A 767,067-nucleotide genomic window follows, 5' to 3' on the forward strand; every position below is an offset into this window, starting at 1 on the left:
GCGTGGGGGAGCCCCGGTACCAGCCCGCCGGCGCGTCCTTCTCGATCGGCGGCACCTCCACGGTGCCGTCGGCCTCCTGCCCGAGGGACATCACCGGGGCGGAGACGCCGAGCGACGGGATCGCCAGCTCCACGGGCTCCGAACGGGACATGGGCGCGGCGGTTCCCGGGCCGGGCGACGCGGGGGCGGAGGCGCCCACGCCCGGACCGGGCGGGGACGCGGGGGCGGGCGCGCGGGTGCCGAGGAGGATCAGACCGACGCCGAGGGCGATCAGGACGGCCAGGAAGCACATGCCGGCGCGGGCCTGCCGCCGACGGAGCGCTTTGCGCCGGAGACCGGCCGGGGCCGCGGGCCGGCCGGCCTTCGCCGGGCCGGGGGATACGGGGTGTCGCATGGTCGGTGCCCCTTTCCGGTGCGGGGTGCGCGTGTGCGCGCTGTCTGTCATGGGGCGGACGCCGGACGCCTGTGCCCGGGCCGGGGCCCGCCGCGCGTGTCCGCGGGACGGCCCGCCGTGTGGCGTACGCCCTGGCCGGGGGCGTGCCGGGTGTTCGTGTGCGGCCCGGTGGTTGCCCCACTGGGCTGTGCCCCCGGTCCTGCGTGACGGTTTGCCGTGTGGCGTGGCCGGGGTGTACGCCCTGGCCGGGGTGTGCCGGATGCTCGTGTGTGGCCTGGTGGTCCTCCTGCCGGGCCGTGGCCCCGGCTCTGTGTGACGGTTTGCCGTGTGGCGTGGGCCGGGGCGTATGCCCTGGTCGGGGCGTACCGGATGCTCGTGTGCGGCCCGGTGGTTGCCCCACTGGGTTGCGCCCCCGGCTCTGCGTGACGGTTTGCCGTGTGGCGTGGCCGGGGTGTACGCCCTGGCCGGGGTGTGCCGGATGCTCGTGTACGGCCCGGTGGTCCTCCTGCCAGGCCGTGGGCCCGGTCCTGCGTGACGGTTCGCCGTGTGGCCTGGCCGGGGTGTACGCCCTGGCCGGGGCGTACTGGACGCTCGTGTACGGCCCGGTGGTTGCCCCACTGGGTTGCGCCCCCGGCCCTGCGCGACGGTTCGCCGTGTCGCGTGGGCCGGGACGTACGCCGGGTCGGGCGGACCGGCACCCGCGTACAGGCCGGTGGGGCGTCGTGCCCGCGCGGGCCCTCGTCCTCACCGTAGGGGCCCTGGCTCGTCCGCCGTATCGGCCGACCGGTCCACCGGCCGGGGGAATCGCCCGTGAGCGCCCGGCCCCCTTCCCCTCGGGCCGCGTGTCCTCGGTAGGCCGGGCGGAGCCGCGCCGGGCCGCCTGTCCACCCGTCGGAGGAGGGAGGTCGGACCCCCGCGCGACCGGTCGGCCGATCCCGGGAGCGCCCGGCTCCGGTCAGCCTGGGAACACCACCCGGCAACGCGGCCACCCGGTCACGCCTTCGCCGGACGACCGGGCTCCGGCCGTCAGGTGGTGGCGGCCCGGGGGAGGCCCGGTGCATGCCTTCCGTGGTGGGTCGGTGGAATCCCGGCCGTGCCACGACGGCGGTCCGGCGGAGGCCGTCGCCATCTTGCGGCGGCCCCCCTCGGAGGCTTCGGTTCACGCCCCCGGCGGCGGTGGCCCGGCGGAAGCCCCGTTCGCGGCCTCCGCGGAAGGCCCGTGGAATCCCGGCCGCCCCGCGTCGGCCGCCCCGCACAGGCGGTCCGGCGGAAGCCCGGGCTCACGCCGCTCCCGGGCGCCCTGCGGAAACCCGGCCCACGCGCCGCGACAGCCCGCGGAAGCAAGCCCCCTTCGACACAAGACCCGCGGAAAGAGGTCCGATCATGAACCCGCTCACCAGGACCGGTGCCAGGACCGGCACCCCCGCACCGTCCACCCCCGACCACCAGGTCGTTTCGCCCGCCCCCGCCCCGCCCGCGGACACCTCGGAGGCCGACCTCGCCTCCCTCATGGAGCACGCCTTCACTCAGGCCCCCATCGCCATGGCCCTCTACGACCGCGACTGCCGTCAGCTCAGGGCCAACGACGAGATGGCGTACGTCTCGGGCCGTCCGGAGGACGAGACCCGCGGCCGGCTCCTCACGGAGCTGTTGCCCGACCCGCCGCTGAACGAGCTGGCCCGCCTGGGCCCCCGGGTGCTGCGCAGCGGGCGGCCGGCCCGGGCCGACCTCCGTGCGACCGTACCCGGCGAGCAACGGGAACGGGCGTGGACGACCTTCCTCACCCCCGTCAAGGACGACGCCGGGCGGACCCACGGCCTGGCGGCCGCCGCGCTCGACACCACCCGGGAGTACCTGGCGAGACGCCGGCTGTCCCTGGTCAACGAGGCCACCGCCCGCATCGGTACGACTCTGGACCTCACCCGCACCGCCCAGGAACTCACGGACGTCACCTGCGGCCGGTTCGCCGACGCGGTCACCGTCGACCTGCTCGCCTCCGTACTCACCGACGCGCGGTCCGAGGGGGAGGCCCCCACCGAGCTGCGCCGCGTCGCGCGATGCGCGACGCACGGCACGCCCCCCGCGCCGTGCCCGGCGAACGGAACCATCCCCCTGGCCCCCCGCTCGCTGCCCGCCCGCGTGCTGGCCTCCGGCCGGGCCGCCCGGTTCCATCTCGACGGCCGCGCCGGGCCCTGCCGGTGGTCGGCCGGCGCGCTCACCTTCGACGAGTGCGCGCGCGGCGACGGCATCCACTCCGTCCTCGCGGTGCCCCTCAAGGCGCGCGGCCAGGTGCTGGGCCTCGCCCAGTTCGCCCGGGGCCGGTCGAGCGGGCCCTTCGACGAGGACGACGTCCTGGTCGCCGAGGACATCACCGCCAGGGCCGCCACCTGCATCGACAACGCCCGCCGCTACACCCGCGAACGCGCCGTCGCCGTCACCCTCCAGCACAGCCTGCTCCCCGCCCGCCCGGCCGCCCAGAACGCCGTCGACGTGGCCTCCCGTTACCTCCCCGCCTGCACCGAGGCGGGCGTGGGCGGCGACTGGTTCGACGTCATCCCCCTGTCCGGCACCCGGGTCGCCCTCGTCGTGGGCGACGTGGTCGGGCACGGCCTGTACGCCTCCGCCACCATGGGCCGGCTCCGCACGGCCGTACGCACCCTCGCCGACCTCGACATGCCGCCCGACGAGCTCCTCACCCACCTCGACGACCTCGTCCTGCAGAACCAGCGCGAACAGCACGACCCGGGTGTGCCGGGCCCCTTCGACGAGCTCTGCGCCACCTGCCTCTACGTCGTCTACGACTCCCTCACCCGGCGCTGCGTCATGGCCTCGGCGGGCCACCCCGCGCCCGTTCTCCTCGCCCCCGACGGCACCGCCGGATTCCTGGACCTCCCGCACGGGCCGCCCCTCGGTCTCGGGGGCCTGCCGTTCGAGTCGTGCGAGGTCCCGTTGCCCGAGGGCAGCGTCCTCGCCCTCTACACCGACGGGCTCGTCGAATCGGCCGACCACGACATCCGGCACGGCGGCGACCGGCTGCTGCGCGCCATGACCGGGGCCGCCGGTTCCCTGGAGGAGACGTGCGACACCGTTCTCGACGCCCTGCTCCCCGAGAAGCCCGGCGACGACGTCGCCCTGCTCCTCGCCCGCACCCGCGCGCTGCCCGCTGACCGCACCCGCGCCTGGGACCTCGCCTCCGCCCCGTCCGCCGTCGCCGACGCCCGCACCCTGGCGACGCGTCAGCTCACCGCCTGGGGCCTGGCGGACCTCGCCTTCACCACCGAACTGGTCGTCAGCGAACTCGTCACCAACGCCATCCGCTACGGCGCCGGGCCCGTCCGGCTGCGGCTGATCCACGACACCCGCCTGATCTGCGAGGTCTCCGACGCCGGCCACACCGCGCCCCGCCTCCGCCGGGCCCGCACCTACGACGAGGGCGGCCGCGGCCTCTTCCTCGTCGCCCAGCTCACCGACCGCTGGGGCACCCGGTACACCTCCGACGGCAAGACCATCTGGGCCGAACAGCTCCCCACCGCCTGACGAGCCGTGGTCACACCCGTGGCCGACCCGTACGCCCGCCCGACGCGACGACACCGCAGGAGGTGCCCGCCATGACCGAATCCCCGCTCACCCGCGACAACCGGGCACGGCCGCGCCGCGACGGCCCGTACGAGCCCGCGCCGCTCACGGCCGACGACGGCGTGACCCTCTCTCTCCGGCAACTCGAATACCTGGTCGTCACCCTCGGCGAAGGCCGTCTGACACGCGCCGCCCGGCGGCTGCGCGTGACGGAACCGACCGTCTCCCACCAGCTCAAGGCCCTGGAGCGGGCCGTGGGTACCCCGCTGCTGGTGCGCGGGCCCGACGGCGTACGCCCCACGCCCGCCGGCGAGGCACTGCTGCCGCACGCCCGGACCGCCCTGCGCGGCGCCCACCGGGCACGCGCCGCGGCGCTGGCCGTGGGGGCCGCCCGCGAGGCGCCCCTGCGCGTGGCCACCCTGCCCTCGCTCCTGCCCGGTCTCCTGCCCGCCCTGCGGGAATGGTCGCTCGCGCGGCCCGGCACCGGCCTCGCCGTCAGCCTGTGCGAGAGCGGGCGGCTGCTCCAGGACCGCGTCACCTCGGGGGCCGCCGACCTCGCCGTGGGCCCGCGCCCGCCCGGCTGGCACGGCGACGTACGGCCCTTCGGTACCGAGGACCTCGTCGTGGTCTGCCCGGCGGACCACCCGCTGCGCGGCGGTTCCGCGCCCGTGCGGGACCTCCTCGGCGACCGGTGGATCCGCTACCCGGAGGACGGCCGGAGCCCGCTCGACCTCCTCACCGACGCGCCCGGGACCGATCCGCCCCCGCACCGGCCGTTCCTGGAGGTGCCCACCGCCGACGCCGCGATCGCGCTCGCCGCGGACGGCGCCGGGCTCACCGCCGTCCCCTCCGGTGCCGTCCCGCCCCGGCTGCGCCCCCAGGTCATCCGGCCCCTGCCGGGCGTGTCCCGTGAGATCACGCTGTTCACCGCCCCGGACAACCCGGAGGGCACGGCCGGGCACTGCGCCGAACTGTGCCGCCACGCCGCTTTCCGCGCACCGCCGGACGGGCCCGCGGCCACGGCGTACGACGGCGTTCCGCGACATCGCGTGCCGCTGCCGGCGGAGACGCCGTACGACGACGCCGGCCCGGCGGCCGGGCGCGCGTCGCTCACCTGACCGGAAGCCCCGCCCGGCGGCCGCGGCGGCGCGCCCGGTCCACACCGTGTCCACCGACCGGCCGGTCGCCGGGTCCCCCCTCCGGTCCACCACCGGCGGGACCGGGCGCGCGGCCGGGGCTCCCTACGGTCGGAGAGGGGGAAACGCGGGGGCCCGTCACCACCTCGACAACGAAGGAGAGCCGCCGTGCGCCCGGCCGGGAACGCGGCGGACCCGTCCGCACCGGAGCGCCGTGCCACGCACCCCGCCCCGACGCGACCGCGGCACACAGGGGATCGCTCATGACCATGCTGAAGTCCGCACGAGGCCGGCTGGCACTGACCGTCTGCTGCCTGGCCGTCCTCATGGTCGGCCTCGACAGCACGGCGCTGAACGTCGCCCTGCCCGCCATGCGCGAGGAGCTGGGCGCCTCCATCGCCGGGTTGCAGTGGGTGGTCGACGCCTACAACCTCGTCGTGGCCGCGCTGATGCTGCTCGCGGGGTCGGTGGGCGACCGTACGGGCCGGCGGCGCACCCTCCGGGCGGGGGTGGCCGCCTTCGTCGTCGGCTCGGTGCTCTGCGCCCTCGCCCCAGGACTGGACACGCTCATCGGCTCCCGGGTGGTGCAGGCCCTCGGCGGCGCGGTGATCGCGCCCGTCTCCCTGTCGGTGATCACCCATACGTTCCCGGACGCGGCGGAGCGCAGCCGGGCGATCGGCATGTGGAGCGGTACGTTCGGCATCGGCCTGGCCGTCGGCCCACTGGTCGGCGGAGTGCTGGTGGCGGCCGAGGGGTGGCGCTCGATCTTCTGGATCAACGTGCCCGTCGGGCTCGCCGTGCTGGCGCTCTCCGCCCGTCACCTGCCGGAGTCCCGGACCCCCACGCCCCGGCGGACCGACCCGTTCGGCCAGCTCCTGGTCATCGCCCTCCTCGGCTGTCTGACCTACGCCGTCATCGAGGCCCCGCACCGGGGCCCGGCCTCCCCGGTCGTCCTCGGGTGCCTGGCCGTCGCGATCGCCTCGCTGACCGTGCTGATCCCGTACGAGCGCAGGCGGGACGAGCCCCTGATCGAGCTCGGGTTCTTCCGCAGCGTCCCCTTCTCCGGGTCCGTGGCCATCTCCCTGGCCGCCTTCGCCGCGCTCGGCGGGTTCCTCTTCCTCAGCACGCTCTACCTCCAGGGCGTACGAGGGCTGTCCGCCCTGTCCGCGGGGCTGTGGATGCTGCCGATGCCGGTGATGACGGTGCTCCTCGCCCCCGTGGCGGGCCGGCTGGTGGCCCGTTACGGCCCGCGGCTCCCGCTGGTGCTCGCCGGGCTGGCGACGGTGCTCAGCGGGCTGTCGTTCACCGTCCTCCACGCCGGCTCGTCCGTCGCGCTCCTCCTCCTCGCGTACGGGCTGTTCGGCGCGGGCGTCGGCCTGGTCGACGTCCCCGCGACCGGGCTCGCGGTCGAGGGCATGCCACGGGCCCGGGCCGGGGTCGCCTCGGCGATCAGCACGGCGAGCTGCCGGGTCGGCGTGTCCCTGGGGGTGGCGGTGATGGGCGCGGTCCTGTCGGCGGGCCTGGGCCACGCGCCGGGCACCGGCGACGCGGCCCGCTTCATGGACGCGACCCGGCCGGCGTGGTGGATCGTCACCGGCTGCGGGGCCTTCGTCGCGATCCTGGGCGTACTGGTCACGGGGGCCCGCGCCCGGGGCACGGCCCGCGCGGCGGCCGAGCGGGAGGCGCCGGCCGGCCCCGGGACGGCCGGCGCGGGGTCCGGCGCGCGCGGCGGAATTCCGGGAAATCGTCTTCGGAATACCGTGCGGCCTGCCGGAATAGAAACTCTGCATACCGTGAAAGAAAATCCCTTGCCCTCCCGGAAAATGTGAGACAAGGCGCATGGGTGGTCCTTTACCTCGCCTTTGTTCTTACCTCAAGGGGGCGTGCGGCAACCTGAATTCACGGACCGAAGCGGAACCGTAAACTCCGAAACTCGAAAGGGTTCAGGTGAACGCGTATGTCGAAATTCAGCGTGACAATGGCACCCGGTAGGAAGCGGATACTCCTCACGGGCGTCGCCGCCGCCGTCATGGTCGGCGCGGCCGCCCTGCCCGCGGCGGCGGCCGACGAGCCGACCGAGCAGCAGCTCATGGCCGACTGTGCCAGCGGCACCGGCAAGTGCACCTTCAACAACCCCGTCGTCGACAAGGCGTACCTCGGCAACTACCACCAGGTCTCGGACAGCCTCTACAACTGCAGCACGTCCGACGCCACTCAGGGGCTGAACTGGTCGGACAGCGTGGGGTCGTCGGACACTTTCGAGGTCTCCGTCACCGCGGGCGGCAAGATCGCGGGCATCGTGGACACCAGCGTCACCGCGAAGTACGGGCACACCTGGCAGGTCCAGCACTCGGACGGCGGCAGCCTGGGCATGACCGTCAAGCCGGGCGAGGTCGGCTGGATCTCCCGGGCCCAGGCGATGCGCCAGGTCTCCGGCAGATGGCAGACCCACTACGACAACCCGCACTGGGGCCACTACTACTGGTTCTGGGACGACACCATCACCAGCCCCGCGCCCAACGACACCGACGGCGTCAAGAACGCCGTGGTCGTCAAGACCCGCCCCATGACGGCCGACGAGAAGGCGTCGTGCGCCTCCCGGAACGCGAAGGTCTTCACCTCCACCACGAAGGTCGAGAAGACGGCACCCGAGGCGCCGCGGCACGGTCACGGTAACTCCGGGCCGGTCGCGGGGGACAACGGGACGCCGGCGGTGAACGAGGAGAAGAAGGCGGGTTCGTGAAGGGTAGGTGACGGGGTTCGGAATGTCCTCAAGCGCCGGACGGGCTGAAATCAGCCCGTCCGGCGCTTGAGGACAATTCGGGAAGGGGCGGGGTGGGGAAAAGCCCCGCTCAGGCCCCGCCCCCACCCACCCCTCCCCGCGCGACCTCCACGACCCGGCCCGCGTCGTGCGCCACCCCGGTGAGCCACGCCTCGGTGTCGGCGATCAGCAGCACCGCCGCGCCGTCCCCCTCCCGCGCCCGCTCCACGGCGTGGCGCAGCGGCCCCGACTCCGGCGCCGGATACCGGCCCGGCGGCTCACCGGACACCGCCGCCGCCCCCGCCGAGCGGACGACGTGCGTGGCGCGCAGGCAGTCGGCCGCCACCCGCTCGGCCAGGTCCGCCAGCAGCGCGATCGCCTCCGGCGGCAGCGGTGCGCCCCCGCGGTCCCGGCGGGCCGTGAGCAGCAGTTCGCCGCCGCTCACGGTGTGGTGGCCGGGCTGCATGGCGGTCTCCCAGGGCGGGACCGTCGTCTCCCGCCCCGCGCGCTCCGTCCGGTACTGGGTGTGGGCCGCCTGGGCCAGTCGCATCGCGGCGCGGGCCTGCCGCAGCGGATCCGTACCCCGGTCGTGCGCGACGCCGTGGCACAGCCGGAACGTCACCGTTCCGCACGCCTCCGCGCCCCGGGCCATGAACTCCACGACGGAGCGCCGCAGCTCTCCCCCCGCCCCCCGGGGCCAGGCCAGCAGGCTCGCCGCCGCGCCGAGGGAGCCGCCGATCACGACGTCCATGAGCCGCACGGCGGGCAGGTGCCGGTCCGGGGGCAGGACCTGGACGAAGAGCAGCACGAGGACGAGCGTCAGCGCCGCCTGCGTCCAGGCGGAGCCCAGCACGGGTCCCACGGCGAAGCCCACCAGGAACACCACGGGCGCGGTGGCGATGTAGAAGGCGGGCGTGTCGCCGACCACGACGAGCATCAGCGTCGCGAGCACGGCGGCGACGGCCACGCCCAGGAACGCGGGCGGCAGGGCGCCCCGGGTGTCCGCGGCCGAGGTCCGCAGCAGGCTGAGGACCGCGAGCAGCACCCAGAAGCCGTGCGGCAGTCCCAGGACCCCGACGATCAGTCGCGCGCCGGCCAGGGCGAGCGCGATGCGGAGGGCGTTCTGCAGGAGGACCGAACGCGGCGTCAGATGCAGGCGCAGCCGCCGCCACCACCGTACGGGGGCGCGCAGCGTGGCGTACGGGAACGGGCCGCCGGGCCGCCGCCACCGGCTGTCGAGCGGCGCCCCGAACGCGATCCGGGCGCCCTCGCCCGCCAGCACCGCGCCCGCGGCCGCCGCCTGGACGACCGAGTCCTGCCGCAGCCGCACGGCCGAGACCCCGGCCAGCCGCCGGGCCCGCTCGGCGCGGAAGGCGCCCAGGGCCGTGTGCAGGGAGTCGTCGCCCGGCCCCGGGGACCCCGAGCGCAGGGTCCGCCCGGCCTCCCGCAACGCCCCCGCGGTGGACTCCAGCAGCCGGGTGGCGTCGGGATCCGGCCCCCGCGCCCCGGCCACCAGCCGGTCCAGCTGCGCGCGCACGTGCCGTACGGCCGAACGGACGTCGTAGCAGGCGCGGTCGCGCAGCGAGGCCGAGGTGGGCCGCTCCGCGGCGGCCACCCGGGACAGCAGCGTCGCCCGCAGCGCCCGGCCGGCCTCCTCCCCGCACCGTCGTGCCCCGGCCCGGTCCGTGCCGTCGCCCAAGCCGGCCATCAGACGGCCGGTGGCGGAGCAGTAGCCGGCCACGGCTTCCACCGCGTCGGCGAGGAGCAGCCGGTACGGAACCGGCTGCTCCGTTTGCCACAGGAGCAGGTCCACCAGGACGGTGAGCAGGATTCCGACGGTGAGCCCGCCGAGCCGTTCGCCCAGCGTCCCGGGGGCGTAGGGCGGGAAGCAGGGGAGCACGTAGTACAGCTGGAAGGCGGCGGCCAGCCCGCCCAGGCGCGGGCCGCCGACCCCCAGGAACGAGGTCGTGAAGCCCACCACGAACATGCCGAGGGCGGCGCTCCAGGAATGCGCGGCGAGCAGGGTTCCGGCGGTGACCAGGGCCAAACCGGCCGGCAGCGCCGCCAGGAACGTACGGGTCCGCTCCGGCGCCGCCCCCGGCACCTGGGCGAACAGGCACAGGGGCACTGAGCCGAACAGGGCGTAGAGGGCCATGTCGGGCGCGTCGAAGCCGTACCGCAGAGCGTAGAAGCCGGTGAGTCCGGCGATGGTGGACCAGGTGGCCCGCCGGAGGTGCTCCGCCCCCTGCTCCTGCCGCAGCAGCCATCGGACCGGCCCGCTCATGTCCACGGCTCCCGGTCCGTTCCGGTCGCCCGGGGGCCCGGCGGCCCGGACGGGCGCCGCCCGGCGGGCGGCGCTGGGGGACGGATCATGCTTGTCAATCTAGGCGGACGGCCCGCCCCCGCAACCGGAACCGACGGCCCGCGACGTCAGCCCGCCGCGGCCCGTACGAGCCTCAGGTACCGGTCCCAGTCCCAGTGCGGCCCCGGGTCGGTGTGGTCCGTGCCCGGCACCTCGGAGTGGGCGACGATGTGCGTCCGGTCCACCGGGATCGAGTGCCGGGCGCAGATGTCGGCGGCCAGCCGGGCCGACGCCGCGTACATCGCGTCCGTGAAGTCACCCGGCCGGTCCACGTAGCCCTCGTGCTCGATCCCGACGCTGCGTTCGTTGAACTTCCGGTTCCCGGAGTGGAAGGCCACGTCCAGCTCGCGGACGGTCTGCGCGATGTGCCCGTCCTTACGGACGACGTAGTGCGCGGCGGCCTCGTGCAGGGGGTCGCGGAAGACCCGCAGGGCGTCGCCGTAGCTGCCCTCCACGACGTGGACGACTATCCGGTCGACGGTGTAGTCGGCCGGCCGGTCCGCCCACCGCCAGTTCGCGGAGGAGGCGCCGACCCATTCGGCGCCGGGGTGATCGAGGGCGCCGTCGGTGCGGGGGCGCTCGCGGTGGTTGGCGCGCCGCCACCATCGTTCGAGGGGGTCTTGTGCGGCGTATCCGGCCGTGGCCAGGGCCGCGGTGCCGCCCAGGAGGAGGGTCCGTCTGGTGAGGCGGCGCGGTTGCTGGTGTTCGGGTTCCACGATTGCCCCCGGGGTTGCCGTGCGTGTGCTCCTTCCTGATCGAAAACGCGTGCGGTGGCCCGGCGGTTCCGGACGGTTCCTCCCCGGCCCCGCCCTTCCCGAATGTCCTCAGGCCCCGAATCTCCGGACCCGATCGCCGGGACAGTGTTCGACCGGCCCGAGCTCGGTGGCTGGCTCGCGCGCCCGGACGACTTCGACGCCCTGGTGTGGTGGCGGTTCGACCGGGCAATCCGGTCCATGGTCCACGTGTACGAGCTTGCGGAGTGGGCGCGCGAGCACCGCAAGCTTCTGGTGTTCGCGGAGGGCGTCGGCGGCGGGACCCGGCTCGACAGCTGTGGGCCCTGTGCCGATGGGACCGGCAAGGGCCCGACCCGGCCGGGCCGCCGCCCCCCCCGGTGGCGGCGGCCCGGTCCCGGCTCAGCGCAGCCGGGTCGCGGCGTACGCCTCGATGGCGGCCCGCTGGTACGCGGCCAGGCCCGGCGCGATCGACTCGTATGCCGCGTGCCAGTGCTCGTTCTCCACGCAGGTACGCCCGATCGCGCGGTACTCCTCGGCGGTGGCCGCCCGGATCCGGGCCAGGGTCCGGTACTGGGTGTCGATCTCGGCCTGCACCTCGTCGGCGTCAGCGGGCAGCCCGGTGGCCAGCAGTTCGGCCAGCCGGACCATCTGCGCCGTGCGCTCGCGCTCGTCGGCCTCGATCTCGGCCTCGCTCAACGCCGCGGTGTGCCGCTCGACGGCCTCGACCAGTTCCGGGAAGTCGTGCAGGACCTTCATGCACCGGGCGGGCCCGATGCCCTCGAACAGATTCTCCGGCCGGCTGATGCTGATCATGTCTGTGCCGTCCTTCCTGGACTGCTCCAGTTCGGCGATCGTGCGGGCGACGGTGCCGGCCAGGGCGTCCAGCCGGGCGCGCTCGGCGAGCAGCCGACGGTGGTGGCCCCGCAGGGCCTCCAGCTCGTCGACCTGCGCGGCCAGGATCCGGCCGATCTCAGGCAGCCCCAGGCCCAGCGCCCGCAGCACGAGGACCTGCTGCAACCGCAGCAACTGGCGCTCCTCGTAATAACGGTGGCCGTTGGCCCCGACCCGGGCCGGCGGCAGCAGGCCGATATCGTCGTAGTGCCGCAGCGTCCGGGCCGTCACACCCGACATCCGGGCGACCTCCGCGATCGGCCAGGCCATCGCCGCCTCCCCCACACGTGCTCCACCGGGCCGGAACTTCCGGCCCTGCTCAGGACGTTAGAGCCTTCCGCTACGGCAGCTTCAAGCCCGGCGCCGGCACCGGACAAGGCCCCGCGCGGCGGCGCCCCCGCCGTCACTCCCCGTCCGGCCCCGCCACCCCCACCAGACCCGGCTCCCCGAACACCCACCGCAACCACAGCGACGACTCCACATCCCAATACGGCACCGCCGCCACCCCACCCCCCACCCGCACCCCGAACCCCTGCGTCGCGACGATCGCCCGCAGCGTCATGTGCACGCCCGCGAAGTCCCCCGCCGCCCGACGCCAGTCGGGAAAGACGGAGCCGTCGTGCGCAAGCGGATAGCGGCGGACGAAGGCCGCCCACGCCGCCGCGCCGTCGATCTCCAGGACCTCCGCCGCGGGGTCGGCCCGTAGTTCCCACGTGTGCCAGGGCCGGGGGTGGAGGCTGGAGCCCTGGTCGAGGTACGTGCGCCACATGCCCGGGCCGTCGCGCCGCGCCGTCGAGGTGTAGAGCCCCAGATGGAACGGCTTGGTGCTGGGCGGCCCCGGGTCGCTGCCGGGCGCGCGGAACGCCTCGCGCCGTGGGACGGGCCGGCGGGCCGGGGCCAGTTCGTGCGGGGCGGTGCCGATCCAGTGCTGGCGCGCCCGGTCCAGCGGGCCCCGGACGATGCCCGGCTCCTCGCGCGCGAGGAGCCGCAGCAGCAGGCACTCGTCGGCGGCCGCGTCCGCCTCGGTCGGATCGACGACGGCCGGGCCCCCGGCCAGGGCCGTCATCTCGGGCTCGGTCCACAGCGGCATGACGGAGGTGAAGTGGCGCAGCAGGGCGCCGGCTCCGGCGGCCGGGTCCGCCGCCGCGTCGAGCCGGGTCACGCGCAGGCGCAGCAGCCGGGCGGGGGTGGGGCGCACGTCGGGACTCCTTCCCCGGCGGCGCCCCCGTGCAACGTGCCGCCGCTCCGGCGGCGGATCAGCAGGTGATGGGCACTTCCTGGCCGAAGCCGTTGGCGGAGGCGGTCGGCGGCTCGTATCCCGGCGGGAAGACGACCTTGAAGTACATCCAGCCGCGGTAGTTGCCCGGGCTGCACCGCACGGCGGCGTTGTTCTGCCCGGAGGCGGTGTTCGTCTGCGTCCTCAGCGCCGATTGGTTGACGAGTTGTCCGTTCTTGTAGAGGGCGGCGCGTGTGGTGATCTCGGGTACGGGTGCCGTGCACGAGACGGTCACGACGACGTTCACCGTGCCGGGCACATGGGTGGAGTTGTGCGGGCGCTGCACCTGGCCCTCACATCGGATCACCGCCGAGGCGTCCGCGTCCGAGCCCGCCTTGCCGGCTTCCGCGCGGCCCTGGGTGGCCCCCTGACCGGCGGGCACGGTGGCCGGAGCGGACGGGTCGGTCGCGGTGCCGCCCGCCGCGGCGGGGGACGTCCCGCCGAGGAGCGTGAGGACCGCCGCGGCCGCCGCGGCGGCCGTCATCCTCCGTACACGCATGTCTTCTCCTTCGTGGCCAGGTATGGACCCATCGAAAAGGAGATCCTACGAAAGGTAATCGATTCGCTACTTATAGTGAAATATGTTCGAGTGGGAAATTCGGCCAGCCTTGGAGGGGGGTGCGGGGCGCGTTTCTTTCCGGCCTGACGGAGCGTTATCAGCCACTCGCGCCACACCGGTCGCGTGGAGCACCGCGCTGCCGCCCTCCTCGGCGGCTCGGGCTCGAAACGCTCGAAACATAGGCCATCGCGGCAAACCGGGCGTGATTATTGCCCCTCATGGCCCTAGCCCTTCCCGGAAGTCCGGGGTAGGCCGCGCGAACCGGCCTCCATGTGATGGCGCAAACACAACGGTGCCTTCCCGGCCGCCTCGACCAACATCATTAAGCGCTGATTCACTTGCGCGGCGGGAGCTCCTTGGTCCGATCGGGCTATTTCAGGGGCTCCTTCTTGACGCATGCGCCCAGACGGAAGGGACCGGGATGTCGACCGCAGCGCACCGGCAGCAGCCGCAGCAGCCCGAACAGCACACGGGCAGGGGACAGCTCAGCCTGGGGATCGCCGCCGCACGGAACCTGGCGACCACCACCAAGAGCGTCCCGCAGATGCAGGGCGTCAGCTCCCGCTGGCTGCTGCGCATGCTGCCCTGGCTGGAAGTGAAGGGCGGCGCCTACCGGGTCAACCGCCGCCTGACGTACGAGGTCGGCGACGGCCGGATCACCTTCGTCCAGGAGGGCGCCGCCGTCCGCGTCGTCCCCGCCGAGCTCGGCGAACTGCCGCCGCTGCGCGGCTTCGACGACGACGCCGCGCTGCGCGCGCTGGCCGAGCGGTGCCGGCAGCACGAGTACGAGCCCGGCCAGGTGATCGCCGAACAGGGCGAGGCTATCGACCACGTCTACCTGATCGCGCGCGGCAAGGTCGAGAAGACCGGCACCGGCGAGTACGGCGACCGGACCCGGCGCGGCGTCCTGGCCGACGGCGCGTTCTTCGGCGACCGGGCGGTGACCCAGGAGCCCGGCGAGTGGGAGTTCACGGCGCGCGCCATGACGGCCTGCACCGTCCTGGCCCTGCCCCGGACCGCCTACGAGGAGGTCGCGGCCCGGGACGAGGCGCTGCGGGCGCACGTCCGCCGGCACCGGGCCGACAAGGCGCGGCCCCGGAACAAGAAGGGCGAGGCGAACATCGCCCTCGCCTCCGGCCACACCGGGGAGCCCGTACTCCCCGGCACCTTCGTCGACTACGAACTCGCCCCCCGCGAGTACGAACTGAGCGTGGCCCAGACGATCCTCCGGGTGCACAGCCGGGTCGCCGATCTCTACAACGACCCGATGGACCAGGTCGAGCAGCAGCTGCGGCTGACCATCGAGGCGCTGCGCGAGCGCCAGGAGTCCGAGCTCGTCAACAACCCCGAGTTCGGCCTGCTGCACAACGCCGACCACGGCCAGCGCATCTCCACCCACTCCGGCCCGCCCACCCCCGACGACATGGACGAGCTGCTGAGCATGCGGCGGGGGACCCGGGCCTTCTTCGCCCACCCCCGGGCCGTCTCCGCCCTCGCCCGCGAGTGCAACAAGCGGGGCCTGAACTTCGACAGCGCCGACGTGGGCGGCCACCCGGTCCCCGCCTGGCGCGGCGTGCCGATCCTGCCCTGCGGGAAGATCCCCGTCTCGGACGCCGGCACGTCCGCCATCCTCGCCATGCGCCTGGGCGAGGACGAGCAGGGCGTGGTCGGCCTGCGGCAGACCGGGATACCCGACGAGTACGAGCCCGGCCTGAACGTCCGGTTCATGGGCATCAACGACCAGGCCCACATCTCCTACCTGGTCAGCACCTACTACTCGGCGGCGGTCCTCGTGCCCGACGCGCTCGGCGTCCTCGAGAACGTCGAGGTCTTCCACACCCCGTCCTGACGGGCCCGGCCCTCCTGGAGTGGAGAGAGGAACCTGTGTCATCGCTGTCCCGGCTCACCGCGCCCACGGCCCCGCACGAGGTGGCGCGGCTCGTGGCCACGCTGCTCGCCCGTCACGAGGGCGGCCGCGCCGCCGCACCGGCGGCGCTCCCCGGCACCGTCACCCGCCGGGCGGGCGCGGCCCTGCCCACCGGGCCCACGGGGCTGGGCACTTCCGCCGCCCGCGTCGGCGCGCGGAAGGCCGCCCGCGAGGCGGCCGGGCGACGGGAGGACGTACCGGCCGGTGACACCGCCGCCGGCCCGGGGGAGCACGGCTCCGGTGTCCCGCCGCTCTACTGCCCGCCCGCGCTCCGGGACGACCCGGCGCTCGCCCGGGAGGTCAACGACCGGCTGGTGGAGTGGGCCGACGAGACCGGCATCTACGCCGGACGCCTCGACCGCGTCCGCGCGGCCGACTTCGGGCGTCTGATGACGCTCGCCCACCCCGACGCCGACGACCCCGACCGCCTGCTCGCGGCCGGGAAGTGCGCCCTGGCCGAATGGGCCACGGACGACTACTACTGCGACGACGAGACCGTGGGCTCCAGGACCGAACTCCTCGGCTCCCAGCTCGGCCTCGCCTACGCGGCCCTCGACCCCGCCCACCTCCCCGCCCGTTACGCCCCCGCCATGGAGCGGGAGATGCGCGCCGACCCCGTACGGGTCGCCCTGCGCTCGGCCCTCGCCCACCTGGAGCGTCACGCGGAGCCGTCCCAGGTGGCCCGGCTGCGGCACGAGGTCGCCGTCCTCTTCGTCGGCTACGGCCAGGAGGGCTCCTGGCGGACCCGGGGCCATATGCCCAGCGTCCACGAGTACCTGGCCCACCGTCAGATCAACAGCTTCCTCCCCTGCATCGCCCTGTCCGACGTGGTCGGCGGCTACGCCCTGAGCGCCACCGAGTACGCCGACCCGCGGGTGCGCCGCGCCGTGACGACGGCGGCCACCGCCGCCACGCTCGTCAACGACCTGTACTCGATGACGAAGGAGCACGACTCCTCGGGCGTGGAGTTCAACCTCCCCACCGTCGTCGCCGCGGCGGAACGGTGCTCACCGCGCGAGGCCGTGGAGCGGAGCGCGGAGATCCACGACGAGCTGGTGCGCGCCTTCGAGCGGCAGGCCGCTGCCCTCGTCCTCACCGGCTCGCCCCAGCTGCGCCGGTTCCTCGCGGGGGTGTGGGCCTGGCTCGGCGGCAACCGCGAATGGCACAGCGGCAGCTCCCGCTACAACGGCGGCTGAGCCCGCCCCCGGCACCACACACATCCCCCTGCACGCATGCTGTAAGGAGCACCCCATGACGACCACGCCCGCCCCCGTCCTGCGCACGGCCTACCAGAAGTCCGTAGCGGAGTACTGGAACAACGAGAAGGACCCGGTCAACCTCCGCCTGGGCGACGTCGACGGCCTCTACCACCACCACTACGGGCTCGGCGACTACGACCCCGCCGTCCTGGAGGGCCCCGCGGAGACCCGCGACGCGCGCATCGTCGAGGAGCTGCACCGGCTGGAGTCGGCACAGGCCGACGTCCTCCTCGACCACCTGGGTCCCATCGCCGCCGACCAGCGCCTGCTGGACGCCGGCTGCGGCCGGGGCGGCACCAGCATCATGGCCAATGCGCGCTTCGGCTGCCAGGTCGACGGCCTCTCCATCTCCCGCTCCCAGGTCGACTTCGCCAACGAGCAGGCCCGCAAGCGCGGGGTGGACGACAAGGTCCGCTACCACTTCGGCAACATGCTCGGCACCGGCCTCCCCACCGGGGCCTTCCAGGGCATCTGGAACAACGAGTCCACCATGTACGTGGACCTGCACGAGCTCTTCGCCGAGCACGCCCGCCAGCTGACGTACGGCGGCCGCTACGTGACCATCACGGGCTGCTCCAACGACGTGACGGGCCTGCGCTCCAAGGCGGTCAGCCGGATCGACGAGCACTACACGTGCAACATCCACCCGCGCAGCGCCTACTTCAAGGCCATGGCCGCCAACGGCCTCGTGCCCATCAACGTCGTCGACCTCACGGCCGCCACGATCCCGTACTGGGAGCTGCGCGCTCAGTCCTCCCTCGCCACCGGCGTCGAGGACCCCTTCCTGACCGCCTACAAGGAAGGCAGCTTCCACTACCTCCTCATCGCCGCCGACCGCATCTGATCAGGGCCGCCCACCCGGCCGGCGCGGGCGCCGTCACCAGGCCGGGACCTTCGTCAGCACGTCCTGCAAGGTCGCGTCGGCGACACCCGCGTCGGCGGCGGCCGACGGCGTGTCCTTCCCGGCCACGTCGTCGATGATCTTGGAGATGTCCTTGAGCAGCTTGTCCAGCAACCGCCTGACCTCGGTGACGGGGTCCGGGGCCGTGGGCGCCGCCTTGGGACGGGCCGTCGCCACGTCGTCCAGCAGCCGCTCGGCCGACGCGTCGAGCCGCTGCCGGAGCGAGGCGAGCGCCGCCGCGTCCGGGGACCCGGACCGCGCTTCCCCGGTGATGCGGGAGACCAGCGCCCGTATCTCGGCCAGCGCGTCCGGCGCCCCGTTCCGCTGAGCGGCGGCGGCCCGGGTCCCCGGACGCGCGGGCGTCCCGGCCGGGGCGGGGCCCGCCGCACCCAGGACGAGCGAGCCGCACGCCGCGGCGGTGACGGCGGCGGTGAGCCAGGGGGCGGTGCGCATGACGGTGTGCCTTTCCGTTCGGCGGACTGCCGGAGCAGCTTTTCCGTTCACCATGGGCCGACCCGCCGTCCCCCACCACTCGGCGTCACGGCCGGCGCCGTCGCGGCCCTGTCCGGCGCGCGACGGGTCGCGGGGCGGGGCACCGCGCCCCGGCGGCCCGGGACTTCCCGGCCGCCGGCTCCGCACCCGGCTCCGGCCCCCGGGGCCGAACGAGTGAGCCCGTCACCCGGCCGGGGGCGGACGGCGGGCCGTGCCGGCGGCCCTCGCCGGCGTCCTGCGGGAACCGTCGTCATGAACAGTCGGCCGGCAGGTTCGCGGCCGTGCCGGGGAACCCCGGAGACGATCTTCACATCCTGATGTTCACGACACGTACGCACGGCCACCGGGCCGTGCGCCGTTCCCTGGGGGGATCACATGTTCGCGTTCGACAGACGTACCGTGGCCGCCGCGCTGACCGCCGCCGCCCTCGCCGCGGCCGGTCTCACGGCCACCGCGACCCCGGCCGCAGACCGGCCACGACGGCGTCGACGGCCCGCAGACCGGCCCGCTCCAGGAGGCGCTTCTCGTTGGTGATCCACTCGCCCCGGGCCGCCAGCACCGCGTGCGCCGTCTCCATGGCGGCGCAGGCCAGCGCGCCCGCGACCTCGGCCGCCTGGCCGCGCCGGGCGTACGCGCCCCCGGCGTAGCCCAGGGTCATCGCCGCCCGGTCCCGCCACACGGCCGGCGCCGCCTCGCGCAGGGCCCGCGGATATCCGGGGCGCGGCAGGGTGCCGCGCAGCACCTGGTTGAGGGTGAGCTCGGCGACCAGCAGATAGCTGGGGATGCCCGCGAGGTGGAACATCAGGGGCTCCCAGCGGAAGCGACCCCGCCGGGCCTCCGCCAGCTCGTGGTCGACCACGTCCAGGTCGCGGTAGTGGACGTCGACCCGGCGGCCGTCGACCGTGAGCCAGGCCCCGCCGTTGAAGACGCCGCCGCCCCAGTCGCCGATCCCGGAGACCTCGCCCTCCCAGCCGACGGCGCGAAGGTCGGCCGGGCGGAAGTCCCCCCGGTAGTACACGGCGAGGTCCCAGTCGCTGTCGGGGGAGTGGGTGCCCTGGGCGCGCGAGCCGCCGAGGGTGACGGCGCGCACGGCGGGCAGGGCCGCGAGCCGGTCGGCGACACGGTCGAGGAAGAGAGCGTCGGTCATGGGGATCCGATCGTACGAAGTGGACGGCGGGCGGCGCGGGCACAGCGGACGGACGCCGGAGCGGGGGCTCGGACGGCGCCGTGGGGCCGGTGTGCCGGGTGTCGTCACTTCATGGCGCAGACCGTACCGTGCCCGCACCACCTGCCGAAACGGGTTTTCCACCGCGTGCTACCGGCCGGTAGCCTCGCTAGCGGGCCGGCTCGGACGGCTCGTACCGCGCTCCGCGGCGGTGCTCGCGGGCCCCGGTCGCCGTACCCCCGGGGGGTGGCGATTTCCGTTCGGCCATTTCCGTAGTATTGCGGCGCAGATCAGGGCCCGGGGGCGGAACCCCCGGAGCGCTTCGTCCCTCCTCGGGGGCGGAACATACGGTCATGTCCTTCGGGGCAGAGGAATGTCCGGAGCGACGTGATGACGCAGGCCAGCAGCGGGACCTATCAAGCGCAGGGGTATGTACGCGCACGCCGTGCCAAGAGATGGACGCTCGTCGTGGTGTCCATAGCCGTGGTCGGTCTGATAACCGCCGGCGTGCTCAATTACCTCAAGATCGGGCCGTTCTCGGACAAGGGCAAGCCGGTCAGCTTCGGTCAGGACCAGGCTTCCGGCAAGAACGGCGGCCAGGCGGGCGGAGCGGACGGCGCGCCGGCCCCGGACTCGAAGGTCCTGATGCCCACCGGGCCCGCCGCCGACTTCAAGAATTCCGACACCCTCGGGGACGGCACGCAGATCGCCGTCACCACGCTGGAGGGCAAGAAGTCCGGCTTCACGGGCAAGGTGTGGGTCTGGGCGCCCAAGGAATACAAGGACCCGAAGTTCGACAAGCACGGCTTCCCGGTCCTGATCGCCCTGCCCGGCGGCCCCGGTTTCCCGAACAACTACTGGATGGGCACCAACCTCAAGCTCCAGTCGTCCATCTCCAAGTGGTACGCCGAGGGCAAGAGCAAGCCGTTCCTGCTGGCCATGCCGGTCCTCAACCCCAAGAACAACGGAACGTACTGGGACGGCAGCGACATCCCGGGGCAGCCGAAGATGGGCACCTGGCTGACCGAGGACATCCCGGACCTGATGAAGGCCAATTTCCGCACGATCAAGTCGCGGGACGGCTGGGCGTTCATGGGCTCCTCCTCCGGCGGATTCGCCGGTATGAAGGCAGTGCTGAAGCACCCGGACAAGTTCAAGGCCGCGATCGCCTCCGGCCCGGACTTCTACCCCGACTCCCCGCTGTGGAAGGGCCACCCCAAGGAGCGGGACGAGAACGACCCCAAGCTCCTGGCGAAGGACCTGATCGCACGCAAGGGGCCCGAGGTGTACATCGCGTTCCAGTACGGCACGCGGGAGGACCCCATCACCATCAGCGGGGTCAAGAACTTCGTGGCGCAGTACGGGAACGGGCCGGTGCACACCATGGTCAAGGAGATTCCCGGCGGTAAGCACGATGCGGCGACGTATGTCCCGAGCATGGGGCAGGGACCGATCCAGTTCATCAGCGAGCAGCTGTCGGACCCGATTCCGGCGTCCTGACGGAGGGTTTCTCCCCACCCCGCCCCTTCCCGAATGTCCTCAATCGCCGGACGGGCTGATTTTCAGCCCGTCCGGCGATTGAGGACCGGGGTCCGGGGCGGAGCCCCGTTCGGGAAGGGGCGGGGTGGGGAAAAAGCCCCGCGCAGCGGCACCCCCACCGGCACACCCCCACCCCGCCACGCGGTCTACGCACGCCGACCTCCCCCCGGATACCCTCGGACCGGCGCCGGCGCCACCGATCCGGCGGGACGGAGGGCAATGACCCGCGCTCTGATCATCGGCGGCGGCATCGCCGGCCCCGTCGCCGCCATGGCCCTGCGCCGCGTCGGCATCGACGTGGTCGTCCACGAGGCTTATCCGGGCGGCGCCGACCACCTCGGGGCGTTCCTCGTCCTCTTCGCCAACGGGCTTGCCGCCCTGCGGGCCATCGACGCCGAACGGCCCGTGCGCGAGCGGTCGTTCCCCGCCGACACCGTGGAGTTCATCGCCGACACCGGGGAGCCGCTCGGCACACAGCCCATCGCCGGCTCGTGGGACCCGGGCCTCAGCCCGCGCACCGTCCAGCGCTCCGTCCTCTACCGCACCCTGCACGACGAGGCCGCCCGCCGCGGCGTCCGCGTGGCGTACGGCAAGCGCCTCGTCGACGCCACGACCGGCCCGCGCGGCACCGTCGTCGCGTACTTCGCGGACGGCTCCCGCGCCGAGGGCGACCTGCTGATCGGCGCCGACGGCATCCATTCCGCCACCCGCGGCGTCCTCGACCCCCAGGCGCCCCCGCCGCGCTACACCGGCTACGCGAGCGTGTGCGGCCGCACCCGTGCCACCGTCCACCCGGCGCCGCCCCGCACCTACCGGATGATCTTCGGCAAGCGGGCGTTCTTCGGCTGTACGACCTCGCCGGACGGCACCACCCACTGGTTCGCCAACATCCGCGGCCCCGAACTGCCCCGCGCGGAGCTCGCCGCCGCCACGCCCGACCGGTGGCGCCGGCACGCCGCCGAGGCCCTCGCCGGGGACCGGACCCCGGCCGCCGCCATCGTCGCCGCCACCGGTGACGCCGTCATCGGCATGAACACCTATGACATGCCCACCACCCGCGTCTGGCACGACAGCCACACCGTCCTGGTGGGCGACGCGGTGCACGCCACCGCGCCCAACGCCGCCCAGGGCGCGTCGATCGCCATCGAGGACGGGGTGGTACTCGCCCGCTGCCTGCGCGACCTGCCCGGCCCCGAGCCCGCGTTCCGCGCCTACGAACGGCTGCGGCGCGAGCGGGTCGAGCGGGTCGTGGCCCTGTCCGCGGGCCTGGCGGGCCGTGCCCGGCCGGGCCCCGGCGAGGAGCGGGGCGGGGAGAGCCGGCAAGCGGAGGCCCCGGAGGCGAACGGCCCGGAAGCAGCCGGCCCGGATACGGCCGGACACCGGGCCACCGGCCCCACTACCCCGGACCCCGAAGGCGCCGGCGACTGGCTGCACGGCTACCGCGTCGACTGGGACGCCCCCGTCGGCTGACTTGCCGCGCCCGCCCCCTGCGGCAGACTGGAGGCATGCCGGAGCTGCCGGAGGTCGAGGCCCTCGCCGGTTTCCTGGCCGAGCGCGCCGTCGGCCGTACCGTCGAGCGCGTGCTCCCGCTGGCCGTGAGCGTCCTCAAGACCTACGACCCGCCGCTCGACGCGATCGAAGGACGTGCCGTGACCGCCGCGCGCCGCCACGGCAAGTTCCTGGACCTCGCCACCGACGACGGCCCGCACCTGGTGTTCCACCTGGCCCGGGCCGGCTGGCTGCGCTGGCACGACCGGCTCCCGGACGCCCCGCCCCGCCCCGGCAAGGGGCCGCTCGCGCTGCGCCTGCGGCTGACCGGCGGCGCGGGTTTCGACCTCACCGAGGCGGGCACGCAGAAGCGGCTCGCCGTCTACTGCGTCCACCGCCCGGACGACGTGCCGGGCATCGCGCGGCTGGGCCCGGACCCCCTCGCGCCCGAGTTCACCTTCGACGCCTTCGCCGCGCTGCTGGCCGGGGAACGCCGGCGGATCAAGGGCGTGCTGCGCGACCAGAGCGTGCTCGCGGGCATCGGCAACGCCTACTCCGACGAGATCCTGCACGCCGCCCGGACGTCCCCCTTCAAACCGGCCGCGAACCTGACGCCGCAGGAGACCGCCGTCCTGTACGAAGCGGTCGGCGCGACCCTGCGCGGCGCCGTGGAGCGGGCGCGTGGCCACGCCGCCGGGGAGCTGAAGGCCGAGAAGAAGAGCGGCCTGCGGGTGCATGGCCGCACCGGGCAGCCCTGTCCGGTCTGCGGCGACACCGTCCGGGAGGTGTCCTACCGGGACTCTTCCCTCCAGTACTGCCCCACCTGCCAGACGGGCGGGAAGCCGCTCGCGGACCGGAGACTGTCCCGCCTCCTCAAGTGAGCGGCCCCCAGGGCGCGGCGGGCCCTCAGCCCTGCCGGTCCTCGGCCCCGGCCAGCCCCGAGTGGCGGTAGGAGTACGCGAAGTACACCACCAGGCCGACCACGAACCACACGGCGAACCGCAGCCACGTCTGCCAGGCCAGATAGGTGATCAGCCAGATCGACGCGGCCACCCCGATCGCGGGCACCAGCGGTACCGCCGGGCAGCGGAAGGCGCGCGGCAGCTCCGGCCGCCGGTAGCGCAGGATGATCACGGCGGTGCACACCACCGCGAAGGCCAGCAGGATGCCGATGTTGGTCAGCTCCGCCGCCTCGCCGATCGGGATGAAGCCCGCGATCGCCGCGGACGCGAAGCCGACGATCCAGGTCACCCGCGTCGGCACATGGCGGGTCGGGTGGGTCTTGGCGAACCAGTGCGGCAGCAGCCCGTCACGGCTCATCGAGAACCACACCCGGGTGACCCCGAGCATGAAGGTGAACATCACCGTGAGGATGCCGATGATCGCGCCCACCGCGATGACGTCCGCGAGCCCGCCCAGGCCCACCGACTTGAAGGCCGTGGAGAAGCCGCTCTCCTTGTCGATGTCCTTGTAGTTCTGCATGCCGGTCAGCACCAGGCAGGCCAGTACGTAGAGCACCATCGAGATCGCCAGCGAGTACAGGATGGCCCTGGGCATGTGCCGCTGCGCGTCCTTGGACTCCTCGGCCGCCGTCGACATCGCGTCGTAGCCGAAGACCGCGAAGAACACCGTGGCCGCGCCCGTGAACGCGCCGCTCACCCCGAAGGGGAAGAACGGCTCGTAGTTGGCCGATTTCACATGGAAGAAGCCCACCACGACCACGACCGCCACCACGAGCACCTTGAGGATCACGACGACGGTCTCGAAGCGGGCCGCGTTCTTGATGCCGAGCGTCAGCAGATAGGCGATCAGCAGGCACAGCACCGCCGCGAACAGGTCGACCCGGTGCCCGTCGCCGGTGCCCGGGGCGCCCAGCATCCAGTCCGGCAGCTCGGCGTTCATCTCGTTGAGCAGGAAGTTGATGTACCCCGAGATGCCGATCGCCACCACCGCCACGATCGCGGTGTACTCCAGCAGCAGGTCCCAGCCGATGAACCAGCCGGCCAGTTCACCGAGGACCACATAGCCGTAGGTGTAGGCGGACCCGGCGCGCGGGATCATGCCCGCGAACTCCGCGTACGAGAAGGCGGCCGCCGCGCTCGCGACGCCCGCGATCAGGAAGGAGATCAGCACCGCGGGGCCCGCCGTGCCATTGGCGATGGTGCCCGCGAGGCTGAAGATGCCCGCGCCGATGATGCCGCCCACCCCGATCGCGGTGAGCTGCCACAGCCCGAGCGTCCGGGTCAGCCGTTCGTCCGCATCGCCCTCCTCGATCGTCTCGATCGGTTTGCGGCGCAGTACGCCCTCACCCGCCCGGAGCCCGGCCATCTGGTGTCCTCTCGTCGACCCTGACGGCCGGTCATCATGGCGGAGCGGGGGCGACGACGGAAGCCGCCGCCCCGCGCGGGGGCCCCTGGTTCAGCCGATGGCGGGCGCCGCGTCCCGGCGGCCGGTCCCCCAGTCGGACGGAGCGTCACCGACGGTGAAGTCCAGGCGCCGGTCCTCCGTCAGCTGCTCCGTCGTCAGGAACGTACGCCCGTAGGGGGAACCGTCCAGCCGGGCCGACCGGATGTAGCGGTCGGTGGCCGAGGTGCCCGGCGCCGTCACCGTGAACCCGCCGTTCGGGTACCAGTCCCGGTCCAGCCGCAGATCGACCCGTTCGAACACGGGGGTGCTCAGCCCCCAGACGTCCCCGCCCGGCTGCACCGGGTAGACCCCGATCGCGGAGAAGATCATCCAGGCGGACATGGTGCCCAGGTCGTCGTTGCCGGTCATACCGGTCGGCCCGTCGGTGAAGAGGGTCAGGGCCGCGTGCACCACGTCCGTGGTCCGCCACGGCCGGCCGGTCGAGAGGTAGGTGTACGGGGCGATGAGGTCCGGCTCGTTCTGCGGGTTGTACTTGTCGGCGTTGTAGTAGTCGTACGGGCCGTGCACCCACACCTCGCGGGCGGTCCGCGCCGGGTCCTTCAGCAGCCGGTCGTAGGCGAAGAAGGAGTCGAGCCGGCGGTTGGCCGCCTCCCGGCCGCCGATCAGCTCCACCATCCCGGGCAGGTCCTGCGGCACCAGCCACTGGTACTGCCAGGCCGTGCCCTCGTGGAAGCCGACGCTCTTCGCCGGGTCGGCCGGGCCGGCGAAGGAGCCGTCGGCGCCCCGGGCCCGGAAGAAGCCGGTGCTCGCGTCGTACAGCTTGCGGTAGTTCCGCGACCGTGCGGCGTAGCGGGCCGCGTCCGCGCGGTGGCCCAGGCCCTCGGCCATCTCCGCCAGTACCGCGTCGGCGAGCGCGTACTCCAGCGTCGCCGAGGCGCCCTGGTGGAAGTCGGAGTCACCCGGCTTCCGCTTGGGCCGGTCCGGCAGGTAGGGGACGTAACCGTCCCTGATGTACTCGGCGTTGCCCTCCCGGCCGACGCCGGGGTTGCCGGGCGCGGGCACGCCGTCCGCGTTCCTCCGCAGGACCCGGTACGCCTCCTCCTCGTGCCCCTTCAGCAGCCCGTGCTGGTAGGCGGTGGTGAGGTACGGGGTCACCGGGTCGCCCGTCATGATGTTCGTCTCGACCGTCCCGTAGCCCCACTTGGGCAGCCAGCCGCCGTCGGCGTCGACCCGCAGCACCGACAGCGCCATGTCCCGCGCCTCGTCCGGCGCGAGCAGCGCCAGCAGCTGCGCCTGGGTGCGGTAGGTGTCCCACAGCGACCAGTTCTGGTAGTAGGTGAAGCCGTCGGCGCGGTGCGTCCGCTGGTCCCAGCCGGTGTAGCGGCCGTCGGCGTCGCTGCCGATGTTGGGTGCGAGGAAGGCGCGGTAGAGCGAGGAGTAGAAGGTGCGGCGCAGCGTCCGGTCGCCGCCCCGGGCCCGTACGCCGGCCAGGCGGGCCGCCCAGGCCGCGCGCGCCGCCCGCTCCGTGCGGTCGAAGCCGTCGTCCTCCGCGCGCAGGTTGCCCGCCGCGCCCGCCGCGTCGACGTAGCTGATCGCGGTGGTCGCCTCGACGGCGCGGTCCCGGGTGGTGTCGAAGCGCACCCAGGCGCCGTTGCGGCCGGTGCCGGTGGACGTCCTGGAGCCCGTGGTGACCTTGTCGTCCTTCCAGGTGCCGTAGGCGGTGAACGGGCGGTCGAAGCGCGTCAGTGTGTGCACGGTGTACGGGCGGGTGTCCTGGCAGAAGCCGCGGCCGGTGATCGTCGAGCGGACGGTGCGGGAGTCCACGACCTCGACGGAGGTGCTGACCGTCCGGTGCAGCGACTGCCCGGTGTTCAGGAGCACATTGGCCTTGTCGGTGGCCGGGAAGGTGTAGCGCTGGTGGCCGGTGCGCGGGCCCGCCGTCAGCTCGGCGGTGACGCCGCCGTAGGAGGACATCCTGACGCGGTAGTAGCCGGGGCGGGCCACCTCGTCGGCGTGGCTGAAATCCGCCGCGTACCGCGCGTTGTCGGTCTGCTTCACCTCGCCCGTGGTGGGCAGCACGGGCAGGTCGCCGCCGATGCGGCAGCCGACGCCCGACAGGTGCACGGTGCCGAAGCCCCGGATGCGGCGGTCCTTGTAGTCGTAGCCGGTGCTGTGCCCGGTGTCGGGGGAGAGCTGCACCATGCCGAAGGGCACGGTGGCGCCGGGGAAGGTGTTGCCCTCGTTCTGGGTGCCGATGAAGGGGTTCACCAGGTCCGTGAGGTCCTCGGCCGCGGCGGTGGCCGGCGGCGGTGGTACGAGCGCGGTGCCGCCCAGCATCGCCGCGAGGGCGAGCGCGACGGCGCCGACGCGCGATCGCGGGTGTCCGGTCCATCTCATCGTCCACGCCCCTCGTATGACGCGTCATCCGATACTGACATCGTTGTCAGCGCCGAGGGTATCGAGAGGGGGACGCCCTGTCATGATGCCCCGCTCGCCAGGTGTGGCGACGGGAGTCCCGGGACTCCCTCGGCCCGGCCCGGCGCCGACCGGCCGGCGCCGGGCTGTGGCCGGGCTCACCGCGGCCGGGCGCGGCGGTTTCCCGGGCCTGTGGGAGGCTGCCGGGGGCCCGCCTCCCGCGGCCGCCCGCCGGACGACGGCAGCACCGGAACGGAACCCCTCGCCCATGCGCCTCAGCGAACTCGCCTCGGTCGGTCCCTTCTTCGCCCTGCGGACCGAGGAGGACTCCGCCGGCGCCTCGGGCTGTCTCCCGCTGGGCGAGGAGGCCGTGCGGGCCCGGGTGGGCACCGTGGCGGAACGGCTGGGGACGGCGGACCGGCGGGTCGCCGCGTCCGTCGCCTACCAGGGCATCGCGGGGCGGCTGCTCTCCGTCGCCCTCGGCTCCGCCACCCTGACCGGGAGGGTCCCCGACCTCTCGTCCGGGCGGCTCGGCTGGCACCCCGGCCGGACGGCCCCGGAGGACCTGTGGCTGCCCCGTCCCGAGGCGCTGCCGCCCTCGGACGACGTCGCGGCGCAGATCCGCGAACAGGTCCTGCACGGCCCCCTCGCCCTCCTGCACGCGGCCACCCGTGCGGTCGTCCCGGTCTCCGGCCGGCTGCTGTGGGGAAACGCCTCGTCCTCGCTGGCCGGTTCGCTGCGGGTGCTGCACGCGTGGTGCCTCGCACAGGGCCGGCCGGAGGCGGCGGCCCGCGCGCTGGCCCTGGCCGAGGGGGTCCTGGACGACCCGGTGCTGCGCGGCACCGGCGCCCTGAGCGCCCGGGGCCCGGGTGCCCCGTCCTTCGTCCGGACCACCTGCTGTCTGTACTACCGGGTGGCGCCGGGCGGCATGTGCGGCGACTGCGTGCTGCGGCACGCGCCCCGGGCCCGCTGAGGAGCCGGCGCGGGCGGCCACTCGCGGGTGGAGAGGACGCCCAGCACATATGCCTTGGCCACGAGCGCCGTACGGTTCGGCACCCGCCAGCGCCGGGTGAGCCTGGTCAAGTGGTAGTTGACGCCGTCGACCGTCAGGCCCACGGCCTTGCCGATGGCGGCGGTCGTGGCCCCGGCCGCGGCCAGCGCCAGGATGTGCCCCTCCACGACGCTGACCTCCGCCGTGGGCTCGGCCTGGCGGGGCACGGTCTCGGACCGTACGCGCAGCACGGCCAGCAGCATCGGGCTGGCCGGGAACGCGTCGCCGACCGGGTCGACGAGCAGCTCGCCCTCCCGCTCGACCCCGTCCGTGCCCACCAGCCAGCGCACCTCGATCGGGTGCCGGGGCCGGCGGCCCAGCCGCAGCGCCTCGATGTGCCGGTCGAGCCGGCCGGGCGCCCGGGGCCGGAAGAGCTCGTGGAGGTTGCGGCCGCGCAGCCGGACGGGGGCCGTGCCCCACTCCGCGGCCATGGCCGGGTTGGCGACCGTGACCTCGCCGTCCGCCCGGCAGACCGCGATCGGGGTCGGGATCCGGTCGAGCAGCAGCAGGAAATGGTTGCGCCAGCTGATGAACTCTTCACTGCCCACGCTCGTACCGGCCCCTCGCTCGTACCCGTGCCCGTCCAAGGGCCCGTCCAGTTGCTTGCCCGTCGGGCCGCGCGGGGGAGCGTCACGCCCCCAACCACTGCACAATCGTGCAGTTACGCGGACGATCGACGACGGCGGCGCGCGGAGCTGTCCGGGCTCCGCGCGCACCGGCTTGGCCAGGGCCCTTCGCTCCGTGAGCACGGACGGGCCGGGCGGGCGCGCCCTCGCCGCGGACCCCCGGAAGGGGCCCGGCCGGGCCCCGCCGGACAAGCCCTCAGAGCGCGAGCACGGCCGACTCCCGGGTGGCGTAGATGTCCCGGAGCCGGACCGACAGGGCCTCGTACGCGGCGTCGGCCCGGGCACCCAGGGCGCCGGGGTCGACCGGCTCGTCGCGCAGAACGCTCGCCGCGGCCATCGTCAGCGCCTTCTCCGCGGCGTCGGTCGGCGCCCGGACCTCGTCCGCCAGGATGAAGCCGATCTGGGACCGCAGGGCGTCGAGAGCGGTGTCCGTCGCGGCGGACGCGTCCAGCATCGGTTGCCGGTAGGTCTCCGGTGGCTCCGCCGGGTCCTCCCGCAGGCGCGACCGGTAGTGCCGCCTCGCCGAGACGAAGGCGTGGAGGGAGGTCACGGCCTCCCGCAGCAGGGTGTTCACCTCGACGAGCTGGGTCAGCTCGAACGTCTCCCGGCGTTCGGCGACCGACTTGTACCGGTCGGCGGCCCTGGCCCGCGCCTCCCGCCGGGCCTGGGAACGGTTGTTGATGAAGCCCATCGTCAGCACCGTGGTCTGGCCGATCAGGATCGACGCGACGGTCATGAACCATCCCCAGCCCCCCGAAACCATGCCAGCAGTTTAGGTATCCGGCACGGACCGGAGAAGCGTCGGCCGCGCCCCTCCGGGGCACTGCGGTCCGGCTCCGCGCCCGCCACGGCCCGGTGCGCGCCCCTGACACGCCACCATCACCGCCGGGCCGGATACGGGACGACCGCCGGCCTCGCACGCCCACCCGCGGGGAGTTTCCGGGGTCTGACGGCGGGTGACCTCCGGGGCGCCGGGCTCGCTGCCCGCCTGCCCGCCGTCGTCCTACTCGCCGTCGTCCAGGCGGAAACCCACCCTCAGCCCCACCTGGTAATGGCCGATCCGGCCGTCGACGAGGTGTCCTCTGATCTGTCCGACCTCGAACCAATCGAGGCAGCGCAAGGTCTGGGAGGCCCGCGCGATCCCGTTGCGGATGGCCTCGTCCACGCTGTTCGGGGACGAGCCGACGATCTCGGTCACGCGGTAGGTGTGGTCGGACATGCCTCTCCCTCGGTCGGGCCCCTGGGCGGAGCTCGCGGGCCCCGTCCCACCGTGCCCCAGGTCACCGCCGGGCGCGAGGCGAGAACCGCCGCCTCAGGCCGGGGGCCGCTCCTCCGCGCGGGCCTTCAGAGCGGCGTTGAGCGAGCGGAAGTCCGTCCTCGTGTCGCGGATCCTGCGGTCCAGGAGAGGGACGAGGAGGCCCCTGAAGATCTCGCTCTGGACGAGCCTGGTGCCTCCGGCCACGGGGGTGAGGAGGAAGCGGTGCACTCCGTCGAAGAGGCCCGGCACCGGGAGCCGGCCGAGCCAGCGGAGCTCCCGGCCCGGCTCGGCGGCCAGCACCCTGGGCCGGAACGTCATCGGGCGGCCGCGCGCGGGGAACATCCTCAGCGTGAGGGTCCGGCCGGTGGCCACCCTTCCTTCGGCCTCCCGGATGAAGGGGTTCCAATCGGGGTAGCGACGCAGGTCGGTGAGGACCGACCAGACCTCCATGGGCTCCGCCCGGATCTCGGTCTCCTCGGAAATCTCGCGCATGCGCGCACCGTATCGCCGCACTAGGGCCGGTGCGGTGGACCCACCTCGAACGTGTCGGCCACGGGGACCGGCGGTTCCGCGGCCGGGGCGAGGCCGCCGGCAAGGTCGCGCTCACCGCCCGGGGCGGGCCGGACCGCCGTGCCCGCGGAGTACACCGCGAGGAGCCTGCCCCCGTCGTCGACCACGGGAATGGCCTTCGGGATGACGCTGCCCCCGCCGGTCAGCCTCAGGACGAGCACGCCGTCCCGGTGCTCCAGCAGGAGCCTTCCGGACTCCTCGGGCACCGCCGCGCCCTCCGGCGCACCGCCTGCCGTGACATCGGCCGTGACATCGGCCGTGACACCGGTCGTGACACCAGCCGTGCCGCCGGGCACGCCGTCCGTCGCGCCGCCCTCAGGGTCCGTCATGCCGCACGCCTCCTCGCTGCCGGGCAGCCGCAGGCTACCCACGGCACCCGGCCACGACACCCCTGCCTCCCGGGCGCCGCCGTGTCATCTCGCGGCACCCGGCGGCCCCATGGTGCCCACGGTGCCCCGCGCGACCGCCGTCACGGCACCACCGTCACCGGCCAGCGCCCCGCCTTCACCAGCCGCACCGCCACCGAGCCGATGATGCGGTGCCCCGCCCGCTCCGAGGCGCCGACGACCACCGCGTCCGCCTTCAGTTCGTCGGACGCCCGGACCAGGCCCGCGTAGGGGTCGCCGCGGAAGGTGTGGAACTCCCAGCGCACCGCGAAGATGCCCCGCAGCCGCTCCGTCGTGGCCCGGATCTCCGCCAGCAGCTCCTCGGCGACCTCCTCAGTCGCCTCCACGACGGGCGCGCCCAGGGCGGCGCCGCCGGCCAGCACCGGCTGGACGTACACCACGGCCAGCAGGGCGTTCTGACGCCGGGCCAGACCGGCCGCGTAGGCGGCGGCGCGCCAGGAGGTGTCCGAGCCGTCGACACCGGTGACGATCACTTTCGGGCCGTCGGTGCCCCGCTCGAAGCCCGTCGGCAGGCCGTCGTTCTTTCCCCGGTCCGTTTCCTCGTTCACACGGGCAGGCTAACCGGCACGGACAGGGACAGCGCGAAGCGCCCCGCCTCGTCCGTCCACCACCGGCTCAGCTCGAAGCCGGCCGCCGCCAGTTCCGCCCGCACCCCCTCCCGGCGGAACTTCGCCGAGATCTCCGTGCGCAGCTCCTCGCCCGCCGCGAAGTGCACCGCCAGGTCGAGGGCGGGAACCTTCGCGACGAGGGCGGTACGGGCCCGCAGCCGCATCTCGATCCACTCTCGTTCCGTGTCCCAGAGGGCGACGTGGTCGAAGTCGGCCGGGTCGAAGTCGGCCTCCAGCTCACGGTTGATCACGGCCAGCACGTTCTTGTTGAAGGCGGCGGTGACCCCCGCCGCGTCGTCGTAGGCGGCGACGAGCGTCCGCTCGTCCTTGACCAGGTCGGTGCCCAGCAGCAGGGCGTCGCCCGGGGCCAGCTCGGCGCGGACGGCGGCGAGGAAGACCGCCCGCTCGGCGGGGCGCAGATTGCCGATGGTGCCCCCGAGGAAGGCGAGCAGCCGCGGCCCGGGCGTGCCGGGCAGCGTCAGCCCGTACTGGAAGTCGGCGACGAGCGCGTGCACGGTCAGCGCCGGGTGCTCGGCCAGCAGCGTCCGGGCGGCCCCGGTCAGGGCGCTCTCGCTGACGTCGACCGGGACGTAGTGGTCCAGGGCGGTCAGCGCGCCGATCAGGTGCCGGGTCTTGTCGGACGAGCCGGAGCCCAGCTCCACGAGCGTACGGGCGCCGGTGGCCGCGGCGATCTCACCGGCGCGGGCCACCAGGATCTCCCGCTCGGCCCGCGTCGGGTAGTACTCCGGCAGCAGGGTGATCTCGTCGAACAGCTCGCTGCCCCGGGCGTCGTAGAACCACTTCGGGGGGAGCTCCTTGGGCGAGCGGGTCAGCCCGGTGGCGACGTCCGCGCGCAGCGCGGCGGCGGTCGCGTCGAGGGGAAGGGTGCGGGTCAGGGCGAACGGGCTCACGAAACGGGCTCCTTGAGCGAAGGAAGCGAGGAGAGCGGGGAGAGCGGGACGACGGCGAGCTCGGTGCGGGTGGCGGTGAGCAGCGTCCGGTCCGGTGCCTCCGTCCAGCGCGGATCGTCGTCGTAGGGCTCGGACGCGACGGCCGTCCGGCCGTCCGCCACCAGGTACCAGAGGCTGTCGCCCCACGCGGTCGCGATGATCGAGGCGCCGTCGGTGAGCAGCAGGTTGAGCCGCGAGCCGGGCGCGGCCGAGGCCAGTGCCGCGACGGTGGCCGCGAGCGCCCGGCCCGCCGGCTCGCCGCCGCGCAGCCGCCGCTCCACCAGCGCCCAGACGAACGCGGAGTCGCACCGCGCGGCCAGCCGCAGCAGGTCGGCGCGCGGCAGCAGCGCGGTGAGCGGGGCGACGGAGTCCGGCCAGCCGGTCAGCGCTCCGTTGTGGCTGAAGAGCCACGGCCCGCCCGCGAACGGGGCCGCCGCAGCCTCGCCATCGGCACTCGCCTCGGTGGCGTCCCGCACCGCCGCGAGCAGCGCCCCGGTGCGGACGACGCGCGCGAGGTCGGCGAAGGACGGGTCGGCCCAGATGGGCCCGGCCCGCCGGTAGCGGGCCGGGACGGGGTCCTCCGGGGCGTACCAGCCGACCCCGAAACCGTCGGCGTTGACCGTGCCGTGGCGCTGCCGGCGCGGCGCCCACGACTGGCGGAACAGCGCGTGCGGTGGCTCCACCACGGTGGCGCCGAGGGGCTCCGGGTGCCCCAGCACCGCGAGGTGGCGGCACATCAGGACGGCTCCGCGTCGCGCGCCGTGCGGAAGCCGGCGAAGATCTGCCGGCGGACCGGCAGGTCCCAGTTGCGGAACGTCCCCCGGCAGGCCACCGGGTCCACGGCGAAGGAACCGCCGCGCAGCACCTTGTGGGCCTCGCCGAAGAACACCTCCGAGTACTCCCGGTAGGGAAAGGCCCGGAAGCCCGGGTAGGGCAGGAAGTCGCTGGACGTCCACTCCCACACGTCGCCGATCAGCTGGCGCACCCCCAGCGGGGAGGCGCCGGCGGCGTACGCCCCCACCGGTGCGGGCCGCAGGTGCCGCTGGCCGAGGTTGGCGAGGCCGGGCGCGGGGTCCGCGTCGCCCCACGGATAGCGCCGGGAGCGGCCGGAGCCGGGGTCGTGGCGGGCCGCCTTCTCCCACTCCGCCTCGGTGGGCAGCCGGCGCCCCGCCCACGCCGCGTACGCCGCCGCCTCGTACCAGCTCACGTGCAGCACCGGCTCATCCAGGGGCACGGGCTCCTCGACGCCGAACCGCCGCCGGACCCACCCCGTCCCCTCCCGCCGCCAGAACAGCGGCGCGGCGAGGCCGTGGCGGCGCACCTGCTCCAGGCCGGCCGGGAGCCACCAGCGGTCGTCGGCGTAGCCGCCGTCCTCGATGAAGCGCAGGTACGCGCCGTTGCTGACCGGCAGCGTGTCGAGGAAGTAGGCGGGCACGAAGCGGGTGTGCGCGGGCCGTTCGTTGTCCAGCGCCCAGGGCTCGGCCGAGGTGCCCATCGTGAACGGCCCGCCCTCGACGCGGACCTCCGCGGGGAGCGAGGCGGTGTCCGGCGCGGCCATCGGCGGCTCCGGCGCGGACAGCACCGCGGGGCCCCGGCGCAGCTGATGGGTGATCAGCATGGTCTCGTCGTGCTGCTGCTCGTGCTGGGCGATCATGCCGAAGGCGAACCCCGCCGCCAGCAGCGGCGTCCCGGACAGCGGCACTCTCTCCAGGACGTCCAGGACCCGGTCCCGTACGTCCGCCACATAGCCCCGCGCCTCCGCGGGAGCCAGCAGCGGCAGCCGGGGGCGCTCGGCGCGCGGGTGCTCGAACGCGTCGTAGACGGAATCGATCTCGGGCCGCAGCGCCTCGCGCCCGCCCACGGCGCGCAGCAGCCACTGCTCCTCCTGATTGCCGATGTGCGCGAGGTCCCAGACCAGCGGTGACATCAGGGGGGAGTGCTGGGCGGTCAGCTCGGGCCCGTCCACACAGCCGGTGAGCGAGTGGGTGCGCGCACGGGCGGTACGGAGGGCTTCCGCGGCCCGCCGCCGGAGGGCCGCGGGGTCGGGCTCGGGCTCGGGGACGGTCATACGGGGCGCTCCTTGCCGAGGCGCTGCTTGCCGAGGATGTGGTCCAGGAGGTCGTCGGCGGGGCACCGGGCGCGGTCGACGTAGCGGGCGGTGAAGTCGTCGACGGCGGCCAGGACGCGGGGCGGCACCTCCATCCGGGACAGCGCCTCCCGGGCGGCGGCGAAGCAGCCGACCGCCGCGGTGTGCAGCTCCGGGTCGGACAGGCCGTGCCGGGCGGCGTTCCGCCACAGCGGGTTGTCCGGCGGGGGCTGCGCGCCCGCGGTGTCCGCGAGGGCCTTCACCGCGCGGTAGGCCGTCTCGGACGCCACGGGGTCGTCGAACAGCGCGGCCGTCACGGCGAGCGGCACCAGCCAGCCGTCCTCCCCGGGCTGTGCGTCGATCATGCGCAGCTCCAGGTGGCCGCGCGGGCGCACGGGCGGGAACAGCGTGGTCAGGTGGTAGGCCACATCGTCCGCGGTGGGCCGCCGGGGCCGCCCGGTGCGCGCCCAGCGGCGCAGGTCCAGGCCCTCCGGGGCGTCCCACGGCCGGTCGCCGGACTGCACGCACATCACCGGCGCGTCCAGGACGTACCCCGCCCAGGCCGCCCGGAGGTCGGGGAGCTCCGGCGGGGCCAGGGCGCGCCCGGGGTCCACAGCGGTGTAGGCGGCCTGCCGGGTGGAGCGCCAGCCGGTCGGGCGGCCCAGGTGCAGCGGGGAATTGGCGAACGCGGCGACCAGGACCGCGCCCAGCAGGTGCGCGAGCCGCCAACGCCGCCCGAAGCCGAGCGGGCCGGGCTCCTCGAACCCGGCATCGACGCACACCTGGACGGACGCCGTGCGGCACATGATGGTGCGCCCCGCGCCGTTGCGCCGGTCGTAGAAGGCTTCCATGGCCTCGTAGCGGGGGGTCCGCAGGACGCGCCGCGGTGGGTGCCAGGGGTCCTGGCCGTAGCCGGCGAGGACCAGCCCGAGGTCGCGGAGCGCGGGGCGGGCGGCGTCGAGATCGGCGGAGACCTCCGCCGCGCAGGCGGCGAGGGAGGGCGCGGGCCGGGAGCTGAACTCCAGCTGGCCGCCCGGCTCGACAGTGATCAGGGACCGCAGCGGCAGGTCACGCAGGCGGTCGGCGGCCGCCGCCAGAACGGGCGGGGGGACCGGGCGGGCGGGATCGTGCAGATCGTGGACGAGCCATTCCAGCTCCACGCCGAGGAGCCTGGGCGGGCCCGTCTTGAAACAGATGCCGCGCACGAGCGCGTTCACCTCCGCCTCGTCCACGAACGCGGCGGGGCCCGCGCTGCCGGACTCGGTGTCCGCCATGGTCCGTACCTCCCGTCCATCGCCGCCGGCGGAACCTCACCGGTTCCGCTGAACACCACGGGTGGAGCCGGGCCTCAGGCTTCCCTGGCGCTCAACCGGCCTCAAGGGCACCTCGTCATTGTGACCAGCCCTTGACCCGCACGCCAGAGGAGGGCGTACGGTCGCGAAAGTGACCGGATCCGAGGTGCCCGCCGACATCCACCATCCCGAGACCTATGCCCACGGCGTGCCCTACGCACGCTTCCGGGATTTACGGGAGCGCAGCCCGGTCCACTGGACGGAGGAGCCGGCCGTCGGCCCCTGGCCCGCCGGCCCGGGCTACTGGGCCGTCCTCCGGCACGCCGACGTCAAGTACGTGCTGCGCACCCCCGAGATCTTCTCCTCGCACCTGGGCGCCACCCAGATATCCGACCCGGACACCCCCGAGGACCTTGGATTCGTCCGGTCGATGATGCTCAACCAGGACCCGCCCGCCCACGCGCGGCTGCGCCGCATCGTCGCCGCCGCCTTCACCCCGCGGGCCGTCCGGGAGCTGGAGGCCGTCATCGGGGCCCGGGCCCGCGCCCTCGTCGACGGCGTCGCCCCCCTGGGCGCAGCGGACTTCGCGGAGCTCGCCGCGGACCTGCCCGTGTGGACCCTCGCGCACGTCATGGGCGTGCCGGAGCAGGACCGGCGGCTGCTCTACGACTGGTCCAACCGCGTCATCGGCTACCAGGACCCCGACCACGCCGGGTCGGCGACCGCCGATCCCGGGACGCTCAGCCCGAGGGGCCGCGCCGCCCTCGCCCACCGGCCCGCCACGCTCGTCCGCCCCGACGGCAGCATGATCAGCCCGCGTTCGCGGGAGGCCCTCGGCGACATGTTCGCCTATGCGCACTCACTGGCCGACGAGCCCCGTCCCGGCAGCGTGATGGCGCACATGCGGGAGGCCGGCCTGACCCGCGACGAGTTCGAGACGATGTTCTTCCTCCTCGCGGTGGCCGGCAACGAGACCCTGCGCAACGGCATCCCGGGCGGTCTGCTGACCCTCCTGGACCACCCCGCTCAGTACGAGCTGTTCCGCACCCGCCCGGAGCTCACCGCGACGGCGGTGGAGGAGATCCTCCGCTACTGGCCGCCGGTCATGGACTTCCGGCGCACCGCCACCCGCGACACGGAGCTCGCCGGGTCGCTGATCCGGCGCGGCGAGAAGGTCGTCGTCTTCCACGCCTCCGCCAATCGCGACGAGCGCGTCTTCCCCGACCCCGACCGCTTCGACATCACCCGCACGCCCAACGACCACGTCAGCTTCGGCTTCGGCCCGCACGTCTGCCTGGGCGCCCACCTCGCGCGGGTCCAGCTGCGGGCCGTCCTGCGGGCCGCCACGGACCGGCTGCCCGGCCTGGAGCGCGCGGGCGAGCCGGTCCGGCTGGCGTCCAACTTCCAGAACGGCCTCAAACACCTGCCCGTCAGATGGCGAACAGGTTCGTAAAGGCGTCGCTGGCATCGCCCACGGCATGGCCGAAGGGGGAGTTGAAGTCCCAGATGAGGAAGAGGAGGAAGGCGATCAGGGCGCTGTAGAGGCCCGCCAGGAGCAGCTCGCGCGGTGACCGCCCGATCTGCAGGGTGAAGATCAGCCCCACCGCCACCAGCGCCCCGGCGACCAGCCCGAACCACACCACGCCGGGCATGGTGGGGTCGGAGTTCTCGCCCCGGGCGGTGCGCGCGGCGTCCGCCGCGCCGACCTGGTCCAGGATCGGCTGGTACGACTGGCCCTCGTGGTCGTTGCGCGGCTCGTAGGACGTGACGTCCTCCCGGATCTTGGCCAGCAACTGCGCGCTGCGGTCGGTCAGTCCGCCGTGCTTGAGCATGACCGGCCACTCCTTGTGGACCACGTAGCTCACATAGGCGTCGATGTCCTCCCGCACCTTGTCCCGGGCGGCCGGCGCGTACACCTGTACCCGCTCGTGGATCTCGTGCAGCGCCTGGGCTTCGGCGCGGACCTCGTCCTGGGCGCCGTTGCGCGCCTCCCAGACGCCGGCGATGGCCAGGCCGAGGACGATGGCGTAGACCACGCCGATCATCATCGTCATGTACTCGATGACGTCGGGGGTCTCGCTCGGATCGACCTCCTCGCCGAGCCTGCGGTGCCGCAGCAGGGTGATGGTCAGGACGACCGCGCACGCGGCGGCCATCGCGAGGGCCAGGACCAGCCACTCGGACAAGGGAAAACCTCCGGGGTGAGGAATGTCTGCGGGTACGGGTGGGGCGGTCAGCCCCGGCGCCCGCCACCGCCGCCGCGCGGCCGCAGCAGAGCGGCCGAGAGCACGGCCGGAGCGGTGAGCACCAGGGTGAAGGTCACCAGCGAGACGCCGCTTTCAGGGCTCTTGGACACCGACTGGTGGTACGCGCGGGGCGCGATGTGCGACGACGGTGTGCTCGCCGGGGTGGGCGCCGGATCCGGCGCGGGGGCCGGGGGCGTCGTCACGTCACCGCCGCGCGCGACCAGGGGCCGGGGCGGCGGGGGCGGTACGGGCGCGGGCCGCCCGGCGGTACGGGTGCGGGCGAGGGAGCGGGCGAGGGCGGGGTGGGCGGCGCGATCCGCACGGCCGGCGGGCGGGGGCGCGGCGCGGGACAGCCGCCGATGACGGCCGCGCTCCCGCCGGCCCGCGCGTCGACCGTCACACACCCCGGGTCGTCCCGGAGCACCACGGACGCGCCGTCACCCGTGGTGACGGTCACCCTGCCGAAATGCCGTTGCCCGGAGGCCCGTTCGCGGTCCGAAGGGCCCTCGATCACGATGGTGGGGGCGGAGGCGCCGGCCCGGGGCCGGGCCTGAGGACCGGCGAGGCCGGGCGGGCCGGGCCGCCCGGCGGGGAAGAACGTTCCGCCAATCCAGACGCCTCCCACGCCTGCCGTGCCCCCTGGGTCTCTCCCGTCACCGTCCGCTTGCGCCGGTGCGGCCGCGGCTGCCGCCAGCACGGCCACGAAGGCCACGATTCCCGTCCGCCCCGCGCATACCCATCCACTCACGACAGAGATCTTGGTGGTCGGCAAGGCTTCCGCTGTGCTTTCGCGCCTCAATCCCTCCGATGGGATGAAGAACTGTGTGCGTTATGTGTGGAACATCCTCGACAAGAGGGGTGTACCGGGATGGAACACCGAGGTCCGGAACCTTGGCGCTCCATCCCGGCACACCTCACAAACCGTCATATTCGGGCGTCCTGCGGCCCGGAGAAGTCGCCGTGCCGTCCCGCTCCCGCCGCGAAGCGCGCCACTCCCTCACCCGCCGCCTTCAACGACGCCGTTCCGTAACCGAGTTCGACCGCCATCGCGTCCGTCTCCGGCAGGCCCTCCTGGTCCAGCAGGGCGGCCCGGTCGCCGCGCAGGCAGTCCTGCGGGAACCGGGCGATCTCCGCGGCCAGTTCCTCCGCCGCCCGGCGCGACTCCCCGGGCGGGACCAGGCGGTCGACGAGACCGATGGCGTGGGCCTCCCGCGCCGGCACCGGGCGCCCGGTGAGGATCAGGTCCATGGCCCGGCCCGCCCCGATCAGCCGGGGCAGCCGGACCGTACCGCCGTCGATCAGCGGCACGCCCCAGCGGCGGCAGAAGACGCCGAACACCGCGTCCTCCTCGGCCACGCGCAGATCGCACCACAGCGCCAGCTCCAGCCCGCCCGCCACCGCGTGGCCGCTCACCGCCGCGACGACCGGCTTCGACAGGCGGAGCCGGGTCGGGCCCATCGGCCCGTCGCCGCCGGGCGCGACCCGGTTGGCGCGGTCGGTGCCGAACGCCTTGAGGTCGGCGCCCGCGCAGAAGGTCCCGCCCTCGCCCCACAGCACCGCCACCCGGGCGCCGTCGTCGGCCTCGAACTCCCGGAAGGCGTCGGCGAGCGCGGCCGCCGCCGGGCCGTCGACGGCGTTGCGGACCTCGGGCCGGGCGAGGATCACCGTGGTGACCGGCCCGGCCCCGGCCACCCGGACGCCGGCGGTCACCGCGCGTCCTTGGCCCGCGCGCGCTCCAGGATCGCGCCGAGGTCCGCGCCGGGCGGCAGGGTGCCGAAGGCGTTGCCCCAGTCCGCGTCCAGCCGGGAGGCGCAGAACGCGTCCGCGACGGCCGGGGTGCCGTGGCGGACGAGCAGGCTGCCCTGGAGGACGAGCGTGAGCTGCTCGGCGACGCGGCGGGCGAGGAGCTGCGCGCGGCCGGGGTCGGCGAGCTCGCCGAGGAGCCGGCGCAGGCGCGCGACCGCGGCGTCGAGCCGGGCGTCCGCGCCGGCGGCCGCCTCGACCTCGGCGAAGTAGGCCGCGAGGGCGGCGGGTTCCCGGCCGAGCGCCCGCAGCACGTCCAGCGCGGCGACGTTGCCCGAGCCCTCCCAGATCGACAGCAGCGGAGCCTCGCGGTACAGCCGGGGCATGCCCGACTCCTCGACGTAGCCGTTGCCGCCCAGGCATTCGAGGGCCTCCGCGGCGTGCGCGCTGCCGCGCTTGCACACCCAGTACTTCCCGGCGGCGAGCGCGAGCCGGCGCAGCGCGGCCTCCCCGGCGTCGCCCGCCTCGGACCGGTCGAGCGCCGCCGCCAGCCGCATCGCCAGCACCGTCGCCGCCTCGGACTCGACGGCGAGGTCCGCCAGGACGTTGCGCATCAGCGGCTGGTCGATCAGCTCGGCGCCGAACGCCCGCCGGTGCGCGGTGTGGTGCAGCGCCTGCCGCAGCCCCGCCCGCATCCCGGCCGCCGAACCGATCACACAGTCGAGGCGGGTCATGTTGACCATCTCGACGATCGTCCGCACCCCGCGCCCCGGCTCGCCCACCCGCCAGGCCACGGCCCCCTCGTACTCGACCTCGGCCGAGGCGTTGGAGCGGTTGCCGAGCTTGTCCTTCAGGCGCTGGATCCGCAGGGCGTTGCGTGTGCCGTCGGGCAGCACCCGGGGCATCAGGAAGCAGGTCAGGCCCTCCGGGGCCTGTGCCAGCACCAGGAAGACGTCGCTCATCGGCGCCGACGTGAACCACTTGTGACCGGTGATCACATACGAGCCGTCGGCGGACGGGACGGCCGTCGTGGTGTTGGCCCGGACGTCCGAGCCGCCCTGCTTCTCCGTCATCGACATGCCGGCGATCAGCCCCCGCTTGCCCAGCGGCGGCCGCAGCCCGAAGTCGTACGAGCGGGCGGCCAGCAGCGGTTCGTAGACCGCGGCCAGCGCGGGCTCGGCGCGCAGCGCGGGCACGGCGGCGTAGGTCATGGAGACGGGACAGCCGTGGCCGGGCTCGGCCTGCGCCCAGACGTAGAACTTCGCCGCGCGCGCCAGGTGCGCGCCGGGGCCGCCCTCCGCCCAGGGGGCGGCGTGCTGGCCGCTCTCCACGGCGACGGTCATCAGCTGGTGCCAGGAGGGGTGGAACTCCACCTCGTCGACGCGGTGGCCGTAGCGGTCGTGGGTGTGCGCCACCGGCGGGTGGGCCTCGGCCGTCCGGGCCCACTCCTGCACCTCGGCCGACCCCGCCCGCGCGCCCAGCTCGCGCACCTCGGCCTCGGCCCCTGCGGCGCCGTCGCGCCGCAGGGCTTCCAGCAGGGCGGGGTCGTCGGCCGTGGTGAAGCCGGTCAGGGGCGGGGCCTGGTTGAGGACTTCGTGCGTGGCGCTCATGGGACGGCCTCCGGGCGTTTCGGAAGGGCGGTGACGGGCGGTGACGGACGGCGGGCACGAGAGGTATTACAGTTTTATGATGCGTGATCGGAGGCTGTAATGAACAGTGTCTCGCCGGATCCGGGCGACGACGGCGGGGCGCCCGCGGGAGACGACGGGGGAGCACCCCTGGCCCTGCGGCCGCTGACCGCGCGCTCGGTCGTGCTCTCCACCCTGCTCGGCCACCACCCGCCCGCGCTCCCGGCCCGCGCCCTCGTCCGCGTCGGCGAGCTCTTCGGCACCGGCGAAGGGGCGGTCCGCACGGCACTGACCCGGATGGTCGCCGCCGGTGACCTGGAACAGCGCGACGGCGCGTACCGCCTCACCGAGCGGCTCCTGGCCCGCCAGGCCCGGCAGGACGACAGCCGCGCCCCCCGCACCCGCCCCTGGGACGGCGGCTGGGAGATCGCCGTCGTCACCACCGACCGCCGCCCCGCCGCCGAGCGGGCCGCCCTCCGCCAGGCGATGGCGGCCCTCCGCCTCGCCGAGCTCCGCGAGGGCTGCTGGCTGCGCCCGGCCAATCTCGTCCGCGACCGGCCCGCCGTCGTCACCGAGCAGTGCGCGCTGCTCACCGGCGCCGCGCCGGAGGGGGGCCCGGCGGGGCTCGCCGCCACGCTGTGGGACCTGGACGCCTGGGCGCTACGGGCCCGCGCGCTGGAGTCGGCGCTGCGCCGGGAGCGCGGCGAGGGCCTGGCCCGGCGGTTCACCGTCTCGGCGGCCGTCCTGCGCCATCTGCTGGCGGACCCGGTGCTGCCGGCCGCGCTGCTCCCGGCGGACTGGCCGGGGGACCGGCTGCGGCGGCACTACGAGGACTTCGACCGGGAGTTCCGGGAACTCCTGCTGCGGCACATCGGCGGATAGCCCGCGCGGGTCACCGGCGCGCCGCGCCGCCCGGCTCGTCCAGGTGCGGGGCCGACAGGTGCAGCACCTCGTAGCGCTCGGTCGCGTCCTCGGCACCCTCGTCCTGTGGCACGGCCCGCTCCCACAGGATCAGCCGCATCAGCTGCCAGTGGCGTGGATCGACGGCCAGCGCGGCCGTGTGCACGCCGTCCCGCGCGGCGAGTTCGCGCAGCAGCCGGGTCTCCTCCGCGACCAGCGCGGCCAGGTCGTCCGGCTCCGCGCCGGCCGGGACCGGGGTCAGCCGCCGGGAGGCGGCGGCGGGCGTCCGGCCGCGGGCCGGTCCCGCCTCCGTCGCCACGCCCGTCCAGTGGTGCACGGCGGGCCGGCCGAAGTCGCCGATGATCCCCTGGAAGCCGCCACCGCCGACGAGGAAGCGGCTCATCGCGTCCGTGTCCCGCCACAGGTAGACGGGCGCGTACTGGTTGACGGGGGAGCCGCCGACGCCGCGCTCCCGGATCACATACGCCTTCAGGCCCAGTCCGGGGAGGTCGTCGAGGAGGTGGCCGCGGGTGGCGACACGGGTGCGGATGATCCCCATGTCGTAGTCGGCGGGGAGGGTGATCTCGTACTGCATGGCGTACATGGCGCGGAGGTCCTTGCGGGTCGGGGCTGCGGGAGCTTTTCGGGCCGGGCGGCGTTCTTCAGGAGGTGTGCGCGGCGGCGTACTCGGCGTCGGTGACGGCGTCGCGGATGTCGGCCTCGGTGCCGTCCTCGTCCGCCTCCTGGACGACGAGGTGGGTCATGGGCGTCGTGGCGGTGCCCCCGTGCCAGTGCCACTCCCCGGGCTCGATCCGGACGGTGTCGCCCGCGCGGACCGGCTCCGCCGCGCCCCCGCGCCGCTGCACCAGCCCCGTGCCCTCGGTGATGTGCAGGACCTGACCGAGCGGGTGGCGGTGCCAGTGCGTACGGGCGCCGGGAGCGAAGCTCACGCTGCTGAACCGGAAGCGGGACGGGGGGACGGGGGCGGCCAGTTCGTCGATCCGGACGGCCCCGGTGACCAGCTCGGACGGTGCGGCGACGGCGCCCGGACGACTGCGGATGATCTTCATGCCCGCACTGTACATACCAGTAGGTACAAAATCCAGCGGCGGCAGCCGCCGGGGCAGCCGCCCGCCCGGCGCACCCCGCTCGCGCCACCGACCGCCCCGTACGAGGCTGGGCGCATGATCAGCGGACGAGCCGTCCCCGCAGCGACGGCCGCGCTGGCGGCGGTGCTCACCTGCCTGACCCCGCCCGCCCTCGCGGTCCCCCGCCCCGCGGCCCCACCCCGTACCGCCTCCGCCTGGCTGCCCTACTGGGAGCCCGGCGCCTACCGCGACGCGCTCGCCCACGCCGACCGGCTGCACACCGTCAGCCCCTTCTGGTACGAGGCCACCGCCGCCGACCGGCTCACCGCGCACCCCGGCGCCGCCGACCGCACCGTCGTCGACGGGCTGCGCGCGGCCGGGATCAAGGTCGTGCCCACCGTCACCGAAAGCCTCGACGCCGAGGCCATGGCCCGTCTGATGGGCGACCCGGAGACCCGCGCCGCCCACGTCGACACCCTGGTGCGGCTCACCACCGACCACGCCTACGACGGCCTCGACCTCGACTACGAGCGGATGAACGAGGGCGCCCGCACCCCGGGCCTCGTGGAGCGCGTCCGCACCGGCTTCAACTCCCTGGTCACGGAGGTGTGCGCCCGGCTGCACGCCCTGCGGAAGGAGTGCGTGGCCGCCGTCTTCCCCCGCACCGCCGCCGCGGCGCGCGACGAGGGCCCGGTCTTCGACTACGCCCACCTCGGCCGCACCCTCGACCACCTGCGGATCATGGGCTACAACCTGCACAACGCCCTCGGCGAGCCCGGCCCGCTCTCCAGCCCCGCCTGGTACGACGAGATCCTCGGCTACGCCACCGCGCGGGTGCCCGCCCGCCGGATCGAGATGGGCATCCCCGCCTACGGCTGGGACCACCGCGTCGGCGACCCTGCCCGCGCCACCCACCGCACCACCCGCGAGGCCGAGGCCCTGCGCCGCCGCGTCGGCGCGCCCTACGCCCTGGACCCCGTCTCCCGGACCCCGCACTTCACCTACGCCGAGGACGGCCGGCAGCGCGAGGTCTGGTACCAGGACGCCCGGGGCGTCGCCGCCCACCTGCCCGTCCTGCGGAAGTACGGGGTGACGGGGACCGCGCTGTGGGCCCTGGACTTCGAGGACCCCGGGCTGTGGCCGGTCCTCGCCGGCGAAGGCTCCGAGCGCGGCCCCTCCGCCCGGCCGCGACCGGCGAATATGAGCGGTCGGTGACAGTTCGGGTGTCCGGAGGCCCCCTCGGCGCACGCGTGTGCCGAGGGGAACGATACTTGTCCGCATGTCACGCGTGCTGCTGATCGAGGACGACCGGGCCGTACGGGAAGCCGTGCTCCTCACGCTGCGCCGCCGCGGCCACGAGGTCGAGGGCGCGGCCACCGGCGAGGCCGGGCTCTCCGCCATGGAGACCTTCCGCCCCGACCTGGTCCTGCTCGACCTGATGCTGCCCGACAAGAGCGGCTTCGAGGTGTGCCGGCGCATCCGCGCCACCCAGCAGATCCCGATCATCATGCTCACCGCCCGCGGCGACGACATAGACGTCGTCCTCGGCCTGGAGGCGGGCGCCGACGACTACATCGTCAAGCCCGCCCGCGGCGAGGTCCTCGAAGCCCGCATCCGCGCCGTCCTGCGCCGCGCCGCCCCGGGCGACGGCGGCCCCGACCCCGCCGCGAGCCAGCCCGTGGAGACCCACGGCGACCTGTCCGTCGACCGCAAGGGCCTGCTCGTCGCCAAGCACGGCCAGGACCTGCCGCTCGCCCCGTCCGAGATGAAGCTGCTGCTGTACCTGTCGGCCACCCCGGGCCGGGTCTTCAGCCGCCAGCAGCTCCTGGAACACGTGTGGGAGCACAGCTACCACGGTGACGCCCGCCTGGTCGACGCCTGTGTGATGCGCCTGCGCACCAAGGTCGAGGACTCCACCCGGTCGCCGAAGTACATCCAGACCGTGCGCGGCTTCGGCTACCGCTTCGGACCCCTGTGAAGCGGCCGGAATTCCGCAGGCCCGCGTTCCCGCGCCGGGACTTCCGGCGCCCCGAGTTCCGCCGCCCGTCGCTGCGCGCCCTCGCCTCCGGCCTGCGGGCCCGCCTGGTCGTCGCCTTCCTGCTGGTCGCCGCGCTCAGCGCGCTCACCACGGCCGCGCTGACCTTCCGCGAGGCCCGCACGGCGATCCTCAAGCGCACCCAGGACACCGCCGTGGCCGCCCTGCGCTCCCAGGTCAACTCGCAGATCCCCGACTACGCCTTCCCGCCCACCCAGCAGAAGCTCCTGGAGCTCTCGCACGGGCTCACCCGGGCCGGCGAGGCCCAGCACTGGATCATCCACGTCCGCTACGAGGACCACCCCATGGTCCCCGCCAAGGACGCGAGGATGGCCATTCCGCAAGGGCTCCAGAAGAAGGTCCGCAACGGCGTCGCGGCGTTCCAGCGCATGGACATCGACGGCGACGCCTGGCTCGCCATCGGCCTCCCCGTCACCTACGCGGACGACGGCCGCCCCTCCGGTCTGGAGGTCTACGCCCAGATGCCGCTCCGCGAGGACGAGATCAACGTACGGGCGCTGGTCCAGGCCGCGCAGAGCGGCGCCGTCCCCGGCGTGGCGCTGGCCGCCGTGCCCGCCCTGATCGCCGCGCGCGGAGTGCTCCGGCCCGTCCGCGAGCTGCGCCGCGCCACCCGCAAGATCGCCGCCGGCGAACTGGACACCCGGCTCAAGGTCACCGGCCGCGACGAGCTCGCCGACCTCTCGCGCACCTTCAACGACATGGCCGAGGCCCTGGAGGAGAACGTCGCCGAGCTGCGCCGCATGGAGGCCAACTCCCGCCGTTTCGCCGCCGACGTCTCCCACGAGCTGCGCACCCCGCTGGCCGCGATGACCGCCGTCGTCGACGTCCTCGACGACGACGTCGCCTCGCTCGACCCCGACACCGCCTACGCGGTCCGCCTCATCAGCGAGGAGACCGGGAAGCTCGCCCGGATGGTCGAGGACCTGATGGAGATCTCCCGCTTCGACGCGGGCGCCGCCGCGCTCCACCTGGACGAGGTCGACGTCGCCGAGACCGTCCGCAAGACCCTCCAGGCACGCGGCTGGCAGGACGACGTCGCCGTCGACCTGCCCGAGGACGTCCGCGCCCGGCTCGACCCGCGCCGCATCGACGTCGTGGTCGCCAACCTCGTGGGCAACGCCCTCAAGCACGGCGGCGCGCCCGTGGCCGTCGCCGTGCGGGTCGCCGAGGGGGAGACCCCGGAGGCCGGCGAACGGCTGCTGATCGAGATCGCGGACCGCGGCCGGGGCATCGACCCCGAGGTGCTCCCGCACGTCTTCGAGCGCTTCTTCAAGGCGGACTCCGCCCGCGCCCGCTCCGAGGGCAGCGGCCTCGGACTCGCGATCACCCTGGAGAACGTACGCCTGCACGACGGCACCGTACGGGCCGCCAACCGCCCCGAAGGGGGCGCGGTGTTCACGGTGGACCTGCCGCTGCGCCACTGCGGAGGTGAGGAAGGATGAGGGCGGGACGCACGGCCCCGGCCGCGCTGCTGCTGGCCGCGACGCTCGCGGGGTGCGGCGTCACCTCCACGGACGTCATCGACGTGGGGCAGCCCGCGAGCGGCGCCAAGCGGCCCGGCGCGGTCCAGGAGAAGGGGGCCAGGATCTATCTGATGTCCCCGACCGGGGTGAAGTCGGTGCCCCGCGAGGCCAAGACCAAGCTCGGCGCCGAGGACGCCGTCGCCCTGCTCCTCAACGGTCCGGAGGAGTACGAGCGCGTCCGCGGCCTGTACTCCGACCTGCCCAGGATGCGGGCCGACCAGGTGCACGTCACCACCGGCACCCTGCGGGTGAGCGTCCAGATGCCCTTCAACGTGCTGCGGCTGAGCCCGGTCGCGCGGAGCCAGTTCGTGTGCACGGCGGCGGACAACGAGACGCCGCGCGGGCGCCAGGTCCACGATGTGAAGGTGGAGCTCAGCGGCGGCGGCTACGTCATCTCCGACCTGGTCTGCGACAGCAACAACGCCTTCCCCGCGGGCAAGCTGCCCACCCCTCAGGTCGCCGGCACGAACCGCTGACGGCGGTCCGCGCGCGCCTCCTCGCCGTGGGGACGGGCCGTCAGGTCCGCGGGAAGCTGAAGGTGTAGCCCTCCTGCTTCAGCCAGGGCAGCAGCCGTTCCAGCGCCTCGACGGTCTGCTTGCGCGACCCCCCGGCGTCGTGCACCAGGACCGTCGGCCCCTTGCCGATCTGGCGCTTGACGGTGTCGACGATCTTGTCGACGCCCGGGTGCTCGAAGTCCTTGGTGTCGACGTTCCAGCCGAGGGGACGCATGCCGTTCTCGGCGGCGATCCTGCGGCTGTCCGGGGTGAAGGCGCCACCGGGGGCGCGGTAGTAGCGGACCGGCGCGCCGCCCGACGCCTCCTCGATCAGCTTCTTGGCGTCGAGGATCTCCTTCGACTGGTACTCGACGGACTTCTTGTCCATCTTCGTGTCGTGCGACATGGAGTGGTCGCAGAGCCGGTGGCCCCCGGCGACGACCTGCTTCACGAGGTCGGGGTGCTTGGCCGCGTTGGGGCCGATCATGCAGAACGTCGCCTTGACGTCGTACCGCTTCAGCAGCTCCAGGACCTTGGGGGTCCAGGTGGGGTCGGGGCCGTCGTCCACGGTGAGGTTGACGGTCTTGCCGGGGTCCTCGGAGAGGTGCTCGATCTCCTGGCTCACCTGCCTGGTGGGCGCGGGCCGCTCCGCCGCCGGGGCGCGGTCCCCGGAGTCGCGGTCCTGGACCGCCACGGCGAGCGTGCCTCCGGCTATCGCGAGGACCGCCACCGTCGCGGCGATCCGGTTCCTCTGCTTCTTCGGCAGCGCCATGACGTCGCCCCGCCCTCCCTGTAGGTGCTTGTTGCACCTAGTAGGAGGGGTGGAACAGGGGGAACGGATCCCGCTGTTACCGATTGCTCATGAACCCGGCACGTGACGCGCTCATGACGCCGGGATTCCGCGCCCCCGGCCGCCGCAGGGCCCGTGAGCGCCCGTCAGGCCGCCCGCCCGCGCCGTCCCGTGGGCGGGACCCGGGTCCCGCCCGGAGGCTTCCTCACCCCCCAAGGGTGAGCGAGGGCGCCGGTCAGGGCTGGAGGCCGCCCAGCCGTCCTTCGAGGAGGACGAGCAGTTCCGCGAGGGTCTCCGCGAGCCGGTCCCGGTGCTCCTCGCCGAGCCCTTCCAGGAGCGTGCTCTCGTAGCCGAGCTGATGGGGGATCAGCCGGTCGATGAGGCCGGTGCCCTCCTCGGTGAGGGAGAGATGGGCCACCCGCCGGTCGCGCTCGTCGGCGCGCCGGGCGACGAGACCCCGGTCCTCCAGGACGCGCAGCCGCTTGGTGACGGCCGCCCCGGACGCGAACGTCTCCCGGGAGATCTGTCCCGGGGTCAGCTCCCGCCCGGTGCGCCGCAGGGTGCCGAGGATGTCGAACTCCGCCCGCGTCAGGCCCTCCCGCACCAGCGGGGCATCCGTCGCCTGCTGGAGCAGCGCCGCGCAGCGGTTGAGCCGGCCGATCACGGCCATCGGCGCGGTGTCGAGTCCCGGGTGGACCTGCTGCCACTGGCGCAGCACGCGCGCGACGACGTCCTCGGTCACGGTCTCTGGTCCTTTCCCTGGGGCTCCGGTGAAGTGAAGATTCTGCCCTCCCGACCGCGGCCTTCCGTAAGGAGGCCCCTCCACCGCGCGTCCCGGCGTCAGGCGGCGGCCGGCGCGAGCCGGTGGACGAGCGCGGCCAGCGCCCGGTGCCCGTCGCGCTCGGCGAGCCGTACGCGCTCCGCGGGCAGGGTGCGCTGCCACCACTCGCCGGCCGCGACGTCCGCCGCCTCCCGCAGCTCGACGAGCGCGGTCGCGAGCCGGTCGCGGGCCCGGCCCGCCTCGTGAGCGGAGTGCGGGGCGTCCAGCAGGGCGAGGGCCGCCGCCCGCGCCTCGGACAGCCGGCCCAGCGCGGCGTCGGTACGGTCCGTCGCGCGCCGGTTGGTGACCAGCACGCAGACGAGCAGCCCGACCGCCGCGCCGATGAGCGTATCGGTCCAGCGGTCGCCGATCAGCTCCCGGGCCGGGCGGGCGCCGCCGAATTCGGTCAGCAGCAGGGCCATGGGGGTGACGCACACGCTCGCGAGCCAGTAGTTGCGGACGATGGACGCCTCGGCGCCGATCAGCAGGACGACGACGAGCAGCACCATCGCCGGGTGCCCGGTCCGGACGGCCGGCGGGAGCAGGGCGAAGAGGAGCAGCCCGAGGAGGTTGCCGAGCACCCGCTGGAGCGCGCGCTGCCAGGACAGCGCGGTGTTCGCCTGGAAGACGGCGGCGGCGGTGACCACGGCCCAGTACGGGTGGCCGGCGCCCAGCGCCGACGCGGCCCACCCGGCCGCCGCGGCCCCGGCCGTGACCCGGACGGCGACGGGCGCCGAAGGCGAGCGGAACCAGCGGCGTGCGGGCCGGGCGTCAGGGGCGGCCGGGGCGGACCCGGTCCCTCCGGCACCGGGCGCGTGGGCCGCCCGGGAGCTCCCGCGGGGTGCGGCCGTCCGGGCGGGCTCCGCCGCCGGGACGCCCCCGGCGGGTACGGAACCGTCGCTTCCCGCGGTCGGCCGCAGGCCGTCCGGCAGGGGCCGGCCCGCGCGGAGGTCGCGGGCCCAGGACTCGTGGCGCCGTGCGGCGGCGGGGCCGTCCGCCCCCTCCCGGGCCGTGGCCGATTCCGCGCGCAGCAGCAGCGCCTCCAGCCCCGCGAGCGGATGGCCGCCCGTCCGTGTGTGCGCGAGCCCCCGCCGGGCCGTGTGCAGCGCGGCCGTCGCCGCGTGCCGGGCCCTCGGTACGCCGTCGCCCTCCGCCGCTCCGTCCGCGCGGAGCAGCCGGGCCGTGGCCTCCAGCGCGCGGGCGGCGACGACGCGCTCGGGACCGTACGGCCGGACGAGCGCCGGGGCCATGCACACCAGCCAGGCGAACGCGCCGCACGCGAGCACCAGTCCGAGGTGGAGCGGCACCTGCCCGAGCCGCTGCGGGGCGAAGCACGCGCCCGCCGTGACGAAGGTGAGGACGATGTTCCCCGGCGGCCCGATCCGCGACGCGTCGCACAACGCCCGCTGGGCCCCCGCCAGCAGCGCCGCCACCAGCACCAGCACGGCGGCGGAGCCGGTCAGGGACGCGGCCGTCAGCGCCACGCCGACGCCGGCCGCCATGCCGAGCACCAGCACGGCGAGCGCCCTGGCCCGGGCGGCGTACGGCAGGGCGTGGCCGTAGAGCGCGCACAGGGCCCCGGCGGAGGCGTAGAGGGCGAGGTCGGGGCGGCCGGCGGCGAGCAGCCCGCCGTTCCCCGCGGCCATCGCCGTGGCCGCGCTGAAAGCGGGCTTGTACCAGATGTCACCGGGGCGGTTCAGCCGCATCGTGCCGCGCAGGGGCAGCAGGCGGGCGCGCGTTCCGGGGGAGGTGAGCTGTAGGGACACTCCAACACATTAACAAGTGTTTTACTCAGAAAATAAATCCAGGGCGCGGGCCCGGCAGTCCACCGGGGAGCCCCACGCGGACCGCAGGGCCCGCGCCTTCCCGATCCACAGCGACAGGTCGTACTCCGAGGTGTAACCGATCGCCCCGTGCGACTGCAGCGCCGCGCGGGCCGCCGCGTACGCCGCGTCGCAGGCCGAGGACTTCGCCGCGGCGACCTCCGCCGCCGCCGTCGGCGCGCCCGCCGCCAGGGCGACGGCCGCTCCGTGGACCAGCGGCCGGGCGAACTCCAGCCCCGTACGGATGTCCGCGAGCCGGTGCTTGACCGCCTGGAACGCGCCGACGGGCGAACCGAACTGCGTCCGCGTCCCCACGTACGCCACCGTCCGCTCCAGCAGCGCGGCCCCGACCCCGAGCGCCTGCGCCGCGCAGGCGAACGCGGCCCAGTCGGCGGCGTGCGCGGCGGCGGCCCGCACGGCGGCCCGGCAGCGGGAGCTCCGCCCGGGGGCGGGCCGGGCGAGCCGCCGAGCGGGGTCGACGGAGGGCTGGACGGGACCGTGCCGCCGGCGAGGAAGAGCCGGGGCGGGAGAGCGGGGGAGCCGTCCGGCGCCCCCGCGCGCACCACGAACACCCCGTCGCACACCTCCGGGTCCAGCGCGTACGGCCCGCCGCCCGGCGGCGCCAGCGTCACCCGCGCCTCGCCCGCGCACACCCGGGGCAGCCACCGCCGCGCCGGGCCCGGCTCCCCGGCGTCGGCCAGCTGCGACAGCAGCGCGGCCACCGCCGCCGTCTCGACCACCGGGCCCGGCACCGCGTGCCGCCCCAGCTCCTCGTAGGCCACGGCCAGCTCCACCGGCAGCCGTCCCGCCCCGCCGAAGGACTCCGGCACGGCCAGGCCGAGGACGCCCGCCTCCGCGAGCCGCCCCCACAGCGCGAGCCCCGGCCCGTACTCGCCCCGCGCCCAGGCCCGTACGACCTCCGGCGTACCGGCCGCCGTGAGCATGCGGTCCAGGACGCGCCCGAACGCGACCTGCTCATCGTCCAGCAGGAACCTCACCGGTCGCCCCTCCCGCCCCGCGTCCCCTTCGGCAGCCCCAGCACCCGCTCCGCCACGAGGTCCCGCTGGATCTCGTTCGTCCCCGCGTACAGCGGCCCCGCCAGCGCGAACGTGTACCCGTCCGCCCAGCGCCCGCCCGCCGGCGCGTCGTCCGCCGAGTCGGCGAGCTCGCCGTACGGGCCGAGGAGGTCGAGGGCCGTCTCGTGCAGGGCGAGGTCCAGCTCGGACCAGAAGAGCTTGGTCATGCTGGGCTCCGCGCCGAGCGCGTCCCCGGCCGCGAGCCGCGCCGCGACCCCGTACCCGTACAGCTGGTACGCGCGGGCCCGGACCGCGACATCGGCGACCCGGTCCCGCAGCGCCGTGTCGGCCGGGTCCGCCGTCGCCCGCCACAGCGCGACCAGCCGCCGGGCGGCGGCCAGGAACCGCCCCGGACTGCGCAGGGTCAGCCCGCGCTCGTCCGCCGCCGTGCTCATGGCCACCCGCCAGCCCTGCCCGGGCTCGCCGAGCACATCGGCGTCCGGCACGAAGACGTCGTCGAGGAAGAGCTCCGCGAAGGCCGGCTTGCCGTCGAGGCGGCCGATGGGCCGTACGGTCACGCCGGGCGCGCCGAGCGGGAACATCGCGTACGTCAGCCCGTGGTGCGGCGGGCGGCCCGGGTCCGCGTGGCTGCGGAAGAGGCCGAACGCCCGGTCCGCGAACGCCGCCCGCGAGGACCACGTCTTCTGCCCGCGCAGCAGCCAGCCGCCCCGGGCGGGCACCGCGACCGACCGTAAGGAGGCGAGGTCCGATCCGGCCTCCGGCTCCGACCACGCCTGCGCCCACACCGTCGCGCCGCTCGCCATCGGCGGCAGCAGCCGGGCGCGCTGCTCCTCGGTGCCGTGGGCGAACAGGGCGGGCGCGAGCAGGCAGACGCCGTTCTGCGAGACCCGGGCGGGCGCCCCGGCGGCGTGGTACTCCTCCTCGAAGACCAGCCACTCCAGCAGCGAGCGCCCGCGGCCGCCGTACTCCCGCGGCCAGGTGACCGCCGACCAGCGGTCCGCGGCGAGCGTCCGCTCCCAGGCCCGGTGCTCGGCGAACCCCTCCCGGGTCTCCAGCGAGCGCGGCGGCACCGGCGGCACGTGCGCGGCCAGCCACGCGCGGGCCTCGGCGCGGAAGGCGTCCTCCTCCGGGGTGAGGGCCAGGTCCATCAGCCGCCGCGCTCCTTCATCGCCCGGACGTCCATGCCGCCGAGCGGGTCCGCGGCGGTCTCCGCGTTGTGCGCGTGCGCCAGGTGGTGCAGGGCGAAGGCGGAGTCGAGCCCGCTGTGCAGCCCCTGGAGGTCCTCGGCCTGGTTGACGGCCCGCTTCGCCAGGGCCAGCCCCATCCGGGGCATCTCCGCGACCCGGGCGGCCAGTTCGGCCGTACGGGCCGCGAGCCGGCCGCGCGGCACCACCAGGTTGACCATCCCGAGCTCATGGGCGCGCCCCGCGGTCATCCGGTCCCCGGTGAAGAGCAGCTCCTTGGCGACGCGCGGCGGCAGCACCCACGGATGGGCGAAGTACTCGACGCCGGGGACGCCCATCCGGACGACCGGGTCGGCGAAGAACGCGTCCTCGCTCGCCACGATCAGGTCGCACACCCACGCCAGCATCAACCCGCCCGCCACACAGGCCCCCTGGACGGAGGCGATCATCGGCTTGGGCAGCTCGCGCCAGCGCCGGCACATGCCCAGATACACCTCGGACTCGCGCGCGAACCGGCTCTCCGCGCCCGCCTTGTCCGAGTGGTCCCACCACAGGCCCGCCCGGCGCGGGTGCGGCAGATGGGCGTCGCGCCCCGGCGTGCCGATGTCGTGGCCCGCCGAGAAGTGGTCGCCCGCCCCGGCGAGCACGACGACCTTGACGCCGTCGTCGGCCGCCGCCGCGCCGAAGGCGTCGTCCAGGGCGTAGGTCATCGCGGAGTTCTGGGCGTTGCGGTACTCCGGCCGGCCCATGACGACGGTCGCGACCGGGCCGCTGCGCTCGTAGCGCACTGCCGGGGCGTCCGGCGCGGACGGGGGCATGACCCTCCTTCCCTAACAAGTGTTAGGTAGGTTAACGTACGGGCATGAGCAGCGTCGAGGAGTTCGACGACCGGTCAACCGCCCTGGGCGCGGGGGTCGTTGCCGGACCGCCGCCCTGTCCCGCCGGGCATGAACTCCTGGCCGGCCGCACCGCCGTCATCACCGCCGCCGCGGGCACCGGCATCGGCGGCGCCACCGCCCGGCGCTTCCTCGAAGAAGGCGCCCGGGTCGTCCTCGGCGACTCCCACGCACGCCGCCTCCGGGTCTGCGTCGCCGCCCTCAGCGACGAGTTCGGCAGCCGCCAGGTCGCCGGACTGCCCTGCGACGTCACCGACGAGACCCAGGTCGGAGCCCTCTTCGACCTCGCCGAGGAGCGGCACGGCACCCTCGACGTCATCGTCAACAACGCCGGGCTCGGCGGCACCGCCGAGCTCACCGAGATGACCGACGAACAGTGGGACGCGGTCGTCGACACCACGCTCAAGGGCACCTTCCGCTGCACCCGCGCCGCCCTGCGCAGGCTGCGGGCGAGCGGCACCGGAGGCGTCGTCGTCAACAACGCCTCCGTCCTCGGCTGGCGCGCCCAGCGCGGCCAGGCGCACTACGCCGCGGCCAAGGCCGGCGTCATGGCGCTCACCCGGTGCGCGGCCGTGGAGGCGGCCGAACACGGCGTACGCGTCAACGCCGTCGCCCCCAGCCTCGCCGTCCACCCGCACCTGGCCAAGGTCACCACCCCCGAACTCCTCGCCGAACTCACCGCGCGGGAGGCGTCCGGACGGTCCGCCGAACCCTGGGAGATCGCCAACGTCATCGTCTTCCTCGCCAGCGGCTACTCCTCCTACATGACGGGCGAGACGCTCTCCGTCAGCAGCCAGCGCGCGTGATCGCGGATGCCTCCGCCCGGTCGGGACATGGCCGACAATGGCCGGGTGCCGACGAACAGCAAGACCGCGACCCCCGCCCCCGCGCGGCGCCGTGAACTCCTCGCCACCGCCGCCGAGGTGTTCGCCGCCCAGGGCTACAACGCCACCACCGTCCGCAGGATCGCCGACGAGGCCGGACTCCTCGCCGGAAGCCTCTATTACCACTTCGACTCCAAGGAGTCGATGCTCGACGAGATCCTCTCGGCCTTCCTCGACGAACTGTGGGCCGGCTACGACGCCGTGCTGGCCGCCGGCCGCGGCCCCCGCGAGACCCTCGAAGCCCTCGTCACCGAGTCCTTCCGGGAGATCGACCGGCACCGGCCCGCCGTCGCCATCTACCAGAAGGAGTCCCGGCACCTCGCCGCGCAGCCCCGCTTCGCCTATCTCGCCGAATCCCAGCGGAAGTTCGAGAAGCTGTGGCTCGGCACGCTGGAGCGCGGTGTGGCCGGCGGGGACTTCCGCGCCGACCTCGACGTCCGGCTCACCTACCGCTTCGTCCGCGACACCGTCTGGGTCGCCGCGTCCTGGTACCGGCCGGGAGGCCGGCACCGCCCCGAGGAGATCGCCCGCCAGTACCTGTCGATGGTCCTGGACGGCATCGCCGTCCGGACCTGACCGAAGGAGGAGCCGTGGCCGTGCCCGAGGCGTACATCGTCGGAGCCGTCCGCACCCCCGTGGGCCGGCGCGGCGGCGGACTCGCCGCCGCCCACCCCGCCGACCTCGGCGCCCATGCGCTGCGGGCCCTGATGGACCGAACGGGCGTGGACCCGGCCGCCGTCGAGGACGTCGTGTTCGGCTGCCTCGACACCGTGGGCCCCCAGGCGGGCGACATCGCCCGTACGAGCTGGCTGGCGGCGGGCCTGCCCGAGGAGGTGCCCGGCGTCACGGTCGACCGGCAGTGCGGCTCGGGACAGCAGGCCGTCCACTTCGCCGCCCAGGGCGTCCTCTCCGGCACCCAGGACCTGGTCGTCGCGGGCGGCACCCAGAACATGTCGCAGGTCCCCCTCGCCTACGCCACCCGCCGGGCCACCGAGCCGCTCGGGCTCACCGACGGCCCGTTCGCCGGTTCGGCGGGCTGGCGGGCGCGGTACGGGGACCGGCCCGTCAGCCAGTTCCTCGGCGCCGAGCTGATCGCCGAGAAGTGGGGCATCCCGCGCACCGCCATGGAGGAGTTCGCGCTCCGCTCCCACCGGCGGGCCGTGCGCGCCGCCGACGAGGGCCGCTTCGACCGCGAACTCGTCCCCTACGGCCCGGTGACGGCCGACGAAGGGCCCCGCCGGGACACCTCCCTGGCGAGGATGGCCGCCCTCCCACCGCTCGCCGAGGGCGGCCGGCTCACCGCGGCACTCTCCTCCCAGATATCCGACGGCGCCGCCGCCCTGCTCCTCGCGAGCGACCGCGCCCTGCGCGACCACGGACTCACCCCCCGCGCCCGCGTCCACCACCTCTCCGTCCGCGGGGACGACCCCCTCCGGATGCTCACCGCGCCCATCCCGGCCACGGCCCTCGCCCTGAAGAAGACCGGCCTGACCATCGACGACATCGACCTCGTGGAGATCAACGAGGCGTTCGCCCCGGTCGTCCTCGCCTGGCTGAAGGACACGGGCGCGGACCCGGAGAGGACCAACGTCAACGGCGGCGCGCTCGCGCTGGGACACCCGCTGGGTGCCTCGGGGGCGAAGCTGATGACGACACTGCTGCACGAGCTGGAACGGACGGGCGGGCGGTACGGTCTCCAGACCATGTGCGAGGGCGGCGGCCAGGCGAACGTCACGATCATCGAACGGCTGTAGGCGACGGTTCCCCCTCGCGGCGGAAAGGACGGCAGGGGGAACTACACCCCCAGCGCCCCCATCAGCATCGGGAACGACGCCACCAGCTCCCGCTCCCAGTACGGCCATGTGTGCGTCCCCGTGGACGCGCACACCGTCGCCGGGATCCGGAGCTCCGCGAGCCGTCCCCGGAGCTCCTGGTTCATCCCGTGGATCGCCCGCTCGACGCCGTCGTCCGTGCCGTGCGCCGCCGGATCCGTGCAGCGCGACGCCGGCGGTGGCGGGTCGCCCCACTTCCAGCCCGGCCCCGTCCTCGTCCCGTCGCCGTAGGAGAGGTACAGCGGGGTGCCGGCGAGCCTCGCGGCCTGGTACAGGGGGCTGTTGCGCTGCCAGATCGCCCGCTGGCGCACGTCGCCCGGGTCCTGGGTGTCGAAGGGGTACCCGGGCTCGCCCCACACCCGCTTCCAGTCCGTGAGGCACACCAGGCCGCCGGCCTTGACCGCGTCGGGGCCGTCGAATCCGCCGTCGCGCGACTTGTACAGGAGGTTGACGGCACCGCTGTAGGACGCGGCGGCCCGGAACTCGCCGGGGCGGTCGGCGGCGAACTTCAGGGCGCCCAGGCCGCCCATGGACAGACCCGCGACGGCGGCCCGCCGGGCGTCCGCCCGGTACTTCCGTGCCAGCAGCGGCCGCAGCTCGTCCAGAAGATACGTCTCCCACTTCGGGGCGCCGCCCCGGCCGTGGTTCCACCAGTCGCTGTAGGCGCTGCACCCGCTGGTCTCCGGCATGACGACGATCGCGTCCCGGCCGGCGACGAGCTCCTCGATATGGGTGTTGGCCGTCCAGTCCCGGTGGTCGCCGCCCCCGCCGTGCAGCAGCCACAGCGTGGGCCAGGTGCGCGTGGTGTCCGGGGACCAGCCGCGGGGCAGCAGCAGCCGCACCCATTTGGTACGGGCCGGCCCGTCGATCTCCGGGGACCGGACCGCCACATCGCGCGTGCGGTCGTCGATCCGCACCTCCCGCACCACCTGTGCCGGGTTCTCCGCCGGGGCCTCGGCCCCGGCGGGCGGTGCGCCGACGGCCGTCAGCAGCAGGGCGAGCACGGCGAGTGCCCAGCCGGTCCGCGTCCCGCCCCCGTTCCCTCTCCGCGAAGCCTCGTGCACCATGCGACCGCCCTTCACATCGGTGATGGCGGGCATATTACGGTGACGGAGTGACGACCTATGTGGCGCTGTTGCGCGGTATCAATGTCGGCGGAAAGCAGCGCGTCCCCATGGAGACGCTGCGCGAGATGCTGACCGGCCTGGGGTGCGGATCGGTACGGACGCACCTCAACAGCGGCAACGCCGTCTTCACCCACCCGGACGCCGATGCGGAGGGCCTGGCCGCCGGCCTGGAGCGGGTGATCACGCGGGAGCTCGGGCTGACCGTGAGCTGCCTCGTCCGCACCGAGGGTGAACTGCGCCGGGTGATTGACGGAAATCCGTTCGCCGGGAAGGAGGTCGACCCGGCGCGCTTCCTGGTGACCTTCCTCTCCGGCCCCGTCGACCCGGCCGCCGTCGCGGGCATCGACCCGGCGGCGTACGCGCCCGAGGAGTTCGCCCTGGGGGAGGGGGTGCTCTATCTGCACTGCGCCCTGGGCATCCGGGACTCCAAGCTGGCGAAGAGGCTGACGGAGCGACGGCTGGGAGTGGTGGGCACCGCGCGCAACTGGAACACCGTCACCAAGCTGGCCGCGATGGCCCGGGGCTGACCGCCCGGACAGCCGTGCGGACGCTCCGCTTAGCATGCGGACATGAAACTCCGTCTCCCCCGCCGGCGGCGCGGGCGGCTGGTGGCCGCCCTGGCCGCCGGTGCCGTGCTCGCCGGAGCCGGCACCTGGACAGCGGCATCGGCCTCCGGCGGCGGCGCGCCCGTGCACCGCGAGGACCGGTTCCTGACGATGCCCGAGGAGCCGGGCGGCAAGGGCACGGTGCGGATCGACACGTCCTTCTACACCTCCGGCGGCGACGGCCGCAGGCCCGCCGTCCTACTCGCACACGGCTTCGGCGGCAGCAAGGACGACCTGCGCGCGCAGGCCGAGGACCTGGCGCGCGACGGCTACGCCGTACTGACCTGGTCCGCGCGCGGCTTCGGGCGCTCCACCGGCAGGATCGGTCTCAACGACCCCGACCGCGAGGTCGCCGACGCCCGGCGGCTGATCGACTGGCTGGCCGCCCGCCCGGAGGTCCGCCTGGACAAGGCAGGCGACCCCAGGGTGGGCATCGCGGGCGCCTCGTACGGCGGCGCGGTCGCCCTGCTGGCCGCCGGCCACGACAAGCGGGTGGACGCCATAGCCCCGCAGATCACCTACTGGAACCTCGCCGACTCGCTGTTCCCCTCCGGCGTCTTCAAGAGCCTGTGGTCGGGCATCTTCTTCACCACCGGTTCGGGCGGCGGCGCGGCCGGAGCGCTCGGCGGCGGCAAACAGACCGCGCCCCCGGCCGGCAAACCCGGCTGCGGCCGGTTCGAGGCGACGCTCTGCGCGATGTACGAGCGGGTGGCCGTCGCCGGGGCCCCGGACGCCGCCGCGCGCGAGCTGCTGGAGCGCCGCAGCCCCTCGGCCGTCGCCGGGGCGGTCAAGGTGCCCACGCTCCTGGTGCAGGGACAGGCCGACTCGCTCTTCCCCCTCGACCAGTCCGACGCCGCGGCCCGGGCCGTCGGGCGCAATGGCGCGCCCGTCTCCGTCGACTGGATCGCGGGCGGCCACGACGGCGGCGTCGGCGCCGAGGCCGGCCGGGTCGAGGGCCGCGTGAAATCGTGGTTCGACCGCTATCTCAAGGACGACGAGGGCACGGACACCGGCCCGGCGTTCCGCGTCAGCAGGACCGGCGGCATCGACACCACCGACGGCAAGGCCCGGCTGCGCGGTGCGAGCGGGGACGCCTACCCGGGGCTGCGCGGCGACACCCGGACGGTCGGCCTGACCGGCCGCCCGCAGACCTTCGGCAACCCGGCGGGCGGCACTCCGCCCGCGATCTCGTCGGTCCCCGGCCTGGGCGGGGTCGCCCAGCTGTCGGGGCTGGGCCTGGGCGTGTCCCTGGACTTCCCCGGGCAGCACGCCCGCTTCGACTCCGCGCCGCTGACCGAGGGCGTCCGGGTGACCGGAGCGCCCACGGTGAAGGTCGAGGTCGCCTCCGACAGCGGGGAAGCCGTCCTCTTCGCCAAGGTCTACGACGTCGGCCCGGACGGCCGGCAGGTGCTGCCCGGCCAGCTGGTCGCCCCGGTCCGCGTCGACGGCGCCCGCGACGGCAGAACCGTCGAACTCCGGCTCCCCGCCGTCGACCACGTCTTCGAGTCCGGCCACCGGATGCGGCTCGTCCTCTCCGCCACCGACCTCGGCTACGCCTCACCGGTCAGACCGGCCACGTACACCGTCGCGCTCGCGGGCGAGGGCCTGAGCGTGCCGACCGCGCCCGGTGTGCGGACCGCCTCGGCCGCGCTGCCCTGGTGGACATGGGGACTTCCGCTCGGCGGCGCGGCCGTCGCGGCGGCGGTGCTGCTGACCGGCCGCCGCCGCCCGGGCGCCGCCGCGCCCGACCCGGCCCTCGCCGAGGTGCCGTTGCAGATCACCGGCCTCAGCAAGCGGTACGCCAAGTCGGCCGACCGGTACGCGGTACGGGAGCTGTCGTTCCGGGTGGAGCGCGGCCAGGTCCTGGGCCTGCTCGGCCCGAACGGCGCGGGCAAGACGACCACCCTGCGCATGCTCATGGGCCTCATCCGCCCCGACGCCGGCGAGGTGCGGGTCTTCGGCCACGCGATCCGGCCGGGCGCCCCGGTGCTCTCCCGGGTCGGGGCGTTCGTGGAGGGCGCGGGCTTCCTGCCCCACCTGTCCGGGCGGGCCAACCTCGACCTGTACTGGCAGGCGACCGGCCGGCCCGCCGAGGACGCGCGGCTCGACGAGGCCCTGGAGATCGCGGGGCTCGGCTCCGCCCTGGAGCGGGCCGTACGGACGTACTCCCAGGGGATGCGGCAGCGGCTGGCGATCGCGCAGGCGATGCTGGGCCTGCCGGACCTGCTGATCCTGGACGAACCGACCAACGGACTCGACCCGCCGCAGATCCGCGAGATGCGCGAGGTGATGATCCGTTACGCGGCGGCCGGCCGCACCGTCATCGTCTCCAGCCATCTGCTCTCCGAGGTCGAGCAGTCCTGTACGCACCTCGTCGTGATGGACCGCGGGCGGCTCGTGACCGCCGGGCCCGTCGCGGACATCGTCGGCTCCGGCGACACCCTGCTGGTCGGCGTCGAGGGCGAGCTGCCGGACCCGGTCGTCGCGAAGGTGGCGGCGCTCCCCGGTATCGCCTCCGCCGTCCGCGGCGAGGACGGGCTGCTGGTCCGGCTCGACGGCATGAGCGCCCCCGCGCTGCTGGTGGAGCTGGTCCGGCTGGAGGTCCCGGTGGCGCGCATGGGTCCGCACCGCCGTCTGGAGGACGCCTTCCTGACCCTGATCGGAGGCCCGTCATGAGCGCGGCGACGCAGGCGGAACAGGCGGCGCCGGCCCCGGAGTCCGCGCCCGGCTACCGCGCCCGGCACACGCTGCCGCTGCGCGTGGAGGCGATGCGGCAGCTGCGCCGCCGCCGCACCCTCGTGGTCGGGGCGGTGCTCGCGGTACTGCCGTTCGTGCTGATCGCGGCCTTCGCGATCGGCGGCGACCGGAGCGGCCGGGACAACCGGATCACCCTGATCGACACGGCGACGGCCTCGGGCGCGAACTTCGCCGCCACCTGCCTGTTCGTCTCCGCGGGCTTCCTGCTGGTGGTGCCGGTGGCGCTGTTCTGCGGCGACACGGTGGCGTCCGAGGCGGGCTGGTCGTCGCTGCGCTATCTGCTCGCGGCGCCCGTGCCGCGCGCCCGCCTGCTGGCGAGCAAACTGACCGTGGCGCTGGCGTTCAGCGCCGCCGCGATGGTCCTGCTGCCCGTGGTGGCCCTGGCGGCGGGCACGGCCGCGTACGGGTGGGGGCCGCTGCAGATCCCCACCGGCGGGGCGCTGCCGGCCGGCACGGCCACCGCGCGGCTCGCGGTCGTCGTCGGGTACGTCTTCGTCGGCCAGCTGGTGACGGCCGGTCTGGCGTTCTGGCTGTCGACGGTCACGGACGCCCCGCTGGGCGCGGTCGGCGGCGCGGTGGGCCTGACCATCGTGGGCAACGTCCTGGACGCGGTCACGGCCCTCGGGGACTGGCGCGACGTGCTGCCCGCGCACTGGCAGTACGCGTGGGCGGACGCGCTCCAGCCGCACCTGGAGTGGGGCGGCATGATCAAGGGCGTGGCGGTGTCGGCGGGCTACGCGCTGGTGCTGTTCGCGCTGGCGTTCCGGCACTTCCGGAACAAGGACATCGTGTCCTGACCGGGGCGCACCGCCCGCATGGGCCACCCGGGCCCCTCCGGCCACCGCCGGAGGGGCCCGTACGCGTCTTCAGGACACCTCCGGCAGGCCGGCCAGCGTCGCGTACGCCCCGGCCATGACGCGCCCGACCAGCTCGGCGCACGACGGCAGGTCGTCGATCAGGCCGGCCACCTGACCCGAGGCCATCACCCCGGCGTCCGTACGGCCGTCCACCATGGCCGCCTTCAGGAGCATCGGCGTGTTCGCGGCCAGCAGGACCTGGCTCCAGGTCAGCCCCTTGCCCCGGCGGAGGGCCAGACCGTCCCGCACCAGCCGCCCCGGGCCCAGGCCGGCCGTCCGGCCGAACACCGCCGCGTGCCGCAGCGCCCGTACGAGCGTGGCGGCGCGGCCCGAGCGTTCGAGCGCGGTGACGAACGGGGTCCGCAGCACCCGGTGCGGGAGCCCGTCGACCTTCGTCGTCACGGTGACGTCCTCGACCGCCGCCGCCAGATAGGCGGCCTTCACCGCCGCCGGGACCGTGCTCTCGGCCGTCAGCAGGAAACGGGTGCCCATCGCCACCCCGGCCGCGCCGTACGCGAGCGCCGCCACCAGCCCGCGCCCGTCGTGGAACCCGCCCGCGGCGACGACCGGGACACCGACCGCGTCCACCACCTGGGGCAGCAGCACCGACGTCGCCACCCGGCCGGTGTGGCCGCCGCCCTCGCCGCCCTGGACCAGCACGGCGTCCGCGCCCCACGCCACGACCTTCTCGGCGTGCCGCCGCGCGCCCACGGACGGCACGACGACGACACCGGCGTCCTTGAGCCGGGCGATCAGGTCACGGGAGGGCGCGAGGGCGAACGAGGCGACCCGCACCCCCTCCTCGACGAGGATGTCCACCCGCTCGGCCGCGTCGCCCGCGTCCGCGCGCAGGTTCACCCCGAACGGCCGGTCCGTGCGCGACCGCACCTCCCGGACCGCCGAGCGCAGCCGGCCGGGCGTCATGGTCGCGGAACCCAGGATGCCGAGCGCCCCCGCGTTCGCGACCGCGGAGACCAGGCGCGGCCCGGCCACCCAGCCCATGCCGGTCTGCACGATCGGGTACCGGACGCCGACGAGGTCGGTGAGGGCCGTCCTCACGCCCGTACCTCCCGCTCGCGCAGACCGGCCGGGTCGATCACGTCCCGGATCAGCCGCAGCTCCCCGTCCGTCGGGGTACGGGTGCGCGGCACGCCGGCGGGGACGTCGAGCGGGAAGCCCGTCGCCGCGCGCAGCTCCTCGGCGGTCACCCCGGGGTGCAGGGAACGGACCCGCATCGTGCGGTCCGGCGTCTCGAAGTCGAGGACGGCCAGATCGGTGACGACGCGCGGGACGCGGTGGAAGCGGGTGACGGACGGGCCGGCGGCCGCCGCGCGGTCGTGGCCGACGCCGCACACCATGTCGACCCGCTCGACCAGCACCCGGGGCGAGTGCCGGGGGATCCAGTAGCTCGTGGGGTGGTTGACGCTGTTGCCGGGCGCCCCGCGCACACCGAGCAGCTGCCGCGCCGGCCGCTCCGCGCCCCCGATGCGGGAGATGTTCTGGTTGCCGTACCGGTCGAGCTGGCTCGCGCCCATCATCACGTGCCGCCGGCCGCCCGCGACCATCGCGAGATGTCGGCGGAACGGCAGCCACCCCTCGACCACGGCCGCCTTCGCGCCCAGCGCGGGGGTGTCGGCGATCAGCAGCGCCTCGCCGTCCGTGAGCAGCAGCTCGGGCGAGAACGTCAGCCGGGCCAGCCGCGCGCCGACCGTCGGCAGCACGCCCATCGGGCTCGCCAGGATCTCCCCGTCGCCGCGCCACGCCTCCGCGCAGGCCACCGCGCACACCTCGGCCCGGGTCGCGCTCATGCCGCCTCCCCGGTGAAGCCGGCGACGGCCGCGCGGTAGGCGGCCTCGTCGCCGGAGAGGAAGCGGCCCGTGAACTCCCGCCAGGCCGCCGGGTCCGCGGCGGCCTCGGCGTACGCGGCCTGGAACGCCTCGTCACGGTCGTAGTCGGGCGCGCAGGAGGTGAAGTGCGCGCCGCCCGGCGCCTCGACGACGCCGTTGACGCACGCGCGGTGCACCAGCAGCGTCTGCGGCCCGCCCGCCGACGCGAACTCCGCGCTGTCGACGACGCGTTCGCACGAGACGTACGCCTCCCGCGCGGCCTCGCAGAAGAGGTCGTCGAAGTACGGGTCCGGGCCCAGGTACTGGGCGTTGCCCCGGGCGTCGGCCCGGTTGAGGTGCACCAGCGCGGCGTCCAGGGTCAGCGCGGGCACGGCGACGAGCTCCTCGCCGTCCTCGTACGGCGAGACGACCGTACGCAGCTCCGGGCGGGCCGTCAGCACGTCGGAGCCGAGACCGGCGCGGATCGGCAGGAACGGCAGCCGGTGGGCGGCGGCGGTCAGCCCCCACATGAACATCGCCTCGTCCAGTTCGGTCAGTTCGAGCTCGCCGCGCTGGCGGGCGGCCCGGAAGTGCGGTTCCAGGGGGATGGAGTCCAAGGTGGTGAAGGCGGCGACGAGCCTGCGTATCCGGCCCGCCGCGACCAGCAGGCCCACGTCGGGGCCACCGTAGGAGACCACGGTCAGGTCGGTCGTGTCCGAGCGGAGCAGGGCCCGCACCAGGGCCATGGGTTTACGCCGGGAGCCCCAGCCGCCGATGCCGATCGTCATGCCGCTCTCCAGGTGCGAGACGGCCTCGTCCGCGGTCATCCGTTTGTCGGCGGTCATGGGAGGTCCTCCTCGGCGGGTTCGGCGGGCTTGTCGGGTTTCGCCGCGGTGCCCGGCGCGAAGGTCTCGCGGAGCCGGTCGGCGACGCCGCCGAGGTTCGCCTCGAAGGTGAAGCCCTGCTCGTAGCGGTAGGAGCGGTGCACGTCGACGGGGTCGATGCCGTTGAGGGCGGCCTTGGCCAGCCGCAGCAGCGAGCCGTCCTTCGCCGCGATCTCCCGTGCCAGCGCCAGGGCCGCCGCGGGCAGTTCGCCGCGCGGCACCACCCGCCACACGGAGCCGTACCCGTGCAGCTCCCGCGCGGTGACCGTGCGCGAGGTGTAGTACAGGGCGCGCATCAGGTGCCGCGGCACGAGCCGGGACAGGTGGGTGGCGGCGCCCAGCGCGCCCCGGTCCAGCTCGGGCAGGCCGAAGACGGCGTCGTCGGAGGCGACGACGGCGTCGGCGTTCCCCGCCAGGCCCACGCCGCCGCCCAGGCAGAAGCCGTGCACGGCGGCGACCACCGGCACCTGGCAGTCGTAGACGGCCGAGAAGGCCGCCGCGCAACCGTGGTTGGCGCCGAGCAGGGCCGTGTGGCCGGGGGCGCGCCGGATCTCCTTGAGGTCGACCCCGGCGTTGAAGCCGCGCCCGGCGGCGGCCAGCACGACGCAGCGGACCCCGCCGTCCGCGCCCGCGCCGCGGACGGCGTCGGCGAGGTCGTACCAGCCCCGCACGGGAAGGGCGTTGACGGGCGGGAAGTCCACGGTGACGACGGCGACGCCGGGTTCGGGGCGGGAGGTGGAGACACCCATCAGTGGATCAGCTACCTTTCCACCAAACGTTTGTTAGGTGCGACGGTAGCAGCGGACCGGTCCCCACGGGAGGTGCCCGGATGGCCACAGCACACCGCCCCCACGGCCCGGGCGAGCGGGTCGTGCTCGTCACCGGCGGGACGCGCGGCGTCGGCGCGGGCATCGCCCGGGCCTTCCTGAACACCGGCGCGCACGTCGTCGTCTGCGCCCGCAGACCGCCCGGACGGCCGGTCGCGGCCGGCGGCCGCACCGCCCGCTTCCTCCCCGCCGACCTGAGGGAACCGGCCGCCGTGGACGGCCTCCTCGCCACCGTCGAGGAGACGTACGGGCGGCTGGACGTGCTGGTCAACAACGCGGGCGGGACGCCGTACCGGCCGCTGGACGCGGCGGGCGCCGCGAGCCACGCGAAGGTCCTCGCCCTCAACCTCACCGCCCCGCTCACCGTCTCCCTCGCCGCCTACGGGCTGCTGCGCGCGGCGCCGGCCGGCGGCTGCGTCCTGATGGTCGGCAGCGTGAGCGGCCGCCGCCCCTCGCCCGGCACCGCCGCCTACGGCGCCGCCAAGGCCGGCCTCGCACACCTCGCCCGCAGCATGGCCGTCGAATGGGCCCCGGCCGTCAGGGTGAACACCCTCGTCCTCGGCATGGTGCGCACCGAGTCCGCCCACCTCCACTACGGGGACGCGGACGGCGTCGCCGCCGTCGCCCGGACCGTACCGGCGGGCCGCCTCGCCGAACCCGACGAGATCGGCGCCGCGGCCGTCTTCCTCGCCTCCGCGGAGGCCGCCTACATCACCGGGGCCGGCCTGCTCGTCCACGGCGGAGGGGAGCGCCCCGCGTTCCTCGCCGCCGCCCGAACCCACCACGAGGAGTGAAGAGATGACCGGAATCCACGCCGGGCGCGTCGCCGCCGTCACCGGCGCCGGCCGCGGCCTCGGCAGGGCCCACGCCCTCGCGCTCGCCGCCGCGGGGGCGAAGGTCGTCGTCAACGACCTCGGTGTGGAGCCGGGAGGCGAAGGCGGCTCGCCGGGGCCCGCGCGCCACGTCGCCGAGGAGATCACCGCACGCGGCGGGCAGGCCGTCGCGCACGGCGGCGACATCACCACCAGCGAGGGCGCGGCCTCCCTCGTCGCCACCGCCCTGGACACGTACGGGCGGCTCGACGCGCTCGTCTGCAACGCCGGATTCCTGCGCGACCGGATGCTCGTCAACCTCGGCGAGGACGACTGGGACGCCGTCGTCCGCGTCCACCTCAGGGGCCACTTCCTGCCCCTGCGGCACGCCGCCGCCCACTGGCGCGCCGAGGCCAAGGCGGGCCGCCCGGCGGCCGCCCGGGTCGTCCACACCACCTCCGGCGCGGGCCTGCTGGGCAGCGTCGGCCAGGCGAACTACACCGCCGCCAAGGCCGGGATCACCGGCCTCACGCTCGTCGCCGCGGCCGAACTCGCCCGCTACGGCGTCCAGGTCAACGCCGTCGCCCCGGCCGCCCGCACCCGGATGACGGAACGGGTCTTCGCCGGGACGATGGCGCCCCCGGAACACGGTTTCGACGCGATGGCCCCGGAGAACGTGTCGCCCCTGGTGGTCTGGCTCGCGTCGGAGGCTTCGGCCGGGGTGAACGGCCGTGTCTTCGAGGCCGCGGGGGGCCGCGTCACGGTCATGGAGGGCTGGAGCCCCGGCCCCACCGTGGAGAAGGCGGGGCGGTGGGAGACGAGCGAGGTGGGGGAGGCGGTACGGGGGTTACTGAAGGCGGCACGGCCACCGGAGCGCGTGTACGGGGCCGACGGCTGACGCCGAACAGCCGGATACGCGGCCGCGCCCTCCCGCCCGTACGAGAGCCTGCCCGTGCGCCGGCGCACGGGCAGGGGCGAGCGAGGGGGAACCGCCCGTCGCAGAGGCGTCACGCGCGAGCGATCCGCAGCGTGACGATCTCGAACGGCCGCAGCGCCAGGGACACGCGCCCGTCCTCGGCGGCCACCGTGCCCAAGGGCCGCTCCAGCAGGTCGCACACGGACACCGCCCCCGGGGCGAACCCCGGTGTGAGGACCGCCCGGGCCCGGCCGCCGAGCGACTCGTACAGCCGGACGACCACGTCGCCGCCGCCGTCGTCGGCCAGCTTCACCGCCGAGACCACGACGGCGTCGTCGTCGACGCGCACCAGCGGCGCGACGGCGGCGGAGCCCGCCACCCGCCGCTCCGGCAGATTGATCCGGTACCCCTCCCGCACCGCGTCCCCCACGGACGCGTTCGGCACCAGCGCGTACCGGAAGCGGTGCACCCCCTGGTCGGTGTGCGGGTCCGGGAAGCGCGGGGCGCGCAGGAGCGACAGCCGGACCGTCGTCGTGGTGCCGGCGGCGCCCGAGGCCGCGTCCCGGACCGTGCGCGTCACGTCGTAGCCGTACGTGGAGTCGTTCACGACGGCCACGCCCCAGCCGGGCTCCTCCAGGTGGACGAACCGGTGCGCGCACGCCTCGAACTTCGCGGCGTCCCAGCTGGTGTTGGTGTGCGTGGGACGGTAGAGATGGCCGAACTGGGTCTCGGCCGCCGTGCGATCGGCGTGCAGATCGAGCGGGAACGCGGCCTTGAGGAACTTCTCCGTCTCGTGCCAGTCGACCACGGTCGTAACGTCCAGCCGCCGCGCGCCCGCCGGGAGCGAGATCAGCTGCTCGACGCGCGAGGACCCGAAGGCCCGGACCACCCGTACGGCGCCCTCGTCCGTGAGCTCCAGGGACGCCACGTCCGTCAGGTCCGTCACCGTGTTCCGGTAGAACAGATCGACGTCCCAGGCGTCCCACATGTTCGGGAAGTCCTGGTGCAGTTGCAGCAGATTGGCCGCCGCGCCCGGCGCGACCGTCTCCCGCTCCGCCTCGCGGTCGTACACGGAGACCACCAGCCCCCGGCCGTCGACCTCGGCCCGCAGCGGCCCGTTGTCGAGGACGAAGCCGCCGCCCTCGCGCGGACCGGCCGTGACCGGCTCGGCCGCCCGGTCCGCCACCGGGCACGCGGCGTGCGCCGGGGCGCCGCCCCGCCCGTGCGGCGCCGCGTTGAACAGCAGCGTCCCACCGCCCGCGCCGTCGCCGGCCAGCGCCGCCAGTGCCCCGCCGACGATCTCCTCCAGCTCCGCCGCCACCGCCGCGTACGTCGCCGCCGCCTCACGGTGCACCCAGGCGATGGACGTACCCGGCAGGATGTCGTGGAACTGGTGCAGCAGCACCGTCTTCCAGATCCGGTCCAGCCGCTCGTACGGATAAGCGAACCCGGCCCGCACCGCCGCCGTCGCCGCCCACAGCTCCGCCTCCCGCAGCAGGTGCTCCGCGCGGCGGTTGCCCTGCTTGGTCCGGGCCTGGCTGGTCAGCGTCGCCCGGTGCAGCTCCAGATACAGCTCGCCCACCCAGACCGGCGCCTGCGCGTACTCCGCGTGCGCCTTCTCGAAGAACGCCGACGGCTTCTCGAAGATGACCCTCGCCGACCCCTCCAGATCCGCCAGCCGCTTCGCCCGCGCCAGCATCTCGCGCGTCGTCCCGCCCCCGCCGTCACCCCAGCCGGTCGGCGCGAGCGACCGGGTGGCACCGCCCTTCTCCTGGAAGTTGCGGACCGCGTGCGCCACCTCCTCACCCGACAGCCGAGAGTTGTAGGTGTCGATCGGCGGGAAGTGCGTGAACACCCGGGTGCCGTCCAGACCCTCCCACCAGAACGTGTGGTGCGGAAACTTATTCGTCCGGCTCCACGAGATCTTCTGCGTCAGGAACCACTTGGCCCCCGCCAGCCTCACCAGCTGGGGCAGCGCGGCCGAATAGCCGAAGGTGTCCGGCAGCCAGACCTCCTCCGTCTCGATCCCGAACTCCTCCAGGAAGAATCTCTTCCCGTGCACGAACTGCCGTGCCAGCGCCTCCGACCCGGGCATATTGGTGTCGGACTCCACCCACATGCCGCCCACGGGGACGAACCGGCCCTCCGCGACGGCCTTCTTCACCCGCGCGTAGACCTCCGGCCGGTGCTCTTTGATCCACGCGAACTGCTGCGCCTGCGACATGGCGTAGACGAACTCCGGCTCGTCCTCCAGCAACGCCGTCATGTTCGCGGTCGTACGGGCCACCTTGCGCACCGTCTCGCGCAGCGGCCACAGCCACGCCGAGTCGATGTGCGCGTGCCCCACGGCGCTGATCCGGTGGGCGGAGGCGTGCGCGGGCGCGGCGAGGGCGGGCGCGAGCTCCTCGCGCGCCCGCGCCGCCGTGCCCCCCACGTCCTGAAGGTCGACGGCGTCGAGCGCCCGCTCCACCGCCCGCAGGATCTCCCAGCGGCGCGGCGAGTCCAGGGACAGCTCGGCCATCAGCTCACCCAGCACCTCCAGGTCCTGCACCAGCTCCCACACCGTCCGGTCGAGGACGGCCAGGTCCATCCGGGCCAGCCGGTAGCGCGGTGCCCGGTCCGCCGTCTCCCGGTCGCCCAGCTCCGTCGGCCGGAACGGCACATAGTCCAGGATCACCGGGTTCGCCGACGCCTCGATGTGCAGCAGCACCTCCTCGCCGCCCGCGACCGTGCCGCCGGGCCCCCCGATCCGCACCCACTGGTTACGGGGGTTGAGGCCCTTCACGGGCGAGCCGTCCGGCCGGTAGACGAGCCCCTCGCACTGGAAGCCCGGCATGTTCTCGTCGAAGCCCAGGTCGAGCAGCGCCTCGACCGTCCGGCCCGCCCACTCCCGGGGCACCCGCCCGGCCACCGTGAACCAGCTCGTGCCCCACGGCGGCCCCCACTCCGCGCCGACCTCGGTGGGCGTCCGGGCGGCGGCCAGGCCCTCCGCCACGGGCACGGGCTCGCCCGGCGCGTGCCACACGGAGACGGCCAGCGGCACGGACTCCGGATACACGGCGGGCCGGATGCGCTCCTCCAGCACACGCTTCAGACGGGCTTCGGTCAGGGCGCGGTCGTTGTGCATGAGGTCGGTGTCCTAACGCAGAGGGTCTACCGGGGACTGCCGGCGGAAGGTGACGGACGCGGGCTCCGAGGAGGCGTACAGCTCGTCCACGGCGCGCACCTCGACGCGCGTGGCCGCCTCACCGGCCGTGCGGCGCAGGGCCGCGACGTAGTAGGCATGCCCACAGGTGCCCCCGAGAAAGCGACGGCCGCCGTCCGGCAGGACCTGGTGCAGCGCGTAATGGCGTACGGGCCCGGGGGAGCGGGCGGGCGCCGTCCAGGCCAGGCGCAGCGCCACCGTGCCGTCGGCGTTCGGCTGTGACGCGGTGACGGCGGGCGCGCCCGGCGCACCGGGCGGGGGAGGGGCGGCGTCGCGCACCGCGAGCCCGCCCAGCCGCCAGCGGACCGTGCCGCCGTCCGGCGCGCCGAGCCGTACGCCCAGGGCGAGGAGAGTCCCACCGGCCGGGCCGCGCAGGGCGCGGCCGACGGGCACGGTCACCGTCGTCCAGCCGCCCCCGCCCGTCCGGAAGGCGCCGGCGGGCAGGTGCAGACGCCGCGGCGGGCCGCCCCGCGCGCCGCCCGCCTCTACCGCCAGCTCCACCCGCACGGCCGCCGAGCCGTCGTCCGTCCGGTGGGTGATCTCCACGACCGTCGCGGGGGACAGCGGGAGCCGTGCCGGGAACAGCTCCACCGTCGCCGGCGCGCCGAGCCCGCCGGTCACCAGGAGACTGCCGCCGCCCCGCCAGGCGTCGGCGAAGTCGAAGCCCACGGCGGGTCGGGGCCCGGCGGTACGGACGTGCCAGCGGCGGCCGGGCAGCCGGTCCTGGAGGCCCAGGTGGTTCCAGGCGCCGTCCGACAGCCGGACCCCGCCCTCGTACCAGCCGAGCCCGTGGCCGGTGTTGAAGCTCGTGGCGAAGGGCAGCGAGGTGAGCGTGGAGCGGTCCGCCACGGACGCCGCCGGAGGGCGCCAGGGGCCGCTGTCCGGGGCGGCCGGGTCCAGGGCCCGCCCCGACCAGAAGCGGTCGTCACGCGCGTGGAAGTCCGCCGGGGCCCGGCCGCCGGCGGGCAGGCTCCGCCACGTCCACTCCGGGCGGTAGAAGCCGTACGAGGTGACGTGCGGGCCGCCCGCCGGGACGACCGCGTCCCAGTCGACCCGGGTGTCCCAGCCGTGCGCCTCGACGTCGACACCGGCCCACAGCTCGTACCGGCCGCGCTTCAGTTCCTCCGCCAGCCGCCCCGACCCGGCGAGCCCGTCCCGGTCCCAGCCGAAGTTGAGGAACATCGAGTCGGACGCCTCGAAGAAGGGGGAGTTGTGCTCGTCGAGCCGGTTCTGCCAGGAGACGTCGCCGGAGATGGCCATCGCGTCGTACCAGGTGACCCGCAGCCCCTTGCCGCGCGCCCGCAGGTAGCCGACGAAGTCACGGGTGTCCGCGCCCAGCCGGGCGTCGCCGCCGCCGGTCTCGGCGTTGAGGAACCACCCGTCGAAGCCGTACGCCCGGGCGACCCGGATCAGCTGGTCGGCGAGCGGGAACCCGCCGTCCGGGCCGCGCCGCACCAGATCCCGCGTCCAGCGCAGCTGCCCGCCGTACGCGACCGGCGGCAGGAACACCGTCCCCAGTACGGGCACGCCGTTACGGTGCGCGGCGTCCACGACGGGCGCGTTGGGGGCGAGGATCAGCCCCTCGCCCGAGGAGCCGCCCCAGAAGACCAGCTCGTCGAGGTAGGCCCAGTGGGACAGGGCGTAGAAGTCGGCGGTGTCCGAGCCCTGCGCGGGGTTGCCCGAGGTCGGGGCGAAGGAGACGAGCGCGCTGACACGCGCCTGCCCGGCCCGCGCGGTGGCGTTGACCGGCGGCGGCGTGAAGCGGGCGGCGAGCGGCACGGTGGAGCGGTTGAACGGCAGGTCGGCGTCGCCCTCGGGAGTCCAGGCGCGCAGACTCCGCCGGACGACCCCGGGCCCGGGGGTGCCGTCCGGGAGGCTGTCGGGGTACCAGTAGGAGGCGTAGGGCTGGAGCCCGGGGGAGGGTTCGGGGGCCGCTGCGAGGGCACGGCGGGGCAGGGCGGCCAGGGCGGCGGCGCCGAGGAGGACGGTGCGTCTGGAGGGAGTGATGCGCTCATGCATGGGGGGCTCCTGAAACTGGTCCGGGCGACGATGGGGCTCCGCTTGGGCTTTCCCGCCGGGCCGAGCGAATTCCAGCCCGTCCGGCGTTTGAGGACACCGCGCGTCAGCGCGGAAGGGGGCCCGGGGGCGGAGCCCCCGGATACGGGTAGGGGCGGGTAGGGGAAAGCCCCCCCGCAGGGGCCGCCTACCCCACCGCATCCACCGACACGACGGAGTCGACCCCCCGCGCCGCCAGCCACCCGACGTCCCCCACCCGTGAAGCCGGCACCACCGCGGGACGAACACCCCGCGCGGCCACCCGCATCCACGCCTCGAAGAACGCCCCGCCAGGCGCGCACACCGACCGCGACGCCGCCGCGTCCCCCGCGTCCCCCACGTCCAGCACCAGCGCCGTACGCCGGCGCTCCGGCTCCCGCCCGCCCTCGTGCCATTCGCGCACCGCGCGGGCGACCGCCTCCCCGGCGGGTTTGATCCGGCGGTCGTTGGTGAACAGCCCCAGGCCGTATTCCAGTTCGGGGAAGTCGGCGAGTGCCCGGTCCACGTCGTGCGAGCACCACCAGGTGATCCCCCACACGCCGGTGCAGTCCAGCGCGTGGGCGAGCGTCGCCCGGGTGAAGGCGGCGGCCCCCTCGGGCGCGATGTGCGGGGCCGGCGCCCCGACCTCCTGGAGCCACACGGGCCGGTCCGGGTCCTCGGCCCATGCCTTGGACAGCTCGATGAGGTAGGCGGCGTGCCGCTCGGTCGCGGCGCCCGTGGGCCCGTACCGCTGCGCGGTGCCGTTGAAGACCCAGGAGTGCACGGCGGTCATGGCGCCGAGCCGGGCGGAGTGGGCGGGCGTGAAGGGGTGGGTGTCGTCGTACCAGGCGGCGTCGTAGGAGGCGTGCAGGTGGGCCCGGCCGGGCGCCGCCCTGTCGCAGGCGTCGAGCATCCGCCGCAGCCAGCGCCCGGCCTGGTCGGGCCGGATCCGGTCGGGGTCGGGGTGCGGGTCGCCGGAGAACTGGTCGACCTCGTTGCCGACCGTCATCCCGAGGAAGTGCGGCCGGTCGGCGAGCGCCGAGGCCAGGGCGGTGAGGTACGCCTCCTGGGCGTCGACGACGGCGGGGTCGGTGAACATGTTGCGGCGGTGCCAGGTCGTGGTCCAGGAGGGGACGAAGTCGAAGCTCGACAGATGGCCCTGCAGGCCGTCGACGGACACGTCGAGCCCGCGCTCGCCGGCCGCGTCGACCAGGGCGACCAGCTGTTCGACGGCGCGCGGGCGGATGAGCGTGCGGTTGGGCTGGAAGAGCGGCCACAGTGGGAAGACGCGGATGTGGTCGAGGCCGAGGGCGGTGAGGGAGTCGAGGTCGGCGCGGATGTCGTCGAGGTCGAAGTCGAGCCAGTGGTGGAACCAGCCGCGGGTGGGCGTGTAGTTGACGCCGAAGCGCATGCGGTATGCCGTCCCTTCGGGCGGGGTGCGGTGGCCGGTCAGCCCTTGACGGCGCCCTCGCCGACGCCGCGGAAGAAGTACCGCTGGAGGCAGGCGAACATCACGAGGAGCGGGGCGACCGCGATGACGGTCCCGGCGGCGACCAGCCGGGGGTTCTGCTGGAACGTGCCGTGCAGGAAGTTCAGGCCCACGGTCAGCGTGAAGCGGTCGGAGTCCGAGAGCACGATCAGGGGCCACAGGAAGTCGTCCCAGGCCCCCATGAACGCGAAGATCGCGACGGCGGCCAGCGTGCCCCGTACCGCCGGCAGGGCGATCCGGGTGAACCGCTGCCACACGTTCGCCCCGTCGATGACGGCCGCCTCCTCCACCTCGTACGGGAGGTTCGCGAAGGCGTTGCGCATCAGGAGCACGTTGAGCGCCCCGACCGCCCCGGGCAGGACCACGGCGGTGAGAGTGTTGTTCAGCCGGAGGTCGCGCATCATGGTGAACTGCGCGATGACGATGGACTCCAGGGGCACGAGCAGCGCCGCCACGAAGGCGAGGCCGGCCGCCTTCCGGCCGCGGAAGCGCAGCCGGGCGAGGGCGTAGCCGGCCATGGAGGCGCCGACGAGGTTGGTGGCGACACCTGCGACGGCGACCTTCAGCGAGTTCAGGGCGTAGTCCCAGACGGGGACGATGTCGGCGACGCCCGTGTAGTTGTCCAGGGTGGGGTGCTCGGGCAGGAAGCCGGGCGGGTAGGTGTAGATGTCCTCGGTGGTGGCCTTCAGCGAGGTCGACAGCTGCCACAGGAACGGGCCGACGGAGACGGCCAGCACGGCGAGCATCAGCAGATAGCGCAGGACCTTCTCCCCGACGGACGTCCGGGTCACTCCTCGGCCTCCTTACGGTCGGCGCGCAGCACCAGCAGCATCAGCAGCAGGGCGAGGACGAAGACGGCGAGGGAAAGGGCGGAGGCGTAGCCGACGCGCCCGTCGAGCCCGGTGCCGGTGCGCTGGACGAGCATGACGAGCGTGGTGTCCTGGCCGGCCGGGCCGCCGGTGGGCCCGGCCAGCAGATAGACCTCGGAGAAGACCTTGAACGCGGCCACCGACGACAGCGCGCCGACCAGCACCATCGTGGGGCGCAGGGCCGGCACGGTGACGCTCGCGAAGCGGCGCAGGGGGCCGGCCCCGTCGACGGCCGCGGCTTCGTGGAGCTCACGGGGGACGTTCGCCAGCGCCGCCAGATAGATGATCATGTAGTAGCCGAGGCCCCGCCACACCGTCAGCGCCATCGCGCTCAGCAGCAGGAGCCACTGGTCGCCGAGGAAGGCGACCGGACCGGCCCCCAGGAACCGCAGGATGCCGTTGACCAGTCCGCGGTCGTCCAGCAGCCACCCCCAGATCAGCGACACCACCACGACGGAGGCCACGACCGGGGTGTAGAACGCGGACCGGAAGAACGTGACTCCCGGCAGCTTCTTGTGCACCAGGAGCGCGAGCAGCAGCGGCAGCAGCACGGTGAGGGGCACGACCGCCACCACGTACAGGACGCTGTTGCGCAGGGCCACCCAGAACTGTTCGTCGTCCAGCATGTCCCGGAAGTTCCGCAGCCCGACCCAGGTGCCGGGGGTGAGCGTACGGGCGTCGGTGAACGCCTTGTGGACCGTGCTCAGGAAGGGGTAGAGGACGAAGGCGGCGATCACCCCGAGGCCGGGCAGCAGGAAGAGCCAGGGGCTGGCGGCCCGGTGCGTACGGACGCGGCCCACGCCGGCCGGCCGCCGCTCCGGGGTGCGCCCGGCGGCGCGCCGCACGCTCAGCTCCGCCCGAGGAGCTTGTCGCTCTGCCGGACGGCGTCGTCGAGGGCCTCCTTCGGCGATTTCTTCCCCTGGAGCGCCTTGGCGACCTCGTTCTTGAGCACGACCTTCATCTCGTCGCTCATCACCACGGGCGTGTAGTTGACCGCACCCTTGAGCATCCTCGCCGAGGCCACCCGGACCCGGCCCTCGTCGGTGCCGTCGTCCTTCGTCCAGTACGGGTCGTCCAGCGAGCCCTTGGTGCTGGGGAAGACGGCGACCTGGTGGGCGAACGCCTCCTGGTTCCGGCGGTCCGTGACGAAGTGCGCGAAGGCGACGGCGGCGGCCTTGTGCTTGCCGCGGGCGTTGACGGCCAGCCCCATCACGTACATGTTCGGCCTGCCGTTGTTGTTCGGGGCGTCGGTGATGCCGAGATCTCCGTACAGGCCCGGTGCGTTCTTCCTGAACGTCGCCATGTCGTGGGCGCTGCCCGGATTCATGGCGACCTTCTGCTCAAGGAATTTCTGCCCCGATCTCTCGGGTGTGTTGGTGAGCGCCTGCGCGTCGAGGGCGCCGCTGTCGTAGAGCTCCTTGTAACGGGTCAGCAGTTCGACGCCTTTGGGCTCGTTGTACGTGAAGCGGGTGGCGTCCTCGTTCATCAGCCGCACGCCGTAGCGGCCGAAGTCCTCGATCGAGGGGGTGCCGGCGAGCGTCGCCGTGCGCCCGCCGGACTTCCCGGCCATGGTGCGGGCGGCGGCGAACAGTTCGGCGTAGCTCTTCGGCGGCTTCTCGGGATCGAGCCCGGCCTGCCGGAACAGGGACTTGTTGTAGAAGAGCGGACCGGTGTTGAGGTACCAGGGGAAGGCGTACGCACCGTCCAGGCCGGGCAGCGTGTTGCCCTGCCAGGACTCCGTCGTGTATTCGCCCTTGAAGCGGGCCGCGGCCCTCTCCTTGTCCAGATTCATCAGGAGCCCGGCCTTCGCCAGTGGATAGGACAGGTCGGGCGAGACATTGACGACGTCGGGGAGGGTGCCCGCGCCGGCGTCCGCGCTGAGCTTCTCCGCGTAGTTCTCGGCCGGCTGGTCCAGCCACTTGACCTTGACGTCCGGATTCTGTTTCTCGAAATCACGCACCAGGCCGTCGAAATAGCCCTTGAAGTTGCTGCGCAGATTCCAGGTCTGGAAGGTGATGCTCCCCTCGGCCTTGCCGTCCGCGCCGCCTCCGCCGTCCTCCCCACCGGAACCGCAGGCGCTGAGCAGGAGAACGGAGGCGAGAAGCGGGGCGGTGAACACCGCGGCGCTGCGGGAGGGGGGCATGGCCGGTGAACTCCTTCGGTCGGACCGGGGAGATGAGGGCGAGCGCAACAAAAACTGCACCCGGGCCGCCGTGAAGTCAATACTTCCTTCGCACACTAATGCGCTTTAGTCTGCCGCGAGTCGGCATACCGTAAGGCGTGTCGATCCGTCACGCGCCCGGTACCGCGCCGGCGCCCCGGCGCGGTCCGGCTCGCGCCCGGGTCGCCCGACAACCTACGGAGGGCCATGCGCCGGACGCCGCCCCGCAGGCCGACCATGAAGGACATCGCCCGCCGCGCGGGGGTCTCGGAGAGCGCGGTGTCCTTCGCACTCAACGGCCGGCCGGGCGTCTCGGAGGCGACCCGCGCGCGGGTGCGGCGGGTCGCCGAACAACTCGGCTGGCAGCCCAGCACCGCGGCCCGCGCCCTGTCCGGGGAGGGCGCGGCCACCGTCGGCCTGGTCCTCGCCCGGCCCGCCCGCACGCTGGGCGTCGAGTCGTTCTTCCTCCAGCTCGTCTCCGGTGTCCAGGAGGTCCTCGCCGTGCGCCGGCTCGGCCTGCTCCTCCAACTGGTGGAGGACGTCGACGCCGAGTGCGAGGTGCACCGCCGCTGGTGGGCCGAGCGCCGTGTGGACGGGCTCCTCGTCGTCGACCCGCGCGCCGGCGACCCCCGTCCGGCGCTGCTGGACGGGCTCGGCCTGCCCGCTGTGGTGATCGGTGCCCTCGACGGCCCGGAGCCTCCCGGCGCGCCGGGTTCACCCCACGGCGTGATCTCCAACCTCTGGGCCGACGACACCGGGGCGATGGCCTCCCTCGTCGGCCACCTCCATGAGCTGGGGCACCGGCGCATCACCCATGTCGCCGGCCTCCCCGAACTCGTCCACACCCGGCGCCGCACGGCCTGTCTGCGCGCCGAGGCGGTCCGGCGCGGCCTGCCGGACGTCACCTCCGTGACCACCGACTACTCCGACGCACAAGGAGCCGAGGCCACCCGCCGCCTGCTGGCCGGGGAACGGCCGCCCACCGCGATCGTCTACGACAACGACGTGATGGCCGTGGCGGGCCTGGCCGTGGCGGCGGAGCGCGGCGTGCCCGTCCCGGGCCGGCTGTCGATCGTCGCCTGGGACGACTCGGTGCTCTGCCGCAGCACCCACCCGGCGCTGACCTCGCTGACCCGCGACACGGCCGCCTTCGGCAGGCGGGCGGCGGAGCTGCTCACGGCCCTGCTGGACGGCGCCCCGCCGTGCCGCGTCCAGGCGCCGACGCCCCGGCTGGCCCGCCGGGAGTCGACGGGCCGGGCGCCCGCCTGAAAGGGTCTCCGCCGGGGTGACCGCCCGTAAGGTCTCCGGCGAGGAGCCGTACCGCCCGTGGCGCACAAGGGCGGGGATGCCGTACCGCCCGTCCGGCGCGCAAGGGCGGGGGCAAGCCCCTCTGGCATACGAGTACCCCTGTCCCCGGCTCTTACCGACCGCTTAGTATGCGACGCACCGGATCGCGGCACACCCCACCACGGAGGCCCCATGAAGGCATGGCGAGTGCACCGAACAGGCGAACCCCGCACGGTGATGCGCCTGGAGGACGCCCCGGAACCCACGCCCGCCCCCGGTCAGCTCCTCGTCCGCGTCCGGGCCGCGAACGTCAACTTCCCCGACGCGCTGCTGTGCAGAGGCCACTACCAGGTCCGCCCACCCCTGCCGTTCACCCCGGGCGTCGAGATCTGCGCCGAGGTCCTCGCGCTCGGCGAGGGCGCCGAAGGCACCGTGGGCGACCGGATCCTCGCGCAACCGGCCCTTCCCGCGGGAGGTTTCGCCGAACGCGCGGTCGTCGACGCCCGGAGCGCCCTGCCCGTCCCCGGCTCCCTGGACGACGCCGAGGCCGCCGCCCTGCACATCGGTCATCAGACCGGCTGGTTCGGCCTGCACCGCCGCGCGCGCCTGCGCGCGGGCGAGACCCTCCTCGTCCACGCGGCGGCGGGCGGCGTCGGCAGCGCGGCCGTCCAGCTCGGCAAGGCCGCCGGGGCCACCGTCATCGGCGTCGTCGGGGGCCCGGACAAGGCGCGCACCGCCCGGGCACTGGGCTGCGACCTGGTGCTGGACCGCCGTGCCGACGACGTCGTCGCGGCGGTGAAGGAGGCGACCGGCGGCCGCGGGGCGGACGTCGTCTACGACCCGGTCGGCGGCGACGCGTTCGCGTGGTCCACCAAGTGCGTGGCCTTCGAGGGCCGTATCGTGGTCGTCGGCTTCGCCAGCGGCACCGTTCCGCAAGCCGCCCTCAACCACGCCCTGGTGAAGAACTACACCATCCTGGGCCTGCACTGGGGCCTCTATCAGACGAAGGACCCGGCCGCCGTCCGCGCCTGCCACGACGAGCTGACGCGCCTCGCCGACCGGGGCGCGGTCCGCCCGCTGGTGAGCGAGCGGGTGCCGCTGGAGGCCGCCGCCGACGCCGTCCAGCGCGTCGCCGACGGCACCACGACCGGCCGGATCGTCGTCGTCCCCGCCGAGGAGGCGCCCTGATGAGCCCCACCGACCCCGGCCCCGCGGCCTCCGCCGACCGGGAGGCCGTGGACGCCGCCGGGCTGCGCGCCCGTACCGCCGCGCTGCTCGCCGCCCACGACCCCGCCACCACACCGCGCCCGGACTTCCTGCGGGCCCGCTTCGACGCCGGGCTCGCCTGGGTCCACTTCCCCGAGGGCCTCGGCGGGCTGGGAGCGCCGCGCGCCCTCCAGGCCGTCGTCGACGCCGGACTGGCCGCGGCCGGCGCCCCCGGGAACGACCCCCGCCGCATCGGCATCGGCCTCGGCATGGCCGCGCCCACCCTCCTCCAGTACGGCACCGAGGAGCAGAAGCGCCGCTTCCTGCGCCCGTTGTGGACCGGCGAGGAGGTGTGGTGCCAGCTCTTCAGCGAACCGGGCGCCGGCTCCGACCTGGCCGCCCTCGCCACCAGGGCGGTGCGCGACGGGGACGGCTGGCGGGTCGACGGCCAGAAGGTGTGGACCTCCGGCGCCCACCTCGCCCGCTGGGCGATCCTCCTCGCCCGTACGGACCCCACGGTGCCCAAGCACGCGGGCCTGACCTACTTCGTCTGCGACATGACCGACCCGGGCGTCGAGGTGCGGCCGCTGCGCCAGATCACCGGCGAGGCCGAGTTCAACGAGGTGTTCCTGACCGGTGTCCGCATCCCCGACGCCCACCGCCTCGGCGCCGTCGGCGAGGGCTGGAAGGTCGCGCGGACCACCCTCATGAACGAGCGCGTCGCCATCGGCGGCAGCGGCGCGCCCGGGGAAGCGGGGGAAGGGGGCATGCTCGGGCTCGTCACCGGCACCTGGCGCGGCCGCCCCGAACTGCGCACCCACGACCTCCACCAGAGGCTGCTGAGGCTGTGGGTGGAGGCGGAGGCGGCCCGGCTCACCGGCGAGCGCCTGCGCCAGCAGCTGCGGCGCGGCCGCCCCGGGCCGGAGGGCTCCGGCCTGAAGCTGTCCTTCGCCCGCCTCAACCAGGAACTCAGCGGCCTGGAGGTCGAGCTGCTGGCCGAGGACGGCCTGGCGTACGGCGACTGGACCATGACCCGGCCCGAGGTCGTCGACTTCACGGGCCGCGACGCCGGCTACCGCTATCTGCGGGCCAAGGGCAACTCCATCGAGGGCGGCACCTCGGAAGTGCTGCTCAACATCGTCGCCGAGCGCGTACTGGGTCTGCCGCCCGAGCCCCGCACCGACAAGGACCTCCCGTGGAAGGACCTGCCCCGATGACCCCGCAGCCCTCGGCCGCCCTGTCCGCCACCGCGCCGCCGGACCTGCTGTACTCCGAGGCGGAGGAGGACCTGCGCACCGCCGTCCGCTCCCTCCTCACCCACCGGGGCGCCCCCACCACGGTGCTCGCCGGGGCCGAGAGCGGCCGGCCGTACGACGCGGAGCTCTGGCGGTCCCTGGCCGCCGGCATCGGAACGGCCGGGCTGCTCGTGCCCGACAAGCTCGGCGGGCAGGGCGCGACCGCCCGCGAGACGGCCGTCGTCCTGGAGGAGCTGGGACGCGCCGTCGCCCCCGTGCCCCAGCTCACCAGCGCGGTCCTGGCCGTCACCGCGCTCCTCGGCTGCGACACCGGTGACGCCGAGGTGGCCGCGCCGCTCGCCGCCCTCGCCGAGGGCCGCCGGGTGGGCGCTCTGGCGGTCCCCCTGACCACCCCGCCGGGCGGTCGGCCGGCGGCGACCGTACGGGCCGCGGCCGGGCGGCGGCCGCTGCTCAGCGGCGAGATCACCGCCGTCGCGGGCGCCGCCGGCGCGGACCTCCTGCTCGTCCCCGCCGACACCGGGCTGTACGCGGTGGACACCGGTGCGGAAGGCGTCCGGATCACCCCGGTGACCTCGCTGGACCTCACCCGGCCGCTCGCCCGCGTCACCCTCGCCGAGGCCCCCGGCAGCCTGCTCGCCGGGCCCGGCCGGGCCCGTGACGCCGTGGACGCCGCGCTGCTCACGGGGGCCGGACTGCTCGCCTCGGAGCAGCTCGGGGTCGCGGAGTGGTGTCTGGAGGAGACCGTGCGCTATACGGGCGAGCGCAGGCAGTTCGGCCGCCCCGTCGGCTCGTTCCAGGCGCTCAAGCACCGGCTGGCGGCCCTGTGGCTGGAGGTCGCGTCCGCGCGCGCCGTGGCCCGGAACGCGGCCGACGCGCTCGCCACCGGCTCACCGGACACGGCGGTCGCGGTCGCCGTGGCGCAGTCCTACTGCGGCGAGGTCGCGGTGCGGGCCGCGCAGGAGTGCGTACAGCTCCATGGCGGCATCGGCATGACCTGGGAGCACCCGGCCCACCTCTACCTCAAACGCGCCAAGAGCGCCGAGCTCGCGCTCGGCACCCCGGGGCGCCACCGTGCGGCCCTGGCCCGGCTGGTGGACCTGCCGGGGCCGCCGGACTGACGCCGTTTCCCGCGTTCCGCCTCAGGGGCGGGCGCCGGCCCCGGCCGGCTCCCGCCCGGGCGCGGCGGCCCCCGTCCCGGAGGCCACCGTCACCGACCGCGGCGCGGCCGTGCGCCGCACCGTCGCGACGGCGACGCCGGCCAGGACGAGCAGACCGCCGCCGACGGCGCTCGGCGCGGGGACGTTCCCGAGCAGGGCCGCGTCCAGCGCGAGCGCGGCGACCGGCACCGCGTACAGCACGAGCGAGGCCGTGGAGGCGGTCGTCGCGCGCAGGGTGCGCGACCAGGTCCAGAAGGCCGTCGCGGTACAGCCGAGGCCCAGCCAGAGGACCGCCGCGGTGCGGTGGCCGTCGGCCGCCGCGATCTGCCCGACGGCGCCGGGGGCCACGGCCAGCAGGGGCAGCAGGCCGAAGAGGCTGCCGTAGAAGACGCATTCGGCGCCCGAGTACTTCTTCAGCAGCGGCTTCTGCAGCGCGAAGGACGTGGCCTGGGTAGCGGCGGCGGCGAGGACCATGAGCGCGCCCATGAGGGAGCCGCTGCCGCCTCCCGTGGTGACCGCGACCAGCAGCGCGCCGGAGAGGGCGACGCCCAGTCCGGCCAGCCCGCGCCGGCCGGGCCGGTCACCGAGGAAGGCCATGCCCAGGACGGTGGTGAAGACCGGTGAGGCGGCGATCAGCATCGCCGCGGTGCCCGCGTCCACGCTCTCCTCGCCCGCGCACAGCAGCACCTGGTAGGCCGTCATACCGGTGAGGCCGAACGCCGCCATGCGCAGGGCGTCGGCGCGCCGCAGCCGACCGATCTTCCCGAGCGCGAGGAAGGGCAGGAGCAGCACCACGGTGATGGTGATCCGCAGCAGGGCGATCGCGGCGGGGGAGTAGTCCGGCAGTGCGATCTGGATCGCGGTGAAGGCGGATCCCCACAGCACCGCCGTGGCGGCCATGGGAAGCCAAGGGGTCGCCGCACGCTGTGCCATGGGAAAACACCACCAGCTCGGTCGGGAAGGACTGAGCTGTCAAATTAACAATGGCCGATCTATAAGGCAAATAATGAATTCTATTTCCTTCCCAAAGGAAGTCTTTTAGGTACTGGTCAGTGCCTGCGCACCAGGGGGAACGGCAGCGTCTCGCGGATCGACAGGCCCGTCAGGAACATCACCAGCCGGTCCACCCCCACGCCGAGCCCGCCCGTCGGCGGCATCGCGTACTCCAGGGCCCGCAGGAAGTCCTCGTCCAGCTCCATCGCCTCCGGGTCGCCGCCCGCCGCCAGCAGCGACTGCGCGGTCAGCCGGCGCCGCTGCTCGATGGGGTCGATCAGCTCCGAGTACGCCGTCCCCAGCTCCGTGCCGAAGGCCACCAGGTCCCAGCGCTCGGCCAGCCGCGGATCCGCGCGGTGCGGGCGGGTCAGCGGCGAGACGTCGGTGGGGAAGTCCTTGTAGAAGACGGGCAGCTCCGTCCGCTCCTCGACCAGCCGCTCGTACATCTCCAGCACGATGTCCCCGCGCCCGTGCTCCGGCTTGTGCGGCACCCCGGCCGCGTCGCAGAGCCCGCGCAGCGTGGCCACCGGCGTGTCCGCGTCGACCTCCTCGCCGAGCGCCTCCGAGAGCGCCCCGTAGACGGTCTTCACCGGCCACGGACCCGAGATGTCGTGCTCGACCCGCCTGCCCCCGGCGTCCGTCCGCAGCGCCACCGCCGAGCCGTGCGCGGCGACGGCCGCCCCCTGGATCAGCTCACGGGTGAGGTCGAGCATCACGTCGTAGTCCGCGAACGCCTGATACGCCTCCAGCATCGTGAATTCGGGATTGTGCTTGTACGAGACGCCCTCGTTGCGGAAGGTGCGGCCCATTTCGAAGACCTTTTCCATACCGCCCACGCACAGCCTTTTCAGATACAGCTCGGGCGCGATCCGCAGATACAGGTCGAGGTCGTAGGCGTTGATGTGGGTGGTGAAGGGCCGGGCGTTCGCACCGCCGTGGATCTGCTGGAGCATCGGCGTCTCGACCTCCAGATAGCCCCGGTCGAGCAGCCCCTGCCGCAGCGCCTGCACGGCGGCGCTCCGGGCCCGTACGGTCTGCCGGGCCTCCGGCGAGACCGCCAGGTCCACATAGCGCATCCGCACCCGCGCCTCGGGGTCGGCCAGGCCCCGGCGCTTGTCCGGCAGCGGGCGCAGACACTTGGCGATCATCCGGCTACGGGTCACGAAGACGGTCGTCTCGCCGTGGTCGGTGGTGCCCACCTCGCCCTCGGCCTCGATGTGGTCGCCGAGGTCGACGTGGGCGGCGAAGGCCCGGAGGCACTCCGCCCCCGAGTCGTGGCGGGTGAAGGTCAGCTGGAGGTCGCCCGACCAGTCGCGCAGCACCGCGAAGGCGACGCCGCCGTGGTTGCGCACCAGCAGCACCCGGCCGGCCACCGTCACCCGCTCGCCCGTACGGGCCGAGGGCGGCAGCCCCGGGTGCGCGGCCCGCACGGAGGCGAGCGCGTGCGTGCGGCGGGCGTCCACCGGATACGGGTCGACCCCCGCGGCCCGCAGCCGCTCCAGCTTGTTCCGCCGCACCCGCACCTGCTCGGGCAGGCCCGCGAGCTCGTCCCGCTCCGCGGCCTCCCCGGTGTCGGCGAGACCGAGCTCGGACAGCGACGGCAGGCCCGCCGTCGACGCGGGCGGGACCATGCCCCGGGGCCGCCGGCCCCGGCGCCACAGCGTGCCCAGGCTCGGCACCGAGACGAAGCCCTCCGCGATGCCCGCCGCCAGACCGATCCGGGCCAGCGCGCCGGTGTCCGCGTAGCAGAGGAACCGCGGGTGCCACTCGGGGTTGTACTTGACGTTCGAGCGGTAGAGCGCCTCCAGCTGCCACCACTTGGAGAAGAACAGCAGCAGCCGGCGCCACAGCCGCAGCACCGGCCCCGCGCCGATCCGGGCGCCCTCCTCGAACGCGGAACGGAACACCGCGAAGTTCAGCGAGACCCGCTTGACACCGAACCGGCCCGCCTGCGCGCACAGCTGCGCGACCATGAACTCCATGACGCCGTTGGGCGCGGCCCGGTCCCGGCGCATCACGTCCAGCGACACCCCGTCGCGCCCCCAGGGCACGAACGACAGCAGCGCGATCATCCTGCCCTCGCTGTCGAACGCCTCGACCAGCAGGCAGTCGCCGTCCGCCGGGTCGCCCAGCCGGCCCAGCGCCATCGAGAAGCCCCGCTCGGTCTCGGTGTCCCGCCAGGCGTCGGCGCGGTGGATGACCTCGCCCATCTCCTCGTCCGAGAGCGCCGAGTGGCGCCGGATCCGGGTGGTCGCGCCCGTCCGCTCCACCCGGTTGACGGCCTGCCGGGTCACCCGCATCTCCCGGCCGCCGAGGTCGAACGCGGGCACCTGGAGGATCGCCTCGTCGCCCAGTTGCAGCGCGCTCAGACCCGAGCGCGCGTACGCCTTGGCCCCGGTCTCACCGGCCCCCATCACGGCCGGCTGCCAGCCGTAGCGGCCCGCGAGCGCGAGCCACGCGTCGATCGCCGGAGTCCACGCCTCCGGGTCGCCCAGGGGGTCGCCGGACGCCAGCGCGACCCCGGCCTCGACGCGGTAGGTGACGGCGGCCTTCCCACTGGGGGAGAACACGACGGCCTTGTCGCGGCGGGTCGCGAAGTAGCCCAGCGAGTCCTGGCTGCCGTAGCGGCCGAGGAGGGCGCGGATGCGTGGCTCCTCGTCGTCGTGCAGCGCCGCCTCCAGCCGCTGCGAGCGGAAGAGCGCCATGGCGGCGTTGAGCAGCGCGAGCGCGCCGAACAGACCGAGCAGGAAGTACAGCCAGTGCGGCGGGTGCCCGTCGAAGTGCCGGCCGCTGACCAGGCCGCCGCACACCTTGTTGGCGACGAACAGCAGCCGGTTGCCGCCGCCGGGCTCCAGCGAGCCCGGGAACAGCGACACCAGCCCCCAGCCCAGCAGCACGGCGGCGCCGAGACCGGCCGCCAGCACCAGCAGCGCCCGCAGGAACGCCCCGCGCCGCGACGCCGCGTAGAACTCCCGCCGGGCCAGGACCAGCAGCGTCATCGCGGCCAGGCACAGCACCAGCGAGGGGATCGTGTCCCAGTAGCCCACGGCCAGCAGCAGCACGTCGGCGATCAGGAGCAGGGTCAGATAGCCCAGGACGAACCAGAGCGTGACCCGCTTGCGGGCCGCCATCGCCGCCGCCAGGAGCAGCAGGAAGACGGCGTAGGCGAGGTTGGGCGCCGTCGGGACGGTCAGTGTGTCGAGCGTGCGGGTCAGCGGCCGCACCGCGCGCCGCAGCGGGGGGATCAGGGACGTGACCGCGCAGAACAGGCCCAGCAGGGCGAAGAAGATCGCGAAGCCGTTGGGCACCCGGTGCAGCAGCCGGTGCCAGGCGGACCCCCGGTCGTCGGGGCCCTCCCGGCGGTCCCGCGCGCGCTCCGCCGCGGCGGGCCGGCCCGTGGCGTCCTGCGCGTCCGGGGCTGTACGGCTCATTGGGCCAGCCTAGGCAAGACGGGCCTGGCCTGCCCGCCGAGCGCGGCGGGGTCACCTTCTCTCGGACGAGGCGTCCGTGACCGGCGGGACGACGTGCGTCGGCGTCGGCGGCTCGCCGCGGCGGACCGCGCCGGGGGCCCGGGGCGTGGCCCGGCGCCGCCGGCGCACGGAGGAACTCAGCTGCCAGGGCACACTGGTGACCATCACCCCGGGCAGGAACAGCAGCCGCCCCTTCAGCCACAGCGCCGACTGGTTGTGCAGGAAGTTCTCCCACCAGCGCCCCACGACGTACTCGGGGACGAACACGCTGACGACGTCGCGCGGGCTGTCGCGGTGGAGCGCGCGCACATACGCCACCACCGGACGGGTCACCTCGCGGTACGGGGACTCCAGGGTCTTGAGCGGCACCTCGATCCCGTACGCGTCCCACCGCTCCCGCAGCGCCCGGGCCTCCTCCGGGTCGACCGCCACCGTGAGGGCCTCCAGCTCGTCGGGCCGGGTGGCCCTGGCGTAGGCCAGCGCCCGCAGCGTCGGCTTGTGCACCTTGGACACCAGCACGACGGCACGGACCCGCGACGGCAGGGCACTCGCCTCGGCGGCGTCGGTGACGGCGAGTTCGGCGGCGGTGTTGTCGTAGTGCCGCCGGATACCGCGCATCATCAGCCACAGCAGCACCGCGGCGATCACCGCGAGGTACGCGCCCTGGGTGAACTTCGTCAGCAGCACGATGACCAGGACCAGGCCGGTGACCACGGCCCCCACCGCGTTGATCACCCGCGCGGTGTGGATCCGGCGGCGCGCCGCCGGTGTGGCCTCCTCCCGGAGCATGCCGTTCCAGTGCCGGACCATGCCCGTCTGGGAGAGGGTGAAGGAGGTGAAGACACCGAGGATGTAGAGGTGGATGAGGCTGGTGACCGACGCGTCGTAGGCCCACAGCAGGGCGGCGGCGACCAGGGCCAGGGCCAGGATGCCGTTGGAGAACGCGAGCCGGTCGCCCCGTGTGTGCAGCTGGTGCGGCAGATAGCGGTGCTGCGCCAGGATGGACGCCAGCAGCGGGAAGCCGTTGAACGCGGTGTTCGCGGCCAGGATCAGCACCAGCGCGGTGGCCGCCTGGATGTAGAAGAAGCCGAAGCCGTCCGAGCCGCCGAAGACGGCGGCGGCGAGCTGCGCGATGACCGTGCGCTGCGGGACCGTGCGGCAGTCGCCCTCGAAACCCGTCAGCCGGCAGGTGTCGGCGGTGATCCGCACATCGGAGATCATCGCCAGCGCGGTGATCCCGGAGAACATCAGCACCGCGATCAGCCCCATCGCGGCCATCGTGGCGGCGGCGTTGCGGGACTTGGGCTTGCGGAACGCGGGCACGCCGTTGGAGATGGCCTCCACCCCCGTCAGCGCCGTACAGCCGCTGGAGAACGCCCGGAGCACGAGCAGCAGCAGGGCCAGGCCCGCCAGATCGGTGTCGCCCGGGTCCGGGACGATGCCGTAGCGGGCGGACTCCGCCACCGGCGCGTCGCCCACGAGCCAGCGGATCAGCCCGGTCGCGCAGAGCACCGCGATACCGGTGACGAAGAGATAGGTGGGGGCGGCGAAGGCCCGGCCGGACTCGCGCAGTCCGCGCAGGTTCACCGTCGCCAGCAACGCCACGAATCCCACCGCGAGGGCCGTGCGGTGCTCGTTCCAGGAGGGAAAGGCGGAGATGATGTTGTCCACGCCGGACGCGACGGAGACCGCCACCGTCATCACATAGTCGACCAGCAGGGACGCGGCCACGACCAGCCCCGCCGACGCGCCCAGATTGGTCGACACCACCTCGTACGAGCCGCCGCCGGACGGATACGCGTGGACGACCTGCCGGTAGGACAGCACCACGACGGCCATCAGCCCCACGACCGCCACCGCCACCCAGGTGGTGAAGTGGAGATAGGCGAGGCCGCCGAGGGTGAGCACCAGCAGGATCTCCTGCGTGGCGTAGGCGACGGACGACAGCGGGTCGGAGGCGAAGATGGGCAGCGCCAGCCGTTTCGGCAGCAGCGTCTCCTGCAGGCCCTCGCTGGGCAGGGCCCTGCCTACGACCAAGCGCTTGACCGCGTCCATGAATCTCGCCACGACCGTGAGCGTAGAGCGGCATTCCCGATTCAGGAGCCGTCAAGAGATACGAAAGTAAGGGAAAGCAGCCGAACCAGTGAATTCATACCCGAATGGAGTACAGCCGCCTTCGTGGATATCAGGCCGCAATGGGACAGACTGGCGACAACCGCGCCGCCCGGAAGGTGCCGTCTGGAAGGTTCGCCATGGCTGTCTCGATCTCCGTGGTCCTACTGCTGCTGATTCTGGCGGTGGTGTTCCTCCGCAACGGCGGGCTGAAGGCGTCACACGCCTTGGTCTGCGTCCTGCTCGGATTCTTCCTCGCGAGCACGAGCGTCGCCCCGACCATCTACGACGGCATCAACGCCACCACGCGCATCGTCGGCGGTGTGAAGCCCTGACCCCGCGGTTCCCTCCGGCCGGCCTCGCCGACAGGAGGGCACCACGGACGTCAGGACACCGGGGTGCCTACCCGCGGCCGATCTCGACGTCCTCCAGGACGCCGAGCGCGTCCGGCACGAGGATGGCCGCGGAGTAGTAGGCGCTCACCAGGTAGGACGAGACGGCCTGCTCGCTGATGCCCATGAAACGCACATTGAGGCTCGGCTGGTACTCGTCCGGGATGCCGGTCTGGTGCAGGCCCACCACGCCCTGGTTCTCCTCGCCCGTCCGCATGGCGAGGATCGAGCTCGTCCCCGACTCGGTCACCGGGATCTTGTTGCAGGGCAGCAGCGGCACCCCGCGCCAGGACCGCACGGGGGTTCCCAGGACATCGACGGCCTGCGGGTAGAGGCCCCGGCTCGTGCACTCCCGGCCGAACGCCGCGATGGTGCGCGGGTGGGCGAGCAGATACTGCGTCTTGCGCCGCCGGGCCAGCAGCTCGTCCAGGTCGTCCGGGGTGGGCGGGCCCGAGCGGGTGTGGATGCGCTGGCCGAGGTCGGCGTTGTGGAGCAGGCCGAACTCGCGGTTGTTGACGATCTCGTGCTCCTGGCGCTCACGGAGCGCCTCGACGGTCAGCCGGAGCTGCTGCTCCAGCTGGCTCATCGGCTCGTTGTAGAGGTCGGAGACGCGGGTGTGGACCCGCAGCACCGTCTGGGCGACGCTCAATTCATATTCGCGCGGCGCCAGTTCGTAGTCGACGAACGTGCCCGGGATCGCCGGCTCGCCCGTGTGCCCGGAGGTCACCGCGATGTCGGCCTCACCGCGCCGGTTCAGCGGCGGATGGGTCCGGGAGGCGAAGCCCGCGACGTGCGCCCGCAGCGCCTCGGAGCGGTCGGCGAGCTCCTGGAACGCCTGCAGGGGGAGCGCGAGCACGGTGCAGCGAGTCACCGCCCGCACCGTGAACGGCCAGGTGGCGTCCGGCTCCAGCGGCACCTTCTCACCGAAGTAGTCGCCGTCGGCCAGCACACCGAGCACGGTCTCGTCGCCGTACTTGCCCGGGCCGGTGCGGTTGAGCTTGCCATGGGCGATCAGGAAGACATGATCGGCCGGGGCGCCCGCCTCGACGAGCGTGTCGCCCGCCGCGTACTCCCGCTGGACGAAGGCGTCCGCCAGCGCCTCCAGCGCGGCACCGTCCTCGAACCCCCGCAGGAGCGGCAGCTCGCCCAGCTCCGGTGGGATGACCCGCACCTCGGTGCCGGTCGAGATGAACTCGACCCGGCCGTCGCCGACGGTGTAGGTCAGTCGCCTGTTCACCCGGTAAGTGCCCGCGGACACCTGCACCCACGGCAGCACGCGCAGCAGCCAGCGGGAGGAGATCCCCTGCATCTGTGGTACGGACTTCGTCGTGGTGGCGAGCTGCCGTGCGGCGGCTGTGCCCAGGCTGAGCTGGGACTGGCCCGTCTCCCCGGCGTGATCGGGCTCCACTGACGTGGTCATAGCTGGTCATCACCCATCTGTTGCGTTTTCCGGCGCGAAATGTGCGGTGCTTGTGCGGTGCTTTTCGGATGGGGACACCCGGGGGTTCGGTGCCCCATGGGTCAGTGCCCGACCTCGACGTTCTCGAGAATTCCCAGCGCGTCGGGGACCAGGACGGCCGCGGAGTAGTAGGCGCTCACGAGATAGGAGATGATGGCCTGCTCACTGATTCCCATGAACCGTACGGAAAGCCCGGGACGGTACTCGTCGGGAATTCCCGTACGGTGCAGGCCGACCACTCCCTGCGCGTCCTCTCCCGTCCGCATCACCATGATGGAGCTGACGCCGTTGTCGGTGACCGGGATCTTGTTGCAGGGGAAGATGGGCACGCCTCGCCAGGCGGGCACGGAATGGCCGCCGATCTGCGCGGGGTCGGGATAGATGCCCCGGCTGTTGAACTCACGGGCGATCGCCGCGATCGCGCGGGGATGCGCCAGCAGGAAGCCGGGGTCCTTCCACACGGTGGCCAGCAGCTCGTCGAGGTCGTCGGGGGTGGGCGGGCCCGAGCGGGTGTGGATGCGCTGCTTGAGGTCGGCGTTGTGGAGCAGGCCGAACTCGCGGTTGTTCACCAGGTCGTGCTCCTGGCGCTCGCGGAGCGCCTCGATCGTCAGCCGGAGTTGCTGCTCGACCTGGTTCATCGGCTCGTTGTAGAGATCGGCCACGCGGGTGTGCACCCGCAGCACCGTCTGCGCCACGCTCAGCCCGAACTCGCGGGGCGCGAGCTCGTAGTCGGCGAAGACGCCGGGCAGGGACGGCTCTCCGGCGTGGCCGGAGGCGACGTCGATGGCGGCTTCCCCGTATTCGTTCTGCGGGCGGGCCGTGGTGGTACGGAACGCCGCCACATGGGAGCGCAGCCCCTCCGAACGCTCCAGGAGCGCCTCGAACTCCTGGCGGGGCAGCGTCAGCACCGTACAGGCCGTGACGGCCTTGACGGTGAAGTCCCACTCGCTCGCCTCGGGCGCCGCGAGCGCCCGGTCGCCGAAATAGCCGCCGTCGCCCAGCACCCCGAGCACGGCCGGATCGCCGTACTCCCCCTCGCGCTCCTTGTGGACCTTGCCGTGGGCGATCAGGACGACCTGATCGGCCGGCTGGCCGGCTTCCACCAGCACCTCGCCGGGCCGGAACTCGCGCTGGGTGAAGCGGCCCGCCAGCTCCTCCAGCACCGCCGGGTCCGAGAAGCCGCGCAGCAGCGGCAGCTCGCCCAGCTCCGCCGGGATGACCCGCACCTCCGTGCCGGTGGAGACGAACTCTACCCGGCCGTCGCCCAGTGTGTGTGTCAGCCGCCGGTTGACCCGGTACGTACCTCCGGGGACATGGACCCACGACAGGAGACGCAGCAGCCACCGTGAGGTGATGCCCTGCATCTGGGGTACGGACTTTGTCGTGGTCGCCAGATTCCGTGCGGCCGCGGTGCCCAGGCTCAGGGAGCCGGGCCCGTTATTACTGTCGGCGTCGGTGCCGGTCTCCACTGACGTCGTCATATTCGAATTCCCACCCATCGATTGGGGAACTGCCCATTGCGGGCCCCGTCGGTTGATTTCCGCTTGCGCAACCTCGAAGCTAGCAGCGGGATTTGACCGACGCAGTCACTCGAAGGGGTGGATTGATCGACGATGTTAAGTTCGGATAAAAATCCCGATGCCGTTCGCGACGGGTCGTTCCGCACCGCCCGACGGGTGGTTCCGCACGGCGGTCCGGCCGTTGTCGGGGTCGCGCGTGACCATCGTGCTCGACCCTCCGCCGTCGAGGTTCAGGGCGTCGTCGGCCCCGAGTTCCCGCATGACGTCGGCCAGTTCCGCGATGGTCAGCCCGGTGCGGTAGTCGGCGGCGCCGTCCAGCGCCAGCAGATAGAAGACGCGCCCGCCGCCGCCCGAGCCCGCCGCGGAGCGGACGGCCGACGTGACGCCGTCCAGCCCCGCCAGAGGCTGCCCACCGCGCAGCACCGGGAATCCACCGACCGCGAAGCGCAGTGCGCCGGGCCTGTCGGAATCGAGGTGCTCCTTGACGCGCACCGTGTCGCCCACGCGAAGCCTGCGCAGCTCGCGCGCCCCCGCCTCGCGCCCTACGAGCACCACCGAGCCGGACGCGATCGTTCCGCGCCCCGGGCGCTCCGACACGGAGGCCACCCGCTCGCGCCGCACGGTCACCTCGAAGGCGTCACCGCTGCACGGCGCGCTCCGGTCGGTGTCCGTCCCGCAGACGGCGCGCAGCCGTGAGGTGCCGCCCCACGCGGGCGTGTACGCGCCGATGCCGCCGACCGGCAGTGCGTACTGGTTCAGCCCGCGCAGCGTCAGCTTGCGGCCCGCGGCGGTCACCGTGCCGTCCAGGGTGAGCCGGTCCAGCCGGGCCCTGCGGTCCGTGCCGACGCCGATGACGTCGCGGGTCGTGACGCCCGACGGCATCGCGGGCCCGAAGCGCTGGCCGTTCGGCACCGCCGCGCCGAGCCGGCGGCCGCCGGCGACGGACGGGCCCACGGGCGCGCCGGTCGCGTCCACGCCGGGGTGCTGGGTCTCGGTGATGTTGAAGAAGTCCCCGTTGATACCGCCGACCGCGCCGCGCTGTGCCGTCATCCGGGAGACCGTCGACCGCGCGGCCACCGTGCCCGGGTACAGCAGGTCCATCGAGACCCCCGCCGCGTCCAGACTCGCCGTCAGGAGATGGCCGTACGCCGGGCCGTGCGAGGCGGCCAGCGAGAACTCCTGATACGTCACGCCCGGCGCCACCGGTGCCGGGGCGCCCAGCCGCAGGGTCGTCCGCGGCTTCGTGTCGGCCCAGGCGGTCCCCCCGCCGACCAGCGAGGTCCATGCCATCAGAATCGCGAGTACCGCGCGCACGCGGCTGCTACGTCTCTTCACAGTCACCCCAGAGGTCCCGTCAACTCTGGCACGGCACAAAAGAGTTCACCATGCCCCGAAAGAACGACAGGGAACGTACCGACGTCGACGCGGGCAACTCTTGTCGCGTCCCTGCCCATCAGCCCGTCGGGCCCGGATACTCACGGACATCAGCCCCCGCGGACCGCCGGCTGCCGCACACCGCCGCACACCGACCCGGGAGACGCCATGAACCCCGCCACGTCCGTCCGCACACGCCGCGCCGCCGTCGTCACCCTCGGAGCCGCCCTCGCGGGTGTGTTCACGGGACCCGCCCTGGCCGCACCCGCCACCCGGGCCGGGGCGCAGGCGGCCCGGAGGCCCGCACGGCCGCCGCTGGGCCGCGCCCACGCGCACAACGACTACGCGCACCCGCACCCGCTCACCGACGCGCTCTCCCACGGATTCGGCAGCGTCGAGGCGGACATCTGGCTGGTCGGCGGAAAGCTCCTGGTCGCCCACGACGCCTCCGGGCTCGACCCCTCCCGCACCCTCGAATCCCTCTACCTCGAACCGCTGCTGCGCCGGGTGAGAGCCGGGCGCGGCCGCGTCTACGAGGGGTACGACCTGTCCCTGCAACTGCTCATCGACATCAAGACCGCGGGCGACCCCACCTACCGGGAGCTCGCCCGGCACCTGCGGCGCTACCGGTCGATGCTCAGCACTTGCGTCGGCGGGCGGGTGAGCCGCGGCGCGGTGACCGCGGTCGTCTCCGGCGACCGGGGCGCACGGGTGCCCATGGCGACCGAGAGGGTGCGCCGCGCCTTCTACGACGCCCGGCTCGCCGACCTCGGCACCGGCGTGCCGGCCTCCTTCGCCCCGCTCGTCAGTGACAACTGGAGCACCAAGTTCGGCTGGCAGGGGGTCGGCCCGATGCCCGGGACGGAGCGGGCCGAGCTGCTGCGGATCGTGTCCTCGGCGCACGCCGAGGGCCGTCGGGTGCGGTTCTGGGCCACCCCCGACCAGCCCGGTCCGGCGCGCGAGGCGGTCTGGCGCGAGCTCCTCACGGCCGGCGTGGACCACCTCAACACCGACGACCTGGCGGGGCTCGAGGCGTTCCTCCGCGCGGCCGGCTGAGCGCCCTGCGTACGGTTCGACAACCACCGTCGGATCGTAGGGTGATGGGACAAACCGGTCGTGGGAGCCACGCGGTGACGGCCCGGCGTTTTCGCCCGGTCGCGCGACCGGGCGCACCGGTGGACGCCGGGGCCGGGCACGCCGTCCGGCGGGCGGTGGAATGTCATGATCCGGAGCGGAAGATGTGGCGGTACCGTCATCGCGCGGTGGCGGAGGTGCGGACGCGGGGAGCCTGGACCGTATGACCGAATCCCCTGGTCCACCCGGTCCACCTGGCCCGCCCGGTCCACCCGGACCGCCCTACGGCCCGCCGCCCCCGCCGCCGGGCGGTTTCGGTCCCGGGCAGCCGCCCTGGGACCCCGGGCGACCGCCCGGCGGAGAGGGCGGTGGGCGGCGGATCGCCGTCGCCGTGGTCGTGCTGGTGGTCATCGCGGCGCTCGCGCTGGGCGCCGTGCTGTTCATCAGGGACGGCGCCGGCGAGAAGCGGGACGGGCCGGGCGGGAGAAACCCGTCCGGGGCTCCGTCACCGTCCTTCGCCCTGCCCAGCGGTCTGCCCTCGGGGCTGCCGACGGCCCTGCCCAGCGTCCTGCCCACGACCCTGCCCACCAAGCTGCCCACGAGTCTGCCGTCGGGCTTCCCGACGAGCTGGCCCAGCGGCTTCCCCACCGAACTGCTGCCGAGGCTCCCCGACAGCAAGCCCGTCGTGACCGCCGGCCGGGCGCCGGGCCCCGGTCACTGAGCGGGCACGGCCTGGATGTCGAGCTCGATCCTGATCGTCGCGCCGATCATGGCGATCCCGCGCTGCAGCATGGAGCGCCAGTCCAGGGTGAAGTCCTCCCGGTGCAGCTCGGTCGAAGCCGAGCAGGCGGTACGGGTCTCGCCCATGACACCGGTGCCGATGCCCAGGTACCGGGTGTCGAGGGAGACGTTCCGGCTGACGCCGTGCAGGTTGAGCACTCCCTGGACGGTCCACCGCGAACCGCCCCGGTGGACGAAGCGCTCGCTGGTGAACTGCATGTGGGGGAACTTCGCCACGTTCAGGAACCCCGCGGAGCACAGGTGCGCGTCGCGCTGGGCGACACCGGTGTCGATGCTCGCGGTCTCGATGACCACGTCGAGCCGGGAGTCCTCCATGCGCTCGCCGATCCACAGGGAGCCCTCGAAGCGGTTGAACCGGCCGTGGACCTCGGCGAGCCCGATGTGCCGGGCGATGAAGCGCACGGCCGTGTGGTCGGGATCGACGCGCCACGCGCCCGGCGAGGGCATGGAGGGGGTCGGCGCCGGCTCCAGGGCCATCGGGTCGAGGGCCGTCCGTACGCCGTCCGTGGACTCGAACGTGCGGCGTACGGGCGTGAACCCCTCGGCGGTCACGGCGACGCTGTACTCGCCCGGCGCCACGGTCGCCGCGAAGCGGCCGTGAGGGTCCGTCTGGCCGTGCACGACCTCCTGGCCGTGGACGTCCCGGACGGACACCTCGGCTCTGTGCAGGGGGAGACGCACCGGGTCGAGGACGACACAGTCGAGGGCCCCCGCGCCGTACGGGATCGGGGCGTTCTCCCGGAGAGGGGAACGCTTGTAACGGCGCAGCAGGGCGAAAGCCATCCCAAAGGACCTTTCCGTGACCAGAAGGTGATTGAAGACTAGATCACCATATTTTGTCACTGATAGGCAAAACGCTCCCGATCGCCTTGGAAAGCCAGATATCTCGACCGTGTCGCCTTCGGTTTCACGTGCTCCGGTTTACGCGTGGTGCTCCGTAAGGAGCTCGGCGAGGGCCGTCGCGGGATCGTGCGCGCAGGGACCCGCCGGCAGCCAGTGGCCGCCCTCCCGGCGGTAGGGCCACCAGCGGCCGTCCGGCCCGTAGCGCAGCTGCGCCCCGGTGCCGACGACCGTCCACCGGTTGCGCGTCGCCCTCAGCCGGGGCGCCGGGCCCTCCTCCCACGCGGCGGCCAGTTGGGCCCCCGCGCGCGCCAGTGCCTCGGGCTCCGGCGCCCATTCCTCCTCCAGGACGGCCAGCGCGGCCGGTCCGCCGCACTCCCAGGCCCGTACGGCCCTCGTCAGCGCGGCGCCGTCGCGGCCCGAACCGGCCGCGAGCCTGGCGGCGACCCGGCCGGGCGGACGCGCCGCGGCGAGCCGGACCGCGTCCTGGGACACGGTCAGACCCGCCGCCACGGGCGTCCGTTCGTGCCCCGGTGCCAGGGCCTCCGCGAGCAGTCGCCGGGCGCGGGCCGCGGCGTCCGCGGCGAGGAACTCCAGCGCCTCGATGTCGAGCCCGGGCGGGGGCGGGGTGTCGGCGGCGAGCGCGAGGGGCCGGCCGGGGGCGTCCACCGGCGGCGGATCGGGCAGGGCGCGAGGGCCCGTGCCCGCCGCGAAGGCGTCCAGGGCGGAAACCCCCGGCGGCGTCTCGACGGCCTGTTCGGGGGCGTGGGAGGCGCTGCGCGCCTGCACGTCGTCCAGCAGCTCGCGCTCCCCGCGTCCACGCATGAGCAGCAGCACGAAGGGGTCCTCGTCGAGGAGCCTGGCCACTTGATGGCACAGCGCCACCGTGTGTGTGCAGTGGTCCCATGCCTCGCAGCCGCACTCCGGCTCCAGGTCGCCGATGCCGGGCAGCAGCTCGACCCCCGCCGCGAGCGCGTCCTCGGCCAGATGCGCCGGTATGTCGTGGTCGAGCAGCGCGGCGATGTGTCCGGCCCGCTCGGCCACCAGGTCCAGCAGCCGGTCCCACTCGGCGGCGGAGAACTGCTGGACCGTCACATCGGAGCGGTACGCGGTCCCGTCGCGGTCCCGTACGAGCGCCGTGATCCGGCCGGGCCGGACGGACACCGCGCCCACCGCGCCCGCGCGCGCGTGGCTGCGCCCCGCCTTCACCTGTCTGCCGTCCAGCGCCGTGTCCTCCAGCGCCTTGAGCCACGCGCGCCCCCACCAGCTCCGGGCGAAGGCGCGCCCGGGCTCGGGCGGCAGGGCCGCGAAGATCCGTTCCACGCTGTCGTGCCCGGTCATCGTCCGGCCCCCCTCAGTGCGACGAGCTCGGCGAGCTCGGCGTCGGTCAGTTCGGTCACGGCCGCCTCCGCGGAGCCCAGCACGGCGTCCGCCAGGGCCTGCTTGCGGGTGAGCATCTCCGCGATCCGGTCCTCGATCGTGCCCTCGGTGACCAGGCGGTGGACCTGCACGGGCTGCGTCTGGCCGATGCGGTAGGCGCGGTCGGTGGCCTGCGCCTCGACGGCGGGGTTCCACCAGCGGTCGAAGTGCACCACGTGCCCGGCCCGGGTGAGGTTCAGGCCCGTGCCGGCCGCCTTGAGGGACAGCAGGAAGACCGGGACCTCGCCGTCCTGGAAGCGCCGCACCATCTCCTCGCGCCGGGGCACCGGCGTGCCGCCGTGCAGGAACTGCGCCGCGACGCCCCGGTCCGCCAGGTGCCGCTCCAGCAACCGGGCCATCTGCACGTACTGCGTGAACACCAGCACGCTCGCGCCCTCCGCGAGGATGGTGTCCAGCAGTTCGTCGAGCAGCTCGACCTTGCCCGAACGGCCCGCGATCCGGGGGCTGCCGGGCTCCTTCAGGTATTGCGAGGGGTGGTTGCAGATCTGCTTCAGCCCGGTGAGGAGCTTGACGATCAGCCCCCGCCGCTCGATGCCGTCCGCCCCCTCGACCTCGGCGAGGATCTCCCGCACCACGGCCTCGTACAGACCCGCCTGCTCCTTGGTGAGCGCGACCGCGCGGTCCGTCTCGGTCTTCGGCGGCAGCTCGGGGGCGATCCCGGGGTCGGACTTGCGGCGGCGCAGCAGGAACGGCCGCACGAGGGCCGCCAGGCGCTCGGCGGCGGCCGGGTCGGCACCGCCCTCGACGGCCTCGGCGTAGCGCCTGCGGAAGGCGCCCAGGGAGCCGAGGAGCCCGGGCGTCGTCCAGTCGAGGATCGCCCACAGCTCGGAGAGGTTGTTCTCCACCGGCGTGCCGGTGAGCGCGACCCGCGCCTTCGCGCCGATGTCCCGCAGCCGCTTGGCGGTGTCCGAGTACGGGTTCTTGACGTGCTGCGCCTCGTCCGCGACGACCATGCCCCAGCCGGTGGCGGACAGCCGTTCCGGGTCGAGCCGCATCGTTCCGTAGGTGGTGAGGACGAACTCGCCGTCGGCCAGGCCGTCCAGGGTCCGGCCGGGGCCGTGGAAGCGGCGTACGGGCGTCCCGGGCGCGAACTTCTCGATCTCGCGCTGCCAGTTGCCCATGAGGGAGGTCGGGCACACCACCAGGGTGGGTCCGGCCGCCTCGGGGAGCGTCGCGCGGTGCAGGTGGAGGGCGATGAGGGTGACGGTCTTGCCGAGGCCCATGTCGTCGGCCAGGCAGCCGCCGAGGCCGAGCGAGGTCATCCGGTGGAGCCAGGCCAGACCGCGCAGTTGGTAGTCGCGCAGGGTGGCGGCGAGCGCGGTGGGTTGGGCGAGCGGCTCCCCGCCCGCGTCCGGGTCGGCGATGCGGTCCCGCAGGGCCGCCAGCCAGCCGGTCGCCGCCACCTCGACGGTCTCGTCGCCGTCGCCGGCCTCCCGGGCGGGCGCGCGGCCCGTGAGGGCGGCGCCGAGCGCCTCGACCGGTGTGAGCGCGCGGTCCCGCCGGCCGAGGGCGCGGCGGACGGACTCGGGGTCGACGAGCACCCATTGGTCGCGCAGGCGCACGGCCGGCCGGCTGGCCTCCGCGAGCAGGTCCAGCTCCTCCTTCGTCAGTTCCTGGTCGCCGACGGCGAACCGCCAGCTGAAGGTGAGCAGGGCGTCCGCCGACAGCAGGGAGGGCATCCCGGAACGGTCCTTGCCGAACGCCTTACGGTCGTCGCCGTCGCCGTCGCCGTCGCCGTCGCCGTCGGTGTCGGGCGGGCCGACGACGGCGCGCGCGGTGAGCTCGCGCGCCATGTCCTTGGGCCAGTGCACCTGGACGCCGGTGGCGTCCAGCGCCGCCGAGGCGGCCCCGAGCAGCTCGCCGACCTCCTCGTCGGCGAGGTCGACGGCGTCGGGCGCGGCGGCGGACAGCAGCGGGGTGAGCGCGGGCCAGGCGTGCGCGGCGCGGCGCAGGGCGAGCAGCGCGTTCATCCGCGCGCCCCGGCCGAGCGCGGCCGCCACCGGGGAGGCCCCGGACCAGACCTCGGAGGCGTCGGCGACGAGCGCGGGGTCGGTGAGGCTGTGCAGCTGGAGCACGGCCCGGAAGCGCGGCGCCGCCTCCTCGCCGAGCCCCAGGACCTCGACCCGGAGCGAGAGGCGCACGCCCGCGTCGTGCCCGGCGGCGATGCTGTCGGCCCAGGTGCGCCGGGCGGGCGTCCGCTGCGGCTCGGGTGCGGCGAAGGCGGGTTCGCCCGTGGCCAGCGCCGCGGCGGGGGAGCGGGGCAGGCCGTCGGCGACCGCGTCCAGGAAGGAGCGGACGAGCCGCTCCGGATCGGGCAGCAGCAGCGGACCGGTGCCGGGCAGGGGCACGGCGTGCGCGGCGGGCGGCATGGCGGCGGCCAGTTCCCGCACCCGGGCCAGGTCCTCGGGGGCGAGCGGTCCGACGCGCCAGGCGTCGTGGTCGGTCGCCGTCAGACCGGGCAGCAGGCGGCCACGCGCGGCCAGTTGCAGGGCGAGCACCGCGGCGGCTCCCCAGAAGGCCGCCGCCTCGTCGGCGCGCGCGGCCCGCGCGCGGGTGAGCACGGGCACGGCCTCGCGTACGGGCAGCACCAGGGCCCGTACGTCCATGGTGCCGACGCCGGTCCCGTCGGCGACGGCGACGGTCAGGTCCTCGGCGGTGCCGGGTCCGGCGGGCGGGTCGCCGCCGGGGCGGTAGAAGGCCACCCGCCCCGTCCGGGCGGGGTCGCCGGGGAGGAAGACCGCGGAACTGCGGGCGAGCAGGGAGATCTCGGAGGGTGTTGCGGCAGAGGGCGGTGTCACAGAGCTGCGCACTCCTCAAATTTGACTAGTGGAGCCAGGAGCGGCCGAGGATACAGGATGAGCATCCCGGAGGGGGGTATTCCGGGAGTGAGGCGCGACACACGTCCTGAGGGGGGTGTAGCCAGCCCCCCTGAGCCGGCAGGGGCAGACCCCCCAGGGATCCGGGTGGTGCCGCCATGGCTGTCCCCTGCCCCCGATCCGTACGTTCTGTGAGGTCAGCCCGTTGCCCGACCCTCCGGAGACGTCATGCCCCAGGCCACCGCCCCACCCGCCGAACGCGTCGCGGGCAGTGACTTCGCCCCGCTGCTGCGCCAGGTCAGGGAACAGGGCCTGCTCGAACGCCGCCGCGGTTGGTACGCGCTCACCATCGTCGCCAACCTGCTCGCGCTCGCCGCCACGGCCGCCGCGATCGCGCTCGTCGGCGACTCCTGGTGGACCCTGGCGCTGGCCGTTCCCGCGGCGGTGTTCTGCGCCAGGGCCTGCTTCGTCGGCCACGACGGCGGACACTCCCAGATAGCCGCCACCCGGCGGGGCAACCGCCTGATCGGCCTGCTCCACGCCGATCTGCTGCTCGGCATGAGCTACGGCTGGTGGAACGACAAGCACAACCGCCACCACGCCAACCCCAACCACGTGGACAAGGACCCGGACGTCGGGGTCGGCGCGCTCGTATGGACACAGCGACAGGCCGCGCAGCGCGAAGGGGCCTTCGTCCGCTGGCTCACCCGCAATCAGGCCCGGCTCTTCTTCCCCATGCTCCTTCTCGAAGGTCTCAACCTGAAGGTTTCGGGCGTCCGCGACCTCAAAAGGCAAGAGGCACCGGAACGCCGGGTGGAGGCGACGCTGATGGCCCTCCACTGGGCGGGCTACGCGACCCTCCTCCTGTCGTCGATGTCCCTCGGTAAGGCGGTCGCCTTCGCGCTCCTGCACCACGCGCTCTTCGGCCTGCACCTCGGTGCCGTCTTCGCCCCCAACCACAAGGGCATGGAGATGCCCGACCCGGACGGCGAGCGCTGGGGACACCTCCGCCGTCAGGTCCTCACCTCGCGCAACGTACGCGGGGGCCCGCTGACGGACTGGTTCCTCGGCGGGCTGAACTACCAGATCGAGCACCACCTCTTCCCCAGCATGCCCCGCCCCCACCTGCGCCTCGCCAGGCCCCTGGTGCGCGAGCACTGCCGCGTGACCGGACTGCCGTACGCGGAGACCGGCCTCGTGGACTCCTACCGTCAGGCGCTGCGCCACATGCACGAGGTGGGCGCCCCGCTGCGCGCGGACCGCGCCCTCACCGGCCGGTGAAGGCCGGGGCCAGGGCGGCCCGCATCGAGAGCGACGGGCTGCCGGAACCGTCCGCCGGCACGGTCCACAGATCGGATCCGTAGTCGCCCGGCAGGGAGTAGACGAGGGTCCTCCCGTCCCGCCAGACCGCCTGATCATCGACGCTCCGCCGCTCGGCCGTGGCCGTCTCCCGCAGCGTGCGCAGGTCCAGTACGTACAGCCGCCAGGGTGCGTCCGAGGACGCGCCCTCCACGCGTTTCTTGTAGGCGACCCGCGTCCCGTCGGGCGACAGCGACGGGCACTCGACGTTGGGGTGCAGCGTCCGCAAGGTCCGGGCGGCGCGGTCACCTTGGACGAGGTACGTCCGTCCGCCGGTCGCGGCCGTGGCGTAGAAACGGTTGTCGTCGGCGAAGGTCACACCCCAGATGTTGAGGTCCGCCGGCCTCCGCGGCCTGCCGTCGAGGAGGAAGCGGTAGTCCTCCAGCGTCCGGTCCGATCGGCCGGTGCGGAGGTCGAGCACCGATGTACGCGTCGAGAACGCCGCGCCCGCGTACGAGTCGCCGCTGACGAACACGGTCCAGGCGGCGCTGCGGCCGCTGGGCGAGACGCGGGCGCGGGACGGCACGCCCGCCAGGTCGTAGCGACGCAGCTCGCGCAGGCGCGAGTCGAGGATCACGGCGCGGTAGGCGTCGCGGAGCCCGCCGCGCACCGCCTGCAGACAGACGCCGGTGCCGCCGGCCGTGTGGAAGCGCAGACAGCGGACCCCGGACGAGGTGCGCGGGCCCGTGGGGTCCCCGGCCGGGACCGACGCGATCTCGTCGCGGTGCGGGCCCCAGGCCATGTTCCGGAAGACGCCGACCCCCGGCGCGTCCAGAGTGACCTCACCGGAGCGCACAAGCGGCCCGCCGGCCTGGGCGCGGTCCTTCTCCCCCGCCCGCCCGGCGGCGTGCAAGGTGGCGCCCAGGGCGACACCGCCGAGGACGAGGACCGCGACCAGGAGGATCAGAACGCGGCTCTTACGGTTCATACGGCTCTTACGGTTCAACGGAAGGACTCCGGTGGGGGTTCTCGGCGGGCACGGGGCGCAGCAGAAGCGCGCCGGCGGCGGTGGACACGAGGAGACCGGCGGCCGCCGCGCCCAGCGCCGTACGGTCGCCCCAGACGGTCCAGGCCGTCCCGAAGGCGATCGAGCAGACGAAGCGGGCCGCGGCCTGGCCCGTCTGCACCACGGCCAGACCGGTGCCCCGTACCGCGCTCGGCACGGCGTCGGCGGTCGCGGCGGCCAGGACGCCGTCGGTGGCCGCGTAGAAGCCGCCGTGGAGCGCGAGCACGAGGCAGCAGAGCGTGGCGGACTCGCCGAGCGGGGCGACGAGCAGGCCGTACGCCGCGAGGAGCGCGAGATGGCCGCAGAGGAAGAGCCTCCGCCGGCCCACGCGGTCCGCGAGCATGCCCAGCGGGACGGCCAGCAGGAGGAAGGCGGAGGCCGTCCCCAGGGGCAGCAAGGGGAACCACGCCTCCGACAGGTCCAGGCGCCGTTGCAGGGTGAGGTAGAGGAAGGAGTCGCTGACCGTGGTCAGGCCCAGCAGCACGGCGCAGCCGGTCAGCCGGCGGACGGCGGGGCTCCGCAGCACGGCGCGCAGCGGCGGCCCGCCCTCCCCGGGCGCGGGGGCCGGGGACGCGGCGGCCCGGCCCGGTACGAACAGCAGGAGGACGAGGACGCCCAGGGCGGCCACGCAGCCGCTGACGGTGAAGACGGCGTCGTAGCCGCCGGCGGCGACCCGAAGGATCGCGAAGGCCACGAGCGGGCCGAGGAGCGCCCCCGCCGTGTCCATCGCCCGGTGCACCCCGAACGCCCGTCCTCGCGCACCGGGTTCGCAGGCGAGCGAGATCATCGCGTCGCGCGGCGCCGTGCGCAGCCCCTTGCCGGTGCGGTCGGCGGCCAGCACCGCGCCGATCAGCGGCATGCCGTGCGCGACGAGCAGCAGGGGCTTGCAGAGGGCCGACAGCCCGTAGCCGGCCAGGGCGACGGCCTTGGGTCCGCCGCCCCGGTCGGAGAGTCTGCCGCCCACGAGGCGTACGAGCGCGCTGACACCGTTGTAGACGCCGTCCAGAAGGCCGAAGCCGAGCGGGGAGAGGCCGAGCTCGGCGACGAGGTAGAGCGGCAGGACGGCGGTCACCATCTCCGAGGAGACGTCGGTGACCAGGCTGACGGTCCCCAGGGCGAGAACCGCCCCGGGGACCGCGGCGGCCCGCCGGCCGGGGAGGGGCCGCCGGCCGGCGGTGTCGGGGTGGTCCGGGGTCCGGTCCGGAACGGTGCGGCTGTCCGCGACGTACACGGTCAGCTGGTCCAGATGCCGGTGATGTCCTTGGCGTTCGCGGCCTGTCCGGCGTGCGTGGTGCCGTACATGTCCTCGAGGGTGCGCAGCACGTCGTAGTGGTTGTAGGTCGACGCCGACGTGGTGCCCGCCTTGACGGGCTGGCCGTAGAGGACGGTCGGGATGCGGTTGCCGCTCAGCCTGTTGTCCTCGTCGAAGGTGATGAGGAGCAGGCTGTTGTGCGACTTGGCCCAGTCGGCGTAGCCCTTGAGGTTGTTCTTCAGCCAGGTGTCCCCGGTCTGCACCGAGCAGTCGTGCATGTCGCTGCAGAGGTTCGGGACGACGAAGGAGACCGTCGGGAGCTCGGCGTAGTCGGTGGGGAAGGCGCTCATCGTGTGCGCGGTGTCGGTGGGCACGTTCCCGAAGCCGAACCACGGGTTGTGCTTCTGCGCGTACTTGCCGCTCTTGCACACGGTCGAGCCCTCGCCCGGCAGGGACTCGTTGTAGCTGCCCCAGGTCTTGCCGGCGGCGACGAGCTCGGAGGCGAGGTTGGCTTCGTCGCTGAACCCGGGCGTGACACAGCTGTCGTCGGTGACGCCCTGGGTGTCGCCCGAGAAGAGCGCGTAGTAGTTCGGCTGGCTGGGGTGCGTCTCGGCGTACGAGCCGGTCAGGTTGGCGCCCCCGGAGGCCAGGGAGTTGATGTACGGGGCGCTGGAGGTACCGATGACCTGACCGTACGCGTGGTTCTCGAAGACGACGACCACGACGTGGTCGGGCGTGGGCACGGCCGCCGCGGCCGAGGACTCGGAGGCCCACAGGCCCACGGACGTGGCGGCGAGCGCGAGGGACGCGGTCAGGGCGCCCAGATGGCGACGACGGGGGCGACGAGGTCTGTGGGGGTGGCGCGCTGCGGCGGACACGGATCCTCCGTACAGGGGGAGCGGGATGGGGGCAGGGGGTGGGTGCCTGCGGCTTCGAGGGAAATGTAGGACCGGCAGAATGGCATGTACACGCCTTTCGGGTGACGGAACGGGGAACAGTGGTCGAGCGGAACATGAGCGTCCGAGGGGCCGGGCGTCAGGCCCCCGGCAGGCCGAGCAGGGACCGGGCCACGCGCTGCGGTGACTCGTCGTGCTCGCGGGCGAGCGCTATGACGGCCCGGCAGGCGAGCTCGTTCACGCCGAAACAGAGGGCCTCCGGCGACACCCACCGGGACACCTCGGCGCACCGCTCGTGGTCGTCCTCGGCGCATGCCGCCACATAGGTGGCGGCCGCCTCGAAGAGATTGCGCTGCCGTCCCGCGGGCGGTGGTGGCGAAGGGACGTGCCAGGCATTCTCGAAACGCCTGCGGAGCTTGTCGAACACGCGGATCACCTGCCCCGTGAAGTGTTTGCCGTACGGTCGTTCAAGTGTGCCCTTCGCCCGTAGAGTTGAACCTCCGACGAACGAAAGGGAGACCGTGCGGTGAAACGCTTCGACTGGCTCAGGGAGATTCAGCGGCTCGACCCCGAGAAGGACTTCCTGCGGATCTATCAGATCACAGCGACCCTGGAATTCCCCTGGGACGTGACACGGGCATTGGAGCTCGCCCTTTACAGGACTTACGCCGTGCCCAGCATCGGCCGCCTCCTCGGCGAGACCGGCGAGTTCGTCGACCGTACGCAGAAGCGCTACGACGACACCACGCTGCTGCTCGACGCGGTCGTCGAGCACGGCTTCGCCAGTGAGACCGGCCGCTCGGCGATCCGCCGTATCAACCAGATGCACCGCAGCTATGACATCAGCAACGACGATATGCGCTACGTCCTGTGCACCTTTGTCGCGATCCCCGGAAGGTGGCTCGACCGCTACGGCTGGCGAAGGGTTTCCGAGCACGAGCGGCGGGCCATGGCGGCGTACTACCGGACTCTCGGCCGGCATATGGGCATCCAGGACATTCCCGAGACCTATGACGACTTCGGCCGCTGCCTCGACGAGTACGAGGACGCCCACTTCGGGTGGGACGAGAGCGGGCGGGCCGTCTCGGACGCCACTTTGGACCTGATGGCCTCCTGGTATCCGGCGCCGCTGGCTCCACTTGTCCGTGGCGCGAGCAAGGCGCTTCTGGACGACCCGCTGCTGCGCGCGTTCCGCTACGAGAGCCCGCACCCCGCCGCCCGCGCCCTGGTCCATGGCGCGCTGCGCGCCAGGGCCAAGGCCGTGCGACTCCTCCCGCCGAGGCGCACCCCGCACCACGCCCGTCAGAACCCCGAGATCAAGGGCTATCCGAACGGATACGACGTCGCCGAACTCGGCACTTTCCACGGCTCCTCGGCGCCCAAGCGGCTGGGGGCGTGTCCGGTGCCCCACGGGAAGTGATGCTTCCCCTCATATGCTGACCGGCCCGCATGCCGACGCCCTGGCCGCGGTATCGGACGCGGCCGGGGCGTCAGGCGCCGTCCGGACCCGGTGACATCTCGGCGATCACCAGGAACCGCGCGTCCTCGTCCACGTACGACACCATCCGCCACCCGCTCCTCCCCAGGAACGGCCCGAGGTTCTCCTCCGCCCGTTCGTCGTCCGCGGTGATCTGCCGCCCGTGCCGCGCGGCGAGCGCCGCCCGCCCCACGGGGTGGAAGAGCGCGAGGCGGCCGCCGGGGCGGGCCACCCGTGCCAGCTCCCGGAAACCCGCCTCCGCGTCGGCGAGATGGGAGATGAGACCGGCGGCGAAGACGGCGTCGACCGAGCCGTCCCGGAGCGGCAGACGTGTGACGTCCGCCAGGAGGAGCCGTCCTTCGCGCTCCCGGCCGGCCCGTACGGCGGCCCGCAGCATCGCCGGCGTGAGGTCCGCGCCCAGGACGGTCCCGCGCGGGCCCACCGCGCCGCGCAGCGCCGGCAGCGCCCGGCCCGTGCCGCACCCCGCGTCCAGGACGGCGTCGCCGGGGCGCAGGCCGAGGTCGGCGACGGCCGCCCCGTAGGCGGGCCCGTCGTCGGGGAACCGGGCATCCCAGCCGTCGGCCCGTGCGGTGAAGAACTCCTTCACCCGGGTGGGGTCGTCGCTCACGTCGTAGCTCCTTCGTCGAGGCGGAATCGCCTGTCCTGTCCGGTCCGTCCGGCTACGGGATGAGCCGTCGTGACCTTGTCCGCGCCGTGTTCCCATCTTGCGTCAACTGGCCAACAGGGGAGTGCTGGCGGAGCGGGCGGGTTGCCGACGGCGCGCCGGTGGGCGAGGCTGGCACGGCAGCCACGGGGAAGAGCGGAACGGGGAGGCGGGACATGGCACTCAGCAAGGAACTCGACTGGATGCTCGACGACCTGACCGAGCGCGTCGAGAACATACGCCACGCGTTGGTGCTGTCCAACGACGGCCTGGTGACGGGCTCGAGCACCTCCCTCGAGAGGGAGGACGCCGAGCACCTCGCGGCGGTCGCGTCCGGGCTGCACAGCCTCGCGAAGGGCACCGGGCGGCAGTTCAGGGCGGGCGGGGTACGCCAGACGATGGTCGAATTCGACGAAGGCGTGCTGTTCGTGACGGCGGCGGGGGGCGGGAGCTGCCTGTGCGTCCTCGGCGGGCCGGGCGCGGACATCGGCCAGGTCGCCTACGAGATGACGCTGCTGGTCAACCGCGTCGGCGAACACCTGGGCATCGAGATCCGGCAGCAGGGGGACGCCGACGGCACGGGGCAGGCCCCCGGCCGCCGACGCTGACGGGAGTTATCCACAGGGCTGACGCGCTGTCGCACCCCGACGCTATCTTCGTCACTGTCGGTGACCGAAGTGAGGGCGGGGAGGCTGTCATGACAGTGCGGGAGCATCAGAAACGAGGGGCGGCGTCGACCGCCGTCCCGTTCGCGAGGGCCGCGCGGGAGCTGGAGCTCAAGCCGCGCGAGTTCGAGCTGGCCGTTCAGCTGGGGCTCGTGCGGACCGTCACCGCGGGGCCGGGCGGTCGGCACCCCCGGGTCGCGCGGGAGGAGATCGACCGGCATCTGGCGGGCCCGGGGTTCCCGGAGGCCCTGCGCACCCGGCTGTGGGTGGTGGGCACGTCCGAGGGCGCCGAACTCATGGGCATCAGCACGGCGCGGTTCGGACGCCTGGCCAGGGCGGGCTGCTTCGCCCCCGTCCGCTTCTACGTCAACCGTTATCGCGCCGTGGTCTGGCACTATCTGGCAGCCGACCTCGTGGAATTCGCCGACGTCAGCCCCGAGCTCCTCACCGGTCGCACGCCGCCGGCCCTGCGCGACGCCCTGGAGCAGCGCGAGGACCGCCGGGCCCGCGGCTGGCGCGCCCGGCGGCTCGACCAGCTCCTGGCCCGGACCGACGACCCATGGGAGCGGGCGGCGGTCACCGCGTCGGTGCTCGGCCCGGAGCAGCTGGCCGACGCGGTGCCGGATCCGTGCGAACGGGCCCGGGTGAGCGAGCTGAGGCCGGAGCTGTCCGCCGTGCGCGCGGACACCGGGGCCGTCCGCGCGGTGGTCGACCGGGTGACCCTGGCGGCGGACCCCGACGAGATCGCCTGGTACCGGCGGCAGCTCACCGCCGCGCTGGCGCGGGCCCGCGCCGCCCGGCCGCTGCCCCGGCCGGAAGGTCATCCGGAAGCCGTGCCGGCCAGGGAAGGGCCCCCGGCCCAGGAGGCGCGGCCGGAGGCGGCGCCGGTCGGGGCGACGGTGGGGTGGCGCGCGCTGTGGGGGCGGCTGCGGGGCCGGGCGTGACGTACCGTCGGCGCGCGGGCCGACGCCCGCTCACGGCATCTTGCGGAAGAGCCCTTCCTGCATCACCGAGACCAGCAGCCGTCCCTCGCGGTCGAAGATCTGGCCGCGGGCCAGACCCCTGGCGCCCGTCGCGATCGGGGACTCCTGCTGGTAGAGGAACCACCGGTCGGCGTGGAGGGGCCGGTGGAACCACATCGCGTGGTCCAGGGAGGCCATGTCGAAGCCGCGCTGCCCCCACAGCGGCTCGACGGGGATGCGCACCGCGTCCAGGAGCGTCATGTCGCTCGCGTAGGTGAGGGCACAGGTATGCACGAGCGGGTCGTCCCCGAGGGGCCCGAGCGCGCGCATCCACACCGCACTGCGCGGCTCCGCGCCGGCCAGCTCCCGCGCGGTCCAGCGCAGCCGGTCCACGTACCGGATGTCGAAGGCCAGCCTGCGCTCCATGTGCCGGAGCGCGCTCGGCAGCTCGCCGCCGAGATGTTCGCGGATCTCGTCGGCGAGTTTGGGCAGCTCCTCGGGGCCCGGCACCTCGGGCGCCGCCACCTGGTGCTCGAACCCCGGCTCGCTCTGATGGAAGGAGGCGGTGAGGTTGAAGATCGTGCGTCCCTGCTGGACGGCCACCACCCGCCGCGTGGTGAAGGACCGTCCGTCGCGCACCCGCTCCACCTGGTACACGATGGGCACCCCGGGCCGGCCGGGGCGCAGGAAGTACGCGTGGAGCGAGTGCACGGGGCGGTCGCCCTCGGTGGTCCGCCCGGCCGCGACCAGCGCCTGCCCGGCCACCTGCCCGCCGAAGACGCGCTGCAGCGACTCGTCCGGGCTGCGGCCCCGGAAGATGTTCAGGTCGATCCGCTCCAGGTCGAGCAGACCCACCAGCCGGTCGGTGGCACTGGTCATCGGCACTCCTTCACCGCTCGAGGACACCGCGCGGGCGGTGTCTCGGAGGCTACAGCTGGCCGACGTCCATGACGCGGACCACCGCGCGGCCTTCCTCGTCGGAGGCCGCGAGGTCCACCTCGGCGGAGATGCCCCAGTCGTGGTCGCCGTTCGGGTCGGCGAAGGTCTGCCGGACGCGCCACAGGCCGTCCTCCGGCTTCTCCTCGATCCGCAGCAGCTTCGGGCCCCGGGCGTCCGGGCCGGTGCCCAGCTCCTCGTACTCGTCCCAGTAGGCGTCCATGGCCTCGCCCCAGCGGTCCTCGTCCCAGCCGGACTCGGCGTCCATCTCGCCGAGCTCGCCGACCTTGTCGAGGGCGGCCAGCTCGACCCGGCGGAACAGCGTGTTGCGCACCAGCACCCGGAAGGCACGGGCGTTGGCGGTGACGGGCTTGACCTGGTCGGCCCGCTCCTGGGCCTGCTCCGCCGTCTCCTCCTCCGGATTGGCCAGCTGCTCCCACTCGTCCAGCAGGCTGGAGTCGACCTGGCGCACCATCTCGCCCAGCCAGGCGATCAGGTCCTCGAAGTCGTCGGACTTGAGGTCGTCGGGCACGGTGTGGTCCAGCGCCTTGAACGCGCCGGCGAGGTAGCGCAGCACGATGCCCTCGGTCCGTGCGAGGTCGTAGTGGGAGGTGAACTCCGTGAACGTCATCGCGCGCTCGTACATGTCGCGGATGACCGACTTCGGCGACAGCGGGTGGTCGCCGACCCAGGGGTGGCTCCTGCGGTAGACGTCGTAGGCGTGGGACAGCACCTCGTCCAGCGGCTTGGGGTAGGTGACGTCCATGAGCCGCTCCATGCGGTCCTCGTACTCGACGCCGTCCGCCTTCATCGCCGCCACGGCCTCGCCGCGCGCCTTGTTCTGCTGCGCGGCCAGGATCTGCCGGGGGTCGTCGAGCGTCGACTCGACGACGGAGACCATGTCCAGGGCGTAGGACGGCGACTCCGGGTCGAGGAGCTCGAAGGCGGCGAGCGCGAAGGTCGACAGCGGCTGGTTGAGGGCGAAGTCCGACTGCAGGTCCACCGTCAGGCGGATGATCCGGCCCTCGGCGTCGGGCTCGTCGAGCCGCTCGACCACCCCGCCGTCCAGCAGCGAGCGGTAGATGGCGATCGCGCGGCGGATGTGCCGCAGCTGGTTGCGGCGCGGCTCGTGGTTGTCCTCCAGCAGCCGGCGCATCGCCTGGAAGGCGTCGCCGGGCCGTGCGATGACGGCCAGCAGCATCGCGTGCGTGACCCGGAAGCGGGAGGTGAGCTGCTCCGGCTCGGAGGCGATGAGCTTCTCGAAGGTGTTCTCGCCCCAGTTGACGAAGCCCTCGGGGGCCTTCTTACGGACCACCTTGCGCCGCTTCTTGGGGTCGTCGCCCGCCTTGGCCAGCGCCTTCTCGTTCTCCACGACGTGCTCGGGAGCCTGGGCGACGACGAATCCGGCCGTGTCGAAGCCCGCCCGGCCGGCCCGGCCCGCGATCTGGTGGAACTCCCGGGCCCGCAGCGTGCGCACCCGCTGGCCGTCGTACTTCGTGAGCGCGGTGAACAGCACCGTGCGGATCGGCACGTTGACGCCGACGCCCAGCGTGTCCGTCCCGCAGATGACCTTCAGCAGACCGGCCTGCGCCAGCCGCTCCACCAGGCGCCGGTACTTGGGCAGCATGCCCGCGTGGTGCACCCCGATGCCGTGCCGTACGTAGCGCGAGAGGTTCCGGCCGAACTTCGTGGTGAAGCGGAAATTGCCGATCAGCTTGGCGATCTCGTCCTTCTCCTCGCGCGAGCACATATTGATGCTCATGAGCGCCTGCGCCCGCTCCACGGCGGCCGCCTGGGTGAAGTGCACGATGTACACCGGTGCCTGCTGCGTCTGCAGCAGCTCGGTCAGGGTCTCGGTGAGCGGCGTCGCGCGGTATTCGTAGGACAGCGGGACCGGTCGCGTCGCGGAGCGGACCACGGTGGTGGGTCGGCCGGTGCGCCGTGTGAGGTCCTCCTCGAAGCGGGAGACGTCACCCAGCGTCGCGGACATCAGGATGAACTGGGCCTGCGGCAGCTCGAGCAACGGGATCTGCCACGCCCAGCCCCGGTCCGGCTCCGCGTAGAAATGGAACTCGTCCATCACGACCTGGCCGATGTCGGCGTCCTTGCCGTCCCGAAGCGCGATGGAGGCGAGGACCTCGGCCGTGCAGCAGATCACGGGGGCGTCGGCGTTGACCGACGCGTCGCCCGTGAGCATGCCGACGTTCTCCGTGCCGAAGATCTTGCACAGGTCGAAGAACTTCTCCGAGACCAGCGCCTTGATGGGCGCGGTGTAGAAGGTCACCTGGTCATTGGCCAGCGCCGTGAAGTGCGCGCCGGCCGCGACGAGGCTCTTGCCCGACCCCGTCGGCGTCGACAGGATCACGTTCGCTCCGGAGACGACCTCGATCAGTGCCTCCTCCTGCGCGGGGTACAACGAGATACCCCGCTCCTCGGCCCAGGTCGAGAAAGCTTCGAAAAGGGCATCGGGGTCGGCATGGCTCGGCATCTGATCGATAAGGGTCACGCCTCCATACTGCCTGGCCCATGGCCGGATCAGAGAACCGGGCGGCGGATCGATGATCATCGGAGGCTACGCTGAGTCGCCGACCCGATGTCAGGAAAACAGGACTTCGGCCTACAAAAGGGGTGGAATCGGAATGATGGGACCGGCGCACTCGCTCTCGGGCGCTGCGGCCTGGCTGGGGGTGGGATCGGCGGTCGCGGCGGCCGGGCACCCGATGCCCTGGCCGGTGCTCATCGTCGGCGCCCTGATCTGCGCTGGCGCGGCACTCGCGCCCGACCTCGACCACAAGTCCGCCACCATATCGAGAGCGTTCGGCCCGATCTCACGCGGCCTCTGCGAGATCATCGACAAGCTGTCGCACTCCGTCTACAAGGCCACCCGGGGCCACGGCGACCCCCGCCGCAACGGCGGTCACCGCACCCTCACCCACACCTGGCTCTGGGCGGTGCTCATCGGCACGGGCGCCTCGGTCCTCGCCATGACCGGCGGTCGCTGGGCCGTGCTCGGCATCCTCTTCGTCCACCTGGTGCTCGCCGTCGAGGGGCTCCTGTGGCGCATGGCCCGGACCTCCAGCGACGTCCTCGTATGGCTCCTCGGCGCCACCAGCGCCTGGATACTCGCCGGCGTCCTCAACGAACCGGGCAACGGTGCCGACTGGCTCTTCACCGGGCCCGGCCAGGAGTACATGTGGCTCGGCCTGCCCATCGTCCTCGGCGCCCTCGTGCACGACATCGGGGACGCGCTCACGGTCTCCGGATGCCCGATCCTCTGGCCGATACCCATAGGCCGCAAGCGCTGGTATCCCATCGGACCGCCGAAGGCCATGCGCTTCCGGGCGGGCAGCTGGGTGGAGCTGAAGGTCCTCATGCCGGTCTTCGTCCTGCTCGGCGGCGTGGGCGGTCTCGGGGCCCTGGGAGTGATCTGACCTCTCCGGGCCCCGGCCCGGCGACCGCCGGCCCCGGCTACCGATGCCAGGAGCGCCACAGCGACGCGTACGCGCCGTCCGCCGCGACCAGCTCGTCATGGCTGCCCAGCTCCGTGATCCGGCCGTCCTCCGCCACCGCGATCACATCGGCGTCGTGCGCGGTGTGCAGCCGGTGCGCGATCGCCACGACCGTCCGGCCCTCCAGCACACGCGCCAGCGAACGCTCCAGGTGCCGGGCCGCACGGGGATCCAGCAGCGACGTCGCCTCGTCCAGCACCAGCGTGTGAGGATCGGCGAGGACGAGCCGGGCCAGCGCCACCTGCTGCGCCTGGGCCGGGGTCAGCGCGACCCCGCCCGAGCCGACCTCCGTGTCCAGGTCGCCCTCCAGCGCCCGCGCCCAGCCGTCCGCGTCCACCGCCGCGAGCGCCTCCCACAGTTCACCGTCATCGGCGGTCGCGCGGGCGAGCCGAAGATTGTCGCGCAACGAGCCCACGAAGACGTGGTGCTCCTGGTTGACCAGCGCCACGTGCCGGCGCACGCTCTCCGCGGGCATCCGGGCCAGCTCCGCGCCGCCGAGCGTCACACTGCCCGTGCGCGGCGCGTAGATCCCCGCCAGCAGCCGGCCCAGGGTCGACTTGCCCGCGCCGGACGGCCCCACCAGCGCGACCCGGCTGCCCGGCGGGACCTCCAGCGACACACCGTGGAGCACATCGCTGCCCTCCCGGTAGCCGAAGCGCACCTCGTCCGCCCGCACCGCCCGGCCCCGGGGCACCACGCCCTCGTCCGCGCCGTCGGGCTCGATCTCGCGGACCCCCACCAGCCGGGCCAGCGACACCTGGGCGACCTGGAGCTCGTCGTACCAGCGCAGGATCAGCCCGATCGGATCGATCAGCATCTGCGCGAAGAGCGCCCCGGTCGTCAGCTGACCGACCGAGACCCAGCCCTGGAGTACGAAGATCCCACCGATGATCAGCACCGAGCCGAAGACCAGCGAGTGCGTCACATTGATCACCGGGAACAGCACCGAGCGCAGCCACAGTGTGTAACGCTCCCACTGGGTCCACTCCGCCACCCGCCGGTCGGAGAGCGCCACCCGGCGCTCACCCAGCCGGTGCGCCTCGATCGTCCGCCCCGCGTCCACGGTCTCCGTGAGCGAGGCCGCCACCGCGGCGTACCCTGCGGCCTCCGACCGATAGGCGGCGGGCGCCCGCCGGAAGTACCAGCGGCAGCCGACGACGAGCACCGGGAGCGCGACCAGCACGCACAGCGCCAGCGGCGGGGCGGTCACCGTGAGCGCGCCGAGCAGCAGTCCGGCCCACACGAAACCGATCGCCAGCTGCGGCACGGCCTCGCGCATGGCCTCGGCCAGCCGGTCGATGTCGGTGGTGATGCGGGACAGCAGGTCGCCCGTGCCCGCCCGCTCCAGGACACCCGGCGGAAGGGCCACCGACCGCACGAGGAAGTCCTCCCGCAGATCCGCCAGCATCTCCTCGCCGAGCACCGCCCCGCGCAGTCGCACCATCCGGACGAACACCGTCTGCACACCCAGGGCGACGGCGAACAGCGAGATCATCAGCCCCAGGCGGAGGTCCTCCTTCCCCGAGGAGAGGTCCTCGACCAGACCGCCCAGCAGGTACGGGCCGACCATGGAGGCCGTCACCGCGATCGCGTTCACCGTCACCAACAGGACGAACGCCGTGCGGTGCCTGCGGAGCATCCCCCGCACATAGCTCCGTACGGTGACGGGAGCGGCGACGGGCAGGATGGTCGCCGACTCCGGTGCCGCCGGGTCGTACGCCGGAGGCGCGACGCCGATCATGCCGACTCCTCGATCTGTTCGGTCTTCTCCAGGCGGGTGAGCTCCGTGTCGAGCGTCGCCCCCATTCCCTCACCGGCCCCGTCCGACACCGGCCCGGCGTTCTCGTCCTCGGTCTCGCGCGTGACCACCGCGCGGTAGGCGGAGACGTCACGCAGCAGCTCGCGGTGTGTGCCCACGGCCGCCACCCGGCCCTCCTGGGTGAACACCACGCGATCGGCCCGGTCCAGCAGCAGCGGGCTGGAGGAGAACACCACCGTCGTGCGGCCCTCCCGCAGAGCCTTCAGACCATCGGCGATCCGGGCCTCCGTGTGCGAGTCGACCGCGGAGGTCGGCTCGTCCAGCACCAGCACCTCGGGGTCGGTGATCAGCGACCGGGCCAGCGCCAGCCGCTGACGCTGCCCTCCGGACAGTGACCGGCCCCGCTCGGTGATCGCGGTCCGCAACGGGTCACCGGAGTCGTCCGCCGACGCCTGCGCCAGCGCGGCCAGCACATCGCCGCACTGCGCCGTCTTCAGCGCGGCGTCCGCCCTGACGGCGCCCGAGGACGGCACGTCGAGCAGCTCGGCGAGCGTCCCCGACAGCAGTACGGGGTCCTTGTCCTGGACGAGCACGGCCGCACGGGCCGCCGCCAGCGGCAGCTCGTCCAGCGCCACACCGCCCAGCAGCGCCGACGGCGCCTCCGTCGTACCGGCCGCGTGCCCGCCCAGCCGCTCGGCGAGCCGGCCCGCGGCGTCCGGATCGCCGCAGACCACCGCGGTCAGCCGGCCCGCCGGGGCGAGCAGCCCGCTCGCCGGGTCGCGGAGATCGCCCGACAGTTCCTCACCGGCCCGCGGGTTTTCCCCGACCGGCGCCTCGCGCCGCAGCGCCAGCACCCGCGCGGCGCGAGCCGCGGACGGCCGGGAGAAGGAGTACGCCATCGCGATCTCCTCGAACTGGCGCAGGGGGAACAGCAGGAACGTCACCATGCCGTAGACCGTGACCAGCTCACCCACCCCGATCCGGCCGTCCCGGACCAGCCCGACCCCGTACCAGACGACCGCGATCAGCAGCAGCCCCGGCAGCAGCACCTGCACCGCCGCGATCAGCGCCCACATCCGGGCGCTGTGCACGGCGGCCTTGCGGACCTCCTGGGAGGCGCGGCGGTAGCGGGTCAGGAACAGCTCCTCGCCGCCGATGCCCCTCAGCACGCGCAGACCGGCCACGGTGTCGGAAGCCAACTCGGTCGCCCGGCCCGCCTTCTCGCGCTGGTCGTCGGCGCGCTTCGTCGCGTGCGGCAGCAACGGGAGCACGGCCAGGACCAGCACCGGAACCCCGACGGCCGTGACCGCGCCCAGCGCCGGCTGGTAGATCACCAGTGCCACGCACACCGCCACCGTCGTCAGCGCGGCGGAGACGAACCGTGAGAACGCCTCGACGAACCAGCCGATCTTCTCGACGTCACCCGTCGACACCGCGACGACCTCACCGGCGGCGACCCTCCGCGTGAGCGTGGCCCCCAACTCGGCCGTCCGCCGGGCCAGCAGCTGCTGCACCCGGGCGGCGGCCGTGATCCAGTTGGTGACGGCCGCGCGGTGCAGCATCGTGTCGCCCAGCGCGATGAGCACGCCCAGCAGCACCATCAGCCCACCCGCCGGCGCCAGTCGGCCACCGGACCGGTCGGCCACGGCCTGCACGGCGAGGCCCAGCACCACCGGCAACAACGCCACCGCGGCCATGTGCACGACGCCCCACAGCATGGCCTTGACCTGACCCGCCACCTGCTTCCGCCCGAGCCAGAGCAGGAGCCGCGGCCCGGACCGGACGTCGGGCCGACCGGGATCGGTGTACGGAAGATCGCGAATCTGCATGACATCCCAGGGGGTCGGGGCGCGAAGACGGGCCTGTGCAAGGCTTGCGCCAAAGGAACACGGCGTTCAACTGGTTTTCCTCCCCGCCCCGGATACGGCCAAAGGCACACTGGCGTACAGCAGTACGAAGCGCTTCGCTCCTGCCCCATGAGACGACTGCTTCTCGCACTGTGCGCCGCGGCCGCCGGCCTGTCGCTGGGCATAGGCCCCGCCACGGCCGCGACGCCGCCCACGGAGTTCGGCACCGACTGGCACGATCCGGTCACCGCGGGCCCATCGGTGCCCACCCCGGACACCACCTCGTGCAAAGTCACCGTCGCCGACACCGAGTTCCGCGACTACACCCCCTATCAGGGGACGTACCTCCCGCCCAAGGCATGCGGCGACCGCTGGAACAAGGTCGTCCTGCGCCTCGAAGGCGCCGTCGCCGGGCGGCAGTACGACCGCCTCGGCTATCTGCGGATCGGCGGGGTGGAGGTCCTGCGCACTTCCACCCCCGAACCCTCGCCGGAGGGCATCACCTGGAACGTCGAGAAGGACGTCACCCGCTACGCCGCCACGCTGCGCGACCGGCAGCCCGTCGAGATGCTCATCGGCAATGTCGTGAACGAAACCTACACGGGCGTGATCAAGGTCAAGGCGACGCTGACGTTCTACGCCGCCGAGGGCCGGGTGGAGCCCGCCCGTACCCCGGACAAGGTCCTCACCCTGGACGGGGCGCACCAGGTGGGCACGGCCTACGAAGGGCAGCTGACCACGCCGCGCAACAGCGAGCGGATCGTGGCCGAGGTGTACGCGACCGGCTCGGGGGGTGGCTGCGAGGAGTTCTGGTACCTCACCGTTCCGGACGCCGCGCCGTATTCCTGCAAGGCCAAGGACGGCCCTTACCGTGAGGTGCAGGTCTCGGTGGACGGCCGGCTCGCGGGAATCGCCGCCCCCTTCCCGACCGTGTGGACGGGCGGTTGGTCGAACCCGTTCCTCTGGTACGTCGTCCCCGGTCCGCGCGCCTTCGACGTGCGGCCGGTGGAGTACGACCTCACGCCCTTCGCGGGGCGGTTGAACGACGGCGAGCCGCACCGGATCGCGATATCCGTGGCCGGGGTGCCCGAGGGGCAGAGCGGCTGGAGCACGCCCACGAATGTCCTGGTCTGGCAGGACGCCGGATCGTCGCGGGTCACCGGAGCCCTTACCGCCCACCGGGCGGGGGAGCCGGCGGGCACGGCGACCCATGAACCGGGCGCCGAGCACCGGTTGCGGGCCGAGGGCCGCCACTCGCTCTCGGTCTCGGGGTACCTCGACACCTCGCACGGCCGGGTCACCACGACCGTCGACCGGAACGTCGCCAACACCTCCACGCACCGCTGGACGGAAGGCGAGTCGACGGACGCGCTGCAAGCACGCTGGAACGACGACGAGACCGTCGTGACCGGCGGCCGGGGCCCGGCGACGGTCACCCGCACCCACCGCACGTACACCATGGACGGTGAGATCACCGGCGCGACGGGCGCGCGGCTGCGTACCGTGATGACGATGGGCGACCGCGCGGACAGCGTCACCACGCGTGACGGCAAGCGGATCGACTGGTCACGCCTGGACGACACGTACGCCGGGGACGCCGCCTACAACCAGAACGTGCCACGGGAGCAACGGCACGCGACCGGCGTCTCGCGCGAGCGCTATCGGCTGTACGGGCCCGGCGCCTGCTACGACCGGACCCTCGCCACTGCCCAGGGAGAGCTGACGGAGGACCGGCGGCGCTGCTGAGTCCATGATCCGGGCGGGCTCGCGGCCGGGTGGTCGCGGGCCCGTCCGGTGTCTTCCTCGCCGCCGCGCCTCAGCAGCGGTGGTCAGGGCCTCGCATGAGCTCGGTGAGCAGGCTGCCGAGCGTCTCCCGCTGCTCCGCGGAGAGCGGCGCCAGTATGTCCTCGACCGCGGCCCGCCGTGCCTCCCGTAGCTCCCGCAGGGTGGCGCGGCCCTCCTCGGTGAGCTCGATGCGGATCACGCGGCGGTTGGTGGGATCCGGGGCTCGGCGCACCGAGCCGTTCGCCTCCAGGGCGTCGACCAGCGTGGTGACCGCCCGTGGCACCACCTCGAGGCGCTGGGCGAGATCGGCCATCCGGGGCGGCTCGTCGTACTGCGCCACCGTGCGCAGCAGCCGGGACTGGGCGGGCGTGATGCCGACCGGGTCCAGATAGCGCTTCTGGGCGCGGTGGAGCCGGCGCGTGAGGCGCAGCAGCTGTTCGGCCAGCTGCCCGGACGGGTCGGAGACGGTCATGATCAGAGATTACCAGGACGGAGTGCATTGTGAGTATAGGTAACAGTGAGCTATGCTCGGTACGTCATCGTTCCTCGGCCCTTCCGCCGCCCTCCCGTTCGTTCCTCTCCGCACTCCCTCTCTCTCCGCGCCCGGCGCCCACGGCGCTCCGCGCTCAGGGAAACAGCACTCCGCGATCAGAGAACTAGGAGCCCATGCGTCACGACGAACCCGACTGGACACCCCCGCCCGCCGACCCGGAGCAGCCCGCGCAGGTGCGCCGTATCCTCCGGCTCTTCCGTCCCTACCGCGGCAGACTCGCCCTCGTCGGCCTGCTCGTCGCCGCTTCCTCGCTCGTCTCGGTGGCCTCGCCCTTCCTCCTGCGCGAGGTCCTCGACGTCGCCATTCCGCAGGGTCGCACGGGCCTGCTGAGCCTGCTGGCGATCGGCATGATCGCCGCGGCCGTCGTCAACAGCGTCTTCGGGGTCCTCCAGACCCTCGTCTCCACCACGGTCGGCCAGCGCGTGATGCACGACCTGCGCACCGCGGTCTACGACCGCCTCCAGCGCATGCCGCTCGCCTTCTTCACCCGCACCCGCACCGGCGAGGTGCAGTCCCGCATCGCCAATGACATCGGCGGCATGCAGGCCACCGTGACCTCCACCGCGACCTCGCTGGTCTCCAACCTCACCAGCGTGGTCGCCACGATCGTCGCGATGCTCGCTCTGGACTGGCGGCTCACGGCCGTCTCCCTGCTCCTGCTCCCGGTGTTCGTCTGGATCAGCCGTCGCGTGGGCCGTGAGCGTAAGCGGATCACGTCCCAGCGGCAGAAGCAGATGGCGGCCATGGCCGCGATGGTCACCGAGTCCCTCTCGGTGAGCGGGATCCTGCTCGGCCGCACGATGGGGCGCTCGGACTCCCTGACGCAGGCATTCGGCAAGGAGTCCGAGCGGCTCGTCGGCCTCGAAGTGCGTTCCAGCATGGCCGGGCGCTGGCGGATGTCCACCATCGGCATCGTGATGGCCGCCATGCCCGCCGTCATCTACTGGGCGGCGGGAATCGCCCTGCGGGCCGGCGGGCCCGCCATATCGCTCGGCACGCTCGTCGCCTTCGTCTCCCTTCAGCAGGGCCTCTTCCGCCCCGCGGTGAGCCTGCTCTCCACGGGCGTGCAGATGCAGACCTCGCTCGCCCTGTTCCAGCGCATCTTCGAATACCTCGATCTGCCGGTGGACATCGCCGAGCCCGACCGCCCGGTGCGGCTGGAGAAGGTGCGTGGCGACGTCCGCTTCGAGCGCGTCACGTTCTCCTACGACCCGGAGGCCCAGGCGGCCGGCCGGGTGGGCGCGACGCTCAGCGGCATCGACCTCGCCGTCCCGGCCGGCGGCAGCCTGGCCGTCGTCGGCCCGACCGGCTCCGGCAAGAGCACTCTCAGTTATCTGGTGCCACGCCTCTACGACGTCACCGGCGGCCGCGTCCTGCTCGACGGGGTCGACGTCCGCGAACTCGACTTCGACACGCTCGCCCGCGCCGTCGGAGTGGTCTCGCAGGAGACCTATCTCTTCCATGCCTCGGTGGCCGACAACCTCCGGTTCGCCAAGCCGGACGCGACCGACGAGGAACTCGTCGCCGCGGCCCGTGCGGCGCAGATCCACGACCACATCGCGTCCCTCCCCGAGGGCTACGACACCCTGGTCGGCGAGCGGGGCTACCGCTTCTCCGGCGGCGAGAAACAGCGCCTCGCCATCGCGCGGACGATCCTGCGCGACCCACCCGTCCTCATCCTGGACGAGGCGACCAGTGCCCTGGACACCCGAACCGAACATGCCGTGCAGGAGGCCATAGACGCGCTCTCCGCGGGGCGGACGACGATCACGATCGCCCACCGGCTCTCCACGGTCCGCGACGCCGATCAGATCGTCGTCCTCGACCGCGGCCGTGTCGCCGAGCGCGGGACCCATCAGGAACTCCTCACCGACGACGGGCATTACGCCGCGCTCGTGCGCCGTGACGCGCGCCTGACGGCCGACGTCTGACGGCTCTCCCGAGGGCTCAGAGAGAGCCCAGATCGACGGCTTCGGCCATGACCCGATAACCCGCGTCATTGGGGTGCTTGAAGTCGCCGCTGTCATAGGCGGGCGCCAGCACCTCGGGGTCGTCGGCCGAGACGAGCGCGGCGGCGAAGTCGGCCACCGCGTCGTACTCCCCGGAGGTGCGGATCCACTGATTGAGCGCGACGCGCTTCGCCTCGGCCCGCGGGGTGTGGTACTCCGAACCCTTGAAAGGAAGGATGGTCGCCCCGATGACCTTGATGCCGCGGTCGTGAGCCCTCCGGATCAGCGACCGGTAGCCGGCGATCAACTCCTCCACGGTGACCTGCGGGTTGGGCTTATAGGTCTCCAGATCCACCTCGCTGAACCCGATGTCGTTGAGACCCCCGAAGACGATCACGGAGCGGACGCCGGGCTTGTCGAGCACATCGCGCTCGAACCGGCTCAGAGCCCGGTCGCCGTACCACGTGGAGTCGTTCAGCATGAGGTTGCCGCCGATGCCCGAGTTGAGGACCGCCCACCGTTCCCCGGTCGCGGCGAGCCGCTCGGCGAGGGCGTCCGGGTAGCGGTGGTCGGCGTCCACCGCGGAGCCGAAGCCGTCCGTGATCGAGTCTCCGAACGCCACCACCGTGCCCCGCAGTGGCTCCCCGCCCGACAGCTCGACGTCGGAGAGGTAGTACCAGGAATGGGTGCGCTCGTCGAAGCTCCCGCCCCGGGTGTCGGCCGTCCGGTCGCCCGCCGCCCGGTAGCTGGTCGCATACGCCTGGGAGTGGAAGGTCGACGGCCCGGTCGGGCCGTCGAAGAAGAGCGTCACCGCCACGGAGCCGAGGAGCTCGGTGTGAAGCTCCGTAGCGTCGCTGACCGCCTCGCCCCCGGCAGGGATCGTCACCGATGCCAGACCGGAGAAGGTCAGCCCCCTGGCCGTTCCGGGGCGGAGCGCGGCTCCCTCTCCCGCCAGGGCGAGGCTCGCGGCGGCCACGGTCAGCGGCTGCTCGCCGAAACGATTCGACAAGCGGAGCCGGGCGCTGGTGCCCCCACCGGCGACACGCACGATCTGGCGGACGGACTGCTGGGCGAAGCCCGTCTCGGACCAGTTCTCCTCGAACCCGGAGCTCGGCCGCTGCATCGGGACCGACCATCCGGCCGACCAGGACGTCGCCGCGTCCGCCGCACGACGCTCCTCCGTGCCGGGAGCCACTGCCGGAGCCTTTTCCTGAACTGTCATGATCTCGCCTTTTCCTTGCGTGGGATCAACCGCTGAGGAAGAGACTGCCGCCCGTCGGGCGGGCCACCCAGACCCGTGTGCTGCGTACGCACCTCGTGCGTACCACTGGCAGGGTCACCCTGAGACAACCGGACTCGGACGGGTGTGCGGGGTGGACGGTGAGGGGATCCAGAGGATCATGACGCGATCCACATACCCACCCACCGACGGTGCCCCCACCGCGCCACCGGCGGGAACGCCATCACCCGCTTCCCGCTCCTCCATACGACAGCTCGCGGCGGCGTCCGTCGGCAACGCCGCCGAGTGGTACGACTGGTACGTCTACTCCTTCCTCGCCGTCTACTTCGCCGACCGGGTCTTCCCCAAGGGCTCCGGCAACTCCCTCGTCCCTCTCCTCTCGACCTTCGCCGTCTTCGCGGTCGGCTTCTTCATGCGGCCGGTCGGCGGCCTGCTGATGGGCTCGATCGCCGACCGGCGCGGCCGCCGCGCCGCCCTTACGGTCACGATCCTGCTCATGGGAGGCGGCAGCCTGCTGGTGGCACTCACGCCCACCTACGCCTCCGTCGGCGTACTCGCCCCCGTCGTCCTCGTCGTCGCCCGCCTGATCCAGGGCCTGTCGGTCGGGGGCGAGTTCGCGGCCTCGACGACGTTCCTCGTGGAGTCGGCCGGCCCCGGCCGCCGGGGGCTGTTCTCCAGTTTCCAGTACGTGTCCACCACCGTCGGGCAGTTGCTCGCCTCCGGCATCGCCGCGCTTCTTGCCCGTCTGCTCACCGAGGGGCAGATGGGCGACTGGGGCTGGCGGGTGCCCTTCCTCATCGGCGCGCTCCTCAGCCTGGTCGGCTTCTGGATCCGCCAGGGCGCCCAGGAGACACGGGAAGCGACGCGCGACACGGACCCGGAGCGCCCCGCCCTCTTCGAAGCGCTGCGCCGCCACCCCCGCGAGTCCCTCCTCATCTGCGGCATCACCGCGGGAGGCACTCTCGCCTACTACACCTGGACCACGTACCTGCCGACCTATGCCCAGGTGAACGCCGGTTTCGACAAGGGCGACGCGCTGATCGCGAGCACCCTCTCCCTGGCGTTCTTCGCCGCCCTCCAGCCACTCGGCGGGCTGCTGTCCGACAGGGTGGGGCGACGGCCCCTGCTGATCGGCTTCGCGCTGGGGTTCGCCATCCTGGCGGTGCCCCTGCTGCACGCGATCACCAGTGCGTTCCTCTCCCTGCTGCTCGTGCAGTGCGCGGGGATGGTGTTGCTCACCGGCTATACCTCGATCGCCGCGGCGGTGAACGCCGAGGTCTTCCCGGCGCGGGTCAGGGCGGCCGGGATCGGCTTCCCCTACTCCCTCACCGTCGCGCTGTTCGGAGGGACCGCGCCTTACCTGGGCACCTGGTTCAAGCAGTCCGGCCACCCCGGGGCCTTCCCCTGGTATGTCGCCGGGCTCTGCCTGGTCTCCGCCTGTGTGTACGCGATCCTTCCGGAGACGGCGAAGCGGCCCCTGGACCGGTAGGGCGGTCCGCTACGGGGAGTCCCCCTCGGACCCCGGCCCCCGAACGCCGGACGGGCCGGATTCCGCAGCCCGTCCGGCGCTCGGGGCAGCTCGGGACACTCCGCTACGGTCCGGTCCCCGGCTCCTGGCCTCGGTCCTTCGCGAACTCCGTACGGATCGCCTCCGTATGCGCCCCGAGCTCCGGCACGGCTCCCATCAGCGCCTCCCGCCCGGCCACCGACACCGGCGGCAGCAACCCCCGTAACGGGCCTACGGGCGAGGAGAACTCACGCCAGCGGTCCCGGGCCCGCAGCTGCGGATGATCGGCGAACTCCGCGACCGTCCGCAGCCTCGCGTTGGCGATGCCCGCGCCGTCCAGCAGGGCGACGACTCCGTCCGCCGTGTGCCGGGCGAAGTGCTTCTCCACGACGGCGGTCAGCTCGTCGTCGTGAGCGCGCCGGGCCGGATTGTCCGCGAAGCGGGCGTCGCGGACCAGGGCGGGTTCGCGCAGCACCCGCTCGCACAGCGCCACCCACTCCCGGTCGTTCTGGACGCTCAGGAAGACCCGCGCACCGTCGCCGCAGCCGTAGTGCCCGTACGGCGAGATGGTCGGGTGCCGGGCGCCGCTGCGGGTGAGCGGGGCGCCGCCGTGGGCCTGGGCGAAGTACGGCTGCCCCATCCACTCCGCGAGCGCGTCGAGGAGGGAGACGGACAGCGCGGTCCCCTCCCCGGTGCGCTCGCGCTCGTACAGGGCGGTGAGGATGCCGGAGTAGGTGTACATGCCTCCGGCGATGTCGGCGACGGAGATGCCCGGCCGGGCGGGGGAATCGGGGCTTCCGGTGATGGAGAGCAGCCCGGTCTCGCACTGGACCAAGAGGTCGTACGCCTTCTTGTCGCGGTACGGGCCGGTCGGGCCGTAGCCCGTGATGTCGCAGGTGATCAGGCGCGGATGGCGGTCGCGCAGCACCTGGCTGCCGAGGCCGAGGCGGTCGGTCGCGCCAGGGCCGAGGTTCTGGACGAAGACATCGGCGCGGGCGAGGATCCGGTCGAGCAGGGCGAGGTCCGCCCCGGCTCTGAGATCGAGGGCCACGCTCTCCTTGCCCCGGTTCACCCAGACGAAATAGGCGGACATCCCCTTCACCCTGCGGTCGTACTCCCGGGCGAAGTCCCCCTGGCCGGGCCGTTCGATCTTGATCACTCGTGCGCCGAGGTCTGCCAGCTGACGGGTGGCGAAGGGCGCGGCGACGGCCTGTTCGAGGGCGACGACGGTGATGTCACGCAGTGGCGGTTCCAACTCGATTCCTCCCATTGGTGTGATCGTATGACCGTGGCTGTGGACAGTCGAGTACCGCCGGGCGCCTTCCTGTCTACGCTCGCGTTCATGGAGATCAGGGGGAGAACCGTCATCGGAGCGGCCCGCGGCCGGCCTTCATCGCGACGGCCGCAGGCGGTAGGAGTAGCTGTAGGGACGGTCGGCGGGCAGCCGATAGCCGTCCAGCGGGGGAGCGCCCCAGGAGTCGTTGCCGCCCACGCCCATCTGCCGGTGGTTGACGGCCAGCACGATCTCCTGGCGTGCCGTCATCTCATGGGGATGCCTGAGCCCTTCGAGGTCGAAGGGGGCCCAGCGCAGCGCGCTGATCTCCAGCGGACCCGCGTCCCCGCCCGGCTCGGCCAGTACGGTCAGCCCGATGCCGTCCGAGCGGGTGAGGGAGGCGTGGCGGACGTCCGTGACGTCGCCGGCCTGCTGCGGGCGCGCGTACGGCATGGGGGGCGCGTCCAGCGAAGCGCGATAGCGGCTGATGAACGCACTCGTGCGCCGGTCCCGGTAGTTCTCGTGCGGCCCCCGTCCGTACCAGGTGAGCGTCCGGAAGTCCGCCGGCACGGTCAGCAGGACGCCCACCAGAGGGAGTTCGGGGAGCCCGTCACCGGGAGTGAGCGTGTGCCGGACGAGGATCTCGTCATCGCCGCGCACGGTGAGGAGGGTCTCCCAGAGCGAGGCGGCCGGGGCGGTGGGCAGCGTGGCGGTGATACCGAGGGCGACCTCGGAGCGAGTGAGCCGGGTGACCTCGGTGCCGGTGACCGCTCGGTGCGCCCCGGCGTCCCGCCAGGTGCGCAGGGCGACTTGGGTGCCACGGCCGATGTCATTGTCGGTCGGTGCGCGCCAGAAGTTGGGGACCGGACCGCCCGTCAGCAGCTCGTGGCCCCTGTGGCGATAGGTGGTCAGGACACCGGTCGCCCGGTCGAGGGAAAGATGCAGTTCAGGACCGGTCACCGTGATGGAGTGGGAGGTCTGCGTGATCTCCAGCGCCGACGTCGGCGCTGGATTGCGAGCGGGGACCGCCGCCGGGGCGCGCCAGGGCAGTGCGAGCTGCTCGCGGGCGACGACATGACCCGCCTCCGCCCAAGGTGTGGCGTCCCGGAGGACGAAGGACACGTTCAGCCAGTACTCCGCGCCGGGCTCCGGCTTCTCCGGCGGTTCCAGCGGGAGTTCCACCGTCGCCGTCCCGCCCGCTTCGGCCGGTGGCGCGGCGAGGGCACCCTGCTGGACGGTTTCGCCGTCGCGGGTGACCTCCCACCGCAGTGCGTACGCTCCGAGGCTGGTGAAGAGGTGCTTGTTGGTGATCCGGACGGCCCCTTCGGCGAGGTCCGTGGCCGTGATGCGCAGGGGTTGGTAGACCTTCTTCACCTCGTGCAGAGCGGGGTGGGGGCGCCGGTCGGCGTCGACGAGTCCGTTGCAGCAGAAGTTGCCGTCCGAGCGGGCGCCGGGGCTCCAGCATCCGCCGTAGGAGAGGAAGCCGCCCTCGGGGCCTCCGGGCACCGGGAGGCGGATGGCCTGGTCGGCGAAGTCCCAGATGAACCCGCCGTGGAGACGGGGGTGGGCGTCGATGACGTCCCAGTACTCCTGGAGGTTGCCGGTGCTGTTGCCCATGGAATGCGCGTACTCGCACAGGACGAAGGGTTTTGTGTCGTCCGAGGCGGCGTGGGCCTCGACCTCCGCCGGTGTGGCGTACATCCGCGAGGTGACGTCCGCGACCTCGTTCATGCCCTCGTAGTGCACCGGCCTGGACGGATCCCGGCCGTGCACCCAGTCGGCCATCCTCTCGAAGGCGGTGCCCCGGCCGGCTTCGTTGCCCAGCGACCAGATCACGACGCTCGGGTGGTTCTTGTCCCGCTCCACGAGACTGCGGACCCGGTCCAGGCAGGCGGCGGTCCACTCGGGCAGGCTCGCCGGCAAGGTGTCCCGGACGGCGTGCGTCTCCAGATTGGCCTCGTCGACCACGTAGAGGCCGTATTCGTCGCACAGCTCCAGCCAGCGCGGATGGTTGGGGTAGTGCGAGGTGCGGACGGCGTTGATGTTGTGCCGCTTCATGATCAGGATGTCTTCGACCATCCGGTGCTCGGGGACCGCCTGCCCGTGGTCGGGGTCGCATTCATGCCGGTTGACGCCGCGGAGTACCAGCGGCCTGCCGTTGAGGGTGAGTGTCCCGGGCCCGAAGGCGAGAGCGCGGAAGCCGACCCGGGTGCGATGGACGTCGAGAGGCTCGCCGTGCGGGTCGAGCAGCTCGACGACCAGGGTGTGCAGACAGGGCTCCTCGGCGGACCACAGGGCGGGCGCCGTGACCCTTTCCACGAGTTCGACGGTCGCCTCCCCGGAGTCGTCGAAGCGGGCGGCTCCGGTCGAGGAGAGGACCTGTTCACCAAGGGTGCCGTGGAGCGTGGCCCGTACGTGGTACCCGGCGTCCGGGGCCAGGGCCGTGTCGGAGCGCAGGGCCACGGTCACGCGGAGGTCGGCGTCACGGAAGGCGTCGTCCAGGTCGGTCCGTACGAACAGGTCGTGCACACGCACCGGTGGGGTGGAGTAGAGGAACACCTCGCGGAAGATCCCGGACAGGTCGATCTGGTCCTGGTCTTCCAGCCAGCTTCCCTTGCACCAGCGGTAGACCTCGACGGCCAGGCTGTTGTCCGCCCCCGGGCCGGAGTGCAGACAGGAGGTGATGTCGAACTCGGCGGGGGCGTAGCTGTCCTCGCTGTAGCCGACCCGCTCACCGTTCACCCATACGAAGAACGCGGACTTCACGCCCTGGAAGGAGATCAGGGTCCGTCGGCCGGCCCAGGTGCCGGGGACGGTGAAGGTGCGGCGGTAGGAGCCGACCGGGTTGAAGACGGTGGGGGCCCGAGGGGGAGCGGGCTGCTCGTAGCCGGTCCAGGGGTAGGGGACATTGAGGTAGACGGGTTCCGGGTAGCCCTGTGTCTCCCAGTTGCCGGGCACGGTGATGTGCGCCCAGCCGGTGTCGTCGAAGTCGGGGGCGTGGAAGTCGATGGGCCGTTCGGCGGGGTTCCTGGACCAGGCGAACCGCCAGGCACCGTCCAGCGAGAGGCGGTAAGGAGAGTCCGAGGGCCCGGCGGTGAGCGCGGCTCGAGTGTCGGCGAGGGGAACGAGCGGGGTCCGGGCGGGTTCCCGGTTCTCCTGGAAGAGCTCGGGGGAGGCGTCGGTGACGAGGGAGGAGCGAGGGTCCGGTCGTCGTGCGCGCATACGTCGGCTCCGGATGAGCGATACGCGAAGGAACAGGAAACGCCAGGATCGAACAGAACTCTTCTCCGCCACAAGCCCCACGAGCGGCGTGCCTCAGACGGACCGTGGATCTTCTGCCAGGAGGATCACTTCCAGGGTGCGCGGGCCGTGGACGCCCTCGACCCGGTCCAGCTCGATGTCGCTGGTCGCCGACGGGCCGGAGATCCAGGTGAGCGGCCGGGCAGCGGCCGGCGCCAGCCGCTCCAGGGCCTGCGGCACCGAATCCACTACCTGGTCCACCGTCCGCACCACGCACAGATGGTGGTCCGGGACGAGGGTGAGGGCGCGGCGGCCCTGCCCCGGGCCTCCGCCCAGCACCAGGGTGCCGGTCTCGGCGATCGCCAGGGCGCAGCCCGTGACGACGCTGTCCACCTCGTCCAGCTCATGCGCCGTCAGTACGGGGGCGTCCGAAAGAATGTCCACCGCGGCGTCCGCGAGCCATTCGCCGGGCAGCCCGGCGGGGGCGACGACCCGGCGGGCGCCTCGTTCCGCCAGCAGCCGGGCGAGCAGTGCGGACAGGTCGGTGGCGGTCACGCGGTGGACGAGGGCCCGGTAGTCCGCGAGGTTCTCGGCGAGGAGGTCCAGGGACTCCGAGGTGGTCCGCTCGCCGTGGGTCCGCAGATAGTCGCGCACCACCGGACGGTCCTCCGGGCGCTCGTCCCGAGGCACGTCGGTCAGGGCTCGGCGTACCCGCCCCAGGATCCGCTCCCTGCTGGTGCCGCCGTTCACGCGGTGCCTCCACGGGTGCGGGCCCACCAGTCGCGGAACGACTCGGCGGGGACGGCGGGCAGCTCGCGGGTGTCCGTCCAGGCGCGGCCCGGACCCGGGAGCCGCCGCGGCCGGAGCCGTCGGCTCCGGGAGAGGATCCATTGGCCACGGCGGAGTGCGCCGGGATGGTCGAAGGTCCAGCGTGCCGCCCGCATCGCGGCCCGTTCGGCGGTGTGCCGCTTCGCCGGCTTGATGGTCGTGCGCGTGCCGCGGATCGTCACCTCACCGCCCTCCACCACCCGCTCCCGCAGGTGGACGAGCACCTCCGGGATGTCGATGGCGACGGGACAGACCTCGAAGCAGGCACCGCACAGCGAGGACGCGTACGGAAGCGACTCCTCCAGCGGGGAGGCGAGCCCGCGCAGCTGGGGGGTGAGGATCGCCCCGATCGGCCCGGGGTACGGCGAGCCGTACGCGTGGCCCCCGGCCCGCTCGTACACGGGGCAGACGTTGAGGCAGGCCGAGCAGCGGATGCAGCGCAGGGCCTGGCGGCCGACCTCGTCGGCGAGGGTGTCGGTGCGGCCGTTGTCGAGCAGCACCAGATGGAACACCCGGGGCCCGTCGCCGTCGGCGGTGCCCGTCCACATCGAGGTGTACGGGTTCATCCGCTCGGCCGTCGAGGAGCGCGGCAGCAACTGGAGGAAGACCTCCAGGTCCCGCCAGGTCGGCACGGTCTTCTCGATACCGACGACGGAGATCAGCGTCTCGGGGAGCGTCAGGCACATACGGCCGTTGCCCTCGGACTCGACCACGACGAGCGTGCCCGTCTCGGCGACCATGAAGTTGGCTCCGGACAGCCCGACCTTGGCGCGCAGGAACTTCTCCCGCAGGTGCCGTCGTGCCGCTTCGGCGAGTTCGGCCGGCCGGTCCGTCAGTCCTTCGGGGGCCGGGCGACCCCAGCTCGCCATCCGGTCCCGGAAGATGTCACGGATCTCGCCGCGGTTGCGGTGGATGGCCGGGACCAGGATGTGGGAAGGGAGGTCGTCGCCGAGTTGCACGATCAGTTCGGCCAGATCGGTCTCGTACGCCCGGATACCGGCCTCCGCCAGGGCCTCATTGAGCCCGATCTCCTGCGTGGCCATGGACTTGACCTTGACCACCTCGCGCTCGCCGGTGGCGCGTACGAGGTCGGTGACGATGCGGTTCGCCTCGGCGGCGTCGGCGGCCCAGTGGACCGTGCCGCCGGCCCGTGTCACGGCCTCCTCCAGCCGTACGAGGTGGTGGTCGAGGTGGCGCAGGGTGCGGTCCTTGATGGCGGCGCCGGCCTGTCGCAGCCGCGCCCAGTCGTCCAGTTCGGCGACCGCCCGGGCGCGCTTGGCACGGATGGTGTGCGTCGCATGGCGGAGATTGGCGCGCAGGCGGTCGTCGCGGGTGGCGGTTTCGGCGGCCCGGGGGAAGGCGGGCATACCGAGATAGGCGGCGCCACCGCTGTGGGGGACCCCTGTTCCGTCCCGGCTCATCGGACGGAGTCCTTGGTGCCGGCGAGGATCTCGGCGATGTGCACGGGCCGCACGGGTGAGCCCTCCCGGGCGAGGACGCCGCCGATGTGCATCAGACAGGAGTTGTCGACCGTGCAGACGACCTCGGCGCCGGTCCGGGCGACGGCCCGGCACTTGTCGGAGCCCATCGCGGCGGAGACGGCGGGGTTCTTCACGGCGAAGGTGCCGCCGAAGCCGCAGCACTCCTCCGCTCCGTCCAGCTCCCGCAGTTCCAGCCCCTCGACATGTTCCAGCAGCCGCCGGGGCCGGTCGCCGAGGCCCAGCATCCGTAGCCCGTGACAAGTGGGGTGGTAGGTGACCGTATGAGGGAAGTACGCGCCGACATCCGTCACGCCCAGCACGTCGACGAGGAACTCGGTGAGTTCGTAGGTCTTGGGCACGGCGCCCGCGGCGGCCTCGGACAGCTCGGTGCCCCGTCCCTCCGCCTCGGCCCCGGCCCCGATCCTGGGGTAGTTGTCCCGGACCATGGCGGCGCAGGAACCGGACGGGGTGACGACGTAGTCGTGATCGCGGAAGGCGGCCGCGTACCGGCGGACGAGCGGCTCGGTCTCGTGCCGGTAGCCCGTGTTGAACATCGGCTGACCGCAGCAGCTCTGTGCCGTGGGGAAGTCGACCCGGACGCCGAGCCGTTCCAGCAGGGACACGACGGCGCGGCCCGTGCGGGGATAGAGCGAGTCGTTGACGCAGGTGACGAACAGGCCCACGCGCATGACTCCTCCTCACGGCCGTCCGCCGACGCGCCCGTAGTGATCATCCGCGCCTCATACTGCCGCAGCGACCGGCGGCTGGGAAGGACCGGTGGCGGGTCGGGTGCCGGCGGGGGTGTCCAGGAGCGTCCTGATCTCGCGTACCGCCCCGCGGCCCGCCCTGTTCGCCCCGATGGTGCTCGCCGAGGGCCCGTAGCCGACCAGGTGGACGCGAGGGTCGCGGACGGCTCGTGTGCCCTCGACGCGGATGCCGCCGCCGGGCTCGCGCAGCCTCAGGGGGGCCAGGTGGTCGATCACGGCCCGGAAGCCGGTGGCCCAGAGGATGACGTCGGCGGTCACCGAGGTGCCGTCGGCCCATGCCACCCCGTCCGGGGTGAGGCGGTCGAACATCGGTCGGCGGACGAGCACACCCGCCGCGCGGGCCCGCTCCATGGCCGCCGTCATCGGCAGCCCGGTCACGGACACCACGCTCTGGGGCGGCAACCCCTGGCGCACGCGTTCCTCCACGAGGGCCACCGCGTTCCGCCCCCGGTCCTCGTCGAAGGGGCCCTCGCGGAAGGCGGGCGGCCGACGGGCGACCCAGGTCGTCTCCGCCCCCGCCTCGGCGATCTCCATCAAGTGCTGTACGCCGGAGGTGCCGCCGCCCACGACGACCACGCGCTGTCCGGCGAACTCCCAGGGGCCCGGGTAGTTCGCGGTGTGGAGCTGGCGGCCGCGGAAGATCTCCTGGCCGGGGTAGCGTGGCCAGAAGGGGCGGTCCCAGGTGCCGGTGGCGTTGATCAGGGCACGGGCCGACCACACGCCCTCGGAGGTCTCGACCCGTAGCCGGCCCCCGTCGCCCTCGCGCACGGCGCGTACCCCCACCGGGCGGCGTACGCGCAGGTCGAAGGCGCGTTCGTACTCCGCGAAGTACGTGCTGATCACCTCGGAGGAGGGCCGCGCGTCATCGGCCCCGGTCAGCTCCATACCGGGCAAGGCGTGCATGCCGTGCACCTTGCCGTAGGTGAGCGAGGGCCAGCGGAACTGCCAGGCCCCGCCCGGTGCCGGCGCGTGGTCCAGGACGACGAAGTCCCGGTCGGGTTCGTACCCCGCCCGGCGCAGGTGGTAGGCGCTGGACAGGCCCGCCTGCCCGGCGCCGATCACCACGACGTCCACCTCGCGCTCACGCACCACAGCGTTGTTCATATTTCTACTAACTCGACGGAGGGGAGATCTCTTCCCGAGGGTCCGAAGGGCGCGAGGAGCCCCGGGACCGTCTGCCGCCCGGATCCGACCGGGCGCCGCATGTGGTTGCGCGCAGGCATAGGGATCCGGCCATGGGCGCTCGCGCTCCTACGGGAGCCGCGGCGTGCCCTTACGCGCCGGGCGCACGTGTGGGCAGCCGCAACCGGAAGCCGTGCGCCGCCGTCTCATAGCAACGCATCATCACCGCATCGGGGGAGTTGACAAATGGTCATGCTCATCTTCCGACTGTTAGCAGAGGCCGTCGCGGGCAGCGTGGTGACCTGGATCCTCTCGCATCTGGGGGACCTCGGCACCTTCGTGGGTCTGCTGGGGAGCGGCGGACTGCTCGGCGGCACGATCTTCTTCGACAAGGCCCAGGCCGGACTGGCTCGTTTCGGTGCCGCTGTCGTCGTGTTCGTCGCACCGTTCTTCGGCGCCAACGCGTACGAGCGCCACGAGGGAAAGCCCATCGCGGCGGTCGTCGCCGAGGAGCCACGCACCGGTACCACGTGGGGCAAGACCGGCGGTTCCGTGCTCGACAAGATCACCTCCAACGACGACAAGCCCCCGGCCTGCCCCGGCGGCGGCACTTCGCCGGGCTGTGGCGGGACCGCCCCCACCGCACCGTCCGCCGTCTCGACCCGTAGCCCGTCCCCAGGGCCGGGCGGCACGCCGAGCCGGAGTCCCAGCGCCCCGCCGAGCCCGACCGTGCCCCGAAGCCCGTCACCCACCGCACCCCCGTCCCCCAGCTCCGGCACCACGAACGGCATGACGGGCGGTACGACGAACGGTACGACGAACGGCATGACGGGCGGCACCGAAGGGGGCGGCCGGACGCCGTCGCCCACGGCCCGGCGCACGTCGCCCCCGCCCGTTCCGAACCCGAACCCGGACCCCGCCCCGAACGGTGACCGGAACAGTCCGGCTGGCCCGCCCGGCGGCCCCGGCGCCGTGCCCGACCGGGCCCGGAGCGGGGTGCCGACGCCCTGAGAATCCGTGCGGCGTTACGGTGAGGAAATGGCTGACACCTTCACCACCCGCACGCTCAGCGTTCCGACGGGCTCCGTCGAGACCGTGTACGACCTGACGGACGCGTGCTCCGCATTCCTCCAGGAGGCCGCCCGGGGGCGCGACGGACTGCTGAACGTCTTCACGCCCCACGCGACCGCCGGCCTGGCCGTGATCGAGACCGGTGCCGGCAGCGATGACGACCTCCTGGCCGCCCTCCACGACCTCCTCCCGGCCGACGACCGCTGGCGCCACCGCCACGGCACCCCCGGCCACGGCCGGGACCATGTGCTCCCTGCCCTGGTGCCACCGCACGCCACGCTCCCGGTGATCGGGGGCGAACTGGCGCTGGGGACATGGCAGTCGGTCGTCCTGGTCGATACGAACGTGGACAACCCCGACCGCCACGTCCGGCTTTCCTTCCTCGGCTGAGGGAGCGGCGAAGCCGGCGAGGAAAACCCAAGAGCCGACGGGATCGCAAAAAACGCCCCTATGGGAGCACTCCCATAGGGGCATCGTCCGGTTACTCGGACATGCATTCGCCCATAGGGGCGGCCGTCAGTCCTGCTGCGCCGAATCCGGCAGCTGACGGAGTTTGACGTCCGATCGGGTCTTCGTCTTGAAGGCCCAGTCCAGCATCTTCACGGCGTCCGGATAGCGCTGCGCGGGGTCGTTGAGGATGACGCCCACGACGGTCCGGCCGTCCCGCTGGGCGGCGAAGACCAGGCAGGGGCCGGCCGCGGTGCCGGTGCCCGTCTTGATGCCGAGCGCGCCCTTGTAGGAGCCCAGCAGCTTGTTCGTGTTGTCCCAGTAGTACGTGCGGTTGACGTTCGCGGCCTTCTGCTGGGTCGACGTCGTCCTCACGACCGTGCGGAAGGTGCTGTTCGACAGCGCGTGACCGGCGAGCCTGGCCGAATCCCGCGGCGAGGTGTAGTTGGCGCCCTTCGCCGATATGCCGTCGAAGGAGTCGTACCTGGTGTTCTTCATGCCCAGATCGGCGGCCTTCTTGTTCATCTTGGAGATGAACGAGGCGGTGCGGGCCGATTCGCTGTTGCCCGTGCCGAAGGTGTCGGCGAGTGCGTAAGCGGCGTCGCACCCGGAGGGCAGCATCAGGCCGTACAGCAGCTGCCGCACGGTCATCTTGTCGCCGGTCCGCAGGTCGGCGGTGCTCGCCCCGTTCCGCGTCACGTAGTCGCGGTAGGACTGCTTGACGGTGACCTTCTTGTCGAGGTCCACACCCCGGGTGTCCAGGACGACCGTCGCGGTCATGATCTTGGTGGTGCTGGCCATCTGCCGCCGGGTGTCGGCGTCCTTGGCCCACAGCTGGCGGTTCTTGCCGCTGTCGAGCAGGAACGCGCCCTTCGCGGCCACCGCCGGGCCGCTCGCGGCCTCCGCGGACGTCGCGGGGAGTGCGACGGCGACCGCCGCGGTCGAGGCGATCAGGGCCGCGCCCCACCGGCGGGCCGGTCTTCCCTCACATCGCTCCATCTATGCCTCTGTTTCTCGAGTGCCGGTTCTCGCGTGTCGAGTCGAGCGAGCAGATGATCGCACCAACGCTTTCGCCAGGAGAAACCGGGATCCGCTCGAACGCCTCCCGAGCCCCGCGAGTTGACCCGCTTCGCGCCGAATTCCTTCCGGGCGAGGAGCGGAGACGGGCGCACGCACCCGGAGAAAGGGGATACCGGAGGCCCTCGGCGGACGGGCCACGGAGGCGCGCCGCACGTCGGAGGGGCGCGGGCCCGCATGCCGTACCGCGCGACCCCGGCCACCGGCGCCGTGGCAATTCGATCCGCTGCCCATGGGCGTTCCATCGGGATCGGAAATGACCGGGGAGTGCCAAGTAATGAAGGAACGCGTTTCCGGTGAATAGGGGAGGTGCTCACGCGCCCCAGGATGCGGACGGAAACCCGCCCGATGGCCAGGGCCCCGTCACGAACTACGCTGAGCCGCCCGCCCCACCGCGTCCACGAGCGGCACCATCCGGTACGGAACCCGTTCGCGCAATACGACCTCGGTGCGCGTACGCACCACTCCGGGAAGCTGTACGAGCAGCTGGATCACGTCCTCCAAGTGCCCGGCGTCCCGCGCGACGACGCGCGCCATCATGTCGCCGCCCCCGGTGATGGAGAACGCCTCGATGATCTCGGGGACCTCGGCCAGGGAGGTCGCCACCGGGTCGAGGTGCCCCTGGGTGACCTCGATATGGACGAAGGCCAGCACGGGGTGGCCGAGCGCGGCGGGGGAGAGGCGCGGTCCCGTCCCCGTGATCACCCCGTCCCGCTCCAGCCGGTCCAGGCGGGCCTGGAGCGTGCCGCGCGCGATGCCCAGCAGCCGTGCGTACTCGCGCACGCTGGTGCGTGGCTGCTCCAGCAGCAACCGGAGGATCTTCGAGTCCAAAGCGTCCACAGCCATGCGCCGACGGCCTCCTCATGGTCGGGATTCCCGGCCGGTCAATGTACCAATGGCTCATCCCGTCGGCCTGGAGAGCCTCTCGGCGCCCGTTCGGAGGGGTGACGGGACCACGCCATACGGACCGGCGGCCGGACGAGGGCGCCATTGGTCCTCCTCCGGCCGGAAACCTGGCCTCAAGGCTGTGCCATTGGCCCAGCGGAATTCGCCTCTCTTGAGCCAACAGCCGATGAGATGTTGTGATGGAGCAGTCGATGGCGCCGCGGATGATCCCGTGGCGCCTTTTTTATGCCGGAATGTAGAAGGGGCGGCAGCTCTGAAGAGAATGTTCGTGGCACCGGACCCGGGCCGGGTCAGACTGCGCACCGCCGCCCGCGCCGTCCTGGGCGTGGGCTTCGCGGTCACCGTCGTGGAGCTGTCCGGCCTGCCACTGCCCGCCACCGTCGCGGGCGGCCTGGCGGCGCTGCTCGCCATGTTCACCGTCGGCGACCCGACCGCGCGGCGCCAGGTGGTCACCACCGCCCTGCTGCCCGTCGTCGGCTTCCCCGTGCTCGCGCTGGCCGCCGCCCTGCACGGCATGCCGCTGCTCCGCGACGCGGCCTTCCTCGCGGTGGTCTTCGCCGGGGTCTACGCCCGGCGCTGGGGTGCGCGCGGACAGGCCCTCGGGATCTTCGGCTTCATGATGTTCTTCGCCACGCAGTTCCTGCACGCCGTCCCCGCGCAGCTGCCCCAGCTGTACGTGGCCGTGCTGCTGTCCCTCGCCGCGTGCGGGCTCGTCCGCTTCGGCGTCTGGTGCTTCGAACGCCGCACCCCGCCGCCCGCGGGCCCCGCCCCGCTCGCGGCCCGCGGCCTGGCACGCCCCACGACGCGCCTGGCGTTCCAGAACACCTTCGCCTGCGCCCTCGCCCTCGGCGTCGGCCAGCTCGTCTCCGACGAGCGCTGGTACTGGGCCGTCGGCACCGCCTGGTGGATCTTCGTCAACACCGCCTCGCGCGGCGAGACCCTCGTGCGCGGCTTCCGCCGGGTCGTCGGCACGCTGGCCGGCATCGTCGTCGGCCTGCTGGTCGCGGTGCCGCTGCACGGCGCGCCGGGGCCCACCGCCCTCCTCGTCGCCGTCTGCGTCTTCGGGATCTTCTACACGGCCGCGCCCTCGTACAGCTGGATGATGTTCTTCGTGACCGTCATGGCCGGTCTGCTCTACGGGCTCCTCGGCGTGCTCCACCCCGGCCTGCTCGCCCTGCGCTTCGAGCAGACCCTCGTGGGGGCCGCCGGCGCGGCGCTCGCCGTCGCCCTCGTCCTGCCCGTCACCACCCACGCCGCCACCGACGCCTGGATCCAGCGCGCTCTGCTGGCCGTGCGGCACTGCACGGCGGAGGCCGCCCGGCGGCTGGCCGGCGACGAGTCCGCCGACCCCGCCCCGCACGTCGCCGAGCTGGAACTCCTCCTCGGCAAGGTCCGCGTATCCCTCGCGCCCCTCCTGCACCCGCTCAGCCCCCTGCGCGTCCGTAAGGAGCGCGCCCGGCAGGTCATGCTGCACCTCGACGACTGCGCCCGGCAGGCGCGCGGCCTGGCGGCCGTCGCGGCCGACCCGGACGCCTCGCACGACGCCCGGCTCACCGCCGCCTGCCAGCGGGTCGAGACGGCGCTCCACGGGCTGGTCGCGCCCGGCGGCCAGCAGGTGCCCCCGGCCGCCGCCCTCGACGCCGTCCCGCACCACCACCCCGGTGCCGAGCGCGCGCTCGCCCATCTGCGCGAGCTCGAAGAGGCGCTCTCCTCGCTCGCCGAGCCGCTGCGCGGCAACCCGCGCGGAGTGTTCGCCGAAGCCTGACGCGCCCGTCGTCCTCGAACGGCCTCCGCACGCTCCTCCGGGACCGTTCCGGCACCTCCGTGCCGGACGGTCCCGGAGCCCGTTCCGGACACCGGCATCTTCCTGACACGGCCCTGACCTCGCTCTGTCGGTACCTGCGTGTAGCGTCGGAGACACACGTGGTCCGAGGGGAGGGCGGCATGGTGATCAGCAGCGCACGGCCGAGGCGCCGGGGAAGCCTCGCGTACATCGGTTCGTTCACGGAGACGGGCGGCCCCGGCCTGACCGTCGCCGAGGTCGACCCCGACACCGGCGGCCTGACCCCGGTGCACTCCACCGACGCGGTCGTGAACCCGTCGTTCCTCACCCTCTCGCCCGGCGCCGACGTGCTCTACGCGGTGAGCGAGACCGACGAAGGCGCCGTCGCGGCCTTCTCCCTCGCCGACCCCGTACGGCCCGAGCCGCTCGGCGCGCCCGTCCCCGTGCGCGGCGACGGCCCCACCCACCTCGTGTTCACCGGCACCCATGTGTTCACCGCCAACTACGGTTCGGGCAGTGTGAGCGCCCTGCCGGTCCGTACGGGCGGCGCCCTGGGCGCGCCCGCGACGGTCCTCCCGCACCGGGGCGGCGGGCCGGTCGCCGACCGCCAGGAGGCCCCGCACGCGCACGCCGTCGTGCCCGACCCCTCCGGCCGCTGGCTCCTCGCCGTCGACCTCGGTACGGACTCGGTGTGGATCCACGCCCTGGACCCGGTGTCCGGCCTGCCCCGCCCGCACCACGAGACGCCGTTCCGACCGGGCACGGGCCCCCGGCACCTCGTCTTCCACCCGCGCGGCGACCGCGCCTACGTGCTCAACGAGCTGGAGTCGACGGTCGTGGTGTGCCGCTGGGACGCGGCGAAGGGGACCCTGGAGCCACTGGGCGAGACCCGCGTCGTGCCGCCGGACGCCGGGGTCGTGAACTATCCGTCGGCGCCCGTGGTCGCGCCTGACGGACGCTTCCTGTGGGTCGCCAATCGCGGCCACGACAGCATCACCACCCTCGCCCTCGACGCGTCGGGCGAGGGCCTCGAACTCCGCTCCGCGGTCGGCTGCGGAGGCCGGTGGCCCCGGGATCTGACGCTCCATCCGTCGGGACGCCATCTGTACGCGGCCAACGAGCGCTCCGGCGACGTCGCGTGGTTCACCGTCGATCCCGCCACCGGCATACCGCGGCCCGGCGGCACGCTTCCGGTGGCCGCCGCGTCCTGCGTGATCTTCGCCTGAGACGGCGGGGGCTCCGACCGGCCGGAGCCGGTTCCGGGGTCCTCCCGGCGCCTCACCCTCAAGCTGAAGTTCAGGGTGAGACCGCGAGAGGTCCCGAGCGCGTGCGACCGGCCCGTCAGGCGTGTCGACCCGCCCCCGGACGCGCCGGAGGGGCCCCCGCCGGGCGGGAGCCCCTCTCCGGACGCCTTACGGGCCGCGGGGCCCGTCGGGCGGTTACGGCTCGTGCGCGGTGTGCGGCGCCGCTCAGCGGCCCGGTACGCCCTGCGGCGACGGCTGGGGCGTGATGCCCAGGACGCTCGCGTACTTCGCCAGGGCCAGCTTGCCGATCGCCGGGTAGGCGCCCAGCGGCTCGGCCGCGGCGCAGGAGATCTCGCGCGCGGCCTCGGCGGCGAGACCCTCGGCCACCTCGGGGCCGATCAGACACGGCGCGAGCGCCAGCTGCCGGGAGCCGGCGCCGCGCAGCTGCTCGGCGGCGCGGGCGACGGCGCCCTCCTCGTCCAGCGCGGCGGCCAGCACGGGCACGGCCAGTCGGGCGGAGAGCAGCATTCCGGTGATGCCGGCGGCCTGCACGGCCTCCTCGCCGCCCACCGTCGCCAGGATGATCCCGTCGGCGGCGGTTGCAACTGTGAACAGTCGGGCGCGGTCGGCGCGGGCCAGCCCGGCCTCCGAGAGGCGCACGTGCAGCGCCTCGGCGAGCAGCGGGTGCGGGCCGAGCGTGTCGGTGAGCTCGGTGACGGAGCCGCTGTTCATGACCGACTGGCGTATCCGCCGGAGGAGCGCGTTGTCGGGTCCGGCGAGCAGCGGCACGGTGATGGCGGTGGGCCAGCGGTCCCAGGAGTCGGCGGCGTCCGCCGCGGAGCCGGAGGCTTCGGCTTCGCGCGCGCGAGCGGCGCGCTGGGCGGCCGCGTGCGCGAGGACGGACTCCAGCGACGGATAGCCGCCGCTGTCGCCCTGCGCGTCCACGTAGCCGATCCGGGCGTCGATGCCGGGGAGTTCGGAGCGGGCGATGCTCAGAATCTCCTCGGCCAGGCCGCGGGTGGCGGGCTCGGGCGTCCCCGGCACGGCGAGGACCAGCGGAGGCGCACCCACCGGCGCGGCCGCTGGCTCCGGTCGCCGATGCCGTCCGGGCTGACGGGGACGCGGCATTCGTACGGGCAGGCCAGGCGCGGGCCCTGTGGGGGAGCTCATGGCGCCGCATGTTAGTCGTTCATCGCACCGGACCGTTCGGGTGGGTCCGTCCCGGTCTTGTCTGTCCGGATTTATTCGCCCGCGCATACGACGAATGAAGGAGTGTTCAGCAAATGATACGTAGCATCGCGGGGTCGGTCGGCACCCGGAGACTGTCCGTCACCAACGCTCCCGCCACGGCCGACGCGCCGTCCAGCGGCTCGCCCGCAGCCTCGACCGGCCGCGCATGAGGTAGTTGCTTTTGCAATTCTTCGTGCACGGGTACGAGCAGGGGATCGCCCATCCGGAACAATCCGCCGACGAGTGCCACTTCGCACGTCGCACCCGCCTCTTCCGCCACCCCGCCCGGTGGTGCCCCGGCCCCGGGATCCGGCCCCGTCCGGCCGGAAATCACCCGACCGGAAATGTGGGGGGTGTCGTATATTTCGGGCACCGCGCCGGAGGGCGGGCAGGCCGCCGCGGCCGCTCCGGCGATGTGCCAGGCGGCCTCGCGGAGGACGGCGGCGGCGACCGGGTCGGTCGCCGCGCACGCGGCGACCTCGGGGGCGAAGGCGGCGAGCACGGCGGGACGATCCGCCCGTGGGTACAGCAGGCCGGGCAGCCGCTCCGGGGGGCCGAACACGGCGCGCAGCCGGTCCAGCAGCGCCTTCGACCCGCCGGCCCGGCCGTCGTGCGCCCGCATGGCCGCTTCCAGCCCGGCGCGCCCGATCCAGGCACCGCCGCCGCAGTCGCCGAGCAGGTGCCCCCAGCCGTCCGCGCGCCGCCAGCCGCCCTCGGGCGTCAGATCGGTGCCCAGGGCGACCATGCCCGTACCGGCGGCCACGACGACACCCGGACGCTGTCCCAGGGCTCCCACGTACGCGGTGACCGCGTCCGAGGCCAGGGCCAGCCGCCGGGTGCCGAGCGCCTCGCGCAGGGCCGCGGGAAGGACTGCGCGGAGATCGTCCCCGAGCGCGGCCATCCCGGCCGCGCCCACGCAGACGGCCTCACAGCGCCCGCCGCCCGCGTCGGCGGCCCCGCCGGGCGCCCGTTCGAGCAGCTCCCGGGCGGCGGGCAGCACCTGCTCCAGGAGGCTCCGGGCGTCGATGCCGGACGGGCCGACGACGGCGGGTACGGAGGAGGACCAGCGCAGCGAAGGGCCCCCGCCGTCGGCGGGGGCCAGGGCGACCCGGATGCCCGAGCCGCCGGAGTCGACACCCAGGACAAGGCCGGAAGGCCGTGCCGTCGGAGTCATCGGAGCGGTCGTCTCCGCGGGACCTGGCGCGACGGCGTCCCGGACGTCCGCGACGGCGCCGCGCGGCGGGTCACGGAAGCCGCCAGTCCACCGGAGCCGCCCCTTGCCGGGCCAGCAGCTCATTGGCCCGGCTGAACGGCCGGGAGCCGAAGAAACCGCGGTCGGCCGACATGGGGGAGGGGTGCGCGGACTCCACGGACGGCACCTGGCCGAGCAGCGGACGCAGATTACGGGCGTCACGGCCCCACAGGATCGCCACCATCGGGTCGCCCCGGGCGACCAGCGCCCGGATCGCCTGCTCGGTGACCTCCTCCCAGCCCTTGCCGCGGTGCGCCGCCGGCTTGCGCGGGGCCGTGGTCAGCGCGCGGTTGAGGAGCAGCACGCCCTGACGCGTCCACGGGGTCAGATCCCCGTTCGAGGGCCGCGGCAGCCCCAGGTCCGTGTGCATCTCGCGGTATATGTTCTCCAGACTGCCCGGCAGCGGCCGTACCTCCGGCGCGACCGAGAAGCTCAGCCCCACGGCATGACCCGGTGTCGGGTACGGGTCCTGACCGACGATCAGCACTCTCACTTCGTCGAAGGGCTGCTGGAAGGCCCGCAGCACATTCGCGCCCGAGGGCAGGTACGTACGGCCCGCGGCGATCTCGGCGCGCAGGAAGTCACCCATCGCGGCGATCCGCCCGGCCACCGGCTCCAGCGCCTTGGCCCAGCCCGGTTCGACGATCTCATTCAACGGTCGTGCAGCCACGGGCGTCACCCTACTGGCTCAGTCCGTTCCCGTACGAACGCGCTTCCCGCCACTGTCCGTGCGAACCCCGCCGCGGTACGGCCCCGCGCTGTTCCGCCGTCCCCCGGACGAGTGATCGGCCCGCCCGCGCGGAGGCGGGCCGGGCGCCTCCGGGGACCGTCGGCCGGTGCTCCCCGGAAGCGCGTAAGGGCAGGTCAGAAGGCCCTGCCGTACTGCTTCGGCGTCCGCTTGGCGGCACCCAGCGCGTCGGCGGCGCGGTGCGCCCAGTGCGGGTCGCGCAGCAGCTCGCGGCCGAGCAGGACCGCGTCGGCCTCGCCCGAGGCGATGATCTTCTCGGCCTGCTCGGGCTCGGTGATCAGCCCCACCGCGGCGGCCGGGAGTCCGGCCTCGTCCTTCACCCGGCTCGCGAACGGCACCTGGTAGCCGGGGCCGACCGGGATGGCCGCGTCACCGACGAGCCCGCCGGTGGAGACGTCGAGCAGGTCCACGCCGTGGGCCCGCAGTTCGCGGGCCAGGGCCACGGTCTGGTCGGCCGTCCAGCCCTCGCGCCCGTCGTCGGCGTTCTCCGACAGCCAGTCGGTGGCCGAGACGCGGAAGAGGACCGGCAGGTCCTCCGGCCACACCGCGCGCACGGCGTCGACGACCTCCAGGGCGAACCGGACGCGGTTCTCGAAGGAGCCGCCGTACGCGTCGGTGCGCCGGTTGCTGTGCGGGGAGAGGAATTCGTGGATGAGGTAGCCGTGCGCGCCGTGCACCTCGACGACCTCGAAGCCCGCGGCCAGGGCGCGCCGGGCGGCGTCCCCGAACTGTCCCACGATCTCCTGGATCTGCTCCACCGTCAGCTCGGCGGGCGTGGGGTGACGGTCGTCGAAGGGGACGGCGCTCGGGGCGAGCGTCGGCCACGCCTCGTCGGCGTCGGCGTACCCGCTGCCGTGCCAGGGGCGCTTCGTCGACGCCTTACGGCCGGCGTGCGCTATCTGGATGCCGGGAACCGTGCCCCGCTCCTTGAGGAAGGCGGTGATCCGGCGCAGCGCCTCGGCCTGGGTGTCGTTCCAGATGCCCAGGTCTCCGGGGCTGATCCGGCCCTCGGGGCTGACGGCCGTCGCCTCCAGCAGGATCAGTCCGGCGCCGCCGGTGGCGCGGGCGGCGTAGTGGGCGAAGTGCCAGTCCCGCGCCACGCCCGCGTTCGGTCCGAACGCGTCCGCGGAGTACTGGCACATGGGTGCCATCCAGACGCGGTTGGGGAAGGTCAGTGACCGAAGGGAGTAAGGCTCGAAGAGTGCGCTCACGCTCACAACAGACTCCAAATGCGCTACACGGATGGGGCAACGGGCGCGGTGTCCGCCGCTGGGCGTCGACCACGGTTCGTACGATACCCATCGTAGTACGCCAGATGTCAAACTACGAGGATCCTCGTACAATGGGTTTCTCGCCCGGCACCGACGGCGAGTAACGACCGAGCCCGAAGGAGCAGCCGTGCGGACACAGCCCCGGCCCCCGTCGACCGGCCGCTCCCTGGAGCACCCCGACCGTGACCTGATCCGCCTCGAGGACGTGCTGCACGCGCTCTCCGACCCCATGCGCCTGCGGATCGTGTGCACGCTCGCGGGTTCCGAGGCCGAGCAGAGCTGTTCCGTCTTCGACCTCCCGGTGAGCAAGTCCACGACCACGCACCACTTCCGGGTGCTCCGCGAGAGCGGTGTGATCAGCCAGATCTACCGGGGGACCGCCAAGATGAACGCGCTGCGCCGCGACGACCTGGAGGAGCTCTTCCCCGGGCTGCTCGGCAGCGTCCTCGCCGCGGCCGACCGCCAGGCGGCGCGCCGGGAGACCGCCGCGCGATAGGCGTCCACGGCCCCGTCGCCGCCCGTCCGGACCGTGCGCCTCAGCCCCGCGCGCCGTGGGCGGCGGCCAGCAGGCCCTCCCAGTCCGGGATCTTCACCGGACCCCGGCCCAGGCTCCGCCCGAGCGCGGCCTCCGCCGCCTCGATCCCCAGCCAGCCCGGCCACTCGACGGGCTCCCGGCCCGCCGCCCGCAGCGCGGCGCGCGCGTCCGCCGCCGGACGCCGCGCCAGCAGCGCCCCCGCGTCCTCGAGCAGCGACGCCACGGTCTCCTTGGCGCACGAGCGATTGGTCCCGATCACCCCGGTCGGCCCGCGCTTGATCCACCCCGCCACGTACTCGCCCGGCGACGGCGTACCGTCCCGCAGCACCCTTCCCCGGTCGTGCGGGACCGTCCCGCTGCCCTCGTCGAACGGCAGCCCCGCGATCGGCACCCCGCGATAGCCCACCGACCGCAGCACCAGCCCCGCCTCGATCTCCTCGAACCGCCCCGTGCCCGTCACCCCGCCCCGCCCGTCCGGAACGGTCCGCTCGAAGCGCACCGCGCGCACCGCCTCCTCGCCGAGCAGCGCCACCGGGCGCAGGAAGAACCGCAGTCGGATGCGGCGCGCCCGGCCGAGCGCCGGCCGCTCCGCCCAGCCGCGCAGCACCTCGACGTTGCGCCGGACGGCCGACGGCAGCCCGGACGGATCGGCCCACCCCGCGTCCAGCGCCGCCTCCTCGGGCCGTACGAGCGTCTCGGCGCCCGGCAGCGCCCCCAGTTCGCGCAGCTCCTTCGTGGTGAACCGGGCCTGGGACGGGCCGCGCCGGCCCACCATGTGGACGTCCGTGACCCGGCTGTCGCCGAGCGCGGCCAGGGCCGCGTGCGGTACGTCGGTGTGCCGCAGTTCCGCGGCGCCGCGCGCCAGCACCCGGGCCACGTCGACCGCCACATTGCCCACCCCGATGACGACCGCCGAGCGCGCGCCGAGCACGAAGCCGCCCGGGGCGGCGTCCGGATGGGCGCTGTACCAGGAGACGAACTCGGTGGCGGAGAAGCTCCCGGGCAGGTCCTCGCCGGGGATCCCGAGCCGCCGGTCGGTCGCGGCCCCGACGCAGTAGACCACCGCGTGGTAGAGGTCCAGCAGCCGCCGGGGCGCCAGCTCGTGCGGGCCGTCGCCCACCGCGACATTGCCGAGGAAGGTGATGCCCGGGTGCTCCAGCGTGGTGCGCAGGGTGTTCTGCAGCGACTTGATCTTCTCGTGGTCGGGCGCGACGCCGTAGCGCACCAGGCCGTACGGGCACGGCAGGCGGTCCAGGACGTCCACCGTCACCCCGGGGACCGTCCGCTGCTGGACGAGGGCCTGTGCGGCGTAGACCCCGCTCGGTCCCGATCCCACGACTGCGACGCGAAGCACGCCGGGCCCCTTCCCGCGGCCGGGCCGCAGACGTCCCGCAGAGACGTCCAGGATGGCACCGGGGGAGAGGATGCGGGAGAGGCACAGGAGACCGGCGGCGGCCGGAAAGCGGCGGACCGGCCCCGGGCACCGAGCCGGACGCACCGCTTCCGGCCGCTTCCGGCCGAGGAATCCCGAGGCCGTGACGGGTGGATTCCGGGGCGCTTAATTGACGGGCGCGCCCTCACCCGCGCGTGTTAACGTGAGGATCGTTCGTGTTCGACCGGATTTTTGAGCGAGTGGGGAGGTGAGGTTGATGACCGTGCTGATGACCGCTGCCATGTGCGGCGCCCGGACCATCCTCACGTCCCGGGCCCCGGTCTGACCGCTTCCCGATCCGTCCGCGCGACGAGCCTTCCGCTCGGCGCGGTGGTCGCCTCCGTGTGCTGACCGGGCCCCTTCCCGCAAGGGCCCTCCGATTGTTCCGCAGTCCTCTTCTCCTTTCGGTCCTCCGTCTGTCCTCCTGGCGGACCGAGAGCACCGGGCCCTTCGGGAACGACTCCTACCGATCCCAAGAAACGGATAGTCATCCCGTCATGAACACTCGCACCGACTGGATCACCCGCACCGAGACCGACGCCGACGTCCCCGCGATCCGCGCCGTGGTCCTCGCCGCGTTCGACACCCCCCAGGAGGCCGATCTCGTCGACGCCCTGCGCGCCGACGCCTCCTGGATCCCGGACCTCTCCGTGGTCACCCTGACCCCGGACGGCACCGTCGTCGGCCATGCGCTGCTGACCCGCTGTCACATCGGCGACGCCCCGGCCCTCTGCCTGGCCCCCGTCGCCGTGCTCCCGGAACACCAGAAGACCGGCGCCGGCGCCGCGGCCGTACGCGCCGCGCTCGACGCCGCCAGGGTCATGGGCGAGCACGCCGTCACCGTGCTCGGACACCCCGGCTACTACCCGAAGTTCGGCTTCACCCGCGCCTCCGCGCACGGGATCCGTCCCCCCTTCGACGTCCCGGACGAGGCCATGATGGTCCTCGGCCTCGACGGGGGCCGGCCGCTGCCCGGCGGCACCATCCGCTACGCGGCCCCGTTCGGCGTCTAGGCCGGGCGGCCGGTCCCGCGCCGCGCCGGGGCGTCGAAGCCCTCGCGCGGCGCGGGACCGGGCGGCACGCCCAGCCCCCAGTCCAGCCCGTACCGCCGGAACAGCTCGGCGCGCAGCGGCTCGACGGGCATCGGCGCCCCCGGCAGCAGGACGGCCACGACCGTGCCCATCAACAGGGCGCGCAGCAGCCGGTAGTCGGTGTCCGGGTCGGCCGAGCCGTAGCGCTCCATGGTGTCGCGCAGCAGGTGGGCGAGGCGCTGCTGCTCCGGGCACCGCATGAAGCCCTCCTCCTGGAGAATGCCCGCCATGTGCGTGCGCATCAGCAACGGGCGTTCGCGGGCCAGGCCGAGGACCACATCTATCGACCTCGCCAGCCGCTCCCCGCCGTCCACGGCGCACGGCGGGCGCTCCAGCTCCGCGGCCAGTTCCAGGTGCATCAGCCGGTGCACGGCGGACTGGAGTAACTGCCGTTTGCCGGGGAAGTAGTACGACACCAGGCCGCGCGCCGCGCCCGCCCGGTCCGCGATGTCGGCGAGCGTCGTCGCCTCATAGCCGCGCTCGGCCACGAGTTCGACGGTGGCTTCGAGCAGCCGCTCGCGGGAGCGGCGCCGCAACTCCTCGTTGACGGACGCGCTGCGGGGAGACATGTCCAACTCCTGGGTTGACTGGCTCCGAGCCAACTATACTCAGCGTGTCTCCGGTTCTCCTCGCCGCCGCCGTGCAGGCAGGGATCCGGTGCGTCCGCTGATCGGGCGCCGCGGGGGAGCGCCCGATCAGCGGACGATTCACGGATCAGCGCCACTGCCGCGCTCGTGGACGGATGAGCACGGACCGGCCGTACGCACGGCACCCACCGTTGCACCGCACGGCACGCACAGGCCCTCACCAGGCACGATGCCGGGCGGGGTCTTTCGTATGTGCCTCAGCGGACCCGACCGCGCGGCTTGAGCGGCACCGGCGGCAACTCGGGTGCCCGCAGCCGGACTCCGTCGTACCCATGGACGCTGCCGAAGCGGTCGCCGGTCATCCACGCCTCACGGGCCTGTGCGATCTCCTCCCCCGTACGGCCGATGAAGTTCCACCACATCACGATCTCTTCCTCGAAGGGCTCGCCTCCCAGCAGCATCAGACCGGCGTCCGACTCGGCCCGCAACGGCAGTTCGGTGCGGCCGCACCCGAGGTAGAGCATGGAACCCGGCAGGACCGGCACACCGTCGACGCGGGCCTCACCCGACATGGAGAGCACGGCGTACTCGAAGTCGGGGTGGAGCGGCAGGCTCGCCGTCGCGCCCCGGGCGAGTGTCAGATCCGCTCCGACGATCGGGGTGTACGCGGTGCCGGGCGAGAGCGCGCCGTCGAGTTCACCGAGAACGACGGTCGCGGTCAGTCCGGTCGCGGTGACCACCGGCAGGTTCGGGTGATGCTCGAAGTGCGGATCCACGTTCCGGTGGGCTTCGGGGAGAGCGACCCAGAGCTGAGCGCCGTGCAGGTAGCGGGCGTGCGGCCGCGGACTCTCCTCGGAATGGGAAATGGCCCGGCCGGACGTCATCAGGCCGAGCTCTCGCGGCCGGATGGTCCGGAGGCTTCCGAGGCTGTCACGGTGCAGTACTTCACCCTCGTGCAGCCAGCTGACGGTCTGTAGCCCCATGTGGGGGTGCGGCGGCACCTGCATGCCGGGTTCGTCAGCGATGTCGTCGGGACCGTAGTGATCGATGAAGGCCCAGCCGCCCACCATGCGACGGCCCAGGTTCGGGAGCAGCCGGCGCACCCGGGTCGATTCGCCGAGCCGTACGTGGCGTGGGCTGAGCAGTTCGTGCACCGGCTCGCCGGGAACGAATCCACGGCCGCCGCAGACGGAGAGTGTGGCCTGACGATCAAGGTTGCTCATGATGACAACGTATCCGCCCCGACTGCTCGGCGTCGCGGGAGCACCGGCGATGCCGGTGAACGGGTCCTCGGCTCCGCCGCCGCGTAGGACGCCCCTCAGGGTGCGGACCTCATGGTCGTCCCCTCTCTCCTTCAAGGTCTGGGAGGCCGGGACAACCGCGAAGTGGATCAGGAACACCAGAGGGTATTCAACCGTCCGTACCGGACCGTGGGGCACTGGAGCGAACCGAGAGTTTGTCCAGGGGCGTGTCGGGGGATGAGGAGAGCCTTGCGGGCGATGGGTACGGAAGACTGGTCTCATGGCGGTTCGGGTCCGCGTGCCCGGCATGGCCGGGGTGAGCAGGAGGAGCTCGACATGCCCGTCGCAGACGCCGAGGTGGCGGTGCTCATCGTCGGCGGTGGGCCGGTCGGGCTCACCGCCCGAGCGTTGCTGGAACGCTGGGGTGTGCGGTCCCTGCTGGTGGAGAAGCACCACGAGCTGTCACCGTTTCCCCGGGCCCGGCTGGTCAACGTGCGCTCGATGGAGATCTTCCGCGGGCTCGGGCTCGCCGCCGGGATCACGGCAGGCGCGTTCGCGCCGGAGTACGGCCGCATCCGCTTCCGCGACGCGCTGTGCGACCGCGACTTCGCCGCAGCGGCGATGGCCGGGGTCCACGCGCCCGTACCCGAGAGCCCTGTGACCGGCGTGGTCACCTCACAGGACCGGCTGGAACCCATCCTGCTCGCCGCGGCGGACACGCAGGTGCGGTTCGGGGCCGAGCTCGTCGACCTGGCCGAGGAGTCCGACGGCGTCGTGGCCTCGCTCGTCGACCACCGGCGCGGTGACGAGACCCGCGTACGTGCCCGTTACGTACTCGCCGCCGACGGCGCGAACTCAACCGTCCGGCAACGGCTGGGAATCGATACCTCCGGCCCGGGAGCGATGGGAAACTTCACCACCGTCGTGTTCGACGCCGATCTCAGCCGCTGGTGCGCCGACCGGCCGGCCGGGGTCTACTTCACCGCGCACGGATCGTTCACCCCGCTCTACCCCGAAGGAGGCTGGGCCTGGTTCGGTCCCACACCCGAAAACGCCGCGCGCGCCGACTGGCCCGGCCTCGTCTCACGTGCCCTCGGCCCCGGCGTCGACGTACGGGCCGACGTGGTGCGGGTCCAGCACTGGGTGATGAACGCGTCCGTCGCCGAACGCTTCCGTCAGGGCCGGATCCTGCTGGCCGGCGATGCCGCGCACGCGGTCCCCATCGTCGGAGGTCTGGGCATGAACACCGGCATCGCCGATGCGCACAACCTGTGCTGGAAACTGGCGGGCGTTCTCCACGGGTGGGCCGCGCCCGGCCTGCTGGACACCTACGAGGCGGAACGGCACCCCGTCGCCCTCCGGACTCTCCGCCAAGCGGTGGCCAACGCCCAGCTCGCGCTCCAGGTGCAAAACCGGCGCCGCGAGCAACTGCGATCCGGTGAGGCGGTGCCTTCCCAGGTCGAACCACCCTGGTCGGAACAGTACTTCGCCCAGCTCGGTCTCGTACTCGGCGCTGCCTACCGCTCCGGTGCCGTCCTCACCGATGACAGCACCTCACTCGAACCATCGGGCACGGACGAGGACACGGGCACCGACTACGTCCCCACCGCGGAGCCGGGCCACCGCATGCCACACCTCTGGCTCACGCGCGACCGCTCCACCCTCGACGCCTTCGGTGAATGGTTCACCCTCCTCACCCCGGACCGCACCGGCTGGGCGCGATGTGCCACCGCACCGTGGCCGCTACGCATCGATACCCTCCCCGGCGAACACGCCGTCCGCTGCGGCCTCGGCCCGCGCGGAGCGCTGCTCATCCGGCCCGACGGCCACATCGGCGCCCGCTGGCCCGACCGCCCACCGAGCGATGCCGCCCTCCCGGACGCCCTCGCCTCCCTCACCCGCTCGACGCCTTCTTGACAGCCCGGCATGGCGGAGGAGTGCCGGTGTGCTGCCTCGGCGCCCGGGCGCGGGGTGGACTGGGCCGGGCCGCTCCTGTGGTCCTGGGAGCTGAAGGAATGGGATACGTCACCGCTCTGGGTGAGGGGGGCGAAGGTCCGGCGGTCGAGGGCCGGGTGTCCTGGTTCTGTCACCCGGGCAGCTGTGCCGAGTTACTCGCCGTCCCGGCGGACTCGCTGGGGCCAGGAGGCCCGCTCCAACGGAACGGAGTTCTTCAAGGGGGCGCGGCGCGACGACCTGGTGTACGCGTGCTCCGGCCGGCCGTCGGCGCACGTCGTACGCCCCTGGAGCGGGCGTCGGCGGCTGCCCTTGGGCGAGGCGGGACTTGTCGCTTCACCCGTCTGAGCTCAGCCACACGAACAGGACGCCCAGCAGCGTGAAGCTCCCCGTGACAGCGATGCCGAAGAGCTGGCCGAACAGGGGTGACCAGGCTCCGCCGCGACCCATGACCGTGGCGGAACGGGCCGGGTTGCCGGGTCGGTACCGGACGGTCACCGCCTGGCCCTGGGCCATGAGCAAGGTGTCTTCCTCGAACTCGATGTACTGGCCTTCGAGCGTGGTGAAGCCGTAGACGTGGTGCCAGTTGCTGCCGCCGTCGCTGCTTTCGGTCGAGTACCGGCGTACGCAGCGGCCCTCGACGGCTGTCCCGCTCACCACCGAACGCAGGCGGCTGACGAGGCGCCAGGTGAGGAATCCGCAGAAGGTGCCGAAGGCCGCCAGGATCAGCAGGCCCGTCCAGAGCATGGTCATCCCGGCAGAGTACGCAGTGGCCTCCGCCCGGGAACGCGGCGCCTCCAGGGTGAGGAGGGCGGCCCGGTCCCGGGCGTCTTACGGCCGGGCAGGGCCGCCCTCCGTCGGCAAGCCGCCGGTGCTCCGCGTGTCCTATGCCCCGCGTGCGTACGAGCTGTCCATCGCCGCCGCCAGCCGCAGATACGGAGCCGCGTCCTCCGAGCGGTTCTGGCGTTCCAGGCTGCGGCCCAGCAGCAGGTAGGCGTAGGTCTCCGCCGGGGCGTGGGTGATCACGCGGCGGGCCTCCGCCTCGGCCCGCCGGAGCTGGGCGGAGTGGTAGTAGGAGCGCGCGAGCAGCAGCCGGGCCGCGACGTGGGCCGGCTCCGCGTCCACGATCGGGGCCAGGATGCGGGCGGCCTCGGTGTAGTCCCTGGCCTCGAAGAAGAGGTGGGCGCGCGCGTACTCGTCCGCCAGCGGGTGCGGCGTGGCCGGCGGCTCGGCGGTGGGCGAGAACGGGGTGAAGTCGGTCATGAACGGCTCCTTTCACCCACCCCAACATGAATGAAGCTTGAACTATTTCCCTTGGTTCCGATCGGAGCGGGGGCCCGCGCCGCCGCGCCCCTCCGGCGTGGCCGCGTACATCCCCGCCGACACCGCCACCAGCGCCCCGCCCAGCAGCCACCCGCCCACCACGTCCGACAGCCAGTGCACCCCCAGGTACACCCGGGTGAAGCCCACCCCGGCCACCGACACCACGGAGGCCGCCACCGCGCCCCGCACCCACCGCGGGCCGGCGCCGTGCAACCACAGCAGCCACACCAGCAGCCCGCAGGCCACCGTCGCGCTCAGGGCGTGACCCGACGGGAACGCCTGGTAGTGCGCCGTGGCCACCGGATCCGGCCACGACGGCCGGTCGCGGCCGACCGCCGCCTTCAGCCCTTGCTGGAGGGCGGTGCCGAGCAGCGACGTGGCCGCGATCCAGACCGCCAGTACCCATTCCCGCCGCCGCACCAGCCAGAGCGCCGCCGCGGCGAGCGCCGCCCGCATCGCCCAGGGGTCCCACGGCCAGTCCGACAGGACGCGCATGGCACGGGTCCATCCCCGGTGTCCCGTGGCCACCGGGTGCAGTCCGTCCGCCACCTTTCCGTCCAGCGTCAGCAGCGGTGCCCAACCGATGCTCACCAGCACCAGGAGCACCACGAACAGAGCGCCCAGGACGATGCCGAACCGCAGCGGCGCCGTGGGGCGGTACGGACGGAGGCCGGTCCGGGGCGGGAGGGAAACGTGTGGCGGAGGACGCATGGTCAGATCGTCGCCGATCGGGCCCCGGTGACACCAGACTCCGGCGGCCGCCCTCAGCCGAGCGCGCTGAGCCCCGGCACGAAGGTCACTAGCAGGGGGACCACCGGCACCAGCGCCGCCACGGCCGTGAGCCGCAGCCGCCGCGCCGCCGTCAGCCGGGGCACGGGCGCCAGCAGCCGGTGCACCCGGTCGGGCACCTCGGAGAGCCGGGTCGGACAGGGCCCGAACACCCCGCGGTCCTCGTTGAGTTCGACCAGCGCCAGCGCGGTGTTGAGCCTGCCGAAGCGGCGCGAGGCCGCGTCGTCCGCGGCCAGCTCCACCAGGTGGTGCACCTGGTCGCGGAAGGCCGCGAACACGGGCACCTGCGGGAAGCCGTTTGCCAGCGCGCCCGAGGAGTGCAGCAGCCAGTCGTGCCGGGCCCGCGCGTGTCCCTGCTCATGGGCCAGCACGGCGTCCAGCCGCTCACCCTTGAGCCGCCGCAGCGCACCAGTGGTGATCACGACCTGGGGAGCGGCACCGCCCAGCGACCACGCGTCGGGCCGCTCGCCCTCCAGCACCACCAGCCGCTCCGCGTCCCTGCCCTCACCGGGCAACCGGGGGGAGCGTACGACCAGCTCCGCGCGCCGCCGTCGGCGCTGGGCCCGCGCCCCCCTGACCTCCCGGGTGAGCATCGCCGCGGTCCACACCGCCCCGCACGCGAGAGCGACGGCCAGCGGTGCCGCCCACGAGGCGTAGACGGTCAGGGAGTACGCCTCCACCACCGCGTGCGGCGCGACCGCGAAGACATGGCCGCGCACGGCCTCCCAGGCCGCGGCCGCGCTCAGCGACATCGCGAGCGCGCAGCACAGCAGCACGGCCGCCACCACGCACTGCCACACCCACAGGGCCACGACGGGTTCGCGGTCGGGCCAGTCGGCACGGGTCAGCAGGCGCGGCGCCATTGCCGCGACCAGTCCGGCGAGGACCAGCAAGGCGAGCGGGACCATCATGGCCGCAGCCTATGAGGGCCGGGCCGCCCACGGGTACGTCCCGTGCGCGAAGTGACGCACGCCACGGCCGTGCGACGCCTCCATGGCCCGGATCCGGACACCCGTACGCCCCGGAACCAGACACCCACATGCTCTGGATCCGGACACCCTCATGCCCTGGATCCAGAGGCGTCCCCGTCACATCGTCAGCAGCATCGCCAGCATGCCGATGCCCATGGACAGCCGGCAGGCGTTGGTCAGGTTCGGCCGGCCCGGCCAGGTGACCTCACCGGACGTCGCGGCGACCACCGGCACCAGCACCGCCACCGTGCGGACCACGTACACCGCGAAATACACCAGCAGCAGGCCCGTCAGCAGCGGCGTACCGGCCGGCTCATGGCCCGCCCCCGCGTGCCCCGCGTGGCCGGCCATGGGGGCGCCCGCCATCGCCAGCGCCATGTAGACCATCGCAAACGCGCCCACCGCGTGGTGCAGGTGATTCGGCTCCGTGCGGCCCCGCGCCGCCACCAGGAGCGATCGGAACCCGGCCGCGCCGAAGACCGCGGCGAACAGCGGCGCTCCCCATGGACGGGTGTCCAGCACGGCGGTCGGAACGGCCATCGCGGCCATGCCGAGCCCCATCAGCGCGTCCCCGCCGGTGGCCCGGCCGCCCTCCGGCTCCGCGTCCGTCCGTATCCGGGCCAGGCAGTACGCACCCGTCGCGGCGCACAGCGCCACCAGCAACCAGCCGACCAGCGGCGGTCCTTGCACGGCACACCTCCCCGGACGCGCGGACCCGCCCGGACGCGCAGACCCACCCCCGGAGAATTCCCGTTCCCGCGCGCGGCACGGGAGCGCACGGGCGCATTGGGGGAGCACGGGACGCTGAAGCGTGCGCCCGCGCATTCGCCGTACGCGGGTGAAGAGGGGCGGGTGTCGGCCCGGTCCTTCGCGCATCTGGAGCCCGTCCAGAACCCGTCACGAGGACCGGACGCCCTCCCGTCGACCCGGACCTCCGGGGCGCCACAGGGGTGGGAGACGCCGGTGGGCCGCCAATAGGGGCAGGAGCGCAGGTCCGGCCCCACGCCGGATCCACCGCCTGATCGTGACTTCCCGTGAGCCGACGGCAGGTATCGGCAAGGTTGGTGCGCGGTTGTCAACGACCGGCGCAGTTTGGGCGATTTCTGTAAACGCCGCAGCTCGGCCAGGGTTTTCGAGGCGCGGGAAATTCTAGAACTCTGATGTGTGCTCGTTTCGTTCTGCGCGGGGCGAGGCGTCCGTCGCCGAAAAGTCGTTAACACGTGAACGGATCGAGGTCTTCTCGGCGACCCGATGGTTACGGTGTGTGATGGCCCTGCGATGCCTCGCATGCTTCGGTGACCCGGCGTCAACGCCTGCGCCGGCTTACGGATCGCCCGCGCCGCCCGCGCCCCGCTCCCACCGGAAAACGGACACCGCGCCCGACTGAAGATCGCAAAACGTCACGAGGTGTTACCGAGAAGGGTTCGCCGGTCACTTCGGCGAGTTCGATCAGTAGGGAATTCGGTCAATACCGTAACTTGACGCAGCCGAATTGATCATTCCGGGATGGAATGCTTTGTTCCCGATCGAAGAGGTGCCATGCTTGACAGATGCATCAAGGATCGGTCTCACTCGGGTGAGACCGACGGGGGAATCGTCGTGACGCGCTTATCGGGCTTCGTCAGCCCGGTCGGCGAGTGGTTGATTGTCGCCCTATTTCACAGGGAATCCCAGGGCTGGAAGATGACGTGAAATACCGGGGGAATATCAGTGAAGTTCAACGTGCTCGGTGCTCTGGAGATGGTGACCGACGACGGGCGGTCCCTGGAGCTGAACACCTCGAAGACGGGACAGGTGATCGCGCTGCTTCTTGTGCGGTGCCGGGAGACGGTCGGTTCCGACACGCTCCTCGAAGAGCTGTGGGGGCAGCGGTTACCGCGCAGCGCCCGCACCACGCTGCAGACGTACGTGTACCACGCGCGGCAGATGTTCGACCGGGAGCTGTCCGGGCAGGCGGGGCATGAGGTGCTCGTGACCCGGCCGCCCGGGTACGCCATCCTGGCCGACGAGGAGTGCGTCGACACCAAGCGCTTCGAGCGCCTCGTCAGGGAAGGCAAGGTGCTGCTCGACGCGGGCCGCCCCGAGGACGCGATGGCCCGGTTGGACGAGGCCCTGGCGATGTGGCGTGGCCCCGCCTTCTCCGGAATGACATTGGGCAGGGTGCTCAGCGCGCACCTGACGCACCTGTGCGAGGTGCGGATCCGGGCGATCAACCTGCGTATCGAGGTGCTGCGCCGGCTCGGCTTCTACCAGGAGCTGGTGCCCGAGCTCAGCTCGCTGGTCGCGTTCCACCCGCTCAACGAGCACTTTCACGCCCAGCTGATCGAGGCCCTGTACAAGACCGGGCGGCGGGCCGACGCCCTTCAGGCGTACCAGCAGCTGCGCACCGTCCTGGACCGGGAGCTCGGCGTCGAACCGGCGCCGGAGATCCGGCGGCTGCAGTACGAGGTGCTGAACCACGGCCGGTACGAAGAGGAACGGCCCGCGCGGGGTGTCGCTCCGCGCGACCGCTTCGACGAGCCCTGGCATCTTCGCGCCAAGGCCGGCTAGATCCCGGGCCGCCGGACGGATCGCGGACCGTCCCCCGGTGCCCGGGCCCGACAGACCCGGGCACCGGGTCGCGTATCCGCCCCGGCCCGGGTGAACCGGGCCACCGGAGTGCGCGATGAACCCACCGAGCGCGCCGCGTCCGTAGCGGTTCATCGGCCAGGAGTCGTGTCGGTCATCCTGGGGCCTCTCCCGATTCCGTGCTCAGACCGCCAGGTACTGGGCCGCGTAGGAGTCGGCCGCGGGCTGGAACCGGAGCGCGATGTGGCTGGCGGCGGAGTTGACGTCCCGCCACATCCGTTGCAGCGGACTGGTCTCGGCCTGTCCCGAGGTGCCCGCCGCGTGGAAGAGCCGGTTCACCGAAGTGACGAGGAGGTCGACGGCGTAGGAGCAGTCGCGCAAGTTGCGCGCCACCTCGAGGCGAGCGGCTGCCGCGCCCTTGTCGCCGATCAGCGAGGCACGTTCGAGAAGGAGTGCCGCGGCGTCGATGTCGGCCGCGCAGCGGGCCAGCGTGGCGTGCACCGACGTCCGGTCGATCTGCGGCGCGCCGGGGCGCGACGCGGCCGCCCCGATCTTCTCGGCGAGATACGCCGACCAGGCGGCGAGCGCCCCGCGCGCGGCGCCGAGCACCGGAGTCGCGAAGGAAAGGCCGTTGACCGCCTCAAGCGGCACCGAGTGGCAGGGCGCGGCCGAGTCCACGGCGCGCCCGGTGAACAGGTCCTGGCGGTCGAAGCACCGGGCGTCGGGGACGAGGACGTCCTCGACCGTGACGGTGTTGCTGCCGGTGGCCCGCATGCCGATGTTGAACCAGGTGTCGGTGACGGAGAACTGCGCCCTGGGCACCGCGAACACCTTGGCCGAGGACCGCTCCGCGCCGGAGTCGGTGGCGCACACCAGCGCCCAGTGGGAGGAGTCCACCGCGCTGATGTAGGGCCACCGGCCGCTCACTCGCCAACCGCCCGGCACCTTGCGCGCCCGGCCCGCCGGCACCAGGGACCCGACCACGACGGCGTCCGGACCGTCCGCCCACACCTCGCGGAAGCCGTCCGCGGGCAGGAACGCGGCCATCCGCGAGAGGTTGGCCATCAGTGAGGCGCACCAGGCGGTGGCCGCGCACTCCTGGCCGATCTCGGCCACCGCCGGGGTCAGTTCGCGGAACGTGCCGGCGTGCCCGCCGCATTCGAGGGGCACGAAGTGCCGGGGAAATCCGGCGTCGACGAGGGCCTGGGCCACGTCCGGGTCGAGCCTGCGCGCGGCTTCCGCCGCGACCGCGCGCTCGGCGGCGAGGGCGGCGACACCGGCGGCCGCCGGAGCCGCCCCGGCTGTGGTCGCGGATGGTGCGGTGGTGGCGGTGCGGGGCGGGGATTGGTCCAGCATCCCGGTACCTCACTGGTCTCCGTGGCAGCCCACGGCTCGGCTCGGTTGGGGCGTTCCAGACACTCGTCCGTCGCCGTCCAAGTCGACTTGATACCGGCTGGAAGAGCCGGGGTTCAGCCCAGTGACCAGCGCAGGAGGTCATCGAGACCGGCCTTGACGCCCTGGGCGCCCATCCCGCGCACCCGCCGTTGATGGTCCATCAAGAGGGCGGAGAGCGGTGCGAGGAGCGCGTCGGCGAGGAAGCGCACATCCGTCCCCGGCGGCCTCGCCTGCGTGAGCAACGTGACCAGGTGCATGTGATGGACCGCGTACGGGCCGCTGCGGTAGCGGGCCCCGGGAGCGCTGGCCTCGGCCGCGAGGACCAGCTCGAACTGCGCGGCGCCCCGGTCGGCGAGGGCGTGCAGGAACGCCCGGATGCGCGCGGTGGGTTCGGCCCCCGGCCCCAGCGGTGGCGGCCCGGCCATGAACTCCCTCTGGAAGTCGCGCTCGTGCTCGTCGAGGAGGGCGAAGACCAGGCCCGCCCGGTCGCCGAAGCGGCGGTAGATGGTGCCCACGCCGATCCCGGCCTCGCCCGCGACCAGGTCGACGGTGAGCTCCCGCACGCCGTGCCGGGCCACGATGCGGGTCGCGGCGTCGAGGATTCTGCGGCGATTGCGGGCGGCGTCGGCGCGCTCGGGGGCGGTCTTTCCGGCCAGCGGCAGCGGTGTCGGCGGTTCCGGCGCGCCGGACGAGGGCGGCGGGGCCGGGCGGCGGCTGTCCACTGTGGTTCCTCACTTCCTGCCGGGAGGGCGGTCGGGGCGGTCCACGTGGCCTCCTCGGAACCGACCGGGAGGGGCGCTCTGAACCCGCTTGTAATCGGAGTGCGCTCCGGTTACTGTCTGACCCCGTACGCTAGCACGCTCCAACTCCCCTTGATCACAAGGGGGTTCGGTAGGAAAAGGCCGGTCGCCGCAGTACGCGCGCGGCGCCTGACCTGCCCGACTCACACCACACGCGCCCCTGGCCAAGCCCGCGCAGGACAACGAGGCAGGAATCCGTGATGAGCCTGAACGTCGCCGTCATCTACTACTCCGCGACCGGGAACGTGCACCGGATAGCCCAGGCGATCGCCGAGGGAGCGGGCAAGGGCGGCGCGGAGGTGCGCCTGCGCCGGGTCGCCGAACTCGCGCCGGACAGCGCGATCGACGCCAACCCCGCCTGGCGGGCGCACATCGACGCCACCACCGACGTCGAGCTCGCCACGCTCGACGACCTGACCTGGGCCCACGGCGTCGCCTTCGGCACCCCGACGCGGTTCGGGAACGTCTCCGCGCAGCTCAAGCAGTTCCTGGACACCACCGGCGGGCTGTGGGCCTCCGGTGAGCTCGCGGACAAGACGGCCACCGGCTTCACCAGCGCCGCCAACGCCCACGGCGGCAACGAGTCCACGCTGCTCGCCCTGTACAACACCATGCACCACTGGGGAGCGATCACCGTCCCGCCCGGCTACACCGACGCCAGCGTCTATCCCGCGGGCGGCAATCCCTACGGCACCTCCCACGCCTCGCAGGGCGGCGGCCCCTCACCGGAGGTGCTCGCCGCGGCCCGGTTCCAGGGCCTGCGCCTGGCCCGGATCACCGCCCGGATCGCCGGCGACGGCGGGGCCTGAACCGCCGCACGGCACCGCGGGAGCAGGCCCGGACGCCACAGCGGCGTACGACCGCACCGAGCCTTCGGACCGCGCCAAGCCTTTGAACCGCGCCAAGCCTTTGAACCGCACCGAGCCTTCGAGCCGTCTTCGAGTCGGCCCGGAGAGTGTCGCAAGGGACGGACCGCCCATGCGACGGGCCGGCCGCGAAGGACACGACCGAGCAGGCATCCAGGCAGCACAGGGGGAGAGCGACAGCCATGGCAGACCGCCCCGACGCACAGCGATTACCCCGAGCCGCGCAGCCGGCGGGTGAACACCCGCACCGGCACGAGGTGCTCTGGGACACCGACTTCGGTGAGGGCTTCGCCACCAGCGGGCCCGGTGCGCGCTGGTACTACTCCGCGACCGGCCCCTACGTCGGGGACGACGGGGTGGTCACCACCGGTGCGCACGGCCTGCGGGTCGACTCCGGCGGCGTCGGCGAGAACGGCACGCCCGCGTTCGTCCGCACCCTCGCCCAGGAGCAGGAGAACGGCCACGGGCTGCCCGGCCTGCTCGACCACGTCAAATGGCTCGCCTACATCAAGCACGAGTCCTCCACCGGGCTCCCCGGCTTCGACGCGCCACCCGAAGGGGAGCTGGTCTTCGAGGCCCACGTGGCCGGCCGTACGTACGGCACGGAGGGCCATCCCTTCGGCGAGGCCGTCACCGATCCCGAGGACGACCTGCGCCTCGCCTCGACCGCGGTCAACGCCTTCGACCCGGAGACGCTCCTGGTCGTCGACTTCTTCCTGACCAACTCCCGGATCTACGCCTTCTACGAGCGGTTGCCGTTCGCCCGCCGGCAGCTGGGCGACTACGCCTCGTTCTCCTACGCGATCCCCGTCGCCCGGCGCTCGCCCGATCAGCAGCACCGCCTCGCGCTGCACTACGACCGGTCCGCGGGCCGGGTGCGCTGGGTGGCCGACGGCGAGGAGGTCTTCCGGATGGAGCGGCTCGGCCATCGCCTCTCCTCCGCGCGGCACCTCGTCCTGGACCACGGGGGCGAGGAGACGGACATCGCGCCACGCCAGCTCAACGGCGGCATGGGCATGTTCAGCCTCCTCGACGGCGCGCGCACGGGACAGGCCGGAGCCGCCCTGGTGCGGCTGTCCGGCGCGGAGGACTTCTACTTCGCCCCGGCCGTGGGACAGCCGCGGCCGCAGACGTTCCTGGACGACAAGAGCGCGCAGTCCAGCCGGCTCTTCGGTCAGGGCGCGAGCCTCACCGTGGCCCGCTACACCGTCCGGAGGGGGCACGACAGGTGAACCACCGCGACGCCGAGCCGCCCGTCCCGGCGGCGGCCGGGCTGACCGGGACCTGGCGCCTTGTCTCGTACGTCGACGTGGACGAGGCGGGCAACGTCAGCGAGGGACCGCTCGGCCCCGCCCCCGAGGGGCTCCTCATCTACCACGAGCAGGGGCACATGGCGGTGAGCATGATGCGCACCGGTGCCCCCGAGGCCGCCGGGCCGGGGGAGCGGGCCGGGGGAGCGGCCCCGGCCCGGCGACCCGAGACGTTCATGGGATACGCGGGGCGGTGGCGCCTCGCCGACGAGCGCACCGTGGTGCACCACGTCGCGGTCAGCGCCCACAGCCACCAAGTGGGCCGGGAACTCGTCCGCGAGCTGGAGCGGGACGGCGACCGGATCGTCCTGCACGGCACAGCGGTGATCGGCGGGCGGCCGCAGCGGCGGCGGCTCTGCTGGGAACGGGTGCGCGGGTGAGCCCGTCCCGCGCACCTCGCACCGAAGGGCGGACGGGGTGATCCGACCCCGCACCGCCCGGGACCGGACGACGCCGGACCCGCACGACAGCACACCACGGGCAATGTCCATCGTTCTTCAACGCAAAGGAAACTCCGCCATGAAGGCTCTGATCGCTTCCTCCTACGGCCCGGTCGACCAGCTGACCGTCACCGATGTGACCAAGCCGGTGCCCGAGGCCGGGCAGGTTCTGATCAAGGTGCGGGCCGCGAGCCTGAACGCCCTCGACATCCGCCTCACGACGGGCGAGTTCCGCGAGCAGATGCCCGTGGAGCACCCCTTCCACCTCGGGCTCGATGCCGCGGGGACGGTGGAGGCCGTGGGCGAGGGCGTGACCCGCTTCAAGGCGGGCGACGAGGTCGTGGCCTTCACCTACCCGTTCTTCGGCACCGTCGCCGAATACGCGCTGGCCGCCGAAGGCCCGAACCTGGTGCACCGCCCGCAGTCCCTGTCGCCGGAGACCGCCGCGGCCCTTCCCCAGGTGGCCATGACCGCCGCCGCCGTGCACGACGCGGCCCAGCTCAAATCCGGCCAGAGCGCGCTGGTGATCGGCGCGGCCGGCGGTGTCGGCTCCTTCCTGGTGCAGCTCGCCACCCGGTCCGGGGCCCAGGTGCTCGCCACCGGCAAGCCCGAGGACGAGGCGTACCTGCGCGGCCTGGGGGTCGTCGAGGTGATCGACTACACCAGCAAGGACGTCACCGAGGAAGCGCGCCGCCTGCACCCCGACGGCGTGGACGTGGTGATCGACATGATCAACGCCGGGCCCGGGCTCGCCGCCACCGCGGCCGCGGCCAAGCCCGGTGGCCTCCTCGTCTCCACGCTGGGCGGAGCCCCGGCGTTCGAGCGCGGGGTCACGGCGGCCTACGTGGGCGTGGAGCAGGGCGTCGGACAGCTCGAGAGCCTCGTCCGGAGCGTCGCCGAGCGGCAGCTGGACGTGCACGTGGACACCTTCCCGTTCGCCCGGGCCGTCGAGGCGGCCCAGCAGTTCGCCGGTCCCCACTCCCGCGGCAAGCTCGTCATCACCTTCTGAACCCACCGCCGCCCGCGGCCCCGGCGAGCCGCGGGCGGCACGCCGTACGAAGCGACCCCACCGAGGTGACTGCCGTGGCCTACGACTACGACCCCGAGCTCGCTCCCTGGGCTCCGCGCCTTGCCCCGGTCGACTACACGGACCCGGTCGCCGCCCGGGCCGCGGTCCGGGCCATCGCCGGGCGCCGGCCGGCCTACCGGCCCCTCGGCGCCATCGAAGTGTTCGACACCTCAGCCCCGGGCCCCGACGGCGCCCCACCCGTGCCACTGCGCGTCTACCGGCCCGCCGCTCGGGGCACGCGGCCCGGCCCCGGACTGCTGTACCTGCACTGGGGCGGCTTCGTCTGCGGCGACCTGGACGCCATGCACCCCACGTGTCTGCGCCTGGCGGACCGGACCGGCGCCGTCGTGGTCGCGGCGGACTACCGCCTCGCCCCCGAGCACCCCTTCCCCGCCGGCCTCGAGGACGCCTACGCCGCCCTGCGCTGGACGGCGGAGAACGCGGCCCGGCTCGGCGTGGACCGGAACCGGCTCGGGATCGGCGGCGAGAGCGCCGGGGGAGGGCTGGCCGCCGCGGTCGCCCTGCTGGCCCGCGACCGCGGCGGACCGCCCCTGCGCCTGCAGTGCCTGATGTGGCCGGAGCTCGACGACCGCCTCGACACGGTCTCGGCCCGCGCGTTCACCGACACACCCAAATGGAACAGGGCCTGCGCACAGGCGAGTTGGGGATACTACCTGGGGTCGCGCCATCGCCCCGGCGCCGACGGGGTGCCTCCGTACGCCGCACCCGCGCGAGCGGCGGACCTGTCCGGACTGCCGCCCGCGTACGTCTGCGCCTGCGAGTACGACCCGGGGCGCGACGAGGCCATCACCTACGCCCACCGGCTCATCCAGGCGGGGGTGCGCACCGAGATCGGCTACTGGCCGGGGACGTTCCACGCCTCGGTCTCGGTCGCCGACGCGGCCGTGAGCCGGAAGATGCTCGCGGACCAGACCGACGCGCTCGTCCGCGGCCTGGGCGGCACACCGCAGCGCACACCGCACGCCGACACCGAGGGAAGGAAGCGCACGTGAGTCATGGCGCAGCAGAGAAGGTGATATGGGACGCCGACTTCGCCGGCGGGTTCACCGCGACGGGACCGGACGCCCGCTGGTGGCACTACGCGCAGCAGTCCTACGTCGGCGACGACGGCCGTGTGACGACCTCGGGGCAGGGCCTGCGCGTGGTGTCCGGCGGCGTCAACCCGGCCACGGGGGAGCCCGCCTTCGTGCGCAGCCTGGGACAGGACCACACCAACGGCGCCGGGCTGCCCGGCGAGATCGACCACGTCAAATGGCTGTCCTACGCCAATGTGCGCGCTGCCGGCGGGACACCCGGATTCGACGCGGTCCGCGGGCAGGTGCTCCACTTCGACACGGTGTTCTCAGGGCGCACCTACGGCACGGCCGCACACCCCTTCGGCGGGGCGGTCGCCGACCCGGACAGCGATCTGAGACTGGCGTCGGCGGCAGCCCCCATCGTGGACTTCGAGAGTTTCGTCGGCGTCGAGTTCTTCCTCACCAACACCAAGGTGTACGCCTGCTACGAACGGCTGCCCTTCGGCCGCGAAATGCTCGGCGACTACGCGGCGTTCCTCTACGCCGTCCCGGTCGCCGACCGCGCACCCGAGGACGTGCACCACTGCCGGGTCTCCTACGACCGCGCCGCCGGAACGGTGCGTTACCTCCTGGAGGGCGAGGAGGTCTTCCGGGTGGACCGACTCGGACACCGCCTGGCCGGCAGCGCGCACCTGGTACTTGAGCACGGGGGTGAGGACACGTCGGCGGAACCGCGCCAATTCGCCGCCGGTGTGGGCCTGTTCACCGTTCTGGACGGAGCGCTGCCGGGCCGCGGGGACTCCTCCGGTCTGGTCCGCCTTACGCCCCGGCCGGAGCAGTACTACAGCACACTGGAGGGGCCGCCCGTCCCGCAGACCTTCGTGGACCCCGACAGCGCGGGGAGCAGCCGGCTCTTCGGACAGGGCGCCGAGGTGACGGTGGCCTCGTGCACGGTCTCCGTGTCCGAGGCGGTCACCGGCTGAGGCCCTCCGGCAAGCCCACGCGAGCGGGGCCCGCGGTACGCGGGCCCCGCCCGTGCGTCCGGGGACGCTCAGGACTTGTCCGGAAGTTCGACGGACTGCGCGTGGCGGAAGAAGTCCGTGGGGTCGAACCGCGCCTTGGCCCGCTGCAGCCTGCGGTAGTTCTCCTTGTAGTACAGGGCGTGCCAGGGTACCCCGGACCGGTTGAACCGCGGGTCCTTGATGTCGGTGTCCGGTGAGTTGATGTAGCAGCCGTCGGTCTGCTCGTTGGGCACCGGGTAGCCGCCGGTCGAGGCGAAGGCGCCGTGGTAGATGTCGCGCAGCCAGCCCATGTGCTGCTCGTCCTCGCGGGGGTCGTGCCAGTAGTTCTCGAAGAGGGCGAGGAACGCCGAGTCGCGGTGCACGGAGGCGGTGGCGTGCGGATCGACGGCGTTGATCCGGCCGCCGGCCACCCCGGTGAGCTGGAGCGTGGCGTTGGGGTTGATGTAGTCGTCCCGGGTCATCTGCTCGTAGAGCGTGCCTATCTGGGCATCGGTGAAGCCCTTGCGCATGTACGCGGTCTTCACGCCGCTGCGCATGGCGGGGCTGGTCATCAGCGTGGGGTTGCTGGTGCCGATCAGCTCGGTCGCGTCCAGCCAGGACAGCTTCTGCGCCGGCGGGACGGCGGCCTTCGTACCCTGTGTGATCGCCACGAGGTAGCTGGTCAGCAGCTCCTCGGCGTGCGGGATCCCGGCGTCGATCTGGGTCAGGATGTTGATGGACTGCGACGACTTGTGCTGGAGGAACACCACTCCGGTCAGCGAGGTGTACGGCGAGTCCGGGGCCTTGTTCTGCTCGTGCCAGGTGCCGAAGTTGCGCACCAGGCGGGTGAAGCCGGTCCGGTCGAGGTCGGCCCAGGGGACCGGGACGACGCTCAGGAGCACCTCCTTGGGCGGGCGCGGGAGCTGCTCGGCCGGGTTGGCATCGTGCCTGCCCGGAGAGCGGAACCAGTAGCGCGTGACGATGCCGAAGTTGCCGCCACCGCCGCCGGTGACCGCCCACCACAGGTCGTGGTGCGGGTCGTCGGGGTTGCGGGACGCGGTGATCCGGCGGGCCCGGCGGTCACGGCCGACGACCACCATCTCCACCGCCTCCAAGTGGTCCACCACATAGCCGAACTTGCGGGACAGCAGCCCGTATCCGCCACCGCTGGCGTGCCCGCCGATGCCGACGCCGGGGCACACCCCGCCCGGCAGCGTCACCCCCCAGCCCTTGAACAGCCACTCGTAGATCCGGCCCAGCTGGGCACCGCCCTCGACGGCGAAGGCCCGGCGCCGTTCGCAGTAGTAGACGTCGTACATCAGCGACAGGTCGATGATGACTTCGGCCTCGGGGTGGTAGACGAACGGGGCGTAGCTGTGGCCGCCGCCGCGCACGGAGATCCGCTGCCCGGCCCGGGCGGCCCGGTCCACGGCGTGCAGGACCTGGTCGGAGTTGCCGACCACCTGGACGCACTGGGGCGTGGCCACCCAGCGTTTGTCGTTGCCGGTGACGAGCTCGGGATAGCGGGGGTCGTCCGGTGTGACCCGTACCGCACGGAAGGGCGCGGCGATGCTCTGTACGGGCTCGAAGTCGACCGTGACGGCCTCGGGCAGGGAACTCCGGCTGTGCTCCGCTGGTTGCTCGTTCTTGGTGATGTCCATGGATTCCTTCTCGTTTTACTCATCGCTTGCCTGATGGAGCTGCCGGGTCCGTGGAACGGCCGGGATGGTCCGGGGCCTCGTAGTCCGAGAGGTCGACACGGCGGGTGCGGCGCCAGTACTCCTGTGCCGTGAAAGGCCAGTTCTGCGCCGAGCGCCCTTTCTCGTTGGTGAACCAGTTGCTCACCTTCGACCACCCCCAGGCCCGCTCCGAGTTGGCCCGGTCGACCCAGGCGTTGTACGCGTCGTGAACATCCCTCTTCACGTCCAGGGACCGCCGTCCGGTCTCCATGAGCAGCCGAACGGCATCGAGAAGGTAGGTCACTCCGCACTCGGAGAAGTAGAAAATACTGCCTCCCTGCCCGGAGAGGTTGGTGTTCGGGCCATAAAGGCAGAAGAGATTGGGAAATCCTGGAACTGCCAGGCCGAGGTATGCGCGGGCGTCCCCGTCCCATGTTTCGTGCAGATCCGCACCGCCGATACCGGTGACGCGCATCGGAGCCAGAAATTGGGAAGCGGCAAATCCGGTTCCATAAATGAGGACATCGATCTCGTGCAGAACACCGTCCGCGGTGCGTACGCCGCTTTCGGTGATTTCCGAGATGCTTTCGGTGACCAGCGTGACATTTTCCCGCCGCAGCGTCCGCAGCCACATCCCGTTGTCCCGCAGCACTCGCTTGGCCCCCACCGGATACCGCGGGAGCACCAGCGGAAGCAGTTCGGGCGCGTCGGCCAGCTGGGCCCGGAGGTGCCGCGTGAGCGTGGCGCGCAACTCGTCGTTGGTCGCGGAGACGGCGCGCTCGGTGGGCGGGTGGTCCGGGTCCACGATCCAGCCCTCGAGCACACCCCGAAGGCCCGGCGCGAAGAGCCAGAAGCGGTGCCAGGCCGCGTAGTAGGGGATGTGCTCGTACAGCCAGGCGGTGCTCGGCGGCACCGCGTCGTGGTAGTGCGGGGTGGGGCGCAGCCACGGCGGCGTGCGCTGGAACACCGTCAACGCCCCCGCGGTCCCGGCCACTTCCGGAATGAACTGGTACGCGCTGGCGCCCGTGCCGATGACGGCCACCCGGCGCCCGGCGAGCGGTACGTCATGGTCCCAGCCGGCGGAGTGGAACGCCGGGCCGGCGAACCGCTCCCGGCCGGGGATGTCCGGCAGTTTGGGCCGGTTCAGCTGCCCGACGGCGCTCACGAGCACCTCGCTCCGCACGCTGCGCGGCCCGTCCGGGCCGCACAGCCGCAGTCGCCAGTGGGCGTGCTCGTCGTCCCACCGCGCCTCACGCACCTCGGTGCCGAACCGGATGTGCTCGTACAGTCCGTACTCCTTGGCGAACTCCTGGAAGTACTGGAGGAGTTGGTCCTGCGTGCAGAAGTGATCCGGCCAGTCGGAGCGGTTGGCGAACGGGTAGCTGTACAGATGGCTGGGGACGTCGACCCGGCAGCCCGGGTACCGGTTCTCCAGCCAGGTGCCGCCGACGTCGTCGTTCTTCTCGTAGATGGTGAACGGCACGCCCGCCTGGGCCAGCCGGTATCCCGCGAGCAGCCCGCTCATCCCGGCACCGATGATCGACACCCGCACGGCACCGGCGCGGTGCCGCCCGGGCTCCTCGCCGGCCGGTCCGGCGAGGTCCCGTGCCCGCCAGCGCGGAGCCCTCGGGTCCTGGCCGGGAAGGACGATCTCCTCGGCGAGCAGGGGCAGCACGTCCTCGGTGTCGCCGCCCATGGCCCAGCCGCTGATCCGGCGCAGCGTCTCCCGGTCGGGCGGGGGCGGGGGCACACTGCCGGCCTCCCGGTAGCGGACGAGCGCGCCGAACGCGGTCTCCCGTGCCGCGGCCCGCTGTTCGGCGGAGAGACCGCCCTGCGGGGCGAAGAGCCAGCCGGCGGCCCGCAGGTCCTCGCGCAGCACGGACAGATCGCCCGTGAGGTGCGCCACGGTCATCAGCAGAGCGGGCACCTCGGCGCTCTCCAGGTGGGCCCGCAGGGCGTCGTCATCGGCGGTGATCGGCCTCAGCGGCCCTTGGAACGACATGGGACGACGCCTTTCGTGACGGGAGGTGGGACCGGGCGGTGCGCTGCCCGGCGGGCGTGGGGCACGGCTCATGGACCGGGTCGGACCGGGCCGGTGCTCATGGGGTCGGCCCCCGGGGTGTGTCGCTCCGGGCGAGGTCCGCATCGCACAGGGAGCCGAACCCCCGGTCGACATAGACGGCGGGGCGGCCGCCGGGTTCCGGCAGGGCCACGTGCTCCGCCTCGCCGAGGATGATCACATGGTCCCCCGCGCCGACCCGCCGCCGCACCGCGCACTCCACGACCGCGAGCGCCCCGGCCACCACGGTGCCCCCGTGCGGAGTGGGCACGAAGCCGCCGCCGGCGAACTTGTCCGGGCTCTTGCCGGCGAACCTCCGGGCGAGCTCGGTGTGTTCGTGCTCGTCCCGGAGCATGCTGACGGCGAACTGCGGACTCCGAGCGAAGACCGGGTAGCAGCGCGCCGACGTGGCCAGGCAGACCAGGAGCAGCGGCGGGTCCAGTGAGAGCGAGCAGAGCGAACTCGCGGTGAAGCCGTGCGGCCTGCCCTGCTGGTCGTGCGCGGTGACGATGGCGACCCCGGAGGGGAAGCGGGCCATCGCGCCGCGGAACAGGGCGGGGTCCAGGCCCGTGCCCCCGCCGTCCTCGACCGAGGGCGCACGGGCTCCGGGCGCCGACCGGGCGTCCGCCCTGGGCTGTGCCGTCACGGCGTCGCCTCGCGGTGCGTGAAGCCGGACAGCGAGACCGTGTACTGCCGGGTGTCGCGGCGGTAGTCCATGCAGTACGTGGTCGGGTACCAGCCGGAGACGGCCCACGCCTTGGGCCGGTTGACCGGCGCGCAGCCGCCCGCGCGCCCGTGCGCGAGCCCCTCGATCCACGACTTGGCGATCATGGGCTCGTAGAAGGTGATCCGGCTGTCGTACGCGCCGTACATGAACGTCTGAGTGAACGGCTTGCCGTGCATCTCCGGCGAGTCCATGTCCATCAGATGGTTGCCCATCTGCGGCACCACGGCGCCCATGTCCATGTACCGGTCCGGCATGTACCGCTCCGGCACCGGCTTGCGTGCGGTCTTGAGGTCGTCGCAGTTCATGAGGCCGGCGCACGGACCGGTGCGGATACGGCGCACGGCCGCCTCGTCCTGCATATAGAAGTGGAAGTCGAAATGCGGGACGCTGTACGCCTCCGGCGGGTGGCCGTGCGGATCCCAGGTCAACTGCGCCCAGGTGAAGGGGCCCCCGACGTGTCCGCGGAACCCCTCGGGAAGGTCCAGGGCCATCGCGACCTCGTCCACGCACTCCGTGGCCCGGTCCACCGTGCCGTCGCCGTTCACGTCGTAGCAGATCTTGCCGTCGCCCTCCTTGGGCAGGTTCCGCAGGGCGGCGGCGGAGAAGGTGTAGCCGAGGGTGAGCGGGCGGGAGCCGCGGCGCTGCGAGTAGACGCGGATGGTGCCGTCGCCCAGGCGCTGGGGTGTGCCGTACTCGGTCTTGACACGGCCGTGGGCCGCCGGGGTCGCGGCGGACCGCGAGTCGTCCGCGCGGCCGGTGTCCGCCGCCGCCCAGGCGCCGAGCAGGGCGGCGGCCGCGAGGGCGGCCGTGACGGCGCGGCGCGCGCGCCGGCCGCGGGTGGCCGAGCTGGACTGTCGAAGGGGTGCGGTCTGCACGGGCGAGGTCCTTTCCGGACGGGGGAGGTGGGGCGGGTCGAGCGGTGTGTGCCGTCAGCGCTACGGGGTGCGGCCCGTCACGCCAGGCAGGTGGGCAGGCGGCCTCCGTTGAACATGACCATCTCGCCGAATGCGGCCACCGGGTCTACGCCCTGCGCCGGCCCACCAGGGCCCGCCGGGCCGGGCAGTTCGGCACGGGCGACATGCAGATTGCCGACGATGCGCTCCGCGTCGAGCAGGTGGTCGAACTCCGTCCGGCGCACGCTCCTCGCCGTCTCCAGAGGGCTGAGGCCCCGCGCCGCGCCCTCCGCGGCCAGACCCTGGATCCAGCGCAGATAGCGGGCGTTGTCGTCGAGGACCTCGGGGCCGGTGACCGGCCCGTGCCCGGACACCACGGTCCGCGGCCGCAGCCCGCGCAGCCGCTCGATCGCCCGTAGCGTCCCGGCGACCGTGCCGAACAGACAGAACGGCGCGGCCCCGGAGAACACCACGTCCCCGGCGAAGAGCACCCGCTCGTCCGGCAGCCACACCACCACGTCACCGTCGGTGTGCGCCGGGCCCACGTGCAACAGCTCCACCCGCCGCTCGCCGAGGTGCAGCGTGAGAGGGTCGCGGAAGGTCAGGGTGGGCAGCGTGAGGCGCACATCGCCCCACTCCACGTGCGGCCACAGGCCGGTGAGGGCGAGCCCGGTGGCCGCCATCTCGGTGCGCGTGGACTCGTGCGCGAGGACCGTGGCCACGGGCCCGAAGACCTGGTTGCCGAAGGTGTGATCACCGTGGTGGTGGGTGTTGACCAGGGTCCGGGCCGGGCCGGGCCGGAGCCCGTCCACGGCATCGCGCAGCCGCTCGGCGCGCCGCACGGTCGCCAGCGTGTCCACCACGAGGGCGCCCTGCGGCCCGATGAGCACCCCGGAGTTGCTCACGCACCAGCCCCCGGGCGGCTGTTCGTAGACGTACACCTGCTCGGCCACCTCGACCAGGCGCGCGCCGTCGGCCCCGGGCGGCGCGGCGGTCACCGCGTCCCCTCGCGAGGCGGGCTGCCCGGCGCCAGCGCCGCGGCCCTGGCGCCCGCGTAGGCCGCCGCGTGGCCGAGCGTGGTGCGGCTGTTGGCGCCCAGCGCCTCGCGCAGGTACGCCCGCGCCTCCGCGAGGGTGCGGCCCTCGCCGAGCACCTTGGGGACGGCGGCCGGGTCGACCGCGACGGTGTGCCGGGCGACGGCCACACCGCCGCCCGCCCCGTCCGGCGTGAACTCCCAGGCCCCGCTGTGCCCCAGCAGCAGGGCGGGCGGCACCAGCTGTTTGTAGACGATCGACGTGTCCGGGAAGCAGAGCCGCACGGACCGCGTCGTGTGCGCGCTGCCGTCCGCGGTCACCGTCTCCATCTCCATGTCCTGCACCCCGGGCGGGTCCTCGCGCAGCCGCACCCGGCGCACGTGCGGCAGCCGCTGCGGCCAGGCGTCGGCGCGGTCCACGAACGCGTAGGCGTCCGCCGCCGCGCCGGACAGCTCCAGGCTGTCGGTGAACGAGAAGACCAGCTCATCCATCGGATAGGGAAGCTCGGCGATCCGCGCGAGGGCGGCCAGCTCCCGTTCGCTGTTGCGGTTCACCCCCTCGGTGACCCACGCGGCCGCCTCCTGGCCGGGCGCGGTGAAGTCGTGGACGAGACTCACCATGGTCCTGCCGTCCCGCTGCGGGGCGAACCGCCACTGGCCGCCCATCGAGGCGAACGGTGGCCGGCTGTGCTCCTGGCGGAACGTCACGGTGCGCCCCCGCGGATCCAGCGTGCGCCGCGAGACCCAGTCCTTGACCTCGCCGTTGACCAGGGCCCACAGATGGAAGCGCTCGTTGGTGTCGTCCCGCTCCAGATGCCGGACGTGCAGGGTGGGCTCGAAGATCACCGGCCATCGGGTCACATCGGCCACCAGCTCGTACACGGTGTCCGCGGGGGCCGCGACGACGCGTGTGTGCAGGGTGTGGTGCTCTCGTAGCTCAGTCATGGTCGAGGGCCTTCCGGGTCGGCGGGTCGGTCGGTGCGCGCCGCACGTCGGTTCACCCGGTCTTCGCGGCGGAGCCGTTGACCAGGTCGAGTACGTCGCGAGGGCTGGTGAGCAGCGGGATCGCGTCGTCCGGCACCGGCACGCCGAACTCGTTCTCGATGCGCACGGCGGCCTCCATCAGGGCGAGGGAGTCGTAGCCGAGCTCCTGGAAGGGCCGGTCGTGCACGTCCTCGCCCGCGGGCCAGTCCTCGCTCGCACCCCCGCACGCGGCCAGGATGCGGTGCAGGTCGTCCAGGGTCATGGTGGTGGCGTTCGGCATGGTCGACTCCTTGCTGTCAGTGGTGGGACGGCGCACGTGCGGATGAGGGTCAGACGGATGCCTCGCGGACCACCACGGCCGAGTTGAAGCCCCATCGGCCGCGGGCGAGGACCAGGGCGCAGGCGACACGTGCCTCCCGCGGGCCTTTGGTCACCAGGTCGATCCCGTAGTCGGCCGGGACGTCGGCACTGGCCCCGGAGGCCGGGATCACACCGTCCCGGATGGTGAGGAGCGCGGTGGCGACGTCCAGCGGCCCGCCCCCCGCGTAGAGCCGCCCGGTGAGCGCCTTGGGCGCGGTCACGGGCACCCGGCGCGCCCCGAACAACTCCCGGATCGCCGTGGCCTCGGCGCGGTCCAGATCGCGGACGCCGGCCGCGTCCGCGAACACCACGTCCACGTCCTTCGGCGTCAGCCCGGCCTGGGCCAGGGCCTGTTCGGCCGCCCGGCGCAGTCCGGGCGGCCGCCCGGGACGTGCGGGCCGCTCCCCTCGGAAGCCCGCCGGGGCGGGGTCGAAGGTCGAGGCGTACCCGGCGATCTCCCCGTACACCCGGCTCGCCCCGCGGGCCCGGGCCGCCACGGGGTCCTCCACCACCAGGATCGCCCCGCCCTCGCCCGGCACATAGCCGCAGGCCGCCGCGTCGAACGGCAGGTAGGCGCGCTCCGGGTCGGTGGCGTGGCTTATCCGCCCGCTGGACAGGTGGGAGAGCCACCCCCATGGGTCGAACGCGGAGTCCACGCCCCCGGTGACCACCAGGGGAGTGCCGCGCCGGACGGTGCGCCGGGCGTGTCCGAGGGCGTCGAGGCCGCCGGCCTGCTCGGCCACCAGGGCGCTGCTGGGTCCGCGCATGCCGTTGCGGATGGAGATCTGGCCGGTGTTGACCGCGTAGAACCAGGCGAAGGACTCGTACACGCTGACCGCCTGGGGGCCGACGCTCCACAGCTTCTTGAACTCCCGGTGGGTGAACTCGAAGCCTCCGCATCCGTTGGAGGTCACCACGCCCATGTCGTAGTCCGTGGTCCCCGACGGGTCCACGCCCGCGTCGGCGATCGCCCAGTCCGCGGCGGCCAGGGCGAGCCGGGTGGAGACGTCGGTCTGCGGAAGGAGGCGGCTCGGCAGATGCGCGGAGGCGTCGAAGCCCTCGATCTGACCCGCCAGCCGGGCCGGATAGCGGGACGTGTCGAAACGGGTGATCGGTACGACGCCCGAGCGGCCCGCGAGGACCGCCTCCCAGTATTGCTCCAGGCCGAGGCCGTTGGGCGCGGCGACGCCGATGCCGGTCACATACACCGGGCCGGTGCCCGGGTGCGGGTTCGTACCGGGGCCGGGCTCCCGCGCGGCGGCCGGCGAGTGGCCGGCGCCCGGCGCGCGCACCGCACCGACGGCACTCATGAGACCTCCTGGGGGCTGCGAAGGACCATCGCGCTCTGGAATCCGCCGAAGCCGCTGCCCACGGTGAGGACGGTGTTCACCCGGTGCTCACGAGCGGTGACCGGTACGTAGTCCAGGTCGCACTCCGGGTCGCTGGTGTGCAGATTGGCCGTGGGCGGAACCACGTTGTGCTCGATGGCGAGCAGCGATGCCGCGATCTCCACCGAGCCGATGGCGCCGAGCGAGTGACCCACCATCGACTTGATCGAGCTGACCGGGGTCTCGTAGGCGTGCTGCCCGAGACTGCGCTTGAACGCGGCGGTCTCGTGGCGGTCGTTCTGCTTGGTCCCCGAGCCGTGCGCGTTGATGTAGTCCACGGCCGTCACATCGACCCTCGACTCGTCGAGGGCGACCCGGATCGCCTCGGCCATCTCCCGGCCGTCCGGCTTGAGTCCGGTCATGTGGAACGCGTTGGAACGCGTCGCGTATCCGGTGACCTCTGCGTAGATGTGCGCGCCACGGCGCCGGGCGCTGTCGTACTCCTCAAGGACGAACATGGCCGCGCCCTCGGCGAGCACGAAGCCGTTGCGGGAGCCGTCGAAGGGGCGCGAAGCCTGCTCCGGGGCGTCGTTGCGCGGCGTGGTCGCCTTGATGGCGTCGAAGCAGGCCACCACGATCGGGGTGATCGGCGTGTCGGAGGCCCCGGCCACCATCACATCGGCGCTGCCCTCGCGGATCAGCTGCACGGCGTGGCCGACCGAATCGATCCCCGAGGTGCAGCCGTTGGAGATCATCGCCACCGGGCCCTCGGCGCCCACCGTCCACGCGATCTCGGCCGCCATCACACTCGGCACCAGGTAGTCGAACATGTGCGGAGAGAGCCTCGCGGGGTCCATCTCCCAGTCGCGGCCCCGGTCGGAGAGGGCCAGGTACTCGCGTTCAAGGCTCGTGGCGGCCGCGACCGCGCTGCCCAGACCGACACCGACGCGGTACGGGTCCAGGCCGCCGAGCTCCAGCCCGCTGTCCCTGACGGCCTCTTTGGCGCAGACCACCGCGAACTGGGTGGCCCGGTCCATGCGGTCGGTCTCCGAAGCCGTGAGTCCCTCGATGACCGGGTCGAAGTCGGCCTCGGCGGCGATCTGCGAGCGGTAGGGCGAAGGGTCGAAGAACGTGATCCTGCGGGTGGCGGTGCGGCCACTGGTCAGCGTGGACCAGAACTCCTTCGCGCCCTTGCCTCCGGGAGCCCGGATGCCGATACCGGTGATCACGACACGGCGCGTCATCGGGGGCCGTCCACGGCCGTCGGCGCGGTTGAACTGAGCATTTCAGTGCGTTCCTTTGCAGTCGTGTGGGGCAGGGGAACGGGCGGCGCGGCCGACGGGTGCCGGCGCGCGGCGAACGGGCGGCGCGGAGCCACCCGACGGGGTGGCTCGGGCATGGGCGAGCGCGGCCGGTGTCCGGTTCGTCTTCTCCGGCCGCTCCCGCTCCACCGACGCTTCGTCACGGCCCGTTCCCGACCCGGGTCGCGGACTGACGGGATCAGTAGTTGCCGAGCCCGCCACAGACGTTCAGGGCCTGGGCGGTCACCGCGTTGGCGCCTTCGCCGACCAGGTAGTCGATCATCGCGGCGACCTCGCCGGCCTCCACGTACCGGCCGATCGGCGCGCGGGCGCTGATCCGGCGGTGGGCCTCCTCCACGTCCACGCCCCAGATCGCCGCGTAGTGCTCACGCACGCCCTCCGCCATCGGCGTCTCGACGAAGCCCGGGCAGACCGCGTTGACCGTGATGCCGGTCTTGGCGAGCTCCAGACCGAGCGCCTTGGAGAAGCCGACGACGCCGTGCTTGGACGCCGAGTACGGGGCGGCGTGGATCACGCCCTGCTTGCCACCGGTGGACGCGATGTTGATGATCCGGCCCCAGCCCTTGTCCCGCAGGCCGCCGCGCGTCAACACCTGCTTGGTGACGAGGAAGACGCTGGTCAGGTTGGTGGCGATCACGTCGTACCAGAGCTCGTCCTCGATCTCGGCGGTGATCCCGCCGCCGGGCCGGCCGGCGTTGTTGACCAGGATGTCGATGGGGCCGAAGCGCTCGACGGCCGCGTCCACGAGGGCGTGGATCTGCTCCGGCACCCGCACGTCGCAGGACCGCCCGTCCACATCGAGACCCAGGTCACGAAGCTGCTTGACGGTCGCCGCCACGGCGTCCTCGCGCCGCGAGCAGATATAGACGCTGATGCCCTGCCGGCCCAGGCCCTTGGCGATCTCTAGGCCCATGCCGCTGGTCGCTCCGGTGACCAGTGCCACTCGCCGGGTGCGTTCCGCCATGGTCGGTCCTCTCGGGTTCCGCCGGGACAGCCCGGGCGTTTCGCCCAGGCCGCGAACTGCGCTCCACGCTGGCCGGAGGTGCTCGAACCCGGATCCAAGTGGACTGGAAGCCCGGGCTCACCGGAGCGGGCCGGTACCCGTGACGGGGCGGCCAGGGGCCGGGAGCCGCCTCGAGCGGACTTCGAGGGGACTTGGACGGGCAGGCCGGACGGTGGCGGGGCCGACGACAGTGAAGGGTCGCCCGGCACCGTCCACCGAAGGGGCTTCAGCCATGACGAGCAGGCGCAGCGGCAGCGAACCCGACGAGCGTTTGCTGTACGTGGAGGTCCAGCAGTTCTACGCGCGGCAGATGCAGTCACTCGACGCGCGCAAACTGGAGGAGTACGCGGAGACGTTCACCGAGGACGGCGAGTTCTCCCACACGCCGGGCCGCGAACCGTCCCGGACCCGTGCGGGCATCACCGCGGACCTGCACGACTTCCACAAGCGGTACGAGGGCGACCCGGTACAGCGGCGCCACTGGTTCAACATGATCGACCTGGATCCGCAGGGCGACGGCAGCGTCCACGCCACGTTCTATGTGCTCGTGGTGACCACCAGGCCCGGGGTACGCGAGCCCGAGGTCGCCCCGAGCTGCCTGGTGCACGACGTGCTGGTACGCGAGAACGGCGAACTGCGCAACCGCTCCCGGCGGGTGGAGCACGACCAGTTCCTCATCTGAGAAACCCCGGGGCACACGCCGGCGGGCGGGCCGTGGTCAGCGATCGATGTGCGACATGTCCGGGTACCGCTCGCCGTGCACCGCGCCCGGCGGGACGGCCGACTCCAGAGCAGAGAGCGTCCGCTCGGACAACTCCACATCCGTGGCGGCCACGTTCTGTTCCAGGTAGCTCAGCCGTTTGGTGCCCGGAATCGGCACGATGTCCTCGCCCTGAGCGAGCAGCCAGGCCAGGGAGAGCTGGGCCGGGCTGAGCCCGGCCTCGTTCGAGATCTCCCGGATCCTGGCCACGAGACGTTCGTTGTGCTCGGCGTTCTCACTGGTGAAGCGGGGCGCCGCCCGGCGGAAGTCGCCGTCGGCCAGTTCGGAAGCGGGCGGCAGGGCACCGCCGAGCAGGCCCCGGCTGATCGGGGCGTAGGCGACCAGGGAGGTGCCGAGTTCCCGGGCCGCGGGCAGCACGCTCTCCTCGACGTCCCGGCTGAACAGCGAGAACTCGCTCTGCAACGCGGAGATCGGATGCACCGAGCAGGCCCGGCGCAGGGTCCGCGCACTCACCTCGGACAGCCCGAGCCAGCGCACCTTCCCGGCCCGCACCAGCTCGGCCATCGCCCCGACGGTCTCCTCGATGGGCACCTGGGGGTCGCGGCGGTGCAGGTAGTACAGGTCGATGTGGTCCACGCCGAGCCTGGCCAGGGACGCGTCGCAGGCGGCGCGCACATACTCCGGGCTGCCGTTGATGCCACGCCCCGCGGGGTTCCCGGCGCGGACCACACCGAACTTGGTGGCGAGCAGCACACGGTCGCGACGGTCCGCGACGGCACGCCCGACCAGGCGCTCGTTCTCCCCGATCCCGTACATGTCGGCGGTGTCCAGCAGATTCACCCCGAGGTCGAGGGCACGGTGAATGACCGCGATCGACTCGGACTCCCGGGCACTGCCGTAGAACTCGGACATGCCCATGCAGCCGAGTCCGAGCGGGAAGACCTCGGGTCCCTCACGACCGATGCGGCGGAGCTTCATACGGATTCCTTCCGTTGCCTGGCGCCGGGGGCGGGGCGAGACGAGGGTCGGCCTCTCACCGGGGCCTCGCGCTCACCTCTGTGTGCCGGTCGGAACGTGCCGACGGGTCGCCGTACAGGGAGGCCCGGGCGGCGGCGCACGGGCCGACGACACCGGACGGGCCGGTGGAGCCGTTATCCGGCGTCCTCGACCAGTTCCTCGAGGGAAGAACCCTCCGGCACGCCCTGACCCACGTCCCAGTGCTCGGCGAGGCGGCCGTCCTCGATCCGCCAGATGTCCACCACCACCGAGGGCTGCGCGTCCGGCGCGGCCCTGGCCACGCTGTGCGTCCAGACCTGGTCGCCCTCGGCCACCATGCGCCGCACCGTCAGCGAGAATCCGGGCACGGCGGCCGCGACGGCCGAGAACGTCTCGACGGTTCGGTCGCGGCCGGCGCCGACGCCGTGGTGGTGGTTGACGAAGCCCTCGGTGAGCAGCAGGCGGGCCCGGTCGAAGTCCTTGTCGTTGTAGAACAGCCGGATGTACTCGGCCACGAGGTCCTTGTTCGCCTGCAGGGACTTCGCTAATGAGTTCGCTGAGTTCATTCCCTCACCCTCGCACGAACGACCGGGCCCCACTAGGCGTTCCGCCCAGGTGCGGCCGAACAAAAGACCCCTCTTCCTGTTTCTGCAGGTCGGAGAGGCCCGAGGAGGTGGAACCCAGGAGATTCGGATGCCTGGGTCCCGGGCGGTGACGCTCAGATCCCCGGGCGGTAGCGCATCGGATGGTCCCCCGGAACCTCGACCACCGCGATCCGCACCCCGTCCGGATCCGCGATCCACATCTCGATCAGCCCCCAGGGCTTGCGCTCCGGCGGCTCCAGGATCTCGACGCCCTGCCGGGCCAGCTCCTCGTGGGCGGCCGTCGCGTCCGCGACCTGCAACCACAGTGCCAGGCCGGGCGCCGGGGGCGTCTCGGAGCGCCCGGAGACCTCCAGGAATCCGCCGCCCAGGAAATAGACGGTGCCGCGCTCCGGGCCCGTGCCGAACTCGCGGTAGACCGCGAGGCCCAGCGTCCCCCCGTAGAAGGCCCGGGAGCGCTCGGGATCGGTGGGCCGGAGGAGCACCCTGCTGCTGAGTACGTGCGCCATGACGGCGACTGTACGCACCAACGGTCGGGTTAGTGTTCATACGAGTCGAAACGTATGGAGAGGAACCTACGGGTGACCATGGAAACCGCCGGCAGCCGTGCTGCCGAGCCGACCTTCCGCACCGCTACCACCGCCGATGTGCCCGAACTCGTGGCGCTCGTCGAATCGGCCTACCGGGGTGACGACAGCCGGGTGGGGTGGACGACCGAGGCGGACCTGCTGGACGGCCAGCGGACCGACCCCGACGGCGTCCTGGCCGTGGTGACCGACGCGAACAGCCGACTGCTCGTGGTCGAGCTCGACGGCGCCCTGGTCGCCTGCTGTCAGCTCGAACACCGGGGGGACCACGCCTACTTCGGGATGTTCGCGGTCCGTCCCACGATGCAGGGCGCCGGCCTCGGCAAGGTGATCATCGCGGAGGCCGAGCGGCTCGTCCGCGCCGAGTGGGGCGTCGGCGAGATGCACATGACGGTCATACGGCAGCGCGACGACCTGATCGCCTGGTACGAGCGCCGTGGCTACCGGCGCACCGGGAAGATGAGCCCCTTCCCCTACGGCGACGAGCGCTTCGGGGTGCCGCAGCGCGACGACCTCGAGTTCGAGCTGCTGGTCAAGGAGCTGCCGTAAACGGTGCGGCGACCGCCGTGAGCCGTAAGGCGTGAGCGGTACCCCATGGGTAAGGGGCTCCGGCCATGGCCGGAGCCCCTTACCCATGCTCCCTGAGCGTCTGCCCGGGGCTCACAGCCTGCCGGCCTCCACCAGCCGTCGCAGGAACCGCCGGGTGCGCTCCTCCCGCGGATCGCCGAAGACCTCGGCCGCCGTCCCGCGCTCCAGCACCACCCCGCCGTCCAGGAAACAGACCTGGTCGGCGACGTCCCGGGCGAAGCCCATCTCATGGGTGGCCAGGACCATGGTCATGCCCTCCTCCTTGAGGTCGCGCACGACGCCCAGCACCTCTCCGACGAGCTCCGGATCGAGGGCCGCGGTGATCTCGTCGAGCAGCAGCAGCCGGGGACGGCCCGCCAGCGCCCGTACGATCGCGACCCGCTGCTGCTGGCCGCCGCTCAGCCGGTCCGGGTACTCGCCCGCCTTGCCGCCCAGGCCCAGCCGCTCCAGCAGCTCCCGGGCCCGCTCCTCCGCCCGCGCGCGCGGCTCCCCGTGCACCCGGCGCGGCGCGAGGGTGATGTTGTCGAGCACCGTCATGTGCGGGAAGAGGTTGTACGCCTGGAACACGACCCCGATCCGGCGGCGCACCGCGTCCGGGTCCACCCGGGGGTCGGTGATCTCCTCGCCGTCGAGGAAGATCGCGCCGTCGTCGACCTCCTCCAGCAGGTTCGCGCAGCGCAGCAGCGTCGATTTGCCGGATCCGGAGGCGCCGATGAGCGCCGTGACGGTGTGCGGTGCGACCTCCAGGTCGACGTCGCGCAGGACGACGGTCCGCCCGAAGGTCTTGCGGACCGCCTCCAGCCGCAGCACGGGCGTCGGGCCGGCCTGCCCCGGCACGCTCCCGGAGCCGTTCGGCTCCGGCGTCGGCACCGGCTCCGGGCCGGCCTGCCCCGGCGCGCCCTCGCCCTTGCGGTCGCTGGTCATACGATCCCTCCCTGGGCCCGGCGGCGGTCCATCCGCGCCGTGACCCAGTCGGTGAACCGGGTCGACGGGATGGTGAGGGCGACGAAGATGAGCCCGGCGACCACGTACGGCGTGTAGTTGAAGCTCTTGCTCGCGACGATCTGCGCCGCGTACACGGCGTCGACCGCGCCCGCGATCGAGACGAGGCCGGTGTCCTTCTGGAGCGAGACCAGGTCGTTGAGGAGCGGCGGCACGACCCGTCGCACGGCCTGCGGCAGGACGACGAAGCGCAGGGTCTGCCGGCCGTTGAGGCCCAGGGAGCGCGCGGCGGCCCGCTGGCTGGGATGGACGGACTCGATGCCGGCCCGGAAGACCTCCGCGACGTACGCCGAGTAGGTGAGGACCAGCGCCGTCCCGCCCAGCAGCACCGGGTCGGTGGTGACGCCCTGCAGCCGCAGGGCCGGGATGCCGAAGACCACCATGAGCAGGCAGATCACCAGTGGCAGGCCGCGGAAGAAGTCGGTGTAGGCGGTGGCCAGCGCGCGCAGCGGGAAGAACACCGGGCCCCGCAGCGTGCGGGCCACGGCGATCAGCATGCCGAGGATCAGTACGGCCGCCCCGCAGATGACGAGGAGCCGCAGGTTGAGCCACAGGCCGTCGAGGACCTTGGGCAGCGCCTCGCGGGCGTAGTGGGCGCTGAAGAACGTCTCCCGGGTGCGGGGCCAGCCGGGGGAGTTGACGACGGCGAGGAACAGCACGACGCCGGTGACCAGGGTGCTGAGGGCGGCCACCGCCGTGGCCCGGCGTGCCCGTGTGCGTCTGAAGCGTTCGCGCTCCAGCCGCCGCGCCGACGGTACGTAGTGGTCCTCGTGGGCCGTGGCGCCGGAGGCGGGTGCGGTGTCCCCTGCCGACCGGGCCGTCACTTCAGCACCGGGGCGTCGACGGCTTCGGAGAGCCACTTCTTCTCCAGCTTCGCCAGCGTGCCGTCCTTGCGCAGGGAGTCGACGGCGGCGCTGACGCAGCCGGTGAGTCGGCTGCCCTTGTCCAGGACGAGCCCGAACTGTTCGGCCTTGCCGCCCCCGGCCTCGAACCGGCCGACGATCTTCGCGTCCGTGACCTCGGCCGACGTGATGTAGAAGGCGGTGGGCAGGTCCACGACGATCGCGTCGACCTGGCCGTTCTTCAGGGCGGTCTTGGCGAAGTCGTTCTTCTGGAAGACGGCCGGCGCCTTGCCGGGCTTGATGACGTCGTTGACGACGTCGAGGCTGGTGGTGCCGACCTGCGCCCCCAGCTTCACCCCCTTGAGCCCCTCGGCCGTGGTGGCCTTGGCGGCGGGGGAGTCCTTGAGGGCGACGACGGCCTGCCGTACGTCGTAGTAGCCGGAGGAGAAGTCGACGGCCCGGCGGCGCTCGTCGCTGATGGAGATCTGGTTGACGTCGAAGTCGAACTTCTTCGCGCCGGGCGCGACGGCGCTGTTGAAGGGCACGGTCTGCCACACCACGTCGGTCCTGGCGTAGCCGAGCCGGTCGGCCACGGCGTAGGCGACGGCGGACTCGAAGCCCTTGCCGCTCGTCGGGTCGTCGTCCCGGAACCAGGGGGCGTAGGCGGGCTTGTCGGTGCCCACGGTGAGCTTTCCGGCGGTCTCGGTGGCCAGCCTGCCCTTGGCGCAGGCGGCGGCTTCGGCGGACGGCCCGGCGGGTGACTTCGCGGCGTCGGTGTCGTCCTGCGGGGCACAGCCGACGGCGGCCGTGAGCAGGACGGCGAGGCCGACCGCGAACGGGGCGGCGCGGCGCGTGGCGCGGCGGTGCGGGAGCGGATCGGCGTGGTGTACGCGCTGGTTGGCGACGGGCATGGCGGGAGACTGGCAGTGCCCACGGTGGTCTGTCCAGGTCAGGCCATGATCCGTCCGAATAGCGGAAGACTGTTGCCGATTCATGAACAAGGCGCGTTCCGGACCGGGCCCCGGGAATGAGCCGGGAGCGATAGGAATCTGGCCGGAAACCGCCTATGGCTGACCTAGGGCGCTGTCCGGTACCTGTGTGGCTAGTGGGGCGAAAATGCATGTTTGAGGCGATCGATGCATCCAGGAGCAGGAAAAAACGCGGCCCGACCGGGGGGTCGGCAGGATAATTTGTCGCTCCCCCTCTTGAGGTGGAGAACCGCACACGGATACGGTGTCTTAACGCCAAGTTCTCCTGAGGAGGGGTAGCCATGACGGAAATTCTTGCGTCGACGGCGATAGCGACCGAGGAATCGACCACCGCGCGGGTAGTCGATCACCCGGCCTGGAGGGTGCTCAAGGACGCTGTCGAGACGATCCGGCCGTGGCAGTCCCCCGACGGATCCATCGACCTCGAAGCGGAGGGCGCACCCCCGGGCGACGCCGTCCGCGCGGAGATCGGCCGCGTCGTCGCGGCCGTCGAGGAGCTCTCACCCCTCCTGCCCCACGACGCGGCCTATCACACGGCCCTCGTCGCGGACCTGCGCCGCTGGGCCGACGCCGGCTTCGGCGTCCCGGACTTCCTCGACTCGCTGCTGGTCTTCCACCCCGCCGCGCACCGCGCCGACGGCCTCCAGCACCTCGTCGTCTTCCCGATGTACACGCAGAACGGCAACCCCGACCGCAATCTCGAAGCGGTCGTGCTGCGCGTCGTGTGGCCGGAGTGGCTCGCCGAGCTGGAGCGCACCCGCTTCGACAACCCCCTCTTCCTCAGCATCACCTTCGAGGACTTCACCGCGGGCTACGACACCCACTCCGCGGTCCTCTTCCCGGAGACCATCGCCGTGCGCGAGGCCCCCGAGCGCTTCACCTGGGGCGCCATCTTCTGCGACCGCGAGGGCGCCCGCTTCCGCCGCGTCACCGAGGCGGCCGTCGCCGCCCTCAGCCTGGAGCTGCCCGCCGACATCGCGGAGATGGTCGGCGACCAGCACCGCTGCCAGCAGGCGTTCGCCCTGTGGGACATGGTCCACGACCGCACCCACAGCCACGGCGACCTGCCCTTCGACCCCTTCATGATCAAGCAGCGGCAGCCGTTCTGGATGTACGGCCTGGAGGAGCTGCGCTGCGACCTCACCGCCTTCAAGGAGGCCGTGAAGCTGGAGGCCGACGGCTACGGCCAGGGCCGGGACGCCCAGTACGCCATCCTCTTCGACCGGATGTTCCGCTTCCCGGTCAGCGGCGAGCGCGTGCGCAACTACGACGGCCTCGGCGGCCAGCTGCTCTTCGCCTACCTCCACCAGCACGACGTCGTACGCTGGACGGACAACACCCTCCACATCGACTGGGACCGGGCCCCGCAGGTCACCAACCAGCTGTGCGCCGAGATCGAGAAGCTCTACCGCGACGGCATCGACCGCCCCAAGCTCGTCCACTGGCTCGCCGCCTACGAGCTCGTCTCGACCTACCTCGCCCCGCACCCCGGCTCCGTGTGGGCCAAGGGCCCCGACGCCCTCGACCTCACCCTGCCGCCCCGCAAGCTCGTCGACGACGTGCTTCCGGACGAGTTCCCGCTCAGCATGTTCTTCGAGGCCCTTGCCAAGAAGCTGCGCACTGTGATCGCCTCGACCAAGGGGATCACCGCCGCGGATGTCGAGCAGGTGGCCGCGTGAGCGAGCGCGAGAAAGAGGCGACGAAGATGAGCATTCCGACGAACGGCGGCCGCCTGGACGGCGCCGTGGTGGCAGTGGCGGGAGCGGCCGGCCCGGCCGGCCGCGCGGCCCTGCTGCGCCTGGCCGAGGCCGGTGCCACGGTCGTCGCCGCCGACGCCGACCCCGCCCGCCTCGCGGAGGCCGTGGACGCCGCCCGCTACGCCCACGGCGGCGCCACCGTCACCGGCGACACCGTGGACCTCCTGGACCTCGACGCCACCCGGGCCTGGGCGGACCGCACGGAGAAGGAGTTCGGCCGCATCGACGGCCTCGTGCACCTGGTGGGCGGCTGGCGCGGCTCGTCGACCTTCGCCGAGACCGACCTCGCCGACTGGGAGCTGCTGGAGAAGCTGCTCATCCGGACGGTGCAGCACACCTCGCTCGCCTTCGAGGGCGCCCTCCAGCGCGCCGGCAACGGCCGCTATCTCCTGATCAGCGCCGCGGGCGCCGGCAAGCCCACCGCGGGCAACGCCGCCTACGCCGCCTCCAAGGCCGCCGCCGAGGCATGGACGCTCGCGCTCGCCGACTCCTTCCGCAAGGCGGGGGGCGAGGAGGGCCCGAAGGCGGCCGCTGCCATCCTGGTGATCAAGGCGCTGGTGCACGACGCCATGCGCGCCGAGCGCCCGACCGCGAAATTCGCGGGCTTCACGGACGTCAAGGACCTGGCCGAGGCCATCGTCGGCGTCTGGGATATGCCCGCCCAGGAAGTGAACGGAACCCGTCAGTGGCTGACTCCGCAACCGTGACCCCGGCACCCTCCTCGGGGGCGACCGACGCGATACGCCGGCACGACCCCGAGCTGCGCGGCTTCGCCAGCGACAACTACGCGGGCGCCCACCCCGAGATCCTCGCGGCGCTCGCCCTCGCCAACGGCGGTCACCAGGTCGCCTACGGCGAGGACGACTACACCGCCCATCTCCAGGACGTGATGCGCGCCCACTTCGGGCCGGCCGCCGAGGCGTTCCCGGTCTTCAACGGCACCGGTGCCAACGTGGTCGCGCTCCAGGCGGCCACCGAGCGCTGGGGCGCGGTGGTCTGCGCCGGCTCCGCGCACATCCACGTCGACGAGTGCGGGGCGCCCGAGCGGGTCGGCGGCCTCAAGCTGCTGACCGTGCCGACCGAGCACGGCAAGCTCACCCCCGAGCTCATCGACCGCGAGGCATGGGGCTGGGACGACGAGCACCGCGCGCAGCCGCAGGTCGTCTCGATCACCCAGACCACCGAGCTGGGCACCTGCTACACCCCCGAGGAGATCCGGGAGATCTGCGACCACGCCCACGAGCGCGGGATGAAGGTCCACCTGGACGGCGCGCGGATCGCCAACGCGGCGGCCACCCTCGGCGTCCCGCTGCGCGCCTTCACCACCGACGCGGGCGTGGACCTGCTCTCCTTCGGCGGCACGAAGAACGGCATGGTCTTCGGCGAGTGCGTCGTCGTGCTCAACCCGGACGCCGTGCGGGCGATGAAGCACCTGCGCAAGATGTCGATGCAGCTCGCCTCCAAGATGCGCTTCGTCTCCGCGCAGTTCGAGGCCCTGCTCACCGGCGACCTGTGGCTGCGCAGCGCCACGCACGCCAACGCCATGGCCACCCGGCTGGCCGAGGCCGTGCGGCCCGTCGAAGGCGTCGAGGTCCTGCACCCCGTGCAGTCCAACGCCGTCTTCGCCCGGCTCCCGCGCGACGTCGGCGAACGCCTGCAGAAGCGGTACCGCTTCTACTTCTGGGACGAGGCGGCCGGCGACGTCCGCTGGATGTGCTCCTTCGACACCACCGAGGGCGACGTGGACGCCTTCGCCGCGGCGGTCGCGGAGGAGATGGGCAAGCGGTAGCGCACCCGGGAAGACGCGCGCGCCCGGCCGTGGGCCCACAGGCTCACGGCCGGGCGCGATCGTTTCCGCTAGCGGCGGTCCAGGACCGCGGCCTCGGCCGGGGTCGGCGCCGTACCGCCCAGGTGGGCCGGGATCCACCAGGTGTCGGACGCGTCCTTGGGACGGACCGGATAGGCCCGCTGGGCGGCCTCCAGCAGCTCCTGGACGCGCCCGCGCACCCGCTCGGTCACCGTGTCCGCGTGCTCGGCCGGATCGGCGGCCAGCGGCTCGCCCACCCGCATCGTGATCGGGATGTGGTGACGGCCCAGGTTCCGCTTGTGCCCCTTGGTCCACAGCCGCTGGGTGCCCCACAGCGCCATCGGGAGCAGCGGCACCCCCGCCTCCTGCGCCAGCCGGGCCGCGCCCGACTTGAAGTTCTTCAGCGTGAAGGACTGCGAGATCGTCGCCTCCGGGAAGACCCCGATGATCTCACCCGAGCGGAGCGCCGACAGCGCGTGCTTGTAGGCGTCCATGCCGGCCGCGCGGTCGACGGGGATGTGCTTCATCGCCCGCATCAGCGGACCCGACACCTTGTGCCGGAACACGGACTCCTTCGCCATGAAGCGCACCAGCCGCTTGGCGGGCCGGGCGGCCAGGCCGCAGAAGACGAAGTCCAGGTACCCGATGTGGTTGCTCACCAGGACCGCCCCGCCGCGCTGCGGAACGTGCTCGGTGCCCTGGATGTCGAAGCGCAGGTCCAGCGCCTTGAACATGGTGCGGGCGGTACCGATCACCGGGGGGTAGACGAGCTCTGCCATATCGGACAATCCTCTGGGCCTGGGGAGGGGGCTCCCGGCTGAAGTTACGCGGCCGTAGGTTGTCGGCCCGTGCCGAATCGTGCCTGATCGTCCGGGTCAGGGACCAGCGAGGGCCCCTCGCGGGCCGGGAGATTCTCATCACGTCGGTCCGTCGTCCGGTTACCGCCGAAGGTACACCGCGTCCCCCGGGGACAGCCCCCGGAAGGCACCGGGCGGAAATTTTCGCGCCCCCGGCGGTGCTGCAATCGGCGGAACCCTGCGGGCCCGGCCCGTACGGCGGACCACACGAGGACAACGACGGCGGAGGGAAGAACGTGCCGGGGCGGGACGAAGGGGTGCGGCTCGACGCCGCCGACATCGGCGCGGAGCTGGGTGAGCGGGCCACGCTCGTCCAGTTCTCCAGCGCCTTCTGCCAGCCGTGCCGGGCGACCCGGCGCACCCTCGCGGAGGTCGCCGCCATGGTCGAGGGCGTCGCCCACGTCGAGATCGACGCGGAGGCCCGCCTCGGGCTCGTCCGCGCCCTGCGGATCGCCGCCACCCCCACCACGCTCGTCCTCGACGCGCACGGCCGCGTCGTGCGCCGGGCCGCCGGCCGGCCGAGAAAGGCCGATGTCATCGCGGCCCTCGGCGAAGCGCTGTGATCGCCGTGATCCGTCTCCCATGTGCCCGGCGGCACTTGACGCTGCGCGCCTCGAATCGTCAGTGTGACGTTATGTGGCCTGGACCGCTTCTCCACGGACGCGTTCCGTACGGACGCGCGCACATCGATCTGCTGCGGACCGCGAGCGCGCGCTGTCCGGGTCGGTGACCTCCTCGCGCTCGTCACGCTCCCGCTTCGACAGCACCTCCGGTCCGACCTCCAGCAGAAGGACAGCTCCATGACGGTCACGCCCGCCCTCGCCACCCCCGAACTGCTGCGCTCCGTCTTCCGCCGGCACGCCGCCGGCGTCGCCGTGATCACGGCGCGGGGCACGCGTCCGGTCGGTTTCACCGCGACCTCCCTCACCTCCGTCGCCGCCGAACCCCCGCTGGTCTCCTTCGGGGTGGGCACCGGCTCCTCCAGCTGGCCCGTGCTGGCCGAGGCGGAGCACGTCGGCGTGCACATACTCGGCGAGCACCAGAAGGAGCTGGCCGGCACCTTCGCGCGCAGCGGCGCCGACCGGTTCGCCCCGCCCACCCGCTGGCGGGACGGTCCCGAGGGAGTGCCGCTGCTCGACGGCGTCCTGGCCTGGATGGTGTGCCGCGTCGTGGCCAAGGTGCCCGCCGGCGACCACCGTCTGGTGCTCGCCGAGGTCGTCGCGGGCGACCCCGGCGGCGCGGGCCGTCCGCTCGTCTACTACCAGGGGCGCTTCAACGGTCTGCGGGACTGAGACGTCCCTGATCCCCGCGTTGGGCAGATCACAGCCGACCGCCCTTGCGCTCCGGTGACACGCTCGATGTACTGACGAGTAACATTCCGCTCGGGGCGCAGGCCGGTCCGACCGGAATCCGCCCCACAAGGCGCCTATGCTGCCTGCACAAGGCAGCTACGAAGAGACGATGCAGTAGGAGAGCCGGCGTGAGCTTGAGGATCGTTGTCTGTGTGAAGTACGTGCCCGACGCCACCGGCGACCGGCACTTCGCCGAGGACCTGACCGTCGACCGTGACGACGTGGACGGCCTGCTCTCGGAGCTCGACGAGTACGCCGTCGAGCAGGCGCTGCAGATCGCCGACGAGGCGGACGACGCGGAGATCACCGTGCTGACCGTAGGCCCCGAGGACGCCAAGGACGCGCTGCGCAAGGCGCTCTCCATGGGTGCCCACAAGGCCGTCCACGTCGAGGACGACGACCTGCACGGCACCGACGCGCTGGGCACCTCGCTGGTGCTGGCCAAGGCCGTCGAGCACGTCGGCTACGACCTGGTCATCTCCGGCATGGCCTCCACCGACGGCGGCATGGGCGTGGTCCCGGCCATGCTCGCCGAGCGCCTGGGCGTCCCGCAGGTGACCCTGCTGTCCGAGGTGGCCGTGGCCGACGGCAAGGTGACCGGCCGCCGTGACGGCGACGCCGCGAGCGAGCAGCTCGAGGCGTCCCTCCCGGCCGTCGTGTCCGTCACCGACCAGTCCGGCGAGGCCCGTTACCCGTCCTTCAAGGGCATCATGGCGGCCAAGAAGAAGCCGGTCGAGTCCCTGGACCTCTCCGACCTCGGCCTGGAGGCCGAAGAGGTCGGTCTGGAGGGCGCCTGGACGAAGGTCGACGAGGCCAACGAGCGCCCGGCCCGCACGGCCGGCACCGTCGTCAAGGACGAGGGCGAGGGCGGCAAGCAGCTCGCCGAGTTCCTCGCGGGCCAGAAGTTCATCTAGCGGCCGGTCCGGGGGAGGGCCCGCCCGCCCCCGGAGCGCACCGCGGCTGAGCTTCCGTCAGCCCGTAAGAACGCCGTCACCCGCCCTAATTTTCCGCTCAGGAGTGCAATCCCATGGCTGAAGTCCTCGTCTACGTCGACCACGTGGACGGCGCCGTCCGCAAGCCCACCCTCGAACTGCTCACCCTCGCCCGCCGCATCGGCGAGCCCGTCGCCGTGCACCTGGGTGCCGGCGCGGACGCCGCCGCCGCGACGCTGGCCGAGTACGGCGCGGTGAAGGTCCTCACCGCCGACGCCGCCGAGTTCGCCGACTACCTGGTCGTGCCGAAGGTCGACGCGCTGCAGGCCGCGTTCGAGGCCGTCTCCCCGGTCGCCGTGCTCGTCCCGTCCTCCGCGGAGGGCAAGGAGATCGCGGCCCGTCTCGCGGTCCGCATCGGCTCCGGCATCATCACCGACGCCGTCGACCTGGAGGCCGGTGCCGAGGGCCCGGTGGCCACGCAGTCCGTCTTCGCGGCCTCGTACTCCACCAAGTCCCGCGTCACCAAGGGCACGCCGGTCATCACCGTCAAGCCCAACTCCGCCGCCCCGGAGGCCGCCCCGGCCGCCGGTACGGTCGAGCAGCTCGCCGTCTCCTTCGGGAGCGCGTCGACCGGCACCAAGGTCGTCTCCCGCACCCCGCGCGAGTCCACCGGCCGTCCGGAGCTGACCGAGGCCGCGATCGTGGTCTCCGGCGGCCGCGGCGTCAACGGTGCCGAGAACTTCTCCCTCATCGAGGGCCTGGCCGACTCGCTCGGCGCGGCCGTCGGCGCCTCGCGCGCCGCCGTCGACGCCGGTTGGTACCCGCACACCAACCAGGTCGGCCAGACCGGCAAGTCGGTCTCGCCGCAGCTGTACATCGCGGCGGGCATCTCCGGTGCGATCCAGCACCGCGCCGGCATGCAGACGTCGAAGACGATCGTCGCCATCAACAAGGACGCCGAGGCCCCGATCTTCGACCTGGTCGACTACGGCGTGGTCGGCGACCTCTTCGAGGTCGTCCCGCAGCTGACCGAGGAGGTCAAGTCCCGCAAGGGCTGACCCCGCTCACCCCTGGGCCCCCGTACGCGCGCGTACGGGGGCCCAGGGCGTTCCCGGGCCCGTATCCCTCCGGCCCGGCGCCCGGATCCCGTGCGCCCCGGGGCTGTTGACCTTCCGCCCCGGCCGTCGATAGCTTCGCGGGACGGACAGTCGGTTCCGTTCAGCGGAAGTACGGAGGCGTGCCATGGGGCAGCAGCGGACGGTCGCGACCACTCTCACGCGCGCGGTGACGGAACGGATCGGCGCCTCCCTCGCGGGCGTCGACGCCGAGCTCGCGCGCCGCTACCCGGGCGATCCGGGCACCCGCCAGCCCGTCCACACCGTCTACGTACCCGCCGACGCCCTCACCGCGGACACCCCGCGCTCCTGGGGCGACCAGGCCCTCGCCGCCCTCGACGCGCACGCCCCCGACGCAGGCGCGTTCGCCGCCGTCCTCGGCATACCCGACGACCTCGCCGGGCCCGTCCACGCGCGCGTACGGGCCAAGCTGGAGCGCGAGCCCGTGGAGGACCTGCGGATCGACTTCGAGGACGGCTACGGGCCACGGCCCGACGACGAGGAGGACGCCGCGGCCGGGCGGGCCGCCGAGCTGGTGGCCCGGGCGTGCGCCGACGGCACCGCCACCCCGTACGTGGGCATCCGGATGAAGTGCCTGGAGGCCGCCGTCCGCGAGCGGGGCGTCCGCACCCTCGACGTCTTCCTCACCGCCCTGATGGACGCGGGCGGCCTGCCCGGCGGACTCGTCCTCACCCTCCCCAAGGTGAGCTACGCCGAGCAGGTCGCGGCGATGGCCCGGCTGGCCGAGGAGTTCGAGAAGGCCCGCGGCCTGGAGAGCGGTCGCCTCCGGTTCGAGATACAGATCGAGACCACCCAGGCGGTGCTCGGCGCCGACGGCCGCGCCACCGTGGCCCGCATGATCGACGCGGCCGAAGGGCGCGTCACCTCCCTGCACTACGGCACCTTCGACTACAGCGCCGCCTGCGGGGTCGGCGCCGCCCAGCAGTCCCTCGCCCACCCGGCGGCCGACCACGCGAAGGCCGTGATGCAGGTCGCCGCCGCCGGCACCGGCGTCCGGCTCTCCGACGGCTCGACCAACGTCCTGCCCGTCGGCCCGACGCCGCGGGTGCACGACGCCTGGCGGCTTCACCACCGGCTCGTACGGCGCTCGCTGGAGCGCGCCTACTACCAGGGCTGGGACATGCACCCGGGCCATCTGCCGACGCGGTACGCGGCGGTGTACGCCTTCTACCGGGAGGGGCTGGAGGCCACCGCCGCGCGGCTCGCCGCGTACGTCGCCCGCTCCGGTGGCGAGGTGCTGGACGAACCCGCCACCGCCCGGGCGCTCAGCGGCCATCTGCTGCGCGGCCTGGACTGCGGGGCCGTCGACGCGGCGGAGGTCGCCGGGCTCACCGGGCTCTCCCGCGCGGACCTCGACCGGCTGGCGGGGCGGGCCGGGTAGCGGGCGGTCAGCTCTCGGCGGGCGGGAGTTCGCCCGAGCCGCGCACGACGAGACGGGTCGGCAGCTGCACCCGCCGGGGCGCTTCCGGCACCCCGTCCAGGCGGCGGAAGAGCCGCTCCGCCGCCGTGCGGCCCAGCCGGGCCGCGTCCTGGGCGACGACGGTGACGCCGGGGGAGAGCAGATCGGCGAGCTCGAAGTCGTCGAAGCCGACGAGCGCGACCGGGCGCTCGGCCCGGGCGAGGACGCGCACCACCGTGACCGTCACCCGGTTGTTGCCCGCGAACAGGGCCGTGACCGGCCGGGGCCCGCCGAGCATCCGCTCCGCCTCCCACCGGACGCGCTCCGGGGCGGTCGCGCCCAGCGACACCCAGGCGTCGTCCACGGGCAGCCCGGCTTCGGCCATGGCCGCGCGGTAGCCGCGCAGCCGCTCGGTGGCGGTGTGGATGTGCGGCTGGTCGCCGAGGAACCCGATCCGGCGGTGGCCGTGGGCGAGGAGATGGGCGACGCCCTCGCGGGCGCCCCCGAAGCTGTCGGAGAGCACGACGTCGGCGTCTATCAGGCCGGCCGGGCGGTCCACGAAGACGGTGGCGATGCCCGCGGCCATCTCCGGCTCGAGGTAACGGTGGTCGCTGCCCGCGGGGATCACGATCAGGCCGTCGACCCGGCGGGCGCAGAACGCCAGCGCCAGCTCGCGCTCGCGCTCGGCGTCCTCGGCGCTGGAACCGTTGATGAGCAGCGCCCCGTGGGCCCGGGCCACCTCCTCGACGGCGCGGTTGAGCGGCGCGTAGAAGGGGTCGGCGAGGTCTTCCAGGACGAGCCCGATGGAGGCGGTCCGGCCCTTGCGCAGGATGCGCGCGCTGTCGTTGCGGCGGAAACCGAGCGCGGTGATCGCGTCCCGCACGCGCCGCTCGGTGTCCGGGGTGACGCCCGCCTCGCCGTTCACCACCCGCGAGACGGTCTTCAGCCCCACCCCGGCGCGCGCGGCCACGTCCTTCATGGTCGGACGGGTGCCGTAGCGCTGCTGAGGACTGATCTCGACCACGGTGCATCTTCCTTCGCGCGGGACGCCGGGAGTACGGGGTGACGTCGAGCATAGAGCCTGGACAACGTTGTCAACTCTGGGGAGACTGACGACCTCACACCATCCCGCACGCCGTGGACCAGGAGAGATCGCCTCCATGCCCGTCTCTGAGCCCGCCGAGACCGCCTCCGGCCCCGCCCCCGGCGCCGCGTCCCCGCCCCCCGGCCTCGTCGCGGCCCTCGACATCGGCGGAACCAAGATCGCCGGCGCGCTGGTGGACGCCCGGGGCGAACTGCTCGTCCGGGCGCAGCGGCCGACGCCCGCCCGGGAGGACGGCGCGACCGTGATGGACGCGGTGGCCGGGGTCCTGGAGACGCTCGCGGCGTCGGACGACTGGGCGCGGGTGCGCGCGGTGGGCATCGGCAGCGCCGGGCCCGTGGACGCCTCGCGGGGCACCGTCAGCCCGGTCAACGTCCCCGGCTGGCGGGGCTATCCGCTCGTGGCGGAGGTGGCGCGGCGGGTCGCCGGACGCCCCGTCACGCTGGTCGGCGACGGTGTCGCGATGACCGCCGCCGAGCACTGGCAGGGCGCCGCGCGGGGCCGGGCCAACGCGCTGTGCATGGTGGTGTCCACCGGGGTCGGCGGCGGCCTCGTCCTCGGCGGCCGGCTGCACACCGGACCCACCGGCAACGCGGGGCATATCGGCCACATCAGCGTCGACCTCGACGGGGACACCTGCCCGTGCGGGGCACGCGGCTGCGTCGAACGCATCGCCAGCGGCCCCAACATCGCGCGCCGGGCGCTCGACGCCGGCTGGCGCCCCGGCCCCGACGGCGACCGGAGCGCCGCGGCCGTCGCGGCGGCCGCACGCGGAGGGGACGCGGTGGCCCTCGCCTCCTTCGAGCGGGCCGCGCAGGCCCTCGCCGCGGGCATCGCCGCGACGGCGACGCTGGTGGAGATCGAGGTGGCCGTCATAGGGGGTGGCGTGGCGGGGGCGGGCGAGATCCTCTTCGCGCCGCTCCGCGCGCGGCTGCGCGACTACGCGACACTGTCCTTCGCGGCGGGCGTCGAGGTGCTGCCCGCCCGGCTCGGCGCCGACGCGGGCCTGGTGGGCGCCGCCGCCGCGGCGGCCCAGGACATAGGGCTCTGGCAGGTGCCCGAGGCACCCTGAGCGGCGCTCCGGTCGTAGGGCGGGCCCGACGGCGGCGGTACGGCCCGCTGGACGCCGCCGACCTGTCGGCCCGTCACGGCCCCCGCGCCCCGGTCACCCCTCGGGCGGCACCCCGCCCCGGGCGGGACGGCGTACGCACCGGTCGGCGCGGCCGGGAGCGCGCCGGGCGAGCCCCGCACGGGGGCGCGGAGGCGGATACCGGCCGCCGGCGGGCGTCCGGGAGCCCCACCGTGCGTCATGCCGCTCGTACGCGTTTCCGTGGCAAGGTGTTCCGGGCACGTCACAGGGGCCTACGGAGAAGGGGGAACCGTGATCGTCTGGCTGAACGGCGCGTTCGGTGCGGGGAAGACCAGCACGGCGAGGGAGCTGACGGAGCTGGTCCCGGGCAGCACCCTGTACGACCCCGAGGTGATAGGCGGGGCGCTGGGCCACCTCCTGCCGCCGAAGAGACTGGGCGAGGTCGGTGACTACCAGGACCTGCCGAGCTGGCGCCGGCTGGTCGTGGACGCGGCCGCCGCGGTGCTCGCGGAGGTCGGCGGGGTGCTCGTGGTCCCCATGACCCTGCTGCGGCAGGAGTACCGCGACGAGATCTTCGGTGGGCTGGCCGCGCGGCGCATCCCGGTCCGGCATCTGCTGCTGGAGACCGACGAAACGATCCTGCGCGCCCGTATCGAAGGCCGCGAGGACTTCCCGGACGACCCCGAACGCACCGAGTCCGTCCGGCGGTGGTGCCGTGACCACATCGGCCCCTACCGGGCCGCCCTGCCCTGGCTCCGGTCCGACGCCTTCGCCCTAGACACCGGTGCGCTGACCCCCCGGGAGGCCGCCGAACGGGTGGCCGACGCGCTGCGCACCGGCGCCGCCGGCATCTGCGCGATCGTCCAGACCCCCGAGCCCAGGGCCGAGACCCTGGCCGCCGGGGTGCTGCTCTTCGACGAGGAGGACCGGGTGCTCCTCGTCGACCCCACCTACAAACCCGGCTGGGAGTTCCCCGGCGGGGTCGTGGAACCGGGCGAGGCGCCCGCCCGCGCCGGCGTGCGGGAGGTCGCCGAGGAGTTAGGCGTCGAACTGCCCTCCGTGCCCCGGCTGCTCGTCGTCGACTGGGAGCCGCCGAACCCGCCCGGTTTCGGCGGGATGCGGTTCCTCTTCGACGGCGGCCGGCTCCCGGGCGCGGACGGGGACCGGCTCCTGCTGCCCGGTTCGGAACTGCGCGGCTGGCGCTTCGTCACCGAGGACGAGGCCGCCGCGCTGCTGCCGCCCGTCCGTCTGAACAGGCTCCGGTGGGCGCTGCGCGCCCGCGAACAGGGCCGCCCGCTCAATCTCGAGGCGGGCGTGCCCGTCGGCTGACGGCCGGTCCGGCCGGCGTCAGTTCCGGCTGTCCGCGTAGTGGGTGAGGAAGAGGGCCTCGGCGAGCGAGAGCCGCTCCAGCTCCTCCGGCGAGACGCTCTCGTTCACCGCGTGGATCTGGGCCTCCGGCTCGCTCAGGCCGATCAGGAGGATCTCCGCCTCGGGGTAGAGGGCGTCCAGCGTGTTGCACAGCGGGATCGAACCGCCCATGCCGGAGACCTGCATCTCCTGGCCCGGGTACGCGACGCGCATGGCCTCGGCCATCGACGCGTACGCCGGGCTGGCGGTGTCGGCGCGGAACGCCTGGCCCTGGCCGACCTGTTCCACGGCCACCCGCGCGCCCCACGGCGCGGCCGACTCCAGGTGCGCCGTCAGCAGCTTCGTCGCCTCGGTCGCGCACGTGCCCGGCGGCACCCGCAGGCTGACGAGCGCCCGGGCGCCCGCGTGCACGGCCGGGGTGGCGCCGACGACCGGCGGGCAGTCGATGCCCAGCACGGTGACGGCCGGGCGCGCCCACAGGCGGTCGGCGACGGTGCCCGAGCCGATCAGGCCCACCCCTTCGAGGACCTTGGCGTCCTTGCGGAACTCCTCCTCCGGGTACTGCAACCCCTCCCAGCTCGCGTCCGACGGCAGGCCGTCCACCACGGTGGTGCCGTCCTCCGCGCGCAGCGAGTCGAGGATGCGGATCAGCGCGGCCAGCGCGTCCGGGGCCGCCCCGCCGAACTGGCCGGAGTGCAGATTGCCCGCCAGCGTGTCCACCTGGACGCGGACCAGCGTCATGCCGCGCAGCGTCGCCGTCACGGTCGGCAGGCCCACCCGGAAGTTGCCCGCGTCGCCGATGACGATGGCGTCGGCGGCCAGCAGCTCGGGGTGCTGCTGCGCGTAGCGCTCCAGGCCGCCGGTGCCCTGCTCCTCCGAGCCCTCCACGATGACCTTCAGGTTGACGGGGACGCCACCGTGCTCCTTCAGCGCCCGGACGGCGGTGAGGTGCATGATTAGGCCGCCCTTGCAGTCGGCGGCCCCCCGGCCATACCAGCGGCCGTCGCGCTCGGTCAGCTCGAACGGCGGCGACAGCCAGGCGGCCTCGTCCAGCGGGGGCTGCACGTCGTAGTGCGCGTAGAGCAGCACCGTGGGGGCGCCTGCCGGGCCCGGCAGGAAGCCGTAGACGGACTGCGTGCCGTCCGGGGTGTCCAGGAGCGCCACATCCGTGAAGCCCTCGGCGCGCAGCGCCCGGACCACCCAGTCCGCCGCGGCCTCGCACTCGCTGCGGGGGAACTGCGCCTCGTCCGCGACCGACGCGAAGGCCACGAGCTCCGCCAGCTCCGCCCTGGCGCGGGACTGCAGGGCGGCGACGGTCTCCGCGAGCGCGGTCGGCGTGGCGGGCGAGGACGGTTCCATGGGAACGCTCCTTGGGGGCGAGGCGTTATATCCGTACGTACGGGCGATTGTCTGCTGATCCTCCCATGGTTCGCCGCGCGGCTCCTCCGTAGGTCCCCGCCGCCGGGCCCTCGTGGCGCGCGGCCACGGGCTTCCCACGGCGGGCGGCGGGAGCCGGGGGCCTTAGGATGCGGGCGGTAGCCCTAGCCGGTGATCGAGCGGGAGTAGAAGCACAGGTGAGCAGCGACAACGCAGCCCAGGACGCGGAGCGGGACGCGACCGGGGGTCAGGAACCGGTGTGGGACGTCGTGGTGGTGGGGGCGGGGCCCGCAGGGGCGTCGGCCGCCCACGCGGCGGCGTCCGCGGGCCGCCGGGTGCTCCTCCTGGAGAAGGCGGAACTGCCGCGCTACAAGACATGCGGCGGCGGCATCATCGGCCCCTCGCGGGACTCCCTGCCGCCCGGCTTCGAACTTCCCCTGCGCGACCGGGTGCACGCCGTCACCTTCTCGCTCAACGGGAAGCTGACGCGCACCCGCCGCTCCAAGCGGATGCTCTTCGGTCTCATCGACCGCCCCGAGTTCGACGCCGCGCTCGTCGACTCCGCGCGGGCCGCCGGCGCCGAGGTGCGCACGGGCGTCACGGTCTCCCGGGTCGAGCAGCACGGCCCCGCCGTGCCCGACCGGCGCACCGTCGCCGTCGTGCTCGGTGACGGCACGACCGTCCTCGCCCGCGCCGTCGTCGGCGCCGACGGCAGCGCCGGGCGCATAGGAGCCCACGTCGGCGTCAAGCTCGACCAGGTCGACCTCGGCCTGGAGGCCGAGATCCCGGTCCCGCGGACCGTCGCCGAGGACTGGGCCGGCCGGGTGCTCATCGACTGGGGCCCGATCCCGGGCAGTTACGGCTGGGTCTTCCCCAAGGGCGACACCCTCACCGTGGGCGTGATCTCGGCCCGTGGCGACGGCGCGGCCACCAAGCGCTATCTGGAGGACTTCATCGCCCGGCTCGGCCTGGCCGGCTTCGAGCCCAGCATCTCCTCCGGCCACCTCACCCGCTGCCGTTCGGACGACTCGCCGCTGTCGCGCGGCCGGGTCATCGTGTGCGGTGACGCCGCCGGCCTGCTGGAGCCGTGGACCCGCGAGGGCATCTCCTTCGCCCTGCGCTCGGGCCGGCTGGCGGGGGAGTGGGCCGCCCGCATCGGCGAGGCGCAGGACGCCGTCGACGCCCGCCGGCAGGCGCTCAACTACGCCTTCGCCATCAAGGCGGGCCTCGGCGTGGAGATGGGCGTCGGCCGGCGCATGCTCGCCTTCTACCAGCGCCGCCCCGGCCTGATACACGCCGCGCTCACCGGCTTCCGGCCGGCGTGGCAGGTCTTCGCGAAGATCACCCGGGGGACGACGACGCTCGCCGAGGTCGTCCGCACACACTCCATGGCGCGGCGGGTGCTGTCCTCGATGGACCGCTGACAGGAGGACCCCGGCGCGCGGGCGGGTGGCTGCTCCCGGGGGAGCGGCCACGGCCGCCACGTGCGATGGACGCCCCGCGCCCGCCCTGCCCCCCCGACGTGGCCGCCATGGGTCGCGACGGGCGGGTGCCGCGGGCGCGGGCGGACGGCGCGGGTCCGCCGTGGGACGCGTACGTCTTCGAGGTGATCCGCTCCGGGCGGGAGCCTCCCCGGTGCCCTCCCGGCCGGACCCGTCGCGGAGCTTCCCGGTACTTCCCGGAGCTTCTCGGACGGAGGGGCTTCCGGACTTCCGGCCCGAGCCCCGTCCCGGCCCTCTCCGGGCCGGGCCGGACCCCCGGCCGCACCCGCCCCGCTCAGAAAAGGGCTTCCGGTCCGGCCGGCTCCGGCGGGCGGACGGTCGCGGTGACGGCCGCCCCAGGGTCCGAGGCCCGCAGCGCCCACCCCGCCAGCTGCCGGGTGTCGACCAGCAGCAGCCGGCCGTCCGCCGCGTCCAGATACAGATCGGGCCCGGCGACCGCGGCGACCCGTCCCGATATCGCGCACCCGGGGGAGAGCTCCACCAGGCCGTGGCCGGGCCGGAGCCGGTCGAGGTGGAACTCCTCGTCGTGGTGGACCGGCGCGAACGCCCGGACCGCCGGCGACTCCGGCAGACCGGCGAGCCCGAGGGCCCGCCCGTGGAGCTCCGCCAGCTCGGCCGTCCGCAGCTCGCGCGTCGGCAGCGGGTGCCGGGCGGCGCGCTTGGCGGCGTACGGGAAGCGGTCGGGGACCGCGAGGGCCGCCCCGAGCACGGCCTCCGCCCGGCGGGCCGCCATCAGCGGGCCGCGCCCGAGCAGCGCGTAGGACAGCGCGGCCTGCTCCCGCAGCCGGGCCCCCTCGCGCTCCGCCGCCGTGATCCCGACCTTGATCAGGCCGGGGGCGAACCACGCCAGATAGACGTCGTAAGGGCGAGGGTCGTCGGCGATCGTGTCGGCGGCCACGGAGTGCGCCCGGTCCAGCCGCGCGCACTCGGCGCACTGGGACGAGACGGCCGTGGCCGTCAGCGCGGCACCGACCGGGCACGGGGTGTGCCGACCGCCCCTGCGGACGCCGAGACAGCGCCGGGCGTCCCCGGAGGCGAAGGCCAGCGGCCGGCCCGCCGGCAGCGCGGAGGCGCGCCCGCCGTGCACCGGGTGCAGCCAGGCCAGCTCGGGCCCCGTGGGCCGCCAGCGCACCCCGGCGCACCGCCAGTCGTCGCCTCCCGCGCGCATACCGCCCGCCCCTTCCGTTTCCCGGCCCCGCGAGCCGCCCGGCCCGCCGGACGCCCCCTGCCGTGCAGTGTGTCAGTCACTACTGACAACGGCCGCCGGATCCTCTCACCGGCCCGCGGCCCGCACCACGTTCCGGGTGCCGTAGGCGATCACCGCGGCCATGGCGGCGAGGCCCGCGACCGTGGTCAGGGCGGTGGGCAGGGAGAACCACTCCGTGAGGAAGCCGATCGCCGGGGGCCCGAGCAGCATGCCTCCGTAGCCGAACGTGGAGGCCAGCGCGACGCCGCTCGGTCCGGCGAGCTCGCCCGCCCGCCCGATCGCCACCGGGAAGATGTTGGCCAGGCCGAATCCGGTGATCGCGAAGCCCAGGACCGCCATCCAGACCGTCGGGGCGAGGGATCCGAGCAGCATGCCCGCCGCCGCCGTCGCACCGCCCGCGACCAGCGCCCTCGTCTGGCCCAGCCGTTCGAGGAGGGCGGTGCCCGACAGCCGGCCCACGGTCATGGCGAGCGCGAAGACGGAGTAGCCGACGGCCGCGAGGCCCGCCCTCGCGCCGAGGTCCTGCTGGAGGTGGAGCGCGCCCCAGTCGGCGAGCGCGCCCTCCCCGTAGGAGTCGCACAGGGCGATCAGGCCCAGGACCACGACCAGGCCGCGCCGGCGGCCGGCCGGCTTCGCCCCGGGCTTCGCCGCCGGGGTCACCCGGTCGACCACGGGCGCCGGGCGGGAGAGCAGCGCGCGCCCGGCGAGCACGCTGACGACCAGTCCGAAGCCGGTCAGGAGGAGCAGGTGACGGGTGGCGGACAGCTGTCCGGCGATCAGCGCGCCGAGTCCCGCGCCGAGCATTCCGCCGAGGCTGTACGCGGCGTGGAAGCCGGGCATGACCGGCCTGCGCAGCGCCGCGACGAGGTCGACGGCGGCGCTGTTCATGGCGACGTTGAGCCCGCCGTAGGCGGCGCCGAAGACGAGCAGGACGAGGCCGAGTGCGAGCGCCGAGTGGGTGAGCGGCGGCAGGGCGATGCCCAGGCACATCAGCACGCCGGCGGCGACGGTGACGGGATGGCTGCCGAAGCGCCGGCACAGCCGGCCGGTCACCGCCATGGTGGCCACGGCGCCCGCCGACACGCCGAGCAGGGCGAGGCCGAGGTCCCCGGCGGAGGCGCCGGTCTGCTCCTTGATCGCGGGGATACGGACCACCCAGCCGGCGAAGAGGAAGCCGTCGAGGGCGAAGAAGAGGGTGAGGGCGGTGCGGAGGCGGCGGAGGTCTGGATCGGTGGGTATTCGGCCGGATCGGCTCGAAATGGCTGTCCGTATTTTGTTTAGCGTCGGCACAAAGTCAGAATAGGGGGGTGACCCAGACTCGGACAACACGTTTGGAACGGGGCCGTGGCGCGCTCGGCCCGGCACTGGAGCTCGTCCACACCGGACGCGCCCCCACCCGTGCCGTGCTCACCGCCGAGCTCGGCGTGACCCGCGCCACCGCCGGCGCCGTCGCGGCCGAGCTGGAGGCCCTCGGGCTGATCGAGGTCGACGCGCGCCCCGCCGCCGCGGCCGGCTCCCAGGGCAGGCCCTCGCACCGGCTCTCCCTCGCCCCGGACGGCCCGGTCGTCCTCGCCGCGCAGATCCACGCCGACGGCTTCCGCGCCGCCCTCGTCGGGCTCGGCGGCCGCATGGTCGCCACCGCCCCCGGCTGTATGACCGTACCCGCCGACCCCGCGCACATCATCGACGCCGTGGTCGAGGCCGGGGCGGGGCTGCTGCGCGAGACGGGCCGCCGCTGTCTGGGCGCGGGCCTCGCCGTCCCCTCGGCCGTCGCCGAACCGGAGGGCACCGCCCTCAACCCCCTGCACCTCTCCTGGCCCGCCGGGGCGCCGGTCCGCGAGCTGTTCACCGAGGCGCTCGCCAAGGCGGACGTGCCCGGTCCGGGCGGCGCCCCCGCCCTCGGCGTCACCGGCAACGACGTCAATCTGGCAGCCCTCGCCGAGCACCGGCACGGTGCCGGGCGCGGCGCCCGGCACCTGCTGTGCGTCGCCACCGGGCACCGGGGCGTCGGTGGCGCGCTGGTCCTCGACGGCCGGCTGCACAGCGGCAGCTCCGGTCTCGCCCTGGAGGTGGGCCACCTCACCGTCAACCCCGCGGGCCTGCCCTGTCACTGCGGCAGCCGGGGCTGCCTGGACGTCGAGGCCGATCCGCTGGCCTTCCTGACCGCCGCCGGCCGTGACCCCGGCCCCGAGGTCTCCCTGCTCCAGCAGTCCCGCGACCTGCTCCGCACGGAGTACGCGGACCCGGCCGTGCGCGCCGCCGCCGAGCTGGTCGTCGACCGGCTGGGCCTCGGCCTCGCGGGTCTGGTCAACATCCTCAACCCGGACCGCATCATCCTCGGCGGTCTGCACCGCGAACTGCTGGAGGCGGACCCCGAACGCCTGCGCGCGGTCGTCGCCGACCGCAGCCTGTGGGGCCGCAGCGGCAGCGTGCCCATCCTGTCCTGCACCCTCGACCACAACAGCCTCATCGGTGCGGCCGAGGCGGCGTGGCAGCCGGTCCTGGACGACCCCCTGGCGGCACTCGGCTGACCGGGCCGCCCGGTACGCCGCCGGTGGGATCGACGAGGACGACCACCGGCTCCGGAAGGGCCGTCCTGACGGGTACCGGCGCCGGAGCGGCCGTCCTGGAGGAGGACTCCGGAGCTCACACGGGAGGAACGAGAGTGAAATAGCGGTCGAGCGCGCGCCGATCGCCCGTGACGTCGAGCCGCTCCGCGGGGATCCGCCGCCACAGGAACAGCAGCAGGTCCGAGGCGGTGCCCGCCGCCTCGACGTCGCGGGGCCCGGCGCCGTCGGCGGTCCGGACGTCGTCCCCGTCGAAGGACACGGTCCACTCGCCGGGACCGTCGGTCCGCCGGAAGCCGAACCGCTCGCCCTTGCCCGCGGGTACGCTCCGCCAGGTCCGCCGGGCGGGCGCGAACACCTCGAAGTTGTGGCCGATGGCGTCCGCGGCGAAGTCCGCCTCCAGCGGCCGGGCCGCGCCGAGCGCGTCCTCGGCGTCCCAGCGGTGCACCGCCGCCTCGACGGCCTGCACCCGCCGCCAGAATCCGACCGTCCGTTCTCCGGACCACGTCCATGCCCGGTCGTCCGGCTCCCGGTCGCGCAGCACCGACTCCAGGGCGGCCGCTCCGGCCGCGAACCAGTCGAACAGGCTTGGGGGAACCGGGCCGTGGTGGGGCGCGTGCTCCGGCCGCGGCCAGCCGTCGGTGTCCGCGGGGAGGCCGAGGAAGGCGCGGTCGGAAGGGTCCGGCGGGCCGTGGGGCCGCCGCGTCACGATATGGGCCACGGCCCGGTGGACGCTGCCGAGATGCACGACCAGGTCGGCCACCGACCAGCCGGGGCAGGAGGGGACCGGAGTCGCTCCGTCCGAGTCGGCCGACCGCCGTGCCGCCGCCTCGAACGCCAGGACTTCACGGTGGAGTACGGAGAGGTGGTCCACGTCCTCACTCTGCCACGGGTGCCGCCTGAGGGGGGCCGTTCGGCCGGGCCTCCTGGTCGAACAGCCCTCCTCAGGCGGCCGGCTCGTGGGGCGCGGGCGTGTGCCGGGCGTGCGGTGGGACCCGTCCACGTACCGGACGTGGCGGAGCACCAGGGGCACCAGGGGCGCCGGGGCCCGGCCCGCCCGGCGGGCGGCGCGTCCGACGGGCGTCGCGCGCCGTCGCGGCCGCCAGAGGCCGCTCCCGCGAGGGTGGGTGGGGTGTACGCCTTGCCCGGCTCAGCCGGGGACGGGGGAGCGGTCGCCGAGCGACGCCGTCCGGAGGGCCGCCGCGGGCGCCTCGAAGACGGACTCGTCCAGCGCGGGCAACCGGCTTACGGCCTGTTCGAACGTGACGGCGGCGCGGTCGGTCTGCGTCCGCCGGGCCGCGGGCGTACCGGGCACGGCGAGCGTGAACCACACGACCTTGCCGCCGTCGTGCCGCTCCTGCACGCCCCAGCTCGCGCTGACGGCGGCGATCAGGGCCAGGCCGCGGCCGTGCGTGCTGCCGGTGTCGGCGTCCCCGACGCGCGGCAGCCGGGGGTCGTGGTCCCGCACCGAGACCGTGAGCTGGTCCAGGACGAGGTCGATCTCGACGGTGCAGCGCTTGTCGGGCTCCGCGTGCCGGTGGACGTTGGTGAGGAGCTCGGTGACACCGAGTGCGGCGGTGTCGATGAGGGGATCGAGATGCCAGTAACGAAGCTGCGCAGATACGATTCTGCGGACCTGGCCGATCCGCGGCGGCAGAGCCTGGAGCTCTACGGTGCAGTGCTTGTTCGGTCGACTGATCACGGCTGCGACTCCCTGAAGAAGTAGGGCTAGCCTGATGCAGATAGGCGTTCCGGCACGCGCCGGGTCCGGTCCAACGGCGGTGGCGGCTGAGCCGGTCGGCGGAACACTGATCCGGAGTGTAATCGCCGCTCTACCCTCGGTGATGCCGATATGGGTCAAGGGTCGGTTCTCACCGCCACATGCGCAACTCCTGCGGCTTCAGCCCCGCGCATCGCCGTCGCGCGCCGAGCGGACCGCGTCCAGGAACCGCCGGACCGCCGACGGCCCCGGCTCCTCGGCCGCACCGTCCCGGCCGCCCAGGGTGAGGACGTAGCGCGTGCCGTTCACCCGCGCCCGCGCCCGGTCCCGGGCGGCGAACCACGGCTTGCTCGCGTGGACCGCGTCCAGGGGGGCGCTGTCGATCTCCCGGCCGTAGCTCGTCAGGAGCTCCAGCCTGCCGTCCTTGATCTTCACCTGACCGGCCCTGGTGAGAGAGCGCAGGGCCCGCTCGATCCGCACCCCGGTCGCGTTGAACTCCGGCTCCGCCACGGCAACCGCCTCCCCGGCCGAATCGTGTGCCTCGTGGGCAGTCTGCCTGTGAGGCGGCTCACGCACCAGTGCCCATTTATGATCGAAACGTCCGAGTGCTCCCACCTGGGCCCGGACGGACTGTGTGAGGAGCGTCGTGAACAGCACCGTGCGCCCGGGCGGCTCCGCCACCCCCACCGTCGACATCGACCGCAGCGACACCGCCCACCGGGCCTGGCTGGCCGAGGCGGTCCGCAAGGTGCAGGCCGACGCCAACCGTTCGGCCGACACCCACCTGCTGCGCTTCCCCCTGCCCCAGGAGTGGGGCATCGATCTCTATCTCAAAGACGAGTCCACCCACCCCACCGGCAGCCTCAAGCACCGCCTCGCCCGCTCGCTGTTCCTCCACGGCCTGTGCAACGGCTGGATCCGCCCCGACGCGCCCGTCGTGGAGGCGTCCAGCGGTTCCACCGCCGTCTCCGAGGCGTACTTCGCCGCCCTGATCGGCGTGCCCTTCGTCGCCGTCATGCCCCGCACCACCAGCCGGGAGAAGTGCCGGCTCATCCAGGCGCAGGGCGCCCGCTGCCACTTCGTCGACGACCCCCGGACGATGTACGCCGAGGCGGCCGCCCTCGCCGAGCGGACCGGCGGCCACTACATGGACCAGTTCACCTACGCCGAACGGGCCACGGACTGGCGTGGCAACAACAACATCGCCGAGTCGATCTACCAGCAGCTGCGCCTCGAACGCCACCCGGTGCCCGCCTGGATCGTCGCCACCGCCGGCACCGGGGGCACCTCGGCGACCCTCGCCCGCTATGTGCGCTACATGCAGCACGACACCGGCATCTGTGTCGCCGACCCCGAGAACTCCTGCTTCTTCGACGGCTGGCGGGACCACGACCCCTCCGCCACGAGCGAGCGCGGCTCCCGCATCGAGGGCATCGGCCGGCCGCGCATGGAGCCCAGCTTCGTGGCCGGCGCGATCGACCGGATGATGAAGGTGCCCGACGCCGCGAGCGTCGCGGCCGTACGCGCGCTGGACGCGGCCATCGGCCGTAAGGCGGGCGGTTCCACCGGGACCGGGCTCTGGAGCGCACTGAAGATCGTCGCCGAACTCGCCGACCGGGGCCGCCAGGGCAGCGTGGTCACCCTCGTCTGCGACCCCGGCGAGCGCTACCTCGACACGTACTACTCCGATGCCTGGCTCGCCGAGCAGGGCATGGACATCGCGCCGTACACCGCGGCCATCACGACCTTCCTGGCGACCGGCCACTGGCCCTGCTGACGGACCTTCCCTGTCGTACGCCCGCCCGGTCATCCGGCACCCGGCCGGTGGCCGGGGCCGTGCCGTCCCCGGCCCTAGAGCTCCGCCGTCTCGCCGAAGCCGTCCGCCACCACCAGCTCCGGCAGCCGCTCCGCGATCTCCCGGCGCGCCACCGGCGGCAGCCCCGCGTCCGTCACCAGGGCGTCCACCTCGTCGAGCGAGGCGAAGGAACTCAGCGCCACCGTCCCCCATTTGGTGTGGTCCGCGAGGACCACGACCCGCCGCGCCGCCCGGACGAAGTTCCGGTTGGTCTCGGCCTCCGCCAGGTTCGGGGTCGACAGACCCGCCTCGGTGGAGATCCCGTGCACACCGATGAACAGCACGTCGAAGTGGAGGGAGCGGATCGCGGCGTCCGCGACCGGCCCGACCAGCGTGTCCGAGGGCGTCCGCACCCCGCCCGTGAGCACCACCGTCGCCGCGCCCGGCCGGGCCGCGGGCCCCGTGGGCGTCACGGCCCGCTGCGCCGAGTGGAACACGTCGGCGGCCCGCACCGAGTTGGTCACCACCGTCAGGTCCGGGACGTCGACCAGCCGGCGCGCCAGCGCGAACACCGTCGTACCGCCGGCCAGCGCGATCGCACCGCCCTGCGCGGCCATCCCCGCCGCCGCCCGCGCGATGTCCTCCTTCGCCGCCAGCTCCAGGGCGGACTTGGCCTCGAAACCCGGCTCGTGGGCCGTCGCCTCCGCGACCGGCACCGCGCCGCCGTGCACCTTCTCCACCACGCCCTGCCTGGCCAGCGCGTCCAGATCCCGGCGGACCGTCATGTCCGAGACGTTCAGCCTGCGCGTCAGCTCGTTGACCCGCACGCCCCCGCGCCGCCGGACCTCGTCGAGGATCAGGGCGCGCCGCTGCTCCGCGAGGAGGTTCTGGTGGTCGCTCACCCGGGCCGTCCTTTCCGGTCAGCCGTCGACAGCCGTGCTCGCTCATCTTCCCACGTACGTAAGGCAACTGATCGGCTTCGCTCAACTCTCATCACGATTACGCCTCGTTCGCCGTGGACGCGCATTGTCAGTGCCTCCTGGGACGATTCTTGAAGTGAGGTACCACACCGGGATCGGGGGACGCGGTGGAAGCAAGGGAACAGCCGGCCACGGCACAAGAAGCGACACAAGAAGCGACACAGGAATCACCGGGGCTCGCCCTCGAACTGCTCGTGCACGGCGTGGGCGGCGCCACCCCGGAAGGCATGCTGGGCGATCCGCGCACCGAGCGCGTCACCGGCGACGACGTCGCGGGCATCTACCGCCGCACCGACGACCTCGACGCCGAGACCCGCCCGCGCGAGCCGCGCGACGGACCCGTCCGCGAGGCGTACGTCTGGTCCAACCTCACCTCGGGGAACGGCTCGCGCGCCCTGTGGCTCGTGCTGCTGCCCTTCATGGTCGTCAACCTCGCGCACTGGATGCGCCCCGCCGCCGAGGCCCGCACCCGCACCGCGCGGGCCTACGGCGTGCTGGTCCGCCTCGTCGCCCTCAGCCTCACCGTCCTGCTCACCGCCGCGATCTGCGAGGTCACCCTCGACCTGACGGCCTGGCAGTGCGCGGGCACCCGCGCGTGCTCCTCGGGCAAGTCGTGGCTCGGCTTCATGGCCTCCGCCAGGGACGGCTGGTGGAGCCGGCCCGGCCGCCGGCTCGCCCTGGCCGCCACCGTGCCCGCCGTCCTCACCGGCCTGCTGTGGTTCCTCTCCCACCGCTCCTGGAGCGCCTACGAGACCCAGCCGCCGCCCGGCCCCGCCCCCGACGACGGCGAGCCCCGCACGGGCGGCCGCCCGGCCCTGTGCCTGCACGGCTTCTGGTACGGGCGGCGGATCGTCGCCCGCCTCCGCGCCGCGCACACCGCCGCGGCCCTGCTGACCGTCGCCGCCGTCCTCACCCAGGCCGCCACCCGCCAGGACCGCGCGCCCGGTGGCAGCACCGCCCTGGACGCCACCGGCTGGGCCCTCGTCGTCGCGCTCACGGCCGCCGCCGTGTTCACGCTCTTCACCGTGTGCCGCCGGGGCCGCCACGAGAGCACCCCCGACGGGAGGGCCGACCGCGCCGCCGTCCGGGCGCTGCCCGTCGTGGCCCTCGTCCTGCTGGTCCTCGCCGCCGTCCACGCCGCCTGGAGCCGCCCCCGCTGGGCCTCCGCCGGAATGCTCCCCGGCGACCGCCTCTTCGGCGCCATCGGCCTCGCCCAGATCCTCCTGCTCGTCCTCCTCGCGGTCGCCGCCCGCCGCCTGCACCGCGCCGAGCCCGTCGAGCGGGCCCCGCTGGCCGGGCTCGCCGGCCCCGTCGTCGCCACGCTCGCCTGCGCCCTCGGCGGCCTCATGTCCGCCGGCGTCGCCCAGCGGGCCGCGGACTGGCTCGACGGCCGCGCCACCCCCGGCATGGGCGACGGCCCGATCCCCGGCCCCCCGGTCGTCCTGTCCTGGCAGGCGTCCGCCATACCCCCGCTGCTCGCCGCCCTGCTCCTGCTCGCCCTCCACCTCGCCCTGCGAGCCGTCCGAGCCCGCCGCGAGCTGCTCCGCACCGTCCCCGGCGACTACCCCGGCGAGGAGCCCGACCGGGCCCGTACGAGCGCCGTCGCCGGTGCCGTCGCCCGCGCCGGGCTCACCGACTCCGCCCCCTGGGTCGCCGGTGCCGCGGCCGGCCTCAGCCTCCTCCTGGGCGGCGGCGCGCTCGCCGGTGCCTGGGCCACCGGCGACGTACCCGGCCGCGCCGCCCGCGGCACGCCCGACGCCGTCGAGAGCTGCGCGCAGACCGCCCAGGCGCTCGGCTCCTGGTGCGTCGGCCTCGGCTTCGTCCTCCTGCTCACCTGGGGCCGGCGCGCCTACCGCGACCCCGCCGCGCGCCGCACCGTCGGCATCCTCTGGGACGTCGGCACCTTCTGGCCGCGCGCCGCCCACCCCTTCGCCCCGCCCTGCTACGCCGAGCGCGCCGTCCCCGACCTCACCTGGCGGATGCGGACCTGGACGGAGCGCACGGGCGGCCGGCTCGTCATCTCCGGGCACTCCCAGGGCAGCGTCCTCGCGGCCGCCGCCGTCTGGCAGCTCGACCGTGCGACCCGCGCCCGCGTGGCCCTCCTCACCCACGGCTCGCCCCTGGAGCGCCTCTACGGGCGCTGGTTCCCCGCCTACTTCGGCCCCGCGCAACTCACGGCGCTGCACCGCGACATACGGTGCTGGCGCAACCTGTGGCGCCGCACCGACCCCATCGGCGGCCCCATCCGCCTCCCCCCGGGCGGGGCCGACGACGACACCCGGCGCGTCGACCGGGGCCCGCTCAAGGACCCGCTGGTCTACGGGCGCACACCCGAACACCCGCTGCCCGCGCCCATCCTCTGCCACTCCCACTACCAGGCCGACCCGGCCTTCGCCGAGGAGCGCGCGGCGCTGCTGGCCGAGCTCGACGCCTGGGTGCCCGCTCAGGGCAGCTCGGGCAGGTCCTCCGGGTAGAGCAGCGTCAGCTCGTCCGTGCTGGGGGCGGACAGCTGCGCCACCCGGCCCGCGTGGCGCTCGACCATCGACTCGAAGGTCTGCCGGGCCGTCCGGCCGTTGCCGAAGGCCGGGCCCTTGGGGATCTCCGTGAAGTACTTCAGCAGGGCGTCCCCGGCGCCCTCGCCGAGCCGGTACTCCTGGTCGACCGCCTGCTGCTCCACGATCCGCAGCAGCTCGTCCGGCGCGTAGTCGGTGAAGGTGATGGTCCGTGAGAAGCGGGAGGCGACACCGGGGTTGACGGTCAGGAAGCGCTGCATCTCCGCGGTGTAGCCGGCGACGATCACCACGACCGCGTCCCGGTGGTCCTCCATCAGCTTCACCAGCGTGTCGATGGCCTCCCGGCCGAAGTCCCGCCCGGAGTCCTCCGGCGACAGGGCGTACGCCTCGTCGATGAAGAGGACGCCGCCGCGCGCCCGGTCGAACGCCTCCTGGGTGCGGATGGCCGTCGACCCGATGTGCTCGCCCACCAGGTCCACCCGGGAGACCTCCACCAGGTGCCCGCTCTCCAGCACCCCGAGCGAGGCGAGGACCTCGCCGTAGAGCCGCGCCACCGTGGTCTTGCCGGTGCCGGGGGAGCCGGTGAAGACCAGGTGCCGGCGTACGGAGGCCGCCTTGAGCCCGGCCTCCTGCCGGCGCCGCCCGACCTCGATCATGTCCGTGAGCGCCCGCACCTCGCGCTTGACGCTCTCCAGGCCCACCAGGGCGTCCAGCTCCCCGAGCACCGTCGCCGCCGGGCGCCCCGCCTCGGGGGCGGCCGGCCCGGCGTCGTCGGGGGAGCGCTGCAACGGCACCCCGACCGACAGCACCGACGCCGGCGGAGCCAGCGGCACCGCCTCCACCACCGGGGCGCCGACGGCCCGCCCCCGGGACAGCGCGGCCCCGGCGGTCGCGATCACGCCCTCGTCGCTCGTGCAGCCCTCGCTGACGGTGCCGGCCTCGGCGAACTCGTACCCCCCGCGCGCGCACCGCTCCGTGCGGCACCCGCTCAGTGTCGAACGGCACCCGTCGATGACGTGGAAGCCGTAGCCGCCGCTGCCCGTCACCCGGCAGTCGTGGAAGGTGCCCCGGCCGCCCGCCGACACATAGAAGCCCGCCTCGGCGGGCGAACTGACCGTGCAGCGCTCGACAGTGGGGTCCGCGCCCTTCGTGACGATGACGCCCGTGGACGTGGCGTCGATGGTGCAGTCCGTCATCGCGCCCCCGCTGCCGTGGTCACGGAACCACGCGCCCGTACCGGCCTGCCGGATCCGGCAGTCGTCGAGGCGGGCCGTGGCGCCGTCGCTCACCGACACGGCGGTGTTGCGGACCTGCGCGAGATCGCTGTCGACCACCTCGACGGCGGACCCCCGGTCCAGCACGAACAGGGCGTCCGGCACGTCACGCACCCGGCAGGCGCCCAGCACGGCGGTCGCGCCGTCGCTCACCCAGACGGCCGGGTAGTCACCCGTGCTCTCGTGGATGTCGCACCGGTCGGCCTCCACACGGGTGCCCGGATCCCATACGGACAGGCCGTTGCGCCCGAAGCGGCGCACCGCCGAGCGCGTCATCGACAGCACCGAACGGGAGCGCAGGTCCACCCCGTTCTCCGGGACGTCGTGGATCTCGCAGTCCACCAGGGAGAGGACCGCGTCGGTGTCCAGCGTCACGCCGTCGCCCGAGCTGCGGTGCACCTGGCAGTCGGTCAGGTGCCCGGCCGCGCGGGCGGTCACCTGCACCCCGGTGCCCCTGATCTCGTAGACCTCGCAGCCGATCGCCTCCAGGGCGCTGCCCTCGCCGGTCATGGACAGCCCGGCGCCCGAGGCGTGGTGCACCCGGCAGCGCTCCAGCCGGGGGTGGGCGCCGCCACGGACGGAGACCCCCGACTGGCCGGCGGCCACCACCTCGCAGTCCTCGAAGAAGCCGCCCGCGCCGTCCAGCACGCTGATCCCGATGCCGCCGGGGTTGTCGACCGTGCAGCGGCGCACCGTGGGCCGGGAGCCGCCGCGCACCTCGATGCCCGCCGCGGAGCGGGTGGTGATCCGCAGATCCGCCAGCTCCGGTGCCCCGTCCTCGACGAGCAGCGCGGGCGCCGCGGCGTCCTGCCCCTCGATGTGGAGGTCCAGCAGCGCCGCCGACGCCCGGAGGGTCAGGGCGACGCCCTCCGTCGGGGCGATGCGCACCGAGCCGCGCGTGCCCTCGGTGCCGCGCAGCGTGATGGCGCGCGTGACCACCAGATTCTCCCGGTAGGTGCCCGGCGCGACGGACAGGACGTCCCCGTCCGCCGACGCCTCCAGGGCCGAGGCCAGGGAGTCGTACTCCCCCGTGCGCCGTCGCCACCGCGACGTACCGCTGTGCGTCACCTGGACCGAGCCCTGTGCCATGGTGCTGCTCTGCCCCCACCTCGTGCGTGCGTTCACCGGCACGGTACGTACCGGCCGGACCACCGTAGCGCGCGCGGGCCACGGGAGTTGACCGGTCAGCTTCCCGCGTCCGCGCGACCCCAGGTATGGGCGGCCTGTCGCCAGGAGCGGTCCCAGTCGGCGTACCGCCGTCGGGTGAGCCGCCAGACGGCCGCCCTGCGGCACCCCTCGACCAGCCCGGCGGCGCCCGCGCCCGCGCCGACGCCGGCGAGGACCGCGTGGACCGCGGCGGTGCCCCGGTCCATGGGGCGGCCCGCGACCCGCCCCCGGTCGTCCGTCCACAGCCGGAAGCGGTGGCCGGGGTCGGCGGCGTCGCGGACGGCGACCACGCCGGAGAGCCGCTCGCCCTCCGGGCCCGGCCAGCGGGCGATCACCCGCAGGTGTCCCTCGCGCTCGGTCGCGGTCTCGCGGTCCGTCCCGGCGGGCCGGGTCCGCAGGGTGCGCAGCGCCGTGGCGGTCACGAGATGGCGGTGCCGCTGCTGCTCGCGGACCGTCTCCCGCAGCGCCTTGTGCGCGAGCGTCCCCGTCGCCCAGCCGGTCGCCGTGCCGGCCAGCAGCATCAGCGCCACGGCGGCCAGCCCGATCCATGCCTCCAGGGCATCGGTCCGGCGGCGCAGCGGATTGCGCCGCCACCGCCATGCCCACCTTGTCGCGCGCACCACGCTCACCCCCTTCCGCGTTCCGTAGATACCTCACACAGGGCATCGCATGCGGATGAAGGCGGCGGAGAGAGCAAAATCACCCCCTCCGGATGCCGTTCGCGGCGGCACGTTGACGGATGGCGTGCGGTGCGGGGCGACAGGGACGTCAGAAACGGAAGGGGGCGATGTGGAGAGGCGAGGGGGAGCGGGCCTCAGCCGGCCGACGCGAGGATCTCGACGGGGTCGCCCACCCGCAGCACCCCGGTGTGCTCGGGGATGAGGTTCATGCCGAACACCGCGCCGTTGCCGATCAGGTGGTGCCGGACGAGCGTGCGCAGCGGCTCCTTGCCCCGTACGGCCGTCAGCTGGTCGGTCGTGGTGACGACGCAGCGCTTGCTGGGCTTGACGGCACGGAAGACGACCTCGCCGATCCGGAGGCGCCGCCAGCCGTCCTCGGCCCAGGGCTCGGTGCCCGCGATCACCACGTTCGGCCGGAAGCGGTTCATGGGCAGCGGGCCCTCCTCGGCGTGGTCGCCCGTGGCGATCAGGGAGTTGAGGGCGTCCAGCGAGCCGAGCGTGGCGGCCAGCAGTGGAAAGCCGTCGGCGAAGCTGACCGTCTCGCCCGGCCGGGAGTAGTCGGGGTCGATCCCGCGCCGGACGGCGGGGTCGTCCATGTGCAGCAGCCGGGCCGGGCACTCCAGGAAGTCGCTCACCCACGCGTCCGCCGCGGCCCCGGCGGGCACCGCCTCGATCTTGTCCCGGAACACCTGGACCGTGACCGTGCCGCCCCGCTCGTGGAGGCCGGGCACGGGGACGTCGATCGGCTCGGCGCCCGGCGCGCGGAGCCGGACCCCGCCGCCCGCGGCCGGTCGCGCCGAGGCCAACGCGAGTCGCGGCCGCTGACGTTGGGTGATCTGCGCGCCGCTCTCGTCGGTGACCAGCCACCGCCGGTCCCCGGCGAGCCCCCATGGCTCCACGGCGGCCTCGGCGGGCGCGCACCCGGCCATGGACTTGACGGGGTAGTAGTGGATCGAGGTCAGCGCTGGCGTGGACATGCTGTCATCCTGCCATCGAGCCCCGTGGGCCGGATGATGATTCTCCCCTCGTCCGCCCCGGCCCCCCGGCACCTGGCGTCGCCCGGCCGCCCGGCCGGGTCGGCCGGGGTCAGTAGCCGCCCTGCTGCGGCGGGTACGGGCGGTTGTACGGGTCCTCGTACTGCTGCGCCGGGGCGGGGCGGGGCGCGACGGGCCGCATCGCGTCGTAGCCGGCCGGGCCGGCGGGACCACCGGCCGCCGGGCGCTGCTGCTGGTACTGCTGGGGGCCCGGGTAGCGCGGCGCCTGCTGCGGGATGTAGGGCGCGGGGGCCTGCTGGAGACCGGCGGGCTGCGGGCCGTTCGCGGCCGGATAGCCGTACTGCTGGCCGGAGGCCGCGTAGCCGCTCTGCGGCGCCTGCGGCTGCGCGGCGGCCGACGGGCCGGACGGCAGCGCGGGCAGGGCGGGCAGCTGGCTCCCGCCGTCGTACGGCGACGACACCCGGATGGGTGCGATCTGCGGGGTGCCCCGCTCCGCGACAAGGCTGTCGTAGATGGGGGTGTCCGGGAACGACGGCGCGGCGTAGTAGCCACCGCCGTAGGTGCTGCGGGGGGAGGTCATAGCGCATAAGTTAAGCCCTTTCCCCGGCCCGGTCTACGCCGAGGTCGCCGCAACCCCTTTCTGACCTGCAAAGACGCAGGTCAGGACAGAAACGACAGGTAGGGACACATCCATACGAGCGGGTGATCCGGTCACCGATTTTCGGCGTGTCGCACGACCTGTTCGCACCTTTTCCTACGATCCGCCCGCCGGTGGTCCGGGGCCGGCCTGGCACCCCGTCAGGTGGCGCCGGAGGCGCCCGGCGCGCGGGCCGCCGCCACCGGGGCGGACCGGATGTCGGCCGGCCCCGGTCGGGGGCGCCCGGGGGTGCGGGCGCGGTCGGATCAGGCGGTGCGCTCCTCGTCGCGCTCCCCGCTCCACCGGGTGTGGAACGAGCCCTCGCGGTCGACCCGCCGGTAGGTGTGCGCGCCGAAGAAGTCGCGCTGCCCCTGGGTCAGGGCGGCGGGCAGCCGCTCGGCGCGCAGCGCGTCGTAGTAGGCGAGGGCGGCGGAGAAGCCGGGCGTGGGCACGCCGTGGGCGACGGCGGTGGTGACGACCGAGCGCCAGGCGTCCTGGGCCCGGCCGACCTCCTCGGCGAAGCCCTTGTCGGCCAGCAGGGTGGGCAGTGCCGGGTCGGCGGCGAAGGCGCTGCGGATGCGGTCCAGGAAGGCCGCCCGGATGATGCAGCCGCCCCGCCAGATGGCGGCCATCGCGCCGAGGTCGATGTCCCAGCCGTACTCGGCGCTCGCGGCGGCGATCATGTTCCAGCCCTGCGCGTACGAGACGACCTTCGACGCGTACAGCGCCTCCTCGACCCGCGCCGCGAACGCCTCCGCCTCGTCGGCGGAGAGGAACTCGCGCCGCGGCCCGGGCAGTTCCCGGGCGGCGGCGCGGAGGTCGCGGTGGCCGGAGACCGAGCGGGCGAACACGGCCTCGGCGATGCCGGACACCGGGGTCCCGAGGTCCAGCGCGGTCTGCACCGTCCACCGGCCGGTGCCCTTCTGCTCGGCCTCGTCGGCCACCACGTCCACGAAGGGGCGCCCGGTGGCGGCGTCGGTGTGGGCGAGCACCTCCGCGGTGATCTCGATGAGGTACGAGTCCAGGCGCCCGGCGTTCCAGCCGCGGAAGGTCTCGGCGATCCGGGCCGGCGTGAACCCGGCCACGTTCCGCAGCAGGTCGTACGCCTCCGCGATGAGCTGCATATCGGCGTACTCGATGCCGTTGTGCACCATCTTGACGAAGTGTCCGGCGGCGTCGGGGCCGACGTGGACGCAGCAGGGGGCGCCGTCCTCGGCCTTGGCGGCGATGGACTCCAGGAGCGGGCCGAGGGCTTTGTAGGACTCCTCCGATCCGCCGGGCATGATGGCGGGTCCGTTGAGGGCGCCTTCCTCGCCGCCGGAGATGCCGGTGCCGACGAAGTGGATGCCCTTTTCGCGGAGTGCCTTCTCGCGGCGTCGGGTGTCGGCGAAGTGGGCGTTGCCGCCGTCGATGATCATGTCGCCCTCGTCGAGGAGGGGTGCGAACTCGTCGATGACGGCGTCGGTGGGGTCGCCGGCCTTGACCATGATGATGAGCCGTCTGGGCTTCTCCAGGGCGGCGACGAAGTCCTCGGCGCTCTCGGCGGGGACGAAGTTCCCTTCGCGGCCGTGCTCCTCGACGAGGGCGGTGGTCTTGGCGTAGGTGCGGTTGTGGACGGCGACGGTGTGGCCGTGGCGGGCGAAGTTCCGGGCGAGGTTGCTGCCCATGACGGCGAGTCCGGTGACGCCGATCTGCGCGGTGGCCTTGGGGGAGGGGGTGCTGGGCATTGCGGGGATCCACTCCTGTCACGTGCGTCGGTGAGGCTGTGCGTAAGGCTTGTGCGAGGCGGCAACGCCGGAGGGCAACTGGATCTTCCCGCCGGGGCCGCCGGGTGTCGCCTGATCATCGTGGCACGGTCGTGGGGAGGTGACCGGGAATGCGCCGAGATGGCCTCGATCTTGTCACTTTCGCTCCTGGCGGAGATCTTCGCGCTCGGGCTCCGATTGTGCGATTCGGACAAGTGGGGGCGCTGGGTGTGTGGTCACCGGATCGGAGCGCCGGGGGCGGGCGAGGCAAGAGAGGCGCGATCTTACGGTCGCGTGATCTTGGCGCTTACGGGCGGTCCGTGGCGCTTTCAATGGCTCAAGGGTCGAGCGTCATCAGGTCGAGATCGCCTTGACCGCTGTGGTGAGCGTGGCGACCAGTGTGAGGGTGGCCGCGAAGGCGACGGCCGCGCGGGTCAGCGCCTGGGCGTAGGTGGCCTGATCGCGGCGGGCCAGGTAGTCGGCCGCGGCCGAGACCAGGACGGCCAGAAGGTGGCCAGGGCGCACCCGATGAAGATCAAGGTCGTCCGGACGGACACGGTGGTGCTCCTTTGCGGCAGGGGCGGCAACAAGCTGGGCGGCCAACCTGCCGCATAGCGCGTTCAACGGTGTTCGAGGCGCGGAAAGATGAACACTCGTGAACGTTGCCTCACGCCACGGGGGAACTTCCAAGGCCGGGTAGTTAACGTTTCCGCAGGTCACGCAAGCGTGGGCGGAGCCGGTCCTGGGGGACCCCTACCTGTGGTGCGCCACCTTCAGCGCCGGCGCCCCGCACGACCTGGTCGCTGCCTTCGCCTCCTCCCTCGCCTCGTCGGCTCCCGTCCTACGGCGCACGCTGCCTGAGAGCACCGAGGGACAGCTCACCGTCACCCCGATCAGTTGATCTCTTGCCGTCCTGCTCGAACCGGATCACCGCGCGGACGGTCCGGTGCCGCCAGTCCTGAGCCTGTTCGACGTTGGTGCCGTCGGCCTCGGTCCGCTTCAGCCGGTAGACGCCGGTGGCGAGTTCGCGGTGAGACACCTTGACGGTGCCCTCGGCGGGGTCCTGGCCGGTTCCGCGGTGGGCTACGGCCGGGCTCAGCCCGAGCACGGTGACGGAGGGGAGCGCGCCGACGCCGAGGCGGGCGGTGGACTTGTGGAGGAAGGGCCACGGAGGACCTCCCGGAAGATTGACGCGTCAACCACTGCCTCATGGGCTCGATAGTTGATGCGTCACCTAAATGCCGGAAAGGGCCCGACGGAGCGTCGTCGCTCCGCCGGGCCACGTTGTCCACCCTGCTCGCTACGCGGCGGGACCGAGCTTCTTCCACGGCTTGCCGCCGTTGGACTCGGCCTGCCCGGGGGCGACGGTGGTGTACCACTGGGCGTACCAGTACCAGCCGTCGTGCTTCACGAACGCGGCCGTCGAGGCCGACGGGTCGCCGTTCACGATGCGGGTCTCCCGGGTTGTCGTGCCGTTGGCGACCTCGACGTCGTGGTCGCCGACGGCCGAGCGGAGTTTGAACAGCCCGTTGTGCCTGGGGCCACCGGGTGCCCCCTCAGCGCCGTTGTCGGCGATCGGGACGAGCTTCCACTTCTGCTCGGCGCGTCCGTCGCAGCCGACCGAGGCGACGTCCTGGCGGGAGTCGGCCGCGGTCATGCAGCGGTCGCCGCTGCCGACCGTGTAGAGGCCGTCTCCGGCCGGACGGATCCGCCAGTACTGGTTGGGGTTCGACTCGCCGAGCTCCACCAGGTGGACGCGGGACTGGTCGGGGTTGTTGTCGATCATCATCGGCCCGCCCGAGGGACTGTCGCCGTACTCGAACATCCAGCCCTTGTCCCCCTTGTCGTACATCCGCCAGAGTCGTCCACCGTCGGGCCGGTAGACCTGGCCCTTCGTGTAGTCGGCCGCCTGGCAGCGGTCCCCGGAGGCGGGGGCCGGCGGATCGACGACGTCGACCTCGCGGCGCTGGTCGCCCGTGCTGCCGAACTCCTTGTCCCCGACCTTGAAGGTGACGTTCGCGGGGCCGGTGACGGGCAGGTAGTACTTGAGGTCGATGTCCCGGTACTTGCCCGGCGGCAGGTCCTCGCAGTAGCCGAGCTTGAGTGTGAGCCGGTGGAAGTCGCCCTTCAGGCCACCGGCGTTGGGGCCGGTGTGCCCGGGGGTGAGTCCCTTGATCTCCTTGTAGTCGTTGTCCTTGACGACCGGAGGTGTCGAGGTCGGGATGTCGAACGAGATCTCCGTCCCGCGGCCGAGGGGCACCTTGCTGTCGTTGGTGATGCGCAGCTTGGGCTGGACCGGGTAGAAGTCGTCCTTCCCGGTGGGGAAGTCGACCAGCTCCGCCTTGACGTCGATCACCTCCCTCGGCTGCGCCCGTCCACCGGCCTTGGCGTTGCCGTACGCGCCCGCGCCCTTGAAGGCGTTGTCCAGGCGCGTGGTGAGGTCGTAGCCCATGCCCCACTCGCCGCCCGGGCGCTTGGTGTAGTCGCCGGCGAGCTCCCAGACCATCGCGCCGCCGATGTCCTTGTCCGCGATGTACTTCGCCTTGGCGTCGACGGATCGCTCGTTCTCGGTGGAGAGGAAGACCTTCTTGGCGTCGTTCCACAGCCAGGGTGCTTCGAGGGCGTCCGAGTACTTCTCGGCGTAGGTGCCGGTCGGCTTCCCGTCCTTCACCCCGTAGGACCCCAGATATCCCGGCGTGACGCCGTCCTGGAGGTTCTTGGTGTGCCACAGCGGGTTGGAGCCGGCGCCGACCTCGTTGCCGTCCTCGGTGTCGTGCCAGACGTTGTCGATCCCGGTCGCGCCCAGACCGCAGGACTGCGCGTTGGCGGGCCCCCGGCCCCCGGTGCCTTGCGGGCACTTGGACTGGTCCGGCATCGCCGCGGTCCCCCACAGCCCGTCCGAACCGCCCTGCACATCGCGCCAGCCCCGGGAGTAGTACGGGATGCCGAGGTTGATGCGGCCGGGCGGGAGCGCGCCGCGGTAGTAGTGGTAGGCCCAGTCGGTGTTGAAGTAGCCGTGCTTCTGGAAGTCCTTGGTGTCGGCCTTCCCGTCGTCGTAGATGCCGGCGTCGGCCAGCTCGTTGTCCTTCCCGTCGTCGTACAGCGGTGCCTGCGGGCCGACGAACTTGTTCCACGAACCGTGCAGGTCGTACGTCATGACGTTGACGAAGTCCTGGTACTGGAGCGACTGTCCGGCGTCGAGCCCGCGCAGCAGGTAGCCGGACGAGGATCCGGCGGAGGTGAGCAGGTAGTAGCGCCCCTTGTCCGCGCCGGCCTTGTCCAGCTTCTCGCGCAGGGTCTTCATCAGTGCGTTGTAGCCCTGCTGGAGGCCCTTGCGGCGGGGGTTGGAGACGTCCCAGTCCTTCGGGTTTCCCGTGTTGGGCAGGGCGGTCGGGTACTCGTAGTCGATGTCGACGCCGTTGAAACCGTACCGGTTCAGGAATTCGGTCACGGAGTCGGCGAACGTGTCGATGCCCGCCTGGTTCACCGAGCCGTCACCGTTGGTGGTCATGGTGTAGAAGTTCCGCGTGTCCGCCCAGCCGCCGACGGAGATCAGCGTCTTCACGGCCGGGTGCTTCTTCTTGTAGGTGTTGAGCAGATTGAAGTGCCCCTTGTACGGCAGCGACGGGTCCATGGCGTTCTTCGCGCCGTCCCAGGTCATGCCGGTGGCCGGGTTCTTGGCGTCGCCCGGGTCGCCGATGGAGATCCGGTCGTCGTCGACGCGGGCGAAGGCGTAGTTGATGTGGCTCACCTTCGACCAGGGGATGTTGGAGGCCAGGTACTTGGGGTCCCCGTTCGTCCCGGCGCGCCATCCGGTGAAGTACCCGACCATGCGCCGGGTGCGGTCCTTGCCGACCCACTCGCGGCCCGATCCGTCGTAGACGTCGCAGTAGCGGGTGGACACGCCCTTGGTCGGGGTCATGCCTTCGGGACGGCAGTCTCCGGAGGAGGCGGGTTTGGCGCCCCGGTCGTCGGCGGAGTCGTCGAAGGGGTCGCCGGCGTCGCCGGACCGGGATTTGTCCTCAGACGACGGCGTGTCGAGCACCCACTTCTGTGCTTCGCTCCCGTTGCAGCCCCAGAGCTGCAGCTGCCGTCCGTCGTCGGGTACGGAGCCGGGGACGTCCAGGCACAGGTCGGCGTTGACGTTCTTCAGCTCGTGGGCGTCGGTGCGGGTCCACTTCTGGGCCTCGCTGTCGTTGCAGCCCCACAGCTGCACCTTGGTGCCGTAGTCCTTGCCCGAGTGGTCCGCGTCCAGGCACAGGCCGAGCGCCCGGACCGTGCCGTCGCCGGGCAGGGTCCAGTCCTGGGCCTCGCCGCCGTTGCAGTCCTGGAGCCGGACCGGGGTGCCGTAGTCGCGCGCACCGTCCTTCACGTCGAGACACCTGCCCGTCAGGCCCTCGAACTGGCCGGAGGAGATCTCCTTGGGCGGACGGCGCACGCTGTCCGGAATGCGGGTGACGTCGTCCCCCGCGGAGAAGATCGACTGCCGTAGGTCGCCCCAATCGTCGTCGATCATTCCGGAGGTGTCGTAGTCGTCGTCCACCGTGCCCGGGTTCACCTTCATGGTGACGTAGGCGCCGTCCTTGATGAAGACCGTCATCAAGGGCGACGGCGGCGGGTGCTGACCCGATGGGTCCTGCCACCGTACGACTCCGGGAGCGGGCGCGGAGAACGCCGCCTGGAGCCCCTCGGAGAATCCGACACGCTTCAGGACCGACCAGTTGTCGGCGATCTTCTTCGGGCCGTTGATCAGCTTGTCCCCGGTCCCGTCGATGTCGATGCCGACCAGGGCGTACTGGTCCCCCTTGAAGAAGTAGGCGTTGTTCCCCTCGACGGCGACCGCGGTGTCTATCCCGTCCGCGAAGACGGTGCCGCGGAGCGGGCGGAACGTGTCGGCGATCTTCATCGGGCCGGTGGCGACGGTGCCGCCCAGGAGCCCCTGCCCCGCGGCCTCCTTGTCGAGCGACAGGCGGAGGTACTGGTCACCGCTGAAGAGGAGCAGGTCGTTGGGGTGACCGGGGAGCCGGATCGCGGCGTCGATGCCGTTGACGAACACCGTCCCCCGCAGCGCGGGAACGTCCTGGGAGATGCTCCGCGCCGCGTTCGGCCCCCCGGACAGGCCCCACGAGGGGCTTCTCTTGCCGCCGATCGTCACGGTCTTATGACTCAGCCGCTGGTAGTTCGGGCCGTTGAAGAGCAGGACGTCGGCGTAGTCGTTGACGGAGATGGCCGCCTGGACGGGCTTGCTTGTCATCGAACACTGCCCGGAAGAGGATTCCGTCGACCGGGCGGCCGGGGGAGGGAAGCGGACACAGCCGCGCTTCAGGATCGCGAGGCGGAGCCGGTTGTCCTCGCGCAAAGGGTCGGTCAGCTCGGCGAAACGATGGGGATCGTCGGCATTGGCATTGGACACCAGGGTGCTGTTGGGGGCCCATGCGTTGATGGCACTCTCGTCGGCCGCCGTCAGGACATCTTGAGGTCTCCCTTCGGCGTCTCGCCGCACTCCATCGAGTGTTCGGATGACCCTGGTCCTGATGGCGTAATCGCGGAGGCCCTCCGCGATCACCACGGCCATCACCATCACCGCTCCCCTCGCTTCCCTGACCTCTCCCTGGCGGGGGGTGGGCGCGGTACGGAAATCGGTGATGGCCCGGTTGATGTTGGCCTGGTTGACCAGCGGCCAGGTGCTCCGCGTGCCGCCGGTGTCCCCCATCTCGTATCGCCCTGTCCGGTCGCGCAGGTCTTGGTAGTTGCTGGTGTATGCGAGCTGCCTCGCTTGACCTCGTTGTCTGCGGGCGAAGTCCTCAAGCCACGTTCTTTGCGCCGGGGTGAACCGATCATTGAGATACCAGACGTTCCGTTCGCCGTCCCTCACCACGTAGAAGCCCACGATGTACGCGTCTTCCGGCCGGAAGATCACACCGATATCCGTAGTGGTGTCACCTTCCGGCCTGTCCCCCGTATAGAGGGCGAGAACGCTCTCCGCCCCCAGCTCCTGGCCGCCCACATTCGGCCGGGTGACCCGGTACCTGTCCCGGTACGGCGCCGAGTAGCGCTCCGTCAGACGCGTCATCAGGGCCTGGTACGCGGCGCTTCTTTCGTCCTGCGCGGCAGCCGGCGGCGCTTGGAGGAGGCCGGCGGTCAACGCGAGGACCACCAGGGCTACCACTATGCCTGCCCAGCCGGCAGGCCCACGCCCCCGTCTTCGCCCGCATTCCACTGCATCGGTCATCATCTGTCTCGCTCTCCCGCACGGTCGTTCCGACGGCAGTGGTCGTCCCCGCGCGCAGACGGCCGCCGCCATCGCCAAGTCTGCTGATGCGGATCAAGGGGAGATAAACGGCGGATGGATCGTCGCAGCGGAGCGGCCCCGGGCGGCAGCGGGCTCAGCCACCCACGGCTCCCAGCCCCCTCCCCGCCGCCTCCACGTCCGCGCCCCCGCCCGCTGCGCTACCGCCCGCGCGCGGGCGGTCCAGAAGATGGGCCCCAGGGCGCCCAGGTGGTGGGCGACCGGGCCCAGGGTGACGACGCCGCTGCCGGCCGCCGGCCAGGCCGTCCGCGGCTGGGAGGAGTCGGCGGTAGACGGAGGACGCCATCTCGCGGTCGCCGAGTTCGACGGCGAGGACGGCGGCCAGGCCGAGGCGGACCTCGGAGGCATGGCCGCGGGCGTGGATGGGGCGGGAGTTCCGTGAAACGCCGATGCCTCAAAAGACCAGAGAGGCCATCCTTCTGACATTCAAGATCTACCGTCACCTGATGCCGGCATCGATCGGCCGAGCAGCCCGAATCCTCAACGAAGGGCTGTAACCTGATCTCTTTCGGCCGGTCCGTATTGCGTTCAACTTCCGGCTGTCCGCGCTAGAAGGAAGAAGTAATTCTGTGGTCGTCACTTCCTACGCTCAAATCCCGGCCCTCCTGGTCGATTTCGCGCCAGAGGCGGCGAGCTTGATTGAGGAGGAGGCCGATATGCCCCTCCACGAGGCGGTTCGTGACGACGATTTCGCGCTCGGCTACTTCAATCTCATCGGAAATGTGCTGTCCTCCCCTCTTCTGATGCCGCAGCTGCGTGCGGAAGATCCGGATCGTGATCTCGTGGCGCGCTGCCTCGCCTTCGTCGAGAAGCTGATGGAGAGCCCGGAGGACGGGGTTCGATCGGCTGCGCACTTCCAGTGCTTGGAGCCGCTTCTCGATGCGGATGGTCTCCTGAAGACAGCGCTTCCGTTCATGAGGGAGCGAACGAGGGAAGAGGCCGCGAAAATGGTGCGGTTCTACGCCGTCGAAGTGGACGACGATACGCGTAGGCAGCTGGGGCTGTAGCCCTGCTGCATTCCGGTGAAAAAGAGGGGCAGGAGCCGTCGAACTGCTCCTGCCCCTCAGCGCGTTCAGGGCCCGAGGGCCCCGTACCTCAGGTCGTCCGCAACGCCAGGAAGAAGTCCAGCTTGTCCTCCAGCCGCGACAAGCCGCGCCCTGTCAGTTGCTCGATTCCGCTCGTGGCGCGGACGGTGCACGTCGGAGCTCCTCGGGGGTGTGGGGGCGCGTGAGGAGCGGAGTAACCCGCAGTACGCAACCGCACCACCGTCCTGAGCGGACAGTCAACAGCAAGACCGGTTTTCGCGGCCGGTGGCCGGGAATCGTCGGTGCGGTGGGGTGCCTGGGGACACTGCACCCCGTGGTCCTACGATTTGGTACGCGAGCCCATCAGACGTCTCTCCCGGCGCAGGCCCACCTCCTCAGGGCAGGGGAACCGGCCGGTTCCCCAGCAGAACGCTCCTTCGTCGGTACGGGGGTGCACGAGGCTGTCTGCCGCAGTTGATCGGAGGGGGTTCCTTGCCTGCTGCGAAAGCCAGCAAGCGGTCCGCGGCCCGCGCAGTGGCATCCATGGCTGTTCCCGGTCAAGGCGGAGAAGCTCATACGGGTGTCTTCGGCTGCTTCGAGCAGGGCCCGTCAGGCCGACTCTCTCCCGATCGTCTGCTGAAGGTGCTGCATCGGGCGGGCATTCTGCCCGACGATCCGCGGATCACCGAGACCCTCGCAGAGCTGGAGCGCGCCCGTCCTGCCGTATCGCCGGCCGAGCCGTGGCTACTGGCCGTGGAGGAGTTCGCCGCCGTCACCCGGCGCAACCGCGGCATCATCGAGCGGGCGGCCCGCGGGGAACTCGCGGTTCCGGACTTCCCCGCGCTGGTGGGCGACCTCCAGCGGATCTACCAGGAGGTCTGCGCCGAGCGGAGCGGCGCCGTCGCCACGTACATCCCCCAGCTCGCGCGCGTCGAGGCGGACCAGTTCGCGATCTCGGTATGCACGGTGGACGGGCAGCGCTTCTCCATCGGCGACGCCGAGGTGAATTTCTGCCTGCAGTCGGTGTCCAAGCCCGTCAGTTACTGCCTCACCCTGGAAGAGCACGGACCCGACACCGTCCACCGTCATGTGGGACGGGAGCCCAGTGGCCAGGGCTTCAACGAGCTGACCTTCAACAAGGCGGGGCTGCCGCACAATCCGATGATAAATGCCGGGGCCATCATGAGCTGTGCGCTCATCCAGCCCGGCCTGGACGCGGCCGACCGCTTCGACTACGTGGCCGACACCTGGAAGCGGCTCGCCGGCGGGAGCGGCGTCGGTTTCAACAACTCCGTGTACTTGTCCGAGCGCAACACCGCGGACCGCAACTTCGCGCTGGGCTACTCGATGCGGGAACGCGGCGCCTTCCCGCCCGGCACCGACCTGATGGCCACCCTGGAGTTCTACTTCCAATGCTGTTCGATCGAGGTCGACGCGCGGCAGCTGGCCGTCGTGGCGGCCTCCCTGGCCAACGCCGGGGTGTCCCCGCTGACGGGGGACTCCGTATTCTCCGCCCAGACGGTGCGCCACTGCCTTTCGCTGATGTCCTCATGCGGCATGTACGACTTCTCCGGCGAGTTCGCCTTCACCATCGGCCTGCCCGCGAAGAGCGGAGTCTCCGGCGCTCTGATGCTGGTGGTGCCCCAGCTGATGGGTATCGCCATCTGGTCGCCCCGGCTGGACGCCCAGGGGAATTCGGTGCGGGGAATCGAGGTCTGCCGACGCCTGGTCGACAGCTACAACGTCCACACTTATGACCTGCTCACCGGCACCGGTGCCGAGACCGGCAAACGCGACCCCCGTCTCAGGTGTCATCAGAGAGCCATCGAAGGCATCGTGGGGTTGTGCCTCGCCGCCAGCCAGGGCGACCTCAACGAAATCCGCCGCCTGGCCGCCTGCGACATCCCCCTCGGCGCCGCCGACTACGACGGCCGTACCGCCCTGCACCTTGCGGCAGCCGAGGGGCACCGGGACACCGTGGAGTTCCTCCTTTCCATGGGGGTCGACCCGAGACCGGTGGACCGCTGGGGTGGAACGCCTCTGGACGACGCCAATCGGTCCGGACACCAGTGGCTGGCCCGGCTTCTCGCCGATGCCGCTGACAGCTTTCCTCGCCCTTGATATCGGCTCCTCCTCATGCCCCCGGCCTCCGCTCCTGCGGGAACTCGCCGGAGGCGACCCCGTGGGTCCCGTCTCTGCGCCAAGGCCAAGTCCGGCAAGCCCCTTCGCCGGGCCCGGCGGTCGGCAGACGACCGGCGATCGGCACGGTCAGCGCAGGGAGCGGATCGCCGGGCTCGCGGCGACCAGGCCGGCGCACCCCAGGACGGCGCCGCCACAGACCAGGAACAGCGTCGTCGTACCGTAGGGGAGCAGGACGCCGGCGACCACGTAGGAGAACGGGTCGAGCGCCACCGTGGCCAGCACTACGAGGCTCATCACCCGGCCCAGCAGTCGCTCGGGCACTCGCTCCTGCAGAGCGGCCACGACGACCACTCCGAGAAACGCCGACCCGACGCCGATGAGTGACACGACCGCTGTTGCGGCCATGACATGAGTGACGGCGGAGAGTCCGGCCATGCCCGCGCCGATCGCCGCGACCCCGCCGACCACGGTCCAGCCGCGCCGGGCGGGCGGCCGCCACCCGGCCACCAGTGAGCCGGCCAGTGAGCCGGCACCGAAACCGGAGAGCACGACGCCCAGAGATCCCGCGCCACCGAGGCGTTGATCGGCGAGCACCGCGCCGCCCACGAGCACGGGGCCCACGACCGCGATGTTGATCAGGGCGATGGCCGCCAGCATCCCTCGCACCAGCGGTTCGTGCCAGGCGTATCCCAAGCCCGCGCCGAGGGCGCGCGCACTGCTGAGCCGCTCACCGTCGACGGCGCCCGGACCGGCGTCGTCCCCGGCACCTTCGCCGCGTCGTACCACGCGGATGAGCGTGCTGAGGGCGACGGCGGCCAACGCTGCCATCGCCGCGATCCCACCGAGCGTCGCGGCGAAGCCGACCGCGGCGATGACCCCGGCGGCCACCGCCGGGCCGACCAGATCGCCCCCCGACTCCGCGCCCTGCACCAGTGCGTTGACCCGGGCGAGCTTCTCGGTCGGCACGACGGCGGGCAGCAACGCCAGGGCCGCCGGGAAGTACGCGGCGTCGGCGGCGCCGAGCATCCCGGAGAGCAGCGCGACCGTCGTCACCGATGGCGAGGTGAACGTGACCAGGGCGCCGAGAGCGAGCAGGACGGCGACCCGGAGCCAGGCGGCACCGGCCGCGACACGGCCGGGAGCGAGGCGGTCGACCAGTACTCCCGCGGGAAGCAGGAGCGCCGCTCGCGGCAGCGCCACGGCCACAAGAACGAACCCTGTGGCGATCCCGGGTTCCGCCAGCTCGAGCACGAAGAGCGTGAGCCATATCAGGAACAGCGCATCGACCACGGCCGCCAGCCCTTGGCCCACGATCAGGCGGCGCAGGTGCGGGTCGCCGAGCGGTTCGCGCGGGAGGGAACGGGCAGTCGGCTCCGTCGTCATCGCCGGCTCCCCGGGGCGCCGAGGATCTGCCCGCGGCCGACGCCTCCTGGGTCCGGAACGGCGGCGTGATACGCGACATGCTCACCCCGCCGATGCCGATGCCGATGCCGATACCTAACGTCGTCCGGTGACCGCGCCCGCCACACCGTCGTCCGCAGCCCCTGGCGGCGGCGTTTCGCGCAGCGGTCGCGCCCGGTCGCACCGAGACGGACATGACCGCATCGCTCACTGATCGACAACATGAGCACCTCCGCTCGCGGACTCCGGTGGGACGGGCTGCCCGGCCGGAGGAGACCGGAGCCGCGGCGCCCTTCCTCACCAGTGATCGGGCTGCGTACCTCCCAGGAGCCGTACCGCGCGCCACTAGGCGATGTGCGTGCCCCCGTCGACCGTCAGGGTGGTGCCGGTGATGTAGGACGCCGCGTCGGAAACGAGGAAGACCAGAGCCGCAGCGAGCTCCTCGGGCTGCCCGATGCGGCCTGAAAGCACCCGCGGCATCATCGCCTCGAGGTAGCCCTCGGCGTAGCCGTCGGTCATCGCGGAGGTGAAGAGGCCCGGCGCGAGGGCGTTCACGCGGATGCCCTTGCCGGGGGTCCACTGCTGGGCCAGATCGCGGGTGAGCCCGAGGAGCCCGGCCTTCGACGCCGAGTAGGCGGCCTGCGGCAGCCCGCCCGTGACCAGCGCGAGGATGCTCGAGACATTGACGATGGCACTGCCGGGCCGCATCACCGCGCCCGCGGCCTGGGCCATCCAGTAGGAGCCGTTGAGATTGATGTCGACGACCTCGCGGAACTGCTCCGGTGTCTCCTCCGTCGCGGGTCGTTCACCGCTGATCCCCGCGTTGTTGACAAGAATGTCCACCCGCCCGAACGCGTGCACGGCCGCGTCGATCAGCGCGCGGCAGTCCTCCGGCTCGGCGACGTCGGTACGCACGGCGACGGCCCGGCGGCCGAGCTTCTCGACGGCCGTGCGTACGGCCTCCAGCCTCTCGGTGCGCCGCGCCCCGAGCACGACATCGGCGCCGGCCTCGGCTACCGCGGTGGCGAAGGCGACACCCAGCCCGGAGGAGGCGCCGGTGATCACGGCGACGCGACCGTCGAGCCGGAAGCGATCGAGGACGCTCATGGCCGCCTGACCTTGGGGAACCATGGCGGTCACTGGTGTTCGGCGATGTAGCTCACCACGTCGCCGACGGTCCTCAACTCCGCGACCCGGTCGTCGGGGATCCTCACCTCGAACCTGTCCTCGACCGCCACGGTGATCTCCACCATCAACAGGGAGTCGATGTCGAGATCGTCGGTGAAGGACTTCTCGGCGGTCACCTCGGCGGAGCCGACGCCGGTGACCTCTTCGACGATCTTGGCAATGGCGTGGAGAGTGTCGGTGTCGTTCGGCACGGGTTCCTCCTCCTTGGGACGGGACCGGCGTGGGTCGGTCATGTCCGTCGGTCATCGGTCGGTGCGGCGGACCTCGGTGGGGACGTCAGAGCCCGAGGCGCCGTCGGTAGGTGAGCAGGGTGCGCAGGAAGCCGTCCATCTGTTCCTCGGTGTGGCCCGCGTGCGGGAACAAGCGCAGCAGCGCCTGGTTACGTGAGACGGCCGGGTAGGAGAAGACGGGTACGAGGTAGCCGTCCTCGATGAACCACTCCCGCATCTGCAGGGCGGCGGCGTCGTTCCCGATCGGCACCGAGAGCATGTACGACTCGGTCGGCGTCGTCGGCGTGCCGGCCTCGTGCATCTGCCGCCGAAGGCGGGCGGCATGCGCCAGGTAGTCGTCGACGATCCCCGGATCGGCGGCGAGGACGTCGATCGTGCGCTTGGCGGTGTAAGCGGTGGGTGGCTGGATGGCGGCCGTGAACATCGAGGTGCCGGAGAGCAGTTCGAAGGCGTCGATGGCCACCGCCGGCCCGGCGATCGCGCCGCCTTCCAGACCGATGGCTTTCGACAGTGACACCATGACGAAGTCGGCCCGCTCCCGGATCGCGGCCGTCTCCCGGGCGTACGGACGGTTCTCGGGCCCGTACACCATGAACCCGTTCGCGTCGTCGATCATGCTGATGGCGCCGTGCCGGTCGCACTCATCGAGAATCTCCACGATCGGCCCCATGGTGCCGTCGGCCGAATAGATGCTCTCGGCGATCACCACGGTCTTGCGGGCCCGGACCCGGCCCAGGACGCGCGCCAGGTCGGAGGCGTCGTTATGCCGGAACGCGTGGACCTTGCGGCCGTAGCCGAGTCCCTCGAGGCCCTTCCAGATACTCCAGTGGACGTCACGGTCGACGACGAAGACGGTGTCGTGATTACGCACCTCGATCCCGGTGTCGAAGTGCGCGGAGTTGCTCATGGCGTGAACGAACCCGATGTTGGCCAGGAGCCCCGTGGCGAAGCTGATGGCTCGCTCCTTGCCGGTGTGGCGGGCGATCGTCTCCTCCAGCACCTGGTGCGGGCGGCAGATCCCCTGGGTCATCCTGGATCCGCTGGTGCTCAAGCCGTGGGCGAGCGCCCCCTCCGCGAAATGGCGGCGTACCGGGATGTGGCGCTCCAGATCGAGGAAGCTGATACTGGCGAAGTTCACCAGCTCGCGGCCGTCGCGGACGATGGTCGGCCCGACGGGACCGTCCACCACCGGCGGGCGGTATGCCGTGTCGTGAGTGTTCGCCTCGACGAAAGCGGCGAAGGCCCACGGGGCCAGGCGGTCCACGGACGGTGCGGGGGCGCGGGACGCGGTCATGGTGAGATGTCTCCTCCACGATGGGCGTGGGGCGGTAAGGGCTCCAGAGCTGCGGCGAGGTGGCCGAGCGAGGCCGTTCCGGCCAGTTCGTCCGACGCGATCCCGGTGAAGCCGGACTCGTGAAGCAGCGCCAGCAGACGAGGGACGGCGACCAGGGTGACTCCGTGGTCGGCGAGGCAACGGTTCATGTCCACGGCATCAGGGCTGTAGAAGGAGCCGGCCGACAGACCGCCGGGTTCGACAGCGACCACGGCGGCGGCCAGAGCCCGTTCGGCGCCCGTCATGGGCGGGCGCGACGGGACCCGCGGGGTTCCCGTGCCACCGGCGGCGGTGCGGGAGCGGTCGGGCGGACGGCCGGATCCGAGGCCGACCGGGAACAGGACGTAGCGGCCCGGGGCCACGACACCGGGCACTTCACCGAGGTGGTCCAGGACGTGGCGGTGCAAGTCACCGGGGGTGACATCAGGGGCGACGCGGGCGTGCGCGACGAGTCGCGGTCCGCCGCCTTCCCCTACGGCGCCCCCGCCGGGCGCCACCGTCACGTCGAGCACTCCGGGATGGCCGTGCAACACGTCTTCGACCTTGGTCAAGCACACCCATCCCTGCGGGGCGCGCCACCACCCGGAGGCGGCCGGTGTGCGCGAGTGTGCCGGAACCGGGCACTCGGCACCGTCGGCGAGCGCGCGCAGGAGACCACACAAACGGACGGGCAATGCCACGGCCTGCCCGGCGTCGAGCAGGTGATCCCCGACGGTGACATCGAGGGTGACGACCCCCGCGTCGCGGCTGAGGTCGACATAGAGCGTGTCGCAGGGCTCGTCGGGCGAGCTGCTGATCCAGGTGGCGGGCCCGTCCGGCGGAGCGTCCCGCGCGGGGACCAGGTAGTCGCGCGGCCACGAGTAGCAGTTGTACTCGATGGTGGGTACGGTCACGACACCGCGGCGACGGTCCATGCGCGCCTGGGCGGCGACCAGCTCCGCGGGGCGCCACTGACCGTGCCGGTAGGCCGCGGTGGAGGCGGCGGCGACCGAGGCGACCACCTCGCCGAACGCCGCGCCCGGGCGGAGATCGATCTGTACCGGAACCGTCAGGGCCCGGACGCCGACGCTGTTCCGAAGAGCGGCCCTGGCCCGGTTGGAGACCACCACCGAAGCGAGGAACCGGTGTTCGCCGGTGCGGGTGGCGACGTCGTGGGCCAGCGCGGCGAGCACGACGACCTCCGGGCTGACCCGATGCCGCCGGGCGACGCGGTCGAGGTCGTCGTACGCGCCCACCGAGCGGTGCTGGAGGCGGTGACGCCCGTCGCCGCTGCCGGTCCCGCCGAACGGGGCCAGTACGCCGGTCGGGTTGCTCGCGAGACGCATGAGCCATTCACGCTCCGCCGCGCAGGCGCGTGCCCGGGGCTGGGCGGCGACCGTGTCGAGCGGGTGCGTGGCCGCCTCCGCCGGCGCGTCGTCGCCGCGCAGCCGATCGTGCAGTTGGCTGATCAGTACCGCCAGCCCCCATCCGTCGATCACGACGTGGTGGGCGGCCAGCAGGACCGCACGCGGCTTTCCCGCCTCGAGCAGCACCCTGGCCCGCCAGGGCGGATCTCGCTCGGGATCGATCGGGCGGGCGGCCAGCGCCGCTGTGGCGGCCTCCAGGGTGTCGGCATCGGCGGCCGGAACGTCGACGCAGTCGACCGGCAGCGGAGCCCAGCCCGCACGGTGGACGTGTTGTACCGGGCGGAGCGGGTCGACAGTGGTGCGCAGCGCCTCATGGCGGGCGGTGAGGGACGCGAGCGCCACGAGGACATCGGCGACGGTCGCCGGGGGCGGGACGTGGCAGTGGTCGGCGAGCGGCGTCGGGTTCACCCGCCGTGGTGAGGGAATGGTGCGCTCGAACCAGTGCCACTGCTGGACCCAGGTCAGCGGCCCGCTGCGGGTGACGGTGGCCGGGCTCGGGGGCGGTTCCTGAAGGTGATTCACGGCCGGGACCTCATACCGCTCGGACCACGAGAGCGGCATTGTGGCCGCCGAAGCCGAACGAGTTGCTGAGAGCGATCCGCATACGCTCGTGGTGCTGCGCCCGGTGCGGCACGAAGTTGATGTCCGGGGCGATCGGCTCGTCGCAGTTGATCGTCGGCGGGACGTCACCCGTACGGAGGGCCTGGATCGACGCCACGAGCTCGACCGCTCCGGCGGCACCGATCATGTGCCCGGTCATCGACTTGGTGGAGCTGACCGGGATCCGGGTGACACGATCGCCCAGCACCTTGCGCAGGACGGCCGCCTCGACGGCGTCGTTCAGCAGTGTTCCGGTGCCGTGCGCGTTGACGTAGTCCACGTCCGCCCCCGATATCCCCGCGTCGCGCAGCGCCGCCTCGACGGCGAGGCACGCGCCCCGTCCCTCCGGGTGCGGGGCGGTCCAGTGATGAGCGTCGGAACTCGCTCCGTATCCCGTGAGTTCGGCGAGGGGCGCCGCCCCTCGCCTGTCGGCCACCTCGGCGGCCTCCAGCACCACCACGGCGGCTCCCTCGCTCATCACGAACCCGTCGCGATGCGCGTCGAACGGCCGGCATGCCGCAGCCGGATCGTCATTGCGCCTGGACAGCGCGCGGGCGTTGCCGCTGCCCGCGAGGTCGACAGCGGTCACACAGGCGTCGGCGCCGCCGGCGAGGACGATGTCGGCCTCCCCATTGCCGATCATGCGCATCCCCGCACCCACCGCGTCCGCGCCACTGGCGCACGCCGTGCTCTGGGCCCGGCTGGGCCCCTGTGTGCCGAGACGCATACTGATCTCGCCGGCAGCGCTGTCCATGGCGGTCGTGACCTGGGTGAACGGGCCGATACCCCGTGGCCCCTTGTCGCGCAGCGTGTTCGCGGCGCGGTAGATCGACCCCACCGGGCCGTAGCCACTGCCGATGATCACGGCGACCCGCGGCGCCAGGCGGTCGTCCACGACGAGTCCGGCGTGCTCGCAAGCCTCCAGCGCCGCGGCGAGGGCGTACTGTGCGTACGGGTCGGCGCGGCGACTGACCGTCGGGGGCATATAGCGGCCGGGTGCGAATCCGCGGACCTGGCCGCCGATCCGGACTCCGAGACCGGTCACGTCGATCGCGTCCACGGTGTCGATGCCGCTGCGCCCGGCGAGCATCGCCGTCCATGTCTCGTCGACACTGTGGCCCAGTGGCGTCACCGCCCCGTACCCGGTGACCATCACCTGGCGTCGGACCCGGCTGCGCCCTGCGTCACCTCGCTCTCTCGCGTCCGTCGCTTCTGTCACTGGGGAACCACCCCGGCGTCGCGGAGGGCCGGGAGGACGTCGTCGGGGGCGACCGGCACCATGAGCACGGCGGTGCCTCCCCGGGCGCAGAAGCGGCGCGCGGCGAGAATCTCATCGGTCAGCGCGGCCTTGTCGCGCAGTACGCGACAGTGGATGTCCGCCCCGTCCACCACGGGCGGCGGCGCGCCCGGGCGGGTGAAGGGGTGGCGTTCGGCGTCGAGGCCGAGGCGGGCACGTTGGGCGTCCAGCCAGCCGTAGCCGCCGTTGCACAACACCACGTACAGAACGCCGCCGTGGGCCGGAGCGGTGACGGCGATGTCCGCGCGGGCCGCGAGGAACGCTCCGTCCCCGATGAACGCGGTGACCTCATGGCCCGGGGCGGCCCGTTTGACCCCGATGGCCGCGGCCGCCCCGAAGCCCAAGGGCGTTTGCTCCGACGGCACGATGGACCCGCCACCGACGCGGAAGGGGAAGCCGTAGGACCACATGTCCTGCAGCCCGTTCTCCTGGACCAGCACGCGGGGCTCGCCGGCGGTGGCGTCGAGCGCGGCGAGCAGCTCGGCGATGCGGATCCCCGGAAGCGCCGCCGCGCGGGCCAATTCCGCTTCCGCCTCGGACGACATGGCCGCACGGGCGACGGCGATCCTGTTCGCCCACACCTCGGTCGCCTCCGGGTGCTCGGCCTCGCCGTCCTCATCCAGCGCCCGCGACCAGCCGAGCACGGCCTGCCGGGCGTCGCCGAGCACCCGGGGGCCCGCGAACTCGGCCGACAGCCCGGCTGGATCCAGGTTGACCTGCACCACCTCGACCGAAGGCCATGACGTTCCGCCTTCGACGACCGTCTCCTCGAGCCGCCCGGCGAGCGACACCACCAGGTCGCAGGATGACCACAGCTCACGGGCGGGGGCCGCGGCGTAGAGACCCGCCACGCCGCAGAACCGCGGGTGGTGCTCGTCGACGGCCCCGCGGCCGGACGCGGTGGTGAAGAGCGCCGCGCCGAGGCGTTCGGCGAAGCGCTCGACCACACCGTCGTTGTTGCGGTGCCGCATTCCGCCGCCCACCAGCACCACCGGACGCCGGCTCGCGCGGATCGCCGCCAGTGCCGGACCGGGCGTCACGGGAACGGACTCGAGGACCAGTGGTTCGGGCAGTGTCGGCCGGGGGCCGGTGACGAGGATCTCCGCCGTGCGGACGTCATCGGGTATCTCCAGGTACACGGGTCCGGGCGGTGGCCCCACGGCTCGGGTCAGCGCCGTCACCGTCGCGGGGACGACCCGGTCCGGATGCCCCACCCGGTGCGCCCACCGCACGAGAGGCGCTGTCACGGCGACCTGGTCGAGTTCCTGGAATCCGCCGCTGCCCCGGCGCCGTTCGGGCACGCCGGCGGCGAGCACGAGGACGGGCGCACCGGACTCCCGCGCCTCGAGCAGCCCCGTGGCCGCATGCGTGACAGCCGGTCCTTTGCCCAGTGCGCATACGGCGAGCCGGCCTGACTGCAGTGCGTAACCGGTCGCCATGTACATCGCGTTGCGCTGGTCACGGCACGGCACAAGGTCCAGGCCGGCGGCGTCGAGGGCGCGAAGCAATTCCAGATCGTCTCCGGGCAGCCCGAAGCAGGTGTCCACTTCGTTCGCCACCAGCACGTCGACGATCGCGGACCACGCGTCGGCGTACCGTTTGCTCACCTGGGTCACTTCCCACCCACCGAGACGGGGGCGGCCGCCGGGAGATTCCGCGCCACGGCCTGCGACATGAGCAGGGGCTCGGCGTGCCGCTCGCCGCCGTAGGAGAGGTAGTTCGCCCGCATCCCGAATCCGCCGAACGGGCGGTTGCCGTCCTCGGCGTCGAGCAGTGTGTGGTTGACACAGGTTCGGTGACGCTTGGCTAGAACTTTCACCGTCTCCGGATCGTTTCCGTAGACCATCGCTCCCAGCGCGTGTTCGCTGAAGTAGGGGCTTGCCAACCGTTCACGCAACCGCATCGCACCGGGATAGGCCACGACGTTGAACACCGGGGCGAACATCTCGTCAAGGGGGATCTTGTCGTCGAAGTCCCACAGCAGGATGGTCGGCTCGATCCTGCGGGACGGCAGGTCGATGCGTCCACCGTGCCGGATGTGACGCGCATGACGCACCAGGTAGTCCGAGCAATTCACCAGCGCCGAGTCGTAGAAGATCGGGCCGTAGTCGACAGCAGGGTCGCTGTTCTGCCCGAAGCGCAGTGAATTCAGTTCCGTGGACAGCAGGTCGATGAATTCCTCGGTGCGGCCCTGGGGCGTGAACACGACGTCGGGACCGAAACAGTCCTGGCCCGAGTTGTAGAGCCGGATGTTTGTGACGTCATGCGCGGCGCGCGTAAGATCGGCATCGGGTGCGATCACGAAGGGGTTGATGCCGCGACCGAAGAAGAGGAAGAGCTGGTCTTCCGTCAGCCCTTCGCGGATGGTCTCGGCATTGGAGTAATTGCCGGTGAAGGCGATGAGGTCCGCCTCGCGTACCGGTCCCGTCACGAACTTACGCTGGCTGAGTTCGAAAATCTTGATGGGTAAGCCGTGCACCGGCGCCAGCAGGGCGTGCAAGCGTCGCGTCTGACTTTTGATCTCGGAGGACGGCCGAAAGGCGATTTCGCCGCTGTAAAGGGACGCCACGAGCAGGTAGAGCGCGTAGGAATAGAGCGGGATGTTGGAGGGCATGAAGACCGCGGCCCGGGGCACGCGGCCGGGCCGGACCCGGCGGATCTCCTCCTCCGCTCCGTCGAGGGTGGCGAGGAACGACCGCAGCTCCGCGTCGGCGGTCCGGTGGGGCGAGATCTCGGTGAGAATCCTCAGCACCGCGTCTTCGTTGTCGGCCACGTACCGGCGCACCGCGCGCAGTGCGTCGACACGGTCGGCGAAGGGGATGCCGTACTCGGTCGCACTGACGGTCGGGCCGGACGCGGTCGCGTCGGTGGTCGTGTGGTGCGAGGCGGACAGCGAGGTCATGGCGATCTTCTCCAGAACGGCCAGGTTGGGCTTTCCCGTGCTCGTGAGAGGCAACGCGGGAAGCACGACGATGTGGTCGGGCTGCTCGTAGCGGGCGAGCGCGGAGCGCAGCACCCGTTTCCAGTGCGCAGGCTCGTGATCGTCCGGGTCCGCGATGACGAACACCAGACGGCAGCCCAGACGCTCGTCGGGGACGGCGACGACCTCCGTCCGCGCGCCGGCCGACTCGGCCCGCTCGGCGAGGTGGTCGGGATAGAGCGTGTGGCCGTCACGGTGCACGGCGTGCTTGCGCCCGACCGGGAAGACGCGGCCGGCGCCGTCGAGCAGGCCGATGTCGCCGGTGCGGTGAACGGGACCCGAAACCGGAACGATCTCACCGTCATCGCCCAGATGGCCGGTCATCAGGCCGTCGCTGCGCACGACGAGTTCACCGAGCCGGCCGTGGGGAAGCGGCCTGCCGTGGTCGTCGTGGACTTCGACGACCACGCCGGGCAGCGGCGTGCCGCACCCGACCGGGTCGGCATGGTTCGCCAGCGCGATGTTTCCCACCTCGGTGGCTCCGTAGCCGTCGAGCAGGCGCCGGCCTGTGCGGGCGTGGAACCGGGCCGCCAGGTCGCGCCCCAGCGGCGCGCCGCCCACGCACCAGGCGCGTACCGTCTCCAGCGCGTTCGCGAGAGCGGGACGACGGTCGAGCAGGTTGAGCAGGCCGTAATAGGTCGACGGGGCCCCGTCCACGACGGAGAGGCTGTGGCCCGCGCCGACCGCGAGCGCACGGTCCAGGCGCGTGGCCGGCCCGTAGACCATGAGCGTGCCTCCGCCCAGCCACCAGCAGAGCACCAAGGACAGGCCGTATTGGTGGGAGTACGGCAGGACGGGCAGGAAGACGTCGTCAGGCCGGTACCCCATTCGTTCCGCACTGAGTGCGAGGTTGTCCAGGATCGAGCGACCGGAGCGGACGATGCCCTTGGGGCTGCCCGTCGTACCCGACGACCACGAGATCGCGGCGTCCTGGCGCCGTGCCCAGGCCGCGACATCGGGCACGGCCGCCGTGTCCGAAGCGGGCCGAGGTGCCGCGGTGTCGCCCGTACCGCCGCTGATTTCGAGCACCACGCGCGCCCGGGAGCGGATCCGCGATCTCTGCGGCGGGGTGGACCGGTGATCGGCCAGGACCACCGAGGCGTCGAGGTGAATGAGCGCGAGCAGATCGACGACCCATTCCGGGGAATTGGCCCCGCTCATCATCACTCGCGAACCGGGTTTGACGCCGCGGTGTGCAAGAAGTTCGGTGGCACCGAATACGCGGGCCGCGATTTCGGCTGTCTCCCAGATGTGTCCCTCGGGCGAGATCAAGCGCCTGAAAACGGGCAACTCGCGCTCCTTAACGCCAGGGGATGTATTCAGCTTCCTGGACGTACACGCTTGTAAAGCCACGATCCCGTGAGAGCGGCTACTTCTGTTCAATAAGATACATCTTAGGTGACTATCCCATGCCGGTGGACCGGTGTCGAGTACCACAACGACACTCCGTGGCGAGTGTGGGGTTGTCGAGTATGTGGTGACGGAAGAGGTATGTGACGACTGGACAGTTCTGATCGGTGAATTCGGGGCGGAGCCGAGGCCGCGGATGCGTGGGCGGCGCGCCGCTGGGGAGAAAGGTCCGTTGTCGACGTTTACCCCGTGACGCGGCGAGCCCCGTCGGCTTCCCGCAAACGAGGACGGGAACCGTGCCGGTCTGGCATCCTCGGAGGTCATGGGGGTGCTGCCAGGAGGCATGGGCACGGTCGGTCTCGCCTTCGTGGCGGTGTCGGCGTTCACAGGGGCGCTGTTCGCGGGGTCCTGTCTGCTGCCCGGCCGGGTCCAGGAGGGTGCGGACCTGCCGGACGGGAGCAGGGAGCGGTACCGGCTCAACGGACTCCCGCTGTTCGGCATCGTCCTCGTCGTGGTCGTGGTGCTGGGGGCGGTGGTTCCCGGCGCGCTCGCCTCCGTCGCGGACCACGCGGATGCCCTGTTCGTGGCGGCGAACGTACTGGCGTTCGCCGGTTCCGGTGCCCTGTACGCGGCCGGACGCCGCCGGCAGGGCCGGGAGGGGCGGCGTACGGTGCGGGGGGCCGCGCGCGACTGGTTTCTGGGTATGGAGCTCAACCCGAAGCTGGCCGGGGTCGATCTGAAGCTGTTCTCCTACCGGCCGTCGCTGATCGGCCTGTTCCTGGTCAACGTGGCGTTCGCGGCGGCCCGGTACACCGAGCGCGGTGAACTCGGCGGACGGATGCTCCTGTACCAGCTGATGTGCCTGCTGTACGTCGCGAACTACTTCCAGTTCGAGCACGGCATGGTGCACACCTGGGACATCAAGGCGGAGCGGTTCGGCTGGATGCTGGTGTGGGGCGACTACGTCCTGGTGCCCTTCTTCTACAGCCTGCCGGGGCGGTATCTGCGCGGGCTCGACGCCCCGCTGCCCTGGTGGCTGGCCACCCTCTCGGTCGTCCTGTTCACGGCCGGGTTCTGGATGTTCCGCGGGGCCAACGTCCAGAAGCACCGTTTCAAGGAGGACTGCCGCACGACCGTCCGGGGGCGCCCGGCCCGGGCGCTCGGCGGCCGACTGCTGGTCTCCGGTTTCTGGGGCGTCGGCCGCAAGCTCAACTACACCGGCGAGTTGATGGTCTACACGGGATGGACGGTCCTGTGCGGTGCCTCGTCACCCGTGCCCTACACGGTCCTGGCCTTCCTGGCGGTGCTGCTGGTGCACCGGGCGCGGCGCGACGACAGGCGGTGCGCGGAGAAGTACGGGCGCCTGTGGACGGCCTACTGCCGCATCGCGACGTTCCGCATGGTCCCGTTCGACACCCTCGGCCACGGCCGCCGCACCCGCCGGGGCCCGGTGTCGCGCGAGGACCGGGCCGTGCTCGGCTTCCTCGGCTTCTCACTGGTGCTGGCCTTCACCCTGGAGCTCTACTTCGTGGTGTGCCGGAGCACCGTCCGCCAGCACACGGACGTCTTCGCGCGGTTGTTCCGTTTGTACGGGATGGGGGACAGCACCTACTACGGCCGCGGCGATACCGCTCTCCCCTTTGCGCTGGAGACGATCAACATCGGTATCACCCAGGGGCTGAACGTCCTGCTCGTCGTGGCGATCCTGCGCGGCCTGCCCTGGCGGTACCCGTTGCAGCTGGCGGTCTCCTCGTACGTGGCCTATTCGGTGGTGCTGTACTTCTGGCACGCGCATGTCGGCGGCTACCCGGCCATGCCGGAGCACAGCCCGTCGGCGTTCCTCGTCTTCTACGCCCCGAACCTGCCTTGGCTGCTGGGCAATCTGTGGCTGGCCCGCTCGGCGTTCACGGCCCTCACCGCCCGGCTGCGGACCGCTCCCGCGGCTCCCGCGCCCGGCGGAGCGCGACGGTCCCGGCACACGCCCCATGAGCTTCCGCGCATCCCCGAGGGACAGGTGTCGACTCCCGCCCGGCAGGAGAACCTCCCGTAAGACCCCTTTGTGCCGTGTATGCCTTTACGGGCCGTCAGGAGTGGGGGAAGACGTTGCCGAACCTTTGTGTACGGGCGGTTGCCGGGCCGCTTGTCCGGGGGCGGAACCGGGGTGCCTCCCGGTGAGCGCCGACAGCTCGCCGGCGCCCCCGCCCCGGCTCACCGGCGGCGGTCTTCCCTGGATCGGACACGCCGTGCCGTTCTCCCGCGATCCGGTCGCGTTCCTGACCGGAGCGCGCGAACGGGCGGGTGACGCCTTCTCGTTCACGTTGCTCGGCCGGCCGACGGCCTTCCTGTGCGGCCGCGCGGCTCACGAGGCCGTCTTCCGCGCGGACGAGCAGGTGCTCAGCCCCCGCGCGGCCTACCGCTTCATGACCCCGGTCTTCGGCCCGGGCGTCGCCTACGACGCCGAACCCGCGGAGATGGAGCGGCAGATCGGCCACCTGCTGCCCGCCCTCACCTCACGAGCCCTGGCCGCCCACGCGTGCGTCATGGAGGAGGTGGCGGAAGCCCACGTCCGGGGCTGGGGCGAGAGCGGAGAGCGGGACCTGATGGAGACGATGAACGAGCTCACCGTCTCCATCTCCACCCGCTGTCTGCTGGGCGTGGAGGTCAGTCGACGTCTGGGCCCCGAACTGCCCGGACTCTTCCGTGACCTGGAGTCGGGCGTCCGGCTCGCCGGACTGCTCAGCCCTTCCGTGCCGCTGCCGGCGTTCCGCCGGCGGGACCGGGCGCGCGCCGCCCTCGGCCGGGTGCTCGGCGAGGTGATCTCCGCCCGCCGCGCCGCCCGCCCCGCGGACGAAGGGCCGCAGGACATGCTCGCCACCCTGCTGTCCGCCCGGAGCTCGACGGGCGAAGCGCTCGCCGACGAAACCGTCATCGGCCTGCTCATCGGCATGATCTTCGCCGGACAGCACACCAGCGCGGTCCTGGCCGCCTGGACCGGCGTCCTGCTCCTGAACCACCCCGAGCACATCCCGGCCCTCCTGTGCGAGCAGGAGCGGGCCATGGAGGGGCACAAGGCCGTCACGGCGGCCCTGCTGCGCCGCATGGAACACCTGGAACACTGCGTGCGCGAGGCCGAACGGCTCCATCCGCCCTTGGTCCTGCTGATCCGCCGGGCCCTGCGGGACTTCGACCACGCCGGCCGCCGCATCCCCGCCGGAACCCTGGTGATGATCTCGCCCGCGGTCTCGCACCGCCTCCCGGACGTCTTCCGGGACCCCGACCGCTTCGACCCCGGCCGGTATGCTCCGGGCCGCGAGGAACACACGGTGCCGTACGCCCTCATCGGCTTCGGCGGAGGAAAGCACCGCTGCGTGGGCCTGGCCTTCGCCTACCAGCAAGTGAAGATCATCTGGAGTGTGCTGCTGCGCGGCTTCGAGCTGCGCCTCGGACGGCCGGGCCCCTGTGTGCCCGACTACTCCACTTTCGTGCCCGGTCCACGCACCCCCTGCCCGATCCGCTACCGAAGGCGCACTCCGCCGCACGGCCCCGGGAGCGGGGCGGGACAGCCATGAGCCTCCACGCGCGTGCCCGCGAGGCACACCGTCGTGCCCGCGACCGACTGCTCGAAGAGCAGCGCGGCGACGGTTCGTGGGAGGGGGAGATGGTGTGGAACACGATGATCCTCTCGCAGTACGTCATCGTCTCCCGCATCGTCGGCCGTCCGCCGGACGAGGACGACCGGCGGGCCATGATCCGCCACTACGCCGTCACCGTCACCCCGGAGGGCGGGTGGGGCCTGCACCCCGCGTCGGGGCCCTCGGTGTACTGCACCGCACTCGCCTACGTCGCCCTGCGGCTGCTCGGGACGGAGCCCGGGGAGCCACTGTGCGCGCGGGCCTCGGCCTGGACGCGGGAGCAGCCCGGAGGCATCGCCGCCATCGCCACCTGGGGCAGGTTCTGGCTGGCCCTGCTCGGCCTCTACGACTACCGCGCCATCAATCCCGTACCCCCCGAGACGTTCCTGCTGCCGACCTGGGCACCGGTCCACCCGGACCGCCTCTACTGCCACACCCGTTCCATCTACCAGGCCATGGCCTTCCTCTACGGTTCCCGCTTCACCGCCGATCTCGGCCCGCTCGGTGGGCGACTGCGCCGCGAGCTCTTCGGCAGTGACACCGTCCCGCGGGGCGCGAAGGCGTCCGGCCCCGACATCCATGTGCCGCCCGGGGCACTGCTGCGCGGCCTGTTCGCGCTCACGGAACGGTACGAGCGCCACCCCGCCGCCCGGCTGCGCCGACGGGCCCTGGACCGCTGCCTGCGCCGGGTCGAACACGAGCAGCGGGTGACGGACGACCTGGCACTGTCCCCCGTCAACGGATTGCTCAACGTGCTGGTGCTGCACGCCCGTTACCCCGGAGAACCGGCAGCGGCCAAGGCCCTGGACGCCCAGTCGTACTGGCGCTGGAGCGACGACCGCGAAGGCATCCGCTTCGCCGGAGCCCGCTCGCACACCTGGGATACCGCTTTCGCCGTCGAGGCCCTGCTCGCCGACCCGGGCGCCCGCGACGGGAACGCGGCGGCGGCGCTGCGCGGCGCCGCCGCGTTCCTGCGGCGGTCGCAGATCACCGAGGAGATCCCCGACCGGGCGATCACCGGCCGGTCGTCCGCGCTGGGCGGCTGGTGCTTCTCCGAAGGCGGTCACCGCTGGCCGGTCGGCGACTGCACGGCCGAGGCCCTCGTGGCACTGTTGCACGCCCGCCCCCACCTCCCGCCGGCCGAGAGGATCACCGATGACGCGGTCCGCCGCGCGGTCGTCTTCCTGCTGGAACGCCAGAACCGCGACGGCGGGTTCGGCTCCTACGAGGCACGCCGTGGCTCCCGACGCCTGGAGGCGATCAATCCGGCGGAGATGTTCACCCGCTGTGTCGTCGAGGACTCCTACGTCGAGTGCACCGCCTCCGCGCTGCTGGCACTGGCCGCCCTGCCGCCCGACGACCCCGCACTGCCGCGCGGGACCCTCGCCCGCGCCCGTACCCGGGCCGTCGCATTCCTGATGCGCAGCCAGCTGCCCGACGGGGACTGGCCCGCCTCCTGGGGCATCAACCGGATCTACGGCACCTGGTTCGCCGTCCGGGGCCTGCGCGCCGCCGGCCTGCCCCGCACCCACCCCGCGCTCCGCCGCGCCGCCCACTGGCTGCGCGCCGTGCAACGACCGGACGGCGGCTGGGGCGAGCATCACCGCGGCTGCGTCGAGAACCGCTACGCCGAGGGCCACGAGAGCCGGCCGGTCTCCACGGCCTGGGCGCTGCTCGCTCTCAGGGACATCGCCGAGGACGACGACGCCGTCCTGAGAGGGATCCGCTGGCTGTGCGACCACCAGGCGCCGGACGGGACGTGGACCCCGGCCCGGGTCAACGGCGTGTTCTTCGGCACCGCCATGCTCGACTACCGGCTGTACGTACGCTACTTCCCCCTCTGGGCGCTGGGCCGCCGGCCGGTGGCACCGGGGGCGGGGCCCGCCGCATCGTCCGTGCCCGGCAGTTGAGCACCCGCTCGGTGAAGGAACGGTCTGCCATGCCTCACCTGCTCCGCGGAGCCGAGAAGTTCGTCGCCCGGCGGCGATGGTTGCTGACGGTGCCACTCCTGCTCCCGGCGTCCAAGGTCTTCAGCGCCCTCCAGGCCGTGCGGCGCACCCTGCGCAGGACCCTGTGGGGGGCCAGGCTGCACGAGACGCGCGTGCGCCGGCTCCAGGCCGCCGTGCTCGCATGGCGCGCGGGCGCGCGGGACCGGCCGCTGTGCACCGCCCGCCGGGAGTGGCAGTCCGTGTCGACCCCGCGCACCGGCTCGTACAAGCGCGCCGCCCACCGGGTGACGGTGAACCTCCCCGACGTCCTGGAGGTGGACACCGCGCGCGGGATCGTACGGGTCGGGCCGGGCGTGACGATGGGCCGGCTCACCGCCCTCCTCAACTCGCGCGGCTGGACGCTGCCGGTCGTCCCGGAGCTGGAGAGCCTGACCGCGGGAGGGCTGCTGCTCGGCTACGGGGTGGAGACCTCCTCGCACCGCCACGGGCTGTTCTCCGACAACGTGACCTCCTGCGAGGTGGTGCTGGGTACCGCCGAGCGGGTGCGCGCCTCGGCCACGGAGCACGCCGACCTCTTCCACGCCCTGCCCTGGAGCCGGGGGGCGCTGGGCTTCGTGACCTCCATGGAACTGCGGATCGTCACGGCGCCGCCCTGGGTACGTCTCGATTACCTTCCGGTGAGCGGGCTCTCCGGCCTGTGCCGGAGACTCGCCGATCTGGCCGGTGACCCCCGAGGACCGCGATTCGTCGAGGGATTCGTCTTCTCGCCCGACGAAGGGGTCATCGTGGTCGGGGACTTCGCCGAGCGGCCCGTACGGGGAGCGACGAACCGGATGGGCCGCTGGCACAAGCCCTGGTTCCACGAGCACGCCCGTAAACACCTGGACACCGGCTCACGCACGGAGTACGTGCCGCTGCGGCAGTACTACCACCGCCACAGCCGGAGCCTCTTCTGGGCCGCCGAACTCCTCGTCCCGTTCGGCAACCACCCGGCCTTCCGCCGCACCCTCGGCTGGCTGATGCGCCCGAGCATCGCCTTCCTCAAACTCACCGAGACCGAAGGACTGCGGCGCGACTACCAGGAACAGGTCGTCACCCAGGAGGCGCTGGTCCCCATCCACCGCCTGGCCGAGGCGGTCGCCGTACTCCAGGAGGTGTTCGAGGTGGACAAGGTGTGGATCTGCCCGGCCAGGCTGAGGCGGACCGACCCGCCGGGCCTCGCCGGACCGCGGGGCCCCGCCGGGGAGGAGCTCTTCGCCGACGTCGGCGTCTTCTACTCCGTGCCCGCCCCGGTGCGGCGGGGCGACCCGTGGGACAGGCGCTCGGCCACCCGGCGCTTCGAGGGCTGGGTCCGCGACAACGGCGGATTCCTCGCCCCGTACGCCCTCTCCGAACAGACCCGCCAGGAGTACCGGGAGATGTTCGACTGCACGCTCTACGACCGGGTGCGCCGTGCCTACGGCGCCGAGGGCGTCTTCATGGACGCCTACGACAAGACCGCACCGAGCTGACCGCATGGTCCGCCCACAGGACGCCGTCAGCGGGATGCCGCGCGCACTGGTGATCTCGGGCAGCATGGGAGCGGGGCATGACGGCGCCGGGCGGGAACTCGTCCGCCGCCTGCGGGAGCGCGGGGTCGAAGTCGTCCTCCGGGACTTCCTGGACGCCCTGCCACGCCCGTACCGGACCCCGCTGAGGGACGGCTACGCGTTCACCGTCCGGCACGTCCCCGCGGTATACGGCCGGCTGGCACGTGCCGAGGAGCATGACTCCGTCGTCCGGAGGGGGACGCTGCGCATGTGCCGCACGGCCGGCCGCCGGGTGGCACGGTGGGCGGCCGGATCCGACGTCGCCGTCACCACCTTTCCGCTCGCGTCGCAGACCCTGGGCATGCTCCGGCAGGACGGCGTGCCGGCCCCGCGCGTGGTCTGCTGCCTGACCGACCCGGCGCCGAACAGGCTGTGGCTGCATCCTGGCGTCGATGTGTACCTGACGGTATGTCAAGTCACGGTGAACGAGGCGGCGGAGCGCTACGGGGTCGCCATGGCGGTCGGTGGCCCGCTGGTGGCCTCCGCGTTCCGCTCACCCGTGCCCGAGGTCGAACGCCGCGCTCTGCGCACCGAGTTGGGGGTTCCGCCGGGCCGCCGCATGGTGCTGCTGGTGGCCGGTGCGCTGGGGGTCGGCGACCTGCCGGCGAGCGCCGCGGCGGTGCGGGCGGCCCCCGGCTGCGTCGCGGTCGCCTTGTGCGGCCGCAACGAGCGCCTGCGGCGGAAGGTGGCGGCTCTGCGGGGTGTGGTGGCGCTCGGCTGGCGCGACGACATGCCCCGCCTGATGGCCGCGGCCGACGTCCTGGTCCACAACGCGGGGGGCCTGTCGCTGACCGAGGCGCTGGTCGCGGGCCTGCCGGCGGTCAGTTACCGGGCGCTGTCAGGGCACGGCCGGAGCAACGCCGCCACCCTCGCCCGCGCCGGACTCGCCCCCTGGCCCCGCACCCCCCGGGAGCTGGCCGATGCCCTGGAACGGCAGGCGTCACGAGGCCGGGTGTTCCTGCCGCCGGTGCCCGCCGGACAGGAGACGGCCGATGTGGTCGCGACGCTGGCGCGGCAGGGCCGGCGGACATGAAGCCGCCGCATGCCCCCGGCGGCTGGACGCGTACCGTCACGGCCCGGCCCGTGCTGACACTGCTCCTCGCCCTGCTCGTCACCGCGTTCGCGGTCGTCGCCGGCAGCGGGGTGACCGACCGGATGAAAAGCGGCGGCCGCGACGACCCGGGCTCGGAGTCCACCTACGCGAGCGAGGCCCTCGACAGGTACTTCCCCGAGGCGAGGCCGAATCTCCTGCTGCTCGTGGACAGCGGCCGCGGGAACGGGGTGGACGACCCCGCGGTCGCCGCCGAGGCCGGGCGGCTCGCCGCCCGGCTGGCCACGGAGCCGGGGATCGTGGGCGTGACCTCGTACTGGGCGGACGACCGGCCCGCCCTGCGCTCCGCCGACGGGCGCGAGGCGCTGATCGCCGCCCGCGTCACCGGGGACGACCGCCGGCAGGGCGTGACCTACGACCGGATCGCTCCCCACTACCGTGGTTCCCACGGCCCGGTGGAGGTCGGACTCGGCGGCGCGGCCGCGGTCGACGACGAGCTGCGGGCCGTCATCGCGGAGGACCTGCTGCGGGCGGAGACGACAGCCCTGCCCGTCACGCTGGTGCTGCTGATCGTCGTCTTCGGCAGCGCGGTGGCCGCGCTGCTGCCGCTGGCCGTCGGCATCGCCGCCGTCCTGGGCACCGACGCGGTGCTGCGCGGCATCACGGAGTTCACCGACGTCTCGGTCTTCGCCCAGAACCTGACGACCGCGCTCGGCCTCGGACTGGCCGTCGACTACGCCCTGTTCATCGTCCGGCGGTTCCGCGAGGAACTGGCGTCGGGGCGTGCCCCCCGCCGGGCCGTCGCCGTCACGCTGCGGACGGCCGGCCGGACCGTGCTGTTCTCGGCGCTCACGGTGGCCGTGTCGCTCTCCGCGCTGCTGCTCTTCCCGCAGTATTTCCTGCGCTCCTTCGCATACGCCGGGATCTCCGTCGTGCTGCTGGCCGCCGCGGCCGCGCTGGCGGTGCTGCCCGCCGCCCTGGTGCTGCTGGGAGACCGCGTCAACGTCTGGGACCTGCGGCGGCTGTTCCGGTGCGGCCGGGGCGCGGGGGCCGGGCGGCGCTCCGGCGGCCGCGGGGGCCGGTTCGTGGCGGCCCGTACGGTGACGCGGCGAGCGCCGCTGTTCGCCGTCGCCACCACGGTGGGCCTGGTTCTGCTCGGAATCCCCTTCCTGCGCGTTGAGTTCGGCTACTCGGACGACCGCCAGCTGCCGCGGACATCCGCCTCACGCGCGGTGCAACAACACCTCCGGGACGGTTTCCCGGGGACGCCCGGCGGAGCCCTCCTGGTGTACGCGGAGGGCGGCCCGTCCCGGAGCGCACTCGCGGCGTACACCCGGATCCTGTCCGCACTGCCGGGTGTGGCACGGGTGGACGGGCCGGTGCCCGGCCGGGACGGCCGGGTCTGTCTGAGCGTGGTGCCCGAGGGCGAGGCGGCCGGGCCGGCCGTCCAGCGGCTGGTGCACGACATCCGTGCGCGGCGGCCGCCGTTCAAGGTGTCGGTGGGAGGCATGGCCGCCGAACTGGCCGACTCCAAGGAATCCGTCGCCCGGGTGCTGCCCCGGGCCGGACCGGTCGTCGTGCTGACCACGCTGATCCTGCTCTTCCTGCTCACCGGCAGCGTGCTGATCCCCTTTCTGGCGGTGCTGCTCAACGCGCTCGGCCTCACGGCGATGCTCGGTGCGATCGTCTGGGTCTTCCAGGAGGGCCACCTGGCCGGAACGCTCGGCTTCACCGCGACCGGGGCCGTCGACACCACACTGCCGGTGCTGATGTTCTGCGTCGCCTTCGGCCTGTCCATGGACTACGGCATCTTCCTGCTCTCCCGCATCACGGAGGAACACGACCGCACCGGTGACCACGAAGACGCCATCATCCAGGGCCTGTCCCGCACCGGCGGTCTCATCATGGCGGCGGCCCTCGTCCTGGCGGTCGTCATGGTGGCCATCGGCACCTCGCGGGTGACCGGCATCAAGGTGCTCGGCCTCGGGCTCGCGCTGGCTGTGCTGACCGACGCGCTGGTGGTACGCGCGCTGCTGGTCCCCGCCGTGCTCCGCCTGACCGGACGGGCCACCTGGTGGGCGCCCGCTCCGCTGCGCCGCCTCTCCGTCCGGTGCGGTCCGCGCGAGGACGGTCCGGCCCCCGGTGGGTGATGCCCGCGAGGAAGCGCGGACTCGCCCGCCATCAGGGCCCCATGACCGCCAGGGCCCGCAGCCTCCCGCGCGGCGGAGGGGGCGTTCCGACGGTGGGACCGGCCAGCCAGACCAGCCAGTCGGCGAGCTCGGTCAGCCGGTGCAGCAAGGTGACGGAGCCGTCCGAGGGGCAGGGGCCGGCGCGGGCGAGTTCCGTCAGCGCGCGGGCCGTCACATGCGCGACGACGTCGCAGAACGCGCTGCGTCGTTCGTCCCGCATGCCCAACAAGCCAAGAACGAGGCCGCGTTGACGGGTGTCGTGCTGCCAGAGACCGAAGGCCGCCCGGCGTAGGAGCAGGGACGCCGGGTCGTTTCCCGTCAGGGCGCGGTGGAGCGCTGCGCCGAGCCGCTCGGCGGGCCAGGCGCGCGCGGTCCGTTCGGCGGCGTAGGCGGTGAGGTCCGGGCTCCGGCGGGCCAGGCACTCGCCGTCCAGGAGGGCGAGGGTCATGCCCAGGGCGGCGAGCGGGTGCCCGTGTCCGACCGCGTCGCCGACCAGGGCGCAGCATCCCCGGCCGTAGAACGAGCGCTTGCGGAAGAAGGCGGCAGCCCACTGGACCCTGCCGACGGCCACGGCCTCGGAGAAGGCCGGACGCAGGCCGTCGGGGAGCGCCGGCGCGTAGCCGTGTTTCAGATAGCCGCGGATTCCGGAGGGGCCGGGGCAGGGGAGGGGGACGTCGAGGCAGAGGCGGACGGTGTCCGGTGCCACCCGGTAGGCCAGCACCGGGCCCGGTCCGCCGAGGAAGACATGTCCGTATCCGTCGTGCGGCAACCGGGCGTCGTGGAGCAGCAGCCCGGCGATGCGGGACAGCGGCGCGGGCGCCGGCTCGCCGGGGCGCAGCAGACGGCGCACCGTGGAAGCGCGGCCGTCCGCGCCGACGATCAGCCCGGCGCGTATCTCCTCCCGGGCGGTACGGGCCAGCCCGTCCGCGCTGACGGCGACGACCCGGTCGCCCCGGCGGAGCACGACACCGGGGGCGGCGCGGGCCGCGCGCAGCAGCAGCGCGGCGAGGACGTGGTGGTACATGCTCACGGCGGTGCCGTCCGGATATGGGCAGGGCAATGGGGGGTGCCCGTCTCCGGCGTGCAGCTGGAAGCCGCGATTCGCGGTGAACTCCCGGTTGTCCGTGCCGATTCCGGCCCGGTGGAGTGCGGCCACTCCGGCCGGATGGAGCCATTCCCCGGCCAGCCGCCGGGTAGAGGCCGGGGAGGGCTCGACGACCAGGACCTCGGCGCCCCGCCGTGCGAAGGCCAGCGCCGTCATGCAGCCCGCCGGCCCCGCCCCCGCGACCAGCACGTCCACGGTCCGCACGATACCCCCCTGAATGCCCTCCTCGGCCACTTCTGCTCACGCTGCGGGGCCGCTAAACTACAATGTGTGCATGTAGTCGCATATTCATGACACTCGGGAACGAGCGCGTGAATGGGGCTGGACGGGGGGCGGATGATCCTTGTCACGGGCGCCACCGGGCATTTGGGGGCCAATCTGGTGCGTGCGCTGCTGGCCGAGGGCCGTGAGGTGCGCGTGCTGCTCAAGGGTGTGGCGGGGCCCGCCCTCGACGGCCTCGCGGTGCACCGGGTGCCGGGCGATCTGCGCGACCCGCGGGCGGTGGAGCATGCCGTCACCGGCTGCGAGGAGGTCTACCACTGTGCCGCTCGCGTCTCGACGGGCAACGGCCGGAAGCGCGAGATCTACGACATCAACGTGCTGGGCACCCACCATGTGCTGGCCGCCGCCCGGCGGGCGGGCGTCCGGCGGGTCGTGGTCACCGGGTCGTTGAGCGCGACCGGCTGGCGACACGGTGTCCCGAGCACCGAGGAGGAGCTCTTCTACCCGTTCGGCGAGCACACCCCGTACACCGTCAGCAAGGTGCTGATGGAGCACGAGTGCGCCAAGGCCGCGGCGCGGGGACTCGATGTCGTCGTCGCGACGTCCACCGCGATCATCGGGCCCCATGACTACCGGCCGTCCCGGATGGGCCGACTGCTGCTGGACTTCTCGAACGGGCGGCTGCTCGCCTATGTCCCGGGTGGATTCGAGTTCGTCTCCGTCACGGACCTCGTCGCGGGACACCTGCTGGCGATGCGCCGCGGAGCCGCCGGCCGCAAATACCAGTTCTCCACCCGCTACCACACGGTGGACGAGATGCTCGACCTCTACGCCGAGGTCAGCGGCCGCCCCCGGCCGCGGCTGCGCGTGCCGTCCGCGGTGATGGCGGGCATCGCCAGGGTCACCGCGCCCGTGGTGTCCCTGCTGGCCCCGCGCCACGAGCCCAGGCTGACCCCGGCGGCGGTGGGCTTCCTCCGCTCCCGGCGACGCGCCGACTGCTCCCGGGCCGTCAAGGAGCTGGGCTACCGGCCGACGAGCGTGGCCCGGGCCGTGGAGGAGGCGTACGCCTGCTTCGCCCGGCGCGGGCTGATCGACGTCCGCCACGGGGCCGTGCCGTCCCGGCGCCGCGTCCGGACGCCCGCACGCCCCCCGGCGGGGCGGTCATGAGCGGCCCGCCCGGTTTCGGACAGGCGCGGGGCAGGCGCCAGAAGGTCCTGGCCGCGGGCCTGGACCCGGACCACTGGTACCCCGTCGAGTACGAGCGGGCCCTGCTCCCGGGAAAGACCCTGGCCACCTCCTTCTGGGACCGTCCGATCGTGGTCTGGCGCGGTCGGGACGGCTCGCTGCACGCGCTCGAGGACCGCTGTGCGCACCGCCAGCTGCGGCTGTCGGCGGGCGTGGTCGACGGCTGCCACCTCACCTGCGAATACCACGGCTGGACCTACGGCGGGGACGGCCGCGTGGTGCACTACGCCCACGACCTCTTCGGCCGCGCCGAACCCGAAGTGCGCGTGCGGACCTACCCGGTGACGACCCGCCACGGCCTGATCTGGGTCTTCCCCGGCGACCCCGCCCGCGCGGGCGAGCGCCGCATCCCCGGTATCCCCGAGCTGACCGGCCCCCGCCCCTGGCCCCGGATGAACATCTCCTTCGTCTGGCGCGCCCACCACTCCATGATCATCGACAATACGAGCGACTTCACCCACGCCTATCTGCACCGTAAGTACCGGCCGTTCTGGGACGCGAAGCTGACCCACCACGGCGTGACGGACACCGGCGACGTCGAGATCTCCTACGACGCCTTCATCGGCGGAGGCCGCTTCGTCCGGCACTTCGTCAACCGCAGGCGGGCCGACACCACGTCCATCGACATCACCTACCACTACCCCTACCAGTGCTCGAATACCGGCGGCTACATCAAGCACTGGCTCTTCCTGCTCCCCATGGACCGGCGGACGACCCGGGTCTTCTTCGTCTTCTACTTCAACGCCGACGGAATCCAGATCCCCGGCACGGCCCTGACCGTCCCGTACCGGCTGACCGCCACCCTGATGCGTGCGGTCAGCACTTTCACCGCGCGCCCCACGCTGTCCCAGGACGGGGCCGCGGTGGAGGGCGAACAGCAGGGATACGAAAAGCACTTCGCCACTCCGACAGTGGAACTCAACCCGGCTGTCAGGCTCTGCCAGGACCTCACCATCCGCAAATGGGGGGAGTATCTCGCGCGGGACGCACGGACCCGACGACACCCCGGCGCCCAGGCGACGTCTGATTGAACCTGTTTCGTGCGCCCAGTGGGGCAGGGGGTGACACCGTGACGTAGCGGTGTCGGATTCGCGCCCGGGCTCCGGTGAGCGAGGGCTCCGGGCGTGTGGTCATGGCCAGGTCAGGGCCTCTTCGCCACGGGGAGCCCGCACCGTCGGCGCCGGGTCGAAATATCACTTTGTGTTACCCTTAGACGTTTGGACGGCTGTGACGGGCGGCGACTCCGTCCGTGGGTTCCCCTTGTCCGCCGGCCGCTCGTTCCTGCCGTGCCTTCCTCGGTACGTTCCTCATGCGGAAGGCTCTTCATGAACCACCCGGACCGCCCCGACACCTCGCACGGCGACCCCGCCCGGCCGGAGCCCCCCACCCCGACGGCGTCCTCGGCCGCCTTCGCCGACATGGGTCTGCCGGCCGAGGTGCTGCGTACGCTCGCCGAGCTCGGTGTGCGCGAGCCCTTCCCGATCCAGGCGGCCACGCTGCCCAGCGCCCTCGCGGGACGCGACGTCCTGGGGCGCGGGCGCACGGGATCGGGCAAGACGCTTGCCTTCGGCCTGCCGCTGCTCGCACGGACGGCCGGGCGGCGCGCGGAGCCGAAGCAGCCCCTCGCCCTGGTCCTGGTGCCCACCCGGGAGCTGGCCCAGCAGGTCACCGAGGCGCTCGCGCCGTATGCCGACGCGCTCCGGCTGCGGATGGCCACGGTCGTCGGCGGCGTGTCGATAGGCCGGCAGGCCGCGGCGCTGCGCGACGGCGTCGAGGTCGTCGTCGCCACCCCCGGCCGCCTGCACGACCTCATCGAGCGCAGGGCCTGCCGCCTGGGACGCGTACGGATCACCGTCCTCGACGAGGCCGACCAGATGTGCGACATGGGCTTTCTGCCGCAGGTCACCGAGGTCCTCGACCAGGTGCACGCCGACGGCCAGCGGATGCTGTTCTCGGCCACCCTGGACCGCGACGTCGACCAGCTGGTCCACCGCTACCTCCACGACCCCGTCGTCCACTCGGTCGACCCGTCCGCGGGCGCGGTCACGACGATGGACCACCATGTGCTGGTCGTCCACGGCCCCGACCGGTACGCCGTCACCACGGAGATAGCCGCCCGCGACGGCCGCGTACTGCTGTTCCTGGACACCAAGCACGCGGTCGACCTGCTCACCCGGCACCTGCGGGCCAACGGAGTGCACGCCGCGGCCCTGCACAGCGGCAAGTCCCAGCCGCAGCGCACGCGGACCCTTGCGCAGTTCAAGAACGGCCAGGTCACCGTCCTGGTGGCGACCAACGTCGCGGCCCGCGGTCTGCACGTCGACGACCTCGATCTCGTGGTCAACGTCGACCCACCCACCGATCCCAAGGACTATCTGCACCGCGCGGGCCGCACCGCCCGGGCCGGCCGGTCCGGCATCGTCGTCACGCTGGTGCTGTCGGCCCAGCGCCGTGAGATGAGCCGGCTGACGGCCGAGGCCGGTGTGGAGCCGACGGTCACCAAGGTGCGCTCGGGTGAGGCGGAGCTGAGCCGGATCACCGGGGCCAAGGCACCCTCCGGCACTCCGCTCGACGGCGGGCCCGCCGCACCCCGGGCCAAGAACACCAACGCCCCCTTCCGCGGCCTGGGCACCAGCAAGGACGCCTCCCGGGGCACCGGCGGCAAGTCCCGCAAGGCGAGCGAGGCCCGCAAGCTCGCCGAGGCCCGCCAAGCGGCCCGGGTGCGGCGCGGCGGCTGAGAGCCACCGCCCCTCCGCCTGACGCGGGAGACGCCCCTCACGACCGGCGGCCCGCCCCGGGCCGCTCGGCCGCTTCCCTCCCCGGTCGCTCCGTACTCAGTGCGGGAGCCGGCGGTACGCGTCGACGTAGTTGCGCAGCAGGGCCCGGTGAGTGCCGTTGACGATCGCGCCGAGCAGGGGCTGGGCGCTGAGAAGGGCGCCGAGACCCTTCTTCTTGACGCTCTTCGAGAGCTCCGCCTTCCTGTCCTCGGTGACGTACCGCTCGAACGCGGACGGGTCCATTCCGGCGAGTTCCGCCAGCCTGTCGTCGTCCGGGACGCCGAAGACGAGATCCGACAGGCTCAGCGCCGCCTCAGGCGCGACCTTGTAGAAGTTGAGGACACGCTTGCGCCACTCCTCACGGCGGGCATGGCTCTGGGTGTAGGACTGGCGGAGCGCGACGACGCGGTCACTGACGGGCCCTGTGCCGGGTGTGGCCAGGATGGCTTTGACGAGCCTGTCGCCGTCGGTGACGACGGAGCAGTCGGGGGCGAACACCCTGTTGTCCTTGTCCTCGCCGCGCAATTTCCCGAGAGACTGCGCCAGGGCCTCTCCTTCCTGGTCACCCGTGCCGAAGGTGACGCCGTCCTCCAGACGGGTGAGGCCGTCCAGGAGCTTGACGAACGTGTTGGGCTCCGGGAAGTAGACGGTCCTGGGGTCGGCCTTCGCCATCGCGACGCGGACGTCCCGGTCCATCGCGGTGGCGATGTCCACGCGCGGATCGTCCCCCTCGGGGAGGCGGTAGCCCCCGCTGAAGAGGTCGGGCCACTTCTCCTCCTCCAGCCGGTTCGCCGCCGCGTCGAACAGCGGCTTGCCCTCGGGAGTCCTGAGCGAGATCACATCGGCGTCGCCGGTGTGGAAGTAGACCCGCTCGCATCCCTTGTCACCGGCGTACAGCGCCTTCGCGAACTCCTGCGCCCGGTCGCTCCCGGCGATGGCCTGCCGTATGGCGCCGTAGGGGATGGTCTTCTGATCGCCGAGACTCGTCTTGCCCTGGGGTGCGCACCAGAGGAAGGAAAGGACGGCGACCGGGAAATCGGCCTTCTCCCGCTGCCAGGCGCCGGCGAAGTCGTCGATGATCCGACGCTGCCTTGCGACGCGTTCCGCGCGCTTGGCGTCGCTCTCGCCGTAGGGGTAGCCCTCGTTGAGCCCGATGACGAGCGCGCACCCCTGCCGGGTCGCGGTGGCCTCGTCGCGGTAGCGGCGGGCCAGGGTGAGCAGCTTCCGGTGGTCGTCGACCTTGGCCGGGACCATGGCGACGAAGCCCACGTCTCCCTTGACGGGCCGGGGACTGCCGACCGCCTGTCCCGCGTACATGTCGGTGATCGGTTCCCAGGGTGTCCTGCCGGTGGCCGTGGTCTTGGGCCGGACCCGGTTGACGATCACCCCGGCCTGCTTCCGCTGCTCCTCGGGCAGGCTGTCGGGGTTCGTCCACCGGGGCCGGGAGGTCTCGACCGGATTGCCCGGGCTGCGATGGCACGCCCGCTGCTCTACCAGGTAGCCCTGCTCCAGGCGGGCGGCGCCGATCCTGCCCAGGTGTTCCCGCACGCCGAACGAGGCGGCCGGGTCGACGGTGCCCAGGAAATTCGCCAGCGACTTGAGCGAGGAGACGTCGCGCCGGTAGACGAAGCCGCTCGCGCCCGTGAAGAGGCGGTGGGGGATCCGTTTGCGGGGCACGGCCAGGTGGTGCACGCGCTCCACCCTCGTCAGTGCGACGTAGGCGATGCGATGCCGGAACCCGAGGTCGCGGGCGATGGCGACCTCGGTGACCCCGCGCACGCGCGTGCGCTGCTGCCAGGTGGCGGCGGCGCCGCGCAGGGCGGCGAGTCCGTCGGCGTCCCGTCGCCCGGCACGTACGACCGCGCGGGCGTGGTGCTCGAAGGCCACCCGCTCGGCCCGTACTTCGGCCGGGGAGGGCGAGGTCCTACGGCCCTTGTGCCGCTCCACCACGCCGTCGATCCACTCCAGGGCCACGTCGCTGCCGTGGGTGCGGATCTCCTCCCAGTTCACGCCGCGCAGCACGACCAGCCCCTGCTCCGTCTCCGCGACCGGGAGCGGGTAGAGGTACCTCAGGGACAGCTCGCTGAGCGTCGCCCTGTGGAACATCTCGCGCTCCTGGTGGGTCTCGGACTTCCCGGTGCCGCGCACGTCCACCGGGTTCGGGTCCGCCATGCTGACCTCGTAGCCGGTGCCGTACCTCTCGCGGAAGAGCCGCTCGGTCTCGGCCAGCGCCGCCTGCCGGACCCTGGCGCGTTCGTCGGCGTCGTGACCCGTGTCGTCCATGGTGCCGGCCAAGGCGTGGGCGGCGTGGATCAGCTCGTGCGCGAGGGTCACCTCGGGGGCCGTGGCGACGTCGTCGGAGAGCAGGAGCACCCGGGGGTGGAAGGACACGATCGAGTACACGCCCCGGCCGTTGTAGAGCGGTCCCTTGAGCCTGGAGTTCAGCGACCACTGGGCGGGGGAACCGTCGGTGGCCTGCGTGATGATGACATTGATCCCCGCGAGGTCCCGCTGCTTCGGCGTTCGACCGCTCTTCCGGGACTTGCCGTGGCGGCACAGGACCCGTGTGCTGATGCCCGCGTCCCAGTCCTCCGGCCCGCCGTAGGTGCCGTCCGGGTCGGGCAGCGGCTGGGCGTTGCCGAGGAACTCGACGAGGCGCTTGCCCGCCTCGGAGGACTCGATCCGCCGGAGCAGGAAGTCGATCTCCGCTACGTAGTCCTCGTCGTCCAGTTCGAGGTCGGGCTCGGGGTGGGAGGTGGCGTCGCGTACGTCGAGCACGTCCGGGTCGGAGCACACGGCGATGCCGGGCCGTACCACGGTGACGGGGAGCGGCTTGCCGCCGAGCCAGGCGATCTCGACGGAGGACTCCGCGGCCGCCTGGACCGGCTGCGGTGGTGTCAGACGGGCAGGGTCGAGCCCTGTGAGGCGACGCATGACGGGGGGTGATTCCTTTCGGGGGATCTGCGGGGAAAAAAAGGAGGAGGGAGTCAGTCCGAGACGACCAGCACGGCCCGTGCCTGCTGCCGGGTGTCGGTGGTCAGGACCAGGGAGGCGGCGTCGCCGGCCGCCGTCGGCGCGGTGTACCGCAGGGAGACCTTCTCGACGGCGGGCAGCAGGTTCGGCAGCCCCGCCGTCGGCGAGCCCGTCGCGGGCAGCAGCGGGGCGAGCGCCTCCGCGAGCGTGATGCCTTCCTGGGCGGTCCAGGTCGCGGTCCAGCTCGTCGCGTCCGGATCCTTGTCCGCCACGAGGTCCAGCTCCATCAGCGACGACTGCGGGCCGCCGAGGAGGAGGGAGCCGGTGGCCTCGATGTCGGAGGGGCCGTCCCCGGTGCTGATCCGCGCCGTGAGGTGGGCGCGCGCCCGCAGCCCGGCGGGCAGCGGGAACTCGGCGGATCCGGCCGCGGCGAACAGCCGTCCGGAGGGTGTGGGGACGACCTCGAAGCACAGCTCCCGCAACGTCAGCTCCGCCAGGGAGGCGGGCAGGCCGCTGCCCATGGCCTGCTCGGTCCAGGCACTGATGTCGCGGAAGGCGATGCGGTCCGCCTCCACGGTGAGCCCCCAGCCCAGGGCGCTCCTGACGGCCTTCACCCCGATCCGGGTCCCGCCCACGACGAGCGTGCCCGCCAGGGCGACCTCGAGCGCCCGGTCCCCGCCGCCGGACACCAGGACCGTCTGGTCCTCGATCCGCACGCCCGCTGTCTCCAGGGGGCTCAGGAGCTCTCCCGCGACGACGAAGGCGCCTTCCCGGAGGTCGCACAGGAAGGAGAGCCGTCCCAGGCCGTTCTTGCCGATGTCGGGGGCGGTGTGCTCGAAGAGGCCGGCCCCGTCGGTGAGTTCGCCGTGCGCCGTCAAGGCGGGCAGGTCGACCGTGACGGCGCTCTCCAGCCCGCCCACGGACAGGTGCGCGCTCAGCTCGACCGACAGCCCTCCCAAGCCGTTCTGCCGGGCGGCGGAGTCCAGGGCGATCCGCGCACGGACCTGGCTGAGCGTCACACCCGCCAACAGCCGCCACTCCTGCGCCAGGTCGACTTCGAGTTCTCCGGTCACCCGCCCGTCCCCGGGGGCGTACGAGACGGTGACCTCGCGGAGCGCGGGCAGCGCCGAGGCGAGGAGCCCCTGCCACTCCGCGGGGAAGTGGTCGGTGACGGCGTCCGCGCCCGTGCAGCCCGGCAGATCCGCCATGTGCCGCAAGGACGGCAGGGTGAGCCCGCCGGGGAAGCGGGCGGACACCGTGAGCGCGCCCTCGTGCACGGAGGCGAGGAACAGCACCGGCTCATCGAGGCCGGGCAGCTCCCACCGGGCTCCCGCGACGGCGGGCGTCCGTTCCCGCTCCGACTCCGCGTCCGCACGGGGGGTGGCGTCGATGACGACGACGGGCGACCCTGCCCCCAGGGCCTGAAGCGGACTCAGGTCGTGCGCGGGGAAGGGCTCGGAGAGCCGCCACTTCGGGGCGTCCACGACCAGGACGAACCCCACCACCGCCCTGCCCGAGGTGTCGGCCAGGAACTCCGCCACGGCCGGGCACGGCTCCGGCCCCAGGGCCGGCACGGCGCAGCGCCCTCGTACCGTCATGCTCTCCGAGGTGAATTCCGCGTCCGGGAAATCAAGTTCGGCGGAGCCGAAGTACGTGGAGAAAGCGCCACGGACCGTGGGGTCGGTGAAGTCCTCGGCCTTGAGCCGCAGACTTCCGTTCCGTGCCCTCTCGGTTATTTCCTCAACGGACAATGGCATTGCCGAATCCCGTCCTCGATGTTCTGCGATCATTTACGGCCGTCGGGAGATCAGGCGTAGAGCTCTTCACTGATCCTGATGACGGCGGGGCCGTTGCCGGGGTCGGCCACGGGCGGCTGCGGGCGGGCGAACGCCGGCACGGGGGCAAGGCCGTCGTGGGCCGCGACGATGCGCCTGGCCCTTTCGGCCTGCTCGGGGTCGAGTTCCTGACGGACGTGGGGCTCGGCCGTCCTGCGATCCGCGAGAAAGCCGTCCGGCTCGTAAGAGAAACGATCGAAGTGCTCCCTGGTGAGGAACCTCATGATCGTGTCCTTGGTTTTATCGGGGAGGGGAGCCCTGAACATCCCGTCCCCCTCGGGTCGCCGCCAGCCCTTTTTCCAGATGCCCGCGGCCTGGTCTTCTTTCGCCAACGGGCCGTAAGTGGGGCGCGCGGCGAATGCGAGCTCCTCGGCCAGTCGGCGTTCGCTGATGTCGAACAGCTCCATACGCTGTGCGCGTATGTGCTGCGCTCGCGCGGCTTCGACGGCGTCGAGGGGGTTGGTCAGATGGCGGTCGACCGCTTCGATGCTCCGCAGTTGTCCGGGGGTGTTGCGCAGGACCTTCTGGCCTGTTCCGGTGTCGGTCGTGGTGCCGAACAGCCACTCCAGAGCGATGGGGTTGCCCTGGGTCACGATCTCTTCGAGCGGGCTGGTGTCGAACGCGAGAACGCCGTTGAGGAGTCCCGCCACGTAGGGCCGCTCCTTCTCGTTCATCTCCATCGATCCGGCGACGATGTGGGCCGCGTGGATCAGTTCATGGCCGAGGACGATCTCGGGTGCCAGGACGACCCTGTCCTGAACGGCGGCGAAACGTGGATTGAACTCGATGTACGAGAAGTAGCCGAGGCCGCTGCGGGCGGTGGGTGTCTCGTCGGTGAGGGCGCGGGTGTCCGCGGAGAGCCTGGCCCCTCGGGACAGAATCACCGCCGAGACGCTCGCCGGGGAATTCCCTGACTCGTACCGAGCGATGAACGCGGATTCGCCGAACCCGTCGGGGCCGGGCAGCGGAGTGGCCTGCCCGAAGAAGTCCACCAGGCGCTTCCCGGAGGGAACGGCCTCCAACCGGGTCAGGAGGTCGTCCACATGGTCCAGGAACCCCTGGTCGAGAGGGTCTGCCGGGTGCGACCGCATGGCGGTGCGGTCCACGGAAGTGACGGCGATTCCCGGGCGGAGTTCCACGGCCGGGCAGGAACCCCGCGTGCCCATCGTGATCCGCATGCGCGCGGGGGGCGTCCCGGGGGTGGAGGGGTGAGTCACTGGGTGCTCCGAATACGAGGAGGTGGTCGGTCAGCCGCGGTGGGTGTCCGCGAGCGGGGCGGGCGTCGCTCCGGACGGCGCCGTGGCGAATACGGCCCGCACGGTTCCGGCGTCCGCGGCGACGACGACACCGCCGTCCCCCGCCATGAGGTCGAGCCTGGTGACCTCGGGCAGGAGGTTCCGTACGGAACCGTCCACTGTCCCTCCGAGCCATTCGACGAGATCCGTCACGGACGCCGCGGCGTCGCCCTGCCAGGAGGCCCGCACCCGGCCTCCCGCCTGCGCCTGGAGCTCCAGAACCATGGGTTCGGCCGCCGGCAGGTCGATGGACAGCGTGGCCTCCAGGTGCCCGGTGCCCGGGCCGGTGCCACTGGCGGCGCTGATCAGGAGGGCTGTCTTGCGGCTGCCGAGGGAGAACAGGCTGTCGGCGGAGAACTCGAGGGAACCATCGGCCCTCCGGGCCACGGACAGGTCGTCGAGGACGACGCCCCGCAGGAATTCCGGCACTGTCACACCCATGTGCTCCGACAGCCAGTCGGCGACCGGAGCGAAGTCCACATGGCGCACCGAGCCGGCAAGTTCCCACCGGCCGTCCGTCGTACGGGCGGCGACGGCGCGGATCCGGGCGGATCCGATAGCCAGTTCGCCGTGGATCCGTACATCCGGAGCTCCGCTCCGGTGGCCGGCTATTTCGAGGGCGGCGTTCTCCAGGACGAAGCCCGAACCGGATGCCGCGGGTGCCGCATAGCCGAGGGCGAGGGCGTAGCTTCCCTCCCGCAGATCGGCCCTGACCGTGGCATGGGCGACGGGAAGGCTCTCCAGACCGCTCCCGGAGGCGAATTCGGCCGGTGTGCCGGTGTCCGGGAAGGGGCCGGCGGCCTCGGCCACCACCTCCAGCTCCGGAACCGTGATGGTCCCGCCGAGGGTGTAGCCGTGCACACCGATACCGGCGCGCAGAGCGGCCCGGGTCCGCACGGGGCCGCCCTCGGGGAAGGTCAGGGTGAACTCCGCCTCGACGGCGGTGAGCTCCGCCGTGCCCGGGATCACCGCCACGTGATCGGCCAGGCCCACCCGCGACCAGACGCTGCACAGCCGCCTTCGGTCGGTATCGGCGACCACCTGGATCTGCCGTATCCGAGGAGCGGCGACGGGTATCTCCGCCGGAAGGGCGAAATCGGCACCCGAGCCGAACGGCAGCTGAGCGAGATCGGCGAGGGTGGACAGGGAAATTCCCTCTCCCGGAGTCAGCGACGCGGTGACCGTCGACGCCCCGGAAGCGGCGACGTCGAACTCCCACTGCTGATGGCCTGCGCCGATTCCCGGCATGCGGACCACGCAGCGGGGCGCGACGGCCGAGCCCCCGTCCTCGGACAGAGCGAGGGTGAGGACGGCATGCAGCCGTCCCGCCTTCCACACGGTGCCCAGGAAGCCCAGGTCGAGGTCGAGATCACCCAGCCGGAACCGCCAGTCCGGCAGTTGCGCGTCCAGTACGACGGCGCTCACGTCCGCCCCCTGGGCGTCGCCGAGGAAGCGCAGGGTGCAGGGCAGGTCGGCACCGTGGCCGGCCAGTGCCAGCCGGCCGGTGACGGTCAGCGCTTCGAGGTCCACCTCAGGGTCGTGGACGGTCAGCGCGTCCGTGAAGAGATAGTCGTCGAAGAGCTCCAGAGCGCTCTCGTGCGCCAACTGCTGTGGAGTGAGCGTCAGTTCTCCCTTCGCGCCGGTGAGGATCGTCCGGACCTGCGCCATCGACAGGGACACCACTTCGCCTTTCGCTGCTGCGTACTTTTCCGTGCCGTGCGCGGCCGTCAACGGGCCCACTGGGGGACGACCGGAGTCACCTCTGCCGGAGTGCCGAACGGATGGCTGGGGCCGGTCTGGCCCTGATCCGGCCAGAACTCCTTCTCACCGCGCCACCCTCGGGGAGCGGTGAACTTCCGGGAGCCGGGGGTCCAGGGTGCTTCTTCGAGTTTCGTCCAATAGCCGACGAGCCCGGTCCAGCGTGCCGCTTCGTCTTCGAACGGGTTGTACCGGAACCCCCTGTCGAATCCCGGAAATCCTTTGCGCCGGTCCCGCTCATGCTTGATGAAGTCCCTTGCCGAGGACCATGCGTGCTGCTTGACCGGGAGACGCCCGTCGGGCCGTTCGGAGAAGGTGAAGCGCAGAGTGATGTCCACCTGGTACGCCTCCAGGATCCGTTGCGGAGGGATGTGCCACGGCGCGTCCCACTCGGTGGCTTCCTTCACCAGTTTCCGGGCCCGACCCCCGACGTGGCGAATCCGTCCGGGATCGAGCACATTGCCTTCCATGCTGATCAAGTACTTGGTCGGCTTGATCACGTACAGCCACTTCTTCAAGTAGGTGCCGTCCCGGTCCTCGGCCAGTTCCCGCGCTATCTTCCGCAGTTTGGAGAGCTCCGCTTCGCTGCTGTACCCCTTCTTCCCGAGCTCCAGGACGGTCAGTCCGGCATTGAGGTCGGTTTCCTTCATCGTCTTCAGCAGATCGCCGAGCTCCCAGCGGACGAACATCTTTATGGCGGTGTCGGCGTCCCGCGCCACGCTGACGAATCCGCTCTTCTTGTCGAAATTCTTCCAGTCCGCGAGGTGGCCCGGGATGTCGTAGTACGTGTCCCAGCCGGTGAACCCGTTCTTGAATATCTCTTCCGGGCCCCGGCCGTCGATCCGGTACACCCAGTCCGGCACCCTCTTCGGCACGTACGGAAAAATGGGGAGCAGCTTCTTCTGACTGCCGTTCGGCATCTGTGATCCTGATTCGGGAAGAAGGTGGGGTCAGCCGGGGAGGCCCGGCGGCGAGGGCTGGGGACCGGCGGTCCATGAATCGACGGAGGTGAAGGCGAACCGGTCCTTCTCCGCCGCCTCGTCGGCGGACGCCGATTCCTCCGACGGGCCCGACAACAGCACCGCGGCGCTGGCGTGTCCGGTGGCCGGGCCGTCCTCCGAGGCGGCCGGAGTGTGCTCCCGCACGAGGGTGTACCGGTGGTTCCCCTCCGGCCCCCAGGGCCACCCGTAGGCGCCGTCGCCCGATGGGTGACCGAGCACGAGCAGCTGTCCCCGGGGTGCGAGGGGATGACCTGTGGGCCCGTCCGTGACACCGGCCGGGAACGCCTCCGCTTGAAGGCCGGCCGCGACGGAGCCCGGCACATCGCCGAGGAAGACGACGCGCAACGAACCGTAAACCAGCAGGAGGACGCTCCCGTTCGCGTCCGCGTCGGACGATCCCGTATGGCCGGTGGAGTTCGCCGCGAGCACATAGAGCCGCATTCCGGCGAAGGAGACGACCGGCGCGCCCAGCCCCCGGAAGGACGGGGGAAAGGTGCGCGCGTTGTTGCCGACCAGCCACCGGTGGAGTTCCGCTCCGCCCTGGAGGCCGGAGTACTGCCGCAGGTCTCCGCCGCAGGAGACCTGCCCGATCTCCAGCCCCTGGGTCACCGGGAGCAAGGCGTTGCAGTGGGAGGAGTCAGGGTGCGTGAGGAACACGTGATCGATGCGCGTGCGCCCGGCGAGGGCCCGCCGCACGGTGGCGCGCATCTTCTCGGTGGTCTCCTGTGCCCCGCGGGAATTCCCGCAGTCGATCATCACGGTCGGCGGTGCACCGGCACGCCGATCGCCCGCTTCCGGGAAGGTGATGACGGCGCAGGTCGTGTCCTTGGTGTCCGTGAGCACGATCCGGCCCGGCTGACGGGCAGGAATTCCGTCCGTCAGTGGCCCGTGGTGGGGGCTCAAGTTGTTCTCCTTCGGGGGCATGCGGTCGGGGCGCATGGTCGAGGCGGGGCCGGGGTGCTCGGGCGGGGCAGGAGGTGAGCAGGCCCCTGCGCAGGGCGCACCGGGCATGGCGTGTGCCGCGCCGTGCCCGGCTGCCCGTGGTCAGCTGGTGACCGGTGTCATCCGGACAGGAGAGGGAAGAAGTACGCATCGGTGGAGCCGCCGCCGCTCCCCTGCTGCCAGATCGTGTACCGCTGTCCCTTGCGCAGCGGGACAGTGGCCGAGGAACCCAAGACGTCCGGGGCGCTTCCGTAGTCGATCGTTGCGGCGGCCACGGTCTCGAAGCTTCCGCCGGATTCGATGTCGACGTAGACGGTCCTGGTGGCGTGGTGCCCGACGGTATAGATCCACAGGAGCAACAGGCCGTTGGACGGCGCCTGACGGACCGTTTTGTCGAAGGCGCCGGTCAGCTTGTCCGGGGTACCGAAGAGTGAGTTGAGGTCGGCGCGATCAGCGGAGAACTTGCCGCTGATCCAGAGGTCACCGTTGGCCATACCGCTGAAGTTCGTCGAGCCCACGAGCGCCTTCTCGGTCACGGCGAGCTTCTTCGCCTGGACGTCGTCCGCGGCGAGCTTCTTGGCCTGGGCGTCGTCCACGACGAGCTTCTTGGCCAGAACCTCGTCCCGTGCCTGGACCTTCTGTGCGGTGAGCGAGCCCGTCACGGTGACCTCCGCCTCGACGGAAAGGTTCTTCTTCGCGACCACGGCATTGTTCACGGTGAGCGTGCCGTCTTTTCCGTGCAGGTCCCCGAAGAGGTGGCTCTCCTTTTCCACCTTCACGGCTCCGTCGATGGTGAGGAACGGGTTTCCGAGGTAGTTCTCCTCGCCGTTCGCGGTGATCTTGGCGACCGTCAGATGGGGGAAGACGGGCTCCGCGACGGCGACGGCCGTCGAGAGGTGGTGCGTGATCGTCTCACCGGAGCGCTTCAGTGCCACCCGGACCTGGAAGTGGGTGTCGCGGGTGAGGCCGGTGACGGGGAACCGCCACTTGTCCTGGTCATGGAGCGGCCCCGCGTGCCGACCGTCGAAGTAGATGTCGCAGACGGCGTCGGACGGCGCGGTCCAGGTGAGGACGGCCTTCCGGCCCGGCGTGAGCAGGGTGACGGGGGCGGAGCCGGGGTTGTCGTCGACGTCGGCCTCGCGGAGGACGAGGTCGCCGACCACGTCGGCCGTGAGGGCCTCGGCCGGGGGGTACTTGGCGAGCGGGAGGGTGACCTGGTTGGTCTCCCAGGTCAGGCCGTTGTCGACGCTCACGGTCTCCCGGACGCGCAGCAGGGCGGTGCCCGCGAGGCCGTTGGCCTTGAAGTCCTTGAGGCGCAGGAGGAGCCCGTGCGTGGTGAGGGAGACGGACTCGCCGCTGACGGGGCGGACGGTGAGCGGCGTGCCACCGGCGGTGAAGGCCGCCATGTCGTCCTGGGGCAGGGTGAGGAGGACCCCGCTCTCGATCTCGTCGACGGTCCACTGGTCGGCCGGTTCGACGGTGGGGACGACGCGGTGGCCCGCGGGCACGAGGTCCTGGGCGAGGTCGCCGGTGGGGAGCACGAGGAGGATCTGCTTGCACAGGACGGCCTCGGTGCCCGAGTTGGACACGACGATGTCGATATGGGCCGGCCGGTCGGTGGCCAGGGGAGCCGGGACGGTGGCCAGGCCGTAGGTCAGGCGGCTGGTGCCGCCGGTGTTGGCGTTCATGGTGGCGTTTCCTCGGATGCTTGCGGGAGTTACTCGGACGTGGCGGCGTCGGCCGGCGGGAGCGGGTCGCGGGAAGTGAGCAGACCGGAGCGGAGCACGGGGGCCCGGTCGTGCCAGCGCGGAGTGGTGCTCGCGGCCGAGGTGGCGAAGTGGGCCCAGGAGCCGTCGACGGCACGCTCCGCCCATGTCCACGTCCGGTCGTCGACGGTGCGCACCGGCAGTGCGACGGTGTCCTGCGGAAGGACGGCCGCCGGGGTGAGCAGCGGCCCGGTGCGCAGGACGGTGCGCATGCGGCCGAGCGGTCCGTCGGTGAAGCGGTGGGGGATCTCCAGTGCCGTGGTGGGCAGCAGGCCGGTGGTGGCGTGCACGGGGGCGTGCGGGTCGACGAGCAGGGTCAGGTGCCGGGGCGCTCCGGCCGTGACACGCAGGTGGGTGCCGTCGCCGATGGCGGCGAGGCGCGGATGCGCGTCGGCCGGCGCGACCACGGTGCGCAGTACGTCGGGTTCGGTGTCGGCGAAGTAGCCCACCAGGCCGTCGCCGATGCGCAGCCGCTCGCCCAGGCGCACCGGCCAGGAATAGCCGGTGAACTCCGGGTGCGGCGGGTCGTGGTCGAAGATGTGCTGCCAGCCGGGGTCGGTGGGCGGCGGTCCGTCCAGGTCCAGGTGGAGGCGGCAGCGGACGAGGGCCAGCGGGCGCCCGGCGAGCGCGGCCGAGGCGGCGCCCGCGGTGGGCACGATGTCCACCAGGGAGGTCTCCAGGAGATCCATCGCGGCGGGCAGCGGGCTGCCGTCCGTACCGGTGCCCTGGAACCAGGTGATGAGCGTGTGCAGGTGGGGGAAGGCGGTGCGCAGGGCGTCGAGGCCGGCGGGGGCGGCGCCGGGCAGCGGTGTCCACACGGCTTCCCGGACCGGCCGGCCGATGCGGTACGCCCAGCGCAGCAGGCCGAGGGCGGTGCCGTCGGGCGCGTACGCCGTGAGCGAGCCGTCCACCAGGTTGGGGACGATCCATCCGGCGAGCGGACTGCCGTCGTCCAGGTGGGTGGCCTGGTGTGTGTCGCGGGCGGCGTCCATGAGCTCCAGGCCGAGACGCGCGGCCTGCGGCAGGCGCGGCGGCAGCTGGACGACGTGCTCCGGGGTCGTCGCCAGGGCCTCGGGGAGGTGCTGCGGGCGCAGCGCCTCGGCCACCACCGGGTGCCGGAGGCCGCTCGCCCCGCCGGTGCCCGCCGGGGAGATGACGTCCAGGGCGCGCCCGAAGGAGTCCACCAGGGTCAGCCTGAGGAAGCGGAACTGGCCCGCGCGCAGCTGCTGGAAGCCGGAGTCCGGCCAACCCTCGAAGGGCACGGGCAGGGGGCCCGGGTCGGGGCTGGTGCGGTAGGCGTCACCGATCAGCTCCGCGAGCTCCGGCGGTGCGCCCAGGGGCGGGACGCCCTGGCCGGGGTCCTGGCCGATGAGCATGTCGCGCAGCCCCGCCAGCGAGCCGGACAGCACGTCCCCGCGAACCACCCGCTCCGCCAGCGCGTCGCAGTGCGGGGAGAGCCCGGGGTCGTCGGGTGCGTACTGCCGGAGCCGGTCGGCCAGGCTCCGCGGCAGGTGGTCGCTGAGCAGCGTCCGGCCGGTGTAGGTGCGCGCGGCCCCGGGGCGGGGCTCCGGGCAGGAGTAGTGGTTGCCGTCGAACTCCCACTGGTCGTGGGGGAGGGGGTGGTACTCGATCTCCCAGAGCAGGTGGAGGGGGTGCCACGGCTGTTCCCACGGGTCGTTGCCGAAGGCCGGGGCGGTGCCGGTGCGCGGAGTCGCCGCGGGCGCCGTGTCCGGCCGGCTGTCCGCCGGGCGCGGCCGCGCGGCCGGGTTCGCCGGGTCGAGCAGGAACGCCTCGCGCAGCAGGGCGCGGGTGGAGCCCGGCATGGCCGTGTGCTCGCCGGCGCCGAGGTCGAGCGTGTTGCACGCGAGATCGGCCCGGTCGGCGGTGACCTCGGCGGAGCCGTCGGCGAGGTGTACGGCCGTCACGGTCCGGTCGCCGAACCGGCAGTGCAGCGTCGTGTCGTCCGAGACGGGCAGGGAGCCGGCGCCCTGCAGGACGACGGCGGGGTCCAGGGCCCGCTGGAAGGGGGCCGGGGCCACGCGCTTGAGGTCCCAGCCGGTGGGCAGGCCGTGCGCCCGGGCGTACCGGCCGATCGATTCCGCCAGTTGCGCGGGTGTGTCTCCGCCGGGGAGGGCGGCCCGCAGGCGGTCGACCTCCGGCCGGCCGGCGCGTACGCGTGCCGCGAGGCTGCCCTCGCGCCCGGCGTCGAGCTCCTGCGTCAGCTGCTGGTGGTGGTAGCCGCGCGGCAGTACGGGCAGGCCCTGGAGGCGCCACATGCCGTACAGCCTCCGGCGCAGCCCGGCCAGTTCGCGCTCCGCCCGGTCGTAGGCGTGCTGCGCGGCGTTCAGGGCGGCCTCGACGGACCGGGCGCGGCGCTCGTCCTCGGGGGAGGCGGCCTTCTCCGAGGTGCCGGGCGGTACCGCGTGCCAGGCGTACGAGGTCGTGCCCTCGCCGAAGCCGGCGCCGAGCAGGCTGTCGGCGAGGTGGTGCGTGTTGTCCGGCTCGTCCGCGCGGGCGAGGGTGTTGCTCTGGAGCTGGTCGAGCAGTGCGGGCGCGAGGATGAGGGACGGGTCGGTGGCCGCCTTGCCGGCGGTCAGGGCGGTGAGCGCGGAGCGGGCGCTGTCGGCGACGGCCACCGTCGGGTCGGGCCGCCGCTCGCCGGAGGGGTCGTAGTGGGGCGACACGCTGTGGACGCGGCCGGTGTAGACGGTACGGGCCCCCGGCGGCGGGGTGCTGTCCGCCCGCCAGCCCAGGGAGTCCTCCAGCGCCTCGCGTACCCGCGGGTCGGCGAGGGGGTCGTCGGAGCCCGCCGCGTGCCAGCCGATGACCTGGTAGCCCAGGCGGTCGAACCGGCGGGGCAACTGCGCCAGGGGGTCGTGGAAGGAGAAGACGTCCTGGCAGTGCGGCTGGAACGCGGCGAACGCCAGGGTCCCCGGGCCGGTCGCGGTCAGGAAGGTGGGCTGCTCCGCCGCGGATTCCGACCACCGCGCGGCCTCGGTGTGGCGCCCGATCCTGGTCGGTGTGACGTGGCCCCGGCCGGGGCGCAGGTAGGGCGCGGTGCCCGTGCGCTTGTCCAGGAAGTCGCTCTCGACGACCCACGCGGCGGTGGCGTACTCGTCCGCGGCCGCGTAGGCGTGCCGGACGACCAGCCAGCGGTTCGGCGCGGGCGGAAGCGTGACCTCGCCGCCGGGCACGGTCGCCCGGCGCAGTGCCGCCGGAAGCTCCCAGTGCAGGTACACGCCGTCGTTGCCCGCCTCCTGGGAGAACTCCGCGTCCGTGCTCGCGTAGGGCGACGGCTCCGGGGAGCGGTGGACGCCGAGCAGGTGGTAGTTGGGCTTCCAGCGGAGGAAGGAGTCCCGGCCGCGCACCTGGTCGTTGACGACCAGGGCCCGGAGCCTTACGGGGACCAGGAGGTCGGTGTTCATCGGGTGGTTCCTTCGAAGGAGAGGGTCAGCTGCTCGGGCGCGCGCACCAGCTGCACGGCGAACTCGGCGGGGGAGAGCGCGGATCCGGGCTTGACGTCCTCGGCGAGGCGGGCCGCGAGTCCGCCGATGTTCAGCACCCGTGCCCCGGCGGGGGTGGTGACGGTCAGGGCCGGGTCGGTGCCGACGGGCACCGAGCGCTCCAGCGGCCGGCCGACCTCGCCGGGGGCCAGGCTGCGCAGTGCCACGTTCCCCTGGTCGTCCACGCCGAAGTGCAGCCCCTGGCGCGGTTCGCTGATCGTCAGGTGGTCGGGCATCCTCTCGAAGAGCATCAGCAGGACGTCGGCGCCCAGGGCCTCGCGGCGGATCACCTCGACCGGGACGGTCCCGGACGCGGTGCGGGCTTCGACGCGCAGCGTCGGCCAGCCCGGGACGAGGGCCGAGCGCAGCAGCAGACCGGCCGCGGGCACGGGCCCCTGACCGTCGAGCAGGTCGTCCAGTTCGGCATCGGTCGTGGCGTCGGCGCCGGGGTGCCGGTCCAGGCTGCGCGCCCCGTCGAGCAGGGCGTCGAGCCAGCCGCGGTCGACGTGGAACAGGCGCAGGCTCTCGGGCGGGAGCATCCGCTGGTCCGGTACGAGGCAGTCGAACGGCACTCCGCTGAGCGTGCGCAGCCCGGCCAGCCAGGCCGCCGTCTCCCGCGCGTCCGAGGACGTCGGCCGCGGGGCGGCGGAGCGCCGCGGCGGGGCGGCACGGTACGCGGTGGGAGCGGCGCGTACGGTCCGGGGGCGCGGCTCCTCGCCCTCGGGGACACCGAAGGTCGCGGCCAGCGCGGCGAGCTCGCCGCCGCGCAGCAGCTCCTCGAACTGCTCGCGCGGCGTCGGGGTGGCCGCACGGGCGGCCGTGCGGGGGGCCGGGCCCGCGGACGGGGCGCTGTGGAAGAGCTGCCGGCGGTACGTCGCGTACTGGCGGTCGGTCGCCCGGCGCAGCCGGCCCTGGTGGCGCAGGCGGACCAGGGTCGTGGCGAAGCCGGGGTCGGCCAGGGCCAGGGCGCGGCCCGTGTTCCAGGCGCAGGCGTAGCCGGTGGCGAAGGTGCCGGTGCGCGGTTCGTGGAGCAACAGGCCGTCGGCGTCGGGGAAGTGACCGTCCGCCGGCCGGGGCAGCCCGGGAGCGACGCGGGGGAGGAACGGTCCGCTGTACCACGCGAGGGCGCGCTCGCCGGACTCGGTGATGTGGGTCAGCGGGACCATGCCCTGCTCCAGCAGGGTGCCCAGCTCGTCCGGCAGCCCCGCGGCGGGGGCCGGGCGCAGCGGGGCGGCGGAGTGCTCGCCGTTCCCCGGGGCGAAGCGTCCGGCCAGCCGGCCGAAGCCGTCCCCGGATTCGGGGCAGGAGGTGAACGTCCAGCTGTGCAGGGACACCAGGCGTACGGGCTTGCCGTCGGCCCGCACTCCGGGGGGCGTGTGGCCCTCCAGCGAGACCAGGTGGGCCACGTACCGGCCCTGGGCCGGGCCGGGGAACCGGGCGGTGGTGATGACCGCGTGCGCGTCCCGGCCCGGCCGGCCGTCCCGGCCTTCGACGGGTGCGGCGTCCTCGCCGCCCGTGCGGACGTGGGCGAGGAAGGCGAGGTCGGGCAGTTCTGGCAGCAACTGGGCCAGCAGGTCCCGCGGTACGTCGATGACCTGGCAGGGGGTGTCGAGCAGGGCGGGGTCGACGGCGTCCCGGTCCAGGGCGGGCCCGGATACCGCGGCGGCGCCGTCGAGGAGTGCGCGTACGGTCAGTGAGGCGGTGGTGCCCAGTGCGTTGGGGTCACCGGGCAGCTCGCCCTCGCCGAACAGCAGCAGCGCCAGCCAGGGGGCACGGGTGGGGTTCCGGACGCCGCCGGTGAAGGGCTCGCGCTCCCACGGCAGGGCAGCCGGGTTGAGCGTGATGTGCGGGAGCAGGCTGTGGAAGGGGCCCTGGCTGTGCGCGGCCGGGTACACGGCGTGCACCCATGAGGGGTCGAGACGGAACTGCGCGGCCCGTACGTCGACGATCTGTTCCACCGGGTCGAGCCGGGCGCCCGGCAGGTCCTCGGCGGGGAGCCGCTGGTCGACGGTGATCCGGTAACGGCCGGCCTCGATGCCGGGCAGCAGGTGGTCGTGGAAGGTGACGGGGGTGTCGTCCGCCGGTGCGGACTGCTCGGTCGGGTGCGTGGTCATGAGGTCCTCACGAGTGGGCGAGTCGCAGGGGCGGGGAGGAGAAGGCCGCTTCGCGGGCGTAGCGGTCGAGCTCCGGGGCGGCGTCGAGCGCGTAACCGGCGGCGGCCAGGGCGTCGAGCGCGGCCTTTCGCAGCGCGGTCTGCTCGGGTGTGCCGACCCGCAGCGCACCGGTGCCGGCGTGCTCCTCCGGTTCCCCGCGGACCCCGGCGGGGGCCGCGCCCGGGTCGAGCGGCAGGACTCCTCCGGGCACCAGCGGCTCGTGGTCGAAGCGGCCGCTCCGGCTGGACGTGGCCGCTTCGGGCAGCCGCGGGGCCGGTACGGCGATACGCGCTCCGCTGACCAGGCCGTGGACCATGGGGTCCGCGCCGAGCGCGTCGCCGGCCTTTCCGGCGCCCCACAGCGCGGCCGGCTGCGGCGTGCGCTGCGTGGTGACCGTCCAGTCCCGCCGGCGGTCGGCGGGCAGCGGTCGCCAGTGGCCGTCCCGGGTCTCCTCCTCGACCGTGACCGAGAGCGTGACGTCGAGGCCGGTCTTGGCCATCGGACGGATATGGACCTCGGCGGGGTCGCCCCCCGTCTTGTCTACTCCGTTGACCTTCACCGTGGAGGCGGGGAAGGCGTTGCCGACGGTGAAGGCGAAGCCGTCGGCGGTGGCGGTCCACGTGCCGGACCCGCTGCCGTCCGGTTCGGTCCGGCGCGCCGCGGCGGCGTGGTCGGGGTGGAGCCCGTCGACGGGGGTGAGCGTCAGCGGGTGCTGAGGCAGCAGTGTGCGGAACCGTTCCCAGCCGATGGACGCGGGTCCGGCCTTGGGCTCGCCGAAGTCGATCGGGATGGAGATGCCGAGCACCTTCACATGCGCGGTGCCGCCGAACGGCGGGCCCCACACCGACAGCCGCGCGCCCAGCGACGCCTCGCCGCTCCAGCCGAACAGCAGCCACACCTGGGCGGTGACCTCCGCCCACACGTCCACCTCGTAGTGGAACGGTGCCCACTCGACCAGGGCGTCGAAGCCGACGTCGATCCGGGCCTTGGCCCACGAGCTGTCGTACCGCAGGTCCAGGCGGCCGCCGGCCATGACGGCGGAGGGGGTCAGCGCGAAGTAGCTGGTGCCCTTCACCGTCAGCTCGGAGCCGGAGGTCCAGTCGACGCCGACCGGGTCCGCCCGCGGGTAGTGGGCGGGCGGGGCGTAGCGCGGGTGGTAGCCGCCGATGGTGAAGACGAAGTCGCCGGGGTGCTCGCTGCCGCCGAACCACAGGCGCAGCGCCGCCCCGCCGGTCAGGTGCACGGACCGGTCGAGCAGGAAGCTGTCCGGGGCGAGGCGGGCGTCGACGGCGAGCATGTCGGCGGAGCGCCGGTAGACCGCGGAGATGTCCAGCTCGACGCCGGCGTACGGCTCGCCCAGCTTCTTCTCCGGGTCGGGGAACTGGGCCTTGGCCGAGCCGAGCAGCCCCACCACCAGGTCGTCCGGGCCGAACTCGGCGAAGGCCAGGGCCTTGCAGTGGACGATCTCGAAGATGTCCGCGTTCAGGCCGAGGGCCAGCCAGGTGCTGCCCTCGTGCGGGGTGACCCAGGCCGGAGCGCCGTCGGTCCCCTCGGTCAGCTCCTTGAGCACGTCCAGCGGCTCGGGCGGCGTGCCCTCGCCCGCCCCGGCGAGCCCGCGCAGCAGGGGGAATCCGGCGACCTGGTCGACGGCGGGCACGCGCAGGCTGCTGTGGTAACCGAAACCCGCCTTCACCGCGGTGACCCTGAAGGCGGGAGGACCTCCGAACGCGGCCCCCAGCTCCGCGTACAGGAACATCGACTGCGTTCCGCTCTTGAGGTGCTCGTAAGCGCCGATCGCCCCGAAGCTGGCACTCGGAGTCTTGATCAGGGCGCTGCCCTCGATCAGCCGGTCGTAGGGCGAGTCGGCGGCGACCGGCTTGTTCACGAACGCGCCGGATATCTCCAGCGGCGGCTTACGGAAGGACAGGCTCAGCCCGTCGAGCCGGCCGGAGGGCGTGAAGTCCTTGCCGTCCAGGGCAATGCCCAGCCCCAGCCCGTCCACGCCCAGTTCCAGGGGGCCGGCGTGCACCGTGGCGTCGCAGAGGAGCCAGATCTTCTCGTCCTGGTAGCTCGCACCCAGGCGGCGCAGGTACAGCGGGCCGAAGGAACGGTCGAGGGTGACCCACGCGGCGGCCGGAGCGCCGGGCGCGGCCGGTGGAGCCGCCGCTGCCCGGACGTCCGGCGCGGTCGGTGCCGCCCATGTTCCCGCGACCGGCGCGGCGTTGAGCGGCTTCGGCGCGGGGGCTTCGTTCTCGTGGTCCTCGGCGGGCTTCGCGCCGGCGAGGCGGAACATCAGAGGGGCGCGCTTCTCGCCTCCCCACTCGTAGTCCAGGGCCACCAGGGCGCGCCCGCGGGTCTCCTCGGGAAACCTCGGGTGGGTGCCGTCCAGGTGGGAGATCTGTTCGTTGAGTGCTTTCACCTGATCGGCGGTGAGGGCGGCGGAGGCGATGACGGCTTTCACGCCGGTGATACCGAGGTCGTGGTCAGGGGAGATGCGGTCGCCGACCAGGGGGAGGTCGCTGAGTTTGGCGGCGAGTCGCGCATCGACGAGCAGGGCGAACAAGAGGCACCTTCCGGGCCGGGAACGGGAAATCGGAGGGGAGTCGAAAGGGAGATTGCCGCGCGCTCGGGAAAACCGGCAGGTTTCTCGTCCCGGGTCAGGAGCCGTGCGGCGCCGGGCCGATTTCCTCGGCGAGTTCGGCACTGATGGGCCCGGTCCGCCTCATCGGCCCCGCGCCCTCTCCACAAGTGCCGTAACGAACAGAGGCGCTGTCGATTCCCTCCTCGATATGTCTTCCGTTGGTTGCAATTGTGTTCAAGGATCAACCGAATTGTTTTGTTCAATGATTGACAGAACTGTCGGCGATCGACTGCGCGCAAAGCGGGCGATGTGGCAACCGCCTTAAATCTATGCGCACACCCGATGCGTAAGCCAACTGACGGTGTGTGGTGTGCTTCACATTCGCTCGCTGCCGCCGAGATGTCGCCGAAATCCACCTGACGAGTTTCCTGAGTCGTCGTCAATACGGCTCTGTCGGCGAGCGAGGGCGTCCGCGTGATCGCCGACGGGCCCGGAGATTTCCGTATGCGGGGGAGTCGGGGGCTCAATTCGCTTATTAGCGCCAGAAGTTGACGGCGCGCCACGTCACGGCATGGAGGTGCCCGCGCGGGCGCTCGGCGTCAGGCGGGTGCGGGTCGCGGTGCGGGTCGCGGTGCGGAGCGGTCAGGCGGCCGGTGCGGGCCGGGGCGTGCCCGGCCGTCATCCCCGGAAAACTCGTCCGCCCCTGCTACATCACCCGTCACGGGCATCAGGCACCATGGAGGCATGAGCGTAGTGAAGATCAATGCCCTCACGGTCCCCGCCGATCAGCGCGAGCTCCTGGAGCAGCGGTTCGCGGCACGGGCCGGCCTCGTGGAGGGCGCGGACGGATTCGAGTGGTTCGAGTTGCTGCGGCCCGTGGACGGGACGGACGACTACTTCGTCTACACCCGCTGGCGCAGCGAAGAGGACTACCAGAACTGGTTCAACGGCACGATGCGGCAGGGGCACCAGGGCGGCGGCGACGGTGAGCGGCCGAAGCCGGCGGCCACGGGCTCGCGCCTGATGGCCTTCGAGGTCGTCCAGCACTCGGCGCCCGGCGCCGGCTGACGACCGGGGCCCACCGGCCCGGTCGTCGTTCTGTGAGGGGGCGCGGCGCGCCCCCTCACGCCGGTCGGCCCCGTGCTCACAGCCAGCCCAGTCGCGCCGCCTTCAGTCCCGCCTCGAAACGGCTGCGGGCACCGAGGCGCTCCATCAGGGAGGCCATCGTGCGGCGGGCGGTCCGCGGTGAGACGTGGAGCTGTCTGGCGGCCGACTCGTCCGTGTGCCCCTGGGCGATGCAGGTGAGCAGAGCGCGCTCGTGGTCGGACAGGGGGTCGGGGTCCCCGGCACCGCCGGGACCCAGCGGAGCGGCCCGTTCCCAGGTCTGCTCGAAGAGGGCGAGGAGCGGGGCCAGCAGGGCCGGGCCGGACAGGCACAGCGCACCCCGGCGGGTGTCCTCGGGATCGAGGGGTATCAGCGCCGTCGCCCCGTCGACCAGCACCATCCGCGGCGGCAGGCTCGCCGTGGTGCGGAATTCGCCGCGCTGTTCGGTCAGCCACCGCGCGTAGCCCAGCGTCGCGGCGTCCCCGCGGACCCCTTCCAGGCCGATCACCCGCACCGCCACCCCGCGCCCCAGGGCCTGCCCGTCGTGGTGCCGTGCCGCTCGCAGGGCCGCCGCCGACTGGGCGCCCCCGGGCATGAACGTCAGCACCTCGCGGACCGCGTCGCGGGCCAGCTCCTGGAGCCGTCGCTGCACCGCGTCCACGCCCTCCAGCCGCTCGACGCCGCCGCCGGAGGAGACCCGGGCCCCCGCCCCGGCGAACATACGGAGGAACGACGCCTGGCTGTCGGCCATCTGCCGCTGCCGCTCGATCAGTTCGGCGTGCTGACGGGCCAGCAGCCGCTGGAGGCCCGTCGCGGGCTCCACCGCCAGGAAGCGGCCGGGCGCCTCGAACGACTCCTGGACCAGCCGGAGCTCGAACAGCTTGTCCAGACAGGCGCGTACGCGGTCGGGGGTGGTCGCCAGGCGGGCCGCGATCTCCTCGACCCCCAGGGCGGGGGACTCCAGCATCTCGCGGTAGACCGCCTCGTCCACCGTCTCCAGACCGAGTGCCACCAACATGCGCGTCCCTCCTCCTTGCACCGAGCACCCCCGTGCCGGTCAGTCTGGGCGGCGCCGGTCAACAGCGGGTCAACACGCGTTGATGCCCGCCCGGCGGCCCCTCCGCGGCGCCCGGCGAAACGTGGCACAAACCGGCCTGGACGGTTTGGACCGGCCCGGAACGCTTCCCCGGACCGGGGCGGCCGACCAGGATGGTGACCACCGGGACGGCGCGGAAGCGCCGGCCACCCGACCGGCCCCGGCGCTTGGAGCCGGCCGGCTCCAGCGGCTCCGCCGGCCCCCGAAGCCAGGCCGGCCCGATCAGACGAGGCGTCCTCCATGGCACTCCGCACCAGCGTTCCCGGCAGACCGGCAGTCCCGGCCACCGCCGCCCGGAGGGCCCCGGCCCCCGGGCCGGTGCGAGCGCTGTGATCTGGGACTGACGCGCCTCCGACCATGCGACTGACCGTCATCACCCTGACCGCCACCGGCACCGCCGCCCGTCAGGCGCCCGACGGGGCGCAGGTGGCCGACGTGCTGTGGGTCGCGGCGGCCGCCGAGGACCGCCTGGAGCACATCAGCGTCCGCTCCGCCCCCGGCCGCATCCACCTGGGGATCTTCACCACGGCACCCCCCGAGGCGGTCGCCGGGGCCGTGGCCCTGGGCATCTGCCGGCGCGCGCTGGCCATGTCGCCGCTCCTGCGCGACTGGAGCGTCCACGCCGTCCGCCCCGCGTAGCACCGCTACCCCGCACCCGTGTCACCCCGATCGACCCCACCCGGAGACCCCCCATGCCCGAACAGCGGCAGCCGGCCCGTACGGCCCGGCCCCGGCACCAACCGACGTGCAGTCCGACCTCTTACGCGACCGACCGCCCGCACCGTGCCACGGGCGGCGACCGGTGAACCTCCACTGGTCCGTCGGGCCCGGCCGGCCCGCCACCCTCGTGGCCCCCCACCAGCCCGGAACCGAGGAGGCCCTCGCCTGGCTGGCCGCCGCGCACGACGCGCTCCGCGCCGGCCTGCGGGAACACGGCGCCGTGTACATACGCGGCCTGCCCGTGCACAGCGCCGAGACGTTCGCGCAGGTCCGGGACGTCCTTCTACCGCAGCACAGCACCCACCGGGAGACCGCCACACCCCGCGGCGACCTCGGCCACGACGCCCGCACCACCACGAACCCGCCCGCCGGCCAGTCGATCCGGACGCACAACGAGAACAGCTACGCCCTCACCTTCCCCGGGCTGCTCCTCTTCGGCTGCCTGACCGCCCCCGAGCAGGGCGGGGCCACCCCCGTCGCCGACTGCCGGAGCGTGCTGCGCTACCTCCCCTCGCACCTGGTCGACCGGATGCGGACGTACGGCTGGCTGCTCACCCGCACCTACTCCGACCGCCTCTCGGCGAACTGGCGGTCCGCATTCGGCACCGACTCCCCGGCCGAGGTCGAGCGCTACTGCGCCGAGAACCTCATCGCCTGCGACTGGCGCGCCGACGGCGGCCTCCGCACCCGCAGGCTGCGCCCCGGCGTCGTCCGGCACCCGGAGACCGGCGAGGAGGTGTGGTTCAACCACATGGCGTTCTGGAACGAATGGTCGCTGGACGAGAAGGCCCGCGAGATCCTCGTCGACGAGCTCGGCCACGCGGGACTGCCCTTCCACACGGGCTTCGGCGACGGCCTCCCCCTCACCCGGGGCGAGCTCTACACCATCAGCGCCGCCTACGAGGCGGCCACGGTCCGCCGCGCCTGGGAACCGGGCGACCTGATGCTCGTCGACAACATCCGCAGCGCGCACGGCCGCGACCCCTTCCGCGGCGACCGCCGGATCATGGTCGCCACGGGCGCCCCCGTGGCGCTCGCCGACTGCCGGCCCGCCGTCGAGCCCGCCGCCGCGCCCTTCCCGGCGCCGACGAGGATGGCGGCCTGACCGTGCGGAACGAACACCGGGGACGGGCCCGCCGGACGCGTCATGCCTCCGGCGGCCCCGAGGGCCCGCGCAGCGCCCGGTACAGCTCCTCGGCCCGCGCCAGGTGCGCGGCGGCCTCCGCCTCCTCGCGCACCGCCCGCAGGGCCTCCCCGAGGGCCTGGTGACCGTGCGCCGTCAGCAGGGGCTCCTGGGCCAGCCGGGCACCGGCCAGCGCGTCCCGCGCGGTCCCGAGCGCGCCCTCGGCGTCGCCCGTCGCCAGGAGCGCCTCGGAGAGCCGGAACAGACACTCCGTCTCGTTACGGGCGTGGCCGCTGTGCCGGGCGCGTTCCAGCACCCGGCGGTACAGCCGGGCGGCCTCCGCGTGACCGCCGCCGCGCAGGACGCTCTCCGCCTCCGTCATCAGCATCCTGATGAGCCACTTCTCGTCCTCGCTCCGGGTGAAGACGCCCGACAGCTCCCGGCACTGCGCACCGATCCGGGCCAGGTCCATCCGCCGGTCCGGGTCCTCGACCTCTATCTGGAGCAGGAGGGTGCGCCGCCGCGCGACCAGCTCCCGGTCGCCGCTGACCTCCGCCACGGCCACCGACCGCTCCGCGTAGGCACGGGCCGCCGCGTAGTTCCCGAACTGGAGCTCCAGGTGGGCGAGCATCGCCAGGGTGAACAGCGCCAGCAGGAAGGGGCGCGGGCCGCCGCCCGGCGCGGGGGCGTCCCCGAAGATCTCCAGGACCTTCAGCAGATGCGCCCGCGAACGGTGCAGGGAGTCGGGGGAGGAGTGCTTCTGGAGCACCACCCCCGCCGCGTAGTAGGCGGTGCCCGCGATGTCGCCGCCGCAGTGTTCCACGGCGGCCGGCACCAGGGCGGTCGCGGCCTGCGCGAACGAGCCGAGCGGCACGATGTCCTCGAAGCAGGGCACGAGCGTGACGGTGTCCACGGCCAGCGCCACCGCGTCGGCGTCACCGCTCGCGGCCGCCTGCTCGACGACCGCGACGACCGTGGGCAGCGCGCTCCGCATCCACAGCATCGCCTCGCGCCCGGTGCCCACGTCCGCCCCCGCCGACCGCCGGGGGTGGATGTCGGCGGTCAGCGGACCGGCCAGCGGCTGCGAGGCCCGCACCGCGGCCACGACGCTGGCGCATATGTAGTCGGCCGCGCGGCGCACCACGGCACGGCGCTCCCGCTCGGTCAGCTCCGCCCGCGCCTTCGCCCGCGCGTACGCGCCCACCAGGTCGTGGAAGTGGTAGCGGCCCGGCGCGCGGGTCTCCAGGAGCACGGCGTCGACCAGCGCCTCCAGCACCGTCTCCGCGTCCTGCTCCGGCAGGTCGAGAACGGCGGCCGCGCCCTTGACGTCGAACTCCGCGTAGTGCGGGATCGACAGCGCCATGAACGCGCGGGCCTGCCGGGGCGGCAGCTGGGACGTCGACAGCTCGAAGACCGCCTCGACCGTCAGCTCCCCCACCCGGAGCTCCCCGAGCAGCCGGGCCTGGTCCGACACGCGCTCCAGCAGCGTGGCGACGCTCCACGCCGGCCGCGCCGCCAGCCGGGCACCGGCCGCGCGCAGCGCCAGCGGCAGATGCCCGCAGGCCGCCGCCAGCGCCGCGACGGCCTCCGGCTCCTCGTCGACCCGCCGGGCCCCGGCGACCTTGCCGATCAGCTCCACGGCGTCCTCGGGACCCAGGCCCACCAGCGGCACGGTGAGGGTGGCGGGCATCGCCGCCAGGGCCCGCGCCGTGATCAGCACGGCGCACCGGGCCGCGCCCGGCAGCAGCGGTTCGACCTGCGCCACGCTGGTGGCGTTGTCGAGCACGACCAGCACCGCCCGCCGCGACAACAGGGTGCGGAACAGCGCCGAGCGGTCGGCGAGCGACGCGGGGAAGCGCTCGTGCGGAACGCCCAGCGCCGCCAGGAACCCCGTCAGGACCCCGGCCGGGTCGCACGGCGCCCCGTCGGGGCCGCGCAGGTTCGCGTACAGCTGACCGTCCGGGTAGGCGGCGGCGACGGTGTGCGCGGTGCGCAGGGCCAGGGTGGTCTTGCCGACCCCGCCCATTCCCGTGATGACCGCGGCGGCGTGCTCGGCGCCCCCGGTGAGCGCCGGGACCAGCGCCGACATCTGCTCCTGGCGGCCGGTGAAGTCGTAGGGCGCGGGCGGCAGCTGAGCCGGCGTCGAGGGCTCCCGGACGTCCGGCCGCACCGGGCCGGCCCCCGCCGGGACCGCCTCGCCCGCCGGGGAGGGCGCGCCGAGGAACGCCTGGTCCTCCGCCAGGATCGCGGCGTGCAGCTCCCGCAGGGCGGGACCCGCGTCGATGCCCAGCTCGTCCGCGAGCACCCGGCGGGCGTCCTCGAAGGCCAGCAGCGCCTCGGCGCCGCGCCCGGAGCGGTAGAGGGCCAGCATCAGCGCGCCGTGCAGCCGCTCCCGGTACGGGTACGCCTCCAGCGCGCGCAGGATGTCCGGTACGAGCTCCGCGCTGCGCCCGCACTCCAGCAGCAGCTCCAGGCGGTGTTCCACCGCGGACGCCCGCTGCTCGGTGAGCGCCCGGCGGTGGTCCTCGGCGGCGGGTCCGGGCAGTCCGGCGAGGGCGGGCCCCCGCCACATCCCGAGCGCCTCCTCCAGGGCGGCCGCGGCGGCCGCGGGGTCGCCGTCCCTGGCCCGGCGTCTGGCCCGGGCGGTGAGCACGCCGAACCGCAGCGCGTCGACGCTCTCCTCGGGGAGCCGCAGCACATAGCCGTCGTCGGTCGTCCCGATCACCGCGGAGGCACGTTCACCGGCCGCCCCGGCCCCGGGGTCCGCGCGGTCGATGCGGGTCCGCAGCCGGTGCACGTAGTTGACGACCACGCGCCGGGCGGAGGACGGCGGGTCGTCGTGGTAGAGCCCGTCGATCAACTCGTCGGTGGTCACCAGGCTTCCCGCGCGCAGCGCCAGGGCCGCCAGCACGGCCTGCGGCCCCGGCGCGCCGGGGCGGACGGCCGTCCCCCGGGCCGGGACGAACTGGACGGGGCCGAGCAGAAGGATGTGAGCCGACTGGTGCGACGCGGACAATTGTGACGTCTCCCCCTGTCCCGACGGATCCCGGACGATCATATGCTCCCGACCCCGTACGGCCGGTGGCCGGTCGGCGCCCGCCGGGTGCCGTGACGGGGCGGGGCACGCCCCGGCCGGGGCCCGGCGGCACGCAGGGGTACGTCCCGGACGTACGGCGCGGCGCCCGACCCCTCGGCCCCGCCGCACCGGGGCCCGCGGGCATGGCCACGGAGGGGAGAGCCCGCCCGGCCCCCGGCACGGGCCCGCGCCGCGGTCCCTCAGCCGTCGAAGCTGGCGAAGTACGAGGCGGCCATGTCCTCCTGGCCGTGGCCCTGCTCGGCGGCCCGGCGGAAGCGCTCGGCGCCCGCGGCCGTCACGTCCATGCGCACTCCGGCCTGTTCACCCGCCGCGACGATCAGCCGGGCGTCCTTCTCGGCCGTGGTGGTCGCGAAGCTCGGCGGGGTGAGGCCGCCCTCCAGGATCAGCCGCGACTTGGCCCGCAGATAGCCCATGTCCAGCGGGCCGCCCTCGACGGCGCCCAGGAAGCCGGCCGGGTCCACGCCGAGGCCCTTGGCGAGCGCCAGCGCCTCGGCGGTGCCGTGGGTGACGGTGAGCACCCAGCTGTTGACAACGAGCTTGAGCCGGGTCGCGGCACCGCCGGCCGCCTCGTCGGCCACCCAGACCGTACGCCCGCCGATCGCGTCGAACACGGGGGAGAGGATGTCGCGAACCCCCTCGGGCCCGGCGGCCAGGACGGTGAGCTTCCCCTCCTCGGCCGGTCGCTTCGTCCCCAGGACGGGCGCGTCGACGAGGACGAGGCCGTGTGCGCCGGCGAAACCGGCGAGCGCGGCGAACCCGTCGAGGCCCGCGGTGGTCGACTGCACCCACACCGCACCGGCCCGCAGTCCGGACGCGGCCTCCCGCATCACGTCCAGGGCGGCCGGCCCGTCGTACAGCATGGTCAGCACGACGTCCGCGCCCCGTACGGCCTCGGCGGGCGACCCGGCGACGCGCACACCGTCGGCGGTGAGCGGTGCGGCCTTCCCGGGACTGCGGTTCCAGGCGCGCACGTCCAGGCCGGCGCGAGCGAGGTTGCGGGCGAGGGGGAAGCCCATGATGCCGGTGCCGAGGACGGCTACCGAAAGGGTGTTGTCTGACATGCCCCGAAGGTAGGTGCTGGAGCGGGCTCCAGGTCAAGGGCGTGCCGGGCGCACCCGCCGGCTCGGGGAGCCCGCGCCCACGACCCCGGCGGGCCGGGCCCGCCGGGGTCGCCGTCAGCCGTCCGGGGCGGTGCTCAGCCCCTCAGCTGGCCGTCGAACAGCGCCCAGCCCGACCATCCGCCGCTGACGGAGGTCTGCGAGCGGTGGTACGGGTAGCCGCCGCTGTTGACGCCGAAGAGTTCGATCCGGCCGTCGGCGTTGGTCTCGGCCGCCACCTGGCTCAGGGCGCCGTCGAACTGCGCCCAGGGTCCCCAGGAGCCGCCGAAAGAGTTCTGCGAGCGGTGGTAGATCGCGTCACCGCTGTTGGTCCCGAAGATCTCCAGCCGTCCATCGGCGTTGCGGGCGGCGGCGATGGAGGTCAGCTGGCCGTCGAACTGCTCCCACGCCGACCACGCGCCGCCGGGGGACGTCTGCCAGCGGTGGTAGATGTAGCCGCCGCTGTTGACGCCGAACAGCTCCACCCGGCCGTCCGCGTTGGTCTCGGCCGCCACCTGCGTCAGGCCGCCGTCGAGCTGTGCCCATGCCGACCAGCCGCCGCCGGGGTAGGTCTGCCAGCGGTGGTAGACGGCCCCGGCGCCGTTGGCCCCGAAGATCTCCAGCCGGCCGTCGGCGTTGCGCGCCGCGGCGATGGAGGTCAGGGCACCGTCGAACTGCTCCCAGCCCGACCAGCCGCCGCCGGGGGAGGTCTGCCAGCGATGGTAGATGCCCCCGCCGGCGTTGACGCCGAACAGCTCCACGCGCCCGTCGGCGTTGGTCTCGGAGGCGACGGCGCGCAGGGCGCCGTCGAACTGTGCCCAGGGTCCCCAGGTGCCGCCGATGGAGTTCTGCGAGCGGTGGTAGATCGCGTCACCGCTGTTGGTCCCGAACAGCTCCAGCCGCCCGTCGACGCCGCGTGCCGCGGCGATCGACGAACCGTAGGAGACGGCGGCCCGGGAGTTCGCGGCGGCCGGCCCCGGCAGGGCGAGCCCCGGCACGGCGGCCAGGAGCGCCCCCACCGCGACGGCCGCCAGCGCGCGGCTCACACGGCTCGTACGGGCCGGACCGCGGGGACCGTCCCCGCGGCTCGTACGGGTGAGGGACCGTCGTGGCCGGCCCTCGCTCGTGAAGGTGCGACCCGGCCCTGGTGAGCCGGGCGTCCGTCCTATGTGTCTGAATCTCTCGCGCAGTCGGTTCCGCATTGCGCACGTCCCCTTCCGGTCCGGAAACGGAATCCATGGGCCCGGGGTGTCGTCGACATCCCGGTCTTCGCGCTGCGGTGGCGGATCGGACGGCGGCCCGCCCAGGTGCCGGAGCACTGGCGCGAGCCGTTCCGTATCGGTGCGGGACACGTCCGCCACTGCGACTTCGCCCCGCACCGTACACGGCCCCGCCGCACGGCACACCCCGGCTTTCGGCCGTGCCGCGCCTGCCGCCCGCGCCCGGACGGGCGGGCCGGAGGGCCGGTGGAAGTCCTTCTCCACCGGCCCTCCGCGCGGGACCCGCCGGGCCCTCAGCCCCGGGCGACCAGGCTCGCGGGCCGCAGGTCCGTCCAGTTGGCGTCCACGTAGGCGGTGCAGCCCTCGCGGGAGTCCTCGCCGTGCGCGACGGTCCAGCCGTCGGGGACCTCGGCGAACGCGGGCCAGAGGGAGTGCTGGTTCTCGGCGTTGACGAGGACGTGGTAGCGGGCGTCGTCGTCCTCGAAGGGGTTGGTGGCGGCCATGGCTGTGGTGCTCCTTCGTTTTTCGTGGGTCGGGTTCTGCTGGGGGACCAGGAGAGGGCGCCGGACGGTTCAGCCCGTGCGCGCGGCCGTCACGCCGTCACCGGCCTCGGCCTCCAGCCGCGCCCGTACGTCCCGTTCCGCGCGCCGCAGGAGAAGCGAGTCGCGGATCTCGCCGGAACGTATGGCGAGGGTGGAGAGGAGGGTGGAGGTGATGCCGTGGGTGTGTTCGGTGGTGCCGCCCTGGATGTAGATGCCGGCGTGGATGCGGTCGGTGGTCATGATCCGGTGGTCGCGGTCTACGCGGAGGCGGTCGTTGTCGTCGGTGAGGAATTCGGTGGCGAGGTCGCCGAAGAGTTCGCGGGGGTCGGTGGGCTGGTAGCCGGTGGCGAGTACTACGGCGTCGCAGTCGAGGGTGTAGGTCTCGTCGCCGGTCAGTGGGCGGATGACGGCGCGGGCGCCGCCGGGGATGTCTTCGACGGCGGTGAGGCGGGTGGTGTTGAGGATGCGCAGTCGTTGGTGGCCGTGGACTTTTTCCTGGTAGGTGGTGCGGTAGAGGTGTTCGATGAGGTCGCCGTCGACGACGGAGTAGTTGGTGTTGGCGTGGTAGGTGAGCAGGGTTCGTTTGAGGTCTTCGGGGGCGTCGTAGAAGTGGTCCACGGCGGTGGGGTCGAAGATGCGGTTGGCGAAGGGGCTGTCGTCGGCGGGGCTGTAGCCGTAGCGGGAGAAGACCGCGCAGACCTCGGAGTCGGGGAAGGTGCGGTGCAGGTATTCGGCGGTCTCCGCGGCGGACTGCCCGGCACCCACCACCACGAAGCGACGGTGCGGACGGACCGTCAATTCGGGTGCGTGGAACAGCAGATCACGGTTGTGCCAGACGCGCTCGCCGGTGCGGATGCCCTCCGGCAGCCGGGGGCGCAGCCCGGTGCCGACGACGACGTTACGGGTCCGCAGGACGCGGTCGCCGGACGGTCCGGACACCGCGCGCGTGACGACCTCGACGCTGTCGACCCGCCCGCCGGACTCCACCGCCCGTACGGCCGTGGCCGTGTGGCCGTACGCCACCCGGTCGGTGAACCGTGCGGCGCACCACTCGAAGTAGTCGTGGAACTCGATCCGGGTGGGGTAGAAGGTCTTCTGGTTGATGAAGTCCGCGAGCCGGCCGCGCTCCTGGAGGTAGTGGAGGAAGGAGAACCGGCTGCCGGGGTCCCGCATGGTGACCAGGTCCTTGAGGAACGACACCTGCATGGTGGCGCCTTCGAGCAGCATCCCCCGGTGCCAGCCGAAGCGCTCCTGGCGCTCCACGAACGCGGCGCGTATCGCGCCGTCGGGGTCGCCCTGGCCGTGTTCCCGGGCGGCTATGGCCAGGGCGAGGTTGGCCGGTCCGAAGCCGATGCCGACCAGGTCGTGGGGCGCGGCGGCCCCTTCGGGTGCGGTGTGCGCGTGCCGTGCCGGCATGCTCGTTCCCTTCTCTGTGCTGCCCGGTGTGAGGAGAGTGACCGGAGGAACCCGCGGGACGCCCACGGTGCTCCGGGTGTGTGTCAGTGGCCGAGGATCCCCGGCAGGGCGGCGACGAAGGCGTCCGCCTCGGCGTCGCCCAGCGTCAGCGCCGGGGCCAGCCGCAGGGTGTCGGCGCCGGTGGCGTTCACGAGGAAGCCGGCGTCCTGCGCCGAGGCCCGGACCCGTGCGGCGACGGGCTCGGTGAGCACCACGCCGAGCAGCAGCCCCGCTCCCCGGACCCGGCCCACCAAGGGGTGCCGCAGTTCCTCGACGCCCCGCCGCAGCCGTTCGCCCATCCGCTTGACGTGGTCCAGCAGCCCTTCGGCGGCGATCGTCTCCAGCACGGCGAGCCCGGCCGCGCACGCGACGGGGTTGCCGCCGAACGTCGACCCGTGCTGTCCCGGCGTCAGGAGACCGGCCGCCGCGCCGAAGGCGAGCGTCGCGCCGATCGGCATCCCGCCACCCAGCCCCTTGGCCAGCGTCACCACGTCCGGATCGACGCCGGTGTCGGCCTGGTGCGCGAACCAGTGGCCGGTGCGCCCGACGCCGGTCTGGACCTCGTCGAGGACCAGCAGTGCGCCGGCGGCGCGGGTGATCTCGCGGGCCGCCCGCAGATACCCCTCGGGGGCCGGCAGCACGCCCGCCTCACCCTGTACGGGCTCGACGAACACCGCCGCGGTGTCCTCGGTGACCGCCGCCCGGAGGGCCGCCGCATCGCCGAACGGTATGTGCGAGACCCCGCCGGGCAGCGGCCGGAACGGGTCCCGCTTGGCGGGCTGCCCGGTCAGTGCCAGCGCTCCCATGGTCCGGCCGTGGAAGCCGCCCTCGGTGGCCACCATGTGCGGCCGGCCGGTCCTTCGGGCGATCTTGAAGGCCGCCTCGACCGCCTCCGCACCGGAGTTGGCGAAATAGACCCGGCCCTTCCGCCCGGCCAGGGACAGCAGGCGCTCGGCCAGCCGGACCGGCGGCTCGGAGACGAACAGGTTCGACACGTGCCCCAGCCGGCCGACCTGGCGGCCCACCGCCTCGACCACCGCCGGGTGGGCGTGCCCGAGGGAGTTCACCGCGATCCCGCCGGTGAGGTCCGTGTACGCCCTGCCGTCGGCGTCCCACACCGTGCTGCCCTCGCCCCGGACGAGCGCCAGCGGCGGGGTGCCGTAGTTGTCCATCATCACCGCGCGCCAGCGGTCCGTCAGCTCCGCGCCGCCGCCCGTCACGCCCGTGCGCGCGGCCCCGTCCCCCGTCATGACGCGTTCCTCTCGTCGGCCGGTGCGTCGGGCACCACCGTGGTTCCGGTGTTCCCGTCCGTGAACACTTCGAGCAGCAGGGTGTGCGGCACCCGCCCGTCGAGGACCTGCGCCGAGCGCACGCCCTCCCGTACGGCTCGCAGACAGCCCTCCATCTTGGGCACCATCCCGTCGGCCAGCCCCGGCAGCAGCTCCGCCAGCTCGCTCGCGGTCAGCCGCTCGACGACCTCCTCGCTGTGCGGCCAGTCCACGTAGAGCCCCGCGACGTCGGTGAGCACCACGAGCTTCTCCGCGCCGAGGGCGACCGCGAGCGCGGACGCCGCCAGGTCGGCGTTGACGTTGTAGACCTCGCCGTCGCCGCCCCGGGCTATCGGCGAGACCACCGGGATCCGGCCGTCGTCGAGCAGCGTCCGCACGGCGTCGGGGTCCACCCGGACGACGTCGCCGACCAGGCCGATGTCCACCGGCTCGCCGTCGACCAAGGCCGGGCGCCGCACGGCCGTCATGGTGTGCGCGTCCTCGCCGGTCATGCCGACCGCGTACGGTCCGTGCGCGTTGATCAGCCCGACCAGCTCCCGCTGCACCTGACCCGCCAGCACCATCCGTACGACGTCCATGGTCTCGGGCGTGGTGACCCGCAGTCCGGCCGTGAAGCGCACCTCCAGCCGCAGCCGTTCCAGCAGCGCGCTGATCTGCGGGCCGCCGCCGTGCACGACCACCGGGCGCAGCCCCGCCCGCCGGAGCGCGACCACGTCCTGGGCGAACGCCTCCTTGAGCTTCCCGTCCACCATGGCGTTGCCGCCGAACTTGACGACGACGGTCCGGCCCCGGTGGCGGCGGAGCCACGGCAGGGCCTCGATGCCGGTCCCGGTGGGCGTGCGGGAGGGCTTCCCGCCCCGGGGGTCGGAGGCCGTCACGGTGCCACGCCGTTCTTCGGCAGGCCCAGGCCCTCGGGCAGGCCCAGGGCGACGTTCATGCTCTGCACCGCGCCGCCGGCGGTGCCCTTGGTGAGGTTGTCTATCGCGCTGACCGCCACCAGCCGTCCGGCGTCCGCGTCCAGGGTGACCTGCACCTGCGCCGAGTTGGAGCCGAGCACGGCGGCGGTCGACGGCCACTGGCCCGGCGGCAGGAGCCGGACGAACGGCTCGTCGGCGTAGGCCGCTTCGTGGACGGCGCGGATGCGCTCCTCGGTCACCCCCGGCCGTACCCGCGCCGAGCACGTGGCCAGGATGCCGCGCGCCATGGGCACCAGGGTGGGGGTGAACGACACGGTCACCGGCTCCCCGGCCACGGCGGAGAGGTTCTGCGTCAGCTCCGGGGTGTGCCGGTGGACCCCGCCGACCCCGTACGAGCTCACCGAGCCCATGACCTCCGAGCCGAGCAGGTGCGGCTTGACCGAGCGGCCGGCCCCGGACGTGCCGCTGGCCGCGACGACCACCGCCTCGGGTTCCACCAGCCCCGCCGCGAACGCGGGATACAGCGCGAGCGTCACGGCGGTGGGGTAGCAGCCCGGTACGGCCACCCGCGAGGCGCCCTTCAACGCCGCGCGGGCACCCGGGAGTTCCGGCAGGCCGTACGGCCAGGAGCCGGCGTGGGGCGTGCCGTAGAAACGCTCCCAGTCGGCGGCCCGGCGCAGCCGGAAGTCCGCGCCGCAGTCCATGACCAGGGTGCCCTCGCCCAGTTGGCCGGCGAGTGCCGCGGACTGCCCGTGGGGGAGGGCCAGGAAGACGACGTCGTGTCCGCTCAGCGACTCCGCCGAGGTCTCCGCCAGCACCCTTTCCGCCTGTCCGGCCAGGTGGGGCTGCACCTCCCCGAGGGGGCGGCCCGCGCTTGTGTGGGCGCTCACCACGCCGAGCTCCACCTCGGGGTGGTCGGCCAGCAGCCGCAGGATCTCACCCCCGGCGTAGCCACTCGCGCCCGCTACAGCCACCCGCAAGGTCATATCTGTCCCTTTTCGCGTTCTTTTTGGGCATTCCAGGGCGTACCGGCTGCCGCTGGAAGTTAGCTTAGCCTAGCCTAAGTTCCGGGGTGAGGGTGTGGATGTCCGGGCTCTTCCGCGGTCGGACGTGCGCCGCCCAGGGGTACCGGCCGGCACTCCGACTGCGCGGCGCGGCACCCCACTTGACGGGGGGCGGAGGAGCTTTCACCAGGATTTCAGGGGCGTTCGTACACACTGGGCCGGGGTGGGCCGGTCCTGCTCCGCGTCTTTCGTTCAGGGTGCGGTCGCACCATCAGCCCAGGAGTTCCGGTGTCAGTGGAAGTCACGCTCAGCCTCACCCCGAAGGAGGCGTCGTCGGGCGTCATCCGTTCCGTGGACCTGCCGTCGGGGCCGGTCATGGTCCGCGTACCGCCGCTGCCCGGCGGCGGTCTCGTCAGGATCCTCACGGCCCACGGCGAGGTACGGATACGCGTCACGGTGTCGGCCGGCCCCGGGCGCCGGACGCCGATGCTCCTCGGCCTCGCCGTCCTCGTGGCGGTCGTCGGAGGTCTGGTGGTCCTGAACGACCACGACGGCCGCTCCTCCTCCGCCGGCGCCCCGGCCGCGTCGGCCACTCCTTTCCGGCCGGACGGGACGGGAGCGCCGACCCCCTCCGTACCGCCCGCGCCCGCCGCCGGTGTCCCGGCGATCCCTTCCGTGCCGTCCCTCGCGCCCCCGCCCAGCCCGCACGACTCGGGCACCTGCCTCGACGGCGAGGCGCCTCCCCGGTCGGCGACCGCGGTGAGCGTGGACCCGTTCCATGTGGTCGGCTGCTCCTCCTCCCGGGCGCACTACCGGGTGATCAGGACCTTCCACGGCACCGAGGACCTGGACATGTGCAAGGGCGTCGAGGACACCCAGTACTCCTATTCGAGCAGCAGCAGCCGGGGCGGAAGGACCCTCTGGCGAGTCGTCTACTGCCTGGTCGGGCTGGGCTCGTACGCGAGGTGACGGGCGGACCGGACGCGTCTCCCGCGCGCGGGCGCCCGGCGGCCCGGGGTCCGTCCGCCGGTTGTGCGCCGGGTGTGCGCTGGTGTGCTCCGGGGCACCGCCGGAGCCTGGTGAGGATCGGGTGGAGTGCGGGACCCGAGTGGGTAGGTTCCGGCTGGAGCCCGATCCGAGCCTGAAGGGGGAGGAGCACATTGGCGAGAGAACAGGGGAGCAACGAAACGGGTGAGGACGCCGGGGGACACGCCCGGCGCCGCTTCCTGACACTGGCCGCGGGGGCCTCGGCAGGAGCCCTCACCGGCATCCCGTACGCCCACGCCGGACCCCGGCGCGACGCACAGCCCACCGACTTCCCGTTCACCCTCGGCGTGGCGTCGGGGGACCCGCTGCCCGACTCCGTCGTCCTCTGGACCCGGCTGGCCCCCCGCCCCTTCGAACCCGGCGGCGGCCTCCCGCCCGCCGGGACGGTCCAGGTCCACTGGGAGATCGCCGAGGACGAGGGCTTCCGGCGCACCGGGCGCACCGGCCTCGCCCTCGCGGAGGCCGCGAACGGATACAGCGTGCACGCCGACGTCCGCGGCCTGCGCCCCGGACGCGACTACTGGTACCGGTTCCGCGCCGGGGCCTGGACCAGCCCCGTCGGCCGCACCCGGACGGCACCGGCCGCGGACGCCACGCCGTCCCGCCTCAGAATCGGGCTGGCCTCGTGCCAGCAGTACGACGAAGGCTATTTCACCGCCCACGCCCACCTGGCCCGGGAAGAGCTCGACGCCGTGTTCTTCGTCGGCGACTACATCTACGAGAACGCCATCGACCCGCAGGCCGGCGACCGCGGACTGCCCGCCGGCAGCCGATTGCCCGAGGTCTTCGGCCATGAGACGGTCACCCTGGAGGACTACCGCCTGCGCTACGCCCTGGCCAAGTCCGACCCCGACCTCCAGGCCGCCCACGCCGCCCACCCCTGGTGCGTCACCTGGGACGACCACGAGGTCTCCAACAACTACGCGGCCGAGATCCCGCAGGCCGGCGAGGACGCCGCCCGGTTCCCCCGCCGCAGGGCCGCCGCCTACCAGGCGTACTGGGAGAACATGCCGCTGCGCCGGGACCGGATGCCGCAGGGGCGGGCCATGGACCTGTACCGGCGGCTGAGCTTCGGGCGCCTGGCGCAGTTCGACGTGCTGGACACCCGGCAGTACCGCTCGGACCAGGCGTACGGCGACGGCTGGCAGTATCCGGGCCCCGCCTCGCAGGACCCCGCGCGCACCCTCACCGGTGACCGGCAGGAACGCTGGCTGCTGGACGGCTTCCGGGCTTCGACGGCGACGTGGAACGTCCTGTCGCAGCAGGTCGCCTTCTCCCGGCGCAGGCTCACCGCCATCGGACCCTCACGGCTCTCCATGGACGCCTGGGACGGCTATCCCGCCTCCCGGCAGCGCGTTCTCGACGGCGCCCGGGCGGCGGGCGTCGGCAATCTGGTGGTGTTCTCCGGCGACTCCCACATCCACCTCGCCATGGACATCAAGAAGGACTTCGACGACCCCCGCTCGGCCGTCCTGGGCGTCGAGATCCTGGGCACCTCCATCTCCAGCGGCGGCGACGGAATGGCCAAGCCCGAGGACTGGGCGTCGCTCCTGGCCGCCAACCCCCATATGTCCTACTACGCCAAACGCCGCGGATACGTCGTGGTCACCCTCACCCCGACCCACGCCCGCGCCGACTACCGCACCTTGCCCTACGTCACCCGCCCCGGCGCCCCGGTGGCCACCGAGACCTCCCTCGTCACCGAGGCGGGAAAACCGGGCTTCCACCCGGCGTGACACCCCTTCCGGCAGTCCCGCGAGGGCGACCGGTGAGTCACCCCGTGACGTCCACGGCCGCCCTCGCCCGCCCGGCCGCCGGTCCCGCCTCCTGGGTGTCGATCAGCTCGTCCCAGTACTCCCGGGTCCACTCGCACGCCGCGCGTACGGACTGACAGGGGGTGGGGCGGCGCGCCCTTCCGGCCCCTCCCGTAAATGGATGGCGCGACGTCGTGACACAGCGGGATGATCCGAGGGTCCGGGGCCGGCGTGAACCCTGCGATCGCGCTCCAACCGCCCAGCGAGGGAGTCGTGATGGCCATTGCCGCCTCCGAGCCTGAAGTCCGTGTACCGGCCGGGGTGCTGCGCGGCACCCGGGAAGCGGGGGTGGCGGTCTTCCGCGGCATCCCGTTCGCCGAGCCGCCGGTCGGCGCGCTGCGGCTCGCCGCGCCGTACCCGGCGCGGGGATGGGACGGGGTGCGGCCGGCGGTCTCGTACGGGCCGCCGCCCCCTCAGGGCGCGCACTTCGGCATGGACGCGCTGGCGCGGGAGACGCCGGGCGACGGCTGGCTGACGGTCAACGTCTGGTCGCCCGAACCCGGCCCGGACGCCCGGCTGCCGGTGATGGTGTGGATCCAGGGCGGCGCCTACACGATCGGGATGTCCTCCCTCCCCGAGTACGACGGCGGGCGCCTCGCGGGTGACGGCGGTGTCGTCGTGGTGACGTTCAACTACCGTGTGGGTCTGGAGGGTTTCGGGCAGATCGAGGGGGCGCCCGCCAACCGGGGGCTGCTCGACCAGGTCGCCGCCCTGACGTGGGTGCGGGAGAACGTCCGGGCCTTCGGCGGCGACCCGGACCGCGTCACGGTCTTCGGCCAGTCCTCGGGCGCCGGGTCCGTCGCCGCGCTGCTGGCGATGCCGCGCGCGGCCGGGCTCTTCGACCGGGCCGTCGTGCAGAGTGCGCAGGGCACGTTCTTCTCGCCCCCGCTCGCCGCCGACATCGCCACCGCCTGCGCCGCCGAGCTGGGACTGCGGCCCACGGCGGGCGAGCTGGCCGCGGTGGCCCCGGCCCGGCTGTCCGCCGCCGGTGACGCGGTCGGCGCCACGATGGGCCGCCGGGCGGAGCGCTGGGGGCGGGCCGCGCACGGATCGATCCTGTACGCGCCGGTCGTCGACGGCGACATCCTGCCGGTCACCCCCTGGCAGGCCCTGGCCCGAGGCGCCGCCCGGGAGGTCGCGCTCCTCGTCGGCCACACGCGTGACGAACAGCGGCTGCTCACCGCGCTCGACGGCCTGCTCGGCCAGGTGACGCCGGAGCGGGCGGCGGCCGCCCTGGACGCGTTCGCGCCCGGCCGGGACGGCGCACGCCGCTACCGCGAGGGATTCCCGGACGCGGGCCCGGACGGGCTGTACGAACTGGTCCGCTCCGACTGGCTGTTCCGTATGCCGAGCCTCCGTCTCGCCGAGGCCCGGATCGCCGCAGGCGGCCGCGCCCACGTCTACGAACTGACCTGGTCCGCCCCGGGCATGGGCGGTGTCCTCGGCGCCTGCCACGGCCTCGACGTACCGCTGGTCTTCGGCAACCTGGAGCGGGGCCGGCCCGCCGCGCTGATCGGCGAGGATCCTTCCCCGGAGGCGGAGGCGCTGTCCGCGCGCATGCGCGCCGCGTGGACCGCCTTCGCCGCCCATGGCGACCCCGGCTGGCCCGCGTACGACACCGGCCGGCGCCTCGTCCGGCTCTTCGACACCGAACCGGCCGTCACCGCCTACCCGGAGGAGACCTCCCGCCTCATCTGGCAGGACCACGCCCTCACCGCTCTGCCGCTGACCGGCCCCTAGCCTCCGGTCGCCGGCCCGAGCACCCGCCCCCTCCGGCCACCGGCCGGAGGGGGCTTTCCGTCGGACGGGGGCGGACGGCCCGCCACGGGCCCCGAGGGGTCCGGCCCCCGGACAACTCCCGGCCCGACAGCCGGTATGAGCATTCGTCAAACTTCTGCGGTCGCGAGAAGGAACTGCTGCGCACCGCGCACGGCCCGGTCTCCCAGGGCGACCTCGACGACCGCGTGGCCGCCGCCACGCCCCGCGTCTTCCTCCACCAGCTGCGCGTCACGGGCGAGACCGCGGCGGAACTGCACTGCACGACCTTCGACGGCGCGCCGCTCCGCCCGGCCGAGACCGCCGCGCTGGAGGACGGCGTCCGGGAGCTGACCGGCCGCCGCTGCCGCGTGGAGCACCGCGCCCACATCGCCATCGGGAAGTCCGGGAAGCACGCCTGGCTCGCCGAGGACCTCCGACCCACCGGACGGGGAGAACCATGACCGCACAGTCCCACGTGTCCGCCGGAGACCTCGCCGCCCTCCTGGGCGACCGGCTCCACACCGAGGTGGTGGAGCACTTCACCGGGAAGACCGGCGGCCCGCCGGAGTACGTCGGGCGACAGGTCACGGAATGCCTGCGCTACCTCTACTCGTCTCCCGCCACCGCGAGGAGCTCAGCGGGCTGTTCCTGCCGGTCGAGCAGGACATCGACGAGATCTGGCACTACCTCATCCTCCAGACCCGCGAGTACCGCGAGCTGTGCGAGGAACGGCTGCCGGGCGGCTTCTTCGTCCACCACCGCAGCATCGGCTACGAGGACTACCAGAAGGAGCCCGGCCGTGAGCGGGCGATCGAGGAGGCGCTGCGCTGGATCCCGCTCTACTGTGCCGCGTTCGGCCCGTTCGACGAGGGCGCGCTGACGCACTGGACGATCGTCCGCTTCCTCCACCGGCAGCTGGACATGCCGCTGGAGGAGATCTCCGCGCTCGAACCGCTGAGGGTCTCCTGACCCGCCGTCCCCGCGCCTTCGCCCCGCCTCCGCGGGCCCCGGCGCGGTCCGGGCCGCCGGCACTCCTGGACGCACCGGGGAAGGAACCATGAGCGCCCGTACCGGCCGGCCGGCCACGCACCACGGCACCGGGCCCGCGAAGCCCCCGAGCAGAAGCGGATCCTGACCGTCCTGGTGATCTCCCAGGTGCTCAGCGGCGCCGGTCTCGCGGCCGGCATCACCGTCGGGGCGCTGCTCGCGGAGGAGATGCTGGGCTCGACCGGGCTCGCGGGCGTGCCCGGTGCCCTGTTCACGGCCGGAGGCGCGCTGGGCGCCGCGGCCGTCGGCCGGCTCTGCCGGCGCCGGGGCCGCCGGCCCGGCCTGGCCCTGGGCTACGCCGTCGGCGCGCTCGGCAGCCTCGGGGTCGTGGTGGCCGCCGTCGCCGGCAGCGTGCCGCTGTTGTTCCTCTCCCTGCTCGTCTACGGGGCCGGCACCTCGACCGGCCTGCTGGCCCGGTACGCGGGCGCGGATCTCGCCTCTCCCGAGCGCCGGGGCCGGGCCGTGAGCACGGTGCTCTTCGCCACCACGCTCGGCGCCGTCGTGGGCCCCGTGCTGGTGAGCGCCACGGGGGACGTCGCGCACGGGTGGGGCATGCCCCGGCTCGCGGGCCCGTTCCTGCTGGCCGTGGCCGCCTTCACGGCCGCCGCGGCGCCGGACCCCGGCGCCCGGGAGGAGGCCGGGGCCGCCACCCCGCCCGGCCGCACCGATACACGCGGTCTGGCCACCGGTACGGCGGTCATGGTCCTCACCCAGCTCGTCATGATCGCGATCATGACCATGACGCCCGTGCACATGCGGGCGCACGGGCACGGCACCCAGGCGGCCGGGGGAGCGGTCCTCGCCCTCGCGATCGTGCCCGTCCCGGCCCTCTCCACCCGCGAGAGCTGACGCGGGGTACGGGAGCCCGCCCGTACCCCGCGCCCGGCCCGGCTCGCTCAGTCGTCCAGGCCGTAGCGCTGCCGCGCCTCCCGCACCGTCTCCGGTTTCACCTCGCCGCGCCGGGCGAGGGTCGCCAGCGCCGTGGCCACGATCGACTGCGGGTCCACACCGAAGTAACGGCGCGCCGCCTCACGGGTGTCGGACAGGCCGTAGCCGTCCGTGCCGATGGAGGTCCAGTCCTGCTCCACCCACTGGGCGATCTGGTCCGGGACCGCGCGCATCCAGTCGCTGACGGCCAGCACCGGGCCCGGCGCGCCGTGCAGCGCCTGGGTCACGTACGGCACCCGGTCCTCGCCGCGGAGCCGCGCCGCGTCACAGGACAGGGCGTCGCGGCGCAGCTCGGTCCAGGAGGGCGCGGACCAGACGTCGGCGGCCACGCCCCAGTCCTCCGCCAGCAACCGCTGGGCCTCGACGATCCAGTGGACGGCGGTGCCGGAGGCCAGGAGCTGGAGACGCGGGGCGTCGGCGGGCGCCTCGGCGGCCTCCCGGTAGCGATAGAGCCCCTTGAGGATGCCCTCCGCCACGCCCTCCGGCATGGCGGGCTGCACCTTGGGCTCGTTGTAGACCGTCAGGTAGTAGAAGACGTCCTCGGCGTCGGGCCCGTACATCCGGCGCAGGCCCTCGCGGACGATGACCGAGACCTCGTAGGCGAACGCCGGGTCGTACGAGACCGCCGCCGGGTTGGTGGAGGCGATCAGGTGCGAGTGGCCGTCGGCGTGCTGGAGGCCCTCACCGGTCATGGTGGTGCGGCCGGCGGTGGCGCCGATCACGAAGCCGCGGCCGAGCTGGTCGCCCAGCGCCCAGAACTGGTCGGCGGTGCGCTGCCACCCGAACATCGAGTAGAAGATGTAGAACGGGATCATCGGCTCGCCGTGCGTGGCGTAGCTGGTCGCGGCGGCCGTGAAGTCGGCCAGCGAACCCGCCTCGGTGATGCCCTCGTTGAGGATCTGACCGTCCTTGGCCTCCTTGTAGTACAGGAGCTGGTCGCGGTCGACGGGGTCGTAGGTCTGGCCGACCGGGGAGTACAGGCCCGCCGAGGGGAACAGCGACTCCATGCCGAAGGTGCGGGCCTCGTCGGGGACGATGGGCACCCAGCGCCGGCCGGTCTCCTTCTCCCGCATCAGGTCCTTCACCAGCCGGACGAAGGCCATGGTTGTGGCGATCTCCTGGCGGCCGGAGCCCTGCTGGAGCGCCTCGAAGGGCTTCGCCGACGGCTCCGGCAGCGGCCGTGCGACGACCTTGCGGGCCGGTGCGGGGCCGCCGAGCGCCGCGCGGCGCTCGCGCAGATAGCGCACCTCGGGGGAGTTCTCGCCGGGGTGGGCGTAAGGCACCTGCTCGCCGGACAGCGCGGAGTCCGGGACGGGCAGGTCGAGCAGGTCCCGCATGGCGCGGAACTCCTTGCCCGTCAGCTTCTTCATCTGGTGGTTGGCGTTGCGGGACTCGAAGCCGGGGCCCAGCGTGTAGCCCTTGACGGTCTGCACCAGGATGACGGTCGGGGCGCCCCGGTGCTCCACGGCGGCCCGGTAGGCGGCGTGGACCTTGCGCGGCTCGTGGCCGGCCCGGGAGGTCCGGAAGAGCTCCAGGAGGGCGGCGTCGCTCAGCCCGGCGCCGAGGGCGCGCAGCGTGGGGTCGTTCCCGAAGAAGTGACCGCGGACGTACTCGGCGTCACGGGTGGCGTACGTCTGGAACTGGGCGTCCGGCACCTCGCGCAGCCGGCGGACCAGGGCGCCCGTGCCGTCCTGCGCGAAGAGCCCGTCCCAGGCCGTGCCCCACAGCGACTTGACGACGTTCCACCCGGCGGCGCGGAACTGGGCCTCCAGCTCCTGCACGATCTTGAAGTTGGGGCGGACCGGGCCGTCCAGGCGCTGGAGGTTGCAGTTGATGACGAACGTCAGATTGTCCAGCCCCTCGCGGCCCGCGAGGGCGAGGGCGGCGGTCGACTCCGGCTCGTCCATCTCGCCGTCGCCGAGGAAGGCCCAGACGCGGGAGTGCGAGGTGTCCTTGATGCCCCGGTGCTCCAGGTAGCGGTTGAACCGCGCCTGGTAGATCGCCGAGAGCGGGCCCAGGCCCATGGAGACGGTGGGGAACTCCCACAGCCAGGGCAGCCGGCGCGGGTGCGGGTAGGAGGGCAGGCCGTCGCCCGCGGTCTCCTGCCGGAAGCGGTCCAGTTGGCCCTCGGTGAGCCGGCCTTCCAGGAAGGCGCGGGCGTAGATTCCGGGGGAGGCGTGGCCCTGGATGTAGAGCTGGTCGCCCGAGCCGTCGGCCTCCTTGCCCCGGAAGAAGTGCTGGAAGCCCGTCTCGTACAGCCACGCGGCGGAGGCGAAGGTCGCCATGTGGCCGCCCAGTCCGGCGCGCTGGTTGCCGCGGGTGACCATGGCGGCGGCGTTCCAGCGGTTCCAGGCGGTGATCCGGGCTTCCATCTCCTCGTCACCCGGGTAGGCGGGCTCGGAGGAGGTCGGGATGGTGTTGAGGTAAAGAGTCTCCAGCAGTGGCGGAAGGTCCAGTTCCGTCCGCTCGGCGTGCTCGTTGACACGACGCAGCAGATACGAGGCCCGGTGCCGCCCGCCGAACCGTACGGCGGAGTCCAGGGACTCCTGCCATTCGGCGACCTCAGTCGGGTCGTTGTCGGGCAGTTGGTCGAGCTGGGACATGGGTGATCCCCTTTCGCGTTCCCGGGCGAGGGGCCGGGGTCGCAGGTCTCTGCGGCCCCGGCGGTGACGATGCGCGACCAGGTATGCGGGTGGACCGGCCGCCGGGCTGTGCTTGCCCGTAGAACCCTCGATTCCGGAACGTGGAACGAGGCTTCCGTTCACCGACGCTAGAAGGAACAAGTTGTTGGAGTCAACATCTAGCAAACAGAAATGAACGATGATCGATCATTTCTGGCCGGTGCCCGGACAGCGCCCCTCAGCTGGCCGCCCGCTTCAGGATGGCTTCGTAAACGCCCGGGTCATTGGCCGTTACCTCGGGAAAGCCCGTGCCGTACTTGCCGTGCCAGCGCGCCGCGACGCCGGGATTGGCGTGATCCGACCCATCCGAAAGGTACAGATGCGGGCTGCACTTGACGCCATGCTCCTTGGCGCACCGGAAGTCACGGGTGATCACCCGGCGCGCCCGCCCGTCGTCGAGGCCCTCGGCTATCGCGCCCGCGTCCACGCCCTCGGTCTCCTCGGCGACGGCCACCACGACGGCGCGCGCGCCGATGGAGCGGCTCTCGGCCCAGAAGGCCCGGCGCAGCGCCAGGTCCAGCCGCTCGGACGCCTCCAGTCCCTGCTCCTTCGCGAGCTGGACCGCCTCCAGGGCGGGCAGCGAGGAGGAGGGGAACTTCCAGTCCGGGGCCCGCCACAGCTGCCAGCCGGCCTCGGGTTCGATGTGCGCGACCCCGCCGACCTCGGAGTCCGTACCGGGCCGGGGGCTCGGCCCGTTGTTGAACAGCTCCAGCGGGAACGCCCGGTGGTCGAACCGGACCCGCTCCTCCAGTCCGAGCCGGCGGCGCGTGGTGTGCAGCCGGTGCATCGCCACGTGTGCGAACGAGCACCAGATGTCGCTGAAGAGGGTGATGACCCCGGGGCGGGTCTCGGTCTGTGGTGCCGGTGTGGTGGTCATGAGGCTCCGATCGGTTGAGGGGCGTAGCCCAGGATGTGGAGTTGCAGCAGGCGTCCGACGTCCGGGTCACGGCGGCGGAACGCCTCGATGATGGGTTCGTGGTCGCGGGCGTTCTCGTGCAGCCCGGTGCGCACCCGGGTCAGCGAGAGGTGCGTCCACAGCTCGACGGCCAGGGACTCCCAGCTGGGGAGCAGGACGGCGTTGCCGGCGGCCCGCAGGATCTCGCGGTGGAACGCCACACCGTGCCGGACCTGCGCGTCGACGTCCTCGGCGGCCGCCGCCCGGCGCATCCCCTCGGTGTGCTCCTCCAGCCGGGAGGGGTCCTCGGCCAGCCGGGGGAGGGACAGCTCCGCGGCCAGCCGTTCCAGGGCCGCGCGCACGGGGTAGACCTGACAAAGTCGTCGCGGACTCAGATCGCCGACACGCGTCCCGCGATGCGGTGAGGACTCGACCAGCCGCATCGCCTGGAGATCGCGCAGCGCCTCCCGGACGGGCGCCTGGCTGACGCCCAGTTCCGTCGCGAGGCGGCGCTCCACAATGCGCTGACCTGCTTGCCAGCGGCCTCGCACCAGGTTGTCCAGCATGATCCGCCGGACCTGCTCGCTCAAGGGTGTACGGGTCAAGTTCCCAGTGGATTCAGCGTTGTTGTGCGGTGCCTCGCCGTTCATGGGTGATTGTCTCCCCGCAGAAATTCTGCTTGAGCGATGATCGATCGTCGGTTAACGTACGTCAATAGATGGCCTCCGCACACAAGTTCGGCCACTTCTGACGTTCCGCCGGACCGCACCGACCTCGACGACAGCCGGACGGCCGCCCCGGATCTCACCCGGGCGGCACCGGTCACGACCCGGACAGCATCGGCAGGTGTCCGGCCGCACTCCCGTACGTACGAGAACACAACGTTCCGCTCCAACGAACCGCCGTGGATCTCCGGGTGTCATCCCTCCGGACCCGGCGGTGTGTCCCCTTCCCCTCGCGCGAGCCCACAGGCTCCCGCGCCACCGACTGCCGGCCCCACCGTGCCGCAGCCGACAAGGAGATCACGTGACCGAGCAGCTTCTCGACCTCACCCAGCACGAGATCCAGGCCTTGAAGACCCGTTACAACCTGGCCGACGCCCACACCCACCAGCAGCAGTCCGTGGGCCAGCGGCAGATCGTCTCGGCGCTGCCCGACCTGTGGTACGAGGCGGAGGCGACCCGTCAGGCGGACCTGGAGGACCGGTTCAAGGAGGTCTTCTTCCGGCTGCACGGCCAGAACAGCGTCCGGGCCGACACCACCATGCTCTCCTACGCGGCCTCCATATCGACCCTGGTCGCGGGCATGTACCTCAGACAGCGCGAGATCAGCGTGAGCCTCGTCGAGCCGTGCTTCGACAATCTCCCGGACGTCCTCCACAACGTCGGCGTGCGCCCCGTGCCCATCCCCGAGGACGCGCTGCACGACGCCGACCGTATCTACGACCGTCTCGTCGAGACCGTCAAGACGGACGCGCTCTTCCTCGTCGACCCCAACAACCCCACCGGCTTCAGCCTGCTCAGCCATGGCCGCAAGGGCTTCGAGGAGGTCATCCGCTTCTGCGTCGACCACCACAAGCTCTTCGTCGTCGACCTCTGCTTCGCCGCCTTCGCCCTCGCCGACCCGCGGTTCGGCCGCTTCGACCTCTACGAGCTCCTGGACGGCTCCGGCGTCAGCTACATCGCCCTGGAGGACACCGGCAAGACCTGGCCGCTCCAGGACGCCAAGTGCGCCCTGCTCACCTGCAGCAGGGACCTGTACGAGGACGTCTACAACATCCACACCAGCGTTCTGCTCGACGTCTCCCCGTTCGTCCTCAACTTCCTCGCCCGGTACGTCGAGGACTCCATCGAGGACGGCATGGCCTCGGTGCGCGATGTGATCACCCGCAACCGCGAGGCCGCGCAGAAGGCCCTCGCCGGCAGCCTGCTGGAGCACATCGACCCGGCCGTCAACGTCAGCGTGGCGTGGTTCCGGATCACCGACGAGAACGTCAAGGCGACCGAGCTCCAGGCGCACCTCGCGCAGTACGAGGTCTATGTGCTGCCCGGCACCTACTTCTTCTGGAGCGAGCCGGAGCGCGGCGAGCACTACGTCCGCGTCGCCCTGGCCCGTGACCCCGGCGACTTCCGCGCCTCGGTGCAGCGCCTGCGCGAGGGAGTCGACAGCTATGGCGCCTGAGGTCCATCTGGACGCCTCCTTGTTCATGGGCATGCACACCGCCGACCCTTCCTTACGCGCCGCCGCCACCGCGTTCTTCGCCACCCACCTGGAGCGGCCGGTGGTGATGACGTACGAGGAGGTGGGGCGCTGCGACGACTACGTCTGGCGGTTCCCGCGCGAGGTGCAGGACGCCTATTACCCCTTCATGGACGTACTCCATTCCCTGATGCCCATCCGGCGCCGCGCCTACGACGCCGACGTCCTCGCCGCCCTGCCGGGCCTCCCCGAGCGGGCGCCCGGCAGCACGGAGGACCTCCGTCCGCGTGACCGGCTGCTGCTGGCCTCGGTCGTCGCCGCCGGTGGTGAACTCGTCACCCTCAACCCCCGGCTCACCGCCCTGACCGGCCTCGGACTGCCCGTGCGGACGCCCGGCCCGGCCGCGGCGCGCGGCGTCTTCCCCGCCGACCTGGACAAGCTCTACGAGCAGTCCCTGGTGCTGGAGGCCGACCATGCCGAACTCTGAGCGCGCGGCGGCCGAATGGCGCCTCAAGGCGCTGCGCGGCACCGTCGTCCCCATGGTCACCCCCGTCGACGAGGACCGGCGCGTGAGCGCTCCCGACGTCGCCCGGCTGGTCGCCTCCCTGCACGGCCGGGTCACCGGCTACATGCCCGCGCTGAGCACCGGCGAGGGCTGGCACCTGACGACCGCCCAGTGGACGGACGTCGTCCGGCTGACCGTGGAGCACGCGGGCGGCGCGCCCGTCCTGGCCGGTGTGGAGCTGCCCGGGATCGACGAGATCGTGGCCCGAGCGGAGCTCGCGGCCGGGCTCGGCGCGGACGCCGTCGTCGTGCCCCCACCGTGGTCCGACGAGGGCGGCACCGCCGCCATCGGCTTCGTGGAGCACTACACCACCGTCGTCGAGCGCAGTCCGCTGCCCGTGGTCGTCTACCACGAGAACGTGGTCTCCAAGGCCCCGCTCGACCTCGACGCCCTCCTGGAGGTGTGCGCCCTGCCGGGCATCGTCGGCGTCAAGGAGTCCAGCGGCTCCGCGGAGTTCACCCGCAAGCTGCTCGACGGCGGGCCCGCCGTCCCGGTCCTCCAGGGCTGGGAGCACCTGCTCTCCGCCGTGCCCGGTGTACAGGGCTTCGTCGGACCGCTGGCCAACCTCGACCCCGAGGCGTGCGACGAAGCGCTCTCCGCCGCCGGGCCGGACACCCAGGGCCGGGTGGACGCCCTGTCCGAGCGGTACCGGCTGCTGGCGGACGACTGGTACCTGCACGTCAAGGAGGAACTGGTCCGCCGAGGCACCATCGGCACCCCTCTCGCCGTCAACTGAAGGCGCCCGTACGGGGCCGGCGCCCCCGGCCCCGTACTCCCATCGTCCGCACGTACCCGCCCTGGAGTCCCCATGGCCACCACGACGGCCACTACGGCCGGCAGCCGCCTGTTCGTCCTCAACCGCACGATCCCCAGCCCCGAGGAGCTGCGCGAACTCCACGAGCTGGAGGAGCGCCTCATCGCGGGCCGCGCCCGGGAGATCGAGGCGGAAGCCCCCGTCATGGCCGACCGCGCGGCCCTCGGCCGCCATATGAAGGCGCTGCTGGAGGCGGAGAAGAACGATCCGCCGGAGTTCGAGCGCGTCATGGCCGAGGACCTCGACCGCGAGCAGTTCAAGGAGGTCGTCGCGCAGTTCGCCGTGGACGGCCTGACCGAATCGGAATCCTTCCTGCCGATCGTCTGGCGGCTGCCGAAGAAGGCCAAGATGGCCGTCTTCCGCGTGCTGGTCGACGAGTTCGGCTGCGGCAACCTCGACCAGGCCCACTTCAACATCTACCGCGACCTGATGACCGAACTGGGCATGTCCCTGGACGTCGACGACTACCTCGCCCGGACGAACGAGGAGACGTACGCCTACGTCAACACCTTCTTCTGGGCCGCCGCCAGGGCGCCCCGGCCCGAGTACTTCCTGGGCTGCCTGTGCTACCTGGAGTCCAGCATCCTCTACGCCTTCCAGTGCTTCGCGAACGCCGCGACGCGCCTGGAGCTGGCCGGCGCCCGCTACTACACCGAGCACCTGCACATCGACAACTTCCACGCCAAGGAACTCCAGGTGGCCATCCGGGAGTTCGACGCCGAGGCGGACCTGCACCCGGTCAAGGTGTGGACCGGCTTCAAGCTCGCCAGCGAGGTCATCGGCGGAGCCACCGAGGCGGCCGTCGCCTCCGCGCTGAAGGCGGGCTCGCATGGCTGAGGCATCCGGCGCGCCCGGAGCGCAGCGACCGTACTCCGTGGAGCAGATCAGCGACGACCGCATCCGGGTGCGCGTCGGCGACCGCGAGTTCGAGGCCGACGCGTTCTGCCCGCACCGCAAGGGACACATGGTCCACGGCTATGTCAACGCGGCCCGGCTGCGGATCACCTGCCCCCTGCACCACTCCAGCTACTCCCTGGAGACGGGGGAGGCCATCACCGGCCCCACCGCCACCCCGATGTGCGTACGGGAGACCACCCCCGCCACCGGCTGACGGCACACCCCGTACGGCACACCCCGTACGGCACCCGCACCCGGCGCCCGGCGAACCTCCGGCCGCGCCGGGCGCCCCGGTCGCGCCCCGGGTCAGTGGGACAGGTGCGCCGGTGTGTGGGTGAGCTCCTCGATGTCGACGCCCGCCTTCTCCAGCAGCTGCGCCGCGAGGTCGTGCAGCGCCCGCGCCGCCGCCACCTCCTCGCCGACCCGCTGCTGACCGGGGTCGTCCGGGTGGCGGCTGGTGACCCCGTGGGCCTTGAGCTCCGTGCCGTCGTGCATCCGCAGCACCGCCGCCGCCTGGGTCAGCGGCCCGGCCTCACGGAACTCCATGTCGACAGTGCACCTGACGATCGTCTCCATGGCGATCACACCTCCAGCGATTCACGGCTCCGCCCGGCGGGCGGAGCCGGGCCCGTCCCGTCCCGCGCCGCCGCGCCGGAGCAGCGCGACGACCTCCTCGTCCGTCGTCTGGGAGAAGTCCTGGTACCACTCGCCGACCGCGAGGAACACGGCCGGCGTCGTGAGGCAGACCAGCTCGTCCACCTCCGCGCGGAGCGCCTCGGCCGCGTCCGGGGCGGACACCGGAACGGCCAGCACCACCCGGGCGGCCCCATGGGCCCGTGCCACCTCGCAGGCGGCCGAGGCCGTCGCGCCCGTCGCCACCCCGTCGTCGACCACGACGGCCGTCCGGCCGTCCAGGGCGACCCGCGGCCGCCCGCCGCGGAAGGTCTCCGCCTGCCGCGCGAGCCTGGCCTCCTCGTGCGCCTGGATCTCGGCGAGGTCGTCCTCGCCGACCCGGCTCACCCGCATGATGTCGCCGTTGAGGACGCGCACACCGCCCTCGCCGACGGCGCCGAAGCCGACCTCCTCGTGGAGCGGCACGCCGAGCTTGCGCACCAGGATCACGTCCAGCGGGGCGCCGAGCGCGCGGGCGACCTCGTAGGCCACCGGGACCCCGCCACGGGGCAGCCCCAGGACGACGGGGGACTCGGCCCGGAGCGGCGCCAGCCGGTCGGCCAGGCGGCGGCCGGCGTCCACGCGGTCGCGGAATCTCATGGTCCACCTCTGCCATACCTGCGATACATCCAATATGGCCAGATTCAGGCGGATAGTCCACGCGGGGGCCTTACGGGCGCCCCCCGGAGTAGGGGTCAGAGAGCCGCCCGCACCCGTGCCGCGACCCGCTCCGCCTCCTCCTCCGACGCGTACCGCGTCCGCGGCCAGAAGAACCCCCGCAGCCCGTCCTTGCGGTTGCGCGGCACGACGTGCACATGGAAATGCGGCACGGACTGGCTGACCCTGTTGTTGGCGGCCACGAACGACCCCGCCGCGCCCATCCCGCGCTCCACCGCGCCCGCGATCCGCCGCACCCGGGTGAAGAACGGCCCCACCTCCGCCTCCGGCAGATCGGTCAGCGTCTCGGCGTGCCGCCGCGGCACGACCAGCACATGCCCGGGAAACAGCGGCCGGGCGTCCAGGAAGGCCACCGCCGTGTCGTCCTCGAAGACCCGGTGACCGGCGGCCCCGCCCGCCACGATCGCGCAGAAGACACAACCCGTGTCGCCCATGACCTCGCACCCCCGCTGGTGGCGTACCCGCTGTCCCGGCGCAAGGATCATGCCATGGCCCTGCTCGTCGGCACCTCGGGATGGCAGTACAAGGACTGGCGTGGCGCCCTCTACCCCGACGGCTGCCCCCAGCGGCTGTGGCTGGAGGAGTACGCCCGGCACTTCGCCACCGTCGAGAACAACGCCGCCTTCTACCGGCTGCCCGAGCACGGGACCTTCGCCGACTGGCGCGACCGTACCCCGCCGGGGTTCGTCATGGCCGTCAAGGCCAGCCGCTACCTCACCCACATCAAGCGCCTCCGCGACCCGCGGGAGCCGGTGGAACGGCTGATGCGGCACGCCGCCGGCCTCGGCGACCGGCTCGGCCCCGTCCTCCTCCAGCTGCCACCCACGCTGCACGCCGACCCCACGGCCCTGGACACCGCGCTCGGCTGCTTCCCCGCCGGCACCCGGGTCGCCGTCGAACCCCGCCACGACTCCTGGTGGACGGACGAGACCCGCGCCGTGCTGGAGGCCCGCGGCGCCGCCCTCTGCTGGGCCGACCACGACTCCCGGCCGGTGACCCCGCTGTGGCGGACCGCCGACTGGGGGTACGTACGGTTCCACTGCGGCCGGGCCGAACCGTGGCCGCGCTACGGGCGCCGCGCCCTCGACAGCTGGGCCCACCGGATCGCCGACCACTGGCCCGACCGGTCCGACGCCTACGCCTACTTCAACAACGACCCCGGCGGCGCCGCCGTCCACGACGCCACCGCCTTCGCACGGGCCGTGGAACGGCTCGGACGCACCGTGAGCCGCACCCCTTCCGCCCAGGCCCGGACCACGGCCCCCGCCGGCCGCCCGCCGCCATGACCACGACGCCGGACGGGGAACGGGACCGGGGGCCACGACGTCTCAGCCAGTGTGGCCCGAACGCGTACGGCCTCCGGGGGCGCCGTACGCGCGGGGAAGGGGGGGCGTTCGGCATGACGGAGGAGCCGCGGCACCGGTTACTGGCCGGACGGTACCGCCTGATCGACGAACTGGGCAGCGGGGGCATGGGCGTCGTCTGGCGCGCCCGCGACGAGCTGCTCGGCCGGGAGGTCGCGGCGAAGGAGGTCCAGGCGCCGGCCCACCTGAGGGAGCAGGACGTACGGATCCTGTACGCCCGGCTGAACCAGGAGGCCCGGGCCGCCGCGCGGATCAACCACCCGAACGTCATCACCGTCCACGACGTCGTCGAGGAGGACGGCCGCCCGTGGATCGTCATGGAGCTCGTGCGCGGCCGCTCGCTCGCCGAGATCCTCCAGCGCGACGGAGTGCTCGACCCCCGGGCGGCGGCCAGGATCGGCGCGATGGTCCTCCAGGCCCTGCGCAGCGCCCACGCCGCGGGCATCCTGCACCGCGACGTCAAACCGGCGAACGTCCTGGTCGAGCCGGGCGGCCGGGCGGTCCTCACCGACTTCGGCATCGCCCTGATCGAGGGTTCCCACACCCTCACCCGCACCGGCGACCTGGTGGGCTCGCCGGACTTCCTCGCGCCTGAGCGCGCGCGGGGCGAGCGCCCCGGCGCCCCGTCCGACCTGTGGTCGCTGGGCGCGACCCTCTACGCGGTGATCGAGGGCCGGTCGCCGTTCCGCCGGACGACCGCGCTCGGCACCCTCCAGGCCGTGGTCCAGGACGACCTGCCGCCGCCGAGGCTCGCGGGCCCCCTCACCCCGCTCCTCGAAGGGCTGCTGCGCAAGGACCCGAGGGAGCGGATGGGCTCGGTGGAGGCCCAGCGGCTGCTCGACGCCGTCGCGGCCGGGCACATGACCACCCGGGCCGACCGGACCGGGGCCGGGCCGGTCGTCCGGTACGTACCGACGGCCGTCGGTACGCCCGCCCCGGCGCCCGTCCCCGCCCTGGACCCGGCGCCCACGCCGGGCGCCACACCCGGCCCCGTACCGCCACCGGCGCCCGTCCCCTACCCCGTGCACACGCCCTTCCCCGCGCCCACACCCGTGCGCGCGGCGGGCGTCGTCCTTCCCGTGGTCGTCCCCGATCCGGCCGCGCCGAACCGGCGCCGCCTGGTGGCGCTCTTCCTCGGTTCGCTGCTGGCCCTGCTGCTCATCGGGGGAGGGGCCGTGGCGGTGCTGGCCGCCCGGGGCTCGGAGGACCCGGGACGCACCGGCGGCACCACCTCCGGATCCACTCCCGCGCCGTCGAAGGGCGCCGGGGCGCCGGACGGTTCCGGTGCGTCGGACCGGCCGACCCCCGACCCGTCCACACCGGCGGCCGGGAGCACGGGATACACCTGCGGGAAGGGCGGCTGGCTGGAGTCCTGCCCGCCGGGGTGATCTTCAGGGGCAGCCGGCGCGGGGCGCGGGAGACAAGCGCCGACGTAGCACGAGTACGCCAGGAACGACCACAGACATCGGGGGAGCACGCATGCGAATGGTGACCGTCCGGACCGTCTCTCTCGTCACGGTGACCGCCCTGCTCGGGGGCATCGGCGCGGCGGGGTGCACGAAACAGCAGAGGGTCAAGGCCGTGGAGCTCGTCCTGGAGGCCGCGGGGACGATAGGCGTCGACCCGTTCCTGAAACATCCGGACGTCGATGTCAAGGGCGTCAACTCCCCGTCGCACGGCGGCGGCACGGTAGCGGTGGACGACCGAGGCGCGTTCGGCGGCACGCGCGGCACCACCCACTGCGACAAGAGCCTGCTGATCAAGGGGATCACCCAGGACCCGGCCAAGGCCAGGGCGTGGGCCGGGGTACACAACATCGACCCGAGCCGGATCTCCGCCTACATCAACGGCCTGACCGAGGTCAATCTGGAGTACGACACCCTGGTCAAGAACCACAACTACCAGGGCGACGGACAGATCAGGGGGTATCTGTCGGTGCTTCAGAAGGGCGTGGTGGTGCTCAACGACCCGCTCACGGGACCGGCCGTCAAATGCAACTGCGGGAATCCGCTCCTGTCCCCCGACCGCGCGGTCGACCTCAAGTCGGTGACGTACAAGGGGGAGCGCTGGCAGACCTTCACCAGTGTGGAGATCACGGTCATCGCACCGAGGCCCAAGGAGAAGGGGCCGGTCAAGAAGGTCCAGCTCGTCGATCCCTTCGAGAGCGGCAAGGCGTTCGACCGCACGGTCGGGACCGACGGCGAGAAGGACTCCAAGGAATTCGCGTGGGAGCCGCCGCCCCGGCCCGTCCCCTCGAAGGAGCCCACGGTCATCGTGCCGCCCGGCGTCTCGGCGGGGCCGTCGTCGCCCGGCTCGGCCGGGCCCGGTTCCGCCGGGCCGGGTTCCAGCGGCCCCGGTTCCGGCGGCCCTGGTTCCAGCGGTCCCGGGTCGTCCGGACCGTCCAAGGGAGGCGAGTCCTCCACGGACCCGTTCCCGCCGGGGCAGGGTGCCTCGGCCTCGCCGGGACGGCCGTCCGGGGAGCCGAAGCCGCCGTCCGGCGGGTCGAAGCAGCGCCCTGAGGATCCCAAGAACCCTTCCGGCGGGGCGAAGCAGCCGTCCGGGAACGCGCAGCAGCCCTCCGGCGGGTCCAAGCAGCCCCCGTCGGACCCGCCCAAACAGCCTTCGGTGGACCCGCCCAAGCAGCACCAGGCCGACCCGCCCAAGCAACCGCCCGCGGAGCCCAAGCAACCGCCCACGGGACCCAAGCAGCCTCAGACCGAGCCCAAGCAACCCCAGCCCGAGCCGAAACAGCCCCAGACCGAGCCGAAGCAACCGGCGCAACCCAAGCAGCCCCCCGCCGGACCCCAGCAGCCCCCCGCCGAGCAGAAGCCCGCTCCCGACGGGCCCAAGCAGCCCACCGGGTCCTCGTAAGGGCGCGGTAACCGGGAGATCCGGGATATTCCGTCGCCAGGGTACGTTGGGACCCTGCAAGCACGGGACCGTTCACAGGGGTGGAGTATGGCGATGCAGAAGGGCACCAACGTCCGGATTCCGGCGGCCGCGGTGCGCGTCGAGCTGGGCTGGCGCACGGGCTCCGGGATACCGGACGTGGACGCCTCCGCGCTGCTGCTGTCCGCGGGCAAGGTCCGCTCGGACGCGGACTTCGTCTTCTACAACCAGGCGGTGCACTCCTCCGGTGCCGTGCGCCACGAGGGCAAGCGCCCGGCGGGCGACTCGGTGACGGACGCGCTCTCGGTGAACCTCGCCGCGGTGGAGCCCTCGATCGAGACCGTGGTCCTCGCGGCCTCCGCGGACGGCGGCACCTTCGGCCAGGTGCCCGGCCTGCACATCCGGGTGCTCGACGCGGCGTCCGGCGCGGAGCTCGCCCGCTTCGACAGCTCGGACGCCACGGTCGAGACCGCCTACGTCCTCGGTGAGCTCTACCGCCGTCAGGGCGAGTGGAAGTTCCGGGCCGTCGGCCAGGGTTACAGCAGCGGTCTGGAGGGTCTCGCCACCGACTTCGGCATCACGGTCGACGAGCCGCAGCAGGCGGCGCCCGCCGCCCCCGCGCCGGCCCCCGCGCAGGAGCGGCCGAGGACGCCCGCCCGGCGCCGGTGCCGCCGGCGCCCGCCGCGCCGCCCGCGCCCCAGCCCGTACGCCTGACGAAGGTCACGCTCACCAAGGAGGCGCCGGCGGTCTCCCTCACCAAGCAGGGCGGCACCTCCGGCGCGCTGCGCGTCAACCTCAACTGGCAGGTGCAGAAGCAGTTCAAGGGCTGGGGCCAGCGGCTGGGCAAGGCCATGGCCATGCACTCCGACCTCGACCTCGACCTCGGTGCCCTGTTCGAGTTGCGGGACGGCAGCAAGGGCGTGGTCCAGGCGCTCGGGAACTCCTTCGGCTCCCTCCACCAGCCGCCCTTCATCCACCTCGACGGCGACGACCGGACCGGATCGGTGGCGTCCGGCGAGAACCTCACCGTCAACCTCGACCACATCGCCGACTTCCGGCGCATCCTCGTCTTCGTGACGATCTACGAGGGCGCCCGGAGCTTCGCCAACCTCAACGCCACCGTCACCCTCCAGCCGCAGCACGGCGCCCCCATCGACTTCTCGCTCGACGAGTGCACCGTGCCCTCCAACGTCTGCGCGCTGGCGCTGATCACCAACAACGGCGGCGACCTCGTCGTCCAGCGCGAGGCCCGCTATCTGGTGCCCGACCGGGGCGTCAGCCCGCAGCGCACGCTGGACCGCGCCTACGGCTGGGGCATGAACTGGACGCCCGGCCGGAAGTGACCCCGGCGGGGCCCGCACCGGGCCCCGTCAGGGCGCGGCCTCCGGGCGGGCGTACGTCCGCCCCTTCCAGGCCGCGCCCCGGCCCCGGTGGTGCTGCACCGCGGAGTCCACGGTCATCAGCAGATACAGCAGGGCCGTGAGCGGCAGCAGCGGCGCCAGCGCGAGCGGCTGCCGGTAATAACGCAGCATCGGGACGTACGTGCCCGCCATCACCGCCCACGCCACGGCCCCCGCGACCAGCGGGGTCCCGTCGCCGGTCAGCGCGCCGGCCACCACGGCCGCCGGCGGCACCAGATACACCACCGCCAGACCGGCGACGGTGCCCGCCAGCAGGAACGGGTTGTGCCGCAGCTGGGTGTAGGCGCTGCGCGAGACCATCCGCCACAGCTGGCCGAGGCGCGGATACGGCCGGACGCTGTCCACCCGGTCGGCGAGGCCCAGCCAGATCCGGCCGCCCGCCCGCCGCACCGCCCGGGCGGTGGAGACGTCGTCGATCACCGCGTGCCGGACGCTGTCCGGGACCCCGGCCCGCTCCGCCGCCTCCCACCGCAGCAGTACGCACCCGCCGGCCGCCGCCGTGGTCCGCGCGCCGGGCCGGTTGATCCGGCGGAACGGATAGAGCTGGGCGAAGAAATAGACGAACGCCGGGACGATCAGCCGCTCCCAGGCCGTCGACACCCGCAGCCGGGCCATCTGCGACACCAGGTCCAGACCGCCCGAGGAGGCCGCCGCCACCAGCTCCCGCAGGCTGTCCGGGGCGTGCGCGATGTCCGCGTCGGTCAGCAGCAGGTACTCGGCGTCCGTACGGGCGCGGGCGAGCGCCATGCCGTGCCGCACGGCCCACAGCTTGCCCGTCCAGCCGGGCGGCGGCTCGCCGGGGGAGTCCACGGTCAGTGCCAGCCCGCCGTGCTCCCGGCCGAGGGCGCGGGCCACCTCGCCGGTCCCGTCCACGCTGCCGTCGTCGACGAGGAAGACCTCCGCCCGCCCCGGATAGTCCTGCGCGAGGAGCGAGGGCAGGCTCGACGGCAGCACCCCGGCCTCGTCACGGGCAGGGACCACGACCGCCACCGGAGGCCATTGCTCCGGGTCGGTGCGCTCCGGCAGCCGCACGTCCGTGCGCCAGAAGAAGCCCTGGCACAGCAGCAGCCACAGCCACGCGGCCAGTGAAGCGAAGGTGATCCACGTCAGCACGCTCACCCCTCGCAGTCTGCCGCACACGAGGACGCTCGCGCGGGTGATCGACGCTCATCCATTAAAGTGACCGGGTGAAGATCGCGCTCATCGACTCCGGTATCGGCCTCCTGGCTGCCGCGGCGACCGTCCACCGGCTCCGCCCCGACGCCGATCTCGTCCTGTCCGGCGACCCCGCCAGCATGCCCTGGGGCCCCCGCACCCCCGAGGACCTCACCGCGCACGCGCTGGCCTGCGCCCGCGCCGCCGCCGCGCACCGCCCCGACGCCCTGATCGTCGCCTGCAACACCGCCTCCGTGCACGCCCTGGCCGCCATACGCGCCGAGCTGGAGCCGGAGCTGCCGGTCATCGGGACCGTACCGGCGATCAAGCCCGCCGCGGCCGCCGGCGGCCCGGTGGCGATCTGGGCCACCCCCGCGACCACCGGCAGCCCGTACCAGCGCGGCCTGATCCGCGACTTCGCGGCCGGCGTCGAGGTGACCGAGGTGCCCTGCCCCGGCCTCGCCGACGCCGTGGAGCGCGCCGACTCGGCCGCCATCGACGCCGCCGTGGCGGCGGCCGCCGCCCTCACCCCGGCCGGCACGCGCGCCCTCGTCCTGGGGTGCACCCACTACGAACTGGTCGACGACCGCATCCGCGCGGCCGTTCAGCCGAGGCTCGGCCCCGACGCGCCCGAGCTCGTCCTGCACGGCTCGGCCCCGGCCGTCGCCGCCCAGGCCCTGCGCCGCGCCGGTACCGCGCCCGACCCCGACGCCGCGCCGACAGGACGGCTGACCGTGCTGCTCAGCGGGCGCGAGGGGGCCCTGCAGCCGGCCGCGCTCGCCTACCGCGAGGGCCGTTCGCTCGTCGAGGCCGCGGCGGCTCGTTCCTGACACCCGATCCGGTTCCGTGCGAGCCGGGCCGCGCATCACCCCTGCCACGGGGGCGGAAGATGAGTAGGCTGCCTCATATGAGGGACCACTCCAAGGGCCCGCGGGGCCACGAGGGCGACGAGAATCCGGACACGGTCGGTACCCCTTCCCCGGCCGACGGCGTGGGTGATCTCGTGGTCTGGACCGGCCGGGCCACCAACCGGATCCAGTGGTTGCTGGCCGTTGCCGGCGCCGCCTGCCTGGCGCTGGGCGTCGAGCTGGCCGTCGACAGCGCGTGGACCTCAGGTCTGGCCCCTCTCGTCATGGCGGTCGTCGGCTGCGTCGCGGCCGGGCTCCTGATGCTCTACGGCACCCTCGCGTTCGTCCATGTGGCGGTACGGGTCGACACCGAGGCGCTGGAGGTCCGCTGCGGCCACATCGGCGTGCCGCGGACCCGTATCCCGCTCGCCCATGTCGTCGGCGCCGATTTCGCCCCGCGCGTCACCCCGCGCCAGTGGGGAGGCTGGGGCTACCGCTGGCGTCCCGAGAAGGGCACCGCCGTGGTGGTGCGGCGCGGCGAGGGCTTCGTGCTCCGGCTCGGCGACGGCCGGTCCTTCACCGTCACCGTGGACGACGCGGAAGCCGCCGTTCAGGTGATCCGCAGGGGGCTGCGCCTGGCGGCGGGCCGCCAGGCCGCCGCCTGACCGCCGCCCGCCACCGGCTCGTGGCCGGAAGCGATCACCGAGGCCGCTAGGCTCGGCACATGCCCACCCCGCACTTCATCCGTGAGATCCGCGAGTCCATCGGCAACCAGCTCCTCTGGATGCCCGGCGTCAGTGCCATCGTCCTCGACGACCAGGACCGGATCCTCCTCGGCCGCCGCTCGGACAGCGGCGAGTGGTCGATCATCGGCGGTATCCCCGAGCCGGGCGAACAGCCCGCCACGGCGATCGTGCGCGAGGTGTACGAGGAGACCGCCGTCCACTGCGTCCCTGAGCGGGTCCTGCTCGTCGAGGCGCTGGAGCGCGTCACCTACCCCAACGGCGACGTCTGCCAGTTCATGGACGTCTGCTTCCTGTGCCGCGCGGTGGGCGGCGAGGCGCGCGTCAACGACGACGAGTCCCTGGAGGTGGGCTGGTTCGAGGCGGACGCCCTGCCGGCCATGGAGAACTTCGCCGTGAGCCGTATCAAGCAGGCCACGGAGGGCGGCCCGACCTGGTTCGAGGGCATGGGAGGGAAATGAGCCCGGCGGCTCACTCCGGGCTCAGGGACCGCCAGATCCGGTCCGGGAGGACCCGCGCGGCCTCGGCCAGATCGACGTCGTAGGTACTGGACAGCCAGCGGCGCGCGGTCTCGGCGACCGGGCCGATGACCAGCGCCTCGATCAGCGGCTCGGGGGCCGGCGCGATCTCGCCGGCCTCGATCCGCGGCCGCATCCACGCGACGAGGCCCTCCAGCGCGGTCGCCTTGGCCTCGCGGATCCGGTCGGCGTGGGCGGCCAGATAGCCCGAGTAGGCCGACGCGTGGAGGAACAGCGCGGCGTCCGGCCGCTCCTCGGTGAAGCGCAGATACGCCCGCACGACCGCCCGGACCCCGGTGCGGGCGGTACGGGTACGGGTCAGGGCGGAGGTCAGCTCCTCGAAGAGCTCCTCCATACACCTGGTGTACAGGGCGGCGGCGAGACCGTCGAAGCTGCCGAAGTGGTGGTAGAGACTGCCGAGGCTGACGCCACTGGCGGCGGTGACCGCGTTCACCGTGAACCCCTGCTGCCCCGACGCGGCGTACACCTGGAGCGCGGTGGTCAGGAGGCGGTCGGCGGTGGCCTCGCCGCGCTGCTGCTTAGGCGACACGGTTCGGCTCCGGCGACGTCATGGCGAACAGCCTAACGGACCCGGAAGCAGAAAAAATCATGGGAATGGCCCGGTGTACCGGAGGCCGCGGCACCGGTCCGGTCCGCCGGGCGGCCCCCGCGCGTACGGCCCGCCCCTCCGGACTCGGCGTGCCCTCAGGTACGTGGGCGGCCGCTCCGGCGCGCGGACGGCCTGGCCACCGGCCGGACCACGAGGCCGGCGACGGGCCGGAGCTCATGTGCCGCCGCGCCCGGCGTACGGGCGGGTGGCCGGGCCGTTGCCCGTCGCCCGCCGGGAGCCCCCGTACGAAGGGCCGTCGCGGTCGTACGTCCGGTCGGCGGCGAGCACCGCGCGGGCCGGCTAGCCCTGGCCCGGGTCGGCCTCCGGACCGCTCGCCGGGGTCTTCGCGGCGCGGCGGCCGCGCAGCAGCTCCAGCGCGAGCGGCAGCAGGGAGAGCAGCACGATGGCGGCGACGATCGGCAGGAGGTAGCGGTCGACGTTCGGTACCGCCGAGCCCAGGGCGTACCCCCCGAGGATCAGGCCGACCGTCCAGACCAGACCGCCGGCCGTCTGCCAGAGCGCGAAGGTGCGCGGCGGCACGCCCAGGGCGCCCGCCAGGGGGTTGAGAACGGTGCGGACCACCGGGACGAAGCGCGCCAGCACGATCGCGCGGGCGTGACCGTAGCGCCCGAGGAGTTCCTCGGCCCGCGCGGCGCCCTCGTGCAGCCTGCGGTTGCGCGACCGGGTGAGCAGGGCCCGGCCGCCGCGGCGCCCGAGGACGTAACCGCACTGCGCGCCGACCAGCGCGCCCACCGCCGCGGCGGCCAGGACCTGGGTCAGGTCCAGCCGGGGCCCGGAGTGCGCGCCCGCCCTCGACAGCAGGCCGGCGGTGAACAGCAGCGAGTCCCCGGGCAGGAAGAAGCCGATCAGCAGACCGGTCTCGGCGAAGAGCACCACGGCGATGCCCAGCGCGCCGAAGGCCGCCAGCAGGGAGGAGGCGTCGAGGAGATTGACCGCCAGAGCGGTGGTGGGCTGTGTGAGCACGGGTGTGTGGCCTCCCAGGTGACCGTCGTCGGACCGAGATGCGGAGCGTTCGGATGCGTTAACGACGACGGGCGGGGTACGGGTGCGTGCCGGTGGTGCGGGCGGGGTTTTTCCCCACCCCGCCCCTTCCCATAACTGGGGGCAAGCCCCCAGACCCCCTTCCGCGCTCCGCGCGGTGTCCTCAATCGCCGGACGGGCTGATTTTCAGCCCGTCCGGCGATTGAGGACATTCGGGAAGGGGCGGGTAGGGGAAAGCCACCGGCACCCTACGGGCACATACCGCTCGCCCGCGCGATGGCATCCACCTCACGCCGGTCCCGTTCGCGCCCATCCCCCTCGTACGGCCCCGCCTCACCGATCCCCCCGCCCACAACCACCCGCATCCCGTGCGGACCGAGATACCCCGCCAACTTCTCCAGCACCCGGCCGAACTCGGGTGTGAACAGCTCCTTCTCGCGCGCGCTGAACGGAAGGTCGACACCGGTGTCACGGTGCACGATCGCCTCGTTGAGCCCCTGGAGGATCCGCAGCAGGAGGGCGTACGACTCCGGGTCGAGGCTCGTGTGGAGCTCGGCCATGCAGAGCGCGAGCCGCCGGGTGCGCTCCAGGAAGTTCTGGTCGTTCATGCGGCCATCGTCGCGAAGTCCTCCTGCCATGGGAGGGGCTTTTGCGATGTTCATGGCGCGGGCGATGTGAAGAATGGATTCAGCCTATGGTTTTACCCTGCGGATTCACCGGTCCGAGGGAACGGCGCTGCCGCCGCCCACGGCGTCCGGCCGGCCGAGGAGACGGTTCGCGCCCCCGGACCACACCCGAGTTGACGGTCCGGCATGTGCCGGAGGCAAGCCGCAGTCAAGGGAAATGCCCTCTTCCGCTCCCTATCCGGCAAGTGTTGCGCTTTGCTAAAGTGTCTGCCGAGATCCTGCCGAGCGCAGCCGGGGGGCGCCCACGATGGACCGCGAGAGCATATGACCGTCTGCTCGCCCACATAGGCGCCCACAAGCCCTTCCTTGCCGGGTAATTGACGGAATCTGCACGGAAATCGGGCTGGGCGCGCCGTAATCCGAAGTGCCCTGGCCCCTGCACGGGCCGACTGCGGGGACGCGCATGAGAACTCTTCGGGCGGTCCGCGAGTCTCCTCTCGCATTGCGATTGCTATTCATCAATCAGTTTGGAGTGGACATTGGTTTCTATCTCCTGATCCCTTTTCTGGCGTCCTATCTGGGGAACGACCTCGGCCTGTCCGCGGCCCTGGTCGGACTGGTCCTCAGCGTGCGGAACCTCAGCCAGCAGGGCCTGTTCGTCGTCGGCGGCACCGCGGCCGACCGCTTCGGCGCCCGCCTGGTGATCATCGTCGGCTGTGCCCTGCGGACCGCGGCGTTCGCCCTCCTCGCCTTCGGGGACCGCCATGCCCTGCTGCTCACCGCCTCCGTGCTCTGCGGTGTCGCCGGCGCGCTGTTCTACCCGGCCGTGCGCACCCATGTCGCCCATGAGTCGGGCGACCGCGCCGCCGAGGTGTTCGCACTGCTCAACGTCTTCTCCACCAGCGGCTCGCTGGTCGGCCTGCTGCTCGGGGGCCTGCTGCTCCTGACCGACTTCCGGCTCTGGGCGCTGGCGGGGGCCGCCGTCTTCACCGCGCTGACCGTCGCCCAGGCCGTCGCGCTCCCGCCGCGCGGGGCGCCCGGCGCCCGGGGGAGAGTGCTCGGGGGCTGGCGCGAATGCCTCGGCAACCGCCGCTTCCTGTGCTTCTGCGCCGCCACCGGCAGCCTGTTCATCCTGGAGAACCAGCTCTACGTCCTGCTTCCGCAAGGCGCCCGGAAGGCGTCCGGCTGGGGCGGTTCGGCGAGCGTGCTCCTGGCCTCCGGGGCGCTGGCCACCCTGCTCTTCCAGTTCCGGATCACCCGGACCCTGGAACGGCGCGGGGGCGGCGCCCGCTGGGTGGCCGCCGGAATCGCCCTGATGGGCCTCGGCTTCGTACCGCCCCTGCTGGTCTGCGACGCGGCGCCACCGGAGGACGGCACGGCCCTCGCCGGTCTGCTGGTGATGACCGGAGGGGCGCTGCTGCTGTACTTCGGCGGCATGGTCGCCTACCCGTCGGTCATGGAGCTCGTCCCGCGCTTCGGACGCGCCCGGCTGACCGGCACCTACTTCGGGCTCTTCTCCGTGTTCTCGGGGGCGACGGCCGCCCTCGGCAATGCGGTCGTCGGCTGGGCCATGGACCTCGGCGACCGTACCCGGCGCCCCTGGCTGCCCTGGCTGACCTGCCTGTTCCTCGGCCTGGTCTCGGCGGCGGCCGTGGCCTGGCTGCACCGGGCCCGCGCGCTGCCCGGCCGTGCCACCGCCGCCGGCCGGCGGGCCGACGGCGCCGGGACCCCCGGAACGGCACGGCTCCCCGGGCAGGCGGCCGCCCCGGACGACGTGCCGGAGAGCCCGCCGCGCTGAGCGCGCGGGTGCCCCGGTCCGGTGCGGCCCCGGTCCGGTGCGGCCCCGGTCCGGTGCGGCCCCGGTCCGGCGCGGGCCCGTCTTGCGCCGCCCGCCGGACCGCTGCAAGGTCGAGGCATCGAGCATGAGGAGGGACACCCATGCCCATCGCCACGGTGAACCCGGCGACCGGTGAGACGCTGAAGACCTACCAGGAGCTGGCACCGGAGGAGATCGAGTACTGCCTGGCCACCGCCGCCGCGGCGTTCCGGCACCACCGCACCACCGGCTTCCCCGAACGGGCCCGGCTCCTCGGGCTCGCCGCCGACCTCCTCGACCACGACCGGGACACCGTCGCCCGGCTCATGACCACCGAGATGGGCAAACCCCTCGCCGCCGCCCGCGCGGAGGCCGCCAAGTGCGCGAAGGCCATGCGCTGGTACGCCGGGCACGCCGAGGAACTGCTCGCCGACGAGCACCCCGACCCCGCCGAGGTGACGGACTCCGGCGCCGCGCGCGCCCGGGTGCGCTACCGCCCGCTGGGCGTGGTCCTGGCCGTCATGCCGTGGAACTTCCCGCTCTGGCAGGTCGTCCGCTTCGCCGCGCCCGCGCTCATGGCGGGCAACGTCGGGCTGCTCAAGCACGCCTCCAACGTGCCGCAGACCGCGCTCTTCCTGGAGGACCTCTTCCGCCGCGCCGGCTTCCCCGCCGGGTGCTTCCAGACCCTGCTGGTCGGCTCCCGGGCCGTCGAGGGGATCCTGCGTGACCGGCGGGTCGCCGCCGCCACGCTCACCGGCAGCGAACCCGCCGGCCGCGCGGTCGCCGCGGTCGCCGCCGACGAGATCAAGAAGACTGTCCTGGAGCTCGGCGGCAGCGACCCGTACGTGGTGCTGTCTTCCGCCGACGTCGACCGGGCCGCGCGGACCGCCGTGACCGCCCGGGTGCAGAACAACGGCCAGTCCTGCATCGCGGCCAAGCGCTTCATCGTGCACACCGACGTCTACGACGCCTTCGCCGAGCGGTTCGCGGCCGGGATGGCGGCGCTGACCGTCGGCGACCCGATGGCCGAGTCGACCGACGTCGGTCCGCTGGCCAGCGAACAGGGCCGCGCCGACCTGGAGGAGCTCGTCGACGACGCCGTGGGCCGGGGCGCGACCGCCCTGTGCGGCGGGCGCCGGCCCAAGGAGCTCCCCCGGGGCTGGTTCTACGAGCCGACCGTCCTCGTCGGGGTCACCCCCGAGATGCGCATCCACCACGAGGAGGCGTTCGGACCGGTCGCCACGCTGTACCGGGTGCGGGACCTGGACGAGGCCGTGGAGCTGGCCAACGACACCCCCTTCGGCCTCAGCTCGAACGTCTGGACGCGGGACGAGGCCGAGCAGGAGCGCTTCGCCCGGGACATCGAGGCGGGCGGGGTCTTCTTCAACGGCATGACGGCGTCGCACCCCGCGCTGCCCTTCGGCGGGGTGAAGCGCTCGGGGTACGGGCGGGAGCTGTCGGGGCACGGGATCCGCGAGTTCTGCAACATCACGACCGTGTGGCACGGCGCGGAGCCGGACGGGGAGTGACGAGGGCTCGTGCCCGTTCGGGCGGTCCCGCACCTCTTGCGACGACTCCGGCCACCGCCGGTTCGGCGGCCCGCTCCTCCGGCGACTCGTCCCCGCCGGGCCCGTGCCCATGTCATGTCTCCGCTGCGCGGGGCTTTTCCCCACCTCGCCCCTTCCCGCTGCATCCGATGTGCGGCTCCGCCGCGTGGCGGGGCAAGCCCCCGGACCCCCTTCCGCGCTCCGCGCGGTGTCCTCAAACTCCCCCGGCTACCGCTGGGAGGTGCCCCCGGACGGACTGAACTTCCCCGCCCCGCAGGTCGGCACATGACCCGTTCGGCCCAACTGGCCGTGGGCCGAACGGGGTAGATGAATGACGCGGGCAACCGGCCGGCCCACGGCCCGTGCACCGTAAGACGCATCACGCGCGGGGGGCGAAATGACCACACCCACACCGATCCGCCTGCTGCGGAGCACCGATCTGCTGGACCTCACCTTCACGTTCCCCGGGCTGCGGTTCGCCGACGGCCTGGGGCCCAGACGGCTGGTCCGCGCGAATCCGCAGGCCGACGGGCTGCTCGTCGTCACCTTCGGGCCGCAGCACGTCCTGGAGCGGGCCTTCGACGAAGAGCGGCCCACCGAGCCGCGGGACCTGCCCGTCGAGTCGCTCATCAGCGGCCGGAGCGTGCTCGTCTTCGAGGTCGGCCCGCAGGACTCGATCGATTACGGCGAGGCCGGCCTGCTCGACGCCATGCGGCGGCTGCGGCTCCGCGTCGTCGACGCCGCCCGCGAGCCGGACGCCCCGGCCGTCACCTCCATCCGGTTCCCCGGGCCGGACGGCGGCCCGGCCGACGGCGCCGACGACACCGCCAGGGCCTTCGCGCTCGTACGCCTGCTGCGCACCACCGCCGAACTCACCGCCCGCTACGGCCTGGACACCACCCTCGCCGCCGCGGCGGCCGCCGGCGCCGTGCTCACGACCGACGGGCCGGACACCCCCGACACCGCCCCCGCGGGCCCGCAGGACCCGCTCGCCGACCCCGCACACCCCCGCACCGGCATCGAGCTGCCCTACCGCCTCTTCCTGTCGCCCACCCAGAAGGCCCGCTGGAACCACCGCGGCGAGATCCCCGAACCCGCGCCGGGCGAACGCGTCGAGCTCTGGCACACCCGCACCGACGGCCGCACGGCCCGCGCCGTCTGGAACCGCGACCGGGACCCCGAGCCCGGACCGCCGCCGCCCTTCCCGGCCTCGATCTCCCCGGCCCAGCGCACCGCCCTCGTCGACCTGACCTCCGGCGAGGGCCTGCGCACACCCGAGGGAAAGCCCTACGTCCCGGTGCCCGTCACGGTCGACAACCTCATGCTGTCGGCCGTCGGAGGCTGGCTCGACAGCCTGGGCACCTGGCCCGTCCGGCCCGCCGGCACCACCCTCTCCGAGTGGCGGCACCGGGCGTCGATGGGCCGCGACCACTACGTACGCCTGATGTTCTCGGGCCGGCTGTGCCCCTTCGGCCACCGCGCCGACCTCGTCCTGGTCACCGAGCGGAAGTTCACCGACCCGCGCGCCGCCTTCCTCCTCCAGCGGCTGTTCATCGTCGTCCGCGAGCCCGTACGGACGTACGAGCCGGGGCGCCCCCTCCCGGCCGACCCGGGCGACCCCACCAGCGACCTGACGAACGTCCTGTTCCCCTTCATCACCGTGCGCCTCGACACTCTCGTCACCCCGAACCTCAGCAACCGGCCGGCCACCCCCGAGGACTGCGACTTCGTCCCCGCCACCGCGACCGAGAGCCCCTTCCTGTTCAAGGCCACCGCCGTCGACCACGCCCGCCGCGTCGTCGAGTTCCGCACCCCGCTGCTCTTCCTCACCGAGAACCGCGCCACGGGGGACCTCCTCCACGACGTCGTCCAGCGGTACAACGGCCTGTCCAGCCTGCCGACGGCGGAGGCCGGCGCGCCCGCCGACCCGCCCGCCGAGGCCAGCGCCGCCCTCCTCGGCCAGTCCGTGGCACTCGCACCCGGCGCCGGCCCCGACGACACCAGCCTCGACATCGCCCACATGGTCTGGCGGGTGGCCGCGCCGCCCGGCCTGGCCCAGCAGGACCCGGCCCGGCCGGGCGACTCCCACTTCCTCCCGCAGCTGTACTGGGCGACCGCCACCGTGCCCGCCGTCAGCCGGCTCGGCGGCGGCGACACCACCGTCGCCGTCGCCTACGCCAAGCGCTACGCCCTCTCCGGCTTCAGGAAGGCCACCGAGGCCGGCCGCCCCGGCAACGCCGGCGAGGTCTTCCTCGGACTGCTCCCGCGGAACCCCCTGAAGATGGACTTCCAAGGCCACTCCGACCGCTCCGGCGGCCTCGTGGCCCCCAGCTTCGACGTGGCCGGCCTCTCCCGTACGACCGGGCCGGTCTCCGGCGCGGGGGCCGACGCCCTGGAGAAGATCGCGAACGGGGACTTCCACCCGGACGACTTCTTCCGGGCCCTCGACGCCAACCTGCTCGGCATCGTCCCCCTGGCCCAGCTGATCAAGACCGCCAGACTCGACGAGGCACTCAAGGTCCCCCGGTTCTTCACCGAGACCGTCAGCGCCGTCACCGGATTCCTGTCCGACCTCCGCCGCGTCCGCGACCAGATCCAGCGCGAGGCCGACCGCTATCCGGCGGTCGCGCGGCGCGTCGCGGACACCGCGCAGGCCCTGGTCAAGACCGTCGTCGACTTCTTCGCCCAGCGCCTCGCCGGGCACACCGAGCCCCTCACCATGCGCGACGTCGACGCGGCCTTCGACGCCTTCTCCGCGGCCCTCACCGAGCTGTTCGGCGCGTTGCCGCCCGACGCCGACCCCGGCGTCCGGGCCCTCCTCGTCCGGGTCCGGGAGCAGGTCGCCACCTGGACCACCGGCGCCGGGCAGGTCCTGTCCCTGCGCCGGGCCGTCGAGAAGGCCGCGGACGGCGTCAAGCTCCCCGAGACGGTCAACGCCCGGCTGGAGTGGAACCCCGGCATCCAGCCCTGGGGCCCGGGCACCGCACCCGTCTTCGTACCCGACCCGGTCAAGGGCCGCTTCTCGCTCGTCGTGGACCTCCGTGGCTCGCTCCGCCCCGACCTCGCCGCCGGCGCGGACATCACCTGCACCCTGGAGGAGTTCAAGCTCGCCCTCGTACCGGGCTTCGAGGCCATGGAGCTCGAGTTCACCCGCATCCGCTTCACCGCCCGCGCCGGGAAGAAGCCCGACATCGAGGTGGTGTTCCGGGGCGTCAGGTTCACCGGCCCGCTGACCTTCGTCGAGACGCTGCGGAAACTCATCCCCGTCGACGGCTTCAGCGACCCGCCGGGCATCCAGGTCACCCCCGGCGGCATCGTCGCCTCGTACGGACTGCCGCTGCCCAACCTCGCCATCGGCGTGTTCAGCCTGGAGAACCTGCGCCTGGACGCCTCCCTCGACCTGCCGTTCGTCGGCAGGGCCCTGGAGGTCCGCTTCTCCTTCTGCACCCGCCAGGCCCCCTTCCGGCTGACCGTCTCCATGCTCGGCGGCGGCGGCTTCTTCGGCATCACCGTGACACCGAAGCGGGTGGCCGTCCTGGAGGCGGCGCTGGAGTTCGGGGCCGCGCTGTCGATGAACTTCGGAGTCGCCTCCGGCAGCCTGTCGGTGATGGCCGGCATCTACTTCCGGCTGGAGATCGACACCGGCGAATCCCGGCTCACCGGCTATTTCCGCGCCCGCGGCGAGGTCGACGTCCTCGGCATCGTCTCCGCCTCCATCGAGCTCTATCTCGAACTGACCTGGGACTTCGGCACCCACACCGTCTTCGGCCGGGCCCGGATCACGATCAGCATCCACATCGGCTTCTGGTCGCAGTCGGTCACGATCGAGTGCGAGAAGCGGTTCGTGGGCTCCGGTGCCACCACCACCGCCCTCGGGGGCCCGGCCGAGGACGCCGTCCGGCCCCCCACCTTCGCCGAGATGATGGCGCCCTACACCGACCCCGCCACCGGCGCCCGGCGCGACCCCGTCGACGAGTACTGCACCGCCTTCGCGGAAGTGAGCTGAACCATGCCCGAGACGATCCGGTGGACCGTCCTGCCCGACGGGGTGACCGCCGACGGCAAACTCCGGCTGACCGTGCTGGTCAGCCCCCGCCTGACCGGAGGTACGGAACTCCGCGCCTTCGGCGGCTTCGTGGACTGGCCGGTGACCCTGGCGCGCTACGTACCGGCTCTCCAGGTGGAGTTCAAGCCGCCGACGGGCGCGAGCACCACCGTGCCCACCGCCCCGCAGCCCGGCCGTTTCCCCCCACCCGACAGCACCGTCTGGAAGGCCCTCTTCCCCCCGGCCACCAAGGTGCGCGACCCCACCTCCGCCACGGCCACGGCCCTCGCCCGGGGGATGCCGCCGACCCTGCGCTCGTTCCCCGGCCAGGCGGTGCACCAGCAGATCGACACGCTGTACGAGACGGCCGTGACGACGACCGCGTACCACCGGGCCTTCCCGGGCGGCGGATCGAACGGTAACGGTGGGTCGAACGGTAACGGCGGATCGGACGGTAATGGCGGACCGGGCCGGAAGGGCGCGGCCGACGCGAACGGCGGGCCGTCCGGCAGCAGCGGTCCGCAGGCCGGCGGCGGGCCGACGGACGACGCGTCGGCGGCCGGCGGACCGGAAGGCCGGGGCGCGACGACCCGGCCCGCGGCCCCCGAAGCACCCGCCGCCCCACCCACCTGGGACCACCCCGGCCTCGACGACCTCCTCACCCCCCTCACCAAGCCCATCCGGACCCTCGCGAAGGCCGTGGGCAAGAGCTACCCCCAGCTCGACGACCTCATCGAGGGCCGGACCGGCGGCGGCATCCCCGCCGCCCCCGAGAACCCCTACCGCCCCAAGCACATGAGGCGGGACGAGGAGCTCTATCGGCGCGGCGGCCCCATGCTCTACTTCGCCGAGCTCTACCGCTTCTACGACCGCCCCGCCGCACCCCCGGCGCCGGGCGCCCCGGACGCCCCGCCCGCCCCTCCCGAGCGGCCGGACCTCGACTTCCACGGCGCCTGCTCGCTCCTCGCCGACTACCCCGAGCTGCTCCGCCGCTTCGGCCTCGCCGTCGACCTGCTCGTCACCCCGCCGCCCGGCGCCCTCGACCAGTGGCAGGCGCGCGTCGTCTTCACCGCCGCCCAGGGCGGGCTCAACAACGACGAGAGCCTGCGCCCGTGGACGAAGCTGCGCCACGTCCCGGGCCAGCGCTTCGAGCCGTACGCGGAGGACGACGGCACGTACGGCCGCCGCACCCTGGCGCTCGGCGCCCCGGACGTGCGCGTCACCGACCTCGACGTCGACGGCGCGGCGATCAAGTACGTCGAGTTCGCCCGCGTCGTCGAACAGACCCTCGCCGGGATCAGCGACCCCGAGGGCTCCACCGCCCCCGACAGCACCGCGCCGCCCGCCCTCCACGGCGCCGGTCTCACCGTTCTCCGCGAGGCCCACGACGCGGCGCTCGCCCGCCAGATGGAGGACGACGCCCGGCACGTGGCCGGCGTCGACGCAGGCGGCGCCGCGCTGCCCGCCGCCGTCCTGGACGCCTCCCACCTGCTCCGCGGCTACCGCGTCGACGTGGGGCTCGTCGACGACGCCACCGGCCGTGTCACCGCCTGGCGCCCGCTGTGCGCCCGTACCGGCGCCTATGCCGTCAGACGGGCCGGTCAGCCCCCGGTCGTCCTGGCGGTGGGCCCCGACGAGGGGCACGTCAAGGCGAGCGCCGTCACCGAGGACAAGCTCAAGCCCGACGAGCTCTATGTGCACCAGGCCCTGTTCGGCTACCACGGCTGGTCCCTGGCCGCCCCGCCGCCGGGCCTGACCCTCGGTGCCGACAACCGGCCCCAGGCCCCCGCCCCGGAGATCGACCCCGCCTTCCCGCTGGACACCAGGTTCCGGCCCACCCCCGGCACCCTGCCGGCCCTGCGCTACGGGCGTACGTACCGGCTGCGCGCCCGGCTGGTCGACCTGGCCGGCAACAGCCTGGGGCCGGCGGCGCAGATCGCCGACGTACGGGCCACGGCACCGGTCACGTACGGCCGCTGGGAGCCGGTGCCGCCCCCGGCGCTCGTACCGAAGTGGCCCTTCTTGGAGGGCGAGTCGGAACCCCGCATGGTGATCCGCTCGACCGTCGACGACGACGGCGGGCCGATGACGCCGGACGCCTGGGCGCGCGACCGGAACGGCAAGGTCCCCGACCACGAGAAGGAGTCGGCCGTCGACGGCCTGGACCGGCGCTACCGCTCCTTCGACGAACGGCACCTCTCACCGCCGAAGTCCTCGCTCCAAGCGGCCGAGCAGCACGGCGCGTACGACGACGTCTTCGGGCCCGGGAAGCCCGACGCCGTGCGCCGCCGCTTCTTCTCCGCGGCGCGCCGCGAGGCGGGCAGCTACCTCGACACCGTGGTCCGGCTCGCGGAGAACCCCGAGGTCACCCATGACCTCAAGGCGTTCGGCCAGATCCGCGTCGCCAAACACAACGTACGGGACACCGAACCGCTCACCGAGCTCCCCGTCGCCCGGGGCGACGGCCTGAAGCCGGGGGAGTACGTCCTGCACACCGCGGACCAACTGCTGCTGCCCTACCTGCCCGACGTCCTGGCGCGCGGCGTGTCCCTGCGCGGGCTACCCGGCGCCGACCCCAACGAGACGTACGAGTTCCCCGGCCCCTGGCCGCAGGCCAAACCGCTCCGGCTGAAGATCGTGGAGGGGGACGGGCCACCCCGGTGGGGAGGGCCGTTCAACCGGGAGCTCACCGTCTTCCTGCCCAAGGCCGAGTTCGCGACCGTCCGGGTGAGCTGCCGCCTCGCCCCCGCCGACCTCGAACTCTTCCGCAACTGGCAGCTGCTCACCGCCTCCGCGCTGTGGAACGACCCGGTCACGCTGCCGCAGCAGAAGAAGGACGAGCTGACGGCCGCCTCCGCCGACGGTGAGAACTGGATGCTCACCCCCTGGACGGAGCTCACCCTGGTGCACGCCGTGGAGAAGCCCCTGGAGCCGCCCAAGCTGGGCGAGCTCCGTTTCGTCCGCGCCGCCGAGGACACCTTCGCCGGACTCCGCGGCGAGGTGCGGTCGCACTCCCGCAGCACCGGTCAGGTCGACATCGACGCCACCTGGACCGAATGGTCCGACGACGTCCTGGAGGCGGCGCCCCAGCGCGTCACCGGTCACGCGCACGTCGGGACGACCACCGTGGGACGGGGGCAGGACACCCTTCCGCTGCGGGACATCCGGCACGAGTTCCGTGATACCCGGCACCGCAACGTCACCTACACCCCCACCGCCACCACCCGTTTCCGCGAGTACTTCCACCCGGTGCTCACCGCACAGCCCGCGCTGATCACCCGCAAGGGCCCGGACAGCACGGGGGAGTCCGGCCGGGGCTGGCCCGTCCTCAGCTCACGGCGGCCCGAACCGCCCGTAGTGCGCCACCTCGTGCCCACCTTCCGCTGGGAGCGCTCCGTCGACCACGCGGCGCACCGCGTCACCCGGGTACGCCGCCACGCGGGCTTCCGCGTCTATCTGGACCGCCCCTGGTTCTCCTCCGGCGACGACGAACTCCTCGCCGTCGTCCTCGACCCGGGCCGGGTCACCGACCCCAAGCTGCCGGACGAGATGGTCAGCCTGTGCGGTGTCGACCCGGTCTGGGCCGACCCGACCACACTGCCCCGGCTCACCGCCGAGATGTTCCCGGGCGCCGCGCTCACGGTCGCCGACGTGGTCACGGCGGAGACGGTCGCCGGCACGACCGCGGCGGTGAAGGTCGTGGCGTACGAGCCGGCCTTTGACGAGCGGCAACGGCTGTGGTTCTGCGACGTCGACGTGGACCTCGGCGCCGGCCCCACCGCCACGGCCTACTTCCCGTACCTGCGGCTGGCCCTCGCCCGCTACCAGCCGTACTCCGTCGCCCCGCTCCACCTCTCCAAGATCGTCACGGCGGAGTTCGCCCAGCTGATGCCCGACCGCGAGATCGCCGCGTCCATGACGACCGACGGCCGGATCCACCTCGACCTCGGCGGTCCCGCAGCCCTCGACGCCGTCGGCAGGCGCGTCGGCCCCGGCCGGCCGGGCATGGCGGCGAGCCGCCGGATCGTCGCCTCGGTGCAGAGCCGCGGCCTCACCGCGGGCGAGCTGGACTGGGTGACCACCGACTCCGTCACCGAACTCACCTGCGTCCCGCGCGGCACCGGCTTCGCCTGGACCGGCGACCTCACCCCACCGCCACCGCACCTGCCCCAGCTGTCCCGCTACCGGCTGCTCGTCGAGGAGTACGAGACGTACCTGACCGACCCGGCGACGGCCACGGGGACGGTGACGGCGGGCGGCACCGCCCTGCCGGTGAACCGGCGGCTGATCCACGCGGACTACTTCGGGCTGACGACGACGCTGCTGGGGAGGATCGTGCTGGAGGAGTGAGAAGCCGGGGGCGAGGCTGCCGAGGGGCGATGCTGCCGGGGACGGGACGGGGACGAGGTCACCAGGGCCAGGGGACGACGCCGCCGGGTCAGCGCCCCCAGCGCAGCCCGGCGGTCTCCACCGGCGCGTCCCACAGCCGGAGCAGCTCCTCGTCCACCTGGCACAGCGTCACTGAGGCCCCGGCCATGTCGAGGGAGGTCACATAGTTCCCGACGAGGGTCCGGGCGACCGGGACCCCGCGCTCCCGCAGCACACGGTGCACTTCGGCCGTGAACCCGTACAGCTCCAGCAGCGGCGTCCCGCCCGCGCCGTTCACCAGGGCCAACACCGGACCGGTGGGCCGCAGGTCGGAGAGGACGGCGTCGACGGCGTAGTCCGCGATCTCGCCGGACGTCATCATGGCGCGCCGCTCCCGGCCCGGCTCACCGTGGATGCCGACGCCCAGCTCCAGCTCCCCGGCGGGCAGATCGAAGGTCGGGCTGCCCTTGGCGGGCGTCGTACAGGCGGCGAGCGCCACGCCGAAGCTGCGCGACGACTCGTTCACCCGCCGCGCGAGGGCCTCCACCCGCTCCAGGGGCGCGCCCTCCTCGGCCGCGGCGCCCGCGATCTTCTCCACGAAGAGGGTGGCGCCGGTGCCCCGGCGGCCGGCCGTGTAGAGGCTGTCGGTGACGGCCACGTCGTCGTTGACGAGCACGCTGGCGATCCGGATGCCCTCGTCCTCGGCCAGCTCGGCGGCCATGTTGAAGTTGAGGACGTCACCGGTGTAGTTCTTCACGATGAAGAGCACCCCCTTGCCGCTGTCGACCGCGGCGGCGGCGCGCACCATCTGATCGGGCACGGGCGAGGTGAACACCTCCCCGGGGCAGGCGGCGTCCAGCATCCCGGCCCCCACGAACCCGGCGTGCAACGGCTCGTGCCCCGACCCACCCCCGGACACCAGCCCCACCTTCCCCGCCACAGGCGCGTCCCGCCGCACCACGACCCGCCCCTCGACGTCGACGGTCAGCTCGGGATGGGCGACGGCCATGCCCCGCAGGGCGTCGGTGACGACGGTCTCGGGGACGTTGATGAGCATCTTCACGGCAGGCTCCTTCGGTGACGGACGGTTAGGCTGTGAAGGGAATGGTTGATCTTGGCGGGCTCTGGCGGTCGGTAGCGGTCTGTGGCGGTACTGATGTCGACTTTACTGACGGATTGTCAGCTGAAGTGTGGATTACTCAGGGTGATGACCCTAGGGTACTGAGGCTGGTGCTCTGAGGAACTCCGGTGCCTCAAGAGTCGAGCCCCATCAGCTGGAAACCGCCTCGACTGCGGTCCGAGCGGACGCGGTGGTCTGACGGGGGAGGTGGCGCTTCGTCGGCTGAGGGCGCGCCCGGCTGCTCAGGCGGCAGAAGCGCGGGCAGGTCGCTGTTGCGGGCGATGGACCCCGAAAACGGTCGCGGTGGACCCGACGACCGCCACCACGTGCAGGTGCCCGAGCATGAGATGCCCTGCTGCCTCCGCCGCGGACGGCGTCGACGGGGACTGCAACGGCCGGGGCACACACCCGGCCGGCATCGTGGGGGTGAAACGTACGTCGCGGCGAAAGAGCCCCAGTACGGAACCCCACGTCCGGCGCCCGCCTCACGTGCCGGGCGCCCCCGTCCCCCACCGCGGAAGCATGGTCTCGCAGGCCCCCCGCTGGCCGCGCGCACGGCCTGAACGGGAGAACGGCAAGCCCGCGTGCCAAAGGGCATGAACGTGAAGCATGCCTCCTTGTTCTGGTCTCCGGTACTTCCGGAATAGCCTTGGCATTTGTGGACGGGCACGGCCGTGTTGGATCCGTTCCTCCCGACGTCGCGGGGGTCGATCTCCGAGCTGTCCACGGTGAGGGACCATGTCGGGCCGCCGCCCATGAAGAATCCGTCCGTGGCGGCGACACCGTTGACCGTCAGGCCGTTGGTCACCACGGGAGTGCCGAAGATGCGCACGATGCCACGGTTCGCGGTCAGAGTGTCCTTGCTCTCCAGAGCCCCATGGACGGTCAAGCTCGCGGCGCTGACCTTCGATCCCGGCTTGCTCGCCGTGATCGAACCTGCCGCCAGCGACGATGTGGTGGCGGAGCCGGTCGCGGTCACGGCGCCGGCGACCGTGCACGTCTGCCGGGCATCGAGCCGCCCGGTCACGGTGACGGCTCCGGTACAGGTGACGCCCGCCGGAACGGTGAGACCACCAGCGTCATCGAAGGTGTCCACACGCAGGCCGGGCAGGGTCGGGTCCTCGACGGTCACGGTGAGCGTGTCGAAGCGTTCGATGCCGCCCGCGACAGTCCGCACGACGAACGAGGCGTCACGGGTCACTCCGCCCGTCAAGTGGGGAAAGGTGATCGGCGTTCCGTCCGGGTGCTCGTCGGAGTACAGCGTGTGCTGCGCTGTCGGCCCCTCCCGGCGCAGCAGGACCCGGGTGCCGGACTTGACGAGCGTCACGGGCCTGGTATCGGCCTCGGCCGAGGCCCACAGGTTGACCGGAGGTGTCTGCTCCGCCGGTTCCTCGGCCGCGCCGGGACCGCTGCGGGCGCGTGAATCCCGGCCGGCGAGGGGGGCGACCTTGCCGATGGGCAACTCCGACGTACGTTCCGCTTCCGTGTCGGCCGTTCCACTGCTCTCGGTGATCACCAGCCAGGCTATGCCCTCCTCCCGGCTGACCTTGATGCCGTTCAGCTCAATGGTGAGACTCGCGGTCGGCACGTCGTCCCGGCCGTGCTCGGACGGCGGGAACACGGCAGTGCCGTGCTGGGGAACGGCGACCAGGACATTCTCCTGGACCGCGACGACGGACCAGGTGTGCGGACTTGCGATGGTGGTGATGCCCACACCTGGCGCGGTCAGGTCGTTGCCCCCGGACCCGACCGGCAGGTTGATCGTGATGCGGCCGCATCGGACCGGGTCAGGGCGGGGGTTGGATACGACCAACTGCACCCGTGTCAGCAGCAGTTCCCCGACGGGTGGGGGGCTGGGGTGCGGCTCATGCGGGGTCGTCAGGCATGCGTAGGTGAGCAGCGGTGCGGGCGGTGTCGTGTGCGTCATGGCGGAAGTCCTCCCGGTCAGGGGGTTTGCGGTGGTGCGCACCAGGTGTCGGTCAGTCAGATGCCGAGCCGGACTGGATGTACCGCAAGGGGACCTCCGCGCCCAGCGCCATGGCCTCCGACACCGTCGTACGCACCGTGTGGTACTCCCACGGCTTCCACGAGACCGGGATCTCCGCGGGCCGGTCGTCCGCGGATCCGGACAGAATTCCCACCGCCCGGTTGAGCAGGATGTCCGGGCGCAGAAGGAATCCTTCGGCTTGGAGGACCCTCCCCCATGGGAAGGAGATGACCGCCCATGCGCCTTTGCCGTCACCCGAGTTGAGTTCGTTGCCACCCAATACCCATGTGTTCCGCAGATCGGGACCCCCGTTGAGGATCAGTATCCGCACGCCGCTGTCGGGCCCGGCTTGCCGTTGACCGGTGGCGCTTCGAGGACCTGTTCGTTGTGTCCGAATCGTTTGCTGCGTGCCCAGCCCTCCGCGAGCTTGGCGAAGTCGAACGGTTCGTCCGGGGTGTAGGCGTTGGGCACGGGCGGTAGTTTCCCGATGTCCTCCAGGAGCTGTTTTCCCAGGGGCTTCTGCTTGAGCGAGTCGATCAGGCGCATCACGTAGCCGATGAAGCCGTCCTGGCCGGGGTGGTCCCCGCTGGCCCACGGAAGGCGTGGCGCGACGAGGAGTTTCCGGCCCAGCGCGCGCTCGTGCTCTTCCATCGCGCCGGCGAGAAGCCCCCACTCATAACCGAAATCCACCGAGCGCAAGGGGGAGACGGCGATCCCGGGCTCTATCTCGGTCGCGCGCAGCACCCGACGCACTCCCCCGAAGTCCAGCTCCTTCGACGAGGCCAACACGACAGGTCCACGCGCTGCGACGACATCCATACCTGACCTGCTCCTCGACGGAAGACCAAAAAAAGGGGGGAGAGCGCACGCTGCGTCCGTCGGCGGCTTCGGCCACGAACGGTTTGCCGAAGGCGAAGGTATAGGACGGTCCGGGCACGTCATGGGCACGTCCGGCCAGGTGGCCGAAGACTCACCATCCTCGGGGTAAAGCGTCCTGTTCAGAGGGTCGGCGCCCGCGCCGGCACGCCTATCGGCGCAGCCGAGTACCCATGACAACTCTCGTTGAAAACTTCTCCGGTGGCACCAAGTGCCGCTGGTAGAGGCCGGTTGTGTCCTCGGAAGTGGTGTACGGGTTCCTCACCAAAGTGCACCCGACAGTCTGCCCTTGCACGCGCTCACCTAGTGAGCTGGCCGTGAGTCTCGGCATCACCACGTGAGTTGTTTTCCGTCCCAGGGCTGCCGTCGGTGATGATTTCGGAGCGGTTCGGCGGTCTGCTGCACCTATAGGTGGGAGCAGGCTGATCCCGCTTGTGCTCTCGGTGGACGCCGTCGCCGGGAGGCTGGGGGTCAATCGGATGACGGGTGGGTTCGTCCCGCTGGTCGTACCGCAGATCACCAGAGTGCCGCCCGGTTTGAGCGACCTGAGTGAGCGGGAACAGGTGGCGGCGCCGACGGAATCGACGACGGCATCGACCCGGTGCGGCAGCCGTGTATCCGTCTCGAAGGCGCCCTCGGCCCCGGCTCGACCGCCCGCTTGAGCTTGCCCTTGTAGCGGCTGGTGGCGAAGACCCGCAGTCCGGCCGCCGCGGCCAACACGATGGCCGCGGCGGCCACGCCACGGCCTGTGCCCTGTGCCGGGACGGACTGGCCGGACGTACGCCCGCCGGAGTCGAAGCCGAGGATCATCGGCAGTGCTTCCTCGGTCGATATACGGGCCGGGTTCCCCTGATGAAATGCCGGTGAGTCGGCACCGGGGCTGTGGTGCGCAACGTCGAGATCACATGAACCCGGCCGGCGGCTCCTGGCTGAACCGTATCGAGGTCCGGTTCACCGTCCTGCGCTGCTTCACCCCCGGCGGCACCGGCCACGCCGAACACGAAACCGCCATGCCGACGACCGGTGTCTACGTGCCGTCGCCGGCAGGGCGGACATTGCCTGCGGCACCAGGGGCGCCCGGCGGGTCGCATAGCGGGAGGGTGATCACGCCGTTGGGGCCGGCATGGGGCCGGGGAGGGATTGCCGGATCAGGGGTGGGCACGGCTGGTGCCGTCCCCTCCGGTCAGGAGGTCTTCTGCAACAGCCAGGCGTTCGGCGTGAAGGAGGAGTTGACGAAGACCACGCAGCCGCCGCTGTAGTAGGTCTGGACCTTGGTCCAGCCCTTCGGCGGTTGCGCGCTGGCGCAGGCGTTGACCTGGGTGCCGACGGGGAGGCCGTCCAGTTGCTTGATCATCTTGATGTTCGAGCCGCTCATCACGCGGCACGAGGCGCTGGTGCCCCAGTTCACGTCGACCCAGCCGTCCGGGGTCATCGAGTCGGCGCACACCGTGCGGGTCTCGCCCGGCGACGCCTGGGCCGGGCTCGCGGCGACGGAGGCGACGAGTGTCGCGCCGAGAAGTGCCAGACCCGCGGTGCGGAGTCGTCTCATGGGGTGTCTCCCAAACGTGAAGAGTGCACTGATGCGCTGATGAGGGATCAGTGTTGGCCACGGGCATTCAATGGCCTGTGTGAAGGGATTGAGGAGAGTGTTTTCGGCCATGAGCGCCGCGAAGGGTCTTCTCAAGGCTTTGAGGAAGCCTGCGCTTCGGGGGTGCAGGTGGGGTAGGCGCGCAGGACTTCAGCAAGTCTCCAGGCGTGCAGGTCCGAGTGCGGCCGCAGCATCTTCGCGATCAAGGCACCGGTGAGCATGCCCCCGGCGGCGGGTCCTCCCGGGCCGCAGTCGGCGGGGAAGGCCGGGGGCAGCGGGGAGAGCCCGTGGGGGGCGGGGCCCGTGAAGTTCCCGGGCGGCGGGGCGAAGGAATGCACGTCGGCCGGGTGGACCAACCGGCCGGGGCATATGGCCCAACCGTGGAGCGGCGGTCGTGTCGGGTGGCGCCGGGCGTGCTGGGCTGGTGGTGCGGTCTGCAACTCCGGTCCTCTTGTCCGCCCGGTCCGTCCCCTTGTCCCCGCGCCGTCCGGGCAGCCGTCGACCGGTTCCTGTGGTGCTCGGCCGCCAGGCGCGATGCGACAAGAACCGGGGCTCGGCGGCCGGCGGGTCGCCGGGCGCGATCCGAGAAGGTTGCCATGACAGCTGACGAGAACACGGCTACGCCACCGCGGCAGGACGAGGAAGGGCCCGGCGCGCAGGTGTGGCTGGTGGACGAGGATCTGGCTCCCGCGTGGCTCATCGCGCGTGAGGACGGCACGTCGTTCGTGGAGTGGAAGGTCGACGGAGCGGACCGCTTCCAGCTGGTGCGCCTGCGCGACGACGGCAGCGCCCGGGTCGTCGACGAGCAGACCGTCCTCACCGAGCTGGTCCTGCCGGCCGGCACGGAGCCCCCGGGCATCGGCGACTACGTGCTGGTCGCCACCTCCGGCGGCGAGCGGCTGGCGAACTCGGTGCTGGGCACCGGCGATCCGGAGGCCAAGGCCGACCTCGACGACTACGTGCGGAACGTGTGGAAGCGGTTCAAACAGGTCGCCCCGCAGGAGGAGCGGCCGAAGACGCCCACGGGGGAGAAGAAGGTCGAGACCGTCAAGGGCGTCAAGCGCGTCACCCAGCCGTTCACGATGTCCAAGAAGCCCGAGGACATCCTGACCTCCGGGAAGGACGCCGACCGGATCTGGCCCGGCTCCGTCGTCCAGTCGCAGGGCATCGTCAAGGACGGCAGCCTGCTGTTCTGCTCGATCGAACCCGAGGAACGCGCCGAACTGCCGATCGTGATCAGCGCCATCGGCTCGGGCCCCTCGGTCAAGGTCCCCGCCCCTGCCTACGACAACGTCCTGGACGCGATCAAGAAGACCGTCACGGGCAAGAAGAACACCTCGCCGAACATCTACTTCCGCAGGACCGAGGCATACAGCAGCATGGAGGCCTCGCTGTCGCTCGGGCTGTCCGGTACCTACGGCGGGTTCGCCGGGAAGCTCAATGTCGAGGCCAACCGCAAGGAGACCCACAACACCCTGGTGGTCTACCTGTGCGAGCAGGCATACAGTGCCACCGCCTCGTGGGACAGCGTCAACAGCCTGTTCAGCGACAAGCTCACCAACAATCGCCTCGCCCACCTGATCAATAATCGGTACATCGGGACCGAGAACCCGCCCGTGATGATCGCCAGCGTCGTCTACGGCCGCATCCTGCTGTTCACCATGACCTCCAGCGCCTCCGAGACCGAGATCAACGCCGCTCTGTCCGCCAGCTACAACGGATGGGGCGCCACCATCGACACGGACGTCAAGAAGCACTATAAAAACATCCTCAACACCTCCGAAGTTCAAGTCCTCTCCCAGGGCGGAGACCCATCGATCATCAAGTCCCTCCTCGGCGACGGAAAACTCACCGACTACTTCGGCACGCCGCACAACATGGAGGAGTACTCGATCATCGGCTATGTCGTGAAGGAACTGGACAGCACCCCCGCGACCATGTCCGAGACCGCCAACTACAACAAGGAAGCGTGGGGCGGCGGTGACAAGATCCTCCTCACCATCGACGACTACCGCAGAGACGGCACCTCCCACAAGAAGTTCACCGTCAACCTCGAAGGCAAGGACCGCACAGCGACCGGCCCCGCCCCCGTCACCGCCTTCCTGCCCTACCCGCCGACCAAGTCCAACGGCTACACCGCAGTGCTCTTCCGCCTGCCCGGAGAATCAAGCGGTGCAGGCGTGAACTTGCCCAACATCAAGACCAAAGACTGGTTCACCGACGGCAAACTCACCACCGATGCCACGGTGAAACTCCTCGGTGTCCGTGGTCAAAACGAAGAGTTCCACTACAAGGCCGAGCTCCAGGCATAAAGACAAAGGCCCAGACGCCGATCCCGGCCGCAGCCTGTCGAACTCGCTGACCACCTTGCCGACCGCCCACCCGACCTGCCCCGGAGTCGGAAGCTCCAGTGGTCTCTGCCCGACGGCGACTTCATCGCCCAGGCGAGCCTGGCCGAGACGACGCACACGGCCGCGGTGTTCGCCGCCGAGCGGACCGCGGACGACCTGGGCCCGCTGCCCTTCGGTATGGCCTGGTTCGACCTGTTCGAACTTGAGGGGCTGAGGAGTTCCTGGAGCCCGACCAGCGATGACCGGCCGCCACTGAGCACCGGCCAGGCCGCCCCGACCGTGGCCCGGCAACGGGGCATCGGCGCCGATGTCGGTGCCGCTCGTCATGACGGTCTTCCGCCCACCGGAACGGAGCCGGGCCGACGGTGAGGACGCGCGCCTGGGCGCCCTGAGGGGCTCCGGTGCCTCAGGAGTCGAGCCCTGGAGGGCGAAGGCCCGCATGGCACGGCTACCCGTTTCGGGGTGGAGCGGGGTGGTGTAACTGTGTTGATTTCTCCGGGAGTCGTTGCCGATGTTTTCGGAAGGCGTTGGGCGCGAGCAGACTGATTGGCATCGGCTGATTTGCGTTCGTCGAGGTGTTTGAATGTGACGCCTTGTCGACGTCGGGGTCGTGTGGCGCCGACCCTACGGCCCCCTTCCAAAGGGCACTTCAGCGTGGTAGTGCCCCCGATGAAACCGGCCAGGTCTCGCCAGGCCGGATCCTGCGGACGCCGGCGCACCGATCCACGCATACCCTCATGGAGCTCGCGAACACAGCGAATCAGAACGGCGTGAACCGTCCACCCCATGGCAAGTCCGGCCAAGGAAGAGTGATTCATGACGACGCACGCGTCCGCAGCCTCCCGGCAAGTGCAGTTCCCGATCATCGAATCGTTCACCCAGAACACCGTCACCAATCCGCACTGGAAGCTGCTGGGCAGCGCGCAGCTGAACGGCGGCAGCCTGGAACTCACCCCCAATACCGCCGCGCAGGCCGGGACGGCCTTCCTCGACCAGCCGTTCTCCTCATCGCTCGGCGTCACGATCGACTTCGACTACTCCTGCGAGGGCGGCAGCGGTGTCGGATTCGGAGACGGGTTCAGCGTCTATCTGATCGACGGGGAGCAGACGACAGGCCCCGGCGGCAGGGGCGGGGCGCTCGGCTACTCCTTCACGAAGTCCGGGCCGGACACGATCGTCACCCCGGGGGTCACGGCCGGGTACGTGGGCGTCGGCTTCGACAACTTCGGGAACTTCGCCACGGCACTCGCCGGTACGGAGGGCCCGGGCCGGCTTCCCGACACCGCCGGGGTACGCGGCTCCGGCAGCCTGCGGGAAGGGTTCCGCTGGCTCACCGGTGTCCAGGTGCCCGGCGGGTTCCGCGGGTCGTGGGAGGCCGGTGCCCACATCCAGGTGTCCGTCATCGACGGCCGGCTGACCGTACGGCATGCCGACAAGGCCAACCCGAACGGCAGCCTGCTGATCGACGACTTCGACCTCGCCAGCGCTCCCGGGCAGACGCGGATGCCCGAGACGTTCAAACTCGGCTTCGCGGCGGGTACGGGCGGTGCCACCGCGGCCCACCGGATCAGGAACCTCAAGGTCGCCCTGCCCGTGAACATGCCGCTGGAGATGAGCGGCCCGCAGACGGCGAAGTCGGGCGACCGGGTCACCTACGGCATCAGCGTCGAGAACCTGGGCCCCAACGACGCCCCGGACGCCCTGGTGGAGGCCACCGTCCCGGCGGAACTCACCGACCTGGAACTGATCTGCCAGGGCGAGAACGGCGCCGTCTGCGGAACCGGCTCGGTACGGGAGGGCCTCCGCCTGCCGATCGACCTGCCCAAGGGCAGCAAGGCGATGGTCAGCCTGAGCGGCACCATCGACCACCGCTACGAGGGCCGCCTGACGTGTACGAGTCTGATCAAGTCGCCGACGCGCGCCAACACCGCCGAAAGGTACTCCGGCTCGGTCACCACCGACGTCGAACTGCCCCGCGTGAGCGTCGAATACGTACCGAACCTCCCGGGGTGGCCCCAGGGCTACCCCGAGGACGCGAAGGGGTGGGTCATCAGCTACGACTTCACCTTGGCCGCCAACGAGGAGCGGGTGGTGAAGTGGGAGGTCTCCTACACCGTGCCGCCGGGAACCCGCGTCAATCCGACAGAGACATACTGGTTCACGGTGACCAAGGACGGCAGCGACGGCAACGTCACCCTCACCTCCCCTGACGAGGGACACAGCATCGAACCCGGCACCCCCCTCGCCTTCCGCGTGCAGATGCTCTACCGGAACCAGACCGAGGCCGGCGACGGCAAGCTGGGCAACGTCCGCGCCATCGAGGTGACCTCGCCGTAAGGCCCGACCGCACCGTGATTTCGCCCAGAGCGGCACGAACGCAGGGCAGACCGCTGCTTCCCAGGAAGCAGCGGTCTTGTCGTAACCGGTCGCCAGGCTCTGTAACCATTTCGGAGTTTATCCTCCACCGGGGTCCTGGGCAGGTATGGCCGGAATGCGCCGGGCGCACCATCCACGCTGTTGAGGCGCGCGAGCCGATGGGTAAGCACCGGTGCACCACCGGCTGCCCGAGCCGCGTACAGGGCCACGTCCCGCTGTCCGTCATGGATCCCTTCGGGCGACCAGCGGGCCGGGCAGACGAAGGCCACCACCCGAGACACCGCCATAGGAACGCCGTCATGAACGCCCCGACCGGAAGAGCGATTCGTATGCCGCACGCTTACTACTGCGCCAAATGCAAGAACGAGCAGACCGACCCCCGTGACGCCGAACGCCTCGCCGACATCCTCGGGTTACCCCTGTGGTTACCCAAGGACAAGGCCGATTCATTCGGATTCCCCGACGGCGCCCTGGCGTGCCAACGAGCCATTGACGAAGCCGATTGCGTCATCTGCCAACCGCCGATCGGCCGTGACTGCGCCTGGGAACTCGGTTACGCCGCGGGCACCGGGAAGAAGATCTACGTCATCGGGCCTCTGCCGGAGGACGACTGGATGACCAAAATCGACATCCACTACGTGGACCCGGCCGCCTTGGCACCCCGCTCCCGGCGGCCCCGTGCCGACGGCGGGCCGGTCGGTGTCCCGGCCTTTGCGGAACAGGATCGAATGCAGGACCGAATATGGGACCGGATAGGCGGCGGCGCCGCATCGCTCCGGCGGCCCGGGCCGCCCAGCCACGCGTCCACCAGGGTGGCGGCGATCGACTGCGGCACCAACTCGCTCCGGCTCATCGTGGCCGACCTGCCCTCGGCGGAGCGCGGCCCGGCCGCGCGGATGGTCGAGGTGGTGGAACGATTCGACATCATCCGCTTGGGGCAGGACGTCGGTCGCACCGGGAGACTCGCGAGGAAGGCCGTCGACCGAGCGCGTGCGGTCCTCGCCGACTACGCGGCGCTGATCACCGCGTTCGATGTCGAGCGCGTTCGGATGTGCGCCACCTGGGTCTCGCGCGGCTCCGCCGACGGCGAGGAGTTTCTCGCCCTGGTGCGCGACACACTCGGCCTGACGAGCGAGGTGCTGTCCGGCGGGCAAGAAGCTCATCTGGCCTTCGAGGGAGTCATCCGCGGCCTGGCCGGTGGGATCGAGGCCCCGTACCTGATGGCCGACATCGGCGGCGGCTCGACCCAGTTCGCCCTCGGAACCTCGGACGTCGAGCATGCCGTCTCCGCCGACCTCGGGTGCGTACGGATCACGGAACACCATCTGCGCACCGATCCGCCGACACCACAGCAGATCGCCGCGGCCGAAGAGGCCATCGGGGCCGAGCTCGACAAGGCGCTGGAAGCATTGCCGGGGACGCGGGACGCCGCCCTGATCGGGGTCTCCGAAGCCGTCACCACCGTGGCGGCGATCGCCTGGGCAGGGGCGTTCTCCCCGGCCGGACACCGCCCCGGATGCCTGACCTACCACGAGGTGGACCGAGTGGTGACCGAACTGCTGGCGACCACGGCGGCGCAGCGGTCCCGGATCCCCGGCATGCACCCGGACATGGTGGACGTGATCGTCGCGAGTGCACTGGTGGTACGCGCCACGATGAAGCACACCGGCAAGGAAACGATGGTCGTCAGCCGGCACGGACTCCTGCACGGCATCGCCTGGTCGCTCGGTGACCGGCCGCCGCACACCGCTTCCCCCTCGGCTGCCGCGATCGACAACGGGAAGGTACGGTCGTGAACCTCATCGTCGGCATGACCGGCGCATCGGGTGCCGTCATCGGCGTGCGCACCCTGCAGGCATTGCGGGCCCTGGACGTGGAGACCCACCTCGTGCTCACCCGGTGGGGGCGTGCGCTGGTGGAGTACGAGACCGATTACACCGTGCGGGATCTGCACGCGATGGCCGGCCATGTCCACGGCCACGGAGACCAGGCGGCCGCGATAGCCAGCGGGTCCTATCCGACCGACGGGATGATCATCGCCCCGTGCAGCATGAAGACACTGGCCGCGATCCGGGCGGGGTACGCCGAAGACCTCGTCGTACGAGCGGCCGATGTCACGCTCAAGGAGCGAAGGAAACTCGTCCTCGTCCCCCGTGAGGCGCCACTGAACGAGATCCACCTGGAGAACATGCTGGCCCTGGCCCGCATGGGTGCCCTGATCCTCCCGCCGATGCCGGCCTTCTACAACCACCCCGAGACCATCGACGACATCGTCATGCACCTCGTGGCCCGCATCCTCGACCACTTCGGTCTCGAACTCCCGGCCGCCTTCCGCTGGAAGGGCGGGCTCAGCAGACCCCGGGTCGAGCTCGCGACGGACCCGGCCCCGGAAGCACACACGGATGCGCACGCGTAGGGGAGTCCTCTCGCAGGCGTTTGAGGACCGGGAAGACATGCGCGACATCGGTACGCAGACGCCCCGCTGTCGCCCCGCACCGTCGGGGCCCACCCGCCCGTGAGGTCAGAACTGCGGGTGGAGGTAGAAGGTCTCGTTGATGGCGGGGGTGCCGTTGGGGTTGGTCTGGTAGGGCCACTGGACGACCCAGGTGCCGTCGCCGGTTCCGTTGCCGCGGATGTCGGCGAAGCGGTGGGTGGCGTTGTCGCGCAGCAGGGTGAGGTTCGGGAAGCGCGGCTCGGGGTGTTCGAGCGTGGAGTTCTGGGTGTCGCGCGCGTAGCCGCCCGGGATCGAGGCTCGCGCCGTCGAACAGGTGGCGCACCCGGGGGTCGAGGTGGCCGAGGGTGCCCAGGCCGCTGGCCACCACCAGCAGCCGGCCTCCGGGGCGCAGGACGGGGCCGAACGCGCGCAGGACGGCGTGGGTGGCGGTATTGGACACATCGATGAACTCGTCGGCGCGCTCGGCCTGGGACTCGTCCGGCAGCAGGCGGGCGACGGCGTTGGAGATCACCACGTCGACGCCGCCGTACCGGCCCCGCAGTTCGCCGGCGAGCCGGCCGATGGCGTCGGTGTCGGTGACGTCCAGGACCCGCCCGAGCACCTGGGCACGGGTGCCGGGCAGCCGCCCCACCTCCCGGGCGGCATCGGTGACGCGCCGCTGGTCGCGTCCGGTGAGCAGGACCAGGTCGCCTGCCGCCGTCCGGGCCGCGAGCCCTTCGGTGAGAGCCCGGCCGAGCCCCTGGTTGGCGCCGGTGACGAGGGCGATGCGGGAAGCCTTCTTCATGCCTTCAACGCTAGGAACGCCCACTCCATGCGTCCAACGAAAGTTACGCATGGGTGGTATGCGTTGACGTCATGGACTTCACGGAGGTGTCCCTGACCGCGCTGCGAGTGTTCCGCGCGGTGGCCGAGCACGGCACCTTCACCGCCGCCGCGGCAGCACTGGGCTACACGCAGTCGGCGGTGTCCCGGCAGATCGCCTCGATCGAGCGGGCCGCGGGCACGGAACTGCTGGAGCGGCGGCGTGACGGCGTGCGGCTCACGCCGGCCGGGCGGCTCGTCATGCGCCGCGCGACGGTCGTGCTCGACGAGATCGGGCAGGCCGCCCGCGAGCTGTCCGGCCTGCCCGAACCCGGTGGCACCGTGCGCCTGGGCTGGGTCCCCAGCGCCGGTACCACCCTGGTCCCGCGGGCCCTTGCCGCGCTGCGGCGCAGCGACCCGGGCGTGCGCGTCATCAGCCGCGAAGGCGGCACCCCGGCGCTGGTGCGCGCCCTGCGGGCGGGCAGCATCGATCTCGCCCTGCCGGCCTCGGCGCCGCCGTTTCGCGCACCGGACGCCGAGTCGCCCCCGCTGGCGCTGCAGACGCTCACCGAACGCGCCCTCTGTCTGGCCGTGCCCGCGGCGCACCCGCCGGCCCGCGGGGATTTCGTCGATGTGGCCGACCTGCGCGGACAGCGGTGGATCGCCGGTTCGGCATCCGGTGCGGACGGGCTCATGGGGGTGTGGCCGGGCCTGGACGAGCGGCCCGAGATCGTCCACACGGCCCGGGACTGGCCGGCGAGACTGCATCTCGTCGCCGCCGGTTGCGGGCTGACCACCGTGCCCTCGGCCATGGCCGCCGCCGCGCCGCCCGGCGTGCGCGTCCTGCCGGTACGCGGTGGACCGCAGGAACTGCGGCGCCTGCTCCTGGCCCGGCTTCCCCGGCCGCCGACCGAACCCGTCGTCCGCCTCGCGGCCGCCCTGCGCACCGCGGTCCTCGGCACCGACACCGTCCCCGGTCCGTGACGCACGGCCGCCGCCCGGGCGACCGGGCCGGCACCACGCCGGGGGCCGGCCACACGGCCGTTCCCCTCGCCACGGAGGAGGACGCGCCACGGAGGAGGACGTGCCAGGAAGAGGGCGCGCCCGGAACCGGACCTCCCAGTGGTGGCCCGGCAGGGAGACGCGCACGGACCCGGCCGAAACGTGTATGGATATCGCCTGGACACCACTCCCTCCGGAGGACGGGGCCCAGTATTGGGGACGAGGGCGCCGGTGGCGGTCTCCGTCCGGCGCGGCGGCGCGGTGCCCGCCCGCGGGGGAGCGTGCCCCGGTGGCGGCCCGGCGGCGTTAAAGGATGGATTGTCCACAGGTAAGATCCAGGCCAGCGCACGCCGGGGGACGACGTGCCGAGCGCCCGGCGGGAAAACGGGGGTCGGCCCGCCGTATGGCATGCGCGCCTGAAGGCGTCAATGGGGTGGGGCGGAAAGATGGTCACCGGGGACACCGGGCTGCGGTTCGCGCTGCTCGGGCGGCTGCGCGCGTGGCGTGGCGACAGGGAGCTGGAGCTCGGCTCCCCGCAACAGCAGGCGTTCCTCGCGGTGTTGCTGCTGCGCGAGGAGCGGGCCGCCTCGGTGGCCGACGTCGTGGAGGCCCTGTGGGGCGAGAACCCGCCGCCCCGCGCCGTGGGGACCCTGCGGACGTACGTCTCGCGGCTGCGCAAGCTGCTGGAGCCGGAGCGGGCCGCGGGCGAGTCCCCTCAGGTCCTGGTGTCCGTCCCCGACGGCTATGTGCTGCACGTGCCGCGCGAGGCCGTGGACCTCGCCCGGTTCGAGGACCACGTCGCCTCGGCGGGCCGGGCCCGGGCGGCCGGGCAGCTCGCGGAGGCCCGCGCCCGGCTGCGCCTCGCGCTGGAGCCCTGGCAGGACGACCCCCTGCCGGGCGTCCCCGGCGCGGCCATGGACGCGCACCGCGCCCGGCTCGCCGACCAGCGCCTGACGGCCCTCGAAGCCCGCCTGGAGCTCGACCTGGAGCTGGACGGCCCGCGGTCGGTCCTCACGGAGCTCACCGACCTGGCCGCACGCCATCCCCTGCGCGAACGGCTGCGCGCCCTCCAGATGCGGGCGCTGCACCATGACGGCCGGTCCGCCGAAGCGCTCGCCGTCTACGACGAGACCCGCCTGCTGCTGAGCGAGGAGCTCGGACTCGAACCCGGCCCCGACCTCGCCGGAGCACGGGATCTGCTCATGCCGCCGGACGTCACCGGCGGCACCGGGCTCCCGGACCCGGTCGCGCCGCCGCTGCCCGCCCAGCTCCCGGGCGACCTCGCCGACTTCACCGGCCGCGCCACGCTCGTGGCGGACCTGTGCGCGCTGCTGACGTCCGAACGCCCCGGGGCCGCGGCCATGGTGGCGGTCTCCGGAGCCGGCGGAGTGGGCAAGAGCGCCCTCGCCGTACACGTCGCGCACCGGGTGCGGGAGACCTTCCCGGACGGACAGCTCTACACGGACCTCCAGGGCGTCGGCGGCCACCCGGCCGACCCGGCCACCGTGCTGGGCTCGTTCCTGCGGGCGCTGGGCGTGGACGCCGTCGCGATACCCGAGGGGCTGGCGGAACGCTCCGCACTCTTCCGCACCCGGCTGGACGGGCGCCGCGTGCTCATCCTCCTCGACAACGCCCACGGCCCCGAGCAGGTGCGGCCCTTCCTGCCCGGTCCGCCCTCGTGCGCCGTCCTGGTCACCAGCCGCGCCAAGCCCGCGGGGCCGGTCTCCGCACGCCTGGTCGACCTCGGCGTCATGACCCCGGACGAGGCACTCGAACTCCTGGGCAAGGTCATGGGCCGGGCCCGCGTCGCCGCCGAGGCGGACGACGCGGCCCGGCTGGTGTCGGCCTGCGGCCACCTGCCGCTGGCCGTGCGGATCGTGGCGGCCCGGCTGGCCACGCGCCCCGCGTGGCCGCTCGGCGCGCTGCACGGCCGGCTCGCCGACGAGAAGCACCGCCTGGCGGAACTGCGCGTAGCCGACCTGACCGTCGAGGCCGCCTTCGCGCTCGGCCACGCCCAGCTCAGGCCGGACCAGCAGCGTGCCTTCCGGCTGCTCGCCCTGCCCGACGGCCCGCACGTCTCCTCCGCCGCCGCGGCCGCGGTCCTGGACCTGCCCGAGCCGCAGGCCGAGGCGCTGTGCGAGTCCCTGGTCGACGTCAGCCTGCTGGAGTCGCCCACCCCGGGCCGCTACCGCTACCACGACCTGCTCCGCCTCTACGCGCGTGAACGCGCGAGCGCGGAGGAGTCCCCGGAGGGGCGGGCCGCCGCCCTGCGCCGCCTGCTGGAGTTCCTGATGTCCACGGTGCGGGCCTCGTACCCCGGCGCCCTCGACAGGGCCGAACGCCTGGGGATGACCGCGACGGTCCCGGGACTGACGTTCGCCACGGCCGAGGACGCCGGCGCCTGGCTGGCCGAGGAGGCGCCCTGCCTGTTCGCGGCGGTGCGCCAGGCGGCCAAGGCCCCCGACGGCACCCTCGCCCCGGCGGCCGACCTGCTGCTCATGACGGAGGAGCTGCTGGAACGCGGGCGCCCCGGGCCGGAGTTCGAGCAGGCGGCCGAGGAAGTGGTCGCCGCGGCGCTCCGCCTGGGCGACCGGCGCAGCGCGGGCCGTGCCTACCTGGCCCTCGGTCACGGTCACTACTACGCGGCCCGCCTCCGCGAACTGGTCGTGGTCTACCGCCAGGCGGTGGCGGCGAGCCGCGCGGTCGGCGACGCGCTCGTCATGGCCGACGCCCTGGTGCTGCTGGCCCGCTGCTTGTACCACCTGCGCCGCCACGACGAGACCCACGCCCTCCTCACCGAGGCATTGGCGGTCTTCCGGGCGCACGCCGACCGGCTCGGCGAGGCGAACGCCCTCGGCGCGCGCTGCCGGGTGCGCCAGGCGGCGGGCGAGACGGCCCCGGCGGTCGCGGACGCGGAGGAGGCCCTGGTGCTCCATCAAGGTCTGGGCAACGGCCGCCGGATGGGGTTCGCACTGTACGAACTGGGCGTCGTCCTCGGCGCCGCCGGACGGACCGCCGAGTCCGCCGCACGCCTCACCGAGGCGCTGGCCTTCTTCGGAGCTCGCCGCAACCGGCTGTGGGAAGGGCTCACCCTCTCCCGGCTCGCGGAGAACCGGCTTGCCACCGGCCGCGCCGAGGAGGCCGCCCGGCTGGCCCGGACCGCGGTCGCGACGCTGGAGGAGGTCAGGAACGACCGCGGCCGCGCCCACGCCCTGGCCGCGCTCGGCTCCGCCCTCGGCCGCATCGGGGACCACGACGGCGCCCGCGCGCACCGGCGCGCCGCGCACGAGATCTGCGCCCGCCTGGGCATGCCGGAGGCCGACGGCCTCCTCGCCCTGCTCGGCGACGAGCCCGGGCGCCGGGACGGGCCCGGACCGGCACCGATCCCCTGACGGGAGCGGCGGCTCCTCGCGTGCCGAACCCGGCACGCGGAACCGGCGCCACGGGCGATCCGTCCTCCGTGACGTCCCGTCAAAAGGTCCTCACGCCCCGCGGTCCTCACGTCGCTCGGAGACACCCCATGCCCCTCACCGCCCCTCCCGGCCACTCCTCCGACGGCGGATCCGGGCGAACCGCCGCCCACCGGTTCACCGTTCTCGGTCCCCTTCGCGTGTACGACGGATCGGCCGAACTGCCCGTCGGCGCACCCCGGTTGCAGGCGGTGCTCACGGTCCTGCTGCTGCGGGCGCGCACCCCTGTGTCCGCCCGCGAACTGATCGCCACGGTCTGGGGCGACGAGGCCCCGGCCGGCGCGCTGGGGTCGTTGCGCACCCATGTCTTCACCCTGCGCCGGCTGCTGGAGCCAGGCCGGGCACCTCGCGCCGCCGCGCGCACGCTGCTGACCACGGACGACGGCTACATCCTGCGCGTCGCCCCGGAGGACGTCGACCTGACGGTCTTCGAGCTCCGTACGGCCGAGGCACGCCGGGACCGGGCGGCCGGCCGGCCCGAACGGGCCCGGTCCCTGCTCGTCTCCGCGCTGGACCTGTGGCGCGGCAGACCGCTCGCCGGCGTGCCCGGGCCGTACGCCGACGCCCAGCGCACCCGGCTGGAGGAGCTGCGCCTGGCGGCCGTCGAGGCCCGCTGGGAGGCCGAGATCGCGCTGGGCGGGTACGACAACGCGCTCGGTCCGCTGCGCGCGCTGGCCGTCGAGCACCCGTGGCGCGAGCGGGTCCACGAGCTGCTGATGACGGCTCTGCACCGCGCCGGACGGCAGGCGGACGCACTCGACGTCCACGCGCGCGTCCGCCGTGCGCTCGCCGAGGAGCTGGGCACCCGCCCGGGTCCCGGCCTGGACCGGCTCCAGCAGCGGATCCTCACCGCCGGACCCGGGCGGCGGGCGGGCGGCCCGACCGGGTTCCGGGTTCCGGGCGGGTTCGACGGACCGGCCCAGTTGCCCCAGGACACCGCCGACTTCACCGGCCGTGACGACGAGGCCGACCGGCTGTGCACCGCGCTGGGGAGCAGCCGGATCGTCGCCCTCAGCGCGGTCAGCGGGATGGGCGGCATCGGCAAGACCGCGCTCGCCGTCCACGTGGCCCACCGGATGCGCCACCGCTTCCCGGACGGGCAGCTCTACGCGGACCTGAGGGGGACCGACCCCCGGCCCGCGGAGCCCATGGAAGTGCTGGGCCGCTTCCTGCGCGTCCTGGGCGTGCGCGCCGGTCACCTCCCGGCGCTGCCCGGGGAGCGGGCCGCCCTCTACCGTTCCATGCTGGCCACCCGGCGGGTGCTCGTCCTGCTGGACAACGCCCGCGACCTGGCCCAGGTCCGCGACCTGCTGCCCGGCGCACCCGGCAGCGCCGTCCTGCTGACCAGCCGGTCCCGGCTCGCCGGGTTGACCGGGGCCACCCTGGTCGACCTGCGGCCCCTGACCCCGGCTGAGGCCCTGGACCTGCTGACCCGGATCGTCGGCGAACGACGCGTGTCCGCCGAGCCGGAGGCCGCCGCCGAGGTGCTCGACGCCTGCGGCCGGCTGCCGCTCGCCCTCCGCATCGTGGCGTCCCGGCTGGCCGTCCGGCCCGACCAGACCCTCGTGGAGACCGCCGCGCTGCTGGCGGACGAGCGGCGCCGCCTCGGCACGTTCACGGCGGAGGACGCCGCCGTGGAGACGACCTTCCGGCTCGGCATGGAACTGCTCGACGCCGAACGCGCCCGCGCCTTCCGGCTGCTGGCCCTGCCCGAGGTGCCCGAGGTGAGCGTGGCCGCCGCCGCGGCGCTGCTCGCCCGGCCGGAGCGGGAGGCCGAGGAGCTGTGCGAGTCGCTGGTCGACCTGAGCCTGCTGGAGTCGGTCGCCCCCGGCCGCTACCGCTACCACGCCCTGCTCCGGCTCTTCGCCCGGCAGACCGCGGTCGCCGACGTACCGGATCACGAACGGACCGCCGCGCTCGCCCGCCTGCTGGAGTTCGCCCTCGCCACCGCCCTCGACGCCCACCGGGCGGCGCTGCCCGACGACCTCTTCCCCGGGCACGCGGCGCCGCTGCGCTCCACGGGCCTGGTCTTCACCGGCCCGCGGGAGGCCAACGCCTGGCTGCTCGACGAACAGTCGTCACTCCTGGGACTCATCGAACAGGCCGCGGACGACGCCTCCCTGTCGCTGACCGTCTGCGCGGACCTGCTGCTGGCCACGGACCCGCTCGGCCGCCTCGGCGCGCAGCCCTACGGCATCGAGCGCGCCGCCCGGACCCTGGCCGGGGCCGCGCGCGCCGCCGGCCACCGCACCGCGGAAGCACGCGCCCTGTACATGCTGGGCAGCTCCGTGCAGCACCGCTTCGCCATGCGGCTCGGCGCCCCCGCCCTGGACCGGGCCGTCGAGCTGTGCCGGGCGGCCGGGGACCGTACGCTGCTCGCCCACGTCCTGATAACACGGGGCGGGGGCGCGCTGGCCCTGCGCGACTTCACCGCCGCGCACGCCATGCTGAGCGAGGCGCTGACCCACTGCAGGGCCCTGGCCAGCCGCGGCACCGAGGCGTACGCGCTCGGCTTCCTCGGCCTGGCCCTGCTGGCCACCGGCCGGGCCGAGGAAGGGCTGGCGCACTGCCGCGAGGCCGTCGCCGTCACCCGGGCGACCGGTGACGTCGCGGGCCAGGCCAACGCGCTGCACAACCTCGCCCAGGTCTGCCTGCGGACCGGGCGGACGTCCGAGACCTTCGACAGCCTGCACGAGAGCCTGCGCCTGTGGCGGCAGACGGGCTCCCGCTTCCGTGAGGGCCTGCTGCTCGGCGCGATCGCCGAGGCCCACAACCTCTCGGGACAACCCGTGGCGGCCGCCGACCACGCCGCGCGGGCCCGGGACATCGCCGAAGCGCGCGGCGACGCGGGCATCCTCGCCCGCGCCCTCGCCCAGCTCGGCCACGCCCACCGGGCCCAGGGCGACGCCGACCGGGCCCGGGAGCACTACCACCGTGCGGAGAGCGTCTTCCGCGAGCTCGGCCTGCCCGACGCGGACGACGTCGCACGGCACCTCCGGGAGCCCTGACCGTGGCGCGCCGGGCCGGAGGCCGTTTTTCCCCCCCGGCCGGGAGGGAGCCGAGCGGACGTTGACCGCTCGTCAAACAGGCGTTGATCATTTCTTGAACACCCGTTCCTAGCCTCATCGAGACAAACACCCGGGCGGATCGCGTCCGGGAGCATTCGATGAGCGAGGAACCGGCCCATGCAGGCAATATCCAAGAAGTCGTCCATATGGGGCGCCGTCGCCCTGGCCGCGTTCGGCGTCGCCAGCCTGCCCGCGACGGCGCAGGCGGCCGCACAGGCCGGCCCGCTCGTCGGACTCGCCGGCAAGTGCCTGGACGTGCGCGGCGGCGTCCGTGACAACGGCACCCCGGTGCAGCTCTACGGCTGCAACGGCACGGAGTCCCAGCAGTGGATGTACGTCGAGCAGCCCGGTGAGATCGGCGCCACGATGACCGCGTTCGGCAAGTGTCTGGACGTGGCGTCCAGCGGCACCGCCGACGGCACCCCCGTCCAGCTGTGGGACTGCAACGGCACGGGCGCCCAGAAGTGGGTGCGCTACCAGGGTGACGTCCTGGTCAACCCGCAGTCCAACAAGTGCCTGGACGTGCGCGGCGGCAACACCAACGACGGCACCCCGGTCCAGCTCTACAGCTGCAACTACACCGCGTCCCAGGTGTGGAAGTTCTCCGACGGCGGCCAGAACCCGAACCCGAACCCGGACACCAAGTCGCTGCAGCGCCAGGTCTTCGACCTCGTCAACGACTACCGCGCGCAGCACGGCAAGGCGCGGCTCCAGTACGACCCGGTCGTCGAGCGCGCCGCCCAGGACGAGGCCGACGAGCAGGCCCGGCGCCAGCAGCAGGGCCACTACATCGGGACGATGGACTCGCTCCGCAAGTACGGCTACCCGCGCCCGTTCAGCGAGACCGCCGAGAACGCGGCGGGCGCCCGCGGCTTCTGGAAGGACGCCCCGTCGGTGGTCGACGCCTGGATCAAGGAGCCGCTGCACGAGCAGAATATCCTGGGCGACCAGCACAAGTACACCGGCGTCGGCGTGACGATCGACGCGAACGGCAACTACTGGTGGGCGCAGGACTTCGTCGGCTGACCGAGCCCCGACGGCCCGCCCGCTCCCGTACGACCACCTCCGGGAGGCCGCTACCGCTGCGGGCGGGCGGCGGGGAGGGCGGGGAGCGCCCCGCTCCGCCCCCGGCCCGAGTGCCTCCCGGTCGGGCATGCCCCGGAACTCCGGCATCCTGGTTCTTTCCTACCAGGAGGCATTGGATCCGTGGAATTCCGGCTGCTCGGCACGGTGGCCATCGGCACCGAGACCGGCGACGTCCCGCTCGGCCCCGCCAAACGGCGCAGCCTGCTCGCCGCCCTGCTGCTGAGGCCTAACTACCCGCTCTCGGTCGAGCGGCTGACGGCGGCGCTCTGGGACCATGAGCCACCGCTCCACGCGCGCGGGGTCATCCAGGGCCATGTGTCCAGGCTGCGGACCTTGCTCACGGCCGCCGGGGCCGGGACGCACGGGGTCGGGCTGATCACCCAGGGCGCGGGCTACGTCCTGCGGATGCCGGAGACGCTGCTGGACGCGCACCGCTTCGAGGAGCTGGTGGCCCTGGCCCGGGAGCAGTGCGCCCCGGCCGACGCCGTGGCCACGTACCAGGAGGCGCCGTCGGACGTGAGCGGGACATCAGCCGGACGTGAGCGGCGCGTCAGCGGGCCGGGCAAGGATGAGCGGATCGCGGGAACGTACCGCGAGATCCACGTCTCCACCCGGGGAGCCCCGTCATGCGCACGTCCCGCATTCCCACCACGGCAGCGGTCGCCGCGGTCGCCACCGCCGCACTGGCCCTGACCATGACCGTCGTCGGCACCGCCCTGGCGGCCACCGACGGCGATGGCGGCGCGGACGGGGCGGCGCCCCGCTCGACGGCCGCCTTCCAGGCCGCCGCCAAGCCGAAGGCCGGCGAGTCGCGCCCCGACAAGCCCCGGCCGAAGGCCGGCCAGTCGCGTCCTGAGCACCCCAGCAGCACCGAGGTTCCCCTGCCGAACCCCAGCGCCTTGCTCCGGGCCGGCCGCACACCGCGGTCGGTCCGGAGCCGCACGGGCCCGCTCGCTCAGCCGAGGTCGCTGCGGTACCAGTTCCAGCTGGTGGAGTTCTCGTTGTCCCAGACCTTCACCGGCCGGGAGACCGCGTCGTCACGACCCGCGAAGGTGTGCAGCGCGACCTCGTTCTTCCCGTCCTTCTCCTGACCCTTGTTGTAGAGGACGCCCAGGTCGGCCTTGCCGTCGCCGTCGAAGTCACCGGCCACCAGCTTGCTGCGGTCGGCGTTCCAGCTGCCGGTCGTGGTGTCGTTGTTGTCCCACGCGCGCTTCGGCCCGGCGATGCCGTCGGTGCGGCCGTAGGCGATGTGGAAGGCGGTGCGGTTGCTTCCGGACTTGTCCTTGCCCTCGTCGTAGAGGATGCCGAGGTCGGCCTTGCCGTCGCCGTTGAAGTCGCCCGCGACCGGCTTGCTGCGCTCCCAGTTCCAGGACCCGGTGGTCCGGTCGTTGTTGTCCCAGACGCGCTTCGGCCGGGTGATGGCATCGGTGGTGCCGTAGCCGATGTGGAAGGCGGTGCGGAAGTCTCCGGTGTCGTCCTTGCCCTCGTTGTACAGGATGCCGAGGTCGGCCTTGCCGTCGCCGTTGAAGTCTCCGGCGACGGGCTTGCTGCGTTCCCAGTTCCAGGACCCGGTGGTGCGGTCGTTGTTGTCCCAGACGCGCTTCGGGCCCCGGATCCCGCCGTCGTACGAGTACATGATGTGGAAGGCCGTGTGGTTCATGTTGTCGTCGCCCTGGCCCTCGTTGTAGAGGATGCCGAGGTCGGCCTTGCCGTCGCCGTTGAAGTCGCCCGCGACCGGCTTGCTGCGCTCCCAGGTCCAGCTGCCCGTGGTCCGGTCGTTGTTGTCCCAGACCTTGGCCGGGGCCTTGAACGACTTGCCGTCGCTGAGGAACTCGTACAGCGAGGTGCGGAAGTCACCGGTGTCGTCCCGGCCGTCGTTGTACAGGACCGCGACGTCCGTCTTCCCGTCGCCGTTGAAGTCCCCGACGGTCATCTTGCTGCGGTCGGCGTTCCAGCTCCCGGCGGAGGCCGCTTCGTTGTCCCACACCTTGACGGGCGCGTCGAAGCCATGACCGTTGCTGGTGAACTTGTACAGCGAGGTCATGTTCTTGCCCGCGTCGGACCTGCCGTTGTTGTAGAGGACGGCGATGTCGGCCTTGCCGTCGCCGTCGAAGTCGCCGGTGGTGGTGCTGGGGACAGCCTTGTTGGCGACGAAGAAGCCGGACGCGGCGGACATCGGGCCGTCCTTGCCGGCCGCGTTCTTGGCCCGGACGGTCAGGGTGTGCGGGCCGTCCGCCAGTTCGGTGGTGTCCAGGGACGCGGCGTACTGGGTGCCGGGGGTGGCGACGGACTCCACCAGCCGGCCGTCGACGTAGAACTCCATGCCGGTGGGGGTGCCGACGCTCTCGGACGCCGAGGCGGTGAGGGAGACCTGACCGTCCAGGATCGCCTGGTCCGCCGGGCCGGTCACCTTGGCCTCGGCCGGACCGGCGCCGGTGTCCTCGGCGCCCGGCTCGGGAGTGACGGGCCCGTCGACTATGTTGTCGTAACGGTACGCACCGTAGCCGTCGGTGGGGTGGCCCGAGAGCCAGGAGTCGTTGAGGTTCCCCACATAGCGCTGGGTGACCACTCTGCGGCCGCTCTCGGAGTAGTAGTAGAACGTCCGGGCCGACTTGTCGATCCAGCCGGCGAAGATGATGACGTGGCTCTGCGTGTTGTTGAGGATGTCGCCGGGTTTGAGGTCGGACGTGCTGATCCGGGTCGTGACATCGCGCAGGGACCAGGTGTTGCGGCTCTGCTTGAGCATCCAGGCCATGGAGACGTAGCCCGAGCAGTCCTGGCGGTACCAGCCGCCCGTCGCCTCGTCCTTGTACCAGCTGTAGGGCGAGTTGAGTCCGTTCTCGCTGTACGGAACCTTGTTGGCGGCCCAGTCTCTCGCCCGGTCCAGCACCTGTTGCCGTGTGACGCGGCTTCCCGCGGCGGCGCCGTGGCCGAGGGTGCCTGTCGAGACCACCGGCATCCCGTCGGACTGCCGGGATTCGGCGTGTGCCGTCCCGGTGGCAAGGGCGGCCGAGGCGATCGCGGTCACGAGGATCAGGGACGCGCCACGGCGGGCGGATTCCTTCAGAAGCATGGGTGTCTCCAGACACGTCGAAGCGAGGAACAACGCAGGTGACGAGAAGCCCCCGCGGGCAGGGGGCGTACTTCGCGGCCGCACAGGCGGTGCGGTGCCGCGTGGTGAGTGCCCGCATCACCTTGACGAAGCGCGTCGCGAAGATGTGACGGTGGAGACGGAATTTCTTTTGAGTTGTTCCGGAGAAACCGAAGCCCCGCCGCGCTGTCGCACGGCGGGGGCTGGTGGGGTGGAGGCGACGGACGGCAGGGGGTTACGCGCCCGCCATGTGTCAGGCCAGGTCGCTGCGGTACCACCGCCAGGAGCTGAACGTACGGCTGCCCCAGGACTCGGCCGGCGGGGAGACGGCCTCGGCGCGGCCGGCGAAGGTGAACAGCTTGACCTCGCCCTTGCCTTCGGGGGTCTCGCCGCTGTTGTAGAGGACGCCCAGGTCGGCCTTGCCGTCGCCGTCGAAGTCACCGGCGGTCGGCTTGGCGGAGTCGGCGTTCCAACTGCCGGTGGTGCGGTCGTTGTTGTCCCACGCGCGCTTGGGGGCGTTGACGCCGTCGGCGCGGCCGTAGGCGATGTGGAAGGCGGTGCGGTTGCTTCCGGTCTTGTCCTTGCCTTCGTCGTAGAGGATGCCGAGGTCGGCTTTGCCGTCGCCGTTGAAGTCTCCGGCGACGGGCTTGCTGCGTTCCCAGTTCCAGGATCCGGTGGTGCGGTCGTTGTTGTCCCAGACGCGCTTCGGCCCGGCGATGCCGTCGGCGCGGCCGTAGCCGATGTGGAAGGCGGTCCGGAAGTCGCCGGTGCTGTCCTTGCCCTCGTTGTAGAGGATGCCGAGGTCGGCTTTGCCGTCGCCGTTGAAGTCCCCGGCGACCGGCTTGCTGCTCTGCCAGTTCCAGGACCCGGTGGTGCGGTCATTGTTGTCCCACGCCCGCTTGGGCTCCCGGATCCCGTCGGCCGTGGCGTAGGCGATGTGGAAGGCGGTGCGGAAGTCTCCGGTGTCGTCCCTTCCCTCGTTGTAGAGGATGCCGACGTCGGCCTTGCCGTCGCCGTTGAAGTCGCCCGCGACCGGCTTGGACCGCTTCCAGTCCCATGACCGGGTGCTCCGCCACCGCTTCACCGGCTTGTCGAAGCCGGAGCCGTGGCTGGTGAAGGTCCACAGCGCGGTGCGGTTGTTCCCGGCCTCGTCCCGGCCCTCGTTGTAGAGGACGCCGATGTCCGTCCTGCCGTCGCCGTTGAAGTCCCCAGCGGTGACCTTGGAATCGGCCCAGTCCCAGGAGCCGGAACCGGCCTCCAGGTTGTCCCACACCTTCACCGGCGTGGCGAACGAGCCCTGGCCCGTGCTGAGCAGGGTCCACAGCGCGGTGTGGTTGTTGTCGCCCTCCCGGTCGTAGCCGTAGAGGATCGCGACGTCGGCCTTGCCGTCGCCGTCGAAGTCGCCGGTGGTACGGCCGGCCGTGCCCCGGTTGGCGACGAAGAAGGAGACGCCCGAGGACATCGGCCCGGTCCGGCCGGCGTCGTTGACCGCGCGGGCGGTCACGGTGTGCGGCCCCTCCGCCAGGGTCGTGGTGTCCAGGCTCACGCTGTACGAGGGCCCGGCCCCGGAAGCCGTACCGGCGGCGTCGCCGTCCACGAAGAAGGCGGCACCGGCCGGCTTCCCCGCCTCCTCGCTCACCGACGCGGACAGCGTGACCGTACCGCTGAGGACGCCGCGGTCCTCCGGGCCCGTGACGCGGGTGACGGGCGGGGTGGCGCGCGGGTACGGGTCGACGCCGTCGTCGACCAGGCCCTTCTCGCGGGCGCAGCTGCCCCACTGGCTCGCCCCGGAACCCCGGAGGATCCTTTCCGCGACGGTGATCTGCTCCTTCTTGGACGCCTTGTGCGGGTACTCGGCGAACTCCCGTCCGTTGTAGGCGTCCCAGGTGGGCTTCATGATCTGGAGGCCGCCGTAGTACGGGCCGTCGGGGTTGACGACGGTCCAGTCGCCCGAGCTCTCGCACTGGGCCATCCGCTCCCACATCGCCAGGGAGGCGGCGGAGGCGGGAGAGGCGGAGGTGAGAAGCGCGGCGGGGGCGAGGGAGGAGAGGAGGGCGGCGGCGAGGGCGAGACGCACGGCGCCGCGGGGTCTTTCGGGCATGGAGGACGTCCTGTGGAGGAGAGGAGGGCGTACCGCACCGCGCAGGCGGTGCGGTGCCGCATGGTGAGTGCCTGCTCCCACACTGACGAAGCGTGTCGCGAAGATGTGACGGCGGAGACGAAACCGGTCCGGGCCGGGCTGGGTCGCTCCGGCGGAACCGAAGCCTCCGCCACGCTGCGCGATGCTCGGTCATGCCTCCCGGGGGGGGCTGCGGCTCCGGTACGGGGCTCCGTTCTTCCGCCCCGGGGCTCGACCCGCACGGCTTCCGCGTGTCATGCTCCACCCCCGGATTGTGACGGCGGCATGAACACTGTCGTACAAGATCACTTCCGGGTGTGGCGCCCTTGCGCGCGGACGGCTCGCCGGGAGGCTCCGGGCGGGCGCGCCGCCGGGGCCTCCGCTTGCCTTGGCGTCACCCCCGTGATTTCAGGGCGGAGGCGGTCGGCGGGGGACTCCGGAAGGCCGTGCGCCGAACCGCGCCCGGGGTGTGCGGTGCCTCGAACCGGGTCGTATCAAGGTCAGTTGATGGCGTGACTCCTCTGTGGCAGGGTCGGGCCGAGATGCCAAGGGGGAGGGCACGGGACATGACGTTTCACAATTCCTTCGGCCTGTCCGCCGAGCGGCGCCACGCCGATTCTCATGGGTACACGTCTCCGGGGCGGGCGGGAATTTCGTAGCCGGATCCCGCGGCGGGCGGTCTCCGTCCGCCGGTCCGTGCTGCCTTCATTCCTGTCGCGTTCCGGTCCTCTGTCGGAAATATGCGAGAAATTCAATGAAATCCCTCGGGAGTGCCATGACGGCACCTCATTCGGCCCGCGTCCCGGGAAAGCGGGATGGATCCACCGTAGTGCTGGCACAGGTCAGTGACCTGTTCCTGGCCGATTCACCAAGAGTCGACGGCGTGGTGGAGGGTCATGTCCGAAAACTGGCCGGACTTGAAACCCCGCTTCCGCCGATCGTGGTCCAGCGCCACACGATGCGCGTCATCGACGGAATGCACCGGTTACTCGCGGCCAAGCGCCGCGGTGCCGAACGGCTGCCGGTCCAGTTCTTCGACGGGAGCGACGAGGAGGCATTCCTCCTCGCCGTCAGGCTGAATGCCCAGCACGGCCTGCCGCTGTCACGGGCCGACCGGCGGGCGGCGGCGTCGCGATTCATCGCGTCCCACCCCGAGTGGTCCGACCGGCGGGTGGCCGCGACGACGGGCCTCTCGGCCGCCACCGTCGGGTCGATCCGGAAGCGTTCAACTGACGAAACCGCGCAGTTGACCGCCAGAACCGGCCGTGACGGCAAGGCGCGCCCGCTCAGACCGGCCGAAGGGCGGCTCCGCGCGGCCGAGCTGATCAAGGAACGGCCGGAGAGCTCGCTCCGGCAGATCGCGGCGGCCGCCGGGGTGGCCCCGGCGACCGTCCGGGACGTACGCGAACGGCTGCGCCAGGGGCGGGACCCCGTCCCGGACAAGCTCCGGAACCTCGACGGCGCGGACCGCCGCCCCTCCGCGACCGCCGGGCCGGCCACGCGGACCCGGTCCGCCACGGGCGTCCGGGCCGCCGCCGTGACGGATCCCGGCGGGACGAACCCTCTCCCGGACGGGCCGTCCACCGCGGTGGACAGCCTGCGGCGGGATCCTTCCTTGCGCTTCTCCGAAGCGGGGCGGGAACTCCTGCGCCTCCTGACGGTCAACGCCATGCCCCGCGAGTCGTGGGAACAGCTGGCGGCCGCCGTCCCCGCGCACCGCCGTGACGTCTGCGCGAGTCTGGCGCGTGAACACGCCAGACGGTGGGCCGCGTTCTCCGATCTGCTGGCGCGGGAAGCGGAGTCGGCGGCCTGACCCGGCCCGATTCGGTGCCCGTCCCCGGCACCCGGCGATCGCGTGGTTCCGCATAGCACCGGACGACGCATTTGTCACTACCATTTTTTCTACTTGATCATCTTTCCTTGACATGTTTTCCGCTCTTCTGAACGATGGCTCAGTCAATTCGAGTTGATCATGAGTCAGGCGACCGGAAACGGACGGAGATACGCGGTGACGAGACTGCTTGTCGGAAACGACTTCGGTGAAGAGTTGCGCAAACGTCCGGGTGCCGGCTGGTGGGTACAGCGACTGGTCTGGTTCGCCCAGGACGGCGACATACTCGTCCTGCCGGTACGGCCCGAAGAGGATTACCTGCGGTACGTCACCTCGATGACCGGAACCCGGCTCTCCTCGCTGAAAGTGATAATTCCGCCGCCCGGCCATCTCGGGGCGGAGATGCTGACGTCCGACCGGCTTCGCGACAAGGAATTCCTCGACGAACTGGGCGAGGCCGTCGCCGGTGCCGCCGTCGACAGCGTCCTCGCGCTGTTTCCCGATGCCGCGATCGCCTCCCTGGCCGAGGCGCTGGGCCTCGAGAACCGGATGCCGGGGTACGCGTTCGTCAGCCAGGGCGGCGGGGCCATCGTCAACAGCAAGGCGTTCTTCCGCGCCGTGGCGGCGGGCGCCGGAGCGCCGATACCGGAAGGCACGGTCTGCCCCACCCCGCAGGCGGCCGAGGAGGCCGTGCTCAAGCTGCTGGCGGCGGGCCATGTCGCGATCCTCAAGCACGAGTTCCTCTCCAGCGGCAAGGGCAACGAGATCCTCAGCCCCTACGACGGCGTCCGGCCGATCGGGGCCCGGAGCGCGACCGTCGTGACCGACCGGGCCGCTGTCCACGCGTACCTCGCGGAGCGGTGGGACGCGCTCTCGGGCGACGGCCGCAACCAGGTGGTGGTCGAGCGCTACTTCCCCGACAGCGCCGCCGCGTTCGCGGAATTCCTCATCACGGACGAAGGCATCGAGTTCGGCGGGCAGGGCGACATGCTGTCCGAGCCCTTCGCGATCGCCCAGATCATCCCCGCCCCGGCACTGACGCCGGATCAGGCACAGCGGCTCGTGGCGGCGGGGCGGCTGCTGTGCGAGCCCCTGCACGCGATGGGCTACCGGGGCAGGCTCAGCGCGGACGGCATCGTCACACCCGACGGCGACGTCCTGTTCACCGAGTACAACGGCCGGGTCACCGGATCCACCCATGTCTACGCCGTGATCGGCGAGCAGGTCGTCGGCGCCGACTACGCCCGCGACCGGGTCCTGTTCGAACACCTGTGGCCGGAGGGCTGGACCGCACCGTCCTTCGCCGCGGTCGTGGCCCGGATCTCCGGCGCCGGTCTGGCCTACGACCCGGCGACCCGCACCGGCGTCGTCCTCGCCAGCGCCTTCAACCGCCCCGACGACGCCCTCCACTGCTGTGTGGTCGCCGAGTCCCTGGCGGCGGCCCAGGAGATCCGGCTCCGGCTCGAGCCGCTCTTCACCGGCGACTGACCCATGTCGGCCGGCACGCACCCCACCCACGTACCCCTGGAAAGGTTCCGATGTCGCTGAACAGCTACGACGAGTGGTCCCCGCTCAAGGAGGTCATCGTCGGATCGGCGCAGAACTACACCTCCCACGAACGGGAGCTGTCCTTCGACCTGTTCTTCCACGAGAACATCACCCAGGACAACGTCTCCCGCTCCGAGTGGTACTACCCCCGGGTGGGCCCCTCGCCGGAGGGGGCGCCCCGGGCGGCCCGCTCGCCGATCAAGCAGCGGTACGTCGAGGAGCTCAACGAGGACGTCGAAGGCATCGCCGAGGTCCTGGAGTCGCTGTCCGTGAAGGTCCACCGGCCCATGTCGGTGCAGGACGCCGCCGAGGTGCGCACCCCGGCGTGGTCGGCCGGGGTCGTCCCGCCGCTCAACGTCAGGGACAACACCCTCATCCTGGGTGACGAGATCATCGAAACCCCGCCGATGATCCGCTCCCGGTACTTCGAGACCCAGTTCCTCACCCCGGTCTTCGCCGACTACTTCCGCCGGGGCGCCCGCTGGACGGTGATGCCCCGCCCCCTGATGACGGACGCCTCCTTCGACCTCTCGTACGCGCGCACCGCCACCGCGGGCGGGCCCGTCGAGCCGATCGGCGAACCCCGGCCGTCGCCGTACGACGTCGGACACGAGATGATGTTCGACGGCGCCCAGTGCCTGCGCCTGGGCAAGGACCTGGTGGTCAACATCTCCACCGCCAACCACGCGCTCGCGGTGGACTGGCTGGAGCGCCACCTCGAAGGGCGGTTCCGCGTCCACCGGGTGCACCGCCTGAGCGACAGCCACATCGACAGCATGGTGCTCGCCCTGCGCCCCGGGACCCTGCTGGTCCGGTCCAAGGAGGTCGCGGAGTACCTGCCCGAGCCGCTGCGCTCCTGGGACCTGATCGTCCCGCCCGAGGCCACGTCGAACAACTTCCCCCGGTACGAGGACGACGACCTGATCCTCACCAGCCGCTACATCGACCTGAACGTGCTGTCGGTCGGCCCCGACACCGTTCTGGTGAACGAGGCGTGCCCGGAGCTGATGCGCACCCTGGAGAGCCGGGGCTTCACCGTCGTCCCCGTCCGCCACCGCCACCGCCGGCTGTTCGGCGGCGGCTTCCACTGCTTCACCCTGGACACCGTCCGCGAGGGATCCGGCCCCGAGGACTACTTCGGCGGCTGACCGGGGGACGGCAAGCCGTGCGGGCGCGGTCCCCGCACGGCGCAGGGGCCTCCCCGACACCGCACCCCCCGCCCGCTCACCCAGTGGAGTCGCAGTGATTCATGACCTGCTGCCGGAGGCGACCCCACGCCCCGGCACACCGGGCGGCCCGCAGCCCGACGGCCGTCCGGCGGCACCCGTCCCCCGGATCACCGCCGTCGCGACGGCCGTTCCGCCCGACTCGTACGCACAGCGAGAGGTCCTCGACCTCTTCGGCATCGACGACCCCCGCATCAGATCGCTCTTCCTCAACAGCGCCATCGAACGCCGCCACCTCACCCTCCCGCCACGGGCCCCCGGCGGCACCTGGCACTTCGAGACCCAGGGCGAACTGCTGCGCAAACACGCCACCGGCGCCGTCGACCTGGGCGGTCGCGCCGTCCTCGCCGCCCTGCGGGAGGCGGGAGCGGAGCCCGCGGACATCGGCTACCTGTGCTGTGTGTCCTCCACCGGGTTCCTGACCCCGGGGCTGAGCGCCCTGCTGGTCAAGGAACTGGGGCTGCGCCCCGAGACCTCCCGCCTCGACGTCGTAGGCATGGGGTGCAACGCCGGGCTCAACGCCCTGACCGCGGTGACCGGGTGGGCGAGCGCCAACCCGGGACGACTGGCGGTGATGGTCTGCGCCGAGGTCTGCTCCGCCGCGTACGTCTTCGACGGCACGATGCGCACCGCCGTCGTCAACAGCCTCTTCGGCGACGGTGCCGCCGCGGTCACCGTCGTCGCGGACGAGCACGGCGACACAGCGCGGGACGCGCGGCCGGGGGCGGCCGGCACCGCCCCCGCCGTGCTGAAGTACGCGAGCTGCGTCATCCCCGAGGCCGTGGCCGCCATGCGCTACGAATGGGACGACGACCAGGGCAAGTTCAGCTTCTTCCTGGACCGTGACATCCCCTACGTCGTCGGCGCGCACGCCGAGCGGCCCGTCGCCCGGCTCCTTGAAGGAACGGGCCTACGCCGCTCCGACATCGCCCACTGGCTGGTGCACTCCGGCGGCAAGAAAGTCATCGACTCGGTGCGCGTCAACCTCGGACTCACCCGGCACGACGTGCGGCACACCGTCGGTGTGCTGCGCGACCACGGAAACCTCTCCAGCGGCTCCTTCCTGTTCTCGTACGAGCGCCTGCTCGCCGAGGGCGTCGTCAGCCGCGGCGAGTACGGGGTGCTCATGACGATGGGGCCGGGCTCGACCATCGAGACGGCGCTGCTCCGCTGGTAGTCCCCCCACCCCGACCCACGCGAGAACAGGAGAGCGAAGTGACCGTTCCACACGAGGCCCCGGAGGCACCGGGGCCCGCAGCAGCCGTCGGTGCCACGGTCGACCTGGAGGTCGACGTCACCGGCCCGCTCCCCGGGGCCGCGGCCGCGCTGCACAAGGCGTGCGACGTCGCGGAGGACGGCGGCCCCGGCACGGTGCTGACGCTGTGGCTGTCCGCCGGAGCCGCGGGCGGCGCCGACTGGCCCGGTGACACCGGCATCCATGACGTGAACCGGTGGGAACGGGCGGTGCGCCGGCTGGAGGGCACCCGGGCGGCCACCGTGGCCGTCGCCGCGGGAGCCACCGGCGGCCCTGCCCTCGACCTGCTCCTGGCGGCCGACCACCGGATCGCCGACCGGACGCTGCGCCTCTCGCTCCCCGGGCACGGTGGCCTGCTGTGGCCGGGCATGTCCGCCCACCGCCTGGCCCACCAGCTGGGCGCGGCCCGGGCCCGCCGGCTCGTCCTCACCGACGCCGCGATTCCCGCCGGCCACGCGCTGGACCTGGCGCTGGTCGACGAGGTCGTGGACGACACGAGGGCCGCGGTGGACGCGGCGGTCGCCCGGCTCTCCGGGGTGCCGGGCAGTGAACTGGCGCTGCGGCGCCGGCTGCTGGCGGAGGCGGTGACGACCGGCTACGAGGAGGCGCTGGGATCCCACCTCGCCGCCTGCGACCGGGAACTGCGCAGGATACGGGGAACCTCGGAGGCGCGGGCATGAGCGAGGACCGTACCCCCACCGCCCCCCGCACGGTGGCGACGGACGAGGACACGAGCGGCCTCGCCCCGCGCGTTGACCGCTGGGAGGCCGCGCGGCCCCCGCTGGGCCGCACCGTGCGGGAGGACGCCGAGGCACTGGCACAGCACATCTCCGAGGCCGAGGACCTCCTCGCCGCCCTCCCTCCCCGCCCCGAGCGCGACCGGACCCAGCGACAGGACGCCGCACGCCTGGCCGACGGCGGCCGCCGGCTGCGCGACCGCTTTCTCCGCCTGCACGCCGAGAGCGTCTACGACACCTTGACGGACGGGCGCACCCGGCACCCGCGGGTGGACGAACTCGTCTACGCGGCGGCCGAGGCGTTCCCCGGTCTCGTGCCGACGCGCGCGCGGATCGCCGCGGAACTGCGCCACATCCAGGCCCACAAGGAAGGGCGGGAGATCGACCAGGGCATCTTCTTCCGCGCGCTGCTCCGGTCCCCGAAGGCCGGCGCGCACCTCGTCGACAGCATGCTGCTGCCGACCCGGCGCGCCCTGGACCTGCTGCCGGGATTCCGCCGGGACGGCAGGGCCGACCTGGGAACCGTGCTGATCGAGCGGCGCGGGGCAGCGGCCCATGTGACCGTCAACAACCAGAGCTGCCTCAACGCCGAGGACAACCGCCTGATGGCGGACCTGGAGACGGCCGTCGACCTGGCACTGCTCGACGACGGCGTCCGGGTCGGAGTGCTGCGCGGCGGCGTCATGGACCACCCTCGCCACCGCGGCCGCCGGGTGTTCAGCGCGGGCATCAACCTGCGTCACCTGCGCGAGGGCCGGATCTCCTTCGTGGACTTCCTGCTCGGCCGGGAGCTGGGCCTGCTCAACAAGCTGGCCAAGGGCGTCATCCCCGACCCGGACCCGGACGCTTTCCCCGACCGGACCGTGCAGAAGCCCTGGATCGGGGTCGTGGACTCGTTCGCCATCGGCGGCGGTACGCAGATCCTCCTCGTGCTCGACCGGGTCATCGCGGCCGAGGACGCCTACTTCAGCCTGCCGGCGGCGCAGGAGGGCATCGTGCCGGGCACGGGCAACCTCCGGCTCGGCAGGCTCACCGGAAGCCGGCCGGCCCGCAGGATCATCCTGGGCGGGCACCGGATCGCCGCGACCGACCCGGACGCCGGTTTCCTGTGCGACCAGGTCGTGCCCACCGCCGGACTCGACGCGGCCGTCGAGGCGAGCGTACGGGAGCTGGACAGCCCGGCGGTGGTGGCCAACCGCAGGATGCTCGGACTCGCCGAGGAGCCGGCCGACGCCTTCCGGGCGTACCTGGCCGAGTTCTCGCTGGTGCAGGCGTACCGCTCGTACAGCGAAGACGTGCTGGAGAAGGTCGGCAGGGCGTGGGCACGGCCGGGAGCCTCCGGATGAGCGCGGCACCCGGGGGAGCGGGGCGGCACGAAGAGGCGCCCGGGCGGGGCGCGGTGCGGTTCACGCGGGACGAACTGCACGGTTCGCTGGCCGACCCCGTCCTCGGCACGATCGGTTTCCTCAACGAGGTCATGGCCCGGTACCCGGAGGCGATCTCCTTCGCTCCCGGAGCGCCCCACCTCACCCATCTCGGCGACTTCGACCTCGCCCGGCACGTCGAGAGCTACCTGGCGTACGCCGCCGAGCGGCGCGGTCTGTCCCCGGACCGGGCGCGGCACCTGCTGTACGAGTACGGCCCGAGCCGCGGCCTGATCAACGACCTGGTGGCGCGGGCGCTCGACCTCGACCAGGGCCTCGGGATCTCCCCGGACGCGGTCGTGGTCACCGTGGGCGCCCAGGAGGCGATGCTGCTGACCCTGCGCGCCCTCTGCAGGCCCGGCCGGGACCTCGTCGCCGTCGTCCAGCCGTGCTTCGTCGGCATCACCGGAGCCGCCCGGCTGCTGGACATCGACCTCGTGGCCGTCGACGAGACCGCCGACGGGATCGACCTCGACGGGCTGCGGACGGCCTGCCGGGCCGCCCGCGCCGACGGCCGGCGCGTCCGTGCCCTCTACGTGGCCCCGGACTTCGCCAACCCCTCCGGCACCGTCCTGGACCTGGCCACCCGCAGGCGGCTGCTCGACTTCGCCGCCCGCGAGGACCTGCTGCTCCTGGAGGACAACGCCTACGGGTTCACGGCCGCGCCGGGCTCCGGGCTGCCCGGCCTCAAGGCCCTGGACGAGGACGCCCGGGTGGTCCTGCTGGGCACCTTCGCCAAGGTGTGCCTGCCCGGCGCCCGGGTCGGATTCGCGGTGGCCGATCAGACGGTGTGCACGGCGGACGGCTCGCGGCGGCTGCTCGCCGACGAACTGGCGGCCCTCAAGAACATGGTCACCGTCAACACCTCGCCCATCAGCCAGGCCGTCATCGGCGGGATGCTGCTGGAGAACGGCGGTTCGCTGGCCGCGCTCGGCCGGGACAGGGCGACGCTCTACCAGCGCAACCTCGGCCTGCTGCTCGCGGCTCTGGACCGCCATCTCCCCCCGGGCGCCGGGCGCCCGGCGGGCGTGAGCTGGAACCGGCCCGCGGGCGGGTTCTTCGTCCGCATGCGGTTGCCGATCCCCGCCGACACCGCCCTGCTGGACGAGTGCGCCTCCCGGTACGGCGTGCTGTGGACCCCGATGGACCAGTTCTACCTGGACGGCTCCGGCGCCGACGAGCTGCGGCTCTCGTGCAGTTACCTCGACCCGGAGCAGATCGGGGAAGGCGTCGCCCGGCTGGCGCGGTTCCTGCGCGAGGTCTGCCCGTAAGGCCGCCGACCGGGCGAGCCGGGCCCCGCCGACCGCACGGCCGGCGGGGCCCGTCACCGGCTCAGCCGGCCTCCTGGTAGACCCGGGGCACTCCGGCGCCGATCCCCGCGACCACCTCGTACGGGATCATGCCCGCCGCCCTCGCCAGCTCCTCGGCCGTGGGCTCCCCCTCGTCACCGGGGCCGAAGACGAGCACCTCGTCCCCCGCCGACGCGTCGTCACCGGACAGGTCCACGACGAACTGGTCCATTCCCACCCGGCCCGCGATGCCCCGGCGTTTCCCCGCGGCCAGCACCGCGCCCGTGCCCGCGGCCCGCCGCGGAATTCCTTCGAAATAGCCTGCGGGGACGAGTCCGAGGGTCGTTTCCCGCTGCGTCCGGTATTCCAGCCCGTAGCCGACGCCCTGCCCGGCCGGAACCCTTTTCACCGAGGAGAAGAACGCGGCGAGCGTCATGACGGGCCGCAATCCGAGCTCCCGCGCGGATCCCGCCTCGGCCGACGGGGACAGGCCGTACGCCGGAATTCCCACACGGATCAGGTCGGACGGCAGGCCGGGTGCCAGGAACAGGGCCGAGGAATTCGCCAGATGGCGCACCTCGGGGCGTACCCCGGCCTGCTCGGCGTGGTGCACCGCGTCGCGGAAGACAGCGGCCTGGGCCGCCACGGAAGGGTGGCCGACCTCGTCGGCCACCGCCAGGTGGGACCACAGCCCGACGATGTCGATCAGCCCCTCGGACTGTGCCTCCAGCGCGGCCGCCACCAGCCCCGGCCACTCCTGAGGGGGGCACCCGTTGCGGCCCAGGCCGCTGTCGGCCTTCAGGTGCACCCGGGCCCGCAGGCCCGCCCGGGCGGCCGCCCGGCGCAGCTCCGCCAGGTCCCAGAAGCCGCTCACCGACACGTCTACGCGCGCCCGGACCGCTTCCTCGAACGGGCCGCCGGGGGTCCACAGCCAGGCCAGGACGCGGCCGCCCACGCCCGCGCGCCGCAGCGCGAGCGCCTCTTCGGGCACCGCGGTGCCGAGCCAGCCGGCCCCTGCCTCCAGCGCCGCCCGCGCGCACCGCACGAGCCCGTGCCCGTAGGCGTTGGATTTGACCACGACCATGAGCTCGGCGCCGTTCGCCCGCTGAGCCAGCAGACGCACATTGCCGCGCAGCGCGTCCAGGTCGATCCGTGCCTCGATACGCGCCCGAATTCCACTGCGAAGCCGCGGTCCGCTAAAAGTGAATTCACTCGCCGTCATATTCGTGGGATTCATGGGACTTGTTATAGCAGCGCGGCCCGACCGCGTCGATCGGTCGCCGAATTCCTCGCCGCATTCCCCGGGCGGGATGCGCGGAGCGTTCAAGAAGCCTGGTGTTCGAGAAGCGGCGGAACCTTGCCGCCCCACCGGGGTCCCCGTAGGCTGACCCGCCTTATGCGTGATTTACCCGCCCTGGATCCAGGGACCCCGAACACCCGGTCACCCGCGGGTTATCTGCGGTGGATCGCCGGTCTGCACCGCGGACCGCTTCTGCTGGGCATGGGCTACGGCATCCTCTGCATGCTGGCGCCCGCGCTGATGCCGGCCGCGATCGGCGAGGCCATCGACGCCGGTGTCGGCGCCCGCGACCAGGGAGCGCTGCTGCGGTGGGGCGCGGTCGTGCTGCTGCTCGGCGTGGTCCAGGCCGTCGCCGGCATCCTGCAGGACCGGAGCGGCGTGGCGGCCTCGCTCGGCGCTGCCTACCGCACACTGCAACTCGTCACCCGCCAGGCGACGCGCCTGGGCGCCGCACTGCCCAAGCGCCTGTCGACGGGCGACGTCGTCAGCGCCGGAGTGAACGACGTCGTCCAGATCGGCGGCGCCCTGGAGGCGACGGGGCGCGCCGCGGGTGCCGTCGCGACGATCGTCGTGGTCACCGCGATCATGCTGGCCTCCTCCTGGCAGCTGGGTCTGGTCGTCCTCGTCGGCGTGCCGCTCATGGCCCTCGCCGCATCCCTGCTCATCCGGCCGCTGCACCGGAGGCAGGGGAGCGTGCGCGCCCAGCAGGGGGAGCTGAACTCCCATGCCGTCGACGTCGTCAGCGGCCTGCGGGTACTGCGCGGCATCGGAGGGGAGAAGGCTTTCGAGAAGCGCTATCACGCGGAGTCCCAGCGGGTACGGCGGGCCGCCGCCCGGGTCGCCCGCGTCGAGGCGCTCCTCGGCGGGGCCAAGGTCCTGCTGCCCGGCCTGCTGGTGGTGGTCGTCGTCCGGCTGGGCGCGCAGCACGTCCTCGCCGGCCGCATCACCGCCGGTGAACTGGTCGCCTTCTACGGCTACGCCGTCTTCCTGGCCACCCCGCTGCGGCGGCTGACCGACGCCGTCGACCGGTTCATCAGGGGGCACGTCGCGGCCCGGCAGGTCGTCCGCTTCCTCACCCTGGAGCCGGAGGCGGCCCCTGTCACCGGGCGGGCCCGCCCGCACGAGCCGGCCGCCCTCGCCGACCCCGTCTCCGGAGTGGTCGCGGCACCGGGGCGGTTCACCGCCGTCGTCTGCGCGTCCCCCGCCGACGCCGACGCGCTCGCCGACCGGCTCGGCGGCTACACGCCGTCCACGGTCACCTACGGGGGCGTCCCGCTCCACGAGCTGCCCCTGGACGAGGTGCGGCGCCGCGTCCTCGTGACCGACAACGACGCGAGGCTGTTCTCCGGCTCCCTGCGCACCGTCCTCGACCCGGCCGGGCGCGCCGGGGACGCGGGCGAGGTGTGGGACCGCGCCCTCGACGCCGCGTCGGCACGCGACATCCTCGAAGGGCTGCCCGGCGGCCTGGACGGGGTGGTCGTCGGAGCCGGCACCGAGTTCTCCGGCGGCCAGCGGCAGCGGCTGCGCCTGGTCCGCGCCCTGATCAGCGACCCGGAGGTACTCATCCTGGTCGACCCCACCAGCGCGGTCGACGCCCACACCGAAGCCCGCATCGCCCAGCGGCTGCACACCGCCCGGGGGGGCCGGGCCACCCTGGTGCTCACCACCAGCCCGCTCCTCCTCGACCGCGCGGACCACGTCCTCCACGTCGACGCGGGCGAGGTCGTGGCGGCCGGGACGCACGACGACCTGCTCGCGGACCCCCGGTACCGGTCCGTCGTCACACGAGAGGAAGAAGCGGCGTGACACTCCTGCCGATCGCATCGGCGAAGGAAGTACGCTCCTACGCACGGCACCTGACACTGCGCCATCCCGCCCGGCTGGCGGGCGTGCTGGTGCTGCACGGGCTCGCGGCCGTCTCCGGTCTGGTGGCCCCGCAGCTGCTGGGCGGGGTCATCGAGGACGCCGGGCACGGCGTCGACCGCGCGGGGCGCACCGCGCTGCTGATCCTCCTGTTCGTCGTCGTCCAGTCCGCCCTCGTCGCCACCGCCGCGTACGCCTCCGCCACCCTGGGGGAGAAGGTCCTCGCCGCACTGCGCGAGGAGTTCGTCGGCAACGTGCTCGCCCTGCCCCTGGCCACGGTGGAACGGGCGGGCACCGGCGACCTGGTCACCCGCACCACCCGCGATGTGGACGTGCTCGCGCGCACGGTGCGCCAGGCGGTCCCGGACACCCTCATCGCCTCGGTGACGATCCTCATCACCCTGGGCGCCCTGGTCATGACGAGCCCCCTGCTCGTCCTGCCCTGCCTGATCGCGGTGCCTTCCCTGTGGCCGGCGACGCGCTGGTACCTCGCCCGCGCCCGGGAGGGATACCTGCGCGAGAACGCCACGTACTCGCGGATCACCGAGTCGCTCACCGAGACCGTCGACGGAGCTCGCACCGTCGAGGCGCTCCGGCTGGCCCGCCGGCGGCTCGACCGGGCCGACGCCGACATCACGGAGGCGTACCGGGCCGCCCGGTACACGCTCCGGCTGCGCACGGTCTTCCTGCCGGTCTCGGACGTCTCCTATGTGCTGCCCGTCGTCGCCACCCTCGTCGTCGGCGGCCTGTTCCACCTCCACGGCCACGCCACACTCGCCGAGGTCACCGTCGCCACGCTGTACGTGCAGCAGTTGCTCGGCCCGGTCGACCAGTTGCTCTTCTGGACGGGGGAGATCCAGGTGGGCGGCGCCTCCCTGGCCCGCCTCCTCGGCGTGGACCGCCGACGGCACACGGCCGGCCCCGGCCCGGGGCCCGGCACCGCGACCCCCGCCGAGCCCGGAAGCCTCACCGTGCGGTCGGTGCGCTATGCCTACCGCCCCGGCCGGGACGTCCTGCACGGCATCGACCTCGACATAAGCCCCGGCGAACGGCTGGCCGTCGTCGGCCCGTCGGGAGCGGGGAAGTCCACCCTGGGCCGGCTGCTCGCCGGCATCCACACCCCCCACAGCGGATCCGTGTCCTTGGCGGGCACGTCCCTGGCCGACCTGGCGCCCGGCGAGCTGCGCCACCACGTCGCGCTGGTCACCCAGGAGCACCATGTCTTCCGCGGCACGCTGCGCGACAACCTCCTCATCGCCAAGGCGGACGCGGACGACGCCGAGCTGACGGCCGCGCTGAAGACGGTCGGCGCCACGCGCTGGGCGGCGGAGCTCGGACTCGACGCCCGGATCGGATCGGGCGCGCACCCGCTCTCTCCCGCCCAGGCCCAGCAACTGTCCCTGGCTCGACTGTTGCTGACGAATCCTCATACACTCGTTCTCGACGAGGCCACCTCGCTGATCCCGCCCGGGGCGGCCCGGCAGCTGGAGCGCTCGCTGGCCGCGGTCCTCGAAGGCCGCACCGTCATCGCCATCGCCCACCGGCTGCACACCGCCCATGACGCCGACCGCATCGTCGTCATGGAGGACGGACGCATCAGCGAGATCGGCCCGCACGACGCACTGGTCCGCCAGGGCGGCGTGTACGCGGGCCTGTGGAACTCCTGGCACGGCCGCGTCACCCAAGGGTGAGCCGCGCCCCGACCGGGCGTACGCACCAGGACCTTCCTCCACCTCCATGTCGGCACCCGCGCACCGGCGGGCGCCGGCCTCCACCACACCTCCACGGGGAGCCCACGCATGTCTGTGAATTCCGTACGCGAGAACGACCGGGTCTACGAGCGTTTCCAGCTCATCGTCAACGGCCCCGCCCTGTTCAACGCCGTTGTGACCGCCCTCGAACTCGACGTCTTCAAGCTGCTGTCCGACCACCCCGGCTCGGACTTCGACAGCATCCGGGAGTCCACCCGGGTCCCCGCGCACCAGCTGCGCGTCCTCCTGCACGCGCTGTGTTCCACCGAACTCGTGGACAAGCGGGACGGCGGCTACACCAACTCCTCCGTGGCCCAGGAGCTGCTGGCCGGCGACGGCCCTGACAGCTGGCGCCACATCCTCCTGGGCTGGCAGAAGATCTACTACCCGGCGTTCGCCCAGATGACGCCCGCCCTGCGCGCCGGCACCAACACGGCGCTGGCCACGCACCCCGGTGACGAGCCCACCCTCTACCAGCGGCTCGCCCACGACCCGGAGCTGGAGAAGGTCCTGCACGCGTCCATGGGCGCGTTCACCCTCCAGTCCGTCCCCGGCCTCCTCGACAACGCGGACCTCTCCACCGTCCGGCACCTGCTGGACGTCGGCGGCGGCGACGGAACGACCGCCAAGCAGCTCGTGGAACTCCACCCGAACCTGCGGGTCACGGTCTTCGACATGCCGAGCGTGACGGAGATCGCCGGCAGCGACGTCCCCGAAGCGCTCGCCGGACGACTGGCACTGCACCCCGGCGACCTCTTCGCGGACGCCTTCCCGCAGGACGCCGACGCCATCCTCTTCAGCCACCTCCTGGAGGTCTTCTCCGAGGAGCAGATCCGGCGGCTGCTGGCCAAGGCGTACGACGCCCTGCCGTCCGGCGGCAGGATATTCCTGTACGGATTCGACGCCGCGGACCAGGAGCGGCGCGGCACCTTCGCCGCCCGCCTCTCCCTCTACCTCAACGTCCTCGCCACCGGCCAGGGCATGGCCTACCCGGCCGGCGACTACGCGAACTGGCTGGAGCGGACCGGGTTCAGCGGCGTCGAGACGTACACCGACCTGCCGTACGACCACGCCCTCGTCACCGGAACCAAGAAGTGACGTACGCCGAACCCCTGCCCACCGTACGGACCCACCCCTTCGACCCGCCTCCCGGCCTGGCGCCGGAGCACGGCACGAGCCCGGTGCGCAGGCTCGCCTATCCCGACGGACACATCGGCTGGCTCGTCACCGGCCACCGGCTCACGCGCACCGTGCTCGCCGATCCCCGCTTCAGCGCACGGGCCGAGTTCAAGCGGGCCCCCGCGCCCCGGCCGGGGGTGGAACCTTTCATCGGCGGGCCCGCCCTCCCCGGCTGGTTCGTGGACATGGATCCCCCGGACCACAGCAGGTTCCGGCGCCTGCTGGTCCGCCACTTCACCCGCCGCAGGACCGAAGCCCTCAGACCGAGGATCGAGGAGATCACCGCACAGCGTCTGGACGCCATGGTGGAGGCCGGGCCACCGGCCGATCTGGTGGAGTCCTTCGCCCTCCCCATCCCCACCCTGACGATCTGTGAACTGCTGGGCATCCCCTATGCGGAGAGGGCGGAATTCCAGCGTAACAGCACCGCCCTCTTCAGCCTGAGGAGCACGGCCGAACAGTCCGCGACGGCCCTGAAGTCCCTCGACGCCCTGCTCCTGGACCTCATCCGGCACAAGCGCCGGCGCCCCGCCGACGACCTGCTGAGCGAGCTGTCCGACAGCGACCTGACGGAGGAGGAGGCCGTCGGCGTGGGTGTCCTGCTGCTCACGGCCGGACACGAGACGGTCGCGAGCATGCTCGGACTCGGCACGTTCGCCCTCCTGAGCCACCCGGCCCAACTGGACGCCGTGCGCCAGGGACGCGTGGACATGAGCGACGCCGTCGAGGAACTGCTCCGGTACCTCACGATCTTCCAGTTCGGGGTGCCGCGCACCGCGCTCGTCGACGTCGAGGTGGAAGGACGGCTGATCAGGGCCGGGGAGAGCGTCACGCTCTGCCTGCCCGCGGCCAACCGCGACCCGGACCGCTTCGACAGGCCGGACGAACTGGACGTCTCCCGGGCACCCGGTGGGCACCTCGCCTTCGGCCACGGCATGCACCAGTGCATCGGTCAGCACCTGGCCCGGGTCGAGATGCAGGTGGCGTACGCGGCCCTCGTCCGCCGCTTCCCCCGGCTGCGCCTCGCGGTTCCCGCCCACGACGTCCCGCTCGGCACCGACATGGGGTTCTACGGTGTCCACAGCCTGCCCGTGGCCTGGTAGCGAGCACGGGGAGCGGAAGAGGAGAAGACCTCGCCCGCCCCGCACACAACGGTGCGGGGCGGGCGAGGTCTTCGGTACGGGCCGCGGGACGGGAGCCGAGCCGGCCCCCGCGTGTACGGGCGCCCGTCGCCGTCACCTCAGGACAGGGGCCGGACCGCCAGCTCGACGACCGCCGACGCCCCCGCCGGATGGACCGCCACGGTGTCCAGGCCGGCCTCGTCGGCCAGTGCGCCGATCTCGGTCACCGCACGCTCACGTGCCCCCGAGCCGAAGTACGCGGCCATGTGCAGATCCGCCTCGGTGTCCGGTGACACCCCGTCCGGCCCGATCTTCTCGATCACGAAGACCCGGCCGCCGGGTCCGACCGCCTCGGCGCACCGCCGCAGGATGACCAGGGACTCGGCGTCCCCCCAGTTGTGGAGCACGGCCGACAACACACAGGCGCCGCCGTCGACCGGGAGCCTCTCGAAGAAGTTCCCCACGACGAACTCCGCGCGGTCGGCCAAGCCCGCCGCGTCCAGCGCGGCCCGCGCCGCCTGCCCGACCTCGGGCAGGTCGACGACGGTGCCGCGCAGCCGGGGGTGTCCCCGCAGCAGTGCCGTCAGCAGCGCGCCGTTGCCGCCGCCCACGTCGGCGACCCGGCCGAGCGCGCCCCAGTCGTAGGCGGCCGTGATCGCGGCCGCCTCGGCCGTGATGGCCAGGCCCATGCGGTGGTTGAAGGCACCGGCCCGGGACGGGTCGGCGAGGGTGTCCTCCCAGAAACCGCGGCCGTAGTGCGCGTCGAACGCGGGCCGTGCGGTGCGGACGGTGTGCAGGAAGCGCACGAAGGACAGGTCGGCCCGGCCCTCGGCGCCGTTCATGTCCAGCCGGGGCCGCAGACCTCCGGGGTGGTCCTCACGGAGCTCCGCGCCGAGTGCGGTGAGCCCGTAGCCCCGCTCGCCGTCCTCGTACAGCACACCGACCGCGCGGAGATGGCGCAGCAGCCTGCCGAGAGTGTCGGGGTCGGCCGCGACCTCGTCGGCCAGCGCGGCGGCCGTGCGCGGCCCGGCGGTGAGGTGATCGGCGATCCGCAGGGTCGCGGCCACCCGGATCGCGAGGGGCGTGGCCAGGCCGGCCAGCTCGGCCAGACTCGGATTCTGCTGCCGGTGCTGTGTCATGCGTGCTCCGTAAAGCGTGAAGAGGTACATGGCGGAGGGAACGGCGAGGGGAGCGGCGAATGCCCGTGTGTCGCCGGGGACACCGCGGCGGTGACCGGGCGGCGGCCACCGAGGCCGGGGTCACCGTGAGCTGACGCGTGTTCCGCGGCGGTGAAACGCTAACAGCCGGAGATCGTCAGGTCATCCGATCAATTCGCTCGATCCGGCGGGTGCACACAGGCCGTCCGCCGCGTACCGGGTCACCGGGTGGAGAGCTTGTGGACGGTGGTGTCCTCGGGGTTCAGCCGCCGTCCGTCCGCGGACAGTACTTCCAGCGTGCGCAGGCGATGTCCCTGCTCGCGGTCGACCAGCTGTGAGTGCGGTTCGCCGGGAGCGAAGAAGTTCTGTTCGCCCCACTGCCGCAGCGCCACGATGACGGGGAAGAGTGCCTCGCCCTTCGGGGTCAGCACGTATTCGCGGTAGGCGCTGCCGTCCGAGGCGGGGACGGATTCGAGGACGCCGCCCGCGACCAGGGTGCGCAGCCGTGCCGTGAGGATGTTCTTCGCCACGCCGAGGCTGCGCTGGAACTCCCCGAAGCGCCGGCTTCCGTCGAAGGCGTCCCGCACGATCAGCAGGGACCACCAGTCACCGATCGCGTCCACCGACCGGGCGACGGGGCATTCGCTGTCGTCGAAGCGCGTCCTGCTCACCATGTCGCCATCCCTCACTTCCGTAACGGTTGCAACATGCTACCAAGAGGGTTAGCGTCGCCCCTGGTAGCAAGATGAAACCAGAGTGCAGGGGAGTGCTGATGGACTGCGTCGGTGAGGCCGTGACGCGGCGGAACGGGGACCGGAGCGAGGAGGACCCCGCGTCCGCCCTCTCCCGTGGCGTCGTCATGCTGTTCGCCGTCGCCTGCGGGGCCGCGGTGGCCAATGTCTACTTCTCCCAGCCGCTCCTGGTGACCATGGGGCACGACCTCGCCATGAGCCCGGCGCTCATCGGCAGCGTGGTCACCCTCACGCACGTCGGGTACGGGCTGGGACTCTTCCTCCTCGTGCCGCTGGGCGACGTGACCGACCGCAGACGGCTCGTCGTCGTCCAGCTGCTGCTCCTGGTGGTGGCGCTCACCGTGGTGGCCACCGCCCGCACGGCGGCGGTCCTGCTCGCGGGCATGGCCGCGACGGGGCTCCTCGCCGTCGTCACGCAGACGCTGATGGCCTTCGCGGCCTCGCTGGCCCCGCCCGCCGGGCGCGGCCGGGTCGTCGGTCTGGTCACCAGCGGCGTGGTCACCGGAATCCTGCTCGCCCGCACCGTGTCCGGCCTCATGGCCGACCTCGCGGGCTGGCGCTCCGTCTACCTCGCCTCGGCGTCACTCACCGCCCTGCTCGCCCTGGTCCTGTACCGGGTGCTGCCCCGCCGTGCCGACGCTCCGCCGGCGCCCCTGCGCTACGGACAGCTCCTGCGCTCCACGGTCACCCTGTTCGCGCGGGAACGGCTCCTGCGGCTCCGGGCCCTGTTCGGCCTGCTGGTCTTCGCCGCTTTCAGCACCCTGTGGAGCAGCGTCGCACTGCCGCTCAGCGAGGCCCCGTACTTCCTGCCGCACAGCGCGATCGGGGCGCTGGGACTGATCGGCGTCGCCGGCGCCCTGGCCGCGACCGTGGCGGGCCGCCTGAACGACCGCGGGCTCTCCCGGCGGACCACCGGCATCGCCCTGACCCTGCTCGCCGCCTCGTGGGTGCCCCTGGCCTTCACCCGGAGCTCGCTCTGGGCCCTGGCCGCCGGGGTGATCCTTCTGGACCTCGCCGTGCAGGCGGTCCACGTCACCAACCAGACCCTGATCTACGCACTGCACCCGGCCGCGGGCGGCCGGCTGATCGGCGGATACATGGTCTTCTACTCGATCGGCAGCGCCACCGGTGCCCTCGCCGCGACCTCTCTCTATACGGCGGCCGGCTGGGGCGCCGTATGCGCGCTGGGCGCCGCGTTCAGCTGCCTCGGGCTCGTGCTGTGGGTGTTCGCGCGGGACGGCGCCCCGGACCCCGCCACCGGCACGGAACACTGACTTTATCGACAGAGCGCAATAAATCGGTCAAACGGTTGATACGTATAGTGTGGCTGGTGTTTTCGCGAATAAATAAGCTCGCCGCGCGGCGTGGGCCTCGGGCGATCCTGTGGGCCACGGCGGGCGTGGTGACCCTCGGATTCCTGATCACGCTGGAGATCGTCGCGCGTCGCTACGCCGGTGTGCCGGGGCCGCTGACCAACCAAGCGAGAGAGGTGATATTCGCGCCCAAGCCGGGGCCGCTGTACGGCGGTATGGCGTTGATGATGGTGGTGCTCACCTGGCGGCAGCGGTTCATCGCGGCCGGTGCGGCGATCGGCATCGACATCGTCTTCGTGCTGGTGCGATGGGCGGCCGACGCCGAGGTGCCCGAGGGCCAGTACTTCGGCAACGGCGCGCTGTGGGTGATGCTGGGCTGCGCCGTCATCGCCCTCACACGCCGCACCGGCAAGGAACGCGTCCTGCTGCTGAAGGGCGTCGGCCTGGGCCTGCTGCTGGTGGCCGGCCGCAAAGCAGGCGACACCTGGCTGCTCATCACGTCGAAGACCCGCCCGATGGTGCTCGACCAGTACGTGGCGACCGCCGACCACGCGCTGGGCAACCCGTCCTGGGCGGCGGGCCGGATCCTCGAGGCTGTCGGCCCGGTCGGCACCCATGTCCTCGACCTGGTCTACGCACAGCTCGCGGTGGCCGCGGTCGTCGTCGCCCTGTACCAGCTGCGCAACGTGGCGGCCGAGCGCCGCTTCCCGCGCCATCACCTGGTGCGCACCTTCCTGGTGATCGGCCTCCTCGGCCCGGGCATCTACATGATCTTCCCGGTGGTCGGACCGATCTTCGCCTTCGGTCCGGGCACCTCCGGCACCGGCGGCCTGCAATGGGCGGTGGCCGACCTGTGGCCGCACACGCCGCCGCCGATCTCCCTCCCGCACCCGGTGCCGTACGACGGCATCACCCCGCGCAACTGCATGCCCAGCCTGCACACGGCGTGGGCGACCGCGATCTTCATCCACTCCCGCAAGGGCCCGCGCCTCCTGCGGTTCGCGGGGGCGTTCTGGCTGGTCGCCACGCTCAGCGCGACGCTGGGATTCGGATACCACTACGGCGTGGACCTCGTCGCCGGTGTGGTGTTCTCGCTCACGATCGAGGCGGCGCTGCGCTCGTTCGACCGCGGCTGGGACCGGTCGGGAATCCGGCTGGTCGCCTACGGCGTGATGGTCTTCGCCGCGCTCCTGGTGTCGTACCGCTTTCTGCCGGTGCGGATGGCCGAGCACCCGTGGCTTGCCGGGCCGCTTCTCATCCTGGCCCTGGCCTCGGTGATCTACGGCTACGTGCGGACCACCAGGGCGTGGGAGCCGAAGACGGCGCCGGTACGGAAGACGGAACCGCAACCCGAACTGGTGTGAGCCGGCACTTCGAGACCCTCGACGGGCCACGAACGTGCCTTTCCCCGACGGCGGAACACACCGTCGGGGAAAGGCGGCCGAGCAGTGCCGGAGGCACCCGGCAGCGAAATCCTGCCGCGCCTACGCGGGATACCAGGCGCCGTTGTACCACACCTCGTTGGCCCCGTCGTTGTGGTGATCCATGTTGAAGTCTTCGGGGTAGTTCTTGACGTGGTTGTTCGGGTAGGTCCAGATGCCGGCGGACTCGTCGCAGACGTAGTCCCAGTGGCAGATGGTCTTGACCGGGATGTTCCCGAAGTTCTTGTCGGCGCCGGCCAGTGGAGCACCGATGATCCCGCCGAACGGCACGGCCCCGCCATTGGCGCCGGGAGGGCCCTGGCGCTTGGGGTCCGCGATGAGAACGGCGTTGACGTTGTCGAACGACCGCCAGTTCTCGGAAACCCAGATGTGCACCACCGCGGCGCCCAGGGAATACCCGCCCATCTTGACGTGCTGGCCCGGGCACGCGGCGCGCTGGTCACGGACCAGGCGGTTCAGCTCGTTGACACCCGCCCGGGCGCTCGCGCCGTTGGGAATCTGGGTGGGGTATCCGACGTGCTGCTGGATGTTGCCGTAGAACCCGTCGTTGTTCCACGAACTTCCCGTACCACCGACGACGATCGTGTACGTGCCCTCGCACGGAGCCGGAACCGCCGCTTGCGCGGTGGAACCCTGCGCCAGCGAAAGCCCCGATCCCAGCAGAAGAGCGGTCAACGCGGCCGCTGTCCTTCTTCTTCGCATTCGATCTCCCCATGTAGTCGGCCCACGCGTTGACCTTCCGGTGCGGTACGCGCCGGCCGAGGTCGCCGCACGACAGTGGCAGCGGCCGATGAAATTCCCATGAAGACCCGCGAGGCCCCACGGCACTCAGGCCAGGGGCGGGCCGCCGACGGGCGCCCACGGTGACCAGTCGCCGCTGGGCGCGAGCTGATAACGGCCGCTCAGCGGGCCGGCCGGGGACCCGGCGATGATCTCGATACGCCCGTCGGCGTTGGTGCCGAACCCGGACCCGGACGCGCCGGGGCCGAAACTCTCCCACGCGGACCAGCCGGAGCCGTTCTCCCAGCGGTGCGCCGTGCTGGTGCGGCCGGTGGCGAAGACCTCCATCCTGCCGTCGGCGTTACGGCCGACGCGGACCCGTGCGTCCGGCGGCCCGCCGAAGGCGCGCCACACGGACCACTCGCCCGAGGGCCCGGCCTGGACCCTCCGCGACAGGCCCGCCGCTCCGCCGGCCACCAGGTCCAGCGCGCCGTCCGGCCGTCTGTTGAGAGCCAGGTGCACAAGGCCGGGCACGGTGCCGAACTCCTCGAAGCCGGTCGGCCAGCCACCGCTGGGCACGCCCTGCCCGCGCCGGTACACCCTGTCGTCCGCCGCGGCGATCACCTCAATCCGGCCGCTCGCGTCACGGCCGGTGGCGAGCACCGAGTCGGCGGGGCCACCGAAGGGCTCCCACCCGGCCCAGGGCCCGCCCGGCGCGGTCTGCCAGCGGTGGTGGACGCCCGTCGGCCCGCTGGCGAACAGCTCCAGCCTGCCGTCGGCGTTCTGCGCCACGGTCAGGTCGTGTGCGGCGGTGCCGAAGTTCTCCCAGTCCCGCCATACGTTCGGCGACACCTGCGCCCTGTGGTCCACCCGGCCCTCGCCGGCGGCGAACACCTCGATCCGCCCGTCGAGGTCGCGCGCCGCGGACAGCGTCGCCGACCTCGGCCCCCCGAACGGATACCAGTCGGACCACGACCCGCTGGGCGTGGTCTGGTACCGCCCCCACACCTGGTCCGGCCCACCGGCGAACGCCTCCTGCCGTCCGTCGGCGCCGGAGACGATCACCACCCGGTCGCCGGGGTCCGAAGCGGCCTCGACCGCGTACTGCCGGCTGCCCGCGCCGAAGTCGAGACCGGCCAGCCACACCCCGCGCTGTCCCCATCCGGCGTGGCTGATCCACCACCGTCCCCCGGCCTCGACCACCTCGGCGGCGTGGCTGAACACATGTCCGCAGAGCTGGCCGGGGGAGAAGCGCAACGGATCCGGGCCGCAGAACACATCGGTGCCGGCGTACCCGCCACGGGGCCCGAGGAACAGATGCCAGGTGCCGCCCTCGAACACCACGAACGGCGACTCGGTGTTACCCGCGCCGCGCCCGCTCGCGGGGTCGGTGAACGCGATCGACCGGTCGCTCCAGTGCGTGAGGTCGGTGCTGGTGCGGTAGGCCACCACGTGGTTCCCGCCGCCGGGATCGGCGGTCGCGGTGTAGTACATGACCCATCGGTCGCCGACGCGGGCCACCATGGGGTCCCGGGCCTCGTAGCCGTCACGGAACAGCGGCCCGCCCGGCCGGCGGGTCCAGGTGTACAGGTCGGTGGAGGTGGCGAGGTTGATCGCGGCCTTCGAGCCGTCGGGCCCGCCGCCCGCGTAGAACATGTAGTACGTCGACCCGTCCTTGATGACGTGCGGCGCCCACAGATGGGTCTCACCGTAGCCGCGGTCCGCGTACAGCGCGGGCGGGCGCTTCGTCCACGGCCCGTTCGGGCTCGGCGCGGTGGCGTGGGCGAAGGTGTTCTCGTCCTTGTCGTCCGAGGGTTCGGCGTGCGTGATGCCGAACAGGTGCCAGGTGCCTCGGTCGTCTTGTACGAACGTGTGGTCGTTGAGGTACCAGGGACCCGCTTCGCCCACGCTCGGGTCATAGACCTGTACGAACGGTGTGGCCCCGACCTGCCCGGAAGCCGCCGCGGCGACCGCCGGCACCGCGGCGGCGGGCAGTGCCGCTCCGGCCGCGGGCAGTGCCGCTCCGGCCAGGAACAGGAGGGTGAGCACGGCCCACAAGGCTCTGGAATCGCGCATGATTCATCCGTTTCCGGTCGACCGCTACCGGCCGACATGCCGGAAGCGGGGTCTTCCCCGGCCGCCACGGCCGGGGAAGACCCCGCCTCGGAGCGGCTGAGCGGGCTTGGCGAAGTCCGGTGCGGTTCGGCAGCACCCGAAGGGGCGCGGGGAACTGCGCGACCGGCCACGACGCACCCGCAGACGGCGCACCGGACTTTGAGCGGAGCGCTTAGTTCATCGCGGGTCCGGAATCGTTCAGCCAGGCCCACTCGGACCAGGTGGAGAATCCGGTCTGCCACCGGTGGTAGACGCCGGCCCGGCTGGTGCCGAACACCTCGATGCGCCCGTCGGCGTTGTTGCTCGTACCGATCTCGGTGCCGCCGTCGCCGAATTTCTCCCACTCGGAGTACGGCGCGTTCGGGCGCGTCTGCCAGCTGTGGCTCGCGGTGGTGGCGCTGATCGCGAACACCTCGACCCGGCCGTCGACCGACCGCGAGGTCGTCAGCTCGGCGTTGGCGACCCCGCCGGTGCCCGCCCATTCCGACCACGAGGCCGGGCCGGTCTGCCAGCGGTGGAACACCCCATTGGCGTTGGAGGCGAACACCTCCAGCCTGCCGTCCTGGTTGTAGCTGGCGGTGACGTCGTGTCCGCCGCCACCGAAGTCATCCCATGCCGACCAGCCGCCGTTGACGGCGGACTGGTACAGATGCCCGAAGGCCGAGTCCGACATCGCGAACACCTCGAGCCGTCCGTCGGGTGCGTTCTCCATGGCGAGGCGCGAGTTGGCGGGGCCGCCGTTGGTGCCTTCCCAGCCGGCCCAGCCTCCGCTGGGTGCGGTCTGCCATCTGTGGAAGACGCCGTTGGGGTTGGAGGCGAACACTTCGATGCGGCCGTCCGCGTTGCTACCTGCCGCGAGTCGGTATCCGCCGCCGCCGAAGTTCTCCCAGCCGGACCAGCTGCCGCTGGGTGCGGTCTGCCAGATGTGGTCGAAGGTGGTGTCGGAGAGTGCGAAGAGTTCGAGTCGGCCGTCGGCGTTGGTGGCCACGGCGAGTTGTGCGTTGCGCGGGCCGCCTTCGCGGCGCCACTGCGACCAGGCGCCGTTCGCGGCGGTCTGCCAGGAGTGGTAGACGCCGTCGGCCCCGGCCGCGAATGCCTCCAGCCTGCCGTCGGCGGACCGTCCGGACACCACCCGACCCGAGGCGTACGGGTGTTTGGGACCGCTGCTCATTCCGGACCACAGCGCGTTGGCGATGACCATCGCGTCGCCCGCCTCGATCGCGTACAGCCCGCGCAGGTCCTCCCTCGGTTGCTGAACGTGCCAGCACACCTCGCCGACCGCCTCGTTGTTCCAGGAGCCGCCCGGATACAGCTGTTCCATCCGGTTGAGGAAGGCGTTGGTGGCGTAGGCCGGGTTCAGGCGCTCGTCCCGGGAGCCCCACCAGTCCTGCTGCTGGAACAGCCCGAGGCTGGTGTGGTCGACGGCCTGGGAGTAGTTGTTGATGCTGGTCTCCACGATGACCGTGGCGATGGCGATCGTCGCGGCCTTCTGGTTGAGACCCCGGTCCTTCACCGCCTGTGTGACCATGCGGGCGCAGGACACCTTGTAGGCGTTCATGTAGCCGGCCATCTTCGCGTGCAGCTGCGGGTTGAGCTGGTCGGCCATGATGCCGTCGGTGGCCGACGGGCCGGCCGGGTCACAGGGCACGGTCGGAATGGCCAGTCCCCGGGGACCGGCGAAATAGTGGGAGACGCCGGACCGGTCGTCGCCCGGGCGTGGCACGGGCGCGTTGTCGGCGAGGGCGGCCGGCGCGGTCATCCCGATGACCGACGCCCATATGGCGGCCGCGAAGGCCAGTCCGGTGAACACACGGTGTGAACCATGTCTTGGCATGAGGTGACTTTCTGCTGTGAAGTGGGATGCGCGGCGGTCAGCCGACCTTCGGACCTGCGGAATTTCCCACCCAGCCCCATACGGACCAGGTGGAGAATCCGGTCTGCCAGCGGTGGAAGACGCCGTTGGGGTTGGTGGCGAACACTTCGATGCGCCCGTCGGCGTTATGGCCGGCGGTGATTTCGGTACCGCCGTCGCCGAATTTCTCCCAGGACGAGAAGGGCGCGTTCGGGTCGGTCTGCCAGATATGGGCGGCGGTACTGCCGTTGACCGCGAACACCTCGACCCGGCCGTCGACCGAGCGTTCCGACGCCAGCTGGGAATTCGCCGGGCCGCCCGTCCCCTCCCAGGCGGACCAGGTGGAGAATCCGGTCTGCCAGCGGTGGAAGACGCCGTTGGGGTTGGAGGCGAAGACCTCCAGCCGTCCGTCGGTGTCGTGGTTGACGGTCAGGCCGTGTCCGCCGCCGCCGAAGTCCTCCCATGCCGACCAGCCGCCGTTGACGGTGGACTGGTACAGGTGCCCGAACGCGGAGTCCGACATCGCGAACACCTCGAGCCGCCCGTCGGCGGAAGTCTCCATCGCCAGCCGGGAATTCGCCGGGCCGCCGTTGGTGCCTTCCCAGCCGGCCCAGCCTCCGCTGGGTGCGGTCTGCCATCTGTGGAAGACGCCGTTGGGGTTGGAGGCGAACACTTCGATGCGGCCGTCCGCGTTGGTGCCCGCCGCGAGTCGGTATCCGCCGCCGCCGAAGTTCTCCCAGCCGGACCAGGCGCCGTTCGGCGCGGTCTGCCAGATGTGGTCGAAGGTGGTGTCGGAGAGTGCGAAGAGTTCGAGTCGGCCGTCGGCGTTGGTGGCCACGGCGAGTTGTGCGTTGCGCGGGCCGCCTTCGCGGCGCCAGTCCGACCAGGCGCCGTTCGCGGCGGTCTGCCAGGAGTGGTAGACGCCGTCGGCCCCGGCCGCGAATGCCTCCAGCCTGCCGTCGGCGGACCGTCCGGACACCACCCGACCCGAGGCGTACGGGTGCGGCCGGGCCGCCTGCTCCTCGATGATGTTGTTGTACCGGAGTGCCTTGTAGTCGCCGTTGGGGTGACCGTCGAGCATGGCGTCGTTGATGTTCGCGCGGAAGTGCCCCGGCGGCTCCACACCGCTGGCGCCCCCGCCGAAGCTGTAGTAGGAGAATCCGCCGCGTTCGTCCTCCCACTTCTGGAAGATCAGGGTGTGGTCGTAGAACGAATTCAGAATGTCCCCCGCCCGCAGCTCGTCCCGCCCGATTTCATGGGAAAAGCGGGGCAGTCCCTGGGTGTTGGGATTGGCGTCGAGATGCCACGCCATGGAGACATAGCCGGAACAGTCGGTGCGGTAGTCGAAGTCGCCACCGGGGCCGGGTGCGGATCCGTGCTGGTTGTAAGGGGGATGCTGCTCCACCCAGTACTGCGCGCGCCAGATCACCTCGCTACGGGTGATCCGGCCGCCACGGTCGGACGAGTCGGCGGATTTCGCGAAGGCGGGCGTGGCCACGGAAAGCGTGACCACACCCGCTATCAGCGAAAGGAAAAGTCTGCCGAACAATGATCTGAAAGGCGTCACGAGTACCTCTCCGTTCGTCGGCGGCCGACGATAGAGAGGGCGGATGAAACAGTGATGAAACCGGTGTGCCGGAGCGGCCCGCGGCCGGGGCTCGGCGGATTCGTTTACCGATCGCGCGAAAAGGGTTGGGCTGTGCAGCTCATCCGCCCGCCCTTTCATCGGCGTACAGCCTGGGGCCTGACGTAGGGGGAGGGGCGACCCGGGCCCGTGGGCGGACCGGTGCGGCCGGTCCGCGAGCCGCGGTGCCGCCACCCGGCCGCCGCCCGCCGGCCGTGTCCCGCTCACCGGCGGATGCGAAGATCACGCCGTGGACCCTACGCACACGCACCAAGAATCCGCCCGGCCGCCCGGCGCCCCGGTGCGCGCCGGTATTCCCGAGCACGGGCGGATCCCCAAGTACTACGCGGTCAAGGCGCGGGTCGCCGTCCTCCTCGACGAGCTGGGGGAGGGGGGCCTGCTGCCCACCGAGCGCGAGCTGGCCGCGCGCTTCGAGGTGTCGCGGGAGACCGTGCGGCAGGCCCTGCGGGAGCTGTTGCTGGAAGGGCGGCTGCGCCGGATGGGGCGCGGGACGGTGGTCGCCGGGCCCAAGCTGGAGCAGCCGCTGTCCCTGGCCAGTTACACCGAGGGCGTACGCCGCCAGGGCCGGCGCCCGGGGCGCGACCTCATCGGGCTGGACCGGCTCTCCTGTCCGGCCGCGCTCGCCCCCGACCTCGGCGTGGCGGCGGGGGACCCCGTGTGGCACCTGGAGCGGGTGCTGCTCGCCGACGATGAACGGGTGGGGCTGGAGAGTACGTACGTGGCGGTCGAGCGGGCGCCGGCGCTGGACACGGAGTTCGAGCCGGACTCGTCCTTCTACGCGTATCTGCGCGATCGCCTCGGCATCGGCTTCGGGGACGCCGACGAACGGCTCGAGACCGTTCTCGCCACCCCGCGCGAGGCACTGCTGATCGGCACGCCGCCCGCCCTGCCGATGCTGCTGATCCACCGGGTGTCCCGGGACACGGAGGGAGAGCCGCTGGAGCGCGTGCGCTCCCTCTACCGGGGGGACAGGTTCTCCTTCACCGCGCACCTGCGCGGCGAGGGCTGAGCCCACATCGCGCACGTCGAGAGGCGGTCGCCTCGGCCTCATTGTCACGAGAAGATAACGGGTCTAGTCCAGGATTGGCGGCTCGTTCGCCGCCGGTTCGTCGTCCGGCCGCTTTCGCGTCACCCCGTTTGACGAGTGTTCGACTCATGCGAGTCATAGTCGTCGGAGCGGGCGTGCTGGGAACCATGCACGCCTGGCAAGCGGTCCAACGCGGCCACGAGGTCGTGCACATCGAGCGTGAGCGGGAGGCCAGAGGCGCGTCCGTCCGCAATTTCGGGCTGATCTGGGTCAGCGGCCGGGCCGCGGGCGAGGAACTGGGGACGGCCCTGCGGGCCCGGACCCTGTGGGAGGAGATCGCGGCCGCCGTACCGGGCCTCGGCTTCCGCGCCAACGGCTCCCTGACCACCGTCACCACCGAGGCGGAACTGGCCGTCGCCCGCGCCGCGCTGGCCGCGCCCGACGCGGCCGCCCGCGGCTTCCGCCTCCTCACCCCCGCCGAGGTCCGGAAGGCCAACCCCGCCCTGCGCGGCGAGCTCCTCGGCGCCCTGGCCTGCGACCGCGACGCCGCCGTCGAGCCGCGCACGGCCCAGCGCGCCCTGAAGGACGCCCTGCACCGCTCCGGCCGGTACACCTTCCTCGGCGGACGCGAGGTCCGGGAGGTCGTCGGGGACCGTGCCGTCCGCGACGACCACGGCGACGTCCACGGCGGCGACGCGGTCGTCCTGTGCACCGGCGCCTGGCTGGGCGGCCTCGTCCGCGAACTCGCCCCCGCCCTCCCCGTACGCCGGGTACGGCTCCAGATGATGCAGACCGCGCCGCTGGACGGGCAGCTCACCACCTCCGTCGCCGACGCCGACAGCTTCCGCTACTACCCCGCCTACCGCGGCACCGCCCTCGACGCCATGGCCGCCGGCCAGGCGCAGCCCCCGATCGCGGCCGAGCACAAGATGCAGCTGCTGATGGTCCAGCGCGCGGACGGCGGCCTGACGATCGGCGACACCCACGAATACGCCGAACCCTTCGCCTTCGACGTCGACGAGGACCCGTACCGGCACCTCACCACCGTCGCCGAGGCACTGCTCGGCCGGCCCCTGCCGCAGATCCGCCGGCGCTGGGCCGGGGTGTACGCGCAGTGCCTGGACACCACCCGCGTCGTCCACCGCGAGCGGCTGCGCGCCGACGTATGGCTGGTGACCGGCCCCGGAGGCCGTGGCATGACCTGCTCCCCGGCGATAGCCGAGACGACCGCCGACGAACTGGGCTGGTGACCCGCATGACCGAGAAGATCACTCTCGTCGCCCTGGACATGGCCGGTACCACCGTCAGCGACGACGGCCTGGTCGAGCGGGCCTTCGGCGCCGCGGCCACGGCCCTGGGCGCCGAGCCGGGCACGCCCCGCCACGACCGGCAACTCGCCCACGTGCGTGCCACGATGGGCGAATCCAAGATCTCCGTCTTCCGGCACCTGTCCGGCGGCGACGAGGAGCGGGCACGCCGCGCCAACGCGGAATTCGAGTCCGCGTACGGCCGCCTGGTGGCCGACGGCCACTGCGAGGCCGTGCCGGGCGCCCGTGCAGCGATCGAAAGGCTGCGCGCCGACGGCCGCACCGTCGTCCTCACCACCGGCTTCGCCCGCGTCACCCAGGACACCATCCTCCGCGCCCTCGGCTGGCAGGACCTGGCCGACCTCACCCTGTGCCCCGCCGACGCGGGCGGCCGTGGACGCCCGTACCCCGACATGGTGCTCACCGCCCTGCTGCGCACCCGGGCCGCCGACTCCGTACGGCAGATCGCGGTGGCGGGCGACACCTCCTCCGACATCCGCTCCGGCACCGCCGCCGGGGCGGCCGTGGTGGCCGGCGTCCTGACCGGCGCCCACGACGAGGCCACGCTCCGCGCCTCCGGCGCCACCCACGTCCTCGGCTCCGTGGCCGACCTCCCGGAGCTGCTCACCCGGCTGGAGGACGGCCGTTGACCACCGGCATCCGCTTCGACGGCGTATCGGTCGCCTACGGCGGCGACGTCGTCCTCGACTCGCTCGACCTCACCGTCGAACCCGGCGAGGTCATGGCGCTCCTCGGTCCCTCCGGCTCGGGCAAGACCACCGCCCTGCGCGCCGTCGCCGGCTTCGTCCGACCGGTCTCCGGCCGGGTGTTCATCGGGGACCGGGACGTCACCGACCTGCCGCCCCACCGGCGCGGCGTCGGCATGGTGGTCCAGCAGTACGCGCTCTTCCCCCACATGAGGGTCGACGCCAACGTCGCCTTCGGCCTCAAGGCGCGCAGGGCGCCGAAGGACGGGATCGCCGCCCGCGTCGCCGAGGCGCTGGAGATGACCGGCATGTCCGCGTACGCCCGGCGCTACCCGCGCGAGCTCTCCGGCGGACAGCAGCAGCGCGTCGCCATCGCCCGCGCCCTGGCCGTCCGGCCGGGCGTGCTCCTCCTGGACGAACCGCTGTCCGCCCTGGACGCGCGCCTGCGCTCGGACATGCTCGCCGAGCTCGCCCGCCTGCACCGCGACCTGCCGGACGTCAGCATGCTGTACGTCACGCACGACCAGATGGAGGCGCTCACCCTCGCCGACCGCATCGCGCTGATGGACCGTTCCCGTCTCCAGGACTGCGGCACGCCCCAGGACCTCTACCGGCGGCCGCGCACCGAGTTCACCGCCTCGTTCGTCGGCACGGCGAATCTGCTGCCGGTGACGGTCACGGGAGACGGCGTACGGTTCGCCGGCGCCGTGCTGGACGTGCCGGCCGGCACCGCCGCCCCGGGCGCACCGGCCACGCTGTGCGTACGCCCGCACGCCATCGGGCTCGGGGAGGGGCCGAACGCCCTGCGCGGGAAGGTCACGGAGGCGCAGTGGCGCGGAGCCACGCACCGCCTGTGCGTCGACGTCGCGGGCCACCGGGTGACCGCCGACGTCGGCGAACCGCACGGGACGCCGCCGCTCGGCACCGAGGTCACGCTGCACTTCGCCGCGCGGGACGCGGTGCTGCTCCCGGCGGCCGCCGCCGGGGCGGGCGGAGGTGCCGCCCATGGCTGACGTGCGACTGCCGTTCCCACGGGTGGCGGCGCCCGCCCGTCCGCGCCGGTTCCCCGGCTGGGTCCTGGTCCTCCCGCCCGTCGCCGCCCTCGGCGTCGTCTTCCTCCACCCCCTCGCGCTCGTCCTGTGGCAGTCGGTGTCGCCGGACGGCGGCGGGCACTCGTTCGCCGCGTACGGCGAGGTGTTCGCCCAGGCCGCCTTCCGGGACGCCTTGCGCAACACCGTGCTGATCGCCGCCGGCGCCACCGCCGGTTCGCTGGCCCTGGGCTTCGCCCTCGCCCTGGTCATCGCGTTCGTACCGCTCCCGGGCGGCAAGGCGCTCGCGCGGTTCATCGACGTCTTCCTGTCCTTCCCCTCCTTCCTCATCACCCTCGCGCTCCTCTTCGTCTACGGCACCGCGGGCATCGCCAACGGCCTGTGGACCGGCACGACCGGGGCGGCGGCCGGCCCGTTCGACTTCCTCCACACCCCCTGGGGCGTACTGCTCGCGGAGATCACCTACTTCACGCCGTTCGTGATGCGGCCGCTGCTCGCCGCCTTCGCGCAGATCGATCCCGCACAGCTGGACGTCGCGGCCTCGCTCGGCGCCCGGGTCCCGCGGATCGTCCGGCAGGTGATCCTGCCCGAGGCCCTCCCCTCGCTGGCGGCGGGCGGCTCGCTGGTCCTGGTCATGTGCCTCAACGAATTCGGCATCGTCCTGTTCACCGGCGCCAAGGGCGTGACGACCCTGCCCGTCCTCGTCTACGGCAAGGCGATCCTCGACGGCGACTACACCGGCGCCTGCGTGGTCGCCGTTGTCGACATCGCCCTCTCCCTGGCGCTGTACGGGCTCTACCGGACGCTCACCCACCGCCTGGACGGAGCCCGCCGTGCTCGTGCATAGCCGACGCGCCCGCCGGGCCGTCCACGCCGTCTTCCTCGCCCTCTTCCTGCCCGTCTTCGCCCTGCCGTTCCTCGTCGTCGCCGCCGCTTCCCTGGCCACCCGGTGGAGCGGGATCCTGCCCGCCGGCGTGACCCTGGACCACTACCGGGCCGCCACCGGCGGGGACGCGATCGACGCCCTGACCACCAGCCTGCTGACCGCGCTCGCCGCCTCGGCCCTCGCCCTCGTCACCGGCACCTGGGCGGCACTGGCGGCCAAGGGATCACGCGCCCGCCGGGTGGTCGGCCTGCTGTTCATGCTGCCGGTCGCCGTGCCGTCCGTAGTGGTCGGGCTCTCCCTCCTGGTCGCCTTCTCCCGGCCGCCGCTCCTGCTCAACGGCACCTCCACGATCGTCGTCCTGGCCCACGCGGTCCTCGTGACCTCCTTCGCCCACCAGGCCGTCTCGGCGGCCCTGGACCGTCTCGACCCCGCCTACGAACAGGCCGCCGCGAGCCTGGGCGCCGGCCCCGTGCGCGTGCTGCTGCGGGTGCGGCTGCCCCTGCTCCTGCCGTCGCTCTCGGCGGCCGCGGGGCTGTGCTTCGCCCTCTCCATGGGCGAACTGAGCGCCACGATCATGCTGTACCCGCCCGACTGGGTGCCCCTGCCCGTCAAGGTCTTCGCCGCCACCGACCGCGGCGCGCTCTTCTCCGGCGCCGCGCTCGCCGTCGTCCTCATGGTCACCACGTTCCTCGTGCTCCTCGCGGTCTCCCGGATCCGCACCCGGGCCGTACACCGATGAACAACCCCCCGAACCCCAGGGAGCCCGTCATGCCCCGTACCCGCTCGATGCTTCCCCTGGCCGCCCTGCTCGTCCTGCCGCTCACCGCGTGCGGCGGGACGGCGGGCGCCGAGGCGAAGGAGATCACCGTCTACAGCGCCGACGGCCTCCGGGCCGAGGACGGCTCCGGCTTCTACGACAAGGTCTTCAAGGACTTCGAGAAGGAGACCGGCATCAAGGTCCGCTACGTCGAGGGCGGCTCCGGCGAGGTCGTGCAGCGCCTGGCCCGCGAGAAGTCGAACACCAAGGCCGACGTCGTCGTCACCCTGCCGCCGTTCATCCAGCAGGCCGGGGGCAAGGACCTGCTGGCCGCCTACCGGCCCCAGGGCTCCGACAAGGTCGCCGACGGCGCCAAGGACCCCTCCGGCAGGTGGACGGCGATCGCCGGCAACTACTTCTGCTTCGTCTACAACACCAAGGAGCTCCACAGCGCACCGCCCAAGACCTGGAAGGACCTGCTCGACGCCCGCTACAAGGGCAAGCTGCAGTACTCCACCCCCGGCGTGGCGGGCGACGGCACGGCCGTCCTCATCAAGGCCATGCACGACCTCGGCGGCAAGGAACCCGCCCTGGCCTACCTCAAGGAGCTGCAGAAGAACAATGTCGGCCCCTCCAAGTCCACCGGCCAGCTCGCCCCCAAGGTCGACAAGGGCGAGCTCCTCGTGGCCAACGGGGACGTGCAGATGAATTTCGCCAATATGAAATCGATGCCGAACCAGGGCATCTTCTTCCCGGCGGGCGACGACGGAAAGCCCAGCACGTTCGCCCTCCCGTACGCCGCCGGCCTCGTCGAGGCCGCCCCGCACGCGGAGAACGCCAAGAAATTCCTCGACTACCTCCTGACCGAGCGCGTGCAGCGCGAGGTCTCGGCCGTGGGCGGTGGCTTCGCCTCCCGCACCGACGTCAAGGCGACCGACGCCAATGCCACCGCGCTCGCCGGCATCATGCGCGGGGTGGAGGTCTTCCAGCCCGACTGGGCCGACCTCGACAAGCACCTCCCTTCCTATGTCGAGGGGTGGAAGAAGGCCACCGGCAGCTGACCCGGCCGGCCGGTAAAAGCGGCGACGCAATGCGCATGGGCGCTCACGCCGTGTCGTCCGGCGGCCGGTCCCGTGTGAGGCGCCCCATGCGGCGTGGGTCACTTACGAAGGTGTTTAGTGGGCGGGCCGCCGGAATTCCGGGGGTGGGCGGGATTCCGGATGGTGCTCGATGAATGGGGTTAGTAGGTCACAGTGATTGCCAGGGCTTTTGCCGGCCGCTAACAATTACGGGGTCGCTGGGCGCCGTCGACCGAGAAACGGCGCTTCGTTATTGCGCCGCTTCAGGGCCGGGCGACATCCCGCGATCGGAAGGTTCAGCTCACTCATGCGCTCCACCATCTCCGCCTATACCCGTCTGCCCAAGATTCACAAGTTCTCCGTCGCCGGCATCGCCGCGACCGGTGCCGCCGTCGTCGCGGTCGCCGTCGCCCCGCAGGCTTTCGCCGCCGACGCGCACACCGCTCCCGCGCCGACGGCCGCGGTGCAGCCGGTGGCGTACGCCGGGAACCTCGGCGAGACGCAGCAGGCCGAGCTGGACAAGCACGCCGACGCCGCCGCCCAGGCCGGTTCGGCCGCCGCCGCGAAGCGGACGGCCGACGAGGAGCGTACGGAGAAGCAGGCCGCCAACCGCTCCACCGAGCGCAAGGCCCTCACCCCCAAGCCCGCCGCCCCGGAGAAGAAGGCGTACGCCGACAACCTCGAGGGCTGGATCAGCGAGTCGCTGGACATCCTGCGCGCCAAGGGCATCCAGGCTTCGTACGAGGGCATCAAGCGCAATGTGATGCGTGAGTCGACCGGTAACCCGCGTGCGATCAACGACTGGGACGTCAACGCCGTGAACGGCGTCCCGTCGAAGGGTCTGCTCCAGATGATCGACCCGACGTTCAAGGCGTACCACGTCGAGGGCACCTCCTGGGACATCTACGACCCGGTCGCCAACATCACCGCCGCGTGCAACTACGCCGCCGACAAGTACGGCTCGATGGACAACGTCAACTCCGCGTACTGATCAGTACGGATCTCCGCACCACCACACTCCGCCGAGGGCGGTGGCACCCCTGTACCGAGGGGCGCCACCGCCCTCGGCGCATGTCCGGGGCCCCCGTGACCCGGGAGGAATGGAAGGGGCAGGATGAGGTAGCCGGTAAGCAAGGACGTTCGAACACTGGAGGGACGCGATGTCACGGAACACCCTGCGCGGGACGGCCACCACCGCGGCGTTAGCGGCGACGGTGGCGGCCACCGCGGTCATCGGCGGCGGGCCGGCCGCCTCGGCCGCCCCGCCGACCCCGACGTGCCAGGTGAAAGACCTGCGGGCCGCACTGTCCGACAAGGGAGGACACCAGAACGGCATGTCCCACGAAGGCACCGTACTGGTGCTGACCAACACCTCCGGCCGCACCTGCGCACTGCGCGGCTACCCCGGCCTGCAGCTGGAGGACGCCGGTCACCGGGCCCTCGACACGAGCACCTCATGGGGAAGCACCTACTTCGTCCCCGACCCCGGCAAGAGCACCCTCTCCCTGCGGCCCGGAGGCACCGCCGAGGCCGCCCTGGCATGGGCGCACGCCGACGCCCCCAGGCTGGTGCGGGCCGCCTACCTGCGCGTCACGCCTCCGGCGTCCCGCGACCACCTGACGATCCCGTTCGAGAAGACGGTGACCGAGGGTCGTCTCTCCGTCACCGCCCTCGCGCACAGCATCAACGTGTCCTGACGCCCGCGACGACGCGGCCGGCCGCCGCCGGCCGCCCCGGGCCTCCGGGGGGTCAGCCCCTCAGCGGCCCCTCGCAGGTGAAGTCGGCCGTCCCCGCGGGGCGGTCCGACCAGACACCCACCTCGCCGAAGGAACAGTTCATATCGGCGAAGTTGTTCGTGCCCTTCTTCGCGCGGTCGAGGATGAAGTAGTCGACCGTCCCGGACATGTCCTTGAAGACCAGGTCGGGGCTGCCCGGGTCGCTCAGATTGGCGGTGATGCGGCCCGTGCAGGTGAAGCGGGGGCGCTCCGGAGCCCCGTCGGTACCGCACTCGGGCGTGATGCCGGTCGTCGCCGTGAAGGAGGCGCGGACCGCGGCCGGGTCGCCGGCGTCCAGCCCGCCGACGGGCGTGAACGACGTGTCCGGCACGTACAGGTCCTTGACCTTGGCGATCTGCCGGTCGAGGAAGGCGTCGTACGCGCGCTGCAGACCGGTGTCCCGGCCGAGCCGGTCGCGCCAGGCGTCGAAGCCGGCGACGTCGTCGGCGCGGAGACGGCCGTACATCTCCTTGAGGAGCGCGGGGCGCTCCGTCCACAGGAACTCGAAGAACGTGCCGGCGTACGAATAGAACCGGAAGCCGTCCCGGTCGTACTCCGCGTGCAGCAGCTCGTACACGCTCATGCGCGGCTTGGTGCCGCCCGCCGTGTCGTTGATGACGCTCTGGACCAGGGACTTGCGGACCTTTATGCCCTCGCCCCGGGTGGCGCCGTCGAAGAACTCGGCCGTGCCCTCGTCCATCGCGGTGGTGCGGTCGCCCTGGTACCACGGGCCCTCGCCGAAGAGGCCGGGGACGGCCCAGCGGCCGTTGAGGTAGTGCGTGTACTCGTGCCGGAACAGCTCTTCCAGCGTGAGCGTGGAGTCCTGCGGGACCCGCCGCTCGTACGTGTAGAAGGTGGCGCCGTTCTCGATGTAGACGCCGCCGTTGTTGGTGCCCATGCCGGTCAGCAGCGGGTGGTAGACCTCGTAGTCGGCGCGGGAGGCGTACAGCACGATGTTGAGCGCCGTGTTGGTGTCGCCCGCCAGCGGCCGCTCGGTGCCCAGGACCCGGTGGAACTGCGCCTTGACCTGTTTGCTCGCGTAATAGAGGCGGTCGACGGTGGCGCGCGGCAGGGCCGTGCGGACCTTGATACCGCCGTTGTCGTACGTGTAGGTGGACGGGAAGATGCGGCGCTCGATGTCGGCCTTGCACACCCCGTACTGCTTGCAGGCGTCGAATTCGTTGAGCCAGGTGACGACCTTGGCCCATGGTTCGCTGCCCTCGCCGAAGTTGGCCGCGGTGGTGGTCAGCAGCCCGCCGAGGCCGGCGGTGATCTCGCTCCTGAGCGCGTCTATCTGGCCCATCCGCCCGTACTCGGCGACGCCGTCGCGGACCACCCAGGCGTTGGGCGTGCCCTTGAGGTGGGTGTGACCGGCGAACGCCTTGAAGGCCGCGCGGTAGGCGGGATCGGCGGCGACGGCGTCCCGGAAGGCGGTGTCGTGGTTGCCCGGGTAGATGCCCAGGTAGTTGAGGGAGAGCGCGGCCAGTGCGGCGCCGGCCCAGGAGGCGTCCTTGGCGGTGTCGGGGTGCGCGGCGTCCATGGTGGTCAGGACGCGCTGGACGAGCGGCAGTTGGTGCTGCCGCAGGCCGGGGGAGCCGGCCGCGTAGAGGGCCTCGCGCAGCGTCTCGGCATTGGTGCGGGTGATGTCGAAGGTGTGCGCGGCCGAGCCGAACGAGGCCACCGCGCGGCGGATCGCCTCCACGGTCCGCGCGTCGCCCAGGTCGATCTCGTCGTGCGAGAAGTCGTGGTAGGCCGCGGCATGGAGGTAGGTGAACATCTCCAGGAGGTGGCCGCCGTTCCCGCCGTCGTGGCCGGCGGACAGCCGCTCGGCGCGCCGGGAGACGGCCTGGACGTGCGCCGTCGACATGACGGGGACGAGCCGCTGGTCCCAGGTCCAGATGAGGGTGCGCAGACAGCCGTCGGCGGTGACGGCCGGGTCGGCGAGGAAGTCGGCGAACTGCTCGGGTCCGAGCCGGGTGACGCCGTCGAGGGTGCAGGGCACGGCGGTGCCGCGGACGGTGGCCCGGGGCGGGGCGGCCGTGGGTTCGGGCCGGGCGGTGAGCGCGCCGGGGACGCGGCCGTCCTTGAGGCCGCCGGGGGCGGCGGGGGTGACGAGGGCCGGCCTGGGGGCGTTCGCGAGGCGGGTGACCTCGTCGAAGGGGTTGGGCGTGGGGGTGTCCGCCCGTACGGCCGCCCGGGGCGCCGTCGCGGACGAGGGGGCCGGTGAGGGGGAGTTCGCGAATCCGGGCTGGACGGCGGTGGCGCAGAGCGTCACGGCCGTCGCGGCGGTGAGAAGGGATCTGCGCACGGTTCTGGAGTGGGACACCGATGACTCCTGTGTGGGAGGCGATGTGGGATGCGCACGCGGAAGGGGGGTGCGGCGTGCGTCGACGACGTCGGCGCGCGGGCCCGACGGCCGTCCTGCGAGCGGTGCGTGAGGGGCCGGTGCGGCGCCATGTCATGTGTAACGTAGTAATGTGAAATGTTACTGACAACCCCTCAGTAGCCCCCAGTTGAACGGGAGGCGAAGTGGGAGTAGCCCTCCGGATGGCGTGAACGCGCGCGTCACTGACGAGAGTTCGGAGGTGTCAGCCGGTCCGTTGCCCACCTGTGTCCGAGGGGGAGTCCCGTGCAGGAACCCGCAGTTGCCGCGATCCGTACGGTCAGTCATGACCTGCCGGTCTCGGCCGAGTTCACGACCTTCATGGCGAACGGCTGGGCGGCCACGCCGCTGCCCGCCGACATCCGGCTGCCGGTGGCGGACCTCGCCGCGGTGCGCCGCGCGAAGCTGTCGGCGCGCTTTCCCGGCGAGCGGCTGATCGTGCCCGCGGGCGAGTTCAAGGTCCGCTCCAACGACTGCGACCATCGCTTCCGCCCGCACAGCGCCTACGCCTGGCTGACCGGGCTCACCGGCGAGGAGCAGGCCGGCCATGCGCTGGTCATGGAGCCCGACGGCCCGCACCGGCACGAGGCGGTGCTGTACGTACGCCCGCGCTCGCCGCGCTCCGGCGAGGCGTTCTACCGGGACCGCCGCCACGGCGAGTTCTGGGTCGGCCGCCGCCCCGACCTCGCCGAGGCGGAGCGCATGACCGGCATCCGCTGCGTGCACCGGGAGGAGTGCGACCGCCTGCCGCCGGGCCGCGACGCGTCGGACGACGCCGCACTCGCCGCCGTCCTGAGCGAGCTGCGCCTCGTCAAGGACGCCTGGGAGGTCGGGCAGCTGCAACTGGCCGTGGACCACACCGCCGCCGGATTCGAGGACGTCGTACGGGCGCTGCCCCGCGCGCTCGCCCACCCGCGCGGCGAGCGGTGGATCGAGGGCGTCTTCGGCTTGCGGGCCCGCGCGGAGGGCAACGGAACCGGCTACGAGACCATCGCGGCGTCCGGCGCGCACGCGTGCGTCCTGCACTGGATACGCAACGACGGCCGGCTCGACCCCCGCGAACTCCTCCTGCTGGACGCCGGAGTGGAGACGGGCACCCTCTACACCGCCGACATCACCCGCACCCTGCCGCTGTCGGGGCGCTTCTCGCCCGTCCAGCGGCAGGTCTACGAACTCGTCCTCGCCGCACAGGACGCGGGCATGGCCGCCCTCAAGCCGGGGGCGAGCTTCCGCGACTTCCACCGGGCCGGCATGCGGGTCATCGCCGAGGGGCTCGCCGAGTGGGGCGTGCTCAAGAGCGCCGAGGGCGACCTCCACCGCCGGTACACCCTGTGCAGCAGCGGCCACATGCTCGGCCTGGACGTCCACGACTGCGCCCAGGCGCGGGCCGACGCCTATCTCGACGGCGTCCTGGAGGAGGGGCAGGTGCTCACCGTCGAGCCCGGGCTCTACCTCCAGCCCGACGACGAGACGCTGCCGGCCGAACTGCGCGGCATCGGCGTGCGGATCGAGGACGACCTGGTCGTCACCGCCGACGGGGCCCGGCTGATGTCGTACGTGCTGCCCCGTACGCCCGACGCGATCGAGGCGTGGATGGGTGAGCTCCTGGAGAAGTAGGGCATGTGCTCAACCACCGGGTGTGTACCGGCCCTTGGCAGCGGGAGTGCAATGTGAAATATTACTGACGTGCTCATGAGCAACGACACCTCGGACGTCATCGTCGTCGGAGCGGGTGTGGTCGGCGCGGCCTGCGCCTACTACGCGGCCCGCGACGGGCTCTCCGTCACCGTGGTCGACCGCGGCCCCGTCGCGGGCGGGACCACGGGTGCCGGCGAGGGAAACCTCCTGGTGTCCGACAAGGAACCCGGCCCCGAGCTCGAACTGGCCCTGCTCTCCACGCGCTTGTGGCGCGAGCTGGCCCGGGAGCTCCCGGCCCCGATCGAGTACGAGGCCAAAGGCGGACTCGTCGTCGCGTCCGACGCCCCCGCCCTGGCCGCGCTGCGGAAGTTCGCCGCCGCGCAGGCCGGGGCGGGCGTCACGGCCGGGGAGATCCCGGCCGACCGGCTGCACGACGTGGAACCGCACCTGTCCCCCGGCCTCGGAGGCGGCTTCCGCTACCCGCAGGACGCCCAGGTCCAGCCCGCGCTCGCCGCCGCCCACCTGCTGCGCGCCTCCGGCGCCCGGGTGCGCACCGGCGAGGAGGTCACCGCCGTCCTCACCGGTGCGAACGGCCGGGTGCGGGGCGTCCGTACGGCGGCCGGGGAGCTGTACGCCCCCTCCGTCGTCAACGCCGCCGGCACCTGGGGCGGCGAGGTGGCCCGGCTCGCCGGCGGACACCTGCCCGTGCTGCCCCGCCGCGGCTTCGTGCTCGTCACCGAACCGCTGCCGCGCGTGGTGCGGCACAAGGTCTACGCGGCCGACTACGTCGCCGACGTGGCCAGCGGCTCGGCGGCGCTCCAGACCTCCGCGGTGGTCGAGGGCACCCCGGCGGGCCCGGTCCTCATCGGCGCCAGCCGCGAACGGGTCGGCTACGACCGCACGTTGTCGGTGGAGGTGCTCCGGCGCCTCGCCGCCCAGGCCACCGCCCTGTTCCCGGTGCTCGCCGGAGTGCGGGCCATGCGCACGTACGCCGGATTCCGCCCGTACCTGCCCGACCACCTGCCCGCCATCGGCCCCGACCCGCGCGTCCCCGGGCTGCTGCACGCCTGCGGCCACGAGGGCGCGGGGATCGGGCTCGCCCCCGCCACCGGCCTGGCCCTCGCCCGGCTGCTCGCGGGTGCCGAGCCCCCGCTCGACCTCGGCCCCTTCGGCCCCGGCCGGTTCGCCCCGGCCGGCTGAACCCCCGTCCCCGTCCGCCCGCGTTCCCCGATGAGGAGGCCCGCACGTGGCCCGTACCCCCGCCGACCTGGTCAGGGCGGAGCCCGGCCCGCCCTTCGAGATCACCTTCGACGGCCGTACGGTCACCGCCCTGCCCGGCCAGTCCGTCGCCGCGGCCCTGTGGGCCGCGGGCATCCTCGCCTGGCGCACCACCCGGCACGGCGGCCGCCCGCGAGGCGCCTTCTGCGGCATCGGGCAGTGCTACGACTGCCTCGCCACCGTCAACGGCGAACCCAACCGCCGGGCCTGCCTGGTGCCCGCCCGGCCCGGGGACGCGATCACCACCCAGGAAGGACACGGCCATGCCGGGCTCGCCGTCTGAACCGTACGACCTCGTCGTGATCGGCGCGGGCCCGGCCGGTCTCGCCGGGGCCGCCACCGCCGCCCGGCTCGGCCTGTCCGTCGCGGTCCTGGACGCCGCGGCCCAGGTGGGCGGCCAGTACTTCCGCCACCCCGCCCCGGGCCTGGGCGCCGCGCGCCCGCAGGCCGTGCACCACAACTGGGCCGCCTTCACCGGGCTGCGCCGCCGCTTCGCGGCGAGCGGGGCCACGTACTTGGCCGGGCACCACGTGTGGACGGTCACGCGGGAGGACGAGGCGGCGTGGAGCGTGCACGCGCTGGCCGGCGAGGACGGCGGTACGGGCACCGGCGGCGGTACCCGTACCGACGGCAGCCGTGCCGCCACCGGCTCCGGTACCGGCGGTGGCGGGACCGCGGCCGGCCGCGGCGGCCACGAGGACGGCCGGGCCGTCGGCGCCGACCGCGATCGCGGCGGCTCGGACGCCGACGCCGATCGTGAAGGCCGTACCGGCTCGGACGCCGACGGCGAGTGTGAAGGCAGTACTGGAGCGGGCACCGACGGCGAGCGTGAAGGCCGTACCGGGGCGGGCACCGACGGCGAGCGTGAAGGCCGTACCGGGGCGGGCATCGCTGGCTTCCGTGAGCGTCCCGTACGCCTGCGCTGCCGTGCCGTGCTCCTCGCCACCGGTGCCTCCGAGCGGCAACTCCCCTTCCCCGGCTGGACCCTGCCCGGCGTCGTCGGCGCCGGCGGCGCCCAGGCCATGCTGAAATCCGGGCTCGTCCTGCCCGGACGGCGGATCGTCGTCGCGGGCAGCGGCCCCCTCCTCCTCGCCGTCGCCTCCTCGCTCGCCGCCGCCGGCGCCCGCGTCCCCGCCGTCGCGGAGGCGTCCGGATACCTCGGCTACGCCCGCCGGCCGCGCGCCCTCGCGGCCAACCCCCGCAAGCTCCTCGAAGCCGCCGTCCACGGCACGGCACTCCTGCGCCACCGCATACCCCTGCACACCCGCAGTGCGGTCACCCGAGTGCACGGCACCGACCGCGTCGAAGCCGTCACCCTCTCCCGGCTCGACCGCGACTGGCGGCCCGTGTCCGGCACGGGCCGCCGCATCGCCTGCGACGCCCTGGCCGTGGGCCACGGGCTCGCGCCGCAGACCGAACTGGCCACCGGCCTCGGCTGTGCCACCCGCCGCACGCCCGACGGCACCCACGCCCTCGTCCTGGACGGCCTTCAGGAGACCTCGGTACCCGGTCTGTGGGCCGCCGGGGAGACCGGCGGGACCGGCGGCTGGGAACTCGCCCGCGTGGAGGGCGAGCTGGCGGGCATCGCGGTGGCCGCCCGGCTGCGTGCCCGCCCCGCTCTCACCCGCGGCCGGCGCGTACGGGACCTGGCCGGGCGCCGCGACCGCATGCGCGCCTTCGCCCACGCCATGGCCGCCGCCCACGCACCCGGCCCCGGCTGGACCGCCTGGCTCGACGACGACACGGACGTCTGCCGCTGTGAGGAGGTGACCGCCGGGAGCATCCGCGAGGCCGTCACCGCCCTCGGCGCCCGGGACTCCCGGACCGTCAAGCTCTTCACCCGGGCCGGTATGGGCTGGTGCCAGGGCCGGATGTGCGGCGCGGCCGTGGCCTGCCTCGCGGCGTCCGGTACGGCGCGGGGGACCGTACCGGACGCCGCCGAACGCAGGCCGCTCGCCGTGCCCGTACCGCTGGGATCCCTCGCCGCCGGGCCCGAGGAACCCGGGGACGGCTGAACCACCGCCCCACCCACGGCTCTCACCCCCTACACCACAGCACGCCATGGAAAGGACACCGGCATGACCGCCTCCTCCTGGACCCCCGACCGCCCCTGGCGCGGCATCATGGTCGCCACCGCCCTCCCGCTGCGCGCGGACCTCTCCGTCGACCACGACGCCTACGCCGAACACGTCCGGTGGCTCCTCGACAACGGCTGCGACGGAGTCGTGCCCAACGGCTCCCTGGGCGAGTACCAGACCCTCACCGCGCAGGAGCGCGACCGCGTGATGCGCACCGCCGTCGAGGCCGCCGGGGACGGGGCCCGAGTGATGCCCGGCGTCGCCGCGTACGGCGTCGCCGAGGCACGCCACTGGGCCGAGCGGGCCGCCGAGGCGGGCTGCGGTTCCGTCCTGCTGCTGCCGCCCAACGCCTACCGCGCCGACGAGCGGGCCGTACGCGCCCACTACGCCGAGGTCGCCCGGGCCGGGGTGCCCGTCGTCGCCTACAACAACCCCGTCGACACCAAGGTCGACCTGACCCCCGCCCTGCTGGCCCGGCTGCACGCCGAGGGCGCCGTCGTCGCCGTCAAGGAGTACAGCGGCGACGTCCGGCGCGCTTACGAGATCGCGGAAGTCGCCCCCGAGCTCGACCTGCTGATCGGCGCCGACGACGTCCTGCTCGAACTCGCGCTCGCCGGGGCGGTCGGCTGGACAGCGGGCTATCCCAACGCCTTCCCGGCCACCTGCGCCGAGCTCTACCACGCCGCCGTAGCCGGTGACACGGACACGGCGCTGCCCCTCTACCGCTCGCTGCACCCGCTCCTGCGCTGGGACTCCAGGACCGAGTTCGTGCAGGCCATCAAGGTCTCCATGGACATCGTCGGCCGCCACGGCGGCCCCACCCGGCCGCCGCGCCTCCCGCTCACGGGCGAGGCCGAGGCCGCGGTGCGCGCCGCCACGGAGAAGGCCGTCGCCGCCGGGCACCACTGACCCCGCTCCTCCGCTCCCGCTGGCGGAAGGCCGAAAGGCCGGAAGAGCCGGAGAGCCGGAAGCACCGGACAAGGAAAGGACATCCGTGCGCACCCGTCATGTCTTCCATGCCGTCGACTCGCACACCGAGGGCATGCCCACGCGCGTCATCACCGGTGGCGTCGGCGTGATCCCCGGCGCCACCATGGCCGAGCGCCGTCTGCACTTCATCGAGCACATGGACCACCTGCGGACGCTCCTGATGTACGAGCCGCGCGGTCATGCCTCGATGAGCGGCGCGATCCTCCAGCCCCCGACCCGGCCCGACGCCGACTACGGGGTCCTCTACATCGAGGTCTCCGGGGTGCTGCCGATGTGCGGGCACGGCACCATCGGGGTCGCGACCGTGCTCGTCGAGACCGGCATGGTGCCGGTCAGCGAACCGGTGACCACCGTGCGCCTCGACACCCCGTCCGGTCTGATCACCGTCGACGTCCAGGTCGAGGACGGGGCCGCCAAGGCCGCCACGCTCACCAACGTGCCCTCCTTCTGCGTCGGCCTCGACCTCAAGGCCGACGTCCCCGGCCACGGGACGGTCACCTACGACCTCGCCTTCGGCGGCAACTTCTACGCCTTCGTCGAACTCGACGCCCTGGGGCTGCCCTTCGACCCGGCCCGCAAGGACGACCTGCTCGCCGCCGGGCTCGCCGTCATGGCGGCGGTCAACGCCTCGCCGGACCGGCCCGTCCACCCCGAAAACCCCGGGATCAGCGGCCTCAAGCACGTCTACCTGGCCGCCCCCGGCTCGGACGCCCGCCGCTCCCGGCACGCCATGGCCATCCACCCCGGCTGGTTCGACCGTTCCCCCTGCGGCACGGGCACCTCCGCCCGGATGGCGCAGCTGCACGCCCGGGGCGCGCTCCCGCAGGGCCGCGACTTCGTCAACGAGTCCTTCATCGGCACCCGGTTCACCGGCCGCCTGGTGGGGGAGACGCGGGTCGGCGGAGTGCCGGCGGTCGTGCCCGCCATCACCGGACGCGCCTGGATCACCGGTACCGCCCAGTACTTCCTCGACCCGGACGACCCCTTCCCCGGAGGTTTCCTCCTGTGACCGCCGCCCCGACCTCCGTCGTCTCGCACAACCCGGCCGACCCCTCCGAGGTCGTCTCCGACGTGCCCGCGGCCGGCGCCTCCGCCGCCGGGGCCGTCGAGCGGGCCCGCGCCGCCCAGCCCGGCTGGTCGGAGGCGGGCGCCGCCGTCCGTTCCACCGCGCTCTCCGCCGTCGGCGCCGCGATCGAGGCCGCGTCCGGCGAACTCGCCGCCCTCGCCGTGCGCGAGGTGGGCAAGCCCCTCACCGAGGCGCGCGCCGAGGTGGCCCGCGCGGCCGCGATCTGGCGCTACTACGCCCAGGCGCCCTACGAGCCCACCGGCGCCGTCCACGAGCCGGCCGGCGGGCCCGGCCTGCTGCTGACCCGGCGCCGCCCGCACGGCGTCGCCGGTCTGATCACACCCTGGAACTTCCCCTTCGCCATCCCGTCCTGGAAGGCCGCGCCCGCGCTCGCCGTCGGGAACACGGTCGTCCTCAAACCCGCCCCCGAAGCCACCGCGTGCGCCCTGCGCCTCGCCGAGCTCGTCCGCCGGGCCGTGCCCGAAGCGGTGTTCACGGTCGTGCCCGGCGGGGCGCCCGAGGGCGGCACCGTCCTCGCGACCGCCGACGCCGTCTCCTTCACCGGCTCCACCGCCGTCGGCGGCCTCGTCACCCGCGCCGCCACCGCCCGGGGCGTCCCCGTACAGGCCGAGACGGGCGGGCTCAACGCCGCGATCGTCCTGCCCGACGCCGACATCGAACGGGCCGCCGCCCACATCGCCTCGGCGATCGCCGGATACGCCGGGCAGAAGTGCACCGCGACCAGCCGGGTGATCGCCGTCGGCGCGGCCCTGGGCCCGCTGCGCGAGGCGCTCTCCGAGGCCCTGCGCGCCCTGCCCGTGGGCGACCCGGCCGACCCGGCCACCGTGTGCGGCCCCCTCGTCTCGGGCCGGGCCAGGGACCGGTTCGACCGCGTCCTGCCCGGCGCCTCCGTCCTCGCGGCCGGGCACGTCCCGGAAGGCCCCGGCTGGTACGCGGCCCCCACCGTGGTGGAGAAGGTGCCGGCCGGTCACCCGCTGCTCACCGAGGAGGTCTTCGCCCCCGTCGCCGCCCTGCTGTCCGCGGACGACCTGCCGCACGCCGTGCGGATCGCCAACTCCGTTCCGTACGGCCTGGTCACCTCCGTCCACACCGCCGGACTCGAAGCGGCCCTGCACGGTCTCGACCGCCTCGACACGGGCATGATCCGCGTCAACGCCCCTTCCACGGGAGTCGACTTCCACCTGCCGTTCGGCGGCACCAAGGCGTCCGGTCACGGCCCGCGCGAACAGGGCCGGGCGGCGCTGGACTTCTACGCCTCCAGCCGGACCTACACTCTGACTCCCTGAGAAAGATGTGACATTGTACGCTCGTTGGTCCGTCCAGGTACGGACCAGCCGGGGAGCGCGGTTGCGCACGTACCGCGGACGCGGCTGCCGGACCTCGGCCGCCGCACCGGCGACGAAGGGACACGGGACACCATGGGCCACCTCAAGCAGCGCACCCTCATCACCGCCACCGAGCGGCTGCGCGACCAGGTCGCCCACGCCCTGCGGGCCGCGCTCATCTCCGGCGAACTCCGCCCCGGCGAGGTCTACTCCGCGCCGCAGCTCGCGGAGGACTTCGGCATCTCCGCGACCCCGGTGCGCGAGGCCATGCTCGACCTCGCCCGCGAGGGCCTGGTCGAGCCGGTCCGCAACAAGGGCTTCAGGGTCACCGAGGTCAACGAGCGCGACCTGGACCAGTACACCGAGATCCGCACGCTGATCGAGGTCCCCACGACCGGCCTGGTCACCCGTACCGCCGCCCGGGCGGACCTCGAAGCGCTCCGCCCGGTCGCCGAGGAGATCGTGCGCGCCGCCCGCGACCACGACCTCATCGGCTATCTGGAGGCCGACCGGCGGTTCCACCTCACCATGCTGGCGCTCTCCGGCAACGAACGCCTCGTCGAGACCGTCGGCGACCTGCGCAAGCGCTCACGCCTGTACGGGCTGACCGCGCTCGACCGGCGCGGCGAACTCATCCCCTCCGCCGAGGAACACCTGGAGATCCTGGACCTGATGCTCGCCGGCGACGCCGAGGGCGCCGAGCGGAGCATGGCACGGCACCTCGGCCATGTCCGCTCCCTCTGGGCGAAGGGCGCCGACTCCGCCGGCTGACGGAGGGCCGGGGGGAAAGACTCAGCGGGCGAGGGCGTCCAGGTGCCGGTGGAGCAACTGGTGACCTTCAAACCCCGGGTGCAGCCCGTCGAGGAGCAGATCCGCCCTGTCGCGGAGCGGCTCCCACATGTCGAGGAAGTCGACGAGGTTCGCTTCGCACCAGGCCCGCACGGACTCACGGAGGGCCAGGGCCCGTTCCCGGGTGAAGCGCAGCCCGCCGTAGTCGCGGGTGCGCTCCTCGTCGAGCCACGCGGGGCCCGCGACGACGAGCCGCGCGTTGTGCCGCAGGGCCGTGACGGCGAGCGAGTCGAGACCGTCCACGACGTGCGGAGGCTCGTCGGTGACGGCCCGGGGAGCGCCGACGGGCACGGCGGAGTCGTTGACGCCCGCGGCGACGAGGAGGGTGTCCGGCAGCCGGGGAGCCAGCAGCGCGGGAGTCTGCTCGCTCACCTCGGCCAGGGTGCTGCCCGGGACGGCCAGGTTGAAGACCCGGTGGTCCGCCTCGTTCCCGGCGATGTGGGAGGCCGCCAGGCGGGCCGCCCAGCCGCCCCGCGGGTCACAGCGCCCGTAGGCGATGCTGTCGCCCACGATCACGATGCGCGCCGCCGGGCGCAGCGGCTTCGCGTCCAGATAGGCCCAGGCGCTCTCCCCGGAGGAGAGGCGCACCCGCCGGCGGGCGTAGTCGTCGACCTCGTAGGCGTCGGCCGCGGCGAGCTCCCGGTCGGTGAGGTGCAGGACGGCGCCCTCGACCGCGGCGCCGATCCGGCGCTCCAGGGTCAGATGGACGTCGAGGCCGCTGGCGGCGATCACGGCGGGGTCGGTGATCGGCTGGGGCCTGGTCGTGTGACCGGCCAGCGACGCCGGGGTGCTGGGCACGGCCCGGCCGAAGAGAGCGGTCTGGACCCGCTCGTCCCGCAGTGTGCCGAAGGAGAACAGGAGGTGGGGGCGCGACTCGGACACGAGGAGCTGTATCGCCTTTCGCAAGGATGATCGGATCTTGGTCGGACCACCCTAGACGGCCGGCCCCCGGCCTCCCGGACCGGCTCTTCCGCACGGCCGCGCGGGGACCGGCCCCGCCCGCCCCGTACGGTCAGGCCGCGCCTTGCCGGAGGTGCTGGAGCCGGGCCTCGAAGTTGCTGTGGGCCGACTTCCGTGCGGGAGGCGTGGCGGGCGCGGTGTGCGGGGGCGGGGTCCCGGGCTGGTGGGGGGCGTGCGACGGCATGGGCGGGGCGCCCGGCGGGGGGACGGCCGGTACGGACCGTGCCTGGTGTTCCGCGGCGAGCACCGCCATCAGGTCGTCCCGGAACCCGAGCCCCGCCGCGTAGTCGTCCGCGCGGAACTCGGCACGGCGGTGCAGCCAGGCGATGAGCACCGGGGCGGCGACGAGGGGCAGCACGAGCCACCACATCGACTCCTGGAAGGCCAGCACCCAGATGAACTGCAGGAGCAGCAGGCCGAGACAGCCCCCGCAGGCCACGTTCGCCTTGCTCCTCGACCGCAGGAGGCCCGCCAGCCCGGCCAGGATCCACCGCCAGACCGTCCGGGCCGGAAGCGCGTACCAGTCGGCGAGCATGCCGGCCCAGGTGTGGCCGCCCACGTGGTGACCCAGTTCGTGGGCGAGCACCGCCGCCAGCCGGGAGTTGGGCAAGCGGTCCATCGCGTGCCGGGTGACCGCGACGATGTGGCCGGCCGCGGCGGTCGCGTTCAGCTCCGCGCGTTCCTGCACCCACAGCTCGTAGGTGCCCTGACTCACCCCGGCCCGGCGGGTCACCTCCTCCCACACCGCGCCGAGACGTTCGGCCTCCGCCGGAGTGGGCCGCCGCATCCCCAGCAGGTGCCGCGCGATGGCCGCTTCCGCGGGACGGTGGAAGACCAGCGGTCCGGACAGCAGCCACGCGGCGGCCATCACCAGCCCGAGCGTGGCGTCGACGAGCGAGAACGCGAAGGAGACGACGGAGAGGCTGATCAGCGCCACGGGCAGGGACATCACCAGTTGAGCGAGGGAGGCGCCGTCCACCCCGCGCTGATGCGCCTTCAGGTGCTTGCGCCCCGACTGCAGGGCCAGGTCGTCGTGGCGTGCGCCGCCGTCCGGCGGCGAGGGGGCCGGGTCCTGGTACGGCGGTGGGGGAGCGGCGGGGACGCTCGTCCCGGGCGCCCCGTCAGGGCGGGAAGGCCCGGCCTCGGGGCGGACGGGCGGCGGCCGGTCGAACCCCGTACCCGCCGGTGCGCCGCCCGGATACATGGGCGTCGGCGCCTCGCCCGGGTGGACCGGCGGTGCTTCGACGTCGGGGTAGGGCGGCGGTGCGGCGCCGTCCGGGTACGGGGGTGGCCCACCGGCGTCCGGGTACGCGGGAGGCGTCACTTCATCCGGGTACGGGGGCGCCGCCGTCTCGCCGGGATACGCGGGCGCCGTCCCCGGGCCCGGGTAGGACGACGGCGCCGCCTCCTCGGAGTACGCGGGCGATGCTCCGGCTCCCGGATACATGGGTGGTGTGACTTCGTCCGGATATCCAGGCGCTTGCTCGACCGGGTGAACGGGTGTGCCCTCGCCGGGGTGTGAGGGTGGCCTTTCCGCCGCCGGGTACGCGGGCGGGACTCTGGCCCCTGGGTAGGCGGGTGGCGTGGCCTCGTCCGGGTGTGCGGGGGCTTGCTCGGCGGGGTGAACGGATGCTCCCTCGCCCGGGTGCGAGGGCGGCCTTTCCGCCGCCGGGTACGCGGGCGGGACTCTGGCCCCTGGGTAGGCGGGTGGCGTGGCCTCGTCCGGGTGTGCGGGGGCTTGCTCGGCGGGGTGAACGGATGCTCCCTCGCCCGGGTGCGAGGGCGGCCTTTCCGCCGCCGGGTACGCGGGCGGTGCTCCGGCTCCCGGGTACGCGGGTGGCGTCACCTCACCCGGGTACCCGGGAGCTTCCCCCGCCGGGTGCACGGGCGCCCCCTCGCCCGGGTACACGGGCGGGCCGGCGGCGCCGGTCGCGTACCCGTGCCGGGGATCCCCGCCCGGGTACGGCGGCGGAGGCAGCGGTTCGGACGTCGCCGGGTACGGCGGCGGCTCCGCCGGTAAGGGCGCCGGAAGCGGTGCCGAGGCAGGCGGGGGCTGATGGTTCTGGTCGGGCATGGGCGTACGTCTCCTGGGTGAGTGTCCGTCGTGGTGGGGCGGCGGCCGGTCAGCCGACCAGGAGCGCGCCCGGCAGCAGCACCATCGCCGCCGTGAAGCCGGCCATGCCCGCGCGCAGCCAGCGGTACTTGTGGGCGACGATCCGGCTGTTCTCCGTGAGCGCCGTGAGGAGCGCGGCCACGGGAGCGCGCTCCGTCTCCCGCAGGGCCTCCTCCAGCGCCGTCGGCCCGTGGCGCGCGGCGCCGTGGATGTCGGCGAAGTGGGTGAGGGGCAGGCCCGGCCGCCACACGTGCGACCGGTAGCGCGGGATCACCGTCATCAGCAGCGAGAGCAGCGAGCCGACGAAGCAGACCGCGCCGGCCCACCACATCACCTGGCCGAACGCGGAGAGGGCACCCGGCTGCCAGCCCCGTACGGCGAGCACCCCGACCAGCGCGGACGCGGCCATGCCCTGCGCCGCCACCAGCACGGAGCCCTTGGTGTCGGCCCGTGCCGCCTCCTGGCGCAGGTCGGTGAGGAGGCGTTCCGCCACGGGCGGCGCGGAACGCGCGGAACGCGCGGCCCGTGCCGGGGTGACGGGTTCCGGAGTGCCGGCGGTCACTGACCGGCGGGCGGGGTCGAGGTCCGGTACCCGAAGACGGGCCCCGCGGCCGGGGGAGCCGTACCGTTCACCGGGGCCCGGGGCGGCGCGGCCGGCGGGGCCGGGGCGTCCACCGGCGCCCGCGGCGGGGCGTCCGCCGGCACGATGACGTCGTCACCCGGCTCCGCGGGGCCTCCGGCCACCTCCTCCCGTGCCGCGCCCTCGACCGGCGGTACGCCCACCGTGCCCTCGACCGGCGGTACGCCGTCCGGCGCCGAGAGCGGGAGCTTGGCGCTGAGGACCTCCCTGATCACGTTCGCCGCCAGCCTGCGCGGCTCGTCCAGCTGGTGCTCCTCCAGACCGCCCGGCCCCCCGCCGAGCGCCTGCAGCGCGACCTGGAGCTGGCTCTGCATGGCCCGCAGCTGGTCCTCGCGGAGGTTCTGCATGACCAGACGCGCGTCCTCGGGGTGCCGCGCGAGCTGGAAGGCCATCGCCGACGGCCCGCCGCGCTCCAGGTAGTACGTGTAGTACTGGATCTTCTTCGCCTCGATCTCCTGCAACTCCAGCTCCTGCCGGCCCTGGACCATCCGCCGCTCGTGGCCCAGGTTCTGGGCCCGCAGCTCGACGCGGTGCTGGTGCTCGCTCTGGGCGACCGCCCGCTCCGCCGCCAGTTCGTCCTCCCGCATGAGCAGGGCGTGCTGGGGATCGAGCTTCCGCCGCGCGAACTCGATGTCGCGCAGCTCCCGCTCGTGTGCCAGGGCCGCCTCGTCCCGGCGGATCTGGATGCCGCACCGGACGTGCAGTCCGGCGACCGCGCCCAGCGGCCCGGCGGCGGCGAGCGCCCGCTGCGCCGCCTGCTCCGCCGCCGCGCTGTCCTCCATCGCGTACCCGCGCAGCACCGGGCGCACGGCGTCGTCGACGAGCCGCTGCACCATGCCGGGCACATCGCGTTCCCCGCTGGCGACGAAGGCCGCGGGCGTGAGGACCTGCCAGCTGCAGTTCATCGACACCTCGAAGAGGAAGGCGTCATTGCTGCCGGGCAGCGCGAGGACGGCGGCGGCCTCGTGCAGCCCCATGTCCACCTCGTACACGCTGGTCCAGCGACGGGTGGCCAGCTCGGTGCGGCTCGGGCGGTTCGGCGGCAGATAGGCGTCGAGGCCGCCCTGCGCGGTGGTGAAGACGAGGGCGTAGTCGATGCGCGTGGTGCGCAGCGGCTTGAAGCGCGACAGCTCCTGGATCGTGACGACCGGGTCGACGAGCTGCGTGTGGCGGTTGGCGTCCTGCTGCCACTGGGGCTGCTGGCTCATCATGGTGTTGCTGCTCCTTGGGACGGTTCGGTGCGGCGGGGAGCCGTGGAGATCACCGGGTGAGGACGGGACGGGCCCGCGCGACCGGGTCGGCGGCTGTGCGCCGGACCCGGCGGGCGCGGGGATCGGGCTGCGTCACGGCACGGGACAGGGCGCCGGAGCGGTCGGCGGGAACAGGGTTCCGCGCAGCCGGAGGGCCACGGCGAGCGGCTCGGGGCCCGCGCCGTCCCGCAGGTTCTCCAGCAGGTAGGTGAGCCGCTTCGCGTCCTCGACCGACACGGCCAGGAGGGGAAGCAGCTCCGCGAGGGCGCGTTCGGCGTCCGGGTCGCGGCCGGCGGCCCGGACCCAGCGGCGCATGGCCTCCAGGCCGGACCCGGAGCACACCGGGTCGTTCAGGACGCTCCGCCACAGCGCGGCGAGCGACTGCCGGAGCAGCCCGCCGGGGGTGCCGGCCGCCGCCTCCGCACGGGCGAAGAGGTCGAGGAGAAGGGGGCGGCCGGTGCCGTCGGCGCCGTCCGTGGGGCCGCAGGCGTGGACGACCGTACGCAGGACGAGGTCCCGGGCCGTGCCACCGCGCGTCAGGGGAACGAGCGCGGGCCACAGTTCGGCGGCGGCGGCGCCGGCCGCGCAGGCGCCCGCGTCCTGCCCGGCGGCGAGCAGCAGGGTGGCCGCGGACTGGGCGAGCTCGTCGAGTTCGTCCGGCCAGGAACGGCGTGCCTGGGCGCTCCTCCCGTCCAGGGCGCGTGCCGCCTCCAGCAGCGCTTCGACGGCCTCCCGGGGGAAGGCGTCCCCGATCAGGGCGTACGTGCGCACCGCCGCCCGGCGCAGCCGGTGGTCGGGCGTCGTGCACCAGCCCCGCAGGATGCGCGGCACATGCGGCGCGCCCAAGTGGTGTGCGAGGGCGAGCGCGTTGGCCGCGGCCAGCCTGGCGCGCAGCCGCCGCTCGACGGCCCACGGCCGGATGAGCAGTGCCATCGTCGAGGGCAGGTCGGTCCGCGCCAGCACGGCCGCCGTGGAGGCGGCCCGGGTGCGGACGACGGGACGCGGGTCGTCGGCCAGCCGGCGCAGCCAGGCGACGAGGGCGGGGCGGGCCGACGGGTGGCCGGTCCAGACCTCGCGGAGCAGGGTGATGGCCGTGAGCGGGTCGCGGAACTGCACTTTCGTCTGGAGCACCGGCCCCCATTCGGTCTCCTCGGCCTCCTGGTAACGGTCGGCGCGGGCGTGCTCGACGCGCTGGGCGCTGGAGGTGCCGAAGACGGGGATGCGGGTGGGTTCCCCCGGGTTCTCGATGTGCTGGAGGAAGCCGAAGAGGACGTCGCTGAGCTCGGCCGTGAGCGGGTAGGGGGCCTCGTCGAAGGTGGCGAGGGCGATCAGGAACGCCTTGTCGTGGAGGGAGTGCTCCGTGCTGTCGAACCACTCCCGCACCTGCTGCTCGGCGGCGTAGTGGCCGAAGCCGGCGAGCTCCGCCAGGGAGAGGGCGCCGCGGGCGTGGTCGGCGATCCGGTCGGCGAAGCGGGCCAGTTCCGCGACGGGCCTGCGGTGCCCGAGTACCGACCGCACCTCGGGCAGCGCGAGGAGGTCGTCGGCGTGGTGCCCGGCCAGATCCTTGTGGCGCAGATGGCCGCGGATCAGCGCGGCGGGCTCCGGGGGCCGCCACGGTACGTGCCCGTCGTCGCCGTGGACGACCGGGTGCGGTCCGACCACGATGACCAGATGGCCGTCGAGCGTGTGCAGTCTCTCGCTCAGGGCGCGTAAGTGGTGCTCGCGCAGCGGGCGTTCGGCGGTGGTGGGGAAGTCGGCGACGAGATGCCCGCACCGCTCGCGTAACTCCCCGGCGAGGCGCCCGGGGGAGAGGGCCGGGTCCAGGGCGCGGTAACCGGTCGAGCCCACGGCGCGCAGCAGCATGAGGGCCGCGGCCTGCCGGCCGGTCGTCGCGGGGCCGGACAGGACGGTCACGCGACGCAGCCTGAGCCTGGTGAGCGCGAGGTCGAACGGGCTGCCGGGCTCCCACTCGCCGCAGGTCGCGTCGGCGTGGGACGCCGGGTCGGCGGAGGCGGCGTCCTCGGCGTGCGGTGGGAAGACGAAGTGCCCGGCCAGCGTCTCCACCTCCGCGACGGGGATCTCGCCGGACCGCTCCTCGCCGTCCCCGCCCAGGTGGTACTCGACCTTGCTGCCGCCGAGGATCACATCGCCGGTCACCTGGCCGCCGCTGACCCCGTGCTGGTCGCCGCCGACGAGCGAGCCGCCCAGCTGCGCGGCGCGGCCGAGCACGATGGCCGGGCTGTGGCGGTAGAGGTCCTGACGGGAGTCCCAGGCGTATTCGAATTCGGTGTCGGCTTCGGCGTGCGGGTCGTCCGGGTCCGGGGCGTGGCCCGGGCCGGGGTCCGGCTCGGCGGGTGCCTCCGGGCCGGCCGGAGCGCCTTGTGCCCGGTCGGGTCCGCCCACCGGTCCGCCCATCGGCCCGCCGGCCGGTTCGGCCCCCGGAGCGGGGTGCTCGTGAGGTGCGTTCACGACCGGCCCCCGTTCTCGTCCCGGCCGTTTCCGCCCTGTCCGTTCCGGCTCCGGGCGCCGTCGCCGCGGCCGTCGCCGGTACGGCCGTCGGCCGCCTGCTTCGTGACGGATCCGCCGAGCACGACATCGCCGTTCACCGTGCCGCCGCTCACCCCGTGCTGATCGCCGCCGACCACCGAGCCGTGGATCACCGGGGCGCCGTGGAAGTGGAAGACCGCGCCGGCGGGCCGCTCCTGCGGCGGTGCCTCGGGCCGGGGCGGCGCCTGGGCCCGGTGGCCGCCGGACGGGGCGGCCGCCGGACGCTCCCACCCGGCGGCCTCGCGCGACCCGCCGTCCGCCGCTCCCTCCGGGGCCGGGGACCCTTCGCCCTGGTGGAGCCAGGCGGACAGCACACCGTCCTTGACCGTCACGTCCGTTCGCCGGAACAGCTCCGGCCGGACGCCGCGGTGGCCGTGCCGGACGACCCCTTCGTACACCGGAGTGCTCACGGCGAGGACGCAGTGCGCGTCCGTCCGGGCGGCGAGGGCGTCGCGCAAGGCGTCGGAGTCCAGCAGCCGGAACGCCTGGTTGAGGTCGTGTCCGACCAGTCCGCCGGTGGTGCCCGCCTGAGGGTCGTGGGCGACCTCGCCGGCGGCGAGCACCATCCGCAGCCGCATCTGGGCGCTGCCCGAGGCCAGCCGGTTGTGGTCGTGGAGGAGTTCGGGCGTGACCGTGAGGAGCGCGCGCAGGACCGCGGTCTTGGCCACGTCCCCGCTGAGGAGCACGATCAGACCGTCCCCCCGGTCCTCGCGGTACTGCTGGGTGGCCTCGACACCGGCTGTCACCAGGGTCTGGTCGACGACCGTGTTCAGGGTGCGCCGGAGCACCGCCTGCACCACGTCGTCGCGGCGGCTGAACCGCTCGATGTCGAGGAGGAGGATGGTCCGGTTGACAGGCTCGCGCATGGCCGCCTTCCGCTGGAGACGTGGGCCGTCACGGCCCTTCGGGACACCGAAAAGATGCCACCGATACGGAGTTTGAGGCGACGGAACCTAGCACATTCCCATTGTGACCACGTACACACAGCGACCTGGTACCGTGCCCGGCCCGGGGCCGGGACAACCGGAGTCTCCATCACCGGTTTTCCCGGGGCACCATCTTCCGCAGCACGTCCGGGCGTACGACCACCAGGCCCCGGCGGCTGGTGCGTACGATCCCCCGCTCCCGCAGCCCCTTCAGCAGCCGGGCGACGGCTTCCCGGGAGGCGCCCACCGAGCCGGCCAGCTCGCTCTGGGTGAGGCCGGGCGTCAGCTCCACGCCCTCGGCCGAGTCCTCGCCATGACTGTCGATCAGCTCCAGCAGCAGCAGGGCCAGCCGTTCCTGTACGTTCAGCGCCGCGTACTGCACGCGGCGGCGGTCGCTGTCGCGCATCCGGTCCGAGGTCAGCGCCAGCAGCTTCCGTGAGATGCCGGGCCGTTCCGCCAGGAGGCCGCTGAACCGGCCGGCGTCCACGGCGACGGCCTCGACCCGCTTCAGCGCCGTCACCGTCGCACCGCGCGGCCGTCCGCTGAGCACGGCGCCCTCCCCGACGATGTCGCCGGGTCCGCGCAGGGCCAGCAGTGCTTCGTAGCCGTTGGCGGCGGCCGAGGTCACCTTCGTCCAGCCGGAGAGCAGGATCAGCACGTGCGCGGTGGGCTCGTGCTCCCGCAGGAGCACCTGCCGCGCCGGGAAGACGAGGGGCGTCCCGCTCTCGAAGAGCGCCTGCCGGTCCTCGGCCTCCAGCCGGACCACGAACGGAACCCCGTCCTCGAACCTCATCCGCCGTCTCTCCCGCCTGCTCGGCCGCGCCGGACACGCGGCACCTCGGGGAGACAGCCTCCACGCGGGCGGGGCAGGAGGCAACGCTTCTCGTGCCGCACCACTCCGCCGGGCATCGGCGGCATCTTCTTCGAAGAGGTGAACAAAAGCCTCCACAGGGCGGTTCGGAGAGGCGGGCCCGTCATTAAAACTAGAAGTTCCTTCTAGAAAAAGACTTCAGTTCGGATGGGTGGTCGGGCACACTTGGCCGAAGCGCGCCCCCGCGGACGGGACCTGGAACGGCCTGGACCGGGCGGGCGCGCGCGAAGGGGCGGCGGATCCACGGGGGGACTCGCCGCCCCTTGTCATGGGTGGTGTCCGGGGGTGTCTTCCGCCCGGCCGTCGCGCGGGGCGCACCCGTCGTCGTGCGGAGGGCCGTCAGCTCTCGGGCGTGAGGTCCAGGGACCGGATGAGCTGGGTCAGCTCGTCGCGGAAGAGCTTGTCCGGGTTCGTGGTCTGGGTGTGCAGATGGCCGTAGATCTCCAGGGTCACCAGGCCGTGCAGATGGCCCCAGATGCGCAGGGCCAGCGCCACGCCGGCGGGAGGAAGACCGGGGAAGGCCGGGCGGACCTTGTCGAGGAGCGCGGGGTCGAAGTCGGACCACTGGAAGTCGCTGTCCGCGTAGAGGCGCTCGGCGCGCGGCCAGGCGGCCGCCGCGAGGGCGGTCAGGCTCGCGCAGACCCGGTGCGCGGCGTCCGGGGCGGCGCCGCCCTCGGGGGCCTGGTAGCCGGGCACGGGGTCGCCGTAGATGAGGCGGAAACCCTCGGGATTGGCCAGTGCCCAGCCCCGGAAGGCGTGCGCCCACACCCGGATCCGGTCGGCGGGGGCGGCCGCGGGGTCGGTGTCCCCGGCGGCGTCGGCGAGCGAGGTGTACACGTCGTCGATGAGCGTGGTGACCAGCTCGTCGCGGGTGGCGAAGTAGCCGTAGATGGCGTTGGCGGTCATGCCCATCTCGCGGGCGATGGCGCGCAGTGTGATCGCACCGGGGCCGCCCGAGGCCATCAGCCCCAGCGCCACGCTCTTGATCTCGGCGGTCGTCTCGGCCCGCAGCCGTGCGCGCCGCCCTGTGGTCCCGGTACCTGTCACTCCGTCACTCTACAGCGTCACTTTATTGGTGGTTGTGAGAAAACTTCACGGCGTATAGTTTCTTCACAGAGCGCAGACGGGCGGCGGGGAGCCGCCCGCAGCCGCCGGAACAGCAAGGGGAGAGCCATGCACATCGGAGTGATCGGCGCCACCGGCACCATCGGCAGCAGGGTCGTCACGGAAGCACTTGACCGGGGGCACCGCGTCACGGCGCTCACCCGCGACCCCTCGAAGATCGACGAGAGCCGCCCGGGCGTCACCTGGGCCGGCGTCGACGTCCTCGACGCCGCGAGCATCGCCGCCGTCCTGCCCGGCCTGGACGTACTGATCAGCGGATTCCAGCCGGGCAACGCGGCCAAGGACCTCGCGGACACCCTGGAGCGCTCCATAGCCGACCCCACGGTCCACACCACGGCCGCCCGGGCGCTGCTCAAAGCCCTGGACGGGCACCCCAGGACCCGGCTGATCGTGATCGGCGGGGCCGGCAGCCTGGAGACGGCGCCCGGAGTGGTGCTGGCCGACGACGAGGACCGGCTGTACGAGACCCTCGACCGCGTCGGACTGCCCCGGGAGTACGCGGCCGCGGTCCGCGGAGCCCGGGACGGCCTGAACGTCCTGCGCACCTCGAACCGGCTGTGGACCTACTTCAGCCCCGCCGAGGACATCGCACCCGGCGAACGCACCGGCCGCTTCCGCATCGGCGGCGACCAAGCGGTCCGGGACGCCGCCGGACTCAGCCGCGTCTCCGCGGAGGACGCCGCCGTGGCCCTGATCGACGAGGTGGAACTGCCCCGCTTCGTCCAGCGGCGCTTCACGATCGGATACTGAACCCGCGCGCGGGGCGGGCGACGAGGCGCCGGGAGGCCGCGGCCGCCCGCTGTCCGGGGCGTCCCGGCGCGGCGGCCCCGGGGGCGGCCCTTGGCCGGGACGCCCGCGGGCGCACGGGACACCCGCGGCCTATCCTGGCGTCGAGGGGTGCGGGCCACCCGGCCGGGACCCCGCCCGGGAGGTGCCATGGGCGTCACCAGATGGTTCTTCGAACCCGGCCACACCGGCGCCGAATTCCGCGCCAGACACATGATGGTCACCTATGTGCGCGGGCAGCTGAAGAACGTGCGCGGCTCGCTGGAGGCCGATCCCGACGACCCGGAGAACGCCCGGGTGGAGGCGGTGATCGACGCCACCCAGGTGTACACCGGCGAGGAACACCGCGACGCGCACCTCCGTAGCGCGGACTTCTTCGACTGCGAGAACCACCCGCTGTGGACCTTCACGGGAACGCGCGTCCACCAGGCGAGCGCGACCGAGTTCGAGGTCACCGGCGATCTCACCATCCGGGGAGTGACCCGCCCCGTGACGTTCGACGTCACGTATCTGGGGCAGTGGGACACCCCTTGGTGGGAGGACGGCCGCGACGCGGGCCCCCGGCGCAGGGCCGGGTTCACCGCCACGACCCGCATCGACCGCCAGGACTTCGGGGTGAGCTGGAACGACGTGGTCGACCGGGGAGGCGTCGTCGTCAGTGACATGATCGACGTCACGGTGGACGTCGAGGCCGTCCTGGACGTCGACGGCGCCTCCGCGCCGCGCGCGAGTTAGGCCCTCCCCGGAGCGCGAGCCTTCGGCAAGCCGCGAACGGCTCTGCCCGGCGGTACCGGTGGACCGGACGGCCGGTTCAGTCGGCGGGGAAGAACACCTTGACGATGCCCGTTTCGATCGGGTGAACCTTGCAGTGGTAGCGGAAGTCGCCCGGGGTGGAGAACGTCCGCCCGCACGTCGCCCGTGGGTCGCTCAACGCCGCCGGCCGAGCCACTGCCGGGGTGTGTGCCGTGGCGGCCGGGCCACGATGTCACCGCCGGTGGACCGGCCGCTCAGTACCACGCGCAGTCGCACCGGAGCCTCCGGGCCGGTGACCGGGCGGACCTTGACGTCACCGCGGCTGTACGTGACGTCGTCGGCGTCGACCACGATCCCCGGTCCGGTCACCAGCCTCAGATTTCCGCCGACGCGCAGGTCGACGTCGACGTACAGGGTGCCGGAGCGCGTCGCCCGCCCGGCGCTGCCCGCGGCGGTCCCGGCGCGAGGGCCGGTGGTCAGGTGTGCGCGCCGAGCGAGGCCGTGGTGATGACTTCGTCCAGGACGTCCCGGGAGCGGACCAGATCCGTGATCATCCGGTCGATGCGTTCCCGCTCCGTGGTGAGCTCGGTGACCAGCTGCGGGGTGGCGTTCTCGGAAGGACCGCCGTCCGCGTCCCGCATGCAGGGCAGCAGCACCGCGATCTTCTTGCTGTTGAGCCCCGCGGCGTACAGTGCCTGCACACGGATGACCCGGTCGACCGCCCACTCGCCGTACCGCCGTTGGCCACCGGGGGTACGCTCCGCCCTCAGCAGCCCCTGCGCCTCGTAATAGCGCAACGAACGCTCGCTCACCCCGCTGCGCCGCGCCAGCTCACCGATCCGCATTCCCCACCTCGCACGCCATGACGGGACTTGAACCTGACACCAGTGTCAACTCCTACCGTACCGGCATGACGAACACCGCAGACCTCTCCCGCCTCTTCGAACCCACCCGCCTCGGCCCCCTTTCGCTGCCCAACCGCCTGGTCATGGCACCGCTGACCCGCAACCGTGCCGGTGCCGACGGCGTCCCGCAGCCGATCATGGCCACCTACTACGCCCAGCGCGCCTCCGCGGGCCTGATCATCGCCGAGGCCGCCACCCCGAACGCCGTCGGGCAGACCTACCCCAACATCCCCGCGATCCACGACGAGAAGCACGTGGCCGGGTGGCGGCAGGTCACCGACGCGGTACGGGCCGAGGGCGGCCGGATGTTCCTGCAACTCCAGCACGGCGGCCGGGTCGGCCACCCCGACAACAGCGGGCTGACCCCCCTCGCCCCCTCGCCGGTCCCGCTCCCGGAGACCATCCACACCCCCACCGGGCGCAAGGAATCCGTCGTGCCCAGGGAGATGACCCTCGACGACATCCGCTCCACCGTGGCCGACTTCGCCACCGCCGCACGCAACGCCGTCGACGCCGGCTTCTCCGGAGTGGAGGTGCACGCCGCCAACGGCCACCTCCTGCACCAGTTCATGGCCCGGAACACCAACCGCCGCACCGACGGCTACGGGGGCTCGGTCGCCGGCCGCATCCGGTTCGCCGTCGAGGTGGTCCAGGCCGTCGCCGAGGCCGTCGGCCCCGACCGCGTGGGCCTGCGGATCTCCCCGGGAGTCACCGTCAACGGCATCGACGAGGGCGACACCGAGGCCCTCTACCCGGCCCTCGTCGACGCGCTCGCGGACGCGGGACTGGCCTATCTGCACTTCGTCTTCGCCGACCCGGACCAGCCCCTCTTCCAGCGCATCCGGGCGGCCTGGCCGGGCACGCTGATGGCCAACCCGGCGCTGGGCTGGGGCGGCCCCCTGCCCGCCGACGGCGGCAGGCACGCGGGCGAGCGGCTGCTGGCCGCGGGAGCCGACCTGATCTCCCTGGGCCGGGCGTTCCTGGCCAACCCCGACCTGGTCGAGCGCCTGCGCGTCGGCGCACCGCTCAACCAGGTGCGCGACCGGCACATGATGTATGTGGGAGGGGAGACCGGATACACCGACTACCCCACGCTGGCCACCACACGGCGGCCGGCCGGGACGCCCGAGCTCCTCGCCGCGTGACGTCCGCCGCCGGCCGTTCGCGGGCGCTGACGGGCCCCACCGGCTTCGGCGACCGCGGCGGTGTCCCGGCGGGAGGGGCGGACTTCACGGATCCGCCCTTCCTCGACCCGGCTCGTCCGCGGTACCGGGAACGCGACCGGGTCGGCACGGCTCAGCCCCCGGCCGGCGCGAAGGCCCGTGACTCGACCCGGGGCAGCACGAGCGCCCCGGCCGTGACCAGGGCGAGGCCGAGGACCTCGGGGACCAGCCACCAGCCGGTACGGATCGCCTCCCCGAACACGAGGACGCCCAGCGAGACGCTCACCAGCGCGTCCCCCAGGATCAGGGCGGGCTGCGAGGCCAGGAGCGGCCCGGACTCCATCGCGTTCGACAGCAGGAACAGCGACCCCGCCCCCACGGCCCCGAAGGCGTACGTCTGCCAGCAGGTGAAGAAGGCGCCGGCGCCGTACCGGTCGAAGACGCCGACGGCGGAGTTCATCAGGGCCGCGGTCAGCGCGTACCCGATCGCGGCCGCGGTGGCGAAGAGCGCCGCACGCGCCTTGCCCCGGGGACGGGACAGCGCGGCGAGGACGCACAGCGCGGTCACCCCGACGGTGACCGCCAGCGCGATCCCCCACTTCTGCCAGGTGACGTCCATCCGTTCACCGGCGGGGGCCGCCGCCACGAGCGCCATGGCGACGCCCGCCGTGACCGAGACGATCGCCGCCCAGCCGTGGAAGGGCAGCCGGCGCCGGAAGACCACGCTCGCGATCACGATCGCGAAGACGAGTTCGGTGACGACGATCGGCTGCACCAGGGCCAGCGAACCGGCCGCCAGTGCCAGGGCCTGGAAGACGGCCGCGCACACCACCGCCGCGATGCCGCCCAGCCAGACCGGGTGACGCACCAGGTCGAGCATCAGCCGCGGGCTGAACGCGTCCGCCGAGGGCACCTTCCGCGCCGCCACCCGCTGGAGCACCACGGCCGAGGCGTTGCTCAGCGCGGCCAGGACGGCGAACAGCACTGCCACCACATCTCTCCCTCCGCCGGCCGGAGGCCACGACGATGGCAGCAGCACCGCCCGCACCGCACTCGCCCTGCCGGAGAACGGCGGCCGATCACACGACCGGCCGCCCCGCGCCGCGTCCGGGCCCCTTGCCGGGTGTGCGCCACCGCCGGCCGTCCGCATCGCGGAACCCGGCCGACGAGCCCTCCTGTGCGGTGTCCGGTTCCCTCCTAGGATGTTCTGTGAAGAGCGTGAAGAATCCCCAGCGCACGCCATGCGTCTCTGTCACGTCCGGTGAGGGGAAAACATGCGCTCGTCGAAGACGGTCCTCGCTCTCGGTGCCGCGGCTCTGGCCGTGGCGGGGGGTATGACGACCCCCGCCGCGGCAGCCGCGGCTCCCTCCGTGAACGCCAACGGGAAGGCCATGACCTGGACTCTGCTCGCGGACGGCCCCAGCGGAACGGTGCAGGTGGGCGGTGGTCCGCTGAGCAACGCCTACCAGGGCGACACCGCCACGACCACGGCCCTGCCCCTGCTCTGCCTGAGAATCGACGGCCGCCCCGCCCCCGCGGGCATCACACCCGGCTTCTACGCGGGCTGGGCCCGGGGCACGGTCGCTGCCACCGGCCCGATCCGCGGCACCCGCCTGACCGGTCGCGCGGTCGCCGACGCGGTCTGTGCCAACAACTTCGGCGCGGGCTGGCGCATGGCCGAGTTCCACGACGGCAAGTACGGTCCCGACCTCCAGAACTCGGGCGGCTGGAGCTTCTGGGCCTACGGCGACGTGCCCCTCGGCACCCGCTTCTGGACGGCCATCGACGACCAGCCGGCCAACCCCTGGAACTGAGACCGCCGCACTCCCGCGCCCCGGCGGGCCGGGCGGCGGCGAACGCGGCGCAGGCTCGGTCCGCCGGGGCGCGGAGGACGCCGTTGACGAGGACGCTCAGGCCGCGACGAGCTCGCCGAGCCGCCTGCGCTCCGGAACGCCGAGTTCCTCGAAGACCGCGAGGGCGGCGCGCCAGTGCGGAAGCGCTGCCTCCGGGCCGTGCAGGGCCTGTTGCGTCAGCCCGTACACATACAGGGACCTGGCCATGACGAGCCGCTGGCCGTGCCGGCGCGCCAGCTCCAGCGCCCGCCCGGCGTAGCGGACCGCGCGCGGCCGGTCGCCCAGGTCGAGATGGGCGTGGGCGATGCCGGCGAAGGCGCGGGTCCGGGACAGGAGCAGCCCGGTCGCCCGGATCCTGCCCAGGGCCTGGCGGCCGTAGTGCAGGGCCCGGGCGGGCCGGCCGTCGGCCCGGTACGCCTCGATCAGGCTGGTGAGCACCCTCACCTCGCCGTAGCCGAAGTGGAGCTCGCGGGCCAGGCTCAGGGCGCGGTGGTAGTCGGTGAGCGCCGCCGTGGTGTCCCCGGTGCACCGCCGGACCGTGGCGAGGGCCTCCAGGGCCGCCGCCTCGTGGACCCTCTCCCCGGTCCAGCGGCTGAGGCTGATCGCCTGACCGGCGTCGGTGGCGGCCTGTTCGTAGTCGCCCGCGTCGCAGCGGGTGCCGGAGAGATGCGACAGGGCGTTGTTCTCCAGATGCGGGTTCCCTAGCCGCCGGGCCAGCTCAAGGCACTCCGAGAACGCCGCCAGCGCGGCGGCGAGGTCGCCCTGGAACCACGCCACGATGCCGGTGCCGGACAGCGCCTGGCACAGCGTGGCGCCGTTGCCCGTGCGCCGGCTGAGGGCGAGCGCCTGCTCCTGTCTGCGGAGCCCGAGGCCCGGCCGGGCCGACAGCAGCTCGGCGACCCCGATGTGGTGCAGCGTCAGCGCCTGCGCGTCGACGTCGCCCGCCCGCCGGGCCAGCGACAGGGCCTCCTCCTGATAGCGGATGCTGTGCCCGGGACGGCCCAGGTGGACATTGGCCAGCCCGAGGCTGAAGAGGCTGCCGGCCTGCCCGGAGACGTCACCGGTCCGGCGGCTGATCGCCAGCGACCGGCTGTGGCACCGGTCGGCCTCCTCGTAGCCGCTCAGCAGGAAGTGGATGTCGCCCAGCAGGCCGAGTACGGACGCCTCGGCGCGCTCGTTCCCCGCCCGGCGGGCCGCGACCAGGGCGGCGTCGCACACCGCGAGCCCCTCGGCGCCGTGCCCCCGGGACGTGAAGTAGCCGCGCAGGGCGTCCGCGAGGCGCCAGGCGTGGTCGAGGCGGCCCAGGTCGAGCGCCCGGCGCGCGGAGGCCACCAGGCTGGGCAGCTCGCCGTCCAGCCAGTCCAGCGCCTCCGCCTCGTCCCTCGGCCCCGGGCACCCGGTGCCCGGGGCGGGCGGGTGCGACGGTCCGCGGGGCCGGGGGTGGAGGAGCGCCGTGGCGGCGCGAGCGGTCGTCAGATAGAAGTCGAAGAGCCGGGCGCGTGCCGCGGGCGCGCCCGCGTCGCCCTCGGCCCGCGCGGCGGCGTACTCCCCGAGCAGGTCGTGCACCCGGTAGCGGCCACCGCCGCCGGCGGACACCAGGTTCGCGGAGACCAGCGTGTCCAGCAGCGGCGCCGCCCCGGCGGGGGAGCGGTCCATCAGCACCCCGGCCGCCGGACCGGCGAAGTCCGGGCCCGGCAGCAGGCTCAGCCGCGCGAAGAGGGTCGCCGCGGGCTCCGACAGCCTCCGGTACGAGAGGTCGAAGGCCGCCCGCACCGCCGCTCCCTCGTCACCCGGGGAAACGAGCTGGGCCAGCCGGCCGCGTGAGCGCAGGACGTCGACGTAGCGGGCCACCGGCGTCCGCGGCAGGGCGTCGACGTTCGCCGCGGCGATCCGCAGCGCCAGGGGGAGCCACGCGCACTCGGCCGCCAGTGCCCGTACGGCCCCGGGCTCCGCGTCCGCCCGGGCCGGCCCGAGCAGGCCGGTGAGCAGGGCCACCGACTCCTCGTCGGTCATCGTGGTGAGCCGGATCCGGTGGCCGCCCTCGATGGCGGCCAGCCCGCGCAGGTCGTCCCGGCTCGTCACGATCACCGCGCAGCCCGGGCCGCCGGGGAGCAGCGGCCGCACCTGGCGCGGCTCGGCGGCGTCGTCGAGCAGCACCAGCACCCGCCGGTCGGCGAGCAGGCTCCGGTAGAGGCCGGCCCGCTCCTCCTCGTCGGCGGGGACCTGATGGGCCGGCAGCCCCAGCGCCCGCAGGCACCGGCCCAGGGCCACGGCCGGGGCCAGCGGGGCCGCGCGGCAGTGGCCCTGGAGGTTGACGTAGAGCTGGCCGTCGGGGAAGCGGGCCCGGACCGCGTGGGCGACGTGCAGGGCGAGCGTCGTCTTGCCCACGCCGGGCTGGCCGGTGACGATGCCCACGGGCATGGCCTCGCCGGCCCCGCCGGGGGAGCCCCGCCGCCCGTGTGCCGGCGAGGTCAGGAGCCGCGTCAGGGTACGGACCGGGCCGGTTCTGCCGACGAAGCAGCGCGGCGCCGGGGGAAGCTGGCAGGGCGTCACCTCCCAGGGGCCGCGCTGGGCTCTCGGCCCGCCGGCCTCCGCCCGGCCGGGAGCCGCGTTCCCGGTGAGGATCAGCTGGTGCACACGGTCCACGTGCTCGCCGGGGTCGATGCCCATCTCGTCGCGGAACAGCCCGCGCACCCGCCGGTACGCCGCCAGCGCCTCGCCCGTACGGCCCGACCGGGTCAGGGCGAGCATGAGAGCGGCCCACAGCCGCTCGCGCAAGGGGTGCTCCCGCGTCAGGGCGTCGAGCTCCCCGACGATCTCGGCGTGCCGGCCGAGCCGCAGCTCGACCTCGGCCCGCCGCTCCAGGGCGTGCAGCCGCTCGTCCGTCAGCCGGGTGGCCGCGCCGCGCTGGAGCGACTCGGACGGTACGTCGAGCAGCGCCGGCCCCTGCCACAGCGCGAGCGCCTCGCTGAGCAGGGCGGACTCCTCCACCGCGGCACCCGTCGTATGGGCGGCGCGGGCCCGCTCCAGCAGCTCGTGGAAGGCCGTCACGTCCAGTTGGCGCGGGGTGATCTCCAGCGCGTAGCCGTTCGGCCGGGTCCGTACGAGCGGGGCGCCGTCCGGACCCTCGCCGAGGACACGGCGCAGACGCATGGTGTAGACGTGAACCGTGTTGCGCGCCGAGGGAGGCGGGTTCTCGCCCCACAGCCGGTCGACAAGGGTGTCGAAGGGGACGGTCCGGTTGGCTCCGAGGAGCAGGGTGGCGAGAAGGACACGCAGCTTTCCGGCCGTGAGCGGCACGGGTGTCGTTCCCCGGAACACCTCCATGTGTCCCAGCAGGCGGTAGCGCAACTCCGTCACCACCGCGCCACCCCCCTCCACGACGTCGCGTACGAGGTGTCGGAAGCACAGTAAGTCCGGTTCGCGCGCAGGGGACAGCGCTGTTCGAGCCAGGCGGCCGGGCACCGACCGTACGGGCCCGGCCGGTACGGATCCGGTCTACCGCCACGGGCAGCGCGGGAGTCCCGGGTAAGGGTCCTGGTCGGTCCACAGGTGGTCGGCCGGAATGCTGCCCCAGCCGAGGACGGAGGGGATCTGCACGGTCTCCTGGCCCTGGGTGTAGTACCAGACGCTGTTGCCGCCCGGGTGCGGGTCGCCGAGCGTCCAGCACACGAACCAGCTGGTGGTGGTCTTGAGGAGGCCGGTCACGGGGGCGAGGAAGGCGGCCCGGCCGTAGAGCTGCCCGGGAGCGTTCTCGCAGTACAGGTCCTTGGTGAAGAAGTTGCCGAGGGTATCCGCGTGAAGGCTGTTCTCCCGCAGGTAGCAGGTGCGCGCGGGGCCGGCCGGGGCGGTGCCCGAGCCCGCGCCCGCCGCCGGGGTGACCGACAGCGCGGCCGCAGCGAGGGCGGCGGCCACCGCCCCGGCCCGGCGCCCCGCCGGCCTCATCGGTGGCCCCTCTCCACGGCCTTCATGGACGGCACGCACGGCGGCAGGCCGGGGAACGGGTCGACCGTGGTGGTCAGCCGGTACGCGGGGACGTACCCCCAGCCCTTGCGCATCGGCCAGTTGAGGATGCGGTCGCCCTGCGTGTAGTACCAGACGCGGTTCTGGCCGGCGTGCAGCTCGCCGGTCTCCCAGCACACGAACCAGCTCAGGGTGGTGACGAGCTTGCCGACCACCGTGGCGTAGTTCTCGGGCTTCGCGTACACATCGGCGACGACGTTCTCGCAGTACAGGTCCGTGGTGAAGGTCTTGCCCGCGTAGTCGGTGTGGGAGACCCCGGTCCTGATCTGGCAGATGCCCCGCGGGCCGGGTACGCCGGGAGCGGCGGCCGCCCCGGGCGCCGCCCCGGCCAGCGCCGCGACGGTGACGACGCACATGGCGAGGGCCGTCCGGCCCCGCCGGCCGGGCCCGGTCGCTGTCGGTTTCACGCGCTTCCTCCTTCCCCGGTCGGGTCCGGTCACGCCCACCGGCACTTGGGCACCCCGGGCGCCGGGTGACCGTCCGCGTACAGCAGATGGCCGGGCAGATAACCCCAGCCCTTCGCACCCGGCCGGTCGACGATCACATTGCCCTGTGTGTAGTAGTAGAACTCGTTTCCGCCCGGCGGCGGATCGCCGGTCTTCCAGCAGACGACCCAGCTCCGGGTGGTCAGCAGCATCGACACCACCGGGCTCGTCGGATACGTCTGCAGGCGCAGTTCGCTCGGGGAGTTGTCGCACACCACGTCGTGGTCGAACCACATGCCCGTCCAGTCGATGTGCTCGACGCCCTCGCGCGTCACGCACGGCGCGCTCGCCGCGCGCGGCTCACCCGAAGCCGGGGGCGCGGCGCACAGGATCGTCACCGCGGCCGCCACGGCGGCCGCCGTCCAGGTCCGGGTCCCGCGCACGGGCGTCACCCCCACTCCTCCCGCCCCTCCGGGCGTCACACGGGCCCGGCGAGGGCCCGGCCCAGTGTGGCCCGGGCGGCTGACATCCCTCTGACGGCCTTGTCAGCCGCGTGTCAGATGGCCGTGTAAGGATCCGGACACGGGCAGCGAGCCGCAGGTCTGGGGGGCGTCGACGGATGGTTTTCTCTGGAACGCAAGCCGACGGGTCCCGGAACCGGCCAGTGGTGTCCCCACCCGCCCCACCGGCCGCCCGCGACCATCCATTACGCAGCTACCTCTCCTATCTCGCGGGTGAGGACGTCCCGGGCACCGGCTGGGTCTACACCGTCACGTCCCGCTCCCTCCTGGAGGACGTCTTCGCCAGCGTCTCCCTCAAACGCGAGCTGGAACGCGACCCCCACTCCACGGCGGCGGACCACCCCTATGTGGTCGGCCGGGTCGCGGTCGCCTCCGCCCGGGACAACGCCCGCGCCCTGGAGGCCGCCGCCGAGGCCGCACCCGCCTGGGCCGCCGTCCCCCTGGACCGCCGCATGGAGCTGGGCGCCGCCTTCCGCCGGCAACTCATCCGGCACCAGGACGAGTTCCTCCGGCTGCTGACCGCCGAGGCGCACCCCCTGAAGCTGGCGCGCTGGGAGCTGAGCTGCCTGCTGGCGGTCTACGGCGAGGAGAGCGGCGACTGGTACCGCCGGCAGATGCACACCGAGTTCCGGCACGCCGGCAGACGGCTGATCGTGCGCCGCGTCCCCGACGGCGTCGTCTGCCTCAACCCGCCGCAGAACGCCCCGGCCCCCAGTGCCGCCCTCGCCGTGCTGGCGCTCATGGCGGGCAACTCCGTCGTCGTACGGGCGCCGCGCAGCATCGCGCTCAGCACGATGTACGTCATGCGCGAGCTCGTCGCCCCGCTCCTGGAGGACATGGGCGCCCCGCCGGGCACGCTCGGGGTCGTCTGCGGCAACCCCGGGTCGACGCTCGACCTCTGGGTCGACAGCCCGCTGGTCGACGACATCTTCTACATCGGCGGCTGCGAGGAGGGCCTACGCCTCCAGCGGAGATGCGTCGACAAGGGCAAGAAGCCCATCCTGGAGCTGGCCGGCAACGACACCGTCACCGTCTGGAAGGACGCCGACCTCGACCTGGCCGCCCGGGCCGCCTGCGAGGCGTTCTACGGCTCCGGGCAGATCTGCATGGCGCCCAACCGCGTCCTGGTCCACGAGGCCGTCGCGGGCGAACTGACCCGGCGCATCGTCCGCGAAGCCGCCCGGATCCGGCCGGGATACCCCGAGGACGAGGGGGTGCTGCTCTCCCCGGTACGGCGCAGCGAGCGGTTCTTCGCCCTGCTCGACCAGGCCCGGACCGCCGGTGCCGAACTCGTGTGCGGCGGCCACCGCACCGAGCTGGACGGCACGCGCTCGGACACCGGGGTCTTCCTGGAGCCGACCGTGCTGCGCGTCGACGGGCTGGCGGCCGCCCGGCGCGTCGACGCGGTGCAGCAGGAGACGTTCTTCCCGCTGCTCCCCGTCGTCTCCGTCGGGCCGGGCGACGACGGCCCGCTCCTCGACGAGACGCTGGCGTTCGTCGACGCGGGCGCGCACGGACTGCGCAACTCCCTCTGGACCCGCTCGGACGAAGTCGTCGACGCCTTCCTGCGCGGGGTCCGCAACGGCGGGCTGCTCAAGGTCAACGACTCCCACATCGGCTTCCTGCCCTACCTGCCCAGCCACGGCGGCACCGGCCTGACCGGCGGCGTCTTCGGCGAGGCCAACTATCCGATGCTCAAGACCTCGCACCTGCAAGGGGTCAGCGTCAGCGCCGGATCCGACCCGCGGCGCGCCGCCTTCGGCGACCTGTGGGGCGGCTGAGCGGCGCACGCTCCGGTACGGCGCCCTCCCCGGCGGCCCGTATCACAGCGGCCCGTACGGCGACGGCCCGTACGGCTGTGGCGCGTACGGAGCCGGGCCGTACGGAGGAGCCGGCCCGTACGGAAGAGGCCCACCCTCCTGTCCCGAAGGGAACCCGCCAGTGACCGAAGCCCACTCCCGGACCCCCACCCCCACCCCCGGCGAAGCGCAGGCACAGGGCCCGCCCCACGCCGGAACCGAGCAGGACGTCCTCCGCCTCTACCGCGCCCACCTCAGCAAGGGCAGGGCCACCCTGGCCGAACTCTTCGGCGGCCATATGGAGGTGGCCTCCGAAGGGGCCTGGCTGCGCACCGCCGACGGCGCGAACTTCCTCAACTGCGGCGGCTACGGCGTCTTCATCACCGGCGCCCGCCACCCCCTGGTGACGGAGGCGGTGCGGCGCCAGCTGGATACGCACCCCACGGCCACCCGCATCCTGCTGGAGCCGACGGTGGCCCACGCCGCCGAGGCCCTGGTCTCGGTGACCCCGGCCGGGCTGGACCGCGTGCACTTCAGCCTCTCCGGCGCCGAGGCCGTGGAGACCGCGCTCAAGCTGGCCCGCGCCGGAGGGCGCAGGCGGACGGTGGCCATGACCGGCGGCTACCACGGCAAGACCCTCGGCGCGTTGTCGGCGACGGCCAAGGAGGTCTACCAGGCGCCCTTCCGGCCCCTGCTCGCCGATGTCGCGCACGTGCCCTACGGCGACGCCGACGCCCTGGCGAAGGAGCTGGCCGGGCACCCCGGCGAGGTGTGCGTCCTCGTCGAGCCGGTACAGGGGGAAGGCGGCGTGGTGGTCCCGCCGGACGGCTATCTGCGCCGCGTCGAGTCGCTGGTGCGGGAGTACGGCGGGCTGCTGGTCCTCGACGAGGTGCAGACCGGTCTGGGCCGCCTCGGGCACTGGTGGGGCGCCGACGCCGAGGGCGTCAGGCCCGACATCCTGCTGGCCGGCAAGGCCCTGGGCGGCGGCGTCGTCCCGGTCTCGGCGACCGTCGCCACCCGCGAGACCTTCCGGCCCTTCGACAAGGACCCCTACATCCACACCTCCACCTTCTCGGGCCAGCCGGTGCTCATGGCCGCCGTCCAGGGCGTCATCCGGGCCATCCGGGAGGAGGACCTGATCACCCGGGCGAGGGAGCTCGGCGCACGCCTCCTGCCGGGGATCAAGGAGGTCGTCGGGGCGACCCTGGGCGACGGGCTCGCGGTGGAGGTACGCGGCCGTGGACTCCTCATCGGCGTCGAGCTCGCCGAGCCCGGCCTCGCCGGCGAACTGCTCATGGAGCTCTTCAACCGGCGGGTCATCGCCAATCACTCCATGATCGGCAGCTCGGTCGTACGGTTCACCCCGCCCGCCACGCTCACCGACCGCGAGGCGGACTTCCTGCTGGACTCCCTCGACCGGGCGTGCCGCGCCCTGCGCTCGGGCGCGACGACGATGCCGGAAGGGAGACGCTGACATGCGGCGCGTGGAACTGGAGGCGACGGTACGCGGCGAGAAGGCCCGGGAGGTCTTCGACGCCCTGCTCGCCTGGGAGCGCTACCCCGAACTCGCGCCCCACGTAAGGGCGACGACCGTGCACCGCAGCGTGCCCGGCGAGGGCGGCAGCTCCAGCTGGGAGCTCTACTTCCGCAGCGGGCTGCTGTCCTGGTCGGAGGAGGAGTCCTTCGACCCCGGCGCGCTGCGGATCGGGTTCGAGCAGACGCACGGGGACTTCGACGAGTTCCGCGGCACATGGCAGCTGCGGCAGGACGCCGGCGACGTCCATGTGCGCTTCGACGCCGAGTTCGACTTCGGCATCCCGAGCATGGAGGGGATCCTCGACCCGATCGCGGAGCGTGTCATCAAGGAGACGGTCGCCTGGGCGGTGACCGGTCTCTTCCCCGACGTCACGCACCAGGAACGGCTGTCGCCGCGGCCACCGGAGAGGAACGATTCCGCAGTGCCGGCTCCGGACGAGAACGCCGAGAACACCCCCGAGGGATGAGTCATGGACCAGGCAAACCCGTTCGACACCCCCACCACCGCCAAACTGCACCGCTCGGAATACCTCGTCGGCTTCGCCGTCACCACCGGCCTGATCATCGCGCACGCGGGCGAGATCCGCTGGGGACCGGCCGTCGCGCTGTTCCTCTACATCGACCTCGTCGGCTACATCCCCGGCGCGATCGCCTACCGCCGCAGCCCCGACAAGGAGATCTCCAAGGTCTACTACGTCCTCTACAACACCATGCACAGCCTGGTCACACAGGGCGCGGTCGCCGCCCTGTGGATCTGGCTGATCGGCCCCGAGTGGGCGCTGCTGCTGCTTCCCTGGCACCTCTTCGGCGACCGCGGGCTGTTCGGCAACTTCTACAAACCCTTCGGCATGCACTTCGAGCCCGTACCCGAGCCCGGTTACCGCGAGCTGCTCGCGGGGCTGCGGGGGCCGCTCCTGGCCCGCGCCGTCCCCCAGCACGGCAAGAAGGACGGGAAGGGGCGGCGACCGCGGCCGACGGTCGGCGCCAACCCGTGACCCCGTCCCCCTTCCGTACGGGCGGCCGGCCGCGCCGCCCGCCCCCCGACCACCCCGGAAAGGACGCCGGATGCGTGACGAGGCGCTGTACGAAGCACTCAGGGACATCCTGGCCGGAAAGCTGCACGTGGACCCGGACCTCATCACCTACGACGCCACCCCCGAGGAGATCGAGCTCGACTCGCTCGCGCTCGTCGAGCTGTCCCTCGTCCTGGAGACGGAGTTCGGCATCCGGATCAGCGAGGACGACCTCGCCGGGGCCCCGACCGTCGGAGCCGTCGTCCGCCTGATGGCGGCACAGGGCGCCGCCGTCGCGCCGCCGGGATCCGCCGCGGACTCCGACCGGTAGCCCCGCGCCCGCCCTTGCGGTCAGGGGTGCAGGGCGGCCCAGGTGTTGGGGCCCACGAACCCGTCGGCGGTCAGCCCGACCGACTGCTGGAAGTCCTTGACGGCGGCCAGCGTCGCCTCGCCGAAGATCTTGTCGGGGACGACGTTCCGGTAGCCGTAGACCTTGTTGAGGACGCACTGCGCGTGCCCCACCGCGTCGTTGGCATGCCCCTTGCCGAGCTCCGGGTGGGTGCCGGTGTAGGGGCAGAGGCGCCACTCGCCGTTCACACCGTTGCGCACCTGCTCCCGGGCGGCGGCCGCAGGCACGGCGCGCGCGGTGTCACCGGGCCCGAGGAGCGGAGCGAGTGACAGCACGCTGCCGAGCAGGGCCGCCGAGACGAGTGCGTGACGTCGTCCTGATGCCATGACGGGAACTCCCGGACTGTGGGGACGGTGGGGTGAAGGGGGCCCGCTGAGGGCCCGCGGTCCGAAGGTCAGACCCAGGAGCACCGGGGGAGGCCCGGGTACGGGTGCCGTGGCGTCTGCACGACCCGGGCGGGGACGACGCCCCACGCCTTGAGCCCGGGCTGGGTCACCACCTCGTCCCCCTGCGTGTAATACCAGACCCTGGTCTGGCCCGGCGGGGCCTCACCCTCCGTCCAGCACACGAACCAGCTCGGCGACAGCTTGAGCCTGCCGGTGACCGGCGCGTTGAAGGCGGACCGCCCGAGGACGTCCGCGCCGAGGTTGTCGCAGAACAGGTCCAGCGTGAAGACGTTGCCCAGGTTGTCCTGGTGCCGCTGGTTCCGCGGCCCGCACGTGGCCGTGGCGTCCTGCCCGCCGGTGCTCTCCGCCACCACGGCGGGGGAGCCGGCGGCGAGGAGCCCCAGGGACAGCGCGGCCGCCGGCCACGCCCGCCGGCTTCCGGTCCTCGTACGCATCTCAACCCCCGGGAGCCGTCGACGCCTTCGACCAGCTGCACCGCGCCAGCCCCGGGACGGGGTGCCTCGTCACCTGGAGCTCGGCCGCCGGGAGGTAACCCCAGCCCTTGGTGCGCTTGTTGCCGGACACGGTGTCGGCCTGCGTGTAGTACCAGATGTCACTGCCCTGCTGGGGGGTGCCGGGCTTCCAGCACACGAACCAGCTCGGCGAGAAGGCCATCCGCCCGTTGACCGGGCTCTGGGTCGTGGACTGGACCCGGGTGTTGACGAGGTTGTGCGGGCACACCACGTCCCCGAGGAAGTTCATCGGGGTCCAGTCCGTGTGCCGTACGTCGGGCCTGACCTGGCACTCGGCGGCGGGCGCGGACGCGCCGGAGGCCGGGGAGGAGGGCGGCGCGACCGGCAGCACCGCGCCTCCCGCGACGGCGGCGACGACCACGGCCCGGCGTACCCCGCGGCCCGGCACGCGGCTTCGGTGTCCTTCGCGTCTGACGGCCATGTCCGCTCCCGGTGAATCGGCGACCCATGAACGGCTGCCGGGCGCCGCCCGGCCGGACCGATACTGGCAGGGCGGTGTGAAGCCCGCCTGACATCCCGCTGACGGGCCTTCGCCCGCCCGGCGGCGGCCGCCCGGCGGGCGTCGTCACCGCAGGGACCGCTCCGCCAGCAGCCCCTGGACCTCGGTCCGTTCGGCCGCGCCCAGCCGTTCGTACGTGGCGAGCGCCTCCCGCCAGCACGCCCGTGCCCGGTCCTCCTGCCCGACCGGCCCGAGCGCGTGGCCCAGCAGTGTCAGGACGTGGGCGCTCCGCAGGTCGTCGCCCAGGTCGCGGAGGACGGTCAGGGCGAGCTCGGCGTGCCGGGCCGCCGCGGCGGGGTCGCCGGTCGCGAGGTGCGCCACGGTGAGGCGCCAGGCGGTCATGCCCTCCCACCAGCGCTGCCGGCCGGCCTGGAAGACCGCGAGCGCGTCGGTGAGGCTCCGCACGGCCTCGGCCGGGCGACCGCTCTCGGTGAGGGCGATGCCGTAGGCGTAGAGGGCGTTGGCCCGCCGCCAGGACGGGCCCGCGGCCTCGTAGCGGGCGAGCGCCCGCTCGGCGAGGTCCGCCGCGAGACCGGGGCGGCCCATGTCCAGGTACGCGCGGGAGAGGTTGCTCAGCGCGCTGGCCTCGCCCGGCAGGTTCCGGTCGGCGCGGAACGCGCGGAGCGCGGTCGCCAGGTGGCCCGCCGCCTCCTCGGGGCGCTTCCGCCAGGTGGCGAGGGAGCCGCGGAGGTTCGCCGCCTGGCAGAAGGCCAGCGGGTCCGCCGTGGCGTCCCCCAGGAGTACGGCCCGCCGGGCGTGCTCCTCGGCCTGGGCGAACCGCGCGGTCAGGCCGTGGTGGTACGCCAGGATCGTGTGCGCGCGGCCCTCGGCCCGGCGGTCGCGGGCCTCCCGCGCGGCGGCCAGGACGGCGTCGGCCACCTGGCCGAACAGCCTTCGCCCCATGCCGTTCTCGGCCAGGTCCTTCACCACGAACAGCAGGTCGACGGAGCGCCGCAGACCGTCGCCGGACGCCTGCTGCCGGACACAGGCCAGGAGACAGGAGACCTCGGTGAGGAGCCAGTCGGTCGCCGAACGGCTGTCGGGGAAGGAGAGCCCGGGCGCCGGGACCGGTTCCAGGTGGGCACCGAGCCGGTCGCCCGGCCGGTCGAGGGCGTAACCGCCCGCGGCCGTCGCCAGGTAGAAGTCGAGGAGCCGGGACATGGCGGCGTCGAGCCCGGAGCGCGGCTCCTCGCGTTCGGCCCGGGCGCGCGCGTAGAGGCGTACGAGGTCGTGGAGGCGGTAGCGGCCCGGTGCGGCGGATTCCAGGAGCGAGGTGTCGACGAGGGACTCCAGGACGTCCTCGGCGTCGTCGGTGCCGAGGTCCAGGAGGGCGGCCGCGGCGGGGAGGGAGAGGTCGGGCCCGTCCGGCAGGCCGAGGAGCCGGAAGGCGCGGGCCTGGCCCGGTTCGAGGTGGTGGTAGCCCAGGTCGAAGGTGGCCTCGATGGCGAGGTCGCCGGCTTGGAGCTCGTCGAGGCGGCGGCGCTCGTCGGCGAGCCTGCGGGCGAGGTGGGCGACGGTCCACGTGGCGCGGGCGGCCAGCCGGGCGGCGGCGATGCGGATGGCCAGCGGCAGGAAGCCGCAGGCGGCGACGGTGCCGAGGGCCGCCTCGCGCTCCACGCCCGCCCGCTCGGCGCCGACGATGTCGGTGAAGAGGGCGAGCGCCTCGTCCGGGTTCATCACGTCCAGGTCCAGGAGGCGCACGTTCTCCAGGTCGAACAGCCGGGCGCGGCTGGTGACGATCGCCGCGCACCTCTCCGCCCCGGGCAGCAGGGGGCGGACCTGGGCGGCGTCGCGGGCGTTGTCGAGGAGGACGAGCACGCGCCGGTCCGCGAGGAAGGAGCGGTAGAGGGCCGCGCGCTCCTCCGTGTTCCCCGGGATCGAGGAGTCGGCCGCGCCCAGGGCGCGCAGGAACGCGCCGAGCACCGCGTCGGGCTCCGCCGGGCCCGGCCCGGCGCCCTGGAGGTCGACGTAGAGCTGGCCGTCCGGGAAGTGGTGCCGGACGGCGTGGGCCACGTGGACGGCCAGGCTGGTCTTGCCGACGCCGCCGATCCCGGCGACGGCCGAGACCGCGGGCGCGCCGCCGCGGGCCTCGGTCACCTGCGACCGGAGCGCGGCCGCCAGGGCCGCGCGGCCGGTGAAGTGGGCGACGGGCGCGGGCAGCTGGGCGGGCCGTACGAACAGGTGGCCGCCCTGTGCGGGGTCCGGTACGGCGGCGAGGTCGGTGTCGGCTTGGAGGATGCGTTGCTGGAGTTCGGAGAGTTCGGGGCAGGGGTCGACGCCGAGTTCGTCGGCGAGGAGGCGGCGGGTGTCGGCGTAGACGGCGAGGGCTTCGGCTTGGCGGCCGCTGCGGTAGAGGGCGAGCATGAGGAGTTCGCGGAGGCGTTCGCGGAGGGGGTGGGCGGCGGTGAGGGCGGTGAGTTCGGCGACGGCTTCGGCGTGGGCGCCGACTTCGAGGTCGAGGTCGAGGCGGGTTTCGAGGAGGGTGAGGCGCCATTCTTCGAGGCGTGTGCGCTGGGTTTCGGCGAAGGGGCCGGGGAGTCCGGCGAGGGGTTCGCCGTCCCAGAGGTCGAGGGCTTCGTTGATGAGTTCGCGGGCGCGGGTGCGGTCGCCGGTGGTGCGGGCTTTTTCGGCGTGGGTGGCGAGGTGTTCGGCGCGGTCGGTGTCGAGGCAGCCGTGGCCGGTGCGTATGGCGTAGCCGCCGGATTCGCTGATGAGGGTGTCGGCGTCGGGGCCGAAGGCTTTGCGTAGTCGTGAGGCGTAGGTGCGCAGTGCCGCGAGGGCGGCGTGGGGTGGTTCGTCGCCCCAGAGGGCGTCCACCAGCTCGGGTGCGGTGGCGGTGCGTCCGCCGCGCAGCAGCAGCGCGGCCAGGAGTGCGCGCTGCTGGGGCGAACCGGTGTGGAGGAGCTCCCCACCGCGCCGGGCCCGCACGGGCCCGAGCACGGAGAACAGGAGCGGCGGCCGTACGGGGGCGGCCGCCGGCGCGGCGCGGCCGGGGGCGTCGGGTGCGGTGTTGGTCACGAGTGGTTCCAGGGGTGGGGGACGGGTCCGGTCCGGGCCGGTCGCCGCTCCGGCGTAACCGGCGGCGGCCGGACCGGCTCACGTCCCCCGATCCTGTACCGTCCGGAGGGCTCCCGTCCGGTCCATTCCCGGTCATCTCGTGAGGTCGTGCGCCGTGTTCGCGGTGTGCTTCACCGGGCGCCCGTGGTCAGGCCGGCCTCGCCTCGATGAGCTGGAAGACGTTCGGCGGCGGCATGGGGGTGATGGCGTCGAGCCGGAACCCGCCGGCCGCGCACAGCCCGGCGAAGTCCGCCGCGGTGCGCTCCCTGCCGCCGACGTTCACGAGCATGTTGAGGTCGCTGAGGTAGGTCAGGTCGGGGGCCTCCGGGGACACGGTGGCCGGCAGGACCGGCTCGATGATCAGCAGGGTGCCGTCGGCCGGCACGACCTTCCTGATGTGCCGGAGGATGGTCGCGCACCGCTCGTCGTCCCAGTCGTGGATGACGCTCTTCAGCATGTAGAGGTCACCGCCCGCGGGGGCCGAGGCGAAGAAGTCGCCGGTCTCCAGGGCGGTCCGGTCGGTGAGGCCCTCGCGGGCGAACCGCGCGGCGGCCTGGGCGAGCCCCTCGGCGGTGTCGTGGACGACGCCCCGGGTGCCGGGGTACGCGCGCAGGACGGCGGCGAGCAGGGTGCCGTCGCCGCCGCCCACGTCGACGACGGTGCCGAAGCGGCCGAAGTCGTAGTGGCCGGGGAGGGCCTCGGCGAGGAGCCGGGTGGCCTGGCTCATCGCCGTGTTGAACTCGGCGGACAGCTCGGGGTGGGCCCTGAGGTGGCCGAAGAAGTCGGTGCCGAAGACCGCGTCGAAGGAGGTCCGCCCGGTCCGTACGCTCTCCTCCAGGAGGTCCCAGCCGCGCAGCATCGCGGGGTCGGTGAACATCCGGGCCATGGCGAGCATGGTGCCCGGGGTGCCGGAGCGCAGCAGGTCGCCCGCCGCGGTCGTGGTGAAGGTGCCGGGGGCCGTCTCGTCCAGCAGCCGTAGCCCCGCCAGCGCCCGCAGCAGCCGGTGGGTGGCCTGTGGATGGGTGCCGAGGTCCTGGGCGAGGCCCTCGGCCGTCCGCTCGCCCGCCCCGATCCGGTCGAAGACCTCCAGCCGGACCGCGGTCCTCAGCAGCTGAGTGCCCATCTGCCCGAAGGCCAGCCGCGCGACCGTGCCGCGCTCCTGCCAGCCCGCCGTCACGCGCTCCTCGCCGCTTCCCGCCCCGGTCATGTGCGACCCCTTTCGTCGTGGCGCCGTCCGGCGCCCCGCCACCTGCGCCCGGCATGCCGGAGGCCGGCGGGATGCGGCCGCCTCCGTATGGTTAGGTAAGCCTAAGTTGATGGTCGCCCCGGTGGCAATGGCCCGTGCGGCGAGCCAGCCGGGCGTGGGGGGTCGGGGACGGGAGTGAGCGGGAATCAGGGGGCGCGGCGGTGGGCCCGCCGGCCACCGGTTGTTCCCTTCCCCTCACTCCCCGCACCCCTTCCCGGGCACAAGCGGAAGCTTGTACGGCACACGTGACAGGGCTTCGCGCCCGCGCTTCCTCGCCTACTTGATCGGAAAACGGAAGCGTGTGCGAAGATTCCGTCCCCCGGTCCGTCCGGACCGGGTGACAAGGGGAAACATCGTGAAACAAACGACGTCAAGAACCGCCGTGGGGGCGGTACTGACGATGGCCGTCTCGGCCGTGCTCCTGCCCGTGTCGACCGCGAACGCGGTGCCGGCCCCGCGCGCCGCGGACAGCGCGACGACCAAGACCTTCGCCTCTCTCGCCGACGCCCTCCTGGCCAAGCGCACGGCGGCGCTCCTGGACGGCCGGTCGGCGCGGTCCAAGCAGACGAACCCGGGGAACATACGCCTCTCGGCCGCGCTGGCGCGGACGGAGGACAGCGGGCTCTCCACGCTCCGGACCCGCAAGGCGCGCCTCGCGTCCCTGGGCGAGGCGTACACCTCCGGTGACACCCAGGTGTCGGTGGACATGACCAGCGTCAAGGGCGGCCGGGCCACGGTCCGGGTCACCGAGGTCACCACCCTCACCTACAAGAAGATCCGCGGTGACGAGCCGTCGACGACCGGCTTCCGGGCCCACCACGAGCTGAACTTCACCAGCTCGTCCAAGGGTAAGTGGGAGCTCACCGGCATCCGTCCCACGGACTCCGGCCCCAGCCCCATCAACGAGCCCCGCACCGCGGTGGCGACGGCGAACACCGGTGGCGGTCTCGACGGGACCCCCGCCGCCACGTCGTGGCCCGCGCGGCCGCAGCCGAAGACCCGCGGCACCGCCGGCTACAACTACGCGGCCATGGCGGCCTACGCGGAGAAGTACTGGCGGAACTACAACCCCGCGTACCGGAAGTTCAACAGCGAGGGCGGTGACTGCACCAACTTCATCAGCCAGGCGCTGCGGGCCGGCGGCTGGAAGAACGACTCGGGCTCGGCGACGGACTACCGCAACTGGTGGTACGACGGCACCGCCCAGACGACCTCCTGGGTCGGCGCCAACGAGTGGGCGTGGTTCACGCTCTCCTCCAAGCGGGCGGTCAACCTGGCCAACGTCTACCAGATGGATGTCGGCGACATCCTGCAGATGGACTTCGACGGGGACGGGTCCAAGGACCACTCCATGATGACCACGTACCGGAGCCGGGCCGGCGTCCCGTACCTGACGTACCACTCGACCAACACCTACCGGAAGTCGGTCGCGAGCATCATCGCGTCCAACCCGGGGGCGGTCTACTTCGCCTACCGCACCTGACGGTCCGGCGGGGATGAGCACGCCGCCCGGCCGACGCCGGGCGGCGCGTGAGCACCTGCCGTCGAGGTGCCACGCCGCAGGGCCCCGCCTCCGGGCGGGGCCCTGCGCGTTTCCCGGAGCCGGGCACCCCGATTGACCTTGGATTTCCGGTCTTGATTGCACCATGAGGAAAGTCTTTGGTTTCACCTAAAGTTGTGGTCACAAGGCGGCGAACGCGCCGTGGAACGAGGGGAACAGCGCCATGACCGGCGAGAACACCGAGAACGTCCGTAAGCCCGACTTCGCCGCGGTGCTCACCCGGGCCTCGGAGGCCGAGACCACCAGTGACCCCAGCAGCGTGATGACCCTGCTGGCCGACTCCGACACCACCGGCGGCCTGCTGACGAGCTACCGGTCGACGTTCGCCGAAGGGGCCGTCGGCGCCCCCGGGCACTTCCACACCCGCGCCGCCGAGCTCTTCTTCGTCATCGACGGCTCGCTGCGCGTCCTGGTGGACGAGGAGGTCGTCGTCCTGAACGCCGGCGACTCCCTCGTCGTCCCGCCGCACACCCCGCACGCCTTCGCGGCGGCCCCCGGCCGCACGGCCGACGTGCTGTTCGTCTTCACGCCCGGCATGGCGCGCTTCGACTACCTGCGGCTGCTGGGCCGGGTGATGCGGGGCGAGGCGAGCCCGCAGGAGATCAAGGACTCGTCCGAGCGCTTCGACAACCACTACGTGGACAGCCCCGCCTGGCGCGCGGAGCTCGGCGCCTAGGGGCGTCGCGCCCCCGGCCGCCCCGTTCGGGTGACGGGTCCGGGGGTCCCGGAGCCGCCGGTCGTCCCGGAAGGGAGGCCGGCGGCTCTTCCGTGTGCCCGGCGGAACGCGGGTCCGCCCTGGTGGCGGGCGTTCCGGACGCGCGGCCGGGGAGCGAGGAGGGGCGTATCGGGTCCATTGCAATGAACCCTCTTATCTCCGACACTCGGGACATCTCTTCGGCTTGATCTCAACCATGGTCGAGGTTTTAGCGTTGAGGCAAGGCCCGAGGACGACGGAGGAACCCCGATGGATATGGAAGTCACCGCCTGGACATCGCTGCACAGCGCGATGAACGCCCAGCAGGACCGGCGGCCGTTCTCCCGGGCGACGCTGCGCCGCATCGCCGCCTTCGCCCGCCCGCACCGGCGGCGCCTCGGCCAGTTCCTGCTGCTCAGCGTGGTCATGGCACTCCTCGCCGTGGCGACCCCGGTGCTGGCCGGCCGGGTCGTCGACGCGATCGTGCGGGGCGACGACGCCGGCACGGTCACGAGACTCGCCCTCCTCATCGCCCTGATCGCCGTCGCCGAGGCGGCGCTGGGGCTGCTCACCCGCTGGCTCTCCGCCACCCTCGGTGAGGGCCTCATCCTCGACCTGCGCACGGCGGTCTTCGACCACGTGCAGCGGATGCCGGTCGCCTTCTTCACCCGCACCCGCACCGGGGCGCTCGTCAGCCGCCTCAACAACGACGTCATCGGCGCCCAGCGGGCCTTCAGCAACACCCTCTCCGGCGTCGCCGCCAACCTGGTCACCCTGCTGCTGACGCTCGGCGTGATGCTCACCATCTCCTGGCAGATCACCCTCCTCGCCCTCGTCCTGCTGCCCGTGTTCGTCGTCCCCGCCCGCCGCATGGGCTCCCGGATGGCCGGGCTCCAGCGTGAGGCGGCCCGCCACAACGCCGCCATGGGCACCCAGATGACCGAGCGCTTCTCCGCCCCCGGCGCCACCCTCGTCAAGCTCTTCGGCCGGCCCGCCGACGAGTCCGCCGAGTTCGCCGCCCGCGCCCGCAAGGTGCGGGACATCGGCGTCCGCACCGCCATGGCCCAGTCCGCGTTCATCACGGCCCTCACCCTCGTCTCCGCCCTGGCCCTGGCGCTCGTCTACGGACTCGGCGGCTTCTACGCCCTGCGCGGCAGCCTCGAACCCGGCGCCGTCGTCTCCCTCGCCCTGCTCCTCACCCGCCTCTACGCCCCGCTGACCGCCCTCGCCGGCGCCCGCGTCGAGGTGATGAGCGCCCTGGTCAGCTTCGAGCGGGTCTTCGAGATCCTCGACCTGGAGCCGCTGATCGCCGAGAAGCCGGACGCCCGCCGGGTGCCGGACGGGCCCGTGTCCGTCGAGTTCGACGGTGTCCGCTTCGCCTACCCGTCCGCCGACAAGGTCTCCCTCGCCTCCCTGGAGGACGTCGCCACCCTGGACACCCGCGGCGGCACCGAGGTCCTGCACGACGTCTCCTTCCGCGCCGAACCCGGCCAGATGGTGGCCCTCGTCGGCTCCTCCGGAGCAGGCAAGTCGACCATGGCCCAGCTGCTGCCGCGCCTCTACGACGCCGACGCCGGATCCGTACGCCTCGGCGGCGTCGACGTACGGGACCTGACGGCCGAGTCCCTGCGCGACACCCTCGGCATGGTCACCCAGGACGGCCACCTCTTCCACGACACGGTCCGCGCCAACCTGCTCCTGGCCCGCCCCGAGGCCACCGAGGACGAGATCTGGGCAGCCCTCCGGCGGGCCCGTCTGGAGGGCCTGGTGGCCTCCCTGCCCGACGGCCTGGACACGGTCGTCGGCGAGCGCGGCTACCGGCTCTCCGGCGGCGAACGGCAGCGGCTCACCATCGCCCGCCTCCTGCTGGCCCGCCAGCGCGTCGTCATCCTCGACGAGGCCACCGCCCACCTCGACTCCACCTCCGAGGCCGCCGTCCAGGAGGCCCTGGGCGAGGCACTGGAGGGACGCACCGCCGTGGTCATCGCCCACCGCCTGTCCACCGTCCGGGCCGCCGACCTCATCCTGGTCGTCGAGGACGGGCGCGTCGTCGAACGCGGCACCCACGCCGCACTCCTCGCCGCGCGCGGCCGCTACGAGGAGCTGTACCGCACCCAGTTCCAGCGGGCCGAGACCGAGCAGGTGGCGGAGACGGAGACGCCCCGCTGACCTCCGCCGCGCGCACCCGGGGCGGGGTCCCGGGGGAGGCCCCCCGCCTCCTCCGGGACCCCGCCCGTCTACCCTTGCCCACGACGGCGCGTACCCCTTCGGGGCCGCGACCCTTTTCATCACAGGGAGATGTGACGCTGTGCTGCGCACCATGTTCAAGTCCAAGATCCACCGAGCCACGGTGACCCAGGCCGACCTGCACTACGTCGGCTCGGTGACCGTCGACGCCGACCTCATGGAGGCGGCCGACCTGCTGCCCGGCGAGCTGGTCCACATCGTCGACATCGACAACGGCGCCCGCCTGGAGACCTATGTCATCGAGGGCGAGCGCGGCTCGGGCGTGATCGGCATCAATGGCGCCGCCGCCCACCTCGTCCACCCCGGCGACCTCGTCATCCTCATCAGCTACGCCCAGGTCGACGACGCCGAGGCCCGCGGCCTGGTCCCCAAGGTCGTGCACGTGGACGCGGACAACCGGATCGTCGCCCTGGGCGCGGACGCCTCGGCCCCCGTGCCCGGCACGGACACGGAGCGCAGCCCGCACGCGCGCGTGGCGGCCCCGCTCGGCTGAGGCCGGGCGGCACGCCCCGCCGCGCTCGGCGACCCAGCGGTCGCCCCGGCCCCGGCCGCCGTCCCCGCGTCCCGCGGGATCTCGAAGCATGTGAACGGATTGAGCTCGCGGTGCGGTTCTCACCCGAACCACTCGTCCCGCACCCACAACGGCTCATGCGGTCGCGCGTTACCCAGGGCGGCACACCGCCTCGACGACGACCGGGGGAACATGGCCGACCGCCACCAAGAGCACGGATGGATCCGTCTGGGCACCGAGATCGTGCACGAAGGGCCGCACCTCACCGTCCACCGCGACCGGGTCGTCCAGCCGCACGGCGTGGAAGGGACGTACGACCACGTCGAGATCGCGGACGGCGCCCGGATCGTCATGGTCGACGGCCGGCGCCGGGTGGCCTTCGTCGAGGACGCCTGCTACCCGCTGGGGACCCGGCTGCTCCATGTTCCCGGCGGAGGGATCGGGAAGGGCGAGGACCCCCTGGACGCGGCGCGGCGGGAGTGCGAGGAGGAGACGGGCTGGTGCCCGCGCGACCTCCGGCACCTGACCGCGTTCCACCCGCTCCCGTCGCGGACCCCGGCCGTCGTGCACCTCTACCTCGCCACGGGCCTCTTCCGGGGCGCCGTGCGACGCGACCCGACCGAGGCGGGCATGACGTTGCGGTGGGTGCCCTTCGAGGCGGCCGTGGACGCCGTCCGCTCGGGGGAGATCTCGGAGGCGGCGAGCGTCATCGGCGTCCTGCTGGCGGAGCGCGCTCTCACGCCGTGACGCGTGCGGGTCCGGCTCCATGGGCGCGGCGGCGCGGGTCTTCCGGCCGCCCGCGCCGCGTCCCGGGCTCCGGTCCGCCCTCTCGGCTACGCCTCGTCCCGCGGCCGGCCCGCGCGCCGGGCGACGAGCGCCTCCAGCCCGTCCAGGACGCGCTGGAGGCCGAACTCCAGCGCCCGGTCCCGCTCCCCGGGCGCGGCCGCGGCGGCCAGGGCCGCGCCGAGTGCCGGATAGCGCTCACCGTGCTCGTCCACCAGCCGGCCCAGGACGGTGGCCAGTCGCCGCTCGGGACCGCCGGCCCGGCCGGCCGCGCGGGACTGCTGGGCGATCCCGCGGACATGGCTGGTGAGCAGGACGACGGCGTCCATCCGCTCGCCGCCGGAGAGGCCGGTGCCGTCCAGGGCCGACAGGGCCCGCTCCATCCAGTCGAGCTCCCGGGGACCCATGACCCGCACACCGGTCGTGGCGTCGAGCAGCCACGGATGCTCCTGAAACACCGTCACCAGCCGGTGCGACCAGGCGCTGAGCCGGTCCCGCCAGTGGCCCCGCTCCGGGTCCTCGGCCGGCGCCTCGCCGATCGCGGTGTCCACCATCAGCGCGACGAGTTCGGCCCTGCCCGGCACGTACCGGTAGAGCGACATCTTCGTGAACCCGATCTGCTCCGCGAGGCGCTGCATGGACAGCGCGGCGAGCCCCTCCGCGTCGGCGATCCCGACGGCGGCGCGGGCGATCCGGTCGAGGCTCAGGGCGGGCTTGGGGCCGCGCCGGGGCCTGGCCGGGGGTTCCCAGAGGATCCGTACCGTCCCGGCCCACTCGTCCCGCTCGTCGCCCATCGTCACCACTCCCGCGTCCGCGCCTGCCAGGCCCTGAAACCGTGTCGACCGTACACAACAAGGAACGGCGTCCCCGGGCACAGCCGGCCGGCCTCGGCCTCGGGACAGGCGCCGACGGACCGCACTCCCGGGCGCGAAGCCGCTCCGATGCCCGGCGCCGATCGGCGGGACCGGGATCGCGCCCGCCCGGCGGCTCGTACCGCCGCACCCCGGGGACGCGGTCCGGCGGCCACCCGATGTGCGCGGGGACCGGCCTTCGCGTGCGGGACGGCCGCCCCCTGACGACGCCACCGCCGGCCGCCCGTTCCCCGACGCGGTCAGGTCCTCCGCGCCGCCCCGTCGAGGAAGTCGAGTACGAGCGGTCCCGCGAGGGCGCGGAACTCCTCGAAGTAGGCGTGCCTCGCCCCGGGGATCAGCTCCAGCCGGGCACCCGGGACGCGGCCCGCGAGCAAGGGCGCGTTCGCCGTGGGGTTGAGGACGTCGTCGCCGCCGTGCAGCACCAGCGTGGGGGAGCGGATGCCGGGCAGCGCGTCCCACGCGTCGTGCCGGCGGCTCGCGGCCAGGTGCCGGCGCCGGGCGAGGGCGGACATGCCGGGGTCGCCCAGGGTACGGAAGGGGCCGGGGTGGGCCGCGAGCCACGCCGGGGTGTACATCGTCTCCAGCAGGGCCCGCCGCGCCCGGGCCGGATCCGGGTGGGCCAGCGACCGGACCACGTCCTCGCCGCGCTCGACGCCGTACCGGCCGCCGGGCGACGTGCAGCCGAGGACCAGCGTGCGGACCCGCCGCGGGTGGAGCGCGGCCACCCACTGGGCGACCCGTCCGCCCATGGAGGTGCCGTAGACGTCCGCCCGCTCGATGCCGAGCTCGTCGAGCACGGCGATCACGTCCGCCGCGAAGTCCCGGGTGCCGACGGGATCCGTGGCCTCGTCGCTCCCGCCGGTGCCCCGGTAGTCGAGCGTGAGGGTGCTGCGCGCGACGTGGAAGTCCTCGCGGACCCCGTCCCACCAGCGATGGCTGTTGGCCTGACCGGCCAGCAGGACGAGCGGGTCCCCGGCGCCACGGAGCTGGTAGGCGATGCGGACCCCGTCCGGGGTCCTGGCGTACGGCACGGTGGGCGTCCTTCCCGGGCGGAGCGGGCCCGCGCCCGCCGACCGGACAACAGGACGGACGCCCCCGTTCTTCCCGGGGGCGCCGGGCCGCATCCGGGCCCGCCCCGGGGGGCAGGGATGGAAACGCCGCCGCGAGGCCCGGAGGGCGGCGGGAACCCATGTCGGGAAGGCCGGGCCCGTACGGGAGGTACCTCCGGTGGGAACGGACCGGCACGCGCAGGCGATGACGTACACGGACGCCGACGCGGTGCGGCACTACGAGAAGGCGCTGGACCACCTGCTCTTCTTCCGCGAGGAGGTGGGCGAGGAGGCCGGCGCGGCCGTCCGCGCCTCCCCGCGCTCGGTCATGGCCAACGTCCTCACGGCCTACCTCGGCCTGCTCGGGACGGAGGAGAACGACGCGGCCGGGGCCCGCGAGTCCTTCGGCGGGTTCCTCCGTGACACCGACCTCGCCGGCGTGACCCCGCGCGAGCGGATGCACGTCGCGGCGGCGTCCTCCTGGCTGGCGGGCGATCTCCACCGGGCCGGCCGGGTCCTCGGCGAGATCGGCGTGGCGCATCCGCGCGACGCGCTGGCCCTGGCCGTCGGCCATCAGATCGACTTCTTCACCGGCAGCGCCGAACTGCTGCGCGACCGCGTCGGCGGGACGCTGTCCGCCTGGGACGAGGACGACCCGCACTACGGACACCTCCTCGGCATGTACGCCTTCGGCCTGGAGGAGGCCGGCCATTACGGCCGGTCCGAGGAAGTGGGACTGGAGGCCGTCGAGCGCAACGCGCGCGACGTGTGGGGCATCCACGCCGTGGTGCACTCCTACGAGATGCAGGGCCGCTTCGCGGACGGCATCCGCTATCTGGACGACCGGACGGGCGACTGGTCCGAGGGCAACTACCTGCGCGTGCACAACTGGTGGCACTACGCCCTCTACCTGCTGGAGACGGGCCGCACGGACCGGGCGCTGGAGATCCACGACGCCGCCCTGCACCACGAGGGATCCGCCGGTCTGGCGATGGAGCTGCTGGACGCCTCGGCCCTGCTGTGGCGGCTGCACCTGGCCGACGCCGGTACCGGCGGCCGCTGGGCGGCGCTCGCCGACGCCTGGGCGGGGCGGCGGGACGGCGCCTACTACGTCTTCAACGACGTCCACGCCGTCATGGCCTACGTCGGCGCCGACCGGCTCCCCGACGCCGAGCGCCTCGTCCGGGACCGGGAGGCGTGGCTCCGGTCCCGCACCGGCCCGGAGGTGTCCAACGCGGCGATGACCGCCGAGGCCGGACTCCCGGTGATCCGCGCGCTCCTCGCGTACGGGCGGGGCCGGTACGGCGAGGCGGTGGACCTCCTGCTTCCGGTCCGGTACCGCCTGCACACCTTCGGCGGCAGCCACGCCCAGCGGGACGCGGTCCAGCGGACCCTGCTGGAGGCCGCCCTGCGCGCCGACCGGGCCGGCGTGGCCCGCACCCTGCTGAGCGAGCGCACCGGCCTGCGCCCGGTGAGCCCGTACAACTGGCGGGCCCACGCCCGGCTCGCCGACCGCCTGGGCGACCCGGACCGGGCGGCCGCGGCCCGCCGCCGGGCCGCCGCGCAGGCGTCGGCGGCCCCGGGGAGGTCCGGGAGCTGAGATCATCGACGTATGTCTGATCGCATCATCGCCGCCTGTGACGGGGCTTCGAAGGGCAACCCAGGGCCCGCGGCCTGGGCCTGGGTCATAGCCGACCCGCACGGAACCCCCGAGCGCTGGGAGGCGGGCCCGCTGGGCCGGGCCACGAACAACGTCGCGGAGCTCACGGCGCTGGAGCGGCTGCTCGGCGCCACCGACCCGGCCGTGCCCCTGGAGGTGCGGATGGACTCGCAGTACGCCATGAACGCCGTGACCAAATGGCTGCCCGGCTGGAAGCGGAACGGCTGGAAGACGGCGGCCGGCAAGCCCGTCGCCAACCAGGAACTGGTCGTCCGCATCGACGCCCTGCTCACCGGCCGCGCGGTGGAGTTCCGCTACGTACCGGCGCACCAGGCGGACGGCGACCACCTGAACGCCATCGCCGACCAGGCCGCCAGCGACGCCGCCGTCGCCCAGCAGCCCGCGGGCACCTCCCACGGGGCCGCCGGCCTCCCCGTCCCGGCGGCGCGCACCGAGGCCCCGAAGGGCGGGCGGTCCGGCGCGCCGAGGAGCGGGCAGCCCTCGGCGGCCAGGGGCTCGCGCACGTCCAAGACCCTCCGCGCGAAGTTCGCCGGCCGGTGCGTGTGCGGCCGCTCGTACGCGGCCGGGGAGTCCATCAGCAAGAACGCGAAGGGCTGGGGGCACCCGGAGTGCCGCGAGAAGGCGGAGGCGTGAGCGGCGTGCGGCCGGTGCCCGGCGCGTAGCGGGGCGGACGCGCGTGGGCCGGGGGCGGGCGCCCCCGGCCGGGCCCCGGGGCGCGTGCCCCCGGGGCCGCCTTCCCCCGGGCCCCCGCTCCTCCCCGGCGGCCCGTGAATGGCCGGACCCCGACGGCCGGTGGCCGGTAAGCGGCTGTGTTCATCGTCTTGTCCGCATATGGTCCGGCCCTGGGGGCCGCAGCGGTCGGCACGCCGTCCACGGGGAGGGGAAGCCCATGCACGACGAGATCCATGACTACATCGTGGTGGGGGCGGGCTCGGCCGGCTGCGTACTGGCCGCCAGGCTGACCGAGGACCCCGGTATCCGGGTCCTGCTGGTGGAGGCCGGGCCGCCCGACGACGCCCCGGAGATCCACATCCCGGCGGCGATGGTGAAGCTGTTCCGGACCAAGTACGACTGGGACTACGAGACGGAGCCCGAGCCGGGCCTGGACGGCCGCCGCGCCTACCTCCCGCGCGGCCGGATGCTCGGCGGCTCGTCCTCCATGAACGCGATGATCTACATCCGCGGCAACCGCCGGGACTACGACGCCTGGTCCGCCGCCGGGGCCAAGGGCTGGAGCTGGGACGAGGTCCTCCGGTGCTTCCTGCGCGCGGAGGACCACCACGCCGGCGCCGCCGGCCTGCACGCGGCCGGCGGCCCGCTGACCGTCAGCCGGGGCCGCTCCCGCAACCCGCTCATGACGGCGTACGTGGAAGCCGCGCGCGAGGCGGGCCACCGGTTCAACCCGGACTTCAACGGCCCCGAGCAGGACGGCGTCGGCTACTACGACGTCACCCAGCGGAACGGCCTGCGGTGCAGCACCGCCGACGCCTACCTGCGCCCCGCCCTGGAACGGCCGAACCTGACGGTGCTCGCCGGGGTCCAGTGCACCCGGCTGGTCTTCTCGGGCGAACGGGTCGTCGGCGTCGAGGCCGAACGGTACGGGGAGCCGGTCGTACTGCGCGCCGAGCGGGAGGTCGTCCTCGCGGCGGGCGCCTACAACTCACCGCAGCTGCTGATGCTCTCCGGCATAGGCGTCGCCCCGGAGCTCGCGGCCCTCGGCATCACGCCCCGGGTGGACCTCCCCGTCGGTGAGAACCTCCAGGACCACCCGAACCTGCCCCTCGTCCACCTCACCGACACCGAGTCGCTGATGACCGCGGAGTCCCCGGAGAACCTCGCGCTGCTGGAGTCCGAGGGCCGCGGGCCGCTCACCTCGAACGCGGGGGAGGCGGGCGGCTTCCTCCGTACCCGCGACGGGCTGGACGCGCCCGACATCCAGCTCCACGCGATGCCGGCGATGTACGTCGAGGAGGGCCTCGGCACCCCCACCGCCCATGCCTTCAGCCACGGCGCCGTCCTGCTGGAGCCCACCAGCAGGGGCAAGGTCACCCTCCGGTCCACGATGCCCAGCGCCAAGCCGCGCATCACGCACAACTACCTCACCACGGAGGAGGACCGCGCCACGGCGGTACGCGCCCTGCGGATCCTGCTCGACATCGCGGACCGGCCCGCCCTGCGGGCACACCGGCGCGCCGACCACCTCGTACCGCGCTCGGACGGCGAACGCGACCTCCTCGACCACGCCCGGCGCCACCTCCACTCGCTCTACCACCCGGCGGGCACCTGCGCCATCGGCACCGTGGTCGACCACGAACTGCGGGTGCTCGGGGTGGGCGGCCTGCGGGTCGTGGACGCCTCGGTCATGCCGACGCTCGTACGGGGCAACACCAACGCGCCCACCATCATGATCGCGGAGAAGGCGGCGGAGCTGATCCGCGGCGTCACCGGCGCCCCGGCCGGGCACTGACCCGCGGCCCGGCCACGGTCCGCCGACGGGTAAGCGGGGCCCGGACCGCTCCGCGGCCCGTCGGCGGCACAATCGGCGTATGTACGTTCTCGAACTGCTGGAAGCCGCCTCCCTGCTGGCGCCCGACGACGCCTCCGCGGGGGACGCCCTGACCGCGGACGACGTCTGGGACTACCTCGCCCACGACCAGTGGGAGACGGCGCTCCGGCTGCTGGAGGAACTCGGCGGCGCCGGTCCGCTGCCGGTGGGCTTCTGGGAGTCGATGACGGAGGCCGCCCGCGAGCTCCGGATGGAGCGGGGCGCGGCCTGGTGCGGGTGGCGAGCGGCCGAGGCCCGGAGCGGCATCATCCGGGCCGAGCTCGTGCTCCGGCCCGCCGCCGGGACGGGGAGGCGCCTCCCTCTGCCGGGGGCCGGCGTCCTGAAGCCGATGTGGAACATAGGCAACCGCGCGCCCGACGGCGGGCCCGCCCTGAACATCGCCGCCCTCTGGGTGGAGGACACCCCGGAACTGCCACCCGGGGGAACGGCCGTCGTACGGCTCCTGCCGCTGATCCCCTCGCGATGGCGGCACCTGGCTCCGGGCGATGTCCTCACCATGCACGAGTTCACCCCGGTCGCGGGCACCGCGACCGTCCTGGAGACCAGGCCACCCGCGGAGCCGGCCGGGGTCGTCCCGGCGTGACGGGCCGGCCCCCTCGCCCCAGGGGGGCCAGGTACACCCAGGAGCGGTACCTGGCCCCATTCTCCCGGCCGGCACCGGACGGAAAGGTGGTGGGTGCCGCCGCGACCGGCGGCGAGACCTTGAGCCACGGAGCCCTGAGATGACCACGCAACGCGTCCTTTCCCCCTTCGAGACCGGATACTTCAGCGCGTCGGCGCGGTTCGGGAGCGTCCCGGTCGCCGGGATGCCCCTCTTCGTCGGGTCGGTCGTACGCGGCACCGTGGACGCCGGTCCGCTGCGGCGCGTCCTGGCCGAACTGGCGGCCGTGCATCCGTTGCTGCGCTGCCGGGTGGTGGCGGGCGGCGGCGACGGGGCCCTGGCGTTCCGGGTCCGGCCGGACTTCCGGCCGGAGCTCGACGTCGCCGACGGCGGTGACGAGGCGTACCTCCGGCTGGTCAACTCCCCGCAGGACTGGGCGGCCGGGCTGTTCCGGGCATGCCTGCTGCGCGACGGCCCGTCGAGCCGGGTGGTGCTGGTGATCCACCACGGGATCGCCGACGGCCGGTCCGCGTTCGCGCTGCTCGACGAGATGTGGCGGCGCTACACCGCGCTGGCCGCCGGCACCGGCCTGCCCGCTCCGGTCGAGCACCGGCTGCCGGACGCGGTGGACACCGGACTCGCCCCCGTCGTGACCGACGCCGAGGTCACCGAGCTCCTCGACCTGATGGCCGGGGCCGCTTCCGGCGGACCGGCGCCCGCGACGCTGCGACCGGATGCCGACGGCGCGGCCGACGACCCGCTGGGCCGCTTCGCCCTGGACCGCGTCGAGCTCGACGCCGGGACCACCGGGGCGCTCGCCGCCACCGCCCGCGCGCACGGCCTGACCGTGGGCGCCCTGCTGTGCGGGGCGGCGCTCGCCGCGGTCCGGGCGCTGCTGGAGCCTGCGGTCGGCGCGCTGTCGATGGTCTGCGGCAACGCCGCGGACCTGCGTTCCTCGCTCCGGCCCGAGCTGCCCGCGAGCACCGTGCTCAACTGCGCCTCCGGGCTCGGCACGCTGCTGGCGGTGGACGCCGGCGCCGACCCCTTCGCGCTCGCCCGGGAGGTCTCCGCCGACGTCCGCGCCGCCCTGGCCCGGCGCGACCCCGCGCGCTTCCTGCTCGCCGCGCAGCGGGTCCGCGGTGAGGCGGAGGCGGCGGCGCTCCGCGCCCGGCCGACGATCGCCGTGTCCAACGTCGGCCGGATTCCCCGCCACCCGACGCCCGTGGGGCTGAGCGTCGTCCGCGACGAGGGGTACGCGATGGCGGCGGGGATGCCGCCGAAGCTGACCGCGTTCACCTATGACGGGCGGCTGACCGTACAGGTCGAGTACGACACCGCCGTGTACGGCAGGGCGCGGATGGGGCGGCTGGGCCGGGACCTGGAGGCGGCACTGCGGCAGGTCGCGCGCACCCCGGCACCGGCCGCCACGGGCCTGTGCGACACGGCCGCCTGAGGGCGGCGGGTTCCCGCGCGGGAGTCCTCTTACGGCCGCCCGGCTCCGAGGCGGTGGCGGATGGCCTGGACGAGTTCGTCGACGTCCGGGTTCTTGAGCATGCTGTAGTGATCCGCCCGCAGATCGATCACGGTGGGGGTGCGGGCGGGGGCTCTCGGACCCGGCGCCGGGGGTTCGCCCGGGCCGGTGTTGCCCGGCCCGCGGGCGTAGGGGCAGGCCGCCCGGCATCCCGGGGTCATGAGCCGACGGCCCCTTACGGGCCCCACTTCCCTCCCACCCGCCGCGGGGTCGTGGTGGCCGGAAATCCGGTACCCGGGTGCGGGAGGCCGGCGCATGGGCCGGAATTCAAATTTCCGCATTTCATTGATCGAATGCCCAGGAGTGGATCTCCATCATCAACTGATCTTCACGGCAAGGAAGTTGAGGAATATCTGGGTCGTTCCAGGATCTTGACTTGGTGTTCCGACTCGGCTCATGATGGGCCCGCGCAAAGGCGCCAGGAGTCACAAGCGGGTGCTTGAGTCCCTCGCGGCATGGAGTCGCGAGGTTTATGACGGGGAACATCCCATTACGCATTCGCGTGCGCAATCACGTATGGCGCGTAGCGGCCTTATGAAGATCACCTCCCCTTCATATCTCTTGACGTCTGGAGGAAATGGAGGGTCAATGCCGGTGCAACCGACCTATCCCGGCGTCTACATCGAAGAACTTCCCAGCAGCGTCCGTACCATCACGGCGGTCACCACGTCCGTGGCCGCCTTCCTCGGGCACACCCGCCGGGGTCCGGTCAACCGTCCGGTCACCCTCACCAGCTTCGCGGACTACGAGCGCCGGTTCGGCGGTCTGGCCTCGGAGAGCGCGGTCAGCTACGCCGTCCAGCAGTTCTTCCTCAACGGAGGATCGGTCGCGGTCGTGGTGCGGGTGGGTGCCGCGGGAACGGGCGAGTCCGCCGCTGTGACGCTGGTGTCCAGCGAGACCGAGACGGCCGCCGCGGCACTGGGACTTGCCGCCAAGGAGCCCGGAAAATGGGGTTCCGAGCTGCGCGTCGCCGTCGACTACGACACGCAGAAGCCCAAGGACACGTTCAATCTGCACGTCTTCGACAGCTCCGGCGGAGCGCGGGAGTCCTTCACCGGGGTCTCCATGGACCCGGCCCACCCCCGCTACGTCAAGGCCCTGGTGGACTCCGCCTCGTCCCTGGTCCAGGTGGCCTCGGTGGCGGGCCGCGGCCGGCCCGATCCCGTCGGCACGGTCTCCAAGCCGTTCGGGGCACAGCTTCCCGACCTGGCCGTGGCGGTCGACGTCAGGATCGGCGCCGTCAAGCACACCTTCAAGATCTACGACGCGGAGGCCGACGGCAAGGAGCAGCCGAAGAACGTGGCCCAGCTCGCCCTCCTGCTGGAGCGGAAACTGCGGGCGCTGCCCGACGCCCCGGGCAAGCGCGCCTTCGCGGGCACCCGGGTCACCGCCTTCGGGCAGCGGCTCCAGGTCGTCGCGGGCTCCCTCGACAAGGACGACGTGGTCAGCTTCACCGGTGACGCCGCGGGCCCGCTCGGCCTGCAGGACTTCGCCCGGCCGCCGGTCTTCGAGCTCAAGGACGGTAAGGACGCGAGCCCGCCGGGGCCGGTCGACCTCATCGGCAGCGAGGCCGGGAAGACCGGCATCAACGCCCTGCGCGACGTCCAGGACGTCAACCTCCTGCTGCTGCCCGAGGTCGCCGCCTACCCCAACCCGGACGACGCCGCCACCGTTCTGTCCGCGGCCGCCGCGCTGTGCCAGGAGAAGCGGATGTTCCTGGTCGCCGACGCACCCGCCGCCTGGCGGAGCCTGGACGCCGCACGGGCGGGGCTTTCGACCTTCGAGTCCGTCCCCGGCACCCACGCCGCCCTGTACTTCCCGCACCTGGAGATGGTCGACCTGGTCACCGGGCGGCTGCGGGCCTTCCCGCCCTCGGGCGCCATCGCCGGGATCATGGCCCGCACGGACAGCGAGCGCGGCGTGTGGAAGGCGCCGGCCGGCACCGAGTCCCGGCTCTACGGGGTGCGGGCGCTCACCGTCCCGATGACCGACCGGGAGAACGGGCTGCTCAACCCCGTGGGGCTCAACTGCCTCCGCTCGTTCCCCGTCGTCGGCCCCGTGGTCTGGGGCGCGCGGACGCTGGCCGGCGCCGACGTCCTCGCCTCCCAGTGGAAGTACGTGCCGGTCAGGCGGCTGGCGCTGATGCTCGAGGAGAGCCTCTACCGCGGCACCAAATGGGTCGTCTTCGAACCCAACGACGAGCGCCTGTGGGCGCAGATCCGGCTCAACGTCGGCGCGTTCATGCACACGCTCTTCCAACAGGGCGCGTTCCAGGGCACCGCCGCGCGTGAGGCGTACTTCGTCAAGTGCGACAAGGACACCACCACGCAGGACGACATCAACCGCGGCGTGGTGAACGTCGTGGTCGGATTCGCGCCGCTCAAGCCCGCGGAGTTCGTGATCGTCAAGATCGAGCAGATGGCCGGACAGATCGAGGTATAGGAGCTCCATGGCCGAGTTCACGGTCAACGCGCAGCGGTTCGACCCGTACAAGAACTTCAAGTTCCTGGTCGTCTGGGACGGGCGCGTCGTCGCAGGCGTCAGCAAGATCAGTCCACTCAAGCGCACCACCGAGGTGGTCAAGCACCGCAACGGCGGAGACGCCAGCTCCCCGCGCAAGTCGCCGGGGCGCACCGAGTTCGAGGCCGTCACGCTGGAGCGCGGCGTCACCCACGACACCGAGTTCGACCGCTGGGCGAACAAGGTGTGGATGGTCGGCGCCGGCCGCGGCTCCGAGGTCTCCTTGGCCGACTTCCGCAAGGACATCGTCATCCAGGTGCTCAACGAGGCGGGCCAGGTCGCGGTCTCCCACAAGCTCTACCGCGCCTGGATCAGCGAGTACCAGATCGTCGGGGAACTGGACGCCAACGCCAACGCGGTGGCGATCCAGAGCCTCAAGCTCGAATGCGAGGGCTGGGAGCGGGACTACGAGGTCCCGGAGCCCGAGGAGCCCTCGTACCAGCAGCCGGCCTAGGCCGGTCACGGATGGAACACCTGGAGGCCGGGGTGCTGCTCGCCGCGTGGGAGGCGGGCCTCGCGTCCGACGACGGCGGGCGCGCCCTCCTCCTGCACGGCCTCGCCCGCCCCGGCACCGGAGCCGGGGAACTGCTCTCGGTTCCGGTGGGGCGGCGCGACGCCGAGCTGTTCGCCGTCCGGCGGGCGCTGTTCGGCACGGAGCTGGAGGTGCGCGCCGACTGCGCCCGGTGCGGGGAGGAGATGGAGTTCTCGTTCGACGCGGCGGGGCTGGGCGCGGCCGGACCGGCCGCACCGGGGGCTCCCCTCCGCGTCGCAGAGGGGGAGTGGACGGTCGAGTTCAGACTGCCCGGCCCCGCCGACCTCGCCGCCGTCGCGACCGTACCGGCCGACCGGGCCGGCGCGGCCCTGCTGGCCCGGTGCGTCGTCCGGGCCGAACGCGGCGGGCGGCCCGTCGCGGACCCGGACCTGCCCGAGCCCGTACGACGACGGATCGCCGCCGCCTCGGAAGCGGCCGACCCACTGGCCGACGTCACGCTCAACGTCGCCTGCCCGGCCTGCGGGCAGGCCACCCGGGCCGAACTCGACATCGCCTCCTACCTGTGGGCCGAGCTCGACGCCTGGGCCCGCGACACCCTCCTGGACGTCCACCTGCTCGCCACCGCGTACGGCTGGAGCGAACCGGAGATCCTGGCGCTCAGCCCGCTGCGGCGCCGCTACTACCTGGAGCTGTGTGCGGATGCCTGACTTCTTCGACCGCCTCCTGGCCCGCCACGCGCCCACCCGCGCGGGCACGCCCGCCGACGTGCCCCGGCTGCGCCCCCGCCTGCCGGGACCCTTCGAACGGGCCGGGACGACGGAGCCCGGCACGCCCGGCCCGCCCGGGGAACCCGCACCGGCACCCCCGCCCGCCCGTACCTCCGGGACACCGCCCGTACCGGCGCCGCTCCGCCCGGCCGCGACCACCGCCGCCGCGCCGCCCCGCGCGGCGGCACCGGCCCGGGAACACCCCGCCGCGTCGGCGGTACGCCTCGTACCCGCGCGCCCGCTCCTCGTCGCCCCACCGCTGCCACCGGCCACCACCGCCCCCGCGGAGAGCGACCGGGCGCCGCGGCGGCGCCTCGCCGACGCACGGCCCGGAGCCGTCGGACGGTCCGCCGGACCCACCGCGCGGCCTCCTGCCCCGAACGCCTCCCGGACCGCCGCCCGGGCTCCGCCGCCCCGCCCGCGCCCGCCGTCCGCCCCAGGCCGCCGCAGCGCCCCGCCGCGAGCGCGGCCCCCGGTGACCGCCGCCGCCGGCAGCCGGCCGAGCGGGTCGTCCACGTCAGCATCGGCCGCCTGGAGGTCACGGCGGCCGAACGGCGGCAGGACCCGCCGGCACCGGGCGGGCGCGCCGGCACCGGGCGCGGCGGACGCCCGGAGCCCGTGATGACGCTCGACCGGTACCTCGGCGGCGCGAAGGGACAGGGCGCATGAGCAACTCACTGGCCGTCGCCACCGTCACCGAAGCGCTGCGCCTGCTCCTCGCGAACTCCGTCGCCCTCGACGTCCCGTTCGCCGTCGACGTCGCCGCCGTCAAACCGCCCGCCCAGACCCCGGCCCAGCCCACGATCACCGTCTTCCTCTACCAGGCCACCCCCAACGCGGCGCTGCGCAACCGCGACACCCCCACCCGCACGGGCGACGGCACCCTGCTCACCAGACCGGCCGCAGCCCTCGACCTGCACTACCTGATCAGCTTCTACGGCGACGAGCGCGAACTCGTCGCCCAGCGGCTGCTCGGCTCCGTCGTCCGCACCCTGCACGAACTGCCCACCCTGCCCAAGGAACTGATCGACGAGGCGGCCGCCGCACCGTTCCTGACCGGCAGCGACCTCGCGGCGGCACCCCAGCGGGTGCGCTTCACGCCCTCGCAGATGGACGTGGACGACGCCTCGAAGCTCTGGTCCATGCTCTTCCAGACGCCCTACGCGCTGTCCCTCACCTACCAGGGCACCGCCGTCCTCATCGACGGCCGGCAGGAGCCCGTCGCCGGGAAACCCGTGCTGCGCCGCACCGTGCGGGCCGTACCCACCCGGCAGCCCCTCATCGACCGGCTGCTCTCCCGCCCCGCCGGCTCGCCGCCCGGCACCGAACCGGTGGAGGGCCCGGTGCCGGCGGGCAACGAACTGGTCCTGCGCGGCACGGGACTCCGCGCCGACCGGGTCGCGGCCCGGCTCGGCGGCCGCGACCTGCCGCTCGACGCGGGCCGGGTGCGCGACGACGAAGCCGTCGTCCGGGTGCCCGCCGACCTGCCGCCCGGTACCCACCAGGTGCAGCTCCTCCAGGCCGTGAACCTCGGCCTCCCGGCCACCCCGCACTGGGGCCTGGAGTCCAACGCCGTCACGTTCGCCCGCCGCCCCGGCCTCGCGGGTCCCGTCCGGGTGGAGGGCCGTACGGGCCACGACAGCGTGTCCGCCGTCCTCGTCCTCGACCTGGACATGCCGCTCCGCGACGACCAACGGGTGCTGCTCCTGCTGGACGAGCGGCAGCCGCCCCCGGGCAGACCGGCCGCCGGATACCAGTTCCGCGCGCCGTTCCCGCTCGGCCAGCGGCCCGACCCCAAGCGGCTGAGGATCGCCGTCGCCAAGGTGCGGCCGGCCGTCTACCTGGTGCGGGTGCAGGTCGACGGGGTGCAGAGCGCGCTGACCTTCTCCGCCGAGGGCGTCTTCGACGGCCCCCTGGCCGACCTCGACGAGACGCGCTGACGGGGGCCGGGGCCGTGACGGTACGGGGGGACGGGACGAGGTGGCGGACGGTATGACCGAGCGGCACGGCGTGGACCAGCGGGCGCTCGCCGCCGCCGTGGAGGCGGTGCTGCGGCGGCTGGACGCCCACGCGTCCGCGCCCCCGGCCACCGGGGGCCGCGAGGCCGCGGCCGGGCGCGGCGCCGCGGCCACCCCTCCCGCCGGGCCCGGGCCCTCGCCCGAGGCAGCCGAGCCCGGGCCCCGGCCCTCCGCTGAGGCCGCCGGGCCCGGAGCCGAGCCCTCCGCTGAGGTCGTCGAGCCCGGCATCCAGCCTTCGCCCGAGGCCGTCGAGCCCGAGCTCCAGCCTTCCCCAGAGGCCACCGAGCCCTCGCCCGACATCCGGATCCCTTCCGCCGACGCCCTGAGCGTCCTCGTCTCCTGCCTCGGCCTCACCCCCTTCGAACGCGACGTGCTGGTACTCGCCACCGCCGCCGAGACCGACCCGACCACCGGCCCCCGGTGCGCCGCCGCCTGCGGCGACCCGGCCCGCCCCCACCCCACGTTCGCCCTCGCGCTGGCGGCCCTCGACGCACCGCACTGGAGCGCGCTGACCCCCGTCGGGGCCCTGCGCCGCTGGCGGCTGGTCGAGCTCGACGACGAGACCTCGCCGACGACCTCGCGGCTACGGGTGGACGAGCGCGTCCTGCACTTCCTGGTCGGCGTCCCCTACCTGGACGTACGCCTGCACGGCCTGCTCAGGCACCGCACCCCGCGCCGGGAGCCGCTGCCCCCCGGCCACCAGGACGCCGCCGAGAGCATCGCCCGCGCCTGGTCCGGAGCCGGGCTGGACGGGCCGCCGCACGCCGAACTCGTCGGCGCCGACCACGACACTCGCTGGGACATCGCCGCCACCGCCGCCGACCGCGCCGGCCTGGCCCTGTACACCGCGGCCGCGGACGACCTGCCCACCGAACCCGCCGAACGGGACCGGCTCGCCCGGCTCTGGCAGCGCGAGGCCGTCCTGCTCCCCGCGGCCCTGCTGATCGAGGGCGGCGACCGTACGGGCGAACGCCGAGGCGCGGCCGAGGCGTTCCTCGCCGAGCTGCCCGTACCCGTCATCCTCTCCAGCGACGAACCCCTGCCCGGCGCCACGGCCCGGCGGGAACGCGTCACCGCCGAACCCCTCACCCCGGAGGAGCAGCTCCGGCTGTGGAAGGGCGCGCTGGAGGGGGTCGAGGGCGTCCGGGAACAGGACGTGCGCGATCTCGTCGCCCAGTTCTCGCTTCCCGCGCACGTCATCCGCTCGGCGGGCGCGGCGGTCCGCCGGGCGCCCGAGGGCGACGCCAAACGGCTGGCGTGGCGGGCGGGCCTGGCCGAGGCCCGGATGTCCCTGGACGAGCTCGGCCGCCGGATCGAACCCCGGGCGGGCTGGGCGGACCTGGTACTCGCCGACCGCCAGCGCGAGGCGCTGCGGGAAGCCGTCGCCCATGTGCGGCGGCGCGCCACCGTCTACCAGGAGTGGGGCTTCGAAGCGGTGCTCCGGCGCGGCCTCGGGGTGACCGCCCTGTTCGCCGGCGGCTCGGGCACGGGCAAGACGCTCGCCGCCGAGGTCGTCGCGGGCGAACTGGGCGTCGACCTGTTCGTCATCGACCTCTCCCAGATCGTCAGCAAGTACATCGGCGAGACCGAGAAGAACCTGCGCAGGGTCTTCGACGCCGCCGAACGCGGCGGCGCGCTGCTGCTCTTCGACGAGGCCGACGCGCTGTTCGGCAAGCGCAGCGAGGTCAAGGACAGCCACGACCGCTACGCCAACCTGGAGGTCAGCTATCTGCTGATGCGCATGGAGGCGTACCGGGGGCTGGCCGTCCTGACCACCAACATGAAGACGGCCCTGGACCAGGCGTTTATGCGCCGGATCCGCTTCATCGTCGACTTCCCCTTCCCCGGGGCCCCGGAGCGGGCCGAGATCTGGCGCCGCGTCATCCCCAAGCAGACCCCGAGCGAGGCCCTCGACCCGGAGCGGCTGGCCCAGCTCACCGTGGCCGGCGGCTCCATCAGGAACATCGCGCTGTCGGCGGCGTTCCTCGCCGCCGACGAGGGAAGCCCGCTGCGGATGCGGCACATGCTGGCCGCCGCCCGCACGGAGTACGTGAAGCTGGAGCGCTCGCTGACCCCCTCGGAGGTACGCGGATGGGTGTGACGGATCCGGGGCGCGTCGACGTCGAGATCGGCGAACTCGTCCTGCACGGCTTCGAACACGTCGACCGGGACCTCCTCGCCGACGCCTTCCGGCGTGAACTCCACCGGCTGGTACGGGACCGGGGCGTCCCCCTGGCCGGAGACACGGGAATCACCCTGGACCTCGTCCGGGGCCTGCCGCCGCTGCCCGGTACGGCCTCACCGCACCGGCTGGGCACGGCGCTGGCCCGGGCGGTGCACGCCGGCCTGGCGGGGCGGGGCGACACGGGGGAGCCCGGCCGCGGTTCCGGTTCCGGCACCGGGGGGCGAGACGCATGAGCCGGTTGCAGACGTCGTCGGCGGATCAGCGGCCGGCGGGCAAGGCCGAGCGGCAGCGCGGGCGCGAGGCCCGCGCGCCCAGGGCCCGTACCCCGGAACCCAAAGAGATCATCACCGGCGCCGGCCAGCCGCTCGACCTCGGGCTCCGCCGTGAACTGGAGGAACGCCTCGGCCACGACTTCAGCCGGGTGCGCGTCCACACCGACCCGGACGCGGCGCTGCTCACCGACCTGCTGGGCGCGGACGCCGTCACCGTGGGGGAGGACGTGTTCTTCGCCGAGGGCAGGTTCCGCCCCGGGACGGAGGACGGCCGGCGGCTGGTCGCCCACGAACTGCTGCACACGGTCCAGGCGCCGCACCCGCTGGGCGCGTTGAAGGCCGGCCGCGACCTGGGCGCGGTCAGCATGCCGCAGGACGCGGTGGAACGACAGGCCGAGGACGGCGCCCGCTCGGACCTGCCGCGCCCCGGGGTGACGCGGAACGCCACCCCGGGCTGGCTGCGCTACGCCCGGGTGAGCGCCGACCGCTTCCGTACGGAACTCCTGGACCCGGCCACGCTGGTGGACCGCCTCACGGCGGGCATCGTCCGCTCGCTGCGCGGCGACCCGACGGACGCGACCGGCCGGGTACGGCAGCAGCTGACCCGCTTCGCCCCGGAGCTGAAGGAGTCGGTCCTGGACCGCCTCACCCTCCGCCTGCCGTCCTCGGACCACGAGCGGCTGCTGGAACTGGTGGAACGGAGCGAGCGCGGCCCGGCGGAGGCGGACGCGGGGACGGTGCCGGGGCCGGTGGCGGAACCGTCGCGTGATCCCGGCGGGGAGGCGGAGGGCGGGCCCGGCACCCCGCCGAAGGGGCAGGAGGGCGAGGCGGGCGGGGGCGCCCCGAAGCCGGGGGAGAAAGATCCCGAAGGGGAGGCCCCCGGGGCGAAGGGCTCCGCGGGGAAGGACGGGGAAACGCCGGAGGGGAAGGGCGAGGAACCGGGCAAGGAATCGCAGGAGGGGAAGGGCGAGGAGCAGGACAAGGAATCACCGGAGGAGAAGGGCAAGGAGCCGGGCGAGGAATCGGAGCGGACGAAGGAGAAGCCGCCTCCCACCGAGGAAAAGGAGCCCGGAGCCGAGCCCGGGAAGCCCGAGGCTGGCGGACAACCGGAGCGAGCCGCCGCGGAGACCGGTGCCGTGGCCGCCGTCGTCGGAGCCGCGCCGGGCGCGGCCTCCCCGGGCGGCGCGGCCGCGCAGGCCCTGGGCGCCCCGGAGCAACAGCGGAAGGCGCTGCGGAACGGCCCCGCCGCGGGCGCGCGTCCGGCCGTCGTCGGCGCGCGCGTCGACCAGCAGCCCGGCCCCGCCCGGCCCGAGCGCGTGGACAGGCGGGCGGAGGCCGAGGACAGCCCGCTGGGCCGGCACGGCCTCCTCGGCGGGAAGGAGGGCAAGGGCGAGCAGGCGGACGAGCCGCTGGGCCTGGCACCGGGGGCCGACAAGGAGGTCGAGGTCCCGAAGGACGAAGGGCCGGAGACCACCGGGCCGATCGGGCCGGAGCTGCGTCCGGACGACTACCTCCCGGACACCGACCTCGACGTCTCGTCCGTGCCGACCGCCGACCACCTCGACCCCGCCGCCGAAGGCACGGCGGTACAGGAAGCGCCCTCCTTCCCCGCGCCGCCGAAGACCAAGGCGGACGAGATCCTGCGGCAACGGGAACAGGAAGAGGGCGAGGCCGCCGCCGAGGAGCCGTCCCGGCCGCCCGCCGCCCCGCGGGCCGTGGACGGACCGCCCGCTCCGGCAGCGACCGAGGCGCCGGCTCCGCCCGGCGCCGGGAGGGAGCCGGAGAGCGACACCGCGCCGGAGCCCCGGTCGGACGAGCCGGTCGAGCGGGAGATCGGCCCCGATCCGGCAGCCGCGCAGGCCGAGGCCGGTCGCCCGGATCCGGGAGCGGACCGGGAGGAGGCGCCCGAGCCCTCGTACGCCGGGGCGTCCGGACGGCCGGACCTCGCGCAGGGCATGGGGACCGGGCCCGAGGCCGACCGCGGGCGGCCCGCCGCGGCCACCGCGGAGCGAGCGTATCCGGTAACAGGCGCGGGCCCCGGGGCCCCAGGGACCACCGGGACCCCCGGGCCCGAGGGAACCGAGGCGACCGGCCCCCTCGGTTCCCCGGGGCCGGTCGCCGAGCAGACCGACGCCCCTGGCGGCCTGGGCGCTTCCGGGGCACAGTCGGCCCCGGACGCGTCGATGGAGAAGGGCGGCGGAGCCTGCGCGGCCGTCCGGCAGCCCACCACCGAGGGGGAGAAACCCGAAGGCGGCGGGGGCGGTTGCGAGGGCGGCGGCGCGGCCGCGGGGGGCAAGGAGGAGGCGCCGGAGCAACAGCCCGCTCCTCCCGACGTCTCCGGCCAGGACCCGCAGAGCGCCCTCGCCACGGCCGGTACGCTCCCGCCCGACCGGATGGCGGCCACACTCGACGGCGTCGACGGGGCCGTGGACCGCTCGGTGGGCGAGCAGCACGCCGCCCTGGAGGCCGACGCCCCGACCGCGCAACGCCCTTCGGGCGCCCCGGGCACCCTCTCCGGTACGCCGGAGGAAGCGGCCCCCGCGCAGCAGGTCACCGAACACGTGGAGCGGGAGGGCGCGGAGAGCGGCAAGGAGCAGAAGAAGGCCGAGGGCGAGAAGGCCGGGGGGCCGAACCCGGCGGCCGACGTTCCCCGCCCGGCCGTCTCGGACGACCAGGCGAACCAGGTGAGCGCCCAGGACGTCCAGAACGTGCAGAACGCGGTGGGGGAGGCACCCGTCACCGACGCGTCCCTCAACCGCACGGTCAAGGCGCCGAAGGTGCAGTTGAGCGGGGAGAGCGACCCCGGGCGCACCGACAGGCAGGCCGGGAATCTCAAGACCTCCTCGGCGAAGATCCTCGGTGTCGGCCGCGAGGACGCGGCCAAGCCGATGGGCGAGGACCGGATCTACCCGGACGTGCCCGGAGAGACGCTCCGGGGCGATGTGCCCGGGAGCGCCGGCGGCGCGGGCGGGCGGCGCCGGGCCGGTGCGGTCGCCGCCACCGGGCCGGGCGTGGCGGCCGTCGCCCAGCAGGAGCGGGGCCCGCAGATCCAGGCCGCGGTCGGTCAGGGCCAGGGCCGTATGGGCCAGGAACAGGCCCGGCACAAGCAGTCCGAGGCCGAGGAACGGCGCAGCAGCCAGGAGGCGCGGGACCGCGCCGTCGCGGAGAACGCCGAGGCCCAGGCGGGCGAACGCGGCCAGGCCGCCGAGCAGGTGCGCGCCGAGCGGACGCAGTGGCAGGCGGAGCAGGACCAGGAGATCACCCGGGCCGACACCGACGCGGTGAAGGAACACGGCGAGAAGAACAAGGAGATCGACACCAAGCGCACCGACACGGACAAGGACGTCGGCAAGCGCCAGGACGAGGACAACAAGAAGATCCAGGACAACCGGAAGGAGGCGGAGGAGAAGGCCCGTAAGGAGAAGGAGCGGAAGAAGGAGGAGTCCTCGGGCTGGTGGGGCTGGGTCAAGTCCAAGGTGAAGGCGGCGTTCGACGCGCTGCTGAGCGCGATCACCGGGATCTTCGACTTCTTCCGCAAGATCGTCAACGGGATCATCGACAAGTTCCGGGAGTTCGCCAACTGGGCGATCGAGCAGGCCAGGAAGCTGGCCGTCGAGCTCATCAAGAAGCTCGCGGACGCGCTGATCGCCATCGGCGACGTGCTGCTGGCGGCCTTCCCCGGGCTGCGGGACAAGTTCCGGAACAAGATCCGGCAGTGGCGTGACCAGGCGATCGCCAAGGTCAACGAGTGGGCGGACAAGCTCAAGGCGGCCGTCAACAAACTCCTCGACCTGCTGGCCGCCGGCCTGAACGCGCTGCTCGGCCTGCTGGAGAAGGTCCTCAAGGCGGTGGTCGACCAGGTCCGCGAATCGGTGCTGGCCGCGATCGAGTTCGCGCGGAACGCGATAGCGATGCTGGGCGAGCTCGCGGAGCTGGTCGTGGATGTCGCGGCCGACCCCGGCGGCTGGGTGGTCAAGCTGGGCAGGTCGGCCAAGGAGGGAATCCAGAACCACCTCTGGGGCGCCGTGAAGAGGGCGGTGAAGGGCTGGTTCAACGAAAAGGTCGAATCGGTCCTGGGGCTGGGCAAGAAGGTCGTCGATGTGCTGCTCAAGGGCTGCTACACGATGGCCGAGATCGGTCGGATGGCCTGGGAGGCGCTGATCGAGTCACTGCCCGGGATCATCATCTCGATGGTCGTCGAGAGGGTCATTTCGATGATCACCTTCCCGGCCGGTGCGGCGATCATCGAGATCGTCCGGGGCGCGATCGCGGTCTGGGGCACCATCAACAAGATCATCGCGGCGTTCGGCAAGTTCTTCAGGTTCCTCAAGGCGGTCAAGAGCGGTGCCGCGGCATGCCTGTTCGCCGAGGCGCTCGCGTCCGGCGTGGTCGTGCTCCTCGAACTCATCACCAACTACCTGCTCGCGCGGCTGAAGTCGGCGGCCAAGTCCGTCGGCACCCGGCTCAAGGCGATAGCCCAGAAGATCATGGAAGGGCTGGCCAAGGCGGCGAAGGGCCCCCGGCTGGCGGCGGGCGGGGCGATCAACCGGCTCAAGGACGGGTTGAACCGCGGGGCCCAGGCGCTCGGTCTTACCCCACGGCCCGGGGCGAAGCCGGGCCCGCGCCCCGGACCGGCCCCCGGCAGACCCTCAGGCAAGGCGACACCCCCCAAGGGCAGACCGGCCACCTCCAAACCGGCCCGCCCCGGCCCCTCCATGGGAGCGCGCGCACTGACCGGCGTGAAGACGACGGTCAAGAACTCCGTGCGGAAGGTCACCGGTGCCGTCCGCGCCCTCGGCGGCAAGCTGAGGAACAGCAAGCTGGGCAACGTCCTCGTCAAGGGCGCGCAGAAGCTGCGGGAGGGCTACGGAAAGCTGCGCGACAAGGCCCGCGAGCGGTGGGCCAAGTGGCAGAAGGCGCGGCAGGAGCGCGCCGCCCACGAGAACTCGCCGGCGGGCAAGGCGGCTCGTCTCGCCAAGATCGTCGCTCGTATCAGGCCGAAACTGGCCAAGCTCCTGCGTCGTGGCCTGCCGGGCGCCGCCCTGCGCGGGGTGCTGTGGGGAATGCGGCAGTGGTACGGACTGAGCGGTCTGGTGGCCTCGGCCGGCCGCCAGTTCGCGGTGACCGCGACCTTGAACCCGGAGCAACAGGCGGGCAGTGGCTTCCGGCTGACGGGCGAAGACCTGCGCAAACTCGTCCATGAGGTGGCCAAGGAGATCCTTGATCGGCAGGAGATCAAGGACGCGGCGCAGCGGCTGCGGCTGACGAAGGCCAGGGGCGGCAAGGGGCATCCACTGGAAACCACGGGCGCGCAGGACATTCCGGCGACGGTCCGTTACCTGCGGGAGCGGGGGAACTCCTTGGACGTCTCCAGGCCCGACGGGGGGACGCTCGAGGTCGGACCCCATGTCTCGAGGTGGGGGACGGTCGACTCCTACAGGGTCGGCAGTGACCATGCCGTGGTGAAGGAGCAGCAGAAGGCGGGGCAGCTCAACCAGATCACTCTGGGAGTCGGTACCTATCCGGAGATCGCCGCCTCGCTGCAGGCCACCGGGCTCAGTGACAAGCGTGTGGCGAGTGTGCTGCGTGCCTTCCATAAGACGGGCCGCTTCCCCGGATCACTGACAGCGGAGCAGGAAGCGATGTTCCGGAATCTCCACTGGCTCATGTTCGTACGGGAGTCGGTGCGGAACCCCGCCAACCTGGGCTTCGCCGCCATGACCCTCGACCTGGTGCACCGTGGTCCCGGCCAGGGCGGCCTCACCGTCCACGAGGCGTTCGCCCAGCACGAGAACACCGGACGCCAGGGCGGACGCGGATCGTTCCCCATGTCGATGGTGAACGCCGTGCGTGCGACACGTGGAGTCGAGGCCGAGGAGGCCGGGCTGCCCACGGGGAAGACCCATCAGGGCGGCACCCGTGCCGAGCGGGCGGAGTTACGGAAGAGGGAAGTGGAGATGGCGGAGCAGTGGGCACTGGCTGTGACGGGGGGCCAGGGCGTGCTCGGTGAGACGGCAGAGGAAGCGATCAGTGCGGGTCGTAAGCTGATCAGCGACTTCATGCTGAAGTTCCACGGGCTGCACGAGAACGAACGGGGAATTTGACCGATGGTGAGCTTCGAAAAGCGGCTGGTACTCGGTCCGGAGGTCAGCCGGGACGACGTGGAAGACCTGGCTTGGAACCTCGACTGGAACATTTACGAAATGGGAGAGGAGGAAGCCGGAGCCTGCGTCGACATCTGGCGGACCGACGATGGCGGGACCGAGATCCACCGTGTCGAGGACCGGCCCATCGGCCTGACGTACCTCACCTTGCGGGGGTCCGCGGTGGCTGTGGTGGAGCGGCGGATCCGGGAATCCCTGAGCGTGTGGTCGCGGTCCGACGCGCTCGCCGCACTGTGTGACGCGGTTGGCCGGGACGAGCGGTTGCGGAGCCTGTACGGGCTCGCCCTCGTCGTCGACGAGCTGGACGGCGCCGTCCTGGAAGAATTCCGGACGGCCGCTTCCGACCCCGATCCGGGAATCCGTCAAGCGGTGGTGGTGGCAGCCGGGTACCGGCCGGATCCCGCCCTTGTGGAATTGGTAACGCAATTGCGTGACAGTGACCCGGTTCCTCATGTCCGGGAGAACGCGGACATTCTTCTGGAGGGAATCCGCCTGCATGGCGGTGAATAACGTATGAGCATGCGATTCTCGCGAAGGGGGGAGAGCACATGACCCGCTACCCCGACCTCCCCAAACCCATCCGCTCCGGCATAGTCATCGTCGACCCCCAACGCGGCACCCCCCGCGGCATCATCGTCCTCCAGTTCAACCCCGACTCCCTGGAACGCTCCCTCGCCCCCCAGGCCGCCGGCGCGGAAGGCGCCGGCGACCGCACCGAGGCGTTACGGCTCAAGGGCCCCGCCGCCGAGACCTGGAAGTTCACGGCGGAGATCGACGCCACCGATCAGATGGAGCTGCCGGTTCCGCAGGGGATCCAGCCGCAGCTCGCCGCGCTGGAGACGCTGTTGCACCCGCCCAGCGCGCTCCTGAGGCGCAATCAGGCGCTCGCCGCACTCGGTACGTTGGAACTCACGCCGATCGAGGCCCCGCTGACGCTGTTCACCTGGGGAAAGAACCGGGTGCTGCCCGTACGGATCACCGAGCTCACCATCACCGAGGAGGCGTTCGACGTCGAGCTCAACCCGATCCGGGCCTCGGTCGGGATCGGGCTGAGGGTGCTGACCGTCAACGATCTGCCCACCGGGCACCGGGGCGCGGAGCTGCACCTCGCGCACCTCGCACAGAAGGAACAGCTCATCGGGCCCGCCGCCGGCGGGAACCGCAGCGCCCTCGGGCTCGGGAACGGAGGGGGTTTCTGATGGCCACCGACGGATACGGCGCCGACATCCCGGACGGCTTACCCGCCCCCTCCGCCTACCCCCGCTCCAGCCGCTACCACGACGTCCCCGTCGCCGTGCACACCGAGCCCGACGGCCGGCAGACCCCGTACCTCAGGCGGCGCCTGCTGCCCGACCCCGCCCGGCTGGGCACCCTCACCGAGCACACCGTCAGCGTCGGCGACCGGCCGGACCTGCTCGCGTACCACTACCTCGGCAGCGCCGAGCAGTGGTGGCAGATCGCCGACGCCAACCCCGTCACCGACCCCAGGGAGCTGACGGGAACCCCGGGCCGCAGACTGCGGATCGCGCTCCCGGAGGGCGTACCCGGAGCCGCGAATGGCTGACGCCCCGGTCACCACCGGACCGATCCGGCTGACCCTGATGATGGGGCCCCGGATCCCCGTGCCCGTGCCGCAGCCCGTCACCGACGCCCTGCTGTCCGCCCAGGTCACCGTGGCCAGCGGACAGCGCAGCGGGTTCCAGCTGGCGTTCGACCTGTCGAAGAACGGGCTGATCAACACCGCCCTGCTGCCCGGCGGGTTCTTCGACCCCGAGATCAGGGTCGTGCTCGTCGTCACCGTCCAGGGCACCCCCACCGTCCTCATGGACGGCGTCCTCATCCGGCAGGAGGTCGGCATCAGCAACCAGCCCGGCCAGTCCACCCTCACCGTCACCGGCGAGGACCTGACCGTGCTGATGGACCTGGACGACCGGACCGGCGAGGACTACCCCGCGATGTCGCCCGCCGGCCGGGTCGCCGTGATGCTCACCCGCTACGCCCAGTACGGCATCACCCCGCTGGTCGTCCCCGAGGTGATCCCGCAGGTGTCCCTGCCCACGCACCGGGTGGAGGCCCAGAACGGGACCGACCTCGCCTACATCAGCGAGCTGGCGAAAGCCAACGGATACGTGTTCTACCTCGACCCGGGGCCCGTCCCCGGTATGAGCCGGGCCTACTGGGGACCGGAGGTACGGCTCGGCCTGCCCCAGCGCGCGCTCAACGTGAACATGGACGCCCTGTCCAACGTCGACCAGCTCACCTTCGCCTTCGACGGCACCGCCCGAGAGGAGCCGAGGGCGCGGGTGCAGCTCCCCACCACCAAGATCTCGACCCTGCTGCCCATCCCCGAGGTGAGCATCCTGCGACCCCCGCTGGCCCTCAAGCCCGCACCCGCGCTGAAGAAGACGACGGTCAAGGACGCGGCGAAGAAGGAGCCCGGATCGGCCCTGGCCGAGACCCTCGCCAAGGCCATGGAGTCCGCCGACGCGGTCTCCGGCTCCGGGCAGCTCGACGTCGTCCGCTACGGCCAGGTCCTGCGCCCCCGCGAACTCGTGGGCGTACGCGGCGCGGGGATCACCTACGACGGCCTGTACTTCGTCAAGAGCGTCACCCACAACCTCCAACGAGGCGCCTACACCCAGAACTTCACCCTCGCCCGCGAGGGCCTGATCTCCCGCACGCCCGTCGTACGCCCGTAAAGCCCCCGGAACAGGAGCACAGGAGCAGACGCATGGCCACTGAACCCACCCGCTACCTCGGCAAGTACCGGGGCACCGTGGTGAACAACACCGATCCGGAGCGGCGCGGACGCATCACGGCGCTGGTGACGGACGTCCTCGGCAAGACGCCGTCCAACTGGGCCATGCCCTGCTTCCCGGTGGCCGGCCGGGGGATGGGGCACTACGCCGTGCCCCCGGTCGGGTCCGGGGTGTGGATGGAGTTCGAGCAGGGCAACCCCAGCGACCCCATCTGGTCCGGCTGCTGGTACGGCCACGAGAGCGAACTGCCCCCGCAGGCGCTCACCGGCCTCCCCGCCGCGCCCAACCACGTCCTGCGGACGACGCTGGGCCGGCGGACGCTGGTCCTCTCCGACGACCCGGTCACCGGCATCACCCTCAGGTCCGAGACCGGCGCCTCCATCGTGATCAACGACTCCGGGATCGAGATCGACAACGGCCAGGGAGCGAAGATCACGCTCATCGGCCCGACCGTGACCATCAACCAGGACGCCCTGAGCGTGACCTGAGAGAGGAGGGTTCCCTTGTCCGGAAATCTCTTGCACGTCAACGCGACGGTGACCTGCCCGCACGGGGCACGCGCCACCATCCTGCCCGCGCAGGTCAGGGTGGTCGTCGGCGGGAACTTCGCCGCCTCCGTGGCGGACCTGGACACCGTCGGCGGCTGCCCGTTCTTCCTGGCCAACACCCCGCATCCCTGCGTGACGATCCGCTGGGTGGCGCCCTCCACCCGGATCAGGATCAACGGCTCGCCGGCCGTCCTGCGCTCCTCCACGGGCCTGTGCCTGGCCCCCGACCAGGCGCCGCAAGGGCCGCCCAACGTGTCCGTGGTCCAGCAGCGGGTGGTGGGCCGGTGAACGGGCCGCGCGGGAACCAGGGTCCGACGGCGCCCGCCTCCGGGCCGCGCCGGACCGACATCGCCTTCCCGTTCCGGATCGGCACCCGGGGCCGTACCGCGGACGCCGGCTACGACGACCACGTCCGCGACATGATCGAGCAACTGCTGTTCACCAGCCCCGGCGAGCGCGTGATGCGCCCCGACTTCGGCTGCGGGCTGCTCGACCTGGTCTTCGCCCCGAACAGCCCCGAACTGGCCGCCGCGCTCCAGCTCACCGTGCAGGCGGCCCTCCAACGCTGGCTCGGCGACGTGATCGAGGTGGAGTCGCTCGACGTGGTGAGCGAGGAGAACGTGGTGCGGGTGCACCTGGTCTACGTGGTGCGCCGGACCGGCTCGCACCGCGTCGAAGAGTTCGAAGGACGGGGAGCGGCGTGACAGGCGGGACAACGGCGCAGAACTGCGCCACGGAACGCAGACGGGACGACGTCCGGGCCGCGGAGCTGAACGGCGTCGACGAGATCGAGGTGAGCGACGACGGCCGCACCCTCACCGTCACCTTCCTCGGCAAGGCACCCTCACCGGGCCGTATGGGCCCGGGGAACATACGGATCGACGGCGGCCGACGCGTCACCGGCATCCGCGCCACCGCGGTCACCGTGGAGGTGACGGCGGACCCCGAGCTCGACGACCGCATGCTGGTCACCCTCGACAAGGCCGGCGACACCTCCCCCTACACCCTGGCGGTCGTCGAGACCGACGCGTACGGGCGACCGGGCGAGGAGCCGTACCGCGGCTTCGACCCCCGCTACCACCGGGCCGGGTTCGCCTTCGGCCCGTCCTGCCCCACCCCCTTCGACTGCCGGGACCAGGAACCCTGCCCGCCGCGGCCGCGGCCGCACCCGGTCATCGACTACACCGCACGCGACTACGAGACCCTGCGGCGCCTCGCCCTGGACCGGATGACGCTCACCACCCCCGACTGGACCGAGCGGCACGTCCCGGACCTCGGAGTGACGCTCGTCGAGCTCCTCGCCCACACCGCCGACCAGATCGGCTACCAGCAGGACGCGGTGGCCACCGAGGCGTACCTCGACACCGCCCGCCGCCGGGTCTCCGTACGCCGCCACGTCCGGCTCGTCGACTACCCCATGCACGACGGCTGCAACGCCCGCGCGTTCGTGGCCCTGGAGGTGGACACCGCCCTGACGCTCGCGTCCGGCACCTTCCGGTTCGCCGCCGTGGACGTCAGCGCCCTCACCCCGCAGGAACGACCGGACCTGGGCACCGTGGTCCCCGACGAGGAACTGGACGCCCTCGCCGAGACCGCCCTCGTGGAGGTCTTCGAACCGCTCGACCGGTGCGACCTCGACCTGCGCCCCGCACACAACGCCGTCCGCCTGTGGACCTGGGGCGACGAGGACTGCTACCTGCCCGAGGGGGCGACCGGGGCCACCCTGCGCGACGAATGGGTGTGCGGGGACGGGAGCGCGCCGGAAGGAGAAGGGGACGGTGACGAGGACCGCGAGCGGGTCCTCGCGCTGTGCCCCGGCGACGTGCTCCTGATCGAGGAGGTCCTCGGCCCGCGCACCGGCGCCCCCGCCGACGCCGACCCCGCCCACCGCCAGGCCGTCCGGCTCACCTCGGTCACCCCCCTCGTCGACGAGCTGTACGACCAGCCCGTCGTCGAGGTGACCTGGGCCCCGGCCGACGCCCTCACCTTCCCGGTGTGCCTCTCCGGCCGGGCCGGCACCGACTGCGCGCCGCTCACCGACGTCAGCCTGGTCCGGGCGAACGTCGTCCTCGTCGACCACGGCCGTTCGCTCACCCACTGCTACGGGGAACCGGAGCGCGTCACGGTCCCGCCCGCCCCCGTCACCGTCCCCGGCTGCGAGCCACCGGAGTTCGGCTGCGGCGACCGGGCGGAGACCACCGGATCCGCCGCCGCCGTCCACGACCTGCTCGACCGGGCCCGGGACGGGTACCAGCTGGAGCCCGGCCAGGTACGCGAGCTCCACCGCCTGGTGGGCGAGCCCGCCGTGGCCCGCGCCGGACTCGACGTCCACCTGGTCCCCGGCGCCGACGGCGAGGAACGGGTGGTGCCGCCCGGCGCCGACGCGCAGGCCGCCGCCCTGGAGACCCTCCTCGCCCAGACGTCCTACCCGGGGCTCCCGGCGCGCTTCCGGCCCTTACTGCTCCAAGCACCCGTCACCCAGGCCGCCCCCTACCCCGCCCCCGAGCAGGTCGCCGCGAGCCAGGCCGACCTGCTCGCCACCCTCCCCGAGCGGCTGCGCCTCCGCCTGGAGGAGCTCTGGGCGCAGGTCCACGACGGCGAGAACCCGACACCGGACCAGGTGGCCGAGCTGACCGTCGTGTTCGGCGCCGCCACCCTGGAACGGTTCCACCTCGCCGAACGGCCCGCCGAGGCCCTGCGCGAGCTCATCGCCCGCCGCGGACGGCTGCTCGCGGGCAAACTGCGCCGCCTCTCGGTGCTCGTGGCCCGGGCCCGCGCCGGCGGTGTCCTCGACCCGCGCGTCACCTGGGAGATCCTGCACGACTGGGGAGCCGCGTACGCCGACGGCCTCGACCCGGCCGACCCCCGGCTCGCGGGCCCCGCCACCGGGACCGGCCAGGACCCCCGGACGGCCCTGCCCGCCGTCGTCGTCACCGAGGAGCGGGCCGAAGACCCGGAGGAGGAGCCGGCGGACCGGGCGCCCACCTGGCTGCCCCGCCGGGACCTCCTCTCCAGCGGCCGCCGGGACCGGCACTTCGTCGGCGAGCTGGAGGACGACGGAAGGCTCGCCCTGCGCTTCGGCGACGGCCGCCACGGCGCCGCCCCACCGCCCGGCGCCACCCTGGAGCTCTCCTACCGGACCGGCAACGGCCCCACCGGCAACGTCGGCGCCGAGGCCATCAACCACCTCCTCCTGTGCCGCGCCGGATCCCCCGGCGTCACCCGGGTGCGCAACCCGCTCGCCGCCGCCGGCGGCACCGCCCCCGAGTCCCTGGACGACGTACGCCGGCTCGCGCCCCTGGCACCGCGGCGGACCCGGCTGCGCGCCGTCACCGCCGACGACTACGCCGAACTGGCCGCCCGTGTCCCCGGGGTGCAGCGCGCCGCCGCCGACATCCGCTGGACGGGCACCACACAGGAGGTGCAGGTGGCCGTCGACCCGCTCGGCACGGCCGCCCCGGACGCCGTCCTCCTGGCGGCCGTCGGCCATGTCCTCGACGGCTACCGGCGGATCGGCCACGACGTCGTGGTGCACCCCGCCCGCCTGGTCCCGCTCGACATCTCCCTCACCGTGTGCGCCGCCCCCGGCTTCCAGCGCGGACACGTCCTCGCCGAGCTGCGCCGCGTGCTCGGCACCCGCACCCTCGCCGACGGACGGCGCGGCTTCTTCCACCCCGACGCCCTCACCTTCGGCGAACCCGTCCGCGTCAGCCGCCTGGTCGCCGCGGCCGCCGCCGTACCCGGCGTCGTGAGCGTCCACGCCACCCGGCTGCGCCGGCTCCACCACCACGACGACGGCGAGCTGGAGGCCGGGCTGCTGCGGCTCGGGCCGCTGGAGATCGCCCAATGCGACAACGACCCCGACTGGCCGGAGAACGGCCGACTCGGCATCGAGATCGGAGGCGGCCGATGAGCGGCCGATGCGACTGCGGCTGCCGGGGCACCGCGACGGCGACACCCACCGAGGTGACCAACCCGCCCGGCCTCACCGCCGTCCGCCACCGGGTGGGCACCTACGGGGAGTTCCTCTCCTCCATGCTCGCCAGGCTCTCCGGACCCGCCTACCCGGCGCTGCGCGACCTGACCGTACGCACCCCCGAAGACCCGGCGATCGCCCTGCTCGACGCCTGGGCGGTCCTCGGCGACCTGCTCACCTTCTACTCCGAGCGGATCGCCAACGAGGGCTATCTGCGCACCGCCACGGAGGACGGCTCCCTCGCCCTGCTCGGCCGGCTCGTCGGCCACCGGCCCCGCCCCGGCGTGGCCGCCGACACCGTCCTCGCCTACGCCCTCGACCGGGACCCGAACCCCGGCCGGGAGACACCCGTGCTCATCCCGCGCGGCGCCCGCAGCCAGAGCGTGCCGGGGCCGGGGGAGGAGCCGCAGTCGTTCGAGACGGCGGAGGAGCTGACCGCCCGCTGGTCGTGGAACGAGCTCCCGGTGCTGCGCCGCCGCCCCTACCAGGTGACGCCCCGGCTCCTGGCCGAGCGCACGGAGCTGTTCGTCGCGGGCACCGCCAACAACGTCAAGCCCGGCGATCAGCTGCTGTTCGTCTTCAGCGCCGAGCCGTCCGCCCGGGACAGACGCTTCCTGCGCACCGTCCCCCACGTCCGCCTCGACCGCGAGAACGACCTCACCGAGATCGGCCTCCCCACCGCCGCCCAGCCCTCCCTGAAGGGGCTGCGCGAGGAGCTGGAGAAGTGGATCTCCTCGTCGGAGAAGGAGCCGACCACCCCGCCTCGCCCCCAGAACAGCCGCCTCGTCGACCGGTTCCAGGAGGACGTCCTCACCCCCCTGTACAAGGCCCTGGACAGCCTCAAGACCGTGTCCGCGTTCGCCGACCGGCTGTCCCGCGACGGGCAGCGCGTCCGCGAGGCCGCCGATCTCGCCCGCCCGTATCCACGGGTCGCCGCCTGGTTCGACGCCCTGGCCGGGAAGTTCACCGCACTCGTCGGACAGGCCCGGGCCCTGGAACCCCCGCAGCCCGCCGAGGGCAAGCCGAAACCGCCCCCGGTCCCCGGCGGCGCGCACGAGCCGCTGTTCGACGGACTCCGCCTCGGGGACGACCCCACGAAGGAACCCGGCGTGCGGGAGAACGCCCCGGCGGCGCCCGCCCACCCGGCCTTCCGCGGCCTGGGCGCCCTGCTCCCCGCGCTGCGCACCGCGCCCGTACGCCCCCCGGTCGACGCCCGCCACCTCGCCCGGGACCCCGAGCGCGTCTACGCCCCCGGCTCCGACACCGGCGCCCAGCTGCTGGCCGCGCTCGACGCCCGGATCCACGAGGGACTGCACGACGCCTGGCGGAAGGCGGACCTGACGGCGCCGCTCGCGCTCGGCGCGGTGCAGGTCATGAGGGTCACGGCGACACCGTTCGGGGCGACCGCGCCCATGCCCGTCAAGCCGAACGGCGGGATCGACTACGACGACTGGCGGCTCTCCGGCCTCGCCTCGCTCGGCACCACGGTCACCTACGACAAGGACGCCACCATCCCCGCGCAGATCGCCTTCGCCTACGCGGTGGCCAGCTCCACGACGTCGGCCAAGGAGCTCGTACTCCCCACCGACCGGGAACTGCCCCCCAAGGACGTCGAGGGCGTCGGGCCGGGAACGGTCCGGGTGCACACCACGTTCCCGCCCCCCGAACCGGGCCCCGGCGCGGCCGCCCCGGCGGATCCCCCGGACCCGCAGCGGCTCGGCGTCACCGCCGACCTGCTGCCCAAGCTCCCCAAGGCCACCGTCTTCGTCTCCCGGCCCGGCAAGGACAAGAAGGTGCGGGTGACCGTCACAAACGGCACGGACCCCGACGTGGTCTTCCTCCTGGGCCCCGACGAGACCTCGCCGAAGCAGATTCTCGGCAAGCTCGACGTCACCGCCCGCCGCAGCACCCCGGCCGACAAGCCCGCCACCGTCGAGGTCGTCATCAACACCCAGCTCGAGGTCACCGACCGGAACAGACTGGCCCTCGACGCCGTGTACGACGGCATCGCCCCGGGCAGCTGGATAGCCGTCGAACGCCCCCGGAAGGGCAGCCCCGGGCAGATCCCCGGCAGCAAGGAGTTCGCCCACGTCGTCACCCGGGTCGCCGACGTCCGCGTCATCTCCCGCGCCGCCTTCGGCATCACCGGGAAGGTCACCGAACTCACGCTCCAGGACGACTGGCTCGATGACTTCGACACCAACCTCGCCCACATCAGGGACACCACCGTTTTCGCCCGGGGCGACACCCTCCGCCTCGCCGAGGAGACCGTCACCGAGGACGTCCAGGGCAACAAGATCGAACTCGCCGGGCTCCACGACGGACTGGCACCCGGCCGCCTGCTGGTGTTCAGCGGCGAGCGCACCGACATTCCCGGCACCACCGGGGTCATCGGCACCGAACTCGCCATGGTCGCCGAGGTCCGGCAGAGCGTCGACCCCGCGCTGCCCGGCGACGCCGTGCACACCACCCTCGTCCTCACCTCGAACCTCGCCTTCCGCTACCGCCGCGAGAGCCTGCGCATCCACGGCAACGTCGCCCGGGCCACCCACGGCGCCACCCGCGACGAGCCGATCGGCAGTGGCGACGCGAGCAGGGCCAACCAGACGTTCACCCTCTGGCAGTCCCCGCTCACCTGGCTCGCCGCCGGCAATCCGCTGGGCGCCGAGAGCACCCTGGAGGTCCGGGTGGACGGCGTGCGCTGGCACGAGGTCGACAGCCTCGCCGGACGCGGCCCGCTGGAGCGGGTGTTCGTCACCGGCAGCACCGGATCCGCCGACGGCCGGACCACCCTCACCTTCGGCGACGGCGTGCACGGCTCGCGCCTGCCCACCGGACACGAGAACGTCCGCGCCCGCTACCGCATCGGCGTCGGCAGGACCGCCAACGTCAAGGCCGGCCGCATCACCCAGCCGACCACCCGGCCCCTCGGCGTCACCGCCGTCGTCAACCCGCTGCCCGCCACCGGCGGCGCCGACCCGGACGGCCCCCGCCTCGCCCGCCGCAACATCCCCCTGGCCGTCACCGCCCTCGACCGGCTCGTCTCCGTACCCGACTACGAGGACTTCGCCCGCTCCCGGGCCGGCATCGGCAGGGCCGCCGCCCGGGAGATCTTCGACGGCACCCGGCGCACCGTCCACCTCACCGTCGCCGGTGTCGACGACATCGCGCTCACCGACGACTCCGACATCGTGCGCACCCTGCGCACCTCCCTCGCCGCCCACGGCGACCCCCGGGTGCCGGTCACCGTGGCCGTACGCGAACTGGTGCTCCTCATCGTCGCGGCCAACGTCAAAGTGCACCCCGACCACACCTGGGACCTCGTCGAACCCGCCCTGCGCCGGGCGCTGCTCGCCCGGCTCGGCTATCCCGCGCGCGAGCTCGGCACGCCCGCCCACCTGTCGGAGGTGCTGGCCACGGCACAGTCCGTACCGGGCGTGGAGTACGTGGACGTCGATGTGTTCACCGGCGTCCCCGGCAGCCTCACCCCGCAGGGCCTGGAGGAGCTCCCCGGCAAGCTGAAGCGCCCGCAGCCGGTGGTCGGCGCCCGGCTCGCCGCGTACGAGGAGGACCGCTACACCGTCTCGCCGCCGGGCCGGGAGACCACCGAGACCCTCACCGAGGTCGCCGCCAGGAACGGCGTCACCGTCGCCGAACTGCTGCGCCTCAACCCCGACATCACCGACACCCGCCCGCTGCGGAAGGGGCGCGTGGTCCTCGTCTTCCGCGGCATCCGCCCGGCGCAGTTGGCGCTGCTCTCCCCGGACGTGCCGGACACACTGATCCTTAAGGAGGCACGGGCGTGAACCGTGACCCCGACGGCCTGCTGGCACTGCTCCCGCAGTGGCACCAACTGCGCGACGCCGAGGCCGGGGAGCCGCTGCGGGCCCTGCTCGCCGTGCTCGCCGAGCAGGTCGACCTGGTGCGCTCGGGAGTGGAACAGGGCTACGAGGACTGGTTCGTCGAGACCTGCGCCGACTGGGCCGTGCCCTACCTCGGCGACCTCGTCGGCTACCGGATCCTGCCCGGCTACGAGGAGGTGCTCACCACCGGCCTGTCCCCGGGCGGCCCCGGCGGCGGCACGGCCGAGTCGCGGCGGCGCCTCGCCGCCCGGCTGGCCCCCCGCCGCGACGTCGCGGACACCGTCGCCAACCGGCGGCGCAAGGGCACCCTGGCACTGCTGGAGGAACTCTCGGCGTCGGTCGCCGAATGGCCCGCCAGGGCGGTCGAGTTCGCCCGGCTGCTCGGCGCCCACCAGCCGGTGCGCCTGTTCGGGGCGGGCGAGGCGGCGGCGGCCGCGACCCGGCTGACCCGGGGCCGGCTGCTCGACCTCCGCGACGGCGCCGCCCTGGACCTGCTCGGCGGCGCCTTCGACCCGGCCGCGCACGGCGTCGACGTACGGCGGGCCGCCTCCGCCCGCCGGCAGGGCGGGTACGGCCCGGCGGGCGTCGGCCTGTTCGTCTGGCGGCTCAAGCCCTACCCGGTGACCCACGCGCCCGCCTACTGCATCGACCGCGCCCGCAACCTCTACACCTTCTCCATCCTCGGCAGCGACAGCCCCCTGGTGGCCCGGCCCGAGCCGGAGCCCTCGGCCTCGCACCTGGCCACCATGGACAACGTCCCCGCGTTCATCCGCCGCAGACAGCTCGCCGACCGGCTCACCGACCACTACGGCCCCGGCCGCTCCTTCACCGTCTGGCGGGACGACGAGGAGGAACCCGTACCGCCCGCCGAGATCGTCGTCGCCGACCTGTCCGACTGGACCTACCGGGCCCGGCGCGGCCAGGTCGTCCTCGACCCCGAGCTCGGCCGCATCGCCTTCGGCACCCGCTGCGCGCCCCGGCACGGGGTCTGGGTCAGCTACCACTACGCGTTCGCCGACGACACCGGCGGCGGGGAGTATCCGCGGGAACGCGACACCCCGCCCCGGGCCGCCGTCTACCAGGTCGGGCCGGACCGGCCCTTCGAGCGCATCATGGACGCCTACGAGCAGTGGCGCGCCGACGGCGGCGCTGAAGCCGTCATCGAGCTCACCCACAGCGGCGCCCACCAGGAGCAGCTGGACTTCGACCTGTCCCCCGGGGAGCGGCTGGAGGTGCGCGCCGCCGAGGGCGCGCGCCCGGTCATCCGGCTGCTCGACTGGTACAGCAACCGGCCCGACGCCCTCAACATCCACGGCAACCCCGGTGACGGGCCCGGGCCGCGCGTCGTCCTGGACGGGCTTCTCGTCACCGGCCGGGGCATCAGCGTGACCGGCCCGGTCGGCTCCGTCGTCCTCCGGCACTGCACCCTGGTGCCCGGCTGGTCGCTGGAGCCGCGCTGCGAACCGCACTCGCCGCAGGAGCCCAGCCTGGTCATGGAGTGCACCACCGCCTGTGTGCAGATCGAGCGCAGCGTCCTCGGCACCATCGAGGTCGTCGGCGACGAGGCCGGCACCGACCCACTGGAGATCCACATCGCCGACAGCGTTCTGGACGCCACCGGCTCCGGCCGCGAGGCCCTGTCCGGGCCCGAGTGCCGCCTCGCCCACGCCGTGCTGCGCGCCCACCGCACCACGGTGATCGGCGAGGTCCATGTGCACGCCGTCGAGCTCGCCGAGGACAGTATCTTCACCGGCCGCGTCCACACCGCCCGGCGCGGCACCGGCTGCGTGCGCTTCTGCTACGTGCCGCCGGGCTCGCGCACCCCGCGCCGCTACCACTGCCAGCCGGACGAGGTGCGCGCCGCGGTCCGGGAGCGGGCCGCGAAGGGCGAGATCCCGTGGGAGGACGTCCCGGGGCTCCAGGACGCCGAGTCGGCCCGCGTACGGCCGGTGTTCACCAGCGTCCGCTACGGCACCCCGGCCTACGGCCAACTGGCCGACGGCTGCGCCCCGGAGATCGCCCGAGGGGCCGAGGACGGCTCCGAACTCGGCGCCTTCCACGAGCTCTTCCAGCCCCAGCGCGAGGACAGCCTGCGCGCCCGCCTGGAGGAGTTCTCACCGGCCGGCACCGACGCGGGGATCATCCACGTCACCTGACCCCGCGTCATCCGGCCCCGCGCCATCCGGCCCCGCGTCACCCGGCGCCACGCCGCCCGTACCGCCCGCCTCCGGCCCGGTCCCGGCCCGGCGAAGTCCCTCGCCCGACGGCCGGCCACGCATTCCGCGCTATTCGAGGGGAACGAACCCATGCACGCAGACCTCTCCCGCCTCACCTTCCGGCCCGCCCAGCACTACTCCGGCGTGCTCGCCCAGCAGGGCCGGGTCCAGCTCGACGCCGACGCCAACGAGCAGGCGGCGATCACCCGGCACCAGGCCCGCACCCTGACCGCCGACCTGATAGGGCAGCACGGCGGCCCGTACGGCGCCGTCGGCTTCCGCATCGAGTTCCGGCCGGGCGGCAACAAGCCCGACGACCTGGCCGTCCACGGCGGGCGGTACTACGTGGACGGCATCCTGTGCGACGCCGACCGCCCGGCGCCCGGGACACCGGCCGAGCACGAGCCCACCGCCCGGGCAAAGGCCCCGGCCGCCCCCGAAGGGCCGGAGGCCGGGGCCGACGGGGAGCCGGACCCGCTCGCCGGCACCATCTGGACGTACTGGGACCAGCCCGACGCCTACCGCGACGCGGAGAACCCGGCCGACCGGCTGCCCGCCCAGTCGCCCTATCTCGTCTACCTCAAGGTGTGGGAGCGGACGGTCACCGCCGCCGAGGACCCCGCGATCCGCGAGGTCGCCCTCGGCGCCGCCCTGCCGGACACGGCGGCCAGGATCAAGACCGTCTGGCAGGTACTGCCCCTGACCGGCACCGACCTCGGCGCCCCGGAGAACCCGACGCCCGACCAGCTGCGCACGGCCTTCCGCGCCTGGGCCGACAAGCAGCGTGCCCCGGCCGCCGCGGCCGCGTTCCGCACCGAACGCCCGGAGCGCACCGACGAGGACCCCTGTGTGATCCCGCCCGACTCCCGCTACCGGGGCCCGGAGAACCAGCTGTACCGCGTGGAGATCCACACCGGTGGGACGGCCGGGACAGCCGGGACGGCCACCTTCAAGTGGTCGCGGGAGAACGGCTCCGTCGTCTTCCCGGTGACCGCGCTCGACGGCACCTGGGTGGAGCTCGCCACGCTCGGCCAGGACGACAAGCTCGATCTGAACGCGGGGGACCGGGTGGAGCTCGCCGACTCCGCCTACACCAGCCGCGGCGAACCCGCCGGCCTGCTGAGGGTGGAGGAGGTCGACCTGCCCGGCCGCCGGGTGCGGCTGGACGCCGAACCGGGCCGGGGCACCGGCAGGCTGCCCGGCCTGCACCCCTTCCTCCGCCGCTGGGACCACCGCGCCCCCGGCGGCGGCCGGAGCACCGCCGAGCAGCACGGCGACGGTGCCCTCAAGCTGACGGAGGGTGCGTGGACCGACCTGGAGGACGGCGTCCAGATCTGGTTCGAGCCCGGCGGCCGCTACCGGCCGGGTGACTACTGGACCGTCCCCGCGCGCACCGTCACCGGCACGGTGGAGTGGCCCGCCACGCCGGACGCCCGGCCGCTGCTCCAGAACCCGGCGGGCATCGAGGTGCACTACGCCCCGCTGGCCTGGGTGGTGGGCGGCAAGGCGGCGCAGACCGACCTGCGGTACGTCTTCAGGCCGCTGGCCGGGCCGGTCGAGCCCGCCCCGCAGCAGTGACCGCCGGAGAGGGGGCGCCCGCCTCCCCCGAAGAGGCCGGCTGATGTTCCGTCGTGCCCACGCCGCAGGGCCGGGGCCGGCGGCCTCGACGGGCTCCCGGCCCCGGCCCTGCGGCGGGGAATCGGTACGGCGCCTTCCGCGGCCGCCCGCTCGTCACGGACGCGCGGGCTCGGCCTCCATGACGGCCGCCGCCGGCCGCTCCGTCCGCCATGCGGCCGGAGCCTTGGGGCGGCGTACGAGCGCCACCGCGACGAGGCCGCCGAGCACGCCGAGCGCGCCGGAGACCAGGAAGGTCTGCTGCAGCCCGGTCGCGAAGGCGTCGTGCACCAGACGCCCGGCCGCGGCCCGCTCCGCCGGTCCGGCGTGGGCGATGACGGCGCCCGCCTGACCGCCCGCGAGGGCGTCGGCCGTCGCGGCGGGATCGGCCACGGCACCCTTCCCGTGGTCCCGGAGCGCGCCGGTCATCCCCGCGTGGAAGACGACCCCCAGCACGGCGATGCCCAGGGCGTTCCCCAGCTGGCGCGCGGTGTTCACGGCGCCACTGGCCATGCCGCCGCGCTCGGGCGCGACCGAGGCCAGCGCCGCGGACGCCAGCATGGGGGTGGCGAGTCCGACGCCGACGCCGGTTACGGCGAGCCCCGGCACCAGGACGGTCCAGCTCGAATCCGCGTCGATCGTCGCCTGGAGGAACGCGCCCGCGCCGATCAGCAGCAGACCCGGACCGACCGTCCAGCGCGGCGAGGCGCCGTGCAGGAAGCGCCCCGACAGCGACGCGACGAGGAACGCGGCCAGGCTCATGGGCAGACACGTGAGACCGGCAGTGACGGGCCCCATGCCGCGTACGGACTGGAGCCACAGCGAGGTGTAGGCCAGGTAGGAGAACGCGGCGACGGACAGCAGCACCGCGGCGACCATCAGCCCGGAGAACGACCCCTGGCGGAACAGCGAGAGGTCCAGCAGCGGCTCCCGCCGGCGCTTCTCGATCAGCAGGAACGCGAGCAGCGCCACCGCGGCGAGACCGAAGAGCCCCAGGGTGGTGGCCGAGCCCCAGCCGTTGTCGCTGCCCTTGATCAGCGCGTAGGTCGCGGCACCCGCCGCGACGGTGAAGGCCGCCATGCCGGGCAGGTCGACGCCCCGGGACCGCCGGGCGGGCGGCACGGCGACGAAGCGCAGGGTCATCACGATGGCGAGCACGCTGATCGGCAGGTTCACGAAGAAGATCCACCGCCAGTCCAGGTGCTCGGTCAGCAGACCGCCCAGGACCGGCCCGGCCGCCGACGCCGCGCCGCTGACGGCACCCCAGGCGCCGAACGCCACCCCGCGGTCCCTGCCCTGGTAGATGCTGCTGATCAGTGCCGTCGTCGTGGCCAGCATCGCGGCCCCGCCGATGCCCTGCACACCACGGAAGGCGATCAGGGCCGCCGGGCCCGTCGCCAGGCCGCAGGCCAGCGAGGCGAGCGCGAACAGCACCAGGCCCACGACGTACACCTGGCGGTGGCCGACCCGGTCGGCCAGCGAACCCACGCCCAGCAGCAGCGCGGCGAGCGCCAGCGCGTAGACGTCCATCACCCACTGGAGGTCCGCGAAGGAGGTGCGCAGGCTCTCGGCCATGTCGGGCAGCGCCACCACGACGATCGTGACGTCCACCAGCAGCATGAACGTTCCCAGGCACACCGCTACGAGCGGCAGCCACTTACGCATCCGAACCTCCAGAGGTCTGTCACGAACGAGGCCGGAAGCGCGACGGGCTCCCCGGGTACCACCCGGGGAGCCGCGCTTCCGACCAGGTCGAAGTTCGCATCGGACGGGCGGTTTCCGGAAACTGGAGAGGTCTGGCTGACGGAATCCGACGCACATTCCGTATGAGATGCTCGAAAACATGAACGACCATGGATTCGATCTCCTCGACCGGCAGCTCGTCCAGGCCCTGATGATCGACGGCCGGGCCGCTTTCAGCCGCCTCGCCGCCGTCCTGGAGACCACGGACCAGACCGTGATCCGCCGGTACCGCCGGCTCCGCGGGGCGGGGCTGCTCCGGGTGCTCGGCCTCCCGGTGGGCGACCGGGTCGGCATGCACGAGTCCCGGCTGCGCATCCAGTGCGTCCCGGGCTCGGCCGTGGCCATCGCCGAGGCGCTGGCCCACCGCCCCGACACCGGCTGGGTGAAGATCCTCGCCGGTGGCGCCGAGGTCGGGTGCATGGTGAGCTCCCGCACCTCGGAGGACCACGAGGCCCTCCTGCTCCAGAAACTGCCCGGCACCCGGCAGGTCACGGGGGTCTCGGCGCAGAGCCTCCTCCACCGGTACAGCGGCAGTCCCGGCCACTGGCTGGGCCCGGCCGAGCTCGGCGAGGAACAGATCCAGGCCCTGGTGCTGCCGCCGGTGAACTGCGAGGACACCGTCCGGCTCGACGACTTCGACCACGCGATGCTGGCCGTACTCGCGCGGGACGGCCGGGCGGGCTACCCCGAACTCGCCAAGGCGACCGGCCGGTCGGAGTCCACGGTGCGCCGCCGCCTGGAGTATCTGCGGGGGGCCGGGGCGCTCACCTTCGAGGTCGAGATCCTCCCCGTCCACCTGGGCTACCGGACGGAGGCCGCGCTCGCCGTGACCGTGGCCCCCAGCCTCCTGGCCGAGGTCGGCCGCGCACTCGCCGACCACCCCCAGGTCCCCTTCGTCGCGGCCATGACCGGCGCCAGCAACCTCGCCGCGTCGGTGCTCTGCAAGGACCAGCACGCCTTGTACAGGTACATCACGGAAGAGATCGGCGCGCTGACGTCCGTGCACCAGCTGGAGGTCGTCCCGGTGCTCCGCCACGTCAAGCGGGCGGGGCTGCTCAGCGACGGCAGCCGGCTCTTCGACCCGCCGCGCTGAGGCGCGGGCCCGGGGCGGCCGCGCTCACTTCACGGCGGCGCTCTCCAGTACGGCGTCGACCGTGCGCCGCTCGCCGGGCCCGGCCGGCTGGGCGATGCCCAGCAGGAAGGCGGAGCGGCTGTCGTCCACCTTGACGACGGTCATCCTGAGATGGCCGACGCCGCCTTTGCCGTCGTCCAGCCGCAGCACCACCGTGTGCGCCGGACGGCCGCTCACCTCCGTGGCCCGGGACTCCTCCTGCACAGACCGCCCGTCCGGTGCGAAGAACACCGCGTTCGACCGGGCCGCCCGCTCCGCCCGGGGCTTCAGCGCCTCCTCCGGGATGGCCCCGGCCCGCCCGGCGAGGACGGTGCTCCCTCCCTCGCGGTCGTCGCCCGACGTGCCGACGGACGAGGTGAAGGCGCCGATCAGCTTGTCCCGATCGCTGTGCTCCCACCCCTCGGGTATCGCGTACGACAGCCCGGCCGCGTCGTCCGACACCCGGGGCCGGCCGGCCAGCGGGTCCCCGTCGCCACGCGTCAGCCACCACGCGCCGCCCCCGCCCACCGCGAGCACCAGCGCCGCGACGGAACCGGCCACCACCGCCCGACGCCCACGCGGCGCCCGGCCGGGGAGCGGGGCCGGGCCGGGAGGGGCCGTGGGGAAGGGCGGATACCGCGGCGGGTCGATGAGAGGGGGAGTCGTCATGCCCCCAGCATCGCCGTCCCGTCCGGCCGGGCCCTGAGTGCTCGTACTCAGCCGGGTACTCAGATCCACCGCCCCGGCGCGCTGTTCCCGGTGGCGGTCCTCGTCTTCCCCGTGTGCCGGTCCGCGTCGGCCTCGTAGGACGGCCCCTCGCCCCGGCCGACGCCGGCCCGGGCCTTGGGGAAGGGCCTTCGGCTCCTGCGGTGGCCTCACGGGCTCCCGTCGACGTCCCGGGTCACCGCCAGCAGCGCCATGTCGTCGGTGATACGGCCACCGGTGTGCCGGCTGACATCGGTGAGGAGGGCGTCGAGAAGCGCGTCCGGGCCCGGGAACTCACGCCCGGTCAGCCCGGCGACGGGGTCGTAGAACACACCGGCGCGGTCGCGCGCCTCCGTGAGGCCGTCGGTGTACAGCAGGAGGGTCGACCCCGGGGGGAACGGCACCGTGTCGGTCCGGTCCTCGTCGGCGCCCAGCAGCCCCGCGAGCCCCAGCGGAAGGGACGGCTCCGACGGCTCCACGCAGCGCACCCGGCCTCCGTGCAACAGCAACGGCGCCGGGTGGCCGCGGTTGACCAGCCGCAGTTCGTCACCGGAGCGCGGGATCTCGGCCAGGGCCCCGGTGACGAACCCCTCGGTCCGCTCCAGCCCCGGCCGTCGGTCCGCCTCCCGCCGCAGCCCCCGCTCCAGCCTGGCCGCGACCCCCACGAGCGTGGGCTCGTCGTCGGCGGCCTCCCGGAACACCCCGAGCGCCACGTCCACCGCCTTGACCGCGCCCATGCCCTTGCCCCGGACGTCGCCCACCAGGCAGCGCACCCCGTACGGGGTGTCCTGCACGCCGTAGAGGTCCCCGCCGATCTGCGCGTCCTTCGCCGCCGCCTCGTACCGCACCGCGATCCGGCAGGAGCCGACCGAGGCCGGCGGCCGTGGCAGCACGGCGCTCTGGACGGCGAGCGCGATCCTGCGCGCGGACTGCAGCCGTACGTCGCTGTAGTACATGAGGCGGTTGACGACGACGGCGAAGGCCGAGACGGTCGCGACCGCCGCGAGCTCGCTCCGCCCACCCGAGTCCCCTATGAAGCCGAAGTGGGTGAGGAGCAGGTAATCGGTGACACAGGCGGCGATGCCCGACAGGATCGTCGCCCGCAGTGACAGCAGCGCGGCGGCGGTCATCGGGGCGGCCGTGTAGAACGCCTCCGCGCTGAAGTGCGGAGAGGTGTGATAGTCGAGGAGGGCGCCCCCGGCCAGTATGAGGACGGGCAGCCAGCACAGGTGACGCAGGGACCATCGCCGCACGGCGGTACGCCCCGCACTCGGTGCCCTCACGCCAGCTCCCGCTCTTCCGTGCCGTACAAGCCGGACAACACGGTCAAGCATCTCCGGGCCGGAATGCGCCTGCCAGTCATGGGGCGGCTGTATGGGTACGGCCCGAACGGCCGCCTCCGCCGGTGCGGCACCGGTCCGCGCCCGTCCCGCGTACCGGAAGCCCGCTCCGGGGCAGGCGGAGGGAGCACGTCCCGACGCGCCGGTGAAGGGGAGGCGTCATGTCCGACCACAAGACGGCGCCCGCGTCCGACGGCCTCGCCGATGCCATGGCGACCCCGAGGCCACCCGTGCCGGGCTCACGCCGAGGTGACCTCGTCGCCCTTTCGCGCGACCTCCGCCGCCGACCTCCGCCACGGCTGTGGTCCTCCGCGCGGACCGGTCCGCCCCCGGCCGTGCGCGCACCCGGCCGTGCGCGCACTCGTCACAGGGTGCGCGCACGGTGACGCGCTACGGGCGGTTCCTCCCGCGCATGGACTTATGGATGATCTTCCATTCGCGGGTCTTCTCCGCCCTCAGCCGGGCGTCCGTGCGGGAGGCCATCCAGGCCGCCTCCCGCTGGAGCTTGTGCCACGAGGCCAGCCGCCGCTCGGGCAGCTCGCCCTCCTCGACCGCCGCCAGCACCGCGCAGCCCGGCTCCGCCTCGTGGTGGCAGTCGTGGAAACGGCACCGGTCGGCCAGCTCCCCGATCTCCGAGAAGACCTGGGACAGGCCGTCCTCGGCGTCGTAGAGGCCGACACCGCGCAGCCCCGGGGTGTCGATGATCAGACCGCCGTCCGGCAGGACCAGCAGCTGGCGGTGGACGGTGGTGTGCCGGCCGCGCCCGTCCGCCGCCCGGATCTCCTGGGTGGCCATGAGGCCGGCCCCGGCGAGGGCGTTGACCAGCGTCGACTTGCCCGCACCGGACCTGCCGAGCACGACGGCCGTCCGGCCGGGCGGGATCCGTACGTCCGCGAGGCCCTCGCCGGTCGTCGACGAGACCGCCCGGACCGTCGCCCCCGGCGCGGCGGCCGCCACCTCGGAGAGATCCACCGAGGCGAGGTCGGCCTTGGTGACCAGCACCACCGGCTGGGCACCGCTCTCCCAGGCCAGGGCCAGGAAACGCTCGATCCGGCCCAGGTCGACGCCGGGCACGGCCGGTTCCGCGATGTAGACGACGTCGACGTTGGCGGCCAGCACCTGGCCGTGCGAGACGCCCGGGGTGACACCGGCCCGCACGATCGCGGACCTGCGCGGCAGCACCTCCTGGAGCTCGCCCCGGAGGGCCACCCAGTCGCCCACGCAGGGGAGTGCGACCGGGTCGGCCGCGGCGGCCCGCTTGAGCGCGCCGCTGTGGACCACGCGTGTCTCGCCGTCGGCGGTGAGCACGTCGCACGTGCCACGGTCGACGCGCGTGACGCGCGCGGGAAGGTGATCCGGCTTCAGGGACGCGGCGAAGCCGTCGTCCCAGCCGAGAACGGAAAGGTCGGGAAAGACAGAAGCCAACGGAGTGGCGCCCTTCGGGAAGGCGGGCGACCCCCGGAGCGAAGGCTCAGGCGGGTGCCCGGGAAGACAGGACTCGGGGCAGGCCCGTCACAGCGACGTTCTTCATGGGGCCCTCCAAGGTTGTCCGCCCGCGCTCTCCGCGGCTCTTGATCCCACGCTATCCGGGCCGTCCCGGCGCGCGCGAACGATTTTCCGGCGGGCCGGCGACGCGGTCGGCGCGCCCGCGACCGGGGAAGCCCCGGTGGTCGCGGGGGCGGGGGTGTCACCCGGGAGAGCCTCCCGCGCGCCGGTCCGTCCCCCCGGTCTCAGGGGAGGAGTACGAGGCGGTACTCGGCGGCCCGCCGGTCGGTCGGGGTGAAGCCCAGGGCGCGCAGCGCCTCGACGAGCGCGTCGTCGCGGGAGTCCGCGTACGCCTCGGCAGCGCCGACCCCGGGGTGCCCGGTGCCCACCCTGTCCACCACCGCGGCGAGGAGCTCCGTGAGCCCGGCGGCCGTCCCCTCCTCCTCGCGGTCATGCGCCAGGACCGCCGTACCGTCCTCGATCTCCACGTCGAACAGGGCATCCTCCAGCCCGAGCCGGAAGGCGGCACCGTCCGGGGCGGGCAGCTCCCGCACCGCGCTTCCGGTACCGGCGGGCCGCGCGGCGGGCAGGGCGAGCCGCCACCAGCGGTAGATCTCCTCGCCTTCGGCGGCGCCCAGCTCGGCCACGGCCGGCGCGGGCATCTCGCCCGTCTCCGCGACCCACCGCAGCACCGTGCCGCCGGCCTTCCGCGCGACCCGCGCCGCCTCCCGCATCAGCGGTACCCATGTGTCGTCGGTGGCCTCCGGCAGTGCGACGATCCTCAGCGCGCTGTCCTCGGCGCCCAGGTCGAGCAGCGCGACCGAGCCGACGGCCGCGTCCCCGTCGCGGGCCACGACGACCGCCAGCGTGCGGTCGTCATCGGGCCAGTGACCGCCGGAGGCCGTGGCACGGTCATAAAAAGTCTCGATAACGGAATCCATGCCTCCAATCTCTCACGCGCCTCGAACATGCGTTCAGTTCAACACTCCGTCCGAGCGGTCGAGGCTCCGACAATTACTTGACTGTCTTAAATATTGGTGTTTACATCAAAGTGATTGCTTGAGGGCATCAAGCAACCCCCGTCCAGCCCCACAACCGCGATCGAGGCTCCCGTGCACCACCCCGCCCCCGAGCAGCCCGCTCACGCCGTCGCCCGCCTCCGCGCCACCTTCCGCACCGGCCGCACCAAGCCCACCGACTGGCGCACGGCCCAGCTGCGCGGCCTGCGCGCGATGCTCACCGAACACGACACGGAGCTCACCGCCGCCCTCCACGCGGACCTGGGCAAGAGCGCGTACGAGGCGTACCGCACCGAGATCGACTTCACGATCCGCGAGATCGACCACACCCTCGACCACCTCGACGCCTGGCTGCGCCCCGAGCCGGCCCCGGTCCCTCCGCACCTCGGCGAGGCCACGGCCTGGACGCAGTACGACCCGCTGGGCGTCGTGCTGGTCATCGCCCCCTGGAACTACCCCGCGCAACTGCTGCTCGCCCCCATGGTGGGAGCGCTCGCCTCCGGCAACGCGGTCGTCGCGAAGCCCAGCGAGCTGGCGCCCGCCACCTCCGCCGTCCTCGCCCGCCTCCTGCCCCGCTACCTCGACACCGACGCGGTGGCCGTCGTCGAAGGAGGCGTCCCCGAGACCACGGCCCTGCTCGCGGAGCGCTTCGACCACATCTTCTACACCGGGAACGGCACTGTCGGCCGTATCGTCATGGCCGCCGCCGCCCGCCATCTCACCCCGGTCACCCTGGAGCTGGGCGGCAAGTCACCGGTGTTCGTCGACCGTGACGCCGACCCGGCGACCGTCGCGGAGCGGCTCGTGGCCGGCAAGTTCCTCAACGCCGGCCAGACATGTGTCGCGCCCGACTACGTCCTCACCGACCCGGAGACGGCCCGCGCGCTGGAACCCGCCCTGACGCGGGCCGTCGAGAAGCTGTACGGAGCCACCCCGGAGACGTCCGACGCCTACGGCCGGATCGTCAACGAGCGCCACTTCGACCGGCTGACCGGCCTGCTCGGTTCCGGCCGCGTCGTGGTCGGCGGCGGCAGCGACCGCGCCACGAAGTACATCGCCCCGACCGTCCTGGCCGATGTGGCCCCCGAGTCGCCGGTGATGCAGGAGGAGATCTTCGGCCCCATCCTTCCCCTCGTCACCGTCGCCGGTCTGGACGAGGCCATCGCCTTCATCAACGACCGCGACAAGCCGCTGGCGCTGTACGCCTTCACCGGCTCCGGGACGACGCGGCGGCGCCTGGCCGCCGAAACCTCCTCCGGCGGCCTCGGGTTCGGCCTGCCGCTCGCTCACCTCACGGTCTCCGACCTGCCGTTCGGCGGCGTCGGTGAGAGCGGTATGGGCAACTACCACGGCCGCTACTCGATCGAGACGTTCAGCCACCGGAAGGCCGTGCTGGAGAAGCCGCTCGTCTGAGGGGGAGTACCCGTCCGGCGGGCCCGTCCCGTTCGCCCGCCCGGGGCCGGGCGGGCGAACGGGCTGCCGCGAGCGCGGCGGGGCCTCGGACCGGGATCAGCAGCCGGAGGTCCAGGTGTGTGAGCCGCCCTGGTCGTTCGCGCCCGCGTTGTAGCCGACCTCCTGGCCGGGGGCCAGACAGAGGGTGACGCGTCCCAGCAGCTTGCGGCCCTCGTAGACCTTCACATGGTCCTTGACGCCCGGCCCGGAGACGCCGTGGTTCGCCCAGGCGGAGTCGTGCTTGAACATGTCGCCCTCCCACCAGTGGTCGTCGCCGCTGTGCTCGATCTTCATGCCGTCGAAGTTCGCGTCGGTCCAGACGCAGAAGTAGCCGCTGCGGCAGTCCGCCGCCTGGGCGGCGGCCGACGTGGCCAGGACGGCGCCCGTGGAGATCAGGGTGGCCGCGAGGAAAGCGGTGAGGCGCTTCATGGTCATGATTCTCCCGTTGGTGGTGGGTTGTCGAGAGGGGATGTGGCTTCGGAGAGGGCGTGCGCGCGCAGCCGCCGCCAGTCGGCGATCTCGGCGCTGTGCCGGGCCCGGACCTCGGCGAGGTCGCGGTGGGTGTGCTCGGCCTCGGGCCGGAGGTTGTTGACGATCACGGAGGCCCGGAACCAGCGGCGCTGGTCGCCGTAGAGCCGCCGCTGGGCCGCGGCCAGGCAGCCGTCGGTGTGGGCGCGTACGGCGTAGCCCGTGGGCAGGACGACGGAGAGCTCCGCCCGGCCGGTGCCGAAGAGCGCGTCGTCCACCCGCCGTTGCTCGGCCGCCGGTGACGGGGTCCGGCCCGGGCGGGGCGGGGTGAGGCCCTGCCGTGTGAGGCAGCCGTCGGTCAGGCGCTGGGTGGCGGCCTTGAGCACGTCGTCCGGGGCGGGCCGGGGAGCCGGCTCCGCGCATCCGGTCAGGAGGCAGCCGGCCATGAGCCCGGCCAGGAGGAGGCTCGCCGGACGCGGAGCGGAGGGCGGCGGCCCGGCTGTTCGTGTGCGATGGCGCATGTGCGGAGGGTTCTCCGGGGGGGCAGTGATCGGTCTGTGCACGGCGACTCTCCCCACGGATCGCGGAGCCATGCGCCCTATCACCCGTAAAGGTGACTATAGGGACCGGTTCGACGGTCGTGGACGCACCGCCCCTGTCCGGTACGGCACTTGACCCCGGTCCGGCCCTGTACACGTCACGCGCGCGGTGGTGGCATGGACGCCGCGCGACGGTTTTCTACGGTACGGAAGAAGCCCGGGGGAAGGACGAAAGAACGCAATAACGGAACGGTCGAAGAGCGATGGAAAGGGGTCACCCTTGTTCACTCCCGCCCTGATCGCCGGAACCGCCGCGGCCCTGTTCGCCGCCGCGCTGTCACCCGCTCGGTCCGTCCCCGGCGACACCCCTCCGCCGGGCAGCGTCCTCATCGAAGTGGCGGTGGTCAACGGGTACTGCTCCTCCATGTTCGATTCGGTGGCGATGGCACCAGGCAACATCGGATTCACCTTGTCCGCAGGCGGCTTCGGCTCCCGGGTGGGCGTCGGCTCGAAACCGGACGAAGCCCGCAGGAACTGCCAGGTCTTCCTGAGGGTGAAAGCGCCGAAGGACTATACGTACGCCATCGCCGGCACGGACTACGAAGGCTCCGCTTCCCTGGCGAAGGGGGCCAGAGGGTATGTGAGGGTCGCGAACTACTTCCAGGGCCGGCCGTCGGTGAACTCCCGGACGCACTCCTTCGTCGGCCCGTTCCAGGAAGGGTGGTCGGAGGCCGACATCTTCCCTTCCGAGAGCCTCGACTACTCCCCGTGCGGTGAGGAGCGCTCCCTCGTCCTCAACCTGGCGACAGGGGTGGAGGCCGGCACCTCGGACCCCTCGACGACCAGCAGTTCCGTCACGTACGGGCCTTACCTGCCGCCGGACAGCGCGCAGACCGTCTACCACCTCGCCTGGAAGCGCTGCCCGGCGACCTGAGGCACGGCCGTTCCGGCCGCACCGCGTTCACGCGGAAGCCGTGCGCGGCCGGTGCGCGGCCAGCCGGTCCTTCGCGTACGCCACGGCGTCGGCCAGCGGGAACAGCCGGGCCTCGGCCGCCCCGACGGGCCCCCGTGCCACCGGGCGTTCCGCCTCGAAGGCCGCGCCCAGCTCGGCGAACCCCTCCTCGCTGGTGTCGGTGTCGCGCACGGTGGTCCACCGGCGGCCCCGGGGCGTCATGACCGCGAAGGAGCTCTCGGCCTGCGGCGGTTCCGGAACCCTGTACTCCGCCAGATGGAACGCTGTGCACGAGGCGAAGCCCGCACCGAGGAGGAGGACCCGTGCCCCGGCCTCCTCCAGCCGGGCGAGCGGGCTGCGTTCGCCCAGTCGGCAGTCCGGCGCGTGACCGTCCAGCAAGGCGTTGGCGCGTGGGCCCACGGCCGCGAAGGAGGTCTGCGGATGGGCGCTGCGGAGCGCTCCCGGCCAGGTGCGGACGGTCTCCGGGACGATCCCGACGCCGAAGCTGGGAGTGGTGCGCGGATCGTAGGCCGGCATGGACGCGCGGATGTCCGCCCACCACGCCTCGGGCACGGGCGGGTTGCCCCAGCCCGAGGGATCCGAGTTGTCGCCGGAGTGCGTGGGCACGACCAGCGTCCCCTCCTCGCCCAGCACGTCCAGCAGTGCCAGGACGACGGCGGGGGCGCCGCCGCACACCCAGCCGAGCGCGCTGAGCGAGGTGTGCACCAGGAGCGTCTCACCAGGACGTACGCCCAGAGCCCGCAGTTCGGCGGCGAGCGATTCGCGCGTACACAACGGACCGTTCACAGGAATCGTCGACATAACGGCCGATTGTGCCGGAGCCCGTCCTCACATACCACCGCGTTTCCCGGCAGCACCTTTTGGCCCACCCGCCCCGCCGCCACCGGGAGCGCGTCCATCAGGTTCCTCCACTGCGATGCGTTATACGATCATCACTTTACGTTCGGGGTGGGCGAGGGGTGGACATGACGACGGGCGTGGGCACGGGCGCGGGGGGATCGGCGTGGAAAAGGGCACAGGAAGCCCGGCGCCACGAACGTGAGTTGCGCGAACAGCTCAAGGTCGCCCAATGGGAGGTCCGCAACTGGGAAGCGGCCAGTGAAGGCGAGCGCAAGGTCGCCGCGAAGTTGCACATCCTCACCCGGCGCGGCTGGCGCCTGCTCCTCGACCGGCGCTGGCCCGGCACCCGCGCGGCCAACGTCGACATGCTGCTCGTCGGCCCCGGTGGTGTCTTCGTCATCGACGTCAAGAACTGGCGACACGCCCCCGAGGTCGGCGACGGGCACCTCACGGCCGGCGGCCGTACGTACGACCGCGAGATCGGCAAGCTCCTCAAGGTGACCCGGCTCGCGGAGGACGCCGTCGGCGCGCGGAACCTCTCACCCGTGGCCGTCCAGGCCCTCATGGTCTTCGCGGGCCGGTCCCTGGACACCGCCCTGGGAGCCGTGCGACTGCTGGGAGAACGTGAGGTGACCCCGGCGCTCATCGCCGGCCGGACCCGGTTGCGCCCCTCCGAGGTGAAAGCCGTCGCCGACCACCTGGAGCGCGCGTTCCCCGCCTACGAGGACACCTCGGCCCGCACCCGGTCCGACACCTCGGCCCGCACTCGGTCCGCGGCCCCGGCGGCCCCTGCCGCACCCGGGCCCGAGGACGCGCTCTTCGACGTCGAGGGCATACGGAAGGCGGCCCTGGAAGCCGCCCGCAGCGCCCCGATCGAACAGTGGATGACATTCCTCCACCCCGACCAGCTGGCCCTCGTCCGCCGCAACTGGTCCGGCCCGGCACGCGTCAGCGGCCCGGCGGGGACGGGCAAGACGGTCGTCGCCCTGCACCGCGCCGCCCACCTCGCCCAGCGCACGTCCGGCCGGATCCTCTATGTGACCTTCGCCAACAACCTGCCCCGTGTGCAGAGGACGTTCCTCAAGGCGATGGCCCCGGCGGCCGCCGACCGGGTCGACTTCCGCAGCCTCCACGCCTGGGCCGGCCAGTTCCTCCGCGACAGAGGCGTCGTGACCCGGCTGGACCGCGCCAAGGCCGTCGACGCGTTCAGCCGCGCCTGGCAGAGCCATGGTCGCCACACGGTCCTCGAAAGCCTGGACCCGGCGCCCGGATACTGGCAGGAGGAGATCGACTACGTCATCAAGGGACGGGGGATCACGGCCTTCGAACAGTACGCCCCGCCCCTGCGACGCGAACGCCGGCGCACCAACCTGCGCAGGTCCCACCGCGAGGCCGTGTGGGCGCTGTACGAGGAGTACGAGCGCAACCGCACCGCGAAGGGCGTGCACGACTTCAACGACATCCTCACCCTCGCGCTCGACGAGGCCCTCGCACACCCCGGCGCCACCCCTTACACCTCCGTCATCGTCGACGAGGTGCAGGACCTCACCTTCGTCGGCGTGCGCCTGCTCCACGCCCTCGTCGGCGACGCGGCCAACGGCCTGCTGCTCGTCGGGGACGGACAGCAGGCCGTCTACCCCGGCGGCTTCCGCCTCTCCGACGCGGGCATCGACGTCCGGGGCCGTGGCCAGCTGCTGCGCAAGAACTACCGCAACGCGAAGGAGATCCTCGACGCCGCTCTCGCCGTCGTCGCCGACGACACCTTCGACGACATCGACGGGACCCCCACGGCGGGGCGCCGCGACGTCGACCTCACCTACGGCGACGGCGGCCGGGTCACCCGGCTCACCGTGCCGACCCGCGCCGAGCACGACGAGGCGCTCCTCACGGCCCTGCGCGCCCTGGGCCCCCGGGCATGGCCCGACTCGGCGGTTCTCTGCCGCACCGGATCCGAGCGGGACCGCTACCGGCGCCTGCTCACCCGGGCCGGCATACCCGCGGTCACCCTGGAGCAGTACGACGGCCACCCCGTGCCCGGCGTGAAGCTGGGCAGCTACCACCGGGCCAAGGGACTGGAGTTCAAGCACGTGTACCTGCCCGACCACGACACCCCGGCCGCCGTGCCGGGCGACGGCGCCGACGACGGTGTCGCCCGCGAACGCCGCGAACTCCACCGCAGCCAGCTCTTCGTCGCCATGACCCGGGCCAGGGACACCTTGTGGCTGGGCTCGTTCAGCCGCCCGTGAGGAACGACGAGGCCGTCGGCCGCCACACGTTCCCGCCCCGGCCGGCCGGGCGCCGAGTCGCCCTCCGGTCGCCTCCCCGGGCGGGTCACGGTCCGGCGGGCAGGGCCTCCAGTGCCTTGAGCCGTACCGTGAACGCCAGCCGCTGCCCGGCCGGCGCCGTGCACCGCACCACGGCGGTGCCGTCCACCGCGATGAGGGCGGGGGCCTGCCAGTCGGACGGGGGCGCGCCGCTCTCGGAGCCGAAGGCGTCGGTGACCCGGGTCGCCGCCGCCCAGGGCGTGACGACCGCCGCCGCGGACTTGCCGAAACCCTGTTCGACGATCCATCGGGCGCCTCCGCCACGGGAGTCGGTGGCGGCGACCTCGGCCGTGAGGACCGTGGAGCCCGGCGCGAGGGGCACCGCGCAGAGGTCGACGGAGCCGCCCGCCACGGCGACCCCCGTCGCCTGTGACTCCCGTTCCGCCGCCTGGACGCGGCCGGTTCCCGTGTCGTACGCGAAGATCCAGTCCTTGCCGCCCCGCCACTGCGTCAGCCCGTCGTCCGTCGTGGAGACGGCGCCGCCGACGAACGACACGAAAGGGGCCTGCTGGGGCAGCGTCCAGGGGATCGGCCCCGGGGCGGCGGCCGGCTTCGTCTTCCTGCCGCCGATGATCCGCACCGGGTGCGGCAGCGTCTCGCCCGACAGCACGAACACCGACTTCGCATCGGGACTGGGCCAGAAGTCGCAGTTCACAAAGGTGTAGTTGCTCTCCGACGGGCCGCCGCCGGCGCGGTTGAGCGAGCTGTCGACGATGACGCACGGACACTGGGTGGTGTCGCTGTTGCCGGTGTCGAGGGTCGAGCTCTCCAGCACCAGACTGGTCAGGCTCGCGGTCATCACCGCGGCCTGCCACCTCCGGTCCTTGGGCTCCGCCCGGGCGACGTCCTCCGAACTGATGCCGATGCCGACGCCGTGGAAGAACCCGAAGGACGCCTGGGACGTCAGCAGCACGGGAACGATCGAGCGCTGCGTGCCGATGTACCAGTCCCGGGCGAACACACCGACCACGTCCGTGGCCACGAAGTCGTACTGCGCGCCGCGGACCTGGAGACGTTTGACGTTCACCAGCGCGGTGTTGCCGCTGAGCTGGAGCCCTAGCCGGTCGGCCACGATCTCGACGTGCTCGAACTCGGCGAGGTAGGAGTTGTCGCGGAAGCGGATGCCGTCCCGCGCGGCCGTCACCTTCACCCGGTCGAGCACGGCGTTCAGGCCCAGCTGGCCGTGGATGCCCGCGCCGCGCGGCGACTGGAAGCCCAGCCGCCGCACCACCGGTGAGGAGTAGGCGGGGATCTTGTCGAAGTGGTGGAGCAGATAGACCAGGTCGGCCCCGGCCCCCGGCGGCCGGCCCCGCCAGCTGTAGCCGACGGTGAAGACGTCGACGTCCCGGTCGAAGTTGACGAGCAGCAAGGTGTCCCGGTTGCTCGCGTCGTCGGTGGGGAACTTCGCGGTCGGTGCGGTGAACGCCGCCGTCCGGGTCGCCTTCGAGGAGAAACGGATGGAGTCGATCCGGCCGGGGAACGCCTGGTGCTCGGGGTGGTACTCGGGCCAGCTGTACGAGCTGTAGAGGCCGAGGTAGACGCCTTCCTCCAGGGCCTGCTGCAACGGCCCGGCCGCGGGCCGCTCGGCCACCGCCGTGGTGGTGCCCGGCGCCCCGGCGAAGAGCCGGAGCCGGGCGCCGTCGTACGTCAGCGCGAGATGCGTGGTGACACCCACGGGCACGGCCCCGTCCAGGCGCGCCGTCACGTCCCGTCCGCCGATGCGGGCGGTGGCCGAGACCGCGAGCCCCCCGGCACCGGTGTCCACCAAGTACACCCCGAACGCCTGGTGCTCGGGGTCGCGCGCGGTGCGCCGCCCCGAGCTGGTGAGGACCGCCATGGTCCCCGCCGGCGTCCCGTCGACCCGCACGGTGCACTCGACGGAGAACGCGGCCAGCCCGTCGACGTCGAGCGCCGGGCTGTCACGGAAGTCGAGGGTGTTGCTGCGCCCCCGGGCCAGCACCCCGGCCTTGCCGGGCCCCGACAGCAGGGCGTCGCCGGTGGGCAGGTGACCGACCTCCGCGGGGCAGACGCACAGGGCGGGGCCGTGGTGGCCGGTGAGGAACCGGATCACGCTGCTCTCCCGGCTCTCCCCGAGCATCTCGATGCCCGGGAAGCCACTGACCAGCAGGGGCCGGCTCAGGTTGTAGTAGCCGGCCGGGAAGTACACGGTGCCGGTGCCCGTGGCGGGGGCCAGGGAGTCCATCGCGGCGGTGATGGCGGCCCAGTCGTCCGTCAGGCCGTCGCCCTTGGCGCCGAAGTCCTTCACATCCGCGAAGCCGTGGTGCGGAGCCACGGTGAGTGCTCCCCGGGCGTCACAGGTGCCGACGACCCACGCCCCGGGGTCCGGCGCGGTCCGCCGCACGGGCCGCGCCGACGCGTCGACGACGACGGCGCGGGCGAGCCCGGCCCCGAGCCCCGCCGTCGCCGCGGGCACCACCTCGGAGGCGGCGAAATAGGTCACCCGGGACCCCGCGGCGGCCGGCCGGGCGGCGACGCCCGCCACGGTCGTACCGGCGAGGAGCGCGCCGGGGGTCGCCTTCGTCAACTTCCCCGGATCGGCGGGATCCCCGGCCGGACAGAGGACGTCACCCGCGGCGACGTCCACCGCGACCGCTGCTGTGGCCATCGCCTGCTCCTGCCCTCGCGCGCACCCGTCGGCCGGACCCGGCCGCCCCGGGCCGGTGCCGGGGCCCGCGGGCCGCACGACGGCCCTTCTCAAGGCGATCCCCGGCTCCCGCCCGATTACTCGGGAATCCACCCGAGTGAGTGGCCGCCACGCAAACCCCGGGTCACTCCCATGGCCCGGGCCTGCCGTCGCGCTCGTCACCCGGCAGGACTCACGCCGGGACTCAGGCGCTGACCACCTCCCGCACCGCCGCGAGGAACTCCTCCGTGCGCGGGTGCGTGGGATGCGCCGGGCGGGCCAGATAGACCGTGGCGGCGGGCGCGTCGCCGACCGGGACGAAGCGCACCCCCGGGTGGCCGTGGCTCTCCGCCGTGCCCGCGGCGCCGACGCCGAACGCGCCGCCCGTGGCGATGAGGTTCAGCCACTCGTCGACGTTGCGCACCTCGACCGTCCGGGCCGGGCGCCGCGCCGGGGGCCAGAGATCCACCGAGGCGGTGCCGGTGTCCGGCCACAGGGCCAGCGGAAGGGCCGGGCCGGAGGTGAGCTCCGCCAGCCGCACCCGGTCGCGGGAGGCCAGCGGATGGTCGTCGGGCAGGGCGGCGACCCGGTCCTCGGTGTAGAGGGCCTCGGTGCGGATGCGCGGGTCGGCGGGGACGGTACGGAGCACCGCCACGTCGGTGTCACCGGTCGCCAGACCCGCGGTGCTGTTGTCCTGCCGGACGACTTCGAGCGGTGCGTGCGGGTGTGCCCGTCGCCATGTGCGCAGCAGCGGTACGGTCTGCTGCCCGAGGACCGCGCAGGTGTAGCCGAGCCGCAGCGGCCGGTCGACGGCCCGGGTGTCGGCGAGCGCCGCGTCGAGGTGGGCGAGGATGGCCCGCCCGTGCCCGAGGAGGGTCGTGCCGGCCGGGGTGAGCTCCAGATGCCGGGAGGAGCGGTCGACCAGCCGGACCCCCACGCGCGATTCCAACTGCGCGAGCGTGCGCGAGAGGGCGGGCTGCGTCATGTGCAGCAGACCGGCCGCGGCGGTGACGGTGCCCGCCTCGGCGATGGCGGCGAGGGCCTTGAGGTGACGCAGCTCCACATCCATGCGTGGGAAGCATAGTCGCTGCCCGGAAGGCATTTCCGGGCGCGGCGCGCGATCCGTAGCGTCGGATGCGCCGGGTGGTTCGCCCGGCTTCCCTCCCCGGGGCACTCCCCGGGGGCGCCCCGGCGTCACCGGGGCGTTCTCCAGACATCGGATGGTGAGTGGTGAGGATTCTTCTGGTCGGCGCGGCCGGCACGCTGGGCTCCGCGGTACGCGAGGCGCTCGCGGAGCGCGGGCACGAGGTGATCGGCGTGGGCCGCACGGGTGGCGACCTGGTCTGCGACGTCACCGACCCGGAGGCCGTCGCCCGGCTGTACGCACAGGCCGGTCCGCTGGACGCGGTGGCCGTCGCGGCGGGCGACGCCGTGTTCAAGCCGCTGGCCGAGCTGGCCTCGGAGGACTTCGTGGCGACGTTCCGCGGCAAGGCGCTCGGCCAGCTCGAACTGGTCCGCCAGGGCGCCCGGCACATTGCCGCCACCGGCTCGTTCACCCTGGTCAGCGGGGTCCTCACGGAGGAGCCGATCGTGGCCGGGGCAGCCGCGTCCGCGGCCAACGGCGCGGTGGAGGCGTTCGTACGGGCCGCCGCGATCGAGCTGCCGCCGCAGCGGATCAACGCGGTGAGCCCGACCGTGGCGGAGGAGTCCCTGGCCGCCTACGGGCCCTTCTTCGCCGGCATGGAGCCCGTTCCGGCGGCCCGTGTCGCGACGGCGTACGTCCGCTCGGTCGAGGGGGCGCAGACGGGGCAGGTGTACCGGGTGCGCTAGGCCGGGGCCGGAGGGTCACGCCGGCCAGGGGCCCGACCGGGATCCGTCGGAGCCGGTGCGGCGGCGGACGGCCCGAAGCCGGTACGACCGGCGACGCCGGGCCGGGCACGCACCGGCTCGGCGCGGCCGTCCCGCCGGGGCGGCTCCGGGCACGCAGGGCCCCGTCCCCTCCGGTCCGGCGCGGCCGTGCGCGAAGACGGGCCCCGTCCCGCCGAGTGGCGGCCGCGACCACCCTCCAGCGAGCCGCGCACCCGGCGGCCGTGCCACGGCGCCGTTCACCCGTTCCTCCCCGGGAGCCTCACCGACCGCCGCGCCTACGACCTGACCTCGCGGATGGCCCGCGTTAGCGTGGGACCTCGGCGGCGCCGCCGGCCCGCGCGGCCGTGAGGACCGCGTCATGGAGGGCCTGAAGGCCCGCGGGCGGCACGGGAACGGGGCTGCCGGTCAGGGTGTACCACTCCTCGGCGCCGGTGTACTGCACGCGGACGTCCGCGCGGCCGTCGCCGCGGCACGTGGTGACGATCGTGAGATCGCCCGTGACGACGCCGACCTCGTCGGTCATCACCCCGCCCGGGCCCGCCGTCACCTTGTCCTGGTACTGCTCGGGTCTCTGTGTCATGAGTTGCACGTACCCAACATCGTGCCGAGCATCTTCTTCTCCTCGTCGGTGACGGTCAGACCGTAAGTGTCCTTCACCGAGGTCCAGGCGCGGCCGTAGACGCACCAGGCGCTCTTGGCCGGGGGCTGCCACTGGTCCGGGCCCTGGTCGCCCTTGCTGCGGTTCGAGGCGGCGGAGGCGGCCAGCAGCTGCGGGTGCGTCAGGTCGTTCGCGAACTGCTTGCGCTTCTCAGTGGTCCACGAGTCCGCACCCGAACGCCACGCGTTGGCCAGGGGGACCATGTGGTCGATGTCGGCCTGCGAGGCCGAGGTGAGCGTCTTGTCGTCGTACAGGCTGTGCCAGGTGCCGGAGACCGCGCGGCACTGGTCGTCCCGCTTCACGCCTTGGCCGTCGCGTTCCAGGACGGTCTCGCGGGTGTCGCAGCGGTCTCCCTGCTGGGCCCAGTGCGGGAAGGCGTTGCGGCTGTAACCGGTCATCGGCCGCGACTTGGCCACCGTCAGCTTCCCCAGCATCTTCCGGGCCTGCTCCGCCGACGGCAGCCCGGGCAGCACGTCCTTGCCGCTGCCCTTGCCGTTGCTCTTGTCGGTGCCCTTGCCGCCGCCCTTACCGCCGGTCGCGGGGGCGGACGACGCCGCCCGGTCGGGGGAGGACCGCTCGTCCGCCTGCTTTCCGCACCCGGAGAGCGCGATGCCGGCCGCGCACACCCCCGCCACCAGTCCGGTCAGTCGTCGCTGAGACCATGTCACCAAGGGTCCGCCCCCCACTCATCGCTGTTTCGACCATAAAGGGGCCGCATGTCCTGACGGAAGAGGATATCCCGGATATGATCATGCTCTTTGGTCGCTCATGTGAACGAGACCAGGGCGAGCGCCGTCGCCGCCAGGGCCGCGTACACCGCGGCCGCCACCCGCAGGCCGAAGCGCAGCAAGGTGTGTTCGGAGACGCCGGAGCTCTTCGCGCGGTCACCCGCCACCGCCAGGATGAGCATGATCATCGGCAGTGATGTGAAGACGGCGTGGCCCGCCGCGCTGTTCTGTAGGGCCGCGAACCACGCGTCGAGTCCCGCACCGGCCGGGGCGAGACGCTCCTGGAGCGGCATCATCAGCGCGTTGCCGCCGACGTTCGACCCGGTGAGGAAACCGCTGAGCATCCCGAGCGCGGGCGCGACCAGCGCGATGACCGGCGACGGCGATCCGGCGACGGCCGAGCCCAGTTCACCGATCATGCCGCTGTCCGCCATCAGCCGGCCGAGGGCGACGAACCCGGCCAGGGCGAGCAGCGGCCGGCCGACCCGGGTCAGCGCGGCACGGGCGTCCGGGCCGTTCGGGCGCCCCCGGTCCAGCACCAGGGCGGCGGCGAGCAACGGCAGGCACGGCGAGGACAGCAGCGCGAAGCTCGCGTTGCCCGCGTGCAGTTCCAAGGGCGGCACGCCGAGGGCCTTGGCCACGCGGGTGAGGACGATCCCGCCGAGGACGAGGCCGTACGCGCGCAGGACGGCGGCCGGCGGCAGCAGCCGGCCACCTGACCCGGCGCCTGCCCCGGCCCCCGGCCCGGCGCCGGCCCGGGACCGCCGGACGGCGCAGATCACCAGCCCGACGGCCGTGGTGGACAACCCGGCCAGCACGCCCGCCGGCTGGACCACGCCCGCCCGGTCGAACGCCAGCAGCCCGAGCGAGAGCACGGCGCCCGCGGCCGCGGCCATGACGGCCGTACGGAACCGGCGCCGCGGCCGGGTCAGCAACGCCGCCCACACGGTCACCAGCGGGAACACCAGGGAGCTGGTGACCGCGGTGGCGGTGCCCATGGCGGCCGTCTCCCGCCCGGTCAGCGCGGCGCCGATGACGGTGGCGAGGCCGAGGGTGCCCCACGGCATGATGTTCATACCGAGCATGGCCTGCCGCAGCGCGGTCGGAGCCGGTGCCAGAGCGAGCAGCACGGGCACGGTGACCAGCAGCGACACCCCGAAGCCGGTGAGCGCCTCCACGGTGGGGGCGATGCCCGCCACCACCAGCGCGATCGTCGCGGGTCCCGGCAGCGGCAGTCCGCGCACCCACTCCTGGAGCGAGCGGTGCACCTCCCTGCGGGTGAGCACCTGGCTCAGATAGACGCCGGGCAGCATCACCGCGGCGGCGTTGAGTACCAGCAGCCCGGCCCCTCCGGCGCCCTCCGCCAGCACGTCGCCCGGCAGTGCGAACTCCGGCAGCCACCAGATCAGCACCGCCGCGAGGGCGGTGCCCGCGACCGCCGCCCAGTGCGCCGGCCGGCGCAACCCCGTGATCATTCCCAGCACCATGACGAGCGGGGAAACCGCTATCGCCCACACCATCGTCCGAGCCGCCTTTCGTCTCTCGCCGTACGTTCGTGGCACAGCCTCGCGGCGAAGGCCATCGGCGATCTTGAACGAAAGTCGCGGGGGCGGGACGGCGCCCGGGGGAGCCGTCGCGGGCGCCGCTCAGGGACGGGCGGCGCGGATCGCCCCCGGCGTGACCCCGAAGTACCGCTTGCAGACGCGCGTCAGATGGGCCTGGTCGGAGAACCCCGTGGCGGCCGCCACGTCGGCGGGCCGCCCCCCGGCCAGGAGCAGGCGGCGGGCGCGGTTGGCGCGCAGCCGCAGCAGGTACGCGTGCGGCGGCAGCCCGTAGGCCCGGCGGAACGCGGCGATGAGGGACGCCCGCGGCATGTCCGCGACGGCGCTCAGCTCGGCGACGGTGACGGGTTCCGTCCAGCGGTCGTGCAGCATCTGCCGGGCCAGATCCGGGCCGCGGCGCGCGTCCCGCGGCGTCCCGGGGGAGGCGGCCCGGCCGGTACGGGCGTGCCGGCGCAGCACCGCGCCCAGGCCGTCGAGCAGCAGGGACTCGGCGGTGAGCGGGTCCCCGGCGCGCTCCTGCCGCCGGTGGACGCGGCGCAGCCGGGCGAACAGTTCGGCGTCCCGTACGGCTGTCTCCGGGAACCAGACGCCGTCGGTGCCCAGGTGCTCGCGGGCCAGTTCGTCGACCATCGCCGTGTCGAAGTAGAACATCCGGTAGCGCCAGCCGGACTCCTCGGCGGCGAATCCGGTGTGCACCTGTCCGGGGTTGATGACGACCAGTTGCCCGGCCGGTACCACCACCGTGCCGCCGGCCATGTGCAGCCCCTCGGCGCCCTGTTCGATGACGCCGAGCGAGAGCTGCTCATGGCTGTGCCGGTCGAAGGCGAAGCGCTCGAAGCGGGCGGTCAGGAGCTCGACCTGGGGGCTGCCCGCCGCGGTCCACAGCCGTGCGTGCTCGCCTCGCGCTTCCATCGGCGCATGCTCGCAGACGGGCGCCTCCCGGCCTATGGCCGGGCTCACAGCCCCGGCCGGCCGGGGCCGGTGCCCCGCGCCCTCCGGGGCGGGGTCCGCCCGCGCCGGGCCGCACGCGTCTGTGCCGAGGCCGGGTCACCCCTGGCCGAGTCGCGCCCGCAGTTCCTCGTTCTGCCGCTCCAGTTCGGCCATGCGCGCGCGGATCGGCTCCAGCGCCGCGTCGAGTTCGGGCTCGGAGAAGCGCGGGGTGATGTGCTGGGAGCAGTTCCAGCTGACCGCCTCGACCTGGACGGTCATCAGGCGCTCGAGCTTGCCGTCGGTGCGTCTGCCGACCAGGCGGCGCGTCAGTTCGGCGTCCTCGTCGAGGGGGAGCGTCCGGGCGCGGCCGAAGAGCTTGAGGCGCGCCTTGTGCGGATAGTCCATGAAGAAGAGGGCCACGCGCCCGTCGGCCCGCACATTGCCCGTGGTGATGTACTGCCGGTTGCCGCGCACGTCGGCGTAGGCCAGCGTCCGCCCGTCCAGGACGTGGACGAAGCCGGGCGGGCCGCCGCGGAACTGTACGTAGGGCCAGCCGGTCTCGCTGACGCTGGCCAGGTAGAAGCCGTCGCGCGAGCCGATGAACGACGCCTCGGCGGGGCCCAGCGGGTCGGCGTCGTCGGGCCGGGCGAGGCCGCGCACGCCTACTGAGGCGCTGCCGTTCTCCTCCTGCGCCCGGCGCACGCTGTCCGTGTACGCGAGCTGTGCGTAGCGTCCCATCAGCGCTCCCCGTCCGCTCCGCCGGGCTCCTCCTCCGGAGGGGCGGCCGGCACAGCGGGCGCGGCGTCCAGGATCGAGGCGAGCAGCCCCGGGAAGCGCCGGTCCAGCTCCTCCCGGCGCACCTTGCTGACCCGGGTGTTGCCCTTCAGGTGCGTCTCCAGCAGCCCCGTCTCGCGCAGGGTCCGCAGGTGGTGGGAGACGGTCGACCGCTTGACCGGGACGTCGAGCTCGCCGCAGGCCGCGGTGCCCTGACGGCTGAGCAGGCGCACGATCTGCAGCCTCACCGGGTCCGCCAGAGCCTGCAGCACCGTGCCGATCTCCACCTCGGCCAGGTCCGGTTGGGGCAGTCGGGCCTGATCCAACGTTCGCATCTCGCCTCCACGCTTGTTCGATGCAGCTCGACATCTACGATACACATCGAACATGCATTACGATGCGCATCGAAATAGATGACGTCCATTGAAATGCGGGTGTACTCATGACACGAACCGTGCAGGCCACCGACGCGCAGCCGGGACCCTGGCGGGGGCATGCCGCCGTGCTGGCGCTGGGAACCTTCGCCGTCGGCACGGACGCCTTCGTCATCGCGGGCCTGCTCCCCGAGATCAGCGACTCCCTCGACGTCTCCGTGGGCGCGGCCGGCCAGCTGGTGAGCGTCTTCTCCCTGGCGTACGCCCTGTTGTCGCCCGTCCTCGCGACTCTGACCTCCCGGTGGTCCCGGCGCAGCGTGCTGATCCTCGCGCTCCTGGTGTTCGCCGTCGGCAACGTCGTCACCGCGCTCGCGCCCGACTACACGCTGGTGCTGATCTCCCGTGTCATCGCGGCGGCCGGTGCCGCGATGTTCACCCCGAACGCGGGCGCGACCGCCGCCACGCTCGCGGGCCCCGAACAGCGGGGGAGGGCCATCGCGATCGTGACCGTCGGCCTGACCGCCTCGCTCGCCCTGGGCGCGCCGCTGGGCACCGCGATCGGTGACGCGCTGGGCTGGCAGGCGACCATGTGGTTCGTCACCGCGCTCGCCCTCCTCGTCGCCCCCGTGATCGCCCTGCGGCTGCCCGAGGTCTCCGTCGGCGCCCGCGCCGGGCTGCGTCAGCGGCTCGCCCCGCTCACGGACCGCAGGGTCGTCGGCGTGCTGGCCTGCACCCTCATCGCGTTCATCGGTGTCTACCTCCCCTACACCTACATCAGCGCCGTCTTCGAGCCCGCCACCGGAGGGAACTCCGGCCGGGTGGCGATCCTGCTGCTGGTGTTCGGCCTGGCCGGTACGGCCGGCAACCTCACCGCGGGCCGGCTGGCCGACCGCAAGGGTCCCCGCAAGGTGGTCATCGGGGCGACCCTGCTGCTGACCGTCGTGTTCGGGCTCATGGCCGTCGCCCACTCCTCGTACGCCCTGGCCGTGGTCCTGTCGGCCGTCAGCGGCATCGGGTCCTGGTCGGTCACCGCCCCGCAGCAGCAGCGCATCATCGCCTTCGCCGCCCCGGGCACCGAACCGCTGGTCGTCTCCCTCAACGCGGCCGTGATGTATCTGGCGATCTCGCTGTCGAGCGTGCTCGGCGCGGGCATCCTCGGCCCCGGTGGTCCCGCCCACCTCGCCTGGACCGGCGCGGCCTTCACGGTCGCCGCGGCCCTGATCACCGTGCTGACCGGGCGCTTCGAGAGCGGTACGAGCACCGCCGCCGCGGCCGCGCCCCGGGTCGGCGCCCAGGAGTCGCCCGCCAAATAGCGGAATCCGCCCGCGGTTCCCGGGGATCCGGACGCCGCCGCCGTCCGCCCGCACCCGGGCGGGCGGACGGCGGTGCGTGGTACCGGCCGCCGGATCTCCCGGATCATATTTCCGGCATTCATGCGCGGGTGGCCGCAACCGGCCACCCCTCTGGACGCCAAATATTCTTCACGGGAAAATAGTTGACGCACGATAATACCGTTGGTTACGTTGCGAGAGCGGATGCCGGGTCAGTTCTTCAGATAGGCACGTCTGTCATCGGCCGGCACCTGCGGTGCGGGCGATTCCCGGAAGGTGCGAATGGACACCCGAGAGACGGCGAAAAAGAGTCCCTGGATCCAGAACCTCACCCCTTGTAAGGCCCCCTCGGTCCGGCTGATCTGCCTTCCCTACGCGGGCGCCTCGGCCACGGCCTACAACGCGCTGTCGGCCGCGTTCCCGGATTCCGTGGAGGTGCTCTCCGCGCAGTACCCCGGGCGCCCGGGAAACCGCGAGGAACCACTGATCGCGGATGTCGGCGAGCTCGCCGACAGGGTGGCCGAAGAGCTCGCCCCATGGCTCGGCCCGCCGGTGGCCGTCTTCGGCCACAGCTTCGGCTCCGTGGTCGCGTTCGAGGTCACCCGGCGGCTGGAGGCGGCGGGGAACGGGCCGTCACGCCTCGTCGTCTCCGGCAGACGGTCCCCCTCGGACGGCCTCGGGGCGTACGCGCCGGGCAGCGACGCCGAGATCGTCGCCGAGCTCAAGGAGCTCGGCGGAATCCCCGCCAAGCTGTTCACCAGGCCGAAATTCCTCAAACCCGTCCTGGACGTGGTGAAGAACGACTACCGCGCGAACTCCGGCTATCTCGCCGACCCGGCGGCGAAGGTCGCGTGCCCCGTGTCCTTCCTGCTCGCCGAAGCCGACCCCTATGTCGCGGGCGGTGGCGAACAGGGCTGGCGACGGCACACCTCGGCGGGGTTCCACGTCATGGAATTCCCGGGCGGCCACTTCTTCCTGAACGACCATGTGACGGCCGTCGCCGAAAAGATCACCGAAACCCTCGGGGAAGACATCAACTGATCGCCGGAACAGGAGCGGACACGGTGGAGGAAGAACCCGGGCTGACAGGATGGACGGGCCGGCCGGCCGAAGGTACGGAGGATCTTTCCACCGCCCCTTCGCCGTACGGCCGGAACGACGACGAAGACCTCGCTCTCCGTATCTACGAATACGTCCTCGCGCATCACTCGGTCACCGTCCCGGAAATCGCCACGGCCCTCGGCACGCCCGGCCCGGCGATCGCGTGGATCATGCAGACCCTGCGTCGGCTCAGGCTCGTCCGGTACTGCGCGGAGCAGCGGACCTTCACGGCCGTCGACCCGGACTCCGCCCAGGTCGAACTCGTCCTTCCGCTGGAAGCGGCGATCTACGAGAAGCGGCGCGAGCTCGCCCTGGTGCACCGGCGGCTCGGCCGCTTCGCGAACGCGTACAAGCGGCACCTGCGCGCCCAGCAGCGGGGCGAGCTGGTGGTGACCCTGGAGAACCCGCGCGAGCTCTGGCTCAGACTCGCCGACTCCCTCCGCCGGGGCCACGGGGAGATCCTGACGATGTGGCCGGTGAACGGCTGCCGCACGGGCCTGCTGGACGACACCCGGTCCCTGACCCTCGAAGCGGTGCAGCGCGGGGTGCGGGTCCGCGCCCTCTACCCCCACACGGCCCGCTCCCACCCCAGCTTCCGCGCCAACCTCCAGCGGAACCGGGACACGGGGGCCGAGGTGCGGACCTCGGACGAGGTGTCCCGCTTCGTCGTCATCGTCGACCACGAGGTGGTGTTCCTGCCCGCGGCCTCCGGCGAGGGCCCCACCGCCCTGGTCACCGCCATGTACGAACCGGTGATCGTGGAGCTGCTGCGCGGCATGTACGAGAACATCTGGCAGTCCGCGTGCTCCTTCGACGGTGCCACCGCCCCCGAATCGGCCCTCGACAACGTCAAGGGCTCGATCCTGAAGATGCTCGCCGCCGGCCTCAAGGACGAGGTGATCGCCCGCAGGGTCGGCACCTCCACCCGGACCCTCAGGCGCTACATCGCCGCCATCATGGAGGAGCTGGACGCCGAGAGCCGCTTCCAGGCCGGGGTGGCGGCAGCCCATGCCGGCCTGGTCAGCGGCGCGGCCGGGCTCCGCTGACCCGCCCGTGGCGGCACCCGGCGCCGGCCGGGGCCGCGCCGCCGCACCTCTCCGGCACCCCGATCGCCGCCGCCATGACCAGCCCCTTCTTGTGCGTGACGGAGACGTCGACGGCGCCGATGCCGCACTCGCGGGCCCGCCGCGCGGCCGCCCCCGACAGCCGCACCTCGGGGGCGCCGCCCGCCGTGCGCAGCACGGCCACCTGACGGAAGGTCACCCCCGCGCCGACGCCCGTACCGAGGACCTTGAGGACGGCCTCCTTCGCGGCGAAGCGCCCGGTGAGGAACTCCCGGGTGCGGCCCTCCCCCAGGCCCTCGGCGAGCGCCAGCTCGTCGGCGTCGTAGACGAAGGCACGGAACCAGGGCCGGCCCAGCAGACCGCTCAGCTCGTCCTCGGTGAGTACGTCGATGCCGATCCACACGGCCCGCTCCTGATTCTGTGTCAGCCCCGGGTCAGCGGAGGAAGGTTCCCTTGGCGACGCCCTGGAAGACCGCGAGGCGCTGGATGTGACCGGTCCCCTCCATGAACTCGAAGGCACGCGCGTCGCGGTACGCCTTGTGCAGCCACGGGTCCCGCAGGAGGGCGGCCGGACCGAGCAGCTCGGCCGCGGCGAGCGTGGCGCGTTCGGCCAGCTCGGCGGCGCGGGTCTTGACCCCGGCGACGCGGTCGGCCCGTACCTCCCCGGCGTCGATCGCCGACGCGACGGCGTAGTTGTGCCACCGGGCGGCGTCGAGCAGGTCCTGGAGGCCGTCCAGGCGGCGCCGGGCGGCCCCGGCGAGGGCCGGCCGCTCCGCGCGGACGTGGTCCAGGACCGCGCGGGTCAGGCCCAGGGCCGTGCCCGCGAGCACCGGACGGAAGCGCTGGAGGGTGCGGATGGCCCCGACGAGCCCCCGGCGGCTGGGCTTGAGCGTGTCGTACCCGAGGATCCGCTCCCGCTCCACCCGCACGCCGTCGAGGGTGATCGCGGAGATCCGGGCGCCGCGCAGACCGACGGTCGGGATCGGCTCGGCCCGGAAGCCGGGGTCCGCCGTGTCGACGAGCACGGCCTCGATGCCCAGCGGCCCCGGCGCCCGGCGGCAGAAGACGACGCCCAGTTGCGCGAACGCGGCGTTGCCCACGTACCGCTTGGCGCCGTCGAGCCGGAAGCCGTCGCCGTCCGGGGTGAGCGTGGTCTCCAGTTCGGCGGCCGCCGAGCCCTTGCCGGGCTCGGTCAGGCCGAAGAACGTCCAGGTGGGCTCGGGGCCCGCCAGCCGCTGGTAGTAGGCGTGCCGCTGCTTGTCGTCACCGAGCGCGCCGACCGCGACACCCGACATCAGCGGCCCCGGGCAGGCCAGCATGAACCCGGCGTCCCCGTAGCTCAGCTCCTCGATGGTGAGGGTGTGCTCCAGGCACGAACCCATGTCGTACGTGTACGGGCCGACGCGGAGCGGCGACGACAGGTACTCCACGGGAACGGTGCAGCCGCGCATCAGGGCGACGGCGGGAAGGTGGAGCAGGCGGTCGATGGCCGTGGGGTCCCGGTCGATCTCCATGCCGGCGTCCCGCAGCCCGGTGGCCGCCTCCCTGACGTGGTCGCGCAGCAGCACCGCGCGCTCGGGCAGTCGCTCACTCATGGCCGGCCTCCGCCTCCGGGTCCTCCGGGCACAGATAGGTGTCGCCGAGCAGTTCGGTCAGATGGAGCAGGGCACCGGGCCCCTCGGCCGTGAAACCGAAGGCGCCGTACAGCTTGAGGGCGGTCCGCCCGGCGGCCACCAGCTCCCGGTGGACGCGGTGGTGGCGGTCGGCGGTGGGCCGGGGCAGCCGCAGCACGTCCCGGGCCTGGGCCAGCGCCAGCGCCACATCGGCGACGGCACCCCGGACGAGCTGCCTGCCCAGCAGCGGGGCCCCCTCGGACTCCCGCCGGTCGAGGCGGGAGACGGCGGCGTCGAGCACGTCCCGCAGCGTCCGCCGGTGCAGTTCCAGCAGCGCCTCGCGGAAGGCGCCGAGCGCCTCCTCGTCGCTCGCCCGCGGACCGTGCCGGGCGGCGAGCGTCCCGGAACCATCCGGGACCGGGTCGCCGTCGCCGAGCCGCCGCACGGAGGCGACGGCCCAGCCGGTACGGGACACCACCACGCCCCCCGGCACGGCCCGCTCGTGGCAGGCGTCCAGCGCGGCGGCGAACGCGGCGAGCCGGTCCGCCGCGGTGACCGGGGCCGCGCCGTCCTGGACCGTCATCGTCCCTCCTCTCCGGCGGCCGGCCCGGCGGCCGCGCGCAGTACGGCGATATGGGTGTCCCCGGTCCGTGGCTCGGTGTCGCACAGCACCACGGTGGAGTGGTCGGCGCGCCAGGTGTGCCAGTTCCGCGCCAGGGCCAGCCAGACGCCGGTGCAGTAGGTGTCCGGGTCGGCGTGGAAGACCGCCGTGGCGGCCTCGTCCAGGGCGGCCCGGTCCACCCGGGCCCCGGCGACCAGCAGTGTGCCGGCCGGGTCCGCGGCGGTCAGCTCGCGCAGTCGCCGGGCGGGCCCCCGCGCGGCCGCGACGGTCTCCACGCCGGTGAGGCGCGGCCCCCCGTCCGTGCCGAGGGCGAGGACCACACCGGAGTCGACGAGCCCGTGGTCGTGCACCAGGGGGAAGCGGGTGGGCAGAGTGGTCTGTTCGAGTACGGCGAGGACCGCCCGTTCGCTGCGGCGGCCCCGCTGGAACGCCGAGACGGCGCGCAGGGCCGTGAACGGCGCGGCCAGCCCTTGCTGGTGGATGCCGAAATTGACGGACCCGCCGCCGAGCAGGTGGTCCAGATGGGGGGCGACGGCGGTGAAGGGGGTGACGTCGGGCAGGGCGTGGGCCACGACCACCAGGTCGGGCTCGAAGTCGCGGATGCCGTCGGCGCCGGCCAGCAGCTCCACGAGGTCCTGGTGGCGGACGTGGGGAGCCTCCCGGAGCAGGGCCTCGTCCACGTCGAGGCCGAAGGGCCCGACCAGGTCGCGGTAGTAGGACAGGGTCGCGGGGGAGTCGTCGAAGGGCCTGCGGGGTGGTGAGACCACCGCCGACGCGGCGAGGAGGGTCGGCATGGGAGGGTGCCTCACACCCCGCTCGGGGCCTGCTGCGAGAGCACGTAGTCGGTGAGCGTGCCGACCGACTTGAAGTCGTCCATGTCGAGGCTCTCCGGGTCGACGGAGATGTCGATGGCGTCCTCCAGGGCCATCAGCATCTCCAGCACCGAGGTGGAGTCCAGGTGCAGGTCCTCGAAGAGGCGCACGTCCTCGGTGAGCCCGGAGACGGGGCGCTCCAGCACCTCGGCGAGCGCCGACTCGACGGCGGTGACCACGTGGTGACGTTCCATGTCCTTCTCTCCTCAGGGTGGGTGGTGGTGGGGGGAAAATGGGGTCAGCGCCCGCCGAAGGGCACGGCGTGCTGCCGGGCGAGCAGGTCCTCGCCGCGGTCCCGCTCGCGGACCAGATGGGCGGCGCCGTCGTGGACGAGCACCTCCGCCGGGAAGCCGTGGCTGAGGAACAGCCCGGGGGAGGCGGTGGGCCCGTAGGCGCCGGAGCGCTCCACACCGATCAGGTCGCCGGGCTCCACCCGGGGCAGCCGCACCTTCTTGCCGATGACGTCGTTCGGGGTGCACAGCGGTCCGGTGACCGTGTAGGTGTGCGCGGCCTCCTCGCCGTAGCGGCTCAGGGACCGGATGGGGAAGTTGCGTTTGACGAAGCTGCCGATGCCCACCGCGGCCATGTGGTGGTTGGTGCCCCCGTCGGCGACCACGAACTCCTCGCCCATGGACTCCTTGACGTACAGCGCCCGCACCACGTAGGTGCCGCAGGTCGCGGCCAGATAGCGACCGAGCTCGTTGATGAGGCGGCAGCCCGGGTGGGCCCGGAGGAAGGGCTCGACGGCGTCGTTGATCCCCGCGACCGCCGTCCCGACGTCGAGGTCCTTCTCGTTGTCGAAGTAGGCGACCCCGAAGCCGCCGCCGAAGTCCACGGTGTCCAGCTCGATGCCGAGCGTCCCGGCCAGCTCGGACGACAGGGCGAGGATCTCCCGGGTGTTGTGGACGATGTCGTCGGCGTTCAGGAACCGGGTGCCCATGTAGGCGTGGAAGCCGCGCACCCGTACCCGGCGCAGCCCGGCGATCACGTTCCCCGAGCGGCGCAGGAGGTCCGCGTCGATGCCGAACTGCCGGGGCTTGCCGCTCATGGCCAGCCCGGAGCCCTTGGTGTGGAAGTCGGGGTTGACGCGCAGGAGGACGGGCAGGTCGTCGACGCCCCGGTCGGCGGCGATCCGCTCCAGCTCCGCGACCTCGTCGAGGGACTCGCACACGATCGCGTACAGACCGGCGGCGACACATGCCTTAAGTTCGGTCCGGGTCTTGCCGGGGCCGAGGAAGATGACGTCCGCCGGGGCGACGCCGGCCCGCTGGACCGTCATGAGCTCCACCATGGAGGAGATCTCGGCGCCCGCGCCGAGCGAGGCGAGGTAGCCGCAGACGCCGATGTTGGGGTTGGCCTTGAGGGAGTAGAAGAGGTCGACGGCCGGGTGCAGCCGCTGTCTCAGGTGGGAGTAGACGTCGTGCAGCACACCGGCGTCGTAGACGAACAGCGGGGTGCCGAACCGCTCGGCGAGCTCGGTGACCGGTATCCCCTGGACATGGAACGCGCTGCTCATGGCGTCCTTTCGGTCGTGTCGAAGCGGCTGAGCGCGGTGGTCACGCGCCGGTCCAGGGCGGCCAGGCCCGCCCGGTCGGCGGCGAACAGCACGGCGTACAGCCGGCCGTCGAAGGGCGTGGGGGGCTCGCCCCCGCCCGGCGTGGGCGCCTGGGCGTTGACGGTGCCGAAGCAGGTGACGACGAGCCCGTCGCGCCCCCGGGGCGGCTCGGCCAGCGGGCCGAGCGCCTCGGTCAGCGCCGGGAAGCCGACGGGCCCGGCCGGGCGCAGCGGGTAGTGCTTGGCCAGGGCCGCGCCGTCGCCCCTGCCGAAGAGCTCGGTGACCCGGCCCTGGTAACTGGACATGTTCAGCCGGGCGTTGATCTCCAGTACCGGGTAGACCAGGCCGTCCGCGCCCAGCAGCGCGTCCACGCCCACGATCCCGAAGAACCCGTCCGCGAACAGCCGCTTGCCCAGCAGTTCGGCGGCGACGGCGAGCTCGTCCCGCTGCGCGGCGGTCAGGTCGGCGGGCATGACATGGCCGAGGTGCACGCCCCCGGCGGTGAGCGCCTCCTTGACGAAGTCGAGCCGCACCCGCCCATGGCGGTCGACGGTGAACTGGTAGTTCAGGTCGAAGCGCTTGGGCAGGAACGCCTCGACGACGACGTGCAGCGCGTCGTCCCCGGTCCGCCGGACCCTGCGGTCGACCATCCGCAGCAGCCGGTCGGCCTTCTTCCGGCTGTCGAGGACGACCAGTCCTCTGCCGGAGACGCCGTAGGCGTCCTTGACGATGACCGGCCCGCCCTCGCGCAGCCCCTCCTCGAGCGCGTGCCGCAGCTCGCCCGCGGTCTCGCAGCAGAAGCCGGGGATGGTACGCAGCCCCAGCTCCTCGGTGGCGCGCCGGCTGTAGATCTTGCTGTTGACACGCTCGTAGGTGAGGGCGTCGGGCACCGCCGGGCGCAGCCCGGTGAGTTCGGCGATGCGCTGTTCCCGGTCCGAGGCGCCCATGGGCATCAGCCGGGCGCCGTCCCGCGCGAGCCCGCGCAGACGGTCCAGGAGCTCCGGCGAGTCCAGCACCGCGGCGGCGGTGCCCCCGTCGGCGGCGGGCGCCCGGGTGACCAGCTCGGCGGGCGCGCCGAGGCCGGTCCGCTCCGCGTAGCGCCGGTAGTGCGCGTCCAGGGGGCGGTCGAGCAGCAGATGGTCGCCGGGCTCGGCCAGCAGGGCCCCCAGCTCCTCCATGCGCTGCACGGTGGCCGCCGTGGCGGAACCGCGTACCGCCGGGAGACCGGTGTACCCGCGCGCCCAGCGGTTCTCGACCTCGAAGTTGCACAGCCAGACGAACCGGGCGTCCCGGTCGCCGGTGAGCGCTTCCTTGAGGTCCTTGGTGGAGGAAAGCCCCTCGGCGGAGGGGCCTTCCCCGGTGTGTGAGAGGCCGGACACCCGCCTCACCCCTCCCTGTGAGTGATCACCATGGCGCCGAAGGTGGCGCCGAGGCCCACGGACACCAGGACGTAGTGCCTGCCGGGGACCAGCCGGCCCCGGTCGCGCAGCGTCGTGTAGTTCACGAAGACGTCCGCGGCGTAGGTGTGGCTGTAGTGGGGCACGTTGTCGAGGAAGAACTTCCCGGGGTCGGCCCCCATCTCCTTGATCGTCTGCCGCCACGACACCAGGTTCACGTTGTGCGGGATCACCAGGTCGATGTCGTCGAAGGACAGCTCCGCGCGGGCCACCGCCTCGTAGATCACATCGCCGAGCACGGTGCCGTAGATCTGCCCGAAGCCCTGGGTCTGCTCCCGGGTCATGTCCAGACCCGCGGCGAACTCGCCGAGGGTGCGCGTGGTGAAGGAGCGCACCTCGTCCCCGGTGCCGCCCACGGTGACGAGACAGGCCGCCGCCGCGTCGGCCATGATCGCGCTGTGCGGGATCAGCTGGACCTTGGGGGAGTACGCCCGCTCGCCGGTGACCATCAGCGCGTACGCGCCGGGCGGGGCCTCCGCCCGCAGCAGCTCGCCCACCAGGTCGACGGCGCCCAGGCTGCTGACGCACGCCTGCTGGGTCAGGGCGAACGCCTCGGCGTCGCGCAGGCCGAGCTCCTCGCGGATCACCTGCGCGGCGTCGATGTGCGGGGGAGTGACGGCCTGCATGGTGTGCGCGTAGACGACGTACGCGACACGGCGTCCCTCGGGCAGCGCCTTCAGGGCCCGCCGGGCCGAGTGGAGCACCAGGTCGAACAGCCCGGTGTCCGGGTCGAAGCGCAGCCGGTCCAGTCCGTAGATCTTGCGGAAGACACCGACCTCGGCGCGCCGGAGCCCCAGGTCCCCGGCGACGTCGTCGATCCGCACGCTGCGCTCGGGGAGGAAGGACTCGATCCGTTCCAGCGTCGTGGTGGCGGTCATCCGCGCCTCACCCGCCGACGTGCTCGGCGCGCACGAGCCAGCTCCGGGAGACCCCGCGCCGGTCGCGCGGCTGCACCTCGTACGGCCAGCGGCCCTCTCCGGCGCCGGGCTCGCCGGGCTCCTTCAGGTCCCGGACCTTCCAGCCCGCGGCCGAGAGGAACTCCTCCGGCTCGTCCGTGCCGAACAGCCAGGGCGTCCCGTCCTCCTTCAGGCCCTTGAGGAACGTCTGCGAGAACGGGCTGCGCAGCAGCGCCTTGCTCACGAAGTCGACCGCCAGCCAGCTGCCCGGCGCGGAGGCCGCGCCGAGGGCCCGCAGCAGCCCGGCGGACTGTTCCCGGGTGAGGAAGAACATCAGTCCCTCGGCGACCCAGAGCGTGGGGCGGGACGGGTCGAACCCGGCCCGGGTCAGAGCGGGCAGCCAGTCCTCCGCCAGGTCGGCCCTGACCTCCCTGCGGTCCGTCGTCGCCGTGGCGTCCAGCCGGGCGAGCCGGGCGCGCTTCTCGTCGACGAGCGCGGCGTGGTCCAGCTCGTACACCGTGGTGCCGGCGGGCCAGGGGAGGCGGAACGCGCGGGTGTCCATGCCGGCCGCGACGAGGACGACCTGCTCGACGGCGTTCTCGCGCAGCACGGTGCCGATGCCGTCGTCGAAGTACTTGGTACGGATCGCGATGAAGGGGAGCAGCCCGCCGCCGCCGTACTTGTCGAGCAGCTCGAACCCGCGCGGAGCCGCGAGGTCCCGGGCGAACGGGTCCCGGAACATCGCGTCGTCCCGCTCGGACTCCACGGCGCGGGCGGCCGCCGTCCACTGGGCCGTATAGGAAACAGCTTCCATGGTCGCTACCTCCGGAAGAAGTCAGACCGTGGCGAAGAACGCCTTTTCGATGGCGGAGAGGGTCTGGAAGTCCTGGATGTCGATGGTGTCGAAATCGATCTCGACACCGCTGGCGCCCTCGATCGCGTAGACGAGTTCGACGAAGGAGAGCGAGTCGACGAGCCTGCTCTCGATCAGGTTCTCGTCCGGGGACAGGGTGTCGCGTTCCGGGTGCCGGTTCAGGATCCAGGCACGGACGTCTTCGATTCCTGTCGAAGCCATTTCCACTCCTCGGTTGTCCGGTCCGCGGCCGTCCGACCGGTGTCGGTCGCGCCGTCGGGTGCTTCGGTTCGTCGCAGGGGGGATTCCGGCACGGGCCCGGAATAGGCGATCGCGATGGCACAGGGGTCGTCGTGCGAAATGCTCACGTCGATGTACTCGACGAGGGCGGCCCGCGCCAGCCGGGCGGCTCGGCCGCCCAGTTCCACCACGGGCCAGCCGCCGTCCGCCCTGAGGATTTCGATGTCCTGCCACGGCAGGGTCTGCCCCGCCGCCCGGAAGAGCTTGAAGACCGCTTCCTTCGCGGCCAGCCGGCCGGCGATTCCCGGGATGTCCAGGCCGGCGTCCGTGCGGGAGAGCGCGAGTTCCGCGCCGGAGAGCATCCGGGACAGCACCGGCCGGCCGCCGGCGGCCAGCAGGCCGCGGACCCTTCCGTAAGGGACCAGGTCGATGCCGACTCGTCCCCGCTCCATGTCAGGAGACCTGCGCGGACGCCCGGCGGACGGTCTCGAGGGCGCCTCGGGCGTCGTCGCCGTGCTGCTCCAGCAGTACCGCGAGCCAGCGTTCGAGACCGAACGCGACACAGCTGGTGTGGACGAACCCGTCGTCCTTCGCGTGCCGGATGGAGCACCGTTCGCCGAAGAAGTTGCGGTGGTTGTTCACCGAGGCGATCGCCAGGTCGCCGGCCTGGAACTCGTACTTCACCGGGCTGACCTTCGCCAGCAGCGCGCGTGCCCCGCCCTTCTCGAAGAACGGGTCGGTCGCCGGCACCTTCGTAAGCTTCAGCGACAGGGCGTCGGCGAACGCCAGAATGCGTTCGGTGAACCGTGCGAGGACGTCCTGCGCGTACTCGGGGGTGCCCAGCGCCACGATCTCCCGCATCTGGAAGCTCAGCAGCCGCCGCAGGCCGCTGAAGTGGTCCTCGTGCCGGAAGCAGCGGTTGACCAGGGTGACCGAGGTGTCCTCGGTGAGGTGGGCGTCCTCGAAGTAGAGGAAGGCGCCGTAGCAGGTGGCGTGCGACAGGCCGATCCGCGCGTCCTTGAGATCGCCCCGCGCGAACCGGCCCCCGGAGGGCTTGCGGGACCCTTCCAGGTCCAGCGCGGCGCCGGCGAAGACCAGGTGCGGGAAGTTCGTGTAGACGTCGAACTTCTCCAGGTCGTGCAGCGGGTAGACGGGCGGCGGCAGAATCTCGCGCGCGCCCGACGCCCGCCCCCAGCCGGAGAACGTCCGGTCCAGCTCCAGGAGGAGGTCGGTCTGATCGGGGGAGAGGATGACCACGGCGTCCGTGGCACCGCCGCCGGGGGTTCGGGTGAAACCGGTGTCCTGCTGCGGGACGACTGTCATCGGATGATTCCCGTCTTCTCCAGGTACTTGGCGGTCTTGCGGAAGACGCTCCGCTCGAACTCGGCGCGGGCGGGCGACGCCAGCAGCTCCGTGCGCAGTTCCTGCGGTTTCTCGATTCCGGCGTCGCGGTACACCTGTGGGTTGTACAGCGTCTCGAAGCTGTAGGTCATATAGCGCCTGACGTACGCCGCTATGTCGTTCAGCTCCTGCTCCGTGGACGTCCGCCGCACCTCGGCGAACAGGACGGAGACCAGCTCCCGGCCGAAGGCGATGTGCCGGGACTCGTCCTGGTGGTGAATGCGGTTGATGGCCCGGATCGTGTCGTCCAGCCGCTCGTCCAGCGCCATCCTGGAGTTGAAGTGGTCGACCAGCTCCTCGAAGACGAGAATGCGGGTGAACACCAGCAGGCTCTCCACCTCGGCCCGCGGCGCCTCGGCGGTGATGCCGCCCGGCTGCCGGTATATCTTGCCGTAGCGGAGGCAGAACTCCGCGAAGAACCACATGTGTTCGTTCTCCTCACCGATGAAGTGGTGGAAGAACTCGGAAGGGGTCTCGAAGCCCTTGGTGTGGATCCTTCTGGTCACATCGATGAGCAGTTCGCGGATGCCGTGCACATTGAGGCTGTAGAAATTGAGGCTCTCGTACCGCGACAACGCGTGGAGCTGCTCCCCGGTCAGCCGCTCGGTCGCGGTCGTGCCATGGGTCGTGGTGAGTTCCGGGCTCATCCACCACATGTCCTCGGGGAGGCTGTCCGGCCACTCGAAAAGCTTGTAGGGGTTGTAGTAATCCTCGACCGACTTCGAGCTCAGCCGGTCGAGGATACCCAGGAAGCGATCGTTCCGGTCGATTAGGGTGCTGACCACGCTTACTCCCTCACATCGCCTGATGTCCTGCGCGTTGAAGACGATATGGAGAATTGCGTGCATGGGGCAATGACCGGAAGTGGACTGTCCGGGACCGGTCAGCTTCCCGGGGCCGGTCGGCTTCCGTGGCCCCGGGGTCCGCGCGCTCCCTAGCCCTGGGTGCCGTTCTGGTCGACGGGGTACAGGCCGAGCCTGCCCTCGGGGTCGGCCGGGTCCGCGCCCTTGACGTCGCCGACGTAGAGGTTGATGAGCGCCTTGTAGCGGTCGAGGGAGGCGCGGTCGCCCATGAACGCGCCGAGGCCGAGCGGGTTCATGTTCGGGTAGTCGAAGACGCCCTTGCGGCCGGCCGGGGTGGCGACGTCGGTACGGGCGCTCCAGCCGTAGGAGGTCTCCTGGTACTGCTTCGACAGGATCCAGCTCATGTACAGCTTGGCGGCGGCCTTGTGCGGCGCGTCCTTGAGGATGGCGCCGGTCTGCGGCCACGCGACCCAGGGCGACTTCTCCGGGATGCTCGTCGTCGACAGGCCGCTGGAGCTGCCCGAGCTGCCGAAGTTCGCCACGTAGCCGTCCTTGCCGACCTGGGCGGAGGCGTCGGCGGTGCCGCGGACGAACTTGGGGTTCTGGGCGAGGAGCTTCTCCAGGTAGCCGGTGCCGTACTTGTCGGTGAGCTGCTTGAAGTAGTACAGGACGGCGTCGTCGTCGTTCGGGTAGGTGAAGACGAGCTTGTTCTTGAACTCGGGCTTCAGGAAGTCCTGGGCCTCGACGGGCGCGTTGCCGCCGAGCGTGGTGGCGGTGACGTCGGCGAAGCCGATGAAGAACAGGCCGGAGTAGTAGCCGTCCTTGTCCTTGATCTTGTCGTAGACCTTGTTCCAGCCGACCGGCTTGTACTTCTCCAGCGCGCCTTCCTTCTTCCAGCGCGGGAAGTCGTCGAGGGTCTGGAGGTGGACGACGTCGGCCACGACCTTGTGCGCGGCTATCTGGTTGTCCAGGCGCGCGTCGTGGTTCTTGCTGAAGTCGACGACGGTGTCGACCTTCATCTTGGGGAACCGCTTGACGAACGCGTTCTTGAGGTAGTCGGCCTGGCCGGGCTTGTCGCCGCCGGCGTAGACGACCAGGCGGCCGCCCTCGGCGACCGCGTCCTCGTACAGCTTCTGGAGCTGTTCCTCCTCGCTCGCCGACGCGTGACGGGCGGAGGGGGTGGCGGCGGCGACGGTGGCTCCGCTCGCGGCGAGGACGCCGAGGGCGATGGCCGCGGCCCATGCCTTTCGGGGGGACTTCACGACGACTCCTTATGGGGGGACGGGGTGTCCTTGAACCTTCAAGAACTTTCCCGAGGGCCCACTGTAGGGGCAGTTCATTGAATGTTCAAGGAATGGTCTCCGTGCCCGGCCCCCACAAGGGTTTCGGGAGGTGTCCGGCCCGTCATGGGGCGCCGCGCCGTCGTGTGCCCTCGGCGTTCCGGCCGGCCCGCGAGCCCGTCGCCGCGGCCGGGCCGTGATCCGGTGGCCGGGGCCGCTCAGTCGCGGATGCCGTGCACCTGCTCGTGCGTGTGCGACTGGATGTCCTTGATCGCGGTGTCCAGCAGCTGGTCGGACAGCCTGTTCAGGGCGCGGGCGGCCGCGAGCTCGTCGCCGATGTCCGGTACGTTCGCGTCGGCGGGGTGACAGCGCGCCGTGCCCTCACCGACCATCGGGCCCGGCGCCCTGCCGGTGAGCCGGGCCTCGGCGGTGACCGTGTGGTCGTGCTCCTTGATGCTGATCTCGACGAGCCATGCCTTGCTGCCGCTCATGGGACGAACCTCCTTGTGCGCCACGGGCCCCGCACCACGCTGACACGGGGAGGCCCGGGGTGCACGCCGGGAGCCGCCCGCCCGGAGGCGTCCGGAACGCGGCGGCCGGCGGTCGTCACCGGTCACCCCGTCCCCGGTCCGACGGCCGGGCGCACGTGACGCCGGTCTGCCGCGGCCGGGACGGACAGGGCGCGCCCCGGGCGTCGGCGCGAGCGCGCTGCCGGCCGGGGCGGCCCCGGAACCGGGCACGCCGGCGCGGGCCGCGAGGTGACAGGTGTCACGTGAGTGGTTCTCGGGGGCGACACCACCCCGAGGCCAGGATGAAGCCATGCGAAAAGGCACCGAAACAGGCACGGAGGCGGGCATGGACATAGGCATCGCCCTGCCGCAGTACGGCACCCACGCGCGCGTCGACGCGATCGCGGGGTTCGCCCGGGACGCGGAAGCCGCCGGATTCGACTCGCTCTGGGTGGGGGACCGGTCCCTGACGCCCGTGGAACCGAGCGACCTCTACCCGGGACACACGCCCGAGAACCCGTACCCGCCCGAGTACAAGACGTTCCTGGACCCCGTCACCGTGCTGACGGTGGCCGCCGCGGCCACGAGCCGGGCCCGGCTGGGCACCAGCACCCTCAACGCCCCCTGGTACCCGCCGCTGCTGCTCGCCCGGACCCTCACCTCGCTGGACCTGGTGAGCGGCGGCAGGCTGGACGTGGGCCTCGGCATCGGGTGGCTCCGCGACGAGTACACGGCGGTCAATGCCGAGTTCGGCAAGCGGGGCGCGCGGCTGGACGAGATCCTCGACATCCTCAAGGGCATGTGGACGCACGAGGAGTTCGCGCACGAGGGGCCGCACTGGACCATCCCGCGCTCGTACGTCGGCCTGCGCCCCGTCCAGCGCCCTCACCCTCCCGTCTACCTCGGCGGGTTCAGCCCGGCCGCCATGCGCCGTGTCGGCCGGAGCGCCGACGGCTGGGTCGGCGTCGTCCTGCCGCCCGAGGCCCTCGCCGGGCTGTGGGGCATGGCCCGGAGGGCTGCCGAGGAGGCGGGCCGCGACCCGGACGGGCTGCGGCGGATCCTGCGGCACAACCCGCGCCCGGGCGCCACGCGCGAGGAGATCGCCACGGTCCTGGCCGGGGTACGGGCCTCCGGCGCGGAGGGCTGCTTCATCGACCTCCAGCAGTGCGTGCGGGAGCCGGACGAGGCGCTGGAGCTCGGGATCGGGGTGCTCGACCGCCTCCGGGCGGGCTGACTCCCGGCAGGACGGCGGTGCGGGGGTGTGGTCTTCCGCCGCCGAGGACTCCGCGTCGCCCTGTTCCCCGTCCCGGCCGTGGCCTCGGCTGTCGCGGGGGCCGGGTCGTACGGCGACTCGTGCGGCGATTCGTACGGCGGCCCGTGCGGTCGGAGCCGGTGCGTATGGTGTCGCGGTACGCCGCCGGCCCGTCTCCGGCTCACCACCGGCGGCCGGTGGTCGGTTCGCGGATCGTCTCCGGGCCGGGTGGCTGCCGGATCCCCCTGGGCCAGGGGCGTGCACCCCATGGGCCGGACGGGTGGCCGGCAGCCCCGGCGTCATCGACGTCAGGCGGTGGCGGGCTCGCCGCCGCCGGTGGGTCCGGCCGTGGTGGCCGGCTCGTTCCGTGCGGCGGGCTCGTCGTCCGGTGCGGCGTAGAAGACGGACGTGCCCTGCTTGGTGCGTCGGGCCTGACCCTTGGCGACCAGTCCCTCCACGGTCGTCCGCACCACCGTGGGCTTGATGGTGCGGTCGGGGCGGGCCTCGGCGACGGCCGCGGCGATCTCGGCCGCCGAACGCGGCTCCGACTGCCGGCCGAGCACCTCACGGACGAGGCTGACCAGCGTGGGCCCCGCCGCCTTCGCGTCGGCCTTGTCGGTCTTCACCGCCGACCTGGTCTCCGTCGGCTCGGTCTTCACCGGCTCGGCCTTCACCACTCCGGTCTTCACCGGCTCGGTGTCCGCCGTCACTGCCGTGCTCTTGGCGCTGTTCTTCCCGGACTTGGCGGCCGTGGTCTTGGCGGCGGCCCTCTTCAGAGTGGTCGCCTTGGTGGCAGGTACCTTGGTGGCGGGCACCTTGGCGGTGGTCGTCTTCCGCCCTCTGGCCTGCTTGGGCTCGGCCTCGGCCGACCTGGGCTTGGGCAACGCGGCCTTCCCGCTCGGCTCCTGAGACACCGGAGCGGCCGCGTTCTCCTCACCCAGGGCCTGCTGCACGCCGACCAGCAAGGTGTGGTCGCGCCGCAGTGCGCGCAACCGCTCCTCCAGCGCCGTCACTTCGGCGCCGATGCGTTCCTGCTCCTTGGTGTTGTGTTCGAGGTCCGCAGCCACCTTGAAGGCGTACTGCTCCTTGATCCCATCGGGTTCCAGCTGAGCATCCGGCACGAACCGCTCCCTCTCTTCGGCGCACGGCGGGGTGCTGACGGCGCGTAGGAGCATCGTCCAGCATGTTCCTCTGCGTGCGTGACGTATTGCCGACTGTGGGGGAGATCATGCAAGGAACCCGCCGCGTCGACAAGCGGGGCACGCAAGGGATCGGCCGCATCCCGCACTTGGGGCGGCGCCCCCGCCCACGGCCGGGGGCGCGGTGTGCCGACGTGCGCCTTACCGCTTGCGGTTGTACTTCCTGACGAGCACTCCGTTGTCGAACACGCGCACCGAGTCGAGCTCGAATTCGGTGACCGCGAAGTCCGAGCCGAACATCGGCATGCCCGAACCGTAGATCTGCGGATAGGTCTTGATGACGAGCTCGTCGACCTCGTCCAGCAGTTCGCCCGCGAGTCGCGAACCGCCGCAGAGCCAGATGCCCAGGTCGCCGTCCTCGGCCTTCAGCTCCCGGATGCTCTCGACCAGGTCACCGGAGAGGAGTGTGACGTTCGGGTCGGGTGACTCCTTGACGGTACGCGACGCGACGTACTCGCGGAGGTGTCCGTACGGGCTGGTGACGCCGGTGTCCAGGGCGAGCTGGTAGCTGCCGCGGCCCTGGACGACGGTGTCGAACCGGCGGTTCGCCAGGCCCTCGGCGCCGACGACCGCGCGGCCCCCGGCCGAGATGGTCTCCGGGTAGTCCGCCTTGAGGAAGTCGATGAACTCCTCGTTCACGAACTTGTACATGGACGACGCGTCACCACTGGGGTCGCCGATGAAGCCGTCGATCGAGCAGGCGACGAAGTAGGTGAGCTGGCGCAAGGTGGCCCTCGGTTTCTTCAGGGGATGCGGGTCTCAGGTGTGCGGGTGATCGTGGCGGGGACGCCCCTCCGGTCAACCACTTCGCATATAGTGCTTCAGTTGTAGTGGTTACGCAAGCCCCTTCCATGGAAATCACCGAAACCGGAGGAGATACGGATGGCCAGGAACCCTGAACGCCGGACGGCCCTTGTCGACGCGGCCATCGAGGTACTGGCGCGCGAGGGGGCGCGTGGCCTTACCTTCCGCGCCGTCGATACCCAGGCGGGCGTCCCCGTCGGCACGGCGTCCAACTACTTCGCCAGCAGGGACGACCTGTTCACCCAGGCGGGCAGCCGCATCCACGTGCGGATGGCCCCCGACCCCGCACAGGTCGGCGAGGCCATGCGCCCCGCCCCCGACCACGAGCTGGTCGTCGAACTGATGCGATGGCTGGTACGCCGTATGACCGCCGAACGCACCGGATACCTGGCCATGCTGGAACTCCGCCTGGAGGCCACCCGCCGCCCCGCCCTCCAGGCCGAACTCGATCGCGCCGTGCGCACCGCACTCGACGAGAACATCCGCTTCCACCTGGACAACGGCCTCCCCGGCGACGCGGACACCGTGCTCGTCCTCTACCTCGCCATGACCGGCCTGTTGGTGGAGCACTTCACGCTGCCCGGGGTGCTCTCCGGCACGGAGCTCGACGCGCTCGTGGAGAAGGTGGTCACGCGCGTGCTGCCGCCGCGGTGAGGACCCGGGGGAGCGGCATGCGCGGTCCCGCGGCCACGTCGCCCGTGACACCCCCGTGAGAAGATCCTTTCGCGCCATGGGCGCCGGTGCCGATCGTGGAAGGTGACGATGTACGCGATATCCCTGGGCGACGGGGCCGAGCTGTGCCCGCTCGAACCGTGGCAGGCCGAGGAGTTCCTGGCCCATGTGGACCGGGGCCGGGAGTTCATCGGGCGGTACAACGGGCTGCCCGACGCCGTCACGGACCTGGAGTCCGCCGGTGCGTTTCTCCGGACGTACGCCGAACGGGCCGCGGCCGACACCGGGCGGCTCCACGGCATCCGGGCCGACGGCACGCTGGTCGGCGCGGTCCTCTTCCGGAGGCTGGACGTCGCGCAGGGCATCGCCGAGGCGGGCTGCTGGCTGGAGCCCTCGGCGGTGGGCAGGGGGCTGGTGACCCGGGCCGTGCGCGCGATCATCGACTGGGCCGTCGAGGAACGCGGCATCCACCGCGTGGAGTGGTGGGTCTCGGCGGGGAACGAGCCCAGCATCGCCGTCGCCCGGCGGCTCGGGATGACGAAGGACGGCGTGCTGCGGGAGAGCTACCTGTACCGGGGGAAGCGGCACGACGAGGAGATCTGGTCGGTACTCGCGCCGGACTGGCGGGCGGCCGCACGGGAATCCTGAGACCGGCCGCGGCACCGGCGCCCCATGTGGTCGGCTGGTGCCGTGGAAGCGATATGGACAAGTGTCGTAGCCGTCGGGGGCACGCTCCTGGGCGCCGTGGTCACCCAGCTCTTCCAGCGCCACGCGTCCCGGCGCGGTGAGTCGTTCGCACGCTCCGAGGCGCTCCGGCAGGAGCGCATGGCCACGTTCAGCGCGTTCGCCGCGGCGGCCGAGGAATACCGCCACGGCCAGGCGGACCGCTGGTACCGCATGCGCCAGGACCCGGACGGGCAGGACTTCGTCAGGGCCCGCGACGAGGCCCACCGTCTCCGCACCGCGACGCGGCAGGCCGGCTACCGGATCAGGCTGCTCACCGACGACCCGGAGGTGATCCTCGCGGCCGAGCGGGCCTACGCGTGCACACGGGACGTGTCGACCGCGCGGGACCAGGCGGGGCGGGACGCACTGGACACCCGGGCGCGGGAGGCCATCGAGACGTTCGTGGCCCGCGCCTCGCCCCTGATCCACCGCACCGGTGCGTGACGAGGAACCAGACGTACGGGCGAGCCCCGCCGGTGACGCGGGCTCCGCCGGCCAGTGCGCGGCCCTCCGATAACGATTGGGCCGGAAAGGCCGGCGTCCGCGAGAATGCCCGGCATGACCCAGAAGTCCCCGGCCGTGCTCGTCGACGAGCTGCTCGCCGCCGTCGACCCGATGCCCCACCCCCGCCGCCTGCGCCACACGGCCCTCCGCGCCCGGGAACTGAGCGCCAGTGGGGAGCTCGCCCCGGTGGTGGCCGAGCTGGCGCGGCGCGGGGCGTACGGGCGGGGGCTCGCGGCGCTCGCCGCCGAGGCCGGCCACGACTTCGGCTGGCTCGAGGCCCGCCTGACGGACCCCGACTCGCTCGTCCGGCACCACGCCGTCTCCGCCGTCCGGCAGGGGCACATACCGGACGCCGCCGTCAGGGCGGCGATGGACGACGCCCCGGGCGCCGTACGGCGCGAGCTGGCACGCGCCGTCGTCGCCGGCCGGCGCACCGCCCTCGCCGAGAGCCTCGTACGGTCCGTCCGCGACCGCTGGGGCGACACGGAGGCGGCCAGGCTGCTGCCCGGCTGCGGGGCCGACACCGTCGCGGAGCTGCTGCCCGCCCTCTTCCACTCCGTCACCGGCTGGACCGGCCTCGCCCGCCATCACTCCGCCGCGATCCTCGACGAGGCCGAACGCCAGCTCACCGCGATGCCCGAGACCTCGCGGTCCGGATGGTGGAGGGCGAACGCGGCGAGCGTGGCGGCCGCGACCGAAGCGGAACCCCTGCGCGTCCTCGACCTGCTGGAACGGCTCTGCCACGAGGAACCGCCCGGCCGGGTCCAGGACCGGCTCGGCCGGCCGGCGGCCGCGGCACCGGGCCGCGTCATCCGGCTGCTGCTCGCCCCCGGTCGCGGCACGGCGCACCCGCCCCGGCTCCGCACCCCGGTGCTGCGCAGGCTCGTGCACCACGACCCGCCCGAACTCACCGAGCTCGCCCGCGCGCTGCGCCACGACCAGCGCGCGCTGGCACACCTGCTGGGCCGGATGGCCCCCTCCCGGCGCGCCGCCTGCTACGACGCCGCCATGGTGGGCCGCGCCACCGGTCACTCCGTCCTCTCCGACGAACTCCTCGAAGCGCTGCCCCGCGCCCGGCGCGAGGCCGAGGCGCGGCGGATGGCCGCCCAGGCCCGCGAACACGGCGGCTCCTGGCAGCGCGTCCTCGGCTGCGTCGCGTTCCTGCCGGTGGCGGAGGCACGCCCCGAGCTGCTCGCCGCGACCCGCCGCTCCGCGCCCGAGGACCGGGCGTACGCGTACCAGCTGCTCCTGCGCAACGCCGCGCGCACGCGCGAGCCGGCCGCCGTCACCGAACTCCTCGCGGAGGGCCTGGGCCGGCTGCGCAACGAGCAGGACCCGGTGCGCTCCCCGGCACTCACCACGCTCGCCGGCTTCCACCCCGCGCTGTTCACCCGCGAGGCCGCACCCCACCTCGAACGCATGGCGACGGACGCCCTCGAGGCCCGCGACCTGTCCTGGGGCGGCGCCTCCGCCCTCGGCAACCTGGCGCGGTCCCTGCTGCGCGCCTACGCGGGCACCGACGAGACGGAGCTGACGGACTGGGCCCTGCGCACCCTCACCAGACTTCCCGGCAACGGCCGCCCCGGGCTGGACGGGCTGCGGCGCGGGCAGGAGCGCGCGATCCTCGACGCGCTGCTCCCCTCCGTCGAAGCGGCCGCCGCGAGGGCCGATCACGCGCCGCTGCTCGACCTGGCCCGCGCGCTCGGCCGGCGCGCCCACGCCGTCCCCGAGCTCCAGGACCTCCTCGGGCGGGCGATCCGGCACGGCGCCGACGGCACGGCGACCCAGGCCGTGTGGCTGTGGCTGGACGACCCGCGGACCCGTGACGAACGCGTCCCCGAACTCCTCGCCCTCGACGTGTCGTTCGCCACGCATCCGCTCGTCCTCCGCGTGCTCAGCGAACGCCGCACCGACCTGCTGGACGTCGTGCTGGGCGACACCCCGCCGTACGGCCGGTTCCTGACCGCCGGCAGCCACTGGCTGCCGCTCGTGGGACCCGCCATGGCGGGCTGGACACCGCGCCAGCAGGCCGCCGCGGCCCGGCTGCTGGCCCGTGCCGCACAGGACACCTCCCTCGCGGTCCACCAGCGCGTGGGCGTCCTCCGGGGAGCCGCCTGGATCCCCGGACACGGCACCGAGCTCCTGCGGCGGTACGCCGACAGCGCGGAGGTGCCGCTGGCCGAGGCCGCCCTCGCCGGGCTGGCGTACACGGAGCGCCCGGACGAGCACCTGACGACACTGCTCGCCCACGCCGGCGGCGACCGCGCGAGGGCCGCGATCTATGCCGCGACCCGCGTCAGCCGCTTCGTCGCACCCTCCCGCCTGGCCGTCGCGCTGCGCGGACTCCTGCTCGCCGACGGCGGAGTGAAGGTGACCAGCCGCAAGGAGGCGGCCCGCCTCGCGGCCGCCGCGCTGCCCGTGCGGGAGGCGGCCGCGCTGCTCGCCGAGGCGTGCGCGCACCCGGGCCAGCACCACGACGTCCAGGCGGCCTGTGTGGCCGTCACCACGGACCTGCTGGACCACCCGGAGGCGTGGGCCGTGCTGGAGGCCGCCGTGACCGGGCGGCGCGAACTGCGGCTCGCGGTGCTCGGCACTGTCCCCTTCCACCTGCACGAGCGGCACCGTCCGCGCTACGCCGGGCTGATCCACGCCATGTGCCGCACGGACGACCCCGAGGTCGCGGAGGCCGCGTACGCCGCGCTCGAAGGGTGGTCGCGCTGGGTGCCGGAGGCCGCCGGCACGCTCGCGGCCGTCGTCACCGACCTGGACGACCGGACCGGCTGGCGGACCGCTGCCACCGCCCTGTGCCGCGTCGTCACCACGGGCCCGTCCGACACCCCCGACGTCACTCCGCTGCTCCGCGCGCTCGGCACCCTGATCGCCGCCGACGCGGACGGCGGGACCCCCGACGCGGAACCCGGCCGGGACCGCCCCGCCCGCCGACGTGTCCGGCACATCGTCGCCCATCTGCTCCAGGGCGGTCACGGGAACCGGCGGCTCACCCTGCCCGTCACCCGCTCCGTCATCGACCTCCTCGGCACCTCGCCGGACTTCGTCGCCGACGCGGTGCAACTGGCCGCGCGGAACCTCGACCTGGACGCGGCACCGGAGCCGCTGGAGGCGGAGCTCACCCGGCTGGCCGGGCTCCACGAGGGCAGGCCCACCCTGGCCACCCGTACCGCCGGGGCGCTCGACCAGCGGCTGCGCGCCTCCCGGGACGGCGACGACCGCGCCTTCGGGCACGCCGCCCGCGTCCTCTCCCAGGACGGAGGCCACGCCACCGGGCTGTTCGCCGCCACCCTCACCGCCGCCGGCGGCCGCCGCACCGACTGGGCGGACCACTGGCGCGAGAGGCTGCGCGCGCTGCGCCGTCACCCGCACCCCGACGTCCGGGACGCCGCCCTCGCCCTGGCCACCGCGGTGGAGTGACGGCCCGTTCCGAGGGGGAGGCGGCCGGAGCCGCCGCCCCCTCGGGGAGCCGTCAAGGCACCAGATTGATCGTGTAGTTCGTGAAACCATTGACGTCGAACTCGCGGTATCCCACGTTTCGGGTGGGTGGGTCACACCTGTTGAGACACCATTCGAAGGCGTTGTTCGTGACACAGGTGACGATCGGCCCCGCCCACACCGCGCCGTCGAGGGCCTCGGCGTGGAAGTACCAGAAGCGGTTGACCGCCGAGACGTTCGAGCCGTCCACAGCCACGGTGTCGCCCACCTGGAGGTTCCACCAGCCGCGCTTCAGCCAGCCTTCCGGGCAGTTCGGGAAGCGCTTGATGTAGGTCACCGAGACGAGCGTGCGGTAGCTGTTGCGGAAGAACAGTGTCATCGGATCTCCCCCTCAGCTCTCGGTCGGCGTGAGCCGGAAGCTCGGGCCCGCGCTCTCCTGCGGCGCGTGCTCCTCGGTCACCAGGAGCCCCGGCCGGTGGCGGACGACGCCCTCGCCCTCGGTCTCCACGGCCTCTTCGGCCGTGACGGGTGCGGCGGCGGCCTGGACGGCGTTCGCCACCTCGGGATCCAGATCGGTGCGGGCGTCCACGCCCGCACCGTCCGCTGGTTGATCAGTCATGCTGCCCCCTCCTGTGTTCCGCGCCGCCCGGGCCGAGCGGTCCGGGGCCCCACGAATTTGAATACTGAGAGTAATCAAATAGCCGCATGAGGTGACAGGGCGTGTGGTGGTGCGGTCGTCGCACAACCCTGCGAAAGGCGAGCGCCCCGCGCTCGGACCGGACGCGAGCCCTTCCGAGGCGGCTCGCGCTCCCGCAGGGAGTGTGCGAGAGGGCGCGCGAGGTTGTACGAGGGGTGCCGTCGGTGACGCCCGGTGGAAGACGCTCCGTGACGCGCCACTCCTTAGGGAGGGCAGAATCCTTCCTTCTCTGCGCCGAACGGGTGGGTGGGCGGATCGGCGCCGCCCCGACGGGCATGCCAGAGGCCCAAGGCACTCGCGAGGTATGAGAGGTCGAGATGAAACGCTTCCGACTCCCCGTCCTGGTAGTCGCTCTGGTGTTCACCGTCGGGGCGATCGCCGCCTCGGCGTGGGTCCACGGCACCGAGGCCCCGGCCCCCTCGGGGGCGGGCACCGGGACCGTCCACTCCCAGGTCTCCGTCGCCTCGGGAAGGTCCTTCGCCCTCGTCGTGAACTGCTCGGCCGGTCAGGACCCGGCGCGGGGAGCCGACGCCCCCGGAACCGGGCCACGGCGCTTCGTCACCACCGGCCCCCCGTCCGTGACCACCAACTGGAGCATGTCCAGCACGGACGTCAGCACCTCCCGGCGGGACGTGAGAGCTGTGGCCATCTGCGCCACTCCTTGAGGAAGAGGCCGGGCGGGCGCCCGAGACGCCGGTGCCGGGCCGGGAACCGCCTCGACACGGTCGCCGGCGGGCCCACCGGGACGCGGACGTACCCGTCCGGTCCGGTCAAGGCATGGGCATGAACGCCCCGTTCGGGTGGTCATCGCCATCGCCACGGCCGCCGGTCCGCCGTCGCCCGGTCCGCCCGCGCTCCGGCTCCGGCGCACGCCCGTAGCCACTCGTGCGCCCTGTACGCGGCACTGTGCACTACGGACCTCACGGTCGCGATGCGTACGATTCGGACGTGATCGTCTACGCCCCGGCAGTACTGTTCCTCGTTCTCTTCGCCATCGGCGTCCTACGCGACCGACGGCGCTTCAGCAACGCCGTCTACCTCGGACTCGCCGTCATATCCCTGTTCTTCGTCCTGCTGCGGCTGGCCGGCACCGCCGACGGGCACGGGCGCACCCTCCTGACGTGGCTCATCGCCGCGCTGCTCCTGATCCCCTTCCTCGGCGCCCTGGTCCTGCCGCTCTTCCTCCTGGCCAACGGCGTCAAGATGATCCGCAAGGAGGGCCGCCGCCCGGCGAACCTCCTCTCCTTCCTCTGCGGTCTGGGCATCCTCGGGGTCATCGGCCTGCTCTTCGCCGCGGCGGCCACCCGCTCGCCCGCCCTCGCCGCCGTGGCCGGCACCACCCTGCTCATCGTCGGCTATGTGTCGTTCCTGTTCTTCTGCTTCATCGGCTACGCGTTTCTCTACGGCCGGCTCCAGCCGCGCCGCGACGTCGACTTCGTGGTGGTGCTCGGCTCCGGACTGATCGGCGGCGAACGCGTCCCGCCGCTGCTCGCCAGCCGCCTGGAGCGCGGTCGCAAGGTGTACGAGGCGCAGGCCGCACGCGGCAACCCGCCCGTCCTCCTCACCTCCGGCGGCCAGGGCCCCGACGAGCGGCTCCCCGAGTCCCACGCGATGGCCGGCTACCTCACCGAGCGCGGCTTCCCCGCTGAGCACGTGCGCCGCGAGGACCGCTCCCGCACTACGGAGGAGAACCTCGAATACAGCAGGGCCATCATGGCGGAGGCCCGGGCCGACTACTCCTGTGTGATCGTCACCAATAACTTCCACGCCTTCCGGGCCGCCCTGACGGCACGCAAGACCGGTGTCAACGGCCAGGTCGTGGGCTCGCCGACGGCCGCGTACTTCTGGCCGAGCGCGACCATCCGCGAGTTCGTCGCGGTCTTCCTCCAGCACAAACTGGTCAACTTCACCGTCTGCGGGCTGCTCGCCCTCATGGGCCTGCTGGCCTGGCTGATCGCCTGAGCCGTCACCGACCGGCCGACCGTCCGTCCGTCCGGCCCCGCCGGGGGCGCCCGCCCCGCCCGCGAGCGAAGATCATCTGTCCCCGGTCCGAGGCGCTCCGGCGGTTACCGGCCATGCGGCCACCCGGGTGTGCGGGGCCGAAACGGACGTGGGAGAGGATGACTTCTCGCGCCGGAACACCTCCGTGGCCAGGCGCGATCACGATCCGTGGGACAGGCAGGTACAAGGTGACGAATCATTACTTCGGGCTTCCGGCGGCGTACGGCGCCGTCGCCAGGCTCTCCGCGACGGCAGGGGGACACCGATGAACCGGGATCTGACACTGCACGACATCATCGTCGCCGGCATCGGGCTGGCCGCGGGCCTGGCCCTGGCCCTCGTGCTGCGGGTGGTCCTGCGCTGGCTCGGGGTGCGGGCCGCGAGAACCCGGTGGGGCGGGGACGACATCATCGTCGACGTGCTGCGCACGCTCGCCCCCTGGTCCGCGGTGGCGGGCGGCGTGGGGGCGGCGGCCGCGGCCCTCCCGCTGACCCGTCAGGTCGGAAGCATCGTCAGCCAGGTGCTGACGACGGTGGTCATCCTGATCGCGACGATTACCGCCGCCCGGGTGATCAGCGGTCTCGCGCGGACCGTGGCGCAGTCCAGGTCCGGCGTCGCCGGGTCGGCCACGATATTCGTCAACATCACGCGCATCCTGGTGCTGGCGATGGGCTTCCTCATCGTCCTGGAGACCCTGGGCATATCCATCGCCCCGCTGCTCACCGCCCTCGGCGTGGGCGGTCTGGCCATCGCCCTGGCCCTGAAGGACACCCTGGCCAACCTCTTCGCGGGCGTCCACATCCTCGTCTCGAAGACGGTGCAGCCCGGTGACTACATACGCCTCAGCAGCGGTGAGGAGGGCTACGTCCGCGACATCAACTGGCGCAACACGGTGGTGGAGGAGCTCTCCAACAACCTGGTCATCGTCCCGAACGCCAAGCTCGCCGGCACGAACATGACCAACTTCAGCCGGCCCGAGCAGAAGCTGTCCGTCACGGTGCAGGTGGGCGTCGCCTACGACAGCGACCTGGACCAGGTGGAACGGATCACCAACGAGGAGGTCCAGAACGTGATGCGGGACATCACCGGCGCCGTACCCGACCATGAGCCGGCCGTCCGCTTCCACACCTTCGGGGACTCCCGGATCGGCTTCACGGTGGTGCTCGGCGTCGGGGAGTACAGCGACAAGTACCGCATCAAGCACGAGTTCATCAAGCGCCTGCACCGGCGGTACCGCGCCGAGGGCATCAAGATCCCGTCCCCGGCCCGGACCGTCTCCCTCCAGCAGAGCCCCGACCCCACGATCCCGCACCCCCGCCCGTCCCTCGACGCCGAACCGGACCGCGTCGCCACCACGGGCTGATACCGCGCACCCGACAGTGCCGGGCATCCGACAGTGCCGGGCACAGGATGTCGGGTCCCGAGGGGCGGGTCCCTTCTAGCGTGAGTGACCGGAAGGGAAGGAGCCCGGGATGCTGGAGCGGCTCAACCAGGCCATGGGCCACATCGAGCGCCACCTCGCCGAACGGATCGAGGTGGCCGATCTGGCGCGGATCGCGGTGACGTCGGAATACCACTTCCGGCGGCTGTTCTCCGCGCTGGCGGGGATGCCGCTGTCGGAGTACGTCCGGCGCAGGCGGCTCACGGTCGCCGGTGCCGAGGTACTGGCCGGGGAGCGGACGCTGCTGGAGGTCGCGGTGCGGTACGGCTACACGTCGGGGGAGGCGTTCGCGCGTGCGTTCCGCGCCATGCACGGCGTCGGCCCCGGCGAGGCCAGACGGTCCGGCGCCACGCTCCGGTGCCAGTCCCGGTTGTCCTTCCGCCTCACCGTCGAAGGGAGCAGTGACATGCGGTACCGGGTCGTGGAGAAGGAGGAGTTCCGTGTGGTCGGGAGGAAGGCACGCGTCCCCCTCGTGCACGAGGGGGTCAACCCGGCCATCGCCGGCTTCATCCGGGGCATCGGCCAGGAGACCCTGCGCCGCCTGCACAGCCTGTCCGATCAGGAGCCGGAGGGGATCGTGGGGGTGAGCGACAACCTCGACCCGAGCCGCGCGGAGGGAACCGAACTCGACTACTACCACGGTGTGGTGACCCGGGCCCCCGCGCCCGAGGACATGGACGAGCTCACCGTACCGGCCGGTACATGGGCCGTGTTCGAGAGCTCCGGGCCGTTCCCGCAGGCGCTCCAGCACATGTGGCGGGACGTGTTCACCCAGTGGTTCCCGTCCAACCCCTACCGGAGCCGCCCCGGGCCCGAGATCCTGCGGGTCAGGCTGGAGCAGGACGCGGCACGGGCCGACGCGGAGCTCTGGATACCGGTGGAGCGGTCGGCGGTCTGAGCCACAGTGTGCGGCGGCCCCCGGGTCGCCGCACGGCCGAGCATCAGGGACCGCGTCAGATGTTTGGCCCGGCCGAAGGTGGTCTGGAGAAGGCCCGGCGGAGCTGCCACGCTGGTGCCAGGCCGACGAGAGGGGTTGCCCGTGACGGGCGGATCGCTGGTAGTGGCAGGCTCCGGCATCAAGGGCATAGCGCACCTGACGCAGGAAGCCGTCGGCTGGATCAAGCAGGCCGACCATGTCGTGTATTGCGTGTCCGACCCTGTGACGGACGTGTGGATCCGAAAGCACAGCAAGTCCTCCGACGACCTGTACCGGCTGTACGGAAACGACAAGCCCCGTATCCAGACCTACCGCGAGATGTCCGACGCGATGGTGGAGCCGGTCCGCGGTGGCATGAACGTGTGCGGCGTCTTCTACGGGCACCCGGGGGTCTTCGTCCACCCTGGGCACGCGGCGATCCGCACCGTTCGTGAAGAGGGGTATCCGGCGATGATGCTGCCCGGCGTCTCCGCGCTGGACTGTCTCTTCGCCGATCTCGGTGTGGACCCCTCCAGGCGGGGCTGCCAGGAGCTGGAAGCCACCGACATGCTGTTGCGCGACCGGCCTCTTCTGGTGGACTCCCATGTCGTGGTGTGGCAGGCCGGGTGCGTCGGCGACCTCGGGTTCAACTTCGCCGGCTTCACCAACAGGCATCTGGGCGTGCTGGCCGAGTACCTCGACCGGTTCTATCCGCCGGATCACCCGATCACCCACTACCAGGCGTCCCAGTATCCGGTCTGTTCGCCTCACATCCGCACCTTGCCTGTGCGGGAGCTGCGGCAGGAGCCGCTGACCGGCATCTCCACCTTGTATCTTCCGCCCGTCGGCCCACGGCCGGTCAATCAGCAGATGGCCGAGAGGCTGGGGCTGGGCGGTCGGTTCTCGGACACCACGTCCGCCGAGCCGGCTGCCGACGACGAGCCTCCCCCGAGCAGGAGGGGAGCGATCGACCGTTACGTGCCGACCCGCTACCCCAGTCCGCTGGCCGACTACCTGACCGAGCTGGCAACCGATCCGGTCCGTCTCGCCGAGTTCATGCGTGATCCCGAAGCCGCCTCCGGACAGCGGACCGCGCTGAGTGACGACGAACGCTCCGCGCTCCTCAGCCGGATCGGCGTAGTGATCCGCAGGGCGATGAAGGACACGACTGCCCTATGACTCTCCGGCGGCCCGAAGGGCGGCCGGAGGGGGCCTCACGGCGCTCCGTGGTCCGTAGCAAGCCGTCACGAAGGAGGAAGACATGCCCACACGCGAAGTGACCGAACCACAGGAATCCCAGGCGCCCGACCTGCGGTACGCGGTCATGGACGTCACTCGGCAGGCGTCCACCGACACTTCCACCCTGCTGGTGGAGGGTTCCGTCGTCGAAGTCGCCGAAGTCGAAGTCGTCGAAGAAGCCGGCTAGCACTGCTGGGCGCGGACTGCGCTCCGCGCCATCCATATAACGACCGGCGGAGGCGGCTACGGCCACCTCCGCCGTCTCTACGGCCCTGCCTGCCTTTCGGTCGCCTCTGCCAGGGACGGCCGGTCCGGGCGGGCGGCTTGTTCCCGCAGGGTCTCGACCTGTGCGGTGAGGTCTTCGATGCGGCGGTGGAGGGCCTGGATGCAGACGAGGGCGACGCCGTTGGTGTCGGTGGCGGAGATGGTGACGTTGTTGTCGCCGAGGCCGAAGGCCGCGTGCCAGTCCTGTGCCATCGGGCCGAGGTGCCGGACGTCCGGCGGGTCCCAGTGGTAGCGCCAGGTGCTGACCGGCAGCCGGAGGACTTCCTCCAGGACCTTATGGCCGTTGACGGCCTTGGCGGGGCCGGTCGTGGCCGCGGTGGCGGCAGAGGCCAGACCCGCCGGGCCGGCGAGGACCTGCGCACGGGTCAGGGGATCACGGCGTGCCGCCCGCGCTGCGCGGGCGGCACGCCACCAGGTGGCGATCAACGGTCCCAGCGCACCGGGGTCACGTCGGTCTTCGCATTGCGATCTGAGAGACCGCCCAGCAGGCTGCTCAGCAGTCCGGTGACGATGTTCAGGATCTGGGGGGATGCCTGCTCGGCGATCGGGGTGAGGGGGGCCGTGCTGCTGCCTCCGGCCCGGGTTACGTCGGCCTGGGTGACGGGAGTGGCACGACGGTCGGGGCTGACTGATGTCATGGGCTTCTCCTATGAAGAAGGATCCGGCCCTGCACGGTCTGCCCACGGTGACCGCGGAACAAGGCATTCCGACCTGCCGTCACCCGGACGAGTGCAAGCCCCGCGACGGCTGACGGGCGACGTGTCCATGGAAGTCCTGCCGATCCCGCGACAACGCGTCCTCAGTCAGGCGACAGAAGGAAGCAGCGCCGGGAAAGGTCAAGCCGAGCACCGAAAACGCGCCGCCGTCCCTTCCGGGGCCGGCCCGGCAGGAGACCTGCTCCGGGTGGAGGACGTACGTGCCGGAGCCAGTGGCGGCAGCCGGATCTCTCAGTCGTCGGGGGTGGTGTTGAGAGCACCGCATGACCAGCAGTCCCACTCGCCGGGCAGCTCGTAGTGCGTTGTCGTCCAGAAGCCCTTGGGGCGGCCTTTGACGATGTTGGTCTCCCCGCACCGCCAGCATGTGAACTCGAAGTCCTCCACCTGTTCAGGATGCCGTCAGGAGGGCTCGGGCGGGGTGGGCGTTTCAGCCGATTACAGGCCGGCCCGGGACGGATGTCGCGCCCGGCAGAGCCGCTGACCGGCCCGGCGGGGAGGCGTTCCAGGAACGGGGGTCGGCGAACGCAGGACTCTGGGCCGCCGCCCTGATGGTTCGGGCGTTACCGGCGGCTTCCGGTGGTTATCGGCCCTGGCGTACTTTGCCGCCGCCGATCAGCGACGCCTTCACCGGACGCGCCGGGCCCGCGGGCGCCGCGAGGAAGCTTCGCCCTGGTCCCGGCCCGCTGCCCACGCGCGTCCAAAGAGGAAACCGCCTTGATCCGGTTCGGAGCACCATGCCTTACAGGGGCATTCCGGGACGGAGCAGTCTTCGGGCCATTGTGTGGTGCCCGGTGCAGGTAGGGCCTTCGCGATCCGGCCAAGCCCGCGACAGGCGCCGCCCCCACCACCGTTACCGAACTAGCGTCCTTTTATCGCCGGTTCGACCAGGACCGGCACGGCAGCGGAAGGGAACTCCTATGCGTACAGCGAAAGCCCTGTCCGTGGTGGTGGCCGGCCTGGCGACGGCCACTGTTCTGAGTCTGGGCACCTCCGCCTCGGCGGTGACGCCGGCCTCCCCGGGCGACGCGAGCCCTTCGGCCGGGCACGTGAGCGTGGACGGACACCGTGTGGTGAGGGGGACCACGATCGGGGAGTGGGGCAGGACGACGGACGGCGAGCTGTACTCCTTCACCTACAAGGCCGGTGAGACCAGGCCCGCGGCGCCTGCCGCCCCGGCGGCGAGATGTTCGGTGTACATCTCCGACGTCGCCTTCCACGGGGCCGGAGCCGGGGCGTGGTTCCAGTGGGAGACCTCGCAGGCGTGCAGCGGGTCGTTCGGCTCCCAGAAGCTGCAGACACAGATGTGGCGCAGCTCGTGGAGCGGGCCGCGCGGGTACAACAACTGGCACGGCACGGACGCGACCTCGAACAACTTCATCGACTTCGGCTGGTCGTCGGACTGCAACGACGGGGGCGGCACCTACACCTACTACCCTGTGATGCAGGGCTACGCCAGCGGTATCGGCTGGGGCCCCACGACCCGCTCCAACAACGATCTTCGCAAGGGATGCGGCACCAGGGCTCCGAATCCGTAGGAGAGTCGCATGACCGAACACCCCCCTCGGCGGTACTCACCTGAAGGCACACCCCTGGGGCGCACCGCGGACGACGTCCGGCCCGGCAACGACTACTCCACCGAAACCCCGCGGGCCCGCAGGCTGTGGTGGCGCGTCAGGGACGTACTGCGCCGACCGGTGAAGAACAGCGAACAGCACCACTGACCCGCGAACATGGACAGGCCCTCCCGCAGGAACACCCTGCGGGAGGATCCGCTTTCGCTCCTCGACGAACGGTCGGAGGGCGAGGCCGGCACTGACCGTCCCGTAGAGGTCGCGCCACTCACGCGGTTCCTTCGCGACGCCCGGCCCCGGGCCGCTGTTGCCGGGGCCGGGCTCAGCCGCCGAGCTTCGTCGGCGCGGGGAGGCCGCCACCGCCGAGCTTGGCCGGGTCGGGCAGCTGGGCGGCGTCGCCCGTCCGCGAGAAGGTGTCCTTCCTGCCGCCCGCCCAGGAGACGACCAGCGTCCTGCCGTCCGAGCGCTCGACCTTGCCGGACGCGCGGTCCGTGTTGCCGTCGGCGCAGGTGAGCGTGAACGCCACGGGCTTCTTGTCCACGCCCACGGTGCCGGTGCAGGCGCGCTTGCCGCCGTCGGCGTAGAGGGCGGCCTTGCCCTGGTACACGGACAGGCCCACGGGGCCGTCGCCGGATCGCGCGGCGTAGACGCCGTCGAACGAGCTCCCGCCCTTGCCGTCCAGGGCACTGTCCCGTGCCGTCGACGAGGAGGCGGACGGCGCGCCGGCCTCCTTCTTCCCGCCGTCCTTGTCGCCGCCGCTGCCGCAACCGGTCATCAGCACAGCGGCGACCAGCGCCGCCCCCGTGAACTGTGCTGTTCTGCGCACGATTTCCTCCGTGACGTCCAGTGGGACAAGTGACTCAGAAGCTAACACCGGCCCTCCCACCACGGCGTGCCGTGCGGCGCACGGTTACGTGGTCGCTACATCTTCAGCCGTGTCCCCAGGCGCGCCGCAGGGCACGGAGGAGGGGCGACGCGACGGCGCGCCGCCCCTCCTCCGTGCCTCCGGTCCCGTGTGTCAGATCACCAGCGCCGCCATGGGCCAGCGCCGTACCCGGTAAGGCGCCCACCAGACGTGGTCGCCGACCTCGATCGCGAGCTCCTCCTGGAGGAGGTCGGCCAGCACCGCCCGCGGCACGGCGGTGACCGGCGCGCCGTCCGCCAGGGAGGCGATCGCCCGCTGATAGCCGGCGTCGTCGATCGTGAACCGCCGTAACTGCCTGCGGCGGCGGTCCCGGACCTGGAGGAAGCCGGGCCCCCTGCGGTAGGCGCACTTGCACAGGTAGAAGCTGTCGTGCCATTTCCCCAGGGCGCCTTCGGCGTCCGCGGGCCCGGACAGGGCCTCCGGAGGGTGGAGATGGCCCAACGGGATCCAGGAGTCCGGGTCGTCGGCGATACGCGCCCGCCAGTCCACCGCGACGGCCAGTCCGGTGAGCGCACCGATCAGACTCAGCGCGCGGACCGCCCAGGCGGGATCCGTCGCTCCGGTCAGATCTACCGGCCGGGGGAGGGCCACCCGCCGGGCACCGGCGTCGAAGAGCGCGTTCGCGCCGTCGACGACCGGCCCGCCGGGCACCTCCAAGGTGCCCAGCTCCATGCCGGCGACCCGGCACACCGAACGATCGTGGTCACGCCAGGCGGCCACCGCGAACGCGGCGGCGGGCGCGGTCTCGGCGCTCGTGGTCATCGTCCTCCTCCGGGCCGTTCTCCGGGCCGTCGGCCGCCCGCCGTCACGCGGGCGCCGACTGCAGCCGCGCCGCGAGGTCCGTGGCCTGGCGGGCGTCGTTCTCCTTGAGGTAGCCGAGGCGCAGCAGCTCCTGGTTGACCGAGGCCGGTGCCACGTGCACGTACTGGCCGCCGTCCTCGTAGACCAGGCCCAGGCCGCGCCAGTGCCGCAGGATCTCCCGCACCCGGGCCTCGTCCGGCCCGTCGGGGGAGGCCGGGGCCCGGTCGCCGGCCCCGGCCCGCAGCTTGCGCGTGGCGGCGGTGACGGTGTGCGGCTGGTCGAGCAGACGGAACAGCGCCGCCTCCCCGGGGTCGGTCAGCTCCAGCACGGTCCAGTCGAAGGCGCGCCGCCTGCTGACGAGTACGATCCGGTCACCGAGGTCGCAGTGGGTCAGCCGGCTGCCCGCGTAGGCGTGCTGCCAGGCGACGATGGCCGCGTTGAGCCGCTCGACGACCTCGTCGGCGATGCCGCGGGGCGGCACCTCGAAGATGTACGCCAGGTCGAACATCTCCGCTTCGGGCAGGTCGTAGATGAACCGGTACTGCTGGGCCGGCCGGAGGTCGGAGAAGCCGAGGCCGGGGTTGTTGAAGTAAGGGCTGAACCGTTCGATGGCGATCCGGGCGGACTGACTCGCGGGCGGGTTGAGGTGTTCCAGGGCGGGCATCTGCGCCACGGCGTCGTCGTAGTCGTCGGCCTCCTCGCCGGGGAAGCCGTGCAGGTAGTTCCAGGCGACGGTGAGACCGGCCGTGGCGGCGTCGCGCAGCATACGGACGTTCTGGCAGCCGGTGACGCCCTTGTCCATCAGGGCCAGCACCTTGCTGTCGAGGTTCTCGATGCCGGGCTGGACGTAGACGACCCCCGCCTCGGCGAGAGTCCGCAGCTGGCTGAGGCGCATATTGGACTTGATCTCGTACTGGAGCCTGAGGTCGTAGCCGCTCTCCCTCAGCCGGGGGAGCAGCGACTTCAGGTAGTTCATGTCGAGGATGTTGTCGACCACGTACATGTCCAGGACACGGTGTCTGCGGGCCAGTTCCACGATCTCCTCGAAGAACACGGCCGGGTTCTTGCTGCGGAACTGCATGGAGGACCCGTTCAGACCGCAGAACGTGCAGTGGTGCTTCTCCCCCCACCAGCAGCCGCGCGCCCCTTCCACGACGAGCTTGGGCTCGACCCAGGAACGGGCCCCGGAGGACGCGAGCCGCTCGAAGTACCCGGTGTAGTCGGGCGGCAGGATCGCGGCCGGCGGCAGTGGCCGCGTGCTCATGGGATTCGCGACGGAACGCCCCTGTTCGTCCCGCCGGCAGAGCCCCGGCACCTCGGTGGGTACCTCCTTACGGGCGATCGCGGTCAGCAGGGCCGGGAACGACTCCTCCGCCTCACCCCGGACCACGTAGTCGACGAAGGCGAAGTTGCGGTGGATCGCCTCGCCCTGCTTGCCGTCGCAGTTCGCCCCGCCCAGGACGGTGACGATGCCGGGGGCCAGCCTTTTGACGTGCCGCGCGGCCGCCAGCGCGGCGGCGTTCTGCTGGAACGTGGAGGTGAACCCGACGACGTCCGGCGCCAGGTCCACGATGCGCCGGGCGACGTCCAGGACGAACTCCTCGGCCATGGTGTGCAGCAGCAGGGCCTGCTCCCCACGGGCATCGGAGAGGTTCTCGCGCGTCGCCTCGGTGAACTCCTCGACGCGCCATTCGCGGTCGCCGTACAGGGCCGAGGAGAACACCCAGTCGCCGCACCCGAGAAAGTACGAGGCGAGGGAGTAGTACTCGTAGTCGCGAAGTGTGAATTCGGTACGCCTGGTCACCCAGTCGACATAGTCGATGTTGGCGTGCATCACTTCGGCGTGGGCGTCCGGCACACGCTCGTCGACACTGCGTTTGAGGATTCCGAGGGCCAGCGACGGGAGGTCGATGGAGGCCCACGGCATGTTCACCAGGAGTATGTGCACGATCGACCTCTTTCACGGGTCGCCGGTGATCCGGGAGGCGTGCGGTGGCGTGGCGGTACGGCGGCGAGGGCGCGAGGGCGGGACGGCCGGGCGGAGGGCCGGCAAGGCGGAGGGGCGGGCCAGGGGTTTCCCTGACCCGCCCCGGACCGGGCTACTCCCGAACCGCGGGAATGGGAATGTCGATGAGGCGCATACCGGTCTGGTACTCGCCGTCCTCGGCCTCCTCGAGTGGATCGTTGTGGATGATGTCCTTCTCCATGTCGTCCCCTTTCGCACGGTGGGCTGAGGATGGCCGGCGGATCCGGCCCAGTCCGTAGGGTGCGCCCCCGCCCAGGCTTTTTGAAGGGGTGTCACATGCGGAGCGGGTGTGAAGAACGGAGTACCGGAGTCCGTCTGGGCCGGGCCCGGCCCGGGCGCCGGGCCGGCTTCCGGCCCGTCCCGTCAGTCGAGCGAGAGCCACATCATGACGTCGTCGCGGTAGTCGCCGTCGCGCAGGCGCAGGCCGCCGGGCACCCGGCCGACCTCCTTGAAGCCGTGGCGCGCGTAGAAGTCCTCCAGGCCCATGCCGCCGCGCACCTCCAGCCGTAGCGCCTCCAGACCGAGCGAGCGGGCGAACGCGACCGTCTCCGTCAGCAGCGCCCCGCCCGTGCCGGTGCCCTGGAGCGACGGGTGGACCATGACCAGGACCACCATGGCCCAATGCCGCATCTTGAAGTCGGAGTTCAGCTTGAGGAACGTGGTGCCGACCAGCCGCCCGTCCGCGCCTCCTTCGTAGACACCCAGCATCCGCTGCTCGCCGGCGCCCACCACCCCGGCGACGCGCGCGGTGGCCGCGCGGACGGCCTCGGGGGCGACCGGGGTGACGAATCCGACGGAGCCACCCGCCTCGGAGACCTCGAACCACAGCCGGAAGAACGCCTCGCGGGCCTCGGGGGTGAGCTGGGGGTCACGGAGAAAGGTAAGTGCCATGCGCGTGATGCAAGCATTACGGGCCCGGCGCACGCAACCGCGAGGACCGACGGGGCGGAGCGCGGGCCCGGGAAGCGGGTTTCCCGCCTCGCGCGGCGCGGCGCGGACCGGCCGTCCCCGCCGTGTCAGCCGTTCGGCCCCTGCGCGGCGAGTGCCCGCAGCGCCCCGGCGAGTTGTTCCGGGGCGAGCGGCGGTACGGGCAGGGGGCGGGCGGCCTCGGTCCGCAGGCCGTCCAGGAACAGGAGCAGGTGGCGCCGCCAGGCGCCCGGGGCGACGGTCTCGGACGCGGGCACGACCCGGCCGAGGGCGGCCAGTGCGAAGAGCAGGTCCTCCACGACGACGTCACCGCGCAGCGTGCCCTGGTTCTGGGCGCGCCGGATCAGCAGGGAGACCGTCTCGTGGTGGTGGGCCTTGAGCGCCTCGAGGGAGGGGATGCCCTGGATCCCGGTGGTCATCAGGTCGTTGGCGCCCCGGTCCGCCGCCAGGCCCGCGAAGATGTACTCGAGGTAGTGGACCAGACCCTCCCAGGCGTCCGCGGCGTGCCGCGCGTCCTCGCCCCGGCGCAGGGTGCCGGTCAGCCCTTCGCCGAAGACCGCCTCGATGAGCGCGCCCCGGGTGGGGAAGTGCCGGTAGAGGGTGGCGTTGCCGACGCCGGCGCGGCGGGCGATGTCGTCCAGCGGGGCGTCCACGCCCTGCTCGGCGAAGAGCTGCCGGGCGGCCGAGACGAGCAGCTCGCGGTTGCGCCGGGCGTCCCGGCGCACGGGAGCCGGACGTCCGTTCCCGGTCGGTGACCCGCTGCTCCGTGTGCCGCTGCCGCTCACTGTCGTCCCCGCCCCTGTGCCGTGTCCGGTGCCGTGCCCGCTGTGGTGAACAGCACCCTAGCAAGAAAACGTGGACCACTCCCCGTTTCGTTGCTAGCGTTCCGGACGTCAAACGGGGAGTGCTCCCCGTTTGACGGGCCGTGGCCCGTCCCGGGTCACGACCGGACGACGAAAGGGCGACAACCCATGTCCACCATGCCCGCGTTCGCGGCCCTCGCCCCGGCCGGTACGGACTTCACCACCGACCCGTACCCCGTCTACGCCCACCTCCGGGAGAAGGGCTCGGTGCACCGCGTGGCCACCGAGGGCGCCGGGGACATCTGGGTGATCCTGGGGTACGACGAGGTACGGGCCGCGCTCACCGACGAGCGGCTGAGCAACGACGTACGTCACTCCTCCCGCTGGGCGGACGACGGCGGTCACGCGATCGGTCGCAACATGCTCCAGACCGACCCGCCCCACCACACCCGGCTGCGCAGGCTGGTCGCCGGGGAGTTCACCGCGCGCCGCATCGAGGCCCTGCGGCCCCGCGTGCGACAGCTGGCCGACGAGCTCCTGGACGCCGTCGCGCCGCTGGGCGCCGCCGACCTCGTCGAGTCCTTCGCGCGACCGCTGCCCATAGCGGTCATCTGCGAGCTCCTCGGCGTCCCCGCGGAGGACCGCGAGGCGTTCCACGAGTGGTCCCAGGACATGATCTTCCCGGCCACCCCGGAGGCCGGGGCCGCCGCGGCCGGGGCGATGACCGGATACCTCACCGGCCTCCTCGACGCCAAGGACCGGTCACCCGGCGACGACCTGCTCAGCGCGCTCGTCGGGGCACGGGACACCGATGACGGTCGGCTCTCCCCGGACGAGCTCCTCGGCATGGCGTTCCTGCTGCTCGTCGCGGGCCACGAGACGACCGTCAACCTCCTGGCCAACGGGACGTACGCCCTGCTCACCCACCCCGGACAGCTCGCCGCCCTGCGCGCCGAACCGGCGCTGCTCGACGGTGCGATCGAGGAGATGCTGCGGTACGAGGGCCCGGTGACGTCCGCGGCGTACCGCTGGGCCACCGAGCCCGTGGAGCTCGGCGGCGTGACCGTCCCGGCCGGCGAGGCCGTGCTGATCCTGCTGGGGTCGGCCTCCCGGGACCCGGGCCGCTTCGCCGAACCGGACCGCTTCGACATCCGCCGCCCCCGCCCCGGCGGTGGGCACCTCGCCTTCGGCCATGGCGTTCACCACTGCCTGGGCGCCCCGCTGGCCCGCCTGGAGGCGGCGGTCGCCTTCCCCGCCCTCCTCGACCGCTTCCCCGACCTCGCGCTCGCCGTGGCCCCGGAGGAAGTGCCCTGGCGCCCGGGGCTGATCCGGGGAATCTCCCGCCTTCCGGTCCGCTACGGCCCGCACGTCTGAGCGCCGGCGGCCCGGCCGGGGAGCGTGCCCTCGCACGCGGGGTGACGCATCGTCACGTGAGGAGGCTCGGCGCGCCCGTCTGTGGGCCGGCGTCGGCGCGGAGGTGGGCCAGGAGCGCGTCCCCGCTCTCGTACGGGCGCTCGTCCGGGAGCAGCCGCCCGGCCGCCTCCAGGTCGCCGTCCGCCACCAGGGCGCGCATCTCCCGGGCGAACGGGGTCACGTCCGTGATGGACACGGTCCACTCGTCGGCGTAGCGGCGCGACGCCTCGCCCGCGAGGCCGAGCTGGAGGGAGCGGTGGGGGAGCGCCCGCAGGCGCAGATCGCGCTCGGGGTCCCACTGCACCCTGGCGGGCGCGGACTTCAGGGCGCGCTTCCAGGCGTCGTGGTCCGTGTGCACGGTGCGGTCGTAGTGGGAGAGACAGGCGTTGCCGAGCGCCCAGTCGAAGCCGGCGCGGTCGATCTCGACGGCCAGCACGCACTCCTGGTCGGCCTTGGTGGCCCATCCGCAGCGGTACATCATCCACAGGAAGGACGGCTTGATCCACGTCATGCGGTCGCGCTTCCACGCGGCCGGGAAGCGGCCGTCGCGGGCGGCGGGGAGGCCGAGGCGGGGCGAGTACGCCTGGTAGACGGTGATCGTGGTGGGGGTGTGGGTCGCGCGGATACGGCGGTGGGGCTCTTGCATGCGGGTGAGTATCGGCGGTACGGGCGAGCGGGGGAAAGCGAATTACGGGGGTGGGTGAAGACGCCGTCCCCGGTGTCGGCCGGCTCGGGCGCTCCCCTGCCGGGGGCCGGAGGCCGTCCTCCGGACAGGCCCGGAAGCCCCACCGAACGGGTGAATGCGAGGGACTCATCGGGCAACGGGCTTTACCTGCGATCGGCCCGTCCCCCTGAATCGGAGGCGAAGGGCGGTGCACACGGCAGGGGCGTTCCGGCCCCCGCGGGCCCGCCCTCACGACCCCGCCAGGAGGCGACGAGTATGGACGCGCACCACGAGAGCCGAGGCCACCGCCCCACCTTCCTCGGCCGCTCCGTCCGCCGCAGACGTTCCGGCGTTCCGGCGGCCGCGCTTCTCGCGCTCGCGACGGCGGCCGCACTGCTGGGGACGTACGGGGCGGCGGTCCCCGCCTCCGCCGCGCCGGTGCCCGCGGCGGACCTGTGCCCGATGGGCAACCTCTGCCTCTACACCAGTGGTATCGGCGTCCCCGAGCCGCTCCAGATCCGTCAGTGCCAGAGCCGGAAGTTCGACGCGCCGTTCCGGGCCCGGAAGGTGGAGAACAACACCCGGGTGAACGCGAAGGTGTCGACGGGCGGAGGCGAGACCGTCACGGTGGAGCCCGGCCAGGCCGTCAACTTCGCCCCGGACCTGCGGATCGCCACGGCGGGGACGCCCTGCTGAGACACACTGCCGAAAGAGAGGGTGTGGGTGACGGGTGCCGTCGGCGCCCGTCACCCGCCGGGCGCACCGGGACCCGTACCCGGGCAGTGGTGGGACCGGCCCGGAAGTCGGCTCAGCAGCACTGCCAGGTGAACATCGCCGCCTCGAATCGGCGTTCGGCGAGGTCCTCGGGGCGTATGAGCCAGTAGAGGGCACCGCAGTCGCCCCACATCATGTCCGCGTCGTCGTCGCTGTCGAACTGGGCCAGCAGGGTCCAGCCGCGGGCCTCCTCCGCCAGGCGAGGGTCGTCCCAGGCCGTACCGCCGCCGAGGACGCCATGGGCGACCTCGGTCTCGACCGGGTTCTGCACGGGGTCGGCGTGCCCGCCGATGCGGTGGGCGGCGCCCTCGCCCGCCTCGCCGAGGGCGTCCAGGAACTCCTCCCCGTACACGGGGTGGTCGCTGCCCGTGCCGGCGAAGACCTCCTCGATCAGCGGGTGGTACGGATCGGGGGCCGTCTCCTCCAGCCGGGCCGTGAGCGGCACCACGGGGTAAGGGTCGAGCCCCTGGGGCGTGGCCCGCTCCACCGTGGGCGTGCCGGCCGGGGTGTAGAGCACGCGCGCTCCGGCCCAGCTCTCCCGGTCGTCGGGCAGGACGAGCGCGTCGCCGTCGTCGATCTGGCCGTCGAAGTAGAAGAACGACAGCGTGCCGTCGTCGGGCAGGGGGATGTCCAGGGCGTTGACAGGCAGCGCGGCGCAGTCCACGGCGGCGACGAAGGCCAGCGGGCCGTTCCCCTCCCACGTCGGCCATTCGACGTCGGCCGGGAGCTCCGGGGCCCCGCCCAGCCGGCCCACCACGGTCTCCCGGCCCTCCGCCGCCATGAGGCCCACGGTCGGCCGCAGCAGGCCGATCCAGCGCTCGGCCGTCTCGGCGGGGAGGAGCTCGCGGGCGAGGGCGCGCAGGGGAGTGGTGGCGGGGCCGGCGGCCTCGGAGTGCGTTGTCCGGTTCATGGTCCGAATCATGCACGCCACCACTGACATTCCCGCTCCACCGGTCCTCCAGAGGCCACCGGCAGGCGTGGAGGCCGCGCGGCACGCCGTTCCCCAAGCTGCTGAGGCGTCAATTCCGGTCATCTCCGCCGCCTCGTGGGAGCGGTCGCCGAGGCCGTGGCGGCGAGCAGCCGTCCGGACGGATCAACTGGCCGGGGAGCGAGGGGCGGACGCCGGGGACACCCGGAGAGCCGCGTCCCCGACATCCGGCGCCGGCCCTAGCCCGGCGCTGTTGTCATCGAGTGCGTCGGCCTGTTGTCATCGGGAGAGCCGGGACCCTGGTGAAGGATACGGCGCGATGGATGTAGTGTGCATTTGGTCGACCTTCGGGGAGGGTGTGAGCTGTGACTGATCAGCGTGTGGTGATCGTGACGGGTGGGGGCACGGGGATCGGTGCCGCCACGGCCCGGCTGTTGCGTGCGGCCGGACATCAGGTGGTCGTCTCGGGTCGCAGGCCCGAGCCGCTGGAGCGCGTGGCGGAGGAGACCGGGGCCCTGGCCCACCCCTCGGACGCCGCCGACCCCGATGCCGTCCAGGAACTCGTCGACGCCACCCTCGCCGCCTACGGCCGCATCGACGGCCTGGTGCTCAACGCCGGGATCGCCCGCCCCGGCACGGTCGGGGACCTGGCGCTCGAGGACTGGGAGGCGGTGATGCGGACCAATGTCACCGGCCCGTTCCTGCTCCAGCGCGCCGCGCTGCCGCACCTCTTGGAGTCCCGCGGCTCCGTCGTCGCCGTCGCCTCCGTCTCGGCGCTGCGCAACGGCCCCGCCAACGCCGCCTACGCCACCTCGAAGGCCGCGCTCCTCCAGCTGTGCCGCTCCCTGGCGGTGGACTACGGTTCCCGTGGCCTGCGGGCGAACATCGTGTGCCCCAGCTGGGTCCGTACGGACATGGCCGAAGGGCGCATGGAGCGCTTCGCCCGGGAAGCGGGCCTGGGCGAGGGCGGCGCGGACGCCGCCTACGAGGCGGCCACCCGCCTGCTCCCGGCCGGCCGGCCGGGACGGCCGGAGGAGGTGGCCGAGGCGATCGCGTGGCTGCTGTCGCCCGCGGCCTCGTTCGTCAACGGCGCGACGCTGACCGTGGACGGCGGCGTCACGGCCGTGGACCCGGGGATGGCGGCGTTCACCTTCCGCGTCGAGCCCCGGGAACCGGCGGAGGGCTGACCCGCCCGCCGTCCCCTTTCCCCTGCTTCCCTCATGCTGTCGACTCCCGTTCCCAGGTGCGCCCACCCCTCGCGGCCCCTCGGGAACGGGCGGTTCCGTCGCGGTCCTGATCCCCTCCTGACCGTGTCGGGACCTTCCCCCGTGCCAGGGGTGGCTCTTCCCCCTGGAGCCTCCTCCTGGCCGGGGGCCCTGTTCGTCCGGCACCGTCGCCCACGCCCGTGATCTCCCGGGCCGTGTGACGGTCGCCGCGCGGGCTCCGGTGAGTAGGGTCCGGCCATGGCATACACATTTCAGGTGACCGTCGATTCCGCGACCCCGCACGCTCTCGCCGACTGGTGGGCCGACGCGCTGGGCTGGGAAGTGGAGCCGAGCGACGAGGCGTTCATCCGCCGGATGGTCGCCGAGGGCCGGGCGGGCGAGGACGACACCACCACCCACCGTGGGACGCTGGTGTGGAAGGCCGGTGCGGCGATCCGCCATCCGGAAGGGCTGGAGCGCGCGCCGCGTGTCCTCTTCCAGCGGGTGCCGGAGCCCAAGACGGTCAAGAACCGGGTCCACCTCGACGTGCGTACCGGCTCCGACGACTTCCGGGCCGTCGTCGAACGGCTGCTCGCCAAGGGCGCCACGTTCCTGCACGAGGGCAGGCAAGGGCCCTACGCCTGGACCACCCTCGCCGACCCGGAGGGCAATGAACTCTGCGTGTCCGAATAGGCCGTGGTCGAGTCCCGTGCTCTTCCACGGAGCCCAGGACGAGGTACCGAGGACGGCGCGACGTGCTCCGCGCCGGCCGCACCCGGGAAGGGCGCGGCCGGCGACGGCGCGGGGCGAAGGCGCCCGCCCGGGTGGTGCCCGGATGGTGCCCGGGTGGTCAGCGTGACCGCGGAGCCCGTGCCGCCCGCGGGGACTTCACGCCCTCCGGTGAAAGGGCGAAGGAGGCGGGCGGAGTGGCGTTCCCGGCGTTGTCGTAGCCGACGGCGCAGTACGTCCACGGGCCGTCGGCGGCCTTCAAGGACGCGGGAATGCCCAGGTAGTCGCGGTAGCCCGCGCTGTCGGCGCAGTCCGTCGCGGCGCGCGGACCGTACTTCACCTTGTAGCCGGTGATCTCCCACGGCGCGTACACCGGGTAGACCCAGTACGAGGCGTCCTCGCCCTCGCCGAAGAGCCGGCTGTCGATGGCCGGGGCGACGGTGGGCGCGGTGTTGTCGACGCGGGCGTACGCGTACGCGGGGTGTGCGAGGGAGGTCGCCCAGGCGGCACCCTTGAGCGTGGCGTCGGGGCCCGCCGCCACGCACAGGACGTAGAGATTGTCCTTCCTCGGCAGGACTTCCTTGTGGTCCAGGCCCGCGCCGGTCAGCCGCCGGGGCTTGTCGTAGCCTTCGGGACTGGTGCAGTCGACGACGCCGAAGGGCCCGCTCTTGACGGCGACATGGGTCCGGCCCCCGGTCGCCGCAGGGGCGACGTGGGCGTCCCAGCGGGCCGGGCCGGTGGCGGTCTCGCTCCGGGTGTGCAGGCCGCCGCCGGTGACCTTCGGCTGTTCGCCCCGGTCCAGTCGGCAGCCCTTCTTGCGCAGTTGGAGCCCCTTCCCGTCGAGGCAGGACGCGACGGCGTCGACGGGGGTGACGTAGGCGGCGTCGTCCCCGGGCACGATCAGGCCCTCGTTCCCGCCCTCGCAGGGGCGGCCGGGGCCGCAGCCGAGGTAGCCGGGGGTGGCGATGGTGTTGAGCATCCCGACGAGCCGGTCCGGGTCCGCGGCGGTGGTGACGGCGCCGCCGGACGAGCCGCCGCTGATGCCGAGGCAGTCGGTGCGGGTGGCGCCCTTCCACAGCCAGGTGTTCTCGTGCAGGGCGACGCCCGAGGCGGTGGCCTCGCACGTGGACAGGCGCAGGAACCGCCGGCCGGGCTCGACGCCGTCGGTCGGGGCGTGGGCGGCGCGCAGGGCGGTGCCGGGCGCGGGGCGCTCCGTGGCGAGGGTCCGCGGGGTCACGTCCAGGGCGGCGAGGTCCCGGTAGGTGGCCGAGAGCTGGAGCACCGATACGTCGATGTCCTTCATCGTCGCGTAGACGACGCGCTCGACGGGGAACGCCTTGTGCTCCGCGACGTTGTCGTGGAAGAAGGCGGGGGTGTAGCTCCAGTCGGCCGGCGCGGCCTTGCCGATGACGACGTCGTTGGTGCCCATGGCGTCGTCGACGCAGTGCCCGTTGCTCAGGACGAGGGCCTTGGCGCCGGGGTCCGGTTTGCCGGTCGCGTGGACGAGCGTGGCGGTGCAGGTCGTGCCGCCACCGCCGACCAGGCGTCCGGAGGCCCGGGACCGTTTCCCGTCGGGGGAAGCGGCGTCGAGCAGCGGCGCGGGCTCCGCGGCGGTCGCGGCGGGGGAGACCGAGGCGCCCGCCGGGTGCGGCGGTGGTGCCGCGTGTGCCGGAGCGGCTCCCCATATCAGCCCCGTGGCGACGCACCCCGACGCGCACGCCGCCAAGGCGGTGCGCACCCGGGTCCGGACGGCACTGTTCACAGCGCATCCCTCCGTTTCGGTGAATTCGTGGGTGTGCACGCGTGGTTCACGGGCGGTGCACGCCCCGACCCTGGCAGAAGCCCGGAGGGGCGGCGAGGCTACCGATCTTGTTCCGGACGATCACATTCGGTGACGGCCGGAGGGTGAGGGTGCGGCAGGGGTGTGGTCGTGCGGCCGGCGGGTGACGCTGCGTCGTGCGAGGGCCGGTGCGGGGCTCGTCGGAGAGCTCGTTTGAGAGCCTTCAATGTCGTCCTGAAACAGCTCCTTCGCCTACGAGAGTGAGGCGAAGTGATGTCGGAGTCATGGAAAGGGCGGTGGGTTATCGATGGGTGCGCCGTCCCCGCTCGTCCGGCCGTCCGCCCGGCCGTTCATCGGGAAAGCGGCAGACATTTCCCCCTCTCTTCAGAGAATTGCTCCTTAAGGTGCCGAACGGATGGGCCTGAGGATGTACGCCGTTCCGCGGGGTATGCAGCCACTCCGCCGACGGCGTGGCCCCCCGCGGCCCCCGCCGGGTACGTCACCCGCGGGCCCCGGGCGAGGCCGCGCGCACCGACAGGTGGGAGACACCATGAAGACCGTGCTCATCTCCGGCGCCAGCGTCGCCGGACTCACCGCCGCCCACTGGCTGCGGAGCAAGGGGTACGCGCCCACCGTCGTCGAGTGCGCCCCCGCACTGCGCCCGGGCGGCCACGCGCTCGACGTCCGTGGCGTCGCGCTCGACGTCCTCGACCGGATGGGCCTGCTGGAGGAGGCCCGGCGCGTACGCACCCGGATGCGCGGGACGACCATGCTCGACGCCGAGGGCAACGAGCTCTGGCGCTCTCCCGGGACACGCCTCGGCGGCGACCGGTCCGGTGGCGGCGACATCGCGCTGCTCCGTGACGACCTCACACGGCTGCTGTACGGGCCGACCCGCGACGACGTCGAGTACGTCTTCGGCGACTCCCTCAGCGCCTTGGGGCAGGACAGGGAGGGGGTCCATGTCTCGTTCGAGCGCGGACGGCCCCGTACGTTCGACCTCGTCGTCGGAGCGGACGGCCTCCACTCCGAGGTGCGGCGGCTGGCCTTCGGCGCGGAGCGGCGGTTCGTCCGTCACCTGGGCCGTCACCTCGCGGTCTTCAGCGCCGACAACTTCCTGGGCCTGGACGACTGGCAGGTGTGGATGCGCGACGAGACCGCGCGCTACTGCCTCTACCCGGCCCGCGACAACACCGAGACGCGCGCCACGCTCGGCTTCGCCTCGGGACCCCTCGACCACGACCACCGTGCCGTCGAGGACCAGAAGTCGCTGGTCGCCGAACGGCTCTGCCACCTGCGCTGGGAGACGCCGAAGCTGCTGGCCGCGATGCGAACGGCGCCGGACTTCTACTTCGACGCGATGGCCCGGGTCCGTATGCGGACCTGGTCGGCCGGCCGGGTGGTGCTGATCGGGGACGCGGGCCACTGCCCTTCGTCGATGTCCGGCCAGGGTGCCGGCCCGGCGCTGGTCGGCGCCTACGTACTGGCCGACGAACTCGGCAGGGCGGGGGACGACCACCGCGCCGCGCTGACCCGCTACGAGGCGCGGATGCGCACCTATGCCGAGCCCGACCGGGCCCCCACGACGGCGGATCCCGCCGGGTCGGCCCCGGAGGAGCCCCTCGAACGGGCCGGGAACGCGATCGCGCTGGACGCGTGAGCGGCGGCAGGGCGCCACGCGGGCAGCCGATTCCGGGAGGCGCCCGGAGGGCGACGCCCGGCCCCGGCGCGTCCGGCGCCCCTCGCGGGCCCCGCCCGGACGACGCCCGGGTCAAGGCCGGTACGACCTGCGCCACTCCACCTCCTCGGGCGTCGTCGGGGGGGTGATGCTGTACACGTCACCGATCCGCAGACCGTCCGGGGTGAGGAACTCCTCGCGGGCGCCGATGACGCTGAGGGACACCAGCGAATCGGGTTGCCAATACGTGCGGTAGTTCGGCGAGTTCGCCGGGTCAGGGATCTCCAGCAAGGGCGCGCCGCGCCGCGCCAGCAGCCTCCGCAACTTCTCGAACCGCAGCCTTCGGTCGAACCGCCCGTACCGGTCCCGGATCGACTGGTCGACGGTCTTCCCGCCGGCCCGCGCCAGCCGGTGCACCTGCAAGGTGAAGTGGTGGCCCGCCCAAGGGAGGTCGGCGGAAGCACGGCTCCAGAAGAACTCCACCATGCCGTAGTCGCGCCACATCTGGTACTCGCCGGGGGAGTTCTCGGCGAATTCCCTTCCCAGGGCCTCGTCGACCCGGTCGGGCGGGTCCGTCGGCCTCGCCCCGAGAACGGTTCCGGAGGCCACGACGTCCATGTAGAACGCGAGGGAATAGGGGGTCAATTATTTATTCCTTGAGCATGGACGTATAGGTGTGGACGTATACGCGGAGCGGCCGCGGCGGTGCACGCTACCCGAGCCGAGGGCGGGCACCAAGCGGGTTCCGGCCGCCGCCGGACCCGGCGCCCGGTCGGCCCGGCGGATACTCGGCGGATAGACGGCAGGTAGACGGCATCACCCACCGGCGCCTCTGCGGTGGATATTCGTATCCCGCCGCAACAGATGAAAGCGGAAGGCGATTGCGACCGCGGCGGAAGGGAAATTCCCCGGCACGCCCGCCCGCGCTGGGCAGTGGCCCTGAGAGCGGAATCCGGCGGGCGCCACGAAAGGACCTGCCGTGCCTCGTTCCCCCGCTCGCGCGATCGTCCGTCTCCTCGCCGTGCTGTCGCTGGTGGCCCTCCCGGCGGGGCCCGCCGTCGCCGCAGCCGCGCCTGTGTCCCGGCCCGCGGCCGTCGTCGACGTGATGATCAAGGATTTCGCGTTCGACCCCTCATCGGTGACCGTCCACCCCGGAGACACGGTTCGCTGGATCAACAAGGGCGGCACCGACCACACCTCGACGTCCGACACGGGTCTGTGGGACTCCCTTCGCATCGCTCCCGGCGAGAGTTTCCGCCGGACCTTCGGAACGGCCGGAACCTTCCCGTACCACTGCGCCATCCACCCTTCGATGAAGGGCACCGTCACGGTGCGGTAGAGACTCCGTCGGCGACGGAGTTCCTCCGGAGGTACGCGGAGAGGCGGGCCGCGGACACCGGGCGGATCCACGGCGCCCGGGCGGACGGCCTGCTCGCCGGGGGAGTCCTCTTCCGCCGCCGGCGGCCCGGCGATCTTCCCTCCCGCGGCCGCCCCGGCGGCCCTCCGGCGCCCCGGGCGGCACCCCCCGGAGCGCCGAAACGGCATGGGGTTAGCATATGAGCGCCAGCTAGCTCGAAAGTTAAGCGCCGCCTAGCTCGAAAGATAAACCTGTGACTGTCAATGACGACTCGTTCACGAACTGGAAGAACCGCGAGGAGATCGCGGAGTCGATGATCCCGATAGTCGGGAAGCTGCACCGGGAGCGGGACGTCACGATCCTGCTGCACAGCCGCTCCCTGGTGAACAAGTCGGTGGTCAGCATCCTGAAGACCCACCGCTTCGCCCGCCAGATCGCCGGTGAGGAGCTCTCGGTCACCGAGACGCTGCCGTTCCTGCAGGCCCTCACCACCCTCGATCTCGGTCCCTCCCAGATCGACATCGGCATGCTGGCCGCGACGTACAAGGCCGACGACCGCGGTCTCTCGGTGGCGGACTTCACCGCCGAGGCCGTGGCCGGCGCCACGGGCGCCGACAAGATCGAGTGCCGTGAGCCGCGCGACGTCGTCCTCTACGGGTTCGGCCGCATCGGCCGCCTCGTCGCCCGGCTGCTGATCGAGAAGTCCGGCTCCGGCAACGGCCTGCGGCTGCGCGCCATCGTCGTCCGCCCGGGCGGCGGCCGGGCCGCCGAGGATCTCGTGAAGCGCGCCTCCCTGCTGCGCCGCGACTCCATCCACGGCCAGTTCCAGGGCACGATCACCGTGGACGAGACGGACAGCACGATCACCGCCAACGGCAACGAGATCAAGGTGATCTACGCCAACGACCCCTCGGAGGTCGACTACACGGCGTACGGCATCAAGAACGCCATCCTCATCGACAACACCGGCAAGTGGCGCGACCGCGCCGGTCTGTCGAAGCACCTGCGCCCCGGTATCGACAAGGTCGTCCTCACCGCCCCGGGCAAGGGCGACGTGCCCAACATCGTGCACGGCGTCAACCACGACATGATCAAGCCGGACGAGCAGATCCTGTCCTGCGCCTCCTGCACCACCAACGCGATCGTCCCGCCGCTGAAGGCGATGGCGGACGAGTACGGCGTGCTGCGCGGCCATGTGGAGACCGTCCACTCGTTCACCAACGACCAGAACCTGCTGGACAACTACCACAGCTCCGACCGTCGCGGGCGCTCGGCGCCGCTCAACATGGTCATCACCGAGACGGGCGCCGCCTCCGCCGTCGCCAAGGCGCTGCCCGAGCTCAAGGCGCCGATCACCGGCAGCTCGATCCGCGTCCCGGTACCGGACGTCTCGATCGCGATCCTCAGCCTGCGGCTCGGGCGCGAGACCGACCGCGAGGAGGTCCTCGACTACCTCCGCAACGTCTCCCTGACCTCGCCGCTCAAGCGCCAGATCGACTTCACCACCGCCCCCGACGCGGTGTCGAGCGACTTCATCGGCTCGCGCCACGCCTCGATCGTCGACGCCGGCGCCACCAAGGTCGACGGCGACAACGCCATCCTGTACCTCTGGTACGACAACGAGTTCGGCTACTCCTGCCAGGTCATCCGCGTCGTCCAGCACGTCTCCGGGGTGGAGTACCCGACCTACCCGGCCCCGGTGGCCTGACCCGCGGGACCGTCCGGCCGGCGTGCCGACGCACCGGCACGCCGGTCGGACGGGCAGGACAGCGGTGACCGGCCTTTCCCTCGATTCCGGTGCCGCCCCGCCGGCCCCGCCCGCCACGGCCGGCTCCGGCGTACTCGTTCCGCCGGGATTCACCGCCCGCCCCCTTGCTCTCCCACGGCCGTCACCCCTGTACTGAGCACAGGCCGCGCGGACGCACCGCGCGGCGGCGAAGGGACAGGCGTGATGGATGCCGAAGAGCCCATGAGCGAGACCCCCGAGGTCTACCTCCCTCCCGCCCTGATCGAGCTGGGGGAGTTCACGGACGTGACCCTGGGCCACGGGTGGGTCATCGAGGACCGCCAGGACGACATGGCCTGGTGACGGCGCACACGGCCGGGACTTCGGCCGGCGGGACCTGGTTCGCGGTCCTGCCCGACACCGAGGCGGGCGGGGCCGCGGCGCTCCTGCTGCGCCGGGAGGCCCGCGAGGAGGTCCCGCACGCCTCCGGGCGCCCCTGGCTCCTGGGCCGCTGGGCACCCGGCGACATGACCGTCGTCCACGCGGGCCCGGTGCGGATCGCGGCCGCCGGACCCGGTGCGGCCGCCCTCGTCCGCCACTCCGGGGCCCTCGGCGGGCTCCGGGCCCCCGCCGATCTGGCCCGGCTCGCGGCCCGCCTGCCGGGCGCCCTCCACCTGCTCTGCTCGACGGCGGGCCGGGTCATGGCACAGGGGACCCTGGCGCACACCCGAAGGATCTTCCACTGCCGCCTCGCCGGCTGCCAGGTCGCCGCCGACCGGGCCGACGTCCTGGCCACCGCCCTCGGCGCACCGGTCGACGAAGCCGCCCTGGCCCTTCGGCTGCTGTCCCCGTCCCCGCCCCACCCGCTCGGCGGCCTCCCCCTCTGGCGGGGCGTGCACGCGGTCCCGGGCGACCACCTCCTGCTCCTCGACGAGCGCGGTGCCGCCACGACCGTACGCCGCTGGCGCCCGCCGCTCCCCGAACTGCCCTTGGACCGGACCGCCGACGCCGTACGCGACGCCCTGACCGCCGCCGTCGCCGCGCGCACCCACGACGGCGGCACCGTCGGCGCCGACCTCTCCGGCGGCATGGACTCCACCAGCCTGTGCTTCCTCGCCGACCGCGGCCCGGCCCACCTGCTCACCTACCGCCAGGACTCCGTCGACCCGGCACACGACGACGCCCTCTGGGCCCGCGTCGCCGTGGCCGCGCTGCCCTCCGCCGGACACCTGGAGACCGGGGCCGACGGGGCGCCGGCCGCGTTCGCGGGGCTGACCGCGCCCGACGCCGACCCCGAGGAGCCGTTCCGCTGGGTGCGTTCCCAGGCCCGCCTGGCCGACCTGGCACGGCGCATGGCGGAGGCGGGGGCACGCCTGCACCTCACGGGCGACGGAGGCGACGAGCTCTTCGGCGCCATGCCCTCCGCCCTGCACAGCCTGGCCCGCGTCCGGCCCGTCACGGCCCTGCGCCGGCTGCGGAGCCACCGCGCCCTGCGCCGCTGGCCCCTGACGGCCTCCCTGCGGGCCATGGCCGACACCTCGGACTACCCCCGCTGGCTCGCCTCCCACGGCGGACCGCTCCTCGGCCCCCTGCCCTCGCCCACCGTCCCGTCCCTGTGGTGGGGGCCGCCGCCACGACTGCCCCGGTGGGTGACACCGCAGGCCACGGCACTCGTCCGGGAGAGCCTCGCCCGCACGGCCGCGGAGCGCCCGGACCCGCTGGCGCCCTCGCGCGTCCAGCACGAGCACCTGCACTACGCCCAGGTCTGCGGGCGGGCGGTGCGGCTGGCGGACCGGCTCACGGCGCTGTACGGGGTGCGCCTGGCGGCCCCGTACCTGGACGACCACGTCATCGAGGCCGCCCTGTCCGCACGGCTGGAACTCCACGCGCCCGCCGACCGCTACAAGCCCGTCCTGGCCCGCGCGATGGCGGGCATCGTCCCGGCCCCGCTGCTCGGCCGCACGACCAAGGCGGTGTTCGGCGCCGACTCCTACGTGGGGCTGGACCGCCACCGGGCCGAGCTGCTGGACCTGTGCGCCGATGACTCGGCGCTGGCGTGCCGGGGCCTCGTGGACCCGGCCGCGCTGCGCGCCGCCCTCGTCGCGCCGCACCGCGACACGGCCTCCATCCGGCCCCTCGACCCGACGCTGGCAGCCGAGCGGTGGCTGCGCGCCACGACCGCCGGAGGACCCCGATGAGCCAGTCCGTGACGCTCCACCGTCCCGAGCACGTGCCGTGGCGGCGGCGCCTCAAGGCCAGGCTGGCCGTGGCCGCCGCCCGCCCCCTCCTCGGACTCGCCCCCGCCCGGCTCCGAAGGCTGTGCGCGTTCCTGCGCCGGGGCGCCGCGCCCGCGGGCTACGAACAGGCGCTCGCCGCCCGTACCGCGGTCGTCGCCGTCAGCGTCCGCTGCGCCGGCCAGGGCTGCCTCCAGCGCTCCCTGGCCACCGCCGTCCTCTGCCGTCTCGAAGGCGCCTGGCCCACCTGGTGCGCGGGTGTCCGCACCCGGCCCTTCCGGGGCCACGCCTGGGTCGAGGCCGACGGCCGCCCGGTCGGCGAACCGTACCCGCCGGGCTACTTCGTCCCCATGGTCAAGGTGCCGCCCCTGGAACGGCAGCGGTCCGGGGAGCATCCCGGCCCAGGGTGAGCGGCCGGCGCGGAGACCCGTCCTCCCGGGGACCCTGCCGGTAGCCGGTAGCCGGTAGCCGGTAGCCGGTAGCCGGTAGCCGGTAGCCGGTAGCCGGTAGCCGTCAGCCGGTAGCCGTCAGCCGGCGGGCGTGAGGAGCCGGAGCCCGTGCCGTGCGACAGGGACCCGCCCGGTCGGTTCGACGCCGAAGGCCCCGAACCCACCCCGGCGGGCGTCACACGTGCTTCCGCAGGTGCGCCGTGACCTGCGCGCCCGTCTCCGGCGACAGCCGTCCCTCCGGCACGTCGAAGCCCAGCTCCCGGGCGAGCACGGCGGCACGGAGGTCGAAGGCGGCCTCCGTGAGATGGGCCAGGGTGTCCACCGCGGCGCGCGTCCGGCGCAGGGCGACGGCGAGGACGCCCGCCGCGACCAGCGGCGCCGGCCACCACCAGACGGCGGGCAGCACGCCGAGCACGCCCCAGCCCGCCAGCGTGACCGCCGTGTCGAGCTCCGTGCGCGCGGCCCGCAGCGCGTTCTGCTCGGACTCCGTCAGCACCAGCCACAGCCGCGGCCACGCGAACACGACGTCCAGCCGGTACCAGGCCCAGACGCGGGCGCCGACCACGCCCAGCCGGTCGCCCGCCCAGGTGGGATGGGCCGGGGGCCCCAGCGCGACGGCGTTGCGCCGGGCCGCCAGCGCGTCGATCCGGGCCCGGACCTCGGCGGGCGGCCGCGCCCCCGCGCCCTCCAGCGCGGCCCGGTAGGCCAGGTCGGCCGCCTGCCAGCGCGCGGCACGGGCCGCCGTCAGCCGCCGCGCCGCCCACCGCAGACCGTACGGCCAGGGCTCGGACCACAGCCGCCCGAGCGCCGCGGCGACACCCCGGGCGGTCAGTCCGGCGGCGGCCGACAGCACGGGAAGGACCGCGAGAACGAGCACCCACGAGGAGGCGCGGCCGTCGAGAGGACCGCCGACGGCCGGCAGGTCGGCCAGCCGGCCGACGTCCGCCCAGTGCGCGTGGCCCAGCCGGTGGGCCGCCACCGCGCCCGCCACGTAGAGCAGCCCCGGCAGGACCAGCACGGCCACCCACCGCTCCACGTACTTGCGGCCCAGCTCCGCCAGCACCGTGTTCATCCCGTTTCCCCGGCCCTTCGCCCGCGCGCGGTCAGCCGAACCGCAGCGGCCGGCCGTGGAGGGCGCAGACCGGGAGGTCCTCGCCCGGACGTGGCTGTTCCGCCCGGCGGCAGGCGCCGGCCGGGCAGCGGTAGCGGCCGAGCGCCACATGCCCGGCGCGGTCGCCGCCGGGCAGGGGCACCAGACCGGCCCCCGCGCCGCCGCCCGGCGCGGCACGGGTCGCCGAGGACTCCAGCAGGCGCAGCAGCCCGAGGGCCCGCAGCCGGTCGGTCACCGGCTCCCCGCGCCGCGCCGCCGCCAGGACCTCCTCCAGGCGGCCCCCGTCGCCGGTCTCCTCGGCGACCGCCCGCAGCTCGGGGAGTTCCCGGCACAGCACGCCCAGCAGCTCCGCGCTCTCCACAATCCGCCCCCTCGGCACAGAAGTTGATGGAGCATCATGGCATGCGGGGGAGACGGCACGAGACCGCGGGGGCGGACGATGCGTGACGACGACGGATGGACGGGGCCGGACTGGGCCGAGACCGAGCGGCTCACCGCCCGCCTGGAGGAACGGCTCGGCGCCTTCTGGAACGAGGGGGACCGGGCGGCGGTGACGGAACCGGCCGCCCTGGCCGAGGCCACCGCGCTGCGTACGGGCGTCCTCCGCGTCCCCGACGGGCCGGCCGGGGCCGGCCGGCCCCTCTACGTCCTCGACCGGTCCGGCCTGTACGCCGTCGCCTGCCTGCACTACGCCCGCTGCGTGGCCCTGGGCCCGGGCACCGAGGAGGCCCTGCCCGACGCGCGACTGACGTTCGGGCTGTTCGCCCTGGTCACCCGGTTCGCGCCCGAGGAGGTGCCCGAGGACATACGGGAGACCGTCGTCGCGATGGACGTGCCCGACGCCCGGGACCTGGTCACCGTCTGGGGGCACGCCCTGGAGTCGTTCCACCGCTGGCAGGCCACGGGTGACGGCGAGGCGCTGGAGGCCGCGATCGACTCGTGGCGCGGGATCCGGACCGTCCTGCCCCCGTCCCACCCCGTCCGCCCGATGCTGCTCGCGAACCTGTGCGGCGCGCTGCGGAACCGCTGCGCGACGCTCGGCGACGGCGCGGATCTGGAGGAGGCCGTCGACGCCGGACGGCAGGCCGTGCGGCTCGCGCCCGCCGACGACCCGGACCGCGCGCTGTACCTCTCCAACCTCTCCGCCGCGCTGTTCATGCGCTCCGGCGCCCACCGCGACCCGGCGGACCTGGACGACGCCGTCACCCACGGAACGGAATCCGTACGGGTCGCACGGGAGCCGCAGGCCCTCTTCCACTCCAACGCGGGCACGGCCCTCCTGAGCCGGTACGAGCGGGACGCCGCCGTACCGGACCTGGAGGCCGCCGTCGAAGCCTTCCGGCACGCCGAACGCCGGTCCGCGCCGGACGATCCCCTGCGGGCGATGTACCTGACGAACCTCGGGCTCGCGCTGGACCAGCGGTTCCTCCGCCTCGGGGACCCGGCCGACCTCGACGCCGCCGTGGCCGCCGCGACGCGCGCGGTGGCGGCCTGCCCGCCCGGCCACCCGGAACACCGCAGGTGCCTGGCGAACCTCAGCGGCGTCCTGCGCTCCAAGGCCGGGCACTCCGGGGCGGCGCCCGACCTGGACGCCGCCGTGGAAGCGGGGCGGCGCGCCTTGTCCGGCGCCCCCGCGGGCGCCGCGGACCCGCACCGGGAACTCTTCCTGGGAGTCCTGGCGAAGGCGCTGAGCCTGAGGTTCACCCACCTGGGGAAGCCCGCCGACATCGACGAGGCGGTGGACCTGTTCCGGCGGGCCGGGTCCGGCCTCGGCGCTCACGACGCGTTCACGGCCGTACGTGGCTACGACCTGGGCGTCGCCCTGCTGACCCGCTTCCGCCGCACCGGCGATCCCGCCGACGCCGACGCCGCGGTCGAGGCCGCCCGGCGCAGCGTCCGCGCCACCCCGGCCGCACTGCCGGACCGAGGTGTTCCGCTCAGTCTGCTGGGCGAGGCCCTGCTGGAGCGCGCCCGGTGGACCCGCTCGCCCTCCGACGAGGAGGAGGCGGCCGGCGCCCTGGAGGAGGCCCGCGGGCTCCTCGCCGGCCACCACCCCGCCGCCCTGCGGAAATGCCTGTCCGAGCTGGGCCACGCCCGCACACGCCGCTTCGACCGCACCGAGTCCCTCGCCGACCTGGACGCGGCGCTCGACGCCTTCCGCGACGCGGTACGGCAGGGCCCCGACGACCCGGAACGGGCCGTCGACGAATCCCACATCGGCGGCCTCACCCTGAAACGGTTCGCGCTCACCGGCGACCAGGAGGACCTCGCCGAGGCGCTGGACCGGCACCGGCGCGCGGTCCGGTCCCTGGCGGGGGGCGACGGCGACCGGCACGGGCCACAGGTGCTGTTCAACCTCGGCCGCGCGCTCCAGGCCGGGTACGAGCGGAACGGCGACCTCGCCCTGCTGGACGAGGCCGTACAGCGGCTGGAGGAGGCCGTACGGTTCCCCCACGGGTCCGGCCCGGACCACGCGATGCGCCTGTCCAACCTCGGCGCGGCCCTGCGCGTCCGCGCCGAACGCCTGGGCACCGACGCCGATCTGGACCGGGCCGTCGAACTCAGCCGGCGGGCGGTCGGGTCCCTGCCCGCGGACCACCCGGAGCGCGCCACCTACCTCTCCAACCTCAGCACCACCCTGCTCGCCCGCTATGTCCACTCCGGGGCCCAGGAGGACCTGGAGGACTCGGTACGGGCGAGCAGACAGGCCGTCGAGGCCACCCCCGTCACCGATACGACCGAGCGCGCCGTCCACCTCTCCAACCTGGGCATCGCCCTGCGCAGGAGGTACGAGTGGTCGGGCGCGCTCACCGACCTCGACGAGGCGATCGAAGCGGCCGGCGCCGCCGTCCGAGGGCTGCCCGCCGGGCATGTGACCGGCCACCTGCTCCTCACCAACCTCTCCACGGCCCTCGCCGACCGCTACGAGCGGACCGGGGACCCCGCCCACCTCGACGAGGCGATCGAGGCGGCCCGCGCCGCCGTCCGGGCCGTACCCGAAGGCCATCCGTCCCGCGCCGTCCATCTGTCCAACCTCGGAGACTCGCTGCGCCGGCGGTACGGGAGCGCGGGGCGGCGGGCCGACGCGGACGAGGCCGTCGCATCCCTGCGGCAGGCCGTGGCCGCCTGCCCCGAGGGCCATCCGTCCCGCGCCGTGTGCCTGTCCAACCTCTGCGCCGCCCTCCTCGCCCGCCGGGGCGACACCGGCCCGGCCGCCGACGCCGAGGAGGCGGCCGGCGCGGCGCGGGCCGCCGTCCGCGCCGCGCCCGACGGCCATCCGCAGCGCGCCAGGTACCTGTCCAACCTCGGTGCGGCACTCCTGGTCCGCGCGTCGCTGGGCGGGGGCCACGGCGACGTCGAGACGGCGTTCGACCTGTTCCGCCAGGCCACGGGCATCACCACCGCCCCGGCCCCCGTACGGTTCCGCGCCGCGCGCACCTGGGGCAGGGCGGCCGCGGCCCTGCGGGACTGGCCGGAGGCGCTGGACGCCCACCGGGCCGCCGTCGCCGAACTGCCCCTGCTCGCCTGGCACGGCCTGGACCGGCGGGACCGGCTCGACGCGCTCGGCCGCGTGGCGGGCCTGGCCGGAGACGCCGCCGCCGTGGCCCTGAACGCCGGCCGCCCGCAGGAGGCCCTGCAACTGCTGGAACAGGGCCGCGGCGTACTCCTGGCACAGGCCCTCGACGCCCGCGACGACATGACGGAGTTACGGGAACGGGCGCCGGACCTGGCCGCCCGTATCCGCGAGGTACGGGCCCTGCTGGACGCCGACACCTCCGCACCGGACCCGGCGGCGGAACCCGCCCGGCTCGTCCGGGAGCAGCGGGCGGCGGCGGAACGCCACCGCGGACTGGCCCGCGAGATGGACGAACTGGTGCGCCGGGCCCGGGAACTGCCCGGGCTGGAGGACTTCCTGCGGCCGCCCTCCGCCGGACGGCTGCGGGAGGCTGCCGCGAACGGGCCGGTCGTGGTCGTCAACACCAGCGCCCTGCGCTGTGACGCGCTCGTCGTCACCCGCGACGGGCCGCGCGCGGTGCCGCTGCCGGAACTCGTCCTGGAGGGCCCCGGCGGTCTGGAGGAGCGGGCCGCGTCCCTCCTCGACGCGCTCGCCTCGGCCGGCCGCTCACCGGCGGGCGCCTGGCGGGCCCAGCGGACGCTGGTGCGTACCCTGGGCTGGCTCTGGGACGCCGTGGCGGCGCCGGTCCTGGCCGGGCTGGGACCGGGGGACGGCGCCCCGGGGAGCACGGGGGACCGGCTGCCCCGGCTGTGGTGGTGCCCCACGGGCCCGCTGTCCCTGCTGCCGCTGCACGCGGCCGGGCACTACGGCCCCGGGGACGGGCCCGGCGGGGGCGGCGAGGCGGGAGACGGGCCGCCGAGGGCCCTGCCGGACCGGTACGTGTGCTCGTACACGACCACGCTGCGCGCCCTCGCCGCGCAGACCGCGACCGGTGGCCGGGGCGGCGCGGGGTCCGGTACGAGCGGGTCCGGACGCCCGGCCGGTGCCGAGAGGGCGCGTGACGCCCATGAGCGCGGCCGGATGCTCGCCGTCGACCAGTCCCGCACACCCGGCCTGCCCCCGCTGCCCCACGCCCGGGCCGAAGTGCGGCTGCTGTCCGGCCGGGTGGCGCGGACCACGATCCTGGCGGGGCGCCGCGCCTCCCGCGCGGCGGTGCTCGACGCGCTGCCCGCCCACTCCTTCCTGCACTTCTCGGGCCACGGCGGCCAGAACCCCGAGGACCCGGCAGGCGGCGCCCTGTACTGCCACGACCACGAGCGGTCCGGCCCGCTGACGGTCGCGGACATCTCACGGCTGCGCCTGGACCACGCACGGCTGGCGTTCCTGTCGGCGTGCGAGACCGCCCGGGGCGCGGCCGGGCTGCCCGACGAGGCGGTCCACCTGGCGGGAGCCCTGCAACTGGCGGGGTTCACCCATGTGGTGGCCGCCCAGTGGGTGGTCGACGACGAGGCCGCGCTGCGGGCGGCGGAGGACTTCTACGCGGGGCTCACCACACCCCGGGCCCCCGGCGACCTCGATCCGGACCGGGCCGCCAGGGCCCTGCACGGCGCCGTCCGAAGGCTGCGGGACTGGGACGACGACCCGCTGTGGTGGGCGGCCTACGTCCACACCGGGCCGTGAGGGCGGCGGAGGGCGGCCGGCGCGTTCGCGCGGGACCCCACGTACCTGCGAAGGTATCCGCCATGAACACCGATTCGAGCGGTCCGGCCCGCCACCACGACCGGGGCGGGTGGCTGGTGCGGTTCACCGACCGCATCGCGGTGGTCTGCCCGCGGTGCGGCGGCCGCGCGCTCGTCGTGCCCAGGCCCGGCCTCGCCACGCCCAAGTACTTCAGCGAGCTCCTCTTCCAGCCGCGCCGGCTGGCCTGCGCGGGATGCGGCGCCGTCGACGGCTGGGAAGCCGGGACGCGCGGCGCCGGACTGGTCGGTGCGGCCCCGGGCGGTACCGAGGACCCGTTCTTCCGGCGCCCGCTGTGGCTGCAGACGCGCTGCGCCGGGCACGTCCTGTGGGCCTACAACACGCGCCACGTCGACGAGCTGGCCGCCTACACCGCCGCCCGGCTGCGCGAGCGGGGCGGCGCGAGCCCGACGATGGCGATGTTCCCCCGGCTGCCGGCCTGGATGAAGAGGGCCGAGAACCGGGCGAAGGTCCTCGCCGGCCTGGAGGCCCTCCGCGATCTGGACCGGCGGTCGGCCGCGGCGGACCGGTCCGCGTCCGCGCACGAACGCGGCGACCGCCCGAGGCAGTACGGCGCTCTGTACTTCCGGGGCGGGTCCTATTAGCGGGTCCTATTAGAAGGTTCTGTCGGCGGGGCCGGGCGCACCCGCCCGGTCAGCCGTCCCCCGCCGCCCCGTTCCGCCGCAGCCCCTGGAGGACCTTCCCCTCCGTACTGAGGTACCCGTGCGCGTAGTCGAAGCGAGGGGCGCCCGAGAAGGTGAGGTAGAGCCATTTGAAGTTCTCGGCGAAGACGTACGCGGGGCAGTGGTCGCCCTTCGTCATGGGCCGCGCGGTGACGTCGGTGACGACGGTGTAGCCGTCCCGCACGCGGTGGTACTCCCTGAGGTTCCGGAAGTAGCGCCAGGCCGTCGTGCGGTAGTACGGGTCGCCGGTGGTCCAGTACAGCTGGAAGGCGCAGTTCGCGTACTCGGGGCGCAACGCGTTGCCCGTCCCCACGGCCTCCAGCCGCCGGTAGTCGATCTCCTCCGGGATGACGTCGTACTTGTCGAGGACCGCCGTCCACGATTTGTAGTAGTCCGCCGCCAGTTCGTCGTCACCGCCCACCGGCAGCACGGCCACGGACAGCGCGGACTGCCGCGTGCCGATCAGGGCCCCGGTGCGGAAGTCGACGTGCTTGAACCAGAGCAGCCCGTCGACCCACTCCACCTGGTGCCTCTTGAGCGCGGCGGCGAACATACGGAACCAGTCCCGGCACTCCTCGTCGCGGAACATCTCCCAGGCGCCCCACAGATATTCGTAGAACGAGTCCGCAGGGGGGTCCACGGCGATGCCCGCCCGGTCGGCCCACTGACCGCTCTCGACGTTGATGCGGGAGGCGAGCAGATCGATCGACGAGCGCCGTTCGACGACGGCGCGCAGGGCGCGCTTGGCGGCCCGCTCGTACCGGGCGTCGCCGGTGAGCCGGGACAGGGTGCCGAACTCCAGGATGTGGGTGCCGACCTCGGCCAGCGGCAGCGTGGCGCCCGAGACCCGCCCCGTACGCAGGTTGACGTACCGGTAGGGCATGCCGGTGCGGGACGAGGTGAAGGCGGGCAGCAGCCGGTCCGCCAGGTCCGCGCAGCGGTCGAGCAGCGCCTTCTCGCCGGTCGCGAGATAGCCCGACAGGAGGCCCCCGACCAGCCGGATCGTGGTCTCGAAGACCTGGAAGTCGGCGTCGACGTCGAAGCGGAGGCGGCTCTTGATCCAGGACACGCAGCGGTCGACCTCGGTGTCGAGCTCCATGAGGTGCAGGGTGTCGAGCGCCTCGACGATCGACAGGCCCACCGGGTGGCCCTTGGCGAAGAACTCGCGGTGGCGGCCCGAGACCGGAAGCACCTCGTCGTGGCCCCACGCGAGCCGTTTGTAACCCTCCCACGCGTGGACGAACTCCTCCCGGATCTCGTCCGCCTTCTCCCGGTCCGGGAGGAGCGCCCTCGGTCGTACGGGGGCCGCCCGGGCGGGGAGCACGGCCCGGGCCCGCCCGCCCGCCACGGCCGGCGCGTCCGCCGTGGCGGGGCGGGCGCCGCCGAGTCCGCCGCTCACGGTGAGTCCGCCCGTGGCGGCGAGCACGTACAGCAGGCGCCGACGGGTCGTGCGCGCGGGGAACGAGTCGTACGTCATGACGGGCAAGGCCCTCCTGGCCACCGGTTCGCCCCCCGACACTGATCGCAGTATGCGTCGGACCGGCCGCTCCGGTCGGAAGGCGCGACGGCGGATTGTCATACCGGCGACCGGCCCCGTCACCGCTCACCGGGGCGGTACACCCGGGCTCGCGCCCACCGGGCGTCACACGGCGGGGGCCTCGAGGACCAGCCGGATCTCGGTGTTGCGGTAGCCGGCCCGTTCGAAGGCGGCGGCCATCGGCGTGTTCACCGTGTCCGTGGTGGCGGTGACGCGCCGGGCGCCGTTGCCGTGATGGATGCGGGTGATCTCGGCGAGTATCTCGTCGATGTACCCCCGGCCGCGCAGCTCGGGCACCACGCCGAGGTAGCCGACGTTGGGGTGGTACGGCGTGCGGGACGGTACCGCCATTCCGGCGAGCGCGCCGTCAGGGGTGTGGGCGAGGCGCCACCATGCACGCTTTCCCGGGCAGCCGAGGTAGAAGGCCATGTCCTCGCGGGCCTGCCGGTCCGCGTCCATGGTGGCGAGCTCGCGCCGGGTGGCGACGTCGAGGCTGCCGGCGGCGATGCGCCGGAACACCTCCACGAACCGCTCGTCGTCCGGCTCGGGTGAGAAGACGAGCCGTCCGGTGGGCTCCGGCACACCCGCCTCGGGCGTCCATTCGTAGCGGAGCCGTTCGACCTCCTCCGTGAGCCCCGCCCGCCGCGCGGCTGCCGTGCGCCATGTCACGGCGGCCACGGTGGCGGGATCCTCCCGCCAGTCGCCCGGCAGCGAGATCTCGTACCGGGGCGTCCCGGTGGCGCCGTTCCCGGCGAAGGACCGGTGCCCGGCGTCCAGGAGCCCGGCGGCGAGCCCGGCCCGGTCGCCCACCGAGGGCCGGACGTGCAGGCAGTCCAGCGTGATCGGGTGCGCGCTGTCGCTCCTTCCCCACCACAGGGCGCGTGCCAGGATCTCCCCGTCCTCCTCGGCCAGCCACGTCCACTCGGCGCGGAACCGGCGGTCCGCCCACTCGGCGCGGAAGCGGTCCTCGGGGATCCGGCCGACGGGATCGCCGGCCGGGTACGCGGCGACGCGGTCCATGTCGGCGTCGGTCATGGGACGGAACAGCACTCTGCCTCCGGAAGGTGTGGTCGGTCCGGGCGATGATCACACCTCGCGCCGTGCGCGGCCACCGGTTTCCGGGCGAGCCGGGAGGCGGCACGCGCGCGGCCCTGCTTTCGCGCGCCGGGTGATGCCACGGACCCGGCGCGAGCGGAGGAGCGGCCGCCGGGCCGTGGCGCGCACCCCCGGCTCTCCCCGGCTACCCGGGGCAGCTGAGCCGTGCCGGCATTCTCGCGCTGATCAGGTAAGCGGTCTCACGCTCCCGCGCACAGCCGGAGTTGTAGTACGAGACATGGCCGTTCACCTCGGTGACCAGCAGCCGGCTGCCGGCGATCCGCTGGTGCAGACGGCGGGCCCCGGGCAGCGGAGTGGCCGGATCGTGGGTGTTGGCGGCGATGAGGATCGGTGGCGCGCCGCGCACCGGGGCCGGCTGCCACGGGTTGGTCGCCTCGACGGGCCAGTCCGCGCAGGAAGCGGACATGACCCAGCCCTCCACGGCCGCGCCGGTGCGCGGCGCGACCCTGCGGGCCAGGTCCAGGCGGGCGGCCGCGTCGGCGTAGCCGGTGAACTGCGGCGGGAAGTCCAGGCAGGACACGGCGGTGTACGGGCTGTCCTGAGCACCGACGTAACCGCCGCCCCGGAGGAGCCCGGAGGCGTCGTTCCGCCGGTCCGCGGCGGCCAGCTCCGCGGCCAGGTTCACCCAGGCGTTCGTACCGGTGGCGTCCTCGATCAGGCGTACGCGCAGGAGTTGGACGGGCAGGGTCATCCGGATGCGGTCGCCGTCGACCGCGGCGCCCTCCCCTCCGCCGGGCGCCGGGATCGGCGTGCGGTCGGCGCGGGCCACGACGCGGTCGTACACCGCCCCCACGTCCTCGCCGTGCAGGGCGCACGCGGCGTCCTCCGCGCACCACGCGGCGAACCGGCCGAACTCCTCCTCCATGGCCGCCGCTTCCTCCCGCAGGAAGCGGGTGGGCCCCGACGAATGGTCCATGGGGCCGTCCAGGACCATGGCCCGGACCCGGTGCGGGAACAGCCGGGCGTAGGTCGCGCCGAGATGGGAGCCGTAGGACACGCCGAGGTAGTTGAGGCGCTCCTCGCCCAGCGCGGCCCGGAAGACGTCCATGTCGCGGGCGACCGAGACGGTGTCGACGTTCCGCACGAGAGCGCCGTACCGGGCCAGGCACCGCTCGCCCCGGGCCCGGCTGCTCCGTCTCATCTCCTCGTAGCCGAGGGTGCTCCCGGGGAAGACCACCTGGCCGGGGTCCAGCACCGGGCCGCACTCCAGGGCCCGGCTGCCACCGGTGCCCCGCGGGTCGAGGCTGACGATGTCGAAGCGGTCCCGCAGCGGCCCGGGGAACAACAGGTCAGCCTGCCCGTAGGCGAGCATCGTCGCCCCTTGGCCGCCCGGGCCACCGGGGTTGAACAGCAGGGAGCCGACGCGGTGCGCCCGGTCGCGCGCCGGGACCCGGGCGACCCTGACGTCGATCTGCTCCCCGGTCGTCCGCTTCCAGTCCAGCGGGACGCGGATCGTGCCGCACTGCGCCGAAGGATTCTCCGCGCACGGTTTCCAGGCCACCGGTAACTCCGGGGAGGAAGCGGGCGTGGGGGCCGCGTGGGCCGCGGGGGCGAGCGTGGCCGTCAGCAGGGTGAGGGTGCTCAGTACGATGTGGCGCCGTCGCGTCACGCGTGGTCCGCGGCGGCGAGAGTTCTCGATCTTCATGGGCCCATCCCAGCCCCCGGGTTGTCACGAGGGCAAGCGGGAATCGCCCCCCCGGGCCGCGCCTTCGGGGCGCGGTGTATCCGTGCGCCGGGCTTCAGGTGCCGCTCCGTCAGGGCCGGGCGGCCACGCGGTCACCCGGACGGTCGCGGAAATGCCCTTGGATAGGGTGTGTGCATGTCACGCATGCGTACCACTGTTCTCACCGTCGCCTTGGGCACCCTCGCCCTCACCTCCTGTTCCTCCGGCTCCGAGGAGGAGGCCGCCAAGCCCATCACGACCCAGCTGGGACAGGGGGAACTCACCCAGGCGGTACCGGGCCAGGGCGAGCTGATCCCCGGCTTCGCGCCGTACCACGCCAAGGACGTGATATCGAAGGCCGAGTACTGCGCGCGCGAGGACAAGTCCCCCAAGGGCTGGGTGCGGGGCAGCGAGGGCTCGTACCTGTACAACGGGTCGACCACGAACATGATGGAGGTGTCCATCTGCCTCTACGACACCGCCGAGCACGCGGAGAGCGCCTACAAGGAGTGGAAGGGCAAGGAGCCGGACAAGGAGCAGGCCCCCAAGAAGGCGGTGGGGGACGAGACCGCCCTCGTCGTCAACCCCGGGCTCAGCGAGAGCAGCGTCTACGGCTTCACCCGGTCCGGCGTCGTCACCATCCGGGTGAAGGTCGACGGCGCCGGGGGCGACACGACCGGCACCCGGGACATGCTCGCCACCACGCTGAAGCGACTGCAGCAGGTCCAGGACGGGAAGCGGGCCACGGCCACCGCCGCCGAGGAGGCGAAGGCCGCGAAGTAGCGGCGCGGGGCGCCGGGCCCGGCGGTATCCGTCGGCGGGGCCGGGACGGACGTCCGCCCGGTCACTCCAGGCAATTCCGGTCCCCGCCCGCCGGCCGCACCGCCGTGCCGGCGCCTCGCTCCGCCGGCCGGGCGCCGGTCTCCGCCCGCGTCCGGGCCCGGTAATGGCGGGCGAGGGCGAGGAGGAAGTGTGTCTCGGCGGTGAGGGTGCCGGGCGGCGTGGGGTGCGGGGCCTCCGGGCGGGCCGTCGGCGGGCGGCCGGCGAGCTTGGCGTGGCGTGCGTGCACCAGCACGCGGGCGAGCGCGAGGGCGGCGCATTCGGTGCAACCGGCCCCGGCCCCGGAGGGCGTACCGGCGGGGGAGTGACGGCAGATCTCGTCCGGCGCGTCCGTTGTGCCGGGCGGCGTGTGGGGGTGGAGCGCCAGGATGGCGTCGTGGGTCTCGATGATCTTGCGATAGGCGAGGAGGTGGTAGGGGAGCGGCGGGTTGAGGATTTCCAGGAGGCGCGAGCGGGGCGTGGTGAAGGCGACATGGGGAGCGGCTTCGATGAGGTCGCGCCACAAGGGATGAAGACGCCAGATCGTGGTGACGTCGGTGAGCGTCTGACGGGTGGTGGCCAAGGTGGGCGTGAGGAGAGCGGTGGCCCGCAGGATGGCGTGGAAGGCCATGAGGAACGGGAGATAGGGCAGCGGCGCCTCGGTGCCGGTCAGGAGATGGGCGAGGTGGCCCGTCCAGAACAGTCCGGCGAAGGCCGTGCCGGTGCCGAACGTGGTGAGGCCGATCTTCAGGGAGCGGCTGTCCGCCTGTCTGCCGTAGCGCCAGCACAGATGGGCGCACGAGATGTTCGCGGCGAGATGGCTGGCGATCATCACCAGCCAGTAGGAGGTGGAGGGCACGGGGGGCCCGCTGTGCGGGATCGTGTGCTCCTGGTGGGGCGGCGCGGCCAGGTCGAGGACGACGAGGGTGGCGAGGACGGCGCCGGTGGCGAGGGACAGGCGGTTGCGGAGCCGGCGGCTTCCGGTGGTGGCGGTGACGAAGTAGAGGACGGCCCCGGCGGAGAGGACTCCGGAGAGGTTCCGGATGAGGGCGGTGGTGTGGACGGAGCCGGTGACCCGCTGCGCGACGTGCGCCGCCTCCGGCAGATTGAGGGTCATGGCCACGGCGGCGGTGGCGACCGCGAGCCACAATCCGCTGCGCTCGGGGGAGCGCAGAGAGGCGCCGGCGCGCAGGGCGACGGCGAGCCAGAGCAGGCCGGTGCCGACGTACTGGAGCTCTTGGCCCGCGGTGGCGAGATCAGCGGACATCGGTGACCGGTGCTCCCAGGGCGGCGCCGAGACGTCCCAGGACGCCCTGCGGCGTACCGGTTTCGGGCAGGGTGGAGGCGCGGATACGGAGGAGGGTGGCGAGCATTTCGGCTTCTTGTTCCTGGCGGGTGGTGTAGCTGGCGCGGCCGAGGAGCCGCTGGATCAGCTGGGGGCTGAGGTCGGGCAGCAGCGCCTGCACGCCGCTGTTCTCACCGGCCGTCGTGGTGGCCGGCGCGCTCTCCTCCATCGTCCCCGTGGTGGCGGATCTGGCTCCGTCGGCGGTCGGGGCTCTCGTCGAGCCCGTACTCGTGGGCACGCCCGGCGGCGGGGTGGTGGGGCGGATCCCGTGATGGTCGAACAGCATGTGCCCGATCTCGTGGAGGATGATGTGTTCCTGGTGGATCTGGGTGGTGCGCTGCTCGTAGAAGATGTGGTCGTCCGTGGGGGTCGCCAGCCAGAGCCCGCAGATGTTGCCGCCCGCGGCCTGGTCGGGCAGGGCGTGCAGATGGAGGGGGCGGCCGCGGGTCCGGGAGAGCTCCCGGCACAGGGCGTCGATGGAGAACGGGCGCGGCAACGTCAGCTGGTCCAGCACCGCTTGGCACCGCCGGTGCAGCTGGGTGTACTTGGTAATCATGTATCTCCCATAGCCTGCCGTGGAGGGAAGAAACGACCGTGCACCCCCGTACTTCGACCGTGCGGTGACCGTGGACCTCCGCGCGGTACCGGCCCCGCCCGCCCCGCGACCCCGGCGAAGCCGTGGACGCGGGCGGACGGGGCCGGTACCGGAGCCAGGACCCCGTCCCCCGGGTGTTCAGTCCCCAGGGCGCGGAACGGCGTGGTCCGGGTCGTCGATGTTCGACAGGTTCTGCAGTTTGCGGGCTTCGGTGACCATGGTGAGGAGGGCGTCGAGGCTGGCGGAGGAGAGTCCTTCGGCCCGGAGGGCGAGGTTGCGGATCTTGGTGTCGCGGAGTGCGGTGGCGAGGGCGAGCTGGGTGTTGACGCGTTCGCAGACTTCGTCGCTGAGGAAGTATTCGAGTGGGACGCCGAAGAACTGGGCGAGGGTGTCGAGCTGTTCGAGTGTCACGTTGCGTTTTTTGCCGGTGGCGAGTTCCCAGAGGTAGGTGGCGGAGATGGCGCCGCCGGTGCTCTCGCGGATCTCTTTGGCCAGCCGGGCGTATCCGGGGCGGGTGCGCTCGTCGGGGTAGAGGGTCTCGATCAGCTGTCTCAGCCGCCGCTCCAGTTGCAGCAGCAGCGGCCTGTCGACCTCACCGCGTGCCGATTCGGTACTGCTCATCCGTTGTCCTTCCCCACGGAGATGGAACCCACCGCGGCCGTCCGCCGGGACACCCAGAATTCTAACTCCGGCTGCCAAGCCCCATCCTCGTGAACCGGTCACCGCGGGTCCAGGGCCGGGTCCGCCACGCCGGACAGGGCTCCGGAGGCCGGCGGCGGGCGGGTCCTGACGGGCAGTCGCCACCCGGTGAGTGATCGCTGCCCGTGGATGTGATCCCCTGTGCTCGGCTCCGCCGCCGGAGCGGAGGGTTCGGGGGAGAGGTTCCGTTGCGTCAGGTTCGGAGAAGGTCGTCCAGCGGTGCGTGGGCGCTCGTCGCGGTGTGTGCGCCGGCCCTGGCCGGCTGCGGAGGCGGCGCCGCGGAGCCGCACGAGAAGGCTCCTCCGGCGAGCGCGCCGCACGGGCGACAGGAGCCCGGTCCGGACCGGGCTCTCGGTGCCGAAGAGGTGCTGAAGGCGCTGCCGGAGCTACGGAGCCTGCCCGTGGGCTGGACGACGGGCATCGAGCGGCCGGCGGTCCGGGAGATACCCGAGGAGAAGTGGTGCCGGGAGGACGGCGGCCCCCGGGACTGCTACGCGTTCAGGATTTCGGGCCGGGTGCAGTACAAGGCCCCGGGCGACTCCGGCTCCGTGTACATCTCGCTGCTCTCGTACCCCGACCGGCGGGTCGCCGCCACCGCCTTCAAGAACTGGTCCGCCGCCGGTAAGGACGACCGCGCGATGTCCATGCCGACCGTCGGCGACGAGAGCGCGACCGTCGCCCGTCCCCGCGCCCCGTACGCGACGGCCAGCACCGAGACGGCGGTACGGGTGGGCACCGTGGTCGCGCACCTGATCTATCAGGACACGGAGAAGAACGAGGACCACCCGCGCGTGCTGCTGGCGCTGGCCCGCATGCAGGCGCAGCGCCTGTCCCAGGCGGAACAGGGCCGGGTGCCGGACGCCGCCGTCACACCCGGATGAGGCCGGCCCCCGCCCCGCCGGGCCGGCCGCCGCGTCTCAGGAGGCCGGCCGGGAACCGGACGAGGCGGCGAGCATGATCTCCCTGACCCGGTCCACGTACTTGGGCACACCCGCCGCGGCCTCCGGCGTGTCCGGCATGTTGACCACCAGATCGGCCCGGTCGGGGAACCAGTTGACCCACAGCGACACCCCCCGGGCGCTGTCGGGGCCGGTCAGCACGGTCGCGTCCGCGCGCGGGTAGTCACGGGCGCCCGGCGCGGACCGCCCGTCCAGATAGGACACCATGGGCGGGATGGACGGGACGTCGCCGCCCAGCAGTTCAACCGCCCGGTACAGCGGTACGTCGTACCCCGCGCGGGCGCGCTGGAAGCCCTGCTGCGCGACGCCGACCGCGTCGGCCAGGGCGGCCCCGGAGGGCAGCCGGAACCGCAGCGGTACGAAGTTGACCAGCCAGCCGTGCACCGGCAGCAGCCGGGGGTGGGCCCTCGTCGACACGACGGTGAGCACCCGGTAGACGTCGTCGCCCGTGAACTCCCGTTGCGCGAGGGCCAGCGCGGCGAAGGCCCCCGCGCCGAACCCGCCGCCGTGCCGGGCGCAGTAGGCGCGGAAGGCGTGTGCTTCCGCGCCGGTGAGGACCGGGTAGTGGACCCGGGTGCCGGGCAGCAGTTCGTCGGTGTCGTTGCCCAGCCCGACGGGGAAGCCGGGGAAGCCGCCGTCCTCCGCGGCCAGGAACTCCGACCACGCGGCGAGCTCCGGCGCGTCCGCCGTCAGCGACGCCGAGCCGGCCCGCTCGCGGAGGTTGTACTCCAGATAGCCCGGCACCGGCCCGAGCCCGGCCGGGGCGCCGCCGAGGGCCGCCCGGTACCGGGTGCGGATCTCCTCGAACAGCAGCGCCAGGGAGTGCCCGTCGGTGTAGGCGTGATCGATCGCGAAGTACACCGTGGACGCCGTGTCCCGCCGGATCACCCCGGCCAGCATCCCGAGCCGGCCCACCGCGGTCCGCTCGTCGATCCGCCGGTGCAGGTGGGCGCGCAGCTCACCCGGGTCCGTGAACTCCCCGACGCGCGACGGACGCACCGTCAGCGAATCGGGTGGCAGCCGGAAGCCGGGCAGGTCCTCGGCGTCCGGCTCGTACCAGGCGTGGAACGCCTCGTGCCGCCGCACCAGCCCCCGCCACGCGTCGGCGAGCGCGTCGAGGTCGGCCCGGCCGGGCAGGTCGAACGTCATGCCGACCCAGGGCGACTGCCGTCGCCCGCTCGCCCGGTGGGCGGCCGCCAACCGCAGGTGGACCTGCTGGAAGTGCGACGCGGGCACGTCGTGCGGCACGGGCGCCCGGTCGGTGGTCAGCTCGAACTCGACCACTTCGCCCGGCTCGGGCCGCCAGTCGAGGATCTGGGTCATACGCACGGTGGGGTCTCCTCCTCCATCGGTCCGCCGCTAGACGGGCGTGGGTACGGCCTCGGCGCGGCGTCCGTCCGCGACGTGGGCGGCGGCCCGCGCGACGGCCGTGACGAAGCGTCCGACATTGGCGCGCGCCACGGGCGTGTCGGGGAAGCGTGCCGACAGGTGCACGCCGCGTTCACCTCGGGTCAGCCACACATACACCTCGGGCCGGGCGTGGATCCGGCTGCGCAGCATGGTGTCGTCGGGCCGCGGCGGGGTGCCCGCCACCCGGCGCGCGTCGAGATAGGACACGACGAACCGGGGGTGGAGCTCCCCGCGCAGCATCCGGTTGACGTGCGGCAGCGAACTGCCCGGCCCCGGCCCGCGGCGGCGCAGTTCGGCGGCGGCGAGGGCGACGGTGTCGGCGAAGGCCGCCCCGGGCGCCGTGGGGATCCGGACCGGGTGCAGCCCGACGATCCAGCCCGGCACCGCCCGCCAGCGGTCGGGCCTGGCGTTGGCCAGGCTGACGACCGACAGGTGCCGCCCGCCCGCGACCTCCGCGGCGGCGAGGGCGAGACAGGCCAGCAGTCCCGCGGCGGTGGTGCCGCCGGCCGCGCTCGACGCGGCGGCGAACCTGGTGGTCGCCGGCCCGTCGAGCAGCCGGCGGTAGGCGCTGCACTGCGCGAGCGGCTCCTCGGACGTGCCGAGCGGCAGGGGGAAGGCGGGCGTCCGGCCGCGGCCGTGGCGCAGCAGGGCCCGCCAGCGCTCGGTGTGCTCGGGGCCCGGCGGCGGCCGCTCGGCGAGGCGCCGCTCCTCGGCCCCGAAGTCCAGGAAGGTCGGCCCGGTCACGGGCCCGGCGCCGCCCGCCAGGACGGTGCGGACCTGCCCCGGGATCATGGCGAGCGTGTAGGCGTCCACGACGCCGTGGTCCGCGCCCGCGAACACCGTCACGCCCGTCGCGCCCTCGACCGTCGCGAAGACCGTCTGCGGCCAGCCCAGCGGGCCGGCGCCCCGGTCGAAGAGCGCCTCGATCTGCCGCCGGACCGAGGCGCCGTCGGCGAAGACGCCGACGTCCTCCCTGCGCAGCGCGACCGCGCTCGCGGGCAGCGTGCGCCGCACACAGCCGCCGTCGACCGGCACCAGCCTGCTGCGCAGGTGTTCGTGACCGCGCAGCCAGGCCGTCAGCGCGGACCCCACCAGGTGCGGACCGACCCGGCCCACGCCGAACGACACCCCGATCCACGCCGGATCCACGTGCCGCGCTCCCCGCGCGGCCGCGGCACGTACATGGTGCTCGTGGACGAGCGCGGGCGCCCGCGGGTCGTCCGCCCAGGCCGGGACCGCGGCGGCGGGGGTCCAGAACGTCAGCCGGCCGGCGGGAACCGCACTGTCGCCCAATTCCTTGAATTCCAACGTCTCACCGATCGGGAAAAGTACGACGGCGGTCTCGGACCACAATCACGGGTGCTCTCCTTATGACGCCTCGGTGCGGCCGGCCGAAGCTATACGGATGCGATGAAAGAAAGATGAAGCGGATGGTGTTCGCTGGTCACACCGGCCTGCGGGCCACCCTGGGAAACACGCCTCTTGTTGCCCTCCCGGCACGCTGATAACGTCGGCCCCCGTCATTCATTCCGCACCGCGCGATTCAACGCGCGGCCGACGGGGGGCAATTCATGAACACACGGGAAGAGAGCGAATCCTCCCGGGCCGTGGGCGATACCGGATCGGCCATGGACTATGCCGCGCTGCGCTGTGACCCGGAATACGCCGAGTTGAACCGCGCCCTGCTCGGCATGGTCCCCGCCGGCTCCGCGCCCGCCGTCCTCGACCTGGGGTGCGGGGACGGGGCCGTCAGCGAGCAACTGCTGCTGCGCGACCCGTCGATGTCCCTGGTCGGCGCCGATCCCGAGCCGTCCCTGCTCGACGCGGCACGGGCCCGGCTGGGCGACCGGGCCCGCTTCGTCGAGGCCGACGCGGCCTCCGTCGCCCGGCTGTTCCCGCCGGGCTCCTTCGACACGGTCGTCCTGGCCAACTGCGTCCACCTCGTCCCGGACCTCGGCGAGGCGCTCGACGCGATCGGACAGGTGCTCGCCGCCGGCGGACGCCTGGTGTTCAACTCGGCCTTCTACTCGGGCGCGGAGACCGCCGCCGACCTGCCCTTGTACGCCGAGCTCGTCAGCACGGCCCGCGACGCCGCCCGGAAGCGCGGGCTCCCCCCGGCCCGGACGGCCGCCGGTCGGCCCCCGGGGCTGCGCAGGACCGCCGGGGACTACGAGGCCGCCCTCACCACGGCCGGTTTCACCGGCGTGGACACCGTCGAGCGGGAGTTCACCCTCGGCCCGCGCTTTCTCGCCGCACTGTGCTCCACCCCGATGTTCGCCACCGCCGCCCTGCCCGGGATCGACCGCGAGTCCGCCGCCGAACTGCTCACCGAGACGCTGGAAAAACTACACGAACGCGCCCCGTTCACGATCGCGCGGCGCTGCGTGTATTTCTCCGCCATCCGGCCATGAGAGCATCACGAAAGGAATTCCGCATGACCGAGGCAATGAACGTGGTCACCCGGGCCATCATCGATATCCGGCCCGACCTCGGGGAATCCGGGGAGGTCATCACCCGCGACGCGGCCATATTCTACGCCGCGGACCCCGACCAGCCGGTGCTGGGACTCGACTCCATGGAGGCGCTGGAGCTGATCGCCGTGCTGGAGCGGGAATTCGGGATCCAGCTGGCGGACACCGACATCAGGATCACCGACCTCCACACGGTCGGGGACGTGGTCGACGCGATGTCGGGCACACCGTGACGACCGGGACGGCGCGCCACCGCGTGCTGGTCACCGGCATCGGCGTCGAATCGTGCGCGGGCGGCACCCCGGACGAGCTGTGGTCGGCCCTGTCCGAGGGCCGGCCCGCGATCTCGGCCCTGGACCTCGAGGAACCGCTGCCGTGCCAGGTCGGCGGCGTGGTCGAGGGGTTCGACCCCCGGGAGCACATGTCCGCCCAGCAGGTCCGCCGCACCTCGCGCTTCCAGCAGCTGCTGTTCGCCGCCGCGATGAAGGCGCGGGCGGACGCGGGGCTGCGCACGCCGCCGGGAGCGCTCTACGTCGGCACCGGCGGCGGCGGGCTCGACGAGACCGCGCAGCTCGTGACCGTACTCCGCCGGGACGGATGGTCGCGGATGAACCGGCTCGGCCTGCTCCGCCTGCTGCCCAACCAGGCCGCCGGACTCGTCGCCCGGGAACTGGGCGTCACCGGCCCGGTGCTCACCCTCTCGACCGCCTGCGCCTCCTCGACGGACGCCATCGGGGCCGGAATGCGCGCGGTACGGGACGGCACCGCCGACGTGGTCCTCGTCGGCGGGGTGGACAGCTGGCTGGACCTGCCGTGCCTGGCGTCGTTCTGCCTGCTGGACGCCCTCTCCCGGCGACCCGCGGCGGAGGCGGCCGAGGCGTCCCGGCCGTTCGACCGCGACCGCGACGGCATGGTGCCGGCCGAAGGCGCCGCCGTGCTCGTGCTGGAATCCGAGCGGTCCGCGCTGCGCCGCGGCGCGACCGTGTACGGCGAGGTGCTCGGCGCCGCGTCCACCTGCGACGCCGACCACCCCCTGGCGCCCCGGGCGGACGGCCGGATCGCCGCCAGGACGATCGAACTGGCCTGCGCCGACGCCGGCCTCGGCACCGACGCCGTGGACCTGGTCAGCGCCCACGGGACGTCGACATCGCTCAACGACCTGGCCGAGACCGCCGCCATGAAGCTCGCCTTCGGCCCGCACGCCCGGAACGTGGCGATCACGGCGCCCAAGTCGGTCATCGGTCACGCCTGCGGGGCGTGCGGGGTGCTGGAGAGCGTCGGCGTGCTGCTCGCCATGCGCGACAAATACGTGCCCCCCACCGCGAACCTGGCGAACCCCGGCCCCGGCTGCGACCTCGACTACACCCCGGTCGTCGGGCGGCCCGCCACGATCGAGGTCGCCGTCAAGCAGAACTTCGGCTTCGGCGGCCAGAACTCGGCGGTGGTGTTCGGCGCCGCCTGACCGCGTCACCGGGCGGGCCCGGCACCCCCCGGCCCGGTCGGCTCACGGGGAGCACGGGGAGCACGGGGCGCCCGGTAGGTGCGGGCGAGGTGCTCCTGGAGGCGTGCGTGGCGGAACTGGTAGACCGCGCCGGCCTGGCGCAGCACGCCCCGCTGGTAGGCGTCCTCCAGGAAGGCGACGGTGGCCCAGGGCAGCCGGCCGGTCAGCGGCAGCCAGATCCGGGCGAAGACCAGCCACTGGCCCCAGGCGGTCAGGCCGAGCACATAGCCGAGGGCACCGCCGAGCCCGCTGATGACGCCGAGCTTGAGCGACGACCTGAGGTTCCAGACGAACGGGCCCACGAGCATCGACATGGGCCGGATCGCCAGCCAGGAGCCGACGCCGACCAGGAGCCCGAAGACGACCGCCCAGACGGCGAACTGGGCGACGGACGTCCGGCGGTTGGTGCGCAGCAGACTGACCGGGTTGACGGCGGACCGGATGTCGAGCGGGGTCTGGAGGAGGACCAGGAGCGCGAGCGCGGGGCCGGCCCCGACCGCGAACACGACCCCGAAGAGCAGACCGTCGTCGAGAGCGATCCGCAGGGCCGTCGGAAGGCCGAAGCCGCGCAGGAAGCCGGTGATCACTCCGTGGATGAAGCCGTAGCCGTAGCCGAAGACGAGCCCGAACAGCGATCCGAACAGGAACCGGGTGGCGGCTCCCCGCCCGATCTTCCCCGCCCCCGCCCTCCTGAACACCCGCACGCCCACGTTGGACGGTGGCACCGCGGTGTCCTTGGCCGCGACCAGGAACCAGTACGCGATCCCGAGGGTGACCCCGGCGAGGAGCCCCACCACCAGCCCGTCGGCGACCTGGAAGCCGAGCGCGTCGAAGAGGGTGCCGACGAGCCCGTCGACGAACCCGATGGTCAGACAGATCACCATCGCGAGCACCAGTGTGCGCGTGGAGCGCCGCAGCCCCGAGCCGAACCGCCACCACTCCAGGTTGGGGGTGTCGAGCCGGGACAGGTGGTGGGCGAGGTAGCCGAGCCAGTACCGGGCGCGTTCCGGGTCGAGGTCCCGGCGCGACCCGCCCGCCGGAAGGGGCTCCGGCCGGGAGCGGTAGGCGGCGGCGACGAAGTTGTCGAGGAGGTGGTCCTCCAGCTCCTCGGGGCCCGTGAACCGCCCGCTGTCCAGGAGCGAGGCCGGGTCGCGGCCCGGGGTGTCGCTGTAGACGGCGCGCGCGAGCGTGACCATCAGCGGGGTGGTCAGCACCGCGGCGAGATGGGCGCCGCCGGGGCCGTGCGGCCGCTCGCCCAGCTCGCTCAGCACGGGGTCCCACGCGGTCGTCGCGGGGTCCCCGCCGCGGGCCTTGCGCGTGGTGCGCGGCAGATAGTCGGTCAGATCGCCCAGCGTGAGATCGCTGAGATCCACCGCGGCCGCGGAGGTGAGCACATCGGTCTCCGCCACCGCGGCCGCGTACTCCGCCGGACGGCTCGTCAGCAGCAGGGGCAGCGTGGTGGCGTTGAGCGCCTCCAGCGCGGGCCGGTTCAGCCCGCCGGCGATCTCGTCGAAACCGTCCAGCACCGGGAGGATCCGGCCGCTCTCGACCAGCGCGGCGGCCAGGCTCGGCCCGCCGGGCCCCGGCGCGGCGAGACCGGGGTGATCACGGGTCAGCTGTGCGGTCAGCCAGTCCCGGAAGGTGAGGGCGGTCGGGTCCCAGGCGCCGATGGTGAAGATCACCGGTACGGGCTCGGCGCGCGCCCTCGACTTCAGATAGTCCAGGACGAACCGCATGGTGAGGATCGTCTTCCCGGAACCGGGCCGGCCCAGCACCACCAGCCGCCCGGACGGTATCCGCCGGTACACGCAAGCGATCTCGTCCAGCCGGCCGCCGAGATCCAGCGGGCCGTGCGTGCCCCCGGCGGGCAGCCGCCGGATGTTGGCCCAGTGATCGGTGAGCTCCTCGGGAGCCGGCCGCCAGCGCACCGGCAGCGGGTACGGATCGTGCACCTGCCGCTGCTCCTCCTCGCGCTGCCAGCGGGCGGCCACCGCGTGGGCGAGTTGCCCGGCGACGTCCGCCAGGGCGTCGTGCCACACCGAGGGCGGCTGCCCCGGAGCCGGTTCGACACGGTCCGCGGGCTCGTCCGGCAGGCCCGCCGGCTCGTCCGGCGGGTCCGCGGGCCCCGCCCGGCGGACGGCGGCCGCGAGCAGTTCCTCGCGCTCGGCCGGTTTCAGCCCGAGCGCGTCGGCCAGCAACCGCACCGTGGTCACCCGGGGGTCGGCGCGCTCGCCGGTCTCCAACCCGCGAATGGTGCGCACCCCCACCCCGGCGCGCTCCGCCAAGGTCTCCTGGGTCATTTCCGCGTTGTGCCGCAGCCGCCGTAACAGCGTGCTGAACTCACTGGCCACAGGTCCCGGCCTCCCGCTCGGATATGTTGTTTTCCCAGGTGGGGAATCTAGCGTGGCCACCGGCCGGATACGGCCGGTCCCCCTGGCCTGTCCGTTTCCGGGCGTCGGGACCAGCCTCGACGGCATCCGCCGCAGGAAGCGGCAAGGAGCCAGGGGAGCCACGATGCCGATCACCGCAACCGCCGGCCGGCCGGCCGTCGCCACGCTCAGGGATCAGGAGCGCGAGGTCCTCTACGCGGTCGGATGCGGCCTGCGGGACGACGAGATCGCCGCCGCGCTCGCCATCCCCGAGGACGCGGTGGCCGGACACCTCGCCCGGATCCTCGTCACACTCGGGCTGCGGGACCGCGCCGCCCTCATCGTCCACGCCTTCGACTGCGGTCTGGTCGCCCCCGGCCGGGGCCCCCGCAGACGGACGGCGGGGCCGGTGCCACCGGTGGCCCGCCACGTACCCGGACCGCGGATACGGATCTCGGCGCTCGGCCCCCTGCGGGCATGGTGCGACGGACAGCCCCTGGACCTGGGGCACCTGCGCCAGCAGGCCGTGCTGACGGCGCTCGCGCTGTGCCCCGGCCGGACGGTCAGCCGGCAGGAGCTGCTCGACGGGGTGTGGGGCGAGGAGCCGCCGAACACCAACGTGGTGCCGGTGTACATCTACCGGCTGCGCAAGATCCTGCGCGGGGGAGAGGGCCCGGACTCGGCGATCGAGCGCGATCAGTGCGGCTACCGGCTGCGCCCCGGCTCGGTCACCGTGGACGTGGCGCGGATGGAGGAGCTGGTCGGCGCGGCCGGCGCGGCCGAGCGGGCGGGCGAGCTGGCCGAGGCGGTCCGGGTCTGCGCGCAGGCGCTGGAACTCTTCCGCGGCGAGCCCCTGGCCGGCCAGCCGGGGCCGTTCGCCGAACTGGAGCGGCTGCGGCTCACCGAGCGCCGGATCGTCCTCGTGCAGCGGAAGCTCGACTGGCAGTTGCGGCTGGGCCGGCACTCCGAAGTGATCGACGAGCTGTCCGCCCTGACGGTGGCACAGCCCCTCAACGAACCGGTCGCCGCGATGCTGATGCGCGCGCTGTACCTCAGCGGCCGGCAGGCGGACGCGCTGACGGTGTTCGACCGCACCCGCCACCGGCTGGCCGAGGACCTGGGGGTCCTGCCGGGCCGGATGCTGCGGCGGACGCACAGCATGATCCTGCGCGGGGACGAGGCCCGCCTCGACCTCACCGGAACCGCGCGGTGACGGGAGCGGCACGGCGCACGCCCGGCGAGGAGCTGCTGCTGGCGAGGGTCTCGGCGGCGGCCGGCCGCGAGCGTCTCGGCAAGCGGTGCGCCACCTACGCGGGAGCCGCGCACACGGCGTACGCGATGACCCGCTGGCCCCGGGCGATCCGCGATCTGCTGGCCTTCGCCGGGTGCGGCGGACGCCATGGGGCGAAAGGGCACGAGGACGCGCGGCTGGACCTGTACGAGCACGGGATGACGATCGCCGTGAAGGGACGGATCCACGTCGTCCGCTACGACTCCACCGCCGTGTTCCCGGCGGGCCCCGCGAGCCGGTACGCCTCCGCCTGCACGCTCACCGACGTCCACGGGGCGCGGGTTCTGCTGCACGGCGGCCCCGGGCAGGAGGACACGGCGGAGTGGTGGTCCGAGATCCGGCGGGGCGTCACCCGTGCCCAGCTGTCCACGGCGCTGGCCGCACTGGGCCGGGGCGAGCGCCTGACCTTCGGCGACGTCTGGCTGACCCGGGAGGACCTCGGATACGGGGAGATCTGTGTGCGCTGGCAGCAGATCCGGCGCGTCCGGTTCCGGGAGGGAGCCGTGGAGCTCGACGTCGACGGGACCTGGCACGGACTGGGCTCCGGGGCGTCCGAGATCCCGAACCCCTTCGTCCTCCGCGCGCTCGTCGAGAGCCTCGGGCCGGAGGGCGCGCGCTGACCCCCGGAGTGTCCGGAACGGGCCGTTCAGGAGGGGCGTTTCATCGCGATGTCAACGGCCGTGCCTAACGTCGGAGCGTTTCCCGGCGGCTGCCCGCCGTCTCCACTCGAGGAAGAGAAGAAGCGATGACCCTGGTCAGCAGATGGAAGAAGGCGGCCTTCGCCGCCGGCGCGGCGGCGGCCATGGTGGCCGCCACGGCCGTCGTACCCACCGTCGCCCACGCCGATCCGGCGCGTCACTACTACGTGGAGCTCGGCGGCACGGGCGCGGCGGCGCCCTCGCCCGACTGCACCCGCAGCTATGGATTCGCCAACAAGCATCTCAACGGGGGCATTCCGGTCCCGGTCTGTTACCCGGCGAGCGCCGGACCCTGGCTCAACGGCCAGAACTCCCCGGACCTGAGCGCACCGAGCTTCGACGCCAGCGTGCAAGCGGGGTACCAGAACCTGCTGGCCGCCGCGGAGGCCACCCACCGCAAGGACCCGGGCGCCCGCCTCACCATCGTCGGCTACTCACAGGGTGCGCAGGCGGCCGACCAGGTGCTCCAGAAGATCGCCTCCGGCGGGACCGGCATACCCCGCTCCCAGGTGAACGGCATGCTCTACTCCGACCCGATGCAGCCGGGCACCGGCATCTGGGCCAAGCTGCCCAAGGGCTGGAGCGCCCTCGGGTTCACCTCACCCGGCGCCGGCCCGGCGAAGTTCGACGGCGTCCCGGTGCAGCGCTTCTGCATCCGCACCGACGGCGTCTGCGACGCGACCTCGCTGGCGTCCGTCGGCGGCTTCCTGGTCCAGCACCCCAAGTACGGGCAGGAAGGCGACATCATGACGAAGACCATCGGCAACGACGGCGGTGAGGGAGTCGTCTGGTACGACTCCTGACCACCCCTCGCACGGCCGTGGAACGAACGGGCGACTCGGGGGAGTGCCCGGAGCCGGTGGTCCACCGACCCCGGGCGCCGGCTCGTACCGCGGCGTGAGCGGGCCCCGGAGCGCACACCACCGCGATGCCGTTGGCGAATCCGGGGCCTGCGCACTTCGCCCCGCCGGTTATCCGGCGGGGCGAAGTGCTGCCAGGTGGGAGATCCGGGTGCGGGCTCGGGGCCGGTCTGCTGTCCAGGTGTCGATGCGGGCGAGGTTGATCGCGGCGGCGGTGAGCTGGTGCTGTAGCCGGGTCTTCGCGAGTCCGTGGTAGCGGCATTTTCGCAGGCCAACGGTTTGGACGGCTTGGGAGATGGTGCCCTCGACGCCGGCGCGGGCCGCGTAGCGTTCTCTCCAGGCGGGTGTGTTCTGGATGGCGCGCGCGTGCTGGATGGCTTCGTGTTCGGGCCGGGGCCGCAGGGTGATCTCCCGGCGCATGGCGGCGGTCGAGCTGACGCACTCAGCGCGGACGCGGCAGGGACGGCAGTCGGTCGCGGAGAACTTCACCCGGACCACCGGGGTGCCACGGTGGGATAGCGCTTCGCGCCACTGACCAGTGGTGATGCCATTCGGACACGTTACGGTCCTGTGGCCCCAGTCCACGGCGAAGGCTTCCTGCGTGTAGGCGCCGGCCGCCTGGGCGGTGGTGTTGCCCGTGACCGGACCGGTCAGAGTGACGCCGTACCGCTGGAGAGCGGTGACGATGCGGGAACCGTCGAGATAGCCCGTGTCGAGCAGGTGCTCGTCGGGCAGCAGGTCCCGGGCCGCGAGGCCGTCGTGAATCGTGTCGGTCGCCTTGATGTCGGGGACGGTGGAGTCGGTGGTCAGCACGTGGGTGAGCAGGTTCGGGGTGTCCGGCGTGCAGGTCTCGGTGAGATGGACCTTGAACCCGTCCCACTTGATGTCGCGCTTGATGCTGTAGCGGACCTCGGTGTCATAGGGGCTGACCAGGCGCTTCGCGCCCGGCGGGCAGTCTTTTGGGTAGCGCCATCGCACCTGCCCCTCCGCGTCGAGCCAGTACTGCTGCACCCACGCCTCACGCAGGATGCGCACTGAGGGCAGTTCACGCAGCCAGGCCGGGGAAGAGGGAGCGAACACGTCGTGCAGCAGCCGCATTCCGTCGGCACCGCTCTGTTCGGCGAGCTCGGCCCGCTTGCCGCGGCCCTGCGGCAGCCAGTAGTCCTCGGCGCGCGAGGCATACCGCTCGAACCAGGCAGGCTCGGCGTGATCGGTCAGCCAGGCAGGAGCCGCAGCCGCCCGCGCGTTGAGCGCCGCCCTCAGAGTTTCGATGACGAACTCCAGCCGGTTCAGCGACCGGATAGAGGCCAGCACATGCGTGGAATCGGTGCGGGCCCGCCCGCCCGACCGCAGCAGACCCGCCGCGCGGGCCGCGTCCAGGACCCGGTCGAAGATCAGCTGTCCTGCCTCGGCCGCGACCAGCCGGCCGCGGAACTCACTCAGCACCGAGTAGTCGAAACCCGGGTCGGTCAGCTCCATGTTCAGCGCGTATTTCCAGTCGATACGCGCCCGCACTGCCTGCGCGGCTTGCCGGTCCGCAAGCCCCTCGGCGAACTGAAGTACCGAGACCAGCGCCAGACGGCCCGGTGACCAGGCCGGCTTACCCCGCGAGGGAAACAGGTCGGCGAACTGCTCGTCGGTGAACAGCACACCCAGCTCGTCCCGGACACGGATCGCCAGACTCCCCTTCGGGAAAGCCGCCCGAGCCACCCGGACCGTCTCCGCCGGAACATCACCCGGCGCCCCCGGCTGCATCGACATCGACACCCTCCCCACGCAAAACGTCGGTCTCCAAGACCACAACCAGATCTTGGAGACCGACGTCACGCACAGAGCACCCCGGATTCGCCAACGGCATCGCCACAACGGCTCCGGGGCCCGCAGGCGTTTCCGGCGCCCGGGGTCAAGTGATGTGTTCCGGACAGGCCGTCGAGTCGGCGCGCCCCTGTGAGCGAAGGGGAGAGCGGTCGTACGGCGCGGTGCGCCCGGCCCGCTCTCCCCGGTCTTGCGGCGGCTCCCGCCTGCGAAGATCATTAACTCGGACGCCCCGCCCCGCACTCCGGTGAAAAGCGGCTCAAAAGCGTCTAAATAGCGTGTTTACCAGCTATTCCGTCGGGGATTGATCTCTCGCTCTCAAGATTGCTCAACACGGCGTCGCCGCCACAACAGCACCGTTCCGGCCGCGACGTCCCAGCCACCGAGACAGGAGCCCGACGCATGCTGCCCGCCATGCCCAGCCCCGACCGCGAACGCTTCCTCGCCGAACCGCGCGTCGGCGTCCTGGGAGTCACCGACCCCCGGGGCGGCGACCGCGCACCCCTGATCGTGCCGGTGTGGTACGACTACGAGCCCGGCGGCGACGTGATCGTCCAGATGGGCCGCGAGACCATCAAGGCGCGGCTCCTGCGTGCCGCCGGCCGGTTCAGCCTCTGCGCGCAGGACGAGGGCCGGCCGTACCGCTACGTCAGCGTCGAGGGCCCCGTCACGGCGATCCAGGACCCGGTCGACCCGGCGCTGCGCGAGGCGATGGCCCGCCGCTACCTGGACCCCGAGGAGGCGACCGGCTACCTGGAGGCGACCGCCGGCCAGCTCCAGGACGACATCGTCTTCCGCATGCGCCCGCAGCACTGGCGCAGCGCGGACTTCGCCGCGTTCGCGGCGGACTTCACCGAAGCGGGCACGGGCCGGGGCGGCGCCGGCTGAGCACCGGCACACCACTCGCACCGCCGCACCGCACCTCGCGCGCACCTCGCGCCGAAGCCATACAAGCAAGAAGGACTCGATGAACGACACCGACGTTTCGTCACAACTGCTGTTACCCCGTTCCCCGGCCACGTCCGGCGCGCCCGTGCCCGGATACCCCCGGGAGAGCCTCATCCCCGAGCTGTTCGAGGCGCAGGCCGCGGCGCGGCCCCACGCACCGGCGGCCCGGCACGGGGAACGCACCGTGACCTACGGGCAGCTCGACGCCCACGCCGACGCCCTGGCGGCGCGCCTGCTCGCACGCGGCGTGCGACCGGGCGACCTCATCGGTGTGTGCGGCAGCCGCTCGCTGGAGGCGCTGGTGGCGCTGCTGGGCATACTCAAGGCCGGCTGCGCGTACGTACCGCTCGACGACGACCTCCCGCCCGCCCGGCTGCGGGCCATGGCCGAGGACGCGGGGCTGAGCGCCGCCGTCACCCTGCCGGGCAGCACGCGTCCCGTGCGAGGTCTACGCGCGTCAGTCGAGGTCGGCTCCCTCGACCGCCCCGCGCCCGCCGCCGACGCCACGGACCGCGCCCGCGCCCGTACCGGCTCGGCCGGCGACTGCGCCTACGTGGTCTTCACCTCCGGCACCACCGGCCGCCCGAAGCCCGTCGCGATACCGCACCGGGGCGTGGTGCGCCTCGTGCTGTCCGAACCCGAGCTGCCCCCGCCCGGCCCCGGCGACGGCGTGCTGCACGCCTACGGGCTGTCCTCCGACGCCTCGACGATCGAGATCTGGGGCGCCCTGCTCACCGGGGCCTGCCTGGTCATCGCCGACCGGGAGGAACTGCTCTCACCCCTCGCCCTGGAGAACCTCTTCCGCGAGCGGGACGTCACCGTGGCGTACCTGACGACGAGCGTCTTCCACCTGGTCGCCCGCACCCGCCCCGAGGCACTGGCCACGCTCCGGTTCGCCTCCGCCGGCGGAGAGGCGATGGACCCCCGGCTGGCGAACGCCGTCCTCGCGGCCTGCCCGGACACCACGGTGGTCAACTTCTACGGCCCGACCGAGAACTCCGTCGTCTCCACCGCCCATGTGCTGACCCCGCTGCCCGAGGACGCCGCACAGGTCTCCCTGGGCCGCCCCTTCGGCGCCTCCACCTGCCACGTCCTGCGGGCCGACGGCTCGGCCGCCGGGCCGGGCGAGGAGGGCGAGCTGTACGTCGGCGGCGACGGACTGGCCCTGGGCTACCTCGGCGACCCCGGGCTGACCGGCGAGCGCTTCGTCCTGCTGCCCGACGTGGAGCCGGACGGACCGCTGTACCGGACGGGCGACCGGGTCGTACGCACCCCCGACGGCCTGCTGGAGTACCGCGGGCGCCTCGACCGCCAGGTCAAACTGCGCGGCGCGCGCGTCGAACTCGACGAGGTGGAGACCCGGTTACGGGCACACGCCGAGGTCGGCGAAGCCGTCGTCGAGGTCGAGTCGGGCGCCCTGACCGCCTATGTCACGGCCGCCCGGCCCGGGAGCCCGCTGCCGCTGCCCGACCTGCGCGCGTACTGCGCGCAGTGGCTGCCCCCGCAGGCGGTCCCGGTCCTGGTGCCCATGGACCACTTCCCCGTCACCAGCGGAGGCAAGGTCGACCGCGCCCGCCTGAAGTCCATGGCACCGCGCCGCCCCGACCGGGACGACACGCCGGACACCGACGTCGTCGCGGCCGACGCGACGGAGCCGGACGAGCCGAAGATAGAGGGCCTGCTCGACGTCCTCACCGAGGTGTGGCAGCGCGTGCTGCGCGTACGCCCCGCGCCCGAGGACGACTTCTTCCTCCTCGGCGGCGACTCCCTGCTCGCCTCCGAGGCCGTCACCCGCACCCTCGCCGTGCTCAGCCTCGACGCCTCCCTGGGCTCCACCCTCATCAGGGCCCTGCTGGCCGCGCCCACCCTGGAGGGCTTCACCGCCGCCGTGCGCGAGGCCCGGAGCGGCTTCGGCGCCGCGGCGGACGGGGCACCGCACACCGACTTCGCGCGCGAGACCGAGCTCGGCTTCGCCCTCCCGCCCGCCGAAGGCCCGGCACCGCGCCCGCACGCCCCCGAGCACGTCCTGCTCACCGGCGCCTCCGGCTTCGTCGGAGTGTTCCTGCTGCACCGCCTGCTGCGCGCGACGACCGCCCGCGTCCACTGCCCTGTACGGGCGACGGGCCCGGCACACGCCACCCGGCGGGTGCGCACCGCCCTCGCCCGCTACGGACTGCACCTCGACGAGGCCGAGTGGGAGCGCGTGGAGTGCTTCCCCGGCGACCTGACCCAGCCGGGGCTCGGACTGCCGGCGGGACACGCCGCCGAACTCGCCCGCACACTGGACCTGGTCGTGCACAACGGCGCCCGCGTCAACTTCCTCTACCCCTACGAGCAGCTGCGCCCGGCCAACGTCGACGGCACCCGCGAGGTCATCCGCATCGCGGCACCCCGCCGCGTCCCCGTGCACTTCGTCTCGACCGTCGCCGTCGTCGCCGGATTCGGCACCGCCGGGGTGCCCGAGGTGGCCGAGGACCTGCCGCTCGCCCACGCCGACGAGCTCACCATGGGCTACGCGGAGAGCAAGTGGGTCGCCGAAGGAGTGCTCCGGAGCGCCGCCGAACAGGGCCTGCCCGTCGCGGTGTACCGGCCGTACGAGGTGACCGGCGACCGCACGCACGGCGCCTGCAACACCGAGACGGCCATCTGCTCGCTGTTCAAGACGATCGCCGAGACGGGCCTGGCCCCCGGCATCGAGCTGCCGATGGACTTCGTCCCCGTCGACCACCTCGCCGAGTCCCTGGTGCACATCGCCACGCACCGGCCGGCCGACGGCCGGGTCTACCACCTCACCAACCCCCGGCCCGCGATGCTGACGGACGTCCTCGACCGGATGCGCGCCGCGGGCTTCGCCCTGCGCACCCTGCCGTACGACCGGTGGGTCGGCGAGCTGGTGCGCTACGTCGCCGAGAACCCGACGAGCGCCACGGCGCCGTTCGTGTCCCTGTGCGTCGACCGCAGCCGCAACGCCGACATGTCCGTCAAGGAGATGTACCTCAAGGGCACCTTCCCGGTCCTGGGCCGGCACAACGCCGAGGAGGCCCTGGCGGACAGCGGACTGCACTGCCCGCCCGTGGACGCAGCGCTCCTGGACCGGTACCTGGAGTACTTCTTCGCCTCCGGCTACCTCGCACGTCCCCCGCACGCACCGGGCGACCCGACGCCGCACGCCGCCGAGGCGGGATCGGAGCACACCGCATGAACCCGTCACCGCCGCCCGCCGAGGCCCTGATCCCGGTCCCGGAGGTCGAACCCGGCGCCGCGGGCCCGCCGTGCGCCTACGCCCGCCTGCGCACCGAACAGCCCGTCGTCAAGGCACTGCTCCCCAACGGCGAGACGGGCTGGCTGATCAGCCGCTACGACGACGTGCGCGCCGCGTTCGCCGACCCCCGGTTCGTCCGCCCGCTCCTGTCGGCCTGGCCGCCCAGGGAGGGGGAGGACGCCCCGCCGCCGTGCCTGCCGACCTTCCTGGAGATGACCGGCGCGCACCACGAGCGCGTACGCCGCACCGTCCTGCCGATGTTCGGCCGGCGCCGGCTGGAGTTCATGGAGCCCCGGATCCGGGCGATGGCCGGGGAGCTCATCGACGCCATGGTGGCCGGCGCCGAGAACGGCACCGCGGACCTCGTCGCCGCCTACGCCGACCCGCTGCCGCTGCGAGTGCTGTGCGAGACCACCGGCCTTCCCTACGAGGACCGCGAGATCTACCTGCCGCACACCCTCGCCCTCCTGGGCGCGGCCGGGCTCACGCTGGAGGAGGTCCTCGCGGCCCTGTACGCCCTGCAGGACTACGCCGAGGAGCTCATCTCCCGCAAGGAGAAGGACACCGACGGCGAGGACTACATCCGGCTGCTGCTCGCCGAGGCCCGCCGCCCGGGCAGCGAGCTGACCCGCGAAGACGTCGTCAGCTTCGTCGTCACCATGCTCATGGCCGGCTACAAGACCAACATCCAGCACACCGCCAACGCCCTGCTCGCCCTGCTCACCCACCCCGAGCAGCTGCGCGGGCTGCGCGAGGCGCCCGAGGGGATCGGCACCGCGGTCGACGAGCTGCTGCGGTACGTCCCGCTGATGAACGCGATCAACATCCTGGTCGCGAAGGAGGACCTCACCCTGCACGGGCAGCACATCCGCGCCGGGGACGCGGTCGTCCCGGTGCCGGCGTCCGCCAACCGCGACCCGGAGGCGTTCGCCGACCCCGACCGCCTCGACCTGACCCGGACCCCCAACGCGCACGTCGCGTTCGGGCACGGCCCGCACGCCTGCACGGGCGGGCACCTGACCCGTATGCAGCTCGCCCTCACCATCGAAGTGCTCCTCGAACGGCTTCCCGGCATCGAGCTCGCCGTCCCGGCGGAGTCCCTCACCTGGGACGAGTCCACCCCGCTGCGCGCACCGGCCCGGCTGCCCGTGCGCTGGTGACGCCCCGCTCCGCCGACGCGCCCCGCACGACGACCCGAGAAGTGTTCACCAGAGAGGAACGCACCCCGTGACCGCACCCGAAGCACCCGCTGCCGAGGAAACCCCGCTCGAGGAGCCGCTCCCGCACTACCCCTTCAGCACCCGGGGCGACCGGCTCGCCCCCGAACTCGCCGAGCTGCGCGGCCGCTGCCCCGTGGCCCGGGTCAGCACCAACTCCGGCGACCAGGCGTGGCTCGTCACCGGCTACGAGCTGACCCAGCACGTGCTGCGCGACCGGGCCTTCGCCCGCTCCGTACTGGCCGAGGCGGACAGCCCGGGCCAGGACGCCCCGATCCTGGCGCCCGAACTGCTCGACGCCATGAACCACCTGCAGCGGGCCGGGCTGCGCGACGAGGTGCTCCAGGCCCTCGGCCGCAACCAGCCCGGGCTGCCCGCCGACTGGGTCGAGGACATCACCCGCCAGGGCCTGGACGCCATGGTCCGCGAAGGCGGCCCCGGCGACCTCCAGCACCACTTCGCGGAGTGGGTCGCGGGCCAGGTCATGTGCCGGCTCCTCGGCCTGCCCTTCGAGGACCACGCCTGGCTCGCCGTACGGGCCGACCTCGACCTGACCATGGTCACCCCCACCCACGAGGAACTCGCCCGCAACTGGGAGGAGATCCGCGTGTACATGCACGAGCACATGACGGCCCGCCGCCCGGGGGAGCCGCGCGGCCTGGCGGACCGTCTCGCCGACCTCAACGCCGCGCACCAGGGGCTGACGGACCGGCAGCTGTCGAACATCGTGTCCGTCCTCTTCGTCAGCGGCTACGAGGACTTCGCGAGCTTCCTGGGCGTCGCGGCCTTCAACCTCCTCCAGCGCCCCGACGTCATGAGCGCGGTCCGCGCCCGCCCCGAGACGATGCCGCAGTGCGTGGAGGAGCTGCTGCGGTGCAGCGTCGTCCTGGGCAACGCGATCCCCCGCTTCGTCACCCGCGACGCACGGCTCGGGGACGCGGAGGTGAAGGAGGGCGAGATGGTCCTGCTCTCCCTGGACGCGGTCAACTTCGACCCCGCCGCGTTCTCCGACGCGGAGGACTTCGACCCCACCCGTTCCCCCAACCCGCACCTCCGCTTCGGCTACGGCCGGCACCACTGCCCCGGCGCCCACCTGGTCCGCCGCCAGTCCGACGCGGCCTTCCGCGTCCTCCTCGACCGGCTGCCCGGCATCCGGCTCGCCGTGCCGCCGGCGGAGGTCCCCTGGCACCCCGACCGCATGGCCATCATGGCGGCCAGGATCCCCGTGACCTGGTGAGTCCCGCGGGGGAGCCCGGCCGGGGCAGGGGAGGCACGCGCCGCACGGCACCGTGACCGCCGCCGCCCCGGGCCTTCCGGCTCCCCCCTTCCCCGGCAGGTGCGGTTCAGCGGCACAGGGCGGTGTCCACGATGCCGTCGAGACGCCCCCTGACCGCCTTGTCGGTCCGCCGGCTGGTCACGGCGACATCGGCGGCGCGCCCTCGATGGCGGCGCCGCCTCGGGTCTCGTACCCCGGGATGCTGCCGCCGTGACCCCAGGCGACACCGCCGCACGACAGCGGCGTGCTCACGAGCCCCGGTCCGTAACGCGCGCCGGGCCCGAAGTACCCGGCCGGGACGGTGGTGCGCATCCGGTCGAGCCGGGCCTCGGGGAGGAGGTCGCCGGCCGGCAGCGCGGTGCGGAACCGGTTGAGGCCGGAGCCGGTGGAGACCATCTGACCGGCCGCCCAGCCCCAGGAGGGGGCCACCTCCTCGGCGAAGGAGCGGCCGGTGACCTTCTGGACGATCAGGCCGGCCAGTACGTAGTTCGTGTTGCTGTACTTCCAGCCCTTCCCGGGGTCGAATTCGGCCTTGTGCCGCAGAGCGGTGCCGACGAGCCCGCCAGGGGCGTAGTACCGCGCGTCCGCCAGGTGCGTGACGTAGACGAAACCTCTGCCACGCCTGCTCACGCGCCACGGAACTCCTACGGGATCGCCGGACACCGGCGGCCGGTGCCGGGACCAGCTTTCCCGGCCGCGGCCGGCCGGGACATCCCGCTACCCACCCGACCCGGGGTAGGGCCGGCCCCCCGTCGCGCCCGGCCGTGACGGGTCTCCCGGTTCCGGCGTTCCGGCAGGGGTGGCGGCCAGCCGCAGGGCCCGGTCGCGGTCGCGGGCGTCGAGAGCGTCGACGAGGGCGGCCTGGCGGTCGTGCCGGGTACGGAGCGCTTCGGGACCGGGATCCGCGGGTCCGGCGGCGGCCAGCAGGCCGGCGTACAGCGAACGCAGCAGCGCGCTGGGGCTGAGGGCGGCGAGGCGGGTGCGCAGCCGCCGGTCGGCGTCCGCGAAGGCGACCGGGTCGGCGGCGTCGGCCGCCTCGGCCAGGACGGCCAGGTGCCGCCGCAACTCGGCGATGTCCGCGGGGGACGCGTGCCACAGGGCGTCCTCGACGAGCAGGGGGTCGAGGGCGTCGCGGATGCGCAGGGCCTCGTGGGGGTCCCGCTCGTCCAGGCCCCGGGCCCAGGTGTCCAGCCCTCCGGCGGGCGGTGGTTGGGCGGCGAAGAGCCCCCCGCCGGGGCCGGGGCGCACGGTGACCAGGCCGCGCGCCTGGAGGAGGCGCAGGGCCTCGTTGAAGGTGCCGACGGACACCCCGCACGCGGTGCGCAGTTCGTCCTTGGTGCCGAGGCGGGTGCCCGGTTCGGTACGGGTGACGCGCTCGGCGATGCGCTCGGCGGCCATCTCGGCGCGGGAGGGCGAGGAAGGCCGTTCCCAGTCGTCGCGGCGCAGAGCGGGGGGCTCGGCACCGTCACGCGCGTGGCCCACGTCGCGCCCACCCGTGCGGTGGTCTGCGGTTCCCACAGTGCCTCCCAGCCTTCCGACGCTCCCGCCGGAATTGATTATGACGAATAGCATCGCACCTCTTGACGTCTTTCGTAAACCACATGCATGATCACCGTAATCATCATGATGATTAGAGGGGAGCGCGATGAACGAGCAGGACTTCCGCGACGCGATGGCCGGGGTCTGCGCCCCGGTGACCGTCGTGACGGCCACCGAGGACGGGATCCCGTACGGGGTGACGGTCAGCGCCTTCACCTCCCTGTCGCTCCGCCCGGCGATGGTCTCCGTGGCGCTGGACCGTTCCTCCGACGTGCTCGCGCGCATCCTCGCGACCGGGCGGTTCGGTGTGAACGTGCTCGGCCGCGACCAGGACGACCTGGCCAGAACCTTCGCCCGCCGGGTGCCCGACCGCTTCGCCGCGGCGGGGGCCCCATGGCGCCACGACCACGGGCTGCCACGGCTGACCGGCGCCCCGGGCTGGCTCGTGTGCCGGCTCCGCTCGGCGGTCGAGGGCGGCGACCACCTGCTGCTCCTCGGCGACGTCGCCCACGTCCGCACGGCCGAGGCCGCACCCCTCGTCTACAGCAACCGCACCTTCGGTACCCACTCCGCGTTCGCGCGCTGAAACCCGGCCGGGAGGCCCACGTGACCACCACGCATTCCCACCCCGCACCGTCCGTCGTCCCGCCCGCCCCGGGCCCGGCCCCGACCCGCGCCGAGCTCGTGGCCCGGGCGGAGGCGCTGCGGCCGCTGCTGCGGGAACACGCCGCCCGGATCGACGCGGACCGGCGGGTGACCGACGAAGTGATCGACGCGCTGACGCGGGCCGGACTCTTCAAACTGACCGTGCCGCGTCGTTTCGGCGGCTATGAGAGCGATGTGCGCACCCTGCTCGACGTGACGGCCGCGGTAGCCGAGGGCGACGGCTCGACGGGCTGGGTGACCGCCGTGGTCAATATGTGCAACTGGCTGGCCGCCCTCTTCCCCGAGCAGGCGCAGGAGGAGATCTTCGGCGCCGACCCCGACGCCCGGGTCACCGGGGTGTTCAGCCCGACCGCCACCAGCCGCAAGGTCGACGGAGGCTGGCGGATGACCGGCCGCTGGTACTACAACTCGGGCTCCTCGCACTCCTCGTGGGCGGTCCTGGGCATGCCTGTCACCAGCGAGGACGGCGAAGTGACCGACCAGGCGATGGTCCTGGTGCCGCGGTCCGACCTCGCGCTGGAGGACACCTGGTTCGTCGCCGGACTGCGCGGCACCGCCAGCGACTGCCTGATCGCCGAGGACGTCTTCGTGCCCGAGCACCGGGTGATGTCCGTCCCGGCCGCCATCGAAGGCGACATCCCCGCCGACCACGGCCCCACCGGCCTGTTCCGCACGGCGTTCTCCCCGCTGCTGGCGGTGGGCCTCGCCGGTCCCCAGCTCGGGATGGGACGCGCCGCGCTGGAACTCGTCACCGAGAAGGCCGTGACCAAGCCGATCTCGTACACGTACTACGAGACCCAGGCGGACTCGGTCGGCGTCCAGTTGCAGGTCGCCGAGGCCGCTATGAAGGTCGACACCGCCCATCTGCACGCCCACCGGGCCGCCGCCGACCTCGACACGGCCGCGGCTCTGGGCGCCGACCTCGACCTGCTGACCAGGGCGCGGGTGCGCGCCGACACCGGATACGCCATCGACAACCTCCTGTCCGCCATCGGCACCCTGCTCAACGTGCACGGCGCCGGATCCTTCGCGGACACCAACGCGCTGCAGCGGATATGGCGCGACGCGAGCGTGGCCGGCCGGCACGCGGCCTCCACGCCCGCCGTGGGCATGGAGATCTACGGGAAGCTGCTGCTCGGGGTCGAGGAGCGGATCACCCCGTTCGTCTGACCCGCGCACGGGGGGTGAAGGCTCCTACGCGATTCGTCGTACCGGGGCGGGGGCCGTCCCGATCGATCGCGGAACGGGCGTGACGTCCCCCCGCGCCGCGTCGTTGAGGTGAGTGGGTGCACGAACCCCGTGTGCCGGTGCCCCGGAGGCAGGGGCTTCCAGGCATCGGCGCACGGGGACAGCCTCATTCCGGGCCCGGTTCCACGAGGGCCGCGCGGCCCCATGGGAAGGCCCGGCGAACCGGCTGCCTATGCTTCGGTAGTGACTGAAGTGAACATGAAGAAGCCGCAGAGCGGAACCGTCGAGCGGGGTATGTATCTCCTGTTCACGCTCGTCGTGGTGGTGCTCGGATGGATCATCGCCGCGGCCAACACCGGCATCGCGTACCTCACCCTGGGCATGGACTGGATCCCGATATCGACCGGCGTCCTGGGGTGCTTCGTCCTCGCGATCGTCCTGCGCTTCCTCCACTGCGCGTGGTGGCTCGCCGCCCTCTCTCTCGTGCCCGCGCTGTTCGTGCTCGTGGGGTCGGTGCAGTACGCCCCCGAGGCCGCGCTCGACAACCGAGGCGTCCGTGAGAACGTCCTCATCACCGACGACCGCGCGGGCGACGGCAACGCGCACCACCGCTTCGTCCTCACCGGCCGCTCGGGCAAGCTTGAGGAGACCCTGAACCACGACGGCGACTTCCCCAAGTGGAAGGTGGGCGACCGGGTCGAGGTCGTCAGCGACCCGAAGGGCGTCGTCCCGCTGGAAGCGGCCTCCGACATCGACCCGGACTCGGAGTTCGACACGCTCGTCATGGGCGTCGTCGGCTGGACCGGGATCACCCTGCTCGCCGGCCGCCGCGGATTCGTACGGCGCGCCGCGGGCCGGCGCCCGGTGCTCGACGCGGCCTGAGCCGGATGCGCGCCGCCCGGTGCGGGGCGACCACGGAGGGGACGCGGGCCGGTCCGTAGGCAGGCGCCGGGAGGTGCCCGTGGCGGCCTGTCCGCCGCGCCTCCTCGACGTCCTGCGCGGCCGCCCCGAACACGTACTGCTCCTGTACGCGGCCGACACGGCCACGGCGGTCGCCGCGGCGGCGATCCTGTCCAATTACTCCGGACGCTGTCCGCGCCGGTGTGCGCACGCCCCGTCCGGCCCGGCCCGCCGCGCGACCGGGGTGACGCGGATCTACGCTGATGCCGTTGCCTCGGCCCTGGGACGACAGGAGACCACACCGTGAAGCCGCCCCTCGTCCGGCTGTACCAGGTCTGCGTGGCGGCTGCCGCCGCCGGTGCGCTCCTCGCCCCGGTCGCCACGGGCCCCGCGTACGGGGCCGCCGCCCCGGCGCGCTCCGCCCCGGCGGTCTCCTCCCCGGACACCGGCAAGGGCTTCGCGCGGCTCTCCCCGGCCGTCGCGGCCGAGCTGGACACGGCCGTGCGCCGGACCATGCGCGAGGCGCGGGTGCCCGGCGTCGTCGTGGGGCTGTGGGCTCCCGGCAAGGGCAGCTACGTGAGGGCCTTCGGTGTGGCGGACAAGGCGACCGGTGCGCCCATGAGACCCGATCTCCGTATGCGCATCGGCAGTGAGACCAAGACGTTCACGGTCACCGCCCTCCTCCGGCTGGTCGACAAGGGAAGGGTCGGCCTGGACGACACCATCGGCACGTACGTCACCGGTGTTCCGAACGGGGACCGCATCACCCTGCGTCAACTGGCCGGCATGCGCAGCGGCCTCTTCAACTACAGCGAGGACGCGGCCTTCGACAAGGCGCTCTTCGCGCACCCCAGGCGCCCCTTCACCCCACGCCGGCTGCTCGGCTATTCCTTCGGGCACCCGGTGCGGTTCGCGCCGGGGGCGAAGTTCGAGTACTGCAACACCAATCTGATCCTGCTCGGCCTGGTGGTGGAGAAGGTCACCGGCCGTCCGGTCCGCGAGGTCATCGAGCAGGACGTCCTGAAACCCGCCGGACTGCGTCATACGCTCTTCCCGGCCGGGGCGGAGTTCCCCCGGCCCCACCCGCACGGCTACACCGAGGAACCGGCCACGGGCAGGATCGTGGACGCGACCGACTGGAACCCCTCCTGGGCCTGGGCCGCGGGAGCGATGATCTCCGACAGGAGCGACCTGCGCAGCTGGGCCCGCACCCTCGCCACCGGCGCACTGCTGTCGCCCGCCACCCAGGCCGAGCGCCTGAAGACCCTGCCGACGGGCATCCCCGACGCCGGCTACGGTCTCGGCGTCTTCGACGTCAACGGCTGGATCGGGCACAACGGTTCGCTGCCCGGGTACGAGAGCCTGGCCGTCTACCTTCCCGAGGCGCGGGCGACCATGGTCGTCCTCCTCAACACCGACGTCCTGCACGCCGGCCAGGAGCCCAGCACCCTTTTCGGCCAGGCGGTCACCCGCATCGTGAGCCCCGGACACGTGTACCCCGGCCACAAGCTGTCCGCGACCCCGAGCGGCTGAGGGTGAGGGCGGCGCTCAGGCCGTCGGCGCCTCGCCGGTGCTCGTCATGCCCCCCTGCGCGGTGAGAGGGCCGGGGGCCGCCTTCGCCCCGTCTCCGGTGCTGTCGCTTGCCTTGACGGTGCCGGCGTGTCTCCGGCGCCGGGTGAGCGTGAGGAGCGAGGCGGCCGAGAGGAGGGTGAGGGCCGCTTGGTAGAGGGCGACGGGCCAGAGCCGGCCGCCGCCGGCGGTGCTGAGGGCCTGAGCGGTGGCGGGGGCGGTACCGCCGAAGGCGAGGCTGGCGAGTTGCTGCGCGAGGCTGATGCCGGTGTAGCGGATGCGGGTGGGGAAGGCGTCGAGGAGGAGGGCGGCGATGACGGTGTAGGTCATGGCGCTGGCGGCCTCGAGGGCGGCGATCCCGGCGGTGATCCACCAGAGGGAGTGGGTGTGGAGGCAGTAGAGGTTGAAGGGGATCGCGGCGAGGTAGAGGGCCAGCCCCAGCGCGCAGATCCGGGCGGGGCCGTACCGGTGGGCGGCCAGGGCGGTGAGGGGCTGGAGGAGGCAGCGGCCGGCGGCGGAGCAGAGGATGACGGTCAGGACGGTGTCACGGGGGAAGCCGAGATGGACGGTGGCCCAGGACAGGACGAAGGTGCCGGCCAGGTAGGTGCCCGCGATGGGGATGGCGCAGGCGCCGGCGCACAGGGCGAGGGTACGGCGGTACCGGCGGAGGGTCTCGGTCAGCGGGGCGGCGGCGGTGCCCTGGGGGGTGGCGCTCAGGTGGCGGTACTGGGGGGACTCGGCGACGCGCAGGCGGATGAGGAGGCCGGTGGTGGTGAAGGCGGCGGCGAGGAGGAAGGGGACGCGCCAGCCCCAGGTGAGGAACTGCTCGTCGGCCAGGCGGGAGAAGGGGAGGAAGACGGCGGTGGAGAGGAGGGAGGCGACGGGGGTGCCCTGCTGGATGTAGGCCGTGAAGAGGGTGCGGTGTTCGCGGGGCGCGTGTTCGCCCGCGAGGAGGACGGCTCCGCCCCACTCCCCGCCGACGGCGATGCCCTGGAGGAGACGTAGCGCGCACAGCAGCAGGGGGGCGACGACACCCGCGGCGTGGTAAGTGGGCAGGAGACCGATGCCGGTGGTGGTGGCGCCCATGAGGGTCAGGCTGGTGACGAGGCTGCGCTTGCGGCCGTAGCGGTCGCCGAGGTGGCCGAAGAGCGCGGCGCCCACGGGGCGGCCGAGGAAGCCGACCCAGAAGGTGGCGAAGGAGGCGAGCACTCCACCGCCGGGTGTGGCCTGAGGGAAGAACAGCTGGGGGAAGACCAGGCTGGAGGCGGTGGTGAAGACGAAGAAGTCGTACCACTCGACGGCGGTTCCCAGCAGACCGGAGAGCCCGGCGCGGTGGGCCTGGGTGAGGCGGCTGCGGTCGGTGCCGGTGCCGGCGGCGGGGTGGGGATGAGTGGTGTCGGACATGGTTCTCCAGAGGGCCATCGGACGGGAAGGCGGAACACGGGGTCAAGGGCACGGGGCCGGGGGTCAGGGCGGGTGGCGGGGCGAGGTGCCGGGGGGCGGTCCGGGCACGCCCGGCCGCCCGCCTGTCCCGGCCCCTGCCGCGGGTCCGCCGAGGCCGCTGTCCGTCGTGTGCCGACATGCCGTCACCGGTCCGCCCTGCGGGCCTGCTCCGTTCGCGTTCTCGGTCCGGCTCCCGGCGTCGGCTCGGCCCGGCCTACCGCCCGGGGCCGTGCCCGGTCCTGCCTCGGACCGGGTTCCGGTGATGGGGTGTGTGCCGGTCCACGCGCACGGGTGCCCCGGGGGCGGGACCGGACCGTGCGCTCTTGCCGGGCGGGTGCGGGTGTGGATACGGGCGCGGGGACGGCGACGGGTCGGGGGTGTGGCGTGGGGCATCGTGCTCCGTCGCCCGTGGGTGCACCAGGGTTCCTTCATGGCGTTTTCCCGCCCCGCTGTCGTGCCGTCCGTCGTCCGAGGGCCGCCCCGCTCCACGGGGTGGCTGTTCGGGCCCGTTCAGCGGTTCCCGTGATCGTGGTGCTGTCCGCCATCCGTCCTATCATCCGCTACAGCGGATGCCTTGACGGGTTTGGGTCCGCTGAGTAACGTTCCGGATGCTTCGGCCACTTGGCCTGCGCGGGCGACGCCGTCGTCTGCGCACACACTCACGCGGCTGGTACGGGGGCGCAGCCGCGTGAGTGTGGTGGCGTGGGGTGCCCGCGTGTTCCGTGCGGCGCCCGCGCCATTGGCGCGAGGGGCCGGGGTGAGGTGCGGGCGTCCGTCTTCCGCCGGGGCTCCGGCGACGGGGTCCGCCCTGATGTGCCTTCAGCCGCTTCCTCTCCCGCCCCTTTTGTGGCCGCTTGATCCACCTTACGTACCACTCGGCCGCCGGGTCCTTCGGAGGGTGGCGGGCCCGCGCCCGTACCCGCCGTGTGCGGTCGCCGTGGTGCGTTCAGTGCCGGATGGGGATGTCCTGCTGTGTCTTCTGCCGCCGCCCGGCCGCCCGGACGCGCGAACCGGACGCTGAAGGTCCTTTCCCGGTCGGCGTACGGGGCGAACGCCTCGGCCGGCGCCTGCTCGCCGCCTTCACCTCTTCGTGCCCGCCGTCGCGGGCCCGGGCCGCCGTGTCCGTCCGCGCCGTATTCCGTGGCTCCCACCCTCCTTCTGTCGCGCTCGCGGCCCCGGCGACCCTCTTCCTTCGGCCATTCACCCACTCCAGAGGCGAACAATTGACCGAAAGTCATTCTGTGTGCGGGGTTTGGCGACCGTTCCCTCGGCGTGGCAACCCTGGCCCGGGCGAGGGCGTCTGGGTCAGTGGTAGCGCCCACAACGGAGCGAGCCACAACGAATCACCCCTCATCCGCCGTCCCCGCTCTGCATGCGGAACCGGCACCTCCTGTACCGAGGAGGAGTAATCAGCCAGATCGCCAAGATCCTCTTTACCTGTCAACTAGGCGCCCTAGACTGCCGGTTGGCAGGCAACTCAAGGGGTTCAGATGACACCCGGGCCCCGGGACGCCGCCTGGGGAGCCCACACGCCCACACGCCCTCCCGTGGCCGGATCCCCCACCCCCCACCCCCCACACCTTCGACGCACCCGTACCGCATCTCCGACAGCCCGGCCCCGGACCTTGGAACCCCCCACCCCCATCCGTAGCGCCCCCGGCCCATAAGCCCCTGTACACCCCCTCCCGTGCCGTACTCCGTTCGACCCGTGACAGGTAAGTCCCCCCGCGGGCGCACCCTCCCTTCGGGGGGTGGCCCGACCGCCCTCCGTGCCGTAGGGCCGACAGGTGAAGGACGACAGATGCAAGGTCTGCGTGGCGTCTACCGGACGCTCGAATCGCAGGTCGCGCGGCAGGCGCCGCCGGACCTGGGCCCGGTGTGCGAGCTGTCCGGGCCCGGGCTGCTGGAAGCCGACGAGCGGGACGTGGCCCGGCTGCTGCTCCTGGCGGCCGTGGGCTCGCACGCCGGGGGCGGGCCGTCGGCCACCGCCGGCCTCCTGGCGGTCTCCCGCCGGTACGAGGAGCGGTCCTTCCTCTGTACGGGCCGCAGTCTGCCCCGTGCCGGCGAGCTGATCGGGCTTCTGGACGCCGCGGTCGCCGCCCGTTCGTCGCGGATGCTGGCCGAGGTCGCCGACCACCTCGGCCAGGGCTGGCCGGGCTACCCCGACTCCGTCCTCCCCGCGGCCCTGGCCGCGTTGGCCGCCCGCCTGGACCCCGGCGCCGCCCCCGGGGGCGGCACCGTCACCTCCCGCACGGACGCGGGGACCGGGGGCGACCCCGGCGCGACTCCCGTCCCCGGCGCGCCAGGTGCCCGTGCGGGCATCCGCGCCGGCTCCGCCGGGGAGTTCGCCGTGACCCCGTTCACCTGCCGGGACGCGGGTCTGCGGCATGCCGCCGCCGGCCGTGCCGCCCAGGCCGCGGCCCTGCTGCGGCAGTCGGCGGAGCGTTACCGGGCCACCGCCTACCGCGCGGACGCGGCCTGGCTGTTCACGGACGTCGTCCTCGCCGAGCTGATGGCCGGCCGGATCCGTGCGGCCGCCGCGGTGGGAGAGGAGCAGCGCCGTTACGTGGAGGAGGTGTTCACCACCCTGCCTCCGGCGACGGGCCCCGGCGGCGGCGCCCCGGCCCTCACCCGGCCCCCGGGCCTGCGGCCCAAGGCGCTCGGCCCCGAGGAACACGAGATGCTGCTGCGTTACCTGCGCATCAGCCAGTTCCTGATCGAGGCGTGCCGGCACCGCTCCCCGGACGACTTCGCCGCCGCCCTGGACCTGCTCTCCTTCGGCTGGACCGGATTCGCCGAATCCCCCTACCCGCGCGTCCTGCGGCACCTCGCCGACCGCTACGCCGCCCCCGGCGCCCCCTGGGACGTGCACCTCACCGCCCAGGTCCTGTGGCACCGGATGCTGCGCAGCAGCCGGGTGGCCGTCACCTCCGCGCATCTGGTCGCCACCGCCGTCGCCCTGCGCGCCCGCCTCGGGCGGGCGGGCCTGCCGGTCCAGGCGGACGTCGCCCTGCTGGACGCGGCCGTCGTGCACGCCCGCTCGTACGGCACCGGGGCCACGGTGGAGTGGATCACCCGCTACGTCGCCGAGCTGCGTCCGCGCATCCCCGAACTGTTACGCGCCGCGATCACCTACCTCCAAGCGCCGACCCCTCAGGAGGCCGCCCGCCTCCTGGCCTCCTACACCGCCCTGCGCGCGGCCTGCGCCGCCCCCGACCTGCTGTTCGCCGCCGACCTGAGCTCCGGCGGCCCGCTGGGCCCCGCCGGCCCGGTGCGTCCCGCCGCGGCCCCGCACCGTATGGAGGTCGCCTTCTACGGGAGCCTGCTGTCGGTGGAGGGGATCACCGTCCACCCCGTCACCCCGCCGCCGTTGCAGCAACTGCTGTGGGTTCTGGGGGAGCAGTTCACCCGGGCGGGGGAGCGGGGTGAGGAGGTGCCGTTCCTGTCGGCCGCCGCGTTGGCCGAGCGCACCGGGCGCACCCCCGCCGCGCTCGCGCAGACCGTGCGGCGGTTCCGCGCCGTGTGCCAGGAGAGGTTCACCGAGGCCACCGCCCGTCCGATCGGCCCCGAGGCCGTCATCCAGGGCCGCCCCGGCTACCGCCTCAACCCCGACGGCGTGGAACTCTTCCGCCCCCCACCGGCCCCCGTGTCCTCCTCGGCCCCCGCCTCCTTCACCCCCAAGGCGCCGGCCGTACCCCCCACTTCTTTCACGCCCTCCGGACCTGCCGCGTCTCCCACGGCCGCGGCACCTCACGCGTCCGTGGCGCCGCCGACGGCTCCCCTCGCCGAGCCGTCCTCGGCGCTCGCGGCGCCCCGTGCACCCGCACCGCCCCCGGCGTCCCGCACGGCCCGTACTCCCTGGGCGTCCTCGGCGTCCCGGGTGCCCTCCGCGCCCTTGACGCCCTCGACCACCCCGCCCCCGCTTCCCCACCCGCCTCCTCTTCCCCGATCTCGTCCTCAACCTCCCACCGGATCCGGCCCCGCCCCGAGTACCAGGAGCCTGTTGTGAGCACGGAAACCACCTCATGGGCATACAGCGGAAAACGCTATCGTATGTACCGATTTCAACCGGATGTCGAGCGTGATCTGCGCGCGCTGAACGAGTCCGACAACTGGCACGTCTTCCTCGCCTGGGTGCACGACGCCCTGTGGATCGCCGCCTGCATAGCCCTGTGCGTCTACGGCACCTACTGGACCTACCCGATCGCCGTCCTGATCATCGGGGCCCGCCAGCGCGGTCTGTCCACGATCCTCCACGACTGCGCGCACGGCGTGGGAGTGAAGAACCGCCGCCTGCAGATGTTCGCGGGCACGGTTCTCACCGCCTACCCCATCTTCCAGCAGCACTACGCCTACAAGGTCTCCCACGTCTACACCCACCACCCCAAGCTCGGCAGCCCGGACGCCGATCCCGACCTGCGGTTCTTCATCGAGCAGGGCGCGTACCGGCAGGACTCCACCGCGGCGTACGTCCGCCGTGTGGTGATCGTCCCGCTGCTGGGCTCCCAGACCTGGGCCTACCTCCGCTACCTCGTCCGCAACCGCTACCGCGTCCTCAAGGGCGAGGACCGGCGCACCGAGGCCACCTCGCCCGTGCAGCGCCGTAAGCGCGCCGCGGACCGCATCGGCTTCTGGCTGTTCTGGGCCGCCGTCGTCGCCCTCGCCTGGTACGGGGGCTGGCTGCTGGGGCTGCTGCTGTTCTGGGTGATCCCTTACCTCACCAGCTTCCAGATCCTGGGCTGGTACATCGAGTTGTCCGAGCACACCCCGCTCGTACGGGACTCCAACATCGACCTGCACATGACGCGCAACCGCAAGAGCCGCACCTGGGAGAGGTTCCTCACCGGCATCCACAACGACCACTACCACCTCGAACACCACCTCGACCCGCGCACCCCCTTCTGGAAGCTGCCCGAGGCCCACAAGATCCGTATGCGCGACGCCGGTTACGCCGCCGCCGACGCCGAGGTGGGCGGTCTGTTCACCCGCGGGCCGCAGAACCAGCCCAGCGCCATCAGCGCCATCATCCGTTCCATGACCCCCGCCGGTCCCAAGAACCCCGGCCCGGCCCCCACTTCCTCCGGTTCCGCCGGCAGCACCCACCCCCAGGAGACCCACGATGCCGCAGCATGACGACGCCACCACCCCCGGCACCACCGGTGCGGATTCCGGGACGGCCCCCACGCTCTCCCCGAAGGTCTTCACCCGGCCCGAGACCGCGGCCGTCCACGGCGGCTTCGCCGCCCGCATGGGCCTCAACCCGCCGATGGTCACCCCGATCTTCCAGACCGCCGCCTACGAACTGCCCTCCACCGCCGCCGCGGCGGGCATCTTCGACCTCGTGACCGACGGTCAGGCGTACACCCGGCTGAACAACCCCACCTGCGACGTCCTCGAAGAGCGCATGGCCGCCGTCGACGGCGCCGTCGCCGGGCTCGCCACCGCCTCCGGGCAGGCCGCCACCGCACTGGCCCTGCTCAACCTCGCCCAGGCCGGCGACAACATCGTCTCCTCCAACGAGCTCTACGGCGGCACCTGGAACCTGCTGGCCAACACCTTCGCCCGGTTCGGCATCGAGACCCGCTTCGTCAGCCCCGAGGACCCCGCGAACTTCGCTGCCGCCACCGACGACCGCACCCGCGCCTACTTCGGCGAGACGCTGCCCAACCCCCGCCTGCGGCTGTTCCCGGTGGAGGAGGTCGCCCAGCTCGCCGAGGCCCACGGCGTCCCCCTGGTGCTGGACAACACCATGCTCCCGCACGTCCTGCGCCCCATCGAGCACGGCGCCCACATACTCGTCTACTCCGCCACCAAGTACATCGGCGGCCACGGCTCCAGCATCGGCGGCCTCATCCTGGACGCCGGCACCTTCGACTGGGAACGCCACGCCGCCCGCCACCCGCTGATGACCACCCCCGACGCCGCCCACGGCGGTGTGGTGTGGACGCGGACCGGCAAGGAGCTCGGCGGCGGGCTGGGCCGCAGCGGCTACCTCCTCAAGGCCCGCGAGACCCTCATGCGCGACCTGGGCCCCTGCCTGAGCCCCTTCAACGCCTTCCTCCTCCTCCAGGGCCTGGAGACCCTCCCGTTGCGCATGCGCGTCCACGGCGAGAACTCCGCCCGCGTCGCGGCCTACCTCCAGAGCCACCCCCTGGTCGAGCAGGTCCGCCACCCCAGCCTCACCGAGGGCGCCGAGGCCGACCGCGTCCGCCGCTACCTGGGCGGCAACACCGGCCCCCTGCTGCAGTTCGAGCTCAAGGGCGGCCAGCAGGCCGGCAGCCGCTTCATCGAGGCCCTGCGCCTCGTCTCCCACGTCACCAACATCGGCGACGTCCGCTCCATGGCCACCCACCCCGCCTCCACCACCCACGCCCAGCTCCCCGAGGCCGACCTCGCCGCCGCCGGCGTCACCCAGGGCTCGATCCGCCTGTCCGTCGGCGTCGAGCACATCGACGACATCCTGGCCGACCTCGGCCAGGCCCTGGACGCCATATGAGCACCCCTCACACCGACCTCCACACCGGCGCCACGGGCGCCGCGCCGAGCGGTACGGGCCCGGCGGCCCGTACCGCCCCCGGCGGCCGGTCCGGTGCCCGGCCCGCCCGCAAGCCGCTGGTGGCGCTGGCCTGCGTCACCGAGACCTTCGACGGCGTCCCGTACGCCGCCGTCCGCCAGGCGTACGTCTCGGCGCTCGAGGACGTCGCCGGCTGTGCCGTGGCCCTGATCCAGGGCCCGGCCCCCTGGCTGCCGGACGTCCTGGACCGCTTCGACGCCGTCGTCCTGGGCGGCCACGAGTCCAACGTCGACCCCCGCCACTACGGCGCCCCGCCCGCCCCCGGCCCGCGCGTCGCCGAACGCGACACCCTGGCCCTCGACCTGCTGCCCAGGGCCGTCGACGCCGGGCTGCCCGTCCTGGGCATCTGCCGGGGCCTCCAGGAACTCAACGTGGCCTACGGCGGCACCCTGCGCGATCTGTCCGGCACCGCGCTGGGCGACGCCCACCGCGAGGACCTCACCCTGCCCCGCGACGCCCAGTACCTGCCCCGCCACCCGGTCACCCTGACCCCGGACGGCCTCCTGCACCGGCTGACCGGACACCCCACCGTCACCGTCAACTCCCTGCACCAGCAGGCCATCGACCGCCTCGCCCCCCGCCTGCGCACCGAGGCGGCCACCGCCGACGGCGTCATCGAGGCCGTATCCGTCACCGGCGCGGACGCCTTCGCACTCGCCGTCCAGTGGCACCCCGAGTGGTACGCCGCCTCCGACTCCGTATCCAAGAGCCTCTTCACCGCCTTCGGCGGCGCCGCGGCCCGGCGAGCGGAGGCACGCGCATGACCACCACCGTCCCCCGGCACGCCCGTACCCTCACCCTCTTCGACGACCCCGCCCGCCCGCTGCGGCTGGCGGGCGGGGCCACCCTCACCCATGTGCCCGTCGCCTACGAGCGCTACGGCCCCGCGCCCGCCGACGCCGAGGGCACCGTCTTCGTCTGCCACGCCCTGACCGGCGACTCCCACGTCGCCCGGCACGACGACACCGACGCCCCCGGCTGGTGGGACGCGATGGTCGGCCCCCGGCGGCCCCTGGACACCGATCGCTACCACGTCATCTGCGCCAACGTCCTGGGCGGCTGCTCCGGCACGGCCGGCCCCGCCCCCGCCACCCCGCCGGCGCCCGCCGCCTTCCCCGTTCCCTTCCCGGCGGTCACCGTCGCCGACATGGTCACGGTCCACCGCGAGCTCCTGCACCGCCTGGGCATCGGCCGTCTCCACGCCGTCGTCGGCGGCTCGCTGGGCGGCATGCAGGCCCTCGAATGGCTCCTGCGTCACCCTGCCGACGCCGACCGCTACGCTCTGATCGCCACCGCCGCGCGGCTCAGCGCCGACAACCTCGCCTACAACGCCATCGGCCGGGCCGCGATCCGCTCCGACCCCCGTTACGAAGACGGTCGTTACGACCCCCGGACACCCCCCGACACCGGGCTGGGCGTCGCCCGCATGATCGGCCACCTCACCTATATGTCCGCGCCGTCCCTCCAGGGGAAGTTCGCCCGCCGCCTCTCCCCGCCCACCGCCGGCGGCGGGGACACCGGGCGCCCCACCGCGCCCGCGCACGGCCCGTTCGCCGTGGAGCGGTACCTGGAGTACCAGGGGGAGAAGCTCGCCGCCCGTTTCGATGCCAACAGCTATCTCTATCTGACCGCCGCGATGGACGCGTTCGACGCGTTCTCCACCCCCTACGACCCCACCGCGCTGGCCGGCGCCGACGTCCACCTCTTCAGCTTCGGCTCCGACCGGCTCTTCGGCTTCGACCACAGCCGCCACATCGCCGCCCGGCTGGCGGAGGCGGGGGTGGCCTGCGGTCACTTCCATGAGGAGACCGCGCTCGCCGGGCACGACGCCTTCCTCATGGACGTGCCCCCGTACCTCCGGGCCGTCGGCCGGTGGCTCACCGCGCCCGTACCCACCGCCGCCGGCGCGCCCGCGGGCGGCCGGGGAGCGGCACGCCCGGCTGTCCTGACCCCCGCATCCCACGGTTTTCGAAGGTCTCAGGAGTCCCCATGACCCCCACGCCCTCCCGCCCCCGCGTCCCGGCCGCCCCCGGCGGGGGTGGGCGGCTGCGCGCCGTCGGCCGCTATCTGCTCCCCGACCGGCCCTCCCGGCGCCTGACCCAGCTGCTGCTGGGCCTGGTCCTGTACGGGGTGAGCGACGCGATGGTGATCCTCTCCGGCCTCGGCGTGGAGCCGTGGGACGCCCTGAGCCAGGGCCTGACCCGTACTGTGGGCCTGAGCATCGGGATCTGGACCAACCTCATCGGCGCCGCCGTGCTGCTGCTGTGGATCCCCCTGCGGCTGCGCCCCGGCCTGGGCACGGTGTGCAACGTCCTGCTGGTGGGCACGTCCATGGACGCCGTGCTGACCTGGGCGAGCACCCCCGACTCCCTGTGGGCGCGGTGGGCGTTGCTGCTGGGCGGCGTCCTCCTCAACGGAGTGGCGACCGGCGCCTACATCGGCGCGAATCTCGGCCCCGGCCCGCGTGACGGGCTGATGACCGGATGGGCTGCCCGGGGCCACTCCATCCGCGGGGTGCGCTGGGTCATCGAGCTGACGGTCCTGGTCATCGGCTTCGCCCTGGGCGCCACGCTGGGCGTGGGCACGGTGATCTACGCGCTGGCCATCGGCCCGCTGGCGCAGGTGTTCATCCCGATGCTGGAGGTGAAGTCCCCGCCGGCCGTATCCGGTGCCGGCGCCGGTACCCCGGCCAAGCCCACCGCCTCCGGGTCGGGGGTGGTCCAGTAATCCCTTCCCTCGGAACCGCGGTGAGGGGCGGTGCGGACGCGGGTGACATGTGCGCGCTGCCCCGCTGAAGCCGGGGACAACGCGGGCACCGGACACCGACGCCCGGCCGGGCCGAGGCCTTCGGTGGTCGTCAGCTGCCGATGGTGGCGAGTGCCGGGCGGAAGGAGAAGAGGGCGCCGCCGACAGGCTGTGGAACCGTCCATGTGTAGCCGTTGAGCCTGCTCCACCAGACCTGATCCTGGCCAGATCCCTTCCACGCCTGGAAGGTGCTGCCGTCGCTGACGCTGAACCTCCCGCGCGCGGAACCCCCCGACGCGTGGGCGCCCGGCGTGACGAGTCCCTGTACCCCGGCCGCCGCGCCCAGGCGCAGCACCCGGCGGCGGCCGGGTAACGCGTGTGTCTCCGGCTCTCTTATCGTGCCCCCTCAGCTCATGAACCCCGTCGACCCGCGCCCATACGGACGCGGGCACGCCGACTATGCCGAGAGATCCCGGAGGAAAGCCGGCCTCCGGCCGACTCGGCCACACGGGTGAGAGGGCCGTCCGTGCCTTTCGGGCGAGGCCGGATCAGCCCGCGGCAGCGGATGCCTCGCCCGTCGGCGGCCGGACCGACCGCTCCCGCCCCGCTCGGCCGGGTCACGGGAAAATCACCAGGTGCGGCGCTCCCCGGCCTCCGCACCGGGCGGTCGCGCGACCACCCTGGACGGGACCGCATGACGGCCGGACGCACGCGGCGACGCCATGGAAGCGGCGGCGATGCGCGCGCCGCCGCGCGGCCTCAACGGCCTCGTACCTGTTCCGCTTCCTGACGACCGACCGCCGCGCCGCCGCGTGTTCGGCGGGAAGTCGCGCTTGGGCACGTGCTCGCTTTGCGCCGGTTGCGGGGCTTCGGCCGGAAGCGGGGTCACGACAGAGGGCCGGGCCGGTGGGTCGTCTGCGCCGCCTCGCCCCGGGTCGGCGGGTTGTCCCAGTCAAGGCCGCTTGCCAGGGGCCCATAGGGCCACGAGAACCGCTCCCGCCATGGTGATGGCGGCGAGTACGACCGACGCCTGGGTGATGCCGTGGATGAGAGCCGCCTTGGTGAAGTCGACGAGCGGCTGGGCGGACGGGCCGACGCGGTGGGCGAACTCCTGGGTGGCTGCGAGAGAATCCGACACGGGACCGCGCTCCTGCCTGGTGAGTCCTGGCAGAAGGGGCTTGATGCGGGACATGTAGCCGGCGGCGAGTACGCTGCCCGCCACTGCCACGCCGAACGCGGCACCGACTTCCCGCGCGGCGTCGTTGACGGCGGCGGCGACCCCCTGCTTCTCGAGGGGGGTGTCGGCGACAATCGCCGCGGTCGTCGGTGCCATGCACAATCCCAGGCCGACACTCATCACCAGCAGTGGCCACAGCACGGTGAGGTAGTCGCTGTGGATGCCCTGGAGTCCGATCCCGAACAGACCCGCGGCGAGGATGGCCAGCCCGGCGACTGTCACCAGGCGCATGCCGAACCGGTCGGTGAGCCGAGGCGACACGAGCGAGATCACAATCATCGGACCGCCCAGCGGCGTGATGGCGAACGCCGAAACCAGCGGGGCGTAACCGAGGACGAGCTGCAAGTGCTGGACGAGCAACAGAAACGCGCCGAACATCGCCGCGAAGGTGACCGTGATGGCGAACGTCGCGCTGCCGAAACCGCGTCGGGCCAGCAGCCGGACATCGAGCAGTGGCTGCCGCAGTCGCAGTTCGACTGCGGAAAAGCCCGCCATCGCCGCGATACCGCCGCCGAACGAGCCGATGACCACAGGATTCAGCCAGCCGCGGATCGGCACTTCGGTGGCGCCATAAACGATCAAACCGATACCGGCCACCACCAAAGCCGACCCGATGGGATCCAACGCGGGTCGCCGCTCTGCCCGCGACTCCGGGATGGTGAAGGCCAGACCGAGCAGCACCGCACCTGCCGCCGCCATGCCGATGAAAACCGACAGCCATGACCAGTATTTGAGGAGCAGGCCGGCTCCGACCATTCCCGCCGCCCCGCCCACCGCGACGGAAGCGGCCCAGATCCCGACAGCCCGGCCCCTCAGCGACGGCGGGAAGTCCGCCGTCAGAAGCGACAGGGTCGAGGGCATGACCAGCGCGGCACCGGCACCGGCCACCGCCCGGCTGGCGATCAGGGTGACGGGATCGTGCACCAGCAACGGGAACGCCGTGGCCAGGACGAACACCAGTAGTCCGACGATCAGTGTGCCGCGGCGGCCGTAGCGGTCGCCGAGCGCGCCCGCAGGCAGCACCAGGCAGGCCAGCGTCAGCGTGTAGCCGTCGACGACCCAGGTCAGCTGTACCTCGTCGGCACCGGTGTCGGCAGCGATGCTCGGCAGCACGGTGTACAAGGAGGCCAACGACCCCATCACCAACGTCACAGCCGTGCAAGCCACCACCAGCGTCCACCGTTGCGACAGCCGCGCCTTCATGTCGTCGGGAAGTTGGGTCGAATCCATGGAAGCCTCCGGACAGGAATGCTTGCTCGGGATCAGGGCGTGCGTGGGGTGATGGGCATCACCGCGAGAGAGCCGGTTCCCGGGATCGGTACAGGAGTGCACCCCCGATCGCCATGATCCAGAACAGGACCGCGCCGTAGGTGAACATGGCGCTGCCGAACGACGAAGGGGAGAACAGACCACTGGTGATGAACAGCATGGAGATGCTGTTCCAGCCGATCGTGACCGTGGCCGCGATCACCGCACCCCAATGCGTCAGGCGGATCGGGAGAACGGGGTCAGCGCGGTTGGCGAACATCAGCGCAATGAACGCCAGTCCGAGCGACATGGAGGTGACGGTGGCGAACGCGTTGGTCAGGAGCCAGAGGGTCTCGACTGTGCCGAGTTCCCATGGGTCGGCGCCGTAGCCGGGGTAGCCGCGACCCAGCTGACCGATGACCAGGAAGGTCACGCCGGTGATGATCCCGGACCCCATCGACGCGGCGGCGAAGCCGGTCAGCGTCAGGCCCGGCAGCGTCAGTCGGCCGGCCCGTTGCAGGTACACGGTGGCGAACACGAGCAGGATGAATGTGGTTGCCGCGATCTGGACGAACCACAGCCATGCCTGCCATTCCGCGCAGTAGTTCTTCAGGGCGTAGTCGAGTTGCTCTCGGCCGCTGCCACCGCTGTCGGGCCACGGAAGTTTCCCGAACGAGCAGGACATGGCGAAGGAGATCAACGGGGTGAACGAGGCGAAGGCCGCCCAACGGAGGTACCGGACGTGGTTCGTCTGGAGTCGGGACGGCTGCCGGGGGAGTTTGTCAGTGGACATGAGGAGCTCCTTGACAGTTGGTGGAGGGTTCGGGATCCGGTGGCGGTGCGGTGAGGGACGGTCCTGATGCCCGGGTGCGCAGTGCGCTCAGGGCCACCCGCGGCGCGAGGAGTGTGACGGGCGGGTGGACCATGTTCAGGACGTTCAGGAACGCGGCCTGGGCGCGGGCGTCGTGGGTGCCCGCGGCGAGGACCCGGTCGAGATAGCGGCCCAGGGCCCGCTGGTGGGGCGAGGGCGGCCCGCCGGTGGTGTGGGGGAAGCGGAGGTCGGCTGTGGTGGCCAGCAGCCACGGTGTGTCGTGCAGGTGCTTTTGCCTGTGGTGGAAGCGGCGTGTGCTCGCTCCGGACGCGAGGCAGGAGCGAAGGAGCCGGGCGCTGCGTGCGGCCACGGTCATGCCTTGTGCGTAGACGGGGTTGAAGGCGCAGGCGGCGTCGCCCAGGACCAGGAGGTTGCCCGGGAAGTGTCGCGCCCGGTCGAGGTGGCGGCGCCGGTTGGCGGTGGAGTGGCTGCGCACCACACCGCTGAGCGGTGTGCCCCCGGCGAGTGCGTCGGCGATGGCCGGGGTGGCCAGGGTGCGGGCGAAGGGCAGGAAGGCGTCTTCGTGGGAGGGGGGCCGGTCGGTGCCGGCCCCGCTGAGGCTGACGATCCACCGGTCGTCCTCGACGGGGGCGAGGACACCGCCCCGGGTGACGGCGGGGCCTGAGGGCAGGGCGTAGAGGGCACGCCAGCCGCGTGGGCCCGCGGGCAGGCGGTAGAGGCGTGTGGCGTAGCCGATGTGCGCGTCGACGGTCGTCTCGGGCACGGGCGGGCAGCCCAGTCCGGTGAGCCAGTTCGGAAGACGGGAGCCGCGTCCGGAGGCGTCCACGACGAGGGCGGCGGGGACGGCGGTGCCCTGGCCGGTGTCGAGGTCGTGCACGACGACCGCGCTCACATGGCGTTCGTCGCCGGTGAGGCTGTGGACCCGGTGGCGTTCCAGCAGCCGTACACGGGGGTTGTCCAGCACGTGTTCACGGATGACGGCTTCGATCAGGGGGCGGCTTGCGCCCACGACGCGCAGGTTGGAGGGGAAGCGGGTGCCCCATCCGTGGGGGGTGGCGATGGCGAGGTCGGCGCAGACGTCGATGCGCAGGCCACCGCGGCGGCACAGCTCGGCGGTGAAGCCCGGCAGGAGCGCTTCGACCGTGCGCAGGCCCTGGGCGAAGAGCGCGTGGACGTGTCCGTCCTGCGGTACGCCGGATCGGCGGTCAGGGGTGCCGGGGATGCGGTCGCCGTCGAGGAGGGTCACCTGGTGGCGGCGGGCCAGGACATGGGCGGCGAGCAGTCCCGCGATGCCGGCGCCGACGACCACCGCGTCGGTGCGGTCGCCGGCGGGGCGGGGCGGGATGGTCCGGGGCGTCGTCATCCCGGCCAGATCCAGCCCGGGGTGTCGGCGGGGACCGCTCCGGTGCCCAGTAGGGGGACCGCGCCGACCAGTGCGGTGTAGACGAGCATGACCACGTTGGCGAGGCCGATGCCGGCGAGGATCCGCAGCGTCGACCGGGCCCGGGGGGCGAGGTGTTCGGAGCCGCGGAAGATGTGCACGGTGGTCCCCCGGCGCTGGGAGATCCACACCATGAACGTCTCGGGTGAGCACAGCAGACACGCGCCGAGGACGATGTTGATCAGGGGCATCTGGTACCAGTGGCCACCGAACAGCGACAGTTCGTGGAGGGCGCGGGGGTAGGCGTAGGCCCCCGTCAGCGGGACGAAGAATCCCTCGACGACGATGTCCGAGACCACGCCGGTCAGGAAGAACACCGGCAGCATGCGGCGCACGCTCCAGTGGGGGAAGCGTCTGGTGACGTGGTTCAGGCAGACCAGCTGCATTCCCACCCACAGGACGATCAGCGGGAACATGAACATCTGCGCGGCGAAGAACGTCTCGATGTGCAGCTCAGGCCGGGGGGTGTGCCAGCCGGGGAGGTACGGGCCCCAGCTGACGACGTTGAGGGCGTAGCGGTTGGCGATCGGGGAGGGCTCGACATAGGCCATGACGGGGCTGAGCCACCAGGTGAACAGGTTGCCCCACACGATGGTGGCCCAGAAAGTGACGGAACCCTGGCGGCGGCACTGGAACCACATGTAGACGCTCAGCCCCACGACGCCGACGATCATCAGCCACTGTTCGGTCCAGGTGATCACCATGCGCGTGGTGCTGATGGAGTAGTCGCGACGGGCCGCGTGGATGTTCCCCGCGGCGAACCACTGGCCGAGCACGACCGCTTGGGCGATGAGGGAGGCGACCCCCGTCCCCGCCCATGCCCAGACCGGCGAACGACGCGGGAGCGGGGGGTCGGGAAGGCTTCCTGACGCATAAGTCGGCACGGCCGGCCTCCTCTTCTTCCGGGAAGAAGCCGAGGTGTTCCAGCAGCCACTGGCTCAGGCCGGCCGCGCTGGGTTTGACCCAGATGACACCGGGCTTCATCTCGGTGCGCAGTGCTCGTTGCAGGCGTTGCTGGAGTTGCACTGCGCCGAGGGAGTCCAGGCCGAGCATGACCATGCTGGTGTGTGCGCCGATGTGGCGGGTGGTGCCGCCGAGGAGTTCGCGGACGAGGTCGATGATGAAGTTCTGGAGGAGTTCCCGGCGCTCGCCGGGGCCGGTCGCGGCGAGCAGCGCTTCGCGTACGGCGACGGTGTCGTCGGGGGGCTCCTCGCCGGCCAGTAGCGGGGCCAGCAGTGTGCCGGCGCGTACGGCCGGGTAGGGGGCGGTCCACCGGCCGATGTCGAGGGGGGAGTAGGCGACCTGGTGGTAGCCGGCGTCCAGGATGCGTTCCAGGGCGTCGATCCCGTCGGCGGGAGTGATGGTGAGGAAGCCGCGTTCCGCGAGGTGCTGCCCCCGGCCCACTTCGCTCCAGGCGCCCCAGTGGACGGCGGTGGCCGGCAGGCCGTGTTCCTGCCGCCGGGCGACCAGGCCGTCGAGGTAGGCGTTGGCGGCGGCGTAGGCGCCCTGGCCGGGGGATCCGATGAGGGAGGCCATGGAGGAGTAGACGGCGAAGAAGTCCAGGTCCATGCCGAGGGTGGCGCGGTGCAGGGTCCAGGCGCCTTCGGCTTTGCCGCGCCAGACCCGGTTCAGGAGCGGGTCGTCGAGGTTGGCGAGTGTGGCGTCTTCGACGACTCCGGCCGCGTGCAGGACGCCGTGCAGCCGTCGGCCGTCCTGGACGGCTGCGGCGACGGCCTGTGCGGTCACGGTGGGATCGGCGATGTCGCCGGTCACCACGGTGAGGCCGGTCCCCGTCTCGCGCAGGGCTGTCAGCCGGGCCTGTGCCGCCGGGGTGGGTGCGCCGCGGCCGCACAGGACGATTCGTCCGGCGCCGCGGCGGGCGAGCCATTCGACGGTGAGCAGGCCGAGGCCGCCGAAGGCGCCGGTGACGAGGTAGGACCCTCCTGTGCGTACGGGTGACCGGGGTGTGGCGGCGGGCGGGGTACCGGCGTCAGGGGGGCCGGTGCACACCTGGCTCAGGGTCCGGGCGTCGCCGTCCAGAGAGATCTCGCTGATCGGTCGGCTGGTGTCCAGGAGTTCGGCGACGACCCGGGCGTGTGTGGTTCCGGGTGTGAACTGCAGGAACGAGGCGGTCAGTTCGGGGTGTTCGTAGGCGGCTACGCGCAGCAGGCCGCGCAGGGCCGCCGAGGGAAGGGGGGAGCCGTCGGTGGGGGCGACCACCCACAGGCGGGGCGGGCGTTCGGCCCGGGCCAGGGCCCGCAGAAGGGCGACGACACGGGAGACCAGCCGGCGGGCCGCGTCGGCGGAGTCGTCCTCCGGCTTCTCCTCGCCGATGGTGAGGGCGACGGCCGTGCAGGTGAGCGGGGGAGAGCCGGCGGAGAGGGCCTCGGCCATCGGCAGCAGGCGGCAGGCGGCAGAGTGCTCCTTGAGCTCCGAGGCGAGGTCCCGGGACCAGGTGCCGTCTGCCGCCGTGAGCACTGTCCAGGTGCTGTCGGTGGCGCGCGTCCGTTCCCGCGGTGCGGGCGCGGGCACCTGAGCCAGGTGGGAGAGTCGGCTGGTGAACCGCTCGGCGGGCGGGGTCACGTTGGCCACGCGCAGGCCGCGGAACTCGGCGGTGACCCTTCCGTCCGCTGTGACCAGGCGGGCGTCGCCGACGCATCCGAGATCGTCGGCGTGCTCCAGGTGGACGAGGGCCTGCCTGGAGTGCGTGGTGGGCCCGTACACGGCGACTTCCTCGAAGCCGGTGACGACGACCGGTCCGGGGGTGAGGACGTGGTGGGACAGCCACGCGGCCACCATGGTCTGTACCACCTCGTCGGCGAGGGCCGGATGGAGGCACATCGCCGAGGCGGACACCTGGGCGCTTTCGTGGATCCTCGGGGAGGAGATCACCCGGTCCTCGCCGGGGTGCACCTGGATGCGTTCGAGGGCGGTGAAGGCCGGCCCGTGGAAGACGTGGTGCTTGTCGCGGAACGTGCGGTGCAAGGTGGCGGGCTCGTAGTCCTGCCAGCCTTTCGGGCGGCATTCGGCGCCGGTGGCCCGCGCGGGGCGTCTCTGCGGGGTGGTGGGCCGCACCCTGCCACGGGCGTGGACGACGGTCGTCTCCCCGTGCCCGGAGACGATCTCGACGTGCGCGGTCCTGCCGTCACGGGTCAGCCGGGTGGTGACCACCGGCTCCGGATCCAGCAGCACTGGGCGCAGCACGGCGATGTCCGTGGCCGACACGTGGTCGGTCGTGAAGACCTGGGCTCCGGCGGCCAGCATCATCTCCACCATCGCGGTGCCCGGCAGGACCGGGACGTCGGCGACCGCGTGGTCGGCGAGCCAGGGGATCAGACGGGGGCCGAGCCGGGTCTGCCACAGGTGCCGCCCGTCGTTGTCGGGGTCTGCCGTGTGCCCGCCCAGGAGGGCGTGCTGGGTCGCCCCGGGCAGCTCGGGGGCGACCAGCCGGTAGGGGGCCTGGTCTCCGCCGTGGCGGGTGCGGTGCCATTGCGTGACCGGTACGTCGGCGAGCCGTCCGTTGCCGTAGTGCCGGCCGAAGCCGATGCCGTCGTATCCGGCCGCGTACAGGGCGGCGAGGTGGGCGAGGAACGCTTCCTGGTCGTCCGTTTCCTGTCGCAGGGTGCCCACCGCGACGGCGTCGGACACGCCGTCGTGCCGCGCTGTGTCCAGGATCGGTCGTACGGCGAGCGGGTGCGCGGTGCATTCGACGAACACCCGGTGACCTGCGGTCAGGGCAGCTGACACGGCGGCGTGGAACCGGACCGGGTCGCGCTGGTTGCGTACCCAGTAGGCGCCGTCCAGGTCGCCGGGGCGCAGCGGGTCGGCCGAGACGGTGGAGTAGAAGGGGATCCGCGGTGTGGCCCGGGGGATGTCGGCCAGGGCCGTCCGGAGCCGGCCGAGGACGGGATCCACCTGGGGGGAATGCGAGGCCACGTCGACGTCGACGGCCCGGGCGACGGTGCCCTGCGCCTCCCACCGCCGCAGCAGCCCGGCGATCTGCCCGGCGTCCCCCGAGACCACCGTGATGCCGGGTGAGGTGAGGACACCCAGGGTGACGCCACCGGCTCCGGCCGCGTCGATCGCCGCCTGCACCTCACGGGCTCCGAGCATCACCGACGCCATCGCGCCGCCGGAGACGGTGGCGAGCAGGGCGGACCGGCGGCAGATCACCTTCGCCCCGTCCTCGGGGCTGATGCCGCCCGCCACGACCAGCGCGGCGACCTCACCGAGCGACTGCCCGATGACGGAGGCCGGCTCGACCCCCCAGGACCGCCACACGGCGGCCAGGGCCACTTGGGTGCCGAAGAGGGTGGGCTGGATGCGTTCCAGGCCCCGCAGCCGCTCGGGGTGGGTGATCATCTCGTACAGGGAGAAGCCGGCCTCCGCCCGGATCATCGGCTCCAGCTTCTTGACCGTGGAGGCGAACACGCGGTTGCCGCGCAGCAGGCCCCGGCACATTCCGGGGTGCTGTGAGCCCTGCCCGGTGAAGACGAACACCGGGCCACTATGCTCGGGTGGCAGCAGCGGAGTGCCCGACACGACGTGCTCAGCCTCATTACCGGCAGCGAATGCGCGAGCCCGCGCGGCGAGTTCACGGTGGTCTCGTGCCACGATGCCGAGCCGGTGGTCATCGTGGGCGCGGCGCAGCGCCAGGGTGTGCGCCACGTCCGGCAGCAGCGTGCTCGCGCCGGGTCCTTCGGCCCAGTCGGCCAGCCGTCGGGCGGCCAGGACCAGCGAGGGCGCGGAGCCGGCCGAGACGGTGAACAGCCGCGCCCGTGAAGCCGTTCGACGGACGGCGCGGGGCCGGGCGACGGAGGCCGACTCCAGGACCACATGGGCGTTGGTGCCCGTCACTCCGTACGAGCAGACGGCCGCCAGCCGCGATTCCCCCGGGACCGGCCAGTCGGTCACCTCGGTGGGGACGAAGAGCCGTGAGGTGCCGTCGCGCTCGATGGCGGGGTTCCACCGCCGGAACGTGGCGTTCGGCGGGATGGCCGCGTGCCGCAGGGATTCCACCGCCTTGATGACTCCCGCGATGCCGGACACCGGTTCCGAGTGGCCGATGTTCGTTTTGACGGAGCCCAGGGCGCAGCCCCCGCGGCCCTGTCCGTAGACGGCGTTGACGGACGTGTACTCGATCGGGTCGCCCACGGCCGTTCCCGGGCCATGGGCTTCGACGAGCCCCACATCGCCGGGGTCCACACCGGCTCTGTCGACGGTGGCGCGGAACAACTGCTGCTGCAGGTCACTGGAGGGCGCGGTGAGCCGGGTCGCCTGTCCGTCGTTGTTGACCGCGCTGCCCCTGATCACCGCCAGCACCCGGTCCCCGTCCCGGACCGCGTCCACCAGCCGCTTCAACACCAGGACGCCGGCCCCTTCACCGCGTACGTAGCCGTCGGCCCGGGAGTCGAAGGCATAGCAGGCACCCTGTCCCGACAGCAGCAGCGGCGCCTCGTAGTAGTGCGTCTCGGGTGAGAGCATCAGCAGCACCCCGCCCGCCAGCGCGGCATCACACTCTCCCAGCGTCAGCGCCCCGCACGCCGTGTCCAGCGCGACCAGCCCGGACGAGCAGTGCGTGCTGACGACCATCACCGGGCCGCGCAGGTCCATCGAGAACGCCACCCGCCCCGCCGCCCCGGCCGTGAAGTTCCCGAAAAGGTAAGGGCTGTTGGGCGCGTCCTCCACCGGCCGGGCCTCGCGGAAGAGGTTGTCCGGGGCGTAGGTGCCCACGTACACCCCGGTACGTGAGCCGCGCATACGGTCCACGGGAATGCCCGCGTGCTCCACCGCTTCCCAGGCCACCTCCATCAGCACCCGGAACTGCGGGTCCACCCACCGCTGCTCGATCGGCGCCACCGAGAACGCCTCCGGATCCCACGCCCACACATCACCGTCCAGGAAGCAGCCGTGCCCGGCCCGCCCGGCCAGTTCCGGGTCGTGCAGGGCCGCCAGCCGGGCGGCGTCCCAGCGGCCGGCCGGTACCGGGCCCACCGTCTGCCGTTTCCCGGCCGCCAGCCGCCACAACCCGTCCGGCGTCTCCACCCCGCCGGGGAACCGGCAACCCATTCCCACGATCGCGATCGGTTCTGCTTCCGAAGCCGACATGACCCACCCCGCCTACTCCGCGATCGCCGTGCTGTAGCTCCACTGGAAGACCGGCAGCTCGTCCCCGTCGACCACCTCGACATCGCCGGTCGGGACGAAGTGCACGTGCAGCCCGTAGTAAGCCACCGTCACCTTCTCCGGAAGCTCGCTCCCCGCCACCCGGTGCACCCGGTGCAGACCCACCGGCCCACCCCTCAACAGGACTGTCTTCATGAAGAAACCTTCCGCTGGGGGGATCACGACCAGCGCCGCACCCACGCTTGAACGACTTGACGAAGCGGACCAGGGGCCCGAACGGTGGTCGAGAGCCTCGGGGGAGGCGAGATCACGGAGCTGCGGTAGAGAGACTGAGGGAGCGGCGCCACCTGGTGTGCTCATGACGTCCGCCTGGAGACCGCCCGTACGGAAGGCTCCGTCGTGCGGCGGTCAGCGGGTCCCTGTCTGTGGCTCAGGCTTCATGGAGAAGCGTTTCAGCGACTTGAGCCGCGAACGGCACAGGACCTGCTCTCTGCACCATGCCTGTGCGCAGGCTGAAAAGCACTCCCTTTGCAGAGGCGTATGAGAATATTCGGAGCACACAATTCCGCCCGGCGGTACAACTGATACCGCCGCGCCCTGGACGCGCCCCTTCTGCGATGCCACAGGAAAGTGCGGGGGCGGGAGTGGCGTGAGGTCACCACACCGCACATGGCTGGACAGCGGCGGCGTCAGCGTCGGCTCGTCATCCGAGAACCCCCGATTTGCCACCGGCACCTTAAAGGCGTGAGTGATGGTGAACGAGCCTGCGAGCACTCGTGACCACCCGGGAGCGCGCGGTCGGCGCGGCGGATCAGCTGTGCTGTGACAGGCCGACAGCGTCTGCGCCCGCGGGGGAGGAGCCCCCGCGGGTGCAGACGGCGGTGCTCCCACCCACCCCGGCACAGGGCCCACCTGCCTGGACCCTGCCGCCGGACTTCCGGGGGCGGCCCTGCTCTGCCAGGCCGCCCCGCCTCGGTCGGGAAAACGACGGGGTGTCATCGACGGCTGCGCGGAGGCACGTGGCCGTTGTCTGTCCTTGCGGAGCCGTGAGGGGAGCCGGTAGCGGTGAGGGCGCCGGCCGGAGTGCGGCAGGGCCGGGCCGGGTCCGTCGTGTGCGGCGGAAGGTGGTGTCTAGGCGTGGTAGATCGCGTACATGCGGCCGTTGTGGGTCGTGAGGGAAGGGGCGGCCAGGGAGGTACAGGCCCACGGCCCACGCGTGATCTGTACAGCGGGATCCGTCCACCTCCAGCTGCCGGTGCTGCCGGTGTCGCGCCAGGCCAGGTAGGGATGGCCGTTGGTGCCCGCGTGGGCCATCCATTCGTAGCGGCCCGCGTGGTGCACGGTGGGGGCATGACGGGTTCGCCACCTGGGCAGTTCCTCGCCGCTCCAGCCGGATGCGGGCCCCGTCCCGCTGTACCAGGAGAAGATCGAATCGTTGTTTCTGCGGTGGTCGACACTGACCTTGCCATGGGTGAAGCCCAGCGCGGGGGCGCTGTGGGCGGTGAAGTCGGTGCTGCCGCCGACGCGCTGGGTGGTGTTCCACGTGGTGCCGGAGACGTAGTCGGCGACGTAGACGCGGTTGTTGTCGCCGGTGTGCGCGGACCACAGACGGCCGTCGAATGCGGCCAGGGACGGGCCCAGTGCGGAGGTCCAGCCGCTGATCGAGTAGAGAAGGCTCCACTCCCGGCCGTCGAACCAGGCGTGGTAGATGCGGCCGTCCCTTCCGGTGTGCAGCCAGTGCAGCCGGTCCTGGTGGACGGCGAGCGCGGACGGCTGGTCGCTGACGGTCACGGCGATGGTCCGCGGGGTGGTCCACGCGGCCCCGTCGTAGCGGCTCCACACGATCTTGTTGTCACCGGTCCGGGAGAACACGGTGTACAGGTCGCCGCGGTAGGAGGCGAGGGCGGGTGTAGTCGTGGTCTTCCAGCCCAGCGGGATCGGCGCGCTCCATTCCCCCGCGTCGGACGGGGCCGGGCCCTGGGCGCGGCTGGTGATCTCGATGCTGCCGACCGGGTAGACGGGGCGTTCGCCGGTGTAGCGGACGCGGAGCTTGTGGTGGCCGTCGCCGTTGAAGTTCCACTCCAGGCTGGGCTGGTGGTGCAGGATGGCCATGTCGTCGCGGGTGAGGACGAAGGTGCGGCTGCAGGAGAGGTCGTCGTGGTTGCGCAGGGTGTCCATGAGCGCGATGAACACCTTGGCGATCTCGTAGGCGATCGCCACCGGCAGGGGTATCGGGTCGAGGATCGCTCCCACCGGGGTGCTCAGGACGAGGTCGATCTGCTCGACGGCCCGGTTCAGGGCCTGCTGCAGTGCGGTGTACCACTCCGAGCTGCTCTGGTCGGCCTCCCACACCTGGATGCCGGCGACCATGAGTTCGTTGCTGGACTGCTGGTCCAGGAACACCTTCTTGCCGGTGGAGAAGGTGCGGGTCTGGCCCTGCTTGACCGCTCCGAACTCCTCGGAGACGAACGTCTGTCCCCGGCCGTCGCCCACGCCGGCGGCGGAGGCGAAATAGATCTCGTCCTTGCCACCGCCCTGGTCCCCGACCGCGCGGACGACGTAGAAGTTGTCCATCTCCATCTTCACCCGCCACGACGCTCCGGCGTCCGGCCCGGTGTCGGCCGCCCCGGCGCGGGTGCCGGTGCCAAGGGAGGGGTGACGGGCCACGCCGGTGACCGCGAAGCCCCTCTCGCGCATCGCCTCCACCAGCCCCGGGTCCTCCTCCGTCCGGCCCGCGGCGATGTCCTCGACGGTCAGCAGCGAGACGTTCGGCGCCTCGAAGGCCTCACGCGCCAGCTGCGGCAGCACCTGCTCCAGATCCGCGATCGCATACCCGGAGGAGACCGGCCGCTCGGCGATGACCGCGGGCACGGTCAGGGTCCCGGGCGCCGCGCTCCGCACCGTCTCCCGGTACGCGGTCCCCCACTCCCTCAGCTCCTTGTCCTCCACAACCGTGCCCAGCGCGTCCACCAGCACCTGCTCCAGGCTGGTCAGAGCCCGGCTCCCGCGCGCGTCCGCACCGTGCAGCGCGACCCCGAAAAAGAGATTGCCCAGTCCTCCCGACGCCAGCGCCGCCTTCGTCCGGCCGCTCTGACCGCGGCCGGTCAGCAGTGCCTTCAGCCGCTCGATCCGCTCCTCCTGCGAAGGCCGTATGTCCGCCATCGTGACCTGTTCCTTCCTTGCGCCCCGCACTCCGGCGCGCTGATCTTGGTAGTCGCTTCAGACTGATCGGCCACCGGCCCGCAGCAGGGCGGAATCCCGGAAACCATCTCCGAGATGGCGCAAATGCATACTTTCTGGCGTAAAACGCACTGTTGCGCTGACCAGGCAAGTCGGCTTCTCCTCCAGACCGCCTCCGCCTCCGCCTCCGCCTCCGCCTCCGCCTCCGCCTCCGCCTCCGCCTCCGCCTCCGCGTGGCCGAAGCGCCGGAAGCAGCTCACTTTCGCAGCCCCCCTTTCGTCGCATTCGGAAATAAGTGAAGAGCGCATCCACGAACGACGTCAGACGGCCGACCGAAGGAATCGATTGATGTATCGGACGGTGGGTCGCTTCTTACCGGACGAGCTCAATCGCATCCATAGCATCACTGTGCAATATCGATGCTACGGAGATGACGTCGGCGGAAGCTGGAGACTTACGGCTGCCGTCGGGTCCCGGAGGGCAACATGGTTTCGGCTCACTCGCTCACCTTCTCGGCGCTTCGCCCCCTGATCCCGTCGAACATGGAAATGCGCCGGCTTTCCCCGCCATGGCGACTACTTGATGACGTGGCGCTCGAAACGATGCGCGCGGAAAGCCCACAGGCCGCCCGGGAGATCGTGGCACAGCGTTGGGACGCCCGGCAGGCACAATGGTTGCCGAATGCCTTCTCGCTTTCCGGGCGTCAGGAGAGCGCGGTGGGGCTGCGCCTCGCGGCTATCAGCCTCAATTGCGGTTGGCACGAGGTGATACCGAGGCAGCCGTCGCTGTCGGTCCCGGTTCCGGAGCGGTTCAGGTCCCTCTGGAAGGTGGTGGCGCATCGGCTGGGAACGGAAGACCTCGGTGCTGCCCCGTTGCTCGGCATCGCCAACTACGGCTCGGATGACACATCGAGAGGCGCCATCGTTCCCGCACTGCGGTGGTCGGCCACTGATGAGCCCAGCCGTATCGACCTGCTTCTCGCCGCAGCGGCACGGATCGACGCGATCACCGCGCCGGTTCTGGGGGAGAGCCGCTTGCTGAACGAGCCGGCTACTCGGCCGTGGGCGGTGCTTCGTGTGATGGACCGGATGGTTCAAGCGCAGCGGATGGTGCAGGAGCTGCTTGCCAGGCAGATCGAGGCGGTCACCCATGCGCCGTTCACCACGGTCGGCCAGGAAGCCGCCATGGTGTTGGGGTCAGGCGCCCCTGATGCCCCGTACAGCATTCCGTCCCGGATGGTGACCCCCGTCCAGCAGGCGCTGGACGCGCTGCTTGGAATGCCGCTGGTCGGGCGCGGGGCGTGGCACGGGAGGGGAGCCCGCAGGCATCTGACGGAAGACCAGATCGTGGCGCTGCGCGCGCTCGACCGGGTGGGTGACGCGGTGCGCGCGCTGGTGCTCCGGCGCGAGCAGGTGGCTCGGGCGCACAGGGCCGCCGTGGCCGAGGTCTGCCGGAGCCAGACGCTTTACCGGCGCCTCATCAACGCGGTCACGGGGCCCGTCGCGGCATTGCCCATGCGGGACGCGGACTGGGACCAGCGGTATGCGCAGGGGCAGTAGAGGCGGGAGGCCAGGCATTGCCCAGAGGTCGGCCGCCGTCTGTCAGTCCGCTGCGATGGCCGTGTTCCTTCTGCTTTCGTGGTGGGTCGCGTGGGGACCGGGGCATCGCGCCTTGGAAATCCCCCGCGGTACGCCGCACGCCGAGGCACTGCCTTCCCCCGAGCCGTTACCGTCACGTGGCGCGACCCTGGCCGACAGCTTCCCGGCGGACCCGAAACTGAGCCTTCGGGGCGGTTTCACGACGGTGAGCGGGCACGACGTGCCGGCGATCCCGAGAGGGAACGGCCGGCGGTTGACCTACCGGGTGGATGTCGAGGACGGGCTGGCGGAGCGGGGCTTCGACGCCGGACTCTTCGCGTCCTTCGTTCAGCGGACCCTGAACGATCCGCGCGGCTGGGCCCACGACGGAGCCCTGTCTTTCGAGCGGGTGTCGGACGGGCGCGCCGACTTCGCCGTCACGCTCGCCAGTCCCGGAACGGTCAACACGTGGTGCGCGAAGGCGGGGCTGGACACATCGGAGCAGGTGGTGTCCTGTGATGTGTACGGCGAGGAGCGCGTGATGATTAATTCCTACCGATGGGCGCTCGGTGCGCCGACCTACGGGAAGGACACGCTCGGTTACCGGCGGATGCTGGTGAACCACGAGGTCGGGCACCGGATCGGGCATGACCATGAGACGTGTGGCCGGAGCGGGACCCCGGCGCCTGTGATGATGCAGCAGACCAAGACGCTGACCACCGGTACGGCCGTCTGCCTGCCGAATCCGTGGCCCTATCCGGAGCGATCGTGATACGTGGTGCGCGGGCGGCCCGCCCGCGCACCACGTATCAGCGGAGGATGGCCCGCAATTCCGCGTCGATGTCGTAGTGCTCGTGCTCGGAGCCGACCGGCACGAGTTCCGTCGTCTCCCGGCACCAGGCGGCGATGTCCGCGGCCCGCGCGGAGAGCAGACAGAGGCCCGAACGGGAGAAGAGACTGAGATACACCCGGTGGCCGCTGTCGTGATTCAGCACCCATACCGAAACATCCCCGTCTCCAGTGAAAGCGGAGAGGCCGTCCAGCAGCAGTTCCCGGGCGAAGGTCCATGAGACGGCCGCTCTGCCGGCATGCCGGAAGCTTGCCGTGACTTCGTAAGGGCGGTCCGATCTGTATTCGAGTCGGGTCAGTACGGGATCCCTGTGCCGACCGCTTTCCAGCAGCATATGAACATTGCTTGTGATGATGGCCGTCATGCGGTGATTCTCCGGATACTGTGTGCCAGTTGCAGGAATTGCCTGATGAAATGCTAATCAGGATTCTTGTCGCGATGAAGAGATTCACCTGATCGATAACTTTACGCAGGAAAGTGAGAACTTTTGTGAATTGCGATCGACGGAGGATGTCTCCGTGAGTGTCGAATCCCCGTCCGGCGCTCCCGGCGGCCGTTCCACCGGGCCGAGCACTCCCCGGCCGCCACGTCTGAGGGAGCGCGCGGCCAGGGAAGTGCCCGGGTGGGCCGCGTGCGTCGTGGCGGCGCTCGGGGCAGTCGGCTGCCTCGTGCTGACCGCCCTGTCGGAGGGGTGCCTGCCCGGTTTCGCCGAGTGGCCGGATTCGTACCCGTCGCCGGCCCTGCAGGCGGCGCGGGTCGCGGCCGTGGTCTGCGCCGTCCTCGCCTGCTTCGCGGTCGCGGGCCTGACCCGCGGCGCGGACGGCGTGGCCACGGTGCTGAGCCGGCGCCGCGGCTACCGGGGCACGGTCCGTGGTACCGGGCTCGTCTGGGTGTCCCCCCTGCTCGGCCGGCACCGTGTCGACGTGCGGCTGCGGCACTGGCGGACCGACGAGATCCATGCCGTGGACCTCCACGGCATCGCGCTCAGGGCGGAGACCCTCGTCGTGTGGCGCATCCGGGACACGGCGCGTGCGATGTTCGCGGTGGTGGACTACGAGAAGTACCTCGCGGCCGTCGTCGAGGCGGCTGTCGTCAAGGTCATGGCGGCCATGCCCGGCGAGGCGTGCGAGGGCGACGGCCCGTCCCTGCGCGACAACGAAGAGCTGGCGGCCCGCCTCACCGCGGTGGTCGCCTCCGAATGCCGTCCGGTGGGGCTTGAAGTCTTCTACGTGCGGCCGTCCCGCGTCGGATACGCGCCTGACATGGCCGCGGCGATGCGGCAGCAGCAGCTTCTCGCGCTGGACGCGCGCCTTCGGCAGACCGTGGTGGACAACCTCCTGAACACCGTCGAGGACACCGTGGAGGGCCTCTCGCGGCGGGAGATGGCAAGCCTGGACGCCCGCCAGCGGAGCAAGTTGATGTGTGACCTGACGGTCGCCTTCTACGCGGCCCGGGGTGCCGCCCCCCTGTCGGCCCGGGAGTTGCCCGGAGCTCCCGGCGACCGCCAGGGCGCGTAGCCGGGATCCGAGGTGCGGCCCCCGGGACCCGGGACGGGGCACTTCCTTCACCTTCGGCTTCGTAGGCGTTGACCATCGGCACGATCCTCCTGGCCATGATCAAGAGCATTGTCGGTCTCGATTGAGGATGGTCGTCCATGCCGCTTCCCGTATTCCTCGAACTGCCCTTCCCCGTGGACTGCGACTGCCCCGGCTGTGCTGCGGCGTCCACAGCTGCCGGGTCCGCGCCGTCGGTCGGCCGACGGCCCGCGTGTGCGCGGGCCAGGAGGATGGCGACGGCGACCACCTTGGCCGGCGTGGCGATCGTGGGTGCCGTCGCGCCTCAAGCCCACGCCGACGGGGCCCGTACCGTGGCCGCGGACTCCGCCGACGCCGCGGTGCACCCCCAGGCCGGCACCTCGCCTCTGCGTGGCGCGGCCGATGCCCGGCAGCGCGTGACTCGCGCACAGATCCTGGCGCGGGCCCAGAGGTGGGTCGATGCCGATGTGCCGTACAACATGAACGGTTACCACGAGGGTTACCGCACCGACTGCTCCGGCTTCATCTCCATGGCCTGGGCCCTGCCCGGCAATCACTGGACCGGTGATCTCGACGAGTACGGCGTACGCATCACCAAGGACCAGCTGCGACCCGGCGACATGCTGCTGTTTCACAACGCGTCCGATCCGCAGAGGGGGTCGCATGTGGTCCTCTTCGCGGGTTGGGCGAACGCGGAGCGCACACGGTACGTGGCGATGGAGGAAAACGGCCGTCTCGGTACGGTCAAACGCACGATCCCCTACGCGTACGTCTCGAACTCCCCGTCGTACATCCCTTACCGATACAAGAACCTCCAGGAGGACGGCGGCGACGATGGCGCGCCCGGAGGCGCCTTCCCGGGGACGGACCGCTTCGGACCCGGCGCCGACAACGCGTACGTCACCAGACTCGGCACCATGCTGGTCGGCCGCGGCGGCGGAGGTTTCTACAAGGAGGGCCCCGGACCGACCTGGGGCCCGGCTGACGGTGCCGCCACCCGTGCCTTTCAGGAGGCGCAAGGATGGCGAGGAGCCGACGCCGACGGAATCCCCGGTGCGCACACCTGGCGACTGCTCGTCGAAGGCCGGGGCCGCGACATCGGCCGTGGCCGCGGAGGCCGCGCCGACGCTGTCCCGGAATTCCCCGGCGCACACCACTTCGGCCCCGGCCGGAGTAACCGGTTCGTGTCGCTGCTGGGGAAGCAACTGGTGAAGAAGGGCTTCGGCACGTGCTACGGCGAAGGGCCGGGACCGGTCTGGAGCGAGTCCGACCGCCGCGCGGTGGAAGCGTTCCAGCGGGCACAGGGATGGCGCGGCTCCGATGCCGACGGACTTCCGGGGGCCCACACCTGGCGGTTGCTGTTCTCCTGAGACGCGCATCACTGCGGGCGGCGAATGCAGGGCATAACCTGCCTTTACAGGATTAATTCTTTATATGTCAGCGGAGGGTCTCGGTGACCGTTCCCACTCGTCCGGACGCCTTCGAGCGCTGGTATTTCGCGCTCATGGCACCGGCCGGGCGGACTCGATGGATCCGTGCGGACCTGCTGATGGTCGCCCTCGTGGCCGTAGGGGCATTGAACAGCGCCTTCAAACCCACAGCGGGGCTGGTCCACGGCCTCCTGCCCAGCCTCGCCATCGCACTGGTGGTCACGATCGGCTTCCTATGGCGGCGGAGGGCGCCGCTCGCGGTCGCTCTGCTGGTCATGGCGGGTCTGGCCCTCATCGGCACCCGTCTCCCGGTTTTCTTCGCCCTCTACGGTCTGGCCAGGTACCAGGGGCGGTACCGGCCGGCTGTCATCGGATTCTGCTGCGTGGCCTTCGTCCCGCTGATGGTCCTGGTGCCCGGAAACCTCGGGGACTCTTTTCTGGAAGACCTCCTGATCTCGGTCGTCTACGTCCTGCTCCCCGTGGTCTTCGGCCTGGGAGCGACGGCCTACGAACGCAGCATCACGGCACTGCGGGAGGAACGTGAGCGCCGAGTCGCGCAGACTCGGGCGGAAGAACGTATTCAGCTGGCCCGCGAGATGCATGACGTCCTGGGCCACCGCATCGCGATCATCGCCATGCACTCCGGGGCCATCGAATTCGTGCCGGGTGCGACACCGGAGAGCAGACAACTGGCGAGAGCCGTCGGCGACACGGCGCGGGCCGCCATGCGCGACTTGCGACAGGTGCTGTCCGCATTGCGCGACGGCAATGACTCCGTGATCACGGGGCACCGCTTGACGGACCTGCACACCTTGGTGGCCGACGCACGCTCCTCGGGCCTTGACGTCACCTTTGCTCCGGCGGCCGTCGACGGTGTCCCACCGGAGATCTCGCTGACCGCGTACCGCACCGTCCAGGAAGCCCTCACCAATGTGATGAAACATGCCCCGGGGGCGAAGACCGAGGTGCGGGTCACCGTGGCCGGCGGAAGGCTCGGGACATGTGTGCGTAATGCTCCGGCGTGTACCGCCGCGCCGCGGACCGAGATGGGGGGAGGTGGATTCGGCATGGTGGGGCTACGCGAGCGGGTGTCCCTTCTGCGCGGGGATTTCCACGCGGGGCCGACGCCGGAAGGAGGCTGGGAGGTCTCGATGTCGGTACCGCTCGACACCCTCTCGGCCCCCTGTCCGGATTCGTGAGAAGCGGACCGACTTCCGGCGACGCGGTTGTTCGCCTTTGGTGATGTCCGATGTGCAACTCTCTCTAGTGCTTGGCCACCGAACGAAATGCGTAAGGGCCCGGACCGAAGGAGCAAGGCATGATCCGAGTGCTGGTGACGGACGATGAACCGCTCGTTCGGTTCGGGCTGCGCATGCTGCTCGACGCGGCGGAGGACATCGTTGTCGTCGGCGAGGCGGCCGACGGAGCGGAGGCACTGGCCCGTGCCCGGGAACTGGCGCCGGACCTCGTGCTGACGGATCTGAGGATGCCCGGCATGGACGGCATCACCGCCACCAAACAGCTGCTGGCCCTCCCCAACCCTCCCGCTGTCCTCGTCCTGACCACCTTCGACACCGAAGAAGGTGTGACCACGGCCCTTGAGGCCGGGGCAGCCGGCTACCTCCTGAAGGACGCTCCGCCCGAGCAGGTGGTCGGCGCGGTACGACTCGTGGCATCCGGCGGCACGGTCCTCGCCTCGGCATCCGCCGCCCGTTTGCTGGAGGCGTCCCGTACGCGGAGCGACGGGGCCCAACGGATCCCCGCCGAACAGCGGCGGCGACTGGAGTCCTTGGGTCCGCAGCAGCGTGACATCCTCCGCCTGCTCGGAAGCGGCATGCCGAACGCCCAGATCGCCCAGCGCATGTACCTGACCGAGGGCACGGTCAAGGCATACGTCTCACGCCTGCTGACCACCCTGAAGCTCGAGAACCGTACCCAGGCGGCGATCCTGGCCCACCAGGCAGGGCTGCTGGACGAGCAGTGACACATGCGGGCCACCGGCCGGCGGTCCGGCCGGCGGCCCGCGGCCGGGTGGCTCCCCGGCCGGACGGTTCAGCCGAGCGTCTTGATCAGTAGCTCGAATTCCAGGTCGGGACGGCGCGGGATGCCGAAGCGCTCGTCCCCGTAAGGGAAAGGACTCATACTCCCTGTGCGCCGGTAGCCGCGACGCTCGTACCAGGAGATCAGTTCCGCACGCTGCTTGATGACCGTCATCCGCATCTCGCTCATCCGCCACTCTGCCCGTGCGATGCGCTCGGCCTCGGCGATCAGCAGCTTGCCGATGCCGCCGCGCTGGAGATCGGGGCGCACCGCGAACATCCCGAAGTAGGCGTGGTCACCATGGTGTTCGAGCTGGCAGCAGGCAATGAGAGCGCCGTGGTGCTCGGCCATCAGCAGGCGGTTCGCCGGGTCGCCCACGATCGCCTCGATACCCTCGGCGTCGGTGCGCTGCCCGCCGAGCAGGTCGGCCTCCGTGGTCCATCCCGTTCGGCTCGCGTCACCGCGGTACGCCGACTCTATGAGCGCGACCAGCCCGGGTACGTCGGTCGTGGTGGCCGCGCGGTAGGCCGGCTCGATGGTGGGGGTGTGCATGTCCCGCTCCTCTCATGCCTCGTCGGGGGGCAGCAGCCGCTGGCGAGCGCAAGCGAGCCGTTCCAGTTTGAGGACCGCGGAACCCTTGTCATTCAGGAGGGACGGGCCGTCTCCGGTGAAACGGTGGCAGATGCCGCTGTGCGCCGCGTACACATCCGAGAGAGTCGCCCGCAGCGACCTCTCGGCATCGAGGACGCGCGGCGCCCTGTGCTGTGCGGCTTCGATGCCCCAGGCGCGCAGGCCGCCGACCAGGACCCGGTGGTCCGCCGACCACAGGCCGGAGAAGCCCGTCGCCGAGTCCTCTCCCGCCCGGCTCATGGCAGGGCGTATCGCGTCCTCGTAATCCTGCCGGCTGAACGAGGCCGTCAAGCGCAGAGCACTGGCGGATGCGGCCAGGAACACGTCCGCTGTCCTGATCCCGAGAACTGACTCCGGGACATCGGTCGAACACGCGACGGCATGCCGCAGGCCGACCACCGCACCTTGGATGAGGGCGAAGAACAGCCGGTGCCCGAGAACCCAGCACTCCTCGGGCGACGCGGTGGCCGTGGCCGCGGTGACACTCGCGGGTGTGATGCCCGCGGCCTGGAGGGCGAGCCTGAGGCTCGGCGCGTGGGCGGTTCCGGGCGTGGTGGCGTACGTGGTGGCCAGCGCGTGGACGAGGAGGGACACGGGGTCGCCGGCGGAGCGCGCGACACCGAAGAAGGCGTCGAACGTGGCCTCATGCTCGTCCGGAAGCCGTATCGGGTCACCCGTCGGAGGCGAACCGAGGGCCGTCGTCGCGGCTCGGCGCAGTGCGTGGACGTCGGCCGGCAGTCGCTCGGGCGGGGCCAGCCACAGCGGTGACCGGACAAGGGGGCTGTTGAGCATGGGGATTACCTCTGTGATGGAAACGTGTACGTCGTGCTCTGGGAGGGGCGGCCAGGGTGCGGCCAGGTCGTGCCTGCCATATGAGCCGACACCGCGGTGAAGGCTGTGATGCAGGGGCCGGACACGGGCGTTACCCCTCAGGACGAGCCGGACCGTGCCGTGGAGCGCGATGGCTCCCGGGACGCCGTTGTCGCTCGTGGCCGTCCGCATTCCACAGCCTTTCATTGTGATTCCTTGAGCGCAGTGGCCGAACGGCAGTGAGTTATCGGGATGTTCTCCTCACCGAGGTAGTGGGGCTGGGCATCGAAAGCTGCGTGCTGTGGCTTTCGGTACCCAGCGCTGATTCACGTATGTGGGGGATCGGTTTCCCTTGAGGGTCCGTGGACGACCGCGGTCATTTTGATCTTCGATGCCGGGCGACGAAAGGTAATGACTGTCGGCCGGGTCGGGACAACTTTCGGCCCGCCCTTACGCGGTTGAGTTCTGGGGAGCGCCACGTCGAAGTGGCGCGAGATACCCACGTCGAAGGGAATACTCATGGGTAAGGCAATGCACGCAGGCAGGGCCAAGCGTTGGTCGAAGCTGGCGGCGGTGCCGGTCGGTGTGCTGGCTTCCGGGGCGATGGTGCTCGGTGCCACGCACGCGACGGTCACGGCCTCCACCTGGAATGAGGGCAATACGATCGCGTCCGGCAAGTGGTCGAAGGCAGAGGTGAACAGCAACAAGGCCGACCAGGCGTTCATCAATGTCAGTGCACTGGAGCCGGGCCAGTCGGGCAGCGCCGTCGTTGAGTACACCTTCGCGTCCGATATCGGGGGAGTGGAGGGGCAGGAAGGCATGCTGATGCTGAAGGATATGACTGCCAAGGACGCTGGCGGCAACCCCGTCGGGAACGTCAAGGACTCGGACCTCGCCCAGTATCTGAAGCTGCAGTTCACCATCAAGAATCTGTCGACCGGCAAGGTCGACGACACTGGTATCAACAGCGTTGCGCGCCTGGCCCAGGAGGGCGAGGGTGAGGATGCTTCCGTCCAGCTCTGGAGGAAGCTTCTTGATGAAGACAAGACCAAGAACAAGTACGAGGTCACTGTCCAGTGGACCCTGGACGCCAATGCGCCCGTAAAGGCTCAGAAGAGCACCGTTGGCTTTTCTCTCGGCGCCACAGTGGATGATCTGAAGGGCTGAGTCGGATCGGCCAGGGCAGGCAGAGAAGGAAGGCGTGTGAATGAACGCGGTTGAGTCCACGGCGGCGCCCCGCGTCACCGAGACCGACGAGAGCTGGTGGCACATCCTGCGCGTGTCGGGCTGCCGGGTGCTCGTGACCATGGTGACGACTCTGATGTGCCTGCCCGTTGCCGCACTCGCCTTGGGTTGGAAGCCTGCTGTCGTGGTCTCGGGTTCCATGGAACCAGCACTCAGCCGGGGTGATGTGGTCGCCGTGCGCTCCGTGGCCGCAGCCGACGTCGGTGGCGGTGCTGTCATCGCCTTCAACGACGCTACGCACGGCGGCCGTTTGACCACCCACCGGGCGGTCCAGCGGAAGGACGGCGACTCCTACGTCACCAAGGGCGACGCCAACCGGACGCCGGACTCCATGCTTGTCACTCCGGACAAGCTGAAGGGTGTGGTCTCGGCCGTCGTGCCGTGGGTCGGCAGCGCCTGGCTGTGGTTGCAGGAAGGCGACTGGCACTGGTTGATCCTGGCCGTCCTGCTGTACGGGGCGGCTCTCCGGGGGTGCCTCGAAGGCCCGCCGGGCGGCAAGCGCAGAGCGGCCCGCACGGCTCCGGAGCACTGACACCGGGGCAACGACACCCGAGTCGGCTTCGCAGTGCGATATTGCCTGCGAAGCCGACTTTTCCTTTTTCATATCTCTTATGGGAACTCCGGAGCAACTTTCGTTGCTCCGGTTGTTGACTTCCGGGCCGGATCGGATGACATCCGCACCCTGTCGCGCAGACCTCGAAAGTTGCATCCTTTTGAGGAAAGCAGTAATGGCTGGGCCGGCCCTGGCGCGCAATGTGGCGCGGACATGGAATCCAGCGGCGCAGAGCTGTCTTGTTCTCCCTCGGGTAATTCAGCTGCGCTGCCCGTGCCCGTGTAAATAAGGAACGATCATGGCATCCACTTTGATGAAGGATGCGCCCGGGCAGGGGAATGCTGCCGGCGGCGGAAAGACCTTCTTCGGCCACCCCAGAGGCTTGGCCACACTCTTTATGACCGAGATGTGGGAGCGCTTCAGCTTCTACGGTATGCGGGCCCTGCTCGTGTACTACCTCATCTCGGGCGGCCCCGACGGCGCCGAGGAAGGGCTGCAGGGCGGCGGCCTCGCCATGACCGCCGCGATGGCCTCGTCGATCTATGCGGTCTACCTGGCGATGGTCTACCTCCTGGCCGTACCCGGTGGCTGGTTCGGTGACCGCCTGTGGGGTCCGCGGAAGACAGTCGCCATCGCGGGCGGCGTGATCATGGCCGGTCACTTCACCCTCGCCGTTCCCGGCGCCCCGGCGTTCTTCATCGGGCTGGGGCTTGTGGCGCTGGGCTCGGGCCTGCTCAAGGCGAACATCTCCACGATGGTCGGCCAGCTCTACGCAGGCCCCCAGGACCCTCGGCGTGACGGCGGCTTCACGCTCTTCTACATCGGTATCAACCTCGGCGCCTTCGGCGCGCCCTTCGTCATCGGTACGGTCGGCGAGACCGTCAGCTGGCACGCCGGGTTCGCGCTCGCCGGCGTCGGCATGGCGCTGGGGCTGGTGCAGTTCCTGATCGGTACGAAGCACCTGGACCCGCGAAGCAGCGTCGTTCCGAACCCGCTGTCCCCGCAGGAACGCGCGCGCTGCCGGAAGAAGGGGCTCGGCTGGCTCCTCGCCGCCGCGACCTGCTGCGGTGTGGTCGTCGCCTCCGGCGCCTTCTCCCTCGACCGGGTGCTCCTCCCGATCACCCTGCTCGGTCTGATCGTTCCTGTCGTCGTGCTGACCCGTATCAAGCGGGACAAGGAGCTCACCGGCGCCGAGCAGGCCAGGATGAGCGGCTACATCTGGTTCTTCATCGCCGCGGCCGCTTTCTGGATGATCTACGACCAGGGCGGTTCCACGCTGTCCGTCTTCGCCGCGGGTTCCACCGCGGGTGAGCTGTTCGGATTCGATTTCCCGGCGACGTGGTTCCAGGCGCTGAACCCGCTGTTCGTCATGGCGCTGGCGCCGGTGCTCGCCTGGCTCTGGCTGTGGCTGGCGCGGCGACGTCAGGAGCCGGGTACGGCCGTGAAGTTCGCGATGGCGCTGCTGTGCATCGGCGGCTCCTTCTTCGTCTTCCTTCTGCCCATGGCGGCGGCCGCGGACGGCTCGAAGGTGAGTCCGATGTGGCTGGTGTCGATCTACCTGGTCCAGACGGTCGGTGAGCTGTGCTTGTCTCCTGTCGGCCTGTCCGTCACCGCCAAGCTGGCGCCGGCCAAGTACGGCAGCCGCATGATGGGCGTGTGGTTCCTGTCCGTCACCGCGGGCAACTGCGTCACGTCGCTGCTGGGGCTCGCGAACGTCGACCTCAGCGGTGGGGGCGCGGTCACGGCCGAGGCCGTGTTGGCGGCGATCGCGGGCCTGGGGATCTTCATGTACCGCAAGAGGATCGCGGCGCTCACGGAAGGGTGAGCTGAGCGTCATCAGTCGACTGGGCCGGGCAGTGCTTGCTCGGCCCAGATGACCTTGCCGCGGGCGAAGTAGCGGGTGCCCCAGCGTTCGGTGAGCTGGGCGATGAGGAAGAGCCCGCGGCCTCCTTCGTCCTCGTCGGCGGCATAGCGCAGGTGGGGCGAGGTGCTGCCGGTGTCGTAGACCTCGCAGATCAGGGAGCGGTCGTACAGGAGGCGGACCCGGATCCCGCCGGGCGCGTAGCGGATGGCGTTGGTGATCAGTTCGCTGAGGGCGAGCTCGGTGGTGAAGACCAGCTCCTCCAGCCCCCACCGGGTCAGTTGCCGAGTGATGTCCGTACGGGCGTCGGCCACTGCCGAGGGTTCGCAAGGGACGTCCCATTCAGCGATCCGGTCGGGGGCCATCCGACGGGTCCGGGCCACGAGGAGGGCGATGTCGTCGCTCTGACGGGCGGGAAGCAGGGCCTGGAGCACGGCCTCGCAGGTCTCCTCGGGCGGTCGGCCGGGCGATGCCAGCGCCGCGCGGAGAGTTGTCAGACCGCTGTCGACGTCGCGCTCGTTCGCGATGAGCCCGTCGGTGTAGAGGGCGAGACTGCTGCCCTCCGGCAGGTGCAGCTCCACGGCTTCGAAGGGCAGGCCGCCCACGCCGAGCGGTGGCCCCGCGGGGAGTTCGGGGAATTCGACGGTGCCGTCGGGCCGGACCAGCGCGGGCAGGGGATGGCCGGCGCGAGCGAGGGTGCAGGTGCCGGTGGTCGGGTCGTAGATCGCGTACAGACAGGTGGCGCCGATGATGGTGGGTTGCCCCTCCGCGCCGCCCATGTCGTGGTCGATGAGAGCGACGAGCTCGTCGAGATGGCCGAGGAGTTCATCCGGTGGCAGATCGAGGGCGGAGAAGTTGAGGACGGCGGTACGCAGGCGTCCCATGGTGGCGGCGGCGTGCAGGCCATGGCCGACGACGTCACCGACGACCAGGGCGACGCGGGCGCCGGGCAGGGGGATGACGTCGAACCAGTCGCCGCGCACCCCGGCCGGGGCGGGCAGATAGCGGGAGGCGACCTCGAGGGCGCTCTGCTCGGGGATCCCGCGGGGGAGCAGGCTGCGCTGGAGTGTGACCGCCATGGTGTGCTCGCGGGTGTACCGGCGAGCGTTGTCGACGCAGACGGCCGCACGGGCGGCGAGCTCCTCGGCCACGGCCAGGTCGTCCTCGTCGAGGGGAGGGCTCTCGCCCATCCGCCAAAAGTTCGCGACCCCCATCAGGACGCCACGCGCCATCAGCGGCGCGGAGATGAGTGAGTGGAGACCGTACCCCAGGACCAGCTGCGTGCGTTCGGAATCGCCCGCGCGCCATTGGGCGGCCGCTGCTACGTCGGGCACGAGGACGGCCTGTCTCCTGCCGAGCGCCTCGGCCATGGGGGTGCTCGGGGGATACGTGTACGTCTCGCCGACTTGGTAGAGCGGGTGTCTGTAGCGGCCGCTGAAGGCCACTCGGTGCAGCTCCGGTGTTTCGGCGTACGAGCTGGGGGACGGCTCGTCGCCGTGCAGGACGGGTTCGGCGAGATCGACGGTGACGTAGTCGGCGAACCGGTGAGAGGCCACCTCGGTGAGTTCCTCGGAGGTGCGTGTGACGTCCAGGGTCGTACCGATGGCCACGCTTGCCTCGTACAGCAGCCGCAGCCGGCCTTGGGCGGCCTCCGCTCTGCCCGAGATTTCGCGGAGTTCTGTGGTGTCCCGCAGCGTCGCGACGCTGCCGGCGGGGCGGCCATGTGATTCGGTGGGCCGGTTGTTGACTGCCAGCAGCCGGTCGCCGACGGGCAGTACCTCGTCGGTGACGACCCGGCGGGACAACAGCACGTCGGTCATCCGGGCATCGAGGGCGAGGCCGGAGACGGGGCGGCCCTCGACGTCGGGGGAGAGGCCGAGGAGTCGGCGTGCCTCGTCGTTGGCGAGGACGACGTTCCCCTCGTCGTCGACGATGACGACGCCCTCGCGCACCGCGTGCAGCACCGCGTCGTGATGCTCGTACATACGGGTCATCTCGGCCGGACCCAGACCATGGGTCTGCCGTCGCAGCCGCCTGCTCACCAAGCCCGTTCCCACGGTCGCCAGGGCGAGCCCGCCGACGCCGACCCCGGCGACGAACGGCAGCTCGCGGTCGGTGTCACTGCTCACCTCGTCGACACCGAGCCCGGCGGACACCATGCCCACGACCTTGTCACCGTCCCGCACCGGAACGACGGCCTGCACTCTCTCACCGTCGGGGCCGTGGACGGTCTCCACGGTGACGCGGCCGGCCAGCGACGGTGCGAGGGTGCCGACGAACTTCCCGCCGATCCAGTCCGCCTGAGGGCCCGTGTAGCGGATGCCGTCCCGGTTCATCACGATGACGAAGTCGACATCTGCCGCTTTGCGAGCCGCTTCGGCCAACGGCTGCAGCGTCGAGCTCGGATCGGGTCCGCGCAATGCCTGCGGCAGGCCGACGCCGTGGGCGAAGCCCTCCGCGGCAGCGAGAGAGCGGGCGCGTGCCGCCTGAAACCTTTCGCCGCGGGACTCGAACACCAGCGTGGTCACGACGGCCGCGACGAGCAGGACGATGATCAGGACTTGCAGGAGGAACATCTGACCGGCGAAGCCGCGCAAGAACGCCGCTGGATTCCTGTGCCGCGTAGAGGGCGCTGTTCGGGTCATGGGGCACGTCTTACCGCGCTGCCGGACGACGCGACACACACCACGCCGTGGCACCGCAGGACCCTACGATCTCGGTCGGCCCGGTCCGGCGAGGCGCCGGGCGAGGTGCGTCGGCGGCACACCCATGCCGTCTCCGGTCACCTGCCGACAACCTCGGTGCCGAGGTTGAGGGTGCAAACGATGGAGAGGACAAGGGCGAAGTCGAAGGTGTTCGCGAGTCCGATTCCGGCGAGGAGTTTCACCCCGTGCCGCGCGGGTGCGGGGATGCGCTCGGCGCCGTTGAACAGCCGCACACCGTGCCCGGTGCGCTGCGACTCGATCGCGATGACGGTTCCCGCGAGGCCGTAGAAGAGGGTGGTGGAGGCGAGCGCACCGCAGACGACAGCCGCCGTGACCTCGCCGATCGACTGCCCGATCACCGCCGCGGGCCGCACCCCCCACGACTGCCACAACCGGACCAGGGCGAGCTGGAACGCGACCAGGGTGGGCTGGATGCGGTCCACGCCCGTGAGCCGGTCCGGATGAACGATGACATCCCTGAGGGAGAACCCCGGCTCGCCCGCGATCAGCGGCTCGATCTCGTCGATCGCGGCAGTGAACACCGGCTCCGTGTCCAGCAAGGACCGGCCCATGCCGGCCCACTGCGAACCCTGCCCCGTGAAGACCAGCACCGGAGCCGCGCGCTCCCCGTCAAGGACCGGACGGCCTGCCACCGCGGACCCGGACTCCCCCCGCGCGTAGTCACGCAGCCGGCCGGTCAACTGCTCCCTGGTGGCGGCGGGCACCGCGAGACGCTCAGCGGCGTGGGAGCGGCGCACCGCGAGCGTGTGCGCCACGTCGGCGAGCGGCGTCGCCGCACCGGTCGGGCCGTCCAGCCAGTCCGCGAGCCGCCGCGCCGCCGTCGGCAACGCCTCGGGTGAGGAGGTGGACAGGACGAACAGCCGCACATCCTCGTCCGCCGCGGCAGCCGGGCGGGGCGGAGGCCGCCGGGGAGCCGGTGGCTCCTCGACGATGACGTGCGCGTTCGCGCCGGAGATGCCGTAGGAGCAGACCGCCGCGAGGCGTGGGGGGCCGTCCACCGGCCACGGCGTCATCGTGGTGGGCACGAACAGACGCGAGTCGGCATCGAGCGGGATGGAGGAGTTCCAGGCACGGAAATGGAGATTTCCCGGCACGTGCCCACGGCGTACCGACTCGACGGCCTTGATCAGACCGGCGATGCCGGAGACGGGTTCGGAGTGACCGACGTTGGTCTTCACCGACCCCAGTGCGCACCGGCCGCGCCCCCGGCCGTACACGGCGTTGACCGACGTGTACTCGATCGGATCCCCCTGCGCGGTGCCCGGCCCGTGGGCCTCGACCAGACCGACGTCCCCAGGGTCGATGCCGGCACGCTCACAGGCCGCGCGGAAGACTTCCTGCTGCACCAGCGTGGACGGCGCGGTCATCCGCTCCGACTGCCCGTCGCAGTTGACAGCCGAGCCCCGGATGACCGCCAGGACCCGGTCCCCGTCCGCGAGCGCGTCTTTCAGCCGCTTGAGGACCACCACCCCGGCGCCCTCGCCACGGACATAGCCGTCGGCCCGCTCGTCGAACGCGTAACACCGGCCGCGCTGCGACGTCAGCCATCTGGCCTCGTAGTGCAGGGTCTCCGGCGACACCATCAGCAGCACAGCCCCCGCCAGGGCCATGTCGCACTCACCCGCCGTCAGGGCCTGGCACGCGCTGTGCACGGCAACCAGCCCGGACGAGCACATCGTCTCGACAGCCATGGCCGGGCCACGCAGATCGAGCGCGAATGTGATAAGGGCCGGAGCGTTCGCCGCGAAGCCCCCGAAAATGTAGTAACCATCGATCCAGTCGCGCACCGGCCGGGCATTCCGCAGCATTTGGTCCGGGGCGTACATCCCCAGATACACGCCGGTCCGCGAACCACGCAGGGCCGCCGTGGGAATACCGGCGTGCTCCACCGCGTCTCATTCATGAGATCTTCGCGCCCTGCACCACCCTCACGCACCCGTACGTGACACCTGTGGTTCAGGACCACAACAGAGCCGCTGAGCCGCCAACAGCGCATGCTCGCGAGCCCGGAACGCCGGCCGATCCCGGCATCGGCCGCGACCGACGCCCGGGGGCCCGGGTTTCGGGGATGGCTGGATTCGCGTTCTCCCTTGTGGTCCCTGCCGAGGGCTAGCGTGCTCCGGCGCGGGGGTCTGTTGGACGATGAAGGGGACGTATCCGGCGTGTTCTACCACCTGTTCAAGTCCATCGTGCTGATACCGCTGCTGCGGTGGGGGTTCAGGCCGCGGGTCGAGGGGCGCGGGTATCTCCCGACCACCGGTCCTGCGATCATCGCGGGCAACCACCTGTCCTTCTGCGATCATTTCCTGATGCCGGTGATGATCAGGAGGCGGATCGCGTTCCTGGCGAAGCAGGAGTACTTCACGGCCCCCGGCCCCCTCGGTCGTCTGAAGGCGGTTTTCTTCCGCGGGATCGGTGCGATCCCCGTCGACCGCTCGGGCCGTCACGCGGCGCAGGCGGCCGTCGACAGCGGCCTGGATGTCCTGGGCCGTGGACAGTTGCTGGGCATCTATCCGGAGGGAACCCGTTCCCATGACGGGCGTTTGTACAAGGGGAAGGTCGGCGTGGCCGCCATGGCCCTGCGCGCCGGGGTTCCCGTCATCCCCTGCGCGATGATCGGTACGTTCGAGGCGCAGCCCGCCGGGCGTCTGCTGCCGCGTCTGACCCCGGTGACGATCCGTTTCGGTGCCCCTCTGGACTTCTCGCGCTACGCGGGGATGGAGGAGGAGCGTTTGGTGCTGCGCGCAGTGACGGACGAGATCATGTATGCGATCTTGAAGTTGTCGGAGCAGGAGTATGTGGATACCTATGCCGCGGAGGCGAAGGCCGCCCTGCACACCCCGCCCACCGGTGCTGCCGCCGGGCCTGCCGGGGTGGCTGCCGCACCGGCGGTGTCCCGTCAGGAGCCCCGCGCCGCAGCCTGACCCCCCGGGGGCCCGTCCCCCGCAAGGGTTGTCACCGGCCCCGGCCGCCCGGGCTGCGGCGGCCCCGGCCGGGCGGCCGCTCTGGTCACAGCCCTGTGGTGGCACCGGCCCTCCGGGTGGGCGGCGGGTCCGGCCCGGTCCCGCGCCGGTATTCGGTTCCCGGCGCCGTCCCGGCTTCTGGCGCCGGGGGAGTGTCCGGCGGGAGGTCTTCCCCTGCCCGTCGCTGTTTCGAGCGACGGGAGAGCGGCGAGGTCCAGAGCCCCGCCAGGAGGCCGGCATCCCGCCCGCACGGTGCCGGCCCGTTGCCGTACCGTGCCGGTGAGCGCCGCGTCGGCCCACCCGGAGCGCTCAAAGGCCAACCGGGACGCCCGGACACCCAAGGACGGTGGCGGCCGGGGGTGCTCGCCCTGGTCCGACGCCGGGCGGGATGACGGGCGGATGGTTATGGAGTCCGTGTCGGCCAGGCAAACCCGTCCTCCCCCGGTGGGCTCTCGAAGGTCACCTTTCCGGCAGCGCTGTGAAGACTGACGGCGTCCCTTCGTACCCGGAAGGGGCCGTAGACCGTCGGCCAGGGACCGGACCTCTCCGGCGTCGCGGCCGGAGGACGGGCAGCGGCCTGTCGCCCGGCTCCCCGGCGGCAGCGCCGCTGAGATCGACTTCGACACGCGCAGCCATGCCGCCGCCGTCCGCTGACTGCCCTCCGGGGAACCCGTGCCGGGCGGCGGACGAACGCCCACGCGCGGCGCGTGCCCGGTGGGCGGTCGGCTTCGGGAAGAGCGCTTCGACTTCCAGCCCTCGTGTTCACTCCTTCAGGGGAAAGTGGTAGAGGAGTTCTTTGCCGCGGATGTCTTTCGGTAACGGCTGTGATGCGACGTCCCCATGACAGCGGCCCGTGAAAGGGAGTCTCCCGTGCCCGTGCCCACCGTGATCGACCACAAGGCCCGCACCTACAGCCTGGCGCACGCCTACTGGCTGGCCCAGGCGGCCGACCTCTCCTACAAGGACCGGGCCGTCATCGAGGAACAGGCGCGGAACTGGGGCTTCGACCGGGTGCGGCACCACGCGACACGGTTCACGCCGCCGTTCCCGCTGGAGGACACCCAGGCATTCACGATGGCCAGCGACGACATGATCATCACGGCTTTCCGGGGCACGGAACCCGCGCAGATCCGCGACTGGCTCTCCGACGCCACGACCCCGCCCTGGCCGGGCCCGGCGCGGACGGGCTTCATCCACTACGGCTTCGGCCAGGCCCTGGAGTCCATCTTCCCGGAGGTGAAGGACACCCTCCACGAGTACCGGAGGAACGGTCAGACCGTGTGGTTCACCGGCCACAGCCTGGGTGGCGCGCTGGCCATGCTCGCCGGCGTACGGCTGTGCCTGGAGGAGCCGAAACTGCTGGCCGACGGCGTCTACACCTATGGTCAGCCCCGTACGTGCGACCGGCTGCTGGCGGCCGCGTGCAACAAGGGCCTCAAGCAGCGCCTCTTCCGGTTCGTGAACAACAACGACATCGTGCCGCAGCTGCCGCCCGAGCCCGCGTACACCCACGCCGAGGCCCTGCGGTACATCGACGCCGCGGGCAAGGTCCACGAGAGCATGTCGTTCCTCGGCGGCCTCGCCGACCGGGCGAAGGGCCTGACAGCGGACGCCCTCGCGCCCGCGAGCGACGGCGTACGCGACCACTCGATCCGCCGGTACATCGCCGCGCTGGAGAAGAACCTGACCTGACCGGCCGGTTCCGGGCCGGCACGGGGGCGGGGTGCGGGCCGCCGTCCTACCGTCCGGGCAGTGGCACATCCATCTCGCCGCGCCGTACGGGTGCGCTGACCTTGTGGAGGTAGGTGGCGACCTCGCGGTAGGAGGACCACATGCTCACCTCGTGGTAGGGCACACCCTGCCGGGCGCAGTAGGCACGGGTCAGTTCCCGGGCACGGCGCAGGTTCTTGCCGGGCATGGAGGGGAAGAGATGGTGCTCGACCTGGTAGTTCAGGCCGCCGTAGAGGAAATCGGTGAACGGGCCGGGGCGGATGTTGCGTGAGGTGAGGACCTGGCGTTCCAGCCAGTCCAGGGATTCCAGGCTGCCGCCGCGGATTTCCATGCCCTTGTGGTTCGGGGCGAACAGCAGCCCGAAGTAGACTCCCAGGCACGCCTGTTGCACGGCGATGAAGGCCACGGCCAGGGCGGGGGAGAGGACGGTGAAGACCGCCCCCAGGTACAGGGCCAGGCGGACCAGCAGGAGCGTGCTCTCCAGCACCGGCCGTCTGGACAGGCCGCCGGCGATCGCCCGGACGGCGGTGCGCTGCATCTTGGCGGATTCCAGTACCAGCAGGACGAAGAACAGCACGCTCTGGTAGCGCACGATCAGGCGCTGGGTGCCGCGCCGGGCCGGGTACTGCGAGAGGTCGAAGATCGCGGTCCGGCGGCCGATGTCGGGGTCGAGTTCGAGGTGGTTGGGGTGGCTGTGGTGCCGGTTGTGGTGGTGAAGCCACCAGTCGAAGCTGACGCCGTTGACGAAGTCGGCGTGGAAATAGCCGACCGCCAAGGCGGCCCGCCTGCTGCGGAACATCGCCTTGTGGCCGGCGTCGTGCCACATGAAGGAGCTCTGCGCGCCGCACATTCCCATCCAGGCGGCCACCGGGATCTGCCACCAGGAGTCGCCCACCAGGAAGAACGCGCCCAGGCCCAGCACCAGCAGCGTGGTGTTGAGCGCCAGGCGGCCCGCGTAGTAGCGCGGTCTCGGTTCCAGCAGCCCTTCGGCCTTCACCCGCTGGAGCAGTTCGGCGAACGTGGCGGAGGCTCCCGCCGGAGGCTGCTCGGTGGTCGCGTACGCCGCCCCCGCGCCGCCGGCCGAGGCGGCGCCGGTCCGGGTGCTGCGCTCGTACGGAGACTGCTGCATGTGGTGCTCTCCTTAAGGCGGGGCGAGGGCAAGGGAAGTCTTCCCCGCGGTGCTGATGCGGTGCTGATGCGCACCTGACCACCCCCCACCCGTCGCATCGCCACCGTCCGCCCGCCGCCCGTCCGCTCCGGGCAGGGGGCTCAGCGCCGTCGTTCCGGTCCGGGGGCCAGGCGTGTCTCCAGCGCGCGTACCGCCGTATCGGCCTCTCGTGCCGCTTCGGGGTCGTCGGGCTGCGCCAGGACCCGCATCAGGCTTGTCACCAGTGCCTGCTGGAGGGTCTCGGTACTCACCTCGTGCGACGGTGCCATCCTCGTGCTCCTTACGAAGGCCCGGAGGGCAAGGGGCGGTTGATTCACAGGGCGTTGCAGGCCCGGAAGATATGGACGAAGGCGGCCGGAGACGCCTGACCGTCGAAGGCCACGTACTCCGGGATCATCTCCCGCGCGCCCCATTTGAGCTTGTAGGCCAGCTGTGTCCGGGCGGGGTAGAGGGCCTCGCCGTGTTCCCACAGATAGTGCATCAGCCACTGGAAGGCCGGGCTGTGCCCGGGGAGCTCGGCGGTGTCCCGCAGACCGGTGAACGGGGTGAACCCGAAGTGCAGCCAGGGCGTCCCCTCGCTCTGGAACACCCCGATCGCGTGGGCGTTGAGGGCCTCCATGAGGCCGGGGGAGCCGCCGGGCACCCGCCGGCTGAGATCGTGCAGCCAACCCGGGCGGGCGCCGTGCACCGGCGAGTAGGAGAGGTAGGCGACCACCTGGTCCTCTATCGTGCCCACGAACAGCCGCCGGTGCGCCTGCGCGTCGCCGCCCACCTCGCCCACCAGGAACTCCAGCTCCCGTACGTGCTCGCCCTTGGCACCCAGCCAGGCCGCGTCGACGGCGCGCAGGCGCGCGTACCAGTCCTCGGGCCGGGCCGCTTCCTGGATCATCAGGCCGTTGCGCAGGGCGCGGGAGATCTTGTTGCGCAACTGCATGAAGGGGGTGCCGCGCAGGGTGAAGTCCTTCAGCGGCAGCGCCCAGGAGGCGCCGATCTGGTTGACGGTGAAGCCGCGCCGGGCGTAGGCCCGTGCGTCGCCGTGCTGCAGCTGCACACCGACCAGGTGGAGGCCCTGGCCGGTCACATGGGCGCGGAAGCCGTCGAGGAGGGGGCCGTAGGAGTCGTCGGGGGCGAACGGGCCGCCGAACTGCACGGCGTAGCGGCCGGTGCGGCGGTAGACGACGACGCCGTCGGTGCCGGGGAGGGTGAAGGTGTCGTTGCCGCGGTTGAGAGCGAGGAACGCGCTGGGGTTCTGCGCGCCGGTGTAGCGGGCGACCGCCCGGAGGATCTGCGCGTCGGTAGCGGTGGCGGACAACGTCGGGCCCCCTCCTGGCGATGCGTGGCGACGCACCGAGTAGAGCACCCCGGGCCCCCTGCCGGAAGGGACCGGGAGGGAATTACGGGGCGGGTACGGCGGTGTCAGCCGCGTGTCAGGTGTGTGTCAGGAAGGGCTGGCACTGTGGTCCGGGCGAGCGGCTCCGTCGGCGGGGCGGCCCGCCGGGAGAGGTGCCCGGAGCGGCTTATCGGGGACCGCGGTGCGCGGTCGGGCGCAGGCCCGCGCAGGTTCGAATCCTGCCCTCTCCGCCCAGGGCCCCAGGTCCGGGGGCTTGCCTTCGCTCTCCGCTTCCGGCTGCCCCGCGACGCTGTGGCGTGGCGGGCTTCAGGCGGGCGCGAAGGCGAGGACGGCGTTCTGGCCGCCGAACCCGCAGGAGTTGCTCAGGACCAGGCCGGACGGCGCGGTCGCGGGGGAGGAAGCGACGTCGATGTCCATCCGGGCGTCGAGCGTGGTGAGGTTCGCGGTGGGCGGGACGAGGCCGTGCTCGGCGGTCAGGACCGCGAAGACCGCTTCCACCGCCCCCGCGGCGCCCAGCAGATGCCCGGTCACCCCCTTGGTGGAGGTGACGAGCGGACGGCCCGTCAGCACCCGGTGGATCACCCTCGCCTCGGCCAGGTCGTTGAGCGGGGTGGAGGTACCGTGCGCGTTGACGTGCCCGACCTCGCCCGGCGAGGCGTCGGCGTCGGCGAGGGCGGCGCGGACAGCGGCCTCCAGACCGCGCCCGCCCGGGTGCGGCGAGGTCATGTGATGGGCGTCGGCCGACGCCCCGTAGCCCACGATCCTCCCGCGTACCCGGGCCCCGCGCGCCCGCGCGTCGGCCGTCCGTTCCAGCACCAGGATCCCGGCGCCCTCCCCGGCGACGAACCCGTCCCGGTCGGCGTCGAAGGGCCGGGACGCGGCCCCCGGATCCCCCTCCCACCGGGAGAGCGCCCCCATCTGCGCGAAACCGGCCATCACCAGGGGGGTGAGCATCGCCTCGCTCCCGCCCGTCAGCACGATGTCGCACCGGTGGAGGGCGAGCAGGTCACGCGCGGTGCCCACGGCGCTCGCCCCCGAGGCGCACGCGGTGGCCACCACCAGGTTGGGGCCCAGGGCCCCGAACTCCAGGGCGGTCTGACCGGCCAGCATGTTCGGCAGCTGCATCGGCAGCAGCAACGGGGACACGCGCGCCGGGCCCTCCCCGAGCAGCACCCGGTGCTGCTCCTCCACCGTCACCGGCCCGCCGTCCGCGCAGCCCAGGACGACGCCGACGCGGGCGCCGTCCCAGGTCGCCGGGTCCAGTCCGGCGTCGGCGACCGCCTCCCGGGCCGCGACCAGGGCGAACTGTACGAAGGGGTCCAGGCGATGGGCGCGGCGCGCGCCCAGCAGCCGGGCCGCGTCGAAGTCCGGCACCCGGCAGGAGATCCGTACCCGGTGACGCGCGAGGAGGGGGTCGAGGGCGGCCGCCGGGTGCCCCTCCGCCACCGCCTGCCAGCTGGGCCCGACGCCGATCCCGCCCGGCGTGACCAGACCCAGCCCGGTAACCGCCACGTCGACACCGCTCATGACACCCCCGCGTCCCGTCCCTTAGCCGGGGCCCCGGTGGGCCTGGAGCTGCCCCCGATCGCGTCCCCGGCTACGTCCCCGGCCGTGTCGTCGGTGGCCGGGCCTGTGCCGCGGCCGACCCCGGCGGCGACCGTGCCCGCCGCCCGGCCCGCCGGGCCGGTCGTCCCGGGCCCGGCCCCGCGCCCGCCCGCCCGGACTTCCCTCTTCGGCTCTTCCCACATCGTCGGGGTTCCTTCCCGGACCCGTCCGGCCGGCAGGCCGCCCGGACAACAGCACGCACGGCGGAGGCGAAGAGCGGGGGAGCGGGCGTGCGTCAGGGGGAGGGCAGGGCCGGCCAGGTGACGGTGGTCGCCCCCCATGTCAGGCCCCCGCCGAACGCCGTCAGCAGCACCCGCTCGCCCGCCCGTACCTCCCCCCGCGCCGTGGCCTGCGCCAGCAGCAGCGGGATCGAGGCGGCCCCGGTGTTGCCGACCTCCTCGATGTTCGACAGCCGGCGCCCGGGCGCGATACCGATCCGGTCCCCGACCGCGGCCAGGATCCGGGCGTTCGCCTGGTGCGCCGCCAGCCGGTCGACGTCCGCGACCGTCCAGCCCGCCCCCTCCAGCGCCGCGTGCGCGGCGTCCGCCATCCGCTCCACCGCGTGCCGGAACGTCTCCCGCCCGCGCATCCGGAAGAACTCCTCGCCCACCGCCGCGGGCCGCCCCGAGGACCGCTGCCGCGACCCGCCGGCCGGCACCTCGATGAGTTCGCCCAGCTCTCCGTCGCTGCCCAGGACCACCGGACCCACCGCCCCCGCCTCTCCCGCCTCCCCGGCCCGTAGCACCACCGCCCCGGCACCGTCCGCGAAGATCACCGCGGTGGCCCGGTCCCCGGGGTCGATCAGTGTGGTGAAGGCGTCCGCCGCGACGAGCAGTACCCGCTCCGCCCCGCCGGAGGCGATCAGCCCGCCCGCGGTGGCCAGACCGTAGAGGAAGCCCGTGCACACCGCGGCGATGTCGAACGCCGCGACGCCGCCGAGCCCCAGCCGCGTCGCCACCTCCGGCGCCGTCGCCGGACACGGCCGGTCGGGAGTGGTCGTCGCGAGCACCACCGTGTCGACGCGCCCCGCCCCGGCGGACTCCAGCGCCCGCCGCCCCGCCTCCACCGCCAGGTCGGAGGTGGCCGTGCCCGGCGCGATCACATGCCGGGCACCGATCCCGGTGCGGGTACGGATCCACTCCTCGGACGTTCGCAGACGGCGCGTCAGATCCTTGTTGGTCACCACATCCGGCGGTACGTACCCCCCGACACCCGCCACGACCGCCGTCCGCCCCGCGGCCGGACCTCCCGTGCGTCTGCCCGCCGCACCCGTACGCGTGCCCGTCCCCGTGGTCATGCCCGGCCCCGGGGCGGCGGTCCGGCCGGCACCCGCGCCGGCAGCCCCATGTAGGCCATGCGGGACTCGGCCATCTCCTGCGTCCACCGCTCCGCCATCGCGTACCGCTGCCCGGCGGTGGTGTCCACCATCCGCACCCCCGGCCACAGCTCGTAACCCCCGATACGCCCCGCGTGCGCGCGCATGCCCTCCTGGAACAGCTCCTCGCGGTGCAGGACGTACCCCCGGTCCGGGATCTCGTCCCACAACCGCGCTCCCTCCCGCAGGATCTCCAGCAGCCGGGGGCGGTAGGAGGGGTGCGCGGCCAGGTGATCGCGCAGGATGGTCGCGGCCACCGCCAGGTGCCGGATCTCGTCGATCGCCGCCCCTCGGGAGATCTCCCCGGTCGCCGGCGACAGCGGGGCCCACTTGCGCTCGCTCAGCTCCGCCGCCGGCGCCAGGACCCCCTCGATGACGATCGCGAACACCGCCACCCCGCCGGCGAAGTCGCCCCGGTCGCGCACGATGTCCAGGGTGAAGTCCACGACCGGGTCGAGCACGTCGCGCCGGTAGCCGGCCCCCATCTCCGCCAGATCCTCCAGCAGGCTCCGCGCCGGGCATCCGACCTCGACCAGATGCTCGCGGAAGACCCGGGCGTGCCGTGCCTCGTCGATCAGCTGGGTCGCGTAGAACTCCATCTCCGGCACCCCCGGTGCCAGTGGGACGTAGTGCCCCAGCAGCCGGGTGGCGGCCTCCTCGGCCAGCGCCCGGAACCCGAACTCCAGGACCAGCGCGTCCCGCAGCGGCCCGTCCTCCTTCAGGAAGTCCGGCACCAGCGCGTCCGGGTGGTGCCCGGTGGCGCCGCGATCGCGCAGCGTGCCCTGGGCGACGGAGGTGAACCAGTAGGCGAGATTGCACTCCCGGGGTCCCAGGGCCAGCTCCTTGGCGCCCTCCAGCAGCCCCGGGGCCCGCTCCCAGTCGGCCTCGGGTGCGACAGCCGCCCCGGCATCCTCGGAGGTAGGGGAAGAGGTCATTCGTGTCACGCTCCTTGTCCGCAGCGGGCCGGTGCCGGCCCGGTCCGGTCCGCCGGGGCGCACCGGACCGGGCCCCGTTCACGCCAGCTCCAGAGGACCCCCGCCGAAGTACCGCAGCAGCGGCCGGGCCGCCCCCGCCCGGGCCGGCGGGTGGAAGGCCAGCGCCCGCACGGCCCCCGCCATCCGGGCATGGTCGGGGCCGCGGACGAAGTCCAGCCCGCCCAGCAGCTCCAGCGCCTGCGCGGCCACCACCGGCAGCGCGTCCTGCACGGTGTACCGGGCGACCAGCACGGCCGCGACCGCCGCCTCACCGGACAACCCCTCCCGCACCGCTCGCGCCGCCCCCTCCAGCACCGCGATCGCCGCCTCCAGACGCACCGCCAGCCCCGCCCGCTCGTCCTCCGTACCCCGCTCACCGGCCATCACGGCCTCCACCAGGGCACCGGCGGCCCCCGTGTACCCGGCCGACACCAGCATCTCGAACCAGACGAACCCGGCGGTCTGCAGATCGTCCAGCCGGTGCGGATCTCCCTCGGAGGTCCGCACCACCAGCTCCCGGGGGACGAAGACCTCCTCCAGGACCACCTCGTCGCTCTCCGCGCCGGCCAGCAGATCGCTGCCCCAGAACGGGCGCACGCTCATCCCCGAGGTCCCGGCCGGCACCAGCGCCAGGGCCAGTTCGCCGCGCCCGTCCTCGCCCGGCACCGCGACGCTCGCGGTGAGCCAGTCCATGGACGCCGACAGGCTGCACGGCTTCTTGGCGCCGGTCAGCAGGTAACCGCCCGCCACCGGGCGCGCCGTCACCGACGGGGTGAGGATGTTCGCCTGCGTACGGCCCTCGGCCCACCCCGACGCCATCAGCTGCCGTCCGGGCACCACCTGGTGCAGCATCTCCAGCTGCGCCGTACTCAGCCGTCCGCCGTGCCCGGCCAGGGAGTAGAGCATGGCGGCCGTGAAGTGATGCATCGTCACCGCAGCCGCGAGCGAAGGCGACGAAGCGCCCAGGGCCCGCTGGACCGCGACGGCCTGCACCGGGTCCGCGCCGTGCCCGCCGAACGCGGTCGGCACCAGCAGCCCCACCCCGTCGTGGGCGCGGAACAGGCCGATCACCGGCCCGCCCGCCCTCTCCCGCTCCGCGTAGGGGACGGCGGCCAGCGCTTTGAGGAGCCCCGGGTGGTAGTGCTCGCACACCTCTCGGGCCAGATCGAGGGAACGCAACGGGCGACCTCCGCTCATCAGGTGCTGCTCATCAAGGCCACGGCGAACGTGTACGGGCGGAGCCGGTGGGCCGGCGCGGAACGAGGAGAGTGCGGCAAGCTCGGGTGAGGTCCGTTCCGTCCCGGGCGCAACCGATCGTGTCAGGCGCCCCTGACCTGTCGCTGACGCGGAGCTGATTCCCGGCCCGCCGGGCGGGGCACGATGCCGTCCTCTCGCCGCGCTGTCCGCCGCGCGGGTGCGCGGGCACGGGCGGAGGCCGGTGCACCGGGGCGGTGTACGAACAGGCCGCACTCCGGGCGGTGCACGGCCGGCCTCGGCCCGCCCGCCGTCGTGCCCCACCCCGCCTCGTCTCAGATCTTGTCACCGCACCCGCCCCTGTTCCTGTCCCGCCATGGCCGGACCACCGGACGCCCGCATCCCGGCAGGTGACGTAGAGTCACCTTCTTCGGCCTTGACAGGCCGGAGTCCTGACGGGACCCCCGTTGAACCACCGCATCTCCGCCGACCCTCACACCGGCACCACTCCGGACGACAGCGCGGGTCTGCCGGCCGCCGTCGCCCGCCTCACCGACACCCTCGCCGGACAGGCGGGTGACCCCGGGACAGGCTGTCACCAGTGCTACGGCGAGGAGGAGGTCGCCGAACTGCGCGACCCCCGCGCCCCGCTCTCCGACGACCTGGTGCACTACACCGCCCGGGACCTCACCCACTGGCCCCGCTCCGCAGAGGCGGCTCGCCGCGTCCTGCCGCGCCTGGCCGCCCTGGCGGCCGCGGGGGAGTACGTCGGCGAACTCGAGGGCACCGCACTGCACCAGGCGGGCTGGCAGACCTGGCCCCAGGACCAGGCCGACGCCGTCTGCACCTTCCTCGACGCCTACTGGACCACGGCCCTGCGCCGGAGGGACCCCGACCACCCCCTCGATGACGTCTTCGCGTTCTGCTCCACCGCCCACGGCACACCGGCCCCCTGCCTGGCCCGCTGGGAACGAGAGCGGCACCCGGCCGCCGACGCCCACCTTGCCGACACCGCCCACGGGTGGATCGAGGACCTCCTGCTGGACGCCGTCGACCCCGTCGACCCTCTCTGGTCCACCAGCCCCGGCTCAGCCCCGGACCCCGAGGCCCAGCTGCGCACCTGGATCCTGACCCACGCGGCCCCCCGCCTGCGCCGCCACACCACCGACCCCGCCCTCCGCCATACCCTGGACCGCCTCCAGGCTCTTGGCCTGCCCATGGGCCGCGACAGCGTATAACGCGTATGCGCGTCAGCATTTCGGCGACTCACCCGAAGTACCGCCACAGTCAATCTTGCTGTGAGTACAGGGCTGTGAACCAGCCGTATTGGCTTGAGAAAGTTCCCGGCCCTCGGGCCTGTGTCGCACAACACAGCGATCGAGGGGGCTTATGGGGTGGTTTGTTGAAGTGGATCCCGCCCCAAAGGTGTAGACCGCATGCTTCAGGGTCCTCTACGTTCACTTGCCGCGACCTTTACGTGGTCTTCACGTTCGGCTCTGGGGAGGGCTGGGGGATGGTTCGTCGTGCGCGCACGCGCGCTGTCGGTGGTGTGATCGCCTGCGGATTAGGCATGGTGCTGGCAGCCGGAGCGCTCCCAGGAGGAGGAACGGTGGCCGCTGCCCCCGCTGCGCGAGGGCCTGCCTCCGCCCAGTTGTCCGGTAAGGCGAATGACGGGCTGTCAGCCTCATCGGAGCGGGAAGCCCTCGCCCAGGCCAGACGTTCCGGGCAGAACGTGGAAGTGCTGTCGCAGCGTGGCGAGAGCCGCGATGTCGTCGCGACTCCCGCCGGAATGCTGGAGGCACGGGAATACCTGCGGCCGGTGCGTGCCCGGTCCGACGGTGAGTGGAATCCGGTTGACACCGCGTTGGTGAAATCCGCCGACGGTGCGATCACACCGCGCAGTACCACCGTCGGCCTGAAGTTCTCCGGCGGCGGCCGCTCCCCACTGGCGGAACTCGACAGGGCGGGGCGCAGACTCGCACTGACCTGGCCCACCACACTGCCGACCCCTCGCCTCGAAGGCGACACGGCGACCTACCCCGACATCCTCCCAGATGTCGATCTACGCGTAGCAGCCCAGGCGGACGGATTCACCCAGCTACTCGTCGTCAAGTCCGCGAAGGCCGCGGCGAGTCAGGACCTGACACAACTCCGCCTGAAGATCAGCGGTGAAGGGATTTCCGTCCGCCGGACCGACCAGGGCGGCCTGGCCGCAGTCGACCGCGGGGCCGGCGGTACGGTCTTCGAGGCGCCCACACCGATGATGTGGGACTCCAGCCCGGGCAAGGGATCCCGCGACGCGGCAGTCACCCGGAAGACCTCGCCGAGACCTGGGCAACCAGCCGGTGTGACGCGCGGGGACAGCCGTCAGGAGCCCGGTCCCGGCGAGTCCGGTGCCCTCGTCCGCGTCGGCGTCGACATACTGCCCGGCGGCGACGAACTCGTCCTGACACCGGACAAGAAGGTCCTGGCCGGCACCGACACGGTCTACCCGGTCTACATCGACCCCCAGTGGTACGCGCCCCGGTCCTCGTCCTGGACGGTCGCCTCGAAATACTGGGCGAACACCCCGCAGTGGAAGTTCAACGGCGACAAGGACGCCGGCATGGGCTACTGCGACTGGATGCACTGCAACCCCGGGGACACCAAACGCCTCTTCTACCAGATCCCCACATCACAGTTCGCGGGCAAGTCGATCCTGTCCGCAGAGTTCGTCGTCCCCGAGACCTGGGCCGCTTCCTGCCAGAAAAAGGGCGTTCAACTGTGGCGGACCAAGGAAATATCCGCCTCGACCACCTGGAACTCGCAGGACTCGTCCGGTTTCTGGCTCAAGAAGCTGGCCGAGTACGACTTCGCCTACGGCTATGAAGGCTGCGCGAGCGGCGACGGCGAGTTCAAGGTCCTCGACGCGGTCAAAGAAGCCGCGTCGAAGTCCTGGCCCTCCCTTACCTTCGGACTCCGGGCCTCGGACGAGAACGACACCTACGCCTGGAAGCGGTTCTCTGACCGTGCCTACCTCCGGGTGCAGTACAACACGCCCCCGCCCCAGATCGCCATGTCCCAGCTGACTATGGCCTACGGCGGGACCTGCAGGATCCCGGAGAAGGCCGTTCACATCCGCAGCCTCGGGCAGGTCTATGCCAACGACGTCAAGGACCCCGACGGCGACGACATCGCGGTGGAGTTCCAGGCCGAATGGGACGCAGGCGACGGCAAGGGCACCCTGGCCCGGTGGACGCCGGGACTGACCGGCTTCAAGAAGTCAGGGTCGGACTTCACGATGACCTTGCCGTCCACGATCACGGTCAACACACCCGTGAACTGGTACGTACGCGCTTACGACCACCAGGGCTACTCCCCCTGGTCCTTCGCCGGGTCCCCCAGCGGCTGCTACTTCGTCCGCGACCCCAAGACGCTGCCCGCCCCCGGAGTGACCTCCCGCGACTACCCCGAATCGCGGCCGGCGGACCACGCGGGATCCGACGACCCCTGGTTCGACGGAGTCGGCAGATACGGCACGTTCACCGTCGGACCGGCCTCTCAGGACATCACCGGGTACATCTACGGCATCAATGGCGACGCCACCCCGAAGAACACCCTGACCACCACGGAGGGCGCCGCGAGAGCCGTCAAGGCTCTGCCCGAGCAGCCCGGCCTGAACTTCGTCACCGTTCAGTCATTCGACGCCGCGGGCAACATGAGCGAGCCCTACACCTACCGCTACAAGGTCCGCCCCGGCCAGCCCGAACGCGCCGCCTGGGCGATGGACGACGGCCCGCAAGCCATCCAGGCTCAGGGCTCCGCCCCCGCCCGCCGCGCGGAACTTCACGGCGGATCGTTCACGGGCTCCGATGGGGTGATGGGCGGGGCGCTGTCACTGAACGGCACGGACGGGTACGCGGGCACCGACATCCCCGTCGTGGACACCTCCGGCGGCTTCTCGGTATCCGCCTGGGCGAAGCTGTCGAAGAAACCGACCGAAGCCGCGGCGATCGTCACCCAGCCGGGCAACCACACCCCGGGGCTGGAGTTGTACTACTCCAAGGACTACGACCGGTGGGCGTTCAACCAGTACGCCTCCGACACCGCCGGGGCGCTGCCCGTACGCGTGATGCAGAAGAACCCGGGCGGCGCCACACCAGGGGAGTGGACCCATCTCGTAGGGGTGTACGACAGCGGCGACGCCGAGCTGCGCCTGTTCGTCAACGGTCGGCTCGAAGGCACCGTCGCCTACAAGTCCCCGTGGGACGCGCGTCGCGGCCTGCAGATCGGTGCGGCGTCCTTCGACGGGAAGCCCACCGACTTCTTCCCAGGCCAAATCGACGAACTCGAGATCTTCAACAAACCCGCGTCGGCGAGCGAGGTGTCCCGCCTCTACGCCAAGGAGCACATCCGCGGCCCCGGACGCCCCGCCCGCGCGATCTTCGCCTTCGACGAGGACGCCGGAGCAAAGGAAGTCAACGGCCACGCCGACGTCATGCCCGCCGTCTTCCACGGCAGCCCTCAGCCGGGCACCGAAGGCGCCGACGGCCAGGCACTCTCCTTGGACGGGGTGGACGACTACGCCAGCGTCGACGCACCCCACTTCAACACCATGGGCAGCTTCGCCGTCTCCGCCTGGGCCCGGTTGCCCAGGAACAAACCTCAGCACACCTCGGTGGTCCTCACCCAGGCAGGAACGAACGCGAGCGGCGCCGAGCTGTACTACTCACCCACCTATGACCGGTGGGTCCTCAACCAGCACACCAAAGACACCCTGGACGCCCCGTCGAACAAGGTCGTCCAGAACGCCGGCCCCGCCCCGCAGGGAAGCGAGTGGACACACCTGGTCGGAGTCCGCGACATCGTCTCCGGCACCCTCACGCTCTACGTCAACGGAATCCCCGCCGGGACCGTCCCGCTCAGCAGCCCGTGGTACGCCGACCAGCGGCTGCAGATCGGGGCCGGTTCCTACGGAGGCAAGCAGGACAACTTCTTCGCCGGAGACATCGACGACGTCCGCATCTACGACCGGCCCGCCTCCGCCCGCGAGGTACAGCAACTGTTTCAGCAACGAGCCCTGGTCAAGGGGCGCTGGCAGTTCGACACCACCACCCCCGGCACCCCGGTCCTCTCTCCCGACGCCCTGACGGACAAAGGGGCGGTACGCCACGACATGACGGTCACGGGCAAGGCCGCGATCGCACCCGGCCGTGTCGACCAGGGAAGCCTCAAGCTCAACGGAGTGGACGCCGCGGCCACCAGCGGCGTACCGGTCGATACCAGCGGCAGTTTCACAATGACCGCCTGGGCGCAGCGCGTGGCCGACAGCCCGGGCCGTGCGATGACGGTGATGAGCGCGGAAGGCACCCGCCGGAACGCTTTCACCGTCCGCTATGTACCCGGTCCGGATGAAGCGGGAGGCATCGAGGGGCGCGGGCGCTGGCAGGTGGTGCTGCCCGGCAAGGACACGGACACCGATGTCACCGTCACCACGGTGGACAATCACGCCTTCGAGGACGTCGGCACCTGGAATCACCTCGCCCTTGTCTACGACGGCTTCGCCAACGAACTCCGCCTCTACGTCAACGGTGCCCTGGAGGAGTTCGCCTGCCCCGCGCCCGCCGAAGTGGCGAGGGCCGGCACCTCGGCCTGCACCGACCGCCTCTCTCAGGCCGGTAACGCACTGACCTTTCGCGCCACGAAGGCGCTCCACATCGGCCGGTCACTGCTCATGGGCACGGCTGATGAGTACTGGTCCGGTCAGATCGACGACGTATGGGCGTTCCAGGGGGCCCTGACCGAGGCCCAGGTCAAGAGCCTCGCGGCAGGCAGAAGCGGCCTGCCCACCCACGTGCCCAACGAGTGAACGACCGAGTCCGGCAGGGCAGGGACCGCCCGAGCGGTGCGATACGGGCACCCGGCCCCTGCCCAGCCACGACGCGGAAGGCTTCCGCAGTCCCATGCGTGCCAGTGGGCACGCTGATGCCTCAGTGGGGGATGACGAGGGATGAACGGCAAGGCAAGAGCACGCACGTCGGCATGGAGAGCGCGGACAGCGCTCGCCGTGTCAGGAACGCTGATAGTCACACTGGTACAAGGTTCGGGGTTCCCCGCTGCGGCCGGTAACGTCAAAGGCTGGCCAGGAGTACCTTCGGCAGACAAGCCCGTCGAAGGCAAGGAGGCCGTCGGCAGACCTCGCACGCTCGACCAGGCTCCCAAGTCGCCGCGCAAGTCACCCGAGGCGACCTGGCCCAGAGGCGGAAAGGCCCTCGTCGGCCTTTCCCCAGCCGCTCCTGACACCGGGCGTGGCGTGGGAAAGTCCCTGGCCGCCGACAGCTTGCCGGTCACTCTCCTCACCGCACCCGCTGAGCCCAGGGAGCGTGAACAAGCCCCGACTGCGTCCCAGACGGCAGGCAACGCCGAAATCCGTGTCCTGGACCACACGGCGAGCGAGCGCACAGGCGTCGACGGCCTGCTGTTCAGCATCACCCCGCAGCTTCCCGGGACAGGCTTCAAGCCTGCGCCGACGGCCACCAGGGTTCGCGTGGACTACTCCGCGTTCGCCCAGGCATTCGGCGGTGCCTATGCCGCACGCCTGCGGCTGGCCGAGCTCCCTTCCTGCGCCCTCACCACCCCGCACAAAGCCGAGTGCAGGACCTCCGTGCCGCTGGAGACGGTGAACGACACAGAGGAACAGACACTCACCGCCCGCATTCCCCTGCACGCGCCGGCAGCGACCGTACTGGCCGCCGCGCCGGTGTCCTCCGGCGAAAAGGGCGACTACAAGGCTTCTCCGCTGTCACCCTCATCGACCTGGAAGACCGATCTCAACACGGGCGCCTTCGGCTGGTCGTACCCCATGCAGGTTCCGGCCGTCCCCGGCGGCCTCAAACCCGACATCGGTCTCGTCTACTCCTCCTCCGCGATCGACGGCAGAACCGGCAACACCAACAATCAGTCGTCCTGGGTGGGTGACGGCTTCGACCTCTGGCCCGGTTTCATCGAGCGCAGTTACAAGCCGTGCGCCGACGACGACGTCAAGCACACCGACGGGAACAAGCCCGGAGACCTGTGCTGGGCCTACGAGAACGCCACCCTCTCCTTTAACGGGAAATCCGGCGAGCTGGTCCCCGCGGGCGACAACCAGTGGAAGCTGAGGAACGACGATGGCACGAAGATCTCACGCCTGGTCGGCGACGAGCACGACAATGGTGACAACGACAACGAGTACTGGCGGCTGACCAGCCCGGACGGAACCCGGTACTACTTCGGTTACCACAAGCTCAACGGCTGGGCAGCGGGCAAGGACACCACCGACTCGACCTGGACCGTACCCGTCTACGGCAACAACACCGGCGAACCCTGCCACAAGGACACGTTCAAGGACTCGTGGTGCCAGCAGGCGTGGCGCTGGAACCTCGACTACGCGGTCGACCGGCACGGCAACGCGGTCAGCTACTACTACGGCAAGGAGAGCAACTCCTACGGCCGCGACCTCGAGGCCAAGGACGGCACCCCCTACACACGCGGCGGCTACCTCAAGCGCATCGAGTACGGCCTGAAATCCTCCGACCTGTATGCCAAGGCCCTGGCGAAGGTCGACATCGGCAACGCCGAACGATGCCTGCCCGACGACAAACAGGGACTGACCTGCGCGGCAGACACCATAGGCACCAAAAAGCCCTACTGGTACGACACACCCTGGGACCTGAACTGCACAGCGGGCACCGAGTGCGACAAGGGCCGCCTCTCACCGTCGTTCTGGACCCGCAAGCGGCTGACTGACGTCACTACCCGTGTCCTGAAGAGCGACGGAACCTACGCATCCGTCGATTCGTGGAAGCTGAGCCACCGCTGGGGCATGGCCGACACCGACTACCAGCTCCTGCTGGACTCCGTCCAGCACACCGGCCAGTCGGCCACCCCCGCCATCACCCTGCCGAAGACTACCTTTGCCTACACCCAGCGCCCCAACCGTCTCGACAAGACCGGTGACGGCCAAGCGCCTTTCATCAAGGAACGCCTGTCCACCGTCGCCGACGAGACCGGCGGACAGACCGACGTCGTCTACTCGGCACCGGCCTGCGACGGAAGCAGGCTGCCCACCCCCGAGACGAACACCACCCGCTGCTTCCCCCAGTTCACATCGGTTGCCGGCGGCGAGGACCCCACCCAGCAGTGGTTCAACAAGTACGTGGTGGAATCCGTGACCGCCGCCGATCGCACCGGTGGTTCCCCTGACCAGGTCACCCGTTACGAGTACCTCGGCGACGCCGCCTGGCACTTCGACGACGATGATGGTCTGACCAAGGAGAAATTCAAGACCTGGTCGGCCTGGCGCGGCTACGGCCACGTCCGGGTGCAGAAGGGCGGCCAGGGCGCGGGCGGCATGAAATCCCAGGAGGACACCTACTTCCTGCGCGGCATGGACGGAGACAGAAAGAGCAGGGCAGGTGGTACGAAAACGGTCCTTGTTCCCGTCAACATGGATGTGGCCGAAGCCTTTGTCGACCACGAATCCACTGCCGGATTCACCTACCTGAAGGAATCCTATTCCGGCCCGGACGGGAAGGTCCTCTCAAAATCCCTCACCAAACCCTGGCACCACGAGACCGCAAGGAAGACCCGTTCCTGGGGCACCGTCACCGCGAACTTCACCGGCACGGAATCGGCCCGCACCTACACCTCCCTCGACGACGGAGCGGGAACGAAGTGGCGCAATACCGCCACCACCACCGTCCACGACACGGCCACAGGCCGCGCCAGACAGGTCGACGACCACGGCGACACCTCCACCCCCGACGACGACCGCTGCACCCGCACCACTTACGCCGACAACACCGACGCCAACATCCTCAACCTTCCCTCACGTATCGAGACCGTCGCCACCTCCTGCGCAACGGCGACCGTGGACCGCGCGAAAGCCGTCATCTCCGACGTCCGCACCGCCTATGACGGCGGAACCTACGGTGCGACCCCGACAAAGGGCGAAGCCACCAGTGTGGCCACCCTCAACAAGCACGACGGCAAACATGCCGCCTACCTGGAGTCCGCTGCCACCTTCGACGCCTACGGCCGGGCACTGACCGCCACCGACCTCACCGCGGAAGTCGTCTTCGACACCGATGGGACACAACTTTCCACCACCAGGCGTTCCGACGGCCGCACCACCACCACGGCCTACACCCCTGCCACGGGATTCGCCACCACCATCACCACCACCACACCCCCCGCCAAGGCCGACGACGCCACCACCGCGCAGGTCGACAAGAGCATCGTCGACCCGCTCCGCGGTCAGCCGGTGACCACCGTGGACACCAACAACAAACGCACCGACCTCTCCTACGACGCCCTCGGCAGATCCACCAAGGTCTGGCTACCCAACCGCCCCAAGAGCGGCAACGGCATCCCCAGCCTCGAATTCACCTACACCCTCACCGACGGGAAGCCTGTCGCCGTCGGTACCCGGACCCTCAACAACAAGTCCGGCCAGCTAACCTCCTACACCCTCTACGACGGCTTCCTCCGCCCTCGCCAGACCCAGGCCCCAGGACCTGACCGCGGTCGTCTGCTCACCGACACCTTCTACGACGAACGCGGCCTGGCTACCAAGACGTTCACCACCTACTACGCCAACGGCACCCCGGCCGCCACCCTCTTCGCCCCGGACGACGCACGGAAGGTGGAATCACAGACCTGGAACACCTACGACGGCCTCGGCCGCGTCACCAGAACCCAGCAGATCGCCGGCAACAGCGACGTGGGCAAAGTCCTGAACACTACCCGCACCCTCTACGGCGGTGACCGCACCACTGTCATCCCCCCGGCCGGATCCACCGCCACCACGAGCGTCATCGACGCGCGAGGACAGACACGCGAACTGCGCCAACTCCACAGCCACGACCCGGACGCGGACTTCGATACCACCCGTTACGCCTACACCCCCGCCGGCGCACTGGCCCAGGTCACCGACCCCGCAGGTAACTCCTGGTCCTACATCTACGACCAGCAAGGCCGCCGGATCTCCGCCGACGATCCCGACCAGGGAACAATCCTCAGCACCTATGACGACCGCGGCCGGCTGACCTCCACCACCAACGCTCGCAAGACCAGGAACACCCTCTACTACACCTACGACGACCTCGGTCGCAGAACCGAAATCCGGGAAGGCTCTCCCACCGGCGTCAAACTCGCCGAGTGGACCTACGACACCGTCACCAACGGCAAAGGCAGGCCCGCCACCACCACCCGCTACGCGGACGGCAACGCCTTCACTACCCGCGTCGACGAATACGACTCGCTCTACCGGGCCACCCGCACCAGCGTCACCATCCCCGCGATGTCCCCCGACGAGAAACCCCTGGCAGGGACCTACGACTTCGGTACAGCCTACGAAGCTTCAGGTGCCGTGCAGAGCATCGGCCTCCCCCCGGCCGGCTCGCTTCCGGGGAACGTCGTCAGCTACACCTACGACGACATCCTGCGCCCCGTCGGCGCCACCACCTTCGACGGCATCAAAGCCACCGTCAGCAGTTACAGCCTCACTGGCAAGCCACTGCAATCACAACTGAACCGAAACAGCGGCAAGGCCACCCAGGTCACCAACGGCTACGAGTGGGGCACCCAACGCCTGGCCACCACCCGCGTCGACCGGCAGAACGCCCCCGCGCCGGATAAGGCCGCCGCCTACACCTACGACGAGACCGGCAATATCCGGGCACTGTCCGACACAGCTCCCGACGGCACTGACACACAGTGCTTCACCTACGACCATCTCCGCCGCGTCACCGACGAGTGGACCCAGTCGGCAACTGCCTGCGCGGACGCCCCGGCAGGGAACCTGATCGGCGGACCGGCCCCGTACTGGAACTCCTACACCTACGACAAGACCGGCAACCGTCTCACCGAGGAACGCCACGACACAGGCGGTGACAGCGCCAAGGACATCAAGCGCACCTACACCTACCCCGCCGCCGGCAAATCTCAGCCACATGCTCTCACCACTGTTCAGGCGGTCGGCCCAACCGGCACGGCCAAGGACTCCTACACCTACGACCCCACAGGCAACACCATCGCGCGCGCACTCGGCGGCGACACCCAGTCCCTGGACTGGGACACCGAGGGTCACCTCGCGAAGGTCACCGAGCCCAAGGACGACAAGAACACCAAGACCGCCTCGTACATCTACGACGCCGACGGCCGGCGACTGATCGCCCGCACCGACACCAGCACCACCCTCTACCTCGGTACGACCGAGATCACCCTGGCCAAGGGCTCCACCACACCGAAGGCCACCCGCTATCTCGACTTCGGCAACGGCCTGCAAGCCGTCCAGAGCGACGACGGCAGCGCATCCTTCGTCGTTGCGGATCACCTCGGCACCGGCCAACTGGCCATCGACACCATTACCACCACCGCCACCCGGCGCCGTGCCACACCCTTCGGCGCCCCGCGCGGAGAGCAGCCGAAGACCTGGCCCGGAACCAAAGGCTTCGTCGGCGGCACCACCGACCCCACCACCGGTCTCACCCATCTCGGCGCACGCGAATACGACCCCCAGACCGGCCGCTTCATCAGCGTCGACCCCCTCATGGACCTGGCCGACCCCCAGCAGAACCACGGCTACACCTATGCCAACAACAACCCCGCCACTCTGTCGGACCCCACCGGACTGATGCCCGGGGACTGCGCGCTGATCGGCGTCAGCTGCACACGTCACGTGGACGGCAGCTGGGATGTGGAGCCCAACGACAACTACCGGGGTGCCCCGACAGAGAACGACATCGAAAGCGAAGCCCGGGTCGTCAAGCTCCGCAACTACTCCCAATGCGGCATAGGAAGGTGCGGATACGCGGGCATGCCGGCCCCCGCACGGCAAAGACACATAGAGACCACGTACAGGGCCGAGCCTAAATGGGTACAGGTCGTCAACACGGTTGTTGAGACCGTCCCGAAGGTCGTCGGCCCCGACGTGGAGGCATGGGAAGACTGTGGGAACCTTGAGATATCGGGGTGCGCATGGGCCGCGACCGATGTGCTGCCGTGGGGAAAGATCGGCAAGATCGGAAAATTCCTCAAGGACAGCAGGATTCTCGAGGAAGCCGCCGAGGGATCCGAGAGGGTCGCCAAGCAGTGCCACAGCTTTCTCCCCGGCACCGAAGTCCTGCTGGCCGACGGCACCAGCAAGAAGATCGAAGAGGTCGAGACCGGCGACCATGTGCTGGCCACCGACCCCGAGACAGGCGAGACAACAGCCCGGGAAGTAGTGGCCGGCATCGTCACCGAGGACGACAAGGACTTCACCGAGCTCACCGTGGAGACCGACGAGGGCGGCGCTGCCCTCGTCGCCACCGATACACACCCCTTCTGGGACACCCGGGAGAACACGTGGGCCGACGCGGGACAAGTCCGGCCCGGGAATCGGCTGCGCACCGCGGACAACGGTGCGGTCACAGTCCAGTCGGCCACCCATTTCCGCAAGCGGCAGCGCACGCATGACCTCACGGTCTCCGGTACCCACACGTATTATGTGCTGGCGGGCACCACGCCGGTCCTCGTCCACAACTGCGATGTCGGGTCCGCGGATCTTGCTCATCTGACCGACAGAGCCGATGACTTGCATTCTCTCATCCCCTCTGGCGGGCAGCGCTACAGGACTACGGGGGTGCTGCATGCCGATGGAATCGGCGGGGGAATCGACCTGTCAGCCGTCGGGGCGAGGAGCAACCTCACCTTGATCCAAAGGGCAGACTCCCTTGACGCGGGAGAGTTGGCGATCTCGGCGACCAATGGTGCACATGCTGAAGTCAAGCTTGTCACCGCAGCCCAGCATCTAGGTCTTCGTCCCGGAGGGATAGCCGCGAGCAGGCCCTTCTGTCCTGCTTGTTCCCAGTTCCTAACGGGTCAGGGAGCGACACTTATGAGCCCGCGAACTGCCCTCTGGCTTCCGCCCGGCGTAGGGTAGTTTCCGATCATGGCGGCGTCGAAAGGATTCTGCGTGCTCGCAAAAGAAGAGATCAACCAGATCAGGTCGGCCTGTGATGAGCTGGCTCTGGAGAGAGTCTTGGCGCTCTCTCTGGCGGCGGCCCATAGGACTCTTCCTGTCTATCAGGCGTACAGCGAGGCCCATGCTGGACTTGGGGGACACGGATTGGTCCACGACGGGCTGGTCGGTGCTTGGCGAGTTCTACGTGCCAGGCCGGGTGCTTCTTTCGGAGAACTCGCCCCTAGGGTCGAGGCTGCAATAAGAGGAGCGGAGTCGGACCTTGAGTTGATTAACGGAGCTGAAGGCTTCGGCCTCCCGGAGGCGTTGGTTGTGGAGTCGATTTCCGCTGCAACTCTTGCGCTATGCGCTTATCTTGGGAGATCCCGAAATGATTCATTCAATGCGCTTGTCGGTGCACTGGAAGTCGACAGGGTGTGGGCGGAGGGAGAAGTCGGTAAGTCAGAGACTGAGGGGGTTGTTCTGTGGGACAGCTTGATGACTCATTATCGGCAGCAAATGCGCGACATCGCTGCCCTGTGCGGCGCCGGCGATGCCGATGAGAAATCACTCTTCCGTGACATGGCGATGCGTGCGGAGCGAGAAGGTATGCCTTTTCTCGCAAAAATGAGGAGCCTCGTGTCAACCGCGTCCTATTGACCCCTATTGGGTAGCGGTGAAGGTCGAATCCTCGGCGTCCGAGTACTCCGCCGGATTTCCAGCGGGGTACTTGAGGCCTGGGCGGCAGCGTCGACGGAAGAGGCTGCGGCAGGTGGATTGTCAAGGCCGTCGTTGCCCGGGCCGAGGGCATCGGGGGCGAAGGCTCGGCGCTGGAGACGGGGATCGGACATACGCGCCGCTCCTTGAGCGGCCTCCCCGGTGACCCGCCCATCCGATCCTGCCCGCGCAGCGTCACGCGGCGCCCTGGCCATGGACTCCGGCCCGCCCCGGCCCCGGGCAAACCCACTGGCGACCCCCGCCCAGCCTGCACCCGACAATGGGCCTCAACCCGTACCCGCCCCGCACCCCGGAGAGGCACCCACCCATGAGCACAGCGCAGCGCCCCCGCACCGGAGGCGACCTGGTTCTCGAATCGCTGGCCGCGCTCGGCGCGGACACCGTCTTCGGGCTGCCCGGTCAGCACGCCCTCGGCCTCTTCGACGCGCTGCGCCGTTCCCGGCTGCGCTACGTGGGGCTGCGTACGGAGAACAACGCCGGGTTCGCCGCCGACGCCCACGCCCGGCTGACCGGCACGGTCACCCCGCTGCTGGTCTCCACCGGCCCCGGCGCCCTGATGACGCTGGCCGCCCTCCAGGAGTCGGCCGCCGCCTCCGCCCCCGTGCTGGGCATCTCCAGCCAGATCCCCACCGCCGGACTCGGCGGCGGGCGCAAGGGGTACCTGCACGAACTGCGCGACCAGCAGGCATCGTTCCGCGACGTCGTCAAGCGCACGTACACCGTCCGTACCGCCTCCCAGATCCCCTCCACGCTGGCCGACGCCTGGCGGCAGGCCCTCGCGGCACCGGCCGGGCCGGTCTGGGTGGAGATCCCGCAGGACGTCCTCCTGGCCGACGTCGCCGTCCCGCCCGTACGCGCCCTCGACGCCGCCCCCTCTCCGCTCACGCCCCGCCCGGAGCTGATCGAGGAGGCGGCCGCCGCCCTCGGCGCCGCCGCCCGGCCCGCAGTCCTGGCCGGCGGCGGCGTCGTACGTGCCGGCGCCCAGCGGGCCCTGCGGACGCTGGCGGAGAAGCTGGACGCGCCGGTGGCCTGCACCTTCGGCGGCAAGGGCGCCTTCCCCTGGGAGCACCCGCTCTCCCTGCGCTCGTGGCTGGAGGACCGGCACACCACCGACCTGCTGGAGGACGCCGACGTCCTCCTCGTCGCCGGGTCCGGCCTGGGTGAACTCTCCTCGAACTACCACACGTTCCGCCCGCGCGGCCGGGTGATCCAGATCGAGGCGGACCTGGGCAAGCTGGAGTCCAACCACCCCGCCCTCGCCCTGTACGCCGATGCCGGCCCGGCCCTGGACGCCCTCGCCCGAACCGTCACCGCCCGCCCGGCCGGCGAAGGGGCACGGCGGGCCCGCACCCTGCTGGAGAAGGTGCACGCCCGTATCGCCGGGCAGGACCTGGAGACCGAGCAGCGGGTCCTGGCCGCCGTGCGCGAGGCCCTGCCCGACGACGCCCCCAGCTTCTGGGACATGACGATCCTCGGCTACTGGGCGTGGTCCGCCTTCGACCCCCGCTCCGGCCCCTTCCACTCCGCCCAGGGCGCCGGCGGCCTGGGCTACGCCTTCCCCGCCGCCCTCGGCGCGGCCACCGCCGATCCCGCCCGCCCCGTCCTGGCCGTCTCCGGCGACGGCGGGGCGATGTACTCGATCGCCGAACTGGCCACCGCCCGCCAGTACGACCTGCCCGTCACCTGGCTCATCGTCGACGACGGCGGTTACGGCATCCTGCGCGAGTACATGACCGACGCCTTCGGCCAGGCCACGGCCACCGAACTGGCCCGCCCCGACTTCACCGCCCTGGCCGCCTCCTTCGGCGTGCCCGCCACCCGCACCACCCCGGCCCGCCTGGGCGAGGACCTGGCCAAGGCGCTTGCCGCACCCGGCCCCTCCGTCGTCGTCCTCCCCGCCGTCCTGAAGATGTTCGCCCCTACGCACCTGTGATCCCGGGCGTGGCGGGAGGGCACTTCCCCCGCCCGTTACGGTGGACCGATGACCGATCTGTGGAGCCCGGACGCCCCCGGCGTCCTGCGCCTGCCCTCCGGGTGCCTGGTCCGCGGCCGCGGGCTGCGCCGCCCGCTGCCGGACGGTCCCGTCCCGGCCTACGCCGTCCACCTGCTCGGCAAGCAGCCCCCCGAGGTGCCCTGGGAGACGGCATGGCTGCGCTGGCCGGACTTCCGGCTGCCCGCCGACCCCGCCGAGGCCCGGGCCGTTCTGCTCCGGGTGTGGGAGCGGGCCGCGGGGGAGCGGGTGGAGGTCGCCTGCGGCGGCGGGCGCGGCCGTACGGGCACGGCCCTGGCCTGCCTCGCCGTCCTCGACGGCGTACCGCCCGCCCGCGCGGTGGAGTTCGTCCGCCGCCACTACGACCGGCACGCGGTGGAGACTCCCTGGCAGAAGCGCTACGTCCGCCGCTTCACCCCTTGAGCGCGCCCGGCCCGCTCCCCGGCCCGGGCCGTGTCCATCCGGCCGCGCGCACCCATGTGTGGGCGAGAGCGCCGAACGCGGCGGCGGCGGCGCTGCGGTACGCGCTCTCCCGGCGCAGCAGGGTGACGGTCCGGGTGGGCAGCGGCGGATCGAGCGGTACGGGGTGCAGGTGGGGGTGATCGCGGGTGATCGCGTCGGGCAGTACGGTGGCCAGGGCGGTGTGCCGGACGATCTCGGTCAGCGCGTTGATGGAATTGGCCTCCACCGCGATGGCGGGCTGCACACCCTGCCCGGCGAAATAGGCGTCGATGTGCCCGCGGGTGGCGAAGTCGCCGCTGAGCAACGCCAGTTGATGCCCGGCCAGCTCCCGTACCGGCAGCTCCTGCACCGGCAGCTCCTGCACCGCCGGTTCCCGCGCCGCCGGTTCCCGTACCGGCAGCTCCCGCGCCTCCGTCTCCGCGCGCGGCTCCCCGCCGCCCGCCCGCGGATGGCCGGGCCCCACCACCAGACTCAGGGCCTCGGTGAACAGAGCCTCCCCCGCCACGCCCGGCAGGTGCGCCCCGCTGAACGCGATCCCCAGATCCACCTCGTCGGCCAGCAGCGCCGACTCGATGCGGTCCTGAGTCAGCTCCCGGACCTCCAGGGTGACCCCCGGGTGGCGGGCGTGGAACCGCGCCACCAGCGGGCCGATCAGATACGCGGTGAACGTCGGCGTCATCGCCAGGCGCAGCGTCCCCACGCTGAGGTCCCGCACATCCAGGACGGCGCGCTCGGCGGCGGCCAGGTCCCGCAGCGCCGACCGGGCGTAGTGCGTGTAGGCCCGGCCCGCGTCGGTCAGCCGCACCGTGCGCCCGGTGCGGTCGAGCAGCTGCGCCTTGAGCTCCTTCTCCAGCTGTCTGACCTGCTGGGAGAGCGTGGGCTGGGAGATGTGCAGGGCTTCGGCGGCCCGGGTGAAGCTCGCGTGCTCGGCCACCGCCAGCAGATACCGCAGATGACGCAGTTCCATGACCTACCACCACACTCCACCGCGCGCACGCACCGGCGCGCACGCACCACACCCGGACCCGTGGCCGGGACCACGGGAAACCACCTATAGACACGACCAATGGAAGTCATGCCTTTCGCGACTTGGACACTATAGGCACAGGTCATGCAGAGTGAATGACGTCGGCCCCACCGACACACCGCCCGATCAAGGGAGTGACCATGCACCACCTCACCGAGGGAGTCCGCAGCTTTCAGCGGGATGTCTTCCCCGCCCGCGCGGAGCTCTTCGCACACCTCGCCACGACCCACCGGCCCGGCACCCTGTTCATCGGCTGCTCCGACGCCCGCGTCGTGCCCGAGCTGCTCACCCGGCGTGAGCCGGGAGAGCTCTTCGTCATCCGCACGGCGGGCAACCTCGTGCCGGCCTACGGTCAGGCCGCCGACGGAGTGGCGGCGAGCATCGAGTACGCCGTCGCCGTCCTGGGCGTCAGTGACGTCGTCGTCTGCGGCCACTCCGCCTGCGGGGCCATGACCGCCCTCGCCGACGGCCACGACCTCACCACCCTGCCCGCCGTCGCCGGCTGGCTGCGCCACGCGGACGCCGCCCGGGCCCGCGCCGTTCCGGCCGGGGGCACCGAGGACGACGTCGCCGCGCTGGTGCGCGCCAACGTCCTCGCCCAGCTGGCGAACCTCGCCACCCACCCGTCCGTCGCCCGCGCCCTCGCCCGCCGCACGCTGACCCTGCACGGCTGGGTCTACGACATCGGAACCGGAGCCGTCGAGGAACTCGACGCCATGAGCGGCGACTTCGCCGACCTCGCCGCCTGACCCACCCCGGCCCCATCACCCGTATCACCCAAATCGTCCCCGTGTGCCCAGGCATCTTCGCCGGGGCGGGGAGCACCCGTACCCGAAAGGACACCTTTCCCATGATTCACGCTCAGTTCGACGCCACCGCCCGCGAGCAGCTCGCCGTCCAGGCCGTCGCGGCCAAGACCGCCAAGGACCTCTCCTGGCAGGACCTGGCCGACGCCGCCGGCCTGTCGGTCGCCTTCGTCACCGCCGCCGTGCTCGGCCAGCACCCCCTGCCCGAGGCGTCGGCCAAGGCCGTCGCCGCCCTGCTGGGCCTGGACGACGACGCGGCGGCCCTGCTGCAGACCATCCCGACCCGCGGCTCGATCCCCGGCGGCATCCCCACCGACCCGACCATCTACCGCTTCTACGAGATGCTCCAGGTCTACGGCACCACCCTCAAGGCCCTGGTGCACGAGCAGTTCGGTGACGGAATCATCAGCGCGATCAACTTCAAGCTGGACGTGAAGAAGGTCGCCGACCCCGAGGGCGGCGAGCGTGCCGTGATCACCCTCGACGGCAAGTACCTGCCGACCAAGCCGTTCTGACACAAGCCCAGCCCCTGAGGGCGGGAAACCGGGGGAGGGGCGGGCCGTCGTCGGCGGCCCGCCCCCTCACCCCCTCTTCTCGCGCCATCCCGTACACACGCCACCCGGGGAGCCCCCATGGACTTCATCCAGCGCACCATCGACCTCGCCCGCCGCAACGTCGAGGAAGGCGGCCGCCCCTTCGCGACCGTCATCGTCAAGGACGGCGAGGTCCTCGCCGAGAGCCCCAACCTCGTCGCCCAGACCAGCGACCCCACCACCCACGCGGAGATCCTCGCCATCCGCGAGGCGTGCACCCGGCTCGGTACCGAGCATCTGACCGGCACCACCATCTACGTCCTGGCCCACCCCTGCCCGATGTGCCTGGGCTCCCTCTACTACTGCAGCCCCGACGAGGTCGTCTTCCTCACCGGCCGCGACGACTACGCCCCCCACTACGTGGACGACCGCAAGTACTTCGAACTCGACACTTTCTACGCCGAGTTCGCCAAGGACTTCACCGACCGCCGGCTGCCCATGCGCCACGAGCCCCGCGCCGCCGCCACCGATGTCTACCGGGCCTGGCAGGAGCGCAACCACGGCGGGCGCCGCGTAGCGGGCGCCCCCACCGCCGCCTGACCGCTCTCCCGAAGCCGCCACCCGCCGCGCACGGCAGCGGTGCCCGGCCGTCCCGCACACCCCCCCTGGGGCAGCCCCTGGGGGGTGTGCGGGCGATTCCCGCAATCCCCCGTTCCCCGGCGAGATCTTCACATAGAGTCCCGGCCATGCCCGGTCGTGCCCGGCCGCAATGCGTGAACAGGTGCGAGCATCGCGTGCCCGTTCCCAGCTGCCCGGCCGCACCGGCGCCCGGGGCGGTGGGGCAAGGGGAGCGGGAGCACCGTAGTGCGGGAACAACAGGAACAACGGGATCAGCAGAGACATCCAGATCAGCAGGAACGTCCGGAACAGCGGAAACAGGAACACCGCGAACGGCGGAAACAACGCGAGTGGCCGGCACAGCCGGACCGGCGCGAGCGGCTGACGACGAAACCGACGGCAGCCCTCAAGATCGGCGTCGTCGGAATGGGCCCCCGCGGCCTGTCCGTGCTCGAACGCCTCATGGAGAACGCCCGCGCCCACCCCGGCCCCCCGGTCGTCGTCGAGCTGTTCGAGCCGCGGCGCTTCGGCTCCGGCGAGGTCTGGCGCACCGACCAGCCACCCGGCCTGATCATGAACATCGTGGCCTGCCAGATCACCGCCTTCGCCGACACCACCGTGCGGATGTCCGGCCCCGTGCGCCCGGGCCCGAGCCTGTACGGGTGGGCGGTGGCCCTGGCGGCCGGGCGCATACCCGGCTCCTACCCGCCCGGGGTCCTCGCCGAGGCCCGCCGCACCCATCCGGGCAGCTACTGCCGCAGGTCCTTCTACGGCCACTACCTCGAGTGGGCCTACCGCGAGGTCCTGCGCCGCCGCCCCGCCCGCCTGACCGTACGCGGCCACCGCACCCGTATCGTCGCCGTCGCCGACACCCCCGGCGGCCGCCAGCGCCTGACCTGCCAGGAGGGCAGGACCTTCGAGGTGGACGAGCTGGTCCTGGCCACCGGCCACGCCGGCGTGCGTCCCAGCGGCGAGGAGGAGACGTTCACCCGTTTCGCCGCCCGCGTCGGCGGTGCCTACCACCGGCCCGCCAACCCCGCCGACACCCGCCTGGACGCCCTCGAACCGGGCCGTCCCCTCCTCGTCCGCGGGCTCGGCCTCTGCTTCTTCGACCACCTGACCCTGCTCACCTCGGGCCGGGGCGGCACCTTCGGCCGGGCCGACGACGGGCGCCTGCGCTATGTGCCCTCCGGCGACGAACCCCACCTGGTGTGCGGCTCACGCAGGGGCGTACCCCTGCACGGCAGGGCGGACAACGAGAAGGGCGAGGGCCGTCACGAACCCCTCTTCGTCACCCAGGAGGCCATCGAGGACCTGCGCGGGCGGGCGGGCCCCGGCGGTGCGCTGGACTTCCGCCGGGACTGCTGGCCGCTGATCGCGAAGGAGGTCGAGACCGTCTACTACACCCGGCTGGTGGCGGAGGCCGCCCCGGAAGCCACCGCCCGGGAATTCCACGCCCTCTACGTCACCGCCCCCTGGTCCACCGATGCCGAGCACCAGATCCTGCGCAAGTTCCACCTCCCCGAACACCGGTGGTGGCACTGGGCGGAGGTGGCCCGGCCCTGGAGCGGCGCGGACGTGGTCTCGCCGCCCGCCTGGCGGGCCTTCCTACGCGCGTACCTGCTGGCGGACGTGGCCGAGGCCCGCCGCGGCAACCTCACCAGCGCCCGGAAATCGGCCCTGGACGTCCTGCGCGACATCCGCAACGAGATGCGCGCGATGATGAACGACGGCGGCATCGAGGCGGGCTCCTACCGCGCGGACGTGCGTGGCTGGTTCACTCCGCTGCACGCCTATCTGTCGCTGGGGCCGCCCTGGACCCGTGTCGAGGAACTGGTGGCCCTCCTCGACGCCGGGATCGTCGAGGTGGCCGGCCCCGGCTTCACCGTCACCCCCGACGAGGGCGAGGGCTGCTTCACCGCACGCTCGGCCGTCCCCGGCCGCACCTGGCGCGCCACCGCCCTCCTCGACGCCCGGCTTCCCGAGGTGGACCTCGCCCGCACCGCCAACCCCGTCCTGGCCCACCTCAGGGACCGTCACCAGCTGACCTCCTTCACGATCCGGCCCGCCGCGGCCCGGCCCGCCGCCGGGGCCCACGGCACCGGCGCCCGTGCCGTCGCCCCCCGTGCCGCCGGGGCTCACGTCACCGGTGCTCATGTCACCGGGGGAGTGGCCGTCACCGGCCGCCCCTTTCGCACCATCGGCGGGGACGGCACCGTCCACCCCCGCCGGTACGTGTACGGGGTGCCGACCGAGGGAGCGAACTGGGTGACCGAGACCGGCATCCGCCCCTACGTCAACTCCGCCACCGTCGGCGACAGCGACGCCATCGCCCGCAGCGTCCTCGGCCTTCCCGCCTGACGTCCCCGGGCCCGGCCGACCCCTCCTCCTGCCCCCGGGCCCCCGCCTCGGGGTCCCCCGGACGGCGCAAGAGCCGACAAGCGCCCACGCCTCACACCCATCAGTGTGGTGGGTGTGAGGGATGAATCGTTGGTGTTTTTCCCCGAGAGCCCTGAGGACCCCTTCTCGGTCGCGAGCGCGGCTTCGGCTGTGCTGGATCACCAGGGGAGGGTGGTGGGCTGGGGTGCCCTGGCGGAGGCTCTCATGGGTTACCGTGCGGCGGAGGTGATGGGCCGGCCCGCCCTGGAGGCCCTGGTACACCCCGACGACCACCAGCGGGCCGTCCACGCCGCCGCGCAATGCGCGCGTGCCCCGGGCTGGTTCGGTCTCCTGCCCGTTCTGCACCGCGACGGTCACCGCACCCATGTGGGCGTACGAGCCCGCCGGGTGACCCGCGAGGGGCCCGGCCACGAGTGGTTCGTGGTCGCCGCCCCCGCTCAGGACGTCATCCAGTGGGAGACCGACCGCTCCGTGCTGGACAACCTCTTCCGCCGCTCACCCATCGGCCTCGCCGTGCACGCCCCTGACCTGCGTGTCCTGCGCGTGAACCGGGCCCTGGCCCGGATCGGCGGCCTCACCCCCGAGCAGGCCCGCGGGCACCGCATGGCGGATTTCCTGGTGGAGGCCGATGCCCGTACCGCCGAGGACCGGCTGCGTGAGGTCCTGGCCACGGGCCGCCCCACCATTTTCACCGAGCAGTCCTGCCGCCTGCTCATCGAGCCCGACCGCGAGCGTTTCGTATCGGTCTCGGCGTTCCGCCTGGAGGATTCCACCGGGCGGACCCTGGGCGTCACCCAGTTGGTCGAGGACGTCACCGAGGCCCATCGTGCCCGTCTGCGGCTGGCTCTGCTGGGGGAGGCCGGGGCACGTATCGGCACGACGCTGGACGTGGCCACCACGGCCCGTGAGCTCGCCGAGGTGATAGTTCCCGATCTCGCGGATTGCGCCACCGTGGATCTCCTGGATCCTGTCAGCCGTGGTGAGGAACCCTCGCAGGACGGTTTCGGTCCCGTCCGGCGCACGGCCATGTCCTGCGACGTCCCGCACACCGATGACGTCCTGAACCCGCTGGGCTCGCTGATCCATTTCCCGCCCGGTACTCCTCAGGGGCGTTGTCTGGCCGAGCAGGTCCCTCTCCTCGTCCCCCGCCTGGAGACCCCCGGCGATCTGGACACGGTCGCCCAGGAACGTGCCCCCGAGGCCCGGGCCCTGGGTGTCCACTCGGTGATGATGCTGCCCCTGGCCGCCCGCGGCCTCGTCCTGGGGCTGGTCACCCTGTGGCGTTCGCGCAGCCCCGAGGCTTTCGAGGACGACGACCTCACCCTGGCGGGGGAGTTCGCCGCCCGTGCGGCGGTGTCCATCGACAACGCCCGCCGTTACACCCGCCAGCATCTGGCGGCCCTCACCCTCCAGCACCGCCTCCTGCCGGGCGAGCTGCCCGATCTGCCCGCCGCCGAAATCGCCCACTGCTACATCCCGGCCGGCGCGGTCGAAGGGGTCGGAGGGGACTGGTTCGATGTCATCCCGCTCTCCGGGGCCCGGGTGGCCCTGGTCGTCGGTGACGTCATCGGACACGGCATCGACGCCGCCGCGACCATGGGCCGGCTGCGCACCGCCGTCCACACCCTGGCCGAGCTCGACCTCGATCCCGAAGAGGTCCTCTCCCACCTCGACGACCTCGTCCACCGCCTGGCCGCCGAGCAGGAGACCAACAGCCAGGATTTCCCCCAGGACCAGGTCACCGGCGCCAGCTGTCTCTACGCCGTCTACGACCCCATCTCCCGGTCCTGCTCCCTGGCCCGCGCCGGCCACCCCCCGCCCGCCGTGAGGACCCCCGACGGACACGTCACCTTCCCCGACCTCCCCGCCGGGCCGCCCCTGGGCCTGGGGGGCCTGCCCTTCGAGAGCCTCGAACTCCACCTCCCCGAAGGCAGCCTCCTCGCCCTTTACACCAACGGCCTCATCCACGCCCCCGAGCACGACATCGACACCATGCTCGACCGGCTCGCCCACCACCTCGCCGCCCCCGCCCGCACCGTCACCGAGACCGCCCACGCCGTCGTCGGCGCCCTGCTGCCCGCCCACCCGGCCGACGACGTCGCCCTCCTCCTGGCCCGCACCCGGGTCCTGCCCGACGACCGTGTCGCCACCTGGACCCTGCCGGCCGACGCCCGCGCCGCCTCCCACGCCCGCACCCTGATGACCCGGCAACTGGCCACCTGGAACCTCGACGAACTGACCTTCACCACCGAACTCGTCGTCAGCGAACTGGTCACCAACGCCTACCGCTACGCGCCCGGTGGCCCGGTCACCCTGCGCCTGATCCTGGGCCCCCACCTCATCTGCGAGGTCTCCGACACCAGCAACACGGCACCCCACCTGCGCCGCGCCCGCACCACCGATGAAGGCGGCCGGGGCCTGTTCCTTGTAGCCCAGCTCACCGAACGCTGGGGCACCCGCTACGGGCGGGAGGGCAAGACCGTCTGGACCGAACAGCGCCTGCCATGAGCCCGTCCGCCCCCCGGGCAGGCCGTCCCCGCACGCCCCTGGGCACCCGGGTGGCCTACGCGATGGCCGTGACCACCACCGTCTCCGCCCTCTTGTGGGCCGGTCTGGTCCTCACCCATCTCAAGCACCCCACGTTCCCGAACATCCAGATCAGCTCCGGCATGAGCCTGGTCATCCTCGGCCTGGGCCTCGCCCTGCCGGGTACCGCTTTCGTCGCCCGCGGCTCCGGCCGTTCCCTCCGTCGGCCGGCCCCGGGACACCCCGGCCACGGGCTCCGCCGACCGGTGGCCCGAGCGGTGAGGGCCGGCCGGGGCCGCGGGGCCGTGGAGCCGCAGGGGGTCAGGTCACTTGCTCAGGGTCCATTCGCCGGTGTCCTTGGCGAAGCCGGAGTCCAGCGCGAACCGGACGGAGGCGGGCTTGGTGTTCTCCGGCACGGAGAACACCACCCAGCCCGTGGCCTTCTGCCCCGCGGCCAGGTTCACGGTGGCCGGTATGGAGGGGCCTTCGCTGATCCGGCCGATGCTCTGGGTGAAGACCTGACCCTGTGCGTCGAGGACCTTCGCGCCGTTGGAGGGGCTGTCCTCGTAGCCGGTCGTGCCGGTGTTGACGAGCTCGAACTGGGCGGCGACCCACCGCTTGCCCGCGGACGGCTGGAGGTACTTGTTGGAGCTGTGGGCCGGGTCGGCCCACTTCTTCAGCGTGACCGCGACCTGCGAGCCCGCCTTCTTCCCCTTCAGGGTGAAGGTGGCGCCGACGGCGTGCCCGCCTCCGCTGCCCTTGCCGGGTGCGGCGCTCGACGCCGCCGGCGCGGGGGCGCTGCTGTGCTGCCCGGCGGGCGCGCTGCCCGAGGGCCGGCCGCCGGTGTCCTCGGTGCCGTTGTCGCAGGCGGTGGCGGTGGCGGCGAGCGCGATGACGGCCGCGGCGACGGTGAACTGACGACGCACTGGTGGATCCCCCGTGAATATGAATGGTCCGACTTGACGTGCACATTCTTACTCCAGGTGTGCGCCGGCCCCGCCTCCCAAGGGCCCTGGTGGGCTTTCTGTGACACTCGAGTGATCAAACTGTGGCAACGCCTCCGGCGGCGGGGCCGGCCCGGCGGATCCTTGCTCCCGGGGGTGTGTCAGCGCAGTACCCCTTCCAGGAAGTCGCTGCTCAGCCGGGACACCGCCCTCACGTCGAGCTGGTACAGCACATACCGGCCGCGGCGCCGCGTGACGATCAGTCCCGCCTTCTTCAGTACCGCCAGGTGCCGTGAGGCTTCCGGCGCGCTGATGCCGAGGATGTTCGCGAGCTCCCCCGTGGTGTGGGGGGAGCGGGCGGTGCTGCGGCACATCTGCATCCGCACCGGGTGGGCCAGCGCCTCCAGACGCAGCTTGAGTACCTCGACAGAGGCCGGGGCGGGCAGCTCGGGGGAACCGAGGGGGTAGTGGACGACCGGGCGCCAGCCCGGCCGGTGCAGGATCATCAGATGCGGCCAGGCGAAGTGGGAGGGGACGAATGTCAGGCCCCCTCCCACGGCCGGGTCGACCGCGGTGGCCTGGCAGTCAGCCAGCTTGTCCGCCCGGATCCGCCGCCTGTCCCCGTCCTCCTCCAGGACCATGGCGGGCGAGACCGCGTTCAGCGCCTCGGCCAGTCCCTTGTGGTGCAGCAATTGCGTCTTGTGCCGGGTGTCGGCGGCGAGTGTTCCCCGTACCCGCTGCCAGACGTCGGCGAAGAACGCCTCGTCGCAGTCCTCGACCAGGCGCCGTACCCAGACCCGCACCGCGGTGGGGTCCGCGAGCAGCCGTCCGGTGAACTCCCACTGCTGAGGGCCGCGGGCCGCCGCCAGTTCCAGCGCCCGCTCCCGGGTGGCGGCGTCGGCCAGCGGGGAGGGGCCGCCGGTGGCGTAGGTGGCGAGCGAGGCGAACTCCAGGGCCGCGGAGACGAACTGCTCGTCGTCCAGCCGGTCCAGCAGGTCCAGGTCCTCCGCGAGCGTCGTCCCGGCCCGCCCGTCGCCGCCCCGTACCCCCGCGAAGGGCAGGAACAGATCGGAGAAGGTGTTGCGCCACAGGAAGTCGGCCTCGTGAAGCCGGCTGGCCAGGTCCCGGTCGAGGGACGCGGCCGTCGCCGAGGCCCAGCCCCGCAGCCCTGGGTGGTGCTCCGGCTCGGACAGGGCGTGCAGTGCCAGATTCAGCTCGGCCAGCGGCGACGTCTCGAAGACGATCGCCCGCGCCGGAAGCCCCGTGATGTCGATGCTCACGCTCATACCCCCATCGTGCCTGCTCAGCGGCGCGACGCTCGCATCGATTGACGTCCCGCGCCAATCCACCACCCGGGTGTGCGGAGGATACGGCTCAGCAGGGTGCGGGTTTGTCCCACACGAGGGAGCACCGCCACAGCAGGTGCCTGCGCACCCGGGCCGGGCCGGGGTCAGGCGCGGCAGCGCAGCATCGTCAGTGGGGGATTGGTGGTGTAGTCGTCCCAGAAGTCCTCGCCGTACGCGCGCACGCCATCGGCGGAGACTTCCAGGGGGACCCAGGTGAGCTCGTCGAATCCGGCCGCCCGCAGACACTCCTCGTAGACCTCGCGGCCGGGCGGGTTGGCGACGAAGGAGATCGGCGGGTCGAGGAGCGCGGTGATCCGTACACGCGGCCCGATCGGGGTCTCCTCGCCGAGCGATTCGCACAGGAAGCCGTACTTGGCCAGGGACGGCCCGCCGAAACGGAAATCCGGGTTCTGCGCGAAGGCGAAGAACTCGGCCCCGTCGGTGATGCTGCGGTGGATGTTGCGGCACATCCGCGCGATGGTGGCGACGTCCTCGGCGTAGTTGAACAGCTGGACCGCGACCGCGACGTCGAAGCGCGGTTCGAGGGCGCGCAGCCCGGCGACGTCGCCGACCTCGTAGCGCACGCCCAAGGGGTCCCTGTCCTCCAGGGCCCGGGCCGCGCCGACCATCGCGCGGGAGATGTCGACGCCGAGGACACGGGAGGCGCCGCAGCGCATGAACTCCCGGCTGTAAAAGCCGGTTCCGCAGGCCAGGTCGAGGACCGACTTGCCGTGCACGTCACCGACGAGGGCGAGGAAGCCGGGCACCTCCGCGTAACGCGCGAGAGGGAGGGTCTTGAAGCCCTCGAACGCCTCGCCGATCCCGTCGTACAGCTGACCGCTCATGTCGCTGCCCCCTGTGTACACGGCGTCGGCCCTCACGACAGGCCGCGGCCCCCGGAGGGAAGTCTCCCTCCGACCGGCCGGGGCGCCGCACTGGCGGAAACCACGAAGATGCCGTGGCCGCGTGTGCGTATCGGACGACCGGTGGGATCGTCCTCCCTTCCCTGGAGCCCGTGCCGGCGGGCAGTGAATACCGTAAAGGCGGCGCACCATAGTTAACCCTCCTCAACCCGTCACTTTTCACACGGTCGGCAGTTCACTCGACGTGAAAGTACGCCGGTCATACGTACATCGGCGCCGACTGGGAGGAAGACTGTGAGCATCGTTCAGAGGGCCGCTGCCGCCGCCACGCTGGTCGTTACCGCTCTGGGGATGGGATGCGGGACCGCCTCGGCCGCGGACCAGGGCGAGGGTTCCACGCACATCTACTGCAACAACCCCTATAACGCCACCTTGGTCGACGCCTCCGGCGGAACCGCGCTGGTGCGCCAGGCCCAGGATCTCCTGGGGGTCGGTGTGGGCGGTGACGGCTCCGGCGGTTCCGGCGCCGGGGGCAACGGGGCCGGTGGCAATGCCACCAGCGGCAATGCCCGGGGCGGTTCCGGCGCGGCCGACAACGGCGGCGGCTTCGGCAACATCGGCGGCCCCGTCTTCGGCGACGAGGGCAGCTCGGCCCCGGGCGGTTCCGGTACGAGTGGTCCCGCCGCCGGCGGTCCCGGCAGGGGCGGCGTCGGCACCGGAGGACCGGGCAGCGGCGGCTCCGGCGCGAGCAACGGCGCGCAGCACCAGGGGGCCACCGCCAACGGCGGCAAGGGCGGCACCGCGGACCTGTCCAACGTCCAGCAGGCCAACCACAACCGCTGCGGGCAGAGCACGGACGCCGAGGTCAGCAGCACGGTCGACAAGAGCACCGCGATCGACAACAGCACTTCGGTCGACAAGTCGGTCAGGACGAGCAACCTGCGCATCGACCGTTCCGCCCGTCCGCAGCGGCACTGAACGCGGCTGACGACCCGATAACGAGCCGGCGGTGGCGTCTTCCACCGAAAGCGGTGGAAGACGCCCAGGGGCCGGCGCCGTACGGGCCTGGCGGGGGCGTAGCGGCTTACGCGGGCGCGTAGTCCCCGAGCGAGGGTTCGAGCAGGCCGAAGACAGTGGTGGCGTCCGCGCTGACGAGGGCGGTGATTTCGCCGGGGGCGCGCCCGGCCAGGGTGAGTTCCTGGATCCGCCGGAACAGCACACGGTGGGCGGCGGCGAGCTGGGCGGCGGCGGCGCGGGGGGTGATGTCGTCGCCGGGGGCGCCGGTGGCCTCGGCGAGGGCGTGGGCGAGGGCTTCCTCGCGCAGGTCGTGGAGGTCGCGCAGGCGGGTGGTGAGGGTGGGGCTGTCAGCGATCATGCGGGTGAAGTCGGCCCCGGCGAACCCCGCGACGGGGTCCTGGCGGGCGGCGGCGCCGAGGAAGGCGCGGCGCAGGGCGGCGAGGGCGGTCTCACCCGGTGCGCGGCCGGTCAGGGCGCGGGCGAGGCCGGCGGTGAATTCCTCGTGGTGGTCGAAGGCGAGGTCTTCCTTGCGGGGGAAGTAGTTGGTGACGGTCTTCTTGGCCACGCGGGCGGCGTCGGCGATGTCGCTGATCGTGGTGGCTTCGAAGCCCTGCCGGAGGAAGAGGCGGGTGGCGTGGTCGGAGATCAGCTGCCGGGTCTCGCGCTTCTTGGATTCCCGGAGTCCTGGCGTCTGAGTGCTCATGGAGCAAACCTTATAGCGGTGGCAACTTTGCGCTTGACGCATCACATGAGGCTTGTGCCTGGCCCGGGCAGGGGTACGGGCCCCTGCCCGGAGGCGTCACCAGTCGACGTGCGTGGTGATCCAGTCGGTCAGGCCGTCCTCGTCGTCCGCGGCGGGCAGATCGGGGCCGCAGGCGAGAGGAGTGCAGGAGAGCTGCAGATGGGTGAGGTAACCGTAGGGGCCGTTGTCGGCCGCGGGGCCGAGTATCAGGGCGTGGGTGGGGGTGCGCCAGATGCGATGGGTGAGCGCGGGACCGTTCGCCATGGCCGGAGAGGACGGAACCATGCGCTCGGGAGGCGTGCCGAGGTGTGCGGTCACCGCCTGCGCGGCCTGGGTGAGTACGGTCTCGCAGTCCTGGCCGGTGCATGATCTGCGGCCGCTCCAGCCGGGCTGCTCCTGCCAGCGGTCCATGAGCCCGTACAGCCACGGTCCGTTGGCCATCTTCTCGTCGTGCGGGTCGACGGGGTAGAGCTCTCCGAAGACCAGGAAGACCCGTCCGTCCGGATCCCCGAACGGACTGACGCCGTCGGAACACAGCACATGCTGCTCCGCGGTGCGGAAGGATTCGCAGACCAGGTGTTCTTCCCAGCTCCATCCGCGCCGTCGCACCTCGGCGTCGACCGCGTCGAAGTCGTCGGAGACGCAGGACGCGGCCGACAGGCCGACGAGTTCGGCGACGGCCCGCGCGGTGAGCGGCCGGTGGGCGAGGGCGTGTACGGGAAACACCATGCGCCACACCTTAAAGGTGGTGCTGCCGCCGGCCGGCCCGGGGTTCTGCCGCTAGGCGTCCGGTCCCGGGCAGGCGGCTGGGCTCGCCCGGGCGGCGGGGCGCGTGTGGTTCAGCGTGAGCCGAATTTGACGCTGGCGAAGGTGGAGCCGCGTGGTGCCTGGGCGCCGGGTGCGAGGTGTTGCGCGGTGCCGTTGCACTTCTTGCCCTTGTAGACGGTGGCGGGTACGGCTGTGCCGTTGTGGGCGGCGCGGGCTTCCTGGCTCATGGTGAGGCACTTGCTGTCGGGCGGGTTGTCGACGTAGAAGGGTTTGCCCTTGGGGCCCACCCAGGAGAAGGTTCCCTTCGCGGCGAGGGCGGTGCCGGTGGGAAGGGCGAGGGCGAGGGTGAGGCCCGTGAGAGCGGCGATCACGGGACGGGGAAGACGCATCACTGATCCTTCTTCTCGGGATTGCTCAATGGCGGAGAAAGTGAGGCGAAAGCCTCGTGACGGTCAACGACGCCCGGCCCTTGGCGACACGCGACACGCCCGGTCCGTTTCGTACCGGGAACGGGACCCGCATATCCGCGTAGAGGTCCCGCTCCCCTGCGCGTGGGCGCGGAGCGTGCCCGCCTGCTCCCCCGGTAGAGAGGCGGGCCGCGGAGGAGGTCGCCCCCGCGGCCGTGGTCAGACGCCCGCCGCCGTGATGACGGCGTCGGTGGCGAAGCCGAGGACGAGGCCCAGCAGGACGCACCAGGTGGTGAGTTGTTTCAGGGCGGCCTTGCGGGCGACGGCCAGCAGCTCGATGACGACGTAGAGAATGGACCCGGCGGCCAGGCCCAGGAAGGCGACGGAGAGCGTCTCGTTGACCAGGCGCTGACCCAGCAGAGTGCCCACGAGGGTGGGGCCGCCGCCGATCAGGCCGAGCCACAGAAGAGTGAGCCACGACGGCTGTTCGCCCTCGGCGGCCAGCGGGGCGATGATGCCGAAGCCCTCGGTGGCGTTGTGCAGGCCGAAGCCGATGATGAGCAGCACGGCGAGGGAGATCTCACCCTGCGCGGCGGAGTTGCCGATGGCCAGGCCCTCGGCGAAGTTGTGCAGGCCGATGCCGGTGGCGATCATCAGCGCGAGTTCACCGGCCTGCGTGCGGGACGCGCGAACGGGCTCGGCGACGGTCGCGGCCCCGGGGCCGTCCGGACGGGGCGCGGCCGCGTCGCGACGGCGCGCGCTCCAGGCGTCGTAGAAGACGAGACCGATCAGACCGACCGTGAGGCCGAGGGCCAGGACGAGTCCGTTGGCGGCGACGGTGCCCCAGTGGTGGTCGCTGAGCGCGCCGTCGACGGGTTCCCAGGCATGGGTCAGGACGTCCCAGGCCAGGAAGACCAGGATGCCGATGGCGGTGGCGTTCAGCCCGGCCTTCAGCCGGGGCGTGGGCCGCCGCAGGCGGCCCAGGGGCAGCCCGAGGTAGATGGTGAAGCCGGCTATGGCGCCGAGCAGGGCGATCTGGGAGCTGGACATGGAGGGCGCCTCCCGAATCGGAGGGGTGGGGGAGTGAACGCCGACATTAAGCCAAGTAAGGCTCACCTAATAGAGGGCGGGGCGCATTCTTGGCGTACCCATTACCTTGCAGGTGAGGGCATTAGCACCACGGTGTCATGGCGGCAACCCGGTTCTGTTGTACGACTGCGGCGGGCCGGGTATGGCTTGATCCCGCCCTTCGGTCGGTGGCCACCGTCACCGAGAGGCCGGATGCCGGGCCGCCTCGGCACGGGCCGCCTCGGGTTCCCGTCGATCGGCGACTTGGCCGGACAGCAGGCGCAGCGCGTCGGCCGAGGCGGTGTCGTGGGGTGTGTAGACCTCCAGCCGGTGGTCGGGGCTCTCGGGCTGGAGCCACACCTGGTAGTCGACGCCGACGTCACCGACGGTCGGGTGTCGCAGATGCATGGCGCCGACGGTGCAGTCCGCGACGTCGCCCTCGGCCCACAGCCCGGCGAAGTCACGGCTGCGCATGGCCAGTTCGCCGATCAGTTCGGCCAGCCGCGCGTCGGTGGGATACCGGCCCGCGGTGAGCCGTAGGTAGGCGACGTGGACGCGGGCGAGTTCGTCCCAGTTCCGGTGAAGGTCCCGGGTGAGGGGGTCGAGGAAGAACATCCGGGGGATGGACGGCCGTCGCGCGGGATCGCGGGGCGCCTCGAAGGCGACGTGCTCCGCGACGAGGGCATGTCCGGTGCGGTTCCAGGCCAGCACGTCGCCGCGGCGGCCGAGGACGACGGCCGGCGTGCCGTCTCCCAGGGACGCCAGGAGCGAGAGCACCCGTTGATGCGGCTTTTCCGGGTGGGGCCGGACCAGGTGTGATGTGGTGGGCTGACGGGAGAGGTTGTGCAGGTGGGCTGTCTCGGACGGATCGAGCCGGAGCACATTGGCGAGCGCGTCGAGGACCTGTCGGGAGGCGGTGCCGGCTTGGCCTTGCTCCAGCCGCGTGTAGTAGCCGACGCTCACGCCGGCGAGCTGGGCGAGCTCTTCGCGGCGCAGGCCCGGTACCCGGCGGGCGGTGCCGTAGGCGCGCAGTCCGACGTCGGCGGGCGTGACCCGGTCGCGGCGGGTCTTGAGATATGCCCCGAGGCTCTCCAGTTCCATGTCCCCGAGCGTAGGCGCCGCGGTCCGTGTCCGGGTGTCCCTGTGAGGTGTACCCATGACGCGGGGATGGTTGCCGGGCGGACGGGATCGCACCGTCGGACGCATGAACGCACAGCGTATTTCTCACTCACCCGGTCTGCGGGCGTGGCTCGGCCTGCTGGTGGTACTCGGCCCGGTACTGCTGGTCGCGATGGACGGCTCGGTCCTGTTCCTGGCGATGACCAAGATCTCCGAGGCGCTGTCGCCGACCGCCGACCAGACGTTGTGGATCCTGGACGCCTATGGATTCGCCGTCGGGTCCCTGCTCATCGCATTCGGGAACCTCGGCGACCGGTACGGGCGGCTGAAGCTCCTGATGACCGGCACGGCGGTGTTCGGCGCGGCCTCGGCGGGAGCGGCCTTCGCCCCCGGGCCGGAACTGCTGATCGCCTTCCGGGCGCTCATGGGCGTGGCCGGTGCCACGCTGCTGCCGTCGGCGCTGGCGGTAATCGGCGAACTGTTCACCGACCCGCGCCGGAGGGCGAAAGCGATCGGGATCTTCGCCGCCACCTTCGCCGCCGGCTTCGCGATCGGCCCGGTCGTCGGCGGACAGCTGCTGAGCGGCTTCTGGTGGGGTTCGGTCTTCCTGATCAATCTCCCCGTCGTCGTGCTCTTCCTGGTCCTGGCCCCGGTCCTGCTCCGCGAGGTACGTCCCACACGTACCGGCCGCATCGACGTCCTGAGCGTCCTGCTCTCCGCCGCGGGCATCCTGCTGACCGTCTACGCGGTCAAGCGCGCTGCCGCAGGGGGGCCGGCCACGATCCCGGTGGTCACCGGGATCGCGGGCATGGCCATCCTGGGGTGGTTCGCCCGGCGGCAACTCCGCCTTGAGCACCCGCTGATCGACTTCAGCCTCTTCCGCGACCGGACGTTCACGATCGCGGCCGTCACCGGGCTGCTGCCGCTGGCCGCGTGGTCGGCGACGGCCTACCTCGGCGGCATCTACCTCCAGTCCGTCCTCGGACTGACGGTCCTGGACTCGGCCCTCGTCGCGCTCCCGGGCGCGGCCGTGCTCACCGCCACCTGCGTCGTCACACCGGCACTGGTCGCGCGTACCGGCACACGGACAGCACTCATCACCTGTCACTTCCTCATCGCCGCAGGTCTGCTCCCGCTGCTGATCACCGGCGTCTCCAGCGGTATCGGCTGGTACGTGGCGTCCACTGTCGTCACCGGCCTCGGCTACGGCATCTCCTTCAGCGTGGTCGCCGACACCGCCGTGGCCGCGGTTCCCGCGGAACGCGCCGGATCCGCCGCGGCGATCGCCGAGACCGGCAACGAACTCGGCAACGCTCTCGGCATCGCGCTCCTCGGCTCGCTGGCCGCCCTGGTCTTCCGGCTCCAGGGACCCGCCGTCGCCGGAACCCTCAACGAGACATTGCGGGTTCCCGGCCTCGCGGCCGCGGTCGTCGGCGATGCGAAGTCGGCCTTCGTCACCGGTCTGCACCTCGCCGCCGCCGTAGCGGGCATCCTCCACGCCGCACTCGGCGTCTTCGCCCTGCGGCACTTGCCGAGGGCCTCCGCCGACGCCGACGACGCCCGTCCGGACCCCCTGGCCCAGGACGGGCCGGGTGCCGTCCGGTCGGTCATCTGACCGGGAAGCGGGCCGCCTCGTTCGCGGGAACGCTCCCGGACTCAGAGCCTGGGCAGCACTTTGTCCGTGTAGAGCCGCATGCTGGACATCATCTGTGCCAGGTTCTGGCCGCCGAAGTCGACCTGCCAGAGGAAGGTGTCGACGCCGTACTCCTCGCGGAGTTCCCGGATGCGGTCCGCGACGGTGCCCGGGGATCCGATGACGGCCGTACCGTGCCGGCGGACGTCGAAGTCGGTGAGCTGGTGCGCGTGGGCGCCCATCGCCTCGTACCCGGCGTACTGGCTGGACCGGGTGGTCGTCCAGGACGCGGCGGCCTCGGACCAGACGGCCATGTACTCGCGGTAGAACGGCTCGGCGGTCCGGTACGCCTCGTCGTCCGTGGCCGCCACGTACAGCGGGGTGCTGAGGGCGATCCTCGGGCCGGCGTGGGCGCCGGCTCCGGGCGTGAACGCCTCTCGGTAGAGGTCGATCACGTACCGGCTGACGCCGACGTCCTTCTTGAGCGGGGCGAGGGCCAGCATGACGCCGAACCCGTTCCGCCCCAGCCAGCCGAAGCTCTCGGGCGAGCGGACGGCCGCGCCCCACAACGGCGGGTGCGGGTCCTGGGTGACGGGCGGCAGCGAGGTGGCGTCCCGGTAGGAGAAGTAGGGGGTCTCCTCGGTGACGCGCTCCTCCGTCCACAGCCGGATCATGGCCTGGGTGGTCGCTTCGAAGCGAGGGCGGCTCTCGTCGATGGGCACGCCGAGCGCCTCGAACTCGTACGGGAGCCAGGCACGGCCGAGGCCCACGTCGAGCCGGCCGTCGCTGAGCGCGTCGACCATGGCGATATGCGCGGCCAGCTGCACGGGGTGGTGGAACGCGGGCAGCGTGGCCCCGGTCATCAGCCGGATGTTCCGGGTCCGGGCGGCGGCCGCGGCCAGGAAGGTGAGCGGGCTGGGGCAGTAGCCGCCGTACTCCCCCAGGTAGTGCTCGGTCATCTTGACGTAGTCGATCCCGGCCCGGTCGGCGAACCGGGTGAGGGCGAGGACGTCGCGATAGTAGGCGCCCGCCGACCGGCTGTGCCGCCGGCAGTCGGGGAGCAGGGATATTCCGTGGCGCATCGGCTGTGCGGATGCGGTGGACGGGGTTGCTGTGGTGGGTCGCATGGCTGCGTCTCCTGTCTCTTCTTCGCCTCCCCGGTCAGCCGCCCGCCGGCGCCGCGCCGTGGAGGGCGGCAGCGCAGCGGGTGCGCCGCCGCCGTTCCGCTATGCGCAGCAGCTGGTGGTGCTGGTCGTGGAGGACGTCGTGCTGGTGGTCCCCTCCAGGAAGGTCTCGGTGGTCTCGGCGTAGTCCGTGATCTCGAAGTTCTCGGACTCCAGCGCCAGCATTTCCTCGGCCAGGGTGGCCAGCTCGTTGGTCGCCATGGGTGTGCTCCTCCGCTTCTGGGACGCTCCCGGGGCGGGAGCTGTCGGATGCCTCGGGCGGTGTTTCCCGCCCGATTCCTTTCTCCCAGGTGGTGCTGGCACCCCGGGGGCCATGGAGCTGACACATCGCTGTCACCTCAGCCGCTGCCGCTGCCCGGGCCCAGGCTGCGCAGGGCCGCCGCGGTCAGGGCGGCGACGGCGGTGCGCAGGGTGGGTACGGGGTCCGGGGCGAAGCGCGGGGAGTGGTTGGGGGGCAGGGCGGCGAGTTTTTCCCGGGCGGTGGTGCCGGGGGCGGCGCGCCACTGGGCGGGGCCGGTGGCGCCGGTCATCCAGTAGGCGGTGCGGACGGCGGGGGCGCCGTGCAGGGCCGCGCCGGCCGGTCCGTACCAGGCGAAGTCCTCCACGGCCGTCGACGGCGGGCAGGTCAGGACCCGGGTGGGGCCCAGGACGGCCTCGTGGGCGTGGCGCACGGCGGCGCGGAGGACGAGGTCGCCGGTCTGGCAGGGGACGAGGGGGGTGCGGGGTGCCACGGTCACCGAGAGGTCCCCGGTGCCCGCCTCGTGGAAGACGGCTTCGACGGTGGCGGCGGCGCGGGCGACGGCGGCTTCGTCGAAGCCGCGGACGCCGAGGGTGAGGTCGGCGCGTTCGGGCAGGACGTTGGCCTGTTCGCCGCTGTGGAAGGTGCCGGTGGTGAGGAGGACTCCGGCCGGCATCAGGGGCCGCAGCCGGGTGACGGCGGCCGCCGCGGCTTCCAGGGGGTTGCCGCCGAGCCAGGGCAGCGCGGCGTGTCCGCCGTGGCCGCGGACGGTGACGGCGAGGGTGACACCGGCTGCCGTGGCCGGGCCCGCGGCGTGGGCGACACAGCCGGTGGGCAGCGGGGCGAGGTGCTGGGCGAGGACGGTGTCGGGGCGGGGGAAGCGGGTGTACAGGCCGTCCGCGAGCATGGCGCGGGCGCCGGTGAGCGTCTCCTCCGCGGGCTGTCCGACGAGGAGGAGCGTGCCGCTCCACTCGCCGCGCGCCTGCGGCCCGGCGAGGGCCCGCGCGGTGGCGACCAGCGCGGCGAGGTGCGCGTCGTGGCCGCAGGCGTGCATGACGGGCGTGTGCCGGCCGTCGGTGCCCATGGCGCGGATCTTGCTGGCGTACGGCAGGCCGGTGCGCTCGCGGACGGGCAGGGCGTCGAGTTCGGCGCGCAGCATGACGGCCGGCCCGTCGCCGGAGCGCAGGACGGCGACGACGCCGTGGCCGCCGACGTCCCGGGTGACGGTGAATCCGGCGTCGGCGGCTTCCCGGGCGAGGCGGGCGGCCGTGCGGTGTTCCCGGCCCGGCAGCTCGGGGCGGCTGTGCAGGGCGAGGTAGAGCTCCAGGGCGGGGCGCAGCGTGTCGTGGGCGGAGCGGAGGGCGGCCGCCTTGACACGTAGGTCGCGTGGTGTGGTCATGGGAACGGGTGGGGGACGCGGTGGAGGTCGCTCTCGGTCCTGTGCAGGCCGGTCCGGCGGAGGGCCGAGAGCATCCGGGGCATGTGCGGGGCGCGCTGCTGTGGCCAGCCGAAGTCGATGGGCAGCAGACCGGGCACGAGGGTGCAGACCGTGTGGAGGCCGAGGGGCCGCTGTTCGGGGCAGGTCTGGTCGACGACGATGACGTCGAATCCGGCGCGCACGAGTTCGTCGCGGCAGCGATGGAGGTCTTCCAGGAGGTCCGTGGCGGACGGGCCGGGAAGGCCGGCGTAGAGGACGGCGTACGGGACGGGGGCGGCGGGGCCGAGGTAGTGGGCGGCGTGCCGGCGCATCCGCGGCAGCGCGAAGAGGGCGGCGTGGTCGCGGAGGTGGCGCACGCGGTCGAAGTCCCGGGCCATCGCGAGGAGTTCGGTGCGGCGGTCGGCCACGGTGGCGGGCAGGGCGGGCACGAAGGAGAGCGCTTCGCCGACTGCGGCACGGATGGCGGTGGCGGGGTCGGGGCTGGCGCCGGCGGCGAAGGCCAGGGAGCCGTCCCCGCCGTCGCGGCGGACGGCGACGGCGGTGGCCACGGGGGTGCTGATGTCCATGCGGTTGTCGAAGACCCGTACGTCGTAGCCGCACAGTGCGGCGCGGTCGGTCATGCCGCGCAGTTCGGCGTCGTCGACGGTGTCCAGGTCGATGCGGGGCAAGGTGACGCCGCCGTACCAGGCGAGCAGGAAGGCGTCCCGTTCGATGAGTTCGAGGAGGCCGAAGAGGGTGGCTTCTTCAAGGCTCCCGCCGCTCGCGCAGCCGTTGGAGCACTCGAAGACGAAGTTGTCGGCGTCGGTGCCGGTGGCGTAGTAGGCGAGGCGTACGGGCACGAGGAGGGGACGGTCGTCGCGCAGGGAGTGGCCCCAGACCCAGGGGATGGGGCGGTGCGGGTCGAAGGGCCGGAGCCGGTCGTAGTGGGCGTGGGCGGCCGGGCTGTAGAGGCCGCACTCGCGGGGGTCGAGGGCGTCCCGGGCCACGTCGGCGTACGGGGCGGTGAGGACGGGGCGGCGGTTGCGCCTGCGGGTGCCCGCGTAGCGTTCCAGCCCTTCGAGGAGGGCGAGGTCGCGGCTGAGGGCATAGGAGTTGGCCTGGCCGCTCCATGCCATCTCGGTCAGCGTGGTGTGGCCGCGCATGAGGGTGCCGCCGGCGACGGGGGCGGTCGTCGGCGAGGCGAGGTTGCGTGCGGTGCCGGTGCCGAGGGCCCCGCAGACGGGGTTGGCCAGGGCTTGGACCGGCAGCCGGTACTGCGCGGGGCGCAGTTGCCGGAAGACCGTCGGGGACGGTTTGGGACGGGAACGGAGGGTGAGGCGGCCGGGGGCGTCGTCGGGGCTGCGGTGGTCGCCGCAGGCGGGGCAGAGCGGGTCGGCGAGGAGAGGGTGGGTCCGGGTGCGGAGCGTCTCCAGGTCGATGCGGGTGACGAGGGCGGCCGAGGGACGGGGGCCGCGCCGGTCGGCGGCGGCCAGGGTCTGCTGGTGCGCGTACCAGACGGCGTCCGTGAGGTAACGGGTCAGCGGGGGCCAGGCTCCGGTGGCCTGGAGGGGGCCGCCGAATTCGAGTCCTTCGCGTTCGTGGCGGGGCCGCAGCCGCTGGCGGCGCATGGCCAGGCAGCGGCCGCAGGCGGGCGGCGGTCCGCCATCCGCGGTCCACGGGCCGATGAGGACGGCCTCGGGGGTGAGGTGCACGGTGGCGCGGGCCCGGCCGGCGACCCCGTCCCGTTCGGGTTCCAGGACGTCGGTGGTGCCGAGGGGAACGACGGCGGGCGGCGGCCCGGCGGCGCAGCGCTCGGCGAGCAGGCGCTGCAGTGCGACGGCCGCGGCGGCGAGCGGTACGGGCGGGGGGCCGGTGGCGGTTTCGGGGATCATGACGCGGTTCTCCCTTGTGCGGCACGGGTCCGGCCGGCGGCGGGAAGCGGTCCCGCCGCAGGGGCCGCCGCGCTCGGCCGGTGCGGGTGGCCGGCGGCGGTCATGACTCGGCGCTCCACTTGAAGGTGCGTACGGCCAGCGTCGCGAAGATGACGGCGAAGACCAGGAGGCCCGTGCACGGGCCCAGGAGGGACGCCGCGCCGTGGGTGCCGGTGAGGACCTTGTCGAAGCCGTCGTTCATGTAGCGCAGCGGCAGGACGCGGGAGAAGCCCTGGAGCCAGCCGGGCGAGGAGCTCAGGGGGAAGAACGAGCCGGACAGGAACGCCATGGGGATCATGAGGCAGTTGGCGACGGCCGCGACGCCGTCCGGTGTGTTCGCGTAGTTGCCGACGAGCAGGCCGACGGCGAAGAACGTGAGGATGCCGAGGACCAGGACGGGCAGGGAGAGCAGGATGCCGCCGGCGGAGACGGTCAGGCCGAAGACGGGCAGCGTGGCGACGGCGATGAAGAGCACGGCCTGGACGATGCCGACGCCGAGGACGACGGCGAAGCGGGCGGCGAGGACCGTGGGGAGCGGCACGGGTGACATCCGCACCAGCCGCAGCACGTCGTTGCGCCGCCAGTGCATCAGTGTGTAGGCGACGCCGAACACGGCGCCGTTGCCGACGCCCCAGGCCATGACGCCGGGGGCCAGGGAGTCGATGACCCTGCCCCCGCCGGGGGTGGACCGGCTGCCGAAGAGCAGCCCGAAGATGAGGATGAAGACGAGGGGGAAGGCGAAGGTGAAGAAGAGGGACGCCTTGTCCCGGAGGAAGGCCAGGAAGTGGGCGCGTGCGAGCGCCCGGTACGCGGTCATGTCCGGTACTCCGTTCCCGTGAGTGCGAGATAGACGTCCTCCAGGGTCGCGGTCCGGGTGCGGACCTCCTGGAGCTCGGCGACCCGGCCGACGGCGGCCAGGACCCGGCCGACGGCGCGGGTGGTGACCACGGTGTACGGGCCTTCGGTGGTGACCTGGTCCGCGCCGTCGAGGCCGCGGGCGGCGTCCGGGGGAAGCTGGCCGGTGGGGACCAGCACCTGGGTGGGGGCGCCGAGGGCGCGGATCAGCTCGGCGGGGGCGTCGAGGGCGATGACGGTGCCGTCCTTGACGACGGCCACCCGGTCGCTGAGTGCTTCCGCCTCGTCGATGTGGTGGGTGGTGCAGACGATGGTCCGGCCCTGGCCCTTGAGGTCGCGGAGCAGGCCCCACAGGTCGCGGCGGGCCTGCGGGTCGAGGGCGGCGGTGGGTTCGTCGAGGAAGAGGACGTCGGGACGGTGGGCGAGGGCGGCGGCGATGGCGAGCCGCTGGCGCTGGCCGCCGGACAGCTTCTCGACCTGGGTACGGGCCTTGCCGGTGAGTCCGACGAGGTCCAGGGCCTCGTGGGCGCGGGCGCGGCCGACTCCGTAGAGGGCGGCGACGGTCTCCACGTGTTCGGCGGCGGTGAGGCGGACGAAGAACGCGGACGCCTGCGTCTGCACGCCGATGCGGGGCAGCAGTTCCCGGTTGCGGGGCCACGGGGGGCGGCCGAGGACGCGGACCGTGCCGGAGTCGGCGCGGCGCAGCCCTTCGACGATCTCGATCAGTGTGGTCTTGCCGGCGCCGTTGGGGCCGAGGACACCGAAGAACTCGCCGCGGTGGACGGTGAGGGAGACGCCGTCGAGGGCGTGGACGTCGCCGTAGGTCTTGCGGACGGAGTCGATGAGGACGGCGGGTTCGGCGGCCGTCCGTGGGTGCTGTGTGGGCGCGGTCATGGGGTTCCTTTCCCCGGGCTCCGGCGGTGCCGCCGGAGCGGTGAGGCGGACCGGGGCCCCGGGGGCGGGGTGGTCCTGGGGCGGGTGGGCCGGCGGTGGTTCCGGAGCGGGGCCACCGTGCGCGGCGGGGTGCCGGCGGGCGCCGATCCGTACGCCCACGGCCCGTATCACGGCGAGGAGGACCGCCGCGGTGGCGAGGGCGATCGCCGCGGCCGGACCGTGGGGTCCGGGCACCCACAGGGCGACGAGGGTGAGGGCGGCGGCCGCGGTCGCGCAGCCGGTGAGCAGGGCGAGTGCGGCGTAGCCGAGGTAGAGGGCCCGCAGCCGGCGCGGGTAGGCCCCGAGGAGCCTCTCGTGGCGTGCGGGGCCCGGCCCGAGGAGGCGCAGGAAGCGGCGGCTCTCGCCGGGCAGGTCGAGGACGCCGAAGGCGTGGGCGATCATGGCGGTGCCGTCGAGGCGCGGCAGCGGGAGGTAGTTGAGCCAGGCGCGGACGCTGCCGAAGAGCAGCAGCCAGGCGAGCGCGTCCCGGGTGGGCCCCTCTCCCGCCGGCAGCCACTGCCGGAGCAGGAAGAACGGCAGCAGGAAGACGAGGTTGACGAGGACTCCGGCGGCCGCGGTGGCGACGCGCTGCCGGCGGGCGGGGAAGAGGGCGACGTCCTCGATGTCGCAGTAGAGGTAGACCATGGGCGCGCGCCAGCGCATGCCGACCCGGGTGGCGCGGCCTCCGAAGTGGTGGGCCGTGATCCCGTGGCCGAGTTCGTGCAGGCCGGAGCTCACCCAGATCAGGCCGAAGGCGAGGACGGCCAGGTCGGGGTGGTCGCGGAGACCGCCGATGCGGTCGGTGAGGTCGGGGAGCCGGACGGCGAGATACGCCTCCATGGCGAGGACGGCGGCCACCAGCGGGACGAGGACACGAGGGGTGAGGAGGTGGCGCAGGGGCGAGCGGTGGAGGCGGTCGAGGAGGGCCGAGGGGGCGCCGAAGGGGAGGTCGGCGCGGAGCAGGCCCTGCCGGGTGGGTGCGGTCGGCGCGTTCGGTGGCGGGGCGGGGAGGGGGCGGGTGCCGGCGAGCAGCCGGCGGGAGGCCAGCAGGGTGAGCAGTCGTTCCCAGGAGTGCGCGCGCAAGGGTCCGCCGAACCGCCGGGCGTAGTCGCGGCCGATGTCGTCGAGGGTGTGTCCGCCGTCGAGGTGGCTCAGGATGTAGAACTCTCGTTCGCCCATCTCGTGGCAGCGCCCGGAGACGGGGTCCTTGACGAGGTGGACGGGCCGGGGGCCGCGCCGGAGCCGGGGACCGAGGACGAGGTCGGGGCGCCGGGCGGGGCGCTGTCCGAGGAGCGTGGACGCCGTGCCCGACGGCGTACCGGGTGTCATGTCGCGTGCCCTGTCGGAGGCGTTCATGTCATGCGCCTCCCGTTCCGTCTCCGTCGCGCAGGGCCGTGGCGAGCAGGCCGGCGAGGTACGCCTCGTCGCCGATGGTGACGACGAGCCGGTTGGCGGTCATGTGGAGGTAGGGCGAGAGGAGGATCCGGAGGGCGGCGCCGACGTCGTCGACGCGTACGGTGCCGGCGCCGTCCCGGCTCTTGAATTCCAGGTCGCCGCGGGTGGCCAGCTCGCTCGCGAAGCCACGCAGCTCGGTGCAGTGATCGGCCCAGGTGCGGATGAAGCCGGGGAGTTCGCCGGTCCGGCCGGTGGCGAGGGCGTGGCGGACGGTCTCGAAGCGAGTGCGGAGTGCTGCGCCCGTAGCCTCGTAGGACCGGTCGAAGGCGCTGTCGGCGACGAGGGGGGTGCCGGCGAAGGCGCGCTGCCAGAAGCGGCGGTAGCGGTCGAGGTAGTCGGCGATGGCGGCCGTGTCGTCGAGGAAGGCCGCGGTCATCGTCATCATCAGCTGGGCGGCGAAACCCAGGAGGACGGTGCGCACCTGGAGGTTCATGGTGCGCATGGCGTCGATGACCAGGTCGGTGGAGTGGCGGAAGTGCCATTCGGCGAGGGCGATGCCGGCGGGGCCGCCGTATTTCCCGTATTCGGGTTCGTAGGGTTCCCAGCTGTAGGTGTTGGGGGCACGGAGGCGCATGCGGCCGTCGGGGTTCTGGTAGGGCCGCCGTTCCTCCTCGGTGAACTCCCGGTCGAAGAAGGTGTTGTACAGGTCGACGAAGTAGTCGGACTTCACTTCGTAGAGGCTGGGCCGGGTGCGGAGGAAGTCGCCGACGGCCGTCTCGGCCCGGGCTCTGACCTCGGCCTCGGCGGCGGGGGTGACGGGCTTGAGGCGCAGCCGGATGTGGGGGCCTTCGAGCCAGTAGTTGAGGAAGAAGTAGTTGGTGACGAGCCCTTCGGCGGTGAGGGCGTCGAGCAGCGGGCGGACGGCCCGGGTGAGCATCGGCCGGGGGCTGCCGGGATAGAAGACGTGCAGGGCCTGCCAGGCGCCCTCGGTGGGTGCGGGGGCCGGGGGCCGGCGGATGGGGTCGCGTGTCATGGGGTGCACCGCCCTTGGTGGGTTTCGACGATCAGCTCCGTGACGTGCCGGCCGTCGCCGGAGGCGAGGCGGGCGTCGTCCTCGCCGGGCAGGGCCTCGCGCAGGACGACGTGCGCGGCGGGGTCCTTCAGGCCCGCCTCGAAGGCGGCGAGAGCCAGGAGCGAGGCGAAGTCGAGGTACTGGGGTTTGCCGCGCGTGGTCCGCCCGGGTCCGTCACCGGGGGCCCGCACGGTGGCGAAGACCTGTTCCGGGATGCCGTTGCGGTGGCGCCATTCCTGCCAGTCCAGGAACCACTGCGCGTCGGTGGCGCCGGAGCGGCGTACGGGCAGCAGGCCGGCGGGCAGCGACCAGGAGCGGCGGCTGAGGACGACGTGGCCGTGCCGGACGCGGGGGCGTGCGGTGATGCCGGCCGGGGTCTCCCCGGCCGGGACACCGCCCCACCAGTCGAGGACGGGGAACGCCGACGGGGAGAGCAGGAGCAGGGTGCGGGGGATCTCGGGCAGGGCCATGGGAACGAGGTAGCCGAGGTAGACGGGGACGATCTCGCGGCCGAGGCGGGCGGAGCGCAGGACGAGCCGGTCCGTGTCCGGGTCGTGGTCGAGGCGGAGGTCGTCGAGCGGGATCCGGGCGCCCGGGGGTGCGGAGCCGGACTCGCCGGGGCACAGGAGTTCGTAGTCGGTGAGCCGCCCGTGCAGGTTGAGGTTGGTGGTCGCGAACCCTCCGGTGAGTTCGGCGAAGACGGCACCGTCGGGGAGGAGGCCGCGGTTGGCGGCGCGGACGGCGCCGGCCAGGCCGGCGGGACCGTGGTCGGGGAAGCAGTGGGTGAAGCGGGAGAAGGGGAAGGCGAGGGCACCCCAGGTGCGGTTGAGCACGGCGAGCGGTTCGCCGGCGCGCTCGGTGAGCTGGAGGAAGTGGCTCAGCGGCAGACGGTGGGCCTCGGGGCGGGGCAGGGCGGCGGCGACGGCGTCGAGGGCGGCGGTGCCCAGGACGACTTCCTCGCCACCGTCGGGGCAGGTGTCCCGGAGGGCGCGCATGCGTACGGCGAGCTCCTGGCGCGCGCGGTCGAGGGCCTGGATCCCGGGCGAGTCGAGCCAGTTGTCGAGCGGGGTGTACGAACCGTCCTCGGCGAACGGCCGGTACCGCGCGGTGACCCGCGCGTACTGCTCGTAGATGTCCTCCTGGAAGTCGTGGACGAGGGCGGGCAGGTCCTCGCACCGGCCGCCGCGGCCGAAGCGGGCGAGGAAGAAGGACTTGAGCAGCAGCCGCTGCGGAAGGGACGTGTCGAAGACGGGGACGATGCGGGCGTACGCCTCGAGCGAGGCGCCCACGGTGTCCGCCCAGCGCTCCCGGTCGCAGACCAGCGGTTCGTCGGCGCAGCGGGTGTCCTCGTAGAGAAGGGTCCGCGGGAGGGCGGGGGCGGTGGTACCCAGCGATTCCTGGGCGGCGGACAGTTCCCGGCGCAGCGCGGCGAGCAGGTCCCGGCGGCCGGCGAGGCCGGCGGCCGGGTAGCGGTCGATGACGCCGGGCGGGCCGGACAGCAGTCCGGCGAGCCGCTCCGCCCAGGGTGTGCCGAGGCCGGCCACGGCGTCGCGGAAGGCGCGCGGCGGATCGGGGGTGTGCGGGCGGGTCCCCAGGCTCGGCACCTGGAGCAGGCCCAGGCGCATCAGCAGGGCGAGGAACCGGTCGTAGTCCTCGGCCGGCACGTCGTTTCCGGCGGCGAGCAGGGTGACGAGGTCGCCGTAGCGGAGGTGCGGGTGCTCGCGGCACGCGGTGACGATCCGGCCGAGGGTGTCGCCGTGGCGGAGGAAGAACAGGTGCTCGCGCACGGAGTCGAAGCTGACGGCGGCATCGTCGTCCCCGGTGGTGACCTTGCGCCGGACGTAGCGGATGCGGTCGCTGTCGCGGCGCCAGCCGGTGACGAGGTCGACGGGCAGGTCCTGGCGGAGGCCGTCGTGGGCGACGACGAGGTCGGCGATGCGGCCGAGCGCGGCGACGTTGAGCCGGGGATAGGTCGTCCACTTCTCGGATATCCGGCCGCGGGGCCCGAAGCCGCCGCCCGTGGTGCGGAATTCGCCGAGCGCCAGACCGGTGAGCGTGCTGAAGGGGCTGGTCTTGACGGCGGTGCGGTACACGTAGTCGGTCAAGGAGCGTTCGACGCGGCGGGCCCGCTTGGCCAAAGGGCCGGGAGGCGGGTTCAGGTAGGTGTCGAGGTGCTGGTCGAGGGACGGGGAAGCGAGCAGCAGCCCCTCGCGCAGGCGGGGCCCGGCGGCGATACGGCGCAGTTCCTCGCGGGTCCGGGCCAGTTCGGAGCGGACGAGGTACGGGCCGCTGCCGAGGAACTCCTCCAGCCTGTTGCGGTCGCGCAGCCAGGCGGTGAGGTCGCGGCCGGCGGGGCCGCCGAGGGCCTCGGCGGCGGCGAGGGCCCCGGGGTAGTCGGCGGGCTGCTTGTTGTTGAACACCTGCCGGCGGAGGTTGACGAGGGTGCGCCGCAGGGCGTCGTCCTCGGTGGCGTGGATCGCGTCGTGCAGGGGGCCGCTCAGCGCGGCGCCGCGCTCGGCCAGCCGGGTCCGCCGTTCGTGCACGGCGTGGGCCCAGCGGGCGGACGCCGTGGCGCGCAAGGCGCGGACGGACTCCACGGGCAGGCCGGCGACGCGGGCCATGAAGCGGTCGCCGAGGTGGCCGGTCGGGGTGTTCATGTCGGGTACCTCCGTTCCACGCCGCGTCAGGCGAGCTCGTACCGGTAGCCGGCGGGGCCGCGGAGCTCGTTGCCGACCATCGTGATGAGCAGGGGTGACTCCCCTGCCGGGGTCAGGCGCAGGCGCTCGGCGAACGACACGTTGTCGAAGCCGAGGGCGGCTCCGCAGCCGATGCCGAGGGCGGCGCAGGCCGTGTACAGGGCCTGGGCGGCGGCGCCGACGACGGCGCCCGCGAGCCGGTAGCCGCGGTCCCCGGCGGCGTCGAGGAGGGCGGTGGCCCGCAGGGTGGTGACGATGACCGCGCCGGCCTGTTCCGGGTTGTAGTTCCGCAGGAAGTAGTTCTCCTGGAGGAAGGAGCCGTGCGGGCCGGCCAGGACACGGACCAGGGCGCCGGCCTCCGGGACGTGGACGTACGCGCCCGGTTCCAGGCCGGTGACATGGTTGACGAACACGTAACTCCTGGCGAGGTCCACCCCGGGCGGCCCGCCGGCGTCACAGGGCAGTGCGGCGCCGGCCGCGGCGGCCTTCAGGACGGCGGCGAGCTGGTCCTGCCGCAGGGGCAGCGCCGACGTGAACCGGCCGAAGCTGCTGCGCCGGGCGCGCAGGGCACCGCGCACGGTCGCGGTCAGGGGCGCGGGGGCCGGCAGGACGACCGCGGCCCGCCTGTCGGCCACGACGGGCCGGGCGCGGCTGGGGCGAGCGCGTCCGGCGCGGCCGCGAGGAGGCCCCGGCGAGGGCGGCCGCCTGCATCTCCCGGACGGCGGCGAAGGTGCGCACGCGGCGCGAGCGCTCCCGGTCCGCCAGGCGCACCCGGGGTGTGCCGGTGGCGGGGGACGGCCGGGTGGCGGGGCCGGTGCGCAGCGGGACGACAGCGGCGACGGCCTCGTCGGCGGGGTCGATGCCGAGGAGGCGGGCGAGGCGCCGCTCGTCGAACCAGAAGACGGGCCGGACGGCCATGCCACGGGCGCGCGCCCACATCCGCCAGGTCTGGGTCAGGGTGCCGACGTCCATCGCGGTGGCGTGGTAGCAGAAGCTGTTGTACTTGAACGCGTTCTGCCAGAACTTGATGCCCAGGACCAGGAACTGCTGCCCCGGATCGTCGTCCGGCGGGGTCCGCGGCCCCAGGGCCTCGCGTACGTGCCCGGTGACATCGCCTGCCAGGAGGCGCCGGAACGCGTGCTGCGCGGTGTCGTAGTAGTGCACCCCGGGGAGCAGCGCGGTCCCGGGGCCGTTGACCCAGTAGATGCTGACGGGGTAGAGGCCGCCGCCTGAGGCGGTGCCGCGGGCCCAGGAGGCGCCGGTGTAGTGCGGCAGGGCGGCCACGTCGTCGTTGGCGTGGAGGGCGAGCCTGCGGGAGAGCCGCCCGTAGGAGTCGAGGAGCATGCCGGCGAGGGCGTCCAGGCCGAAGGGCGCGCCGCCGCCGGGCGGGGGCGGTGCCAGGCCCGCGTCCAGGGTGGCGGCGGGGGGATCGTCACCGTGCGGCAGCGGGAGGGGGGTGGTGCCCGGGTAGTACTTGCCGGCGCGGGGCTTGTCCGCCCAGTCGGGCCGGAAGCCGACGGGCGGCATCTCGGTGCGGCCGCGCCGCAGCACCGCGTCGAGGTAGTCGTGTGCGATACCCATCGGAGGTCCTTTCGTGACGGCGGATGCCGGTGGTCAGGGGAAGGGGTGCGGGGCCGGGTTGAGGTCGGCCGGTGCGAGGTTGTGGTCACGGAGGCCGGCCGCGCGCAGCGCGGTCCGCATGCGGGGCATGAGCAGGGCCCGTTGCCGGTCCTGGCCGAAGTCGATCGGCAGCAGTCCGGGGACGGTCACGCTCACGGTTCGGGCGCCCGCGGCCCGCTGCTCGGGGAGGGTCTGGTCGACCACGATCGCCTCGAACCCTCCGGCGGCCAGGGCGCGCACGCAGGCGTGCACGTCCTGTACGAGGTCCATGGCGGGCACCGGAGCGGCGCGGCCGCCCCGGTAGATCTCGCGGAGCGGGAGCCGTGGGCGGGGGGCGGTGCCCGGCTCGCCGAGCAGGAAGGCCGCGTGGCGGGTCATCTCGGGCAGCCCGTACAGCAGAGGGTGGTCGTTGAGGGAGCGCACGGCGGTGAAGTCGCGGGCCATCGCCTTGAGTTCGGGCAGCCGGTCCAGGGTCCGGCGGCGCAGCCGGGGCGCGTCCGTGGCGATCTCGGCCAGCCCGGACCGCAGGGCGGACTCGGGGTCGGGGCTCGCCCCGGCGCCGAAGCACAGGGCGCCCGGGCCGCCGTCCGCGCGGACGGCCGCGGCGATGACCACGGGCACGGGCAGGGTGACGCGCGCGTCGAAGAAGCGGGCGTCGTAACCGTGGAGGGCGAGCCGGTCGACCAGGTGGCGGGTCGTGGCGGAGCGGCTGCTGCGAGGGTCGATCTCGGGCAGCTCCGCACGTCCGTACCAGGCGAGCAGGAAGGCGTCGCGCTCGATGAGCTCCATGAGGCCGAAGTGGACGGCTTCGGTCACCGAGCTGCCGGTGGCACAGCCGTTGGAGCACTCCTGCACGAAGCGTTCCTCCAGCGGCGTGGAGTGGTAGTAGGCCAGGACCTCGGGCAGCAGGACGGGTTCCTCGTGGGTGAGGGACCAGCCCCAGACCCAGGGCAGGTCCCGGGTCTCCGAGAAGGGCCGGACCCTCTCCTGCGCGGCGTAGAACCCGGGTGCGTACAGCCCGCATTCGCGCGGGTCGACAGCCCGCTGCCCGCGTGCGCGCAGGGCCCTGAGGGAGGTGACGACGGCGGTGGCGCGGGTCCGGGACCGCATTCCGGCGCACCGTTCCAGACCCTCCAGGACGCCCACGGCGACGCTGTCCCGGTAGGCGGTGGTGTGGCCGCCCCACATGACTTCGTAGAGGTAGCGGCCGCTGCGCTGGGCGAAGGCGCCGACGGCCGGGGCCGTGCCGAGGGCGTCGAGTTCGAGGGCGGTGCCGGGGCCGAGGGTGCCGCAGACGGGATTGGCGAAGGCCGCGAGGGGCAGGGCGTAGTCGCGGGCGGGCCTGGGCCGGAAGTCACCGGGGCGGCGCTTGGGCGCGGACGGCAGGGAGACCCGCGCGGGCGCGTCGGCCTCGCGCTCGCCGCAGGCCGGGCACTCCGGGTCGGGCACCAGCGGGAAGGAGCGGACCAGCCCCCGCTCCATGTCGAGGCGGTGGACGAGCGGGTAGCCGGGCGACCCGGGATCCGCGGGCCGCTGCTCGCCCGTCAGCGCCGCCCCGATCACCGTGGCCATGGCGTCGAGGGCGAAGGGAGCGAGGTACGGGTTCGCGCCGGCCGCCCGGGTGGGGCCGCCGAGCTCCAGCGCGTCCCGGACCGGCTGATGGCGGATGGCCTGCCAGCGGCGGGCCAGGCACTGCCCGCAGGGGCCGCCGGACCGGTCGGGGTCCGGCACCGGCCCCAGGAGCGCGGTGCGCCCGTAGAGCTGTACGGGCACGGGTGCGCTGCCCGGGGACGGGATCCGGCGCGGCCGGGCGGCGAGTTCGTCGCGCGCGCCGAGCTGCCGCACGGCGACGTCCGCCGCGGGCAGGCCGGCCTCGGCGAGCCGGCCGCGCAGCAGATCCCGGGCGGCGTGCGGTGCGGCCCCGGGCGGGCGGGCGAGCGGGGCGGTCATGACGCCGTTCCCTCGGTGAGCAGGACACGCACGACCGACAGACCGGCGCCGCGCAGGTCGCCCGGTGTGGTCTCCACGGCCAGCGCGTCCCCGCCCCGCGCCCGGATTCCGTCCAGGAGTTCGCCGGTGGTGAGGGGCCCGGTGGGGGGCCGGTCGCCGTCAGCGGCGACGGTGTCGGGGGCGAGGCCGCTCAGCAGCGGGTCCCCGGTGTCCGGCCCCGGCTGTCCGGCCCGGTCGAGCTGGACGGCTCCCAGCAGGTCGCGCAGGGCGGTGACGGCGGCGCGCCGCCAGGAGGTGTCGCAGCCGACGGCCCAGTGGGTGCCGCCCGACCGGGCGAGCAGCACCGGGGCCGAGCCGGGCCCGGTGGCCGTGAGGTCGAGGAGTTCCGCGCCGGCGCCGAGGTTGTCCGCCGTCCGTGCCAGGAAGGTCGGTTCGGGGTCGTCGGGGAGGGCGTCCAGCGGCACCGCGGTGGCGTGCGCGGTGCCGCGGAGGACTCCGGTGAGCGCCTGATAGGACAGGGCGGACAGCAGCCCGTCGTACACCGCCTCCGCCGGGCGGGTCCCGGTCCCGGTGCCGGCGCGGGTCGGCTCGTACACCCCGGACGCGTTGTACGGTCCGAACGGGCGGACCGCCGCGGCCGGGACGAGCACCCGCTCTCCCGTCAGCAACGACGTGGCGGGCAGCCAGTCCGTGAGGGCGCCCGGCGGCACCGGAAGTCCGCTCGCGGTCGTGAAGCGGGTGGGGTCGGCCGTGGTGAGGTCCGCGCGTGCCGCTTCCAGGGAAGGGCCGTTCACCGTACCCGGGAGCGGGGCGACGTGTTCGGTGTAGACCGCGGCGGCGGTGCGCAGGGCGCGCATGCGGGCGCCCGCGACATGGTGGACGTCGAACGCGGTGACCGCCCGGCGCCTGCCGCTGCCCAGGCCCAGCGCGACCGTGCTGACCTTCAGCGGGATCTGGTCCGGTGCGTCGTCGTCGAAGCGGGTGAACACCCCGGCGTGGACGCCCAGCAGCACACTCCGTTCATCCAGGGCGGCGAGCAGCCCGTCGGCGCTGTCGGCCGTCTCCGGCGTCGCGGCGAGGAGTTCGGGCTCGGCGGGGCGCAAGGCGCCGGCGGGGGGCCGCGGGGGAGTCGGCGGGCGGCAGTAGGGGCAGCGGGGGTGGGGGAGGAGGGGCTCGGTGGCGGTGTCGAGGGAGTCCAGTCGCTGGACGATGATCCGTCCCTCGGTCTCGGCGGGCAGCGCCCCGGTGGTCATGCGGAAGATCTCGTAGCCGAGCAGGTTCCCGGCCATGGCGGCCAGATGCGGGCCGGGGGCCACGGCCGGCGGCTCCGGGCCGGGTGCGCCGATGCCGCGCCACACGTCCGTCGTCGTGCCCGCGTCCCCGTTGGCCTCCAGGCGGAGCATCGCGCAGGCCCAGCAGCCGGGGCGGCCCGCGGTCATCGACGGCCCGGTCACCAGCCGGTCCGTGAGGACCGTCGCCGGCAGCAGGGTGCGGCCCGGCGGGACGCCCTCCGAGAGCAGGTGGGCGATCTGCCGGGGTGCGCCGGGGCCCGTACAGACGACGATGTCGTAGCCGGCCAGGCCGCCCCACCAGCCGGGAGGACCGTCCCAGGCCGCCGGCAGGGCGCGGACGTCCGCGGGGGCGCCCCGCGCGCCGAGCTTCTCGGCCTCTGCCATGACCTCGCCGAGCCCGTCGTCCGGGCCCGCCGAAGGCCGCACCGCGATGTGCGCGGCTCCGTTGCGCACGGCGCTCAGCGCGCACGAGCGGGCCACGCGGTCCCGGCCGAGGAGCGCCACCCGGGTGTCGCGGAACCGTGCGAAGCGTTCCTCGGCGCCGTCCACGAAGTGGTCGACGTACTCGATCTGCTGCCGGAAGACCTCCGCCACCTGCGGGGACAGCGGATGCCGGACGGTCTCCGGGTCGGGCACGTCACGGGCGAACCCCCGGTCGAGGAGGGCACCCACCAGTTCCGTCACCATCGAGCGGCGGTCCTCGGGCAGCCCCGCGCACAGGTCCCGCACCCGGTGCGTGCCGTCGAGGTGCGGCACGATCAGCGACGCGAACCGGTAAGCGGTCCCCGACTTCAGATGGAAGCCGCCCGACGCGTTGTGGAAGAGCACGCCGTCCGGCGTCTCCGTGAACAGCACGTCCCGCTTGATACGCGGGCGTGCCTCGGCGAGCGGTCCGCCGGCGGCCGCCGCCCTCGTCCTGATCTCACTGGCAGTCACGGCTTCCTCCATCGGTTCGTCGGGGCTCATGCCGGGGCGATGCCGGCTCCGCACCGCGCACGTACGCGCGGAACAGCGCCGGCACGCGGTAGCTCCCGGGCGCCTCGTCCTCCAGGACACCGGCGTCGATGAGCCGGTCGAGCATGGCCGCCGTGTCGTCGGGCGTCAGGTCCAGTGCCGCCGCGCACTCGCCCGGCGACAGGTCGGGCCGGGCGCGGCCCGCCAGGATCCGGCAGGCATCCGCGGGCCGCGGATCCAGCTCGGAGAAGAACGCGCCGAACAGCCTGGGCACCGACATCGCGGGGTCGTCCCCCACGGCGAGCCGGCCCACGGGATCGTCCCGCAACCACGCCGTCACATCGGCGATCCGGTGCCGTGGCCGCAGCAGCAGACGGGTCGCCGCGATCCGCAGGGCCAGCGGGAAACCGTGGCAGAGCCCGACCAGCTCGGCGGTGGCCGCGGGCTCGGCGGCCACCCGGTCGCCGCCCAGGAGGGCGTCCAGCAGACCGAGGGACTCCACCTCGTCCAGCTCCGTGAGCCGGTGTACGGCGGCGCCGCCGGTGGCGGCGAGGCCCGCGAGGCCCGGCCGGCTGGTGACGATCACGGTGCCCCGGTCGAAGGCCGGCAGCAGGGCTTCCGCCGTGGCGTGCGTGCGGACACCGTCCAGGACCAGCAGCTGCCGCGGCCCGTCCGGGTCCCAACCGAGCCCCTTCAGCTTCTCCAGCAGGCGCGGCCCGTCGCCCCCGGCGTCCGCCTCCACCAGCCAGCGGCCCCCCGGGAAACAGTCCCTGAGCAGGTGCGCGGTGTGCAGCGCCAGCGCCGTCTTGCCGATGCCCGGCAGGCCGGAGACGACCGCCGTCACCCGGGCGCGGCCCGGCGCGCCGAGCCGCTCCGTCAGCGCGGCGACCTCCTGGGCCCGCCCTGTGAAGCCGGCCGGGCCCGGCGGGAGAGGTACGACCGCCGGCTTCGCCGCCACGGGCCGCGGGGCCGGGGCGGCCTCCGTCCGCGGGGCAGGGCGGGCCTCGGCGGGCGGGCCCAGCTCGTCGCCCCGCAGGATCGCCAGCTCCAGCCGGCGCAGCGAGGCGCGGGGGTCCACCCCGAGCTCGTCGCTCAAGTACCGCTTGACGGCCCGGTACTCCGCGAGGGCTTCGGACTGGCGTCCCGTGCGGTACAGGGCCTCGATGAGGTGCTCCCAGAACCGCTCGTGGCCGGGGTGCGCCCGGACCGCGGCCCGTAGACCGGGCAGCGCGCGGCCGCAGCGGCCCAGGGCCAGCTCGATGTCGAACCAGCGCTCGGCCGCCCGCAGCCATTCCTCCTGGAGGCGTGGCACCTCGTCCCTGTGCAGGGTGTCGGAACGGATGTTGGAGATCGGTTCGCCCTGCCACAGCAGCAGCGCGTCGTGCAGCAGGGCCGCCTCACGCTCCGGGTCCCCCGCCTTCTCGGCGGCTGCCGTGAGCTCCTCGAACCGGGCGAGGTCCAGTGTTTCGCCGCTGACCGGCAGCCGGTATCCGCCCGGCAGCGTCTTGATCGCATCGTCCGAGATCCCGAATTTCGCGAAGAGCCGGCGCAGCCGGAGGACGCACGTGTGCAAGGTCGCCCGCGCGTTCAGGGGCGGCTCGTCGCCCCACACGGCGCGTTGCAGGTATTCGGTGGACACGACTTGTCCAGGACGCAGCAGAAGGGCGGCGAGAAGGGCGGCCGGCCGGGAATCCGGCAGGACGGCCAGCTCCCCGCCACGGGAGATGCTCATCAACCCGAGGACGGAGAAACGGGCTGCGGCAGTCACGGAGCCGCCTCCTTCCCACTGCCCGCGGGCCCCTGGAAAGGGCCCTTTCGCCCAAGTCTCGGGCGGAGGTGACAGGGAGCGCGTCAGTGGATCGGCGGACGGGCGGGCCTCTCCCGGGCCCACCGGGCGTACTCCTCTGATCGGGGGAGGGGGAGGGGTGCCGGGCTCGGCAAGGAGCCGTGAACATGCTGGTCGCGAGCCCACGTCCTGGCCGGACACCTGCGCGGCCACGGGGGCGGGAGACCTCCGGGGGCCCTGATATGAAGCCACCCCTGCCAGCCGACCCGCCGGGCCCGTCGGCGGATGTTCAGCCCGATGGGAGGCCATTCGATTCGGGCCGGGCCCGAGGCCGGCCGACGGACCGTACCCCGATGGTCGAGCCGACGAGCATGACGTAGCGGTGTCGTCCGCGCCGACAGCGCGGGAAACCCTCGGCGTCCTCTACGGTCGGCACGGGGGTGATCCGAGAGCGCGGCCGGAGGAGACGCCGATGCCCGTACCCGACGCAGGGTGGGGTGAGCGGTTGCGGCGGGTGTGGTGGGAGCTGTGGCGCCCCACCGGCCGGGCCGATCCCGTGGCGGGCGCCGTGGCCGGCTTCGCGCTCGCGGTACCGTTGCTGGCGGCGGTGTGGGCCGGGCGCCCGGCGGTGGGCGCCTCGACGGCATTGCCGGTCGTACTGGTGGCACTGCCTCTGCCCGCCGCGGCGGGCAGAGGCGAGCGCGTACGGATTCTGCTGGCCCGCACCGCCTGGCTGACCGGCGCCGGGATCTACGTCTGGCTGATCGGCCCGCGTACCTGGCCGCTGGTCGCCGGGGTCACCGTCGCGGCGGCCGCCGGGGCCCTCGCCCCCAGGGTCGGCGTCATCGCCCCACTGGCGGTGCTGATGGTCGGCATCACCGGCAGCGGCGCCTCCCCGGCCGTACCCGGCGTGGAACAACTCGCGGGTGGCCTGTGGGCCTCGTCGCTGCTCCTGCCCCGCTGGGGCCGCCCCTGCCCCGACATGCCCGCGCCGCCGTCCGTGCCCGCGCCGCGGCCCGTGCCTGCCCCGCCGCGTTGGCGGCACGCCGCCCGCCTGGCCCTGCTCGTCGGCATCGTCTCCAGCCTCCTGACACTCGGCGGCCGCCTGGGCGGCGAGATGCACTGGCTGGTCACCTCCATCCTGCTCACCACCCAGCCCACCCCCGAGGCCACCCGCGCCAAAGGCGTCAAACGCGTCCTCGGCAACACCGTCGGCGGCATCGCCACCGCCCTGATCCTGATCCCCCGGCCCGACCCCACCGCCGTCGCCGTGACCGTCGGCCTCGCCGGCGCCGCCGCCTACGGCGGGCGGCCCGCCAACTACCTCTACTGGACCCTGGCCGCGCCGCTCCTGCTGCTGCTCCTGAGCGACTACGACCGGCAGGTCCCCTGGTACGCCGCCGCCGTCCGCGCGGGACTCAACATCCTCGGCGGCGCACTCGCCCTGACCGCCGCACGCTGGCTGTGGCCCACCCACCCGTGGAGGAAAGCCCCACCGGCAGAGGGCGGACCCCCCCGAGCGTGACCCCGGACCGGCCCCCGCCGTGTGCGCGAAGACAGGATCAGCGGTCGCTTCACCCGGGGGCGGTACCCGAACCGCCGAGATATCTGGCGATGGGGAGAACGTGGGCGCCGATGACCAGTGGTTTGTCCGCCGGCGTAGCGGTTTCGATTCTCAGCCTGCCGTTGTCGAAGGAGGCGTTGCTGGTGACGCCGCCGCCGGTCGGGACGAAGAAAGGCCACAGGCCGGCAGCCGCTTTGACCCTGATGGCCTGCTGGTCGTCGGAGGGGAAAACGGCATCCGAGGTGACCACGCTCGTGAGTCCCGCCACGACCAGCAGCGAGGCGATCGCCCTCCGGAGCCTCCCGGACTTCTCACCGAACGCCATGTCCCAGTGCAGCTGGGGATCGGAAGCCCATGGCGGACTCGAACGCTTCGTGTACGCCTCGTGGAGCCGGCTCGAGTCGTACCAGCGGGGATCGGGATTGACCGGCCAGACCACGTACGCACCCAGCTCGGCTTCGACGGTCACCACACTTCGGGCAAATCCGGTGGTGATCGCGTCAAGCCGGTCGGCACCGTCCCACAGCCCCGAGAAGTCCTTGTTCACCCCGCCGGTCCAGGTGCCGGAGACATCCGCACTCGTCGTCGCGCTGTCGAAGGAGATCGTCGTGGACCGGGAGTTGCCGAGCATGCTCAGTAACTCCCTGCTGCCGCCCAGGTACTCGGCGGGTTTCGGGGGCGGCCCCTGGTAGGAGCGAAGGAACCTCTGCAGGGCCTTCAGACGCACGATGTCCCGCAGCGCGGACGCGCCTTCGTTCGCGATATCCGGGTGGTACGTCATGGCCCAGGCGTAGAAGACATCCGGCAGCCTGTCCTCGTCCGGCTGGGGCGTCAGTCCCCTGAGATACTTGAGCCATTCCTGATGGACCGCCGAGCCGATCGCCGTCACGAGGGTGCTCTCCGGGACGGACAGCGCCTGAATCACGGCGTCATACTCGCGGAAGAGGAACGCGCTCTCTGCTATCTGCCGGTTGAAGGTGAGGGACGCGGGCGGGACGGTGTTCTCATGGGCCCACAGGGCGGTGTCGGACGGTTCCAGCGGGGGCGCGGGCTGGATGAGCTGGGTGGTCGACGGAGAAGCCGCCAAGTTCTTCAGCACGGCGTTGTACCAGCGGTTCTGGAGCGCGGTCATCGGGTCGGGCGGTGCCGGTGGCACGGTGGGCATGGCACTGACCTTTCGTCGGGCGCTCCTGACCGGCCGGGGGGGGCCGCCGCCCTCCGACCAGTCAGGACATCGGCGTCGCCGCTGAGTCAGGCGCTGCTGCTACGCGCTGCCGACGTATAGCCGAGGAAGCGGCCGATCGGCAGGACGTTGACTCCGATCAGCACCGGAACGCCGGGAGAGGACTTGGTGGTGAGCGTGGTCTCGCCCTGGTCACCGAATTGCGTATTCGTTGTAATCCCGTACTCTCCGCTACCGTTGTAGAACGGCCAGAGCCCGAAACGTGAGTTGCCCCGGATGATTTGCTGGTCCTGCTGGCTGTACGAAGTCCTGGCGGTCACGCTGATGTCCATCGCGTCGGCCACCAGGAGGTTCACTGTGACCCGTTGGATATTTCCCGAGGCTCCGAATGTGCTGTCCCAGGTGATCGCACTGCCGCTGCGCCACGGGGGGTCGCCCTTCTTGGCGTAGGCGGTGCCGAGGCCGGATGAGCCGTACCAGGCTCCGGCGTTCGTCTGGAAGCTCAGGACGTGCCCGAAGGAGGCTCTGACGGCGATCTCGCTCTGCGCGAAGAATTCACTCAGACGCTCGGTGCTCTCGCTCCCTCTCCACAGGCCGAACAGAACGGAGCGCCGCCCGGAGCACCATGATCTGCTCACGTCCGAGCTCGTGGTCGAGCTGCGCATCTCGAAAGCCCGCTGGGGTGCTTGCGAGAGGTCCCGCACCAGGGCGTCGTAGCCCCGGGCCCAGTCCGGCGGCGCGGGCGGTCTCTGCATGTAGGGCATCAGGGCCTGCTGCGCGGAGCCGATCGGGTCGAGGATGATCGACGCGTACGCCGACGCTCCCTGTTGCGCGACGTCGGGCGCGTTTACCATCGCCCAGTTGAAGAAGATGTCGGGGAACTGGTTCACCGGAGGTATCGGCCTGAGTGACTGCAGATATCTCACGAAATTCTGGAAGTTCTCCTCGCCGACCTCCTGCTTGACATCGACCTTCGTCGCCGGCCGTAGCGCGGACATGACCCCCTTGTAGTCGGAGAAGAGCTGGTTCCCGCCGCTCTGGGTGTAGTTCTGGTCCAGCGAGAGCGGCGGGATGTTGTTGAGGAAGGACCAGAGGAATGTGTCCCCACCCTCCACGGTAAGAGGAGCCGCCGGCTGGAGGAGCTGGAAGGTTTGATTCGACTGTCCCAGTCCTTGGGCCAGCGCGTTGTAGAGCTGGTTCTGTACCGTGATGAACGACATGGGGCGTCTTCCCTTCGTGGCCGGTTGGGCGGGAGGCAAGTCCGGAAATTTCCTTTTGCGGACCATGGTCGATTCTTTGTCATCGAGAGAACCAGCTCGGACATGATGCTCGCGCGTGTGACGGATAACAACCATCGGTTTTCAGGATCAGCATGTACTGGCCATGTTCACCAGTGCTCTTTGCGCACCGTGCGAAGGGCCTACCTCACCGTGTCGGCCGAGGTGTGTGGAGCGTGGAGCACCTGGCGGGTGCGAACCCCTGCTCGCCGAAGCGTTCGCGGGCGCCGGGACCGTTCCGGACTTCGTCCTGAACCGGGCCACGAAGGGCGGCTCAACGCCCTGGCGTACGCGGGCCTCGTCGCGCACGCGCCCGTCCTTCGCAGTCGAAGCCCACGGGCCACCTGTCGGTCCTCGTTCGGGCCGACTACCCGTCTTCGTAACCCGCTGACCAAGAGCTCCCAGGCGCCTGCCGGGCTGTCTGCCGGCCTTCGTCGCATGCGGCTCCCCCGGCCGGGGATGGAGGCGGCGCGGTTCTCCATCTCCACCTGTCGTTCCACCCATGGGTCCAGGCGCGGAAGGCGCCGGATCAGCAGGCTTGAGGCATGACAACGACCGACTGGATCACCGACATCGCCCTCGTCCTCGTCGTCTTCCGGCAGCTGCGGGAAGGGCGGCTCGACCTGAAGACCTTCCTCATCCCGCTCGGGATCGTGGCCTACGTGGCCCACACCTACCTCGACACCGTCCCCACGGCGGGCAACGACCTCGTGCTGATCGGCGCGCTGACGGCCGTGGGCGCCGTGCTCGGCGTCGCGGGCGGCGTCTACACCCGCATCCGCGTCGCAGGTGAGCACCTGCTGATCAAGGCGGGCGCGGTCTCCGCGATCCTGTGGGTCGCCGGCATGGGCGCCCGCATGGGCTTCCAGGTGTGGGTCCAGAACGGCGGCGCCGACGACGTCGCCCGGTTCAGCATCACGCACCACATCACCGGCGACCAGGCGTGGGTCGCGGCCTTCGTCCTGATGGCGCTCACCGAGGTCGTCACGCGGCTCGCCACGATCTTCGTCCGTAGCCGGGTGGCCGCCCACCGGCAGTCTCCCGCCGCGGCGACGCGTCCCGCGCCCCTCCTCGACCGTACGGCCTGACCGTGGGCTATGGTCGCGCCGTGCCCGAAGCCCAGAGCGTCCCGGATCACGGGTCGGCCCCGCGACAGGGGGCCGGCCCCCGGCCGGTTCCCGGTCAGGACCACCCATGGGTCCAGCGGGCCCTGACCGTCTTCGTCATCGTCGCGGCGCTCTGGACGGTCCGGCCGCTGGGCCTGAGCGGCCAAGGGCTGGTGGTGGCCGTCCTGCTCCTGATCAACTCCGTCGCCCTGGCGGCACGGCACCTGCCGCAGGACTGGATTCCGCCGCGCCTCGCCCTGGTCTGGCTGACCCTGGGCATCGTGACGGCGGCGGCCCTGATCGGCGTCAGCAGCAGCGGGTCCGGCTACCTCTTCGCGTACTTCCTCGTCGGTCACATCGGCGTCCGCCTCGAACCCCGGCAGTCGCTCACCCTGGCCGCCCTGTGCGGTCTGCTGTGCGGCGGCGTCCTGTACTTCCGCCTGGGCCCCGGCCACAACCTGTTGCCGTGGGTGCTGGGCCTGACCACCGGTGGTCCCGTCCTGGTCGGCATCCTCAACCGCAGCCGTCAGCGGGCCTTCGCCGCGGCCCTCTCGGCGGCCGAGTCGGCGGAGCGGGCGGCGCGGGCCGAGGCCAGGACCGCCGTCCTGACCGAACGGAGCCGGATCGCCCGTGACGTCCACGACGTCCTGGCCCACTCCCTGGCGGGCATCAACATGCAGCTGGAGCTGGCGGACGCGCTGATCGACACCGGCGACCTGGACCGGGTCCGCGAGGCGAACCAGAAGGCGCACAGCATGGTCAAGGAGAGCCTGAAGCAGGCGCAGTGGACTGTGCACGCGCTGCGCGAGGACGCGCTGCCGCTTGTCGAGACCCTCACCGCGATGCTGGAGACCTCCGGCCACCGCGACGCGCTCACCGTCGCCGGGACCGTCCGCGAGGTCCCGCCCCGCGTGACCCAGAACCTGCTGCGGATCGCCCAGGAGTCGCTGACCAACGCGGCCCGGCACGCGCCCGGCGGCGAGGTACAGGTGGAGCTGACGTTCGGCGCCGCGTCGACGACACTGAGGATCCGCAACGGTCCGGCGACCCGTACGGTGAGCACGGGCGCCGGCAGCGGGATGGGGTTGATCGGCATGCGCGAGCGGGTCGCCCTGCTGGCAGGGACGATCACCGCGGGCCCGGTCACCGAAGGACCGGACGCGGGCGGGTGGCAGGTGGAGGCAGGGATCCCGGGATGAGCGAACCCACGCAGGACGTACGGCGGTTGAAGGTGGTCGTGGCCGACGACCAGGCGGCGGTGCGCGAGCCGCTGGCCGCGGTCCTCGGCCTGTCCGAGGACATCGAGGTCGTCGCGGCGGCGGCCGACGGTACCGAGGTGCTCGCGGCGGTGGCGTCGGGGTCCGTGGACGTGGTCCTGATGGACCTGCGCATGCCCGTGATGGACGGCACCGAGGCGACCCGGCGGCTGACGGAGGAGTACCCGGAGGTGGCGGTGGTCGTGCTGACCACCTTCGCCGACGACGACTCGATCCTGGCCGCGCTGAGCGCCGGGGCGCGGGGCTACCTGACCAAGAACGCGGGGCGCCAGGACATCGCCCGCGCGATCCGCGCCGCCGCCGCGGGCCAGTCCGTCCTCGACCGCGAGGTACAGGACCGGCTCCTCGCCACCATCCGTACGAAGCCCCCGGCGCCCGCGCGGCCGCTGCCCGGGGACCTCACGCCCCGCGAGCGTGAGGTGCTCACCCTGATCGGCCGGGGCCTGCCGAACCGGGCGATCGCCCAGAAGCTGTTCATCAGCGAGGCCACGGTCAAGACGCACATCAACAACCTGTTCGCCAAGGCGGACATCAAGGACCGCGCCGACGCCGTCCGCCGGGCCATCGCGGCGGGCCTCGCCTGAGCCCACCCGCCCGGTGCTGTGGGGCCGGTCGGAGGGCGCCCCGGGATGTGCTCCGCCACCTGCGGGACGGGGCCGACATCGCCCCGAGCCCGCCAGGAGCGCCGCCTCCGGTTTCGGTCCGGACTCCGGCCGGTGTGCCCGAATCGTCGGGCCTGGGCGACGAGGCGCCTCCGGAACGCGAAACGGCTCGTTCCGCCGAGCGGGGAATCCTGCCCGGACAACTCAGGTGAGCCACCTGATGTCGTGAATGGGTAACTACTCCGGATCATGGCTAGATTGCGGGGCTGTGCTCCTCTTGGCCGGCTTCTACGCTGGTTCGGTCACTCGGTGAACTTGTCCGGCCGGTCGCTGGAGCCCGGCCGGCATAAGAAAGGGGGAGGCGTGACAACGCAGGACTTCACGCATGACATCGACACCATCCTGTGTGTCGGCAACGGCTATTGGATCTTCAAGGGTGACAAGTGCCTGAAGACCAACATGGCCGGCGACAAGTTAATGGTCGACGAAATCGACATCACCGCCAGTGGCGCATGGCCGGCCCTGGCGGGCACGCGGTTCGCGCGGGACCTGGACGGCATCGCGTTCTCCAACGAGTCGGGTTACTACTGGTTCCTCAAAGCCGGCTCGTGTATAGCCACCAGCGGCGACGGCAACCAGATCGTCAGCTCCGAGCGAAAGATCGCGGGCGGGGGTGGATGGCCGGCTCTCGACCGGTAACCACGGGTTCACGTCGAGGGTCCTCCTTCAGGTTCGCCCCTGAAGGAGGACCTCGGCTTCCGCGGCGGACCGGAACGTGTCCGCGTTCCGACGGGCCGCCTCTCCCGTCGCCGTGAGGCGCGGGGCACGGTTACCCGCCCTTCGGCAGCCGGGTCAACTCGTCGTCCATGTCGACCTCGCCGGTGCCGACGACGATCTCGATCCACGGACCGGGAGGCGGCGCGCCGGGGGTGAGCCGTCGGCGGGGATGACACCGCTTCGCACGAGGGCCTCGCCCGTGTCGGCGAACTCCCAACTGGTCGCGTACGTTCCGCCCTCGGAAGACCATTCGGTTCGGACGACAGGGCGACTCAACAGGCTCTCGAACCAGTCGGCGCACCGCTCCGCGAGTTCCTCGACCGGACCGGAGGCATGGAAGAAGCCGAGCCCGGGCGACTCGTGGAGGTTGTGGAGCTGGTCGCAGACCTTCCCCGCCCGCACATGGGTGCCGTAGAAGTGCACGGCCCACTCGCCGAGCACCAGTGGCCGCTCGCTGTCGATGAGGGTGACATCGACGAGGAGCGACGAGTCGTCCTCGGGCCGTCCGACCTGGCTGGGAGCCGACGGCACCCGCCAGGCGGCGGCCCGGGAGCGAAGGGCCGCGAGGAAGGCGAGTTCCGCCTCGTCGAAGTCCCAGGGCTCCTCGTCGTACTCTGCCGGATCCTCGACCACGAACCAGCTGTCCACGTCCATGGGGAAATCCTAAAGGCTGACAACAAGTCAGTTATGCGACTGGTCGGCCCCGGCGCTGACGGAGCGTGTCATGTCCCGTTCGGCCCGCTCCGGTGACGTGGTCCGGCGTGCGCAGTACCTTGCCCTGTTCGCCCGGGGGATGTCCACGGCGCCGGGACTCGCCGCGCAGGCCGCCGAGTTCGCCGTGACGTCGGCCCGGCTGGCGGCGGACATCGACGACCCCGACGATGTGGACTGGCTCTACCCCCACGTCGCCGCGGGCCTGGAGGCGACCGGGCACCACCAGCAGGCGATCGACTTGGTCAGCCGTTTCCTGAACGATCCGGAGGACGGCCTGGTCGAGATCGGCATCGCGGCCGCGGAAGCCGTTGATCTCGACCGGGCCCTGAAGCCGGCCGAGCGGCTCACGGAACCCATCTACCGGGCGCGCGTCCTCAACGCCGCCGGCAGGATGACGGCGGGGTCCCGTGACCCGGCGCGGACGCTGGCCCTGGCCCGGCAAGCCCAGGACGCCACCGACGAGGTGCCCTACCTCCACTGGCGAGTGACGCTGTCGGTCGGCACCGCCGACTTCCTACTGCGGGCGGGCCAGGAGGAACGGGCCCACGCCGTGGTCAAGCGGGCGACGAACATGGCGCGGAGGGGGGCGAGGGCCCGGGGTGAGCACCCTCGTCAAGCTGGCCGTCGCGGCTGGCCGGTCCGGGCAGCGGGGCGAAGCGGCTCGCCTCATCCACCGCGCCGAGCAGGCCGCTGACGCGTCCGCCGGTTACGCACGTGTCCTCGAGCTCGCGGAGGTGGCCGAGGGCCTGCACCACACGGGTCGCCCCGCAGAGGGGGACGAACTCCTGCGCCGCGTACTCCACGAGAGCCGGACCCTGGCAGATCCTGGGGAGCGCTCAGAAGGCTTGGAACGGGTGGCCGAGGTATTCGGCCGCATCGGGAAACCGGACGGAGCGGCAGAGTCGGCTCGGGAGATCCCGGACCTGGCAGGCACCGCCGACAGCCCTTCCCGCCGGCGCTGGGACACGTACGCCGCCGCCGGTGCGCTCCTCGCGGCGGGCGATATCGACGTGGCGCTCGGGCTGGAGGACGGCCTGCCGGAGGACGAGGCCGACGAGTTCCTCACCAGTGTCGTGAAAAAGCTCGTGGACGCCGGTGATCTGGCCGCAGCAGAGCTGATCATCAACAGGCAAGAAGAAGACGAGCGCGCCCTCGGCTATCTCGCGGCGGGTGCCGCGACCACGGGGGACGTCGCCCGTGTCGCCGCGCTGCTGGAGGAGATCAGCACCCCTGTACGGCGCGAGGCGGCCACGCCGGCCGTCGTCAAGGCGCTCTGCCGGGTGGGTGCCCGCACGGCGGCCCGCGCCCTGGCCGATACCCTCACCATGCCCGAGCACCGCGTCAAGGCGCTCGCAGCGATCGCCCAGCCGCTCGGCCCCTGCCCGCAAGGGCGCCTCGTGCTGGTCGAGGCGCTGCGTTGGGGCCCGTGGGAGCAGGTGCCTGAGGAGATCGCCGGTGTGGTGCCGGAGCACATGTCCCTCCTGGCGGGCCTCGTGCCGGCGGAAGGCTATGGTCCGCGTTCAAAGATCATCAGGCCGTGGATCACGGTGGGGTGATTCGCCGTCATGAACTTATCGACTGGCTCCGCGGGACCTGGCGATGCGAGCGCGGATGGTCGAGCTGAGCTGGGCAGGGGAGACCACGTCGACGATCGCCTGGGAGCCGCGCTGTGGTGGGAAGACCGTGCGGCGCCGGCTGCACCGCTTCAACCAGTCCGGGCCGGAGGGGCTGGAGGACCTCGGTGGCCAGGGGCGCGAATCCGGGCTCACCACCTGCCTGACGTCCCGCTCAAGGAGCGGGGAAGAAACCTGCGGGGTCGCGGTCCCCGACTGCGTCAAGGGGCGCGTTCTCCGGCGAGGGGTGTCCTTCCGGATGGAAGAGCCACATGTGAAGGCGTACGCCGGGGGAGTCTTGTAATTCGCTGATAAGGGCGGTAATTCTACCCGTGCCACGTACTGAGTGGCGGACCGGCATTCTCTTGGCCATGGGGGTGGCGTAGCGGGTGATGTCATTTTCGTAAATTCTGTTAAGAAATGGGTCCGCTTGGCAGAGCTCTCCCATCGCGGCGAGCGTGTGATTCTTCTTGTTCAGGGCCAACGTCATGCGTAGACCCCCGACCAGGAACGGCGCCCATTGGTCTTCCCAGTCGATGAGTACCTTCTGCCTGGCCTCATCGTTGAAGAGCATCCAGTGCGGAGTGTTGTGCGGCACCTGCTTCCGCGGGAACAGTTCCGAGTACGCCGAGTTATAGGCAAGGACGTTGAAGGCCACGTCTGTGATGCATGCCATCAGGGGCAATATTTCGAGAAGCTGGCTCCAATCGCCGGGTACGGAGGCTGAGCGGATCCCCATGGGTGGCTCGGGTGGCTGCCCGCCTCGCGCCAACGCGTAGAAGACCAACCATTCCCGTGCGCTTAGCCCAAGAATTTCTGAGACGTCTCTGAGGTATTCGTGTGACGGGTTTTCCAGGACTCCGCGCTCCAGCTTCCCGTATGTCCCGGCGGATCGCATCAGGAGTTGATCCATATGATCCTGGGAAAGGCCGGGGGTCTTCCTGCCTCGAGGATCCCTCCTTTTGAATCCCAGGCTCTCTGGATTGATCGCTTCGCGCCGGGAGATCAGAAGCTGACGTAGGGCCTCGGCATCCACTGATCCGGCACTCCTCCTTTAGTGGCGGACTTTTTCAGGTTCTGGAATTACCTGAAAAAGTCTAACCCTGGAAAAGCGTCGAAGGGTAGACCAGGATCAGGCAACGAAGGCACCGTCGAGGCACGGGAGCGGCGGGCGGCGAGAGGTCGCGACAGGCGCGAGGCAGCTGCCCTGACACTCCCAAGCCGCCCGCCGGCAGCCTCCCGGGCAGCCCGCGTACGACTGCTCCGATTCGGTCAAGTCCGTCGCGAACCTCTGGCCCGCGATGAACACCTAGGCGTCAAGAAAGGGATGGGAGACCCGATGCTGAAGAACTCCAGGATCTTCTCAGCGGTGAGCGGACTGGTGTTGGTGGTCGGAAGCCTGGTGGGAAGCGCCTCCGTCGCCGGCGCCGTCGGCGCGAGTCCGCAGGGGTCGGAACAGATCAAGTCCTGCTTCGACCATTTTCACACCTACTACAAGGAAAGCGGCGCGTACTTCACGGGGCTCGGAACGACCACGAGCAATTGCGCAAACATAAACATCTGGCCTAAGACAACCCGTGATGTCAGGGTCTGCTTCTACCCGAAAAGCGGGAGCAATTTCTGCCAGGATCAGTACACGACCGCCAGAGCGAACGAGTGGACCTCGATCGCATTCGACGTCCTGGACGGAAGCGACTTCAGCTTCCAGTTCAGGTCCGCCGCCCAATCCGATGGATGGTGGGCTGCGTGATGCCCACCCGCTGCGCGTCTGACGGTCAGAGCCCCTGAGGTTACGCGCAAACGGACGAATTCGGCCCGCGCGATCCGCGCGGGCCTCCTTCTTCTATCTTCGCCGCCGCCATTTTCACGAGGCGTCGGGCCGGTGCGTTCGCGTGCGAGCCTTGGTGAGGGGCTGACGGGGGTGGAGGAGAGGCCGGGGCTCTCGGCTCGTCAGAACGGGCTGAAGGAGTCTCGGTGTTCGCGGATACCCCCGTGCCGCGCCCTCTGGCCGGAGACTCCGTCTGGATTTCTGTCCCGGAGTCGCGCCGCCGGCGCCTCGTTAGCCGTCCGCCGCCTACAACGGGCCGACCTACCGTCCCCCTGCCCGGCGGGGTGCGTTGCCCTGATTCCGGGGGACGGACCCGTGGGTTCGCGGTCAACTCACGGGGTGGCTTCGGCGGCTTGCGCACAGGCGCGCCCGCCAAGTCGGCCTCAACCGACGATCCTCAAACCATCTGCGACGGCAAAGGAGCCAACGTGGCAGGATCGGGAGTCATGGACCGGGTACGGGCGGCTCCGCGGCCAGGCCCCGGTCGTAGTCCATGCGGGCGGTCTGGACTTCCTCGATATGGCACTCGGCCCACGCCTTGATCGAGGCCATCACCGGCAGCAGGCTGTGGCCGAGCGGGGTGAGCCGATAGTCCACCCGGACCGGCACCGACGGGGTCACCGTGCGGGTGAGCAGGCCGTCGCGTTCCAGGGTGCGCAGCGTCTGGGTGAGCATCTTCTGGCTGACCCCGGCGATGATCCGGTTCAGGTCGCGATACCGCAACGGCCCGTCGGCCAGTGCGTTCAGCACCAGGCTCACCCACTTGTCGCTGATCCGGTCCAGCAGCTGCCGGGCCGGGCAGGTGGCGAGGTAAGCGTCGTAGGCGGCGCGCACGTCGGCGCGGTGCTGGGCGGCGGTGCGGGTGGCCATGGCACTCCCAGGTCGGGTACGCACTCCGAAGTGCGTACTTCCTGATGGAGAGTAACTCCCTTTAGGTTCGTGGACATGAAAGCTGTGATCGTTCGTTTCTTCGGTGGCCCGGAAGTCCTTGAGGTGGCGGAGGTTCCGGTGCCGGAACCCGGTCCCGGCCAGGTCCGGATCCGGGTCGCCGCCTCGGCTGTCAACCCGGTGGACGTCCAGACCCGCTCCGGCGCGCTCACCGCGGGCGGCCTGCTCCCGGAGCGGGAGGTCATCGGCATCGGCTGGGATGTCGCCGGCACTGTCGACGCGCTAGGGCCCGAGGTCGCCGGCTTCCGTCGCGGCGACGCGGTGATCGGGCTGTCCGACCGGCTGGCGCTGCCGCTCAAGACGCAGGCCGAGTACGTGGTGCTGGATGCGGACGCGGTCGCTGCGGTGCCTGCCGGCACCGACCTGGTGGCAGCGGCGACCCTGCCCTTGGGCGGGCTCACCGCTGCTCAGGCACTCGATACCGCCGCGCCCAAGCCCGGCGACACGCTGCTGGTCACCGGAGCGGCGGGGGCAGTGGGCGGCTACACGGTGCAGCTCGCCGCGCTGGCCGGTGTGCGGGTGGTCGCGGTCGCGGGCGCCGGCGACGAAGAGCTGGTACGCGATCTCGGCGCGGAGTTCTTCGTGCCGCGGACCGCGGACCTGCCCGCCGCGGTGCGCGACCTGGTGCCCGGTGGCGTGCACACCGCGGTCGACGCGGCGTCGGTGGGGATGCCCGCGCTGGACGCGGTGCGCGGCGGGGGTTCGCTGGTCAGCGTACTGGGCAACGCGCCGACGCCGCTGCGGGGCATCCGGGTGGGCAACGTATGGGTCCGCGCGGACGGCCCTCGCCTCGCCGCGTTGGCCGCCGCCGGGCTGCGTCCGCGGATCGCCGACGTCCTGCCGCTGGACATGGTCGCCGAGGCGCACCGCAGGCTGGCGGCGGGCGGGCCGCGTGGTCGCCTGGTGCTGGTGCCTTGACGCAGCGTGAACCCGAGGGTCCGATGCCAGGGTGTGGACCCTCGGGTTCGTGGTGAAGCCGCAAGGTCGGTTTCCTGCGGCCGCTCCAGGAGAGCGCGGGCGGAGTTCGTGCAGCGGATCGTGGTCGTCTCATCCGGACCGAAGACCTCGGCGAGGTGGTCGGGCCCGTGGGCGAGGGCTTCCTCGAATCGACGGTCGACGCGGAGCCGTTCCAGGACGGCATCCTGGCCGTGGAGTTCGAATCCGGGTGCTGAGGCCGGTGGCGCGCAGGTCCAGCGGGGACAGTAGTCGCTGGACGAGGTCGAGTTCGTCGTCGGCCTGCCCGGGGTGGGCGAAGGCGGCGACGAGGGCGCGCTGAGCCTGGGCGGTGGCCTGTCCGCCGGCAACACTGTGCTGCTCGGCCTCGGCGCGGGCGGCCGCGACCCGCAGTGAACCCGGCCGGGTAGCCGGGTTCGCCGGTCGGTCCGTCCTCGCCGACCGGCTCGCGCGGCGCCTGGAGGGCCGGATGCCGCTGGGCGGCCCGGTCCAGGATCTGGTGGGCCCGCTGATCGGCTTCGCCCTGCCGCAGCGCCGGCAGTGCGGCGACGTGCGGTGCGACGAGGGGGCGCTGCTCGCTCCGGCCGTGACTGCCCGCGCTGCAGGGAGGGCCGGCTCGACCGCCGTGCGCAGCGCCGTGTGGTCGCGCCCGCCGTCGACGCCGCGATGCCCGGGGCGAACCGTACGACCCGCAGGATCCCGATTCCGGCCCTGGCCCCGACGACGTCGAGATGTTCCGGTCGCGCAAGCCTTCGGCACATGTCCACGACGGAATGGGCCCGGTCCTCCCGCCCGAGGAGCCCCCCATACTTGGTGGCCTGGCGTACCGAGTTCCTGGAGATCCTCGCCCGGGAGGGGGAGCGCCGTCACTCCGGGCAGCGGCAGCCGGTCGCTCCGGGCCGGCGCGCCCGCGCCCGCAACCGCGTTCGCGCCGACGCGGCTGACCGCCACGGAGAGGGCCGCCGAGGAGCAGGAACGGGCGGAGGCCCTCGCTTCGCGGGCCGTCGAACGGTGGGGCGAGCAGGACTGGCAGCACGAGAGCACGGCGTGGCCGGCGGCGGCCGGGAGGAGTGCTACGAGGTCTGCCACGCCGAGGACGATGACCTGGTGCGGATCGTGCACCATCCGCGCCCGGCGCAGGACATCGCCGGCGGACTGCGCGCCCTCGCCCAGCAGGTGCCCTGGGCCGCCCGGTCGCCCTGGCCGTCGACCAGCCGGCCGCCACCTCCTTGACGGGGCTACCCAGGTACTCCATGACTTCGAAGTGCCCACCGTCACCACATCACCGGTCAGCTCTGACGGCGGCGCCCGGGCCCGGGACGAGTGGGGGACTCCGGTAACGGGGATGACGGTGTGTTTCGCGAGCTATCGGCCCCGCGGCTCCGGGCACCGCCGTGTGCGGAGGCGCCCGGCGTGCGAGGGGGGGACACGGCCGAGCGCCGAAGGAGCCGCCTCTGCCCGGTGTGTCAGACGGGAATGTCGCCCGACAGGCCGTACTGCTGGATCGTCTGGCCACCGTCCGTGGTGCGCAGGATGTACCACGTGCCGTTCGACGGCCGCCAGATCGCGAAGTCGGCCTTCCCGTCGCCGTCGAAGTCCCCGGAGACCGGAACGTCGCCGGACATGCCGTACTGCTGGTCCGTTCTGCCGCCGTCGCTGCTGCGGATGACGTACCACGTGCCGTTCGACGGGCGCCAGACGGCGAGGTCGGCCTTTCCGTCGCCGTCGAAGTCGGCTCTGAGTCGTTGCGGCGCGCTCGTGTCGGCGGCCGCCAGGGTGCGGGGCTCGGCCGGGCCCGGGCTTGCCACGGCTGTGCCCGGGAGTCCGGCGGTGACTGCGGTGACTGCGAGCAGCGCGAGGCAGACGGCACTCAGGCGGGCGGAGAGCTTCTTTTTCCTCATGGTGTCTCTCGATTCCTGTCGTCCTGTCGATGGAGCAGACAAGGGATGCGATGAGTGAGTGTCATGAGGATGCCGGGGCGGGAGCCCCGGCGAAAGACATCAGCAGGTCACTGTCAACGGCCGGATTCCGCCCGGGTACGCGGGGCGGCTCCGCTCCGCCGACGGGGAACTGGTAACCGGTTCGTCATCCCGTTCCTCGGCGACGACGGCGGCGCCCGGCGGGTCCGGGACTGGCGGCTGCGGCCAGGGGAGGCACGTTCTTCGAGATGACCGCCCTGACCGGGCGGCCGCCGGACCGGGCGGTGTGCACGGGGCTGACGGAGGCACAGGCCAAGGGCCGTCGCCAGCGGCTGGGCGGGCGTCTCGGAGGCTGACCACGGCCTCATGAAATACCTGACCCCGCGCGCCAAGGCCCTGCGGTGAACGCGGCCCCTGGCCTGCGGATCGTATGCCCGTACGGTACCGCGCGCCGCCGTGTTCCGTGGCCGCCTGTGCGGCTGGCCGGGCGGCTGCCGCGCAACCCGACGGCCTTGTGAGATGGCGCCGTTGGACTGTGGCCGGGATCCGCGCCGCCCGCGCCGGCTGGTCCCGGGTCCCTGGGCCTGGCGTCCACCGCCCTCGCTCTCACCCGGCCATCCTCGCCGCCCGCCGCGCCCCGTGTGCTCTGACCTGGAGTGCGCCGCTGCGTCGGCTGCACTCCGGGCACATCGGTGACTACGTGGCCTTCACGGTCGCCGACATCGCGGTGATGTCCGTCCCGGCTCTATGGTGAGCCGACCCGTCCCGCGGGTCACCGGATGACGACGGACCGCCCCATGAAGAAGTACCCGCAGAAGTCGGTGTACGGGCCGCGGTTGGCGGTCTCCGGGTTGGTGATGCGTACTCCGCTGTTGTCGTAGTTACGGGCCGTGTCGCTGCCCGGTTTGTGGCCCCAGAACAGCTCCTGGTGTTTGCGGTAGAAGTGGAAGTCGGTGCCCGGCCAGATGACCATGGCCAGGAACCATCGCGGGTTCTCGCTGTCGGGCAGGCACTGGGTGCTGCGTACCAGGCCGTCGATGAGGATGGCGTTGGTGAGGTCGAGGCAGGTGTGGGCCTGGAACTCGTGTCCGTGGGCGCGGCCCGGCTGGGCGCGGGTGTCGGTGCGCCGGTCGCCCGCGTAGTTGTAGCAGTTGTTCTGGGGCTGGACCTCGGGGCGGTTCCAGAAGGCGGGGTTGTAGTTGCCCAGTTCGACCAGGCAGGCGGCGGTGGGTTCGGGTGCGGCCTCGGGGGCGGGGGCCGTGCCGACCGAGGGGTGCGAGGGCAGACGCTGGGGCCGGAAGAAGGGCGGGGGAGCGTCGGCGAAGCGGTCGATCTCCCGCAGGACGAGGTCGCGCATGCCCGCGTCGAGGGGGGTGGACCGGTGCTCGCGCAGGGGTGTGGCGACGTGGCGGGTCATGCCGGAGACCACCTTGCGGGCCAGTTCCGTGGACCGGGCGACGTCGCGGGCGCCGGTGGTGCCGAGGGCGAACTCGCGAGGCAGGGGGGTGGGCCAGACCTGGTCGTCGCTCACGGCGGAGAGCACGACCTCGCGGTACCCCAGCCCGTCGGACCCTTCGTGGGGCAGTCCCACGACGTCTTCGGCGGCGTCGGCCACCTCGGACAGGAGGGTGCGCACCGCGCTCTCGTCGGTGATGATCCAGGCGGGGTTGGGGCGCCCGGAGAAGATCTCGACTTCCACTCGCAGCATCGCACCGCTCCTTCGAAAACCTGCCGGGCCCGTCCGCCGGCCTGGGCCGGTACAGACTTCATATGCTGGCAATGCCGTATCACCGGGTGCAATGAGCCGAACGAGTGACGGGTGACGGGGGTTGGGGAACGAGGCCCGGCGGATGGAAATCGCTGGAGACTCGGGAAAGGGGCCCGTGCCGGTTCCGTTTAGTGCCGGGCGGGTGCGAAGGGGACACGGAAACCGGCTGTGCCGCCTGCGGGCGGGCGGCGACCCCGCCCCGTGGCACAGCCGGCGAACCGCCCCCTACCGCACGGCCGCGGCCCGGCCCGAGCCTGACGCCCGGCCGGAGAGCAGCCGCGCCCCGGCCGGGCGCTCAGCCCCCCGGGGGGCGGGGGGCTGAAATTCACTTCCTCGGTGACCGAGAAAATGCCGCCGTGCCCGAATGCTCCAGTGCGTACACCTACGGGATGAGCGCGCTCCTGATCTGCCCGGAATGCGGACACTGCGGTGATCAAGGACGCGGTCGGGAACGTGCTCGCCAACGGTGCCACGGTTTACGGTGGTCAAGAACCTGAAGGTCAAGGGCAGCCCGGCCGGGATCAAAGCGGGGGCGGTGTTCACTGCCCGTCTTCCGGCGGTCGACCGGCGACGGGTCGGCCCCGGCTCCCTTTTTTCGCGCGGATGTGAGCGGATGTGAGAGGCGTCCACGCAGGCCCGGGACCAGTCGAGTTCGTCCGCGGCATGCGGCTGCGCGAGGAGAATGCGGTGCGGCCGGTCGAAGACGCCGGTTTCGTGCCACCGTCCCAGCCGGCGCCAGCGGGTCTGCCCCGGGCCGAATCCCAGCCTCCAGGGGCAGGAGCTGCCGGCTGATGTCCTGGTAGAGCACGTACAAGATGCCCTGCGGCCACAGCCGGTCGGATCACCGGCCGTGGCCCGGGCGACCGACCGGGCCACGGCGGCGGCAACGGTTCGACAAGCTTCCACAGTTCATCGTCCACGATCCACGGCCGCCTGCTCACGCCCACCCAACAGCCGAAGCACCACACACGTCACGGCCAGCCGGCCACACCCAACAAGATCGTGCTACGAGCTCTCAGGAGGAACGGCCGCCGGGGCCCATCAGCCGGTCAGATCTCCGTACAGGTGAGCCCGACGCCGACGTCAACGCCCTGGGCTACGACGCCCAGCAGGCCCAGCACCGACGCTACGGAGGAGTCGCTCGCGGTGCCTACCGTCTGGCAGTGGTAGTTCGCCGGGGCTCCCGGGGTGGGCGATGCGCAGCCGAAGACAGCAGTGCTGCCGAAGGATGTTCCTGAGCAGTGGACGTCCACGCCGTCGGCGGCGAGGGACGCGGTGGCCGCTCCAGCGAGCAGGGCGGCGGTGGCCGCGAGCGTGGTCAGGCTGCGGCGCAGGTGCTTCATACGGGGCTCTCCCTCGGTGAGCGCGGGTCGCCGTGGCAAGTGCCCGGCGGCGGACCCCGGACCGGCCATGTCCCTCCCGTACCCAGGGGCCGGCAGGGACCTGCCCTCGGGCGCAGCGGGAGGAACCTGCGGCCCCCGACACATCAATGCGCGCAGTGCCGCACTCTCCCCGGCGGGCGCCCCACGCGTGTCTCCGAGCGCCGTCATCCTGCCTGTTCCCGCCCCTCCCTCGAACTGCCCGGGTCTGCCGGATTCCGCCAAGGGCCTGCCCGATCGGTCCGTGTGGGCCCGCTGGGACCCATCGGAAAGTGCCTAGTGGTGTGAGGGGTGACTCCACCATGCTGCCGAGACCATCTCGTCGTTCTTGGCGTGGCCGGCTACGGGGGATGCCAGGACAGCAGTGATTGCGAGGGCTGCTGTGGCGATGATGCCAGCGGCGATGTGCTTAAGCACGAGTTCTCCATCGTCTCGGCCGGGTGAATTGCTGGTAGTACACCACCCCGCGATCTATGGACGATAAACAGGAGGCTTATCCGACAGCCCGACTGGCCCCGTGCGGCCCCCGCGGCGACGCCCCGCTGGATGTGCCTAAGGTGCTCCCGGCCGCCAGCCAGCCGCAGCGCGCCGACGCTGCTGTCGTCGACCAGGAGCTCACCCAGGAGCAGGTCCCGCGCTGGCGCAACCGCGCCGCTGCCGACCACCAGATCGTCCACGACCACATCGTCCGGTACAGCGAGCGGTCGGCGCAGCGCCTGTTCACCCGGGCGTTCGTCGCGACCGTGCAGCGCCTGTCCCGGCTCGGGCATCTGGACCTTGGCTACACCCCGTGGGGGCAGGCACGAACGGCGGCGAGATCTCCGGTGTCGACCTGGCCCGGGTCGTGCTGCGGGTCGCGAGAGACCAGGAGCGGAAGAACGGCGGGAAGAATTTCGGTTGAGGAAGGGCAAGTTCACGCTCTGCCGTCCGCTCGGGCCGAAGGCACAGGCTGAGGTCCGACAGGCCGTTGAGGCACAACGGGTGAAGGCCGACACGGACGTCCAGCGGCCATCCGGCTAGGCCCACCAGACGTCGGTTGAAGGACAGCAGATGCCGCAGGCCAAGCGCCCTGCCGGGCCGCTCCCGTACGCCTCGAAGGACGAGACAGTCCAGGCCACCATCGAGGTCGTGCAGCACTTCCGGGCCTGGGTCGAGACCCCCATGGGCCAGGAGATGCTGGCGAGTAAGCACCCGCGGCTCATCGCGTTCAAGAACGCGTGGGAGAGTCTCCCGCCGGCGGAACTGCCCACTGGTCCGGGCCCGGCTACTGCCCCGTACGGAGATGTGTCAAAGGCGGCCCGCGCCTTGTGGCGGAAGGTGGCGGAGTCGGGCCGCTTCGCCGGCGGAGACCTTAAGGCGCTGCGTGCCGTCGCCGACAGCGCGGCGGCGCACGCCGAGCGCCTCGCCAAGACCGCCCCTGCCGCCGAACAGGGATTTCCACTGCTTCCCGGCGCGCCGCGGTGACGGCCCACGGCGCCAGGCGGCAGGCCCCGCGCCCCCGCGGTCACCACGCCGCCGCTAGGTACGGCAGCGCCGTCGTCCCGCATCTTGTCCTAGAAGGCAAGCGTTGATGGGGAGGAACAGGTCGGTCGGAGGACGTGCCCGAAATATGTGGTCGCCGATCAGTTGATCGGCCTAGAGTCGCTGGGGACCATTCTCAGGGGAGGGAGCGCATGTTGCAGGAGCCGATTCCCTTACGTTGCGGTCTTGCACAGCTGACTGTTATCCGGCACGGGCAGAGCGCGGCCAACGTGCTCTTCGCCGAGGCGGCGGAGAACGACCGAGCGGAGGTCCCGCTGGAAGCCTGCGACGACGCACAGGTACCGCTCTCCGCGCTGAAGCCGGTTACAGGTGCGTGCCGCAGGGCGATGGCTCGCTTCCCTCGGACCCGCCGACCGTCCCGACTTGGCGGTCAGCTCGCCCTACCTGCGGGCGCTCCAGAGCTGGGACGGCATGGCTGCCCGGGCCCGCGAACAAGGCTGCACACCCCCCTCAGCGCTGGTGGACGAACGCCTGCGGGACCGCGAGATGGGGTGGTGGTGTGGCTGGTGATGAGCCAGTCGATGTCCTGCGCGTCCAGGCCCGCGCGTTCCAGTGCGGTCTGGGCTGCCTCCTTCGCCAGGGTCAGCATGCCCTGGACGGCTGGCGTGTTGCGCTGCTCCAGGGTGCCTTCCTTCGCCACCACCTCGAGGGGTGAGACGAACTGGCGGGTCTCGACGCTGAGCTTCTGCGCGTGCGCGGGTATCCGGTCAAGGATGGGATGGCCGGGATTTGCCCGGTGCATGTCCGCGATGACCTCGGACGTGGTGACGGTGTGTTCGGGGAAGACCGCGACGGGCGGGGTCGCGAAGGCCACAGGGGCTCCGATCTGACAGGGCGATCGATGGGCCTGATGCCCCCTGACATCAGGCCCATCGGCCCGTTCTGGTGACGCGCCATTCGCGAACGCCTCGACGTGCGCCCGCCGTTGATGGTGAGGTACAGGCGGCTGTTGGCGTCGATGACGATCTGCAGGTTGGTCGAGTACCGGTAGTTCTTGCTGGAAGCGGCGATGCTGCGGTCACGGGTGGGCACCAAGATGCCGTCGACGATGTAGACGGTGTACTTGCGCGGCCGACGCTCCGGGGAGATCGCCAGCAGCGGTGCGAGTGATCGAGGATGCGGTCGGCTGCGGACTTCGATACCCCGAACAGCGGTGCCACCTGCCGCAACGTCAGGTTTGTGCGCCAGTACGTGGCCACCAGCAAGACCCGGTCCGCCAGCGGCAGCCGCCACGGCCTGCCCCGCTGAACGTCTCCACCCACAATGGCTCAGCCCTCAACACCCCGGCCATACCCAAGAAATGCCCAGATCACAGCCATCTGCAACACGCTTTAGGTACCACCTGACAGTTGTCCGTCCGTCAGTCAAATCGATGTCATGAGCGAGGTCCTGGAATGGCGACAGGAATCCCAGTGCAGACCACACTCACTGCCCTTGCGGGACCGGTCGGCCACGGAAACCCTCACGTCGGTCCCGTCTCGTGGCCACCATCGCCACCACCGAAGGCTCGCACAGTCGCCCGGAGGCCCTCCCCCGTCATAACCGGGACGGCCTCCGCAACCTCATCGAGGCCGCCAAGGCCGGGGAGCTCAATCAGCTCCTCTGCACGAGGCCGCCTACAGGCAGCGGTCGCGGTGTCTGTGCCGGCAAGGGTGCAACAGAGTCCGCGTTGCACTCCTGCCACCGCGCCTCGTAAGGGTCAGCCCCTGGGCCTCGACCGCCCGTCCGCTCACTAGCAGCTCCGACTTCCCAGCCATCCGCGGAAGCGGCACAGCGGTGGATGGGGCGGTGAGGACGTCACGAGGCCCTGCAGGCAGCGAGGACGCGGGGCCGGGGCCGGGCGAGCGAGGCCGGGGGACCGGCTGCGGCCTGCGGGCCGAGAGGGTGCCGGGCCCGCATGCTGTGGTCCGGGCGCAGTGCCTACAGCTGAGGCCGGGGGACATGCGCCAACACGTCGTTGAGGAACCTAGGCATGTGGCAATGGGCTACGGGTTGCCGTGGTCTCGATGGTGGGCAGCGTCCCGCAGGTGATGACGTAGCTGATCGCGCAGTTGGGTGAGTGGCATGGTGGCGCCGAGCTTTCGGAGGAACTCCTCGGTGTCCCAGATGATCAGACCGCCTTGGCGGGAGAGGTACAGGCCGACTTGGTTAATGCCGAACTGGTTGGTGTAGTCCAGCAGCAGGTATCCGGCGAGTTGGTAGATCTCCTCGCGGCCCAGACGGCGGGGGTCTTTGGTGGCTTTGCAGTCCAGAAGGAGGCCGTCCAGGATGTAGTCGGCGTCGGCCCCGCCGAGGTCGCCGCTACCGGTGAACACCGGGCCGCATATGCGGGCCTGTGCCGACAGGGCGCGGAAGGAGGCGAACGGGCTGTCGGCGAGTTGCATCTGCCGGTCGATGTCTTCCACGACGTACTCGGGGACGGCTGCGGTCAGGTCGTCCAGGCAGGTGTCGGGGGTGGCCCGGGTGAGCATGCTGAAGCGGCGGATCTCCCCGGTGCGGGCGATGTCCTCGAAGAAGCCGGCGACGAAGCACAGCCGGGCCAGTGAGGGCTCCTCCTGGGTGGAAGGGTCGGCGAGGTAGGCGTCGACGGTGGCGAGCAGGTGCCTGCCTGCCGTGTGGAGGGCTTTGCGGGCGTCCGGTGCCGGGGCTCCGCGCAGCGCTCCGGGGCCGTCGAGTGCCATGACTCCTACGGCCACGGCGGGTCCGAGGCGTCCGCCCAGGCAAAGGCGGAGCCTGTAGTCGATGGCGTGTCCGAGGGCCGACCAGTTGGGATACTGCACATCGATCGGTTGCACGGGGTGGGGAAGGTGGGCGACCCAGGCCAGGTAGTCGCGGACCAGGTTCTGGCTGTGAGGCAGGTGGGCTGCCATGAACTGTGAGATCGGTGAGGAATCGTATTTCAGCTGACCGGTCAGGCTCAGCTCGATCATCGGCCGCCCTGCCACCGTACCGTCCTGGCCCGCGCCCGCCGCCCGGGTCTCGTACTCGTCGATCCAGGCGATGCCCTCGATGTCCAGCAGATGCCGTGCGCGGCTGACAGCGACGTAGATCAGGCGGGCCTCGCTCACATTCAGCGAACGTTGCAGCCCCTCGTCATCCATCGACGGTGCCATGAAGCCTTCGCCGATGCGCACCGACGCCCACTCGCGGCCTTTGGCCTTGTGCGCGGTGGAGACCGTGACCTTCGCCTCCTCCTCCGAGGACAGGCGATCCACAGCCCCGATGATCTGGTCGGGGCCGTAGGTGTCGACCAGATGCACGATCGCTTTGAGGTCCTGGCCGGCCTTGTCCTGCTCGGCGTACTCCTGCACCTCACCCCAGGAGCTGAACAAGAACAGCTCCGGATGGCTGGTGCGCTCCCCTGCCTTCAGCTCCGTTGCGGCCGTCGCAATACGCCGCAGCGCACTGCCGCCGCCCGTCAGCGCCACCGGGATACCTAGTTCGAGGTAGGCGAGGACTTCCCTCATCGCGTCCACATTGCCGCGGCAGAGCACAGCCTCCGGGTGCGTCACCTTTCCCACGCGAGAGCCTGGGCCGTGGCCGGTCAGCTGCATCTCCGATCCGGCGTGGCCGAGCCAGCGGTTGGCCACCTCGGCGATGGCCGGGCCGAAACGGAAGGACTGTGTCAGGCGCAGTTGCTCGGCCGGGAAGCCGGTCATCACGTCGCGCGCGTGGCGCCAGCCGTAGATCTGCTGGGCCGGGTCGCCCACGCATACCCGCTGCGCGTCCTGGGAGAGGAAGACCTCCTCCAGCACCGGATTGGTGTCCTGGGCCTCGTCCAGCAGTACGAAGTCGGCCCCGAGCTGCGGGGAGGTCATGGCCCACAGCTTCATGTAGTGGTCGTGCTCGAACCGTAGGCGGCCTGAGAGCGAGCAGATGTCCTCCCAGGCACGGTGCGCGTACGGGAGAAGGGTCCGGGCAAGGTAGTCCTGGCCTGGGGCATCGAGGCCGTTGACCGGCTCCATGTGGCGGGCCATGACCTGGCGGTCAGTGGTGTAGCAGAATTTGCGGACCATTCCCATCACCAGGCGTGCCTGGTGAGTGACCTTGATCAAGCGGGAGCTGATCGTTAAGTCGCGGGTGATGCCCAGCAGATGGGCGGTGTGTTTGGCAGGTATCCGGGCCGAGGCGTTCAGGCGATCGCGGTAGTGGTGCCCGACGGCCTTGAAGGCCAGGGAATGCGCAGTTCGGCACTCCACGTTCGTCCCGAAGCGCCTGCGGGCATCATCGGCGATCGCCCGGTTGAACGCCACGTACAGCCCTCGCTTGCGGGTGGCGGCGCCCATCAGGATCAGTGTGGATGTCTTGCCTGTCCCCGCGCCAGCAACGAGTGCCAGGTCCCGGCCCGCCGCGAACACCTCCCGGGCAGCCTGCTGCTCCTTCGTCGGCTCCATGGCCATAAGGGGGGTCCTCTCTGGGAAACGCGGCTTCATCTACCGCAAGCCCAGAGGCTGCCCGCCCCGCGACCATCCGTCAATACGGTCACATATTCGGTAACCGACAGAGGTAAGGACCACCTCCTGCCGGACAATGCACCATGCAAGCCGGACCTCTCGGGGAGGCAAGTCTTAGAGGTGCTAACGAAGGCGTTGGGGGTGATGGTGGGTGATGAGGCAGGTGGCGAGGCCGAGGAATGCCTCGTGGATGTCGTCGCGCTGTTCTCACCTGTTCCGCAGGCGGCGGAAGCCGTGCGACCAGGCGATCGTCCGTTCCACCGCCCACCTGAAGACGCCCAGGTCGGAGCCGTGTTCCTGGCCCCGTTCGGCGATGACCGGGCGGGTGCCGCGCTGTCAGAGCGGGCGCCGGTACTTGTCGTGGTCGTAGCCGCGGTCCGCGAGCAGGGCGTCCGGCTGGTGACGGGGACGGCCGACAGTGCCGGCCACGGCGGGGACCTTGTCGAGCAGGGGCAGCAACTATGTGACGTCGTTGCGGTTCCCGCCGGTCAGCGATACCGCGAGCGGGACGCCCGGCCCGTCGGTGAGAATGTGGTGCTTGCTGCCCGGCCGCTCACGGTCGATCGGGCCGAGGCCGCTTTTGGGCCCCGCCGGGCAGCCCTCACACGGGAGGAGCCGATCACCGCCCGCGACCAGTCCGGCTTGCCCTTCGGCCGCAGCTTCTTGAGCAGCACCACGTGCAGCTGGTCCCAGACGCCGACGTCGTTCCACACGGCCAGCCGCCGCCAGCAGGTCACACCCGAGCTGAAGCCCGGCTTCTGCGGCAGGCACTCCCACTGGATGCCGGTATGCAGCACGAACAGGATCCCGCGCAACGCCTGCCGGTCCGGCACCCTTGGCCGCCCCTCGACCGGCTTCGGCGCCGGAAGAGGCAGCAACGGCTCGATGAACGACCACAGCTCATCCGAGCATCAGGCACCCGATCCTCCTGGGGCGAACGGGCCTCTCTGCGTTCCGGCTGCGCAACTCGCCAACCGAACCGCTCAGTCACACCTATCAGATCCTCTCGGTGATGGTTCCGGAGGCGGGAGGCTCACGTTGGGTGCGTGATGCCGGAACTTCGGGCCCCACGATGAAGAGGCGTCCCGCACCGATGGGGCTGTGCATGGTGCGGCGAGGTGAACTGACCAACCGGGTTTTCCTCCAACCACCTGGGTCGGTGGGCTCGGTTAGGATGCCCGCCGGCCCAGGGAGGCGGCTACGAACCGAAGATCACGCTGTCGGGGAGGTCGCCGGAGAAGCTGGTGAACTGGCCGGGCTGCAGGCTGCCCCAGGAACTCCCGCAGCTGCTGTCGAAGTAGAGCGTGGCAGTGGCGTTGGTCTGGTTCGAGGCGCTGGTCGCACCACCGTGGACGGGCCGGCACTCGTGCAGGGGCGGGTTGGTGATCTTGAAGTCTCCGACTGACGAGCTGTAGAAGAACGTGCCGGAGGCGTCGGCGTAGGCGCTGCTCATGGGCAGCGCGGTGAAGAGCGCGAGGGCGGCTCCCGCGGTCAGGGCCAGGCGACCGAGGCGCGTCGCTGGAATGCGTCTGATGGTCATGAGTACAACGGTTCCAGACGGCACCAGGAGCGCCCAAGGTGGTACAGCTTCCGCGAACCAGGAAGCAGGGAGGACAGCGCGCGCCTCGCCGCGCTTCGCGCGCCTGTTCAGGCTCCCCGCACGGCTCCTGTCCCCTCCTGGTGGTCGGCGACGCCTACGTGATCGACGCCCTGTGGGGCTAGTTACTCTTCACCGGTGCTTCTGTCGTCGCCATGACGTACCTCGAGGGCAAGGCCGGCGCCAGGAGAGGCTCCTGACCGGTGTAAGCCACGAGTGTCTTGCGGCTTGCGCCGGATAGTGCGCGCCGTCTCGTCCGAGGTGGTGTGGCTGTCCGCGTCTCGTAACCGTCTGATCGTCTCTCTGACGGTCTGCACGCGGTGGCCGTCAGAGTGATCGTCCCCGGCGGCCGCCGGGGCTCCCGGTGCCTGACGGGCCGGACACCGTCGGACGCCGAGCACCACACCTGCTGGTCCAGGCGGAAGTTGTAGGTGCGGTTGATGATGAAGGTGGTCACTTCGCCTGCCCGAGGCCGTGGTGCGCTCTCCCGCCTCGAACGACCTGGCCGGGTGGAAGTTTCCCGAGGCGGTCGTGCCCTCGCCGTGCTTGCTGACGTGTGAGGAGCCGACCCTGCTGACGGCCCTGGTCACCGAGAGCTTGGTGTTCGGGCGGGAGCCGTAGCTGATGGTGTCCGTGGCTTCCGTGGTCGTCACGCCGCCGCCTGAGGTCTCGGACGAGCCGTCCATTCTGATGGTGGCCGAGATGCTCTGGCCGGCGGACTGGCACTGGAGATCGCCGCTGCCACTGGCACCCGGGACGATGCCGCCGACCCGCATCGAGAAACTGCCGGAACAGTCCATGACGACGGCCGCCGCTGCTGGCGTACCGATGCCCATCGACCCGAGTGAGAGCATCCCGGCGGCAGCGGGGCAGCGAGTGCGTGCGATACGTGAGGTCAGCCGACGAGTCCTCCCCAAGGCTGCGCCGTCGCCGATCGAGCAGGCCAGCGCTCGGCGCCGTCGCCAGGCCACCACAGCCACTGAACTCGCCTTGCCCTGCACGAGTGGAATTCCTCTGCGGCGCGCGGGCCCGCCGCTCGGCACGTGAGTGCGGGAAGTCCGACCCGATCGATACCGAGGTCGTGGCCCGGGTTGCGCTGCGTGAGTCCCTCCTCATCCGGTGGCTGGCACGGCGGCGGCACGGAGCCGTTGCACCAGGCGCTCGCCGCCCCGCTCGGCATCCCGGAGCAGCAGGACGTACGCCGCATCCGTGGCCCCGGTGCAGCACCACCTGCGTCCATGTCACGGCGCGGACGGGGTGTGGTTGCCGCCAGAGCGCCGCCTGTGCTCGGCTCGTCCGAGGCGGCCCCGACCGAGGTCCATACGCACACTCACCGTGGCACCGTGTGCGTCTCCCGGGGGGGCTGGGCTCCTGGTGTGGCAGCTGCTCAGCCGGCTGCTCGAAGTCGGGGCCCGGGACGACCGTGTCGCCCGGCAGCTCACCCGCCGCGCAGCGGAGAAGCACGCTTGCCCGCCCGACACCCGGCCCCACGGCACGGTGCCTCCGTCGGCGTAGGCGGAAGCGGGCTCGGAGAGGCAAGGGGCGAAGACCCGGGTGGCTGGTGTGGCGGATCAACGCCGACGCCCCCGTGGCGGGGGCCGTGGCAGGCATCTCGGGAACCGTGCCTGGAGTGGGACAGGGCGCCGGTTGACAGCGGGGAGCCCCCGCCTTCATGCTTTCACTAATCAAGTAGTGGAAGCGTGAAGGGTGGGGTGATCGAATACGGATCGACCGTGGCGTAGCGGCCTAGGCGCAGATAGTGCTGCAGCTCAAACCGCTGCGGACGGGCAGGCCGAAGCTGCCGACAGATAGCGAGCCCTCGAGGCCGTCACCGCCAACCCCCACACCGTGTTCAAGGCGTACCGCGAACTGGAGCGGGCGGGCCCGGTCGAGGCTCGCCGGGTCCTCAGCACCTTCGTGCCGCCAGTCCCTCGCGCGGCTCCGTGCGCAGGCGGACTCTCTGCCGTGCGTGGAGCTCGCTGCGTGGACGAGACGAGCACGGGCGGCGGGGCGCGACATCCTCGCCGTGGTCATCGCCTTACCGCCGCTGACTACGAGTACGAGCAGATCCCCGGCCGACCAGGAGCACCCATCGCCTGATGCGTCGGCCCCAACATCCCATCTCGTGACCGGAAAGTGCGGTTCGTCGGCCTCGGCTCCGATGGATCCACTGCCCCGCCTCCTGAATCCGCCACCTGGTGATCAGAAGGAGGCATGAACTCCCCTTCACGGCAGCCGCTTCGGTCGGCCGCCGATGCCTTTGCCACAGGAGTAACCATGTTCACGTCTGCCCCCGCCGAAGCTGCCCGCAGCCGGCCTCAACCGCTCCAGGCCGTCAGGCGCCTGATGCCCCGGGTCTCAGCCGGGGGTGGGCGCCTGGCCGCAGTCGACGGGCTGCGCCTGCTGGCGGCAGCCGCCGTCGCGGGTTACCACTACCTGGGCACCCCGACCCCTCGTTTCTGGGGCGAGGCATACGACCTGCCGCAGGCGGCACCATTGCTCCACGCGGTCACCCGCTACGGCTGGCTTGGCGTCGAGGCGTTCTTTCTGATCAGCGGCTTCGCCATCTGCATGAGCTGCTGGGGCCGTACCCCGGCGCAGTTCGCGGTCTCCCGCATCGCCCGGCTCTTCCCGCTCTACTGGGCCGTCGTCCTGATCATCGTCACCGCCGGTACCGTCACCGTGCTCGCCGGACAGCGGTCAGGAGCACCCACGGACCTGCGCACCACCCTTGGCAACCTGACAATGATCCCCGGCCCGCTAGGCCTGCAGGCCACCGCCGGCGTCGCCTGGACCCTATGGGTGGAAGCCCGCTTCTACCTGCTCATGGGCGCGCTGCTGCTGATCGGCCTGACCTACCGACGCGTCGTAGCCTTCGGCTTCCTGTGGCTCACCCTGGCAGCCATCGGCCGCGAACTCGACTCCACCTTCCTGAACGAGTTCCTCCTCACCCGGTACGCCGGGCTCTTCGTCACCGGTATCGCGCTCTACCTCATGCATCGCTTCGGACCCAACCTCTTCCTGTGGCTCCTGACCGGCTTCGCCTGGTGCTACACCCTGACCGTCCTGCAGGACCGGATCGCCGCACACGCCGTCCCCGCCGCCCAGGGAGCCAGCCCCAGCTGGGCGGTCAGCGCGGCCGTCCTCACCGGCTTCCTCGTCCTGCTCGCCCTGGCCGGCCACGGCCCGCTGCGCCACCTCAGATGGCGCGCCCTGATCTACGCGGGCGCTCTGACCTACCCCTTCTACCTGGTTCACCAGAGCCTGGGCATACCCGCCGCCCGCGGCTTCCTCAAGATCGCCCCCGGCCTCGGCCTGCTCCCGTCGATCGCCTTCGGGCTCCTCTTCTCACTGCTGCTGGCCGCCGTGCTGGACCGCTTGGTCGACCGCAGACTCGGCCGCCTGCTACGCCACCGCCTCACCGCCGACCTCGACCCCGCCGAGCAAGACCGGCCTGCACCGCCCTCTGCCAACAGCCCCCAGAAACCGGCCTGACAGCGAGGCCGGACCAATACTGCCGCTGCCGGGCCTGCGCTGCACTGCTGTGGCTGACCGCCCCGGCCGCATCTCGCCCGCCGCCGCAGGCATGGCCTTAGGAGATGGACGGCATACCCACGGGCGCGGCCCGTTCGGTCGCCGCCGCCCTGGCCGTTCCTCCTCACCCCCTCTTTTGTGTGCGGCTCGGTTCAGTTGCTGGAGCCGCCGTTCATCAGGATCTCCTCACCGGTGAGAAGAACGAGGCGTCACCTGCCAGGAACTCGCCGCCGTCCGCGACGTCTTCCGGGGTGGCGAGTCGGCCGACGGGGACGGTCTCCAGCAGTGCCTTCTTGTATGGGTCGTCGTCGCTGACGCCGGTGAAGATGCCCGCGCCGTCGATCGGGTCCGGTAGCAGCGAGTTCACCGTCACACCTCGGTGTCCGATCTCTCGTGTGAGTACTTTCACCAGGTATTTCGGTGCGCACTTGCTGGTGCCGTAGAGGCCGAGGCCGGGCTGGGGGCGGGAGGTGGGGTGATGATCCGTCCTCCGTCGGCGATGTGGTGCGCGGCGGCCCGCAGGACGAAGAACGGGCCTTTGGCGTTGACCCTGAACAGCAGGTCGTAGTCGTCCTCGGTGGTGTCGGTGACGGGGGTGTTGACCTTTTCGATGCCGGTGTTGGCGACTACGATGTCGGGTTTCCCGAAGGTGTCCAGGGTGGCCTGGAACAGTTTCTCGATCTGGGTGACGTCGGATACGTCGGCGTGAACGGTGATCACGTGGGTCCCGGTGGTGGTGGCCCGGGCGACTGTTTCGTTGGCCGGTGCCTTGTCCCGTGAGTAGTTGATCACGATGTCCGCCCCGCGTTTGGCGAAACGCAGGGCGACGGCCCTGCCCAGCCCTTTCGATGAGCCGGTCACCAGGGCGGTCTTGCCCTTCAGCGTCATGCTGGGCTCCTCATCCGGTCCGGCCCCGGGGCCGGACCCGTACGGTGAAACCCTCACCCCCATTCAACCCATGCCTCCTGCCGGGGCGCATCCGCAGCCCGGCCTGCCCGCCGGTTCGTCCGTCCGCCGGCCCCGGCCTGTTCGCCGGACCCTGCCCCGTCTGTGCGCGTTCGCACCCCGGACCCGGCCAGCGCCCGCCCGGCCGGGTCCGGGGTGTCGTGGTACTGCCGCGGCCGGTTCGTTCGTGTCCGGGCCGGGCGGTGCTCACACGTTGACGTCGAGGGTGTAGTTGTTGGTGATGAGGAACGTCACCAGGCCCGTCCCCGTACCGAAGGTGCCGCTGCCGGAGTCGCGTCCCTGGCTGCTGGAGCCACGTTCGGTGGCGTTGCCGGAGGCCGCGGTGGTGTCCCGCTCGAAGCGGCGGTCCATCGGGAAACGGAAGACCTGGCCTGTGTCGGTCAGTTTGAGGCTGTCATTGGTCCGTGTCGTGTAGAAGAGGTCGCCGCTGCCCGTCACCGTGCCGGAGAGCGTCAGCTCGGCCGCGAAGGACCGGTCCGGTGTCGCGCAGCGGAAGTTGGTGCCGCTTCTGCCGTCGACGGCGCCGTTGAGGGGGTGGACGTTCACGTTGATCGAGCCGGCGCAGTTCAGGGTCGCCAGCCGTACGCGTGCGGTGCCGGCGGCGGCGTGCGGTGCCGCGGCGGTCGCCGTGAGGAGCAGGGCCGCCGCCATCGCCGTGGCTCCGTTACGGGCGGACACGGGAAGCATCGTGGTCCTCCTTGGGCCTGCGGGACGGTGCGCCTCGTCCGCTCTTGAGTGTGCCGTCGCCGGTGGCGTGGTGAAAGCGCTCGTTGAGGTGACAGCCGGGGCTCCCGGGCGGCCCTTCGGGCGCTCGCCCGGCGCCTGGGGGCCCGGTCTGTCGTCAGTCCGCCTGGCGGATGGCGTAGACGGTGAGGTTGATGGTTTACGGGCCCGCGGCGACGGCGGTCCAGCCTCTGCCGTCGGGGGCGGGGTAGCTGTCCTTGCCGTCGCCGTTGCTCTGCCAGCCGCTGTCGGTGGTGTGCTTGCCGGGCGGGCAGACGGCTGTGGCCTGGGCGGTGTTGTGCTTGCTGGCGGTGACGGTGTCCGGCTTGAGCTCCGCCCGGGCGGAGGCGGACGTGGCGAGCCACACCCTGCCGGAGGCGGCTGGCGCGGCCGTGCCGGGGGTGAGTGCCGGATGTTGGTGGGTGAAGGTGAAGCGGGTGGCTGACGTCATGGCCGTGTTCCTCCGTGGTCGGGGGTGCGGCGCGGGGCGCATGCGTCTTCACGGGTCACTGTGCTCAAGGGGGCCCCGGGGTGAACGCGGAGAGGGACGACGGGACCGGTGCTTTGTCACCTCGGCTGTGGGGGCCGCCGGCGGCAAGGCCGCTCACAGCGCCACCGGCGGCCCCTGCCCCGCCCGTACCGGGGCGCCCGGCCCCGCGGCGCCTTCTGCCGCAGTGCCCGGCAACCGCGGATCGAAGGCCAGGAAGGCCCGGAAAGCCAGGAAGATGCGGAAGGCGGGGTGCCCGGGCCATGTCAGGAGGTGAAGGGCTCCGGGGTCAGGCCGTGAAGGCGTTCAGCTTCGCGCCCGTCACCGGGGCCTGCGGGGTGAAGGTGTAGTCGAACCTGTACGTCGTCTCGTGCGAGGCCGTGAAGTGCGGGCATACCAGCGGGCCGACCGTGCCGCCCTTCGCGCCCGTCTCGATCCACCAGCCCGCGCAGCGCCCGTCGGGTGTGCCCCAGCCCTTGCCGGGCAGCAAGTCCTCGACCCAGCCGGTGACTCGTGTGGTGCCGTCGTTCTGCGGGCACAGCGCTATCTCGCCGCGCCCGAAGGACTTCGTCGCGGCGGCGGTGACACACGCCGGTTTCCCGGGCGGCGTGGCCTGGGCCGCGGGGGTGGTCAGCAGTGTCAGGGTGCCGGCCGCGGCGGTCGCCGCGGTCAGGGCCAGGGCGCGGGCAAGGCGTCTCATGTGCGTTCCTTCTCTGCTCAGAGGTCCGGGGCCGAGACAATCACGAAGTTGATCAAGAACGCCAGGGGTGCCCGTCGGTCGGCCCCCGGCCACCGGCCTACCAGCCCCCGCTCACTGGTCCTCGCTCACCGCCCCCGCCCGCGGCCCCCGGCCTGCCGGCCCCCGCCCGCAGGCCGCCGGGCCCCCGTCCCGTCCTGTCCCGGTCGCCGCCGTCACCTGAGGTCGCGTCAGTTGCCCTGTGTCAGTTCCCGTGTGGCGGTTTCCCGGAAGCCGTGCGGTGGCCGGCCGGTGAGGCGCTGGACGGTGTCGGTGGTGCGGTCCTCGGCTCCTGCGGCGATGGCGCGGTCCATCCCGGCCAGCATGGCGGCGAACTCCGGTGGTATCCGGGTGGCCAGGTGGTCGCGCATCTGCTCGTACGTCAGGTGATGGTGGGTCACGAGGCGGCCGGTGATCTCGGTGAGGAGGGCGGCGATGTCGTCGTGGCTGAGTGCCTGCGGTCCGGTCAGGACCAGGTCGGTGTTGGGTGCGGGGTCGCTGGTCAGGGCGTGTACGGCGACGGCGGCGATGTCGTCGGCGTCGACGAAGGCGACCTTGCCGGTGCCGGCGGCGGTCAGGATGAGGCCGTCCTCACGGATGCCGCGGGCGTGGGCGTGCGTGCCGGTGAAGTTCTGCATGAACCAGGAGGGCCGCAGGACCGCCCACTGGTCGAACAGGCCGGGCAGGGCCTGGTGGACCTCTCCCGTGGCAGGGCCTCCCGCGGGGACGGCCGAGGAGCTCAGGAGCACGGCGCGGCGGATGCCGGCGGCGCGGGCCTGGCGGAGGAAGGGCAGCATGACCGCGGCCGGGTGCGGGTCCCCGACCGGTGGGACGAGGTAGAGGCGGTCGGTTCCGCGGAGGGCGTCGCCGTAGGTGTCGGGCCGGTACCAGTCGAAGCGGACCGGTTCCGCTCCCGGTATCCGGGCGGCTCCCCGGGAGGCGGCCCTGACGCGCCGGCCGGCGGCGATCAGCTGCCGGGCGGTCCGGCCGCCGGTGGTGCCGGTGGCCCCGGTGACCAGGGTGGTGCCGGTGGCAGTGGCCGGACGGCTTTCGGCGGTCACCGGACGGCGTTGTCCGGCGGTCACCGGACGGTTTCCGGTGGTCATCGGGCGGCGTTGTTCGGTGGTCATCGGGTGCTGCTCCCGGTGAGGTCGAGGCCGTGCTCGTGGACGGCGAGGGGGTTCCAGTAGTCCCGGTAGGAGGTGAAGCGCCCGTTGTGGGCGGTCACGACGGCGATGTAGGTCATCTCGAACGGGCGGCCCGTCGCGGTCACGCGGCCTGTGCCGCGCATCTCGGCCACGAGGGTCGCGGGGTCGGTGGTCTCGTGGATGCGCAGGTCGGGGAAGTCGTGCAGGTCGATGTGGTCGGGGTAGTCGCGCATGTAGGCGGCGACGGCTTCCCGTCCCTCCAGCCGCCGGGGCCATCCCGGGGGCGCGAAGGGGAACTCCATGACCGCGTCGTCGGCCCACAGGCCGGTCCAGGCGGGGATGTCCTTGTCCAGGAGCAGGCGGAGGCTGTGGCGGTAGAGGTCCGCGGGTGAGGTGTGTGAGGGCATGGGTCGCTCCTTCCCGTACGATACGGACCAGTGGTCCGCTTCGGTGAACGATACGGACCGCTGGTCCGGATCGCAATTGGAGGAACCGGTATGACTGAGCGTCAACCCCGTAAGGACGCGGCCCGGAACCGGGCGGCCGCCCTGGCCGCGGCCGACACGCTCTTCACCCGCTGCCGGAGCCCCGAAGAGATCACCATGGCCGACATCGCGGCAGCCGCCGGCGTCGGCAAAGGCACCCTCTTCCGTGCCTTCGGTGACCGCACCGGACTGATCCGCGCGCTCTACGCGACCCGGCTCGAACCTCTCAGGCAGGCCATCGAGCAGGGCCCGCCGCCGCTGGGCCCGCACACCCCGCCGCTCCAGCGCGTGCCCGCTCTGCTCGACGCCCTCCTGACCTTCAAGCTCGACAACCGCCACCTCGCCACGGCTCTGGAATCCGCCGGTGCCGACAGCCCCTACCGCACCGACCACTACGCGCACTGGCACGCCCTGCTCCGTGACCTCCTGGAGCAGATCCCGGGCCTGGCCGACGCCGGCTTCACCGCGCACGCCCTGCTCGCCGCCACCCGCGCCGACCTCGTCGGCCACCTCGCCGACGACGCCCGCACGCCCCGGGAGACGATGCGCCGCCAGCTGGCGGACCTCACCACGCGGCTCCTGGACGCCCCCGCTCCGCGGTCCCCGGCCGCCGGGGACTGACCACCGGCGGGCTGCCCTCGCCCCCACCGGACAGCAGCGCCCCCACAGGCCCCCGCCGACCAGGACCCGCGCCGGGGGGGAGGAGGAGGGGGCGGATGTTCCGCAGGCCGGCACGTCGGCACGTCGTCGCGCTCGCACGCTGCTACGTCGGCGTGTGGCGTTGGCTATCCCGTACCGCCGCACGTCGGCATCGCGTTCGCCTCTGCCTCTGCCTCTGCCTCTGCCTCTGCCTCTGCCTCCGCGTTCGCGTTCGTGTTCGTCGACGCCCGGCGGGCTTCCCGTCGCTGACGCTCCGTCACGGCGGAGTGCCCGCCGTCGTGGGGGCGGGAGTCCCTGTCGCTGTACGGGTGAAGATGGTGGCGCCGTAGTGGTGTAGGCGGTGGTGCCCTTCACTCTCCGGCCGACGCCGCTATCGACGCGGGTTGCGGGCGGCGTCTGCCGGCAGTGCCTGCTAGCCTGGCCGGGTGTGTTGATCGTGTAGCGAGGAGCAGCAGACGTGGTGGGTGACGACGACATCTCCGGGTGATCCCCGGATGTGACCGGCTACCGGCAGGCGCCCAGGAGCGCCGCTGCCGTGGTCCCTCAGTCGTCCCCTGTACCCCCATGTCTGCCCGGGCAGTGGTCCTTTCCTGCCCTCTTCCTCTACGAGGTTGTTCTCTCATGTCCAGTGCCGCCGTCATCTGCTCGAACCTCTCTTTTTCCTTCCCTGATGACACCCCTGTTTTCGAGGATCTCTCTTTCACTCTGGCCGCCGGGCGTACGGGGCTGGTGGCCCCTAACGGCTCTGGCAAGAGCACCTTGCTCAAGCTGATCGCCGGTGAACTGTGCCCCCGTTCCGGCTCGGTGAGCGTGGACGGTGCCCTCGGCTATCTGCCTCAGAGCCTGCCGCTGACCGGCGGTCTCACCGTCGCCGAGGTTCTGGGCGTCGCCGCTGTTATCCAGGCCATCGACGCCGTCGAGTCCGGCGATGTGGACGAGGCCCACTTCATCACCATCGGTGACGACTGGGACATCGAGGAACGCACCCGTGCCCAGCTCGACCGCCTCGGTCTCACCGATCTCACCCTGGACCGCACCCTGAGCACCCTCAGCGGCGGCCAGATCATCTCCCTCGGCCTCGCCGCCCAGCTGCTCAAGCGCCCCGCCGTACTGCTCCTGGATGAGCCCACCAACAATCTCGACACCCAAGCCCGTCACAAGCTCTACGGCGCACTCGAGGACTTCACCGGCTGTCTGGTCGTGGTCAGTCACGACCGCGCGCTCCTCGACCGCGTGGAACGCATCGCCGAACTCGAAGGCGGTCAACTGGGCCTTTACGGCGGCAACTTCTCCGCATACGAGGAAGCCGTACGTGCCGGGCAGGAGGTGGCGGAGAAGAATCTTCGTAACGCCGAGCAGGAACTCAAGCGCGAGAAGCGTGAGATGCAGCAGGCCCGCGAACGTGCCGAGCGCCGGCAGGGCAACGCCGCCCGCAATCTCAAGAGCGCCGGCCTCCCCAGGATCTTCGCCGGGAACATGAAGCGTGGAGCGCAGGAGTCAGCCGGCCGGGCGGGCCAGATGCACGCCACCCGTCTCAGTGAGGCCTTCTCCCGCCTCGATGAGGCCGGGCGCGCGCTGCGCGACGAGCAGCGCCTCATCCTCGACCTGCCCGACACCCATGTCCCCGCCGGCCGTAACCTCTTCCTCGGTGAACGTCTCCAGGCCCGCCTCGGTGACCGGACCGTCTTCGCGCCTCATGGCGTCGGCCTTACCATCCGCGGCCCCGAGCGGATTGCGCTGACCGGCCCTAATGGGGCGGGCAAGAGCACTCTGCTGCGCCTGGTCACCGGCGACCTCGCCCCGGACGGCGGGGAGATCAGGCGTGCCGGCGGGCGGATCGCTTATCTCTCCCAGCGGCTCGACCTGCTGGAGGGGGACCGCTCCGTCGCCGAGAACTTCGCCGCCTGCGCACCGCACCGTACGGAGGCCGAGCGGATGAACCTGCTGGCCCGTTTCCTTTTCCGCGGTGCCCGGGCGCACCTGCCGGTGGGTGTGCTCTCCGGTGGTGAGCGGCTTCGGGCCACCCTGGCCTGCGTCCTGTACGGGGACCCGGCCCCGCACCTGCTGCTCCTGGACGAGCCGACGAACAACCTCGATCTCCTGAGCACGGGCCAGCTGGAGAGCGCTCTGAACTCCTATCAGGGGGCTTTCGTCGTCGTCAGCCACGACGAGCGCTTCCTCGGGGAGATCGGTGTGAACCGCTGGCTGCGCCTGGCCGGTGGCGAGCTGACGGAGACCGGGTCACCGCAAGCCTGACCCGTGGCTAGGCCCGCGGGCCCGCGGTGCCGGTGCCGCCTGGCCTCCCGGGGCGACGCGGTGCCTGGTGCCTGGTGCCTGGTGGGCGGGGTGGTGGAGGGGGTGCGGGTGGCCGGGCCGCCCCGCCCCGCCGGTCATGCCCCGCCGGTCACGGGCAGCCGCCGGTCATGCTCCGCCGGGCCGGTCGCGGGTGGCCGGGCCGGCGGGGGGGGGCTGGTGGTACCGGTCCGTCCGTGTCTTCGTCTGGCGGCGCCGGTCTGTTCTTCGCGCAGTGCAGTGCAGTGCGGCCTGTGTCCGGGGTTACCGGCCGAGCGGGCCCCGGGGTCCGAACCCTGTGTCCGCGAAGCGTTCGCCGATCCGCCGGTAGCCGGCCGCGTCCGGGTGCAGGCCGTCGGGAAGGTCGCCGGCGTTGCCGGGGCCGAAGAGGGTGCGCCCGTCGAGGTAGTGCAGGTTCCGGTCGTGCTTGCCGCGTTCCTGGGCGATGCGGGCGAGGGTTTCGCGTACGGCGTTCAGTGTCAGGGCGCCCTGGGCCACGTCGGCGCGTTTCCCGGTGGCCTTGATTCCTTCCGGGGTGCTGAGGGTGGGGCCGGGGACGTCCTCGACCGCCGGGCAGGTGATCGGTGAGATCAGCAGCAGTGGGGTGGCGGGGTGGCCGTCGCGGACCGTGTCGAGGAAGCCGTGCACCGCCGGAGTGAAGGTCCGCCGCCGGAACGACGCGGCGTTGACGGTGTTGATGCCTACCTTGAGGCTGATCAGATCCGCGGGGGTGTCCCGGATGGTGCGTGCGACGTAGGGGTCGAGCATGGCGTTGCCGGCCTGGCTGAGGTTGACCAGGTCCGCCCCGGCGGCTGTGGCGGCTACGGCGGGCCAGGTGCCCGTGGGTGCGTCGGCCTCGATGCAGTGGCTGATGGAACTGCCGTGATGGACCCAGCGGCGGCGGCCGCTGGGTGCGGGCGGTACGACTTCGGCGTCGGCGCGCAATGCGAGCAGTTCGGTGCGGGTCTGCTGCGGCAGCCACAGCTCGACCTCCTTCACCCCGGCCCCGAGCCACGCCGAACCGCACTGTGCCCGGGGCGCCGGGCTCGAACCGCTGCTCACCCCGCGGATCGGACAGGCGTACGACGTTGCCGACCGGAACCCCGGCCCGCCGGCTTCCCGTCCACCACCAGGTCCACTGCTCCCGGCCCCAGCGGGCCCGCTTCGCCGTCGAAGTGCCACACGGTGGTCAGCACGTCGAGCTCCAGGGCACGCGCCCTGGTACGGAACACCAGGCGGACGCCGGTGGGCATGTCGGCCACACCCCGGGTGAACGCGTCCGGGTACTGCGTCCGGGTCCACGCGGGCAGCCGCAGCGGCAGCACCCCCGCCCCGGTGGTCTCCAGCTCCAGCGCGCCACGGAACTCCACCGGCCCGCCGGTCAGGGGGATCTCACGCATCGACGTGGTCATGGGGGGCCTTTCGCTTCCTGCCTCTTGCCGTCAGGTGAACACCAATGCGCGGGCCGCGGATTCTGTTCCCCCTCCACCTGCCGGCGCGGGGAGCCGGCTGTGTCCTGGATGCGGGGGCCGGGCCGCCGCGGGTTCGCCTCCCGGCGCGCCGCACCGGCGGCGTGCACGGACCTTTGCGTGCCGGTGCCCCGGGGGGGCTTTCCCTCCCGGGGGCACCGGCACACCGCGCTTCGCCGGCGGATGCTTCCTAGTGGACGGTCTTGTAGCTGAGGGCCGGGTAGGTGAAGTTGGCCCAGTGCAGGCTGCCGAGCCCGAAGTGCCAGTCGCCGGGCTTGCCGGGGAGGCCGGGGAAGCAGTCGTGGTGGTAGTAGACCTCGATGTCGGAGGTGGTGAAGTTGACCGCGGAGAGCGCGGGCTGGGGGAGGTTCTGGCAGCCGGTGTTGCCGGTGTCGGCCGGTGTCTGTCTGCCGGTCAGGTCGCTGCCCGCGGAGAAGTACGCCACGGGGGCGTGGGGCAGGTCGACCGCCGCGGCGGGCTGGGCGGCGGCGGTGCCCGCCAGCAGCACGGCACCGGCGACGGCGAGTGAGCCGCCTGCCAGGTGTTTCTTCCGGCGTATGGCCATGAGGGGTACTCCCTTGTCAGCGACGTCGTCGGAGCGGCCCGCGGCCCGGTGGAACAGTGCCCGGGCGGCAGGCCACCAAGCTTCTTGCATATTCAACCGCTCAACCGGACGGCGTCAATTCACTTGAGCGACAACCGAGTTCACCGACCGAATCCAGCCAGGAAAGACACTGGAATCCGCCGCCCCGTACGCCCATCCGCAGTGTTCATGCCGGGGCCTCGGCCTCGAGCCGACGCTGCCCGCGTGCGCCGCGGTACTCAAGGGTCTGCCGGTCGAGGTACGCCGTGCCCCGTCGGGTGTCCGCCGCCTCCGTCCGGTGCCCGTTCCTCTGCTCCGGCCGGAGCCGCCCGGCGGTGCGGGTAGGGGTGGATTGAGCCGCCTCTGGATGGGTCCGGGCTGGATCAGGGAGACCGCGACCGCCAGGTCGTTGAACGTCTTGGGCCGTAGCCGGGGCAGGGTGGACATCTGCGCTCTCGGCTCGGTCTGGAAGCTCGGGATGCCCGGATCACACTGCCTGGCGCTCGTTTCGGGGCGTATGGTCACTTCCGGTCGTCTCACCGCCTTCGGTTACTCCGAGGGGGTGAGCTGTTCGCGTACCCATGCGGGGTCGGGGTTGATGTGCGGCCGGCCTGCTACGACGATGGTCGGTACGGTTTCGTCCCCGCCGGTGGCCGCCCGTACCGCCGCGGCTCCGGCGGGGTCACGCCAGATGTTCACCCAGTGCAGCTGGCGGGCGCTGCGCCCCAGTTTGAGGCGCAGTCGCAGGCAGTACGTACAGCCTGGCCGCCAGAAGACGACCGGTCGGCTGTCGGCCGCGCTGCGGCGCTGTGCCTCCCGTGCGCTGACCGGCCGCGGGAAGACCAGGGGTGAGTGGATGCCTGCGAGCAGTACGAACATCGGCAGGAGCACTGCGGCCGTGCCGGGGCTTCCGCTGAGGGCCGGTACGGCCGCCACGGCTGAGCCGCAGAGCATGAACAGCGTCGGCAGGATCCAGGAGCGTGTCATGGGATCGCAGGCTACCGGTGGTCCGGAAAAGTTTCCGGACCGGACCGCTCGCCGGGGTTCCCGCGGGTGAACCGCGGGCCGTGCGGCCCGCGCGGAAAGCGTGCTGGGCACGGAGCGGGCCGCGCCGGCCGGACCGGGCCCGGATGCTGGGGGATTTCAGGGTGTCAGATCATCAGGAGCAGCCGTGTGTGGGGCACCAGTTTCCGGTTCACGCTGGTGCTCTGCACGAAGATGGTGAAGTCGTCGTTGTGGTCGGGCTTGACGCGGACCTCGGTGTCCGGCAGGCCGAGCAGGGAACGGGCCTGCGGTCCTGTGTAGACCCGGTCCGTCTTCTTCTCCAGCACCGCGATCTGCTTCTGCGCCTGGATCTTCTCCGACTTGCTCAGCTGGTAGAAAGCGCAGCCGGTGCGGTAGGTGTGCCCGCATTCGACGACCCATTCCCGGATGGCCGTTTCGCGGGCCACGGGGATCAGCTGGTATTCCGACGGCTTCACCGGGGTGAGCCCGGCTGCCTTGATGGTGTCCTTGTTGACTGCTTCGGTGGTCGTGGAGAACACTGCCCGCGATCCCCGGATGCCCTGGGCGCGGCCCATCATGAAGTTCTCGGTGGCCTGCTGGATGACCTGCCCGGCCTCTTCCAGGCCCTGTGTGCTCGTGGCGTCCCAGATGGCGACGTTGTCCTTGGGGAAACCGCACTGCATGGCCTCGCGCTTGCCCATCTGGTCCGGTACGAGCACGGCCAGCGTCCAGTTGTCCTCCTGTGTCGCGATCAGGCCGGCCACGGCCCGCACCAGTTCCCGCGGGTCTTGGGCGGGGGCGTCCGGGCAGCGGTGGCTGGCGTTCTCCTGCCCGTCGGTCAGCACGAACGTCAGGAAGCTGTGGTCGCCGTACAGCTGGGCGGTCTGCGCCAGTTCCCGCTGCGATTTCAGCGTGGCCGCCAGCAGCGCCGTCATGCCGCCGACCCGGTACAGCTGCTTCAGGGACGGCATGCGCAGCACGTCTTTGTCGTAGATGACGCATTCCACCTGGTCCGCGAAGACGTACACCGTGACCCGGGTCTCCTGGTCCAGTTCCTTCGACCGGCGGGCCAGGTAGGCGATCTGCTGATCGGCGACCTCGACGACTTTGCGGCTCAGGCGTGACATGGACGAACTGGCGTCCAACACGAGAGCGACGTGATTGATGTAGTTCTGGCTTGCGGACATGACTGCTCCCCCTCGTTCCGACTGGATGCTCGTACCTTCCCACCCACCACTGACAATCGGTCCCGGGCGCGGGGCGGGACGCGGACCAGGGGGGGAGGGCCGCCCCGGCGGCGGGCTGAGGCCACCGCGCCCGGTCGCCGGGCCCCGCCGCGCCCCGCCTCCGGGGGCTTCGCGGGGCGCCGCCGCCGAGGAGCCGCTCGCGTTCTGCCGCGGGCGCTGCCGGGCGTGCCGCGCCCGCGTGTCCTCGTCTTCGCCCGGCAGGCGGCCGTCCCGTGTCGCCCCTGGAGGCGGGGGGCCTGACGGTGCGCCAGGGAGGCCGGTCGCTGCCGGTGCGGCTTCGTGAGTACCAGGACTCATGACGCTCTTCGGGGTGCGCGAGAGGATCGGGGGATGACGATGATCAAGATGACGGGGGTCCGGCGCGCCATGCTGCCGCTGGTGGTGCCGGCTTTGCTGGCGGCGGGCTGCGGCACACAGGGGGCAGGCGGGGCCGCCGGCGCCGGCCGCCGTTCCCCTTCCGCGCCGGCCGGGATACCGGTGCCCAGCGCGCCGGTGGACTTCCCGTGCCCCGGCGAGAGCCCCGCCCTAACGCCTCCGCCGGCCGGCAGCACTCCGGCATCGGCTGCCCCCGGTGACCACTACGCCGAGAATCACGGCTTCCGGGAACCTCTTCCCCTGCACGGCGGGCGCCGCTGCGACGGACTCGCGGCCGCCGGGCGCATCGAGGCCGCGCTCGAACCACTGCGCGAGCGTGGCGACTTCACCCCGGAACACGTCCGTGACGCGCTTACCGGCCTCGGCTACCCGGCCGGGAAGGTGCGGGCCTACGGGAACGGCTCCGCCGGGGTCGGCTTCCTCGTCGAGGCCGACGCCTCGCCGTTGTGCGTGGAGGGTGCGATGAACCGTGACTCCATGCGGGCGGACTCCTTCGGCGGCTACCCCGACCACTTCGGCTGCGAGACCCCCAGCGGCGGCCACTGACCGGGTCCGCCCCGCCGGCCGGACTTCGCCGGTGACCGGGGCCGGCTTGCCGGCGTCCCGTCCCCTCCGGGAGGCCGGGCGGCTGCCGGCGACGGTGCCGGGGACACGTAGCGCTGCCCCTGCTCGCGGGAGCCCACCGGCGAGTGCGCCCGGGCGGGGGCCCAGGCACCTGATAGCACGTCAGCCCGGGTCGCCGGCCGGGACGATCCTGGTCGGCGCCCCGAGGAACCCCATGGAGGCGCATGGAGGCGCATGGGCCGTGTGACGGTACGGCCCCTATCCCGCCCCCGGGGTCTACTTGAACAGGCGGTCACCGCTGGTGGCCATGCAGTGGGTGGCGCTGTGGGGGTTCACCCAGTCACGGACGAGGCCGATGGTGTTGGCGCACTGCCGGCCGCTGTCGTACTCGTGCTCTCCGGTGAGGTTGCCGTAACCCGCGATGACGCCGTCCACGTGCGCGTCGCCCGGCAGTTTGTCGACGTACCACGGATCGTTGTACGTGGCGGTCCAGGACAGCGTGCCCGCGAGCTGCCCGGCGGCGCGGTCCTGTGCGCCTTTCTTCAGTTCCGCGCATGTGCTGCGGCCGGCTTCGGTGCGGTAGCCGAACCCGTTGGGGATGTTGCCGTCGCCGTAGTCCATCACCCGGCGGCCGGCCGGGAACCCGGACCGGTTGAAGGCGTCACGGACCTGGTCGCGGGTCCCGGTCGTCGTGATGCCCTCCAGCGGGCCGAGCCTGCCCTCCGGGCTTTCCAGCCCCTGCCGCCGACGTCCGGGGTACTGCCGCCGTGGTACTCGTAGAAACCGTAGAGCACCTGGATCCCGGCAGCCGTCAGCGGCTGCGCCTTGTCGCGTAGTCCGGCGACGCCGCACCCGCGGTTGGGTGCTTTTCCGCAGTAGTTGGGGTCTTTGATGTCCAGACAGAGCAGGCTCGGCCGCCGCCCTGCCCTGCCCCGGTGTGGGAGACGATGCGGTCGAGGCCGGGTCCCGCTGGTTGTTACTGGCCGGGGGAGCAGTCGTGGTAGGCGCGTCATTCGTTCGGGTTCCACCAGGCGCAGATGTTGATCTCGAGGGCGTTGGCGCTGTGGCCGAGTGCGGTGTCGGCGCCGTCCGGGGTGTCGACCCGGTGTGTGATGGCGTAGACCGCCTGGCGCTGGTCGGCGGCTGCCGCCGGGGTGGTGCCGGGCGCGGTGGCGCCGCTGATGTCGCACAGTGCCGCCAGCAGCGCCAGGGCCGTCCGCGGGCTGATGCCGCGTCGGTGGTGAGTGGTCAGGGAAGGGTGCTTCTTCGTGTCGGTGTCCTTCTCAAGGATGGCTGTCTCCCCGGGGGCGCCGCCCTTCGCTGCGGTGAAGCGTGGCCGGCTGCGGCGAGGGGCGGCTGAGGTGCCGCCGGTGCTGCCGCGGGACAGCGGGCCCGGGCGCCCCCTGCCGGATCCCGCTCCGGTCTGGTGGGTGCGGTGGCCGGGCGGCCTGATCCTGCCGGTCCGTCCGCCCCAACCGCCACAAAGAACCGGGCATTTCGGGATGCGGGAATGCGGAGGTGGCTCTGATCAGGACGGGCGTGCCCCGTCTGGAATGCCCAGGTGGAATGCCCGGGGCTGTGCCGAGGTGGGAGGCACCCTTTGCCGGGAGCCTCCCACCGCCCCCGGCTGCCGGGGAACTGCCCCGCCGGAGGCTGCCTGGTCCCCGCCGGGGCCGTGTTCCGCCGACGGCGCGCAGGGTGCCCTGCTGGGGCCGCCCGGTGAGGGGACCGGCCCTCAAACCGTGGCCGGGAAGGGGCTGGTCGGCGGTCCCCGTGCCGTGCCGGGGCCGGCCGGTGCTCAGGCAGGGGAACCCGTCTCCCCGTACCGGCACTCCTCGTCTCACCGGCCGTGACTTCCTGGCCGGGCACCCGGCCGGATGCGGGGCGTCTGGAATCCGGCGCCGGCCGGCTCGCCGTACCCGGCGCCACCCGGGGGCTCGGCGGGAGGGGACCGTGAAGGGATGGAAGCACCCGCAGCCGCCCCGGGCCGGATGGTGCGTGCCGGGCCGGATGGTGCGTGCCGTGTACGGCGGTGCGGCGCCGCCGTGCCGGCGTCGCGGCACTGTCACCGATCGGTCATGGACTTGTCTTGGAACCGCTTCAGGGCCCTTTTCAAGATCATCCGCTGGTAGGTTCCCGTCTCGTCGAGTCCAAGATCATTGGCGCTCGGCCGAACCATCACCGAGGAGCAACAAGTGAATTCCGTAATTCGGGGGAAGAGCGCGGGCAAGCGTGCCGCTGCCGTGGCGGGCCTGCTGGTCGCCGCGACGCTCGGCGGCGCGGCCCTGGCGGCGCCGGCCTACGCCGACGACGTCTACGGCCACTGCACGGGCGAGGGCGTGCGCATTCGCGCCGCCGCGAGCACCTCCAGCTCGGTCGTCGGCCTCTGCTACAGCAACCACCGCCTGGCGCACCGTGGCGTCTCGGGCGACGGCCAGTGGGACAAGGTCTACGACGTGAACAGCGGCGTGTCCGGCTGGATCTCGCACGGCTACTGGAGCTGGTAAACAGCAGCCGGGGCGGCGGGGTCCTGACCCCGCCGCCCCTGGGCTTCCGCCCCTGGGCTTCCGCCCCTGGGCTTCCGCCCCTGGGCTTCCGCCCCTGGGCTTCCGCCCCTGGGCTTCCGCCCCCGGGGTGAGGCGCAGGCCGCCGGCCGCCCCCCGCTGGAGACAGCCGCCCCACGCCTCTCGGCTCCCCTCCGGCGCACCCGAGTGCGATTAACCCATCCTGATGCGGATATTGCATCGCCCCGGGTAGGGTGCGGGGCATGGGTTTGGGTCTGGAGGAGTCGTTGCGGCTGACGGTGGCCGCGCTGATGCAGGCGACGGGGGAGTCGCAGCGGGCGATCGCCGCGGTGCTGGGTTTGACGCAGACGCAGGTCTCGCGCCGGCAGTCCGGGGCTACCGCGTGGAGTCTGCGTGACGCCGATGTCCTGGCCGTGCATTACGGTATCGGCGCGCTGGATCTGCTGGCGGGTCCGACGCGGGCGTGTGAGGCCCTGCCCGCCGCCCGCCGCCGCGGCAACAACGCCGAGAAGGGAGCGGTCCGGTGAGCGACTTCGACGCGATCGACTCGCTGCTCGCCTCCGTCGGCCCGCAGGCCCCGCTCCCCGCGCCCGGGGTGCGTCGTGACCTGCGGGAGCGGGCCCGCCTGTCCAAGGCGCAGCTGGCCCGCACGCTCGGCGTGAGCCCGTCGACGATCAGTGCCTGGGAGAGCGGCCGGGACCCGGTGGGGGAGACCCGCACCAAGTACGCGTATCTCCTGGACGGCCTGGCCGCCAAACTCACTGCCGGGACCGAACCGGACACCGCTCCCGTCCCCGAACCGGCGGCGGCTGCCAATCCGCCCGCCGGAGCCTCCGTCGCTGGCGTCCCCTCCCCGGAGCCCTCCGGGCCGGCCCTCACGGAACAGGCCGGGCCTGCGGAGGGCGGCGACGCTGACGAGGTGGAGACCCTCGCCGTGCCGGAGCTGTGTGTGCTGTGCGGCAGGCCGGCCGGGCATCGGGTGGAGGGTTTCGCCCAGCACCTGAACGCGGCCGGCTGCCAGGAACCTGCCCCCGCAGCTCCCGCCACGGTGCCGCTGGCGAAGCCTGCCACGACGCCGGTGCAGCCCCGGTCCGCCCAGTCCGCCGAGAAGACCGCCCAGTTCACCCAGCCCACCACTCCGGCCGCCCGGCCCGAGGCTGTTCCGGCTGCGCGGCCGTCGCTGCGCCCCTCGCGTACGCCGTCCCCCGCCGAGCGTTCCAAGAGCCCGGCCCGGCGCGCGTTCCAGGAGCCGCCGCCCGGCCCCGGGGACCTGATCGGCCAGGCGGTCCAGGGCGCGCTCGCGGACCACCAGGGCGACGTGGAGGCGGCGTCGGCGGCGTTGCTGAAGCGGGCGATCCCGGACGCGATGCACCTGCTGGACGAGACCCGCAAGGGCGCCCGCTACGACATCGTCGCCCACCCCTGGATCCCCGACATCCTCAGGAAGCAGAGCTCCCGCGGCCCGGACCAGGTCTGGGAAGCCCGCCCGAAGTGGACCCGCCACGACCTGCCTCCCGGCCGGTACGAGGTGACCGCGCTCGACATCAACGGCGCCTACCTCTCCGCCCTCAAGACCCACCTCCCCCTCGGCCGGCTGGAACACTCCGCCGGCCCCGCCCACGACCGCCGCCGCGCGGGCGTCCACCTCATCACCCCACCCGCATGGGAGCACGAAGCGGTCCTGCCCAACCCCCTGGGCAACCGCGACGAACCAGGACCCCTGTGGGTCACCGAGCCGACCCTGCGCCTCCTGCTGCGCCTGTCCGGCCCGAAGCACGGGCTGTGCGCCCCGCCGGAGATCCACGAGTCCTACACCTCCGGCGCCACGGAGAACCTGCTGGAGAAGTTCCGTATCGCGCTGAAGGACGCCCGGGACGCGGCGATCGAGCGGGGCGACGAGGTGACGCTCGAATACGTGAAGGCGATGTACTCCAAGTTCGTCTCGACGATGGGGGAGTCGAACTACAACCGGGAGCTGTACCGCCCGGACTGGATGCACATCATCCGCTCCCAGGCGTTCGCGAACCTGTGGCTCAAGGCGCTCAAGGCCCACGACGAGGGCCTCATGGTGATCCGGGCGATGGGCACCGACGAACTCCACGTGACCGGGGACTGGCGCCGTGTCTTCCCCGAAGGCCGCGGCGTTACCGAAGTCAAGGTCAAGGACACCTACACCGCCGGTACGGGCACCGATGCCATGGTGGGGGAGGAGCGCCCGTAATGCCGGAGAGGAACCTCGACTTCGGGAAGTTCGGTGCCCGCGGGATCAGGGGCAGCGACGCCGTCGCCCGCAAGCTCGACGAGCTCGCCGGCGGCATCGTCACCCCCGTCACCGCCGGACGCGGTCTGATGGCACGCCTGCACTACCTGACGAGGTCGGACAGGAGCCGCCAAGCCGCCCGCGACGCCGGCCTGACGGTCACCGACCGCACCCTGAAGGCATGGCTGGAGGGCAGGCGCCGCCCGTCGAAGGCCAGCCTGGAACGCGTCGACGCCGCCTACCGCACGGTGCGCCGCCGCAACGTCGCCCGCCACCTCCTGGCCCGCCTCAACCGCGACGGACGCGGCACCCGGGTGGAGATCCACCCCTTCAACCAGTCCGGCGTGCCGCGCCCGCTCCAGCGGGTGGTGGAGTACCGGACGATGAACGTGCGCCGCTGGGACCGCATCGTCACCTCCTGGGCGGCCGGCGACCACCAGGGCCTGGACGACACCTGGACCACCGATGTCCTGCCCGACCTCGGCAGCCAGTGGGGCCAGTACGAATACGTCACCAGCATCGGCTTCGCCGCGTAGCACCCCTCACCGGCCCCCGACTGCCGCGCGCCACGCCACGCCCTCCTTCGATTCGAAACAGCCGCCGCGCCCCTGCGTCTGCGAATCGAAGGAGATATAGCGGATCCACCTTGATCATCGATCATCTGCCCGCCGCGTGCCGCGCGCTTCGCCGAGCCTTCGGCACCCGTCCCGGGGCACGCCTCGCCGGGCACCGCCCGGCCCCGGGTGCCCTGGACGAGAACTGCGCCCACGAGCCCGACAGAACCGGTGACGGGCAGGCGCCCCCCGGGCCCGGATGCTTTCACCGCGGGCACCGCGCGGCCGGCCGCCGCCAGGGGTGTGGCCGACGGGACGTCAAGTCCGGTCCCTCGCCCCGCCCTCGCCTCGCCCTCGTGCCGCGCGGTTCGGGCGGCCCCGGGCGTCCGGAGTGAACTGCCTGATCAGCGAGGTGACGGTGTGTCTCCGAACACACCGTCACATTAAAAACTTAGCTTAGCCTTACCTTATTGAAGTTCCCGGTTGGGGCGCCTGCCGGTATGTCAGAGACGGATGAGACGGATGAGGAGAAGCGGGATGGCAACGAGAACGCTGCGGAAGGCGCTGGTCGCCGTGGCGGCAGCCACCGTGATGACCACGACAGTGCTGACGGCCACGGCCACGGCCTCCGCGGACACGGGCGCTCCCCGCCCCGGGCACCCCGCCGCTCAGAAGGCACTGGAGGCCCATGTCCGGACCGGTATCCCGGGCGTGCTCGGGCAGGTACGGGACGCCGGCGGGACGTGGAACGGCTCCGCGGGAGTCGCGGACCGTGACACCGGACGCGAGCGGCTGCCCGAGGACCGTTTCCGTATCGGCAGCATCACCAAGGCGTTCACTTCGGTGGTCCTTCTCCAGCTGGAGGCCGAGGGCAGGCTGAGCCTGGACGACAGCATCGAGCACCACCTGCCCGGCGTGGTCCACGGCAACGGCAACGACGGCCGCGGGATCACACTCCGTCAGATGCTCAACCACACCAGCGGCCTGCCCGACTACCTCGACGACGCGTTCTTCGAGCGGATAGGCACCACCGACTGGCCCGAGCACCGGTACGACACCTTCAAGCCCGCCGGCCTCGTTGCCACGGCCGTCGCCCACCCACCGGCCTTCGAGCCCGGCACGGACTGGAAATACTCCAACACTAACTACGTCCTCGCGGGCATGGTCATCGAGAAGGTGACCGGCGCCTCGTACGAGAGCGAGGTGGAACGGCGCATCGTGCGCCCGCTCGGCATGCGCGCCACCTCCCTGCCGGGCACCTCGCCGCGGATCCCCGGCCCGCACGGCCGCGCCTACAGCGACCTCCACGGCGGCCCGGGCGCCAGGATCTGGGACACCACCGAGCTCAACCCTTCCTGGATCTGGTCGGCAGGACAGGCCATCTCCACCGTGGGGGACCTCAACCGCTTCTACGGTGCGCTGCTGCGGGGCGAGCTGCTCCCCGGGAAGCAGCAGCAGGAGCTCCTGACCGCGGTGCCGGTGCCGGTGAAGGAGGCCGGGGAGGGCGTGGCCTACGGGCTGGGTCTCTACCGGACCACCCTGCCGTGCGGCGGGTACATCTGGGAGCACGGCGGCAGCATCAACGGTTCCCTCTCCGTGGCCGCTTCCTCGCCCGACGGCCGCCACACCGCGGTGTTCAACGCCAACGGCGACTGGGGGGACGCCGACCTGGAGGACGTGGTCAAGGCCGAGTTCTGCGACACGGCACAGCCGGCACGGCACTGACCCGAACCATTTCCGGGGAGCGGGCCCGGCTGCGGGCCTGCTCCCCGGAGCGTGCCACGCCCGCCCGGCCCGCGGAGCCGCGACGAGCCACTCCGCGGCCGGGATGACGAGCTCGGCCCGTGGGACGATCGGGGCGCCGGGGCGCCGGGGGGCGGGTGCGGCAGAAGGCCGGACTCAACTGCGCCCTCCTGGACGCCGCGCCGGGCGAGTTCCGGCGGCGAGCTCGCCTGCAAGATGTCCCGTCCGGGCGCGCGTGGAGTGACCGGTGGGTTGTCCGGTTCGGGGGTTTCACGGTCGGCCGGGTGGGCGGCGCCCTGATGGGTGTGGGCGGGCGTGAGCCGTGCTCGAGTGATGTGTCGGATGAAAGCGTGGGAGCTGGTCCGGCCGGTCATCGCCGCGTGGAAGGCGTAGCGTCCCTCGGTCAGGGGCACGCGGGCCGGTAGGTGATGCGGGAGATGATGAACGCGCCGCCGTTCACGTGGTTGCGGGGCGGGGGCCGACGGTGTTGGTGAGGGTGCCGATGTGTTCGATGGTGACGGCGACGGTCTGGCCGGGCTGGAGGTAGGTGCCGGTTTCGTGGCCGATGCCGGCGGGGTGCCGGTGTAGAAGATGTCGCCGCTGTGGAGACCGGTGCGGGCGTTGGCGTACGTGAGGAGTTCGCCGCGGTCGGCTCGTCCGGGACCTTCAGGCCGAGCCGTTCCAGATGGGCGGCGTAGGTGGCGCCGGCACAGACGATCTTCGCACCGGGCTCGATCGGGGCGAGGAGCCGCAGACGGTGCAGGGGGCGCTGGAGACCGTCCCAGGGCGGGGTGCCGGTGGGGTCGGCGGCCAGAGCGGGGGCACAGTCGGCGAACGTGCCCGCGAGGGGGCGGGAGGTGTCGTCCCCGGGGTGGACCATGGCCCAGAAGCTGGTGGTTCCGTCGGTGCAGCGTGCGATCTTCGTGGTGGTTCCTCCGTTCCACGCGGGGCGGGCCGGGGTTCAGTAGGCGTTCTGGGAGGCGAGGCGCTCGCACAGCGTGGTGAGGAGCGGGGGGGGGCTGGCGGTCGAGCACGGCCTCGACCAGCGAGAGGCGGCCCTCACGGTGCGCGGCGGTGGCGCGGGTGAGCGCCCCGTTCAGCTCCTCGGCCGTGGTGACGCGGGCGGTGACCGCGCGGTCCCCGGCACCGAAGGCGGCGGGCAGGGCGGTGTAGTTCCATGCGGCGACGTCGTTGTAGGCGGCCTCGGGGCCGTGGATGGCGCGTTCGACGGTGTAACCGTCGTTGTTCAGCACGATCACTATGGGTGCGGCGCCGTGACGTGCGGCGGTTCCGATGGCCTGGGCGGTGAGCTGGGCGCCCAGGGCGTAGCCGATCGAGTACCACAGGGACTGGCAGATGAACCGCGCACCGGCGGGCAGGCGCAGCTCCTGGGCGCCGAAGGAGGCGGTGCCGATGTCGGCGATCAGGATGTCGCCGGGCTCCAGCTCGGCGGACAGCCGCTCCCACAGGGCCGCCTGGGTGAGACCGGCGCCGGCCGCCGCGGTCGCCGACGGAGCGGGACCGGGGGCAGGGTGTTCGCGTAGCAGCTGTGTCAGGCCGTCGAGGGTCTGTTCCAGCGGGAGCCCGTCGTAGCGGGTATGGCCGGCCTGTGCGTGGCCGGGGTGCAGGGCGATGGTGCGGCCGGGGTCGAAGCGGTGGCTGAAGCCGCCGGTGTCGATGTCGGTGAGCTCGGCACCGGCCAGGATCAGGCAGTCGGCGTTCTCCACCGCCCGGCGGGTGCTCTCGCCGCTGAGGGCTGCGGTGTAGATGCTGGCGAAGGCCGGGGAAGTCTCGTCGACGGTGCCCTTGCCGAGGGAGAAGGCCGCCGTTTGCATCCCGCTGCCGCCCGCCACGACGAGGCCCGCGAGGGTGTCGCGCAGGTGGTGGCGGTCGATGTGGTGGCCGGCCAGCACCGTGGCCGTACGGGCGGGTGCGAGCAGGCGCGTGCAGTGCGCGAGAAAGCGTCCAGGCGCGCCGGGTCCGTACCGGGGTTCCCGGTGGCGGCCAGGGGTCCGGAGGGCTGCGGGCGGGGGGCCGTGACCACGTCGGTGGGGAGGTTGATGTGGACCGGCCGCTTGTGGCGCAGGAGCTCACCGGGGACACGGTCGATCTCGCTCGCGGCGTTGCCGGTGCCCAGCGTGGTGTGCGCGACGGTGACCTCGGCGTACATGCGGGAGAAGTGCCGGTAGTCGCCGTCGCCGAGGGTGTGGTGGAGCAGCTTGCCGGAGGCCGCCGCGCCGGTGGCGGGCATGCCGGTGATCGCGACCACCGGCACGGACCCGGCGTAACTGCCGGCAACGGCGCTGAGCGCCGACAGCTCCCCGACGCCGAACGTGGTGACGACGGCGGCCGCGCCGCGTACCCGGCGTTGAGCTCGTTGGAGTTCCCGATCCAGGTGATGCCCGGGGCTTCGGTGATCTGGTCGAGGAATCCCAGGTTGAAGTCGCCCGGGACCCCGAAGACGTGCTCGATCCCCAGCTCGGCCAGGCGGCCCAGGAGGTGGTCCGCGACAGTGAATGTCTTCCTGGGAAGCGCCTTTCCTTGCGATCACGTAAAGGTCAATGCCCTTGACCTACTTTTCTCACGGTACGCCCGCGGCAGAACGGGTCAACATGGTCGACCTGATCAGGCCGGATGGCTACGACCACGACTTCGCGCTCTTCTGCGCCGCCCACCGCCGCCACAACCGTGACGCGGACCGCATCCTCGCCGAGTACGGCCTCGGCCGCGCCCACCACCGCATCCTGTTCTTCCTCGCCGTCTCACCCGGCATGAGCGTCGGCGACCTCTGCCGGACCCTCGACCTCACCAAACAGGCCTTCAACCCACCCCTGCGCACCCTCCTCACCGACGGCTGGGCCGAAGCCGCCCCCGCCCCCGAGGACCGCCGCCGCAAACAGCTCCGGCCCACCCCCAAAGGCCGGGAACTGGAAGAACGCCTGCGCAACGCCAAGCTGGCCCCCTTCGCCGCCGCACTGGATGCGGCCGGCCCCGAAGCCGCCGCAGGCTGGCGCGCGATCATGACCAGCATCGCCGGCACCAACCTCGCGACCCTCCCCCCCACGCCTCCATGACACCCTCGACAGCCAAGGCACCACCGGCGAAAGCGGTGGGATTCAAGGTGGCGGGCCAGGCCGGGGGCGGAACAGACCACTGCGCAGCACACAGTGTTAGTCGTTCCCGACCGACCGGGTGGGCGGGGCGGCTGCGGAGGAGTCGGCGGTGAGCATCATCGGCTCGTGTCGGCCGCGAGCAGGTGCTCCATGGGCTCCATGGCCCGACTGTAGATCACGTCGTGGCTGTGTGTGGGGGGGTGCCCCTATCTCTTTGGTCAAGGGAAACGGGGCTGCGTTGGGTCGGGGAGCCGGGCAGCATGGCGGTGTGGCTGATCTTCTGTGGGATGACGTGAGCTGTTTCTTCGACCCGGACCTGATGGGGTCGTTGCCGGATCTGCGGGTCCCTGATGCCTCGGTGGAGGACTGGCAGGCGGTCCTCGATCTCGTCGTGGCGAGGGGTTGGAGGTGCCAGTACTCGGAAGGCGAGACGGTGCTGCCGGTGCCTCGGGCGGCGAGCGTGCTGTCCCGTCCGGCGGACGCTGAGTGCCCGTATCTGCGGGTCTGGCTGGCTCTAGATGCGCTGGCGATCTTCCGTTTCCTTGACGACGAGGTCATCGACTTCGATGTTGACCTGCGGGAGTTGCAGGGTCAGGAGCGACTGGATGTGTTCTGCGGCTTCCTTCGGGAGATCGGGCGGCACTTGGGCAAGCCGGTGCTGATGGATCCGCAGGGCGGCCATGAGCGCCCGGTGCTCGGCTTCGACGTCGAGACCGATCGGGTCGTCCTCCTGGCTGACCCGGTGGTCATGTGACCGCGGTGGTTGGCCTGGATTCGTAGAAGGTTCCGTCGCGGAGCATCGCGAAGAGGACGTCGGCTCGTCGTCTGGCGAGGCAGAGCAGGGCCTGGGTGTGGTGCTTGCCCTGAGCGATCTTCTTGTCGTAGTAGGCCCTCGATGCCGGGTCACCCAGGGCCGCGAACGCGGAGAGGAAGAAGGCCCGTTTGAGCTGCTTGTTTCCCCTTCGGGAGGGCTGTTCGCCGCGGATCGAGGACCCTGAACTGCGGGTCGCGGGTGCGAGTCCTGCGTAGGCGGCGAGGTGGCCGGCGGTCGGGAAGGTGCTGCCGTCGCCGACCTCGATCAGGATCCTGGCTCCGGTCCTGACGCCGATGCCCGGCATGGACGTCAGGGCCTTCGAAAGAGGGTGAGTCTCCAGCAGTTCCTCGATCCGCCCGGCCAGCAACTTGCGCTGATCAAGGACGGCGGCCAGCGATCCGGCCAGGCTCGGGACGATCAACGCGGCTGCCTCAGTCCCTGGAACGGAGACGGTCTGCTCGTCCAAAGCGGTGAAGATCTTCTCGGCCAGCCGCTCGGCCATCCGTGGCGCCTTCGGCCGTAACAGCGTGACCAGCCGCCGCCGTCCGGCCTTGCGGATCTGGGCCGGAGACCCGAACCGCTCCAGCAAGGCCAGGACAGCCGGGTGCTGCAACCGCGGCCCCAGCACCCGCTCCAGCGACGGGTGGATCTGGGTCAGCAGGCCGTGCAGCCGGTTCGCGACCCGCGTCGCCTCTCCGGCGAGGTCGTCGTCGAACCCGACGATCATCTCCAGTTCGGCGATCGTCTCGTCCTCGCCGTCGATCGCCCGCAGCGTGTGAGGCATCGCGCGGGCCGCGTCCGCGATGATGAATGCGTCCTTCGCGTCGGTCTTCGCCTCGCCCGGGTAGAGGTCGGCGATCCGCCGCATCGTCAGCCCCGGAAGGTAGGCGACGGGGCAGCCCATGTCCCGGGCCACCGCCAGCGGCAGGGCTCCGATCGAGGCCGGCTGGTCCACCACGACCAGCACGGTTCCGTGCTTGGCCTGCAGCTTGGCGAACAGCTCGCGGAGCTTGGGTTCGGTGTTGGGCAGGCGCTTGTCGAAGGCCTTCTTGCCGGTCGGGGTGACGGCGGTGGCGTGGTGTTCGCCCTTGCCGACGTCCAGGCCGAGGAAGACGTCGATGTCGCCGGTGTCGATCACGTGCAGGCCCCTCCATCACGCTTTCGTCCGGCCTTGCCTCGGCACCGAGCTGCCACATCCACGTTACGGAGAGTTCTTCCGACTCGGGTGAAGCCGGTGCTCAAGCCCCTCATCAGCGGTCCGTCGATGCCTCCGGGCCCGGTGACACCACCCCCCCGGATCATCAACAACAAGGGGGGGGAAGTCATGCCGGACCCGAAGGCCGGTGGCCCCATTGCGGAGCCACGAAGACGGTAACGGGGGGGGGATGCTCCGCCCCCGGCGGGCGCAGCGATCCGGCCTCGGGCCGGAGCCTGCGCGACCTGGCCGGGCCGTGGCTCATGCTGCCCCACCCGCGCTCGCGCGTCCCCGGCCGCCGCCCCGGCGCCGAACTCGCCTCCCTCGCCGTGGCCGGCATGTACGCGGCCCAGGCACCCGACCCGGCCCTGGTGCGGGAGTGCCCGGTGATTCTGTGCCCCGGCTGTCGGCGACTTCGGCTGGGCCCTGGCCCGGGCGGCCGGTACGGGCGTGCTCCGCGAGGACGGTGCTCCGGTGGGAACGGGTGGGTGGCGGGAGGGACGGTCTGGTGCGTGCGAGGTTTCGGCCGGGCGGCCCGTCGGTGGTACGGGTCTGGAGTCAGCCGAGGAGGCGGACGGGCGAGCCCGCCAGGAAGGCTTGGATGTCTTCGACGGCCTGGCCGTAGTACCTCTCGTAGTTGGCGCGGGTGACATAGCCCAGGTGCGGGGTGGCCAGCAGGCGTGGCGCAGTGCGCAGGGGGTGGTCTGCGGGCAGTGGTTCGGTGTCGAAGACATCGACCCCCGCGCCGGCGATGGTCCCGGCGCGCAGGGCGGACAGCAGGGCGTCCTGGTCGACGATGGCGGCCCGTGAAGTGTTGATCAGGTAGGCGGTCGGGCGCATCCGGGCGAGCTCGGCGGCGCCGACCAGGCCGCGGGTGCGGTCGCTCAGGGCGAGGTGGACGGAGACGAAGTCGCTGCTCTCCAGCAGTTCTTCCTTCGTCGCCGCAAGCGCGGTGCCGGCCTCGTCCGTGCGTTCCTCGGTGAGGTTCTGGCTCCAGGCGATGACGTCCATGCCGAAGGCCAGGCCCACCTGGGCCACCCGGCTGCCGATCTTGCCCAGCCCCAGCAGGCCCAGGCGGCGGCCGTGCAGGTCCGCGCCGACCGTGGACTGCCACCGGCCGCCTTCCCGGACGGCTTCGGCCTCGGGCACGATGCCCCGAGCCAGGCCCAGCAGCAATGCCCAGGTCAGCTCCACCGGCGGAGTCGAAGAACTGGCCGTACCGCACACCGTCACCCCCTGCGCCCTCGCCGCGGCGTAGTCGATGACCGAATTACGCATCCCCGAGGCGACCAGCAGCCGCAGCCGCGGCAGACGGGCGAGCAATGACGCGGGGAAGGGCACCCGCTCCCGCAAGGTGACCACGATGTCGAACTCCGCCAGGGCCGAGGCCAGTTCGCTCTCGCCGGCGAAGTGGTCGGGGAAGGTGACGACATCGACCTTCCCGGCCAGTGGTGACCAGTCGGCGATGGTGGTCGCTACGGACTGGAAGTCATCAAGTACGGCGCAACGTAGTGTCATGACTGCTCTTCTCCCTCGGTGGTGTCGGGTGCGGCCGGGGTCACTCCGGGACCGGGGCCACCGGGCATGGTGTCTCCTGCCGGGGTAGCCGGCAGGGGTTGGGATGGCCCCGTCGTGACGGGCGGCTGTCCCCGGCAACTGCGGATCAGTAGCGGGCATGACCGCCGCACCGGGCGGGGGTCACGGCAGCTCGCGCCGGCTGTAGGTGAGGCCGGCGCCCGGGCATCCGCCTGGTCGCAGTGCCGGGTGGACCGTTGCTGACCTGAGAGTCGTGGTGAGGATGCCGCGACGCTGGGTGCCGGTCATCGAGCGCTGCAACCGATCCGGCGCGTGCTTGGCTGAGACGGGGACGCTGAGCTCCGGCTCGATCCCGTCGGCCGCCGGGACCTCCTGCGCGGCTCCGGGCTCGCGACAGGCCCGGGCGGAGGGTGCGCGTGGAAGTACCTTCTTCACGATGCGGATGTCCAGCTCCTCGGCTGAGAGCTCGGGCAGACATCCTGTGGCGCAGCTGCAGGAGGTCTGCTCTGCGCCGCCCGGCAGGAGCAGGCCGCACAGCCCGCAGGCGAGCAGGCCGGTTTCGAAGGTGCCTGCCCGTTCCGCCACTCGTGCGGGACCGGGAGCGGTTCGGGATCGGCAGACCGCGACTGCCTCCCCAAGGGCAGCGATCACCATTGCTCGGCTCCTGACTTCGGCAAGGCACCCGGGGCGGGTCTCCGACCGGCGCTGTACGGACAGTTCGACTGCCCGTACGGTCCCAGCGTAAAGATCGCTTGTACAGCGAATCCAGAGCAGGGTTCGTCATATCCCTGGCCGGCCGGTGAAGGCGGCGACGAGGGCGCGCCGGGCCTGGGCGGTGGCCCGCTCGCCCGCGACGCCGTGCTGCCCGGCGACCTCCGGGACCGGCCTGCCCGTCTCGATCACCATGCGTACGGCACCCTCACGAAACTCGGGCGCATACGTCCGTTACCTGGACCCCGCGAACCCCGACTTCCCCTGCAAACACGGACTCCACACTACGAGGGGAGGGACGAGCCCGGTCTTCACTCGATACGGCACGACTCCAACACGGAGGGGCAAGGCCGCCTTCGGCCCGGCGGCGCGGGAGGCGAAGTTCTCTCCCAGGCAGAGAGTGACGCCTGTGGCCGAGGTGGCGGGCGGAGCGGAGCCGGTCGGCAGGTCCTGTCCGGCGTGGAGCACGAAGTCGTCCCCGCCGCGCTCGCTGAGAACGGAGGCGAATCGCTGGCTGCGTCCCCGAGAGCGGGTACCAGAACGATGCGGCCGCCCGGAAGCCGGTGGAAGTGGCCGGAGCGCAGCAGACCGCTGTCGTGGCCGGCCATCACCGCCTCGTAGCCCTTGAGACTGATGACTCGTGCCCGTTTGTGCGAGGCGGTCATCCGATCCTGGCCCGTCGTGTTCTCCGGGGTGGTAACGCGGGTCACCCGGCTCGCACGGAGGGGCGCGCCACGTTGTCGGCCGGCGTTGCCGGGGCCTGGTGGTCTCGGGCGGTGCGGCGGAATCGGGTAGGGGCTTGTCCGTGGGCGCGGGTGAACGCCTTGCTGAAGGCGTACGGGGACGCGTAGCCGCTCTGGCGGGCGATGGTCTCGACGGGGGTGTCGGTGTCGCGCAGGTGCTGGGCGGCGAGGGTCATGCGCCAGCGGGTGAGGTAGGACATGGGTCCTTCGCCGAGGTGGTCGGCGAACCTGCGGGCCAGGGTGGGCCGGGAGACCTGGAGGTGATCGGCCAGGGTCTGCACGGTCCAGGGGCGGGAGGGCTCGTCGTGGAGGGCTTGAAGGGCCCGGTGGGTGAGGGGGTCACGCAGGCCGGTCAGCCAGGGCGGGCAGGAGTGGTCGTCGGCCTGCCCGTCCAGCCATGCCCGTACGGCCAGGACGAGAAGGATCTCGACCAGTCGCGCGACGACGGCGTCCGATCCCGGCCGGGGCGTCGCGGTCTCCGCCGCGAGGAGGTCGACGGCTCCGGCCAGGTCCCGGCGGCGGCCGCGCCGGGCGGGGACCACCAGCAATGATGGCAGGGCGGCCAGCAGGGGGTGGACGGTGGCCGCGCCGTGCTCGAACCACCCGCACAGCAGTACCGCGTCGGCGGCGGCCGGGTGACCGGGGCCGGCCGCCGCCGGGCCGAGGGCGGGGGCGTCGGCGATGACGTGCCCTTTCCCGGCGGGGGAGAGCACGATGTCTCCGGGGCCCAGCCGGATCACGTGCTGGGGGTGGTCGGTCTCCCAGATGACGGCGGTGCCCTCCAGGACGACGTGGAAGCCGGTCCGGTCCGGGTCGTTGATCTCCATCGCCCACGGGCCGCGCGGCGTCGTCTGCACCGATCCGGCCTGGCCGGTGCGTGTCGTGGCCAGTACGTCCGTCAGCACATCCATGTCCACCAGTGTCCCACGCTGATACGAATGGACATCATTGTGAGCCACAGAGCCATTCTGAGTATCAAAAGAACTGCTTAGCGTGGGAGGCATGAACGACTACACCGTGACGGTCACCGGTTCCACCGGCAAGACCGGCCGCCATGTGAGCGACCAGGCGATCAAGCGCGGCTGGCGCGTACGCGCCGCCTCCCGCCGGGACGCCGGACCGGGCGAGTGGGTCCCGATGGACTGGGCGGACCGGAACACCTGGTCCCCTGCCTTCACCGGCTCCGACGCCGCCTACATCGTCCTGCCCGCCGAGCACCCCGGCATCCTCGACCAGGCCCCCGCGATGCTGCGGACCGCCGCGGACGCGGGCGTGAAGAAGATCGTGCTGCTGTCCGCCATGGACGTCGACACAGCCCCCGCGGGCACACTCCAGCCCGTCGCCGAGCAGGCCCTGCGCCGGCTTCCGGTGGAGTGGGCCATCGTGCGGCCCACCTGGTTCATGGACAATTTCACCACCGGCGGCTTCGCCGCGATGACCGCCGCCGGGCACCTGCGCTTCCCCACCGGCGACGGACGGCTCCCCTTCGTCGACAGCCGTGACATCGCCGCCGTGGCGACCGAAGCCCTCGCCGGGGACGGGCCGGCCGGCATCCTCCCGGTCACCGGCCCGCAGGCCGTCACCCACCACCAGGTCGCCGCCGCCCTCACCACCGCCCTGGGCAGGCACATCCAGTACACCTCCATCCCGGCGGAAGACTTCGTCACCGACCTCACGGCGATGGGATTCCCCCTCGAACACGCCCGGCACATGGCCAACACCCACATCCAGCTCTCCACAGGGAAGCTCCTGATCCCGGTGACCGACACCGTCGAACGCCTCACCGGGCGCCGCGCCCACTCACTCGAAGACTTCGCCCGGCACCACGCCCGCACGGCCCCGTAAAACCCCGGCCAGGCCCCGGTCCTGACGGTTCACGGCCACCGGGGCAGCCGCGGCAAGCCGTCCTTGACGGGTGGCCGCGGCTCAGCCGACCGCCGGCAGTGAAGAGGCGGCGCTGCCATCCCGGCGGCCGGGGCACGGGGTTCGCGGAGGACGTCGAGGGCCTGGACGAGGCCGGGGAAGGGCACCGGGCCAGCACCCGACGACGTACACGAGGACCGCCGCGGCATGCCCGAGGTGACGGGGCAGACGCCGCACCGTCCATGCCCGCCGGCCTGCGGCACAGCCGGGCCATGGCGGTGGTACGGGCCGGCACCCGCCGGCCCCGCCACCCCGGCCAACCATCCTCACCGGCACAGGCGGCGACACCCCAGGGGCGAGTACCCCCGGCCGGCGACAGCGACGGCCCTGCCGCGGCCCCGGAGCCGAGCCGCACCAGTGGGTGCTGCGCCGGCTCCGCCTGGACCCGGTGTCCCCGAACCCGCCGCCCTGTCACCGGTCCTGCTCCTACTGTGGGATGCCTCGTGGATCCGAGGGCACTTGGGTGGGCAGTTGGGGCCGGCAGTCGAGCCCCGGCGACCCCGGTAACCCTGTGCCCGAGGAGGAACCGCTGCCGGAGGAAGACGATGACCAGCCGCCCGGAGGGCAAGGCGGTCTGACGTAGTGGACGCTGAGGCCCTGCGCGCACGGTGCGTGCGGGAACTGGAGGAAAGCCCGCGTGGCTGTTTCGGCGGCCTGCCCTGGCTCCGTGACGCCTTCGCCTCCGTCCCGCGGGAGCACTTCGTCCCGGACCGCCTCTGGTGGCCCCGCCCGGACGAGGACGGCCACTACCTCCTCATCGACCGAGACAAGAACCCGAAACGCTGGCTGAAGGCGGTCTACCTGCTCAGAACCCCGCTGATCACCCAGATCGACGACGGTGCGATCCCCCCGGACGGACCCGCGACCGGAACCTTCACCTCCAGCATCTCCTGCATCACCGTCGTGATCGAGATGCTGCGCCACCTCGCCCCCCCGCCCCGGGGACAGCGTGCTCGAGATCGGGACGGGCACCGGCTACAACACCGCCCTCCTGGCCCACCGCACCGGCCCGGACACCGTGACCACCATCGAGATCGATCAGACGATCGCCGCCCAGGCCGGAGCGCGCCTCGACGCCGCGGGCGTCCGCGCACGAGTGCTGACCGCGGACGGAGAACACGGCGACCCCTCAGACCGCCGCCTCTACGACCGCATCGTGTGCACCGCCTCGGTCCGCCGCATCCCCCCGGCCTGGCTACGGCAACTGCGCCCCGGTGGCGCCCTCGTGGCCCCCCTGGACAGCCCCGCCGGCCACGACATCACCGTCCGCATGACCGGCACCGGTCACGGCTCCGCTGCCGGACGCCCCGTCGCCACCGTGGAGTTCATGCGCCTGCGGGGCCGGCGCCTGCCCCGCCCCCATACCGACTTCGGCTGGCCGGCCGGCATCGACGCACAGCGGTGGCGCGACTACGAGGTACACGCCGACCAGCACGGACAGCGCATCCTCCTGCGGACCGGATCAGCCTGAAGAACGGCGTCGGGGTGCGGCTTCGGCCAGGGGGCGAACCGCTCTTCCGGCAGCCGGGTACGCGGCCTTGCGAGGCGGTGATCCCCTGGGCGGGGACCACCGGGCGCAGGCACGCTATTTCGCACCCCTCGCGATGCCGGACGGCGAGTCCCGCACCGGGCGCCAGGAGGGGCCTGGCGCGGACGGTGCCCGAGGCCGTGCTCCTGGCGGGCCTGCCGCCGGACAACGCCGAAGCGGCAGCGGACGGCGAGGAGACCGGGGCCGGCCTCGCCCCGGACCCGGGTAACAGCTCCGCGCTCCGGGCGGTGCGACAGCGGGGACGCCGCCGCCACACACCTGCCCACTGACTTGCACCACGCCCAGCAGGCCGCGTGCACCAGGCGCTGCGCACGATCCCGGCGGCTCACCGGCTCTGGATCAAGGACGGGCCCCTGGGCGCGGCACCGCTTGTCCGCGGGATCCCCCGTCCCGGCCGGTAAACCCGGCCAAGACCCGAACGATCAGAACTTGAGCACCCGCACCGGCCATGCCGTGTGACACCGCGCCGATGACCGAGACCGGAACCCCGCGCCTGGTCCTGCGCCGTTTCCGCCGCCAGGCACGCGACTTCACCCGGCGCGGCGGCAAGCCCGCTGCCGCACCGGAGGGGGGACCTGAGGTCGGGCCAGCGCGGCCGCGAGTCGGGCGGCCTCACCGGCGCCGGGGGTGATCAAGACGCACAAGGGGAATGAATCAGGGCGTCACCGTCCATAGCGACAGGATTACGTCATGGGCAGGTCATTCACCGGGGAAGAATTCCATCGGGCGCTCGCATCCGACTCCCTCACTCCCACCGCACCCCTGATCGGCATGGCCAAGACCGCTGACGAACCGGATGCCATCCAGTTCGCCCCTGGAACGGCCTGCAAGAACTGGACCGCGATTCCGGTCACGCTCATCGAACGCGTGGAAACACTCAGCCAGGTCCCGTGCGACGACCATGCGCACCACCTGGTCCGGCTGCATCTCAAGGATTCCGGTACGCCGGAGGCCGCTGCTCTGGGGAGCCTGCTGCGGGCCGTCCTGGAGCTACGGGGGTCTCGGCAGCCCGCGCCGCAGGAACGGCCGGGACAGCCGGCGGCCGGGCGGTGGCTGCCTCGGCAGGATGCTCACCGCCCCGTACGCTCCGCGGCGGCCGGATGCCCGCCCCCGCCCGGGCCGTGTGTGGACGGCGACACGTGCTGCAGCCCGACCACCGGTTGCTGGGGCTGCTGCGGTGGCGTGTGGGACTCGGCCGCGGCACACGGAATGCCCGAGTGCGAGTACGGCATGAGGTTCCAGTGCGGCGAGAGGGTCTACGACGCCATCAACTGCTGGCCCATCGGCTGACGAGGCCGGCGCTCTTCGCGTACATCGGGTGCCGGCACTCGGCACAGGTGACCGGCGCGGGCGGTCTCACCTCCCACACCGCTTCCCACGCCTGCCCGCAGCCGAGATCCGGCAGGTGCGCGAAGACCGTTCCCCCACTCGCGTGCACGGTCCGAAACGCCACCGGCCCCCTCTTCACGGTCTCCGGGCGCGGTGGCAAAGGACACCCATCGACATCAGCGGCTCAGGGCGTTGCGCCTATCGAGGAGGGTGTTGTCGAGGGGGAGGGAGAGGAGCAGTGCCGGAGAGGAATCTCGATTTCGGGAAGCTCGGCGCCCGGGGCATCAAGGAGGGCAGTGAGGCGGTTGTCCGCAAGCTCGACGAGCTCGCGGGCGGCGTCGCCACCCCCGTCATGGCCAGGCGCGGTCTGACAGCGCGTTTGCACTACCTGACCAGGTCCGGCAAGAGCCGTCAGGCCGTCAAGGCCGCCGGGCTGACGGTCACCGACCGCACCCTGAAGGCATGGCTGGAGGGCAAACGCCGCCCGACGAAGACCAACCCTGGAACGCATCGACGCCGCGTACCGGGCGGTGCGCCGCCAGAACGTCGCCCGGCACCTCCTGGCCCGCCTCAACCGCGACGGGCGCGGGAAGCGGGTGGAGATACACCCTCTCAACCAGTCCGGCGTGCCGCGCCCGCTGCAGCGGGTGGTGGAGTACCGGTCGATGAACGTACGTCGCTAGGACAAGATCGTCGGCTCCTGGGCGGCCGGCGACCACCAGGGCCTCGACACCGCGTGGACCGCCGATGTCCTGCCGGATCTGGGAAGCCAGTGGGGCCAGTACGAGTACGTCACCATCGTCGGCTTCGCCGCGTAGAAGCCCCCTCGGCAGGAGGTGGTCTCCGACGCCCGTTGTGATGACGTACTGTGGGGATCACCGACGCGGGGTGGAGCAGCTCGGTAGCTCGCTGGGCTCATAACCCAGAGGTCGCAGGTTCAAATCCTGTCCCCGCTACTGCTGAAGAGGGCCCGGATCCGATGGGATCCGGGCCCTCCTGCATTTCCGGCCGCCCCAATCAAGGACTCCTGTCCTAGGCAGTACTGGACCAGCTGGCTTCGTTCATGTCTAGGACTGCTGAATAAGAGGCGCTAACAAAGGCGTTTAACGTGACGGTGGGTGATGAGGCAGGTGGCGAGGCCGAGGAATGCCTCGTGGATGTCATCGCGCCGCTCCCACCGGATCCGCAGGCGGCGAAAGCCGTGCAGCCAGGCGATCGTCCGTTCCACCACCCACCTGAAGGTGCCCAGGCCGGAGCCGTGTTCCCTGCCCCGTTCGGCGATGACCGGGCGGATGCCTCGTTGCCAGAGCAGGCGCCGGTACTTGTCGTGGTCGTAGCCGCGGTCCGCGAGCAGGGCATCCGGCCGCCGGCGGGGGCGGCCGACCGTACCGGCCACGGCGGGGACCTTGTCGAGCAGGGGCAGAAGCTGCGTGACATCGTTACGGTTCCCACCGGTCAGCGACACCGCGAGTGGGATGCCCTGTCCGTCGGTCAGGACGTGGTGCTTGCTGCCCGGCCGCCCACGGTCGACCGGGCTGGGCCCGCTTTTGGGCCCCGCCGGGCCGCCCTCACATGGGAGGAGTCGATCACCGCCCGCGACCAGTCCAGCTTGCCCTTCGACCGCAGCTTCCTCAGCAGCACCACATGCAACTGGTCCCAGACGCCGGCGTCGTTCCACGCGGCCAGCCGCCGCCAGCACGTCATACCTGAGCCGAAGCCCAACTCCTGCGGCAGATACTCCCACTGAATGCCCGTATGCAGCACGAACAGGATCCCGCACAACGCCTGCCGATCCGGCACCCTCGGCCGGCCCTCCACCAGCTTCGGCCCCGGCCCGGGCAGCAACGGCTCCACCAGCGACCACAGCTCATCCGACACGATCCACGGCCGCGACTGACGTTTCCCCACGGCCAGACCAACGAGCAGACAAGCCCACAGTCACACGATCAACAGCTTTTGTTAGAGCCAGTAAAGCCAACCAGCACATGCTCAGGCCGAGGTCCTGGCGCGCGCCACGCCCCAGGTCTCTCGACCATGGTCCTACCGCTCCGGCACTTCCTGGCGTGCTTTCCGGCGTAGCTCGCTGGCGCGTATGGATTGCCGGAAGCGCTCCACTTCGCGTAGCGCAGCAGCCCTCTTCTCCTCCGCGCTGAGCCCCTTGCCTTTGCGGTTGGCCTTGGGCTTTTTCTTATCTTTTGGCCCGGTGTGATCACCGCTGGTGAGCTGGACGCGCTTGGCGGAACCATCCCGATGCTGCCTGCCACGGCTGGTCATGACAACACGGTAGGCCCAGCACCGGACCCCTGGAACGCCCGGTGCAGCGCCTGCTGCTCCGTCACCGACGCTGCCCTTTATCTGCGGTCTGGTCTCTACCGGGGGCTCCTTCTGGCCGCCGTGGTGGCCGACCATCGCATGCCGAGTGCGTTGAGGTCGGTGCGGCGTTGTTCGGTGAGTTTGTCTGCCCTGCGCCGGGTGTTGTCGAGGACCATGCCGAGCTTCACCGCCAGGAGCTCCTCAGTACCGCCCTGGCGGCCCGCAGGTCCGTCTTCCGGCTCCAGGTGCTCGACGTGCTTGCGGGGTACGTTGAGGTGCCCTTCCCGGGCGTGGAACTGCCGTGCTGCCCGAAGGTTGAGGGCCCACTTGTCGTCCTGCGTGCGCTTCACGGGACGTTCGTCCTGCCCGGCCGGGGTGAGGTCGAGGACGTTCTCGAGGAGCCATTGCTGGACGGGCATGAGGCTGTCCCAGTCGAGGCGGCAGGCTTGGGCCCAGCGGCCGAGGTCTTCGCCCTGCACGGTCACCTGGCCCGGAACTGTCGGCACGACCCCGCCGCCCTCGACGTGTGCCTGGGCGAGTCGGAAGCAGCGCTGCCACCCGGTGTCCCAGGCGGGGCACCAGCCGGGATCGACGTCCTCCAGCGCTTCCCGCCGTGCCTCGGTCAGGGCTTTGGCCCTGGATCCGACGGGGAGGCCGGCCTGGCGGCGTTCGGCGATGGCATCCGCGAGCCGGGCGGATGTCCGCAAGTTCTTCGCCCAGGTCCCGACCGGATACCCGTCCCAGACAGCCGTGGCCGGCGGGAGGAAATGCCCGTGAACCGCCGCCCAGGCGCGCGCGGCAGTCAGTCCTTCTGCGAACGCGACGTCCTGGTGCGACCACACCATCCCCAGCCGGTCGAGCTCCCCGACCCGGGTCCTGTCGAGGTTGCCGGCCTTGGCGAACTTCCGCTGGTCAGCCAGCCATGTCCCGAGTGGGAACCCTGCGGGCTTCCACTCCGCCGGCGTGACGTACCCGTAGGGAACCCGCAGCTGCTGCGCCCCGGTCTCGGTGATCCAGCGGGTGGCTGCCTCGATGCCGCGCCGCCAGAATGTCGTCTCGGGGTTGATCACTCGGAGCCGGATGAACTGCGCCAAGGCCGCCGGGTCCCTGGGGGTGCTGAACTTCAGCAGTTCCCGCGCTGGCCCACTCGGGCCCACCTGATCAGCAGCACCGTCGACCAGGTGAGCGGCCGGCCCTTCGGCGGCGTCGGCGTCGTCCGCCTGGTCGCCGGGTCCGGCTGGGCCGTCACCAGTGCCCTCTGGGCTGGCGTCCTCTCGTGCCTTGCGGGCGGGGTAATTGCCGCTGCGTTTGCGGGAGTCGGCGAGAGCTTCGATGGTGTCGGTGTCGTGTGCGCGCAGCGCCCCGAGGACCTTTGCGAGGGTCGCATACCCGTCCGATGTCAGGAGATCGCTCGGTTTCTCGCCGGGAGCGAGGAATACCGGGACGATCAGTGACGCGATTTTCCCTTCTCCGGGGCGGATGCGGAGTGCGCGTCCGACCATTTGCACAATGTCGATCATTGACCCTCGTGCATCGCAGAAGGCGACGGAATCACATTGGGCTGTGTCGACTCCTTCTCCGAGCACGCGGACCGAGCTGAGTACGCGCAGCGCGGCTGGCTGGGGTTCGTCGCCGGGCCCGCCCTCGATGACGTCGGAGGCGAACTCCTCCAGCACGGCCCGGCGGTGGCGGGGCGGGTGGTCGCCGTACAGCCAGTCGGCCCACACCCGGTCCGGTCGCGGGAACCGGTCCGGGTCGTCCTCCCATGTTTTCCATGTGGTCCCGACGAAGCCGGTGGCCATGGCCTCGGCCTCGCTGATCTTGCTGTGGAACGTCAGCACCTTCCGCAGCCCCTCCTGCGCCGCTGCGGTCAGCACACCGGTCTGCAGCGCGGTCAGCCGTGTCCCTCGCACGGTGTCCGAGCCGGGGCCGGCGGTCTGGTGAGCCTCATGAAGCTCAGGGTCGGCAATATCGATACATACCACCTGATACGGGGCAACTAGCCCGCGGCTGACGGCCTCGGATAGGCTCAGCTTGAACGCCACAGGCCCGAATACAGAGGAGTCGGGGTCCATGCTCGCGATCAGCCGCGGCGCCGCATCACGGCCCCCCTCGGCCGCTTCCCAGACGCGCGCGGTGGCGGTCATGCAGAGGCGGCGGGCTGCGGGAATCTTGGTCTGGTCGTGTACGGCGGCCCATGGTTTGCCCGCGTCGCCGCTGGTCCGGTGTGCCTCGTCGACGACCATCAGGTCCCACACGGCCAGGCCCGCCGCGTGGGCGCGCTGGAGGACGCCGCGGCCGACGGCGGCGTAGGTGGCGAACACCGTCACCCGGTCCAGCCCCCGCATCCACTCCACGAGCTCGGCCGGGTCCGTCGTGCAGGGCATGCCATCGGCATCCTCGGCCCTCAGGCGGCACACCCCCAGCATCGCTCCCGTGCGGCCGCCTTCCCGCCACGCGGCCGCAGTCTGCGTCAGCAGGTCCAGGGTCGGGACCAGGACCAGCACTCGCTTTGCGCCGAGTTTCTGGGCGACCTCAGCAGCGATGAGTGTCTTGCCCGAGCCGGTCGCGGCGATGACCTGGGTTCTCAGTCCCGCAGCCGGCATGTGTCCGCTGTCGGGTGTCTGCAGGGCACGGAGGACGGCATCGACGGCTTCCACCTGATGCGGGAATAGCTCTTTCCCCGACATGCAATTTCTCTTTCCTCTTCCTCGCTGGCGTCTGATGCTTACCCAGTCCGCTAGAATTTGTTTTGCCGAAAATCGGGAGCAGGGATAGCGAATTTCCCAGCCCCTCTGAACGGTGTTTTGAGCGGCCTTTGGCGTTCGTTTTGATTCCTTCCGATGCCGGAAGGGTAGTGGCCCATCTCTCCATAAGGTAGCGGGCATAGAGAGATGACGCATGCTTACTGTTGGAAGTGTTCTAAAATGTTCGTTCCTGCTGGGCTGAGACTTTCGCGGCGAACCTCCCCGACCGTTTACACTCCCCCACACCAAGGCATGTGCACACAGATTCCCCTGACCTGAAGTCAGCACACCGCGCACCCCCACCCCTTAGCCAGCCCAAGGAACGCGCGGAGCGTGTTCCTTGGGGCCGGATCGCGGAGCGATCCGAGCCCGAGGCCAACGGAGTTGGCCTCCCGGGCCACGGAGTGGCCCGGATTCCCGGGACGAAGTCCCGGAATACCGCACGGAGTGCGGTGCTGTCTTTCCGTCGCGTAGCGACGGCGCGTCGTGTCTGCGGAGCAGACCGCGCGCCCCCACCCCTTAGCCAGCCCAAGGAACGCGCGGAGCGTGTTCCTTGGGGCCGGATCGCGGA

The 767,067-nt window shown here is 72.7% G+C and carries 616 protein-coding genes, 2 tRNA genes and 18 pseudogenes (1 of these 636 cut by a window edge); 298 read left to right on the forward strand and 338 right to left on the reverse strand.

Features of this window, described 5'->3' with window-relative positions:
* On the reverse strand, window positions 1-394 hold the 5' portion of the coding sequence (locus tag AF335_RS06485) for a class F sortase (protein WP_228772971.1). Its footprint begins 317 nt before the window's first position; 394 of the gene's 711 nt are visible here — the first part of the coding sequence; the start codon lies at window positions 392-394; its stop codon lies off the left edge, out of view.
* Window positions 395-1,777: 1,383 nt separating this feature from the next.
* Here AF335_RS06485 and AF335_RS06490 point away from each other — a divergent pair.
* The 4 genes from AF335_RS06490 (at window position 1,778) to AF335_RS06505 (ending at window position 7,849) form a co-directional block, all read left to right on the forward strand.
* Window positions 1,778-3,931: a SpoIIE family protein phosphatase gene (locus tag AF335_RS06490; RefSeq protein WP_267470708.1), complete on the forward strand. Its 2,154-nt coding sequence runs from the start codon at window positions 1,778-1,780 to the stop codon at window positions 3,929-3,931.
* A 71-nt stretch (window positions 3,932-4,002) separates the two neighbouring features.
* Entirely contained in the window at window positions 4,003-5,088 is a 1,086-nt protein-coding gene (locus tag AF335_RS06495; RefSeq protein WP_102917317.1) for a LysR family transcriptional regulator, read from the forward strand.
* 281 nt (window positions 5,089-5,369) lie between these two features.
* Entirely contained in the window at window positions 5,370-6,935 is a 1,566-nt protein-coding gene (locus AF335_RS06500) for an MFS transporter (RefSeq protein ID WP_184743246.1), read from the forward strand.
* Window positions 6,936-7,063: 128 nt separating this feature from the next.
* Window positions 7,064-7,849 (forward strand): hypothetical protein, encoded by a 786-nt coding sequence (locus AF335_RS06505; RefSeq protein ID WP_228772970.1) that lies wholly within the window; start codon window positions 7,064-7,066, stop codon window positions 7,847-7,849.
* 109 nt (window positions 7,850-7,958) lie between these two features.
* On the opposite strand, the gene AF335_RS06510 is transcribed toward AF335_RS06505, so the two are convergent.
* A complete protein-coding gene (locus AF335_RS06510; protein WP_146045450.1) occupies window positions 7,959-10,151 on the reverse strand; it encodes an FUSC family protein in 2,193 nt (730 codons plus the stop codon).
* A gap of 146 nt (window positions 10,152-10,297) precedes the next feature.
* Window positions 10,298-10,945 carry an N-acetylmuramoyl-L-alanine amidase gene (locus tag AF335_RS06515; protein ID WP_311775574.1) on the reverse strand — a complete coding sequence of 216 codons (648 nt, stop codon included), beginning with the start codon at window positions 10,943-10,945 and terminating at the stop codon, window positions 10,298-10,300.
* 147 nt (window positions 10,946-11,092) lie between these two features.
* Between AF335_RS06515 and AF335_RS35425 the strand changes: the two are divergent.
* Window positions 11,093-11,275, forward strand: a pseudogene (locus tag AF335_RS35425) (recombinase family protein); the annotation flags it as partial.
* A gap of 87 nt (window positions 11,276-11,362) precedes the next feature.
* Here the strand turns inward: AF335_RS35425 and AF335_RS06525 are convergent.
* The 3 genes from AF335_RS06525 to AF335_RS06535 form a co-directional block, all read right to left on the reverse strand.
* Window positions 11,363-12,124 carry a MerR family transcriptional regulator gene (locus tag AF335_RS06525; protein ID WP_102917875.1) on the reverse strand — a complete coding sequence of 254 codons (762 nt, stop codon included), beginning with the start codon at window positions 12,122-12,124 and terminating at the stop codon, window positions 11,363-11,365.
* Window positions 12,125-12,257: 133 nt separating this feature from the next.
* Window positions 12,258-13,052 (reverse strand): hypothetical protein, encoded by a 795-nt coding sequence (locus AF335_RS06530; RefSeq protein WP_102917320.1) that lies wholly within the window; start codon window positions 13,050-13,052, stop codon window positions 12,258-12,260.
* 58 nt (window positions 13,053-13,110) lie between these two features.
* Window positions 13,111-13,629, reverse strand: coding sequence for a hypothetical protein (locus tag AF335_RS06535; protein ID WP_146045451.1), 519 nt, complete (start codon window positions 13,627-13,629; stop codon window positions 13,111-13,113).
* 481 nt (window positions 13,630-14,110) lie between these two features.
* Here AF335_RS06535 and AF335_RS06540 point away from each other — a divergent pair, with 481 nt between their 5' ends.
* Genes AF335_RS06540 through AF335_RS06550 form a run of 3 tightly spaced genes read left to right on the forward strand, consistent with a single transcriptional unit; the run spans window position 14,111 to window position 17,719 of the window.
* Window positions 14,111-15,538, forward strand: coding sequence for a family 2B encapsulin nanocompartment shell protein (locus AF335_RS06540; protein WP_102917322.1), 1,428 nt, complete (start codon window positions 14,111-14,113; stop codon window positions 15,536-15,538).
* 35 nt (window positions 15,539-15,573) lie between these two features.
* The gene (locus AF335_RS06545) at window positions 15,574-16,812 is read left to right on the forward strand and encodes a family 2 encapsulin nanocompartment cargo protein terpene cyclase (RefSeq protein WP_102917323.1); all 1,239 of its coding nucleotides are present in this window, start codon (window positions 15,574-15,576) and stop codon (window positions 16,810-16,812) included.
* A gap of 55 nt (window positions 16,813-16,867) precedes the next feature.
* Complete coding sequence (locus AF335_RS06550; RefSeq protein WP_102917324.1) at window positions 16,868-17,719, forward strand: geranyl diphosphate 2-C-methyltransferase; 852 nt, start codon at window positions 16,868-16,870, stop codon at window positions 17,717-17,719.
* A gap of 33 nt (window positions 17,720-17,752) precedes the next feature.
* Here AF335_RS06550 and AF335_RS06555 read toward each other — a convergent pair whose 3' ends face one another.
* Window positions 17,753-18,229 (reverse strand): hypothetical protein, encoded by a 477-nt coding sequence (locus AF335_RS06555; RefSeq protein WP_102917325.1) that lies wholly within the window; start codon window positions 18,227-18,229, stop codon window positions 17,753-17,755.
* A 481-nt stretch (window positions 18,230-18,710) separates the two neighbouring features.
* Window positions 18,711-19,415: a nucleotidyltransferase domain-containing protein gene (locus AF335_RS06560; protein ID WP_102917326.1), complete on the reverse strand. Its 705-nt coding sequence runs from the start codon at window positions 19,413-19,415 to the stop codon at window positions 18,711-18,713.
* A 408-nt stretch (window positions 19,416-19,823) separates the two neighbouring features.
* Between AF335_RS06560 and AF335_RS06565 the strand changes: the two genes are divergently transcribed.
* The 3 genes from AF335_RS06565 (at window position 19,824) to AF335_RS06575 (ending at window position 23,341) form a co-directional block, all read left to right on the forward strand.
* Window positions 19,824-20,933, forward strand: a complete 1,110-nt coding sequence (locus tag AF335_RS06565; RefSeq protein WP_102917327.1) for an alpha/beta hydrolase — start codon at window positions 19,824-19,826, stop codon at window positions 20,931-20,933.
* A 258-nt stretch (window positions 20,934-21,191) separates the two neighbouring features.
* Window positions 21,192-22,442, forward strand: coding sequence for an FAD-dependent monooxygenase (locus tag AF335_RS06570; RefSeq protein WP_102917328.1), 1,251 nt, complete (start codon window positions 21,192-21,194; stop codon window positions 22,440-22,442).
* 35 nt (window positions 22,443-22,477) lie between these two features.
* Window positions 22,478-23,341: an Fpg/Nei family DNA glycosylase gene (locus AF335_RS06575; RefSeq protein ID WP_102917329.1), complete on the forward strand. Its 864-nt coding sequence runs from the start codon at window positions 22,478-22,480 to the stop codon at window positions 23,339-23,341.
* Between the two features lie 25 nt (window positions 23,342-23,366).
* Here AF335_RS06575 and AF335_RS06580 read toward each other — a convergent pair whose 3' ends face one another.
* Both AF335_RS06580 and AF335_RS06585 read right to left on the reverse strand, forming a co-directional pair.
* Complete coding sequence (locus AF335_RS06580) at window positions 23,367-24,788, reverse strand: amino acid permease (protein ID WP_102917330.1); 1,422 nt, start codon at window positions 24,786-24,788, stop codon at window positions 23,367-23,369.
* Between the two features lie 90 nt (window positions 24,789-24,878).
* On the reverse strand, window positions 24,879-27,224 hold the full coding sequence (locus AF335_RS06585; RefSeq protein ID WP_102917331.1) for a GH92 family glycosyl hydrolase: 2,346 nt from the start codon (window positions 27,222-27,224) through the stop codon (window positions 24,879-24,881).
* A gap of 286 nt (window positions 27,225-27,510) precedes the next feature.
* Between AF335_RS06585 and AF335_RS06590 the strand changes: the two genes are divergently transcribed.
* On the forward strand, window positions 27,511-28,215 hold the full coding sequence (locus tag AF335_RS06590) for a (2Fe-2S)-binding protein (RefSeq protein WP_102917332.1): 705 nt from the start codon (window positions 27,511-27,513) through the stop codon (window positions 28,213-28,215).
* On the opposite strand, the gene AF335_RS06595 is transcribed toward AF335_RS06590, so the two are convergent.
* From AF335_RS06595 to egtA, 10 genes are all read right to left on the reverse strand, one after another.
* A complete protein-coding gene (locus AF335_RS06595) occupies window positions 28,149-28,841 on the reverse strand; it encodes a PAS domain-containing protein (RefSeq protein WP_244926941.1) in 693 nt (230 codons plus the stop codon). The genes AF335_RS06590 and AF335_RS06595 overlap by 67 nt on opposite strands.
* 274 nt (window positions 28,842-29,115) lie before the next feature.
* Window positions 29,116-29,682 carry a hypothetical protein gene (locus AF335_RS06600; RefSeq protein WP_146045452.1) on the reverse strand — a complete coding sequence of 189 codons (567 nt, stop codon included), beginning with the start codon at window positions 29,680-29,682 and terminating at the stop codon, window positions 29,116-29,118.
* 240 nt (window positions 29,683-29,922) lie between these two features.
* Window positions 29,923-30,138, reverse strand: coding sequence for a dodecin (locus tag AF335_RS06605; protein WP_102917334.1), 216 nt, complete (start codon window positions 30,136-30,138; stop codon window positions 29,923-29,925).
* Window positions 30,139-30,231: 93 nt separating this feature from the next.
* The gene (locus AF335_RS06610) at window positions 30,232-30,669 is read right to left on the reverse strand and encodes an SRPBCC domain-containing protein (RefSeq protein WP_102917335.1); all 438 of its coding nucleotides are present in this window, start codon (window positions 30,667-30,669) and stop codon (window positions 30,232-30,234) included.
* 20 nt (window positions 30,670-30,689) lie between these two features.
* Window positions 30,690-31,076 (reverse strand): hypothetical protein, encoded by a 387-nt coding sequence (locus AF335_RS06615; protein ID WP_102917336.1) that lies wholly within the window; start codon window positions 31,074-31,076, stop codon window positions 30,690-30,692.
* Between the two features lie 140 nt (window positions 31,077-31,216).
* Complete coding sequence (locus tag AF335_RS06620; RefSeq protein ID WP_184743250.1) at window positions 31,217-31,702, reverse strand: universal stress protein; 486 nt, start codon at window positions 31,700-31,702, stop codon at window positions 31,217-31,219.
* On the reverse strand, window positions 31,699-32,673 hold the full coding sequence (egtD, locus tag AF335_RS06625) for an L-histidine N(alpha)-methyltransferase (RefSeq protein WP_102917337.1): 975 nt from the start codon (window positions 32,671-32,673) through the stop codon (window positions 31,699-31,701). Before egtD ends, AF335_RS06620 begins: the two co-directional genes overlap by 4 nt.
* Window positions 32,670-33,449 (reverse strand): ergothioneine biosynthesis protein EgtC, encoded by a 780-nt coding sequence (gene egtC / locus AF335_RS06630; RefSeq protein WP_102917338.1) that lies wholly within the window; start codon window positions 33,447-33,449, stop codon window positions 32,670-32,672. Before egtC ends, egtD begins: the two co-directional genes overlap by 4 nt.
* Window positions 33,449-34,780 (reverse strand): ergothioneine biosynthesis protein EgtB, encoded by a 1,332-nt coding sequence (egtB, locus tag AF335_RS06635; protein WP_102917339.1) that lies wholly within the window; start codon window positions 34,778-34,780, stop codon window positions 33,449-33,451. Before egtB ends, egtC begins: the two co-directional genes overlap by 1 nt.
* The gene (egtA, locus tag AF335_RS06640) at window positions 34,777-36,072 is read right to left on the reverse strand and encodes an ergothioneine biosynthesis glutamate--cysteine ligase EgtA (RefSeq protein WP_102917340.1); all 1,296 of its coding nucleotides are present in this window, start codon (window positions 36,070-36,072) and stop codon (window positions 34,777-34,779) included. Before egtA ends, egtB begins: the two co-directional genes overlap by 4 nt.
* Before the next feature lie 169 nt (window positions 36,073-36,241).
* On the opposite strand from egtA, the gene AF335_RS06645 reads away from it, so the two are divergent.
* Window positions 36,242-37,543 carry a cytochrome P450 gene (locus AF335_RS06645; RefSeq protein ID WP_244926942.1) on the forward strand — a complete coding sequence of 434 codons (1,302 nt, stop codon included), beginning with the start codon at window positions 36,242-36,244 and terminating at the stop codon, window positions 37,541-37,543.
* Here the strand turns inward: AF335_RS06645 and AF335_RS06650 are convergent.
* The 5 genes from AF335_RS06650 to AF335_RS06670 all read right to left on the reverse strand — a co-directional run bounded on the left by AF335_RS06650 (window position 37,521) and on the right by AF335_RS06670 (window position 41,689).
* Window positions 37,521-38,276, reverse strand: coding sequence for a bestrophin-like domain (locus AF335_RS06650; RefSeq protein WP_102917341.1), 756 nt, complete (start codon window positions 38,274-38,276; stop codon window positions 37,521-37,523). The genes AF335_RS06645 and AF335_RS06650 overlap by 23 nt on opposite strands.
* Before the next feature lie 47 nt (window positions 38,277-38,323).
* Window positions 38,324-38,539 carry a hypothetical protein gene (locus tag AF335_RS06655; RefSeq protein WP_102917342.1) on the reverse strand — a complete coding sequence of 72 codons (216 nt, stop codon included), beginning with the start codon at window positions 38,537-38,539 and terminating at the stop codon, window positions 38,324-38,326.
* A complete protein-coding gene (locus tag AF335_RS33965) occupies window positions 38,536-38,793 on the reverse strand; it encodes a hypothetical protein (RefSeq protein ID WP_146045453.1) in 258 nt (85 codons plus the stop codon). Before AF335_RS33965 ends, AF335_RS06655 begins: the two co-directional genes overlap by 4 nt.
* A 467-nt stretch (window positions 38,794-39,260) precedes the next feature.
* Entirely contained in the window at window positions 39,261-40,046 is a 786-nt protein-coding gene (locus AF335_RS06665; protein WP_102917344.1) for a crotonase/enoyl-CoA hydratase family protein, read from the reverse strand.
* Entirely contained in the window at window positions 40,043-41,689 is a 1,647-nt protein-coding gene (locus AF335_RS06670; RefSeq protein WP_102917345.1) for an acyl-CoA dehydrogenase family protein, read from the reverse strand. Before AF335_RS06670 ends, AF335_RS06665 begins: the two co-directional genes overlap by 4 nt.
* A 99-nt stretch (window positions 41,690-41,788) precedes the next feature.
* Between AF335_RS06670 and AF335_RS06675 the strand changes: the two genes are divergently transcribed.
* Complete coding sequence (locus tag AF335_RS06675) at window positions 41,789-42,589, forward strand: PaaX family transcriptional regulator C-terminal domain-containing protein (RefSeq protein WP_102917346.1); 801 nt, start codon at window positions 41,789-41,791, stop codon at window positions 42,587-42,589.
* 10 nt (window positions 42,590-42,599) lie between these two features.
* Here the strand turns inward: AF335_RS06675 and AF335_RS06680 are convergent, their stop codons facing one another.
* Window positions 42,600-43,211 carry a DUF4865 family protein gene (locus AF335_RS06680; protein ID WP_102917347.1) on the reverse strand — a complete coding sequence of 204 codons (612 nt, stop codon included), beginning with the start codon at window positions 43,209-43,211 and terminating at the stop codon, window positions 42,600-42,602.
* Window positions 43,212-43,269: 58 nt separating this feature from the next.
* Complete coding sequence (locus AF335_RS06685) at window positions 43,270-43,677, reverse strand: (R)-mandelonitrile lyase (protein ID WP_102917348.1); 408 nt, start codon at window positions 43,675-43,677, stop codon at window positions 43,270-43,272.
* A 114-nt stretch (window positions 43,678-43,791) separates the two neighbouring features.
* Here AF335_RS06685 and AF335_RS06690 point away from each other — a divergent pair, with 114 nt between their 5' ends.
* The 4 genes from AF335_RS06690 (at window position 43,792) to AF335_RS06705 (ending at window position 47,750) form a co-directional block, all read left to right on the forward strand.
* Window positions 43,792-44,910, forward strand: a complete 1,119-nt coding sequence (locus AF335_RS06690) for a glycosyl hydrolase family 18 protein (RefSeq protein ID WP_102917349.1) — start codon at window positions 43,792-43,794, stop codon at window positions 44,908-44,910.
* Window positions 44,911-44,974: 64 nt separating this feature from the next.
* Complete coding sequence (locus AF335_RS06695) at window positions 44,975-45,673, forward strand: response regulator transcription factor (protein ID WP_102917350.1); 699 nt, start codon at window positions 44,975-44,977, stop codon at window positions 45,671-45,673.
* Entirely contained in the window at window positions 45,670-47,193 is a 1,524-nt protein-coding gene (locus tag AF335_RS06700; protein WP_102917351.1) for an ATP-binding protein, read from the forward strand. The genes AF335_RS06695 and AF335_RS06700 overlap by 4 nt, the downstream gene beginning before the upstream one ends.
* Window positions 47,190-47,750 carry a hypothetical protein gene (locus AF335_RS06705; protein ID WP_102917352.1) on the forward strand — a complete coding sequence of 187 codons (561 nt, stop codon included), beginning with the start codon at window positions 47,190-47,192 and terminating at the stop codon, window positions 47,748-47,750. Before AF335_RS06700 ends, AF335_RS06705 begins: the two co-directional genes overlap by 4 nt.
* 40 nt (window positions 47,751-47,790) lie before the next feature.
* On the opposite strand, the gene AF335_RS06710 is transcribed toward AF335_RS06705, so the two are convergent.
* From AF335_RS06710 to AF335_RS36575, 4 genes are all read right to left on the reverse strand, one after another.
* Window positions 47,791-48,540 (reverse strand): polysaccharide deacetylase family protein, encoded by a 750-nt coding sequence (locus tag AF335_RS06710; RefSeq protein WP_102917353.1) that lies wholly within the window; start codon window positions 48,538-48,540, stop codon window positions 47,791-47,793.
* Window positions 48,541-48,793: 253 nt separating this feature from the next.
* The gene (locus AF335_RS06715) at window positions 48,794-49,300 is read right to left on the reverse strand and encodes a MarR family winged helix-turn-helix transcriptional regulator (RefSeq protein ID WP_244926943.1); all 507 of its coding nucleotides are present in this window, start codon (window positions 49,298-49,300) and stop codon (window positions 48,794-48,796) included.
* 98 nt (window positions 49,301-49,398) lie between these two features.
* Entirely contained in the window at window positions 49,399-51,144 is a 1,746-nt protein-coding gene (locus AF335_RS06720) for an FUSC family protein (RefSeq protein ID WP_311775575.1), read from the reverse strand.
* Window positions 51,145-51,165: 21 nt separating this feature from the next.
* A complete protein-coding gene (locus AF335_RS36575) occupies window positions 51,166-51,618 on the reverse strand; it encodes an acyl-CoA dehydrogenase family protein (protein ID WP_425329109.1) in 453 nt (150 codons plus the stop codon).
* 81 nt (window positions 51,619-51,699) lie between these two features.
* On the opposite strand from AF335_RS36575, the gene AF335_RS36580 reads away from it, so the two are divergent.
* Window positions 51,700-51,978 carry a hypothetical protein gene (locus AF335_RS36580; protein ID WP_425329110.1) on the forward strand — a complete coding sequence of 93 codons (279 nt, stop codon included), beginning with the start codon at window positions 51,700-51,702 and terminating at the stop codon, window positions 51,976-51,978.
* Here the strand turns inward: AF335_RS36580 and AF335_RS36585 are convergent.
* From AF335_RS36585 to AF335_RS06735, 3 genes and pseudogenes are all read right to left on the reverse strand, one after another.
* Window positions 51,900-52,145 (reverse strand): annotated as a pseudogene (locus AF335_RS36585) (acyl-CoA dehydrogenase family protein); the annotation flags it as partial. The gene AF335_RS36580 and the pseudogene AF335_RS36585 overlap by 79 nt on opposite strands.
* Before the next feature lie 50 nt (window positions 52,146-52,195).
* Window positions 52,196-53,386 carry an acyl-CoA dehydrogenase family protein gene (locus AF335_RS06730; protein WP_102917354.1) on the reverse strand — a complete coding sequence of 397 codons (1,191 nt, stop codon included), beginning with the start codon at window positions 53,384-53,386 and terminating at the stop codon, window positions 52,196-52,198.
* The gene (locus tag AF335_RS06735) at window positions 53,386-54,240 is read right to left on the reverse strand and encodes an enoyl-CoA hydratase (RefSeq protein WP_102917355.1); all 855 of its coding nucleotides are present in this window, start codon (window positions 54,238-54,240) and stop codon (window positions 53,386-53,388) included. The genes AF335_RS06730 and AF335_RS06735 overlap by 1 nt, the downstream gene beginning before the upstream one ends.
* Window positions 54,241-54,284: 44 nt before the next feature.
* On the opposite strand from AF335_RS06735, the gene AF335_RS06740 reads away from it, so the two are divergent.
* Genes AF335_RS06740 through AF335_RS06750 form a run of 3 tightly spaced genes read left to right on the forward strand, consistent with a single transcriptional unit; the run spans window position 54,285 to window position 56,956 of the window.
* Entirely contained in the window at window positions 54,285-55,124 is an 840-nt protein-coding gene (locus AF335_RS06740; protein WP_102917356.1) for an SDR family oxidoreductase, read from the forward strand.
* A 27-nt stretch (window positions 55,125-55,151) separates the two neighbouring features.
* Window positions 55,152-55,778, forward strand: a complete 627-nt coding sequence (locus tag AF335_RS06745) for a TetR/AcrR family transcriptional regulator (protein ID WP_102917357.1) — start codon at window positions 55,152-55,154, stop codon at window positions 55,776-55,778.
* Window positions 55,779-55,798: 20 nt separating this feature from the next.
* The gene (locus AF335_RS06750) at window positions 55,799-56,956 is read left to right on the forward strand and encodes an acetyl-CoA C-acetyltransferase (RefSeq protein WP_102917881.1); all 1,158 of its coding nucleotides are present in this window, start codon (window positions 55,799-55,801) and stop codon (window positions 56,954-56,956) included.
* A 41-nt stretch (window positions 56,957-56,997) separates the two neighbouring features.
* On the opposite strand, the gene AF335_RS06755 is transcribed toward AF335_RS06750, so the two are convergent.
* On the reverse strand, window positions 56,998-58,134 hold the full coding sequence (locus AF335_RS06755) for an alpha/beta hydrolase (RefSeq protein ID WP_228772969.1): 1,137 nt from the start codon (window positions 58,132-58,134) through the stop codon (window positions 56,998-57,000).
* A 14-nt stretch (window positions 58,135-58,148) separates the two neighbouring features.
* Between AF335_RS06755 and AF335_RS06760 the strand changes: the two genes are divergently transcribed.
* From AF335_RS06760 to AF335_RS06770, 3 genes are read left to right on the forward strand one after another with little or no spacing between them, the layout of a single operon-like run.
* Window positions 58,149-58,688: a DUF1697 domain-containing protein gene (locus AF335_RS06760; RefSeq protein WP_102917358.1), complete on the forward strand. Its 540-nt coding sequence runs from the start codon at window positions 58,149-58,151 to the stop codon at window positions 58,686-58,688.
* 42 nt (window positions 58,689-58,730) lie between these two features.
* Window positions 58,731-61,442, forward strand: coding sequence for an alpha/beta fold hydrolase (locus AF335_RS06765; RefSeq protein ID WP_102917359.1), 2,712 nt, complete (start codon window positions 58,731-58,733; stop codon window positions 61,440-61,442).
* Window positions 61,439-62,320, forward strand: a complete 882-nt coding sequence (locus tag AF335_RS06770) for an ABC transporter permease (protein ID WP_102917360.1) — start codon at window positions 61,439-61,441, stop codon at window positions 62,318-62,320. Before AF335_RS06765 ends, AF335_RS06770 begins: the two co-directional genes overlap by 4 nt.
* Before the next feature lie 69 nt (window positions 62,321-62,389).
* Here the strand turns inward: AF335_RS06770 and AF335_RS06775 are convergent, their stop codons facing one another.
* Genes AF335_RS06775 through AF335_RS06790 form a run of 4 tightly spaced genes read right to left on the reverse strand, consistent with a single transcriptional unit; the run spans window position 62,390 to window position 65,839 of the window.
* A complete protein-coding gene (locus AF335_RS06775) occupies window positions 62,390-63,439 on the reverse strand; it encodes an NAD(P)H-dependent flavin oxidoreductase (RefSeq protein WP_102917361.1) in 1,050 nt (349 codons plus the stop codon).
* Window positions 63,436-64,188, reverse strand: coding sequence for a CoA-transferase subunit beta (locus AF335_RS06780; RefSeq protein WP_102917362.1), 753 nt, complete (start codon window positions 64,186-64,188; stop codon window positions 63,436-63,438). Before AF335_RS06780 ends, AF335_RS06775 begins: the two co-directional genes overlap by 4 nt.
* The gene (locus AF335_RS06785; protein ID WP_102917363.1) at window positions 64,185-65,051 is read right to left on the reverse strand and encodes a CoA transferase subunit A; all 867 of its coding nucleotides are present in this window, start codon (window positions 65,049-65,051) and stop codon (window positions 64,185-64,187) included. Before AF335_RS06785 ends, AF335_RS06780 begins: the two co-directional genes overlap by 4 nt.
* A complete protein-coding gene (locus tag AF335_RS06790) occupies window positions 65,048-65,839 on the reverse strand; it encodes an enoyl-CoA hydratase family protein (RefSeq protein WP_102917364.1) in 792 nt (263 codons plus the stop codon). Before AF335_RS06790 ends, AF335_RS06785 begins: the two co-directional genes overlap by 4 nt.
* Before the next feature lie 80 nt (window positions 65,840-65,919).
* Between AF335_RS06790 and AF335_RS06795 the strand changes: the two genes are divergently transcribed.
* Both AF335_RS06795 and AF335_RS06800 read left to right on the forward strand, forming a co-directional pair.
* The gene (locus tag AF335_RS06795) at window positions 65,920-66,711 is read left to right on the forward strand and encodes an SDR family oxidoreductase (RefSeq protein WP_102917365.1); all 792 of its coding nucleotides are present in this window, start codon (window positions 65,920-65,922) and stop codon (window positions 66,709-66,711) included.
* 4 nt (window positions 66,712-66,715) lie between these two features.
* Complete coding sequence (locus tag AF335_RS06800) at window positions 66,716-67,627, forward strand: SDR family oxidoreductase (protein WP_102917366.1); 912 nt, start codon at window positions 66,716-66,718, stop codon at window positions 67,625-67,627.
* Between the two features lie 109 nt (window positions 67,628-67,736).
* Here the strand turns inward: AF335_RS06800 and AF335_RS06805 are convergent, their stop codons facing one another.
* The 6 genes from AF335_RS06805 to AF335_RS06830 form a co-directional block, all read right to left on the reverse strand.
* Window positions 67,737-70,772, reverse strand: coding sequence for an alpha-mannosidase (locus AF335_RS06805; protein ID WP_102917367.1), 3,036 nt, complete (start codon window positions 70,770-70,772; stop codon window positions 67,737-67,739).
* A 12-nt stretch (window positions 70,773-70,784) separates the two neighbouring features.
* Window positions 70,785-72,869: an endo-beta-N-acetylglucosaminidase gene (locus tag AF335_RS06810; protein ID WP_102917368.1), complete on the reverse strand. Its 2,085-nt coding sequence runs from the start codon at window positions 72,867-72,869 to the stop codon at window positions 70,785-70,787.
* Between the two features lie 184 nt (window positions 72,870-73,053).
* Window positions 73,054-74,295, reverse strand: coding sequence for a glycoside hydrolase 5 family protein (locus AF335_RS06815; RefSeq protein ID WP_102917369.1), 1,242 nt, complete (start codon window positions 74,293-74,295; stop codon window positions 73,054-73,056).
* A gap of 38 nt (window positions 74,296-74,333) precedes the next feature.
* Window positions 74,334-75,119, reverse strand: a complete 786-nt coding sequence (locus AF335_RS06820) for a carbohydrate ABC transporter permease (RefSeq protein ID WP_102917883.1) — start codon at window positions 75,117-75,119, stop codon at window positions 74,334-74,336.
* Window positions 75,120-75,160: 41 nt separating this feature from the next.
* On the reverse strand, window positions 75,161-76,087 hold the full coding sequence (locus AF335_RS06825; RefSeq protein WP_376697802.1) for a carbohydrate ABC transporter permease: 927 nt from the start codon (window positions 76,085-76,087) through the stop codon (window positions 75,161-75,163).
* 2 nt (window positions 76,088-76,089) lie between these two features.
* Entirely contained in the window at window positions 76,090-77,385 is a 1,296-nt protein-coding gene (locus AF335_RS06830; protein ID WP_102917371.1) for an ABC transporter substrate-binding protein, read from the reverse strand.
* Between the two features lie 225 nt (window positions 77,386-77,610).
* On the opposite strand from AF335_RS06830, the gene AF335_RS06835 reads away from it, so the two are divergent.
* From AF335_RS06835 to AF335_RS06850, 4 genes are all read left to right on the forward strand, one after another.
* On the forward strand, window positions 77,611-78,672 hold the full coding sequence (locus AF335_RS06835; RefSeq protein ID WP_102917372.1) for a LacI family DNA-binding transcriptional regulator: 1,062 nt from the start codon (window positions 77,611-77,613) through the stop codon (window positions 78,670-78,672).
* A 210-nt stretch (window positions 78,673-78,882) separates the two neighbouring features.
* A complete protein-coding gene (locus AF335_RS06840; protein ID WP_102917373.1) occupies window positions 78,883-79,878 on the forward strand; it encodes an NADPH:quinone oxidoreductase family protein in 996 nt (331 codons plus the stop codon).
* Window positions 79,878-81,113: an acyl-CoA dehydrogenase family protein gene (locus tag AF335_RS06845; protein ID WP_102917374.1), complete on the forward strand. Its 1,236-nt coding sequence runs from the start codon at window positions 79,878-79,880 to the stop codon at window positions 81,111-81,113. Before AF335_RS06840 ends, AF335_RS06845 begins: the two co-directional genes overlap by 1 nt.
* Entirely contained in the window at window positions 81,110-82,270 is a 1,161-nt protein-coding gene (locus AF335_RS06850; RefSeq protein ID WP_184743260.1) for an acyl-CoA dehydrogenase family protein, read from the forward strand. Before AF335_RS06845 ends, AF335_RS06850 begins: the two co-directional genes overlap by 4 nt.
* Before the next feature lie 21 nt (window positions 82,271-82,291).
* On the opposite strand, the gene AF335_RS06855 is transcribed toward AF335_RS06850, so the two are convergent.
* The 3 genes from AF335_RS06855 to AF335_RS06865 form a co-directional block, all read right to left on the reverse strand.
* Window positions 82,292-83,242 carry a DMT family transporter gene (locus AF335_RS06855; protein ID WP_228772968.1) on the reverse strand — a complete coding sequence of 317 codons (951 nt, stop codon included), beginning with the start codon at window positions 83,240-83,242 and terminating at the stop codon, window positions 82,292-82,294.
* A gap of 116 nt (window positions 83,243-83,358) precedes the next feature.
* On the reverse strand, window positions 83,359-86,733 hold the full coding sequence (gene lysX, locus AF335_RS06860) for a bifunctional lysylphosphatidylglycerol synthetase/lysine--tRNA ligase LysX (RefSeq protein WP_102917376.1): 3,375 nt from the start codon (window positions 86,731-86,733) through the stop codon (window positions 83,359-83,361).
* A 51-nt stretch (window positions 86,734-86,784) separates the two neighbouring features.
* Window positions 86,785-88,827 carry an APC family permease gene (locus AF335_RS06865; RefSeq protein ID WP_102917377.1) on the reverse strand — a complete coding sequence of 681 codons (2,043 nt, stop codon included), beginning with the start codon at window positions 88,825-88,827 and terminating at the stop codon, window positions 86,785-86,787.
* 197 nt (window positions 88,828-89,024) lie between these two features.
* Between AF335_RS06865 and AF335_RS06870 the strand changes: the two genes are divergently transcribed.
* A complete protein-coding gene (locus AF335_RS06870) occupies window positions 89,025-89,219 on the forward strand; it encodes a hypothetical protein (RefSeq protein ID WP_102917378.1) in 195 nt (64 codons plus the stop codon).
* Window positions 89,220-89,286: 67 nt separating this feature from the next.
* Here the strand turns inward: AF335_RS06870 and AF335_RS06875 are convergent, their stop codons facing one another.
* From AF335_RS06875 to AF335_RS06885, 3 genes are all read right to left on the reverse strand, one after another.
* Window positions 89,287-90,696: a family 2B encapsulin nanocompartment shell protein gene (locus AF335_RS06875; protein WP_102917379.1), complete on the reverse strand. Its 1,410-nt coding sequence runs from the start codon at window positions 90,694-90,696 to the stop codon at window positions 89,287-89,289.
* A gap of 101 nt (window positions 90,697-90,797) precedes the next feature.
* Window positions 90,798-92,216, reverse strand: coding sequence for a family 2B encapsulin nanocompartment shell protein (locus AF335_RS06880; RefSeq protein WP_102917380.1), 1,419 nt, complete (start codon window positions 92,214-92,216; stop codon window positions 90,798-90,800).
* Between the two features lie 135 nt (window positions 92,217-92,351).
* On the reverse strand, window positions 92,352-93,545 hold the full coding sequence (locus AF335_RS06885) for a phosphodiester glycosidase family protein (RefSeq protein ID WP_102917885.1): 1,194 nt from the start codon (window positions 93,543-93,545) through the stop codon (window positions 92,352-92,354).
* Window positions 93,546-93,797: 252 nt separating this feature from the next.
* On the opposite strand from AF335_RS06885, the gene AF335_RS06890 reads away from it, so the two are divergent.
* Entirely contained in the window at window positions 93,798-94,685 is an 888-nt protein-coding gene (locus AF335_RS06890; RefSeq protein WP_102917381.1) for a phosphatidylinositol-specific phospholipase C/glycerophosphodiester phosphodiesterase family protein, read from the forward strand.
* A 409-nt stretch (window positions 94,686-95,094) separates the two neighbouring features.
* Window positions 95,095-95,424, forward strand: a complete 330-nt coding sequence (locus AF335_RS33970) for a hypothetical protein (RefSeq protein ID WP_146045454.1) — start codon at window positions 95,095-95,097, stop codon at window positions 95,422-95,424.
* Here the strand turns inward: AF335_RS33970 and AF335_RS06900 are convergent.
* From AF335_RS06900 to AF335_RS06910, 3 genes are all read right to left on the reverse strand, one after another.
* Window positions 95,418-96,287, reverse strand: coding sequence for a YceI family protein (locus AF335_RS06900; protein ID WP_102917382.1), 870 nt, complete (start codon window positions 96,285-96,287; stop codon window positions 95,418-95,420). The genes AF335_RS33970 and AF335_RS06900 overlap by 7 nt on opposite strands.
* A 138-nt stretch (window positions 96,288-96,425) precedes the next feature.
* Window positions 96,426-97,685, reverse strand: a complete 1,260-nt coding sequence (locus tag AF335_RS06905; RefSeq protein ID WP_102917383.1) for an SWIM zinc finger family protein — start codon at window positions 97,683-97,685, stop codon at window positions 96,426-96,428.
* A complete protein-coding gene (locus AF335_RS06910) occupies window positions 97,682-100,582 on the reverse strand; it encodes a DEAD/DEAH box helicase (RefSeq protein WP_102917384.1) in 2,901 nt (966 codons plus the stop codon). Before AF335_RS06910 ends, AF335_RS06905 begins: the two co-directional genes overlap by 4 nt.
* A gap of 246 nt (window positions 100,583-100,828) precedes the next feature.
* Between AF335_RS06910 and AF335_RS06915 the strand changes: the two genes are divergently transcribed.
* Window positions 100,829-101,881, forward strand: coding sequence for a fatty acid desaturase family protein (locus AF335_RS06915; protein ID WP_102917385.1), 1,053 nt, complete (start codon window positions 100,829-100,831; stop codon window positions 101,879-101,881).
* Here AF335_RS06915 and AF335_RS06920 read toward each other — a convergent pair.
* From AF335_RS06920 to AF335_RS06935, 4 genes are all read right to left on the reverse strand, one after another.
* Window positions 101,868-102,887 carry a TolB-like translocation protein gene (locus tag AF335_RS06920; RefSeq protein ID WP_102917386.1) on the reverse strand — a complete coding sequence of 340 codons (1,020 nt, stop codon included), beginning with the start codon at window positions 102,885-102,887 and terminating at the stop codon, window positions 101,868-101,870. The two genes, AF335_RS06915 and AF335_RS06920, sit on opposite strands and share 14 nt — an antisense overlap.
* 7 nt (window positions 102,888-102,894) lie before the next feature.
* On the reverse strand, window positions 102,895-104,196 hold the full coding sequence (locus AF335_RS06925; protein ID WP_102917387.1) for an MFS transporter: 1,302 nt from the start codon (window positions 104,194-104,196) through the stop codon (window positions 102,895-102,897).
* Window positions 104,197-104,198: 2 nt separating this feature from the next.
* Complete coding sequence (locus AF335_RS06930; RefSeq protein WP_446557468.1) at window positions 104,199-105,095, reverse strand: alkaline phosphatase family protein; 897 nt, start codon at window positions 105,093-105,095, stop codon at window positions 104,199-104,201.
* A gap of 157 nt (window positions 105,096-105,252) precedes the next feature.
* Window positions 105,253-105,540 carry a hypothetical protein gene (locus AF335_RS06935; RefSeq protein ID WP_102917887.1) on the reverse strand — a complete coding sequence of 96 codons (288 nt, stop codon included), beginning with the start codon at window positions 105,538-105,540 and terminating at the stop codon, window positions 105,253-105,255.
* 99 nt (window positions 105,541-105,639) lie between these two features.
* On the opposite strand from AF335_RS06935, the gene AF335_RS06940 reads away from it, so the two are divergent.
* The gene (locus tag AF335_RS06940; RefSeq protein ID WP_102917388.1) at window positions 105,640-106,533 is read left to right on the forward strand and encodes an oxygenase MpaB family protein; all 894 of its coding nucleotides are present in this window, start codon (window positions 105,640-105,642) and stop codon (window positions 106,531-106,533) included.
* Between the two features lie 70 nt (window positions 106,534-106,603).
* Here AF335_RS06940 and AF335_RS06945 read toward each other — a convergent pair whose 3' ends face one another.
* The gene (locus tag AF335_RS06945; RefSeq protein ID WP_102917389.1) at window positions 106,604-107,218 is read right to left on the reverse strand and encodes a class I SAM-dependent methyltransferase; all 615 of its coding nucleotides are present in this window, start codon (window positions 107,216-107,218) and stop codon (window positions 106,604-106,606) included.
* A 212-nt stretch (window positions 107,219-107,430) separates the two neighbouring features.
* Between AF335_RS06945 and AF335_RS06950 the strand changes: the two genes are divergently transcribed.
* Both AF335_RS06950 and AF335_RS06955 read left to right on the forward strand, forming a co-directional pair.
* Window positions 107,431-107,862: a roadblock/LC7 domain-containing protein gene (locus tag AF335_RS06950; protein ID WP_102917390.1), complete on the forward strand. Its 432-nt coding sequence runs from the start codon at window positions 107,431-107,433 to the stop codon at window positions 107,860-107,862.
* Between the two features lie 89 nt (window positions 107,863-107,951).
* Window positions 107,952-108,863 (forward strand): DUF6397 family protein, encoded by a 912-nt coding sequence (locus tag AF335_RS06955; RefSeq protein ID WP_102917391.1) that lies wholly within the window; start codon window positions 107,952-107,954, stop codon window positions 108,861-108,863.
* Between the two features lie 30 nt (window positions 108,864-108,893).
* Here the strand turns inward: AF335_RS06955 and AF335_RS06960 are convergent, their stop codons facing one another.
* Window positions 108,894-109,760 (reverse strand): acyl-CoA thioesterase, encoded by an 867-nt coding sequence (locus AF335_RS06960; protein ID WP_102917392.1) that lies wholly within the window; start codon window positions 109,758-109,760, stop codon window positions 108,894-108,896.
* A gap of 49 nt (window positions 109,761-109,809) precedes the next feature.
* On the reverse strand, window positions 109,810-112,323 hold the full coding sequence (locus AF335_RS06965; protein WP_102917393.1) for a DEAD/DEAH box helicase: 2,514 nt from the start codon (window positions 112,321-112,323) through the stop codon (window positions 109,810-109,812).
* A 133-nt stretch (window positions 112,324-112,456) separates the two neighbouring features.
* Between AF335_RS06965 and AF335_RS06970 the strand changes: the two genes are divergently transcribed.
* Window positions 112,457-113,248, forward strand: coding sequence for a metal-dependent hydrolase (locus tag AF335_RS06970; protein WP_102917394.1), 792 nt, complete (start codon window positions 112,457-112,459; stop codon window positions 113,246-113,248).
* Window positions 113,249-113,285: 37 nt separating this feature from the next.
* Here the strand turns inward: AF335_RS06970 and AF335_RS06975 are convergent, their stop codons facing one another.
* The gene (locus AF335_RS06975) at window positions 113,286-115,067 is read right to left on the reverse strand and encodes an ABC transporter ATP-binding protein (RefSeq protein WP_102917395.1); all 1,782 of its coding nucleotides are present in this window, start codon (window positions 115,065-115,067) and stop codon (window positions 113,286-113,288) included.
* Window positions 115,064-116,914: an ABC transporter transmembrane domain-containing protein gene (locus AF335_RS06980; protein WP_102917396.1), complete on the reverse strand. Its 1,851-nt coding sequence runs from the start codon at window positions 116,912-116,914 to the stop codon at window positions 115,064-115,066. The genes AF335_RS06975 and AF335_RS06980 overlap by 4 nt, the downstream gene beginning before the upstream one ends.
* Before the next feature lie 147 nt (window positions 116,915-117,061).
* Between AF335_RS06980 and AF335_RS06985 the strand changes: the two genes are divergently transcribed.
* On the forward strand, window positions 117,062-118,678 hold the full coding sequence (locus tag AF335_RS06985) for a peptide-N4-asparagine amidase (RefSeq protein ID WP_102917397.1): 1,617 nt from the start codon (window positions 117,062-117,064) through the stop codon (window positions 118,676-118,678).
* Window positions 118,679-118,748: 70 nt separating this feature from the next.
* On the opposite strand, the gene AF335_RS06990 is transcribed toward AF335_RS06985, so the two are convergent.
* Entirely contained in the window at window positions 118,749-119,189 is a 441-nt protein-coding gene (locus tag AF335_RS06990; RefSeq protein ID WP_102917398.1) for a MarR family winged helix-turn-helix transcriptional regulator, read from the reverse strand.
* A 194-nt stretch (window positions 119,190-119,383) separates the two neighbouring features.
* Here AF335_RS06990 and AF335_RS06995 point away from each other — a divergent pair, with 194 nt between their 5' ends.
* Window positions 119,384-121,201, forward strand: coding sequence for an ABC transporter ATP-binding protein (locus tag AF335_RS06995; RefSeq protein WP_102917399.1), 1,818 nt, complete (start codon window positions 119,384-119,386; stop codon window positions 121,199-121,201).
* A 16-nt stretch (window positions 121,202-121,217) separates the two neighbouring features.
* On the opposite strand, the gene AF335_RS07000 is transcribed toward AF335_RS06995, so the two are convergent.
* On the reverse strand, window positions 121,218-122,441 hold the full coding sequence (locus AF335_RS07000) for an SGNH/GDSL hydrolase family protein (RefSeq protein WP_102917400.1): 1,224 nt from the start codon (window positions 122,439-122,441) through the stop codon (window positions 121,218-121,220).
* Between the two features lie 178 nt (window positions 122,442-122,619).
* On the opposite strand from AF335_RS07000, the gene AF335_RS07005 reads away from it, so the two are divergent.
* Window positions 122,620-123,948, forward strand: a complete 1,329-nt coding sequence (locus tag AF335_RS07005; protein ID WP_102917888.1) for an MFS transporter — start codon at window positions 122,620-122,622, stop codon at window positions 123,946-123,948.
* 103 nt (window positions 123,949-124,051) lie between these two features.
* Here the strand turns inward: AF335_RS07005 and AF335_RS07010 are convergent, their stop codons facing one another.
* The 6 genes from AF335_RS07010 to AF335_RS07035 form a co-directional block, all read right to left on the reverse strand.
* Window positions 124,052-125,236, reverse strand: a complete 1,185-nt coding sequence (locus AF335_RS07010) for a CaiB/BaiF CoA transferase family protein (RefSeq protein WP_102917401.1) — start codon at window positions 125,234-125,236, stop codon at window positions 124,052-124,054.
* A 120-nt stretch (window positions 125,237-125,356) separates the two neighbouring features.
* Entirely contained in the window at window positions 125,357-128,461 is a 3,105-nt protein-coding gene (lacZ, locus tag AF335_RS07015; RefSeq protein WP_102917402.1) for a beta-galactosidase, LacZ type, read from the reverse strand.
* 93 nt (window positions 128,462-128,554) lie between these two features.
* On the reverse strand, window positions 128,555-129,229 hold the full coding sequence (locus tag AF335_RS07020) for a LutC/YkgG family protein (protein ID WP_102917403.1): 675 nt from the start codon (window positions 129,227-129,229) through the stop codon (window positions 128,555-128,557).
* Entirely contained in the window at window positions 129,226-130,728 is a 1,503-nt protein-coding gene (locus tag AF335_RS07025; RefSeq protein WP_170127613.1) for a lactate utilization protein B, read from the reverse strand. Before AF335_RS07025 ends, AF335_RS07020 begins: the two co-directional genes overlap by 4 nt.
* A complete protein-coding gene (locus tag AF335_RS07030; protein ID WP_102917404.1) occupies window positions 130,725-131,477 on the reverse strand; it encodes a (Fe-S)-binding protein in 753 nt (250 codons plus the stop codon). The genes AF335_RS07025 and AF335_RS07030 overlap by 4 nt, the downstream gene beginning before the upstream one ends.
* Window positions 131,478-131,528: 51 nt before the next feature.
* A complete protein-coding gene (locus AF335_RS07035) occupies window positions 131,529-132,659 on the reverse strand; it encodes an NAD(P)-binding domain-containing protein (RefSeq protein ID WP_102917405.1) in 1,131 nt (376 codons plus the stop codon).
* Window positions 132,660-132,923: 264 nt separating this feature from the next.
* On the opposite strand from AF335_RS07035, the gene AF335_RS07040 reads away from it, so the two are divergent.
* Both AF335_RS07040 and AF335_RS07045 read left to right on the forward strand, forming a co-directional pair.
* Window positions 132,924-133,688 (forward strand): hypothetical protein, encoded by a 765-nt coding sequence (locus AF335_RS07040; protein ID WP_102917406.1) that lies wholly within the window; start codon window positions 132,924-132,926, stop codon window positions 133,686-133,688.
* 27 nt (window positions 133,689-133,715) lie between these two features.
* The gene (locus AF335_RS07045) at window positions 133,716-134,138 is read left to right on the forward strand and encodes a YjbQ family protein (protein WP_102917407.1); all 423 of its coding nucleotides are present in this window, start codon (window positions 133,716-133,718) and stop codon (window positions 134,136-134,138) included.
* A 126-nt stretch (window positions 134,139-134,264) separates the two neighbouring features.
* On the opposite strand, the gene AF335_RS07050 is transcribed toward AF335_RS07045, so the two are convergent.
* Together AF335_RS07050 and AF335_RS07055 are read right to left on the reverse strand one after the other, a co-directional pair.
* Window positions 134,265-135,194 (reverse strand): D-alanyl-D-alanine carboxypeptidase family protein, encoded by a 930-nt coding sequence (locus AF335_RS07050; RefSeq protein ID WP_102917408.1) that lies wholly within the window; start codon window positions 135,192-135,194, stop codon window positions 134,265-134,267.
* A gap of 441 nt (window positions 135,195-135,635) precedes the next feature.
* Window positions 135,636-136,118 carry an Lrp/AsnC family transcriptional regulator gene (locus AF335_RS07055; protein WP_102917409.1) on the reverse strand — a complete coding sequence of 161 codons (483 nt, stop codon included), beginning with the start codon at window positions 136,116-136,118 and terminating at the stop codon, window positions 135,636-135,638.
* 322 nt (window positions 136,119-136,440) lie between these two features.
* On the opposite strand from AF335_RS07055, the gene AF335_RS07060 reads away from it, so the two are divergent.
* Both AF335_RS07060 and AF335_RS07065 read left to right on the forward strand, forming a co-directional pair.
* Entirely contained in the window at window positions 136,441-137,943 is a 1,503-nt protein-coding gene (locus tag AF335_RS07060; RefSeq protein ID WP_102917410.1) for an FUSC family protein, read from the forward strand.
* 179 nt (window positions 137,944-138,122) lie between these two features.
* Window positions 138,123-139,187 carry a lactonase family protein gene (locus AF335_RS07065; protein ID WP_102917411.1) on the forward strand — a complete coding sequence of 355 codons (1,065 nt, stop codon included), beginning with the start codon at window positions 138,123-138,125 and terminating at the stop codon, window positions 139,185-139,187.
* 243 nt (window positions 139,188-139,430) lie between these two features.
* Here the strand turns inward: AF335_RS07065 and AF335_RS07070 are convergent, their stop codons facing one another.
* The 4 genes from AF335_RS07070 to AF335_RS07085 form a co-directional block, all read right to left on the reverse strand.
* Window positions 139,431-140,375 (reverse strand): sirohydrochlorin chelatase, encoded by a 945-nt coding sequence (locus AF335_RS07070; RefSeq protein WP_102917412.1) that lies wholly within the window; start codon window positions 140,373-140,375, stop codon window positions 139,431-139,433.
* Between the two features lie 106 nt (window positions 140,376-140,481).
* Entirely contained in the window at window positions 140,482-141,609 is a 1,128-nt protein-coding gene (locus tag AF335_RS07075) for an N-acetylglucosamine kinase (protein ID WP_102917890.1), read from the reverse strand.
* A gap of 70 nt (window positions 141,610-141,679) precedes the next feature.
* Window positions 141,680-142,357 carry a uracil-DNA glycosylase gene (locus AF335_RS07080; RefSeq protein WP_102917891.1) on the reverse strand — a complete coding sequence of 226 codons (678 nt, stop codon included), beginning with the start codon at window positions 142,355-142,357 and terminating at the stop codon, window positions 141,680-141,682.
* A 194-nt stretch (window positions 142,358-142,551) separates the two neighbouring features.
* Window positions 142,552-143,646, reverse strand: a complete 1,095-nt coding sequence (locus tag AF335_RS07085) for an NADH:flavin oxidoreductase/NADH oxidase (RefSeq protein WP_102917892.1) — start codon at window positions 143,644-143,646, stop codon at window positions 142,552-142,554.
* 187 nt (window positions 143,647-143,833) lie between these two features.
* Between AF335_RS07085 and AF335_RS07090 the strand changes: the two genes are divergently transcribed.
* A complete protein-coding gene (locus AF335_RS07090) occupies window positions 143,834-144,202 on the forward strand; it encodes an ArsR/SmtB family transcription factor (RefSeq protein WP_221505224.1) in 369 nt (122 codons plus the stop codon).
* Between the two features lie 40 nt (window positions 144,203-144,242).
* On the opposite strand, the gene AF335_RS07095 is transcribed toward AF335_RS07090, so the two are convergent.
* Window positions 144,243-145,595 (reverse strand): FAD-dependent oxidoreductase, encoded by a 1,353-nt coding sequence (locus tag AF335_RS07095; protein ID WP_102917414.1) that lies wholly within the window; start codon window positions 145,593-145,595, stop codon window positions 144,243-144,245.
* Window positions 145,596-146,170: 575 nt separating this feature from the next.
* Here AF335_RS07095 and AF335_RS07100 point away from each other — a divergent pair.
* Window positions 146,171-146,686: a GNAT family N-acetyltransferase gene (locus AF335_RS07100; RefSeq protein WP_102917415.1), complete on the forward strand. Its 516-nt coding sequence runs from the start codon at window positions 146,171-146,173 to the stop codon at window positions 146,684-146,686.
* Here the strand turns inward: AF335_RS07100 and AF335_RS07105 are convergent.
* Together AF335_RS07105 and AF335_RS07110 are read right to left on the reverse strand one after the other, a co-directional pair.
* The gene (locus tag AF335_RS07105; RefSeq protein WP_102917416.1) at window positions 146,683-147,333 is read right to left on the reverse strand and encodes a TetR/AcrR family transcriptional regulator; all 651 of its coding nucleotides are present in this window, start codon (window positions 147,331-147,333) and stop codon (window positions 146,683-146,685) included. The genes AF335_RS07100 and AF335_RS07105 overlap by 4 nt on opposite strands.
* Window positions 147,334-147,608: 275 nt before the next feature.
* Entirely contained in the window at window positions 147,609-148,574 is a 966-nt protein-coding gene (locus AF335_RS07110; RefSeq protein ID WP_102917893.1) for a pirin family protein, read from the reverse strand.
* A gap of 354 nt (window positions 148,575-148,928) precedes the next feature.
* Here AF335_RS07110 and AF335_RS07115 point away from each other — a divergent pair, with 354 nt between their 5' ends.
* On the forward strand, window positions 148,929-150,509 hold the full coding sequence (locus tag AF335_RS07115) for an FAD-dependent monooxygenase (RefSeq protein WP_102917417.1): 1,581 nt from the start codon (window positions 148,929-148,931) through the stop codon (window positions 150,507-150,509).
* A gap of 372 nt (window positions 150,510-150,881) precedes the next feature.
* Here the strand turns inward: AF335_RS07115 and AF335_RS07125 are convergent, their stop codons facing one another.
* The 5 genes from AF335_RS07125 to AF335_RS07145 form a co-directional block, all read right to left on the reverse strand.
* On the reverse strand, window positions 150,882-151,298 hold the full coding sequence (locus AF335_RS07125) for a DUF3592 domain-containing protein (protein ID WP_102917418.1): 417 nt from the start codon (window positions 151,296-151,298) through the stop codon (window positions 150,882-150,884).
* 132 nt (window positions 151,299-151,430) lie between these two features.
* Window positions 151,431-151,808, reverse strand: coding sequence for a tetratricopeptide repeat protein (locus AF335_RS07130; RefSeq protein ID WP_102917419.1), 378 nt, complete (start codon window positions 151,806-151,808; stop codon window positions 151,431-151,433).
* 42 nt (window positions 151,809-151,850) lie between these two features.
* A complete protein-coding gene (locus tag AF335_RS07135) occupies window positions 151,851-152,579 on the reverse strand; it encodes a phosphatase PAP2 family protein (protein WP_102917420.1) in 729 nt (242 codons plus the stop codon).
* A gap of 53 nt (window positions 152,580-152,632) precedes the next feature.
* A complete protein-coding gene (locus AF335_RS07140) occupies window positions 152,633-153,568 on the reverse strand; it encodes a M56 family metallopeptidase (protein ID WP_102917421.1) in 936 nt (311 codons plus the stop codon).
* A 177-nt stretch (window positions 153,569-153,745) separates the two neighbouring features.
* Window positions 153,746-154,318 (reverse strand): DUF5134 domain-containing protein, encoded by a 573-nt coding sequence (locus tag AF335_RS07145; protein ID WP_170127614.1) that lies wholly within the window; start codon window positions 154,316-154,318, stop codon window positions 153,746-153,748.
* A gap of 1,020 nt (window positions 154,319-155,338) precedes the next feature.
* On the opposite strand from AF335_RS07145, the gene AF335_RS07150 reads away from it, so the two are divergent.
* Window positions 155,339-156,178: an AfsR/SARP family transcriptional regulator gene (locus tag AF335_RS07150; protein WP_102917423.1), complete on the forward strand. Its 840-nt coding sequence runs from the start codon at window positions 155,339-155,341 to the stop codon at window positions 156,176-156,178.
* A gap of 201 nt (window positions 156,179-156,379) precedes the next feature.
* Here the strand turns inward: AF335_RS07150 and AF335_RS07155 are convergent, their stop codons facing one another.
* Together AF335_RS07155 and AF335_RS07160 are read right to left on the reverse strand one after the other, a co-directional pair.
* Window positions 156,380-157,552, reverse strand: coding sequence for an acyl-CoA dehydrogenase family protein (locus tag AF335_RS07155; protein WP_102917424.1), 1,173 nt, complete (start codon window positions 157,550-157,552; stop codon window positions 156,380-156,382).
* Between the two features lie 113 nt (window positions 157,553-157,665).
* Window positions 157,666-158,313, reverse strand: a complete 648-nt coding sequence (locus AF335_RS07160; RefSeq protein ID WP_244926945.1) for a TetR/AcrR family transcriptional regulator — start codon at window positions 158,311-158,313, stop codon at window positions 157,666-157,668.
* A 278-nt stretch (window positions 158,314-158,591) separates the two neighbouring features.
* Between AF335_RS07160 and wrbA the strand changes: the two genes are divergently transcribed.
* From wrbA to AF335_RS07190, 6 genes are all read left to right on the forward strand, one after another.
* Complete coding sequence (gene wrbA / locus AF335_RS07165; protein WP_102917425.1) at window positions 158,592-159,200, forward strand: NAD(P)H:quinone oxidoreductase; 609 nt, start codon at window positions 158,592-158,594, stop codon at window positions 159,198-159,200.
* 239 nt (window positions 159,201-159,439) lie between these two features.
* Window positions 159,440-160,489, forward strand: coding sequence for a DUF6081 family protein (locus AF335_RS35430; protein ID WP_221505179.1), 1,050 nt, complete (start codon window positions 159,440-159,442; stop codon window positions 160,487-160,489).
* Entirely contained in the window at window positions 160,486-160,947 is a 462-nt protein-coding gene (locus tag AF335_RS35435) for a lipocalin-like domain-containing protein (RefSeq protein WP_244926946.1), read from the forward strand. Before AF335_RS35430 ends, AF335_RS35435 begins: the two co-directional genes overlap by 4 nt.
* Window positions 160,948-161,086: 139 nt before the next feature.
* Complete coding sequence (locus AF335_RS07180; RefSeq protein ID WP_102917427.1) at window positions 161,087-162,016, forward strand: NADP-dependent oxidoreductase; 930 nt, start codon at window positions 161,087-161,089, stop codon at window positions 162,014-162,016.
* A gap of 65 nt (window positions 162,017-162,081) precedes the next feature.
* Entirely contained in the window at window positions 162,082-163,089 is a 1,008-nt protein-coding gene (locus AF335_RS07185) for an alpha/beta hydrolase (RefSeq protein WP_342353944.1), read from the forward strand.
* The gene (locus tag AF335_RS07190; protein WP_146045455.1) at window positions 163,086-164,096 is read left to right on the forward strand and encodes a DUF6081 family protein; all 1,011 of its coding nucleotides are present in this window, start codon (window positions 163,086-163,088) and stop codon (window positions 164,094-164,096) included. The genes AF335_RS07185 and AF335_RS07190 overlap by 4 nt, the downstream gene beginning before the upstream one ends.
* A 68-nt stretch (window positions 164,097-164,164) precedes the next feature.
* Here AF335_RS07190 and AF335_RS07195 read toward each other — a convergent pair whose 3' ends face one another.
* The 10 genes from AF335_RS07195 to AF335_RS07240 form a co-directional block, all read right to left on the reverse strand.
* Complete coding sequence (locus AF335_RS07195) at window positions 164,165-165,775, reverse strand: FAD-binding oxidoreductase (RefSeq protein WP_102917430.1); 1,611 nt, start codon at window positions 165,773-165,775, stop codon at window positions 164,165-164,167.
* 19 nt (window positions 165,776-165,794) lie between these two features.
* A complete protein-coding gene (locus AF335_RS07200; RefSeq protein ID WP_102917431.1) occupies window positions 165,795-167,795 on the reverse strand; it encodes a flavin-containing monooxygenase in 2,001 nt (666 codons plus the stop codon).
* Window positions 167,796-167,892: 97 nt separating this feature from the next.
* On the reverse strand, window positions 167,893-168,498 hold the full coding sequence (locus tag AF335_RS07205) for a flavin reductase family protein (protein WP_280524618.1): 606 nt from the start codon (window positions 168,496-168,498) through the stop codon (window positions 167,893-167,895).
* Window positions 168,495-169,454: a hypothetical protein gene (locus AF335_RS07210; RefSeq protein WP_102917432.1), complete on the reverse strand. Its 960-nt coding sequence runs from the start codon at window positions 169,452-169,454 to the stop codon at window positions 168,495-168,497. The genes AF335_RS07205 and AF335_RS07210 overlap by 4 nt, the downstream gene beginning before the upstream one ends.
* 77 nt (window positions 169,455-169,531) lie before the next feature.
* Window positions 169,532-170,470 (reverse strand): MBL fold metallo-hydrolase, encoded by a 939-nt coding sequence (locus AF335_RS07215; RefSeq protein WP_244926947.1) that lies wholly within the window; start codon window positions 170,468-170,470, stop codon window positions 169,532-169,534.
* A complete protein-coding gene (locus tag AF335_RS07220) occupies window positions 170,467-171,450 on the reverse strand; it encodes an aromatase/cyclase (RefSeq protein WP_102917433.1) in 984 nt (327 codons plus the stop codon). Before AF335_RS07220 ends, AF335_RS07215 begins: the two co-directional genes overlap by 4 nt.
* A 52-nt stretch (window positions 171,451-171,502) precedes the next feature.
* A complete protein-coding gene (locus AF335_RS07225) occupies window positions 171,503-171,769 on the reverse strand; it encodes an acyl carrier protein (protein ID WP_102917434.1) in 267 nt (88 codons plus the stop codon).
* A gap of 49 nt (window positions 171,770-171,818) precedes the next feature.
* On the reverse strand, window positions 171,819-173,159 hold the full coding sequence (locus tag AF335_RS07230) for a ketosynthase chain-length factor (RefSeq protein ID WP_102917435.1): 1,341 nt from the start codon (window positions 173,157-173,159) through the stop codon (window positions 171,819-171,821).
* Window positions 173,156-174,421 carry a beta-ketoacyl-[acyl-carrier-protein] synthase family protein gene (locus AF335_RS07235; RefSeq protein WP_102917436.1) on the reverse strand — a complete coding sequence of 422 codons (1,266 nt, stop codon included), beginning with the start codon at window positions 174,419-174,421 and terminating at the stop codon, window positions 173,156-173,158. Before AF335_RS07235 ends, AF335_RS07230 begins: the two co-directional genes overlap by 4 nt.
* A gap of 256 nt (window positions 174,422-174,677) precedes the next feature.
* Window positions 174,678-175,463, reverse strand: coding sequence for an SDR family NAD(P)-dependent oxidoreductase (locus AF335_RS07240; protein WP_102917437.1), 786 nt, complete (start codon window positions 175,461-175,463; stop codon window positions 174,678-174,680).
* Window positions 175,464-175,734: 271 nt separating this feature from the next.
* Between AF335_RS07240 and AF335_RS07245 the strand changes: the two genes are divergently transcribed.
* Entirely contained in the window at window positions 175,735-176,184 is a 450-nt protein-coding gene (locus AF335_RS07245; RefSeq protein WP_102917438.1) for a nuclear transport factor 2 family protein, read from the forward strand.
* 36 nt (window positions 176,185-176,220) lie between these two features.
* Here AF335_RS07245 and AF335_RS07250 read toward each other — a convergent pair whose 3' ends face one another.
* The 3 genes from AF335_RS07250 to AF335_RS07260 all read right to left on the reverse strand — a co-directional run bounded on the left by AF335_RS07250 (window position 176,221) and on the right by AF335_RS07260 (window position 178,330).
* Complete coding sequence (locus AF335_RS07250) at window positions 176,221-177,201, reverse strand: aldo/keto reductase (protein WP_102917439.1); 981 nt, start codon at window positions 177,199-177,201, stop codon at window positions 176,221-176,223.
* A 173-nt stretch (window positions 177,202-177,374) separates the two neighbouring features.
* Window positions 177,375-177,785: a nuclear transport factor 2 family protein gene (locus AF335_RS07255; protein WP_102917440.1), complete on the reverse strand. Its 411-nt coding sequence runs from the start codon at window positions 177,783-177,785 to the stop codon at window positions 177,375-177,377.
* A 152-nt stretch (window positions 177,786-177,937) separates the two neighbouring features.
* Window positions 177,938-178,330, reverse strand: coding sequence for a VOC family protein (locus tag AF335_RS07260; protein WP_102917441.1), 393 nt, complete (start codon window positions 178,328-178,330; stop codon window positions 177,938-177,940).
* A gap of 78 nt (window positions 178,331-178,408) precedes the next feature.
* On the opposite strand from AF335_RS07260, the gene AF335_RS07265 reads away from it, so the two are divergent.
* A complete protein-coding gene (locus AF335_RS07265) occupies window positions 178,409-178,957 on the forward strand; it encodes a GNAT family N-acetyltransferase (protein ID WP_102917898.1) in 549 nt (182 codons plus the stop codon).
* Window positions 178,958-179,068: 111 nt separating this feature from the next.
* Here AF335_RS07265 and AF335_RS07270 read toward each other — a convergent pair whose 3' ends face one another.
* The 3 genes from AF335_RS07270 to AF335_RS07280 are packed head-to-tail and all read right to left on the reverse strand — an operon-like array spanning window position 179,069 to window position 181,751.
* On the reverse strand, window positions 179,069-179,920 hold the full coding sequence (locus AF335_RS07270; RefSeq protein ID WP_228772967.1) for an amino acid ABC transporter ATP-binding protein: 852 nt from the start codon (window positions 179,918-179,920) through the stop codon (window positions 179,069-179,071).
* Window positions 179,917-180,822, reverse strand: coding sequence for an amino acid ABC transporter permease (locus AF335_RS07275; protein ID WP_102917442.1), 906 nt, complete (start codon window positions 180,820-180,822; stop codon window positions 179,917-179,919). Before AF335_RS07275 ends, AF335_RS07270 begins: the two co-directional genes overlap by 4 nt.
* On the reverse strand, window positions 180,819-181,751 hold the full coding sequence (locus AF335_RS07280; protein WP_102917443.1) for an ABC transporter substrate-binding protein: 933 nt from the start codon (window positions 181,749-181,751) through the stop codon (window positions 180,819-180,821). Before AF335_RS07280 ends, AF335_RS07275 begins: the two co-directional genes overlap by 4 nt.
* A gap of 359 nt (window positions 181,752-182,110) precedes the next feature.
* On the opposite strand from AF335_RS07280, the gene AF335_RS07285 reads away from it, so the two are divergent.
* The 3 genes from AF335_RS07285 to AF335_RS07295 are packed head-to-tail and all read left to right on the forward strand — an operon-like array spanning window position 182,111 to window position 185,375.
* Window positions 182,111-183,508 (forward strand): DUF6421 family protein, encoded by a 1,398-nt coding sequence (locus tag AF335_RS07285; protein ID WP_102917444.1) that lies wholly within the window; start codon window positions 182,111-182,113, stop codon window positions 183,506-183,508.
* Between the two features lie 26 nt (window positions 183,509-183,534).
* Entirely contained in the window at window positions 183,535-184,293 is a 759-nt protein-coding gene (locus tag AF335_RS07290) for an SDR family NAD(P)-dependent oxidoreductase (RefSeq protein ID WP_102917900.1), read from the forward strand.
* Window positions 184,272-185,375, forward strand: a complete 1,104-nt coding sequence (locus AF335_RS07295) for a threonine aldolase family protein (protein ID WP_102917445.1) — start codon at window positions 184,272-184,274, stop codon at window positions 185,373-185,375. The genes AF335_RS07290 and AF335_RS07295 overlap by 22 nt, the downstream gene beginning before the upstream one ends.
* A 68-nt stretch (window positions 185,376-185,443) precedes the next feature.
* On the opposite strand, the gene AF335_RS07300 is transcribed toward AF335_RS07295, so the two are convergent.
* On the reverse strand, window positions 185,444-186,172 hold the full coding sequence (locus AF335_RS07300) for a lysophospholipid acyltransferase family protein (protein ID WP_102917446.1): 729 nt from the start codon (window positions 186,170-186,172) through the stop codon (window positions 185,444-185,446).
* Window positions 186,173-186,486: 314 nt separating this feature from the next.
* Here AF335_RS07300 and AF335_RS07305 point away from each other — a divergent pair, with 314 nt between their 5' ends.
* From AF335_RS07305 to AF335_RS07325, 5 genes are all read left to right on the forward strand, one after another.
* Window positions 186,487-186,813 carry a TlpA family protein disulfide reductase gene (locus tag AF335_RS07305; protein WP_102917901.1) on the forward strand — a complete coding sequence of 109 codons (327 nt, stop codon included), beginning with the start codon at window positions 186,487-186,489 and terminating at the stop codon, window positions 186,811-186,813.
* Between the two features lie 237 nt (window positions 186,814-187,050).
* Window positions 187,051-187,542, forward strand: a complete 492-nt coding sequence (locus AF335_RS07310) for a flavin reductase family protein (protein ID WP_102917447.1) — start codon at window positions 187,051-187,053, stop codon at window positions 187,540-187,542.
* Window positions 187,543-187,730: 188 nt separating this feature from the next.
* The gene (locus AF335_RS07315) at window positions 187,731-188,516 is read left to right on the forward strand and encodes an electron transfer flavoprotein subunit beta/FixA family protein (protein WP_087924966.1); all 786 of its coding nucleotides are present in this window, start codon (window positions 187,731-187,733) and stop codon (window positions 188,514-188,516) included.
* Between the two features lie 113 nt (window positions 188,517-188,629).
* Window positions 188,630-189,592, forward strand: coding sequence for an electron transfer flavoprotein subunit alpha/FixB family protein (locus tag AF335_RS07320; protein ID WP_102917448.1), 963 nt, complete (start codon window positions 188,630-188,632; stop codon window positions 189,590-189,592).
* A 184-nt stretch (window positions 189,593-189,776) separates the two neighbouring features.
* Window positions 189,777-191,051 (forward strand): DUF6986 family protein, encoded by a 1,275-nt coding sequence (locus tag AF335_RS07325; RefSeq protein WP_102917449.1) that lies wholly within the window; start codon window positions 189,777-189,779, stop codon window positions 191,049-191,051.
* 7 nt (window positions 191,052-191,058) lie between these two features.
* On the opposite strand, the gene AF335_RS07330 is transcribed toward AF335_RS07325, so the two are convergent.
* Complete coding sequence (locus AF335_RS07330) at window positions 191,059-192,048, reverse strand: LacI family DNA-binding transcriptional regulator (RefSeq protein ID WP_102917902.1); 990 nt, start codon at window positions 192,046-192,048, stop codon at window positions 191,059-191,061.
* A gap of 181 nt (window positions 192,049-192,229) precedes the next feature.
* On the opposite strand from AF335_RS07330, the gene AF335_RS07335 reads away from it, so the two are divergent.
* Together AF335_RS07335 and AF335_RS07340 are read left to right on the forward strand one after the other, a co-directional pair.
* Window positions 192,230-193,243: an ROK family protein gene (locus AF335_RS07335; protein WP_102917450.1), complete on the forward strand. Its 1,014-nt coding sequence runs from the start codon at window positions 192,230-192,232 to the stop codon at window positions 193,241-193,243.
* Between the two features lie 309 nt (window positions 193,244-193,552).
* Window positions 193,553-194,590, forward strand: a complete 1,038-nt coding sequence (locus AF335_RS07340; RefSeq protein ID WP_102917451.1) for an NUDIX hydrolase — start codon at window positions 193,553-193,555, stop codon at window positions 194,588-194,590.
* 18 nt (window positions 194,591-194,608) lie between these two features.
* On the opposite strand, the gene AF335_RS07345 is transcribed toward AF335_RS07340, so the two are convergent.
* Window positions 194,609-195,988, reverse strand: a complete 1,380-nt coding sequence (locus tag AF335_RS07345; protein WP_102917452.1) for a dipeptidase — start codon at window positions 195,986-195,988, stop codon at window positions 194,609-194,611.
* A gap of 215 nt (window positions 195,989-196,203) precedes the next feature.
* On the opposite strand from AF335_RS07345, the gene AF335_RS07350 reads away from it, so the two are divergent.
* On the forward strand, window positions 196,204-197,430 hold the full coding sequence (locus AF335_RS07350; protein WP_184743266.1) for a geranylgeranyl reductase family protein: 1,227 nt from the start codon (window positions 196,204-196,206) through the stop codon (window positions 197,428-197,430).
* Between the two features lie 352 nt (window positions 197,431-197,782).
* Here AF335_RS07350 and AF335_RS07355 read toward each other — a convergent pair whose 3' ends face one another.
* Both AF335_RS07355 and AF335_RS07360 read right to left on the reverse strand, forming a co-directional pair.
* Window positions 197,783-198,676, reverse strand: coding sequence for a DUF2797 domain-containing protein (locus tag AF335_RS07355; RefSeq protein WP_102917454.1), 894 nt, complete (start codon window positions 198,674-198,676; stop codon window positions 197,783-197,785).
* Between the two features lie 105 nt (window positions 198,677-198,781).
* Entirely contained in the window at window positions 198,782-200,005 is a 1,224-nt protein-coding gene (locus AF335_RS07360; RefSeq protein WP_102917455.1) for an MFS transporter, read from the reverse strand.
* 17 nt (window positions 200,006-200,022) lie between these two features.
* Here AF335_RS07360 and AF335_RS07365 point away from each other — a divergent pair, with 17 nt between their 5' ends.
* Window positions 200,023-201,246 carry an ROK family protein gene (locus tag AF335_RS07365; RefSeq protein WP_102917456.1) on the forward strand — a complete coding sequence of 408 codons (1,224 nt, stop codon included), beginning with the start codon at window positions 200,023-200,025 and terminating at the stop codon, window positions 201,244-201,246.
* Window positions 201,247-201,361: 115 nt separating this feature from the next.
* Here the strand turns inward: AF335_RS07365 and AF335_RS07370 are convergent, their stop codons facing one another.
* From AF335_RS07370 to AF335_RS07380, 3 genes are all read right to left on the reverse strand, one after another.
* Complete coding sequence (locus tag AF335_RS07370; RefSeq protein ID WP_102917457.1) at window positions 201,362-202,156, reverse strand: maleylpyruvate isomerase family mycothiol-dependent enzyme; 795 nt, start codon at window positions 202,154-202,156, stop codon at window positions 201,362-201,364.
* 276 nt (window positions 202,157-202,432) lie between these two features.
* Window positions 202,433-202,984 (reverse strand): ATP-binding protein, encoded by a 552-nt coding sequence (locus AF335_RS07375; RefSeq protein ID WP_102917458.1) that lies wholly within the window; start codon window positions 202,982-202,984, stop codon window positions 202,433-202,435.
* Window positions 202,985-203,182: 198 nt separating this feature from the next.
* Complete coding sequence (locus AF335_RS07380) at window positions 203,183-203,512, reverse strand: hypothetical protein (RefSeq protein WP_102917459.1); 330 nt, start codon at window positions 203,510-203,512, stop codon at window positions 203,183-203,185.
* A 136-nt stretch (window positions 203,513-203,648) separates the two neighbouring features.
* Here AF335_RS07380 and cds1 point away from each other — a divergent pair, with 136 nt between their 5' ends.
* Window positions 203,649-204,779, forward strand: a complete 1,131-nt coding sequence (cds1, locus tag AF335_RS07385; RefSeq protein WP_102917460.1) for an L-cysteine desulfhydrase Cds1 — start codon at window positions 203,649-203,651, stop codon at window positions 204,777-204,779.
* A 74-nt stretch (window positions 204,780-204,853) separates the two neighbouring features.
* Here the strand turns inward: cds1 and AF335_RS07390 are convergent, their stop codons facing one another.
* On the reverse strand, window positions 204,854-205,699 hold the full coding sequence (locus AF335_RS07390; RefSeq protein ID WP_102917461.1) for a DeoR/GlpR family DNA-binding transcription regulator: 846 nt from the start codon (window positions 205,697-205,699) through the stop codon (window positions 204,854-204,856).
* 185 nt (window positions 205,700-205,884) lie between these two features.
* On the opposite strand from AF335_RS07390, the gene AF335_RS07395 reads away from it, so the two are divergent.
* Window positions 205,885-208,251: a hypothetical protein gene (locus tag AF335_RS07395; RefSeq protein ID WP_184743269.1), complete on the forward strand. Its 2,367-nt coding sequence runs from the start codon at window positions 205,885-205,887 to the stop codon at window positions 208,249-208,251.
* Here the strand turns inward: AF335_RS07395 and AF335_RS07400 are convergent.
* The 6 genes from AF335_RS07400 to AF335_RS07425 all read right to left on the reverse strand — a co-directional run bounded on the left by AF335_RS07400 (window position 208,221) and on the right by AF335_RS07425 (window position 215,313).
* On the reverse strand, window positions 208,221-210,653 hold the full coding sequence (locus AF335_RS07400; RefSeq protein ID WP_102917462.1) for a right-handed parallel beta-helix repeat-containing protein: 2,433 nt from the start codon (window positions 210,651-210,653) through the stop codon (window positions 208,221-208,223). The two genes, AF335_RS07395 and AF335_RS07400, sit on opposite strands and share 31 nt — an antisense overlap.
* 95 nt (window positions 210,654-210,748) lie before the next feature.
* The gene (locus AF335_RS07405; RefSeq protein ID WP_244926948.1) at window positions 210,749-211,354 is read right to left on the reverse strand and encodes an Rv1733c family protein; all 606 of its coding nucleotides are present in this window, start codon (window positions 211,352-211,354) and stop codon (window positions 210,749-210,751) included.
* A gap of 191 nt (window positions 211,355-211,545) precedes the next feature.
* The gene (locus tag AF335_RS07410; protein ID WP_102917464.1) at window positions 211,546-212,388 is read right to left on the reverse strand and encodes an MOSC domain-containing protein; all 843 of its coding nucleotides are present in this window, start codon (window positions 212,386-212,388) and stop codon (window positions 211,546-211,548) included.
* 109 nt (window positions 212,389-212,497) lie between these two features.
* Complete coding sequence (locus tag AF335_RS07415) at window positions 212,498-212,986, reverse strand: DUF6643 family protein (RefSeq protein ID WP_102917465.1); 489 nt, start codon at window positions 212,984-212,986, stop codon at window positions 212,498-212,500.
* Window positions 212,987-213,309: 323 nt separating this feature from the next.
* Window positions 213,310-214,770 carry an NADP-dependent phosphogluconate dehydrogenase gene (gndA, locus tag AF335_RS07420; protein ID WP_102917466.1) on the reverse strand — a complete coding sequence of 487 codons (1,461 nt, stop codon included), beginning with the start codon at window positions 214,768-214,770 and terminating at the stop codon, window positions 213,310-213,312.
* Between the two features lie 372 nt (window positions 214,771-215,142).
* Window positions 215,143-215,313, reverse strand: coding sequence for a hypothetical protein (locus tag AF335_RS07425; RefSeq protein WP_170127590.1), 171 nt, complete (start codon window positions 215,311-215,313; stop codon window positions 215,143-215,145).
* A gap of 196 nt (window positions 215,314-215,509) precedes the next feature.
* On the opposite strand from AF335_RS07425, the pseudogene AF335_RS07430 reads away from it, so the two are divergent.
* A pseudogene (locus AF335_RS07430) lies at window positions 215,510-215,689 on the forward strand (DUF317 domain-containing protein); the annotation flags it as partial.
* Here the strand turns inward: AF335_RS07430 and AF335_RS07435 are convergent.
* Together AF335_RS07435 and AF335_RS07440 are read right to left on the reverse strand one after the other, a co-directional pair.
* The gene (locus AF335_RS07435) at window positions 215,630-215,896 is read right to left on the reverse strand and encodes a MoaF-related domain-containing protein (RefSeq protein WP_102917467.1); all 267 of its coding nucleotides are present in this window, start codon (window positions 215,894-215,896) and stop codon (window positions 215,630-215,632) included. The pseudogene AF335_RS07430 and the gene AF335_RS07435 overlap by 60 nt on opposite strands.
* Before the next feature lie 192 nt (window positions 215,897-216,088).
* Entirely contained in the window at window positions 216,089-220,861 is a 4,773-nt protein-coding gene (locus AF335_RS07440; protein WP_170127615.1) for a glycosyl hydrolase family 18 protein, read from the reverse strand.
* Between the two features lie 448 nt (window positions 220,862-221,309).
* Here AF335_RS07440 and AF335_RS34470 point away from each other — a divergent pair, with 448 nt between their 5' ends.
* The 3 genes from AF335_RS34470 to glsA all read left to right on the forward strand — a co-directional run bounded on the left by AF335_RS34470 (window position 221,310) and on the right by glsA (window position 224,244).
* Window positions 221,310-221,480, forward strand: coding sequence for a hypothetical protein (locus AF335_RS34470; protein WP_170127616.1), 171 nt, complete (start codon window positions 221,310-221,312; stop codon window positions 221,478-221,480).
* A gap of 187 nt (window positions 221,481-221,667) precedes the next feature.
* Window positions 221,668-222,105 carry a hypothetical protein gene (locus tag AF335_RS07445; RefSeq protein WP_102917469.1) on the forward strand — a complete coding sequence of 146 codons (438 nt, stop codon included), beginning with the start codon at window positions 221,668-221,670 and terminating at the stop codon, window positions 222,103-222,105.
* A gap of 561 nt (window positions 222,106-222,666) precedes the next feature.
* Window positions 222,667-224,244 (forward strand): glutaminase A, encoded by a 1,578-nt coding sequence (gene glsA / locus AF335_RS07450; RefSeq protein WP_102917470.1) that lies wholly within the window; start codon window positions 222,667-222,669, stop codon window positions 224,242-224,244.
* A gap of 147 nt (window positions 224,245-224,391) precedes the next feature.
* On the opposite strand, the gene AF335_RS07455 is transcribed toward glsA, so the two are convergent.
* Window positions 224,392-225,648 (reverse strand): MFS transporter, encoded by a 1,257-nt coding sequence (locus AF335_RS07455; protein ID WP_102917471.1) that lies wholly within the window; start codon window positions 225,646-225,648, stop codon window positions 224,392-224,394.
* Window positions 225,649-225,809: 161 nt separating this feature from the next.
* On the opposite strand from AF335_RS07455, the gene AF335_RS07460 reads away from it, so the two are divergent.
* On the forward strand, window positions 225,810-226,058 hold the full coding sequence (locus AF335_RS07460; protein ID WP_260421959.1) for an SDR family oxidoreductase: 249 nt from the start codon (window positions 225,810-225,812) through the stop codon (window positions 226,056-226,058).
* Here AF335_RS07460 and AF335_RS07465 read toward each other — a convergent pair.
* The 7 genes from AF335_RS07465 to AF335_RS07495 all read right to left on the reverse strand — a co-directional run bounded on the left by AF335_RS07465 (window position 226,012) and on the right by AF335_RS07495 (window position 235,990).
* A complete protein-coding gene (locus AF335_RS07465; RefSeq protein WP_102917473.1) occupies window positions 226,012-226,773 on the reverse strand; it encodes an SDR family NAD(P)-dependent oxidoreductase in 762 nt (253 codons plus the stop codon). The two genes, AF335_RS07460 and AF335_RS07465, sit on opposite strands and share 47 nt — an antisense overlap.
* A 29-nt stretch (window positions 226,774-226,802) precedes the next feature.
* The gene (locus AF335_RS07470) at window positions 226,803-227,045 is read right to left on the reverse strand and encodes an acyl carrier protein (protein WP_184743272.1); all 243 of its coding nucleotides are present in this window, start codon (window positions 227,043-227,045) and stop codon (window positions 226,803-226,805) included.
* A gap of 85 nt (window positions 227,046-227,130) precedes the next feature.
* Window positions 227,131-228,378, reverse strand: coding sequence for an aminotransferase class I/II-fold pyridoxal phosphate-dependent enzyme (locus AF335_RS07475; protein ID WP_102917475.1), 1,248 nt, complete (start codon window positions 228,376-228,378; stop codon window positions 227,131-227,133).
* Window positions 228,375-230,345, reverse strand: coding sequence for a condensation domain-containing protein (locus AF335_RS07480; RefSeq protein ID WP_211304074.1), 1,971 nt, complete (start codon window positions 230,343-230,345; stop codon window positions 228,375-228,377). The genes AF335_RS07475 and AF335_RS07480 overlap by 4 nt, the downstream gene beginning before the upstream one ends.
* Window positions 230,346-230,355: 10 nt before the next feature.
* Window positions 230,356-231,576 carry a beta-ketoacyl-ACP synthase II gene (fabF, locus tag AF335_RS07485; RefSeq protein ID WP_102917477.1) on the reverse strand — a complete coding sequence of 407 codons (1,221 nt, stop codon included), beginning with the start codon at window positions 231,574-231,576 and terminating at the stop codon, window positions 230,356-230,358.
* 62 nt (window positions 231,577-231,638) lie between these two features.
* Complete coding sequence (locus AF335_RS07490; protein WP_102917904.1) at window positions 231,639-233,327, reverse strand: thiamine pyrophosphate-binding protein; 1,689 nt, start codon at window positions 233,325-233,327, stop codon at window positions 231,639-231,641.
* 5 nt (window positions 233,328-233,332) lie between these two features.
* Window positions 233,333-235,990, reverse strand: coding sequence for an aldehyde dehydrogenase family protein (locus AF335_RS07495; protein ID WP_102917478.1), 2,658 nt, complete (start codon window positions 235,988-235,990; stop codon window positions 233,333-233,335).
* Between the two features lie 403 nt (window positions 235,991-236,393).
* Here AF335_RS07495 and AF335_RS07500 point away from each other — a divergent pair, with 403 nt between their 5' ends.
* The 6 genes from AF335_RS07500 (at window position 236,394) to AF335_RS07525 (ending at window position 246,421) form a co-directional block, all read left to right on the forward strand.
* The gene (locus tag AF335_RS07500) at window positions 236,394-238,100 is read left to right on the forward strand and encodes a DUF1295 domain-containing protein (protein ID WP_211304075.1); all 1,707 of its coding nucleotides are present in this window, start codon (window positions 236,394-236,396) and stop codon (window positions 238,098-238,100) included.
* A 121-nt stretch (window positions 238,101-238,221) separates the two neighbouring features.
* On the forward strand, window positions 238,222-239,619 hold the full coding sequence (locus tag AF335_RS07505; RefSeq protein ID WP_170127617.1) for a cytochrome P450: 1,398 nt from the start codon (window positions 238,222-238,224) through the stop codon (window positions 239,617-239,619).
* Window positions 239,616-241,592, forward strand: coding sequence for a prenyltransferase/squalene oxidase repeat-containing protein (locus AF335_RS07510; protein ID WP_102917481.1), 1,977 nt, complete (start codon window positions 239,616-239,618; stop codon window positions 241,590-241,592). Before AF335_RS07505 ends, AF335_RS07510 begins: the two co-directional genes overlap by 4 nt.
* 29 nt (window positions 241,593-241,621) lie before the next feature.
* Window positions 241,622-243,142 (forward strand): FAD-binding oxidoreductase, encoded by a 1,521-nt coding sequence (locus AF335_RS07515; RefSeq protein ID WP_102917482.1) that lies wholly within the window; start codon window positions 241,622-241,624, stop codon window positions 243,140-243,142.
* 4 nt (window positions 243,143-243,146) lie between these two features.
* Window positions 243,147-244,253, forward strand: coding sequence for a glycosyltransferase (locus tag AF335_RS07520; protein WP_102917483.1), 1,107 nt, complete (start codon window positions 243,147-243,149; stop codon window positions 244,251-244,253).
* Window positions 244,250-246,421, forward strand: coding sequence for an MMPL family transporter (locus AF335_RS07525; protein ID WP_102917484.1), 2,172 nt, complete (start codon window positions 244,250-244,252; stop codon window positions 246,419-246,421). The genes AF335_RS07520 and AF335_RS07525 overlap by 4 nt, the downstream gene beginning before the upstream one ends.
* A gap of 31 nt (window positions 246,422-246,452) precedes the next feature.
* Here AF335_RS07525 and AF335_RS07530 read toward each other — a convergent pair whose 3' ends face one another.
* Window positions 246,453-247,760: an FAD-dependent monooxygenase gene (locus AF335_RS07530; RefSeq protein WP_170127618.1), complete on the reverse strand. Its 1,308-nt coding sequence runs from the start codon at window positions 247,758-247,760 to the stop codon at window positions 246,453-246,455.
* Window positions 247,761-247,901: 141 nt separating this feature from the next.
* Here AF335_RS07530 and AF335_RS07535 point away from each other — a divergent pair, with 141 nt between their 5' ends.
* The 3 genes from AF335_RS07535 to AF335_RS07545 all read left to right on the forward strand — a co-directional run bounded on the left by AF335_RS07535 (window position 247,902) and on the right by AF335_RS07545 (window position 251,770).
* Window positions 247,902-248,954, forward strand: a complete 1,053-nt coding sequence (locus tag AF335_RS07535; RefSeq protein WP_170127619.1) for an NAD-dependent epimerase/dehydratase family protein — start codon at window positions 247,902-247,904, stop codon at window positions 248,952-248,954.
* Window positions 248,951-250,063: an aromatic ring-hydroxylating oxygenase subunit alpha gene (locus AF335_RS07540; RefSeq protein ID WP_102917487.1), complete on the forward strand. Its 1,113-nt coding sequence runs from the start codon at window positions 248,951-248,953 to the stop codon at window positions 250,061-250,063. Before AF335_RS07535 ends, AF335_RS07540 begins: the two co-directional genes overlap by 4 nt.
* A gap of 294 nt (window positions 250,064-250,357) precedes the next feature.
* Entirely contained in the window at window positions 250,358-251,770 is a 1,413-nt protein-coding gene (locus AF335_RS07545) for a DEAD/DEAH box helicase (RefSeq protein WP_102917488.1), read from the forward strand.
* A gap of 96 nt (window positions 251,771-251,866) precedes the next feature.
* On the opposite strand, the gene AF335_RS07550 is transcribed toward AF335_RS07545, so the two are convergent.
* From AF335_RS07550 to AF335_RS34475, 11 genes are all read right to left on the reverse strand, one after another.
* Window positions 251,867-254,743: a M91 family zinc metallopeptidase gene (locus AF335_RS07550; protein ID WP_102917489.1), complete on the reverse strand. Its 2,877-nt coding sequence runs from the start codon at window positions 254,741-254,743 to the stop codon at window positions 251,867-251,869.
* Window positions 254,744-254,796: 53 nt separating this feature from the next.
* Window positions 254,797-256,539 (reverse strand): hypothetical protein, encoded by a 1,743-nt coding sequence (locus AF335_RS07555; RefSeq protein WP_146045457.1) that lies wholly within the window; start codon window positions 256,537-256,539, stop codon window positions 254,797-254,799.
* A gap of 50 nt (window positions 256,540-256,589) precedes the next feature.
* Window positions 256,590-257,783 (reverse strand): M91 family zinc metallopeptidase, encoded by a 1,194-nt coding sequence (locus AF335_RS07560; RefSeq protein WP_170127620.1) that lies wholly within the window; start codon window positions 257,781-257,783, stop codon window positions 256,590-256,592.
* Window positions 257,784-257,864: 81 nt separating this feature from the next.
* The gene (locus tag AF335_RS07565; protein ID WP_146045458.1) at window positions 257,865-259,592 is read right to left on the reverse strand and encodes a hypothetical protein; all 1,728 of its coding nucleotides are present in this window, start codon (window positions 259,590-259,592) and stop codon (window positions 257,865-257,867) included.
* Between the two features lie 47 nt (window positions 259,593-259,639).
* Complete coding sequence (locus tag AF335_RS07570; RefSeq protein WP_102917493.1) at window positions 259,640-260,590, reverse strand: scabin-related ADP-ribosyltransferase; 951 nt, start codon at window positions 260,588-260,590, stop codon at window positions 259,640-259,642.
* Between the two features lie 30 nt (window positions 260,591-260,620).
* Complete coding sequence (locus AF335_RS07575; protein WP_146045459.1) at window positions 260,621-261,574, reverse strand: ComEC/Rec2 family competence protein; 954 nt, start codon at window positions 261,572-261,574, stop codon at window positions 260,621-260,623.
* Window positions 261,575-261,732: 158 nt separating this feature from the next.
* Window positions 261,733-263,301, reverse strand: coding sequence for a hypothetical protein (locus tag AF335_RS07580; protein ID WP_102917495.1), 1,569 nt, complete (start codon window positions 263,299-263,301; stop codon window positions 261,733-261,735).
* Between the two features lie 29 nt (window positions 263,302-263,330).
* Entirely contained in the window at window positions 263,331-266,804 is a 3,474-nt protein-coding gene (locus tag AF335_RS07585) for a hypothetical protein (protein ID WP_102917496.1), read from the reverse strand.
* Complete coding sequence (locus AF335_RS07590) at window positions 266,801-268,996, reverse strand: hypothetical protein (protein WP_102917497.1); 2,196 nt, start codon at window positions 268,994-268,996, stop codon at window positions 266,801-266,803. The genes AF335_RS07585 and AF335_RS07590 overlap by 4 nt, the downstream gene beginning before the upstream one ends.
* Window positions 268,997-269,003: 7 nt before the next feature.
* On the reverse strand, window positions 269,004-271,598 hold the full coding sequence (locus tag AF335_RS07595) for a DUF6603 domain-containing protein (protein WP_102917498.1): 2,595 nt from the start codon (window positions 271,596-271,598) through the stop codon (window positions 269,004-269,006).
* A gap of 553 nt (window positions 271,599-272,151) precedes the next feature.
* Window positions 272,152-272,298 carry a hypothetical protein gene (locus AF335_RS34475; protein ID WP_170127621.1) on the reverse strand — a complete coding sequence of 49 codons (147 nt, stop codon included), beginning with the start codon at window positions 272,296-272,298 and terminating at the stop codon, window positions 272,152-272,154.
* A gap of 62 nt (window positions 272,299-272,360) precedes the next feature.
* Between AF335_RS34475 and AF335_RS07600 the strand changes: the two genes are divergently transcribed.
* Window positions 272,361-272,684 (forward strand): antibiotic biosynthesis monooxygenase family protein, encoded by a 324-nt coding sequence (locus tag AF335_RS07600; protein ID WP_102917499.1) that lies wholly within the window; start codon window positions 272,361-272,363, stop codon window positions 272,682-272,684.
* A 76-nt stretch (window positions 272,685-272,760) separates the two neighbouring features.
* Here AF335_RS07600 and AF335_RS07605 read toward each other — a convergent pair whose 3' ends face one another.
* Complete coding sequence (locus tag AF335_RS07605; RefSeq protein ID WP_102917500.1) at window positions 272,761-273,738, reverse strand: helix-turn-helix domain-containing protein; 978 nt, start codon at window positions 273,736-273,738, stop codon at window positions 272,761-272,763.
* Window positions 273,739-274,173: 435 nt separating this feature from the next.
* Between AF335_RS07605 and AF335_RS07610 the strand changes: the two genes are divergently transcribed.
* The gene (locus AF335_RS07610; RefSeq protein ID WP_221505181.1) at window positions 274,174-274,455 is read left to right on the forward strand and encodes a hypothetical protein; all 282 of its coding nucleotides are present in this window, start codon (window positions 274,174-274,176) and stop codon (window positions 274,453-274,455) included.
* Window positions 274,456-274,618: 163 nt separating this feature from the next.
* On the forward strand, window positions 274,619-275,641 hold the full coding sequence (locus AF335_RS07615; RefSeq protein WP_102917501.1) for a TauD/TfdA family dioxygenase: 1,023 nt from the start codon (window positions 274,619-274,621) through the stop codon (window positions 275,639-275,641).
* A gap of 40 nt (window positions 275,642-275,681) precedes the next feature.
* Here the strand turns inward: AF335_RS07615 and AF335_RS36155 are convergent, their stop codons facing one another.
* The 8 genes from AF335_RS36155 to argC form a co-directional block, all read right to left on the reverse strand.
* Complete coding sequence (locus AF335_RS36155; protein WP_267470706.1) at window positions 275,682-278,675, reverse strand: AfsR/SARP family transcriptional regulator; 2,994 nt, start codon at window positions 278,673-278,675, stop codon at window positions 275,682-275,684.
* A gap of 260 nt (window positions 278,676-278,935) precedes the next feature.
* Window positions 278,936-279,817 (reverse strand): NAD(P)-dependent oxidoreductase, encoded by an 882-nt coding sequence (locus AF335_RS07625; RefSeq protein ID WP_102917503.1) that lies wholly within the window; start codon window positions 279,815-279,817, stop codon window positions 278,936-278,938.
* A gap of 134 nt (window positions 279,818-279,951) precedes the next feature.
* Window positions 279,952-280,899, reverse strand: coding sequence for a PLL family lectin (locus tag AF335_RS07630; protein WP_244926951.1), 948 nt, complete (start codon window positions 280,897-280,899; stop codon window positions 279,952-279,954).
* 467 nt (window positions 280,900-281,366) lie between these two features.
* Window positions 281,367-281,576 (reverse strand): MbtH family protein, encoded by a 210-nt coding sequence (locus AF335_RS07635; RefSeq protein WP_102917504.1) that lies wholly within the window; start codon window positions 281,574-281,576, stop codon window positions 281,367-281,369.
* 69 nt (window positions 281,577-281,645) lie between these two features.
* The gene (locus tag AF335_RS07640) at window positions 281,646-283,031 is read right to left on the reverse strand and encodes a lysine N(6)-hydroxylase/L-ornithine N(5)-oxygenase family protein (protein ID WP_102917505.1); all 1,386 of its coding nucleotides are present in this window, start codon (window positions 283,029-283,031) and stop codon (window positions 281,646-281,648) included.
* Window positions 283,032-283,114: 83 nt separating this feature from the next.
* Window positions 283,115-284,320, reverse strand: coding sequence for an acetylornithine transaminase (locus tag AF335_RS07645; protein ID WP_102917506.1), 1,206 nt, complete (start codon window positions 284,318-284,320; stop codon window positions 283,115-283,117).
* Window positions 284,317-285,237 carry an acetylglutamate kinase gene (argB, locus tag AF335_RS07650; RefSeq protein ID WP_244926952.1) on the reverse strand — a complete coding sequence of 307 codons (921 nt, stop codon included), beginning with the start codon at window positions 285,235-285,237 and terminating at the stop codon, window positions 284,317-284,319. The genes AF335_RS07645 and argB overlap by 4 nt, the downstream gene beginning before the upstream one ends.
* Window positions 285,234-286,262 (reverse strand): N-acetyl-gamma-glutamyl-phosphate reductase, encoded by a 1,029-nt coding sequence (argC, locus tag AF335_RS07655; RefSeq protein WP_102917507.1) that lies wholly within the window; start codon window positions 286,260-286,262, stop codon window positions 285,234-285,236. Before argC ends, argB begins: the two co-directional genes overlap by 4 nt.
* Window positions 286,263-286,568: 306 nt before the next feature.
* On the opposite strand from argC, the gene AF335_RS07660 reads away from it, so the two are divergent.
* The 6 genes and pseudogenes from AF335_RS07660 to AF335_RS07685 all read left to right on the forward strand — a co-directional run.
* The gene (locus tag AF335_RS07660) at window positions 286,569-287,249 is read left to right on the forward strand and encodes an LppU/SCO3897 family protein (protein WP_146045460.1); all 681 of its coding nucleotides are present in this window, start codon (window positions 286,569-286,571) and stop codon (window positions 287,247-287,249) included.
* Window positions 287,250-287,440: 191 nt separating this feature from the next.
* On the forward strand, window positions 287,441-289,063 hold the full coding sequence (locus AF335_RS07665; RefSeq protein WP_102917509.1) for an alkaline phosphatase D family protein: 1,623 nt from the start codon (window positions 287,441-287,443) through the stop codon (window positions 289,061-289,063).
* Between the two features lie 294 nt (window positions 289,064-289,357).
* Complete coding sequence (locus tag AF335_RS07670; protein WP_102917510.1) at window positions 289,358-290,881, forward strand: carboxylesterase/lipase family protein; 1,524 nt, start codon at window positions 289,358-289,360, stop codon at window positions 290,879-290,881.
* 224 nt (window positions 290,882-291,105) lie between these two features.
* Window positions 291,106-291,360 carry a hypothetical protein gene (locus tag AF335_RS07675; RefSeq protein ID WP_102917511.1) on the forward strand — a complete coding sequence of 85 codons (255 nt, stop codon included), beginning with the start codon at window positions 291,106-291,108 and terminating at the stop codon, window positions 291,358-291,360.
* Window positions 291,357-291,868, forward strand: a pseudogene (locus tag AF335_RS07680) (glycine-rich domain-containing protein). Before AF335_RS07675 ends, AF335_RS07680 begins: the two are co-directional and overlap by 4 nt.
* Before the next feature lie 159 nt (window positions 291,869-292,027).
* A pseudogene (locus tag AF335_RS07685) lies at window positions 292,028-292,759 on the forward strand (MFS transporter); the annotation flags it as partial.
* Window positions 292,760-292,842: 83 nt separating this feature from the next.
* Here the strand turns inward: AF335_RS07685 and aceE are convergent.
* The 3 genes from aceE to AF335_RS07700 form a co-directional block, all read right to left on the reverse strand.
* Window positions 292,843-295,497 (reverse strand): pyruvate dehydrogenase (acetyl-transferring), homodimeric type, encoded by a 2,655-nt coding sequence (gene aceE / locus AF335_RS07690; RefSeq protein ID WP_102917512.1) that lies wholly within the window; start codon window positions 295,495-295,497, stop codon window positions 292,843-292,845.
* A 256-nt stretch (window positions 295,498-295,753) separates the two neighbouring features.
* Window positions 295,754-296,452 (reverse strand): DsbA family oxidoreductase, encoded by a 699-nt coding sequence (locus AF335_RS07695; RefSeq protein ID WP_102917513.1) that lies wholly within the window; start codon window positions 296,450-296,452, stop codon window positions 295,754-295,756.
* Window positions 296,449-297,120 (reverse strand): GntR family transcriptional regulator, encoded by a 672-nt coding sequence (locus AF335_RS07700; protein WP_102917514.1) that lies wholly within the window; start codon window positions 297,118-297,120, stop codon window positions 296,449-296,451. Before AF335_RS07700 ends, AF335_RS07695 begins: the two co-directional genes overlap by 4 nt.
* 376 nt (window positions 297,121-297,496) lie before the next feature.
* On the opposite strand from AF335_RS07700, the gene AF335_RS07705 reads away from it, so the two are divergent.
* From AF335_RS07705 to AF335_RS07725, 5 genes are all read left to right on the forward strand, one after another.
* Window positions 297,497-298,651, forward strand: coding sequence for a pyridoxal phosphate-dependent aminotransferase (locus tag AF335_RS07705; protein WP_102917515.1), 1,155 nt, complete (start codon window positions 297,497-297,499; stop codon window positions 298,649-298,651).
* Window positions 298,641-299,156: a DUF6190 family protein gene (locus tag AF335_RS07710; protein WP_102917516.1), complete on the forward strand. Its 516-nt coding sequence runs from the start codon at window positions 298,641-298,643 to the stop codon at window positions 299,154-299,156. The genes AF335_RS07705 and AF335_RS07710 overlap by 11 nt, the downstream gene beginning before the upstream one ends.
* The gene (locus tag AF335_RS07715) at window positions 299,143-299,970 is read left to right on the forward strand and encodes a dihydrodipicolinate synthase family protein (RefSeq protein WP_102917517.1); all 828 of its coding nucleotides are present in this window, start codon (window positions 299,143-299,145) and stop codon (window positions 299,968-299,970) included. The genes AF335_RS07710 and AF335_RS07715 overlap by 14 nt, the downstream gene beginning before the upstream one ends.
* Window positions 299,971-300,042: 72 nt before the next feature.
* Window positions 300,043-300,885: an iron-containing redox enzyme family protein gene (locus AF335_RS07720; RefSeq protein WP_102917518.1), complete on the forward strand. Its 843-nt coding sequence runs from the start codon at window positions 300,043-300,045 to the stop codon at window positions 300,883-300,885.
* Window positions 300,878-301,159, forward strand: coding sequence for a Rieske (2Fe-2S) protein (locus AF335_RS07725; RefSeq protein WP_102917519.1), 282 nt, complete (start codon window positions 300,878-300,880; stop codon window positions 301,157-301,159). Before AF335_RS07720 ends, AF335_RS07725 begins: the two co-directional genes overlap by 8 nt.
* 92 nt (window positions 301,160-301,251) lie before the next feature.
* Here the strand turns inward: AF335_RS07725 and AF335_RS07730 are convergent, their stop codons facing one another.
* The 3 genes and pseudogenes from AF335_RS07730 to AF335_RS07740 all read right to left on the reverse strand — a co-directional run bounded on the left by AF335_RS07730 (window position 301,252) and on the right by AF335_RS07740 (window position 302,729).
* Window positions 301,252-301,521, reverse strand: a complete 270-nt coding sequence (locus AF335_RS07730; RefSeq protein ID WP_102917908.1) for a DUF1876 domain-containing protein — start codon at window positions 301,519-301,521, stop codon at window positions 301,252-301,254.
* Window positions 301,522-301,569: 48 nt separating this feature from the next.
* Window positions 301,570-302,217 (reverse strand): annotated as a pseudogene (locus AF335_RS07735) (phosphoribosyltransferase); the annotation flags it as partial.
* Window positions 302,218-302,312: 95 nt separating this feature from the next.
* Window positions 302,313-302,729: an HIT family protein gene (locus AF335_RS07740; RefSeq protein WP_102917521.1), complete on the reverse strand. Its 417-nt coding sequence runs from the start codon at window positions 302,727-302,729 to the stop codon at window positions 302,313-302,315.
* Window positions 302,730-302,783: 54 nt separating this feature from the next.
* On the opposite strand from AF335_RS07740, the gene AF335_RS07745 reads away from it, so the two are divergent.
* The 4 genes and pseudogenes from AF335_RS07745 (at window position 302,784) to AF335_RS07760 (ending at window position 307,891) form a co-directional block, all read left to right on the forward strand.
* Window positions 302,784-303,581, forward strand: a complete 798-nt coding sequence (locus AF335_RS07745; protein WP_102917522.1) for a DUF72 domain-containing protein — start codon at window positions 302,784-302,786, stop codon at window positions 303,579-303,581.
* A 113-nt stretch (window positions 303,582-303,694) separates the two neighbouring features.
* Window positions 303,695-305,047 (forward strand): serine/threonine-protein kinase, encoded by a 1,353-nt coding sequence (locus tag AF335_RS07750; RefSeq protein ID WP_102917523.1) that lies wholly within the window; start codon window positions 303,695-303,697, stop codon window positions 305,045-305,047.
* Window positions 305,048-305,138: 91 nt separating this feature from the next.
* On the forward strand, window positions 305,139-306,530 hold the full coding sequence (locus AF335_RS07755; protein ID WP_146045461.1) for a DUF6777 domain-containing protein: 1,392 nt from the start codon (window positions 305,139-305,141) through the stop codon (window positions 306,528-306,530).
* An 87-nt stretch (window positions 306,531-306,617) separates the two neighbouring features.
* Window positions 306,618-307,891 (forward strand): annotated as a pseudogene (locus AF335_RS07760) (TerD family protein).
* A gap of 27 nt (window positions 307,892-307,918) precedes the next feature.
* Here the strand turns inward: AF335_RS07760 and AF335_RS07765 are convergent.
* Window positions 307,919-309,088, reverse strand: coding sequence for a glycosyltransferase (locus AF335_RS07765; protein WP_102917525.1), 1,170 nt, complete (start codon window positions 309,086-309,088; stop codon window positions 307,919-307,921).
* 68 nt (window positions 309,089-309,156) lie between these two features.
* Between AF335_RS07765 and AF335_RS07770 the strand changes: the two genes are divergently transcribed.
* The 3 genes from AF335_RS07770 to AF335_RS07780 all read left to right on the forward strand — a co-directional run bounded on the left by AF335_RS07770 (window position 309,157) and on the right by AF335_RS07780 (window position 311,176).
* A complete protein-coding gene (locus AF335_RS07770; protein WP_102917526.1) occupies window positions 309,157-309,954 on the forward strand; it encodes a glutamate racemase in 798 nt (265 codons plus the stop codon).
* A gap of 77 nt (window positions 309,955-310,031) precedes the next feature.
* Window positions 310,032-310,637 (forward strand): hypothetical protein, encoded by a 606-nt coding sequence (locus tag AF335_RS07775; protein ID WP_221505664.1) that lies wholly within the window; start codon window positions 310,032-310,034, stop codon window positions 310,635-310,637.
* Between the two features lie 59 nt (window positions 310,638-310,696).
* Entirely contained in the window at window positions 310,697-311,176 is a 480-nt protein-coding gene (locus tag AF335_RS07780) for an NUDIX hydrolase (RefSeq protein ID WP_102917527.1), read from the forward strand.
* A gap of 10 nt (window positions 311,177-311,186) precedes the next feature.
* Here the strand turns inward: AF335_RS07780 and AF335_RS07785 are convergent, their stop codons facing one another.
* The 3 genes from AF335_RS07785 to AF335_RS07795 all read right to left on the reverse strand — a co-directional run bounded on the left by AF335_RS07785 (window position 311,187) and on the right by AF335_RS07795 (window position 313,453).
* The gene (locus AF335_RS07785; RefSeq protein WP_102917528.1) at window positions 311,187-311,783 is read right to left on the reverse strand and encodes a TetR/AcrR family transcriptional regulator; all 597 of its coding nucleotides are present in this window, start codon (window positions 311,781-311,783) and stop codon (window positions 311,187-311,189) included.
* Window positions 311,784-312,143: 360 nt separating this feature from the next.
* Window positions 312,144-312,827: a DedA family protein gene (locus AF335_RS07790; protein WP_102917529.1), complete on the reverse strand. Its 684-nt coding sequence runs from the start codon at window positions 312,825-312,827 to the stop codon at window positions 312,144-312,146.
* 266 nt (window positions 312,828-313,093) lie between these two features.
* Window positions 313,094-313,453 carry a hypothetical protein gene (locus AF335_RS07795; RefSeq protein ID WP_102917530.1) on the reverse strand — a complete coding sequence of 120 codons (360 nt, stop codon included), beginning with the start codon at window positions 313,451-313,453 and terminating at the stop codon, window positions 313,094-313,096.
* Between the two features lie 481 nt (window positions 313,454-313,934).
* Between AF335_RS07795 and AF335_RS07800 the strand changes: the two genes are divergently transcribed.
* The 4 genes from AF335_RS07800 to AF335_RS07815 all read left to right on the forward strand — a co-directional run bounded on the left by AF335_RS07800 (window position 313,935) and on the right by AF335_RS07815 (window position 325,229).
* Entirely contained in the window at window positions 313,935-315,269 is a 1,335-nt protein-coding gene (locus tag AF335_RS07800) for an MFS transporter (RefSeq protein ID WP_102917531.1), read from the forward strand.
* Between the two features lie 140 nt (window positions 315,270-315,409).
* A complete protein-coding gene (locus AF335_RS07805; protein WP_102917532.1) occupies window positions 315,410-316,816 on the forward strand; it encodes an NADP-dependent succinic semialdehyde dehydrogenase in 1,407 nt (468 codons plus the stop codon).
* A 415-nt stretch (window positions 316,817-317,231) separates the two neighbouring features.
* Entirely contained in the window at window positions 317,232-320,840 is a 3,609-nt protein-coding gene (locus tag AF335_RS07810; protein WP_102917533.1) for a hypothetical protein, read from the forward strand.
* A 3-nt stretch (window positions 320,841-320,843) separates the two neighbouring features.
* Window positions 320,844-325,229, forward strand: a complete 4,386-nt coding sequence (locus AF335_RS07815; RefSeq protein WP_102917534.1) for a hypothetical protein — start codon at window positions 320,844-320,846, stop codon at window positions 325,227-325,229.
* 88 nt (window positions 325,230-325,317) lie between these two features.
* On the opposite strand, the gene dhaK is transcribed toward AF335_RS07815, so the two are convergent.
* The 6 genes and pseudogenes from dhaK to AF335_RS07840 all read right to left on the reverse strand — a co-directional run bounded on the left by dhaK (window position 325,318) and on the right by AF335_RS07840 (window position 330,779).
* Window positions 325,318-326,310, reverse strand: a complete 993-nt coding sequence (gene dhaK / locus AF335_RS07820) for a dihydroxyacetone kinase subunit DhaK (protein ID WP_102917535.1) — start codon at window positions 326,308-326,310, stop codon at window positions 325,318-325,320.
* Window positions 326,311-326,500: 190 nt separating this feature from the next.
* The gene (locus AF335_RS07825; protein ID WP_146045462.1) at window positions 326,501-328,294 is read right to left on the reverse strand and encodes a hypothetical protein; all 1,794 of its coding nucleotides are present in this window, start codon (window positions 328,292-328,294) and stop codon (window positions 326,501-326,503) included.
* Window positions 328,295-328,346: 52 nt separating this feature from the next.
* Window positions 328,347-328,685, reverse strand: coding sequence for a hypothetical protein (locus tag AF335_RS07830; protein WP_228773154.1), 339 nt, complete (start codon window positions 328,683-328,685; stop codon window positions 328,347-328,349).
* Complete coding sequence (locus AF335_RS07835) at window positions 328,673-329,143, reverse strand: hypothetical protein (RefSeq protein WP_146045463.1); 471 nt, start codon at window positions 329,141-329,143, stop codon at window positions 328,673-328,675. Before AF335_RS07835 ends, AF335_RS07830 begins: the two co-directional genes overlap by 13 nt.
* Before the next feature lie 559 nt (window positions 329,144-329,702).
* Window positions 329,703-330,028 (reverse strand): annotated as a pseudogene (locus AF335_RS35445) (zinc-binding dehydrogenase); the annotation flags it as partial.
* Between the two features lie 385 nt (window positions 330,029-330,413).
* Window positions 330,414-330,779, reverse strand: coding sequence for a hypothetical protein (locus AF335_RS07840; RefSeq protein WP_102917538.1), 366 nt, complete (start codon window positions 330,777-330,779; stop codon window positions 330,414-330,416).
* A 635-nt stretch (window positions 330,780-331,414) separates the two neighbouring features.
* Here AF335_RS07840 and AF335_RS07845 point away from each other — a divergent pair.
* The 5 genes from AF335_RS07845 to AF335_RS07865 all read left to right on the forward strand — a co-directional run bounded on the left by AF335_RS07845 (window position 331,415) and on the right by AF335_RS07865 (window position 337,961).
* On the forward strand, window positions 331,415-333,130 hold the full coding sequence (locus AF335_RS07845) for a thiol-activated cytolysin family protein (RefSeq protein WP_170127622.1): 1,716 nt from the start codon (window positions 331,415-331,417) through the stop codon (window positions 333,128-333,130).
* 165 nt (window positions 333,131-333,295) lie between these two features.
* On the forward strand, window positions 333,296-333,538 hold the full coding sequence (locus AF335_RS07850) for a hypothetical protein (protein WP_102917540.1): 243 nt from the start codon (window positions 333,296-333,298) through the stop codon (window positions 333,536-333,538).
* 447 nt (window positions 333,539-333,985) lie between these two features.
* Window positions 333,986-335,506, forward strand: a complete 1,521-nt coding sequence (locus tag AF335_RS07855; protein ID WP_102917541.1) for a lectin-like domain-containing protein — start codon at window positions 333,986-333,988, stop codon at window positions 335,504-335,506.
* A gap of 368 nt (window positions 335,507-335,874) precedes the next feature.
* Window positions 335,875-337,341, forward strand: a complete 1,467-nt coding sequence (locus AF335_RS07860) for a Ppx/GppA phosphatase family protein (RefSeq protein WP_211304076.1) — start codon at window positions 335,875-335,877, stop codon at window positions 337,339-337,341.
* Complete coding sequence (locus tag AF335_RS07865) at window positions 337,338-337,961, forward strand: UbiX family flavin prenyltransferase (RefSeq protein WP_102917542.1); 624 nt, start codon at window positions 337,338-337,340, stop codon at window positions 337,959-337,961. The genes AF335_RS07860 and AF335_RS07865 overlap by 4 nt, the downstream gene beginning before the upstream one ends.
* Before the next feature lie 328 nt (window positions 337,962-338,289).
* Here the strand turns inward: AF335_RS07865 and AF335_RS07870 are convergent.
* A pseudogene (locus tag AF335_RS07870) lies at window positions 338,290-338,784 on the reverse strand (SDR family NAD(P)-dependent oxidoreductase); the annotation flags it as partial.
* 71 nt (window positions 338,785-338,855) lie between these two features.
* On the opposite strand from AF335_RS07870, the gene AF335_RS07875 reads away from it, so the two are divergent.
* The 5 genes from AF335_RS07875 to AF335_RS07895 all read left to right on the forward strand — a co-directional run bounded on the left by AF335_RS07875 (window position 338,856) and on the right by AF335_RS07895 (window position 348,120).
* Entirely contained in the window at window positions 338,856-339,785 is a 930-nt protein-coding gene (locus AF335_RS07875; protein ID WP_102917543.1) for a LysR family transcriptional regulator, read from the forward strand.
* A gap of 464 nt (window positions 339,786-340,249) precedes the next feature.
* The gene (locus tag AF335_RS07880) at window positions 340,250-343,195 is read left to right on the forward strand and encodes an AfsR/SARP family transcriptional regulator (RefSeq protein ID WP_170127623.1); all 2,946 of its coding nucleotides are present in this window, start codon (window positions 340,250-340,252) and stop codon (window positions 343,193-343,195) included.
* A gap of 218 nt (window positions 343,196-343,413) precedes the next feature.
* Window positions 343,414-346,281 (forward strand): AfsR/SARP family transcriptional regulator, encoded by a 2,868-nt coding sequence (locus AF335_RS07885; RefSeq protein ID WP_170127624.1) that lies wholly within the window; start codon window positions 343,414-343,416, stop codon window positions 346,279-346,281.
* Between the two features lie 177 nt (window positions 346,282-346,458).
* The gene (locus AF335_RS34480) at window positions 346,459-347,367 is read left to right on the forward strand and encodes a CAP domain-containing protein (RefSeq protein ID WP_170127625.1); all 909 of its coding nucleotides are present in this window, start codon (window positions 346,459-346,461) and stop codon (window positions 347,365-347,367) included.
* 180 nt (window positions 347,368-347,547) lie between these two features.
* Window positions 347,548-348,120 (forward strand): AfsR/SARP family transcriptional regulator, encoded by a 573-nt coding sequence (locus AF335_RS07895; RefSeq protein WP_102917546.1) that lies wholly within the window; start codon window positions 347,548-347,550, stop codon window positions 348,118-348,120.
* A 262-nt stretch (window positions 348,121-348,382) separates the two neighbouring features.
* Here AF335_RS07895 and AF335_RS07900 read toward each other — a convergent pair whose 3' ends face one another.
* Complete coding sequence (locus AF335_RS07900; RefSeq protein WP_102917547.1) at window positions 348,383-350,500, reverse strand: FG-GAP-like repeat-containing protein; 2,118 nt, start codon at window positions 350,498-350,500, stop codon at window positions 348,383-348,385.
* A 271-nt stretch (window positions 350,501-350,771) separates the two neighbouring features.
* Window positions 350,772-352,619, reverse strand: a complete 1,848-nt coding sequence (locus AF335_RS07905; protein WP_102917548.1) for an FG-GAP-like repeat-containing protein — start codon at window positions 352,617-352,619, stop codon at window positions 350,772-350,774.
* An 847-nt stretch (window positions 352,620-353,466) separates the two neighbouring features.
* Between AF335_RS07905 and AF335_RS07910 the strand changes: the two genes are divergently transcribed.
* The 7 genes from AF335_RS07910 (at window position 353,467) to AF335_RS07940 (ending at window position 361,929) form a co-directional block, all read left to right on the forward strand.
* Window positions 353,467-354,450, forward strand: coding sequence for a ParB/RepB/Spo0J family partition protein (locus tag AF335_RS07910; protein ID WP_244926953.1), 984 nt, complete (start codon window positions 353,467-353,469; stop codon window positions 354,448-354,450).
* Window positions 354,451-354,645: 195 nt separating this feature from the next.
* Window positions 354,646-355,956 carry a preATP grasp domain-containing protein gene (locus AF335_RS07915; protein ID WP_102917550.1) on the forward strand — a complete coding sequence of 437 codons (1,311 nt, stop codon included), beginning with the start codon at window positions 354,646-354,648 and terminating at the stop codon, window positions 355,954-355,956.
* A gap of 50 nt (window positions 355,957-356,006) precedes the next feature.
* Window positions 356,007-357,164: a glycine amidinotransferase gene (locus AF335_RS07920; protein WP_102917551.1), complete on the forward strand. Its 1,158-nt coding sequence runs from the start codon at window positions 356,007-356,009 to the stop codon at window positions 357,162-357,164.
* Window positions 357,165-357,258: 94 nt separating this feature from the next.
* On the forward strand, window positions 357,259-358,419 hold the full coding sequence (gene dpgA / locus AF335_RS07925; protein ID WP_376697859.1) for a 3,5-dihydroxyphenylacetyl-CoA synthase DpgA: 1,161 nt from the start codon (window positions 357,259-357,261) through the stop codon (window positions 358,417-358,419).
* 38 nt (window positions 358,420-358,457) lie between these two features.
* Window positions 358,458-359,177 carry an enoyl-CoA-hydratase DpgB gene (dpgB, locus tag AF335_RS07930; protein WP_244926954.1) on the forward strand — a complete coding sequence of 240 codons (720 nt, stop codon included), beginning with the start codon at window positions 358,458-358,460 and terminating at the stop codon, window positions 359,175-359,177.
* Window positions 359,174-360,580 (forward strand): (3,5-dihydroxyphenyl)acetyl-CoA 1,2-dioxygenase DpgC, encoded by a 1,407-nt coding sequence (gene dpgC, locus AF335_RS07935; RefSeq protein ID WP_102917552.1) that lies wholly within the window; start codon window positions 359,174-359,176, stop codon window positions 360,578-360,580. The genes dpgB and dpgC overlap by 4 nt, the downstream gene beginning before the upstream one ends.
* Window positions 360,577-361,929 (forward strand): aminotransferase-like domain-containing protein, encoded by a 1,353-nt coding sequence (locus tag AF335_RS07940; RefSeq protein WP_102917913.1) that lies wholly within the window; start codon window positions 360,577-360,579, stop codon window positions 361,927-361,929. The genes dpgC and AF335_RS07940 overlap by 4 nt, the downstream gene beginning before the upstream one ends.
* A 61-nt stretch (window positions 361,930-361,990) precedes the next feature.
* Here the strand turns inward: AF335_RS07940 and alr are convergent, their stop codons facing one another.
* A complete protein-coding gene (gene alr, locus AF335_RS07945; protein ID WP_102917553.1) occupies window positions 361,991-363,169 on the reverse strand; it encodes an alanine racemase in 1,179 nt (392 codons plus the stop codon).
* Between the two features lie 174 nt (window positions 363,170-363,343).
* Between alr and AF335_RS35450 the strand changes: the two genes are divergently transcribed.
* The 4 genes from AF335_RS35450 to AF335_RS07965 all read left to right on the forward strand — a co-directional run bounded on the left by AF335_RS35450 (window position 363,344) and on the right by AF335_RS07965 (window position 369,143).
* Window positions 363,344-365,053, forward strand: a complete 1,710-nt coding sequence (locus tag AF335_RS35450; RefSeq protein ID WP_102917554.1) for an ABC transporter ATP-binding protein — start codon at window positions 363,344-363,346, stop codon at window positions 365,051-365,053.
* The gene (locus AF335_RS07955; protein ID WP_102917555.1) at window positions 365,050-366,801 is read left to right on the forward strand and encodes an ABC transporter ATP-binding protein; all 1,752 of its coding nucleotides are present in this window, start codon (window positions 365,050-365,052) and stop codon (window positions 366,799-366,801) included. The genes AF335_RS35450 and AF335_RS07955 overlap by 4 nt, the downstream gene beginning before the upstream one ends.
* A gap of 108 nt (window positions 366,802-366,909) precedes the next feature.
* Window positions 366,910-367,959 (forward strand): methyltransferase, encoded by a 1,050-nt coding sequence (locus AF335_RS07960; RefSeq protein ID WP_184743820.1) that lies wholly within the window; start codon window positions 366,910-366,912, stop codon window positions 367,957-367,959.
* Window positions 367,956-369,143: a cytochrome P450 gene (locus AF335_RS07965; RefSeq protein ID WP_184743817.1), complete on the forward strand. Its 1,188-nt coding sequence runs from the start codon at window positions 367,956-367,958 to the stop codon at window positions 369,141-369,143. The genes AF335_RS07960 and AF335_RS07965 overlap by 4 nt, the downstream gene beginning before the upstream one ends.
* A 137-nt stretch (window positions 369,144-369,280) precedes the next feature.
* Here the strand turns inward: AF335_RS07965 and AF335_RS07970 are convergent, their stop codons facing one another.
* On the reverse strand, window positions 369,281-370,300 hold the full coding sequence (locus AF335_RS07970) for a methyltransferase (RefSeq protein WP_102917556.1): 1,020 nt from the start codon (window positions 370,298-370,300) through the stop codon (window positions 369,281-369,283).
* Window positions 370,301-370,539: 239 nt separating this feature from the next.
* On the reverse strand, window positions 370,540-370,992 hold the full coding sequence (locus AF335_RS07975) for a winged helix-turn-helix transcriptional regulator (RefSeq protein WP_102917557.1): 453 nt from the start codon (window positions 370,990-370,992) through the stop codon (window positions 370,540-370,542).
* A gap of 98 nt (window positions 370,993-371,090) precedes the next feature.
* On the opposite strand from AF335_RS07975, the gene AF335_RS07980 reads away from it, so the two are divergent.
* Window positions 371,091-372,344, forward strand: coding sequence for an MFS transporter (locus tag AF335_RS07980; RefSeq protein WP_376697857.1), 1,254 nt, complete (start codon window positions 371,091-371,093; stop codon window positions 372,342-372,344).
* A gap of 104 nt (window positions 372,345-372,448) precedes the next feature.
* The gene (locus tag AF335_RS07985; RefSeq protein ID WP_102917917.1) at window positions 372,449-373,747 is read left to right on the forward strand and encodes a phosphatase PAP2 family protein; all 1,299 of its coding nucleotides are present in this window, start codon (window positions 372,449-372,451) and stop codon (window positions 373,745-373,747) included.
* 120 nt (window positions 373,748-373,867) lie between these two features.
* On the opposite strand, the gene AF335_RS07990 is transcribed toward AF335_RS07985, so the two are convergent.
* From AF335_RS07990 to AF335_RS08005, 4 genes are all read right to left on the reverse strand, one after another.
* On the reverse strand, window positions 373,868-374,527 hold the full coding sequence (locus AF335_RS07990; protein ID WP_102917558.1) for a cutinase family protein: 660 nt from the start codon (window positions 374,525-374,527) through the stop codon (window positions 373,868-373,870).
* A 126-nt stretch (window positions 374,528-374,653) separates the two neighbouring features.
* Complete coding sequence (locus tag AF335_RS34485) at window positions 374,654-376,621, reverse strand: DUF8189 domain-containing protein (protein WP_102917559.1); 1,968 nt, start codon at window positions 376,619-376,621, stop codon at window positions 374,654-374,656.
* Between the two features lie 211 nt (window positions 376,622-376,832).
* The gene (locus AF335_RS08000) at window positions 376,833-378,494 is read right to left on the reverse strand and encodes a PLL family lectin (protein ID WP_102917560.1); all 1,662 of its coding nucleotides are present in this window, start codon (window positions 378,492-378,494) and stop codon (window positions 376,833-376,835) included.
* A gap of 37 nt (window positions 378,495-378,531) precedes the next feature.
* Window positions 378,532-380,025, reverse strand: a complete 1,494-nt coding sequence (locus AF335_RS08005) for a PLL family lectin (protein ID WP_244926955.1) — start codon at window positions 380,023-380,025, stop codon at window positions 378,532-378,534.
* Between the two features lie 361 nt (window positions 380,026-380,386).
* Between AF335_RS08005 and AF335_RS08010 the strand changes: the two genes are divergently transcribed.
* The 9 genes from AF335_RS08010 (at window position 380,387) to AF335_RS08050 (ending at window position 388,666) form a co-directional block, all read left to right on the forward strand.
* The gene (locus AF335_RS08010; protein ID WP_102917561.1) at window positions 380,387-381,166 is read left to right on the forward strand and encodes a GntR family transcriptional regulator; all 780 of its coding nucleotides are present in this window, start codon (window positions 380,387-380,389) and stop codon (window positions 381,164-381,166) included.
* Between the two features lie 146 nt (window positions 381,167-381,312).
* Window positions 381,313-382,434, forward strand: a complete 1,122-nt coding sequence (locus tag AF335_RS08015) for a TIGR03364 family FAD-dependent oxidoreductase (RefSeq protein ID WP_102917562.1) — start codon at window positions 381,313-381,315, stop codon at window positions 382,432-382,434.
* A gap of 5 nt (window positions 382,435-382,439) precedes the next feature.
* A complete protein-coding gene (locus tag AF335_RS08020; RefSeq protein ID WP_102917919.1) occupies window positions 382,440-383,141 on the forward strand; it encodes a phosphonatase-like hydrolase in 702 nt (233 codons plus the stop codon).
* Complete coding sequence (locus AF335_RS08025; RefSeq protein ID WP_102917563.1) at window positions 383,138-384,211, forward strand: ABC transporter ATP-binding protein; 1,074 nt, start codon at window positions 383,138-383,140, stop codon at window positions 384,209-384,211. The genes AF335_RS08020 and AF335_RS08025 overlap by 4 nt, the downstream gene beginning before the upstream one ends.
* Window positions 384,204-385,094: a 2-aminoethylphosphonate ABC transporter permease subunit gene (locus AF335_RS08030; RefSeq protein ID WP_102917564.1), complete on the forward strand. Its 891-nt coding sequence runs from the start codon at window positions 384,204-384,206 to the stop codon at window positions 385,092-385,094. The genes AF335_RS08025 and AF335_RS08030 overlap by 8 nt, the downstream gene beginning before the upstream one ends.
* A complete protein-coding gene (locus AF335_RS08035; protein WP_102917565.1) occupies window positions 385,081-385,872 on the forward strand; it encodes an ABC transporter permease in 792 nt (263 codons plus the stop codon). Before AF335_RS08030 ends, AF335_RS08035 begins: the two co-directional genes overlap by 14 nt.
* Window positions 385,873-385,901: 29 nt before the next feature.
* Window positions 385,902-386,951, forward strand: coding sequence for a 2-aminoethylphosphonate ABC transporter substrate-binding protein (locus AF335_RS08040; RefSeq protein ID WP_102917566.1), 1,050 nt, complete (start codon window positions 385,902-385,904; stop codon window positions 386,949-386,951).
* Between the two features lie 325 nt (window positions 386,952-387,276).
* On the forward strand, window positions 387,277-387,960 hold the full coding sequence (locus AF335_RS08045; RefSeq protein WP_102917567.1) for a transglycosylase SLT domain-containing protein: 684 nt from the start codon (window positions 387,277-387,279) through the stop codon (window positions 387,958-387,960).
* Between the two features lie 169 nt (window positions 387,961-388,129).
* Window positions 388,130-388,666 (forward strand): DUF4232 domain-containing protein, encoded by a 537-nt coding sequence (locus AF335_RS08050; RefSeq protein ID WP_102917568.1) that lies wholly within the window; start codon window positions 388,130-388,132, stop codon window positions 388,664-388,666.
* A gap of 52 nt (window positions 388,667-388,718) precedes the next feature.
* On the opposite strand, the gene AF335_RS08055 is transcribed toward AF335_RS08050, so the two are convergent.
* Window positions 388,719-391,070: a collagenase gene (locus tag AF335_RS08055; protein ID WP_102917569.1), complete on the reverse strand. Its 2,352-nt coding sequence runs from the start codon at window positions 391,068-391,070 to the stop codon at window positions 388,719-388,721.
* 303 nt (window positions 391,071-391,373) lie between these two features.
* Between AF335_RS08055 and AF335_RS08060 the strand changes: the two genes are divergently transcribed.
* From AF335_RS08060 to AF335_RS08100, 8 genes are all read left to right on the forward strand, one after another.
* Window positions 391,374-392,744, forward strand: a complete 1,371-nt coding sequence (locus AF335_RS08060; protein WP_244926956.1) for an aminopeptidase P family protein — start codon at window positions 391,374-391,376, stop codon at window positions 392,742-392,744.
* Between the two features lie 75 nt (window positions 392,745-392,819).
* Window positions 392,820-393,965 carry an NAD(P)/FAD-dependent oxidoreductase gene (locus AF335_RS08065; RefSeq protein WP_102917570.1) on the forward strand — a complete coding sequence of 382 codons (1,146 nt, stop codon included), beginning with the start codon at window positions 392,820-392,822 and terminating at the stop codon, window positions 393,963-393,965.
* Window positions 393,966-394,011: 46 nt separating this feature from the next.
* A complete protein-coding gene (locus tag AF335_RS08070) occupies window positions 394,012-394,326 on the forward strand; it encodes a (2Fe-2S)-binding protein (protein WP_102917571.1) in 315 nt (104 codons plus the stop codon).
* Window positions 394,307-396,058 carry an FAD/NAD(P)-dependent oxidoreductase gene (locus AF335_RS35455; protein ID WP_228773151.1) on the forward strand — a complete coding sequence of 584 codons (1,752 nt, stop codon included), beginning with the start codon at window positions 394,307-394,309 and terminating at the stop codon, window positions 396,056-396,058. The genes AF335_RS08070 and AF335_RS35455 overlap by 20 nt, the downstream gene beginning before the upstream one ends.
* Window positions 396,059-396,121: 63 nt before the next feature.
* The gene (locus AF335_RS08085) at window positions 396,122-397,030 is read left to right on the forward strand and encodes a dihydrodipicolinate synthase family protein (RefSeq protein WP_102917572.1); all 909 of its coding nucleotides are present in this window, start codon (window positions 396,122-396,124) and stop codon (window positions 397,028-397,030) included.
* An 85-nt stretch (window positions 397,031-397,115) separates the two neighbouring features.
* Entirely contained in the window at window positions 397,116-398,120 is a 1,005-nt protein-coding gene (locus AF335_RS08090) for a proline racemase family protein (RefSeq protein WP_102917573.1), read from the forward strand.
* Window positions 398,117-399,484 (forward strand): aldehyde dehydrogenase family protein, encoded by a 1,368-nt coding sequence (locus AF335_RS08095; protein ID WP_102917574.1) that lies wholly within the window; start codon window positions 398,117-398,119, stop codon window positions 399,482-399,484. Before AF335_RS08090 ends, AF335_RS08095 begins: the two co-directional genes overlap by 4 nt.
* A 132-nt stretch (window positions 399,485-399,616) precedes the next feature.
* Window positions 399,617-400,294: a GntR family transcriptional regulator gene (locus AF335_RS08100; protein WP_102917575.1), complete on the forward strand. Its 678-nt coding sequence runs from the start codon at window positions 399,617-399,619 to the stop codon at window positions 400,292-400,294.
* 21 nt (window positions 400,295-400,315) lie between these two features.
* On the opposite strand, the gene AF335_RS08105 is transcribed toward AF335_RS08100, so the two are convergent.
* The 8 genes from AF335_RS08105 to AF335_RS08140 all read right to left on the reverse strand — a co-directional run bounded on the left by AF335_RS08105 (window position 400,316) and on the right by AF335_RS08140 (window position 410,726).
* Window positions 400,316-401,254 (reverse strand): GDSL-type esterase/lipase family protein, encoded by a 939-nt coding sequence (locus AF335_RS08105; protein ID WP_102917576.1) that lies wholly within the window; start codon window positions 401,252-401,254, stop codon window positions 400,316-400,318.
* Between the two features lie 130 nt (window positions 401,255-401,384).
* Complete coding sequence (locus AF335_RS08110; RefSeq protein WP_146045465.1) at window positions 401,385-402,656, reverse strand: M48 family metalloprotease; 1,272 nt, start codon at window positions 402,654-402,656, stop codon at window positions 401,385-401,387.
* Between the two features lie 799 nt (window positions 402,657-403,455).
* On the reverse strand, window positions 403,456-403,938 hold the full coding sequence (locus AF335_RS08115; protein WP_102917921.1) for a Pycsar system effector family protein: 483 nt from the start codon (window positions 403,936-403,938) through the stop codon (window positions 403,456-403,458).
* A 65-nt stretch (window positions 403,939-404,003) separates the two neighbouring features.
* Window positions 404,004-405,296: a PE-PGRS family protein gene (locus AF335_RS08120; RefSeq protein ID WP_194963186.1), complete on the reverse strand. Its 1,293-nt coding sequence runs from the start codon at window positions 405,294-405,296 to the stop codon at window positions 404,004-404,006.
* Between the two features lie 132 nt (window positions 405,297-405,428).
* Window positions 405,429-407,804, reverse strand: a complete 2,376-nt coding sequence (locus tag AF335_RS08125; protein ID WP_146045466.1) for a hypothetical protein — start codon at window positions 407,802-407,804, stop codon at window positions 405,429-405,431.
* Window positions 407,801-408,748, reverse strand: a complete 948-nt coding sequence (locus AF335_RS08130; protein ID WP_228773150.1) for a hypothetical protein — start codon at window positions 408,746-408,748, stop codon at window positions 407,801-407,803. The genes AF335_RS08125 and AF335_RS08130 overlap by 4 nt, the downstream gene beginning before the upstream one ends.
* Before the next feature lie 169 nt (window positions 408,749-408,917).
* Window positions 408,918-409,601: a Crp/Fnr family transcriptional regulator gene (locus AF335_RS08135; RefSeq protein WP_102917579.1), complete on the reverse strand. Its 684-nt coding sequence runs from the start codon at window positions 409,599-409,601 to the stop codon at window positions 408,918-408,920.
* Window positions 409,602-410,018: 417 nt separating this feature from the next.
* Complete coding sequence (locus tag AF335_RS08140; protein ID WP_102917580.1) at window positions 410,019-410,726, reverse strand: TetR/AcrR family transcriptional regulator; 708 nt, start codon at window positions 410,724-410,726, stop codon at window positions 410,019-410,021.
* A gap of 126 nt (window positions 410,727-410,852) precedes the next feature.
* On the opposite strand from AF335_RS08140, the gene AF335_RS08145 reads away from it, so the two are divergent.
* Entirely contained in the window at window positions 410,853-411,554 is a 702-nt protein-coding gene (locus tag AF335_RS08145) for an NAD(P)-dependent oxidoreductase (RefSeq protein ID WP_102917581.1), read from the forward strand.
* A gap of 186 nt (window positions 411,555-411,740) precedes the next feature.
* Window positions 411,741-412,325: a YceI family protein gene (locus AF335_RS08150; RefSeq protein WP_102917582.1), complete on the forward strand. Its 585-nt coding sequence runs from the start codon at window positions 411,741-411,743 to the stop codon at window positions 412,323-412,325.
* Window positions 412,326-412,517: 192 nt separating this feature from the next.
* On the opposite strand, the gene AF335_RS08155 is transcribed toward AF335_RS08150, so the two are convergent.
* Together AF335_RS08155 and AF335_RS08160 are read right to left on the reverse strand one after the other, a co-directional pair.
* Complete coding sequence (locus AF335_RS08155; RefSeq protein WP_102917583.1) at window positions 412,518-412,712, reverse strand: hypothetical protein; 195 nt, start codon at window positions 412,710-412,712, stop codon at window positions 412,518-412,520.
* A gap of 107 nt (window positions 412,713-412,819) precedes the next feature.
* Window positions 412,820-413,188 carry a MerR family transcriptional regulator gene (locus tag AF335_RS08160; protein ID WP_102917584.1) on the reverse strand — a complete coding sequence of 123 codons (369 nt, stop codon included), beginning with the start codon at window positions 413,186-413,188 and terminating at the stop codon, window positions 412,820-412,822.
* A gap of 65 nt (window positions 413,189-413,253) precedes the next feature.
* Here AF335_RS08160 and AF335_RS08165 point away from each other — a divergent pair, with 65 nt between their 5' ends.
* Entirely contained in the window at window positions 413,254-414,393 is a 1,140-nt protein-coding gene (locus AF335_RS08165) for an alkene reductase (RefSeq protein ID WP_102917585.1), read from the forward strand.
* Between the two features lie 151 nt (window positions 414,394-414,544).
* Here the strand turns inward: AF335_RS08165 and AF335_RS08170 are convergent, their stop codons facing one another.
* Window positions 414,545-415,402 carry a DMT family transporter gene (locus AF335_RS08170; protein WP_311775609.1) on the reverse strand — a complete coding sequence of 286 codons (858 nt, stop codon included), beginning with the start codon at window positions 415,400-415,402 and terminating at the stop codon, window positions 414,545-414,547.
* Between the two features lie 283 nt (window positions 415,403-415,685).
* On the opposite strand from AF335_RS08170, the gene AF335_RS08175 reads away from it, so the two are divergent.
* On the forward strand, window positions 415,686-416,225 hold the full coding sequence (locus tag AF335_RS08175) for a flagellar hook-length control protein (protein WP_102917587.1): 540 nt from the start codon (window positions 415,686-415,688) through the stop codon (window positions 416,223-416,225).
* Window positions 416,226-416,321: 96 nt separating this feature from the next.
* On the opposite strand, the gene AF335_RS08180 is transcribed toward AF335_RS08175, so the two are convergent.
* The 4 genes from AF335_RS08180 to AF335_RS08195 all read right to left on the reverse strand — a co-directional run bounded on the left by AF335_RS08180 (window position 416,322) and on the right by AF335_RS08195 (window position 421,164).
* The gene (locus AF335_RS08180) at window positions 416,322-419,627 is read right to left on the reverse strand and encodes an AfsR/SARP family transcriptional regulator (protein ID WP_146045467.1); all 3,306 of its coding nucleotides are present in this window, start codon (window positions 419,625-419,627) and stop codon (window positions 416,322-416,324) included.
* A 135-nt stretch (window positions 419,628-419,762) separates the two neighbouring features.
* Window positions 419,763-420,209: a hypothetical protein gene (locus tag AF335_RS08185; RefSeq protein ID WP_102917589.1), complete on the reverse strand. Its 447-nt coding sequence runs from the start codon at window positions 420,207-420,209 to the stop codon at window positions 419,763-419,765.
* On the reverse strand, window positions 420,206-420,694 hold the full coding sequence (locus AF335_RS08190) for a hypothetical protein (protein ID WP_102917590.1): 489 nt from the start codon (window positions 420,692-420,694) through the stop codon (window positions 420,206-420,208). Before AF335_RS08190 ends, AF335_RS08185 begins: the two co-directional genes overlap by 4 nt.
* Before the next feature lie 29 nt (window positions 420,695-420,723).
* Window positions 420,724-421,164, reverse strand: coding sequence for a hypothetical protein (locus tag AF335_RS08195; RefSeq protein WP_102917591.1), 441 nt, complete (start codon window positions 421,162-421,164; stop codon window positions 420,724-420,726).
* Between the two features lie 212 nt (window positions 421,165-421,376).
* On the opposite strand from AF335_RS08195, the gene AF335_RS08200 reads away from it, so the two are divergent.
* From AF335_RS08200 to AF335_RS08220, 5 genes are all read left to right on the forward strand, one after another.
* Window positions 421,377-423,014, forward strand: coding sequence for an aldehyde dehydrogenase family protein (locus tag AF335_RS08200; RefSeq protein WP_244926957.1), 1,638 nt, complete (start codon window positions 421,377-421,379; stop codon window positions 423,012-423,014).
* 160 nt (window positions 423,015-423,174) lie between these two features.
* Window positions 423,175-424,506 carry an aspartate aminotransferase family protein gene (locus AF335_RS08205; RefSeq protein ID WP_244926958.1) on the forward strand — a complete coding sequence of 444 codons (1,332 nt, stop codon included), beginning with the start codon at window positions 423,175-423,177 and terminating at the stop codon, window positions 424,504-424,506.
* Window position 424,507: 1 nt separating this feature from the next.
* Entirely contained in the window at window positions 424,508-425,035 is a 528-nt protein-coding gene (locus AF335_RS08210; protein WP_102917594.1) for an SRPBCC family protein, read from the forward strand.
* Between the two features lie 3 nt (window positions 425,036-425,038).
* Window positions 425,039-425,563: a hypothetical protein gene (locus AF335_RS08215; protein WP_228773149.1), complete on the forward strand. Its 525-nt coding sequence runs from the start codon at window positions 425,039-425,041 to the stop codon at window positions 425,561-425,563.
* A 70-nt stretch (window positions 425,564-425,633) separates the two neighbouring features.
* Window positions 425,634-425,912, forward strand: coding sequence for an acyl carrier protein (locus AF335_RS08220; RefSeq protein WP_228773148.1), 279 nt, complete (start codon window positions 425,634-425,636; stop codon window positions 425,910-425,912).
* Between the two features lie 20 nt (window positions 425,913-425,932).
* Here the strand turns inward: AF335_RS08220 and AF335_RS08225 are convergent, their stop codons facing one another.
* The 5 genes from AF335_RS08225 to AF335_RS08245 all read right to left on the reverse strand — a co-directional run bounded on the left by AF335_RS08225 (window position 425,933) and on the right by AF335_RS08245 (window position 431,672).
* Window positions 425,933-426,316 (reverse strand): peptidoglycan-binding domain-containing protein, encoded by a 384-nt coding sequence (locus tag AF335_RS08225; protein ID WP_102917595.1) that lies wholly within the window; start codon window positions 426,314-426,316, stop codon window positions 425,933-425,935.
* 68 nt (window positions 426,317-426,384) lie between these two features.
* Window positions 426,385-426,831, reverse strand: a complete 447-nt coding sequence (locus tag AF335_RS08230; RefSeq protein ID WP_102917596.1) for a hypothetical protein — start codon at window positions 426,829-426,831, stop codon at window positions 426,385-426,387.
* A gap of 1 nt (window position 426,832) precedes the next feature.
* The gene (locus AF335_RS08235; protein WP_102917597.1) at window positions 426,833-427,297 is read right to left on the reverse strand and encodes a hypothetical protein; all 465 of its coding nucleotides are present in this window, start codon (window positions 427,295-427,297) and stop codon (window positions 426,833-426,835) included.
* A 177-nt stretch (window positions 427,298-427,474) separates the two neighbouring features.
* Complete coding sequence (gene afsR / locus AF335_RS08240) at window positions 427,475-430,426, reverse strand: SARP-family global regulator AfsR (RefSeq protein WP_102917598.1); 2,952 nt, start codon at window positions 430,424-430,426, stop codon at window positions 427,475-427,477.
* Window positions 430,427-430,613: 187 nt separating this feature from the next.
* The gene (locus AF335_RS08245; protein WP_102917599.1) at window positions 430,614-431,672 is read right to left on the reverse strand and encodes a methyltransferase; all 1,059 of its coding nucleotides are present in this window, start codon (window positions 431,670-431,672) and stop codon (window positions 430,614-430,616) included.
* Window positions 431,673-432,066: 394 nt separating this feature from the next.
* Here AF335_RS08245 and AF335_RS08250 point away from each other — a divergent pair, with 394 nt between their 5' ends.
* The 5 genes from AF335_RS08250 to AF335_RS08270 all read left to right on the forward strand — a co-directional run bounded on the left by AF335_RS08250 (window position 432,067) and on the right by AF335_RS08270 (window position 437,471).
* Entirely contained in the window at window positions 432,067-433,194 is a 1,128-nt protein-coding gene (locus AF335_RS08250; protein ID WP_244926959.1) for an amidase domain-containing protein, read from the forward strand.
* Window positions 433,195-433,435: 241 nt separating this feature from the next.
* Entirely contained in the window at window positions 433,436-433,948 is a 513-nt protein-coding gene (locus AF335_RS08255) for a cupin domain-containing protein (protein WP_102917600.1), read from the forward strand.
* A gap of 288 nt (window positions 433,949-434,236) precedes the next feature.
* Complete coding sequence (locus AF335_RS08260) at window positions 434,237-436,135, forward strand: ABC transporter ATP-binding protein (RefSeq protein ID WP_102917601.1); 1,899 nt, start codon at window positions 434,237-434,239, stop codon at window positions 436,133-436,135.
* 139 nt (window positions 436,136-436,274) lie between these two features.
* The gene (gene panD / locus AF335_RS08265; protein ID WP_102917602.1) at window positions 436,275-436,706 is read left to right on the forward strand and encodes an aspartate 1-decarboxylase; all 432 of its coding nucleotides are present in this window, start codon (window positions 436,275-436,277) and stop codon (window positions 436,704-436,706) included.
* A 210-nt stretch (window positions 436,707-436,916) separates the two neighbouring features.
* The gene (locus tag AF335_RS08270; protein WP_102917603.1) at window positions 436,917-437,471 is read left to right on the forward strand and encodes an NUDIX domain-containing protein; all 555 of its coding nucleotides are present in this window, start codon (window positions 436,917-436,919) and stop codon (window positions 437,469-437,471) included.
* Window positions 437,472-437,557: 86 nt separating this feature from the next.
* Here the strand turns inward: AF335_RS08270 and AF335_RS08275 are convergent, their stop codons facing one another.
* Both AF335_RS08275 and AF335_RS08280 read right to left on the reverse strand, forming a co-directional pair.
* Complete coding sequence (locus AF335_RS08275) at window positions 437,558-438,301, reverse strand: TetR/AcrR family transcriptional regulator (protein WP_102917604.1); 744 nt, start codon at window positions 438,299-438,301, stop codon at window positions 437,558-437,560.
* A 317-nt stretch (window positions 438,302-438,618) separates the two neighbouring features.
* Window positions 438,619-439,410 (reverse strand): alpha/beta fold hydrolase, encoded by a 792-nt coding sequence (locus tag AF335_RS08280; RefSeq protein ID WP_102917605.1) that lies wholly within the window; start codon window positions 439,408-439,410, stop codon window positions 438,619-438,621.
* Window positions 439,411-439,606: 196 nt separating this feature from the next.
* Here AF335_RS08280 and AF335_RS08285 point away from each other — a divergent pair, with 196 nt between their 5' ends.
* From AF335_RS08285 to AF335_RS36160, 5 genes are all read left to right on the forward strand, one after another.
* Window positions 439,607-441,028, forward strand: coding sequence for a tetratricopeptide repeat protein (locus tag AF335_RS08285; protein WP_102917606.1), 1,422 nt, complete (start codon window positions 439,607-439,609; stop codon window positions 441,026-441,028).
* Window positions 441,029-441,040: 12 nt separating this feature from the next.
* Complete coding sequence (locus AF335_RS08290; protein ID WP_102917607.1) at window positions 441,041-441,742, forward strand: ribonuclease H family protein; 702 nt, start codon at window positions 441,041-441,043, stop codon at window positions 441,740-441,742.
* 256 nt (window positions 441,743-441,998) lie between these two features.
* Window positions 441,999-443,576, forward strand: coding sequence for a GMC family oxidoreductase (locus AF335_RS08295; protein ID WP_102917608.1), 1,578 nt, complete (start codon window positions 441,999-442,001; stop codon window positions 443,574-443,576).
* A 79-nt stretch (window positions 443,577-443,655) separates the two neighbouring features.
* On the forward strand, window positions 443,656-444,258 hold the full coding sequence (locus AF335_RS08300) for a hypothetical protein (protein ID WP_102917609.1): 603 nt from the start codon (window positions 443,656-443,658) through the stop codon (window positions 444,256-444,258).
* Between the two features lie 139 nt (window positions 444,259-444,397).
* The gene (locus AF335_RS36160; RefSeq protein WP_102917610.1) at window positions 444,398-445,729 is read left to right on the forward strand and encodes a phthiocerol/phthiodiolone dimycocerosyl transferase family protein; all 1,332 of its coding nucleotides are present in this window, start codon (window positions 444,398-444,400) and stop codon (window positions 445,727-445,729) included.
* Window positions 445,730-445,758: 29 nt separating this feature from the next.
* Here the strand turns inward: AF335_RS36160 and AF335_RS08310 are convergent, their stop codons facing one another.
* Window positions 445,759-445,968 carry a hypothetical protein gene (locus AF335_RS08310; protein WP_102917611.1) on the reverse strand — a complete coding sequence of 70 codons (210 nt, stop codon included), beginning with the start codon at window positions 445,966-445,968 and terminating at the stop codon, window positions 445,759-445,761.
* Between the two features lie 427 nt (window positions 445,969-446,395).
* Between AF335_RS08310 and AF335_RS08315 the strand changes: the two genes are divergently transcribed.
* The 18 genes from AF335_RS08315 (at window position 446,396) to AF335_RS08410 (ending at window position 475,166) form a co-directional block, all read left to right on the forward strand.
* On the forward strand, window positions 446,396-448,249 hold the full coding sequence (locus AF335_RS08315) for a phage tail sheath family protein (protein WP_102917612.1): 1,854 nt from the start codon (window positions 446,396-446,398) through the stop codon (window positions 448,247-448,249).
* Window positions 448,250-448,256: 7 nt separating this feature from the next.
* Window positions 448,257-448,781 carry a phage tail protein gene (locus AF335_RS08320; protein ID WP_087924793.1) on the forward strand — a complete coding sequence of 175 codons (525 nt, stop codon included), beginning with the start codon at window positions 448,257-448,259 and terminating at the stop codon, window positions 448,779-448,781.
* Window positions 448,782-448,792: 11 nt separating this feature from the next.
* Window positions 448,793-449,527, forward strand: coding sequence for a hypothetical protein (locus tag AF335_RS08325; protein WP_102917613.1), 735 nt, complete (start codon window positions 448,793-448,795; stop codon window positions 449,525-449,527).
* A 725-nt stretch (window positions 449,528-450,252) separates the two neighbouring features.
* Window positions 450,253-451,527 carry a Pvc16 family protein gene (locus AF335_RS35465; protein WP_228773483.1) on the forward strand — a complete coding sequence of 425 codons (1,275 nt, stop codon included), beginning with the start codon at window positions 450,253-450,255 and terminating at the stop codon, window positions 451,525-451,527.
* Window positions 451,528-451,579: 52 nt separating this feature from the next.
* Window positions 451,580-453,706 carry an ATP-binding protein gene (locus tag AF335_RS08345; protein WP_102917616.1) on the forward strand — a complete coding sequence of 709 codons (2,127 nt, stop codon included), beginning with the start codon at window positions 451,580-451,582 and terminating at the stop codon, window positions 453,704-453,706.
* Complete coding sequence (locus tag AF335_RS34490) at window positions 453,697-454,023, forward strand: hypothetical protein (RefSeq protein ID WP_102917617.1); 327 nt, start codon at window positions 453,697-453,699, stop codon at window positions 454,021-454,023. Before AF335_RS08345 ends, AF335_RS34490 begins: the two co-directional genes overlap by 10 nt.
* Entirely contained in the window at window positions 454,020-460,166 is a 6,147-nt protein-coding gene (locus AF335_RS08355) for an eCIS core domain-containing protein (RefSeq protein WP_102917618.1), read from the forward strand. Before AF335_RS34490 ends, AF335_RS08355 begins: the two co-directional genes overlap by 4 nt.
* Window positions 460,167-460,169: 3 nt before the next feature.
* The gene (locus AF335_RS08360; RefSeq protein ID WP_102917619.1) at window positions 460,170-460,736 is read left to right on the forward strand and encodes a HEAT repeat domain-containing protein; all 567 of its coding nucleotides are present in this window, start codon (window positions 460,170-460,172) and stop codon (window positions 460,734-460,736) included.
* A 38-nt stretch (window positions 460,737-460,774) separates the two neighbouring features.
* On the forward strand, window positions 460,775-461,425 hold the full coding sequence (locus AF335_RS08365; RefSeq protein ID WP_102917620.1) for a hypothetical protein: 651 nt from the start codon (window positions 460,775-460,777) through the stop codon (window positions 461,423-461,425).
* On the forward strand, window positions 461,425-461,790 hold the full coding sequence (locus AF335_RS08370) for a LysM peptidoglycan-binding domain-containing protein (RefSeq protein WP_102917621.1): 366 nt from the start codon (window positions 461,425-461,427) through the stop codon (window positions 461,788-461,790). Before AF335_RS08365 ends, AF335_RS08370 begins: the two co-directional genes overlap by 1 nt.
* Entirely contained in the window at window positions 461,783-462,925 is a 1,143-nt protein-coding gene (locus tag AF335_RS08375) for a hypothetical protein (RefSeq protein WP_102917622.1), read from the forward strand. Before AF335_RS08370 ends, AF335_RS08375 begins: the two co-directional genes overlap by 8 nt.
* Before the next feature lie 32 nt (window positions 462,926-462,957).
* A complete protein-coding gene (locus AF335_RS08380; RefSeq protein WP_102917623.1) occupies window positions 462,958-463,473 on the forward strand; it encodes a phage baseplate assembly protein V in 516 nt (171 codons plus the stop codon).
* 15 nt (window positions 463,474-463,488) lie between these two features.
* Window positions 463,489-463,821 (forward strand): hypothetical protein, encoded by a 333-nt coding sequence (locus AF335_RS08385; RefSeq protein ID WP_146045469.1) that lies wholly within the window; start codon window positions 463,489-463,491, stop codon window positions 463,819-463,821.
* On the forward strand, window positions 463,818-464,237 hold the full coding sequence (locus AF335_RS08390) for a GPW/gp25 family protein (protein WP_102917625.1): 420 nt from the start codon (window positions 463,818-463,820) through the stop codon (window positions 464,235-464,237). The genes AF335_RS08385 and AF335_RS08390 overlap by 4 nt, the downstream gene beginning before the upstream one ends.
* Window positions 464,234-467,446: a putative baseplate assembly protein gene (locus tag AF335_RS08395; protein WP_244926960.1), complete on the forward strand. Its 3,213-nt coding sequence runs from the start codon at window positions 464,234-464,236 to the stop codon at window positions 467,444-467,446. Before AF335_RS08390 ends, AF335_RS08395 begins: the two co-directional genes overlap by 4 nt.
* Window positions 467,443-471,315: a putative baseplate assembly protein gene (locus tag AF335_RS08400; RefSeq protein WP_102917626.1), complete on the forward strand. Its 3,873-nt coding sequence runs from the start codon at window positions 467,443-467,445 to the stop codon at window positions 471,313-471,315. Before AF335_RS08395 ends, AF335_RS08400 begins: the two co-directional genes overlap by 4 nt.
* Entirely contained in the window at window positions 471,312-473,528 is a 2,217-nt protein-coding gene (locus tag AF335_RS08405) for a hypothetical protein (protein WP_102917627.1), read from the forward strand. Before AF335_RS08400 ends, AF335_RS08405 begins: the two co-directional genes overlap by 4 nt.
* 150 nt (window positions 473,529-473,678) lie before the next feature.
* A complete protein-coding gene (locus AF335_RS08410; RefSeq protein ID WP_102917628.1) occupies window positions 473,679-475,166 on the forward strand; it encodes a DUF6519 domain-containing protein in 1,488 nt (495 codons plus the stop codon).
* 153 nt (window positions 475,167-475,319) lie between these two features.
* On the opposite strand, the gene AF335_RS08415 is transcribed toward AF335_RS08410, so the two are convergent.
* Window positions 475,320-476,867, reverse strand: a complete 1,548-nt coding sequence (locus AF335_RS08415; protein WP_102917629.1) for an MFS transporter — start codon at window positions 476,865-476,867, stop codon at window positions 475,320-475,322.
* A 178-nt stretch (window positions 476,868-477,045) separates the two neighbouring features.
* Between AF335_RS08415 and AF335_RS08420 the strand changes: the two genes are divergently transcribed.
* Entirely contained in the window at window positions 477,046-478,038 is a 993-nt protein-coding gene (locus AF335_RS08420) for an Lrp/AsnC family transcriptional regulator (protein ID WP_228773484.1), read from the forward strand.
* A gap of 24 nt (window positions 478,039-478,062) precedes the next feature.
* Here the strand turns inward: AF335_RS08420 and AF335_RS08425 are convergent, their stop codons facing one another.
* The 4 genes from AF335_RS08425 to AF335_RS08440 all read right to left on the reverse strand — a co-directional run bounded on the left by AF335_RS08425 (window position 478,063) and on the right by AF335_RS08440 (window position 482,527).
* Window positions 478,063-478,725 (reverse strand): DUF1795 domain-containing protein, encoded by a 663-nt coding sequence (locus tag AF335_RS08425; protein WP_146045470.1) that lies wholly within the window; start codon window positions 478,723-478,725, stop codon window positions 478,063-478,065.
* 206 nt (window positions 478,726-478,931) lie between these two features.
* A complete protein-coding gene (locus AF335_RS08430) occupies window positions 478,932-480,044 on the reverse strand; it encodes a PP2C family protein-serine/threonine phosphatase (RefSeq protein ID WP_102917632.1) in 1,113 nt (370 codons plus the stop codon).
* Between the two features lie 447 nt (window positions 480,045-480,491).
* A complete protein-coding gene (gene rsgA / locus AF335_RS08435) occupies window positions 480,492-481,526 on the reverse strand; it encodes a ribosome small subunit-dependent GTPase A (protein ID WP_102917633.1) in 1,035 nt (344 codons plus the stop codon).
* Window positions 481,527-481,831: 305 nt separating this feature from the next.
* Window positions 481,832-482,527, reverse strand: a complete 696-nt coding sequence (locus AF335_RS08440) for a hypothetical protein (protein ID WP_146045471.1) — start codon at window positions 482,525-482,527, stop codon at window positions 481,832-481,834.
* A gap of 171 nt (window positions 482,528-482,698) precedes the next feature.
* Between AF335_RS08440 and AF335_RS08445 the strand changes: the two genes are divergently transcribed.
* Complete coding sequence (locus AF335_RS08445; protein WP_102917634.1) at window positions 482,699-484,018, forward strand: aldehyde dehydrogenase family protein; 1,320 nt, start codon at window positions 482,699-482,701, stop codon at window positions 484,016-484,018.
* Window positions 484,019-484,114: 96 nt separating this feature from the next.
* On the opposite strand, the gene AF335_RS08450 is transcribed toward AF335_RS08445, so the two are convergent.
* Window positions 484,115-484,486 (reverse strand): peptidase inhibitor family I36 protein, encoded by a 372-nt coding sequence (locus AF335_RS08450; RefSeq protein WP_184743865.1) that lies wholly within the window; start codon window positions 484,484-484,486, stop codon window positions 484,115-484,117.
* A 2-nt stretch (window positions 484,487-484,488) separates the two neighbouring features.
* Window positions 484,489-485,046 carry a hypothetical protein gene (locus AF335_RS08455; protein ID WP_102917636.1) on the reverse strand — a complete coding sequence of 186 codons (558 nt, stop codon included), beginning with the start codon at window positions 485,044-485,046 and terminating at the stop codon, window positions 484,489-484,491.
* 298 nt (window positions 485,047-485,344) lie between these two features.
* Here AF335_RS08455 and AF335_RS08460 point away from each other — a divergent pair, with 298 nt between their 5' ends.
* Window positions 485,345-485,998, forward strand: a complete 654-nt coding sequence (locus AF335_RS08460; protein ID WP_102917637.1) for a DUF4360 domain-containing protein — start codon at window positions 485,345-485,347, stop codon at window positions 485,996-485,998.
* A gap of 27 nt (window positions 485,999-486,025) precedes the next feature.
* Here the strand turns inward: AF335_RS08460 and AF335_RS08465 are convergent, their stop codons facing one another.
* A complete protein-coding gene (locus AF335_RS08465) occupies window positions 486,026-486,838 on the reverse strand; it encodes an AAC(3) family N-acetyltransferase (protein ID WP_102917638.1) in 813 nt (270 codons plus the stop codon).
* Window positions 486,839-487,002: 164 nt separating this feature from the next.
* Here AF335_RS08465 and AF335_RS08470 point away from each other — a divergent pair, with 164 nt between their 5' ends.
* Window positions 487,003-489,123: a nuclease-related domain-containing DEAD/DEAH box helicase gene (locus AF335_RS08470; RefSeq protein WP_102917639.1), complete on the forward strand. Its 2,121-nt coding sequence runs from the start codon at window positions 487,003-487,005 to the stop codon at window positions 489,121-489,123.
* 85 nt (window positions 489,124-489,208) lie between these two features.
* Here AF335_RS08470 and AF335_RS35040 read toward each other — a convergent pair whose 3' ends face one another.
* Window positions 489,209-491,827, reverse strand: coding sequence for a glycosyl hydrolase family 28-related protein (locus tag AF335_RS35040; protein WP_211304077.1), 2,619 nt, complete (start codon window positions 491,825-491,827; stop codon window positions 489,209-489,211).
* 223 nt (window positions 491,828-492,050) lie between these two features.
* On the reverse strand, window positions 492,051-492,914 hold the full coding sequence (locus AF335_RS08480) for a LysR family transcriptional regulator (RefSeq protein ID WP_102917640.1): 864 nt from the start codon (window positions 492,912-492,914) through the stop codon (window positions 492,051-492,053).
* Window positions 492,915-493,075: 161 nt separating this feature from the next.
* Between AF335_RS08480 and AF335_RS08485 the strand changes: the two genes are divergently transcribed.
* On the forward strand, window positions 493,076-493,675 hold the full coding sequence (locus AF335_RS08485) for a short chain dehydrogenase (protein ID WP_102917641.1): 600 nt from the start codon (window positions 493,076-493,078) through the stop codon (window positions 493,673-493,675).
* 343 nt (window positions 493,676-494,018) lie between these two features.
* Here the strand turns inward: AF335_RS08485 and AF335_RS08490 are convergent, their stop codons facing one another.
* From AF335_RS08490 to AF335_RS08520, 6 genes are all read right to left on the reverse strand, one after another.
* Entirely contained in the window at window positions 494,019-494,294 is a 276-nt protein-coding gene (locus AF335_RS08490; protein ID WP_102917642.1) for a hypothetical protein, read from the reverse strand.
* Window positions 494,291-495,040 carry an HNH endonuclease family protein gene (locus AF335_RS08495; protein WP_244926961.1) on the reverse strand — a complete coding sequence of 250 codons (750 nt, stop codon included), beginning with the start codon at window positions 495,038-495,040 and terminating at the stop codon, window positions 494,291-494,293. Before AF335_RS08495 ends, AF335_RS08490 begins: the two co-directional genes overlap by 4 nt.
* Window positions 495,041-495,138: 98 nt before the next feature.
* The gene (locus AF335_RS08500) at window positions 495,139-496,620 is read right to left on the reverse strand and encodes an L-lactate permease (protein WP_146045472.1); all 1,482 of its coding nucleotides are present in this window, start codon (window positions 496,618-496,620) and stop codon (window positions 495,139-495,141) included.
* A 126-nt stretch (window positions 496,621-496,746) separates the two neighbouring features.
* Window positions 496,747-497,574 carry an AraC family transcriptional regulator gene (locus AF335_RS08510; RefSeq protein WP_102917644.1) on the reverse strand — a complete coding sequence of 276 codons (828 nt, stop codon included), beginning with the start codon at window positions 497,572-497,574 and terminating at the stop codon, window positions 496,747-496,749.
* Window positions 497,575-497,709: 135 nt separating this feature from the next.
* Window positions 497,710-498,330, reverse strand: a complete 621-nt coding sequence (locus AF335_RS08515) for a pyridoxamine 5'-phosphate oxidase family protein (RefSeq protein ID WP_102917645.1) — start codon at window positions 498,328-498,330, stop codon at window positions 497,710-497,712.
* Window positions 498,330-498,701 (reverse strand): ArsR/SmtB family transcription factor, encoded by a 372-nt coding sequence (locus AF335_RS08520; RefSeq protein WP_102917646.1) that lies wholly within the window; start codon window positions 498,699-498,701, stop codon window positions 498,330-498,332. Before AF335_RS08520 ends, AF335_RS08515 begins: the two co-directional genes overlap by 1 nt.
* A gap of 107 nt (window positions 498,702-498,808) precedes the next feature.
* Between AF335_RS08520 and AF335_RS08525 the strand changes: the two genes are divergently transcribed.
* The 3 genes from AF335_RS08525 to AF335_RS08535 all read left to right on the forward strand — a co-directional run bounded on the left by AF335_RS08525 (window position 498,809) and on the right by AF335_RS08535 (window position 502,218).
* A complete protein-coding gene (locus AF335_RS08525; protein ID WP_102917647.1) occupies window positions 498,809-500,053 on the forward strand; it encodes an MFS transporter in 1,245 nt (414 codons plus the stop codon).
* 300 nt (window positions 500,054-500,353) lie between these two features.
* On the forward strand, window positions 500,354-501,112 hold the full coding sequence (locus AF335_RS08530; RefSeq protein ID WP_102917648.1) for a thioesterase II family protein: 759 nt from the start codon (window positions 500,354-500,356) through the stop codon (window positions 501,110-501,112).
* 23 nt (window positions 501,113-501,135) lie between these two features.
* Entirely contained in the window at window positions 501,136-502,218 is a 1,083-nt protein-coding gene (locus AF335_RS08535; RefSeq protein ID WP_102917649.1) for a helix-turn-helix transcriptional regulator, read from the forward strand.
* On the opposite strand, the gene AF335_RS08540 is transcribed toward AF335_RS08535, so the two are convergent.
* From AF335_RS08540 to AF335_RS08610, 15 genes are all read right to left on the reverse strand, one after another.
* Complete coding sequence (locus AF335_RS08540; protein WP_102917650.1) at window positions 502,193-502,639, reverse strand: holo-ACP synthase; 447 nt, start codon at window positions 502,637-502,639, stop codon at window positions 502,193-502,195. The genes AF335_RS08535 and AF335_RS08540 overlap by 26 nt on opposite strands.
* A 31-nt stretch (window positions 502,640-502,670) precedes the next feature.
* Window positions 502,671-503,831: an acyl-CoA dehydrogenase family protein gene (locus AF335_RS08545; RefSeq protein ID WP_102917651.1), complete on the reverse strand. Its 1,161-nt coding sequence runs from the start codon at window positions 503,829-503,831 to the stop codon at window positions 502,671-502,673.
* Window positions 503,824-504,432, reverse strand: a complete 609-nt coding sequence (locus AF335_RS08550) for a hypothetical protein (RefSeq protein ID WP_102917652.1) — start codon at window positions 504,430-504,432, stop codon at window positions 503,824-503,826. Before AF335_RS08550 ends, AF335_RS08545 begins: the two co-directional genes overlap by 8 nt.
* Window positions 504,429-505,265 (reverse strand): hypothetical protein, encoded by an 837-nt coding sequence (locus AF335_RS08555; RefSeq protein WP_102917653.1) that lies wholly within the window; start codon window positions 505,263-505,265, stop codon window positions 504,429-504,431. Before AF335_RS08555 ends, AF335_RS08550 begins: the two co-directional genes overlap by 4 nt.
* Window positions 505,266-505,276: 11 nt before the next feature.
* On the reverse strand, window positions 505,277-505,537 hold the full coding sequence (locus tag AF335_RS08560; RefSeq protein ID WP_102917654.1) for an acyl carrier protein: 261 nt from the start codon (window positions 505,535-505,537) through the stop codon (window positions 505,277-505,279).
* Between the two features lie 44 nt (window positions 505,538-505,581).
* Window positions 505,582-506,859: a type III PLP-dependent enzyme domain-containing protein gene (locus tag AF335_RS08565; RefSeq protein WP_102917655.1), complete on the reverse strand. Its 1,278-nt coding sequence runs from the start codon at window positions 506,857-506,859 to the stop codon at window positions 505,582-505,584.
* On the reverse strand, window positions 506,856-508,277 hold the full coding sequence (locus AF335_RS08570) for a preATP grasp domain-containing protein (protein WP_102917656.1): 1,422 nt from the start codon (window positions 508,275-508,277) through the stop codon (window positions 506,856-506,858). The genes AF335_RS08565 and AF335_RS08570 overlap by 4 nt, the downstream gene beginning before the upstream one ends.
* Window positions 508,278-508,282: 5 nt before the next feature.
* Complete coding sequence (locus AF335_RS08575) at window positions 508,283-509,233, reverse strand: 3-oxoacyl-[acyl-carrier-protein] synthase III C-terminal domain-containing protein (RefSeq protein WP_102917657.1); 951 nt, start codon at window positions 509,231-509,233, stop codon at window positions 508,283-508,285.
* A gap of 7 nt (window positions 509,234-509,240) precedes the next feature.
* Window positions 509,241-510,065 (reverse strand): class I SAM-dependent methyltransferase, encoded by an 825-nt coding sequence (locus AF335_RS08580; protein WP_102917658.1) that lies wholly within the window; start codon window positions 510,063-510,065, stop codon window positions 509,241-509,243.
* A 21-nt stretch (window positions 510,066-510,086) separates the two neighbouring features.
* A complete protein-coding gene (locus AF335_RS08585) occupies window positions 510,087-510,326 on the reverse strand; it encodes a phosphopantetheine-binding protein (protein ID WP_102917659.1) in 240 nt (79 codons plus the stop codon).
* Complete coding sequence (locus tag AF335_RS08590; RefSeq protein ID WP_102917660.1) at window positions 510,284-510,796, reverse strand: holo-ACP synthase; 513 nt, start codon at window positions 510,794-510,796, stop codon at window positions 510,284-510,286. The genes AF335_RS08585 and AF335_RS08590 overlap by 43 nt, the downstream gene beginning before the upstream one ends.
* A 1-nt stretch (window position 510,797) precedes the next feature.
* Window positions 510,798-511,667, reverse strand: coding sequence for an aminoacyl--tRNA ligase-related protein (locus tag AF335_RS08595; RefSeq protein ID WP_102917661.1), 870 nt, complete (start codon window positions 511,665-511,667; stop codon window positions 510,798-510,800).
* Window positions 511,664-512,530 carry a diiron oxygenase gene (locus tag AF335_RS08600; protein WP_102917662.1) on the reverse strand — a complete coding sequence of 289 codons (867 nt, stop codon included), beginning with the start codon at window positions 512,528-512,530 and terminating at the stop codon, window positions 511,664-511,666. The genes AF335_RS08595 and AF335_RS08600 overlap by 4 nt, the downstream gene beginning before the upstream one ends.
* A gap of 149 nt (window positions 512,531-512,679) precedes the next feature.
* Window positions 512,680-513,810: an ABC transporter substrate-binding protein gene (locus AF335_RS08605; RefSeq protein WP_102917663.1), complete on the reverse strand. Its 1,131-nt coding sequence runs from the start codon at window positions 513,808-513,810 to the stop codon at window positions 512,680-512,682.
* A 236-nt stretch (window positions 513,811-514,046) separates the two neighbouring features.
* Window positions 514,047-514,319: a DUF1876 domain-containing protein gene (locus AF335_RS08610; protein WP_102917664.1), complete on the reverse strand. Its 273-nt coding sequence runs from the start codon at window positions 514,317-514,319 to the stop codon at window positions 514,047-514,049.
* Window positions 514,320-514,683: 364 nt separating this feature from the next.
* Between AF335_RS08610 and AF335_RS08615 the strand changes: the two genes are divergently transcribed.
* Window positions 514,684-515,571, forward strand: coding sequence for a TIGR03619 family F420-dependent LLM class oxidoreductase (locus tag AF335_RS08615; protein WP_102917665.1), 888 nt, complete (start codon window positions 514,684-514,686; stop codon window positions 515,569-515,571).
* Between the two features lie 326 nt (window positions 515,572-515,897).
* On the opposite strand, the gene AF335_RS08620 is transcribed toward AF335_RS08615, so the two are convergent.
* Complete coding sequence (locus AF335_RS08620; RefSeq protein ID WP_146045473.1) at window positions 515,898-516,710, reverse strand: hypothetical protein; 813 nt, start codon at window positions 516,708-516,710, stop codon at window positions 515,898-515,900.
* A 219-nt stretch (window positions 516,711-516,929) separates the two neighbouring features.
* On the reverse strand, window positions 516,930-517,514 hold the full coding sequence (locus tag AF335_RS08625) for a dihydrofolate reductase family protein (RefSeq protein WP_102917667.1): 585 nt from the start codon (window positions 517,512-517,514) through the stop codon (window positions 516,930-516,932).
* A gap of 156 nt (window positions 517,515-517,670) precedes the next feature.
* On the opposite strand from AF335_RS08625, the gene AF335_RS08630 reads away from it, so the two are divergent.
* The 4 genes from AF335_RS08630 (at window position 517,671) to AF335_RS08645 (ending at window position 522,923) form a co-directional block, all read left to right on the forward strand.
* Window positions 517,671-518,246, forward strand: a complete 576-nt coding sequence (locus AF335_RS08630) for a TetR/AcrR family transcriptional regulator (protein WP_102917668.1) — start codon at window positions 517,671-517,673, stop codon at window positions 518,244-518,246.
* A 108-nt stretch (window positions 518,247-518,354) separates the two neighbouring features.
* Window positions 518,355-518,912 carry a GNAT family N-acetyltransferase gene (locus AF335_RS08635; protein ID WP_102917669.1) on the forward strand — a complete coding sequence of 186 codons (558 nt, stop codon included), beginning with the start codon at window positions 518,355-518,357 and terminating at the stop codon, window positions 518,910-518,912.
* 42 nt (window positions 518,913-518,954) lie between these two features.
* Window positions 518,955-519,434: a hypothetical protein gene (locus AF335_RS08640; RefSeq protein ID WP_102917670.1), complete on the forward strand. Its 480-nt coding sequence runs from the start codon at window positions 518,955-518,957 to the stop codon at window positions 519,432-519,434.
* Window positions 519,435-519,548: 114 nt separating this feature from the next.
* On the forward strand, window positions 519,549-522,923 hold the full coding sequence (locus tag AF335_RS08645; RefSeq protein WP_102917927.1) for a hypothetical protein: 3,375 nt from the start codon (window positions 519,549-519,551) through the stop codon (window positions 522,921-522,923).
* A gap of 52 nt (window positions 522,924-522,975) precedes the next feature.
* On the opposite strand, the gene AF335_RS08650 is transcribed toward AF335_RS08645, so the two are convergent.
* Both AF335_RS08650 and AF335_RS08655 read right to left on the reverse strand, forming a co-directional pair.
* The gene (locus tag AF335_RS08650) at window positions 522,976-523,320 is read right to left on the reverse strand and encodes a DUF1036 domain-containing protein (protein WP_102917671.1); all 345 of its coding nucleotides are present in this window, start codon (window positions 523,318-523,320) and stop codon (window positions 522,976-522,978) included.
* 12 nt (window positions 523,321-523,332) lie between these two features.
* Window positions 523,333-523,560 (reverse strand): hypothetical protein, encoded by a 228-nt coding sequence (locus AF335_RS08655; RefSeq protein WP_146045474.1) that lies wholly within the window; start codon window positions 523,558-523,560, stop codon window positions 523,333-523,335.
* Window positions 523,561-523,955: 395 nt separating this feature from the next.
* Between AF335_RS08655 and AF335_RS08660 the strand changes: the two genes are divergently transcribed.
* From AF335_RS08660 to AF335_RS34495, 6 genes are all read left to right on the forward strand, one after another.
* Window positions 523,956-524,303 carry a hypothetical protein gene (locus AF335_RS08660; protein ID WP_102917673.1) on the forward strand — a complete coding sequence of 116 codons (348 nt, stop codon included), beginning with the start codon at window positions 523,956-523,958 and terminating at the stop codon, window positions 524,301-524,303.
* Window positions 524,304-524,586: 283 nt separating this feature from the next.
* Complete coding sequence (locus AF335_RS08665; RefSeq protein WP_102917674.1) at window positions 524,587-525,600, forward strand: YdcF family protein; 1,014 nt, start codon at window positions 524,587-524,589, stop codon at window positions 525,598-525,600.
* Between the two features lie 304 nt (window positions 525,601-525,904).
* The gene (locus AF335_RS08670) at window positions 525,905-527,002 is read left to right on the forward strand and encodes a mechanosensitive ion channel family protein (RefSeq protein ID WP_102917675.1); all 1,098 of its coding nucleotides are present in this window, start codon (window positions 525,905-525,907) and stop codon (window positions 527,000-527,002) included.
* Between the two features lie 109 nt (window positions 527,003-527,111).
* Window positions 527,112-527,978, forward strand: coding sequence for an AraC family transcriptional regulator (locus tag AF335_RS08675; protein ID WP_102917676.1), 867 nt, complete (start codon window positions 527,112-527,114; stop codon window positions 527,976-527,978).
* 141 nt (window positions 527,979-528,119) lie between these two features.
* Window positions 528,120-529,175 carry an SAM-dependent methyltransferase gene (locus AF335_RS08680; RefSeq protein ID WP_170127628.1) on the forward strand — a complete coding sequence of 352 codons (1,056 nt, stop codon included), beginning with the start codon at window positions 528,120-528,122 and terminating at the stop codon, window positions 529,173-529,175.
* A gap of 82 nt (window positions 529,176-529,257) precedes the next feature.
* Window positions 529,258-529,422 carry a hypothetical protein gene (locus tag AF335_RS34495; protein ID WP_170127629.1) on the forward strand — a complete coding sequence of 55 codons (165 nt, stop codon included), beginning with the start codon at window positions 529,258-529,260 and terminating at the stop codon, window positions 529,420-529,422.
* Between the two features lie 77 nt (window positions 529,423-529,499).
* On the opposite strand, the gene AF335_RS08685 is transcribed toward AF335_RS34495, so the two are convergent.
* The 3 genes from AF335_RS08685 to AF335_RS34500 all read right to left on the reverse strand — a co-directional run bounded on the left by AF335_RS08685 (window position 529,500) and on the right by AF335_RS34500 (window position 530,620).
* Entirely contained in the window at window positions 529,500-529,946 is a 447-nt protein-coding gene (locus tag AF335_RS08685) for a tail fiber domain-containing protein (RefSeq protein ID WP_102917678.1), read from the reverse strand.
* Window positions 529,943-530,158 carry a hypothetical protein gene (locus tag AF335_RS08690; protein WP_102917679.1) on the reverse strand — a complete coding sequence of 72 codons (216 nt, stop codon included), beginning with the start codon at window positions 530,156-530,158 and terminating at the stop codon, window positions 529,943-529,945. Before AF335_RS08690 ends, AF335_RS08685 begins: the two co-directional genes overlap by 4 nt.
* A 309-nt stretch (window positions 530,159-530,467) precedes the next feature.
* On the reverse strand, window positions 530,468-530,620 hold the full coding sequence (locus AF335_RS34500) for a hypothetical protein (RefSeq protein ID WP_170127630.1): 153 nt from the start codon (window positions 530,618-530,620) through the stop codon (window positions 530,468-530,470).
* Window positions 530,621-531,153: 533 nt separating this feature from the next.
* On the opposite strand from AF335_RS34500, the gene AF335_RS08695 reads away from it, so the two are divergent.
* Both AF335_RS08695 and AF335_RS34505 read left to right on the forward strand, forming a co-directional pair.
* Window positions 531,154-531,771, forward strand: coding sequence for a hypothetical protein (locus AF335_RS08695; protein WP_102917680.1), 618 nt, complete (start codon window positions 531,154-531,156; stop codon window positions 531,769-531,771).
* Window positions 531,772-531,780: 9 nt separating this feature from the next.
* On the forward strand, window positions 531,781-531,957 hold the full coding sequence (locus AF335_RS34505; RefSeq protein ID WP_170127631.1) for a hypothetical protein: 177 nt from the start codon (window positions 531,781-531,783) through the stop codon (window positions 531,955-531,957).
* A 172-nt stretch (window positions 531,958-532,129) separates the two neighbouring features.
* Here the strand turns inward: AF335_RS34505 and AF335_RS08700 are convergent, their stop codons facing one another.
* The 5 genes from AF335_RS08700 to AF335_RS08720 form a co-directional block, all read right to left on the reverse strand.
* Window positions 532,130-532,633 carry a hypothetical protein gene (locus AF335_RS08700; RefSeq protein WP_102917681.1) on the reverse strand — a complete coding sequence of 168 codons (504 nt, stop codon included), beginning with the start codon at window positions 532,631-532,633 and terminating at the stop codon, window positions 532,130-532,132.
* Between the two features lie 192 nt (window positions 532,634-532,825).
* Entirely contained in the window at window positions 532,826-533,494 is a 669-nt protein-coding gene (locus AF335_RS08705) for a DUF5825 family protein (RefSeq protein ID WP_102917682.1), read from the reverse strand.
* 43 nt (window positions 533,495-533,537) lie between these two features.
* Window positions 533,538-535,481, reverse strand: coding sequence for a RiPP maturation radical SAM C-methyltransferase (locus tag AF335_RS08710; protein WP_102917683.1), 1,944 nt, complete (start codon window positions 535,479-535,481; stop codon window positions 533,538-533,540).
* A 441-nt stretch (window positions 535,482-535,922) separates the two neighbouring features.
* Window positions 535,923-536,450, reverse strand: coding sequence for a GNAT family N-acetyltransferase (locus tag AF335_RS08715; protein ID WP_102917684.1), 528 nt, complete (start codon window positions 536,448-536,450; stop codon window positions 535,923-535,925).
* A gap of 125 nt (window positions 536,451-536,575) precedes the next feature.
* Window positions 536,576-537,211: a TetR/AcrR family transcriptional regulator gene (locus tag AF335_RS08720; RefSeq protein ID WP_102917685.1), complete on the reverse strand. Its 636-nt coding sequence runs from the start codon at window positions 537,209-537,211 to the stop codon at window positions 536,576-536,578.
* 246 nt (window positions 537,212-537,457) lie between these two features.
* Between AF335_RS08720 and AF335_RS08725 the strand changes: the two genes are divergently transcribed.
* The gene (locus tag AF335_RS08725) at window positions 537,458-538,663 is read left to right on the forward strand and encodes a cytochrome P450 family protein (RefSeq protein ID WP_228773486.1); all 1,206 of its coding nucleotides are present in this window, start codon (window positions 537,458-537,460) and stop codon (window positions 538,661-538,663) included.
* A gap of 52 nt (window positions 538,664-538,715) precedes the next feature.
* Here AF335_RS08725 and AF335_RS08730 read toward each other — a convergent pair whose 3' ends face one another.
* A complete protein-coding gene (locus AF335_RS08730; protein WP_102917686.1) occupies window positions 538,716-539,348 on the reverse strand; it encodes a DUF4291 domain-containing protein in 633 nt (210 codons plus the stop codon).
* A gap of 294 nt (window positions 539,349-539,642) precedes the next feature.
* On the opposite strand from AF335_RS08730, the gene AF335_RS08735 reads away from it, so the two are divergent.
* Window positions 539,643-540,062: a hypothetical protein gene (locus AF335_RS08735; RefSeq protein WP_102917687.1), complete on the forward strand. Its 420-nt coding sequence runs from the start codon at window positions 539,643-539,645 to the stop codon at window positions 540,060-540,062.
* A gap of 112 nt (window positions 540,063-540,174) precedes the next feature.
* Here AF335_RS08735 and AF335_RS08740 read toward each other — a convergent pair whose 3' ends face one another.
* Window positions 540,175-541,050, reverse strand: a complete 876-nt coding sequence (locus AF335_RS08740) for a YwqG family protein (protein ID WP_102917688.1) — start codon at window positions 541,048-541,050, stop codon at window positions 540,175-540,177.
* A gap of 383 nt (window positions 541,051-541,433) precedes the next feature.
* On the opposite strand from AF335_RS08740, the gene AF335_RS08745 reads away from it, so the two are divergent.
* Complete coding sequence (locus AF335_RS08745) at window positions 541,434-542,255, forward strand: SDR family NAD(P)-dependent oxidoreductase (protein ID WP_102917689.1); 822 nt, start codon at window positions 541,434-541,436, stop codon at window positions 542,253-542,255.
* Window positions 542,256-542,531: 276 nt separating this feature from the next.
* Entirely contained in the window at window positions 542,532-542,966 is a 435-nt protein-coding gene (locus AF335_RS08750; RefSeq protein ID WP_102917690.1) for a VOC family protein, read from the forward strand.
* Window positions 542,967-543,123: 157 nt separating this feature from the next.
* Here the strand turns inward: AF335_RS08750 and AF335_RS08755 are convergent, their stop codons facing one another.
* Window positions 543,124-544,764 carry a trypsin-like peptidase domain-containing protein gene (locus tag AF335_RS08755; protein WP_170127632.1) on the reverse strand — a complete coding sequence of 547 codons (1,641 nt, stop codon included), beginning with the start codon at window positions 544,762-544,764 and terminating at the stop codon, window positions 543,124-543,126.
* A gap of 568 nt (window positions 544,765-545,332) precedes the next feature.
* On the opposite strand from AF335_RS08755, the gene AF335_RS08760 reads away from it, so the two are divergent.
* Window positions 545,333-546,442 (forward strand): FAD-dependent monooxygenase, encoded by a 1,110-nt coding sequence (locus AF335_RS08760; protein ID WP_102917692.1) that lies wholly within the window; start codon window positions 545,333-545,335, stop codon window positions 546,440-546,442.
* 111 nt (window positions 546,443-546,553) lie between these two features.
* Here the strand turns inward: AF335_RS08760 and AF335_RS08765 are convergent, their stop codons facing one another.
* Complete coding sequence (locus AF335_RS08765) at window positions 546,554-547,105, reverse strand: hypothetical protein (protein ID WP_102917693.1); 552 nt, start codon at window positions 547,103-547,105, stop codon at window positions 546,554-546,556.
* A gap of 334 nt (window positions 547,106-547,439) precedes the next feature.
* On the opposite strand from AF335_RS08765, the gene AF335_RS08770 reads away from it, so the two are divergent.
* From AF335_RS08770 to AF335_RS08785, 5 genes are all read left to right on the forward strand, one after another.
* A complete protein-coding gene (locus AF335_RS08770; protein ID WP_244926962.1) occupies window positions 547,440-547,799 on the forward strand; it encodes a cupredoxin domain-containing protein in 360 nt (119 codons plus the stop codon).
* 271 nt (window positions 547,800-548,070) lie between these two features.
* Window positions 548,071-549,525: a glyceraldehyde-3-phosphate dehydrogenase gene (locus AF335_RS08775; protein ID WP_102917694.1), complete on the forward strand. Its 1,455-nt coding sequence runs from the start codon at window positions 548,071-548,073 to the stop codon at window positions 549,523-549,525.
* 261 nt (window positions 549,526-549,786) lie between these two features.
* A complete protein-coding gene (locus AF335_RS33785; RefSeq protein WP_170127633.1) occupies window positions 549,787-549,906 on the forward strand; it encodes a lasso RiPP family leader peptide-containing protein in 120 nt (39 codons plus the stop codon).
* Window positions 549,903-551,741: an asparagine synthase-related protein gene (locus AF335_RS08780; protein ID WP_102917695.1), complete on the forward strand. Its 1,839-nt coding sequence runs from the start codon at window positions 549,903-549,905 to the stop codon at window positions 551,739-551,741. The genes AF335_RS33785 and AF335_RS08780 overlap by 4 nt, the downstream gene beginning before the upstream one ends.
* A complete protein-coding gene (locus AF335_RS08785) occupies window positions 551,738-552,187 on the forward strand; it encodes a lasso peptide biosynthesis B2 protein (protein ID WP_102917696.1) in 450 nt (149 codons plus the stop codon). The genes AF335_RS08780 and AF335_RS08785 overlap by 4 nt, the downstream gene beginning before the upstream one ends.
* A gap of 214 nt (window positions 552,188-552,401) precedes the next feature.
* Here the strand turns inward: AF335_RS08785 and AF335_RS08795 are convergent, their stop codons facing one another.
* Together AF335_RS08795 and AF335_RS08800 are read right to left on the reverse strand one after the other, a co-directional pair.
* On the reverse strand, window positions 552,402-553,298 hold the full coding sequence (locus AF335_RS08795; protein ID WP_102917698.1) for a hypothetical protein: 897 nt from the start codon (window positions 553,296-553,298) through the stop codon (window positions 552,402-552,404).
* Window positions 553,299-553,329: 31 nt separating this feature from the next.
* Window positions 553,330-553,698, reverse strand: coding sequence for a hypothetical protein (locus AF335_RS08800; protein WP_102917699.1), 369 nt, complete (start codon window positions 553,696-553,698; stop codon window positions 553,330-553,332).
* A gap of 78 nt (window positions 553,699-553,776) precedes the next feature.
* Here AF335_RS08800 and AF335_RS08805 point away from each other — a divergent pair, with 78 nt between their 5' ends.
* Window positions 553,777-558,474, forward strand: a complete 4,698-nt coding sequence (locus tag AF335_RS08805) for a CHAT domain-containing protein (RefSeq protein WP_102917700.1) — start codon at window positions 553,777-553,779, stop codon at window positions 558,472-558,474.
* Between the two features lie 62 nt (window positions 558,475-558,536).
* The gene (locus AF335_RS08810; RefSeq protein ID WP_102917701.1) at window positions 558,537-559,136 is read left to right on the forward strand and encodes a hypothetical protein; all 600 of its coding nucleotides are present in this window, start codon (window positions 558,537-558,539) and stop codon (window positions 559,134-559,136) included.
* A gap of 49 nt (window positions 559,137-559,185) precedes the next feature.
* Here the strand turns inward: AF335_RS08810 and AF335_RS08815 are convergent, their stop codons facing one another.
* From AF335_RS08815 to AF335_RS08825, 3 genes are all read right to left on the reverse strand, one after another.
* Window positions 559,186-560,691 (reverse strand): glycoside hydrolase family 47 protein, encoded by a 1,506-nt coding sequence (locus tag AF335_RS08815; protein ID WP_102917702.1) that lies wholly within the window; start codon window positions 560,689-560,691, stop codon window positions 559,186-559,188.
* Window positions 560,692-560,856: 165 nt separating this feature from the next.
* The gene (locus tag AF335_RS08820; protein WP_211304078.1) at window positions 560,857-561,786 is read right to left on the reverse strand and encodes a GNAT family N-acetyltransferase; all 930 of its coding nucleotides are present in this window, start codon (window positions 561,784-561,786) and stop codon (window positions 560,857-560,859) included.
* A 205-nt stretch (window positions 561,787-561,991) separates the two neighbouring features.
* Window positions 561,992-563,476 carry an alpha/beta hydrolase gene (locus AF335_RS08825; protein WP_170127634.1) on the reverse strand — a complete coding sequence of 495 codons (1,485 nt, stop codon included), beginning with the start codon at window positions 563,474-563,476 and terminating at the stop codon, window positions 561,992-561,994.
* Between the two features lie 210 nt (window positions 563,477-563,686).
* Here AF335_RS08825 and AF335_RS08830 point away from each other — a divergent pair, with 210 nt between their 5' ends.
* The gene (locus AF335_RS08830) at window positions 563,687-564,313 is read left to right on the forward strand and encodes a hypothetical protein (protein WP_102917705.1); all 627 of its coding nucleotides are present in this window, start codon (window positions 563,687-563,689) and stop codon (window positions 564,311-564,313) included.
* Between the two features lie 61 nt (window positions 564,314-564,374).
* Here the strand turns inward: AF335_RS08830 and AF335_RS08835 are convergent, their stop codons facing one another.
* From AF335_RS08835 to AF335_RS08845, 3 genes are all read right to left on the reverse strand, one after another.
* Window positions 564,375-565,616, reverse strand: coding sequence for an MAB_1171c family putative transporter (locus tag AF335_RS08835; RefSeq protein ID WP_102917706.1), 1,242 nt, complete (start codon window positions 565,614-565,616; stop codon window positions 564,375-564,377).
* A complete protein-coding gene (locus tag AF335_RS08840) occupies window positions 565,606-566,250 on the reverse strand; it encodes a hypothetical protein (RefSeq protein WP_102917707.1) in 645 nt (214 codons plus the stop codon). Before AF335_RS08840 ends, AF335_RS08835 begins: the two co-directional genes overlap by 11 nt.
* Before the next feature lie 177 nt (window positions 566,251-566,427).
* Entirely contained in the window at window positions 566,428-566,910 is a 483-nt protein-coding gene (locus AF335_RS08845; protein WP_194963210.1) for a hypothetical protein, read from the reverse strand.
* Window positions 566,911-567,389: 479 nt separating this feature from the next.
* On the opposite strand from AF335_RS08845, the gene AF335_RS08850 reads away from it, so the two are divergent.
* Complete coding sequence (locus tag AF335_RS08850) at window positions 567,390-567,869, forward strand: hypothetical protein (RefSeq protein WP_170127635.1); 480 nt, start codon at window positions 567,390-567,392, stop codon at window positions 567,867-567,869.
* A 36-nt stretch (window positions 567,870-567,905) separates the two neighbouring features.
* Here AF335_RS08850 and AF335_RS08855 read toward each other — a convergent pair whose 3' ends face one another.
* Together AF335_RS08855 and AF335_RS33985 are read right to left on the reverse strand one after the other, a co-directional pair.
* Complete coding sequence (locus tag AF335_RS08855; protein ID WP_102917709.1) at window positions 567,906-569,270, reverse strand: condensation domain-containing protein; 1,365 nt, start codon at window positions 569,268-569,270, stop codon at window positions 567,906-567,908.
* A 36-nt stretch (window positions 569,271-569,306) separates the two neighbouring features.
* Window positions 569,307-570,710, reverse strand: coding sequence for a hypothetical protein (locus AF335_RS33985; protein WP_146045476.1), 1,404 nt, complete (start codon window positions 570,708-570,710; stop codon window positions 569,307-569,309).
* Window positions 570,711-570,928: 218 nt separating this feature from the next.
* Here AF335_RS33985 and AF335_RS08865 point away from each other — a divergent pair, with 218 nt between their 5' ends.
* From AF335_RS08865 to AF335_RS08875, 3 genes are read left to right on the forward strand one after another with little or no spacing between them, the layout of a single operon-like run.
* Window positions 570,929-571,768 carry a class I SAM-dependent methyltransferase gene (locus AF335_RS08865; RefSeq protein ID WP_102917711.1) on the forward strand — a complete coding sequence of 280 codons (840 nt, stop codon included), beginning with the start codon at window positions 570,929-570,931 and terminating at the stop codon, window positions 571,766-571,768.
* Window positions 571,769-571,791: 23 nt separating this feature from the next.
* The gene (locus AF335_RS08870) at window positions 571,792-572,061 is read left to right on the forward strand and encodes an acyl carrier protein (RefSeq protein ID WP_170127636.1); all 270 of its coding nucleotides are present in this window, start codon (window positions 571,792-571,794) and stop codon (window positions 572,059-572,061) included.
* On the forward strand, window positions 572,058-573,290 hold the full coding sequence (locus AF335_RS08875) for a beta-ketoacyl-[acyl-carrier-protein] synthase family protein (protein WP_102917713.1): 1,233 nt from the start codon (window positions 572,058-572,060) through the stop codon (window positions 573,288-573,290). The genes AF335_RS08870 and AF335_RS08875 overlap by 4 nt, the downstream gene beginning before the upstream one ends.
* Window positions 573,291-573,295: 5 nt before the next feature.
* On the opposite strand, the gene AF335_RS08880 is transcribed toward AF335_RS08875, so the two are convergent.
* Window positions 573,296-575,629 (reverse strand): NACHT domain-containing protein, encoded by a 2,334-nt coding sequence (locus tag AF335_RS08880; protein ID WP_228773487.1) that lies wholly within the window; start codon window positions 575,627-575,629, stop codon window positions 573,296-573,298.
* A gap of 214 nt (window positions 575,630-575,843) precedes the next feature.
* Between AF335_RS08880 and AF335_RS08885 the strand changes: the two genes are divergently transcribed.
* The 3 genes from AF335_RS08885 to AF335_RS08895 all read left to right on the forward strand — a co-directional run bounded on the left by AF335_RS08885 (window position 575,844) and on the right by AF335_RS08895 (window position 578,490).
* A complete protein-coding gene (locus tag AF335_RS08885; RefSeq protein ID WP_102917715.1) occupies window positions 575,844-576,911 on the forward strand; it encodes an AfsR/SARP family transcriptional regulator in 1,068 nt (355 codons plus the stop codon).
* Window positions 576,908-577,609 carry a DUF6585 family protein gene (locus AF335_RS08890; protein WP_102917716.1) on the forward strand — a complete coding sequence of 234 codons (702 nt, stop codon included), beginning with the start codon at window positions 576,908-576,910 and terminating at the stop codon, window positions 577,607-577,609. The genes AF335_RS08885 and AF335_RS08890 overlap by 4 nt, the downstream gene beginning before the upstream one ends.
* Before the next feature lie 125 nt (window positions 577,610-577,734).
* Window positions 577,735-578,490, forward strand: a complete 756-nt coding sequence (locus AF335_RS08895; RefSeq protein WP_102917717.1) for a PE-PPE domain-containing protein — start codon at window positions 577,735-577,737, stop codon at window positions 578,488-578,490.
* Window positions 578,491-578,658: 168 nt separating this feature from the next.
* Here AF335_RS08895 and AF335_RS08900 read toward each other — a convergent pair whose 3' ends face one another.
* A complete protein-coding gene (locus tag AF335_RS08900; protein ID WP_102917718.1) occupies window positions 578,659-580,308 on the reverse strand; it encodes an IS1182 family transposase in 1,650 nt (549 codons plus the stop codon).
* Between the two features lie 468 nt (window positions 580,309-580,776).
* On the opposite strand from AF335_RS08900, the gene AF335_RS08905 reads away from it, so the two are divergent.
* The 4 genes from AF335_RS08905 (at window position 580,777) to AF335_RS08920 (ending at window position 587,026) form a co-directional block, all read left to right on the forward strand.
* On the forward strand, window positions 580,777-581,250 hold the full coding sequence (locus AF335_RS08905) for a pyridoxamine 5'-phosphate oxidase family protein (protein WP_228773430.1): 474 nt from the start codon (window positions 580,777-580,779) through the stop codon (window positions 581,248-581,250).
* A 79-nt stretch (window positions 581,251-581,329) separates the two neighbouring features.
* On the forward strand, window positions 581,330-584,512 hold the full coding sequence (locus AF335_RS08910; protein WP_102917720.1) for a non-ribosomal peptide synthetase: 3,183 nt from the start codon (window positions 581,330-581,332) through the stop codon (window positions 584,510-584,512).
* Window positions 584,509-585,732 carry a cytochrome P450 family protein gene (locus tag AF335_RS08915; protein ID WP_102917721.1) on the forward strand — a complete coding sequence of 408 codons (1,224 nt, stop codon included), beginning with the start codon at window positions 584,509-584,511 and terminating at the stop codon, window positions 585,730-585,732. The genes AF335_RS08910 and AF335_RS08915 overlap by 4 nt, the downstream gene beginning before the upstream one ends.
* A 67-nt stretch (window positions 585,733-585,799) precedes the next feature.
* Window positions 585,800-587,026, forward strand: coding sequence for a cytochrome P450 (locus AF335_RS08920; protein ID WP_102917722.1), 1,227 nt, complete (start codon window positions 585,800-585,802; stop codon window positions 587,024-587,026).
* Window positions 587,027-587,203: 177 nt separating this feature from the next.
* Here the strand turns inward: AF335_RS08920 and AF335_RS08925 are convergent, their stop codons facing one another.
* On the reverse strand, window positions 587,204-587,695 hold the full coding sequence (locus tag AF335_RS08925; RefSeq protein WP_376697890.1) for a serine hydrolase: 492 nt from the start codon (window positions 587,693-587,695) through the stop codon (window positions 587,204-587,206).
* An 87-nt stretch (window positions 587,696-587,782) separates the two neighbouring features.
* On the reverse strand, window positions 587,783-588,583 hold the full coding sequence (locus AF335_RS08930; protein ID WP_244926963.1) for a FadR/GntR family transcriptional regulator: 801 nt from the start codon (window positions 588,581-588,583) through the stop codon (window positions 587,783-587,785).
* Between the two features lie 127 nt (window positions 588,584-588,710).
* Between AF335_RS08930 and AF335_RS08935 the strand changes: the two genes are divergently transcribed.
* The 5 genes from AF335_RS08935 to AF335_RS08955 all read left to right on the forward strand — a co-directional run bounded on the left by AF335_RS08935 (window position 588,711) and on the right by AF335_RS08955 (window position 592,891).
* Window positions 588,711-589,190: a flavin reductase family protein gene (locus AF335_RS08935; RefSeq protein WP_102917724.1), complete on the forward strand. Its 480-nt coding sequence runs from the start codon at window positions 588,711-588,713 to the stop codon at window positions 589,188-589,190.
* Between the two features lie 20 nt (window positions 589,191-589,210).
* Window positions 589,211-590,440, forward strand: a complete 1,230-nt coding sequence (locus tag AF335_RS08940; protein WP_102917725.1) for an acyl-CoA dehydrogenase family protein — start codon at window positions 589,211-589,213, stop codon at window positions 590,438-590,440.
* A 261-nt stretch (window positions 590,441-590,701) separates the two neighbouring features.
* Window positions 590,702-591,340, forward strand: coding sequence for a hypothetical protein (locus AF335_RS08945; RefSeq protein ID WP_244926964.1), 639 nt, complete (start codon window positions 590,702-590,704; stop codon window positions 591,338-591,340).
* Between the two features lie 79 nt (window positions 591,341-591,419).
* Window positions 591,420-591,665, forward strand: coding sequence for a hypothetical protein (locus AF335_RS08950; protein WP_102917727.1), 246 nt, complete (start codon window positions 591,420-591,422; stop codon window positions 591,663-591,665).
* Window positions 591,662-592,891, forward strand: coding sequence for a serine hydrolase domain-containing protein (locus tag AF335_RS08955; RefSeq protein ID WP_102917728.1), 1,230 nt, complete (start codon window positions 591,662-591,664; stop codon window positions 592,889-592,891). The genes AF335_RS08950 and AF335_RS08955 overlap by 4 nt, the downstream gene beginning before the upstream one ends.
* Before the next feature lie 15 nt (window positions 592,892-592,906).
* Here AF335_RS08955 and AF335_RS08960 read toward each other — a convergent pair whose 3' ends face one another.
* Window positions 592,907-594,331: an MFS transporter gene (locus AF335_RS08960; protein ID WP_170127637.1), complete on the reverse strand. Its 1,425-nt coding sequence runs from the start codon at window positions 594,329-594,331 to the stop codon at window positions 592,907-592,909.
* A 1,840-nt stretch (window positions 594,332-596,171) separates the two neighbouring features.
* On the opposite strand from AF335_RS08960, the gene AF335_RS08965 reads away from it, so the two are divergent.
* From AF335_RS08965 to yczE, 6 genes are read left to right on the forward strand one after another with little or no spacing between them, the layout of a single operon-like run.
* Window positions 596,172-598,379, forward strand: coding sequence for a hypothetical protein (locus AF335_RS08965; protein WP_102917730.1), 2,208 nt, complete (start codon window positions 596,172-596,174; stop codon window positions 598,377-598,379).
* A 44-nt stretch (window positions 598,380-598,423) separates the two neighbouring features.
* On the forward strand, window positions 598,424-599,503 hold the full coding sequence (locus AF335_RS08970) for a fatty acid desaturase family protein (protein WP_102917731.1): 1,080 nt from the start codon (window positions 598,424-598,426) through the stop codon (window positions 599,501-599,503).
* On the forward strand, window positions 599,490-600,866 hold the full coding sequence (locus AF335_RS08975) for an O-acetylhomoserine aminocarboxypropyltransferase/cysteine synthase family protein (protein ID WP_102917732.1): 1,377 nt from the start codon (window positions 599,490-599,492) through the stop codon (window positions 600,864-600,866). The genes AF335_RS08970 and AF335_RS08975 overlap by 14 nt, the downstream gene beginning before the upstream one ends.
* Window positions 600,863-601,708: a gamma-glutamyl-gamma-aminobutyrate hydrolase family protein gene (locus tag AF335_RS08980; RefSeq protein ID WP_102917733.1), complete on the forward strand. Its 846-nt coding sequence runs from the start codon at window positions 600,863-600,865 to the stop codon at window positions 601,706-601,708. The genes AF335_RS08975 and AF335_RS08980 overlap by 4 nt, the downstream gene beginning before the upstream one ends.
* The gene (gene metX / locus AF335_RS08985) at window positions 601,705-602,937 is read left to right on the forward strand and encodes a homoserine O-acetyltransferase MetX (protein ID WP_102917734.1); all 1,233 of its coding nucleotides are present in this window, start codon (window positions 601,705-601,707) and stop codon (window positions 602,935-602,937) included. Before AF335_RS08980 ends, metX begins: the two co-directional genes overlap by 4 nt.
* Window positions 602,934-603,671 (forward strand): membrane protein YczE, encoded by a 738-nt coding sequence (yczE, locus tag AF335_RS08990; protein WP_102917735.1) that lies wholly within the window; start codon window positions 602,934-602,936, stop codon window positions 603,669-603,671. The genes metX and yczE overlap by 4 nt, the downstream gene beginning before the upstream one ends.
* 970 nt (window positions 603,672-604,641) lie before the next feature.
* Here the strand turns inward: yczE and AF335_RS09000 are convergent.
* From AF335_RS09000 to AF335_RS09030, 7 genes are all read right to left on the reverse strand, one after another.
* Window positions 604,642-606,156, reverse strand: a complete 1,515-nt coding sequence (locus tag AF335_RS09000; RefSeq protein WP_102917737.1) for an MFS transporter — start codon at window positions 606,154-606,156, stop codon at window positions 604,642-604,644.
* Between the two features lie 58 nt (window positions 606,157-606,214).
* A complete protein-coding gene (locus tag AF335_RS09005; RefSeq protein WP_102917738.1) occupies window positions 606,215-606,967 on the reverse strand; it encodes a hypothetical protein in 753 nt (250 codons plus the stop codon).
* Window positions 606,957-608,369: an NAD(P)/FAD-dependent oxidoreductase gene (locus tag AF335_RS09010; RefSeq protein ID WP_102917739.1), complete on the reverse strand. Its 1,413-nt coding sequence runs from the start codon at window positions 608,367-608,369 to the stop codon at window positions 606,957-606,959. The genes AF335_RS09005 and AF335_RS09010 overlap by 11 nt, the downstream gene beginning before the upstream one ends.
* Complete coding sequence (locus AF335_RS09015; RefSeq protein WP_170127638.1) at window positions 608,366-608,998, reverse strand: spirocyclase AveC family protein; 633 nt, start codon at window positions 608,996-608,998, stop codon at window positions 608,366-608,368. The genes AF335_RS09010 and AF335_RS09015 overlap by 4 nt, the downstream gene beginning before the upstream one ends.
* Window positions 608,901-614,555 (reverse strand): type I polyketide synthase, encoded by a 5,655-nt coding sequence (locus AF335_RS09020; protein ID WP_102917741.1) that lies wholly within the window; start codon window positions 614,553-614,555, stop codon window positions 608,901-608,903. Before AF335_RS09020 ends, AF335_RS09015 begins: the two co-directional genes overlap by 98 nt.
* Before the next feature lie 12 nt (window positions 614,556-614,567).
* Entirely contained in the window at window positions 614,568-614,768 is a 201-nt protein-coding gene (locus AF335_RS09025; RefSeq protein ID WP_102917742.1) for a DUF5988 family protein, read from the reverse strand.
* A 936-nt stretch (window positions 614,769-615,704) separates the two neighbouring features.
* Window positions 615,705-617,735: a PLL family lectin gene (locus tag AF335_RS09030; RefSeq protein WP_102917743.1), complete on the reverse strand. Its 2,031-nt coding sequence runs from the start codon at window positions 617,733-617,735 to the stop codon at window positions 615,705-615,707.
* Between the two features lie 503 nt (window positions 617,736-618,238).
* Between AF335_RS09030 and AF335_RS09035 the strand changes: the two genes are divergently transcribed.
* Together AF335_RS09035 and AF335_RS09040 are read left to right on the forward strand one after the other, a co-directional pair.
* Window positions 618,239-619,312, forward strand: coding sequence for a hypothetical protein (locus AF335_RS09035; protein WP_102917744.1), 1,074 nt, complete (start codon window positions 618,239-618,241; stop codon window positions 619,310-619,312).
* A 55-nt stretch (window positions 619,313-619,367) separates the two neighbouring features.
* Entirely contained in the window at window positions 619,368-620,102 is a 735-nt protein-coding gene (locus AF335_RS09040) for a DUF3152 domain-containing protein (protein WP_228773431.1), read from the forward strand.
* Window positions 620,103-620,139: 37 nt separating this feature from the next.
* Here AF335_RS09040 and AF335_RS09045 read toward each other — a convergent pair whose 3' ends face one another.
* A complete protein-coding gene (locus AF335_RS09045) occupies window positions 620,140-620,544 on the reverse strand; it encodes an SsgA family sporulation/cell division regulator (RefSeq protein WP_102917746.1) in 405 nt (134 codons plus the stop codon).
* A gap of 154 nt (window positions 620,545-620,698) precedes the next feature.
* On the opposite strand from AF335_RS09045, the gene AF335_RS09050 reads away from it, so the two are divergent.
* From AF335_RS09050 to AF335_RS09065, 4 genes are all read left to right on the forward strand, one after another.
* The gene (locus tag AF335_RS09050; RefSeq protein WP_170127639.1) at window positions 620,699-621,697 is read left to right on the forward strand and encodes an SPFH domain-containing protein; all 999 of its coding nucleotides are present in this window, start codon (window positions 620,699-620,701) and stop codon (window positions 621,695-621,697) included.
* A 296-nt stretch (window positions 621,698-621,993) separates the two neighbouring features.
* Window positions 621,994-623,085: a peptidoglycan-binding protein gene (locus tag AF335_RS09055; protein WP_376697860.1), complete on the forward strand. Its 1,092-nt coding sequence runs from the start codon at window positions 621,994-621,996 to the stop codon at window positions 623,083-623,085.
* A gap of 179 nt (window positions 623,086-623,264) precedes the next feature.
* Window positions 623,265-624,344: a sensor histidine kinase gene (locus tag AF335_RS09060; RefSeq protein WP_170127640.1), complete on the forward strand. Its 1,080-nt coding sequence runs from the start codon at window positions 623,265-623,267 to the stop codon at window positions 624,342-624,344.
* A 119-nt stretch (window positions 624,345-624,463) separates the two neighbouring features.
* Window positions 624,464-625,129: a response regulator gene (locus tag AF335_RS09065; RefSeq protein WP_102917750.1), complete on the forward strand. Its 666-nt coding sequence runs from the start codon at window positions 624,464-624,466 to the stop codon at window positions 625,127-625,129.
* Between the two features lie 68 nt (window positions 625,130-625,197).
* Here the strand turns inward: AF335_RS09065 and AF335_RS09070 are convergent, their stop codons facing one another.
* Window positions 625,198-625,737, reverse strand: a complete 540-nt coding sequence (locus AF335_RS09070) for a GNAT family N-acetyltransferase (protein WP_102917751.1) — start codon at window positions 625,735-625,737, stop codon at window positions 625,198-625,200.
* Between the two features lie 12 nt (window positions 625,738-625,749).
* Window positions 625,750-626,607 (reverse strand): hypothetical protein, encoded by an 858-nt coding sequence (locus AF335_RS09075; RefSeq protein WP_146045478.1) that lies wholly within the window; start codon window positions 626,605-626,607, stop codon window positions 625,750-625,752.
* A gap of 537 nt (window positions 626,608-627,144) precedes the next feature.
* Here AF335_RS09075 and AF335_RS09080 point away from each other — a divergent pair.
* The 3 genes from AF335_RS09080 to AF335_RS09090 all read left to right on the forward strand — a co-directional run bounded on the left by AF335_RS09080 (window position 627,145) and on the right by AF335_RS09090 (window position 630,248).
* The gene (locus AF335_RS09080) at window positions 627,145-627,792 is read left to right on the forward strand and encodes a hypothetical protein (protein ID WP_102917753.1); all 648 of its coding nucleotides are present in this window, start codon (window positions 627,145-627,147) and stop codon (window positions 627,790-627,792) included.
* A 40-nt stretch (window positions 627,793-627,832) separates the two neighbouring features.
* The gene (locus tag AF335_RS09085) at window positions 627,833-628,402 is read left to right on the forward strand and encodes a signal peptidase I (RefSeq protein ID WP_102917754.1); all 570 of its coding nucleotides are present in this window, start codon (window positions 627,833-627,835) and stop codon (window positions 628,400-628,402) included.
* Between the two features lie 319 nt (window positions 628,403-628,721).
* On the forward strand, window positions 628,722-630,248 hold the full coding sequence (locus AF335_RS09090) for a peptide MFS transporter (protein WP_102917755.1): 1,527 nt from the start codon (window positions 628,722-628,724) through the stop codon (window positions 630,246-630,248).
* 11 nt (window positions 630,249-630,259) lie between these two features.
* On the opposite strand, the gene AF335_RS09095 is transcribed toward AF335_RS09090, so the two are convergent.
* Both AF335_RS09095 and AF335_RS09100 read right to left on the reverse strand, forming a co-directional pair.
* A complete protein-coding gene (locus AF335_RS09095; RefSeq protein ID WP_102917931.1) occupies window positions 630,260-632,860 on the reverse strand; it encodes a SpoIIE family protein phosphatase in 2,601 nt (866 codons plus the stop codon).
* 206 nt (window positions 632,861-633,066) lie between these two features.
* On the reverse strand, window positions 633,067-634,899 hold the full coding sequence (locus tag AF335_RS09100) for a beta-ketoacyl synthase N-terminal-like domain-containing protein (RefSeq protein WP_102917756.1): 1,833 nt from the start codon (window positions 634,897-634,899) through the stop codon (window positions 633,067-633,069).
* A 273-nt stretch (window positions 634,900-635,172) separates the two neighbouring features.
* Between AF335_RS09100 and AF335_RS09105 the strand changes: the two genes are divergently transcribed.
* Both AF335_RS09105 and AF335_RS09110 read left to right on the forward strand, forming a co-directional pair.
* Window positions 635,173-635,934, forward strand: a complete 762-nt coding sequence (locus tag AF335_RS09105) for a lysophospholipid acyltransferase family protein (protein ID WP_102917932.1) — start codon at window positions 635,173-635,175, stop codon at window positions 635,932-635,934.
* A gap of 909 nt (window positions 635,935-636,843) precedes the next feature.
* The gene (locus tag AF335_RS09110) at window positions 636,844-637,665 is read left to right on the forward strand and encodes a lipase family protein (protein ID WP_244926965.1); all 822 of its coding nucleotides are present in this window, start codon (window positions 636,844-636,846) and stop codon (window positions 637,663-637,665) included.
* Between the two features lie 46 nt (window positions 637,666-637,711).
* On the opposite strand, the gene AF335_RS09115 is transcribed toward AF335_RS09110, so the two are convergent.
* From AF335_RS09115 to AF335_RS09120, 3 genes are all read right to left on the reverse strand, one after another.
* Entirely contained in the window at window positions 637,712-638,833 is a 1,122-nt protein-coding gene (locus tag AF335_RS09115) for a fatty acid desaturase family protein (RefSeq protein WP_102917758.1), read from the reverse strand.
* Between the two features lie 140 nt (window positions 638,834-638,973).
* Window positions 638,974-639,141, reverse strand: coding sequence for a hypothetical protein (locus AF335_RS34510; protein ID WP_170127641.1), 168 nt, complete (start codon window positions 639,139-639,141; stop codon window positions 638,974-638,976).
* A 44-nt stretch (window positions 639,142-639,185) separates the two neighbouring features.
* A complete protein-coding gene (locus tag AF335_RS09120) occupies window positions 639,186-640,184 on the reverse strand; it encodes a bifunctional lysylphosphatidylglycerol flippase/synthetase MprF (RefSeq protein WP_102917759.1) in 999 nt (332 codons plus the stop codon).
* Between the two features lie 185 nt (window positions 640,185-640,369).
* Here AF335_RS09120 and AF335_RS34515 point away from each other — a divergent pair.
* Window positions 640,370-640,453 (forward strand) — tRNA-His (locus AF335_RS34515).
* 76 nt (window positions 640,454-640,529) lie between these two features.
* Here the strand turns inward: AF335_RS34515 and AF335_RS09125 are convergent.
* The 4 genes from AF335_RS09125 to AF335_RS09145 form a co-directional block, all read right to left on the reverse strand.
* The gene (locus AF335_RS09125) at window positions 640,530-641,750 is read right to left on the reverse strand and encodes a beta-ketoacyl-[acyl-carrier-protein] synthase family protein (RefSeq protein ID WP_102917760.1); all 1,221 of its coding nucleotides are present in this window, start codon (window positions 641,748-641,750) and stop codon (window positions 640,530-640,532) included.
* 313 nt (window positions 641,751-642,063) lie between these two features.
* Complete coding sequence (locus AF335_RS09135) at window positions 642,064-643,125, reverse strand: beta-ketoacyl-ACP synthase III (protein ID WP_102917762.1); 1,062 nt, start codon at window positions 643,123-643,125, stop codon at window positions 642,064-642,066.
* Window positions 643,122-644,138 carry a ferritin family protein gene (locus AF335_RS09140; RefSeq protein WP_102917763.1) on the reverse strand — a complete coding sequence of 339 codons (1,017 nt, stop codon included), beginning with the start codon at window positions 644,136-644,138 and terminating at the stop codon, window positions 643,122-643,124. The genes AF335_RS09135 and AF335_RS09140 overlap by 4 nt, the downstream gene beginning before the upstream one ends.
* Before the next feature lie 78 nt (window positions 644,139-644,216).
* A complete protein-coding gene (locus AF335_RS09145; RefSeq protein WP_102917764.1) occupies window positions 644,217-645,356 on the reverse strand; it encodes an acyl-CoA dehydrogenase family protein in 1,140 nt (379 codons plus the stop codon).
* A gap of 482 nt (window positions 645,357-645,838) precedes the next feature.
* Here AF335_RS09145 and AF335_RS09150 point away from each other — a divergent pair, with 482 nt between their 5' ends.
* The 6 genes from AF335_RS09150 to AF335_RS09170 all read left to right on the forward strand — a co-directional run bounded on the left by AF335_RS09150 (window position 645,839) and on the right by AF335_RS09170 (window position 661,486).
* A complete protein-coding gene (locus AF335_RS09150) occupies window positions 645,839-646,609 on the forward strand; it encodes a hypothetical protein (protein ID WP_102917765.1) in 771 nt (256 codons plus the stop codon).
* 629 nt (window positions 646,610-647,238) lie between these two features.
* The gene (locus AF335_RS09155; RefSeq protein ID WP_244926966.1) at window positions 647,239-651,219 is read left to right on the forward strand and encodes a LamG-like jellyroll fold domain-containing protein; all 3,981 of its coding nucleotides are present in this window, start codon (window positions 647,239-647,241) and stop codon (window positions 651,217-651,219) included.
* Between the two features lie 444 nt (window positions 651,220-651,663).
* Window positions 651,664-658,317 (forward strand): RHS repeat-associated core domain-containing protein, encoded by a 6,654-nt coding sequence (locus AF335_RS09160; RefSeq protein WP_311775610.1) that lies wholly within the window; start codon window positions 651,664-651,666, stop codon window positions 658,315-658,317.
* Window positions 658,318-658,350: 33 nt separating this feature from the next.
* Entirely contained in the window at window positions 658,351-658,995 is a 645-nt protein-coding gene (locus AF335_RS33995) for a hypothetical protein (RefSeq protein WP_146045480.1), read from the forward strand.
* A gap of 385 nt (window positions 658,996-659,380) precedes the next feature.
* Entirely contained in the window at window positions 659,381-661,006 is a 1,626-nt protein-coding gene (locus AF335_RS09165; RefSeq protein ID WP_228773434.1) for a thiamine pyrophosphate-binding protein, read from the forward strand.
* A 48-nt stretch (window positions 661,007-661,054) separates the two neighbouring features.
* On the forward strand, window positions 661,055-661,486 hold the full coding sequence (locus AF335_RS09170; RefSeq protein ID WP_102917768.1) for a protein-tyrosine phosphatase family protein: 432 nt from the start codon (window positions 661,055-661,057) through the stop codon (window positions 661,484-661,486).
* On the opposite strand, the gene cynR is transcribed toward AF335_RS09170, so the two are convergent.
* Window positions 661,476-662,492, reverse strand: coding sequence for a transcriptional regulator CynR (cynR, locus tag AF335_RS09175; RefSeq protein ID WP_102917769.1), 1,017 nt, complete (start codon window positions 662,490-662,492; stop codon window positions 661,476-661,478). The two genes, AF335_RS09170 and cynR, sit on opposite strands and share 11 nt — an antisense overlap.
* A 200-nt stretch (window positions 662,493-662,692) precedes the next feature.
* Between cynR and AF335_RS09180 the strand changes: the two genes are divergently transcribed.
* The 5 genes from AF335_RS09180 (at window position 662,693) to AF335_RS09200 (ending at window position 669,417) form a co-directional block, all read left to right on the forward strand.
* On the forward strand, window positions 662,693-663,301 hold the full coding sequence (locus AF335_RS09180; protein WP_102917770.1) for a carbonic anhydrase: 609 nt from the start codon (window positions 662,693-662,695) through the stop codon (window positions 663,299-663,301).
* 101 nt (window positions 663,302-663,402) lie between these two features.
* Window positions 663,403-663,873, forward strand: coding sequence for a cyanase (gene cynS / locus AF335_RS09185; protein ID WP_102917771.1), 471 nt, complete (start codon window positions 663,403-663,405; stop codon window positions 663,871-663,873).
* A 117-nt stretch (window positions 663,874-663,990) separates the two neighbouring features.
* Window positions 663,991-664,491 (forward strand): nucleoside deaminase, encoded by a 501-nt coding sequence (locus AF335_RS09190; RefSeq protein WP_102917772.1) that lies wholly within the window; start codon window positions 663,991-663,993, stop codon window positions 664,489-664,491.
* 444 nt (window positions 664,492-664,935) lie between these two features.
* Window positions 664,936-666,870 carry an FAD/NAD(P)-binding protein gene (locus tag AF335_RS09195; protein ID WP_102917773.1) on the forward strand — a complete coding sequence of 645 codons (1,935 nt, stop codon included), beginning with the start codon at window positions 664,936-664,938 and terminating at the stop codon, window positions 666,868-666,870.
* 114 nt (window positions 666,871-666,984) lie between these two features.
* Window positions 666,985-669,417 (forward strand): SpoIIE family protein phosphatase, encoded by a 2,433-nt coding sequence (locus AF335_RS09200; protein ID WP_184743839.1) that lies wholly within the window; start codon window positions 666,985-666,987, stop codon window positions 669,415-669,417.
* 344 nt (window positions 669,418-669,761) lie between these two features.
* On the opposite strand, the gene AF335_RS09205 is transcribed toward AF335_RS09200, so the two are convergent.
* The 3 genes from AF335_RS09205 to AF335_RS09215 all read right to left on the reverse strand — a co-directional run bounded on the left by AF335_RS09205 (window position 669,762) and on the right by AF335_RS09215 (window position 672,570).
* Window positions 669,762-670,361, reverse strand: coding sequence for a DUF4352 domain-containing protein (locus AF335_RS09205; RefSeq protein WP_170127642.1), 600 nt, complete (start codon window positions 670,359-670,361; stop codon window positions 669,762-669,764).
* Between the two features lie 179 nt (window positions 670,362-670,540).
* Window positions 670,541-671,659, reverse strand: coding sequence for a DUF5937 family protein (locus AF335_RS09210; RefSeq protein WP_102917934.1), 1,119 nt, complete (start codon window positions 671,657-671,659; stop codon window positions 670,541-670,543).
* A gap of 170 nt (window positions 671,660-671,829) precedes the next feature.
* A complete protein-coding gene (locus tag AF335_RS09215) occupies window positions 671,830-672,570 on the reverse strand; it encodes a class I SAM-dependent methyltransferase (protein WP_102917935.1) in 741 nt (246 codons plus the stop codon).
* A 312-nt stretch (window positions 672,571-672,882) separates the two neighbouring features.
* On the opposite strand from AF335_RS09215, the gene AF335_RS09220 reads away from it, so the two are divergent.
* On the forward strand, window positions 672,883-673,566 hold the full coding sequence (locus AF335_RS09220; RefSeq protein ID WP_102917776.1) for a hypothetical protein: 684 nt from the start codon (window positions 672,883-672,885) through the stop codon (window positions 673,564-673,566).
* A gap of 106 nt (window positions 673,567-673,672) precedes the next feature.
* Here the strand turns inward: AF335_RS09220 and AF335_RS09225 are convergent, their stop codons facing one another.
* The 5 genes from AF335_RS09225 to AF335_RS09245 form a co-directional block, all read right to left on the reverse strand.
* On the reverse strand, window positions 673,673-674,308 hold the full coding sequence (locus tag AF335_RS09225; RefSeq protein WP_102917777.1) for a TetR/AcrR family transcriptional regulator: 636 nt from the start codon (window positions 674,306-674,308) through the stop codon (window positions 673,673-673,675).
* Between the two features lie 96 nt (window positions 674,309-674,404).
* On the reverse strand, window positions 674,405-675,076 hold the full coding sequence (locus tag AF335_RS35475) for a hypothetical protein (RefSeq protein ID WP_221505682.1): 672 nt from the start codon (window positions 675,074-675,076) through the stop codon (window positions 674,405-674,407).
* A gap of 110 nt (window positions 675,077-675,186) precedes the next feature.
* On the reverse strand, window positions 675,187-675,504 hold the full coding sequence (locus tag AF335_RS09235) for a hypothetical protein (protein ID WP_102917778.1): 318 nt from the start codon (window positions 675,502-675,504) through the stop codon (window positions 675,187-675,189).
* 237 nt (window positions 675,505-675,741) lie between these two features.
* Window positions 675,742-676,572, reverse strand: a complete 831-nt coding sequence (locus tag AF335_RS09240) for a ZIP family metal transporter (RefSeq protein ID WP_102917779.1) — start codon at window positions 676,570-676,572, stop codon at window positions 675,742-675,744.
* Between the two features lie 216 nt (window positions 676,573-676,788).
* Window positions 676,789-677,691: a helix-turn-helix transcriptional regulator gene (locus tag AF335_RS09245; RefSeq protein WP_102917780.1), complete on the reverse strand. Its 903-nt coding sequence runs from the start codon at window positions 677,689-677,691 to the stop codon at window positions 676,789-676,791.
* A 103-nt stretch (window positions 677,692-677,794) separates the two neighbouring features.
* On the opposite strand from AF335_RS09245, the gene AF335_RS09250 reads away from it, so the two are divergent.
* Entirely contained in the window at window positions 677,795-679,324 is a 1,530-nt protein-coding gene (locus AF335_RS09250) for an MFS transporter (RefSeq protein ID WP_102917781.1), read from the forward strand.
* A gap of 41 nt (window positions 679,325-679,365) precedes the next feature.
* Here the strand turns inward: AF335_RS09250 and AF335_RS09255 are convergent, their stop codons facing one another.
* The 13 genes from AF335_RS09255 to AF335_RS09310 form a co-directional block, all read right to left on the reverse strand.
* Complete coding sequence (locus AF335_RS09255) at window positions 679,366-680,469, reverse strand: LLM class flavin-dependent oxidoreductase (protein WP_102917782.1); 1,104 nt, start codon at window positions 680,467-680,469, stop codon at window positions 679,366-679,368.
* 99 nt (window positions 680,470-680,568) lie between these two features.
* On the reverse strand, window positions 680,569-680,727 hold the full coding sequence (locus AF335_RS09260; RefSeq protein WP_102917783.1) for a thiazolylpeptide-type bacteriocin: 159 nt from the start codon (window positions 680,725-680,727) through the stop codon (window positions 680,569-680,571).
* Window positions 680,728-680,864: 137 nt separating this feature from the next.
* On the reverse strand, window positions 680,865-682,163 hold the full coding sequence (locus AF335_RS09265; protein ID WP_102917784.1) for an amidohydrolase: 1,299 nt from the start codon (window positions 682,161-682,163) through the stop codon (window positions 680,865-680,867).
* Entirely contained in the window at window positions 682,160-684,073 is a 1,914-nt protein-coding gene (locus AF335_RS09270; protein ID WP_102917785.1) for a TOMM precursor leader peptide-binding protein, read from the reverse strand. Before AF335_RS09270 ends, AF335_RS09265 begins: the two co-directional genes overlap by 4 nt.
* 100 nt (window positions 684,074-684,173) lie before the next feature.
* The gene (locus tag AF335_RS09275) at window positions 684,174-684,929 is read right to left on the reverse strand and encodes an ABC transporter permease (RefSeq protein WP_102917786.1); all 756 of its coding nucleotides are present in this window, start codon (window positions 684,927-684,929) and stop codon (window positions 684,174-684,176) included.
* Window positions 684,926-685,861 (reverse strand): ABC transporter ATP-binding protein, encoded by a 936-nt coding sequence (locus tag AF335_RS09280; RefSeq protein ID WP_102917937.1) that lies wholly within the window; start codon window positions 685,859-685,861, stop codon window positions 684,926-684,928. Before AF335_RS09280 ends, AF335_RS09275 begins: the two co-directional genes overlap by 4 nt.
* Before the next feature lie 1,396 nt (window positions 685,862-687,257).
* On the reverse strand, window positions 687,258-688,328 hold the full coding sequence (locus tag AF335_RS09285; RefSeq protein ID WP_102917938.1) for a lantibiotic dehydratase C-terminal domain-containing protein: 1,071 nt from the start codon (window positions 688,326-688,328) through the stop codon (window positions 687,258-687,260).
* Window positions 688,325-691,024: a lantibiotic dehydratase gene (locus AF335_RS09290; protein WP_228773435.1), complete on the reverse strand. Its 2,700-nt coding sequence runs from the start codon at window positions 691,022-691,024 to the stop codon at window positions 688,325-688,327. Before AF335_RS09290 ends, AF335_RS09285 begins: the two co-directional genes overlap by 4 nt.
* A gap of 26 nt (window positions 691,025-691,050) precedes the next feature.
* Complete coding sequence (locus AF335_RS36385; RefSeq protein ID WP_342353946.1) at window positions 691,051-691,497, reverse strand: nitroreductase family protein; 447 nt, start codon at window positions 691,495-691,497, stop codon at window positions 691,051-691,053.
* A gap of 19 nt (window positions 691,498-691,516) precedes the next feature.
* Window positions 691,517-692,644, reverse strand: a complete 1,128-nt coding sequence (locus tag AF335_RS09295) for a SagB family peptide dehydrogenase (RefSeq protein WP_342353947.1) — start codon at window positions 692,642-692,644, stop codon at window positions 691,517-691,519.
* A gap of 33 nt (window positions 692,645-692,677) precedes the next feature.
* Window positions 692,678-694,633 carry a TOMM precursor leader peptide-binding protein gene (locus tag AF335_RS09300; protein WP_102917787.1) on the reverse strand — a complete coding sequence of 652 codons (1,956 nt, stop codon included), beginning with the start codon at window positions 694,631-694,633 and terminating at the stop codon, window positions 692,678-692,680.
* Entirely contained in the window at window positions 694,630-696,861 is a 2,232-nt protein-coding gene (locus AF335_RS09305; RefSeq protein ID WP_244926967.1) for a TOMM precursor leader peptide-binding protein, read from the reverse strand. Before AF335_RS09305 ends, AF335_RS09300 begins: the two co-directional genes overlap by 4 nt.
* Window positions 696,848-698,647, reverse strand: a complete 1,800-nt coding sequence (locus AF335_RS09310; protein ID WP_244926968.1) for an AfsR/SARP family transcriptional regulator — start codon at window positions 698,645-698,647, stop codon at window positions 696,848-696,850. Before AF335_RS09310 ends, AF335_RS09305 begins: the two co-directional genes overlap by 14 nt.
* A gap of 490 nt (window positions 698,648-699,137) precedes the next feature.
* Between AF335_RS09310 and AF335_RS09315 the strand changes: the two genes are divergently transcribed.
* The gene (locus AF335_RS09315; protein WP_146045481.1) at window positions 699,138-700,190 is read left to right on the forward strand and encodes an FUSC family protein; all 1,053 of its coding nucleotides are present in this window, start codon (window positions 699,138-699,140) and stop codon (window positions 700,188-700,190) included.
* Between the two features lie 49 nt (window positions 700,191-700,239).
* Here AF335_RS09315 and AF335_RS09320 read toward each other — a convergent pair whose 3' ends face one another.
* Window positions 700,240-701,394 (reverse strand): hypothetical protein, encoded by a 1,155-nt coding sequence (locus tag AF335_RS09320; RefSeq protein WP_102917789.1) that lies wholly within the window; start codon window positions 701,392-701,394, stop codon window positions 700,240-700,242.
* 86 nt (window positions 701,395-701,480) lie between these two features.
* Window positions 701,481-702,632 carry a hypothetical protein gene (locus AF335_RS09325; RefSeq protein WP_102917790.1) on the reverse strand — a complete coding sequence of 384 codons (1,152 nt, stop codon included), beginning with the start codon at window positions 702,630-702,632 and terminating at the stop codon, window positions 701,481-701,483.
* Window positions 702,633-703,234: 602 nt separating this feature from the next.
* Between AF335_RS09325 and AF335_RS09330 the strand changes: the two genes are divergently transcribed.
* The 4 genes from AF335_RS09330 (at window position 703,235) to AF335_RS09345 (ending at window position 706,373) form a co-directional block, all read left to right on the forward strand.
* Complete coding sequence (locus tag AF335_RS09330; protein ID WP_102917791.1) at window positions 703,235-703,777, forward strand: hypothetical protein; 543 nt, start codon at window positions 703,235-703,237, stop codon at window positions 703,775-703,777.
* A 20-nt stretch (window positions 703,778-703,797) separates the two neighbouring features.
* Window positions 703,798-704,994, forward strand: a complete 1,197-nt coding sequence (locus AF335_RS09335) for a sensor histidine kinase (protein WP_376697861.1) — start codon at window positions 703,798-703,800, stop codon at window positions 704,992-704,994.
* Window positions 704,991-705,656, forward strand: a complete 666-nt coding sequence (locus AF335_RS09340; RefSeq protein WP_102917793.1) for a response regulator transcription factor — start codon at window positions 704,991-704,993, stop codon at window positions 705,654-705,656. The genes AF335_RS09335 and AF335_RS09340 overlap by 4 nt, the downstream gene beginning before the upstream one ends.
* Window positions 705,657-706,037: 381 nt before the next feature.
* Window positions 706,038-706,373, forward strand: coding sequence for a hypothetical protein (locus tag AF335_RS09345; RefSeq protein WP_102917794.1), 336 nt, complete (start codon window positions 706,038-706,040; stop codon window positions 706,371-706,373).
* Window positions 706,374-706,526: 153 nt separating this feature from the next.
* On the opposite strand, the gene AF335_RS09350 is transcribed toward AF335_RS09345, so the two are convergent.
* Window positions 706,527-707,105, reverse strand: a complete 579-nt coding sequence (locus AF335_RS09350) for a hypothetical protein (RefSeq protein ID WP_102917795.1) — start codon at window positions 707,103-707,105, stop codon at window positions 706,527-706,529.
* Window positions 707,106-707,175: 70 nt separating this feature from the next.
* Here AF335_RS09350 and AF335_RS09355 point away from each other — a divergent pair, with 70 nt between their 5' ends.
* The 3 genes and pseudogenes from AF335_RS09355 to AF335_RS36390 form a co-directional block, all read left to right on the forward strand.
* Complete coding sequence (locus AF335_RS09355) at window positions 707,176-707,859, forward strand: hypothetical protein (RefSeq protein WP_102917796.1); 684 nt, start codon at window positions 707,176-707,178, stop codon at window positions 707,857-707,859.
* On the forward strand, window positions 707,765-708,721 hold the full coding sequence (locus AF335_RS09360) for a hypothetical protein (RefSeq protein WP_102917797.1): 957 nt from the start codon (window positions 707,765-707,767) through the stop codon (window positions 708,719-708,721). Before AF335_RS09355 ends, AF335_RS09360 begins: the two co-directional genes overlap by 95 nt.
* Before the next feature lie 43 nt (window positions 708,722-708,764).
* Window positions 708,765-708,884 (forward strand): annotated as a pseudogene (locus AF335_RS36390) (helix-turn-helix domain-containing protein); the annotation flags it as partial.
* A 69-nt stretch (window positions 708,885-708,953) separates the two neighbouring features.
* On the opposite strand, the gene AF335_RS34520 reads toward AF335_RS36390, so the two are convergent.
* The gene (locus AF335_RS34520; protein ID WP_170127643.1) at window positions 708,954-709,814 is read right to left on the reverse strand and encodes a helix-turn-helix domain-containing protein; all 861 of its coding nucleotides are present in this window, start codon (window positions 709,812-709,814) and stop codon (window positions 708,954-708,956) included.
* Between the two features lie 303 nt (window positions 709,815-710,117).
* Here AF335_RS34520 and AF335_RS09370 point away from each other — a divergent pair, with 303 nt between their 5' ends.
* Complete coding sequence (locus tag AF335_RS09370) at window positions 710,118-710,528, forward strand: hypothetical protein (protein ID WP_146045482.1); 411 nt, start codon at window positions 710,118-710,120, stop codon at window positions 710,526-710,528.
* Window positions 710,529-711,050: 522 nt separating this feature from the next.
* On the opposite strand, the gene AF335_RS09375 is transcribed toward AF335_RS09370, so the two are convergent.
* On the reverse strand, window positions 711,051-711,476 hold the full coding sequence (locus AF335_RS09375; RefSeq protein ID WP_102917800.1) for a winged helix-turn-helix transcriptional regulator: 426 nt from the start codon (window positions 711,474-711,476) through the stop codon (window positions 711,051-711,053).
* Window positions 711,477-711,551: 75 nt separating this feature from the next.
* Here AF335_RS09375 and AF335_RS09380 point away from each other — a divergent pair, with 75 nt between their 5' ends.
* Complete coding sequence (locus AF335_RS09380; RefSeq protein WP_102917801.1) at window positions 711,552-712,472, forward strand: NADP-dependent oxidoreductase; 921 nt, start codon at window positions 711,552-711,554, stop codon at window positions 712,470-712,472.
* 846 nt (window positions 712,473-713,318) lie between these two features.
* The gene (locus AF335_RS34000) at window positions 713,319-713,741 is read left to right on the forward strand and encodes a hypothetical protein (RefSeq protein WP_146045483.1); all 423 of its coding nucleotides are present in this window, start codon (window positions 713,319-713,321) and stop codon (window positions 713,739-713,741) included.
* 233 nt (window positions 713,742-713,974) lie between these two features.
* Here AF335_RS34000 and AF335_RS09395 read toward each other — a convergent pair whose 3' ends face one another.
* The 3 genes from AF335_RS09395 to AF335_RS09405 all read right to left on the reverse strand — a co-directional run bounded on the left by AF335_RS09395 (window position 713,975) and on the right by AF335_RS09405 (window position 717,538).
* Window positions 713,975-714,409 carry an FG-GAP repeat domain-containing protein gene (locus AF335_RS09395; RefSeq protein ID WP_102917804.1) on the reverse strand — a complete coding sequence of 145 codons (435 nt, stop codon included), beginning with the start codon at window positions 714,407-714,409 and terminating at the stop codon, window positions 713,975-713,977.
* A gap of 790 nt (window positions 714,410-715,199) precedes the next feature.
* Window positions 715,200-716,135 (reverse strand): hypothetical protein, encoded by a 936-nt coding sequence (locus AF335_RS09400; protein WP_102917805.1) that lies wholly within the window; start codon window positions 716,133-716,135, stop codon window positions 715,200-715,202.
* Window positions 716,136-717,244: 1,109 nt separating this feature from the next.
* Window positions 717,245-717,538, reverse strand: coding sequence for a hydrophobin family protein (locus AF335_RS09405; protein WP_102917806.1), 294 nt, complete (start codon window positions 717,536-717,538; stop codon window positions 717,245-717,247).
* 1,086 nt (window positions 717,539-718,624) lie between these two features.
* Between AF335_RS09405 and AF335_RS09415 the strand changes: the two genes are divergently transcribed.
* The gene (locus AF335_RS09415) at window positions 718,625-719,038 is read left to right on the forward strand and encodes a hypothetical protein (protein ID WP_102917808.1); all 414 of its coding nucleotides are present in this window, start codon (window positions 718,625-718,627) and stop codon (window positions 719,036-719,038) included.
* Between the two features lie 448 nt (window positions 719,039-719,486).
* Here AF335_RS09415 and AF335_RS35485 read toward each other — a convergent pair whose 3' ends face one another.
* From AF335_RS35485 to AF335_RS09435, 5 genes and pseudogenes are all read right to left on the reverse strand, one after another.
* Window positions 719,487-719,930 carry a beta-ketoacyl-[acyl-carrier-protein] synthase family protein gene (locus tag AF335_RS35485; protein WP_221505686.1) on the reverse strand — a complete coding sequence of 148 codons (444 nt, stop codon included), beginning with the start codon at window positions 719,928-719,930 and terminating at the stop codon, window positions 719,487-719,489.
* 86 nt (window positions 719,931-720,016) lie between these two features.
* Window positions 720,017-720,366 (reverse strand): annotated as a pseudogene (locus AF335_RS09420) (helix-turn-helix domain-containing protein); the annotation flags it as partial.
* 735 nt (window positions 720,367-721,101) lie between these two features.
* Window positions 721,102-723,516 carry a UvrD-helicase domain-containing protein gene (locus AF335_RS09425; protein WP_102917809.1) on the reverse strand — a complete coding sequence of 805 codons (2,415 nt, stop codon included), beginning with the start codon at window positions 723,514-723,516 and terminating at the stop codon, window positions 721,102-721,104.
* Window positions 723,517-723,693: 177 nt separating this feature from the next.
* Window positions 723,694-724,469, reverse strand: a pseudogene (locus AF335_RS09430) (IS5 family transposase).
* A 299-nt stretch (window positions 724,470-724,768) separates the two neighbouring features.
* On the reverse strand, window positions 724,769-725,110 hold the full coding sequence (locus AF335_RS09435; RefSeq protein ID WP_102917810.1) for a hypothetical protein: 342 nt from the start codon (window positions 725,108-725,110) through the stop codon (window positions 724,769-724,771).
* Window positions 725,111-725,800: 690 nt separating this feature from the next.
* On the opposite strand from AF335_RS09435, the gene AF335_RS34525 reads away from it, so the two are divergent.
* Entirely contained in the window at window positions 725,801-726,214 is a 414-nt protein-coding gene (locus AF335_RS34525; RefSeq protein WP_170127644.1) for a hypothetical protein, read from the forward strand.
* Between the two features lie 1,230 nt (window positions 726,215-727,444).
* Window positions 727,445-728,662, forward strand: coding sequence for an acyltransferase family protein (locus AF335_RS09455; RefSeq protein WP_228773437.1), 1,218 nt, complete (start codon window positions 727,445-727,447; stop codon window positions 728,660-728,662).
* 214 nt (window positions 728,663-728,876) lie between these two features.
* Here AF335_RS09455 and AF335_RS36165 read toward each other — a convergent pair whose 3' ends face one another.
* The 7 genes from AF335_RS36165 to AF335_RS09485 form a co-directional block, all read right to left on the reverse strand.
* Window positions 728,877-729,110, reverse strand: a complete 234-nt coding sequence (locus AF335_RS36165) for an SDR family oxidoreductase (RefSeq protein ID WP_280524622.1) — start codon at window positions 729,108-729,110, stop codon at window positions 728,877-728,879.
* Window positions 729,107-729,589 carry an SDR family NAD(P)-dependent oxidoreductase gene (locus AF335_RS09460; protein WP_211304081.1) on the reverse strand — a complete coding sequence of 161 codons (483 nt, stop codon included), beginning with the start codon at window positions 729,587-729,589 and terminating at the stop codon, window positions 729,107-729,109. Before AF335_RS09460 ends, AF335_RS36165 begins: the two co-directional genes overlap by 4 nt.
* Before the next feature lie 264 nt (window positions 729,590-729,853).
* The gene (locus AF335_RS09465; protein WP_102917813.1) at window positions 729,854-730,354 is read right to left on the reverse strand and encodes a hypothetical protein; all 501 of its coding nucleotides are present in this window, start codon (window positions 730,352-730,354) and stop codon (window positions 729,854-729,856) included.
* 196 nt (window positions 730,355-730,550) lie between these two features.
* Window positions 730,551-730,841: a hypothetical protein gene (locus AF335_RS09470; RefSeq protein WP_102917814.1), complete on the reverse strand. Its 291-nt coding sequence runs from the start codon at window positions 730,839-730,841 to the stop codon at window positions 730,551-730,553.
* A 325-nt stretch (window positions 730,842-731,166) separates the two neighbouring features.
* A complete protein-coding gene (locus tag AF335_RS09475; RefSeq protein ID WP_102917815.1) occupies window positions 731,167-731,577 on the reverse strand; it encodes a hypothetical protein in 411 nt (136 codons plus the stop codon).
* A gap of 227 nt (window positions 731,578-731,804) precedes the next feature.
* A complete protein-coding gene (locus AF335_RS09480; protein ID WP_228773438.1) occupies window positions 731,805-732,743 on the reverse strand; it encodes an NAD(P)H-binding protein in 939 nt (312 codons plus the stop codon).
* Entirely contained in the window at window positions 732,740-733,168 is a 429-nt protein-coding gene (locus tag AF335_RS09485; protein WP_102917816.1) for a nuclear transport factor 2 family protein, read from the reverse strand. The genes AF335_RS09480 and AF335_RS09485 overlap by 4 nt, the downstream gene beginning before the upstream one ends.
* Window positions 733,169-733,258: 90 nt before the next feature.
* On the opposite strand from AF335_RS09485, the gene AF335_RS09490 reads away from it, so the two are divergent.
* Together AF335_RS09490 and AF335_RS09500 are read left to right on the forward strand one after the other, a co-directional pair.
* Complete coding sequence (locus AF335_RS09490; RefSeq protein WP_102917817.1) at window positions 733,259-733,867, forward strand: TetR/AcrR family transcriptional regulator; 609 nt, start codon at window positions 733,259-733,261, stop codon at window positions 733,865-733,867.
* A 660-nt stretch (window positions 733,868-734,527) separates the two neighbouring features.
* Entirely contained in the window at window positions 734,528-736,162 is a 1,635-nt protein-coding gene (locus AF335_RS09500) for an ABC-F family ATP-binding cassette domain-containing protein (protein WP_102917819.1), read from the forward strand.
* 300 nt (window positions 736,163-736,462) lie between these two features.
* Here the strand turns inward: AF335_RS09500 and AF335_RS09505 are convergent.
* The 5 genes and pseudogenes from AF335_RS09505 to AF335_RS09520 form a co-directional block, all read right to left on the reverse strand.
* A pseudogene (locus AF335_RS09505) lies at window positions 736,463-737,610 on the reverse strand (GDSL-type esterase/lipase family protein).
* A 247-nt stretch (window positions 737,611-737,857) separates the two neighbouring features.
* Window positions 737,858-738,232 (reverse strand): hypothetical protein, encoded by a 375-nt coding sequence (locus AF335_RS09510; RefSeq protein ID WP_102917820.1) that lies wholly within the window; start codon window positions 738,230-738,232, stop codon window positions 737,858-737,860.
* Between the two features lie 114 nt (window positions 738,233-738,346).
* Entirely contained in the window at window positions 738,347-738,697 is a 351-nt protein-coding gene (locus tag AF335_RS36590) for a hypothetical protein (RefSeq protein ID WP_376697863.1), read from the reverse strand.
* A 102-nt stretch (window positions 738,698-738,799) separates the two neighbouring features.
* Complete coding sequence (locus AF335_RS09515) at window positions 738,800-739,237, reverse strand: glutaredoxin domain-containing protein (protein WP_102917821.1); 438 nt, start codon at window positions 739,235-739,237, stop codon at window positions 738,800-738,802.
* A gap of 164 nt (window positions 739,238-739,401) precedes the next feature.
* Window positions 739,402-740,442: a vWA domain-containing protein gene (locus AF335_RS09520; protein ID WP_102917822.1), complete on the reverse strand. Its 1,041-nt coding sequence runs from the start codon at window positions 740,440-740,442 to the stop codon at window positions 739,402-739,404.
* 390 nt (window positions 740,443-740,832) lie between these two features.
* Here AF335_RS09520 and AF335_RS34530 point away from each other — a divergent pair, with 390 nt between their 5' ends.
* Window positions 740,833-741,423, forward strand: coding sequence for a hypothetical protein (locus tag AF335_RS34530; protein WP_170127645.1), 591 nt, complete (start codon window positions 740,833-740,835; stop codon window positions 741,421-741,423).
* 294 nt (window positions 741,424-741,717) lie between these two features.
* Here AF335_RS34530 and AF335_RS35495 read toward each other — a convergent pair whose 3' ends face one another.
* The gene (locus AF335_RS35495; protein ID WP_228773611.1) at window positions 741,718-742,062 is read right to left on the reverse strand and encodes a PI-PLC domain-containing protein; all 345 of its coding nucleotides are present in this window, start codon (window positions 742,060-742,062) and stop codon (window positions 741,718-741,720) included.
* Between the two features lie 1,574 nt (window positions 742,063-743,636).
* Here AF335_RS35495 and AF335_RS09535 point away from each other — a divergent pair.
* The 5 genes from AF335_RS09535 to AF335_RS09555 all read left to right on the forward strand — a co-directional run bounded on the left by AF335_RS09535 (window position 743,637) and on the right by AF335_RS09555 (window position 748,505).
* Window positions 743,637-743,948 carry an SH3 domain-containing protein gene (locus AF335_RS09535; protein ID WP_146045484.1) on the forward strand — a complete coding sequence of 104 codons (312 nt, stop codon included), beginning with the start codon at window positions 743,637-743,639 and terminating at the stop codon, window positions 743,946-743,948.
* Window positions 743,949-744,208: 260 nt separating this feature from the next.
* Window positions 744,209-744,493 (forward strand): helix-turn-helix domain-containing protein, encoded by a 285-nt coding sequence (locus AF335_RS09540; RefSeq protein WP_102917824.1) that lies wholly within the window; start codon window positions 744,209-744,211, stop codon window positions 744,491-744,493.
* The gene (locus AF335_RS09545; RefSeq protein WP_102917825.1) at window positions 744,490-746,187 is read left to right on the forward strand and encodes a helix-turn-helix domain-containing protein; all 1,698 of its coding nucleotides are present in this window, start codon (window positions 744,490-744,492) and stop codon (window positions 746,185-746,187) included. The genes AF335_RS09540 and AF335_RS09545 overlap by 4 nt, the downstream gene beginning before the upstream one ends.
* Window positions 746,187-746,762: a transcriptional regulator gene (locus AF335_RS09550; protein WP_102917826.1), complete on the forward strand. Its 576-nt coding sequence runs from the start codon at window positions 746,187-746,189 to the stop codon at window positions 746,760-746,762. The genes AF335_RS09545 and AF335_RS09550 overlap by 1 nt, the downstream gene beginning before the upstream one ends.
* 555 nt (window positions 746,763-747,317) lie before the next feature.
* On the forward strand, window positions 747,318-748,505 hold the full coding sequence (locus AF335_RS09555; protein ID WP_228773609.1) for a serine hydrolase domain-containing protein: 1,188 nt from the start codon (window positions 747,318-747,320) through the stop codon (window positions 748,503-748,505).
* Window positions 748,506-749,575: 1,070 nt separating this feature from the next.
* Here AF335_RS09555 and AF335_RS36595 read toward each other — a convergent pair.
* Together AF335_RS36595 and AF335_RS36600 are read right to left on the reverse strand one after the other, a co-directional pair.
* Window positions 749,576-750,436, reverse strand: a pseudogene (locus AF335_RS36595) (thiamine pyrophosphate-dependent enzyme); the annotation flags it as partial.
* A gap of 451 nt (window positions 750,437-750,887) precedes the next feature.
* Window positions 750,888-751,025: pseudogene (locus AF335_RS36600) on the reverse strand (thiamine pyrophosphate-binding protein); the annotation flags it as partial.
* Between the two features lie 65 nt (window positions 751,026-751,090).
* On the opposite strand from AF335_RS36600, the gene AF335_RS09570 reads away from it, so the two are divergent.
* Together AF335_RS09570 and AF335_RS09575 are read left to right on the forward strand one after the other, a co-directional pair.
* On the forward strand, window positions 751,091-751,597 hold the full coding sequence (locus tag AF335_RS09570; RefSeq protein WP_170127646.1) for a MarR family winged helix-turn-helix transcriptional regulator: 507 nt from the start codon (window positions 751,091-751,093) through the stop codon (window positions 751,595-751,597).
* Window positions 751,598-751,904: 307 nt separating this feature from the next.
* On the forward strand, window positions 751,905-752,390 hold the full coding sequence (locus AF335_RS09575; RefSeq protein WP_184743845.1) for a hypothetical protein: 486 nt from the start codon (window positions 751,905-751,907) through the stop codon (window positions 752,388-752,390).
* Here the strand turns inward: AF335_RS09575 and AF335_RS09580 are convergent.
* From AF335_RS09580 to AF335_RS09600, 5 genes and pseudogenes are all read right to left on the reverse strand, one after another.
* A complete protein-coding gene (locus AF335_RS09580) occupies window positions 752,383-753,588 on the reverse strand; it encodes an IS110 family RNA-guided transposase (RefSeq protein ID WP_376697862.1) in 1,206 nt (401 codons plus the stop codon). The genes AF335_RS09575 and AF335_RS09580 overlap by 8 nt on opposite strands.
* Before the next feature lie 615 nt (window positions 753,589-754,203).
* Complete coding sequence (locus AF335_RS09585) at window positions 754,204-755,163, reverse strand: D-2-hydroxyacid dehydrogenase family protein (RefSeq protein ID WP_102917831.1); 960 nt, start codon at window positions 755,161-755,163, stop codon at window positions 754,204-754,206.
* A gap of 180 nt (window positions 755,164-755,343) precedes the next feature.
* On the reverse strand, window positions 755,344-755,835 hold the full coding sequence (locus tag AF335_RS09590; protein WP_146045485.1) for a hypothetical protein: 492 nt from the start codon (window positions 755,833-755,835) through the stop codon (window positions 755,344-755,346).
* A 126-nt stretch (window positions 755,836-755,961) separates the two neighbouring features.
* Window positions 755,962-756,114 (reverse strand): annotated as a pseudogene (locus AF335_RS35500) (hypothetical protein); the annotation flags it as partial.
* 484 nt (window positions 756,115-756,598) lie between these two features.
* Window positions 756,599-757,546, reverse strand: coding sequence for an AraC family transcriptional regulator (locus AF335_RS09600; RefSeq protein ID WP_170127647.1), 948 nt, complete (start codon window positions 757,544-757,546; stop codon window positions 756,599-756,601).
* A gap of 91 nt (window positions 757,547-757,637) precedes the next feature.
* Between AF335_RS09600 and AF335_RS09605 the strand changes: the two genes are divergently transcribed.
* The 5 genes and pseudogenes from AF335_RS09605 (at window position 757,638) to AF335_RS09630 (ending at window position 762,392) form a co-directional block, all read left to right on the forward strand.
* Window positions 757,638-758,480 carry an NmrA family NAD(P)-binding protein gene (locus AF335_RS09605; RefSeq protein ID WP_102917834.1) on the forward strand — a complete coding sequence of 281 codons (843 nt, stop codon included), beginning with the start codon at window positions 757,638-757,640 and terminating at the stop codon, window positions 758,478-758,480.
* Between the two features lie 1,027 nt (window positions 758,481-759,507).
* A complete protein-coding gene (locus tag AF335_RS09610) occupies window positions 759,508-760,029 on the forward strand; it encodes a protein-L-isoaspartate O-methyltransferase family protein (RefSeq protein WP_102917835.1) in 522 nt (173 codons plus the stop codon).
* A 768-nt stretch (window positions 760,030-760,797) separates the two neighbouring features.
* Window positions 760,798-761,397 carry a hypothetical protein gene (locus AF335_RS09615; RefSeq protein WP_102917836.1) on the forward strand — a complete coding sequence of 200 codons (600 nt, stop codon included), beginning with the start codon at window positions 760,798-760,800 and terminating at the stop codon, window positions 761,395-761,397.
* Between the two features lie 277 nt (window positions 761,398-761,674).
* A pseudogene (locus AF335_RS35505) lies at window positions 761,675-762,254 on the forward strand (transcriptional regulator).
* Between the two features lie 64 nt (window positions 762,255-762,318).
* Window positions 762,319-762,392 (forward strand) — tRNA-Met (locus tag AF335_RS09630).
* Between the two features lie 134 nt (window positions 762,393-762,526).
* Here AF335_RS09630 and AF335_RS09635 read toward each other — a convergent pair.
* From AF335_RS09635 to AF335_RS09640, 3 genes and pseudogenes are all read right to left on the reverse strand, one after another.
* Window positions 762,527-763,344 (reverse strand): annotated as a pseudogene (locus AF335_RS09635) (IS5 family transposase).
* A gap of 132 nt (window positions 763,345-763,476) precedes the next feature.
* Window positions 763,477-763,710: a hypothetical protein gene (locus tag AF335_RS34010; protein WP_146045486.1), complete on the reverse strand. Its 234-nt coding sequence runs from the start codon at window positions 763,708-763,710 to the stop codon at window positions 763,477-763,479.
* Between the two features lie 95 nt (window positions 763,711-763,805).
* Window positions 763,806-766,439 (reverse strand): DEAD/DEAH box helicase, encoded by a 2,634-nt coding sequence (locus tag AF335_RS09640; RefSeq protein ID WP_102917837.1) that lies wholly within the window; start codon window positions 766,437-766,439, stop codon window positions 763,806-763,808.
* Window positions 766,440-767,067: the final 628 nt, after the last annotated feature.

This window comes from Streptomyces eurocidicus (assembly GCF_002891295.1).
Lineage (GTDB): Bacteria > Actinomycetota > Actinomycetes > Streptomycetales > Streptomycetaceae > Streptomyces > Streptomyces eurocidicus.

Bases quoted from the DNA above. Each gene is read 5' to 3' on its own strand.
- AF335_RS07075 (WP_102917890.1), bottom strand. From the start codon at position 141,609: ATGACTCCGACGGCACGGCCTTCCGGCCTTGTCCTGGGTGTCGACTCC.
- AF335_RS06975 (WP_102917395.1), bottom strand. From the start codon at position 115,067: ATGATCGGCGTCGCGCCTCCGGCGTACGACCCGGCGGCACCGGAGTCG.
- AF335_RS07125 (WP_102917418.1), bottom strand. From the start codon at position 151,298: ATGACCATGCTCTGGACGGGCCTGCTGATCCTGGCGGCCTTCGGCACC.
- AF335_RS07805 (WP_102917532.1), top strand. From the start codon at position 315,410: ATGCCCATCGCCACGGTGAACCCGGCGACCGGTGAGACGCTGAAGACC.
- AF335_RS08630 (WP_102917668.1), top strand. From the start codon at position 517,671: ATGGCCAGGAACCCTGAACGCCGGACGGCCCTTGTCGACGCGGCCATC.
- AF335_RS07225 (WP_102917434.1), bottom strand. From the start codon at position 171,769: ATGCCGAACGCCACCACCATGACCCTGGACGACCTGCACCGCATCCTG.
- AF335_RS06920 (WP_102917386.1), bottom strand. From the start codon at position 102,887: ATGAACCGTAAGAGCCGCGTTCTGATCCTCCTGGTCGCGGTCCTCGTC.
- AF335_RS09555 (WP_228773609.1), top strand. From the start codon at position 747,318: ATGGCAACGAGAACGCTGCGGAAGGCGCTGGTCGCCGTGGCGGCAGCC.
- AF335_RS06835 (WP_102917372.1), top strand. From the start codon at position 77,611: ATGCGCCGGACGCCGCCCCGCAGGCCGACCATGAAGGACATCGCCCGC.
- AF335_RS06615 (WP_102917336.1), bottom strand. From the start codon at position 31,076: ATGACGGACCCTGAGGGCGGCGCGACGGACGGCGTGCCCGGCGGCACG.
- AF335_RS06675 (WP_102917346.1), top strand. From the start codon at position 41,789: ATGAACAGTGTCTCGCCGGATCCGGGCGACGACGGCGGGGCGCCCGCG.
- AF335_RS08355 (WP_102917618.1), top strand. From the start codon at position 454,020: ATGAGCCGGTTGCAGACGTCGTCGGCGGATCAGCGGCCGGCGGGCAAG.
- AF335_RS08130 (WP_228773150.1), bottom strand. From the start codon at position 408,748: ATGCGCGAGCCTGTCAACCGGACCATCCTCCTCCTCGACATCGAGCGG.
- AF335_RS09015 (WP_170127638.1), bottom strand. From the start codon at position 608,998: ATGGCCTATGTCGAGCCCTCCCCGATCGCCAACCGCTACGCCCTCAAC.
- AF335_RS35455 (WP_228773151.1), top strand. From the start codon at position 394,307: ATGCCGGGCTCGCCGTCTGAACCGTACGACCTCGTCGTGATCGGCGCG.
- AF335_RS08045 (WP_102917567.1), top strand. From the start codon at position 387,277: ATGCGCTCCACCATCTCCGCCTATACCCGTCTGCCCAAGATTCACAAG.
- AF335_RS09415 (WP_102917808.1), top strand. From the start codon at position 718,625: ATGCCGCAGGCCAAGCGCCCTGCCGGGCCGCTCCCGTACGCCTCGAAG.
- AF335_RS36160 (WP_102917610.1), top strand. From the start codon at position 444,398: ATGACCACGCAACGCGTCCTTTCCCCCTTCGAGACCGGATACTTCAGC.
- AF335_RS07335 (WP_102917450.1), top strand. From the start codon at position 192,230: ATGCCCGTCTCTGAGCCCGCCGAGACCGCCTCCGGCCCCGCCCCCGGC.
- AF335_RS09295 (WP_342353947.1), bottom strand. From the start codon at position 692,644: ATGGGTATCGCACACGACTACCTCGACGCGGTGCTGCGGCGCGGCCGC.
- AF335_RS09355 (WP_102917796.1), top strand. From the start codon at position 707,176: ATGTCCCGTTCGGCCCGCTCCGGTGACGTGGTCCGGCGTGCGCAGTAC.
- AF335_RS08295 (WP_102917608.1), top strand. From the start codon at position 441,999: ATGCACGACGAGATCCATGACTACATCGTGGTGGGGGCGGGCTCGGCC.
- AF335_RS06970 (WP_102917394.1), top strand. From the start codon at position 112,457: ATGATGGGACCGGCGCACTCGCTCTCGGGCGCTGCGGCCTGGCTGGGG.
- AF335_RS07220 (WP_102917433.1), bottom strand. From the start codon at position 171,450: ATGACTGAGCTACGAGAGCACCACACCCTGCACACACGCGTCGTCGCG.
- AF335_RS06900 (WP_102917382.1), bottom strand. From the start codon at position 96,287: ATGGCTTTCGCCCTGCTGCGCCGTTACAAGCGTTCCCCTCTCCGGGAG.
- AF335_RS07635 (WP_102917504.1), bottom strand. From the start codon at position 281,576: ATGGCCGCCACCAACCCCTTCGAGGACGACGACGCCCGCTACCACGTC.
- AF335_RS08255 (WP_102917600.1), top strand. From the start codon at position 433,436: ATGACCGGCGAGAACACCGAGAACGTCCGTAAGCCCGACTTCGCCGCG.
- AF335_RS09065 (WP_102917750.1), top strand. From the start codon at position 624,464: ATGATCCGAGTGCTGGTGACGGACGATGAACCGCTCGTTCGGTTCGGG.
- AF335_RS09435 (WP_102917810.1), bottom strand. From the start codon at position 725,110: ATGACCATCAGACGCATTCCAGCGACGCGCCTCGGTCGCCTGGCCCTG.
- AF335_RS35040 (WP_211304077.1), bottom strand. From the start codon at position 491,827: ATGGCCACAGCAGCGGTCGCGGTGGACGTCGCCGCGGGTGACGTCCTC.
- AF335_RS07540 (WP_102917487.1), top strand. From the start codon at position 248,951: ATGAGCGGCCCGCCCGGTTTCGGACAGGCGCGGGGCAGGCGCCAGAAG.
- AF335_RS35430 (WP_221505179.1), top strand. From the start codon at position 159,440: ATGGCAGACCGCCCCGACGCACAGCGATTACCCCGAGCCGCGCAGCCG.
- AF335_RS09115 (WP_102917758.1), bottom strand. From the start codon at position 638,833: ATGCAGCAGTCTCCGTACGAGCGCAGCACCCGGACCGGCGCCGCCTCG.
- AF335_RS08590 (WP_102917660.1), bottom strand. From the start codon at position 510,796: ATGGAGCGGGGACGAGTCGGCATCGACCTGGTCCCTTACGGAAGGGTC.
- AF335_RS09140 (WP_102917763.1), bottom strand. From the start codon at position 644,138: ATGACCTCTTCCCCTACCTCCGAGGATGCCGGGGCGGCTGTCGCACCC.
- AF335_RS08020 (WP_102917919.1), top strand. From the start codon at position 382,440: ATGACCGAGAAGATCACTCTCGTCGCCCTGGACATGGCCGGTACCACC.
- AF335_RS06865 (WP_102917377.1), bottom strand. From the start codon at position 88,827: ATGGACGCGGTCAAGCGCTTGGTCGTAGGCAGGGCCCTGCCCAGCGAG.
- AF335_RS06915 (WP_102917385.1), top strand. From the start codon at position 100,829: ATGCCCCAGGCCACCGCCCCACCCGCCGAACGCGTCGCGGGCAGTGAC.
- AF335_RS09640 (WP_102917837.1), bottom strand. From the start codon at position 766,439: ATGTCGGGGAAAGAGCTATTCCCGCATCAGGTGGAAGCCGTCGATGCC.
- AF335_RS07800 (WP_102917531.1), top strand. From the start codon at position 313,935: ATGAGAACTCTTCGGGCGGTCCGCGAGTCTCCTCTCGCATTGCGATTG.
- AF335_RS07130 (WP_102917419.1), bottom strand. From the start codon at position 151,808: ATGACCGACTTCACCCCGTTCTCGCCCACCGCCGAGCCGCCGGCCACG.
- AF335_RS08645 (WP_102917927.1), top strand. From the start codon at position 519,549: ATGACCCAGAAGTCCCCGGCCGTGCTCGTCGACGAGCTGCTCGCCGCC.
- AF335_RS06735 (WP_102917355.1), bottom strand. From the start codon at position 54,240: ATGCCCCCGTCCGCGCCGGACGCCCCGGCAGTGCGCTACGAGCGCAGC.
- AF335_RS09075 (WP_146045478.1), bottom strand. From the start codon at position 626,607: ATGCTCAACAGCCCCCTTGTCCGGTCACCGCTGTGGCTGGCCCCGCCC.
- AF335_RS06880 (WP_102917380.1), bottom strand. From the start codon at position 92,216: ATGACGACGTCAGTGGAGACCGGCACCGACGCCGACAGTAATAACGGG.
- AF335_RS07860 (WP_211304076.1), top strand. From the start codon at position 335,875: ATGCCGCACGCTTACTACTGCGCCAAATGCAAGAACGAGCAGACCGAC.
- cynS (WP_102917771.1), top strand. From the start codon at position 663,403: ATGATTCACGCTCAGTTCGACGCCACCGCCCGCGAGCAGCTCGCCGTC.
- AF335_RS09020 (WP_102917741.1), bottom strand. From the start codon at position 614,555: ATGTCGGCTTCGGAAGCAGAACCGATCGCGATCGTGGGAATGGGTTGC.
- AF335_RS08100 (WP_102917575.1), top strand. From the start codon at position 399,617: ATGGGCCACCTCAAGCAGCGCACCCTCATCACCGCCACCGAGCGGCTG.
- AF335_RS06870 (WP_102917378.1), top strand. From the start codon at position 89,025: ATGGCTGTCTCGATCTCCGTGGTCCTACTGCTGCTGATTCTGGCGGTG.
- AF335_RS06695 (WP_102917350.1), top strand. From the start codon at position 44,975: ATGTCACGCGTGCTGCTGATCGAGGACGACCGGGCCGTACGGGAAGCC.
- AF335_RS09475 (WP_102917815.1), bottom strand. From the start codon at position 731,577: ATGAGACGCCTTGCCCGCGCCCTGGCCCTGACCGCGGCGACCGCCGCG.
- AF335_RS07560 (WP_170127620.1), bottom strand. From the start codon at position 257,783: ATGGGCACGCGGGGTTCCTGCCCGGCCGTGGAACTCCGCCCGGGAATC.
- AF335_RS08885 (WP_102917715.1), top strand. From the start codon at position 575,844: ATGCCGATCACCGCAACCGCCGGCCGGCCGGCCGTCGCCACGCTCAGG.
- AF335_RS07440 (WP_170127615.1), bottom strand. From the start codon at position 220,861: ATGACGCGTCTGACGGAGCGCTACTCGGCGCCGTACCGGGACAGGTAC.
- AF335_RS07255 (WP_102917440.1), bottom strand. From the start codon at position 177,785: ATGAACTCAGCGAACTCATTAGCGAAGTCCCTGCAGGCGAACAAGGAC.
- AF335_RS08690 (WP_102917679.1), bottom strand. From the start codon at position 530,158: ATGACATCAGTCAGCCCCGACCGTCGTGCCACTCCCGTCACCCAGGCC.
- AF335_RS07880 (WP_170127623.1), top strand. From the start codon at position 340,250: ATGGTCACCGGGGACACCGGGCTGCGGTTCGCGCTGCTCGGGCGGCTG.
- AF335_RS35450 (WP_102917554.1), top strand. From the start codon at position 363,344: ATGCGTGATTTACCCGCCCTGGATCCAGGGACCCCGAACACCCGGTCA.
- AF335_RS07970 (WP_102917556.1), bottom strand. From the start codon at position 370,300: ATGACACAGCACCGGCAGCAGAATCCGAGTCTGGCCGAGCTGGCCGGC.
- AF335_RS08050 (WP_102917568.1), top strand. From the start codon at position 388,130: ATGTCACGGAACACCCTGCGCGGGACGGCCACCACCGCGGCGTTAGCG.
- AF335_RS07825 (WP_146045462.1), bottom strand. From the start codon at position 328,294: ATGACGCACACGACACCGCCCGCACCGCTGCTCACCTACGCATGCCTG.
- lacZ (WP_102917402.1), bottom strand. From the start codon at position 128,461: ATGCGCGCACGACGACCGGACCCTCGCTCCTCCCTCGTCACCGACGCC.
- AF335_RS09480 (WP_228773438.1), bottom strand. From the start codon at position 732,743: ATGACCACCGAACAACGCCGCCCGATGACCACCGGAAACCGTCCGGTG.
- AF335_RS09090 (WP_102917755.1), top strand. From the start codon at position 628,722: ATGGCATCCACTTTGATGAAGGATGCGCCCGGGCAGGGGAATGCTGCC.
- AF335_RS34480 (WP_170127625.1), top strand. From the start codon at position 346,459: ATGCAGGCAATATCCAAGAAGTCGTCCATATGGGGCGCCGTCGCCCTG.
- wrbA (WP_102917425.1), top strand. From the start codon at position 158,592: ATGAGCCTGAACGTCGCCGTCATCTACTACTCCGCGACCGGGAACGTG.
- AF335_RS08810 (WP_102917701.1), top strand. From the start codon at position 558,537: ATGAACACCGATTCGAGCGGTCCGGCCCGCCACCACGACCGGGGCGGG.
- AF335_RS09605 (WP_102917834.1), top strand. From the start codon at position 757,638: ATGAACGACTACACCGTGACGGTCACCGGTTCCACCGGCAAGACCGGC.
- AF335_RS07280 (WP_102917443.1), bottom strand. From the start codon at position 181,751: ATGCCCGTCGCCAACCAGCGCGTACACCACGCCGATCCGCTCCCGCAC.
- AF335_RS08030 (WP_102917564.1), top strand. From the start codon at position 384,204: ATGGCTGACGTGCGACTGCCGTTCCCACGGGTGGCGGCGCCCGCCCGT.
- AF335_RS35495 (WP_228773611.1), bottom strand. From the start codon at position 742,062: ATGGACTACGGCGACGGCAACATCCCCAACGGGTTCGGCTACCGCACC.
- AF335_RS07555 (WP_146045457.1), bottom strand. From the start codon at position 256,539: ATGCCATTGTCCGTTGAGGAAATAACCGAGAGGGCACGGAACGGAAGT.
- AF335_RS36590 (WP_376697863.1), bottom strand. From the start codon at position 738,697: ATGTCCACCCTGCCCCGGCTACGGCCCAAGACGTTCAACGACCTGGCG.
- AF335_RS08840 (WP_102917707.1), bottom strand. From the start codon at position 566,250: ATGATTACCAAGTACACCCAGCTGCACCGGCGGTGCCAAGCGGTGCTG.
- AF335_RS08575 (WP_102917657.1), bottom strand. From the start codon at position 509,233: ATGACCGCCACCACGACGCTGGAACGGATCGAGTCCTTCCTCCCCGAG.
- AF335_RS07500 (WP_211304075.1), top strand. From the start codon at position 236,394: ATGGGCACGGTCGGTCTCGCCTTCGTGGCGGTGTCGGCGTTCACAGGG.
- AF335_RS08880 (WP_228773487.1), bottom strand. From the start codon at position 575,629: ATGACCCAGGAGACCTTGGCGGAGCGCGCCGGGGTGGGGGTGCGCACC.
- AF335_RS08480 (WP_102917640.1), bottom strand. From the start codon at position 492,914: ATGGATGTGGAGCTGCGTCACCTCAAGGCCCTCGCCGCCATCGCCGAG.
- AF335_RS07570 (WP_102917493.1), bottom strand. From the start codon at position 260,590: ATGCCGAACGGCAGTCAGAAGAAGCTGCTCCCCATTTTTCCGTACGTG.
- AF335_RS06845 (WP_102917374.1), top strand. From the start codon at position 79,878: ATGAGCCCCACCGACCCCGGCCCCGCGGCCTCCGCCGACCGGGAGGCC.
- AF335_RS08785 (WP_102917696.1), top strand. From the start codon at position 551,738: ATGAGCCAGTCCGTGACGCTCCACCGTCCCGAGCACGTGCCGTGGCGG.
- AF335_RS06610 (WP_102917335.1), bottom strand. From the start codon at position 30,669: ATGCGCGAGATTTCCGAGGAGACCGAGATCCGGGCGGAGCCCATGGAG.
- AF335_RS08965 (WP_102917730.1), top strand. From the start codon at position 596,172: ATGCAAGGTCTGCGTGGCGTCTACCGGACGCTCGAATCGCAGGTCGCG.
- AF335_RS07200 (WP_102917431.1), bottom strand. From the start codon at position 167,795: ATGTCGTTCCAAGGGCCGCTGAGGCCGATCACCGCCGATGACGACGCC.
- AF335_RS09600 (WP_170127647.1), bottom strand. From the start codon at position 757,546: ATGGATGTGCTGACGGACGTACTGGCCACGACACGCACCGGCCAGGCC.
- AF335_RS09585 (WP_102917831.1), bottom strand. From the start codon at position 755,163: ATGACACTACGTTGCGCCGTACTTGATGACTTCCAGTCCGTAGCGACC.
- AF335_RS08705 (WP_102917682.1), bottom strand. From the start codon at position 533,494: ATGACCACGAGCGCCGAGACCGCGCCCGCCGCCGCGTTCGCGGTGGCC.
- AF335_RS08615 (WP_102917665.1), top strand. From the start codon at position 514,684: ATGGACATAGGCATCGCCCTGCCGCAGTACGGCACCCACGCGCGCGTC.
- AF335_RS08400 (WP_102917626.1), top strand. From the start codon at position 467,443: ATGAGCGGCCGATGCGACTGCGGCTGCCGGGGCACCGCGACGGCGACA.
- AF335_RS08175 (WP_102917587.1), top strand. From the start codon at position 415,686: ATGCGCTCGTCGAAGACGGTCCTCGCTCTCGGTGCCGCGGCTCTGGCC.
- AF335_RS07610 (WP_221505181.1), top strand. From the start codon at position 274,174: ATGCGACTGACCGTCATCACCCTGACCGCCACCGGCACCGCCGCCCGT.
- AF335_RS06855 (WP_228772968.1), bottom strand. From the start codon at position 83,242: ATGGCACAGCGTGCGGCGACCCCTTGGCTTCCCATGGCCGCCACGGCG.
- AF335_RS09070 (WP_102917751.1), bottom strand. From the start codon at position 625,737: ATGCACACCCCCACCATCGAGCCGGCCTACCGCGCGGCCACCACGACC.
- AF335_RS09425 (WP_102917809.1), bottom strand. From the start codon at position 723,516: ATGGCCATGGAGCCGACGAAGGAGCAGCAGGCTGCCCGGGAGGTGTTC.
- AF335_RS06570 (WP_102917328.1), top strand. From the start codon at position 21,192: ATGACCCGCGCTCTGATCATCGGCGGCGGCATCGCCGGCCCCGTCGCC.
- AF335_RS08795 (WP_102917698.1), bottom strand. From the start codon at position 553,298: ATGAACACGGTGCTGGCGGAGCTGGGCCGCAAGTACGTGGAGCGGTGG.
- AF335_RS08520 (WP_102917646.1), bottom strand. From the start codon at position 498,701: ATGCGAACGTTGGATCAGGCCCGACTGCCCCAACCGGACCTGGCCGAG.
- AF335_RS07100 (WP_102917415.1), top strand. From the start codon at position 146,171: ATGAACACTCGCACCGACTGGATCACCCGCACCGAGACCGACGCCGAC.
- AF335_RS08490 (WP_102917642.1), bottom strand. From the start codon at position 494,294: ATGACACAGAGACCCGAGCAGTACCAGGACAAGGTGACGGCGGGCCCG.
- AF335_RS07045 (WP_102917407.1), top strand. From the start codon at position 133,716: ATGGCTGACACCTTCACCACCCGCACGCTCAGCGTTCCGACGGGCTCC.
- AF335_RS08855 (WP_102917709.1), bottom strand. From the start codon at position 569,270: ATGACCCAGATCCTCGACTGGCGGCCCGAGCCGGGCGAAGTGGTCGAG.
- AF335_RS35475 (WP_221505682.1), bottom strand. From the start codon at position 675,076: ATGGTGTTTCCCGTACACGCCCTCGCCCACCGGCCGCTCACCGCGCGG.
- AF335_RS07580 (WP_102917495.1), bottom strand. From the start codon at position 263,301: ATGAACGCCAACACCGGCGGCACCAGCCGCCTGACCTACGGCCTGGCC.
- AF335_RS06840 (WP_102917373.1), top strand. From the start codon at position 78,883: ATGAAGGCATGGCGAGTGCACCGAACAGGCGAACCCCGCACGGTGATG.
- AF335_RS09240 (WP_102917779.1), bottom strand. From the start codon at position 676,572: ATGTCCAGCTCCCAGATCGCCCTGCTCGGCGCCATAGCCGGCTTCACC.
- AF335_RS06565 (WP_102917327.1), top strand. From the start codon at position 19,824: ATGACGCAGGCCAGCAGCGGGACCTATCAAGCGCAGGGGTATGTACGC.
- AF335_RS08290 (WP_102917607.1), top strand. From the start codon at position 441,041: ATGTCTGATCGCATCATCGCCGCCTGTGACGGGGCTTCGAAGGGCAAC.
- AF335_RS08085 (WP_102917572.1), top strand. From the start codon at position 396,122: ATGACCGCCTCCTCCTGGACCCCCGACCGCCCCTGGCGCGGCATCATG.
- lysX (WP_102917376.1), bottom strand. From the start codon at position 86,733: ATGAGCCGTACAGCCCCGGACGCGCAGGACGCCACGGGCCGGCCCGCC.
- AF335_RS07400 (WP_102917462.1), bottom strand. From the start codon at position 210,653: ATGGCACAGGGCTCGGTCCAGGTGACGCACAGCGGTACGTCGCGGTGG.
- AF335_RS07670 (WP_102917510.1), top strand. From the start codon at position 289,358: ATGGCCATTGCCGCCTCCGAGCCTGAAGTCCGTGTACCGGCCGGGGTG.
- AF335_RS06810 (WP_102917368.1), bottom strand. From the start codon at position 72,869: ATGCATGAGCGCATCACTCCCTCCAGACGCACCGTCCTCCTCGGCGCC.
- AF335_RS07695 (WP_102917513.1), bottom strand. From the start codon at position 296,452: ATGACCACCACACCGGCACCACAGACCGAGACCCGCCCCGGGGTCATC.
- AF335_RS06850 (WP_184743260.1), top strand. From the start codon at position 81,110: ATGACCCCGCAGCCCTCGGCCGCCCTGTCCGCCACCGCGCCGCCGGAC.
- AF335_RS08260 (WP_102917601.1), top strand. From the start codon at position 434,237: ATGGATATGGAAGTCACCGCCTGGACATCGCTGCACAGCGCGATGAAC.
- AF335_RS34485 (WP_102917559.1), bottom strand. From the start codon at position 376,621: ATGCGCGATTCCAGAGCCTTGTGGGCCGTGCTCACCCTCCTGTTCCTG.
- AF335_RS06680 (WP_102917347.1), bottom strand. From the start codon at position 43,211: ATGTACGCCATGCAGTACGAGATCACCCTCCCCGCCGACTACGACATG.
- AF335_RS06765 (WP_102917359.1), top strand. From the start codon at position 58,731: ATGAAACTCCGTCTCCCCCGCCGGCGGCGCGGGCGGCTGGTGGCCGCC.
- AF335_RS07515 (WP_102917482.1), top strand. From the start codon at position 241,622: ATGCCTCACCTGCTCCGCGGAGCCGAGAAGTTCGTCGCCCGGCGGCGA.
- AF335_RS06500 (WP_184743246.1), top strand. From the start codon at position 5,370: ATGACCATGCTGAAGTCCGCACGAGGCCGGCTGGCACTGACCGTCTGC.
- AF335_RS08805 (WP_102917700.1), top strand. From the start codon at position 553,777: ATGCGTGACGACGACGGATGGACGGGGCCGGACTGGGCCGAGACCGAG.
- AF335_RS08585 (WP_102917659.1), bottom strand. From the start codon at position 510,326: ATGGCTTCGACAGGAATCGAAGACGTCCGTGCCTGGATCCTGAACCGG.
- AF335_RS07415 (WP_102917465.1), bottom strand. From the start codon at position 212,986: ATGACCTCCCCCCGCAGCACCTACGGCGGTGGCTACTACGCCGCGCCG.
- AF335_RS08760 (WP_102917692.1), top strand. From the start codon at position 545,333: ATGAAGACCGTGCTCATCTCCGGCGCCAGCGTCGCCGGACTCACCGCC.
- egtA (WP_102917340.1), bottom strand. From the start codon at position 36,072: ATGGCGGACACCGAGTCCGGCAGCGCGGGCCCCGCCGCGTTCGTGGAC.
- AF335_RS07030 (WP_102917404.1), bottom strand. From the start codon at position 131,477: ATGCGCGTGGGCCTGTTCGTCACCTGCGTCAACGACTCGCTCTATCCC.
- AF335_RS07300 (WP_102917446.1), bottom strand. From the start codon at position 186,172: ATGGCAGAGCTCGTCTACCCCCCGGTGATCGGTACCGCCCGCACCATG.
- AF335_RS34505 (WP_170127631.1), top strand. From the start codon at position 531,781: ATGACCGAACACCCCCCTCGGCGGTACTCACCTGAAGGCACACCCCTG.
- AF335_RS09510 (WP_102917820.1), bottom strand. From the start codon at position 738,232: ATGGCCATACGCCGGAAGAAACACCTGGCAGGCGGCTCACTCGCCGTC.
- AF335_RS06510 (WP_146045450.1), bottom strand. From the start codon at position 10,151: ATGAGCGGGCCGGTCCGATGGCTGCTGCGGCAGGAGCAGGGGGCGGAG.
- AF335_RS07900 (WP_102917547.1), bottom strand. From the start codon at position 350,500: ATGCTTCTGAAGGAATCCGCCCGCCGTGGCGCGTCCCTGATCCTCGTG.
- AF335_RS08065 (WP_102917570.1), top strand. From the start codon at position 392,820: ATGAGCAACGACACCTCGGACGTCATCGTCGTCGGAGCGGGTGTGGTC.
- AF335_RS09235 (WP_102917778.1), bottom strand. From the start codon at position 675,504: ATGCGTCTTCCCCGTCCCGTGATCGCCGCTCTCACGGGCCTCACCCTC.
- AF335_RS07195 (WP_102917430.1), bottom strand. From the start codon at position 165,775: ATGGACATCACCAAGAACGAGCAACCAGCGGAGCACAGCCGGAGTTCC.
- AF335_RS07840 (WP_102917538.1), bottom strand. From the start codon at position 330,779: ATGAGACGACTCCGCACCGCGGGTCTGGCACTTCTCGGCGCGACACTC.
- AF335_RS08015 (WP_102917562.1), top strand. From the start codon at position 381,313: ATGCGAGTCATAGTCGTCGGAGCGGGCGTGCTGGGAACCATGCACGCC.
- AF335_RS08530 (WP_102917648.1), top strand. From the start codon at position 500,354: ATGGACACCCGAGAGACGGCGAAAAAGAGTCCCTGGATCCAGAACCTC.
- AF335_RS09290 (WP_228773435.1), bottom strand. From the start codon at position 691,024: ATGAACACCCCGACCGGCCACCTCGGCGACCGCTTCATGGCCCGCGTC.
- AF335_RS08815 (WP_102917702.1), bottom strand. From the start codon at position 560,691: ATGACGTACGACTCGTTCCCCGCGCGCACGACCCGTCGGCGCCTGCTG.
- AF335_RS09375 (WP_102917800.1), bottom strand. From the start codon at position 711,476: ATGGCCACCCGCACCGCCGCCCAGCACCGCGCCGACGTGCGCGCCGCC.
- fabF (WP_102917477.1), bottom strand. From the start codon at position 231,576: ATGGTCACCGGGTACGGGGCGGTGACGCCACTGGGCCACAGTGTCGAC.
- AF335_RS08215 (WP_228773149.1), top strand. From the start codon at position 425,039: ATGGACCAGGCAAACCCGTTCGACACCCCCACCACCGCCAAACTGCAC.
- AF335_RS09165 (WP_228773434.1), top strand. From the start codon at position 659,381: ATGAGCACAGCGCAGCGCCCCCGCACCGGAGGCGACCTGGTTCTCGAA.
- AF335_RS09540 (WP_102917824.1), top strand. From the start codon at position 744,209: ATGGGTTTGGGTCTGGAGGAGTCGTTGCGGCTGACGGTGGCCGCGCTG.
- AF335_RS08245 (WP_102917599.1), bottom strand. From the start codon at position 431,672: ATGACCGGGGCGGGAAGCGGCGAGGAGCGCGTGACGGCGGGCTGGCAG.
- AF335_RS09350 (WP_102917795.1), bottom strand. From the start codon at position 707,105: ATGGACGTGGACAGCTGGTTCGTGGTCGAGGATCCGGCAGAGTACGAC.
- AF335_RS09300 (WP_102917787.1), bottom strand. From the start codon at position 694,633: ATGACCGCCCCGCTCGCCCGCCCGCCCGGGGCCGCACCGCACGCCGCC.
- AF335_RS09590 (WP_146045485.1), bottom strand. From the start codon at position 755,835: ATGGTGATCGCTGCCCTTGGGGAGGCAGTCGCGGTCTGCCGATCCCGA.
- AF335_RS08225 (WP_102917595.1), bottom strand. From the start codon at position 426,316: ATGGCATCAGGACGACGTCACGCACTCGTCTCGGCGGCCCTGCTCGGC.
- AF335_RS34010 (WP_146045486.1), bottom strand. From the start codon at position 763,710: ATGACCAGCCGTGGCAGGCAGCATCGGGATGGTTCCGCCAAGCGCGTC.
- AF335_RS09005 (WP_102917738.1), bottom strand. From the start codon at position 606,967: ATGTCCACTGACAAACTCCCCCGGCAGCCGTCCCGACTCCAGACGAAC.
- AF335_RS09315 (WP_146045481.1), top strand. From the start codon at position 699,138: ATGCCCGTACCCGACGCAGGGTGGGGTGAGCGGTTGCGGCGGGTGTGG.
- AF335_RS08725 (WP_228773486.1), top strand. From the start codon at position 537,458: ATGTCCACCATGCCCGCGTTCGCGGCCCTCGCCCCGGCCGGTACGGAC.
- AF335_RS08895 (WP_102917717.1), top strand. From the start codon at position 577,735: ATGACCCTGGTCAGCAGATGGAAGAAGGCGGCCTTCGCCGCCGGCGCG.
- AF335_RS09270 (WP_102917785.1), bottom strand. From the start codon at position 684,073: ATGATCCCCGAAACCGCCACCGGCCCCCCGCCCGTACCGCTCGCCGCC.
- AF335_RS07990 (WP_102917558.1), bottom strand. From the start codon at position 374,527: ATGCGAAGAAGAAGGACAGCGGCCGCGTTGACCGCTCTTCTGCTGGGA.
- AF335_RS07755 (WP_146045461.1), top strand. From the start codon at position 305,139: ATGCGAATGGTGACCGTCCGGACCGTCTCTCTCGTCACGGTGACCGCC.
- AF335_RS07465 (WP_102917473.1), bottom strand. From the start codon at position 226,773: ATGAGCGTCCTCGATCGCTTCCGGCTCGACGGTCGCGTCGCCGTGATC.
- AF335_RS08275 (WP_102917604.1), bottom strand. From the start codon at position 438,301: ATGGGCGACGAGCGGGACGAGTGGGCCGGGACGGTACGGATCCTCTGG.
- AF335_RS08565 (WP_102917655.1), bottom strand. From the start codon at position 506,859: ATGAGCAGCGCGTTCCATGTCCAGGGGATACCGGTCACCGAGCTCGCC.
- AF335_RS07715 (WP_102917517.1), top strand. From the start codon at position 299,143: ATGCCGAACTCTGAGCGCGCGGCGGCCGAATGGCGCCTCAAGGCGCTG.
- AF335_RS09135 (WP_102917762.1), bottom strand. From the start codon at position 643,125: ATGACCACGGGGACGGGCACGCGTACGGGTGCGGCGGGCAGACGCACG.
- AF335_RS07230 (WP_102917435.1), bottom strand. From the start codon at position 173,159: ATGAGTGCCGTCGGTGCGGTGCGCGCGCCGGGCGCCGGCCACTCGCCG.
- AF335_RS09190 (WP_102917772.1), top strand. From the start codon at position 663,991: ATGGACTTCATCCAGCGCACCATCGACCTCGCCCGCCGCAACGTCGAG.
- AF335_RS09380 (WP_102917801.1), top strand. From the start codon at position 711,552: ATGAAAGCTGTGATCGTTCGTTTCTTCGGTGGCCCGGAAGTCCTTGAG.
- AF335_RS07110 (WP_102917893.1), bottom strand. From the start codon at position 148,574: ATGAGCAACCTTGATCGTCAGGCCACACTCTCCGTCTGCGGCGGCCGT.
- dpgC (WP_102917552.1), top strand. From the start codon at position 359,174: ATGAGCGAGGACCGTACCCCCACCGCCCCCCGCACGGTGGCGACGGAC.
- AF335_RS08470 (WP_102917639.1), top strand. From the start codon at position 487,003: ATGACGACGGGCGTGGGCACGGGCGCGGGGGGATCGGCGTGGAAAAGG.
- AF335_RS09465 (WP_102917813.1), bottom strand. From the start codon at position 730,354: ATGCTTCCCGTGTCCGCCCGTAACGGAGCCACGGCGATGGCGGCGGCC.
- AF335_RS07525 (WP_102917484.1), top strand. From the start codon at position 244,250: ATGAAGCCGCCGCATGCCCCCGGCGGCTGGACGCGTACCGTCACGGCC.
- AF335_RS34510 (WP_170127641.1), bottom strand. From the start codon at position 639,141: ATGGCACCGTCGCACGAGGTGAGTACCGAGACCCTCCAGCAGGCACTG.
- AF335_RS06730 (WP_102917354.1), bottom strand. From the start codon at position 53,386: ATGGACCTGGCCCTCACCCCGGAGGAGGACGCCTTCCGCGCCGAGGCC.
- AF335_RS07065 (WP_102917411.1), top strand. From the start codon at position 138,123: ATGGTGATCAGCAGCGCACGGCCGAGGCGCCGGGGAAGCCTCGCGTAC.
- AF335_RS09275 (WP_102917786.1), bottom strand. From the start codon at position 684,929: ATGACCGCGTACCGGGCGCTCGCACGCGCCCACTTCCTGGCCTTCCTC.
- AF335_RS09125 (WP_102917760.1), bottom strand. From the start codon at position 641,750: ATGAGCGGTGTCGACGTGGCGGTTACCGGGCTGGGTCTGGTCACGCCG.
- AF335_RS09030 (WP_102917743.1), bottom strand. From the start codon at position 617,735: ATGGCGGACATACGGCCTTCGCAGGAGGAGCGGATCGAGCGGCTGAAG.
- AF335_RS08325 (WP_102917613.1), top strand. From the start codon at position 448,793: ATGGAACACCTGGAGGCCGGGGTGCTGCTCGCCGCGTGGGAGGCGGGC.
- AF335_RS08300 (WP_102917609.1), top strand. From the start codon at position 443,656: ATGTACGTTCTCGAACTGCTGGAAGCCGCCTCCCTGCTGGCGCCCGAC.
- AF335_RS08120 (WP_194963186.1), bottom strand. From the start codon at position 405,296: ATGATGAGCCAGCAGCCCCAGTGGCAGCAGGACGCCAACCGCCACACG.
- AF335_RS08410 (WP_102917628.1), top strand. From the start codon at position 473,679: ATGCACGCAGACCTCTCCCGCCTCACCTTCCGGCCCGCCCAGCACTAC.
- AF335_RS08185 (WP_102917589.1), bottom strand. From the start codon at position 420,209: ATGAGGCCGGCGGGGCGCCGGGCCGGGGCGGTGGCCGCCGCCCTCGCT.
- AF335_RS07520 (WP_102917483.1), top strand. From the start codon at position 243,147: ATGGTCCGCCCACAGGACGCCGTCAGCGGGATGCCGCGCGCACTGGTG.
- egtC (WP_102917338.1), bottom strand. From the start codon at position 33,449: ATGTGCCGCCACCTCGCGGTGCTGGGGCACCCGGAGCCCCTCGGCGCC.
- AF335_RS07140 (WP_102917421.1), bottom strand. From the start codon at position 153,568: ATGATGGTCCCGCTCGCCTTGCTGGTCCTCGCCGGACTGGTCGCGGCA.
- AF335_RS06885 (WP_102917885.1), bottom strand. From the start codon at position 93,545: ATGGCATGGACCTCGCTGGTCGGCGGGGGGACCGCCTGGGCCGACACG.
- AF335_RS09225 (WP_102917777.1), bottom strand. From the start codon at position 674,308: ATGAGCACTCAGACGCCAGGACTCCGGGAATCCAAGAAGCGCGAGACC.
- AF335_RS06995 (WP_102917399.1), top strand. From the start codon at position 119,384: ATGCGTCACGACGAACCCGACTGGACACCCCCGCCCGCCGACCCGGAG.
- AF335_RS09035 (WP_102917744.1), top strand. From the start codon at position 618,239: ATGGTTTCGGCTCACTCGCTCACCTTCTCGGCGCTTCGCCCCCTGATC.
- AF335_RS09405 (WP_102917806.1), bottom strand. From the start codon at position 717,538: ATGAAGCACCTGCGCCGCAGCCTGACCACGCTCGCGGCCACCGCCGCC.
- AF335_RS08310 (WP_102917611.1), bottom strand. From the start codon at position 445,968: ATGACCCCGGGATGCCGGGCGGCCTGCCCCTACGCCCGCGGGCCGGGC.
- AF335_RS07290 (WP_102917900.1), top strand. From the start codon at position 183,535: ATGAGCATTCCGACGAACGGCGGCCGCCTGGACGGCGCCGTGGTGGCA.
- AF335_RS07285 (WP_102917444.1), top strand. From the start codon at position 182,111: ATGACGGAAATTCTTGCGTCGACGGCGATAGCGACCGAGGAATCGACC.
- AF335_RS08660 (WP_102917673.1), top strand. From the start codon at position 523,956: ATGAAACGCTTCCGACTCCCCGTCCTGGTAGTCGCTCTGGTGTTCACC.
- AF335_RS09615 (WP_102917836.1), top strand. From the start codon at position 760,798: ATGGGCAGGTCATTCACCGGGGAAGAATTCCATCGGGCGCTCGCATCC.
- AF335_RS09025 (WP_102917742.1), bottom strand. From the start codon at position 614,768: ATGAAGACAGTCCTGTTGAGGGGTGGGCCGGTGGGTCTGCACCGGGTG.
- AF335_RS08580 (WP_102917658.1), bottom strand. From the start codon at position 510,065: ATGGAAGCTGTTTCCTATACGGCCCAGTGGACGGCGGCCGCCCGCGCC.
- AF335_RS08830 (WP_102917705.1), top strand. From the start codon at position 563,687: ATGTCACGCATGCGTACCACTGTTCTCACCGTCGCCTTGGGCACCCTC.
- AF335_RS06585 (WP_102917331.1), bottom strand. From the start codon at position 27,224: ATGAGATGGACCGGACACCCGCGATCGCGCGTCGGCGCCGTCGCGCTC.
- AF335_RS09330 (WP_102917791.1), top strand. From the start codon at position 703,235: ATGACAACGACCGACTGGATCACCGACATCGCCCTCGTCCTCGTCGTC.
- AF335_RS09280 (WP_102917937.1), bottom strand. From the start codon at position 685,861: ATGACCGCGCCCACACAGCACCCACGGACGGCCGCCGAACCCGCCGTC.
- AF335_RS07585 (WP_102917496.1), bottom strand. From the start codon at position 266,804: ATGAACACCGACCTCCTGGTCCCCGTAAGGCTCCGGGCCCTGGTCGTC.
- AF335_RS07795 (WP_102917530.1), bottom strand. From the start codon at position 313,453: ATGAACGACCAGAACTTCCTGGAGCGCACCCGGCGGCTCGCGCTCTGC.
- AF335_RS09400 (WP_102917805.1), bottom strand. From the start codon at position 716,135: ATGCTGCGAGTGGAAGTCGAGATCTTCTCCGGGCGCCCCAACCCCGCC.
- AF335_RS06690 (WP_102917349.1), top strand. From the start codon at position 43,792: ATGATCAGCGGACGAGCCGTCCCCGCAGCGACGGCCGCGCTGGCGGCG.
- AF335_RS06950 (WP_102917390.1), top strand. From the start codon at position 107,431: ATGGCACTCAGCAAGGAACTCGACTGGATGCTCGACGACCTGACCGAG.
- AF335_RS07810 (WP_102917533.1), top strand. From the start codon at position 317,232: ATGACCACACCCACACCGATCCGCCTGCTGCGGAGCACCGATCTGCTG.
- AF335_RS06980 (WP_102917396.1), bottom strand. From the start codon at position 116,914: ATGCAGATTCGCGATCTTCCGTACACCGATCCCGGTCGGCCCGACGTC.
- AF335_RS07155 (WP_102917424.1), bottom strand. From the start codon at position 157,552: ATGCTGGACCAATCCCCGCCCCGCACCGCCACCACCGCACCATCCGCG.
- AF335_RS07545 (WP_102917488.1), top strand. From the start codon at position 250,358: ATGAACCACCCGGACCGCCCCGACACCTCGCACGGCGACCCCGCCCGG.
- AF335_RS09395 (WP_102917804.1), bottom strand. From the start codon at position 714,409: ATGAGGAAAAAGAAGCTCTCCGCCCGCCTGAGTGCCGTCTGCCTCGCG.
- AF335_RS07730 (WP_102917908.1), bottom strand. From the start codon at position 301,521: ATGGAGACGATCGTCAGGTGCACTGTCGACATGGAGTTCCGTGAGGCC.
- AF335_RS06745 (WP_102917357.1), top strand. From the start codon at position 55,152: ATGGCCGACAATGGCCGGGTGCCGACGAACAGCAAGACCGCGACCCCC.
- AF335_RS06780 (WP_102917362.1), bottom strand. From the start codon at position 64,188: ATGAGCGCGACCCGGGCCGAGGTGTGCGCGGTGGCCTGCGCGGAGGCG.
- AF335_RS07980 (WP_376697857.1), top strand. From the start codon at position 371,091: ATGGACTGCGTCGGTGAGGCCGTGACGCGGCGGAACGGGGACCGGAGC.
- AF335_RS08715 (WP_102917684.1), bottom strand. From the start codon at position 536,450: ATGGCACTTACCTTTCTCCGTGACCCCCAGCTCACCCCCGAGGCCCGC.
- glsA (WP_102917470.1), top strand. From the start codon at position 222,667: ATGGCTGTTCCCGGTCAAGGCGGAGAAGCTCATACGGGTGTCTTCGGC.
- AF335_RS06830 (WP_102917371.1), bottom strand. From the start codon at position 77,385: ATGCCCCCCTCCCGCAGCGCCGCGGTGTTCACCGCCCCGCTTCTCGCC.
- AF335_RS06770 (WP_102917360.1), top strand. From the start codon at position 61,439: ATGAGCGCGGCGACGCAGGCGGAACAGGCGGCGCCGGCCCCGGAGTCC.
- AF335_RS08915 (WP_102917721.1), top strand. From the start codon at position 584,509: ATGAACCCGTCACCGCCGCCCGCCGAGGCCCTGATCCCGGTCCCGGAG.
- AF335_RS08910 (WP_102917720.1), top strand. From the start codon at position 581,330: ATGAACGACACCGACGTTTCGTCACAACTGCTGTTACCCCGTTCCCCG.
- AF335_RS06815 (WP_102917369.1), bottom strand. From the start codon at position 74,295: ATGCGCTTCGGCGTCAACTACACGCCCACCCGCGGCTGGTTCCACCAC.
- AF335_RS09095 (WP_102917931.1), bottom strand. From the start codon at position 632,860: ATGTTCCTCCTGCAAGTCCTGATCATCGTCCTGCTCGTCGCGGCCGTC.
- AF335_RS09500 (WP_102917819.1), top strand. From the start codon at position 734,528: ATGTCCAGTGCCGCCGTCATCTGCTCGAACCTCTCTTTTTCCTTCCCT.
- AF335_RS07055 (WP_102917409.1), bottom strand. From the start codon at position 136,118: ATGGCTGTGGACGCTTTGGACTCGAAGATCCTCCGGTTGCTGCTGGAG.
- AF335_RS34475 (WP_170127621.1), bottom strand. From the start codon at position 272,298: ATGACGGCCGGGCACGCCCCGGCCCGCACCGGCCGCCTGACCGCTCCG.
- AF335_RS08455 (WP_102917636.1), bottom strand. From the start codon at position 485,046: ATGCGCCATCGCACACGAACAGCCGGGCCGCCGCCCTCCGCTCCGCGT.
- AF335_RS08750 (WP_102917690.1), top strand. From the start codon at position 542,532: ATGGCATACACATTTCAGGTGACCGTCGATTCCGCGACCCCGCACGCT.
- AF335_RS09010 (WP_102917739.1), bottom strand. From the start codon at position 608,369: ATGACGACGCCCCGGACCATCCCGCCCCGCCCCGCCGGCGACCGCACC.
- AF335_RS08440 (WP_146045471.1), bottom strand. From the start codon at position 482,527: ATGGATTCCGTTATCGAGACTTTTTATGACCGTGCCACGGCCTCCGGC.
- AF335_RS07700 (WP_102917514.1), bottom strand. From the start codon at position 297,120: ATGAACGGCGAGGCACCGCACAACAACGCTGAATCCACTGGGAACTTG.
- AF335_RS07845 (WP_170127622.1), top strand. From the start codon at position 331,415: ATGACAGCTGACGAGAACACGGCTACGCCACCGCGGCAGGACGAGGAA.
- AF335_RS09455 (WP_228773437.1), top strand. From the start codon at position 727,445: ATGTTCACGTCTGCCCCCGCCGAAGCTGCCCGCAGCCGGCCTCAACCG.
- AF335_RS09060 (WP_170127640.1), top strand. From the start codon at position 623,265: ATGGTCGCCCTCGTGGCCGTAGGGGCATTGAACAGCGCCTTCAAACCC.
- AF335_RS08040 (WP_102917566.1), top strand. From the start codon at position 385,902: ATGCCCCGTACCCGCTCGATGCTTCCCCTGGCCGCCCTGCTCGTCCTG.
- AF335_RS09470 (WP_102917814.1), bottom strand. From the start codon at position 730,841: ATGACGTCAGCCACCCGCTTCACCTTCACCCACCAACATCCGGCACTC.
- AF335_RS06505 (WP_228772970.1), top strand. From the start codon at position 7,064: ATGTCGAAATTCAGCGTGACAATGGCACCCGGTAGGAAGCGGATACTC.
- AF335_RS08975 (WP_102917732.1), top strand. From the start codon at position 599,490: ATGCCGCAGCATGACGACGCCACCACCCCCGGCACCACCGGTGCGGAT.
- AF335_RS09260 (WP_102917783.1), bottom strand. From the start codon at position 680,727: ATGGCGACCAACGAGCTGGCCACCCTGGCCGAGGAAATGCTGGCGCTG.
- AF335_RS09250 (WP_102917781.1), top strand. From the start codon at position 677,795: ATGAACGCACAGCGTATTTCTCACTCACCCGGTCTGCGGGCGTGGCTC.
- AF335_RS06490 (WP_267470708.1), top strand. From the start codon at position 1,778: ATGAACCCGCTCACCAGGACCGGTGCCAGGACCGGCACCCCCGCACCG.
- AF335_RS08905 (WP_228773430.1), top strand. From the start codon at position 580,777: ATGCCCAGCCCCGACCGCGAACGCTTCCTCGCCGAACCGCGCGTCGGC.
- AF335_RS06550 (WP_102917324.1), top strand. From the start codon at position 16,868: ATGACGACCACGCCCGCCCCCGTCCTGCGCACGGCCTACCAGAAGTCC.
- AF335_RS08425 (WP_146045470.1), bottom strand. From the start codon at position 478,725: ATGACGACTCCCCCTCTCATCGACCCGCCGCGGTATCCGCCCTTCCCC.
- AF335_RS08210 (WP_102917594.1), top strand. From the start codon at position 424,508: ATGCGGCGCGTGGAACTGGAGGCGACGGTACGCGGCGAGAAGGCCCGG.
- alr (WP_102917553.1), bottom strand. From the start codon at position 363,169: ATGACGGCGAGTGAATTCACTTTTAGCGGACCGCGGCTTCGCAGTGGA.
- AF335_RS07920 (WP_102917551.1), top strand. From the start codon at position 356,007: ATGTCGCTGAACAGCTACGACGAGTGGTCCCCGCTCAAGGAGGTCATC.
- AF335_RS08450 (WP_184743865.1), bottom strand. From the start codon at position 484,486: ATGAAGCGCCTCACCGCTTTCCTCGCGGCCACCCTGATCTCCACGGGC.
- AF335_RS06600 (WP_146045452.1), bottom strand. From the start codon at position 29,682: ATGGTTTCGGGGGGCTGGGGATGGTTCATGACCGTCGCGTCGATCCTG.
- AF335_RS07960 (WP_184743820.1), top strand. From the start codon at position 366,910: ATGTCTGTGAATTCCGTACGCGAGAACGACCGGGTCTACGAGCGTTTC.
- AF335_RS08135 (WP_102917579.1), bottom strand. From the start codon at position 409,601: ATGAGGTTCGAGGACGGGGTTCCGTTCGTGGTCCGGCTGGAGGCCGAG.
- AF335_RS07035 (WP_102917405.1), bottom strand. From the start codon at position 132,659: ATGAACAACGCTGTGGTGCGTGAGCGCGAGGTGGACGTCGTGGTGATC.
- AF335_RS07645 (WP_102917506.1), bottom strand. From the start codon at position 284,320: ATGACGGGGGACGGGGCCGCGCGCACGGGCGTGACGGGCGGCGGCGCG.
- AF335_RS08545 (WP_102917651.1), bottom strand. From the start codon at position 503,831: ATGAGTGAGCGACTGCCCGAGCGCGCGGTGCTGCTGCGCGACCACGTC.
- AF335_RS07725 (WP_102917519.1), top strand. From the start codon at position 300,878: ATGGCTGAGGCATCCGGCGCGCCCGGAGCGCAGCGACCGTACTCCGTG.
- AF335_RS06905 (WP_102917383.1), bottom strand. From the start codon at position 97,685: ATGACCGGGCACGACAGCGTGGAACGGATCTTCGCGGCCCTGCCGCCC.
- AF335_RS08320 (WP_087924793.1), top strand. From the start codon at position 448,257: ATGGCCGAGTTCACGGTCAACGCGCAGCGGTTCGACCCGTACAAGAAC.
- AF335_RS09515 (WP_102917821.1), bottom strand. From the start codon at position 739,237: ATGACACGCTCCTGGATCCTGCCGACGCTGTTCATGCTCTGCGGCTCA.
- AF335_RS09550 (WP_102917826.1), top strand. From the start codon at position 746,187: ATGCCGGAGAGGAACCTCGACTTCGGGAAGTTCGGTGCCCGCGGGATC.
- AF335_RS08160 (WP_102917584.1), bottom strand. From the start codon at position 413,188: ATGCGGATCGGTGAGCTGGCGCGGCGCAGCGGGGTGAGCGAGCGTTCG.
- AF335_RS06555 (WP_102917325.1), bottom strand. From the start codon at position 18,229: ATGCGCACCGCCCCCTGGCTCACCGCCGCCGTCACCGCCGCGGCGTGC.
- AF335_RS06785 (WP_102917363.1), bottom strand. From the start codon at position 65,051: ATGACCGCCGACAAACGGATGACCGCGGACGAGGCCGTCTCGCACCTG.
- AF335_RS09215 (WP_102917935.1), bottom strand. From the start codon at position 672,570: ATGAGCGGTCAGCTGTACGACGGGATCGGCGAGGCGTTCGAGGGCTTC.
- AF335_RS08150 (WP_102917582.1), top strand. From the start codon at position 411,741: ATGGGCGTCACCAGATGGTTCTTCGAACCCGGCCACACCGGCGCCGAA.
- AF335_RS09255 (WP_102917782.1), bottom strand. From the start codon at position 680,469: ATGCGACCCACCACAGCAACCCCGTCCACCGCATCCGCACAGCCGATG.
- AF335_RS06800 (WP_102917366.1), top strand. From the start codon at position 66,716: ATGACCGGAATCCACGCCGGGCGCGTCGCCGCCGTCACCGGCGCCGGC.
- metX (WP_102917734.1), top strand. From the start codon at position 601,705: ATGACCACCACCGTCCCCCGGCACGCCCGTACCCTCACCCTCTTCGAC.
- AF335_RS07240 (WP_102917437.1), bottom strand. From the start codon at position 175,463: ATGGCGGAACGCACCCGGCGAGTGGCACTGGTCACCGGAGCGACCAGC.
- AF335_RS08500 (WP_146045472.1), bottom strand. From the start codon at position 496,620: ATGGTGTGGGCGATAGCGGTTTCCCCGCTCGTCATGGTGCTGGGAATG.
- AF335_RS09180 (WP_102917770.1), top strand. From the start codon at position 662,693: ATGCACCACCTCACCGAGGGAGTCCGCAGCTTTCAGCGGGATGTCTTC.
- AF335_RS06575 (WP_102917329.1), top strand. From the start codon at position 22,478: ATGCCGGAGCTGCCGGAGGTCGAGGCCCTCGCCGGTTTCCTGGCCGAG.
- AF335_RS08595 (WP_102917661.1), bottom strand. From the start codon at position 511,667: ATGACAGTCGTCCCGCAGCAGGACACCGGTTTCACCCGAACCCCCGGC.
- gndA (WP_102917466.1), bottom strand. From the start codon at position 214,770: ATGCCCAGCACCCCCTCCCCCAAGGCCACCGCGCAGATCGGCGTCACC.
- AF335_RS09520 (WP_102917822.1), bottom strand. From the start codon at position 740,442: ATGTCCGCAAGCCAGAACTACATCAATCACGTCGCTCTCGTGTTGGAC.
- AF335_RS09460 (WP_211304081.1), bottom strand. From the start codon at position 729,589: ATGACGCTGAAGGGCAAGACCGCCCTGGTGACCGGCTCATCGAAAGGG.
- AF335_RS06955 (WP_102917391.1), top strand. From the start codon at position 107,952: ATGACAGTGCGGGAGCATCAGAAACGAGGGGCGGCGTCGACCGCCGTC.
- AF335_RS06605 (WP_102917334.1), bottom strand. From the start codon at position 30,138: ATGTCCGACCACACCTACCGCGTGACCGAGATCGTCGGCTCGTCCCCG.
- AF335_RS08420 (WP_228773484.1), top strand. From the start codon at position 477,046: ATGAACGACCATGGATTCGATCTCCTCGACCGGCAGCTCGTCCAGGCC.
- AF335_RS08510 (WP_102917644.1), bottom strand. From the start codon at position 497,574: ATGGAAGCGCGAGGCGAGCACGCACGGCTGTGGACCGCGGCGGGCAGC.
- AF335_RS06820 (WP_102917883.1), bottom strand. From the start codon at position 75,119: ATGCTCGCCGTGCTGGCCGTCTCCGTCGGCCCGTTCCTGTGGCAGCTG.
- AF335_RS08935 (WP_102917724.1), top strand. From the start codon at position 588,711: ATGAACGAGCAGGACTTCCGCGACGCGATGGCCGGGGTCTGCGCCCCG.
- AF335_RS06740 (WP_102917356.1), top strand. From the start codon at position 54,285: ATGAGCAGCGTCGAGGAGTTCGACGACCGGTCAACCGCCCTGGGCGCG.
- AF335_RS09320 (WP_102917789.1), bottom strand. From the start codon at position 701,394: ATGCCCACCGTGCCACCGGCACCGCCCGACCCGATGACCGCGCTCCAG.
- AF335_RS09195 (WP_102917773.1), top strand. From the start codon at position 664,936: ATGGGCCCCCGCGGCCTGTCCGTGCTCGAACGCCTCATGGAGAACGCC.
- AF335_RS34495 (WP_170127629.1), top strand. From the start codon at position 529,258: ATGCCCACACGCGAAGTGACCGAACCACAGGAATCCCAGGCGCCCGAC.
- AF335_RS07855 (WP_102917541.1), top strand. From the start codon at position 333,986: ATGACGACGCACGCGTCCGCAGCCTCCCGGCAAGTGCAGTTCCCGATC.
- AF335_RS07780 (WP_102917527.1), top strand. From the start codon at position 310,697: ATGCCCACCCCGCACTTCATCCGTGAGATCCGCGAGTCCATCGGCAAC.
- AF335_RS06875 (WP_102917379.1), bottom strand. From the start codon at position 90,696: ATGACCACGTCAGTGGAGCCCGATCACGCCGGGGAGACGGGCCAGTCC.
- AF335_RS06805 (WP_102917367.1), bottom strand. From the start codon at position 70,772: ATGCACAACGACCGCGCCCTGACCGAAGCCCGTCTGAAGCGTGTGCTG.
- AF335_RS08655 (WP_146045474.1), bottom strand. From the start codon at position 523,560: ATGACTGATCAACCAGCGGACGGTGCGGGCGTGGACGCCCGCACCGAT.
- AF335_RS06990 (WP_102917398.1), bottom strand. From the start codon at position 119,189: ATGACCGTCTCCGACCCGTCCGGGCAGCTGGCCGAACAGCTGCTGCGC.
- AF335_RS06985 (WP_102917397.1), top strand. From the start codon at position 117,062: ATGAGACGACTGCTTCTCGCACTGTGCGCCGCGGCCGCCGGCCTGTCG.
- AF335_RS08165 (WP_102917585.1), top strand. From the start codon at position 413,254: ATGACGAACACCGCAGACCTCTCCCGCCTCTTCGAACCCACCCGCCTC.
- AF335_RS33785 (WP_170127633.1), top strand. From the start codon at position 549,787: ATGAGCGAGACCCCCGAGGTCTACCTCCCTCCCGCCCTGATCGAGCTG.
- AF335_RS07455 (WP_102917471.1), bottom strand. From the start codon at position 225,648: ATGACGACGGAGCCGACTGCCCGTTCCCTCCCGCGCGAACCGCTCGGC.
- AF335_RS08870 (WP_170127636.1), top strand. From the start codon at position 571,792: ATGACCGAGGCAATGAACGTGGTCACCCGGGCCATCATCGATATCCGG.
- AF335_RS08465 (WP_102917638.1), bottom strand. From the start codon at position 486,838: ATGTCGACGATTCCTGTGAACGGTCCGTTGTGTACGCGCGAATCGCTC.
- AF335_RS07875 (WP_102917543.1), top strand. From the start codon at position 338,856: ATGGACTTCACGGAGGTGTCCCTGACCGCGCTGCGAGTGTTCCGCGCG.
- AF335_RS07320 (WP_102917448.1), top strand. From the start codon at position 188,630: ATGGCTGAAGTCCTCGTCTACGTCGACCACGTGGACGGCGCCGTCCGC.
- AF335_RS35465 (WP_228773483.1), top strand. From the start codon at position 450,253: ATGAGCAACTCACTGGCCGTCGCCACCGTCACCGAAGCGCTGCGCCTG.
- AF335_RS07710 (WP_102917516.1), top strand. From the start codon at position 298,641: ATGGCGCCTGAGGTCCATCTGGACGCCTCCTTGTTCATGGGCATGCAC.
- AF335_RS06560 (WP_102917326.1), bottom strand. From the start codon at position 19,415: ATGACCGACGCTCTCTTCCTCGACCGTGTCGCCGACCGGCTCGCGGCC.
- AF335_RS08380 (WP_102917623.1), top strand. From the start codon at position 462,958: ATGGCCACTGAACCCACCCGCTACCTCGGCAAGTACCGGGGCACCGTG.
- AF335_RS07235 (WP_102917436.1), bottom strand. From the start codon at position 174,421: ATGACGCGCCGTGTCGTGATCACCGGTATCGGCATCCGGGCTCCCGGA.
- AF335_RS07330 (WP_102917902.1), bottom strand. From the start codon at position 192,048: ATGAAGGACGTGGCCGCGCGCGCCGGGGTGGGGCTGAAGACCGTCTCG.
- egtB (WP_102917339.1), bottom strand. From the start codon at position 34,780: ATGACCGTCCCCGAGCCCGAGCCCGACCCCGCGGCCCTCCGGCGGCGG.
- AF335_RS08560 (WP_102917654.1), bottom strand. From the start codon at position 505,537: ATGGAACGTCACCACGTGGTCACCGCCGTCGAGTCGGCGCTCGCCGAG.
- AF335_RS08555 (WP_102917653.1), bottom strand. From the start codon at position 505,265: ATGCCGACCCTCCTCGCCGCGTCGGCGGTGGTCTCACCACCCCGCAGG.
- AF335_RS07115 (WP_102917417.1), top strand. From the start codon at position 148,929: ATGCCCGTCGCAGACGCCGAGGTGGCGGTGCTCATCGTCGGCGGTGGG.
- aceE (WP_102917512.1), bottom strand. From the start codon at position 295,497: ATGTCCCAGCTCGACCAACTGCCCGACAACGACCCGACTGAGGTCGCC.
- AF335_RS06540 (WP_102917322.1), top strand. From the start codon at position 14,111: ATGTCGACCGCAGCGCACCGGCAGCAGCCGCAGCAGCCCGAACAGCAC.
- AF335_RS07605 (WP_102917500.1), bottom strand. From the start codon at position 273,738: ATGTTGGTGGCACTCGGTCTGGAGACGGTGGACGAGGCGGTCTACCGC.
- AF335_RS07355 (WP_102917454.1), bottom strand. From the start codon at position 198,676: ATGCGCGCGGGAGGCGACGACTGGCGGTGCGCCGGGGTGCGCTGGCGG.
- AF335_RS08740 (WP_102917688.1), bottom strand. From the start codon at position 541,050: ATGAACCGGACAACGCACTCCGAGGCCGCCGGCCCCGCCACCACTCCC.
- AF335_RS09370 (WP_146045482.1), top strand. From the start codon at position 710,118: ATGCTGAAGAACTCCAGGATCTTCTCAGCGGTGAGCGGACTGGTGTTG.
- AF335_RS06795 (WP_102917365.1), top strand. From the start codon at position 65,920: ATGGCCACAGCACACCGCCCCCACGGCCCGGGCGAGCGGGTCGTGCTC.
- AF335_RS07510 (WP_102917481.1), top strand. From the start codon at position 239,616: ATGAGCCTCCACGCGCGTGCCCGCGAGGCACACCGTCGTGCCCGCGAC.
- AF335_RS06580 (WP_102917330.1), bottom strand. From the start codon at position 24,788: ATGGCCGGGCTCCGGGCGGGTGAGGGCGTACTGCGCCGCAAACCGATC.
- AF335_RS07720 (WP_102917518.1), top strand. From the start codon at position 300,043: ATGGCCACCACGACGGCCACTACGGCCGGCAGCCGCCTGTTCGTCCTC.
- AF335_RS08230 (WP_102917596.1), bottom strand. From the start codon at position 426,831: ATGCGTACGAGGACCGGAAGCCGGCGGGCGTGGCCGGCGGCCGCGCTG.
- AF335_RS07600 (WP_102917499.1), top strand. From the start codon at position 272,361: ATGAGCGTAGTGAAGATCAATGCCCTCACGGTCCCCGCCGATCAGCGC.
- AF335_RS06890 (WP_102917381.1), top strand. From the start codon at position 93,798: ATGAACCCCGCCACGTCCGTCCGCACACGCCGCGCCGCCGTCGTCACC.
- AF335_RS07410 (WP_102917464.1), bottom strand. From the start codon at position 212,388: ATGTCCACGCCAGCGCTGACCTCGATCCACTACTACCCCGTCAAGTCC.
- AF335_RS07310 (WP_102917447.1), top strand. From the start codon at position 187,051: ATGACGGTCACGCCCGCCCTCGCCACCCCCGAACTGCTGCGCTCCGTC.
- AF335_RS08730 (WP_102917686.1), bottom strand. From the start codon at position 539,348: ATGCAAGAGCCCCACCGCCGTATCCGCGCGACCCACACCCCCACCACG.
- AF335_RS07325 (WP_102917449.1), top strand. From the start codon at position 189,777: ATGGGGCAGCAGCGGACGGTCGCGACCACTCTCACGCGCGCGGTGACG.
- AF335_RS06495 (WP_102917317.1), top strand. From the start codon at position 4,003: ATGACCGAATCCCCGCTCACCCGCGACAACCGGGCACGGCCGCGCCGC.
- AF335_RS07640 (WP_102917505.1), bottom strand. From the start codon at position 283,031: ATGCCGGCACGGCACGCGCACACCGCACCCGAAGGGGCCGCCGCGCCC.
- AF335_RS08960 (WP_170127637.1), bottom strand. From the start codon at position 594,331: ATGTCCGACACCACTCATCCCCACCCCGCCGCCGGCACCGGCACCGAC.
- AF335_RS06685 (WP_102917348.1), bottom strand. From the start codon at position 43,677: ATGAAGATCATCCGCAGTCGTCCGGGCGCCGTCGCCGCACCGTCCGAG.
- AF335_RS08635 (WP_102917669.1), top strand. From the start codon at position 518,355: ATGTACGCGATATCCCTGGGCGACGGGGCCGAGCTGTGCCCGCTCGAA.
- AF335_RS09340 (WP_102917793.1), top strand. From the start codon at position 704,991: ATGAGCGAACCCACGCAGGACGTACGGCGGTTGAAGGTGGTCGTGGCC.
- AF335_RS09080 (WP_102917753.1), top strand. From the start codon at position 627,145: ATGGGTAAGGCAATGCACGCAGGCAGGGCCAAGCGTTGGTCGAAGCTG.
- AF335_RS34530 (WP_170127645.1), top strand. From the start codon at position 740,833: ATGACGATGATCAAGATGACGGGGGTCCGGCGCGCCATGCTGCCGCTG.
- AF335_RS07475 (WP_102917475.1), bottom strand. From the start codon at position 228,378: ATGACCGCGTCCCGCGCCCCCGCACCGTCCGTGGACCGCCTGGCCCCG.
- AF335_RS07010 (WP_102917401.1), bottom strand. From the start codon at position 125,236: ATGGGAGGAATCGAGTTGGAACCGCCACTGCGTGACATCACCGTCGTC.
- AF335_RS07250 (WP_102917439.1), bottom strand. From the start codon at position 177,201: ATGAAGCTCCGCCGCATCGGTCGTGAGGGACCCGAGGTCTTCCCGCTC.
- AF335_RS07270 (WP_228772967.1), bottom strand. From the start codon at position 179,920: ATGACCAGCGACCGCAAGGGCGAGGGCGCGCCGGGGCAGGCCGGCCCG.
- AF335_RS09490 (WP_102917817.1), top strand. From the start codon at position 733,259: ATGACTGAGCGTCAACCCCGTAAGGACGCGGCCCGGAACCGGGCGGCC.
- AF335_RS08695 (WP_102917680.1), top strand. From the start codon at position 531,154: ATGCGTACAGCGAAAGCCCTGTCCGTGGTGGTGGCCGGCCTGGCGACG.
- AF335_RS09000 (WP_102917737.1), bottom strand. From the start codon at position 606,156: ATGGATTCGACCCAACTTCCCGACGACATGAAGGCGCGGCTGTCGCAA.
- AF335_RS08610 (WP_102917664.1), bottom strand. From the start codon at position 514,319: ATGAGCGGCAGCAAGGCATGGCTCGTCGAGATCAGCATCAAGGAGCAC.
- AF335_RS07070 (WP_102917412.1), bottom strand. From the start codon at position 140,375: ATGAGCTCCCCCACAGGGCCCGCGCCTGGCCTGCCCGTACGAATGCCG.
- AF335_RS07905 (WP_102917548.1), bottom strand. From the start codon at position 352,619: ATGCCCGAAAGACCCCGCGGCGCCGTGCGTCTCGCCCTCGCCGCCGCC.
- AF335_RS06790 (WP_102917364.1), bottom strand. From the start codon at position 65,839: ATGGGTGTCTCCACCTCCCGCCCCGAACCCGGCGTCGCCGTCGTCACC.
- AF335_RS08900 (WP_102917718.1), bottom strand. From the start codon at position 580,308: ATGTCGATGCAGCCGGGGGCGCCGGGTGATGTTCCGGCGGAGACGGTC.
- AF335_RS08735 (WP_102917687.1), top strand. From the start codon at position 539,643: ATGGACGCGCACCACGAGAGCCGAGGCCACCGCCCCACCTTCCTCGGC.
- AF335_RS07260 (WP_102917441.1), bottom strand. From the start codon at position 178,330: ATGGCGCACGTACTCAGCAGCAGGGTGCTCCTCCGGCCCACCGATCCC.
- AF335_RS08670 (WP_102917675.1), top strand. From the start codon at position 525,905: ATGAACCGGGATCTGACACTGCACGACATCATCGTCGCCGGCATCGGG.
- AF335_RS08845 (WP_194963210.1), bottom strand. From the start codon at position 566,910: ATGAGCAGTACCGAATCGGCACGCGGTGAGGTCGACAGGCCGCTGCTG.
- AF335_RS09040 (WP_228773431.1), top strand. From the start codon at position 619,368: ATGGCCGTGTTCCTTCTGCTTTCGTGGTGGGTCGCGTGGGGACCGGGG.
- AF335_RS08650 (WP_102917671.1), bottom strand. From the start codon at position 523,320: ATGACACTGTTCTTCCGCAACAGCTACCGCACGCTCGTCTCGGTGACC.
- AF335_RS07745 (WP_102917522.1), top strand. From the start codon at position 302,784: ATGGCCCTGCTCGTCGGCACCTCGGGATGGCAGTACAAGGACTGGCGT.
- AF335_RS08835 (WP_102917706.1), bottom strand. From the start codon at position 565,616: ATGTCCGCTGATCTCGCCACCGCGGGCCAAGAGCTCCAGTACGTCGGC.
- AF335_RS09170 (WP_102917768.1), top strand. From the start codon at position 661,055: ATGACCGATCTGTGGAGCCCGGACGCCCCCGGCGTCCTGCGCCTGCCC.
- AF335_RS06960 (WP_102917392.1), bottom strand. From the start codon at position 109,760: ATGACCAGTGCCACCGACCGGCTGGTGGGTCTGCTCGACCTGGAGCGG.
- AF335_RS07060 (WP_102917410.1), top strand. From the start codon at position 136,441: ATGTTCGTGGCACCGGACCCGGGCCGGGTCAGACTGCGCACCGCCGCC.
- AF335_RS08000 (WP_102917560.1), bottom strand. From the start codon at position 378,494: ATGCCAAGACATGGTTCACACCGTGTGTTCACCGGACTGGCCTTCGCG.
- cynR (WP_102917769.1), bottom strand. From the start codon at position 662,492: ATGGAACTGCGTCATCTGCGGTATCTGCTGGCGGTGGCCGAGCACGCG.
- AF335_RS06670 (WP_102917345.1), bottom strand. From the start codon at position 41,689: ATGAGCGCCACGCACGAAGTCCTCAACCAGGCCCCGCCCCTGACCGGC.
- AF335_RS07550 (WP_102917489.1), bottom strand. From the start codon at position 254,743: ATGCGTCGCCTCACAGGGCTCGACCCTGCCCGTCTGACACCACCGCAG.
- AF335_RS08865 (WP_102917711.1), top strand. From the start codon at position 570,929: ATGAACACACGGGAAGAGAGCGAATCCTCCCGGGCCGTGGGCGATACC.
- AF335_RS08525 (WP_102917647.1), top strand. From the start codon at position 498,809: ATGACACGAACCGTGCAGGCCACCGACGCGCAGCCGGGACCCTGGCGG.
- AF335_RS09045 (WP_102917746.1), bottom strand. From the start codon at position 620,544: ATGACGGCCATCATCACAAGCAATGTTCATATGCTGCTGGAAAGCGGT.
- AF335_RS09325 (WP_102917790.1), bottom strand. From the start codon at position 702,632: ATGTCGTTCATCACGGTACAGAACCAGCTCTACAACGCGCTGGCCCAA.
- AF335_RS06755 (WP_228772969.1), bottom strand. From the start codon at position 58,134: ATGCCCGCCATCACCGATGTGAAGGGCGGTCGCATGGTGCACGAGGCT.
- AF335_RS08515 (WP_102917645.1), bottom strand. From the start codon at position 498,330: ATGGGACGCTACGCACAGCTCGCGTACACGGACAGCGTGCGCCGGGCG.
- AF335_RS07740 (WP_102917521.1), bottom strand. From the start codon at position 302,729: ATGGGCGACACGGGTTGTGTCTTCTGCGCGATCGTGGCGGGCGGGGCC.
- AF335_RS09265 (WP_102917784.1), bottom strand. From the start codon at position 682,163: ATGACCACACCACGCGACCTACGTGTCAAGGCGGCCGCCCTCCGCTCC.
- AF335_RS07775 (WP_221505664.1), top strand. From the start codon at position 310,032: ATGAGGGACCACTCCAAGGGCCCGCGGGGCCACGAGGGCGACGAGAAT.
- AF335_RS08820 (WP_211304078.1), bottom strand. From the start codon at position 561,786: ATGACCGACGCCGACATGGACCGCGTCGCCGCGTACCCGGCCGGCGAT.
- AF335_RS08375 (WP_102917622.1), top strand. From the start codon at position 461,783: ATGGCTGACGCCCCGGTCACCACCGGACCGATCCGGCTGACCCTGATG.
- AF335_RS07265 (WP_102917898.1), top strand. From the start codon at position 178,409: ATGGAAACCGCCGGCAGCCGTGCTGCCGAGCCGACCTTCCGCACCGCT.
- AF335_RS08270 (WP_102917603.1), top strand. From the start codon at position 436,917: ATGGCCGACCGCCACCAAGAGCACGGATGGATCCGTCTGGGCACCGAG.
- AF335_RS07040 (WP_102917406.1), top strand. From the start codon at position 132,924: ATGGTCATGCTCATCTTCCGACTGTTAGCAGAGGCCGTCGCGGGCAGC.
- AF335_RS07590 (WP_102917497.1), bottom strand. From the start codon at position 268,996: ATGACCACGCACCCGACCGAGCAGTCCGCACCGGCGGACGACACCCCC.
- AF335_RS07815 (WP_102917534.1), top strand. From the start codon at position 320,844: ATGCCCGAGACGATCCGGTGGACCGTCCTGCCCGACGGGGTGACCGCC.
- AF335_RS08370 (WP_102917621.1), top strand. From the start codon at position 461,425: ATGGCCACCGACGGATACGGCGCCGACATCCCGGACGGCTTACCCGCC.
- AF335_RS07005 (WP_102917888.1), top strand. From the start codon at position 122,620: ATGACGCGATCCACATACCCACCCACCGACGGTGCCCCCACCGCGCCA.
- AF335_RS08345 (WP_102917616.1), top strand. From the start codon at position 451,580: ATGACCGAGCGGCACGGCGTGGACCAGCGGGCGCTCGCCGCCGCCGTG.
- AF335_RS07345 (WP_102917452.1), bottom strand. From the start codon at position 195,988: ATGGAACCGTCCTCGCCCGCCACGCCGACCGCGCTCGCGGAGACCGTC.
- AF335_RS09085 (WP_102917754.1), top strand. From the start codon at position 627,833: ATGAACGCGGTTGAGTCCACGGCGGCGCCCCGCGTCACCGAGACCGAC.
- AF335_RS06535 (WP_146045451.1), bottom strand. From the start codon at position 13,629: ATGCGTGTACGGAGGATGACGGCCGCCGCGGCGGCCGCGGCGGTCCTC.
- AF335_RS07940 (WP_102917913.1), top strand. From the start codon at position 360,577: ATGAGCGCGGCACCCGGGGGAGCGGGGCGGCACGAAGAGGCGCCCGGG.
- AF335_RS34490 (WP_102917617.1), top strand. From the start codon at position 453,697: ATGGGTGTGACGGATCCGGGGCGCGTCGACGTCGAGATCGGCGAACTC.
- AF335_RS08365 (WP_102917620.1), top strand. From the start codon at position 460,775: ATGACCCGCTACCCCGACCTCCCCAAACCCATCCGCTCCGGCATAGTC.
- AF335_RS08220 (WP_228773148.1), top strand. From the start codon at position 425,634: ATGCGTGACGAGGCGCTGTACGAAGCACTCAGGGACATCCTGGCCGGA.
- AF335_RS09245 (WP_102917780.1), bottom strand. From the start codon at position 677,691: ATGGAACTGGAGAGCCTCGGGGCATATCTCAAGACCCGCCGCGACCGG.
- AF335_RS06590 (WP_102917332.1), top strand. From the start codon at position 27,511: ATGCGCCTCAGCGAACTCGCCTCGGTCGGTCCCTTCTTCGCCCTGCGG.
- AF335_RS07025 (WP_170127613.1), bottom strand. From the start codon at position 130,728: ATGAGCCGGGACGGAACAGGGGTCCCCCACAGCGGTGGCGCCGCCTAT.
- AF335_RS07050 (WP_102917408.1), bottom strand. From the start codon at position 135,194: ATGGAGCGATGTGAGGGAAGACCGGCCCGCCGGTGGGGCGCGGCCCTG.
- AF335_RS07750 (WP_102917523.1), top strand. From the start codon at position 303,695: ATGACGGAGGAGCCGCGGCACCGGTTACTGGCCGGACGGTACCGCCTG.
- AF335_RS07245 (WP_102917438.1), top strand. From the start codon at position 175,735: ATGACGAGCAGGCGCAGCGGCAGCGAACCCGACGAGCGTTTGCTGTAC.
- AF335_RS06525 (WP_102917875.1), bottom strand. From the start codon at position 12,124: ATGGCCTGGCCGATCGCGGAGGTCGCCCGGATGTCGGGTGTGACGGCC.
- AF335_RS07535 (WP_170127619.1), top strand. From the start codon at position 247,902: ATGATCCTTGTCACGGGCGCCACCGGGCATTTGGGGGCCAATCTGGTG.
- AF335_RS08315 (WP_102917612.1), top strand. From the start codon at position 446,396: ATGCCGGTGCAACCGACCTATCCCGGCGTCTACATCGAAGAACTTCCC.
- AF335_RS09285 (WP_102917938.1), bottom strand. From the start codon at position 688,328: ATGACACGCGACCCCATCCGCCGGCCCCCGGCCCCCGCACCCACCGAG.
- argC (WP_102917507.1), bottom strand. From the start codon at position 286,262: ATGACCTTGCGGGTGGCTGTAGCGGGCGCGAGTGGCTACGCCGGGGGT.
- AF335_RS07105 (WP_102917416.1), bottom strand. From the start codon at position 147,333: ATGTCTCCCCGCAGCGCGTCCGTCAACGAGGAGTTGCGGCGCCGCTCC.
- AF335_RS09485 (WP_102917816.1), bottom strand. From the start codon at position 733,168: ATGCCCTCACACACCTCACCCGCGGACCTCTACCGCCACAGCCTCCGC.
- AF335_RS07975 (WP_102917557.1), bottom strand. From the start codon at position 370,992: ATGGTGAGCAGGACGCGCTTCGACGACAGCGAATGCCCCGTCGCCCGG.
- AF335_RS08145 (WP_102917581.1), top strand. From the start codon at position 410,853: ATGCACATCGGAGTGATCGGCGCCACCGGCACCATCGGCAGCAGGGTC.
- AF335_RS08415 (WP_102917629.1), bottom strand. From the start codon at position 476,867: ATGCGTAAGTGGCTGCCGCTCGTAGCGGTGTGCCTGGGAACGTTCATG.
- AF335_RS07000 (WP_102917400.1), bottom strand. From the start codon at position 122,441: ATGACAGTTCAGGAAAAGGCTCCGGCAGTGGCTCCCGGCACGGAGGAG.
- AF335_RS07180 (WP_102917427.1), top strand. From the start codon at position 161,087: ATGAAGGCTCTGATCGCTTCCTCCTACGGCCCGGTCGACCAGCTGACC.
- AF335_RS08550 (WP_102917652.1), bottom strand. From the start codon at position 504,432: ATGACGGTCCAGGACGGCGCGGCCCCGGTCACCGCGGCGGACCGGCTC.
- AF335_RS06705 (WP_102917352.1), top strand. From the start codon at position 47,190: ATGAGGGCGGGACGCACGGCCCCGGCCGCGCTGCTGCTGGCCGCGACG.
- AF335_RS08675 (WP_102917676.1), top strand. From the start codon at position 527,112: ATGCTGGAGCGGCTCAACCAGGCCATGGGCCACATCGAGCGCCACCTC.
- AF335_RS08980 (WP_102917733.1), top strand. From the start codon at position 600,863: ATGAGCACCCCTCACACCGACCTCCACACCGGCGCCACGGGCGCCGCG.
- AF335_RS07135 (WP_102917420.1), bottom strand. From the start codon at position 152,579: ATGCGTCCTCCGCCACACGTTTCCCTCCCGCCCCGGACCGGCCTCCGT.
- AF335_RS08970 (WP_102917731.1), top strand. From the start codon at position 598,424: ATGTACCGATTTCAACCGGATGTCGAGCGTGATCTGCGCGCGCTGAAC.
- AF335_RS07625 (WP_102917503.1), bottom strand. From the start codon at position 279,817: ATGTCAGACAACACCCTTTCGGTAGCCGTCCTCGGCACCGGCATCATG.
- AF335_RS08360 (WP_102917619.1), top strand. From the start codon at position 460,170: ATGGTGAGCTTCGAAAAGCGGCTGGTACTCGGTCCGGAGGTCAGCCGG.
- AF335_RS06710 (WP_102917353.1), bottom strand. From the start codon at position 48,540: ATGGCGCTGCCGAAGAAGCAGAGGAACCGGATCGCCGCGACGGTGGCG.
- yczE (WP_102917735.1), top strand. From the start codon at position 602,934: ATGACCCCCACGCCCTCCCGCCCCCGCGTCCCGGCCGCCCCCGGCGGG.